The sequence below is a fragment of the Streptomyces sp. CA-181903 genome (assembly GCF_050937075.1).
Classification (GTDB): domain Bacteria; phylum Actinomycetota; class Actinomycetes; order Streptomycetales; family Streptomycetaceae; genus Streptomyces.
On record NZ_JBNJLY010000001.1, the window covers coordinates 1029009 to 1951754 of the forward strand.

General features: G+C 72.7%; 735 protein-coding genes, 11 tRNA genes, 6 rRNA genes, 67 pseudogenes and 2 riboswitches (2 of these 821 running past the window's edge). Of the genes and pseudogenes, 304 read left to right on the forward strand and 515 right to left on the reverse strand.

The genetic code is table 11. The annotated features are described in order from the left end of the window. The 5 genes from ACQEVS_RS04385 to ACQEVS_RS04405 form a co-directional block, all read right to left on the reverse strand. Positions 1-1369 carry the 5' portion of a sugar phosphate nucleotidyltransferase gene (locus ACQEVS_RS04385; protein ID WP_433015467.1) on the reverse strand. 1127 nt of this gene lie to the left of the window's left edge, so the window shows 1369 of its 2496 coding nt (coding positions 1-1369); its start codon is at positions 1367-1369; its stop codon lies beyond the left edge, outside the window. A 95-nt stretch (positions 1370-1464) separates the two neighbouring features. Continuing rightward, positions 1465-2073, reverse strand: a complete 609-nt coding sequence (locus ACQEVS_RS04390; protein ID WP_433015471.1) for a CDP-alcohol phosphatidyltransferase family protein — start codon at positions 2071-2073, stop codon at positions 1465-1467. A gap of 196 nt (positions 2074-2269) precedes the next feature. Then, positions 2270-2386 (reverse strand): 5S ribosomal RNA (rrf, locus tag ACQEVS_RS04395). Between the two features lie 75 nt (positions 2387-2461). Further along, positions 2462-5586 (reverse strand): 23S ribosomal RNA (locus ACQEVS_RS04400). Positions 5587-5862: 276 nt separating this feature from the next. Continuing rightward, positions 5863-7388, reverse strand: a 16S ribosomal RNA gene (locus tag ACQEVS_RS04405). The 16S, 23S and 5S rRNA genes sit together here, the layout of an rRNA operon. 596 nt (positions 7389-7984) lie before the next feature. Between ACQEVS_RS04405 and ACQEVS_RS04410 the strand changes: the two genes are divergently transcribed. Both ACQEVS_RS04410 and ptsP read left to right on the forward strand, forming a co-directional pair. Next, positions 7985-8434 (forward strand): PTS sugar transporter subunit IIA, encoded by a 450-nt coding sequence (locus tag ACQEVS_RS04410; RefSeq protein WP_433015474.1) that lies wholly within the window; start codon positions 7985-7987, stop codon positions 8432-8434. Between the two features lie 107 nt (positions 8435-8541). Beyond that, entirely contained in the window at positions 8542-10212 is a 1671-nt protein-coding gene (gene ptsP / locus ACQEVS_RS04415) for a phosphoenolpyruvate--protein phosphotransferase (RefSeq protein ID WP_433027260.1), read from the forward strand. A 72-nt stretch (positions 10213-10284) separates the two neighbouring features. Here the strand turns inward: ptsP and ACQEVS_RS04420 are convergent, their stop codons facing one another. Together ACQEVS_RS04420 and ACQEVS_RS04425 are read right to left on the reverse strand one after the other, a co-directional pair. Next, positions 10285-11208, reverse strand: a complete 924-nt coding sequence (locus ACQEVS_RS04420) for a hypothetical protein (RefSeq protein WP_433015477.1) — start codon at positions 11206-11208, stop codon at positions 10285-10287. 90 nt (positions 11209-11298) lie between these two features. Next, positions 11299-13307: pseudogene (locus ACQEVS_RS04425) on the reverse strand (acetoacetate--CoA ligase). 216 nt (positions 13308-13523) lie between these two features. On the opposite strand from ACQEVS_RS04425, the gene ACQEVS_RS04430 reads away from it, so the two are divergent. Beyond that, a complete protein-coding gene (locus tag ACQEVS_RS04430; protein ID WP_433015480.1) occupies positions 13524-16169 on the forward strand; it encodes a glycoside hydrolase family 31 protein in 2646 nt (881 codons plus the stop codon). On the opposite strand, the gene ACQEVS_RS04435 is transcribed toward ACQEVS_RS04430, so the two are convergent. From ACQEVS_RS04435 to ACQEVS_RS04445, 3 genes are all read right to left on the reverse strand, one after another. Continuing rightward, positions 16147-16566 carry a DUF742 domain-containing protein gene (locus ACQEVS_RS04435; protein ID WP_433015483.1) on the reverse strand — a complete coding sequence of 140 codons (420 nt, stop codon included), beginning with the start codon at positions 16564-16566 and terminating at the stop codon, positions 16147-16149. The genes ACQEVS_RS04430 and ACQEVS_RS04435 overlap by 23 nt on opposite strands. After that, complete coding sequence (locus tag ACQEVS_RS04440; RefSeq protein ID WP_185946027.1) at positions 16563-17012, reverse strand: roadblock/LC7 domain-containing protein; 450 nt, start codon at positions 17010-17012, stop codon at positions 16563-16565. Before ACQEVS_RS04440 ends, ACQEVS_RS04435 begins: the two co-directional genes overlap by 4 nt. 94 nt (positions 17013-17106) lie before the next feature. Next, the gene (locus tag ACQEVS_RS04445) at positions 17107-19710 is read right to left on the reverse strand and encodes a nitrate- and nitrite sensing domain-containing protein (RefSeq protein WP_433027263.1); all 2604 of its coding nucleotides are present in this window, start codon (positions 19708-19710) and stop codon (positions 17107-17109) included. 567 nt (positions 19711-20277) lie between these two features. On the opposite strand from ACQEVS_RS04445, the gene ACQEVS_RS04450 reads away from it, so the two are divergent. Beyond that, positions 20278-20553, forward strand: a complete 276-nt coding sequence (locus tag ACQEVS_RS04450) for a hypothetical protein (RefSeq protein WP_433015487.1) — start codon at positions 20278-20280, stop codon at positions 20551-20553. A gap of 167 nt (positions 20554-20720) precedes the next feature. Here ACQEVS_RS04450 and ACQEVS_RS04455 read toward each other — a convergent pair whose 3' ends face one another. The 5 genes and pseudogenes from ACQEVS_RS04455 to ACQEVS_RS04475 form a co-directional block, all read right to left on the reverse strand. Continuing rightward, complete coding sequence (locus ACQEVS_RS04455; RefSeq protein ID WP_433015490.1) at positions 20721-25364, reverse strand: hypothetical protein; 4644 nt, start codon at positions 25362-25364, stop codon at positions 20721-20723. A gap of 46 nt (positions 25365-25410) precedes the next feature. Beyond that, positions 25411-26301: a hypothetical protein gene (locus ACQEVS_RS04460; RefSeq protein WP_433015493.1), complete on the reverse strand. Its 891-nt coding sequence runs from the start codon at positions 26299-26301 to the stop codon at positions 25411-25413. 289 nt (positions 26302-26590) lie between these two features. Beyond that, complete coding sequence (locus tag ACQEVS_RS04465; protein WP_433015496.1) at positions 26591-28159, reverse strand: hypothetical protein; 1569 nt, start codon at positions 28157-28159, stop codon at positions 26591-26593. An 84-nt stretch (positions 28160-28243) separates the two neighbouring features. Next, a complete protein-coding gene (locus ACQEVS_RS04470) occupies positions 28244-29224 on the reverse strand; it encodes a DUF979 domain-containing protein (RefSeq protein ID WP_433015499.1) in 981 nt (326 codons plus the stop codon). A gap of 253 nt (positions 29225-29477) precedes the next feature. After that, positions 29478-30131: pseudogene (locus ACQEVS_RS04475) on the reverse strand (DUF969 domain-containing protein); the annotation flags it as partial. A 258-nt stretch (positions 30132-30389) separates the two neighbouring features. On the opposite strand from ACQEVS_RS04475, the gene ACQEVS_RS04480 reads away from it, so the two are divergent. From ACQEVS_RS04480 to ACQEVS_RS04495, 4 genes are read left to right on the forward strand one after another with little or no spacing between them, the layout of a single operon-like run. Further along, the gene (locus ACQEVS_RS04480; protein ID WP_433015502.1) at positions 30390-31034 is read left to right on the forward strand and encodes a GntR family transcriptional regulator; all 645 of its coding nucleotides are present in this window, start codon (positions 30390-30392) and stop codon (positions 31032-31034) included. Next, positions 31031-31801, forward strand: a complete 771-nt coding sequence (locus tag ACQEVS_RS04485) for a LamB/YcsF family protein (protein WP_433015505.1) — start codon at positions 31031-31033, stop codon at positions 31799-31801. The genes ACQEVS_RS04480 and ACQEVS_RS04485 overlap by 4 nt, the downstream gene beginning before the upstream one ends. Beyond that, positions 31798-32436 (forward strand): 5-oxoprolinase subunit B family protein, encoded by a 639-nt coding sequence (locus ACQEVS_RS04490; RefSeq protein WP_433015508.1) that lies wholly within the window; start codon positions 31798-31800, stop codon positions 32434-32436. The genes ACQEVS_RS04485 and ACQEVS_RS04490 overlap by 4 nt, the downstream gene beginning before the upstream one ends. After that, positions 32433-33296, forward strand: a complete 864-nt coding sequence (locus tag ACQEVS_RS04495) for a biotin-dependent carboxyltransferase family protein (protein WP_433015511.1) — start codon at positions 32433-32435, stop codon at positions 33294-33296. The genes ACQEVS_RS04490 and ACQEVS_RS04495 overlap by 4 nt, the downstream gene beginning before the upstream one ends. A 362-nt stretch (positions 33297-33658) precedes the next feature. Here the strand turns inward: ACQEVS_RS04495 and ACQEVS_RS04500 are convergent. Together ACQEVS_RS04500 and ACQEVS_RS04505 are read right to left on the reverse strand one after the other, a co-directional pair. Next, positions 33659-34806 (reverse strand): annotated as a pseudogene (locus ACQEVS_RS04500) (glycosyltransferase). Positions 34807-34988: 182 nt separating this feature from the next. After that, positions 34989-35165 (reverse strand): hypothetical protein, encoded by a 177-nt coding sequence (locus ACQEVS_RS04505; RefSeq protein ID WP_433015514.1) that lies wholly within the window; start codon positions 35163-35165, stop codon positions 34989-34991. A 226-nt stretch (positions 35166-35391) separates the two neighbouring features. On the opposite strand from ACQEVS_RS04505, the gene ACQEVS_RS04510 reads away from it, so the two are divergent. After that, positions 35392-35829, forward strand: coding sequence for an SPW repeat protein (locus ACQEVS_RS04510; protein WP_433015517.1), 438 nt, complete (start codon positions 35392-35394; stop codon positions 35827-35829). 283 nt (positions 35830-36112) lie between these two features. Here the strand turns inward: ACQEVS_RS04510 and ACQEVS_RS04515 are convergent, their stop codons facing one another. After that, positions 36113-36349, reverse strand: a complete 237-nt coding sequence (locus ACQEVS_RS04515) for a hypothetical protein (protein WP_433015520.1) — start codon at positions 36347-36349, stop codon at positions 36113-36115. Between the two features lie 100 nt (positions 36350-36449). Then, on the reverse strand, positions 36450-37010 hold the full coding sequence (locus tag ACQEVS_RS04520; RefSeq protein ID WP_433015522.1) for a hypothetical protein: 561 nt from the start codon (positions 37008-37010) through the stop codon (positions 36450-36452). Positions 37011-37350: 340 nt separating this feature from the next. Between ACQEVS_RS04520 and ACQEVS_RS04525 the strand changes: the two genes are divergently transcribed. Both ACQEVS_RS04525 and ACQEVS_RS04530 read left to right on the forward strand, forming a co-directional pair. Beyond that, positions 37351-38763 carry an FtsW/RodA/SpoVE family cell cycle protein gene (locus ACQEVS_RS04525; RefSeq protein WP_433015525.1) on the forward strand — a complete coding sequence of 471 codons (1413 nt, stop codon included), beginning with the start codon at positions 37351-37353 and terminating at the stop codon, positions 38761-38763. A 321-nt stretch (positions 38764-39084) separates the two neighbouring features. Beyond that, on the forward strand, positions 39085-40668 hold the full coding sequence (locus tag ACQEVS_RS04530) for an ATP-dependent DNA ligase (RefSeq protein WP_433015528.1): 1584 nt from the start codon (positions 39085-39087) through the stop codon (positions 40666-40668). Positions 40669-40836: 168 nt separating this feature from the next. Here ACQEVS_RS04530 and ACQEVS_RS04535 read toward each other — a convergent pair whose 3' ends face one another. After that, positions 40837-42846: a glycoside hydrolase gene (locus ACQEVS_RS04535; RefSeq protein ID WP_433015531.1), complete on the reverse strand. Its 2010-nt coding sequence runs from the start codon at positions 42844-42846 to the stop codon at positions 40837-40839. A gap of 144 nt (positions 42847-42990) precedes the next feature. On the opposite strand from ACQEVS_RS04535, the gene ACQEVS_RS04540 reads away from it, so the two are divergent. Further along, on the forward strand, positions 42991-44130 hold the full coding sequence (locus tag ACQEVS_RS04540) for an FUSC family protein (protein ID WP_433015534.1): 1140 nt from the start codon (positions 42991-42993) through the stop codon (positions 44128-44130). A 78-nt stretch (positions 44131-44208) separates the two neighbouring features. Here ACQEVS_RS04540 and proP read toward each other — a convergent pair whose 3' ends face one another. After that, positions 44209-45837, reverse strand: coding sequence for a glycine betaine/L-proline transporter ProP (proP, locus tag ACQEVS_RS04545; RefSeq protein WP_433027266.1), 1629 nt, complete (start codon positions 45835-45837; stop codon positions 44209-44211). Between the two features lie 219 nt (positions 45838-46056). Then, complete coding sequence (locus ACQEVS_RS04550) at positions 46057-46500, reverse strand: ankyrin repeat domain-containing protein (protein WP_433015537.1); 444 nt, start codon at positions 46498-46500, stop codon at positions 46057-46059. A 314-nt stretch (positions 46501-46814) separates the two neighbouring features. Here ACQEVS_RS04550 and ACQEVS_RS04555 point away from each other — a divergent pair, with 314 nt between their 5' ends. Further along, positions 46815-47009, forward strand: a complete 195-nt coding sequence (locus ACQEVS_RS04555; protein ID WP_004948848.1) for a hypothetical protein — start codon at positions 46815-46817, stop codon at positions 47007-47009. 91 nt (positions 47010-47100) lie between these two features. After that, positions 47101-48683, forward strand: a pseudogene (locus ACQEVS_RS04560) (hypothetical protein); the annotation flags it as partial. A gap of 1344 nt (positions 48684-50027) precedes the next feature. Here ACQEVS_RS04560 and ACQEVS_RS04565 read toward each other — a convergent pair. Further along, a pseudogene (locus ACQEVS_RS04565) lies at positions 50028-51544 on the reverse strand (PLP-dependent aminotransferase family protein). Between the two features lie 121 nt (positions 51545-51665). Here ACQEVS_RS04565 and ACQEVS_RS04570 point away from each other — a divergent pair. After that, positions 51666-52433 (forward strand): YczE/YyaS/YitT family protein, encoded by a 768-nt coding sequence (locus ACQEVS_RS04570; protein ID WP_433015540.1) that lies wholly within the window; start codon positions 51666-51668, stop codon positions 52431-52433. A 285-nt stretch (positions 52434-52718) separates the two neighbouring features. Further along, on the forward strand, positions 52719-53093 hold the full coding sequence (locus tag ACQEVS_RS04575; RefSeq protein ID WP_004948858.1) for an RNA polymerase-binding protein RbpA: 375 nt from the start codon (positions 52719-52721) through the stop codon (positions 53091-53093). A gap of 77 nt (positions 53094-53170) precedes the next feature. Here ACQEVS_RS04575 and fxsA read toward each other — a convergent pair. The 5 genes and pseudogenes from fxsA to ACQEVS_RS04600 form a co-directional block, all read right to left on the reverse strand. Then, positions 53171-53719: pseudogene (fxsA, locus tag ACQEVS_RS04580) on the reverse strand (FxsA family membrane protein); the annotation flags it as partial. 245 nt (positions 53720-53964) lie between these two features. Further along, the gene (locus tag ACQEVS_RS04585) at positions 53965-54723 is read right to left on the reverse strand and encodes a polyprenol monophosphomannose synthase (protein ID WP_433015544.1); all 759 of its coding nucleotides are present in this window, start codon (positions 54721-54723) and stop codon (positions 53965-53967) included. Further along, the gene (gene lnt / locus ACQEVS_RS04590; RefSeq protein ID WP_433015547.1) at positions 54720-56435 is read right to left on the reverse strand and encodes an apolipoprotein N-acyltransferase; all 1716 of its coding nucleotides are present in this window, start codon (positions 56433-56435) and stop codon (positions 54720-54722) included. Before lnt ends, ACQEVS_RS04585 begins: the two co-directional genes overlap by 4 nt. A gap of 553 nt (positions 56436-56988) precedes the next feature. Next, on the reverse strand, positions 56989-58602 hold the full coding sequence (locus tag ACQEVS_RS04595; RefSeq protein WP_433015550.1) for an amidohydrolase: 1614 nt from the start codon (positions 58600-58602) through the stop codon (positions 56989-56991). Between the two features lie 146 nt (positions 58603-58748). Next, the gene (locus ACQEVS_RS04600) at positions 58749-59192 is read right to left on the reverse strand and encodes an Lrp/AsnC family transcriptional regulator (RefSeq protein ID WP_004948875.1); all 444 of its coding nucleotides are present in this window, start codon (positions 59190-59192) and stop codon (positions 58749-58751) included. A 200-nt stretch (positions 59193-59392) separates the two neighbouring features. Between ACQEVS_RS04600 and ACQEVS_RS04605 the strand changes: the two genes are divergently transcribed. Further along, complete coding sequence (locus ACQEVS_RS04605) at positions 59393-59776, forward strand: hypothetical protein (RefSeq protein WP_433015554.1); 384 nt, start codon at positions 59393-59395, stop codon at positions 59774-59776. Between the two features lie 76 nt (positions 59777-59852). Here the strand turns inward: ACQEVS_RS04605 and ACQEVS_RS04610 are convergent, their stop codons facing one another. Then, a complete protein-coding gene (locus tag ACQEVS_RS04610) occupies positions 59853-61025 on the reverse strand; it encodes an acyl-CoA dehydrogenase family protein (RefSeq protein ID WP_433015557.1) in 1173 nt (390 codons plus the stop codon). Between the two features lie 327 nt (positions 61026-61352). Beyond that, positions 61353-61982, reverse strand: coding sequence for a TetR/AcrR family transcriptional regulator (locus ACQEVS_RS04615; RefSeq protein WP_433015560.1), 630 nt, complete (start codon positions 61980-61982; stop codon positions 61353-61355). Between the two features lie 89 nt (positions 61983-62071). Between ACQEVS_RS04615 and ACQEVS_RS04620 the strand changes: the two genes are divergently transcribed. The 6 genes and pseudogenes from ACQEVS_RS04620 to ACQEVS_RS04645 all read left to right on the forward strand — a co-directional run bounded on the left by ACQEVS_RS04620 (position 62072) and on the right by ACQEVS_RS04645 (position 66200). Further along, positions 62072-62686: a DUF6230 family protein gene (locus ACQEVS_RS04620; protein WP_433015563.1), complete on the forward strand. Its 615-nt coding sequence runs from the start codon at positions 62072-62074 to the stop codon at positions 62684-62686. Then, the gene (locus tag ACQEVS_RS04625; protein WP_433015566.1) at positions 62677-63597 is read left to right on the forward strand and encodes a DUF6114 domain-containing protein; all 921 of its coding nucleotides are present in this window, start codon (positions 62677-62679) and stop codon (positions 63595-63597) included. The genes ACQEVS_RS04620 and ACQEVS_RS04625 overlap by 10 nt, the downstream gene beginning before the upstream one ends. A 108-nt stretch (positions 63598-63705) precedes the next feature. Beyond that, entirely contained in the window at positions 63706-64305 is a 600-nt protein-coding gene (locus tag ACQEVS_RS04630; protein ID WP_433015569.1) for a DUF3995 domain-containing protein, read from the forward strand. Between the two features lie 136 nt (positions 64306-64441). After that, positions 64442-65014: a dihydrofolate reductase family protein gene (locus ACQEVS_RS04635; protein ID WP_433015572.1), complete on the forward strand. Its 573-nt coding sequence runs from the start codon at positions 64442-64444 to the stop codon at positions 65012-65014. Between the two features lie 64 nt (positions 65015-65078). Continuing rightward, positions 65079-65705 (forward strand): annotated as a pseudogene (gene dhaL / locus ACQEVS_RS04640) (dihydroxyacetone kinase subunit DhaL); the annotation flags it as partial. Positions 65706-65825: 120 nt separating this feature from the next. Continuing rightward, positions 65826-66200 carry a PTS-dependent dihydroxyacetone kinase phosphotransferase subunit DhaM gene (locus tag ACQEVS_RS04645; protein WP_433027269.1) on the forward strand — a complete coding sequence of 125 codons (375 nt, stop codon included), beginning with the start codon at positions 65826-65828 and terminating at the stop codon, positions 66198-66200. Between the two features lie 155 nt (positions 66201-66355). On the opposite strand, the gene ACQEVS_RS04650 is transcribed toward ACQEVS_RS04645, so the two are convergent. After that, on the reverse strand, positions 66356-67102 hold the full coding sequence (locus ACQEVS_RS04650) for a PIG-L deacetylase family protein (protein WP_433015575.1): 747 nt from the start codon (positions 67100-67102) through the stop codon (positions 66356-66358). Between the two features lie 145 nt (positions 67103-67247). Between ACQEVS_RS04650 and ACQEVS_RS04655 the strand changes: the two genes are divergently transcribed. From ACQEVS_RS04655 to ACQEVS_RS04665, 3 genes are read left to right on the forward strand one after another with little or no spacing between them, the layout of a single operon-like run. Continuing rightward, entirely contained in the window at positions 67248-68318 is a 1071-nt protein-coding gene (locus ACQEVS_RS04655; protein ID WP_433015578.1) for an ABC transporter substrate-binding protein, read from the forward strand. Then, entirely contained in the window at positions 68319-69389 is a 1071-nt protein-coding gene (locus ACQEVS_RS04660) for a FecCD family ABC transporter permease (RefSeq protein WP_433015581.1), read from the forward strand. Between the two features lie 5 nt (positions 69390-69394). Next, positions 69395-70216, forward strand: a complete 822-nt coding sequence (locus ACQEVS_RS04665) for an ABC transporter ATP-binding protein (protein WP_433015584.1) — start codon at positions 69395-69397, stop codon at positions 70214-70216. A gap of 127 nt (positions 70217-70343) precedes the next feature. On the opposite strand, the gene ACQEVS_RS04670 is transcribed toward ACQEVS_RS04665, so the two are convergent. Together ACQEVS_RS04670 and ACQEVS_RS04675 are read right to left on the reverse strand one after the other, a co-directional pair. Continuing rightward, complete coding sequence (locus ACQEVS_RS04670) at positions 70344-71267, reverse strand: L-tyrosine/L-tryptophan isonitrile synthase family protein (RefSeq protein ID WP_433015587.1); 924 nt, start codon at positions 71265-71267, stop codon at positions 70344-70346. Positions 71268-71272: 5 nt separating this feature from the next. Beyond that, a pseudogene (locus ACQEVS_RS04675) lies at positions 71273-72530 on the reverse strand (cytochrome P450 family protein). Positions 72531-72761: 231 nt separating this feature from the next. Here ACQEVS_RS04675 and ACQEVS_RS04680 point away from each other — a divergent pair. From ACQEVS_RS04680 to ACQEVS_RS04690, 3 genes and pseudogenes are all read left to right on the forward strand, one after another. Beyond that, positions 72762-72992 carry a hypothetical protein gene (locus ACQEVS_RS04680; protein WP_433015590.1) on the forward strand — a complete coding sequence of 77 codons (231 nt, stop codon included), beginning with the start codon at positions 72762-72764 and terminating at the stop codon, positions 72990-72992. Further along, positions 72992-75259 (forward strand): annotated as a pseudogene (locus ACQEVS_RS04685) (heavy metal translocating P-type ATPase); the annotation flags it as partial. The gene ACQEVS_RS04680 and the pseudogene ACQEVS_RS04685, both read left to right, overlap by 1 nt. Positions 75260-75287: 28 nt before the next feature. Next, on the forward strand, positions 75288-75782 hold the full coding sequence (locus ACQEVS_RS04690) for a copper chaperone PCu(A)C (RefSeq protein ID WP_433027272.1): 495 nt from the start codon (positions 75288-75290) through the stop codon (positions 75780-75782). An 86-nt stretch (positions 75783-75868) separates the two neighbouring features. Here ACQEVS_RS04690 and ACQEVS_RS04695 read toward each other — a convergent pair whose 3' ends face one another. After that, entirely contained in the window at positions 75869-76462 is a 594-nt protein-coding gene (locus ACQEVS_RS04695) for a sigma-70 family RNA polymerase sigma factor (RefSeq protein ID WP_004952195.1), read from the reverse strand. A 75-nt stretch (positions 76463-76537) separates the two neighbouring features. Here ACQEVS_RS04695 and ACQEVS_RS04700 point away from each other — a divergent pair, with 75 nt between their 5' ends. Beyond that, positions 76538-76714 (forward strand): zf-HC2 domain-containing protein, encoded by a 177-nt coding sequence (locus tag ACQEVS_RS04700; RefSeq protein WP_433015593.1) that lies wholly within the window; start codon positions 76538-76540, stop codon positions 76712-76714. A 235-nt stretch (positions 76715-76949) separates the two neighbouring features. Here ACQEVS_RS04700 and ACQEVS_RS04705 read toward each other — a convergent pair whose 3' ends face one another. Continuing rightward, positions 76950-77774, reverse strand: coding sequence for a hypothetical protein (locus ACQEVS_RS04705; protein WP_433015596.1), 825 nt, complete (start codon positions 77772-77774; stop codon positions 76950-76952). Between the two features lie 516 nt (positions 77775-78290). On the opposite strand from ACQEVS_RS04705, the gene aceE reads away from it, so the two are divergent. Beyond that, a complete protein-coding gene (aceE, locus tag ACQEVS_RS04710; RefSeq protein ID WP_433015599.1) occupies positions 78291-80945 on the forward strand; it encodes a pyruvate dehydrogenase (acetyl-transferring), homodimeric type in 2655 nt (884 codons plus the stop codon). Between the two features lie 31 nt (positions 80946-80976). Here aceE and ACQEVS_RS04715 read toward each other — a convergent pair whose 3' ends face one another. Beyond that, positions 80977-81348, reverse strand: coding sequence for a holin (locus tag ACQEVS_RS04715; RefSeq protein WP_433015602.1), 372 nt, complete (start codon positions 81346-81348; stop codon positions 80977-80979). Between the two features lie 149 nt (positions 81349-81497). Here ACQEVS_RS04715 and exaC point away from each other — a divergent pair, with 149 nt between their 5' ends. Further along, positions 81498-83021, forward strand: a complete 1524-nt coding sequence (gene exaC / locus ACQEVS_RS04720) for an acetaldehyde dehydrogenase ExaC (protein WP_433015605.1) — start codon at positions 81498-81500, stop codon at positions 83019-83021. 381 nt (positions 83022-83402) lie between these two features. On the opposite strand, the pseudogene ACQEVS_RS04725 reads toward exaC, so the two are convergent. The 5 genes and pseudogenes from ACQEVS_RS04725 to ACQEVS_RS04745 form a co-directional block, all read right to left on the reverse strand. Further along, positions 83403-84185, reverse strand: a pseudogene (locus tag ACQEVS_RS04725) (transposase family protein). Between the two features lie 62 nt (positions 84186-84247). Then, positions 84248-84379: a hypothetical protein gene (locus tag ACQEVS_RS04730; protein WP_433015608.1), complete on the reverse strand. Its 132-nt coding sequence runs from the start codon at positions 84377-84379 to the stop codon at positions 84248-84250. A gap of 475 nt (positions 84380-84854) precedes the next feature. Then, positions 84855-85256, reverse strand: a pseudogene (locus tag ACQEVS_RS04735) (LysR substrate-binding domain-containing protein); the annotation flags it as partial. A 44-nt stretch (positions 85257-85300) separates the two neighbouring features. Next, a pseudogene (locus ACQEVS_RS04740) lies at positions 85301-85523 on the reverse strand (IS5/IS1182 family transposase); the annotation flags it as partial. Positions 85524-86478: 955 nt separating this feature from the next. Beyond that, a complete protein-coding gene (locus tag ACQEVS_RS04745) occupies positions 86479-90417 on the reverse strand; it encodes a polymorphic toxin-type HINT domain-containing protein (RefSeq protein ID WP_433015611.1) in 3939 nt (1312 codons plus the stop codon). Positions 90418-90804: 387 nt separating this feature from the next. Between ACQEVS_RS04745 and ACQEVS_RS04750 the strand changes: the two genes are divergently transcribed. The 3 genes and pseudogenes from ACQEVS_RS04750 (at position 90805) to ACQEVS_RS04760 (ending at position 94399) form a co-directional block, all read left to right on the forward strand. Continuing rightward, the gene (locus tag ACQEVS_RS04750) at positions 90805-91320 is read left to right on the forward strand and encodes a hypothetical protein (protein ID WP_433015614.1); all 516 of its coding nucleotides are present in this window, start codon (positions 90805-90807) and stop codon (positions 91318-91320) included. A gap of 124 nt (positions 91321-91444) precedes the next feature. Then, complete coding sequence (locus ACQEVS_RS04755; RefSeq protein ID WP_433015617.1) at positions 91445-93022, forward strand: S1 family peptidase; 1578 nt, start codon at positions 91445-91447, stop codon at positions 93020-93022. A gap of 455 nt (positions 93023-93477) precedes the next feature. Next, positions 93478-94399: pseudogene (locus ACQEVS_RS04760) on the forward strand (IS5 family transposase). Positions 94400-94406: 7 nt separating this feature from the next. Here the strand turns inward: ACQEVS_RS04760 and ACQEVS_RS04765 are convergent. Then, entirely contained in the window at positions 94407-95831 is a 1425-nt protein-coding gene (locus ACQEVS_RS04765) for a DEAD/DEAH box helicase (RefSeq protein WP_433015620.1), read from the reverse strand. A 653-nt stretch (positions 95832-96484) separates the two neighbouring features. Here ACQEVS_RS04765 and ACQEVS_RS04770 point away from each other — a divergent pair. Together ACQEVS_RS04770 and ACQEVS_RS04775 are read left to right on the forward strand one after the other, a co-directional pair. Next, positions 96485-96868 carry an effector-associated constant component EACC1 gene (locus ACQEVS_RS04770; RefSeq protein WP_433015623.1) on the forward strand — a complete coding sequence of 128 codons (384 nt, stop codon included), beginning with the start codon at positions 96485-96487 and terminating at the stop codon, positions 96866-96868. 6 nt (positions 96869-96874) lie between these two features. After that, on the forward strand, positions 96875-100786 hold the full coding sequence (locus ACQEVS_RS04775) for a caspase, EACC1-associated type (protein ID WP_433015626.1): 3912 nt from the start codon (positions 96875-96877) through the stop codon (positions 100784-100786). Positions 100787-100868: 82 nt separating this feature from the next. On the opposite strand, the gene ACQEVS_RS04780 is transcribed toward ACQEVS_RS04775, so the two are convergent. The 15 genes and pseudogenes from ACQEVS_RS04780 to rph form a co-directional block, all read right to left on the reverse strand. Continuing rightward, a complete protein-coding gene (locus ACQEVS_RS04780) occupies positions 100869-101774 on the reverse strand; it encodes a short-chain dehydrogenase/reductase (protein WP_433015629.1) in 906 nt (301 codons plus the stop codon). Positions 101775-101899: 125 nt separating this feature from the next. After that, positions 101900-103432 (reverse strand): MMPL family transporter, encoded by a 1533-nt coding sequence (locus ACQEVS_RS04785; RefSeq protein ID WP_433015631.1) that lies wholly within the window; start codon positions 103430-103432, stop codon positions 101900-101902. Then, positions 103429-104262 carry an MMPL family transporter gene (locus tag ACQEVS_RS04790; protein WP_433015634.1) on the reverse strand — a complete coding sequence of 278 codons (834 nt, stop codon included), beginning with the start codon at positions 104260-104262 and terminating at the stop codon, positions 103429-103431. The genes ACQEVS_RS04785 and ACQEVS_RS04790 overlap by 4 nt, the downstream gene beginning before the upstream one ends. 108 nt (positions 104263-104370) lie before the next feature. Then, positions 104371-106290, reverse strand: coding sequence for an ABC transporter ATP-binding protein (locus ACQEVS_RS04795; RefSeq protein ID WP_433015637.1), 1920 nt, complete (start codon positions 106288-106290; stop codon positions 104371-104373). 190 nt (positions 106291-106480) lie between these two features. Further along, positions 106481-107854: a hypothetical protein gene (locus tag ACQEVS_RS04800; RefSeq protein ID WP_433015640.1), complete on the reverse strand. Its 1374-nt coding sequence runs from the start codon at positions 107852-107854 to the stop codon at positions 106481-106483. Then, positions 107851-108003 carry a phosphopantetheine-binding protein gene (locus tag ACQEVS_RS04805; protein ID WP_433015643.1) on the reverse strand — a complete coding sequence of 51 codons (153 nt, stop codon included), beginning with the start codon at positions 108001-108003 and terminating at the stop codon, positions 107851-107853. The genes ACQEVS_RS04800 and ACQEVS_RS04805 overlap by 4 nt, the downstream gene beginning before the upstream one ends. Next, complete coding sequence (locus tag ACQEVS_RS04810) at positions 107985-108890, reverse strand: ketoreductase domain-containing protein (protein ID WP_433027275.1); 906 nt, start codon at positions 108888-108890, stop codon at positions 107985-107987. The genes ACQEVS_RS04805 and ACQEVS_RS04810 overlap by 19 nt, the downstream gene beginning before the upstream one ends. Beyond that, positions 108887-109429 (reverse strand): annotated as a pseudogene (locus ACQEVS_RS04815) (zinc-binding dehydrogenase); the annotation flags it as partial. The gene ACQEVS_RS04810 and the pseudogene ACQEVS_RS04815, both read right to left, overlap by 4 nt. Then, entirely contained in the window at positions 109330-115443 is a 6114-nt protein-coding gene (locus tag ACQEVS_RS04820; RefSeq protein ID WP_433015645.1) for a beta-ketoacyl synthase N-terminal-like domain-containing protein, read from the reverse strand. The pseudogene ACQEVS_RS04815 and the gene ACQEVS_RS04820, both read right to left, overlap by 100 nt. A gap of 58 nt (positions 115444-115501) precedes the next feature. Continuing rightward, complete coding sequence (locus tag ACQEVS_RS04825; RefSeq protein WP_433015648.1) at positions 115502-116530, reverse strand: UDP-glucuronic acid decarboxylase family protein; 1029 nt, start codon at positions 116528-116530, stop codon at positions 115502-115504. A gap of 30 nt (positions 116531-116560) precedes the next feature. Continuing rightward, on the reverse strand, positions 116561-117379 hold the full coding sequence (locus ACQEVS_RS04830; RefSeq protein WP_433015651.1) for a glycosyltransferase: 819 nt from the start codon (positions 117377-117379) through the stop codon (positions 116561-116563). Between the two features lie 663 nt (positions 117380-118042). Next, complete coding sequence (locus tag ACQEVS_RS04835; RefSeq protein WP_433015654.1) at positions 118043-120223, reverse strand: hypothetical protein; 2181 nt, start codon at positions 120221-120223, stop codon at positions 118043-118045. A gap of 2 nt (positions 120224-120225) precedes the next feature. Beyond that, on the reverse strand, positions 120226-120996 hold the full coding sequence (locus ACQEVS_RS04840) for a hypothetical protein (RefSeq protein WP_433015657.1): 771 nt from the start codon (positions 120994-120996) through the stop codon (positions 120226-120228). An 86-nt stretch (positions 120997-121082) separates the two neighbouring features. Further along, a complete protein-coding gene (locus ACQEVS_RS04845; RefSeq protein ID WP_433015660.1) occupies positions 121083-121919 on the reverse strand; it encodes a vWA domain-containing protein in 837 nt (278 codons plus the stop codon). A gap of 211 nt (positions 121920-122130) precedes the next feature. Further along, complete coding sequence (rph, locus tag ACQEVS_RS04850) at positions 122131-124758, reverse strand: rifamycin-inactivating phosphotransferase (protein ID WP_433015663.1); 2628 nt, start codon at positions 124756-124758, stop codon at positions 122131-122133. A 699-nt stretch (positions 124759-125457) separates the two neighbouring features. Here rph and ACQEVS_RS04855 point away from each other — a divergent pair. From ACQEVS_RS04855 to ACQEVS_RS04880, 6 genes are all read left to right on the forward strand, one after another. Further along, positions 125458-126183, forward strand: coding sequence for a class I SAM-dependent methyltransferase (locus tag ACQEVS_RS04855; protein ID WP_433015666.1), 726 nt, complete (start codon positions 125458-125460; stop codon positions 126181-126183). A 5-nt stretch (positions 126184-126188) separates the two neighbouring features. Continuing rightward, positions 126189-126353, forward strand: a complete 165-nt coding sequence (locus tag ACQEVS_RS04860) for a hypothetical protein (RefSeq protein WP_433015669.1) — start codon at positions 126189-126191, stop codon at positions 126351-126353. 266 nt (positions 126354-126619) lie between these two features. Then, positions 126620-127021: a hypothetical protein gene (locus tag ACQEVS_RS04865; protein ID WP_185944471.1), complete on the forward strand. Its 402-nt coding sequence runs from the start codon at positions 126620-126622 to the stop codon at positions 127019-127021. Between the two features lie 190 nt (positions 127022-127211). Next, the gene (locus ACQEVS_RS04870; RefSeq protein ID WP_433015673.1) at positions 127212-128108 is read left to right on the forward strand and encodes an aminoglycoside phosphotransferase family protein; all 897 of its coding nucleotides are present in this window, start codon (positions 127212-127214) and stop codon (positions 128106-128108) included. A 237-nt stretch (positions 128109-128345) separates the two neighbouring features. Then, a complete protein-coding gene (locus ACQEVS_RS04875) occupies positions 128346-128978 on the forward strand; it encodes a hypothetical protein (RefSeq protein WP_433015676.1) in 633 nt (210 codons plus the stop codon). Positions 128979-128997: 19 nt separating this feature from the next. Next, positions 128998-129768 carry a class F sortase gene (locus tag ACQEVS_RS04880; protein WP_433015679.1) on the forward strand — a complete coding sequence of 257 codons (771 nt, stop codon included), beginning with the start codon at positions 128998-129000 and terminating at the stop codon, positions 129766-129768. A 24-nt stretch (positions 129769-129792) separates the two neighbouring features. On the opposite strand, the gene ACQEVS_RS04885 is transcribed toward ACQEVS_RS04880, so the two are convergent. The 3 genes from ACQEVS_RS04885 to ACQEVS_RS04895 are packed head-to-tail and all read right to left on the reverse strand — an operon-like array spanning position 129793 to position 132214. Beyond that, positions 129793-130680 (reverse strand): class I SAM-dependent methyltransferase, encoded by an 888-nt coding sequence (locus ACQEVS_RS04885; protein ID WP_433015682.1) that lies wholly within the window; start codon positions 130678-130680, stop codon positions 129793-129795. Between the two features lie 59 nt (positions 130681-130739). Then, entirely contained in the window at positions 130740-131588 is an 849-nt protein-coding gene (locus ACQEVS_RS04890; RefSeq protein ID WP_433015685.1) for a polyphosphate polymerase domain-containing protein, read from the reverse strand. Next, the gene (locus tag ACQEVS_RS04895) at positions 131585-132214 is read right to left on the reverse strand and encodes a DUF4956 domain-containing protein (protein ID WP_433015688.1); all 630 of its coding nucleotides are present in this window, start codon (positions 132212-132214) and stop codon (positions 131585-131587) included. Before ACQEVS_RS04895 ends, ACQEVS_RS04890 begins: the two co-directional genes overlap by 4 nt. Positions 132215-132530: 316 nt before the next feature. On the opposite strand from ACQEVS_RS04895, the gene ACQEVS_RS04900 reads away from it, so the two are divergent. Further along, positions 132531-132989, forward strand: a complete 459-nt coding sequence (locus tag ACQEVS_RS04900; protein ID WP_433015691.1) for a DUF779 domain-containing protein — start codon at positions 132531-132533, stop codon at positions 132987-132989. Positions 132990-132998: 9 nt separating this feature from the next. Here the strand turns inward: ACQEVS_RS04900 and ACQEVS_RS04905 are convergent, their stop codons facing one another. From ACQEVS_RS04905 to ACQEVS_RS04925, 5 genes and pseudogenes are all read right to left on the reverse strand, one after another. Beyond that, positions 132999-135221, reverse strand: a complete 2223-nt coding sequence (locus tag ACQEVS_RS04905; protein WP_433015694.1) for a putative bifunctional diguanylate cyclase/phosphodiesterase — start codon at positions 135219-135221, stop codon at positions 132999-133001. Between the two features lie 161 nt (positions 135222-135382). Next, positions 135383-136186 (reverse strand): annotated as a pseudogene (locus ACQEVS_RS04910) (SAM-dependent methyltransferase); the annotation flags it as partial. Between the two features lie 504 nt (positions 136187-136690). Then, on the reverse strand, positions 136691-138256 hold the full coding sequence (locus tag ACQEVS_RS04915) for an amino acid permease (RefSeq protein ID WP_433015697.1): 1566 nt from the start codon (positions 138254-138256) through the stop codon (positions 136691-136693). 89 nt (positions 138257-138345) lie between these two features. Further along, a complete protein-coding gene (locus tag ACQEVS_RS04920) occupies positions 138346-139341 on the reverse strand; it encodes a hypothetical protein (RefSeq protein ID WP_433015700.1) in 996 nt (331 codons plus the stop codon). Between the two features lie 321 nt (positions 139342-139662). Beyond that, positions 139663-141051 (reverse strand): C39 family peptidase, encoded by a 1389-nt coding sequence (locus ACQEVS_RS04925; RefSeq protein WP_433015703.1) that lies wholly within the window; start codon positions 141049-141051, stop codon positions 139663-139665. 197 nt (positions 141052-141248) lie between these two features. Between ACQEVS_RS04925 and ACQEVS_RS04930 the strand changes: the two genes are divergently transcribed. Both ACQEVS_RS04930 and ACQEVS_RS04935 read left to right on the forward strand, forming a co-directional pair. Beyond that, positions 141249-141848, forward strand: a complete 600-nt coding sequence (locus tag ACQEVS_RS04930; protein WP_433015706.1) for a uridine kinase family protein — start codon at positions 141249-141251, stop codon at positions 141846-141848. Positions 141849-142345: 497 nt separating this feature from the next. After that, a complete protein-coding gene (locus ACQEVS_RS04935; RefSeq protein ID WP_433015709.1) occupies positions 142346-144187 on the forward strand; it encodes an AAA family ATPase in 1842 nt (613 codons plus the stop codon). 200 nt (positions 144188-144387) lie between these two features. On the opposite strand, the gene ACQEVS_RS04940 is transcribed toward ACQEVS_RS04935, so the two are convergent. The 10 genes from ACQEVS_RS04940 to ribD form a co-directional block, all read right to left on the reverse strand. Beyond that, complete coding sequence (locus ACQEVS_RS04940) at positions 144388-145479, reverse strand: hemolysin family protein (RefSeq protein ID WP_433015712.1); 1092 nt, start codon at positions 145477-145479, stop codon at positions 144388-144390. After that, a complete protein-coding gene (locus ACQEVS_RS04945) occupies positions 145476-146828 on the reverse strand; it encodes a hemolysin family protein (RefSeq protein ID WP_433027278.1) in 1353 nt (450 codons plus the stop codon). Before ACQEVS_RS04945 ends, ACQEVS_RS04940 begins: the two co-directional genes overlap by 4 nt. A gap of 196 nt (positions 146829-147024) precedes the next feature. After that, positions 147025-147492 (reverse strand): PH domain-containing protein, encoded by a 468-nt coding sequence (locus ACQEVS_RS04950; protein WP_433015715.1) that lies wholly within the window; start codon positions 147490-147492, stop codon positions 147025-147027. A 79-nt stretch (positions 147493-147571) separates the two neighbouring features. Beyond that, positions 147572-148420, reverse strand: coding sequence for an ATP phosphoribosyltransferase (gene hisG / locus ACQEVS_RS04955; protein WP_223766755.1), 849 nt, complete (start codon positions 148418-148420; stop codon positions 147572-147574). 48 nt (positions 148421-148468) lie between these two features. Next, entirely contained in the window at positions 148469-148738 is a 270-nt protein-coding gene (locus ACQEVS_RS04960; RefSeq protein ID WP_433015719.1) for a phosphoribosyl-ATP diphosphatase, read from the reverse strand. Between the two features lie 34 nt (positions 148739-148772). Beyond that, positions 148773-149258, reverse strand: a complete 486-nt coding sequence (gene ribH / locus ACQEVS_RS04965; RefSeq protein WP_185944461.1) for a 6,7-dimethyl-8-ribityllumazine synthase — start codon at positions 149256-149258, stop codon at positions 148773-148775. 32 nt (positions 149259-149290) lie between these two features. Beyond that, complete coding sequence (locus tag ACQEVS_RS04970; protein WP_433015723.1) at positions 149291-150565, reverse strand: bifunctional 3,4-dihydroxy-2-butanone-4-phosphate synthase/GTP cyclohydrolase II; 1275 nt, start codon at positions 150563-150565, stop codon at positions 149291-149293. Positions 150566-150609: 44 nt separating this feature from the next. Next, positions 150610-151275 carry a nicotinamide mononucleotide transporter family protein gene (locus ACQEVS_RS04975; protein WP_433015726.1) on the reverse strand — a complete coding sequence of 222 codons (666 nt, stop codon included), beginning with the start codon at positions 151273-151275 and terminating at the stop codon, positions 150610-150612. After that, a complete protein-coding gene (locus tag ACQEVS_RS04980; RefSeq protein WP_433015729.1) occupies positions 151272-151871 on the reverse strand; it encodes a riboflavin synthase in 600 nt (199 codons plus the stop codon). Before ACQEVS_RS04980 ends, ACQEVS_RS04975 begins: the two co-directional genes overlap by 4 nt. 3 nt (positions 151872-151874) lie before the next feature. Next, positions 151875-152987 carry a bifunctional diaminohydroxyphosphoribosylaminopyrimidine deaminase/5-amino-6-(5-phosphoribosylamino)uracil reductase RibD gene (gene ribD, locus ACQEVS_RS04985; RefSeq protein ID WP_433015732.1) on the reverse strand — a complete coding sequence of 371 codons (1113 nt, stop codon included), beginning with the start codon at positions 152985-152987 and terminating at the stop codon, positions 151875-151877. Positions 152988-153143: 156 nt separating this feature from the next. Continuing rightward, positions 153144-153274: riboswitch (FMN riboswitch) on the reverse strand. 191 nt (positions 153275-153465) lie between these two features. On the opposite strand from ribD, the gene ACQEVS_RS04990 reads away from it, so the two are divergent. After that, complete coding sequence (locus ACQEVS_RS04990) at positions 153466-154722, forward strand: MFS transporter (protein WP_433027281.1); 1257 nt, start codon at positions 153466-153468, stop codon at positions 154720-154722. A gap of 216 nt (positions 154723-154938) precedes the next feature. Here the strand turns inward: ACQEVS_RS04990 and ACQEVS_RS04995 are convergent, their stop codons facing one another. Next, a complete protein-coding gene (locus tag ACQEVS_RS04995; RefSeq protein WP_433015735.1) occupies positions 154939-155667 on the reverse strand; it encodes a hypothetical protein in 729 nt (242 codons plus the stop codon). A 279-nt stretch (positions 155668-155946) separates the two neighbouring features. Between ACQEVS_RS04995 and ACQEVS_RS05000 the strand changes: the two genes are divergently transcribed. Together ACQEVS_RS05000 and ACQEVS_RS05005 are read left to right on the forward strand one after the other, a co-directional pair. After that, on the forward strand, positions 155947-157371 hold the full coding sequence (locus ACQEVS_RS05000; protein ID WP_433015738.1) for a uracil-xanthine permease family protein: 1425 nt from the start codon (positions 155947-155949) through the stop codon (positions 157369-157371). Positions 157372-157559: 188 nt separating this feature from the next. Next, on the forward strand, positions 157560-158366 hold the full coding sequence (locus ACQEVS_RS05005) for a DUF5995 family protein (protein WP_433015741.1): 807 nt from the start codon (positions 157560-157562) through the stop codon (positions 158364-158366). Positions 158367-158391: 25 nt separating this feature from the next. Here ACQEVS_RS05005 and ACQEVS_RS05010 read toward each other — a convergent pair whose 3' ends face one another. The 3 genes from ACQEVS_RS05010 to ACQEVS_RS05020 all read right to left on the reverse strand — a co-directional run bounded on the left by ACQEVS_RS05010 (position 158392) and on the right by ACQEVS_RS05020 (position 161932). Further along, entirely contained in the window at positions 158392-160101 is a 1710-nt protein-coding gene (locus tag ACQEVS_RS05010; protein ID WP_433015744.1) for a flavin monoamine oxidase family protein, read from the reverse strand. 114 nt (positions 160102-160215) lie between these two features. After that, complete coding sequence (locus tag ACQEVS_RS05015) at positions 160216-161016, reverse strand: carbon-nitrogen hydrolase family protein (RefSeq protein WP_433015746.1); 801 nt, start codon at positions 161014-161016, stop codon at positions 160216-160218. Between the two features lie 490 nt (positions 161017-161506). After that, positions 161507-161932 carry a MarR family winged helix-turn-helix transcriptional regulator gene (locus ACQEVS_RS05020; protein ID WP_433015749.1) on the reverse strand — a complete coding sequence of 142 codons (426 nt, stop codon included), beginning with the start codon at positions 161930-161932 and terminating at the stop codon, positions 161507-161509. A gap of 415 nt (positions 161933-162347) precedes the next feature. Here ACQEVS_RS05020 and ACQEVS_RS05025 point away from each other — a divergent pair, with 415 nt between their 5' ends. The 5 genes and pseudogenes from ACQEVS_RS05025 (at position 162348) to ACQEVS_RS05045 (ending at position 168097) form a co-directional block, all read left to right on the forward strand. Continuing rightward, positions 162348-162833 carry a DUF2269 family protein gene (locus tag ACQEVS_RS05025; RefSeq protein WP_185944451.1) on the forward strand — a complete coding sequence of 162 codons (486 nt, stop codon included), beginning with the start codon at positions 162348-162350 and terminating at the stop codon, positions 162831-162833. Positions 162834-162893: 60 nt separating this feature from the next. Continuing rightward, positions 162894-163733, forward strand: a complete 840-nt coding sequence (locus ACQEVS_RS05030; RefSeq protein ID WP_433027284.1) for an alpha/beta fold hydrolase — start codon at positions 162894-162896, stop codon at positions 163731-163733. A 548-nt stretch (positions 163734-164281) separates the two neighbouring features. Next, positions 164282-164470, forward strand: coding sequence for a mersacidin/lichenicidin family type 2 lantibiotic (locus tag ACQEVS_RS05035; protein ID WP_433015752.1), 189 nt, complete (start codon positions 164282-164284; stop codon positions 164468-164470). 265 nt (positions 164471-164735) lie between these two features. Next, positions 164736-166799, forward strand: a pseudogene (locus ACQEVS_RS05040) (type 2 lanthipeptide synthetase LanM family protein); the annotation flags it as partial. Between the two features lie 203 nt (positions 166800-167002). Further along, entirely contained in the window at positions 167003-168097 is a 1095-nt protein-coding gene (locus ACQEVS_RS05045; RefSeq protein WP_433015755.1) for a lanthionine synthetase LanC family protein, read from the forward strand. Positions 168098-168148: 51 nt separating this feature from the next. On the opposite strand, the gene ACQEVS_RS05050 is transcribed toward ACQEVS_RS05045, so the two are convergent. The 7 genes from ACQEVS_RS05050 to fmt form a co-directional block, all read right to left on the reverse strand. After that, positions 168149-168604: an Lrp/AsnC family transcriptional regulator gene (locus ACQEVS_RS05050; RefSeq protein ID WP_004948618.1), complete on the reverse strand. Its 456-nt coding sequence runs from the start codon at positions 168602-168604 to the stop codon at positions 168149-168151. A gap of 89 nt (positions 168605-168693) precedes the next feature. Continuing rightward, a complete protein-coding gene (locus tag ACQEVS_RS05055) occupies positions 168694-170268 on the reverse strand; it encodes an amino acid permease (RefSeq protein ID WP_433015759.1) in 1575 nt (524 codons plus the stop codon). 353 nt (positions 170269-170621) lie between these two features. Further along, positions 170622-172064 (reverse strand): GuaB1 family IMP dehydrogenase-related protein, encoded by a 1443-nt coding sequence (locus ACQEVS_RS05060; RefSeq protein WP_433015762.1) that lies wholly within the window; start codon positions 172062-172064, stop codon positions 170622-170624. Between the two features lie 556 nt (positions 172065-172620). Continuing rightward, positions 172621-173607, reverse strand: a complete 987-nt coding sequence (locus ACQEVS_RS05065) for a sugar-binding transcriptional regulator (protein WP_433015765.1) — start codon at positions 173605-173607, stop codon at positions 172621-172623. Positions 173608-173757: 150 nt separating this feature from the next. Then, positions 173758-174444: a ribulose-phosphate 3-epimerase gene (gene rpe / locus ACQEVS_RS05070; RefSeq protein WP_004948636.1), complete on the reverse strand. Its 687-nt coding sequence runs from the start codon at positions 174442-174444 to the stop codon at positions 173758-173760. A gap of 132 nt (positions 174445-174576) precedes the next feature. Then, positions 174577-176019, reverse strand: a complete 1443-nt coding sequence (locus tag ACQEVS_RS05075) for an RsmB/NOP family class I SAM-dependent RNA methyltransferase (RefSeq protein WP_433015770.1) — start codon at positions 176017-176019, stop codon at positions 174577-174579. A 40-nt stretch (positions 176020-176059) separates the two neighbouring features. Beyond that, positions 176060-177004, reverse strand: a complete 945-nt coding sequence (gene fmt, locus ACQEVS_RS05080; RefSeq protein WP_433015773.1) for a methionyl-tRNA formyltransferase — start codon at positions 177002-177004, stop codon at positions 176060-176062. Positions 177005-177287: 283 nt separating this feature from the next. On the opposite strand from fmt, the pseudogene ACQEVS_RS05085 reads away from it, so the two are divergent. Further along, a pseudogene (locus ACQEVS_RS05085) lies at positions 177288-177811 on the forward strand (hypothetical protein). 54 nt (positions 177812-177865) lie between these two features. On the opposite strand, the gene ACQEVS_RS05090 reads toward ACQEVS_RS05085, so the two are convergent. The 14 genes from ACQEVS_RS05090 to pyrR all read right to left on the reverse strand — a co-directional run bounded on the left by ACQEVS_RS05090 (position 177866) and on the right by pyrR (position 194620). After that, on the reverse strand, positions 177866-180010 hold the full coding sequence (locus ACQEVS_RS05090; RefSeq protein ID WP_433015776.1) for a primosomal protein N': 2145 nt from the start codon (positions 180008-180010) through the stop codon (positions 177866-177868). A gap of 266 nt (positions 180011-180276) precedes the next feature. Continuing rightward, positions 180277-181485 (reverse strand): methionine adenosyltransferase, encoded by a 1209-nt coding sequence (gene metK / locus ACQEVS_RS05095; protein WP_433015779.1) that lies wholly within the window; start codon positions 181483-181485, stop codon positions 180277-180279. Between the two features lie 185 nt (positions 181486-181670). Further along, positions 181671-182873 carry a bifunctional phosphopantothenoylcysteine decarboxylase/phosphopantothenate--cysteine ligase CoaBC gene (gene coaBC, locus ACQEVS_RS05100; protein WP_433015782.1) on the reverse strand — a complete coding sequence of 401 codons (1203 nt, stop codon included), beginning with the start codon at positions 182871-182873 and terminating at the stop codon, positions 181671-181673. A gap of 112 nt (positions 182874-182985) precedes the next feature. Next, the gene (gene rpoZ, locus ACQEVS_RS05105) at positions 182986-183258 is read right to left on the reverse strand and encodes a DNA-directed RNA polymerase subunit omega (protein ID WP_004948662.1); all 273 of its coding nucleotides are present in this window, start codon (positions 183256-183258) and stop codon (positions 182986-182988) included. An 87-nt stretch (positions 183259-183345) separates the two neighbouring features. After that, entirely contained in the window at positions 183346-183936 is a 591-nt protein-coding gene (gene gmk / locus ACQEVS_RS05110) for a guanylate kinase (RefSeq protein ID WP_433015784.1), read from the reverse strand. A 38-nt stretch (positions 183937-183974) separates the two neighbouring features. Continuing rightward, positions 183975-184298 carry an integration host factor, actinobacterial type gene (mihF, locus tag ACQEVS_RS05115; protein ID WP_004948667.1) on the reverse strand — a complete coding sequence of 108 codons (324 nt, stop codon included), beginning with the start codon at positions 184296-184298 and terminating at the stop codon, positions 183975-183977. Positions 184299-184545: 247 nt separating this feature from the next. Continuing rightward, a complete protein-coding gene (gene pyrF / locus ACQEVS_RS05120) occupies positions 184546-185403 on the reverse strand; it encodes an orotidine-5'-phosphate decarboxylase (protein ID WP_433015787.1) in 858 nt (285 codons plus the stop codon). After that, positions 185400-186515: a quinone-dependent dihydroorotate dehydrogenase gene (locus ACQEVS_RS05125; RefSeq protein WP_433015789.1), complete on the reverse strand. Its 1116-nt coding sequence runs from the start codon at positions 186513-186515 to the stop codon at positions 185400-185402. The genes pyrF and ACQEVS_RS05125 overlap by 4 nt, the downstream gene beginning before the upstream one ends. Before the next feature lie 79 nt (positions 186516-186594). Next, a complete protein-coding gene (carB, locus tag ACQEVS_RS05130; RefSeq protein ID WP_433015791.1) occupies positions 186595-189906 on the reverse strand; it encodes a carbamoyl-phosphate synthase large subunit in 3312 nt (1103 codons plus the stop codon). After that, positions 189899-191056: a glutamine-hydrolyzing carbamoyl-phosphate synthase small subunit gene (gene carA / locus ACQEVS_RS05135; RefSeq protein ID WP_433015793.1), complete on the reverse strand. Its 1158-nt coding sequence runs from the start codon at positions 191054-191056 to the stop codon at positions 189899-189901. The genes carB and carA overlap by 8 nt, the downstream gene beginning before the upstream one ends. Continuing rightward, complete coding sequence (locus ACQEVS_RS05140; RefSeq protein WP_433015796.1) at positions 191053-191640, reverse strand: hypothetical protein; 588 nt, start codon at positions 191638-191640, stop codon at positions 191053-191055. Before ACQEVS_RS05140 ends, carA begins: the two co-directional genes overlap by 4 nt. 1 nt (position 191641) lies before the next feature. Further along, positions 191642-192934, reverse strand: coding sequence for a dihydroorotase (locus ACQEVS_RS05145; RefSeq protein WP_004948682.1), 1293 nt, complete (start codon positions 192932-192934; stop codon positions 191642-191644). Next, positions 192934-193950: an aspartate carbamoyltransferase catalytic subunit gene (locus ACQEVS_RS05150; protein ID WP_433015798.1), complete on the reverse strand. Its 1017-nt coding sequence runs from the start codon at positions 193948-193950 to the stop codon at positions 192934-192936. The genes ACQEVS_RS05145 and ACQEVS_RS05150 overlap by 1 nt, the downstream gene beginning before the upstream one ends. 88 nt (positions 193951-194038) lie before the next feature. Beyond that, complete coding sequence (pyrR, locus tag ACQEVS_RS05155; RefSeq protein ID WP_433015800.1) at positions 194039-194620, reverse strand: bifunctional pyr operon transcriptional regulator/uracil phosphoribosyltransferase PyrR; 582 nt, start codon at positions 194618-194620, stop codon at positions 194039-194041. A 222-nt stretch (positions 194621-194842) separates the two neighbouring features. Here pyrR and bldD point away from each other — a divergent pair, with 222 nt between their 5' ends. After that, positions 194843-195343 (forward strand): transcriptional regulator BldD, encoded by a 501-nt coding sequence (gene bldD / locus ACQEVS_RS05160; protein WP_004948690.1) that lies wholly within the window; start codon positions 194843-194845, stop codon positions 195341-195343. 102 nt (positions 195344-195445) lie between these two features. Here the strand turns inward: bldD and nusB are convergent, their stop codons facing one another. The 16 genes and pseudogenes from nusB to rpsD form a co-directional block, all read right to left on the reverse strand. Beyond that, positions 195446-195874 (reverse strand): transcription antitermination factor NusB, encoded by a 429-nt coding sequence (nusB, locus tag ACQEVS_RS05165; RefSeq protein ID WP_433015802.1) that lies wholly within the window; start codon positions 195872-195874, stop codon positions 195446-195448. Positions 195875-195876: 2 nt separating this feature from the next. Then, the gene (gene efp, locus ACQEVS_RS05170) at positions 195877-196443 is read right to left on the reverse strand and encodes an elongation factor P (protein ID WP_433015804.1); all 567 of its coding nucleotides are present in this window, start codon (positions 196441-196443) and stop codon (positions 195877-195879) included. A gap of 48 nt (positions 196444-196491) precedes the next feature. Further along, positions 196492-197598 carry a M24 family metallopeptidase gene (locus ACQEVS_RS05175; protein ID WP_433015807.1) on the reverse strand — a complete coding sequence of 369 codons (1107 nt, stop codon included), beginning with the start codon at positions 197596-197598 and terminating at the stop codon, positions 196492-196494. Positions 197599-197711: 113 nt separating this feature from the next. Then, positions 197712-198572, reverse strand: a complete 861-nt coding sequence (locus ACQEVS_RS05180) for an AAA family ATPase (protein WP_433015810.1) — start codon at positions 198570-198572, stop codon at positions 197712-197714. A 27-nt stretch (positions 198573-198599) separates the two neighbouring features. Beyond that, on the reverse strand, positions 198600-199046 hold the full coding sequence (aroQ, locus tag ACQEVS_RS05185; protein ID WP_433015813.1) for a type II 3-dehydroquinate dehydratase: 447 nt from the start codon (positions 199044-199046) through the stop codon (positions 198600-198602). Then, positions 199043-200134, reverse strand: a complete 1092-nt coding sequence (gene aroB, locus ACQEVS_RS05190; protein ID WP_433015816.1) for a 3-dehydroquinate synthase — start codon at positions 200132-200134, stop codon at positions 199043-199045. The genes aroQ and aroB overlap by 4 nt, the downstream gene beginning before the upstream one ends. A 7-nt stretch (positions 200135-200141) precedes the next feature. Next, positions 200142-200678 (reverse strand): shikimate kinase, encoded by a 537-nt coding sequence (locus ACQEVS_RS05195; RefSeq protein WP_433015819.1) that lies wholly within the window; start codon positions 200676-200678, stop codon positions 200142-200144. Further along, positions 200675-201859 carry a chorismate synthase gene (gene aroC / locus ACQEVS_RS05200; RefSeq protein ID WP_433015822.1) on the reverse strand — a complete coding sequence of 395 codons (1185 nt, stop codon included), beginning with the start codon at positions 201857-201859 and terminating at the stop codon, positions 200675-200677. Before aroC ends, ACQEVS_RS05195 begins: the two co-directional genes overlap by 4 nt. A gap of 178 nt (positions 201860-202037) precedes the next feature. Then, positions 202038-202864 (reverse strand): annotated as a pseudogene (locus ACQEVS_RS05205) (shikimate dehydrogenase). Beyond that, complete coding sequence (mltG, locus tag ACQEVS_RS05210) at positions 202861-203895, reverse strand: endolytic transglycosylase MltG (protein WP_433015825.1); 1035 nt, start codon at positions 203893-203895, stop codon at positions 202861-202863. Before mltG ends, ACQEVS_RS05205 begins: the two are co-directional and overlap by 4 nt. A 146-nt stretch (positions 203896-204041) precedes the next feature. Continuing rightward, entirely contained in the window at positions 204042-204773 is a 732-nt protein-coding gene (locus ACQEVS_RS05215) for a hypothetical protein (protein WP_433015828.1), read from the reverse strand. A 123-nt stretch (positions 204774-204896) separates the two neighbouring features. Continuing rightward, positions 204897-205361: a Holliday junction resolvase RuvX gene (gene ruvX / locus ACQEVS_RS05220; protein WP_433015831.1), complete on the reverse strand. Its 465-nt coding sequence runs from the start codon at positions 205359-205361 to the stop codon at positions 204897-204899. 2 nt (positions 205362-205363) lie between these two features. After that, the gene (alaS, locus tag ACQEVS_RS05225) at positions 205364-208033 is read right to left on the reverse strand and encodes an alanine--tRNA ligase (RefSeq protein WP_433015834.1); all 2670 of its coding nucleotides are present in this window, start codon (positions 208031-208033) and stop codon (positions 205364-205366) included. Continuing rightward, positions 208033-208365, reverse strand: a complete 333-nt coding sequence (locus ACQEVS_RS05230) for a DUF6167 family protein (protein WP_040888971.1) — start codon at positions 208363-208365, stop codon at positions 208033-208035. The genes alaS and ACQEVS_RS05230 overlap by 1 nt, the downstream gene beginning before the upstream one ends. A gap of 7 nt (positions 208366-208372) precedes the next feature. Further along, positions 208373-208819, reverse strand: coding sequence for a DUF948 domain-containing protein (locus ACQEVS_RS05235; RefSeq protein ID WP_433015837.1), 447 nt, complete (start codon positions 208817-208819; stop codon positions 208373-208375). A gap of 193 nt (positions 208820-209012) precedes the next feature. Next, positions 209013-209627, reverse strand: a complete 615-nt coding sequence (gene rpsD / locus ACQEVS_RS05240; protein ID WP_433015840.1) for a 30S ribosomal protein S4 — start codon at positions 209625-209627, stop codon at positions 209013-209015. A 188-nt stretch (positions 209628-209815) separates the two neighbouring features. Between rpsD and ACQEVS_RS05245 the strand changes: the two genes are divergently transcribed. Then, positions 209816-210517: a DUF2470 domain-containing protein gene (locus tag ACQEVS_RS05245; protein WP_433015843.1), complete on the forward strand. Its 702-nt coding sequence runs from the start codon at positions 209816-209818 to the stop codon at positions 210515-210517. Between the two features lie 217 nt (positions 210518-210734). Here ACQEVS_RS05245 and ACQEVS_RS05250 read toward each other — a convergent pair whose 3' ends face one another. The 4 genes from ACQEVS_RS05250 to ACQEVS_RS05265 all read right to left on the reverse strand — a co-directional run bounded on the left by ACQEVS_RS05250 (position 210735) and on the right by ACQEVS_RS05265 (position 214878). After that, positions 210735-212084: a replication-associated recombination protein A gene (locus ACQEVS_RS05250; RefSeq protein WP_433015846.1), complete on the reverse strand. Its 1350-nt coding sequence runs from the start codon at positions 212082-212084 to the stop codon at positions 210735-210737. 83 nt (positions 212085-212167) lie between these two features. Then, positions 212168-212827 (reverse strand): vitamin K epoxide reductase family protein, encoded by a 660-nt coding sequence (locus ACQEVS_RS05255; RefSeq protein ID WP_433015849.1) that lies wholly within the window; start codon positions 212825-212827, stop codon positions 212168-212170. Positions 212828-212885: 58 nt separating this feature from the next. Then, positions 212886-214148 carry a histidine--tRNA ligase gene (hisS, locus tag ACQEVS_RS05260; RefSeq protein ID WP_433015852.1) on the reverse strand — a complete coding sequence of 421 codons (1263 nt, stop codon included), beginning with the start codon at positions 214146-214148 and terminating at the stop codon, positions 212886-212888. Between the two features lie 10 nt (positions 214149-214158). Next, entirely contained in the window at positions 214159-214878 is a 720-nt protein-coding gene (locus ACQEVS_RS05265; protein WP_433015855.1) for an MBL fold metallo-hydrolase, read from the reverse strand. A gap of 191 nt (positions 214879-215069) precedes the next feature. Here ACQEVS_RS05265 and ACQEVS_RS05270 point away from each other — a divergent pair, with 191 nt between their 5' ends. Then, positions 215070-215936 (forward strand): peptidylprolyl isomerase, encoded by an 867-nt coding sequence (locus tag ACQEVS_RS05270; RefSeq protein ID WP_433015858.1) that lies wholly within the window; start codon positions 215070-215072, stop codon positions 215934-215936. Positions 215937-216178: 242 nt separating this feature from the next. After that, on the forward strand, positions 216179-217408 hold the full coding sequence (locus ACQEVS_RS05275) for a DUF349 domain-containing protein (RefSeq protein WP_433015861.1): 1230 nt from the start codon (positions 216179-216181) through the stop codon (positions 217406-217408). Positions 217409-217469: 61 nt separating this feature from the next. On the opposite strand, the pseudogene ACQEVS_RS05280 reads toward ACQEVS_RS05275, so the two are convergent. The 12 genes and pseudogenes from ACQEVS_RS05280 to ACQEVS_RS05335 form a co-directional block, all read right to left on the reverse strand. After that, positions 217470-220002, reverse strand: a pseudogene (locus ACQEVS_RS05280) (RelA/SpoT family protein). Positions 220003-220157: 155 nt separating this feature from the next. Continuing rightward, positions 220158-220724, reverse strand: coding sequence for an adenine phosphoribosyltransferase (locus ACQEVS_RS05285; protein ID WP_433015864.1), 567 nt, complete (start codon positions 220722-220724; stop codon positions 220158-220160). Continuing rightward, positions 220721-221842: a protein translocase subunit SecF gene (gene secF, locus ACQEVS_RS05290; RefSeq protein ID WP_433015867.1), complete on the reverse strand. Its 1122-nt coding sequence runs from the start codon at positions 221840-221842 to the stop codon at positions 220721-220723. Before secF ends, ACQEVS_RS05285 begins: the two co-directional genes overlap by 4 nt. 1 nt (position 221843) lies before the next feature. Next, positions 221844-223622 carry a protein translocase subunit SecD gene (gene secD, locus ACQEVS_RS05295; RefSeq protein WP_433015870.1) on the reverse strand — a complete coding sequence of 593 codons (1779 nt, stop codon included), beginning with the start codon at positions 223620-223622 and terminating at the stop codon, positions 221844-221846. A gap of 147 nt (positions 223623-223769) precedes the next feature. Next, complete coding sequence (gene yajC, locus ACQEVS_RS05300; RefSeq protein WP_433015873.1) at positions 223770-224324, reverse strand: preprotein translocase subunit YajC; 555 nt, start codon at positions 224322-224324, stop codon at positions 223770-223772. 164 nt (positions 224325-224488) lie between these two features. Next, positions 224489-225568 (reverse strand): Holliday junction branch migration DNA helicase RuvB, encoded by a 1080-nt coding sequence (gene ruvB / locus ACQEVS_RS05305; protein ID WP_433015876.1) that lies wholly within the window; start codon positions 225566-225568, stop codon positions 224489-224491. A gap of 136 nt (positions 225569-225704) precedes the next feature. Continuing rightward, entirely contained in the window at positions 225705-226316 is a 612-nt protein-coding gene (ruvA, locus tag ACQEVS_RS05310) for a Holliday junction branch migration protein RuvA (protein WP_433015879.1), read from the reverse strand. Continuing rightward, positions 226313-226863: pseudogene (ruvC, locus tag ACQEVS_RS05315) on the reverse strand (crossover junction endodeoxyribonuclease RuvC). The gene ruvA and the pseudogene ruvC overlap by 4 nt, the downstream one beginning before the upstream one ends. Before the next feature lie 251 nt (positions 226864-227114). After that, entirely contained in the window at positions 227115-227867 is a 753-nt protein-coding gene (locus ACQEVS_RS05320; protein WP_433015882.1) for a YebC/PmpR family DNA-binding transcriptional regulator, read from the reverse strand. A 58-nt stretch (positions 227868-227925) separates the two neighbouring features. Continuing rightward, a complete protein-coding gene (gene pdxT / locus ACQEVS_RS05325) occupies positions 227926-228504 on the reverse strand; it encodes a pyridoxal 5'-phosphate synthase glutaminase subunit PdxT (protein ID WP_433015885.1) in 579 nt (192 codons plus the stop codon). A 112-nt stretch (positions 228505-228616) separates the two neighbouring features. Next, a complete protein-coding gene (pdxS, locus tag ACQEVS_RS05330; protein WP_004942331.1) occupies positions 228617-229525 on the reverse strand; it encodes a pyridoxal 5'-phosphate synthase lyase subunit PdxS in 909 nt (302 codons plus the stop codon). Between the two features lie 164 nt (positions 229526-229689). Further along, positions 229690-230244, reverse strand: a complete 555-nt coding sequence (locus tag ACQEVS_RS05335) for a hypothetical protein (protein WP_433015888.1) — start codon at positions 230242-230244, stop codon at positions 229690-229692. Positions 230245-230478: 234 nt separating this feature from the next. Here ACQEVS_RS05335 and ACQEVS_RS05340 point away from each other — a divergent pair, with 234 nt between their 5' ends. After that, on the forward strand, positions 230479-231174 hold the full coding sequence (locus ACQEVS_RS05340) for a VC0807 family protein (RefSeq protein WP_433015891.1): 696 nt from the start codon (positions 230479-230481) through the stop codon (positions 231172-231174). A gap of 462 nt (positions 231175-231636) precedes the next feature. Here the strand turns inward: ACQEVS_RS05340 and ACQEVS_RS05345 are convergent, their stop codons facing one another. The 3 genes from ACQEVS_RS05345 to pgsA are packed head-to-tail and all read right to left on the reverse strand — an operon-like array spanning position 231637 to position 234742. Beyond that, complete coding sequence (locus ACQEVS_RS05345; RefSeq protein ID WP_433015894.1) at positions 231637-233073, reverse strand: glycosyltransferase family 4 protein; 1437 nt, start codon at positions 233071-233073, stop codon at positions 231637-231639. After that, positions 233070-234023 (reverse strand): phosphatidylinositol mannoside acyltransferase, encoded by a 954-nt coding sequence (locus tag ACQEVS_RS05350; protein WP_433015897.1) that lies wholly within the window; start codon positions 234021-234023, stop codon positions 233070-233072. The genes ACQEVS_RS05345 and ACQEVS_RS05350 overlap by 4 nt, the downstream gene beginning before the upstream one ends. Beyond that, complete coding sequence (pgsA, locus tag ACQEVS_RS05355; RefSeq protein ID WP_433027287.1) at positions 234020-234742, reverse strand: phosphatidylinositol phosphate synthase; 723 nt, start codon at positions 234740-234742, stop codon at positions 234020-234022. The genes ACQEVS_RS05350 and pgsA overlap by 4 nt, the downstream gene beginning before the upstream one ends. A 311-nt stretch (positions 234743-235053) precedes the next feature. On the opposite strand from pgsA, the pseudogene ACQEVS_RS05360 reads away from it, so the two are divergent. Both ACQEVS_RS05360 and ACQEVS_RS05365 read left to right on the forward strand, forming a co-directional pair. Further along, a pseudogene (locus ACQEVS_RS05360) lies at positions 235054-237266 on the forward strand (elongation factor G-like protein EF-G2). Positions 237267-237449: 183 nt separating this feature from the next. After that, positions 237450-239099 carry a hypothetical protein gene (locus ACQEVS_RS05365; protein ID WP_433015900.1) on the forward strand — a complete coding sequence of 550 codons (1650 nt, stop codon included), beginning with the start codon at positions 237450-237452 and terminating at the stop codon, positions 239097-239099. A 16-nt stretch (positions 239100-239115) separates the two neighbouring features. Here the strand turns inward: ACQEVS_RS05365 and ACQEVS_RS05370 are convergent, their stop codons facing one another. The 6 genes and pseudogenes from ACQEVS_RS05370 to ACQEVS_RS05395 all read right to left on the reverse strand — a co-directional run bounded on the left by ACQEVS_RS05370 (position 239116) and on the right by ACQEVS_RS05395 (position 245696). Then, positions 239116-240357: a beta-propeller fold lactonase family protein gene (locus ACQEVS_RS05370; RefSeq protein ID WP_433015903.1), complete on the reverse strand. Its 1242-nt coding sequence runs from the start codon at positions 240355-240357 to the stop codon at positions 239116-239118. Beyond that, entirely contained in the window at positions 240357-241145 is a 789-nt protein-coding gene (locus ACQEVS_RS05375; RefSeq protein WP_433015906.1) for a polysaccharide deacetylase family protein, read from the reverse strand. Before ACQEVS_RS05375 ends, ACQEVS_RS05370 begins: the two co-directional genes overlap by 1 nt. A 97-nt stretch (positions 241146-241242) precedes the next feature. After that, a complete protein-coding gene (locus ACQEVS_RS05380) occupies positions 241243-241803 on the reverse strand; it encodes an HIT family protein (protein ID WP_433015909.1) in 561 nt (186 codons plus the stop codon). Between the two features lie 67 nt (positions 241804-241870). After that, positions 241871-243847 (reverse strand): threonine--tRNA ligase, encoded by a 1977-nt coding sequence (thrS, locus tag ACQEVS_RS05385; protein WP_433015913.1) that lies wholly within the window; start codon positions 243845-243847, stop codon positions 241871-241873. An 81-nt stretch (positions 243848-243928) separates the two neighbouring features. Then, a pseudogene (locus tag ACQEVS_RS05390) lies at positions 243929-245094 on the reverse strand (hypothetical protein). Continuing rightward, entirely contained in the window at positions 245094-245696 is a 603-nt protein-coding gene (locus tag ACQEVS_RS05395) for a DUF4365 domain-containing protein (protein WP_433015916.1), read from the reverse strand. Before ACQEVS_RS05395 ends, ACQEVS_RS05390 begins: the two are co-directional and overlap by 1 nt. Positions 245697-245862: 166 nt before the next feature. On the opposite strand from ACQEVS_RS05395, the gene ACQEVS_RS05400 reads away from it, so the two are divergent. Beyond that, positions 245863-246588, forward strand: a complete 726-nt coding sequence (locus ACQEVS_RS05400) for an exonuclease domain-containing protein (protein ID WP_433015919.1) — start codon at positions 245863-245865, stop codon at positions 246586-246588. 41 nt (positions 246589-246629) lie between these two features. Here the strand turns inward: ACQEVS_RS05400 and ACQEVS_RS05405 are convergent. Then, a tRNA-Val gene (locus tag ACQEVS_RS05405) sits at positions 246630-246701 on the reverse strand. Positions 246702-246958: 257 nt separating this feature from the next. Beyond that, positions 246959-247030 (reverse strand) — tRNA-Val (locus ACQEVS_RS05410). Between the two features lie 288 nt (positions 247031-247318). Between ACQEVS_RS05410 and ACQEVS_RS05415 the strand changes: the two genes are divergently transcribed. After that, positions 247319-247732, forward strand: a complete 414-nt coding sequence (locus tag ACQEVS_RS05415) for an SsgA family sporulation/cell division regulator (protein ID WP_004942301.1) — start codon at positions 247319-247321, stop codon at positions 247730-247732. Between the two features lie 234 nt (positions 247733-247966). Continuing rightward, positions 247967-248536, forward strand: coding sequence for a CGNR zinc finger domain-containing protein (locus ACQEVS_RS05420; protein ID WP_433015923.1), 570 nt, complete (start codon positions 247967-247969; stop codon positions 248534-248536). A gap of 16 nt (positions 248537-248552) precedes the next feature. On the opposite strand, the gene ACQEVS_RS05425 is transcribed toward ACQEVS_RS05420, so the two are convergent. Further along, on the reverse strand, positions 248553-248750 hold the full coding sequence (locus ACQEVS_RS05425) for a hypothetical protein (protein WP_433015926.1): 198 nt from the start codon (positions 248748-248750) through the stop codon (positions 248553-248555). 59 nt (positions 248751-248809) lie between these two features. Beyond that, on the reverse strand, positions 248810-249235 hold the full coding sequence (locus tag ACQEVS_RS05430) for a hypothetical protein (protein WP_433015929.1): 426 nt from the start codon (positions 249233-249235) through the stop codon (positions 248810-248812). A gap of 291 nt (positions 249236-249526) precedes the next feature. Between ACQEVS_RS05430 and ACQEVS_RS05435 the strand changes: the two genes are divergently transcribed. Next, positions 249527-250063, forward strand: coding sequence for a DsbA family protein (locus ACQEVS_RS05435; RefSeq protein WP_433015932.1), 537 nt, complete (start codon positions 249527-249529; stop codon positions 250061-250063). Positions 250064-250093: 30 nt separating this feature from the next. Here the strand turns inward: ACQEVS_RS05435 and ACQEVS_RS05440 are convergent, their stop codons facing one another. The 3 genes from ACQEVS_RS05440 to ACQEVS_RS05450 form a co-directional block, all read right to left on the reverse strand. Then, positions 250094-250912: a GNAT family N-acetyltransferase gene (locus ACQEVS_RS05440; RefSeq protein WP_433015935.1), complete on the reverse strand. Its 819-nt coding sequence runs from the start codon at positions 250910-250912 to the stop codon at positions 250094-250096. 62 nt (positions 250913-250974) lie between these two features. Then, positions 250975-251796: an aminotransferase class IV gene (locus tag ACQEVS_RS05445; RefSeq protein ID WP_433015938.1), complete on the reverse strand. Its 822-nt coding sequence runs from the start codon at positions 251794-251796 to the stop codon at positions 250975-250977. Then, complete coding sequence (locus ACQEVS_RS05450; RefSeq protein WP_433015941.1) at positions 251793-252875, reverse strand: chorismate-binding protein; 1083 nt, start codon at positions 252873-252875, stop codon at positions 251793-251795. Before ACQEVS_RS05450 ends, ACQEVS_RS05445 begins: the two co-directional genes overlap by 4 nt. Positions 252876-253047: 172 nt before the next feature. Here ACQEVS_RS05450 and ACQEVS_RS05455 point away from each other — a divergent pair. The 6 genes from ACQEVS_RS05455 (at position 253048) to ACQEVS_RS05480 (ending at position 253581) form a co-directional block, all read left to right on the forward strand. After that, positions 253048-253120: transfer RNA gene (locus ACQEVS_RS05455), tRNA-Gly, on the forward strand. A gap of 33 nt (positions 253121-253153) precedes the next feature. After that, positions 253154-253227 (forward strand) — tRNA-Cys (locus tag ACQEVS_RS05460). Position 253228: 1 nt separating this feature from the next. Beyond that, a tRNA-Val gene (locus ACQEVS_RS05465) sits at positions 253229-253303 on the forward strand. 20 nt (positions 253304-253323) lie between these two features. Then, positions 253324-253395 (forward strand) — tRNA-Val (locus tag ACQEVS_RS05470). Positions 253396-253411: 16 nt separating this feature from the next. Continuing rightward, positions 253412-253486: transfer RNA gene (locus ACQEVS_RS05475), tRNA-Val, on the forward strand. Between the two features lie 20 nt (positions 253487-253506). Further along, positions 253507-253581: transfer RNA gene (locus tag ACQEVS_RS05480), tRNA-Val, on the forward strand. Positions 253582-253791: 210 nt separating this feature from the next. Here the strand turns inward: ACQEVS_RS05480 and ACQEVS_RS05485 are convergent. Then, on the reverse strand, positions 253792-254010 hold the full coding sequence (locus ACQEVS_RS05485) for a hypothetical protein (protein WP_433015944.1): 219 nt from the start codon (positions 254008-254010) through the stop codon (positions 253792-253794). A gap of 626 nt (positions 254011-254636) precedes the next feature. Between ACQEVS_RS05485 and ACQEVS_RS05490 the strand changes: the two genes are divergently transcribed. Then, a complete protein-coding gene (locus ACQEVS_RS05490; protein WP_433015947.1) occupies positions 254637-255962 on the forward strand; it encodes a protein kinase domain-containing protein in 1326 nt (441 codons plus the stop codon). Between the two features lie 473 nt (positions 255963-256435). On the opposite strand, the gene ACQEVS_RS05495 is transcribed toward ACQEVS_RS05490, so the two are convergent. The 9 genes and pseudogenes from ACQEVS_RS05495 to ACQEVS_RS05535 all read right to left on the reverse strand — a co-directional run bounded on the left by ACQEVS_RS05495 (position 256436) and on the right by ACQEVS_RS05535 (position 269942). Next, positions 256436-257269, reverse strand: a complete 834-nt coding sequence (locus ACQEVS_RS05495; RefSeq protein WP_433015950.1) for a TrmH family RNA methyltransferase — start codon at positions 257267-257269, stop codon at positions 256436-256438. A gap of 76 nt (positions 257270-257345) precedes the next feature. Further along, positions 257346-258605: a uroporphyrinogen-III C-methyltransferase gene (cobA, locus tag ACQEVS_RS05500; RefSeq protein ID WP_433015953.1), complete on the reverse strand. Its 1260-nt coding sequence runs from the start codon at positions 258603-258605 to the stop codon at positions 257346-257348. Between the two features lie 229 nt (positions 258606-258834). Beyond that, positions 258835-261061 (reverse strand): annotated as a pseudogene (cobT, locus tag ACQEVS_RS05505) (nicotinate-nucleotide--dimethylbenzimidazole phosphoribosyltransferase). 2964 nt (positions 261062-264025) lie between these two features. After that, entirely contained in the window at positions 264026-264565 is a 540-nt protein-coding gene (locus ACQEVS_RS05510; RefSeq protein WP_433015956.1) for a hypothetical protein, read from the reverse strand. Between the two features lie 274 nt (positions 264566-264839). Beyond that, positions 264840-266078 carry a precorrin-6y C5,15-methyltransferase (decarboxylating) subunit CbiE gene (gene cbiE / locus ACQEVS_RS05515; RefSeq protein WP_433015959.1) on the reverse strand — a complete coding sequence of 413 codons (1239 nt, stop codon included), beginning with the start codon at positions 266076-266078 and terminating at the stop codon, positions 264840-264842. Between the two features lie 142 nt (positions 266079-266220). Then, a complete protein-coding gene (locus ACQEVS_RS05520) occupies positions 266221-266874 on the reverse strand; it encodes a GNAT family N-acetyltransferase (RefSeq protein WP_433015962.1) in 654 nt (217 codons plus the stop codon). A gap of 269 nt (positions 266875-267143) precedes the next feature. Beyond that, positions 267144-268013 (reverse strand): MetQ/NlpA family ABC transporter substrate-binding protein, encoded by an 870-nt coding sequence (locus ACQEVS_RS05525; RefSeq protein WP_433015965.1) that lies wholly within the window; start codon positions 268011-268013, stop codon positions 267144-267146. Positions 268014-268110: 97 nt separating this feature from the next. After that, positions 268111-268890, reverse strand: coding sequence for a methionine ABC transporter permease (locus ACQEVS_RS05530; protein WP_433015968.1), 780 nt, complete (start codon positions 268888-268890; stop codon positions 268111-268113). Beyond that, the gene (locus tag ACQEVS_RS05535; RefSeq protein ID WP_433015971.1) at positions 268887-269942 is read right to left on the reverse strand and encodes a methionine ABC transporter ATP-binding protein; all 1056 of its coding nucleotides are present in this window, start codon (positions 269940-269942) and stop codon (positions 268887-268889) included. The genes ACQEVS_RS05530 and ACQEVS_RS05535 overlap by 4 nt, the downstream gene beginning before the upstream one ends. Before the next feature lie 470 nt (positions 269943-270412). On the opposite strand from ACQEVS_RS05535, the gene ACQEVS_RS05540 reads away from it, so the two are divergent. Both ACQEVS_RS05540 and ACQEVS_RS05545 read left to right on the forward strand, forming a co-directional pair. Then, positions 270413-270772, forward strand: a complete 360-nt coding sequence (locus ACQEVS_RS05540) for a hypothetical protein (RefSeq protein WP_433015974.1) — start codon at positions 270413-270415, stop codon at positions 270770-270772. Positions 270773-270774: 2 nt separating this feature from the next. Next, entirely contained in the window at positions 270775-271203 is a 429-nt protein-coding gene (locus ACQEVS_RS05545; RefSeq protein ID WP_433015977.1) for a hypothetical protein, read from the forward strand. Between the two features lie 164 nt (positions 271204-271367). On the opposite strand, the pseudogene ACQEVS_RS05550 reads toward ACQEVS_RS05545, so the two are convergent. From ACQEVS_RS05550 to ACQEVS_RS05560, 3 genes and pseudogenes are all read right to left on the reverse strand, one after another. Further along, positions 271368-271873, reverse strand: a pseudogene (locus tag ACQEVS_RS05550) (GNAT family N-acetyltransferase). Positions 271874-271958: 85 nt separating this feature from the next. Next, positions 271959-272519: an RNA polymerase sigma factor gene (locus tag ACQEVS_RS05555; protein WP_433015980.1), complete on the reverse strand. Its 561-nt coding sequence runs from the start codon at positions 272517-272519 to the stop codon at positions 271959-271961. 99 nt (positions 272520-272618) lie between these two features. After that, a complete protein-coding gene (locus tag ACQEVS_RS05560) occupies positions 272619-273827 on the reverse strand; it encodes a glycerophosphodiester phosphodiesterase (RefSeq protein WP_433015983.1) in 1209 nt (402 codons plus the stop codon). A gap of 254 nt (positions 273828-274081) precedes the next feature. Here ACQEVS_RS05560 and ACQEVS_RS05565 point away from each other — a divergent pair, with 254 nt between their 5' ends. Further along, positions 274082-274759, forward strand: coding sequence for a lysophospholipid acyltransferase family protein (locus ACQEVS_RS05565; protein ID WP_433015986.1), 678 nt, complete (start codon positions 274082-274084; stop codon positions 274757-274759). Between the two features lie 30 nt (positions 274760-274789). On the opposite strand, the gene ACQEVS_RS05570 is transcribed toward ACQEVS_RS05565, so the two are convergent. The 5 genes from ACQEVS_RS05570 to ACQEVS_RS05590 form a co-directional block, all read right to left on the reverse strand. Beyond that, positions 274790-275626 (reverse strand): alpha/beta fold hydrolase, encoded by an 837-nt coding sequence (locus ACQEVS_RS05570; protein ID WP_433015989.1) that lies wholly within the window; start codon positions 275624-275626, stop codon positions 274790-274792. 204 nt (positions 275627-275830) lie between these two features. Next, complete coding sequence (locus tag ACQEVS_RS05575) at positions 275831-277417, reverse strand: MFS transporter (protein WP_433015992.1); 1587 nt, start codon at positions 277415-277417, stop codon at positions 275831-275833. Then, positions 277414-277962, reverse strand: a complete 549-nt coding sequence (locus ACQEVS_RS05580) for a TetR/AcrR family transcriptional regulator (RefSeq protein ID WP_004955752.1) — start codon at positions 277960-277962, stop codon at positions 277414-277416. Before ACQEVS_RS05580 ends, ACQEVS_RS05575 begins: the two co-directional genes overlap by 4 nt. Before the next feature lie 296 nt (positions 277963-278258). Beyond that, positions 278259-279692 (reverse strand): argininosuccinate lyase, encoded by a 1434-nt coding sequence (gene argH / locus ACQEVS_RS05585; protein ID WP_433015997.1) that lies wholly within the window; start codon positions 279690-279692, stop codon positions 278259-278261. A gap of 99 nt (positions 279693-279791) precedes the next feature. After that, the gene (locus ACQEVS_RS05590) at positions 279792-280985 is read right to left on the reverse strand and encodes an argininosuccinate synthase (RefSeq protein WP_433016000.1); all 1194 of its coding nucleotides are present in this window, start codon (positions 280983-280985) and stop codon (positions 279792-279794) included. A gap of 218 nt (positions 280986-281203) precedes the next feature. On the opposite strand from ACQEVS_RS05590, the gene ACQEVS_RS05595 reads away from it, so the two are divergent. Both ACQEVS_RS05595 and ACQEVS_RS05600 read left to right on the forward strand, forming a co-directional pair. Next, a complete protein-coding gene (locus ACQEVS_RS05595) occupies positions 281204-282610 on the forward strand; it encodes a hypothetical protein (RefSeq protein WP_433016003.1) in 1407 nt (468 codons plus the stop codon). A 127-nt stretch (positions 282611-282737) separates the two neighbouring features. Further along, positions 282738-282811 (forward strand) — tRNA-Pro (locus tag ACQEVS_RS05600). Between the two features lie 282 nt (positions 282812-283093). Here ACQEVS_RS05600 and ACQEVS_RS05605 read toward each other — a convergent pair. Beyond that, on the reverse strand, positions 283094-284083 hold the full coding sequence (locus ACQEVS_RS05605) for a glycerophosphodiester phosphodiesterase family protein (protein ID WP_433016006.1): 990 nt from the start codon (positions 284081-284083) through the stop codon (positions 283094-283096). A gap of 624 nt (positions 284084-284707) precedes the next feature. After that, the gene (locus tag ACQEVS_RS05610; protein ID WP_433016009.1) at positions 284708-285415 is read right to left on the reverse strand and encodes an SDR family NAD(P)-dependent oxidoreductase; all 708 of its coding nucleotides are present in this window, start codon (positions 285413-285415) and stop codon (positions 284708-284710) included. A 103-nt stretch (positions 285416-285518) separates the two neighbouring features. Here ACQEVS_RS05610 and ACQEVS_RS05615 point away from each other — a divergent pair. Beyond that, a pseudogene (locus tag ACQEVS_RS05615) lies at positions 285519-286366 on the forward strand (helix-turn-helix transcriptional regulator). 115 nt (positions 286367-286481) lie between these two features. On the opposite strand, the gene ACQEVS_RS05620 reads toward ACQEVS_RS05615, so the two are convergent. After that, positions 286482-286817, reverse strand: a complete 336-nt coding sequence (locus ACQEVS_RS05620) for a hypothetical protein (protein ID WP_433016012.1) — start codon at positions 286815-286817, stop codon at positions 286482-286484. A 137-nt stretch (positions 286818-286954) separates the two neighbouring features. Here ACQEVS_RS05620 and ACQEVS_RS05625 point away from each other — a divergent pair, with 137 nt between their 5' ends. The 4 genes from ACQEVS_RS05625 to ACQEVS_RS05640 all read left to right on the forward strand — a co-directional run bounded on the left by ACQEVS_RS05625 (position 286955) and on the right by ACQEVS_RS05640 (position 288822). Beyond that, entirely contained in the window at positions 286955-287776 is an 822-nt protein-coding gene (locus ACQEVS_RS05625; protein WP_433016015.1) for a helix-turn-helix domain-containing protein, read from the forward strand. After that, positions 287773-287961 carry a DUF397 domain-containing protein gene (locus ACQEVS_RS05630; RefSeq protein WP_433016018.1) on the forward strand — a complete coding sequence of 63 codons (189 nt, stop codon included), beginning with the start codon at positions 287773-287775 and terminating at the stop codon, positions 287959-287961. Before ACQEVS_RS05625 ends, ACQEVS_RS05630 begins: the two co-directional genes overlap by 4 nt. An 80-nt stretch (positions 287962-288041) precedes the next feature. Further along, entirely contained in the window at positions 288042-288374 is a 333-nt protein-coding gene (locus ACQEVS_RS05635) for a glyoxalase superfamily protein (protein WP_433016021.1), read from the forward strand. A gap of 64 nt (positions 288375-288438) precedes the next feature. Next, positions 288439-288822: a VOC family protein gene (locus ACQEVS_RS05640; protein WP_433016024.1), complete on the forward strand. Its 384-nt coding sequence runs from the start codon at positions 288439-288441 to the stop codon at positions 288820-288822. An 82-nt stretch (positions 288823-288904) separates the two neighbouring features. Here ACQEVS_RS05640 and ACQEVS_RS05645 read toward each other — a convergent pair whose 3' ends face one another. Together ACQEVS_RS05645 and ACQEVS_RS05650 are read right to left on the reverse strand one after the other, a co-directional pair. After that, the gene (locus ACQEVS_RS05645; protein ID WP_433016027.1) at positions 288905-289093 is read right to left on the reverse strand and encodes a hypothetical protein; all 189 of its coding nucleotides are present in this window, start codon (positions 289091-289093) and stop codon (positions 288905-288907) included. A gap of 193 nt (positions 289094-289286) precedes the next feature. Beyond that, complete coding sequence (locus ACQEVS_RS05650; protein ID WP_433016030.1) at positions 289287-290207, reverse strand: NADP-dependent oxidoreductase; 921 nt, start codon at positions 290205-290207, stop codon at positions 289287-289289. A gap of 83 nt (positions 290208-290290) precedes the next feature. On the opposite strand from ACQEVS_RS05650, the gene ACQEVS_RS05655 reads away from it, so the two are divergent. After that, a complete protein-coding gene (locus tag ACQEVS_RS05655; RefSeq protein ID WP_433016033.1) occupies positions 290291-290863 on the forward strand; it encodes a TetR family transcriptional regulator in 573 nt (190 codons plus the stop codon). Positions 290864-291178: 315 nt separating this feature from the next. Here the strand turns inward: ACQEVS_RS05655 and ACQEVS_RS05660 are convergent, their stop codons facing one another. Next, positions 291179-291901, reverse strand: a complete 723-nt coding sequence (locus ACQEVS_RS05660) for a GNAT family N-acetyltransferase (protein WP_433016036.1) — start codon at positions 291899-291901, stop codon at positions 291179-291181. 163 nt (positions 291902-292064) lie between these two features. Here ACQEVS_RS05660 and ACQEVS_RS05665 point away from each other — a divergent pair, with 163 nt between their 5' ends. Continuing rightward, positions 292065-293150 (forward strand): polyprenyl synthetase family protein, encoded by a 1086-nt coding sequence (locus tag ACQEVS_RS05665; RefSeq protein WP_433016039.1) that lies wholly within the window; start codon positions 292065-292067, stop codon positions 293148-293150. Between the two features lie 130 nt (positions 293151-293280). On the opposite strand, the gene ACQEVS_RS05670 is transcribed toward ACQEVS_RS05665, so the two are convergent. The 6 genes and pseudogenes from ACQEVS_RS05670 to ACQEVS_RS05695 all read right to left on the reverse strand — a co-directional run bounded on the left by ACQEVS_RS05670 (position 293281) and on the right by ACQEVS_RS05695 (position 299348). Beyond that, positions 293281-293823, reverse strand: a complete 543-nt coding sequence (locus ACQEVS_RS05670) for an arginine repressor (protein WP_433016042.1) — start codon at positions 293821-293823, stop codon at positions 293281-293283. Between the two features lie 7 nt (positions 293824-293830). Continuing rightward, entirely contained in the window at positions 293831-295090 is a 1260-nt protein-coding gene (locus ACQEVS_RS05675; protein WP_433016045.1) for an acetylornithine transaminase, read from the reverse strand. Then, entirely contained in the window at positions 295087-296139 is a 1053-nt protein-coding gene (gene argB / locus ACQEVS_RS05680; protein ID WP_433016048.1) for an acetylglutamate kinase, read from the reverse strand. Before argB ends, ACQEVS_RS05675 begins: the two co-directional genes overlap by 4 nt. Further along, a complete protein-coding gene (argJ, locus tag ACQEVS_RS05685) occupies positions 296136-297287 on the reverse strand; it encodes a bifunctional glutamate N-acetyltransferase/amino-acid acetyltransferase ArgJ (protein ID WP_433016051.1) in 1152 nt (383 codons plus the stop codon). The genes argB and argJ overlap by 4 nt, the downstream gene beginning before the upstream one ends. After that, a pseudogene (gene argC / locus ACQEVS_RS05690) lies at positions 297284-298311 on the reverse strand (N-acetyl-gamma-glutamyl-phosphate reductase). The gene argJ and the pseudogene argC overlap by 4 nt, the downstream one beginning before the upstream one ends. A gap of 146 nt (positions 298312-298457) precedes the next feature. Then, complete coding sequence (locus ACQEVS_RS05695) at positions 298458-299348, reverse strand: GNAT family N-acetyltransferase (RefSeq protein WP_433016054.1); 891 nt, start codon at positions 299346-299348, stop codon at positions 298458-298460. A 119-nt stretch (positions 299349-299467) separates the two neighbouring features. Here ACQEVS_RS05695 and ACQEVS_RS05700 point away from each other — a divergent pair, with 119 nt between their 5' ends. Further along, the gene (locus ACQEVS_RS05700) at positions 299468-299821 is read left to right on the forward strand and encodes a hypothetical protein (protein WP_433016057.1); all 354 of its coding nucleotides are present in this window, start codon (positions 299468-299470) and stop codon (positions 299819-299821) included. A 60-nt stretch (positions 299822-299881) separates the two neighbouring features. Further along, on the forward strand, positions 299882-300403 hold the full coding sequence (locus tag ACQEVS_RS05705) for a GNAT family N-acetyltransferase (RefSeq protein ID WP_433016060.1): 522 nt from the start codon (positions 299882-299884) through the stop codon (positions 300401-300403). Positions 300404-300455: 52 nt separating this feature from the next. Here ACQEVS_RS05705 and ACQEVS_RS05710 read toward each other — a convergent pair whose 3' ends face one another. Then, a complete protein-coding gene (locus ACQEVS_RS05710) occupies positions 300456-301376 on the reverse strand; it encodes a DUF2268 domain-containing protein (RefSeq protein WP_433016063.1) in 921 nt (306 codons plus the stop codon). 356 nt (positions 301377-301732) lie between these two features. Between ACQEVS_RS05710 and ACQEVS_RS05715 the strand changes: the two genes are divergently transcribed. Beyond that, positions 301733-302506 carry a S1 family peptidase gene (locus ACQEVS_RS05715; RefSeq protein WP_433016066.1) on the forward strand — a complete coding sequence of 258 codons (774 nt, stop codon included), beginning with the start codon at positions 301733-301735 and terminating at the stop codon, positions 302504-302506. 238 nt (positions 302507-302744) lie between these two features. Here ACQEVS_RS05715 and ACQEVS_RS05720 read toward each other — a convergent pair whose 3' ends face one another. Further along, the gene (locus tag ACQEVS_RS05720) at positions 302745-303305 is read right to left on the reverse strand and encodes a TetR/AcrR family transcriptional regulator (RefSeq protein ID WP_433016069.1); all 561 of its coding nucleotides are present in this window, start codon (positions 303303-303305) and stop codon (positions 302745-302747) included. Between the two features lie 99 nt (positions 303306-303404). Here ACQEVS_RS05720 and ACQEVS_RS05725 point away from each other — a divergent pair, with 99 nt between their 5' ends. The 3 genes from ACQEVS_RS05725 to ACQEVS_RS05735 all read left to right on the forward strand — a co-directional run bounded on the left by ACQEVS_RS05725 (position 303405) and on the right by ACQEVS_RS05735 (position 307396). Continuing rightward, complete coding sequence (locus tag ACQEVS_RS05725) at positions 303405-304010, forward strand: DUF2867 domain-containing protein (protein WP_433016072.1); 606 nt, start codon at positions 303405-303407, stop codon at positions 304008-304010. A 258-nt stretch (positions 304011-304268) separates the two neighbouring features. Continuing rightward, the gene (locus ACQEVS_RS05730) at positions 304269-305870 is read left to right on the forward strand and encodes a glycosyltransferase family 39 protein (RefSeq protein WP_433016075.1); all 1602 of its coding nucleotides are present in this window, start codon (positions 304269-304271) and stop codon (positions 305868-305870) included. Between the two features lie 299 nt (positions 305871-306169). Next, positions 306170-307396: a beta-ketoacyl-[acyl-carrier-protein] synthase family protein gene (locus tag ACQEVS_RS05735; protein WP_433016078.1), complete on the forward strand. Its 1227-nt coding sequence runs from the start codon at positions 306170-306172 to the stop codon at positions 307394-307396. Positions 307397-307638: 242 nt separating this feature from the next. Here ACQEVS_RS05735 and ACQEVS_RS05740 read toward each other — a convergent pair whose 3' ends face one another. The 4 genes and pseudogenes from ACQEVS_RS05740 to ACQEVS_RS05755 all read right to left on the reverse strand — a co-directional run bounded on the left by ACQEVS_RS05740 (position 307639) and on the right by ACQEVS_RS05755 (position 312660). Further along, the gene (locus ACQEVS_RS05740) at positions 307639-309306 is read right to left on the reverse strand and encodes an ABC-F family ATP-binding cassette domain-containing protein (RefSeq protein WP_433016081.1); all 1668 of its coding nucleotides are present in this window, start codon (positions 309304-309306) and stop codon (positions 307639-307641) included. Positions 309307-309830: 524 nt separating this feature from the next. Continuing rightward, positions 309831-310499, reverse strand: a pseudogene (locus ACQEVS_RS05745) (ATP-grasp domain-containing protein); the annotation flags it as partial. Position 310500: 1 nt separating this feature from the next. After that, complete coding sequence (locus ACQEVS_RS05750) at positions 310501-311244, reverse strand: response regulator transcription factor (protein ID WP_433016084.1); 744 nt, start codon at positions 311242-311244, stop codon at positions 310501-310503. Positions 311245-311340: 96 nt separating this feature from the next. Next, positions 311341-312660, reverse strand: a complete 1320-nt coding sequence (locus ACQEVS_RS05755) for a sensor histidine kinase (RefSeq protein ID WP_433016087.1) — start codon at positions 312658-312660, stop codon at positions 311341-311343. Positions 312661-312847: 187 nt separating this feature from the next. On the opposite strand from ACQEVS_RS05755, the gene ACQEVS_RS05760 reads away from it, so the two are divergent. Both ACQEVS_RS05760 and ACQEVS_RS05765 read left to right on the forward strand, forming a co-directional pair. After that, a complete protein-coding gene (locus tag ACQEVS_RS05760; protein ID WP_433016090.1) occupies positions 312848-313075 on the forward strand; it encodes a hypothetical protein in 228 nt (75 codons plus the stop codon). 96 nt (positions 313076-313171) lie between these two features. Continuing rightward, positions 313172-313660 carry an N-acetyltransferase family protein gene (locus ACQEVS_RS05765; RefSeq protein ID WP_433016093.1) on the forward strand — a complete coding sequence of 163 codons (489 nt, stop codon included), beginning with the start codon at positions 313172-313174 and terminating at the stop codon, positions 313658-313660. Between the two features lie 73 nt (positions 313661-313733). Here ACQEVS_RS05765 and ACQEVS_RS05770 read toward each other — a convergent pair whose 3' ends face one another. The 3 genes from ACQEVS_RS05770 to ACQEVS_RS05780 form a co-directional block, all read right to left on the reverse strand. Then, positions 313734-315014 (reverse strand): MFS transporter, encoded by a 1281-nt coding sequence (locus ACQEVS_RS05770; RefSeq protein ID WP_433016096.1) that lies wholly within the window; start codon positions 315012-315014, stop codon positions 313734-313736. Positions 315015-315105: 91 nt separating this feature from the next. Next, on the reverse strand, positions 315106-315687 hold the full coding sequence (locus ACQEVS_RS05775; protein ID WP_433016099.1) for a TetR/AcrR family transcriptional regulator: 582 nt from the start codon (positions 315685-315687) through the stop codon (positions 315106-315108). A gap of 32 nt (positions 315688-315719) precedes the next feature. Then, a complete protein-coding gene (locus ACQEVS_RS05780) occupies positions 315720-317330 on the reverse strand; it encodes an FAD-dependent oxidoreductase (protein WP_433016102.1) in 1611 nt (536 codons plus the stop codon). A 50-nt stretch (positions 317331-317380) separates the two neighbouring features. On the opposite strand from ACQEVS_RS05780, the gene ACQEVS_RS05785 reads away from it, so the two are divergent. Then, positions 317381-318016 (forward strand): TetR/AcrR family transcriptional regulator, encoded by a 636-nt coding sequence (locus ACQEVS_RS05785; RefSeq protein ID WP_433016105.1) that lies wholly within the window; start codon positions 317381-317383, stop codon positions 318014-318016. A 253-nt stretch (positions 318017-318269) separates the two neighbouring features. Here the strand turns inward: ACQEVS_RS05785 and ACQEVS_RS05790 are convergent, their stop codons facing one another. Then, positions 318270-319712: a PLP-dependent aminotransferase family protein gene (locus tag ACQEVS_RS05790; protein ID WP_433016108.1), complete on the reverse strand. Its 1443-nt coding sequence runs from the start codon at positions 319710-319712 to the stop codon at positions 318270-318272. Between ACQEVS_RS05790 and ACQEVS_RS05795 the strand changes: the two genes are divergently transcribed. Together ACQEVS_RS05795 and ACQEVS_RS05800 are read left to right on the forward strand one after the other, a co-directional pair. After that, entirely contained in the window at positions 319711-320613 is a 903-nt protein-coding gene (locus ACQEVS_RS05795; protein WP_433016111.1) for a DMT family transporter, read from the forward strand. The two genes, ACQEVS_RS05790 and ACQEVS_RS05795, sit on opposite strands and share 2 nt — an antisense overlap. A 351-nt stretch (positions 320614-320964) precedes the next feature. Next, positions 320965-321165, forward strand: coding sequence for a DUF1918 domain-containing protein (locus tag ACQEVS_RS05800; RefSeq protein ID WP_433016114.1), 201 nt, complete (start codon positions 320965-320967; stop codon positions 321163-321165). 9 nt (positions 321166-321174) lie between these two features. Here the strand turns inward: ACQEVS_RS05800 and ACQEVS_RS05805 are convergent, their stop codons facing one another. Further along, on the reverse strand, positions 321175-322395 hold the full coding sequence (locus tag ACQEVS_RS05805; protein WP_433027290.1) for a glycoside hydrolase family 10 protein: 1221 nt from the start codon (positions 322393-322395) through the stop codon (positions 321175-321177). A 163-nt stretch (positions 322396-322558) separates the two neighbouring features. Here ACQEVS_RS05805 and ACQEVS_RS05810 point away from each other — a divergent pair, with 163 nt between their 5' ends. Then, positions 322559-323416 carry a 3-hydroxybutyryl-CoA dehydrogenase gene (locus ACQEVS_RS05810; protein WP_433016117.1) on the forward strand — a complete coding sequence of 286 codons (858 nt, stop codon included), beginning with the start codon at positions 322559-322561 and terminating at the stop codon, positions 323414-323416. Positions 323417-323511: 95 nt separating this feature from the next. Beyond that, positions 323512-324327: a GNAT family N-acetyltransferase gene (locus tag ACQEVS_RS05815; protein WP_433016120.1), complete on the forward strand. Its 816-nt coding sequence runs from the start codon at positions 323512-323514 to the stop codon at positions 324325-324327. 140 nt (positions 324328-324467) lie between these two features. Here ACQEVS_RS05815 and ACQEVS_RS05820 read toward each other — a convergent pair whose 3' ends face one another. Next, entirely contained in the window at positions 324468-325445 is a 978-nt protein-coding gene (locus tag ACQEVS_RS05820) for a hypothetical protein (protein WP_433016123.1), read from the reverse strand. 408 nt (positions 325446-325853) lie between these two features. On the opposite strand from ACQEVS_RS05820, the gene ACQEVS_RS05825 reads away from it, so the two are divergent. Next, positions 325854-326111, forward strand: a complete 258-nt coding sequence (locus ACQEVS_RS05825; RefSeq protein ID WP_433016126.1) for a hypothetical protein — start codon at positions 325854-325856, stop codon at positions 326109-326111. 61 nt (positions 326112-326172) lie between these two features. Here ACQEVS_RS05825 and ACQEVS_RS05830 read toward each other — a convergent pair whose 3' ends face one another. The 10 genes and pseudogenes from ACQEVS_RS05830 to infC form a co-directional block, all read right to left on the reverse strand. Beyond that, entirely contained in the window at positions 326173-326703 is a 531-nt protein-coding gene (locus tag ACQEVS_RS05830) for an NUDIX hydrolase (protein WP_433016129.1), read from the reverse strand. A 58-nt stretch (positions 326704-326761) separates the two neighbouring features. Then, a pseudogene (locus tag ACQEVS_RS05835) lies at positions 326762-328098 on the reverse strand (tetratricopeptide repeat protein). Between the two features lie 86 nt (positions 328099-328184). Further along, complete coding sequence (locus ACQEVS_RS05840; protein ID WP_433016132.1) at positions 328185-329384, reverse strand: PP2C family protein-serine/threonine phosphatase; 1200 nt, start codon at positions 329382-329384, stop codon at positions 328185-328187. A gap of 183 nt (positions 329385-329567) precedes the next feature. Then, complete coding sequence (pheT, locus tag ACQEVS_RS05845; RefSeq protein ID WP_433016135.1) at positions 329568-332075, reverse strand: phenylalanine--tRNA ligase subunit beta; 2508 nt, start codon at positions 332073-332075, stop codon at positions 329568-329570. Further along, entirely contained in the window at positions 332075-333193 is a 1119-nt protein-coding gene (gene pheS / locus ACQEVS_RS05850) for a phenylalanine--tRNA ligase subunit alpha (RefSeq protein WP_433016138.1), read from the reverse strand. The genes pheT and pheS overlap by 1 nt, the downstream gene beginning before the upstream one ends. A 162-nt stretch (positions 333194-333355) precedes the next feature. Further along, positions 333356-334468, reverse strand: a complete 1113-nt coding sequence (locus ACQEVS_RS05855; RefSeq protein ID WP_433016141.1) for an ATP-binding protein — start codon at positions 334466-334468, stop codon at positions 333356-333358. A 57-nt stretch (positions 334469-334525) separates the two neighbouring features. Next, positions 334526-335359 (reverse strand): TrmH family RNA methyltransferase, encoded by an 834-nt coding sequence (locus ACQEVS_RS05860; protein ID WP_433016144.1) that lies wholly within the window; start codon positions 335357-335359, stop codon positions 334526-334528. Positions 335360-335477: 118 nt separating this feature from the next. Further along, positions 335478-335864 (reverse strand): 50S ribosomal protein L20, encoded by a 387-nt coding sequence (gene rplT, locus ACQEVS_RS05865; protein ID WP_004944290.1) that lies wholly within the window; start codon positions 335862-335864, stop codon positions 335478-335480. 106 nt (positions 335865-335970) lie between these two features. Next, positions 335971-336165, reverse strand: coding sequence for a 50S ribosomal protein L35 (rpmI, locus tag ACQEVS_RS05870; protein WP_004944288.1), 195 nt, complete (start codon positions 336163-336165; stop codon positions 335971-335973). Between the two features lie 136 nt (positions 336166-336301). Further along, positions 336302-336940, reverse strand: coding sequence for a translation initiation factor IF-3 (infC, locus tag ACQEVS_RS05875; RefSeq protein ID WP_185945699.1), 639 nt, complete (start codon positions 336938-336940; stop codon positions 336302-336304). A 356-nt stretch (positions 336941-337296) separates the two neighbouring features. Between infC and ACQEVS_RS05880 the strand changes: the two genes are divergently transcribed. Then, a complete protein-coding gene (locus ACQEVS_RS05880; protein ID WP_433016149.1) occupies positions 337297-337680 on the forward strand; it encodes a DUF1844 domain-containing protein in 384 nt (127 codons plus the stop codon). Between the two features lie 231 nt (positions 337681-337911). Here ACQEVS_RS05880 and ACQEVS_RS05885 read toward each other — a convergent pair. The 4 genes and pseudogenes from ACQEVS_RS05885 to ACQEVS_RS05900 all read right to left on the reverse strand — a co-directional run. Beyond that, positions 337912-338598, reverse strand: a pseudogene (locus ACQEVS_RS05885) (MIP family channel protein); the annotation flags it as partial. A 117-nt stretch (positions 338599-338715) separates the two neighbouring features. Then, positions 338716-339450, reverse strand: coding sequence for an SseB family protein (locus tag ACQEVS_RS05890; RefSeq protein WP_433016152.1), 735 nt, complete (start codon positions 339448-339450; stop codon positions 338716-338718). Between the two features lie 267 nt (positions 339451-339717). Further along, positions 339718-341091 (reverse strand): type VII secretion-associated serine protease mycosin, encoded by a 1374-nt coding sequence (gene mycP / locus ACQEVS_RS05895; protein WP_433016155.1) that lies wholly within the window; start codon positions 341089-341091, stop codon positions 339718-339720. A gap of 166 nt (positions 341092-341257) precedes the next feature. Next, positions 341258-342136, reverse strand: a complete 879-nt coding sequence (locus ACQEVS_RS05900) for a hypothetical protein (RefSeq protein WP_433016158.1) — start codon at positions 342134-342136, stop codon at positions 341258-341260. Between the two features lie 221 nt (positions 342137-342357). Here ACQEVS_RS05900 and ACQEVS_RS05905 point away from each other — a divergent pair, with 221 nt between their 5' ends. Then, on the forward strand, positions 342358-343575 hold the full coding sequence (locus ACQEVS_RS05905) for an amino acid deaminase/aldolase (RefSeq protein WP_433016161.1): 1218 nt from the start codon (positions 342358-342360) through the stop codon (positions 343573-343575). A gap of 22 nt (positions 343576-343597) precedes the next feature. Here ACQEVS_RS05905 and ACQEVS_RS05910 read toward each other — a convergent pair whose 3' ends face one another. From ACQEVS_RS05910 to ACQEVS_RS05925, 4 genes are all read right to left on the reverse strand, one after another. Further along, complete coding sequence (locus tag ACQEVS_RS05910; protein WP_433016164.1) at positions 343598-344878, reverse strand: haloacid dehalogenase-like hydrolase; 1281 nt, start codon at positions 344876-344878, stop codon at positions 343598-343600. Positions 344879-345007: 129 nt separating this feature from the next. Continuing rightward, complete coding sequence (locus ACQEVS_RS05915; protein WP_433016167.1) at positions 345008-345790, reverse strand: 3-oxoacyl-ACP reductase; 783 nt, start codon at positions 345788-345790, stop codon at positions 345008-345010. 265 nt (positions 345791-346055) lie between these two features. After that, the gene (locus ACQEVS_RS05920; protein ID WP_433016170.1) at positions 346056-347411 is read right to left on the reverse strand and encodes an aldehyde dehydrogenase family protein; all 1356 of its coding nucleotides are present in this window, start codon (positions 347409-347411) and stop codon (positions 346056-346058) included. A gap of 11 nt (positions 347412-347422) precedes the next feature. Continuing rightward, a complete protein-coding gene (locus ACQEVS_RS05925) occupies positions 347423-348790 on the reverse strand; it encodes a glutamine synthetase family protein (protein WP_433016173.1) in 1368 nt (455 codons plus the stop codon). 87 nt (positions 348791-348877) lie between these two features. Here ACQEVS_RS05925 and ACQEVS_RS05930 point away from each other — a divergent pair. Both ACQEVS_RS05930 and ACQEVS_RS05935 read left to right on the forward strand, forming a co-directional pair. Then, a pseudogene (locus ACQEVS_RS05930) lies at positions 348878-349608 on the forward strand (FadR/GntR family transcriptional regulator). 323 nt (positions 349609-349931) lie between these two features. Next, complete coding sequence (locus ACQEVS_RS05935; protein ID WP_433027293.1) at positions 349932-350672, forward strand: gamma-glutamyl-gamma-aminobutyrate hydrolase family protein; 741 nt, start codon at positions 349932-349934, stop codon at positions 350670-350672. A 311-nt stretch (positions 350673-350983) separates the two neighbouring features. Here ACQEVS_RS05935 and ACQEVS_RS05940 read toward each other — a convergent pair whose 3' ends face one another. Next, positions 350984-351916 (reverse strand): LysR family transcriptional regulator, encoded by a 933-nt coding sequence (locus tag ACQEVS_RS05940; protein ID WP_433016176.1) that lies wholly within the window; start codon positions 351914-351916, stop codon positions 350984-350986. Positions 351917-351986: 70 nt separating this feature from the next. On the opposite strand from ACQEVS_RS05940, the gene ACQEVS_RS05945 reads away from it, so the two are divergent. Next, positions 351987-353162: a TDT family transporter gene (locus tag ACQEVS_RS05945; protein ID WP_433016179.1), complete on the forward strand. Its 1176-nt coding sequence runs from the start codon at positions 351987-351989 to the stop codon at positions 353160-353162. On the opposite strand, the gene ACQEVS_RS05950 is transcribed toward ACQEVS_RS05945, so the two are convergent. The 3 genes from ACQEVS_RS05950 to ACQEVS_RS05960 form a co-directional block, all read right to left on the reverse strand. After that, positions 353089-353838 carry a helical backbone metal receptor gene (locus ACQEVS_RS05950; protein WP_433016182.1) on the reverse strand — a complete coding sequence of 250 codons (750 nt, stop codon included), beginning with the start codon at positions 353836-353838 and terminating at the stop codon, positions 353089-353091. The two genes, ACQEVS_RS05945 and ACQEVS_RS05950, sit on opposite strands and share 74 nt — an antisense overlap. Positions 353839-354043: 205 nt before the next feature. Continuing rightward, entirely contained in the window at positions 354044-355846 is a 1803-nt protein-coding gene (locus tag ACQEVS_RS05955; protein WP_433016185.1) for an ABC transporter permease/substrate binding protein, read from the reverse strand. Beyond that, on the reverse strand, positions 355839-356873 hold the full coding sequence (locus tag ACQEVS_RS05960) for a quaternary amine ABC transporter ATP-binding protein (protein WP_433016188.1): 1035 nt from the start codon (positions 356871-356873) through the stop codon (positions 355839-355841). Before ACQEVS_RS05960 ends, ACQEVS_RS05955 begins: the two co-directional genes overlap by 8 nt. Positions 356874-357127: 254 nt before the next feature. On the opposite strand from ACQEVS_RS05960, the pseudogene ACQEVS_RS05965 reads away from it, so the two are divergent. The 3 genes and pseudogenes from ACQEVS_RS05965 (at position 357128) to ACQEVS_RS05975 (ending at position 360115) form a co-directional block, all read left to right on the forward strand. Beyond that, positions 357128-358032 (forward strand): annotated as a pseudogene (locus ACQEVS_RS05965) (5'-3' exonuclease). A 67-nt stretch (positions 358033-358099) separates the two neighbouring features. Next, positions 358100-358966: a siderophore-interacting protein gene (locus ACQEVS_RS05970; protein WP_433016191.1), complete on the forward strand. Its 867-nt coding sequence runs from the start codon at positions 358100-358102 to the stop codon at positions 358964-358966. Between the two features lie 117 nt (positions 358967-359083). After that, positions 359084-360115, forward strand: a complete 1032-nt coding sequence (locus ACQEVS_RS05975) for a hypothetical protein (protein ID WP_433016194.1) — start codon at positions 359084-359086, stop codon at positions 360113-360115. 133 nt (positions 360116-360248) lie between these two features. Here the strand turns inward: ACQEVS_RS05975 and ACQEVS_RS05980 are convergent, their stop codons facing one another. The 15 genes and pseudogenes from ACQEVS_RS05980 to ACQEVS_RS06050 form a co-directional block, all read right to left on the reverse strand. Continuing rightward, entirely contained in the window at positions 360249-361022 is a 774-nt protein-coding gene (locus tag ACQEVS_RS05980; protein WP_433016197.1) for an ABC transporter permease, read from the reverse strand. Further along, positions 361019-362044, reverse strand: a complete 1026-nt coding sequence (locus ACQEVS_RS05985) for an ATP-binding cassette domain-containing protein (protein WP_433016200.1) — start codon at positions 362042-362044, stop codon at positions 361019-361021. Before ACQEVS_RS05985 ends, ACQEVS_RS05980 begins: the two co-directional genes overlap by 4 nt. A gap of 242 nt (positions 362045-362286) precedes the next feature. After that, positions 362287-362892: a PadR family transcriptional regulator gene (locus tag ACQEVS_RS05990; protein ID WP_433027296.1), complete on the reverse strand. Its 606-nt coding sequence runs from the start codon at positions 362890-362892 to the stop codon at positions 362287-362289. Positions 362893-363135: 243 nt separating this feature from the next. After that, positions 363136-365949: a DEAD/DEAH box helicase gene (locus ACQEVS_RS05995; protein WP_433016203.1), complete on the reverse strand. Its 2814-nt coding sequence runs from the start codon at positions 365947-365949 to the stop codon at positions 363136-363138. A 474-nt stretch (positions 365950-366423) separates the two neighbouring features. Beyond that, on the reverse strand, positions 366424-367389 hold the full coding sequence (tatC, locus tag ACQEVS_RS06000; protein ID WP_433016206.1) for a twin-arginine translocase subunit TatC: 966 nt from the start codon (positions 367387-367389) through the stop codon (positions 366424-366426). A 63-nt stretch (positions 367390-367452) separates the two neighbouring features. Further along, complete coding sequence (gene tatA / locus ACQEVS_RS06005; RefSeq protein ID WP_433027299.1) at positions 367453-367734, reverse strand: Sec-independent protein translocase subunit TatA; 282 nt, start codon at positions 367732-367734, stop codon at positions 367453-367455. 281 nt (positions 367735-368015) lie between these two features. Further along, positions 368016-368231, reverse strand: coding sequence for a hypothetical protein (locus ACQEVS_RS06010; protein WP_433016209.1), 216 nt, complete (start codon positions 368229-368231; stop codon positions 368016-368018). Positions 368232-368321: 90 nt separating this feature from the next. Beyond that, positions 368322-368567, reverse strand: coding sequence for a hypothetical protein (locus ACQEVS_RS06015; protein ID WP_185944692.1), 246 nt, complete (start codon positions 368565-368567; stop codon positions 368322-368324). Positions 368568-368577: 10 nt separating this feature from the next. Then, positions 368578-369540 (reverse strand): helix-turn-helix transcriptional regulator, encoded by a 963-nt coding sequence (locus ACQEVS_RS06020; RefSeq protein ID WP_433016213.1) that lies wholly within the window; start codon positions 369538-369540, stop codon positions 368578-368580. Between the two features lie 126 nt (positions 369541-369666). After that, positions 369667-370503: pseudogene (locus ACQEVS_RS06025) on the reverse strand (helix-turn-helix transcriptional regulator); the annotation flags it as partial. A 114-nt stretch (positions 370504-370617) separates the two neighbouring features. Further along, positions 370618-370731: pseudogene (locus tag ACQEVS_RS06030) on the reverse strand (WYL domain-containing protein); the annotation flags it as partial. Positions 370732-370857: 126 nt separating this feature from the next. Beyond that, a complete protein-coding gene (locus tag ACQEVS_RS06035; RefSeq protein WP_433016216.1) occupies positions 370858-371232 on the reverse strand; it encodes an FKBP-type peptidyl-prolyl cis-trans isomerase in 375 nt (124 codons plus the stop codon). An 81-nt stretch (positions 371233-371313) separates the two neighbouring features. Next, a complete protein-coding gene (locus ACQEVS_RS06040; RefSeq protein WP_433016219.1) occupies positions 371314-372405 on the reverse strand; it encodes an FKBP-type peptidyl-prolyl cis-trans isomerase in 1092 nt (363 codons plus the stop codon). Between the two features lie 183 nt (positions 372406-372588). Then, positions 372589-373950: a Pup--protein ligase gene (gene pafA / locus ACQEVS_RS06045; RefSeq protein ID WP_433016222.1), complete on the reverse strand. Its 1362-nt coding sequence runs from the start codon at positions 373948-373950 to the stop codon at positions 372589-372591. Between the two features lie 9 nt (positions 373951-373959). After that, complete coding sequence (locus tag ACQEVS_RS06050; RefSeq protein ID WP_433027302.1) at positions 373960-375219, reverse strand: MFS transporter; 1260 nt, start codon at positions 375217-375219, stop codon at positions 373960-373962. 228 nt (positions 375220-375447) lie between these two features. On the opposite strand from ACQEVS_RS06050, the pseudogene ACQEVS_RS06055 reads away from it, so the two are divergent. Then, positions 375448-376433 (forward strand): annotated as a pseudogene (locus ACQEVS_RS06055) (LacI family DNA-binding transcriptional regulator). A gap of 208 nt (positions 376434-376641) precedes the next feature. Here the strand turns inward: ACQEVS_RS06055 and prcA are convergent. From prcA to arc, 6 genes and pseudogenes are all read right to left on the reverse strand, one after another. Beyond that, entirely contained in the window at positions 376642-377394 is a 753-nt protein-coding gene (gene prcA, locus ACQEVS_RS06060; RefSeq protein WP_433016225.1) for a proteasome subunit alpha, read from the reverse strand. Between the two features lie 80 nt (positions 377395-377474). Next, positions 377475-378302 (reverse strand): annotated as a pseudogene (gene prcB / locus ACQEVS_RS06065) (proteasome subunit beta); the annotation flags it as partial. After that, positions 378254-378451, reverse strand: a pseudogene (locus tag ACQEVS_RS06070) (endonuclease domain-containing protein); the annotation flags it as partial. The pseudogenes ACQEVS_RS06070 and prcB, both read right to left, overlap by 49 nt. A 154-nt stretch (positions 378452-378605) precedes the next feature. After that, positions 378606-378824, reverse strand: a complete 219-nt coding sequence (locus ACQEVS_RS06075; RefSeq protein WP_185944684.1) for a ubiquitin-like protein Pup — start codon at positions 378822-378824, stop codon at positions 378606-378608. A gap of 149 nt (positions 378825-378973) precedes the next feature. Beyond that, positions 378974-380485 (reverse strand): depupylase/deamidase Dop, encoded by a 1512-nt coding sequence (gene dop / locus ACQEVS_RS06080; RefSeq protein ID WP_433016229.1) that lies wholly within the window; start codon positions 380483-380485, stop codon positions 378974-378976. Between the two features lie 383 nt (positions 380486-380868). After that, positions 380869-382635, reverse strand: coding sequence for a proteasome ATPase (gene arc / locus ACQEVS_RS06085; RefSeq protein ID WP_433016232.1), 1767 nt, complete (start codon positions 382633-382635; stop codon positions 380869-380871). Between the two features lie 322 nt (positions 382636-382957). On the opposite strand from arc, the gene ACQEVS_RS06090 reads away from it, so the two are divergent. Further along, positions 382958-383212, forward strand: a complete 255-nt coding sequence (locus ACQEVS_RS06090; RefSeq protein ID WP_433027305.1) for a ferredoxin — start codon at positions 382958-382960, stop codon at positions 383210-383212. Positions 383213-383216: 4 nt separating this feature from the next. On the opposite strand, the gene ACQEVS_RS06095 is transcribed toward ACQEVS_RS06090, so the two are convergent. From ACQEVS_RS06095 to ACQEVS_RS06105, 3 genes are all read right to left on the reverse strand, one after another. Beyond that, positions 383217-383774 (reverse strand): hypothetical protein, encoded by a 558-nt coding sequence (locus ACQEVS_RS06095; RefSeq protein ID WP_433016235.1) that lies wholly within the window; start codon positions 383772-383774, stop codon positions 383217-383219. Between the two features lie 152 nt (positions 383775-383926). Further along, positions 383927-384826 (reverse strand): tRNA (adenine-N1)-methyltransferase, encoded by a 900-nt coding sequence (locus tag ACQEVS_RS06100; protein ID WP_185944680.1) that lies wholly within the window; start codon positions 384824-384826, stop codon positions 383927-383929. A 68-nt stretch (positions 384827-384894) separates the two neighbouring features. Next, positions 384895-386145: a site-2 protease family protein gene (locus ACQEVS_RS06105; RefSeq protein WP_433016238.1), complete on the reverse strand. Its 1251-nt coding sequence runs from the start codon at positions 386143-386145 to the stop codon at positions 384895-384897. Positions 386146-386275: 130 nt separating this feature from the next. On the opposite strand from ACQEVS_RS06105, the gene ACQEVS_RS06110 reads away from it, so the two are divergent. Together ACQEVS_RS06110 and ACQEVS_RS06115 are read left to right on the forward strand one after the other, a co-directional pair. Next, complete coding sequence (locus ACQEVS_RS06110; RefSeq protein WP_433016241.1) at positions 386276-387262, forward strand: RecB family exonuclease; 987 nt, start codon at positions 386276-386278, stop codon at positions 387260-387262. A gap of 48 nt (positions 387263-387310) precedes the next feature. Continuing rightward, positions 387311-387982 carry a response regulator gene (locus ACQEVS_RS06115; RefSeq protein WP_185944677.1) on the forward strand — a complete coding sequence of 224 codons (672 nt, stop codon included), beginning with the start codon at positions 387311-387313 and terminating at the stop codon, positions 387980-387982. 81 nt (positions 387983-388063) lie between these two features. On the opposite strand, the gene ACQEVS_RS06120 is transcribed toward ACQEVS_RS06115, so the two are convergent. The 4 genes from ACQEVS_RS06120 to ACQEVS_RS06135 all read right to left on the reverse strand — a co-directional run bounded on the left by ACQEVS_RS06120 (position 388064) and on the right by ACQEVS_RS06135 (position 393205). Continuing rightward, on the reverse strand, positions 388064-389659 hold the full coding sequence (locus ACQEVS_RS06120) for an ABC transporter substrate-binding protein (RefSeq protein ID WP_433016245.1): 1596 nt from the start codon (positions 389657-389659) through the stop codon (positions 388064-388066). A gap of 152 nt (positions 389660-389811) precedes the next feature. Further along, positions 389812-391356: an ABC transporter substrate-binding protein gene (locus tag ACQEVS_RS06125; RefSeq protein ID WP_433016248.1), complete on the reverse strand. Its 1545-nt coding sequence runs from the start codon at positions 391354-391356 to the stop codon at positions 389812-389814. Between the two features lie 504 nt (positions 391357-391860). Further along, positions 391861-392448, reverse strand: coding sequence for an HAD family hydrolase (locus tag ACQEVS_RS06130; protein ID WP_433016251.1), 588 nt, complete (start codon positions 392446-392448; stop codon positions 391861-391863). A 322-nt stretch (positions 392449-392770) separates the two neighbouring features. Then, a complete protein-coding gene (locus ACQEVS_RS06135) occupies positions 392771-393205 on the reverse strand; it encodes a winged helix-turn-helix transcriptional regulator (protein ID WP_433016254.1) in 435 nt (144 codons plus the stop codon). A 58-nt stretch (positions 393206-393263) separates the two neighbouring features. Here ACQEVS_RS06135 and ACQEVS_RS06140 point away from each other — a divergent pair, with 58 nt between their 5' ends. Then, positions 393264-394118, forward strand: coding sequence for an MBL fold metallo-hydrolase (locus tag ACQEVS_RS06140; RefSeq protein WP_433016257.1), 855 nt, complete (start codon positions 393264-393266; stop codon positions 394116-394118). Between the two features lie 166 nt (positions 394119-394284). Here the strand turns inward: ACQEVS_RS06140 and metH are convergent, their stop codons facing one another. Beyond that, positions 394285-397785 carry a methionine synthase gene (gene metH, locus ACQEVS_RS06145; protein ID WP_433016260.1) on the reverse strand — a complete coding sequence of 1167 codons (3501 nt, stop codon included), beginning with the start codon at positions 397783-397785 and terminating at the stop codon, positions 394285-394287. A gap of 273 nt (positions 397786-398058) precedes the next feature. Here metH and ACQEVS_RS06150 point away from each other — a divergent pair, with 273 nt between their 5' ends. The 7 genes and pseudogenes from ACQEVS_RS06150 to ACQEVS_RS06180 all read left to right on the forward strand — a co-directional run bounded on the left by ACQEVS_RS06150 (position 398059) and on the right by ACQEVS_RS06180 (position 406944). Next, positions 398059-398823 carry an IclR family transcriptional regulator gene (locus tag ACQEVS_RS06150; protein WP_398268943.1) on the forward strand — a complete coding sequence of 255 codons (765 nt, stop codon included), beginning with the start codon at positions 398059-398061 and terminating at the stop codon, positions 398821-398823. A 384-nt stretch (positions 398824-399207) separates the two neighbouring features. After that, the gene (locus ACQEVS_RS06155) at positions 399208-399990 is read left to right on the forward strand and encodes an MIP/aquaporin family protein (protein WP_433016268.1); all 783 of its coding nucleotides are present in this window, start codon (positions 399208-399210) and stop codon (positions 399988-399990) included. A gap of 44 nt (positions 399991-400034) precedes the next feature. Next, complete coding sequence (glpK, locus tag ACQEVS_RS06160) at positions 400035-401570, forward strand: glycerol kinase GlpK (RefSeq protein ID WP_433016271.1); 1536 nt, start codon at positions 400035-400037, stop codon at positions 401568-401570. 14 nt (positions 401571-401584) lie between these two features. Continuing rightward, a complete protein-coding gene (locus ACQEVS_RS06165) occupies positions 401585-403192 on the forward strand; it encodes an FAD-dependent oxidoreductase (protein WP_433016274.1) in 1608 nt (535 codons plus the stop codon). 159 nt (positions 403193-403351) lie between these two features. Beyond that, a complete protein-coding gene (locus ACQEVS_RS06170; protein WP_433016277.1) occupies positions 403352-404407 on the forward strand; it encodes a hypothetical protein in 1056 nt (351 codons plus the stop codon). 193 nt (positions 404408-404600) lie between these two features. After that, a pseudogene (locus ACQEVS_RS06175) lies at positions 404601-405630 on the forward strand (PAC2 family protein); the annotation flags it as partial. Positions 405631-406101: 471 nt separating this feature from the next. Then, entirely contained in the window at positions 406102-406944 is an 843-nt protein-coding gene (locus tag ACQEVS_RS06180; RefSeq protein WP_433016280.1) for a hypothetical protein, read from the forward strand. Positions 406945-407079: 135 nt separating this feature from the next. On the opposite strand, the gene ACQEVS_RS06185 is transcribed toward ACQEVS_RS06180, so the two are convergent. Further along, positions 407080-407775 (reverse strand): aminotransferase class IV, encoded by a 696-nt coding sequence (locus ACQEVS_RS06185; protein WP_433016283.1) that lies wholly within the window; start codon positions 407773-407775, stop codon positions 407080-407082. A 453-nt stretch (positions 407776-408228) separates the two neighbouring features. Between ACQEVS_RS06185 and ACQEVS_RS06190 the strand changes: the two genes are divergently transcribed. Then, complete coding sequence (locus ACQEVS_RS06190; RefSeq protein ID WP_433016286.1) at positions 408229-408960, forward strand: GntR family transcriptional regulator; 732 nt, start codon at positions 408229-408231, stop codon at positions 408958-408960. A 170-nt stretch (positions 408961-409130) separates the two neighbouring features. After that, a complete protein-coding gene (locus ACQEVS_RS06195) occupies positions 409131-409613 on the forward strand; it encodes a hypothetical protein (RefSeq protein ID WP_433016289.1) in 483 nt (160 codons plus the stop codon). A gap of 297 nt (positions 409614-409910) precedes the next feature. On the opposite strand, the gene ACQEVS_RS06200 is transcribed toward ACQEVS_RS06195, so the two are convergent. The 9 genes and pseudogenes from ACQEVS_RS06200 to ACQEVS_RS06240 form a co-directional block, all read right to left on the reverse strand. Continuing rightward, the gene (locus ACQEVS_RS06200; RefSeq protein WP_433016291.1) at positions 409911-410342 is read right to left on the reverse strand and encodes an ASCH domain-containing protein; all 432 of its coding nucleotides are present in this window, start codon (positions 410340-410342) and stop codon (positions 409911-409913) included. A gap of 9 nt (positions 410343-410351) precedes the next feature. Beyond that, positions 410352-410654 carry a DUF6191 domain-containing protein gene (locus ACQEVS_RS06205; protein ID WP_433016294.1) on the reverse strand — a complete coding sequence of 101 codons (303 nt, stop codon included), beginning with the start codon at positions 410652-410654 and terminating at the stop codon, positions 410352-410354. Between the two features lie 46 nt (positions 410655-410700). Further along, a pseudogene (locus ACQEVS_RS06210) lies at positions 410701-413019 on the reverse strand (TIM-barrel domain-containing protein); the annotation flags it as partial. Between the two features lie 32 nt (positions 413020-413051). Next, positions 413052-413315 (reverse strand): limonene-1,2-epoxide hydrolase family protein, encoded by a 264-nt coding sequence (locus tag ACQEVS_RS06215; protein ID WP_433027307.1) that lies wholly within the window; start codon positions 413313-413315, stop codon positions 413052-413054. Continuing rightward, positions 413315-413602 (reverse strand): nuclear transport factor 2 family protein, encoded by a 288-nt coding sequence (locus ACQEVS_RS06220; protein WP_433016297.1) that lies wholly within the window; start codon positions 413600-413602, stop codon positions 413315-413317. Before ACQEVS_RS06220 ends, ACQEVS_RS06215 begins: the two co-directional genes overlap by 1 nt. A gap of 138 nt (positions 413603-413740) precedes the next feature. After that, on the reverse strand, positions 413741-414970 hold the full coding sequence (gene mshC, locus ACQEVS_RS06225; protein WP_433016300.1) for a cysteine--1-D-myo-inosityl 2-amino-2-deoxy-alpha-D-glucopyranoside ligase: 1230 nt from the start codon (positions 414968-414970) through the stop codon (positions 413741-413743). 295 nt (positions 414971-415265) lie between these two features. Next, entirely contained in the window at positions 415266-416072 is an 807-nt protein-coding gene (locus tag ACQEVS_RS06230) for an SCO1664 family protein (protein ID WP_433016303.1), read from the reverse strand. A 236-nt stretch (positions 416073-416308) separates the two neighbouring features. Further along, on the reverse strand, positions 416309-416899 hold the full coding sequence (locus tag ACQEVS_RS06235) for a DUF3090 domain-containing protein (RefSeq protein WP_433016306.1): 591 nt from the start codon (positions 416897-416899) through the stop codon (positions 416309-416311). A 134-nt stretch (positions 416900-417033) separates the two neighbouring features. Continuing rightward, positions 417034-417738 (reverse strand): histidine phosphatase family protein, encoded by a 705-nt coding sequence (locus tag ACQEVS_RS06240; RefSeq protein WP_433016309.1) that lies wholly within the window; start codon positions 417736-417738, stop codon positions 417034-417036. A 283-nt stretch (positions 417739-418021) separates the two neighbouring features. Here ACQEVS_RS06240 and ACQEVS_RS06245 point away from each other — a divergent pair, with 283 nt between their 5' ends. Then, positions 418022-419005, forward strand: coding sequence for a magnesium and cobalt transport protein CorA (locus ACQEVS_RS06245; RefSeq protein WP_433016312.1), 984 nt, complete (start codon positions 418022-418024; stop codon positions 419003-419005). 355 nt (positions 419006-419360) lie between these two features. Here ACQEVS_RS06245 and ACQEVS_RS06250 read toward each other — a convergent pair whose 3' ends face one another. The 3 genes from ACQEVS_RS06250 to ACQEVS_RS06260 form a co-directional block, all read right to left on the reverse strand. Continuing rightward, on the reverse strand, positions 419361-420152 hold the full coding sequence (locus tag ACQEVS_RS06250; RefSeq protein WP_433016315.1) for a ferritin-like domain-containing protein: 792 nt from the start codon (positions 420150-420152) through the stop codon (positions 419361-419363). A gap of 213 nt (positions 420153-420365) precedes the next feature. After that, a complete protein-coding gene (locus ACQEVS_RS06255; RefSeq protein WP_433016318.1) occupies positions 420366-421415 on the reverse strand; it encodes an LLM class F420-dependent oxidoreductase in 1050 nt (349 codons plus the stop codon). Between the two features lie 230 nt (positions 421416-421645). Next, on the reverse strand, positions 421646-422239 hold the full coding sequence (locus tag ACQEVS_RS06260; protein WP_433016321.1) for a dihydrofolate reductase family protein: 594 nt from the start codon (positions 422237-422239) through the stop codon (positions 421646-421648). 69 nt (positions 422240-422308) lie between these two features. Between ACQEVS_RS06260 and ACQEVS_RS06265 the strand changes: the two genes are divergently transcribed. The 3 genes from ACQEVS_RS06265 to ACQEVS_RS06275 all read left to right on the forward strand — a co-directional run bounded on the left by ACQEVS_RS06265 (position 422309) and on the right by ACQEVS_RS06275 (position 426765). Beyond that, positions 422309-422887 (forward strand): TetR/AcrR family transcriptional regulator, encoded by a 579-nt coding sequence (locus ACQEVS_RS06265; protein WP_433016324.1) that lies wholly within the window; start codon positions 422309-422311, stop codon positions 422885-422887. A gap of 250 nt (positions 422888-423137) precedes the next feature. Further along, positions 423138-424124, forward strand: a complete 987-nt coding sequence (locus tag ACQEVS_RS06270) for an aldo/keto reductase (protein WP_433016327.1) — start codon at positions 423138-423140, stop codon at positions 424122-424124. Between the two features lie 271 nt (positions 424125-424395). Continuing rightward, complete coding sequence (locus tag ACQEVS_RS06275; RefSeq protein WP_433016330.1) at positions 424396-426765, forward strand: helix-hairpin-helix domain-containing protein; 2370 nt, start codon at positions 424396-424398, stop codon at positions 426763-426765. 499 nt (positions 426766-427264) lie between these two features. Here the strand turns inward: ACQEVS_RS06275 and ACQEVS_RS06280 are convergent, their stop codons facing one another. Then, the gene (locus tag ACQEVS_RS06280; RefSeq protein ID WP_433016333.1) at positions 427265-428122 is read right to left on the reverse strand and encodes a hypothetical protein; all 858 of its coding nucleotides are present in this window, start codon (positions 428120-428122) and stop codon (positions 427265-427267) included. A gap of 47 nt (positions 428123-428169) precedes the next feature. On the opposite strand from ACQEVS_RS06280, the gene ACQEVS_RS06285 reads away from it, so the two are divergent. Continuing rightward, entirely contained in the window at positions 428170-428358 is a 189-nt protein-coding gene (locus ACQEVS_RS06285) for a DUF5703 family protein (protein ID WP_078588254.1), read from the forward strand. 402 nt (positions 428359-428760) lie between these two features. Here the strand turns inward: ACQEVS_RS06285 and ACQEVS_RS06290 are convergent, their stop codons facing one another. The 4 genes from ACQEVS_RS06290 to ACQEVS_RS06305 all read right to left on the reverse strand — a co-directional run bounded on the left by ACQEVS_RS06290 (position 428761) and on the right by ACQEVS_RS06305 (position 431542). Next, positions 428761-428943: a hypothetical protein gene (locus ACQEVS_RS06290; protein ID WP_433016336.1), complete on the reverse strand. Its 183-nt coding sequence runs from the start codon at positions 428941-428943 to the stop codon at positions 428761-428763. Beyond that, positions 428931-429680: a chaplin gene (locus ACQEVS_RS06295; RefSeq protein ID WP_433016339.1), complete on the reverse strand. Its 750-nt coding sequence runs from the start codon at positions 429678-429680 to the stop codon at positions 428931-428933. The genes ACQEVS_RS06290 and ACQEVS_RS06295 overlap by 13 nt, the downstream gene beginning before the upstream one ends. A 158-nt stretch (positions 429681-429838) precedes the next feature. Continuing rightward, positions 429839-430072: a chaplin gene (locus tag ACQEVS_RS06300; RefSeq protein ID WP_433016341.1), complete on the reverse strand. Its 234-nt coding sequence runs from the start codon at positions 430070-430072 to the stop codon at positions 429839-429841. A gap of 153 nt (positions 430073-430225) precedes the next feature. After that, positions 430226-431542, reverse strand: a complete 1317-nt coding sequence (locus tag ACQEVS_RS06305; RefSeq protein ID WP_433016344.1) for a M20/M25/M40 family metallo-hydrolase — start codon at positions 431540-431542, stop codon at positions 430226-430228. A gap of 238 nt (positions 431543-431780) precedes the next feature. Here ACQEVS_RS06305 and ACQEVS_RS06310 point away from each other — a divergent pair. Then, positions 431781-431867 (forward strand) — tRNA-Leu (locus tag ACQEVS_RS06310). A gap of 161 nt (positions 431868-432028) precedes the next feature. Here ACQEVS_RS06310 and ACQEVS_RS06315 read toward each other — a convergent pair. The 14 genes and pseudogenes from ACQEVS_RS06315 to ACQEVS_RS06380 all read right to left on the reverse strand — a co-directional run bounded on the left by ACQEVS_RS06315 (position 432029) and on the right by ACQEVS_RS06380 (position 452528). Next, positions 432029-432883, reverse strand: a complete 855-nt coding sequence (locus ACQEVS_RS06315) for a phosphotransferase (RefSeq protein ID WP_433016347.1) — start codon at positions 432881-432883, stop codon at positions 432029-432031. After that, complete coding sequence (locus tag ACQEVS_RS06320) at positions 432864-433769, reverse strand: aldo/keto reductase (RefSeq protein ID WP_433016350.1); 906 nt, start codon at positions 433767-433769, stop codon at positions 432864-432866. Before ACQEVS_RS06320 ends, ACQEVS_RS06315 begins: the two co-directional genes overlap by 20 nt. Then, positions 433766-434953 (reverse strand): cupin domain-containing protein, encoded by a 1188-nt coding sequence (locus tag ACQEVS_RS06325; RefSeq protein ID WP_433016352.1) that lies wholly within the window; start codon positions 434951-434953, stop codon positions 433766-433768. The genes ACQEVS_RS06320 and ACQEVS_RS06325 overlap by 4 nt, the downstream gene beginning before the upstream one ends. A 14-nt stretch (positions 434954-434967) precedes the next feature. Beyond that, positions 434968-435105 carry a hypothetical protein gene (locus ACQEVS_RS06330; RefSeq protein ID WP_433016355.1) on the reverse strand — a complete coding sequence of 46 codons (138 nt, stop codon included), beginning with the start codon at positions 435103-435105 and terminating at the stop codon, positions 434968-434970. A gap of 412 nt (positions 435106-435517) precedes the next feature. After that, positions 435518-436351, reverse strand: a complete 834-nt coding sequence (locus ACQEVS_RS06335) for a helix-turn-helix domain-containing protein (RefSeq protein ID WP_433016358.1) — start codon at positions 436349-436351, stop codon at positions 435518-435520. Beyond that, a complete protein-coding gene (locus ACQEVS_RS06340; RefSeq protein WP_433016361.1) occupies positions 436348-436860 on the reverse strand; it encodes a DUF6879 family protein in 513 nt (170 codons plus the stop codon). The genes ACQEVS_RS06335 and ACQEVS_RS06340 overlap by 4 nt, the downstream gene beginning before the upstream one ends. After that, positions 436844-437053, reverse strand: a complete 210-nt coding sequence (locus ACQEVS_RS06345; RefSeq protein ID WP_433016364.1) for a hypothetical protein — start codon at positions 437051-437053, stop codon at positions 436844-436846. The genes ACQEVS_RS06340 and ACQEVS_RS06345 overlap by 17 nt, the downstream gene beginning before the upstream one ends. 314 nt (positions 437054-437367) lie before the next feature. Further along, a complete protein-coding gene (locus ACQEVS_RS06350) occupies positions 437368-438543 on the reverse strand; it encodes an AMP-binding protein (RefSeq protein ID WP_433027310.1) in 1176 nt (391 codons plus the stop codon). Then, entirely contained in the window at positions 438471-439001 is a 531-nt protein-coding gene (locus ACQEVS_RS06355) for an AMP-binding protein (RefSeq protein ID WP_433016367.1), read from the reverse strand. Before ACQEVS_RS06355 ends, ACQEVS_RS06350 begins: the two co-directional genes overlap by 73 nt. 254 nt (positions 439002-439255) lie before the next feature. Next, positions 439256-440275, reverse strand: a complete 1020-nt coding sequence (locus ACQEVS_RS06360) for an acyl-CoA desaturase (protein ID WP_398268856.1) — start codon at positions 440273-440275, stop codon at positions 439256-439258. Positions 440276-440336: 61 nt separating this feature from the next. Beyond that, positions 440337-441638 (reverse strand): isocitrate lyase, encoded by a 1302-nt coding sequence (gene aceA / locus ACQEVS_RS06365; RefSeq protein WP_433016371.1) that lies wholly within the window; start codon positions 441636-441638, stop codon positions 440337-440339. Between the two features lie 86 nt (positions 441639-441724). After that, positions 441725-445063 (reverse strand): annotated as a pseudogene (locus ACQEVS_RS06370) (type I polyketide synthase); the annotation flags it as partial. An 89-nt stretch (positions 445064-445152) separates the two neighbouring features. Beyond that, positions 445153-451362, reverse strand: coding sequence for a type I polyketide synthase (locus ACQEVS_RS06375; RefSeq protein ID WP_433016374.1), 6210 nt, complete (start codon positions 451360-451362; stop codon positions 445153-445155). 191 nt (positions 451363-451553) lie between these two features. Beyond that, a complete protein-coding gene (locus ACQEVS_RS06380; protein ID WP_433016377.1) occupies positions 451554-452528 on the reverse strand; it encodes a beta-ketoacyl-ACP synthase III in 975 nt (324 codons plus the stop codon). 798 nt (positions 452529-453326) lie between these two features. Here ACQEVS_RS06380 and ACQEVS_RS06385 point away from each other — a divergent pair. Then, positions 453327-453734 carry a helix-turn-helix domain-containing protein gene (locus ACQEVS_RS06385; protein WP_433016382.1) on the forward strand — a complete coding sequence of 136 codons (408 nt, stop codon included), beginning with the start codon at positions 453327-453329 and terminating at the stop codon, positions 453732-453734. Between the two features lie 181 nt (positions 453735-453915). On the opposite strand, the gene ACQEVS_RS06390 is transcribed toward ACQEVS_RS06385, so the two are convergent. The 6 genes from ACQEVS_RS06390 to ACQEVS_RS06415 are packed head-to-tail and all read right to left on the reverse strand — an operon-like array spanning position 453916 to position 458434. Then, positions 453916-454857: an SDR family NAD(P)-dependent oxidoreductase gene (locus ACQEVS_RS06390; protein WP_433016385.1), complete on the reverse strand. Its 942-nt coding sequence runs from the start codon at positions 454855-454857 to the stop codon at positions 453916-453918. A gap of 56 nt (positions 454858-454913) precedes the next feature. After that, entirely contained in the window at positions 454914-455087 is a 174-nt protein-coding gene (locus ACQEVS_RS06395; RefSeq protein ID WP_433016388.1) for a hypothetical protein, read from the reverse strand. Next, positions 455084-455917, reverse strand: coding sequence for an SDR family oxidoreductase (locus ACQEVS_RS06400; RefSeq protein ID WP_433016391.1), 834 nt, complete (start codon positions 455915-455917; stop codon positions 455084-455086). Before ACQEVS_RS06400 ends, ACQEVS_RS06395 begins: the two co-directional genes overlap by 4 nt. Next, the gene (locus tag ACQEVS_RS06405; protein ID WP_433016394.1) at positions 455914-457239 is read right to left on the reverse strand and encodes an NAD(P)/FAD-dependent oxidoreductase; all 1326 of its coding nucleotides are present in this window, start codon (positions 457237-457239) and stop codon (positions 455914-455916) included. Before ACQEVS_RS06405 ends, ACQEVS_RS06400 begins: the two co-directional genes overlap by 4 nt. A 59-nt stretch (positions 457240-457298) precedes the next feature. Then, complete coding sequence (locus tag ACQEVS_RS06410) at positions 457299-458189, reverse strand: class I SAM-dependent methyltransferase (protein ID WP_433016397.1); 891 nt, start codon at positions 458187-458189, stop codon at positions 457299-457301. Then, positions 458186-458434: an acyl carrier protein gene (locus ACQEVS_RS06415; RefSeq protein ID WP_004946046.1), complete on the reverse strand. Its 249-nt coding sequence runs from the start codon at positions 458432-458434 to the stop codon at positions 458186-458188. The genes ACQEVS_RS06410 and ACQEVS_RS06415 overlap by 4 nt, the downstream gene beginning before the upstream one ends. A 577-nt stretch (positions 458435-459011) precedes the next feature. On the opposite strand from ACQEVS_RS06415, the gene ACQEVS_RS06420 reads away from it, so the two are divergent. The 6 genes from ACQEVS_RS06420 (at position 459012) to ACQEVS_RS06445 (ending at position 464786) form a co-directional block, all read left to right on the forward strand. After that, a complete protein-coding gene (locus ACQEVS_RS06420) occupies positions 459012-460088 on the forward strand; it encodes a 3-oxoacyl-ACP synthase III family protein (RefSeq protein ID WP_433016401.1) in 1077 nt (358 codons plus the stop codon). Positions 460089-460193: 105 nt separating this feature from the next. Further along, the gene (locus ACQEVS_RS06425; RefSeq protein ID WP_433016404.1) at positions 460194-460415 is read left to right on the forward strand and encodes a hypothetical protein; all 222 of its coding nucleotides are present in this window, start codon (positions 460194-460196) and stop codon (positions 460413-460415) included. Positions 460416-460561: 146 nt separating this feature from the next. Next, positions 460562-460768: a hypothetical protein gene (locus ACQEVS_RS06430; RefSeq protein WP_433016407.1), complete on the forward strand. Its 207-nt coding sequence runs from the start codon at positions 460562-460564 to the stop codon at positions 460766-460768. A 197-nt stretch (positions 460769-460965) separates the two neighbouring features. Further along, entirely contained in the window at positions 460966-461874 is a 909-nt protein-coding gene (locus ACQEVS_RS06435) for a class I SAM-dependent methyltransferase (protein ID WP_433016410.1), read from the forward strand. 160 nt (positions 461875-462034) lie between these two features. Next, positions 462035-464464: a hypothetical protein gene (locus ACQEVS_RS06440; protein ID WP_433016413.1), complete on the forward strand. Its 2430-nt coding sequence runs from the start codon at positions 462035-462037 to the stop codon at positions 464462-464464. Between the two features lie 28 nt (positions 464465-464492). Further along, a complete protein-coding gene (locus ACQEVS_RS06445) occupies positions 464493-464786 on the forward strand; it encodes an acyl carrier protein (protein ID WP_433016416.1) in 294 nt (97 codons plus the stop codon). Between the two features lie 147 nt (positions 464787-464933). Here the strand turns inward: ACQEVS_RS06445 and ACQEVS_RS06450 are convergent, their stop codons facing one another. Further along, positions 464934-466502: an APC family permease gene (locus ACQEVS_RS06450; RefSeq protein WP_433016419.1), complete on the reverse strand. Its 1569-nt coding sequence runs from the start codon at positions 466500-466502 to the stop codon at positions 464934-464936. A gap of 128 nt (positions 466503-466630) precedes the next feature. After that, positions 466631-467647, reverse strand: a complete 1017-nt coding sequence (locus tag ACQEVS_RS06455; RefSeq protein ID WP_433016422.1) for a hypothetical protein — start codon at positions 467645-467647, stop codon at positions 466631-466633. 247 nt (positions 467648-467894) lie between these two features. Between ACQEVS_RS06455 and ACQEVS_RS06460 the strand changes: the two genes are divergently transcribed. Both ACQEVS_RS06460 and ACQEVS_RS06465 read left to right on the forward strand, forming a co-directional pair. Next, positions 467895-468776 carry a DMT family transporter gene (locus ACQEVS_RS06460; RefSeq protein WP_433016425.1) on the forward strand — a complete coding sequence of 294 codons (882 nt, stop codon included), beginning with the start codon at positions 467895-467897 and terminating at the stop codon, positions 468774-468776. 18 nt (positions 468777-468794) lie between these two features. After that, positions 468795-469333, forward strand: a pseudogene (locus ACQEVS_RS06465) (NUDIX hydrolase). 31 nt (positions 469334-469364) lie between these two features. Here ACQEVS_RS06465 and ACQEVS_RS06470 read toward each other — a convergent pair. After that, the gene (locus tag ACQEVS_RS06470; RefSeq protein ID WP_433016428.1) at positions 469365-470387 is read right to left on the reverse strand and encodes a hypothetical protein; all 1023 of its coding nucleotides are present in this window, start codon (positions 470385-470387) and stop codon (positions 469365-469367) included. A 267-nt stretch (positions 470388-470654) separates the two neighbouring features. On the opposite strand from ACQEVS_RS06470, the gene ACQEVS_RS06475 reads away from it, so the two are divergent. The 3 genes from ACQEVS_RS06475 to ACQEVS_RS06485 all read left to right on the forward strand — a co-directional run bounded on the left by ACQEVS_RS06475 (position 470655) and on the right by ACQEVS_RS06485 (position 473074). Next, positions 470655-471827: a hypothetical protein gene (locus ACQEVS_RS06475; RefSeq protein ID WP_433016431.1), complete on the forward strand. Its 1173-nt coding sequence runs from the start codon at positions 470655-470657 to the stop codon at positions 471825-471827. Between the two features lie 204 nt (positions 471828-472031). Continuing rightward, positions 472032-472883 carry a helix-turn-helix domain-containing protein gene (locus tag ACQEVS_RS06480; protein ID WP_433016434.1) on the forward strand — a complete coding sequence of 284 codons (852 nt, stop codon included), beginning with the start codon at positions 472032-472034 and terminating at the stop codon, positions 472881-472883. After that, on the forward strand, positions 472853-473074 hold the full coding sequence (locus ACQEVS_RS06485; RefSeq protein ID WP_433016437.1) for a DUF397 domain-containing protein: 222 nt from the start codon (positions 472853-472855) through the stop codon (positions 473072-473074). The genes ACQEVS_RS06480 and ACQEVS_RS06485 overlap by 31 nt, the downstream gene beginning before the upstream one ends. A 53-nt stretch (positions 473075-473127) precedes the next feature. On the opposite strand, the gene ACQEVS_RS06490 is transcribed toward ACQEVS_RS06485, so the two are convergent. Both ACQEVS_RS06490 and ACQEVS_RS06495 read right to left on the reverse strand, forming a co-directional pair. Beyond that, positions 473128-473334 (reverse strand): tautomerase family protein, encoded by a 207-nt coding sequence (locus tag ACQEVS_RS06490; protein ID WP_433016440.1) that lies wholly within the window; start codon positions 473332-473334, stop codon positions 473128-473130. 50 nt (positions 473335-473384) lie between these two features. Beyond that, entirely contained in the window at positions 473385-474167 is a 783-nt protein-coding gene (locus tag ACQEVS_RS06495) for an SDR family oxidoreductase (RefSeq protein ID WP_433016443.1), read from the reverse strand. Positions 474168-474273: 106 nt separating this feature from the next. Between ACQEVS_RS06495 and ACQEVS_RS06500 the strand changes: the two are divergent. Then, positions 474274-474665 (forward strand): annotated as a pseudogene (locus ACQEVS_RS06500) (helix-turn-helix domain-containing protein); the annotation flags it as partial. Between the two features lie 252 nt (positions 474666-474917). Here the strand turns inward: ACQEVS_RS06500 and ACQEVS_RS06505 are convergent. Both ACQEVS_RS06505 and ACQEVS_RS06510 read right to left on the reverse strand, forming a co-directional pair. Beyond that, positions 474918-475838 (reverse strand): NADP-dependent oxidoreductase, encoded by a 921-nt coding sequence (locus ACQEVS_RS06505; protein ID WP_433016446.1) that lies wholly within the window; start codon positions 475836-475838, stop codon positions 474918-474920. A gap of 41 nt (positions 475839-475879) precedes the next feature. Next, positions 475880-477406 carry an MFS transporter gene (locus ACQEVS_RS06510; protein WP_433016449.1) on the reverse strand — a complete coding sequence of 509 codons (1527 nt, stop codon included), beginning with the start codon at positions 477404-477406 and terminating at the stop codon, positions 475880-475882. Positions 477407-477604: 198 nt separating this feature from the next. Between ACQEVS_RS06510 and ACQEVS_RS06515 the strand changes: the two genes are divergently transcribed. Both ACQEVS_RS06515 and ACQEVS_RS06520 read left to right on the forward strand, forming a co-directional pair. Next, positions 477605-478039 (forward strand): MarR family winged helix-turn-helix transcriptional regulator, encoded by a 435-nt coding sequence (locus ACQEVS_RS06515; protein WP_433016452.1) that lies wholly within the window; start codon positions 477605-477607, stop codon positions 478037-478039. Positions 478040-478169: 130 nt separating this feature from the next. Next, positions 478170-479192 (forward strand): MBL fold metallo-hydrolase, encoded by a 1023-nt coding sequence (locus tag ACQEVS_RS06520; protein WP_433016455.1) that lies wholly within the window; start codon positions 478170-478172, stop codon positions 479190-479192. A 28-nt stretch (positions 479193-479220) separates the two neighbouring features. On the opposite strand, the gene ACQEVS_RS06525 is transcribed toward ACQEVS_RS06520, so the two are convergent. After that, positions 479221-479856, reverse strand: a complete 636-nt coding sequence (locus ACQEVS_RS06525) for a TetR/AcrR family transcriptional regulator (RefSeq protein ID WP_433016458.1) — start codon at positions 479854-479856, stop codon at positions 479221-479223. 796 nt (positions 479857-480652) lie between these two features. Here ACQEVS_RS06525 and ACQEVS_RS06530 point away from each other — a divergent pair. Together ACQEVS_RS06530 and ACQEVS_RS06535 are read left to right on the forward strand one after the other, a co-directional pair. Beyond that, entirely contained in the window at positions 480653-481405 is a 753-nt protein-coding gene (locus ACQEVS_RS06530; protein WP_433016461.1) for a hypothetical protein, read from the forward strand. A 131-nt stretch (positions 481406-481536) separates the two neighbouring features. After that, positions 481537-482154: a hypothetical protein gene (locus tag ACQEVS_RS06535; RefSeq protein ID WP_433016464.1), complete on the forward strand. Its 618-nt coding sequence runs from the start codon at positions 481537-481539 to the stop codon at positions 482152-482154. 188 nt (positions 482155-482342) lie between these two features. On the opposite strand, the gene soxR is transcribed toward ACQEVS_RS06535, so the two are convergent. Both soxR and ACQEVS_RS06545 read right to left on the reverse strand, forming a co-directional pair. Beyond that, entirely contained in the window at positions 482343-482789 is a 447-nt protein-coding gene (gene soxR / locus ACQEVS_RS06540; RefSeq protein ID WP_433016467.1) for a redox-sensitive transcriptional activator SoxR, read from the reverse strand. 11 nt (positions 482790-482800) lie between these two features. Continuing rightward, the gene (locus tag ACQEVS_RS06545; RefSeq protein ID WP_433016470.1) at positions 482801-483448 is read right to left on the reverse strand and encodes a TetR/AcrR family transcriptional regulator; all 648 of its coding nucleotides are present in this window, start codon (positions 483446-483448) and stop codon (positions 482801-482803) included. Positions 483449-483646: 198 nt separating this feature from the next. Between ACQEVS_RS06545 and ACQEVS_RS06550 the strand changes: the two genes are divergently transcribed. Continuing rightward, a complete protein-coding gene (locus tag ACQEVS_RS06550) occupies positions 483647-484204 on the forward strand; it encodes a DUF2165 domain-containing protein (RefSeq protein ID WP_433016473.1) in 558 nt (185 codons plus the stop codon). A 135-nt stretch (positions 484205-484339) separates the two neighbouring features. Here the strand turns inward: ACQEVS_RS06550 and ACQEVS_RS06555 are convergent. Beyond that, positions 484340-485418: pseudogene (locus tag ACQEVS_RS06555) on the reverse strand (Zn-dependent alcohol dehydrogenase). Positions 485419-486066: 648 nt separating this feature from the next. Here ACQEVS_RS06555 and ACQEVS_RS06560 point away from each other — a divergent pair. Both ACQEVS_RS06560 and ACQEVS_RS06565 read left to right on the forward strand, forming a co-directional pair. Beyond that, on the forward strand, positions 486067-486726 hold the full coding sequence (locus tag ACQEVS_RS06560) for a hypothetical protein (protein WP_433016476.1): 660 nt from the start codon (positions 486067-486069) through the stop codon (positions 486724-486726). Continuing rightward, on the forward strand, positions 486723-487427 hold the full coding sequence (locus ACQEVS_RS06565; RefSeq protein WP_433016479.1) for a YqjF family protein: 705 nt from the start codon (positions 486723-486725) through the stop codon (positions 487425-487427). Before ACQEVS_RS06560 ends, ACQEVS_RS06565 begins: the two co-directional genes overlap by 4 nt. 39 nt (positions 487428-487466) lie before the next feature. Here ACQEVS_RS06565 and ctaD (ACQEVS_RS06570) read toward each other — a convergent pair. Beyond that, positions 487467-489163: pseudogene (ctaD, locus tag ACQEVS_RS06570) on the reverse strand (aa3-type cytochrome oxidase subunit I). Between the two features lie 203 nt (positions 489164-489366). Continuing rightward, the gene (locus ACQEVS_RS06575) at positions 489367-490785 is read right to left on the reverse strand and encodes an aldehyde dehydrogenase family protein (protein WP_433016482.1); all 1419 of its coding nucleotides are present in this window, start codon (positions 490783-490785) and stop codon (positions 489367-489369) included. Positions 490786-491003: 218 nt separating this feature from the next. Between ACQEVS_RS06575 and hmgA the strand changes: the two genes are divergently transcribed. Together hmgA and ACQEVS_RS06585 are read left to right on the forward strand one after the other, a co-directional pair. Further along, complete coding sequence (gene hmgA, locus ACQEVS_RS06580; RefSeq protein ID WP_433016485.1) at positions 491004-492338, forward strand: homogentisate 1,2-dioxygenase; 1335 nt, start codon at positions 491004-491006, stop codon at positions 492336-492338. A 44-nt stretch (positions 492339-492382) separates the two neighbouring features. Beyond that, positions 492383-493132 (forward strand): GntR family transcriptional regulator, encoded by a 750-nt coding sequence (locus tag ACQEVS_RS06585; protein ID WP_433016488.1) that lies wholly within the window; start codon positions 492383-492385, stop codon positions 493130-493132. A 201-nt stretch (positions 493133-493333) separates the two neighbouring features. Here ACQEVS_RS06585 and ACQEVS_RS06590 read toward each other — a convergent pair whose 3' ends face one another. Continuing rightward, positions 493334-493600 carry a hypothetical protein gene (locus ACQEVS_RS06590; RefSeq protein WP_433016491.1) on the reverse strand — a complete coding sequence of 89 codons (267 nt, stop codon included), beginning with the start codon at positions 493598-493600 and terminating at the stop codon, positions 493334-493336. Between the two features lie 318 nt (positions 493601-493918). Next, positions 493919-494884 (reverse strand): SGNH/GDSL hydrolase family protein, encoded by a 966-nt coding sequence (locus ACQEVS_RS06595; RefSeq protein ID WP_433016494.1) that lies wholly within the window; start codon positions 494882-494884, stop codon positions 493919-493921. A 226-nt stretch (positions 494885-495110) separates the two neighbouring features. Between ACQEVS_RS06595 and ACQEVS_RS06600 the strand changes: the two genes are divergently transcribed. The 9 genes and pseudogenes from ACQEVS_RS06600 to ACQEVS_RS06640 all read left to right on the forward strand — a co-directional run bounded on the left by ACQEVS_RS06600 (position 495111) and on the right by ACQEVS_RS06640 (position 512518). Continuing rightward, the gene (locus ACQEVS_RS06600) at positions 495111-495665 is read left to right on the forward strand and encodes a hypothetical protein (protein WP_433016497.1); all 555 of its coding nucleotides are present in this window, start codon (positions 495111-495113) and stop codon (positions 495663-495665) included. A 1-nt stretch (position 495666) separates the two neighbouring features. Further along, on the forward strand, positions 495667-496761 hold the full coding sequence (locus ACQEVS_RS06605; protein WP_433016500.1) for a GNAT family N-acetyltransferase: 1095 nt from the start codon (positions 495667-495669) through the stop codon (positions 496759-496761). A gap of 416 nt (positions 496762-497177) precedes the next feature. Then, positions 497178-498047, forward strand: coding sequence for a glycosyltransferase family 2 protein (locus ACQEVS_RS06610; RefSeq protein WP_433016503.1), 870 nt, complete (start codon positions 497178-497180; stop codon positions 498045-498047). Then, the gene (locus tag ACQEVS_RS06615) at positions 498044-499135 is read left to right on the forward strand and encodes a glycosyltransferase (protein WP_433016506.1); all 1092 of its coding nucleotides are present in this window, start codon (positions 498044-498046) and stop codon (positions 499133-499135) included. The genes ACQEVS_RS06610 and ACQEVS_RS06615 overlap by 4 nt, the downstream gene beginning before the upstream one ends. Before the next feature lie 26 nt (positions 499136-499161). Then, positions 499162-499935 carry a polysaccharide deacetylase family protein gene (locus ACQEVS_RS06620; RefSeq protein WP_433027313.1) on the forward strand — a complete coding sequence of 258 codons (774 nt, stop codon included), beginning with the start codon at positions 499162-499164 and terminating at the stop codon, positions 499933-499935. Between the two features lie 211 nt (positions 499936-500146). Beyond that, positions 500147-501673 (forward strand): annotated as a pseudogene (locus ACQEVS_RS06625) (lipopolysaccharide biosynthesis protein); the annotation flags it as partial. 779 nt (positions 501674-502452) lie between these two features. Then, positions 502453-504783: a hypothetical protein gene (locus ACQEVS_RS06630; RefSeq protein WP_433016509.1), complete on the forward strand. Its 2331-nt coding sequence runs from the start codon at positions 502453-502455 to the stop codon at positions 504781-504783. Positions 504784-504863: 80 nt separating this feature from the next. Next, positions 504864-505910 (forward strand): annotated as a pseudogene (locus tag ACQEVS_RS06635) (polyketide synthase); the annotation flags it as partial. Beyond that, positions 505802-512518 (forward strand): SDR family NAD(P)-dependent oxidoreductase, encoded by a 6717-nt coding sequence (locus tag ACQEVS_RS06640; RefSeq protein ID WP_433016512.1) that lies wholly within the window; start codon positions 505802-505804, stop codon positions 512516-512518. The pseudogene ACQEVS_RS06635 and the gene ACQEVS_RS06640, both read left to right, overlap by 109 nt. Here the strand turns inward: ACQEVS_RS06640 and ACQEVS_RS06645 are convergent. Beyond that, complete coding sequence (locus tag ACQEVS_RS06645; protein WP_433016515.1) at positions 512504-513376, reverse strand: class I SAM-dependent methyltransferase; 873 nt, start codon at positions 513374-513376, stop codon at positions 512504-512506. The two genes, ACQEVS_RS06640 and ACQEVS_RS06645, sit on opposite strands and share 15 nt — an antisense overlap. An 82-nt stretch (positions 513377-513458) precedes the next feature. Further along, positions 513459-514825, reverse strand: a pseudogene (locus ACQEVS_RS06650) (xylan 1,4-beta-xylosidase). A gap of 210 nt (positions 514826-515035) precedes the next feature. Here ACQEVS_RS06650 and ACQEVS_RS06655 point away from each other — a divergent pair. Further along, positions 515036-516094: a hypothetical protein gene (locus tag ACQEVS_RS06655; RefSeq protein WP_433016518.1), complete on the forward strand. Its 1059-nt coding sequence runs from the start codon at positions 515036-515038 to the stop codon at positions 516092-516094. 172 nt (positions 516095-516266) lie between these two features. Here ACQEVS_RS06655 and ACQEVS_RS06660 read toward each other — a convergent pair whose 3' ends face one another. The 4 genes from ACQEVS_RS06660 to ACQEVS_RS06675 form a co-directional block, all read right to left on the reverse strand. Further along, positions 516267-516923: a 4'-phosphopantetheinyl transferase family protein gene (locus tag ACQEVS_RS06660; protein WP_433016521.1), complete on the reverse strand. Its 657-nt coding sequence runs from the start codon at positions 516921-516923 to the stop codon at positions 516267-516269. A 62-nt stretch (positions 516924-516985) separates the two neighbouring features. Beyond that, positions 516986-517732 (reverse strand): 3-oxoacyl-[acyl-carrier-protein] reductase, encoded by a 747-nt coding sequence (gene fabG / locus ACQEVS_RS06665; protein WP_433016524.1) that lies wholly within the window; start codon positions 517730-517732, stop codon positions 516986-516988. Between the two features lie 55 nt (positions 517733-517787). Next, positions 517788-518243: an ester cyclase gene (locus tag ACQEVS_RS06670; protein WP_433016527.1), complete on the reverse strand. Its 456-nt coding sequence runs from the start codon at positions 518241-518243 to the stop codon at positions 517788-517790. A 128-nt stretch (positions 518244-518371) separates the two neighbouring features. Next, positions 518372-519919: a DHA2 family efflux MFS transporter permease subunit gene (locus ACQEVS_RS06675; protein WP_433016530.1), complete on the reverse strand. Its 1548-nt coding sequence runs from the start codon at positions 519917-519919 to the stop codon at positions 518372-518374. Between the two features lie 137 nt (positions 519920-520056). Here ACQEVS_RS06675 and ACQEVS_RS06680 point away from each other — a divergent pair, with 137 nt between their 5' ends. Next, complete coding sequence (locus tag ACQEVS_RS06680; RefSeq protein ID WP_433016533.1) at positions 520057-520614, forward strand: TetR/AcrR family transcriptional regulator; 558 nt, start codon at positions 520057-520059, stop codon at positions 520612-520614. Positions 520615-521221: 607 nt separating this feature from the next. Here ACQEVS_RS06680 and ACQEVS_RS06685 read toward each other — a convergent pair. Both ACQEVS_RS06685 and ACQEVS_RS06690 read right to left on the reverse strand, forming a co-directional pair. Next, positions 521222-522043: a 3-oxoacyl-ACP synthase gene (locus ACQEVS_RS06685; protein ID WP_433016536.1), complete on the reverse strand. Its 822-nt coding sequence runs from the start codon at positions 522041-522043 to the stop codon at positions 521222-521224. Positions 522044-522414: 371 nt separating this feature from the next. Continuing rightward, on the reverse strand, positions 522415-523149 hold the full coding sequence (locus tag ACQEVS_RS06690) for an AfsR/SARP family transcriptional regulator (protein ID WP_433016539.1): 735 nt from the start codon (positions 523147-523149) through the stop codon (positions 522415-522417). 427 nt (positions 523150-523576) lie between these two features. On the opposite strand from ACQEVS_RS06690, the gene ACQEVS_RS06695 reads away from it, so the two are divergent. The 7 genes and pseudogenes from ACQEVS_RS06695 to ACQEVS_RS06725 all read left to right on the forward strand — a co-directional run bounded on the left by ACQEVS_RS06695 (position 523577) and on the right by ACQEVS_RS06725 (position 529159). After that, positions 523577-524452: an alpha/beta fold hydrolase gene (locus ACQEVS_RS06695; protein WP_433016542.1), complete on the forward strand. Its 876-nt coding sequence runs from the start codon at positions 523577-523579 to the stop codon at positions 524450-524452. After that, positions 524449-525717: an NAD(P)/FAD-dependent oxidoreductase gene (locus ACQEVS_RS06700; protein ID WP_433016545.1), complete on the forward strand. Its 1269-nt coding sequence runs from the start codon at positions 524449-524451 to the stop codon at positions 525715-525717. Before ACQEVS_RS06695 ends, ACQEVS_RS06700 begins: the two co-directional genes overlap by 4 nt. Before the next feature lie 74 nt (positions 525718-525791). Continuing rightward, complete coding sequence (locus tag ACQEVS_RS06705) at positions 525792-526067, forward strand: acyl carrier protein (RefSeq protein ID WP_433016548.1); 276 nt, start codon at positions 525792-525794, stop codon at positions 526065-526067. 7 nt (positions 526068-526074) lie between these two features. Continuing rightward, positions 526075-526695: pseudogene (locus tag ACQEVS_RS06710) on the forward strand (beta-ketoacyl synthase N-terminal-like domain-containing protein); the annotation flags it as partial. Between the two features lie 8 nt (positions 526696-526703). Further along, positions 526704-527282 (forward strand): hypothetical protein, encoded by a 579-nt coding sequence (locus ACQEVS_RS06715; protein WP_433016551.1) that lies wholly within the window; start codon positions 526704-526706, stop codon positions 527280-527282. Beyond that, positions 527279-528406, forward strand: a complete 1128-nt coding sequence (locus ACQEVS_RS06720) for a beta-ketoacyl synthase N-terminal-like domain-containing protein (RefSeq protein WP_433016554.1) — start codon at positions 527279-527281, stop codon at positions 528404-528406. The genes ACQEVS_RS06715 and ACQEVS_RS06720 overlap by 4 nt, the downstream gene beginning before the upstream one ends. A gap of 201 nt (positions 528407-528607) precedes the next feature. Further along, positions 528608-529159 (forward strand): RNA polymerase sigma factor, encoded by a 552-nt coding sequence (locus ACQEVS_RS06725; protein ID WP_433016557.1) that lies wholly within the window; start codon positions 528608-528610, stop codon positions 529157-529159. Between the two features lie 43 nt (positions 529160-529202). Here the strand turns inward: ACQEVS_RS06725 and ACQEVS_RS06730 are convergent, their stop codons facing one another. Together ACQEVS_RS06730 and asnB are read right to left on the reverse strand one after the other, a co-directional pair. Beyond that, positions 529203-529616 carry a GntR family transcriptional regulator gene (locus tag ACQEVS_RS06730; RefSeq protein WP_433016560.1) on the reverse strand — a complete coding sequence of 138 codons (414 nt, stop codon included), beginning with the start codon at positions 529614-529616 and terminating at the stop codon, positions 529203-529205. A gap of 77 nt (positions 529617-529693) precedes the next feature. Further along, a complete protein-coding gene (gene asnB / locus ACQEVS_RS06735) occupies positions 529694-531562 on the reverse strand; it encodes an asparagine synthase (glutamine-hydrolyzing) (RefSeq protein ID WP_433016563.1) in 1869 nt (622 codons plus the stop codon). 208 nt (positions 531563-531770) lie between these two features. Between asnB and ACQEVS_RS06740 the strand changes: the two genes are divergently transcribed. Beyond that, a complete protein-coding gene (locus tag ACQEVS_RS06740) occupies positions 531771-532706 on the forward strand; it encodes a GNAT family N-acetyltransferase (RefSeq protein ID WP_433016566.1) in 936 nt (311 codons plus the stop codon). Between the two features lie 355 nt (positions 532707-533061). Here the strand turns inward: ACQEVS_RS06740 and ACQEVS_RS06745 are convergent, their stop codons facing one another. Together ACQEVS_RS06745 and ACQEVS_RS06750 are read right to left on the reverse strand one after the other, a co-directional pair. Next, on the reverse strand, positions 533062-533580 hold the full coding sequence (locus tag ACQEVS_RS06745; protein ID WP_433027316.1) for an IucA/IucC family C-terminal-domain containing protein: 519 nt from the start codon (positions 533578-533580) through the stop codon (positions 533062-533064). Further along, a complete protein-coding gene (locus ACQEVS_RS06750; RefSeq protein WP_433016569.1) occupies positions 533577-534734 on the reverse strand; it encodes a hypothetical protein in 1158 nt (385 codons plus the stop codon). Before ACQEVS_RS06750 ends, ACQEVS_RS06745 begins: the two co-directional genes overlap by 4 nt. Before the next feature lie 469 nt (positions 534735-535203). On the opposite strand from ACQEVS_RS06750, the gene ACQEVS_RS06755 reads away from it, so the two are divergent. After that, complete coding sequence (locus ACQEVS_RS06755; protein WP_433016572.1) at positions 535204-535812, forward strand: N-acetyltransferase family protein; 609 nt, start codon at positions 535204-535206, stop codon at positions 535810-535812. On the opposite strand, the gene ACQEVS_RS06760 is transcribed toward ACQEVS_RS06755, so the two are convergent. The 3 genes and pseudogenes from ACQEVS_RS06760 to ACQEVS_RS06770 form a co-directional block, all read right to left on the reverse strand. Then, the gene (locus ACQEVS_RS06760) at positions 535713-536231 is read right to left on the reverse strand and encodes a hypothetical protein (RefSeq protein ID WP_433016575.1); all 519 of its coding nucleotides are present in this window, start codon (positions 536229-536231) and stop codon (positions 535713-535715) included. The two genes, ACQEVS_RS06755 and ACQEVS_RS06760, sit on opposite strands and share 100 nt — an antisense overlap. A gap of 62 nt (positions 536232-536293) precedes the next feature. Continuing rightward, entirely contained in the window at positions 536294-536944 is a 651-nt protein-coding gene (locus tag ACQEVS_RS06765) for a GNAT family N-acetyltransferase (RefSeq protein WP_433016578.1), read from the reverse strand. Between the two features lie 115 nt (positions 536945-537059). Further along, positions 537060-537179 (reverse strand): annotated as a pseudogene (locus tag ACQEVS_RS06770) (XRE family transcriptional regulator); the annotation flags it as partial. Positions 537180-537306: 127 nt separating this feature from the next. Here ACQEVS_RS06770 and ACQEVS_RS06775 point away from each other — a divergent pair. Further along, positions 537307-537474 carry a hypothetical protein gene (locus tag ACQEVS_RS06775; RefSeq protein ID WP_433016581.1) on the forward strand — a complete coding sequence of 56 codons (168 nt, stop codon included), beginning with the start codon at positions 537307-537309 and terminating at the stop codon, positions 537472-537474. Positions 537475-537571: 97 nt separating this feature from the next. On the opposite strand, the gene ACQEVS_RS06780 is transcribed toward ACQEVS_RS06775, so the two are convergent. From ACQEVS_RS06780 to dnaE (ACQEVS_RS06790), 3 genes are all read right to left on the reverse strand, one after another. Next, complete coding sequence (locus ACQEVS_RS06780) at positions 537572-538477, reverse strand: esterase/lipase family protein (protein WP_433016584.1); 906 nt, start codon at positions 538475-538477, stop codon at positions 537572-537574. A gap of 208 nt (positions 538478-538685) precedes the next feature. Beyond that, positions 538686-539672 carry a DNA polymerase Y family protein gene (locus tag ACQEVS_RS06785; RefSeq protein WP_433027319.1) on the reverse strand — a complete coding sequence of 329 codons (987 nt, stop codon included), beginning with the start codon at positions 539670-539672 and terminating at the stop codon, positions 538686-538688. A 461-nt stretch (positions 539673-540133) separates the two neighbouring features. After that, the gene (gene dnaE, locus ACQEVS_RS06790) at positions 540134-543931 is read right to left on the reverse strand and encodes a DNA polymerase III subunit alpha (protein WP_433016587.1); all 3798 of its coding nucleotides are present in this window, start codon (positions 543929-543931) and stop codon (positions 540134-540136) included. A 177-nt stretch (positions 543932-544108) separates the two neighbouring features. Here dnaE (ACQEVS_RS06790) and ACQEVS_RS06795 point away from each other — a divergent pair, with 177 nt between their 5' ends. Together ACQEVS_RS06795 and ACQEVS_RS06800 are read left to right on the forward strand one after the other, a co-directional pair. Beyond that, positions 544109-545161: a DUF3533 domain-containing protein gene (locus ACQEVS_RS06795; RefSeq protein ID WP_433016590.1), complete on the forward strand. Its 1053-nt coding sequence runs from the start codon at positions 544109-544111 to the stop codon at positions 545159-545161. A gap of 459 nt (positions 545162-545620) precedes the next feature. After that, complete coding sequence (locus ACQEVS_RS06800; RefSeq protein ID WP_433016593.1) at positions 545621-546067, forward strand: subtilase-type protease inhibitor; 447 nt, start codon at positions 545621-545623, stop codon at positions 546065-546067. A 430-nt stretch (positions 546068-546497) separates the two neighbouring features. Here ACQEVS_RS06800 and ACQEVS_RS06805 read toward each other — a convergent pair whose 3' ends face one another. The 3 genes from ACQEVS_RS06805 to ACQEVS_RS06815 form a co-directional block, all read right to left on the reverse strand. Next, the gene (locus ACQEVS_RS06805) at positions 546498-547721 is read right to left on the reverse strand and encodes a slipin family protein (protein WP_433016596.1); all 1224 of its coding nucleotides are present in this window, start codon (positions 547719-547721) and stop codon (positions 546498-546500) included. A gap of 104 nt (positions 547722-547825) precedes the next feature. Beyond that, positions 547826-548761: a S1 family peptidase gene (locus tag ACQEVS_RS06810; RefSeq protein WP_433016599.1), complete on the reverse strand. Its 936-nt coding sequence runs from the start codon at positions 548759-548761 to the stop codon at positions 547826-547828. Positions 548762-549279: 518 nt separating this feature from the next. After that, positions 549280-550554 (reverse strand): DUF5685 family protein, encoded by a 1275-nt coding sequence (locus ACQEVS_RS06815; protein ID WP_433027322.1) that lies wholly within the window; start codon positions 550552-550554, stop codon positions 549280-549282. 242 nt (positions 550555-550796) lie between these two features. Between ACQEVS_RS06815 and ACQEVS_RS06820 the strand changes: the two genes are divergently transcribed. Continuing rightward, positions 550797-551234, forward strand: a complete 438-nt coding sequence (locus tag ACQEVS_RS06820) for a cell division protein SepF (RefSeq protein WP_004949241.1) — start codon at positions 550797-550799, stop codon at positions 551232-551234. Between the two features lie 135 nt (positions 551235-551369). Here ACQEVS_RS06820 and ACQEVS_RS06825 read toward each other — a convergent pair whose 3' ends face one another. Then, positions 551370-552647, reverse strand: a complete 1278-nt coding sequence (locus ACQEVS_RS06825; protein ID WP_433016603.1) for an acyl-CoA dehydrogenase family protein — start codon at positions 552645-552647, stop codon at positions 551370-551372. A 173-nt stretch (positions 552648-552820) separates the two neighbouring features. Continuing rightward, a complete protein-coding gene (locus ACQEVS_RS06830; RefSeq protein ID WP_433016606.1) occupies positions 552821-554407 on the reverse strand; it encodes an MFS transporter in 1587 nt (528 codons plus the stop codon). 158 nt (positions 554408-554565) lie between these two features. Between ACQEVS_RS06830 and ACQEVS_RS06835 the strand changes: the two genes are divergently transcribed. Together ACQEVS_RS06835 and ACQEVS_RS06840 are read left to right on the forward strand one after the other, a co-directional pair. After that, entirely contained in the window at positions 554566-555774 is a 1209-nt protein-coding gene (locus ACQEVS_RS06835; protein WP_433016609.1) for a hypothetical protein, read from the forward strand. Between the two features lie 324 nt (positions 555775-556098). After that, complete coding sequence (locus ACQEVS_RS06840; protein WP_433016612.1) at positions 556099-557100, forward strand: phosphatase PAP2 family protein; 1002 nt, start codon at positions 556099-556101, stop codon at positions 557098-557100. 74 nt (positions 557101-557174) lie between these two features. Here the strand turns inward: ACQEVS_RS06840 and ACQEVS_RS06845 are convergent, their stop codons facing one another. Then, positions 557175-557390 carry an I78 family peptidase inhibitor gene (locus ACQEVS_RS06845; RefSeq protein ID WP_433016615.1) on the reverse strand — a complete coding sequence of 72 codons (216 nt, stop codon included), beginning with the start codon at positions 557388-557390 and terminating at the stop codon, positions 557175-557177. Positions 557391-557948: 558 nt separating this feature from the next. Here ACQEVS_RS06845 and ctaD (ACQEVS_RS06850) point away from each other — a divergent pair. After that, on the forward strand, positions 557949-559625 hold the full coding sequence (gene ctaD / locus ACQEVS_RS06850; RefSeq protein WP_433016618.1) for an aa3-type cytochrome oxidase subunit I: 1677 nt from the start codon (positions 557949-557951) through the stop codon (positions 559623-559625). Between the two features lie 23 nt (positions 559626-559648). Here the strand turns inward: ctaD (ACQEVS_RS06850) and ACQEVS_RS06855 are convergent, their stop codons facing one another. Beyond that, complete coding sequence (locus ACQEVS_RS06855; RefSeq protein WP_433016621.1) at positions 559649-560569, reverse strand: hypothetical protein; 921 nt, start codon at positions 560567-560569, stop codon at positions 559649-559651. Then, entirely contained in the window at positions 560566-561816 is a 1251-nt protein-coding gene (locus ACQEVS_RS06860; protein WP_433016624.1) for a glycosyltransferase family 4 protein, read from the reverse strand. The genes ACQEVS_RS06855 and ACQEVS_RS06860 overlap by 4 nt, the downstream gene beginning before the upstream one ends. A gap of 270 nt (positions 561817-562086) precedes the next feature. Here ACQEVS_RS06860 and ACQEVS_RS06865 point away from each other — a divergent pair, with 270 nt between their 5' ends. Beyond that, positions 562087-562890, forward strand: coding sequence for a hypothetical protein (locus ACQEVS_RS06865; protein WP_433016627.1), 804 nt, complete (start codon positions 562087-562089; stop codon positions 562888-562890). Positions 562891-563177: 287 nt separating this feature from the next. Next, entirely contained in the window at positions 563178-563516 is a 339-nt protein-coding gene (locus ACQEVS_RS06870) for a hypothetical protein (RefSeq protein WP_433016630.1), read from the forward strand. A gap of 300 nt (positions 563517-563816) precedes the next feature. Here ACQEVS_RS06870 and der read toward each other — a convergent pair whose 3' ends face one another. The 4 genes from der to ACQEVS_RS06890 form a co-directional block, all read right to left on the reverse strand. Next, on the reverse strand, positions 563817-565277 hold the full coding sequence (gene der / locus ACQEVS_RS06875; protein ID WP_433016633.1) for a ribosome biogenesis GTPase Der: 1461 nt from the start codon (positions 565275-565277) through the stop codon (positions 563817-563819). Positions 565278-565341: 64 nt separating this feature from the next. Next, positions 565342-565929, reverse strand: coding sequence for a lysophospholipid acyltransferase family protein (locus ACQEVS_RS06880; protein WP_433027325.1), 588 nt, complete (start codon positions 565927-565929; stop codon positions 565342-565344). A 50-nt stretch (positions 565930-565979) separates the two neighbouring features. Further along, complete coding sequence (cmk, locus tag ACQEVS_RS06885; RefSeq protein ID WP_433016636.1) at positions 565980-566708, reverse strand: (d)CMP kinase; 729 nt, start codon at positions 566706-566708, stop codon at positions 565980-565982. Between the two features lie 155 nt (positions 566709-566863). Then, positions 566864-567949: a prephenate dehydrogenase gene (locus ACQEVS_RS06890; protein WP_433016639.1), complete on the reverse strand. Its 1086-nt coding sequence runs from the start codon at positions 567947-567949 to the stop codon at positions 566864-566866. A 256-nt stretch (positions 567950-568205) separates the two neighbouring features. Between ACQEVS_RS06890 and ACQEVS_RS06895 the strand changes: the two genes are divergently transcribed. Then, the gene (locus ACQEVS_RS06895; protein ID WP_433016642.1) at positions 568206-568568 is read left to right on the forward strand and encodes a DUF952 domain-containing protein; all 363 of its coding nucleotides are present in this window, start codon (positions 568206-568208) and stop codon (positions 568566-568568) included. 315 nt (positions 568569-568883) lie between these two features. Then, complete coding sequence (locus ACQEVS_RS06900; protein ID WP_433016645.1) at positions 568884-569582, forward strand: nucleotidyltransferase domain-containing protein; 699 nt, start codon at positions 568884-568886, stop codon at positions 569580-569582. A gap of 63 nt (positions 569583-569645) precedes the next feature. Here the strand turns inward: ACQEVS_RS06900 and ACQEVS_RS06905 are convergent. The 9 genes and pseudogenes from ACQEVS_RS06905 to ACQEVS_RS06945 all read right to left on the reverse strand — a co-directional run bounded on the left by ACQEVS_RS06905 (position 569646) and on the right by ACQEVS_RS06945 (position 580895). Beyond that, positions 569646-570871: pseudogene (locus ACQEVS_RS06905) on the reverse strand (pseudouridine synthase). Next, complete coding sequence (gene scpB / locus ACQEVS_RS06910) at positions 570871-571437, reverse strand: SMC-Scp complex subunit ScpB (protein WP_433027328.1); 567 nt, start codon at positions 571435-571437, stop codon at positions 570871-570873. The pseudogene ACQEVS_RS06905 and the gene scpB overlap by 1 nt, the downstream one beginning before the upstream one ends. Positions 571438-571517: 80 nt before the next feature. Next, positions 571518-572405, reverse strand: coding sequence for a segregation and condensation protein A (locus tag ACQEVS_RS06915; RefSeq protein WP_433016648.1), 888 nt, complete (start codon positions 572403-572405; stop codon positions 571518-571520). A gap of 461 nt (positions 572406-572866) precedes the next feature. Continuing rightward, positions 572867-573415, reverse strand: coding sequence for a hypothetical protein (locus tag ACQEVS_RS06920; RefSeq protein ID WP_433016651.1), 549 nt, complete (start codon positions 573413-573415; stop codon positions 572867-572869). Further along, on the reverse strand, positions 573400-574524 hold the full coding sequence (locus tag ACQEVS_RS06925) for a ParA family protein (RefSeq protein ID WP_078588259.1): 1125 nt from the start codon (positions 574522-574524) through the stop codon (positions 573400-573402). The genes ACQEVS_RS06920 and ACQEVS_RS06925 overlap by 16 nt, the downstream gene beginning before the upstream one ends. 342 nt (positions 574525-574866) lie before the next feature. After that, on the reverse strand, positions 574867-575982 hold the full coding sequence (ald, locus tag ACQEVS_RS06930) for an alanine dehydrogenase (RefSeq protein WP_004954062.1): 1116 nt from the start codon (positions 575980-575982) through the stop codon (positions 574867-574869). A gap of 184 nt (positions 575983-576166) precedes the next feature. Continuing rightward, positions 576167-578277: pseudogene (locus ACQEVS_RS06935) on the reverse strand (tetratricopeptide repeat protein). Positions 578278-578531: 254 nt separating this feature from the next. Beyond that, positions 578532-579160: pseudogene (locus ACQEVS_RS06940) on the reverse strand (NUDIX domain-containing protein). Between the two features lie 82 nt (positions 579161-579242). Then, positions 579243-580895, reverse strand: coding sequence for a CTP synthase (locus ACQEVS_RS06945; protein ID WP_433016654.1), 1653 nt, complete (start codon positions 580893-580895; stop codon positions 579243-579245). Between the two features lie 431 nt (positions 580896-581326). Between ACQEVS_RS06945 and ACQEVS_RS06950 the strand changes: the two genes are divergently transcribed. Continuing rightward, a complete protein-coding gene (locus tag ACQEVS_RS06950; protein ID WP_433016657.1) occupies positions 581327-583129 on the forward strand; it encodes a glycoside hydrolase family 15 protein in 1803 nt (600 codons plus the stop codon). A 54-nt stretch (positions 583130-583183) separates the two neighbouring features. Here ACQEVS_RS06950 and ACQEVS_RS06955 read toward each other — a convergent pair whose 3' ends face one another. Next, entirely contained in the window at positions 583184-584752 is a 1569-nt protein-coding gene (locus ACQEVS_RS06955) for a hypothetical protein (protein WP_433016660.1), read from the reverse strand. A 294-nt stretch (positions 584753-585046) separates the two neighbouring features. On the opposite strand from ACQEVS_RS06955, the gene ACQEVS_RS06960 reads away from it, so the two are divergent. Next, positions 585047-586663: a PucR family transcriptional regulator gene (locus ACQEVS_RS06960; protein WP_433016663.1), complete on the forward strand. Its 1617-nt coding sequence runs from the start codon at positions 585047-585049 to the stop codon at positions 586661-586663. 203 nt (positions 586664-586866) lie between these two features. Here ACQEVS_RS06960 and ACQEVS_RS06965 read toward each other — a convergent pair whose 3' ends face one another. Together ACQEVS_RS06965 and recN are read right to left on the reverse strand one after the other, a co-directional pair. After that, positions 586867-588003: a glycosyltransferase family 4 protein gene (locus ACQEVS_RS06965; protein ID WP_433016666.1), complete on the reverse strand. Its 1137-nt coding sequence runs from the start codon at positions 588001-588003 to the stop codon at positions 586867-586869. 293 nt (positions 588004-588296) lie between these two features. After that, positions 588297-590048 carry a DNA repair protein RecN gene (gene recN / locus ACQEVS_RS06970; protein WP_433016669.1) on the reverse strand — a complete coding sequence of 584 codons (1752 nt, stop codon included), beginning with the start codon at positions 590046-590048 and terminating at the stop codon, positions 588297-588299. A 265-nt stretch (positions 590049-590313) separates the two neighbouring features. Between recN and ACQEVS_RS06975 the strand changes: the two genes are divergently transcribed. Further along, positions 590314-591747 (forward strand): S41 family peptidase, encoded by a 1434-nt coding sequence (locus tag ACQEVS_RS06975; RefSeq protein WP_433016672.1) that lies wholly within the window; start codon positions 590314-590316, stop codon positions 591745-591747. A gap of 79 nt (positions 591748-591826) precedes the next feature. Here the strand turns inward: ACQEVS_RS06975 and ACQEVS_RS06980 are convergent, their stop codons facing one another. Genes ACQEVS_RS06980 through ACQEVS_RS06990 form a run of 3 tightly spaced genes read right to left on the reverse strand, consistent with a single transcriptional unit; the run spans position 591827 to position 593953 of the window. Then, on the reverse strand, positions 591827-592765 hold the full coding sequence (locus ACQEVS_RS06980; protein ID WP_433016675.1) for an NAD kinase: 939 nt from the start codon (positions 592763-592765) through the stop codon (positions 591827-591829). Continuing rightward, entirely contained in the window at positions 592762-593568 is an 807-nt protein-coding gene (locus ACQEVS_RS06985; RefSeq protein ID WP_433027333.1) for a TlyA family RNA methyltransferase, read from the reverse strand. The genes ACQEVS_RS06980 and ACQEVS_RS06985 overlap by 4 nt, the downstream gene beginning before the upstream one ends. A gap of 13 nt (positions 593569-593581) precedes the next feature. Beyond that, positions 593582-593953, reverse strand: coding sequence for a hypothetical protein (locus ACQEVS_RS06990; RefSeq protein WP_433016678.1), 372 nt, complete (start codon positions 593951-593953; stop codon positions 593582-593584). A 68-nt stretch (positions 593954-594021) separates the two neighbouring features. Between ACQEVS_RS06990 and ACQEVS_RS06995 the strand changes: the two genes are divergently transcribed. Next, a complete protein-coding gene (locus tag ACQEVS_RS06995; protein WP_433016681.1) occupies positions 594022-594369 on the forward strand; it encodes a sterol-binding protein in 348 nt (115 codons plus the stop codon). Here the strand turns inward: ACQEVS_RS06995 and ACQEVS_RS07000 are convergent. The 3 genes and pseudogenes from ACQEVS_RS07000 to ACQEVS_RS07010 form a co-directional block, all read right to left on the reverse strand. Beyond that, positions 594347-595216 (reverse strand): ABC transporter ATP-binding protein, encoded by an 870-nt coding sequence (locus ACQEVS_RS07000; RefSeq protein ID WP_433016684.1) that lies wholly within the window; start codon positions 595214-595216, stop codon positions 594347-594349. The two genes, ACQEVS_RS06995 and ACQEVS_RS07000, sit on opposite strands and share 23 nt — an antisense overlap. A 92-nt stretch (positions 595217-595308) precedes the next feature. Further along, entirely contained in the window at positions 595309-596337 is a 1029-nt protein-coding gene (locus ACQEVS_RS07005) for a FecCD family ABC transporter permease (RefSeq protein WP_433016687.1), read from the reverse strand. A gap of 41 nt (positions 596338-596378) precedes the next feature. Continuing rightward, positions 596379-597424, reverse strand: a pseudogene (locus tag ACQEVS_RS07010) (FecCD family ABC transporter permease). 59 nt (positions 597425-597483) lie between these two features. Here ACQEVS_RS07010 and ACQEVS_RS07015 point away from each other — a divergent pair. Together ACQEVS_RS07015 and ACQEVS_RS07020 are read left to right on the forward strand one after the other, a co-directional pair. Further along, entirely contained in the window at positions 597484-598509 is a 1026-nt protein-coding gene (locus ACQEVS_RS07015; protein ID WP_433016690.1) for an ABC transporter substrate-binding protein, read from the forward strand. After that, positions 598506-599342: a siderophore-interacting protein gene (locus tag ACQEVS_RS07020; RefSeq protein ID WP_433016693.1), complete on the forward strand. Its 837-nt coding sequence runs from the start codon at positions 598506-598508 to the stop codon at positions 599340-599342. The genes ACQEVS_RS07015 and ACQEVS_RS07020 overlap by 4 nt, the downstream gene beginning before the upstream one ends. 112 nt (positions 599343-599454) lie before the next feature. Here the strand turns inward: ACQEVS_RS07020 and ACQEVS_RS07025 are convergent, their stop codons facing one another. After that, positions 599455-600483, reverse strand: a complete 1029-nt coding sequence (locus ACQEVS_RS07025) for an HAD-IIA family hydrolase (RefSeq protein ID WP_433016696.1) — start codon at positions 600481-600483, stop codon at positions 599455-599457. Positions 600484-600558: 75 nt separating this feature from the next. On the opposite strand from ACQEVS_RS07025, the gene ACQEVS_RS07030 reads away from it, so the two are divergent. Next, complete coding sequence (locus ACQEVS_RS07030) at positions 600559-601845, forward strand: DUF1015 family protein (protein WP_433016699.1); 1287 nt, start codon at positions 600559-600561, stop codon at positions 601843-601845. Between the two features lie 77 nt (positions 601846-601922). Here the strand turns inward: ACQEVS_RS07030 and ACQEVS_RS07035 are convergent, their stop codons facing one another. From ACQEVS_RS07035 to ACQEVS_RS07070, 8 genes are all read right to left on the reverse strand, one after another. Continuing rightward, complete coding sequence (locus tag ACQEVS_RS07035; RefSeq protein ID WP_433027335.1) at positions 601923-602798, reverse strand: hypothetical protein; 876 nt, start codon at positions 602796-602798, stop codon at positions 601923-601925. 50 nt (positions 602799-602848) lie between these two features. Further along, a complete protein-coding gene (locus tag ACQEVS_RS07040; RefSeq protein ID WP_433016702.1) occupies positions 602849-604048 on the reverse strand; it encodes a hypothetical protein in 1200 nt (399 codons plus the stop codon). A gap of 217 nt (positions 604049-604265) precedes the next feature. Further along, positions 604266-604382, reverse strand: a 5S ribosomal RNA gene (gene rrf, locus ACQEVS_RS07045). Positions 604383-604487: 105 nt separating this feature from the next. Then, positions 604488-607611: ribosomal RNA gene (locus ACQEVS_RS07050) — 23S ribosomal RNA — on the reverse strand. A 277-nt stretch (positions 607612-607888) separates the two neighbouring features. Further along, positions 607889-609414 (reverse strand): 16S ribosomal RNA (locus ACQEVS_RS07055). 550 nt (positions 609415-609964) lie between these two features. Further along, positions 609965-610627: a DNA-3-methyladenine glycosylase gene (locus ACQEVS_RS07060; RefSeq protein WP_433016705.1), complete on the reverse strand. Its 663-nt coding sequence runs from the start codon at positions 610625-610627 to the stop codon at positions 609965-609967. Between the two features lie 118 nt (positions 610628-610745). Next, a complete protein-coding gene (locus ACQEVS_RS07065; protein WP_433016708.1) occupies positions 610746-611189 on the reverse strand; it encodes a barstar family protein in 444 nt (147 codons plus the stop codon). Continuing rightward, a complete protein-coding gene (locus ACQEVS_RS07070; RefSeq protein ID WP_433016711.1) occupies positions 611186-611653 on the reverse strand; it encodes a ribonuclease domain-containing protein in 468 nt (155 codons plus the stop codon). Before ACQEVS_RS07070 ends, ACQEVS_RS07065 begins: the two co-directional genes overlap by 4 nt. A gap of 130 nt (positions 611654-611783) precedes the next feature. Here ACQEVS_RS07070 and ACQEVS_RS07075 point away from each other — a divergent pair, with 130 nt between their 5' ends. Together ACQEVS_RS07075 and ACQEVS_RS07080 are read left to right on the forward strand one after the other, a co-directional pair. Further along, positions 611784-612344 (forward strand): YbhB/YbcL family Raf kinase inhibitor-like protein, encoded by a 561-nt coding sequence (locus tag ACQEVS_RS07075; RefSeq protein WP_433016714.1) that lies wholly within the window; start codon positions 611784-611786, stop codon positions 612342-612344. Between the two features lie 401 nt (positions 612345-612745). Continuing rightward, the gene (locus tag ACQEVS_RS07080) at positions 612746-613252 is read left to right on the forward strand and encodes an HNH endonuclease (protein ID WP_433016717.1); all 507 of its coding nucleotides are present in this window, start codon (positions 612746-612748) and stop codon (positions 613250-613252) included. A 51-nt stretch (positions 613253-613303) separates the two neighbouring features. On the opposite strand, the gene ACQEVS_RS07085 is transcribed toward ACQEVS_RS07080, so the two are convergent. From ACQEVS_RS07085 to ACQEVS_RS07100, 4 genes are all read right to left on the reverse strand, one after another. Continuing rightward, positions 613304-614080, reverse strand: a complete 777-nt coding sequence (locus ACQEVS_RS07085; RefSeq protein WP_433016720.1) for a sulfite exporter TauE/SafE family protein — start codon at positions 614078-614080, stop codon at positions 613304-613306. Between the two features lie 138 nt (positions 614081-614218). Then, positions 614219-615163: an SPFH domain-containing protein gene (locus ACQEVS_RS07090; RefSeq protein WP_004955485.1), complete on the reverse strand. Its 945-nt coding sequence runs from the start codon at positions 615161-615163 to the stop codon at positions 614219-614221. Positions 615164-615389: 226 nt separating this feature from the next. Further along, positions 615390-615812, reverse strand: a complete 423-nt coding sequence (locus tag ACQEVS_RS07095) for an NfeD family protein (protein ID WP_433016725.1) — start codon at positions 615810-615812, stop codon at positions 615390-615392. Positions 615813-615894: 82 nt separating this feature from the next. Then, positions 615895-616704 (reverse strand): ABC transporter ATP-binding protein, encoded by an 810-nt coding sequence (locus ACQEVS_RS07100; protein WP_433016728.1) that lies wholly within the window; start codon positions 616702-616704, stop codon positions 615895-615897. A gap of 90 nt (positions 616705-616794) precedes the next feature. Here ACQEVS_RS07100 and ACQEVS_RS07105 point away from each other — a divergent pair, with 90 nt between their 5' ends. Beyond that, the gene (locus ACQEVS_RS07105) at positions 616795-617610 is read left to right on the forward strand and encodes a hypothetical protein (protein WP_433016731.1); all 816 of its coding nucleotides are present in this window, start codon (positions 616795-616797) and stop codon (positions 617608-617610) included. An 84-nt stretch (positions 617611-617694) separates the two neighbouring features. Here ACQEVS_RS07105 and ACQEVS_RS07110 read toward each other — a convergent pair whose 3' ends face one another. The 4 genes and pseudogenes from ACQEVS_RS07110 to ACQEVS_RS07125 all read right to left on the reverse strand — a co-directional run bounded on the left by ACQEVS_RS07110 (position 617695) and on the right by ACQEVS_RS07125 (position 620398). Beyond that, positions 617695-617949, reverse strand: a complete 255-nt coding sequence (locus ACQEVS_RS07110) for a chaplin (RefSeq protein ID WP_185945792.1) — start codon at positions 617947-617949, stop codon at positions 617695-617697. Positions 617950-618147: 198 nt separating this feature from the next. Next, the gene (locus ACQEVS_RS07115; RefSeq protein WP_433016735.1) at positions 618148-618396 is read right to left on the reverse strand and encodes a chaplin family protein; all 249 of its coding nucleotides are present in this window, start codon (positions 618394-618396) and stop codon (positions 618148-618150) included. 169 nt (positions 618397-618565) lie between these two features. Next, positions 618566-619246 (reverse strand): response regulator, encoded by a 681-nt coding sequence (locus tag ACQEVS_RS07120; protein WP_433016738.1) that lies wholly within the window; start codon positions 619244-619246, stop codon positions 618566-618568. Beyond that, a pseudogene (locus tag ACQEVS_RS07125) lies at positions 619239-620398 on the reverse strand (GAF domain-containing sensor histidine kinase). The gene ACQEVS_RS07120 and the pseudogene ACQEVS_RS07125 overlap by 8 nt, the downstream one beginning before the upstream one ends. Positions 620399-620506: 108 nt before the next feature. Between ACQEVS_RS07125 and ACQEVS_RS07130 the strand changes: the two are divergent. Further along, positions 620507-621205 (forward strand): nitroreductase family protein, encoded by a 699-nt coding sequence (locus ACQEVS_RS07130; protein ID WP_433016741.1) that lies wholly within the window; start codon positions 620507-620509, stop codon positions 621203-621205. Between the two features lie 373 nt (positions 621206-621578). Beyond that, positions 621579-622295 (forward strand): transglycosylase SLT domain-containing protein, encoded by a 717-nt coding sequence (locus ACQEVS_RS07135; RefSeq protein WP_433016744.1) that lies wholly within the window; start codon positions 621579-621581, stop codon positions 622293-622295. Positions 622296-622517: 222 nt separating this feature from the next. On the opposite strand, the gene ACQEVS_RS07140 is transcribed toward ACQEVS_RS07135, so the two are convergent. Beyond that, positions 622518-625166 (reverse strand): FHA domain-containing protein, encoded by a 2649-nt coding sequence (locus ACQEVS_RS07140; RefSeq protein WP_433016747.1) that lies wholly within the window; start codon positions 625164-625166, stop codon positions 622518-622520. Positions 625167-625410: 244 nt separating this feature from the next. On the opposite strand from ACQEVS_RS07140, the gene ACQEVS_RS07145 reads away from it, so the two are divergent. Together ACQEVS_RS07145 and serB are read left to right on the forward strand one after the other, a co-directional pair. After that, entirely contained in the window at positions 625411-627387 is a 1977-nt protein-coding gene (locus ACQEVS_RS07145) for a streptophobe family protein (protein ID WP_433016750.1), read from the forward strand. Between the two features lie 77 nt (positions 627388-627464). Beyond that, positions 627465-628696 (forward strand): annotated as a pseudogene (serB, locus tag ACQEVS_RS07150) (phosphoserine phosphatase SerB). 139 nt (positions 628697-628835) lie between these two features. Here serB and ACQEVS_RS07155 read toward each other — a convergent pair. The 4 genes from ACQEVS_RS07155 to ACQEVS_RS07170 all read right to left on the reverse strand — a co-directional run bounded on the left by ACQEVS_RS07155 (position 628836) and on the right by ACQEVS_RS07170 (position 631775). After that, positions 628836-629354, reverse strand: coding sequence for a SixA phosphatase family protein (locus ACQEVS_RS07155; RefSeq protein WP_185945801.1), 519 nt, complete (start codon positions 629352-629354; stop codon positions 628836-628838). A 73-nt stretch (positions 629355-629427) separates the two neighbouring features. Continuing rightward, on the reverse strand, positions 629428-629658 hold the full coding sequence (locus ACQEVS_RS07160) for a hypothetical protein (RefSeq protein WP_433016753.1): 231 nt from the start codon (positions 629656-629658) through the stop codon (positions 629428-629430). Positions 629659-629920: 262 nt separating this feature from the next. Beyond that, complete coding sequence (locus ACQEVS_RS07165; RefSeq protein ID WP_398273580.1) at positions 629921-630037, reverse strand: SGM_5486 family transporter-associated protein; 117 nt, start codon at positions 630035-630037, stop codon at positions 629921-629923. 250 nt (positions 630038-630287) lie between these two features. Continuing rightward, positions 630288-631775, reverse strand: coding sequence for a CynX/NimT family MFS transporter (locus tag ACQEVS_RS07170; protein WP_433016756.1), 1488 nt, complete (start codon positions 631773-631775; stop codon positions 630288-630290). 37 nt (positions 631776-631812) lie between these two features. Here ACQEVS_RS07170 and ACQEVS_RS07175 point away from each other — a divergent pair, with 37 nt between their 5' ends. Continuing rightward, a complete protein-coding gene (locus tag ACQEVS_RS07175; protein WP_433016759.1) occupies positions 631813-632502 on the forward strand; it encodes a FadR/GntR family transcriptional regulator in 690 nt (229 codons plus the stop codon). Here the strand turns inward: ACQEVS_RS07175 and ACQEVS_RS07180 are convergent. The 3 genes from ACQEVS_RS07180 to fabG (ACQEVS_RS07190) all read right to left on the reverse strand — a co-directional run bounded on the left by ACQEVS_RS07180 (position 632487) and on the right by fabG (ACQEVS_RS07190) (position 634576). Then, positions 632487-632819, reverse strand: a complete 333-nt coding sequence (locus ACQEVS_RS07180) for a hypothetical protein (protein WP_433016762.1) — start codon at positions 632817-632819, stop codon at positions 632487-632489. The two genes, ACQEVS_RS07175 and ACQEVS_RS07180, sit on opposite strands and share 16 nt — an antisense overlap. A gap of 276 nt (positions 632820-633095) precedes the next feature. Next, a complete protein-coding gene (fabI, locus tag ACQEVS_RS07185; RefSeq protein WP_433016765.1) occupies positions 633096-633866 on the reverse strand; it encodes an enoyl-ACP reductase FabI in 771 nt (256 codons plus the stop codon). A 5-nt stretch (positions 633867-633871) separates the two neighbouring features. After that, complete coding sequence (gene fabG, locus ACQEVS_RS07190) at positions 633872-634576, reverse strand: 3-oxoacyl-[acyl-carrier-protein] reductase (protein ID WP_433016768.1); 705 nt, start codon at positions 634574-634576, stop codon at positions 633872-633874. 193 nt (positions 634577-634769) lie between these two features. Here fabG (ACQEVS_RS07190) and ACQEVS_RS07195 point away from each other — a divergent pair, with 193 nt between their 5' ends. Next, a complete protein-coding gene (locus ACQEVS_RS07195; RefSeq protein ID WP_433016771.1) occupies positions 634770-636293 on the forward strand; it encodes a TldD/PmbA family protein in 1524 nt (507 codons plus the stop codon). Positions 636294-636375: 82 nt separating this feature from the next. Here ACQEVS_RS07195 and ACQEVS_RS07200 read toward each other — a convergent pair whose 3' ends face one another. Next, positions 636376-637344 carry an NADP-dependent oxidoreductase gene (locus ACQEVS_RS07200; RefSeq protein WP_433016774.1) on the reverse strand — a complete coding sequence of 323 codons (969 nt, stop codon included), beginning with the start codon at positions 637342-637344 and terminating at the stop codon, positions 636376-636378. 129 nt (positions 637345-637473) lie between these two features. Between ACQEVS_RS07200 and ACQEVS_RS07205 the strand changes: the two are divergent. The 3 genes and pseudogenes from ACQEVS_RS07205 to tyrS form a co-directional block, all read left to right on the forward strand. Continuing rightward, a pseudogene (locus ACQEVS_RS07205) lies at positions 637474-638427 on the forward strand (GlxA family transcriptional regulator); the annotation flags it as partial. 576 nt (positions 638428-639003) lie between these two features. Continuing rightward, positions 639004-640479 carry a metallopeptidase TldD-related protein gene (locus tag ACQEVS_RS07210; RefSeq protein ID WP_433016777.1) on the forward strand — a complete coding sequence of 492 codons (1476 nt, stop codon included), beginning with the start codon at positions 639004-639006 and terminating at the stop codon, positions 640477-640479. 141 nt (positions 640480-640620) lie between these two features. After that, complete coding sequence (gene tyrS / locus ACQEVS_RS07215) at positions 640621-642036, forward strand: tyrosine--tRNA ligase (RefSeq protein ID WP_433016780.1); 1416 nt, start codon at positions 640621-640623, stop codon at positions 642034-642036. A 70-nt stretch (positions 642037-642106) separates the two neighbouring features. Here tyrS and ACQEVS_RS07220 read toward each other — a convergent pair whose 3' ends face one another. Further along, positions 642107-642385 (reverse strand): GlsB/YeaQ/YmgE family stress response membrane protein, encoded by a 279-nt coding sequence (locus ACQEVS_RS07220; RefSeq protein ID WP_433016783.1) that lies wholly within the window; start codon positions 642383-642385, stop codon positions 642107-642109. A 237-nt stretch (positions 642386-642622) separates the two neighbouring features. Between ACQEVS_RS07220 and ACQEVS_RS07225 the strand changes: the two genes are divergently transcribed. After that, on the forward strand, positions 642623-642985 hold the full coding sequence (locus ACQEVS_RS07225) for a DUF3099 domain-containing protein (protein WP_433016786.1): 363 nt from the start codon (positions 642623-642625) through the stop codon (positions 642983-642985). Positions 642986-643222: 237 nt separating this feature from the next. Continuing rightward, the gene (locus ACQEVS_RS07230; protein ID WP_433016789.1) at positions 643223-643465 is read left to right on the forward strand and encodes a hypothetical protein; all 243 of its coding nucleotides are present in this window, start codon (positions 643223-643225) and stop codon (positions 643463-643465) included. Between the two features lie 18 nt (positions 643466-643483). Here the strand turns inward: ACQEVS_RS07230 and moaA are convergent. From moaA to ACQEVS_RS07245, 3 genes and pseudogenes are all read right to left on the reverse strand, one after another. Beyond that, positions 643484-644481: pseudogene (gene moaA / locus ACQEVS_RS07235) on the reverse strand (GTP 3',8-cyclase MoaA). 109 nt (positions 644482-644590) lie between these two features. Further along, complete coding sequence (locus tag ACQEVS_RS07240) at positions 644591-646228, reverse strand: solute symporter family protein (RefSeq protein WP_433016792.1); 1638 nt, start codon at positions 646226-646228, stop codon at positions 644591-644593. After that, positions 646225-646614, reverse strand: coding sequence for a DUF485 domain-containing protein (locus ACQEVS_RS07245; protein ID WP_398857954.1), 390 nt, complete (start codon positions 646612-646614; stop codon positions 646225-646227). Before ACQEVS_RS07245 ends, ACQEVS_RS07240 begins: the two co-directional genes overlap by 4 nt. A 238-nt stretch (positions 646615-646852) precedes the next feature. Here ACQEVS_RS07245 and ACQEVS_RS07250 point away from each other — a divergent pair, with 238 nt between their 5' ends. Continuing rightward, positions 646853-646981 carry a hypothetical protein gene (locus tag ACQEVS_RS07250; protein WP_433016796.1) on the forward strand — a complete coding sequence of 43 codons (129 nt, stop codon included), beginning with the start codon at positions 646853-646855 and terminating at the stop codon, positions 646979-646981. 285 nt (positions 646982-647266) lie between these two features. Then, positions 647267-648793, forward strand: coding sequence for a S8 family peptidase (locus ACQEVS_RS07255; protein WP_433016799.1), 1527 nt, complete (start codon positions 647267-647269; stop codon positions 648791-648793). Here ACQEVS_RS07255 and ACQEVS_RS07260 read toward each other — a convergent pair. After that, positions 648754-649551 carry a lysoplasmalogenase gene (locus tag ACQEVS_RS07260; RefSeq protein WP_433016802.1) on the reverse strand — a complete coding sequence of 266 codons (798 nt, stop codon included), beginning with the start codon at positions 649549-649551 and terminating at the stop codon, positions 648754-648756. The genes ACQEVS_RS07255 and ACQEVS_RS07260 overlap by 40 nt on opposite strands. Next, a complete protein-coding gene (locus tag ACQEVS_RS07265) occupies positions 649548-650438 on the reverse strand; it encodes a sterol desaturase family protein (protein WP_433016805.1) in 891 nt (296 codons plus the stop codon). Before ACQEVS_RS07265 ends, ACQEVS_RS07260 begins: the two co-directional genes overlap by 4 nt. Positions 650439-650624: 186 nt before the next feature. Between ACQEVS_RS07265 and ACQEVS_RS07270 the strand changes: the two genes are divergently transcribed. The 3 genes from ACQEVS_RS07270 to ACQEVS_RS07280 all read left to right on the forward strand — a co-directional run bounded on the left by ACQEVS_RS07270 (position 650625) and on the right by ACQEVS_RS07280 (position 653610). Beyond that, entirely contained in the window at positions 650625-651626 is a 1002-nt protein-coding gene (locus ACQEVS_RS07270) for a DEDDh family exonuclease (protein WP_433016808.1), read from the forward strand. A 254-nt stretch (positions 651627-651880) separates the two neighbouring features. Continuing rightward, positions 651881-652798, forward strand: coding sequence for an SURF1 family cytochrome oxidase biogenesis protein (locus tag ACQEVS_RS07275; protein WP_433016811.1), 918 nt, complete (start codon positions 651881-651883; stop codon positions 652796-652798). A 56-nt stretch (positions 652799-652854) separates the two neighbouring features. Then, positions 652855-653610: an SDR family oxidoreductase gene (locus tag ACQEVS_RS07280; RefSeq protein ID WP_433016814.1), complete on the forward strand. Its 756-nt coding sequence runs from the start codon at positions 652855-652857 to the stop codon at positions 653608-653610. A 560-nt stretch (positions 653611-654170) separates the two neighbouring features. Here the strand turns inward: ACQEVS_RS07280 and amaP are convergent. The 5 genes from amaP to ACQEVS_RS07305 are packed head-to-tail and all read right to left on the reverse strand — an operon-like array spanning position 654171 to position 656547. After that, positions 654171-654767: an alkaline shock response membrane anchor protein AmaP gene (amaP, locus tag ACQEVS_RS07285; protein WP_433016817.1), complete on the reverse strand. Its 597-nt coding sequence runs from the start codon at positions 654765-654767 to the stop codon at positions 654171-654173. Between the two features lie 7 nt (positions 654768-654774). Beyond that, entirely contained in the window at positions 654775-655452 is a 678-nt protein-coding gene (locus ACQEVS_RS07290; RefSeq protein WP_433016820.1) for a DUF6286 domain-containing protein, read from the reverse strand. Beyond that, entirely contained in the window at positions 655449-655823 is a 375-nt protein-coding gene (locus ACQEVS_RS07295) for an Asp23/Gls24 family envelope stress response protein (protein ID WP_433016823.1), read from the reverse strand. The genes ACQEVS_RS07290 and ACQEVS_RS07295 overlap by 4 nt, the downstream gene beginning before the upstream one ends. A gap of 21 nt (positions 655824-655844) precedes the next feature. After that, on the reverse strand, positions 655845-656048 hold the full coding sequence (locus ACQEVS_RS07300) for a hypothetical protein (protein ID WP_171171412.1): 204 nt from the start codon (positions 656046-656048) through the stop codon (positions 655845-655847). Positions 656049-656106: 58 nt separating this feature from the next. Further along, positions 656107-656547: an Asp23/Gls24 family envelope stress response protein gene (locus tag ACQEVS_RS07305; protein ID WP_433016827.1), complete on the reverse strand. Its 441-nt coding sequence runs from the start codon at positions 656545-656547 to the stop codon at positions 656107-656109. Between the two features lie 255 nt (positions 656548-656802). Between ACQEVS_RS07305 and ACQEVS_RS07310 the strand changes: the two genes are divergently transcribed. Then, entirely contained in the window at positions 656803-657675 is an 873-nt protein-coding gene (locus ACQEVS_RS07310) for a nucleopolyhedrovirus P10 family protein (protein WP_433016830.1), read from the forward strand. A gap of 113 nt (positions 657676-657788) precedes the next feature. Here the strand turns inward: ACQEVS_RS07310 and ACQEVS_RS07315 are convergent, their stop codons facing one another. The 3 genes from ACQEVS_RS07315 to ACQEVS_RS07325 form a co-directional block, all read right to left on the reverse strand. Continuing rightward, the gene (locus ACQEVS_RS07315; RefSeq protein WP_433016833.1) at positions 657789-658580 is read right to left on the reverse strand and encodes an enoyl-CoA hydratase/isomerase family protein; all 792 of its coding nucleotides are present in this window, start codon (positions 658578-658580) and stop codon (positions 657789-657791) included. A gap of 120 nt (positions 658581-658700) precedes the next feature. Next, positions 658701-658922 (reverse strand): helix-turn-helix domain-containing protein, encoded by a 222-nt coding sequence (locus ACQEVS_RS07320; protein WP_004955677.1) that lies wholly within the window; start codon positions 658920-658922, stop codon positions 658701-658703. Between the two features lie 465 nt (positions 658923-659387). Next, entirely contained in the window at positions 659388-660986 is a 1599-nt protein-coding gene (locus tag ACQEVS_RS07325; RefSeq protein ID WP_433016837.1) for an ABC-F family ATP-binding cassette domain-containing protein, read from the reverse strand. 448 nt (positions 660987-661434) lie between these two features. Between ACQEVS_RS07325 and ypfJ the strand changes: the two genes are divergently transcribed. Both ypfJ and ACQEVS_RS07335 read left to right on the forward strand, forming a co-directional pair. Beyond that, complete coding sequence (ypfJ, locus tag ACQEVS_RS07330) at positions 661435-662325, forward strand: KPN_02809 family neutral zinc metallopeptidase (RefSeq protein WP_433016840.1); 891 nt, start codon at positions 661435-661437, stop codon at positions 662323-662325. A gap of 32 nt (positions 662326-662357) precedes the next feature. Then, positions 662358-662783, forward strand: a complete 426-nt coding sequence (locus tag ACQEVS_RS07335) for a VOC family protein (RefSeq protein ID WP_433016843.1) — start codon at positions 662358-662360, stop codon at positions 662781-662783. Positions 662784-663027: 244 nt separating this feature from the next. Here the strand turns inward: ACQEVS_RS07335 and ACQEVS_RS07340 are convergent, their stop codons facing one another. From ACQEVS_RS07340 to ACQEVS_RS07350, 3 genes are all read right to left on the reverse strand, one after another. Next, a complete protein-coding gene (locus ACQEVS_RS07340) occupies positions 663028-664491 on the reverse strand; it encodes a hypothetical protein (RefSeq protein ID WP_433016846.1) in 1464 nt (487 codons plus the stop codon). A gap of 88 nt (positions 664492-664579) precedes the next feature. Beyond that, a complete protein-coding gene (locus ACQEVS_RS07345) occupies positions 664580-665734 on the reverse strand; it encodes an alpha/beta hydrolase (RefSeq protein WP_433016849.1) in 1155 nt (384 codons plus the stop codon). Positions 665735-665804: 70 nt separating this feature from the next. Next, positions 665805-666485: a class II aldolase/adducin family protein gene (locus ACQEVS_RS07350; protein WP_433016852.1), complete on the reverse strand. Its 681-nt coding sequence runs from the start codon at positions 666483-666485 to the stop codon at positions 665805-665807. A 112-nt stretch (positions 666486-666597) separates the two neighbouring features. On the opposite strand from ACQEVS_RS07350, the gene ACQEVS_RS07355 reads away from it, so the two are divergent. The 8 genes from ACQEVS_RS07355 to ACQEVS_RS07390 all read left to right on the forward strand — a co-directional run bounded on the left by ACQEVS_RS07355 (position 666598) and on the right by ACQEVS_RS07390 (position 675894). Next, positions 666598-667839 (forward strand): anion permease, encoded by a 1242-nt coding sequence (locus ACQEVS_RS07355; protein ID WP_433016855.1) that lies wholly within the window; start codon positions 666598-666600, stop codon positions 667837-667839. Positions 667840-667849: 10 nt separating this feature from the next. Further along, positions 667850-668062, forward strand: coding sequence for a hypothetical protein (locus tag ACQEVS_RS07360; RefSeq protein WP_433016858.1), 213 nt, complete (start codon positions 667850-667852; stop codon positions 668060-668062). Between the two features lie 238 nt (positions 668063-668300). After that, positions 668301-668393, forward strand: a riboswitch (cobalamin riboswitch). Positions 668394-668523: 130 nt separating this feature from the next. Then, positions 668524-669531 (forward strand): cobalamin biosynthesis protein, encoded by a 1008-nt coding sequence (locus ACQEVS_RS07365; RefSeq protein ID WP_433016861.1) that lies wholly within the window; start codon positions 668524-668526, stop codon positions 669529-669531. Next, positions 669524-671359 carry a cobyric acid synthase gene (locus ACQEVS_RS07370; protein WP_433016864.1) on the forward strand — a complete coding sequence of 612 codons (1836 nt, stop codon included), beginning with the start codon at positions 669524-669526 and terminating at the stop codon, positions 671357-671359. Before ACQEVS_RS07365 ends, ACQEVS_RS07370 begins: the two co-directional genes overlap by 8 nt. 87 nt (positions 671360-671446) lie before the next feature. Next, positions 671447-673573 carry a putative cobaltochelatase gene (locus tag ACQEVS_RS07375; RefSeq protein ID WP_433016867.1) on the forward strand — a complete coding sequence of 709 codons (2127 nt, stop codon included), beginning with the start codon at positions 671447-671449 and terminating at the stop codon, positions 673571-673573. After that, entirely contained in the window at positions 673573-674181 is a 609-nt protein-coding gene (gene cobO / locus ACQEVS_RS07380; RefSeq protein ID WP_433016870.1) for a cob(I)yrinic acid a,c-diamide adenosyltransferase, read from the forward strand. The genes ACQEVS_RS07375 and cobO overlap by 1 nt, the downstream gene beginning before the upstream one ends. Beyond that, positions 674175-675539 carry a cobyrinate a,c-diamide synthase gene (locus ACQEVS_RS07385; protein ID WP_433016873.1) on the forward strand — a complete coding sequence of 455 codons (1365 nt, stop codon included), beginning with the start codon at positions 674175-674177 and terminating at the stop codon, positions 675537-675539. Before cobO ends, ACQEVS_RS07385 begins: the two co-directional genes overlap by 7 nt. A gap of 4 nt (positions 675540-675543) precedes the next feature. Then, on the forward strand, positions 675544-675894 hold the full coding sequence (locus tag ACQEVS_RS07390) for a cobalamin biosynthesis protein (protein WP_433016876.1): 351 nt from the start codon (positions 675544-675546) through the stop codon (positions 675892-675894). Positions 675895-676136: 242 nt separating this feature from the next. Here the strand turns inward: ACQEVS_RS07390 and ACQEVS_RS07395 are convergent, their stop codons facing one another. From ACQEVS_RS07395 to ACQEVS_RS07410, 4 genes and pseudogenes are all read right to left on the reverse strand, one after another. Continuing rightward, positions 676137-677234: a xanthine dehydrogenase family protein molybdopterin-binding subunit gene (locus tag ACQEVS_RS07395; protein ID WP_433027338.1), complete on the reverse strand. Its 1098-nt coding sequence runs from the start codon at positions 677232-677234 to the stop codon at positions 676137-676139. Positions 677235-677264: 30 nt separating this feature from the next. After that, positions 677265-678331: pseudogene (locus ACQEVS_RS07400) on the reverse strand (xanthine dehydrogenase family protein molybdopterin-binding subunit); the annotation flags it as partial. A gap of 101 nt (positions 678332-678432) precedes the next feature. Beyond that, entirely contained in the window at positions 678433-679425 is a 993-nt protein-coding gene (locus tag ACQEVS_RS07405) for an FAD binding domain-containing protein (RefSeq protein ID WP_433016879.1), read from the reverse strand. After that, a complete protein-coding gene (locus ACQEVS_RS07410) occupies positions 679418-679942 on the reverse strand; it encodes a (2Fe-2S)-binding protein (protein ID WP_433016882.1) in 525 nt (174 codons plus the stop codon). Before ACQEVS_RS07410 ends, ACQEVS_RS07405 begins: the two co-directional genes overlap by 8 nt. Before the next feature lie 239 nt (positions 679943-680181). Here ACQEVS_RS07410 and cobC point away from each other — a divergent pair, with 239 nt between their 5' ends. After that, entirely contained in the window at positions 680182-681234 is a 1053-nt protein-coding gene (cobC, locus tag ACQEVS_RS07415) for an Rv2231c family pyridoxal phosphate-dependent protein CobC (RefSeq protein ID WP_433016885.1), read from the forward strand. Positions 681235-681290: 56 nt separating this feature from the next. Beyond that, positions 681291-681725, forward strand: a complete 435-nt coding sequence (locus tag ACQEVS_RS07420; protein WP_433027341.1) for a VOC family protein — start codon at positions 681291-681293, stop codon at positions 681723-681725. Positions 681726-681836: 111 nt separating this feature from the next. Here the strand turns inward: ACQEVS_RS07420 and ACQEVS_RS07425 are convergent. The 6 genes and pseudogenes from ACQEVS_RS07425 to ACQEVS_RS07450 all read right to left on the reverse strand — a co-directional run. Further along, positions 681837-682757, reverse strand: a pseudogene (locus tag ACQEVS_RS07425) (SCO1860 family LAETG-anchored protein); the annotation flags it as partial. A 290-nt stretch (positions 682758-683047) separates the two neighbouring features. After that, positions 683048-683686 carry a beta-ketoacyl reductase gene (locus ACQEVS_RS07430; RefSeq protein WP_433027344.1) on the reverse strand — a complete coding sequence of 213 codons (639 nt, stop codon included), beginning with the start codon at positions 683684-683686 and terminating at the stop codon, positions 683048-683050. Next, positions 683678-685506 (reverse strand): annotated as a pseudogene (locus ACQEVS_RS07435) (SDR family NAD(P)-dependent oxidoreductase); the annotation flags it as partial. The gene ACQEVS_RS07430 and the pseudogene ACQEVS_RS07435, both read right to left, overlap by 9 nt. A gap of 260 nt (positions 685507-685766) precedes the next feature. Further along, positions 685767-690512 (reverse strand): beta-ketoacyl synthase N-terminal-like domain-containing protein, encoded by a 4746-nt coding sequence (locus ACQEVS_RS07440; RefSeq protein WP_433016888.1) that lies wholly within the window; start codon positions 690510-690512, stop codon positions 685767-685769. A 485-nt stretch (positions 690513-690997) separates the two neighbouring features. Further along, a complete protein-coding gene (locus ACQEVS_RS07445) occupies positions 690998-692101 on the reverse strand; it encodes an amidohydrolase family protein (RefSeq protein ID WP_433016891.1) in 1104 nt (367 codons plus the stop codon). A gap of 375 nt (positions 692102-692476) precedes the next feature. Next, on the reverse strand, positions 692477-693520 hold the full coding sequence (locus ACQEVS_RS07450; RefSeq protein WP_433016894.1) for a methyltransferase: 1044 nt from the start codon (positions 693518-693520) through the stop codon (positions 692477-692479). Positions 693521-693790: 270 nt separating this feature from the next. Between ACQEVS_RS07450 and ACQEVS_RS07455 the strand changes: the two genes are divergently transcribed. Together ACQEVS_RS07455 and ACQEVS_RS07460 are read left to right on the forward strand one after the other, a co-directional pair. Next, positions 693791-695233, forward strand: a complete 1443-nt coding sequence (locus ACQEVS_RS07455; protein ID WP_433016897.1) for a sensor histidine kinase — start codon at positions 693791-693793, stop codon at positions 695231-695233. Continuing rightward, positions 695230-695913 (forward strand): response regulator, encoded by a 684-nt coding sequence (locus ACQEVS_RS07460; RefSeq protein ID WP_433016900.1) that lies wholly within the window; start codon positions 695230-695232, stop codon positions 695911-695913. The genes ACQEVS_RS07455 and ACQEVS_RS07460 overlap by 4 nt, the downstream gene beginning before the upstream one ends. Before the next feature lie 148 nt (positions 695914-696061). Here the strand turns inward: ACQEVS_RS07460 and ACQEVS_RS07465 are convergent, their stop codons facing one another. After that, positions 696062-697213, reverse strand: a complete 1152-nt coding sequence (locus tag ACQEVS_RS07465; RefSeq protein WP_433016903.1) for a serine hydrolase domain-containing protein — start codon at positions 697211-697213, stop codon at positions 696062-696064. Positions 697214-697420: 207 nt separating this feature from the next. On the opposite strand from ACQEVS_RS07465, the pseudogene ACQEVS_RS07470 reads away from it, so the two are divergent. Further along, positions 697421-698645, forward strand: a pseudogene (locus tag ACQEVS_RS07470) (TerD family protein). A 251-nt stretch (positions 698646-698896) separates the two neighbouring features. On the opposite strand, the gene ACQEVS_RS07475 reads toward ACQEVS_RS07470, so the two are convergent. The 3 genes from ACQEVS_RS07475 to ACQEVS_RS07485 form a co-directional block, all read right to left on the reverse strand. Beyond that, positions 698897-699895, reverse strand: coding sequence for an LLM class flavin-dependent oxidoreductase (locus ACQEVS_RS07475; protein ID WP_433016906.1), 999 nt, complete (start codon positions 699893-699895; stop codon positions 698897-698899). A 14-nt stretch (positions 699896-699909) separates the two neighbouring features. Then, entirely contained in the window at positions 699910-700563 is a 654-nt protein-coding gene (locus ACQEVS_RS07480; protein WP_433027347.1) for a restriction endonuclease, read from the reverse strand. Positions 700564-700691: 128 nt separating this feature from the next. After that, positions 700692-700901, reverse strand: a complete 210-nt coding sequence (locus ACQEVS_RS07485) for a hypothetical protein (protein WP_433016909.1) — start codon at positions 700899-700901, stop codon at positions 700692-700694. Positions 700902-701870: 969 nt separating this feature from the next. Here ACQEVS_RS07485 and ACQEVS_RS07490 point away from each other — a divergent pair. From ACQEVS_RS07490 to ACQEVS_RS07500, 3 genes are all read left to right on the forward strand, one after another. After that, on the forward strand, positions 701871-702884 hold the full coding sequence (locus ACQEVS_RS07490) for a hypothetical protein (RefSeq protein ID WP_433016912.1): 1014 nt from the start codon (positions 701871-701873) through the stop codon (positions 702882-702884). Between the two features lie 161 nt (positions 702885-703045). Beyond that, positions 703046-704098 carry a glycosyltransferase family 4 protein gene (locus tag ACQEVS_RS07495; protein WP_433027350.1) on the forward strand — a complete coding sequence of 351 codons (1053 nt, stop codon included), beginning with the start codon at positions 703046-703048 and terminating at the stop codon, positions 704096-704098. A 52-nt stretch (positions 704099-704150) separates the two neighbouring features. After that, on the forward strand, positions 704151-705623 hold the full coding sequence (locus tag ACQEVS_RS07500) for a hypothetical protein (protein WP_433016914.1): 1473 nt from the start codon (positions 704151-704153) through the stop codon (positions 705621-705623). Here ACQEVS_RS07500 and ACQEVS_RS07505 read toward each other — a convergent pair. Together ACQEVS_RS07505 and ACQEVS_RS07510 are read right to left on the reverse strand one after the other, a co-directional pair. Further along, a complete protein-coding gene (locus ACQEVS_RS07505; RefSeq protein ID WP_433016917.1) occupies positions 705604-705840 on the reverse strand; it encodes a DUF397 domain-containing protein in 237 nt (78 codons plus the stop codon). The genes ACQEVS_RS07500 and ACQEVS_RS07505 overlap by 20 nt on opposite strands. Next, entirely contained in the window at positions 705828-706664 is an 837-nt protein-coding gene (locus ACQEVS_RS07510; protein ID WP_433016920.1) for a helix-turn-helix domain-containing protein, read from the reverse strand. Before ACQEVS_RS07510 ends, ACQEVS_RS07505 begins: the two co-directional genes overlap by 13 nt. A gap of 116 nt (positions 706665-706780) precedes the next feature. Between ACQEVS_RS07510 and ACQEVS_RS07515 the strand changes: the two genes are divergently transcribed. The 7 genes from ACQEVS_RS07515 to ACQEVS_RS07545 all read left to right on the forward strand — a co-directional run bounded on the left by ACQEVS_RS07515 (position 706781) and on the right by ACQEVS_RS07545 (position 710501). After that, on the forward strand, positions 706781-707083 hold the full coding sequence (locus ACQEVS_RS07515; RefSeq protein ID WP_433016923.1) for a hypothetical protein: 303 nt from the start codon (positions 706781-706783) through the stop codon (positions 707081-707083). Beyond that, the gene (locus tag ACQEVS_RS07520) at positions 707080-707235 is read left to right on the forward strand and encodes a hypothetical protein (protein WP_433016926.1); all 156 of its coding nucleotides are present in this window, start codon (positions 707080-707082) and stop codon (positions 707233-707235) included. Before ACQEVS_RS07515 ends, ACQEVS_RS07520 begins: the two co-directional genes overlap by 4 nt. A 288-nt stretch (positions 707236-707523) precedes the next feature. Continuing rightward, entirely contained in the window at positions 707524-707724 is a 201-nt protein-coding gene (locus ACQEVS_RS07525; protein WP_433016929.1) for a hypothetical protein, read from the forward strand. 75 nt (positions 707725-707799) lie between these two features. Continuing rightward, positions 707800-708291 carry an FAD-dependent monooxygenase gene (locus ACQEVS_RS07530; RefSeq protein ID WP_433016932.1) on the forward strand — a complete coding sequence of 164 codons (492 nt, stop codon included), beginning with the start codon at positions 707800-707802 and terminating at the stop codon, positions 708289-708291. Beyond that, complete coding sequence (locus ACQEVS_RS07535; protein ID WP_433016935.1) at positions 708288-708761, forward strand: hypothetical protein; 474 nt, start codon at positions 708288-708290, stop codon at positions 708759-708761. Before ACQEVS_RS07530 ends, ACQEVS_RS07535 begins: the two co-directional genes overlap by 4 nt. 96 nt (positions 708762-708857) lie before the next feature. Further along, entirely contained in the window at positions 708858-709436 is a 579-nt protein-coding gene (locus tag ACQEVS_RS07540) for a TetR/AcrR family transcriptional regulator (RefSeq protein ID WP_433016938.1), read from the forward strand. 183 nt (positions 709437-709619) lie between these two features. Then, positions 709620-710501: an alpha/beta fold hydrolase gene (locus ACQEVS_RS07545; protein WP_433016941.1), complete on the forward strand. Its 882-nt coding sequence runs from the start codon at positions 709620-709622 to the stop codon at positions 710499-710501. 53 nt (positions 710502-710554) lie between these two features. On the opposite strand, the gene ACQEVS_RS07550 is transcribed toward ACQEVS_RS07545, so the two are convergent. Further along, complete coding sequence (locus ACQEVS_RS07550) at positions 710555-711280, reverse strand: ABC transporter permease (protein ID WP_433016944.1); 726 nt, start codon at positions 711278-711280, stop codon at positions 710555-710557. Continuing rightward, on the reverse strand, positions 711280-712272 hold the full coding sequence (locus ACQEVS_RS07555; protein WP_433016947.1) for an ABC transporter ATP-binding protein: 993 nt from the start codon (positions 712270-712272) through the stop codon (positions 711280-711282). Before ACQEVS_RS07555 ends, ACQEVS_RS07550 begins: the two co-directional genes overlap by 1 nt. Positions 712273-712618: 346 nt before the next feature. Between ACQEVS_RS07555 and ACQEVS_RS07560 the strand changes: the two genes are divergently transcribed. Both ACQEVS_RS07560 and ACQEVS_RS07565 read left to right on the forward strand, forming a co-directional pair. Continuing rightward, positions 712619-713044, forward strand: coding sequence for a pyridoxamine 5'-phosphate oxidase family protein (locus tag ACQEVS_RS07560; RefSeq protein ID WP_433016950.1), 426 nt, complete (start codon positions 712619-712621; stop codon positions 713042-713044). A gap of 824 nt (positions 713045-713868) precedes the next feature. Next, positions 713869-714966, forward strand: a complete 1098-nt coding sequence (locus ACQEVS_RS07565; protein ID WP_433016953.1) for a hypothetical protein — start codon at positions 713869-713871, stop codon at positions 714964-714966. Between the two features lie 132 nt (positions 714967-715098). On the opposite strand, the gene ACQEVS_RS07570 is transcribed toward ACQEVS_RS07565, so the two are convergent. The 3 genes from ACQEVS_RS07570 to ACQEVS_RS07580 all read right to left on the reverse strand — a co-directional run bounded on the left by ACQEVS_RS07570 (position 715099) and on the right by ACQEVS_RS07580 (position 717958). After that, a complete protein-coding gene (locus tag ACQEVS_RS07570) occupies positions 715099-715800 on the reverse strand; it encodes a DUF4097 family beta strand repeat-containing protein (protein WP_433016956.1) in 702 nt (233 codons plus the stop codon). A 180-nt stretch (positions 715801-715980) separates the two neighbouring features. After that, positions 715981-716385, reverse strand: coding sequence for a hypothetical protein (locus ACQEVS_RS07575; RefSeq protein ID WP_433016963.1), 405 nt, complete (start codon positions 716383-716385; stop codon positions 715981-715983). A gap of 4 nt (positions 716386-716389) precedes the next feature. Then, positions 716390-717958, reverse strand: a complete 1569-nt coding sequence (locus tag ACQEVS_RS07580) for a cell wall-binding repeat-containing protein (RefSeq protein ID WP_433016966.1) — start codon at positions 717956-717958, stop codon at positions 716390-716392. Positions 717959-718296: 338 nt separating this feature from the next. On the opposite strand from ACQEVS_RS07580, the gene ACQEVS_RS07585 reads away from it, so the two are divergent. Together ACQEVS_RS07585 and ACQEVS_RS07590 are read left to right on the forward strand one after the other, a co-directional pair. Beyond that, positions 718297-718680, forward strand: coding sequence for a VOC family protein (locus tag ACQEVS_RS07585; protein ID WP_433016969.1), 384 nt, complete (start codon positions 718297-718299; stop codon positions 718678-718680). A gap of 30 nt (positions 718681-718710) precedes the next feature. Continuing rightward, on the forward strand, positions 718711-719235 hold the full coding sequence (locus tag ACQEVS_RS07590) for a GNAT family N-acetyltransferase (RefSeq protein ID WP_433016972.1): 525 nt from the start codon (positions 718711-718713) through the stop codon (positions 719233-719235). A gap of 193 nt (positions 719236-719428) precedes the next feature. On the opposite strand, the gene ACQEVS_RS07595 is transcribed toward ACQEVS_RS07590, so the two are convergent. Then, entirely contained in the window at positions 719429-720952 is a 1524-nt protein-coding gene (locus ACQEVS_RS07595; RefSeq protein WP_433016975.1) for a hypothetical protein, read from the reverse strand. A 364-nt stretch (positions 720953-721316) separates the two neighbouring features. Here ACQEVS_RS07595 and ACQEVS_RS07600 point away from each other — a divergent pair, with 364 nt between their 5' ends. Together ACQEVS_RS07600 and dapA are read left to right on the forward strand one after the other, a co-directional pair. Beyond that, positions 721317-723293 (forward strand): endonuclease/exonuclease/phosphatase family protein, encoded by a 1977-nt coding sequence (locus tag ACQEVS_RS07600; RefSeq protein WP_433016978.1) that lies wholly within the window; start codon positions 721317-721319, stop codon positions 723291-723293. 114 nt (positions 723294-723407) lie between these two features. Beyond that, the gene (dapA, locus tag ACQEVS_RS07605) at positions 723408-724334 is read left to right on the forward strand and encodes a 4-hydroxy-tetrahydrodipicolinate synthase (protein WP_433016981.1); all 927 of its coding nucleotides are present in this window, start codon (positions 723408-723410) and stop codon (positions 724332-724334) included. Positions 724335-724428: 94 nt separating this feature from the next. Here dapA and dapD read toward each other — a convergent pair whose 3' ends face one another. The 3 genes from dapD to ACQEVS_RS07620 form a co-directional block, all read right to left on the reverse strand. Continuing rightward, on the reverse strand, positions 724429-725418 hold the full coding sequence (gene dapD, locus ACQEVS_RS07610; protein WP_433016984.1) for a 2,3,4,5-tetrahydropyridine-2,6-dicarboxylate N-succinyltransferase: 990 nt from the start codon (positions 725416-725418) through the stop codon (positions 724429-724431). A gap of 71 nt (positions 725419-725489) precedes the next feature. Further along, entirely contained in the window at positions 725490-726029 is a 540-nt protein-coding gene (locus ACQEVS_RS07615; protein ID WP_433016987.1) for a TetR/AcrR family transcriptional regulator, read from the reverse strand. After that, positions 726029-726352, reverse strand: a complete 324-nt coding sequence (locus tag ACQEVS_RS07620) for a DMT family transporter (RefSeq protein WP_433016990.1) — start codon at positions 726350-726352, stop codon at positions 726029-726031. Before ACQEVS_RS07620 ends, ACQEVS_RS07615 begins: the two co-directional genes overlap by 1 nt. A 323-nt stretch (positions 726353-726675) precedes the next feature. On the opposite strand from ACQEVS_RS07620, the gene ACQEVS_RS07625 reads away from it, so the two are divergent. The 4 genes from ACQEVS_RS07625 (at position 726676) to ACQEVS_RS07640 (ending at position 730045) form a co-directional block, all read left to right on the forward strand. Next, on the forward strand, positions 726676-727872 hold the full coding sequence (locus ACQEVS_RS07625) for a S8 family peptidase (RefSeq protein ID WP_433016993.1): 1197 nt from the start codon (positions 726676-726678) through the stop codon (positions 727870-727872). Between the two features lie 76 nt (positions 727873-727948). Beyond that, positions 727949-728596 carry a TetR/AcrR family transcriptional regulator gene (locus ACQEVS_RS07630; protein ID WP_433016996.1) on the forward strand — a complete coding sequence of 216 codons (648 nt, stop codon included), beginning with the start codon at positions 727949-727951 and terminating at the stop codon, positions 728594-728596. After that, positions 728593-729267 carry a VC0807 family protein gene (locus ACQEVS_RS07635; protein WP_433016999.1) on the forward strand — a complete coding sequence of 225 codons (675 nt, stop codon included), beginning with the start codon at positions 728593-728595 and terminating at the stop codon, positions 729265-729267. Before ACQEVS_RS07630 ends, ACQEVS_RS07635 begins: the two co-directional genes overlap by 4 nt. Before the next feature lie 16 nt (positions 729268-729283). After that, positions 729284-730045 carry an FAD-dependent monooxygenase gene (locus ACQEVS_RS07640; protein WP_433017002.1) on the forward strand — a complete coding sequence of 254 codons (762 nt, stop codon included), beginning with the start codon at positions 729284-729286 and terminating at the stop codon, positions 730043-730045. Positions 730046-730579: 534 nt separating this feature from the next. On the opposite strand, the gene ACQEVS_RS07645 is transcribed toward ACQEVS_RS07640, so the two are convergent. Genes ACQEVS_RS07645 through ACQEVS_RS07680 form a run of 8 tightly spaced genes read right to left on the reverse strand, consistent with a single transcriptional unit; the run spans position 730580 to position 737272 of the window. Further along, entirely contained in the window at positions 730580-730912 is a 333-nt protein-coding gene (locus ACQEVS_RS07645) for a metal-sulfur cluster assembly factor (RefSeq protein WP_004951661.1), read from the reverse strand. Next, positions 730909-731418, reverse strand: coding sequence for a Fe-S cluster assembly sulfur transfer protein SufU (sufU, locus tag ACQEVS_RS07650; RefSeq protein WP_433017007.1), 510 nt, complete (start codon positions 731416-731418; stop codon positions 730909-730911). Before sufU ends, ACQEVS_RS07645 begins: the two co-directional genes overlap by 4 nt. Before the next feature lie 13 nt (positions 731419-731431). After that, on the reverse strand, positions 731432-732688 hold the full coding sequence (locus ACQEVS_RS07655; RefSeq protein ID WP_433017010.1) for a cysteine desulfurase: 1257 nt from the start codon (positions 732686-732688) through the stop codon (positions 731432-731434). Beyond that, positions 732685-733449: a Fe-S cluster assembly ATPase SufC gene (gene sufC, locus ACQEVS_RS07660; RefSeq protein ID WP_433017013.1), complete on the reverse strand. Its 765-nt coding sequence runs from the start codon at positions 733447-733449 to the stop codon at positions 732685-732687. The genes ACQEVS_RS07655 and sufC overlap by 4 nt, the downstream gene beginning before the upstream one ends. Positions 733450-733456: 7 nt before the next feature. Further along, positions 733457-733786, reverse strand: a complete 330-nt coding sequence (locus ACQEVS_RS07665) for a non-heme iron oxygenase ferredoxin subunit (RefSeq protein WP_004951646.1) — start codon at positions 733784-733786, stop codon at positions 733457-733459. After that, a complete protein-coding gene (gene sufD, locus ACQEVS_RS07670) occupies positions 733783-734964 on the reverse strand; it encodes a Fe-S cluster assembly protein SufD (protein ID WP_433017017.1) in 1182 nt (393 codons plus the stop codon). The genes ACQEVS_RS07665 and sufD overlap by 4 nt, the downstream gene beginning before the upstream one ends. Before the next feature lie 59 nt (positions 734965-735023). Next, positions 735024-736445: a Fe-S cluster assembly protein SufB gene (gene sufB / locus ACQEVS_RS07675; protein ID WP_223767754.1), complete on the reverse strand. Its 1422-nt coding sequence runs from the start codon at positions 736443-736445 to the stop codon at positions 735024-735026. Further along, on the reverse strand, positions 736442-737272 hold the full coding sequence (locus ACQEVS_RS07680; RefSeq protein WP_433017021.1) for a helix-turn-helix transcriptional regulator: 831 nt from the start codon (positions 737270-737272) through the stop codon (positions 736442-736444). The genes sufB and ACQEVS_RS07680 overlap by 4 nt, the downstream gene beginning before the upstream one ends. Before the next feature lie 149 nt (positions 737273-737421). Here ACQEVS_RS07680 and ACQEVS_RS07685 point away from each other — a divergent pair, with 149 nt between their 5' ends. The 3 genes from ACQEVS_RS07685 (at position 737422) to ACQEVS_RS07695 (ending at position 740241) form a co-directional block, all read left to right on the forward strand. After that, entirely contained in the window at positions 737422-738381 is a 960-nt protein-coding gene (locus ACQEVS_RS07685) for an ABC transporter ATP-binding protein (protein WP_433017024.1), read from the forward strand. A gap of 49 nt (positions 738382-738430) precedes the next feature. Further along, positions 738431-739147, forward strand: a complete 717-nt coding sequence (locus tag ACQEVS_RS07690; protein WP_433017027.1) for an ABC transporter permease — start codon at positions 738431-738433, stop codon at positions 739145-739147. Between the two features lie 107 nt (positions 739148-739254). After that, entirely contained in the window at positions 739255-740241 is a 987-nt protein-coding gene (locus tag ACQEVS_RS07695) for a COX15/CtaA family protein (protein WP_433017030.1), read from the forward strand. Between the two features lie 74 nt (positions 740242-740315). Here ACQEVS_RS07695 and ACQEVS_RS07700 read toward each other — a convergent pair whose 3' ends face one another. Together ACQEVS_RS07700 and ACQEVS_RS07705 are read right to left on the reverse strand one after the other, a co-directional pair. After that, positions 740316-740681: a hypothetical protein gene (locus tag ACQEVS_RS07700; RefSeq protein WP_433017033.1), complete on the reverse strand. Its 366-nt coding sequence runs from the start codon at positions 740679-740681 to the stop codon at positions 740316-740318. A gap of 110 nt (positions 740682-740791) precedes the next feature. After that, positions 740792-741736 (reverse strand): heme o synthase, encoded by a 945-nt coding sequence (locus tag ACQEVS_RS07705; RefSeq protein ID WP_433017036.1) that lies wholly within the window; start codon positions 741734-741736, stop codon positions 740792-740794. Positions 741737-742186: 450 nt separating this feature from the next. On the opposite strand from ACQEVS_RS07705, the gene tkt reads away from it, so the two are divergent. The 5 genes from tkt to pgl are packed head-to-tail and all read left to right on the forward strand — an operon-like array spanning position 742187 to position 748798. Continuing rightward, a complete protein-coding gene (gene tkt / locus ACQEVS_RS07710; RefSeq protein WP_433017039.1) occupies positions 742187-744268 on the forward strand; it encodes a transketolase in 2082 nt (693 codons plus the stop codon). Between the two features lie 37 nt (positions 744269-744305). After that, complete coding sequence (gene tal, locus ACQEVS_RS07715; protein WP_433017042.1) at positions 744306-745421, forward strand: transaldolase; 1116 nt, start codon at positions 744306-744308, stop codon at positions 745419-745421. Between the two features lies 1 nt (position 745422). Continuing rightward, positions 745423-746946 carry a glucose-6-phosphate dehydrogenase gene (gene zwf / locus ACQEVS_RS07720; RefSeq protein WP_433017045.1) on the forward strand — a complete coding sequence of 508 codons (1524 nt, stop codon included), beginning with the start codon at positions 745423-745425 and terminating at the stop codon, positions 746944-746946. Next, positions 746943-748019: a glucose-6-phosphate dehydrogenase assembly protein OpcA gene (gene opcA / locus ACQEVS_RS07725; protein ID WP_433017048.1), complete on the forward strand. Its 1077-nt coding sequence runs from the start codon at positions 746943-746945 to the stop codon at positions 748017-748019. The genes zwf and opcA overlap by 4 nt, the downstream gene beginning before the upstream one ends. Next, a complete protein-coding gene (gene pgl / locus ACQEVS_RS07730) occupies positions 748016-748798 on the forward strand; it encodes a 6-phosphogluconolactonase (RefSeq protein ID WP_398273914.1) in 783 nt (260 codons plus the stop codon). The genes opcA and pgl overlap by 4 nt, the downstream gene beginning before the upstream one ends. Before the next feature lie 173 nt (positions 748799-748971). On the opposite strand, the gene pgi is transcribed toward pgl, so the two are convergent. From pgi to ACQEVS_RS07795, 13 genes and pseudogenes are all read right to left on the reverse strand, one after another. After that, the gene (pgi, locus tag ACQEVS_RS07735) at positions 748972-750624 is read right to left on the reverse strand and encodes a glucose-6-phosphate isomerase (RefSeq protein WP_433017053.1); all 1653 of its coding nucleotides are present in this window, start codon (positions 750622-750624) and stop codon (positions 748972-748974) included. A gap of 205 nt (positions 750625-750829) precedes the next feature. Further along, positions 750830-751165: an RNA polymerase-binding protein RbpA gene (locus tag ACQEVS_RS07740; RefSeq protein ID WP_003957010.1), complete on the reverse strand. Its 336-nt coding sequence runs from the start codon at positions 751163-751165 to the stop codon at positions 750830-750832. A 158-nt stretch (positions 751166-751323) separates the two neighbouring features. Continuing rightward, a complete protein-coding gene (gene secG, locus ACQEVS_RS07745; protein WP_185943722.1) occupies positions 751324-751554 on the reverse strand; it encodes a preprotein translocase subunit SecG in 231 nt (76 codons plus the stop codon). Positions 751555-751686: 132 nt separating this feature from the next. After that, entirely contained in the window at positions 751687-752463 is a 777-nt protein-coding gene (gene tpiA / locus ACQEVS_RS07750) for a triose-phosphate isomerase (protein ID WP_433017057.1), read from the reverse strand. A gap of 6 nt (positions 752464-752469) precedes the next feature. Beyond that, positions 752470-753681, reverse strand: coding sequence for a phosphoglycerate kinase (locus ACQEVS_RS07755; protein WP_433017060.1), 1212 nt, complete (start codon positions 753679-753681; stop codon positions 752470-752472). Positions 753682-753801: 120 nt separating this feature from the next. Beyond that, positions 753802-754806, reverse strand: a complete 1005-nt coding sequence (gap, locus tag ACQEVS_RS07760; RefSeq protein WP_185943719.1) for a type I glyceraldehyde-3-phosphate dehydrogenase — start codon at positions 754804-754806, stop codon at positions 753802-753804. A gap of 194 nt (positions 754807-755000) precedes the next feature. After that, positions 755001-757964 (reverse strand): M14 family zinc carboxypeptidase, encoded by a 2964-nt coding sequence (locus ACQEVS_RS07765; protein ID WP_433017064.1) that lies wholly within the window; start codon positions 757962-757964, stop codon positions 755001-755003. Between the two features lie 345 nt (positions 757965-758309). Further along, positions 758310-759328 (reverse strand): annotated as a pseudogene (gene whiA, locus ACQEVS_RS07770) (DNA-binding protein WhiA). Continuing rightward, on the reverse strand, positions 759319-760368 hold the full coding sequence (locus tag ACQEVS_RS07775; RefSeq protein WP_433017067.1) for a gluconeogenesis factor YvcK family protein: 1050 nt from the start codon (positions 760366-760368) through the stop codon (positions 759319-759321). Before ACQEVS_RS07775 ends, whiA begins: the two are co-directional and overlap by 10 nt. Next, entirely contained in the window at positions 760365-761297 is a 933-nt protein-coding gene (rapZ, locus tag ACQEVS_RS07780) for an RNase adapter RapZ (protein ID WP_398273935.1), read from the reverse strand. Before rapZ ends, ACQEVS_RS07775 begins: the two co-directional genes overlap by 4 nt. Before the next feature lie 163 nt (positions 761298-761460). Beyond that, positions 761461-763449 carry an excinuclease ABC subunit UvrC gene (gene uvrC / locus ACQEVS_RS07785; RefSeq protein ID WP_433017070.1) on the reverse strand — a complete coding sequence of 663 codons (1989 nt, stop codon included), beginning with the start codon at positions 763447-763449 and terminating at the stop codon, positions 761461-761463. A gap of 132 nt (positions 763450-763581) precedes the next feature. Then, the gene (locus tag ACQEVS_RS07790) at positions 763582-764448 is read right to left on the reverse strand and encodes a hypothetical protein (protein ID WP_433017073.1); all 867 of its coding nucleotides are present in this window, start codon (positions 764446-764448) and stop codon (positions 763582-763584) included. 4 nt (positions 764449-764452) lie between these two features. Continuing rightward, complete coding sequence (locus ACQEVS_RS07795; protein WP_433017076.1) at positions 764453-765019, reverse strand: papain-like cysteine protease family protein; 567 nt, start codon at positions 765017-765019, stop codon at positions 764453-764455. A gap of 314 nt (positions 765020-765333) precedes the next feature. Between ACQEVS_RS07795 and ACQEVS_RS07800 the strand changes: the two genes are divergently transcribed. Then, a complete protein-coding gene (locus tag ACQEVS_RS07800; protein WP_433017079.1) occupies positions 765334-766257 on the forward strand; it encodes a hypothetical protein in 924 nt (307 codons plus the stop codon). A gap of 134 nt (positions 766258-766391) precedes the next feature. Here ACQEVS_RS07800 and ACQEVS_RS07805 read toward each other — a convergent pair whose 3' ends face one another. Together ACQEVS_RS07805 and uvrA are read right to left on the reverse strand one after the other, a co-directional pair. Next, positions 766392-766829 (reverse strand): Rieske (2Fe-2S) protein, encoded by a 438-nt coding sequence (locus tag ACQEVS_RS07805; protein ID WP_433017082.1) that lies wholly within the window; start codon positions 766827-766829, stop codon positions 766392-766394. Between the two features lie 263 nt (positions 766830-767092). Next, positions 767093-770122: an excinuclease ABC subunit UvrA gene (uvrA, locus tag ACQEVS_RS07810; protein ID WP_433017085.1), complete on the reverse strand. Its 3030-nt coding sequence runs from the start codon at positions 770120-770122 to the stop codon at positions 767093-767095. Between the two features lie 251 nt (positions 770123-770373). On the opposite strand from uvrA, the gene ACQEVS_RS07815 reads away from it, so the two are divergent. From ACQEVS_RS07815 to ACQEVS_RS07825, 3 genes and pseudogenes are all read left to right on the forward strand, one after another. After that, positions 770374-771060 (forward strand): maleylpyruvate isomerase family mycothiol-dependent enzyme, encoded by a 687-nt coding sequence (locus tag ACQEVS_RS07815; RefSeq protein ID WP_433017088.1) that lies wholly within the window; start codon positions 770374-770376, stop codon positions 771058-771060. Positions 771061-771126: 66 nt separating this feature from the next. Continuing rightward, positions 771127-771783 (forward strand): MBL fold metallo-hydrolase, encoded by a 657-nt coding sequence (locus ACQEVS_RS07820; protein WP_433017091.1) that lies wholly within the window; start codon positions 771127-771129, stop codon positions 771781-771783. Positions 771784-772031: 248 nt separating this feature from the next. Further along, positions 772032-773288 (forward strand): annotated as a pseudogene (locus tag ACQEVS_RS07825) (MFS transporter); the annotation flags it as partial. 87 nt (positions 773289-773375) lie between these two features. On the opposite strand, the gene ACQEVS_RS07830 reads toward ACQEVS_RS07825, so the two are convergent. The 4 genes from ACQEVS_RS07830 to uvrB all read right to left on the reverse strand — a co-directional run bounded on the left by ACQEVS_RS07830 (position 773376) and on the right by uvrB (position 779596). Next, positions 773376-774374 carry a TerC family protein gene (locus ACQEVS_RS07830; RefSeq protein ID WP_433017094.1) on the reverse strand — a complete coding sequence of 333 codons (999 nt, stop codon included), beginning with the start codon at positions 774372-774374 and terminating at the stop codon, positions 773376-773378. Positions 774375-774559: 185 nt separating this feature from the next. Then, complete coding sequence (locus tag ACQEVS_RS07835) at positions 774560-776491, reverse strand: TerD family protein (protein ID WP_433017097.1); 1932 nt, start codon at positions 776489-776491, stop codon at positions 774560-774562. A gap of 123 nt (positions 776492-776614) precedes the next feature. After that, positions 776615-777193 (reverse strand): TerD family protein, encoded by a 579-nt coding sequence (locus tag ACQEVS_RS07840; protein WP_185943706.1) that lies wholly within the window; start codon positions 777191-777193, stop codon positions 776615-776617. A 267-nt stretch (positions 777194-777460) separates the two neighbouring features. Further along, on the reverse strand, positions 777461-779596 hold the full coding sequence (gene uvrB / locus ACQEVS_RS07845) for an excinuclease ABC subunit UvrB (RefSeq protein ID WP_433017101.1): 2136 nt from the start codon (positions 779594-779596) through the stop codon (positions 777461-777463). Between the two features lie 214 nt (positions 779597-779810). Between uvrB and ACQEVS_RS07850 the strand changes: the two genes are divergently transcribed. The 3 genes from ACQEVS_RS07850 (at position 779811) to ACQEVS_RS07860 (ending at position 782741) form a co-directional block, all read left to right on the forward strand. Then, on the forward strand, positions 779811-780791 hold the full coding sequence (locus ACQEVS_RS07850; protein ID WP_433017104.1) for a glycerophosphodiester phosphodiesterase: 981 nt from the start codon (positions 779811-779813) through the stop codon (positions 780789-780791). Between the two features lie 115 nt (positions 780792-780906). Continuing rightward, positions 780907-782352 (forward strand): WGR domain-containing protein, encoded by a 1446-nt coding sequence (locus ACQEVS_RS07855; RefSeq protein ID WP_433017107.1) that lies wholly within the window; start codon positions 780907-780909, stop codon positions 782350-782352. A gap of 80 nt (positions 782353-782432) precedes the next feature. Further along, a complete protein-coding gene (locus ACQEVS_RS07860) occupies positions 782433-782741 on the forward strand; it encodes a DUF6343 family protein (protein WP_433017110.1) in 309 nt (102 codons plus the stop codon). A 32-nt stretch (positions 782742-782773) separates the two neighbouring features. On the opposite strand, the gene ACQEVS_RS07865 is transcribed toward ACQEVS_RS07860, so the two are convergent. The 4 genes from ACQEVS_RS07865 to rpsA form a co-directional block, all read right to left on the reverse strand. Then, positions 782774-783142: a tetratricopeptide repeat protein gene (locus ACQEVS_RS07865; RefSeq protein WP_433017113.1), complete on the reverse strand. Its 369-nt coding sequence runs from the start codon at positions 783140-783142 to the stop codon at positions 782774-782776. 122 nt (positions 783143-783264) lie between these two features. Then, complete coding sequence (gene coaE / locus ACQEVS_RS07870) at positions 783265-783879, reverse strand: dephospho-CoA kinase (RefSeq protein WP_433017116.1); 615 nt, start codon at positions 783877-783879, stop codon at positions 783265-783267. Positions 783880-783904: 25 nt separating this feature from the next. Continuing rightward, positions 783905-784849, reverse strand: coding sequence for a proteasome assembly chaperone family protein (locus ACQEVS_RS07875; protein WP_433017119.1), 945 nt, complete (start codon positions 784847-784849; stop codon positions 783905-783907). Between the two features lie 160 nt (positions 784850-785009). Further along, positions 785010-786515, reverse strand: a complete 1506-nt coding sequence (gene rpsA, locus ACQEVS_RS07880; RefSeq protein ID WP_185943698.1) for a 30S ribosomal protein S1 — start codon at positions 786513-786515, stop codon at positions 785010-785012. Between the two features lie 371 nt (positions 786516-786886). Here rpsA and ACQEVS_RS07885 point away from each other — a divergent pair, with 371 nt between their 5' ends. Both ACQEVS_RS07885 and hrpB read left to right on the forward strand, forming a co-directional pair. Then, the gene (locus tag ACQEVS_RS07885; RefSeq protein ID WP_433017122.1) at positions 786887-787738 is read left to right on the forward strand and encodes a class I SAM-dependent methyltransferase; all 852 of its coding nucleotides are present in this window, start codon (positions 786887-786889) and stop codon (positions 787736-787738) included. A gap of 93 nt (positions 787739-787831) precedes the next feature. Then, entirely contained in the window at positions 787832-790360 is a 2529-nt protein-coding gene (gene hrpB, locus ACQEVS_RS07890; protein WP_433017125.1) for an ATP-dependent helicase HrpB, read from the forward strand. Positions 790361-790379: 19 nt separating this feature from the next. Here hrpB and ACQEVS_RS07895 read toward each other — a convergent pair whose 3' ends face one another. Both ACQEVS_RS07895 and polA read right to left on the reverse strand, forming a co-directional pair. Continuing rightward, positions 790380-790571: a hypothetical protein gene (locus ACQEVS_RS07895; RefSeq protein WP_433017128.1), complete on the reverse strand. Its 192-nt coding sequence runs from the start codon at positions 790569-790571 to the stop codon at positions 790380-790382. Between the two features lie 242 nt (positions 790572-790813). Then, positions 790814-793567 (reverse strand): DNA polymerase I, encoded by a 2754-nt coding sequence (polA, locus tag ACQEVS_RS07900; RefSeq protein WP_433017131.1) that lies wholly within the window; start codon positions 793565-793567, stop codon positions 790814-790816. Positions 793568-793791: 224 nt separating this feature from the next. Between polA and ACQEVS_RS07905 the strand changes: the two genes are divergently transcribed. The 7 genes from ACQEVS_RS07905 (at position 793792) to ACQEVS_RS07935 (ending at position 802993) form a co-directional block, all read left to right on the forward strand. Further along, positions 793792-796086, forward strand: coding sequence for an FdhF/YdeP family oxidoreductase (locus ACQEVS_RS07905; protein ID WP_433017134.1), 2295 nt, complete (start codon positions 793792-793794; stop codon positions 796084-796086). Positions 796087-796197: 111 nt separating this feature from the next. Beyond that, a complete protein-coding gene (locus ACQEVS_RS07910) occupies positions 796198-796665 on the forward strand; it encodes a PaaI family thioesterase (protein ID WP_433017137.1) in 468 nt (155 codons plus the stop codon). 296 nt (positions 796666-796961) lie between these two features. After that, positions 796962-798185 (forward strand): branched-chain amino acid ABC transporter substrate-binding protein, encoded by a 1224-nt coding sequence (locus tag ACQEVS_RS07915; RefSeq protein WP_433027353.1) that lies wholly within the window; start codon positions 796962-796964, stop codon positions 798183-798185. Between the two features lie 200 nt (positions 798186-798385). Continuing rightward, positions 798386-799315 (forward strand): branched-chain amino acid ABC transporter permease, encoded by a 930-nt coding sequence (locus ACQEVS_RS07920; protein WP_433017140.1) that lies wholly within the window; start codon positions 798386-798388, stop codon positions 799313-799315. Between the two features lie 5 nt (positions 799316-799320). Beyond that, the gene (locus tag ACQEVS_RS07925) at positions 799321-801279 is read left to right on the forward strand and encodes a branched-chain amino acid ABC transporter permease (protein WP_433027356.1); all 1959 of its coding nucleotides are present in this window, start codon (positions 799321-799323) and stop codon (positions 801277-801279) included. Positions 801280-801284: 5 nt separating this feature from the next. After that, on the forward strand, positions 801285-802280 hold the full coding sequence (locus tag ACQEVS_RS07930; RefSeq protein ID WP_433027359.1) for an ABC transporter ATP-binding protein: 996 nt from the start codon (positions 801285-801287) through the stop codon (positions 802278-802280). Then, positions 802277-802993, forward strand: coding sequence for an ABC transporter ATP-binding protein (locus ACQEVS_RS07935; RefSeq protein WP_433017143.1), 717 nt, complete (start codon positions 802277-802279; stop codon positions 802991-802993). The genes ACQEVS_RS07930 and ACQEVS_RS07935 overlap by 4 nt, the downstream gene beginning before the upstream one ends. Positions 802994-803071: 78 nt before the next feature. On the opposite strand, the gene ACQEVS_RS07940 is transcribed toward ACQEVS_RS07935, so the two are convergent. Next, positions 803072-803731: an ANTAR domain-containing response regulator gene (locus tag ACQEVS_RS07940; RefSeq protein ID WP_185943688.1), complete on the reverse strand. Its 660-nt coding sequence runs from the start codon at positions 803729-803731 to the stop codon at positions 803072-803074. 89 nt (positions 803732-803820) lie between these two features. On the opposite strand from ACQEVS_RS07940, the gene ACQEVS_RS07945 reads away from it, so the two are divergent. Continuing rightward, positions 803821-803904: transfer RNA gene (locus ACQEVS_RS07945), tRNA-Leu, on the forward strand. Positions 803905-803990: 86 nt separating this feature from the next. Next, positions 803991-804779: a helix-turn-helix domain-containing protein gene (locus ACQEVS_RS07950; protein WP_433017147.1), complete on the forward strand. Its 789-nt coding sequence runs from the start codon at positions 803991-803993 to the stop codon at positions 804777-804779. Between the two features lie 15 nt (positions 804780-804794). Here ACQEVS_RS07950 and pyk read toward each other — a convergent pair. Next, positions 804795-806230 (reverse strand): annotated as a pseudogene (gene pyk, locus ACQEVS_RS07955) (pyruvate kinase). 155 nt (positions 806231-806385) lie between these two features. Next, the gene (locus ACQEVS_RS07960) at positions 806386-807078 is read right to left on the reverse strand and encodes an SIMPL domain-containing protein (RefSeq protein ID WP_433017150.1); all 693 of its coding nucleotides are present in this window, start codon (positions 807076-807078) and stop codon (positions 806386-806388) included. 222 nt (positions 807079-807300) lie between these two features. On the opposite strand from ACQEVS_RS07960, the gene ACQEVS_RS07965 reads away from it, so the two are divergent. Continuing rightward, on the forward strand, positions 807301-809133 hold the full coding sequence (locus ACQEVS_RS07965) for a bifunctional metallophosphatase/5'-nucleotidase (protein WP_433027362.1): 1833 nt from the start codon (positions 807301-807303) through the stop codon (positions 809131-809133). On the opposite strand, the gene ACQEVS_RS07970 is transcribed toward ACQEVS_RS07965, so the two are convergent. Further along, the gene (locus ACQEVS_RS07970; protein ID WP_433017153.1) at positions 809089-810519 is read right to left on the reverse strand and encodes a lysine N(6)-hydroxylase/L-ornithine N(5)-oxygenase family protein; all 1431 of its coding nucleotides are present in this window, start codon (positions 810517-810519) and stop codon (positions 809089-809091) included. The genes ACQEVS_RS07965 and ACQEVS_RS07970 overlap by 45 nt on opposite strands. A 251-nt stretch (positions 810520-810770) precedes the next feature. On the opposite strand from ACQEVS_RS07970, the gene ACQEVS_RS07975 reads away from it, so the two are divergent. Next, positions 810771-811325: a F0F1 ATP synthase subunit B gene (locus tag ACQEVS_RS07975; protein ID WP_433017156.1), complete on the forward strand. Its 555-nt coding sequence runs from the start codon at positions 810771-810773 to the stop codon at positions 811323-811325. Positions 811326-811432: 107 nt separating this feature from the next. On the opposite strand, the gene pepN is transcribed toward ACQEVS_RS07975, so the two are convergent. Both pepN and ACQEVS_RS07985 read right to left on the reverse strand, forming a co-directional pair. Beyond that, positions 811433-813949, reverse strand: coding sequence for an aminopeptidase N (gene pepN / locus ACQEVS_RS07980; RefSeq protein ID WP_433017159.1), 2517 nt, complete (start codon positions 813947-813949; stop codon positions 811433-811435). A 219-nt stretch (positions 813950-814168) separates the two neighbouring features. After that, positions 814169-814555, reverse strand: coding sequence for a chorismate mutase (locus ACQEVS_RS07985; RefSeq protein ID WP_433017162.1), 387 nt, complete (start codon positions 814553-814555; stop codon positions 814169-814171). A gap of 371 nt (positions 814556-814926) precedes the next feature. Between ACQEVS_RS07985 and ACQEVS_RS07990 the strand changes: the two genes are divergently transcribed. Together ACQEVS_RS07990 and ACQEVS_RS07995 are read left to right on the forward strand one after the other, a co-directional pair. Then, on the forward strand, positions 814927-816681 hold the full coding sequence (locus tag ACQEVS_RS07990; protein ID WP_433017165.1) for a glycoside hydrolase family 35 protein: 1755 nt from the start codon (positions 814927-814929) through the stop codon (positions 816679-816681). A 551-nt stretch (positions 816682-817232) separates the two neighbouring features. Then, positions 817233-817607 (forward strand): VOC family protein, encoded by a 375-nt coding sequence (locus ACQEVS_RS07995; protein ID WP_433017168.1) that lies wholly within the window; start codon positions 817233-817235, stop codon positions 817605-817607. 25 nt (positions 817608-817632) lie between these two features. Here ACQEVS_RS07995 and ACQEVS_RS08000 read toward each other — a convergent pair whose 3' ends face one another. Further along, on the reverse strand, positions 817633-818718 hold the full coding sequence (locus ACQEVS_RS08000) for a LysR family transcriptional regulator (protein ID WP_433017171.1): 1086 nt from the start codon (positions 818716-818718) through the stop codon (positions 817633-817635). Positions 818719-818807: 89 nt separating this feature from the next. Here ACQEVS_RS08000 and ACQEVS_RS08005 point away from each other — a divergent pair, with 89 nt between their 5' ends. Next, the gene (locus ACQEVS_RS08005; RefSeq protein ID WP_433017174.1) at positions 818808-819506 is read left to right on the forward strand and encodes a ClpP family protease; all 699 of its coding nucleotides are present in this window, start codon (positions 818808-818810) and stop codon (positions 819504-819506) included. Positions 819507-819591: 85 nt separating this feature from the next. Here ACQEVS_RS08005 and ACQEVS_RS08010 read toward each other — a convergent pair whose 3' ends face one another. From ACQEVS_RS08010 to ACQEVS_RS08025, 4 genes are all read right to left on the reverse strand, one after another. Further along, positions 819592-820746: a sensor histidine kinase gene (locus ACQEVS_RS08010; protein WP_433017177.1), complete on the reverse strand. Its 1155-nt coding sequence runs from the start codon at positions 820744-820746 to the stop codon at positions 819592-819594. Then, entirely contained in the window at positions 820743-821429 is a 687-nt protein-coding gene (locus ACQEVS_RS08015; protein WP_433017180.1) for a response regulator, read from the reverse strand. The genes ACQEVS_RS08010 and ACQEVS_RS08015 overlap by 4 nt, the downstream gene beginning before the upstream one ends. A 160-nt stretch (positions 821430-821589) precedes the next feature. Beyond that, the gene (locus ACQEVS_RS08020) at positions 821590-822231 is read right to left on the reverse strand and encodes a hypothetical protein (RefSeq protein WP_433017183.1); all 642 of its coding nucleotides are present in this window, start codon (positions 822229-822231) and stop codon (positions 821590-821592) included. A gap of 300 nt (positions 822232-822531) precedes the next feature. After that, positions 822532-823308 carry a serine protease gene (locus ACQEVS_RS08025; RefSeq protein WP_433027365.1) on the reverse strand — a complete coding sequence of 259 codons (777 nt, stop codon included), beginning with the start codon at positions 823306-823308 and terminating at the stop codon, positions 822532-822534. Positions 823309-823681: 373 nt separating this feature from the next. On the opposite strand from ACQEVS_RS08025, the gene ACQEVS_RS08030 reads away from it, so the two are divergent. Further along, a complete protein-coding gene (locus tag ACQEVS_RS08030) occupies positions 823682-824578 on the forward strand; it encodes a hypothetical protein (RefSeq protein ID WP_433017186.1) in 897 nt (298 codons plus the stop codon). A gap of 47 nt (positions 824579-824625) precedes the next feature. On the opposite strand, the gene ACQEVS_RS08035 is transcribed toward ACQEVS_RS08030, so the two are convergent. Next, positions 824626-825720 (reverse strand): glycoside hydrolase family 113, encoded by a 1095-nt coding sequence (locus ACQEVS_RS08035; protein ID WP_433017189.1) that lies wholly within the window; start codon positions 825718-825720, stop codon positions 824626-824628. Continuing rightward, positions 825717-826703, reverse strand: a complete 987-nt coding sequence (locus ACQEVS_RS08040; RefSeq protein ID WP_433027368.1) for a DUF2334 domain-containing protein — start codon at positions 826701-826703, stop codon at positions 825717-825719. The genes ACQEVS_RS08035 and ACQEVS_RS08040 overlap by 4 nt, the downstream gene beginning before the upstream one ends. Before the next feature lie 1400 nt (positions 826704-828103). Here ACQEVS_RS08040 and ACQEVS_RS08045 point away from each other — a divergent pair. The 4 genes from ACQEVS_RS08045 (at position 828104) to ACQEVS_RS08060 (ending at position 831820) form a co-directional block, all read left to right on the forward strand. Continuing rightward, positions 828104-828268 carry a hypothetical protein gene (locus ACQEVS_RS08045; RefSeq protein WP_433017193.1) on the forward strand — a complete coding sequence of 55 codons (165 nt, stop codon included), beginning with the start codon at positions 828104-828106 and terminating at the stop codon, positions 828266-828268. Between the two features lie 295 nt (positions 828269-828563). Continuing rightward, entirely contained in the window at positions 828564-829661 is a 1098-nt protein-coding gene (locus tag ACQEVS_RS08050; protein WP_433017196.1) for a glycosyltransferase, read from the forward strand. Positions 829662-829916: 255 nt separating this feature from the next. Further along, positions 829917-831155 carry a non-hydrolyzing UDP-N-acetylglucosamine 2-epimerase gene (gene wecB / locus ACQEVS_RS08055; protein ID WP_433017199.1) on the forward strand — a complete coding sequence of 413 codons (1239 nt, stop codon included), beginning with the start codon at positions 829917-829919 and terminating at the stop codon, positions 831153-831155. Then, complete coding sequence (locus ACQEVS_RS08060) at positions 831152-831820, forward strand: calcium-binding protein (protein ID WP_433017202.1); 669 nt, start codon at positions 831152-831154, stop codon at positions 831818-831820. The genes wecB and ACQEVS_RS08060 overlap by 4 nt, the downstream gene beginning before the upstream one ends. 24 nt (positions 831821-831844) lie before the next feature. Here ACQEVS_RS08060 and ACQEVS_RS08065 read toward each other — a convergent pair whose 3' ends face one another. Continuing rightward, positions 831845-832384, reverse strand: coding sequence for a hypothetical protein (locus ACQEVS_RS08065; RefSeq protein WP_433017205.1), 540 nt, complete (start codon positions 832382-832384; stop codon positions 831845-831847). Between the two features lie 383 nt (positions 832385-832767). Between ACQEVS_RS08065 and ACQEVS_RS08070 the strand changes: the two genes are divergently transcribed. Beyond that, positions 832768-833346 (forward strand): GNAT family N-acetyltransferase, encoded by a 579-nt coding sequence (locus ACQEVS_RS08070; RefSeq protein ID WP_433017208.1) that lies wholly within the window; start codon positions 832768-832770, stop codon positions 833344-833346. A 318-nt stretch (positions 833347-833664) separates the two neighbouring features. On the opposite strand, the gene ACQEVS_RS08075 is transcribed toward ACQEVS_RS08070, so the two are convergent. Together ACQEVS_RS08075 and ACQEVS_RS08080 are read right to left on the reverse strand one after the other, a co-directional pair. After that, complete coding sequence (locus ACQEVS_RS08075) at positions 833665-835653, reverse strand: flavin monoamine oxidase family protein (protein WP_433017211.1); 1989 nt, start codon at positions 835651-835653, stop codon at positions 833665-833667. A gap of 147 nt (positions 835654-835800) precedes the next feature. After that, positions 835801-836115 (reverse strand): hypothetical protein, encoded by a 315-nt coding sequence (locus tag ACQEVS_RS08080; RefSeq protein WP_433017214.1) that lies wholly within the window; start codon positions 836113-836115, stop codon positions 835801-835803. 59 nt (positions 836116-836174) lie between these two features. Here ACQEVS_RS08080 and ACQEVS_RS08085 point away from each other — a divergent pair. Continuing rightward, a pseudogene (locus ACQEVS_RS08085) lies at positions 836175-836279 on the forward strand (DUF397 domain-containing protein); the annotation flags it as partial. Positions 836280-836405: 126 nt separating this feature from the next. Here ACQEVS_RS08085 and ACQEVS_RS08090 read toward each other — a convergent pair. Continuing rightward, positions 836406-837173 (reverse strand): GntR family transcriptional regulator, encoded by a 768-nt coding sequence (locus ACQEVS_RS08090; protein WP_433017217.1) that lies wholly within the window; start codon positions 837171-837173, stop codon positions 836406-836408. A 242-nt stretch (positions 837174-837415) separates the two neighbouring features. On the opposite strand from ACQEVS_RS08090, the gene ACQEVS_RS08095 reads away from it, so the two are divergent. Genes ACQEVS_RS08095 through ACQEVS_RS08115 form a run of 5 tightly spaced genes read left to right on the forward strand, consistent with a single transcriptional unit; the run spans position 837416 to position 840848 of the window. Then, on the forward strand, positions 837416-838450 hold the full coding sequence (locus ACQEVS_RS08095) for a radical SAM protein (protein ID WP_433017220.1): 1035 nt from the start codon (positions 837416-837418) through the stop codon (positions 838448-838450). Then, entirely contained in the window at positions 838447-839091 is a 645-nt protein-coding gene (locus ACQEVS_RS08100) for a dTMP kinase (RefSeq protein ID WP_433017223.1), read from the forward strand. The genes ACQEVS_RS08095 and ACQEVS_RS08100 overlap by 4 nt, the downstream gene beginning before the upstream one ends. Then, entirely contained in the window at positions 839084-839584 is a 501-nt protein-coding gene (locus ACQEVS_RS08105) for a hypothetical protein (RefSeq protein WP_433017226.1), read from the forward strand. Before ACQEVS_RS08100 ends, ACQEVS_RS08105 begins: the two co-directional genes overlap by 8 nt. Beyond that, positions 839581-840372: an STM4013/SEN3800 family hydrolase gene (locus tag ACQEVS_RS08110; RefSeq protein ID WP_433017229.1), complete on the forward strand. Its 792-nt coding sequence runs from the start codon at positions 839581-839583 to the stop codon at positions 840370-840372. Before ACQEVS_RS08105 ends, ACQEVS_RS08110 begins: the two co-directional genes overlap by 4 nt. Positions 840373-840395: 23 nt before the next feature. Then, entirely contained in the window at positions 840396-840848 is a 453-nt protein-coding gene (locus ACQEVS_RS08115) for an NUDIX hydrolase (RefSeq protein ID WP_433017232.1), read from the forward strand. Positions 840849-841090: 242 nt separating this feature from the next. On the opposite strand, the gene ACQEVS_RS08120 is transcribed toward ACQEVS_RS08115, so the two are convergent. The 15 genes from ACQEVS_RS08120 to hisI form a co-directional block, all read right to left on the reverse strand. Then, positions 841091-841651: an AMIN-like domain-containing (lipo)protein gene (locus ACQEVS_RS08120; RefSeq protein ID WP_433027371.1), complete on the reverse strand. Its 561-nt coding sequence runs from the start codon at positions 841649-841651 to the stop codon at positions 841091-841093. 191 nt (positions 841652-841842) lie between these two features. Then, positions 841843-843303: a glutamate synthase subunit beta gene (locus ACQEVS_RS08125; RefSeq protein ID WP_433017235.1), complete on the reverse strand. Its 1461-nt coding sequence runs from the start codon at positions 843301-843303 to the stop codon at positions 841843-841845. Beyond that, the gene (gene gltB, locus ACQEVS_RS08130; RefSeq protein ID WP_433017238.1) at positions 843296-847852 is read right to left on the reverse strand and encodes a glutamate synthase large subunit; all 4557 of its coding nucleotides are present in this window, start codon (positions 847850-847852) and stop codon (positions 843296-843298) included. Before gltB ends, ACQEVS_RS08125 begins: the two co-directional genes overlap by 8 nt. A 316-nt stretch (positions 847853-848168) precedes the next feature. Further along, positions 848169-848900 (reverse strand): VIT1/CCC1 transporter family protein, encoded by a 732-nt coding sequence (locus ACQEVS_RS08135; RefSeq protein WP_351510991.1) that lies wholly within the window; start codon positions 848898-848900, stop codon positions 848169-848171. Between the two features lie 377 nt (positions 848901-849277). Then, a complete protein-coding gene (gene lgt / locus ACQEVS_RS08140; protein ID WP_433017242.1) occupies positions 849278-850210 on the reverse strand; it encodes a prolipoprotein diacylglyceryl transferase in 933 nt (310 codons plus the stop codon). A gap of 111 nt (positions 850211-850321) precedes the next feature. Further along, positions 850322-851110 carry a thioredoxin domain-containing protein gene (locus ACQEVS_RS08145; RefSeq protein WP_433017245.1) on the reverse strand — a complete coding sequence of 263 codons (789 nt, stop codon included), beginning with the start codon at positions 851108-851110 and terminating at the stop codon, positions 850322-850324. Between the two features lie 129 nt (positions 851111-851239). Continuing rightward, positions 851240-852058 (reverse strand): tryptophan synthase subunit alpha, encoded by an 819-nt coding sequence (gene trpA, locus ACQEVS_RS08150; protein ID WP_433017248.1) that lies wholly within the window; start codon positions 852056-852058, stop codon positions 851240-851242. After that, entirely contained in the window at positions 852055-853338 is a 1284-nt protein-coding gene (gene trpB, locus ACQEVS_RS08155; protein ID WP_433017251.1) for a tryptophan synthase subunit beta, read from the reverse strand. Before trpB ends, trpA begins: the two co-directional genes overlap by 4 nt. Positions 853339-853408: 70 nt before the next feature. Further along, entirely contained in the window at positions 853409-853561 is a 153-nt protein-coding gene (gene trpM / locus ACQEVS_RS08160) for a tryptophan biosynthesis modulator TrpM (RefSeq protein WP_398274117.1), read from the reverse strand. Between the two features lie 7 nt (positions 853562-853568). After that, entirely contained in the window at positions 853569-854378 is an 810-nt protein-coding gene (gene trpC / locus ACQEVS_RS08165; protein WP_433017254.1) for an indole-3-glycerol phosphate synthase TrpC, read from the reverse strand. A 180-nt stretch (positions 854379-854558) separates the two neighbouring features. Continuing rightward, positions 854559-855041: a DUF2752 domain-containing protein gene (locus ACQEVS_RS08170; RefSeq protein WP_433017257.1), complete on the reverse strand. Its 483-nt coding sequence runs from the start codon at positions 855039-855041 to the stop codon at positions 854559-854561. A 129-nt stretch (positions 855042-855170) separates the two neighbouring features. Next, on the reverse strand, positions 855171-855413 hold the full coding sequence (locus tag ACQEVS_RS08175) for an HGxxPAAW family protein (RefSeq protein ID WP_351510979.1): 243 nt from the start codon (positions 855411-855413) through the stop codon (positions 855171-855173). A 137-nt stretch (positions 855414-855550) separates the two neighbouring features. Next, positions 855551-856201 carry a TIGR02234 family membrane protein gene (locus ACQEVS_RS08180; RefSeq protein ID WP_433017260.1) on the reverse strand — a complete coding sequence of 217 codons (651 nt, stop codon included), beginning with the start codon at positions 856199-856201 and terminating at the stop codon, positions 855551-855553. Positions 856202-856244: 43 nt separating this feature from the next. Beyond that, complete coding sequence (locus ACQEVS_RS08185) at positions 856245-857795, reverse strand: anthranilate synthase component I (protein ID WP_433017263.1); 1551 nt, start codon at positions 857793-857795, stop codon at positions 856245-856247. A gap of 11 nt (positions 857796-857806) precedes the next feature. Further along, a complete protein-coding gene (gene hisI / locus ACQEVS_RS08190) occupies positions 857807-858232 on the reverse strand; it encodes a phosphoribosyl-AMP cyclohydrolase (protein WP_433017266.1) in 426 nt (141 codons plus the stop codon). Positions 858233-858296: 64 nt separating this feature from the next. On the opposite strand from hisI, the gene ACQEVS_RS08195 reads away from it, so the two are divergent. Both ACQEVS_RS08195 and ACQEVS_RS08200 read left to right on the forward strand, forming a co-directional pair. Beyond that, complete coding sequence (locus ACQEVS_RS08195; protein ID WP_433017269.1) at positions 858297-859190, forward strand: hypothetical protein; 894 nt, start codon at positions 858297-858299, stop codon at positions 859188-859190. Between the two features lie 71 nt (positions 859191-859261). Further along, positions 859262-859894 carry a TIGR03085 family metal-binding protein gene (locus ACQEVS_RS08200; RefSeq protein ID WP_433017272.1) on the forward strand — a complete coding sequence of 211 codons (633 nt, stop codon included), beginning with the start codon at positions 859262-859264 and terminating at the stop codon, positions 859892-859894. Between the two features lie 143 nt (positions 859895-860037). On the opposite strand, the gene hisF is transcribed toward ACQEVS_RS08200, so the two are convergent. From hisF to hisD, 8 genes are read right to left on the reverse strand one after another with little or no spacing between them, the layout of a single operon-like run. Beyond that, on the reverse strand, positions 860038-860793 hold the full coding sequence (hisF, locus tag ACQEVS_RS08205; RefSeq protein WP_433017275.1) for an imidazole glycerol phosphate synthase subunit HisF: 756 nt from the start codon (positions 860791-860793) through the stop codon (positions 860038-860040). Next, a complete protein-coding gene (locus ACQEVS_RS08210; protein WP_433017278.1) occupies positions 860790-861194 on the reverse strand; it encodes a RidA family protein in 405 nt (134 codons plus the stop codon). The genes hisF and ACQEVS_RS08210 overlap by 4 nt, the downstream gene beginning before the upstream one ends. Next, on the reverse strand, positions 861191-861916 hold the full coding sequence (gene priA / locus ACQEVS_RS08215) for a bifunctional 1-(5-phosphoribosyl)-5-((5-phosphoribosylamino)methylideneamino)imidazole-4-carboxamide isomerase/phosphoribosylanthranilate isomerase PriA (RefSeq protein ID WP_433017281.1): 726 nt from the start codon (positions 861914-861916) through the stop codon (positions 861191-861193). Before priA ends, ACQEVS_RS08210 begins: the two co-directional genes overlap by 4 nt. After that, positions 861916-862551 carry an imidazole glycerol phosphate synthase subunit HisH gene (gene hisH / locus ACQEVS_RS08220; RefSeq protein WP_433017284.1) on the reverse strand — a complete coding sequence of 212 codons (636 nt, stop codon included), beginning with the start codon at positions 862549-862551 and terminating at the stop codon, positions 861916-861918. The genes priA and hisH overlap by 1 nt, the downstream gene beginning before the upstream one ends. Next, positions 862548-862715, reverse strand: coding sequence for a hypothetical protein (locus ACQEVS_RS08225; protein ID WP_433017287.1), 168 nt, complete (start codon positions 862713-862715; stop codon positions 862548-862550). Before ACQEVS_RS08225 ends, hisH begins: the two co-directional genes overlap by 4 nt. Then, on the reverse strand, positions 862712-863308 hold the full coding sequence (gene hisB / locus ACQEVS_RS08230; RefSeq protein WP_004955323.1) for an imidazoleglycerol-phosphate dehydratase HisB: 597 nt from the start codon (positions 863306-863308) through the stop codon (positions 862712-862714). Before hisB ends, ACQEVS_RS08225 begins: the two co-directional genes overlap by 4 nt. Then, positions 863305-864408 carry a histidinol-phosphate transaminase gene (locus ACQEVS_RS08235; RefSeq protein WP_433017290.1) on the reverse strand — a complete coding sequence of 368 codons (1104 nt, stop codon included), beginning with the start codon at positions 864406-864408 and terminating at the stop codon, positions 863305-863307. The genes hisB and ACQEVS_RS08235 overlap by 4 nt, the downstream gene beginning before the upstream one ends. Continuing rightward, entirely contained in the window at positions 864405-865727 is a 1323-nt protein-coding gene (gene hisD / locus ACQEVS_RS08240) for a histidinol dehydrogenase (RefSeq protein WP_433017293.1), read from the reverse strand. The genes ACQEVS_RS08235 and hisD overlap by 4 nt, the downstream gene beginning before the upstream one ends. Before the next feature lie 245 nt (positions 865728-865972). On the opposite strand from hisD, the pseudogene ACQEVS_RS08245 reads away from it, so the two are divergent. From ACQEVS_RS08245 to ybaK, 3 genes and pseudogenes are all read left to right on the forward strand, one after another. Next, a pseudogene (locus tag ACQEVS_RS08245) lies at positions 865973-867573 on the forward strand (oxidoreductase). 61 nt (positions 867574-867634) lie between these two features. Then, on the forward strand, positions 867635-868372 hold the full coding sequence (locus ACQEVS_RS08250; protein ID WP_433017296.1) for an LON peptidase substrate-binding domain-containing protein: 738 nt from the start codon (positions 867635-867637) through the stop codon (positions 868370-868372). Between the two features lie 17 nt (positions 868373-868389). Then, entirely contained in the window at positions 868390-868887 is a 498-nt protein-coding gene (gene ybaK, locus ACQEVS_RS08255) for a Cys-tRNA(Pro) deacylase (RefSeq protein WP_433017299.1), read from the forward strand. 322 nt (positions 868888-869209) lie between these two features. Here the strand turns inward: ybaK and ACQEVS_RS08260 are convergent, their stop codons facing one another. The 4 genes from ACQEVS_RS08260 to ACQEVS_RS08275 form a co-directional block, all read right to left on the reverse strand. Then, a complete protein-coding gene (locus ACQEVS_RS08260; RefSeq protein ID WP_433017302.1) occupies positions 869210-869833 on the reverse strand; it encodes an ABC transporter permease in 624 nt (207 codons plus the stop codon). 59 nt (positions 869834-869892) lie between these two features. Continuing rightward, entirely contained in the window at positions 869893-870729 is an 837-nt protein-coding gene (locus ACQEVS_RS08265; protein ID WP_433017305.1) for an ABC transporter permease, read from the reverse strand. An 85-nt stretch (positions 870730-870814) separates the two neighbouring features. Further along, positions 870815-871786: an ABC transporter ATP-binding protein gene (locus tag ACQEVS_RS08270; RefSeq protein ID WP_433027374.1), complete on the reverse strand. Its 972-nt coding sequence runs from the start codon at positions 871784-871786 to the stop codon at positions 870815-870817. Between the two features lie 230 nt (positions 871787-872016). Further along, positions 872017-873294 carry an NYN domain-containing protein gene (locus ACQEVS_RS08275; protein ID WP_433017308.1) on the reverse strand — a complete coding sequence of 426 codons (1278 nt, stop codon included), beginning with the start codon at positions 873292-873294 and terminating at the stop codon, positions 872017-872019. 283 nt (positions 873295-873577) lie between these two features. Here ACQEVS_RS08275 and ACQEVS_RS08280 point away from each other — a divergent pair, with 283 nt between their 5' ends. Beyond that, positions 873578-873739, forward strand: a complete 162-nt coding sequence (locus ACQEVS_RS08280) for a hypothetical protein (RefSeq protein WP_433017311.1) — start codon at positions 873578-873580, stop codon at positions 873737-873739. Positions 873740-873817: 78 nt separating this feature from the next. Here ACQEVS_RS08280 and dnaE (ACQEVS_RS08285) read toward each other — a convergent pair whose 3' ends face one another. Then, positions 873818-877357, reverse strand: coding sequence for a DNA polymerase III subunit alpha (gene dnaE, locus ACQEVS_RS08285; protein WP_433017314.1), 3540 nt, complete (start codon positions 877355-877357; stop codon positions 873818-873820). 205 nt (positions 877358-877562) lie between these two features. Here dnaE (ACQEVS_RS08285) and ACQEVS_RS08290 point away from each other — a divergent pair, with 205 nt between their 5' ends. The 5 genes from ACQEVS_RS08290 (at position 877563) to ACQEVS_RS08310 (ending at position 882566) form a co-directional block, all read left to right on the forward strand. Then, positions 877563-878195: a hypothetical protein gene (locus tag ACQEVS_RS08290; RefSeq protein ID WP_433017317.1), complete on the forward strand. Its 633-nt coding sequence runs from the start codon at positions 877563-877565 to the stop codon at positions 878193-878195. Positions 878196-878235: 40 nt separating this feature from the next. Beyond that, positions 878236-879063: a thioredoxin domain-containing protein gene (locus tag ACQEVS_RS08295; RefSeq protein WP_433017320.1), complete on the forward strand. Its 828-nt coding sequence runs from the start codon at positions 878236-878238 to the stop codon at positions 879061-879063. 67 nt (positions 879064-879130) lie between these two features. Then, positions 879131-879820 (forward strand): hypothetical protein, encoded by a 690-nt coding sequence (locus tag ACQEVS_RS08300; protein ID WP_433017323.1) that lies wholly within the window; start codon positions 879131-879133, stop codon positions 879818-879820. Positions 879821-879861: 41 nt separating this feature from the next. Further along, complete coding sequence (locus ACQEVS_RS08305; protein ID WP_433017326.1) at positions 879862-880695, forward strand: thioredoxin domain-containing protein; 834 nt, start codon at positions 879862-879864, stop codon at positions 880693-880695. A 173-nt stretch (positions 880696-880868) separates the two neighbouring features. After that, entirely contained in the window at positions 880869-882566 is a 1698-nt protein-coding gene (locus ACQEVS_RS08310; protein ID WP_433017329.1) for an alkaline phosphatase D family protein, read from the forward strand. A 211-nt stretch (positions 882567-882777) separates the two neighbouring features. Here the strand turns inward: ACQEVS_RS08310 and ACQEVS_RS08315 are convergent, their stop codons facing one another. Then, positions 882778-883359, reverse strand: coding sequence for a dienelactone hydrolase family protein (locus tag ACQEVS_RS08315; protein ID WP_433017332.1), 582 nt, complete (start codon positions 883357-883359; stop codon positions 882778-882780). A 106-nt stretch (positions 883360-883465) separates the two neighbouring features. On the opposite strand from ACQEVS_RS08315, the gene ACQEVS_RS08320 reads away from it, so the two are divergent. Then, a complete protein-coding gene (locus tag ACQEVS_RS08320) occupies positions 883466-884569 on the forward strand; it encodes a mechanosensitive ion channel family protein (RefSeq protein ID WP_433017335.1) in 1104 nt (367 codons plus the stop codon). A gap of 203 nt (positions 884570-884772) precedes the next feature. On the opposite strand, the gene ACQEVS_RS08325 is transcribed toward ACQEVS_RS08320, so the two are convergent. The 5 genes from ACQEVS_RS08325 to ACQEVS_RS08345 form a co-directional block, all read right to left on the reverse strand. Beyond that, positions 884773-886365 (reverse strand): Na+/H+ antiporter, encoded by a 1593-nt coding sequence (locus ACQEVS_RS08325; RefSeq protein WP_433017338.1) that lies wholly within the window; start codon positions 886363-886365, stop codon positions 884773-884775. A gap of 204 nt (positions 886366-886569) precedes the next feature. Continuing rightward, positions 886570-887064 carry a GNAT family N-acetyltransferase gene (locus ACQEVS_RS08330; protein WP_433017341.1) on the reverse strand — a complete coding sequence of 165 codons (495 nt, stop codon included), beginning with the start codon at positions 887062-887064 and terminating at the stop codon, positions 886570-886572. Further along, positions 887061-888002, reverse strand: coding sequence for an RluA family pseudouridine synthase (locus tag ACQEVS_RS08335; RefSeq protein ID WP_433017344.1), 942 nt, complete (start codon positions 888000-888002; stop codon positions 887061-887063). The genes ACQEVS_RS08330 and ACQEVS_RS08335 overlap by 4 nt, the downstream gene beginning before the upstream one ends. A 69-nt stretch (positions 888003-888071) precedes the next feature. Continuing rightward, the gene (lspA, locus tag ACQEVS_RS08340; RefSeq protein WP_433017347.1) at positions 888072-888650 is read right to left on the reverse strand and encodes a signal peptidase II; all 579 of its coding nucleotides are present in this window, start codon (positions 888648-888650) and stop codon (positions 888072-888074) included. Between the two features lie 126 nt (positions 888651-888776). Beyond that, positions 888777-890315, reverse strand: coding sequence for a TraR/DksA C4-type zinc finger protein (locus ACQEVS_RS08345; RefSeq protein ID WP_433027377.1), 1539 nt, complete (start codon positions 890313-890315; stop codon positions 888777-888779). Positions 890316-890934: 619 nt separating this feature from the next. Here ACQEVS_RS08345 and ileS point away from each other — a divergent pair. Further along, positions 890935-894099, forward strand: coding sequence for an isoleucine--tRNA ligase (gene ileS / locus ACQEVS_RS08350; RefSeq protein WP_433017350.1), 3165 nt, complete (start codon positions 890935-890937; stop codon positions 894097-894099). Positions 894100-894553: 454 nt separating this feature from the next. Here the strand turns inward: ileS and ACQEVS_RS08355 are convergent, their stop codons facing one another. The 16 genes and pseudogenes from ACQEVS_RS08355 to rsmH form a co-directional block, all read right to left on the reverse strand. After that, a complete protein-coding gene (locus tag ACQEVS_RS08355) occupies positions 894554-895750 on the reverse strand; it encodes a DivIVA domain-containing protein (protein ID WP_433017353.1) in 1197 nt (398 codons plus the stop codon). Between the two features lie 61 nt (positions 895751-895811). Continuing rightward, entirely contained in the window at positions 895812-896096 is a 285-nt protein-coding gene (locus tag ACQEVS_RS08360) for a YggT family protein (protein ID WP_004955828.1), read from the reverse strand. Between the two features lie 72 nt (positions 896097-896168). Continuing rightward, on the reverse strand, positions 896169-896780 hold the full coding sequence (locus tag ACQEVS_RS08365; RefSeq protein ID WP_433017357.1) for a cell division protein SepF: 612 nt from the start codon (positions 896778-896780) through the stop codon (positions 896169-896171). A gap of 118 nt (positions 896781-896898) precedes the next feature. Beyond that, positions 896899-897633: a YggS family pyridoxal phosphate-dependent enzyme gene (locus ACQEVS_RS08370; RefSeq protein ID WP_433017360.1), complete on the reverse strand. Its 735-nt coding sequence runs from the start codon at positions 897631-897633 to the stop codon at positions 896899-896901. Beyond that, positions 897630-898382 (reverse strand): peptidoglycan editing factor PgeF, encoded by a 753-nt coding sequence (gene pgeF, locus ACQEVS_RS08375; RefSeq protein WP_433017362.1) that lies wholly within the window; start codon positions 898380-898382, stop codon positions 897630-897632. The genes ACQEVS_RS08370 and pgeF overlap by 4 nt, the downstream gene beginning before the upstream one ends. A 62-nt stretch (positions 898383-898444) precedes the next feature. Further along, complete coding sequence (gene ftsZ, locus ACQEVS_RS08380) at positions 898445-899683, reverse strand: cell division protein FtsZ (RefSeq protein ID WP_433017365.1); 1239 nt, start codon at positions 899681-899683, stop codon at positions 898445-898447. Positions 899684-899923: 240 nt separating this feature from the next. Next, the gene (locus tag ACQEVS_RS08385) at positions 899924-900808 is read right to left on the reverse strand and encodes a cell division protein FtsQ/DivIB (protein ID WP_433017368.1); all 885 of its coding nucleotides are present in this window, start codon (positions 900806-900808) and stop codon (positions 899924-899926) included. Between the two features lie 24 nt (positions 900809-900832). Then, entirely contained in the window at positions 900833-901924 is a 1092-nt protein-coding gene (gene murG / locus ACQEVS_RS08390) for an undecaprenyldiphospho-muramoylpentapeptide beta-N-acetylglucosaminyltransferase (RefSeq protein ID WP_004952663.1), read from the reverse strand. A 6-nt stretch (positions 901925-901930) separates the two neighbouring features. Then, complete coding sequence (ftsW, locus tag ACQEVS_RS08395) at positions 901931-903352, reverse strand: putative lipid II flippase FtsW (RefSeq protein WP_433017371.1); 1422 nt, start codon at positions 903350-903352, stop codon at positions 901931-901933. Positions 903353-903410: 58 nt separating this feature from the next. Then, a complete protein-coding gene (gene murD, locus ACQEVS_RS08400; protein WP_433017374.1) occupies positions 903411-904877 on the reverse strand; it encodes a UDP-N-acetylmuramoyl-L-alanine--D-glutamate ligase in 1467 nt (488 codons plus the stop codon). Next, the gene (gene mraY, locus ACQEVS_RS08405; RefSeq protein WP_433017377.1) at positions 904859-905923 is read right to left on the reverse strand and encodes a phospho-N-acetylmuramoyl-pentapeptide-transferase; all 1065 of its coding nucleotides are present in this window, start codon (positions 905921-905923) and stop codon (positions 904859-904861) included. Before mraY ends, murD begins: the two co-directional genes overlap by 19 nt. After that, a pseudogene (locus tag ACQEVS_RS08410) lies at positions 905920-907343 on the reverse strand (UDP-N-acetylmuramoyl-tripeptide--D-alanyl-D-alanine ligase). Before ACQEVS_RS08410 ends, mraY begins: the two are co-directional and overlap by 4 nt. Before the next feature lie 64 nt (positions 907344-907407). Continuing rightward, on the reverse strand, positions 907408-909132 hold the full coding sequence (locus ACQEVS_RS08415; RefSeq protein WP_433027380.1) for a UDP-N-acetylmuramoyl-L-alanyl-D-glutamate--2,6-diaminopimelate ligase: 1725 nt from the start codon (positions 909130-909132) through the stop codon (positions 907408-907410). Positions 909133-909169: 37 nt separating this feature from the next. Beyond that, positions 909170-911074, reverse strand: coding sequence for a peptidoglycan D,D-transpeptidase FtsI family protein (locus ACQEVS_RS08420; protein WP_433027383.1), 1905 nt, complete (start codon positions 911072-911074; stop codon positions 909170-909172). Between the two features lie 345 nt (positions 911075-911419). Further along, positions 911420-911668 (reverse strand): annotated as a pseudogene (locus tag ACQEVS_RS08425) (cell division protein FtsL); the annotation flags it as partial. After that, the gene (gene rsmH, locus ACQEVS_RS08430) at positions 911665-912633 is read right to left on the reverse strand and encodes a 16S rRNA (cytosine(1402)-N(4))-methyltransferase RsmH (protein ID WP_433017380.1); all 969 of its coding nucleotides are present in this window, start codon (positions 912631-912633) and stop codon (positions 911665-911667) included. The pseudogene ACQEVS_RS08425 and the gene rsmH, both read right to left, overlap by 4 nt. A 426-nt stretch (positions 912634-913059) precedes the next feature. Here rsmH and ACQEVS_RS08435 point away from each other — a divergent pair, with 426 nt between their 5' ends. From ACQEVS_RS08435 to ACQEVS_RS08450, 4 genes are all read left to right on the forward strand, one after another. Then, positions 913060-913608: a beta-class carbonic anhydrase gene (locus ACQEVS_RS08435; RefSeq protein ID WP_433017383.1), complete on the forward strand. Its 549-nt coding sequence runs from the start codon at positions 913060-913062 to the stop codon at positions 913606-913608. 176 nt (positions 913609-913784) lie between these two features. Further along, a complete protein-coding gene (locus ACQEVS_RS08440; protein ID WP_433017386.1) occupies positions 913785-914789 on the forward strand; it encodes an AAA family ATPase in 1005 nt (334 codons plus the stop codon). A 49-nt stretch (positions 914790-914838) separates the two neighbouring features. Then, positions 914839-916179 carry a DUF58 domain-containing protein gene (locus tag ACQEVS_RS08445; RefSeq protein WP_433027386.1) on the forward strand — a complete coding sequence of 447 codons (1341 nt, stop codon included), beginning with the start codon at positions 914839-914841 and terminating at the stop codon, positions 916177-916179. Positions 916180-916285: 106 nt separating this feature from the next. Further along, the gene (locus tag ACQEVS_RS08450) at positions 916286-918736 is read left to right on the forward strand and encodes a transglutaminaseTgpA domain-containing protein (RefSeq protein WP_433017389.1); all 2451 of its coding nucleotides are present in this window, start codon (positions 916286-916288) and stop codon (positions 918734-918736) included. Positions 918737-918817: 81 nt separating this feature from the next. Here ACQEVS_RS08450 and ACQEVS_RS08455 read toward each other — a convergent pair whose 3' ends face one another. From ACQEVS_RS08455 to ACQEVS_RS08465, 3 genes are all read right to left on the reverse strand, one after another. Next, a complete protein-coding gene (locus ACQEVS_RS08455) occupies positions 918818-919225 on the reverse strand; it encodes a DUF3040 domain-containing protein (protein WP_433017392.1) in 408 nt (135 codons plus the stop codon). Between the two features lie 245 nt (positions 919226-919470). Then, positions 919471-920253 (reverse strand): methyltransferase domain-containing protein, encoded by a 783-nt coding sequence (locus tag ACQEVS_RS08460; protein ID WP_433017395.1) that lies wholly within the window; start codon positions 920251-920253, stop codon positions 919471-919473. Between the two features lie 148 nt (positions 920254-920401). Then, entirely contained in the window at positions 920402-920914 is a 513-nt protein-coding gene (locus ACQEVS_RS08465; protein WP_433017398.1) for an SAV_6107 family HEPN domain-containing protein, read from the reverse strand. A gap of 229 nt (positions 920915-921143) precedes the next feature. On the opposite strand from ACQEVS_RS08465, the gene ACQEVS_RS08470 reads away from it, so the two are divergent. Together ACQEVS_RS08470 and ACQEVS_RS08475 are read left to right on the forward strand one after the other, a co-directional pair. Next, positions 921144-921881: an ATP-binding cassette domain-containing protein gene (locus ACQEVS_RS08470; protein WP_433017400.1), complete on the forward strand. Its 738-nt coding sequence runs from the start codon at positions 921144-921146 to the stop codon at positions 921879-921881. Then, on the forward strand, positions 921853-922746 hold the 5' end (the start) of the coding sequence (locus ACQEVS_RS08475) for a YhgE/Pip family protein (protein WP_433017403.1). It continues 1242 nt past the right edge of the window; the window shows 894 of its 2136 coding nt (coding positions 1-894); the start codon lies at positions 921853-921855; the stop codon falls past the right edge of the window. Before ACQEVS_RS08470 ends, ACQEVS_RS08475 begins: the two co-directional genes overlap by 29 nt.

Genomic DNA, 922746 nt, shown 5'->3' on the forward strand with positions numbered 1-922746 from the left:
GCAGCGGGACGTTCTCCAGGTCCCGCACCTCGATGGCGCTGGCCTGGAGGGCCGAGATGACGGCCCGTTTGAGGGCGCGGGCGCCTCGGGAGTGGTCACGGGCCGTGGTGACCGTGGCGCCCTTCTTGAGTGTCGTGGCGTACGCGCCGGCCAGCCGGACCGCCAGCTCAGGGGTGATCTCGACGTTGAGGATGCCGGACACCCCGCGCGCGCCGAACAGGTGCGCCTGTCCCCGGGACTCCCAGATGACCGAGGTGTTGACGAACGCGCCCGCCTCGATCGTCTTGAAGGGGTAGACGCGGACGTTCCCCTGGATGATCGATTCCTCGCCGACGAGGCATTCGTCGCCGATGACGGCGCCGTCCTCGATCCGGGAGGCGCGCATGATGTCGGTGTTCTTGCCGACGACGCAGCCGCGCAGGTTGCTCTGCTGGCCGATGTAGACGTTGTCGTGGACGACGGCCTTGTGCAGGAACGCGCCGCTCTTGACGACGACGTTGGAGCCGACGACGGTGTGCTCGCGGATCTCGGCGCCGGCCTCGACCTTGGCGTAGTCGCCGATGTAGAGGGGGCCGCGGAGTTCGGCGTCGGGGTGGACCTCGGCGCCCTCGGCGACCCAGACGCCGGGCGAGATCTCGAAGCCGTCTATGTCGACGTCCACCTTGCGCTCGAGGACGTCGGCCTGGGCCTTGACGTAGCTCTCGTGGGTGCCGACGTCCTCCCAGTAGCCCTCGGCGACGTAGCCGTAGATGGGCTTGCCTTCCTTCATCAGCTGGGGGAACACGTCACCCGACCAGTCGACGGGGACGTCGGGCGCCACGTAGTCGAAGACCTCGGGCTCCATGACGTAGATGCCCGTGTTCACGGTGTCGGAGAAGACCTGGCCCCAGGTCGGCTTCTCCAGGAAGCGCTCGACCTTTCCGGCGTCGTCCACGATGGTGATGCCGAATTCGAGCGGGTTGGGCACCCGGGTGAGGCAGACGGTGACGAGAGCGCCCTTTTCCTTGTGGAACCGGATCAGATCCGTCAGGTCGAAATCGGTGAGGGCGTCGCCCGAGATGACGAGGAAGGTGTCGTCCTTGAGGGCCTCTTCCGCATTCTTGACGCTGCCCGCCGTGCCGAGTGGCTTTTCCTCGTTGGCGTAGGTGAGCTCCATGCCGAGCTCCTCGCCGTCACCGAAGTAGTTCTTCACCAGTGAGGCGAGGAACTGGACGGTGACCACCGTCTCCGTGAGCCCGTGCCGCTTCAGGAGCCGGAGTACGTGCTCCATGATCGGGCGGTTGGCCACCGGCAGAAGCGGCTTGGGCATGCTTGAGGTCATGGGGCGAAGACGAGTGCCTTCGCCACCGGCCATCACGACGGCCTTCATGTCGGAAGCGTCCTCCTTGAGAGATGACGGACACCGACCAATTCCCCTCGATCGCCTCCGTTGTACGTACGCGTGAACGTACGGCTACGACGGGATCAGTCGGCTGTGGTATCCGCCTTGACCAGTCGGCGGACTTGAACCACATAGAGGATTCCTGCCCACCAATAGAGGGTTGTACCCCATCCGGCGAACGCCCATCCGAAAATAGTGGCGGGCAGCTGGATCCAACTGTGATTGTCACTGAGAAGCAGCAGCGGGAACGCGTACATCAAGTTGAAGGTCGCGGCCTTGCCCAGGAAGTTCACCTGGGGCGGCGGGTATCCGTGCCGTCGCAGGATCCCCACCATGACCAACAGCATCGCCTCGCGGGCCAGGAGGGCCGCGGTGAGCCAGAGCGGAAGGATCTCCCGCCAGGTCAGTCCGACCAGGGTGGAGAGGATGTACAGCCGGTCGGCGGCGGGGTCGAGCAGCCGGCCGAGGCTGCTGATCTGGTTCCAGCGCCGTGCGAGTTTCCCGTCGAGGTAGTCGCTGACGCCGCTCAGCGCCAGCACCAGCAGCGCCCATCCGTCGCACTTCGGCCCGTCGAAGACGGGCTGGAGGATCAGCCACAGGAAGAGGGGGACGCCGACGAGGCGTGCCATGCTGAGGATGTTGGGGATGGTGAGGACGCGGTCGGTCTGTACGCGCGTCTCCTGGACCTCCACCCGGGGGCCTCCTGTGGGACGGTTCCTGTTGTTTTCTTCTTGACCTTACCGGTAGCCGGTGAGCTCACCGGTAACCGGGGGCCGGGGGCCAGGGCCGGGGCCGCCGATATCGGCGCGAGCGTGATACGGCAGCCGTAAACGCAAGTAAGCCCTGGCAGGGAGCGATGCTCCCCACCAGGGCTTGCTTGTAATTCAAGTTCGGCGGCGTCCTACTCTCCCACACGGTCCCCCATGCAGTACCATCGGCGCTGAAAGGCTTAGCTTCCGGGTTCGGAATGTAACCGGGCGTTTCCCTAACGCTATGACCACCGAAACACTATGAAACAATCAACAACCGGCACTTTGGTTGTTCGTGGTTTCAGAACCAACACAGTGGACGCGAGCAACTGAGGACAAGCCCTCGGCCTATTAGTACCAGTCAGCTCCAACCGTTACCGGTCTTCCACACCTGGCCTATCAACCCAGTCGTCTACTGGGAGCCTTACCCCATCAAGTGGGTGGGAGTCCTCATCTCGAAGCAGGCTTCCCGCTTAGATGCTTTCAGCGGTTATCCCTCCCGAACGTAGCCAACCAGCCATGCCCTTGGCAGAACAACTGGCACACCAGAGGTTCGTCCGTCCCGGTCCTCTCGTACTAGGGACAGCCCTTCTCAAGACTCCTACGCGCACAGCGGATAGGGACCGAACTGTCTCACGACGTTCTAAACCCAGCTCGCGTACCGCTTTAATGGGCGAACAGCCCAACCCTTGGGACCGACTCCAGCCCCAGGATGCGACGAGCCGACATCGAGGTGCCAAACCATCCCGTCGATATGGACTCTTGGGGAAGATCAGCCTGTTATCCCCGGGGTACCTTTTATCCGTTGAGCGACGGCGCTTCCACAAGCCACCGCCGGATCACTAGTCCCGACTTTCGTCCCTGCTCGACCCGTCGGTCTCACAGTCAAGCTCCCTTGTGCACTTACACTCAACACCTGATTGCCAACCAGGCTGAGGGAACCTTTGGGCGCCTCCGTTACCCTTTAGGAGGCAACCGCCCCAGTTAAACTACCCACCAGACACTGTCCCTGATCCGGATCACGGACCCAGGTTAGACATCCAGCACGACCAGAGTGGTATTTCAACGACGACTCCACACACACTGGCGTGCATGCTTCACAGTCTCCCACCTATCCTACACAAGCCGAACCGAACACCAATATCAAGCTATAGTAAAGGTCCCGGGGTCTTTCCGTCCTGCTGCGCGAAACGAGCATCTTTACTCGTAGTGCAATTTCACCGGGCCTATGGTTGAGACAGTCGAGAAGTCGTTACGCCATTCGTGCAGGTCGGAACTTACCCGACAAGGAATTTCGCTACCTTAGGATGGTTATAGTTACCACCGCCGTTTACTGGCGCTTAAGTTCTCAGCTTCGCCCCACCGAAATGGAGCTAACCGGTCCCCTTAACGTTCCAGCACCGGGCAGGCGTCAGTCCGTATACATCGCCTTACGGCTTCGCACGGACCTGTGTTTTTAGTAAACAGTCGCTTCTCGCTGGTCTCTGCGGCCACACCCAGCTCAAGGAGTAAATCCCATCACCGGACATGGCCCCCCTTCTCCCGAAGTTACGGGGGCATTTTGCCGAGTTCCTTAACCATAGTTCACCCGAACGCCTCGGTATTCTCTACCTGACCACCTGAGTCGGTTTAGGGTACGGGCCGCCATGAAACTCGCTAGAGGCTTTTCTCGACAGCATAGGATCATCCACTTCACCACAATCGGCTCGGCATCAGGTCTCAGCCTTAACGTGTGACGGATTTGCCTACCACACGGCCTACACCCTTACCCCGGGACAACCACCGCCCGGGCTGGACTACCTTCCTGCGTCACCCCATCGCTTACCTACTACAAGTCTGGGTCGTCGGCTCCACCACTTTCCATCACCCGAAGGATCCGGAACGGCTTCACGGACTTAGCATCGCCTGATTCGATATTGGGCGTTTCAAAGCGGGTACCGGAATATCAACCGGTTGTCCATCGACTACGCCTGTCGGCCTCGCCTTAGGTCCCGACTTACCCTGGGCAGATCAGCTTGACCCAGGAACCCTTAGTCAATCGGCGCACACGTTTCCCACGTGTGTATCGCTACTCATGCCTGCATTCTCACTCGTGAACCGTCCACAACTCGCTTCCGCGGCTGCTTCACCCGGCACACGACGCTCCCCTACCCATCACAGTCCCCGTTGGGGGCATGTACTGCAATGACACGACTTCGGCGGTACGCTTGAGCCCCGCTACATTGTCGGCGCGGAATCACTTGACCAGTGAGCTATTACGCACTCTTTCAAGGGTGGCTGCTTCTAAGCCAACCTCCTGGTTGTCTCTGCGACTCCACATCCTTTCCCACTTAGCGTACGCTTAGGGGCCTTAGTCGATGCTCTGGGCTGTTTCCCTCTCGACCATGGAGCTTATCCCCCACAGTCTCACTGCCGCGCTCTCACTTACCGGCATTCGGAGTTTGGCTAAGGTCAGTAACCCGGTAGGGCCCATCGCCTATCCAGTGCTCTACCTCCGGCAAGAAACACACGACGCTGCACCTAAATGCATTTCGGGGAGAACCAGCTATCACGGAGTTTGATTGGCCTTTCACCCCTAACCACAGGTCATCCCCCAGGTTTTCAACCCTGGTGGGTTCGGTCCTCCACGAAGTCTTACCTCCGCTTCAACCTGCCCATGGCTAGATCACTCCGCTTCGGGTCTTGGGCGCGCTACTCTGGTCGCCCTATTCGGACTCGCTTTCGCTACGGCTTCCCCACACGGGTTAACCTCGCAACACACCGCAAACTCGCAGGCTCATTCTTCAAAAGGCACGCAGTCACGACACAAGAAGCAAGCTCCTTGTGCGACGCTCCCACGGCTTGTAGGCACACGGTTTCAGGTACTATTTCACTCCGCTCCCGCGGTACTTTTCACCATTCCCTCACGGTACTATCCGCTATCGGTCACCAGGGAATATTTAGGCTTAGCGGGTGGTCCCGCCAGATTCACACGGGATTTCTCGGGCCCCGTGCTACTTGGGTGTCTCTCAAACGAGCCGCAATGATTTCAGCTACGGGGGTCTTACCCTCTACGCCGGACCTTTCGCATGTCCTTCGCCTATCACTACGGTTTCTGACTCGTCTCACAGCCGGCAGACTATGAAAGAGAGATCCCACAACCCCGCCTGCGCAACCCCTGCCGGGTATCACACACAAACGGTTTGGCCTCATCCGGTTTCGCTCGCCACTACTCCCGGAATCACGGTTGTTTTCTCTTCCTGCGGGTACTGAGATGTTTCACTTCCCCGCGTTCCCTCCACACTGCCTATGTGTTCAGCAGCGGGTGACAGCCCATGACGACTGCCGGGTTTCCCCATTCGGACACCCCCGGATCACAGCTCGGTTGACAGCTCCCCGGGGCCTATCGCGGCCTCCCACGTCCTTCATCGGTTCCTGGTGCCAAGGCATCCACCGTGCGCCCTTAAAAACTTGGCCACAGATGCTCGCGTCCACTGTGCAGTTCTCAAACAACGACCAGCCACCCACCACCCCGACACACAAAGCATCGAGTTCACTGGGGCCGGACCGAAGATACAGACCATAGTCCGTACCCTCAGACACCCAACAGCGTGCCCGACCCGACCAGCTCGATTTCACGTTCCACGCCGAAGCAGTACTAGTGACCTCTCACCGATCGTGCCGAATAGTCAACGTTCCACCCATGAGCAACCGTACGAGTCATTCGCTCGTAGTCGGCTATGTGCTCCTTAGAAAGGAGGTGATCCAGCCGCACCTTCCGGTACGGCTACCTTGTTACGACTTCGTCCCAATCGCCAGTCCCACCTTCGACGGCTCCCTCCACAAGGGTTGGGCCACCGGCTTCGGGTGTTACCGACTTTCGTGACGTGACGGGCGGTGTGTACAAGGCCCGGGAACGTATTCACCGCAGCAATGCTGATCTGCGATTACTAGCAACTCCAACTTCATGGGGTCGAGTTGCAGACCCCAATCCGAACTGAGACCGGCTTTTTGAGATTCGCTCCACCTCACGGTATCGCAGCTCATTGTACCGGCCATTGTAGCACGTGTGCAGCCCAAGACATAAGGGGCATGATGACTTGACGTCGTCCCCACCTTCCTCCGAGTTGACCCCGGCAGTCTCCTGTGAGTCCCCATCACCCCGAAAGGCATGCTGGCAACACAGAACAAGGGTTGCGCTCGTTGCGGGACTTAACCCAACATCTCACGACACGAGCTGACGACAGCCATGCACCACCTGTACACCGACCACAAGGGGGGCACTATCTCTAGCGCTTTCCGGTGTATGTCAAGCCTTGGTAAGGTTCTTCGCGTTGCGTCGAATTAAGCCACATGCTCCGCTGCTTGTGCGGGCCCCCGTCAATTCCTTTGAGTTTTAGCCTTGCGGCCGTACTCCCCAGGCGGGGAACTTAATGCGTTAGCTGCGGCACGGACGACGTGGAATGTCGCCCACACCTAGTTCCCAACGTTTACGGCGTGGACTACCAGGGTATCTAATCCTGTTCGCTCCCCACGCTTTCGCTCCTCAGCGTCAGTATCGGCCCAGAGATCCGCCTTCGCCACCGGTGTTCCTCCTGATATCTGCGCATTTCACCGCTACACCAGGAATTCCGATCTCCCCTACCGAACTCTAGCCTGCCCGTATCGAATGCAGACCCGGGGTTAAGCCCCGGGCTTTCACATCCGACGCGACAAGCCGCCTACGAGCTCTTTACGCCCAATAATTCCGGACAACGCTTGCGCCCTACGTATTACCGCGGCTGCTGGCACGTAGTTAGCCGGCGCTTCTTCTGCAGGTACCGTCACTTTCGCTTCTTCCCTGCTGAAAGAGGTTTACAACCCGAAGGCCGTCATCCCTCACGCGGCGTCGCTGCATCAGGCTTTCGCCCATTGTGCAATATTCCCCACTGCTGCCTCCCGTAGGAGTCTGGGCCGTGTCTCAGTCCCAGTGTGGCCGGTCGCCCTCTCAGGCCGGCTACCCGTCGTCGCCTTGGTAGGCCATCACCCCACCAACAAGCTGATAGGCCGCGGGCTCATCCTGCACCGCCGGAGCTTTCCACCACCGAGCATGCGCTCAGTAGTCGTATCCGGTATTAGACCCCGTTTCCAGGGCTTGTCCCAGAGTGCAGGGCAGATTGCCCACGTGTTACTCACCCGTTCGCCACTAATCCCCTCCCGAAGGAGGTTCATCGTTCGACTTGCATGTGTTAAGCACGCCGCCAGCGTTCGTCCTGAGCCAGGATCAAACTCTCCGTGAATGTTTACCCGTAATCGGGTGCACACACACGAGAGCGGAACGTCCGGGCGGAATAGGCCCGGTCGTTCACAGCGTCCTCGCTGTGTTTTTCAAAGGAACCTCATCCAGGACCACAAGGATCCGTGGACGGGGTTGTTTTGTAGTCTGGCGTTGACTTTTGGCACGCTGTTGAGTTCTCAAGGAACGGACGCTTCCTTTGTACTCACCCGAGAGACTCTCTCAGGCTTTCCTCCGGGCGCTTCCCTTCGGTGTTCCACCACTCTATCAGGCGTTTTCCGTCTCTCTCGCCACCCGCCTTTCCGTATGCACTGACGCACACGGGCAGACAAAAGCGGTCCCGAGAAAGGATCACATCTGAATGGAGTGCCGCCCTCGTTACCGTGCTCGTCGGCTTTCGCCGCGGGCTCCGGTCGTGGGCAGGGATCCGACAGTACAGGCCCCCGGGCGACGGAGGCAAATCGGTTACGGAGCGCACTGGCCGGACGGGGGCGCGCTCGTGCGGAACCGTCAGTTCCTATGACTTAGGCTCTGATCAGTGCACCGTCCCGGACAGGTAGTGACGGTGCGTGATGAATCTCCACCCCTGGGAGGCTTCCCATGACCACCGTGTCGTCCCCGATCGCCGGACGCGCCATCGGACTCGCGGCAGTGCCCGACCCGGTCTTCTCCGGCGCGATGGTGGGACCCGGTACCGCCGTCGATCCCGTGCGTGAGCCCTCCGAGGCCGTCGCCCCCGTCGACGGTGTCGTCGTCTCGCTCCACCCCCACGCGTTCGTCGTCGTCGACTCCGAGGGGCACGGCATCCTGACGCACCTCGGCATCGACACCGTCCAGCTCAACGGCGAGGGCTTCGAGCTGCTCGTCAACAAGGGTGACACCGTCCAGCGCGGCCAGGCCGTCATCCGCTGGAACCCGGCCGCCGTCGAGGCCGCGGGCAAGTCCCCGATCTCTCCGGTGATCGCGCTGGAGGCCACCGCCGACGTGCTCGCCGACGTGCGCGAGGACGGCGACGTCAAGGCCGGCGACCAGCTGTTCGCCTGGCACTGACAGACCGCGGCAAGGCCGCCGGGACACCGGCGGAAACGGTTCAGCTGAACGCGACAGGAACGCGTTCCCCACCGGCCGAGGCCGGTGGTCCCCTTCGAGAGGACATGATGGAAGCAACGCTGCGAGGCGTCGGCGTCAGCCACGGTGTGGCGATCGGCGAGGTCCGGCACATGGGCACGGCGGTGCTGGAGCCGCCGGCCAAGCAGATCCCGACGGACGAGGCACCGCGCGAACAGGGGCGCGCGCGCCAGGCCGTCGAGGCTGTGGCCGCCGATCTGATCGCCCGGGGCAACCTCGCCGGCGGCGAGGCCCAGCACGTGCTCGAGGCCCAGGCCATGATGGCGCAGGACCCCGAGCTGATGGCGGACGTCGAGCGGCGCATCGCCGTCGGCAGCACCGCCGAGCGTGCGGTCTACGACGCCTTCGCCGCCTACCGGGCGCTGCTGGCCGGGGCCGGCGAGTACCTGGCCGGCCGGGTCGCGGACCTGGACGACGTGCGCAACCGCATCGTCGCCCGCCTGCTGGGCGTGCCGATGCCGGGCGTGCCCGACAGCGACAAGCCGTACGTGCTGATCGCCCGGGACCTGGCGCCCGCCGACACCGCGCTGCTCGACCCGGCGCTGGTGCTCGGTTTCGTGACCGAGGAGGGCGGGCCGACCAGTCACAGCGCCATCCTCGCCCGCGCGCTGGGCGTGCCGGCGGTCGTGGCGCTGCCGGGCGCCGGTGAGTTGGCCGAGGGCACGGTCGTGGCCGTGGACGGCAGCACCGGCGAGATCTTCGTCGACCCGAGCGAGGAGAAGCGCGCGGAGCTGACGAAGGCGGCCGAGGAGCGCAAGGCGGCGCTGGCCGCCTCCTCCGGTCCGGGTGCGACCTCCGACGGGCACAAGGTGCCGCTGCTCGCGAACGTCGGCGGTCCGGCGGACGTGCCGGCGGCGGTCGAGGCGGGTGCCGAGGGCGTCGGCCTGTTCCGTACCGAGTTCCTGTTCCTTGACGACAGTGCCAAGGCGCCGTCCGAGGAGAAGCAGGTCGAGGCGTACCGCAAGGTGCTGGAGGCGTTCCCGGAGGGCCGGGTCGTCGTGCGCGTGCTGGACGCGGGCGCGGACAAGCCGCTGGACTTCCTCACCCCGGCGGACGAGCCCAACCCGGCGCTCGGCGTGCGCGGTCTGCGGACGCTGCTGGACCACCCCGAGGTGCTGCGCACCCAGCTGACCGCGCTGGCCAAGGCCGCCGAGGGGCTGCCGGTCTACCTTGAGGTCATGGCCCCGATGGTGGCGGACCGCACGGACGCCAAGGCGTTCGCGGACGCGTGCCGCGAGGCCGGGCTGCGGGCGAAGTTCGGCGCGATGGTGGAGATCCCGTCCGCCGCGCTGCGGGCGCGCTCCATCTTGCAGGAGGTCGAGTTCCTGTCGCTGGGGACCAACGACCTCGCGCAGTACACCTTCGCCGCGGACCGTCAGGTCGGTGCCGTCTCCCGGCTCCAGGACCCGTGGCAGCCCGCGCTGCTCGACCTCATCGCCCTGTCCGCCGAGGCGGCCAAGGCCGAGGGCAAGAGCTGCGGCGTCTGCGGTGAGGCCGCGTCGGACCCGCTGCTCGCGTGCGTGCTGACCGGTCTCGGGGTGACGAGCCTGTCCATGGGCGCCGCCTCGATCCCGTACGTCCGCGCCACGCTGGCCAAGCACACCCTCGCCCAGTGCGAGCGTGCCGCCGCCGCGGCGCGTGCGACGGACACGGCCGAGGAGGCCCGGCTCGCGGCGCAGGCGGTGCTGTCCGGCGAGTGAGCGGCGCCCGCGGTCGCGGGTGACGGTGGAGTGGTGAGGGGTGCCTGCCGGGCGGCAGGCACCCCTCTCTTGTCACTCCTCTTCCCCTCCGTCGTGTTCCGGCAGTTCGATGCCCGCCTCGTACGCCACGCCGTGCTCCGGTGGGATGGGTTCGCCGGTGGCGGGGTCGGTGCAGTAGGCGGAGAAGACCTCGGCCTCGTCGAGCGGCCGGGGCCAGCCGGCGCGGAGGGTCCAGCCGCGGACGGTGGGCGGCCGGCCGAGTGCGGTGGTGCGGGCGACGATGCCGCCGGGGCAGTCGGTGGCGATGCCCGCGGCCAGGACGGTGCAGAAGACCAGGGCCGAGGGTTCGTCGAGCCGGAGCCGTCCGTCGGTGCCGCAGTCGGCCTGGAGGAGGGCGACGAGCGGGGCGTCCCCGTCGGCGGGGACGCTGCAGACGAGGTGGTGGCCGCCCGGGCCGAGGGCCTCGACGATGCGGCGCAGGACGAGGGAGGCGCGGGCGAAGGCCGTCCGGCCGGTGTCGTCGCCGCAGCGTTCGCAGCCGTCCCGGGTGAGCAGTTCGGTGGCGTACTCCCAGGTGGCCTGCCGTTCGGCCGCGCCGATGAGGGCGGGGAGCAACCGGGTGACGGGGCGTCCGTCGTAGGCGAGCGTGGTGCCGGCCGCGGCGACCTCGGCCGTGTAGCGGGTGCGGCTGGCGGCGCTGTCCGGGTCGAGGCGGAGGTCCGCGCAGTAGGCGGCGTAGTCGGCCGGGTCGAACAGGGCGACGCTGGTGTGGGTGCCCTGGGCGGCCAGGGTGCGCAGCAGGCCGTCCACGTGCCGTAGGTAGCCGGGGTGGTCGTCGAAGCCGAAGCTGGTGTAGCGCCGCATGGCGGCGAAGTCGTGTTCGTCCGCCAGGACGGCGATGGTGCCGGGTACTTCTCTGCGCAGTCGTCGGCGTGCGCTCCGCCGGGTGCGGACGTCGTCGGTGTGTGCCGCGTCGTGCCGTGTCTTGTGCGCCATGTTTCCCACTCCCCTCAGCGCGGTTACCAATGCTCACTCAGAGTAGTCGAGGGCACTGACAACGCACCGAGGGTGGGGTGGAAGGGCTGGTCAGGTGCGGCGGCGCCGGCCGAGGTCCGCGTAGAAGGAGAGCAGCGCGGGGTTGTCGACGGATCCGGGGTTGACAGCCCGTTCGAGGGGGGTGCCCTGGAGGAGGCGCTTGACCGGGACCTCGATGCGCTTGCCGGTGAGCGTGTGGGGGACGGCCTCGACGGTTATGACCTCGTCGGGGACGTGCCGCGGGGAGAGTTGCTCGCGGATGGTGCGCTTGATGCGGTCGAGGAGCGCGTCGTCCAGGGTGGCGCCGGGGGCGAGGTGGACGAAGAGGGGCATCCAGTAGCCGCCGTCGGGTTCCTCGACGCCGATGACGAGGGACTCCCGGATCTCGGGGAGCCGTTCGACGGCCTCGTAGATGTCGGCGGAGCCCATGCGGACGCCCTGCCGGTTGAGGGTGGAGTCGGAGCGGCCGTGGACGACGACGGTGCCGCGGGAGGTGAGGGTGATCCAGTCGCCGTGCCGCCAGGCGCCGGGGAAGGTCTCGAAGTAGCTCTCGCGGTAGCGCCGGCCGTCGGGGTCGTTCCAGAAGTGGAGGGGCATGGACGGCAGGGGCGCGGCGACGACGAGTTCACCGACCTCGTCGACGACGGGTTTGCCCTGTTCATCCCATGCCTGGAGGTCGGTGCCGAGGCAGGGGGCCTGGAGTTCGCCGACGTACACCGGGAGGGTGGGGACCGCGCCGGCGAAGCAGCTGCAGACGTCCGTGCCGCCGCTGACGGAGGCGATCCACATGTCCTCCGCGACCTCGTCGTGGATCCAGCGGAAGCCGTCCGGCGGCAGCGGCGAACCCGTGGTGGCGACGCAGCGGACCCGGGAGAGGTCCAGGTCGCGGCCGGGGTGGAGGCCGGCCTTGCGGCAGGCCATCACGTACGCGGCGGAGGTGCCGAACAGGGTGGCGCCCGTGCGTTCGGCGACCCGCCACTGGGCGGCGGTGTCGGGGTGGCCGGGGCTGCCGTCGTAGAGGACGACGGTGGCGCCGACGAGGAGGCCGGAGACGAGGAAGTTCCACATCATCCAGCCGGTGGAGGTGTACCAGAAGAAGCGGTCGCCGGGGCCGAGGTCGCAGTGCAGGGAGAGCTGTTTGAGGTGTTCGAGGAGGATGCCGCCCTGGGACTGGACGATGGCCTTGGGCAGGCCGGTGGTGCCGGAGGAGTAGAGGACCCACAGCGGGTGGTCGAAGGGCACCTGTTCGAAGACCGGCTCCACGTCGCCCGAGGTCAGCTCGTCCCACTCCAGAGCGCCTTCGGGGCGGCGGTGCCGAGCAGCGGGATGTGGACGACGGCGCGCAGGGTGGGCAGGCCGGCGCGGAGTTCGGCGACGGTGTCGGCGCGCTCGTGGCGCTTGCCGCCGTAGTGGTAGCCGTCGACGGTGAACAGGACGACCGGTTCGACCTGCTGGAAGCGGTCGAGGACGCTGCGGGCGCCGAAGTCGGGCGCGCAGGACGTCCAGACGGCGCCGACGGCCGCGGTGGCGAGGAAGGCGGTGACGGCCTCGGGGATGTTGGGCAGGTAGCCGCTGATCCGGTCGCCGGGGCGGACGCCGAGGCGGCGGAGCTCGGCGGCCAGCGAGCCCACGCGCGCCCGGAGTTCCGCCCAGGTGACGGGGCGCGGGTCGAGGGTCTCGTCGGTGTGCAGGAGGGCCGGTTCGCCGGCGCGGGCGGGGTCCTCGGCGGTGCGCAGGGCGTGTTCGGCGTAGTTGAGGGTGGCGCCGGGGAACCAGACGGCACCGGGCATGGCCGCGTCGGCGAGCACCCGCTCGTAAGGGTGGGTGAACCGGACGTCGCACCACTCGGCGACGGCCTGCCAGAAGGGCTCGGGGGCGGCGACGGACCAGCGGTGGAGGGCGGCGTAGCTCGCCTCGGGGTCGCCGGGGACGGGCGCGGGGGCGCCGTGCCGTTCGGCGGCGCGCGCGTGGAAGCGGGTGACCTGGGCACGGGCGACGCGGTCGGCGTCCGGCCGCCAGAGGGGCGTCGGCTGGTCGGCGTGGTGCGGTGCGGTGGTCATCGTCGCTGCTCCCGGCTGTACGCGTCGTGGGCGTGGCCGCCGTGCGGCGGGTTCCCCGGGTGTGGGCCGGCGCGCGCGGCTGACGAGGACGATGCCATGTGATCGTCTTCCGCACCAGGGTGTCGGGCCGGGCCGCCGGGAGGCGTGGGTCACCGCCGGGTGAACGGGCGGCGAACCCGCTCCGTCCGGTGGGGTGCCGGTGGCAGGGTGAACGCCATGGATGCGCATGACCTGGGACGGTCGGTCAAATGGGTGACGTCGTTCAGGACGGTGGGGGCGGCGCGGGTGCTGCGGTCGGTGCGGGCCGCGTGGTGGCGGCGGCGGGTGGACGCCGCGGAGGCGCGGGGGCCGGTGGCCGAGCGGGCGCGGGTGCCGGGTTCGGCGCTCGGGGCGGAGCCGGAGCCGGGCGGCGGGGTGGTGCGGTTCGCCCGGTCGTCGCTGCGGGTGCGGGTGGCGGCCGGGGGCGCGGTGTTCTGCGGGTGGGACGGCGCGGAGCCCGGGCCGTCGTACGCCCTGGCGGGCCCGGTGCCGGAGGCGGACGAGCGGGCGGTGCTGGAGCCGGACACGGACGGCGGCTGGCGGGTGGTGTCGGAGCGGCTGCTGGTGGTGGTGTCGCGGCACGGGGCGGTGGAGGTGCGGACGCCCGGCGGGGTGATGCTGCGGCGTGACCAGCCGCCGCGCTGGTGGGACCCGGTGAATCCGGCGGGTGCCGGGGGGAGCCCGCGGTGGACGCAGCGGTCGGAGGTCCCGGCGGACGCCCGGTTCTTCGGGCTGGGCGGCCGGTCGGCGGGGCCGCGGCTGCGCGAGGGCGCGTACCGGCTGTGGAACACCGATCCCGGGGGTTCGTTCGAGCCGGGGGACGATCCGCTGTACGTCACCATGCCGGTGCAGCTGGTGGTGGCGGACGCGGGCACGCACCTGGTGTTCCACGACAACTCCTGGGACGGGCGGGTGCTGTTGTGGGAAGGCGAGGAGGGGGCCGGTTCGGGGCACGACCGGCCGGGCCGCTGCGAGACGCGGATGTCCGGCGGGCCGCTGCGGTACTGGGTGATCGCGGGCACGCCGCCGCGGGTGCTGCGCGGCTGGGCGGGGCTGACCGGGGGCGCCGCGGTGCCGCCCGCCTGGGCGCTGGGGTACCACCACGCGCGGTGGGGATTCGGCAGCGAGGCGGAAGTGCGGCGGGTGGTGACCGGGTACCGGGAGCGCGGGCTGCCGCTGTCCGCCGTGCACCTGGACATCGACCACTACCGGGGCCACCGGGTGTTCACGGTGGACCGGGAGCGGTTCCCGGACCTGCCCGGACTCTCCGCCGAACTCCGGAAGGAGGGCGTCCGGCTGGTGTCCATCGTGGACCCGGGGGTGAAGGCCGAGCCCGGCTGGGAGGTGTACGAGGCGGGCGCGGCGGCCGGCGCGTTCGTCCGGGACGGGCGGGGGCGGCCGGTGCGCGGCGAGGTGTGGGCGGGCACGTCGGTCTTCCCCGACTTCACCGACCCGCAGGTGCGCCGCTGGTGGGGCGGGCTGTACGCGGAACGCCTGGCGGAGGGGTTCTCCGGGTTCTGGCACGACATGAACGAGCCGGCGGCGTTCGCGGCGTTCGGCGAGCACACCCTGCCCCGGTCGGCGCGGCACGCGCTGGAGGGGCGGGGCGGCGACCACCGGGAGGCGCACAACGTCTACGCGCTGGGCATGGCCCGGGCCGGCTACGAGGCGCTGCGCGAACTGCGGCCGGACGAGCGGCCGTTCCTGTTCTCGCGGTCGGGCTGGGCGGGGATGCAGCGGTACGGGGGGACGTGGTCGGGCGATGTGACGACGGGGTGGCCGGGGCTGCGGGCGTCGTTGTCGCTGGTGCTGGGGCTGGGGTTGTGCGGGGTGCCGTTCTCGGGCCCCGACGTGGGCGGGTTCACGGGTTCGCCGTCGCCGGAGCTGTACCTGCGGTGGTTCCAACTGGGCGCGTACCTGCCGCTGTTCCGCACCCACGCGGCGATCTCGGCGGGGCGCCGGGAGCCGTGGGAGTTCGGCCCGGAGGTCCTGGAGCACGCGGGGGCCGCGCTGCGGGAGCGGGTGCGGCTGCTGCCGTACTTCGTGACGCTGGCCCATCTGGCAAGGCTGGCGGGCGCGCCGTACGTCCGTCCGGTGTGGTGGCGCTCGCCGGAGGACCGGGCGCTGCGGGACTGCGAGGACGCGTTCCTGCTCGGGAACGCGCTGCTGGTGGCGCCGGTGCTGGAGCCGGGCGCCGACCGGCGGGCGGTACGGCTGCCGCGCGGCCGGTGGTACGACACGGCGACGGGCCGCGCGCACGAGGGTCCGGGCCAGGTGCTCCTCGACGCGCCCCTGGCCCGGATCCCGGTCCTCGCCCGGGCGGGGGCGGTGCTTCCGGTGGCGGGGGCGGACGGCGGGGTGGAACTGGAGGTGTGGGCTCCGGCGCCGGGAGGGACGGGCGGCGGGGTGCTGGTCGTCGAGGACGGCGAGGACGGTGAAGGGGGTGAAGAGGGGATCGAGGTGGTGCGGTTCACGACCGGGTGGCGGGACGGTGTGGTGACGGTGGAACGGGAGGGAGCGGCGGAGGTGGGGTTTCCGGTGCGGGTGCGGGGGTTTAGGCGGGGCGGGCCGCCGGCGGGAGGCGCCGGCGGCCGGGCACCGCCACGCGGTGGCCGCCCGCGTGACGCCCGCCGGCAGGTGCCCGGGGTCCCGCGCGGTACCGGAGTCAGCCGTGGGCGGGTGCGCGGTCGGAGCCGGCCGTCGTTCCGGCTCGTCCGGGGGGCTCGGCCGCTCCTGGCCGTCCCCCGGCCGGAGCGCGGCACCAGGCCGCCCCGTCGTGCCCCGCGCGTGCGCGCCCGCGTCACAGCGTGCGCAAGCCGTTGATCACCAGGCGGAGGACGCTCTCGTCGGGTGGTTCCGCCGGGGGGATCGGGCGGTCGACGCGGACGATGCCCGCTTCGAAGAGGTCGCCGACGAGGACGCGGACGACGCCGGAGGGGAGCCCGAGGCGGTCGGTGAGTTCGGCGACGGAGCGGGGGTCCTCGGCCGCGAGTTCCGCGATGCGGAGGTGTTCGGGTCCGAGCCGGTCGTCGGTGCCGTCGGGGGGCCGCACGGCGATGACGAACGCCGTGCGGTCGAGCCGGTGCTGCCCGGCGCCCCGGGTGCGTCCACGGGTCATGGTGTACGGGCGGACCACCGGGCCCGCCGCGTCGTCGTACCAGTGCTGTGGCTCGCCGGTCCTGTCAGGGGTCCCGCCGTCTCCGGCCCTCCGTCCGGTCATCCGCCGGCGGCCTCGCCGGTGCGCGGGGAGCTGGCCAGGTGGGCGCCGACGCGCTTGACGAGCAGCGTCATCTCGTAGGCGATCAGCCCGATGTCGGAGTCCGCGTCGGCGAGGACGGCGAGGGCGCTGCCCTGCCCGGCCGCGGTGACGAAGAGGAACGCGTCGTCCAGTTCGACGACGGTCTGGCGCACCTGTCCGGCGTCGAAGCGGCGGCCCACGCCCTTGGCGAGGCTGTGGAAGCCGGAGGCGACGGCGGCGAGGTGTTCGCCGTCCTCGCGGGTGAGGTCGGCGGAGGAGCCGACGGCCAGGCCGTCACCGGAGAGGACGAGGGCCTTGCGGATGGTGCCGACGCGCTCGACGAGGTCGTCGAGGAGCCAGTTGAGCTTGCCGTTTCCCGCGGGCTGTGCCGTGGCGGTGTCTGCCGACGCGTTGCGTATGGCGGTCATCGACCGTCCCTTTCGTTGGTGGTTCGTGTGCTGTCGTGCTCGGTGGGGTGCGGGGCGTCCGCCCGGCCGCGCTGCCATCCCCGTTGCAGGGAGGTCATCCGGGCGCGGACCTCCTCGGGGTCGCGCGCGGTCTCGTGGCCGGCCGGCTCGGCGTCGGCCGGGCGGGGCTCCCTGGCGAGGCTCTCCCTGACCAGAGGGGCGAGACCGGCCTGACGGACGCGGCGGGGCAGCCCGGTGGGCGGGGTGGGTTCGTCCAGGAGGTCCGGCAGGTCCCGGAGGCCCGGGAGGTCCGGGAGGTCCGGGAGATCCGCCTGTTGCGGATGGTCCGGTTGGTCCGGGCGGTCCGGATGGTCCGGGCGGTCGGCCGGGTCGCGGCGGCCCGGCGGGTCGGCGACCGGGCGGCCGTGGTCCGAGACCAGCACCGGGGCCGGGGGCGGCGGGGCAGGCCGCCGGGCGTCCCCTGGCCCGCCGCGCCACGGCCGTCCGGGGTGCCGTGGGTGCCGGAGCCGGGGCGCCCGTCGGGGCCGCGGGAGCCGAACGCCGGGGCGGGGGCCGTGGGGCGGCGGGCGGGGGGCTGGTCGGCGGGCCGGTCGTGGACCGGTGCGTCGAGCGGGACCCGCGGGCTCCAGGGCTCCCGCGGGGCGGGCGTGTCGAGGGGACGGCGTGTGTCCCGCGGGCCGCGTGGTGCGAGCGGAGTGCCCGCCTCCAGCGGGTCCGCGTCCCGTACGCCGGGCTTTTCGAGGGGCGACAGCGGCGGCTCCAGCTCCACCGGCCCTTCCTTGCGGGCCGCCTTCCGGACCCGCGCCCCCGGAACGGCGTCCTTCGGCGGCGCCTCGTCGATGAGCGCGGCGGGGATCAGGACGACCGCGGTGGTGCCGCCGTACGGCGAGGGCTGGAGCGAGACCCGGACGCCCTGGCGGCGGGCGAGCCGGCTGACGACGAAGAGGCCGAGCCGGTCGGTGTCGGAGAGGTCGAACTCGGGCGCCTCCGCGAGGCCGAGGTTGGCCTCCAGCAGGGCGTCCGGGCTCATCCCGAGGCCGCGGTCGTGGATTTCGAGGGTGAAGCCGTTGGGCACCCGCTCGCCGACGACCTGGACGGCGGTGTGCGGCGGGGAGAACACGGTGGCGTTCTCCAGGAGTTCGGCCAGCAGGTGCGTCAGGTCGGCGACGGCCGGGCCCTGGACGGCCAGCGGCGGCAGCCGGCGCAGCTCGATCCGCTCGTACGCCTCGACCTCGGAGACGGCGGCGCGGACGACGTCCATCAGCTGGACGGGCTTGCGCCACTGGCGGGAGGGGGTGGCGCCGGAGAGGATCACCAGGCCCTCGGCGTGCCGGCGCATGCGCGTGGTGAGGTGGTCGAGGCGGAAGAGGTCGGCGAGTTCGTCGTCGTCCTCGGTGCGGCGCTCCATGGTGTCGAGGAGGGCGAGCTGGCGGTGCAGCAGCACCTGGGAGCGGCGGGCGATGTTGACGAAGACGTCGGACACGCCCCGGCGCATTTCGGCCTGTTTCACGGCGGCCTCGACGGCGGCCCGCTGGAGGGAGTTGAGGGCCCGCCCGACCTGGCCGAGTTCGTCGGTCGGGTACTCCAGGCGCGGCGCCTCGGTCTCGACGTCGACCTGTTCGCCGGCGGCGAGGCGGCGCAGGACGGCCGGCAGGCGGACGCCGGAGACCTCGTGGGCCTCGCGGCGCAGCTGCCGGAGGTCCCTGATGAGGCCGCGGCCGACGCGCCAGGAGACGACGACCGAGCAGACGAGGGCGGCGAGGCCGAGCACACCGGCGACGGCGGCCTTGGTGAGCACCCAGTCGGCGACGGGTTCCAGCCGGTCCTCGTGGCGTTCTTGCGCGTCGTGGTCGAGGCGGGCGAGGTCGTCGAGGACGGTGCCGGCGATGGCCTGCCAGCGTTCGGTGTCGACGGCGCGGAGGGCCTTGGCGGGTCCGGCGGAGACGACCGCCTCCTCGGTGCTCTTCAGGGTCCGGGGGCTGGTGCCGCCCCGCCAGTAGTCGTCGAAGGTCTTCTGGTCCCGGACGGGCAGGACGGGGAGGTTGGTCGCGTAGAGGATCCTGCGTTCGGCCATGTGGTCGGCGAGCAGGCGCAGTTCACGGGCGGTGACGGTGCGGGCGGTGAGCGCCGCGGCGAGGAGGGCGTCCTCGCGGGACAGGGACTCGCGGGCGTAGGTGAGGCCCACCAGGGCGCGGCGCTGCTGTTCGAGGCCGGCGTCCTGGACGGAGCCGAGGAGGCTGAGGAAGTCGAGGTGGGGGTCGATGACCTCGTTGTACGCGAGGAAGGCGGCGTCGCGGGTGACGGTGTCGCCCGCGACCCTGGCACGCAGGGCGCCGAGGCCGGCGAGGCGGCGTTCCATGGTGCGGAACCAGTCGGCCGCGGTGGAGCTCATGTCCTCGCGCACGTCGCCGGAGGCGCCGGAGCGGAGGGCGGCGGCGGCCTTGTCGGTGGCGCGTTGGCGGGCGCGGAGTTCGGTGAGGGCGGCGGTACGGGCGCGGGCGGCGCCGGCGTTCCGGGAGCGGGGGCCGGCGAGGACGACGAGGGCCTGGCGGCGCTCCTTCTGGAGGGCGTCGACCACGGCCTCCGTCGGGTGGCCGATTCCGCGGGTGACCTCGGCGGCGGAGAGCAGGCGGTCCGCCTCCATACCGGTGATCACCGTGGCGAACACCCACAGGACGGTCAGGGACACCAATGGCACCAGCAACAGTGCCACGATCTTCCGGCGGATCGATTTCCCGCGAAAGCGCATGGACTCCCCCACTGCACCCCGCGGCGCGACGGGGGTGGTGCTCCGACAGTGATGCGGCGTGAGCCTACTACTGCGGGGATTACGCCTCGAAGGGTTGTACGGCCGCCCGGGCGTGGGGGGTTGGCCGTGTCGTCCCGAGTTCTCCCGTGATCAGGGGACTTCTTCCGGGGCCGGGCGGCTCGGAACACCGCCGGTGGCGGGGCGGGGCCCGCTGTGTGATCAAGCCGGATGGCCTGAACTCGTCCCTTTCCGGGGCGATCTCCGGCCATGGGTCGCGTGGTGCGCGGGCAGACGACAGGGCACTGAGGAGGACGTTCGCGCGCTCCGGCGCCCGCGCCCCGGCACGCGTTCTCCGATACGGGTTACTTTTGACATTCCTACGGGAAAGGCCCCGAGCGGGGGCAGCCATTGGGGAGGTGAGCCGCCGTGGACAGGGTTCGCGACGGACGACGGCCGGACGGACGCCCACGGGCGCGCGCGCCGTTGTGGACCGAGGAGCCGGTCCACCGGCCGCGGATGCCCGATCCGGTGCGGGCGGCGGCGGTACGCGCCGTGCTCCTCGTCGCGCTGACGACGACGGTCGCCATGGCGGCGGTGCTGCTGACCCTCGCCGGGTCGTGGCTGGCCTTCCCGGTGCTGGTCGCCACGGTGGCCGGCACGGTGGCGACGACGTGGGGCGTCCTCGACGTGTGGGTGACGCGTCAGGTGTGGCGCCAGAGGCACGGGGTGGTGTCCGTGCCGAGCAGTACGGCGCGGGAAATGCGGCGGGTGCGGCGGCCTAGGTATCCGTGACGGGCTGGATGGCCAGCCCTTTTGGGGTACCCCCTCCGGGGGAGCTTGAGGACAACCGCGCGGAGCGCGGTTTCGGGGGGTCCGGGGGCTTGCCCCGGGAATCGGCGAAGGTGGGGGTACCCCCTCTGGGGGAGGGACCGGGGCACAGCCCGCCGCAGGCGCCCCCCTCAGCGCCCAGCCGCCACCGGCACCGCCTCCTCCTCCGGCCGCCGGAACATCCGCGTAGCCGTGATCTCCCCGTGCACCGGCTCCGACTCCGGGTCGGCCTGCGGCAGCCCGGGCCGCAGATGCTCCTCGACGCTGATGTACTTCAGCCCCGCCCGCAGGTCCGCGTCGTTGCGCAGCCGGATGACCAGCGGGAACTCGGCGAGCGCCGTGGTGTCGAACAGGCCGGTGGTGTACAGCAGCTGGACGCCGAGGGCGTCCGCGACGGCCCGCTGCAGCTCCAGCAGGTAGGTGGCGTTGGCGCGCCCGATCGGGTTGTCGAGGAACAGCGTGCCCGCGTGCTTCTGCCGGTCCCGGCCGCGGTCGTTGCTGCGCAGCGCGGCCATCGTGCAGTACAGGGCGATGGCGGCGGTCAGCAGCTGGCCGCCGGAGAACACGTCGCCCATCTGCCCGACGGGCACCCGCTCGGCGCGCAGCACCGCGTCCGGCTTGAGGATCTCGACGGCGACGCCGCGCGGCATCAGGGCCGCCCGGACGCCGCGCAGCAGCAGCGACATGCCGTCGCGGCGCAGGTCGGAGTTCTTCTTGACGGCGGACCGGGTGGCCTCGTCGATGACCTCGCCCAGGCGTTCGGTGAGGGTGCTCTGGTCGGGGTCCTCGAAGCGGATGCGCAGGAACTCCTGGCCCGACCACTCCCCCAGCCCCTCGGGCAGCCGGGAGAGCCGCTGGGCGGCGCGGAGTGTGGTGAGCGAGGACTCGACCAGGCCGCGCAGCCGGTCGACGATGCCGTCGCGGTTGCGCTCCAGCTGGTCCAGCTCGTCGGTGAGGACGCGGAGCCGGGGCGCGAAGGCGTCGGCCCAGGCGGCGGCGTGCTCGGGCAGCGCGGCGGCGGGGAGTTCGCGGATCTGCTGGCGGGCGGGGGTGCGGACCTGCTCGTAGCGGGTGGAGTTGGCGTGCCGGACGAGGATGTCGCTGGCCTCGCGGACGGCCGACTCGGCCGCCGAGAGGTCGCCGGCGCAGCCGCGCAGCGAGCGCCGGGCCTCGGCGGCGGCCTGCCGGGCCTCCTCCAGGGTGCCGGTGTACGGCTCGGGGGCGGTCTCCTCGTCGTCGGGGGCGTTGTCGCGGAGCAGGTCGCGCAGGAGGGCGGCGGTGTCGTCGAAGCCGCCGGCGGCGTCCTCGGCGGCGCGGTGCGAGCGGAGCAGGCCGGCGTGCGCGGTCCTGGCCTCCTCCAACGCGTCGGTGTGCGCGGCGAGTTCGGCGGTGGCGGTGCGCAGCAGCTCCTTGGCCTGGTCGGCGTCGGCGGGCACCCGCTCGTCGGGGAGCTCGGTGTGGGACTCGCCGTCGGCGGGGGCGAGGCGTTCGGCCTCGCCGCGGAGCCGGCCGAGCTGCTCGCTGGCGGCGGAGGCGCGGCCTTCCAGCAGTTGGACGAGGGCCTCGGCGCGGGCGACGGCGGCCTGGCGGGACGGGCCGTCGGCGCCGTCGGTGCCCTCCAGCAGCTGGGCGGCGCGGGTGCGGACCTTGTTGGTGAGGCGGTCGAGTTCGGCGCGGGCGGCGCTCTCGTCGCTCTCGGCGCGGGCCTGTTCGGCGCGCAGGTCGGCGCCGACGCCGACCTTCTCGTACACCTGGGAGGCGGCGCGGTACGCCTCGCGCAGGGCGGGCAGCGAGTCGGTGGACGCCTCGGCGTCGTCGGTGACGTCGTCCGGGGCGCCGGCGATCTCGGCGCGCTCGGCGCGGAGGGCGCGGGCGGTGCGGTGGGCGTCGTCGGCGGCGCGCTGGGCGGTGCGGCGGTCCTCGTCGGCGGCGCGGGCGCGGTCGACGCAGGCGGCGGCGCGCTCCTCGTACTCGGCGGCCTCTTCGGCGAGTTCGCGGAGCCGGGTCTGCCAGTGGGAGCGTTCGCGGAGGCGGTGGGCGAGGCCGGCGAGGGCGTCGGCGACCCGGCGGGCCCGCTGGGCGGCCTCCTGGCGCTCGTCGCGGACCCGGGCGGTCTCGGCGGCGGTCTCGTCGGCCTCGGCGCGGGCGGTCCGGGCGGCGGTCAGCTCCTCCTGGGCCGCCTCGGCGGCGACGCGGCAGCGCTCGGCCTCGGCGGCGAGCTCGGCGAGCCGGCCCTCGGGGCAGCCGGACCGCCAGGAGGCGAGCCGGGCGGCGAGGGCGCGGTCGCCGGCGAGCCGGGCGGCGACGGTACGGATCTCCTCGTCGCGGGCGGCGGCGCGCTCGCGGAGGGCGTGCCGCTCCTCGTCGGCGGCCCGCTCGTCGTGCATGGCCGGGTTCGGCGGGACGAGAAAGACGCCACTGTCCGCTTCGGTCTCGGGCACGGGGGCGAGGAGGGCGGCGGCGGTGCCGACGGCGACGGCGGAGCGCGGCAGCAGCGAGGCGTCGGCGAGCGCCTCGCGGGCGCGGCCGTGGGCGTCGGGGTCGGTGATGACGACGCCGTCGACGAGCTCGGGGCGGGCGGCCAGGACCCGGGCGTGGTCGGCGGGGTCGACGGCCTGGGCGAGGTAGCGCCAGCCGGGGAGGGCGGGGATGCCGTGCTCGCCGAGGTACTCGACGGTGGCGAGGACGTCGGGGCCGGCCGGCAGCAGGCCGCCGTCGCCGAGGGCGCCGAGGATGCGGGAGTCGTCGGCGGCGGCGGTGCGCAGGTCGAACAGCTGCCGCTCGGCGGTGGCGACGGTGTCGTCCAGGAGTTCGCGGAGGGCGTCCGCGTTGCGGTCCAGCTCCTCGGCGGTGAGCGGGCCCGCGGCCTCCCGGCCGGCGCCTTCTTGCCCGGCGGCGCCGCGCTGGGCCGGGACCTGGCCGGCGGCGGGCTGCGGCAGGCCGAGGAGTTCGGCGAGCCTCGGCTCGGCGCCGAGCGACTCGGCGAGGCGGCGCTCGGCGTCGTACGCGCCCGCGGCGGCGGTGGCCGCGTCGGCGGAGCGGGCGGCGGCCAGTTCGGCGCGGGACTCGGCGGCGGCGGTCTCCTTCGCCCGGTCGGCGGCGGTCCTGGCGGTCTCCTTGGCGGCCTCGTAAGCGGCGGTGGCCGTCCGCTCCGCGTCGCTGGCGGCGAGGGCGGCGCGGGCCGGGTCGGCGTCGGGGGCGCTGTCGTCGAGCCAGCCGGCGCGGACGGCGTCGGCGGTCTCCTGCTCGACCTCGGCCAGCCGCTGCCGCAGGTGGCCGGCCTCGCTGCGGGCGCGCTGGGCCTCGGTGGCGGCGGCGGTGGCGTCGCGGTGGGCGGCCTCGCCGGTCTCCTGGAGGACGGCGGAGCGCTCCTCCTGCTCGTCGGCGAGGCGTTCGCCCTGCTCGGCCGCCGCGTTGAGGGCGCGGACGAGGGCGGCGGCGGCCCGGGTGCGGGCGGCGAGGGCGGGCGCGGCGTCGCGTTCGGCCTCCTGGATGGCGGCGGCGACGCGCGCGGAGCGGTCGGCGGCGGCCCGGTGCCGCAGCACGGTCTCGGCGGCCTGCCAGGCGGAGTGCAGGGTACGGGCGTCGTTGAGCTCGCGGCGCTGGGCGGCGGCGGACTTCTCGGCGGCGGCGAGCGCCAGCGAGGCGTGCCGGTAGGCGAGTTCGGCGGCGATCCGGGAGCCGTGCTCGCGGGCGGTCTCGGCGTCGGTGACGCGGTGCGCGGCGGCGGCCACCTGCTCGGCGAGCTCGCCGGCGCGGCCGCGTTCCTCGGCGGCGCGCGCGGAGAGCCGGCGGGCGAGGACGCGGGTGCGGCGCTCGGCACCGGCGTGCACGCCGCGCGCCTGGTCGCGGCGGGCGCCGGACTCGACGATGCGGGAGAGCAGGTCGAGGGAGCCGGCGGTGAAGTCGCGCTCGGCGGTGAGTTCGGCGCGGCGGCCGAGCTTGTGGGCGAAGCCGTGGACGAGGTCGGCGAGGCCGTCGGTGTCGCGGGTGTCGGTGACGGCGCGCAGCAGCAGGTCGGTGAAGTCGGAGTCGTTCTTGACCGCGAACAGGCCGGCGGCCTCGCCCTCGTCGGCGTTCATCTCCCGCTGGTAGCGGAAGAGTTCGGGGTCGAGGCCGAGCTCGCCGAGGTGCTCGTTCCAGCGCTCGTGGATCTCCTCCCAGACCACGTCCAGGTTGGGGTACGCCTTGCCGGCCTCGGTGAGGGCGTCGCGGAACCCCTTCATCGTGCGGCGGCGGCCCCGGGCGGTGGAGGCGCCCTCGGCGCGCGGCCGCATGGCGGACGACTCCGCGACCGGCAGCGCGTCCAGGCTCATCCCCGGGCCGGGGCGGAACGAGTACCACGCCTCGGCGAACTTCCGCGGGTCGTTGGAGACCTGCCGGCCGCGCCACTCACTGACCTTGCCGACGACGACCGTCTCACCGGTGAGGACGTGCTGCCACTCCAGGGCGACGTGGCCGCAGTCGTCGGCGAGCAGGAACTTGCGGAGCACACCGGAGCTGGCGCCGCCGAGGGTGTTGCGGTGGCCCGGCAGCATCACCGAGAAGATCAGCTTGAGCAAGACGGACTTGCCGCCGCCGTTCTCCAGGAACAGCACGCCCGCGGGCGCGGGACGGCGCGGCGGGCCGACGGGCTCCTCCTCGAAGAAATCCGCCTGCGCGGGCGCGGGCGACGGCACGGGCGCGCCCACCCCCCGCAGGTCCAGCACGGTGTCGGCGTAGCGCGCACCGGCGGGCCCGATGGAGTAGAGGCGGACCCGGGACAGCTCGTACATGGCGGACTCTCGTTTGTCTTCGTCGCAGATCGGTGGGCGGGAACGGTCAGGAGTGGAACGGCAGGCCGGCGTCGGCGACCAGCTCCAGGTCCTCGGCGTCGTCCGGCGGCAGCAGCGTGGCGCTGCCGTCGCCGACCGGCACGACGCCCAGCTCCAGCAGCTCGGCCATGGCGGCGCTGCCGGCCATGTCGCGGACCTGGAGCTGGTAGCGCGGCGTGGTGCGGAAGGCGCCGCCGGCGTCGTCACCGGTGCGCTGGAGGAAACCGGAGTCGACGAGGAAGGCGACGGCCTTCGCGATGATGCCCGTGGTGGAACCGGCCAGCCGGCGGGCGTCCTTGGTGGCGCCGGTGGCGCTGCGCCGCGCGTAGACCCGCCAGGCGGCCTCCAGGCCGGGGGCCTCGGTGACCGGGTCGGTGTTCTCCCCCGTCTCCGCCGCCCGCTCCTCCAGCCGGCGGCACGCCTGCCGGACGAACGCGTCCACGCCGTTGACGGTGATCCGGCCGATGTACCCGTCGTCGGCCAGGTCCTCGGGCCGGGGGAACGCCATCGCGGCGACGGCGAGATGGGCGAGGCCGTGCAGGAAGCGGTCGCTGGAGTCGGCGGTGGCCCGGCGGGCGTAGTCGCTTATCCGGACGGCGAAGACGGAGTCCTCGGCGGCGGTCACGGCCATGCCGGCCCGCGTCGACACCTCCAGCACGACCAGCCCCAGCCCGGCGGCGACGGCGTCGGCGAGGCGGGCGAAGGCGGGGTCGTCGCGGTGGCGGCGCAGGAGTTCGGCGTAGTCGGCGTCGCGGGCGGGCTGGAGCTTGGGCTGGAGCCCGAAGGCGACGAGCCGGGCCGCGTCCGCGGCGTCGGCGGGGGTCAGGGGGGCGTTGGCGCTCGGGGCCGGGGCGCCGGCGTCCGGGTGAGCCGGCTCGTCGACGTCGTGGTCGTCCATCACGGTTGGTACTCCTGTGCGTTGTCGCTGGTCTTTGGGGTGGGGTGCCCCGGTCCCGCCCCTTCGCCACTTCCTGGGGCTGCGCCCCAGACCCCGCTGATCGCGGCTTCGCCGCTCGTCCTCAAACGCCGGACGGGCTGAAGTGCGGGCTCAGGCCGTATCCAGCCCGTCCGGCGTTTGAGGACAGCGCCCGCAGGGCGCTTAGGGGGTGCGGGGGCGCAGCCCCTGCAAGAAACTGGGGGCACCTCCCAGCGGTAGCTGGGGGAGAAAGGGCGGGGCCGGGGCACACTCACGACGCCTCCGACCGATCCGCCGCCATGCCGGCCGCGTCGAGCAACGCCGTCCCCACGACGAGGTCGGCCCCACCGAACTCCGGATCGTCAAGCACCGTCCCGTCGTCCACGGCAAAAAGCAACGACCGCTCCCCCTGCCGATAAGCGGTACCGACGGCCGGACTCGCCGCGTGCACGGCCAGCAAGGCCACCAGGTACGGCAGTTCCGGATCCCGTCGCCGCGCCTCGGCGAGCAACCCGGACAGCCGCCGCGGCGCATCCGGCGGCAGAGTCAGCAACTCCATCGCATGAGCCAACTGCTCCTCACTGAAGCGGCTGTCGTCAGGCGTCGCGATCAGATCCGGCTCCGGCATCTCCGCCCCGAGATGCTCCCGCTCCGCGGGCGGCGTCAGCAGGAGGTCGACGAGGTCGCCGACACGGACGGACGCCGGGGTGCGCAGGCCCGTGCCGCGGGTGAAGAAGGCGTCGGTGACGCGCCCCGCCTGTTCGAGCGGGAGCGGCAGGAGGGGGGCGAGGAGCTGCCCGTAGAGGTCGAGGCCGGCGCCGGAGGACGGGGTGGCGAACGCCTGCCGGTCCTGCTCGGCGCGGAACAGCGGGCCGGCTTCCAGCAGTCGCGACTGGAGCTGGGTGTGGCGGCGGATGCAGTCCTTGACGATGTCGACGAGCTCGGCGGCACGGCGCTTGTGCTCGGGGTCCACACCGGTGGACGCCTCGTCGCGGACCTTGCGGATGTTGGTGAGGATCGCGTTCTCGTGCCGGTAGCGCTCGGCGACGTGTTGCAGCGCCTCGTCGATCATGTCGGGGACGGTGCGCAGCCAGTCCACCGCGCGGACGTTGCGCCGGGTGGCGTCGAGGGTCTTGCGGAGCGTCTCGGCGTACTGGACGGTGCGGTAGCGGGCCTGTTCGGCGGCGAGCTGGGCGTCGGCGAGGCGGCCCCGGCTGACGAGGACCTCCAGCTTGACCTCGGCGGCGATCTGGGCGCTGGTGACGTCCGTGTCGAGGGCGCCGACGAGCACGTTGACGGCCTCGTCGGTGGTGCGCAGGAAGACCGTGCCGCCGGGGCCGGGGACCTCCTCGATCAGCTTGAAGTCGTAGTCGCGGCGCACGTAGGCGCCGTCCGTGCCGAACGTGCCGTAGACGGCCCGGAAGCCGCGGTCGACGCTGCCGACGTTGACGAGGTTCTCCAGGACCCACCGGGCGACGCGCTCGTGCTCGGCCGCCGGGCGCTCGGGCGCCTGGGCGGCGACGCGCGGCAGCAGCCGGGCCACTATCTGCTCGTGGTCGGCGCCGGTGTCGAAGTCCATGGTGAGGGTGACGAGGTCGATGGCGGCCAGGGCCACCTCGGCCATCGCGTAGACGCCGTACTCGCCCGCGAGGTTGGCCTTGCGGACGTCGAGGTCGTGCAGCGGCGCCGTGCAGGCGAGCGCGCGCAGGCGGCGGGCCAGCCCCTCGTCGGCGGCCGGGCCCGGGGCGACGGGGCCCCCGGCTCGGGCATGGCCGGGAGCTCGGGTGGGCGCGGGCCCGTTGAGCTGGGGCGGAACGGCCGCCGGGGCTGGAGAAGTCACGTCGCACAGCGTAGGCGGTAGGTCTGACATCGGGCGAAACGGCACGGTGGAAGGGGCCCGTGGGCCGGACGGGCCCCCGTTCCCTCACACCGCGAATAGGTACATGATGGTCATATTGCACCCGAGTAGGATGAATGCCGTGGGCAGTTGGGCCTTGATGGGACCGTACTGGTCCGTGAGTTCGAGCAGGGCCGCCGGCACCAAGTTGTAGTTGGCCGCCATCGGCGTCACGAGCGTGCCGCAGAAGCCGGCGAGCATCCCGACGGCGAGCACGGCCGGGGCGTTCCCGTGCGCCTGCTCGACGAGGACCGGCCAGCCGACGGCGGCGGTCATCACCGGGAACGCGGCGAAGCCGTTGCCCATGACGACGGTGAACAGGAACATCCCCGCGCAGTAGACGACGACCGCGAGCAGCACGGACCCCTCGGGGAGCACCGCCGTGGTGATCCGCCGGACCTGTTCGCCGACCCCGGAGACCGCGAAGATCGCGCCGAGGGTGGCGAGCAACTGCGGCAGCAGCAACGCCGAGCCCATCGATTCGAGCATCGAACGCCCGGCGGCCACCGGCTCGGCGGGCCGCCGCTCGCGGACCAGGACCATGCCGACGACGAGCGCGACGACGGCGCCGATGCCGAGGCCGAGGATGGTCTCGCTGCCCTTCTGAAGCAGCGGCTGCCCGTTCCAGTGCGCCTCCTTGAGGCCGACGGCGCAGACCAGCGCGACGGCGGGGATGGTCAGGGCGGGGAGGAACAGCCATCCGCCGAAGCGGTCGGCGCTCTTCCGGCGCCGCGCGGCCTCCTTCTCGGCCTCGTCGGCGGGCCGGACACCCCGGCCCGTCCGGCCGAAGGCCGCCAGGCAGATCATGACGAGGACGGCGGCGCCGAGCGGTTCGGGGGGCGCGCTGCCGTTCGCCACCCAGCTGCTGTAGACGAACCCGAGGCCGAGCAGGCCCCAGAAGGCGGCGGTGCCGCGGCGCTTGGGGTTGGTGGGGTCGGTGAGCATCTGGGCGGCCATCAGCAGGAAGAGGCCGCCGACGAGCCAGAAGAACCATTCCGCCTTGATCATCGGCCGGCCTCCCGGGCGGAGCCAGTGCCGGAGCCGGAGTCAGTGCCGGAGCCGGAGCCGGAGCCAGTGCCGGAGCCGGAGCCGCGAGCGTTCGGCGGCGGCGGCGCGGCGGTGGGTGGCGCGGCAGCGGGCGGCGCGGTGGCGGACGGCACAGCGGCGTGCGGCGCCCTCTTGACGGCCGCCTCCTCGACGGCGCGAACGACGGCCCCTCCCGCCCCCTTCCCCCTGGCACCCCCGACGCCCCCGCGTCGGCCAGCGTCCGGTCCAGCCGCAGCAGCCGCCAGCCGTGTACGGCCAGGGCGCAGACGGCCGTCGGGATCGCCCAGAGCGCGAGGTCCAGCGGCTCCAGCCGGGTGTGGTACGTGGTGTTGACGAAGCCGGTGATGAGCAGGATCGAGCCGACGGCCAGGAAGACGTCCTCGCCGAAGAAGAAGCCGACGTTGTCGGCGCTCGCGGCGAAGGAACGTATCCGCTCCCGGACTTTCGCGGGCAGCGGCCCGCCGTGCCGGCGCTCGGCGGCCCCCTCGGCCATCGGCGCGGCCAGCGGGAGCACGGTCTGCGCGTGCCCGAAGGCGCCGGCCAGGCCGATCGCGGCGGTGAGCTGGCGGAGCAGCAGATAGAGCGCGAGGAAGCGGCCGGTGGTGAGCCCGGCGAAGCGGGCGATCAGCCGACGGGCCTGGATCTGCAGGCCGTGGCGTTCCAGGAGGCCGATGACCGGCAGGGTGACCGCGAAGATCGTCACGCCTCGGCTGGAGGCGAAGCCGGTGCCGAAGGCCGCCAGCACCTCGCGCGGTGAGAGGCCGCCGAGCAGGCCGGTGGCGATGCCGGCGACGCCGACCACCAGCAGGGGGTTGCGCCGGGTGGCGAACCCGGCCACGACCACGAGGACGCCCAGGAGTACGAGCATGGGCCCCGCCTTCCGTCCGTTTGCTTCGCGGATGTCTTTCGCAGGGGTCGAGCCCCGCCCGTTCCCCACTCGACGGGAGCCCGGCGGGAGCCCAACGGGAGAAAGCGTGAACCGACTTGCCGAGGAGGCTAAGATGTTGTTCAACAATCCTCAAGGGTTCACGCGCGGCCTTCGCCACGGAACGGCTGATCCACCAGGTCCGCCGCGCCGCTCCCCGCCCACGAGCACACACCGGTCACCCTCTCCCCGGGAGAAGTCATGGCCCGTTCCACCGCGCAGCGCGTCTCCACGGTGCTCCGCGACCGCATCGAGGGCGGCGTCCTGCCACCCGGCACCCAGCTCTCGGAAGAGGCTCTCGGCCAGGACCTGGGCGTCTCGCGCAACACCTTGCGCGAGGCGTTCCGCCTCCTCGTCCACGACAACCTCGTCGAACACCAGCTGAACCGGGGCGTGTTCGTCCGCTCCCCAGGCCCGGCGGACGTCGCCGACATCTACCGGCTGCGGGCCGCCCTTGAGCTCGCCGGGGTGCGCGCCGCCGGCCAGGCCCCCCGCGCGCTGCGCGAGGCCGTCACGGCCGCCGTGGCGGAGGCCGAGTGGGCGGCCGACGACGGCGACTGGCCCACGGTCGCCTCCGCCGACCTGCGCTTCCACCGCGCCCTGGCCGGGCTCAGCGGCAGTCCGCGGATCGACGCCACGATGGACCGGCTGCTCGCCGAACTCCGGCTCGCCTTCCACGCGATGCCGTCGCCGCGCGGCTTCCACCAGCCGTTCCTGATCCGCAACCGCACCATCGAGCGCTTCCTCGCCGAAGGCCGGACGGACCGCGCCGAAGCCGAACTGACCGCCTATCTGGACGACGCCCGGCAGCTTATCGTCGACACGATGCTGGAGGACCGCCCGTGACGCACCCCGCTCCCGCCCTCGACCTCAACGCCGACCTCGGGGAGGGCTTCGGCCGTTGGCGGCTGACCGACGACGAGGCCCTGCTGTCCGTCGTCACCAGCGCCAACGTCGCCTGCGGCTTCCACGCCGGTGACCCCTCCACCATGCGGCGCGTCTGCGAACAGGCCGTCGCCCGCGGCGTCCGCGTCGGCGCCCAGGTCTCGTACCGGGACCTGGCCGGCTTCGGCCGCCGCGCCATGGACGTACCGCCGGACGAACTCGCCGACGAGATCACCTATCAGATCGGCGCGCTGCGGGTGTTCGCCCGCGCGGCCGGCGGTGACGTCGCCTATGTGAAACCCCACGGCGCCCTTTACAACCGCGCGGTCACCGACGCGGACCAGGCGCACGCGGTGGTGGCGGGCGTGCTGCGGGCGGGGGGTGGGCTGCCCGTCCTGGGCCTGCCCGGGTCCAGGCTGCTCGCGGCGGCCGCGGAGGCCGGACTCCCCACCGCCGCCGAGGCGTTCGCCGACCGCGCGTACACCGCCGCCGGCACGCTCGTCCCGCGCCGTCAGGAGGGCGCGGTCGTCACCGACGAGGAGGCCGTCGTGGCCCGGTCGGTCCGGCTGGCCCGGGAGGCCGCCGTCACCGCCCTCACGGGCGAGGAGGTCGCCGTACGGGCCCGCTCGCTCTGCCTGCACGGCGACACGCCCGGCGCGGCGGCGCTGGCCCGGCGGGTGCGGGCGGCGCTGGAGGCGGCGGGCGTCCGGCTGGAGGCGTTCGCGTGAACACCCTCCGGGACGGGACGACGCGCCCGCTGCGCGTGGGGCGGCACGCGCTGCTCGTCGAGGTCGCCGACACCGCCGCCGCCCAGGCCCTGCACGCCGAACTCCTGCGCCGCCGCGCGGCCGGGACGCTGCCGCCGGTCACCGAGGTCGTCCCCGCCGCGCGCACGGTCCTGCTCGACGGCCTGGACGACCCGGACGCCCTCGCGGCCGACCTCGCCGGCTGGACGGTGCCCCCGCTGCCGCCCGCCGAGGGCGAACCCGTCGTGATCCCGGTGCGGTACGACGGCGAGGACCTCGCCGAGGTGGCCGCCCTCTGGGGCGTCGGCGAGGCGGACGTGGCGGGCGTCCACTCCGCACTCGACTTCCGGGTCGCCTTCTGCGGCTTCGCCCCCGGCTTCGGCTATCTGACCGGCCTGCCACCGGAGTTGCACGTGCCGCGCCGGGCCACCCCGCGCACCGCCGTCCCCGCCGGCTCGGTCGCGCTGGCCGGCCCGTACACCGGCGTCTACCCGCGCTCCTCCCCCGGCGGCTGGCTGCTCGTCGGCCGGACGGACGCGGTGATGTGGGACCCGGGCCGCGAACCCGCCGCGCTGCTCGCCCCCGGCACCCGGGTCCGCTTCGAGGCCGTCCGATGACCGCCCTCACGGTCGTCCGCCCCGGAGCGCTGACGACCGTCCAGGACCTCGGCCGGCCGGGCCACGCCCACCTCGGCGTCCCCCGCTCCGGCGCCCTCGACGCCGCCGCCCACCGGCTCGCCGACCGGCTCGTCGGCAACCCGGAGACGTACGCGACCCTGGAGACGACGGTCGACGGCTGCGCCGTGCGCGTCGACGCGGCCGTGACGTTCGCGGTCACCGGAGCGCCCTGCGCGGTGCGGGCGGACGGCCGGCCGGTCGCCTGGGGCGCCCCCGTGCGCGTGCCGGCGGGCACGGTCGTCGACGTGGGCCGGGCCCACGCTGGTCTGCGCTCCTACGTGGCCTTCGCCGGCGGCGTGGACGTCCCCCCGGTCCTCGGCAGCCGCTCCCGCGACCTCCTCTCCGGCCTCGGCCCGGAGCCGCCGGCCGCCGGCGCGGTCCTCCCGCTGGGCACCCCCTGCGGCCCGCCCGCCGCCGTGGACGCGGCCCCCTGCCCGGCGCCCCCCGCCGACGCGCTGGTGCTGCCCCTCGTCCCCGGTCCGCGCGCCGACTGGTTCGCCCCGACGGCCCTGGACACCCTGGCCCGCGGCACCTACCGCGTCTCCCCCGCGAGCAACCGCATCGGCCTGCGCACCGAAGGCCCCGCCCTGGAACGCTCGCTCCCCGGCGAACTCCCTTCCGAGGGCATGGTCCTGGGCGCCGTCCAGGTCCCCCCGGACGGCCGCCCGGTCGTCTTCCTCGCCGACCATCCGACGACGGGCGGTTACCCGGTCATCGGCGTGGTCCCCGAACCCGCCCTGTCGGCGGCGGCCCAGGCGGTACCGGGCACGCGGATCCGCTTCGTGGTGACGCGAGCGTGATCCGGCCGCGATGCGGTCGATTCGGCCCGCCCGGAGCTTGAGGACAACCGCGCGGAGCGCGGTCGCGGGGTCCGGGGAAGGCGGTACGGACCCCGCCCGTCCGGCGTCCGAGGACCTCGCGGCGCAGCCGCGACGCGGGGGTCCGAGGCGCGGGGGTCCGAGGCGCGGCCCCGGAAGAAACGGTGAAGGGGCGGGGGCGGGGCACGACACCCCCCACCCGCCCCGCATGCCCCCGTGCCCCCTGCCCCGCGTGATCGGGGAAGCCGACGCGGCCAGGAAGCGGCTCCCCGCCGCTCCCGGACGGACCAAAGCGCCGGGCGCGGCCGGCCGCCCGTCGAACCGGAGCGGCGACGGCAGCCGCCTCACCCACCCGCCCGCACCCGCGGCCCCCGCACCGCCACCTCCCCGTAGTGCCCGAGCAGTTCGCCGACGGCGACCGGCCAGGTGCGGGTGAGGGCGGAGGCGCGGGCGGCGAGCCCGTAGTCGGCGCGCTGGCGGCGCCGGGTCTGCAGCGTGAGGACCGCCTCGACCAGAGCACGGGCGTCGTCGGGACGGACGAGGAGGCCGGTGCGGGCGTGCCGGACGAGGTCCAGGGGGCCGCCGGCGGCGGGGGCGACGACGGGCACGCCACTGGCCAGCGCCTCGTGCACCGAGTGGCAGAAGACCTCCCCGCGGCCGGGGTGCACGAAGACGTCCAGGGAGGCGAGGATCCGGGCCAGGTCGCCACCCCGCCGGCAGCCGAGGAAGCGGGCGCCGGGCAGGGCCGTCCGCAGGGCGGCGGCGGACGGCCCGTCACCGGCCAGCACCAGCCGTACTCCGGGCAGCGCGCAGACCGGAGCCAGCAGGTCCAGCCGCTTGGCGGGCACCAGCCGGCCGGCGTAGCCGACGAGCAACTCCCCGCCGGGCGCCAGTGCGTGGCGCAGTTCCAGGTCGCGGCGGTCGGGGTGGAAACGCTCGGTGTCGACGCCGGGCGGCCAGAGGAGGGCGCCGGGCACCCCGTGGTCGGCCAGGGCGCGGACGGCGTCCGTCGACGGCGCGAGGGTGCGGTCGGCGGCGCGGTGCAGGGCGCGGGCGCGCCGCCAGTCGGCGGCTTCGGCGGCGCCCGTCCGGAGCACGCTCCGATCGGGCGCGCCGGCCAGGTGGACGGCGACCGCCGGGACGCCGAGCCGGACGGCGGCGGCCAGCCCGCGCGCACCGAGCCGGCCCGATGCGGCCAGGTGGACGACGTGCGGCCGGTGGGCGGCGAGCGCCCGGGCCAGCCGTCCGCCGGGCAGCGGCGGGCGCCGGGCGGGGCGTCCCGGCAGCGGCAGCGTGGGAAGGCGGATGACGGGCGCGCGGCCTCCGTCGAAGGGCGCGGGAGTCTCGCCCGCGCACCGGGCGGGCGGCCGGGCGGGGGTGACGACCAGCGGCTCGTGGCCGCTGAGCGCCAGCTGCCGGGCGGTCTCCCAGGTCTGGTGGGCGATGCCGTTGACGTCCGGGGGAACGACGCGGTGACGATGGCGACGCGCATACCGCTGTTGTCCGTGGCCGGGGCGTGCCGCGGGTCACGTGGATCTTTCCTGCCGGGGAACGTCCCGTGAGCGTTGTCCTCGCGCGGCGGCGGGGCGCGGCCCGGGTGTGGGCGGGACGCGGTCCGCGTGTGGGCGGGGGCCGCCCGCGCCGGCGGGCCCGTGGCCGGGTCCGCCGGTGGTGTCAGTCCGTGCCGCGGACGATGTGCGGCTCGGGATCGTCCTCGTCGCCCGCCGCGTCGTACTCGCCGCGCGGTGCGGCGCGCCGGGCGGGCGGGCCGGTGGGCGTGGGGCCCGTCGGCGGGTCGAGGACCGGTATGCGCGGTTGGACCCGCTCTTCCTGCCCTGTGGGGTTGTCCATGGGTGGTACCTCCCCCTGAAGGTGCCGTGCGATGGGCCGGGGGCACCGGCCCCGGAAGGCAATGCCTTCCCCGCACATCCGTCCGGTACGCGCCGACGGGTTCCCGTCACCGGAACGGACCATTAACCACTTTTCCGACGAACAATCTCTTTCAGGTGAAGTTGCGCACAATCCGGTTAAACTACTAGAAGGTCCGAATCCTCGTTTGGGAAGGAAGGTGGCTGACGTGACCGCCCATACGTCACCCCGGATCGACCAGCACCCGGACATCATGGCGCTCCGCGCCCACTCCGAGGAGACGACGGCGATGCCCGCCGCCCAGGCCGTGGAGGCCCTCGCCCTGCTGTGCGGCGTCTACCTGGCCGCCTCACCCTGGATCGTCGGCTTCAACGGCTTCTCCACCCTGACCGCCAACAACCTGATCACTGGTGTCGCCTTCGCCCTCCTGGTCGGCGGCTTCGGATCCGCCTACGAGCGCACCCACGGCATGAGTTGGGCCGCCCTCGCCATCGGCGTCTGGACGATCGTCTCGCCCTGGGTGGTGTCCGGGCACGCGTTCACCACCGGAGCGAACGTCAGCAACGTCATCGTGGGCGCCGTCTGCTGCGTGGCCGCCCTCGCCCTGGCGGGCATGGGCGTCAGCAAGGCCCGCGCCCGGCGCTGACCGGCCGGCGGGCGACCGCGCCGCACCGAATCCATGGCGCCCGCCCGGCATTGACAGCCCGACACCCGCCCGCGGCGGCGCGGGCGGGACGACCGGGCCCGCGTGACCGTCCCACCGGACGGCCGCGCGGGCCCGTACGACGTCGTCCCGACGAGCGCCCGTACGGCGTCTGCCCCGACGAGCACCCGTTCGACGTCGGTCCCCGACGGGCGCCGGTACGGGCTCCCGCCGCCGACGCTCCCTCCGCCGACGGGCGCCGACGCGCCGCCCGTGAGGTCGGAGGTCAGCGGGTCAGCACCTCCGCGGGCCCCGCGCCTTCCCCCGCGACCCGTCCCCGGGCGCCCGCTTCCGTAGCGCCGCCGGCCGCCGGGGGCGCGGCCACGCCCGGCGGGGGCGGGCCGGCCTCCGCGGACCAGCCGGCCCGGTCCGACCCCTCGCCGAGCGCCCGCCGCGCGCGCTTGCGCAGCTGTGTGTCCATGTCACGGCGGATCCGTCCGATGATCTCATCCATGTCGGGCATGCGGGCGACAGTAGATCATCAGACCTCGGCACCGCATGGGTTCACGGGCATTCACCCGGGCGGATGAACGAATCCCCGGCGGGCGACCCCGGCGGCCGGTTCAGCCGCCCTGCGCACCGGCCAGGGCGCCCTCGCCCGTCCGCGCGTACCAGCGGTCGCCGCGCTGCTCCGCCAGGCCGTGGCCGGCCAGTCCGGCCACGTGTTTGAGGATGGTGCGCGGCTGGTAGCCGACGGCCGCGCAGAGGTCGTCGACGGACGCGCCGTCCGCGCCACGCGAGCGCAGTCCGTCCCAGGTCCGCGCCTCGTGCCGCCCCAGCCCGGGGGCGGCCGCCGGGCGGGCCGGCGGCGGGACGTCCGCCCCGGTCGCGGCGCGAGCGCCGCCGGGGGCACCGATACGAGCGCCCGCCGGAACCCCGGCGGGAACCCGCGCCCCGGCCTCCGCCCGGGGCTCCACCGGAGCTTCCCTCCGGGCCTCCACCCGGACCTCGGCCCGACCCTCCGTCCGACCCTCCGTCCGGCCCTCCTGCCGAGCCCCCCAGCGGCCCTCCGGACGACCCTCCAAGCGGGCCTCCAAGCGGGCCTCCGGGCGGGACGAGCCGCCGACCGGTCGCGGGGTCCGGTTGACCCGGCGGTGCCTGCGGCCCTTCTGGCGCTTGCTCATGAACCACTCTCCGTCCTGTCACGAGGGACCCGCCGCGCGGGCCCGTGGGTGGGGCGGCGGCGCGCGGTCCCGCGCGCTGCCGAGGGGTCAACCAGCGCCGCACCGGGCCGGTTACGCCACCGGAGCGAAAGCCCGCCCGGGGCGGACCCCGGGCCGGGGCCACCCTGGGCGACCCGATCATGACGCAGGGCTACCACGGAGCGCCGGAGAGCAGTCCTCCTTGTCGGATATGTGACGCTGGTGGCGTGCACATAACGAATGTCGAGGATGGGACGGGAGTCACCGGATTGCGAAGGAATCGTGAGCGCTCCCGCGTTTCCCGCGACCGGGGCCGATCATCATGACGGGTGTGAGCGTGGAACCGGTACGCGTGGCGGACGGCGGCGACGAGGTTCCCGCCACGGCGGCGGCCGTGCGCGGACGGCGGCGCCGGCACGAGGCGGCGCTGCTCTGCCTCGCCGTCGCCATCAGCGTCCTCGGCTACCTCTACGCGGGGCTGGCCACCACCGGAAGCGTTCCGGACGGCCTGCCGGGCTTCGCGGGCGCGATGGCGTGCCTGGCCCTGGTGCCGCACCTGGTGCTCCGCCGCTGGGCCCGGCACGCGGACCCGTTGATCCTGCCGCTCGCCACCCTGCTGTCCGGCCTCGGCCTGGTGCTGCTGTTCCGGCTCGACCACGCCTACGCGGCCCGCTACCACTCCCCCGGCACCGCCCCCGGCCAGCTGCTCTGGACGGTCATCGGCGTCGCCGTCTGCGTCGGCGTCCTCGTGGTGCTGCGGGACCACCGGTGGCTCCAGCGGTACATCTACCTGACCATGGTCGTGGCGCTGGTGCTGCTGATGGCGCCGGCCGCGTTCCCCGGCGACACCTACGGCGCCAAGCGGTGGATCTTCCTGGGGCCGCTGTCGTTCCAGCCCGGCGAGTTCGTGAAGACCATGATCGCGATCTTCTTCGCGGGCTATCTGGTCGCCCACCGCGACGCCCTCGCGCTGACCGGCCGCAAGGTCCTCGGCTTCCGCCTGCCGCCCGGCCGGCAGCTCGCGCCCATCCTCGCCGTGTGGGTGCTGAGCCTGCTGGTCCTGGTGCTCGAACGGGACCTCGGCACCTCCCTGATCTTCTTCGGGCTGTTCGTGGTCATGCTCTACGCGGCCACCGAGCGCACCAGCTGGGTGCTGTGCGGGCTGCTGATGGCCGTGGTCGGGGCCGCCGCCGTCGGCTCCACCGAGCAGCACGTCAAGGGCCGCATCGTCGCCTGGCTGCACCCGTTCGACATCTACCTGCCCAAGGCGCAGCGGCCCCCGGGGCTGATCTCCGACCAGGCCGCGCAGGCCCTCTTCTCGTTCGGCAGCGGCGGCCTCTCCGGGACGGGGCTGGGCCGGGGCCACCCGGAGCTCATCGGCTTCGCGGGCCGCAGCGACTTCATCCTCACCACGGTCGGCGAGGAACTGGGCCTGGCCGGGCTGATGGCCGTGCTGCTCGTGTACGCGCTGCTGGTGCAGCGCGGGCTGAGCACGGCGCTGCGCTCCCGCGACCCGTTCGGCAAGTTGCTGGCCGTGGGGCTGGCGGCGGCGCTGGCGCTCCAGGTGTTCGTGGTGGCCGGCGGCGTCATGGGGCTGATCCCGCTGACCGGCAAGGCCCTGCCGTTCCTGGCCAAGGGCGGGTCCTCGCTGGTCGCCAACTGGCTGATGATCGCGCTGCTGCTGCGGATCAGCGACGCGGCCGGACGGGAGTGGGAGGCGGCGCGGCCGGGGTAGCGGGCTCGGCCGTGCGCGCCGCCCCCGAGGTCCCGTCCGGGGCGGCCCACGGCTCCGGGCTGTCATGCCTGTCCGACGGCCGGGTGCCGTTCACAGCGGGCCCTGTCGGCGCGGATGACGGGTGCGTGGACGGCGGGTGCGTGGACGGCGTTCGCCCGGACGTCCGTCCCGGGCCCGGCGCCCCGGGTGCTGTCGCCGGCCCCCGGCGCGGGCGGCATCCGGCCGGCGGACGCGACGGCCGTCCGCCACCGCGCGTCCCGGGAGCGGCGGGGCGCCCGGCCCCGGCCTGCGGCCCGGCCGGTCCCGGTGCACGATGGGGGCATGCTGCTGGCCGAGCTCGCCCGGGTGTCCGCCGAGGTGGCGGCGGTCCGCGCGCGGTCCGCGAAGGTCGCGCTGCTGGCCGGGCTGTTCCGGGACGCGGAACCGGACGAGGGCCCGCTCGTCGTCCCGTACCTGGCGGGCCGGCTGCCGCAGCGCAGGACCGGCATCGGCTGGAGCACCCTGCGGAACCCGCCCGCCCCGGCCGGTACGCCCTCCCTGACCGTCGCCGAGGTGGACGCCGCGCTCACCGCCATCGCGGCGGTGGCCGGCAAGGGGGCGCAGGCCGAACGGAAGCGGCGGGTGGACGGGCTGCTGGCGCGTGCCACCGAGGAGGAACAGCGCTTCCTGCTCCGGCTGATCGGCGGTGAGCTGCGGCAGGGCGCCCTGGACGCGCTGGCCGCCGAGGGCCTGGCGGCGGCGACGGGCGCGACGCCGGACGCGGTGCGGCGGGCGGTGATGCTCGGCGGCTCGCTGGGCGTCGTGGCCCGCGCCCTGCTGGCGGACGGCCCGGCGGCGCTGGAGGCGTTCCGGCTCCGGGTGGGGCGCCCGGTGCAGCCGATGCTCGCGCAGACGGCCAAGGACGTCGATGACGGGCTGGACCGGCTCGGTCCGTGCGCGGTGGAGGAGAAGCTGGACGGCATCCGCGTCCAGGTGCACCGGGACGGCGCCGAGGTCCGCGTCTGGACCCGCACCCTGGACGACATCACCGGCCGGCTGCCCGAACTCACGGCCGTGGTCCGGGAGTTGCCGGTGACGTCGGCGGTCCTGGACGGCGAGGTGATCGCCCTGGACGCGGCCGGCCGGCCGCACCCCTTCCAGGACGTCGCCGGCCGGGTCGGCACCCGGTCCGCCGCGCCGGGCGGCCTGCCCCTGTCACCGGTCTTCTTCGACGCGCTCGCCGTGGACGGCCGCGACCTGCTGGGGCTGTCCACGGCGGACCGGCACGCCGAGCTGGCCCGGGTGGTGCCCGAGCCGCTGCGGGTCCGCCGGCTGGTGGCCGCCGACCCGTCCGACGCCGGAACCCGCGCGGCGGCCCGGGAGTTCGCGGCGGAGGTGCTGCGGCGCGGCCACGAGGGCGTCGTCCTCAAGGCGCTGGACGCGCCGTACACGGCGGGCCGCCGGGGCGCCTCCTGGCTGAAGGTGAAACCCGTGCACACCCTGGACCTGGTGGTGCTCGCCGCCGAGCGCGGCAGCGGCCGGCGCACCGGAAAGCTCTCCAACCTGCACCTGGGCGCGCGGCGGCCGGACGGCTCGTTCGCCATGCTGGGCAAGACGTTCAAGGGCCTGACGGACGCGATGCTGGAGTGGCAGACGCGGCGCCTGGGAGAGCTGGCGGTGCACGACGACGGGTGGGTGGTGACGGTCCGCCCCGAACTGGTCGTCGAGATCGCCTACGACGGGCTCCAGCGCTCCACCCGCTACCCGGCGGGCGTGACGCTCCGCTTCGCCCGCGTCGTCCGCTACCGCGAGGACAAGCGGGCGGAGGACGCGGACACGGTGGAGACGGTCCTGACGTCGGCGGCGGCCGCCGGCATCCGCCCCGCCGGGGAAAGTTCGGCGGCGGACGCGGAGCCGCCGGCCTGAGCACCCCCTCGCGTACCCGCCCCGGCCGCCGTGTGCATGATGTGGATCGTGACGACCTCGGTGACGCCCCCGGCCCGGACGGGGGAAGAACGACTGTCCGACGGCAGGGCGCCCGGCTGACGGGTGGGGGTGCCGGGCGCCCGGCACCCCCACCCGCACCCGCACCCGCTACCGGTTGACGTCCGCCGGGCAGAGCCGCCGCGGCTTCGCGTCGCCCTTCAGCCTGGCGTCCACGCAGCCGCCCGGCAGCCCCTGGTACGCCGTCGTGCCGAAGTTGGCCGTCACGGTGAGGACGCCGTCGCCGAAGACCGTCCGCTGGACCGTACGGTCGCCGGTGAGCGTGCGGAAGTCGGTCATCGCCTCCGTGCCCGCCGCCTTGTGCAGCGGCGAGAAGTACCGCTGGAGGGCGGCGAGTTCGGTGCCCCGCTCCTTGATGGACGGGCCGTCGAGGACGAAGTTGAGCGGGGTGTTGTAGAGCATGGCGAGCAGGGCCCGTGTCGTCTTCTGCTTCGGGAGCTTGTCGTAGGGCAGCTCCCAGCGCTCGGTGTTGACGAGCGAGTCGTGCAGGGCGGTCTCGTACAGGGGGACGCGGTACGCGGGGTCGTACATCGCCTTGGCGACGTCGGCGGGGAGTTCGGCGGGCTTGAAGAACATCCCGGGGGCCTTGGCCGGGGTGTAGCCGCCCCACTTCTCCTTGTCGCGCTCGGCCTTCCACAGGCCGTCGGCCACCGGGGTGCCGGAGCCGTGGTCGAAGGCGAGGACGCCGTTGGCCCAGGCGCCGGCGGACTCGGAGCCGAGGACGAGGCGGTCGCGGCCGGCCAGCCGTCCCATCCGGGCCAGCCGGTTGGCGCGGTCGCGGGCCTTCGTCATCGGGTGGGCCGGGCTGTGGTCGCGGAACAGCTCGCCGGCCGCGTCCACGTCGAGGAAGTAGCTGTCGGCGCCGTTCTTGGTCATGGCGCGGGCGCGGTCGGCGAGGTAGTGCTTGCCGGGCTCGGCCTTCTCGAACGCCTCGGAGCTGAGGTAGCAGCCGCGGTCGTGGAAGCCGGGCTCCGGCTTGCCGTCGGCGCCCCGGACGCAGAAGTCGGGGTGGACGGTGCCGGGCCAGACGGAGGTGGGGGCGTCGGAGGTCTTCGGGTCCTGGCCGTTGGCGAACGAGTCGTAGGGGCCGACGAGGTAGCCCGCCTGCTTCGCCGCGGCGACCGCCTTGGCGTCCATCGGCGTGTCGTCAGCGTCGTAGCCGAGCCACATCCGGTCCACGCCGAGGGCGCGCAGCGCGCGGACGCCGTCGGCGGTGCGGGCCTGCCCCCAGGTGTAGGCGTGGAAGGCGCCCAGCAGCTTCCTGGTGGCGGGCAGGGCCTCGGCCTTGCGGCGGAGGCTGCCGAGCTGCCCGTGTTCGGCGAGCCAGGCGCGGTACTCGCGGGCGGGGGCGACCGGGGAGCCGTCGGTGAGGGCGAAGGCGACGGTGTACTCGGTGGTGCCCTCGCCGCGCGAGAAGCGGTGGGCGGCGGCGGCCCGCAGCCGGCCGCCCTCGGAGGTGACGCGCAGGGTGGTGCCGATGTCGGTGGGCACCAGGTAGCCGACGCCGCGGCCCGGCCCGAGTCCGTACCCCCACAGGGGCAGCGAGAGGCCGGAGTCCACGGCCGTCTCGCCGTTTACGAGGCCGGCGCGCGGGGAGTTCCAGAAGGGGTCGGCGACGGGCAGCGACAGCCCCTCGCCGCGGGCGAGCTGGAGGCTGGACGCGGCCCGGTCGGCTCCGGTGACCGGCCAGTTCAGGGTGGTGTCGGCGGTGCCGCCGGCCTGGAACGAGACGAGCAGCCGGCCGTGGTCGGCGCGGGCCGTGACGGCGAGTCCGGCGCGCGGGTAGTCCCAGCGCGCCCCGTCGGCGCCGGCGGTGACGCGGCCGGGGGCGCCGAGCGCGCCAGCGGCGGGGGCGGAGAGTTCGGCGGTGCCGCCGCCCGCGGTGCGGGCGGTCACCCGCAGGGTGGCGGTGTCGACGGTCGCGGTGCCGCCGCGTACGGGGATGTCGACGAGGCCGCCGTGGATCCGGGGGCCGGCCGTCGCGGCCCGGGAGGGCGCGGGGGCCGCGTCGGCGGCGGAGGCGAGGGAGACGCACGGGAGGGTCACCGCGAGGGCGACCGCCACGGCGCGGGCGACGTGACGTGAGGTCGAGATGCGCATGGGGAGTTGATAGTGAACGGACGTAAGAAAGCGTTCTCACAAATCGGCGTCCCGGCCCCGGCCCGCCGGCCGGTCGGACATGGATCCGCCCGGACGTGGCACACACAAGAGGTGTGGCGAGAGAGAACGATGTGGCGCAGAGCGGTGGAAGAGGTCTCAGCGGCGGGACGGGCGCTGCGGCGGGCCTGGCAGGGGCCCGGCCGGGAACGGGAACTGGTGATCCTGGCCTTCAAGGCGACCCTGGCGGCGGTGGCCGCCTGGGCCCTCGCCGCCTGGCTGCTGAAGAACACGCTGGCGCTGATGGCCCCCTGGGTGGCGCTGCTGCTCGTCCGGACGACGGTCTACCGGTCGCTCGCGCAGGCGGCCCAGCAGACGGCCGCCATCGCCCTCGGGACGGTCATGGCGACCGCCGGCGGCATGCTGCTGGGCGGGACCATGACGGCGATGGCCGTGGTGCTGCCGGTGGCCCTGCTGGTCGGCAACTGGCAGCACTTCGGCGACCAGGGGCTGGCGGGCGCCACGTCGGCGCTGTTCACCCTGGCCGGGGGCGAGTGGTCGGTGGACATCGCCGTCGACCGGGTGCTGGCCGCGCTGCTCGGGGCGGTGGTGGGGGTGGCGGTCAACGCGTTCGTCCTGCCGCCGGTCTCGCTGCGCAGCGCCCGGGACGCCATCGGCCAGGTGGTCACCGAGTGCCGGGCGATCCTCGACGCGATGGCCGAGGGGGTGGCCGAGGGCTGTGACCACGGCCGGGCGGTGGGCTGGCAGGAGCGCGTCCGGCGGCTGCCCCGGCTGCTGGCCGGGGTGCGGTCCGCGATCGGCTGGGCGGAGGAGAGCGCGCGGTTCAACCCGCACCGGCGCCGGAGCGAGCTCCTGTGGCGGGCGAAGCCGTCGTACGAGGAGACGGCGCACACCCTGGAGCACGTCGTCGACCATCTGGAGGGGCTGTCCCGCACCCTGGTCGAGGCCACGGACGCCCACCACCCGCGCCGGCTGCCCGGCCCGGACGCCACCCGCCCGTACGGCGACTTCCTGCGCCGGGTGGCCCGGGCCCTGTGCGCGTACGGCCGTACGGTCACCGGCGACGACCCGGCCGCCGCCCGGGAGGAGCTGCTGCGGGAGCTGCGCGGGGTGGAGGAGGCGCACGGGACGCTGCGCGCCCGGCTGGCCGGGCAGGCGTCGACCGACCCCGAGGCCATCGAGCTGATCGGCTCCCTGCTGGCGGAGGCCCGCCGGCTCACCCAGCGGCTGCGGGTGCCGGACGGCTCGGGCGAGAAGACCGCCTGAGCCGCACGACACGGCCGCGCCGCCCGTCCCCGGTTCCCCGGGAGGGCGGCGCGGCCGTGTGGTGCGGTGCCGGGTGGTTTACGAGCGGTCGTCCCCCGGGCCGTCGGGCGGCCCGGACTCCTCGTGCGCCCGTCCCGGATGGCGCAGGTGGAGCCAGACGTCCCTGGCCCGGCGGCCGGCCTCGGTGCGGCTGCGGGCGACCAGGCGGCGGGCCTGTTCCGGGGACTCCACCATCGGGCCGGAGCCGCGCAGCGGCTTGCCCGCCGTCTCGTGCAGGAAGAAGGCGGAGACGAAGCCGACGGCGCCCGCGCCCATCAGGTAGTAGGCGGGGATCATCCGGTCCCCCGTCTGCTCCAGCAGCGCGGAGACCACCAGCGGGGTGGTGCCGCCGAAGAGGGAGACGGAGATGTTGAAGGAGACCGAGAGCGCGCCGTAGCGCATCCGGGTGGGGAAGAGGGCGGGAAGCGTGGAGGCGGCGGTGCCGGCGAAGACGACGAGCAGCAGCCCGAGCATCAGGCAGCCGAGCGCCGGCAGCAGCGTGCCCCCGGCCCGGATCAGGAGGATCGCCGGGATCGCCAGGGCGATCATCGCGGCGCTGCCGACCATGAACATCGGCCGGCGCCCCCACTGGTCGGAGGAGCGGCCCACGGTGGTGATGGTGAGCGCCACCACGATCATGGTGCCGAGGATCAGCAGCTGGGCCGTGGTGGGATCCTTGCCGAGCGTCTCGGTCATGTAGGTGGGCAGGTAGGAGGTCACCAGGTAGTTGGTGACGTTGTAGACGATCACCAGGCCCATGCAGATCAGCACAGCGTGCCAGTGCTTGGTGAAGATCTCGCGCAGCCGGCCGTGGCCGGACTGGCGGGCCTCCTCGGTGCCCTCGGCCACCGCCTCCGCGTCCGGGGCGGCGGGGGCGACGCCGGCCTCGGCCGCCGCGCGGAAGGCGGGGGTCTCCTCCAGCTTCATCCGCATGTACAGGCCGATCAGCCCGAGCGGGCCGGCGAGCAGGAAGGGCAGCCGCCAGCCCCAGTCCGTCATCCCGTCGTCGCCGAGGACGGCGGTGAGCACGGTGACCAGGCCCGAGCCGAGCGCGTAGCCGACGAAGGTGCCGAAGTCGAGCCAGCTGCCCAGGAAGCCGCGGCGCTTGTCGGGGGCGTACTCGGCGATGTAGGTGGTGGCTCCGGCGTACTCGCCGCCGGTCGAGAAGCCCTGCACCAGGCGGCAGAGCAGCAGCAGGACGGGCGCGGCGACGCCGATCGTCCCGTAGGTGGGGAGCAGGCCGACGGCGAAGGTGCTGACCGCCATCATGATCATCGTGGCGGCGAGGACGCGCTGCCGTCCGACGCGGTCGCCGAGCGGCCCGAACACCAGCCCGCCCAGCGGGCGAACGAGGAAGGCGGCGGCGAAGGTGGCGAAGGCCGAGATGACCTGGGCGCCCGGGGAGCTGGAGGGGAAGAAGACCTTGCCGAGGGTGGCCGCCACATAGGCGTACACGCCGAAGTCGAACCACTCCATCATGTTGCCGAGCGCCGCGGCGGACACGGCACGGCGGACCTCCGGGCGGTCCGCGACCGTGACCTCCTCGATGCTCAGGGACGACTTGTTCCGCCGCAGCAGCGTGCGGAGCAGGCGGTCCGTGGACGAGGTGCCACCCCGTGCGGGGGCACCCCGCACGGTGTTCGGGGTTCGTCTGCGCTCGGCGCCCATGATCACCTGTCGGAGAGTCTGGCGGGACACGTGGTCCCGTTGGTCCCTTCCGGTATGGGTACGCACTTTGGCGCTGTTTATTCGCTTATGGCTCACGCGGATGCGTCTTGCCCGGTCGTCACACGTAAAACCTGCTGCTCCGCGGGCCCGCGCGCGTTGTGTGCCTCTTACACGCTCTCCGCCGCACGGCCCGCGCTCCCCCGCGCGATCCGCGCACCGCTACGCGCCCCGGAACAGCTCCAGCAGGTCCTGCCGGCCGAACATGCCAGCCGTCTCGACCGCCGACGGCACCCCGGCGGCCGGGTCGGCGCCGTGCGCGACGAGCAGCCGGACCACCTCGTCCTCGGACTTGAAGACGGCACCGGCCAGCGGGGTCTGCCCGCGGTCGTTGGCCCGGTTCGGGTCGGCGCCCCGGTCCAGCAGGGCGGCGACGGTCCGGGGGTGCCCGTGGTAGGCGGCGAGCATCACGAGGGTGTCGCCCCGGTCGTTGGTCAGGTTCGGCGGCACCCCGGCGTCCACGTAGGCGGCGAGGGTGTCGGTGTCCCCGTGCCGGGCCAGGTCGAAGACCTTGGCCGCGAGCTGGAGCACCTCGGGGTCGTGCGCGGGTTCCGCGGGGCCGGGGGAAGGCGGGGTGGGCTCGGCGCCGGGCGTCGGCTCGGGCATGGTCGGCGGTCCTCGGGGTCGGGGCCCCACGGCGGGGCCGGTCGGTCCGGGCCGCTCACGGGCCCGGCGCGGGTCGGGTCCGCGGTGCGCGGCCCGGTTCCCGATCTTTCCCAGGTCCCACCCTACGTACGCCCCGCCCGGCCCGAACGCCGGACGGCACGGTCGCGGCCGAGCGGGTGAACCGGCCGCGCGTCACTCGTGCGCCTCTCCCCGGATGCGTCACTCGTGTGCCTCTTCCCGGATGTCCGGATCCCTGCTTGCTGTGACGCTGGGAGGACTCATGGTGACCGCCCCACACCAACAGGAGACCACCCATGATCCTCTCCATCTCCGGCGTCGTGCTGCTGGGCATCGTCGTGTTCCTGTTCTTCCGCAAGGACGGCCTCAAGGCCAGCCACGCCCTCGTCTGCGCCCTGTTCGGCTTCTACCTCGCCGGCACCGCCATCGCCCCCAGCATCAAGGCGGGCGGCGCCAGCCTCGCCGGGCTGCTGGGCGGACTGCGGTTCTGACCGCCCGCCGCGCGCGGTACCGGTCCGTCCCGCCGCGCGCGGCGCCCGTCCACCCCGAAGTCCCACCCCGCCCCGACGTCAGGAGGCCGCCATGGGCCGGCGCGGAGTCCCCCGCACCCTGACCGACCGAGCCCCGCTCACCCCCGGCCGGGAGCTCGCCCACAGCGTCACCGACAGCGCCCGCGACGTGCTGCACCCGGTCATCACCATCGGCCGCGGCCTGCGCTCGCTGGCGGCGGCCGGGCGGCGCGGCTGGGCCCGCACCCCCGGGACCGGCGCGGCGCCGCGCTGCTGCTGGCCGCCTCCTGCATGCTCATCGTCGCCCTCATCCCCTACGGGCCCCCGCTGGCCGCCGCCGCGCTGCTGGCCGCCGGCGCGTGGCGCGGCCGGGACCGCGCCGCCGCCCCGACGGGCCGCCAGGACCCGGTGGAGGGCCGCCTCCAGGCCCTGTACGAGGCCCTCGTCCCGTACTTCTCCTCGCCCCTGGACCCGACGCCGCTCTACTCCCACGGCGGCGCCTGGCGGCAGGCGTTCGACGACCCCGCCTTCGACGACGAGGGCCGGCTGGTCGCCCTGCGGCTGCGCTACCCGGCGTACTTCACCGACGGGGAGAGCGAGGCCCGCGCCCGGATCGAGCACCTGCTGCAGACCAAGGCGGGCCGGGGCCGGGAGTACCGCTTCGTCTGGGACGAGGAGGAGGGCGCCCTCGACCTGTCCGTGCTGCCCGCCCTCCCGGCCGGCATCCGGGCCCAGCGCTTCGTGACCGCCCCCGGCGAGGTCCTGCTGGGCTTCACCGACCCGGAGGCCGTCCAGCGGACGCTGCCGGTGACCGACGGTGGCCGGACGTGCGACGTCCCGCCGGTCATCTGGCGCACCGGCCAGCGGTCCTCCGAACCCCACCTGCTGGCCCTCGGCCGGCCCGCGAGCGGCGTCACCACGCTGCTCCGCTCGGTGCTGCTGCAGGCCCTGCACCACGGGGACGTGGTGATCGTGGACGGCGGCGGGGCGGGCGAGTACGCGTGCCTGGCCGGCCGGGAAGGCGTCCTGGCCGTCGAGTCCGCGCCGCCCGGCGCGACGGCCGCCCTGGAGTGGGCCGCGCAGGAGACCCAGCGGCGGCTGGTGGCCACCAACACGGCGCGACAGCAAGGGCGTCCGGCGCCGGAGGACGTCCGCCGCCCGCTGTGGATCGTCGTCGACCGCCCCGTCGCGCTGAGCGCCCTCGCCGCCGGCGAGGGCCGCCCCGACCCACAGGAACTGCTCCAGGTGCCGCTGCGGCACGGCCGGGCCGCGAACGTGACCGTCGCGCTCGGCGAGCAGCTGGAGAGCGAACGGCTGCTCACCGAGGCGGTGCTCGCCCACACCCGGGCCCGGGTGGTCCTGGGCCCGGTCCCCGCCGGCCAGGTGCGCGGCACGCTCGGCGAACTGCCGCAGACCACGCCCGTCAACGAGGTGCCCCCCGGCCGGGGTTACGCCCGCCTGGGCACCGGCCCGGTCCACCGCCTCCAGGTCCCGGCCACCCCCGACCCGTACGACGAGGGCGCCCCCGAACCGCACCGCCGCGCCGTCGCGGACCTCCTCCCGCCCTGGCCCCCGACCGAACAGCTCACCGCCCCGGCGGCCCACCTGTCCCCCCGGCCGCCGGAGCCCTGCGCCGACGGTGCCGGAGGCGCCTCGGCCGCCGCAGCCCCGGCCGTCGGCGCGGGCGGGTTGCCGGGCCATCCGCCGGCGGACGGCGGCGGGGCGCGCCCGGGCGCCTGGGATCAGGCCCCCGCGCACGACACCGCACCCGCGCCCTCGGACGCGTCGGGACGTCACCCGGCGAACGGCCCGGATCCGGAAGGCCCACGGTTCGCGGGCAGCCCCGGCGGGGAAGCACCCCCGCAGACCTCGGCCTACCCGCCGGCGGACGGCACGGCGGCCCGCCCGCACGGCCGGGGCCAGGTATTCACCTCCGTCGCGGCCTCCGCGCCGGGCGCGCGGTTCACCGACGACCCGGCGCCCGGCCCGGGAGCGCCCTCGCGGAGCGGGTTCCACCCGCCGCCGGACGGCCGGGACCGCGCCCCCGCGACCGGCGGCGTGCCACCGGAGGCGGCGGGGTACCACCCGGTGGGCGGCCAGGGCCCCGAAGACCCACGCTTCACCGGCGACCCGACGCCCGGCCCGGCAGCGCCCCCGCACAGCGGGGCCTATCCGTCGGCGGACGGTACGGCAGCCGGCCCGGACGGCTGGGGCCGTGCGCCCGCGAACGGTGCCCGCCACGCGCCGCCGGACGCGTCCGGACGCTACCCGGCCGCCGACTCGGGCCACTACGCGATGGACCCCTCGCTACCAGAGGGCGCCCAGCACGCCGGCCATCCGCCGGCGTACGCCTCGGACGCGCTGCCGGCGGACGGCTCCGGCCACTACGTCGCGAACTCCACGGGCCGCCACGGCGCCCGGCGCGCCGACGGCCACGCGGGCCCCACCGGTCACCGCCCGGCGGACGGCATCGGCCACGCGCCGACGCATGCCTCCGGGCGCCACCCGGCGGACGTTCCTGGCGGTTTTCCGGCGGCCGGTCCAGGCGGCTTTCCGGCGGCCGGTTCGGGCGGTTTCCCGGCGGACGATCCAAACGGCTTCCCGACGGACGTTCCAGGCGGTTTCCCGGCGGACGCCTCCGCCGGCTTCCCGCCGGCCGGTGCGGGGCACGACGGCGGGTGGGACACCGGCCACCGGCAGGACGTCCCTGGCCGGCCGCAGGCGGACCGCTCGGGCCACTTCCCCGTGGACCCCTCGCTCCACGGAGGCTCCCGGCGGGCCGGTCACCGGCAGGAGGCCGCGGGCCCGGTCGGCGGCACCGCCCACCACGCCGCAAGCCCCTCGGCCCGCGCGAGCACCGGCCGTCACGCGAGCCCCGCCGACTACGCGCCGGCGCACGTCTATCCGGTCAGCGGTCCCGACCCTTACCGGGCAGGCGCCCAGGGCCACTTCCCCATGAACCCCGCCGTCCCTGCCGACCCCGCCGGCCCCACCGACCTCTCAGGCCACGAACGTGCGCGGCGCGTCGGCCGCCACGAGGGCGCCGCTGGCCACCAGGCGGGCGGCCTCGGCGAGCCGGGTCACCGCCTCGTCGGCGACCGGCCCGGTGACGGTGAACGGCAGCCGTACGTACCCTTCGAAGGCGCCGTCCACGCCGAACCGCGGACCGGACGGCACGCGTACCCCCAGCCGTTCGCCGACCTGGGCGATCCGCGAGCCGGACAGTCCGCCGGTGCGTACCCAGAGGGTGAGGCCGCCCTTCGGGACGGTGAACTCCCAGTCGGGCAGCCGCGCTTCGAGGGCCGCGACGACCGCGTCCCGGCTGTCGAGCACTTCGGCGCGGCGTACGGCGACGGCCTCCTCCCAACCGCCGGTCTCCAGCAGCCGGGTGACGGCGAGCTGTTCCAGCACGGGCGTCCCCAGGTCGGCATAGGCGCGGGCGGCGACCAGGCTGCGGATCACCTCGGGGGCGGCGCGTACCCAGCCGATCCGCAGCCCGGCCCAGAACGACTTGCTGGCGGAGCCCACGGTGACCACCGTGCTGCCGGCCGGGTCGAAGGCGCAGACGGGGCGGGGCATGGCCAGCCCGGGTTCCAGGGCGAGGTCGGTCATGGTCTCGTCGGCGACCAGTACGGTGCCGGCGGACCGCGCCGCCTCGACGAGTTCGCGCCGCTGGGCCTCGGGGGCGAGGGCGCCGGTGGGGTTGTGGAAGTCGGCGATCACGTAGGCCAGCCGGGGGCGGCGTCCCGCAGGACCTGGCGCCAGGCGGGCAGGTCCCAGCCGCCGAGCCGGTCGGCCATGCCGACGGGTACGAGCCGGGCACCGGCCTCACGCAGCAGCTGAAGGACATTGGCGTACGACGGTGACTCGACGGCCACCCGCTCGCCGCGCCCGGCCAGCAGCCGGCCGATGGCGGCGACGGCGCCCATGGCCCCGGTGGTCACCATGATCTGCTCGGGCATGGTGGGTATGCCGCGCGCGGTGTAGCGGTCGGCGAGGGCCTGCCGCAGGGCGGGGAGCCCGGCCGGGTAGTCGCCGTGGGTGTGCGCGTAGGGCGGCAGTTCCTCCAGCGCTCCCTGGAACGCCCGGGTCAGCCAGGGTTCGGGCGCGGTCAGCGCGGCGCAGCCGAGGTCGATCATCGAGCCGGCGGTCTCGGGCGGCAGCGGGTCCAGCGCCCGGGTGGGCAGCGGGCTGCCGGCGGGCACGGCGGTCCAGCTGCCGGCCCCGCGCCGGGATTCGAGGAACCCCTCGCCGCGCAGCGCCTCGTAGGCCGCGGCGACGGTGGTCCGGCTGACGGAGAGGGCCGTGGCGAGCTCGCGCTCGGCGGGCAGCCGGGCGGCCACCGGGACGCGGCCCTCCAGGACGAGCAGCCGGACGCGGTCGGCGAGCGAGCGGTAGGCGGGCGTGCGGCGGCCGTTGAGGGGCGTCACGCCGCCGCGGGCCTCCGCGCCGCCGCCCTGGGCGTCCAGGAGACGCGCGAGCTGCTGCGCCCCCACCGAGGCGGTCCACTGACTCACGTTTGCGGTCCACCTTTCAGGAATTGGCCATGGATCTTCATCGCTTACAGTCCACAGACTGCCATGCGACAGGCCAACCGCACCACCACCGGGGCACGGCCACGACTTTTGGGGAGGGGCTGTGCCCACACCGACACCGGCCACACCGACACCGGCCACACCAGCACCGGACACGACGACACCGGCCACACCGACAGCGGTCACGGCGACACGGACCAGGGCGACGGCCGTCGCCGGGCGCCTCGTCCGGCTCTACGCGGGCCTGGCGCTGTACGGGGCGAGCGCGGGCCTGCAACTGCGGGCCGGATTCGGCCTGCCACCCTGGGACGTGCTCAACCAGGGCGTCGCCCGGCACGCCGGCATCTCGATCGGCACGGCGTCGATCCTCATCGGCGCGCTGGTGTTGCTGCTGTGGATCCCGCTGCGGCAGCGCCCGGGGCTGGGCACGGTGTCCAACGTGCTGACGATCGGCCTGGCACTGGACGCGACGCTGGGACTGGTCCCCGCGCAGCACTCGTACTGGACGCGGATCCCGCTGCTGGTCTTCGCCGTGGTGCTGTGCGGTGCGGCCACCGGGCTGTACATATCGGCCCGCTTCGGCGCGGGACCGCGCGACGGGCTGATGACCGGCCTGCACCGCAGGACGGGCCGCTCGGTGCGGCTGGTGCGCACCTGCATCGAGGTGGCGGTACTGGCGACGGGCTTCGCGCTCGGCGGTTCGGTAGGCGCCGGGACGGTACTGTTCGCGGTGACGATCGGCCCGCTCGCCCAGTTCTTCCTGCGCCTCTTCGAGCCGACCCGCAGCGCGCCGGCGGAACGTCCGGTGGCGGGCGGGGAGGCCGCTCCGGCGGTCGTCGGGACGGCCGGGGCCCGACCTTCCGGAAGGTGACCGTCCGGCCCGCGCCGGGCCCGGTGCGCCACGGAAAGCCGCGAGCCGGTAGTGTACGCCTTTGACCCACCGGATGAACCGTTACTGCGCGCTCAAGTGTCGGGAACACTGAGTGACATCTGTTGTCAGATGTGACAAACCGGGCGCTGGTGGGTACAACAAGGGGCGGCACGACGGGCGACGCATGTCCCTCAACGGGAATCTTCACCGCCGACCGGACGTTGACCGGATGACGACGACAGCGACACCTGTCCTGTGGGCGACAAGCCCGGGAGGCACGAATTCATGAGTGAGCGAGCTCTTCGCGGCACGCGACTTGTGGTGACCAGCTACGAGACCGACCGCGGCATCGATCTGGCCCCGCGCCAGGCGGTGGAGTACGCATGCCCGAACGGCCATCGATTCGAGATGCCGTTCTCAGTAGAGGCGGAGATTCCGCCGGAGTGGGAGTGTAAGGCCTGCGGCGCCGTGGCACTCCTGGTGGACGGCGACGGACCCGAGGAGAAGAAGGGCAAGCCCGCACGCACGCACTGGGACATGCTCATGGAGCGACGCACCCGTGAGGAGCTGGAGGAGGTGCTGGCCGAGAGGCTGGCGGTCCTGCGCTCCGGCGCCATGAACATCGCCGTGCATCCGCGGGACACCCGCAAGTCGGCCTGACCGGCCGCACCGCGCACCACAAGGGCCCGGCCACCGCTTCCTCGCGGTGGCCGGGCCCTTGTGCGCCCGCGCTCCGTTCAGCGCGGCAGCTGCGGGTCGTCCGCGCGATGAGCCGACGGCTGGTCCTCCCGTATGACCTCGCCCTGGACGACCTTGCCGTCGGGCTGGTGCATCCGCGCCTGCCGCATGGCGTCGCCCAGCGGGCTCGCCGCGCCCGCGGCGCGCTCGATCCGGCGGGCGGCCGTCTTCCGGATCAGCGCCCGGGTGGGCGGGAACAGGCACAGCAGCCCGGCCGCGTCCGAGAGCAGACCCGGCACCATCAGCAGCAGGCCCCCGAGCATGGTGAGGCCGTTGCCCCCGCCTTCCGCCTCCGGCGCGGCCCCCTGCGCGCCCGCGGCCTGCATCGACCGCGTCAGCCGCTGCCAGGCGCGGCGGCCGGCCCGTTTGATGACGTACGAGCCGAGGACGACTCCTCCGGCGAGCAGCGCGAAGACGGCGAGGCCGCCGGCGGCGTCCGCGACCAGGATCAGGAGCCAGATCTCCAGGACGGCCCAGGCGGCGATGGCGAGGGGGAGGAGTTTGCGCGTCATGCATCCAGTGTGCCTGGGTGGTGGGGGTGCCCCGGTCCCGCCCCCAGAGGGGGGACCCCCACTTCACCGTTTCTCGCAGGGGCTGCGCCCCCGCAGCCCTGAAACCGCGCTCCGCGCGGTTGTCCTCAAACGCCGGACGGGCTGAAGATCGCGCCCGGGCGCACTATCCAGCCCGTCCGGCGTTTGAGGACGAGCGGCGAAGCCGCGAAAAGCGGGGTCTGGGGCGCCGGCCCCAGGAATCGGCGAAGGGGCGGGACCGGGGCACAGCCCGCCGCAGGCGGCTACCGCCCGAGCGCCTTGCCCACCCGCGACCCGACGCCCCACGACGTCACCCGCCACAACGCCTCGGCCACGATGTCGCGACTCATCTTGGAGTCGCCCCGCTCCCGCTCCACGAACGTGATGGGCACCTCCACCACGTGGAAGCCCGCCTTCACCGCCCGCCACGCCAGGTCGACCTGGAAGCAGTAGCCCTGGGAGGCCACCTCTTCCATCCCCAGCCCCTCCAGCGTCTCGCGCCGGAAGGCGCGGTAGCCGCCGGTGATGTCGCGCAGGCGGACGTCGAGCATCAGCCGGGAGTAGGTGGAGCCGCCGCGGGAGAGGAACTCGCGGGACTTGGGCCAGTTCACGACGCGGCCGCCGGGGACCCAGCGGGAGCCGAGGGCCAGGTCGGCGTTCTTGAGGGCGGTGAGCAGCCGGGGCAGCTCCTCGGGCTGGTGGGAGCCGTCCGCGTCCATCTCCACCAGGACGCCGTAGCCCTGGTCCAGGCCCCAGCGGAAGCCCGCGAGGTAGGCGGCGCCCAGCCCCTCCTTGCCCTCGCGGTGCAGGACGTGGACGTGGTCGTCGTCCTCGGCCAGCTCGTCCGCGAGCTTGCCGGTGCCGTCCGGGCTGTTGTCGTCGGCGACGAGCACGTGCGCCTCCGGGACGGCGGCCCGCACCCGGCCGACGATGGGCTTGATGTTCTCCGCCTCGTTGAAGGTCGGGATGATCACCAAGGTCGTGCCGAGCGGACCGTATCTCCGCTGACCGCCGTCGTTCACTGCTGGCCCTTCTTGTCCGACTTGTCCGGGGACTCCACCACTCGTCCCCGACGACCGATCAGCAACGCGGCCGCCCAGGAGAGAAGCCCCACCATAGCGAGCGTCCATTCGGGCGCCGCACCCGCACGGTCCGCGAGCGTTTCGCCGTCCCGGAGCGGGATCGACGTGGTGATGACCTCGCGGGTGAACTCGGGCGCGCGGCGCAGCACCGAGCCGTCCGGGCCGACGACCGCGCTGATGCCGCTGGTGGCCGCGGTCACCACGGCCCGGCCGTGCTCGACGGCGCGCAGCCGGCTCATGGCGAGCTGCTGCTCGGGCTGGTCGGAGTGGCCGAAGGTGGCGTTGTTGGTCTGCACCACCAGTGCGCGGGCCCCGGCGTTCACGGTCTTCCGGACGATCTCGTCGTAGGCGATCTCGAAGCAGATGACGTCGCCGAGCCGGGCCGGGCCGACCTCCATCACCCCGGTGTGGTCGCCCGGATAGAAGTCACGGGGCACCCGCTGCAGCCGCGTGATGACCTTGCTGAGCTGCTCGCGGAACGGCACGTACTCGCCGAACGGCACCGGGTGCTGCTTGGTGTACGAGGCGCCGGGACCGGTCTTCGGGTCCCAGACGATGCCCTCGTTGAAGACGTAGCCCGGCTTGGTGGGGTGGTCGACCAGCGCGCCGACGAGCACCGGCACCCCGATGGCCTTGACCGCCTGGTCGATGCGGTCGTACGCCTCCTTGACCTGGAACGGGTCGAGGTCGGACGAGTTCTCCGGCCAGATGACGAGGTCGGGCTTCTTCGCCCGCCCCTCCTTCACGTCCTTCGCCAGCTGCAGGGTGGCGTTGACGTGGTTGTTGAGGATCAGCATCGGGCGGCCGAGGAAGTCCATGCCGGGCTTCTGCACGTCGCCCTGGACGACGGCGATGTCCACCGTGTCGTCGGCCTTGGTCGGGACCGGCACCGCGTACCCGGCCAGGATCACGGCGACCGCCAGCGCCGCCGCCTCCACCGCCGGCAGCAGCGCCTTCACCGCGAGCGGGCCGCCGACGCCGCGCCGCCGCCACACGGTGAGCCCGGCGAACGCGAGCAGGCCGCCGGCGAGGGCCACCGCGAAGCCCACCAGCGGCGCGCCGCCCAGCGCGGCGAGCGGGGTGAACGGCGAGTGGGTGTTGGCGAAGGCCAGCCGGCCCCAGGGGAAGCCGCCGAACGGCACCCGGTCGCGCGCCCATTCCTCGGCCACCCACAGGCAGGCCCCCCACACCGGCCACCCGCGCAGCCGGGAGGTCCGGGCGAGCCCCGCGCCGAGCGCGGCGACGAACAGCGCCTCCGCCACGGACAGGCCGACGACGGCGTCGTACCCGACGACGTCCAGCCAGCGCAGCAGCAGGACGAAGAACGGCAGGGCGAGGACGAAGCCCGTCCACGCGCCCTGGCGGCCGGTCCTGCCGTGGGTCATCAGGGCGAGCGCGGCGACCCCGAGGACGGACAGCGGCCACACGTCGTACGGCGGGAAGGCGAAGGCCAGCGCCACGCCGGTCGCGGCGGCCAGGCCGGTGCGGGCGGCCTCGCGGCGGGCCAGCGCGGCCAGCCGGACGCGCCGGCCGGGGCGGGGCGCGGCGGGCGCCGGACCGGCGTCCGGCCGGCTCTCGGCCGGGTCGCCGGCGGTCTCGGCGGTGGTGTCGGAACCCGAGGGCACGGTCGCGCCTTCCTGCAGCTCGTTCAAGGGTCACGTGACCGTACCTCGCTGTGGGCAGGGTCCGTGTCCAGGGTGCGGGAAAGCGGCGCGGAGGCCGAGAGGCGAAAGGCCCGGCCAACGATACGGCGGGCGGGCGGGGACGGCGGGTGGGGCTCGGTGTCCTTCGGGCCGGCCGGGGAACCGCTGGCTGCGGGTCGCCCTGGAACCGTTGTCTACTGAACGTCCGGGCCCCACCCGGGTCACACCTGCCGACCCGGCGGAACGTCCCCCGCCCCCGTGCGCTGGACCTGGCTCCCAGTGGCGGCGCGCCCGTGCGGCGCGCCACCCCATGGCCCAGCGGCGTTCGACGACTGCGTGGAGTTCTCCGGTCGGGCGTCCTGTGGTGGACCCGGCCGAACCTACCCGCCCCGGACCGCACCCTGTCAACAGCCGCTTGACCTGCGTCGTTGTGCCAAATCAGCAGGTCAGTGCGGAGGGCGTGACACAGCGCGACAGGCCGACCGCACGTCGTTCGGCGGTACGCGCCGGGCGGACGTCACCCGTTCGGCCGCGTTCGGGCGGCGTACCCGGCCCGTCCCGCTCAGCCGGCGTACACGGTCCGTCCGGCGACCACCGTGCGGACGCAGCGGGGCAGTTGACCGCCGGGGACCAGCTCCGGCAGGCCCGGGGTGCCCGAGCGGGGATCGGTGGACCAGTTGGCGACCCGGGCGTCCGGCACCTGCACCACCAGGTCGCCGGCCTCCCACACCGCGTAGTCGGCGGGCGCGCCCGGGACCAGCACGCCCGCGTCGTCCCGGCCGATGGCCCGCCAGCCGCCGCGGGTGTGCGCGGTGAAGGCCGCGCGCACCGAGATCCGGTGCTCGGGGGTGTGGTGGAAGGCGGCGGCCCGGATCGTCCCCCAGGGGTCGAGCGGGGTGACGGGGCTGTCCGAACCGAGCGCCAGCGGGACGCCGGCGCGCAGCATCGCCGCGTACGGGTTGAGGGTGCGGGCGCGCTCCCGGCCGAGCCGCGCGGCGTACATGCCCTCGTCGCCGCCCCAGGCGGCGTCGAAGGCGGGCTGGACGGAGGCCGTGAGCGCGAACTCCGCGAAGGCGGCGATGTGCTCGGGGGTGAGCATCTCGGCGTGCTCGACCCGGTGCCGGGCGGCGCGGACGCGGTCCAGGCCGACCTTCTCGGCCGCCGCCCGGACGCCGGTGACGACGGCGGTGAGCGCGGCGTCGCCGATGGCGTGGAAACCGGCCTGGACGCCGGCCTCGGTGCAGGCGGCGACGTGCGCGGCGACGGTGTCGGCGTCGAGGTGCGCGGTGCCGGTGCCTCGGCCGTCCGCGTACGGCTCGTGCAGGCAGGCCGTGTGGGAGCCGAGCGACCCGTCCACGAAGAGGTCGCCGGCCGCTCCGTGCGCGCCCAGCTCCCTGACCTTCGCCAACTGGTTCGCGGAAGTGAACGCCTCGGCCCAGTAGCCGACGACGCGGGGGCCCGGCTCCTCGGCGGCCAGCCGCAGCAGCCCGGTCAGGTCGTCCTCGCCGGAGATCATCGGCCCGGCGCACTCGTGCACCGAGCCGATGCCCAGCGAGACCGCGCGGGCCAGCGCGGCGCGCTGCGCCTCGGTGCGCTGGGCCGGGGTGACGGCGGCGTGCGCGGTGGCGCGGACGGCGTGGTGGGCGTCGTCGGTCAGGGGCCCGTCCGGGGTGAAGCCGGGCAGGTCGCGGGCGTTGGGGACCAGGTCGAGGAGGGCGGTGGTGACCACCGCGGAGTGCACGTCGACCCGGGTGAGGTAGAGCGGCCGGCCGTCGGCGGCGGCGTCGAGCTCGGCCCGGGACGGGGGCCGCCCCTCGGGCCAGCGGGAGGCGTCCCAGCCGTGCCCGAGCAGGATCCGGTCGCCGGGCCGGGCGGCGGCGTACGCCCGCACCCGGTCCAGCGCCTCGCCGAGCGTGGCCGCGCCGGAGAGGTCGAGACCGGTCAGCGCGAGGCCGGTGGCGGTGGTGTGCACATGTGCGTCTGTGAACGCGGGGGTGACGAGGGAGCCCTGGAGGTCGATCACCTCGTCGACGCCGTCGGCGAAGGAGTCGGCGGCCCCTTCCGAGCCGACCCAGGCGATGTGGCCGCCTTCGACGACCATCGCGGTCGCGAAGGGGTCGGCGGGGCTGTGCACGTCGCCGTTGCGGAGGAGGGTGGTTCGGGGGCGCTCGCTCATGGGAACAGTGTGGCGTGGGCGGGGGTGGGGCGGGTGCGCGGGGGTGGCGACTCAGCCCGTCCGGCGTTTGAGGACGAGCGGCGGAGCCGCGATCAGCGGGGCCCGGGGCGCAGCCCCAGGAATCGGCGAAGGGGAGGGCCCGGGGCTCACCCCACCCGCGGCGGCCGCGCCTCGTACGGCGTCGACAGGACGATCGTCGTCCGCGTCGACACCCCCGCCAACGACCGGATCCGCGCGAGCAGATGCTCCAGCTCCAGCGGCGTGGCGACCCGCACCTTCAGGATGTAGTTCTCGTCCCCCGCGACACTGTGGCACGCCTCGATCTCGGGGATCTCCGCCAGCCGGTCCGCGATGTCGTCCGGGGCGCTCGGGTCGAACGGCTTCACCGAGATGAAGGCGGTCAGCGGCAGCCCCACCGCCTCCGGGTCGACCACCGCGGCGTATCCGCGGATGACCCCGCGCTGTTCGAGCCGGCGCACGCGCTGGTGCACCGCCGAGGTGGACAGGCCGGTGGCCTTGCCCAGGTCGGTGTAGCTCATCCGCCCGTCCTTGACGAGCAGTTCCACGATCTCTTTGTCGAGCTCCTCCACACCGGCCAACCTACTGCGTCGCACGGCGCCCGGCACAGTCGGCGCCCCCCACGGGCGCGCGGGACGCGTGACGAACGCCACAGGCCCGCGCCCGTGTCCCCCCGGCCGGGGTGATTACCCCGGACCGCCGACGGGAAGTGCTTGCTGTGGCCGGGGCCGAGACGCCCCTGCCAGGCCCAGCCGAGGGGGAAACGAAGATCATGCCGAGCCTGGAACGCCTGGAGAACGACGGCGACAGCAGCCCGTACGGCCCCGACGAGCCGGCGGACTTCACCACGATGTTCCGGGTGACCTGCCCGGACTGCGCCCGCCCGATCGCCCTGCTCGCGGACGAGGACGAGCTCCCGGAGCACGCCCTCTGCCCGTCCCCGTGGAACCCGTTCGGCCTGACGGTCTGCCCGGGCTCCGGGCGCGCCGTGGAGGACGCCGAGCCGGCCGGGGAGGACGAGGGCGCCCTGGAACTGGACACGGCCCTGCTGCTCACCCTGCCGGAGAGCCTGGACTGGCGGACGCAGCCGTTCTCGCACCTCGGCGGGCCGGGCTCGCGCCCGGTGCGGGTGCCGGAGACGCGCCACAGGTCCTGACGCGCACACGGGCCGGCCGCCGTCGTCCGCCCCGGCGGCGGCCGGTCCGCCGCGGCGACTCGTCACCGCCGGCCGGTCACCGTGACTCGGGCCCGGCCAGATGACGGGCGATCACCATCCGCTGGATCTGGTTGGTGCCCTCCACGATCTGGAGGACCTTGGCCTCGCGCATGTACCGCTCGGCGGGGAAGTCCGCCGTGTAGCCGTACCCGCCCATGAGCTGGACGGCGTCGGTGGTGACCCGCATCGCCGCGTCGGTGCAGAAGAGCTTGGCCATGGCCGCCTGCCGGGAGAACGGCAGCTTCCGGTCGCGCAGCCGGGCGGCGGCGAGGTACAGGGCCCGGCCGGCCTCGATCTGCGTGGCCATGTCGGCCAGCAGGAAGCGCAGCCCCTGGAAGTCCGCGAGGGGGCGGCCGAACTGCCGCCGCTCGACGACGAAGGCCAGCGCCTCGTCCAGGGCGGCCTGGGCGAGACCGACGGCGCAGGCGGCGATGCCGAGCCGGCCGGAGTCGAGGGCCGACAGGGCGATGGTGAAGCCCTGGCCCTCCTCGCCGATGCGACGCGCGTCGGGGACGCGTACGCCGTCGAAGTGCAGCTGCGCGGTCGGCGACCCCTTCATGCCCATCTTGCGCTCGGGCGCGGCGGGCGTCAGCCCCGGGGCGTCGCCGGGCACCAGGAACGCGGTGACGCCGTGCGCGCCCTCGCCGCCCGACCGGGCCAGGACGGTGTAGAAGTCGGCGATCCCGCCGTGCGTGATCCACGCCTTGGTGCCGGTGAGGACCCAGTCGTCGCCGTCGCGGACGGCACGGGTGCGCAGGGACGCTGCGTCGGAGCCGGACTGCGGCTCGGAGAGGCAGTACGCGCCGAGGAGCCCGCCGCCGAGCATCGCGGGCAGGTGCTCCGCCTGCTGCTCCTTTGCACCGTAACCGGCGAGGGCGTGGCAGGCGAGGGAGTGGACGCTGACCCCGAGGCCCACCGTCAGCCGCGCGGCGGCCAGTTCCTCCAGGACCTGGAGGTAGACCTCATACGGCTGGCCGCCGCCCCCGAACTCCTCCGCGTAGGCCAGGCCGAGCAGCCCGGACGAGGACAGCAGCCGGAAGAGGTCCCGGGGGAAGTGCCCCGCCTCCTCCTCGGCCGCCGCCCGCGGGGCGATCTCCCGCTGCACCAGGTCGCGCACCAGCGCGAGCAGGTCCTTGGCTTCCTCAGTGGGCAGCTGGCGCTCCACCGGCTGCGGGCCGTGGTCGGTCATGCGACGGCTCTCCTCCCTGTCGGGCGATGAACGGCGGGGGCCTGGGTGTCGGCCGGACCACCGGTGATGCCCAGTCGACAGTCCCGTGCCGGGTCGCGGAATGGGGATGACCTGCGGCTGTGGCGCTTGGAGTATGCCTGATCGCGGGGTCCTCGTCACGGCTTGACAGATCATGGCCGGGCTGCAACTGGAGGGTGCGGCCGCGGCTTTCAGGATGTTGTCCCGCATATACCCCGGTCTGCCGGAAACTTCACCGGCGGCGCTCCGAATGGGGGTGCCTGGGGGCACAGCCCCCGGACGCGACGGGAAGGGCGGGGCCGGGGCGCCTCACCACCGCGTACGCTCCGGCGCCGGGCACGTCGGCTCATACTCCTCGACCATCCGCAGCGCGTCCCCCAACGCCCGCACCAGCACCCCGCACACCACCTCCCGGGGCAGCTCGCGGCGGACGAGCCAGTCCAGCGTCACCCCTTCCACCGCCGACAGCCAGCCGACCAGGGCCGTACGCGCGACGGGCGGAAGGTCGGCGCGCCCCCAGGCGGCGCGGGCCATCGCGGTGAGCAGCTGCTCGCGGACCCGGTCGCGGATCGCGAGGACGTCGGCGTCGAAGCCGACGCCGCCGGTGGCGATGGCGCGGTACGCGGCCTGGTGGTGCTGGGCGTAGCGGAGGTAGCCGTCGACGGTGTGGTGGACGCGCTCGACGGGCGGCAGGTCGTGGGTGGAACCGGCGCGCTGGACGAGTTCGGCGACGGCGTCCTCGATGATGGCGAGGTAGTAGCCGCGCTTGCTGCCGAAGTAGTAGTAGATCAGCCCCTTGGCGACGCGCGCGTGCCGGGCTATGTCGTCCATGGACAGGGCGTCGTAGGAGGTGTCGGCGAACAGCTTCCGTCCGACGGCGATGAGTTCGGCCCGGCGCGCCCGCGCCCGCTCGCTTCCGCGCTGTTGACTATCGTTCAAAATCGGCCCTAGTCTCCAACTCCACGGGAACATCGGCAGTATGGCACCACCTGCACACCACGCACTTCCCTGAGTCGCGGGAGGAAGCAGTGAGCGGATCAGACCGAAGCCTGCCGGAGGGCCGTACCGCCTGGAGGCGGACCGCCCTGATCGCCCTGCCGGCGGTGCTCGCGGTGGGCGTGATGGCCACGGGGATGGCGCAGGGCGTGCTCGCGGCCTCGTTCGCCGTCTCCGGCACGCACTTCCAGGTGTCGTCGGGCAGGCTGACCAGCGACGGCCTGGCCTCGTACGTGCAGACCGACAGGTCCGTCGACGGCAAGGGGCATCCGGTGGCCCTGCTGGGCATCGGGAACGCCAGGCTGAGCGACATCTGCCAGGCCGCGTCCGTGCCCACGCCGCTGGGCAAGGTCACGTTCAAGCTGACGGCCGGCGGACGGGCCGGCGAGGTGACGGCGAGCGACCTGGTCATCGACGGCGAAGACCTGGTCGGGGACGCGGAGTTCGGGACGGCGCAGATCGGCCGGGACGCGTCGACGCTCGACCGGGTGCCGGGGGTGAAGGGTGACGCCGGGGCGTTCGGGCTCCAGGCGGGGAAGGTCACGGTGGCGGGCGTGCGGTCGCACGCCTGGTCGGCCACGGGCGGGAACTTCCGGCTGAAGGGCCTGAAACTCCAGGTGAACCTGGATGGCGACCAGTGCTTCTGAGGCGTCCGCGGGCGTTATCGGGGCTGCCGGACGGGCCGGCCCGGCGCCGCTTCCGCTCCTGGCGGCGGACCCGGCCCTTCTGGGCCGGCACCCTCCTCGTCCTCGGCGGGACCGAGCTGCTGGTGGTACCGCTGTCGCCGGTGACGGTGCTGGTGAGCCTGGGACTGGGCGGGCTGGCCGCGCTGGGCATCGGACTGGCGCTGATCGCGGCGGGGCTGTTCCTGTGGTTCCTGCCGTCGGCACGGCACTACGTCAGCGTCAACGCCCTGATCCTGTCGGTGCTGTCGTTCGCGGCCACCAATCTGGGCGGGTTCCTGGTGGGCATGGCCCTCGGCATCGCGGGCAGCGCGATGGGCTTCGGCTGGACGCCGAGGGGCGACCGTACGCTCGCCGTCGCACTGCCGGCCGTCCTGCTGACGGTCCTGGCCGGGCCGACGGCGGACCGGGCGGAGGCGGCGGAGGCGCTCCCGGGATCGCCGGGGCAGCCGGTCACCGCGGCCGCCGCTCCCCCGTCCGTCACCGCCTCCCGCTTCTCACCGCACGGCTTCACCCTGGCCGGGGTGGACCACCTCGTCACGGCCAAGGGCCGGTTGAAGGTGATCGTCCTCAAAATGCGGGCCGCGTCGCTGAGCGACTACCGACTGCGGACGCGCGACGCACCGGCGGCAGGTCAACTCGCCTTGCAAGCAAGCTCCTTGGAGTTGCGCGGCGAGGTGACGCTCCACCTCACCCGGTTCCACGGCTGCCTGGAGGGCCTCGTCTGCCTCACCTTCTCCCCCGACACCCTCCCCGCACCACCGGTGATCCCGCCTTTCGTCTTCATGACGGACGTCACGGCCGAACAGGCCCTCGTCACGGCGGACACCATCACGGCGGACGGGCTGGGGCTGCGCGCCCTGCCGGGGGCGTGAACGGCGTACACCCCGGCGCCCGGACGCTCCGGCGGTTCACTCTCGCGGCGGAGGCCGCTCGTCCGGTCGGATGACGCCTCGCCGTCGCCGTTGCGCCACGGTGGAGCCGTGATCGAGCGATACGTGCACGCTGTCCCCCGCCGGCCGTCCGGTCCGGGGCCCGGCGCCGGGCCCGGGATCGCCGCCGCGGTGTGGGGGATCCTCTTCGCGGTGCCGAGTTTCGTCTGGGCGACGGGCTGTACCTTCGGCGCCCGGACGACGGTGTCGCCGTCCCTGGTGGAACTCGCCCGCGACCGGGTGACCTGGTTCGTGGCCGTCCTGTGGGTGACCGGGTTCCTGAAGCTCTTCGGGGCGCTGCTGGGCATCGGCCTGACGCGGCGGCGCGGCCCGGGAACCAGCCGTCTCATGGTGTTCTGCGGCGGCGGCGCGGCGGTCCTGCTCGTCTGGCACGGCGGCCTCTTCGTCCTGGACGGGGTGCTGGTGGAGACCGGGGCGCTGTCGGCCGCGCCCGGGCTCGCGGACCTGACGCTCTGGTACCTCTGCCTGTGGGGGCCGTGGTTCGTCGCCGGCGGCCTGACCTTCGGCGCGGCCACCGCTCGGTACGTCCGCCACCGGGACACCCCGCGCGAGGTGCGCCTGTCGGGCGCCGCGGGGGCGCTGGGCGCGCTGCTCCTGTCGCTGGCGTCGACGGTCACCGGGATCGGCTGATCCGGGACGGCAGCCTGAACGGGGCCGGTCCGACTTGCCGGGAGCCGCCGGCCCTTCCGTCAGTGATCACGCTTGGTGCACACTGCGGGCGCGGCCCCTGCCGCGACTCCCTCCCCGCGACTTTCGAGGAACCCCCATGCGCACTCTGATCAGCTCCGCCTTCGTCTCGCTCGACGGCGTCGTGGAAGCCCCGGGCGGCGAGCCCGGTTACCGGAATTCCGGGTGGACCTTCAAGGACGTGGAGTTCCTCCCCGAGGCGTTCGAGATCAAGGGACGCGAGCAGGAGGAGGTCACCGCGATGCTGCTGGGGCGGACGAGTTACGAAGCGTTCAGCGCGGTGTGGCCGGACATGGCGGACTTCGCCGGCTACAAGTCGATGCCGAAATACGTCGTCTCCACGACGCTCGCCGAGAGCGACCTGGTGACGAACTGGGGCGAGACCACGATCCTGCGCTCCCTCGACGAGGTCGCCGCACTGAAGGAGACCGAGGGCGGCCCGATCATCGTCCACGGCAGTGCCGCCCTGAACCGGAGCCTGTCGGACGCCGGGCTGATCGACCGCTATCACCTGCTCGTCTTCCCGCTGCTGCTGGGCGCGGGCAAGCGCCTGTTCAGCACCACGGACAAGGACACCCAGAAGCTGAGGCTGGTGGAGCACGAGGCGTACGCCAACGGCCTGCAGAAGAACGTGTTCGACGTCATCCGCTGACCCGCTCCCGCCCGCGCCTACCCTGGCCGTCACACAGCCGTTCGTGAGGGCAAGGAGCCGCGCCATGACCACCGTTCCGCTTGATCTCGCCTTCTTCCGCCGTTTCCTCGACCGTGCCGTCGAGGTGGTCCTCGCCTCCGCCGACCGCCTGACCGAGCTGGACGCCGCCATCGGGGACGCGGACCACGGCGCCAACCTCAAGCGGGGCTTCACCTCCGCCGCCGAGGCGGAGGCGGTGGCGGAGGCGGGGACTCCGGGGGCGCTGCTGACCGCCGTGGGCGCGCATCTGACGAACACGGTGGGCGGGGCGTCGGGCCCGCTGTTCGGCACGGTCTTCCGGCGGATGGGGAAGGTGCTGGGCGACGATGCGGACGTGACCCCCGAGGCGCTGGGGCAGGGGCTGGCCGCCGCCGTACGCAGCGTGCGCCGGCTGGGCGACTCGGCGCCCGGGGACGCGACGATGGTCGACGCCCTCCAGCCCGCCTCCGACGCCCTCGCCGCCTCCCTCGCGGGCGGCGACGACGTGACGGCCGCGCTGCGGGCCGCGGCGCGCGCCGCCGTCGAGGGCGCGGAGGCGACCGTACCGCTCAGGGCCCGCCGGGGGCGGGCCAGTTACCTGGGCGAGCGGAGCGTCGGCCACCAGGATCCGGGCGCGACCTCCGCCGCGCTGCTGGTCACGGCGCTGTACGAGGCCACGGACCCAGAGCTCCCCTCGCGGCGGCAAGAGGAGCCGGACCGGCCGGCGGAGCCGGAGGCTGCCGAGGTGGCCCCGGACGCCTCCCCCGCCCCCGGCCGCGTCGGCGTCGTCCTCGTGTCGCACAGCCGCGAGTTGGCCGCCGCGACGGCCGGGCTGGCCACGGCGCTGGTCGGCACCGGCGATCCGGCGGCCGTCGCGCTCGCCGGCGGACTGCCCGACGGAGGGATCGGGACGAGCGCCGAGCTGGTCAGGGCGGCCGTCGAGGAGGCCGACGAGGGGGCCGGCGTGGTCGTCCTGTGCGACATGGGGAGCGCGGTGCTCACCGTGAAGTCCCTGCTCGGCGAGGGTCGACTGCCGGACGGCACCCGGCTGGTGGACGCCCCGTTCGTCGAGGGCGCCGTCGCCACCGTGGTGACGGCCTCGGCGGGCGGCGACCTGGCCGCCGTCCTGGCGGCGGCCGAGGACGCCCGCACCTACCGCAAGCTCTAGGGACGCCGTACCACCGCCGGTTCCGGCGACCGCCGGCCCTCGCCTGCCGAAGGGGCTCACCTGCTATGGGGCTCATCTGCCGATGGGTCCCGTCTGCCATGGGGCTCACCTGCCGAAGGAACCCACCGGCCGAAGGGGTCACCTGCCGAAGGGTCTCACCTGCCGAAGAGTTCGAACGCGACCGCCGGCCGCCCTCCGAAGCGCTCCCCCACCGCCGCCATGTTGCTCTCCAGGAAGGTCCGGCAGTAGCGCTCCGGCTCCTCGTCCGTGAGCGCCTCGATGTAGGTGCGGTGGCAGAGCAGCGACGCCACCGCGCGGTCGAGGCCGGCGCTCGCGTCCACCGCGTGGGTGGGCCGCGGCGAGCCGGCGACGGCCACGTAGCGCACGCCGTTCCACGGGGTCAGGCCGTCGTCGACGAGTTCGGGGAAGATCCAGCGGTTCCCGGCGTCGGCGACGGCGTCCAGGGTGGCCCGGCCGACGGCCCGGTGGTCGGGGGTGTTCCAGGCGACCCCGCCCCAGGTGTCGTGGTGGTTGAGGGTGAGGACGAGTTCGGGGCGGTGGCGGCGGACGGCCGCGGCGATGTCGCGGCGCAGCGCGGTGCCGTACTCGATGACGCCGTCCGCGTGGTCGAGGAACTCGACGGTGTCCACGCCCACGGCGGCGGCGCTCTCCCGCTGTTCGCGTTCGCGCAGCGGCCCGGCCTCGGCGGGGCTCAGGGTGTCGATGCCCGCCTCGCCGCGCGTCGCCAGGACGTAGGCGCAGGTGCGCCCCTCGTCGAGCCAGGCGGCGATGGCGGCGGACGCCCCGTACTCGAGGTCGTCGGAGTGGGCGACGACGGCGAGGGCGCGCCGCCAGTCGGTGGGCATGGGCTGGAGCTGCTGGGGGGTGGTGCGGTCCGGCATCGGTGGTCCTCCGCGGTAGTCGATCTTCCGCAGCCTATGCCGCACATCTCGCCGCCCGCCGGGAACCCGACCGGCGCGCGGTCCGACTACTGGTCAGGGCCCGCACCAGCGGTCCCCGATCGAACGACCTGCTGGAGTGTTTCTCATGCGCCCTCGTGCGTGGTGCGGTGTGCTGGCCGCGGTGGCCCTGACGGCGACGGCTTGTGGCGGTGGCGGCGGTAACGACGGGGAGGCCGGGAAGGAGGGCGCTCCGGGGGGCTCCGGCGGCAAGGGCTTCCCGGTGAGCGTCAAGGACTGCGCGGGTGCGAAGACGACGTTCGACGGGCCGCCGAAGAAGATCGTGACGAGCAACGCCGCGGCCCTGGAGCTGCTGCTGTGGCTGGGCGCGGGCGACCGGGTCGCCGGTACGGGCTTCCCGCCCGGGAAGGGCGCGGTGCCGGGGCAGTTCGCGGACCAGGCGGCGAAGGTGCCGGTGCTCGGCAAGACGGTGATCCCGAAGGAGAAGCTGCTGGGCTCGGGCGCGGACGTCTACATCGACTCGTTCTCGTCCATGAAGAACATGCGCGGCGCGGGGGACGCGCCGACGCCGGAGGAGTTCAAGGCCGCCGGCATCAAGCACCTCTACCTCAAGTCGACGGCGTGCGCCTCCATGAACAAGTCGCCGCGCACCGATCTGTCGGGCATCGAGGCGGACATCGAGGAGCTGGGCCGCGTCACCGGCACCTCGGCGCGGGCCGCCGAGCTGGTGGCGGACATGAAGAAGAAGACGGACGGTGTCCGGGACGCGCTCAAGGACGTGCCGGAGGACAAGCGGCCGTCGTACTTCCTCTTCGACTTCGACGCCGGTACGAAGCAGCCGATGGCCGTGTGCAACCGGCAGGTCGCCAACGCCGTCATCACCCAGGGCGGGGGCCGCAACGTCTTCGCCGACTGCGACGGCGACTTCAAGCCCGTCGGCTGGGAGGACGTGGTGGCGAAGAATCCGGACTTCATCCAGCTCGCCGTGCGCAACCGGGGCGGCGACGAGGCGAACCGGAAGGCGTTCGACGAGGCGGAGGACTTCCTCAGGTCCTTCCCCGCGACGAAGGACCTGAAGGCCGTCAAGGAGGGCCGTTTCCTGCGCATCGGCTCCGAGCGGACGACGATCGCCGGTGTGCGCAGCGCGGACACCGTGCGGGAGATCGCGCACGTCCTGCACCCGGACCGGGTCAAGTAAATGGCGACGCTCGCGGTGGCCGCGGAGAAAGAGGAACGGGAGGGCGGGCGCGAGCCGCGCACGTTCCTGGTGGCCGGTGTCCTGCTCGTCGCGCTGGTCGTGGCGCTGGTCGCCTCGGTGTGCCTGGGGTCGACCCGGGTGCCGGTGGGTGACGTGTGGTCGGCGGTGGTCCGGGGGGTGACGGGCGACGGCCTGGCGCCCGGCACCCACGACCTGATCGTGTGGCGGCTGCGGGTGCCGCGGGCGTTGCTGGCGGCGCTGGTCGGGGCGGGGCTGGGGCTGGTCGGCACGGCCACCCAGGCGCTGGTCCGCAATCCGCTCGCCGACCCGTACCTGCTGGGCATCTCCAGCGGCGCGTCCCTGGGGGCGGTCGCCGCGATCGTCCTCGGGGTCGGCGCCGGCGGGGCGTTCGGCATGGGCCTGTCGGCCGCCGCGTTCGCCGGGGCGCTGGCCTCGTTCGCCCTGGTGTGGGCGATGGCCCGGCGCGGCGGTGGCTTCTCCCCGCTGCGGCTGGTGCTGGCGGGCGTGGGCATCGGGCAGTTCCTGTCCGGGTTCACCCACTACCTGGTGCTCCAGGCGGGCGACGACCAGCAGACGCACGGGGTGCTGTTCTGGCTGATGGGGTCGCTGGGCGGGGCCCAGTGGTCCACGCTGACGGCGCCCCTGGTGGCCGTCGGCCTGGGACTGGCCGCGCTGCTGGCCCGGGCGCGGGCGCTGGACGCGCTGCTGATGGGCGACGAGACGGCGGCCGGCCTGGGCGTCGATGTGGGCCGCCTGCGCCGCGAGTTGTTCGTGGTGACGAGTGTGCTGACGGGTGTGCTGGTGTCGGTGTCGGGGGCGATCGGCTTCGTGGGGCTGATGGTTCCGCACGTGTGCCGGATGGTCGTCGGCGGCGCCCACCGCCGACTGCTCCCGATCGCCGCCCTGTTCGGGGCCGTACTGCTGGTGGTGGTCGATCTGGTGGCCCGGACGGCCCTGCCGGACCAGGAGCTTCCGGTGGGCGTCGTCACCGCCCTGATCGGCGCCCCGACCCTGCTCTACCTGCTCGACCGCCGCCTGGAGAGGGGATAGCCGGCATGCGCATCGCCATCGAGGAGCTGGAGGTCGTCCTCTCCGGGCGGACGATCGTCTCCGGCGTCCACCTGCTGGCCGAGGACGGCGAGATCGCGGGCCTCGTCGGTCCGAACGGCAGCGGCAAGTCCACCGTCCTGCGCACGGTCTACCGCTACCTCAAGCCGCACGCGGGACGGGTGTTGGTGGGGGGTACGGACATCCGCTCGCTGTCCGCCCCCGAGGCCGCGCGCCGGGTCGCGGCGCTCCCCCAGGAACGCGGCAGCGACTTCGAACTGACCGTCCGCGCGGTCGTGGCCATGGGCCGCACGCCCTACAAGCGGGCCTTCGCCGGCGAGGACCGGACGGACGCGGAGGCGGTCGCCGACGCTCTGCGGCGGGTCGGACTGGCCGGCGCCGGGGGCCGTTCCTTCTCCGCCCTCTCGGGCGGCGAGCGGCAGCGGGTGCTTCTGGCGCGGGCGCTCGCCCAGGACCCCAAGGTGCTTGTGCTGGACGAGCCGACGAACCATCTGGACGTCCGTCACCAGGTCGAACTCCTCGCTCTGCTGCGGGCGCAGCGGCGGACGACGTTGCTGTCCCTGCATGATCTGAACGCGGCGGCATCGTTGTGCGACCGGTTGCATGTGCTGCATGAGGGGGCCGTGGTGGCTTCGGGAGCGCCGAGGGACGTGCTGACGCCGGAGCTTCTGGCGGAGGTGTTCGGGGTGCGGGCGGTGGTGGTGGAGCATCCGCTGACCGGGGATCCGTTGATCGCCTTCGATCACCGGGAGGTGGCGGATGCCGTCGGGGGCGGCGATGTGGCGGTGGTGGCCGCTTCGGCGGGGTGAGGTGCCCCGGTCCCTCCCTCAGAGGGGGCACCCCCTCTGGGGAGTTTGAGGACAACCGCGCGGAGCGCGGTTTCAGGGGTGTGGGGGCGCAGCCCCCGCAGAAACGGTGAAAGGGAGGGACCGGGGCTCACCCCACGAAGTGGCTCGGCCTGCCGTCCCGCACCACCAGCCGCCCGACCCGCTCGGCCTCCTCCCGCCGCACCAACCGCGCGGCACCCCCTTGAAGCAGAAGCACCGTATGCCACGGCGTGGCCCACGCGTCCCCCGTCTCCAGCAGCCGGATCCCGAACTTCTCCGCCCCCGCCGGCTGCGGATGAATGGACAGCCGCACCTGCCGCGGGAAGTGCTCCGCGATGAGCTCACCCCAGGCCCGGCTCCGGGCGATTACTTCGTACGCCCGGGCGCGGCAGTCCCGTTGCAGAGCCGACCGGCTGCCGTCGAAGTCCGCCGTGTCCTCGAAGAGGAAGCGGGTGATGCCCCGGTAGAGCCGGGCGGTCTCCTCGTCGGTGCGGACCAGGGCGCGCAGGTCGTCCACGGACGGCGCGTACGCCTCGGTCACCAGGCGCCGCTTGGTGTCGTGGTCGGCGTCCCCGTGCACCGCCCGCAGGTCGAAGGTGTCGAGGTGCCGCAGCCCCTCGGCGTCGATCATGGCGCGCAGGGCGTCGCCGTACGCGTCGATGTGCTCGTCGGGTACGCGGATGACGTCGCCGAAGATGTGCCCGTCCGAGCAGATGACGATCCGGGCGCCGGGCTCGTACACCTCGCCGACGCGTGCGCAGAGCCGGTCGAGAAAGGTCAGGGAGAGCCGTTCCCCTTCGTCGGGGAGGTGCCCCAGCACCTTGGCGGGGTTGGGCGACTTGCAGGGGAAGCCGGGGAGGGTGAGGACGACGGGGTCGCCGGCGTCCGTGAACCGGCGGATCTGCCGGAGCGTCTCGGGGTGGTCGGCGGGGTCCCGTGACACCGGTCCGGTCGTCCGGTGGTACGGGAGGAGGAGGCGCAGCACCTCGGTGGCGGTGTCCGTCGCCAGGAGAGCGGTGCTGGTCGTCGTCATGACCGTCACCCCCGCCCGTACGGGCAGCGCGGCGCGTCGTACGCCACCGGAAGCGCGGCCGTGCCGCGGCCGAGGACCGCCGGGATCCAGCGCAGTTCCCCGTCGGGGACGGCCAGGCGCAGGCCGGGCAGACGGGTGAGCAACGTACCCAGGGCGACCTGGAGTTCGATCCGGGCGAGGGCGGCGCCGGGGCAGAAGTGGATGCCGTGTCCGAAGGCGAGGTGGGAGCCCTGGGCGCGGTCGAGGTCGAGGGTGTCCGGGTCGGGGAAGCGCTCGGGGTCGCGGTTGGCGGCGCAGAGGGAGACGATCACGGAGTCGCCGGCCGGGACGCGGGTGCCGTGCAATTCGGCGTCCTCGGCGAGGAAGCGCCAGGTGGTGAGCTCGAACGCGCCGTCCAGGCGCAGCAGTTCCTCGACCGCGGCGGGCAGCAGGGACGGTTGCGCGCGCAGCCGTTCCAGCGCCTCGGGGTGGCGGAAGAGGGCGACGAGGGCGGTGGTGATCTGGTTGGTGACCGGCTCCTGGCCGGCCACCAGGAGCTGGAAGATCATGGAGTCCAGCTCCTCGGGCGTGAGTTCGCCGGCGTCGCGGGCGGCGACCAGCCGGCTGAGCAGCCCGTCGTCGGGGGTGGCGCGCCGGTCGGCGACCACCTCGGCGATGTAGTCCTCCAGGCCGCGCAGCAGCGCCTCGTAGGCGGGGCGGCCGGGGTCGGTGGGGCCCACGGGGGCCACGACGCCGCCCCACTCGCGCCGGAAGCGGGTGGCGAGGCGCGGGGCAGGCCGATGACCTCGGCGAGGACCTGGAAGGGGAAGCGGGCGGCGAACGTCCCGACCAGGTCGACCGCGTCGTCGTGCGGGCCGGCGGTCGTCGGGAGCGCGTCCACGAGCGCGTCCGCCAGCTCCTGGAAGCGGGGGCGCAGCGCCTCGACGCGGCGCGGGGCGAAGGTGTCGGTGATCAGGCGGCGCATGCCCGTGTGCTTCGGGGGTCCTGGTGGAGGAGGTGCACTTGGAGGCGGGAGTGCTGGGGTTCCGGCATGATCGAGGCGCGAGCGCGCCAGTGGTCGTTGCCCAGGGCGTGGTTCTTGCCCAGCCGGGGGTCGGCGAGGGTGCGTTGGGCGGCGGCGTATCCGGTGACCAGCCAGGCGGTGACGCCGCTGGGGAAGACGACGCGGTGGATCGGGCCGGCTTCGCGCATGCGCGCGTAGAGGGGGTAGGGGTCGCGCTTGTAGGCGGGGCCGGAGAGGGGTATGGGGTCGGGGGTCGGCACGTGCGGGCTCCTCGCTGAATCTTGATCGCAGAGGAAGTCGGGTGCGAGGAGTGGTGAGTTCCCGTACGTTCGTGCGGGTTTCCGCCCACGGGTGAAGGCCGGACGGGCTCTATCTCCAGGTAGTCGGCCGACCGGCCGGGGGAGTTCCCCGAAGCGGAAGGGACAATCCTCACGTGCCGTCCCGGCGCCTTCCGCTGCGGCGAGCGGCCTCCGGCATGTCACGATGCGGCGATGACCGCACGTCATTCCCTCAGTCCGTACAGTCTCCTGTCCGGCTTCGTCCTGCTGCTCGCGGCCCTGTTCGGGGTCGCCTACGCCGTCGGCTCGGCGGCCGGTCCCGTCTCCCCCGGCATGCACCGCACCGGCGGCGGGGGCGCGTCCGATCCGGGGTCCGGCCAGAACGGCGAGGGCGGCGGGGGCAGCGGCGGCGGCATGGACGGCATGCCCGGGATGGGGCACTGATGAGCACGACGACCGCCACCGCGTCCACCGCGTCCCCCGCCGAGACCGAGATCATCGTCGGCGGCATGACCTGCGCCGCGTGCGTCAACCGCGTCGAGAAGAAGCTCGGCCGGCTGGACGGCGTGACCGCCAGCGTCAACCTGGCCACCGGCCGGGCCCGGGTCAGCCACCCGGAGGCCGTGACCGCCGAGGAGCTCATGGCGGTCGTGGAGGGCCTCGGCTTCACCGCCGCGCTGCCCCGGCCGAAGACGGAGGAGGCCCCGGAGGAGGAGGCCGGCGCCGGGTCGTCGCCACTCGTCCGGCTGCTGATCACCGCCGTGCTGTCGGTGCCCGTGCTGGTGCTGTCGATGGCCCCGGGCTTGCAGTTCCGCAACTGGCAGTGGCTGTGCTTCGCGCTCGCCACGCCCGTCGCCGCGTGGGGCGCCTGGCCGTTCCACTCCAAGGCGCTGCGCGGCCTGCGGGGCGCGGCGGCGACGATGGACACCCTGGTCTCCCTCGGCGTCCTCGCCTCCTACGCCTGGTCCGTCTACGCGCTGTTCTTCGGCGGCGCCGGGGATCCGGACATGCGGATGCCGTTCACGCTGTGGCCCGACGCCATGCCGGGCACGGCGGACGTCTACCTCGAAGCGGTCGTCGCCGTCCCGCTGTTCGTGCTGACCGGGCGGCTGCTGGAGTCCCGGGCCCGGGCCGGCACCGGTTCGGCGCTGCGGGCGCTCGCCTCCCTCGCCGCCAAGGACGTCGCCGTGCGGACGGCGGACGGCGAGGAGCGCCGGATCCCCGTCGCCGAACTGCGGGTCGGCGACCGCTTCCTCGTCCGGCCGGGTGAGCGCGTCGCCACCGACGGGACGGTGGTGGCGGGCGCTTCGGCCCTGGACCTGTCGCTGGTGACGGGCGAGAGCGCGCCCGTCGACGTCACGCCGGGCACGGCCGTGATCGGCGGCGCCGTCAACTCCGGCGGTCTGCTGGAGGTACGGGCCGAGGCCGTCGGCGCGGACACCCAACTGGCGCGGATCACCCGGCTGGTGGAGGACGCGCAGGCGGGCAAGGCCCGCGTGCAGCGCCTCGCCGACGCCATCGCCGGGGTCTTCGTCCCGGCCGTGCTGGCGGTCGCCGTCACGGTCCTCGGGTTCTGGCTGGGCGCCGGCGCGTCCCCGCAGGCGGCGATCACCGCGGCCGTCGCCGTGCTCGTCGTCGCCTGTCCGTGCGCCCTGGGCCTGGCCACCCCGACCGCCCTGCTGGCCGCGACCGGCCGGGGTGCCGGGCTCGGCATCCTGGTCAGCGGGCCGCAGGCGCTGGAGGGGCTGCGCCGGGTGGACACGGTCGTCCTCGACAAGACCGGCACCCTGACCACCGGTTCGATGGCGGTGACCGAGGTGGCAACCCGCGAGGGCGGCTGCGGGCCGGAGGCCGCGCTGCGGTACGCGGCGGCGGCCGAGGCGGGTTCGGAGCACCCGGTGGGCCGGGCCGTGCACGCCCACGGACTGGCGGAGGCGGACGGTCCGCTGCCCGCCGCCGAGGAGTTCACCGCCACGGCAGGCGTGGGCGTCCGGGCCGTGGTGGACGGCAAGCGCGTCGAGGTCGTACGGGCGGAGGCGGACGGGCTCCCCGACGCGCTCGCCGAGGCCGTACGGCGCGCCGGGCGCGACGGCCGGACGGTCGTGGCCGTCCGGGTCGAGGGCACCGCCGAGGCCGTGATCGCCCTGGGCGACACGGTCCGCGCCGGCAGCTACCGGGCCGTCGACCACCTCAAGCGGCTCGGCCTGCGGCCGGTGCTGGCCACCGGCGACGGCGAGGCCGCCGCCCGGTCCGTCGCCGCCGAACTGGGCATCGCCGAGGTGCACTTCGAGGTCACGCCGGAGGGCAAGGCGGACCTCGTCCGCGAGCTGCGCGAGAAGGGCCACCGGGTCGCCGTCATCGGCGACGGCGTCAACGACACCGCCGCCCTGGCCGGCGCCGACCTCGGCATCGCCATGGGCAGCGGGACCGACGCGGCCATCGGCGCGGCCGACGTGACGCTGGTCCGCGAGGACATGGGCGCCCTGGCCGACGCCGTGCGGCTGGCCCGCCGCACCTCCCTGACCGTGCGCGCCAACCTCGCCTGGGCCTTCGGCTACAACCTGGTGACCGTGCCGCTCGCCGCCGTGGGGCTGCTCAGCCCGATGGTCGCGGCGGCGGCGATGTCGGTCAGTTCCCTCCTCGTCGTCGGCAACAGCCTGCGGCTGCGCGGCTGGCAGCCGGCGTCCGCCCGTACGACCGCCGCCCGCAAGGGCGCCCCCGTCCCCGGAAGGCCGTCGCATGAACAACCCCGTGGCCCAGGCCGCCAAGGCCGCGCTCGTTCCCGTCGCCGCCTGTGTGGTGACCCTCGGCGGCCTCGGCGCCTGGACGGCGTCCGGCGCGGCCGGCCGGCCCGCCGAGGTCGTCGCGGAGGACGCCCGGGTGCTGCTGCCCTTCGACCGCGACGACACGGCCGCGTTCGTGCGGCTCACCAACAAGGGCGACGTGGACGACGAACTCCTGTCCGTCTCCGCGCCGTCGGCGGGTGGCGCGATGTTCGCGCAGACCGTCGTCAAGGACGGGGCGGGGAGCATGCGGATGCTCCGCTCGGTGACCGTGCCCGCCCGGGACGTCGTCGCGATGTCCCCGCACGGCACCGACATCATGGTCAGCCGCCCGCCGCGGCTCGCCGTCGGCGACCGGCTGCCGCTGGTGCTGCGGTTCCGCGAGAGCGGGACGGTCCGGGTGGAGGCGGAAGTGGTGCGGGCGGGGAGCGGGGCGCTGCCGCGCGGCTGACGCGCGCTTTCTCCGTCTCCTGCGGGCCCGCGGGCCCCAAGCGCCGGACGGGCTGAGTGATCAGCCCGTCCGGCGCTCGCGTCATGTCAGGCGGCCCCCGCCCCCGCCAGCACCGGCATCCTCGCCGTGCTCTCCCGTTCCGCCGTCTCCAGCTGGTCGATCAGCGCCTCCCGCGCCCGTGCCACCCGTGAGCGGACGGTGCCGATCGGGCAGCCCGCGACCAGTGCCGCCTCCGCGTACGGCAGGCCGAGGAGCTGGGTGAGGACGAACGCCTCGCGACGCTCGTAGGGCAGCCGGTCCAGCAGTTGCGACAGGGCGACGCCCTCGTCGAAGCCGGGCAGGACGGCGGACTGGGTGCGTTCCGCCGCCGACTGCCAGTCGTCGGTGTCCGACAGCCGCGGCCGGGCCGCGAGGAAGCGGAGCCGGTCCACGACCGTGCGCCGGGCGATGGACAGCAGCCAGGTGCGGGCGGAGGACCGCCCCTCGAAGCGCGGCAGCGAGCGCAGGGCCCGCAGGTACGTCTCCTGCACCAGGTCGTCCGCGCCCTGCGGGTCGTTGCTCAGCCGGGCCACGTACCGGCGGACGTCGGTCTGCGTGGCGCGGATGAACCGTTCCACCGCGTCCGCGTCGCCGCCCCGGGCGGCCAGCGCCCAGGCCGTCACGGTCTCGTCGTCACGCACGGGGGCCTCCCGTGCGGTGGCCTCCCACGCGGGGGCGGTGGAACGGCGCGGCCGGGTGCCGGGGACGATGGCCGGGTGCACTGCAGCGACGTACGTACCGCCCTGTCCGCCCGCGTCGACGGCGAGGCACTTCCGCCGGGCGTCACCGATGTGGCGCTGGAGACGCATGTGCGGGGTTGCGCGGACTGCCACCGGTGGGGCGAACGGGCCCGCCGGCTGAAGGTGGTGGCCGCGCTGCTCGGCGTCGGCTGAGGGGTTCCCGTCCGGCGCGGTGGCCGAGGGAGGGACGTGCCGGCGCGGCGCGTCCTGGTTGCGGGCAGGGGTCATTGCCCGGGGTCCTTCCTGGAGTCCGGGCGTCCGGCCGCGGGCGCGGCGGACGGCCCGGGAACGTGTCACGGCCTGTCCGGCGGCCGTCGGCGGAAGCACCCCGGGAAGCACTCCGAAGGGCCCGCGCGGGGCTACCGGGCGGACACGGGTGGCCGGGGGTTCAGCGGCCGACGGCGAGGGCGGCGGGTGGACCCCTGGTGATCAGGGCGTACGCGTAGAGCAGGCGGCGCAGCCGCTGCGCGGCGCGGCCCAGGCCGGCGCGGACGCGCGGGGGCCGCGGGCCGGGGGCCGCGTCGCGGAAGAGGAGGAGCAGCGGCGCGAAGAGGCGGGCGCCGACGGCCCGTCCGAGCCGGAAGGCGGCCTGTTCGCCGCCGGACAGCCAGAGGCCGCAGATCAGGGCGACGAGCACGTGCGCGGACCACATGCCGACGGGGCCGTGGAGGCCGTGGATGCCCAGCATGTCCATGTGCATGCCGTGCATGCCGCTCATGCCCTGCGTCCCGCTTGCGCCGTGCGTCCCGCCCATGCCTGACGACGACATGCCGCCCATGGACATGCCGGTCAGGCCGCCCATCCCCATGCCGTCCGCCGCCCCGGTGCCCTCGTCGAGGGCTGTCGTGGGCATGGGCCCGCAGGTCAGCCGGGAGAAGAAGCTCAAGGACGGCGGTGCGCCGGAGCCGTGGCCCGCGCCGCCTCCCGCGCGGCCCGCCGCCTCGGAGACGTGCTGGGCCAGCGTGAAAAAGAAGTGCAGGGCCGTCTGCGCGCCGACGGTGGCGAAGGTGATCAGCAGCGGTCCGCGTTCGCGTCCGGCGAGGAACCAGGCGCAGCCGCCCGTGCCGGACAGCGCGGCGGCGATCGCCCACCACGGGACGTCGGTGCCGGACATGAGCGCGTGGCCGAGCGCGGCGAGCAGCACGCAGACCGCCGCGAACATCGCGGCCCGCAGTGCGCGCGGTGCCTGCCCCGCCTGCTGTGCTGCACTCATGACGTGCACATCGTTGCACCCGCGCCGCGCGGCGCGACGGCGGGGTGCGCATGTCCGCGCGTCCGGCCACTCCTGCCGCCGCCCCTGCCGTACTCCCGTCGCTCCCCCGTCGCGCCCGTCCCCCTGCCCTCGCCCGGGCGCGGCTCCGCCCCGTACCGTCCGCCCGGCGGTACGGGGCGGCGGGCCGCCGGCTCGGGGGAAGACCGGCAGTCCTGTCCCGTCGCGCCAGTGGGACTCGCACGCACAGTGTCGCCCGGCGGACGCGGGGCGGGGAACGTGTGCGGGCTCCGGGTTCGGGTGCGCGGATCACACCCCGTGTGGAGGGAGGCAATCCGGTTGCCGTCCCGGCAAGACCGACCCCCCAAAATGATCGATCATCGATCATTACCCACCAGTAACCATTGACCGGCCATCTACCGCCCACCTAGCGTCAACAGATGGCGGAACGAACATTCCGCAGTTCGGAATATGCCCTCCCGGCCGCAGCGCACGGGAAACGCGAAGGGGGGATCACCCATGTCCCAGCTCGACCAGCTGCCCGACCACGACCCTGACGAGGTCGCCGAGTGGCTGGAGTCCCTGGACTCCGCCACCCGGACCGGCGGGCCGCACCGGGCCGCGTACCTGCTGCGGCGGATGACCGAGCACGCCGCGCGCACCGGCGTGGACCTCCCTCCGCTCACACAGACCCCGTACGTCAACACCGTCCCGACCGCCGAGGAGCCGGAGTACCCCGGCGACCAGGACCTGGAACGCCGCATCACCGCCTGGAACCGGTGGAACGCCGCCGCCATGGTGAGCCGCGGCAACCACCGCGCCGGGCTCGGCGGGCACATCGCGACCTACGCCTCGGCCGCCTGGCTCTACGAGACGGGCTTCCAGCACTTCTTCCGCGGCAAGGAGGCCGACGGCAGCGGGGACCAGCTCTTCCTCCAGGGCCACGCCTCCCCCGGCGTCTACGCCCGCGCCTTCCTGGAGGGCCGGATCGGCGCGGACCGGCTCGACCGGTTCCGCCAGGAGGCGGGCGGCGACGGCCTGCCGTCGTACCCGCATCCGCGCCGGCTGCCCTGGTTCTGGGAGTTCCCCACGGTGTCCATGGGCCTCGGCCCGCTCTCCGCGGTCTACCAGGCACGCTTCAACCGCTATCTGGAGCACCGGGGCATCAAGGACACCTCGCGGTCCCGGGTGTGGGCGTTCCTCGGCGACGGCGAGATGGACGAACCCGAGTCGACCGCCGCCCTCGCCCTCGCCGCGCGCGAACGCCTGGACAACCTCACCTTCGTCGTCAACTGCAACCTCCAGCGCCTCGACGGTCCCGTCCGCCCCAACTTCAAGATCGTGCAGGAGCTGGAGGCACAGTTCCGGGCGGCGGGCTGGAACGTCGTCAAGTCCCTGTGGGGCTCCGCGTGGGACGGCGTCCTCGCCCGCGACACCACCGGCGCACTCGTCCGCAGGCTGGGCGAGGTCCCGGACGCCCAGTTCCAGACCTACGCCACCCGGGACGCCGGCTACGTCCGCGACCACTTCTTCGGCACCGACCCGGCGCTGCGCGCGCTCGGCGCCGGGCTGGCCGACGCGGAGCTGCTGGAGCTGTTCGGCGCGTCCCGCGCGGGCCACGAGCCGCGCAAGGTGTACGCCGCCTACCGGGCCGCGGTCGACCACCGGGGCGCGCCGAGCGTCGTCCTCATCCAGACGGTCAAGGGGCACACGCTCGGCCCCGGCTTCGCGTCCCGGAACGCCAACCACCAGATGAAGAAGCTGACGGGCAAGGAGTTCCGCGCCCTGCGGGACCTGCTCGACCTGCCCATCCCCGACCGCGAGCTGGACGGCGACGTGCCGCCGTACGGCCACCCGGGCGAGGACTCCCCCGAGGTCCGCTACCTGCGCGAGCGCCGCGCGGCGCTCGGCGGCCCGGCCCCGGCGCGCAGGGTGGCCGCCGTGGCGCTGCCGGAGCCCCCGGCCAAGCCCTTCGAGGCCCTGGCCAAGGGCTCCGGGACCCAGGAGATCGCCACCACCATGGCGTTCGTCCGGCTGGTCAAGGACCTGATGCGGGACGAGGAGACCGGGCGGCGCTGGGTCCCGGTGGTCCCGGACGAGGCCCGCACCTTCGGCATGGAGTCCCTGTTCCCGTCGGCGGGCCTCTACTCGCCGTCCGGGCAGACCTACGACCCCGTCGACCGCGACCAGCTCCTGTACTACCGGGAGGCGCGGGACGGGCAGATCCTCAACGAGGGGATCACGGAGGCGGGTTCGCTGGCCTCCTTCACGGCCGCCGCCACCTCGTACGCGACGCACGGCGAGCCGATGATCCCGTTCTACATCTTCTACTCGATGTTCGGATGGCAGCGGACCGCCGACCAGTTCTGGTCGCTGGCCGATCAGTTGGGCCGCGGTTTCGTCATCGGAGCGACCGCCGGACGCACCACCATGACCGGCGAGGGCCTCCAGCACGCCGACGGGCACTCGCACCTGATCGCCTCCACCAACCCGGCGGCCGTCGCCTACGACCCGGCGTTCGCGTACGAGGTGGCGGTGATCGTACGCGACGGCCTGCGGCGGATGTTCGGACCGGAACCGGAAGACGTCTTCTACTACCTGACGGTCTACAACGAGCCGAAGGCCCAGCCGCCGATGCCGCCCGGGGTGGAGGAGGGCGTCCTCAAGGGCCTCTACCGCTACCGGGAGGCGGCCGGGGTGCCCGCCGAGGCACCCAGGCTGCAGTTGCTGTCCTCCGGCACGGCCGTCCACTGGGCCCTGGACGCCCAGCGGCTGCTCGCCGACGACTGGGGCGTGGCCGCCGACGTCTGGTCCGCGCCCTCCTGGACGGAGCTGCGCCGCGACGCCCTGGCCTGCGACGCGGCCCGTTTGCGGGGCGAGGAGCGGATCCCGTACGTCACACGGGCACTACGGGGCACCCCGGGACCGGTGTTGGCGGTCAGCGACTGGATGCGGGCGGTTCCCGACCAGATCGCGCCGTGGGTCGAGCAGGACTGGACGTCCCTCGGCACGGACGGGTTCGGCCTCTCCGACACCCGGGAGGCGGCCCGCCGGCACTTCGGCGTCGACCCCGGATCGATCGCGGTGGCGGCGCTGGACGCGCTGGCGCGCCGGGGCGAGGTGAAGCCGGAGACGGTACGGGAGGCGGCGGCACGGTACGGGGCGGCCGGCTGAGGCGCGGGGGTCAACCACCGCCGATGCGGCCCTACTTGCCGGGCCGACCGGCCTGGCTCCCCGCCGAGCCTTCCTTCCCTGACTCCCCTGACTTCCCTGACTTCCCCGCTTGCCCCGTCTTCCCGGCCTTCCCCGTTTCTCCCGCCCTTCTTGCCGTCCCGGCGGCGGAGCGCTTGCTCCGCCGCCGGCTCGGCAGCCAGGCCACGCTGTCGTCGTCCCCGACGTACCGCCCGATCGCTCCCTTGATCACCGAGAGGGCGGCAGGCAGGGCCGCGATGGCGGCGGCCTTGAGCGCGGAAACGTCGGTCAGGTCGAACCCGTCGGCGATGAGCAGGCCGAGAAAGGTGGTCAGGTAGGCGGCGATGGTGCGCTCGGCTATGTCGGCGAGCACCTTCTTGTTCATGGGTCCGTCCGTCTCTTTCGGTCGCTCTCGGTGAGGTCTGATGATGTGTACACCACACCGGCGGGGCCTACCGCAAGCCGTGGGTGGGTAGCGATCCGGCGTCGCCGCCCGTGACGGCACGGGCGGCCGTGCCCGAGGAGGTGGGCCGCATGGCCCGTTACGCGTCCCCCGGCTCCCCCGACGCCGTGGTCTCGTACCGCCCGCGTTACGACCACTGGATCGGCGGCGAGTACCGTACGCCCGCCCGGGGCGGCTACTTCGAGAACCCGACGCCGGTGAACGGCGAGCCCTTCACCGAGGTCGCGCGGGGCACCGCCGAGGACGTCGAACGCGCCCTGGACGCCGCCCACGCCGCGGCCCCCGCCTGGGGCCGCACGGCGCCGGCCGAGCGCGCGGCGGTCCTGCTCCGCATCGCGGACCGCATGGAGGAGCACCTGGAGGCGCTCGCCGTCGCGGAGTCGTGGGAGAACGGCAAGCCCGTCCGCGAGACGCTGGCCGCGGACATACCGCTGGCCGTCGACCACTTCCGCTACTTCGCGGGCGCCCTGCGCGCCCAGGAGGGCGGCCTGTCCGAGCTGGACGAGGACACCGTCGCGTACCACTTCCACGAACCGCTCGGCGTGGTCGCCCAGATCATCCCGTGGAACTTCCCGCTCCTGATGGCCGCGTGGAAACTCGCCCCGGCCCTCGCCGCCGGCAACGCGGTCGTCCTGAAACCGGCCGAGCAGACACCGGCGTCGATCCACGTCTGGCTGGACCTCGTCGCCGACCTCCTGCCGCCGGGCGTGCTGAACGTCGTGAACGGCTTCGGGGTCGAGGCCGGCAAACCGCTGGCGTCCAGCCCGCGCGTAGCCAAGATCGCCTTCACGGGCGAGACCACGACCGGCCGCCTGATCATGCAGTACGCCTCGGAGAACCTGCGCCCGGTCACCCTCGAACTGGGCGGCAAGAGCCCCAACATCTTCTTCGACGACGTCTCCGCCGCCGACGACGACTTCCGCGACAAGGCCCTCGAAGGCTTCACGATGTTCGCCCTCAACCAGGGCGAGGTCTGCACCTGCCCGTCCCGCGCCCTGATCCAGCGCGGCCACTACGCGGACTTCCTCGCGGCCGGCATCGCCCGCACCGAGGCGATCGTCCCCGGCCACCCGCTGGACACGGACACGATGATCGGCGCCCAGGCGTCCAACGACCAACTGGAGAAGATCCTCTCCTACTTCGACATCGGCAGACAGGAGGGCGCCCGCGTCCTCACCGGCGGCCACCGCCTCGACCCGGGCGGCGACCTCAAGGGCGGCTACTACGTCGAACCCACCATCTTCGAGGGCACCAACCGCATGCGCGTCTTCCAGGAGGAGATCTTCGGCCCCGTCGTCGCCGTCACCCCCTTCACCGACTTCGACGACGCCATGGCCCTGGCCAACGACACCCTCTACGGCCTCGGCGCCGGCGTCTGGACCCGCGACGGCACCACCGCCTACCGCGCCGGCCGCACCCTCCAGGCGGGCCGCGTCTGGACCAACTGCTACCACCAGTACCCGGCGCACGCCGCCTTCGGCGGCTACAAACAGTCGGGCATCGGCCGGGAGGGGCACCGGATGATGCTGGACCACTACCAGCAGACGAAGAATCTCCTCGTCTCCTACTCCCCGAAGAAGCTGGGCTTCTTCTAGGGGCACAAGAAAAGGCGCCTGACCTTGGCTTTTGCCCGTCAGACGCCTTCCCCTCGCCCCGCTCGAAGCCAGGACCGGTTTGCGCTGTAACTCCCAGTTCCTCCCACCGCTATCCCGCTCCTGACCAGCCCTTCCGGGACCAGTCGCGGACCAAAACCCCGTTCACCTCGCAGGCGACGAGCCCTGACTGACGCGGTCCCACTCCTCCAGGGACTGCTCAATGAGCGGTGTGCATCGTGAAGTAGCAGGTCACGAGCCTCGTGTGCGTCGCCCTCGGGGTGCTCACGCTGGTTGTGGGCGGGTGACTTGGGTGAAGATCGTCGGTCGGCGCGCGACTTCTCGGTTCGTCAGGACCAGCAGGGCCCGCACCAGTGCGGTCGCCTACCTCGGGTCGGTGCGGACCTTGGCCGGGCACGCGCCAGTTCTTCAGGTGCGCGAAGCCGTGCTCGGCTGGCGCCCGGACCGCGGCCGGCGCCTTGTTGGACAGCTTCTGCCCCCTGCTCAGGGGCCGGTTGCGGGCCGCCTTGTAGCCGGTGATCACCGCCGGGTCCGCGTCCGGACCACTGTCATCGAGGCCGACGAAGCCCAGGTCGGCGATCGCGCCGAGGCCGGCCGCGCGCAGATGGGCGGTCAGTTTGTCGTGGCGGCACGCGGTGATCTCCAAGGTGCGTCCCGGCCGGACCGCGCTCACCCAGACCAGGCGGCCCTTGTCGTCGGTGAGCGCGATCACGAGCAGGCCGTGGACTTGTGCTTGCCGGAGTAGTTTTTCCGGTCCTCGGTCCCGGTGCGGCGGCGGGTGCGGATCAGGGAGCCGTCCAGCAGGACCACCCCGCCACCCGATCGGGCGATCTTCCTCAGCGCGCGGTCCAGGCGCGGGGCGCGGGCGGCCAGCAGCCCGACGACTTCCCGCACCCACCGGGACACCGTGGTGCGGTGGACCCCGTTCCCGCCAGCCAGGTCGCCGGGCCGCTGGTCACAGCGCAGTACCGCCAGCACGATCCCGGCGATCTTCCCCGCGGACAGGGCCCGCGACCGCGATCCGATCTTCTTGCAGTGGCCGCGTATCAGGTCGGCGAGCCAGTTCAAGGTGGCGCTCGACAGCGGCAGCCGGGCGGCGCAGACAAGACCGTCGGGGCCCTCGGCGAGGCTGCTGTCTTTCTTCACACCAAACTCAACTGCCGCCGGAGGACTCCAGTTATGCCCGGTCGGCGTGCCCGCCGGACCGGCTACAGGCGCGCGGTGAACTTCCCGTCGGCGCGCTTGTGCAGCCAGCCGCGGTCTGCAAGCTTGACCAGCTTCGCCCGCGACGGCTCCAACTTCCCGCGTACCTCCATCTGAAGGCCCAGCTCCTCACCCACAGCCCGCACCTGTACCGGACCGCCGGCGGCCCGCACGACCGCCAGGATCCGGGAAGCGCGCCCTCGTCGGGGTTCTCGCACCGCTGCGGGACCAGCAGCACCGCACGCCCCGCCACTTGTGCCGACACCGGTGCGGCAGCAGCCCGCTCCCCAGCGATCTGCTCACCCATCCGCGCCAGGACCCGCTCGGCGACCGCGAGTTCGTCCCGCTCTGCCCTCACCTCGTCCAGCTGCTTGACCAGTTGTTCTTCCAGCCCGTCCAGTTCCGCGCGGCGCGCGGTGATCCGTTCCAGTACCGCGGGGTCCACCATGCCCGGGAGCGTAGGAGCATCGCGGGCCGGAACGGGCCAGAACCCGCGAAGACCTCCCTGCCCGATGATCTACACGGCAGGCTGCCGCGCGCGACCAGCACGAGCACCGGAGTACAGAATCACACCAGGCCCGTGACCTGCTACTTCACGATGCACACCACTCAGTAGGCGCCGATATGGCTTCGGGTGACGAAGTCGGCGCTCAGGAGCGTCAGTTGCTGCCGGCCGAGATCCTGTGCCGGCGTGGGCTGGCGGCCGGTGGCGGGGGCGTGCTGTGCTCTGGTTACGAGGCTGCGGGTCTCGGTGGACAGCGGCGTGGCGCTGATGCCGGGCGGGTGGGGCCCGGTAAAGGCGATGCCGAGGTCGATCTCGTCGTCGGCCAGGCCGGCCCCGATGCGGTCTTGGGTCGCTTCGGTGACGGTCAGGGTGATGCCGGGGTGGCGGGCGTGGAGCTCGGCGACGACCGAGCCGACGAGGTAGGCGGTGAACGTCGGGGTGACCGCGAGGCGGAGGTGGCCGCGCGAGAGGTCCTGCACGTCGTGGACGGCTCGTTCGGCAGCGGCGAGGTGAGGTTGTGATCAGTCGGGTGTCTTGAGGAGGTCGTTGATCCACCTGCTGCCGCCTGCGCGAACGTCTCGTTCTTCCGCAGATGCGCCAGCACCAGCAGGGCCTGATTGAAGCAGCCCAGCCTCCGACCTCTCGAGTTGAGCTCGAGCCGGCGGGCGTGGATCAGCCACGAGACATGCTCGACAAGCTCGTGCGGGACATCGAGCGTGGAAGAATACGGAACCAACAGGGCCCCTTGGACGCTGCGTGATGAGTGGAATCACCACGACAACGACAAGGGGCCCTGCCACGTCACCCCACCTGACCTCCCGTTTCACCCCTCAAGAGCCAAGATGAAAAAGGCTCAGTGACTGTGCGGCTCGTGATCCGGATCGACCCGGCAGACCACTTTGTGATCGGCGCGGCCGACTGCATCTTCTGGTCCTCTGGCACGTCCTCACGATCGCAGTACAGCCGAGGGGACGCGAACCCTATTCCGCAGGTCTCATGGCGCAGGTGGAGGCCACCATAGCCGACATCACGAGTTGAGGTTCAGTGCCATAGCACTGATACCCCCGTGACCCATCAACACCAGGCAGGAAAGGGTCGGCGACGCTCCTGATGGCCCGTACGTCACAGCAGCCGCTGCTGACCCAGCCGCCAAAGCCTCGAGGAGCCCTTGCCGGAGTGACTCTGGCAAGGGCTCCAAGTATCACCCTGCACTCATTCAGATAAAGGCCCTATTCCGGCAAGATCTGCTGAATCACCGGATTCGCAGCCAATCCAGGGACCTCTGATGTCAGACACGAATGCGCCTGACGACGGAAACTGGAGAAAACACTCGCGAGCTCTCCACGCTCGACGGTAACCCGCCAGGGACGGCACGACGATGTTACGACAACGTGGCTCCCGTCGCAATGCAGGCGGACAACCTCTTCGCTCTCTGTGAAGCCGAACTCTGCGTCTTCTCCTGCTGAAATACGCCTCTCCGCCCAAGAGAGCGAAAGAGCTAGATCCACGAGCGTCACAAATCTTCTCCCGGAGATGACTTCCACACCGTCTATGGTCATATTGACATTGACGCCGAAGCACTTGTATCGGAGGTCGATTTCCGCGAGACTCGCAGGCTCCCACCCGCGCTTCGCAATCTCCCAGGTCCTGCGCCATGGAGAATTCCGCTCCGGGATAGAGAAGGAAAGGTGAACCATGATTTTTTTTCCTCACTCGCAGGCGCTCTGTCGTCTAGAACGGGAAAGCGGTGACAACTTTCCCATCCTTCACGACTACACGGATTCTAGTCAAGTCCCCGCCCCCATTTGCCGGACCAGCCTTACCCACGACACTACCGAAGTCCCATTCGTAAATATGCCCCGGGCGCCCTTGAGTGTTTGACTTTGGGGTGCCGCGATTTATGGTCTCAATTATTCTCCGGCGCACCTTCTTATCCTTTCCTATAAGGATGCCCGCCTCGTCGTCGATCAGCGCACCACCGGGTCGATGGCGGTCCACAATGTGCTGCCAGTCCCCGTTCTCGAGAGCTGCGGTTCCGCAAAGAACATTCGAGTTGTGAACGAGGACCGGCGTGGCGCCCGCTAGCACATAGTACGTATGGAGGTCGTCGACGGTGAGGTTGTATGTGCGGGCATGGTGGTAGTAGGCGTGGTTGGCCTTGACTTGGGCGATGGCTCCGCCACTGGTGCGGAGGATGGTTCCGGGGGTAAGCGCGCGAGCGGGGAGCCAGCGGTGTCTGTCGGGTACCCAGACGGGGTGCTCGTGAGTGGCGGTCAGCTTTGCCAGGCCGTTGGGGGTTGTGATCGTCAGTTCGTTGAAGTGTTTGTCGCTGTCGGTGACGATCGTGCGGGTGACCCGGCGGGGGGCGGTTTGGCTGGTGAGTGGGTCGGTTGCAAGGACCTGGTCACCTATCTTGATGTTCTCGATGTTGCGGGTGGAGCGGTCGCCCATGAGGACTTTGGTGCCGGCCAGGAAGCACTTGCAGCCAGACAGACGACGTCCCCTACCTGCTGTCTTTCCAACCTCCTTTTCGACCTCCTTTTTGCCCCACTTGCCGAAGACCCACTTTCCGCCCTTGGCGGCCCACTTGGCGCCCTTCCCGCCCGGGCCCGGGATGAGTTCAGCGCAGTCGAGGTTTATTCCAGGGTCATGGAAGCACCCAGATATGCCACTCAGTGGTGTGATCTTGGCGATGACGCCGGCAACCCCCGTCCAGCATCCGGGGTCCCACTTGGGGCACTTCTTCTCCTCCTGGCCGCCGGCCTGTTCCTCGACGCTTTTGTACTGAAGAAGTTTGTTGGCCAGCTCTGACGAGGCGCCGGCGATCTTGTCCTGGGCCTCTCTCATGGCCTTTTCCGCGGCCTTCAGGTCACGGACACGAATCTTGATCTTGGTGATGGCGTCCTTCGCCGCGGCGGCGTCCTGGCCCGCCTGTGCGGCGGACTGGCGGGCGTCCGCGGCGGCGGCGTAGGCCGTATCAGCCGAGTCATGGGCCCAGCGAGCCGATTCAGTGGCCCTTGCGGCGTAGACTTCTGCGGCTTCTGCGTCAGCCGCCGCTGCTTGTGCCGCTTGACCAGCGGCTCGTGCGGATTTCGCGGCTTCGGCGGCCGAGGCTTCGGCCGCCTTGGCGTACTGGCGTGCCTGGCCGGCGAAGCTGTTGGCCTGGCCGGCGTATTCCTTGGCCTGTTTGGCAGCGGCGTCCGCTTCCGTGCTGGCCCTCGCGGCCTGAGCCGCGACGACCGCGGCGTGGGCTGCGTTCTCCTGGGCGAGAGCCGCCGTCTGGGCGGCGCCCGCGATCAGTTGCTGCACGGTGGCGACGTGGGTGGCCGTAAGGTTGTCCAGACGCGCGGCGGCGTACTGGCCGGTCTCGATGAACTGGTGCAACAGTTCCGGCGGGCTTTCGAGCGCGACCTTGGCGGCTGCCTTGACCTCGGGCCCACCAGTGTTGATGAGCTGGGCGGCACTGGTGCGTTCGTCGGCTTCGCGGGCGATGTGCTGCGTGCGGTTGAGGAATTCGCGGAGTTTGTCGGCGGAGCTGTCCAGCAGCGCGTCCTGGCCGGCCTTCTTCAGCTCCGGGCCCGCGGTGTGTACGATCTGCGCTACGCGCAGGCGGTAGTCGCCCAGAGCGGCCTCGTGCTGACCGGTGCGCAGGAACTCGGATACCTGCTTCGCGTCGCCCTTGAGTGCTTCCTTGGCCGCTTTGCGGACCGATTCCAGTCCGCTGTCCTCGGCGAGGTGCTGGACATCGGCGCGCTCGTCCTCCTGCCGGGCCTCCTGCCGCCCGGTCCGCAGGTACTCGACCACATCGTCGTCAGAACCCGCGAGGGCGAGCTTGGCGGCGGCCTGGCTCCAAGGGCCCGCGGTCTTCAGCGAACGCAAGGCGACCTTGCGGCCCTTGGCTGCGGCCTCCTTGACCTCGACGCCGGGCTTGGCCGCTTCGACGGCGAGGCGGTCGGCCTCCTCGTCAAGCTCCCTGCGCTCCTTGTCGGCGCGCTCCACCTCGGCTTGACGCCGCTCTCCCTCGATCCGAAGGACCCGGGCCTGATCGACCCTGGCAGCGGTGCGGGCCCTGAGTTCCTCAGCCTCGACCTTGCGGGCGACACCCTCCACCTTGCGCGCGGTCTTCACCGCGTCAAGCGCGGCGTTAGCCGCCTTCTTGGCCTCCGCGGCATGGGCGGCCGACTGCTTGGCAGCGGTCGACGACTCCCCGGCGTGCTTGGCAGCCTCCTCTGCCGCCTTGCCGGCATTACGGGCGTGCGTGGCCGCCGAGTCCGCGGCCTTCGCCGCCTCGTCCGCCGCGGCCGCCGACTCACGGGCCAGCGCCTGCGACTGCTGGGCCGCACGAGCCGATTCAGCCGCACGGCTACGAGCGGTCGCCGCCCACTGCCGAGCCTGGGCCGCCTCCGCGTCGGCCACTCCGGCAAGGCCACCGGCCCGGTCCGCCTCGCCTGCCGCCACCTGCGCGTTGGCGCTGGCACTCGCGGCCGCACCCGCAGCCTTCTCGGCAGCCTTCGACGCGACACCCACCTGCTTCGCGGCATCCCTGGCCAGGTCGGCTGCCTTCGCGGCCGCGTAGGCGTTCTCGGCAGCCTTGCGCGCGTCGCCCGCCCGACCCGCATCCTTCGCCGCGTTGGCGGCGGCATTGCGCGCCCGTGCCGCGGCCTCGGCGGCACCAGCAGCGGCAGCCGCAGCGTTCGCCGCGGCGGTGGAGGCCATCCGCGCCGCGTAATTGGCCGCCTGTGCCGCGCCGATGGCCTCTTGAGCGGCGTTGGCGGCGCCCTGCGCCGCGGTCGCGGCCTGACGAGCCGAGCGTGCCGCGCGGGCTGTGTCCTTGCCCGCCGCCTGGGTTTCCTCGGCGGCCTTCTTCGCTTGCTGCTTAGCGAGATCAGAGGCCTTCATGGCCCGTTCGGAAGCCCGTTCCGCCGCCTCTGTCTGGCGCTTGGCCACCTGACCGGCTTCCTTCGCCCGCTGCGCGAGCTGGGCAACACTGGCCCGTTCCTGATCGCGCATGCCGGCGATGTGCTGGCCCACGGCAAGGAACTCACGGACGTCCTCGGGCGATCCCTTCAACGCGACCTGAGCAGCCTCCTTCGTGGCAGGGCCACCGGTTCCCAGGATCTGGACCAGACGGAGCCGCTCATCGGCCTCGCGCGCGATGAACTGCTTGTCTTCCAAGAACGCGGCCATGTCGTCGGCCGTCCCCAGAAGCGCCTTCTGGCCAGCTTCTTTGAGGGTAGGGCCGCCCTCGTTGATCGCCTGCGTGACCAGGATGCGCTGGTCGGCCTCGAAGGGAGTCTGCCACCCCTCCGTGAGGAACTTCGTTATCTCCTCGTCCGACCCTTCGACCAGAACCTTCTGAGCAGCCTCACGCAACGTCGGCCCGCCCATGTTATAAATCTGGGCCGTCGCAACACGCTCATCCCCGAGCTGGGCCAGCTTCTCCTCGCGGTCGAGGAAGCGACGCACGTCCTCATCGGAGCCGAGGAGCGCTGCCTCAGCTGCCGCCTTAACGCCCGGCCCGCCGGTCAACCACCGTTCGACCACAATGCCGCGGTCGGTGTTCCAGAGCTCATCAGAGATGTCGAAATCATCTGGGTCCCACTCATCCGCCCCTCTGGCCGGAGTAGTACCAAGCAGTCCGGCGAGAAGCGCCAAGGGCAACAAGGTCATGCACAGCAGACGTATGACGAACGCAGGCGCGCTCCTCATCCTCTTCAAGCAAGGTCTATATCTCACGAGCTACCTTCATGAATTAGCCAAAGCGAACTGACGCGCAGTCAGGGTCACTGGAGATAGTAGTCGGAGGATGGTTGGTCACCACATGGAGCGTCTGGAACAGGCCAACCCCCACGGAGGCAAAGTGGGCAGCGTTAAGCAGTGGAGTGTCGTCGCGTCAAGTCGGATGACCCCAAACTGTAGGGAGTCGAGACTGATGCCACATCAGAAACATGCAACTAGCACCTTACCTAGATGATAGATTCGATCAGCACCGCTCTCACCCCGTGCGTGATGCGGCTTCCCTTGCCCCTGATCCTCTCCGCCGAAAGGAAGACCCCCGTGAGATCCCTCCTGCGCGGAACACGTGTTGCCGTTTCTACCGGAGTTGCGTCTGTCGCGCTGGTCGTAGGCGCTACCACCAGCACGGCAGCTCCCTCGACAGTTCCCGCTGGCAATCCAGCCCTGTCCTATGCAGTTGAGGGCTTCGAGTACCCCAACGCGGCGAACATCCTCAAAGAGCGCGGAATCGCGCTCCGCAAGGGTGACGGCCACATTCTGCTGTCCGACTGCGCTGTGACGCAGGACATCGTGGTCAACACCAACAACCTGGACAACGTTGACCGCGGAAAATACTGCTTCAAGGTCACGGGGACCGGAAAGACCGGTCAACTCACGCTGGAGGTACCGAAGGTCATCTCCATCACCGCCGGGAATTACCTCGTCCAGGCCAGTCTCACCAGCGAGGGCCAGACTACCGAGGTCGGAGTGCCGAAGTATGACACCACCGTGGTCGGCCAGGGCGCCAACCCGACGGGAAATCCCGCCGTCCTGGTCAAGCTGCGCGTCAAGGGCTGACACAGCCTTCAACCTCACGCGGCCCGGCTCACGAACCACTCAATCCGGCCATCGCGTGACTTCCCGCACCACTACTTCGCTGAGGAATAACAGAATGCCTGGCATACGTCCGCGCGCTGCGTGGATGACCGGACTTGCCGTATCCGCTGTAACGGCGGCCCTGCTGTCAGCCGCCCCCGCGCACGCGGTGGTCGGCGAGCCGGCCAAGGACGACACGTTCACGTTCACGGCCAAGCTCGACATCGGAGGCGAGCGCAGCTGCTCGGCCGCGCTGGTGGGGGAGCAGTGGCTGGTCACCGCCGCCAGCTGCTTCGCCGACGACCCCGCAAAGAGTCTGGCAGTGCAGGCGGGCACTCCGAAGATGCGTACGATCGCCACCATCGGCCGCACCGACCTCACCCGTGGCGGCGGCAGCGTAGCGGAGGTCGTCGAACTCGTCCCCCGTACCGACCGCGACGTGGTCATGGCACGACTGGCCACGCCGGTCGACGGCATCGCCCCCGTCGGCCTCAGTGCCAACGCCGTACTGCCGGGTGAGGGCCTCTGGGTCGCGGGCTATGGACGGACCCATGACGAGTGGGTCCCCGACCGGCTGCACCACGCACGATTCACCGTGGACACGGTGAAGAGCACCTCGATCGACCTGTCCGGCAAGACCCCCAACGCCGCCGTCTGCCAGGGGGACACCGGCGGGCCGGCCTTCCGAGAGATCGGCGGCCGCTACGAACTGGCAGGCATCAACAGCATGTCAGGTCAAGGCGGCTGCTTCGGCACTGACGAAACCGTCACCAGCAGGACCGCTGCGAACACCCGGGTCGATGACATCACCGGATGGATCCGCTCCGTCGCCTACCGGGATGTTCTCAAGCAGGCCGACTGGAAGAACGTCGCCCACCTGGCCTCCGGCCGTTTCACCAACGCCTCCGGCGCGGCGGCCAAGCGCCGCATGGACCTGTTCGTCATCTGGAAGGACGGCTCGGCCAGCATTTTTCCCGGAACGGACAGCACCGACCCCAAGACACCGTTCTCGGGCGAACACAAAGTGGCCAAGGCCGGCAGCGACTGGAAGTACGCCCGCGCCATCGCCGCGGGCAACTTCGCCGGCAGCGGCACCGACGGACTCTTCGTACGGTGGGTGGACGCCGAGGTGACCGAGTACGGACACCTCGACCTGAAGGGCGCCCACGACGAGAGGACCCTGAAGAAGAAGCTGAAACTGGACCCCAAGAACTTCTGGAACAACGCCCGGCTGATCACCATCGGCAACTACAGCGGCAACGGCCTACGCGACGACGTCCTGGTCCTGTGGGAAAACGGCTCCACCTCGCTGTACACCGACATCCACAGCAAGGAACTGAACGGCTACAGCCAACTTTCCCCGGCGGCCGACTCCTGGAAGAACGCCATCCAGATCAGCGCGGGCGAGTTCAACGGCAAGCCGACCTCCGACCTGCTCATCCAGTGGAAGGACGGCGAGACCAGCGTCTTCCCGGGCGTCGACGCCAAGGGCTACCACGGCCGCACCAAAATCCGCGACGCAGGCACCGCTTGGAAGAACGCCCACATCCTGACCACCGGCGCCTTCACCCACAACGACGACCGCGTCAACGACATCCTGATCAGCTGGAACAACGGAAACCTCGGCCTCTACCCCGACGTCGACGCAAACGGCGACCACGGCGGCATCGAACTCCTCAAGTGACCTTGCCTAACTGACTGCCTGAGCATAGAGACGACAACCACTATCCCGGTGCAAGTCAGGAAGGTGAGAAGGGTTCGGGCGCGCGCTGCTGCTACGAGCGGTGCGCGCCCGAACCCGTTGCAGAGCGGCAGTAGCTCACGGGCCGGAATGGGCGCCGTTGCTCGAACCGACGAAGCTCATCCGGATGCGCGGCGACGACCACACGTTGCGTCGACCGCTTGGGGTGCACAAAGGGGTACACAGTCCCCGAAGACGAAGACCTCCATCGGCGCACCCTCGAAGGAACCGCTGCGATCAAGAGCAGCAGGACGAATGGACGAAGGTGCGGACCAGTTCCAGTCCACCGATGAGCAGCCCCGCCGAACCTGCGCAGAAAGCGGTGGCGTCCGCTAGGCAGTGTCTGATGGCTCTTGCCTGGATGGTGGATCTGCCGCCGTTGCGGGCAGGAGCCTGGCATGGTGCGGCGGCATGAACTGACCAACGCTCAATGGGAACGCATCGCTGCGCTGCTGCCCGAAGGGGGCGGGCCTGGCGGGCGGTGGGCCGATCACCGCACGGTGGTCAACGGTGTGCTGTACCGCACGCGGACCGGGATTCCCTGGCGTGACCTGCCCGAACGCTACGGTCCCTGGCAGACGGTCTACGAGCGCCACCGGCGCTGGTCGGCCGACGGCACCTGGGTGAAGATCCTGCGCGCGCTGCAAGCAGGCTCTGACACCAGTGCCCGGGACGCGGACGGTTCCTGGGCGGTCAACGCCGACTCCACCACCTGCCGGGCCCACCAGCATGCGGCCGGAGCCCGGCGGCGTCCCCCTGCCGACTATCCGCAAAAGGGGGCGGCGCCCGTGAGGAGGCGGGGGGACGTGAGGCGCTGGGACGATCCCGGGGCGGACTGACCTGCAAGATCCACCTGCTGGCGGACGACCGGTGCCGGCCCCTGGTCTGGCTGACCTCACCCGGCCAGCGCGGGGACAGCCCGATGTTCATCCCGCTCATACGGGCTTTGAAAGTGACCCGGACCGGGAAGGGCCGGCCCCGCACCCGCCCTGACCGGGCCCGTGGCGACAAGGCGTACTCCAGCCGCGCCAACCGTGCCTACCTGCGGCAACGCGGTATCAAGGCCACGATCGCGCAACCGGATGACCAGCGTGCCAACCGCCGCCGGCGAGGCCGGGCCGGAGGACGTCCCCCGGCCTTCGACCGCGAGCAGTACCGCCGACGCAACACCGTTGAACGCTGCATCGGCAAACTCAAGCAACACCGGGCCGTGGCGACCAGGTACGACAAACGTGACTCATCTTCCGCGGCACCCTGGCCACCGCCGCCATCGTCATCTGGCTCCGCGACCTCATCAAAGAGCCATCAGACACTGCCTAGCCGGGGCTCAGCCGCCGCGCCGCACGCGGGCCGCCTTGCGGGCCTCTGCGAGTTTGCGGGCCTCGGTGGTCTTGCGGGACGGCTTGCCGCCGGAGGCGTTCTTGGTGTCCTTGGTGCTGCCCAGGCCGCGGAACGGGGTGTTGTGGTTCTTGGGGCGTGACACGGCCGGCCCGCCGTCGAGAGGCTCGCCGGAGGGGGCCCTGGCGCCGGTGATGCGGCTCAGCTCCGCCTCGCCGGAGCGCACCTTGGTGACCTTGGAAGCGACGTCGGCGTCCGCCATGACCTGGCTCGCTTCGCGGCGCTGCCCGGGCAGGACGAGCGTCACGACGGTGCCGGAGCGGCCGGCGCGAGCCGTGCGGCCCGCGCGGTGCAGGTAGTCCTTGGGGTCGGTGGCCGGGTCGACGTTGACCACGAGGTCGAGGTCGTCGACGTGGAGGCCGCGTGCGGCGACGTTCGTCGCGACCAGCGCGGTGATCTGTCCGTTCCTGAACTGGGTCAGGGTGCGGGTGCGCTGCGGCTGGGACTTCCCGCTGTGCAGGGCGGCGGCGGCCACGCCGGCGGCCCGCAGGTGCCGCGTGAGCTGGTCGACGCCGTGCTTGGAGTCCAGGAAGAGCAGGACGCGGCCGTCCCGGGCGGCGATCTCCGTGGTCACCGCGTACCGGTCGGGGCCGTGCACGACGAAGACGTGGTGCTCGATCGCGGACACCGCGCCGGACGAGGGGTCCACGGAGTGGACGGCGGGGTCGCGCAGGTAGCCCCGCACCAGTTCGTCGACGTCGCCATCGAGAGTGGCGGAGAACAGCATCCGCTGCCCGTCGGAACGCACCTGGTCCAGGATCTCGCTGACCTGCGGCAGGAATCCCATGTCACACATCTGGTCCGCCTCGTCCAGGACCGTGATGCGCACCCGTCCCAGCCGGCAGTCCTTGCGCTCGATGAGGTCGTGCAGCCGGCCTGGGGTGGCGACGACGATCTCGGCGCCGTCCCGCAGCGCGGCGGCCTGCCGTCCGATGGACACTCCGCCCACCACGGTCGCGAGCCGCAGCCGCAGCGCCTCGGCGTACGGGGTGAGCGCCTCTCCGACCTGCTGCGCCAGCTCCCGGGTGGGCACCAGCACGAGCGCCAGCGGCTCTTTGGCCTGCGCGCGCCGCCCGGCCGTCCGGGCGAGCATCCCCAGGCCGAAGGCGAGGGTCTTGCCGGATCCCGTGCGGCCCCGGCCCAGGACGTCCCGTCCCGCGAGAGCGTTCGGCAGCGCCGCCGCCTGGATGGGGAAGGGCGTGGTCACACCCCGCTCGTCGAGTACCCGCAGAACCTCGGCCGGCAGCCCCAGCTCCGCGAAGGAGCCCGCCGTGGGCCGCGCCGGAGCGGCGCCCGACGCCTCGGGCGCACGGTCCTGTCGTCGGGCGTCGGCACGTGCTGATCCGCTGCTCACAGAAAGCCTTCCTTCGAAGAGACCGTACCGAGGAAGGCGCGGCCGGGTCGCGGCCACCAGCCTGGGACACCGCAGGGAGCACCGACACGGCGACGATGCAAACGGGTAAGGCTAGCACGGGGGTGTGCCGGCCAGGATTTCCACGGCACCGGGGAACGGCAGGCGGCCGCCGACACCACAGGACACGGAGCGCCACCGGACGGAACCTCTCCGTCCGGCTCACCCGCGGCTCCGACCCTCCGGCGCTCCGGCGCTCCGACCCTCCGCGCGTCGCGGTCACCGGCACCCGGGCCGGACGCTTCCCCACGGCCCCTCGGCACGGGACCGCCCGATGACGCGGAACGACCTGGGTCTGCTCAACGGGTCTGCTCAACGGGCCTGATCAATGGGCCTGATCAACGGGTCTGATCACTTCCACGGCCGAGACACCCCGCCGGCCGGTCATCCCGTGGCCGTGCGAAGGCGCGCCGGTCACGACCGCCCGGGCAGAACCACCCCGACCCGAGGCGGTCAGGCCCGGCCATCGGCAGGCGCTTTCACGCCAACGGCCTGGAGGGCGACGCCGAACGGGGGACTCCGATGTCAGTGCCGGGCGCTAGTGTCGTTCACCCGGCAAGGAGCCGGTGAACCCAGGGGGGGGACACGACACCGCCATGCACGACGACCACACCGGATACCGCATCTCCGTCGTCGACGAGGACCCGCTGCGCGCCCGCAAGGAAGCACGCGAGCTGCTCGCCGCGCTCGCCTCCGCGGACTCCACGGCCCGGCTGGACCTTCCCGGACCCGGCGGGCCGGCAGGGGCCGGCGACAAGGGCGGCCCGTCCGCCGAGACCGTGGGACTGCTGCTGAGCGCCGGCTCGTTCGCCGCCGCCCTGGTGCAGACGTGGCTGGCGCGGGTCCCCCAGCGCACCATCATCGTCAAACGGCCCGACGGAGCGACGCTGCACATCACCGGCAAGGAAGCCCGCGAGGACGACACGCTGATCGAGCGGTTCCTCACGGACGGCGACGGCGACGGCACGACGGCGGGCTGAGCGGCGATGTCCGACAACGACCGCCATGCCCTGCTCGTCGGCGTCTCCACGTACGACAGTGAGACGTACGCCGACCTCCCCGCCGTGCGGGCCGACCTCCACTACATGCGGGCGGTCCTGGAGAACACCGAGATCGGCATGTACAACGAGTGCGCCCTGGCCGCCGAGCCGACGCGCGCGGAGATGCTGCACGCCGTCGAGACGTTCCTGGAGGCCCGGCAGCCCAGCGAGACCGCGCTGCTCTACTTCAGCGGGCACGGCGAGTACTGCGAGCAGGACGGCCAGCTGTACTTCCTGACCCGGGACACCGACCCCACCGACCTGCCGGGCACGGCCGTACCGGCGGAGTTCCTGGAAAGGACGCTCCAGTCCTGCCGGGCCGCCTCCAAAGTGGTTCTGCTCGACTGCTGTTCCAGCGGTTCGGTCGTCCAGGGCTGGACCGCCAAGGGCCCTTCTGGGGAGCCGGACCGGCCCGCGCCGAGCACTCTGCTGCGGCCCACCGGCGTGTACTTCATCACCGCGTCCGACGCTCTCCAGGCGGCCTCCGCGATGGCGCCGCCCGGGTCCGGCCTCGGCACCTCGCGGTTCACCGGTGAGATCGTCGAGGGGTTGCGCAACGGCCGGATCAAGGACGGCGGGTGGATCACTCCGGACGATCTCTTCGACTACCTGACCGCGCAGATGACCCGCGCCGGCGTGCCCGAGGAGCAGCGGCCCACCAAGTCCACGTTCAGGGCCACCCGAAGCCTTCCCTTCGCCCGGTCGGTGGCACGGCCGGTGCGGCTTCCCGCGCTCCCCCACGACGCCACCGACGCCACCGGAGCCGCCCGGCGCTCGCCCGCGTTGATGAAGGCGCGGGAGCTGGCCGAGGCGGACGAACGGGACGGAGTCGACCGGCAGCGGCTGCTGAGGTACTACGTGGACTGCCTCACGGCACAGGCGGCGGCCGGCATGCGGCCCGACCGGGACGGCGGCCGGAACGAGAAGTACTTCCTGCTGGCCCAGGGACAGGAGACCATCCAGTCGGGCCGTGGGCCTCACGTCGTCGCCCCGGGATCGCTGCCCCGCCCGCAGGAGGGGCGGACCGGTTCGGCCACCGAGACGGGGACGCGGCAGGAGTACTGGTACGGGTATCCGGCGATCACGCTGCCCGCGCGGGACGGAGGCCGGGGGCGGCGCGCGACGGTGGAACTGGCTCCGCTGCTCATCCAGCAGATGGAGCTGGCGCCGGACGAGGACGGCCGGGACGTGCTCCGGCCCAGCGGCGTGCCCTCCCTGCACACCGGTGTCGTCTCGGAACTCCTGGACGCGGGCGACGCCGTCGACCTGGTCGCCCGCTGGCAACCGACCTGGCAGGAGGGCAACGACGCGCAGATGCTGCGCGCCATAAGGGAGTTGCTGGAGGAACTGGGGCTGCCGGAACTCGAACCGCTGGATCCGTCCGCGCTCAGCGAGCGTACGGTCATGCAGGCCCTCCGGCCCGGTGCGCACAACGCGGCCGTGCTGCTGGTCCCCTCGGGCGCGGAGGCCATGGCCACCCAGGCGCTGGTGGACAACCTGCTCCAGATCTCCACGCGAACCGAGCAGATCGCGGGCACCGCCCTGGACGCGCTGCTGAACGGCGGGGCCGGGCAGCCGTCGACCACGACCGCCGCCGCGGCGGATCCGGTGACCCTCATCGCTCCGGGGCCGTGCAACGAGAGCCAGGAACAGGTGATCTCGTCGGCGATGACACGGCCGCTGACGGTGGCGACCGGGCCGCCCGGCACGGGCAAGAGCGAGGTCGTCACGGCGGTCGTCACCACCTGCGTCGCGGCGGGGCAGTCGGTGCTGGTCGCCTCCACGAACAACGAGGCCGTGGACGTCGTCGCCCAGCGCTGCGACGCCATCGCGCCCGGTCTGCTGATGCGGACGGGCAACGCGGAGGCGCTGGAGCGGGAGGCGGCCAAACTGGAGCGGCTGCTCGCCGAACCGGTCGAGGCACCGCGCCGTGGCTCCGCCACTGTGGGCGGCGAGCTCCGCAACGCGCGGAGGACGGCCGACCGGCTGCGGGCGGAGGCGGCACACCGCGTCGGCGAGGAAGCACGGCTGCTGGAACTGCTCCGTGACCGTGAGGAGCGGGCCGCGGCCCTGGAACTTCCCCTGTCCCTGCTCGAAGGGGCCTGGGCCGCTGACGCGGACGGCGTGGCAGCGCTGGGCCGGTGGGCGGAGCGGGCGCGGAAGACGGCCGTGGCCCGCTGGTGGCAGCTGGGGGCATGGCGGCGTGGCCGCGCGCTCACGGCCCTGGCCGGGGCGGGGGCGGAACACCTTGAGGATGCCGGACCGGCTTGGCCGGAGTGGGTGACGGGACGGCCGGTGCCGCCCGAACTGCTGGAGTCCCTGGCCGAGATCGTGTCCGTGGAGCGGGCGGTGCGGGAGCTCGTCCGCCGACACGGGGAATGGGACGAGAGAGGGCTCGGAGAGGCCCGGCTGGCAGCGGCGGAAGCACTGTCGGGCCTGTCGGCGGAACTGTCCCGAGCGCAGTCTGCGGAGGCCCTCGGCCGGGCCGGCGGGCTCATGAACCAGCGGCTCCAGGCGCTCCGCCGCCGGTCCGGCCACCAGCGCAGCCAGAAGAACCTGATGTCGCGCATCAAGGGGTGGGCCGTCAGCACCCACTCGGTGCGGCAGCTGGAGCTCACCCCGAAGCTGTTCGATCTCGTGGTCATCGACGAGGCGAGCCAGTGCTCCATTCCGTCGGTGCTGCCACTGCTGTTCCGGGCCCGTCGGGCGCTGATCATCGGTGACCCCATGCAGCTCGGGCACATCCCCGGTGTGTCACCGCAGCAGGAGCGGCAGGCACGGTTGCGGGCCGGGCTGAGCGCCGCGCAACTGGAACACCACCGCCTCACCTACCACGTGCACTCCTCGTATCACGCGGCCGAACAGCAGGGTGACAGCGCGCTGCTCCTCGACGAGCACTACCGCTGCCATCCGCGGATCGCGGACGTCGTCAACCGCCACTGCTACGGCGGCCGGTTGCGGGTGCTGACGGACGTGCGGCGCCAGGCGCCGGCGCACGACCCGGTGGGGGCGGCCGACCCGGCACCGGTGCTCGGCTGGGCCGACGTTCCGTCGGGGGAATCGGCGCGCGGCGGCGACGGACGGTCCTGGCGGAACGCGGTGGAGGCGGAGGCCGTACGGCGTGTGGTCGAGGGACTGCTGACAGGGCTTCCGCCGGACGCGACGGTGGGGGTGGTCACGCCGTTCCGGGCGCAGAAGGAGATGTTGGCACGGATGTGGCGGGACGACGACCGGGTCCGGGTCGGCACCGTCCATGCCTTCCAGGGCGGACAGCGCGACGTGATGGTGCTCAGCCCGGTGGCGGCGCCCAACACACCGCCCCGGACCACGCACTGGGTCGCGAGCCAGGTCAACCTGTGGAACGTGGCGGTCACCCGGGCCAGGTCGCAGCTGATCACCGTGGGCGACCGCGCCTTCTGGCAGGACCAGAGCGGCATGCCGGCTCTCCTCGCCGCGCGCTCGGCCCTGCTGGGAGCGGGCGAGGACGGTACGACGGCCGAGGCAGAAACACCCGTCCCGGTCAGCGCGGCCCGCGAAGCGCTCGCCGACCGCCTGCAGCGGTATCTGACCGGACGCGGCATCACCGATCTGGAGCGGACGGTCCTGGTGGGCGGACACCCGGTGGACCTGCTGTTCACCGACGCCGGCGAGAACACGGCGGTGCTGATCGACACCGGCCCGGCGACCGGTGAGGACCCGGCGCGGCACCTCCGGCTCAGCCACGCGCGAGGCGATCTGCTCATCGGGCTGCCCTCCGGAGGGCATGGGGCCAAGCCCGTCCCGGTGAGCTGGACCGTGCGGGTGCCCGCCTGGCGGATCCTGGCGGGCGACACCGCGCTGGCACGGCTGTTCGACTGAGTCCGACAGCGCCGTCGGGCCCGGCGGCCCGCTCAGCCGCCGGGCAGGCTCCGTACGACGTCGACGGGCGATTCGGGCGCTCTTACCTGCCGTCGACGCCGGCTCCGGCTCCGGTTGCCGGGGCCGGCTGCCGGGTCGGGCGCTCCCCTTCGTCCTCCAACGACCACAGCAGGGCCTGAAGTCGCGCATGACGGATCAGGGCGCGGTCGACGAGGGGGTTGGCGATGCCGCGCAGGGCGCCGAGCGCTTGCCAGCGGCGGGGGACGGTGAGGGCGGCGGCGCGGTGTTCGATGCCCTTGACGACGCGGGCCGCCACCAGGTCGGGCGTGATCGCCCGGGCGAACGGGCGGGGGAACGCGGCTTCGCGCATCCTGGTCGCCAGCGGGTCCCCGCCGAAGGCCACCCGGGTCATCCCGGTCTTCACCCAGCCCGCGTAGAGCACTCCGGCCGTGGCCCCGCACGCTCCCAGCTCCACCCGCAGCGCGCGGACGAGTTGCTCGACCGCGGCCTTCGACGCCGCGTACGGGGCGTTGGCGGCGCCGTTGACGTAGGCGTAGACGGACGCGTTGACGAGGATGTGGCCGCGGCGGGCGATGACATGCGGCAGGGCCGACCGCAGTGTGCGCCATGTGCCCAGCACGTTCACCTCGACGATGCGCTCGAACACCTCCGCGTCGATCGTCGCCAGAGTGGCCGGGCGGGTGGGCGCGGTGCCCGCGTTGGCGAAGACGACGTCGAGTCCTCCGAAGCGGTGCACGGCGCGTTCCACCGCCTCGTCGAGGGCCGCCTGGTCGGTCACGTCCGCTCGCAGCGGCAGCGCTCGTTCCGCTCCGAGCTCCCGCGCCAGGGCCGCCAGGGCGGAGGCGTCGCGGCCCAGCAGGACGACGTTCGCTCCGCGGGCGTGCAGCGCGCGGGCGCCGGCCGTTCCAATGCCGCCGGTCGCGCCGGTGATGAGGACCGTTCTGTCGGTGAGGCGGTACCGTGCCATGTCCTGCGTTCCTGTAGTGGCGTGGGGCCCTCGGGGTCTCGCCGGCGGTTTCCTGGACGTGGGGACCTTGGGACCTCGCCCGCGGTTCCCAGACGTGGGGACCTCGGGACCTCGCCTGCGGTTTCCTATTCGCGCGCCGGCAATCCTTGGGCCCGGGCGGCCTCCCCGCCCCTTCGCCCGCGCCACGTCGGCGTCCACCAGTTCGCCCGGCCCGCCAGCCGCATCACCGCCGGGACGAGCAGACCCCGCACGATGGTCGCGTCCAGGAGCACGATCGCGGCGATCGTCGCCCCCAGGACGACCAGCAGACTGATCCGGGCCGCCATCAGTGCCCCCATGCTCACGGCGACGACCAGGGCGGCGGCGGTGAACAGGCGGCCGGTGTGCTCGATGCCGAAGACGATGGAGGCGGTGTTCCGCCGGGTACGTCGCCACTCCTCCGCCATGCGCGCGACGAGGAAGACCTCGTAGTCCACGCAGAGGCCGAACGCCAGGGCGGCCGCCAGCAGCGGCATGGTGATCTCCAGCGTGCTCTCGCCTCCGCCGGCCGGGGGCCCGAGGACGTGCGTCCGCTGGAAGAGCAGCACCATCAGTCCGATCGCCGCCCCGATGCTGAGGCCGCCCAGCACCGCGGCCTTCACCGCGACCAGCACGCTGCGGGTGAGGAGCAGGAGCATGACGAACACCCCGCTGAGCATCAGCGCCGACCACCAGCCCAGGGCGCCCGTCACGGCCTGTCTGGTGTCGGCGAGGTGCGCGGCGGCGCCGGCGACCTCGGCCGGACCCGGTGCGGCGGTGGCGCGTACCGCCTTGAGCAGGGCGGCGGTACGCGGTGACTGGGGGGCGTCCGCGGCGAACACGACGACCAGCGTTCCGTGCCGCCCGCCCGCGTCGATGTGCCGTGGCGCGGTGAGCCGACCGCCGGCGTAGTCCCCGGCCTCGGTGCTCACCCGGGCGGCGCCGGGCAGCGCCGCCAACCGCCTTGCGTAGGCGTCCAGTTGGGGAGCGGCGGCCGCCGGGTCGGTCCGCGGCAGCACCACCGTCAGCTGCCGGTCGGGAGCGTGTGCGAAGTCCGTCCGGACGGCTTCCGCGGTGGACCGGGCCTCGGCGTGGCGCGGCAGGATGGTCTCGTCCATCAGCGCGGGCCGCAGCCCGGCGACGGGCGCCGCCAGTCCCAGCAGCACGGCGGAACCGGCCAGCGCCCACGGCAGGGGCCGCCTGGTCACCGCGACCGCGACCCGGCGCCAGAAGGGGCTGCCCGACGGGTCGGCGGCGCGGGGACGCCCCGGCCGCCGGAGGGACAGTCTCGCGTCGTCCAGCCGGCCTCCCAGGGCGGCCACCAGGGCGGGGATCAGGAACAGGGTGCCCATCGCGCAGAACCCCACGACGACGAGGGAGGCGATGGCCAGCGAACGGATCAGCCCCAGGGGGAAGACGAGGAGCGACGCCATGCACCAGGCCATCGTCAGGGCGCAGAAGGCCACGGCGCGGCCGGTGGTGGACATCGACCGGCCGATGGCCGCCTCCGGCTCCAGCCCCCGGGCGCGCTCCTCCCGGTACCGGGAGAGGGTGAACAGCGCGTAGTCGACGGCCAGTCCGAAGCCGAGGGCGCAGCTGAGGTTGACGGCGAAGACCGAGACCGGCGTCAGCCGGGTCACCGCCGCCAGCAGGGCCAGGCCCCCGATGCCGCGATCAGGCCGATGCCCAGGGGTACGAGCGTCGCGCTCAGCGAGCCGAAGGCGAGTGCCAGGACGACGAACGCCGCCGGCAGGGCGAAGAGTTCCGAACGCAGCAGATCCCGTTCCGCCTGGTCGGTGGCCGACACGTTGACCCAGGCGGGGCCGCTCACCGACAGGTCGAGGTCGGAGGCGGCGGCCCGCAGGGCCGGTACCAGGGTCCGCGCGGTACGGGCGGTCTCGGACTCGCCCCCCTTGAGGTCGATGCGCAGCAGCGCGCCCCTGCCGTCGGTGGAACGGAGCGGGTCCAGCCCCGTGTTCCAGTACGACAGCGCGGACGCGACCCCCGGCGACCGTGCGGCCAGTTCGGTGAGCCGCCGGCCCCGCTCCGCCACCTCGGGCGCGTCGACCGGGCGGCGGGAGCGGGCGTACAGGACCAGGTCCGGTGTGCCCGCCCCGAGCCGCTGGGCGGCCTGTTCGGCCCGTTGCGCGGCCGTGCCGCCGGCGATGACGCCGCCGTTGGACCACCGGTCGCCCGCGTTCAGCCCCACGACGGCGCAGAGCAGGAACAGGCAGGCCGCCGAGCCCAGGACCAGCCGGCAGTGCCGGTACGCCCACCGTGCCACCGCGCCCAGGACGTCCGTTCGCTCCCTGGCCCCGCCGCCCGCGGCCGCCACCCGGCGGTGGCGGCCCCAGGGCACGGCGGGGCCGAGGAGGTCGCGTCGGCGCAGTGCGAGGCGTGCGGTGAGGCGGCGCGCCGCGGGGGTCTCGTCCGCCGTGAGCGTGGCGCTGTCGGTTTTCTTGTCGGCCATTGACTGAACCATTCCTTTTGCAGGCCGGGGCTTTCGGTTTTCCGAAGTGGTGGACAAGTGGTGGGCAGATGGTGGGCAAGTGATGGACAGGTGGCGGGGGCCGGTCGTTCACGGTCGTGAAGTGACCGGCTCGCCAGGCCGCGCGGAGCGGGAGCGGCTCACCCGCGCGGGCGGCGGAGGGGCGATCGTGATGACGTGGGCCACTCCCGGCAGCGAGTGGGGTCGGTGGGTGGCCATGAGCACCGGCCGCGTGGCGGCCAGGCGGCTCAGGGTGCCGAAGACGTGCTGTTCGCCGGCGGTGTCCACCTGCGAGGTCGGCTCGTCCAGGACGAGGAGGTCGGCGCCGGTGAGCAACGCGCGGGCCAGCGACAGCCGTTGGCACTGTCCGCCGGACAGCGCACGGCTACCGCCCAGCACCGTGCCGAGGCCGTCCGGGAGACCCTCGACGGTCTCGGTCAGCCCGACCGCGTCCAGCGCGTCCCACAGCACGTCGTCGCCCGCCTGCGGACCGCACCCCATCCGGAGGTTCTCCCTGACGGTGCCTTCCCACACGGTGGCGTGCTGCTCGGCGTAGGCGACGCGGCGGCGCAGCCGCGAGAGCCGCCATGAGCCGATCTCCCGCCCCAGGACGTGGATCCGTCCGTGCTCGGTGCGCAACAGGCCGGTGATCAGCGCGAGCGCCGTGGACTTGCCCGCGCCCGACGGGCCGACGAGGAGCGTGAGGCCGGTGGCGGGGACGGTGAAGGAGAGGTTCCTCAGCACCGGTGGGGAGTCGGGGTGGGCGAAGGTGACACCGTCGAAGATCACGGCCGCACCGGTAAGGGCGGCCCCACCGACAGGGACGGCCCCACCAGCCCCAACGGCTCCACCAGTCCCACCAGCTCCACCAACTCCACCAGCCGGAACAGCCTCACCGACCGGAACGGTCTCACCGACCAGAGCAACCTCACCAGTCGCAGCCGCCCCACCACCCAAAGCTCCCCCACCGCCCGTGCCGGAAGAGCGATGGGCGGGCCGGGGCGGCGGCGCCGCCTCCTCCTCGCCCGGGGAGGCGAGCAGTGCCGTGAGCCGGGCGCGGGCGGCCTGCCCGGTGCGCAACTGCCCCGCGCCCAAGGCGAGAACGGTCACCGGGGAGCCGAGGCAGAGCAGCAGGAAGAAGAACGTGCCGGACGTCTCCAGGGACAGGGACCCGGCGCCGACGCGGTGCGCGGCGGTCAACGTCACGGCCGTCACGGCCAGTTGCTGGGCCAGTCCGACGAGCGGGCCCACGACCGCCTGCGACCGGGTGGCCGCGGCCGAGGCGGCGCCGTAGTCCGCGGCGGCCTGCCGCAGGGCGGCCGCGGCCGCCGCCTCGTAGCGGCAGGTCTTGATGACCGCCAGCGTCTGCAGACAGTTGAGGAGGCGCTGGTTCAAGCGGCCGAGCGCCTGGAGCTGGGCGGCGACCACGCGCCGGGTGCGGGCCAGCACACCGGCCAGCGGCCCGCCGACGAGCACGAACGAGCCGACGGCCACGAGGGTGAGCCGCGGGTCGAGGCGCGTCATGGCCGTGAGGACGGCGAGCACCCCGAACAGCGCCGCCGGAAGGTGGACCAGGCCGGACTCCAGCGCCACCCGCACCTGGGCGGTGTCGAAGATGATCTGAGCGCTGAGGTCGCCGGTTCCCCGCGCGCGGACGTCGGGCAGCGGCAGGCGCAGCACATGGTGGGCGAGCCGCTCGCGCAGGCCGAGGACGACGCGTTCCCCGGCGCGGGCCAGCAGCCGTCCGCAGCCGGCCTGGCAGGCGTACGCGGCCAGGGTCAGGGCGGTCAGCGCGGCGACGGGACCGATCACCGGTTCGCCGCGGACGAGCGCGGCGCCCATGCCGCTCAGCGCCCGGGGCAGGGCCAGGAAGATCCCGGTCGAGCACCAGGCGAGCGCGGCGGCGAGGGCCAGCGGGGTGCGGCTGCCCCGCACGAGAGCGGCGGGGCTCAGGACGGCCGCGGGTCCGCCGGGGACCCGGCGGCCGCCGGGCGCGCTGCGCGGACTCATCGACGGGACCGGCCGGCGCTCCCCCGCCCCGGCCGGCCGCCCCGGGGACGTCCCCGCGCGGGCGACACCGCCGGCCGGGCGGCCCGGACGCCGTACGCCCGGGGGCGGCCGCTCAGCACGAGCGGGTGACGGCCGCTGTCAACCGGACGGACCGACGGGGAACCGTCACGGGCTACACCCCCGACCCCTCCTACAGGGGCTGGTCGACGTGGTCCGGGGTGTACCCGACGGACCGGGCGTAGGCGTCCAGCAGCCCCTGGAGCGGTTCTCGGGGAAGGCCGGGTTTCCATAGTTCGACCGCCATTTCACCGTGGTAGAGCATCGGCCAGCGGACGTACCGCCGGGGGTCCTCGGGGTCGTTGAGCGCGCGCGACCGGGCGACGGTGTCGGCGGCCACATCGGCCATCAGGTCCGTACCGCAGCCGAAGCCGTAGGGGTACAGGTCCCGGTTGGGGGGCACCGACTCGATCACCGTGGCGTCGGCCCGGCCGACTCCCACATGGGCGTGCACGCCGCCGCGGATGAGCGGGGCGGTGCGTTCCCCGCGCGGGTCGGGCACCCAGTGCCCGTCCGCCGTCCGGCCCAGCCGGACGGTCGGGGCGGCCGCGAGGAGGGCGCACACCTCCCACGCCTCCACCGACGGCCCCTTCGGGTCGACGCCCTCGGGAGCGAGGACGCGCAGCCGGTCGCCGTGCGGACGCGGGTGGAGGACGGTGACCTCGTCCGCCCGCAGCGCCCGCTTGTCGACGTCCCAGCTGCCGGAGGCGGTGACGACGACGGCGTCGAGGCCGGGGTCGTAGAGGAACAGCATGCCTTCGCTGAGGCGTTTCCAGCCCAGGTACTCGCGGTACAGCGCGGCGAGGCCGTCGGAGACGTAGCGGTCGATCCGGACGGGTTCCGGCAGCAGCCCGAGTTCGCCCATCCGCCGCCCGGCGGCGGCCAGTTCGCCCGGTGCCGGGGAGTCCGCCCAGGCGGTGGCGGACAGGGCGTCGGGAACCACGTCGTAGCGGTCGCCGACGTCCCGCGCGCAGGCGGCGGTGACCAGCCGGTCGCGGATCCGGTCGGGCAACTCCTCGGTTTCCGTGGGATGGCCGCCTTCCAGGGTGAACAGGGCGGCCTCCCGTCCGTCGTCGCCGAGCAGGACCACCCGCGGGGCGGCGGTGCGTCCCATGACCGTCCGCCCGATCTCGACCGCGTCGCTGTGCCGCAGTCCGGTCAGCCGCTCGGGGACCTGGGCGAGCACGACGGTCCGGCGCGAGCCGACGTGCAGGCCCAGTTCGCCGCGGGTCCTGGCGCTCAGCGGCGGGATCTCCTCGGGAACCCGGTCGCACAGCGGCTCGGGGCCGGCGGGGATGTGGGTGACGATCAGCAGCAGGTCGACGTCGCCGTGCGAGGACTCCACGACGGTGTGCCCCTGTTCCTCGAACGCCGCCATGAGGTGCCGGACGAAGACGCCCAGGGCCCTGTCGTCCGGGTGCGGCCGCCCGGCGAGCTGCACCACCAGCGGCCGCCACCAGGGGAGTTCGTCGAGCTTGACGGCCGGGCGGGCGGGAACGCCGTTCACCGGGTGCCTCCGTTCACCAGCGGCAGGATGCGGCGCGCGAGGTCGTCGAGGCAGTTCGCCGCGACGAGTTCCAGGACGGGCACGGTGCACCCGAGCATGCGGTCCACGGCGACGGACAGTTCGACGACCATCAGCGAGTCGAGGCCCAACCGGTCCAGCTTGCAGGTGCGGTCGACGCGTTCGGGGTGGTCTGGAGGACCTCGGCCACCAGGGACGCCAGCTCGGCGCAGACGATGTCCGCCGCCTCGTCGTCGGGGAGTCCCGCGATCCTGGACCGCAGCGCCTCGGCGCGGCTCACGCCCGTGCGGCTCGTGTCCCGCAGGTAGGCGGCGAAGGCGGGCCGGTTGAGGCCGGCGAACAGCTGCCCCACCCGTTCCCAGTCCATCCGGCCGAAGACCCCGACGTCCGGTCCGTGCGCGAGCTGCCGCTCGAACGCCCACCAGATCCGCGCCGGCGCCACCGAGCCCAGGCCCATGCGGTGCAGCGTCGGCGCCAGACCGCTGCGGACGACGAAGCCGGTCTCCGCGACGGCTCCCAGGACCTGGGCGGTTCCGGGCCGGCCTTCCGCGCGCCGCCGGCGGACCAGGGCTTCGAGGTAGGCGTTGGCGGCGACGTAGGCCCCCTGGAGCTTGTTGCCGCCCAGGGTGGTCACGGAGGAACAGACCTGGAAGAAGTCCAGGTCCCGGTCGGTGGTCAGCTCGGACAGCACGGCGGCTCCCCGCACCTTCGGGTGCAGGACGGCGTCGAAGCGTTCGGCCGTCAGCTCCGCGAGCGGGGCGTCGTCGAGGACCATGGCGGCGTGCAGGACGCCCCGCACCGGCCGCCCGGCGCCGTCCGCGTCGGCGAACACCTCGCGCATCGCCTCGCGGTCGCCCACGTCCGCGGCGACCGCGGTCACCCGCGCCCCGGCCTCCGCGAGGCGCGTCAGCAGCGCCGGCGCCTCGGGCGAGTCCGCGCCGCGCCGGCCGACGAGGACGAGGTGCCGGGCCCCGCGCCGCGCCAGGTGTTCCGCCAGGGCCGCGCCGAGCCCGCTCAGCCCCCGGTGACCAGGTAGCTTCCGGCGGGATCCGGTTCCACGGGCGGTACCGGCTGGGCTACGGGCACCGGCTCGCCCAGTTCGACGATGACCTTGCCCAGGTGCTTGGAGTGCCGCAGCGAGCGGAACGCCTCGGTGACCGCTTCGGCGGCGTACGCCTGGTGGGGCAGCGGCCGGTAGCGGCCGTCGGTGACGCGGCGGCACAGCTCGGTGAACTCCTCGGCCGCGACCTCGGGGAGCTGCTCCGGCAGGGTCGCCACATCGACCCCGAAGTAGGCGATGTTGCGCCGGAACGGGCCGAGCAGCAGCGGCGTGTTGGCGTACAGGTCGCGCTTGCCGAGCTCGACGAACCGGCCGCCCGGGCGCAGGCACTCCAGCCCGCGGGCGATGGCCTCGCCGGCCAGCGAGTTCAGCACCACGTCCACGCCCGGACCGCCGGTCAGCTCGCGGACGTCCTCGGCGAAGCGGAGGTCCCGCGAGTCGAGGACGTGCCGGACGCCGAGCATCCGCAGCAGGTCCCGTTTGCCCGGGGTGCCCGCGGTGGCGACGACCTCGGCGTCGACGGACCACGCGTACTGCAGGGCCGCCAGGCCCACGCCGCCGGCCGCTCCGTGGACCAGGACCCGTTCGCCCTCGCGCAGGCGGGCCAGGCGCTCCAGCCCGTACTGGACGGTGAGGAAGACGGCGGGCAGGGTGGCCGCTTCGGTGAAGGACATCCGTTCCGGGACGCGGCCCAGCTGTTCCGGCCGGAGGACGACGTGGGAGGCGAACCAGCCGACGCCGGTGCCGAAGACCCGGTCCCCGGGGCGAGGCCGGTCACGCCCGGTCCGACGGCGACCACCTCGCCGGCGCCCTCCAGGCCCAGGGAGGGCCCCTGGTGGCCGGGCATCGGCCGGTCGTCCGGGATGAGTCCGGTGGCCAGCATCACGTCGCGGTAGTTCAGGGCGGCGGCGCGCACGGCGACCAGCACCTCGCCGGCCGCGGGCGCCGGAACGTCCTGCGGTTCCCAGACGAGGCGGTGGGACATGCCGGGGTCGCGCAGGCTCAGCCGGTACCCGTCGGCCTGCCGGCGGAGCGGCGGGGCGACCGTGGTGAACCGGGGGACGAACCGGCCGCCGCCGGTCAGCACGATCTCGTGTTCGGGCCCCGGATCGCGCAGTTCGGCGAGCAGCCGTGCCGCGTCGCGGCCGGCGTCCCCGGAACGCTCCAGCGAGATCATCCGCACCGTGACCGCGGGGTACTCGCCGGCGACGGTACGGCCGAGCGCCCACACGGCGGCCGCCTCGGGCGTCCCCGGTCGCTCGGGGGCCGGGAAGATGCCGGTCGGCGGCAGCACCAGCCAGACCGCCACGTCCTTGTGGACGCTCAGGGCGGTCATGGCGTCGCGGATGCGGCAGGCCGCGGTGGTGATGGCATGGGCGGGGTCGGTCCCCTCGCCGGCCAGATCGGCTTCTTCGAGGAGCAGGACCAGACGGACGGCGGAGTCCGGCTCGGAGGGGCTGGAGGGGTCGGAGGGGCTGGAGGGCTCGGAGGGGCTGGACGGTTCTGAGGAGGGACCGGAGGACACGGCCGCCGCCCAGTCCGTGGCCCACGGCAGCGGCCGGGTGCCGAGACCGTGGGCGAGGCGGTCGGACAGCTCCCCTGGTGCCGCCGCTGCCACCAGCCACCGTCCGTCAGGGGCCGGTGCGGCGGCGGGCGGCTCGCAGGAGGGGGTGGTGGAGGCGGTGCGGGCGGCGGGCACGTCGGATGCAGTGGACACGCCGGACGCAGTGGACACGCCGGATGCAGTGGACACGCCGGATGCAGTGAGCACATCGGTCGCAGTGGACGCAGAAGTCCCATCCACCACAGCCGACTCGTCCGGCACAACAGACCCGGTGCGCCGGGCCAGGATCACCGAGTCGCTTGCCCGGGGGACGTCCGGTGCCTCGCCGGTGCAGGCCACCGCGTCGAATCCGCGCGCGGACAGCAGGCACTTCCACTGGTCGCGCCGGAGAAGTGGGGAGTCCTCGCGGAGGTCGGTGTCCGTGTAGTCCCAGTAGTCGTCCAGCACGCCGAAGAACGTGGACACCCAGTCGCTGTCGTGGCTCTCCAGCGCGAGCAGCATGCCCCCGTCGGCGAGCAGCGTCCCGAGCCGCTCCGCCGCCGCGCCCACGTCCTTGGCGGTGTGCAGGGCGTTGGCGGCGACGACGAGGTCGAAGTGGCCCGGTGCGTGGCCCTGTTCACGGGGGTCCGCGTCGAGGTCGAAGGTGCCGTACTCGACGAAGTCGTACGCGGCGAACCGGGCCTTCGCCTTCGCCAGGAAGCCGGCCGAGCGGTCCGTGAACAGGTACCGGGTGCGTTCGGGAGGCAGCACGGGCAGCAGCGCGGCCGTCATGCCACCGGTTCCGGCGCCCACTTCCAGGACGCGCAGCGGCCGGTCGCCGGGCCAGTGGTCGGCCATCGCGCCGACCAGCCGCGCGGCGTAGGCGTTGTGCAGGCGGAGGTTGGACGCGTTGGTGTAGAGCCGGGTGAGGAAGTGCTGGTCGGCCTCGCCGAAGAAGACCTCGCGCGGGTCCTCCTCCCCCCGCAGCAGCCGGGGCAGCCGCAACCCGCAGCGCAGGCCCGGCAGCGTCATGGTCAGCGCCTCGGGCAGGTCCGCGATCAGGGCGCGGACCCCTTGCCGGGTGTCCTCGACGGCGGACGTCCCGGTGAGGCGCCACCGGCCCTCGCCGACGCGGTCGGCCACGCCGAAGTCGCACATGAAGCGGGCCAGCCGCCGCAGGTAGGGGCGGAACTTCGGGAGCGCGCCGGCGGCGCACAGGTCGTCGACGGTGAACTCGGCGCGTCCCGGCAGCAGTTCCTCCACCGCCTGCTTGGCGAAGACCGCGGCGATCTCCGCGGCGCGGGCGGCCACCTGCTCGTAGCGGTCCTCGGTACGGTCGCGCAGGCGCGCCCGTGCGGAGGCGGTCCGGGCCAGCAGTTCGGCCGGGGCGGGGAGGGACACGGGCCCGGCGGCGTCCCGTGGCGCCGCCCGGAGCACCAGTTCCTGCAGGGCCGTCGGATCCTCGGTGTGCTGGTCGAAGCGGCGCAGCCGGCAGCCTTCCAGTTCCACGCGGACCCGGCCGTCGGGGTCGGTCAGCGTCACGTCCCAGACGGCCTCCCGGTCCGTCGCCGTGACGAGCCGTAGGTGCAGGTGGCCCTCGGGGGCCGGCCGGTGCCACAGGCGTACGGCCGTCAGCTGTGCGGGCAGGAACAGCGCGGCGCCGGTGAGTTCGGCCAGGAGCGGCGCCCCGGCCTGCAGGGCGCCGTCGGTCACCACCGGGTGGGCGAGGTAGCCGCCCGTGTCCTGGTCGGTGCGGTAGGAGGCGAGGAGTTCCCCGTCGCCGACGCGGAACTCGGTGAGGACCTGGAAGGCGGGGCCGTGTGTGATGCCGCTGCCGGCCAGTCCTTCGTAGAGCGTGGCGGCCGGCAGCGGTTCGGGGTGGAGCCGGTCGCGCAAGGCGGGCAGGTCGAGCGGCGCGGGCTCCGGGCGCAGCAGACGTCGCACCCGCCCCTGCGCGTGGTGCTGCCAGGGGCCGTCCTCCCTGGTGCGGCCGGCGATGGTCACGGTGCCGGTCCGCGGTTCGACGCCGGTCTGGAGCAGCAGGTCGTCGGTGCTGCCCTGGCCGGGCAGGACGCAGGCGCTGGTGACCAAGAGGTCGGTGACCTCCAACCGGTCCGTGTCCAGGAGCCGGTGACCGGCCGCGAGCGCCGTTTCGAGGTAGCCGGTGGCCGGCAGCACGGTGGTCGGGCCGATCCGGTGCTCGGACAGCCAGGGGGTCCGTACCGTGCTCAGTACGCCGTGCCAGGCGGGTTCGGCCGTGACGGCGCGCTGGCCGAGGAGCGGGTGCAGGGTGACGCCGTCGCTGCTGATGCCGGACCACCAGCTGGGGTCCGCGTTCCAGTGCCGTTCGCGCTGCCAGGGGTAGGCGGGCAGACCCACCGGTTCGACGGGCTCGGGGAAGTGCCCGCTCACGTCGACGGGGGCGCCGGCGGCCAGCAGGTGGGCGACGGTGCCCCGGAGGGCGGCGGGGCCGTCGGCGCGCCGGGAGCCCGTCTTCACGACCTCGCGGTGCGCGGAACCGCCTTGGGTCAGTCGGCGCAGGTAGGGGCCGAGCACCGCGTGGGGACCGATCTCGACGAAGACGTCGAAGTCGTCGGCCGCCAGCGCTTCGACGGCCGGTGCGAAGCGCACGGGCTCGCGGACGTTCCGCCACCAGTACTCGGCGTCCAGGGGCCGGGAGCCGTCCAGGATGCCGCCGGTCACCGTGGAGGCGAAGGGCATCGACGGCTTCGCGGGCGACAGGCCGGCCAGCGCGCCGAGCAGCGGTTCCCTGATGGGGTCCATGGCGGCGCTGTGGAAGGCGTAGTCCAGGTCGAGCTCGCGCGCGAACACGCCCCGCTCGTGCAGGCGCCGCCCGAGCAGTTTTACCTCGGCGGCCCGCCCGGCGACCGTGGTGTCGGTACGGCTGTTGACCCCGGCCAGTTCCACATGGCCCTCGTACGCCGGGAGTTCGGCGTGCAGTTCCTGCTCGGACAGTCCGACGGCCGCCATGCGTCCCGTGCCGGCCGTGGCCTCCTGCGCGCGGCTCCGCTCGGCGACCACGCGGGCGGCGGCCGCCAGGTCGAGCGCGCCGGCCACGTGGGCGGCGGCGATCTCCCCGACGCTGTGGCCGACGACCCCCTCCGGCCGTACGCCGTGGGCGCGCAGCACCGCCACGACGCCGAGTTGGTGGGCGAACAGCAGCGGCTGCGCGACGTACGTCGACGCCAGCCGTTCCGCGTCGCCCGCCGCCATCGCGTCGATCACCGACCAGCCCAGCAGCGGGTCCAGGACGTCCGCGACGTCCTGGACGGCCCGCCGGAACACGGGGTCGGTGCGGAGCAGTTCCGCGCCCATGCCGGGCCACTGCGACCCGTTGCCGGAGAAGGCGAACGCCACACGGCCGTGCCGTACGGCCTTCGCCGTGGCCGAACCCGCCGCGGGACGCTCGCCTTGGGCGGCTCCGAGCAGGGCCGACGCCGCTTCCCGGCCGGTCTCGGCGAGGACCACGGTGCGGTGGTCGTGCCGGGCCCGGCGGTGGAGCGTGGTGTGGGCGAGCCGGTAGAAGGTGCTCGGATCGGCCTCCGTCAGCTTCTCGGCCAGTCGGTCGCACGCCTCGGCGAGCGCCTTCTCGCCGCGGGCGGTGACCATCACGGGGAGCGGGCCCCCAGCCGCCGGCCGCGGGCGGGAGCCGGCGGGCGCCGGCCCGAGGAGCACGTGCGCGTTGGCGCCGCCGAAGCCGAAGGAGTTGACCCCGACGACGGCCGTGGGAGTCACCTCGACGGGCCTTGGACGGACGGTGGGGCTGAGGCCGAGTCCCTGGAAGTCGATGTGCGGGTTGAGTGGTTCGGCGTGCAGTGTGGGCGGCACCTTGCCGTGCCGGAGCACGAGGATCGCCTTCAGCAGCCCCGGGACCCCGGAAGCCGCCTCCAGGTGGCCGAGGTTGGTCTTCACCGATCCGACGGGCAGCGGCCCGACCGTACGGGACGCTCCCAGCGCACGTCCGATGGCCTCGCACTCGATCGGGTCGCCGATCGCGGTTCCCGTCCCGTGCGCCTCCATGTACACGAGGCGGTCCGGGTGTACGGCCGCCTTCGCGTATGTGGACGTCAGCAGCCGCTGCTGCGCCTGCCCGTTCGGGAGGGCGATGCCGGAGGTGCGGCCGTCGTTGTTGGCTCCGCTGCCGAGGATGACCGCGTGCACGCGGTCGCCGTCGGCCAGGGCGTCGGACAGCCGCTTCAGGAGCAGCAGGCCACCGCCCTCGGAGCGGACGTACCCGTCGGCGTCGGCCGAGAAGGCCCGGCACCGGCCGGTCGGCGACAGCATCGACGCGCCGGAGAAACCGGTGAACACCCAGGGGACGAGGAGGACGTTGATGCCGCCGGCCAGCGCCAGCCGGGTCCGGCCGGAGGCCAGGTGCTCGCAGGCCCGGTGGATCGCGGTGAGCGCCGACGAGCAGGCGGTGTCGAGCGCGAAGCTCTCCCCGTGCCAGTCCAGCAGGTGGGAGATGCGGTTGGCCGTGTTGGCGACGGCGACGCCCGACATCGAGTAGACGTCGCCGATGGCCGGTCTGAGCTGCCCGAGGCTGCCGAAGTCGTGGCTGGAGCAGCCGACGAAGACGGAGCCGTCGGATCCGGCGCAGTCCGCCGGGTCGACGCCCGCGTCGTCGAGCGCCTCGATCGCCATCTCCAGCAGCAGCCTCTGCTGCGGATCCATGTGCACGGCTTCCCGCGGGGAGATACCGCGGAAGAACTCGCAGTCGAATCCCTGGACGTCCGGCAGAAAACCGCCGGCCAGGGTGTAGGAGCGACTGGGCCGGCGCCGGCCTCCGTCCAGGAAGTCCGCCCTGTCGAAACGGTCCGGAGGAACCTCGCCGACCAGGTCCTCTCCCTTGGCCAGGGCGCTCCACAAGCCGTCCAGGTCGCTGATGCCGCCCGGCAGCCGGCAGGCGGTTCCGATGATGGCGACGGATTCGGCCGGCTCAACCATGAATCTCCTCACAGGGAAATGTGTCCGAAGGCGGAAAGGGCAAGATCACCGGAAGTGTTCAGCAGCCGGCCGGTGCGTTCGGACACCGTTCACTCGGACGGATCCCGTCGCCACCTGTTCGTGTGAACGCCGAACCGTCATGCGGGTGCTTTGTGCCGAGCAGGTGGCCGGCGGTGACGCGCAGGCCGAGCTCCAAAGACACGGATGGTTGCCAGCCGAGCGTTTCGGCGGCGAGGCTGATGTCGGGACACCGGATTTCCGGGTCGTCGACCATCCTGGGCAGCGACGCGATCGGGGAACGGGAGCCCGTCACCTCCCGGACCATTTCGGCGACGCGCCGCACGCTCAGTTCCCGCGGGTTTCCGATGTTCACCGGACCGTGGTGGGAAGAGCGGAGCAGACGGACCAGACCTTCCACCGTGTCATCGACGTAACACAGGGAACGGGTCTGGCTGCCGTCCCCATGGACGGTGATCGGTTCGCCTGCCACGGCCTGCCGGATGAAGGTGGGGACGATCCTGCCGTCGTCGGCCCGCATACCCGGACCATAGGTGTTGAAGATGCGGGCGATGGCGGTGTCCACGCCGTGGGTCTTGCGGTAGGCGGTCGTGAGGGCTTCCGCGAAACGCTTGGCCTCGTCGTACACGCTGCGCGGCCCGATCGGATTGACATGGCCCCAATAGCATTCGGGCTGCGGATGAATCCGCGGATCGCCGTAGACCTCGCTCGTCGAGGCCAGGAGATAACGCGCCTGTTTCTCACGGGCGAGTTCCAGCGTGTGCCGCGTTCCGGCCGATCCGGCGAGAAGCGTTTCCACGGGACGCGCCAGATAGGCGCGGGGAGAGGCGGGCGACGCCAGATGGCAGACCGCCGCGACATCGCCCTGGACGGCGAGGGGTTCGACCACATCCGCGCGAACGAACCGGAAATCACTGCACGCCGCCAGGTCGTCGATGTTGTCCAGGCTGCCGGTGCTCAGGTTGTCCACACACACGACACCGTGGCCGTCGGCGAGCAGCCGGCGGCACAGATGGGAGCCGAGGAAACCCGCTCCGCCGGCCACGACGACCGTCTTGAAAGCGCTCACTGGTACGCCCCTCGTCAGCTGGCCGACTCGTCAACTGGTCAACGCGACCCGGCTCCGCGTCGGGTCGAGGGACCGCTCCACGATGTCGCAGGCCGTCTCGATACCGGACTCCGCTCGCAGCCGCTGACCGAGCCGCTCGGCCCTGCCGCGCATGTCCTGGTCGTTCACCGCCCGCACGATGGCTCCCGCCAGATTGCGGGCGGTCAGCTCGGGAGCCGGAATCGGACGCGGCCCCACCCCCAGCCCGTGCACGAGGGACCCCCAGAACGGCTGGTCGAGGAAATGGGGGCAGACGACCGTGGGAACTCCCGCCGTCAGACCGGCGCCCACGGTGCTGGCTCCCCCGTGATGGACGACCGCGGCCATCCGGGGAAAGAGCCAGGAATGCGGAACGCCAGGGACGACGTGAACGAGCTCGTCCGAAGGCGTCACTCCGGGATCCCCGAGCAGCACGCCCCGTACACCCGCTTTGCTCAAGGCGTCACGAACCAGCTCGTACCGGCGCGCCGGATCATCGGTGAGCATGCTCCCGAAGCCGACGTAGACGACCGGCGGGCCCTGGACTGCCAGGAATTCCGCCAGCTCGTGGGGCGGTTCCCAGCCGGGCGGAGTGTCGAACAGCCAATACCCCGTGACGTGTTCACTCGAAGGCCAGTCGGGAGGGGCCGGCAGCACGGACGGGCTGTAGCAGTACAAGGTGGGTCGCGATTGACGACGCCACTGACCGAACGGCCCCCCGAAAGGCCATGGAGGAAGGCCCAGCGTGCCCGTCCGCCACGCGTTGACGCGCCGGCGGAACATCTGCCAGATCACCTGCTCGGCGAGCAGGAGACTCCACACGTTGCCCACGGCCCCCAGGGAACGCCCCAGTCCGCTCGGCGAGAAATGACGGGTGGGACGGAGCGGAACGAACGACGCCGCGAACGACGCGGCCCCCAGCACTCCGCGAGGCTCTGCGCCGGAACCGCGAACGGCGAGTGAATGACACAGTCACTCGGCTCCGCGACCGAGGAAATCTCCTCGAACAACCGATCCGCGGCGGGCCCGCCCACCCGCCGCATCCACCGCGCGAAAGCCACGGGATCGTCCCCGCACCCCAGCAACCGCTGCCCGCCGGAGGACATGAGAAGCGCATCGGGGTCCGGTTCCACAGCGGAGTACACCACTCCGGTGCCGCGCACGGTATCCGCGTAACGGCCGGCCCCGATCAATTGCACATCGAAACCCCTCCCCTTCAGGGCTACGCCCAGCGCGGCGAGCGGCTGAATGTCCCCGCGAAGCCCCACGGAAACGATGGTAATTTTTTTCGACATCGATCTCCCTGCGCACGCGGATTACCCTGCCGAGGAAACAGGTTGCCTGATTCAGGCTAGAGCCTGACTCGAGGTTTTCGCGACAGGGCGTCACGCGTATTTCCCGGAGGAACCGCCACCCCTTCATGCCGGAGCAGGAGACGGGTGCTCGGTAGGCGGTCCAGGGCGACCGTGCTTTGTTATATGCACTTCGCAGATTTCAGCGACCCGTATAGAGGAACCGCAGATAGCAGGCGACCGACAGACCGCGGTGGTGGAGCTCGGCGGCCTGCAAGGAGGCACTCAGCGTGGCGTGCAGCGCGCTGTCCTGTTGAAGCTCGACCGTACGCCGGCCGAACTCCCGCCGCTGCCGCCGAGCCCGATCTCCCGCCAGCGCGTTCTCATGGGCGAGTCGTTCCTGACCGGCATCCAAATGCCTCCGCGCCTCTTTACGCGAGTCCTCGGCCTCAGCCTCCACCGCCTTTCGCCGGTCGGCGAGTCGGGCTCGGCGGAGGGCAATGCTTTGCTCGGTCTGCTGTCGTTCCGCCGCACTGAGAGCACTCGGCTGCCGGGCGACGGCGGCCGCCAACAGGTTTTGCCGCCAGATGTCGAGAGCGATGGCCTTGGCCTCGCCGATTCCCTGTACGTTGACTGCGCGGCCGTTGCTCAGAACAAGTACAGCACCGGTGGTGTTGTAAGAGGTGTTGTGCACGGGACGGTAACCCTTGAAGTCGGCTGCCGTCCGGATACCCGCTGCCGCAAGACGAGCGGCGAGTTTCGGCCCGATACCGTGCGGCGGAGACTGCGCGATCGTCCGACGACCAAGTTGGTCCCGGACGTAAGCGGACTGCTTGTCGGCGAGCGCTTTACCCAGGGCTTTGCGCAGTTCCTCCGAGAGCCCGTCGATCGCCTTGTCAACCTCCCTCTGCCGACGGACCTTACGCTTCTCGGCCTCCTTGAGCGCGGCGTGGTACTGGGCTGTGAGCCTGTCCTGCGCCTGCGAGTGCGCGGCGGTCCGCTTCGTCTCCGCCGCGTCGAACGTCGCCTTGTCCTTGCGCAGTTTTTCCGCTGCCTTGACAGAGTCGTCAAGCCTGGCCAATTCCGTCTGCAGTCCGATCAGGACGGCTCGTGACCGAACCCGCTCCGCGCGGCGGCTCCACGCGAAGGCGGTGAACAGGGCCGCGGCGATGACGGCACCTGCGGCTCCGATCAAAGGGGACGGAAATCCTGTGAGTGTCACCAGGACCGCCACGACCAAGGACAACGGCCAGAGCACGGCCGCGACGACGTCCGACGCCGTCCGGATTCGGAAGCCATCCGGTGAACTGGTGGAAGGCGCCGCCGATGCGGGCGCGGCTTGCGAAGGTACGTGCCCGGACATCCAGTCGGGCAGTCTCCCCTCAGCCGGAGACGCGGTTTTCGGGGGACCGGATGCCGAAGTAGTCGTCGCCGCGGCACCCCGCTGCCTGGGGATCGCATCGGCGAGCGGGGGTAGCAGTTCCAATGGCTGGAACGCCAAGGACCGCACCCGGTCGGCAAGTCCACTCACCGTCGAGTCCGGATGGGCGAGCAGCGTTCGCAGTCCTGTGGAGCCGCCCGGATTTTTGAAGTCCTCCTCAGTGAGCAGCAGGAATTCGCCGCTGGGCTGGTGCAGCCGACGCCATAGAGGCGGGTCGACGGCGATCGCCTTCAGCGACATGAAGATGACCCAGGCGGAGAACCGGTCCATTGCCGCCCCGAAGTCATCGTTTCCACGCATGGGCGACTGGTAGTTGCGGTGACCGCGTTCGGTGCCGCCGAAGCCCGCCAGCGCCGGCACATACATGCCGTCGTAGTCGACCAACCGGAAGGTGTCATCGCTTGCGACGAGCAGATTGCCATGCTGAAGGTCACCATGGGCGATCTCGTGTTCAGCCAGGTCGCGGACCACAGCCTCGAATCGGTCGGCAAGACGGTCGACCGCGAACCGGTCGGAGTGATGGTCGTCGAGCCAGGAGGACAGGGTGACGGCATCGGTCCACTCCATCTTCAGGACCGGGTAGCGCTGCGAGCCGACGCCGATCGCGTCGGGAAGGTATTCGAAGCCGAGATTCCACGGCTGGGAGAGCTCGGCCGGCTCAAGCCGCGCGAGCCTGTCACTGATGGCCTGATAACGCGATTCCTGGTCGGGGACATGCCGGGTGAAGCATTTGACCGCGTACCGTCGACCCGACGCGGCCGAGGTCAACGAGAATACGCTCGCGAAAGCACCGGAGATGGCGCGGGGCAAGCCGAGCTTGGTCAATTCCGGCTTCGCGCCCCTGAGCTCAGGGTGTTCGAAACACAAGTCCGTGTGCTGCAGGGCCTCCGCGTAGGCGGCGCCACTGGGGAACTGCCTCTGCCGGCCGGTGGGCGAGCCCACGTTCACCGTCCTTCGAAATCGATCCGTACGACGGCCACATCGTCGTTGCGCAGCTCCTGACGATCCCTGAGACCGTCCAGCCAGTCGATGAAACCGCTCAGGTCCTCGGGCCCGGAAAACTCCAGCAACTGGCTTACGGCGACATCCCGGTCAGGGGACGACAGGAACCATGCCGCCAATGCGTCCGTCATCAGGAGCAGCCGGTCGCCGGGCTGGCATCGGCCTTCGGTGAACCGAGTACGGCAGGCCAGCAGTGCCGCGTCATGGTTTCGACTGCCGAAGAGATCCGGCGCGGTGCCGAATTCTTCGGCCGTTTCCACCGGAAACGCTTGTACCAGCCGGTCGTCGCGCAGGTGAAACAGGCAACTGTCGCCCAGTGCGGCCGCTCGCCAGCGCCACGCGGGCCCGGACTCCTCGGAGCCCGCGTTCGATCCCCGACCGGGTTCCGGATCGACGCGCACGGCGAGTAGGGTCGCGTAGGCGCCTTCGGCGAGCTTGTTGTGCTCGTACCACTTCAGTGGGCGCCCTTCCGCCACGCGCGCCTGTGTGTACTGCACGAGCCAGGGATCCCACTGAGCCACCGTCGACGACGCGAACTCCTCGAAGGCCGGGCCCCCGGCCAGCAGGTCCGGATGCTCCATGGCGTGTTCGGCCGCCGCGCGGGACAGCAGCCGGGCCCAGTCCCTGGCCAGAACGCTCTCTGTCGCGCCGTCACAGATGCCTGCGGTCAGCGGTTGCCGCAGCATCTGGTCGTGTGGGTGGTCGGGAAGCACGACGACGGAATCCTCGCATTCCTCGTCCGTGCTCCCGCACTTGGGTGCTACGAGGTGCGTGACGAACACGCAGGGAGGCGGTGCCGTCACCGCAGTTCGGTGGCGCGCGTACCGATGTCGAGGAACTGCACGACCGTGGTGATGTCCGCGTTGTAGACAAAACCTCGGGTGGTCTCGCTGACGCGCATGCCCTGGGATGCGGCGTAGGAACGCATATGAGTGGGCAAAGGGCTCGACATGGAGAACAGTGTGCGGGCGTAGCTGTCGGGAAGGCCGTCCGCGCTGTCGGGGAAGGCGGTGGGTGTTCCCCCCGCCGCGGAGACGTGCAAGTTGAACAGCAACGCCGCACCGTCGGCCGTGGCGTGCGAGGTGATGGCCTCGGCTGCCGCAGTCGGGTCTCCATCCGTCGACTCCCCGTCCGTCAAGTTGATGACGATGGGCGGGAAGCCGGCGGGGTAGCGTTCGGTCCAGTCGGCGACGAGGTTCTCCGCGTACTGGAGAGCCCGGTTCATCGGGGTTCCACCGTGGGCAACCGGGTCCATCCAGAGCGGAAAGTTGACCACGGTCTCCACCAGACCACCCGCGCCGTCGGGCACCTTCTTGCTGCGCTCGTCGACACGGGCAGGGTTGTCCGCCACCTCACTGAGGGGAACGATGTCCCGTCCGGCGAGTGCGCCGGCGAAAGCCGAACCGACGGTGGCGCCGTAACCGATGACTGCGACGTGGAAGTAGTCGCGAACGCCTTCCTCCTTCGCGCACTTGACTGAAAGCTCGGTGAGGAGCCGGTTGATGGCATCAGCCACGACATCGGCCTTCTGCTGCGGTACCTCACCGCCGATGGGGTCGCTCATGGAGGTCGACTGATCGACGAGGAAAACGATGCTCGCCGGGTTGTTGCGGCTGATCTCTGCCGTATAGGGCATGTCGGGCTCCTGCCGGACTGCGAGAATTTCGGTCGTGGGAGGAGCCAGTACGGCATGCGGATGCGTCGGTGACTCCGCGCGCACGCCGAGTCACCGTAGGTCCCCCGATCGCATGGTAGTACGAGATGTTGATGCAGGGGTGGATGCGCTCAAACGCTCTCGCCGAGATCCTGCCCCCGAGATCCACTTCGGTTCTTCCCGGTCCGGTCGGTCACGGCAGAATTTCGACGTACCCATCGGTTCCGTGCACACGGATGCGCTGCCCGTCCCGGATCAGCCGGGTGGCCCGTTCCACGCCCACGACGGCCGGCAGGCCGTACTCCCGGGCGACCACCGCGCCGTGGGTCATCAGGCCGCCCACCTCCGTCACCAGGCCCGCGATTCCGACGAACAGCGGTGACCAGCTGGGGTCGGTGAAGGCGGTGACCAGGATGTCGCCCGCTTCGAGGTCGGCGTCCGCCATGTCGAGGATGACGCGGGCCCTGCCCTCGACGGTCCCGGCGGAGACCGGCAGGCCGATCAGGGCGCCGGGCGGCGCGTCGTCGCGCCGGTACGCGCCGGTGACGGCCTCGCCGTCCGACGTGAGAACTCGGGGAGGGGTGAGCGCGTGGTACGAGCGGAACGCGTCCTTGCGCCGCCGGACGAGCCGGCCGTCCAGCCGGTGCGTGCGCACGACGTCGTGGAGTTCCCGGAAGGTGAGGTAGAAGATGTCCTCCTTCTCGGCGAGCACGCCGGCCCGCACGAGACGGCCCGCCTCCTCCAACAGGGCCTGTTTGTAGGCGAAGTAGCGGCTGACGATGTCGTACTTCGGGTACTCCCGGTATCCGATGAAGGTCCTGACGCGGTCGATCATCCGCTTGGTCTCGTCGGCCTTCCGGTCCCCGTCCGGCAGGGCCCGCAAGCGCGACAGTACGTCCCGTTCCTTCTCCTCCGCCTTCCGCCGCCCCTGTTCGAAGCGCCGCCCGGCGGCGCCCGGTTCGAAGTTCCTGACGCTGTCGAGGATGACGGGCACGAGCGTGGTGGGACGTTCGCGCCAACGCGGCCTCGTGATGTCGATCTCGCCGACGCAGCGCATGCCGTACCGGTCGAGATAGGCCGCGATGGCGTCGCGCGCTTCGGTCCCGCCCGGCAGCTTCGGCAACTCGTCGAGGAAATCGTCGTCCTCCACGCCCTTCAGGAACGCCACCACCTCCGGCCACGGGCGGATCACGTCCGCGACGTCGAGCAGCGCCAGCCCCATCTCCGACGTGACGTTGCCGGGGGCGGACAGGGTGAGCGTGTCGGCCGCGCTCTTCTCCCCCAGCCACTCCTCCAGCTTGTCGTTGAGCCACCACGTGGCTTCCATCCCCGCCGTGATCACCCGCATGCTCAGCGGATCGCCGAGGACCCGCTTGTGCTCCTCGAACGCCTCCGGCAGGTAGTCGAACAACGCCGGTCCGGTCTTCGTCCGGATGTCGCGCTCCAGGGTGGCGAGGGACGCCCGGCTGCGCCGGATCAGCTCGGTGACGATGGCCGGATCGTTCTCGAGCGGGGCGGGCGCGCCACCGGCCGACGCGCCGACGGCCGACGCACCGCCGGCCGGTGGCCTGCCGGGAGCCGCGTCCGGGAGCGACGCGACGAAGTCGTCGCGGTCGAGGACGGTCTCCAGCGCGTCCCTGACCAGCGGATCGCCCCTGCCCATGACGTCCAGGAGGGCGGCGCGGCTCGCGGGCGAGGCCAGGCGCCGGGTGACGTCGACGAACAGCCTCCCCCCGGCCTCGTGCATGGGCACCATGGCCGTCAGCCGCCACATGGAGAGGCCCAGGGGCCTCATGGGGTCCGTCATCATCTGCCCGTGCCCGACGGAGACGTAGACGTGGTTCTCCTGGTCACCGGTCTCGGGGACGGGGAACAGCGTGGTGATCGGCCGGCTCTGGACGATGTGGAAGCCGTCGTCGGCCAGGCACCACTCGATGTCCTGCGGACGGCCGAAGTGCGCTTCGATCCGCCGTCCGAGCCGCACGAGCCGCACGGCCTCCGCGTCCGTCAGCGCCGGCTGCTCCCGCTGCCGGGCGTCGACCGCCGCCTCCCGCGTACCACCACCGGGCAGGGCGTGAACGGCGCGCCGTTTCGCGGCGATCGTCCTGGCGACGACCTCGTCGTCCCGCACCTTGAGGACGTCCGGGTTCACCAGGCCGGAGACCAGGGCCTCACCGAGGCCGAAGCCGGCGTCCACGGTGGCGACCTTCCGGTTTCCCGTGACGGGGTCGGCCGTGAACAGGATGCCGGCCGAGCGCGGGAAGACCATCCGCTGGACGACCACGGCCATGCGGACCGTACGGTGGTCGATGCCGTTCCGCCGGCGGTAGGTCACGGCCCGCTCGGTGAACAGCGAGGCCCAGCACCGGCTGACGTGCCGGAGGACCGCCGCCGGTCCCACGACGTTCAGGTACGTGTCCTGCTGGCCGGCGAAGGAGGCCGTCGGCAGGTCCTCCGCCGTGGCGCTGGACCGGACGGCGCAGGCGGCCTGCTCGCCGAGCCGGGCGAGCGCCCGGGTGATCGCCGCCGCGACATCGTCCGGGACGGCGATCCCTTCGATGGTGCGGCGGATCTCCGCGCTGAGCGTGCGGACCGCCTCCCGGTCGTCCGGGTCCACGCGCGCCAGCCGATCGAGCGGACCGTCGATCGACGGCGCTTCCGCGATGATTCGCCGGAAGGCGTCCGTCGTCACACAGAACCCGTCCGGCACGCGGATGCCGTCGATCCGCGACAGCGCGCCCAGGTGGGCGCCTTTGCCGCCGACGACAGCGGTCAGCGTCTCGTCGGCCTCCCGGAGGTCCAGCACGTACCGCTCGCTCATCGCGCCACCTCCGGGGCGGCCGTGCTCCGTCGTACCGCGGCGGCCGGTCGCTTCACCGGCGTCTCCCGCGCTGTCCCGGCCTTCTGCGTCGACAACAGCACATCCATGTCTTGCGCCCCATTTCCGCGGCTTGTGGCATCGGCCGACGATTCTGCGCCACCACCGGGGCCTTGCCGCAAGCCCCCCGGTGCGCTATATGTTGAGAGTGGCGAGGAGAGGCTTCTCCTCGCTTTTTCACTGCCCGGCGTCTTTTCACTGCCCGGCGCCGCCGAAGCCCTTGGCATCGAACGCCGTGCCTCCCGGAACTCGCCCTCGCCCGCGCGTCGTTGTCCCGGCGTACGGAGGCGAACGCCGGCAAACGATTCGCGCGCGCCCCCTCCGCCCCTTGATTCCCGAATTCACCGGCTTCGAAATGGTGCTCGCTCCGCCCGGCGACGGAGCGGCGGAACGTGACGTCGGAGGCCCGCCCGCCGGCCGACCGGGCCCGGTTCCACGCGGGGTTTTTCCGGTGTATGAGTGAAGACCTCGGCGCCGTACGCCACATCCCCCCGGCTGCCCGGTCACCGCTCGACCGGCAGCCGGATGGCGGACGCGCACGTCCGCCCTGGGCCCGGGGCCGCCCCGGGCCGAGCACGGTGCGTCGAGTTCGCCGGCACCGCGAGGAACCAACCGGCACCGCGAGGACCCAAGGGGAAGACGATGGACCACGACCGGCTGGCCGCTTCCTACAGCGACTCCAATCCCTTCTTCCGCCTGCTCCGGCACATGGGGTGGGGCGCGCTGGTCAACCTCGGCTACTACACCCTCCCCACGCTGCCGGCGCTCGTCAGCGGTGTGGCGTTCTTCCAGCGTCAACTGGAGACACGGAGCCTGACGCTGCTCCAGGCGCGCGCCGGCCACCGGGTGCTGGACGCCTGCTGCGGGCGCGGTCACACCACGGCCCGCCTGGGGGCGGCGGGCTGCGCCGCCCTCGGGGTGGACATCAGCGCCCAGCAGATCGCGCAGGCCCGCCGCCGGTACGGCGGGGCGCCGAATACCGACTTCGCCGTAGCCGACGTCACGTCCCGCCCCTGGTGGGCGCCGGGCTTCACCGTGCCGGAGGCGTCGTTCGACCGGGTGCACTGCCTCGAAGCGGCCTTCCACTTCACCCCGGCCGGCCGCCGGACGTTCCTGACCGAGTCGTTCAGGGCACTGTGTCCGGGGGCCGCATGGTCCTGGTCGACTTCACCTGGCTCACCGCGGACCCGGACACGATCCGACAACTCGATCCGCGGGGCCTGGTACGGGCCGCCTGGCAGATCGAGGGCATCGAGCCGCTGGCACGCTACCGGGCACACGCGGAGCGGGCCGGGTTCGCGGTCCGGCGCACGCTCGACTGGACCCGTCCGGTCGTCGGGCACTCCATGCGCCTGGGCACGTTGCTGACGCGCATGGCGGCGACCCAGGGTGGCCGCGGCATGCTGTGCCTGCGCTGGCCCGGGCTGCGGGAGTTCGGCGAAGCCGACTGGCGGGCCGTCATCGCCACCATCGACGCGCACCAGTCGGTGGCGCGCGGTGTGCGCTATTCGGCTTTCGTGCTCGAAAAGCCGGGCTGAGGGCGCTCGGCCCTCCCGGTGGGCGGCCGGCCGGGAGACCGCTCGCACGGCGGCATGGGGGCCGAACGGGTGGAGCGACCGGCGCGGCCGCGGAGCGACAGGGCGTCCCGGTTCCCGGCGATTCGGGCCCTCCCGTACGAAAACGGCCCCCGTACGGAATCGCCCCGCCCGCCACGAACGATGGAGCGCCCTTATCTGAATTGGCGTCAACTGCCCCGGCTCCACTAGAATTTGAGCGCATACCGGCAAAAGGAAAGGCGCCGTCCATGGGCACCAAATTCATCGAGGTAGACGAAACCCACAAGGGTCAGCCCAACGTGGAGGAGGGGGTGAAGACGATCGAGGTCGGTGGTCAGACGATCACGACGCCGATTTACGTGCAGCGCATCGATTTCGACGACCTCGCCCCCGAGGTCACCGACAACCTGACCACGGTCAAGTTCGCGGTGACGGTTCCCGAGGAAATGGAGGACCTTACCGGGGAGGTGGACGAGGACGGTTCGCCGGTGACGGAAATCAAGGAAATCCAGGTGCCCAAGTGGCTCGAAGTCGACCTGGGTCCCGAATCCCTGAAGCAGTACGAAGAAGCGATGGCCCCCTTCTTCGCCGCGGCCCGCGAGACCGAGGCCCCGCTCATCCCCGCGCCCCGCAAGCGCCGGAAGAAGTGACCTCACGCCCCTCTCCCCGCCACCGGGAGAGGGGCTTCGTCGCCCCCGAGGGGACCCGCCGGCCCGAGGGGTCCCGTCGCTCCCGAAACCCCCTCCACCCCTGAGGGTTTCGCCGATCGGTCCGCCCCCGCGCGCCGCGCCGGGAAAAGCGGTTGACCTCCTCCCGCACCCACCGGTCGGATGACCCCCCATGAGCATCGACGACGACCTCGTCCGCCGGCTGGTCGCCGGGCGGTTTCCGCGCTGGGCGGGCCTGCCGGTGGAGCGGCTGCCGTCCGGGGGCACGGTCAACGCCGTGTACCGGCTGGGCGACGAGCTGCTGGTCCGGTTGCCGTTGGCCGAGGGCGGCGTCGCGGACCTCCTGCGGGAGCGCGAGTGGCTGCCGCTCCTGGCGCCCCGGCTGCCCGTCGCCGTGCCCGAGGTGGTCGGGGCCGGGGAGCCCGCCGAGGGGTATCCGTGGCCGTGGTCGGTGTACCGGTGGCTGCCGGGGCGGGTCCCCGAGGAGGGGTCACTCGACGATCCGATGGGGCTCGCCGCGGACCTGGCCGGGTTCGTGGCGGCGATGCGGGGCCTCGGCCTGCCCGGGACGCCGCCGCGGGCACACCGCGGCGGACCGCTCGACGCGCTCGACGCGGCGACCCGGGCCGCGGTGGACGCGCTGCGCCGGACCCCCGAGGAGGACGTCGACGGCGACGCCGCGCTCGCCGTCTGGGAGGACGCGCTGGGCGCCCCCGGCGAGGCCGGGCCGCCGGTGTGGCTGCACGCCGACCTGATGCCGGGCAACCTCCTGGTGGCCGGGGGCCGGCTGGCGGCCGTCATCGACTTCGGGTGCGCGGGGACGGGCGACCCGGCCTGCGACCTGTTCCCCGCGTGGAACCTGCTCCCGTCCGCCGCCCGCGAGGTCTTCCGCGACGCGCTCGGCGTGGACGACGCCGCCTGGCGCCGCGGCCGCGGCCGGGCCCTCTCCCAGGCCCTGATCGCCCTCCCCCACTACCGGACGTCCAACCCGGCGATGACGCGGAACGCCCGGCACGTCCTCCGGGCGGTCCTGACGGAGGACCGGGCCGGCAGTCCTCAAACCGCCTGAGATGCAAGGGCGTTGGGGCAGCGGCTCCCGCGCTGTCCCCCCGCCCCGCCGACACGCCCGACACGCCCGGTCCTCCGCCGGGGCCCCGAGAACCCCCGAAGCCCCTATGTTCAGCCCCTTTCCGGCGTGTCCTTCCCCCGCTCGGACCAGCCGCGTCACCGAATGGAGCAATACGGCTACCCTCCGGATGCCGCCGGGAGGGTGCCGGGTGAACCTCGGATCAAGGAGGTACACCCAATGAAGTCAATTCGTACCGCTCTCTGCGGCACTCTGACGGCGGTCGCCGTCTGTGCGGCACCCGCCGCCGCCTACGCCCTCGAAGCCCCCTCGGTCCCCTCGGCCGGCCAGGTCGTCAAGCACGGCGACCACGACCGCGACCACGGTGACCGTGACCACGGCCGGGACGACGACCACGGCCGCGACCACGACGGCCGGGACGACGACCACGACCGGAACAAGGGGCGTGACCACGACGACGGCTGGAACGAGGACCGCGGTCGTGACGGACACGACGACCACGGCAAGGAAGACGACCACGGCCGCAGCCACGAAGGCCGGGACGACGACCACGGCCGTGACCGCGACCACGGGCGGGACGACGACCACGGTCGCGACCACGGCCGTGACCACGAGGGCCGGGGTCACCACGAGGACCACGGCCGGCACCACGGCGACCACGACCACGGCCGCGACCACCACGGTCGTCCGCACGGTCCGTCGCACGCGGGTGGCGGTGCCACCGCACCGGTGGCCGCCGCGGAGTCGTCGTCCGTCGACACCCCCGTGCTCATCCTCGCGGGTGCCACGGCCGGTATCGCGGGTGGTCTGATCTGGTCCCGTCGCCGGGCCTCCCGCACGGTCAAGCAGTAACAGGGAGCGGACCGGAGACATGTCAGAAAAGCGCACAGGTGGTTTCGGCCGCCTGCTGACAGGGGCGGCCTGGGTGGCACTTCTGCTGGCCCTCTGGCTATGGGGCCATGACATCGCCGAGGAGCCGATATCCACGGCTCCGGTCACCGGTGACGTCAAGCCCTCGGGCCGCCCTCCCGCGCATGGCCTGCTCCCGGCGCACTCACCGCTGCCGGTAGCGGCCCCGCAGACCCTGGCCATCAGGGCCATGGGTCTGCGGGCCCCCATCGAAGGGCACGGCCTCGACCCCCAGGGCGGGGTCGAGGCCCCCTCGTACGACCGGCCCAACACCGTCGCCTGGTACAAGGACGGGCCGGCGCCCGGTGCCGTCGGGGCCGCCGTGCTCGTCGGGCACGTCGACACCAAGACCTCGCGGGGCGTCTTCTTCGAACTGAGCACCGCGAAGCCGGGTCTGAAGGTGAACGTCGTCCGGAAGGACGGCAGCACCGCCGAGTTCACCGTCGAGGACGTCACCGTCGTCCCCCGGGACCACTTCGACGCCGACAAGGCGTACGGTCCCAAGGACCCCAAGCGCGCCGAGCTGCGCCTCGTCACCTGCGGCGGCGAGTACGACCGCGGGCGGCACGAGTACACGGCCAACGTGGTGGTGTCCGCCTACCTCACCGGGACGACCGGCGCCCCCGCCGCCCCGTCACCGGCCGGCAAGCCCGCCGGGAAACCGGCCCGGCCGGCCGAGCCGGCGCAACCCCCGGAGCAGGCCGACGAGGGCGACGACCCCGACGCGTCCTGACGTCCGGCAGGCGAACCCTCGGCATCAGCCCGCCCGCCGCCGCGCCCGCAGCGCGAACAGGTGCGGCACCCGGGGCTCCGCGTCCGGCAGCCGCCACCAGCCGCCCGGGTCCCGGACCATGCCGGGCAGCCGGGGCCAGGGCAACAGCTCGGTCTCGCGCAGCACTTCGAGCTTCAGCCCGGCCCCGAGGACGGCCCCGACCGTCTCCCCGAGCCCGTGCCGCCACTCGTAGCTGGTCACGGCCTCCCGGAGCGGGGGGCCGTCGGTGTACGTGCGGGGGTTGTCACCGCGGATCGGCCCCCGGCCCTCCAGGTAGTCGTGGCGCAGCAGCAGCCCCTCCTCGCCGGGCGCCGGGACCGGCCCCAGGGCGTTGAGCAGCGGGTGGAACTCGACCAGGTACAGGACGCCGCCGGGCCGGAGCAGCCGGGCGACCACGTCCGCCCAGGCCGGCAGGTCGGGGAGGTAGCAGAGCGCGCCCTTGCCGGTGTAGACGACGTCGAACCGGCGTCCACCGAGCGCTTCGACGGCCCGGTGGACGTCGGCCCGGACGTACTCGACGTCCCGGCCGCGCTCGGCGGCGAGCCGGCGGGCCTCCTCCACGGCGGCCGCCGAGAAGTCGAGGCCGACGGTGCGGGCGCCCCGGTCGGCGAAGGCGTGGGTCTCGGTGCCGAGGTGGCACTGGAGGTGGAGGACGTCGCGGCCGGCCAGGTCGCCGAGGTCGGTCCACTCGAAGGGGGCGAACCAGTCGTCGGCGGTCCGGGAGCCGTCCAGTCCGTAGAAGTCGCTGGCGACGTGGACGGGGGTGCGGGCGTCCCAGTTGCGCTCGTTGGCGCGCAGCATCTCCTCGGTGCCGGGCGGAAGTTCACCGAGCGGCCGTTCGCCGGACGCGGTCGTGCGGTCGTCTGCCGTCATGGGACCCTCCTGCCGCCGGATGCCGTCATGGGCCTTCCTACCACCGCCGGGCACCCCGATCACCCCGCCGGCCGGCGAGGAGAAGCCGGCGGGGAGAAGGCGAGGGCGGCGGCGCGGCGCCAGCGGTTGCCGGGGAGGGCGGGGCGGAGCGCGGCGAGGGCGCCGCAGTACTTGGTGAAGACGGCGGGCCGGACGCCGTGGGCGTGCAGCAGCCGGTCGGCGTCGGTCAGCCGGCCGGTGCCCTTGGTCTCGACGAGCACGAGGCCGGGGGCGCAGCGCACGGCGGCGCCGGTCCGGCGGTCGGTGCAGACGAGGCCGGCGTCGCAGGTGACGCGTTCGCCGTCGGCGACCAGGGTGGCGCGCAGGTAGTCGGTGGTGACCGAGGGGGTGAGGTCCGGCGGGGCGGTGATGCCGTAGGCGGTGCGCAGGGTGGTGTCCAGCCAGGCGCGGTACGCCGGGTCGAGCGGGCCGGCGTCGCCGGTGAGCGGGAGCCGGTGTTTGACGGTGTCGCCCCGGCCGCCCTTGAGCTTGAGCTCGAACTGCCGCTCCCCGCTGTCCCGGTAGACCCGTTCGCGGATCTTGAAGCGCTGCCGGCGGCCCTGCCGGTGCTCGTGGAAGGAGCGCAGGCCGGGGGTGTCGTAGTAGACGGAGTGGTAGTGGAAGGCCCGTCTGCCGTCGATGGCGAGGACGCGGTAGGCGCCGCCGGGCCGGTGCGGGGCGGTGAGGAGGGCGACCAGGTCGGTGAGCAGCCGGGCGGGCACCAGGTAGCCGCGGTCGAAGCGGGTGAGCAGGCCGGAGCGCGCGTTGACCTCGGCGAGGGAGATCGGCCGGGCGGCACCGACGACCCGCTCCAGGGGGTGCGGTGTGCGCGGGCCCGGGACGGCGGGGGCCGGGGCGGCGGTGCTCACGCGGCCTCCCAGGCGTGCGCGTCGCGCACCGACGGGCGGGTGGCGGGGGCCTGTTGGGCGGTGCCGGGCCGGAACTCGCGGTAGCGGACGTCGACGACCATGAGGTCGCGGACGTAGTCGATCTCGGTGACGGTCCAGTGCAGCGGTTCGCCGAGGCGGCGGCCGAGTTCGGCGCGGAGGGCGGCGGGGTCGGTGAGCACGACGTCGAGGGTGACGACGCTGCGGCGGGCGCGGGTGAGCAGCCGCGGGTGGTCGGCGACGTACACGACGAGCAGCAGGACGGCGCTCAGCATGGCCGCGTAGCCCAGGCCGAGGTGCGGCAGGCCGCAGAGCAGGCCGAGGACGAGGGTGCTGAAGTAGTAGGCGACCTCCTCGTGCTGCACGGCGTCGGAGCGCAGCCGGATGATGGACAGGACGCCGAAAAGGCCGAAGCCGAGCGCGGTGCCGCCCTTGGCGCCCACCTCGGCGAGCGCCGCCACGACGGAGAACAGGGCGACGTTCAGGGCGAGATAGGCGGGGACGAGGTCCCGCCGCCGGTGTCGCGGATGGTAGATCGCGAATGTCAGCAGGCATACCGCGAGCAGGTCGAGACCCAGGTGGGCGGCGAGATCACGCACGGATTCCACGGCTTCTTCCTCCCTGTGCTGCTGCGCCGGTCGGCGCGACTCCAGGGAAACGATGGGTGAACGGAAGGACTCCTCCGGGTCCATTCGAGCGAACCGTGCGGGTCCTTGACGGCGGAGCGGCGGAGCTGGCCGGATCCGGTGGGTTCCCGTCGTGATCGGCGCCCTTGCGGCGGGGGGAGCGGCTGTGCCGGATGGGTCGCGGGGCCCGTCCCGGTGCGGCCGGCGGGCCTCTGGCGATCAGCGGCGGGGCCGGGGCAGGCTGAGGCCCGCGGAACGGATATGCGACCCGCATAAACGAACGTTCGAGGAGGGACCCGTGACCCCGACCCGACCGCACCCGGACGCCCCCGGGCGCGTCGCCCTCGCCCCGGCGGCGGCCCGGCTGCTCCGGCGGCTGCGCCGCAAGCACGGGCCGCTGATGTTCCACCAGTCCGGCGGCTGCTGCGACGGCAGTTCGCCCATGTGCTACCCGCGCGGCGAGTTCCGCACCGGCGGCAGCGACGTGCTCCTCGCCGAGCTGGCCGTCGAGGGGGTGGCCGAGCCGATCGGCTTCTGGATGGCGGCGGACCAGTTCGAGCGCTGGCGGCACACCCACCTCACCGTGGACGTGGTGCCGGGACGCGGCAGCGGCTTCTCGCTGGAGGCCTCGGAGGGCGTCCGCTTCCTGATCCGCTCGCGGCTGCTGACGGACGCGGAGGCGCGACTGCTCGGCCCGGCCGCCGACGGCGGGCCGGGCACCGGCGGCTCCCGGGACGGAGGCCCGGGGACGGGCTGAACGGCCGGGTCAGGACGCGGCGTCCGCCAGCGACAGCGTGTGCAGCCGCTCCGGCGGGCCGGGCCGGGCGTAGTACCAGCCCTGGGCCGTCTCGCAGCCCAGTATCCGCAGGTGGTCCGCCTGGGTGCCGGTCTCCACGCCCTCCACCGTCACCGACAGGTCCAGGGTGTGGGCGAGCGAGACGATCCCCTCGACGATCTTCACATCGACGGGATCGGCGGGCGCGCGCTGCATGCCGCGGGTGAAGGAACGGTCGAGCTTGAGCGTGCTGACCGGCAGCCGGCGCAGGTAGGACAGGTTGGAGTAGCCGGTGCCGAAGTCGTCGAGGGCGATGTCCACGCCCAGGTCGGCGAGTTGCCGCAGCGGGCGGAGCTGCTCCTCGTCGGCGCCGATGAGGGCGTTCTCGGTGACCTCCAGGCAGAGCGCCGACGGGTCGAGGCCGGCGTTGTCGAGGACGGCGATGGTCTCGGCGACGAGCGAGGGGTAACGCAGCTGCGAGGGTGAGAGGTTGACGTTGACGCGCAGCGGCACCCGGCAGCGGCCGTCGCTGCGCCAGGCGCGGGCCTGCCGGGCCGCCTCCTCCAGGACCCAGCGACCGAGCGGGACGATCAGCCCGGTGCTCTCGGCGAGCGGGATGAACTGGTCCGGGCCGAGCACCCCGTGCACCGGGTGCAGCCAGCGGACGAGCGCCTCGGCGCCGCGCACGGTGCCGTCGGAGAGCCGGACCAGCGGCTGGTACTCGATGAAGAACTCGCCGTTCTCCAGGGCGCCGGGCAGGCAGTTGGTGAGGTCGTGCCGGGCGATGGCCCGGGCGTCGGAGTCGGCGTCGGCGAGCTCGTAGCGGTTGCCGCCGGCGGCCTTGGCCCGGTACATGGTGATGTCGGCGCTGCGCAGCACCTCGGCGGCGTCCGCCTCGCCGGGGCGGCCGTCGACGATGCCGATGCTGGCGCGGACGGACAGGTGGCGGCCGTCGAGGTGGACGGGGTCGGCGAGGGCGGCGAGCATCCGGCGGGCGAGGGCGGTGACGTCGCGCTGGGCGCTGGGGCCGGTGGTGAGGGCCACGAACTCGTCGCCGCCCAGCCGGGCCACCAGTTCGTCGGGCCCGGTGGTGCAGGCGCGCAGCCGCTCGGCGACGGCGACGAGGAGCTGGTCGCCGACGGCGTGGCCGAGGCTGTCGTTGACGGCCTTGAAGCCGTCGATATCGAGGTAGCAGAGGCCGAAGTGGCTGTCGGGGCCCAGGGGGCCGCCGGGGTCCAGGGTGCGGTCGAGGCGCTCGAAGAAGAGGGTGCGGTTGGGCAGGCCGGTGAGGTCGTCGTGGGTGGCCTGGTGGCGGAGGCGCTCGTGCAGTTCGCGGCGCTCGGTGATGTCCTCCATCAGCGCCAGCTGGTACTGGGGGCGGCCGGTGGCGTCGCGCAGCAGGGAGACCGTCAGGTCGGTCCACAGGACGGTGCCGTCGCCGCGGTAGTAGGGCTTCTCCACGCGGTAGTGGTCGCGGTCGCCGCGGACCAGCTCGGCGTAGAGGCCCCAGACCTCGGGCGAGTCGTCGGGGTGGACGAGCTCGCCGACGTTGCGGCCGGCCACGGGGCGGTCGATGCTGCCGAACATCCGGCAGAGCGCCTCGTTGACGTCGGTGATGTGCCCGTCGACGTCGGCGATGCCGACCCCGATGGCCGCGCCCTCGAAGACCGCGCGGAACCGCTCCTCGCTGGTGTGCAGGGCCTGTTCGGTCTCGGCCCGGGCGGCGAGGGCGGCGCGGGAGATGGCCTCCTGCTCGGCGAGGGCGCGTTCGCGGAGCTCGGCGGCGAAGCCGGCGGCGAGGGCGTGCTGGAGGCGGGTGCAGCGGGCGCGGCACTCGTCGGCGGGGACCGCGTCGTCCGGCGGGCAGTAGAGCAGCAGGTAGGCGTCGACGGCGCCGAGGACCAGCGGGAGGGTGGCGGGGTCGGTGCAGTGCCCGCGGACCAGGGCGGCGCCGACCTCGGTACCGGGGGCGGGGTCGAACGTCCGGGCGTGCAGCGCGTCGCGGAGCCGGGCGGCCAGCGGGACCAGGAAGCGCTCGAACTCCGGGCGGGTCAGCGGGGTGGACGCGGCCGGGTGGACGGCCCGGCTCCACAGCGCGGCGAACCGCCGCAGCCGCTCGTCCTGCGCCGCGCTGTCACCGGTGGAGTACGGGGCGGGGTACGGGAGCGGCTCGGCGGTGCCGTGCAGGGTGCGGCCGTTCGAGGTGCCGGTCACGGCTTGCGCCCCACACCGGCCACTCCGGCGAACCCCGCGGTGAAGACGGGGTCGGCGTCGTGGTCCGGGTCCGCGGCGTCCCCGGTTTTCCCGGCGCCGCGCGCCTCCGCCTCACCATGCGCACCACGCGCGCCCGCCGCACCGTGGACACCGCGCGCCTCCGCCTCACCATGGGCAGCGTGCGGCGCCTCCGGCTCGCCCTCCGGGTCCTCCCGGGGCTCCGGACGCCAGGTGGGCATCGGCACCAGCCCGGGCTCGACCAGGGAGAAGCCCTCGAAGAACCGGGCCACGTCCCGGCGCGAACGGCTGCACAGCGGTGAGCCGATGGTGCGGTAGACGCTCTCCACCTTCTCGCCCTCCTCGGGTTTCATCGGCCCGCCCTCCGTCGCGGCGTGGGTCAGGATCAGCAGGCTGCCCGGCGGGAGCGCGTCGCGCAGCCGGGCCACCGCCGCCCAGGGGTCGTCCTCGTCCGGTACGAAGTGCAGCACGGCGACGAGGAGCAGTGCGACGGGCAGTCCCGGGGCGAGCAGCCGGGTGACCTCCGGGCTGCGCAGGATGGCCTCGGGCGAGCGCAGGTCGGCGGCGACGACCCCGGCCCGGTCGTTCCCCTCCAGCACCGTGCGGCTGTGCGCGACGGCGACGGGGTCGTGGTCCACGTAGACCACGCGGGCCTCGGGGTCGGCGGCCTGGGCGATCTCATGGACGCTGCCGAAGGTGGGGATGCCGGAGCCGACGTCCAGGAACCGGGTGACGCCGCGCTCGACCGCGTGGCGCACGGCGCGCCGCATGAACGCGCGGTTGGCCTGCATGATCTTCGGCATGTCCGGGAACGCCTCGATGGCGCGCCGCCCGGCCTCCCGGTCGACCTCGAAGTTGTGCGAGCCGCCCAGGTAGTAGTCGTAGATGCGGGACACGCTCGGCACGGACAGGTCGATGCCCGAAGGGGCCCGGCAAGGACGCTCCATCACTCTGTCTCTCCAGCTCATCGCAGGGGTGTTGAGGGGTCTGAGCAGAGGCTACTGATCGTTCGTTCGAATGGTAGAAGCAAGCGGAAAAGCGCGGTCCGCATGCACTCGCCGCTCCCCCTTCGACTCCAGCAGGTCTGCGGTTCATCGCGGTTCAAAACCACTCGTTCGCGTGAGATGCGTCTCTGTGTGCCGTCATGGGTGCCCTCGCGTCCACGGCGGCCCGTGCCGCCGGTCGGCGCCTACCCTCTCCGTCCCCCGGTCCCGCACGGATCGGGACCAGCTCTCGCATTATTGATCACATCATTGCCGACTACAGCAAATGATCATGGACCGCCGCTCCCCGCGCAAGGGGCGCGTCCCGGTTCGCGAGGGCGCGCGGACGTGCGACAGGGACCGCCCCGGGCGTCGGCCGCCGGGGGTGCGGCCCCTGTCGTACGTCTGGTGCCAACGGGAGGTTTGCCCGGCCGGAAGCCGGTGCGCGGGCCCCCCGCACGGCGTGCGCTACGGACGCAGCGCGCCGGGCTCCGCCAGCGGCGCCGCGTGCGCCACGGCGTTCTTCGGGTGGTGCGGGTCCAGGAACCACCGGCGGGCCGAGACCAGCCACCACACCCCGGCGAAGCCGAGCACCGCGACCACCGCCACGGGCGCGTAGTTGAAGGTCTCCAGGGTCACCGGGTGCACCTGCGGCAGCATGAACAGCACGGTGATCAGCGCCACCCAGCCGACGGCCACCACGCCAACCGGCCGCGACCAGCGGCCCAGGTGCCAGGGGCCGCGCTCGAAGCGGTCGCCGAGGCGCAGCCGCAGGAAGGTGGGGATGACGTAGGCGATGTACAGCCCGATGGTGGCGATGCTGGTCACGGCCGCGTAGGCGGTCTCGTTGATCAGGTACGGCAGACCGAGGACGAGCGCTCCCCCGGCCGCGAGCCACACGGCGTTGGTGGGTGTGCGGGTCGACGGGTTGATCCGGTGCCAGACGCGGGAGAAGGGCAGCGCCCCGTCGCGCGAGAAGGCGTAGATCATCCGGGAGTTGGCGGTGACGGAGGCCATCCCGCAGAACAGCTGGGCGGCGATGATGACCAGCAGCAGCGCCTTGCCGCCGCTCGCGCCGAGCGCGTCCATCAGGATCTGGGCCGGCGGCACCCCGGTCGTCGACTCCAGCGAGCCGTCGTAACTCTGGATGGCGAACGTCATGCCGACCAGCAGCACGAACCCGGCGATCCAGGACAGCCAGATGGAACGGACGATGCCGCGCGGACCGGCCGTCGACGCGTCGTTGGTCTCCTCGGTCATGTGGGCGGACGCGTCATAGCCGGTGAAGGTGTACTGCGCCATCAGCAGCGACAGCAGCCCCACGTAGAAGCCCGAGTCCCAGCCGGTGCGGTTGACGAACTCGCCGAAGACGACGGAGGACGACTGGTGGTGGTCCGGGACGAACGCCAGGGCGCCGACGATGACGAGCACGCCGACGACGTGCCACCAGACGCTGACGCTGTTGAGCACGGCGACGATGCGGACGCCGAAGGTGTTCAGGACGGCGTGCAGCAGCAGGATGACCCCGAAGAGGGCGATGGTGTGGCCCGGCGTCGCCGCGAAGTCGAACTGGAGGTCGAGGTAGGCGTTGAGGAAGGAGGCCGCGCCGAAGTCGACGCCCGCGGTCACCGCGATCTGGCCGAGGACGTTGAACCAGCCGGTGAACCAGGCCCACGCCGCCCGGCTGCGTTCCGGGGCCATCCGGTGGGCCCAGAAGTACAGCCCGGCGCTGGTCGGGTACGAGGAGCACACCTCGGCCATGGCCAGCCCCACGATCAGGGTCATCAGGCCGACCCCGACCCAGCCCCAGGTGATCATGGCGGGCCCGCCGGTCGTCATCCCGTAGCCGTACATGGTCATGCAGCCGGACAGCACCGAGATGATGGTGAACGAGACGGCGAAGTTGGCGAACCCGCTCATGCTGCGGGCGAGGGTCTGGCGGTAGCCGAGCTGGGCGAGGCGCTCTTCGTCGGAAACACCGGTAGCGCCGGAGGCGCCGGGGACGCCTGAGACGCCGGGGACTTCGAGTGGCACGGAAACCTCTTCCTCGGTTCGTTGGGCCGGGGGGCGGTGGGGGAAACCGTGGTGCGGTCGTGCGGTGGCGCTTCCGCGGACCTGGGGACTCAGCCCGGCCGCGGCGGCCGGGGCGGCCGGCCGGCGGCGGCGCGGGCCGCCCAGCCGCGGTACCGCAGGAACAGCTCACGCGGTTCGCCGCAGTACGACCAGGGCGCGTCGCAGGCGTACGGGCCGATCGCGGTGAACACCTCGTGCGCCTCGGCGTGCCGGCCGGCGAAGCCGAGGGCGTGCGCGAGGTAGTTGGCGTCGTCCGCGAAGTTGGCGTGCGGCCGGGGCGACCGGTGCCGCCACCAGCCGTCGAGCACCCGGTCGATGTGCGGGCAGTCGTTCCAGGGGTGCACGGTCAGCCCGTACGCGCCGCCGCTCTCCGCCCTGCGCTGCCGGTAGGACTCGGCGAGGGCGAACAGCGGGAGGACGGCCAGCGGGTGCCCCGCGGGCGCGGTCTGGGCCCGTTCGAGCGCCCAGTGGAACATCTCGCCGCCGGAGCCGTGGTTCCGGTCGAACAGGAAGGTGAGCACCTCGTGGTGCGCCTCCCGGTTGTACGGGTCCCGGGCGGTCGCCTCGTTCCAGATCCGCCCCAGCAGCTCGCGGTCCGGGGCGTGGACGCGCACCAGGGCCAGCAGGACCACCCAGGGCGAGGGGTCCGCCGGGGCCGCCTCGGCGGTGGCCAGGCAGGTCTCCCACGCCTGTTCCATCAGCTCCCGGCCCGCGTCCCGGCCGGCGACCAGCGACCGCAGGGCCTGGACGTGGGCCAGCACGGCCAGCGCGTCCGGGGAGCCCGGTTCGGCCCGGCTCCAGGTCTCGGCGAAGCGGAGGTTCACCCCGGCCCGGGCGAGGACCTGGAGCCGGAAGATGCGCCGGTCCCAGTCGTGGCCGGTGGCCGCGAGCAGGTCGCGGGGGCCTTCCCAGCGGCCCATGGCGGCGTCGTCCACGGCGGCGCGCAGCGGGCGGTCGTCGCGCGCGGGATGGGCGTCGAGCTCCGCCTCCACGGGGTCGGCCGGCCCCGCCCGCCGCGCGGACCGGCCGAATCGTCGGCGCTGCATCGGGTGCGCCCCTCCCTGCCTCGCGGTCGTCTGCCGAACGGTTCACGTGCGGTGTCGCAGCGCCCGCGGAGGAACATTGGCATTGTCATGACAAATCGCACGACGGGCCACGCGAGCGGGAAAGGCGCACACCGGAACCGGATCGACGGCCGCCGGGCGGCGGGACGGGCGGAGACCCGCCCCGGCCACACCGGTGGGCGCACGCCCGACGGAACCACCGCGACCGGAGACGATCGATCCCGGGCCTCGGTGCGGCCTCAGCTTATACACACAACCGTGCGAACGGGCCGTGCTCCCGGATATTCACTGGGTGAACTTCCCTCACTCCACTCCCACTTGCCGCAGAGCGCGCCGCTGAGCGGCCGACAGCTCCAGCGGGAAGTAGAGGTAACACACCCCTCCCGAACCGCCCTTGACCCGACCCTGCGCGTCGTGCCGCTTGGTCCGCAACCAGATGTTCTCGAACTGACGCCTCTTGTACACCCGTTGGACGGCGGCGTCCGAGGGGGCCGCCGGATCGTGGACGACCACGTCCCCGCCCTTGGTGAAGCCGGTGACGCACATCAGGTGCCCCGCCGTGCCGTACCCGGCCCCGTCCAGCTCGGCGGCGAGGAAGGACTGCGAGGTGATGACGGGCACGCCGGCCCGGACCAGCCGCTCGGCGTCGGTCAGCGACCGCAGCCGGGTGACGGTGCTCTGCAGGTCCCGGTAGGTCGCCGCGTAGGCCGCGTTGAACGGCCAGTTGCCGCACCCCTTGTACTGGTGGTCGTAGGTGAACCGGGCGGCGTGGCAGACCTGCGGGTCGGCATAGGACGGATCCACCCAGGCCAGGTCGGCGGCGGACGGCCGGCGCCCCCAGTACTCCACCGCCATCTGCGAGGAGGTCGGACTGCACCACGCCTCGCCGCCGTTGTCGTACTCCGGGTACTGCCCCTTGTGGATCTCCTGCGAGTAGCGCGGGACGGACAGCCGGTGCCCGGCCCCCTCCCCCGGCTTCGAGGCGGGCACGGTGAACCGGTCGGGGATCTCGGACCCCATCACCCCCGCCCGCCACACCGTGGGGGTGCGCCCGCTGCCCGGCCGCCGGAAGAGGGTCAGCCGCAGGGCGTACGAGACGAACCGCGCGCCGCTCGACGGTACGACGGCGAGGGTGTCGGTGGAGACGGCGCTGCGGGCGTCCTTCTGCCCGTCGACGGAGGTGCGCCGGATGTCGCCGGCCGCGTCCCCTGACGTCCAGCGGCCCATCACGTACCAGGGCGTGTGCGTGCGGTCCGCGTAGGCGGCGCGCACCTCGGCCTGGATCCAGGTGCCGGGCGGGGTGTGGGCGTTCCAGGAAGCGATGATCTCGGTCGCCGGGGCGGACAGGGTGTGCGCCGGGGAGGTCCAGGTGGCGTACTCCCAGCGGGCGGTGGCCCCGGTGTGCGGGTCGGTGTACTCCAGGGTGCCCGCCGGGCGGTCGAGGACCACGCCCGGCCGGCGGCCGTCGCGGACCGCCGTGCCCGCGCGGGTGCCGGCGCGCCAGTCGGCGAGGGTGGCCCAGGCGTGGTGATCGACCGTCCCGGACGAGCGCCGGGCCCCGCCCTCGGGGACGGCGGCCAGGGCGGTGCCCGCCCGGGAGAGCGACGCGGCCGCCGTGACGGCGAGGGCGGCGGTCAGGAGGGAACGGCGGGGCGGACGGGGCGAGGGGGAGGGAGTCGGTCTGCTGGACATGGCGTGGTCTCCCGCTTCGACTGTCGGTTCCGGCTGTCAGTGACCGTGTAGGGGACGCCCACGCGGTCCGGTCGGGCCGCGCGGTCCGGACGGCCCACTATCCCGGGCGGGACCGCCGGGAGCCAGTGACGCGACGCACGGCGCGTCAGGCGCACCGCCCGTGAGGCGCGTACGGGCCCGCCGCCTAAGGTGACCCCGTGCACGACCCCACCACCTCCCTCACCGTTCTCGCCCGCCGGATCCGCGCCCTCCCCCCGTCCCTCGGCCCGGTCCGGCTGGTCGCCGTCGACGGGCACGCGGGCTCGGGGAAGACGACGTTCACGGCCCGGCTCGCCGAGGCGCTGGGCGGCGGCACGCCGGTGCTGCACCTGGACGACCTGGCGACACACGACGAGCTGTTCGAGTGGACGGACCGGTTCCGCACCGGGATCCTCGCGCCGCTCGCCCGGGGCGCGACCGCCCGCTACCGGGCCTACGACTGGACGGCGCGCCGCTTCGCCGGTCCCGAACGCGCCCTGCCCGCCGCGCCGGTGGTCCTGCTGGAGGGAGTGGGCGCGGGGCGTAGCGCCCTGCGCCCCCACCTCGCCTGCCTGCTGTGGATGGACCTGGACCGCAGTGACTCCTGGGACAGGGGTCAACTCCGCGACGGGGCGGGGCAAGCGGAGTTCTGGACCGGATGGATGCGGGCGGAGCGCGCGCATTTCGCGGCGGACCCTACGCGCCCCTATGCAGAACTCCTGGTGCGGCAGAGCCCCTTGGGGTACGAGGTACTGCCGGGACCTCACGGGACCGACTGAACCCCGCCTTTTCCTACGCTGAGTAGCCGACCCACCCCGGGACCCGGCGCCCCCGCGCGATCCGCACTCACGGAACGCCTCAACTCGGCTTGACCCCGGGCCCTTACAGGACTTACGTTCAGAAGGAGCGGCCCGAAGCGGCCGCCCGAGAACGCGAAGCCCCCGGTTGTTCCCCCGTGACCGGGGGCTTCGTACTACCCGCGAGACACCCTTACACCCCTTTTGTCCAGCCGCCCGGACAAGAGGGCGTCACCCACGGTGACGGGCCGCCGCGGCACCTCCCGGACGCTCCGCACACCACCCCCGGCGGCCACGAAGGAAGCCCCCGCACCCTACGGGCCACACCGATCGCGCAGGTACGATGCCAAGCGGCGCACCCGTCGTCGGCGGGCGCCGGCAACACTGGTCAACTCCCGCCCACAGAACAATGGTTCGAACGACGCGGCCTGGCACCCGCCCGGCGGCGCGGCACGGGGGCAGGGTTTGTGGGGGATGCGATGGACTTCGGCACACAGGGCCCGCCCGCCCCGGCAGATCTCGCCTGGCTGCGCGGTGTGGACGCCTGCACGATGGGCGCCTACGCCCAGGCGGAGGAGGAGTTCCGGACGGCGGTGCGCGTCGATCCCGGGATGGCGGACGCCTGGCTGGGCCTGCACGCCCTGCGGGCCGAGACCTCCACGGCGCTGCTGCGCATGTACCGCCACCGCGACCGGTTCGGCCAGCAGCGCGCCCGCCACCGGCGCCCGCTCAACTCCTGGTACTGGCTGGGCTGGTGGGTTCAGCCGGTCCTGGAGACCGGCCGCGACCTGCTGCTCGCCCACGCCTCCCACTGGCTGGACGGCCGGCACGTCCCCGAGCTGGACCGGGCGCTCGCCGAGTGTCCACCCGTCGACACCGACGCGCAGGTCCGCTTCCTGCACGCCTGCCGCGCCTACCTGGTCAAGGACTGGGAACAGCTCGTCCGCCACACCGAACCCTTACTCGACGACGCGCTGCTGGGCATCGAGGCCGGGCTGTTCGGCGGCATGGCCCGGGTCCGCCTGGAGATGTACGGCCAGGCGGAGCCGCTGCTCTCCACTGCCTTGATGCGCTGCCGCAGCGAACAGCCGCAGCGCAAGGAACTCCGCTACTGGCTGGCCCGCGCCCACGAGGGCACCGGGCGCAGCGCGGCGGCGCTCCCCCTCTACCGTGCCGTACACCGGGTGGACCCCTCCTTCATGGACACCTCGGCCCGGCTGACCGCCATCTCGGCCGGCGACGGGCTCGACGAGCACACGGACCTCTCCCCGCCGTTCCCCTTCGGCGGTCCCGGCCAGGACCCGCCGGACGCCGCGGACACCGCCGGGGACCCGGAGGCGCGGGCCGGCGACGTCCTCACCGGCACGGTCCCGGCGCCCGCCCCCACCGGCGGGGTACGGGAGATGGCCCGGGTCCCCTCACAGCCGTCCGCCCCGCCCGTACCCGGCCCCTCCGACCCCGTCCTGCTCGCCAAGGCGCTCGCGGAACTGGAGCGCATGGTGGGCCTGGAGCCGGTGAAGCGGCAGGTCAGAGCATTGTCCGCACAGTTGCACATGGCGCGCCTGCGAGCCGGCCAGGGCCTGCCCGTCCAGCCTCCCAAGCGCCACTTCGTCTTCTCCGGCCCCTCCGGCACCGGCAAGACCACGGTGGCCCGGATCCTCGGCCGGGTCTTCTACGCCCTCGGGCTGCTCGGCGGCGACCACCTGGTCGAGGCCCAGCGGGCCGACCTCGTCGGCGAGTTCCTGGGCCAGACGGCGGTCAAGGCCAACGAGCTGATCGACTCCGCGCTCGGCGGCGTCCTCTTCGTCGACGAGGCGTACAGCCTCTCCAACTCCGGCTACAGCAAGGGCGACGCCTACGGCGACGAGGCCCTCCAGGTCCTCCTGAAACGCGCCGAGGACAACCGCGACCGCCTCGTCGTCATCCTGGCCGGCTACCCCGAGGGCATGGACCGCCTCCTCGCCACCAACCCGGGCCTGAGCTCCCGCTTCACCACCCGCGTCGACTTCCCCAGCTACCGCCCAGGCGAACTCACCTCCATCGGTGAGGTCCTCGCCGGTGAGAACGGTGACGCGTGGGACGAGGAGGCACTGGAGGAACTGCGGTCCATCAGCACCCACGTCGTCGCCCAGGGCTGGATCGACGAACTGGGGAACGGACGTTTCCTGCGCACCCTGTACGAGAAGAGCTGCGCGTACCGGGATCTGCGGCTGTCGGGTTACGCGGGCGCGCTGTCGCGCGATGATCTGGCGACGCTGCGGTTGCCGGACCTGATGCAGGCGTACGGCGAGGTCCTGTCCGGGCGGGGCCCGGAGAGGTAGGCCCCGGTCCCGCCCTTTCGCCGATTCCCGGGGCTGCGCCCCGGGCCCCCTTTTCGCGGCTTCGCCGCTCGTCCTCAAACGCCGGACAGGCTGAACAGTCAGCCTGTCCGGCGTTTGAGGACAACCGCGCGCAGCGCGGTTTCGGGGGTGCGGGGGCTTGCCCCCGCAGGAAACGGCGAAAGGGCGGGACCGGGGCACCCCTACCCCGAGACGGCCTCCCGCTCCAGAGGCACCCGCGCCGCGGCCACCGTCACCGGCCCCCGCACCCGGTGCGAAGGATCCCGCACCTCCCCCACCAGCATCTCCAGCACATCCTCCAACGCCACCAACCCGAGCACCTTCCCGGAAGCATCGGCGACCGCGGCCAGATGAGCGGCAGCCCGTCGCATCACGGTCAGCGCGTCGTCGAGCGGCAGCTCGGCCCGCAGCGTCTCGACCCGCCGCCACACGTGCTGCGGCACGGGCCGGTCCCGTTCCTCCAGGTCGAGGACGTCCTTCACATGGACGTACCCCATGAAGGCACCACCGGAGGCGCGCACCGGAAAGCGGGAGTAACCCGTCCGGACGGTCAGCTCCTCGATCTCCCGGGGAGTGACCGACGGCGTGACGGTGACGAGAGCACCCGGATCCAGCAGCACGTCCGTCACCGGCCGAGTGCCCAGCTCCAGCGCGTCCTCCAGCCGCTCCTGCTCGACGGAATCGAGCAATCCGGCCTGCCGGGAGTCCTCCACCAGATGAGTCAGCTGCTCACTGGTGAAGACCGCCTCGACCTCGTCCTTCGGCTCGACCCGGAACAGTCGCAGCACCCCGTGCGCGCACGCGCCGAGCAGTCGGGTGACCGGCCGGCAGAGCCGGGCGAAGGCGACCAGGCCGGGGCCCAGCCAGAGGGCCGCCCGGTCGGGGGCGGACATGGCGAGGTTCTTCGGCACCATCTCGCCGATGACCAGGTGCAGGAAGACCACCAGGGCCAGCGCGATGACGTACCCGAGCGGGTGGATCAGTCCGCCGGCCAGCCCCACCGCGTGGAAGACCGGTTCCAGCAGCTGGGCCACGGTCGGCTCGGCGACCGCGCCGAGCGTCAGGGAGCAGACGGTGATGCCGAACTGCGCCGCCGCCATCATCTGCGGCAGGTTCTCCAGCCCGGTCAGGACGGTCCTGGCCTGCTTGGACCCTTCCGCGGCCCGCGGCTCGATCTGGCTGCGGCGGACCGAGACGAGGGCGAACTCGGCGCCCACGAAGAACCCGTTGGTCAGCACCAGCACCAGGGCGAAGAGGAGTTGCAGCACGCTCATCGCGTCTCCTCCTTCCCCGACATGCCCGTCTTCACCAGCACGGCGCGGACGAAGCGCACCCGCTCCGCCCGGTGGTGCCCGACCCGCCGCACCGACAGCCGCCAGCCGCCGGGGAGTTCGGCGGTGTCCCCGGGGACGGGGATCCGGCCGAGCAGGTCGGCGACGAGACCGGCGACGGTCTCGTACGGCCCCTCCGGCGCGTCGAGCCCGATCCGGAGGAGGGCGTCGAGGCGGCAGCTGCCCTCGGCGTCCCATGCCTGGCGCCCGTCCTCGCAGGGGACGGGGGCCAGGTCGGGGCGGGCGGCGTCGGCGTGGTCGTGCTCGTCGCGGACCTCGCCGACGAGCTCCTCGACGATGTCCTCCAGGGTGACCACCCCGGCCGTGCCGCCGTACTCGTCGACGACGACGGCCATGGGCTGCTCGCTGCGCAGCCGTTCCAGCAGCGGCTGCACCGGCAGGCTCTGCGGGACGAGCAGCGGGGCGACGGCGATCCGGGTGAGCGGCGTACGCAGCCGCTCCTCGGCGGGGACGGCCAGGGCGTCCTTGAGGTGGACCACCCCGACGACCTCGTCCAGCCGCTCCCGGTAGACGGGGAAGCGGGACAGGCCGGTGGCCCGCGTCAGGTTGAGGACGTCCTCGGCGGTGGCGCCCGCCTGGAGGGCGCTGACCTTGACCCGGGGCGTCATCACGTGCTGGGCGGTCAGCTCGCCCAGGGAGAGGGTCCGCACGAACAGGTCGGCGGTGTCCTGCTCCAGGGCGCCGGCGAGGGCCGAGTGCCGGGCGAGCGAGACGAGCTCGCCGGGGGTACGGGCGGAGGCCAGCTCGTCGGCGGGCTCCACGCCCAGCGCCCGCACCATCCGGTTGGCGACCGTGTTCAGCAACGTGATCACGGGCCGGAAGAAGTGCGAGAACGCGCTCTGCGGACGGGCGACGAAGCGGGCGACCTGGAGCGGCCGGGAGACCGCCCAGTTCTTGGGCACCAGCTCGCCGAGGACCATCTGCACGGCGGCGGCCACCAGCATGCCGGTGACGACCGCCACGCCGGGGGCCGCGCCGGAGGGCAGCCCGGCCGCGTCGAAGACCCCGGTGAGCAGCCGCCCGAGGGCGGGCTCGGCGAGCATGCCGACCACCAAGGAGGTGATGGTGATGCCCAGTTGCGTGCCGGAGAGCTGGAAGGAGAGTTCGCGCAGGGCCTCGACGACGGTGCGGGCCCGCTGGTCGCCGTCCGCCGCGGCCCGCTCGGCCTCCGGCTTCTCGACGGTCACGAGGCCGAACTCGGCGGCGACGAAGAAGCCGTTCGCGAGGATCAGGAGCAGGGCCGCCGCCAGGAGCAGCAGCGAGACGGTGATACTCATGGCGCCGCCTCACGATGGGGGGCGGCGCAGGTACTACAGGACGGTCCGTCCATCCCGGAGGGGATCACTCCTCGGTTCGCAGGTGTCCCGCGGGCCGCCGGGAGGCGGCCGGGAGTGCGGGACGGGGCAGGTGGGTGCCCGTGCACACCAGAGTAATCAAGGAACCGGCCACGGGGGCGGCCGGCCGGGCTCAGGTCGTGGAGCTGCCGGTGCCGAACTCGGCGACGAGCGCGCTCAGGGTACGGGCCTGGGTGATGGCCTGCTCCCTGGCCATGCCGGGCTGAATGCCCATGGCGGGCAGCGTCGTTCCGTCGGCGAGGTCGAGGTGGACCCAGGAGTCGCCGGGCCGCAGGTTGACGCGGACGATCTCGGCCCAGGCCAGCCGCCGGACGGTCGTGAGGTTCACCACGATGACGCCCTCGGGCGTGGCGACGACCTTGGGGCGGGCGAGCACGGCGAGCACGCCCAGGCCCAGCAGCCCGGTGCCGATGAAGGTGGCCCGGTCCCCCGCGGTGAACGACTCCAGCATGAACGACATCACCGCCATGACGACGACGAGGGCGCCGCCGATGCCCAGCAGCACCACTCGGGTGAGGGTCGGGCGGAAGACGGCCGGGAGGGTGGTCTTGGCGCTTCCGGGCGCTGCTGGGCTGGTCACGTCGGTGCGTTCCTTCGTCGGGCGGTGCGCGGCGTCGCGGGGGCCGGGGCCGGCGGGCCTGAGTCGGCGGAGGCCGGGGTCAAAGGCGGCAGGCGTGGATGCCGGTGGTGAGGATGGCGCGCGCGCCCAGGTCGTACAGCTCGTCCATGACGCGCTGCGCGTCCTTGGCCGGGACCATCGAGCGGACGGCGACCCAGCCCTCGTGGTGCAGCGGTGAGACGGTCGGCGACTCCAGGCCGGGGGTGAGCGCGACGGCGCGCTCGACGTGCTCGACGCGGATGTCGTAGTCCATCATCACGTAGCGCCGGGCGACGAGGACGCCCTGCATCCGGCGGAGGAACTGCTGGACCTTGGGGTCGTCGGCGGGGGCGCCGGCGCGGCGGATGACGACGGCCTCGGACTCCAGGATCGGCTCGCCGATGATCTCCAGCCCGGCGTTGCGCAGGGTGGTGCCGGTCTCGACGACGTCGGCGATGACCTGGGCGACGCCCAGCTGGATGGCGGTCTCGACGGCGCCGTCCAGGTGGACGACGTCGGCGTCGACGCCGTGGTCGGCGAGGTGCTTGGTGACCAGGCCCGCGAAGGAGGTGGCGATGGTCATGCCGCCGAACTCGGAGACGTCCTTGGCCGTGCCCGGGCGGGTGGCGTAGCGGAACGTCGATCCGGCGAAGCCGAGCTGCATGATCTCCTCGGCCCGGGAGCCGGAGTCCAGCAGCAGGTCGCGGCCGGTGATGCCGATGTCGAGCTTGCCGGAGCCCACGTAGACGGCGATGTCGCGGGGGCGGAGGAAGAAGAACTCGACCTCGTTGGCGGCGTCGACGAGGACGAGTTCCCTGCGGTCCTTGCGCTGCCGGTAACCGGCCTCATGGAGCATCTCCGACGCAGGCTCGGAGAGAGAACCCTTGTTGGGGACGGCGATGCGCAGCATGAGGGCGGTTCCTTAGTGCAGGGGGATGGGGGAAAGCGAGGGTACGGATCAGAGGTGGGCGTACACGTCGTCGAGCGAGATGCCGCAGGCGACCATCATCACCTGGAGGTGGTAGAGGAGCTGGGAGATCTCCTCGGCGGTCGCCTCGGCGCCCTCGTACTCGGCGGCCATCCACACCTCGGCCGCCTCTTCGACGACCTTCTTGCCGATGGCATGGACGCCCTTGCCCACCAGTTCCGCGGTGCGGGAGGTGGCGGGGTCGCCGGCGGCCTTCTGCTGGAGCTCGGCGAAGAGCTCCTCGAACGTCTTCCTGTCCATGGTGGTCCCTACCCTACGGGGTCCGTCCCGGCCGTCAGTGCCAGGGCTCCGACACCGAGCGGAGGGTGACCGCCGTGGCGACGGCCGCGGTGACCGCCTCGTGGCCCTTGTCCTCGGTCGAGCCCTCCAGCCCGGCGCGGTCCAGGGCCTGTTCGTCGGTGTCACAGGTGAGGACGCCGAAGCCGACCGGGACGCCGGTGTCGGTGGAGACCTGGGTGAGACCCTGGGTGACGCCCTGGCACACGTAGTCGAAGTGGGGCGTACCGCCCCGGATGACGACGCCGAGGGCGACGATCGCGTCGTAGCCGCGGCCGGCGAGCGCCTTGGCGGCGACGGGCAGCTCCCAGCTGCCGGGGACGCGCAGCAGCGTCGGCTCGTCGATGCCGAGGTCGTGCAGGGCGCGCAGGGCGCCGTCGACCAGGCCGTCCATGACCTTCTCGTGCCACTGGGCGGCGATCACGGCCACCCGCAGGTCACGACAGTTCTTCACACTCAGCTGGGGGGCGCCCTTGCCGCTCACGTCACTCCTCGGTAGTTCGTCGTCGGGTGGTGCTACTGGTTGTCGCAGGGGGAGACCTGGTGGTCGTCCAGCCAGGGCAGGTCGTGCCCCATCCGGTCCCGCTTGGTGCGCAGGTACCGGAGATTGTGCTCGCCCGCCGCCACGGGCATCGGCTCCCGGCCGGAGATCTTGATGCCGTGTTGTTCCAGGGCGATGGTCTTGTCGGGGTTGTTGGTCATCAGCCGGATGGAGCGGACGCCCAGGTCGCTGAGCATCTGGGCACCGGCCGCGTAGTCCCGGGCGTCGGCGGGGAGGCCGAGTTCGAGGTTGGCGTCCAGCGTGTCGTGGCCGGCCTCCTGGAGCTCGTAGGCCCGCAGCTTGGACAGCAGCCCGATGCCGCGCCCCTCGTGGCCGCGCAGGTAGACGACGACGCCGCGGCCCTCGGTGGCCACCCGTTCGAGGGACGCCTCCAGCTGGGGGCCGCAGTCGCAGCGCAGGGAGCCGAAGACGTCGCCGGTGAGGCATTCGGAGTGGACCCGGACCAGGACGTCCTCGCCGTCGCCGAGGTCGCCGGCGACCAGGGCGATGTGCTCGACGCCGTCGCGGACCGAGCGGTAGCCGTACGCCCGGAACTCGCCGAAGGCGGTGGGCAGCCGGGTGCTGGCCTCCCGCTTGACGGTGGGTTCGGCGGACTTCAGGTAGGCGATCAGGTCCTCGATGGAGATGATCGCCAGGCCGTGCTTCCGCGCGAACGGGATCAGCTGGGGCAGCCGGAGCATCCGGCCGTCCTCGCCGGCGATCTCCACGATGGCGGCGGCGGGCCGCAGTCCGGCCAGCCGGGCCAGGTCGCAGCCGGCCTCGGTGTGGCCGGGGCGGGCGAGGACGCCGCCGGGCCGGGCGCGCAGCGGGAAGACGTGGCCGGGCCGGACGAAGTCCTCTGAGCGGCTGTCGGGAGAGGCCAGCAGCCGGATGGTGGTGGCCCGGTCGGCGGCCGAGATGCCGGTCCCGACGCCGTGCGCGGCGCTCGCGTCGACGCTGACGGTGAAGGCGGTGCGCATGGTCTCGGTGTTCTTCTCGACCATCTGCGGGAGGTCGAGCCGGTCGACGTCCTCCGCCTCCATCGGCACGCAGATCAGGCCGCGGCACTCGCTCATCATGAAGGCGAGGGTGTCGGCGGTGGCGAGCTCGGCGGCGACGACGAGGTCTCCCTCGTTCTCCCGGCTCTCGTCGTCCACCACCACGACGGGCCGGCCGGCCGCGATGTCGGCGATGGCGCGCTCGACCGGGTCGAGTGCTGGGGCCGCGAGGGTTTCGTGCGGGGCGGTCATGGTCACTCCGTGGGGGTCGTGGGCGGGCTGTGCGGGACGGCCGGTCAGGCGGCCCGGGTGAGGGCCGGCTCGGCGGCCGGGACGCGGCGGACGGCGACGCGGGAGCGCAGCCACCAGTCGCGCATGCCCCACAGGACGAGGCCGAGGTAGACGACGTAGACGACACCGGCGAAGGCCAGTCCGCTGGAGAAGGCGAGGGGGACGCCGACGAAGTCGACCAGCAGCCAGGCGAACCAGAACTCGACGAGCCCGCGGGCCTGGGCGACCATCGCCGCGAGCGTGCCGACGAAGATGTACGCGTCCGGCCAGGGGTTCCAGGACAGCTCGGGCACGGCGGTGAACAGGCCGCCGACGGCGAGCGTACCCGCGGCCGTCCCGGCGAGCAGCACGGCCCGCTCACGCCAGGTCGCGAACCGCACGGCGAGGCCGTCCTGCGTGTCGCGCCGCCCGAGGTGCCACTGCCGCCAGCCCCACACCGAGACGCCGATGACGAGGAGTTGCTTGCCGACTCCGCCGCCGAGGTGGGCGGTGGCGTAGGCGGTGACGAGGATCAGGCCGGCGAGGAACTGGACGGGCCAGGTCCATATGGACCGCTTCCAGCCGAGGGCGAGGGCGATCAGCCCGGCCGTGTTGCCGATGAGGTCGGACCAGATGACGTGCTGGCCGAAGACGGCGAACGCCTCGTCGCCGAGCCACGAGACCGCGCTCATGCCCGTCCCCCCGCACTCAGCAGCCGCTCGGTGTACTTCGCGAGCACGTCGACCTCCAGGTTGACCGGATCGCCGGTCTTCTTGATGCCGAGGGTGGTCATCTCCAGCGTGGTGGGGATGAGACTGACGGTGAACCAGTCGTCCCCGGCCTCGACCACGGTCAGGCTGACGCCGTCCACGGTGATCGACCCCTTGTCCACGACGTACCGGGCGAGCCGCGCGGGGAGCGAGATCCGTACGGTCTCCCAGTGCTCGCCGGGCGTCCGCCCGGTGATGGTGCCGGTGCCGTCCACATGCCCCTGGACCAGGTGGCCGCCGAGCCGTCCGCCGAGCTTCATCGGGCGTTCGAGGTTGACGCGCGCGCCGGCGTCGAGAGCGCCCAGGCTGGAGCGGTCGAGGGTCTCGGCCATGACGTCGGCGGTGAACTCGCCGTCCGCGGTGGTGACGACCGTCAGGCAGACGCCGTTGACCGCGATCGAGTCGCCGTGCCCGGCGTCCTCGGTGACGAGCGGGCCGCGCAGCCGGAACCGGGCCGAGTCGCCCTGGCGTTCCACGGCGACGACCTCGCCCAGTTCTTCGACGATTCCGGTGAACACTTCTCAGTTCTCCTCTGGGGCGGTGGCGAGGGGTGCGGCGGTGACCCGCAGGTCGGGGCCGATGCGGACGACGTCGGTCACGTCCAGGCGCAGGGCCCGGTCGACGGTGCCGATGCCGGCGTCCCCGAGGGCGGCGGGCCCGGCGCCGAGGAGGGCCGGGGCGAGGTAGGCGACGACGCGGTCGACGGCGCCGGCGGCCAGGAAGGCGCCGGCGAGCCGGGGGCCGCCCTCCAGCAGGACGGAGCGCACGCCGCGGCCGTACAACTCGGCGAGCAGGGCGGGGATGTCGATCCCGGTGCCGTCGGCGGGCAGCCGGGCGACGTCCACCCCGGGCAGGTGCCCGGTGTCGGCGTCCTTGCCGACGGCGATCAGGGTGGGCGCCGCGTCGTCCAGGACCCGGGCGCCGGGGCGGATCGTGGCGTGGGTGTCGACGACGACGCGCAGCGGCTGGGTGACGGCCCGGTCGTCCGGGAGGCCCCGGACGGCGAGGTGCGGGTCGTCGGCGCGCAGGGTGCCGGAGCCGACGACGACGGCGTCGGCCTCGGCGCGCAGCCGGTGGACGTCGGCGCGGGAGCCGGCCGAGGTGATCCAGCGGCTGGTGCCGTCGGCGGCGGCGCTGCGGCCGTCCAGGGTGGCGGCGTACTTCCAGAGCACGAAGGGCCGGCCGCGCAGCACGGCGGTGAGCCAGGCGGTGTTGCCGGCCGCGGCCTCGTCGGCGAGCAGGCCGCCCTCGGTGTCCACGCCGGCCGCCGCGAGGGTGGCCGCGCCGCCGGTGGCCGCCGGTGTGGGGTCGGCGACGGCGTAGACGACCCGGGCGACGCCGGCGGCGATCAGCGCCTGGGCGCAGGGGCCGGTGCGTCCGGTGTGGTTGCAGGGTTCGAGGGTGACGACGGCGGTGCCGCCCCGGACGTCGTGTCCGGCCGCGGCGGCGGCGCGCAGCGCCTCCACCTCGGCGTGCGGGGCTCCGGCGCGGCGGTGCCAGCCCTCGCCGGCGACCCGCCCGGCGGCGTCGAGGACGACGCAGCCGACGACGGGGTTGGGGCTCGTGGAACCGAGGGCGCGCGCGGCGAGCGCGATGGCGCGTCGCATCGCGTCTGCTTCGGTCGCGGTGGCCACCGGGGTCCTCCTGCCTCTTCGGGCATGGACTCCGGGGCTGTCGTGAGAACGACGGAAAAGCGGGGACGACGGCGCCGGAAACGCCGCGTGCCCCGTGCGGGACGTGCCTGAGAAGGACGGCCGCACGGCCACGGCTCTGCTGCCGGTGCCTGCCCGCCGCGCACTGCCTCCCATCCGGACTTTAACCGTCGGTCCAGGAATTTCACCTGGTCAACCGGCCGCTGGCTGCGGCCGGGTCGCGGACTGTAACCGCCGGTTCGGAATTTCACCGACCCCGGAGTGCGCTGCGTGATGATCTGTTCTGGTACATGGTGCCCGAGCCGTTGTCCAGGGGACTTCCGGCTCCGACGCTCCGAGCGTACGCCGAGCCGCCGCGCGGTGTCCACGGGACTTGACAGAGCGTGTGGCAGGTCACGCGCGGGCCCGCGTACCGTGCCCGAGGGGGCCGGTGGCAGCGACGGGACTGGGGGTCCGCGGCATGGAGGTCCAGGGCGGCATAGAGGGCACCGACGGCTTGGAGGGCGCCGGTGGCCGGAAGGCCGCCCTCCGGGGGAGGGCCGCGGAGCCGGGCCTGCGCCGTGCCCGGCTGGCCGTCGCGGCCGTGTTCGCCGTGCACGGCGCGGTCACCGGGAACTTCGCCACCCGCGTCCCGTGGATCAGGGACCACCTGCGGCTGGACGCGGGCGAGTTGGGCCTGGCGCTGGCCTTCCCGGCGATCGGGGCGGCGCTGGCGATGCCGCTCGCGGGACGGGTCGCCCACCGCTTCGGGACCCGCGCCGCGCTGCGCGGACTGCTCGCCCTGTGGTGCGCGTCCCTCGCCCTGCCCGCCCTCTCCCCCGGCCTGCCGGTGCTCTGCGCGGCGCTCGCGGTGTACGGCGCGGCGTCCGGGACCGCGGACGTCGCCATGAACGCGCTGGGGGTGGAGACGGAGGAGCGGCTGGGCCGCTCGATCATGTCCGGGCTGCACGGGATGTGGAGCGCGGGGGCGCTGGCCGGCTCGGCGGCGGGCACGGTGGCGGCGCACGCGGGCACGGACGCACGGTGGCACCTCGGCACGGCGGCCGTCGTCCTGACGCTGCTGGGCGCGGTGGTGTGCGGTCCGGTGCTGGACGTCCGGCCCCGGGCGGAGGAGCACGCGCCGCCGAGGTTCGCGCTGCCGCCGAGATCGGCGCTGGTCATCGGGGCGGTCGGGTTCTGCGCGGTGTTCGCCGAGGGGGCGAGCCTGGAGTGGTCGGCGGTCTACCTGCGGGATGTCGTCGGTTCCGGTGCGGGACTGGCGGCCGCCTGCACCACGGCCTTCTCCTGTGCGATGGCGGCGGCCCGGTTCGCCGGGGACGCGGCGGTCCGCCGGTTCGGGCCGGTGCGCACGGTCCGGGCGGGCGGGGTGCTGGCGGGGTGCGGCGGGGCGCTGGTGGTCGGCGCGCCCGCGGCGGCGCCGGCGATCGCCGGGTTCGCGCTGGTGGGGCTGGGCATCGCGGTGGTCGTGCCGCTCGCCTTCGCGGCGGCGGCACGCAGCGGGCCGCGGCCGAGCCAGGCCATCGCGGGGGTGGCGACGATCACGTACACGTCGAGCCTGGTCGCCCCGTCGGCCATCGGGCAGCTCGCGGACGCCACTTCGCTGACGGTCTCGTTCGGACTGGTGACGGTGCTGGCGGCACTGCTGACGGTGACGGCGGGGGCGCTGCGGCCGGGAGCCGGCGGCGCCGCGCGGGCCGCGGTGACGGAGGGCGGCTGATCGTCACTTCTCCACGCTCGGCGCCACTTCTCCGGACCTCTCCGTTCGAGCGCTTCACTCCTTCCGGAGGGCGTCGCTCCCTGCCCCCTAGGGCGTCACCCCATCGAGGGGAGACATCACCCGATCGAGGGATGGAACGCCTCCGCGGGCCGCACGACCGGGGTTTCCGGTCGCACGGCCCGCGGTGGAAGGGGACCTCAGAGGGTGAACATGGGATCAGAGGCTGATGCCCAGGATGTTGACGGTGTTGCGGACGTACTTGCCGCCGTGACCGCCCTTGTGGCCCCAGCCGTCGTTCCCGTCGCAGTCGCGGTCGCGGTCGCGGTGCTTCCAGCCGTTGTCGCAGTCGTCACCGCGGCCCCAGCCTTCGTGGCCCCAGCCACTGTGGCGACCCCAGCCACCCTCGTGGCCCCAGCCGCCCTCGTGACCCCAGCCACCACCGTGACCCCAGCCACCGCGGTCGCAGTCGCGGTCCCAGCCGCCCCCGCCCTTGTGGTGACCGTGGCCCCAACTGCCCCAGCCACCCCAGATGTTGATGTTGCCCCAGCCGTTGCCCCAACCGCCGTGGCGAACACCGCGGTCGCAGTCGTCGTCGTGGTGACGGCCCCAGCGGCCGTGGTCGCAGTCGCGGTCCCGGTCACGGTCCCGGCCCCAGCGGCCGTGGTCGCAGTCGCGGTCCCGGTCACGGTGGTGACGGCCCCGGTCGCAGTCGCGGTCACGGTCCCGGTCGCGGTCACGGCGGTCACGGTCGCGGTGCCTGTCGCGGCCCTTGTCGCGGTCGCGGTCCCGGTCCCGGCCGTGGTCCCGGCCGTGGTCGTCGTCCCAGCTCGCCACCTTGGGCGTGGACGACGACTGCGGCGCGGCGACGGCCACCCCGGCGGCCGGCACGATGACGCCCGCGGCGAGGACCGCGGCGGCCGCTGAGCGGCCGACGAGCTTACGCATGTATGTCTCCTGGTTTGGCAGGAAATCGGACAACCCACGCATACCTCGTCCAGAGCGGGGACCTGCCGAGCGTCCCGGGCATACAGCCTTACGAGGTGTTAATTGCGCCGATCGCAGCAGCGTTCCGGCCGTCCCGCCGACCGCCCCACCGGCCACCGCGCCAAGGCCCCCACCGGCCGTCAGCGACCGGCCCGCCGCCCGCCCTTCTCCGCGCGGACCACTCCTGACCCGCGCTTAACATGGTGCGGATCACCTCGAACAACCACAGTGGGAGCATTCATGGGCCTCGGCGTGCGCTGGACCCTGCACGGTGACGGGCGCACCCCCGCCCCCGGAGCCGTGGTCGCGCCGGACGAACGGCTCTCCTGGCCGCGCACCGCGGGGCTTGGCGCCCAGCATGTCGTGGCGATGTTCGGGGCGTCGTTCGTCAGCCCCGTCCTGATGGGCCTGGACCCCAACCTGGCGATCATGATGTCGGGCGTCGCCACCATCCTCTTCCTGCTCGCGACGCGCGGCCGGATCCCCAGCTACCTGGGGTGCAGTCTCTCGTTCGTCGGCGTGGCGGCCGTCATCCGCGCCCAGGGCGGCGACAGCGCGGCCGTCACCGGCGCGATCTTCGTGGTCGGCGCGGCGCTGTTCCTCAGCGGTCTGGCGGTACGCCGGTTCGGCGCCCGGATCATCCACGCGGCGATGCCGCCGGTGGTGACGGGCGCGGTGGTGATGCTGATCGGCTTCAACCTGGCCCCGGTGACCGCGAGCACCTACTGGCCGCAGGACCAGTGGACGGCCCTGCTCACCATGCTCTTCACCGGGCTGGCCGTGGTCTGCCTGCGCGGCTTCTGGTCGCGGGTGGCGATCTTCCTGGGCCTGCTCTTCGGCTACGCCCTCTCCTGGGCCCTCGACCGGATCTTCGGGAAGATCCACTCCGTCAACGGCGGCCCCCAGGCCGTCGACCACTGGCGGCTCGACCTGTCGGGCGTCGGCAAGGCGGACTGGATCGGCCTGCCCTCCCTGCACGGCCCGTCGTTCGGCTGGTCGGCGGCGCTGGTGGCGCTGCCGGTGGTCATCGCCCTCATCGCGGAGAACGCGGGGCATGTCAAGGCCGTGGGCGAGATGACCGGCGACCCGCTGGACGACCAGCTCGGCACCGCGATCTCGGCCGACGGCGCGGCGACGATGCTGTCCACGGCGGTCGGCGGACCCGCGAACACCACCTACTCCGAGAACATCGGCGTCATGGCGGCCACCCGCGTCTACTCGACCGCCGCGTACTGGGCCGCGGCCTGCTTCGCCCTCCTCTTCGGCATCTGCCCGAAGTTCGGCGCGGTCGTCGCGGCCGTCCCCGGGGGTGTGCTGGGCGGGATCACCGTCATCCTCTACGGCATGATCGGCCTGCTCGGCGCGCAGATCTGGGTGCACAACAAGGTGGACCTGCGCAACCCCCTGAACCTGGTGCCGATCGCGGCGGGCGTGATCATCGGCGTCGGCGGCGTCAGCCTCAAGATCAGCAAGAACTTCGAGCTCAACGGCATCGCCTTGGGCACGATCGTGGTCCTCACCGGCTACCACGCGCTGCGTTTCCTGGCGCCGCCGCACCTCAAGCGGCAGGAGCCGCTGCTGGACGAGGGGACGAGCGGGTACGACGGACTGGCGGCCGAGGGCGAAGGGACGGCGCCCGGGGCACCCGGACGCCCCGGGGCCTGACGGGCCGGAGCGGCGCGACGGGGGGCGGCGCGACGGGGGCGAGCGCGACGGGCCGACGTGACGAGGCGGCGTGAGGAAGACGGCGCGACGGGCCGCCCACCAGCGACATCATCACGCAGCGTCACCCAATCCGGTTAACTTGAAGGCCAGAGCACCTACTCTCCGTATCCATCTGTCACTCTGTGTGCATGGAGATGACGCGAGCACGGACCACGACGCCCATGACCGGCATCGAGCGGGTCGTCGCCCGAATGCGGGCGCTGGCCGCCGAGTTGCCGCCGGAGGACGGGGTGGCGGTCTTCAACGGGGTGTATCTGACGGTCACCGAGGAGGTGGCGCGGCGGGTTCCGGACGGCGGGTTCCGGGACCGCCTGGCCACCACGACGCTGGACGTGCTGTTCGCGAGCCGCTATCTGGATGCGGTCGACGAGGCGGCGGCGGGCCGAAGACCTCCGGCCTGCTGGCGTCCGCTGTTCCAGTTCCGCGGCCACCCCGCCGTCCGGCCGGTGCAGTTCGCGCTGGCGGGCGTCAACGCCCACATCGGCCACGATCTGCCGCTCGCCCTCGCCGACACCTGCCGCGGGCTGGGCGCCGAACCGCGGGACCTGGAGGGGGATTTCCACCGGGTGGGCGAGTTGCTGGTCTCCGTGGAGGAGCGGATCCGCGAGGCCCTGATGCCGGGCCCCGACCTGCTGGACGTCGCCGATCCGCTCACCCACCTGCTCGGATCCTGGACCCTGGAGGCCGCGCGCGGCGCCGCGTGGGCGGCGTTCCGGGCGCTGTGGGCACTGCGCGAACGGCCGGAAGTGGCGGCGGAGTTCGCCGAGCGCGTCGACGCGAGCGTGGGGCTGGTGGGGCGCTGCCTGCTGACGCCGCTGGGGTGCGGGGACCGCCGGGACGACGGGAAACGCCCCGCGCGCCGGGCGGGCGGCGGGGCACTTCCCGAGAGCCGGCCCTCGGGACGGCTCTCGGTGCAGCTTTCGGGGCACCCTTGAGGCCGGTCCTGAGCCGGCCTCCGGGTCAGTCCTCCGGCAGCTCGACGGGCGCGATCTCGTCGTAGACGTCGCCGGGGCCGGGGTTGGTCGGGTCGGTGGCGCCGCCGAACTGGTGCATCACGCCCCAGACGGCGTTCAGCGCGGTCTGCACCGCACCCTCGGCCCAGCCGGCCGTCCAGGAGATGTCGTCGCCCGCCAGGAAGATGCCGCGCTTGTCCTCGGGAAGGCGGTCCTGCATGAAGTGGGTGAACAGCCGCCGCTGGTAACGGTAGTGGCCGGGGAGGTTGGCCTTGAACGCGCCCATGAAGTAGGGCTCGTTCTCCCAGGAGATCGTCACCGGGTTGCCGATGATGTGCTTGCGGATGTCGACGCCGGGATAGATCTCGCCGAGCGACTTGAGCATGACCTCCAGGCGCTCGTTGGCGGAGAGCGGCAGCCACTTGAGGCTGTCGTCGCACCAGGTGTAGGAGAGACAGATCACGGCGGGCTTGTCCGGCCCGTTGTCCAGGAGGTAGGTGCCGCGCGTCATGCGGTCGGTGAGCGTCATCGACATGACGTCCCGGCCCGACGCGTCCTTGTCCAGCCAGAACGGCCGGTCCACCGGCACGAACAGCTTGGAGGACTCCATGTAGTGGGTACGCTCGACCGCCGTCCAGTGGTCGATCGGGAGGAGCGCGTCGTCGCACTCGATCTTGGACAGCAGCATCCAGGACTGGGCCGTGAAGATGGCCGCCCGGTAGGTGCGGATGTCCCCGGCGGCGTCGGTGACCGTGATCCGGTTGCCGGCCGTGCGGTGCAGCCGGGTCACGGCCGGGCGGGGCGCGCCGTCGTGCAGCGAGGACAGCGAGGTGTCCTGCGGCCAGTGGATGATCTTCTCCGGCTGCCGCTCCCAGAGCCGGAGGGGGAGCTGCTGGCTGCCGCCGACGATGCCGCGGTGGTGGTCGTCCGCCTCGGTGTAGACGACGCGCAGGATCTCCAGGATGGAGTTGGGGAAGTCGGTGTCCCAGCCGCCGGTGCCGAAGCCGACCTGGCCGAAGATCTCCCGGTGGCGGAAGGACTTGAACGCCTCCGACTCGCAGAGGAAGCCGTAGAAGGTCTGGTTGTCGAGCTTCTCGACGAGCTTGGCCCAGATCTCGCGGATGCGGGGCACGTCGCGCTCGCGCATGGCGCGGTTCATGTCGGAGAAGTCCGCGCCCTCCTCCAGGCAGGCGGCCCAGGCGGCGGCGACGTCGCGGTAGACCTGCGGCAGATCGTCGACGGTCTCCGCGTAGTGGCTCTCACCCTTGAGGTCCACGACGGTGGAGGGGGTGCAGGGGGCCAGCGGGTTGGGGAACGGCTTGGTCTCCAGACCCACCAGGTCGATGTAGTGCTGGAAGGCGGTGGAGGACGGGGGGAAGCGCATGGCGCCCATCTCGGCGGTCAGGCCGGCGTCCTGGCCCTCGGCGCAACCGTCGAAGCCGACCGTGCGCAGCCGGCCGCCAATCTGGTCCGCCTCGTAGACGACGGGCTTGAGGCCCATCTTCATCAGCTCGTACGCGGCCACGATGCCCGAGAGCCCGCCGCCGATGACCGCGACCTCGGCGCCGTGCTCGGTGGCCGGTATCTGGCCCAGCCCGGCCGGGTGGGTCAGGTAGTCGTCGTAGGCGAAGGGAAAGTCCGGGCCGAACATGGTGATCGGCGGCTCGTTCTGCTGGACCTGCTCGTCGTGGACGGCGGTGGGCACCGTGGACGTCATCGGCTGAACTCTCCTGCGTGCAAGGGGGTGTGGGGTGGAGCGAGGGAGTACGAGGTGGAGCGAGGGAGTACGAGGTGGAGCGAGGGAGTACGGGGTGGAGCGAAGGGGGTGGACTCAGACGAGCCGCGTGTAGAGCTCCGGCCTGCGGTCGGCCAGGTAGGTGTTCTCGGCCCGCGACCGGTGGAGGAGGGCGGGATCGGCCTCGGCGACGAGCAGGTCCTCGTCGGCGCCGGCCCGGGCGCGTACGGTCCCGTCCGGGGCGGCGAGGCAGGACAGCCCGGCGAAGGCGAACTCGCCTTCGTTGCCGCACCGGTTGACGTAGGCGATGTAGAGCTGGCTCTCCCAGGCGCGGGCCGGGACGATCGTCTGCGGCACGATCTCGTAGGGCCGCATCAGCGCGGTCGGCGCGAGCAGCAGCTCCGTGCCGGCGAGGGCGTGCGCCCGCACGGGCTCCGGGAACTCGACGTCGTAGCAGATCAGCAGCCCCAACCGGACGCCGTCGAGCTCGGCCTGCACCACGGCCTCGGCGCCGGGGGTGAAGTACGTGGTCTCGTACGCGCCGAAGAGGTGGGTCTTGCGGTAGTGCGCGAGCGGGGTGCCCTGCGGGCCCATGAGCTGGAGCGCGTTGTACACGGCGGCGCCGTCCCGCTCCGGGTAGCCGTACCCGATGGCGAGCCCGTGCCGGGCGGCGATGGCGGCCACGGCCTCGGCGCCGGGGCCGTCGGCGGGTTCGGCACGGTCGGGGACCAGGTCGCCGAGCGCGTAGCCGGTCAGGTAGAGCTCGTTGGTGAGCAGCAGCCGGGCGCCGGACTCCGCCGCGCGGCGAGCCGCGTCGTCCAGCGCGCCGAGGGCGGCGGCCGTCGAGGACGGAACGCCGCAGGGCCCTTGGAACAGCGCGATACGCAGCGGCTTCATGTGTCCTCTTCGGGGTGGGCGGCGTGCAGGCGTTTCGATGAACTTTCGGGGGATTCCGGTCAGGATTCCGTTAAACGCCTTGACGGTACGGCTCGGGCTCTTGTGGCGACAAGCTACGGATGTTGCGTGCAGCCGAGCGATTCGTTGCGCCTTTTCCGGCATGGGCGGCGATTCGTTGCGCGCCCTGCGGCGACCCGGCGCTGCACGGCCCCGTCCGACCCACGGCCACGTCTTCGGAACCGGCCCGGGCGGGGGGCGGTCGGTACGGCCGGGGGTGGGCGGGGGGGCGGTCGGTACGGCCGGGGGTGGGAGCGTCCTACAGCCCTACGGTCAGGCGGGCCGACGGACGGATAGGCGGAGGGGGGCGGACGGATAGGCGGAGGGGGCGGACGGATAGGCGAGGGGACGGACGGATAGGCGAGGGGACGGGCGGGAGGGCGGGCGCCCGCCCTTCCGCCGTCCGGCCGATCCGACCGGCCGCCGGTGATCGTCAGCGGCCCGACGCCGCCGCCGCGTTGCCCATCATCCGTCCCAGCACCCGCGCCAGCACGGACCGTTCTTCGGTGGACAGGCCCGCCGTCAGCGGGTCCTCCAGTCCGGCGAGGACCTGCCGCATGTCGTCGAGCATCCGCCGGCCCCGCTCGGTGACCTGGAGTTCCGCCTTCCGCCCCCGCCCGGCGGGCGTCGTGCGCGCGACGGCACCGGCCTCCTCCAGCCGGAGGACCGTGGCCTGCATGCTCTGCGCGGTGACCCCGGCGCGGCGCGCCAGTTCGCTGTAGGAGAGGCCGGGCTCGCGGGCGAGATGGCCGAGGGCGCCCATCATCCGCAGCGAGTACCCGTCCCGGGCGGACAGCACGTGGTGGGCCGCGTCCTGGACGAACCGGCCGAGCCCGATCAGCATCAACGGCAGCGGCATGCCCGGCGGCCCTCCGCCAGGTGGTCCACCCGCAGATGGTCCTCCGACAGGCGGTCCACCCGCAGGCGCTTCTCCGGCAGGCGGCCCTCCGGCAGGCGGTACGTCCGCGGGCCCGGGTGATCGGCCCTCCGGCGGGCGGCCCGCGGGCCGGCTTCCGCCGGGCCGGCACCCCTCAGCCGCGGACGGTACGTCCGCGGCGGCTCCGGGTCCCGCGCGGAACGCTTCCGTCCGCTCGTCCCCGGCCATCACCATCACCCCTCGCCCGCATTACGTCCGCATGACCGCCGGCCATCACACCCGGGGCCACTTCCGGCCACGCCGCCCAGGGATGCTAGCGTCTCACGATGTTTAAGCCAGACTGAAACCCTCGGCCGGCCCGGCTCTGCCCGCCCGACCGCGATGGGAGCGGAAAGCCATGACGAAACTCCTGCTCAGCCTGCATGTGCTGGCAGCGATCCTGCTCATAGGTCCGGCGACCGTGGCCGCCAGCCTCTTCCCCCGCTTCGCGCGGCAGGCCCTGGCCCCGGACGGCGACCGCACCAAGAAGGGCACCGCGGCCCTGCGGATCCTCCACCGCATCACCCGCGTCTACTCGGCGATCTCGGTGACCGTTCCCGCCTTCGGCATGGCGACGGCGCAGCGGATGGGCGTCCTGGGCGACACCTGGCTGGTCGTCTCGATGGCGCTGACCGCCGTGGCGGCGGTGCTGCTGGCGATCGCGGTGTTCAGCCAGGACGCGATCATCGACGCGCTCGACCTCCAGGACACCGAGCCGGAGGCGGCCCCCAAGCTCGCCGCGGGCCTGCCCCGACTGTCGATGATCACCGGCCTCTTCGCCCTGACCTGGGCGATCGTCACCGTTCTGATGATCGTCCGCCCCGGCTCGACGACCGGGGCCTGAACCGGGCACGATCGGTTCCTCGCGTTCGCACCCCGACCGAGAGGAATCCTCGTGCGTGACATCACGGCATGGCAGTTGACGCGGACCTTCGCCGGGCCCACCGGCGAGGTCCGCTGGGACCGTCTCGGCGAGCCGGGCCGGCCACCGGTCGTCCTGCTGCACGGCACCCCGTTCTCGTCCTTCGTCTGGCGCGCGGTGGCCCAGTCGCTCGCCCGTGACCACCAGGTGTACGTCTGGGACATGCCCGGCTACGGGCAGTCGGAGAAGACCGCGGGACAGGACGTCTCCCTGGCCGCCCAGGGCCGTGTCTTCGGCGAACTCCTGGCCCACTGGGAACTGGCCGAACCCCTGGTCGTGGCCCACGACTTCGGCGGCACCGTCGCCCTGCGCGCCCACCTGCTGCACGGCGCCCGCTACCGCGCGCTCGCCCTCGTCGACCCGGTGGCGCTGACCCCGTCGGGCTCGCCGTTCTTCCGCCTCGCCGGTGAACACTCCGCCGTCTTCGAGCAGTTGCCGCCCGCGCTGCACGCCGCCCTCGTCCGCGAGTACATCGGCACGACCGGCGGGCCCGGCCTGCACCCCGCCGTGCTGGAGCGGCTCGCCGAGCCCTGGCTCGGCGCGGTGGGCCAGCCGGCGTTCTACCGGCAGATCGCCCAGGCCGACCAGCGTCACATCGGTGAGATCCAGGACCGCTACGGCGAGATCAGCCTCCCGGTCACGGTGTGCTGGGGCACGGACGACGCGTGGATCCCGGTGGAGAAGGGCCGTGAGCTGGCCGCCGCGATCCCCGGCGCCACCTTCGAGCCGATCCCCGACGCGGGCCACCTGGTCCAGGAGGACGCCCCCGCCCAACTCGTCACCGTGCTGCACGAGTTCCTCCGCTCGGTGACGGTTTCCTGACCCTTGAAACAGCGGCGTGCAATGGCCGAAAAGCGCCCATGCGCCCGCAACACGTGGTGCTAGCGTTCCGAACGAGCACTACTGGGACGGCGCCTCGGCCACGCCGTCCCTCACACGGGGGAATAATCGGGGGACAAGGGGGACGACAAGAGGGGCCACGTTCACCTGCGACAAGACCTTCCGGACGCACGGCCGGCCATCGTGAGCGCACCGGATTCCGCCGTGTGACCGGTGGCCTGATCCCAAGTACCATGCGGCACGGTCGACTTCGGCGCGGCCCACCCGACGGCGCCGCGCCGGATCCCGCACGCCGCCCCGCCGACGCACCGCGAACACACCGCCGCCGCGTCCGGGACCCTCGCCGTCCGCGCCTCCGCGAAGCACCCGTGCCGCGGTCCCTTCCCGCGCGCCCGCCGCCGGATGGCCCCGAGGGGCACATCACGTCCCGAGCCGCCCCCGCGCTCCCACCGTTTTCCTCCGCCCGCCGGGCGGAGGACGCACCGGCAAGGGAGCCCACCCGGGCTCCGTCCACGACGAGGAGGATTCACATGAACACCGTGCAGGCGTGGAAAGACTGTGCCTACCGCGAGACCCTGGCGGCCGCGGCTCCCGCGCACCCCGCAGGATCCATCGACCTGACCGAGGAGCTGCCGGGCGAGCGCGGCGGCGTCCAGGCCATGTCGGGCACCATCGCCATCAAGACCATGTCCGCGCCGTTCTGGACCTGTTGCAAGTAACCGTTACCTGGCGAGTGACCGTTACCGGTCGCAAGTGACCGTTCAGCCCCGCCGTCGGCAGCCCCTCCGGGCCTGCTGACGCGACCGGGCTCCGGACCCGGCGCGGGCAGCCGTCTCCCGGCTCTCCGCGAGCCACCGTCCGGACCGCCGCGACTCGTCACCCCCGACGGGTGACGACCGCACGACGGGCCGCCGCCGCACGACGGCGGCCCGTCCGCGTGCCGAGCGAAGGACCGACACCACCAGCCGCACCGGAAGGAAAGCCATGCCCCAGAGCACCCAAGCGCCCCACAGCGCCGGGCCCGGCCGCCCCTCCCCCGACGGCGGAGCCCCGGCCTGGGCCCGGGCGCTGCGTCTCGGCGAGCGGCTGGCGGACGGCGGCCCGCAGTCCGGGGAACCGTCCGGGCGCGGCCGCGAACGCCTCGCGGCCTGGCGCCGGCTCGCCGCCTTCCGGGACGACGACCGCTTCGCGGAGAACGTCCGCACGCTGGGGACCGACCCCGGCACACTGCTCCGCCTGCTGGACGAGACCCCGGAAGCGCTGACGGCCCGCGTCCCTCGCCCCTCCTGGGTCACAGACGCCACCGACGCCCCGGCAGAGCCGCCATCCGGACCCGTCTTCCTCCCCCTGGTCGCCCCCGCGATCCGGCGCGCGGAGGCCGCACTCGCCGCGCTCCTCGGCAGTCTCGGCACCGGCGCCCCGGCGGGCCTGTCCGACGCCCTCCTCGCCACGCTGCCCCTGGACCGGCTCGACATGGTGCTGGGGCCGACCCTCGTCCTGGAGGTGAACGTCGCCCGCGTCGAGGGCCGGCTGCGCGGTGACACCCCGGAGGAGCGGTTCGCCTCCTTCGCCGCGCTACTGGCCGACCCGGAGTACCAGGCCCGCTTCCGGGCCGAGTACCCGGTCCTCGTCCGGCAGGCGGCGGAGGTCCTGGACCGCTGGTCCGCCGCCTGCGCGCGGCTGGCCCGCCACCTCCGGGACGACCTGCCCGACCTCCGCCGCGACCTGCTGGCCGGCCGTCCCGCCGACACCGTCAAGTCCGTCGCGCTGGGCGAGGGCGACCTCCACCACGGCGGGCAGAGCGTGGCCCGCGTGGAGTTCGCCTGCGGCGGCGTCGTCATGTACAAACCGCGCTCCCTCGCGGTGGACGCCGCCTTCGGCGCCCTCGCCGGACGCTTCTCCCACGACACCGGCCTCATCCTCCGCACCGCCCGCGTCCTGGACCGCGAGGACCACGGCTGGGCCGAGTACATCCGCCCCGCGCCATGCTCCTCCGCCGACGGCCCGGCCCTCTTCTACCGGCGGACGGGCGCGCTGCTCGCCCTGGTGCACGCCCTGCGCGGCAGCGACCTGTACTACGAGAACGTCATCGCCGCGGGCGACCACCCGGTCCTTATCGACCTGGAGGCCCTGTTCCACCCGGGCGACGGCGGCGCCCCTGTCTGGTCCGCGTCCGCGCCGCCGGGCGCCGACCCGGCCGCCGAACTGCTGCACCGGTCCGTGCTGGCCACCGGCCTGCTGCCGGGCAGACGGCTGGTCGGCCCGACGGACGGCCGGTCCCGGGCACACGACCCACAAGCAGGAAACCCGCGGCCCACCCCGGAGGCGGCCGCTCACCCCCGCACCACCGACCTCAGCGGCATCGGCGGCTCCGCCGGCCAGCCCTGGCTGACGCCCGTGCCCGTCCCGGTGGGCGCCGGCACCGACGAGGTGCGCCTGCTCCCCCGCGAGGTGGAGGTGCCCGGTGCGGACAACCGCCCGTCCCTCCCCGACGGTTCGCCCGTCGACCCGGGCCGCCACCTACCCGACCTGCTGGCCGGTTTCCGCACCGGCTACAACTGGCTGTACGAGCACCGCGCCGCCCTCCTCGCCCCCGCCGGCCCGATCGACGCGTTCGCCGACGCGCCCGTCCGCTACCTGCACCGCGACACCTACGTCTACGACAAGCTGCTGCGCGAGAGCTTCCACCCCGACTTCGCGCGGGACGCGCTGGACCGGGAGCGCAGCCTGGCGCGGCTCTGCTCGGGCTGGGCGGGCGCCCCCGCCCGGGAGCGGATCGTCCGGGACGAACTGGACGCGCTCCTCGCCGGCGACATCCCGCTGTTCCGCATCGTCCCCGGCCGCCGCGACCTCCTCCTCTCCACCGGCGGCACCGTGCCCGGCTTCCTCGCGCGCGACGGCCTCTCGGCCGTCCGCGAGGGCCTGACCGCCCTCGGCCCGGCGGACCGGGACCGCCAGGAGTGGATCATCACCACGTCGTTCGCGAACACGGCGGACACGACGCACTTGGCGGGCACGGCAGACTCAGCGAACTCGGCGGACTCGACAGACGCGGCGGACTCGACAGACGCAGCAGACTCAGCGAACTCGACGGACACAGCGGACACGCCACCCCCACCCGCCGCCCAACGCCCGTCCGGCACCCCCACCTCCCGTCCGCCGCCGCCCCGGTGGACACCCGGGGCCTGGTCCGCGCGGCGGAGGAGATCGGCGACCGGCTGCTCCGGCTCGCCGTCACCGAGGGGGACGCGGTGGGCTGGCTCGGCACCCGCTCCCCCGCCCCCGGCGTCACCGAGATCGTCCCGCTGGGCACGGACCTCTACGAGGGACTGTCCGGGATCGGCCTCTTCCTCCTCCGGCTCGCCCGGATCACCGGCGCCCGCCGCTTCCGCGACCAGGCGGACCGCGTCGCGGACGAGGTGGCCCGCCGCGTCACCGACGGCGGGACCCACGACGCCGGGGCCCTCTACCTGATGAGCCACGACCTGAAGGCCGGCGGCCCCGCCGACCGCTTCCGGGCGGTCCGCGACGCGGTCCTCCCCACGCTGCGGACGGCCGTCGCCGGGGACACGGCGTACGACGTGATCGACGGCGCGGCGGGGTACGTCCTGGTGTGCCTCGCGGCGTACGCGGCCGACGGCGGCCCGGAGGCGCTGGAGGCGGCCCGGCTCGCCGCCGACCACCTGGCCGCCCGCGCCGAGCCGGCGGGCGCCGGGCTCGGCTGGCGGCACGCGGGCATCCCCGCTTCGGGACCACTCGTCGGCCTGGCCCACGGCACGTCGGGGGCGGTCGTCGCCCTGTCCCGGATCGACGCGCTGCGCCCCCGCGGGCGGTACGGCACGGTGATCGACGGAGCGCTGGCCTACGAGGCCGGCGTGTTCGAGCCCGCCGCGGGGAACTGGCCCGACCTGCGGCGGAACGCGCCCGTACGATACTGGTCCGCCTGGTGCCACGGCGCGGCGGGCGTCGGCCTGGCCCGCGCGGAGCTGCTGACGTCGACGGCCGGGCCGGTGTCCCGCGAGGGCCGGACGGCCGCCGAACTGCGGACCGCGCTCGGGCCGACGCTCGCCGGCCGGGACGACCACAGCCTGTGCCACGGCAGTCTCGGCAACCTCGAACTGCTCCTCTACGCCGAGCGGCTGTGCCTCGCCCGCCCGGGCGGACTCGCGGACCGCCTCTCCGCCGCCCTGGAGCGGGCACGGCGGACGGGCTGGCGGTCGGGTGCCCCGGCGGGCGAGGAGGTGCCCGGTCTGTTCACGGGCCTGGCCGGGATCGGCCACAATCTGCTGCGTTTCGCGGCACCGGAGGAGGTGCCGTCGGTCCTGCTGCTCGAACCGCCCGCCTGAAAAACGGCTTTACCAGCCCGAAAAACGGCACCACCCGCCTGAAAGCGGATATCAGGAAGGCGCCCCGGAGCTGAACCGCCGCAGCAGCGGCGACAGCACCAGCACCGACTTGGTCCGCTCGACGAACGGCTCGCCGGCGATGCGCTCCAGGACGCGTTCGAAGTGCCGCATGTCGGAGGCGAAGATCTGGACGATGGCGTCGGCCTCACCAGTGACGGTGGAGGCGGACGCCACCTCCGGGTAGCGGGAGAGGCCGCGGTGGATCGCCTCGGGCGAGGTGTTGCGGCGGCAGTAGAGCTCGATAAAGCCCTCGGTCTCCCAGCCGAGGGCCCCCGGGTCCACCCGGACGGTGAACCCGGTGATGGCCCCTTCGGCACGCAGCCTGTCCACGCGCCGCTTCACCGCGGGCGCGGACAGGCCGACCTCGGCACCGATGTCGGCGTAGGAGCGCCGGGCGTCCTCGGCCAGGGCGTGCACGATACGTTCGTCGAGCTCGTTGAGTCGCACTGCGGGTGAATCACTTTTCTACGGGATCCTGCTCTTCCTCCAGCAGTAGATCACGTATCCGGCGTCCACCCCGACTCGCGGCGGCCGGGCTAGCCCTTGGCGGGGGCCTCGACGACGTCCGGACCTGCCGAACCGTCCGAGCCTTCGTCCGACCCGCCGTTCAGCCGCGAGTTCCGCATGCCGTAGGCGAAGTAGATGACGAGGCCGACGACCAGCCAGGCCCCGAAGACCTCCCAGGTGATCGTGGAGAGCCGGTACATCATGAAGAGGCAGAGCCCGAAGCCGATCACCGGGAAGATCATGCCGAGCCGCAGCCGCACTCCGCGGCCGATCGGAACGCGGACCCCGGACAGCGGGACGGTGAAGGAGCGCTTCATGTCCGGCCGCTTCACGGCGAGGACGATGACGGCCACGTTGACCAGGGCGAAGGCGAAGAGGGTGCCGATGCTGGTGGCGTCGGCGAGCTCGGCCAGCGGGACGGCGGCGGCGAGGATGCCGCAGAAGGCGCAGGTGATGACCGTGTTGGCGACCGGGACGCCCTTGCGCGGGCTGACCTTGGCGAAGGTCTTGGGGATCAGGCCGTCGCGGGCCATCGCGAAGAGGATGCGGGTCTGGCCGTAGAGGACGGTCAGCACCACGCTGGCGATGGCGATGACGGCACCGGCCGCCAGCAGCACGGCCCAGAAGCTCTGGCCGGTGACGTCCTTCATGATCCCGGCGAGCGCGGCCTCGGAGCCCTCGAACTGCTTCCACGGCAGGGCGCCGACGGCGATCGCAGCGACCAGGACGTAGAGCGCGGTGACGATCAGCAGCGACAGCATGATCGCCTTGGGCAGGTCCTTCTTCGGGTTCTTGGCCTCCTCACCGGCGGTGGAGGCGGCGTCGAAGCCGATGTAGGAGAAGAACAGGCTGGCACCGGCGTTGCTGACACCGGCCAGGCCCAGCGGCATGAACGGCGAGTAGTTGCCGGCCTTGATGCCGGTGAAGGCCACGGCGCAGAACAGCAGCAGGGCGGCGATCTTCACCCCGACCATGATGGTGTTGGCGCGGGCGCTCTCCTTGGCGCCGCCGAGCAGGAACGCCATGCAGAGGAGCACGACGAGCAGGGCGGGGACGTTGAAGATGCCGCCGTCACCGGGCGGGTTGGCCAGCGACGCCGGGATGGTCACGCCGATGGTGCCGTCCAGCAGCTCGTTGAGGTACTGGCCCCAGCCGACGGCCACGGCCGCGACCGAGACGCCGTACTCCAGGATCAGGCACCAGCCGCAGATCCAGGCGACGATCTCGCCGAGCGTGGCGTAGGAGTACGAGTACGACGAGCCGGAGACCGGGATGGTGCCGGCCAGTTCCGCGTAGGAGAGCGCGGAGAAGAGCGCGGTGAGGCCCGCGAGGACGAACGAGATCACGACGGCGGGGCCGGCGTTCGGCACGGCGGTGCCGAGCACCACGAAGATGCCGGTGCCCAGGGTGGCACCGATGCTGATCATGGTCAGCTGCCACATGCCGAGCGAGCGGCGCAGCGTGCCGCCCTCGCCCTGGCCGCCCTCGGCGACCAGGCGCTCGACCGGCTTGCGCCGCATCAGACGGGAACCGGTCCCGGCGGGCGGCTGCGGGGGGCGCTTGCCGTTGCCGGCGGCGGGGGGCGCTGTGTCTTGGTCCAGCACGGGGGTCGCTCCGTTCATCGCGGCCAGTGGAGCCACCGGTACCGCAAGCGGCCACCCGTCGGTTGCGTCGGCAGGGGGACGACCGAGGAAGGAGGGGGACCGCGAGCCAGCGGTACCCGCCACTCCACGTACTGCGCGGAACCCTACGAGGTAGGGACCCGCGCTCGTAATGCACCATTCTTGCGCATGCCCGTACGATCGTTGCGTCTGCATGCCAAGAATGGACGTTCGTTGCATGTCACCTTACGAATCGGTACATGTAGGCGTCAACCACAGCGGGCGGCGGGCGGGCGGAAAACGACGAAAAGGGGCGCGGCCGGATCGGCCGCGCCCCTTTTCGGGCTGGTGACGGACTACTGCCAGCTGGCGTGCAGCGGCTTGCCCTCCGCGTAGCCGGCGGCGCTCTGGACGCCGACGACGGCCCGCTCGTGGAACTCCGCGAGGTTGCTCGCGCCCGCGTAGGTGCAGGACGAGCGGACGCCCGCGATGATCGAGTCGATCAGGTCCTCGACGCCCGGGCGGGTCGGGTCGAGGAACATGCGGGAGGTGGAGATGCCCTCCTCGAACAGGCCCTTGCGGGCGCGGTCGTAGGCGGACTCCTCCGAGGTGCGGTTCCGCACGGCGCGGGCCGAGGCCATGCCGAAGCTCTCCTTGTACAGCCGGCCGTCGGCGGACTGCTGGAGGTCGCCCGGGGACTCGTACGTCCCGGCGAACCAGGAGCCGATCATGACGTTGGAGGCGCCGGCGGCCAGCGCCATCGCCACGTCACGCGGGTGGCGGACGCCACCGTCGGCCCAGACGTGCTTCCCGTACTTCTTCGCCTCGGCGGCGCACTCCAGCACGGCGGAGAACTGCGGCCGGCCCACGCCGGTCATCATGCGGGTGGTGCACATGGCGCCGGGGCCCACACCGACCTTGATGATGTCCGCGCCGGCCTCGATGAGGTCGCGCACGCCCTCGGCGGCGACGATGTTGCCCGCGACGATCGGGACCCGCGGGTCCAGCGCCCGGACGGCCTTGATCGCGGCGATCATCGACTCCTGGTGGCCGTGCGCGGTGTCCACCACGATGGTGTCCGCGCCGGCGTCCAGCAGCGCCTTCGCCTTGCCGGCCACGTCGCCGTTGATGCCCACGGCGGCGGCGATGCGCAGCTTGCCGTCGGCGTCGGTGGCCGGGGTGTACAGGGTGGCGCGCAGGGCGCCCTTGCGGGTGAGGATGCCCGCCAGCCTTCCGTCCTTGTCGACGGCGGGCGCCAGCTTGCGGTGGGCCGCGTCCAGCTGGTTGAACGCCTCGCGCGGGTCGATGTCGGCGTCCAGGAGCAGCAGCTCCTTGGACATGACCTCGGACAGCTGGGTGAAGCGGTCGACGCCGGTCAGGTCGTGCTCGGTGACGACACCGACGGGCCGGTGGTCCGCGTCCACGACGACGCCGGCGCCGTGCGCCCGCTTGGGCAGCAGGGACAGCGCGTCGGCGACGGTCTGGGTGGGGGCGAGGACGATGGGGGTGTCCAGCACGTGGTGCCGGCTCTTGACCCAGGTGATGACGTCGGTGACGACCTCGATCGGGATGTCCTGGGGGATGACCACGAGGCCACCGCGGCGGGCGACGGTCTCCGCCATGCGGCGGCCCGCGATGGCGGTCATGTTGGCGACCACGAGCGGGATGGTGGTGCCCGTGCCGTCGGGGGCGGAGAGGTCCACACCCTGACGGGAACCGACCGCGGACCGGCTCGGCACCATGAAGACGTCGTCGTACGTCAGGTCGTACGGCGGCTTCTGATCGTTGAGGAAACGCATACTGGCTCTCTCACCTGCAGGAATAGAACTACGAAGCGGGTGGGGAGTCAGCTCGAACCAGCGCCGGATCGGGCTGAGGTTCCTGGACCCATCATCCACGATGACTCGGGCTGTTGGCCAATGAGTGTGAGATTTCGCGGCATTCCTGTGGATTCGGCCAGCCGGCCTCGGCGGGCCCTTGTGGCATCGGCCAAGCAGGGCCCGAGCCCGCCCCGCGGCCCCGCCCGCAGCCCGCGGCGGGGCCGCCGGCCCGGGCTCCGTACGGTGGCGCCATGACGCACCAGGAGATCACCGGCCGCCTCTCGGCCGCCGTCGTCCTGGTGAAGGTGATCGCCTCCGCCGGCGACCACCTGGTGTCCCGGCTGGAGGCCCGCGCGCCCGGCGTCACCGTCCGCTTCCCCGCCCAACCGGCGGGCGAGGACTCACGGTTGCGCGAGGGCGCCACCGGCCTGGAGACAGGGGTGTTCCGTGCCGCCGCGCCGGAGACACGCACCGAGCACCTCGGCCGCGACCGCGTCCGCGAGGCGGTCGGGAGGGTCCTCGGTCCGCGGGACGCTCAGACGTCCGGGTCGGCGCGCTCCAGCGCCGGGCGGGGGCCGGGCGCGGACTCGGTCAGCAGGTGGTCCGCCGCGGCCGTGTCCGTCACCAGGCTGGTGACCAGGCCCGACCGCAGCACCGCGCCGATCGCCGCCGCCTTGCGGGCGCCGCCCGCGATGGCCACGACCTCGGGGATGCGCCGGAGCCGGTCGGCCTCCACGGTGATACAGCGCTCGCCCAGGTCCCGCCCGATCCGGCGGCCCTCGGCGTCGAAGAGGTGCGCCGACATCTCGGCGGCGGCGCCCAGCGACGCGTAGTGGGTGCGCTCCTCGTCCGACAGCATGTCGTAGACCGTGGAGATGCCCGGCTCCCAGGAGCCGATGGAGACGGCGGCGACGGTCACCTTGTCGAAGTAGTCGAAGGCCCGCGCGATGCCCGTCTGACCGCGCAGCGCGGCGGCGGTGGCCGGGTCGGGGAGCAGCATCGGGGCGTAGATCGGGTGCGCCTCGCCGCCGGAGACCTGGGCCGCCCGGCGCACGGCCTCGACGGAGCCGCGCTCGGCGGTGCCCGCGTCGTAGACGCCGGTGAGCTGGACGACGGTGCAGGGCGGCAGCCGGTGCAGGGCCGCTGCCATGTGGATGGTGGAGCGGCCCCAGGCCAGTCCGAGGACGTCGCCCTCGTTGACCAGCTCGCCGAGCAGCCCGGCGGCGACCTCGCCCAGGTTCTCCGGGTCGGGCGCGTCCTCGGCGGCGTCGGCCGGGGACTCGACGACGACGGCGTGCCGCAGGCCGTAGCGGGCGCGCAGCGCGTCGGAGCGCTCCGCGTCCAGCTCGGCGGGCACCCGGATCTCGATGCGCACCAGATCGCGTTCGAGCGCCGTCTCCAGCACCCGGGCCACCTTGAAGCGGCTCACGCCGAACTCCTCGGCGATCTGGATCTTGGACTTGCCCTCCAGATAGAAGCGGCGGGCCATGGCCGCCGCCTGCACGAGTTCGGCGGGCCCCATCGGCGTCACTGAACGGCCCGTCGACACCGCGTTCTCCTCACTGCTGCGTTCACCTTGTGGACTCGACCGTCACATCCTGTCAGAAAACGGCGGTCCCGATCTTCGTCCGGGCCCCGGCCGCAGCCCCGGGCGGCCTCCGGACCCGGTGGTTCAGTGCCCGCAGGCCCAGGGCGCGGCCGAGGTGGCCGTCTCCGCGAGCTCTCGCAGTGAGCGTACGGCGGCCGCCGGGTCATCGGTACCGTAAACGGCCGAACCTGCGACGAACACATCGGCGCCTGCCTCGGCGCACCGCTCGATGGTCTCCGCCGAGACCCCACCGTCCACCTGGAGCCAGAGCTCCAGACCGTGCCGGGAGATCAGCTCCCGGGTGCGGCGGATCTTCGGCAGCATGATGTCCAGGAACTTCTGCCCGCCGAAGCCCGGCTCCACGGTCATGATCAGGAGCATGTCCAGCTCGGGGAGCAGGTCCTCGTACGGCTCGATCGGCGTCGCGGGCTTGAGCGCCATCGACGCCCGCGCCCCCTTGGCCCGGATCTCCCGCGCCAGCCGGACGGGGGCGGCGGCGGCCTCCACGTGGAAGGTGACCGACCCGGCGCCCGCCTCCACGTACTGCGGGGCCCAGCGGTCCGGGTCCTCGATCATCAGGTGGCAGTCCAGCGGCGTGGACGTGGCCCTGCTCAGCGACTCGACGACCGGCACCCCGAGCGTGAGGTTGGGGACGAAATGGTTGTCCATCACGTCGACGTGGAGCCAGTCGGCGCCCTTCACGGCCTGCGCCTCGTCGGCCAGGCGGGCGAAGTCCGCGCTGAGGATGCTGGGGTTGATCTGGACGGTCATGCCCCAAGCCTGCCATGCGGAGGCGGGCGTCCGGACAGCGAGGGTCGTCCTCGCGGACCGGCGGCGGCCGGTTCCCCGGCGACGGCGCCAAGGCCGGCCCGCGGCCGCGCGGGATCCCGGGGCCGGCCGCGGTCAGCCCGTGCGCCGCAGCAGCGCCAGGTACATCGCGTCCGTGCCGTGCAGGTGCGGCCAGAGCTGGACGTCCGGTCCGTCACCGAGCGCCGGGACGCCGGGGATCAGCGGGCGGGCGTCGATCCACTCGGCCTCGACGCCGTCGCGCTTCAGGACGTCCTGGACCACGGCCCGGGTCTCCGCCGGGTGCGGGGAGCAGGTGGCGTAGCCGACGACGCCGCCGGTCCGCACGGAGCGCAGGGCCTCGTGCAGCAGGTCGCGCTGGAGCGGCCCGAAGCCGGCCACGTCCTCCGGGCGCCGGCGCCAGCGGGCCTCGGGCCGGCGGCGCAGGGCGCCCAGGCCGGTGCAGGGGACGTCGACGAGGACGCGGTCGAAGGTGCCCTCGCGCCACGGCGGGCGGGTGCCGTCGGCGGTGACGACCTGGTACGGGCCGGGGTTGCCGGCCAGGGCGCGGCCGACCAGCCGGGCGCGGTGCGGCTGGCGTTCGGCGGCCAGCAGGGCGGCGCCGCGCTCCGCCGCGAGGGCGGCGAGCAGCGCGGCCTTGCCGCCGGGGCCCGCGCAGCCGTCCAGCCAGCGCCGGTCGGTCCCGTCCAGCGGGGCGGCGGCGAGGGCGAGGGCGACGAGCTGGCTGCCCTCGTCCTGGACGCCGGCCCGGCCCTCGCGCACGGCGTCGATCGCGCCGGGCTCGCCGCCCTCGACGAGCCGGACGGCGTGCGGCGACCAGCGCCCGGGCAGGGCGCGGTCCTCGCCGAGCGCCGTCAGCAGCTCGGCGGCGGAGGACCGGCCGGGCCGGGCGACGAGGGTGACGTCGGGCCGCTCGTTGTCGGCGTCGAGCAGGTCCTCGATGCCGGCGCGGCTGCCGCCGAGCGCGTCCCACAGCGCGGAGACGATCCAGCGCGGGTGCGCGTGGACGACGGCGAGGTGCTCCTCGGGGTCGTCCTCGTAGGGCGGGGCGACCCGCTCCAGCCAGCCGTCCAGGTCGTGCGCGGTGACCTTGCGCAGCACGGCGTTGACGAACTTCGCCCGGCCGTCGCCGCAGACCACGCGGGCCAGTTCGACGGTGGCCGACACGGCCGCGTGCGGCGGGATGCGGGTGCCCAGCAGCTGGTGGACACCGAGGCTGAGCACGTCCAGCACCGGCGGGTCCACCTCGCGCAGCGGCCGGTCGACGCAGGCGGCGATGACCGCGTCGTACGTCCCCTGCCGGCGCAGCGTGCCGTAGACCAGCTCGGTGGCGAGGGCGGCGTCGCGGGCGTCGAAGTCCTCGTGCTTCTCCCGGGCCTTGCGCAGCAGCGGCGGGAGCACCAGGTTCGCGTACGCGTCGCGCTCGTCGACGGCCCGCAGCGCCTCGAAGGCGAGGATCCGGACCGGGTCCTTCTTGGGCCGGCGGTGCGGCTTCGCGGGGCGGCCGTTCTTCCGGCGAGGCGGCTGCTGATCGTTCACGAAAGGTGCTCCGGAGCTGGGGGTGACGAAGGGGTCCAGCCTACGCCGCCGGTCCGTCCCCGAGCTTCTCGCCTGCGGCGATGCGGACGCCACGGGCCCAGTCGGCGGCTTGCATGGGCTTCTTGCCCTGCGGCCGCACCCACTGGAGCTCGACGGCGTGCGAGCCGGTGCCGACGTGGACGCTCTTCTTCCCGGCGGCGATCTCCCCGGGCGCGAGGTCCGTGCGCTCCGGCGCGAGCGCCAGGGACATCACCTTCAGCCGCTCGCCGCGGAACACCGTCCACGCGCCGGGGGCCGGCGCGCAGCCGCGGACGACGCGGTCGCAGCGCAGGGCGGGGGCGGCCCAGTCGATCCGGGCGTCCTCGACGCTGATCTTGGGGGCCAGGGAGATCCCCTCGGCGGGCTGCGGGACGGCCTCCAGGGTGCCGTCCTCGATCCCGTCCATCGTCGCGGCGAGCAGCCCGCCGCCGGCGAGCGCGAGCCTGGTCAGCAGGTCACCGCTGGTGTCGGTGGGACGGATCTGCTCGGTGAGGACGCCATAGACCGGACCCGAGTCGAGCCCCTCCTCGATGAGGAAGGTGGACGCGCCCGTGACCTCGTCGCCGGCCATCACCGCGTGCTGCACGGGGGCGGCGCCGCGCCAGGCGGGGAGCAGCGAGAAGTGCAGGTTCACCCAGCCGTGGCGGGGGATCTCCAGGGCGGGCTTGGGCAGCAGCGCGCCGTAGGCGACGACCGGGCAGCAGTCCGGCGCGATCTCGCGGAGCCGGGCGAGGAAGTCCTCGTCGCGCGGCCGGTTCGGCTTGAGGACCTCGATGCCGGCCTCCTCGGCGCGCTCGGCGACCGGGCTGGCGACCATCCGCCGGCCGCGCCCGGCCGGGGCGTCCGGGCGGGTGACCACGGCGACGACCTCGTGGCGGTCCGAGGCGAGCAGGGCGTCGAGGGCGGGAACCGCGACCTCGGGAGTACCGGCGAAGACGAGCCTCATGGGTGGCGAACTACCTCTCACGCGCCGAGCGGAACGGCGCACAGTCTAGGCCGTGCGCGGCCCGGCCGCCCCGTCGGCCTCACGGCTCGGGCAAGGGGCGTGCGGCCGACCGCACGCCCCATTCCGGCGGATGTGCGCCCCCATAGCGTGACCCGTCCGGCCTTGGCGCGTTGGGTCAAGAGAGATTGACCGACCCACCGGGCCGCCACCGCGGCCCGCTTCGGCTGTCCGTCAACTCTCGCCCGTAACCACCCCGTTCACCGCCGGTCCGAGAGGCTTGTTGATGCCCGACCACGCAACTCATGACGCCCAGGCACGAGCCAGCCTGCATCTCCTGGTCCGGGACATCGAGCGGGTCCGCCGACAGGTGGATGCGCTGCGTACCCTGACCGCTCAGCTGGGCAATGTCTACCGTCCACGCCGCACGGGCCCCTCGGCGGGCTTCGTCGTCTACGGCCGGGCCCCCGCCCCGACCGTCCGGCTGGCGCAGGAACTGCGCGACAGCGTCGAGACGCTGGTGACGGCGGCGGTGGACTTCGACCGCTCGCTCGGCTTCTCGTGGGACGCGGTGGGCTCGGCGCTGGGCGTCACCAAGCAGGCGGTCCACCGCCGCTACGGCGCCCGCCGCGCCAACGGCCAGACCGCGACGGAGACGGCCCCGGCCCCCGAGCAGGCCGCGACGGTCGGTGCCCCCCGGTCCCGGTCGTCCCGGTGGTCCCGGCGGCCCGTTCGGTCCCCGGCCAGCCGGCGAGCTCCCACCGCGAGGAACCGCGCCCGCCGGCGTTCCCGGGGCCGCGGAACGGATGAGGGACTGCTGCGGCGGCGCGCGGCGCGGGCGGGCGCCCGGGGTCCCCGGCCCGCTCAGCCGATGTCCGGCGGATCCATCCGCAGCCGCACCGGCTCGCCGTCGCGGCGGGCGAGCCGGACCGCCTGGGCGGTCCGCAGGGCGGCGGCCAGGGCGGCGCCCCGGCCGGGGCGGACGCGGACCAGGGCCCGTTCCCAGTGCTCTCCCGGCGGCGGGTCGCCGGGGCGGCGCGGGCGGCCGGCGGCCGGCGGCGGCACCGGGACGGGCCCGAGGACGTCGGCCCCCTCCGGCAGCTCCGCCGCCTCGAGGAACTCCGCGACGGCCTCCGGCGGCCCGCTGACCGCGGCCATCCGGGAGACCGGCGGGAAGCCCAGCTCCGCCCGCTCGGAGAGCTCGCGCACCGCGTGGCCCGCCGGGTCCCAGCGGACCAGCGCCTGCACCGGACGCAGCGTCGGCTCGGCCACGACGACGACCGTGCCGCCCGCCTCCTGCCCCCGCACCAGCGCGGACGCCGCCAGCCAGCGGCGCAGGGCCTCCTCCCCCGCCCGCAGGTCGGGCAGGCCGAGCAGCGCCCAGCCGTCGAGCAGCAGCGCCGCGGCATAGCCTCCCTCCGCCACCGGCTCGGCGCCGGGCGTGGCGACGACCAGGGCGGGCGTGCCGGGAACGGTGTCCAGTACGTGGTCGCGGCCCGAAGTGCGGACCGGGACGGCAGGGAACGCCCGGCCGAGCTCCTCGGCGGTCCGCCGCGCCCCCACCACCTGGGCGCGCAGCCGGGATCCGGCGCACTCGGGACAGTGCCAGTTCACCGCCTCCACACCGCACCAGCCGCAGTGCAGCGCGCCGTCCGCGCCGCGCGCCTCCAGCGGGCCGGCGCACCGGCCGCACCGCGCGGGCTCGCGGCAGCGCTCGCAGGCGAGCCGGGGCACGTACCCCCGGCGGGGCACCTGGACCAGCACCGGCCCGTGCCGCAGCCCCTCCCGGGCCACCTGCCAGGCCAGCGAGGGCAGCCGGGCGGCGCGCGCCGCCTCGTCCCGGGCGAGATCGCCGTCGCCGACCGTGCGGACCAGCGGCGCGGCCGCCCGCACGCGCGCCCGGTCGGCGGCCAGCGGCAGCGCCCACCCCGTGCGGACCAGCTGCGCCGCCTCGACGCTGCACCCGAAGGCGCCGAGCAGGAACGCGGCCTTCTCCTGGGCCGCGCGCAGCACCAGCACCTCGCGGGCGTGCGGCTGCGGGGCGTGCTGCTCGGCATGGCTGGAGTCGGCGTCGTCCCAGATCGCGACGAAACCCAGGTCGTGGACGGGTGCGAACATGGCGGCGCGGGTGCCGACGACGGCCCGTACCGCGCCGCGGTTGACCGCGAGCCAGCGCCGGTAGCGCTCCTCGGGACCGGTGTCGGCGGTCAGCAGGACGTGCCGGCCGGGTCCCAGGAGCTCGGTGAGCGCGGAGTCGACGCGGGCCGCGGCCCGCCCGTCGGGGACGACGACCAGCGCGCCGCGCCGCGAGGCGAGCGCGGCCGCGGCGGCCCGCGCGAGCTCGTCCGCCCAGTGCGGCCCGGGGAGCGCCGTCCACACCGCGCGCGGGCTCTCGCCCCGGGCCACGGCCTCCAGGTAACCGGGACCGGTCGGGTAACGGGCCCAGCCGCCGGGGTCCGGCGCGGCCGGCGGGGGCAGCAGCGGCCCGGACGGCTCCCCCTCGATCCGGGCGTGCCGGGGCGGCACGGCCAGCTGGAGGACGTCGGCGAGCGAGCCCGCGTAGCGGTCGGCGACGGCCCGGCAGAGCGCGAACAGCCGCGGGCCGAGGACGGGTTCGGGCGAGAGCACCTGGGCGATGGCGGCGAGCGGCCCCCGGTAGTCGGACTCCGGCACCCGCTCCACGATGAAGCCGTCCAGCAGGCCGCCGCCCTCGCGGCGCCCGTCCCGCACGTTGCGCGTGCCCGCGCCGAAGCGCACCCGCACCCGGGCGCCCGGGCGGGCGTCCGCGTCCAGCTCGGCGGGCACGGCGTAGTCCCACAACTTGTCCAGATGCACCGGCCCCTTGTCGACCAGCACCTTCGCGACCGGCAACTCCTTCGCCAGCGCGGCGCCCCGCCAGGTGCGCGGCTTGGCCCGCGGCTTCTTCGCCTTGCGCACGGTTTCGCGGATCAGCGCGAGCTGCTCCCCCTGCGGGGGGTCTGTCTCGGGGTGCCCGTTCTCGCTGCTCACGCTTCAGTCTTAGCAGAGGGGTCGGACAGTGGGGGTGGGGGTGCCCCGGGCCCGCCCTTTCACCGTTTCTTGCGGGGGCCGGCCCCCGCACCCCCGAAACCGCGCTCCGCGCGGACGAGCGGCGAAGCCGCGAAAGGGGGTCTGGGGCGCAGCCCCAGGAATCGGCGAAGGTGGGGGTGCCCCCTCTGGGGGAGGGACCGGGGCACACCCCCCAAAGGGGGACGGCCCCGGAGCGATTTTCCGCTCCGGGGCCGTCCATCGAAACGTCAGAGACCCGCAGCCTTGCGCAGAGCGTCGACGCGATCCGTCCGCTCCCACGTGAAGTCCTCGTGCTCACGGCCGAAGTGACCGTACGCAGCCGTCTGCGCGTAGATCGGCCGCAGCAGGTCCAGGTCGCGGATGATCGCGGCCGGCCGCAGGTCGAAGACCTCGGAGATGGCGTGCTCGATCTTCTCGGTGTCGACCGTGGCCGTCCCGAACGTCTCCACGAACAGACCGACCGGCTCCGCCTTGCCGATCGCGTAAGCGACCTGCACCTCGCAGCGGGCGGCCAACCCGGCGGCGACCACGTTCTTCGCGACCCAGCGCATCGCGTACGCGGCCGAGCGGTCGACCTTGGACGGGTCCTTGCCGGAGAAGGCGCCGCCACCGTGGCGGGACATGCCGCCGTAGGTGTCGATGATGATCTTGCGGCCGGTGAGGCCGGCGTCGCCCATGGGGCCGCCGATCTCGAAGCGGCCGGTGGGGTTCACCAGCAGGCGGTAGCCCTCGGTCTCCAGCTTGATGCCGTCCTCGACGAGCTCCTTGAGGACGTGCTCCACGACGTACTCGCGGATGTCGGGGGCGAGCAGCGAGTCCAGGTCGATGTCGGACGCGTGCTGCGAGGAGACGACGACGGTGTCCAGGCGGACCGCCTTGTTGCCGTCGTACTCGATGGTGACCTGGGTCTTGCCGTCGGGGCGCAGGTACGGGATGGTCCCGTTCTTGCGGACCTCCGTCAGGCGGCGCGACAGGCGGTGCGCCAGGTTGATCGGGAGGGGCATCAGCTCGGGCGTCTCGTCGCAGGCGTAGCCGAACATCAGGCCCTGGTCGCCCGCGCCCTGCTTGTCGAGCTCGTCCTCATCGCCCTCGACCCGTGCCTCGTAGGCCGCGTCGACACCCTGCGCGATGTCCGGGGACTGCGATCCGATCGAGACCGAGACGCCACAGGAAGCGCCGTCGAAGCCCTTCTTGGACGAGTCGTAGCCGATCTCGAGGATCTTGTTGCGGACCAGCGTGGCGATCGGCGCGTACGCCTTCGTGGTCACCTCGCCGGCGACGTGCACCAGGCCGGTGGTGATCAGGGTCTCGACGGCGACCCGGGAGGTCGGGTCCTCCTTGAGGAGGGCGTCGAGAATGGTGTCGCTGATCTGGTCAGCGATCTTGTCGGGGTGACCCTCGGTCACGGATTCCGAGGTGAACAGGCGGCGGGACACATCGCTCCCTGGGGTTGCAGCGGCTGCTGGCTGATCATTGGCGGTTCCGGACGAGAGCTGCGCTCGTGCACGGACCGGTGTCAGTTTATCCGGCCTTTGCTCCCTGCGGACCTCCTGTCCAGCATCACTAAGGGCCCGCCTAGTGACACTCGTCACTCTGTTCGCCGCTGGCGCGTGCGAGCGGGTTATGCCAGGCGGCCGGCGACGAGGTCCCAGACGACGTCCGCCAGATCCTCCTTGGGGCCGTGCGGGACCGGGGTCTCGCCGCCGTCGGCGGCCAGGACGACGGCCTCGTTCTCCGTCGAGCCGAAGGTCCGGCCCTCCCCCACCTCGTTGACCACGAGGAGGTCGCAGCCCTTGCGGGCGAGCTTGGCGCGGCCGTTGGCCAGTACGTCGTCCGTCTCGGCCGCGAAGCCCACGACGACCTGCCCGGGGCGGGGCCGGTCCGCGGACAGCTCGGCGAGGACGTCCGGGTTGCGGACGAGCGCGACGGGCGCCGGCTCCTCGCCGTCCCGCTTCTTGATCTTGCCGGGGGCGTACCGGGCGGGCCGGAAGTCGGCGACCGCGGCGGCCATCACCACGGCGTCCGCGTCGGCCGCGGCCTTGAGTACCGCCTCCCGCAGCTGCACCGCCGTGCCCACCCGCACCACGTCCGCGCCGGCCGGGTCCGGCAGTTCGCTGTTGGCCGCCACCAGCGTGACCCGGGCGCCGCGCGCCACGGCGGTCCTGGCCAGGGCGTAGCCCTGCCGGCCGGAGGAGCGGTTGCCGAGGTAGCGCACCGGGTCCAGGGGCTCCCGGGTGCCGCCGGCGCTGATCACCACGTGCCGTCCGGCCAGGTCCCGTCCGCCGGTGCCGCGGGCCAGCACCCGGCGGCAGACCTCGAAGATCTCGGCCGGTTCGGGGAAGCGGCCCTTGCCGGTGTCCACGCCGGTCAGCCGGCCGACGGCGGGTTCGACGACGACGGCACCCCGGCGGCGGAGGGTGGCCACGTTCTCCTGGGTGGCCTGGTTCTCCCACATCTCGGTGTGCATGGCGGGCACGAAGACCACCGGGCAGCGGGCGGTGAGGAGGGTGTTGGTCAGCAGGTCGTCGGCGAGCCCGTGGGCGGCCTTGGCCAGCATGTCGGCGGTGCACGGGGCGACCACGACGAGGTCGGCCTCCTGCCCGATCCGCACGTGCGGCACCTCGTGGACGCTCTCCCACACCTCGGTGCCGGCCGGGTGCCCGGACAACGCGGACCAGGTGGCCTCGCCGACGAAGTGCAGCGCCGAGGCCGTCGGGACGACGCGGACGTCATGCCCCGACTCGGTGAGCCGGCGCAGCAGCTCACACGCCTTGTAGGCGGCGATCCCGCCGCTGACCCCCAGCACGACCTTGGGCTTGTCCATCGCTCGCCTCTCCCCGGCTCTCGTTGCAGGCTTCCATGACACACCAAGGGCCCGGCAGGAGTGCTGCCGGGCCCTCGGTGAACGTATCCCGTCGCTTGTCGCGCGGGGTCGCTTACTGCGCCGGGGCCTCGATGGCCTCGGAGGTGAGCAGACCCGCGTTGATCTCGCGGAGCGCGATGGAGAGCGGCTTCTCGTGGACGTGGGTGTCCACCAGCGGACCGACGTACTCCAGCAGGCCCTCGCCGAGCTGCGAGTAGTACGCGTTGATCTGACGCGCGCGCTTGGCGGCGTAGATCACCAGGCTGTACTTCGAGTCGGTCGCTTCGAGCAGCTCATCAATCGGCGGGTTGATGATGCCCTCGGGCGCGGTGATGGAAGAGGACACTCTCTGCCTTCCGAAGGGGGGTGAAGAAAGTCGTGATGCGCGAATGGGGCGTACCGGGTGCACGGGACGTACGGGGTGTACCCCTGCTCATCGGAGCAAGGCTAGCAGCTCCCGCGCGACGTCCTCGACGGAGGTGTTGACCAGGGTGGTGTCGAACTCCGACTCCGCCGCCAGCTCGGTACGGGCCGCGGCCAGCCGCCGCTCGATGACCTCGGGCGACTCGGTGCCCCGGCCGGTGAGCCGGCGGACCAGCTCGTCCCAGCTCGGCGGAGCGAGGAAGACCAGCTGGGCGTCCTCCATGGACGCGCGGACCTGCCGGGCGCCCTGCAGGTCGATCTCCAGCAGCACCGGCTCGCCGGCCTCCAGGCGGTCCAGGACCGCCTGGCGCGGCGTGCCGTACCGGTTGCCGGCGAACTCGGCCCACTCCAGCAGCTCTCCGTTGGCGACGAGCTTGTCGAACTCCGTGTCGTCGACGAAGAAGTACTGGACACCCTCCTGCTCGCCGGGGCGCGGCTTGCGGGTGGTGCAGGACACCGAGAGCCACACCTCGGGGTGGGCCTTGCGCATGTGGGCGACGACCGTGCTCTTGCCGACCCCGGAGGGGCCGGAGAGCACGGTCAGCCGCGGACGTCTGGCCGGGGAAGCGGGGGTCGTCCCCCGGGAGACTGCAGTACTCATGCAGCGATTATCCCGGTTCCCGGGAGTGCCCGGTAACGTCAGGCCGCGGTGCTGCCGAACTCCCGCTCAAGAGCCGCGATCTGGTTCGTCCCGAGCCCGCGGACACGGCGGCTCTCGGAGATCCCGAGCCGCTCCATGATCTGCTTGGCGCGGACCTTGCCCACGCCCGGCAGGCTCTCCAGGAGGGCGCTGACCTTCATCTTGCCGATGACGTCATCCTCCTGACCCTGCTTGATCACGTCGTGCAGCGAGGCGCCGGAGTGCTTGAGCCGATTCTTGACCTCGGCGCGGGCCCGGCGAGCCGCGGCGGCCTTTTCGAGCGCGGCTGCGCGCTGTTCAGGGGTAAGGGGCGGAAGAGCCACGCCTACGTCACCTCGGATGTCGAACTGTCGGATAAGGACCGGTGAGAACCTAGTCGGCCCACACCTGGGGAGCAACGAGCAACGCGCTTGCACGTTCGCTCTTGTCGGAGACTAGCGGCCGATCCCGCTCCAGTCAGCGAGAACAGCGGAAAAGTCCTGGTCAGCCTTGCTCGACCAGGACTTTTTCGGACATAGCGGCCGGGGAAATCGCGACGGGACGCCGAGGACCGGCCCGCCCGGGCCGCGATCAGCCCGCGCCGACGGCCGTCCGCACCTCGTCCGCGAACCGCTCCGCGCTCTCCCGCAGGGCCGCGACGTCGGGTCCGTGCCGGAGCACGCCCCGGCTCACGTTGGGGACGACGTCCCGGACCGCCGCGCCGAAGACCTTCGGCAGGTCCGCCGCGGTGGCGCCCTGGGCGCCGATGCCGGGGGCGAGCAGCGGGCCGCCGATGGCCGGATCGACACCGGCCGCGCCGAGCCCGCCGGCGAGCGTGGCCCCGACGACGGCGCCGAAGGAGCCCATCGGGGCGGCGCCGGCGTTCTCCGCGCGCAGGTGGTCCAGCATCGTCGCGGCGACGCTCCGCCCGTCCGCGCGGACCGCGTGCTGCACCTCGGCGCCCTCCGGGTTGGAGGTGAGGGCGAGGACGAAGACGCCGGTGCCGGTCGCGCGGGCCAGGTCCAGGGCGGGACGCAGCGCGCCGTAGCCGAGGTACGGGCTGACGGTGACCGCGTCGGAGAACAGCGGCGCGGCCGGGTCGAGGTAGGTCTCGGCGTAGGCGGCCATGGTGGAGCCGATGTCGCCGCGCTTGGCGTCCATCAGCACCAGGGCGCCGGCCGCGCGGGCGTCGGCGACGGTCCGCTCCAGGACGGCGATGCCGCGCGAGCCGAAGCGCTCGAAGAAGGCGGACTGGGGCTTGAGGACGGCCACCCGGTCGGCGAGCGCCTCCACGGTGGTGCGGGCGAACCGCTCCAGGCCCGCGATGTCGTCGCCGAGTCCCCAGGCGGAGAGCAGGGCGGCGTGCGGGTCGATGCCGACGCAGAGCGGGCCGCGCTCGTCCATGGCGCGGCGCAGGCGGGCGCCGAAGGGTTCCAGGGAGGTCGTCACGCGGTCACCTTCCGGTGCTCGGCGCCGACCGCGTCGGCGAGGGTGGCGTACGGGCTGGCGGCCAGCTTCTCGGCGAGGCCGCGGTGGAGGGCGCGGCACCAGAAGGGGCCCTCGTAGATGAAGGCGCTGTAGCCCTGGACCAGGGTGGCGCCGGCGAGGATGCGCTCCCAGACGTCGTCGGCGGTCTCGACGCCGCCCACGCCGACGAGGGTGATCCGGTCGCCGACGCGGGCGTACAGCCGGCGCAGGACCTCCAGCGAGCGCTCCTTGAGGGGGGCGCCCGAGAGGCCGCCCGCGCCGATGGCCTCGACCGTGCGCTGCGGGGTGCGCAGTCCGAGGCCCTCGCGGGCGATGGTGGTGTTGGTGGCGATGATGCCGTCGAGGCCGAGTTCGACGGCGAGGTCGGCGACGGCATCGACGTCCTCGTCGGCGAGGTCGGGGGCGATCTTCACCAGCAGCGGGACGCGCCGGTCGGTGACGGTGCGGTCGGCGGCCTCGCGGACGGCGGTGAGCAGGGGCCGCAGCGCCTCGGTGGCCTGAAGGTCGCGCAGCCCGGGGGTGTTGGGCGAGGAGACGTTGACGACCAGGTAGTCGGCGTGGGCGGCCAGCCGCTCGGTGGAGGTGACGTAGTCGGCGACGGCCTCCGCCTCGGGGACGATCTTCGTCTTGCCGATGTTGACGCCGACGGTGGTACGGAAGACCGGGTTCCGCTCGGCCAGTCGGCGGGCGACGGTGGCCGAGCCGTCATTGTTGAAGCCCATGCGGTTGATCAGCGCGCGGTCGGCGACCAGGCGGAACAGCCGCTTCTTGGGGTTGCCGGGCTGTGGCTGGGCGGTGACGGTGCCGATCTCGACGTGGTCGAAGCCGAGCATGGCCATGCCGTCGATGGCGGCGGCGTTCTTGTCGAAGCCGGCGGCGAGGCCGAAGGGGCCGTGCATCCGCAGCCCCAGGGCCTCGGTGCGCAGCTCCTTGTGGCGGGGGGCGAGGACGGCGGCGACGAGCGTGCGCAGGACGGGGATCCGGGCGACCGCACGGATCCAGGCGAAGGCCAGGTGGTGGGCCTGCTCGGGGTCCATGCGGCGGAAGACGAGCCGGAAGAAGAATCGGTACATTTCGGGCCTTCTGGGCAGCGGAGAAGGGGACGGAGGGCTCATGAAGAGGGGGACACCTCCCGGTGTCCCCCTCCGCGTCCTACGCCTCGCGGGCGGCGGTCAGCCGGCGCGCGTGCTCCTGGAGCGAGCGCACGCCCACCTCGCCGCGGGACAGCGCCTCGATGCCCTGGACGGCCGCGGCCAGCGCCTGGACCGTGGTCAGGCAGGGCACCGCGCGGGAGACGGCGGCGGTACGGATCTCGTAGCCGTCGAGGCGCCCGCCGGTGCCGTACGGGGTGTTGACGATCAGGTCGACCTTGCCGTCGTGGATCAGCTGGACGATCGTCTTCTCGCCGTTCGGGCCCTCGCCCTCGCTCAGCTTGCGGACGACGGTCGCCTTGATGCCGTTGCGCCGCAGCACCTCGGCGGTGCCGGAGGTGGCCAGCAGCTCGAAGCCGTGGGCGACCAGCTCCCGGGCCGGGAAGATCATCGAGCGCTTGTCCCGGTTGGCGACCGACACGAACGCCCGGCCCCCGGTGGGCAGCGCGCCGTAGGCCCCCGCCTGCGACTTGGCGTACGCCGTGCCGAAGACGTCGTCGATGCCCATGACCTCGCCCGTGGACCGCATCTCCGGGCCCAGGACGGTGTCCACGCCGCGGCCGGAGGTGTCGCGGAACCGCGTCCACGGCATCACGGCCTCCTTGACCGAGATCGGCGCGTCCAGCGGCAGCGTGCCGCCGTCGCCCTGCGCCGGGAGCATCCCCTCGGCGCGCAGCTCGGCGACGGTGGCGCCCAGCGAGATCCGCGCGGCGGCCTTGGCCAGCGGCACCGCGGTCGCCTTCGAGGTGAAGGGGACGGTGCGCGAGGCGCGCGGGTTGGCCTCCAGGACGTAGAGGATGTCCCCGGCCATCGCGAACTGGATGTTGATCAGACCGCGGACGCCCACGCCCTTGGCGATCGCCTCCGTGGAGGTGCGCAGCCGCTTGATGTCGTGGCCGCCCAGGGTGATCGGGGGCAGCGCGCAGGCCGAGTCGCCGGAGTGGATGCCGGCCTCCTCGATGTGCTCCATGACGCCGCCGAGGTAGAGCTCGTGGCCGTCGTAGAGCGCGTCCACGTCGATCTCTATGGCGTCGTCCAGGAAGCGGTCGATCAACACCGGGTGCTCGGAGATCAGGCCCGCGTGCCGCTCCAGGTAGCCGGCCAGCGAGGGCTCGTCGTAGACGATCTCCATGCCGCGCCCGCCGAGCACGTAGGACGGCCGGACCATCACCGGGTAGCCGATCTCGGCGGCGATGGCCTTCGCCTCCTCGAAGGAGAAGGCCGTGCCGTACTTGGGCGCCGGCAGCCCGGCCTCGGTGAGGACGCGGCCGAAGGCGCCGCGCTCCTCGGCCAGGTCGATGGCCTCGGGCGAGGTGCCGACGATCGGCACGCCGTTGTCCTTGAGCGCCTGCGCCAGGCCCAGCGGCGTCTGCCCGCCGAGCTGCACGATCACGCCCGCGACCGGGCCCGCCTGCTGCTCGGCGTGCACGATCTCCAGCACGTCCTCCAGGGTGAGCGGCTCGAAGTAGAGCCGGTCGGAGGTGTCGTAGTCGGTGGAGACCGTCTCCGGGTTGCAGTTGACCATCACGGTCTCGTAGCCCGCGTCGCTGAGCGCGAACGAGGCGTGGACGCAGGAGTAGTCGAACTCGATGCCCTGGCCGATGCGGTTCGGGCCGGAGCCCAGGATGATCACCGCGGGCTTCTCGCGCGGCGCGACCTCGCTCTCCTCGTCGTACGAGGAGTAGAAGTACGGGGTCCGGGCGGCGAACTCGGCGGCGCAGGTGTCCACCGTCTTGTACACCGGGCGGACGCCCAGCGAGTGCCGGACCTCGCGGACGACCTTCTCGTCGGTCCCGCGGATCGCCGCGATCTGCACGTCGGAGAAGCCGTGCCGCTTGGCCTCGAAGAGCAGCTCCGGCTCCAGCGTCTCGGCCTCGGCCAGCTCCTGGGCGACCTCGTGGAGCAGGAACATCTGGTCCACGAACCAGGGGTCGATCCGGGTGGCCGCGAAGACCTCGGCCGGGGTGGCGCCGGCCCGGATGGCGGCCATGACGGTGTTGATCCGCCCGTCCGTCGGGACGGCCGCCTTCGCCAGCAGCTCGGTCTTGTCGCCGGGCTCCGAGACGAAGTCGAACTGCGAGCCCTTCTTCTCCAGCGAGCGCAGCGCCTTCTGCAGCGCCTCGGTGAAGTTCCGGCCGATGGCCATGGCCTCGCCCACCGACTTCATGGTGGTGGTGAGGGTGGCGTCGGCGGCCGGGAACTTCTCGAAGGCGAAGCGCGGGGCCTTGACCACGACGTAGTCGAGCGTCGGCTCGAAGGAGGCCGGGGTCTGCTCGGTGATGTCGTTGGGGATCTCGTCCAGCGTGTAGCCGACGGCGAGCCGGGCCGCGATCTTCGCGATCGGGAAGCCGGTGGCCTTGGAGGCGAGCGCGGAGGAGCGGGAGACGCGCGGGTTCATCTCGATGACGATGACCCGGCCGTCCTCGGGGTTGACCGCGAACTGGATGTTGCAGCCGCCGGTGTCCACGCCGACCTCGCGGATGACCTCGATGCCGATGTCGCGCAGCACCTGGTACTCGCGGTCGGTGAGGGTCATCGCCGGGGCGACGGTGATCGAGTCGCCGGTGTGCACGCCCATCGGGTCGAAGTTCTCGATGGAGCAGACGACCACGACGTTGTCGTTCCGGTCGCGCATCAGCTCCAGCTCGTACTCCTTCCAGCCGAGGATGGACTCCTCCAGGAGCACCTCGGTGGTCGGGGAGAGCGTGAGGCCCTGGCCGGCGATGCGGCGCAGCTCCTCCTCGTCGTGGGCGAAGCCGGAGCCGGCGCCGCCCATGGTGAAGGAGGGGCGGACGACGACCGGGTAGCCGCCGAGCGTCCCGACGCCGGCGAGCACCTCGTCCATCGTGTGGCAGATGACCGAGCGGGCGGACTCGCCGTGCCCGATCCGGGCACGCACGGCCTCGACGACGGCCTTGAACTGCTCGCGGTCCTCGCCCTTGTGGATCGCCTCCACGTTGGCGCCGATCAGCTCGACGTCGTACTTCTCCAGCGTGCCCGCCTCGTGCAGCGAGATCGCGGTGTTGAGCGCGGTCTGACCGCCCAGGGTGGGGAGCAGGGCGTCGGGGCGCTCCTTGGCGATGATCCGCTCGACGAACTCGGGGGTGATCGGCTCGACGTACGTGGCGTCGGCGATCTCCGGGTCGGTCATGATCGTGGCCGGGTTGGAGTTGACCAGGATGACCCGCAGGCCCTCGGCCTTGAGGACCCGGCACGCCTGGGTGCCGGAGTAGTCGAACTCGGCCGCCTGACCGATGACGATCGGGCCGGAGCCGATGACCAGAACGGACTGGATGTCGGTGCGCTTAGGCACGCTGGCCCTCCATCAGAGAGACGAAGCGGTCGAACAGGTAGGCCGCGTCGTGCGGGCCCGCTGCGGCTTCGGGGTGGTACTGGACGCTGAAGGCCGGCCGGTCGAGCAGCCGGAGCCCCTCGACCACGTCGTCGTTGAGGCAGACGTGGGAGACCTCGACGCGGCCGTAGGGGGTGTCGGCGGGCCCGTCGAGCGGGGCGTCGACGGCGAAGCCGTGGTTGTGCGCGGTGACCTCGACCTTGCCGGTCGTCCGGTCCTGCACGGGCTGGTTGATGCCGCGGTGGCCGTACTTCAGCTTGTAGGTGCCGAAGCCCAGCGCGCGGCCGAGGATCTGGTTGCCGAAGCAGATGCCGAAGAGCGGGGTCTTGCGCTCCAGCACCGCCCGCATCACCGCGACCGGGTGGTCGGCGGTGGACGGGTCGCCCGGGCCGTTGGAGAAGAACACGCCGTCCGGGTTCACCGCGTAGACGTCCTCGACGGTCGCGGTGGCGGGCAGGACGTGGACCTCTATGCCGCGCTCGGCCATCCGGTGCGGGGTCATGCCCTTGATGCCCAGGTCGATCGCGGCGACGGTGTACTTCCGCTCGCCGACGGCCGGGACGACGTAGGTCTCCTTGGTGGCGACCTCGGCGGAGAGGTCCGCGCCCGCCATCTCGGGGGCCTGCCGCACCTGCTCCAGCATCGCGGCCTCGCCCGGCAGGGTCGCGCCGGAGAAGATCCCGACCCGCATGGCACCGCGCTCGCGCAGGTGGCGGGTGAGGGCGCGGGTGTCGATGCCGCTGATCCCGACGACGCCCTGGCGCTCCAGCTCCTCGTCGAGGGAGCGGCGCGAGCGCCAGTTCGACGGGGTGCGGGCGGGGTCGCGGACCACGTAGCCGGCCACCCAGATGCGGGAGGACTCGGGGTCCTCGTCGTTGACGCCGGTGTTGCCGACGTGCGGGGCGGTCATGACGACCACCTGGCGGTGGTACGAGGGGTCGGTGAGGGTCTCCTGGTAGCCGGTCATGCCGGTGGAGAACACGGCCTCGCCGAAGGTGGTGCCCACGGCGCCGTAGGCCCGGCCGCGGAAGACGCGGCCGTCCTCCAGGACGAGTACGGCGGGAAGCGCCCCCTTCCGCTGCGAGGGGTTCCCCGGGTGCGAGGTCGTCATCGTGCGCCTTCCGTCGTGCTGTTCAGGTTCTGCGGGGTGGCGAGCTCCTCGACCCAGGCCGGGTGCTCCGCCACGCGGTCGGCCCGGAAGCCGGAGTCGATCAGCCGGTCGCCGTGCTGCCAGGTGATCACCAGCAGGCCGCCCTCGGTGAGGACCTTGCCGGCGATGCCCTTGTCGAGGCGGGCGCCGCGTACGGCGTCGGCGGGGATCAGGAAGTCGGTGGCGCCGGGGCGCAGCACGCTCACGCCCTCCTCGGTGAGGGTGAGCTCGGCGCGGCTGCGGGTGCCGAGGCCCCCGGCGACGATGCGGTCCAGCCACTGTCCGGCGGTGGTGGAGCCGTGGTAGCGGCCGGTGAGGGTGAGCCGGGCCGGGCCCGGCTCCTCCGGGACGGCGGGCAGCGGGGGCAGGTCGCCCTGGAGCGTGCCGCGCCACTTCCAGCCCTCGCGCATCAGCCAGTAGAGGAGCGCGATGAAGAGCAGCAGACCCACGACCCAGCCGGCGCGCGCCGCCCAGTCGGTGACGGCCTGCGACTTCTTCTCGTCCGCGAGGTTGGAGATCGCGAGGTTGGTGATCAAAGGTGTCACGTCAGATTCCCGTCAGCTTCCCGTCGGCGACCGTCGCCCGGCCCCGCAGGAAGGTGTGGGTGACGCGCCCCGGCAGCTCGCGGCCCTCGTAGGGGGTGTTGCGGCTGCGGGAGGCGAAGCCCGCGGGGTCCACGACACCACGGTAAGCGGAATCGACCAGGGTGAGGTTGGCGGGCTCACCGGCGGCCACCGGGCGGCCGTGTCCGGCCAGGCGGCCGATGCGGGCCGGGGTGAAGGACATCCGGTCGGCGACGCCCGCCCAGTCCAGCAGGCCGGTCTCGACCATGGTGTGCTGGACGACCGAGAGGGCGGTCTCCAGGCCCACCATGCCCATGGCCGCGGCGCCCCACTCGCAGTCCTTGTCTTCGTGCGGGTGCGGGGCGTGGTCGGTGGCCACGCAGTCGATCGTCCCGTCGGCGAGCGCCTCGCGCAGGGCCATGACGTCGGCCTCGGTGCGCAGCGGCGGGTTCACCTTGTAGACCGGGTTGTACGAGCGGACGAGCTCGTCGGTGAGGAGCAGGTGGTGCGGGGTGACCTCGGCGGTGACGTTCCAGCCCTTGGACTTGGCCCAGCGGACGATCTCCACCGAGCCGGCCGTCGAGAGGTGGCAGACGTGCAGCCGGGAGCCGACGTGCGCGGCGAGCAGCACGTCGCGGGCGATGATCGACTCCTCGGCGACGGCCGGCCAGCCGCCCAGGCCCAGTTCGGCGGAGACGACGCCCTCGTTCATCTGGGCGCCCTCGGTGAGCCGCGGCTCCTGGGCGTGCTGGGCGACGACGCCGTCGAACGCCTTCACGTACTCCAGGGCGCGCCGCATGATCACCGCGTCGTCCACGCACTTGCCGTCGTCGGAGAAGACCCGGACGCCGGCCGCGGAGTCGTGCATCGCGCCGAGCTCGGCGAGCTTCTTGCCCTCCAGGCCGACGGTGACGGCGCCGACGGGCTGCACGTCGCAGTAGCCGGACTCCTTGCCGAGCCGCCAGACCTGCTCGACGACGCCGGCGGTGTCGGCGACCGGGAAGGTGTTGGCCATGGCGTGCACGGCGGTGTAGCCGCCGACGGCGGCGGCGCGGGTGCCGGTGAGGACGGTCTCGGAGTCCTCGCGGCCGGGCTCGCGCAGGTGGGTGTGGAGGTCGACCAGGCCGGGCAGCAGGACCTTGCCGTCCGCCTCGATCACGGTCGCGCCGTCGGCCTCGATGCCGTTGCCGACCCGGGCGATCGTCTCGCCGTCGATCAGGACGTCCTGGGCGGGGCCGCCGAGCACCTTGGCACCGCGGATAAGGATCTGGGGCATTACTTGTTCTCCTCGGTGCGGGTGTTCGTGTTCGTGACGGCGGACTCCGAGCCGCCGAGCAGCAGGTAGAGGACGGCCATCCGGATGGACACGCCGTTGGTGACCTGCTCCACGGCCGTGCAGCGGCGGGAGTCGGCGACCTCGGCGGTGATCTCCATGCCACGGTTCATCGGCCCGGGGTGCATGACGATCGCGTCCTCGGGCATCCTCGCCATCCGCTGGCCGTCGAGGCCGTAGCGGCGCGCGTACTCGCGCTCGGTGGGGAAGAACGCGGCGTTCATCCGCTCGCGCTGGACGCGCAGCATCATCACGGCGTCGGACTTGGGGAGCACCGCGTCCAGGTCGTAGGAGACCTCGCAGGGCCAGCGCTCGACGCCGATGGGCACCAGGGTGGGCGGTGCGACGAGAGTGACCTCCGCCCCCAGCGTGGTGAGCAGGTGGACGTTGGACCGGGCGACGCGGCTGTGCAGGATGTCGCCGACGATCGTGATCCGGCGGCCGTCCAGGTCCTTGCCGATCCCGGCGTCGGGGCCGACCAGGCGGCGGCGCAGGGTGAAGGCGTCCAGCAGGGCCTGGGTGGGGTGCTCGTGGGTGCCGTCGCCGGCGTTGACGACCGAGCCGTTGATCCAGCCGGAGGTGGCCAGCCGGTGCGGGGCGCCGGAGTCGTGGTGGCGGATGACGACGGCGTCGGCGCCCATCGCCTCCAGGGTGAGCGCGGTGTCCTTCAGCGACTCGCCCTTGGAGACCGAGGAGCCCTTGGCGGAGAAGTTGATGACGTCGGCGGAGAGCCGCTTGGCGGCGGCCTCGAAGGAGATGCGGGTCCGCGTCGAGTCCTCGAAGAAGAGGTTGACGACGGTCCGGCCGCGCAGGGTCGGCAGCTTCTTGATCGGCCGGTCCGCGACGCGGGCCATCTCCTCGGCGGTGTCGAGGATGAGGACGGCGTCGTCGCGGCTGAGGTCGGCGGCCGAGACGAGGTGGCCGCGGGTACGGGGGCTCCCCCCGGAGAGGTGCAGCATCCGGATGCTCCGTGGTTGAGGGTGTGCGTGAGGACGGCCGGGCGTGCGGCGTCGCGGGTCCGGGGTACGGACCCGTGCGGGGAGGCTGCTAGCGGCCGTCGGCCGGAGCGGTGGCGCCCATGCCGAGGAGCACGCTGTCGCGCCCGTCCTCCTCGGTGAGCTGGACCTTGACCGTCTCCCGCAGCGACGTGGGGAGGTTCTTGCCGACGTAGTCGGCGCGGATCGGCAGCTCGCGGTGGCCGCGGTCGACCAGGACGGCGAGCTGGACCGCGCGGGGGCGCCCGATGTCGTTCAGGGCGTCGAGCGCGGCGCGGATGGTGCGGCCGGAGAAGAGCACGTCGTCGACGAGGACCACGAGACGGCCGTCGATGCCGTCACCGGGGATCTCCGTGCGGGCCAGCGCACGGGCCGGGCGGAGCCGCAGGTCGTCGCGGTACATGGTGATGTCGAGGGAGCCCACGGGCATGGTGGCGCCGGTGATCTCGGCCAGCTTCGCGGCCAGGCGGTGGGCGAGGTAGACCCCTCGGGTGGGGATGCCGAGCAGGACGACATCGTCGGCGCCCTTGGCGCGTTCGACGATCTCGTGGGCGATGCGCGTGAGGACCCGGGCGATGTCCGGTGCTTCGAGCACGGGACGCGCGGGACCGGCCGCGGACGCGGTGGTGTCCATGAGAAACGGACCTCCTTCTCCGCCTCACAGGACGGACGTTAAAGGACGTCGGAATTGCTTGGTCCACAGTAGCAGCCGTCCGGGGGTGCTCCGGACGTGGCCCCCGACGGCGGAAGCGGTGGACCATTCGGCTTGACGAAGCCAGATTACGCTGCGTAACCTCACAGTGAGTTACCAGCCACGCGGCAGAGCCGCACATTGATACCGCGTCCGGGGAGCTTTATGTCCAGCGAATACGCCAAACAGCTCGGGGCCAAGCTCCGCGCCATCCGCACCCAGCAGGGCCTCTCACTCCATGGTGTCGAGGAGAAGTCCCAGGGCCGCTGGAAGGCCGTGGTGGTGGGCTCGTACGAGCGCGGCGACCGTGCCGTGACCGTGCAGCGCCTTGCCGAGCTGGCCGACTTCTACGGGGTGCCCGTCCAGGAGCTGCTGCCCGGCACCACGCCGGGGGGCGCTGCCGAGCCCCCGCCGAAGCTGGTCCTGGACCTGGAGCGCCTCGCCCACGTCCCGGCCGAGAAGGCGGGCCCCCTCCAGCGTTACGCGGCGACCATCCAGAGCCAGCGCGGCGACTACAACGGCAAGGTGCTGTCGATCCGCCAGGACGACCTGCGCACCCTCGCCGTGATCTACGACCAGTCGCCCTCGGTGCTCACCGAGCAGCTGATCAGCTGGGGCGTGCTCGACGCGGACGCGCGCCGCGCGGTGCAGCACGAGGACGCGTAGCCCTTCGGCCTGAATTCGGGTCCGTACGCACCACCGCCAGGGGGCGGGGAACCTTCCGGTTCCCCGCCCCCTGGCGGTTGTTGGTGTGTCGGTCGTGGCGCGTCAGGCCCGGCGGAGGCCCGGCTTGAGCTCCTTGAACCGGCCGAGCAGACCGTTGATGAAGGCCGGCGACTCGTCGGTGGAGAACTCCTTGGCGAGCTGCACCGCCTCGTCGATCGCCACCGCGTCCGGGGTGCCGTCCTCCCAGATCAGCTCGTAGGCCCCGAGCCGGACGATGTTCCGGTCGGCGGCCGGCATCCGGTCCAGGTCCCAGTCGACCGCGTAGGTCTCGATCAGCTCGTCGATCCGGGCGACGTGCTCGGCGTAGCCCTCGACCAGCTGCATCGTGTACTCGTTGACCGGCGGCTGCCGGTCGTCCGAGCGCGAGTGCCGGATCCAGTCGGCGAGGACGTCCAGCACGGACGCCTCTCGCTGGTCGGCCTCGAAGAGGATCTGGAAGGCGCGCTTCCGGGAGTTGCTGCGGGCGGCCACGGTTAGCTGTTCACCCGGCCGAGGTAATCGCCGGTACGCGTGTCGACCTTGATCTTCTCGCCCGTGCTGATGAACAGCGGGACCTGGATCTCGTAGCCGGTCTCCAGCTCGGCGGGCTTGGTGCCACCGGTGGAGCGGTCGCCCTGCACACCCGGGTCGGTGTGCTTGATGGTGAGCTCGACGGCGGCCGGCAGCTCGACGTAGAGGACCGAGCCCTCGTTCTGCGCGACGACGGCCTCGAAGCCCTCGATCAGGAAGTTGGCGGCGTCACCGACGGTCTTGCGGTCGATGTGCAGCTGGTCGTACGTGTCCATGTCCATGAAGACGAAGTACTCGCCGTCCATGTACGAGAACTGCATACCGCGCTTGTCGACGTTGGCCGTCTCGACCTTCACACCGGCGTTGAAGGTCTTGTCCACCACCTTGCCGGAGAGCACGTTCTTGAGCTTCGTGCGGACGAAGGCGGGGCCCTTGCCGGGCTTGACGTGCTGGAACTCGACGACGGACCAGAGCTGGCCGCCTTCGAGCTTGAGCACCATGCCGTTCTTGAGGTCGTTCGTGGAAGCCACGGTTGCGGAATCTCCTGGACTGAAGCTGCGACCCCGAAGAGGCACGCGCTACAGCGCGAGCAGCTCCTTGGTCGTGATGGTGAGTAGCTCGGGACCGCCGTCCGCCTCGGGGCGGACGACGAGCGTGTCATCGATCCGGACGCCGCCCCGCCCCGGGAGGTGAACCCCCGGATCTACGGTGACCGGCACGCAAGCGTCCAGTTTACCCATGGCCGCGGGCGCGAGCCGAGGGTCCTCGCCGTTTTCGAGTCCGACCCCGTGGCCGATGCGCGGACCGAGCCGGTCGCCGTGGCCCGCGGCCTCCAGGACCCGCCGTGCCGCGCGGTCCACGTCCCGGTACGGCGTCCCGGGCAGCAGCGCCTCCCGCCCGGCCCGCTGCGCCGCGAACACCTGCTCGTACAGCTCGATCTGCCAGTCGGCGGGAGAGGTGCCGATGACGAAGGTACGGGCGATCTCGCTGTGGTAGCCGCGGTAGTCGGCACCCAGGCAGACGGAGAGGAAGTCGCCCTCCTCCACCCGCCGGTCCGAGGGTACGTGCCCGGCCAGCCCGGAGTCCGGCCCGGTCCCCACCGACGTGGGGAACGCCGTCCCGGACGCGCCGTGGTCCACCAGACGGCGCTCCAGCTCCAGGGCGAGGTGCCGCTCGGTGCGGCCGACGAGGATCGACTCCAACAGCTCCCCCAGCGCCTGGTCGGCGATCTCGGCGGCGATCCGCAGACAGGAGATCTCCTCCTCGTCCTTCACCAACCGCTGCTGCTCCACCGCCGGCCCCAGGTCGTCCAGCCGCAGCCCCGGCGCGACGGCCCCCAGCGCGCGGTGGCGCCGTACGGTCAGGTGGTGCTCCTCCACCGCCAGCGAGCCGGCCCCGGCCGCGGCGGCCCGCTCCGCGCCCGCGACGGCCGGGTCGCCCTCCGTGCCGGGCAGGACGAAGACCCGCAGATCACCGGCGGGCCGGGCGGCCGACGCGGCGTCGAACGGATCGGAGGCGCAGAGCAGCACGTCGTGGACGGGCCCGACCAGCAGGGCGGCGTCGGCCGGGGCGTGACCGGCGAGGTAGCGGACGTTGGCCGCGCCGGTCACCAGCGCGGCCTCGCTCCCGTTCCCCAGGCACCGCTCCAGCAGCCGTGAACGGCGTGCCGCGTACACGTCGGACATGCCCCGAGCGTACGTTCGGCGGCCGGAACCGGCCGCTCCGGCGCGTCCGACCGGGGTGCCGCGCTCGGTGCGCCCACCAGGCCGGCGGTGCGCCCACCAGGCCGGCGGTGCGCCTACCAGGCGGGCGGGGTGGCGAAGGAGCGGGCCACGGCCTCGTCGATGAGCCGGGCGGTGGTGGCCACGTCGTGCTGCGAGTTGTCGATGATCGGCAGCCCGGAGCCGTACCAGCCGGCCATCCGCCCGTGGATGCGCGCCACCTCCTCGTCGCCCAGCCGCCGGTTGCCGCGCCGCTCGGCGTTGCGCTCCAGCACCACGTCGAGCCCCGGCAGCAGGACGACGGGCAGCAGGCCGGGGCCGATGTGCCGCTTCCAGCCGCCCAGGCCGACGGCGGGCCGGTCCGGGAAGACCGCGTCGTCGAGGATGCAGGAGATGCCGTTGGCCAGGAAGTTCCGGGCGGCGAAGCCGCAGGTGCGGCGGGCCAGCCGGTACTGCGCCTCGGACCGCTCGTCCCACCCGGCCCGCGGGTCGGCGAAACCGGCCCGCACCCACTCCCGGACGTCGTCCAGGCTGATGTGCGCCGTGGGCACCCGGCGGGTGTCGGCCCAGTACCGGGCCGCGGTCGTCTTCCCGGCACCGGCCGGGCCGATCAACAGCACCGCGACCGGCGCGGTGGCCGGGTCGAGGGGCATCGGCCGATGGGCGGGGGGTAGCGGCTGTCCCACTGGGTGCTGCATCCGGTGGCACTCCGTCTCGTGCGGTGGGTCGTTGTGGTGGGGGGTGCCCCGGTCCCGCCCTTTCACCGTTTCCTGGGGCTGCGCCCCAGACCCCTCTGTCCTCAATCGCCGGACGGGCTGAATCAGCCCGTCCGGCGATTGAGGACTGGGGGCACCCCCTCTGGGGGAGCCCGCAGGGCGCTTCGGGGGGTGCGGGGGCTTGCCCCCGCAGGAAACGGTGAAAGGGCGGGACCGGGGCACCCTACCCCCTCAACCCAGACGCTCCACTCAGCCGCGGAGTTCCTCCGCGAGCGCCCGCAACGCGAGCCGGTACGACCCGACTCCGAACCCGGCGATCGTCCCGGACGCGACAGCCGAGATGACGGACGTGTGCCGGAACGCCTCCCGCGCATGCGGATTGGAGATGTGCACCTCGATCAGCGGAGCGGTCCGCTGCGCCGCCGCGTCCCGCATCGCGTACGAGTAATGCGTGAACGCACCGGGGTTGATGACGACGGGCAGCCGCCCGTCGGCCGCCTCGTGCAGCCAACGGACCAGCTCCCCCTCGTCGTTGGTCTCGCGGACGTCGACGTCGAAGCCGAGCTCCGCGCCGAGCCGGGCGCACACCTCGACGAGCCCGGCGTACGAGGTGGACCCATAGACGTCGGGCTCACGGGAGCCGAGCCGCCCGAGGTTCGGCCCGTTGAGCACGAGAACCCGCCGAGCGCCGCTCACGCCGCGATCTCCGCGTGCGCGGCCAGCAGCATCGCCGGATCCGGAGCCTCCAGCACCACCGGCTTCGCCAGCCCGTCGAGCACGATGAAGCGCAGCCGGTCGCCGCGCGTCTTCTTGTCGACCTTCATGGTCTCCAGCAGCTTGGGCCACTGGTCGCCCCGGTAGGTCACCGGAAGCCCCACGGACTCCAGCACCGCGCGGTGCCGGTCGGCCGTCGCGTCGTCCAGCCGGCCGGCGATCCGGCCGAGTTCGGCGGCGAAGACCATGCCGACGGCGACGGCCGCGCCGTGCCGCCAGTTGTACCGCTCGTTCTTCTCGATGGCGTGGGCGAGGGTGTGCCCGTAGTTGAGGATCTCGCGGAGGCCGGACTCCTTGAGGTCCTGGGAGACGACGTCGGCCTTGACGCGGATGGCGCGCTCGATGAGCTCGGCGGTGTGCGGGCCGGACGGGGTGCGGGCGGCCTCGGGGTCGCTCTCGATCAGGTCGAGGATGGCCGGGTCGGCGATGAAGCCGGCCTTGATGACCTCGGCGAGCCCGCTGACGTAGTCGTTGACCGGCAGCGACTCCAGCGCGGACAGGTCGCAGAGCACCCCGGCCGGCGGGTGGAAGGCGCCGACGAGGTTCTTGCCCTCGGCGGTGTTGATGCCGGTCTTGCCGCCGACCGCCGCGTCGACCATCGCCAGCACGGTGGTGGGCACCGCGATCCAGCGCACACCGCGCAGCCAGGTGGCGGCGACGAAGCCGGCCAGGTCGGTGGTGGCGCCGCCGCCGACGCCGACGATGACGTCGGTGCGGGTGAAGCCGGACTGCCCGAGCGCCTTCCAGCAGTAGGCGGCGACCTCGGCGGTCTTGGCCTCCTCGGCGTTCGGCACCTGGATGGCGATGGCCTCGTAACCCTGGTCGGCCAGGTCGGCGCGGAGGACCTCGCCGGTCTCGGCCAGCGCCTCCGGGTGCAGGACGGCCACGCGCCGGGCGCCGGTCCCGATGAGCGCGGGCAGTTCGCCCAGCAGCCGGTGCCCGATCAGGACCTCGTACGGCGCGGTGCCGGCGGTGCCGGCGACCTGGATACGGGTGGGTGCGTCGGTCATGCGTTCCTCACTGCGAGGTGTCGTGGGTACGGGCGCCGGGCGGGCACAGGCCGTCGAGTACCGCGTCGGTGACCTCGGCCGGGCTCCGGCCTCCGGTGGCGACGACGACCCGGGCGACCTCGGCGTAGAGCGGGCGGCGGGCCTCCATCAGCTCCCGCCATCGCTTGCGCGGGTTGACGGCCAGCAGCGGGCGCGGGGCATCCAGCCCCACCCGCCGTACGGCGTCGGCCAGGTCGACGTCGAGGAAGACGACGGGCAGCCCCTTGAGCAGCGCCCGGGTGTCCGGGTCCATGACGGCGCCGCCGCCGAGCGAGAGCACCCCGGGGTGCTCCGCCACGGCGGCGCGCACGGCCTGCCGTTCCAGCTCGCGGAAGTGCGGCTCGCCCTCGTCCAGGAAGATCTCCGGGATGGGCTTGCCCGCGGTGCGCTCGATGTCGGCGTCCGTGTCCCGGTAGCCGGTGCCGAGCCGCTCGGCGAGCAGTGCTCCGACGGTCGACTTCCCGGCTCCGGGCGGGCCGACCAGTACAGCGACCGGCCCGGTCACTTGATGGCCAGGTGGTCGAGGTAGCCCCGGACGTTGCGGCGGGTCTCGGTGACGCTGTCGCCGCCGAACTTCTCCACCACGGCGTCCGCCAGGACGAGCGCCACCATCGCCTCGGCGACGATGCCGGCCGCGGGGACGGCGCACACGTCGGAGCGCTGGTGGTGGGCCTTGGCGGCCTCGCCGGTGGTGACGTCGATGGTGGCGAGCGCCTTCGGCACGGTGGCGATGGGCTTCATCGCGGCGCGGACGCGCAGCAGTTCGCCGGTGGTCAGGCCGCCCTCGGTGCCGCCGGAGCGGCCGGACGCGCGGCGCACGCCCTCCTCGGTGGCGACGATCTCGTCGTGCGCCTTCGAGCCGGGCACCCGGGCCAGGTCGAAGCCGTCGCCGAGCTCGACGCCCTTGATCGCCTGGATGCCCATCAGGGCGGCGGCGAGCCGGGCGTCCAGCCGCCGGTCCCAGTGCACGTGCGAGCCGAGGCCGACGGGCACGCCGTAGGCGAGGACCTCGACGACGCCGCCGAGGGTGTCGCCGTCCTTGTGCGCCTGGTCGATCTCGGCGACCATCGCCTCGCTCGCGGCGGCGTCGAGGCAGCGCACCGGGTCGGCGTCCAGCCGCTCGACGTCCGACGGCTTGGGGTACACGCCGTACGGCGCCTTGGCGGCGGCCAGTTCGACGACGTGCGAGACGATCTCGATGCCGGCCGCTTCCTTCAGGAAGGAGCGGGCGACGGCGCCGAGCGCGACGCGGGCCGCGGTCTCCCGCGCGGAGGCCCGCTCCAGGACCGGACGGGCCTCGTCGAAGCCGTACTTCTGCATGCCCGCGAGGTCCGCGTGGCCGGGGCGCGGCCGGGTCAGCGGGGCGTTGCGGGCGAGGTCGGCGAGCTCGGCGGGGTCGACCGGGTCGGCCGCCATGACCTTCTCCCACTTGGGCCACTCGGTGTTGCCCACCATGACCGCGACCGGGGAGCCCATGGACAGCCCGTGCCGCACGCCGCCGAGGAAGGTCACCTCGTCCCGCTCGAACTTCATCCGGGCGCCGCGCCCATAGCCGAGGCGCCGCCGGGCCAGGTGGTCCGCCACCATCTCCGTGGTGACCGGGACGCCCGCGGGCAGCCCCTCCAGCGTCGCCACCAGGGCCGGACCGTGCGACTCCCCGGCCGTCAGCCAGCGCAACCTGCTCAACGGAACTCCTCTTGCTCGCGCCTCGGATCGTGGGACGGCGCGACCGACCCGTGGTACGGTCCGCCGTCCCCGATCCTCCCATGGCCGGGGCGGTATCCCGGCGCCGGTCCGCTTTCCGGACGTTTTCCGCCCGTTCCGGAAGCGATCCGGGCAAGTCCCCGGGGTGGTCCGGACGCCCTCAGCGCGCGGCGAGGGCCGCTTCCCCGGCGGCGCGCATGGCCGCGAGCGGCGCCGGCGAGACGCCCGTCATCCGCTCGACCTGGAGCACGGCCTGGTGGACGAGCAGGTCGAGGCCGCCCAGGACCGTGCCGCCGCGCCCGGCCCAGGCCGCCGCCAGCGGGGTCGGCCAGGGCTCGTAGAGGACGTCGAAGAGGGTTCCGGGACGGGACGGGACGGCGGCCGCGAGCGCGTCCGCGGCCCCGGCCGGGGTGGTGGCGACGACCAGCGGGGCCTCGAACGCCTCGGCGGCGCGGGACCAGTCGGCGGTGCGGACGGTCACCCCGAGCCGTTCGCCCCACTGCCGCATCTCCGCGGCGCGCCCGGCGCTGCGGACGTAGGCCGTGACCTCGCCGGCGCAGATCCCGGCGAGCGCGGCGAGCGCCGAGGACGCGGTGGCGCCGGCGCCCAGCACGGCCGCCGATTCGACTTTGTCGACCCCGCGCTCGCGCAGGGCGGCGACCAGGCCCGGGATGTCCGTGTTGTCGCCCGTCAGCCGGCCGTCCGTGCCGACGAGGACGGTGTTGACGGCCTCGACGGACCGCGCGGTTTCACTGATGCCGTCCAGCATCGGAATGATCGCCCGCTTGAGCGGCATGGTCAGCGAGAGCCCGGCCCAGCTGTCGTCCAGCCCCGCGACGAAGGCCGGGAGCGCGGCCTCGTCGATCTCGTACCGGTCGTACGTCCACTCCCCAGGCCGAGCGCGGCGTACGCGGCCCGGTGCAGGACCGGGGAGAGCGAGTGCGCGATGGGCGACCCGAGGACGGCGGCCCGGCGGCGCCCGGTCACTGTCCGGCCGCCTTCCGGTGCTCCTGCTCGTACTGCTGGCGGTTCCTGTTGTGCTCCGCGTTGGTCACCGCGAACAGCGTCTTGTCCTCGTTGATCGAGACGAAGTAGTACCAGGGCCCGGAGGCGGGTTCGAGCGCCGACTTCAGGGCGTCCATGCCGGGGTTGCTGATCGGCCCGGGCGGCAGGCCCTTGGCGTAGTAGGTGTTGTACGGGTCCTTGAACTTGCGCAGGTCGTTGACGGAGCCGGTGTCCAGGGTGGACTGGCTCTTGGCGTAGTTGACCGTGGAGTCGAAGTCCAGGAGGCCGTACGTCTCCTTGTTGTCCGGCTTGAGCCGGTTGTAGACGACCCGGGCGATCTTGTCGAAGTCGTGCTTGTACTTGCCCTCGACCTGGACCAGGCTGGCGACGGTGACCACCTGGAGCGGGGACTTCAGGCCCAGCTCCTTGGCCTTGCCCTCCAGGTCCTGCTGCTCGTAGTTGGCCTTCGCCCGCTTGACCATCTGCCGGAGGATCTCCTCCGGCTTGGTGCCCTTGCCCGCGTTGTACTGCGACGGGAAGAGGAAGCCCTCCAGGGGGTCCTTGACGTTCGGGTCGGCGGTCGCCCAGTCGGGCAGGCCCAGGTTCCTCGCCTGCGCCTTGGCGACGTCCTTGGTGGTGCCCGGCTTGAGCTCCAGCTTCTTGTCGATGGAGCTGTAGACCTCGGCGGCCCGGATGCCCTCGCGGATGGTCAGCAGGTTCTTGGTGTCCGTCATCATCGTGACGGCGGACTCGGCCGACATCTCCTTGTGCAGGGTGTACGTGCCCGGCTGGATGAGCTTGGTGCCCGCCGCCTCGGTGAACGCCCGGGCGCTCTTGACCACGCCGTTCTTCTGGAGAAGGTCACCCATCTGGGTGAGGCCGGTGCCCTTGGGGATCTCCACCTGGACGGAACCGGTGCCCTCGCCGTCGTAGTCGGGCGCGGGGCCGTAGTTCGTCTCCCAGTAGTCGTAGCCGAGGTAGCCGAGGCCGCCCACGGCGCCGACCAGCACCACCGCGACGACCAGGCAGGCCGTGCCGCTGCGGCGCTTGGGCTGCTTCTTGCCCTTGCCGCCGGACCCGCCGCCGCGCCGGCCGCGCCGGGGCTCGTCGCCGGTCCCGTCCTCGTCGGCTTCGTCGGTGACGCCGCCCGGGAGGAGGTCTATGGCCGGGGACGACCGGGGGGCGAAGCCGACTCGGAGAGCACGGAGTGCTCGCCGGAGGACTCCTCCGGCCGCTCCTCGTGCTGCTCCTCCGCGGGCGCCTGCCGCGGCACCCGACGCTCGTCCGGCCGCGGGTGCTGCCCGGTGTCGTACGCCTGCTGGGGATGCTGCCCGGTGTCGTACGACGGATGCGGGTGCTGACCCATGTCGTAGGACTGCTGCCGGTGCTGACCCGTGTCGTACCCCTGCTGCGGATGCTGCCCGGTGTCATACGACGGATGCGGGTGCTGACCCGTGTCATAGGACTGCTGCGGATGCTGTCCCGTGTCGTACGTCTGCTGACCGCCCGGCTGCGGGTGCTGCCCGGTGTCGTACGTCTGCTGCTGTACGTGCGGATGCTGACCCGTGTCGTAGGACTGTCCGTCCTGCCCCGGGTGGTACCCGCCGCCCGACCCGTAGTAGCCACCCGACGGGCCGGCCTGCTGCTGCCCGTACCCGGAATGGCCCTGGGACTGGGTGTGGGGGTCACCGTAGTGGCCCCCACCGCCCTGCGACGACTGCTCCCAGCCGTACTGCTGCTGTTCGGGAAACCCCTGGTCGGGATACTGCTGCTGACCGTAGTACGGCTGCTGCTGCGGAGGATGCTGCTGACCCTCGTACCCCGGGTCCCCGTGGTGGGGGTCGCCGGGATTCCACGGTTGGGAGCCGGAACCCCGGCCGTACTCAGTCATCTATCCCCTAGAGCCGCACAGCGGCAGCCGGGCGCCCCGGAGGGCGCGGGTCCGATCGTCTGGTCCTGTAGGGATGGCGTTCGAACTAGCTGCCATGTCGCGCGGAAGGTTACCGTATCGCGATCAGATGACCACTTCGACGGGTTCGCCCGGAGGGCGCCCCGACGTCCTTTCGGTCTCCAGGGCGTTCTGCAGGATGACCACGGCCGCCGCCTGGTCGACGACGGACCGGCCCTTCTTGGTGTTGACGCCGGACGCGCGCAGCCCCTGGGCCGCGGTGACCGTGGTCATCCGCTCGTCCACCAGCCGGACGGGCACCGGCGCGACGCGCCGGGCCATCTCCTTGGCGAACGTGCGCACCTTGGCCGCGGCCGGCCCCTCTCCCCCCTTGAGGGAGCGGGGCAGCCCGACGACGATCTCGATGGGCTCGTACTCCGCGACGATCGCCGCGAGCCGCTTGTGTGCCTGCGGGATGTCCCGTCCGGGCACGGTCTCGACCGGTGTGGCGAGGATCCCGTCGGGGTCGCACGAGGCGACCCCGATCCGGGCGTCCCCGACGTCGACGGCGATGCGTCTGCCACGTCGCACGGTCAGGCCGCCTCCGCCACGAGGCGCTCCACGGCGGCGATGGCGTCGGCCACGGCCTCCGGGTTCTGGCCACCGCCCTGGGCGACGTCCGGCTTGCCGCCACCGCCGCCGCCGAGCGTCTTGGCGGCCGTACGGACCAGGTCACCGGCCTTGAGGCCGCGCTCGCGGGCGGCCTCGTTGGTGGCGATGACGGTCAGCGGGCGGCCGTTGGCCACGGTGAACAGGGCGACGACGGCCGGGCGGCCGCCGGTGATCCGGCCGCGGACGTCGAGGACCAGCTTGCGCAGGTCGTCGGCGCCGGTGCCGTCCGGGACGGTGCCAGTGACCAGGGCGGTGCCGTGGACGTCCTTGGCCCCCTGGGCCAGCCCGGCGGCGGCCTGGAGCACCTTCTCGGCGCGGTAGCGCTCGATCTCCTTCTCGGCGTCCCGCAGCTTGGCGAGCATGCCCGAGATCTTCTCCGGCAGCTCCTCCGGGCGGCCCTTGACCAGCTCGGTGAGCTGGGCGACGACCGTGTGCTCCTTGGCCAGGAAGTCGTACGCGTCGGCGCCGACCAGGGCCTCGACGCGGCGCACGCCGGAGCCGATCGAGGACTCGCCGAGCAGCTTCACCAGGCCCAGCTGCGCGGTGTTGGCGACGTGCGTACCGCCGCACAGCTCCTTGGAGAAGTCGCCGATGGTCACGACGCGTACCCGCTCGCCGTACTTCTCGCCGAACTCGGCGATCGCGCCGGACTTCTTGGCCTCGTCCAAGCTCATGACCTCGGCGTGGACGTCGAGTTCATGGGAGAGGACCTCGTTGATCCGCTGCTCGACGTCGGTGAGGACGGTGCCGGGGACGGCGGTCGGGGAGCCGAAGTCGAAGCGGAAGCGGCCCGGCGAGTTCTCCGAACCGGCCTGGGCGGCCGTCGGGCCGAGCGCGTCGCGCAGCGCCTGGTGGGTCAGGTGGGTGGCGCTGTGGGCGCGGGCGATGGCCCGGCGGCGCTTGACGTCGATGACCGCGTACGCCGAGGCGCCGACCGTCACCTCGCCGACCTGGACGACGCCCTTGTGGACGTTGACCCCCGGCACGGGCTTCTGCACGTCGCGGATCTCGACCACGGCGCCGTTGTGAAGCTTGATACGCCCCTGGTCGGCCAGCTGGCCACCACCCTCGGCGTAGAACGGCGTACGGTCGAGGACGATCTCGACCTCGTCGCCCTCGGAGGCGGCCGGCGACGGCACACCGTCGACGAGCAGGCCGACGACGGTGGCCTCGTTCTCGGTCAGGGTGTAGCCGGTGAAGTCGGTGGCGCCGGCGGTGTCCGCGACCTCGCGGTAGGCCGACAGGTCGGCGTGGCCGGTCTTCTTGGCCTTGGCGTCGGCCTTGGCGCGGTCCCGCTGCTCCTTCATCAGGCGGCGGAAGCCGTCCTCGTCCACGGAGAGGCCCTGCTCGGCGGCCATCTCCAGGGTGAGGTCGATCGGGAAGCCCCAGGTGTCGTGGAGCAGGAACGCCTTGTCGCCGGAGAGGACCGTGCCGCCGGCGGCCTTGGTCTCGGTGACGGCGGTGTCGAGGATGTTCGTGCCGCCCTTGAGGGCCTTGAGGAAGGCGGCCTCCTCGGCGAGCGCGACGGTCTCGATGCGCTTGCGGTCCTCGATGAGCTCCGGGTACTGCTGCCCCATCGTGTTGATGATCACGTCGAGCAGGTCGGCGACGACCGGGCCGGTGGCGCCCAGCATCCGCATGTTGCGGATGGCGCGGCGCATGATGCGGCGCAGGACGTAACCGCGGCCCTCGTTGCCGGGGGTGACGCCGTCGCCGATGAGCATCACGGAGGTCCGCATGTGGTCGGCGACCACGCGCAGCGAGACGTCGGAGGCGTCGGCCTTGCCGTAGGCGACGCCGGTGAGCTCGGTGGCCTTGTCGATGACGACGCGCAGGGTGTCGGTCTCGTACATGTTCCGGACGCCCTGGAGGATCATCGCGAGGCGTTCGAGGCCGAGGCCGGTGTCGATGTTCTTGGCGGGGAGGTCGCCGAGGATCGGGAAGTCCTCCTTGCCGTCGCCGGCACCCCGCTCGTACTGCATGAAGACCAGGTTCCAGATCTCCACGTACCGCTCGTCGTTGACGGCCGGGCCGCCCTCGGGGCCGAACTCGGGCCCGCGGTCGTAGTTGATCTCGGAGCAGGGGCCGCAGGGGCCGGGGACGCCCATGGACCAGAAGTTGTCCTTCTTGCCCAGGCGCTGGATGCGCTCGGCGGGAACGCCGACGGTGTCCCGCCAGATCCGCTCGGCCTCGTCGTCGTCCTGGTAGACGGTGATCCAGAGCTTCTCGGGGTCGAGGCCGTAGCCGCCGTCGGCGACGGACGAGGTCAGCAGCTCCCAGGAGAGCTTGATCGCGCCCTCCTTGAAGTAGTCGCCGAACGAGAAGTTGCCGCACATCTGGAAGAACGTGCCGTGCCGGGTGGTCTTGCCGACCTCCTCGATGTCCGGCGTGCGGACGCACTTCTGCACGCTGGTGGCGCGGGAGAACGGCGGCTTGACCTCACCGAGGAAGTAGGGCTTGAAGGGCACCATGCCCGCGGGCACGAGGAGCAGCGTCGGGTCGTCCGCGATGAGCGACGCCGACGGCACGACGGTGTGCCCACGCTCTTCGAAGAAGCGCAGCCAGCGGCGGCGGATTTCAGCGGACTCCATCAGTGGTCCTCTTTCCGGGTGAGCGAGTGGTGGGGATGGGTGGGTTCGACGACGACGAGGTGCGGGCGTCCGGCGGGCAGCGCCCGCGCCTCCTCCGGCTCCGGTGCGGCGGTGAGGCCGAGCGCGTCCTTGAGCGCCGCCTCGCGGTGCGCCATGCCGTCGCGGACGTCGAGGGCGAAGTGCTTGACGCGGCGGCCGGCGAGCACGGCCCGGTCGGCCGCCTGGAGCGCGAGGCTCTCGGGGGTGAGCTTGTCCAGGGTGCGGTTCACCTTGGTGGTGGCCCACACTCCGGCGGCCACCCCGGTGGTGAACCAAAAAGCACGGCGGAACATTTCCGGATCAGCCCTTCCCACGGGTACGACGGCCGCCGCGCCGGGCGGACGGCAGCTTCTTGCCGACGCTCCGGCCGGTGATCACGGTGCGCTCGTCTTCGGCGGGGGCGCCCTTGCGCCCGATCGCCCGCCGCACCCCGTAACCGAAGGCGGCGACCTTCACCAGCGGCCCGCCGAAGGCGGAGGAGACGGTGGAGGACAGCGCCGAGGCGTTGGCCGTGACCTCCTGGACGTCCGCGGCGATCGAGTCGACGCGGGCGAGCTGGGTGTGGGCGGACCGGACGGTCGCCGAGGCGTCGGCCAGCAGCGGCACGGCCTGCTCGGTGACGTCGGCGACCAGCTTGGTGGCCGCCTTCAGGGTCTGCGCGAGCCGAACCAGGACGAGGGCGATGAAGGACACCAGGATCGCCCAGAAGACGGCCACGAGGATCCCGGCCACCTCTCCACCGGACACTGCATCGCTCCCTGCTGTCGTCGCTGGTCACACGTTGGAAACGTCGGGTACCGACCTTATCGCGCCGTGGCTGGCGGCCCGTACTCCGTTTCGACGCCCGGAGCGCCCCCCGAAACACGGCGGCCCGCCGCCCCGCCGCCACAGGGGCGGGGGGACGGCGGGCCGGGCGTGAAGGAGGGTCCTACGGCCGGATTTATCGGGCGTAGTACTCGACGACGAGCTGCTCGTCGCAGATGACCGGGATCTCCTTGCGGTTCGGGTCGCGGTCCAGGCGGAAGGCCAGGGCCTGCAGGTTGACCTGCAGGTAGCGCGGGGTCTCACCCTCACCCGCGTAGCCACCCTCGCGGGCGACCTGGAAGGGGTGCTTGGCGCGGCTGCGCTCGCGGACCATCACGACGTCGTCGGGACGGACGCGGAAGGACGGCTTGTCGACCTTCTTGCCGTTGACCTCGATGTGGCCGTGGACGACCATCTGACGGGCCTGGTAGATGGTGCGGGCGATGCCGGACCGCAGGACCAGGGCGTCCAGACGACGCTCGAGCTCGATGACCAGCGCCTCGCCGGTCTTGCCCTCGGCCTTCTTGGCGCGGTCGTAGGCGCGCGCCATCTGGCGCTCGCTGATGTCGTACTGCGCGCGCAGACGCTGCTTCTCGAGCAGACGGACCTTGTAGTCCGAGTTCTGCTTGCGGCCGCGGCCGTGCTCGCCCGGCGGGTAGGGACGGGCCTCGAAGTACTTGACGGCCTTCGGCGTCAGGGCGATGCCGAGCGCACGAGACTTCTTGACCTTGGGACGCGACTGGTTAGGCACGTTCTCCAGACCTCCGAAATAGGTTAGGTTAGGCTCACCTTACTCAAGGAGATCGCATGTCTCGCCCGGGGAACACCAGTCACGTCACGGACAGCACGAAGAAGGCCGGCGCAACTGATGGCGCCGGTACGACGGAGGTCCGATCAGATCGTGGTCAGCCGCGTCCCAGCGGACTTGAAACCGCCCGGATGCCGTCAGCAGCCGAGCGCACACGAACTCTCGTACAGAGTACATGCTCCGCGGTGCTGCTCGTCGCCGGCCTGGACGCCGCCCACCCCGAACCCCTCACCCCGGAGGTACGGACCGTCGGCCCCGACGGCGACGTGTACCTCGTCCACCCCGCCGACTCCCCCGTCGTCCGAGCGGCCACCCACGCCGAGGCCGACGACCTCCCCGCCGTCCTGGAACTCACCGACGTCGCCCCCGTCTCCGTCCCCAACCGCATCCGCGGCCGCGCCTGGCTCTCCGGCTGGCTCACCTGCGTCCCCGGCGTCGCGGAGCCGGGCCGCATGATGGTGCGGCTGGAACTCGGGGACATTTCCGTGGACGACCTCTGGGGCATCGAGACCGTCTCGCCCGACGACTTCGCGGGCGCCGCGCCCGATCCGCTCGTGGAGTACGAGACGGAGTTGCTGCAGCATCTGCATGCGGGGCACGGGGATCAGGTGCGTTCCCTGTGGGCGCTGCTGGACGAGCGGCGGGCGGGCGCGGGTGCCGCGGTGCCGCTGGCGCTGGACCGGTTCGGGTTCCGGGTCCGCTTCACGCGGCACGGCGCCGGCAGCCCGGCCGATCGCTCCTTCGACGCGCGGTTCGAGTTCCCGGAGCCGGTGCGGGATGTGGCGGGGCTGCGGCGGGAGATGCATCGGCTGTTCGACGCGGCGGAGGAGTGAGGGGTTGGGGGTGCCCCTGTCCCGCCCGTTCACCGTTTCTTGCGGGGGAGGTCCCCCGCACCCCCGAAGCGCCCTGCGGGCGCTGTCCTCAAACGCCGGACGGGCTGGAGTGGGTGCCCTATTCAGCCCGTCCGGCGTTTGAGGACGAGCGGCGAAGCCGCGAACAAGGGGGTCTGGGGCGCAGCCCCAGGAAACGGTGAAAGGGCGGGCCCGGGGCTCACTCCCCCCGCAAACGCCCCCGCACCCGCTCCATCACATCCGCGTACCGCGACTCCGCCCCATGCCGAGTAGGCGAGTAATACCGCCGCCCATGCACCGCATCAGGCGCATACTGCTGAGCCGCGATCCCGCCCGGCAGATCGTGGGGGTACTGATACCCCTCCCCATGCCCCAGCTTCTCGGCCCCCTTGTAGTGCCCGTCCCGCAGATGCGCGGGCACAGGCCCGGCCTTCCCAGCCCGTACATCGGCCAGCGCCGCATCGATGGCGAGATAAGCCGCGTTCGACTTGGGCGCCAAGGCCAACGCGATGGCCACCTGCGACAGAGTGATCCGCGCCTCGGGAAACCCGATCATGGCGACAGCCTGCGCCCCGGCGACGGCGGTCTGCAGAGCCGTGGGATCAGCGAGCCCGATGTCCTCACTGGCGGAGATCATCAGCCGCCGGGCGATGAACCGCGGGTCCTCCCCCGCCTCGATCATCCGGGCCAGGTAGTGCAGGGTCGCGTCCACATCCGACCCCCGGATGGACTTGATCAGCGCGCTCGCGACGTCGTAATGCTGATCGCCGTCGCGGTCGTACTTCACCGCGGCCCGGTCGACCGTCTCCTCCAGCGTCTCCAGGCTGATCTCGCTCTCGCCCTTGTCGAGGGCGGCCCCCGCCGCCGCCTCCAGGGCGGTGAGCGCCCGCCGTGCGTCGCCGCCGGCGATTCGCAGCAGGTGCGCCTCCGCGTCCTCGGGGAGCGTGACCGCGCCGCCGAGCCCGCGCTCGTCGGCGACGGCGCGGTGCAGCAGTCCGCGCAGGTCGTCGTCGGTGAGCGCCTGGAGGGTGAGCAGCAGGGAGCGGGAGAGGAGCGGGGAGATGATCGAGAAGTAGGGGTTCTCGGTGGTGGCGGCGATGAGGGTGACCCAGCGGTTCTCCACGGCGGGCAGCAGGGAGTCCTGCTGGGCCTTGCTGAAGCGGTGGATCTCGTCGAGGAAGAGGACGGTCTCCTTGCCGTAGCCGCCGGATGCCCGGCGGGCGCCGTCGATGACGGCCCGGACCTCCTTGACGCCGGCGGTGATCGCGGACAGCTCGACGAAGCGCTTGTTGGTGGCCTGGCTGACGACGTATGCGAGGGTCGTCTTGCCGATGCCGGGCGGCCCCCAGAGGATCACCGACGAGGGCCCGGCCGGCCCGCCGCTCGCCTCGCCGACCAGCCGGCGCAGCGGCGATCCCGGCTTCAGCAGATGGCCCTGCCCGACGACCTCGTCGAGGGTGCGGGGGCGCATGCGGACGGCCAGGGGACTGCTCGACGGGTCTTTCTCCCGGCGGTCCTCTTCTGCGGCGGTGAACAGGTCGGGTTCCACGCTCGAAACCCTATGCCACCCCACTGACAACGCCGCCGGACGGTCGTCGTCCGGCGGCGTTGTCGCTGTTCAGAGAAGCGCGCTCAGGACTGGCCCGTCCAGAACGACCACCAGTTGGTCAGGATCGCCAGCCCGATGAGGCCGATCCACAGCACCGGCACCACCCAGTGGAACTCCAGCACCACGTTCCGCACCGCGTTCGGGAGCGGGATGAAGCGGTGCCGGATGTTCTGCACGGTGACGTAGCAGAACATCACGATGGTGGCGACCCAGGCGAGGCAGCACCACAGGCAGAGCGAGCCGATGACGTACAGCGACTGGTACTGCAGCCAGGTGCAGAATCCGACGCCGAAGAGGGTGCCGGCCTCCATGCCGAGCCAGTACCAGCGCGGGAACCGGGCGCCGGAGAGCACCGCCAGGCCGATCGCGATGATCGCGCCGTAGCAGACCAGGCCGAGCATCGGGTTGGGGAACCCGAAGGCGTGGGCCTGCTCGCTCTCCATGATGTTGCCGCAGGCGACGACCGGGTTGAGGCTGCACCCGGGGGTGAAGGTCTTCCCATGCGCCTTGGCCTCGAGGATCTTGTTCTTGTCGATCGTGATGACCCAGGCGGCCAGCAGCCCCATGGCGCCGGTGATGACGAGCAGCAGCCCGAAGGCACGGCTGCCGCCCACCGCACCGGCGGCGGGCCCGTCCCGCTCCACGTCGTCGGTGTCGGAGCGGTCAAGAGCCGAGGTCGTCATAGCGCCATAGATCCCATCAGTCGTCCGATGCGCCCATTCTGCACCAGGAGAGGGCCGATCAGCCCTGCCTGGCCCGGAGTTCACCCACGACGGCATCGACCGCGACGGCGGTCTGCTCGCCGCTGCCCAGGTCCTTGAGCTGGACGACGCCCTCGGCCAGATCGCGTTCGCCCGCCACCAAGGCGTAGCGGGCGCCGGAGCGGTCCGCCGATTTCATGGCGTTCTTGAGCCCCTTCCCGCCGAACGCGAAGTCGGCGGCGACGCCGGCCCGGCGCAGTTCGGTGACGACGCCGAAGAGGACCCGGCGGGCCTCGTCGCCGAGCGGGACCGCGTACACCTCGGTGGCGGCGGGGAGTTCGAGTTCGATGCCCTCGGCCTCCAGCGCCAGCACCGTGCGGTCGACGCCCAGCGCCCAGCCGACGGACGGCAGGGCCGGGCCGCCGATCATCTCGGACAGGCCGTCGTAGCGGCCGCCGCCGCCGACGGCGGACTGCGCGCCGAGGCCGTCGTGGACGAACTCGAAGGTGGTGCGCGTGTAGTAGTCCAGGCCGCGCACCAGCTTCTCGTCGTCCTCGAACTCGACGCCCGCCGCCGTCAGCAGCGCGCGCACCTGCTCGTGGTACTCCTTGCACGCCTCGCAGAGGTGGTCGCGGAGCATGGGGGCGCCGACGAGCTGCTTCTGGACGGCCTCGCGCTTGTCGTCGAGGACCCGCAGCGGGTTGATCTCGATGCGGCGGCGGGTGTCGTCGTCCAGGTCGAGACCGCGCAGGAAGTCCTGGAGGGCGGCCCGGTAGGCGGGGCGGCACTCCTTGTCGCCGAGCGAGTTGAGCAGCAGGCGGAAGTCCTTCAGGCCGAGCGACTTGTACGCGTCGACGGCCAGGATGATCAGTTCGGCGTCGAGCGCCGGGTCCTCGGCTCCGATGGCCTCGGCGCCGACCTGCGAGAAGTGGCGGTAACGGCCCTTCTGCGGGCGCTCGTAGCGGTAGTACGAGCCGGAGTACCAAAGCTTGACCGGGAGGTTGCCGCCCTTGTGCAGGTTGCCCTCCAGCGCGGCGCGGAGCACGGAGGCGGTGCCCTCGGGGCGCAGCGCGAGCTGGTCGCCGCCGCGCGTGGTGAGGGTGTACATCTCCTTGGTCACGATGTCGGTGGACTCGCCGACGCCGCGCGCGAACAGCTCGACGTTCTCGAAACCGGGCGTCTCCACATAGCCGTAACCGGCCCGCCGCACCGGCGCGGCGATGGCCTCGCGCACGGCGAGGTAGACCGCCGAGTCCGGCGGGGTCAGGTCGTAGGTGCCCTTGGGGGCCTTGAAAGTGCTCACGAAAGCTTCGTCACATTCCTCGTCGCGGAGCCGGGGTGCCGGTTCCGGGGCCGTACCGCGCCTGGGCCACTTCCCGCAGGTACGGGTTGGCGGCGCGCTCGCGGCCGATGCTGGTCTGGGGGCCGTGGCCGGAGAGGACCACGGTCGAGTCGTCGAGGGGCAGGCACACGCGGGCCAGGGACTCGAGTATCTCGGCGTGGTCACCGCCGGGCATGTCGGTGCGTCCGATGGAGCCGGCGAACAGCAGGTCGCCCGAGAAGAAGACCGACGGGATGTCGTTGGTCTCGGGCAGCCGGAAGGTCACCGACCCCTTGGTATGGCCGGGCGCGTGCGCGACGGTGAACTCCAGACCGGCGAGGTCCAGGGTGCTGCCGTCGGCGAGCTCCTTGACGTCGTCCGGTTCGCCCACGGTCAGCTCGCCGAGGAGCTGCGCGCCGATGGAGCGGCCGAGGGCCTTCTCCGGGTCGCTCATCATGTAGCGGTCGGCGGGGTGGATCCAGGCGGGGACGTCATGGGCGCCGCACACCGGGACGACCGAGGCGACGTGGTCGATGTGGCCGTGGGTGAGGACGACCGCGACGGGCTTGAGCCGATGCTTCCTGAGTGCTTCCTCGACTCCCTGGGCGGCCTGGTGGCCCGGGTCGATGATCACGCACTCCTCACCGGCGGCGGGGGCGACCAGATAACAATTGGTCCCCCAGGCCCCGGCGGGGAACCCGGCAATCAGCACATTCGTCCTTAAATGTCGGCCTGCGTTGGCGTGGCAGGGATCCGGCAGGCGTGCCCGGCCGGTGCGCCGGTCACGTTTATGCCGGTTCAGAGCCTACCGGCGGCACCTCCGCCGCCGCGAACCCGTATACGGTACGGGCACGCTCGCAACAGGCGTTCCGACGGATCGATACGGCACGAGGAGACGACCCGGTGGTCACTAACGAGCAGCGGCGGCGGCAGCTCGCACGGGAGAAGTTCGAGCGGCAGCAGCAGCGCCGCGAGGCGCAGCGGCGCAAGGCCCGCAACCGGAACGCGTTGATCGCGGCCGGTCTCGCCGTGCTGATCGCCGCGGGCGGCACGGCGGTGGCCGCCGGCGCGCTGGGCGGCGACGACAAGAAGGACGACAAGACGGCGTCCGACGCGACCCCGAGCGAGCTCCCCACCCCCGCCAAGGGCCCGGACCCGTGCGCCAAGCCCGCCGCCGGCAGCCCGGCGAAGAAGACGTGGAAGTCGGAGCCGTCGATGACGGTCGACACCTCCGCCTCATACACCATGGCGCTCAAGACCACCTGCGGGGACATCGACCTGAAGCTGGACGCGGCCAAGGCCCCCCACACCGTCAACTCGCTGAACTTCCTGGCGGGCCAGGGGTACTTCGACCACACCAAGTGCCACCGCCTCACCGGTGAGGCCGCGGGCATCTACGTCCTCCAGTGCGGCGACCCGGAGGGCACCGGCGGGGGCGGCCCCGGCTACACGCTCGCCGAGGAGAACCTCAAGAGCGACCTGCTCCAGGAGCCGAAGGACGATCAGCTCAAGCAGGCGAAGATGAAGATCTATCCGGCCGGGACGATCGCCATGGCCAAGACGCAGCAGCCGCATTCGACGGGCAGCCAGTTCTTCCTCGTCTACAAGGACAGCCCGCTGCAGCCGGACTACACCCCGGTCGGCACGATCGGCGCCGAGGGCCGCAAGACCCTCGACAAGATCGCCAAGGCCGGGATCCAGGGCGGGGCCCCGGACGGACCCCCCAACGCCACCGTCGTGGTGGACAAGGCGACGGTGACGAAGAGCTGATTCCGCACCCGTGGCCGAGCGGCGAAATTCCGGTCGCGGGATACGGACAGCCGGGCCACCGGTCGCCTATGTTGGCGTTGTGTAGGGTGCCTGCTCCGGCGGCTGCGAGGCACCCGAAACAGCACCGAACGGCAGTGAAATGATCAAGCCGCCGGACCGGGCGGGGCGCGGCTCCACCGGGGACAACTGTGGACGATGCGCGCGGGCCGCGAACGGCCCCCGCATCATGTGGAGGAGGCGCTGTGAGCAGCGACCCGTGGGGCCGCGTCGACGAGACGGGGACGGTGTACGTGCGTACCGCCGACGGCGAGAAGGTCGTCGGCTCGTGGCAGGCGGGGAGTCCGGAGGAGGCTCTCGCTTACTTCGAGCGCAAGTACGAGGGCCTGGTCGTCGAGATCGGCCTCCTCGAACGCCGGGTCAACACCACCGACCTGTCGACCAAGGACGCGATGGCCGCGATCGACCACCTGCGTTCGCAGGTCGACGAGCACCACGCGGTCGGCGATCTGGACGCGCTGCGCGGGCGGTTGGACAAGCTCGTCGCGACGGTCGACAAGCGCCGTGAGGAGCGCAAGGCGGCCAAGGCCAAGCAGACGGACGAGGCCAGGACGGCCAAGGAGGCGCTGGTCGCCGAGGCCGAGGAGCTGGCCGCGAGCGAGCAGTGGCGCTCGGCCGGTGAGCGGCTGCGGGCCCTGGTGGACACCTGGAAGGGCCTGCCGCGGCTGGATCGCAAGACCGACGACGAGCTGTGGCACCGCTTCTCGCACGCCCGCTCGGCGTTCTCCAAGCGCCGCAAGGCCCACTTCGCGTCGCTGGACGCCCAGCGCGAAGAGGCCCGCAAGGTCAAGGAGAAGCTGGTCGCCGAGGCCGAGGCGCTGTCCGGTTCGACGGACTGGGGCGCCACCGCCGCCCGTTACCGCGAGCTGATGGCCGACTGGAAGGCCGCCGGCCGCGCCCAGCGCGAGGCCGAGGACGAGCTGTGGGCCCGGTTCCGGGGCGCGCAGGACGTCTTCTTCCAGGCGCGCGGCGAGGTGTTCGCGGAGCGCGACGCCGAGCAGCAGGCCAACCTGGGGCTGAAGGAGGACCTGGTCGTCGAGGCGGAGAAGCTGCTGCCGGTGACCGACCTCAAGGCGGCCCGGGCGGCGTTCCGTTCGATCAACGAGCGCTGGGAGGCCATCGGTCACGTGCCGCGGGACGCCCGGCCGAAGATCGAGGGCCGGATGCACGCGGTGGAGCGCGCCATCCAGGAGGCCGAGGAGGCCGAGTGGCGGCGGACCAACCCGGAGGCGCGGGCGCGCGCGGCCGGGCTGACCGGGCAGCTCCAGGACGCGGTCGACAAGCTCCAGGCGCAGATCGACAAGGCGCGTGCGGCGGGCAACGAGGCGAAGGCCGAGAAGCTCGGCAGGGAGCTGGAGGGCCGCAAGGCGCTGCTGGACCAGGCGTTGAAGGGTCTGCAGGAGTTCGGCGGCTGAAACAAGCCCCATAGAGGAAAGGCCCCGGTGCTTGAGAGCACCGGGGCCTTTCCCGTGTCCGCTACGGCCTCCGCGCCGACGTCACGCGGTACACGTCGTAGACGCCCTCCACTCCGCGCACCGCCTTCAGGACGTGCCCCAGGTGCTTGGGGTCGCCCATCTCGAAGGTGAACCGCGAGGTGGCCACCCGGTCGCGGGAGGTCTGCACGGCCGCCGAGAGGATGTTGACGTGCTGGTCCGACAGGACCCGGGTGACGTCCGACAGCAGCCGGGACCGGTCCAGCGCCTCCACCTGGATGGCGACGAGGAAGACGGACGACTGGGTGGGCGCCCACTCGACGTCGATGATCCGCTCGGGCTGCTGCGAGAGCGAGTCGACGTTGACGCAGTCCGCGCGGTGGACGGAGATGCCGTTGCCGCGGGTGACGAAGCCGATGATCGGGTCGCCGGGGACGGGCGTGCAGCAGCGGGCGAGTTTGACCCACACGTCGTCGACGCCCTTGACGACCACGCCCGGGTCCGCGGAGGAACGCCGATTGGAGCGGCCGCGGATGGGCGCCGACTCCTCGATGTCCTCCGTCGCCGCGTCCTCGCCGCCGAGCGCCTGGACGAGCTTCTGCACCACGCCCTGCGCGGCGACGTGGCCCTCGCCGATGGCGGCGTAGAGCGAGGAGATGTCCGGGTAGCGCATCTCGTGCGCGAGGGTGACGAGCGAATCGCCGGTCAGGATGCGCTGGATGGGCAGGTTCTGCTTGCGCATCGCGCGGGCGATGGCGTCCTTGCCCTGCTCGATGGCCTCGTCCCGGCGCTCCTTGGAGAACCAGGCGCGGATCTTGTTGCGCGCGCGGGGCGACTTGACGAAGCCCAGCCAGTCGCGGGAGGGGCCGGCGCCGGGTGCCTTGGAGGTGAAGACCTCGACCAGGTCGCCGTTGTCGAGGGTCGATTCGAGCGGCACCAGCCGCCCGTTGACCCGGGCCCCTATGGTGCGGTGGCCGACCTCGGTGTGCACGGCGTAGGCGAAGTCGACCGGCGTGGCCCCGGCGGGCAGCGCTATGACGTCGCCCTTGGGCGTGAAGACGAAGACCTCGTTGCGCGACAGGTCGAAGCGCAGCGACTCCAGGAACTCGCCCGGGTCCTCCGTCTCCTTCTGCCAGTCCAGCAACTGCCGGAGCCAGGCCATGTCGTTGACGGTGTCCTGGTTCTTGCCGGCGTTCTTCGGCACGTCCGTACGGATCTTGGAGGCGCCGGCGACGGCCTCCTGCTTGTACTTCCAGTGCGCGGCGATGCCGTACTCGGCGCGGCGGTGCATGTCGAACGTCCGGATCTGGAGCTCGACCGGCTTGCCGCTGGGCCCTATGACCGTCGTGTGCAGCGACTGGTACATGTTGAACTTGGGCATCGCGATGTAGTCCTTGAACCGCCCCGGCACCGGGTTCCACCGGGCGTGGACGGTGCCGAGCGCCGCGTAGCAGTCGCGGACGGTGTCGACGAGGACGCGGATGCCCACCAGGTCGTAGATCTCGGCGAAGTCCCGGCCCCGCACGATCATCTTCTGGTAGACGCTGTAGTAGTGCTTCGGGCGGCCGGTGACCGTGGCCTTGATGCGGGCCGCGCGGAGGTCGGCCTGGACCTCGTCGGTGACGATCGCCAGGTACTCGTCCCGCTTGGGGGCGCGCTCGGCGACGAGCCGGACGATCTCGTCGTACATCTTGGGGTAGAGGATCGCGAACGCGAGGTCCTCCAGCTCCCACTTGATGGTGTTCATGCCCAGCCGGTGCGCCAGCGGGGCATAGATCTCCAGCGTCTCGCGGGCCTTCTTCTCCTGCTTCTCCCGCTTGAGGTAGCGCATGGTGCGCATGTTGTGCAGCCGGTCGGCCAGCTTGATCACCAGGACCCGGGGTCCTTGGCCATGGCCACGACCATCTTGCGGACGGTCTCGGCCTGGGCGGCCTCGCCGAACTGCACCCGGTCCAGCTTGGTGACGCCGTCGACGAGCAGGGCGACCTGGTCGCCGAAGTCGCGGCGGAGGTCGTCGAGGCCGTACTCGGTGTCCTCGACGGTGTCGTGCAGCAGCCCGGCCATCAGCGTCGCCGGGTCCATGCCCAGCTCGGCCAGGATGGTGGTCACGGCGAGCGGGTGGGTGATGTACGGATCGCCGCTCTTGCGCTTCTGCCCGCGGTGCCAGCGCTCGGCGACCTGGTAGGCGCGCTCGATCTGGCGCAGCGTGGAGGCGTCCGCCTTGGGGTCGTTCCCCCGGACGATCCGGAGCAGCGGCTCCAGCACCGGGTTGTACGGGCTCTGCCGCTGTACGCCCAGCCGGGCGAGGCGGGCGCGGACCCGGCTGGAGGATGCCGAACGGGCGCTCGGCGGCGGCGTGGGGCGCGGGCCGGCGCTCTCCTTGACCAGGTCGCCCCCGGGGCGGCCTGCGGCCGGCCCCGCTTTCCGGGCTCGGGCGCGGCCGCGCCCTGCGGGCGGCCCGTGGGCTCGGGCGTACCCGCGGCAGCCGCGGCGTCCGGCGCGGGCTGGTCGGGCTGTGCCGCTGGGGATGCCCCCGGACGGAGTCTGGGGGAGAGCGGCTGGGCCTTGTCTGGCAAGAGCACTCCTCATGCGGGGTCCGGCCCCCGAACAGGTCCGGACTGCCATGGTATCGATCCGGGCCGTGGAGCCGCCTCCCGCCCGGCGGGGGCGAGGACGCACGGAACGGGCCCCGGGGTTCTCCCCGGGGCCCGTTCCCTTCCGTTCCTGCCGGTCAGACGCGGATCAGCGCGTCCACCGGCGCCTCGCCGAGCACCTTCTCCAGCCGCTCGCGGCCGGGGAGGAAGCCCAGCTCCATCAGGACGGCGACGCCCACGGGCTCGGCGCCGGCCCGGCGGATCAGCTGGAGCGACGCCTCGGCGGTGCCGCCCGTGGCCAGCACGTCGTCGATGACCAGGACGCGGTCGCCGGGGGCGAACGCCTCGGCGTGTATCTCGATCTCCGCCGTGCCGTACTCCAGCTCGTACGCCTGCGACAGGGTCGCGCCGGGCAGCTTGCCGGCCTTGCGGACGGGCACGAAGCCGACGCCGGCCCGGACGGCCACGGGGGCCGCCAGGATGAAGCCGCGGGCCTCCAGGCCGACGACCTTGTCGGCCCGGTAGCGGGCGCACAGCTCGGCGAACGCCTCGGTGAGGGCGGTGAACGCCTCCGGGTCGGCGAGCAGCGGGGTGATGTCCTTGAACACCACGCCCGGCTTCGGGTAGTCCGGCACGTCGTGGATGCGGGCGAGCAGCAGCTCGCGCAGGCCCTCCTCGGCGCCTTCGGCGCTCCAGGCGGTCATCGGCGCTTCCCCCCGCGTCCGCCGCGGTTGCGGCTCGCCGGCTGCCGGCGCTGGCCGACCACACCGGCCGGGGAGGCGTCCTGCGGCTCGTCCTCGGCCTCGTCGGCGTCCTGCGGCTGCTCGTCCTGGGCCGAGTCCGCCTTGGCGGCCTGCGCGGCACGCTTGGCGTGCACGCGCCGGGTGAGGGCCTTCATCTGCGGGTCGCGTTCCTTGAGGTCGGCGACCAGCGGGGTTGCGATGAAGATCGACGAGTAGGCGCCGGCCGCGAGGCCGACGAACAGGGCGAGCGAGATGTCGTTCAGCATGCCCGCGCCCAGGAAGCCGCCGCCGATGAACAGCAGACCGGCGACCGGCAGCAGGGCGACGACCGTGGTGTTGATGGAGCGCACCAGGGTGCCGTTGAGGCTGCGGTTGGCGATCTCGCTGTACGTCCAGCGGGTCTGCTTGGTGATGTCCTTCGCGCTCTCCTTCAGGCCGTCGAAGACGACGACGGTGTCGTAGAGCGAGTAACCGAGGATGGTGAGCAGACCGATCACCGTACCCGGGGTGACCTCGAAGCCCACGAGGGCGTAGATGCCCACGGTGATGGTGAGGTCGTGGATGAGGGCGACGAGGGCGGCCAGCGCCATGCGCCACTCGAAGGCGATGGCGAGGTAGATCACCACCAGGACCATGAAGACCGCCAGGCCCGTCCAGGCCTTGTTGGCGATCTCCTCACCCCAGCTGGGGCCGACGATGTCGGTGTTGATCTTGTCGGTGGGGACGCCGAGCTTCTTGGCCAAGGCCTCCTGGGTCGTCCGCGACTTCTCCGCGGTCAGCTCGCTGACCTGGACGCGCAGCTTCCCCTCACCGGTCTTCTGGACGATCGCGGTGTGGCCGGAGGCGGTCTCCACCGTCTCCTTGACGGTCTGCACCGACACCGATGTCTTGTCGGTGGTGTTGAAGATCGCGCCGCCGGAGAACTCGATGCCCATGTTCAGGCCGCGCACCGCCAGGCCGACGATGGCCGTGATGGTGATGAGGATCGAGATGCCGTACCAGATCTTCCGCTTGGCGACGAAGTCGTAACCGACCTCGCCTCGGTAGAGCCGGGCGCCAAGGCTGCCGAGTCGTGACATCTCACGCCTCCTTCGGGTCGACAGGGGCGGAGGGACGACGGCGGGAGGCCCGCAGCGGCGGCTTGGCGCCGAGCCGCTTGGGGTCGAGACCGGACCAGGGGTGGCCGCTCGCGAAGAACTTGCGGCGGGCGAGGAGCGTCATCAGCGGCTTGGTGAACAGGAAGACCACGACGACGTCCAGCAGCGTGGTCAGGCCGAGGGTGAACGCGAAGCCCTGGACCTTGCCGACGGTGACGATGAAGAGCACCGCAGCGGCGAGGAAGGACACGAAGTCGGAGACCAGGATCGTCCGGCGGGCGCGCGGCCAGCCGCGCTCCACGGCGGGGCGCAGGCTGCGGCCGTCGCGGATCTCGTCCCTGACCCGTTCGAAGTAGACGATGAACGAGTCGGCGGTGATGCCGATGGCCACGATGGCACCGCAGACGGCGGGGAGATTCAGGGCGAACCCGATGGCCTTGCCGAGCAACACCATGATCGTGTACGTCAGGACCGCCGAGGCCGCGAGGCTGGCGAGCGCGACGAGCGCGAGGCCGCGGTAGTAGACCACCAGGTAGATGACCACGAGCGCGAGGCCGATGGCGCCGGCGATCAGGCCGGCGCGCAGCTGCTCGCCGCCGAGCGCGGCGGAGACGGTGGTCTCCGTGACGATGTCGAACGACAGCGGCAGGGCACCGTAGGACAGGATGTTGGCGAGGTCGTCCGCGCTGGACTGGGTGAAGTTGCCGCTGATCTCGGCGCTGCCACCCGGAATCGCTGCACGCACCGAGGGGGCGGAAACCGACTGTCCGTCAAGGACGATCGCGAACCGGTTCTGCGGCTCGGGCTTGGCGGCGAGCTGGCCGGTGACGTCGGCGAACTTCTTGGACCCGCTGCCGTTGAACTTCAGCTGGACCTGCCAGCCGGAGGCCCGCTGGGTGTCGAGGGCGGCCTTGGCGTCGGTGACGTCCACGCCCTTGACCGCGACCGGACCGAGAAGCAGCTTCTCCTGGCCGTCCTTGTCACAGACGACGATGTCGTCCTCGGGCTTGGCGAGGCCGGCCTTCTTCGCCGCCTGGGAGCGTGCTTCCTTGGTGGAGCAGTCCAGGGCGGCGAACTGCTTCTGCAGATCGTTGGAGGGGCCGCCCGAGGGCTTGGGGGACGGCGTGGGCGGCTTGGGCGCCTGCGGGGCCTTCAGGGCCTCCGTGACGGCGCGGCCCTGGCTGTGGGACCCGGACGGGGTGGCCGAGGAGCCGGGGGCGGACGCGGTGGGCGTGCCGGAGGGCTTGCCCTTCTTGTCCTTCTCGGCGTCCTTCGCCTTGTCCTTGCTCTTGTCGCCCTTGTCCTTGCCGGTCCCGGAGGACGCGCTCGGCGTGGGCTCGGGCAGCTTGCCGGCGGGCGCGGCGACCAGCACCGGGCGGAAGGCGAGCTGGGCGGTGGTGCCGACCTGCTCACGGGCCTGCTTCGCGTTCGTCCCCTTGGGGATGTTCACGATGATGTGCTTCTTGCCCTGCGTCTGGACCTCGGACTCGGTCACGCCGAGACCGTTGACACGCCGCTCGATGATGCCCGCGGCCGTGTTCATGTTGGTCGTGGTGATCGCGTTGGGCTGGCCCGGCTGGTTCTTCGCCTCGAGCGTGAAGCTCGTGCCCCCCGCCAGGTCGATGCCCAGGCGGGGGGTGGTCTGCCCGGAGGCGAACATTCCCCCGACGAGCGCCACCATGGCGATCAGGATGAAGGCCAGGACTCTGCCCGGCCTGCCCTGGCCGCCCGGGGACCTGCGGCCCTTCTTCGGTGCTGCCACCTTGTCGTTTCTCCCTGTCCAACCGCCCGGCGTCGGGTGTTCGCCGGGCGGCCACGAAGTTTGTGGGGACCTGCCCCCCGCCGGAGCCTAGACCGTCAGCGAACCGCGACGCACCGAGCGGTGGGCACGTCGCGGTTCGGGGTGGGGCTACTTCGCGTCGGAGCCGCCGTCCCGCTTGCCGTCCTTCGGCTCGGCCTTGGGCTCCGCCTTGGCGGCGTCCGCGGGCTTCTCCGCCGTCACGGCCTCGTCCTCGGCGACGGCGTCGGCCTTCGCGGGAGCATCGGCCTTCGCGGAGGCGTCACCGGCGGTGTCCTTGCCGAGGTCGATCTTCTTCTCGCCGGCCTTCTCGGCGGCGTCGTCACCCTCGGTGAGGGACGAGAGGTCGTCCGGGACGACCGGGGCGTCGTCGTCGGACCCCTCGATGCCGTGGATGATGCGGTTGTACTCGTCGTCCGGCAGGACGGCACCGATGGCGTTCTTCGCGTAGATCGCGTGAACGCCCGGGGCGACCTCCAGGAGGACCGAGTCCTCGCTGACCTCCTTGACGGTGGCGTACATGCCGCCGATCGTCCGCACACCGGTGCCCGGCTGCATGTGGTCGCGCATCTGCGCAGCCTGGCGCTGCTTGTTCTTGGCCGACCGGGTCATCAGGAACATGGCCCCGATGAGCACGATGAACGGCAGGAGAGTCACGATATTCACGGGACGGGAATTCCTTCACACGACCGCTTGGGGATGCGGCCTGGTCTACGGGGGTGGTATGCCGCGCCATACGGACGGCATCGGCGGAGTCTAAGCGAGTCCGCACCAATGGAACAACGCCCAGCATGGCACCCCGGTTCCTGGCCGGACCAGCCCCCGCGCCGTCACTCCGTGAACAGGGAACGCTGTCCGGGCCCGCCCTCGCCGACCCCGCCCGCACCCCCGGCGACCTGCGGCGGCACCATTCCCAGGTGCTCCCAGGCGGCGGGCGTCGCGATCCGGCCCCTGGGGGTGCGGGCCAGCAGCCCCTCCCGGACGAGGAAGGGCTCGGCGACCTCCTCGACGGTCTCCCGCTCCTCTCCGACGGCCACGGCCAGCGTGGACAGGCCGACCGGGCCGCCGCCGAACAGCTTGAGGAGCGCGGTGAGCACGGCCCGGTCCAGCCGGTCCAGGCCGCGGGCGTCCACCTCGTACACCTCCAGGGCCTGCGCCGCGATCTCCCGGGTGATCAGGCCGTCGGCCTTCACCTGCGCGTAGTCGCGGACCCGGCGCAGCAGCCGGTTGGCGATCCGGGGCGTGCCGCGCGAACGCCCGGCGATCTCGGCCGCCCCGCCGTCCTCCACGGTCACGTCGAGCAGCCCGGCGGACCGCCGGACGACGCGCTCCAGCTCGGCGGCCGCGTAGAACTCCATGTGCCCGGTGAAACCGAAGCGGTCGCGCAGCGGGGGCGGCAGCAGGCCGGCGCGGGTGGTGGCGCCGACCAGGGTGAAAGGCGGCAGCTCCAGAGGGATGGCGGTGGCGCCGGGGCCCTTGCCGACGATGACGTCGACGCGGAAGTCCTCCATCGCCATGTACAGCATCTCCTCGGCGGGCCGGGACATCCGGTGGATCTCATCGAGGAAGAGGACCTCGCCCTCGGTGAGCGAGGAGAGGATCGCCGCGAGGTCGCCCGCGTGCTGGATCGCGGGGCCGGAGGTGATGCGGATGGGGGCGCCCATCTCGGCGGCGATGATCATCGAGAGGGTGGTCTTGCCGAGTCCGGGGGCGCCGGAGAGCAGGATGTGGTCGGCGGTGGCGCCGCGCTGCCGGGCCGCCTTCAGCACCAGGTCGAGCTGTTCGCGCACCCGCTCCTGGCCGACGAACTCGTCCAGGTCCTTGGGCCGCAGGGCGGCTTCGACGGCCTGGTCGTCATGGTCGGCGACGGCCCCGACGAGCCGATCGCCGGCGGGGGGTTCGAAGTCCACGGTGGCACCTAGCGATTGGGGGCGTTTTCAGCCCGTCCGGCGTTTGAGGACACCGCGCGGAGCGCGGTACGGGGGGCCCGGGGGCGAAGCCCCTCGGGAAACGGTGAAAGGGCGGGGCCGGGGCACAACCCACCGCTCACCGAGCCCGGTTCAGCGTCTGCAAGGCGGCCCGCAACAGCTGCCCGACCTGCGGCGAACCCCCCGCGGCCGCCGCCTGCGGCGCCACGGCCTCAACGGCCTCCTCCGCATCGCGCGGCGCGTACCCGAGCCCGACGAGCGCGGCGTGCAGCTGCTCCTGCCAGCCGGCGGGGGCCGAGGGAGCGGCGGCGGCCGGCGCGGACCCGACCGGCGCCCCCAGCCGGTCCTTGAGCTCCAGCAGCAGCTTCTGCGCCCCCTTCTTGCCGATGCCCGGCACGGCGGTGAGCGCCTTCTCGTCACCCGCGGCGAACGCGCGCCGCAGCGCGTCCGGGGAGTGCACGGCCAGCATGGCCTGGGCGAGCCGCGGGCCGACGCCGCTGGCGGTCTGCAGCAGCTCGAAGGTCTGGCGCTCGTCGTCGTCGGCGAAGCCGTAGAGGGTCAGGGAGTCCTCGCGGACGACGAGGGAGGTGGCCAGCCGGGCCGGCTCCCCCACGCGCAGCGTGGAGAGCGTGGTGGGCGTGCACTGGACGGCCATGCCGACGCCGCCGACCTCGACTACGGCGGTGTCCGGGGCGAGGGCGGCGACGGGGCCGGAGACGAAGGCGATCATCGGGTGCCCTTCGGGAGGCGTACGGGAGCGGTGGTGCGGCGGTGGGCGGCGACCGCCTGCTGGAGGCGGCCCGTGGCCGGGGCCCGCCAGATGTGGCAGATGGCGAGGGCGAGCGCGTCGGCGGCGTCGGCCGGCTTGGGGGCGCGTCGAGCCGGAGCAGCCGGGTGACCATGGAGCCGACCTGCGCCTTGTCGGCCCGTCCCGAGCCGGTGACGGCCGCCTTGACCTCGCTGGGGGTGTGCAGGGCGACGGGCAGCCCGCGGCGGGCGGCGCACAGCATGGCGACGGCGCTGGCCTGGGCCGTGCCCATGACCGTGCGCACATTGTGCTGGCTGAACACCCGCTCGACGGCGACGTACTCGGGCCGGTGCTCGTCCAGCCACTCCTCTATGCCGCGCTCCACGAGCACCAGCCGCTCGGCGGTGTCCGCCTCGGCGGGCGTCCGGACGACGCCGACGCCCAGCATGCGCAGCGGGCGTCCCGCCGTGCCCTCGACGACGCCGACACCGCACCGTGTCAGCCCCGGGTCCACCCCCAGCACGCGCACCGCGCCCCTCCTTCGGTCAACTGTTCCGGCAGGCTACCGGGCGGCACTGACAACGCCCCGGACCGACAGCGCGACGGGCCGACGGGAGGTGTCCCGTCGGCCCGTCGACGGCCGCTCGACTGCCGTGCGCCAAGCGCCCGTTGAAGATCACGCGCCTGCCGGAAGCCAGGCGTCCGCCAAGGATCAGGCGCCGCCGGGGGGCAGACGCCCGCCAGGATCTGGCGTCCGCCGGAATCAGGCGTCCGCCGGAATCAGGCGTCGACCTTCGCCATGACGTCGTCGGAGACGTCGAAGTTGGCGAAGACGTTCTGCACGTCGTCGCTGTCCTCCAGGGCGTCGATCAGCTTGAAGATCTTGCGCGCGCCCTCCTCGTCCAGCTGCACCTGCATGGTGGGGACGAAGTTGGCCTCGGCGGAGTCGTAGTCGATGCCCGCCTCCTGGAGCGCGGTGCGGACCGCGACCAGGTCGGTGGCCTCGCTGAGGACCTCGAAGTTCTCGCCGAGGTCGTTGACCTCCTCGGCACCCGCGTCCAGGACCGCGCCGAGGACGTCGTCCTCGGTCAGCTCGCCCTTGGGGACGATCACGACGCCCTTGCGGTTGAAGAGGTAGGAGACCGAGCCCGGGTCGGCCATCGAGCCGCCGTTGCGGGTCATGGCGACGCGGACGTCACCGGCGGCGCGGTTGCGGTTGTCGGTGAGGCACTCGATGAGGACGGCCACGCCGTTGGGGCCGTAGCCCTCGTACATGATCGTCTCGTAGTCGGCGCCACCGGCCTCCAGGCCGGCACCGCGCTTGACCGCGGAGTCGATGTTCTTGTTCGGAACCGACTGCTTCTTCGCCTTCTGGATGGCGTCGAAGAGCGTCGGGTTGCCATCGATGTCGGCGCCGCCCATCCGGGCCGCGACCTCGATGTTCTTGATCAGCTTCGCGAAGAGCTTGCCGCGCTTGGCATCGATCACGGCCTTCTTGTGCTTCGTCGTAGCCCATTTAGAGTGGCCGGACATCCGCCTGTCTCCTTCGCGTAACCCATACTGAACGAACGACAGAGATCCTACCGGGATCTCAGTGCCGCGCGGCGCGGACCATGTCCACGAAAAGGGCGTGCACCCGGTGGTCTCCGGTCAGCTCCGGGTGGAAGGACGTGGCGAGCACGTTCCCCTGGCGCACGGCCACCGTGTGGCCGTCGTGCACGGCCAGGACGTCGACGTGCGCCCCGGTGGACTCGACCCAGGGCGCCCGGATGAAGACGCCTTCGACCGGGCCGCCCGGCACACCGGTCATCCCGACCGACGCCTCGAACGACTCGTTCTGGCGGCCGAAGGCGTTGCGGCGCACGATCATGTCGATGCCGCCGAGGGTCTCCTGGTCCTCACGGCCGTCCAGGATCTTGTCGGCGAGCATGATCATGCCGGCGCAGGTGCCGTAGACCGGCATCCCGGACCGCACCCGCTCGCGGAGCGGCTCCAGCATGCCGAAGGCCACGGCCAGTTTGGACATGGTGGTGGACTCGCCGCCGGGTATCACCAGGCCGTCGACCTCGGCGAGCTCCTCGGGACGGCGGACCGGACGGGCCGTCGCGTCGGCGGCCGCCAGGGCCACGAGGTGCTCGCGGACGTCGCCCTGGAGGGCGAGGACACCCACAAGGGGGTGGAACCGGTGGTGGGAGTGGACACGGTCGTCCTGCCTCTCGGTCGTACGGGCCGGTGGGCGGCCCGCGCCTGTGCCGCGGGCCGCCCACCGGGGACTGCGGGGACTACCAGCCGCGGTTGGCGTACCGCTCGGCCTCGGGGAGGGTGTCGCAGTTGATGCCGACCATGGCCTCGCCCAGATTGCGGGAGGCGTCCGCGATGACCTTCGGGTCGTCGTAGAAGGTGGTGGCCTTCACGATGGCCGCGGCGCGCTTGGCCGGGTCGCCGGACTTGAAGATGCCGGAGCCGACGAAGACGCCCTCGGCACCGAGCTGGCGCATCAGCGCGGCGTCGGCCGGGGTGGCGACGCCACCGGCGGAGAACAGCACGACCGGCAGCTTGCCCAGCTCGGCGACCTCCTTGACCAGCTCGTAGGGGGCGCGCAGCTCCTTGGCGGCGGCGAAGAGCTCGTTGTTGTCGAGGGCGCGCAGCTTGCCGATCTCGTTCTTGATCTGGCGCAGGTGGCGGACGGCCTCGACGACGTTGCCGGTGCCGGCCTCGCCCTTGGAACGGATCATGGCCGCGCCCTCGGCGATGCGGCGCAGGGCCTCGCCCAGGTTGGTGGCACCGCAGACGAACGGGGTGGTGAAGGCCCACTTGTCGCTGTGGTTGACCTCGTCGGCCGGGGTCAGGACCTCGGACTCGTCGATGTAGTCGACACCGAGCGACTGGAGGACCTGGGCCTCGACGAAGTGGCCGATGCGCGACTTGGCCATCACGGGGATGGAGACGGCGCCGATGATCTCTTCGATCATGTTCGGGTCGGACATCCGGGCCACGCCGCCGTCCTTGCGGATGTCGGCCGGGACCCGCTCCAGGGCCATCACCGCGACCGCGCCCGCGTCCTCGGCGATCTTCGCCTGCTCGGCGTTGACGACGTCCATGATCACGCCGCCCTTGAGCTGCTCGGCCATGCCGCGCTTGACGCGCGCGGTGCCGGTCTCGGGGTTGGGGGACGTGCTGGTGGTGGACACGATGCGACCTCACTATCCGGGGCGTTGATACTGCAGCGTCATCAAAGCCGTCCGGGCGGTGGGGTGAAAGAGCCAATTTCGGGTGGGTGGCTTGTGCCGGGTGGAGGGTGGCCCGTTCGGCGGCGCCGGTACGGGGTCCGGGCCGGCGCCGTCCCGCCCGGCCGTCAGCCGCCCGGCCGGTCCACGAGGGCCGCGGGCGGCTCGTCGTCCATCTCGAAGGCCAGCGGGAAGGGGGCGTGGCCGGCCAGCCGGAACCAGCGCACCACCCGGTGCCGGCGCACGGCCCGGGCGGCGCGGACCGCGTCGTTGTGGAAGCGGCGGGCCATCGGCACCCGGCGGACCGCCTGGTCGAGCTCCACCAGGGACTCCTCCCCGCCCGGCGCCTCGCGGACGGCCGTCGTCTGCGCGGTCTCGGCGAAGACCGCGCGCAGTGCCTGGCTCAGCTCGCTCTCGGCGACCTCCCGCTGCTCCTCCTCCGCCTGCCGGGCCGCGTGCGCGGCCTGGTAGAGGACGATCGACGCGGCCGGGTCGAGGACCCCGGCGGTGGCGAGCTCCTGGGCGACCGAGGCGCGGCGCAGCAGTTGGGCGTCCAGGGCCGCGCGCGCCGCGTCGATGCGGCTGTGCAGCCGGTCCAGGCGGCCGGCGGTCCAGCTGAGGTGGATGCCGACGAGGACCAGGGCGGCCACCGTCCACACGAAGATCCAGAGAGAATCCGTCACGCCGGGTCACAGTACCCGCCCGGGCGGCGGTCGACGGCCACCCTCCCCCGGCTCCCCGGGCGGCCTCTCCACCCGTGGGTGGACGAGGGGTGGAGACGGGTTTCGGAGGAATCGACCCGTGCTCCGATCCGTCTCCACCCGGCCCGCGCCTAGCGTCGTGAGTGGCAGAACTCCGGCCCGCGGGGCGGGGTTCCACCACTCCCGGGGAAACCGTCGAGGCTAGGGGGTCGTCCCATGCGACCGCACGTTCCGCGCGCCAGGCGCGCCCTGCTCACCACACCGCTCGTCGTCATCGTCCTCCCGCTGGTGCTGTATTACGTGCTCCGCGCCCAAGGAGCGCCCGTGTGGCAGGCGTTGCTGCTCAGCAGCCTTCCGCCGGTCGCGCACTCCGTGCGGGCGGCTCTCAGGGACCACCGGGTCGGATACCTCGACCTGCTGGTGATCGGCCTGCTGGTGATATCCGCGGCGACCTCGCTGGTCAGCGGGGATCCGCGGGTGCTGCTGCTGAAGGACGCGGCACTCCCGGCGGCCCTCGGGCTGGGCATGGGAGCGACGCTGTGGGCCGCCCGGCCGTTCGCCTTCCAGTTCGGCACCCAGTTCCGCTCGGGCGCGGCGGCCGAGCGGGCGGAGCGGTACTGGCGGGAGTCCCCCGCCTTCCGGCAGGCACTGCGGTCACTCACTCTGCTGTGGGCCGCCGCGGAACTGCTCGACGCGCTGCTGAGCACGACGGAGGCGCTGGTCCTGCCCGTCGACGCGGTACCGCTGCTGGGCCGCGTCCAGTCACTGGCCGTCGTGGGCGCGGTGGCGGTCCTCAGCATCCGCCGCAGCCGACGGTTCCGCGACCGGCACGGAATACCGCTGTTCGGCTTCCGGGAGCCGGCGGGGGCGGAGGAGGCGGAGATACGGGATCGGGCCCCGGACCCGGTGTGAACCGAGGGCCAACGGGCGCTCAGGCACGCTGAGCCGGGAAGTCCGGGGAGCTCGCCGTTCGGTTCCGCGTCCGCCGGGCCGGCGGACGCGGAACCGAACGGTGGCGAAGCCGCCGAGGCCGACGGCCGGGTGTTCAGGACCGGGACGGAAGGCCGGAGCCTCGCCGGGCTGTGGAGCTCGGCGGCGGCCCCGAGTCCCGGAGCCGGTACGGGGGTTCGGCTCCGAGACCGGGTGCCGGCCGGCGCGGGAGTGTGTTCCAGCCCTCGGCGCCGTCGGGAGAGGGCACGTCGGCGCCCGGCCGGTGGCGAAGAGCGGGCCCGGGGCCCGAGAACCGGACAGGGGATCGGAGTGCGGGAAGTGAGGAGAGGCGAGATCGGGCCCCGCTCCGGGCCCTGAAGCCTGGAGCGGACGGGACCTGGGCCCGGGGGCGCCGGATACCGGGCCGCACGGCCCGGCCCGGTGTCAGTCCCGGGCGAGGCCCAGCCGGGCTCGCAGGCCGGTCCGTTCGTCCGTGGCCACGGAGGCCGCTCCGGTGGTGACCGTTTCGTAGACGGCGAGGATGTCGGCGCCGACGGTCGACCAGTCGAAGCGCCGGACGTGCCGGCTGCCCCGCTCGCTCAGCTCCGCCCGGCGGGCGGGGTCGGCGAGGAGACGGACGGCCGCGGCGGCCAGCGCGTCCGCGTCCTCGTTGGCGAACAACTCGCCCGCGGCGCCCCGGTCGAGGACCTGGGCGAAGGCGTCCAGGTCGCTGGCGAGCACGGGAGCACCGGCGGACATGGCCTCGACGAGGATGATGCCGAAGGACTCGCCCCCGGTGTTGGGGGCCACGTAGAGGTCGACACTGCGGAGCAGCCGGGCCTTGTCCTCGTCGCTGATCATGCCGAGGAACTCGACGGCGTCCCGCGCCTCGGAGGGCAGGGCGGCGACGGCCTCCTCCTCGTCCCCGCGGCCGGCCACCAGCAGCCGGGTGCCGGGGCGTTCGGCGAGGATCTTCGGCAGGGCACGCATCAGGACGGGCAGGCCCTTGCGGGGCTCGTCGATCCGGCCGATGAAGCCGATCGTCGCCGGGCGGCCGGGATCGGGGGACGGAGCGTCGGGGAGGGGGCGCGGACCCGGTCCGCCGGTCCCTCGGGCACCGGAATCCGGTTCGCCGGACAGGACCGCGGCCGACAGCGGCGCCCCCGGCTCCGGGATGGAAGGCCCGGCGTCATCGCCAGGCGCCGCCGCACCGGGAATCGGGGGCGCGACGGAAGCCGGAGGAGTGCCGGGAGCCGGGAGCACGCCCGTACGCCCGTCCTCGCCGGTGCTGCCGTGGGCACCGGTGCCCGCACCCGTGCCCACGCCGGTCCACTCCGGGCGCGGCTCGGCGCGGGCGAAGAAGTCGACGTCGACGCCGTTGGGGATGACGACCGCGTCCCCGCCCAGGTGCTCGACCAGGGTCCTGCGGGCGTACTCGCTCACGGCGATGCGCGCGCTGATCTTCTCCAGGGCGGGCTGGAGGATCGGATAGGCGGCGATCATCGCCCGGGAGCGGGGGTTGGAGGTGTGGAAGGTGGCGACGATGGGCCCCTGGGCGGCCCAGCAGGCCAGCAGTCCCAGCGAGGGAGAGGTGGGTTCGTGGATGTGGATGACGTCGAAGTCGCCGTCGTGGAGCCAGCGGCGCACCCGGGCGGCGGAGAGGAAACCGAAGTTGAGCCGGGCCACCGAGCCGTTGTAGGGGACGGGAACGGCCCGGCCGGCGGAGACCACGAACGGCGGCAGCGGCGTCCCGTCGTCCGCCGGGGCCAGGACGGAGACCTCGTGCCCGCACCGGATGAGGTGCTCGGCGAGGTCGCGGATGTGGAACTGCACGCCGCCGGGCACGTCCCACGAGTAGGGGCAGACGATCCCGATCCTCACGACGCCTCCGTCCCGGGGCCGGCGTCCGCACCCGACCCGCCGCCGACGCGCGCGCCGCCGCCCGCCGGGGCCAGGTCGGCGAGCCAGAGGCGCTGGAGCATGTGCCAGTCCTGTGGGTGCTCGGCGATGCCGGAGGCGAACGCGTCGGCCAGGGCCTGGGTCATGACGGCGGCCTTCTCCGGGCGGGTGCCGGTCTCCGGGACCTCGACGGGCGGGTGCACCCGCCCCTGGAGCACCGGGGAGCGGTCGTACCAGAGGGTGACCGGCAGCAGGACGGCGCCGGTCTGGACGGCCAGCCGGGCCGGGCCGCCGGGCATCTTGGCGGCCTCGCCGAAGAAGGAGACCTCTATGCCGTGGGCGGACAGGTCGCGGTCGGCGACCAGGCAGACCAGCCCGCCGGCCCGCAGCCGGCGGGAGAGGACGCCGAAGGCGGTGCCCCCGGCGTGCGGGAGGACCTCCATGCCCAGGCCCTCGCGGTAGGCCACGAACCGGTCGTAGAGCGACTCCGGCTTCAGCCGTTCGGCGACGGTGGTGAAGGGGACGCCCAGCCGGGTGGTGACCCAGGCGCCCGCCAGGTCGTAGTTGCCCATGTGGGGCAGGGCCAGGACCACGCCGCGCCCGGCGGCCAGTGCCTTCTCCAGGTGCTCCAGGCCCTCGGGCGCGAAGCCGGCGCGGACCCGCTCGCGGCTCCAGGCCGGCAGCCGGAAGGACTCCATCCAGTAGCGCATGTAGGAGCGCATGCCCTCCCGGGAGAGCCGGGCGAGGCGGGCGGGCGAGGCGTCGGGGACGACCCGGGCGAGGTTGGCCTCCAGCCGCAGCACCCCCTTGCCCCGGCGCCGCCAGGCGACGTCGGCGATCTCACGGCCCAGCCGCGCCGCCACCGGTTCCGGGAGCCGCTTGACGGCACCCCACCCCAGCCCGTACAGGGCGTCCGTCAGCTGGTCCTTCACCCGGCCTCTCCCCCTCCCACCGGCAGCGCGGCGTCCGCTTCGGCCGCCTCGCGGCGGACGGTCACCACGCGCTGGATCAGTGTCACGAGGCTGCCCGCGGCCACGATCCACAACGCGATCGGCAGCAGTACCTGGATGCCGGGGACGCCGAACTTGTGCAGCCCGGAGAGCCCGCACGCCACCAGCGAGATGACCAGCCGCTCCGCACGCTCGACCAGGCCGTTGACCTTCACCGGGAGGCCGATGCTCTCCCCGCGCGCCTTGGTGTACGACACCACCTGGCCGCTGGCGAGGCAGAAGATCGACACCGCGCACAGCAGGATGCTGTGCCCCTCATAGGTCGCGTACCACAGGGCGAGGCCGCCGAAAATGGCCGCGTCGGCCACCCGGTCCAGCGTGGAGTCGAGGAACGCCCCCCACCGGCTGGAGCGGCCGAGCTGCCGCGCCATGTTCCCGTCGACCAGGTCGGAGAAGACGAAGAGGGTGATGGTGACCGTGCCCCAGAAGAACTCGCCCTGGGGGTAGAAGACCAGCGCTCCCGCCACCACACCACCGGTACCGATGAGGGTCACCGCGTCGGGACTGACGCCGAGGCGGATGAGCAGGGCGGCGAACGGCGTGAGAACACGCGTGAAGAACGCACGCGCGTACTTGTTCAGCATGGCCTTCCCGGAGGGTCGTGTGCGGGCCGGTGGCCGAAGGGCCACCGGCTGGCCCATCGTAGCCAGGCCGCGCGCGCCCGCCGCGCCCGCGTCGGGCACCTCGGCCATGGCACGGATCACTCCGCCGGCGCCCGGCCCCCGCCCCGGCCGCTCCCCCCGCCCCGGCGCGCGCCCCCGCCACCCCCGCCGCCCGACGCCGCCCGCCGCGACCGGGGCGCGCCACCCGAATGGGCGCGCTCCCCCGGGGAGCGCCGACGGCGGCGCGCGCCGGGGCGGGCGGTCGCGCCACCGTGTGCGACGTATGGACGCAGCGTGACCACGGTGGAAAGCTCGAAGGATCGCAAGGTGTCAACCGGAAGGCGAGGCACATGGGCGAGAAGACGAACCACACCGGTCACCCCGGGGCCGCCGGCAGAGCAGCGGCGGCCGACCGGCCCGGCGACCTACGCAACGTGGTGCTGGTCGGCCACAGCGGTTCCGGCAAGACGACCCTCGTGGAGGCACTGGCCCTGGCCACCGGCGCGGTCACCCGCGCGGGCCGGGTCGAGGACGGCGCCGCCCTCTCCGACTACGACGAGATAGAGCACCGCCAGCAGCGCTCGGTGCAGTTGTCGGTGGTCCCGGTGGAGTGGTCGGGCATCAGGATCAACCTGTTGGACACCCCGGGCTACGCCGACTTCGTCGGGGAGCTGCGGGCCGGGCTGCGGGCGGCCGACGCCGCGCTGTTCGTCGTGTCGGCGGCGGAGGGCGGCGAGGGCGTCTCCGGCGCCACCCGTGCCCTGTGGGAGGAGTGCGCGGCCGTGGGCATGCCGCGCGCGATCGTGGTGACGCACCTGGAGGCGGCGCGGGCGGACTTCGGCGCCATGACGGAGACCTGCCGCGCCGTCTTCGGCGGCGACTCCCCCGAGAGCGTGCTGCCGCTCTACCTCCCGGTGCACGGCCCCGAGGGCCCCGACGGGCACCGGCCCGTCACCGGCCTGACCGGCCTGCTGTCCCGCCGCGTCTTCGACTACGCGGCCGGCGAGCGCGCCGAGACGGAACCCGGCCCGGACCTGCTGCCGGTGCTGGAGGAGGCCCGCAACCGGCTCATCGAGGGGATCATCGCCGAGAGCGAGGACGAGACCCTCATGGACCGCTACCTCGGCGGCGAGGACATCGACGTCAAGACCCTGATCGAGGACCTGGAACGGGCGGTGGCGCGCGGCTCGTTCCACCCCGTGCTGCCCGCCGCCCGGCCGTGGACGGCGCCCGTCAGGGGCTGGGCACGGTGGAGCTGCTGGAGCTGGTCACCGGCGGCTTCCCCACTCCGGCCGAGCGCGAGATCCCGGCGGTCACCGGGCTCGACGGCGCCCCGCTGCCCGCGCTGACCTGTGACCCGGCCGGTCCGCTCGCGGCCGAGGTGATCAGGACGGCCTCCGACCCCTATGTCGGCCGGATCTCGCTCGTCCGCGTCTTCTCGGGCACCCTGCGCCCCGACGAGACCGTGCACGTCTCCGGCCACGGCCTCGCGGACCGGGGGCACGAGGACCACGAGGCGGACGAGCGGGTCGGCGCCCTCTCGTCCCCGTTCGGCAAGCAGCAGCGCCCGCTCCCCCAGGCCGTCGCCGGCGACATCGCCTGCGTCGCCAAGCTGGCCCGGGCCGAGACCGGCGACACCCTCTCCTCCCCCGCCCGGCCGCTGCGCATGGAGCCCTGGCTCATGCCCGACCCGCTGCTGCCGGTGGCCATCCAGGCGCACAGCAAGGCGGACGAGGACAAGCTGTCGCAGGGCCTGTCCCGGCTGGTCGCCGAGGACCCCACGATGCGGCTGGAGCACAACCGCCACACCCACCAGGTCGTCCTCTGGTGCCTCGGCGAGGCCCACCGGGACGTGGCGCTGGAGCGGCTGCGCTCCCGCTACGGCGTCCGGGTCGACGTGGTGCCGCACCGGGTGGAGCTGCGGGAGACGTTCGGCGGGAAGGCGGCCGGGCGCGGCCGGCACGTCAAGCAGTCGGGCGGCCACGGCCAGTTCGCGATCTGCGAGATCGAGGTGGAGCCGCTGCCGGGCGGTTCGGGCATCGAGTTCGTGGACAAGGTGGTCGGCGGCGCGGTGCCGCGGCAGTTCATCCCCTCCGTGGAGAAGGGGGTGCGGACGCAGGCGGCGAAGGGGGTCGTCGCCGGCTGCCCGCTGGTGGACGTCCGGGTCACCCTCCTCGACGGCAAGGCGCACTCGGTGGACTCGTCCGACGCGGCGTTCCAGACGGCCGGCGCCCTCGCCCTCCGCGAGGCCGCCGCCGCGGCCCGGGTGCACCTGCTGGAACCGGTGGCGGAGGTACGGGTGCTGGTCGCGGACGAGTTCGTGGGCCCGGTCATGAGCGACCTGTCCGGGCGGCGCGGCCGGGTGGTGGGCACCGAGCAGTCGCCGGGCGGCCGGACACGGATCCGCGCGGAGGTGCCCGAGCTGGAGATCGGCCGGTACGCGGTGGACCTGCGCTCGCTGTCGCACGGCACGGGCCGGTTCAGCCGCTCGTACGCCCGGCACGAGCCGATGCCCCCGCAGCTCGCCGACCGCGTACGCGAACAGCAGCAGAACGGCGCATAGTTCACAAGCCGCCCACTCCAACTCGTTCCGGAGCGGGCGGCTTTCCCATCTGCTGCGACAGGCGACGGTCCGCACCGTTACGCTGGGCACGCGGCCCTCCGGCGTCCACCGCACCGGCAACGAGCGCGGAAGGACAGCCGGTCCGGGCCGTCGCAGCAGCGGCGTGCGCCTTGGGGGGCATCAGTGACAGACGGGTTCGACTTCAGCCCGGGCGCCCAGATCCCCATCTCGGGCGGGGCGGGGCAGACCGCGGCGACGCAGGCGCTCGCCTCCGCCGCCTACCGCGACGGGCCGATGGAGGAGCTCCTCAAGGCCAACTCCGACTGGGCCAACTCCTCCGTCAAACCGCCCCGCATCTCCCTCTTCGAGCCCAACCTCGGCGAGGCGTTCGCCCGCGCCGTGCAGCAGCGCATGCTCGGCGGCGGCCGGAAGCCCCTCATCCAGTCCTTCGGCACCGAACCGCAGGTCATCGTCGAGCACTGCCTCGCCGCCAGCCGCATCCGCAGACAGCGCGACGCCCGGCTGACCGTCCTCATGCTGGTCTTCGGCGTGCTCTTCCTGCCCGGCGTCCTCATCTGGCTCGGCGTCTTCCAGCTCCGCCGCACCCTCGCCGGCGCACAGGACAAGCGCATCGGCGCCCTCGGCACCGCCCTCCTGCTGGTCCTCGCCGTCCTCGGCGCCGTCCTCATGGTCAAGATGCCCTTCCACGGCTTCCTCGGCCTCTACCTCCGCGCCATGATGGTCGCCCCCATCATCGGCTGGGCCTGGGCCAAGACCATCTGCGAACGCACCGCCAGGGACCTCCGCGGCCGCTGGACCGGCCTGCTGGACGGCGGCGGCATCGGCGCCAAGATCCCCGAGGCCGTTCCCAAGAACCCCGGCGAGAGCGCCGCCGAACAGCTCCGGCAGAACCTGGAGCGCCTCTCCGCCGAGCAGAAGAGCAACATCGTCTTCTACGCCGGCCCCAAGGGCATACTCGGCATGGGCACCCGCTGGGGAAGCTGGCAGCTCGCCGAGGAACTGGCCCCCGCCGACCCCGAGAAGGAGATCCACCCCTTCCGCAGCTGGGACATCATGCGCGCCGTCCACGACCAGCTGCGCCTGCTCGAACGCACCCCCATCAACACCGGCGGCCTGACCCCGCCCTTCGTCGAGCACTGGGTGGTCTGCCCGATCGGCGAGGGCGCCGGCGCCGTCTCCCGGCCCGCCGACGCGGACGCCTCCTTCCAGATAAGGGGCGCCGCGCTCCAGAAGATCTGCAACGAGCAGCACTTCGGCAGCGGTGACCGCCACTACCTCGGCGTCCAGTTCGTCCTGTGGGACGGCCAGTTGGTCATCACCCTGCTCATCAACGTGACCGTCCTGCACAAGACGCTGCGCATCGAGGTCACCGGCCACGCCCTCGGCCCGATCCACCCCGTCTTCAACGGAAAGCCGAAGACCCGCACCAAGACCTTCCGCAAGGGCATCAAGTTCTGGGAGACCTGGGAGCGCCAGCTTCCCGTCGTCGAGGCCCGCGAGGTCGTCCGGCTGGCCGCCCGCGCCCCCCTCACCTATTACCCGCCGCTGCTGGAGCACTGGGGCGGCAAGCTCGTCCTCCCCGAGCCCTTCGGCCTGCGGCACGCCTGGGCCGACAAGCCCTGGCGCCACCGCTTCATGGCCGACGACGCCCTGCGGGCCGCCACCCCCGTCCTCCGCGTGGTGCACGAGACCGCCGTGCGCTTCCTCGCCGAACACGGGGTGAACACCGAGCGCTTCAGCAGCCGCGCCGGCAACCTCAGCGGCGCCGTCCAGGACCTGTCACCCCGTCAGGCCGACGTCTACAACGCGTAGCAGGACGAGGCGGGGCTCACCGGAAGATGCCGGTGTGCCCCAGCGAGTACCGCCCGGGCTGCGGGTAGACGGCGAGCCCGTGCGGCCCCGCGCCCACCGGGATCCGGGCGATCTGATGCCCGTCCGTGGTGTCGATCGCGTACACCTCGCCGTTGTAGCGCCCGGACAGCCAGAGCACCTTGCCGTCCGCCGACACCCCGCCCATGTCCGGGCTGCCGCCGTCCGGCAGCTCCCACTTGTGCACCAGCTTGCGGCTCTTCAGATCGAGCACCGAGATCGACCCCTCGCCCCGGTTGGAGATGTACATCGACTTGGAGTCCCGGCTCACATACAGGCCGTGCGCCCCCTTGCCGGTGGGCATCAGCCACGGCTCGGTGAACTTGTCCCCGTCCAGCACCCACAGCCCGTCGGCCATCATGTCGGCGATGTACCAGGTCCGCCCGTCCGAGGCGATCTTCACGTCCTGCGGCATCGCCCCGTCGAACGGCAGCTTCTGCTGGCCGATGACCTTCATCTTCTCCGTGTCGACCTTCAGCAGCTCGCCCGAGAACTCACAGGAGACGATGAAGTACCGCCCGTCCGGCGAGAAGTCCGCGTGGTTGACGCCCAGACAGCTCACCGGAACCGTCTTCTTCCGCTTCATGGTGTGCGCGTCCCGGAACACCAGCTCCCGGTCCATCGACGCCATCACCACCGCGTATTTGCCGTCCGGCGTGAAGTAGAGGTTGTACGGGTCGTGTACCGCCACCGTCTTCCCCGCCCGGCCCGTCGCCGGGTCGATCGGCGTCAGCGTGTGCCCCCGGTCGTTGTTGACCCACAGCGTCTTCAGGTCCCACGACGGCACCACGTGCTGCGGCTGCGACCCCACCGGGATCGTCTCGATCACCTTGTACGTCTTGGGATCGATGACGCTGACCGTGTCCGACTCCGTGTTCGGCACGTACACTCGGGACGGGAAGTCCTTCACCACCGGGGACAGCGCGTTCGGCCGGTCCGCCGCGTACACGTCGTTCGGATCCAGCAGCGGCGGCATCCCCGGGAGCCCCTGCGGCACCCCTCGCGCCGCGCCCTGCCGCTGCTCTTGGTGCGGACGGCGGCCGGCGGCCTCGTCGCTGCTGCCGCCACCGCAGCCGGCCGCGGCCAGCAGCACCCCGCCGACGGCGAGCACCGCGATCCGGCGGAGCCCGCGCGGCAGCCTGCGCGGGCGGGAACACGGAAGGGAACGGGGACGGGGACGGACGTGCGAGAACTGGATCATCAGGTCAGCAGCTCCGATGTCGTCACCGCGCGCAGACCGCGGCGGTGCAGGCCGTCGAGGATCGCGGGCAGCGCGGCCACCGTGCCGGCGTGCCCGAAGTGCAGACTCACCACCGACCCCGGACGCACCTCGTCCAGCACGGCGCGCCCGACGGCCGCCGCGCCCGGATCGGTGAAGTCGAGGGAGTCGACGTCGTACGACAGGACGTGCGGATACCCCGCCCTGCGCGCCAGCGCCACCACCTGCTCCGTGGCGAGCCGCGTCTTCGAGGGCCGGAACCAGCGACCGATCCCGCCGGTCAGCCGGCGCAGCCGCTCCGCACACTCGGTGATCTCGGCGTACGCGGCCTCGGCGCTCATCGAGCAGATGTCCAGGTGGCGCATGGTGTGGTTGCCGAGTTCATGTCCGCCGTCCAGCACCCGGCGGGCCAGCTGCGGCTGGGCGTCCAGCCAGTCCCCCACCGCGAGCACGGTCACCCGCGCCCCCGCCCGTTCGGCCTCGGCCAGGCAGCCGGTCGCGGTGCCGGCGTCGCCCCGGCCGTGGAAGGTGAGGGCGACGGCTTGCCGGTCGCGCGGCCCGTTCTCGATCTGCGCGGGCAGCCCGGCCGGCAGCGGGGGCAGGGCGGGCGGACGGACGCCGGGGCCCGGCGGCGCCGCTCGTTCGGAGGCCCGTGCCCCGGCGGCGGGCCTCCGCTCCTCGTCACAGCCGACGAGCGGTGCCCCCGCCAGTCCGGCGAGGACACCGCTCGCGGCTGCGCGCAGCAGGGTACGGCGATGCGGGAAGGTCACCGCACCATTAGAGCTTTTTTGTCTGGATTCGGGGTGATTTTCGGCTCATGCGGTCGGCGCGTGTCCCCGCCTCACCCCCGGCCGGCACCCCGCAGGACTATGCCTCCGGCCAGACGTCGGCCAGCATCTTCCGCGTGTCGGCGAGGAGTTGGGGCAGCACCTTGGTGTGGCCGATGACCGGCAGGAAATTGGTGTCCCCGCCCCAACGGGGGACGACGTGCTGGTGCAGGTGCGCGGCGATCCCCGCCCCCGCGACGCCCCCCTGGTTCATCCCGATGTTGAACCCGTGCGCCCCGGACGCCTCACGCAGCGCCCGCATCGCCCGCTTGGTGAAGTCGGCCACCTCGACCGTCTCCGCCGCGTCGAGCTCCGTGTAGTCGGCGACGTGCCGGAACGGGACGACCATCAAGTGTCCGCCGTTGTAGGGATACAGGTTGAGCACCGCGTAGACGCGCTCGCCCCGGGCGATGATCAGCCCGTCCTCGTCCGACTTCTCCGGAATGGAGCAGAACGGGCAGCCGTCGCCGGCACCGGGCCCGCTGGGCTTGTTCTCCCCCTGGATGTAGGCCATCCGGTGGGGCGTCCACAGGCGCTGGAAGGCGTCCGGGGACCCGACTCCGATCTGCTGCTCCGGCTCACTCGTCATGGTGAGCAGCATATTCCTTGGCGGAGACGCGGCGAGGGGCGGCCCTGTGGGACCGCCCCTCGTCACACACCGGAGCGCGTCACACCTGGACGCGGCGCTCCACGACATCGAGGAGCTCGGCCAGGGCCTCGTCCTTCGGGATGCCGTTCTTCTGCGAACCGTCGCGGTAGCGGAAGGAGACGGCGCCGTTGGCCACGTCCTCGTCACCGGCGATGATCATGAACGGGACCTTGGATTTCTGCGCGTTGCGGATCTTCTTCTGCATCCGGTCCGAGGAGGCGTCCACCTCCACCCGCAGGCCCTTCTTCTTCGCCTCGGCGGCGAACTCCTGGAGGTACGGGACGTGGGCGTCACCGATCGGGATGCCGGTCGCCTGCACCGGGGCCAGCCACGCGGGGAAGGCTCCCGCGTAGTGCTCCAGCAGCACCGCGAAGAAGCGCTCGATCGAACCGAACAGCGCACGGTGGATCATGACCGGACGCTGCTTGGTGCCGTCGGCCGAGGTGTACTCCAGCTCGAACCGCTCCGGCAGGTTGAAGTCGAGCTGGATCGTCGACATCTGCCAGGTACGCCCGATCGCGTCCTTCGCCTGGACGGAGATCTTCGGGCCGTAGAAGGCCGCGCCGCCCGGGTCGGCGACGAGTTCCAGGCCCTGCTTCTCGGCGACCTTGCGGAGGGTCTCCGTGGCCTCTTCCCACGCCTCGTCCGACCCGACGAACTTCTCCGGGTCCTTGGTGGAGAGCTCCAGGTAGAAGTCCTTCAGGCCGTAGTCGCGCAGCAGGTCCAGGACGAAGGTGAGCGTCCGGTCCAGCTCGTCCGCCATCTGCTCGCGGGTGCAGTAGATGTGCGCGTCGTCCTGGGTGAAGCCCCGGGCGCGGGTCAGGCCGTGCACGACGCCCGACTTCTCGTACCGGTACACGGTCCCGAACTCGAAGAAGCGGAGCGGCAGCTCACGGTACGAGCGGCCCCGCGCATCGAAGATCAGGTTGTGCATGGGGCAGTTCATGGGCTTGAGGTAGTAGTCCACGCCCTCGTCGAGCTGCATGGGCGGGTACATGCCGTCGGCGTACCAGTCCAGGTGGCCCGAGGTCTCGAAGAGCTTCGACTTGGTGGCGTGGGGGGTGTAGACGAACTCGTACCCCTCCTCCTCGTGCCGGCGGCGGGAGTAGTCCTCCATGACCCGCCGGATGATGCCGCCCTTGGGGTGGAAGACCGCCAGACCCGAGCCGATCTGCTCCGGGATGGAGAAGAGGTCCAGTTCGGAGCCCAGCCGGCGGTGGTCGCGCTTCTCGGCCTCGGCCAGGAACTCCAGGTGCGCCTTCAGCTCGTCCTTGGTCGGCCAGGCGGTGCCGTAGATGCGCTGGAGCATGGGGTTCTTCTCGCTGCCGCGCCAGTACGCGGCGGCGTTGCGCATCAGCTTGAACGCCGGGATGACGCGGGTGGTCGGCAGGTGCGGACCGCGGCAGAGGTCCTTCCAGCACAGCTCGCCGGTCTTCGCGTCCAGGTTGTCGTAGATGGTGAGCTCGCCGGCGCCCACCTCGACGTTGGCGCCGTCCTCCTGGGAGGCGGAGCCCTTGAGGCCGATCAGCTCCAGCTTGTACGGCTCGCCGGCGAGCTCCTCGCGGGCGGCCTCGTCGGTGACGACGCGGCGGGAGAAGCGCTGGCCCCGCTTCTGGATCTCCTGCATCTTCTTCTCGATGAGCTTGAGATCGTCGGGGGTGAAGGGCTTCTCGACGTCGAAGTCGTAGTAGAAGCCGTCCTTGACCGGCGGACCGATGCCCAGCTTGGCCTCGGGGAAGAGCTCCTGCACGGCCTGGGCCATGACGTGCGCGGTCGAGTGGCGGAGGATGTCGAGGCCGTCCGGGGACGAGATCTCGACCGGCTCCACCTCGTCGCCGTCCGCGACCTCGTAGGCCAGGTCCTTCAGCTGACCCGCCACCCGCGCCGCGACGATGGTGCGCTCGCCGGCGAAGAGGTCGGCCGCGGTGGTGCCCGTCGTCACCACGCGCTCTTCCCGCTCGGAATCGCGTTGGATGATCACACGGACGTCTGACACCGGACTCTCCTGACTCTGGGCACGGCAGCGGACGCTGCGCGTCTGAATCGTACCGAGCCCGGCGGCCGGGCCGCTAAACGGTCAGACGCCGTCGCCGTCCCGGCCCCCGAAGCCGTCCTGGTCCGTGTGGAGGGCCTTCAACAGCCGGTCCCGTTCGGCGTCGTCCACGGGCAGGGGCAGCACTCCCCCGGCGCCGGCGAGCCGGCGGAAGCCGCCGTCGCTCTCCAGGTGTCCGTCGAGCCGCACGGGCCGGCCCGCCAGGTGGGCGTGGCCGGCGGCGCGGTAGTCCGTCTCGCCGAGTTCGGCGCGGACTTCCGTGACGTCCGCCCCGGAGAGCACCCGGAGTCGCACGGTGCCGCCCCCGCCCGGGGTCTCGCGCCACAGGTGGGCCACGGTGCCGGTGAGGCGGACGGGGACGGCGGGTTCGTCGTGCAGATAGCGGGCGCTCGCGGCGCGCAGGGCGGGCAGGTCCCGGGGGAGAACTCCACCGGCTCGGGGTCGGCCGGGTGCCCGGGCGGGGGCCCGGCGGCCGGGGCCCAGTGGATCCGGACGCGGATCCCCTCGGTCCCGGTGACCAGCGCGACGAGGGCTTCGGTCAGTTCCCGGCAGACTCCGGCCCCGACGGCGGCGGTGAACGCGTCGGTGCGGCCGGTGGCGCGCTGGTAGTCGGTGGCGTCGCGCGCGGCGTACAGCGCGGTGAGGAGGGCGGTCACGGCCGGGCGGCCGTAGGCGGGGCCGGGGTCGAGCGGGGCGAGGACGGACAGCTCGCGGGCGGAGCCGCCGGGGACGAGCAGCAGTCCGCCGAGGGCGGCCTCGGCCGTACGGCGGTGGCGGGCGCCGTGGTGGCCGGCGGCCGCGCGGGCGGCGAGGGCGCCGGCGGTCAGCAGGGCGCGGACGCCGGCGCGCAGCCGGTCCTGGGCGGCCCAGTCGGCGTCGGGCGCGGGGGTCCGGCGGGCGCAGTGGATCTCGTCGCCGGGTGTGCTGAGGGCGAGGAGGATATGCCGGGCGGTGGGATCGGTGCTGTGTTCGAGGGCGGTGCGGGCTTCGGCGAGGAGTTCGGCGCTGTCGGGGAGGGCGGGGTCCTCGGGGACGAGGAGGCTGGGGCCGCCGGCGCCGTTCGGCGGGGCCGGGGTCCAGCGGCCGTAGCGTCCGGCGGCGCCTCCGCGGCGGCGCCAGCCGTGGCGGGCCAGCAGGGCGGCGAGGACGTCGGGCTCGGCGGGGCGGTGTGGGTCGGCCGGCGGTCGCATCAGGGTCTCCCTCCCGCCCCGACGCGCGTCATGATCTCGCAGAGGGCGTGGTCGTCGAAGACGTGCGCGGTGGGGATCCGCACGGTGGTTCTGTGCCGGCCGGTGACCGGGTGGCCGGCGAGGTTGGTCCAGTAACAGCAGTGCCGGACGGCGAGCCGGTCCGGGCCGGCGTGCACCCAGTCGTCCCTGGCGCGGGGGACGAGCATGACGACGAGGATGCGGTGGACGGCCACGGGGGTGCGGGCGAGTTTGACGAGGTGCTCGTTGTCGAGCGTGAAGGGGAAGCTGGCGCCGGGCGGCCGGGGCGGCACCTGGTAGGTGGCCTTGAGCTGCACCTTGATGGTGACCTCGTCGTCGGTGGTGTGCCCGGGGGCGGTGTGGCTGACGTGCCAGTCGATGCCGTGGTCGGGAAAGGGCTGGGCGAGGGTACAGCCGGCCGCCGCCGCCACGGCGTGCAGATGGCCGATCTGGAGCGTCTCCATGCAGGCGGTGGTGGCGAGGGTGCCGCGGCGGGCCGGGGCCGGGCCGTGCGGGGGGCGCCGCCCGTCGGCGCGCGGTGGCCCGCCGGCCGGGACAGCCGGTTCGGGCCGGGTGAGGGCCATGTCCGAAACACCTTCCGGGAGCACGTCCGCCGGTGTCTACACCGCTGTTGTCTCCACCCGAACTCCTTCGCAAACAAGGGCGGTTCGGGCCGTACGGAGACCGGGTATCACTCGACGGAGGGAGGGGATTCACGCCAAGTTCCGGTCAAGCACGAGGAGTTGTGACATGCCGAGCTGGTTCGAGGGGCCGCTCGCCGCCTTCGACACGGAGACCACCGGGGTGGACGTCGAGCACGACCGCATCGTGTCCGCGGCCCTGGTGGTGCAGTCACGGGCGGGGGCCTCGCCGGCGGTCACCCGTTGGCTGGTCAATCCGGGCGTCCCGGTGCCGGAGGGCGCCACGGCGATACACGGACTGACGGACGTGCACCTCCAGCGGTTCGGGCGGTGGCCCGCGCCGGTGATGGAGGAGGTGGCACGGGCGCTGGCCGAGCAGGCGGCGGCGGGGACCCCCCTGGTGGTGATGAACGCGCCGTTCGATCTGACGCTGCTGGACCGGGAGTTGCGGCGGCACCGCGCCGCGTCGCTCGCGGCGTACCTGGGGGCCACGCCGCTCTGCGTCCTCGACCCCTGGGTGCTGGACAAACACCTGGACCGCTACCGCAAGGGCCGCCGGACGCTGTCCGATCTGTGCGCGGAGTACGCGGTCGAGCTGACGGGCGCTCACGACGCGGCGGCGGACGCGACCGCCGCGATGGCGGTGGCCCGGGCGATAGGGCAGCGGTTCGCGGTACGGCTGGAGCGGCTGAGCGTGGCGGAGCTGCACGCGCGGCAGGCGGTGTGGCACGCGGCGCAGGCGCGCGGACTCCAGGCGTGGTTCGCGAGGAACGGCTCGGACGAGCAGTGCGATCCGGCTTGGCCGGTGCGGGCGGGGCTGCCGTCCGCAGCATGACGAGGCCGGTCCTTCTGGTGAAGGACCGGCCTCGTGGTGTGTGGGCGATACTGGGATCGAACCAGTGACCTCTTCGGTGTGAACGAAGCGCTCTCCCGCTGAGCTAATCGCCCGGGAGTTTCTCGGGGTTGCCCCCGGGAACGCACTGAACAATACAGGTCGCGGAGGCCCCGCATCAAATTCCGCCTGCGGCAGGCTGGTGCCCCGGACCCGCCCCTTCACCGATTCCTGGGGGCAAGCCCCAGCCCCCCCTTTTCGCGGCTTCGCCGCTCGTCCTCAAACGCCGGACGGGCTGATCCTTCAGCCCGCACAGTCACGACAAAACACCCGTGGTCCGCAAGGGCTTGCCTCGCGGACCACGGGTGGGATGTGGGCGATACTGGGATCGAACCAGTGACCTCTTCGGTGTGAACGAAGCGCTCTCCCGCTGAGCTAATCGCCCGGGCGCACCGCAAACATTACCGCATGTCAGGCGGTGCCCAGAACCGCCGCCGGGACGTCCGGCCGGAGCCGGTCACGAGTCGTCACCCTAGGTGATGATAGGGGCCGGGCGCGCCCTTGACGGAACTCACCGGAACGGCCGCACACGGAGCGCGACGGGTCGGCCGTACGAGGTATCCGAAGAGCCCCAAAACGGTCAGAGGGGTTTACAACGGCACCGTAGGTGGCATGTCGATTTCGCCGACGTGCGAATCCCCGAGCGCACACTGAGCGAAAGGCCCTGGCGCTTATGAACACCACGGTCAGCTGTGAGCTGCACCTGCGCCTCGTTGTGTCGAGCGAATCGTCACTGCCTGTACCCGCAGGTCTGCGGTACGACACTTCCGATCCGTATGCCGTACACGCCACCTTCCACACCGGAGCCGAGGAAACGGTCGAGTGGGTCTTCGCCCGGGACCTGCTCGCCGAGGGGCTGCACCGGCCCACCGGCACCGGCGACGTCCGCGTCTGGCCGTCCCGCAGCCATGGTCAGGGCGTCGTGTGCATCGCGCTCAGCTCTCCGGAGGGCGAGGCCCTGCTGGAGGCGCCCGCGCGAGCCCTGGAGTCGTTCCTGAAGCGGACCGACGCCGCCGTCCCGCCCGGTACCGAGCACCGGCACTTCGACCTGGACACCGAGCTCTCCCACATCCTGGCGGAGAGCTGAGGAGGTCCACCCCACGAGGTCCGGTCCCTGCGCGCCGCCCACTCGGGGAGGCGGCGCGCGTCCCGTCCCGCTGACACGTCCCTCGCGCAGCCGGCCACACGGCCGCGCCGGCGCCACGGAAACCACCGTGGCCGACGGCGCGGCCGTGTGGCGTTTCCCCCGGAGCCAGTAAGGTCGGTGCCCACCGTCGAACAAGTTGCCGCCCCACCGGCCGGGCCAGGGAGCGAACCAACCGTGCTGATCAATCACGACACCGGGTGCGCGCTCGACGCCGTCGTCGACCTGCTCAACAGCTCCCCCGCCGGGGCGCCGTCCGACGTCAGGGAGGACGGGCTGCCGGACGTGGCCGCGCTGCGGGCCTTCGTGGAGCGGCACGACATCAGCGGAGTGGGGCGGCTGGACGAGGACGATCTGCGGGCCGTGCGGGAGCTCAGGGGGCGTTTCGCGCGGGTCTTCGACACCGAGGGCACGGCGGAGGCCGCCGAGCTGCTCAACGCCCTGGTCGCCGAGGCGGGCACGACGCCCCGGCTCACCGATCACGACGGCTACGACTGGCATGTGCACTACTTCGCGCCGGGGGCCTCGCTCGCCGAGCACCTGGCGGCCGACGGCGGGATGGCGCTGGCGTTCCTGCTGGTGGCGGGCGAGCGCGAGCGGCTGCGGCGCTGTGGGGCGCCGGGCTGCGGGCGGGCCTTCGTGGATCTGTCGCGGAACCGGTCCCGCCGCTACTGCGACGGCCGGACCTGCGGGAATCGGCTGCATGTGGCCGCGTACCGGGCCCGGCGGCGCGGCGCGGCCGACTGATCGGGCTGTCCACCGCTCACCACCGGTAGAGGTCGTGGACCGCGGTCGCCAGGATCAGCGTCGCCACGAAGGCGAGGAACAGCATCAGGGGCGGCTGGGAGAGGGCGAAGAGGCAGCCTCGCGGTTCCTTGGCGAGGTCGCTCAGGTCGAGGTCGTTCAGGTCGGACAGGTCTGCGGTCAGTTCCGCGGTCGTCTCGGCCGGTTCGTCGTTCATCTCCGGCAGATGATGGCGCAGGCCGTTCCGTCAACGGGCCGATCGTGTGGAGGTGTTCGTCAGATCCCGTGCTTTTTGAGGATTGCCTCGATGTCGTCGAACTCCCCTCCGGTACCCTTCCGCCCCTTCGCCTTGGAGCGGCCCTTCGGGCGGTCCGCCGAGGGGGCGGTGGGGGCGCCGGGCGTCAGGGCGTCGCGGCGGCCGGCCGGGGGCAGGTCGCGGCTTCCGGAGCCGCGCCGCTCGGCCGCCCGGCCGACCAGGAAGAGGAGGGCGGAGAGGGCGAGGACGCCGAAGCCGGCCCAGACGGTCGGTTTGAAGACCAGGTCGGTGACCCAGTCGATGATCCCGGTCAGGACGAGGCCGATGGGGATCAGGGCGAAGGCCGCGATGCGGGTCGCGGCGAGGAAACGCTTGCGGTACGCCGTCAGCAGGGCGATGCCCAGGCCGCCCGCGGACACCGCGGCGCAAACGGTCGAGGTCAGCATCCGGTCCTCCTGCCGATGGTGGGCTCCTGTGTCCATCCTGCACCGGGCGGCGGTCCGGGGGCCACGACGGGGGCCGGGGATCAGGGAGATCTCCGGGTCGCCCCCTGGGGGCTCTCCTCCTCAGGGGCGACTCAGGGGCGACTCAGGGGCGGCTCGGGACAGGCTCGGGGCCGCCTGGCCGACCGGCCGGCTCGGGGCCGGGCCGCCCGCCGTCGAGGTTCCCGCCATTGAGGTTCCCGCCGTCGGGTCTCCCGCGGTCGGTCCCCTGTCCGGGGCTGGAAGACTGGGGGCATGAGCGAGACCAACAGCCCTTCCGCCCCCTCGTCCGCCGGCCCCGCCGTTCCCGTCGTCCTCGACGTCTGGTGCGACCTCCAGTGCACCGACTGCCACGCCGCCCTGGGGGACCTGCGGGCGCTGCGGGCCCGCTACGGCGACCGGCTGGACATCCGGTTGCGGCACTTCCCGCTGGAGAAGCACCGGCATTCCTACGCCGCCGCGCAGGCCGCCGAGGAGGCGGCCGAGCAGGGCCGGGGCTGGGAGTTCGCGGAGGCCGTGCTGGCGCGTGCCGGGGAGCTGGGCGAGCGTGGCGAGGCCGTGCTCGTCGAGGCGGCGGCCGGGCTGGGGGTGGACGCCGAGGAGGTGGACACCGCGCTGATCGACGGCCGGCACCTGCTGATCGTCGACGCCGACCAGGCCGAGGGCAAGGCGATCGGGGTGACGGGCACCCCGACGTACGTCATCGGCGGTGAGCGGCTGGACGGCGGGAAGAGCCAGGAAGGGCTGCGGGAGCGGATCGAGGAGATCGCGGACCGCTTGTTGGCCGGCTAGCCGACGCCGGCCGGAGGCGCGCCCTCCGCTTCACAGCGTCTTGTGGAAGTACAGGTTCGTGGTCGCGTAGCCCAGGGACTCGTAGAGCCGCCGGGCCGGGGTGTTGCCGGCGAAGACGTTGAGGCCGATGCGGTCGTGCCCCATGGCGAGGGCCTCGCGTTCGGCGACGAGCATCAGGGTGCGCCCGTGCCCCCGGCCGCGGTGTTCCGGCGCCACCTTGACGTCGAAGACGTAGCCGATGCCGTCCCGTGTGCTCAGCCAGAGGGTTCCGACGTCGACGCCCTCGTGGGCGAGGACGCGGAGGGCGACACCCGGGGTAGCGCTGCCGCGCGGCAGCAGGGCCGCGTGGTCGGCGTCGCACTTGGCCGCGGCCTCGGCCCGGGGGACGCCGCGTTCGGTCAGCGACTCGACGTAGCCCTCCTTCTCCTCGGCGAGCCATGCCGGGAACCGGTCGTCGTCCATGGGGCGGGCCACGCTCCCGGCGGGCAGGGCGGGCGGGCCGGTGAGCGGTTTGGCCATGTTCCGGTTGCGCTCGGTGTAGCCGAGGGCGGTCACCAGGCCGAGCGCGGCCGCGTCCCCGGCGGGGACTCCGACGCCCACCCAATGGCAGCCCCAGCCGCGCAGCACCTCCTCCGCCGCGAGGGCGGCGACCGTGCCGCGGCCGCGGCGGCGTTCGTTCTCCCGGACGAAGAGCCGCTCTATGGAGCCGGCCCGGGGGCCGAAGTGCGGGTGGGTGGCCAGCTCGGCGTCGCCGACGGGCCTGCCGTTGACGCAGATCTCGTAGCCGCGGCGCCGGTGGCCGCCGTCGGTGCGCTGTTCGGGTGCCGTGGGGCGCAGGGTGGTGGTCATGCCGCTGTTCTACCCACGCGCCGGGGCGGATGTCGCCGGCTTTTCCCTCGGCCGTCCCCGGGTCAGGGATCCGTGTCCGCGGCCGACCGCTCGGCGAAGATCCGCATGGCCTCGGCGGTCACCGGGCCCGGGGCGCCCGGGAGTTGGCGGTCGTCCAGGGTGTGGAGGGCCTGGACGTCGCGCAGGCTGGAGGTCAGGAAGATCTCGTCGGCGCGGTCGAGGGCGTCCATGGGCAGGTCGGTCTCGCGGGCGCCGGTCCACTCGACGACGAGGGCGCGGGTGATGCCGGGGAGGCAGCCGGAGGCGAGGGACGGGGTGTGGAGCTCGCCGTCGACGACGACGAAGACGTTGGATGCGGTGCCCTCGCAGAGCGCGCCGGTGGTGTTGGCGAGGAGGGCCTCGGTGGCGCCCTGTTCCTTGGCGCGGGCGAGGGCGACGACGTTCTCGGCGTACGAGGTGGACTTGAGGCCGGTGAGCGCGCCGCGTTCGTTGCGGGTCCAGGGGACGGTGACGGCCGCGGTGGCCGGGGGGCGGGGCTCGATGGGCGCGGCGGCGACGAGGAGGGTGGTGTCGGCGGCGCCGCGGTCGGAGCCGAGCGGGGAGAGGCCGCCGGTCAGGGTGATGCGGAGGCGGCCGAGGGCGAGGGGGTGGGCGTCGAGGACGGCCGCGCAGGCGCGGCGGGCCTCGTCGGTGTCGGGGGCGGGGAGGCCCAGGCCGCGGGCCGAGGCGGTGAGCCGGGCCAGGTGCCGGGTGAGGGCGAAGGGACGGCCGTCGACGACCTTGAGGGTCTCGAAGACGCCGTCGCCGACCGTGAGTCCGTGGTCGAACACCGAGACGCGGGCGGCGTCCTCTTCGACGAGCTTCCCGTTGAGCCAGACGGTCACCGTTGCCTCCCGGAGGCTGGACTGTGGGCGGTCGGGTGGTGCGCGGTCGGGCTGTGGGTGCCCGACGCTATCGCGAGCAGCCGGGCCGCCTTGAGTTCGGTCTCGGCCCATTCGCCCTCGGGGTCGGAGCCCCAGGTGATGCCCGCCCCGGTGCCGAAGCGGAGAGCGGGGCCGCCGGGCGCGGTGCGGTCGATCCAGAAGGTGCGGATGCCGACGGCGAGCTCGCCGGTGCCCCGGTCGGCGTCGACCCAGCCGATGCCGCCGCAGTAGGGGCCGCGCGGGCCCCGTTCCAGGCGTTCGATGATCTCCAGGGCGCTGGCCTTGGGCGCGCCGGTGACGGAGCCGGGCGGGAAGGTGGCGGCGAGCAGGTCCGTCCAGCCGGCGTCGTCGGCGAGCTCGCCGCGGACGGTGGAGACGAGGTGGACGAGGCCGGGGTGCTGTTCGACGGCGCAGAGTGCGGGGACGGTCACGGATCCGGTGGCGCAGACGCGGCCCAGGTCGTTGCGGACCAGGTCGACGATCATCACGTTCTCGGCGTGGTCCTTGTCGAGCAGGTCGGCGGCGGTGCGGCCGGTGCCCTTGATCGGTCCGGACTCCAGGACGCGGCCGGTGCGGCGCAGGTAGAGCTCGGGCGAGGCGGTGACCACCTCGGTGCCGTGGGCGGGGAGGCGGACGGTGCCGGCGTAGGGGGCCGGGTTGCCGGCCGCGAGGTGGGCGGCGAGGGCGTCGACGTCGGCGTGGTCCGGGTCGGGCAGCGGCGCGCCGAGGACGCGGCAGAGGTTGGCCTGGTAGACCTCGCCGGCGGCTATGTGCTCGCGGATCCGCCGGACGCCCGCGATGTAGGCGTCGCGGTCCAGGGAGCTGGTCCACGCCTCGGGAGCTGGTCCGCGCCAGCGCCCGGGGGCGGGGAGGGGCGCGGGGCGTACGTCGCCGAAGCGGGCACACCGCAGGTCTCCCTCGAAACCGGCGACCACGGCCCACCAGCCCCGGGAGTCGAGGGCCTCGGGGTCGCTGGTGACGTCGCGCAGATCGGTGGCGAGGAGGCCGCCGAAGCGGGCCATCGGAGGGAGGTCATGCACGTCATCGAGTCTATGGGCCGGTCCCCGGCGCTGAGCCGGGTGAAGGAAGAGGGCAGCACGCTGCGGAAACGGAATTTGAGCTGGCGCGGGAATCCGCTAGAGTTCAACACGTCGCCGGGACGCGGAAGCGAAACGGCGGGGCAGCTTCCGGATCTTGGTCCGGGGGATGCGTGCGGACATAGCTCAGTTGGTAGAGCACCACCTTGCCAAGGTGGATGTCGCGAGTTCGAGTCTCGTTGTCCGCTCGAGTGGGGGATCTTCCCGACCCCCGCACTCCTGGTGGAGTGGCCGAGAGGCGAGGCAACGGCCTGCAAAGCCGTCTACACGGGTTCAAATCCCGTCTCCACCTCCAAGGACGATTAGCTCAGCGGGAGAGCGCTTCCCTGACACGGAAGAGGTCACTGGTTCAATCCCAGTATCGTCCACCAAGGTCCTCACGGACCTTCCCGCGCGATTAGCTCAGCGGGAGAGCGCTTCCCTGACACGGAAGAGGTCACTGGTTCAATCCCAGTATCGCGCACTCGGCACACCCTCCCGGACGATTAGCTCAGCGGGAGAGCGCTTCCCTGACACGGAAGAGGTCACTGGTTCAATCCCAGTATCGTCCACCAAGGTCCTCACGGGCCTTCCCGCGCGATTAGCTCAGCGGGAGAGCGCTTCCCTGACACGGAAGAGGTCACTGGTTCAATCCCAGTATCGCGCACCATGATCGGCCAGAGGCCGGGGCTTCGAGCTCCGGCCTCCGGCCGTTTTCGCATGTCGTAGCGGTGTCGCACGTCGTAGCGGTATGGAACAAAGGACGGGCCGGGCACCTCCCCAGGTGCCCGGCCCGTCGTGCCGTCCGCCGCACCCCCGTCCCCACGGGGTTATGGCCGGCCCGTCCCCGACCCGGACCGCTCTTCCGGGAGCGGAGCGCTCAGCGCCCCAGCATGCCGGCCACGGACGACGCTTGGGTGACGACGGCATCCCAGCCGCCGAAGGCGACGGCGAGGACCGCCGCGCAGGGCAGCACCATGGCCAGCGCGACCAGAGGGTGCCGGTTGTCGGCGGGGCGGCCGCCGGGGAGGTCGGGGAGGCTCCGGTGGACGTCCGACCGCCCTGGCGCGCGGGCCGCGCGTCGTACCGCCTGGGCCATGGCGCCCCTCCCTCCCGGTCCGTCGGACCCGCCCCGCCCCGGCCCGGCTCCGCTGCGCGCGGGCCACCGGGCGTGCTGCCTGATGCTGACGGCGGCGGGCGTCCGACCTCGGGGGACGAGTGTTGCGCCCGCCGCTCGGGTTCCACACTAGGCGGCCGGGAGGGGGCCGGACGTCATGCCCTCGTACCCCTTGCACCGCCTTCGGGAGGAGGAGGGAGGGGGCGGGCCGGTACTCCCCTGGGTGGAGAACAGAGGAGCGGTTCGCCGGGGTTGTCCCGGGGCGGCGTCCGGGTCCTCCCCCAGGGGACCACGGTGGAGTGATCTGCCTCACGTCCGGTTCCCCGCGGTCGTACCGCCCGGACCGACGAGGTGTCAGGTGTTCGAGCGGCGGGCGGCCCGGGGGTGTCCGCCGGCGGGGTGCGGGCCGTCGGCCCGTCAAACCCCGGGCCGTTTGGGGAGCTTGGCCCTCGACGGCCGACGGACGGGCGCCGGGCGGGTGGCGGGGAGCGGGCGGGCGCGGACGCGCGGCGGAAGCGGTCATCCGATGGCCGACGCATGCGCGGCCTCTCAGCACGGCCGCCCGTCAATCCGTAAGCTGTGGCTCGTCAGACGGACCGGCAGCGGGGATGAAGATGACGATGATGCGGCTCCGGCGCGAGGACCCGCGTGTCGTCGGCTCGTTCCGGCTTCACCGCCGGCTGGGCGCGGGCGGCATGGGCGTGGTGTACCTCGGCTCGGACAAGCGCGGCCAGCGGGTGGCACTGAAGGTGATCCGGCCGGATCTCGCCGAGGACCAGGAGTTCCGCTCGCGTTTCGCGCGCGAGGTGTCCGCCGCGCGGCGCATCCGCGGCGGCTGTACGGCACGGCTGGTGGCCGCCGATCTGGACGCGGAGCGGCCGTGGTTCGCGACGCAGTACGTGCCCGGGCCCTCGCTGCACGACAAGGTGACCGAGGAAGGGCCTCTGTCGGCGGCTCAGACAGCGTCCATCGGGGCGGCGTTGGCCGAGGGGCTGCTCGCGGTGCACGACGCCGGGGTGGTCCACCGCGACCTCAAGCCGTCGAACATCCTGCTCTCCCCCAAGGGCCCGCGCATCATCGACTTCGGCATCGCCTGGGCGACGGGGGCCAGCACCCTGACGCACGTCGGCACGGCGGTCGGCTCGCCGGGCTTCCTGGCGCCGGAGCAGGTGCGGGGCGCGACGGTGACGCCGGCGACGGACGTCTTCGCGCTGGGCGCCACCCTGGCGTACGCCTCGACCGCGGACTCCCCCTTCGGGCAGGGCAGTTCGGAGGTCATGCTGTACCGGGTGGTGCATGAGGAGCCGCAGCTCATGGGGGTGCCGGACGCGCTGGCGCCGCTGATCCTCGCCTGCCTGGCGAAGGACCCGGAGGAGCGGCCGAGCACGCTCCAGCTGTCGTTGCGGCTGAAGGAGATCGCCGCGCGCGAGGCGCACGGGCTGCCGGACGGCCGCCGGGTGCCGCCGCGGCGCGAGCCCGAGCGGCCCTCGGACCGGCGGGTCGCGGACCACGCGCACCAGTCCACGGAGCCGCGCCCGGCAGCCGCCGCGCAGGGGGGCTCCTCCCCCGCCCGGCCGCCCGCGACCCGACCGCTGCGGCAGCCCCGCCCGGACCGGCCGGGCGCACGGCCCGCGGGCCGGCCGCGCAACGGCTCCCGCCCGGCTGCCCGTGCCGGGGCACCGGGCCGCCGGTCCGGCGGCGACCCCCGGCTGTTGCGGCAGCGGCTGATCGTCTTCGTGGTGGTGACGCTGCTGGTGGCGCTGGGCATCGCGGCGGCGCAGGGGTGCGACGGGCCGAAGAAGTCGTCGGGCCTGGGGCGGGACCTGGGACGGAAGCAGTCGTGCGCGGTCGCGGTGACGGCGGATGCGTGCGGCGCGTCCGGCGAGCGGAGCGAGCCGGAGGCCGCGCCGTCGGTCCGGGGCCTTCGGAGCTGACGGCCGCGGGGTGAGCGGGCGCCTTCGCGGGCGGGCTCCAAAGGATCGTCGCAGGGCGCGGCGCGGTGGACGGACGGGTCCTCGGGTCGGCCGGTAAAGCACGGACGGCCGCGCGAACCCGTTACGGCGGCGGGGCCGCTTCCGCGTGGGCGCCGGGGGCCGGACCGGCCGGAACCCGGCTGCTGTGCGGTGCGGGACGCGCCGGTGCGGTGGTACCAGCCGGTGCGGTGCAGTACGAGCCGGGCGTGTGCGAGCGCTTCGGCGGCCGCGTCTCGGGTGGTGAGGGCGGCGGTTTCCGCCGCGCCGTGCTTGGTCCGGCTCGGCCGGCGTCCGGCGGTGGAAGGCGTCGCTCCGGGAGCGCGGCCGAGGGCCGAGGTGCCGGGAAGGCGGTGCCGGGAAGGCGGTGCCGGGGAGGCCGGCTGCCGGCGAGGCGGCGAAACGGCTCGCCGCGCCGGCCCGGAGGCGTCCGCGCCCTACGCCCGCTCCTCCGGCGTCCCCGCCGTCACGGCGTAGAAGGCGACCGCCGCCGCCGCGCCGACGTTGAGGGAGTCGACGCCGTGCGCCATCGGGATGCGCACCCACTCGTCGGCCGCCCGCAGGGCCTTGGCGGACAGGCCGCTGCCCTCGGCGCCGAGCATGAGGGCGACCCGTTCGAGGCGGTGCGGGGCGGCGGCGTCCATCGCGGTGGCCTGCGCGTCCGGAGTGAGGGCCAGGACCCGGAAGCCCGCCGCCCGGACCGTCTCCAGGTCGCGCGGCCAGTTCTCCAGCCGGGCCCAGGGGACGGAGAACACCGCGCCCATGGACACCTTGACGGACCGCCGGTAGAGCGGGTCCGCGCAGTCCGGGGAGAGGAGGACGGCGTCCATGCCCAGGGCGGCCGCGCTTCGAAAAATGGCACCAATATTCGTATGGTCGTTGACCGCCTCCATGACGGCGACCCGGCGGGCCGTGGCCAGCAGCCCGGCGGCGTCGGGCAGCGGCTTGCGCCGCATGGAGGCGAGGGCGCCGCGGTGCACGTGGTACCCCGTCACCCGCTCGGCGAGCTCCGGCTCCACGACGTAGACGGGTGCGGAGACGTCTTCCATGACGTCGCGCATCGCGTCGACCCACTTGGCGGAGAGCAGCATGGAGCGCATGCCGTAACCCGCGTCCACCGCCCGGCGGATGACCTTCTCCCCCTCCGCGATGAACAGGCCCTCGGCGGGCTCGCGCCGGCGGCGCAGCTCGACGTCGGTCAGGCCGGTGTAGTCGTGGAGCCGGGGGTCGTCGGGGTCGTCGATGGTGATGACCTGGGGGGACTGCGTCATGGGGCTCACGTGTCTCGTGGTGCGTACGGGGGGTCCGGGAGACCCGGAGGCTCCGGGGGGCTCCGGGGGCTCGTTCTCAGCCGGCGGTCGCGCCGCCAGGGGTGGCGTCCGTCTCCCGGCCGATCGCCACGACCTCGCCGATGACGATCACGGCCGGCGGACGTATGCCCTCGGCCCGCACCCGCTCCCCCACCGTGCCGAGGACGGCGTCGACGCGGCGCTGGGCGGCGGTCGTGCCCTCCTGGATCACCGCGACCGGGGTGTCGGCGGACCGGCCGTGCCGGATGAGCGTCTCGGCGATGGCACCGCACTGTTCGACGCCCATGAGCACCACGAGGGTGCCGCCGAGGCGGGCGAGCGACGGCCAGTCGACGAGGGACCGCGGGTCGTCGGGGGCGACGTGCCCGCTGATGACGGTGAACTCGTGGGCGACGCCGCGGTGGGTGACGGGGATGCCGACCGTGCCGGGGACGCTGATCGAGCTGGAGATGCCGGGAACGACGGTGCAAGGGATGCCGTGTTCGGCGAGCGCCTGCACCTCCTCCTTGCCGCGGCCGAAGACGAACGGGTCGCCGCCCTTGAGGCGGACGACGGTCTTCCCGGCCTTCGCGTGCTCGATCAGGGCGTCGTTGATGGCCTCCTGGGCCATCGAGCGGCCGTACGGGATCTTCGCGGCGTCGATCACCTCGACGTGCGGCGGGAGTTCGTCGAGGAGGTCGCGCGGGCCGAGCCGGTCGGCGACGACGACGTCGGCCTCGGCGAGGAGGCGCCGGCCGCGCACGGTGATCAGGTCGGGGTCGCCGGGGCCGCCGCCGACGAGGGCCACCCGTCCGCCGCCCGGGCGGGTGCGGCGGTGCGGCGCGGCGATGGAACCGTCGCGCAGCCCCTCGACGATGGCGTCCCGCAGGGCCGCCGTGCGGCGCGGGTCCTGGCCGGTGAGCACGGCCACGGTGACGCCCGCGCTGCGGCCGGTGGCCGGCGTCCAGGCGGTGGCCGCCTCCGCGTCGTCGCTGCGGACGGCCCAGACGCGGCGGGCCTCCGCCTCGGCGGACGCGGCCCGGTTGGCCTCGGGGTCGTCGGTGGTGATCAGCGCGTACCAGGCGCCGTCCAGGTCGCCCTCGCGGTAGCGGCGGCGCTCCCAGCGCAGTTCGCCGGCCTCCGCCATGGCCTCCACGGACGCGGTCGCGGACGGCGACACGAGCAGGACGTCGGCGCCGGCCGCGATGAGGGCGGGCAGCCGGCGCTGCGCGACCTGGCCGCCGCCGAGGACGACGACGCGGCGGCCGCGCAGGCGGAGTCCGACGGGGTAGGCGGCGGGTTCTGGGTGCTCGGCCATGGGGGCTGCGGGTCTCCTCGCTGGTCAGGGGCGCTGGGCATACCCTACGTGGGCTTTGTTAGCGGGGGGTTTCGCCCCGGGGCGGCGCACCACACAGCCCGTCCGGCGTTTGAGGACAACCGCGCGGAGCGCGGTTTCGGGGGTGCGGGGGCGCCAGCCCCCGCAGGAAACGGCGAATGGGGGTGCCCCCTCTGGGGGAGGGACCGGGGCACCAGCCGCCCGCAGGGCCTTACCCCTTCTCCGCGACCCCCGCGCTGTCGAACGTCGCCACCTCGTGCATCGCCCGCGCAGCACTCTGCACGACCGGCAGCGCCAGCAGCGCACCCGTCCCCTCGCCGAGGCGGAGGTCGAGGTCGACCAGCGGCCGCAGCCCCAGCTTCGTCAGAGCGGCGACGTGCCCGGGCTCCGCGCTGCGGTGCCCCGCGATGCACGCGGCCAGCGCCTCGGGCGCGATGGCCCGCGCCACCAGGGCGGCGGCACCGGCGCTCACCCCGTCCAGGATCACCGGCGTGCGCAGGGACGCGGCGCCGAGGATCAGGCCGACGAGCGCGGCGTGTTCGAGCCCGCCGACGGCGGCGAGGACGCCGATCGGGTCGGCCGGGTCCGGGCGGTGCAGCTCCAGCGCCCGCCGGACGACATCGATCTTGCGGGCGTGCATCTCGTCGTTGATGCCGGTGCCGCGGCCGGTGACCTCGCCCGGGTCGGAGCCGGTGAAGACGGAGATCAGGGCGGCCGACACGGTGGTGTTGGCGATGCCCATCTCGCCGGTGAGGAGCGCCTTGTTGCCCGCGGTGACGAGGTCGCGGGCGGTCTCGATGCCCACCTCGACGGCGCGCAGCGCCTCCTCGCGGGTCATCGCCGGGCCGGCGGTGAAGTCGTCCGTACCGGGCCGGATCTTGCGCGGCAGCAGGCCGGGGCGGGCCGGCAGGTCGCCGGCGACGCCGACGTCCACGACGCAGACCTCCGCGCCGACCTGGTTGGCGAACGCGTTGCACACGGCCCCGCCGCCCAGGAAGTTGGTCACCATCTGCATGGTGACCTCCTGGGGCCAGGCGGTGACGCCCTGGGCGTGCACGCCGTGGTCGCCGGCGAAGACCGCGACGGCGGCGGGCTCCGGGATCGGCGGCGGGCACTTGCGCGACAGGCCGCACAGCTGCGCCGAGATGATCTCCAGCATGCCGAGCGCGCCCGACGGCTTGGTCATCCGCTTCTGCCGCTCCCACGCCTCGCCGAGCGCCTTGGCGTCCAGCGGGCGGATGCCGCGCAGGGTCTCGGCGAGCAGGTCGTGCGGGTCCTCGCCGGGCAGCGCGCGGCGGCCGTACGTCTCCTCGTGGACCACCCAGGACAGCGGGCGCCGCTTGGACCAGCCGGCCTGCATCAGCTCGGGCTCGCCCGGGAACTCGTCGACGTACCCGACGCACAGGTACGCGACGACCTCCAGGTGCTCGGGGAGGCCGAGTTCGCGGACCATCTCCCGCTCGTCGAAGAAGCTGACCCAGCCGACGCCGAGCCCTTCCGCGCGGGCCGCGAGCCACAGGTTCTCGACGGCGAGGGCCGACGAGTAGGGGGCCATCTGCGGCTGCGTGTGCCGGCCGAGGGTGTGCCGGCCGCCCCGGGTGGGGTCGGCGGTCACCACGATGTTGACCGGGGTGTCGAGGATCGCCTCGATTTTCATTTCCTTGAACTGCTTGGCCCGGCCCTTGGGCAGCGAGGCGGCGTACGCGTCGCGCTGGCGGGTGGCCAGGTCGTGCATGGTCCGGCGGGTCTCGGCGGACCGGATGACGACGAAGTCCCAGGGCTGGGAGTGCCCGACGCTCGGCGCCGTGTGCGCGGCCTCCAGGACGCGCAGCAGGACGTCGTGCGGGATGGGGTCGGGGCGGAAGCCGTTGCGGATGTCGCGGCGTTCGCGCATCACGCGGTGGACGGCCTCCCGCTCGGCGGCCGCGAAACCGTCGGCCGGGGGCCGAGGGGATGCGGGGCTCTTCGACGGGGTCCGCGCCGTCGGCGTGTTCGGCGCCGGGCTCGGCGGCGCGGGGCTGCCCGTCCTGCGGCTCGTCGTCGCGGACGAGGGCGAGGTGCACGGGGGCGGGCGCCTCCTCCGCGACGGGGACGGCCGCCTGCGCCGCGACGGGCTCGGCGGGCTGTCCGGCCGGCTGCGCGGGTACGGGGGCGGGCTCACCGTCCGGGGCCGCGGCGGGTACGGGCGCCTCGTCGGCGGACTCGGCGAGGGCGGAGGTCTCGGCGGACGCCTCGGCCTGCGCCTCGGCGGGTGCTGCCGGAGTGGAAGGGGTCACGGCCGTGTCGGAGGCGACGGGCGCCCCTTCGGTCACGGTGGGAACGGCCGTCGCGGGGACCTCGGTCTGTGCGGGGGTCTCGGCGGGCACGGAAGTCTGAGCAGGCACAGCGGTCTCGGCAGCCACGGGGTTCTGGAGGGGCGTAATGCCCTGGGCGGACATGGCGTTCTCGGCGGGCGCGGTCGTCCCGGCGGTGGCGGAAGCCTCCGCGGGGGGACGGCCTCCGCAGCGGCGGCTGCCTCTGCGGGGACGGCCGCCTCTGCGGCGCTCCCGGTTTCTGCGGGGTCAACAGCCCCTGCGGGGGCGGAAGTCTCCGCCTGGGCGGGAGCGTCGGCCTGGGCGGGTGCGTCGGCTGGAGCGCCGGGCGGGGTGGAGGCGTCGGCGGGGACGGAGGCGTCGACCGGCGCGGAGGCGTCGGCGGAGGCGGGTGCGCCGGCGGAGGCGGACGCGTCAGCGGAGGCGGACGCGTCAGCCGGGACGGAAGCATCGGCGGAGGCGGGTGCATCGGCCGATGCAGAGGCATCCACGGGGGCGGAGGCATTCGTCTGAGAAGACGAACCCGCCGGGGCAGAGGCGCCGGCCGGGACCGGAGCACCGGCCGCGGCAGAAGCGTCGGCCGGGACGGAAGCGTCCGCCGGAGAAGGCGAACCGGCCTGCGCGGATGCGTCTGCCGGGACCGGTGCGCCGGTCGAGGCGGAAGCGTCAGCCGATACGGCGGCATCCGCCGGGGCAGGGGCTTCGGCCTGAGAGGGCGGACCGGCCTGCGCGGGTGCGCCCGCCGGGACGGAAGCGCCCGCCGGAGAGGTCGGATCGGCCGGTACGGACGCGTTCTCCGGGCCAGGTGCGCCGACCGCGGCAGAGGCATCCGCCGGGACGGAAGCGTCCCCAGTTAGAGACGCGCCGGCCGAGGCGGGAGCGTCGGTCGACGCGGTGGCAACGGCCGGAACGGAGGCGCCCGTCTGAGCCGAACCGGCCTGGGCGGAAGCGACCTCCGGAACAGATCCATCGGCCGGGGCAGAAACATCGACCGACGCGGCGGCATCCGCCGCAACAGAGGCATCGGCCTGAAGGGACGACCCGGCCGGAGCGGAAACGCCCCCCGAGACAGACCCGTCAGCCGCGGCAGGAGCGTCGACCGGCGCGGCGGCATCCGCCGGAACAGAGGCATCGGTCTGAGGGGACGACCCGGCCGGAACGGAAGCACCCTCGGGAACGGAGTCGCCTTCCGGGACGGATGCGTCAGCCGGGGCAGGAACACCGGTCGACGCAGCGGCATCCACCGGTACGGAGACGTCCGCCGGTACCGAGACGTCCGTCTGCGGGGACGAACCCTCCGGGACGGAAGCGGCCCCCGGAACAGATGCGCCGGCCGAGGCAGGAGCGTCAGCGGACGCGGAAGCGTCCGCCGGAACGATGACGTCCGCCGGAGAGGACGAACCGGCCGGGGCGGAAACGTCCCCCGAGACGGACCCGTCAGCCGCGGCAGGAGCGTCGGCCGACGCAGAGGCGTCCGCCGGAACGGACGTGTCCGCCTGGGCGGATGTGCCCGCCGGGGCCGACGTATCAGCCGGGGCGGAGGCGTCCGTCGGGACGGAGGCGCCGGCCGGGGAGGACGGACCGGCCTGGGGGGAAGCGTCTCCCCCGGCCGGTGCGCCGGCCGAGGTCGCCGTGTCTGCCGGGGCCGAGGAGTCCGCCGGGGATGAGGGGCCGGCCGGGGCGGCTGCGTCGGCGGAGGCAGCGGCGTCGGCAGAAGCCGAGACGTCCGGCTGAGCGGACGTGGCTACCTGGGCGGGTGCGTCAGCCGGGACGGATACGGCCTGCGATGCGGACGCGTCCGCCGGGGCCGACGCGTCGGCCGAAGCGGAGTCGCCGGCCTCGACAGGAGCGCCCGACACAGCGGAAACGCCGTCGCCAACCGGCGCGTCAGCCGGCCCGGCCGCGTCCGCCTGGCCCGGCACATCGGCCGCCACCGGCGCCCCGGACTGGACGGGTGCACCGGCCTCCGAGGGGGAACATCGGCCTGAACAGGTGCGTCAGCCGGTGTGGCTGCGCCCGCCGGCACGGAGCCGTCGGCAGCGGCAGGAGCGTCGGCCAGACCGTCGGCCGGAGCAGAAGCATCGGGTTGAACCGATGCGCCGGCCGGGGCGGGCGCGCCCGCCGGCATGGAGGCGTCAGCTTGTGCCGGCGTGTCAGCCGAGGCGGAGACACCCGGCTGGGCAGGCGCGTCAGCCGGTGCGGGGGTGCCCGCCGGCGAGGAGGTGTCGGCCTGAGTCGACGCGTCAGTCGTCACGGAGGCGTCGGCCGGCGCGGGTTCGGCCCCCGGCACGGGCGCGTCAGTCTGCGTCGAAGCGTCAGCCTGCGTCGAAGCGTCGGTCTGAACAGGCGCGCCGGACACGGCGGAAGCGTCGCCCCGAACGAGCACGTCGGCCAGGACCGGCCCGCCCTCCGGCGCGGAGGCGTCCGCCTGGGCTGACGCGTCGAAGTGAACGGGGGCCTCCGCCGGGACGCCGGACGGCGCCGGCGCGGATACGGGCGCCGGCGCGGAATCGGGCGCGGCGGTCCCCGTCGCAGTGGCCTGCGGTGCCTCGGCGCCCAGCGTGACGCCTGCCGTGTCGGACGGAGCGTGCGTTTCGCCGGCCACCGCTGCCTCGACCGGCGCGGGCGTCCCGGCGTCGGCGGCGGGTTCCGCCGCGGGCGTCCCGGCGGCCGCCACCGCGTCCGGTGCGGACGTGCCGGCGCCGGCCTGCTGTGCGGCGTCCACCGGATCCACCGAGTCCACCGGAGCCGCGGCCGCCGGAACGGTCGCATCCGCGACCGGAGCCGTCTCCTCCGGCCCCGGGGTGCGGGCCGGCGGGACGGTCTCCTGCGGGAGGGCCACGGCCTCGGCGGGCTCCACCGGCGCGCCCTGGGCGGGCACCGTCGGCACGTGCACGGCCTCACCTGACGGACCGTCAGAAAACGTCGCGTCGGCGGAAGGACCGGGCGCGCCCTGCGGCGCTACGGTCCCGCCCGTGTTCTGCGGCGGGACGAAGGCGACGGCCGGCTCGGCCACCGCGTCCGCCGCGTGTTCCTGCCGCTGCTCCTGGCCGTGATGCTGCGGCTGGGCGTCCCATATGCCCGGCTGGGTCACCGGTTCCGCGTCGGCCTGCGAAGCGTCGAGGTATTCGGGGCCCGGGCCCTGGCCCGCGGCCGGGGAGCCCGGGGGTGCGGGACCGGGGAGCCGACCGGCTGCTGCGGGGCGGCCGGACCGCGGTCCGCGAGGGAGCGTACGACGCCGCTGGACGACGGGTCGGGCGGGCCCATGTGGAGCGGGCGACGGGGTGCGGCGGGGGTGGCCGGGGGCGTGCGGACCTCTTCGAAGACGGCGGCGCCGGTGTCCCGGCCGCCCGTCTCGTGGGTGCCGCCCTGGGCCGGCTGCTCGCTCCAGGCGCCCTGGGCGCCCGGCATCAGGAGCAGGTCGTCCTCGTCGGCGGCGTCCGGGTCGGCGAGGAACGCGTACGTGGAGGGTCCCGTGGTGGGACGCCCGCGAGGCGCCTGCGGGACGGCGGGATGTGCCGGGATTCCGGTGTCGGCAGGAGCCGCGGCGTCCGCGGTGAGCGGGTGCCCGGGCGTCGCGCCTGCGTTCTCCGGCTGTCCCTCATCCGGGAACCGGCCGGTGTCGGTCATGCGTACCCCTCGCCCATCGGTAGTGCTCCTTCCAACCGCTCACGCCCATAGCTAAGAACGAGCGTCCAACTCTCGCGGCACGTTGCGTACCGCCCCGGTGCCACCCTGCCCTGCGCACCGCCAAAAAGGAGGGGCGTTCCGGACATTGGTGACTGTGGTCTTTGACACCGAGCCGCCGCACAACGATCCGCCAGCCTACCTTCCGTTCGGCGTGTCGGGATCACGGGTGGCGGACCGCTCGGGGTCACGGGTGGCGGGCGCGGACCGCTCGGGGTCACGGGTGCGGACGGCGGCCGCTCAGCAGGAAGGTGACGGACCGCTCGGCTTCGGTCCAGTCGGCGGTGTCCAGGCGCACGGCCTGGAGCAGGGTGCATTCGACGGCGTACCCGCCCTCGGCGAGCGCCCGTCCGATGGCCTCGGCCTCGTCACGGGTGACGGCGTGCGCCACGATGGCCTCGGGCCGGCGGTCGGCGCAGGCGGCGACGACGGGCGCCCCGCCGCCGCCGACGCGGACGACGTCGGGTTCGGGCAGGTCCTCCAGAACGTGCGGCGCGATGCCGTGCACGGTCTGGAGCTGGACGCCGTAGTGGCGGGCGGCGGCGAGGGTGCGGGCGCAGGCGTCGGCGTCGCGGTCGACGGCGATGACGGCCGCGCCGAACCGGGCGGCCTCGACGGCGGCGGCGCCGCTGCCGGAGCCGATGTCCCAGACGAGGTCGCCGACGCGGGGGGCGAGCCGGGCGAGTTGGGCGGCGCGCAGCTCGGTGCCCTCGCCCTCGCCGGGGGTGGTGCCGTAGGCGTCGGCGGGCAGGGCCCAGCCACGCGGGCCGGGGAGCCGGCCGGGGTCGCGGCCGGCGATCCAGCCGCCGGCGCGCTGGCCGGGGACGGCGGGGGCGTCGTCGGGGCCCGCCCCGGTCCCGCCGATGACGATGACGACGTTGGGGTCGCGCCAGGCGTGGTCGGCGACCTTGTCGGAGGTCAGGACGGTGACGCGCTCGCGGGCGGTGCCCAGTTGCTCGCAGATGACGAAGGTGCGGTGGACCGGGCCGAGCAGCAGGGCCAGTTCGGCGGGTCCGGCGCCGGGTGAGGTGAGGACGGCGACCTTGGGGTGGGCGCGGCAGACGTTGACGGCCCGTCGCAGGTCGCGGCTGTGGGCGACGACGATCTGGGCGTCGTCCCACGGCATGCCGGCCCGGGCGAAGGCGGCGGCGACGGAGGAGACGGCGGGCACCACCTCCACCTCCAGGCCGTGCTCGGGGGCGCGCAGGGCGCGGACGACGCCGAAGAAGCCGGGGTCGCCGTCGGCGAGGACGACGGCGGTGCCGCGGTGCCGGGCGATGCGGCGGGCGGCGAGGTCGACGCTGCCGAGCCGGACGCGTTCGGCGGTGGGCGGGACCTCGGGCAGCGCGAGGTGGTGCGCGGCTCCGGCGACGAGGGTGGCGGCGCCCACGGCGGAGCGGGCCGCCTCCGTCAACGGTGAGCCGTCCCATCCGATCACCGTGACCCGGTCGGCCATCGTCGTCTGTCTCCTGGGGGTGTCTCTGGAGGGGGAAGTGCACAGCGGGGTGCCCGCTCTGCGCGGCGGGCATGGTGAGAGTACCCCGGCAGGTCCGGACCACCGTCCGGAGCGCGGGGCGGATGGTTGCGCGCGGGGGGCGTCAGCGCCAGCCGGGCGACCAGCCGGGGAACGCGGCGGCGTAACCGGTGTTGTCCCCGGTGTGTTCGCGCACCTCGTCGAGGTCCTCGGGGAGCAGGCTCCAGACGATGAGGTCGGTGCGGATGTCGGTCCAGCCGCCGTCCTCGGTGCGGCTGCGCGCTATCCAGGCGTTGCGGAGAACCCCTTCGCTGATGCAGCCGATCTTCTGGGCGACCTGCTGGGAGGCGGTGTTGTCGGCGGCGGTGCGGAGTTCGAGGCGTTCGAACTTCTGGTCCCGGAAGAGCCACTGGGCGACGGCGAGGACGGATTCGCAGGCGTAGCCCTCGCCGCGGGCCCAGGGGGCGGTGACGTAGGCGATCTCGCTGGAGAGGGTGTGCCAGTCGGTGTGGTGGAGGCGCACGGTGCCGACCAGGCGGTGGGTGAGGAACTCGGTCACCGCAAAGACGATTCCGCGTCCCGAGGAGCGTTCGGCGGGAGCGGTCCGGAGGACCCATTCGCGGGCGTCGGCGGTGGTGTACGGGTGCGGGGCGGACGTCCACGCGGTGATGAGCTCGTCGTTCATCATCTCGGTGAGCGCGGGGACGTCCGTCGCGTCGAACGGGCGCAGCACCAGCCGGTCCGTACTGATGGAGATGTCCGGAAAGGTGGAAGTCATGCGCTGCTCCAACGCCGGAGGGGGTTCCCCGCGCCGTGCGGACGCGGGGAGGGTGGCCGGGTTCCGTCCCGGCGGTCGCGCCGGTCTCGGATGCACCAGCATGCAGTATGGCCACAGTGGTGCGCCAAGCGCGGCGGCCCCGCGCACGCGTGGCGTGTGCGGGGCCTGCGTCCGCCGAGACGGCTGAGAGTACCGGCGGTTTCTGCGCGGCGCAGGGCGGGCGACGCGATCCGGCGTCCGTTTCGGCCGTGAGCCGCCCGTTCGGACCGTCAGCCCTTGGCGGGGCCGAAGGCCGGGATGACGGCCCCGTTGCTGAACTTATCCTCGATGAACTTCTTGACCTCGTCGGAGTTGAGCAGCTTGGCGAGCTTGACGATGCGCGGGTCCTGCTCGTTGCCCTTCTTCACGGCGAGGAAGTTGGCGTAGGGGTTGCCCTCGGCCTTCTCCAGGGCCAGGGAGTCCTTGGCCGGGTTGAGCTTGGCGCCGATGGCGAAGTTGCCGTTGATGACGGCGGCGTCCACGTCGGCGAGGCGGGCCGGGATCTGGGCGGCCTCGATCTCGGTGAACTTGATGCCCTTGTCGTCCTTGATGTCCTTGAGGGTGGCACCGGCGCCCACGCCGTCCTTCAGCTCGATGACCTTGTTGTCGGCGAGCAGCTTGAGGGCGCGGCCCTCGTTGGTGACGTCGTTGGGGACGGCGATGGTGGCGCCCTCGCCCAGCTCGGAGACCTTCTTGACCTTCTTGGAGTAGAGGCCCAGCGGCTCGATCTCGACGTTGACGACGGGGACGATGTCCGTCTTGTTCTTCTTGTTGAACTCGTCGAGGTACGGCTTGTGCTGGAAGAAGTTGCCGTCGACCTCGCCGCTCTGGGTGGCCGTGTTCGGCACGTTGTAGTCGTTGTACTGCTTCACCTCCAGCTTCAGGCCGGCGTCCTTCGCGAGGTGGTCGCGGACGTACTCGAGGATGACGCTGTGCGGCGTGGGGCTGGCCGCGATGAGGAGCTTGGCCGCCGGGTCCGCGTCCTTGCCCTTCTTGGTCGAGGACGCGGAGGTGTCGGAGGGGGCGCTGCAGGCGCTCAGGCCGAGGGTCAGCGCGGCGGCTGCGGCGACGGCGGCGGTGAGCTTGAGGGTGGTACGCACGAAGAGTGCCTCTTTCTTGTTCTCACGAGGTGTTGCCGCCCGGCAAAGGGTCCGGGCTCGTGGTGTCCCCGGGGCCGTCGACGGACCCCGCGGAGGTTCAGGGGGCGTCGACGGCCGCCTTGGGCTCGTCGGCGGTGCGCTGGGCGGGGATGTCCGCCGTCGCCTTGGGGGCCTTGGCGGTCCGCAGGCGCCACAGGCCGCCGGGCGCGGCCTGCCGGCCGGTGCGGCGGGCGAGGCGGCGGACGGCGAGGTCGCCGGCCAGCTGGACGATGGTGACCAGGACGATCAGCAGCACGATGGTGATGTTCATCAGCCCGTGCTCCTGCCGCTGGTAGCCGTAGTTGATGGCGACCTGGCCGAGCCCGCCGCCGCCGACGGCGCCGGCCATGGCGGAGTAGCCGATGAGGGCGATCACGGTGGTGGTCAGGCCGGCCACGAGCGAGGCGAGGGCCTGCGGGAGCAGCACCTTGAAGATGATCGTCCAGGTGCCGCCGCCCATCGCCTGGACGGCCTCGATCAGTCCGCCGTCGACCTCGCGGAGGGCGGTCTCGACCAGCCGGGCGAAGAACGGGATGGCGCCGATGGCCAGGGCGACGACCGCGGCGCTCGGCCCGATCGACGTGCCGATGACCATGCGGCTGAAGGGGATCAGCCAGACGATCAGGATGATGAACGGCACGGACCGGGCGATGTTCACCACCGCGCCGACGACCTTGTTGACGACCAGGTTGCGGAGCAGGCCGCCGCGGTCGGTGAGGTAGAGCAGGATGCCCAGCGGCAGTCCGCCGACGACGGTCCAGACGGCGGACCACCACACCATGAAGAGGGTGTCGAGACAGGCGTCGCGCAGCAGCGGCTGCATCTCGTTCCAGGTCACTTGGCACCTTCCTTGAGGAGGGCGTCGGCCGTGGCCTCCGCACCGGCGGTCACGGGCGCCACCTCGACCTGGAGGCCCTGCTCGCGCAGGAAGCCGATGGGGACCACGTTTTCCTCGAAGCGGCCGGGCAGCTCGATGCGCATCCGGCCGACCTGGCGGCCGGCGATGGTGTCCATCGCCGCGCCGAGGATCGAGATGTCGATGTTGTACGTGCGCGAGAGCTGCGAGATGACCGGCTGGGTGGCCGCGTCGCCGTGGAAGGTGACGTCCACGACGGTCCGGTCGGGGCCGGAGGGCTCGCCGCCCACGGGGAACAGCTCGGCGGCCAGCTCGGAGCCGGGCGTGGCCAGCAGCTCGGCGACGGTGCCGGATTCCAGGACCCGGCCCCCCTTCATCAGGGCCGCGGAGTCGCAGATGGACTTGACGACGTCCATCTCGTGGGTGATCAGCAGCACGGTCAGGCCGAGCTGCCGGTTGAGGTCGCGCAGCAGCTGGAGGATCGAGCGGGTGGTCTCCGGGTCGAGCGCGGACGTCGACTCGTCGGAGAGCAGCACCTTGGGGTCGCCGGCCAGGGCGCGGGCGATGCCGACGCGCTGCTTCTGGCCGCCGGAGAGCTGGCCCGGGTACGCCTTGGCCTTCTCGGCGAGGCCGACCAGGTCCAGCAGTTCCAGGGCCTTGCGGGAGCGCTCCTTGCCGGACAGGCCGAGGATCTCCAGCGGGAGCTCGACGTTGGCCTGGACGGTCCGCGAGGACAGCAGGTTGAAGTGCTGGAAGACCATGCCGATGCGGCTGCGTGCCTGCCGGAGGGCGGCGCCGGCGCGCGGGCCGCGGCCGGCGAGCGCCGTGAGGTCCTGGCCGGCGACGGTGACCGTGCCGGACGTGGGCCGCTCCAGGAGGTTGACGCAGCGGATGAGCGTGGACTTGCCGGCGCCGCTCTGGCCGATGACGCCGTACACCTCGCCCTCCCGCACGTGCAGGTCGACGCCGTCGAGGGCGGTGACCTCGCGGCCGCGTGAGCGGTAGACCTTTGTCAGGCCCGTAGTGGTGATCACAGGGGTTTCCGTCACTGTCGAGTGCGCGGCTTGTGGGGCGCCGGCGCACGGGAATTCATTGCGGAACGCGGCGTGGGACCCCGTCGGCGGCCGTCTTCGGCGGCGGTGGGGATCCGGTGTCGCGGAGGGTGGAGAGCGGGCGGTCCGTCGTCGGACGCGGGCTCTACGGGTCTCGCTTCGGGGCGCGAGGCTCGAACGGGGGCCCTCAGCGGTCACACATTCGACACATGCGACGAGCAGCACCGGGCGTCGTCATCGCCTCGGTCGCAGAGATGCGGGTGCTCGTCGTGGTCATGCGGGCAAGTAAAACAGACGTACGCGCGAACAGGCCAAGGTTGTCCGAATGGCGGACACCTCCGGTCACCCCGTGGACAGTGCGGGCCGGGCGCGGCGGGCGCGCGGGGGCCGTCTAAAGTCGTCCCCATGCCTGTCACGCCCCATCCGCACGCCGGTGCCGCCCGGGGGTCACGGTGATCGACGCGCTGACGCTCGCGGTCGGCGTGACCGCCCTCGCGCTCGCCGTCTGGTGCGGCCACGCCGCGTACCGTGACCAGCCGACCAAGGACTGGCACTTCATCGGCATGGCCGTCGTCTCCGTCCTCGCCCTGGCCCAGCTGGTCGTCGGCGTGGTGCAGCTCGCCCGGGGCGAGCGGCCCGTGAAGGGCACCGCCCTCTTCGTGGCGTACCTCCTGGGCGCCGCCGCGTGCGTACCGGGCGCCGGATTCATGTCGATCGCCGAACGCACCCGCTGGGGGTCCGCCACCGTGGCCGCCGGCGCCGTCATCCTCGCCGTGCTCCAGGTACGGCTCTACGACATCTGGGGAGGCTGACCGTGACCGAACCCGCCACCACCGCCGAGGGCGGCGCGGGCCTGGGCAAGGGCCCGGGCCGACTGCTGGTCTGGCTGTACGGGGTGTTCACCGTGGCGGCGGCGTCGCGGTCCATCGTGCAGATGGCTCTGCACTTCGGGGACGCGCCGCTGGCGTACGTGCTCTCGGCCGTCGCGGCCGTGGTGTACGCGTTCATCACGTACTCGCTGGTGCGGGGTGGGGAGGGGGCTCGGCGGGTGGCGTTGGTGTGCTGCGCGCTGGAGCTTCTCGGGGTGCTCACCGTGGGGACGTGGACCCTCGCGGATCCCGGGGCGTTCCCTGACGCGACCGTGTGGTCGGACTACGGGATGGGGTACCTGTTCATTCCGGTGATCCTGCCGGTGACGGCGATGGTGTGGTTGCGGCGGGCGCCGGTTTCCGCTGCGCGGTGAGGGTCCCCGGCCCCGCCCTTTCGCCGTTTCCCGGGAAGCACCCCGGACCCCCGGCATCGCGGCTTCGCCGCGAGGTCCTCAAACGCCGGACGGGCTGAAGTGCGCGCCCTGGGCGCGACAACCAGCCCGTCCGGCGTTTGAGGACAACCGCGCGGAGCGCGGTTTCACCCGGCAGCGGCCAGCTCTCCCACCGCGGCGGACTTCTCCAGCGTCACCACCGTCAGCGCCTTGCTGACCACTTCCGTCCCCACCGCCTCATACCCCCGCTTCCGGCACAGCCGAAGCGTCAGTTCGCTCCGCCGGCCAACGGCCAGCCGGAACCGCCGCGCACCCCCGTCCGCGGCGAGACGCTCCTCCAGAGCGCCCAGCAGCCGGCCGCCCAGGCCGTGGCGCCGCAGCCGCGGGTGGACGATGAGGCCGGTGATGGACGCCGTGCCGGACGCGGCGTCGAGCGTGCCGCGCACCGACCCGACGACCTCCTCGCCGAGCCGGGCCACCAGCACGCACCCCGCGGCCAGTTCGGCCCGCAGTTCGTCGAGAGTCTGGGTCAGCGGGTCGAGGGAGTAGTCCCCGTACAGCTCGGCCTCCCCTGGTAGCAGAGGTACTGGAGCTTCAGGATCCGTTCGGCGTCGTCCTCGGTCGCCGCCGCGATGGTCACGCTCATACCCATGTGCGCATGCCTCCCCTGGTCAGTCCCGTACGTTCCGTCTGACAGGAGCCGCCGCGGTACACGTCGCCTCCGTGGCGCCTGTTGTCTACCGCTCCTTTCCCCAAGGTCCAGGAGCCGCAATCGCCGCCGTCAGCATTCTGCGCAGGCATCCCAGGCAACGGGAACGGATCGGCCCCAAAGATCCTTGTGAGATACCCAACTCTCCTGCGATTTCTCGGTACGTCGGGTCTCCTGAGGAGAGGAGGGCGCGCATCAGGCCGGGGCAGCGGCCGGGGAGGCGGTGGACGGCGGCGCGGAGTTCGCGGCGGGATTCGGCGGCCAGGACCGCCCGTTCGACGCCGGAGCCGAGCGCGTCGGCGTGGTCGGCCGGTTCGGCGGCGGTGGGGTCGTACGGCACCTCGCGGCGGGCGAGGCGGCTCGCGGCGCGGGCCTCGGCGCGGACGGCGGCGCGTAACCGGAGGGCGGGCGGCTCGGCGCGACGGCGTCCCCGTCGGCCGGCGGGGACGCCGTCGTTCCGGTCGCTCAGCAGTCGGACCCAGACGGCCTGTTCGAGGTCGGCCGCGTCGATGCCGGCCGCCGGCGCCTCGGCGGCGCATTCGGCGGCCAGCAGCGGCCGGAGCGAGGTGACGAGGTCGTTCGGTGTCATGCCCGGCGGGACGTGGGGGCGTGAGCCACCGGTTGCCGAGCCCGACGGGCGTCACTCGTCCGTGTGGAATCCGTCAGGATTCCCGGGGCGGCGGAGGCTTCAGCCCTTGCGCCCCTTCAGGAACTCCTCCCGCGCGAGCACCGCCGTGTCGCAGTTGTCCGAGAAGATGCCGTCGATCCCCGTCGCGTAGTACGTCTTGAAGGCGCCGATGGCGTCGCCGTACGCGTTCGGGTCGGTGCCGCGCCGGAAGTCGGCGGGCAGGAAGCTGTTCTCGTTGCGCATGGTGTACGGGTGCAGGACGAGATGGGCGGCGTGCGCGTCACGGACGAGCGTGGTGGGCTTGGTGAGCCGGTCGTTCTTGTCCCGGGGGATGATCAGGTTGAGCCACGGGCCTATGCCCTGCGCGAAGCCGGACACCCACTTGAGGCCCTTGGGGGTGATGAGGTCCGCGACCGTGCGCGGGTCCTTGGCCTCGACGAAGTCCCAGGGGCGGGTGGGCAGATCGTCCAGGAGCAGGATCTTCGGGCAGTCGAGGCCGAGCCGGCCCAGCCGCTGGAGGCTGCTCGGCTCGAAGGACTGAAGGAACGTATACGACGAGTTCCGGCCCGCGCGGCCGTACCGGCGCAGCAGCTTCGCGAGCCGCTCCTCCAGGCCCAGGCCCAGCTTGCGGAAGTAGGTGGGGTGCTTGGTCTCGACGTGCAGCCATATGCGCCGGCCGCGCTTGCGCCCCTCCTCGTCCGCCCACTTGAGGACCTCTTCGAAGGTGGGCACGGTCCAGTGGCCGTCGTAAAGGGTGTTGTGCTGCCGGACCTGGGGCAGGCGTTCCTTCGCACGCAGGGTCTTCAGCTCGGCGAGGGTGAAGTCCTCGGTGAACCAGCCGGTGTGGGACTCGCCGTCGACGGTCTTGGTGGTCTTGCGGGAGGCGAACTCCGGACGGGAGGAGACGTCGGTGGTGCCCGTGATGTCGTTCTCGTGGCGACAGACCAGATGGCCGTCCTTGGTGGGGACGACGTCCTGCTCGATGACGTCCGCGCCGTTCTCCAGGGCGAACCGGTAGGAGCCGAGGGTGTGCTCGGGCCGGTATCCACTGCCGCCGCGGTGTCCGACGACCGTGGGCACCGGCAGGTCCCGCAGGCCACCGCCGCCGCCGTGGCCGTGGCCCGGCCGCCGGTCACCCGCCGTCGCCGAGGCCGCCGAGGGGGCCGCCGCCGCCATGCCCGCGCCGCCGCCGAGGGTGACCGCTCCCGCGCCGAGGACCGCCGCGGCCCCCAGCACCGAGCGCCGGCCCGGCCGCTGCTCCTGCTGCATGTACATTCGCTCCTTCGTTCCGGAGCCGGTGGTTCCGACTCCCTTTCGGACGCGCAGATCGTAGGTGCGTCCGTCTTGCGTACAGAAGGCCGTGGTCGAAACGGAGTGAAAACTCACGTCAACACTGCGTATCGGGTCGGTTAACCCGGTGTGCGGAACGGCCGTACCCGCGAGTATCGTCCTCACCTGCCACCAGGCCCGGCCGCCGACCGACCGACCAAACCGAACAAGACCAAGACAAGACCGGAGGATCCGTGTCCCGCATCCTGCTCAAGGCGTTCCTCGGACTTCTCATGCGCGTCCTGTACCGCCCCAAGGTGGAGGGCATGGAGCGCATCCCCGCTTCCGGGCCGGTCATTCTGGCGGGGAACCACGTCACGTTCATCGACTCGCTGTTCCTGGCGCTGGTGGTCAAGCGGCAGGTGTTCTTCATCGGCAAGGACGAGTACGTGACGGGCAAGGGGCTCAAGGGCCGGCTGATGGCCTGGTTCTTCGGCGCCTCCGGCATGATCCCGGTGGACCGCGACGGCGGTCACGGCGGGGTCGCCGCGCTGATGACGGGCCGTCGCATCCTGGAGGAGGGCAAGATCTTCGCGATCTACCCCGAGGGCACCCGCTCCCCCGACGGCCGCCTGTACCGCGGCCGGACCGGCATCGCCCGCCTCGCGCTGATGACCGGCGCGCCCGTGGTGCCGTTCGCGATGATCGGCACCGACAAGGTGCAGCCGAGCGGCAAGGGCCGCCCGCACATCAGCCCGGTGACCGTCCGCTTCGGTGAGCCGCTGGACTTCGAGCGCTACGAGGGCATGGACCGCGACCGCTACGTCCTGCGGGCCGTCACCGACGAGGTGATGAGCCACGTCATGCGGCTCTCCGGCCAGGAGTACGTGGACATCTACGCCACCAAGGCGCGGGCGGCGAAGGCCGCCTGAGCCGGGCCCCTTCCCGACGACCGGTGGCCGTCAGGCCCCGCCGAGGCACCGCGGCCGGAAGCCCGGGTCGGCGGGGCCCTTCCGTGCCAGGGCGTTGAGCACCCACTGGTGGACGACCGGGTCCTTGGTCGCCTGGTCGTGCATGAACGGGTCGAACGGGCACGCGTCCTGGAGGACGACGTTGGTCAGCCGCTCGGCGGGGCCGGTCAGCAGGGCGCTGGTGTAGGGGACGACGACCTCGTCGTGCCGGGTGGTGACGACGGTGTAGTCGGGCCCGGCGGGCGTCTCCTCGCCCGCGTTGAGCTTCTTCAGCAGGTCGGATCCGGTGCGCTGGTCCAGGCAGGACGGGCAGACGGTGTACCCGGCGGGGATGGCCAGCGGGTTGTCGGTGCCGTGGTTGGAGGGGACGATGGCGACGAGGTCGTCCACCTTGTCGGCGCCGCCGAGGAACTTCACGTAGTAGCGCGGCATCATGCCGCCCTGACTGTGGCCGACGATGTCGACCTTGGCCGCGCCGGTCGCCCCGCGGACGGCCTCGACGAAGTCGCGGAGTTCGGCCGCCGCCTGCGGGATGGGGTCGGTCTCCATGTGCCCGTAGTTGAAGGCGAAGACGCAGTAGCCGTTCTCCTTCAGCTTCGGGGAGAGCTTGGCCCAGTTCTCCGCCATGAGCTTGAACGTGCCGTTGACGAGGACGACGGGCTCCGGGTGGGCCGAATCCGGCTTGCAGGACCAGTCGTTGGCGCCCTTGGGCGGGATGTCGAGCACCGACGCGGAGGCGGGGGCCGCCGTGGCGGACATTCCGGTGAGGGTGAGGGTCGCGGTGGCCGCCGCGGCGAGCAGGGCTCTCACTTTGGTGCGCAGACGCATGGGGGGTTCCTTCCGCACAAGGGCTTTGCTTCAACCTCGCCGAACTGCGTTCGGCAATACCGACCGGTAGTCGCAGATCGTTCCCGCGCGTAAGGACCCCGTCAAGGGACGGAACCCTCGGAAAAAGTCACACGGGCCGGGGCTTGCCGCCCCGGCCCGTGTGCGCTTGGCTCATCCGAGCCCTGTCCCGCTCACCGGCGGCACTCAGTGCTCGTGCTCGGCGTGCTTGAGGTGCTCGGCCTCCGCGCTGTCCTCCAGCCGCTGCCCGCGCAGCAGGAACCACGCCGCCACCGCCGTCCCCAGCAGCACCACCGCACCGACCGCGGACGCCAGCCGCAGCCCGTCGACGAACGCATGCTGCGCGGAACTCAGCAGGGCGGACCCGGCGTCGGCGGGCAGCGTCGTCGCCGCCTTGACCGCCCCGCCCAGCGACTCGTGCGCGTCCGCCGCGGCACCGGACGGCACCCCGGCCGGGACGGCGAAGTCCCGGTAGACGCCGGTGACGATCGAGCCCAGCAGCGCGATGCCCAGCGCGGCGCCGAGTTCGTACGCCGTCTCGGAGACGGCCGAGGCGGCGCCGGCCTGCTCCTTGGGGACGCTGGAGAGGATGACGTCGGCGGTGACGGTGAACGAGAAGCCCGCACCGACGCCGACGACCAGCAGGACCGCCCCGAGCAGCGGGTAGGAGGTGTCGGTTCGCAGGGTGGCGATGACGGCGAGGGCGACGCCGATGGCCGCCAGGCCGCCGCCCACCACCGACCGTACCGACCAGCGGCGGGCCGCCTGCCCGGCCAGCAGGCCGGCCGTCACCGCGCCGACGGCGGCCGGGAGTTCGGCCAGTCCGGCCTCCAGCGGGTCGCGGTCCTGCACGAGCTGGAGGAACTGGGACAGGAAGAAGACCATGCCGGACAGGCCCAATACCGTCAGCAGGTCCGCCAGGACGGCGGCGGAGAAGCCCCGGTTGCGGAAGAGGCGCATGTCCAGCAGGGGCGCGGGCAGCCGCAGCTGCCGGCGGACGAACCAGGCCAGGGCGGCCAGTCCGACGACCGCCGCGACGGCGACCTCCGCGCTGATCCCGTGCGTCGCCCCCTCCTTGACCGCGTAGACGACGCCGATGATGCCGGCCATCGACAGGACGACGCTCAGCAGGTCCCAGGGGCCGGGCGACGGATCACGCGACTCGGGCAGCAACTTGATGCCCACGAGCACCAGCACCGCCATGACCGGCAGGTTGATCAGGAAGACCGAGCCCCACCAGTAGTTCTCCAGCAGGAACCCGCCGACCACCGGCCCCACGGCCGCGCCGGCCGAGGCCATCGCGCCCCAGATGCCGATGGCGAGGCTGCGCTCGCGCGGGTCGTGGAAGAGGTTGCGGATCAGCGCCAGGGTGGACGGCATCAGGGTCGCGCCGGCGACGCCCAGCAGGGCGCGGGCGGCGATCATCATCTCCGGGCTGGCGGCGTACGCGTTGAGGACCGACACCGCGCCGAACGCGACGGCACCGCTGAGCAGCAGCTTCTTGCGCCCGATGCGGTCGCCCAGGCTGCCCATGGAGACGAGCAGACCAGCGATGACGAAGGAGTAGACGTCGCCGATCCACAGCAGCTGCGTGCCCGAGGGCTTCAGGTCCTCGCTGAGGAACGGCGTCGCCAGGCCGAGGACGGTGGCGTCGACGGCGACCAGCAGCACAGCGAGGACGAGGACCGCGAGGGCCAGCCAGCGGCCCCGGTAGGGGGTCTCCCCGGCTTTGGGGGCGTTCGGGGGCTGGGTGATCGTTCGCTGGCCGTTCATCGTTCCATCCTCCGTCGCGCGCCGCCGAGCAGCAGCTCGGAGACCATCCGGGTGCGGTCCTTGGCCGCCACCCGGCCGTCCTGGACCGCCCAGGCGCCGATGCCGATCAGCCCGTAGAGCGCCTCGGTCAGCCAGGCGGCCGACAGGTCCAGGCGGAAGGCGCCCTCCTCCTGGCCGCGGGTGAACAGCCGCTGGACGCGGGTGTCGAGCCGCTTCCAGCCCTCGTTGCCGCCGTTCTCGTAGAGCTGGTTCTCGGTGAAGAGGAACGCGAGGATGCCGGAGACCGGCTCGGACAGGGCGATCAGCCGGGCGACCGCCTCGGCCGCGTCCCCCTCCTCCGGCCTCGCCTCGTCGAGCGCCCGCTCGAACTGCTCGATCCCCAGGTCTTCCAGCGCCCGGACGAGCGCGTCACGCCCGGCGAAGTGCCGGTGCAACGTGGCCCGGCTGATCCCCGCCGCTCTCGCGATCTCGTCCATGGAGGCCGTCGCCTTGCGGGTGAGCAGGGACGCGGCCGCGTTCAGTACGTGCTGTCGGTCGAGCCTCATGAGACGAGAGTAACCCGAATGAGACGTTCATGTCTCATTCGGGTCGATGGTGTCTCGCGCTGCGCGTGGGGAGGGTGCCCCGGTCCCGCCCTTTCACCGTTTCTTGCGGGGGCTGCGCCCCCGCACCCCCAAACCGCGCTCCGCGCGGTTGTCCTCAATCGCCGGACGGGCTGAAATCAGCCCGTCCGGCGATTGAGGACCCGGGGTCCGGGGCGGAGCCCCGGAAGAAACTGGGGGCACCTCCCAGCGGTAGCTGGGGGAGAAAGGGCGGGTCCGGGGCAACACCCCCCGGAGGGTCACCCCCGCTCCGCGCCCGCCCACTCCCGCTGCACCACCAGCTCCGCCTTCACCTCGGCAAGCTGCACGGCGACCGCCGACGGCGCGGTCCCGCCCCGCCCGCTCCGGGAAGCGAGCGACCCCGGAACGTCCAGAACGGTCCGCACCTCCGGCGTCAGATGCACCGAGATCGCCGCGAACTCCTCATCCGAGAGCGCGTCCAGCTCAACCCCCCGCCGCTCACACACCTTCACGCACTCCCCCGCCACCTCATGCGCCACCCGGAACGGCACCCCCTCCCGCACCAGCCACTCCGCGATGTCCGTGGCCAGCGAGAACCCGGCCGGAGCCAGCTCCTCCATCCGCTCCCGGTGGACGGTGAGCGTCGCCATCATCCCGGTGAAGGCGGGCAGCAGGACCTCCAGCTGGTCGCAGGAGTCGAAGACCGGCTCCTTGTCCTCCTGGAGGTCGCGGTTGTAGGCGAGCGGCAGCGCCTTGAGTGTGGCGAGCAGCCCGGTCAGATTGCCGATCAGCCGTCCGGACTTGCCGCGCGCCAGCTCGGCGATGTCCGGGTTCTTCTTCTGCGGCATGATCGACGAGCCGGTCGAGAACGCGTCGTGGAGGGTGACGAAGGAGAACTCCTTCGTGTTCCAGATGATGATCTCCTCGGCGATCCGCGAGAGATCGATCCCGATCATCGCCGTGATGAACGCGAACTCGGCGACGAAGTCCCGGGAGGCCGTGCCGTCGATGGAGTTGCCGACCGAGCCGCGCTCGAAGCCGAGGTCGGCGGCGACCGCCTCCGGGTCGAGGCCGAGCGAGGACCCGGCGAGCGCGCCGGAGCCGTACGGGGAGACGGCCGTCCGCTCGTCCCACTGCCGCAGCCGTTCCGCGTCCCGGCCGAGGGCCTGGACGTGGGCGAGGACGTGGTGGGCGAAGAGGACGGGCTGGGCGTGCTGGAGGTGCGTCCGGCCGGGCATCGCCACGTCCTGGTGCGCCTCGGCGAGGCCGACGAGCGCTTCCTGGAGCTCGGCGAGCAGTCCGCCGATGATCCGCGCGTGATCGCGCAGGTACATCCGGAAGAGGGTGGCGACCTGGTCGTTGCGGGAGCGGCCGGCGCGCAGCTTGCCGCCGAGGTCGGGGCCGAGCCGTTCGAGGAGGCCGCGCTCCAGGGCGGTGTGGACGTCCTCGTCGGCGACGGTGCCGGTGAAGGCGCCGGTGGCCACGTCGGCCTCCAGCCGGTCGAGGCCGTCCAGCATCGCGGCGAGCTCGTCGGCGGTCAGCAGTCCGGCCTTGTGCAGCACGCGGGCGTGGGCGCGGGAACCGGCGATGTCGTAGGGGGCCAGGCGCCAGTCGAAGTGGACGGAGGCGGACAGCTTGGCCAGGGCCTCGGCGGGGCCGTCGGCGAAGCGGCCGCCCCAGAGCCGGACGTCGTCGGTGGTGCCGTTGCTCACGTGCGTGCTCCTCGTGGGTGGTGGGGGGCGGCCGGCCGCCGTGGGGTGTCAGGCGGAGGGACACGGCGGCCGGCCGGTCGGTCGGACCGGTCCCGTCGGTCAGACCAGGTCCCGCTTGGCGGCGATCTTCGACGAGAGGCCGAAGATCTCGATGAAGCCCTTGGAGAGCGACTGGTCGAAGGTGTCACCCGTGTCGTAGGTGGCGAGGTTGAAGTCGTAGAGCGACTTGGCCGACTTCCGGCCGGTGACGACGGCCCGGCCGCCGTGCAGGGTCATCCGGATGTCGCCGCTGACGTGCTCGTTGGCCTCGGCGATGAAGCCGTCCAGCGCCCGCTTGAGCGGCGAGAACCACATGCCGTCGTAGACCAGTTCGCTCCACCGCTGCTCGACCTGCCGCTTGTAGCGGGCGAGTTCGCGCTCGACGGTGACGTTCTCCAGCTCCTGGTGGGCGGTGATCAGCGCGATGGCGCCGGGCGCCTCGTAGATCTCCCGGGACTTGATGCCCACGAGCCGGTCCTCGACCATGTCGATCCGGCCGATGCCGTGGGCTCCTGCCCGCTCGTTGAGCTGCTGGATCGCCTGGAGGACGCTGACGGGCTTGCCGTCGATCGCGACCGGGACGCCGGCGTCGAAGGTGATGACGACCTCGTCGGCGTCGCGCGGGGTGGCCGGGTTGGCCGTGTAGTCGTAGACGTCCTCGATGGGCGCGTTCCAGATGTCCTCCAGGAAACCGGTCTCGACGGCCCGGCCGAAGACGTTCTGGTCGATCGAGTACGGCGACTTCTTGCTGGTGGCGATCGGCAGGCCCTTGGCCTCGCAGAAGGCAATGGCCTTGTCCCGGGTCATGGCGTAGTCCCGGACGGGCGCGATGCACTTCAGGTCCGGCGCGAGCGAGGAGATCCCGGCCTCGAACCGCACCTGGTCGTTGCCCTTGCCGGTGCAGCCGTGGGCGACCGTGGTGGCGCCGTGCTTCCGCGCGGCGGCGACGAGGTGCTTGACGATCGTCGGCCGGGAGAGGGCGGAGACCAGCGGGTACCGGTCCATGTAGAGGGCGTTGGCCTTGATCGCCGGGAGGCAGTACTCCTCGGCGAACTCGTCCTTGGCATCGGCGACCTCCGCCTCCACCGCACCGCAGGCGAGCGCGCGCTTGCGGATGACGTCCAGGTCCTCGCCGCCCTGGCCGACGTCCACGGCGACGGCGATGACCTCGGCGCCCGTCTCCTCGGCGATCCAGCCGATGGCGACGGAGGTGTCCAGGCCGCCCGAGTAGGCGAGTACGACGCGCTCGGTCACGGGATTCTCCTTATCTTGCATGCGGTGATGGGTATAACTATGCAGTGCTCCGTATGTTTCGTCAACGCCTCGGAAGAGTGAACCGGGCCGGAGTGCGGGGCCCACCGCGTCCTCCGAGCCGGGGGTTGAGCCCGAACCCGACCGCTCCCCCCTTTCGCGCCGGCCCTACGATCATCACTTCCGAACGATCGAACCGACCGAAACAGGGACACACCCCCATGAGCCGCGAGTACGGACTGGCCCACGCGACCCTACGGGCCGCCCGATCCGGGGACGGCGTCCCGTTCGACGCCGCCGATCCGACGGCGTGGATCGACTTCGACTACGGGGTGCGCGAGCACCTGCTCTGGGAGAACCTGTCCGTCGACTGGCTGCGCACCGGGGAGCCGGCGCCCGGCGACGCGGCGGTGGCGGTCGCGCTGTGCCACCCCGACGGGCGGATGCGCGAGGCGGCGCTGCGGCGGCCGGAGGCGGCCGGATTCCCGGCGCTGGTGGTGTTGCGGTGCGCGGACTGGGCGGGCCCGGTGCGGGAGGAGGCGCGGAGGTCGCTGGCGGGGCTGCTGCCCGGTGTCCCGCCGAGTGCCGTTGCTCCGGTCGTGGCGGTCGCCCTGCGCGCGGCCGTGCGGCGGCGGGGTGACTACGCCCGCGACCTGGTCATGTCGTTCGTCCGGAGCCCCGAGCGGATCGACGCGCTGCTGGCGTGCCCGGACCGGGCGGCCCGCCGGCTGGGCCACCGGGTGGCGATCGACGAGGAGCACCTTTCCGCCGCCGAGCTGGCGCGCGCCGCGGCCGCGGACCCGGACGTCGTCGTGCAGGACCTGTGCGCGGACGCCGCGCTCGCCCGCACCCGGGACGGGGACCCCGACGGCGTCCTGCGTCCGCTGCTCGCCTCCCGGCAGCCGCGCGTCCGCGCCGCCGGGGTGACCGCGCTCGGACGCACCGGGGAGACCGGGGAGGCGGCCCGCTTCCTCACCGACCGCTCCGGGCTGGTCCGCGCCTGCGCCCGCTGGGTGCTGCGGCGGCACGGCGTCGAACCCCTGCCGCTGTACCGGGCCGCCTGCGCCGGCCCCGACGTCCTCCCCGGCGCGCCCGCCGGGCTGGGCGAGACGGGGACCCGCGCGGACGCGGCGCCCCTGTGGCCGCTGCTCGGCCACCCGCGTCCGGCCGTACGGGCGAAGGCCGTCGCCGCCCTGCGGATGCTGGACGCGGGCGGGCCCGAGCGGCTGGAACCGCTGCTGGACGACCCGTCGGTCTCCGTCGTCCGCGAGGCGACGACGACGCTCCTGCCGGTCGCCGCCCGGCTCCCCGAGGACTGGCTGTACGACCGGCTGGCGGACGACCGTCCCCGGTACGTCCGCGTCTCCGCCTTCCGGCTGCTGTCCGCCCACCGTCCGACGGCCCAGCTCCGCTGCTTCCTGCGACTGGCCGGCGACCCGGATCCCGCGCTGCGCGAGCGGGCCCTGACGGCCCTCGCCGGCTGGGGTCCCGCCGGCGCCGCGGCGGCGTACCGGACGCTCCCCGACGCCCGGCGCGCCGAGCTGGACGCCCTGCTGGAGCGGGCCGCGGCCGCGGCGGGCAAGGAGCGGATCAGCCGGGTCCGCTGGTTCCTGTCGGCCTCCCGCTGACCTCGGAGAGCCTCCCCCTCCGCCCTGCCGGGGAGCCCGCCCACCCCCGGATTTGGATCACGGCGCGGAACAGGATATTTTCTTCCTGCACGCCCCACCGGGACGAAAACCGGAGGGAACGGGCGAACGGGACGTGGCGCAGCTTGGTAGCGCACTTGACTGGGGGTCAAGGGGTCGTGGGTTCAAATCCCGCCGTCCCGACACGGGAAACGCCCTCCGAATCGCGGAAATCCGCGGGTCGGAGGGCGTTTTGCGTTTTTCCGGCCCTGTTTCGCCTTCCCTAGGCCCGGCCGAACCCGGCCACACCCGGACGAATGCCGGAAGCCCCGCGTGCACGACCCGCCCTGAACTCGGGTCCTGCACGCGGGGCGGTACGGGTCCGCGACCGCTACCGTCCGCTCCGAGTGTCGGCTGTGCGCGTCCGTTGCGTGCGTCCGTCGGGCGCGTCCGCTCCGTGCGACGGGCGGCTACCCGCTCAAGCGGTCACCGGAACAGGCGGTCGGCGCCGGTGGCCATGCGATGGGTCCCGCCGTGGCTGTTCACCCAGTCGCGGATGAGCTTGATGGCGTTGGCGCACTGCCAGCCGTTGTCGTACTCGTGCTCACCGGTGAAGGTGCCGTAGCCCGCGATGATGCCGTCCACCCGCGCGTCGCCCAGCAGCTTGTCGACGTACCACGGGTCGTTGTACGTGGTCGTCCAGGACAGCGTGGCCGCGAGGCGGCCGGCGGAGCGGTCCGCGGCGCCCTTCTTCAGCTCGGCACAGGTGTTGTAGGAGGGTTCCGTGCAGTTGCCGAAACCATTGGGGATGTTGGTGTCGCCGTAGTCCATCACCCGGCGGCCGTTCGGGAACCCGGCGCCGAACTGGTTGAAGGCATTGATCACCTTGTCGCGGGACCCGGTCGTCGTAATGCCCTCCAGCTTGCCGAGCTTTCCCTCGAGGCTCTTCCAACCCCGGCCGCCGACGTCCGGGGTGTTGCCGCCGTGGTACTCGTAGAAGCCGTAGAGCACCTGGATCCCGGCGGCCGTCAGCCGCTGCGCCTTGTCGCGCAGACCGGCGACGCTGCACGTGCGGTTCGGCTGTTCGCCGCAGTAGTTGGGGTCCTTGATGTCCAGCCAGACCAGCGCCAGTCGGCGTCCCGCCTTGGCGTTGGACAGGATCCGGTCGATCATGCTGTCGAAGCTGGGGCCTCTCCGGTTCTCACCGGCCGAGGAACAGTCGTGGTAGGCGCGCCATTCGTTGGGGTTCCACCAGGCGCAGACGTCGATCTCGATCCCGTTGGCGCCGTGGTTGAGCGCGGCGTCCACGCCCTCCACGGTGTCGACGCGGTGCGCGATGGCGTAGATGGCGTGCCGCTGGTCGGCCGCCGCGGCCGGGGTCGGGCCGAGCGCGGTGGCACCGATGATCCCGCACAGCGCCGCCAGCAGCGCGAGCACCGCCCGCGGGCCGGTGGCGCGTCGAAGGTGTGTGGTCAAGGAAGGCGCTCCTTCACGTGTCACGTGGTTCCTGGGTCCTGTCCCGAACGTGTGATCACCCGAGCTTGCGGGACAACACCGCCCGGCCGCCATGCGGACCGGCTACTTCGGGACACGGAGACGCGAACTTGGCCTCCGGTCAGGGGATATGCGCGCCCCTTGGAACGCGGGGGTGGAACGCGCTCGGGTGGAACGCGATGGGGGGATGGTGAGGAGGGTGGTACGCGTTCGGGTGGGACGTCCGGGCCGCGTGCCGAGGTGGGCAGGTTGGGGGGACGCGCGAGGGGGCCAGTATTACAGGGCTGGATCCGCACCGTCCGGAGTCGCATATGGCGGCGGAAGTCGTGGTGCCGGGCCTCGACTTGGTGTCGGCGGCGGCACGTCGACCAGTGCGGGGGCGGTGCGGATCTCGTGGACGGGGCGGCCGGTGAGGTTGTACAGGCGGCGGGTCTCCGCGCGACTTCAGCAGTCGCAGACGGCGGCGATAGACCTCATCGTCGCCCTGACCCCGCGGACTCACGGGCCACCATCCTGCCGCAAGGTGACTGAGCGCTCTGTCGTGGCGGCGGCATGCGCGACGTGAAGCGCTCGGTCACCCTCCCGTGACGGCCAGGGCTCGGAGGCTCACCAGGGCAGGGGCCCGTGTGCGTCGAAGTAGCCTCCAGTGGGGCCGTCAGGGCCCAGTTGCGCCATGCGGACGATGATCTCGGCGCCCTGTTCGACGGTCTGGGTGCCGGTGTTCCCGTTGAGGTCCGTCTTGGTGTAACCGGGCTCCACCGCGTTGATCCGCATGTTCGGGAAGGCCTTCGCGTACTGCACGGTGATCATGTTGAGTGCCGTCTTCGAGGCCGGATACGCGACGCCCGGGTAGGCGTGGGCCGGGGTGCCGGCGGTGGTGACCCGGGTGAGGGAGGCCAGGCCGCTGCTGAGGTTGACCACGACCGGGGAAGCGGACCGCCGCAGCAGCGGCAGAAACGCGTGGGTGACCCTCACCGCGCCGAAGACGTTGGTCTCGAACACCTGCCGCATCATGTCCGCGGTGACGTCCGCGGCACCGATCACCCCGTTGTCCTCGCTTCTTCCTTCGATTCCGGCGTTGTTGACCAGCACGTCCAGTCCGCCGTCCGCCCCGATGGTCTCGGCCGCGGCCGCGACGGAGGCGTCGTCGGTGACATCGAGCCGTACGGTCCTCGCGCCCAGCGACTCGGCGGCCCGGCGGCCGCGCTCGGGGTCCCGGCTGCCGATGTAGACGGTATGGCCTGCGGCGATGAGGCGGCGGGCCGTCTCGAAGCCGAGCCCCTTGTTCGCCCCGGTGATCAGTGTTCTCGTCATGTCCCTACCGTGCCTCCGGACCATTCGCCCGGCCAGGCGTCCCTCCTTCCTGGGACTGGCAGTACCAGGCGGCCCAGGCGACGAACGGTGCACACTGGCAGGCATGGCGACGACGGAATTCGGGCAGGCGGTGCGTCGCTGGCGCGACCGGATGCCACCGGAGACGGCCGGACTGCCCGTCGGCGCGCCGCGGCGCACCACCGGGCTGCGCCGCGAGGAGTTGGCCATGCTCGCCGGGATTTCCGTCGACTACGTCACCCGGCTCGAACAGGGCCGCGCCACCCATCCCTCGCCCCAGATCGTCGAGGCACTGGCCAGGGCACTGCGACTGTCGGGGACGAGCGCGCCCACCTCTTCCGGCTGGCCGGGCTCGCACCGCCGGGCCCGCGGACAGTGCCGGCGTACATCACCCCGAGCGTCCAGCGGCTGCTCGACAGACTGACGGGGACGCCCGTGGCGGTCTATGACGCGTCCTGGACCCTTCTCATGGCCAACGCGCCGTACACGGCCCTGATGGGGGATCCGTCCGGTTGGCGTGACGACGAGCGCAACGCTGTGTGGCGCCACTTCCTCGGCCCGGGCACCCGGGCCCGCCACACGCCTCAATCCCTGCGCGACTTCGAGGCGGCGCTGGTCGCCGACCTGCGCACTGCGGCCGGCCGATACCCGGCCGACCGACGGCTGCGGCGACTGATCGCGGAACTGCGCACGACCAGCGACCGATTCGCCGCACTGTGGGATGCCGGCACCGTCGGCCACCACGAGGCCGCACGCAAGACCATCGACCACCCACAGGCAGGACCTTTGACGCTCGACTGCGACGTACTCACCGTGGCGGGCAGCGACCTCCGGATCATGATCTACACGGCCGAACCCGGCACCGAGGACGCTGAACGCCTCGCCCTGCTGACCGTGCTCGGCACCCAGACGCTCGCCGCTCCCGCCAACTGACACGCTCGCAACCCGGAAATCAAGGTCTGTCTCTGTGGCACCAGGGGCGGTTCGGGGGCGCGTGAGGGGACGTCGGCGCGCTGAAGCGTGCACCCGGGGCCTGCTGGGTCGCGTGTTAAGCGTGTACCAAGCGGAGGTGCACCCCCATGGCCTCGGTCAGCTCCACCGCCGCCTTCAGGTCACTCGCCGCCAACGCGAGGCTGCGCCTCCGCTTGATGTCCCGGCACTCCGCACACCGCGACGGCCGGTACACCCGCCACGCGTCCTGGTCCGTCGCCGGCCGCACATCGCACGGCAGCGCGTCCCACGGGTCCCCACCCGTCGGCGGCCGCAGCCGCACCCTCCCCTCACCGGTTCCGGTGACCTCCCCGACGCGCTCACGCCGCGCGTCGACCACCAACTCGCCCACGGCGGGCGTCCGCTGGCGCTGTGGGCCTGTTGGCTCTTCCATGCTGGTGTTCCTCTCGGGGGATCTTGCGATTCGATTCCCAGCATCTCCGCGCAGCGGTACCGTGACCAGGCGTAACGACTGTAGGAAGGCCGGTCCCGTTGCAGGGATACCCGGCTTCAACGGAGGGGCGAACAACTGTGCCCGCACCAAAGCGGATCGAACCCACCAATCTGAATGAGTGGTTCGGCGACAAGATCCGCACACTGCGCAGGGCGCGCGGCTGGTCACAGGTTCAGCTGGGCGAGGAGGTACGGCTCTCGGGGAGCCGCATCGCACAGTTCGAACGGGCTGAGGATGTCCCGCCACCGGACATCACGGAGTTGCTGGACCGGGAGCTGGGAGCGGGGGGACAGCTGGTCGAGATGCGGCCGTTCCTGGCGCGCAGCTGGGACAAGAAATGGCCCGAGGAAATCGAGGACATCGAGGTTCAGGCCACTCGCATCCAGCTCTACACCCACGTGATTCCTGGGTTTTTCCAGACGAAGGAGTACGCGACGGCTCTACTGGGGGCCGGCATCCCCTTCTTCGGTGGAGACCTGGACGAGAAGGTCGGTCTTCGTATGGCCCGGCGCAGCGTCGTCGACGGGCCACAATACCCGTGGGTCCGATGTGTTCTGGACGAGTCCGCGCTCTACCGGGCCGTCTGCTCCCCGCACGTCATGCGTGAACAGCTCCTGCACCTGCTGGAGGAATGCGAACAACCGCACGTGGTGGTCCAGGTGTTGCCCTTCGCAGCCAATCGGGCCGTCGTACCAGGGCTGGCTTGGGCCACCATCTGGACACTCGCGGACGGGCGCACGGTCGTGTACCAGGAAACAATGAACAACGGATACTTCGTGACGAAGCCCCGTGAGATCGGTGTCTACGTCAACCTTTACGATCAGTTGCACGCGGATTCCCTGTCCGCCGAAGCGTCCAAGGCCCTCATCCGCCAAACGCTTGAGGACAGATACCCATGATCTGGCGCAAGAGTAGGCACAGCGCGACTTCCAATGACTGTCTGGAAATCTCCGGTTCCGCCGACGACCTCATACACATACGCGACAGCAAGCGGACCGCCGACCCCACCCTGATCCTCACCACGCACCCCTCCACCTGGACGGCGTTCCTCGCCGCCCTCAGGACAGGCTCCCTCCTCGGCTGACCCGACGCCGCGGCCATGCAACCTGCGGCTCGGGCACGAGCCTCGGGCGGAAGACCTGAACCGTCTGCGACGATGACGCCATGGACGAGGAAGCCATCCCCATTCTCCGCGTCGTTGACGCCGCGGCAGCGGTCACCTGGTACGAGCGACTCGGCTTCGCCAAGCAGTGGGAGCACCGCTTCGGACCGGGATTTCCCGCGTTCGTCGAGGTCGCCCGGAACGGGATGCGGTTGTTCCTGTCGGAGCATGAGGGTGATGCTCGCCCTGACACGCTGATCTACCTCCGCGTTCGCGATGTCGAGGCCATGGCCTTCGAGTTCGGCGTGCCAGTGCGGGAAGCTCCATGGGCGCGCGAGATCGAGCTGCGCGACCCTGACGGCAACCGGCTCCGGATCGGCACCCCGACGGAGTGAGAGGCGCCGGAAAGCGTCCGGATATGGGGAGTTGAGTGACGACGCCCCTTGCTAGGGTGACCGAATGGCATCGGTCAAGCAGTTCCAAGTCACTTTCGACTGCGCGGAACCCGTGTGCGTCGCTCGTTTCTGGTCCGAGGTGCTGGGTTACGTCGTCACGCTGCCGACGGAGGGCGAGGGCGCGTGGGCCGTGTGTGCCGATCCCACGGGCGCGGGCCCGCGTATGTACTTCCAGCGCGTCCCCGAAGGGAAGGTCGCCAAGAACCGGGTGCACCTCGACGTCCGGGTCGGCACCGGACTCGTGGGTGAAGAACGCCTCGCCGCACTTGAGGCCGAATGCGCACGGCTGGTCCTGCTTGGCGCAGTACACGTGCAAACGCTGTACGACGGCAATGATTCGTGCATCCCGATGCTGGACATCGAGGGCAACGAATTCTGCCTCGACTGAGCGGATTCGCCGGCGGGCCACGGAGAGTCCTGACTCTGCGGCAGTTATTGCCGTGACGGCATTCAGCGCTTGGGTTGTTGCCTCATCTTCTTCTGGCCCGGCGGGACCAGTGCAGGACGTGATCAATACTGCGGCACAGCCGCGGGGCACCGGCCGGCCGCACGTCCACGTCCTCCTTCGGGAACCCGGCGCCGTCCGCGATCACCGCACAGCCCGGTTCGGCCGAGTCCTCGACCACGTATGCCCGCACGTCGTCGAGGCCCCTCGTCACCGTCCCGGTCGACGTGGTTCGACAGCCGCTGCGATCCGGTCCGGGCCGCCGTGGCCGGTTCCCCGGCCACCGTCCGGCCCGTCGCATCACCCGCTTGTGCTTGATCCCGGCGCCCCCAACGCCCCCGGCGCCCACCGCCCCGCGGCGATGACCTGCGACGATCGCCGCCCGGTGGAGTCCGCCCGGTACCGGCTCACAGCGTGATCACGATTTTCCCGTGAACGTGCCTCTCGGCCTGCGTCGTCACGGCTTCGCGAATCCGCTCGGCCGGGAAGGTCGCCGCGATCGACACCGTGATCTCGCCGGCATGGATCGCGTCGGCGATCCGTTCCAGGGCGCCCGGAGCCGCGTCGAGGGCGCCCGCCTTGTGCACACCGGGCGGCGGGGCGGGGCCGTCGGCCACGACAGTGATCCGCTCGGGTGCCACGCCGAGCTTGAGCGCGGTCTCGGCCGTCTCCCTCCCGAACAGGTCGGCTGCGGCGGTGATCCCCTCGGGCGCCAGGGCCCGCACCCGGTCCGCCAGGCCGGGGCCGTACGCCACAGGCTCGGCGCCGAGCCCGCGCAGGAATCCGAACGTGCCCTCGGAGGCGGTGCCGAGCACCCGGGCACCCGCGAGCCTCGCCAGTTGCACGGCGAAGATGCCCACGCCGCCCGCCGCCCCACCGATCAGGACGGTGTCCCCCGCGTGGAGCCCGATCACGGCGAGCGCGGCGGCGGCCGTCAGGCCGGACACCGGAAGCGTGGCCGCCACCTCGTCGCCCACGCCCTCCGGGGTGCGCCACAGCGTCTCCGCGGGTGTCCTGACCAGCACGAAATCGGCGACGGACCGGCCGATCGCGGCCCCGTACACCCGGTCCCCGGCCGCGAACCCCGTGGCTTCGGCGCCCACTTCGTCCACCACTCCGGCGAAATCGCTGCCGAAGCCGGCCGGCAAGGTGATGCCGAACCGCGCCGCCATGTCGGGCTGTGTGGTGATCTGCCAGTCGATCGGATTGAGTCCGGCGGCCGTGACCCGGACGCGTACCTCGTCCGGTGCGGCGTGCGGCTCGGGTATCTCCTGCAGTTCGAGCACTTCGGGACCGCCGAATTGCCGGTAACGGACAGCTTTGCTCATCAGTGACCTCTCCTGGACAGTGATGGGACTTGGTCTCATCGACCGTACACCAGTGATGGGACGAAGTCCCGTACACTGCTTCCATGGCTCGCTGGCAACCCGACGCACCAGGACGACTCGCCGCCGCCGCCCTCGACCTCTTCGAGGAGCACGGCTACGAGAACACGACCGTGATCGAGATCGCGGAGCGCGCGGGGCTCACCAAGAGCACGTTCTTCCGGTACTTCCCGGACAAGCGCGAAGTGCTCTTCGGCGGGGGCACGGTGACCGGTCTGCTCGCCGAAGGGATCGCCTCGGCGCCGCCGGAGGCCGGGCCGCTCGACGCGGTGGCGGACGCCCTCGACGCGCTCGGCCGGACGTTCTTCGCCGCCGACCGCCGCGAGTTCAGCCGCCGGCGCCAGGCCGTGCTGAACGCCAATACGGAACTGCTCGAACGCGAGGCCCTGAAGAGGATCGACCTCGCCGCCTCGATGATCGAGGCCCTCGACCGTCGCGGAGTCCCCGGCCTGACCGCGCGCGTGGCCGCGAAACTGGGCATGCTCGTCTGGGAGATCGCCTACGACCGGTGGATCGACACCGACAACCGCGACGACTTCGGCACGCTGGCACGCCAGGCGCTCGCCGAGGTACGCGCGGCCGGAGCCGTGCGCTGGTGACGCGACGGCGCTTGCGGTGACGGTCGTCGGGAGCGGCGTGCGCGCACACGCGGTCGAGGACGCGGCCGGTCCGGGCGCGGTGCGCTGATCACGACGACGCCGGGTCCCCGAGGAAGGACGTGCGGTGCCGGCCGGTCGCCGACGGCAGTGCTCCGGCGGGTGTCGTCCTCCCCTGCGTGCGCGAGCGCGCAGGGGAGGACGCCGATCTCCGGGGTACCGTCACGGCAAGTATCGTGACGAGACCGGTGGTTCGACGAGACGAGGATGCCGGTCGCAGCCGAGTTCCAGGACGGCACCCGGCCGCGAACGGCGTCCTCACCGGCCTAGCCGAACGCTGAGTTGGGTACCCAGCTCGCGGAAGCCCAGGGCGAGTGCCACGCGCTTCGACGGGTGCGACCGTGCCCACCACTGCGGCAGGTATCCGGCGCCCAGCGCACGGGCCACCGCCTCGGACGCCACGGTGCGCGCCAGCCCCCGGCCACGGCGGCCGGGTGCGACCAGGACGCCGAGGTGGGCCACGGACCCCGGCCAGGCGCGGAAGCCGGCCGCGGCCACCACGTCGTCGCCGTCCCGCAGGACACACGCGGAGGACGTGATGTCCTCCAAGCCGCTCTCCCCTGCGTCCTGCTCGCCGGCGCGGGCCGCCAGCGCGGCCAGTCGGTCGTCGTCGCGCGGTATCTCCTCGACGGCGGCCGGACGCGCGGGCCGGAAGCCGGCGCGGTCGAGGTAGAAGAGGGACGCGGGCCCGAGGACGTCGCGTACGGGCAGGACACCGCGCAGGCGGTCCGCGTCGACGAGCGCCTGGCGGGGGAGCTTTCCGGCGACCCCGGTCATCAGCTCGGCGGTCCGGCCGCTGGGCGCGGTGACGAGCGCGGCGTCGCCGAGGACCACGATCCCCGTCCACGACGCCGGACACAGCCGTGATCGCGGGGAGACCACCACGTTCACCCCGCCCTCGGGCGGGAACCGCCCGGGGGCGCCCGCCAGTTCGGCCCACGACTCCCGGACGCGCTCCGGCAAGGGCTCCGTGGCCGTCATGGCCGCATCATGCCAGCCCTCGCGGGAACGCTCCCCGACCGGTCCCCGCCACGCCCGGCCACTCGGCGGCCACGCCCCGGCCACTCGGCGACCCGTCCACGGCCGCTCCCCGGCCGCTCGCGACCAGTCCGCGACCACTCCCCCGACCAGGGAAAATAGCCGCATGAACGATACGTCCCCCGCCGCGGCCCTCGCCCGCCTCGCAGCGCATCAGCAGCAGTTCGACGACCGCTTCGCGGCGTACTTCGACTCGCTGGCGGCGGGCGGCGGTGTGCCGTCGGGGAGCCGGTTCGCCCCGCGCGCTCTCGAACTGCTCCGTGACCTCTCCCTGCGGGGCGGGAAGCGGCTGAGGGTGGCGCTGCTGCGTGAAGGGGCTCGGCTGGTGACGGCGGAGGAGGATGTTCCGGGGCTTGCGGAGGCGGCGTTGAGCATCGAGCTGCTGCAGACGCACGGCCTCGTCCACGACGACATCATCGACGACTCTCCGGTCCGCCGGGGCGGGCCCTCGACCTACTACGCGTACCGCCGCGAGTTCCCGGAGCACGAACGGACGGCGCTGGGGCTGGCGTTGCTCGCGGGGGACCTCGCCGCCTTCCTGTCCGTGCGGGTGCTGTTGGACGCGCCCGTTCCGGCCGAGCTGCGGCAGGCGCTGACCGACGTGCAGACGCGCGCGGCGGCGGACACGGTCGTCGGCCAGGTGATGGACCTGGAACGGGACTTCCTCCCGCTGCCCGACGCCGGCCTGCTGGACACCGTCACCGACTACAAGAGCACGCGCTACTCGGTCCTCGCGCCCCTGCGGATGGGCCTGCTCGTCGCGGGCGGGGACCTGGCGGCGCACGACGAGCGGCTGCGCCGGTACGCGGCGCCGGTGGGCGTCCTCGGGCAGTTGCGGGACGACTACCTGGACCTCTTCGGGGACGAGGACGTCGTCGGCAAGCCCGTCGGCTCCGATCTCCGCGCGGGGCGCCGCGGTTACGTGCTGAGCGCGGCCCTGGCGGCGGCCACCGGCCCGGAGCGGGAGACGATCGAACGTGCCCTCGGCGACCCGGACTGCCCGGCCGCGTCCGTCGACCGTGTCCGGGACATCGCCCGGCGCCACGGCGTCGACGACCGCGTCCGCGCCGATCTGCGCCGACTCGCCGAGACGGCGTCCGCCGAGGCCGCGGGCTGGCGGTCGCTGTGGCGCGCCGAGGCGGTGGACTTCTTCGAGCGCCTGCCCCTCTGGGCGGCGGAACGGGCGCTCTGAACCCGCCGGGCGGCCGGGCCGGGCCTGGCCTGGCCGATGGGCCCCACCGGCCGGCCCTCTGAACTCCCCCGGTCCTCAGCCCCCCGCCGGCCCTTTGAGTCCCGCCCGCCGGCCGGGCCCCTTACCGCTCTTACCGCTCCTTCTGCGCCAGCCGCAGCAGGTGGTCGGCCAGCGCCTGGCCGCCCGTCGGGTCGCGGCTGATCAGGAGGACCGTGTCGTCGCCCGCGATGGTGCCGATGATCTCGTGGACGCCCGCCTGGTCGATGGCGGAGGCGAAGAACTGGGCGGCGCCCGGCGGGGTGCGGAGGACGACGAGGTTGGCGGACGCCTCGGCCGAGATGAGGAGCTCGGCGGCGAGGCGGCCCATCCGGGCCTCGGTGGCGGACTCGCCGAGGGGCGCGCGGGGGGTGCGGTCGCCGCCCTCGCCCGGGACGGCGTAGATGAGCTCGCCGCCCGTGTTGCGGATCTTGACGGCGCCCAGTTCGTCGAGGTCGCGGGAGAGCGTGGCCTGGGTGACGGAGAGGCCGTCGTCGGCGAGCAGCCGGGCGAGCTGGCTCTGGGAGCGGACGGCCTGCCGGCCGAGGATGTCCACGATCCGGCGGTGGCGTGCGGTGCGGGTCTGCGGCACGGCCTGCCCGCCGTGGACCGGCTCGGTCTCCTGCGCCTCGGTCATCGTCTCGTCAGTCTCCGGATCGTGGTTCTCCTGAGCCCCCCGTCAGGGCTGCGGCGGCCGCCCCTCCCTCGGCGGCGACAGCGGCGGTGGCGGCGACGGCGTCGAGGACCCCGGGGAGCACCCGGAGGAACGTCTCCACCTCATCTTCCGTGATGATCAGCGGAGGAGCCAGCCGCACCACGTCGGGCGCGACCGCGTTCACCAGGAGACCGGCTTCCTGAGCCGCCCGCTGCACGTCCGGTGCGAGGGGCTTGGAAAGGACAATACCCAGCAGCAGGCCCGCGCCACGGACGTGGTCGACGAGAGGGTGGCCGAGCGCAGCGATCCCGTCACGGAGCAGAGTCCCCGTGCGGCCGGCGCGCGCGGGGATGTCCTCGGCGGCGAGGGTGTCGAGGACGGCGAGGGCGGCGGCGCAGGCGACGGGGTTGCCGCCGAACGTCGAGCCGTGCTGACCGGGGGTCAGCAGGCGTGCCGCGTCGCCGAAGGCGAGCGTGGCACCGATCGGGAGGCCGCCGCCGAGGCCCTTGGCGAGGGTGACGACGTCGGGTTCGACGCCTTGGGCGAGGTGCTCGAACCAGTGGCCGGTGCGGCCGATACCTGTCTGGATCTCGTCCAGGACGAGCAGGGTGCCGGTGGCCCGGGTGATCTCGCGGGCCGCCGCGAGGTAGCCGGGCGGCGGCACGACGACGCCGTTCTCGCCCTGGACGGGTTCGAGGACGACGAGGGCGGTGTCGGTGGTGACCGCGGCGCGGAGGGCGTCGGTGTCGCCGTACGGGACGTGGGTGACGTCGCCGGGGAGCGGGAGGAACGGTTCCTGCTTGGCCGGCTGGCCGGTGAGCGCGAGGGCGCCCATCGTGCGGCCATGGAATCCGCCCCGGGCGGCGACCATGTGCGGCCGGCCCGTCCGCCGTCCGATCTTGAAGGCCGCCTCGACGGCCTCGGCACCGGAGTTGCAGAAGTAGACGCGGCCTTCGCGGCCGGCCAGCTCCAGCAGCCGCTCCGCCAGTGCGACGGGGGGCTCGGCCACATAGAGGTTGGAGACGTGGCCCAGGGTGGCGATCTGGTCGGAGACCGCGCGGACGACGGCCGGATGGGCGTGGCCGAGGGCGTTGACGGCGATGCCGCCGACGAGGTCGAGGTACGCCTTGCCGTCGGCGTCCCAGACCGTGCTGCCCTCGCCGCGCACGAGCGGGATGCGCGGGGTGCCGTAGTTGTCCATCAGGGCGTTCTGCCAGCGCCGGGTCAGGGCGGCGTTGGTCGCGGTCATGATGCGGTACCCCCGGGTTGTGTGGGCTGATCGGCGTGTTCCGGAATGCCTGGGGCGTCTGGGATGCAGGCGGCGCCGGGGATGCCGGAGATGCCGAGGGCGTCTGGAACACCCGGATCATCCGAACCGCCCGGACCAGCCGAACCATCCGGGACGACCATCGTGCCGATCCCCTCGTCCGTGAAGATCTCCAGCAGGATCGAGTGCTGCACCCGGCCGTCGATGACGCGGGCGTTGGCGACCCCGTTGCGCACCGCGTACAAGCACCCCTCCATCTTGGGCACCATGCCGCTCGATAGTTCCGGGAGCAGCGCTTCCAGTTCGCTCGCGGTGAGGCGGCTGATGACGTCGTCGCTGTGCGGCCAGTCCGCGTAGAGCCCTTCGACGTCGGTGAGGACCATCAGCGTCTCGGCGCCGAGGGCGGCGGCGAGCGCGGCGGCGGCGGTGTCCGCGTTGACGTTGTAGACGTGCTCGTCCTCGGCACTGCGGGCGATCGAGGAGACGACGGGGATGCGGCCGTTGTCGAGCAGGGCCTGGACGGCGCCGGTGTCGATGGCGGTGATCTCGCCGACGCGGCCGAGGTCGACGCGTTCGCCGTCGATGCGGGCGTAGTGCCGGGCGGCGGTCATGGTGTGGGCGTCCTCGCCGGTCAAGCCGACGGCGAGGGGGCCGTGCCGGTTGAGCAGGCCGACGAGTTCACGCTGCACCTGCCCGGCGAGGACCATCCGGACGACGTCCATCGCCTCCGGCGTGGTCACTCGCAGGCCCGCCTTGAACTCGGACGCGATCCCGAACCGGTCGAGCTGCGCGCTGATCTGCGGCCCACCACCGTGCACGACGACCGGGCGGAGCCCGGCGTGCCGGAGGAAGACGACGTCCTGGGCGAAGGCGGCCTTCAACTCGTCGTCCACCATGGCGTTTCCGCCGAACTTGATGACGACCGTCTTGCCGTGGTGCCGCGTCAGCCAGGGCAGCGCCTCGACGAGGGTGCGGGCCTTGGGGAGGGCGGTGTGTTTGCGGGTGGAGCCGCTGGTGGTCGTGGTGCTCATGAGGAGTACGCGCTGTTCTCGTGGACGTAGTCGGCGGTGAGGTCGTTGGCCCAGATGACGGCGGACTCGGCGCCCTCGGCCAGATCGGCGGTGATGCGCACTTCGCGGTAGCGCATGTCGACGAGGTCACGGTCGTCACCGACCGAGCCGTTGCGGCACACCCACACGTCGTTGATCGCGACGTTGAGCTTGTCGGGGTCGAAGGCGGCGGAGGTGGTGCCGATCGCGGAGAGCACCCGCCCCCAGTTCGGATCCTCACCGTGCAGCGCGCACTTGAGGAGGTTGTTACGGGCGATGGACCGCCCGACCTCCACCGCGTCCTCCTCGCTGGCGGCGTTGATCACCTCGATGCGGATGTCCTTGCTCGCCCCCTCCGCGTCCCCGATGAGCTGCCGCGCCAGGTCGTCGCAGACCTCGCGCACGGCATCGGCGAACGCGGCCGCGTCGGGGCTGATCCCGGAGGCGGCGGAGGACAGCAGCAGGACCGTGTCGTTGGTGGACATACAGCCGTCGGAGTCGACCCGGTCGAAGGTCGTGCGCACCGCGGCACGCAGGGCGTCGTCCAGGCCGGGAGCGTCGACGTCGGCGTCGGTGGTCAGGACGACGAGCATCGTGGCCAGCCCCGGGGCGAGCATCCCCGCGCCCTTGGCCATGCCCCCGACCACCCAGCCGTCCCGCTCCACCACAGCCGTCTTGTGCACGGTATCCGTCGTCTTGATCGCGATGGCGGCCTTCTCGCCGCCGTGTGCCGACAAGCTCGCCGCGGCCTTCTCGACGCCCGGCAGCAGCTTGTCCATGGGCAGCCGGACGCCGATCAGGCCGGTGGAGGCCACCGCGACCTCGCCGGCGCCGCAGCCGAGCACCTCCGCCGCCTTCTCCGCCGTCGCGTGGGTGTCCTGGAAACCGGCCGGGCCGGTGCAGGCGTTGGCGCCACCGGAGTTGAGGACGACCACCGCCACCTCCCCCGACTTCAGCACCTGCTGCGACCACAGCACCGGAGCCGCCTTGACCCGGTTGGAGGTGAACACCCCCGCCGCCGACCGCGCCGGCCCCCGATTCACCACCAACGCCACATCCGGCGCACCACTGTCCTTCAGCCCGGCCGCCACACCCGCCGCCGCGAAGCCCTTCGCCGCCGTCACACTCACGGAGCCACCCCTGTCGTGGAAAGTCCCAGCTCCTCGGCCAGCCCGAGGGCGATATTCATGCTCTGCACCGCACCACCGGCCGTGCCCTTGGTCAGGTTGTCGATCGCACTCACCGCGATCACACGCCCCGCCGCCTCGTCCACACTCACCTGCACCTGCACGGCGTTGGACCCGACCACGGCTCCCGTGGACGGCCAGCGTCCCTCGGGCAGGAGGCGGACGAACGGCTCGTCGCCGTACGCCTTGTCGTAAGCGGCGCGGACGGCCTGGGCGGAGGTGCCGGGGAGCGCCTTGGCGCTGCAGGTGGCGAGGATGCCGCGGGGCATGGGCGCGAGCATCGGCGTGAAGGACACCGACACCGGCCCCCGGCCACAGCGGCGAGGTTCTGCGCGATCTCCGGCGTGTGCCGGTGCCCGCCCCCCACCCCGTACGGGCTCATCGAGCCCATCACCTCACTGCCCAGCAGATGCGCCCTGGCGGCCTTCCCCGCACCCGACGTCCCCGACGCCGCCACGACCACCGCCTCCGCCTCCACCAGCCCCGCCGCGAAAGCCGGCCACAACGCCAACGACACCGCTGTCGGATAACACCCCGGCACCGCCACCCGCCTCACCCCACGCAACGCCTCCCGCCCACCCGGCAACTCCGGCAACCCGTACGGCCACACCCCCGCATGCGGCGACCCGTAGAACCGCACCCACTCCCCCGCATCCCGCAACCGGAAATCCGCACCACAGTCGACCACGAGGACATCGGGGCCGAGCTGCTCGGCGATCGCGGCCGACTGCCCGTGCGGCAGCGCGAGAAAGACGACGTCATGTCCGGCGAGCGCGTCGGCGGAGGTCTCCTGGAGGATCCGCTCGGCCAGCGCCGGCAAGTGCGGCTGCACCTCGCCGAGCGTCCGTCCGGCACTGCTGTTGCCGGTCAGCGCCCCGATCTCGACACGGGGGTGCCCGAGCAGCAGGCGCAGCACTTCGCCGCCCGCGTATCCGCTCGCTCCGGCCACTGCCGCTCGTATTGCCATCGGGGTGCCTCCTTGTCGATGGCATGACTATACGAAGGAGAGAAGATTTATTCAATGGGCGCGGTCGTGTGCGGCCTCCCACGTGAGACCGTGCGTCCCAGTGGGCGGTTTCGGGGCCCAGCAGCTCAGTTTCGGGGCCCAGCAGCTCAGAGGAAATGCCCGCTTGCGAGGTAGGGCGCCGGGACCGGCATGCCGCGGACCGCGATGTAGCCCTCCTGGCCGATGTCGAGACGGGCGGCCAGACCGACGTCGACGGCCCACTCGTTGGGGGTGGTGATGCAGTTGACCAGGGTCCTTCCCTGGGCCGAGGCCAGGGCCTCCCACAACAGTCCCCGCGCGGTTTCCGGGTGCGCGGCAGCGAGCAGCAACGCCTGCCCTCGGTCGTCGATGTAGACGTATCCCGGCCTGGCCCGGTCCGCGGACACGACCAGCCGAAGGGTGTCCAGCATGCAGCCGTGGTCGGGGCCGTGGCCCGCGCCGCGCAGATCCCGGTCCAGCCGATCCATCCACTCGAAGTCGTCGGGCCGCCCCTCCCGCAGGCCGTCGACTGCGGGGAGGGCGGACCGGTCGACGGTACCGACCATCCTCATCTGCGGGTGGAGCGAGAATCCCGCCAGCCGGTATCGGCGGGTGGCGCCGGGGTGGACGCTGGAGGAGAAGATGCCCGGGCGCCCGTCGGCGTGGGCGAGCACGGCGTCCAACAGGCGCTTGCCGATGCCCCGGCCCTGGTGGCCGGGCAGCACGCCGTAGGTGGCGAGGAACCAAAGGCGGTCACGGTTCTGCGAGATGGCGAACCCGACTGTGCTTTCGGTGCCTGTACCCGCCTCCACCGCGACCTGGCATCCTCCTGGATCGGCGTTCAGGAAGAAGCGCATCCGGTCGATCCACTGCTTCGAGGCGACCGCCGAACGTCGCCGGACTTCCGGATCGCCGACCCGCCTGGTGGCCCGCTCCGCCTCGAAGAACGTCACCGCCGAAGCCCGTTCGGCCGACGTGAGATCGCTCTCTCGCATCGGCCTGACCCGCACGGCGTCCATCACCTCAGCGTAAAGAAGCGTCACACCGTGGCGCACCCGATTTCCGGGCTGCCCGCCGGTCATCGCGCACAGCCCGCCGGCTCAAGCGCGACGTCTACGTCTCGCCTACGCTGCCTGTCATGCACAGCACGCTGACCGAGCACGCCCGCTGCCTCTACGGGGACGAGTACCGGCCCACGCCGGAGTGCGCCGCGCGGCACGCGGAGCACCACTTCGTCGAGGAGCTGACCTTCGCCGGCGCGGACGAGATCGTCGCCATGCTGCGCGCGCTGAGCCCGCACCTGGTCGACGGCCATCTGCCGGTGTGGATAAGGAACTTGGCGTACCGGCTGGTACTGCTGCAACGACCGGACGATCCGGTGCTGCTGCGGGAGGCTGCGGAGAGCCTGTGGCTGCACGGGCCGGACTGGGACGGCATCGCCACGGAGCTGAAGGAGCGGGCCGCCGCCCTGGAAGAGGCGGGCGGAGCCTGAGCGGGCCACCCCGAGGCACGGCCCGGGGGCCGGTCAGCGTGGCATGCGAAGATCACCGCCGTGAACGAGACGCGCTTCCGACGGGCCACCGACAGCGACACCGATCTCGCGGCCCTGGTCCGCCTGCGGGACGAGGCCGCCCGCTGGATGCTCGCCCGGGGCATCACCGGGCAGTGGCGGCCGGGTGAGCTGGGCACGGACCACTTCCGGCGGGCCGTCGAGTGCGGGGAAGCCTGGTTCGCCGAGGCCGGCGGGCGGGTGGTCGGCGCCTGGGAGCTGTGGTGGGAGGACGAGGACGCGTGGGGGCCGCAGGCGCCCGTGGCCGGGTACGTGCACCGGCTGATGGTGGACCGGGAGGCCGCCGCCCCCGGGACGGGCCGGCTGCTGCTGCAGGCGGCCGAGCGGCGCGTGACCGCGGCCGGCCGGAGCCACGTCCGGCTGGACTGCCTGGCCGGCAACGCGCGCCTCACCGCGTACTACCTGGACGCCGGTTACCGCGTCGTCGGGCGGAAGGCCGGCAAGCCGCAACCGGGCGGCGCGCCCAAGTCGTTCACGCTGCTGGAGAAGGAGCTGCGGGACTGAGCCCCGGCCGCCGCCGTCGCCGCCGGCAGGTCCGGGCGGACGGCCGCGGGGATCACGCCTCCGTCGCCACCCCCGCGTTGCGCAGGATCTCGCGGACCGGCAGCGCCACGCTCTCGGCGGCGGTCAGGCCGGTGGCCGCCGTGTGCGCCTCGACGATGCGCAGGCCGACGCCGTAACCCGCGAAGTCCGGGAGGCCGACGGGCTCCTGTCCCATCAGGCGGGCGGTGGCGTCGCCGAGGACGTACGCGAACGCGTTCCCCATGCCGGCCACGTCGATGTCGGCGGTGATCCGCTCGTAGGCGCGGTCCAGGCGGTCGCCGGTCAGCGCCCGCGTCCAGGGGCACAGCCCCTGCTCGCCGGCCAGTTCCCGGGCGAACGCCTCGGCCAGCCCTTCCGCGACGACATGTTCGCCGACCGTCACGGCCGCCGGGTCCCAGGTCACGTTGGCGTAGCGCACGTTGTGGTGCAGCTCGTGGGCGGCGGCGTGGCCGATGTTCCGCAGGCTGGTCTCCGTGGGCCACATGACGAGCTGGATGGCGCCCGGGAAGCCGCCGAGGCCGAAGTAGCCGGAGCTGCGGACGGTGAGGTGCTCGTCGTCGGGGTTGCCGAGGACGATGACGACGTGGACGGTCTCGGCGTGCTTGACGCCGGGCGCGGCGGCGTCGATGCGCTGCCACGCGGCGGCGAGCGAGTCCGCGACCCGGTCCCACACACCCGCCTCGCGCATCCGGTGCAGGGCGGCGGGGAGCCGGGGGTCGTCGCCGTCACCGTCGCGCGCGCCGTCACCGTCGCCGTCGCCGAGCGGGAAGCCGCTGCCCATGCGGTGGGCCCGTACGGGGTCGAAGGGTCCCATGACGGACATCGGACCTTCGAGGGGCGCGTAGATCTCCCGCAGGGCGTCGGGGCGCTCAGCCGGCGGGCGGCGGAGGAGGTCGAGGGTGGCGGAGGCGGTGTCGTGCACGATGATCTGCATGGGACGGGACGGTAGAAGTTGACGTTGCGTAAAGGTCAAGCGCAGCGCGGGGGAGTCGGCCTGTGGGGGCGGCCGGGGGTTCATGGCCCCGGGGCCCCCGTTCCCGTACAGCGTTCCCGGGGCGGACGTTCGCGCAGGTCAGGGCAGGCGTGGGCGTTCCCGCATCCCGCATCGGGCGGTGGGTCTGGCGGGCCGGTGGGGCGTGCGGGCAGGGTGGTCGCCAACGCCACCGCACGGCCACACACACCACGGGGGACCCCATGCCCATCAGCACGCCCAAGCCCGCGCACGCACCGGCACACACGCCCGAGCGCACATCCGCGCACACGCCCGCCCACACGTCTGAGCGCACTTCCATGTCCACCCGTCGCCGGCTCGCCTCCGCCCTCCTGGCCGGTGCCGCCCTCGTCGCCGCCGCCGGCGTCGCGGCACCGCCTGCCGCCGCCGTGCGCGGCGGGTCGTCGGCCACTACCGGCGACGCGCCGTTCGCCGTGCTGATCAAGAACCCGGACGCCGCCGAGGGGCCGGACAGCACCTGGTGCGGCGGCACGCTCGTCGCGCCGGACAAGGTGCTGACGGCCGCCCACTGCGTGTCCAACGCCCCGCGCCCCACCGCGCTGACCGTCGTCGGCGGCCGTACCGACCGGCTCTCGACGGCCGGGCAGGAACGGCGCGTCACCCGCGCCACACTGGACCCGAAGTACACCCCCGACCTCGTCCACGACGCGGCCGTGCTCACCCTGGACCGCCCGCTCCCCTACAAGCCCCTGCGCGTCGCGAAGGACAAGGACGCCGCGCTGTACGCGAACGGGCGCACCACCACCGTCTACGGCTGGGGGCACACCAGCGGGGACACCCAGGGCCGGAAGCTGCGGAAGGCCACGCTGACCCTCTCCCCGCTCGCCGCCTGCGAGCCGTTCTCGAACACCACGGACACCACCCTGAAGGTCTGCGGCACGCCGGCGAAGGGCCGGTCGGACAGCATCTGTTCGGGCGACTCGGGCGGGCCGCTGGTGGCGGACGGCGTGCTCATCGGCATCGTCTCGACGGGCAACAAGTACTGCGACGCCACGTACCCGGTGTCCGTCTTCACCAAAGTGAGCACGGTCGCTCCGGCACTGGGGCTGTGACCGGAGCCGCCCCCGGCGCCCGGCCCGGAGCCCTGCCGGCGTGCCCGTGGGGGCGTGTGCGGGGGCACGCCGGGGCACGCGCCCTCCACCACGACGGCCACGCGCCCGGCGCCCCCGCACCCCCGAGCCCCCACGCCATCTCGCCCCGAGCCACCTCGACTGCGCGCCACGCGGGCCGTACGCCACGCCTGCCGTTCGCCAAGTCGGCCGCCCACCCCAACCACCGCCGCCGCGCCCGTCAGCGCAGCAGCAGTCTGCGGGCGATGTCCATGACCTCCGCCCGGTCGTACCCGTCCCCCTCGTCCGCGACGATCAGGTGGCCGCCGATGCGCAGGGCGAAGACGAGCATGCTGCGGGCCTCGACCTCGCCGGGGTCGGAGCAGAAGGAACCGAAGAGCGCGCGCAGGTAGTCCATGCGCCGGTTGTCCACCCGGCGCAGCCGGCGGGCGACGGTCTCGTCCCGGCGGGCCCAGTCGCGGACCGCGAGGTCGAGGGCGACGCCCCGCGACGGCTCCCGGCCGGCCGAGGCGATGGCGAACAGCCGCTCCAGGCGGGCCCGGGCGTCACCGCCGCCGTCCTCGACGCGCTCGATCACTTCTTCGGTGGTGTCACGCTCCCAGGTGTCGAGCATCTCGGTGAGCAGCGCGTCCCGGTTGCCGAAGTAGCCGTAGAAGCCGCCCTTGCTGACGCCGAGCGCCTGGGCGAGGACCTCGACGCGGACGGCGTCCGGTCCCCCGGCGGCGAGCGCGCGCAGCCCCTCCTCGACCCACTTCTCGCGAGGCGTGCGCGTCGCACCCATCCTGTGTCTCCCCTCACTCCGCCCGCACCTATACGGCGCCGTATAGTCCGGGCTAATCTGCCGCCTATACGGCATCGTATAGACCCAGGGGGGTCACCCATGCGTCTTCCGAACAGCGCCCACACCACACGCCCATGGCGGATCCACGAAATCGCCGGCGACTTCCGGCTCGACGACGTCTGGGACCTGCCGACGCCGGGCGGGCCCGACGATCTCGACCGCCTGGTCCGCCAACTCACCGCGCCGGAGCTGCCGTACCGCGACTCGCCCGTCGCCCGGGCGCTGTTCGCGATCCGCTGGAAGCTCGGGGCACTGCTGGACCTGGACCGCCCCGAGGGCGTCGCCGGCGCCCGGGTGCCGACGCTCCTCGACCGGCTGCCCGCCGACCTCCGCGAGGGCCCGAGGGGGCCCGAACCGGCCAACGGACGGTTCCGCTCCCTCTATCAGACCCGGGACGAGTGGGCCTCCGAGATCTCCAACCGGACCGTGCACGCGGTGCGGCACATCGGCTGGGTGCCGGACGGCAACGGGGGCTACCGCGGCCGGATGGCCGTCCTCGTGAAGCCGAACGGCCTGTTCGGCAGGGCCTACATGGCGGCGATCAAGCCGTTCCGGTACTTCGCCGTCTACCCGGCGATGCTCCGGGGCATCGGCCGCGCGTGGCAGGCGGAGGCGGCCCGCGCCGAGCACGCCCACACCGGCTGACGGGGGCGTCGATCAGGACGGGGGACGAGCGCGGTGGGCCGGTACGGGGGTACGGCCGACCGCGCTCGCCGCCCCTCACTCCGCGGCAGGCGATCCGACGCCCACCGTCCCGCCCCGCCACCTTTTGGCCACTAGGTCCGCATTGCGGATAATAGGCCGAACGTGGGGGGCGCATTCCGTTCGGTGTCGCGCGCGACACCGCGCGCCGCCCGGCCCGGCACCACCCGGTGCGGGGGTGCCGGCGACGAAAGCAGCACCGTGACGACGACCACGCCCGAATCCGTCCTGCCCCGCCGTCCCGCCCCGTCCGGTGCGCCCGCCGGCCGTGCCCGCCGGACGCGCGTGGCCGGGTGGGCGGCGCCCGTCGTCGCGTTCGTCCTCGGCGTGTGGGGGAACACGCGGCCCTCCGCCTGGACCGACGAGATCGTCACCATCGACGTGGCACGGCGCTCCTGGCCCGAACTGATCGACCTGCTGGGGCGGGTGGACGCCGTGCACGGCCTGCACTACGTCCTGCTGCACCTGTTCGCGCGGGCGAACGGCGGGCTCGACGAGTCGACGGCGCGGATGCCCTCCGCGCTGGCGGTGGCCGTGGCGGTGGCCGGTCTCGTATGGCTGGGGCGGCTGTTGGGCGGTCCGCGGCTCGGGCTGTGCGCGGGGCTGCTGCTCGCCGTCCTGCCGACCGCGTCGCGGTACGCGCAGGAGGCCCGGTCGTTCGCCTTCGTCATGGCGGTGGCGGTCCTGGCCACGGGCGCTTTGGTGAAGGCACTGGCCGGGCACGCGGACCGACCCCCGAAGCGGTGGCTCGCCGGTTACGCGCTGCTGGTCGCCCTGCTGGGCTGGTTCAACGTGATGGGGCTGCTGCTGGTGGCCGCCCACGCGGTCACCGTGGTTCTCCGGCGCCCCGGCCGCCGCGTCGCCGTACGCCTGTTCGCGGCGCAGGCCGCGGGCGTCGCCGCCGTCGTCCCGCTGCTGGTCCTCGGCTCCGCGCAGAGCTCCGCCGTGGGGGAGGCCGCGCCGGTCACGGCGGGGACCCCGTTCAACTACTTCACCTGGCTCCTCACCCCCGGCCAGGACACCCTGCCCACCGCGCTGCGGCTGCCGCTCACGCTCACCGCCCTCGCCGCGCCGGCCTTCCTCGTGGCCCGGCGGCGTACGGTCCCGTCGTCCGCCCTCGCCGTCGGCGTGCCCTGGCTGGCCGTCCCCCCGCTGCTCCTGATGGCCGTCTCCCTCGGCCACCCGCTCTTCGCCTACCGGTATCTGCTGTTCTGCCTGCCGGCCCTGGCGCTGCTGCTCGCGGCGGCCGCCACCGCCGTCCCCCCGCGGTGGCGGCTGGTGCTGCCGCTCCTGGCGGCCGTGCCCCTCACCGCGTCCCACGTCGCCATCCGCCAGGAGGACAGCCGCCAGTGGGACACCCACGCCGTCATCTGGGCCCTGAGCGTCCGCGACCGGCCGGGTGACGCCGTCCTCTTCAGCGGCGCCCGGTGCGGCCTGATCGGCACCGCCTTCAAAGAGGCGTTCGCCAACCGCCCCGACCTGAGCCGGGCCCGGACCGCCGCCGGCCTCGGCACCCTGGACAACCTGCCCGCCGACCCGGCCCTGCTGGAACAGCGCCTGAGCCGCGCGAACCGCGTCTGGCGCTTCACCTGCACCCACCTCTCCCCCGGCGCCCGCGAGGCCGCCGCCCGCACCGCCGCCGTCCAGGAACGGATCCTCGACCGCGCGGGCTTCTCCCCCATCTACCACTACAGCGCCCGAGGGGTGGACATCACCCTCGAACAGCGGGACGGCGTACGGCGGACCACCGAGGCCGCCGGGGTGCGGCCGCCGGATCGGGTGCCGGTGCGGGGCGACGGCTGAGACGCGCCCGGGCCGGATGCCGACGCGGGCCGACGGGGGCGGGGACGGGCGGGCGAGACCCTCATGGAAGCCTCGTGAGGCCCATGCGAAGATCCCGGCCCTTCTCATGCGGAGATCCCGGCCCTTGTAGAGATCCCACAGGGGAACGCCAACGGAATGCATTGATCACGGCATCCACGGCTCCCCACTTCCCTTGACAGGGTGGGCTCATGAGCCGGATCCCGCGCCGCTTCCGCGATGCGGGATCTCGTCTGTCTGTTCACACACCACAAAGCTTGCACTACAGAGGGGGTCAGCCAGTGAGCGCTGGGAACACCGACGCCGTACTGGTCACGGGACTGGGAGCCACGACGCCGCTGGGCGGGGACGCCGCGTCCACCTGGGCGGCGATGCTGGCCGGCGAGTCGGGGATCGGACCCATCGAGGAGGAGTGGGCGGCACGGTTGCCGGCCCGGCTGGCAGGCCGGCTGAAGGTGGAGCCGACCGAGGTGCTGGACCGGGTGAAGGCCCGCCGGATGGACCGCTGCGAGCAGATCGCCCTGATCGCCGCCCGTGAGGCGTGGGCCGACGCGGGCCGGCCCGAGGTCGACCCCGAGCGGCTGGCCGTCGTCATCGGTACGGGCACGGGCGGCGCCCTGACCCTGCTCGGCCAGGACGACGTCCTGGAGACGTCCGGCGTCCGGCGGGTCTCCCCGCACACCGTGCCCATGCTGATGGCCAACGGTCCCGCCGCCTGGGTCAGCATCGAACTGGGCGCCCGGGGCGGCGCCCACACCCCCGTCAGCGCCTGCGCCTCGGGAGCCGAGGCCATCGCCCAGGGCCTGGACCTGATCCGGCTGGGCCGCGCCGACGTGGTCGTGGCGGGCGGCACCGAGGCGTGCGTCTGCGCCCTGCCGATGGCCGGGTTCGCCCAGGCCAAGGCCCACTCGACGCGCAACGACGAGCCCGCGCGGGCGTCCCGGCCGTTCGACGTCGACCGCGACGGCTTCGTCATCGGGGAAGGCGCCGCCGTGATCGTCCTGGAACGCGCCGAGTTCGCAGCGGCCCGGGCGGCCCGCGCCCACGCGGCGCTCGCCGGGGCCGGCGTCACCTCCGACGCGCACCACATCACCGCCGCCCACCAGGAGGGGCAGGTACGGGCCATGCGCCGGGCGCTCGCCGACGCCGGGCTGTCCCCGCGCGACATCGCGCTCGTACACGCCCACGCGACGTCCACCCAGCTGGGCGACCTCACCGAGGCCCGCTCGCTCACCGAGGCGGTCGGCACCCACCCGGCCGTGACGGCCACCAAGTCGATGACCGGCCACCTCTTCGGCGCGGCGGGCGCGCTCGGCGCGATCGCCACGATCCTGGCCCTCCGCGACGGGATCGTCCCGCCCACCCGCAACCTCGACAGGCAGGACCCGGACATCCCCCTCGACGTCGTCGCCGGCAAGCCGCGCCACGGCGCTCTGACGGCGGGCCTGGCGAACGCGTTCGGCTTCGGCGGGCACAACGCGTCGCTGGTGTTCACGCCGGCGCCGTGAGGCGCGCGGCCCGGCTTCGAGGGTCCGACTCCCGCCTCGGGCGCGGACGTTCGGCTTCCGGGCCGCACCGGAGACCGCACCGGACCGCACGCGCGAAGACCACGACGAGCGCGAAGAGCATGACAAGCACGACCCGTTGCCGTGGCCTGCGAGCGCGCCCCGTCGCCGTGGCGTGAGCGTCCGGCCTGCGCCCCCAGGCGCCGGCCGGACGTTGGGCACCGCCGGAGCGCCGGCGCCCCCGTTCAGGCGTCGGTCGTTCCCGCCCGCACCTCCTCCCCCGTCGTGTCCCGCAGCCCGCCGTCGAGCCGGAGCCAGCGGGTGACGCCGATGGACTCCAGGAAGCGGAGGTCGTGGGAGGCCACGATCAGTGCGCCCTCGTACGACTCCAGGGCGGTCGTGAGCTGCCGGACGCTCGCCATGTCCAGGTTGTTCGTCGGTTCGTCGAGCAGGAGGAGCTGGGGGGCCGGCTCCGCGAGCATGAGGGCCGCCAGGGTGGCGCGGAAGCGTTCGCCGCCGGAGAGGGTGGCGGTCCGCTGTGTGGCCCGGGCGCCCCGGAACAGGAAGCGGGCCAGGCGGGCCCGGATCTCGTTGGGGGTCGCCTCGGGGGCGAACCGCGCCACGTTCTCGACGACGGTCAGCCCGTCGTCGAGAACGTCGAGCCGCTGTGGCAGGAACCGCAGCGGGACATGGGCGGTCACCGTGCCGGAGACGGCGTCGAGCTCGCCGGCGATCGTCCGCAGGAGCGTCGTCTTGCCGGAGCCGTTGCGGCCGACGAGCGCGACGCGCTCGGGCCCTCGCAGCTCCGACTCGCCCTCCACCCGCGCCCCGTGGGGCAGCACGAGTTCGCGCAACGTCAGCACCGAGCGGCCCGGCGGTACGGCCGTGTGCGGGAGGTCGACGCGGATCTCGTCGTCGTCGCGCACGGACTCCACCGCCTTGTCGAGCTTTTCCCGCGCCTCGGCGACCCGCTCCTCGTGCAGGATGCGGTGCTTGCCGGCGGAGACCTCGGCCTGGCGCTTGCGCGCCCCCATGACGATCTTCGGTTCGCGTTTGCTGTCCCACATCTTATGGCCGTACCGCTTGCGGCGCGCCAGGACGACGTGGGCGTCGGCCAGTTCGCGCCGCTGTTTGCGCAGGTCGGACTCGGCCGCCCGGACCATGCGCTCGGCGGCCTCCTGTTCGGCGGCCACCGCCTCCTCGTACGCGGAGTAGCCGCCGCCGTACCAGGCGACCCCGCCCGCGCGCAGGTCGGCGATCCGATCGACGCGTTCGAGGAGTTCGCGGTCGTGGCTGACGACGATCAGGACACCGGACCACGCCTCGACGGCCGCGTACAGCCGACGGCGCGCGTACAGGTCGAGGTTGTTGGTGGGTTCGTCGAGGAGGAGGACGTCCGGCCGGCGCAGCAGCAGCGCGGCCAGGCGCAGCAGCACCGATTCGCCGCCCGACAGCTCGCCGGTGGTGCGGTCGAGGCCGATGTGGCCCAGCCCGAGGCCGGCGAGCGTCGCCGTGGCGCGCTCCTCGACGTCCCAGTCGTCGCCGACCGCGGCGAAGTGCTCCTCGCGCGCGTCGCCCGCCTCGATGGCGTGCAGGGCGGCACGGGTGCCGGCGATGCCGAGGACGTCCTCGACGCGGAGCGCGGTGTCGAGCGTGGCGTCCTGCGGGAGGTAGCCGACCTCGCCGGCCACCCGGACGCTGCCGCCGGACGGCCGGATCTCCCCGGCGATCACCTTCAACAGGGTGGACTTTCCCGATCCGTTGACACCGATGAGACCGGTCCGGCCGGGCCCGAAGGAGACGTCGAGCCCGTCGAAGACGGTGGTGCCGTCCCGCCACTCGTGGGTGAGGGCCGAGCAGGCGACGGAGACGGGCGGACAAGAGGAGGAAGAGGAAGCGGAGGGATGTGACATACGGGCCTCGCAAGGTCGTGTGAGGTGGACACGTGGGCGGCAGCGCACGAGAACACCGCGGGGCGACCTTGCGGAGCGGGGGAAACCACGGAAGTACGGCGGAGTTCCCCGCACCGGCGGGAGGACGGCTGAAGCGTCGAGGTCGCACACGGAACGCGGGCAGCGGACGCGGAAACGGCGTGGCTGCGCGGCGCGCGGTGTCTCAGGACCTCAGACGAGCAACGTCCTTCTCCGATCGACGGCAACAGGGGCGGGATACACGGTAGGAAGTGCGGCGGAGGCGCGTCAACGCGTTTTTCCGCTGCGGCGAACCGCCGGGCGCGCGCACACCGGTCACCGCGCGTACACCGACTCCTACGACTGCTGCGCCCTGCCCGCGCGATCGGCTCCCCCGGTGCCGTCCCGGCAGAACCGGCGGTCCCGCTCGGACAGGCGGTCGCGGGGCCCGCCGCGCGGAGGACGACGTCCAGGGCCCGGTCCGGGTCGGCCGCGTAACAGTTGCTGAACCAGGCCATGTTGGCCTCCACCACCGCCCACTCCGCGTCCGGCGCCCGCGCGGTGCGCAGCAGCCCGACGTCCACGACGGCCGCGCTGGGCAGCGTGTCGCCGCAGTCGCCGAGGAGGCGGCGGGCGAAGGAGAGGACGGCGGCGCGGTGCCGGTGCCCGTCGAGCGGGGCGGCTTCCGGGCGGCCGTGGACGGCGTACTGGCTGCCGGTGCGCACCTCGCCGTCCAGGACGAACAGCCGGAACTCGGCGGCCCACTCGACCACTTCGGCGACCTGCACCGGCGTCCCGTCCGGCAGGTCCGCCGCGGCCGGCAGCCCGCCGCCGTCGGCGTGCACGGCGGCCCGGAAGCTCTTGTCGGACGGCGGCTTCACGAAGGCGGGTCGGTCCAGGCGGCGGGCCGCGCCCAGGGTGGTCAGGACCGTGCTCCGGCGGCGGAAGGCGAACGGCAGCCGGGGCAGCCAGTCGTCGGCCGGTTCCAGGAGGGCCACCCCGAGGCCGGCGCCGAACCGGGCGGCGTAGTGCGGGCCGCCGTAGTAGTGGCCGCCGGGGCCCGTGCCGTCGCCCGTCGGCCGGGCGGGCAGCGTCACCACGTCCATCCCGCGGCGCCGGGCCGCGCCTGCCAGCAGCTCGCGGGTCGACGTGTACTGCGGGGCGAGGCAGAGGGGTCCGTCGGCGCCTGCCGCCATGTCAGAGCTCCCCGGCGTCGTTCACCAGGAGCGCGATCTGGACCCGGTTGTTCAGGTCGAGCTTGGTGAGGATGCGGGAGACGTGCGTCTTGACCGTGGGGACGCTCAGGTAGAGGTGCGCGGCGATCTCCGCGTTGGACTGCCCGCGGCCGACGGCGACGGCCACCTCCCGTTCGCGCTCGCCGAGCAGCGCGAGCCGCCGCCGGGCGAGCGCCGCCCGGTCGCCGGGCCCGGTGCCGTCCGCCACCTGCGCGATGAGCTGCCGGACGACGGCCGGGGAGAGCACCGGCTCCCCGGCTGCCACCTTCCGCACGGCCTCCACGATCTGCTGCGGCGGGGTGTGCTTGAGGACGAAACCGGCGGCACCGGCCCGCAGGGCGCGCAGGACGTGGTCGTCGGTGTTGAACGTGGTCAATATGACGACCTCGGGCGGGCGCGGACGGCGGCGCAGCGCCTCGGTGGCCGCGAGCCCGTCGACCGTCGGCATGCGGATGTCCATCAGGACGACGTCCGGGGCGTGCGCGTCGACCAGCGGCTCCACCTCGGCGCCGTCCGCCGCCTCCGCGACGATCTCCAGGCCGGAGTCGCCGCCCAGCATCAGCCGCAGCCCCGAACGGACCAGCGGGTCGTCGTCGACCAGGAGGACGCGGACGGTCGCGGGCTCGGTCACCGGGGTTCCTCGGGCTTCTCGGGCTCCCTCGGGGCGGGAGGGCGGCTGCGGGCGGGCGGGTGTCGGCTCGCTCACTTTATCGGCAGGCCGGGGGCGGCGCCGGGGGGAGAACCGGGCGGCGGAGGACGGCGGCGGACGGCAGAGGACGGCGGCACCCGTACGTCAGCGCCCTCACCGGCCCCCGGCCGCCTCGCGCGACGCGGACGACGACGTGCGCCGCCCGTCCCAGGGCAGCCACGCGCGCAGCCGGAACTCCCCGTCGGAGCAGCCGTGTTCCAGCCGGCCGTCCGCCAGCCGGGCCCGTTCGGCGAGTCCGGTGAGGCCCTGCCCGGCGCCCGGGAGGCCGGCGCCCGGGGCGCCCGCGCGCGGGAGTCCGGCACCGGGGGCGCCGCCGGCCGGCGGAACGCCGCCCGCGAGCACACCGCCAGTGAGCCCACCGCCAGTCAGGACACCGCCCGCCAGGACGCCGCCCGTCAGCACACCGGCTGGGGCCGGCACGGGCACCGCGTTGCGCACCTCCACCACCAGACCGGTGTCCGGACCGCCCTCGACCGTCACGGTGACATCCGCGCCGGGCGCGTGCTTACGGGCGTTGGTGAGCCCTTCCTGCACGATCCGGTACGCGGTGCGCCCGGTGACGGCGGCCGGCGGCCCGCCGGCGGACGTATCGGCGGCGGCACGCACCTCGGCCTCGACGCGCATCCCCGCCTCCCGTGACTCCTCCACGAGCCGCGGGATGTCGTCGAGCGTCGGCTGCGGCCGGTCCGGGGCGTCCCCGGCGGGCAGCCGCAGGACGCCGATGATCTCGCGCAGGTCCTCCAGGGCCTGGTACGCGGCGTCCCGGATGATCCCGGACGCCCGTCGGACGTCCTCGGCGGGCGCGTCCGGCCGGAACTCCAGCGCACCCGCGTGCACGCTGAGCAGCGAGAGGCGGTGCGCGAGCACGTCGTGCATCTCGCGCGCGATCTCCTCGCGCACCTGGCGGCGCGCCTCCTCCGCCGCCCGGTCGGCGCGCTCCCGCAGCCCGGCGACGAGCCGGCCCCGGGAACGGACGTAGAGGCCCCAGCCGAAGGCGCCCGCGACCAGGGCGAAGTAGGTGAACGCGGAGGCGGTGCCGGGCTCGTCGAGCGCCGGCCGGCCGAGCAGGAAGAAGGGCAGCGGCAGGGCCGTGAACGCGGCCACCCACCCGGTGACGCGCGGCGGCCGGTGGGCCGCGACGGTGAACAGGGCGACCATGATCGGCCCGGCGGCGAAGTGCGAGAAGGCACCGGTCACCACGAGCGCCACCGCGACCTGGACGGGCCACCGCCGCCGCAGGAACAGCGCCGCGCACGCGAGCCCACCCGCCAACTGGTCGGCGAGCAGGGCCGCTTCGGACAGCCGGCGGCCGTCCAGCGCGTCCTCGGCGGTGGCCACCGAGAAGGCGGCGGCGAGCAGGAAGCACCCGAGGTCGGCGAGCCGGTCGCGGGTGGTGGGGCGAAGGCGGGTCATGCCCGGAAGGTACGTGTTCCGGGGCGCCGGGCCGAGGCCCGGGCGGCGGATCCGGCGCCTTCGGATACTTTCGGACGCGGCCCGATACCTTCGGACGACAGCGGACCCGCCGGTCCCCTCCTTCGGCCGGCGCACCACCTCCCGAAGGCCGACGCCGCGCCCGCCCGGCGCCTCCTACCTTCGCCGTATGAAGAGTGTGCTGGGTTTTGCGAGTTTCGTCCTGACGGCCGGCGGGATCAGCGGTCTGCTGCACGAATGGCTGGGCTGGTTCCGGCTCTTCGGGTTCCTGCGGTACCTCACCCCCGACGGCTACGCGGTCTACGCGAACGCGGTCTTCGTGGTGCTGGGCATCGCCCTCGGCCTCCTCGGCGGCTCCCTGGACCGGCGCGGCGCCTCCTCCCGAACGGGCGACTGACCGGCGGACGCACACCCGCTGACCGGCGGGACGCACACCCGGCCACTGCCGAAAAAACCTGGCGCCCGGCACCCTCCCCCGTGGAGGATCACGGCCATGCAGATCCGAGAGGCCACCGGCCACGACTGGCCCGCCATCTGGCCGTTCCTCCGCGAGATCACCGCCGCCGGCGAGACGTTCGTCTACCCGCTCGACCTCGACGAGGAGGCGGCCCGCGCCCTGTGGCTACTCCCGGCCCCGAACCGCACGGTCGTCGCCGTCGACGGCGCCGGTACGGTCCTGGGCACCGCCAACATGACGGTCAACCGGCCGGGCAACGGCGACCACATCGCCAGTGCCAGTTACATGGTGGACCCGGCGCACGCCGGCCGGGGCGTGGGCCGGGCCCTGTGCGAACACACCCTGGAGTGGGCGCGGGCGGCGGGCTTCCGGGGGATGCAGTTCAACGCGGTCGTGGAGTGCAACGAGCCGGCCGTGCGGCTGTACCGGTCGCTGGGCTTCGAGGTGGTGGGCACCGTGCCGGGCGCGTTCCGGCATCCGCGGGAGGGCTACGTGGGACTGCATGTGATGTACCGGGAGCTGTGAGCGGGACGGACCCGATGACGGCCGCCCTCGCCCGTCCCCACCCCGGCTTCCGCTTACGCCGCCCCCGCGCCCGTCATCCGCGGGCCGCGCACAGCTCCTTCTCCGACTTCTCCGGCTTCTCCGACTCCTCAGCCGTCTCCACCGTCTCCGCCTCCCTCGTCTCCCCCGTCTCCTTCGTCACCGTGGCCGCCCCGCTCCCGTTCCTCCGGCGGCGCAGGTCGGGGACGAGGGTGAGGAGGCCCAGGACGGCCAGGCCGGCGCCGAGCCACACCGGCCCGCGCAGGCCGAAGCCGGAGACGGTCAGTCCGCCGACCGAGGACCCGATGATGATGCCGAGGGTGATGAAGGAGGAGTGGATGGTGTTGACCAGGGGCCGGGCGTTGGCGGTGCGGTGGACGCGGGTGATCATCGCCGGGTTCATGGTCACGCCGGCCAGCCCGATGCCCATCATGCAGATCACCGCGGGTACGGCGAGGTGGGCGAGCAGGGCGAGGCCGGCGAGGAACACGGTGTTGAGGGTGAGGCCGGTGAGCAGCACCGGGAGGGTGTGGCGGTCGGCGAGCCGGGCGACGACGGCGTTGCCGAGCACGGTGGCGGCGCCGTAGGCGATGAGCAGCAGCGGCACGGTGCCGCTGCCGAAGCCGGTGACCTCGGTGAGCAGCGGGTTGAAGTAGCTGAAGGCGGCGAAGGTGGCCCCGATGATCAGGGTGCTGGTGGACAGGACCAGCCACAGCCGGGGGTTGCGGAAGGTCTCCAGCTCCTGCCGGAAGCTCTCGCCGCCCTCGGGCCGGCCCGGGCGGGGGACGCCGACGGCGGTGCACAGCGCGGCGATGGCGGTGAGCAGGCTGATCGCCCAGAACGCGGCCCGCCAGCCGAGGTGTTCACCGACGATGGTGGCCAGCGGCAGGCCCAGCAGCGTCCCGAGCATCAGCCCGTTCATGGCCGTGCCGAGCGCCCGGCCGCGCGCCTCGGGGCTCGCGAGCCGGGCCGCGAGGGAGAGGCCGATGCCGAAGAACGCCTGGGAGGCGACGCCGGTGACGACGCGGGCGATCAGCATCACCGGGTAGTCGGTGGCGGTGGCGGCCAGCACGTTCCCGGCCAGGAAGACGCCGAACAGTACGAACAGCGCGCTCTTCTGGCACATCCTCATCAGCGCGACGGTGAGGAAGGGGCCGCCGAGGGCCATGGCGGCCGCGTAGGCCGTGATCAGATACCCGACCTCGGGCACGGTGGCGTCCAGCCCCTCCGCGAGCTGCGGCATCAGCCCGGCGACCACGAACTCGCTGGTGACCATCGCGAAGATGCCCAGCGCGAGCACGTAGACGGGCCGGGGGACGGCGGTGGCTCGGGTCATACGGCAACACCTTTCCTAACCGATCGTTCCAATAAAACGGCGAACGAAAACCCCCTGAAGCACAGGGGGTTCCCGGAGGCCGGGGGCAGGGTCAGCGGAGGACGCTCAAGGCCCCGTCGACCGCGTCCTCCAGCCGCCGGCGCCCGCCGGCGGTCTTGCCGACGACGCGCAGGCCCTGGAGGAAGGTGACGAAGAACCGGGCGAGGGCGCGCGGATCGGCGCCCTCCCCCAGCTCGCCCTGGTGCCGCGCCCGGACGAGGGCGCCGGCGACGGCCGTCTCCAGCTCGTCCAGGGCCGAGGCGACCCGCCGCTCGGCCTGCTCGTCGCCGGGCAGCACCTCGACGGCCGCGTTGGTGACCAGACAGCCCTTGCGGTCCGGGTCGTCCAGGCTCTCGGCGGCGTAGCGCAGCAGCAGTTCGCGGACGGCGGGCAGGGCGGGACCCGGCCGGCCGAGCAGTTCCAGGGTGGCCTCGCCCTTGACTTCGCAGTACCGGTCGAGGGCGCGCAGGTAGAGGGCGTGCTTGCTGCCGAAGGTCGCGTAGAGGCTCCCCCGGTTGACGCCGAGGTGGTCCACCAGATCCTGCATCGAGGTGGCCTCGTACCCCTTGCGCCAGAACAGGTCCAGCGCGGACCGCAGTGCGGCGTCGGGGTCGAACTCCTTGTTCCTGCCCATGGACAGGACGCTATACGAACCGGACCGAACGTTCAAGAATGAAGCGGTGTGGGCCGCGGCTCCCCGAACCACCGTCGGAGTGCGAGGTCCAGCTCCTTCCGGTCGTCCCCCGCGTCCCCCGCACCCTCCGTGCTCTCCACGCCCGCCGCGTCCGCCGCCCAGGCGACGACACCGTCCGGCCGGACGAGCAGGCCGGCGAGCCCCGCCCGGTCCGGGCACGAGGCGGTGCTCACCTCGACCCGGCCCTCGTACCCGTCGGCGGACGCGCGGAGCTCCGGGTCGTCGCGGAGGTCGACGAGCAGCGCGCGCCCGTGGTGGAGGCGGTCCCCCAGCCTGCCGCCGTCCGTGAAGGCCAGGTCGGGGGCGCTGCGGCCGGTCAGCGGGTGGCTGCCCGGGAGGTCGTACCGCTGCCACACGCCGGAGATCTTCTTGACGAGGTGGGTGGTGCCGTCGACGGTCCCGGTCAGGTCGCGGACCACCGCCCGCAGGGCGCGGGCGTGCGGATCGGGCCGCATCATGGCCACTTGGGCCCGCGTCCAGTCCAGCACCCAGGCGCCGATCGGGTGCCGTTCGGCGGTGTAGGTGTCGAGCAGGCCGTCGGGCGCCCACCCCCGGACGGTGGCGGCGAGCTTCCAGCCGAGGTTCATCGCGTCGCCGATGCCGAGGTTGAGACCCTGGCCGCCGAACGGCGAGTGGACGTGGGCGGCGTCGCCCGCGAGCAGGACGCGGCCCTTGCGGTAGGTGGACGCCTGGCGGGTGTTGTCGGTGAACCGGGTGGCGGTGTGCACGGCGGTGACGGTCACGTCGGCGCCGGTGACCCGGCGCAGGCTGTCCTCGATCTCCCGGGCGGTGACCGGGGATTCGCGGTCGGCGGGCGGCCCGTCGAACTCCACCGTGAGGACGCGACCGGGCATCGGGCCGTGGACGTAGTGCCCGGTGGCGGTGGTCTGCCAGCCGGAGCCGAGCGCTTCCGCGCCGGTCATCTCGACGAGGGCCTGCCGGCCGGTGATCTCGGGGTCGGTGCCGGGGAAGGCGAAGCCGGCGAGCTTGCGGACGGTGCTCCGGCCGCCGTCGCAGCCGACGAGCCAGCCGGTACGGACCGGGCCCGCGTCCGTGTGGACGGTCACGCCGGCGTCGTCGGCGTCGAAGCCGGTGAGGGTCACGCCGCGGCGGAACACCACGCCGAGTCCGGCCGCCCGCTCGGCGAGCAGCCGTTCCAGGGGCTCCTGGGGGACGAGGCCGACGTCCGCCGCCGGTCCGGCGTTCCCGAAGTCGGGGTCGGACGCGTCGAAGAGGTCGGCCCGGAGCGGTATCGCCGCGAAGTGCCCGGCGAACCGGGGAGGCGGCGCGGGGGCGGACGCCCCGGCGGCCCGCATGCCGGCGACGAAGGAGCTGAAACGGCCCATCGCCTCCCGCTGGATCTCGGCGAGGGCCGGCAGCATGCCCCGGCGGTAGAACGCCTCCGCGCTGGGAGTGTTGATGGCACCGGCCTTGACGGTCCGGTCCACCTCGGTGCGGCGTTCGAGGACGAGGACGCGGGTGCCGGCCAGGGCGAGTTCGCAGGCAAGGGTGAGGCCGACGGGACCGCCGCCCGCCACGACGACGTCGCGTTCCGTGGACTCCACAGGCTTCATGGGTTTCATGGCGCTCACTGTAGTCACTAAAACTTTGGATTCGATATAGCCTTTTCCCCATGAGTGGACGGAAGGCACCGGATCCGGCGGCGCTGCCGCTCCGGGAGCGCAAGAAACTGCGGACGCGGCAGCGGATCTCGGACGTGGCCACGCGGCTGTTCTTCGAGCGCGGCTTCGAGGAGGTGACGGTGGCGGAGGTGGCCGAGGCGGCCGAGGTCTCCGCCATGACCGTCTTCAACCACTTCCCGCGCAAGGAGGACCTGTTCCTCGACCGGATCCCCCAGGGCATCGAACTCGCCGTCGCGGCCGTCCGGGACCGCGCCCCCGGGGAGACCCCGGTCGCCGCGCTCCGCGGGCTCGCGCTGCGGCTCGTCGACGAGGGCCATCCCCTCTCGGCCGTCGGGCACCCGCCGTTCTGGCGGATCGTGTACGGGTCGCCCGCGCTGCGGGCTCGCTTGCGCGAGGGGTACGACGAGCTGGAGGCGGCTCTGACGGCGACGATCGCGGCCTCGGGCACCGATCCGCAGCCCCGGGTGACCGCAGCTCTCGCCGTCGCCGCTTATCGGGGGGCGTGTGCGACATCGGTGCGGCGGATGTTCACCGGGGAGGCGGTGGAGGTCGTACTGACCGATCACCGGGCGCTGCTTGAGCGGGTGTTCCGGGAGTTGGAGCGGGTGTTGCCGCTCGGGGGGTGAGGTGCCCCGGGCCCGCCCCTTCGCCGCTTCCTGGGGCTGCGCCCCAGACCCCCCCTTTTCGCGGCTTCGCCGCTCGTCCTCAAACGCCGGACGGGCTGGAAGCGCGCCCGGGCGCACCACTCAGCCCGTCCGGCGCTTGAGGACAACCGCGCGAAGCGCGGTTTCGGGGGCGCGGGGACCTCCCCCGCAAGAAACGGTGAATGGGGGTGCCCCCTCTGGGGGAGGGACCGGGGCACACCCCACCGGGCTGACCTCAGCCCGCCAACCCCACCCCCAACCGCCGCACCCCTTCCGCCAACTCCGCCTCCCCCGCCACAGCCGCCACGCACACCCGCACATGAGCCGCCGGCGGCTCCGCCGCGTAATACAACCGCCCGGGCGCGACGGCGACACCGGCCCGCAGAGCCGCCGAGACGAAGGCCGCCTCCTCCGTCCCGTCGGGCAGGCGGAGCCACAGATGGAAGCCGCCCGGCGGCACATGGGCGACCACCACGGAAGGCAGGTCCCGCCGCGCCGCGGCGAGGAACGCCTGCCGCCGAGCGTGGAGTTCGGACGCGACCGTCCGCGCGTGCCGCGCCCAAGCGGGCGAACCCACCAGTTCAAGCGCCGCCTCCTGAAGAGGCCGCGGCACGAAGAAGCTGTCGATCAACTGGACCGCGCGCAGCCGCTCCACCACCGGTCCCCGGGCCGCTAGCGCGCCGACTCGCAGGCTGGGCGAGACGAACTTCGTCAGGGACGTCACGTGCACCACGACACCGTCCGGGTCCTCGGACGCCAGGGTGGGCGGCTGCGGGGGCGCGTCCGCGTGGGCGAGGCCGCGGGCGAAGTCGTCCTCGACGACGAACGCCCCGGCGGCCCGGGCGATGCGCAGGACCTCACGGCGGCGCTCGGCGGAGAGGACGGCGCCGGTCGGGTTCTGGTAGAGGGGCTGGCAGAAGAAGGCCCGGGCGCCGGTGGCCCGGAACGCGTCCGCCAGCAGGTCGGTGCGGACCCCGTCGGCGTCCACCGGGACGGGCACGGGGCGCAGCCCTGAGGCGTACGCGGCGGCGAGTACGCCGGGGTACGTGGGCGATTCGACGAGCACGGGAGCGCCCGGGGGCGCCAGGGCGCGCAGCGCGGTGGTGAGCGCGCTCTGGCCGCCGGCGGTGATGAGGACGTCGGAGGCGGCGACCGTGCCGTCCGGACCGCCGATGGCCCGCGCGAACCAGTCGCGGAGCGCGTCGACGCCCTCGACCGGGGGCCGCCCCCAGGCGCCGGGCCGGCGGCCCGCGCGGCCGAGGGCCGCGGCGAGGGCGCGTTCGGGCTGCAGCGAGGCGTGCAGGTAGCCCCCGGCGAGGTCGATGGTCCCGGACGGCGTGGGGGTGAACGTCACACAGATCCGGGCCGCCTCGACGGAGCGCGGCACCGTGCGGTCGCCCGGCTCGGCGCTGAGCGCCACCTGCTGCCAGGAGGTGTCCCCCAGCGGCACGCGGTCGGCGGCCGCCCGCGCCTCGGCGCGGAACGCGCCCGCCCCCGGCCGGGTGACCACCAGCCCTTCCGCCGCCAGGACGGCGAGGGCCCGGGAGACGGTGACGGGGCTGACCCGGAAGCGGTCGATCAGGGTCCGGCTGGACGGCAGCTTCTCACCCGGCGAGTAGCGGTCGACCTCCTGTCTCAGGAGTCCGGCCAGTTCGGAGACGCTGCTACGCTCGTGCATGACAGCACAAGATAGCGCTACTCGCCCGATGTCGATAGCGGTCAACAGCGGCGCGGCGAACGGCGGCACGCTCCTCGCCCTGCTCGCCGTGGGCATGTTCTCGCTGACCTTCCCGGCGACCGTCTGGGCCCTGGACGGGCTCGGCCCCTGGTCAGTGGTCACCTGCCGCGCCGTCCTCGCCGCGCTGCTCGCGGGCGGTTTCCTGCTGGCCGGCCGGGTGCCTCCACCGGAGCGCCGGCACTGGGGCGGGCTGTTCGCGGTGGCGGCCGGCTGCGTCGTCGGTTTCCCCCTGCTGACCACACTGGCCCTGGAGTCGTCGACGACCTCGCACGCGGCGGTGGTCGTGGGCCTGCTGCCGGTGACCACCGCCGTCTACGCCACACTGCGCACCGGCGCCCGGCACTCCCGTGCCTTCTGGATCGCGGCCGTGGCCGGGGCGGTGGTCGTCATCGCGTTCGCCCTCTACCAGAGCGGCGGCCGGCCCGGCACTGGCGACCTGTACCTGTTCGCCGCGCTGCTGGTGTGCGCCGCCGGCTACGCCGAGGGCGGCCGGCTGGCCCGGGAACTGCCCGGCTGGCAGGTCATCGCCTGGGCCCTCGTCCTCTGCCTGCCGGCGAGCGCCGCCGGGGCGGCGGCCGCGCTGGCCCTGGAACCCGTCCACCTCACGGCCAAGGCGACCGCCGGTCTCGGCTGGCTGGCGTTCTCCCAGTTCGTGAGCATGTGGCTCTGGTATCGCGCGATGGCGGTGACGGGTGTGGCTCGTGCGGGCCAGCTTCAGCTTTTGCAGCCGCTGCTCACTTTGGTGTGGTCGGTGGCGCTTCTTGGCGAGCGCCTTGCGCCTGCGGCGCCGCTTGCCGCTGTCGCGGTACTTGTGTGTATCGCGGTGACGCAGCGGACTTGACGGGGTCCTTGGGGATGCCCCGGCCCCGCCCCTTCACCGATTCCTGGGGGCGAGCCCCCGAGACCCCCGGAACCGCGCTCCGCGCGGTTGTCCTCAATCGCCGGACGGGCTGAATAGTCAGCCCGTCCGGCGATTGAGGACGAGCGGCGAAGCCGCGATAGGGGTCTGGGGCGCAGCCCCAGGAATCGGCGAAGGTGGGGGTGCCCCCTCTGGGGGAGGGCCCGGGGCACCCCCCAATCGGGCCGCACCCCGGGCCGAACCGCCCCCGCGCCCCTAGACTCGAAAGGGACTGCGCGCGTCAGCGCGCACGCGCACAAGCCACGACCGACCCCGATGGAAGGAGCCGCGTCGATGCATGCGAGCAAGGGCGACCGTCTGGTCGTGCACGGCAGGGTCGTCGGACAGCAGGACCACGTCGTGGAGATCGTCGAGGTCCTGGGGCCCAAGGGCACACCCCCGTACCGCGTCCGTTCCGAGAACGGCCACGAGACCATCATGTCGCCGGGTCCGGACTCGGTGGTGGACCACCGCAAGGCCACGGGCGAGCGGTAGCGGCCGCGGTCAGCGCGGCGGGCGCGCGCGGCGAGGGTAGTGGTCCCGGACCACGCGCGCCATCGCGCCGATCGGATCGTCCCGCACCTGCCGGGCGGAGAAGTAGACGTTCCCGCCCACCTCGCGGTGGCGCCGGCAGAGCGCGAGGTGGCGGGAGAGTTCGGCCGGGTCCTGCCAGGGCGCCGGCTGTGAGGGGTCGCCCTGCCGGTAGAGCGCCTCGCCGATGTACAGGCCGACGTGGGTGCCGTGCACGGTCCGGGCCCACCACGGCACGAGGGTCGCGTAGTCGGCGGCGGTGTTGCCGATGTGCCAGTACACCTGGGGGACGATGTAGTCGATCCACCCTTCGCGCACCCACTTGCGGGTGTCCGCGTACAGGTCGTCGTACGTCTGCACCCCGGCCCGGGTGTCCGAACCCCGGGGATCCGTCGTCTTGTTGCGCCACACGGCGAACGGGCTCACCCCGAACCGCACATGTTTCTTGCGCCGCTTGATGCGCTCGCCCGTCTCGCGCACCAGCCGGTCGATGTTGTCGCGCCGCCAGGCGGCCCGGTCCGGGAACTTGCCGCCGTGGCGCCGGTAGGCGGCCGCGTCGTCGAACTGCTGCCCCGCCACCGGGTACGGGTAGAAGTAGTCGTCGAAGTGCACCCCGTCGAGGTCGTAGCGGAACACCGCGTCGAGCATGGCGTCCTGGACGAACCGGCGGACGTCCGGCAGGCCGGGGTTGTAGTAGAGCTTCCCGCCGTAGGGCACCGCCCATCCCGGGTGCTTTCGCGCCGGATGGGACGGGACGAGCCGCCCGGGGTCGGTGTGGTTGGCGATGCGGTACGGGTTGAACCAGCCGTGCAGTTGCAGGCTCCGCCGGTGCGCCTCGCGGACGGCGAAGGCCAGGGGGTCCCAGCCGGGGTCCTTCCCCTGAGTGCCGGTCAGGAACTCGGACCAGGGTTCGTACCGTGACGGCCAGAACGCGTCGGCGGTCGGGCGGATCTGGAGGAGGACGACGTTCAGCCGCCGGGTCACGGCGGAGTCGAGGAGGGCGAGGAGTTCCTCGCGCTGCCGGTCCGGGGTGAGCCCCGGGCGGGACGGCCAGTCGATGTTGGCGACGGTGGCGGCCCATACGCCCCGGAACTCCGTGGGAGTCTCCCCGGCGTCCGCCCACCCGGCGTCCGGGAACAGGCCCAGAGCCGTCACCGCCCCCGCCCCGACCGCCGTGAACCGTCTTCGCGTCATACGCACCATATGTTGCTCACTCCTTGTCGGATGTGTCACACCATGCGCGCTGAGCATGCCCTCCCCGGGCCCCCCGCTACCGGACCGCGCGGAGTAACGTCTGACCGAGGCGGGAGCGACCCCGGCACCCGCCGGTCGACGAAGAGCACCGAAAGGCAACGTCTTGAGCGACATCGAACGCGTGGGAGTGGTCGGCTGCGGCCAGATGGGCGCGGGCATCGCGGAGGTGTGTGCCCGGGCGGGCCTGGACGTCATGGTCGCCGAGACCACGGGCGAGGCCCTGGAGATCGGCCGCACCCGGCTGACCAACTCGCTCGGCAAGGCCGCCGAACGCGGCAAGATCACCGAGGAGGAGCGGGACGCGGCCCTGGGCCGGCTGAGCTTCACCACCGACCTCGGCGAGTTCGCCGACCGCGACCTGGTCATCGAGGCCGTCGTGGAGAACGAGCAGGTCAAGACCGAGATCTTCCAGGTGCTCGACCAGGTCGTCACCCGCCCGGACGCCATCCTCGCCTCCAACACCTCGTCGATCCCGCTGGTCAAGCTCGCGGTCGCCACCTCGCGCCCCGACCACGTCATCGGCATCCACTTCTTCAACCCGGCGCCGGTGCAGAAGCTGGTCGAGATCATCCCGGCGCTCACCACCTCCGACGAGACGATCAAGCGGGCCGAGGCCCTGGTGGCCGGCGTCCTGGACAAGCACCCGATCCGCGCCCAGGACCGCTCCGGCTTCATCGTCAACGCCCTGCTGATCCCGTACCTGCTCTCGGCCATCCGGATGTTCGAGTCCGGCATCGCCAGCCGCGAGGACATCGACAACGGCATGGAAATGGGTTGCGCCCATCCGATGGGCCCGCTCAAACTGTCGGATCTGATCGGTCTCGACACCGTCGCGTCGGTGGCCGACAGCATGTACGCCGAGTACAAGGAGCCGTTGTACGCGGCGCCTCCGCTGCTCCAGCGGATGGTGGACGCGGGGCGGCTCGGGCGGAAGTCGGGGGCCGGGTTCTACACCTACTGAGCGGCGGCCACCGCTCCTGTCACGCCTCGGACGGGCCGGGTCACCGGCCCGTCCGGCATGTTCCGGTCCGGTCACCCCCTCACAGGAGTACGAGCTTGCCGCTGAACCGTCTGGAGACGTACTACGACGCCGTGCCGCGCGCCGGCGCCCGCGCCGAGGACTTCGGTCCGCTGACCCTGTTCGTACGGGAGGGTTCCGGCGGTTGGCCGTACTACGCCCGCCCGGCCCTCGCCGGTCCCACCGCCGTGACCGCCGCCGACGTGGACCGCGTCCGGGCCCGCCAACGCGCGCTCGGCGTGCCCGAGTCCTTCGAGTGGGTCGCGGAGACCACCCCCGCGCTGCGGGCGGCCGTCGAGCAGTCGGGGCTCGTGGTGCACGAGCACCCCCTGATGGTCCTCGACGCCGCCGCCGTCCCGGCCGTGGTCCCGCCGTCCGGCGGCGTCACCGTCCGTACGCTGGACGCCGACGACCCGGCGCTGCCGAGCGCGGTGGCCGTCCCCTTCCTCGCCTTCGCCGAGCCCGGCACCCGCACCGGCGTCGCCGGACGCACCGAACTCGCGGCACACGCCGAGGAGTTGATTGCCGACGGGACCGTCGCACGGCTCGCCGGCCGGATGCGGGCCGGACTGACGTCCGTCGCCGCCGCGCTGGAGGACGGCACGGTGCTGAGCGCGGGGCAGCACCAGCCGGTCGGGGTGGTCAGCGAGATCGTGGGCGTCGGTACCCTGCCCGCGGCCCGCCGCCGGGGCCTCGGCCTCGCCGTCACCGCCGAGTTGATCGCCGACGCCCGGGCGCGAGGCGTGGAGACGGTCTTCCTCTCCGCCGGTGACGAGGACGTGGCCCGGCTGTACGGCCGGCTCGGCTTCCGCCGCGTCGGCACCGCGCTGATCGCCGAACCGCCCGCTGTGTAAGGCGCGTTCCTCCATGACCGCCCGCCCGGCGGTGGTGCGTCCCACCGCCTTCGGGGTCACGGTCCCGACGCTCGCCGAGTGCGTACGCGGTCGTCGCCGGGCCGGCGACAGGGGCGTCGGTCGTCGGCCCCGCGGTCGCGTCAGCCGGGCTCGCCGGTCCGGCGTCGCCGTACCGAGCGGACGGCGGCCGCCGCCAGGACGAGCGCGCCCGCTCCGAAGACGGCGTTGCCGGTCAGGGCGACGGCGGCCGGGGCGCCCGAGTCCGTCGCCTGGACGAAGCCCGCCCAGACGTAGGTCAGCAGGGCGCCGACGGCGACCGCGACGCGGTGGCCGGCACCCCAGCCGCGGCCTCGGGACCAGCGCAGGCCCAGGACCGAGGCCACCGCGGCGAGCAGCAGCCAGACGAAGGCCGTGATCCAGTCCGGTACGTGGTCCCGCAGCAGCGTCTGACCGGCCCAGTAGGCGCTGGTGAGGGCGAACGCGGCGCACCCGGCGCGCCATGGGGCGGGTGCGGCGGCCGGGCTCCGCGGGCCCGGGCTCCGGCCGACGAGGAAGGCCGCCGCGATCAGCCCGACGATCAGGACGGCGCCGACGGTCCACTGCCCCGCCGAGGCCATGAACTCGTCGTTGTAGGCGTACTGCAGGGCCGCCAGCCCCAGCGAGCCCGCCGCGAACACCAGGCCGGTGACGCCCAGACCGAGCCGTCCCAGCCACGGCCGCCGCGGTTCTCGGCCGAACGCCTCGACCAGCGCGATGGGTACGCAGATGCTCCAGATCATGTGCATCGAGACGACGTCCTGCAGCAGCGCCACGCTGGTGCCGAGCAGCGGCACATGGGTCCCCGCGTAGACGAGGCCGAAGGGGACGCCGCCGTAGTGGGGGTTCCAGAGCATCTGGTCGACCGGGCCCTCCTCGAACAGCCCGTAGGCCGCCCCGAGCAGCAGCATCGTCGGCCAGCCCCGCCCGGCGCGCCGCGCGGCCTCCCGGACGAGCAGGGCCCCGCACCCGTACAGGGGGATGAAGAGGAACAGGGACCCCAGGTCGCTGATGGGGGTGTTGCCCAGCAGGAACTCGCCCACCAGGGGGCCAGCAGGATCAGGCCGAAGACCGACCGCCATCGGTGGGGAGTTCCGCGGACATCGTTCATTCATCTGAGCCTACTGCCACATTGGTGGGCGTTTGCCCGCTCTCATCGCGAATCTCATAAACCATGGCTTTCATGGCGTATCGAGTGGCCTCGCGGACCCGGGCGACGCCGGACGGGCCCCGGCGGCCCGACGACGAACCCCCGCCGCGCCGCCCGGCGCGCTGCGGCCGGATTCCGCCCCGGCCGTGAAACGCGTGGTCGGGGAACACCTGCTCCCCGAACGGCAGGACACCGCAAAGAGGTTCACACGGGGTGTGCGGCGCTGACCCGTACTCACCCTCCGCACACGCTCCCGCCCCGCCTCGCCCCGCGCTTTCCTTGTCGTACAGCGCGTTCACCACGGAAACAGCCGTGGGACCTTCCGGAAGGAGTACGGACCGTGACCTTGCATCCCGAGCACGCCGCGAAGACGGCAGAGCTCGCGGAGCTCCGGCGCAGACTCGACGTGGGCGCCGTCCGCATCGACGGGCGCCTCGCCCTGCTCACCCAGCGCAGCGACCAGGCGCAACGCGAGATCACCGAAGTGGAGGAGCGCGTCAAGGCGCTGGAGAGCGGCCGGTGGCCGGTCTCCTCCCTTGCCGCGCTCACCGGCCTGGCAGGGCTGGGCCTCGCCGTCTGGCAGGTGGTCGGCCGGTGAGCACGGGGGTCCCCCGCCGCCCGAAGGTGATCAGGTGATCACGTGATCGGTGATCGGGCGATCAGCCGAGGCGCGTGTGGTGCAACAGGAGCAGGGCGGCGGCCATGTTGGCGGCCGGCACCTCACCCCGGGCGATCATGTCCGGCACCAGCTTGAGCGGGACCCACTCGCGGCGGTCCGACTCGAAGCCGTCCTCCGGTTCACCGATGTACTCGGCCTCGTCCGTCCAGTAGACGTGATGCCGGGCGTCGGTGAGGCCGTTGGACGGCTCGACGGTCATCAGGTGCCGCAGCGGGCCGGGCCGCCAGCCCGTCTCCTCCTCCATCTCCCGGGCCGCGGCCCGGGCGGTGTCCTCGCCGTCCTCGACGACCCCGGCGGCCAGCTCCCAGCCCCAGGTGTCGGTGATGAACCGGTGCCGCCAGAGCAGCAGGACCTCGTTGGCCCGGTTGACCGCCGTGGCGACGGCCACGGGCCGCATCCGGATGAGGAAGTGGTCGAGGTGTCGGCCGTCGGGGAGTTCGACGTCCGCGAGATTGACCCGGAACCAGCGGTTCTCATAGACGTTCCGCTCCGCGAGATTCTTCCAACGCACGTGTTGCCACCTTCCGCCGAGGTGGCCACCTACCCGGGCGTCGCCCGCACAAGGGTCGTCACAAGGGCACGCGCAGCGCCCCTTCGATCATTTCGGCGGCCTCGGCGGTGGCCGCGCACCCGCTTTCGACCAGGTGCTCGCGCACCGCCCGGAGCCGGTCCCGTAAGCGCTGCGATTCCATGCCCCTCGCCTGCTCGGTCATCTCCTGAGCGGTGGCCACCGCCTTGTCCGCGTCTCCCTGACGCAGCTCGATGTGCGTGAGCATGGCGAGCCGGTGGACACGGCCCCGGTCGTGGGCGGGGGTGTCGACGGCCCGGTCGGCGTGCTCACGGGCGGGACGGAGATCACCGAGGCTGAGCAGGGCCTCGGCCACCTGGACGTTGACCAGTCCCGGCTGGACGTAGCCGGTCTCGGCGGGTTCCTGGCCCCGGTGGATGCGCTCGGCGGCCGACTCGGCGCGGCGGATGCAGCCCAGCGCCCCGGCGCCGTCGCCGAGCCGGGCGTACGCCTTGGCCTGCATGGCGTAGAGGTCGGCGGCGAGCGCGGGCGTCAGGTGCGGGCCGCCGGAGCGCAGCGCGGACTCGGCGAAGGCGACGGCCTGCCGGTACTCCCCCAGGAACAGCGACTGGTTGACGAGCAGGGCGATGACGTAGGCGCCCAGCCCCCGGTCCCCGCTGGCCTTCGCCAGCCGCAGCGCCTGGTGGAAGTAGCGCTGGGCGAGGCCGTGCGCGTCGGAGTCGTAGGCGCAGATGCCGGCGACGGCGACCAGGCCGCCGGTGGCGCGGTGGAGGTGACGGCCGGTGGCGTCGGAGTAACTGCCGCGCAGCAGCGGGGCGGTCTCGGCGTTGAGGAAACCGACGATCCGGGCGCGGGTCGCGACCCCGCCGGCCTTGCGGTACATCTGCTCGTAGTGCGTCCGGGCGGCGCGCAGCATGGCGATGTCGTCCATGGAGACGCGGGTGAGGCCGCGCCGGGAGACGTCGGCGTCGTCGGGCGGGTTCTCCCACTCCCAGACGGGCATGACGGCGTGGGTGCCGGTGACGGCGGGGGCGGTGACGACGTGCTCGCGCTGCTGCTCGTCGGAGCGCCACAGGGCGGTGGCCCGCTCGACGAAGCCGGACAGCGGGGTGCCGGGGACCCGGGGGCGCCGGGGGTGCCCAGGCCGATGTCGTCGAGGGTCAGCGGCCGGTGCAGCCGCTCCCCCAGCACCTCGCAGATGAGGTCGGGCACCTGTCCGCGCGGCCGCTGGCCCTTCAACCAGCGGGCCACCGCGGTGTGTTCGTAACGCAACGCCAGACCCCTGGCCCGGCCCGCCGTGTTGACGTGGGCAGCCAGGCCGGCGTGGGACATCCCCGCCTCGTCGAGTATGGCGTCGAGCAGAGTGTTGGGCTCCATGCCGCCCCTCCGTGAGCGCTCGGTCGACCCAGCGTAACGGAAACGGATTCGCACGGGGTGTGAACGGCCGTGCCGGGCAAGGGAGTTCAGCCGTGCGGGCAGCTGCCGGCCAGCGGCCCGTGCGGGGTGCGGTCCGGGACGCGCCGGCGGTCGTTGCGCAGGGCGAGCAGGGCGAAGTCGTCGGTGAGGACGCCGCCGGTGTGCCGCAGGACGGCGGCGCGGACGCGGTCGACGACGGCGGCCGGGACGACGGGCGCGCGGGCGGCGGCCTCGGTGAGGGCGCGGGTGAGCGGGAAGAAGCGGCCGGCCGCGTCCCGGGCGTCCTCGACGCCGTCGGTGTGCAGCACCAGGGCCTCACCGGGCAGCAGCCGGGTGAGCCGGCGGACGGGCGGCTCGGCGGGGAGCGGGAACATGCCCAGCGGGGGCAGCGGTTCGCCGGAGGAGAGCACCTCGGCCCGGACGCCGTGGGGCGGGCCGGCGTCGCCGCCGGTCAGCCGGTGCGGCCAGGGGTGGCCGCAGTTGAGGGCCGTCACCTCGCCCTCCGCGCCGATCTCCAGCATCAGGACGGTCGCGAAGTCTTCACCGGAAGGCAGCGACTCGCCGGAGGGCGGCGACTGGCCGGACGCCCGGTCGCCGAGGTGGCGGTGGAAGGCGCGCTCCATGCGGCGCAGTACGCCCGCGAGGCCGTCCTCGTCGTGGGCGGCCTCCCGGAAGCTGCCGAGCAGGGCGGCGACGGTGCCGAGGGCGGGCAGGCCGTGGCCCCGGACGTCCCCGATGACCAGCCGGACGCCGTGCCGGGTGGCCAGCGCCTCGTAGAGGTCACCGCCGAGCAGGGCGCCCTCGCTGGCGGAGCGGTGGCCGCCGGCCAGGGTGAGCCCGTCGAGGCGGGGCGGCAGCGGGCGCAGGACGGCGTGCTGGGCGGTGGCGGCGATCTCCCGGAGCCGTTCGAGCTCGCGGGTCAGCCTCAGGCGGCGGTGGCTGGTGAGCCAGGCCGCGGCGACGACGGCGAGGACGGCGCAGCAGGTGCCCAGCCGCATGGCCGGATCGGCGCGGCCCGCCGACCCCAGCGGGACGAGGGCGAACAGCGCGCAGGCGCCGCCGAGCAGGACGCACTGGCGGCGGCCGCTGCCGGCGCAGGCGATGGCGGGGGCGGCGGCGAGCAGTTGGACGAAGTGGACGCCGAGCGGGCTGAGCAGCTCCCAGATCACCACTCCGGCGACCCAGAGGCCGGGCAGCGCGAGCACCGCACCCCGTCGGCAGCGCGCCGCCGCCCTGGTACGGATCATGCCGTCGGCCCCCCTTGCGCAATGACGCGCTCGATTCTCGCGAGCGCGGGCGCGGAAGTAACGACCTGAACCCCGTTTTCCACCCCATCGGGTGAAGCCCGGTGGGTGCGAGGCTGACGGTGCGCGAGGTGTGCAAGGGGCGCCCCGGCAAACCGGAGCGCCCCTTGCGTCACGACATCGCGGTTACGCGCCGCGCAGCACCGCGCCGGTGCGCTCGACGGCGGTCCGGACGGCGGCGTCACGGGCCGCGGACGCCTCGTCGGCGGTCAGCGTGCGGTCGGAGGCGCGGAACCGCAGCGCGTACGCCAGCGACTTCCGGCCCTCGCCCAGCTGCTCGCCGGTGTAGACGTCGAACAGCCGCAGCGACTCCAGCAGTTCACCGGCGCCGGACCGCAGCGCGGCCTCGACCTCGCCGGCCGGCACGCCCGCGTCCACCACCAGGGCGACGTCCTGCGTGGCCACCGGGAACGAGGAGACGCGCGGCGCCTCCAGCGCACCCGCGCCGGCCTGCTCCAGGCGGTCCAGCTCGATCTCCATCGCGCAGGTGCGCTCCGGCAGGCCGAACGCCTTGATGACGCGCGGGTGGAGCTCACCGGCGTTGCCGACCAGCACCTCCTGCCCGTCCACCACGGCCAGCAGCGCCGCGCAGCGGCCCGGGTGGAACGGCGCCACCTGGTCCTGCCGGACGATCAGCTCGACGCCGGCCTCGCGGGCCACCGTGCGACCCGCCTCGACGGCGTCCGCCCAGGTCGACGGACGGGCCTGGCCCCACCAGCCGGCACGCTCGCGGGCGCCCGCGAGGACCACGGCCGCCCGGCGCGGCTGCCGGGGCAGCGCGGCGTCCAGGGTGGCGATCTCCTCGTCGGTGGGACGGCGGTCCACCGGCAGCCGGCCGGCCGGGAGCTCCTCGCCGGTGGGACGGAAGACCAGGCCGGTCTCGAAGAGGGCCAGGTCGTGCTCACCCCGGCTGTCGTTGCGCCGCAGCGTGGCGAACAGCCCCGGCAGCAGCGTGGTGCGCAGCGCGGGCTCCGCCTCGGAGAGCGGGTTGACCAGGCGCACGGTCAGCCGCCGGGCGTCGTCCGCCTCCAGGCCGAGGTGGTCCAGGGCCCAGTCGCCGACGAACGGGTAGCTGGGCGCCTCGACGTACCCGGCACCGGCGAGGGCGCGGCCGACGCGGCGGTGCAGGCGCTGCCGCGCGGTCAGCCCACGGCCGGCGGGCGGCTTGGGCAGCGTGGAGGGCAGGTTCTCGTAGCCCTCCAGGCGGATGACCTCCTCGGCAAGGTCGTTGGGGTCGGTGAGGTCGGGCCGCCAGCTCGGGACGGTGACGATCAGCTCGTCCTGCCCGTAGACGTCGCAGCCGACCTCCTGGAGGCGGCGGACGACGGTCTCCCGGCCGTACTCCACGCCCGCCACCCGGTCCGGGTGGTTCGCGTGCAGCGCGATGGTGCGCGGGGCGCTGGGGGTGATGAACTCGGTGACCCCGGCCTCCGGGGTGCCGCCCGCGAGCAGCACCAGCAGGTCGACGGTCCGCTGCGCGGCGGCTGAGGCCGCCTGCGGGTCGACGCCGCGCTCGAAGCGCTTGGCCGCCTCGGAGGACAGCTTGTGCCGGCGCGCGGTGCGGGCGATGGCGACGGCGTCGAAGTGCGCGGCCTCGATGACGACCTCGGTGGAGCCGCCCTCGGCGGCCTCCGCGATCTCGGTGCCGGCGCCGCCCATGACGCCGGCCAGCCCGATGGGGCCGTTGTCGTCGGTGATGACCAGGTCCTCGGCGTCCAGGACGCGCTTGGTGCCGTCGAGGGTGGTCAGCTTCTCGCCCGGCTCGGCGCGGCGGACGCCGATCGTCCCGGCGATCCGGGAGCGGTCGTAGGCGTGCAGCGGCTGGCCGAGCTCCAGCATCACGTAGTTGGTGATGTCGACGGTCAGCGAGACCGGGCGCATGCCGGCCTTCTGCAGCCGGCGCTGGAGCCAGATCGGCGACCGGGCCTCGGGGTCGAGGCCGGTGACCGTACGGGCGGTGAAGCGGTCGCAGCCGGCCGGGTCGGCGACGCGCACCGGGTGGCCGTACGAGTTGGGCGCGGGCACGTCCAGCAGCGCCGGGTCGCGCAGCGGCAGGCCGTACGCGGTGGCGGTCTCGCGGGCGATGCCGCGCAGGGACAGGCAGTAGCCGCGGTCCGGAGTGACGGCGATGTCCAGGACGTCGTCGCGCAGCTCCAGCAGCTCGATCGCGTCGGTGCCGACCTCATGCTCCGGCGGCAGCACGATGATGCCGTGCGTGCCGTCGTCGCCCATGCCCAGCTCGTCGCCGGAGCAGATCATGCCGCGCGAGACCTTGCCGTACGTCTTGCGCTCGGCGATGGCGAAGTCGCCGGGCAGGACGGCGCCGGGGAGCGCCACGACGACCTTGTCGCCCACGGTGAAGTTGCGGGCGCCGCAGACGATCTCCTGCGGCTCGCCGGTGCCGTTGGCCATGCCGACGTCGACGGTGCAGAAGCGGATCGGCTTGCGGAAGCCCTCCAGCTCCTCGATGGTCGCGACCTTGCCGACGACCAGCGGACCGGTGAGGTCGGAGCCGAGGTGCTCGACCCGCTCGACCTCCAGGCCGGCGGCGATGAGCTTGGCCTGCACGTCGCGGCCGGTGGTGCCGGCCGGCAGGTCGACGTATTCCCGCAGCCAGGAAAGCGGGGCGCGCATCAGATCTCCATCCCGAACGGCCGGGTGAAGCGCACGTCACCCTCGACCATGTCTCGCATGTCCTCGACGTTGTGGCGGAACATCAGCATCCGCTCGATGCCGAACCCGAAGGCGAATCCGCTGTACTTCTCCGGGTCGATGCCCGCGGCGACGAGCACCCGGGGGTTGACCATGCCGCAGCCGCCCAGCTCGATCCAGCCCTCGCTGGAGCAGGTGCGGCAGGGACGCTCGGGGTTGCCCACCGACGTGCCGCGGCAGACGTAGCACTGCATGTCCAGCTCGGCGGACGGCTCGGTGAACGGGAAGTACGCCGGGCGCAGCCGCGTTTCGAGACCCTCGCCGAACAGCGCCTGGGCCATGTGCTCGATGGTGCCCTTCAGGTCCGTCATGGTGAGGCCCTCGTCGATGGCGAGGAGCTCGATCTGGTGGAACACCGGGGTGTGCGTGGCGTCCAGCTCGTCGGTGCGGTAGACGCGCCCCGGGCAGACGACGTACAGCGGCGGCTCGCGGTCGAGCATCGAGCGGACCTGCACCGGGGAGGTGTGGGTGCGCAGCACGACGCCGGTCTCGGCGTTCTTGGGGCCGGCCACGAAGAAGGTGTCCTGCATGGCGCGGGCCGGGTGGTCGGGCGTGAAGTTGAGCGCGTCGAAGTTGAACCACTCCGCCTCGACCTCGGGGCCCTCGGCGACCTCGTAGCCCATGGCCACGAAGACGTCCTCGACCCGCTCCATGAACGTGGTCAGCGGGTGGCGGGCACCGGCCGGCACGCGGTCGTACGGCAGCGTGACGTCCACCGCCTCCTCGACCAGCACCCGGGCGTCGCGCTCCGCCTCCAGCTCGGCCTGGCGCGCGGCCAGGGCCTTGTTCACGGCACCGCGGGCCATGCCGACGCGCTTGCCCGCCTCGGCCTTGGCCTGCGGCGGGAGGGCGCCGATCTCGCGGTTGGCGAGGGCGAGCGGGGAGCGGTCGCCCATGTGGGCGGTCTTCGCCTCCCGCAGGGCGTCCAGGTCGGCGGCGGCGGCGAAGGCGGCGAGCGCCTCGTCCCGCATGCGCTCGATCTCTTCCGGTTTCAGTGCCTCGACCTCGACAGGGTCGTACGACTTATTGGGTGCCGACATCTCTTCCCGTACTTCCGAAGTGGCTGGCTCCGCTGGCTGCGCGGCTTCGCCCGACTGTATTGGCCAAAGTGGCCCCAGAAACGTGCCAAAGGTCGAGTCTAAGGGGCGCGGGGGTCCGGAAAGCCCGCGGGCCCGCCGCCCCGGCCCCGGGGAACGTGAAGCTCAGCCCTGGGACAGGAACGCCGGCGCGCCCACGGGCAGGGTAAATCGGAACCGGGCGCCGCCGTGGGCCGAGCGCCCCACGGTGATCGTCCCGCCGTGCGCCTCGACGATGCCCTTGACGATGTACAGGCCCAGGCCCGTGCCGCCGCGCTTGCTGCCCCGCCAGAAGCGGGTGAAGACGCGGGTCATGGCGTCCTCGGGGATGCCGGGGCCCTCATCGCTCACGGTGACCGCCGTTCCCTCCGTACGCGCGTTCGTCAAGGCGGGTGCCACCTCTATGGTGACCGTTCCGCCGCCGTGGCGCACCGCGTTTTCCAGGAGGTTGCCGAGCACCTGGTCGATCTTGTCGGGGTCGGCCCAGAGCTGCGGCAGCGGCTCGACGACCCGGACCACGAAGCGGTCGGCGTGCTGGCCGCGGGCGGTGTGCGCGGCGACGTGCCGGCGGACGGCGGCGGCCATGTCGACGGGCTGGCGGCGCACCTCCAGCCGGCCGGAGTCGATCCGGGAGATGTCCAGCAGCTCGGCGATCAGCCGGGTGACGCGGTCGGCGTCCGCGTCCACGGTCTCCAGCATCAGCCGCTTCTGGTCGTCGGTGAACCGCTCCCACTTGGCGAGCAGCGTCGCCGTGAAGCCCTTGACGGAGGTCAGCGGGGAGCGCAGCTCGTGGGCGACGGTGGCGATCAGCTCGGCGTGGCTGCGCTCGGTGCGCCGCCGGGCCTCGGTGCCGCGCAGCTGGACGACGAGCCGCACCAGCGGGCCGAGCGGCCGCTCGCGCACGTAGCGGGCGGAGACCAGCACCTCGCGGCCGCCGGGCAGCAGCAGGTTGCGCTCCGGCTGGCCGGTGCGGGTGGCGAGGCCGCCGTACGGGTCGGACAGCGGCCACCAGCGGCGGCCGTCCAGGTCCTCCAGCGGCAGGGCGCGGTCCAGCGGCCGGCCGAGCGCGTCGGCCGGGCGCAGCGCGGTGACCCGGGCCGCCGCGGCGTTGAAGGCGACGACGCGGCCCGCGGCGTCGGCGACGACCAGGCCGTCCGGCAGGTCGTCCGGGTGCAGCACGCATCCGGCCCCGACAACGCCGTCGTCGATGACGGCGGTCCCGCCCGCGGCACCGCCCACGGCAGCTTCCCCACTCACACCCGACGCCCCCTCCCGAGCCCCAGGTGCGTCACCCTACTAGCTGGAGGTAACAGAGCGGCACCCTCCGGACGCGCGCTGCGCACGGGCGGAGGCGTAGAGGCACACGGCGGCGGCCGTGGCGAGGTTGAGGCTCTCGGCCTTGCCGTGGATCGGGACCCGCACCACGGAGTCGGCCAGCGCGCGGGTCTCCTCCGGCAGGCCCCACGCCTCGTTGCCGAAGACCCAGGCGGTGGGGGTGCCCATGGTGCCGCCGTCCAGCTCGGCGTCGAGGTCGCGGTCGCCCGCGCCGTCGGCGGCCAGGATCCGCACGCCCGCGCCCCGCAGGCCGCGCACGGCGTCCTCGACGGGGACGCCCACGGCAACCGGCAGGTGGAAGATGCTGCCCACGGAGGCCCGGACGGACTTGGGGTTGTACAGGTCGACGGAGGCGTCGGTGAGCACCACGGCGTCGGCGCCGGCGGCGTCCGCGCAGCGCAGGACCGTACCGGCGTTGCCGGGGTCGCGGACGTGGGCGAGGACGGCGACCAGCCGCGGCCGGGCGGCGAGGATCTCCTCGAACGGCGTGTCCAGGAAGCGGCACAGGCCGACGAGGCCCTGCGGGGTGACCGTCTCGGACATCTCCGCGATCACTTCGTCGGTCGCGGTGAGGACGGGCACTCCCGCGGCGCGCACGGCGGCGACGATGTCGGCGTGCCGCTCGGCGGCGTCCGGGGTCACGTACAGCTCGACGAGGTGGTCGACGGCCTCGCGGACGGACTGCGGGCCCTCGGCCAGGAAGCGGCGCTCCTTGCCGCGGAAGCTGCGCTTGGCGAGGCGGCGGGCCGCGACGACGCGGGGCGATCGCAGGGAGGTCAGCTCGGGGGCCGCCATGGGCTCACTTTCGTCGCTTCGGTTACTTCGGTATGCGGGGGCCGGAACGCGACCGGACCCGCAGGCCGGGGAGGGCCTGCGGGTCCGGACCGTGCCAGAGGATGCCTTACGGCACCGGTCAGGCGGCAGCCTTCGGCGCGTTGACGTCGGCCGGCAGCGCCTTCTGGGCGACCTCGACGAGCGCGGCGAACGCGTTCATGTCGTTGACCGCGAGCTCGGCCAGGATCTTGCGGTCCACCTCGATGTTGGCGGCCTTCAGGCCCTGGATGAGGCGGTTGTACGTCATGCCGTTCTGGCGGGCGGCGGCGTTGATGCGCTGGATCCACAGCTGACGGAAGTCGCCCTTGCGCTTCTTCCGGTCGTTGTAGTTGTAGACCAGGGAGTGGGTGACCTGCTCCTTGGCCTTGCGGTACAGGCGCGAGCGCTGACCGCGGTAGCCGCTGGCCTGCTCCAGGATCGCCCGGCGCTTCTTGTGCGCGTTGACTGCGCGCTTGACGCGTGCCACTTGTTAACTCCTTGTAGCGGGGCCGCGGTCGACTCTCACGCGGCCCGGAAACGATTGGGTCCCGGTCTTCGACGCGCGCCCTGCCGCGGGGGCGGGGCGCAGGGCGTCACTTGCCGAGAAGCTTCTTGATCTTCTTGGCGTCGCCCGGGGCCATCTCGGCGTTGCCGGTGAGGCGACGCGTCAGACGGGACGACTTGTGCTCGAGCAGGTGGCGCTTGCCGGCACGCTCGCGCAGGACCTTGCCGGAGCCAGTGACCTTGAAGCGCTTGCTGGCACCGCTGTGCGTCTTGTTCTTCGGCATCGCGCCGTATCTCCTCGTCGGTGGCGCTCCCCGCCCGTGGTGCGGGCGTATGGGAGCGTCAGCTCTGTTCGTTTGCTGTCCGGGGCCTGGCGGCACCGGCGGTGAACCGGGGCTGACGGGCATCAGCCCCCGGTGTTCACGCCTCTGCGGGCTCCTCGGCGGCGTCCGCACCCGAACCGCCCTGGCGCTCGGCCTTGCGGGCGGCCTGGGCCTCGCGGGCTTCGGCCATCGCCTCGGTCTTCTTCTTGTGCGGACCGAGAACCATGATCATGTTCCGGCCGTCCTGCTTGGGGTTCGACTCGACGAAGCCCAGGTCCTGGACGTCCTCCGCGAGCCGCTGCAGCAGTCGGAAGCCCAGCTCGGGCCGGGACTGCTCGCGACCACGGAACATGATCGTGATCTTGACCTTGTCGCCCTGCTTGAGGAACCGTACGACGTGACCCTTTTTGGTGTCGTAGTCGTGCGGGTCGATCTTCGGCCGGAGCTTCATCTCCTTGATGACCGTGTGCGCCTGGTTCTTGCGCGCCTCACGGGCCTTCATGGCCGACTCGTACTTGAACTTCCCGTAGTCCATGAGCTTGCAGACCGGCGGGCGGGCGTTGGCCGCCACCTCGACCAGGTCGAGGTCGTACTCCTGCGCAAGCTCCAGGGCCTTGGCAAGCGGCACGATGCCGACCTGCTCGCCGCTGGGACCGACAAGTCGCACCTCGGGAACGCGAATCCGGTCGTTGATGCGGGGCTCGGCGCTGATGGATCCTCCTCGGTAGCACCACACGGCCGCCTGGCGGGCTGCCGCGTAACGTCTTTTCCTAAGACCAACCGCGCCGATGCATCAAAAAATGCCCCGGACGGGACACAGGCGGGGCTCCATTGCAACCGGAACACCGCCACGGAATACCCGTGGGGCTATCGGACGGTTCCATCGTCCGTACGGAACGATGGGGACCGTCTGACCGGAGACCTGCCGACCGTGAGCCGGCGAGGTGGGAGTGCGGAGCCTCCACTTGTGGGTCGGGCACGCAGATGTCCGACCGGTCGATCCCCCACTCTACCAGCAGGGGTGCGGGCGTGCTAACCCAGGAGAAAACCCGGCGGCGAACCCGTGTTCCCCCGGGACGTATCGTGTCCGCCATGAGCGACGCAACCCCCGCCCCCTCCTCCTCCGGCTCCCCCGAGGCGGGCCCGGACTTCGACAGCATGACCCGCGACATCGCCGACGTCCCGGCGGTCGAGGTGATCACCACCGTGGCGGTGCACCTGATGAGCTCGGCGGCCGTCAACCTCGGCCTGGCCGAGGAGGGCGACCGGCACAAAGACCTGGACGAGGCCCGGAAGCTGATCACCGCCCTGGCCGGCCTGATCACGGCGAGCGCCACCGAGATCAGCAACTTCCACGCGGGGCCGCTGCGCGACGGCCTGAAGTCGCTCCAGCTCGCCTTCCGCGAGGCGTCCGTGGTGCCGGACGAGCCGGGGCAGGGGCCGGGCGAGAAGTACACGGGCCCGGTCTTCGGCTGAGCTGTCGCCTGTCGCCTAAAGCCCGACCGGCGGGGTGGGCCCGTCCGTGGATCCGCCCTTGGGACCGCTCCCGAGGCCGTCGGCCCCCGGGCCCGCCGGAGACTCGGGCGGCCGGGGCCGCGCGGCCCCCTCCTCCCGCTCCGCCTCGACCTCGGCGGTGTCGGGCGGCAGCTCGTAGGCCCGGTGGCCGCCGATGGCCCGCTCGTCCGCGATCAGCACGGGCGCTCCGCGTGGCTGGACGACCTGGTGGACGAAGGCGGCCAGCGCGGCGCCGATCAGCGGCGCGATGAGGAACAGCCACAGGTTGGAGAGCGCGTCACCGCCCGCGAAGAGGGCCGGGCCGAGGCTGCGCGCCGGGTTCACGGAGGCGCCGGTCAGCGGGACGCCGATCAGGTGGACGAGCCCCAGGGTGAAGCCCAGGGCCAGCGGCCCGAAGCCGACCACCGCCACCTTGTGGGTCACGGCGAGCCAGACGAAGACCAGCAGGAAGGTCAGCACGACCTCGGCGAGGAACGCGCCGCCGGTGTCGATGTGGACCGCCGACCGGTCGCCGTACCCGTTGCTGCCGAACGTCCCGTCGGTGCTGAGCCCGGGGACCTGCTTGGCCAGCAGGAGCAGCAGCGCGGCGCCGACGATGGCCCCGACGATCTGCGCGATCCAGTACTCGATGGCGGTGCGCGCCGAGATCCGCCCCTGCAGCAGCATGGCGAGGGTGACCGCGGGGTTGAGGTGGGAGCCGGAGACGGGCCCCAGCGCGTAGGCCAGGGCCATCAGGGTGAACCCGAACGCCAGCGCGATGCCGAGGGCGCCGATGTAGTCCGCCGCGAGGACGGCGGACCCCACGGCGAAGAAGACCAGCAGCAGGGTGCCGATGAACTCGGCCGCGACCGTCCGTGTCTCCACGGGGTCCAGCTTCATGGGGTCCAGCTTCGCGTCCATGGCGTCCTCCCGGGGATCTCGTGGACTGTCCTCGCATTGTCGGACGGTCCACTCCGGGGCGCCTGTCGAAAGATCGCCGCTCGGCGGCGTCACCGCTCAGCGGCTGAACAGCGGCTCCCCGGGCACCTCGGCGCCCACCGGCAGCAGCGCCAGATCGAGGCCGCGGACCAGCCGGGCGCGCAGCACCTCGTCGCCGGCCAGGGCCCCGGCGATCCGCCGGGCCACGTCGGCGGGCGCGGCCCCGTCGGCCAGCGCCAGCGCGAGCGTCCCGTCCGCGTCACCGGCGGGGACGAGGTGCGCCGTGAGGACGCCGTCCTCGGCGGCCAGCAGCGTGCGCAGGGCCTCGGCGACGGCGGGATCGGTGATCGGGTCAGTGCTGGTCCGCCCCTCGGCGAGGGCGAGCAGGGCCCGGCCGGTCAGGGGGTAGGTGACGGGCCCCGCCATGTCGACGACGATCGTGTCGGCCTTCTCGTGCGCGGCCGCCTGGAGCGCCTGGTGCAGCGGGACGGCGACGGGCCGCGCGTCGGCGCGCCAGCGGTGGAGCGTCTCCATCGACGTGAACGCGGGCAGCGCCCGCCGCCCGTCCGGCGCCTGGAGGGTGGGGACGGCCATGTCGCTGGTCTTCTCCCGCTTCAGCCCGTCCGGCCCGGTCTCCACCTCCCCGAGCACGGCCACCACCGGCACCAGCAGCCGCGCGTCCTTGAGCGCGGCCAGCACCCGCCCCTCCGCCGCCCGGTCGGCGGCCCAGGCGGCGAGCGCCTCGGCGAGTACGGGGTCGGCGGAGCCGTCGTCGTCGGAGAAACCGGGGTCCGGGATGTTCTTGAGGGCCACGGGTCGAGGGTATCGGGAGGGGGGCGGCGCTCACGGTGGGGGTTGGGGTGGTGCCCCGGTCCCGCCCTTTCGCCGTTTCTTGCGGGGGCTGCGCTCCCGCACCCCCGAAACCGCGCTCCGCGCGGTTGTCCTCAAACTCCCCCAGAGGGGGGACCCCCACCGGGCTGAGTGGGCGCCCTATTCAGCCTGTCCGGCGTTTGAGGACGAGCGGCGAAGCCGCGAAAAGGGGGGCTGGGGCGCAGCCCCAGGAAACGGTGAAAGGGAGGGTCAGGGGCACCCCACCCGCCCCCGGCGCCACCACAGCACCCCCGCGACCGCCAGCAACACAAGACCGGCCGCCCCGGCACCGACCACGGAACCACCCGACCCGGAAGCCGACGGCTCGGCCCGCCGGGCCCCCGGCCCCGCACCGAAGTACCGAGGCGCCACCCCACCCGCCCCCGGCGGATCCGGCAGGGGCCGAGCCGCGAGGGCAAGCGCCGCCGCCGGATCCACCACACCGGCGCCGAGTTCGTCGCTGCGCCCGCCCGGCGGCGCCTCGCGCGCGGACGAAACGAGCAGCCGCCGCACCTCGGCCGGAGCCAGCCCGGGATGCGCGGAGCGGACGAGCGCCGCCGCCCCCGACACGAACGCCGCGGCCGCACTCGTCCCCCACCCCTCGTAGTACCGCCGGTCGGGATCGGCGATGACGACCCCGACACCGGGCGCACTGAGAGTCGCGTACCACCGTCGAGTGGAGAAGGCGGCCCGGCCGCCGTTCCGGTCGACGGCGGTCACGGCGATGACGCCCGGGTACGCGGCCGGGTAGGAGGCGTGGTCGCCGTCCCGGCCGCCGTTCCCGGCGGAGGCGACGACGACGGCGCCCTTGGCGAGGGCGTAGCGGACGGCGGCGTCCTCGCCGGCGTCGGGGTGGGCGGTGGCGCTGTCGTCGCCGAGGGAGAGGTTGATGACGTCGGCGCCGTGGTCGGCGGCCCAGCGGATGCCGTCGGCGAGTGCGCCGCCGCGCGCGCCGCGCGCCCGGGCGCGGGCGGGGTCGCCTTCCTCCAGGATCACGCGGACGGGCAGGACGCGGGCCTCGGGGGCGACGCCCAGCACCCCGTCCCCGTCGCCGTCCCCGTGCCCGCGGCCCGCGATGATCCCGGCCATGGCGGTGCCGTGCCGCGCCCAGGTCCGGTCCCCGCGCCCGGCGCCGAAGCCGACGAGGTCCTTGCCGGGCAGCACCCGGCCGCGCAGATCGGGGTGGCCGGCGTCGACGCCGGTGTCGAGGACGGCGACGGTCACGCCGGCCCCGCGCGTGGTCCGCCACGCCTCCTGGAGGCGCAGCGCGTCGAGTGCCCACTCCTGCACCCGGATCGCGTCGGCGTGCGCGGGGGCGGCGCCGCCGAGTACGGCCGAGAGGACGGCGGCCAGGACGGCCGCGAGGGCGGCCGCCGCGCGACGGGTACCGTCCCGCGCGACGCCCCGAGGGCCGGGGCCCGTGCCCGTCCGGGAGGACGGCGCGGCGCGCCCCGCCGCCCCGGTGGGAGCCCCCCGTTCGCCGTTCGTGGTCCTCGTGGCCGGCCGGAGGGTCGTCGCGGCGGGTACCGGCCCCGGCCGCGCGGCCGTGCGGCGGAGCTCCCGGCCCGCCCGCGCCCCGCTCATCGCGCGCCTCCCGCAGGCCGTGTCGTGGGCACCGCGCCCTTCCCGGGCACGGTTTCCGGCGGTCGCCGCCTCCGCGCGCCCGGATCCATCGCCGTCGCCTTCGTGTGCGTGCGTCCGCCGGGCCTCGCACCGGAGGCCGCCCGGCCCCGCCCCACCCCCACCGCGCTCACCGCGCACCCCCCGCCGCCGGCCCTCCGCGCGCCGCCGCCCGATAGGCCCGCTCGACGTGCGCGGCCAGCGCCGTCGCGTCATGGCCGAGGCCCGCCTCGGCGGGGGCCGTGGTGGACGTGGGGGCGACGGCGCGGGCGGCCGGTTCGGGGTGGGCCACCGGGCGGCCGTCGGCGAAGGCGGTGACCGACCAGACGACGACCGGCAGGTCGGTGAGCGTGCGGACGTGCCAGCTGGCGCGCTGCGCGTCGCCGAACCGCTCGGCGGGGGTGCCGGGCGGGGCGTACGGGCGGGGCAGCATGTCCGGCCGCTCGTCGAGCCGTTCGGCGGTGAACCGGTCGTGGAGCGAGCGCATCCCGTCCGCGTCCTCCCCGGTGACGAGCAGCCCGACGGTGGTGACGCTCGACGACGTGGCGTCGGCGTACGTCGCGCGCAGCAGCCGCTTGCAGCCGGCCGGGCGCAGGGCGAGCGCGAGGGCGGGATCGAAGGCGTCGGCGCAGCCGGTGTCGGGGGCGACGCCGAGCCGGGTCCAGTCGCGGGAGGCGCCGCCGGGGCCGGCGGTCGCGTCGTGCACGGCGGGCGGGAAGAGGCGGTCGACCGGCGCGGTCTCCCAGACCGTTCCGGCGCGGGCGTACACGGCCTCGGCGGCCGTTCGTTCCGGCGGCCGGGCCGTGAGCCAGCCGCCCGCCGCCGCGCCGCCGACGAGCCCCGCGCCGAGGATCGCGCAGACGGCCGCGGCGGCCCCGCGCCCGGCACGCCCGGCACGCTTGGTACGCCCGGTACGGGGCACGGCGGGCGACGGCGGGTGCGTGGGACGCGGCGGCAGGACCACGGGGGCGGGCGCGGGCGTCCGGAGGCGTTCCGCTTCGGTGCCCACCCTGCGCTCCCCCGCCCGGGCGACCGCCGCCCGCCTCTCGACTGCCGTGCGGGGCGGGCCGGTTGCCTCCGGGCCCGGCCTCCCCGCGCTGTACGCGGCCGTGGTGATCCACGGCGCGCGTCACTCTACGGGCACGTCGCACCGGAGGCCATCCACCGGCGGCCCCGCTCCGCCATGCACACCCCTACCCAGCGGTAATCCGCTCTGGCAAGCTGCCCGCCATGACGCCCGCCTTCGCCCACGCCACCGGCGCCTTCGCCGACCGGGCCCGCTACGACCGGGCCACCGCGCACCTCGACGCCCCGCTGGCCGTCGTCGACCTGCGGGCGTTCGACGCCAACGCGGCGGACCTGGTGCGCCGGGCGCGGGGCAAACCGATCCGGGTGGCCACCAAGTCGGTACGCTGCCGCGCCCTGTTGGCGCGGGTGCTGGAACGCGACGGCTTCGCCGGGGTGATGAGCCACACGCTCGCCGAGTCGCTGTGGCTGGCCCGTTCGGGCGTGGACGACGTGCTGCTCGCCTACCCGTCCGCGGACCGGGCCGGGTTCGCGGAGCTGACGTCCGACGCCCGCCTCGCCCGCGCGGTCACAGTGACGGTGGACGACCCGGCGCAGCTCGCGCTGATCGACGCGGCCCGGACGGGACGCGAGGAAATACGGGTGTGTCTCGAACTGGACACCTCACTGCGGCTGTTGGCGGGTCGCGTCCGGGTGGGCGCCCTGCGCTCGCCGCTGCGCGACCCGGCCCGGCTGGCCGCGCTGGCCCATGCGGTCGTCCGCCGCCCCGGCTTCCGGCTGGTGGGCCTGATGGCGTACGAGGCGCAGGTGGCGGGGGTGGCGGACGCGGTGGCGGGCCGGCCGCTGCGCTCCCGGGCGGTCCGGCTGCTCCAGTCGGTCTCCCGGCGGGAGCTGGCGGTACGCCGGGCGGAGGCGGTCCGGGCGGTCCGGGCGGTCGCGGACCTGGAGTTCGTCAACGGCGGCGGGACGGGCAGCGTCCACCTCACGGCGGCCGAGGCGGCGGTGACGGAGGTGGCGGCGGGCTCGGGCCTGTACCAGCCCCACCTCTTCGACCACTACACCGGTTTCACGGGCCGTCCGGCCGCCCTGTTCGCGCTGCCGGTGGTCCGCCGGCCGGGCCCCGGCGCCGTCACCGTCCTGGGCGGCGGCCTCCCGGCCTCCGGCCCGCCGGGCCGCGACCGCCTGCCCGTCCCCCACCTCCCCGCGGGCCTGCGCCTGACCCGCCAGGAGGGCGCCGGCGAGGTGCAGACCCCGCTGCTCGGCGCCCCGGCGGACGACCTGTCCGTCGGCGGCAAGGTCTGGTTCCGCCACGCCAAGGCCGGCGAACTCTGCGAGCGCTTCGCCGGCCTGCACCTGATCGACGGGGACCGGGTGGCGGAGACCGTGCCCACGTACCGGGGCGAGGGCAAGACGTTCCTCTGAGGCCGGTGCGCCCGCAGTGGTTTTACAGGGCCGCGGTGTCCGTCTGGTCCGGGATCACCGAGCCGTCCGTGCGGCGGACGGGGGCCAGGGTGCCGTCGGGGCGGGTGTAGCCCGCGGTGGCGCAGGGGTAGGTGCCGGTCTTGCGCGGCATCGGGTCGATGAACATCGGGTTGGCGACCCAGCGGCCGTCCTCGTTGTCGTACGCCCGGCACATCAGCTCGGCCTTGTTGCGGTTGACGGCCAGGTGGGCGCCGGTGGCGTCGCCGACGAAGGTGACGTCCGTGTCGGCGTCGCCGGCGCCGAGGGCGATGCGGTGCCGGAAGTCCTGCTGCTTCCAGGCGTGGGCGCCCTTGATGCCGAAGATGTGCTCGTTGATCATGCAGCGCTTGCCGTCCATGTACGGCAGGGCCTCGCCCATGCCGTCCTTGACGTCGCCGCAGCCCTTGATGCCCGCGGTGAGGCGGCCGTTCTTGACGATGCTGCGGATGCCGATGGTGTGGGCGCGGTCCAGGCCGACGCCGCCGGACCATGCCTCGGCGATGGGCTCGGAGGAGGCGGAGACGATGTAGACGTCGAAACCGGCCGCCTTGAGCGTGCGGATCAGGTCCTTCTGCTGGTCGTAGTAGCGGACGTAGCCGGCGATGGTGTGGGTGCCGACCGTCTGCTTGCTGCCCACGGGCGCGGCGAGCTGCTCGGCGCGGGCCTTGCGGGCGAAAGAGGCGAGCTCGGCCGGGGTGTGGCCGGAGAACAGCTGCGGGATCCACGCGTACGCGGGGACGGTACGGCGGTGGTTCCAGTCGCCCGCGAAGGCCGCCTTGCCGTCCATCGTCCTGGACTTCTCGCGGATCTCGAATATCTCGTCCGCGCAACGGACGTTCTTCGAGGTGGACAGCGGCTTGCCGGCCGGCACGGAGGTGCCGCAGGCGGCGGTGAGGGCCCGGTCGGCGGCCGGGGTCAGCCACTTGCTGGTGTCCTTCCAGCTCTTCGGCCGGAGGATCTTGTCGTGCTTGAGCGACCAGGCGAGGGTGGCGTCGGTGATGTCGTTCTTGACGACGGTGTTGTCCCAGTCGAACGCGGCGACGGGACGGGCGCCGGTCCGGCCCGAGCAGGTGCCGCGCTCGTCGATCATCCGCTGGAGCTTGGCGCGGTTGGTGCCGAACCAGGCGATGTTCTTGTCCAGCTGGGGACAGTGGGCCGCGGTCCGGGCGCCGTGCGCCGCCGGGGCCGCACCAGCGGTCGGCGCCGAGGTGGCGAGGGTTGCGGTGACCAGGAAGCCGGCGGCGATGGCGTACTTCGTGCGCATGCGTTCTCTTCGGTGCTCGGTGCTGAAAGGGCAGTGACACACGCCCGAGCCGAACGGGAACGTCCGGCTCCGGCGTCTGATCATGGACCTTACAGGCGGAGCGCCCGGCACCACAGGGGGGTCGCATCGCTACAGGGGGGTCACATACGCCCCGGAAATACCGCCGTCCACCAGGAATTCGGCCGCGTTCACGAACGACGCGTCGTCGCTCGCCAGGAACGCCACGGCCGCCGCGATCTCCTCCGCCTCCGCGAACCGGCCCACCGGCACATGCACCAGGCGCCGCGCCGCCCGCTCCGGGTCCTTGGCGAACAGCTCCTTGAGGAGCGGGGTGTTGACGGGCCCCGGGCACAGCGCGTTCACCCGGATCCCGTCCCGCGCGAACTGCACGCCCAGCTCCCGGGACATCGCCAGCACCCCGCCCTTCGACGCGGTGTAGCTGATCTGCGACGTCGCCGAGCCGAGCACCGCGACGAACGACGCGGTGTTGATGATCGACCCCTTGCCCTGGGCGCGCATGTACGGCAGCGCCGCCTTGCAGCAGAGGTAGACGGAGGTGAGGTTCACCTCCTGGACGCGCTTCCAGGCGTCGAGGCCGGTGGTGAGGATGGAGTCGTCGTCGGGCGGGGAGATACCGGCGTTGTTGAACGCGATGTCGACCGAGCCGTAGGTGTCGTTCGCGGCCCTGAAGAGGGCTTCCACCTGGTCGGCGTCGGTGACGTCGGTGCGGACGAAGAGGCCGCCGACCTCGTTCGCTGCCGCTTGGCCTGCTTTTTCGTCGATGTCGGCGCAGACGACTCGCGCGCCTTCCGACGCGAGACGGCGGGCGGTGGCCAGGCCGATGCCGCCGGCTGCTCCGGTGATTACGGCCGTTCGGCCGGGGAGGCGGTGGCAAGTGGGGGTTTCGGTCACGGGGGTTCCCTTTCTGTGGGTGGGTGGGTGGTGCGCCTGCGGCGGGCTGTGCCCCGGTCCCGCCCTTTCACCGTTTCTGCGGGAGGGCCCGCGCCCCGGCATCGCGGCTTCGCCGCGAGGTCCTCAAACGCCGGACGGGCTGGTGGTTCGCGCCCGGGCGCACTCTTCAGCCCGTCCGGCGTTTGAGGACGAGCGGCGAAGCCGCGAAAAGCGGGGTCTGGGGCGCAGCCCCAGGAAACGACGAAGGGGAGGGCCCGGGGCACCCTCAATCCACCGCAACAAACACGTTCTTCACCTCCGCGAACGCGGCAACCGCCTCCGGCCCCAACTCCCGCCCCAGCCCCGACTGCTTGAACCCCCCGAAAGGCGTCCAATACCGCACGGAACTGTGCGAGTTCACGGACAGATTCCCCGCCGCGACGGCCCGCGACACCCGCAGCGCCCGCGAGACGTCCCGCGTCCAGAGCGACCCGGCCAGCCCGTAGTCCGTCGCGTTCGCGATCCGCACCGCCTCCGCCTCGTCCTCGAAGGGGATGACGACGGCGACGGGCCCGAACACCTCCTCGCGGGCGACCCGGTCGTCGGGGGAGCCCTCCAGCACGGTGGCCGGGTACCAGAATCCCTTTCCCGCCGGGGCCTCGCCCCGGATCGCCGCGGGTGCCGACTCCGGAACGTAGGAGCGGACCCGCTCCCGGTGCGCCGCCGAGATCAGCGGGCCCATCTCCGTGGCCGGGTCGGCGGGGTCGCCGACGACGACGGCCCGGACGGCGGGTTCGAGCAGTTCCATGAAGCGGTCGTAAACGTCACGCTGGACGAGGATGCGGCTGCGCGCGCAGCAGTCCTGGCCGGTGTTGTCGAGGAACGAGCCGGGGGCGGCCGCGGCGGCGCGTTCGACGTCCGCGTCGGCGAAGACGATGTTGGCGGACTTGCCGCCGAGTTCGAGGGTCACCCGCTTCACGTGCTCGGCGCACTTCGCCATGATCCGCTTGCCGACGCCCGTCGACCCGGTGAAGACGATCTTGGCGACGCCGGGGTGCTCGACGAGCGCGTTCCCGGCGACCGGGCCGGTCCCGGGCAGTGCCTGGAGCAGTCCTTCCGGAAGCCCGGCCTCCAGGGCCAGTTCCGCCAGCCGCAGGGCGGTGAGCGGCGTGGTCTCGGCCGGTTTGAGGAGGACGGCGTTGCCGGCGGCGAGCGCGGGGGCGAAGCCCCAGGCGGCTACGGGCATGGGGAAGTTCCACGGCACGATGACGCCGACGACGCCGAGCGGTTCGTGGAAGGTGACGTCCAGGCCGCCGGCCACCGGGATCTGCCGGCCGGTGAGCCGTTCGACGCCGCCGGCCGCGTAGTCGAGGAGGTCGCGGACGTTGCCCGCCTCCCAGCGGGCGCCGCCCACCGGGTGCCCGGCCTCGCGGACCTCCAGCAGGGCCAGTTCCTCCAGGTGCGCGTCGACGACGCCGGCGAAGCGGCGGAGCAGCCGGGCGCGGTCGCCGGGGGCGAGGGCGGCCCAGCCGCGCTGGGCGCCGGCGGCCCGCCGGACGGCGGCGTCCACGTCCTCGGCCGTGGCGGCGGGGACGGTGGCGACGACCTCCTCGGTCGCGGGGTTGAGAACTTCCAGAAGCACGGGCCCATCCCTCACATGCGCTCGAAGGAGCGGTAGCGCTCCCAGTCCGTCACGGCGGTGTCGTACGCCTCCTGCTCGACCCGGGCCATGGTCAGGTAGTGCTCGACCACCTCGTCCCCGAACGCGGCCCGGGCCAGGGCGCTGCCCTCCCACAGCTCCGCCGCCTCGCGGAGTGTCGCGGGAACGTGCCGGGCGTCACCGGCGTATGCGTTGCCGGTGCACACCTCGGGGAGTTCCAGCTCGTTCTCCACCCCGTGCAGTCCGGCCGCGACCATGCCGGCGACGGCGAGGTAGGGGTTGACGTCGCCGCCGGGGAGGCGGTTCTCGAAGCGGTGGGAGCGGCCGTGGCCGACGACGCGGAGGGCGCAGGTGCGGTTGTCCGGTCCCCAGGCGACGGCGGTCGGTGCGAAGGAGCCGGGGCGGAACCGCTTGTACGAGTTGATGTTGGGCGCGTAGAGGAGGGTGAACTCCCGCAGCGCGGCGAGCTGTCCGGCGAGGAAATGCCGCATCGTGCGCGACATGCCGTAGGGACCGTCGTCGTCGGCGAGCACCGGCTGCCCGGACGCGTCGCGCAACGAGAGGTGGATGTGGCAGGAGTTGCCCTCGCGCTCGTCGTACTTGGCCATGAAGGTGAGCGCCATGCCCTCCTGGGCGGCTATCTCCTTCGCACCGGTCTTGTAGACGGAGTGCTGGTCGCAGGTGACGAGGGCCTCGTCGTAGCGGAACGCGATCTCGTGCTGGCCGAGGTTGCACTCGCCCTTGGCGGACTCGACGGTGAGCCCGGCGGCGCCCATCTCGTTGCGGATGCGACGCAGCAGGGGCTCGACGCGTCCGGTGCCGAGGACGGAGTAGTCGACGTTGTACTGGTTCACCGGGGTGAGCCCCCGGTAGCCGCCGTTCCACGCCTCCTCGTAGGAGTCCTTGAAGACCATGAACTCCAGCTCCGTGCCCACCTGGGCGGTCCAGCCGCGCTCGGCGAGCCGGTCGAGCTGGCGGCGGAGTATCTGCCGGGGCGAGGCGAGCACCGGGGAGCCGTCGTGCCAGGTGAGGTCGGCCGTGACCAGGGCGGTGCCCGGGTTCCAGGGGGTGCGGCGCAGGGTGGACAGGTCCGGGCGCATCGCGAAGTCGCCGTAGCCGCGCTCCCAGGAGGCCATGGCGTAGCCGTCGACGGTGTTCATGTCCGCGTCCACGGCCAGCAGGTAGTTGCACCCCTCGGTGCCGTTCTCCAGCACGTCGTCGAGGAAGAAGCGGGCGGCGAACCGTTTCCCCTGCAACCGCCCCTGCATGTCGGTGAAGGCGAGGACGACGGTGTCGATCTCTCCGCCGCCGACGAGCCGGCGGAGCTCAGCGACGCTGAGCGGGGGCGTGCGGTCTGCCACGGGTGAGCCTCCCCATCGGTGCGGTCCGTGCGGTGCGACCGGAAGTCTTAAGGTATGCCGGTAGACCATTGGTTGGGAAGGGGTCCGATGAACGGGAGCGCGGCCGACCGGCTGTCGTCGGTGCTGCGGCCGGTCCACGCGGGCAACGGCTTCGAGGAGGCCCTGGAGCGGATACTGCGGATCATACGTCTGGGCCTGGTGGCCGACGGCGAACGACTGCCGTCGGAGCGGGAGTTGGCCGAGCGGCTGCGGATCAGCAGGGTGACGCTCCGCGAGGTGCTGCGGGTGTTGCACGAGCAGGGGCTGGTGGAGAGCCGGCGCGGCCGGTACGGCGGTACGTTCGTCCACGCGCTCCCGGCGCCGGCCCCGACGGCGGACGCGGCCGAACTGCGGCGCCGGGTGGCGGACGTGGACGTCGAGGACACCCTGCGGTTCCGCGAGGTGCTGGAGCTGGGCGCGGCCGAACTGTGCGCCGCCCGACCGCTCCCGCCGGAGGCGGCGGACCGGCTGCGCGCGGCCCTGACCGCCACCCGCGACGCCGCCCCGGACGACTACCGCCGTCACGACACCCTCTTCCACCTCACCCTGGCCGAGCTGTCCGGCTCGCCGTCGCTGGCCGCGCACTACTCGGCGGTGCGGGCGACCGTCAACCAACTCCTGGACTGCATCCCGCTGCTGGTCCGGAACCTGGAGCACTCGCAGCGGCAGCACGCGGCCCTCGCCGAGGCCGTGCTCCGGGGCGACCGGGACGCGGCGCGCGCGGCCATGCGCGAGCACTGCGCGGGACGGCGGCGCTGCTGCGGGGCTTCCTCGCCTGACGCGGTCGCTTGAGGCCCGGCTTGGGTGGGGTGGCGGACGGCGCGTTCAAGGGGCGCGTGGCGCGCGGGGGTTGCGCGACACCCCGTCAGCGGGCAAAGGTACCGGGGGCGACCTTTACCGGGCCCCACCGACGGACCCCACCGACGGACCCCACCGACGGACCCCACCGACGGGTCCCCACCGACGGGCAACACCCGGCGGGACGACGCCCGTACGGATCCCCGGCCGGTCTCCCCCACCGGAAAGGACGCGAGGACAACGTGACAATCCAGCAGAGCCCGCCCGGCCCCGCTCCTCGGGCCCCCGGGCCCACCGGCCGCTGATCGGGGTCACCACCTACTCCACCCGCGCCCGCTGGGGCGTCGCCTGGGACCAGCACGCGGCGCTGCTGCCGAGCACGTACCCGGAGTACGTCCGGCGGGCGGGCGGCCTGGCCGTCATGCTGCCGCCCGACGCCCCGGACGCCGCCCCCGAGCTCGTCGCACGCCTCGACGGCCTGGTCCTCGCGGGCGGCGAGGACGTGGACCCGGCCCTCTACGGCGAGAAGCCGCACCCCCGCACCGGCCGCCCGGTCCCGGAGCGCGACCTGTGGGAACTGGCCCTGCTGGACGCGGCATTGCGGTGCGGCACCCCGGTGCTGGGCATCTGCCGGGGCATGCAGCTGATGAACGTCCACGCCGGCGGCACCCTCAACCAGCACCTCCCGGAAACCGTGGGCCACAAGGGCCACAACCCTCGCGTCGGCACCTTCGCCGACCACCTCGTGGAGACGGTCCCGGGCACCCTGACGGCCCGTCTGATGCCCATCCCGGTGGACGTCGCCACCCACCACCACCAGGGCGTCGCCCGCCTGGGCCGCGGCCTCGTCGCCTCGGCCCACGCGGAGGACGGCACCATCGAGGCCCTCGAACTCCCGTCTCCGGAGGGCGGCTTCGCCGTCGGCGTCCAGTGGCACCCGGAGGTACGTGACGACCTGCGCCTGATCCGCGGGCTGGTCGCGGCGGCGGCGCAGCCGTCAGCCGGCGCCGCCGGGCGCGCGGCCGGCCGCCACCGGGCCCCGTAGCACCTGGGCCCGGAGACGGAAGGGACGGCCTCACCAGGCTTCGGAACACCCGGCCCCGGACGGGGACGAGCCGCCTCACCTGGGCCCGTGGCACCCGCCCCCGGACGGGACCGGACGGCCTCACCCGGCCCCCGCAGCACACCCACCCCCGGACGGGAACGGCCGGCCCCACCAGGCCGCTCAGCACCCACCCCCGCACAGGCACGGGTCGCTACACCCGACCCCGTAGCACCCGCCCCGGGGACGCGGACGGCACCCGCCGCGCCGAGCGCGGCGTTCCGTGGCAGAGGCCCCTTCCGGAAGCGCCGCGCCTACCCCCGCGTCAGCCCCAGCAGTTCCCACGCCGGTCCCACCGGCCGCTGCCCCAGTGGCCAGACCGCGCGCAGGGCCCGTCGCAGGCCGAGGCCGGCGACGGGGACCTCGACGAGGCGGCGACTGGCCAGCTCGTCCACGACGGCCAGTTCACTGAGGACGGACGGGCCGGCGCCGCTCACGACCGCCGCCTTGACGGCCGTGGTCGAGGCCAGTTCCAGCAGCGGCGGGGCCGGGCCGTCCTCGGCGGCGAGGGCCGCGTCGAGGACCTGGCGGGTGCCGGAGCCGCTCTCGCGGAGGATCAGGGGGGTGGCGGCGAGCTCCGCGCGGGTCAGGGGCGTCCGGCGGCGGGCCCAGGGGTGGGTGGGCGCGGTGACCAGGACGAGCCGGTCGTGGCCGATGACGGCGCCGTCGAGGCCGGGTGGCAGCTCCAGCCCCTCGACGAACCCGAGGTCCGCCCGGCCCTCGAGGAGGCGGGCCGCCACGGCCGCCGAGTTGCCCGCGAACAGGGAGACGGCCGTCCCCGGCCGCTCCGTGCGCAGCGTGATCAGCCAGCCGGGCAGCAGGTACTCGGCGATGGTCATGCTCGCCGCGACCCGCAGCCGCGAGTCGCGGCGGGTGCGCAGCGCCTGGGCCCCGGCGTCGAGGGCCTCGGCCGCCTCGACGATCCGGCGCGCCCAGTCCGTCACCAGGACGCCCGCCGGGGTGAGCCGGGAGCCGCGCGGCGAGCGTTCCACCAGGGCGACGCCCAGCAGCCGTTCCATGCTCCGGAGGCGGCCGCTCGCGGCGGGCTGGGTGATGCCCAGTTCGCGGGCCGCGCGGCCGAGGCTGCCCAGCCGGGCCACGGCGAGCAGCAGTTCCAGGGCGGCCAGGTCGGGGACGCGTTCCGCGACGGGCCGGGGCGGGCCGGACGAGTCCGACGGGTAAGTCATAAGTCAAGGTTATGTCCTCATAGGACAGGGGCCCCTGGTGAGGGTGGGCCGGAGGGACGACCGTGGAGGCATGAGCACGGTCCGTTCCTTCATCCCAGCCCCCGCCCCGGCGCCCCCTGATGTCGCCGCCCCCTCCCCCGCCGTCAGGCGGCTGCGTCACCTCGGCCCGAACTGGTACGCCGCGGTCATGGGCACCGCCATCGTGGCAAGCGCCGGCGCGGCGCTTCCCGGGCGGGCCCTGCCGCGTCCGGCCCTGGGGGCCGTCTGGCTCCTGGCGGCCGCCGCCCTCGTGGCGCTCCTCGCCGCCCGGGCCGCGCACTGGGCGCGCCACCGGGACCAGGCGGTCCGGCATCTGGCGGACCCCGCGGTGGCGCCCTTCTACGGCTGTCTGGCGATGGCCCTGCTGGCGGTCGGGAGCGCGACGCTCTCGGTAGGGGCGGGCGTGACCGGCGAACCGGCGGCGGTGGCGGCGGACGCGGTGCTGTGGACGGCGGGCACGGTCACCGGCCTGGCGGCGGCGGCCGGCATCCCGTTCCTGATGGTGACCCGGCACCGCGTCGAGCCCGGCACGGCCTCGCCCGTGTGGCTGCTGCCGGTCGTGGCGCCCATGGTGTCGGCCGCGCTCGGGCCGGCCCTCGTCGCCCACCTGCCGGCCGGGCAGCCGCGGGAGGCCATGCTGCTCGGCTGTTACGCGCTGTTCGGGCTGAGCCTGCTGATGACGCTGATGATCCTGCCGGTGCTGTTCTCCCGGCTGGTCCACCACGGCCCGCTGCCGCCGGCCCTGACCCCGACGCTGTTCCTCGTCCTCGGCCCGCTGGGGCAGTCCACCACGGCGGTGAACAACCTCGCCGACGCGGCCCCCGGCGCGGTCGGCGGCCCGTACCCGGCGGCGATGACGGCCTTCGCGGTGCTGTACGGCGTGCCGGTCATGGGCTTCGCCCTGCTGTGGCTGGCCTTCGCCACGGCCATGGTGGTCCGGGCGGCCCGCTCCGGCATGGGCTTCGCGATGGCCTGGTGGGCCTTCACCTTCCCGGTCGGCACCTGCGTCACGGGCGCCGCGGGACTGGCGCGCCACACCGGGCTGCACGCCCTCACCTGGCTGGCGGCCGGCCTGTACGCGGTGCTGGTGGCGGCCTGGGCGGTCGCGGCCGTACGGACCGCGGGCGGGCTGGTCAGCGGACGGCTGTTCGCAGCGCCCGTCCCAGCACCTCGGGCGCGTGTGTCAACGACGGCCCGTACCAGGTGAGATGCCGGCCGCTGACCAGCGCGGCGGGGAGCCCGGGGAACGCCTCGGGCCCGTCGTCGCGCGTGAAGCGGTACGGCTCGTCGGGCAGCACGACCAGATCCGCGCCGGTCGCGCGCAGCTCCTCCGGCGGGACGCGCGGGTAGCGCTCGGCGTGGCCGGCGTACACGTGGTGGACGCCGAGCCGGGCGAGGACGTCCCCGGCGAAAGTGTCGCGCCCGAGCACCATCCACGGCCTGCGCCACACCGGAACCACCGCTCGCAGCAAGGGCGTTGCCGGCCGAACGTCCCGCCAGGCGTCCCGCGCGTCCGCCAGCCAGCCGGGCGAGGACAGCCCGCAGCCGGCCACGAGAAGCCGTTCCAGCTCGGCGAATGCCTGGTCGAGCGTGCGGACTTCGGTCACCAGCACCTCAAGACCGGCCGCACGCAGGGCCACGAGGTCGGGGGCCCGGTTCTCCTCCTCGTTGGCGACGACGAGGTCCGGCGCGAGCGCGGCGATCCGCGCGACGTCGGGGTTCTTGGTGCCGCCGACGCGGACGACGTCGAGCCCGGCCGGATGCTCGCACCAGTCCGTGGCGCCGACGAGCAGTTCCGGCGCGGTGGCGGCGACGGCCTCGGTGAGGGATGGGACGAGCGAGACGACGCGGCGTACGGTACGGCGCTTGGTCGGCGGGGTCATCGCCCCACCGTACGCCGGGGGGAGGGGTGCCCCGGTCCCGCCGTTTCACCGTTTCTTGCGGGGGCGGGCCCCCGGACGGGCTGGAATCAGCCCGTCCGGCGTTTGAGGACGAGCGGCGAAGCCGCGACAAGCGGGGTCTGGGGCGCAGCCCCAGGAAGCGGCGAAGGGGAGGGCCCGGGGCACAGCCCGCCGCAGGCGCCCCGCCTCAACCCGTCTGCACCGGCGCCAGCTTGTCCAGCAACCCCGGATGAGCATCCAGCCAGCGCCCGGCAGACGCCTTCTCCTTCCCCTTGCCACCCTTCTGGATCTCCGCCTCCAAGGAAGCGAGATCCTTCTCGGACATCGTGAACCCCTTCACCCACTCCGCGATCCGCGGAAAGTCCGCGGCGAAGTCCTTCTTGCCCACGACGTGCAGCTTCTCGCCCTTGCCCCAGGCCCCCTTGGGGTCCTTGAGCTTCTTGAGGTCGTAGGTGCCGTACGCCCAGTGCGGCGACCACAGGGTGGTGACGACGGGCTCCTTGTTCTTGATGGCCCGGTCGAGCTCGGCGAGCATCGTGGAGGTGGAGGACGAGACGACCTTGTACTCGCCGTCCAGGCCGTAGTCCTTGAGGACGTTGCCGTTGAGCTTGCCCATCATGCCGGCGCTGGCCTCGATGCCGACGATCTTCCCGCCGAACTTGCCGGCCTTGCCCTTGAGGTCCTCCAGCGAGTTCACATCCTTGACGTAGGACGGGACGGTCAGCTCCAGGGAGGTGGGGCCGTACCAGGTGCCGAGGTCGCTGAGCTTGTCGCCGTACCGGTCCATGTACTGCTGGTGCGTTGTGGGCAGCCAGGAGTCGAACTGGACGTCCATCTGCCCCTGGGCCAGCGCGGTGTACAGCGGGCCGGGATCGAGCTGCTTGACCTCGGGCCGGTAGCCGCGGGCCTCCAGGACGTTCTGCCAGAGGTAGGTGGTGGCGACGGCCTCGTCCCACGGGAAGTAGCCGATCTTCACCTTCTGCCCGCGGCCCACGTCGGACCCGGCGGCCACGCTCTCCCGCTCGCCGCCGACCAGGTGCATACCGCCCGCCACGAGGGCGAGGACGACGACGCCGACGGTGGCGACGGCGGTGCCGGGACGGTAGTTCAGGACGGCCGAGGGGCGCGCGCCCGCCTGGGACTTGGCGGCGGCCCGGCGGCCGAGCGGGGAGACCCGCTTGCCGAGCGCGCCGGTCATCCGGTCCAGGTACATGGCGAGGACGACGACCGCGAGGCCGCTCTCCACGCCGCCGCCGATGTCGACCTGGGTGACGGCCGCGTAGACGGTCTCGCCGAGGCCGCCCGCGCCGGCCATGCCCGCGATGACGACCATGGACAGCGCCAGCATGATGACCTGGTTGACGCCCGCCATGATGGTGGGCAGCGCCAGCGGCAGCTGGACGCGGGTGAGGGTGTGGCGCGGGGTGGTGCCGAACGCCCGCGCGGCCTCGACGAGTTCGCCGTCCACCTGGCGGATGCCCAGCTCGGTCATCCGGACGCCGGGCGGCATCGAGAAGATGATCGTCGCGAACAGGCCCGGGATCGGGCCGATCGAGAAGAACATCACGCCGGGGATCAGGTAGACGAACGCCGGCATCGTCTGCATCAGGTCGAGCACCGGCCGCAGCGCCCGGCTGACGCGCTGGTCGCGGGCGGCCCAGATGCCCAGCGGCACGGCGAGCAGCAGGGTGATGAAGCTGGCGACGAGGACGAGCGACAGCGTCGCGGTGGCCTCGTCCCACAGCTCGAAGGAGTCGATCAGGGCGAGGCCCGCGAAGGCGAACACCCCGGCGAGCAGCCCGCGCAGCCACCAGGCGACGACGGCCAGGATGCCCGCCATCAGCAGCGCGTCGGGCGCGTCGAGCACCGCGTGCACACCGTCGTAGAGGCCGGTCAGGACGGTGCTGATGGCGTCGAAGAGCCAGGAGAGGTGGGTCTGGAGCCAGTCCACGGCGGACTGCGCCCAGGAGCCGAGCTTGATCCTAGGCACCGGCGGTCACCCCCGCCGGCTGCTCGCCGAGCACGGCCAGCAGCCGGTCCCGGGTGACCACTCCCGCCGGGGCGCCGTCGGCGCCGGTCACGGCGACCGGTCCGGTGCCGAGGGCGAGCGGGGCGAACAGGTCGGCCAGCGGCGTGCCCGAGGCCACGGTGGCGACGGCGTCCGCGCCGGCACCGTCCTTCTCCGCGATCGAGCCGGCGGTCAGGACCCGCGAGCGGTCGACGTCCTGGATGAAGGAGGCGACGTAGTCGTTGGCGGGCCGGACGAGGATGTCCTCGGCGGTGCCGTTCTGGACGATGCGGCCGTCGCGCATGACGGCGACGCGGTCGCCGAGGCGCATGGCCTCGTTGAGGTCGTGGGTGATGAACACGATGGTCTTCTTCAGCCGCTTCTGGAGGTCCAGCAGCTGGTCCTGCATGTCGCGGCGGATCAGGGGGTCGAGGGCGCTGAAGGACTCGTCCATCAGCAGCAGGTCGGCGTCGGTGGCGAGGGCGCGGGCGAGGCCCACGCGCTGCTGCATGCCGCCGGAGAGCTCGTCGGGCCAGGAGCGCTCCCAGCCGGCCAGGCCGGCGAGCTCCAGGGCCTCGGCGGCCCGCCGCTCGCGCTCGGCGCGCGGGACGCCGCGCACCTCCAGGCCGTAGCCCGCGTTCTCCAGCACGCTGCGGTGCGGGAAGAGGGCAAAGTGCTGGAAGACCATGCTGATGTTGCGCGAACGGACCTCGCGCAGCTCGGCGGGGGTCAGGGCGGTCAGGTCGCGCCCGTCGTAGGAGACCCGGCCGGAGGTGGGGTCCAGGAGGCCGTTGAGCATCCGGAGCAGGGTGGACTTTCCGGAGCCCGAGAGACCCATCACGACGAAGATCTCGCCGGCCTCGACCTCGAACGAGGCGTCGATCACGGCTGCCGTGGTGCCGTCCGCACGCAGCTCGTCGCGGCTCGCGCCGCCTTCGAGCCGCTTGACGGCGGCTTCGGGTCGTTTGCCGAACACCTTGTACAAGTGCTCGGCCTTCAGCCTGGACACATACACCTCACGGGTCGAACCTGGTGACGCCCGCCTCCCCCCGGCGGGCGGCCGTGGAGCGGGACGGGCATCGGGCCCGCGTCCCGCCCGCGCCGTTCCGGCACAGACGGGTCCGCTCCGCGGCCGCGCCTGCCCGCGTTTTCCGGGAGCAAACGGAAGAGTGATCCACTTCACATCCGCCTGACATCCGCTTCGCTTGAGGCCGGGGGTGTGTCAGTGGCGTACGGCATGATCGGGGTGTGACGCGACGCCTGATGCTCCTCGACACCGCCTCGCTCTACTTCCGCGCGTACTTCGGCGTGCCGGAGTCGGTGCGGGCCCCCGACGGCACGCCCGTGAACGCGGTGCGCGGCCTGCTGGACTTCATCGCCCGCCTCGTCCAGGACCACCACCCGGACGACCTCGTGGCCTGCATGGACGAGGACTGGCGCCCGCAGTGGCGAGTGGACCTCATCCCCTCCTACAAGGCCCACCGGGTGGCCGAGGAGGTGCCCGAGGGCACGGACGAGGAGGAGGTGCCGGACACCCTCTCCCCCAGGTGCCGGTGATCGAGCAGGTGCTGGACGCGGTGGGCATCGCCCGCGTCGGCGCGCCGGGGTACGAGGCCGACGACGTGATCGGCACCCTCACCGCGCGGGCCACCGGCCCGGTGGACGTGGTCACCGGCGACCGGGACCTCTACCAGCTGGTCGACGACGCCCGCGGGGTGCGCGTGCTGTACCCGGTGAAGGGCGTCGGCACGCTCCAGCCGGTGGACGAGGCGGCTCTGCGGGAGAAGTACGGGGTGGACGGCCCCGGCTACGCCGACCTGGCGCTGCTGCGCGGCGACCCGAGCGACGGGCTGCCCGGCGTGCCGGGGGTCGGCGAGAAGACGGCGGCGAAGCTGCTGGCCACGTACGGCGACCTGGCGGGCATCCTGGCGGCCGTGGCCGACCCGGCGTCCAGGCTGACCCCGGCGCAGCGCCGGCGGCTGGACGAGGCGCGGCCCTACCTGGCGGTGGCGCCGAAGGTGGTGCGGGTGGCGTCCGATGTGGCGCTGCCGCCCTTCGACGCGGCCCTGCCGGCCGGCCCGCGCGACGCGCGCGCCCTGGAGGTACTGGCCGAACGGTGGGGGCTGGGCGGATCCTTGCAGCGGCTGCTGTCCGCCCTTCCCGGGTAGGGGTAGTGTTAGGTTAGGCAGGCCTAACTAATACTTCATACCCGCGCGTGCTCAGGGAGACCGATCCATGGCAGACCGCCCCGCCCCCAGGAAACGTCCGGTCCACCGGGCACACGTGCTGCGCACCGAGCACCTGACGCCCCACATGACGCGGGTCGTCCTGGGCGGCGAGGCCCTGGACGCGTTCCCGGCCGGGGAGTTCACGGACCACTACATCAAGCTCCTCCTCCCCTACGAGGGCGTCGCCTACCCGGAGCCCTTCGACATGGAGGTCATCCGCCGGGACCTGCCCCGCGACCAGTGGCCGCGCACCCGGACGTACACCGTCCGCTCCTTCGACCGCCTCGCCCGCGAGCTGGTCGTCGACTTCGTGGTCCACGGCGACGAGGGCCTGGCCGGCCCCTGGGCCGCCCACGTCGAGCCGGGCACCGAGGTGCTGTTCATGGGCCCGGGCGGCGCCTACGCGCCCGACCCGGACGCCGACTGGCACCTCCTCGCGGGCGACGAGAGCGCCCTCCCCGCCATCGCCGCCGCCCTGGAACGGCTGTCGGCGACCCGTCCCGACGCCACCGTCCGGGCGTTCGTCGAGATCGCCCACGAGGACGAGGAGCAGAAGCTCGACCTCGCCCCCGGCATCGAGGTGACCTGGCTGCACCGTGGCGCCGCCCCCGTCGGCGAGGCCCTGGTGGCGGCCGTCCGCTCCCTCGACTTCCCGCCCGGTGACGTGCACGCCTTCGTCCACGGCGAGGCCGGCTTCGTCAAGGAACTCCGCCGCCACCTGCGCCTGGAGCGGGAGATCCCCCGCGAACGCCTCTCGATCTCCGGCTACTGGCGCCGGGGCCACGACGAGGACGGCTGGCAGGCGTCCAAGCGGGAGTGGAACCAGCAGGTGGAGGCGGAACAGGAGAGGGCGACCAGCCCGTCCGGCGTCTGAGCACAGCGGGGGGTGCCCCCTGGGGAGGGTCCGGGGCACACCCACACATCCCGCACCGCAGGCTCGCCCCGCGGCCGCCCACCGCCCCCGCTCGCCCCCGGGGATAAGCTCAGCGCCATGCGCCCCGCACGGATATCCCTCGCGAGCACGGCCGCCGCCGCCCTCGCCCTGGCGGCGGCCGGCCCGGCCCTCGCCGCGCCGGCACCGGCCACGCCGCACACGGAGATCACCCGCGCGGACCCGGCCCCGCGCGGGGGCGACGCCGAGTTCGTCGTGACCGTCGAGGGCCCGGCCCCCGAGGGAGTCGACTCCGTCGTGGTGGAGTCACCCGTCTTCGACACGAAGATCACCGTCCCCAAGAAGGACTTCGACCGCAACAAGGCCGACGACACCACCATGCCGGTCCGCGGCCACGTCCGCTGCGACGCCCGGCCCGGCGAGCACCCGGTACAGGTGCTGCTGAACGGCACGGGAAAGCCCGCCGCCACCACGCGGCTGACGGTGACCGGCGGGCGCACCGGCGCCTGCGCCGCCGGCTCGCCCGGCCCCACCGCGTCCACCGGCCCGGCCGGCGCGTCCGCGCTGCGCCTCCGCCCCGGCGGCCGCGAGCCGCAGCGCGGCGGCGAGGCCGTGTTCACCATCACCACCGACCGGGCCACCCTCGACGCGCACGACGCCCTCGCCCTCCGCTCCCCCGCCTTCGTCGCCCCCGTCAAGCGCCTGTCCAAGAACTTCAAGGAGGGCAAGGCCGACGGCTGGTGGACCGACCTCGCCGGCATGGTGCGCTGCGACATCCAGCCCGGCACCTACGCCGTGGACCTCGTGGCCGGCGGCGGTGACGAGGAGGAGGACTCCCCCCTGGAGTCGGTGAGGTTCACCGTGCCGAAGGCCATGGACCCGGCCAACCGCGACTTCTGCGCCGGCCCCCACGCGTACAAGGAGGTCGTCGACCGGACCAGCGAGACCGCCCCCGACGAGGACGGTTCCGAGGGCGGCGGCCACGCGGCCCGGGCCGGCGACGGCGGCCCGGGCACCGGGGCGATCGTCGGCATCGCGTCCGCCGCGGCCCTGGTGGCGGCCTCGGTCACGTACTTCCTCGTCGGCCGCCGCCGCAGGCGGGCCCGGAAGCGGCCCGACGAGTCCTGGTAGCCCGGGCACCACACAGTCCGTCGGGGGTGCCCCCTCTGGAGGAAGGGCCGGGGCATGACCAACCCCGGCACCCGCCCGCCCCCACGGACCTACCCGGACTCGTGAACCACACGGACTACACGGACTACACGGACTACACGGACCGCTGATAAGCCCGGAACGTCCGCCCCGAAACCCACACCGCGACCAGCCCGGCCACCAGCAGCAGCCCGCACCGCCCGAGCACCAGGCCCCAGTCCGGGTCACCGGCCAGGGCGGACCGGCTCATGGTCAGCGCCCAGTCGACGGGGTTGTAGTCGACGGCGTGCCGCATCCACCCCGGCATCAGCTCCGGCTTCATGAAGGCGGACGAGACGAACGTCAGCGGCAGCAGCAGGAACGTGTTCAGCGCGATGATCGACTCACGCTGCCGGGCCAGCACGCCGATCGTGTTGGACACGGCACCGGTCACCACGGCCAGCAGCACGGAGGCGAGCACCAGCAGAGCCAGCCCACCGGCCCCACCCGGGTACTCCGCCCCACCGGCCAGCCCGAGCAGCACGATGACGACGGACTGGACCGCCGTACTCACGGCCTGCTGCACGACGTTGGCGTTGAGCAGCGCGCCCCGACTCACCGGCGTGGTGAGGAACCGGTTGAGCGTGCCGCGCTCTATCTCGTCCAGCGTGCTCATCCCCGCCCACATGGCGCTGGAGAGGGCGCTCATCACGACGACCCCCGGCACCAGGTAGTCGAGGTAGCTGCCGCCGAAGCCGGGCAGCTCGACGACCCGGCGGAACAGGGCGCCGAAGAGGAACAGCCAGATCACCGGCTGGATCAGGGTGATCACCAAGAAGGCGGGCTGCCGTACCACAGCGGTGAGTTGACGCTGCGTCATGTACCACGTGTGACGGAGGACGGCACTCATCGGGCACCCCCCGCCGGAACGGCGTCCGCACCCGCGTCCGCGTCCGCGAAGCGCCGCCCCGCGTGCCGCAGGTAGACGTCGTCGAGGGAGGGCCGGGCGACGGTGACGGACGCGACCGGGACGCCGGCCCCGGCGAGCACGGCCAGGACGGCGGGGACGGCCGCGGCGCCGTCGTCCGCCCGGGCGCTCAGCCGGTGTCCGTCGAGGGCGGCCTCCCGGACGCCGGCGGACGCGCCGAGCGTCGCCGCCAGCGCCGGCCCGGCCGCGGGGTCCACCGGTTCGCGCAGTTCCACGTGCACGGCGTCGCCGCGCAGTTCGCCCTTGAGCCCGTCGGGTGTGCCGGTGGTGACGACGCGCCCGCGGTCGACGATGGCGATCCGCTCGGCGAGCCGGTCGGCCTCGTCCAGGTAGTGGGTGGTGAGGAGGATGCTCAGCCCCTCCTCACCGGCCAGCCGGCCGATCTCCTCCCACATGGCCGTCCGCGCCTCGGGGTCGAGCCCGGTCGTCGGCTCGTCGAGGAACAGCACCTCGGGCCGGTGGACCAGGCCGATCGCGACGTCGAGCCGGCGCAGCATGCCGCCGGAGTACGTCCGGGCGGGCCGGCCGGCCGCGTGGGTGAGGGCGAAGCGGGCCAGCAGTTCGTCGGCGCGGGCGGCGAGGGCGGCCCCTCGGAGCCCGTAGAGCCGGCCCTGGAGCAGCAGGTTCTCGCGCCCGGTGGCCGTGGGGTCGGCTCCGGAGCGCTGGGCGACGACGCCGATGGCGCGCCGTACGCGCTCGGGCCGGCGGAGGACGTCGTGGCCGGCGACGGACGCGGTGCCGGCGTCGGGCCGGGCCAGGGTGGTGAGGATCTTGACGGTGGTGGACTTGCCGGCACCGTTGGGGCCGAGGAGCCCGAAGACGGTGCCGGGCCGGACGGTCAGGTCGAGCCCGTCCAGGGCGGTCACCCCGCCGGGGTAGGTCTTGGTCAGCCCGCGCGCCTCGATGGCGGGCGCGGCGGTGCCGACGGGCATGGCTGTGCTCATGGCTGAGCGGCCTCCGTGTGTCGGTGGGTTCGGTGCACGCCGAATCCGGTGCCGCCGGATTCGGGTGTATGACGAACCGGTCCACGGGGGTGCCGGGCTATCCTGGGTGTGCCGCACCTCGACAGCCGGCCTGCCCCGCAGGCCCGTTCGGGGTTCCGGGGTCCCGGCGGGGGCTGTTGCAGCAGCACCCGCCGGGACTTCGTTTTTCGATGTCTTCTCGGACGGTCCCGGACGACCGTCCCTCACTCCGCGTTCTCGCCCACGGCCTCCTCCAGTTTCCGCAGGGTCTCCGGCAGCCGGCCGGTCTCGCTCAGCTCGCGCCATTCGGCGGTGCCGCCGACCGTGCCCCGGTCGAGGTCGGCGCGGAAGCCATGGAGGAAGTCCAGTTCGGCCTCCAGCATGTGCAGCCGGAACTCCGTCTCGACGAGCAGCAGCCGGGGCAGCGTCCCGTCGAGGCCCCGGAGCGACTCCCGGTGCCCGGCGGCCTCGCCCTCGCGGGCGGCGATCCGCTCGTCGAACAGGGTGCGGGCCTCGTCGTACGGCAGCGCCATGAGCAGCGACAGGGCCGTCTCGAACAGCGGGTACTCCCGCGCCGGGACGGCCACCAAGTCGGCGAGCCAGTCGCGCGCCTCCCGCCGACCGGCGGTGGTGAGCCCGTAGAGGGTGCGCTCCGGGCGGTTGCCCCTGCGGTCGGTGCCGGCCTCCTCGACGAAGCCGTGCTTCTCCAGGTTGCGCACCACGGTGTAGAGCGAACCGTAGTTGATCTTGATGCTCTGGTCCTTGCCGCGCAGCCGCAGCACCCTGGCGATCTCGTACGGGTGCATCGGCCGCTCGAACAGCGTGACCATGACGGCCAGCGCCAAGGGGTTGCTCAGTTTCCGCCGGGCTGCCTTCGACACGTCGACTCCTCGTCGTCGTATATCCGTCGACAAGCATATCGCGTTACCCGGAAAGAGCAACCCCGCGATGTATCGCGTTTGGGCGGGGCCGGGAGAACGCGAAAGAGCCCGCCCCGGAGGCTTCCGGGAACGCGAAAGAGCCCGTCCCCGGAGACTTCCGGGAACGGGCTCTCGATCGGGAACCGGCGCGGCTCACCCCACCGAGGAGTACGCCACCACCCCGCGCAGCAGGCCGTCGACCGCCTTGCGGGCGTTGCGCGCGACCGGGCTGCCGTGCGGCGCGGCGGCCGCGATCTGGCCGAGGACGTCGATCAGCTGCTTGCACCAGCGGACGAAGTCACCGGCCGGCATCTCGATCTCGCGCAGCACCTCGTCCAGCCCGTGCCCGGAGGCCCAGCGATAAGCGGCCCAGGCGAACCCGAGGTCGGGCTCGCGCTGGCCCACACCCTCCGCCTGGTTGATCCGGTGCGCCTCCTCCAGGGCGTCCAGCCGACCCCAGATGCGGACCATCTCGCCCAGCGCCGCCTTGGCCGCGCCGGAGGGCAGCTTGGGCGCCACCGCGTCGTCGCTCATCCGCGCCTCGTAGACCAGCGCGGACGCGCAGGCCGCCAGCTCGGCCGGGGCCAGCCCGTCCCAGACGCCCTCCCGCAGGCACTCGGAGGCGAGCAGGTCCAGCTCGCCGTAGAGCCGGGCGAGCCGCCGGCCGTGCTCGGTCACCTCGCCGTTCCGCAGATAGTCGAGGTCGGTCAGGAGCGCGCAGATCCGGTCGAAGGTACGGGCGATGGTGTTCGTCCGGCCCTCGATCCGCCGCTCCAACTGCCGGGTGTCCCGCTGCAGCCGGTGGTAGCGCTCGGCCCAGCGGGCGTGGTCCTCGCGCTCGTCGCAGCCGTGGCAGGGATGCGCCCGGATCGCCGTCCGCAGCCGGGAGATCTCGGCGTCGTCGACGGCCGCGGACCGGCCCTTGCGGTGCCGATCGGGCACGATGTGCCCGGCCTTGGTGCGCAGCGCCGACGCGAGGTCGCGGCGGGACTGTGGGCTGCGCGGGTTGAACGTGCGCGGGATGCGCATCCGCTCCAGCGGCTCCACGGGCACCGGGAAGTCGAGCGCCGCGAGCCGCTTGACCTGCCGTTCCGCGGTGAGGACGAGCGGACGCGGCCCCTCGTAGTCGTAGCCGCGGGAGCGGTCGGCGCGGCCGGGCAGCCCCGGGTCCAGCACCAGCGCGAGCCCGGCGAACTTGCCGGTCGGCACGTGGATCACATCGCCCGGCTTGAGCTTCTCCAGGGCGGCGGCCGCGGCGGCCCGGCGCTGGGCGGCGCCCTGCTTGGCCAGCTCGGTCTCCCGCTCCTTCAGCTCCCTGCGCAGCCGCGCGTACTCGTCGAAGTCGCCGAGGTGGCAGGTGATCGCCTCGCGGTAGCCCGCCAGGCCCTCCTCGTTCTTCTGCACCTGCCGCGAGATGCCGACGACCGAACGGTCCGCCTGGAACTGGGCGAACGAGGTCTCCAGCAGCTCCCGCGACCGGTGCCGGCCGAACTGGGAGACGAGGTTGACCGCCATGTTGTACGACGGCTTGAAGCTCGACCGGAGCGGATACGTCCGGGTGCCGGCCAGACCCGCGAGGGCACCCGGGTCCATCCCCCGCTGCCAGAGCACGACCGCGTGCCCCTCGACGTCGATGCCCCGCCGGCCGGCCCGGCCGGTCAGCTGCGTGTACTCGCCGGGGGTGATGTCCGCGTGCTGCTCGCCGTTCCACTTGACGAGCTTCTCCAACACCACGGACCGCGCGGGCATGTTGATGCCCAGGGCCAGCGTCTCGGTGGCGAAGACCGCCTTCACCAGGCCCCTGACGAACAGCTCCTCGACGACCTCCTTGAAGGTCGGCAGCATTCCGGCGTGGTGCGCGGCGATGCCCCGCTCCAGCCCCTCCAGCCACTCGAAGTAGCCCAGGACGTGCAGGTCCTCGTCAGGGATCGACGCCGTCCGCTCCTCGACGATCTCCCGCACCCGGCGCCGGGCCTCGTCGTCGTTCAGCCGCAGCCCCGCGTACAGACACTGCTGGACGGCGGACTCGCAGCCCGCCCGGCTGAAGATGAAGGTGATGGCGGGCAACAGGCCCTCGGCGTCGAGCCGTTCGATGACCTCGACCCGGCTGGGGGTCCAGATCCGGCTGCGCTGCCGCCGCTCCCGCTCGCGGTCGGCCTCCCGGCCCCGGCGGCGGTCCCGGCCGCCCATCGGCCGGCTGTTCTCCATCCGGGCCAGCCGCACCAGGTCCGGGTTGACCTCCCGGCGGCCGGTGACGGGCGTGCCGTCCGGCCCCGTCTTCTCCTCGAACAGGTCGTACATGCGCCGCCCGGCCAGCACGTGCTGCCACAGCGGCACGGGCCGGTGCTCCGAGACGATCACCTCGGTGTCGCCGCGCACGGTGTCCAGCCAGTCGCCGAACTCCTCGGCGTTGGAGACCGTCGCCGACAGGGACACCAGGGTCACCGACTCGGGCAGGTGGATGATCACCTCTTCCCAGACGGCGCCGCGGAAGCGGTCGGAGAGGTAGTGCACCTCGTCCATGACCACGTGGCCCAGCCCGTTCAGGGCCTGGGACCCGGCGTACAGCATGTTCCGCAGCACCTCGGTGGTCATCACGAGCACCGGGGCGTCGGGGTTGACGCTGTTGTCACCGGTCAGCAGTCCGACCTTGGCGGCGCCGTAGCGCTTCACCAGGTCGTTGTACTTCTGGTTGGACAGCGCCTTGATGGGGGTGGTGTAGAAGCACTTGCGGCCCTCACGGAGGGCCAGGTGGACGGCGAACTCGCCCACGATCGTCTTGCCGGAGCCGGTCGGCGCCGCGACCAGCACCCCCTTTCCGGCCTCCAGGGCCTCGCAGGCGTCGATCTGGAACGGATCCAGCTCGAAGTCGTACATCTCACGGAAGGAGGCCAGCGCGGTGGCCTGCTCCGCGGCGCGTCGCTTCGCCAGGGCATAGCGCTCAGCAGGGGACATGTCGTCGGTCATCTTGTCTACGAGCCTACCGGGCGGGTCGGACAGGTACCCGATCTTTAACTGTGCCCCGGCTCCTCCCCCAGAGGGGGGCATCCCCATTTACCGTTTCTTGCGGGAGCCTGCACCGCGCCCCCGGGCGGGCTGATCTCAGCCCGTCCGGCGTTTGAGGACGAGCGGCGAAGCCGCGACAGCGGGGTCTGGGGCGCAGCCCCAGAAAGTGGCGAAGGGGAGGGACCGGGGCTCACTCCCCCGAACCCCCAGCACCCGCACCGCACCCGGCACCGCCTCCACGACCACCGGCAGAGCCCCCACCCGCGCCCCGGCCGCGCGCAGCACCCGGGCGGCCGGGGCCGCGCGGCACGGGCCCTGCGGCCCCGGCCGGCCGCGGGATTGGCGGAGAGGGTGACGTCGCTGGTCACGCGCGGACCTTACGGGAAGGGGCGGCAGCCGTATACCGGCTGCCGCCCCGAAGAACGCGAATCAGGATCAGGTGAAGTCGTCGAACCCGTTCCGCCGCACCGGCTGCCCGTTGTGCCCCTCACGCCCCGACCGGTCCAGAGCGGGCAACGGCTCCACATCGCCGACCGACTCCGGCGTCAGGTCCAGGGGCGCCGCCTCGTCGTCGTCGAGGAGACGGTCCGGGTTGGCCCTGCCCCTGCGCTTGTCGTTGAGCAGGGCGATGCCGACGGCGATGAAGTACAGCGCGACGATCGGGCCGGCCAGCATGAACATCGAGTACGGGTCGACGGTCGGCGTCGCCACGGCCGCGAAGATCGTGACGCCCATGATCATGCCGCGCCACCAGCCCAGCATCCGGCGACCGGTGAGAATCCCGCCGAAGTTGAGCAGCATGAGCAGCAGCGGCAATTCGAAGGAGAGACCGAAGACGATGATCAGCCGCATGATCAGGTCGAGGAGGTCGTCCAGCGGTACGAGGTTGGTGACCCCGTCCGGTGTGAACTCGATCAGCACCTCGGCGGCCGTGGGCATGATCGTGTACGCGAACCAGGCGCCCGCGGCGAAGAGCGGCACACCCGCCGCGACGAAGCTGAGCGCGTACTTCTTCTCGTGCCGGTGCAGCCCCGGGGCCAGGAAAGCCCAGAGCTGGTAGAGCCACACCGGGCTGGACAGGACCAGACCGGAGACCATGGCCACCTTCATCGACAGGGCGAAGGGCCCGGTCAGCCCCGACATCGTGAGGGTGCCGCACTTGGTCTTGGTGCCGGACTTGGTCTCCAGGAGCTCCTTGACGGAGACGTGGCAGCCGATGGACTGCTGAATCGGGTGCTGGAACACCTCGATGATCTCGCGGTAGTAAATGAACGAGACGATCGAGATGATCACGATCGCGATGACCGACTTCGCCAACCGGTTGCGCAGCTCACGAAGGTGCTCCGCGAGCGGCATCCGCCCCTCGGGGTCCTTCTCCTTCTTGCGGGCAGACTTGGGCAACCCACGTCCCTATCTCGTGCGGCAGGCGGTCGCCCGAGCGACCGCCCCAGTCGTCCTCGGTCGTCAGCGCTGCGTCGTGCGGTCGGCCGGCTCCTGGACCGGGCGCGAGGTCACGTCACCGGGGGCCGCCTTGATCGTACGCGGGGCCGCCGTCTGCTGGTCCGCGGGCTCGGCGGGCGCCGCGGCGTCCTTGCCCTCGGACTTCATCGCCTTGGCCTCGCTCTTGAGGATGCGGGCGGACTTGCCGAGGGCACGCGCCATGTCGGGGAGCTTCTTGGCGCCGAACAGGAGCACGACAACGACGAGAATAAGGATGATCTCGGGGGCCCCGATCCGTCCGAACAACATAAGCGTTTACCTTCTCACCGAAGCGGTTTAGGGGTGTGGAGCTGTGGACCGACGAGTCATCGACAAGTCGTTTTGTCCAGCAGTCGTACGGCAGCGATCGTAACGCGCAAGGATGAACGCCGGGCAATCCCCGCGCGTACTTCCCCGCCGTTCCCCCGCTGTTCCCGCGGGCGACCCTCCGCTTCGTCGGCTGGGTCACCCGCACCAGCGTACCGCCAGCGGTTCCGGCGTAGGAGACGGCCGTCGGCCGCTTCCGGGACGTTCGTGTGCGCCGGGTGTCACTCCGGGCGTGCGCCGTGCGCCATCCGCGCGGCCTCGGCGGCGAGCGGCGCGGCGGCCCGCTCCAGGTCCTCGGTCGCCCGGGTGATCCGCCGGGAGCTCTCCTCCACCTGCCGGGCCAGCCGGCGCACCTGCGCCAGGACGAGCGCGGCGAGCACGCCGAGCACGGCGATGCCGCAGAAGGAGAGGGCGACGGCGAGCATGGGGAAGAGCATGGGGACGAACCTACCGAAGGCGGAACGGCGGACGGGCACAGGGCCGCCCTCCGGCGGACACCGCCCGCCCCGTCACACCCAGCGCACCCGTCAGACCCGCGAGTGCAGCCGCAGCGTCCGCACGCCCCCGCCGGTCAGCAGCTGCACGATCCGCTCCCCCGCCGGTTTGCGTACCGAGGCGCCGCAGTCGGGGCAGGTGAAGGAGTAGAAGGTGGTGCGCCGGCTGCCGCCGATCGCCAGCCGGAAGGCGCCGGCCGCCAGCTCGAAGCTCCCCCGGCAGTCGGGGCAGGCGGCCTTGAAGACCGCGTCCGACAGCTCCCGCGCGTACCCGTTCACCGTTCCCACCTCACCCGCCGTACGCCGCGAGGGCTTCGCGCGCCGCGTCCCGGGCGCTCGCCGCCAGCTCCGGGGGCGAGACGATCCGGCCGTCCCGGCCCAGCCGCAGCGCCAGCCGGCGCAGCGAGGCGGGGTCGGGGGTGCGCAGGGTGATCCGCAGGCCGCCGCCGGGCAGTTCGTCGGCGCTGTCGTGCGGGTAGTACTCGGCCACCCAGCGCCCGCCGGGGCCCACCTCGACGACGACCTCGGGGTCCTCGGCCGCGGGCTGCACCAGCCCGGCCGACAGGTCGCGGGGCTCGACGGGCGGCGGGTCGGAGACCTCGTCCAGCAGCCGGATCTCGGCCACCCGGTCCAGCCGGAAGGTGCGCCGGGCCTCCGAGAGCCGGCACCACGCCTCCATATAGGTGTGGCCGACGGCGAACAGCCGGATCGGATCGACCTCGCGCTCGGTCAGCTCGTCGCGGGCCGGCGAGTAGTAGCGGACCCAGAGCCGGCGGCGCTCGGCGATGGCCCGGTCGACGTCGGCGAAGACGCCGCCCTCGGACTCGAAGGTGACCGAGAGCCGCGAGCTGGCGCCCGCCGTCTCCCCGGCCGCCGCCTCGATCTTGGCGGTGGCGCGGACCAGCGCCTGCCGGTCGCTCTCCCGCAGCCCGGGGAGGGTGGCGACGGCGCGGGCGGCCACCAGCAGGGCGGTGGCCTCGTCGGCGGCGAGCCGCAGCGGCTCGCCCGTGCTGGTGCCGGACGCGTCCGGGTTGTGCCACCAGATGCGGTCGCCGTCGGTGTCGATGTCCAGCAGGTCGCCGCCGCGGAAGCTGGTACCGCACATCGGCAGCACGTCGAGGTCGCCGATCAGCTCGTCCTCGGTGATGCCGAAGGCCCGGGCGACGTCGGCGACGCGGGCGCCGGGGCGCTCGCGCAGGTAGGTGACCAGCGACAGCATCCGCCGGGTCTGGTCGATGGCGTTTCCGGCCATGAGGGGTCGGTCCGTACCTTTCCGTTCACAGTCCGCTTGAACCTGCTCGAAGGTCCGCTCGGACCTGCTCGAAGTCCGCTGGTGTCCGAAGGGGTCCGCTCGCCGGGGCGCGCCGGCGGGCGCCCGTCAGCCCTCGGCCACGGCCCGCAGCCGGTCGAGGACGTCGGCCCGCAGGTCGCCCGGTTCCAGCACCACCACGTCCGGGCCGAACTCGACGAGCCAGGCGTCCAGCCCGTGCCCGTACGGGATCTCCAGTTCGTCCCAGCCGTCGCCCAGGTCGCGGCGGGACAGGGCCTTGGCGCGCAGCGGGTAGCCGTGCCCCGCCCGTACCTTGATCAGCGCGGTGCCGGTGGCCGTCTCGCCCGCCCAGCTCTCCACCGTCTCGCGGACGGTGACGTGGTCCGGGACCGGCGCCGTGAAGGGCAGCGCGCGCGACCGGACGCGGCCGGTGATGCGGGAGAGGCGGAAGACACGCTCCGCCTCGCGTTCGCGGTCCCAGCCCGCCAGGTACCAGTGGCCGCGCCAGCACTCCAGCGTCCACGGCTCGACGTGCCGCTGCTCGGGGCGGGCCGCGTTGGCCTTGCGGTAGTCGAAGACGACGGTCCTGCGGTCGCGCGCCGCCAGCATCAGCGGCTCGAACGCCGCCTCGTGCACGGGGATCCGTGTCTCCAGGGCGCCGCCCTCGTACGCGTCCTCGGCCAGCGGCATGCCGGCCGCGCGCAGCTTCTGCAGCGCACCGCTGGCGGCCGACGCCAGCCGCGCCTGCTGCCAGACCTTGGCGGCGAGGCCCAGCGCCGCGGACTCCTCGACGTCGAGGGTGATCGGGGGGAGGCGGTTGCTGTCCCGGCGGGCGAGGTAGCCGGTCTCGCCGTCGACGCCCTCGACCGTCTCGATGATCAGGCCCAGCTCGCGGAGGTCCTCCTTGTCCCGCTCGAACATGCGGTTGAAGGCGTCGTCGCTGCCGGTGCCGGCGGTACGGGAGGACGGGGAGGCGGTCGTCTCACCGTCGGGCGCGACGTCCGCACCGGAGGCCACCTCGCTCCCCGGCCCGAAAGCCATCGCGTTCCCCGGCCCGAAGGCCTCGATGTAAGCCTCGATCGACCCCCGCAGCTCCCGCTTGCTGAGCGGACGCCGCGTCCCCAGCAGGCACAGCGCCAGATTCATCAGCCGCTCGGCCTTGGCAATCGCCATCGACGCCCTCTCGCCCTCTTCTCATGTTCTTTCAACCGATGACCGTACCGCTCACGGGTCACCCGGCAAAAGCCGAGGGCCCGCGCAGTTCGCGCGGGCCCTCGGTCACGACCGGTCGGCGTCCGGTCAGACGGCGATCAGGTCGCAGACGAAGATCAGCGTCTCGCCCGGGGCGATCCGGCCGCCGCCCGCGCCGCGGTCGCCGTAGGCGAGGTGGGCGGGGATGGTCAGCCGGCGGCGGCCACCGACCTTCATGCCCTGGATGCCCTTGTCCCAGCCCTGGATGACCTGGCCGGCGCCGAGCTGGAACTCCAGGGGGTTGCCCCGGTTCCAGCTCGCGTCGAACTCCTCACCGGTGGAGTAGGCGACGCCCACGTAGTGGACCTTGACGAAGTCGCCGGCCTTGGCCACCGCGCCGTCGCCCTCCCAGAGCTCGACGATCTCCAGGTCGGACGGGGCCGGGCCCTCGGGGAAGTCGATCTCCGGCTTCTCGATGTTCACGTAAGTGCTCCTACGAACGGAATCTTCGGACAACCGTGCAAGTTTCGCAGATGAGCGGTCCGAACTCGTCCCGATGGCCGGTCAGACCTTGCCCACGATGTCCACGACGAAGACCAGCGGCGCATCGGCGGGGATGCCGCTGCCCGGCGGCGGGCTGCTGCCGTACGCCTGCTCGGCCGGGAGCACCAGCAGCACCCTGTCCCCCACGTGCTTGCCGACCAGGCCCTTGTCCCAGCCGGAGACGACCGACCCGGTGCCGATCTGGAAGGCGGTGGCGCCACCGTGGTCCCAGGACGAGTCGAACTTCTTCCCGCCGTCCCACAGCACGCCGGTGTACTGGGCGACCAGGCCGTCACCGGCCTTGACCTCCGGACCGTCGCCCTTGATCAGCACCTGCTCCTTGAGCTCCTTGGGCGCCTTCTCCCCCTTGGGCATGGTGATCTCGGCCGCCTTCCCGGACTCGGCCTTGACCTCCGGCATCCCCGAATCGGGCTTCGCCTGCTCGCCCTTGGCCTCCGCCTTGGCGTCGACCTTGCCGGTGCCCACGACGTCGAGGACCCAGACGAGCGTCTGGTCGGCGTTCTGCTGGACCTTGTCGCCGTACATCGACTTCAGCGTGCCCTCGGCCCACACCCGGGTGCCGACCTTGCGTCCCACCAGGGCGTCGGCGACCGCGTCCGGCACCTGGCCGCCGCCCTCGCCGCCGCCCACCCGCTGCACCAGCTCGCGGCGCGGCCCCTTGGTGTCCTGGCCCGGCTCGGGGTTCCAGGTGCCCTTGGCGGTGGTGCCCTCCTGGGTCGACTGCACCGCGAAGGCGAGCCGGGCGAACGCGCCCTTCTCCACCGTGGCGCCCTTGCCCTCGGTGATCGTGGTGATCCGCACCTTGTCCGGGCCCTTGGCGTCCTTCGGGGCGGTGATTTTCGGCTGCTCGCCGAAGGCGCCCGTCACCGTGATCTTCGAGCCGCCCTGCGCGGAGCCGGAGCTCGCCGACGCCTTGGAACTGCTCTCGGAGGACTTCTTGGAGCCGTCGTCGTCCGAGCCGCAGCCGGCGGCGGTCAGCAGCAGGACGGGCACGGCCAGGGCGGCGGCCAGACGGCGGGACGGGCGGGTGCCGCTCGCGGTCCTCGCGAGGCGACGGGATTGCGGGGTTCGTCCCGCGGTGAATCGCAGCATCGGTCCAACTCGGGCTAGGGGGCGGTGGCTCAACAGTGCCCGCCACTCTACGGCCTGAGTCCCGCCCGGCACCCCCGTCCGACACGGCGGTGCGCCGGACCGAGGGGCCCGGCGCACCGATGTCGCATGCGTTTCCCCGAATTCACGCTTTCCGGCCGTGTACTCGGCGGACAGCGCGTCCGCTCACATTCCGGCAATCAGCTTTTCCACCCGGTCGTCCACCGACCGGAAAGGGTCCTTGCACAACACCGTGCGCTGTGCCTGGTCGTTGAGCTTGAGATGGACCCAGTCGACGGTGAAGTCCCGCCGCTGTTCCTGCGCCCGGCGGATGAAATCGCCGCGCAGCCGCGCCCGGGTGGTCTGCGGCGGCACCGACTTGCCCTCGAAGATCTTGAGGTCGTTGCACACCCGCGCGGCCTGGCCGCGCCGCTCCAGCAGGTAGTACAGGCCCCGGCGGCGGTGGATGTCGTGGTAGGCCAGGTCTATCTGAGCGACCCTCGGATGGGACATGCTGATGTTGTTCTTCGCCCGGTAGCGCTCGATGAGCTGGTACTTCATCACCCAGTCGATCTCGGTGGAGATGCGGTCCAGGTCCTCGTCCCGGATCGCCTCCAGGGAGCGGCCCCACAGCTCCAGCACCCGTTCGACGATGCCCGTGCGGATGCCGCGCCGCTCGCAGAAGTCGACGGCCTTCTCGTAGTACTCCTGCTGGATCTCCAGGGCGGACGCCTCGCGCCCGCTGGCCAGGCGCACCTTGCGGCGGCCGGTGATGTCGTGGCTGACCTCGCGGATGGCCCGGATGGGGTTCTCCAGGGTGAGGTCGCGCATCACCGTGCCCGCCTCGATCATGCGGAGCACCAGGTCGGTGGCGCCGACCTTGAGCAGCATCGTGGTCTCCGACATGTTGGAGTCGCCCACGATGACGTGCAGCCTGCGGTACCGCTCGGCGTCGGCGTGCGGCTCGTCCCGGGTGTTGATGATCGGGCGCGAGCGGGTGGTGGCGGAGCTGACGCCCTCCCAGATGTGCTCCGCGCGCTGGCTGACGCAGTAGACCGCGCCGCGCGGCGTCTGCAGGACCTTTCCGGCCCCGCAGATCAGCTGACGGGTCACCAGGAAGGGGATGAGGATGTCCGCGAGACGGGAGAACTCCCCGTGTCTGGCCACGAGGTAGTTCTCGTGGCAGCCGTAGGAGTTCCCCGCGGAGTCGGTGTTGTTCTTGAAGAGGTAGACGTCGCCCGCGATCCCCTCCTCGTGCAGGCGGCGTTCGGCGTCGACGAGCAGTCCTTCGAGAATGCGCTCGCCCGCCTTGTCGTGGGTGACCAGTTCGATCACGTTGTCGCACTCTGGTGTCGCGTATTCCGGGTGCGAGCCCACATCGAGGTAGAGACGGGCGCCGTTGCGCAGGAAGACATTGCTGCTGCGGCCCCAGGAAACGACACGGCGGAAGAGGTACCGCGCCACTTCGTCAGGCGACAGTCGGCGCTGTCCCCTGAACGTGCACGTGACGCCGTACTCGTTCTCCAGCCCGAAAATGCGGCGGTCCATGCCTGAACACTACGCCTGATGCCCTGCGCTGAAACCGGGTTCGACGGCACCGTTCCGATCAGTTTCCGAACGCGCGACGACCGCCGACGCCTTCTCGGGCGCGGTCAGCGCCTTGCGCGCCGCCAGCAGGACGAGCGCCGCGGCGACCCCGCCGCCCGCCGCGACCGCGAACCCGGCCCGGGCACCGCCCGACTGCACCGCCGGGCCGACGATCGCCGTGCCGATGGACGCGCCGACACCGAACGAGGTGACCAGCCAGGAGAACGCCTCCGTGGCCGTGCCCGCCGGCGCGTGCCGGTCGACGACGACGAAGGCGCAGGCCAGCGCGGGCGCCAGGAAGACACCGGCGATCCCCGCCAGGACGGTCATCGGGACGACACCGGGGACCAGCAGCAGCGGCAGGTAGCAGACGGCCAGCGCGGCAATGATCACCCGCAGCCGCCCCTCCGGCGCACCGGCCCACTGCCGGCCGCCGTACACCACACCGCCGACCAGGGCGCCGGCGCTGAGCGCGGACAGCAGGTAGCTGGAGATCATCTGGTTGTCGTGCGCGTCGGCGTAGGCCACGGAGGCCACGGCTATGGAACCCAGCGCCGAGCCGACGAAGAAGAACGTGCCCAGGACGACCAGCAGTCCCCGGGAGCGCAGCGCGCCCAGCCAGTGCGCCTCGCGCGGCTCGCTGCGCCACTTCCGCGAGGGCGGGGAGCTGACCACGGCGAGCGCGCCGAGCACGCCCAGGGCGTTGATGACCAACAGCGCGGCGGCCTCGGACCACTCGCGGACGAACAGCATCACGATCAGCGGGCCGACCGCGTACATGACCTCCTGGGCCACGGCGTCCAGGGCGTAGGCCGCGTGGATGCGGTCCTCGCGCTTCAGGACGGACGGCCACAGCGCCCGCAGGCCGCCCTCCAGCGGCGGGGTGAAGAAGCCGGCGACGACCATGGCCGCGTAGGCGACGGGAAGCGGCTCCAGGCCGACGACCGCGAAGAGGACCATGCCCAGCGCGGACAGCACGGCCGAGGGCAGCATCACGCGCGGCTGGCCGTACAGGTCGACGGCCCGGCCGAGCAGCGGCTGGCCGAACGCGTTGGCCACGCCGTACGCGGCGGAGAGGGCTCCGGCGAGGGTGTAGCTGCCGCCCTCGGCGCGGGCGAAGAGGACGACCGCCAGCGCGGCGGTCGCGGTCGGCAGCCGGCCCACCAGGGTGCCGACCAACAACCGCGCGGCGTACCGCGTCCTGAGCATCTCGCCGTAGCCCGCCGCCATCATCTGCCTCTCTCGACCGACCGTGGGTCGGTTTTACGTATAACGTTGACGCGTTATACGTACCATGTCGGCAGCTCACGGGTCCAGCCGTGGGCGGGGCGGCGGAGAGGGGCGTCACCGATGGTGACGGACGGCGGCGAACAGACCACAGGCGGGGCACGCGGCGGGGGCCGCTGGCCGACGGTCCGCGGGACGCACGCGGCGCCCGCCCGGGCGACCAGCCGGGACGTGGCCCGCGCGGCCGGCGTCTCCCAGGCGACCGTCTCCCTCGTCATGGGCGACAAATGGCGCGGCCGGGTCTCCGAGGCCCGCGCCGAAGCGGTCCGCTCGGCCGCCCGCGAACTCGGCTACCGCCGCAACCTCGCCGCCCGCGACCTGCGCCTCGGCCGGACCAGGACCGTCCTGCTCGTCGTCCCCGCCCTCACCAACGAGTTCTTCGCCCGCGTCTACGCCGGGGCCGCCCGCGTCGCCGGCGAACAGGGCGTCGGCGTCCTCCTCTACCCCTCCCCGAGGGCATCGGCCCCGCCCGCGACCCCTTCGCCTCCGCCCGCGCGACCCTCGACGGCGTGATCGCCTCCTCGATGGCGGTCGACTCCCTGGCCGCCCTGCGGGCCGGCGGGCTGCCGGTGGTGATGCTGGACAGCGACCCGCGCAGCGCGGAGGCTGCCGCCACCGTCAACCCGGACATCGCCGACGGCATGCGGCAGGTCGCCGCGCACCTGTTGGCCCTCGGCCATCGGCGCTTCGCGCATCTGTCCGCCGACGTCGATTCCTGGACGTTTCGGGTTCGGGCCCGCGCGCTGGCCGAAGCGCTGCGGGACGTCCCCGACGCGCGCGTGGTCCGGACAGAGCCCGCCGCGCTCAATGTCGACGCGGGGCGGGCTGCGGCGGAGCGGGTCCTCTCCGGGCCGGGCCCTCGCCCGACCGCCCTCGTCTGCGACGACGACATGCTGGCCGCGGGCGCGTGCAAGGCCGCTCGGCGGCTGGGGTTGCGCGTTCCCGACGACGTCTCGGTCACCGGGTTCGCCGACCTGTCCCTGGCGACGGCCGTCGACCCGGAGCTGACGACGGTCCGGCTGCCTGCGGAGGCGGTGGGGGAAGCGGGGATGCGGGCGCTTGCCGCTGTCCTTGACGGGCGGCCCGACGGGGTGGCGCGGCTGCCGGTGTCCCTGGTCGCCCGCGACTCCAGCGGGCCGGCCGCGCGGGGCGCCTGACGGCGGGGGGTGCCCCGGTCCCTCCCTTTCACCGTTTCTTGCGGGGGCGAGCCCCCGCATCCCCGAGCGCGCCTGCGGCGCGCGTCCTCAAACGCCGGACGGGCTGGAAATCCAGCCCGTCCGGCGTTTGAGGACAAAGGGGGTCTGGGGGCTTGCCCCCAGGAATCGGCGAAGGGGAGGGACCGGGGCACAGCCCGCCGCAGGCGCCTCAGGAGCCGGCGTCCCCGCCGTCCTCGCTCTCCTCGGCGCCCCCGGCGCCCTCCGCGCCTTCGAGCAACCGCGTCAGCTGACTGCCAAGCAACCGCTTGAACTTCCGCTGCTGCGGCCGCGTCCGATCAAGCACCGCCACCTCAAGCTGCTCCGCGGTCAGCGTCCGCTCCCCCCCGTTCGTGTCCCGGGTGAGCGACTCCACAGCGAGCTTGAGCGCCTCGGCGAGGCTCATCCCATCCCGGTGCCGCTGCCCGAGGTAGCTGCTGATCTGGTCCGCGTTGCCGCCGACCGCGACCGAGCCGTGCTCGTCGACGATCGAACCGTCGTGCGGCAGCCGGTAGATCTGGTCGTCCTCGGGCCCGGCCCCGACCTCGGCGACGATCAGTTCGACCTCGTACGGCTTCTCGCCCGCGCTGGAGAAGATGGTGCCGAGGGTCTGGGCATAGACGTTGGCGAGGCCCCGGGCGGTGACGTCCTCGCGGTCGTAGGTGTAGCCGCGCAGGTCGGCGTAGCGGACGCCGCCGATGCGCAGGGTCTCGAACTCGTTGTACTTTCCGACGGCCGCGAACGCGATGCGGTCGTAGATCTCGCTGACCTTGTGCAGCGCGCGGGACGGGTTCTCGGCAACGAAGATCACGCCATCGTTGTACTGGAGGACCACGACGCTGCGGCCGCGCGCGATGCCCTTGCGGGCGTACTCGGCGCGGTCGGCCATGGCCTGCTGGGGAGAGACGTAGAACGGCGTCGACACCGGTTATCCGTCCCTTTCTGGTCTGTGGGGAGTGCGTACGGAGGACTCGGGACCGGGCGGCCCTCAGAGCAGCGGGGCCCGGGGCCGTCGGGCTCCTGGAGCCGCCGCTCGTGGATGGCCCGGACGGTCTCGGCCAGGTCGGCGTCGCCGAGCCTCCGGTACCCCTCGTCGGAGATGACGGTGACGATCGGGTAGATGCGGCGGGCGAGGTCGGGGCCGCCGGTCGCCGAGTCGTCGTCGGCCGCGTCGTACAGGGCCTGTACCACCAGTGTGGCGGCCTGCTCGGCGGAGAGGTCGTCCCGGTACAGCTTCTTCATCGCGCCCCGGGCGAAGAGCGAGCCGGAGCCGGTGGCCGCGTAGCCGTACTCCTCGGAGCGCCCGCCGGTCACGTCGTAGGAGAAGATCCGGCCCTTGCCGCGGTCCACGTCCCAGCCGGCGAACAGCGGCACCACGGCGAGGCCCTGCATGGCCATGCCGAGGTTGCTGCGGATCATGGTGGAGAGGCGGTTGGCCTTGCCCTCCAGGGAGAGCCGGGCGCCCTCGACCTTCTCGAAGTGCTCGAGCTCCAGCTGGAAGAGCTTGACCATCTCCACGGCGAGGCCGGCGGTGCCCGCGATGCCGACGGCCGAGTACTCGTCCGCCGGGAAGACCTTCTCAATGTCGCGCTGCGCGATGACGTTGCCCATGGTGGCCCGGCGGTCACCGGCCAGCACCACCCCGCCGGGGAAGGTCGCCGCGACGATGGTCGTGCCGTGCGGTGCCTCGACGGCGCCCATCACGGGCGGCAGCTGCCGGTTGCCGGGCAGCAGCTCGGGGGCGTGGTTCCCGAGGAAGTCCACGAACGAGGACGAGCCGGGAGTCAGGAAGGCAGCTGGTAGACGCCCAGTGCTACGAGGGTTGGCTTCCACACGTTTCCTTCCACGTATTCGGCGGCACGCCTCATGACGTCCGGCCGATCCTTGAACTGTCCTGGGGCGGCGCGACGGCCGGAGCACAGCACTCCCCGCACGGCGCCCATTTTGTGATCATGATCCACGTGCTCCGCCGGAGCGGCAAGGCCGCTCGAACGGACAACCCGCCGGCCCCCGGCGATCCGATGCCCACGGCGGCCGCTCGCGGTCCGTTTTCCTCGCACCGCGAGCAGCACTTCGTTACAGGCTCTGCGAACATCCGGCCCCCCGTGGGATTCGGCCTACGATCCGTAAGCCAAATCACTCCCCGCCCTTCTGAACGAAGCTTCGAACGAAATCCTCTGCGTTCTCCTCCAGGACGTCGTCAATCTCGTCCAGGACGGAGTCCACGTCGTCCGACAGCTTCTCGTGCCGCTCCTTGAGGTCCTCGGACGCCTGCGCCTCCTGCGCCTGCTCCTCGGTCTCCTCGGTGGAGCGCGTCGCCTTCTGCTGTCCGCCGCCGGTGTCCTTGGTCGCCATACCCCTCACCCCGCTCGGTTTCGACGTACACGTACTCAAGTCCTACAGATCAGACCCTACAAGCACGGTCCGACATCGGCCCCGTACTCCTGGGAACGTCCGGGGACCACCGTGATGATTCCCGTTCCTCCTCCTCCCCAGACCCCCGCTCAGCCCCCCGACAGCACCCGTACCAGCTCCTCCGCCGTGCGGCAGCGGTCCAGCAGCTCCTTGACGTGGTTGCGGGTGCCACGCAGGGGTTCCAGGGTGGGGACCCGCTGGAGCGAGTCCCGGCCGGGGAGGTCGAAGATCACCGAGTCCCAGGAGGCGGCCGCCACGTCGTCCGCGTACTGGTCGAGGCAGCGGCCCCGGAAGTACGCCCGGGTGTCCTCGGGCGGTGCCGTGCGGGCCCGCTCGACCTCCGTCTCGTCCAGCAGCCGCTTGATCCTGCCGCGCGCCGCCAGCCGGTTGTAGAGGCCCTTGTCGGGGCGGACGTCCGCGTACTGGAGGTCCACCAGGTGCAGCCGGGCCGCGTCCCAGTCCAGGCCGTCCCGGCGGCGGTAGCCCTCCAGGAGCTCCCGCTTGGCCACCCAGTCCAGCTCGCCGGCCAGGCTCATGGGGTCGCTCTCCAGCCGGCCCAGCACGTCCTCCCAGCGGGCCAGGACGTCCTTGGTCTGCTCGTCCGCGTCCGACCCGTACCGGTCCTCGACGTGTTTCCTGGCCAGCTCGCAGTACTCCATCTGGAGCTGGACGGCGGTGAGCGTCCGGCCGCTGCGCAGGGTGATCAGGCGGCGCAGCGAGGGGTCGTGGCTGACCCGGTGGAGGGTGCGGACGGGCTGGTCGACGGCGAAGTCCCCGGAGATGAAGCCGTCCTCGATCATGGACAGCACCAGGGAGGTGGTGCCCAGTTTGAGGTAGGTGGAGATCTCCGAGAGGTTGGCGTCGCCGATGATCACATGCAGCCGGCGGTACTTCTCGGCGTCGGCGTGGGGTTCGTCGCGGGTGTTGATGATGGGCCGTTTGAGGGTGGTCTCCAGTCCGACCTCGACCTCGAAGTAGTCGGCGCGCTGGCTGATCTGGAAGCCGTGTTCGCGGCCGTCCTGGCCGATGCCGACGCGTCCCGCGCCGGTGACGACCTGGCGGGAGACGAAGAAGGGGGTCAGGTGGCGCACGATGTCCGAGAAGGGGGTCTCCCGCTTCATCAGGTAGTTCTCGTGGGTGCCGTAGGACGCGCCCTTGTTGTCGGTGTTGTTCTTGTAGAGGTGGATGGGCTGCGCCCCCGGCAGCAGGCCCGCCCGCTCGGCGGCCTCCGCCATGATCCGTTCGCCGGCCTTGTCCCAGAGGACGGCGTCCCGCGGGTTGGTGATCTCCGGGGAGCTGTACTCGGGGTGGGCGTGGTCGACGTACAGCCGGGCGCCGTTGGTGAGGATCACGTTGGCCAGGCCGATGTCCTCGTCGGTGAGCTGGCTGGCGTCGGCGGCCTCCCGGGCGAGGTCGAAGCCCCGGGCGTCCCGCAGCGGATTCTCCTCCTCGAAGTCCCAGCGGGCACGGCGTGCCCGGTGCATCGCCGCCGCGTACGCGTTGACGACCTGGGACGAGGTGAGCATGGCATTGGCGTTCGGGTGACCGGGGACGGAGATCCCGTACTCCGTCTCGATGCCCATTACTCGCCGTACGGTCATGCGGCCCTCCTTGCCCGGCGGCGCCCCCTGGTGGGGTCGCCGCTCAAGTACCGCTGCGCATCCGGTCCGTGTGCGTCCCCCACGCGCGTCGCGGTGGTACCGCAGAGCCTAGAACGGCTTTGCGGCCCTGGGGAGATCATTCCAGTCATTGCCCGGGTTCGTGCCGTACCGGACCCGTCGCTCGTGCCGTACCGGACCCGTCGCTCGTGCCGTACCGGGCCCGTCGCTCGTGCCGTACGGGCCCGCCGCGCCCGCTGCCGGCCGCGTCCCCCGGGGTCCGTGAACGCGTCCGGCCGCGGACGGACCGTTCCGGCCCGGTCCCGCGCCGTGGGGGCGGGAGCCGGGGGATCCGGGGGACGGCCGGCCGCGGCCGGACGGCGGTGTTACAGGTACTGACCGGTGTTGGCCACCGTGTCGATGGAGCGGCCGGTGTCCGCGCCCTGCTTGCCGGTGACGAGGGTGCGGATGAAGACGATCCGCTCGCCCTTCTTGCCGGAGATGCGGGCCCAGTCGTCCGGGTTGGTGGTGTTGGGCAGGTCCTCGTTCTCCTTGAACTCGTCGACGCAGGCGGCGAGCAGGTGGGAGACGCGCAGGCCCTTCTGGTTGTGGTCGAGGAACGCCTTGATCGCCATCTTCTTGGCGCGGTCCACGATGTTCTGGATCATCGCTCCGGAGTTGAAGTCCTTGAAGTAGAGGACCTCCTTGTCACCGTTGGCGTAGGTGACCTCCAGGAAGCGGTTCTCCTCGGACTCGGCGTACATCTGCTCCACGACCGACTGGATCATGCCGTCGACCGTCGCCCCGGCGTCCCCGCCGTGCTCGGCGAGGTCGTCCGCGTGCAGCGGCAGCGTGCGGGTCAGGTACTTGGAGAAGATGTCCTTGGCCGCCTCGGCGTCCGGCCGCTCGATCTTGATCTTCACGTCGAGCCGGCCGGGGCGGAGGATCGCCGGGTCGATCATGTCCTCGCGGTTGGAGGCGCCGATGACGATGACGTTCTCCAGGCCCTCCACGCCGTCGATCTCGGAGAGCAGCTGCGGGACGATGGTGTTCTCCACGTCCGAGCTGACGCCGGAGCCGCGGGTGCGGAACAGCGAGTCCATCTCGTCGAAGAAGACGATCACCGGCGTGCCCTCGCTGGCCTTCTCGCGGGCGCGCTGGAAGATCAGGCGGATGTGCCGCTCGGTCTCGCCGACGTACTTGTTGAGCAGCTCGGGGCCCTTGATGTTGAGGAAGAAGCTCTTCCCCGCGGGCTTCCCGGTGACCTCCGCGACCTTCTTGGCAAGGGAGTTGGCCACCGCCTTGGCGATGAGCGTCTTGCCGCAGCCGGGCGGGCCGTACAGCAGGACGCCCTTGGGGGGCCGGAGTTCGTGCTCCTTGAAGAGGTCGGGGTAGAGATAGGGGAGCTCGACCGCGTCGCGGATGAGCTCGATCTGGTTCCCCAGGCCGCCGATCTTCGTGTAGTCGATGTCGGGGACCTCTTCGAGGACGAGCTCCTCGACCTCGCTCTTGGGGATGACCTCGTAGACGTAGCCGGAGCGGGATTCGAGCAACAGGGCGTCGCCGGGGCGGATGGTGACGTCCAGCAGCGGCTCGGCGAGCCTCACCACCCGCTCCTCGTCGGTGTGCCCGATGACCAGGGCCCGTTCGCCGTCCTCCAGGATCTCCTTGAGGGTGACGATGTCCCCGGCCCGCTCGAACGCCATGGCCTCGACCACGTTGAGCGCCTCGTTGAGCATGACCTCCTGGCCGGGCCGGAGCTCGTCGGGGTCGATGCCCGGGCTGACGTTGACCCGGAGCTTGCGGCCACCGGTGAAGATGTCCACCGTGCCGTCGTCGTTGGCCTGCAGGAAGACGCCGAAGCCGGCCGGCGGCTGCGCGAGCCGGTCGACCTCCTCCTTGAGGGCCACGATCTGGTCGCGGGCCTCGCGGAGGGTGTTGGCGAGCCGCTCGTTCTGGGCGGACACCCCGGCCAGGTTGGTCTGGAGCTCGACGATCCGCTCTTCGAGAATCCTCGTGTGCCGCGGAGAGTCGGCGAGCTTGCGGCGCAGGACGGCGATCTCCTGCTCAAGGTAGGCAACCTGGCCGGCGGGGTCGTCTGAGCCCCGTCCCGGCCGGATGCCGCGGTTCATGTCGTCGTCGTGGGCTGCCACGGTCCTCACCTCCTCCAAGGGGAGCTGGACGCTTCCAGACCCTACCTGGGCCGGTGCAGGTTGAAACCCCTAGATCACAAACCCGGCTGGAGTGTGTCCGATCTTCACCCTTGCGCACGTCCTCACGACTGGGGAATACCCACCCATCAACATCGGAAAGCGAGCGGTTGTATCGTCGAGTCGGTCAACACCCGTCAGTGCTGGCTCCAATTGATTCACGTAAGCAGGAAACGGCAGGCGAGATGACCGTCCGGAACGAAGACCGCGCGACCGTCACCGAGGACCCGGCGGCCGGGGCCCCGAGGACGCCCTCGAGGTCTGGATCGACCAGGAGCTGTGTACGGGGGACGGCATCTGCGTGCAGTACGCCCCCGAGGTCTTCGAGCTCGACATCGACGGTCTGGCGTATGTGAAGAGCGCCGACGACGAGCTGCTGCAGGAGCCGGGCGCCACCACGCCCGTTCCGCTGCCGCTGCTCACCGACGTCCGGGACTCGGCCAAGGAGTGCCCGGGCGACTGCATCCATGTGCGACGCGTCTCGGACAAGGTCGAGGTCTACGGGCCGGACGCCGGGTGACGGGTCAGGCGCGGGCCGTGACGGACCGTGCCGTCGGCGCGAACTGGCCGTCGCGCCACCGCCATTCGACCGGCCTGCGCAGGTCCGGGCAGCAGCGCGGCACGTTCCGCGCGGAGTAGCCGAGCAGAGTGGCCGAAATCGTGTCCCCCGTCACCCTGAACCGGTCGACGTTCATCCGCCGGGCGGGGTCGACGAGGGTGGCGGCCACGCGCGGCGGCGCGCCCGTGCCCTTGCCGGCCGTCAGGACGTAGACGCCGTCGGGCGGAGTGCCCGCGCCCGCCCGGCAGCGGACCACGGCCACCGTCTCGGGCCGCCCGTCCCCGTCCGGGTCGGCGACGGCCTTCTCCCGCACCTCGACGCCCACCGGGCCGCAGTCGAGCGGGTAGCGGGCGGCGGCCGGGTCGGGTGCGGCGGCGGCCGGCGCGGAGGGCGCGTCCCCCGCCGTGGCGTCGGCCGGGCCGAGGAGCACGGCGCCGGTCAGCACGGCGGCCAGCGCCAGGGCGGTCAGCAGCCAGTGGACGGGCCTCGGGTGGGTGTGCGGAAGTCCGGCCGGGGGCTGCACGCGCGCCGCTCCTTCGAAGAGACTGCGAAGAGACTGTGACGAGAGCCGCATCGTCGCACACCGGCCCGGCGGGCGGAACGGCGCCCCGCCCCCAACGCGCGGAAGCCGCCCCCGAGTTCGTCGGGGGCGGCTTCCGTGCCGGTGAGAAAGGCTCAGGCTTCGGCGGTCTGGCCGCCGGGCCCGGTGTAATCCTCGCCGTAGGCGCCCTTCGCCGGACGGCGGCGGCGCATCGGCGGCTCCACGCCGTCCGCGAGGCGGCGGGCCGTGAGGAGGAAGCCGGTGTGCCCGATCATGCGGTGGTCGGGGCGGACGGCCAGGCCCTCGACGTGCCAGGTGCGGACCATGGTCTCCCAGGCCGACGGCTCGGCGAAGCAGCCGATCTCGCGGATGGACTCGACGGTCCGCGCGAGCTGGGTGGTGGTCGCCACGTAGCAGCAGAGGATGCCGCCGGGGACGAGCGCCTTGCGCACGGCCTCCAGGCACTCCCAGGGGGCGAGCATGTCCAGGATGACGCGGTCGACGTCGGTGTCGGACAGGTTGTCCTGGAGGTCGCCGACGGTGAGCTGCCAGGCCGGGTGCGGTCCGCCGAAGTAGCGCTCCACGTTCTTCGTGGCGATCTCGGCGAAGTCGGCGCGGCGCTCGTAGGAGTGCAGCATGCCCTGGTCGCCGATGGCGCGCAGCAGGAAGCTGCTCAGCGAGCCGGAGCCGACGCCGGCCTCCACGACGCGGGCGCCGGGGAAGATGTCGGCCATCGCCAGGATCTGCCCCGCGTCCTTGGGGTAGACCACGGCGGCTCCGCGCGGCATGGACAGGACGTAGTCGGGGAGCAGGGGGCGCAGCGCGAGGTAGGCGACGTTTCCCGTGGTACGGACAACACTGCCCTCGGGAGCACCGATCAGCTCGTCGTGCGGGAAGGCACCCTTGTGGGTGTGGAACTGCTTCCCGGCTTCGAGCGTGAAGGTGTAGTGGCGTCCCTTGGGGTCGGTGAGCTGGACCTGGTCCCCGACCTGGAAGGGCCCGCGACGGCGGGCGGCACCGGTCGGTTCGGACATGTGACCAGCCTACCGGGCGCCGGACGGGACCGGGACCACGGGCCCTGGGCCCCGCCCCGGGCCGGGGCTCAGGAGGCCGGCGTGCGGGCCATGGCGGCGACGAAGGCCCGTTCGACGTCGGCGGTGGAGAGGACGCCGTAGACCTCGCCGGTCTCCTCGACGACCAGGTACTCGGTGGCGGGGGTCTGCCGGAGGGCCTCCAGGAGCTCCTCGCCGGAGAGCTCGGCGGAGACGCGCATGCCGTCGTGGATGTCCTGGGCGAGGCTGTCCACGGTGACCCAGGGCCGGCGGTGGACGGGGATGCCGACGATGGCGGACTCGCGGACCAGGGCGGTGGGGGCGCCGGACGCGTCGACGACGACCAGGGCGCGGGCGCCTTCCTCGTTGGCCCTCCGCAGCGCCTCGGAGAGCGGGGTGGTGGGAGCGACGGGGACGGCGCGCCGGGTGAGGGTGCGGGCGCGGAGGCCCGGGAGCCGCTCGCGGAGGCGGGCCATGCGGAGGCTGTTCCCGGCGCCCGTCCAGATGATCGCGGCGAGGATGGCGGCGAGCAGGGCGTCGGTGAGGGAGTCGACGCTGCCGAAGCTGTCGGCGCGGTACGCCTGGGTGAGCAGCGGGAGCCCGACGAGGACGCTGACGGCGAGCGCGCGGCCGACCCAGGCGGCGGCGACGGTGCCGGCCATGGGCCGGCCGGTGATCTTCCAGACGACCGCGCGGAGCATCCGCCCGCCGTCCAGCGGGAGGCCGGGCAGCAGGTTGAAGACGGCCACCAGGAGGTTGGAGACCATGAGCCCGGCGAGGAGGACGCCGGGGACGGTGTCGGGTTCGACGGCCTGCATGCCGACCCAGAAGACGCCGGCCAGGACCAGGGAGAGCAGGGGGCCGACGAAGGCGAGGACGAACTCCCGGCCGGGGGTCTCGCTCTCCTTCTCGATCTCGGAGACGCCGCCGAAGAACTGGAGCTGGATGCGCCGGACCGGGAGGCGGAAGCGGAGGGCGGCGACCGTGTGGGCCAGTTCGTGGACCAGGACGGAGGCGTAGAAGGCGACGGCGAAGAAGAGGGACACCAGGTAGCGGGCCCGGCCGAGTTCGGGCAGGACGCGGTCGAGCTGGCCGCCGAAGACCCAGGTGATCAGGGCGGCGACCAGGAACCAGCTGGGGGCGACGTAGACGGGGACGCCGAACGGACGGCCCATGAGGATCCCGCCGCCGCTCTCGCGCGGGCGCCGTGGCCCGCGGTGGTGGTCCCCGGGCTCCCCGGGCTGCCCGGCCTGGTGGTCGGCGCCCCCGCTGCCGGACCCGCCCTGCCCGCTGTTCTCCACGGTTTCCCCTCGTCGGTGCTGCTGCCGCACCCGCCCGGTGCGCGCGCCCTGCCACGATCATGCACGTGCGGGAGCTCTGCCGTCGATGGTATGCCGCGGAATGTCCGTGGGGGGCCGTAGGGTCTCTGCCATGGACACCGCTCTCGACGACACCGCCCGGGGCCCGGCCGGAGGGGCCGCCTCCCCGGCGGCCCCGCTCCCCGAGCCCGTACGGCAGGCGCCGGAGGCCCCCGGGACGGCCTCCGGCCTGGGGGCCGCCGCCCGGCCGGCCTCGCTGTCGCCCTCGCGTGCGGCCGATTTCATGCGGTGCCCGCTGCTCTACCGGTTCCGGGTGATCGACCGGCTGCCGGAGAAGCCCAGCCCGGCGGCCACCCGCGGCACGGTGGTGCACGCCGTGCTGGAGCGCCTCTTCGACGCCCCGGCGGCGGACCGCACCCCGGACCGGGCGCGGGCGCTGCTGCCCGGCGAGTGGGACAAGCTGCTGGCGGCGCGGCCGGAGCTGGCGGAGCTGTTCACGGGCGAGGACGGGACGCACGAGCCGGAGCGGCTGGCCCGCTGGCTGGCGGAGGCGGAGGCGCTGGTCGAGCGGTGGTTCTCGCTGGAGGATCCGACGCGGCTGGAGCCGGCCGAGCGCGAGCTGTTCGTGGAGACGACGCTGGACTCGGGGCTGGTGCTGCGCGGCATCGTCGACCGGGTGGACGTGGCGCCGACGGGCGAGGTGCGGATCGTCGACTACAAGACCGGCAAGGCGCCGGCCCCGCGGTACCGGGGGGACGCGCTGTTCCAGATGACGTTCTACGCGCTGGTGATCCGGCGGCTGCGCGGGGTGGTGCCGCGCCGCCTCCAGCTCGTCTACCTGGGCAGCGGGGACGTGCTGACGTACGACCCGACGGAGGAGGAGCTGCTGGCCGTCGAGCGGAAGCTGCGCGCACTGTGGGAGGCCATCGCGCTGGCCACCGAGACGGGCGACTGGCGGCCCCGGCCGACGAAGCTCTGCGGCTGGTGCGACCACCAGGCGCTGTGCCCGGAGTTCGGGGGCACTCCCCCGCCGTATCCGCTGCCGGTACTGCCCGTGCCGCGCGTCCCGGAGGCGGGGGCCGGGCCTGCCGGGGTCTGACGCGTCCGCTCAGGGCAGAATGGACCCGGTCTAACAAAGGAGTTCCCTGTGGCGATCCGTGTCCTGCTCGTCGACGACCAGCCCCTGCTGCGCACGGGCTTCCGCATGATCCTCGAGGCCGAGCAGGACATCGCGGTGGTCGGGGAGGCCGGTGACGGCCTGCAGGCGCTGGACCAGGTCCGGGCGCTCCAGCCGGACGTGGTGCTGATGGACATCCGGATGCCCCGGATGGACGGCGTCGAGGCGACGCGGCAGATCACCGGCCCGGACCGGAAGGGCCCGGCGAAGGTGCTGGTGCTCACCACGTTCGACCTGGACGAGTACGTGGTGGAGGCGCTGCGGGCGGGCGCGAGCGGGTTCCTGCTGAAGGACGCCCCGGCCCATGAGCTGGTGCAGGCGATCCGGGTGGTGGCGGGCGGCGAGGCGATGCTGGCGCCGAGCATCACGCGGCGGCTGCTGGACAAGTACGCCGGGCACCTGCCGTCGGGCGAGGAGCCGCTGCCGGACACGCTGAGCACGCTGACCGACCGTGAGGTGGAGGTGCTCAAGCTGGTGGCCCGCGGGCTGTCGAACGCGGAGATCGCGGCGGATCTGTTCGTCAGCGAGACGACGGTCAAGACGCATGTCGGCCATGTGCTCACCAAGCTGGGGCTGCGCGACCGGGTGCAGGCGGCGGTCTACGCGTACGAGAGCGGGCTGGTGCGGCCGGGCGCGCAGTAGTCGCGACGGGCGGGCGCCTACGAGCAGACGACGAAGGGCCCGCCGGAACGATCCGGCGGGCCCTCGGTGTCTCACCCGGCGTCAGCCCTTGTCGGCCTTGGCGATCTCCCAGAAGCGGAAGACGGTGGAGGCGTCCAGGGTCCACTGGAGGCCGGTGATCCGGTCATTGGCGACGGCGTACTGCTTGCCCTGCCAGAGCGGCAGCACCGGGACGTCCTGGGCGACGGTCGACTGGAGCTTGGCGAAGTCGCCGACGGTCGCGGTACGGCTGCCCTGGGCTGCGGTCGCCGGGAGGATCCGGTCGGCTATCTCCTTGGACTCGTAGTGGTTGGCGAGTTCGTTGTCCTCGCCGAAGAAGGGCGCGGTGAAGTTGTCCGGGTCCGGGTAGTCGGGGACCCAGCCCTTCACGTAGACAGCGTACTTGCCGGCCTCGATGCCCTTCTCGTACTCGGGGAAGGGGGCGGTGCGCACGTCCGCGTCGAACAGGCCGCTGGCGTTGAGCTGTTTGGCGATGGCGTTGAGCTCCGGGACGGTGCCGGGGCCGTAGCGGATCGGCGTGCCCCAGAGGGTCAGCTTGACCTTGCCCTTGATGCCGGCGGAGGTCAGCGCCTCCTTGGCCTTCTCGGGCTGCGGGTGCTCGCCGTAGAGGTCGAAGAACGGCGTCCGGTGGCCGGTGATGCCGCTCGGGACGACGGAGTACAGCGGCTCGGCGGTGCGCTTGTAGACGTCGCGGACGAGCGCAGTGCGGTCGACGAGGTAGGCGACGGCACGGCGGACGGCGAGCTTGCCGGCCATCGTGTCCTTGGTGTTGAACACCAGGTGCTGGACCTCGGCGCTGGTGCCCTGGACGACCTTGAGGCCCTTGCCCGCGGTGCCGGCGGCCTCCAGGGAGGAGATGTCCTCGGTGGCCAGGCCACGGTAGGCGAGGTCGACGTCGCCCTTCTGCAGCGCGGTCTTCAGGGCGTCCTGCTCGCCGTGGAAGAACTTGAGGGTCATGCCCTTGTTCTGGACGGTCGCGGGGCCCTTGTAGCCGCCGTTGACCTTGAAGACGGCCTTGTCCTTGCCGTAGGAGTCCAGCGTGTAGACGCCCGAGCCGACGGCCTTGCCGTCGGTCCGGAGCTTGTCCGTCGCGTACTCCCGGTGGTCCACGATGGAGCCGGCGCCGGAGGCGATCTTCAGCGGGAAGGTGGCGTCGGGGCGCTTGAGGCGGAAGACCACGGTCTTCTTGTCCGGCGTCCTGATGTCCTTGATCGTGGACAGCATGGCCGACGCGGGACCGGACTTGTCGTTGATCTTCAGGGTGCGCCGGAAGGAGAAGGCGACGTCCTCGGAGGTGAGGTCGTGCCCGTTGCTGAACTTCAGGCCGCTGTTGAGCGTGCACTCGTAGACGGTGCTCGCCTGGTCCTTGAAGCCGCACTTCCGGGCGGCGTCGGGCTGCGGCACGTTGCTGCCCTTGGGGAAGCTCAGCAGCGACTGGAAGACGTTGTTGAACAGGATCCAGGAACCGGGGTCGTAACCCGCGGCCGGGTCCACGGCGACGACCTCGTCGGACATCCCCATGACCACCGACTCACCGGTGCCCGCCGCCTTGCCGTCCTCCGAACCGCACCCGCTCAGCAGGGCGGCGGCGAGCCCCGCGCCGAGCGGGGCGGCAAGCCACTGGTCACGTTTCCTCACGTGCACATTCCTCACAGTTCCAAGTGGAGGGGGCGGGTCCGGACAGGGGCCCGCCCCTCGAGGTCGTTCTGTGGAGCTTGTTGTACAGGTGGAGCGTTGTGCTGCAAAAGGGGTGTTCTCATCACGGCCGGGTGTCGTCGCCGTGTTGTGCGTCACTTGCCGCGGACGAGCTCCCAGGGCTGCAGCTCGGAGGCGGCGTTGAGCGCCCACTCGGCGCCGGTGAGGCCCTCGCGGACCGCCACGAACTGCTTGCCCTGCCACAGCGGCAGCACCGGCACCTCGTCCGCGACGATGTCCTGGGCCTGCTGGAAGAGCTTGGCCGCCGAGTCGCGCTGCGCGGTCTGCCGGGTCCGCGGGATCAGGTCGTTGATCTTGGAGTTCTGGTAGCGGGACCGGAGGAAGTTGTCCTTGCCGAAGAACGGGGCGATGAAGTTGTCCGGGTCCGGGAAGTCGGGGAACCAGCCCATGCCGTAGACCGCGTACTCGCCCTTGGCCGCGTTGGGCCGGAACTCCGACCACTTCACGTCCTGGAGCTTGACGTCGAACAGGCCGCTGCCGTTGAGCTGCTTCTGGAACGTCTTGAACGCCCGCGCGGTGGCCTCGCCGTAGTGGTCGGAGGAGTACGCGAGGGTGAACCGCACCGGAGTGCTGATGCCGGCGTTCTTCAGCAGGGCGCGGGCCTTGTCGGCGCTGGGGTTGCCGTACTGGTTGGAGAACGAGTTCTGGTGGCCCGGGATGCCGCTGGGCACCAGCGAGTACAGGGCGTCGCTGGTCCGGTCGTAGCCCTCGCGGGCCAGCGCCTGACGGTCCACCAGCTGCGCCATGGCCTGCCGGACGGCCTTGGGCTTCACGGCCGGGTCGTCGGTGTTGAAGGCCAGGTAGCCGATCTCCGAGCCGGCCGACTCCAGCAGCCGGACCTGCTGGCCGGTGGCGTTGCGCAGCCGGTCGATCTGCTCGGGCGACAGGGTGCGGTTCGCCATGTCGATGTCGCCGCCCTTGAGGGCGTTCTCCATCGTCTTGGCGTCGTCGTAGAAGCGCATCTCGACCTTGTCGTTCTGCACCTTGACCGAACCCTGGTAGTCCGGGTTCTTGGTGAGCACGACCTTGACCGCGCGGCCGTCCTTCTCCTCGGTGTCCATGGTGTACGGACCCGAGCCGACGACCTTGAAGCCGTCGCCCGCCAGCTTGTTCTTGGGGTACGTCTGGCTGTCGACGATGGCCGCGGCCGGGGTGGCGAGCTTCTGCGGGAACGTCGCGTCGGGCGTCTTCAGCTGGAAGACGATCTCGCGGTCGTTCGGCGTCTCGACCCGGTCGATGTTGCTCAGCAGCGAGACCGGACCGTTCTCGAAGTTGATCGCGCGGACGCGGTCGATAGAGAACTTGACGTCCTTGACGGTCATCTCGTGACCGTTGCTGAACTTGAGCCCGCTGCGCAGGGTGCAGCGGTACTGCTCGTTGCGGCGGTCGCTGAACGCGCACTTGGAGGCGGCGTCCGGCACCGGGTCCGAGCCGGAGCGGGGCAGCCGCAGCAGCGTCTGGAAGGCGCTGTGCAGCACGTTCCACGCACTGATGTCGTACGCGGCGGCGGGGTCGAAGGGGGCCGGGGCGTCCGTCGTCTGCTCGAACCGGTCGGTGGTCCCGACGACGATGGCCTTGCCCTTGCCCGCTCCATCGCCCCCGCCACAGGCGACGAGCACGGGGCCAACAGGCCCACCACGGTGGGCAGCACCAACGTCTTGCGGTTCATTGTCCGGTGTTCTCCCTGTGGTGCGAACGGCGCCCGGGACTCCGTACGGATGCGTTGCTGCACGGGCCCCACGGGGTGCCGTGAAGTACTCGCCAAGAGATTAGTGGCGGCGCCGGAGGGACCGGAACGCGGTCTCCCTGATGCGATATCACGCCGCGATAACGAGGCCGGATCGGCCGATATCCGGGCCGGGGAACGATTCGCGCACCAGTGAACCAATCGGGACACAAGGGTGCGTCCATCCCGTCGACAAAGCGTCAGAACGGCGCGGAGCCGACGCCGCGATAGCCCCGGACCGGTGACGAAGCTCACTCCGGAAATGACCTTGCGGGTCTTGGCTTTTACCGTCGCTTTGATCACGGAAATGGACGGGACCGGCGCTCAGAGTTTCTTGAGCATTCCACCGTCAACGCTCGGTGTACGCGCCAAACACTTTTGGTGACCGGCCGTTCCCTCAGGATGCGACCAGGCTCCGCAGAAAACGGAGATCGACTTCTTCGAGGGAACGGACGACCGTCCGGCCGGGCGCGGGCGGGATCGCCCCCACGGACGGCACCGCCACCACCCGGCAGCCCGCCGCCTCGGCCGCCGTCACGCCCGTCATGGTGTCCTCGACCACCGCACAGCGCTCCGGGGCGGCCCCGAGTCTCGCGGCGGCCAGCAGGTACGGGTCGGGGTGCGGCTTGGTGCGCTCCATCTCGTCGCCCGCGACCGTCAGCGTGAAGTGCTCCGGGCCCAGCGTGCGCAGCACCCGGTCGATGATGCGCCGGTGCGACGCGGAGACCAGCGCGGTCGGCACGTCGTGCGCCGCCAGCTCGGTGAGCAGGCGCTTCGCGCCGGGCATGAGGGGACGCCGGAGCCGATCATCTCCGCGAAGCGGGAGTTGAGGAGACCGGTCAGCTCGGCGAGGGCGATCCTGGCGCCCGTGGCCTTGATCAGGAACGCCGCGCTGCGGGTCATGGGGCCGCCCACGACGATCTCGCGGTACTCCTCCAGGAGCTGGTGGCCCAGTTCGGCGAAGACCGCGACCTCCACCTCCCACCAGAAGTCCTCGGTGTCGACCAGGGTGCCGTCCATGTCGAGGAGGACGGCTTCCAGGGCGCCGCCGCCTCGGGCGGGCCTGGTCGCGACCGTGGGAATGCCGCTGGTCATTCGCGCACCTCCTGGAGGGACGAGAAGGCCGGTCCGCCGTGCCCTCGCGGGCGGCGGACCGGCCTTCTGCTACCGGACGAACAGTTTACGGCGGGGGGCGCGGGAACGCTCCTTCGTTTTCCGCCGCCCCAGGCCCTCCCCCGGAGGGAGCGCCCCCATTCCCCCGATTCCCGCGGACCCCGGCCTTTTCTCCGTGATTCCGCCGCTGGTCCTCAAACGCCGGACGGGCCGGAATCGGCCGCTGCGAGCGGACTCTCCTGTCGCGCCGAGCCCCACTCCCACATGCTGTGCACCACCGGCTCCAGCGCCCGGCCCTGGCCGGTCAGGACGTAGCGCACGCGGGGCGGCCAGCCGGGGGTGCGGTGCCGCTCGATGACGCCCGCGCCGGTCAACTGGGCCAGCCGGTCCGAGAGGACCTTGTCCGAGAGGGCGGGCAGGGCGGCGGACAACTCGGAGTACGTGGCCTGCCCGCGGCGCAGGAACTCGCGGAGCACCAGCGGCGTCCACCGGCCGCCCAGCGTGGCGAGGGTGATGTCGACGGGGCACCGCGGTTCGGGGCCGGGCGGGACGACGGCGCCGTCCGGACAGTCCGCCAGCGGACCGTCCTGATCGTCCGCCGGCGCGTGTCCAACCGTTTGGTGAGTCACGAAGGCCCCTCCTAACGTCCGTCGTGAACAGCCCGCCGACTCGCCTCCAGGGGGCCTTGTGCGTATCCATCACCTCAACTGCGCTTCCTTCCGGAAGATTCCACCGCTCCGGGAGGAACCCGCGGCAGCCGCCGCGACCCGCGAACGGGCCGCTGTCTGCCACTGCCTGCTCATCGAGACGGACTCGGACGGGCTGGTCCTGGTCGACACCGGCCTCGGCACCGCCGACCTGCGGCACCCCGACAGGTCGCTGGGCGCGGACTGGGTGGCCTACGCCCAGCCCGCGCTGGACCCGGGGGAGAGCGCGCTGCGCCAGGTCGTCCGCCTCGGGTACGCGCCCCAGGACGTGCGGCACATCGTGCTCACCCACCTGCACCGCGACCACACCGGAGGGCTGCCCGACTTCCCCGGCGCACGGGTGCATGTGCACCCGGACGAGTACCGGGCCGTCACCGACCCCTCGGCGGCCCACCACCGGCACAGCCTCGACCGCTTCATGCCGGCCCACCGGACCCACCGGCCGCTGCTCACCCCCGCGTCCGTGGACGAGCGCACGGAGTGGTTCGGCTTTCCGGGCGTGGCACGGCCGCGGGGGCTGGGGTGCGAACTGCTGCTGGTGCCGCTGCCCGGCCACTCGGCGGGACACGCGGGCGTCGCCGTGCGCGACGGCGACGGGCGGTGGCTGCTGCACGCGGGCGACGCGTACATGTACCACGGCGAGCTGGAGTCCACCCCGCCCCTTTCCCATCCCGTCCTCGAACCGGTCCAGCAGGGAGCGCAGACCGACGCCGCGGCTCGCGCCGGGACACTCGACCGGCTGCGCGCCCTCCGCCGGGACTGCGCGGACGAGGTCACGGTCTTCAGCGCCCACGACCCCTGGGAGTTCGCCCGCCTCGCCGCCCTCCCCGCCTAGGACCTCCTACGGTCCTCACCGGAGCCACGGCCGGATCGCGGCGGGGAGGGCGCGGTGCAGTGGAGGACGTACGCTCTCCCGCCGTACCCGGTCACCACGGCCCGCGGCTCCCCGCGGCGTTCACGTCGGTCCGGTCGCGTTCCCGCGCCGGTGAAGCGCGGGCGGGTCACCGCGCGTTGAAGTACTTCGCCTCCGGGTGGTGGATTACGATCGCGTCCGTCGACTGCTCGGGGTGCAACTGGAACTCCTCCGACAGCCGCACCCCGATCCGCTCCGGCTCCAGCAACTCCGCGATCTTCGCCCGGTCCTCCAGGTCGGGGCAGGCCCCGTACCCGAGCGAGAACCGCGCGCCGCGGTACTTCAACGCGAACATGTCCTCCACGTCGGACGGGTCCTCCCCGCCGAAGCCCAGCTCCGACCGCACGCGCGCGTGCCAGTACTCGGCGAGCGCCTCCGCCAGTTGCACGGAGAGCCCGTGCAGCTCCAGGTAGTCGCGGTACGCGTCGGAGGCGAAGAGCTCCGCCGTGGCCTCGCCGATCCGGGAGCCGACGGTCACGACCTGGAGGCCCACCACGTCCCGCTCCCCCGACTCCTCCGGGCGGAAGAAGTCGGCCAGGCACAGCCGGCGGCCGCGGCGTTGGCGGGGGAAGGTGAAGCGGGTGCGTTCCGTGCCGTCCTCGTGGAGGAGGATGAGGTCGTCCCCCTTGGAGTGGCAGGGGAAGTAGCCGTAGACGACGGCCGCTTCCAGCAGGTTCTCGGTGTGGAGCTTGTCGAGCCAGCCGCGCAGCCGCGGCCGGCCCTCGGTCTCGACGAGTTCCTCGTAGCTGGGGCCGCCGGCACGGGCCTGCTTCAGGCCCCACTGGCCCTTGAAGAGGGCGCCCTCGTCCAGCCACGACGCGTAGTCCTTCAAGGGGATGCCCTTGACGACCCGGGTTCCCCAGAAGGGCGGCGTCGGCACGGGGTTGTCGGTGGCGACGTCCGAGCGGACCGCGCCCTTGGGCTCCTCCTCCACGACCACCGGGGTGTCCCGCTTGGGCACCCGCCGCTGCTTGAGTTCGGGGAGGGTGGCGCCGGGGACGCCGCGCTTGACGGCGATCAGGGCGTCCATCAGGCGGAGTCCCTCGAAGGCGTCGCGGGCGTAGCGGACCTCGCCCTCGTAGATCTCGTGCAGGTCCTGTTCGACGTAGGCGCGGGTGAGGGCGGCGCCGCCGAGGATCACCGGGTAGGTGGCGGCCAGCTTGCGCTGGTTCAGCTCCTCCAGGTTCTCCTTCATGATCACGGTGGATTTCACCAGCAGCCCCGACATGCCGATGACGTCCGCGCGGTGTTCCTCCGCGGCTTCCAGGATCGCCGAGACCGGCTGCTTGATGCCGAGGTTGACGACGTTGTAGCCGTTGTTGGAGAGGATGATGTCGACGAGGTTCTTGCCGATGTCGTGGACGTCGCCGCGGACGGTGGCCAGCACGATCGTGCCCTTGCCCTCGGCGTCGCTCTTCTCCATGTGCGGTTCGAGGTGGGCGACGGCGGTCTTCATGACCTCGGCGGACTGGAGGACGAACGGCAGCTGCATCTGGCCGGAGCCGAACAGCTCGCCGACGACCTTCATGCCCTCCAGCAGGGTGTCGTTGACGATGTCGAGGGCCGGGCGCTCGGTCAGCGCCTCGTCGAGGTCGGCCTCCAGGCCGTTCTTCTCGCCGTCGATGATGCGGCGCCGCAGCCGCTCCTCCAGCGGCAGGGCGAGCAGTTCCTCGGCCTTGCCCGCCTTCAACGACTTCGCCGTCGCGCCCTCGAAGAGCTGCATGAGCTTCTGCAGCGGGTCGTAGCCCTCGGCGCGGCGGTCGTAGATGAGGTCGAGGGCGGTGGTGACCTCCTCCTCGTCGAAGCGCGCGATGGGCAGGATCTTGGAGGCGTGCACGATGGCCGAGTCGAGGCCCGCCTTGACGCACTCGTCGAGGAAGACGGAGTTGAGCAGGATCCGCGCGGCCGGGTTGAGGCCGAAGGAGATGTTGGACAGGCCCAGCGTGGTCTGGACGTCCGGGTGGCGGCGCTTGAGCTCCCGGATGGCCTCGATGGTGGCGATGCCGTCCTTGCGCGACTCCTCCTGGCCCGTGCAGATGGTGAAGGTCAGGGTGTCGACGAGGATGTCCTCCTCGCGGATGCCCCAGTTGCCGGTCAGGTCGGCGATCAGCCGCTCGGCGATCTCCACCTTCTTCTCCGGCGTGCGGGCCTGGCCCTCCTCGTCGATGGTCAGCGCGATCAGCGCCGCGCCGTGCTCCCGCGCGAGGCGGGTGACCTGGGCGAACCGCGACTCGGGCCCGTCGCCGTCCTCGTAGTTGACGGAGTTGATGACGGCCCGGCCGCCGAGCTTCTCCAGGCCGGCCCGGATGACGTCCACCTCGGTGGAGTCCAGCACGATCGGCAGCGTGGAGGCGGTGGCGAAGCGGCCGGCCAGCTCCTCCATGTCCGCGACGCCGTCCCGGCCGACGTAGTCGACACACAGGTCGAGCATGTGGGCGCCCTCGCGGATCTGCTCGCGGGCCATCTCCACGCAGTCGTCCCAGCGGCCGTCCAGCATGGCCGTGCGGAACTTCTTCGAGCCGTTGGCGTTCGTCCGCTCGCCGATGGCCAGGTACGAGGTGTCCTGGCGGAAGGGGACGGTCTGGTAGAGGGAGGCGGCGCCCGGCTCGGGGCGCGGCGTGCGCTCGGTGGGGGTCAGGCCGCGGACGCGCTCCACGACCTGCCGCAGGTGCTCGGGGGTGGTGCCGCAGCAGCCGCCGACCAGCGACAGGCCGTACTCGCGGACGAACGTCTCCTGCGCGTCGGCCAGTTCGGCCGGGGACAGCGGGTAGTGGGCGCCGTCCTTGCCGAGCACCGGGAGGCCGGCGTTGGGCATGCAGGAGAGGGCGACGCGGGAGTGCCGGGCGAGGTAGCGGAGGTGCTCGCTCATCTCGGCGGGGCCGGTGGCGCAGTTGAGGCCGATCATGTCGATGCCGAGCGGCTCCAGCGCGGTGAGGGCGGCGCCGATCTCCGAGCCGAGGAGCATGGTGCCGGTGGTCTCCACGGTCACCGAGACGATCACCGGCAGGTCGGCGCCGGTGGCCTCCAGGGCGCGGCGGGCGCCGAGGACGGACGCCTTCGTCTGGAGGAGGTCCTGGGTGGTCTCGACGAGCAGCGCGTCGGCGCCGCCGGAGATGAGCCCCTCGGCGTTGGCCTGGTAGGCGTCGCGGAGCACGGTGTAGGGGGCGTGGCCCAGGGTGGGGAGCTTGGTGCCGGGGCCGATGGAGCCCAGGACCCAGCGGGGGCGGCCGTCGGCGGCGAAGGCGTCGGCCGTCTGGCGGGCGACGCGGGCGCCGGCCTCGGAGAGTTCGAAGACTCGGTCGGGGATGTCGTACTCGCCGAGGGCGGCGTGGTTGGCGCCGAAGGTGTTGGTCTCGACGCAGTCGACGCCGGCGGCGAAGTACGCCTCGTGGACGGAGCGGACGATGTCGGGCCGGGTGACGTTGAGGATCTCGTTGCAGCCTTCGAGCTGCTGGAAGTCCTCCATGCTGGGGTCCTGTGCCTGGAGCATGGTTCCCATGGCCCCGTCGGCGACCACCACCCGGGTGGCGAGCGCCTCCCGGAGCAGGTCGGATCGGGATGAACGGACGGTCGATGGCTGCAGGGCCATGGAGGTGCTCCCGTGGTTGCGACGGCTGTCGGCTTTACGCCCTCCCCGAGAGGGCGCACGCCGCAAGCGTAGCCGCAGCGCCCGCGGAAAGCAGGGGGTGTCCCCTGGCGCGGACATCCGGTATCGGGCCGGGTACGGCGTCGAGGGGACCGTGCGGTACGCGCCCGGGCGGAGCTCCAGCGATCATGATCACGCCAGCGTCGGCTATCCCGTGGTCGGCATCGGCCGATAGTGTTCAGCAATGCCGAACGGCATTTTGGAGGAGGTTGCTCGATGGCACGGACCATCCAGTCGCTCGAACGGGCGGCGGCGATGCTGCGGCTGCTCGCGGGCGGCGAGCGGAGGCTGGGACTGTCCGACGTCGCCTCCGCGCTGGGGCTCGCCAAGGGCACCGCGCACGGCATCCTGCGCACCCTCCAGCAGGAGGGCTTCGTGGAGCAGGACCCGGCCTCGGGGCGCTACCAACTGGGCGCCGAGCTCCTCCGGCTGGGCAACAGCTACCTGGACGTGCACGAGCTGCGCGCCCGCGCCCTCGTCTGGGCGGACGACCTGGCCCGCGCCAGCGGCGAGAGCGTCTACCTCGGCGTCCTCCACCAGCAGGGCGTCCTGATCATCCACCACGTCTTCCGGCCGGACGACAGCCGCCAGGTGCTGGAGGTCGGCGCGATGCACCCGCTGCACAGCACCGCGCTCGGCAAGGTGCTGTGCGCCTACGACCCGGTGGCCCACAGCCAGCTGACCGAGACCGGCCCCGAGGCGTTCACCGACCGCACCGTGACCGACCTTGACGGCCTGGAGGGGATGCTGGACCTCACCCGCGCCCGGGGCTGGGCCGCGGACGTCGAGGAGACCTGGGCGGGCGTCGCGTCCGTCGCCGCCCCCATCCACGACCGCCGCCGGATGCCGGTCGGCGCGGTGGGGGTCACGGGCGCCGTCGAGCGCGTCTGCGAGGGCGGCGAGCTGCGCCCGCAGCTGATCGCGGCGGTGCGGGACTGCGCCCGCGCGGTCTCCCGCGACCTCGGCGCCGGCCGGTTCTGACCGCTTCCGGCGCCGGCCGGTTCCGACCGCTTCCGCGGCCGCGCGGCCCACCCTCCCACGGGCCCGAAGATCCACTTCTCCGCCCTTTCCGGGCTCCGCGAGACCCCTTCGTTACCGACCGGTATCCAAACGTACATTTCAGGCCAGTTGGCCTGGAGTTTCCGGTCACAGAACCCTTGACGGGCCCCTTACGGTGCAGAAAACTGCCGTGCATCGGTCGGCATTGTCGAACACCTGACGACAATATTCGCTATGGTGTGCAGTGCGTGCAGTGCTGCAGAGGCTGCAATGCCACGGGGCCGATCACCGCCCTCACGGAGGGCGCGGACCTCCGGAGGTACCCGGGGTTCGCCTTCCCCTGGACGAAGGACAAAGGAGTCGCGGGTGTCCAGCTCCGACATCTTCATCGGCGAGACCATCGGTACCGCCGTCTTGATTCTGCTCGGCGGTGGCGTCTGCGCCGCCGTCACCCTGAAGCGCTCGAAGGCGCTGAACGCGGGCTGGCTCGCCATCACCTTCGGGTGGGGCTTCGCCGTGCTGACGGGCGCGTACATCGCGAAGCCCTCCGGTGCCCACCTCAACCCGGCCGTCACCATCGGCCTGGCGATAGACGGCGCCACCAAGTGGAGTGACGTTCCCCTCTACATCGGCTCCCAGATGCTCGGCGCGATGATCGGCGCCACGCTGGTCTGGATCACCTACTACGGGCAGTTCCAGGCGCACCTGACCGACCCCGAACTGGTGGCCACGCTGAACCCCAAGGAGGGGATGGTCGACCAGACCGCCACTCCGCAGGCCGGTCCGGTGCTCGGCATCTTCTCCACCGGTCCGGAGATCCGGAACGTCGTGCAGAACCTCGCGACGGAGATCATCGGCACCGCCGTGCTCGTCCTCGCCATCCTCACCCAGGGCCTGACGGAGGGTCTGGCCGTCAGCGGCACCGGCGTCCTGATGACCGCGTTCGTGGTCGTCGGCATCGGCCTCTCGCTGGGCGGCCCGACCGGTTACGCGATCAACCCGGCGCGTGACCTCGGCCCGCGTATCGTGCATGCGCTGCTTCCGCTGCCCAACAAGGGCGGCTCCGACTGGTCCTACGCCTGGATCCCGGTGGTCGGCCCGCTGGCCGGCGCCGCCCTGGCGGCAGGCATCCACAAGCTCGCGTTCTGACGCACGACAGCCGAGACCCTCAGACTTCAGGAGCAAGAGACCACATGACCAGCACCCACGGCACCCACGGTCACGGACCGTTCATCGCGGCCATCGACCAGGGCACGACGTCCTCCCGCTGCATCGTCTTCGACCGCGACGGCCGCATCGTCTCCGTCGACCAGAAGGAGCACGAGCAGATCTTCCCCAAGCCGGGCTGGGTCGAGCACGACGCCAAGGAGATCTGGGAGAACGTCCGGCAGGTCGTCGCCGGTGCCGTCGAGAAGGCCGGCATCACGGCCGCCGACGTCAAGGCGATCGGCATCACCAACCAGCGTGAGACCACGCTGATGTGGGACAAGAACACCGGTGAGCCCGTCCACAACGCCATCGTCTGGCAGGACACCCGCACCGACGGCCTCTGCCGCGAGCTCGGCCGCAACGTGGGCCAGGACCGCTTCCGCCGCGAGACCGGCCTCCCGCTGGCCTCGTACTTCTCCGGCCCGAAGGTCCGCTGGCTGCTGGACAACGTCGAGGGCCTGCGCGAGCGCGCCGAGCGCGGCGACATCCTCTTCGGCACCATGGACTCCTGGGTCATCTGGAACCTCACCGGTGGCGTGGACGGCGGTGTGCACGTCACGGACGTCACCAACGCCTCCCGCACCATGCTGATGAACCTCCGCAAGCTGGAGTGGGAGGAGCGCATCCTCTCCTCCATGGGCATCCCGGCCGCCGTGCTGCCGGAGATCCGCTCCTCCGCCGAGGTCTACGGCAACGCCAAGGGCGGCGCCCTGGACGGCGTCCCCGTCGCCTCCGCGCTCGGCGACCAGCAGGCCGCCCTCTTCGGCCAGACCTGCTACGACAAGGGCGAGGCCAAGTCCACCTACGGCACCGGAACGTTCATGCTGATGAACACCGGCGACGAGCCCGTCCAGTCGTACAACGGCCTGCTGACCACCGTCGGTTACCGCATCGGCGACCAGAAGCCCGTCTACGCCCTCGAAGGCTCCATCGCCGTCACCGGTTCGCTGGTGCAGTGGATGCGCGACCAGATGGGCCTCATCAAGTCCGCCGCCGAGATCGAGACCCTCGCCTCCAGCGTCGAGGACAACGGCGGCGCCTACTTCGTCCCGGCCTTCTCCGGCCTGTTCGCCCCCTACTGGCGCTCCGACGCGCGCGGTGTCATCGCGGGCCTGACCCGCTACGTCACCAAGGCGCACATCGCCCGCGCCGTCCTCGAGGCGACCGCCTGGCAGACCCGCGAGATCACCGACGCCATGACCAAGGACTCCGGCGTCGAGCTGGCCGCGCTCAAGGTCGACGGCGGCATGACCTCCAACAACTTGCTGATGCAGACCCTCTCGGACTTCCTGGACGCGCCCGTGGTGCGCCCGATGGTCGCCGAGACGACCTGCCTCGGCGCCGCCTACGCCGCCGGCCTGGCCGTCGGCTTCTGGCCCGACACCGACGCCCTCCGCGCCAACTGGCGCCGGGCCGCCGAGTGGACCCCCCGCATGGACGCTGACAAGCGTGACAGCGAGTACAAGAACTGGCTCAAGGCCGTCGAGCGGACCATGGGCTGGATCGACGACGAGAGCTGACTGAGGAGCAACTCATGACTACCCCGCAGAGCGTGCCCACCCTGGGAACGCACCCGGCCGCCGGTGCCAACCCGGGCCGCGCCGAGACCCGGGAGCGGCTGTCCAACGCGACGTACGACCTCCTGGTCATCGGCGGCGGCATCCTGGGCACCTCGGTCGCCTGGCACGCAGCGCAGTCGGGACTGCGGGTCGCGATGGTGGACGCCGGCGACTTCGCCGGCGCCACCTCCTCCGCGTCCTCCAAGCTCGTCCACGGCGGTCTGCGCTACCTGCAGACCGGCGCGGTCAAGCTGGTCGCGGAGAACCACCACGAGCGCCGGGTGCTGGCCAAGGACGTGGCCCCGCACCTGGTCAACCCGCTCACCTTCTACCTGCCCGTCTACAAGGGCGGGCCGGTCGGCGCCGCCAAGCTCGGCGCCGGTGTCTTCGCCTACTCGGCGCTGTCCGCCTTCGGCGACGGCGTCGGCAAGGTGATCTCCCCGTCCCGCGCCAAGGCCGACAACCCCGGCCTGCGCACGGACAACCTCAAGGCCGTCGCGGTCTACTACGACCACCAGATGAACGACTCGCGCGTGGCGGTCATGACCGTCCGCGCGGCCGTCGAGTCCGGCGCGGTCGTCCTCAACCACGCCGAGGTCACCGGGCTGCGCTTCACGCACGGCAAGGTCTCCGGCGCGGAGCTCAAGGACCGCGTCGACGGCACCGAGTTCGGCATCGACGCCCGCGTGGTGCTCAACGCCACCGGCCCGTGGGTCGACCACCTGCGCAAGATGGAGGACAAGGGCGCGGCCCCCTCCATCCGCCTCTCCAAGGGCGCGCACATCGTGATGAAGCGCAAGTCGCCGTGGAAGGCCGCCATGGCCACCCCGATCGACAAGTACCGCATCACCTTCGCCCTCCCGTGGGAGGACCAGCTCCTCCTGGGCACCACCGACACCCAGTACGAGGGCGACCCGGCCGACGTGCGCGCCACGGAGGAGGACATCCAGCAGATCCTGGACGAGGCCGCCTTCTCCATCGTCGACGCGGACCTCGACCGCTCGCTGATGACCTACGCGTTCGCCGGTCTCCGGGTGCTGCCCGGCGGCCCCGGCGACGTGTCCCAGGCCAAGCGCGAGACCGTGGTCACCGAGGGCAAGGGCGGCATGCTGTCCGTCGCCGGCGGCAAGTGGACCACGTACCGCCACATCGGCCGTACGGTCATGACGAAGCTGGCCAAGGTGCCCGGCAGCCCGCTGACCGAGGAGATGGAGCCCGTCTCCAGCCTGGTCCGCCGCACCCCGCTGCCCGGTGTCGCCAACCCCAACGCCGTCGCCCACCGCCTGCTGGTGGACCGCGAGCCCGGCACCCGGATGGACCCGCTGACGGCCCGTCACCTGGCCACGCACTACGGCTCGCTGTCCTTCGACATCGCGCGCATGGTCAACGAGAACCCGGAGCTCGGCGAGCGCATCCACCCCGACGGCCCGGAGATCTGGGCCCAGGTCGCCTACGCCCGCGACCACGAGTGGGCGGAGACCGTGGACGACGTGCTGCGCCGCCGCACCACGCTGACCATCCGCGGCCTGGACGACGAGAACGTCCGCACCCGGGTCAAGGACATGCTGGAGCAGAAGGGCTGATCCCTGCCGCACCCTGGTGGTGAAGGGGCTTCCGAAGGGACTCTGAAGGGGCTCTGAAGGGGAGGGACGTATGACGTCCCTCCCCTTTCCCGTCTTCCCGTTGTAGGAGGCAACCGATGGCGCCCCTCCCCCGTCCCTGGAGGAGGAAGGGGGGCCATCATGACCTGGTCGCGGATCCGGGCCCGGCTGGGCCGGCTCCGGCGCCTGCCGCGCCGGCGGACCGTCAAGCGCGTCGCACTCGCCCTGTTGCTCGTCGTCGCGGTGCCGGTGGTGGCCGCCGCCGGGGCGCTGCGCGCCTCGTACGCGGGCGCGCCCGCGGAGGACGCCGTCACCCGTGGGCGGGACGCCGTCTGGCTGGGGCACGCCTGGGTCGACGGCCGCCGCACGGACAAGGACCTGGCCGCGCTCAAGGGGCGCATCGGCGGCACCGGCGTCCGGGACCTGTACGTCCACGCGGGCCCGCTGGAGCACGACGGCACCCTGCCCGCCTCCGCCCACCGCGGCGCGCGCCGGCTGATCGACGCCGTCCACCGGGAGCTGCCCGGGGTCCGGGTGCAGGCGTGGCTCGGCGACGTGGTCGCGCACGGCGGGACGGGCGGGCTGCGGCTCGGGTCCGCCGCGACCCGGGACGCGGTGGTCGCGAGCGCCCGGCAGGTGCTGGCGGCCGGCTTCGAGGGCGTCCACCTCGACGTCGAGCCGGTACCCGACGGCGACGGTGGCTTCCTGACGCTGCTGGACTCCCTGCGCCCGGCGGTCCGTTCGGGCGGCGGGGTGCTGTCGGTGGCCGCGCAGCAGATCGACCCGCTGCCGTCGATGCACGCGGCGTCGCGCGCCTTCGGCGGGAGGAAGTGGTGGTCGCAGGGGTACTTCGCGAAGGTGGCCCGGCGCACCGACCAGATCGCCGTCATGTCGTACGACACGGCGCTGCCCTGGGAGAGCCTGTACGGCGGCTACGTCGCCCAGCAGACCCGGCTGGCGCTGGAGGTCACCCCGACCGGCACCGACCTGCTGATGGGCCTGCCGTTCTTCCACACCGACGACATGGGCCACCACGGTTCGGCGGAGACCGCCGCCGCGGCGCTGCGCGGCACCCGGCTCGGACTGACACGCGAGGACCGGCACCGCGAGCGGTTCGGCGTCGCCCTGTACGTGGATTTCGCCGCGACGGAGGGCGACTGGCGTGCGTACCGCGAGGCATGGGGTAGGCGGGGGTGACGACGGCTCCCGGTGAGGCGAGGGTGATGAGCATCCCTTGCGCGGACTGCGGACAGCGGTCCCGGAAGTCGTAGGCTTGGGGGCGCACGCACGAGACCTGCGGACGACCGCACTCACAACTGCACTGACAACTGCACTGAACGGCAACCGGCGAGGAAGGGACCCCTCCGCGCCGGTCGGAAGGAGGCGCTGGGTGATCGAGCTTGAGGGAGTTCCCGAGCTGATCGACCCGGTCATGATCTGTGCCTTCGAGGGCTGGAACGACGCCGGGGACGCGGCCTCCAGTGCGGTCGCGCACCTGGACCGGGAGTGGAAGGGCGAGGTCTTCGCCGCGCTGGACGCGGAGGACTACTACGACTTCCAGGTCAACCGGCCCACCGTCTGGCTGGACGGCGGGGTCCGCAAGATCACCTGGCCGACGACCCGGCTGTCCGTGGTGCGCACCGGCGGCGGTGCGGGCGCTCCGGGGGGCACGGGGGAGGCCGGGGACACCGGGGGTACGGCGGGCATCGGGAGCTCGGCGGGCATCGGAGGCCCGGGCGGCACCGGGGGCCCGAAGGGGCCGCGTGACCTGGTGCTCGTCCGGGGCATCGAGCCGAGCATGCGCTGGCGTTCGTTCTGCAACGAGATCCTGGGCTTCGCCCACGAGCTGGGCGTGGAGATGGTGGTGATCCTGGGCTCGCTGCTCGGCGACACCCCGCACACCCGGCCGGTGCCGGTCAGCGGGGTCACCTCCGACCCTGACCTGGCACGCACCATGGACCTCGAGGAGTCCCGCTACGAGGGCCCGACCGGCATCGTCGGCATCCTCCAGGAGGCGTGCACGCACGCGGGCGTGCCCACCGTGAGCCTGTGGGCGGCGGTGCCGCACTACGTGTCGCAGCCGCCGAACCCCAAGGCCACGCTGGCCCTCCTCAACCGCCTCGAGGACCTGATCGACCTGCGCATCCCGCAGGGCGACCTGCCCGAGGACGCGCGCGCCTGGCAGCTGGGCGTGGACCAGCTGGCGGCGGAGGACAGCGAGGTGGCCGAGTACGTCCAGTCGCTGGAGCAGGCGCGGGACACGGCGGACCTGCCGGAGGCGTCGGGCGAGGCCATCGCCCGCGAGTTCGAGCGCTATCTGCGGCGGCGGGACGGGCAGTCGGGACCGCAGGCCGGGCCGGGCCCGGTCGGCGGTCCGGGCGGGGCCGGCGGACCCGGTGGCCCGGGTGCTCCCGGCGCGGTCTCGGGGCCGGGGCAGCCGGGCGGCCTGGCGGCCGAGCCGGGCTTCGGCGAGCCGGGCGGCCGGGACGCCTCGTACCTGCGCGACACGACGAGCGGACGGACGCGTCCGCCGCGGCGGACGGCGAAGGAGCAGGCGGAGGGGCCGAGGGCGGCGAAGGCGGCTCGGGGTCGGGGGCCGGTTCGGGCTCGGGGTCAGGGTCGGGTGCGGCTTCCGGTTCGGGTTCGGCTGCCGGTCCGGGCCCGGGCGAGGAGGGCCGGACCGGCGGTGAGCGCGGCGGCGGTGAGGACGAGAACGGTCCGTCGCCGCAGGGCGAGTAGTTCAAGGGTCCAGGCCGAAGGGGCGCCCATCATCATGGGCGCCCCTTCGGCTGTCCACGGGGACCCGGTCGCCGCCGGGACGCAAGCAGTGCGTAAGCTCCCTTATCAGCCCTAAACATCACATCATCAGTCGACAAAAGGACAGCACGGCCGTGAAGGCGACCAGGAAATACGTCATGGCGGCCACCGGAACCGCCCTCGCGCTCTCGCTCACCGCGTGCGGCGGCGGGGACGAGGACGACCGCGACCCGCAGGCCGTCCTGAAGGCCGCGGCGGAGAAGACCGCGGGGACCAACTCCTACCGCACGAAGCGGCAGGTCACCGAGCTCGACGGCACGGAGCGCGGCGAGTACACGTTCTCGCGCAAGCCCGACCTGGCCGAGCGCAAGACGTGGCGGACCGCCGTCAAGGACGGCAAGAAGGGCCCGGAGCGCTTCGACCACACGATGAGCGAGGGCGAGATGCTCTACACCCGCGACCCCAAGATCGCCGGTGGCCGCTGGGTGAGCGACAGCCTCCTGGAAGAGGGCGAGGAGCCGCCGAAGCCCGAGGACGTCCAGAAGACCGCCGAGGGCTCGCTGCCCAAACTGCTGAGCGTCCTGCGCACGTCGAAGGACGTGCGGAAGGTGGGCAGCGAGAAGGTGAACGGCCACAAGGCCACGCACTTCGCCGCCACCGTCGTCCTGAGCGACCTGGCCGCGTACAAGGGCGACGTGATGCGGGACTGGCTGCGCGAGCTCTACGTCAAGAACCACCGGAAGGACGGCCTGGAGAAGGTCGACATCGACCTGTGGATCGGCAAGGACGACATCCCGGTCAAGGGCGCGGAGCACGGCAAGGGCTCCAAGGGCAGCACGGCCGTGACCGAGGAGTACACGGACTTCGGCGCCGACCCCGGCATCCGCATTCCGAAGGGCAAGGACGTCATCACCCAGGACGCCTGGCTCCGCGAGATCCGCGACAAGGCGTACCGGGGCCTCGACCCGGTGAGCTGAGCCCTCACCCTCCGGTCGCGCCAGGCCGCCGCGGACCGGACCCGTTCCGCGGCGGCGAGTACGGCCGCGACTTTGAAGACCGGCCTGAAGACCGGCCTGAAGGCAGGACGACCCGACCGGCCGGACCGGAACGGATCAGATCACATCCCACTCCGCGTTCGCGTACAGCGACCGCAGCCGCCCCACCACGGGTACGTCCACGGGGACGCTCAGTTCGTCGATCCGGCCGACGGGCGCGACGCCGAGGGAGTTGCTGACGAAGGCGCCGTCGAAGGAGGGGATGTCGGCGAGGCAGACGGGACGGCGGACCCAGGGGAGGCCGAGCCGGTCGAGTTCGCGGCGGAGCAGGAGCATGGTGATGCCGTCGAGGGCGGGGGCGTCCGGCCAGACGACGGTGTCGCCCTCGACGAAGCCCACGTTGGTGATGGCCCCCTCGGCCACGATGCCGTCCGGGCCGGTCAGCAGGGCCTCGTCGAACCCGGCGGCCTGGGCCCGGCGCAGGTGGTACGACTGCCCGAAGACGCCGGTGTGCTTGAGGTGCGCGGCGGGCCGCTGGTACGTCACGGCGGTGAGGCGCTGCGGCGCCTCCGGTTCGGGCGTCGGCGGCCGGGCGATCACCGTGGTGACCGGGCGGACCGTCCCGTCGCCGGGCGGCAGGTGGACGTAGACGCGGACGCCGGCGTCCGTCACCCCGGCCGTCCGCAGGGCGCCGCGGACGCGTTCGCAGACGAGGCCGCCGTCCAGGCCCTCGCCGAACAGTTCGCGGGTGGCGGCGTCGAGCCGTGCGAGGTGCAGGTCCAGCCCTCGGACCCGGCCATTCCGGATCTCCATCGCGGTCATGTGACCGTAACCGCCGAGGAAGGCGGGGAACAGGGGTCGGGGGCGACGGGGCGGCCGTCGACTTCGATGTGAGGGGTGGAGAGAGCGTTCATCTCCCCACCCTACGGCGCGGGTTGCCGCTCGGAGTTCGCCGTGGTTCCGGTCGCCGCCGGCCACACTGGAGCCGCCCGGGGCCGGGCAGGGGTAGTGCCGCGCCTGGTCGAGGCCATTCACCGAGCCGGTCGACGGAAGGCAGGGGACCCTGGCGTTCCGCCCCGCCGAGACGCGGTGGTAACGGCCGGAGAGGGCGTCCCAGGAGTTCGTAACACGCGCCCACCACGGCCCCTTGGCCACCGCATCGGACCGCAGATCGAGCACGTTCCCGGATCCGACCTCCCTTGACCGAGCCACCTGGCGTCACCACCATGACTACTGGACTGGTCCACCAGATGAGTTGAGGTATTCATGGCGCTACCGAAGTACGACCAGATCGCAGGCGACCTGCGGGGGCGCATCGTCCGCGGCGAGCTGAAGGCCGGCGACCCCCTGCCCTCCGAACGCGAGTTGACGGAGCGCTGGTCGGTGGCGCGGGCCACCGTGGTCCGCGCACTCGACGTGCTGCGCCAGGAGGGGCTGATCGAGACCCGCCAGGGAACGGGTTCGACCGTTCGGGCCCGGGCGCCGCTGGCGAGGACGGCCGGGGAGCGCTACCGCACGGCGGTGCGCACCGGGCAGATCTACACCGCCGGGGAGTACGCCGAGATCGTCGGGGCGGAAACGCTTCCGGCGCCGGAGGACGTGGCCACCGCGCTGGCGATCGAGCCCGGCGACCCGGTGGTGCGGCGGCACCGCATCACCTTCGAGGGTGAGGTTCCCACCGCGACCTCGTGGTCCTGGTTCACGGCGGAGGTCGCGGCCCTGGCCCCACGCCTCCTTCATCGGGAGCGGGTGCGGGAGGGCACCACGCGCTACGTGGAGATGCAGACCGGACGACGGCCGCACACCGGCCGTGACTGGTGGACGGCGCGTCTCGCCACCGCGGAGGAGTTGGAGTTGCTCCGGCTCGAAGGCCCGGCGGCCGTCGCGGAGGCACGTCATGTCGCCTACGACGCGGACGGCCGGGCGATCACCTACGAGGTCGGGGTGAGTCCGGGCGGGCGGTGGACGCGTACGGACGAGTACCCGATGAACGACTAGGAGTTCGTCAACTCGGCTCGGTGCCCCCACACTTGGTGGGGGCATTTTTCATCCCGGACACTTGACCTGACTAGTCCACCGGTGGACTATCCCAGTGCAGGGCGTCTCATCGAGGTGTCTCTCCGTGACCGCAGGAGCCCGAGCCCTGCTCACAACCCCGGGAGTCAATCATGTCCCCCACTTCAGGTCGTCCGGTGAACAACATGGCGCGCTGGCTCTGCCAGGCAGCCCCCTCGGCGCGGAAAGCGCTGGCCCAATGGGAAGCGGGCCGGACCACGCCGTTGACCGTCGGCCGACAATGGGACCTCGTCGAGGTCGACTTCACCCTCGCGACCGCCGCCATCACCCGGCTGAGGGACGCCGACCGCCACATCGGCCTCTACCTGATGGGAGGCATGGAACACGCGATGTGGTGGCTGCTGCCCCTCGGCACCGCGCCGCACCTCACCGGAGTGCCCGGGATCATGCCCCGGCCCAAGGGCTCGGAGCTGTTCGCCCCGCCGCCGGGAAAATACCGTGGAGACCGCGTCTGGGTGATCCCCGGCCAAGGCGGCGAGGAGTGGCGCACCCTCACGGCCGCCGATGACCTCCGTATCGCCGCCCGGACCGGCATGCGTCTGCTCGGCCGGAAGGCCGTCACGCCATGCCCCTGACCGGCCGGATCACACCGCACGTCGCTCCGCAGTGCGCCCTCGGCCACCACGCCGACTGCGAGGGTGCCATCGTCGTCCGCGTCATCGGCGCGCCACCGAGGGCGGACACCACCGAACGACTTCGCTGCACCTGTGCATGCGGCCACCCGGCCCGCGCCGATCTACAAGAAGACGAAGCCGACGCCCGACAGGGCCCGCCGGCGCCAACGGATTGATCACATCCTCAGAGCGGCCCCTACCGAACAGCGGCTAACGTCGTCGTGACGGGCCGGACACCGGCCGGTACGCCCATCTCCCCTACCCCTCCCGCAGATCCGCCACCAGGCGGAACCGCTGCAGGACCGCGAGCGTGGAGTCGTCCACCGTGAACTCCGGGTCGTCCATCGCCTCCCGCATCTCGGGGCCGTGCCAGAACGACTCGTGGTTCGCCCGCCATTCGGCGACGGAGGCGTCCCCCTCCCCCTCGTCGACGACGTGCGCGAAGTCCACGTCGGACAGCGGCACGACGCGGACGTCCGTCACCTCGATGACCGCCACCGGCCGGTCGCCGGAATCGACGACGACGCTTCGCTCCCCGACCCGGGGCAGCGCTTCGCCTTCGTGTTCGTAGTCGGCGACCAGGCCGGTGGTGGAGGTCTTGGAGCCGTCGAGGACGGCGGTGACGAGGCGGTCGCGGAGGGGGCCGGGGAAGGCGAACTCGGCGCGGGGGAGGCCGGTGGTGGGTTCCATGGTCGCAATCTAGTGCGGGTGATCACGTGGTGACAGGTGCGCCGTCCCCGCGTCGAGGTCGATGCCCGTCCGGCGTGGGGCGCCGTCCTGTTCGTCGTCGCGCAGGACCAGTTCGACGCGTCGCTGCTCCAACTGCGCGCGCTTGCCCGGGTACATGAGGCCGTGCAGCTCCTCCGGGGCGGTCGCGCCCACGCCGCGCGGGGCGCCGGCGCCACCGCCCCGGAGAAGGTGAACGCCCTTGCGGGCGGCGGCCAGCAGGAAGAGCGGGACGACGATCAGGAGGGCCAGACCCGGACCCGTCAGGAGGCTCATCACACCGAGGAAACGTGACGGGCCCGGGGGTGGTTCCATCCCGTCAGCCGACCGCGCTCGCGCCGCGCAGTTTCAGGGTGAACGGGTGGTCCGTGGAGCGGCTGGGGGAGGTGAGGTGGATGGTGCCCCCGCGGTCGGTGGGGGCGTACCACCAGCCGGGGGTGGAGGAGTCGGGGGTGGTGCGGGGGAGCGGGCGGCCGTCCAGCCAGACCGCTCGCGGGGCCGTGCGCGAGTGGGCGGTGAAGGTGTACGGGCGGGAGGACTGCTTGCCCTGGAAGGTGCCCTTGGACGCGCCGACGTGGACGGTGATGTCGCCCCGGCCGGTGTGCGGCGCGTGGACGGTCACCGTCTGGCGGGCCGAGGCGCCGGTGCGGTGGGCGCGGGTGGTGCCGTCGTCCTCGTAGAGGGTGAAGGAGGAAGTGCCCTTGGGGTAGAGGTCCCAGGCGAGCGGGGAGCCGGGGGTGCGGTCGCGGTGGGAGCGGATGCCGGGCCACATCGGGATGGCGGCTCCCGCCTTCACGAAGAGGGGGAGGGTGTCCAGCGGGGCGCGGTAGCCGTCGATCGTGGTCGGGCCCTGGTACGTGCGGCCCGTCCAGTAGTCGGTCCAGGTGCCGCGCGGCAGGTAGATGCCGTCGCGCGTCTCTCTGTCCTCGTACACCGGGGCGACGAGGAAGTGCTCACCGCTCAGGAACTCGTACTTCGCCGCGTCCGTCGCCGCCTTGGGGTCGTCCGGGTACTCCAGGGCCAGCGGGCGGACCGGGCCGACGCCCGTGCGGGCCGCCTCCGCCGCGTACGTGTACATGTACGGGAGGAGCGATTCCTTGAGCTTGAGGTACTTGCGGTTGATCGAGGTGAACGGCTCGCCGTACCGCCAGGGCTGCTTGTCGCTGGGCGCCCAGCCGTCCATCGTCATCACGGTCGGCAGGAACGCCTTCCACTGGAGGTCGCGGACGTACGTCTTCGCGCTGCCGCCGAAGATGCCGTCGATGTCACCGGTGGTGTAGGCGAGGCCGGACATCGTCGCGCCGGCGTAGGTGGGGATCTGCCAGCGGATGTAGTCCCAGGAGCCCTTCTGGTCGCCGGACCACTGCACGCCGCAGCGCTGGGCGCCGGACCAGCTCTCGGGGGCCCAGGTGAAGCCGCGGGCGTCGCTGTTGTCCTCGATGCCCTTGTACGCGTCCTTGCAGCCGTCGAGGGCGAACTTGTAGCCGTCGCCGACCCAGGCGACGTCCAGTTTGGCGACGCGCTGTCCGGCCTTCACCTGGTCGGCGAGTTTCGTGAGACCGTTCTCGGTCCACAGGCCCATGGTCATCTTGCGGTCGGCGAGGCCCTTGTTCACCTCGGACAGGTTCTCGTAGCCGCAGCCGTAGCCGTCGTTGACGAGCATCCAGCCGAGGGGGAGGTCGTGTTCGACGTAGCCGTCCGCGACCTTGAGCGCGTCGAGGGTACGGCGCTCGCCGCGGTTCTTGTTGTGCAGGTAGCAGTCGGAGTCGCCGACCTCCAGGCCGTACAGCGGCGGCAGGAAGGGGCGGCCGGTCAGCCGGGTGTAGCCGCCGATGATGTTCTTGGGCGTCCGGCCCGCGAAGTAGTACGCGTCGAAGCGCTGTTCCCGGGCGGTGGCCGTCACCGGGTCGGCGAAGTCGTAGGTGTTGGGGGCGTACGTGTTGCGGTACACGCCGTAGCCGGCCGAGGAGAGGTAGAACGGGACGGAGTTGGGGTGGCCGCCGTCGTTCCAGTCGTAGTCGGCGCCGACTTCGACCTTCTTGCCGCGGTGCGAGGTGTTGCCGCGGCCGTTCTGCATGCCGGCGCCGTAGAACCGCTCGTCGGCGCCGCGCGCGAGGGACTGCGTCGTGCCGTTCTCGTCCCAGGTCAGCCCCTTGGTCTCGGACCAGAGGCGGGTGCCGTCGGCGCGGTGGAGCGCGAAGCGGAGCGGTGCCTTGTAGGCGCGCAGGGTGAGGGCCGAGGTGCTCAGCTCGTAGCGGTCGCCGCGGTCGCGCCAGCGGGTGGGCGGCGGCGCGCCCTGCGGCAGGACGATGTCCTTGCCCGTGGGGTCGGTGAACTCGCCGTCGGGGGCCAGTCGGAGGCGGAGGGTGTCGGGGGTGACGAAGCGGATGCGGGCCTCGGACCGGCCCGCCTTTAAGAGGTAGTCGGGGCCTTGGCGGGTGAAGGAGGTGACGTCGCCGACGGTGTGCGGTTCGGTGCCGGGCTCGTCGGCGGCCCTGGCCCCCGCTTGGGGACCGGCGAGGGCCGCGAGGAGGCCGAGTACGGCGAGGAGGACGGTGGTCGCGGGGGTTCTGTGGCGGGTGCGAGCGTGGGTACGGGCGCGGGCGTGGGTACGGACGCGGGTACGGGTGCGAGCGGTCATGCGGCATGCTTAGCGCACTGTCGTGCGCATGACTACGGGGCGTTTCCCCGGCCCGCCCCCGGAGCGGGCACCCCCGCCCTCGCCGATTCCCGGAACCGCGCCCCGCACCCCCTGATCGCGGCTCGCCGCTCGTCCTCCGACGGCCCCGGAGGGGGCACCCTCGACGGGCCGGAATCAGTCCTCCCCCGCACCGCCCCCAGGTCGAAGTAGTCACGCCACGCCGCGATCAGCCCGTCCCGGATCTCGAAGACTCCGGCGACCCGCACCCGCACCTCCGCCCCCGAGCGGAGCCGCATCACGTCCGTCCGCTCGTTGAACACCACTCCCCGCCCCCGGTTTCGGACGATGCCTGGTGGTGGACGGTGAAGTCGGCGGCGGTGAAGCGGGCGAGGAAGTCGGTGAAGTAGGCGTGGATGCGGTCCCGTCCGACCACGGGCGGCAGGGGCATGCTGTGGTAGGTCCCGTCCTCCGCGAAGAAGGACGCGAGCCGGGCGGCGTCCAGCCCGTCCCACGCCGCGAAGAAGCGTGCGACGACGTCCTCCGGCCCGGTCCCCGTTCCCGTCCTCGTCCCCGCCCCCGTCATGGAAGGTCACCTCTTCCGGTCTCGAACCGACGTGTCCGAAGAGCCTACGAGAGCCCCGCGCGGAGGAACGGACGAGGGTGCCCGCCCGCCTCCCCGGCGGTGGGCACCCTCGTCGTACTCCTGATCCCGTAGCGCCGCCTAGAGGGCGACGCCCAGCAGTGCGTCCACCGTGCGCGACACCAGGCCGGGCGCGCCCTCGTCCGTACCGCCGTCGGCGGCCTGCGCGGCGGCCCAGCGGTCGACGGCGGCCAGGGCGGCCGGGGCGTCGAGGTCGTCGGCGAGGGCCTCGCGGACCTCGTCGAGCAGGGCGTCGGCGGACGGGCCGTCGGGGCGGGAGACGGCGGCGCGCCAGCGGGCGAGGCGCTCGACGGCCTCGGCGAGGACGTCGTCGGTCCACTCCCAGTCGGCCCGGTAGTGGTGGGACAGCAGCGCGAGGCGGATCGCGGCCGGGTCCACGCCCTCGCGGCGCAGGGCGGAGACGAAGACCAGGTTGCCCTTGGACTTGGACATCTTCTCGCCGTGCAGGGCGACCATACCCGCGTGCACGTACGACTTGGCGAACGGGTGCTCGCCGGTCAGGGCCTGCGCGTGCGAGGCGCCCATCTCGTGGTGCGGGAAGATCAGGTCGGAGCCGCCGCCCTGGACGTCGAAGCCCATGCCGAAGTGTTCCAGGGCGATGGCGACGCACTCGATGTGCCAGCCGGGGCGCCCGGGGCCGAGGGAGGCGCCGTCCCAGCTGGGCTCGCCCGGGCGGGCGGCCATCCAGAGCATCGGGTCGACGGGGTTCTTCTTGCCGGGCCGGTCCGGGTCGCCGCCGCGCTCGGCGGACAGCAGCCGCATGGCCTCCGCGTCCAGGCCGGAGACCTCGCCGAAGTGGGCGTCGGAGGCGACGGAGAAGTAGACGTCGCCGTCGAGCTCGTAGGCGGCGCCCGCGTCGCGCAGGCGCTCCACCAGCGGGACGATCTTCGGTATCGACTCGACGGCGCCCACGTAGTGGCGCGGCGGCAGCAGCCGCAGGGCGGTCATGTCCTCGCGGAACAGGGCGGTCTCGCGCTCCGCGAGGGCCTCCCAGTCGTCGCCGTTGGCGGCGGCCCGCTCCAGCAGCGGGTCGTCGATGTCCGTGACGTTCTGGACGTAGTGGACCTGCCGCTTGGTGTCGAGCCACACGCGCTGCACGAGGTCGAACGCGTTGTAGGTCGCCGCGTGCCCCATGTGGGTGGCGTCGTAGGGCGTGATGCCGCAGACGTAGAGGCGGGCGACGGGGCCGGGGACGAGGGTCACCCGTCCACCGGTCGCGGTGTCGTGGATCCGGAGGTCGCGGCCCTTGCCGGGCAGGGCGGGAACCTCAGAAGCGGGCCAGGCATGCATGTCCTGAGCGTAACCGGACGCGGGTTCCGGATACGAACCGGAGGGGGCGGTTGGCCGAGAAGAGGGTCTTGCGCGGGGGTGGGGGTGTGCCCCGGGCCCGCCCTTTCTCCCCCAGCTACCGCTGGGAGGTGCCCCCGGTTTCTTGCGGGGGCAGGCCCCCGCACCCCCGGGGCGGGCTGATCCCAGCCCGTCCGGCGATTGAGGACGAGCGGCGAAGCCGCGAAAGGGGGGTCTGGGGGCTTGCCCCCAGGAATCGGCGAAGGGGAGGGTCCGGGGCACAGCCCGCCGCAGGCGCCTACACCGGCGGCCACGGAATCGCGGGCCACTGCCCGCTCGGCTCCCGGTGCCGCCCGGTACGCAACAACTCGGCCACCCGCCCCCGCAAAGCGTCGATCTCCGCCGGAGTGATCAACTCCGCCAGCCGCCCCGCCAAAGGGCGCCCCTCGGCCAGATCGGCCGAAAGTCGCCGCAACGCCTCCACCGCCTCCTCCGTCAACGGCTCCCCCGCCCACCCCCACAGCAACGTGCGCAGCTTGTCCTCGGCGTTGAAGGTGACACCGTGGTCGATGCCGTAGAGCCGGCCGTCGGCGGCGGGCAGCAGGTGACCGCCCTTGCGGTCACCGTTGTTGATCACCGCGTCGAGGACGGCCAGCCGGCGCAGCCGCTCGTCGTCGGCGTGGACGAGCAGGGCCGGGCGGCCCTCCCCCACCTCCGCGTAGCCGACGGCCTTCCAGCCGGGCCCGGGCTCGTCGCCCTCGACCAGGGCGAGGAGGCGCCGCGTCTCCTCGGCGGCGCCGTCGTCGGCCGGGCCGTCGATCCAGAGCTGGCACATGCCCGGCCCGTAGGGGCCGTCCCGGAGGACGGTCGGGGGGACCAGGCCCCAGCCCATCGCCTCGGAGAGCTCGTAGGCGGCCACCTCGCGCTGGGCGAGGGTGCCGTCCGGGAAGTCCCAGAGCGGGCGCTCCCCGGCGACCGGCTTGTAGACGCAGGCCGCGGTCACGCCCTCGTACGCGACCGTGCAGTACAGGACGGCGTTGGACGCCTCACGGATCTGTCCCCGGACCGTGAGCTCACCGCGGGCCAGCAGCTCCCGCGCGGTCACGCCGGGCCCGGCGGACTCCGGGACGGCGGCCCCGCCGGACCCCGGCGATCCCCCGTACGTCTCGGCCGGCGAACCGCCGCCCGACTCCGAAGGCAACCCACTGCCCGGCGCAGACGGCGACCCACCGCCCGTCTCGGACGGCGATCCGCCACCGAGCTCCGACGGTGACCCGCCATCCCTCTCCGCCGGCGATCCCCCGCCCGACTCCGGCGACGGCCCGCCGCGCTCCCGCGGGCTCACGCTCCGCGGCGGTATCCGTTCTGGCGCGGACATACGTGTCCCTCCGGGTCGAGCGGCAGGCTGCACAGCGGGCAGGGCGGCCGGCCGGCGTTGACGATGTCCAGGGCGCGCTTGGCGAAGGCGCGGGCCATGGTGCCGGTGATGCGCACGCGCAGCATGGGCGGCCCGTTGGTCTCGTCCTGGAGGAGTCGCTCCTCGGCGGCGGCCAGGTCCTCGTCGGTGTCGGCCTCCAGCTCGACGAGGGCCTGCGCCTCGACGACCATCCGCTCCCCCTCGGCGTCCCAGGCCAGGGCCATGGTGCCGACGCGGAACTCCTCCTCGACGGGGGTGTCCAGCGGAGCGGTGTCGGCGTGCTCGACGGGTGCCACGGCCGGGACCGGGGCGCTGCCGCCGGTGCGCCGGACGACCTCGTCCAGCAGTTCGTCGATGCGCTCGGCGAGCGCTTCCACCTGCGCCTTCTCCAGGGCGACGCTGGTGGTCCGGCCGGCCGCGCTGGCCTGGAGGAAGAAAGTGCGGCGGCCCGGCAGCCCGACCGTGCCGGCGACGAAGCGGTCCGGCGGGTCATAGAGGAACACCTGACGGGACAACGTCCTGCTCCATTGTGTCGGTGGTCGGAGGGGGAATCTGCGGAACGGAGGGGGAAGCTGGGAACCACGGGATGCTCGGCGGGCTCAGGCGCCGCGACGGCGTCCCCGCGCCCCCACCCTACTGCTCATGTGGATCACGGTGCTCCCGCACCGCCTCCCACCACGGCCTCCCCGGGGTCACCCGCCGCCCCGGCCGGCGGCGCCGCGCGCGGGGCGAGCGACGCGGTCTCGCCGGTGTCCCCCAGCCGCAGCAGGTACGGCCGCAGGGGGGTGTAGCGGATCACCGTGAGCGAGCAGGGGTCGACGGCGATCCGCTGGAACTGGTCGAGGTGCAGCCCGAGCGCGTCGGCGACGACCGCCTTGATCGGGTCGCCGTGCGAGCACATGGCGTAGACGGCGTCGGGGCCGTGCTCGCGCTCGATCCGCCCGTTCCAGTCGCGGACCGCGTCCACGGCGCGGGACTGCATCGCGCGTAGGGACTCGCCGCCGGGGAAGGAGGCGGCGGAGGGGTGCCGCTGCACGACGGTCATCAGCGGCTCGTCGTGGAGTTCGGCGAGCTTGCGGCCGGACCAGTCGCCGTAGTGGCACTCGCCGATCCGCTCGTCCGTGTGCGAAGGCAGCTCCGGGCGGGCGGCGAGCAAGGGGGCCACGGTCTCCTGACAGCGTTGGAGGGGACTGGTGACGAGAGCGGCGAGCGGGATCTCCCGCAGGCGGTCCGGGAGGGCCGCGGCCTGGGCGGCGCCCCGCTCGTCCAGGGCGACACCGGGGGTCCATCCCGCGAGCACGCCGCCGGTGTTGGCGGTGGACCGGCCGTGCCGGACCAGGATCAGGGTGGGCATGCACGCCAGCCTACGACGGCCCCCGGACGGACACCGACGGCGGTGTGACGGGGACGGGCGTGGGGCGGGCGGTGCGCGATGTCCGGTCTGCGCCTGCGGTCTGCAATCTGCGTCCGCGGTCCGCGACGGGACACCGACCGCTGTGCCCGACGGACACCCGGCGTCGATGTGCGTCGGACACCGGCAGTGATGCGGCCGACGTCTCCGGCACCGCGGCGGACGTCTCCGGCACCGCGAACGACGAACGGCCCCGGGAGAGGAGCCGGAAAGGGAGAATGCCCGCGTGATCGTGGACTTCGCCATCTATCGGAACGGACACCGCACGGACGGGCCGGCCGACTTCTCCGACGCGCTCGACCAGGCGCGCGCCGACGGGGACGCCTTCCTCTGGGTCGGCCTGCACGAGCCGACGGAAAGCGAGTTCGACCTGGTCACCAGCGAGTTCGGGCTGCACCCGCTGGCCGTCGAGGACGCCCTCAAGGCACACCAGCGGCCCAAGCTGGAGGTGTACGCCGACTCGCTGTTCGCCGTGCTCAAGCCCGTCGTCTACGACGACCACGCGGACACCGTGAGCACCGGTGAGCTGATGCTGTTCCTCGGCGACTCCTTCGTGGTGACGGTCCGGCACGGCGTCGGCAACCCGCTGACCGAGCTGCGGGCCCGCCTCGAGGACCAGCCCGACCTGCTGCGCTGCGGGCCGACGGCCGTGCTGTACGCGGTGAGCGACGCGGTGGTGGACCACTACACGGAGGTGTCCGGGCTCCTCCAGGCCGACCTGGACGAGCTGGAGTCCGAGGTGTTCGCCCCGCCGGGCAACGACAACAAGAACATCGCGTCCCGGATCTACGCGTTCAAACGGCAGGTGGTGGAGTTCCGGCGGGCCACCGTGCCGCTCGCCGAACCGGTGGCCCGGCTGGCGGGCGCCGGGCTGCCGTTCGTCAACGAGGAGGCACGGCCGTTCTTCCGCGACGTGGGCGACCACCTGGCGCGGGCGAACGAGGCGGTGGAGCAGCTGGACCGGCTGCTTTCGGACATCCTCTCCGCCCACCTGGCGCAGATGGGTGTGCAGCAGAACGACGACATGCGGAAGATCTCCGCCTGGGCGGCGATGGCGGCGGCCCCGACGATGATCGCCGGGGTGTTCGGGATGAACTTCGTCCATATGCCGGAGCTGCGGCAGGTGTGGGGGTATCCGGCGGCGCTGTTGCTGATGGTGGGCGTGGTGGCGCTGCTCTACCGGCTGTTCAAGCGGCGGGGGTGGCTGTAGGGAGGGCCGGGGACCACGGAGGCCCGGGGCCTCGTTCTCGCCTGCGGACTCGTTTTGGGGGCGGGGTCTCGTTTTCGGGGCGGGGTCTGGTTCTCGGGCCGGGTCTCGGTCTCGGGTGGGGTCTCGTTCGCGGCCGCGATCTCGTTCCCGGGCAGGGACTCGTTCGCAGCCGAGATCCCGTTCCCGGGCCGGATCTCATTCCCGGGCCGGATCTCATTCCCGGGCCGGATCTCATTCCCGGGCCGGATCTCATTCCCGGGCCGGATCTCATTCGCGGCCGAGATCCCGTTCCCGGGCGGATCTCATTCCCGGCTCGTTCCCAGGCGGAATCTCGATCTCGGGCCGGGTCTCGTGCTCAGGCGAACTCCGGCACCACCGCCACCGCGCCACCGCCCAGCGCGTCCCGCCGCTCCGGCATCCGCAGGGAGACCATCCGCCGCAGGCCGCCGAGCCGTTCGGCCGCGTACAGGGCGTGGATGCCCGCGGTGAGCGCGGCCGACTTGGCGCGGGGCCAGTTCAGCAGGCGTCCCATGCGTCCCATGGCGGCGAGGCTGACGTCCCGGTGGACGCCGGTCTCGGCGAGGGCACAGTCGCGCAGCAGCGTGTGGATCGTCCGGCCGTGCCCGGCGGCGGCGAGCCGCAGCAGTTCCTCGTGGCAGTACGCGAGGTGGTTGGCCTCGTCGTGGCAGATCATCCGGATGGCGCGGCCGACTTCGGGGTGGTCGCCGAAGTGGTGGGTGAGCATCCGCATCCGGTCGGCGGCCCGCTGCTCGGTGATCCGGCTGTGCACCAGGTAGGCGATGACGTCCCGGACGGTCAGCGGCTCGTCCGCCCGCAGTCTGGCGTGCGGCAGGCCGATGCCGCGGCGTTCGAGGAGCATCGTGTAGTCGGTCTCCGGCGGCACCTCGGCCGGTTCCAGGCCGCGTCGGCGCAGCAGGGCCAGGAAGATCCGGCCGTGTTTGTCCTCGTCGGCGCCATGCCGGGCGATCCTGGGGGCGAGGGCGCGGAGGCTCTCGGGCACCAGGGTGGAGATCCGGCCGTTCTCCCAGCCGCCCTGTGCCTCGCCGCTCGCGGCGATGGAGCAGAACAGGCGGAACGCCTCGTCGTCGTCGAGGATCTCCTGGAACAGACTTCTGGCCGTGAGCATGGCCCTCACCTCCGTGGGGACCAGTCAAGGTCCCCACGGAGGGGGGCGCCAGCCAGGAGGCGGCGGGCGCTCGGCCGAACGGACGACGACGGACGCGCGCCCCGGGCGCCCCCCGCCGCGTAACCCGGCGGGTGTAAGGGCGTTGAGCCCGGTGCCGGCCGTGGCGGGGAAGACCCCCGAGCCCCCACCACGGCCGCGGGGCCTCTCGGAGCGTCAGGCGAGCCCGGCCCGCTCCAGCGCCTCGACGCCGGCACGCAGCCCGGCGATCCGCTCCTCCAGCGTGAAGCCCGCGGGGGTGAGGGACAGCGTGGTGACGCCGGCGTCGGCGTAGGCGCGCATCCGGTCGGAGATCCGCTCCACGGAACCGAGCAGCGACGTCGAGTCGATGAGCTGCTGCGGGACGGCCGCGGCCGCGCCCTTCTTGTCGCCGGAGAGGTACTTCTCCTGGATCTCGGCGGCTTCCTTCTCGTAGCCCATGCGCACCGCGAGCCGGTTGTAGAAGTTCTGCTTGGCGCTGCCCATGCCGCCGACGTAGAGCGCGGTGTAGGGGCGGAAGGTGTCGGCGAGGGCGGCGACGTCGTCGCCGAGGGCGAGCGGGACGGTCGGGACGAGGTCGAAGCCGTCCATGTCCTTGCCGGCCTTGGCGCGGCCGGCGCGGATCGAGCCGAGGGTGGTCTCCTCGGCGAGCTCGGGGGCGAAGAAGAGGACGAGGGCGCCGTCGGCGATCTCGCCGGTCTGCTCCAGGTTCTTGGGGCCGATGGCCGCGATGTACAGCGGGATGTGCTCGCGCACCGGGTGCACGGTCAGCTTGATCGGCTTGCCGGGGCCGCCGGGCAGCGGCAGGGTCCAGTGCTCGCCCTCGTGCGTCAGGCGCTCGCGGGCCATGGCCTTGCGGACGATCTCGACGTACTCGCGGGTGCGGGCGAGGGGCTTGTCGAACTTCACGCCGTACCAGCCCTCGGAGACCTGCGGGCCGGAGACGCCGAGGCCGAGCCGGAACCGGCCGCCGGAGAGGGAGTCGAGGGTGGCGGCGGTCATGGCCGTCATGGCGGGGGTGCGGGCGGGGATCTGGAAGATGGCCGAGCCGACGTCGATGCGCTCGGTCTGCGCGGCGACCCAGGAGAGGACGGTGGGCGCGTCGGACCCGTACGCCTCGGCGGCCCAGCAGACCGCGTAGCCGAGCCGGTCGGCCTCCTTGGCGACCGCGAGATTGTCCGCGTCCATCCCGGCGCCCCAGTAGCCGAGGTTGATTCCGAGCCGCATCCCGCTCTCCCTACCCATCAGTAACGTCGTCGTTCCGGGGACTGTAGCGCGCGGACCGGTGGTACGTCACCGGGTGCCGCGGCGCCGGGGGCGGAGGGGTGGGGGTGGGACGTCGGGGGCCGGGGCGTTGGGGCGCGACTGCGGGCCTACTCCTCACGCGCGATCCGCGAACACCCGCGCAAGCGCGGGATCCGCGCGGTGCTCTGGTCCGCCCGCTGAACCGGAACCGTCTAGCGGCGGGTGAGGCGTGTGAGAGTGACCCCGTGGGGGAAGGCGGTGCGCTCGGCGACGTCGAAGACGGTGGGGTCGAAGACACCGTCGACCAGCGGGACCCCGGCACCGGCCACGACCGGGTAGGTCTTGATCAGCAGTTCGTCGATCTCGGGCAGCAGCGCGCCCGCGAGCCGGCCGCCCCCGCAGAGCCAGACGTCCAGGCCGGTGCCCACCTCGCCCTTGAGCTCGCGGACGAGGGCCGACGGGTCGTCCGGCACGACGGTGACGGCCGGGTCGATGTCCGGGGCGAGGGTGCTGGACACCACGTACTGGCGCAGGTGCGCGTACGGGCTGGTGATCCCGCTGTCCAGGGCGGGTCGGTAGGTACCGAGGCCCATGACGACGGTGTCGAAGCGCCGGTTGGGCGTGCCGGCGACCCCAAAGGCAGCGCGGTAGGCGGTCGGAACGGTCTCCGGGTACAGCGCGTTCAGCCACGTCGAGTAGGTGGCGGCCTGCCGCTCGTCGCCCTGCGGGAAGAAGTCGAACTCGCCGCCGGAGCCGGCGATGCGGCCGTCGAGCGAGACGCCGACGTAATAGACGAGCTTTCGCACAGTGGACCCCCACACGTAGTACTCTGACTGAAGTGGTTTGAACGTAGTACTACACCTGGAGTGATGTCAATGGCGAGACGAAACGACCAGCGGCGCGCGGCCCTCGTCGACGCGGCGATCGAGGTGCTGGCCCGGGAAGGCGCCCGCGGCCTGACCTTCCGGGCCGTGGACGCCGAGGCCGCCGTTCCCGTGGGCACGGCGTCCAACTACTTCACCAACCGGGACGACCTGTTCACCCAGGCGGGCGCCCGGGTGTACGAGCGGCTTCGGCCCGACGAGGCCACGATCGCCCGCCAGCGGGCGGCCGGCCGCGATCGGGAGACCTATGCCGAGCTGATGCGCGAACTCGTCGGCCGCGTCGCCTCCTTCCGCACCGGTTACCTCGCCCTGCTGGAACTCCGCCTGGAGGCCACCCGCCGCCCCGGTCTGCGCGAGGTGCTCACCGAGCGGGTCCGGGCCGACGTCGACGCCAACGTCGTCTACCACGAGGCGTCCGGCCTCCCCGGCGACGCCACGGCCGTCAAGCTGCTCATGCTGACGCTGAACTGGCTGATCGTCGAGCAGCTCACCCTGCCGGACGTCTTCACCGAGGAAGAGCGTGAACAACTGGTGACGGCCGCGGTGGAGCGCATCGTGGCGGCGGAGTAGAGGGCTTGACCCCACACATGACGCCGCCCGGTGCAGCGGAAGCAGATCGAACCGGCCTCAGCATGTGCCCGCCCTTGCTTCCCTACGCTGATCCGAAAGAATCCGAAAGAAACGGCCCAGCCGGGCCCAAGCCCGAGCCCGCGCCGGACACCCGGCACCCACCACCCGGCACCGCACACCGCACACCGCACACCCGTGATCGTCCGGCGTCGGCCGGTCCGCCCCCACCCTGCCGATACGCTCACCCGTCATGGAGCAAAGGCATGTCGGCCGCACGGGCCTGCGCGTCTCCCGGATCGGACTCGGCACGCTCACCTGGGGACGGGACACCGACGAGCAGGAGGCCGGCGAGCAGCTCAGGGTCTTCCACGAGGCGGGCGGAACGCTCGTGGACACGGCGGACGTGTACGCGGGCGGGGCCGCCGAGTACCTCCTCGGCCGGCTCCTGGACACGGTCGTCCCGCGCCGCGACCTCGTCCTGGCGACGAAGGCGGGCAGCGTCCTGGACCCCGGCCACCGCGCCGACGCCTCGCGCGGCCACCTGCTGGCCGCCCTCGACGCCTCCCTGGCCCGACTCGGCACGGACCACGTCGACTTGTGGCAACTGCACGCCTACGACCCCGGTACACCGCTGGAGGAGACCCTCCAGGCCGTCGACACCGCCGTCGCCAGCGGCCGCGTCCGGTACGCCGGCGTCTCGAACTTCTGCGGCTGGCAGCTCGCCAAGGCCGCGACCTGGCAACTGGCCGCGCCGGGTACGCGCACCCGGCTGGCGAGTACGCAGATGGAGTACTCCCTCCTCCAGCGCGGCATCGAGCGGGAGGTGCTGCCCGCCGCCCTGGACCTGGGCGTCGGCGTCCTGCCCTCGTCCCCGCTGGGCCGGGGCGTGCTCACCGGCAAGTACCGCCGCGGCGCGACGCCCGCCGACTCCCGGGGCGCCTCCGCGCACCTCGCGCCCTTCGTCGCCCCCTACCTGACGGAGCCCGCGCGCCGCGTCGTGGACGCCGTCGCCACGGCCGCCGACGGCCTCGCCACCACGCCCCTCCAGATCGCCCTCGCCTGGGTCCGCGACCGCCCCGGGGTCACCGCCCCGATCGTCGGCGCGCGCACGGCGCGGCAGCTCAGGGCGGCGTTGTCAGTGGAAGCCCTTACGCTTCCGGACGAGATCTGCCAAGCGCTCGACGATGTGTCGGCGCCGGTGCACCGCTACCCCGATCAGGACTGGAGCGAGCTGTGAACACGGACCGCCTCGACGGCGAGGCCGCCCCCGCGGCCACGAACGGGACGACGTCCGCGACACCGGACCCGACCCGGGACCGGGCCGACGGGCCCGATGCCCCGGGGACCGTAAACGGGGGAACGGGCGCGGACGCGCCGGGGCCCGCGGGGGCGCCGCGCCGACGGCCGGGAGCACGGAGCCCGGAACGAGCGCGCCGGAGGCCCTGGAGGACGGCTCTCCGACAGGCGCGGACACACCGCAGGCCCCGCAAGACGACGCTCCGACGGGCGTGGACACACCGGAGCACGGAGACGGTACCGGCGCGTCCACGGCCCTGAGCACTGAGCCGGCCTCAAGCACCGCCACGCCCCCGGGCGGAGCGGACGCCCACGCCGAGAGCACCCCGGCGCACGAGCCGGCCGCGACCGAGGGCACGGAAAGGCCCGGCACGCCGCCGGGCCACGGATCCGGTGCACCGGACGCCGTACCGACCGGTCGGGACGCGAACGACACGGCGGCGGACGGCGAGCCAACCGGGGGCCCGGAGGCGCCGGGCGCCCGTCCAAGCGCCGACACGGCCCCGGGAGGCGCGGCGAGCGGCCCGGCCGCGCACGAGGCGGCTCCGGCGGCCACGGCAGGCGAGCGCGGCAGCGCCGGCACCGCCGCTTCCGACGATCAGCGGGGCCGCGTCCCCGCCGAGGACACGGGTTCGGCCACCGACCCCGGGCCCGCCGCACCCGCCGCACCCGAAGGCGGCGGCACGCCGCCCAAGCGCTCCGCCGTCGCCGAGGCGCTGGCCGCGGCCGTGCGGGCCGTGGAGAGCGGGGAGCGGCCCGCCGCGTCGTTCTTCACGGAGCCGGCCCGGCCGGGGGCGCGGGCGCCGCGGCGGGTGAGCCGGGCCGCCGCGCCCGCCGTGGAAGGACCGCTCGCGGAGGCGCCGTTGGACGAGGAGGCGCTCGCGGAGGTACGGCGGGTGCTGACGGCGGGCGGGGCGCCCGAGAGCCTGGCCGGGGCGGTCGTGACCGCGCTCGGCGAGCAGGCCGCCGAGGCGCTGCGCGAGGACCCGTGGCTGCTGCTGGGCGTCGTGGGCGTACGCCCCGAGCAGGCGGACGGCTTCGCCCGCGCGCTGCTCGGCGACGAGTGCGGGCCGGGCGACGCACGGCGGGCCCGGGCCCTCACCGCCTGGTTGCTGGAGCGGGCCGCGCTCGCCGGGCACACCGTGCTGGAGGAGCCCGCCCTGCGCGAGGAGCTCACCCGGCGGGCCGTCCCGGATCCCGACGAGGCGCTGCGCGAGGTGATCGCGGACGGCTCGGTGCTGGTCTTCCAGGAGCCGCTGCGGGCCCCGGAGACGCCCGAGGAGGAGGCCGGCGAGGCCGAGGTGCCGGTCCGGACCCTGTTCGGCCCGGACCGGTACGCCATGGCCGAGGAGACCCTGGCCGACGGGCTCGCCCGGCTGCTCGGCACGCTCGCCGCCGCCCCGGACCTGGACTGGGAGGGCGCCGCCGCCGCGGCCCCCTCGCCGTCGGCCGCCGAGCTGATCCGCGCCGTCGCCGCCTCCGGCCTGGTGGCGCACAGCGGCGGCGAGGCGGCCCGCGCCGAGCCCGCGGCGGTCGTGGCGGCGGCCCGCGCGCTCGGACTCCGCGCGGTGACCGCCGCGTTCACCGAGGACGGCAGGCGGCGCCTGGCCGCCGCCGGGGACGCGGAGGCGGTCACGGTCGCCAGCCTGCTCGCCGGCCGGGAGGGGCCGGAACGGGACGCCGAGGGGGCGCTCGCCGTCGACCTGCTCGCGGTGCTCGACGCGCCGCGGCTGGACGTCGAGACGGCCGCCGCCCTGGTGGAGTCACTGCCGGACGGCGCCCGGCTGGTCCTCTCCGGCGATCCCGCCGAGCTGTGGTCGGCCGGCCCCGGGCGGGTGTTCGGCGACGTCCTGGCGGCCCGCGCCTGCCCGGTCGTCGTCTCCCGCACCCCCGACCCCGGCCCCCTCGGCGAGCTGCTCTCCGGCATCGGGGCGGGCGAGCTGCTGCGGGTGGAGGCGCCCGGCAAGGAGGTCGTCATCGTCCCGGTGCGGGACGCGGGCGAGGCCGTGCACCGCACCGTGCAGCTCGTCGCCGACTCCGTTCCCCGCGCGATCGGCGTCCCGCCCGAGGCCACGCAGGTCGTCACCGTCGGCCACGGCGGCGCCGTCGGCACGCGCGCGCTCAACGCCGCCCTGAAGGAGCGGCTCAACCCGGGGCCGGGCCGCTTCGGCGGCTTCGACCCGGGCGACCGGATCGCGTACGTCCCCGCGCCCGGCCGGATGGTCCCGGGGACCGTGGTCTCCGGCGACGCGCAGGGGCTGCGGCTCGACTGCTCGGGCACCCAGGTCGTCGTCCCGCCCGGCCGGGTGGCCGACGCGGTACGACACGGCTGGGCCGTCACCGCCCACCAGGCGGCCGGCACCCGCTGGCCGGCCGCGGTGGTCGTCCTGCCCGGAGACGCGGGCGCCGGCCTGACCCGGTCCTGGGTCTACACGGCGTTCGGCCGCGGCGAGCGCCACCTGTCCGTCGTCCACGGCGCGGGCCAGGACCTGCCGCGGGCCGTGGCGGAGGTCCCGCAGAAGGAACGGAGCACGCGCCTGCGGACGCTCCTGAAGCCGCAGGCTGCGCCGCAGGCCGGGTGACCCGGCCGGGCGGCCGCCCGCTTCGCCGGGGCCGCCTGGCCGGGGCGGGGGCCGGGGCCGGGGGGCCGGGACGCCCGGGTTCCGGTGTTGGGCCCGGGCCCCGAGCCACCGGCACGGGCCAGGGCCCGGGCGGCCGGTCCGCGGTCAGGGACCCGAGACCCGCCCGGGCCCCGAGGGCTGCCAGGAATCCGAAACCACCTGGGAACGCGAGCCCGAGGCACCGGCCCGGGCCCGGTTCCGGCCCTGCACGGGGCGCGCCGGGCCGGAACCGGTCGGGGCGAGCGTGCCTCGCTCCCCAAGGGATCCCATCCCCGCGGGAGTTACGGTCCCGATCGACCTGCTGCACGAGGGCGGCATCCCCCGATCCCGTTCCCGCGGAGTTACGGTCCCTGCGCGGCCCCGGGCGGGCCGCCGCACGACTCCGGGGGCTTCGCGGGGTCGGACCCGCCGGTCCGGCCCCGAAGCCTCCCGACCGGCCCAAGCCTGGCGCCGCTACCGGTCAGCGGGGAGCGCCCGGCCTCCCCCGGCCGCCCGGCGCGCCCGCGCCACCGCCTCCTCCCGCCGTCCCCGCGCCGCCCGTGCCGTCGGCGTCACCGACCTCGTCGTCGAGGTCCTCGACCACTTCGATGTCGTCGTCATCGGACACGACACCGAGCATCCCGTCGTCCTCCGCGACCCCCAGCACCGCGTCGTCCAGCCCGTCGTCGTCGAGATCGTCGAGCTCCTCGTCGAACACGGCGCTGACGTCGAACCGGCAGACCACCCGCTGGGGATCGGCCTGGTCGAAGGGGGCCGACAGCCACTCCCCCGGTTCGGACAGGTCGTCGAGCGCGGCCACCCAGAGCGTGGAGTCGCCCTCCTCCAGGCCGAACTCCTTGTGCCGGGAGGCGATTTCATCCGGTTCGTACTCACCGAAGAGCACGCCGAGGGCCGCGTGCACGCTGCCGCCCACGATCCCCGCGCCGCCCCCGGGCCGGTGTGAGCCGGGTGCCAGGTCGGGGACGTCGGGGTCCAGGTCCGCGACCCGCTGGGCCTGGGCGAGCAGCCGTTGCGGCTCGGCCACCGCGTAGTCCCGGCGGATCAGCACGCTCAGCGCGCTGGGCTCGTCGGGGCCTGCGTAGGCGGGCAGCGAGTCGTCGCCCGGGATCTCGAAGGGGGTGACCTCGTCGTAGGCGTCGTACAGCAGCTCGTCGTACGCCTCGGCTGCCGCGGCCAGCTCGTTGAACGCGGCGTAGACGGCCGGGTCATCCTCCCCCGACCGGCGTTCGACGGCGTCGAGGTGGCGGTCCAGAGCGGCTTTGACCGCCTCGGCGGCGGCCCGTACCTCGGCAGCGGTTGGCTGCGCAGCATCAGACATAGTGCAGACGCTATCCGTACCGGGGCTGTTCCCGCACAATAGATGCGATGCCGGAATACGAATTCTGTGATGTGTATGTGCCGCGAGGGGTCTCCCGAGGTGCTGCCACACGACTGCTGACCGACCACGCCGAGTACGGACACTGGGAGTTGGACCGACTGCGCCTCTTCCCCGACGGCAGCCGAAGAGTGCGGCTGCGCCGCAGGATCATCCGCCAGCTGCGCGCCACCTGGTGAGGCCGCGCCCGGGCCGCGGAGCGGGCGCCGGGGGCGTCGTACGGAGCCGGTGACCGGCGCCTCCCCAGCCGGGCGGCGACGGCAGCGGCGGCCCGGGGCCGCGAGCGGCGGACCGCCGCACCGGCCGGACGGGGACGGGGCTGAACGGGGACCGGCCGGACGACCGTGAGCCCGCTGAGCCCGCCAAGCCCGCCAAGCCCGCCAAGCCCGCCAAGCCCGCCGGAAACGACGGAAGCGGGCCCCGGTTTCCGGAACCCGCTCCCGCGCTTCGATGCGCCCGCCCGGCGGGAAACCGACCGGCTCCGCCGGATCAGCTCCGCCGCCGAGCCGGCCTCACCGACTCAGCCCACCATGCCCACGGACCCACGCGCCCACGGGCCCGGAGACCCACAGCCGACCGTTTCAGCCCTGCTGACCGGCGCGCGACCGGCGGTAGAGGACGGCGCCGCCGAGCAGCAGGGCCGCGCTCGCGGCACCGGCCATGCCCAGCTCACCCGCGCCGGTGTGCGCGAGCTGGTCGTCCTTCTCCTCGACCGCCGCGGCGGCCGGCCGGGCCGGACCGTGCGCGTCCTTCACCACGGCCACCGGGACGATCGGGCCCGAGGTGACCGGCCCGGGGTGACGTGGCCGGGCTTGTGCACCGAGTGCTCGGCGGGCGGGTTGTGGTGCCCGGCCGGCTGGTGCTCGTCGCACGGCTTGTCCTTGTCCCCGTGGGTCCCGTGGTCCTCGTGGTTCCCGTGGGGCTTGTCCCCGTGCGGCTTGTCGGCCGGCGGGTTGTGGTGCGAGGGCTCGCCCGGGTGGTGCGGCCGGGTGTGGTCCGGGCCCCTCCCGTGGTCGTGGCCCCCGTTGATGCAGGCGTTGCCGAAGGTGGGGTTGGCGACACCGACCACGTCCACGGAGTTGCCGCAGGCGTTGACCGGCACGTCCACCGGCGCCTGGACGACGTTCCCGGAGGCGACGCCGGGCGAGCCGACGGCCGCACCCTCCGCCCCGGAGCCGCCGCCGTGGTGCCCGCCGTCGTGCCCGTGGCCCTGACCGTGACCGCCGCCGTGGCCGTGGCCCTGACCGTGGCCCCCGTGGCCACCGTTGACACAGGTGTTGCCGGAGGCGGGGTTGAGCGCCCCGACGACGTTCACGGTGTTGCCGCAGACGTTGACCGGCACGTGGACCGGCACCTGGACGGTGTTCCCGGACGCGACGCCCGGGGAGTGCGCGGCGGCGCCCTGAGCACCCGAGTCCGCGTACGCGTAGCCACCGGTCACGGCCAGCACGCTGCCCGCTGCCGCGACGGTGAGCAGGCCCTTTTTGGCGACCTGTCGCATTGCTTTGCCCCTCTGCTACTACTGCTTGCCATGCGGAACGCGCGCGGACGAGGTGCCCGCGCACGGTGTCCGGGTCGAAAGCCCGGCGGCCCCGGGGCGCATGGCGCGCGCTCCGGAGCCGCCCGGTTCTCCAATCCCTCACCCGGTGAGGGGCAACGTCACTTGTTGACGCAGATGTTGCCGTGCGTGGGGTTGAGCACCCCGACGACGTTGACCGTGTTGCCGCACAGGTTGACCGGCACCGAGACCGGGATCTGCACGACGTTGCCCGAGGCCACGCCGGGGCTGTTCACCGCGGCGCCCTGCGCCCCGCCCGCCGCCGCTGCCAGACCCGCGCCCGTGAGCACGAGACCACCGGTGGCAGCCGCGGTGGCGACGACCTTCTTGAGCATGGATTCCTCCTTGTTGGAATGCGATCCCAGCCGCGGACCGCACTCCCTGTAACGACACGGGGGGAACCGAGCTACGTAACCTTGAGCCTGTTCACTCTTTCCGGTTAAAAAAGCGCCAACTCCGCACAACCTGACGCTCTTTCAGAAAGCGTGTCAGCACTCATCCAGGAACCGGTCGAGCACGCGCGCACCGAATGTCAGACCATCGACGGGGACGCGCTCGTCCACTCCGTGGAACATCCCGGCGAAGTCGAGCTCGGGGGGCAGCTTCAGGGGGGCGAACCCGAAGCCGCGGATCCCGAGGTCGTCGAAGGACTTGGCGTCGGTGCCGCCGGAGAGCATGTACGGCACGGCGCGGGCGATCGGGTCCTCGGCCCGCAGCGCCGTCTGCATCGCCGCCACGAGGTCCCCGTCGAACCCGGTCTCCAGCGCCTTGTCCGCGTGCACGTCCTCGCGCTTGACCCGCGGCCCGAGGATCCGGTCGAGGTCGGCGAGGAACTCCTCCTCGTATCCGGGCAGGAACCGGCCGTCGACGTGCGCCGTGGCCTGACCGGGGATGACGTTCACCTTGTAGCCGGCGCCCAGCATCGTCGGCGCGGCCGTGTTCCGCAGCGTCGCCCCGATGATCTTGGCGATGCCGCCCAGCTTGGCGAGGGTGGCCTCCATGTCCTCGGGGTCGAGCGGGGTGCCCAGCGCGTCCGACAGCTCGTCGAGGAACGACCGCACGGTCTTGGTCACCCGCACCGGGAACTGGTGCCGCCCCAGCCGCCCGACCGCCTCACAGAGCTCGGTGATCGCGTTGTCGGTGTTGGTCATGGAACCGTGGCCGGCGGTGCCCTCCACGGTCAGCCGCATCCAGTGCATGCCCTTCTGGGCCGTCTCGACCAGATACAGCCGCAGGTTTTCGTTCACGGTGAACGAGAAGCCGCCGACCTCGCTGATCGCCTCCGTGACACCCTCGAAGAGGCCGGGATGCTTGTCCACCAGGTAGCGGGCGCCATACGTGCCGCCCGCCTCCTCGTCCGCGAGGAAGGCGAGCACCACGTCACGCGGGGGCTTGCGCCCGGTCCGCATCCGGTCGCGGACGACCGCGAGGGTCATCGCGTCCATGTCCTTCATGTCCACCGCGCCGCGCCCCCACAGGCACCCGTCGGCGATCTCGCCCGCGAACGGGTGGTGCGTCCAGTCCGCGGCGTCGGCCGGGACGACGTCCGTGTGCCCGTGGATCAGCAGCGCCGGCCGCGACGGGTCCTCACCCTCGATCCGCGCCACGGTCGAGGCCCGCCCGGGGTGCGACTCGAAGATCTGCGGCTCCAGCCCCACCTCGGCCAGCTTCTCCGCCACGTACTCGGCGGCGGCGCGCTCCCCGGGCCCGGAGTGGTCGCCGTAGTTGCTCGTGTCGATCCGGATCAGGTCGCGACAGATGTCCACGACCTCGTTCTCGGCGCCCGTTGTCTGTTCCGCGCTCACACTGCCTCCTCGTGGTTCGCCCCCGGGAGCCCTCTCGCGCGGACCCCCGGCGTGGGCCCACCGCCATCCTCCACCCGCCGCCGCCCGAGCCCAAGGCCGCAATCCTGCCGACACACTCCCGCAAGAACCCGCTGGTCGCAGCCCCGCAACGGCCCCCCGCCCGAGTGATCGAGCACCCCTCGAAACCTGGTATTGTTTTCCATGTCGCCGCGGGGAACACCCCGAGGAAACGACACCTGGTCCGGGTGGCGGAATGGCAGACGCGCTAGCTTGAGGTGCTAGTGCCCTTTATCGGGCGTGGGGGTTCAAGTCCCCCTCGGACACAACGAAGAACCCCAGCGGAGCTGGGGTTCTTCTGTTTATCCGGCTGTGGCGTTACCAATCGCGTGACCAACAGCCGAGCGGACTTCCCGGTCAGGCATCTTGCCTAGCCCGGCCAGGCGCGCCAAGAGTGAGAGCACCTGAGACAGGCGCACAGGGGTGCGGTCAGGCGCTCACCTCGGAGTGGACCGGTACGGGCGGGCGCACTCCGGTGAGCACTTCTGCACGGGCCACGAGGTGGGGTGCGAGGTCGGGGTACCAGCCACGGGCTACGGCTTGCAGCATCTCGGCCAGGGCCGCCAGTTCCCCGATTCGGCCGGCGGGGGTGTCGAGGATCGGCGCGAACTCCTTGCGGATGCTGGCGCCTACGTCGGGCACAAGCAGGCTGTTGGCGTGGAGGAGTCCCGCGTCATAGCCGAAGGGCACCAAGCCCCACCGCTCCCAGTCCAGCAGGCACAGGGGCGCGGCGGTGAGGTTGCCCCAGTGCAGGTCACCGTGACCGGTCACCCGCTCCACCTTGGCGGGGGCGGGGATGCCGAGGAACTGGGGGAAGGCTCGTTCGATCCACCCGTCCCGCACGGTCGTCTTCACTCCCTCCGCTTCAGCGAGGATGGCAAGGGCTTGGCGAAGGTCCGCCCACCACTCCTCGGGCAGCCCCGGGTCGTGGTCGATGTCGGGCCGGCCCGGGGACACGATGGGTTGCGTGAGGCAGTCCAGGACTTCCGACTCGAAGGCCCACTCGCCGTCAGTCCAGTCATGCACCGCGTACAGGTGGGGGCGGGGCACGCCGTCAGGCACCAGCTCCGAGGCGCCAACGATGCCCTCCCCCGCCTTCCTGCCCGCGTTCCTCTTCGCCGTCCGGCTCACCCGTAGCCACCGGTCCCCCGCTCGGCGTCCGAGAGTGACACCGAGGAAACCCCACGCCGGCGGCCCCGTGCAGGTGAGGCCCAGTGCCTTGGCCGCCCGGTCGTGGGCGGCCTCCATCAGGTCCTGTACCTCCTCATTCACCGGCGAGTTCATCCGTCACCCTCCTGAGTTCCCGGGCCGTCAGAGGCGCAGCCAGAGCCTTGGCCGCATCGTCCCAGTGCTCGCGGGTGCTCGCGGAGGTGAGGACGACATCGAGGCCGGGGCACGAGCCGACGGCCAGCAGGGCAGCGGCTGCGGCCGACAGGCCGGGACGGATGAGGTTCACGAGTTCGGGTGTCATGGCGTCGAGGAGTGCGCCCCCGTGCAGGGGAGCGGAGCCGAAGGTGATCAGCCCCGCGTCCGTCGCCCGCACCAGTGGTCCGCCGCCGTTCAGGGCCCATGTGATCGGGGCATCCATGATCATGCTGACGGGCATCTGCAAGCCCGTGAAGTGATGCTCGGCGGAACCGGCCGCCTGCCGGGCGAGCGCGAGCAACCCGGGCACGCTGAACGCTCCGGAGGTCAGGCCCGACCAGGTGGCGACGCCGTAACCGCCGATCCTGCCCGCATGGGCGAACTCTTCCAGCGCCGTGAAGACATCCCGTACACGCCCGTGCAGAGCGGCGCGGTCAAGGCCGTGCCCGTGGTGCTCGGGGTTATGCACGAACACCAGGTCCACGCGCCCGAGCGCGGCCAAGGATCGCTCCGTCTGCCAGCGGACGAAGCCCCGTTCAAGGCTGTGCCTACCGGCCGCCTCTTCCCGGGTGAGGACGCCCTCAGCCAGGGCGGTACGGCCCTGCTCCGCCGTGAAGAACCCCGTCTTCGTGGCTACCCGCACGGTCGGGTACTCCCCGAGAACAGGGCCCAGTTCCTCATGCGCCCGACCGTGGGCGTAGTTGGGTGCCGTGTCCACCCAGGGGCTACCGGCCGCCAGGGCGGTGCGTGCCGCCCGACTGACGGCACGCACGCGGTATGTCCCCAGGCAGAGCACGGCGGTCACGGCGCAGTCCCCACGACTGCGACGGTGTGGCCGTCGATGAGGATGGAGACCAGTTCGGCCACCTCCTTGACTTCCAGTCCAGCGGAGTCGGCGAGTACGCCGAGCGTGGTCGGCCGGTTGGTCAGCAGCGTGCCCAGCGCGGGCGCGGCGGACTCGGCGAAGTCCCACGCGGTACCGGCCGCCGAGAAGGTGACCGTGCCCTGTTCGCGGTTCGCCGTCAGGCGGCCCCCCGGAGCGGTGAGCTTGACCGTGATCTCCCTCCGTGCGGGGAGTCCGTCCACGTAGGGCAGGGACGGAATCGCGTGGCCCGGGTCCGTCGTGTCGATCGACTCCACCCACCGCTCCACGAGGCGGGGGTCCGCCATCATGTCGGCCACTTCACCGCGTACGGCGTCGGTGAAGTCCGACTGTTCCGCCAGCGAGCCGAAGCGCGGGATGTCCCTGCGGAGCGCGAGGGACGCCCGGAGCTGGTCGACGACCCAGAGCATCAGGTCAGCGCCCGTGTGCGGGACCATCCCGAACGTGAGGTGAAGGGATTCTGTCCCCTGGCCAGCGGTGACCGAGTGCCACCAGCCGCGCGGCAGGTAGAGCACGTCACCCGGGGACAGAACGAGGTCCGCCACCGGGTCGCCCTCCGGCTCCTCCGGCGACTCCACGTCCCGGAAGGTGGGCGCTTCACGGGTCATCCCCCACAGGCGCCACCGCTTCGAACCGCGCAGTTGGACCACCACCACATCGTGGTCGTCCCAGTGCCGGCCGAAGCCCTCCCGCTCGGTCCACGAGGCGTACACGTTGGCCTGCACGGAAGTTCCGAGGAAGCGTTCCAGCCCCTCAGCAGCCGCCCCCACGGCGGGGTGGATCTTCTCCACCGCATCGAGCACCAGCGACGCCCCGTCTCTGAGCTGGGCGTGGAAGTCGGACGGCTGGATGCGGGACCAGGTGACCGCTCGGCGGTTCGTGGTCGGGATCACGTAGCGGTGGAGCGGGACCATCTCGCCGTCGACCGACAGGCGCAGCCGGGGCGGCTCCAGCCGCTGAGTGGCAATGATCCGGTTCAGGTCGTCCCAGGAGAACAGGCCCGCCGTGTCGGCGGCTCCGGGGAGGTGCGCGTAAGAGCGGTGGTACGTCTGGGCGAGGAACCTGTCCCCGCCCAGACGCCCCGCCCACGTGGCTGCATCAAGCAACGTGGGCGCTCCCGTCAGTCGTTGCCGTCGGAACGGCCACTGCTGACGTCCGACTCCTGCTCGGCGCGGGTGCGCGCGGCCACGATCTTCCGCTTCGCGACGAGCAGGCCACCCCCCTCGGGGGCGGCCGACGTGGTGTTCTGCTTCAGCATCGGACTTACCTCTCTCTTCTCGGGGACTCCCACCGGGATTCCGGCAGGAAGCAAAGGGACAGCGACGAGCGCGGCGGACGCCGTCCTCGGTGGCGACGGGCGACCCGTGCACCGAGGGCACCCGCACGGCGGGTACTTGGTCGGCGAACCCAAGATCACCGCGTTGCGCGGGTTCACCTGCACCGTGCGCACCGGGCCGTACGTCCGGCCCCCGTCGTATGACACCCGGAGAGTCATGCGCCCGGTCGTCATGAGCACACACCAGCGTCAGGGCCGAACCTCCGCCGGTACGCCGGCCGCCACCCCACGCCGTAGCGGACCCGCTTTTCGTTTCGCTCGGTCGCTGCCATGGAGGAAATCATTGGCCTGGAAAGCGACGACTGTGTAGTTCTTTCCCGTCATGGACTAAAGATCATGAACGGCAGGTGGCAGACCACTCCACCAACAAGGCTCGCGCTTCGCCCCCGAAAAGCGCATAACCCTCCAGCGTGGAGAACAGTTCCACATGCATTTCGATGTCACGCGGATCTCTGAGGATCATGACACCGGTGGTGTTCTCCACAGTGGCCAGGGTGTTGTCGTAGACAGTGAAGGTGTCCATCGGAGCAATAGGCTTGTACCCCGCGATTGGGATGACACCGAGCTTCACATTCGTTAGATGGGTCAGTGAAGCCAGCCGATCAATCTGCATCGCCATCGCAGCCGGGGGCAGGAGTGGCCACCTCACAGCCTGCTCGGTAAGGATGAAGGTAAACCGCTTCTTCGTGTCGTAAAGAACCTCCTGCCGCTCCAGCTTCCTCGCGATCGTCTTGGTGACATCGGCCGGAGAATGGGCAAGGCTGGCTCGGATGTACTCAGAGGTGGACAGCAGTCCTGTAATCATCGAGAGCAGGAAGAAGCGGAACTCCGTGGACGAGGATTCAAGGGCAGCAAGTTCAGTCTGCTTCTTCTCCAGGCCCCTACGTCGCAGCGAGCGCAGGTCTTGCCATTCGGTGTTGGCCAGCCTCGCAAGGGCGATGACCTCCTCGATGATCTCGGGCGGAGCCACGACGGCCCGGAGGATTCTTTCCAGATCCAGCAGACTCGGTTGGGCTTTCCCATTCTCGATCCGGCTGATCTTCGATTGGGACATGTTGCAACGCCGAGCGAGCCGGTCCCCAGTGAGGCCGGCTCGCTTGCGTAGTTCTTTCAGCAGGGCGGCCAGTTCTTGCTTCGGCTGCCCCAACTGTTCAGGGTCGAACGTCACCCGCTCACGTACTCCAGGAATGGAACCGACTCGGCAACCGCAATCCGCTTCCACTGCCGGTACGGCTCGGGATCACCTTCGTACAGTTCTCGGTTTATCTGCGTCCCGTCCGCCCGGTAGTTCATCAGGACCACCTTGGACTCATCGAACATCCAGAAATCCTGATCCGGAAGCCCCGGGTTCTTCCGCTCGGTGAGGTCGAGGATGCGGATATCCTCGCCCGCCTTCACGTGGTGCCGGTAGTAATACTCGAACTCGAACCGAAGGTAGTCCGAGAGCGGGCGGGTCACGACGTGCACCCTGCCGACACTCTTCCCTTCCGAGGCCCATTGCCGAACCTCGTCCATCCAGGCCGACGTGTAATCGTCCGGAGATTTCTCCCCGGCGAGGAAGCGCTTCAGCTTCTCCGCTTCCTGGGGCATGGTGTAGACGGGCAGCGTTTCCAGCCGCCACGCCTCACGCTCCATGGAATCGAAGCAGTCATTCCACGTGTCACCATCCAAGTGCACGGAATGCCTCCCTGAGAACCGCCTCCGGGATTTCCACGAGCCCTTCCCCGGAGGGCGGGGTGAAGGCGTTGGACACGTCGTCCTGCACGACGAACGATCCCGTGGCCGTGCGGTACACGTTCGGGCAGTCCTTCTCTCCGCACTCGCCGTTGCCGTTGCCCGTAAGCCGGGTGAGCGCCGAACGTTCGAACACGCCAAACCCCCTTGCTGTCGACCCATTTGGGCCGCCTGCCCACCGACAGTAGAAGGGGTGGCGCTACGCGTCTATCCGTGAACGCGACTATGCGTGTCCTCGCATAAACAGGTCCCCGGCCGCCCCAGCCACACCCCCCAGACGTGGTCGCGTACGCGCCCGTGTGGACGTAGCCCCGTGGCGCGGTCCGGGAATCCTGACCGCAACGAAGAACCCCAGCTGAGCATGGGGTTCTTCTGTTTGTCCGGCTGACAAGCCGACATCCCGCGCGCCCCTTGGCCGCCCTTCGGGGCCGGCCGAGCGCGCGGCCGTGCTCAGGCCAAGGACACCCGCGCCACCGGGGTGAAGGTGATGTCGGTGAGGAGGGCTCGGCAGCGGAAGCGTTGGATTTTGCCGCTGGGGGTTTTGGGGAGGACGCCTCGGGGGAGGAAGAGGCATTCGTCCAGGGCCACGCCGGCCTTTTCCAGGGCCAGGGTGGCGGCCTCTTCGGCGATGGGGCGGAAGTCCTTGGGGTTTCCCTGGGGTTCGACCATGAGGACGAGGCGGGTGGCGCCCGTGTCGCCGGCGTCCACCACCGCCGCGCAGCCCTTGCGGATGTTGCGCATCGAGTCGACGGCCGACTCGATCTCCGTGGCGTAGACCTTGCGGCCGCCGACCGAGAGCATGTCGTCGGCCCGGCCGAGGACGTAGAGTTCGCCGTCGCGGAGGAAGCCCAGGTCGCCGGTACGCAGCCGGCCGTCGTGGAAGCGTTCCGCCGTGCGGGCCGGGTCGGCGTAGTAGCCCTGGGCGAGGCTGGGGGAAGCCACCTCGATCTCGGCCACGCCGCCGGACGCTCCGGCCCGTATCTCCACGCCCGGGAGGGGGACGCCGTTGGAGACGATGCGGGTGGCGTGGGGCTCGTCCGGGGCCACCTCAATCGCCTTGCCCTCGACCAGCGACGGGCCGTGGAAGGTCAGGGCGCGGGGCGCCTCCGCCCACGGTTTGCCCGAGACGGCGAGAGTGGCCTCCGCCATGCCGTAGGCGGGCTGGAACGCGATGTCCGTGAGGCCGAAGGGGCGGAACGCGGCCGTGGCGGTGGTCAGGGTGTCCCAGTCGACGCGTTCCGCGCCGATCACCGCCGCTCGTAGGCGCAGTTCCTTCGGGAGGGTGCCCCGGCCCTGTGCTCGGGCCGCCAGATAGACGGCGGTGCTGGTGCCCGCCGTCATGGTGGCCTCGTACTCCGACATGTCGCGGAACCAGGACCGGGGCGCGAGACCGAACCGGTCCGGCGTGGACAGGACGAAGTGGAAGTCGTACGCCCAGGAGTAGAGCAGGCAGCCGAACATGCCCATGTCGTGGGACAAGGGGAGCCACGAGGCAACCGTATCCGCGCCCGGGCGGCCGCCCGTCAGGTGCAGGATGATCTCCAACTGGCGTTCTATGGCGCGGGTGGTGAGGGCGCAGCCCTTGGGGGTGCTGGTGCTGCCCGAGGAGTACTGGATGAAGGCCAGGTCGTCCCGGCCGGGGGACTCGGGGTGAAGGAGGCGGACGCGCCGGCGGCGCGGAGGGCCGTCCAGCCCGCGACCGGGAGGGACGCTGTCAGTTCGGCGGGGAGCGTCGCCGCTATCCAGTCGTCGGCCAGCAGGAGGACCGGGTCGAGGCGGGCGGTGAGGGCGACCAGCTGGTCGCCGTACGCCTCCTGGCTCTGGCCGCGGGTGGGCAGCGGGAGGGACGCGACCACGCCGCCCGCCAGCCAGGTCGCGAGCAGGCCGCGGACGGTGTCGGGGGTGTTGGTGAGGATGCAGGCGACGCGGGTTCCGGGGCGTACGCCGAGGGCGCGCAGCCGGGCGGCCATGCCGTGGGCGTCCCGGACGACGTCGCGCCAGGGGGTGTGGTCGAAGGCGTCGCCCGACCAGGCGTGCAGGACGCCGCGCGAGGACCCGTTCGTCAAGGCGGAGAAGAAATCCATGGTGTGGCCGTACTCCCCGTGGGTGGTGGTTCCGATGCGCCTGTGATGCCGATGCGCCTGTGGTAACGAGGGGACCGTGGTGCCGATGGGACCGTGGTGCCGACGGGACCGTGCGGCGGCGGGACCGTCGTGCCGGCGGGACCGTCGTGCCGGTCCCGACAGGCCCGTCCCGATGCCCCCGTCCCGACGAGCCCGTCCCGATAAGTCGGCGCCTCCGGGCCGGTGCGGTGTGCGCGCACCGGCGCCGGACGGTGTCATTCGACGTCGACGAGGGTGGGGTCGGTGGGCTGGTCGCTCTTCTTGCGCTCCGCGAGGGGCGCCAGGTGCTGCTGGGACTTGAGGAGTTGGGCCTGGTCGGCGGTGGAGCCGCCGCTCACCCGGCTGATGCCGGCCTCGCGCATCTCCATCCGCTCCGGGTCGATCCGGATGACCTTCCAGGCCAGGCCGGTCTTCTCCAGGCTCCATATGAGGATGGCGGAGAGGTCGACCTCGTACCACTTCATGCCGTGCCGCGCGGACCGCGGGAAGGCGTGGTGGTTGTTGTGCCATGCCTCGCCGAAGGACGGCAGGCTCAGCCAGGCGACGTTGCGGGACTCGTCGGTGGTGTCGAAGCGGCGCCGGCCGAAGTAGTGGCCGACGGAGTTCACCGCGTACGTCATGTGGTTGATGAGGAAGATGCGGACGAGGCCGCCCCAGAGCATGCCGGTCAGGCCCGCGGTGACGCTGCCGCCGGTGATCGCGAACGCGAGCAGGCCGGGCAGCACGCATCCCGCGGCGGTGACCAGCACCAGGTGCTCGCTCAGCCAGCGCATCGGCTTCTCGCGCACCAGGTCGGGGCAGTAGCGCATCGGGTCGGACGTGAGTTTCTCGTCGAACAGCCAGCCGAGGTGGGCGTGCCACAGACCGGTCATGGTTCCCTTGAAGCCGGGCGGGAAGTCCAGGTGTGGCGAGTGGGGGTCGCCCTCCTTGTCGGCGACGCGGTGGTGCTTGCGGTGGTGGGCGGCCCAGATCAGTGGGGGCCCCTGGCCGGCCATGACGCCGGCGGTGGCCAGGGCGACCCGGATCGGCTTGTAGGTCTCGAACGAGCGGTGCGTGAGCATGCGGTGGTAGCCGGTGGAGATCCCGAACCCGGAGATCGCGTACATGATCACGAGGACCACGGCGTCGGACCAGGAGAAGATCTTGTTCCACAGCAGTGCCATGGAGGCCAGGACCCCCAGCAGCGGGATGACGGACGCGCCGAGGATGAACCAGCGGTGCTCCCTGCCGTCCATTTCCTCAACCCCTTCCAGCGGGAACGAACGAACACACGGACAGGACAGAAGGACAAGGCGCTCAGAGCGCCGGGTGGAACTGCTCCTCCTCGGTGGAGCCGGTCAGGGCGGTGGTGGACGAGTCCGGGTTGAGCGCGGTGGTGACGAGGTCGAAGTAGCCGGTGCCGACCTCGCGCTGGTGGCGGACGGCGGTGAAGCCGTCGGCCTGCGCGGCGAACTCCCGCTCCTGCAGATCGACATAGGCGGTCATGCCGTGCGCGGCGTAGCCGCGGGCGAGGTCGAACATCGCGTGGTTGAGGGAGTGGAACCCCGCCAGGGTGATGAACTGGAACCGGTAGCCCATCGCCCCCAGTTCCCGCTGGAACTTGGCGATCCGGTCGTCGTCCAGGGCCGCCTTCCAGTTGAAGGACGGCGAGCAGTTGTAGGCCAGCATCGTGTCCGGGTACTCGGCGTGGATCGCCTCGGCGAAGGCGCGCGCCTCGTCGAGGTCCGGAGTGCCGGTCTCCATCCACAGCAGGTCGGCGTAGGGGGCGTAGGCGAGGCCGCGGGCGATGACGGGGGCCATGCCCGCCTCGACGCGGTAGAAGCCCTCGGCGGTGCGCTCGCCGGTGCAGAAGCGGGCGTCGCGCTCATCGACGTCGCTGGTCAGCAGATTCGCGGCGAGGGCGTCGGTGCGCGCGACGATCAGGGTGGGCACATCGGCGATGTCGGCCGCCAGACGGGCGGCGTTGAGGGTACGCACGTGCTGCGCGGTGGGGACGAGGACCTTGCCGCCCAGGTGACCGCACTTCTTCTCCGACGCCAACTGGTCCTCGTAATGGATGCCCGCCGCGCCGGCCGCGATCATCGCCTTGGTCAGCTCGAACGCGTTCAGCGGACCACCGAAACCGGCCTCCGCGTCCGCCACGATCGGCGCCAACCAGTCCACCGAGGAATCCCCCTCGGCCGTAGCGATCTGATCGGCCCGCAGCAGCGCGTTGTTGATCCGCCGCACCACCCGCGGCACCGAGTTCGCCGGGTACAGACTCTGGTCCGGATACGTCTGCCCCGCCACATTCGCGTCCGCCGCCACCTGCCAGCCCGACAGGTAGATCGCCCGCAACCCCGCCCGCACCTGCTGCACCGCCTGACCACCGGTCAACGCACCCAACGCGTGCACGTAGTCGCGCTCGTGCAACTCCCGCCACAACCGCTCCGCCCCACGACGGGCGAGAGTGTGCTCCTCACGCACACTGCCCGACAGCCGCACGACGTCCTCCGCCGAGTACGTCCGCTCCACCCCCTTCCACCGGGGGTCGGTCGTCCAGCGGCGGGTGAGCTCCGCGGCGGTGGTGGGGGCCGTCGGCGGGGGGTTGTGGGACATCGGGGACTCCTCGTCGCATCGGTGGTGGGGGGCCGTCAGGCACGTCGTGGCGGGTCGGTGCGGACCCGGTCGAACCAGGCTCCGAGGACGCGGGCGGTCGTGGGGGCCCGGTCCTCCAGGATCGAGAAGTGGTCGGCCGGGACGGGTTCGGTCGCGTCGGCGGCCTTCCAGGTGGGGTCGACGGGGGCGCCGTGGGACGCCTCGGGGGCCACGGCCCGTACGGCGAGCGTCGGGACGTCGGCCTCCACCGGCTCCCACTCGGCGTAGAGGCGCACATAGGCGCCCATGGCCATGAGGTTCTCGTCGTTGACCACCACGCCCGTGGGATCCCGGTCGAGGATCTCGCTCATCGCCCAGACGAACAGGGCCTCCCGCTCCCCCGCGTCGTCGATGTCGTACGTGTCGATCATCGCGACGCCCTGCACCCGGGTGCCGGACCGCAGCAGGCGTTCGGCGACCGCGCGGGCCATCAGCCCGCCCACGGAGTGGCCGACGAGGAAGAACGGCGCGCCCGCGGCGGCCTCGGCGGTGGCCTCGGCCATGGCGTCGACGGCGGCCGACCACGACTTCGGGAGCGGCGCGGACCTGCCGAAGCCCGGCAGGACGAGGGCGGACGTCCGCAGCCGGGGCCGCAGTTCGGCGGCCAAGCGGGCGAACTGGTGGGGTCCCGAGCCCGCGAGGAACGACGGGACGCAGACCACCACCGGGTCCGGGGTGCCGTCCGCGACCAGGACCGAGCGCGCGCCGCCGGTCAGTTCCGCGGTCGAGGCGAAGGACGGCTGGAAGCGGGACGCCGCCGCCAGCAGCGGTACGGCCTCGGCGATGGCGTGTTCGACGTGGGCGCGGCGCAGCAGCTGGGTGTACGTACCGCCGCGGCGGATCTCCCCCTCGGCGGGGGCGGCGGGGGCGGCGGGCCGCTCCGGGGCACGCTCGGGCGCGCGCTCGGTCAGCCAGTAGCGCTGCCGCTGGAACGGGTAGGTGGGCAGCGGGACGGCGCGTGCGCCGCGGCCGTCGAACAGCGGCGTCCAGTCGACGCGTACGCCGCCGACGTGGGCCTGGGCGAGGGAGCGGAGGAACGCGGTGCGCCCGGGGGCCGCGCCCCTGCCCGTCGAAGCGCCCCCACCCGTCGGCCGGGTGATCAGGAAGTCGTCCGGGTCGCCGCCCACGGCGGAGACGGCCGCGGTGAGCGCGTCGGTGAGCGTCGGCCGGAGGCCGATGTCCAGGAACGCCTGGAAGCCCTCGGCCAGCCTCGCGCGCACGCTCTCGACGAGCGGCTCCGCGGAAGCGGGCGCGTCCGCCACGGCCCGCGCCGCCTCGGTCAGCGTGCGCCGTCCGGCGATCACCTCGGCCGCGACCTCCCCGCCCGGCGCGGCCAGGACGGCGTCGGGCTCGACGCCGTACGCGCGCCAGAGCGCCGCCAGCGACACCGACACGGCGAAGGAGACGGCCCGTTCCAGGGCGGGGGTGCGGACGGCGCCGGGCGCGCCTTCGAGGGCGTCGAGCACGTTCCCGTCGGTGTACGGGGCGAGCGCCGCCGCGCACTCCTCCATGCGGCGGGCGAACGCCGGTTCCGTGGAGACGAGTTCGCGTATCCCTTCCGTGCGCCGCCCGTCGGGGCCCTGTACGACGAAGGCGACGCTTCCGGGGCGGGCCCGGGTGGGCAGCAGTACCTCGGGGGCCGCCTGGCCGGCGGCGACGCGGTCGAGGCCGGCGAGCAGGTCGTCGCGCGTACGGCCGACGACCGCCGCGCGGTGGGAGAGCGTCGCGCGCGTGGTCGCCAGCGAGAACGCCAGGTCCAGCGGGTCTGCGTCCGGGTGCTCGCGCACCCACTCCGCCAACCGCCGCGCCTGCGCGGCCAGTCCGGACGGCATCCGGCCGGACACCGTCCAGACGAGCGGCGCGTCACCGGACCGCTCGGACCGTTCCGATACCGTCCGTACCAGCGGCGCGTCACCCGACCGCTCGGACCGTTCCGATACCGTCCGTACCAGCGGCGCTTCACCCGACCGCTCGGACCGTTCGGACACCGTCCGTACCAGCGGCGCTTCACCCGACCGTCCAGCCCGTTCGGACACCGTCCCTACCAGCGGCGCGTCATCGGACCGTTCGGAAGCCGGTTCCTCGGCGGCCGCCGGCGGCTCCTCGACGATCACGTGGGCGTTCGTCCCGGACGCGCCGAAGCTCGACACCCCGGCGCGGCGCGGCCGTTCGGACGAGCGCGGCCACGCCTGCTCCTCCGTGAGGAGCCGCACCCGGCCCCGCGACCAGTCCACCTTCCCCGTCGGACGATCGACGTGCAGCGTCGCCGGCAACCGCTCCGCCCGCAGCGCGCCGATCATCTTGATGATGCCGCCCACACCCGCCGCCGCCTGCGTGTGCCCGATGTTGGACTTCAACGATCCCAGCCACAAAGGGCGTTGCTCCGGGTCCCCGTACGCGGCCTGGAGCGCCTGGACCTCGATCGGATCCCCGAGCGTCGTCGCCGTCCCGTGGCCCTCCACCGCGTCCACGTCCCCCGCCGACAGCCCGGCGTCCGCCAGCGCCGCGCGGATCACTCGCTCCTGGGCCGGGCCGTTGGGGGCCGTCATGCCGTTGCTGGCGCCGTCCTGGTTGATCGCCGAGCCGCGCAGCACCGCGTGCACCCGGTGCCCGTTCCGCCGCGCGTCCGACAGCCGTTCCAGGATCAGGACGCCCATGCCCTCGGCCCAGCCCGTGCCGTCGGCCGCGTCGGCGAAGGCGCGGCAGCGGCCGTCCGGGGACAGCGCGCGCTGCCGGGAGAACTCCACGAACACGCTGGGCGTGGCGAGGACCGTGACGCCGCCCACGACGGCCAGCGAGGACTCGCCGCGGCGCAGCGACTGCATCGCGAGATGGGTGGCCACGAGCGACGACGAGCAGGCCGTGTCGACGGTCAGCGCAGGGCCCTCGAACCCGAACGTGTAGGCCACCCGGCCGGAGACGAAGCTGCCGAGCGTGCCGGTGCCCCAGCGGCCGGCGACCTGGTCGGCGCGGGAGCGCGCCACCCAGGCGTAGTCCTGGAACATCGCGCCGGCGAACACGCCGGTGGCGCTGCCGCGCAGGCTCTCCGGGTCGATCCCGGCCTCCTCCAGGGCCTCCCAGGTGCCTTCGAGGAGCAGCCGCTGCTGCGGGTCCATCGCCAGCGCGTCGCGGCGGCCGACGTTGAAGAAGCGGGGGTCGAACTCGGTGGCCGTGGACAGGAATCCGCCGGTGCGGACGTAGCTCGTCCCGGGGTGGGCGGGGTCCGGGTGGTAGACGGCGTCCATGTCCCAGCCGCGGTCCTCGGGGAAGCCGGTGATCGCGTCGCGGCCCTCGGCGACCAGCCGCCACAGCGCCGCGGGCGAGTCGGCGTCGCCCGGGTAGCGGCAGGCCATGCCGACGACGGCGACGGGGTCGGCGGCGGTCGCGTTCCGCCGCTTCAGCCGGGCGTTCTCCTTCATGGCCGCCCGGAGGGCCGCCACAAGGTCGTGGTTGTCGACGGTCATCTCTCGTTCCCTCATTCGTCGCCGCCGCGCAGTGCCAGGCGGACCAGGGTCTCGGTGTCCATGGCGTCGAGCGCCGCTTCCTCGTCGTCCGCGCTCTCTGGGGCGGGCTCCTCCGCGTCCGGGAACAGCCCCGCCTGGAGGAGCGCGGCGACGGCCCGCGGGGTGGGGTGGTCGAACACCGCGGTCACGGGCAGCCGCAGGCCGGTGACGACGCCGAGGCGGTTGCGGAGCTGGACGGCGCCCAGGGAGTCGAAGCCGAGCTCGCCGAACGGCCGGTCGGGGCCCACGGCGTCCGGTCCCGGGTACCGCAGCACGGTCGCGATCTCGCTCCGGACGAGGCGCAGGAGCGCCCGTGCGCGCTCCTTGCCCGTGCGGGCGGTGAGGTCGGCGAGGAGCGCGGCGGGTCCTCCGGAGGTCCCGCCGGGCCGGGCCGCGGCCGGGGCCAGGGAGCGCAGCACGGCCGGCAGCGTCCCCGCCTCCGCCTGGGCGCGCAGGGCGGCCGTGTCCAGCCGGGCGGCCAGCGGGGCGGGGTCGGCGGAGCCGAGGGTGGCGTCGAAGAGGGCCAGGCCCTCGTCGGCGGAGAGGGCGCGTACGCCGTCCCGGGCGAGCCGTGCGGTGTCCGCGCCGCTGAGGTGGCCGGTCATGTCGCTGCGTTCCGCCCACAGGCCCCAGGCGACGGAGACCGCCGGCAGTCCCTGGGCGCGGCGCAGCCGGGCGAGGGTGTCCAGGAAGGTGTTGGCGGCGGCGTAGTTGGCCTGGCCCGGGCCGCCGAGGGCGCCGGCGAGGGAGGAGAAGAGGACGAACGCCGTCAGGTCGAGGCCGAGGTCGCGCGTCAGCTCGTGCAGGTGCCAGGCGGAGTCCGCCTTGGCGCGCAGCACGCGCTCCAGCTGCCCGTCGGTCAGGGAGGTGACCAGCGCGTCGTCCAGGACGCCGGCGGCGTGCAGGACGGCGCGTACCGGGCGGTCGGCGGGTACGGAGGCGAGGAGCCGGGCCAGGGCGTCGCGGTCGGACACGTCACAGGCGGCGATCCTGATGTCGGCGCCCTGGGCGGTGAGTTCGGCCGCGAGGTCGCGGGCGCCCGGGGCGTCGGGGCCCCGGCGGCCGGCGAGCAGCAGGTGCCGGACGCCGTGCCGGGCGACGAGGTGCCGGGCCACCAGGGCGCCCAGGCCGCCGGTGCCGCCGGTGATCAGGACGGTCGCCTCCGGGTCGAAGGGCGTGCCGGCCGCGCCCCGGCCCCGGGCGGCCCGGGGGACGAGCAGCGCCCCTTCGCGGACGGCGAGTTGGGGCTCGCCCAGGCCCAGGGTGCGGGCGAGCTCAGCGGGGCCGGCGGTCGAGTCGAGGTCGACGAGGGCGAACCGGTCCGGGTGTTCGGCCTGGGCGCTGCGCACCAGGCCCCACACGGCGGCGGCCTCCGGGGCGAGGCGGGCGTCGTCGCCGGGGCGGGCGGCCACGGCCGTGCGGGTGACGAACGCCAGGCGCGGCCCGTCGCCGCCGGGACGGGTGCCGCCGGTGACCGCCGGCCGCTCGTCCGCCTGCCACTCCCGCAGCAGGGCCAGGACGCGGCCGGTCAGCGCGCAGGCGGCGGCGGGCGGCGCGACGCCCTCGGGCGGGCTGACGGGGACGACGACCCAGCGGACGCCCGGATCCGGGGTGTCCGGGTCGTACGCGGGGAACGGCCAGGGCTCCTCGGTGCTCTTGAGGACCGCCACACTCCCGGGCGGCGGCGGTACGGGCGTCCCGGCGGCGGGCGTCCACGCGACGGTGAACAGGCAGTCGGCGGCCACCGGGCGGGCCGCGGCGAGCCGGTCGGCCGTGACCGGCCGGGCGAGGACCGACTCCACGGACGCGACGAGGCGTCCCTCCGCGTCGTGCGCGGTCATCCGCACGGCGTCCCCGCCGGCGGGCGCGAGCCGCACCCGGAGTTCCCGGGGCGCGCTCCCGCCGTCCGGCAGCCGGACCCCCGACCAGGCGAACGGCAGCAGCGCCGCGCCGGGCGGCGCGCCTTCCGTACGGTCGGCGAGGGCGGCGTGGAAGGCGGCGTCGAGGAGCGCTGGGTGCAACAGGTGGCGGGCGTCGGGGGCTTCGCCGCCCGCGTCGAGGACGACGTCAGCGGCGATCCCGTCCGCGTACCGCCAGGCGGAGCGGACGCCCCGGAACCAGGGGCCGTACTCGACGCCGCACTCGGCGAGGCGGGCGTAGAGGCCGTCGAGGGCGAGGGGGTGGCGCCTTCGGGGGCCAGACGGCGGGGCGCGGTGTGGCGGCCGAAGGGTGCGCGAGCGGCGCGGAGCCGCCCGCCTCGGGCTCGGACCCGGCGGCCGCGGACCCGCCGGAACGGGGTGCCGGACTCCCGGCCTCCTGCGCGGAGACCGGGGTCGCTCCGGCCCGCGCGGCACCGCCCTCCGACACATCGTCCGCGGACCCGCCGGAACGGGGTGCCGGACTCCCGGTCTCCTGCGCGGAGACCGGGGTCGCTCCGGCCCGCGCGGCACCGCCCTCCGACACATCGTCCGCAGACCCGCCGGAACGGGACACGGCGTCCGCCCCTCCGGCCCGGAACGCGCCGCCCGCGGGCGTCGGCACGCGATGGCCGATCTCCCCCGTACGAGACACGACAGCAGCCGACTCCCGTACGGCGGCCGTGGCTTCCCCGGTCCGCGCGGCATCCGCCGCTGTCCCGGCCGGCGGGCTCGGCCGGACCGCGGCCCCGCCGGCTCCCGGCGTGCCGGGCACCGGCTCGGCGGGCCGGAGCGCGGGGTTCCCCGGTGCCGGCGGGAAGTCCGCGGATTCCGTTGCCCCCACCGGCGTCCCCGCCGCGAGCACCCCCGAAGCCGTCCGTGTCCAGCCGTCCGCGCCGTCCTCCGCGTGCAGGGTGAACGCGGCACGCCCGGCGGCGTCCGGTTCCGCGACGTGCAGTTGCAGGGCGCAGCCGCCGTCGCGGACCAGGAGGGGGATTCCAGGGTCAGTTCCTCGACGACGGGTGTGCCCAGCCGGGTGCCCGCGGTCGCGGCGAGTTCCAGCAGGGCCGTCCCGGGGACGACGATTTCGCCGTGGACGGTGTGGTCGGCGAGCCAGGGGTGGCGTTCCGGGGAGACGTGGCCGGTGAACAGGTGGCCGCCGCCCGCTGCCAGGGGGACGCGGCCCGCGAGGAGCGGGTGGCGGGCCGGGGTCAGGCCGGTCGCGCGGAGGTCGCCCGCCTCGGCCCTGGCGCCGGTGGCGGGCCAGAAGCGCCGGCGCGTGAAGGCGTAACCGGGGAGGTCGACGCGGCGCGGGGCGGCGTGCGCGTACGTCGGGGACCAGTCCACGTCGACGCCGCCCGCGTACGCCTCGGCGAGGGAGCGCAGGAAGTCGTCCGGTTCGCCGTGGCCTCGCTGGAGGGTGCCGACGACGAGGCCGGAACCGGCCGGGCCGGTGTCGTCGAGGATCTGGCCGACCGGCGCGGTGAGCACCGGGTGCGGGCTGATCTCGACGAAGACCCGGTAGCCGGTGCCGGCCATGTGCCGCAGGGTCTCCTCGAAGAGGACCGGCCGGCGCAGGTTGGTGTACCAGTAGTCCGCGTCGAGCCCGGCCGTGTCGGCGGGCCGCGCGGTGACGGTGGAGTGGAAGGGGACGCCGGCCGTCCGGGGACGTACCGGGGCGAGAGCGGCGGCCAGTTCCTCACGGACGCCCTCGACCTGCGGTGAGTGGGAGGCGTAGTCGACGGGGATCCGCCGCACCCACACCCCGTCGGCGGAGCACTCCTCGTACAGCTCGTCCAGCGCCTCCGCCGGGCCCGAGACGAGCACCGAGGAGCGGCTGTTGACCGCGGCGACGGAGAGTCCGCCGTCGAGCGCGGCGAGCCGGGCCCGGACGTCCTCCACCGGTTCCGCGACGGACAGCATGCCGCCGCCGGTGCCGAGGCCGCGGATCGCCTTGCTGCGCAGGGCGACGATCCGGGCCGCGTCGTCGAGGGTCAGCGCCCCCGCGACGTACGCGGCGGCGATCTCGCCCTGCGAGTGCCCGACGACCCCGTCGGGTTCGACGCCGTGGGCGCGCCAGAGGGCGGCGAGCGACACCATGACGGCGAACAGCACGGGCTGGACGACGTCCACGCGGTCGAGCGGGGGCGTGCCGGGGACGCCCTTGACGACGTCGAGCAGGTTCCAGTCGGTGTACGGGGCGAGCGCCGCCGCGCAGCGCTCCATCTCCGCCGCGAACTCCGGTGCGGAGGCGAGCAGTCCGGTGGCCATGCCCTCCCATTGGGAGCCCTGGCCGGGGAAGACGAACGCGATCCGGCCGGCGGGCCCGCCCTCGTGAACGGCCGGGCCGCCGGTCGCGACGCGGTCGAGGGCGGCCAGCAGGTCTGCGCGGGTACGGCCGACCACCGCCGCGCGGTGCGGCAGCTTCGCGCGCGTCGTCGCCAGCGAGAACGCCACGTCCAGCGGCTCGGCGTCCGGGTGCTCGCGCACCCACTCGCCCAACTTCCGTGCCTGCGCGGCCAGTCCGGTGGGGGTGCGGCCCGAGACCGGCCACACCAGCGGAGCATCGGCGGACCGGGCGGAAGCCGGTTCCTCGGCGACCGCCGGCGGCTCCTCGACGATCACGTGGGCGTTCGTCCCGGACGCGCCGAAGCTCGACACCCCCGCACGGCGCACCCGTCCGTCCGTACGCGGCCACGGCCGTTCCTCGGTGAGGAGCCGCACCCGGCCCCGCGACCAGTCCACCTTCCCCGTCGGACGATCGACGTGCAGCGTCGCCGGCAGCCGCTCCGCCCGCAGCGCGCCGATCATCTTGATGATGCCGCCCACACCAGCCGCCGCCTGCGTATGCCCGATGTTGGACTTCAACGAGCCCAGCCACAACGGGCGTTGACCGGTGGCACCGTACGCGGCCTGGAGCGCCTGGATCTCGATCGGGTCCCCGAGCGTCGTCGCCGTGCCGTGGCCCTCGACCGCGTCCACGTCCGCCGCCGTCAGTCCGGCGTCGGCCAGGGCCGCGCGGATCACCCGTTCCTGGGCCGGGCCGTTGGGCGCGGTCAGGCCGTTGCTGGCGCCGTCCTGGTTGATCGCCGAGCCGCGCAGCACCGCGTGCACCCGGTGCCCGTTCCGCCGCGCGTCCGACAGCCGTTCCAGGACCAGGACCCCGAGGCCGTCGGAGAAGCCGGTGCCGTCGGCCGCGTCGGCGAAGGCGCGGCAGCGGCCGTCCGGGGAGACGGCCCGCTGGCGGGAGAACTCCCGGTAGACGGTGGGGGTGGCGGCGATGGTGACGCCGGCGACGACGGCCAGCGTGGACTCGCCGCGGCGCAGCGACCGCATCGCCAGGTGGGCGGCGACCAGGGACGACGAGCAGGCCGTGTCGACGGTCAGCGCCGGGCCCTCGAAGCCGAACGTGTAGGCCACCCGGCCGGAGGCGACGGCCGGGAGGGTGCCGATGCCCCAGTAGCCCTGGAGGTTCCGGCCGTCGGCGTGGGCGATGTAGCTGTAGTCGACGCCGGAGACGCCGGCGAACACCCCGGTGCGGGAGCCGCGCAGGCCGGCGGGGTCGAGGCCGGCGTCCTCGAACGCCTCCCAGGTGCCTTCGAGGAGCAGCCGCTGCTGCGGGTCCATGGCGAGGGCCTCGCGCGGGCTGATGCCGAAGAACTCGGCGTCGAAGTCGGCGGCGCCGCGGACGAAGCCGCCGTGCCGGGTGGTGGTGGTGCCGGGGTGGTCGGGGTCGGGGTGGTGCAGCTCGTCGAGGGGCCAGCCGCGGTCCTCGGGGAAGCCGGTGATCGCGTCGCGGCCCTCGGCGACCAGCCGCCACAGCGCGGCGGGCGAGTCGGCGTCGCCCGGGTAGCGGCAGGCCATGCCGACGACGGCGACGGGGTCGGTGTCCGTTTCCGGCGCGGGGTCCTCGGCGGGGGCGTCCTCTGCGGGGGCGTCCTCGGCGGCGTCGAAGCCGAGCCTGCCGAGCAGTTCGCCCGCCACGGCCCGCGGGTTGGGGTGGTCGAACAGCAGGGTCAGCGGCAGGTCGAGGCCGAAGGCGCGGCTCAGCCGGCCGGTGAGTTCCAGCGCGGCGAGCGAGTTGTAGCCGTAGTCGAGGTAGGCGCGGTGCGGATCGATGGTGTCGGGCGTCCGGCCGAGGAGGTCCGCCGTCTCGGCGAGCACGGCGTCCAGGACCCTGCGCAGGCGGTCGCCGGGCGCGGCCTCGGCCATCTGCCCGGCGAGGGTGCCGGCGGCGCGGCCGCCGTCGGATTCCGCAGTACTCACGTGCATCCCCTCGCTGACGTGCTCTCGGGTTCGAACTTTGCGGTCGTTCTGTCGGGTCGTTCTCTCGGGTCGGGCTATCGGGGTCGTTCTCTCGGCCGGGCTATCGGACGTTCAAGTCGGTCTCCGGTCGTCGCGTCGCGCCCGGCCCTCCTCCCCCGGCCCTCCTCCCCCGGCCGGCCGTCGCGCCCGGCTCAGGGGCAGCGGACGACCTGTGCGGCGTAACTGAGGCCCGCCCCGAAGCCCATGAGCAGCACGGGGTCACCGGACCTGATCTCACCGAGGTCGATGAGGCGGGACAGGGCCAGCGGGACGGACGCGGCGGAGGTGTTGCCGGTGTGGACGATGTCGCGGCCGACGGCGGCCCGGTCGGCGCCCAGGCGTTCGGCCAGCCGCTCGATCATGCGCAGGTTGGCCTGGTGGGTGACGAAGCCGCGCAGCTCGGCGGGGGCCAGGCCGGCCCGGGCGCAGGCTTCCTCGGCGACGGCCACGAGTTCGGTGGTCACCCAGCGGTAGACGGCCTGGCCGCGCATCGTCACGCTGCCGTGCCGGTCGGGGATGGCGACCAGGCCGGCCTGGTCGCCGTCGCCGCCCCAGACGACCGGGTGGATGCCGGGGCGTTCGTCGGCGACGACGACCGCGGCGCCGGCGCCGTCGGCGAAGACGGTGGCGGTGTCGACGTCGGTGGGGTCCACCCAGTCGGTCATCCGCTCGGCGCCGATGACGAGGGCCCGCCGGCTGGTGCCGGAGCGCACCAGTCCGTCGGCGACGCCGAGCGCGTAACAGAAGCCCGCGCAGGCGGCGTTGACGTCGAAGGCGGCGATGCGGGGGACGCCGAGGAGGGCGGCCACCGAGGCGGCTCCGTTGGGCATGGGCGAGGGCAGCGAGCAGGTGGCGAGGACCAGCAGGTCGACGTCGGCGGGGGTGAGGCCGGCGGCGGAGAGGGCCTTACCGGCCGCGGTGGCGGCCATGGACTGCACCGAGTCGCCGGCGCCCGCGAAGCGGCGTTCGCGGATGCCGACGCGGCGTTCGATCCACTCGGCGGAGACGCCGAGGGGCGCGCCGAGCGTCTCGTTGTCGACGATCCGCTGGGGGCGGACGCCGGCGACGGCCGCGATGCGGGAGCCGGGGGAACCGGGAAAGGGCGACTGTGGGGGCGGCGTGATCACGGTGGGCTCACCTCGTCGGGTCGGCGGCGGGGGACGGCGGGACGGGCGGGTGGCCCGGGACCTCCGTGCCGGCTGGTGGGTGCGGTCGCGCCCGCCGGTGGGCGGGGTGCCGCCGCGTCGTGTCGGGCCCGGAGCGGCCGAGGTGTCCGAAGCGCCGGAAGCCCGCGAAGCGCCCGCCGGGCCCGGCCGCGGTACGGCCGGGGCGGCGGAAACGGCCGGGTGGCCGCGGCCGGCGTACGCCCCCGGCTTCCGGTGGCGCGGTCCGCCGCGGCGCGCCGCCCGCCGGGGCGCCCGACCGGCCGGGGGCGGTGGGCGCCGCCCGTCGGGCCCCGGGCGCCCCAACGGGTTACCGCTGGGCACACGCCGTACCGGACGACCCCGCCCGGCGTCCCGCCGCGGCCCGGCCGGCGGGGTCTTCGGGCATGATCCGAAAGCTTGTATCGGGCCCCTCCTCGTCCTAGGCTTCGCGAGCGGGGCGAATCGCCCGTAGCCACCGCGAGGTTCCGACCGATCACATTTCAATCTTGAACCGCCGTCCGGGAGTTGTCCGAAGCTCCCGGCCCCTCCGGTGGCCGCGGGGAACGGTTGACGAGGGGGTGGGCCACCACTGGCAGGAGCGGCCGTCGAGGCCGCGTCGAACGACATCAGGCCGAAGGGGGAATGGCCGATCGTGTCCGTGTTTCCGCGACTCCGCAGAACGACGCCGGCACATCCGTGCGCCGCGAGGCTCGACCGCCTCTTACAGACCTCCTGCCTTCTCTCCTTCGGCGGACATTCCCTCGAGGAGTTGGGAAGCACATGAACGGGGAACACGGGGTGAATCCTTCGCCGAAACGTCTCGTCGAGACGACCGCCGAAAACGCCGCCGCAGGACCGTCGACGGTCCCGGCCCCAGGACCCTCGACGGTCCAGGCCCCGGGACGGGGAGCCTCCCCGCTGCCGGGCGGCGGCCTGGACAAGGGCGTACCGCGATCGGCCCTGCGGGCGCTCACCCCGCGGGAACGCGAGGTGCTGAGCGTGCTGCCGAGCGGCGAGGGCAACGTTGCCATCGCCCGCCGCCTGGGCATCGCCGAGCGGACTGTCAAGGCCCATCTCACCAGCATCACCAGGAAGTTGGGGCTGCGCTCCCGGGTGGAGGCGGCGCTGCTGTCGGCCGAGTGGGCCGACGAGCTGCGGGCCGACCGGGCGGACGCGGACCGGACGTAGCGGAGCGGGCGGGGGAACGGGGGCGGCGGGCACGGGCGGCACCTCCTCCATGTGGACTGTCCTTTCCCGGACGGCGGATGGTTGACGGGGGCGGACCGGGCCTCGCGACACGGATCCCGTACGGCGCGGGCGGCCCCGCGGGTCACCGGCGCCGGCTCGCGCCGGTGACCCGTCCGGCCCGCTACCCGCGGGCCGCGCCGTCGACCGCCTTGGTCAGCCGGTGCATGCGCGTGGCCAAGCTCATCCGGCCCTCCAGGCGGAACGCCGGCGGGCGCCGCCCGTCCACGTCCGCGAAGCCGTACTCGACCGCCAGGTCGCCGGTGCTGAGCACCTGCCCCGACTTCTCGCCGACGTCCGGGTCGGCGAGCAGCGCGGCGACGGCCCGGCCCACGTACTCCGGGGAGTGCACCACCGCCGCCGGGCCGCTGCCCATCAGCTCCCAGGCGGCGGCCACCCGTTCGGTGCGGACGAAGCCGGGGTGCAGCGACAGCGCGGCGACGCCGCGCTTGCGCAGGTCGGCGGCCATGCCGCGGCACATCCGGTCGGCGGCGGACTTGAACACGTCGTAGCCGACCTGGCCGAGGTAGATGTCGCCGTCGGTGAAGCTGATGCCCACCACGAGGCCGCGGTCCTGCTCGAACATCAGCGGGACGAGGCGGCGGGTGACGTCGTACTGCCCGCGCAGCGACGCCTCGAACAGCTCGTAGCGCCACATCGGCTGGTCCCAGAAGGGGGCGTCGAAGCGGACGTCGGCGGAGCGTTCGTAGCCGCCCCAGGCGTTGTTGACGAGCAGGTCGAGCCGGCCGTGGTCGGCGCGGATCCGGTCGGCGAGCGCCTCGTTGTCGGCGGCGGTGCCGTGGTCGCAGCGGAGGGCCACGCCCTTGCCGCCGCGCGCGGTGACCTCGTCGGCGGTGTCGTCGACGGTGCCGGGCAGGTCCTCGGTGCGCGCGCCGCCCCGGGTGCTGCGGCCCGTCACGTAGACGGTGGCGCCGGCGGCGCCCAGCGCGAGGGCGATGCCGCGGCCCACGCCCCGGCTGGCGCCCGTCACCACGGCCACCTTCCCCGACAGGTCCGGCGGGGTCCAGTCGTCGGTCGCCGTGGACTCGCCGGTCGCTTCGGTCATCGCTCTGTCCTCCGTGGGGGGTTGGTGATCCGGGCTGGTGTCCCGCACGCGGCCGGCTAGGCGAGGTGCCGGGCCGCGTAGGCGAGGGTGGTGGCGTACGCGGCGGTGTCGTCGACCGGCGGCAGGCCGTAGCGGTCCCGGAGTTCGGGCATCGAGGTGGGCAGGACGCCGCCGCTGCACCGGGTGACCTCGCTGACGTCGCGCAGCACGGACAGGTACGAGCGGGTCATCGGCGGCTGGTCGGCGATGGCCCGGGGGCGAGGCCGTCGGCGTCCAGCAGCGGCGGGACGGTGAGGTGGCGGCCGCGTTCGGCCGCCTGCTTCACGACGATCCCGACGCAGGTCTCGACGTCCATGGCCGCAGAGCCCAGGGTGACCCACCACTCACCCTCGTCGTCGCCGTGCTCGATCGCCCGCAGCACCGCCTTGGACAGCAGGTCCTGGGGGACGAAGTCCATTCGGATGCCCGGGTGGATGGGCAGGAAGGGGGCGCGGCCGCGACCCAGCCAGTCCGACATCTGCTGGACGATCTGCGGGTGGGAGGTCCAGCCGGTGACCGAGTCGCCGATGAGGTTGGTGGGGCGGTAGATGGCGTGCGGGATGCCGGAGGAGCGCAGGAGTTCCTCGGCGGCCCGCTTGGAGGTGATGTAGTTCCGGCACACGTTCTCCGCGCGCAGCGGCACGGGAGCGGTGTCCGCGAGCGCCGCCACGAACGCCGTGCTCATGAAGTGCACGGGCGCGCCCGCCTCCCGGGCGAACTCGATCACCCGGCGGGTGCCCTCGACGTTGACGGGCGCGTAGCGCTCGGCGGGCAGTCCCCACTCCGTGAGGCCGGCGGAGTGGATCACGACGTCGACGCGGGCGGCGAGTTCGGCGTAGGCGTCGGCGTCGAGGCCCAGCCGGTCCTTGGTGACGTCGCAGCGCACCACGGGCTCGGTGGCGTCGGGCACGGTGGCCGCGCGGGCGGCCGGCAGCAGGCGGACGTCGGCGGACTCGCGGAGCAGGGAGCGGCCGACGACGCCGGTGGCGCCGGTGAGGAGGACGGTGCGGCGGGCGCTCACGGCCGCGACTCCTTCCAGTTCATGAGCCGCGTCGCGGCGCGCGCCCCGATGTAGAGGGCGGGTTCGGGCGGGAACGAGGCGGGCGGGCGGCGCCGTCCGTCGTCCACGAAGAGGAGCCGCGAGTGCGGGGTGTCCTTGCCGAGCGTCAGGTCGCGGAGGACCTTTCCGCCGGTGTGGGTGGCGGCGATACCGTTGCCGCAGTAGCCGTACCCGTAGAGGACCCGGCCGCCGGCGAGCGTGCCGAAGTGCGGCGCGTAGTCGCGGACGACGTCGGCCGTCCCGCCATAGGCGTAGCTGAACTCCACGTCCGCCCACATCGGGAAGAACCGCAGGAACTCGCGGTGGATGGCGCGGTAGACCTCGGGCCGGTTCATGTTCCGCTGCCGCTTGTCCCGGCCCCAGTAGTACGGGGCGGGCCCGCCGGCGAACATGATCCGGTTGTCGTGGGTGAACCGGGCGCAGGTGAGCAGGGACTTGGCCTCCACCAGGCCCTCGCGGCCCGCCCACGGGACACGGGCGAGCTGGGCGTCGGTGAGCGGCTCGCTCACCATGGCGTACGTCCAGATCGGCACGACCTTGCGGCGGAACGGCGGGAAGGCGTCCATGTGCACATTGGTGGCGAGGACCACCTTGTCGGCCTTCACCCGGCCGCCGGCGGTGACGACGACGGGCCGGACGCCCGGCTCGACGCGCAGGCACGGGGTCCGGTCGTAGAGCGTGACGCCCTTCTCGCGGACCACCCGGGCCAGCCCGCGGGCCAGTTTGAACGGGTTGACCAGCGCGCCGCCGGTGCGCATGCCGGCCGCGACGGCGGGCGAGCCGACGACGGACATCGCCTCGTCGCGGGACATGATCTCGGGGGGCGCGGCGCCCATCCGGACGGCGAGGTCGCGGTCCTCCTCCAGCCGCCGGAGCTGGGCGGCGTCGGTGGCCACCATCAGGTAGTCGGTGGCCTCGTACTCGGCGTCGACCTTGTTCTTCCGCGTGAAGCGGCCGATCTCCAGGATCGACCGGCCGACCGCCTGGGACGCCTCCAGGGCGCGCTGCTCGCCGAATTCCCTGACCAGCGCCTGGATGTCCTTGCCGATGGTGGGCGTGACGAATCCGTCGGCGCGGCCCGAGGCGCCGTAGCCGGAATGGTGGGCCTCGACGATGCGGATGTCGAGGGCCGGCTCGGCCTCTTTCAGGAAATAGGCCGTCCACAGTCCGGTGAATCCGCCGCCCACGATGCAGACGTCGCATTCGACGGATTCCCGCAACGGGGGGCCGGGGGTGACCGGTTCGGTGTCGTGCCAGTACACGACATGCTTGTACGCGTTCAATGAGTGCTCCTCAACGGCCCGCCGGACCGCTTTCGCGATGGCCCTTTCCTGGCGGCTGCTCAGACGGCTTCGAAGACGATGCGCGAGAGACCCAGGTGGCGGTTGGTGAAATGGCCGACCGTCGCGCCCAGATACCGCTCGTAGTCGGCGACGTTCTTCTCACCGGCGAGGGCGACCGCCTCCTCCCGCCGCGCCCGCAGCCGGTCGAGCCATTCCCCGCAGGTCCGGGCGTAGTGGTCCGGGTCGTTGCGCAGCCGGACCACGTCGAACCGTTTTTCCGCGGCCTCCAGCACCTCGGCGAGTGCCGGGATCTCGGATTCCGGGAAGATGTGGTCGATGATGAACATCAGATCGCGGACGGTCCGTTTGTCCATCCGCACGTTGTTGCCCTTGACGTTGGTCTGGAGGGCGATCCGGCCGCCGGCGGGCAGCCAGGAGCGGCAGCGCTCGAAGAACTCCCGGTAGGCGGCGACGCGCTCGGCGCGGCTCAGCCCGGTGCGGGCGAAGTGCTCGAACGCGCCGATGGAGACGATCGCGTCGTAGGGCTCCGCCGGCTCGTGGTCGAGCCAGTTCTCCACCCGCACCTCGGTGCGCGGCAGGGCGCGCCCGCGCAGCAGCTCCGCCTGGCTTTCGCTGAGCGTGAGGCCCACCGCGTGCCCCACGCCGTGCACGGTCACCAGGCGCTCCAGCAGGCTGCCCCAGCCGCAGCCGACGTCGAGCACCCGCCCGGCGCCGGCCGCCCGCGCGCCCTCGACCAGGTGGTCCAGCTTGCGCCGCTGGGCCGCCTCCAGGGTGTCGGACGCCGCGTCGGGGCCGTCGTCCCAGAGAGCGCAGGTGTAGGTCATGGACGCGTCGAGCCACAGCGCGAAGAAGTCGTTCGACAGGTCGTAGTGGTGGCGGATGGCCTCCGCGGTGGCGCCCGAATACCCCGGTTGGGCGGTTGCGGTCACGCCGCGCTGCCCGACTTGGTCTCCTCGGCGAGCCGCACCAGGTCGCCCACGGTCTTCACGCTCGCGGCCTTGGACGGGTCGAACTCGATGTCCAGGTCGTCCTCGATCGAGTAGACGATGTCGGCGATCTGCAGGCTGGACAGTCCGACCGAGTCGAAGGCGGTGTCGGCGTTCAGCACATGCGCGTCCGCCTTGCCGCCGAGCTTCTTGGCGATACGGGCGCAGACCTCTTCAGCAGTGATCACGAGACAGCCTTTCCGATCATTTCCGATGATTCCGGTGCGCGGTGACCGAATGCCCGGGATGAGTGCGTGTGGTGGGGGGTGTTCCGGCGGTCGCGAGACGGACGCCGCGTGGAACGGTGGTGCGGATGCTCGGGAATTGTCCGCGAGGTTCACACCCGGAAGGAATTCCAGCGGTTTTCCGGACGCCGCTGTACGCGATTCCGAACCTTTCCGTGCGCGTTTTCGCGCACGGTCCCGTGCACACTCGGCCCGCCCCGCCGCGGAACGCCGCCGGCCCTTCCGGCCGTTCGCGTCCCGGCCGGGAGCGGTAACCGCCACGGTCCTCGCGACCAGTGGCTCCGGCATGGGTGTCACCGACCTTACCCAGCCATCCGACGGCCCTCCATTGCCCTTTAGGGCAATGATCAACAGCCGCGGCGGATTGCTGGCGAAAAAGGACCCGAGGTGTTTTCCTTGCTCGGTACGAGCGGCCCGGACCGAGCCCGTGACCGTCCTGGACCCGGCATGCCCGCCACCGCGCCGGCCGGCCACGGACGGGCGGCGCACCGGCCGTGAGCAGGCGTCGAAAGGACCCGCCATGCAGCCCGACGGCACCGTCGGCATCGTCGGTATTGTTGATTTCGGCAGCTACCTCCCCGGGAACGTCGTCGGCCCCGAGTTCTTCCGGGACCCGGACGCGCCCGTCGACCCCCTCGCCGAGATACCGCTGTTCAAGGTGCCGGCGACCCGTCACCACGTGACGCGGGACGAGCGGGCGGCCGACATGATCGCCAAGGCGGCCCGGCCGGTCTTCGAGCGCCTCGGCGTGGACCCGGCCGGCCGGGTGGACGTCCTGCTCACCAACGTCCTCTTACCGGACGAGGCGTTCATGGGCGTCGGGGCGCAGGCCGCGCACCGGCTCGGCATCAGCCCCGAGTGGATCGTGGACCTGCACAACACGGGCTGCGGCTCGTTCATGTACATGATGGCGCTGGCGCAGAAGATCATGGCCGGCGGCGGGGCGCGCACCGCGCTCATCGCCAATGTGCAGAACACCGCCGGGCAGGTCTTCGCCCAGTCCGAGGTGCGCCGGAAGCCGCACGCGGCCGTGGCCGGGGACGGGTGCGGCGTCGCCTATCTGGAGGCGGGCGGCGGTTCGCCGATCCTGGGGGTACGGACCCTGAACGTCCCCGAGCACTCCTTCGACCTGGGGCTGCGGACGCCCGACGGGCGCAAGTACTGGGAACCGGGCGGCGGTCAGATGGACATCGCCTTCGACCCGACGCGGCAGACCGAGATCCTGGAGCGGGGCAACCGGCTGGTGCCCGAGCTGGTCGGGAAGCTGTGCGCGGACCTCGGGGTGGCGACCGACGCCGTGGACGTGCTGGTCACCAACCAGCCCAACCGGATCTTCCTGAAGAACTGGCGCGGCGCCCTGGGCATACCGGAGGAGCGCCACCTCGACACCTTCGACCGGTACGGCAACCTGTACGGCGCGGCCGTGCCCGTCACGCTCGATCGGGCGGTCCGGGAGGGCCGGTTGCGCGACGGCGACCTGGTGGTGATGTCCGGCTTCGCGCACGCGGGCGACTTCGCGTCGGCGGCGGCGGTGCGCTGGCACGGCGGCGCCGCGCCCTCCGGCCCGTCCCCTGACGCGTCCCCCGGCACCGCATGAGCCGGCGGATCCGGCGGTGCTCCCGCCGCGCGCCCGCCGCGTACGGGCCGCCGGCCAGGAACGGCGGCGCCACGCACGGCAGTTCCCGGGACGGCGGTGCCCGGAATGGCAGTTCCCGGAACGACGGTGCCCCGGCTGGGCTTCGGCCGGGGCACCACGGGACGGGACGCGACCACGGGACGGGACCCGACCGCGAGGCGGGACGCCACCACGATGCGGGGCACGGCCGCGGGCCGGCACGCGCGGAACGGCTCCCGGCGGCGTTACGCCGCCGCCGGCCCGGCGGCCGCGCGCTGCCGCGCCTTGCAGGAGCGCCGCAGCAGGTAGGGCACGGCGAGCTGGTGCACCGGCCGGGCCAGCCCCAGAGCAGGCCGGCGCCGCGCCCCTTGAAGTGCTGGGCGGTGGCCCACACCAGCGTCGAGTCCTCGGTGAGCACCACGTTGTAGGCGGAGAACAGACCCGAATGCCCGTCCATGGTCAGCGCGTTCGAGGACGAGTCCGTGATGCGCCATCCGAGGACGTGTTCGGCGGAGCCGGACTTCGGCCCCATGCGCAGCCCCAGCACCTTGGTCCACCCGAAGCGCAGGAAGAACCGCAGCGCGGCCGGGGCCTCCTCGATCGCGGCCCGCGCCCACTGCTCCGGCGTCCGGGACCTGGCGTCGTCGACCGCTATGGCGTAGGCCGAGGCGTAGTGGGGGTCGGTGAATTCCTGCGTTTTCCGGAGGGATTGCGGAACGTCGACGCGACGCGCACGGGGGACGGTCATGACGCGAACTCCTTCGGCTGACGGGCGCGGACGGCACAGCAGCGTATCGGACGGCACAGCAGAGCGAACAGAGTAACGGATCGCCCACAAACTCCCCAGGAGGAAAGGCAGTTGAAACCTCTCGGTTCCCCTGAAAGGGTCCGCTCGGGTGAGCGGAAACCGGTTATCGACAATGTCTCGGATACGGCGCGCTGGGTCGCCGAGTACCGGGCCAGGGAATCCGCCCGCCGGGACCGGCTGTTCAGCGATCCGTACGCGGCCGCGCTGGCCGGGGAGCGCGGCCGGGTGATCGCCGAGGAGGCCCGGCGGGGTTTCGGCAACGGCTGGTTCTTCATCGCCCGGACCAAGCTCATCGACCTGCTGGTCGAGGAGTGCGTGGCCGAGGGCTGCACCCGGGTGATCAACCTGGCGGCGGGCTTCGACACCCGGCCGTACCGCCTCGACCTGCCCTCTTCCCTGGAGTGGCACGAGGCCGACCTGCCGGTGATCATCGAGGAGAAGGAGCGGGCGCTGGCCGCCGAGAAGCCGCGCTGTGCCCTCTCGCGCACCGCCGTGGACCTCACCGACGCCGCCGCGCGCCGCGCCTTCCTGGCCTCGGCGACGGCCGGCGGCGGCCGGACACTCGTCATCACGGAAGGGCTTCTGCTATATCTGGATGCGTCCGAGGTCCACGCCCTCTCGGCGGATCTGAAATCCTGCGGGGTGACGTGGTGGACGGCCGACGTCATCGGCCCGCTCATCCGCAGGCTTTCGGCCCGGGCGAGCCGTGAGAACAACGCGCCCGTCGTATTCGCACCGCACGACGGAGTCGCTTTCTTCGAACGCGCCGGCTGGACTGTGGAACGCGTCGGCACCCAGTTGTCCGCGGCGGCGAAATGGCGCCGGCTTTCCCCGCTGATGCGGCTCGTCTCCCGGCTCCCCCAGGCCGATCCGCGGCATCCGGGGAACGCCCTCTGGTCCGCCGTCGTCCGGCTGCGCGACCCGGATTCCGCGGCGCCTTCCGACCGGCGTCCGGCCTGACGCCCGGACCGGCGTCCCACCCGAGGTTCCAGCCGGCGTCCCGCCCGAGGTTCCGACCGGTGTCCCACCCGTGGTCCCGACCGGCGTCCCGCCCGATGGGCCGTTCGCCGTCCCGCCCCCGGCAATCCGTTGAACCACAACTACCGTTGGGATGTGCCCGATGCCCGAAAACCCCCACTCCGGCGGCCTCCGGCGGCTGGTGGCCGTCGTCTCCGACCGTGACGTCGCAGGCGCCGCGGCCGCCCGCGCGCTGCGGGACCTGGCCGGCGCGCGCGACGTCGTCACCCCGGTGGAACCGGCCGGCCACGACGGCACCGACGCCTACCGGGAAGTCGTCGAACGCGGCCTGCGCTTCCTCGACCTGGTCGGCCCCGAGGACCGGTTCACCCTGGTCACGGCCGACTCCCTGGCGGGCGTCGAGAGCGCCGTCGCCGAGGCGGCCGACGGCGGGAAGGCCGTGCTCAGCCTGCTGGTCGTCGATCACCGGGAGCTCCGCTACCGGATGACCTCCCCCGACGACCTCAACACCCGGCTGGCCAAGCTGTCCGCGGCCCTGGGCGACGCCGTCGAGTTCGAGCCGAGCCCGTACACCGTGCACGTCTACACGGACCCGGACGTCGAGAGCTTCTACTCGGTCGAGCTGTTCACCCCGCGCTGGGCGCCCGACGAGGAGTGGGTGGTGACCGCCGACCTCGCCTGCGCGTTCGTCGACTCCGTGCAGCTGCACTCCAACCGGCGGCTGCGGCCGGCCCTGAAGACCAGCACCATGGCCGACGCCCTCGCCGACTTCCTCACCGCCGAGGCCGGAACGTCCTGGGGCCTGCACTACTACACCGGCTCCGGCGTCGCCACGTTCATCGACGACATCGAGCGGCGGGCCGTCGGCAACGGCAACCCGATCGTGCGCGGTCCCAGCGAGCACAGCCTGGCCTGTTCGGCGCTGGCCCGCTGGACGCTGGACGGCGCGCCGTTCGCGATCGTGGCGACGAGCGGCATGCACGAGGAGTTCCGCGGCACGCTCGCCAACCACATCTCCGTCGGCACCCGCGGCTTCATCGTCTGCTGCGACTCCAAGCTGGACGCCTGGCACCCCTTCCAGGGCACCATGCACCTCACCGAGGACAGCCGCCCCTCGCTGCTCGCCCGCGGCTTCCCGGTGGTGCACATCCCGCGCTCCGCGGACATCGCCCGCGGCCTCGCCGAGGCGTTCGAGGCGTACTCGGCCGGCAAGGGCCCGGTCATGATCATCGCGCCGCGCGACGTCCTCCAGACCACGCTCCCCGACGACCGGCGCCCCGAGATCCCCCGGGTCGCGCCGCGCCCGGCCGTCGAGGCGGTCCGCTCCCCCGAGGTCGACCGGCTGGTCACCCTGCTCAACACCGAGCGCCGCCGACTGCTGTGCCAGGTCGGCCCGTTGAGCGGCCCGGCCCTGGAGCTGATGTACGAACTGGCGCGGGAGGCGGGCATCGGCCTCGCCGACTCGGTGGCCCAGCCCGGCACCGTCAGCCGCTACCGGGACGGCCGGACCGTCGACGAGTACATCGGCACGCTGAGCATGTACGGCTACTCGCCGCGCGTCTTCGAGTACCTGTACAAGGAGGGTGCGCTGCGGCCCGCCGACGAGCAGGCCGTGATGTTCGTCGGCACCCCCATACCGCAGATCGACACCCCCTTCTCGGACATCTCCCTGCGGCAGCTCGCCCCCGTCCAGATCGTCGAACGGGAGGTCGACCGGGCGCCGTTCACCGGCCTGGGCGTGGTCGCCGACATCGAGGGCGTGCTGCGCGCCCTGCGCGAGCGGCTGGACGTCGACCCGGAGGTGCTGGCGTACCGCCGCGCGGCCATCGCCTCGTCCCGGGACTCCGACGGCGACGTCATCGGTCTGCTGCCGGTGCTGCCCATGACCACCAACCACTTCTTCCGGCGGCTGCGCGGCGTCCTCGACGGGCTGATCCGCGAGCAGGACTACCGCTACGTCGGCGTCTACGACATCGGCCGGGCCGGCCTGTCGGCGGTCAACAGCCTCCCGCGCACCGGCAAGTCGTTCTCCGGCTGGTACGGGCGCGGGCTGATGGGTGACGGGCTGATGGCGCTGCCGGGCATCGCGACCCGCCGGGACGAGAACGTCATCTCGTTCACCGGCGACGGCACGGCCGCGATGGTGCCGGACATCGTGCCGACGCTCGTCCAGCAGATCGCCGTGGACCACTCGGCGTTCCGCCGCAACCTGACCATCTTCCGGTTCGTCAACGGCAGTCACTCCGTGATCCGCACCTACCGGGAGAGCGTCGACCCGGGCGCGGTCGACGGCCAGTGCGGCGTGCTGACGTTCACGCCGGAGGACTACGACCGCCGGTACGGCTCGCTGCTGGTGCGGCACCGCCGGGTGACCCGGTTCGAGGACGTGCCGTTCGCGGAGCAGCTCCAGGAGCCGGAGACGGTGAACCTGTACTCCGTGCTGCTGGGCCACAACAACGAGGGCGACGGCCTGAGCCGGTTCTCGTCCCTCGGCTGGCAGCGCGACGAACTGTCGCCGAAGGCCCTGGCGGTGGCCGGCGTGCCGCTGCCCGAGCGGCCGGCGAAGCCGTGACCCCTACCGGAGAGATGAGGAGGCGGCCATGAACCGGGCCGAGATCGAGGAGCGGGTGATCAACCTGCTCGCGGAAGCCGTGGTGGTGCCGAGGGAGGACGTCGAGGACCTCCGCACCGATCTGCGGGAGGACCTAGGGGTCGACTCGATGGACTACGTCGAGCTGATCACCGTGCTGGAGCGGGACCTCGGGCAGCAGGTGGAGCGCGAGGAGCTGGCGTACGTCCGCACGGTGGGCGACGTGGTGGACCTGGTGCAGCGGCTGGTCTCCCGGCGGGACGCGGCGGCGGGCGCGAACGCCCCGACCACGGCGGCGGGGTGACCGGTCGGGCGGCGCGGGCGTGGGGCCCGCGCCGCCCGGGTCCGGGCCCGCCCGGCGCCCGGGTGTCGGACCGCCGCCCGCCGCCCGGGGTCCAGGCCCGCCCGGCCCCCGCCCCCGGTTTCGGACCGCCGCCCGCCGTCCGGCGGCTCAGGCCCGCCCGGCCGCCTCGCTCGCCGCCGCCTTCTCCAGCTGGAACGCCTCGTTCCCGAGCCCGATGCGCGCGTGCACCTCGGGCCGTACGGACTTCAGCACGGCCCCCAGCACCAGCCCGGCGACCAGCGCGATCAGCACGATGCCGGGAAGCAGCCAGCGCAGCGGCGAGTCGGGCCCGGAGCCCACCAGCGCGTCGAAGTCCCGGACGGTGATCACGGCGATCACGGTCAGGGCCACGCCGGCGACGCCCGAGGCGAGGAGCCGCCACGCCTGGGCGCGGGCGGCGCCGCGCCGTACGAAGAAGACGATCACACCGGCGGACGCGGCGATCATCAGCACGGTGACGCCGAGCGCGCAGACGTTGCCCAGCCAGTTGGACAGCCGCAGGACGGGCGCGGTCGGATCGCCGGTCGGCTTGTCGTCGGTGACGGCGAAGACGATGACGACGAGCAGCGCCACGGTGCTCTGCAGCAGCGAGCCGTGGGCGGGCGCGCCGCTGGTGCGGGAGGTGCGGCCGACGGCGGCGGGCAGCAGCCCCTCGCGGCCCATGGCGAACGCGTACCGCGCGACGACGTTGTGGAAGCTGAGCATCGCGGCGAACATGCCGGTGACGTAGAAGAGGTGCATCACGTCGGTGAACCCGGAGCCGAGCCGGTCCTCGGTGAGCCCGAAGAGGAGGTTGGGGCCCTCGGTGAGGGAGAGTTCGTGGATCTTCGAGGGGCCTGCGGCGACGGTCAGCGCCCAGGCGCTGATCGCGAAGAAGACGGCGATGAACCCGACGGCGAGGTAGGTGACCCGGGCGACGACGACCTGGGGGCGGCTGGTCTCCTCGGAGTAGACGGCGGCCTGTTCGAAGCCGACGAAGGAGGCGATGGTGCCGCAGAAGGCGGTGCCGAGCCCGGCGCCGGAGAGGGTGTCGGGGTGGAAGGCGCGCAGCGAGACGCCCTCGGGCCCGGGCGAGCCGAGGCCGGCGACGTCGAAGACGAGGACCATGACGACCTCGATCAGCAGCAGGACGCCGAGCACCTTCACGTTCAGGTCGATCTTCAGCCAGCCGAGGACGCCGACCACCACGACGGCGATCAGGGCGGGTATCCACCAGGCGACGGTAAGGTCCAGGTGCCGCTGGAGCAGGTTGGACAGCTCGAAGCCGAAGAGGCCGTAGATGCAGCACTGCATGGCGCTGTACGAGACCAGGGCCACGATGGACGACCCGGCGCCGGCCGTGCCGCCGAGGCCGCGGGCGATGTACGCGGTGAAGGCGCCCGCGTTGTGCACATGGCGGCTCATCTCGGCGTAGCCGAAGCTGAAGAGGAGCAGGATCAGCCCGAGGATGACGTACAGCAGGGGCGCGCCGACGACGCCCAGCACGCCGAAGGTGACGGGCATGCCGCCGGTGGTCACCATCAGCGGCGCGCTGGCGGCGACGACGGACATCAGGAGGCCGGCCAGGCCGATGCGGTCGGCGCGGAGGCTCCTCTCCTGTCCCTTGAAGGTGCTGATCTCGCCTGGGGTCGCCTTGCCTGGGGTCGTCCTGCCTGGGGTCGTCCTGCCGGTTGGCATGCGGGGGCCGTCCTCACTGGGGTGGTGTGCGGGGGGATGGAGAGGTTCTGCGTTCACCGGCTCTGCGTTCACCGGCTCTGCGTTCACCGGGTCTGCGCTCACCGAGTCTTCGTTCACCGGCTCTGCGCTCACCGGGAGCCGAGGGCGGCGCGCCGGGCGGCGCGGTAGGCGGCCTTGGGGTCCCGGTCGGGGTAGGCCCAGGGCTCCCGGGTGACGTGCGGGCCGATCCGGATGAGCAGCGCCGCGGCCTCGGCCAGCCGGCCCTCGTGGAGCTTGGCGTGGGCGAGGAAGTTGAGATCGACCTTGTGCCGGGGGTGCGGCGGCGCGGCGGGCCGCTGGGCGATGCGCTGAGCCCCTGTCGCCCCACCCGCCTCGGGCGCGTCATCGGTGTCATTGACGTCCCACTCCAGCCACCAGTCGAAGGCGGTCTTGAGCACCTGCCGGGCCCGGCGTCCGGCCCAGTGCCCGGAGGCGCCCGGGTCGCGCGGCAGGGTGCCGGCGCGGGCCAGGGCGCGGAAGCGTTCGGCATGGGCGACGACGGGGAGCAGGGCCAGCGGGGAGTCGGCGGGGGCCTGCTCGGCGGCCCAGGCGGCGAAGTCGTAGACCTCGTGCAGCGGGTCGTCGTGGTCGGCCTTGTGCCCGGCCAGGCAGGCGGCCATCAGGTGATGGGCGTGGTGGTGCTCGGGGTGGCGGGCGCGCACCTGGCCGAAGCAGCGGGCGGGCTCGTCGTCGGTGACGCCGGCGTGCGCGAGGAGGAGCAGGCCCAGCCAGGGGGTGGGGTCGTGGGGTGCCATCCGGGCGGCGGCCCGGCACAGGCCGCGGGCGCTCTCGGCGTCGCCCTTACGGCGTACGGCGCGGTGGACGGACGCGCAGGCGAGCAGGGCGGCGGCGTCGGCGCTGTCGGGCTCGGCGAGCAGCCACTCGCGTCCCCAGGCGGTGCTGGTGGACACGGCGGCGAGGGTGGTGAGGCGGTGTCCGCGCAGGTCCCAGTCGTCGCCGGTGTCCGCGAGCAGCCGGCGGGCCTCGGCCCACCGCCCCCGGGCCAGCTCGTCACGGACCGTGACCAGCTCGGTGTCGTCGAGTGCGGAGTCGAAAGTCGGCCCGCCCCCCAGCCGAGAGCGGCCCAAGGGGGGTGGAGGGGTCATCGTCGGGCGTCCTCCGCGGCGTGCGTCCCTGCGGGGGCCCGGACCCGGGTGCCCGCTGACCGGCATTCTTGATCACGCACAGCAAAGCGTTAGTCACAGCTTCCCGTCAAGGGCGATACGGTCCCGTCCGCTCCGGTCTGGATGAACGTCCGAAAGCGGGGTACTCGGACGGCGTACCGTCCGTGCGGCGACTATCGTCTACCTGGTCAATTCGCTGATGACCGGCAGGTCTTGAGGTGCGCGACGTATGGTCTTCGCCTTCGCCCTGAGCGCGGCTTTCTGCCTCGGTGTCGGGTTCGTCCTCCAGCAGAACGCGGCACAGCGGGCTCCCATGAGCGATTTCCTCTCCTTCCGGCTGCTGCTGGACCTGGTCCGGATGCCGCGCTGGCTGGCGGGGATCGGCCTGATGGTGTGCGGCATGGCGCTCGGCGCGGTGGCCCTGGGCGGCGGCGAGGTGTCGCTGGTCGAACCGCTGCTCGCGACGAACCTGCTGTTCGCCATGGCCCTCTCCCGCTGGCAGACCAAACAGCCGCTCGGCTGGACGGGCTGGGGCGGCCTGTGGCTGCTGGCCGGCGGCGTGACCGCCTTCATCGTCGCCGGCCGCCCGCACGGCGGCGAGTCCGTGTCCGACCCACTGCGGCACTGGCTGATCGTCGGCCTGGTGGTGGGCGGCGCACTGGTCCTGGCGGCCGTCTCCAAACGGCTGAGGATGAGCGCGGAGGCCGCGACCCTCGCCGTCGCCGCCGGCCTGCTGTACGGCCTCCAGGACGCCCTCACCCGGGTCAGCGGCCAACGCTTCCGCGACGGCGGCTGGGCGTCCCTGGTGATCAGCTGGCAGCCGTACGTGGTGCTGGCCCTGGGCGTGACCGGCCTGGTCCTGGTCCAGAGCGCCTTCGAGACGGCCCCGCTCCGGATGTCCCTGCCCGCCCTGACTGCGGCCCAGCCCCTGGCGGGCATCGCCTGCGGCGTGGGTTTTCTGGGCGACCAGCTGCGCACCTCGCCGGCGGCACTCGCCTGGCAGGCGGCCGGTATGGCCGCGATCGTCGTCGGCATCATCCTGATCGGCCGCCACCCGGCGATGCCTCCGGGAACGACGGCACCGGAGCTCCGGGACCTCCAGCCGCACTGAGCCCGCTTGAATGTCTCCATGACCGACCGAACCGATCGCCCTCAGCCCCTGTCGGCGGACGAGATCCTGGACGTGGTGGACGAACAGGACCACGTCGTGGGCCAGGCCCCCGAGCCGAGATCTACGCCCGCCGCCTCCTCCACCGCTGCACCTTCATCCAGGTACGCGACGCGCAGGGCCGCCTCTTCGTCCACCGCCGCACCGCCCAGAAGCTGATCTTCCCCTCGCACTACGACCTGTTCGTCGGCGGCGTCGTGGGCACCGGCGAGACGTACGACGCGGCGGCCCTCCGGGAGGCGGAGGAGGAACTCGGCGTCACGGGCCTCCCCACCCCGACGCCGCTGTTCCGCTTCCTGTACCGCTCGGAGGAGCACGGCGGCTGGTGGTCGGCGGTGTACGAGGTCCGGTGCGACCTGCCGGTCCGGCCCCAGGTGGAAGAGGTGGCCTGGCACGACTTCCTCCCGGAGGAGGAGGTGGAACGACGGCTGCCGGAATGGCAGTGGGTGCCGGACGGCCTGGAGGCGTGGCGAAGGCTGCGGGAGTGGCGGGGCCGGTGAGGTCGCAGGATGCCTGTGATGGCTGCTGCTCCTACTGGAAATCGATCCGAGGCGGATGACCGGGATCTGCGGTGCACGCGAAGATGCGCATGAGGCCACGGCCGACGTACACACCGGTCGGGGTGTTCGCGTCCATCACGCGCATCACCTGCCGGTCCTCCAGCGGTACCCAGCTCAGCGATCCGCTGTCCCACTCCCGGTCGTGAACGGTCAGCAGAGGGCTCATTTCCGCCCCGCACGAGCAGTCGATCCGGGCGGGCCCGGTGAGATGCCAGGACGCGAAGCCGCCGACCTTCCACCCCGGGGGAATGGAGAGGTCGCCCTGATAGTCGATCTCATACGGGTCCGCGTCCTGCCGGTCGTCCTCCGCCTCGTCCAGGATCTCCTCTTCCCAGGCCCGAATCCGTTCCTGGAGGTCTTCGCCGAGCAACTCCATGTACTCGTGCTCGACGACCTGTTCCGGATGCAGCACGCAGGAATTCGGAACACATTCGGCGCGCCCCACGACGACCGGCTCCGGATTCTCCGCGACGACCTCCGTGATGCCCTGCGACCGCCTCCACTTCACGAGCACATCCATACGCCGGTCAGGGCCGTGTGCCTCGAACGGGCACCACAGGACCTGGAGCAGGTCACAGCCCTCGGGCCCGACGAGGCCCGGCACCTCATGCGCGAACAGCTGAGCCCCGGCCAGCAGCGGAATCGGGTCCGCGTCACGCAATTCCGGAGCATGCAATCCCGGCTGGAGACCTGCCAGAACCTCGCGTTCCGCTTCTGAGGGGCCGGCGTGCGGGTCACGCTGCCATGCTTCCCTCAAAATCCGACGACGCAGCCGCACATCGGCCAACCGGTGACCACGCCCCTTCACATGCACGGCGGTGCACACCGGCCAAGGCTCCTCGGCAGGCCACAGAAACGGCCCCGCCACCGAGCTCTCGCGGCACTGGGGATCCCCCTGGCGCGGATGCAGCCGAGTGCTCGCACGACGATGCTCGGTCAGTTCCGGAAAAATCGCCTCGACGTCAACAGGACGCTCCGGCGTGGCGCGCGTCACCGTACCCCCAAATCCGCTCTCCGGGATGGACCGTACCGGGGCCGAATCGGTTCGTCCCCTCATCCCTCGGGGGTCTGCCGAAGGGAGCCAGTCATCGGGTTCCCTGTCTCACCGGCCAAGCCTCCGGTGGACCACTGCGTGAGCATGTCCATCATGACAGCTCAGAGGCGTATTTCGTAGGACGGAACGCACAGTTCGCGTACCTTGTCCGGTCCGCTCCCCCGCTCCCACAATCTCCCTCGTGAACCACCCGGAGACAGGGGGAACATGGAGAAGATCGATCACGACGCTGTGATGCGCGCCCGCGTGCTGTTGTTGCGTTCCGGCCGGCCGAGTCTGCTCGAAGAGGTGGGTGCGTACCGGGTCTTGGCGGAGGTGAGCCCCAAGGCTTACCTCCCGAAGCTGGTGGGCGCGCTCCTCTTGATGAGTTATAGGCACCGGGACCCGCAGGTGATCCTGGCGCTGGCCGCCGAGGCGGTCGAGGCGGGCCGGAGGATGGAGGCCGGGGCGCCGAACCGGGCCGAACGGCTGTGCAGGGCGCTGGACGCCCACCAGTCGGCCCTCTGTGCCCTCGGACGCCGGGCGGAGAAGCGTGCGGCCTGCGAGGAGATGGCCGGAACCGGAAACACCGGGCCGTTGGCGATCGTTCTGGCCGAGGAAGGCCGCTTCCTGGAGGCGGCGGAACTCAACGAGCAGGCAGCCCGTAACGGCATACCGGAACACAACTTCTGGAACATGGTCGAGTGGGCGGCGAACCTGGAAGGCGCCGGCCTGCACGACGCGGCATCGGCCGTCTTCCGCGAGCTGCTTGACGAGACCCGGCGCGAGGCCGCCGACCAACGCACGGCACTGGCCATCCTCACCTGGGAGCTCGTGCACTTCTCCCGGATGCGCGAGGCCACCGGGCACGAGGCGGACGCCGCGGCCGCCCGGCGGGAGGCCCTGTCCGTCCTGGAGGAGCTGGCGACGACAGGCGACCCGCAGGGCTGGAGCTGCATCCTCGCGTGGTGGATCACCCTGTTCGCCCTGTCGGGGCGGGCCGACGAACCGGCCGCGAGCGCCGAATCCCCGATGCCGCCGTTCGGCACCAGCCTTCATAGGTCGCGTCACGCGTGGGTCGCCTTTCTCGGCACTCTGCCGGAGCTCGAAGCCGAGGCGGCGGACCTCCGCAGGGCCGGCCGGCTGCCCGAACTGATCTACATCCAGCGCAGGATCAGCATCCGTGCGGTCCTCCGTGACAACGGCAACAGCTACCGTTTCGAGGAGCGCTTCACCCCCTGCTTCGACGAGGGCGTGGCGCTCGCCCGCCGCCTCCCCGACGACCCCGCACGCCTCGCCCGGGCCCTGACGGACCGCTCGATGTTCCTCGTCGCCGCGCGGGTCTTCGAGCGCGCGCACGCCGACTTCGCCGAGGCCGTCGCCCTCCTCGACGTCCAGTAGTCTCGCTCCGGGCACCGAGAGACTCCGCTGAGCGATGTGTGCGGCGCCGGCGAGCGGGCATCACGACGACGGCGACAATCGAACACAGCGTCAACCGTTACGGTGCCATGCGTCCGGTTCCACTGACCGATACCTGCTCCCGCCCCTATGCTCTGGCCCGCCCAGGCCCTGGGGAACCGGCTCTTTCACGTAGGGGACGCAACCATGCCCGAGAACAGGCCGTTTGACTCGTTCCAGAGGCGCGCCAATGAGCTCGGCGAGGCCATCAGGGCTCACCGGCTTGCCAAGGGCTGGTTGCAGAAGCAGCTCGGCAAGGCCGTAGCGCTGGACAACACGGCCATCTCGCACTTCGAGAGGGGCACTCACGTCCCCCGCCGCGACGTCACCCTCCGCATCGACAAGGCGCTGGGCGCGGGCGGGGACATTTTCAAGCTTCGCGACGAGATGGACGACAACCCCGACTCGCCCCGTTGGCAGAAGTTCCTGCGCTCGCAGTCGAGCGCGCGCACGATCTACCACGTCACCAACATCATGCCGGCGGTCCTCGAGACCCCGGATCACGCCCGGGCGGCCCTTGAACGCGGCCTGGAGTTCTACGGCGGTTCGCTGGAAGACAAGCTCGCCTACCGAGCCGAGCTGCGCCGTACCCTTGTGTCGCCCCACCCGCCACGCTTCGGGTGCGTTCTCTGGGAGTCCGCCCTCCACATCGTCACCGGCGGCTCCCAGGTGATGCGTGCGCAACTCTTGCACTTGATCGAGCGTTCCCACGAGGCGCACATCGATTTGCGGATCCTGCGCTTCGCGGACAGCGCCGGGCTACCGGACACAGGAACGGCAGTGGTCTGGACACGGCCGAACGGTTCCATGCGTGCGTGGCGCGACGAATCCGGCAGCCCCGGAGTATTCATCAGCGACAAGAAGCGAGTCTCGAACCTTGCCCTCTTCTATGATCAACTGCGTTCCCGCGCTCTTGGCCAGGAAGAGTCAAGGGCCCTTATCCGCAAGACTGTTGAGGACTTGTACCCGTGTCGACCACAAACTCTTTCTCGTCCATAGCCTCCTGGCGGTCCAGCACTCACAGCGGCAATGGCGGCCAATGCCTCCAGGTCCCCACCGACAAGACCCCCGGCCTCATGCCCGTCCGCGACTCAAAGCGGCCGGACCGGGCCACCTTGACGTTCCCCGACGCGGCCTGGCTCCACTTCGTGACCGCCGTGGCCGAGCCGAACGGCCCTCTGTCCCCCTGACCACATCCACCGCCGCCACCACCGCCGGCCGAGCCGGGCTCCCCGCGTCTCGTTCACACCCGGCCGAGGACTTCGGCGTCGAGGACGGTGCCGCCCAGGCTCCAGCCGCCGTCGGCGATCTCTTCGAGGATCACGAGGGTCGTGGCGCGGGCGCGTTCCCCGTACACGTCGGCGAACGCGTCGGTGACGGCGTCCCGCAGCTTCTTCTTGGACTCGTCCGTGAGCGTGCCGGCGGGCACCTTGAGGTTGGCGAAGGGCATGTCGAGGTGTTCCTTTCGGGTGGTGAAACGAGCTTGGGCGGACGGCGATTTCAGGCCAGACCGCCGTTCGCCCGCAGGATCTGGCCATTGACCCAGTGCCCCTCGGGGCTGGTGAGGAAGGCGACCACGTGGGCGATGTCGTCCGGCGTCCCCAGACGCTCCAGCGGCGGGGCCTTCGTCAGCGTCTCGACCTGCTCCTCCGTCTTGCCGTCCAGGAACATGTCGGTCGCCGTGGCACCGGGGGCGACGGTGTTGACGGTGACGTCCCGGCCGCGTAGTTCGCGCGCGAGGATCAGGGTCATCGCCTCGACGGTGCCCTTGCTCGCGGCGTAGGCGCCGTAGGCGGGGAACTGCGCGGCGACCACGGAGGTCGAGAAGGCGACGAAGGAACCGCCCGCGCGCAGCCGGCGGGCGGCCTGCCGCGCGACGACGAACGTGCCGCGGATGTTGGTGCGGTGCATGGCGTCGAGCACGCTCAGGTCGAGGTCGGCGATCGGGGACAGGGCCAGCCGCCCGGCGCAGTGCACGACGACGTCCACGCCGCCGAACTCGTCCCGTACCCGGTCGAAGACGGCGGTGACGGCGTGTTCGTCGGCGACGTCGGCCCGGAGCGCGATCGCCCGGCCGCCGGCCTCGGTGATCGCCCGCACCGTTTCCCGTGCGGAGGCGGAATCGCTCGCATAGTTGACGGCCACGGTCAGGCCCTCGCGGGCCAGGCGCTCGGCGACGGCGCGCCCGATGCCGCGCGAGCCGCCGGTGACGACGGCGACCCGGCGGGACGCGTCGGGGGCGGATGCGGTGGCGGATTCGGTGGCAGTCTCGGTGGGGTTCATGCCGTCCACCCTGCGGTGCGCGCCGCGGGCGTGCCAGGGGATGTCATCCCCTGCCTCGGCGGCCCGCCGGCCGGCCGTCCTCGCGCAGACTGGGCGGGTGGTCTCCGTGAAGTACACCGAACTCGGCACGTTCCTCCGCTCGCGGCGCGAGCGCATCCGCCCCGAGGACGTCGGTCTCGTCGCCGGCCCGCGCCGCCGCGTACCGGGGCTGCGCCGCGACGAGGTCGCACAGCTCGCGGGTGCCTCCGTCGACTACTACAACGAGATCGAACGAGGCGCGGGTTCACAGCCCTCGGAGCAGATGCTCGCCGCTCTCGCCCGGGCGCTGCGGCTGACGTCGGACGAGCGCGACTACCTGTACCGCCTCGCCGGCCGTCCCCTGCCGCCGCGGGGCGGGCCGGGGTCGCATGTGCACCCGGGATGACGGATCTGCTCACTCGGCTGGCCTCGACCCCGGCGCAGGTCATCACCGATCTGCACGTCACGCTTGTGCAGAACCGCGCTCGGGGTGGTAGGGGCCCCGGTCCCTCCCTTTCACCGTTTCCTGGGGCTGCGCCCCAGACCCCCTGATCGCGGCTTCGCCGCTCGTCCTCAGACGCCGGACGGGCTGGAATATGCGCCCGGGAGCGCTATCCAGCCCGTCCGGCGTTTGAGGACAACCGCGCGAAGCGCGGTTCCAGGGGGTCTGGGGGCTCGCCCCCAGGAATCGGCGAAGGGGAGGGACCGGGGCACAGCCCGCCGCAGGCGCCCCTACGGCACGATCACCAGCTTCCCCCGCGTATGCCCCTCCGCACTCCGCCGCTGCGCCTCGGCGGCCCGCTCCAGCGGGAACACCTCCGCCACCTCCACGCACAGCCGTCCCCGCTCCGCCAGGTGTCCCAGGGCCGCCAGGTCCGCCGCGTCGGGGCGGACCCACAGCAGCCGGCCGCCCATCTCCGTCACGGCGGGGTCGGCGATCGAGACCAAGCGGGCGCCGGGGACGGTGATGCGGGAGGACGTCTTGATCACTCCGCCGCCGACGAAGTCGAGGACGACGGAGGCGCCCTCCGGTGCGAGCGCCCGGAAGCGGTCGACGAGGCCGTCCCCGTAGGTGACGGGCTCGGCGCCGAGGGAGCTCAGGTACGCGTGATTGCGCTCGCTCGCCGTGCCGATCACGCGGGCGCCGGTGTTCCGGGCGAGCTGGACGGCGAGGGAGCCGACGCCGCCCGCCGCCGCGTGGATGAGGACGGTGTCCCCGGGGCCGACGCGGGCGGCGCGCAGTGCCTGGTAGGCGGTGAGGCCGGCCAGGGGCAGGCCCGCGGCCTGCTCGAACGAGATGCCGGCCGGTTTACGGGCCAGGGTGCGCACCGGCGCGGCGACGAACTCGGCGTAGGTGCCGCGGGAGAGGAAGTCCTCCCGGACGTACCCCATGACCTCGTCGCCGACCTTGAACTCGGGGGTGTCGGCGCCGAGCCGGACGACGATCCCGGACACGTCCCAGCCGGGGACGACCGGGAAGACCGCGTCGAGCTGCCCGTCGAGGTAGCCGGCCTGGGCCTTCCAGTCGACCGGGTTGACGGCCGCCGCCCTGACCCCGATGAGCACGGAGTCCGGGCCGACCTTGGGTTCGGGGACCTCGCCGTACTCCAGGACCTCGGGTCCGCCGTAGGCGCGGTAGCTGACAGCCTTCATGGTGATGCTCCTCGGGTCCTGACGTCCTGGGGTCCTCGTGTTCAGCGCGTGGCGCCTGCCGTTCCAGCGTCTGCCGTTCCGGCGCCTGCCGTTTCAGCGTCCGCCGCCGGGACGGAGCCCGCCACCGCAGTGGACCGCAGGGTGTGAATCGTCCGCAGTCCGAGCGCGGCGACCAGCGAGACCAGCACGAACGCGACGGCCGCGATCACGAAGGTCAGGGTGAACTGACTCTCGGCGGGCAGCTTGGGCAGGCCGGGCGGCAGGTGCTCGACGCTCTTGGAGGCGAGCACGGTCGTGACCATGGCGCTGCCGATGGCACTGCCGGTGGAGCGGGAGATGGAGTTGATGCCGTTGGCGATGCCGGTCTGGTGCGGCGGCACGCTGCCGACGATCACCGCGGGCATGGCCGCGTAGCCGAAGCTGATGCCGGCGCCGACCAGCATCCCGCCGGCGATCACCGAGAACGCGTGGTCGTGGTCGACGGTGAGCCAGGCGAAGCCCAGGGCGCCGGCGAGCGAGGCCAGGTAGAGCACCGGCCGGGGGCCGTGCTGCCGGACCAGCTTGCCGCCGATGGGGGCGGCGAGCAGCGAGACGAGGGTGCCGGGGAGCAGGAACTCGACGGAGGCCCGCAGGATGCTGGCGTCGAAGCCGTAGCCGGTGAGCTTGGACGGCATCTGGACGAGGTACGAGACGCCGATGAACAGGGCGAACGAACCGAAGCCGACGAGCAGCCCGGCGAGGTTGGCGAAGAGGACCGGCCGGTGGGCGAACATCCGCATGTCGACCAGCGGCTCCTTGACCTTCCGCTCGACGAGCGTCCACACGGCGGCCATGATCACCGCGCCGGCGAAGCAGCCGAGGGTGCGGGCCGAGGACCAGCCCCACTCGTGACCCTGCGAGACGGGCAGCAGGAGCAGGACGAGGGTGGCGGCCAGGGTGAGGGCGCCGAGGACGTCCGTCCGGCCGCCGGTGGTCTCGCGGGTGGCGGGGACGAGGACGGCGACGGCGATCAGGGCCAGCGCGGCGAGACCGGTGGCCAGCCAGAAGGCGCTGCGGTAGTCGGGGTGGTCACCGGAGGTGAGCAGGCCGACGGCGACCAGGGCGAGGCCGCTGCCGAACGCCAGGGTGCCGCTGACCAGGGCCATCGCGCCGGGCAGCCGGGCCGGGCGGATCTCCTCGCGGAGCACGGACAGGGCCAGCGGGAAGATCGCGGTGGCGGCGCCCTGGAGCACCCGGCCGACGATCAGCCAGAGCAGCGAGTGGGTGGTGGCGGCCAGCACGGACCCGGCCACCATGACGACGAGGACGCCGATGAGCGTCTGCTTCTTGCCGTGCTGGTCGCCGAAGCGGCCGAGCAGCGGGGTGAAGACGGCGGCGGAGAGCAGGGTCGCGGTGGTGACCCAGCTGACGTTGGCCGGGGTCGTCTCCAGGTCGCTCTGGATCAGGCCGAGGATCGGCACCACCAGGGTCTGCATCATCGAGACCACCATGGCGGCCAGGCTCAGGGCGAAGACGACGACGGTCTCGCTCCGCTGCCGGGCCGGGGTGGCGGGCGCTGGTGTGGTCATGGCCGGTTCGTTCCTCCGCTTGCTCCACGAAGCTGATGCTTCATGCCATTGGTGCTTCATGCCATTGGTGCTTCACGACGTTGATGCTTCATGACATTGATGCTTGAGGTCGTCAAGCAACTGGGCAACGGTAGGCCCAATGCTTGAGGTCGTCAAGTTAATGGTTTAAGACATCAAGCTCTTCAGTAGACTGCCGTCATGACCGCCCCGACCTCCCCCAGCAAGTCCGAGCTCCTGGAACTCGTGGCGGCACTCGGCACCGCCCAATGGCAGGACTTCTCCGCCTCCGCCGCCCGGCACGGCCTCACCGGCGTCCAGGCCAAGCTGCTCGCCCAGCTCAAGGGCCCGGTCCCGATGCGCGGCCTGGCCGCCCTGCTGGTCTGCGACGCGTCCAACGTCACCGGCATCGTCGACCGGCTGGAGGCCCGCGGCCTCGTCCGCCGCGAGCCCGACCCCTCCGACCGTCGGGTGAAGAACGTCGTGGCCACCGACGAGGGCCGGCAGACCATCCGCCGGGTCAGGGAGGAGATGCGGGCCACCCACGACGCCCTCGACTCCCTCGACGACGAGGAGCGGGCCGTCCTGCACGGGCTGCTGGAGCGGCTGCGCACCGGCCTGGAGCGCCGGGGCTGAGCGGGCACCGGCTCCCGCCCCGGCTCCGGACCGCCCTACCCATATCGCCGCCGCCGTCCGTATTCTGACGGCCGGTCCGGTTCCGCGCACCCGGCGCGGGCCGGGCGCACCCCGAGGAGAGGCGCGCACGATGTCGAGCACCAGCAACCCCCTGTCCGGCTCCCAGGGGGCCGCCGAACCGCCCGCGGGACCGGAAGACGCCGTCCCCGCGACCCCGGAGGAGACCGCCCCCACCGGCCCGGACGCCGTCCCCGCCCCCTACACCGTGCCGCTGGCGCCCGGGGTGAGCGCCTACGTCCAGCCCGACGGCGGCTGGTGCCTGAACAACGCGGGCTTCGTCACCGACGGCGGCCGCACCCTGCTGATCGACACCGCCCCGACCGTCCGCCGCGCGGAGCTGCTGCGCGACGCCGTCGCGGCGAGCGGCGCCCCCGCGCCCTCCCTGGTCGTCAACACCCACCACCACGGCGACCACACCTACGGCAACTGCGTGTTCGCCCCCGAGGCGACGATCATCGGGCACGCCGGCTGCCGCGAGCAGACCCTGGCCGTCGGCCCGCAGTTGCACGCCATCTGGCCCTGGGTCGAGTACGGCGACGTCCGGATCACCCCGGCCACCCTCACGTACACCGACGAACTCACCGTGCACATCGGCGACACCGAGGTCCGGCTGATCCACCCCGGCCCGGCGCACACGGTGGGCGACACCGTCGTCTGGCTGCCGGAGCGGCGGATCGTGTTCACCGGCGACCTGGTGTTCAACGGCGGTACGCCGTTCATCCCGTTCGGCTCGCTCAGTGGCTCGCTGGCCGCGCTGGACGTGCTGCGCGGCCTGGACGCCGAGACCGTCGTCCCCGGGCACGGGCCGGTGACCGACCCCGGCGTGTACGACACCGTGGAGCGCTACTTCCGGTACGTCGGGGAGCTGGCGCGCGCCGGGCACGCGGCCGGGCACACCCCGCTGGAGGTGGCGCGCGAGGCCGACCTCGGCGAGTTCGCGGCGCTCCAGGAGAGCGAGCGGCTGGTGGGCAACCTGCACCGGGCGTACGCGGAGCTCGACGGGCTGCCGCTGGGCGTGCCGCTCGATCTGCCCCTGGTGCTGCGGGACATGGCCGAGATGAACGGCGGCCGGCCGCTGGCCTGCCACGCGTGACACCCCGGCCGCGTCCCGGTCACCGGGGCTAGGGCCGGAGCGCCCGCAGCAGGAGGTCGGCCAGGTGGTCGCCGACCTCCCGGGGCGTCATCGGCCCGTCCGGGCGGTACCAGCTGCCGAGGTGGTGCAGCGAGCCGAAGTGGTAGTCCACCACCAGGTCGGCGGGGGTCGCCCGGCTGAAGACGCCCGTGCGCTGCCCCTCCTCGATGAGCGCCCGGAACCGCTCGTGGTAGCGCCGGCGTTCGGCCCGGACCCGCCGGTACTGCTCGGGGCCGAGCTGGTGCATGGACCGGAAGAAGATCTTCGTGTCGTCCATGTTCTCGATGGTGGTCACCGCCACGTCCGCCGCCGCGTCGCGCAGCCGCTGCTCGACCGGCGCGTCCCGGCCCGCCACGGCGTCGAGCCGTTCCTGCTGCTGGCGCAGGACCCGGGCGTAGATCTCATGCAGCAGGTCGTCCTTGGACCCGAAGTAGTGGTACAGCGCGCCCTTGGTGACCCCGGCCGCCTCGACGATCTCCTGGACGGAGGTCCGGTCGTAGCCCTGGTCCGCGAACAGCCGGGTGGCGGCGGCCAGCAGCCGCTGCGGTACCGGCCTCCCGGCGCACACCGACGTCCCGTACGGTCCCGATCTCCCGTTCCGCTCCGCTCTCTCCGGCCTCTTCATCGTTCCCACCCCTTTGTCGCCTGGTGACGCTGATGTGCCGCGCCGGGCGGCGCGGCTCCCCCGGGGGATCTTGCCACTCACGCGTTCGAACGTCCCGGGCAGGACCCCGCCGGGCCGGGGGCCGGCGGCGACAAACCGTCCGACGAACACGGGAACGGGCGCAAGAAGGCTGGACAGCCCCTCTTGACAGCAGGACCATGCGCGCACACCGGACCGGCACAGGGGGCTCCATGGCGGACATGAGTGCGCAGCCGTACTGGGAACTGACCTTCGGCAAGGACGGAAGCGTCGACACCGGCGAACGGGAGACCCTCCTCCAAGGCGTCACCGATCACCACCTCACCGATGTGGTCGTCTTCGCGCACGGCTGGAACAACACCCGGGCCACGGCCACCGCCCTCTACACCCGCTTCTTCGCCCCCTTCCCCACCCTCCTCGCGGGTGCCACCGCCCTGCCAGGCCCGCCTCGCGTCGGCTACGTCGGCGTCATCTGGCCCTCGCTCCGCTTCGCCGACGAGGCACCGCCCTTCCTGGCGGGCCTCTTCACCGCGGCCGACGGGCCCGGCCTGCCGCCCGGCACCCAGGAGGCGCTGGCCATGGCCTTCCCCGGCCGGGACGCGGTGATCGGCAGGCTGGCGGAACTGGCCGAGCGGCAGCCCGAGGACCGGGCCCGGCTGGAGGAGTTCACCGGCCTCGTCCGCTCCCTGGTCAGCCCCCGCCCCGGGAGGGCGGGCGCGACGGCGGCGCCGACGACGCGTGGACGCGGGACACCGCGTCCGAACCGACGGTCCCGGCCATGTTCACCGACAGCGCGGTGGAGGTCTGCGGCCGGTTCGCCGACGCGCTGGACGCCACCGGCGCCACCCCGGCCCCCGGCCTCTTCGGCGGCGCCCTCGGCCGGGTCTGGCGCGGCGCGCTCGAACTGCTGCGGCAGGGCACCTACTGGGAGATGAAGCGGCGGGCCGGCGTCGTCGGACGGCAGGGGCTCGGCCCGGCGGCGGGCGAACTCGCCGGGCGCGGGCCGCGCGTGCACCTGGTCGGGCACAGTTTCGGCGCCCGGCTGGTCTCGTTCGCGCTCGGCGGCCTGCCCGACGGCGTCCGCGTCCGCTCCCTGACCCTGCTCCAGGGCGCGTTCTCGCACTACACCTTCTCGCCCCGGCTGCCGTTCGCGCCCCGCCGGGGCGGTGTCCTGGAGGGGACGGCCGACCGCGTCGACGGCCCGCTCGTCTGCTGTCACTCCTCGCACGACACTGCCCTCGGGACCCTCTACCCCCTCGCGTCCCGGCTCGCCGGCGACGCCGACTCGCTGCTGGGCATCGACCTGAGCCGCTGGGGCGCCCTCGGCTACGACGGCATACGGGACATGCCGGGCTGCCCGGACACCACCCTGGCCGAGGCGCTGGGGGACGGGATGCCCGCGGACGGCTGTGTGAACGTCGACGCCTCGGAGGTCGTCCGGGACGGCGGTCCGCCCGCCGGCGCCCACAGCGACATCTGCCACGAAGAGCTCGCACGTGTCGTCCTTCGCGCCGGACTGGGCATGCGCTAGCGGACGGGACCGACCCGCGCCGCACCGGAGGGATCCGAATCGCGCCGCGATACGTCCCTACCGTGTCGGCCCTCAGCGGCCGGCGGCGCCATCAGAGGACGTCCGAGTCCGCTCGCCGGAGGTGGGAAGAAGTGGCAGGTTTCAGAGCTCTCGCACGAGAGGTGCGCAACCCGGGGAACACCATCGCTCTGCGACGGACGTCGCTCCGCAAGTGCCTCGAACGCTTCGCCCCGTACGGGCACCGGGCCACCTGGCACCACCTGTGCGCCCGGGCCGGCCTGGCCCCTGACGACCGCGCGCCCGACCCCGTGCGGCTGATCCGGGCCCTGGAGGAACTGGAGGAGGCGCGGGAGGTGTGGCTGGCCTACGAGGTGGAGTTCGCCGGCCGCCGCCGGCGCGAGAAGCACGACGGCATCCGCCAGCCCTCCGCCCTCGACGACTGGCACCGCAACACGTGGGGCGGGTGTGACATCGTCCCCTGCGCCTCCCCCGACCTCCAGCCGCACGCCCGGCTGGCGGACGTGCTGCGGCGGGTGATCGACGCCATGGAGTCGACGCCCGGGGACTCCTGCCCGGTCTGCGCACAGGAGCGCATCGAGTGGCGGACGGGGCTGGAGCGGCATCCATGGGAGGGGCCGGTGTGCACGGACTGCGGGATCGTGGTGCCGGTCGCCGTCCTCACCCCGTCGGCGCTGGCCGCGGCGCGGCGGTACGCGTTCGCCCCCCGGTACGCGGAGGCGGTGGCGTGAGGGCGTGAGGAGGAGACGGCGGGTGCGCGGGCGTCCCCGGTGGGCGACGCCCGCGCGGCACCCCTTGCCATGTCGTCCGGGTGTTCGTGGGGCATGCCGTTCGGGTGGAGGGGCATGCCGTCCGGGTGTTCGTGGGGCATGCCGTTCGGGTGGCGGAGCGTGTCGTCCGGGTGTTCGCGGGACGCCGGTCAGCTCAGCAGCGAACCGCAGCCGCGTCCGCCGAACCGGTCGTCCGGATTGGACAGCGCGCACTTGTCCAGCGAGAGGCACCCGCAGCCGATGCACCCGTCGAGCCGGTCCCGCAGCCGCTCCAACCGCTTGATCCGCTCGTCGAGCTCGCCGCGCCACGCCTCGGACAGCTCCGCCCAGTCCTCGGCCGTGGGCGTGCGCTCCTCCGGCAGCCGGGCCAGCGCCTCGCGGATCGTCGCCAGCGGAATGCCCACCCGCTGCGCGGCCCGGATGAACGCCACCCGGCGCAGCATGTCGCGGTCGAACCGGCGTTGGTTGCCGGCCGTGCGACGGCTCCTGATGAGCCCCTTGGACTCGTAGAAGTGCAAGGCCGAGACGGCGGCACCGCTGCGGGCCGCGAGTTGGCCGACGGTCAGTTCGTGCAGGGTGGTGGGTATCTGTGGCACGATCCCCGACCCTATGTCAGAGGGGCCGGCCGACCGGCCTCCGGCGTGGGCCGCTGCCCGACCATGCGCAGGGCCAGGCCCGCGTAGAGCTCGCCGACCTCCTCCGGCGTGCGCTCGCCGTCGTCGCGGAACCAGCGGGCGACGTCGACGCAGAGGGAGAGCAGCGCCAGGCTGGTCCCGCGCACGTCGGGGACGTCGAACTCCCCGGCCCGGACGCCGTCCTCGACGATGGAGCGGAGTACGGCGCCGGTCTCCCGGCGCAGCGCGGTGATCTCGGCCCGGTGGTCCCCGGCGAGCGCCCCCAGTTCGTACTGGACCACCCGGGCGGTGGTGTGGTGCTCGGCGTGCCAGCGCGCGAACGTCCGTACCGCGTCGGCCAGTCGCTCCGCCGCGCCGCCGGACCCGTCGCGGGCGCGGGTGAGGAGGGAGAGCGCGAGCCGGTGGCCCACTCCGCTGATGCGGTGGAGGAGGTCCTCCTTGGTGCGGAAGTGGATGTAGAGCGCGGCGGGGCTCATGCCGGCCCGGCCGGCGATGTCCCGGGTGGTGGTGGCGTGGTAGCCGCGCTCGGCGAACGCCTGGACGGCCGCGGTGAGCAGCCGCCGGGCGGCGTCGGGTGTCACGTCGGCCCACTCGTCGGCCCGTCCGCCCCCGGCGTCCATACGGCCCCCCTCTGCTCGGCTCTCCCCGGCCCCTCCCCCTCCGGAGGGCCTCCGGAGGGAACGACACCTTATCCCGCCCCTGAGCAGCCGCTCGGCCCGCGTACGCGCCTTCGGACGCGGGCATGCTGCCCTCAAGGCGGCGGACGGCTCCGGGCACGCCCGGGACGGTCCCGGTGGTCGTGGCACGAGGGGGTCGGCATGGCAGGGGGACGGTTCGGGGCGGCGGTACGGGGCCGGGCGGCCGGGGCGCGACGGGACGGGCTGCCCCTGGCGGCGGCCGTGCTGACGGGCACGGTGGCGCTCCTCATGCTGCTCGTGGTCTTCGGCAACGTCACGGACTTCGACACCAACCGGCAGTTCGTCCGGCACGTCCTGGCGATGGACACGACATCCGGCGACGACCACCTCACCTGGCGGGCCATCACCTCCCACCCCCTCCAGGACACCGCCTACCTGCTGATCATCGCCTGGGAGGCGCTGACGGCGGCGGTCCTGACGGTCGCGACGGCACGGTGGCTGCGCGCCGTGCGACACGGCGCCCTCGCCCCGGCCCGGCGCGCCACGACGCTGGGGCTGGTGCTGTACCTGCTGCTGTTCGGGGTGGGCTTCCTGGCGATCGGCGGCGAGTGGTTCGCGATGTGGCAGTCGTCGCGATGGAACGGGGTGCCGGCGGCGGAGCGCCATGTGGTGCTGGGCGGGCTGGTGTTGCTGGTCGTGCATCTGCCGGGGCTGCGGGACGACGGGGTCGTGGGCTGACGGGGTCGTGGGCCGACGGGGTCGTGGGCTGACGCGCGACACAGGCGCTACCGCGCCGGCCGGGGCTCCCGTGTCCGTCCGGGTTCCGGCTCCCGCGCCGGCTCCCTCCACCGGCCCGCGCCCCCGGCCCAGGTCTCAGAACACGACCAGGGAGCGCCCACCCCGCCCGGCGAGCATCGACGCGAACGCGTCGGGGATGTCCTCCAGCCCGATCCGCCGCGTGATCAGCGCGGACAGGTCGAACCGCCCCTCGCGGACGTGCTCCGCGAGGAGGGGCAGGTCGCGGGCGGGGTCGGTGTTGCCGTAGACACAGCCGGCCAGGGTGCGGCCGGAGTGGAAGAGTTCCAGGGCGGAGAAGGCGACCTGCTGGTCCCGGCCGCCGACGCCGACGACGGTGGTGCGCCCGCCGCGCCGGGTGGCCGTCCACGCCGCCCGGATGCTCTCCGGCCGGCCCACGCACTCGATCGCCACGTCCGCGCCGTGCCCGCCGGTGAGTTCGCGGACGCGCCGGACCGCGTCGTCGCCGGCGGGTACGAAGTCGGTGGCGCCGCAGGCGCGGGCCAGCTCCTCCTTCTCCGGGGAGACGTCCACGGCGATCACCTGCCCGGCCCCCGCGAGGCGCGCGGAGCGCACGGTGGCGAGCCCGACCCCGCCGACGCCGACGACCACCACGGACTCCCCCGCCCGCACCCGGGCGCTGTGGTGCACCGCGCCGTACCCGGTGAGCACGGCGCAGCCCAGCAGCGCCGCGTCGGTGAGCGGTACGCCCGCGGGCAACGGCAGCACGGCCGCGGCCCGGACGACGGTCTCCTCGGCGAACACGGCGGTGCCCAGGGCCGGGTGGAGCGGCGTGCCGTCGCCGCCGAGCGTGGCGTAGGGCCCGGCGGGGGCGAGGGACTCGGCGCACAGCCACGGCTCGTCGATCCCGCAGAAGTGGCAACCCCGGCAGGCGGGCGCCCAGTTGAGCACCACCTCGCCCCCGGCGCCACATGCGTCACGCCGTCGCCGACGGCGGTCACCGTCCCCGACCCCTCGTGCCCGAGCACGGCCGGAACGGGCTGCCGCAGCGTCCCGTCGGCGAGGGAGAGGTCCGAGTGGCACACGCCCGCCGCGGCGATCCGCACCCTCACCTGCCCCGGTCCCGGGTCCGGCAGCTCAATCTCGGTCACGCGGAGCGGGGCACCTATGGCGGTCAGGACGGCGGCGCGGGTCACGGGCGGTCACCTCTCGGTCGGCGGCCCGGCCGGCGCGACGGGCGCACCGGGGACGGACCGGCGGGACGTACGCGGGCGGGGCGTGCCCGGACCGTGCTCACGTACCCACCGGCCTCGGGCCACCCCCTGGAACCGCGCCTCAGCCTAGGCCCCGCGCCCCCGCCGTCACGACCGCCCGTCAGGACGACCCCGTCACCACCGCCCGTCACGACCGCCGGGCGGAGCCGCGAGGCCCGCCGGCGGGCCCGGCCCGCGGAGGCGTACCAGGAGGCGGCCAGGGCGGCGGCGAGGCAGAGCTCGACGAGGTCGCCGCCGCAGTGCATCAGCAGGGCGCCGGTGTGCCGGTCCGCCGCCGTGCACGAGGTGCCGGGCGGCGGGCCCGGGGCGCGGTCGGTGGAACGGCGTGCCGGTTCCGGTGCGTCATGATCGTGCCGGCCTCCTTCGGACGGGTGCGCCGCTCCGCCCGGGTAGCCCGGGAGGGACGGGATGTGCCCGTGAAGGACGGGTTCCGGCAGGGGATGTCCGGGAGCCGACCGGGTACCCATGGGGCATGAGGTCACGCGTGGTGTGGGAGGGCCTGCCCGCCGGGGCCGCCGCACCGGCGTCGGTCCGCCGCCGCGGAAGGCGTGAGTACGGCGTGAGGACGACGTGACGGGCCCCGTCGCGGACGTGACGGGCCCCGCCGCGGCGGGAGCGCGGCTGCGCTTCGACGGCTGGATCGCGGGAGCCGGCACGGCGTCCGGGACCCGTCTGGTGCTGGGGCACTGGCCGCGCTCCCCTTTCGGCTCCTTCAGCGACGTCATGGTCGAACACGCCGACGGGACGCGACGGTTGCTGGCCCCCAGCGGGCGGGTGGCGGACTTCGTGGCCGCGACCTACGCCTTCGACCGCGTGGACGTCCGGCCCGTGACGGTCGAACGGGCCGGTGCCTGCTGGACGGTGACCGCCGGCCCGCTGAGCTGGCGCTTCACCGTCGGCCCGCGCAGCGCCCTGGGCCGGCTCCTGCACGCCGTCCCCACCGCCGCCGCCACCCACCCGCTGTGGATCCGCTCGGCCGGCCTGCCCGCCCGGCTGCTGGGCCTGCGCACGGTCGGCCGGTCCCGGTCGGGCCGCCGGTCGTTCTACGGCGCCCGCGACCTGCGACCGGTCACCGACGGGGAGGCCGTGTGGGACGGCACCGCTCTGGGCCCCCTCGCCCGCGTGGAGCCCGCCGTGCGCTTCGGGCCCGTCTCCGTCCCCCGCCGGCCCGCGCTCGTCCGCGTCACCACGCTGGTGGAACTGCCGGGAGACCGGGTGTTCGGCCGATGACCGGCGGGCCGTCGCCCCTGCCCGGGGAACGGGTCACCCGTCCGTGCCTGACGGCCGGCTGGTTGTGCCAGACGTTCCTGCACTGGCGCTACGAGCCGCACGTGGTGCAGGCCCTGCTGCCGCCGGGCGTCGTCGTCGACACCTTCGACGGGGCCGCCTGGGTGGGGCTGACGCCGTTCGTCATGGCGTCGGTACGGCCGCTCGGCCTGCCGTACCCCCGGTGGACGTTCCCGGAGACCAACCTGCGCACGTACGTCCGCCTCGGGGACGGCAGGCCCGGCCTGTGGTTCCTCTCCCTGGAGGTGACGGCCTTCCCCCTGCCGGCCGCCCGGGCGCTCGGGATCCCGTACCACCTGGGGCGGCTGCGGTGCTGGAGGGACGGGCCGGCCGTCCGGTACGCCGGGGAGCGGCGGGGTGGGGGCCCCGCGTACCGGCTGGCCGTACGGCCGGGGGAGCGGCTCGACCCCGGCGCCTTGGACGTGTGGCTGACGGCCCGCTGGCGGGCGTACAGCCGCGGGGCCGGTCTGCTGTGGGAGACGCCTGTCGAGCACGAGCCGTGGCGGTTGAGCGCCGCTCGGGTGGAGGACGTCCGGCAGGCGCTGACGGCGGCCGCGGGCCTGCCGGATCCGGCGGGGCCGCCGCTGGTTCACTTCTCCCCCGGCGTGCGGGGGGTGCGGCTCGGCTTTCCGCGTCCGGCGTGAGGGCGCCCCGGTCCCGCCCCCGAAGGGGGCCCGCCCACCTCAAGCCCCGGGCTCCACCACATCCCGCTCCCCCACGTTCTCCACCTGATCCCGCCGGGCGATGTCCGGGTGGTGCAGGTCGAACGCGGGAGACTCCGACCGCACCCGGGGCAACGTACAGAAATTGTGCCGCGGCGGCGGGCAGGCCGTCGCCCATTCCAGCGACCGCCCGTACCCCCACGGATCGTCCACGTCGACCCGCTTCCCGTACCGCCCGGTCTTCCAGACGTTGTACAGGAACGGCAGGGTGGACAGCCCGAGCAGGAACGACCCGATCGACGAGACCGTGTTCAGCGCGGTGAAGCCGTCCGCGTCGAGGTAGTCCGCGTACCGGCGCGGCATGCCGGAGGCTCCCAGCCAGTGCTGCACGAGGAACGTCATGTGGAACCCGGCGAACAACGTCCAGAAGTGCATCTTGCCCAACCGCTCGTCGAGCATTTTCCCGGTGAACTTCGGCCACCAGAAATGGAATCCGGCGAACATCGCGAACACCACGGTCCCGAACACCACGTAATGGAAGTGCGCCACCACGAAGTACGAGTCGGTCACATGGAAGTCCATGGGCGGCGAGGCGAGGATGACACCGGTCAGCCCGCCGAAGAGGAAGGTCACCAGAAAGCCGGTCACCCAGAGCATCGGCGTCTCGAAGGACAGCGAGCCCTTCCACATGGTGCCGATCCAGTTGAAGAACTTCACCCCGGTGGGGACGGCGATCAGGAAGGACATGAACGAGAAGAAGGGCAGCAGGATCCCCCGGTGGGGAACATGTGGTGCGCCCAGACGGTGACGGAGAGCCCGGTGATCGAGATCGTCGCGGCGACCAGCCCGGCGTAGCCGAAGATCGGTTTGCGCGCGAAGACCGGGATGATCTCGCTGACGATGCCGAAGAACGGCAGCGCGATGATGTAGACCTCGGGGTGCCCGAAGAACCAGAAGAGGTGCTGCCAGAGCAGCGCCCCGCCGTTGGCCGGGTTGTAGATCTGCGCGCCGAATTTCCGGTCGGCCTCCAGGGCCAGCAGGGCCGCGGCCAGGACCGGGAAGGCGAGGAGCACCAGGACGCCGGTGAGCAGCACGTTCCAGGTGAAGATCGGCAGGCGGAACATGGTCATGCCCGGTGCGCGCATGCAGATGATGGTGGTGATGAAGTTGACCGAGCCGAGGATCGTGCCGAAGCCGGAGAAGACCAGGCCCATGATCCACAGGTCGGCGCCGACGTTCGGCGTGTGTGCCGCGTCCGACAGCGGCGTGTAGGCGAACCACCCGAAGTCGGGCGCGCCGTTCGGGGTGAGGAACGAGGCGACGGCGATCAGCGACCCCAGCAGGTACAGCCAGTAGGCGAACATGTTCAGGCGGGGGAACGCCACGTCGGGGGCGCCGATCTGCAACGGCATGATCCAGTTCGCGAACCCGGCGAACAGCGGCGTCGCGAACATCAGCAGCATGATGGCGCCGTGCATCGTGAACGCCTGGTTGAACTGCTCGGTGGAGACGATCTGCAGGCCGGGGCGGGCCAGTTCGGCGCGCATCACCAGGGCGAGGATCCCGCCGATGCCGAAGAAGGCGAACGACGTCACCAGGTAGAGGGTGCCGATCTTCTTGTGGTCCGTCGTGCCGAGCCAGTCGACCGCCGCCGCGCCCACCCCCCGCGCGGGGTCGCGCTCGGCGGGTGCCTCGTGCCGCGTCGTCGTGGTCGTCATGCCCGTCCTTCCGCCTGCCTCCGAAGGCGGAAGGGCACGCCGCCCCCACCACCCGCCGGGCCGTCCGCGTCGGCGGGGCCCGTCACCGTGATAGGGCACGGCCGCGCCCACCGACGCCTATTGCGCCGGCCGTGGGCGCGGCCGTGCGGGCGGCACCCGCCGGACGCCGCCCGCACCCCGGCTCAGGACGCCCGCACCGCGGCTCAGAGCTGGAGCGACTTCGTCTTCAGGTACTCCAGGAGCCCGTGGACGCCGAGCTCGCGGCCCACGCCCGACTGCTTCCAGCCGCCGAAGGGCGCCAGGATGTTGAAGTCGCCGCCGTTGACGTCGACCCGGCCGCACTCCATCCGGCGGGCGAAGGCCACGGCCTCGTCGCGGTCGGCCGCCCAGACGGCGCCGGAGAGGCCGTACTCGCTGTCGTTGGCGAGGCGCAGCGCCTCCTCCGTGTCGCGGTAGCGCAGGAAGGACAGGACCGGGCCGAAGATCTCCTCGCGGGCGACGGTCATGTCGGGGGTGACGTCGGCGAGGACGGTGGGGCGTACGTAGTAGCCCTTGTCCAGGCCCTCGGGCGGCTCGGCGCCGCCGGCGGCGATCCGGGCGCCCTCCTCGGCGCCCTTGCGGAGCAGCTCCCGCACCCGGTCGCGCTGCCGGGCGCTGACGACCGGGCCCAGGCGGACGTCGGGGTGGGTGGGGTCGCCGGGCACGTACGCGGCGACGGCCTCGACGGCGAGGGCGACGGCCTCGTCGTAGTGGTCGGTGTGCACCAGGGTGCGGGTGAGGGCGTTGCAGGACTGGCCGGCGTTGCGGACGACGTCGGCGACGTTGGCGCGGACGGCCGTGGCGAGGTCGGCGCCGGGGAGGATGACGTTGGCCGATTTCCCGCCGAGTTCGAGGGCGACGCGCTTGACGGCGCCGCCGGCGAGGGCGCCGATCCGGCGGCCGACGGCGGTGGAGCCGGTGAAGGAGACGAGGTCGACGTCCGGGTGCTCGGCCAGCGGCTGCCCGGCCTCCGGGCCGTACCCGGTGACCAGGTTGAACACCCCGGCGGGCAGGCCCGCGTCGGCCACGCACCCGGCGAACAGGCGGGCGGTCAGCGGGGTGTACTCGGCGGGCTTGAGGACGACCGTGCAGCCGGCGGCGAGGGCCGGCGCGACCTTGGCGACGATCTGGTGGAGCGGGTAGTTCCAGGGGGTGATCGCGCCGACGACGCCGGCCGGCTCGTGGAGGACGGTCGAGGTGCCGATCCGCTCCTCGAAGGCGAAGCCCGCGGCGAGCCCGGCGTAGGAGCGGGCGACGGCGACCGGGAGTCCGGCGTGGACGCGGCGGGCGAAGCCGATGGGCGAGCCGAGCTCGGTGGTGACGGTGGCGGCGACCTCCTCCTGCCGGGCGGCGAGCGCGTCGGCCAGGGCGGTGAGGTACGCGCCGCGCCGGGCGGGCGCGGTGGCGGCCCAGCCGGGCAGGGCGGCGCGGGCGGCCCGGACGGCGTCGTCGACGTCCTCGGCCGTACCGGCCGGGACGCTCGCGACGACCTCCTCGGTCGCCGGGTTCTCCACCTCGATCCGGCCGGTCCCCCGGGCGGGCCGCCAGGCTCCGTCGACGAACATCCCGTCATACGCGGTCACAGGGCGTCTCCTCGCGTTCGCGGTGGGCGTGGGCCCGGGGGCGGGGACTGCCGGGCCCACGGCAGGAACTGTCAACCTAACCGGCCCTCCGGTCCGCACCAAGAGGCGGTCCCGATCCACCGCCCCGCCCCGGAACACGGCGCTCAAGGTCCATTGACGCACCGGGCCCCGCAATCCTACGGTCATGCAGAGGATTCCTCCGGCAGTGGGAGCACACGATGACCGGCACGGACAGAGAGCGGGCGCGCAAGACGGCCGAAGGGCTCGTCTACGCCTCGGGGTTCGGCAACGAGCACAGCAGTGAGGCCGTCCCCGGCGCGCTGCCGCACGGGCGCAACTCGCCCCAGCGGGCGCCCCTCGGGCTCTACGCGGAGCAGCTCAGCGGCTCCGCCTTCACCGAGCCGCGCCGGCACAACCGCCGGTCCTGGCTCTACCGGATCCGCCCGTCGGCCGCCCACCCCCCGTTCACCCGCGTCGACAACGGCGGGCTGCGCGGCGCCCCCTTCACCGAGACCGTCCCCGACCCCAACCGGCTGCGCTGGAACCCGCTGCCGGAGCCCGCCGGGGGCACCGACTTCCTCGCCGGGCTGTGGACGCTGGGCGGCAACGGCGACGCCGCGCAGCGCGCCGGCATGGCCATCCACCTCTACGCGGCCGACGCCTCGATGACGGACCGCGTCTTCAGCGACGCGGACGGCGAGCTGCTGATCGTCCCCGAGCGCGGCGGGCTGCTGCTGCGCACCGAGTTCGGGCTGCTGCGCGCCGAGCCGGGTCATGTGGCGCTGATCCCGCGCGGGGTGCGCTTCCGGGTGGAGCTGCTGGACGAGACGGCGCGCGGCTACGTCTGCGAGAACTACGGGCAGCCGTTCACCCTGCCCGACCTGGGCCCGATCGGCGCCAACGGCCTCGCGAACGCACGGGACTTCCTCGCCCCGGTGGCCGCCTACGAGGACACCGACGGGCCGGTCCGGGTGGTGAACAAGTACTGCGGCAACCTCTGGGAGGCGGTGTACGACCACTCGCCGCTCGACGTCGTCGCCTGGCACGGCAACCTCGTCCCGTACGTCTACGACCTCCGCCGGTTCAACGTCATCGGGACGGTCAGCTACGACCACCCCGACCCGTCGATCTTCACCGTGCTCACCTCGCCGTCGGACACCCCGGGCCTGGCGGGCGTGGACTTCGTGGTGTTCGCGCCGCGCTGGCTGGTGGGCGAGGACACGTTCCGGCCGCCGTACTTCCACCGCAATGTGATGAGCGAGTACATGGGTCTGATCGAGGGCGCCTACGACGCGAAGACGGCCGGAAAGGGGGGTTTCGTGCCGGGCGGCGGCTCGCTGCACAACATGATGTCGGCGCACGGGCCGGACCGGGAGACCTTCGACAAGGCCAGCGCCGCCGAGCTCAAGCCGCACAAGGTAGACGACGGGCTGGCCTTCATGTTCGAGACCCGGTGGCCGGTCACGCTCACCGCCCAGGCGGCGGAGGCCGGACACCTCCAGTCGGGGTACGACGACGTGTGGCAGGGTCTGGAGCGGAACTTCCGCCCCTGAGGCGCCCCTGAGCCTCCCTGGATCACCGCAGAGCCGGAGCCCCTGTGACCACCTTCGCCCCCGACTCCCTGGCACTCAACCGCAAACTGCCGCTCTGGTACCAGGTGTCGCAGTCGTTGCGCGCGTCCATACTCGGGCGCCGCCCGGACGACCCGTTGCGCCTGCCCACCGAGGACGCGCTCGCCGCGCACTACGGCGTGAGCGTGCTGACCATGCGGCAGGCGCTGAAGGAGCTGGAGGAGGAGGGGCTGATCAGCCGGCACCGGCGGCGCGGCACCTTCATCGAGCCGAGCGCCCGCCGGGGCTCCCCGGTGCGGCTGCTCGGCTCGGTGGACACGATCGTGGCCCAGCAGTCGGGCGAGCGGACCACCGTGCTCGGCCACGGCCCGGCGCCGGTCCCCGGCGAGCTGGCCGAGCACTTCCCGGGGCTGGCGGAGGCGACGGCGTTCCGGCGGCTGCGCCGGGACGGCGACACGGGCGAGCCGGTCAACTGGGCGGAGAACTGGGTGCACCCCGACCTGGCCGGCCGCATCGACCTGGAGGACCTGGCCCGCTGGCCCATGACGAAGGTGCTGCGCGACGCCCTCGGGGTGCGCATCAGCCGGATCACGGACACCGTGGAGGCGCGGCTGGCCGACCCGGAGACCGCACGGCTGCTCGACGTGCCGCTGCTCAGCCCGATCCTGCACTACACGGGGATCACGTACGACGGGAACGGCCGGGTGGTGGACGTGGCCCTGATCCACTACCGCGGCGACCGCTTCTCGTTCACGGTGACGGTCGAGGCGCACTGACGCCCCTGCGCGGGTACGGCGGGCGCGCGGCGCGGCCACGACGGGCGCGCGAGTCTGCGCGCACGGGTGCGAGCGCAGGTGCGTGCGAGCACAGATGCCTGCGAGCACGGAGAACGCCGGGGAGCGTAGGGGAACGCCTGGACCGCTGGGACCGATGGGACCGCTGAGAACGTGACGAACGCCGAGCGCCGGGTGGGACGGTCAGGGGCGGCTGCCGAACAGCGACCGGCGGAGCCGGCGCAGGGGCGCGAAGAGGGAAACCCGCGCCGTGCGACCGGAGGCGTCCGCCCGCGCGTGGTCGCGCGAGGTCAGCTCGCGCATCAGCAGGGTCGCGCCCTCGGTCTCGCGCTGCGGCACGGCCGGGCCGGCCAGCACCGCGAGATGGCGTTCGAGACGGGCGCCGGAGGCGCCGCTCCCGCACTCGATGGCAGGCACACGCGGCCTGCTGCGCATTGTTATCTGGTCCATGAGACTCCCCACCCGTACGAGGCACCCGGCCAAGGCAGGGTAACCCTATCGCCCCATCGCGTCACCCGCGCATCCGCGAACGGATTCACCACCCCGTCAAGGGGGTTGACGACACTGGCCTGAACCTGTCGGACCGCGGCGGCCTGACGGCTCGTCGATAACGGGGCACAGCGGACGGAAGTCACCCTCCGTCGCGGCGCGTTCACGCGGGCCGGAAGGGGGCGGTCTCCCCGGCCCCGCCCTGACCCCCGCGACGGCGGTCGCGGGGGCCGGGACGGCCGGAGCGGGACTCAGGCCGCGGGACTCAGGCCGCGGGACTCAGGCCGCGGACGAGAACACCGGCAGGTAGCCACCGGACTGTCCGGCGGCCGTCGGGTGGTAGGACTCGTCGACCGGCAGGGCCACACTGTGCAGCCACGAGCTGCCCGAGCACAGCTCGTGGCCGGCGAAGGTGGTGTTGACGTCACCGAAGGCGAAGCCGTGGTCGGCCGCCCGCTTCGCGGTGACGGAGTCGAGCAGGTCGGCGGCGTTGTTGATGGCCCTCCGCTTGGCTTCGCTCAGGCCGACGCAGACCGCGTCGAGCTTGTAGAAGCGGGGGTAACCGAGGACGACGACGCGGGCCTTGGGCGAGCGGGCGCTGATGGCGGAGTAGACGGCGTCGAGTTTGGCGGGCAGTTCGTTCCGGATGAAGGCGCTCGCGGTGGCGATGCGGTCGAGGCAGACGCTGTCGCTGTTGAGGACGCAGGTGCTCATGGCGTCCGCGAAGCCGGCGTCGTTGCCGCCGATGGTGATGCTGACGAGGCCCGTCGTGGGGGTGAGGGGGCCAGCTGCTCGGCGAGGACGTCCCCGGTGCGGGCGCCCGAACAGGCGGTGAAGGCGAACGAGGCGGGTCTGTGCGCCGCCGACCACAGCGCCGGGTACGCCTTGTCGCTGCGTTTGCAGTCGCCGCTGGACGACTGGTAGGAGCCGGCGCCGACGCCGGACGAGTAGGAGTCGCCCAGGGCGACATAAGAGGGGGCCGCGTCGGCGGCCTCCGGTGCGGCCTGGGCGGCGCCGGTGCCGCCGAGGGCGAGGGTCAGGGCGAGGGCCACGGCCGATGCGGCACCCGTGATGCGGTGCGATTTCATGGATCCTCCCTAGCAGGGGTCTCTGCCACCCCTGTGGTAGCAGCGACACGGAGCTGTCGGAAGTGTCCATGACAAAACTTGCGGCACACCCCCACTCCGGTGGCCGTTCGGTGAAGGAAGAAGGACGTGGCAGCCGCCCCGGACCGCGCGCGACCATCCGTCGGACGTCAATGAACGAACCGTGCGATCACTCGAACAGCGGTCGCTCGGAAGTGAGTTGACAAAGGCGCGGACGCGCCGGACGTTCACCGGGACGCAAGGCTCCGTTTGTGGCCGGGACCCGAGCCCAGAAGCCTGTTCGCCCGTCCTTCACGTCTTGACGGCCTTCGCCCGTTGCGCGACATTGAAGCCCGGCATCCGGCGCTTCGGGGGCTAAGTCGCCAATGCAGAGCTTCAGCGATCCCATCGGTCTCGATGACAGCGATCTCCGTACCGCGGGCCAGGAAACGCCCGGCGGACCGTCCGGCGGACCACCCGACGGGCCGTCCGGCGCGAAACCGCCCGACGGCCCGCCCGGTTCAGGACCGCCCGGGCGCCCGGGAGCGGGAAGAGGCGGCGGCCCCCTCTCCCGCCCGGCCGCGGACTCCCTGCCCGTCGTCGCCGGGGCCGCCGCCGCGATGGCCGGGGCCGGCGCGGCGCTGGCGCTGCTGGACATCGGCTCGCCGCTGCGGGCGCCCTTCACCCTCTTCTTCCTGATCGTGGCGCCCGCCTGCGGCGTGGCCGCCGCGCTGCGCGGGCTCGACCCGCTCAGCCGCGCCGTGGTGGCCGCCGGCGGGGCCGTCGCGGTCGACCTGCTGACCGCCCAGACCATGCTGGCGCTGCACAGCTGGACGGTGCGCGGCGGGGTGGCCGCGGTCGCGGCGGTCAGCCTGCTCCTCTTCCTGCTGGCGCACGCCTGGCGCCACCGGGGGCGCGGCCCGAGCGACCGGACGACCTGAGGTGGAGGTCAGCGTCCACCGCCCGGGTGAACTCAGCGCGGCCGACCGGGCGGCGTGGTCGGCCATGCAGGCGCGGGCGGTGGAGGACGGTGTGCCGCAGCTCGGCAACCCTTTTCTGGCACCGGAGTTCGCGCTGGCGGTGGGCCGCTGCCGGCGCGGCGTTCGGATCGCGGTCGTCCGGGAGGAGGGTGCTCCGGCCGCCTTCTTCCCTTTTCAGCGTTCGGCGTTCGGGATCGGGCGGGCGATCGGGCTCGGCGTCTCGGACGCCCAGGGGCTGGTGCACCGGCCCGGGTTCCAGTGGGACGCGAAGGAGCTGCTGGCGGCCTGCGGGCTGTCGCTGTGGGAGTTCGACCACCTGGTGGAGGGGCAGAAGCCCTTCGAGGAGGGGGCGGTCGGCGCCTTCCCCTCCCCCGTCATCGACGTCGAGCAGGGCTTCGACTCCTACCTGGCGGCGCTGCGCAAGCAGTCGCCCAAGTTCACCCGCACCACGCTGGCGAAGGAGCGCCGGCTCGGCCGGGACGCGGGCGGGGTGCGGTACGTGCACGACGAGCGGGACCCGGCGGTGCTGCGCACGCTGATCGGCTGGAAGTCGGCGCAGTACCGAAGAACGGGGCGCAGCGACCGCTTCGCGCGCCCCTGGATCTCCCGGCTGGTCGAGCAGCTCTTCCACACCCGCGCGGAGGCGTGCGGCGGCCTGCTGTCGGTGCTCTACGCGGGTGGCCGGCCGGTCGCGGCGCACTTCGGGCTGCGGTCGCGGACGGTGCTGGCGTGCTGGTTCCCGGCGTACGACCCGGGGTTCGCGAAGTACTCGCCCGGCCTGGTGCTGCATGTGCGGATGGCGGAGGGGGCCGCCGCCGCGGGGCTGGCCTACCTGGATCTCGGGCGGGGCGGCAAGGCGTACAAGGACTCCCTGAAGACGCGCGAACTCGCCGTGTCCGAAGGGTGGGTGATGCGGCGTCACCCGGTCGCGCTGGGGCACAAGGCCCGGCGTGCGCCGGTGCGCGCGCTGCGCAACACCGTCGTCGCACGCCCCCAACTCTTCGAACCCGCCGACCGGCTGCTCAAGCAGGTGGGACGGTTGCGGCGGAGCGTCTGAGCCGCGGCGGACGTCATGCGCCGGTGCGCTCCGGGTGTGCGTTCGCACACCGGACGGTGCGTCAGGAACAAAGGACACCAAAGGAGGAGGCTCCGACTCACCTCTTGCCATACAGTCTCAAGCTTCAATACCGTCGTACATCTACCCGCATCGGTCCATCAGTTCTTGCGGCTCCGGGGAGGGGCTCCAGTCGCCGCGATGGATCCGGGGCGGGGCGCGGCAGGGGGTGCCGCGCTCGGCCGGGGAGATCCGTGTCGAGTCGCGTGCCGCGCGGCCTGTGCTATTCGCCAACTCACCCTGTGCACGCGGCGGTTGCCCGTCGCAACGGACAGGGCGAGACCCCCTTTTCGAACCGGACACACCATGGGACCGCTCGGGGGCGGGCGGTCCTCCGGACGAGAGGGAAACAGAGACTCATGAGTTCGTTCCTGCGCCCGGCGGCCGGTCAGGACCACGACCGGACCCCCGGGACCGACGCCGGCGGCGAGACCGCCCGGCCCCTCGAACCACCCGCCCAGTACCGCCCGGTGTCGCCGCAGTTCGCGATAGCACCGCCGGTCAGCGTGGTGATCCCCGCGATGAACGAGGCGGAGAACCTGCCGTACGTCTTCAAGACCCTGCCGTCCTGGATCCACGAGGTGGTCCTCGTCGACGGCAACTCCACCGACGACACCGTCAAGGTGGCCCGGGAGCTCTGGCCGGGCGTCAAGGTCGTCGAGCAGCAGGGCAAGGGCAAGGGCGACGCCCTGATCACCGGGTTCGCCGCCTGCTCGGGCGAGATCATCGTGATGGTGGACGCGGACGGCTCCGCCGACGGCAACGAGATCGTCAGCTACGTCTCGGCCCTGGTGGGCGGCGCGGACTTCGCCAAGGGGTCCCGGTTCGCCAACGGGGGCGGCACGGACGACATGACGCCCATCCGCAAGCTGGGCAACCGCGTCCTGTGCTCGATCGTCAACCACAAGTTCGGCGCCCGCTACACGGACCTGTGCTACGGGTACAACGCCTTCTGGAAGCGCGTCCTGGACGACATCGCCCTGGACTGCGCCGGCTTCGAGGTGGAGACGCTGATGAACATCAGAGTCGTCAAGGCCGGCCTGCGCGTCCAGGAGATCCCCAGCCACGAGTTCGTCCGCATCCACGGCGCCAGCAACCTGCGGGCCGTGCGCGACGGGCTGCGGGTCCTCAAGGTCATCCTGCACGAGCGCGGCTCCCGGCGGCGCCGGCATCCGGCCCGCCGGCCGCTGGCCATCGCGCCGGCCGCGAGCCGCGGGGAGGTGTCTTGAGCACAGCGCCGGCGGAGCGGACCACGGCGCCGGACGTCTCGGTGGTCGTCTGCGTCTACACCGAGGACCGCTGGGGCGACATCCTCGCCGCGGTGGCCTCGGTGGCCGCGCAGTCCTACCCGGCGCACGAGACCCTGCTCGTCGTGGACCACAACCCGGCGCTGCTGCGCCGGCTGGCCAAGGTGTACGGCGACGACGGGCTCGGCGCGCCGGACGGCACCGCGGGCCGCGTCCGGGTGCTGGCCAACGCCGGCCCGCGCGGCCTGTCCGCCGGGCGCAACACCGGCGTCGCGGCCTCGTCCGGGGAGGTGGTCGCCTTCCTGGACGACGACGCGGTGGCCGAGCGCGACTGGCTGCTGCACTTCGTCCGCGCGTACGCCGATCCGCGCGTGATGGCGGTCGGCGGGCACACCCGGCCGGTGTGGGCCTCGCGGGCCCGGCCCGCGTGGTTCCCCGAGGAGATGGACTGGGCGGTGGGCTGCACGTACCGCGGCCTGCCGCCCGGCCGGGTGCGGGTGCGCAACGTCCTCGGCGGCAACGCCTCGTTCCGCAGGTCGGCGCTGACGGCCGTCGGCGGGTTCGCCTCCGGCATCGGCCGGGACGGCCACCGGCTGCCGCTGGGCTGCGAGGAGACGGAGCTGTGCATCCGGCTGGCCCGGGCGCTGCCGGGGGCGGTGTTGCTGATCGACGACCGGGCGGTGATCCACCACCGGGTCCCGCCCGAACGGGAACGGTTCGGCTATCTGCGCACCCGGGCGTACGCCGAGGGCCTGTCCAAGGCGCTGGTGGCGCACAGCGTCGGCGCGCGCGACGGGCTCGCGTCCGAGCGCCGCTACACGACCCGGGTGCTCCCGGCGGGCGTGGCGCGCGGGCTGCGCGACGCCCTGTTCGGCCGGCCCGGCGGCGCGGGGCGCGCCGCGGCCATCATCACCGGGGTGGCCGCGGCGACGGCCGGTTACGCGGTCGGCAGCGTCCGGGCGCGCCGGGGCGGCGGACGGTTCGCGGTGGCGGGGGTCGCGGTGTCGGGGGCCGCGGTGCCGGGGGTCGCGGTGGGCGAGCCGCCCGACGGCGGGAAGGGGGACGCGTGACGACACCCGCCGAGGTGCCGGTCCTCATGTACCACTCGGTGGCGCACTCCCCCTCCCGGGCGGCGCACGCGCTGTCCGTCGCGCCGGAGGCGTTCACCGAGCAGATGCGGCTGCTGGACGCGGCCGGCTTCGTCCCGCTGACGACCCGGGAACTGGCCGGGGCCTGGCGGGACGGCCGTCCGCTGCCGCCGAAACCGGTGCTGATCACGTTCGACGACGGTTACGAGGGCGTGCACCGGCACGCCCTCCCCGTCCTCGCCGAACACGGTTTCGCCTCAACGGTGTTCGTCTCCACGGGCTGGCTGCGCGGGCCGTACGACACCGGGGGCGCGCTCGACCTCATGCTCACCTGGGACCAGGTGCGCGAGCTGGCCGAGGCCGGCGCCGAGATCGGCGGGCACAGCCACACCCACCCGCAGCTCGATCAACTGCCCGACGCGGGGCTGGCGTTCGAGCTCGGCCGGTGCCGGGAGATCCTCACCGGCGAACTGGGCCGGCCGCCGGTTTCGTTCGCCTATCCCTACGGGTATTCCAGCCGCCGGGTGCGGCAGGCGGTGCGCTCGGCCGGCTTCGGGATCTCCCTGGCGGTGGGCAACGGCCTGGCCGCCCGCCGGCAGGGGCCGTACGCGGTGCGCCGGGTGACCGTGCGCCGGACGACGGGGATCTCCGACTTCGAACGCATGGTGCACGGCCGGGCGCTCGGCCGGCTGTTCGCCGCCGACCGGGCCCTGACCAAGGGGTACGCCGTCGTCCGCAGGGGCCGGCAGGCGATGAGAAAGGCAAGAGGGGCGCGTGGCTGACACGTCCACCCAGGACCCGTCCGCCCGGGACGTGTCCGCACGGACCGAGGAGCGGGCCGTGGCACCCGCGGGCCGCGGATTCCGGCTGCCGGGACGGGGCGGAGGCGGCGGACGGGGCGGAGGGGGCCCCGGCGGCGACGGACAGGGCGGGCACGGCGGGAACGGCAGAAGGGGCAGGAGAGGCAGGGGCGGCGGGAGCGGCGGGAACCCGCTGTTCCGCAACGCGTTCGCCCTGATGCTCAACACCGGCATCAGCGCCGTCCTCGGCGTCGGCTTCTGGCTGGTCGCCGCCCGCTACTACAGCGAGGACGCGGTCGGCCGCGGCTCGGCCGCCATCGCCGCCATGAAGCTGCTCGCCGGCCTCACCGCGGTCACCCTGACCGGCGCGCTGGCCCGCTTCATACCGGTCGCGGGCCGGACGACCGGCCGGCTGGTGATCCGTACGTACGCGGCCAGTTCCCTGGTCGTCGCCGTCGCCGCGGGCGTCTTCCTGCTCACCCTCGGCCTCTGGGGCCCGTCCTACGACGCGCTGCGCGGGCCGACGCACGGCCTGGTGTTCGTCGCCGCCGTGGTCGCCTGGTCGCTGCTGACCCTCCAGGACGGGGTGCTGACCGGGCTGCGCCAGGCGGTGTGGGTGCCGGTGGGCAACACCGTGTTCTCCGCGGCCAAGCTCGCCCTGCTGATCGCCCTCGCGACGGCGCTGCCGGGGACCGGGGTGTTCGCCTCCTGGGTGGTGTCGATCTCCGTCTCGGTGCTGCCGCTGGGCTGGCTGGTGTTCCGCCGGCTGGTCCCCGAGCACGTCCGGGCGACGGAGGCGTCCGCGCGTCCGGCGTCCGCCCGCGAGATCGGCCGGTTCCTGGCCGGCGACTACACCGGGTCGCTGTTCTCGCTGGCCGTCGTCTACCTGGTGCCGGTGCTCGTCGCCTCGCAGATCAGCTCGTCCGAGAACGCGTACTTCTACATCGCGTCCACCATAGGCGGGACGGTCAACCTGCTCGCCATCAACATGGGCGCCTCGCTGACCGTCGAGGGCTCGCACGACCCGGAGCGGCTGGCGGAGAACTGCCGGGCCGCCCTGCGCCGGATGGCCAAGATCATGCTGCCGGTGTGCGGGCTGCTGTTCCTCCTGGCGCCCTGGATCCTGGGCGTCTTCGGGCCCGCCTACACGGAGGCGACGCCGCTGCTGCGCTGGTTCGCGGTGGGCGCGGTGCTGCGGGTGGTCATGGAGACCTACTTCGCCGTGCTCCGGGCCCAGAGCCGGACGGCGGGACTGGCGTGGCTCCAGGGGCTGTTGTGTGTCCTGGTACTGGGCCTGACGCTCCTGCTCCTCCCCCGCATGGGCCTGACGGGGGCCGGGGTGGCGGAGATCTCCAGCCTGACGGTGATCGCCTCGGTGGCGGCGGTGAAGCTGTGGGGCGTGCTCCGGGCGGCCTCCCGGCCCCGGACGGCCGCGCCGGAGCGCGCCGCCGAGGCCGCCCCCGACGGCGACCTCGCCGACCTCGCGTCCCGCCGGCACCGCGCCCGGGCGGCGGAGACCGGCTACGGCACCCGCTGGGCCCTGCGCGCCGCCCTGGACGCGGACACCCTCCCCCTCGGCGTCCGCCTGGACTTCGACCACCTCGAACGCCGCCCGGACGTCCGCCTCTCCTCCGAGCCGCTCGCCCTCCGCGCGGAGGGCACGGGCCGGGGGACGCCGCCGTTCCGGGGGATGCCCCCGGCCCGGGGCACGCCGCCGCCCCCGGATGACGGCACGCCGCGCACGCCAGCGGGCACCGCGCCCCGGACCGGCGGCGAACACCCGGCGAACGCGCACGACCGGACGGCGGATCACGGGCAGGGGCACAGGCACGGGCACAGGCACGGGGGCCAGGAAAGCATGAACACAACGGACGACACCGACGACCACCACCGGAAAGCCGCACCCGCGCGCGGCGGCGTACGCCTCCGCAAGGAGCGGACGAGCACGGCGGAGAGCGGGGACCCGGCGGCCGGGGGCGCGTAGGCGTCCGGGAGGACGGGGGTGGGAGCGGGGGGTTCGGCGGGGGCACGGGGCCCGGTGGGGGTGTGGGCACGGGACGCGGCGGAGGCGTGGGCACGAGTCCTGACGTAGGCGTAGGCACGAGTCCCGGCAAGGACGTGGGCACGGGACGCGGCGGCCGTCCCTCGGGAGCTGCCGACCTGCCGGGACCGGCGGCCTCCGAGCCCGACGCCGGGCGACGCACGAAGGCCGACGGCACCGGCAGAGCGGCCGGGCCCCCGAGCCCGCGACCGGACGGCGGCGCGGCCGGAGATGGCGCGGCGGCCGCGGGCCGGGCGGCACAGGACGCGGGCGCCCGCCCCGTCGAGGGCCCCGCCGATGCCCCCGCCGAGGCCGCCGCCCAGACAACCCCCCAGGCAACCGCGCCCGCGACGCGCGGCACGTCGAGGCCGGACGCACCCGAGGTCACCATGCCGCTCTCTGGCGCGCCGGGGCGTGCCGCGCAGACAGCATCCGCGCAGACAGGGTCCGCGCAGGAGGTGGCCGCGCAGCCGGCCGAAGCGGCGGAAGGGCGGACGGCGCCCACCGGCCGGGTCGCTCGATGGGCGGATCGGTGGACGGGCCGGCGGACGGGCCGATGGACGAGTCGGTGGACCGACCGGCGAGCAGGCCGGCGAACCGGCCGGTGGCGGCGGCCCGAAGCCGGGATCTGGCTCCTGCTGACGCTGGCGCTCACCCTCTACTGGCTCCCCCTGCGGGCCCTCGGCGAGGTCAACCTCGAAGGGATGGGCGGCCTCGGGCTGGTGTCGGTGCTGCCGGTGACGACGCTGGTGGGGGCAGCGCTGCTGGTGGTGTCGTTCGCGGCCGCGCTGCTGCCCGTCCGGCCCCGCACCTGGCTTCTGGCCGCCGTCCTGCTGGCGACGGTGGTGTCCCTGCACGCCGTACCGGCGGTCCTGGAGGACCGCCCCCGCTTCGCGACGGCCTGGCAGCACCTGGGCTTCCTCGACTACATCGACAGAACGGGCACGGCCGCGCCCGACCTGGACGCGCGCTGGAGCTGGCCGGGCTTCTTCGCGCTCGCCGCGTTCGCCGCGCGGGCGTGCGGCGTGGACGACCTCACCGAGGTGCTGCGCTGGTGGCCGCTCGCCGTCCAGCTCGTCTCCCTCGCCCCCCTGGCACTGCTCCTGCGGGCCGTGCGGGCGCACTGGCGGGCCAAGTGGACGGCGCTGTGGCTGTTCGCGCTCTGCGGCTGGGTCGGCCAGGACTACTTCTCGCCGCAGTCCCTCAGCTACGTCTTCTACCTGCTCTTCGTGGCCGTGCTGCTCGTCTGGTTCCGCTGGCCGGGCGAACTCCCGGGCAGGCGGCTGCCCGGCGAGCGCCGGGTGGAGGAGACGGACCGCCGGACGCGGACCGTCCTGCTGACCGTGCTGATCGCCCTGTTCGCGGCGGCGGTGGCCGGCCACCAGCTCACGCCGTTCGTCATGCTGGGGGTGCTGACGGCGCTGGTGCTGGTGCGCCGCTGCACCCTGCGCGGCCTGCCGCTGCTCTGCGGGGTGATGCTGGCGGTGTGGGTGGGGTTCCTGGCGGAGCCGTACTGGTCGGGGCACTTCGACGAACTCTTCGGCGGCCTGGGCTCCTTGGGCGGCAACGTCTCGTCGTCCGTCTCGGGCCGCATCGAGGGCGGCAACCCGGTGCACAAGCTGGTGCTGTACACCCGGGTGGCGCTCGCCGGCGGGGTCTTCGCGCTCGCCGCCCTCGGCTGGTGGCGCCGGCGCCGGTCGGGCGTGGCCGACACGGCCCTGGCCGTCCTGACGTGCGTGCCGTTCCTGGCGTTCGGCATGCAGTCGTACGGCGGTGAAGTGGCCCTGCGCGTCTTCCTGTTCGCGGTACCGGGCGCCTGCGTCCTGGGCGCCCTGGCCCTCTTCCCGACGGCCGGGCGGACCCCCCGCCCTCTGGCCGCACCCTTGTGCGCCCTGACGGCCGGCCTGGTCCTGATGTTCGGCTTCCTGGTGGCCCGCTGGGGGAACGAGGACTTCGAACGCGTCCGCCCGGGCGAGGTGGCGGCCATGGACTACGTCTACGCCCACGACAGCCCGACGGTACGGCTCCTGTGGATGAGCAGCGACACGGTCAACAACGTGACGCCCGCGATGCCTTGGGGCACGCGTGACATGGAACGCGTCCTGTACGAGCCGACGCTCGCGCCCCGCGACCCGTCCGGCGGCGCACCGGACCTGGTCAAGGCCCTCCGGGCGGCGGGCCCGAACTCCTACCTCGTCCTCAACCACGGCCAGTCCACCTACCTGGAGCTCAGCGCCGGCTACACCGCGGACTGGGACCACCGCATGCGCCGGGCCCTGGACCGCAGCCCGGAACTCCGCCGCGTCCTGACCAACACCGACGCGGCCCTCTACGAACTCCGCGACCGCCCCCGGGGCCCCCACCCCACCCCACCCCGGCCCCACCGGCCCCCACATCACCTGGACCCCCGTCTCCCTCATCGGCGGCTTCATGGCCGTCGCCCTGCTGCTCCTGCTGACGGCCCGGGAACTGACCCGGGTGGGGATGCGACCGGGAGTACGCCAAGTTCGGTGGATGCAGGGCTCGTTCTGGTTCGCGATGCCACTGCTGACGGTCCTGCTGGCGGTACTGGTACAACGCCTGGCGACGATGTCGTGAGGCCACCCCGGCCGCGCCTCTCCCTGCGTGCGGGGAAATTCGGAGAGAGCCCCGGGCAGCAAGCAAGGCCGCATTCACACGTACTTGTGGATAGGTCACCCCATGGGGGCAGTGCCGGTTTATTGGTGTTATGGGAGGCTCATTCACTTCTCAGGAGCGAAGGCGCGCCCGGCCGGCCCGGGTTCACCTGACGCGAACCTGAGGGGAAGGACTGAGCATCGTGGATGCCCGTGCGTTCGGCGCTGTCCCGGCGGAGCGGCTCGTCGCCGTGGTGGGGGCCGCGTGCCGGCTCCCCGGGAGGATCGACGGTCTCGGTGCGCTGTGGCAGGCGCTCGTCGAGGGTCGTGATCTCATCACCGAGGTGCCTCCGGACCGCTTCGACCGCGCTCGTTTCGTCGACGCGTCGATGCCACGCCCGGGCAAGAGCTATACCGCCGCCGGCGGGTTCCTCGACGACATCGCCGGCTTCGACGCCGCGTACTTCGGCATCTCACCCAGGGAAGCGGCGCAGACGGATCCGCAGCAGCGCCTGCTACTGGAGTTGGCCGTCGAGGCCTGCGACGACGCCGCGATCGCGCCCGAGACGCTCGCGGGCACGGACACGGCCGTCTTCGTGGGCATCTCCGACCACTCGTACGGTGCGATGCAAATGCTCACGCCGGAGAAGGTCAACGCCTACACCATGTCGGGCGGGGCGTCCTCGATCGCCGCCAACCGCCTGTCGCACGTCTTCGACCTGCGCGGACCGAGCATGAGCGTCGACACCGCGTGTTCGTCCTCGTTGATCGCCCTGGTCCAGGCATGCCAGGCACTCGGGGCCGGTGTCAGCCGGACCGTCCTGGCCGGTGGAGTCAACCTTCTCCTCAGCCCGTACCACTTCGTCGGCTTCTCCCAGGCGTCGATGCTTTCCCCGACCGGGCGGTGCCGGTCCTTCTCGGCCGACGCCGACGGTTACGTCCGTGCCGAGGGCGCGGGCATGGTGCTCCTCAAGCGGCTGACGGACGCGCTGGCGGACGGCGACCGCGTCCACGCGGTGATCGTGAATGCCGTGGCGGGAAGCGACGGCCGGACGATGGGCCTGTCCCTGCCCCGGGTCGACACACAGGAACAACTGCTGCGGCAGGCTTACGAACAGGCGGGCATCGGCGCCGACGAGGTGGCGTACGTGGAGGCCCACGGCACCGGCACGATGGCGGGCGACCCCGTGGAGTGCGAAGCCATCGGCCGGGCCCTGGGCATGCAGCGCGAGCGGGGGACATTGCCGATCGGATCGGTGAAGTCCAACATGGGCCATCTCGAGCCGGCATCGGGCATGGCCGGGCTGTTCAAGGCCCTGCTCGTCCTGCGCCACCGTCTGATCCCACCCACCCTGCACGCGACCCCCCTCACCCCCACGTCGACTTCCCCGCCCTGGGCCTGGAGCCCGCCGTCACGCCCCTGCCGGTCGAGGTGTCGGCCAGGACCGTGGTGGGGGTCAACTCCTTCGGCTTCGGCGGGGCGAACGCGCATGTCATCCTCGCGCCCCCACCCGAACCCGCCGCCCTGTCGGAGCGCCCGAGCGGCCCGTGTCCGGTCGTGATCGGTGGACGCTCGCCGGAAGCGCTGGCCGAGGCGGCGCGCCGCACGGCCCGGCACCTGGCTGTGACCGCGCCGGCGGACTTCTACGACCTGGCGCGCACCGCCTCCGTCCGGCGTGGGCGCCACCCGCACCAGGCCGTCGTGATCGCCTCCACCCCGCAGGAGGCCGCACAGGCCCTGCTCCGCCTGGTGGAGACCGGGCCGCCACCTCCTGAGACGGACGAAGCGGCCGCGGCCGACAGTGACGTACCACCAGAGGCCGGGCGAAGCGGCACGGACGCGCCCCGCGAAAGCACCGGCCGGCCGGGGCCGGCCGGCCTCGCGTCGGCCACGACCGGACCGGTGGGCGCCCTGGGCCGGGCGACGCCGCACGGTCGCGTCGTCTTCGCGTTCTCCGGCAACGGGGCGCAGTGGCGCGGCATGGGAGCCGACCTCCTCGCCTACGACGCCCACTTCCGCGGCGGCGTGCGGACGGCGGACGAGGCGCTGGCCCCCTTGCTGGGCTGGTCGGTCGAGGCGGCCATGGAGAACCCCGCCCTCACCGCGGACCTGTCGGCCACCGAGGTCGCCCAGCCGCTGTTCTTCGCCCTCCAGGCCGGATTGGTGGAGGCCCTGCGCGCACAGGGCATCGTGCCCGCCGCGGTGGTCGGCCACAGCGCGGGGGAGATCACCGCCGCGTACGTCGCCGGGGCCATCACCGTCGAGGACGCGGCCCGGGTCGTGGTCTCCCGCGGCCGCGCCCAGGCCGGTACGGCCGGCGCCGGCCGCATGGCCGCGCTGACCATGTCCCTCTCCCGGGCGGAGGAGCTGCTGGCCCCCTACCCCGGTCTGGAGATCGGCTGCGTCAACTCCGACCGCGACGTCACCGTCACCGGAGACGACTCCCAGCTCAAGGCTCTGACCGAGGACTTGACACGACTCCGGCAGCCGTGTGTGGACCTCGGCCTGGACTACGCCTTCCACAGCCGCGCCATGACGCCCCTCGAAGCACCCCTCAAAGCCGCCTTACGGGAACTGAGCAGGCCGAGTGAAGTGCAGATCCCGATGGTCTCCGCCGTCACCGGCGATCCGGTCGGCGGGCCGGAACTGGACGCGGAGTACTGGTGGCGCAACATGCGCAGCACCGTGCGGTTCGGTCCGGCCGTGACCCGCCTGCTGGACGACGACTACGACGTTTTCGTCGACGTCGGCCCCCACCCCGTCCTGCGCCCCTATATGCGCCGCACGGCCGCCCGGCGCGGCACCACCGCCATCGCCGTCATCCCCACCCTGTCGAAGGACGCCGACGGCCCGACGGCACTGCGTGTGGCGACCGCGAAAATCATGGCGGCGGGAGCCCGGCTCGACTGGCGGGCCCCGTTCCCCCACCCCGGCCGCGTCGTGGACCTCCCCGCCTACCCCTGGCAGCGGCAACGGCATTGGAGCGGCACCCCGGGCATCTGGACGGGCAGCGTGGGCGACGGCCGTTACGACCACCCCTTGCTGGGCGAGCGGCAGTCTCATCCGCACCCGACCTGGCAGGGGGCCTTGGAGCCCGTACTGGCCCCCTGGCTCTACGACCACCGGCTGGGGGGAACCGTACTGCTTTCCGCGACCGTCTACGCGGAAGTGGCCCTCGCCGCCGGCCGCCGGGTTCTGGACGCTCGCTGCGAGGTCAAGGACCTCACGATTTATCGAGGCATCAGCGTTCCCCACACCGACCCGTCCGAAGTCCACCTTCGTACCACCCTGACCTCGGCCGACGGGACCGTCGTCATCGGCAGCGGCCTGGGCCGCCACGGCGAGGCGCAGATCAACGCCCGCGCGCAGGTCCGCGCCCTGCTGCGCCGGCCGCCCGGTCGAATCGACATCGAAGCGGTACGCGAGCGGTGCCCGACCCGGCTGGAGGCGGAAGAGCACTACAGCGCCATGACGGCCGCCGGACTCGACTGCGGACCGGCCTTCCGCGGCGCCCGGACGGTGTGGGTGGGGGACAAGGAGGTCCTCACCGCCTACCGGTGGAGCGAACCCTCGGACGGCTACGAAATCCATCCCGCGCTGCTGGACATTCCGGTCCAGTCCGGCTTCCCCTTGCTCCACGATCTCCTGGCCGACGGGCGGTACGGCTACCTTCCCGCCGCGATGGAGGCGGTACGGGTGTGGCACACACCACCGGCAGAGGGGTTCGCGTACACGCGCGAACGGTCCCGTTCGCACAACGAGGTCTGCTGGGATGTCGTCACCACCGGCCTCGACGGAAAGGTGGCAGTGCAGATCGAGGGCTGCCGCCTCCGCAGGTTCGCCACAGGAACGAGCACACCGGCCACCCGGCACTCGCTGACCATGCGCGCGGCCCCCCACCCGGACTTGCCGCCGGGAGCGTCTCCCCTGCCCGCGCCCTCGGCCATCCTGGAGTCCGCGCGTGACCGGCTGGAGGCTCTGATCAGCGACTGGGGCCGGTCGCGATGGGGAAGGAAACGCCAGATCACCATCGACGCGGTCGCGCACGCCTTCGCGGCCGCCGTGGAGACGATCCTGGGGGCGCGGGCGTCCGACTTCTCGCCGGGTGATCTCGAGGCATCCGGCGTCCTGCCCCGGTACCACCGAGCGGTCGGTTGCTACCTCCGCACAGCACAACGGCAGGGCGCGGTGCGAGCCATCGGAGCGGACAGGTGGACAACGGCTGGTGGACACCAGCAGAGGCTGACGGAGATCTACCGGCACATGTCGCGCTACCACGCCGACTTGGGGGGCGCGCCCAGCATGTACGGCCGTTGGGCCCGCAACCTGGCGTCCCTGCTGCTCGGAGAGGCGGACCCCCTGGAGACGCTTTTCGGGGAGGGCTCGACCGAACGCTTCGAACAGTACTTCGACGTCAACCCCCACATGCGCCACTGCAACCGCATGGTACGGACCGTGATGGCCGAGGTGGCCGGCCGGTGGCCGGAGGACCGGCCGCTGAGCGTCCTGGAAGTCGGCGCCGGGACCGGCGGCACCACCGCCGCTCTCCTGCCCGTCCTGCCCGCGGAACGGACGTATTACCGGTTCACCGACAGCTCTCCGCTTTTCCTCTCCCAGGCCGAGAAGCGCTTCGCCGCTTACGACTTCCTCGAATACCGCACGTTCGACCTCGACCGGGACCCGCGGGAGCAAGGGCTGGAGGAGGAGAGCTTCGACGTCGTGGTGGCGTCCGACATCCATCGCACGGCCCGGCACCTCACCGCGACACTGCACCGGATGAGGCGCCTGCTGACGCCCGGCGGTCTGTTCTTGGGCCTGGAGATGCACGATACGGAGCTTTTGGCTCCGCTGTTCGGTCTGCTCGACGGCTTCTGGAACGTCTCCGATCACGAACTTCGCCCCGACTGCGCGTTGCTGCCGGCAGGCCGGTGGCCCGCCCTGCTGGCCGACTGCGGGTTCGAGGACGCCCGGCAGGTGGACGACAAACGGCTGCGGGAACACTCGGCCAGGGCATCCGTTCTGATGGCGGCCGCTCCGCGCGCCGTGCCGCTGTCCCTCCCTCCTCCCCGGAATGCCGCCATGGACGGTGCGACATGGATCCTGACCGGTGAGAAGGACGGTGCCGGCGCTTGGCCGCGTGCCGTCGCCGAAGCCCTTCCCTCCACACCGGACCACATCACCGTCCTGCCACGGGCGAACGCCGACCCGGACGGCTGGGCAGAGTTGTTCTCCCAGGGAGACGGAGCGGTACGGGTCGTGTTCCTGCTGGAGGAGGACCCGCCGCCCGGACCGGCCGGGGCCGGGGCGGCCGTGACGATGACCACCCGGCGCGCGGCCGTCCTGGGGGCCGTGGCCGTCGCCGCCGAGGACCTGCCGCCGTCCCGCCAAGTCGAGTTGTGGCTGGTGACGCGGCCCAGCGGCGCCCTCCCCGCTCCCGAGAAACCCCTCACCCCGGTGGACGCCGCGGCTTGGGGCACGACCCGGACCCTGGCCAACGAACATCAACGGCTCACCGTGCGCCGCGTGTCCCTGGAACGCACCGCCGACACGGCGGCCGACGCCCACCGCCTCGGCCGGGAGTTCCGCAAGCCGGGTGAGGAGGATGAGGTCGCACTCACCGCCGCAGGCCGTTTCGTACCCCGGCTCACCGATACGACGTCCGAACCACGAGGCGCCCGGGACAGCGCCGGGGCTGCCTCCTACGCGCTGGAGATCCGTGACCCCGGGCTGTCCTACCGACTGGCCTGGGCCGAGCGCCCACTCCCCGTACCGGAGGCCGGGAAGGTCGTCGTGCGGGTGCGCGCCGCCGCTTTGAACTACCGCGACATCATGCAGGCCACCGGCTTCCTTCCCGGAGAGCAGCGCCCGGGCGCCACCCGGTATCCCGTCGGCTGCGAGGTCGCCGGCGTCGTCACCGCCGTCGCCGACGATGTGACCGCCTTCCGTCCCGGCGACCGGGTCTTCGGTTTCGCCGAGGGGGCCTTCGCCTCCCACGTCCTCACGGAGGAGAGCGGCCTGGGGCTCCTGCCGAAATCCATGACCTTCGCCGAAGGCGCCACGCTTCCCACCGCCTTCACCACAGTCCACTACGGGCTGGGCCACCTCGCCCGACTGGCACCGGGCGAGACGGTCCTCGTGCATGGCGCCGCCGGCGGCGTCGGGCTGGCGGCCCTGCAATTCGCCCGGCATCGAGGTGCCGATGTCATCGCCACCGCCGGCACCCCCTTCAAGCGGGATCTGCTCCGCATGCTGGATGTCGCCCATGTCCTGGACTCGCGCGATCACTCCTTCGCCGAGGAGATCCTCGCGCTGACCGGCGGCCGCGGCGTCGACGTCGTGCTCAACTCCCTTGCCGGAGAAGCCATTCCCCGCGGCATGGAGGCACTCACCTTCTGCGGACGCTTCGTCGAGCTCGGCAAACGGGACATGTTCGAAAACAATCCGCTGCTCCTTGGGGCGTTCCGGAAAAACGTCAGCTTTTTCGGCCTCGACCTCACCGGTCTCATCGTCGAACGTCACGTCGGGGTGGCCCAGTTCAAAGAGGTTTGCGCCAAAGTGCGCAATGGGCGCTACCGTCCCCTTTTCTTTTCGTCCTATCCTGCCGCACGCGTGCGCGAGGCGTTCCGGCTGATGCAGCACTCCCGCCACATCGGCAAAGTGATCATCACCTTCGATCCCGACGACGACCCGGTGCGCATCGAACGCCACCAGGTGATCCCGACCCTCAACCCTGACGCCACTTACCTGGTCACCGGCGGACTCGGCGGACTCGGTGCCGCCACCGCCGTCTGGCTCGCCGACCACGGTGCCCGGCACCTCGCCCTCGTCGGCCGCCGCGGCCACGCTTCCCCGGAGGCCGGGGAACTCCTGACGAAGCTGTCCCGGCGCGGCGCCCAAGGGCACGTCCACGCGGCGGACGTCACCGACGCCGACGCCATGCGCCGGATCATCGAGGAGGCCGTTTCAGCCGGGCGCCCGCTGCGCGGCGTCGTCCACGCCGCCATGCAACTCGACGACCACCCCCTGGCCGACCGCGATCCCGACCGCTTCCGCACGGCCCTCGCCCCCAAACTGGCCGGTGCGGCCGTACTCGACGACGTCACCCGCGACCAGCGGCTTGACTTCTTCCTCCTCTACTCCTCAGTCTCCGCGACCATGGGCGGCCCCCTCCAGGCCAACTACGTCGCGGGGAACCTCTACCAAGAAGCCCTGGTGCGCCACCGTCGCGGCAAACGACTTCCCGGCGCCGCGATCGCGTGGGGCGCGATCGGCGAAACGGGCTACGTCACACGCAATGACCTTGCGAAAGCACTCGAACAGGCAGGCATCCTGCCGGTTACGCCGACACAGGCCCTGGCGGTGGCAGGCGACATCCTCGTCTCCCAGGACGTGTTCACGGTGTTCGGACGCTTCGACTGGCAGGCGCTGCACGGCGTCATGCCCACACTCGACTGCCCGCGCATGCGCAAGCTGATGCCCGAACTGGCGGAATCCACCCGGGGGCAGACCAAAGAAATGATCCTGGCCGCCTTGGCGGCCATGGACAGCGAAGACCGCCTCGCCTTCATCGCCTCCTCCCTCGCCGCGCTGCTCGCCGACACCCTCCACATGCCCGTCGAACAGCTAGAGCACCACCGCCGGCTCGACGAATACGGCGTGGACTCCCTCATGGGCACCGAACTCCTGGTCAATCTGCGTCAGCAGTACGGCGTCGACATCCCGCCCATGGAAATGCTGCGCAGCACCGGCACCATCGCCGACCTCGCCCGCATCGTCCACCAACGCCTGGGCCTGCGCCAGGAGCGGCCGGACGCGCTACCTACGCCTCACACTCCGTCTCCGGTACCGAGGGCGGCCGACCGCTTGGGGGAGCGCGCCTTCGGCCGGGAGAGGTCAGCCGACGGCTGAAAAGGTGATGCGCAGCAGGTCCAGCCACCGCGCGGCGAAGAGCCGGGAGGCCACCGACAGGTACCGCTCGTACCGGGTCACGACCGCCTCGCCCACGAAGAACCGTGCCTCCTCACGGCGGGCTCGCAGCCGCTCCTCCCACACCTGACAGGTGCGCCGGTAGTGGTCACCGTCCTGCCGCAGCGCCACGATCTCGAACAAACCCTCGACGGCCCGCTCGATCTCCCCGCGAACGGGGAGATCGCTCTCCGGGAAGACCACCATGTCTCTCAGTCCGGAGTTCGCCCCGGCCACCGCGGTGAACACGGTCCGCCCCGAACCCGATGCCCGATCCGCCCAGACGATGGTCTGCAGACCCAGCCGGCCTCCCGGCGGCAGCCACCGGTGGCAGCGTGTGAAGAACGCCCGGTAGGCCGCGATCCTCTCCTCGCCGCTCATGCCCGGCCGCGCGAAGTGCTCGAACGCGCCGATGGACAGGATGGCTCCGTAACCCGTCTCCGGCTCGTGGTCCTCCCATCGTTCCGCCAGCACCACGGCACGGCTTCCCAGCCGCTTCCCGGCCCACGCCGCCTGTCCACGACTCGGGTTCAGCCCGGTCGCGTGCCGTACGCCGCGGTCGGCGAGGCGCAACAGTGCGCTGCCCCAGCCGCAGCCGATGTCGAGTACCCGGCCGGCGCCGTCGGCGCCCACCTGCTCGATCAGGTAGTCCAGTTTCTTCTGCTGGGCGGCGGCCAGGTCGTCCGTTCCCTGCCACAGGGCGCAGCTGTAGGTGAGGGAGGGGTCCAGCCACTGCCGGAAGAACGCGGCGGGCAGGTCGTAGTGCTCTTCGAGAGCATCCGAGGAAGCACCTGTGTACATGGGCCGTCCGTCTCCTTCCCTCCGCGGCGGCCCACGGCTGCGTCCGCGCCGCCGTCTCGCCGGTGGCCGTCGGAACGAGACCTCACCCCAGCCACCGCACCTCGTACCCCTTCAACTCCACCGCCCGCCCGTCCACCCGTACCCGGACGTCCGCGTCCCGCGTGTTGACGACCACCGTCGCGTCCCGCGACGCGAGCGCCTGCACGCCGTCGCCCTGCACGTCCGGCCGGTGGACCTCCTTCCCCGGGGGAACTCCCGGGCGAAGCGGGAGAGGAGGTCCATCATGGGGAGGCGGGTGCCGCCACCGGTGAGGGCGGTGCTGCTCCAGAGGCAGCCGGGGCAGCTGCCGGTGTCGGTTTCGGGGTTCCAGTAGAAGGCGGCGGAGACGCCGGATTCGGCCATGTTCATCATGGCGGTCGCCTGGACGGCGACGCGGTGGTCCTCGGCCCAGCCGGCCCGGTTGTCCTGGGCGTCGGGGGGCTCGACGTACCACTCGGCCCACCAGACGGGCAGACCGGTGGTCTTCCGCAGCCAGGCGGTGACGTCGGCGAACTTGCGGGTGGCGCCGAACTCGTCGGGGAGGAGCCGGTTGCCGTCCCGGGTGTAGCTGGAGCCGTCGACGACGACGAAGTCGGCGCCCGCCTTGTGGCGGTTCCAGTACTCCAGGGCGTCTACGGCGCGCTGGTCGACGATGCCCCACGGCCCTTGCAGGGAGGAGATGTTGGAGGCCGTGTCGGGCGGGTTGCTGTCCATGACGACGTACGGCCCGCCGATGAGGACGTCGTCCCGCTGTTTTCTGATCTCCTCGTAGACGAGGTTGTAGAGCTCGGTGTACCCCTCGTAGTTCCAGCGCTTACGGGATTCGTCGTAGAAACCCTTGAGTTCGTTCCAGACGATGAAGTGGTGGACGTCCGGGTAGCGCTTGGCGATCACTCCGGCCAGCTTGGCGAAGTCGCGGTAGTGGTCCGGGTCGGGGGCCTTCTCCAGGGACTTCTGGGACCAGTCGGTCTGCGCGCCCCCGCCCTTCATCCAGTCGGGGGCACAGCAGAGGGTGAGGACGGGCGTTCCGCCCGAGCGGCGCATCAGGGCGACGCGGCGGTCGAGGTCGGCGAAGTTGTAACGGCCGGGCCGGGGCTCGGGGTTGTCGGCACCCCAGCCCATGACGTGCTGGTTCTGCGGCAGGGACTCGGCCGCGAGCAGCTTGTCGGCGGTCCGCCGGGCGGTGTCCTCGCCGCGGTCGGCGCTGTACTGGGTGTGGGTGAAGCCCCACCCGACCTCGGCCCGCTCGTCGGACGGCGTGCCGTCCCGGGAGTGCCAGCCGGCGAGGATCGCGGCGAGCAGCAGGGCCAGGGCGCAGGCCACGACCGCGAGCAGGGCGGTCAGCCGCCACCGCCCCCGTTTCGGCAACGCCGGTCCCCCGGCAGCCGGTCTCCCGGCATGACGTCCCATCACGGCCAGGATATCGGCCGGAGGGGCCGGTCCGGGGGGTTCCGGCCGATCGGTGGTGGTGAACGGTCGGGGCGGTGAACGCTCCGCTTCCCTGGGTACGCGTACTCAGTTCCGGACTCAGTTCCAGCTCAGTTCCGGCTGAGTTCCGGTGGAGTGAGCTGAGTAAGTCGTCGCTGTCGGCGAGCGGGGTCCGTGGCGTGTGATCGTCCCATGGAGAAACACCCGCCCCAGGAGCCGGCCGTCGCCACCGTGGACACCCCGACCGCAGGAGTGAGTCGTAAGACAGTGGTCCGGCGGTGGCTCATCCTCGCGGCCGCGTTCGCGCTGCTCTTCTGGGCGTGCGGCGCGGTGCACGACTTCTTCGAAAAACTCGACGGAGGTCCCGTACGGTCCGCGGCCGACTACCGTACGCAGGAGATCAGGACCCGTGAGGCCGGGAGAACGGCCGTCGCCGGCCTCCGCCCGGGCGTGGGGAGACCCGGCTGGACGCAGGAGGAGCGCAGCACCTCGTGCGTCGACGACCTGGGGGCCGACGACAACGGCGTGACCAGGGGCCGGCCCAAGTACGAGAAGTCCCTGGAATACGCCCGCAAGGCGGACTACCTGGCCGACCTCAGCAGGCTCCGCGCGTCATGGCAGCAGCACGGCTGGAAGGTCCGGAATACGCCGGACCCCGCGTCCTCCCAGGACACCGACGACCGCTCCGAGCCGCGATGGCCGGGCATCCGCACCGTCGCCGACCACGGCATCGCCCTCTTCATGGGTACCGACTCGTACACGAAGAGGCCCATCCTGTCGGCCGACGGCGGCTGTATCCGCTACCGGACCGAGCAGGGAGTCGCCGCCCGTGAGAAGTCGGGCGCCGCCGCCAGCCGGTCCCCCGCCCGGGAGGGCACCGTCACCTACGACGACAACGTCCGCGTCTCCATCGGTCCCGTCCGGCCCGTCACCCTCCCCGCCGGCACGACCGGCGACGGAGCACCGGCGACGCGCGCGTACCAGGTGCCGGTCATCGTGACGAACGCCAGTGGCGCCCCGGTGGAACTGCGCGACGGCATGGGGAGTTACCTGCACGCGAACCCCGGCGTCAACTGGCTCCCCGACTTCCCCGCGGAACTCCGCTCGGGGCGACCGGCGGTGGTCGGGGAGGGCGGGTCGACGCGCCTGGAGTTCGCGTTCACGGCGGAGAAGAAGCCCTCGCGCCTGGACATCAAGTACAGCCCCGGCGAGTTTCACCGGTCCTACCCGTGGAGCCTGTCCGTCCCCTAGTGCCCGGACCGGAATGTTCACCGTGGTGGGGTTGTGGTGGATAGTGTCGCGGGCCTTTGGCGCCGGCCATGCACTGACCTCCCGCACCAGTTCGGTTGGCGGACGGCCCACCACGGCGCGTACTCTTGCGAGCACAGTGATCTCTGCCATCGCGTCCGCCATCTCCTGACTCTCAGGCATCCTGCTCCTCCTTGTGGTGGGAGCCGAGTATCCGGCTCGGCGGCATCCGCCCGTTGTGGACGGGTGGTGTGTCACCGTGCCAAGCGACGCTTGCCACATAGCCTTCGGGGACGTCGATGTCCAGATGACGCCACCCGTCGGGCAAGGCCCAAGGGGCAGGCCCGAGGCCGTGGGCCAGCCCCGTGCCCACTGCTTTCACGTACGCCTCTCTGCGCACCCAGTAACGCAGGAAGAGCGCACTGTGGTCCGCCGGAGCGGCGGCGGCGATGTCCTGCCGTTCCTCGGCGGAGAGCCATCGTGAGACGGCATCCAGCGTATGGTTCGCAACCGTGGTGGCTTCCACGTCCGCCCCCAGCGCCGCCCTGGCGGAAACGGCGTACAAGACCCCGTCTCCCGAGTGCGACATCGAGAACCCCAAGTCGGACGCGCCGACGAGGTAGGGACGGCCGTGCGGCCCTCCGCAACTGGGGCAGGGCGCCCGCCTGAACGTCAGCTCCTCCGGTGCGGCATCAAGGTAGTCGGCGAGGAGGGTGCGCAGACCCGCGTGGGCGAAGATCCGGCGATGGCGTTGCCGGGGCTTGAGCCGGGCTGCCCGCCGCCGCTGCTCGTCATCGAGCAGGCGGGCCGCACCTTCGGCGGCCTCGCTCAAGGGCGGCACGGTCAACCACCAGGTGTGCAACGTGCCGGCGTCCGCCCGCGGCTGCGGATCTGTCACAGTGCCACGCCACCGTCGACTTGCAGCACCTGGCCGGTGACATAGGACGCCTTGTCCGACAGCAGGAACGCTGTGAGATTCGCGACCTCCTGAGCGGTGCCGAAGCGCCGGAGCGGCACGGAGGCGATGGCCTCCTTGTGCGCCTTCGCGCTGAGCTGGTCTGTCATGTCCGTCTCGATGAAGCCAGGGGCGACCACGTTGACGCGGATACCATGGCGAGCCAGTTCCTTGGCGAGCGTCCGGCTCAGACTGTTCACACCGCCCTTCGACGCGGCGTAATTGGCCTGCGTCGCGTGTCCGTAGACACCTGCGACCGAGGAGATGTTGACGATCGCTCCGGTACGCCGTTTGAGCATGCGGAAGCCAACGGCACGGCAGAAGTTGAAGGTCCCTGTGAGATTGGTGTCGATCACCGAGTGCCAGTCCTCGACCGGCATCATCACCAGGTGGTTGTCCTTGACGATGCCTGCGGAGTTCACCAGTCCGGATGCTGGTCCCAACGCCTCTTCGGCGTGCTTCACAAAGGTGTCGACGGCCCTGAAGTCAGTGACGTCGCAGGGCTTGTGGAAACAGCTCGCGCCCTGCGCGCGAATCAGTTCGGCGGTCTCCTCCGCCGCCGCCGACGGGCTGCGTCCGCAGAACGCAATGTTGTAGCCCTCGCTGGCCAACTGGACGGCGGTGGCTCGGCCGATGCCGCGTGTTCCGCCGGTGACGATGACGAGGGAGCGCTGCTCTTCCTGCATAAGTGTTCCTTCACGGTCGAGATGAGCAGAGAGGGTTGCCGACATGGAGCTCAGCTCACGGGGTGGGCAGTGGGGCGCCAAGGTCGACGTAGACGTCCATCAGATCGTCGGAGAGCCAGTACTCCGCGATCCGTCCGGAGTCGTCCAGGCGAAGAATGTCGGCACCGCGCAGCGTGACGGGGGTTCCCGGTGCGGCAGTGGCCCCCGGCGGCCTCCCGGGCTGCCAGTTGCCGCGGAACACCCAACGGCCGATCACATGGGCGGCGTCCGCGAAGGGGCCGAGCGCCGTTTGGATATGAGCGTTCGCGTACGAGGAGCGGAAGGCTTCGATCCATGCCACGAACCGCTCGGGGGTGCTGATGGCGTCCGGTGCAGGCATCCCGTACCGCGGCAGGTGCACGACCAGGTCCCTGGCGAGGATCTCATCGGCCCGCTCCCACTGGCCGTTCCAAAGGTCCATCCACTTGCCCCACAGCACCGTGTGCGAAGGCGCGTTCAGGGTGTCAGTCATCAAGGGCTCCCTACGAAAACGGGATGACGCGTCCGGTACAGAGCGCATCGGGAGGGTTTGGATACAGCGGTCTCGAAAACGCGAGGGCGGGGCGGAACGCCGGGCGTTCCGCCCCGCCCTCGGCTGGTCTAAGCGTTCTTCTTGGGCCGGTCGATCCGCAGAGCGAGGATGGTCAGGCTTGCCGCCAGCGACGCCGCCGCGGTGAACCACCAGCCGGCGCGGTAGGCGGTGAGCGCGGCCTCAGAGTCGCTCGGATTGCCGATGATCACGATGAGAAGGGAAACGCCGAGGACGAAGCCGACCTGGCGGAACATATTGTTCAGACCCGAGCCCGTGGCCACGGCGGTGGCCGGGAGCTCCCGGGTGCTGGCGCCCATCAACGGTGCGAGCGACAGTCCCATGCCGATGCGGGTCAGGAGGACGCCGGGCAGCATGCCCCACACATAGTTGGGCTCGACCGTGACGGCGACAGCCCACCAGGCCGATCCGATGGCGAGGACAGTCGAGCCGAACACCACGCTCAGCACCTGGCCCAACTTGGCGACCAACTTGGCGGACAGGATCGACAAGAAGGGCAGCATCAGGTTGCCGGGTGCCATCGCCATGCCGGTCGCGAGTGCTGACCAGCCCCAGACGTTCTGGCACCACAGCGACACGGAGAGCACACCTGCGGCGAAGGCCACGTAGTAGAAGGCGGACGCGACGTTGGCCATGGAGAAGTCGCGGATCCGCAGCAAAGAGAGGTCGATGACCGGACTGGTGTGACGGGAGGAGCGGAAGAGCAGAACAGCGATGAGAATCATGCTGCCGACGAGGGCGCCGAGTACCTTGCCCGTCCCCCAGCCCCAGTCGGGCGCCTTCACGATGCCGAGGGCGAGCAGCCCGATGGCGACGGCGAGCAGGGCGGAGCCGAACAGGTCGGGCATCGGTTGGCGTTCCTTGGAAGGGTGCCTTCCCGGGGCGATGACGCGAGCGCCGACGATGACGGCGAGGACGCCGATCGGCAGGTTGACCAGGAAGATCCACGGCCAGTCGACGTTGACCAGAACGCCGCCGACCAGGGGCCCTGAAGCCGCTGCGACCCCTGAGGCCGTGGCCCAGACTCGCATGGCCTTGGCGCGCTGTTCGGCCCCGTACGTCACCATGAGCAGCCCCATCGAGGTGGGCCCGAGCGCGGCGGCGCCAACGGCTTGCAGCAACCGGGCGGCGTTCAGCGCATCCACGGAGCCGGCCACCGCGCACAGGCCGGAGGCAACGGTGAACAGGCCCAAGCCGGTCATGAAAACGTTCTTCATGCCGAACCTGTCGGCGAACCGCCCGGCCGGTATCAGCAGAGCAGCGAAGACGATCGCGTAGCCATTGAGGATCCACGACAGGTCAGCGACGGACGCATCGGTGAAGTCGGCGCCGATCGCAGGAAAGGCGACGTTGACGATGGTGAGGTCGAGGGTGGAGATGAGGATGCCGGCGCAGATGGTGGCGGCGGCGAGCGTACGACGCCGGTCGCGGCGCTGGTGCGTCGGCGCGCCGGCCGGCTGCTCGGTTATGGATGAAGTGGCCATGGCAACTTTCACAGAAGAGTGGGCGGTGAGCCGGAAGTAGCGAGGACTGAGCGGCGAAGCGATTGCGGAGCCGCCGACGGTCAGCCGGCTGCCGGACGCGCGGCTCAGGCGCACGGTGGAGGGATGGCGGCTGCAAGGGTCCGGGTTGCAAAGACCAGCCGCAGCAACGAAGATAGTACTGAGTCACTACTCAGTCAACGCCAGCGAGCCACCCCCGAGGGGTGAGGCGAGAGTCAGGTGCGTGGTTATATATGAAGATGCAACGAATGACGGCGGCGGACCGGCGTAAGCAGATCCTTGGGATTGCGTCTGAGGAATTCGCGCGGACCGGTTTCTATGGGACGTCAGTGGAAGCAATCGCACGGAAGGCAGATATCAGCAACCCTTACGTGTTCCGCCTCTTCGGCACCAAACTAGGACTCTTCATTGCGGTCGTCGACGCCTCGTTCGACGACATTGTGGACAACTTCGACCGCGTGAGTGCCGGCCTGAGCGGCAGGGAAGCCCTCGTGGCCATGGGGCAGGCATACGGGGCCCTAGTCCGCGAGAACCAAACTTTCCTGCTGGTACAGATGCATGCTTTCGCCGCCTGTAACGACATGGAAATCAGGACAGCCGTCCAAACTGGATTCGGCCGGATGTGGCACACTGTGAAGAATAATTCCGGCGCGGACGACGTAACAGTGAAGCAATTCCTTTCCCTTGGCATGATGCTCAACAACATGGCCGCCATGGACCTGTGGAGCCTGGACGAGACATGGGCGAAGGCATGCGTGGCCGTCCTGCCCGTGGAGCACTGGACCCCCTGACGCACCCCGCCCAGCGGCGCGCTCTCAAGCGCTTCGGCCCGTCTCCCGTACCGCGGGCCACCCTCGGCACACCGGACCAGGAGCGTCTCGTCGGCGGGACCGAGAAGCGGGAAAGAACCGGCAATATCTCTTGCGACCCGGCCTGCCATGACTTCCCGGTCCACACCCGCCAAGCCGGGATCGGGCGCACCACCGTGCCCGACCCGACCGCGTACGGCCCAAATGAAGCGTCAACTGCTGCGCAATGAAGTGGAGTTCGATGCGCACGGCCCATCCACGCGTCCGAGGCCGCTTCCTTGACTGACTCACTTGGCGTCCTTCTCGGCGACCACTGGCCGTTCACCGCGCGCGAGGGCCATCGTGTGCGGGAACACTTCCGTAGGCCGTCTCCGGCGCCCGCGCCAAGACCTCACCGCCTGCTACGGCCCCGGCCTTGAGGACCACGAAGTCCTCGTCCAGGCTCGGCGGCTCCACGAGCGGCGACAACTCGTGGAGGAGCGCCGTGATCCGCTCGCCCGTCGTGCGGTAGAGCGCAAGGCGCGGCACCAGCTGTGGGCGCGTGCCGCCGCGCCTGCCCTGTCGCGTGGGCGGCGCGCGGAGGGAGATGTCAGACCTCAGCGCGCTGGACTATCAGGCAGGACCAGGTGAAGCCGCCACCTCCGCTGAAGCTGATGGCGTACTCTCCCGGAGCCAGCAGGTCTTGGTCCCATATGTCGGCGAGGTTGGCAAGGCTGTCACCGCCGCCGAGGTGGCCGGTGTGTGCGCCGAGTTGGAGGATGTCCACCTTGAGTACATCTTTCATGATCGGCAAATAGAGCAGCTCGATGGTCTTCGGCCCGAGCCTGGAGAGCGCGGCGCATCGGATCCGTGGGTCGTCCGGCTCCAGGCCGGCTTCGCGGAGGGCCGTCAGCAGGGTCTGGCGTACCTTGACTGGGCCGATCTCGGCGAATCTGGCCATGCCGCCGGCCGCCAGGAACGCCTTCTTGGTGCGCCGGGCGTCGATGGGTGCGGAGTGTGAAAGAGGTGCCGTACTGAAAGCGTCGTTGCCCCGGTACATGGTCTCCAGCTCGGGGGCCGCCGACGTGGCGTAAGAAGCGATGCGCAGGCCGGGGCCGGAGCGGGCCAGGACGGCCGCTGTGCCGCCATCCCCGAAGGCCGCGTCGTAGTCGCTGCGCCACCGGTCGAAGCCGGGAGCCGTGAAGCGGTCGCCTGTGGTGACGAGGGCGGTGCGTACCGAGGGATCGGCCTGGAGCCGGACCGCGGCGGTGTGCAGGCCCATCGCTCCGACATGGCACATCTGCTGCAGGCCCATCGGGACGGCGTTTACGGCGCCGAGTTGGTGGGCGACGTAGTGAGCCGGGGACCAGAAGTCCTGACCCTGGTGGTAGACCCAACCGTGGAGGACCAGGTCGATGTCGGTTCCGTTCATGCCCGCGCGGGTCAGGGATCTGCGGCCGGCGTGTACCGCCATCTCGGGGCCGGATGCGTTCGTGGAGACGGGGACTTCGCGCGCTCCCGTTGCTGCGGCCTGTTCCGCGGTGACGAGTCCGGCACGTACCGCTGCCTCGGCTGTCTGGCGGGTTTCCGGCAGCCATGTGCTGACGGAACGGATGACGAGTGGGCTTTCGAAGCGCATACGGATCCCTGATGGCCGGCTCTGTCCCCGGAGGTCGGGATAGGTACAGAGCCGCCGACTCGGCTCCCAGGACACTGTCTATGAAGTGATCTGTGCCATGCGGGCAAGGCTGTCTGCGCAATGGGGGGTGTGGGACGGATCATGAGAGCAGAACCGCTCGGTGGCTACGCCACCATCGGCTCGCGTTCCCTGGTCGGCTCGGACTGCAGGCTGCGGTCCGCTGACAGGATGGCGCGGTACAGATCGCGGATATGAGGTGCCGGTTCGATGCCGAGTCGGCTGGTGAGCTCCCGGCGCAGGTCTCGGTAGACCTGGAGGGCCTCGACGCGGCGCCCGGCGCGGTGGAGCGCCAGCATGAGCTGTGCATGCAGGCGCTCATGTGTGGGGTCGGCTGTCGCGTACGCGACCAGCTCCCCGAGGAGTTCATAGTGGCGTCCGAGCCTGAGTTCCGCGCTGATGCATCGGTCCAGGGCGGTCCGGCGCCGTTCTTCGAGTTCCTTGGCGTGAATGGTCAGGAGCGGTCCGCGCGGCAGGTCACTGAGGGCGGGGCCGCGCCACAGCGCCAGTGCTTGGCGGAAGCGGGCAGCGGCGACGGCGTCATCACCGCCGGCCATAGCGCGGTGCCCGCGCTCGGCCAGGCGCTCGAAGGCCTCGGCGTCGATCTGGACGGAGAGCGGGTTGAGTGTGTATCCGCCTGGGCGGGTGACGATCACTGTTTTGGGGTCTATGTCAGGTATCCCCGCGGCGACCAGTTCCCGCAGTTTGCGAATGTACGTGTGGAGTGCCGCCCCGGCGCTGCGGGGCGCTTGGTCCGCCCAGAGTTCCTGTGCGCACTCTGCCGGCGACACGGTCTGCCCGCGGCGCAGCGCGAGCAAAGCGAGAAGCTTGGCCTGCTTCACCGCGGTGGGTGCGGTGCCGCCCCCGGCAAGTCCACCGCGAACGCGCCGAGCACCGATACGTCCATCAATCCCCCTTGTTACCTGTTAGTAACTGATAACCGTGACCTTATGAATCCAGCCACTGGGCTGTCAACATCGATACAGCCCCGCAAGGCGCTCCGAAGTCACATATTTGCAGCTCAGCGCGTTGTTCAGGGCATAGGTCAAGCAATGACAAAGCGCCGACCGCTCTCGTCCGGCCAGGCCGCCCGCCACCTGGCGTCGACCTGAAGCCCGCCTGAAGCCACACTGCCTGCGAGCTCCACCCCGGCTGGGCTACGCCTCCGCCCGCCCTCCACTTCCGCTCCATCGAACTCCCCTTGGCCGGAATCGGCCCACTACCGTCTGCGCCGTCCCGGTCACTGAGCGACGGCGAGGAGTGAGACGAGTGTCGACGAACCGAGCGAACCGAGGAACACCGGACGGCGCCGGCTGGCATCAGGTCGTCGACCAGTCGATCGATGGCGAGGAGATTCGTGTCTGGGAACGTCCCTCGTACACTCCGGGGACGCCTTGCGTCGCGCTGGTGCACGGTTTCGAGGAGAGCTGGCAGAGCTGGCGCGCGCTGGCCGACTTCCTGCCACGGGAACTTCATCTGTTCTCCCTGGATCTGCCCTGGCGCAACGGTTCGCGTCACCGGTGGGCGGACGGCGGCGCATCCCCCACATGGCTGCGCCGCTCCCTGGAACTGTTGCCGCGGCCTGCGAACGCCGTCGTGGCGCATTCCTTCGGCGCAACCACCCTGCTGGACCTTCTGGCGCGTCGCACGGCCGTGGCAGCGGTGCCCGCCGTCCTGGTAGCGCCCGTCTACCGGCCGCACGATACCCCCGTCGACCCAAGGTTCTTCGACGAGGCGATCCACCGGTTCCGCGACGTTCTCGCTGAGGGACTGCGAGCGCAGTTGGGGTCACGTGCCGCGCGCATCCCCAAGGACATTCTCGCCACAATGACGGACAAGGTCCGTGAGCGGGTGGAGCCGCACGGCTTCCTGCAGTTCTACACGATGCTCGCCCGCACCCCGAAGCTCGCTCTGCGGGACATCGCCGTACCGGTCCTCATGGTCAGCGGAAGCGGCGATCCGTCCGCACCGCCGGCCGCTGTCAGCGAACTCAGCGCCCGGGTTGCCCACTTCAGTCTCGTTCAGGATCCCGGGCTGAGCCACTTCTGCCAGCAGCAGCAGCCGCTCCAGGTCGCCGCCGCCATCACAGATCATTTCGTCCGCCTCGGCCTCTGCCGATCCGACAAGGAAGTCATCTGCGCATGACCACACCGGAAGACCGCACTTACGACGTCGTCATCAGCGGAGCGAGCGTCGCGGGTTGTACTGCGGCGGTTCTGCTCGCCCGCCGCGGCGTCCGGGTGGCGCTGCTTGAGCGTCGCTCGGACCCGGCCGCGTACAAAGTGCTCTGCACGCATTACCTCCAGCCGTGCGCCTACCCCGTTCTCGATGAGCTGGGTGTGATCCCGGCCCTGGAGAGGGCGGGTGCCATCCGCAACGAGGCCCGCTGGTATACGCGGTGGGGGTGGATCGAGCCGAAGCCCGCACCGGGCAAGGGGGAGCTGCCCTACGCGTACAACGTGCGGCGCAGCACCCTTGACCCGCTGCTTCGCGACCACGCGGCCCGAACGCCCGGAGTCGACCTGCTTCTCGGGCACACCGTCACCGGACTGGTCCGGCGCGGCGGCCGGGTGGCCGGTGTCCGGGTCAAGACCTTGGAGGGGGAACGCGAGATGTCCGCCCGCCTGGTGGTCGGGGCGGACGGCAGAGACTCCGCCGTCGGCAAGCACGCGGAGCTGCCCACGCGCACCTTCGAGAATGGGCGGTTCAGCTACTTCGCCCACTTCCGTGGCCTGGAGCTCCGGGACGGCATCACCCATTCCTGGTTCCTCGAACCGGACATGGCGTACGCGATGCCGAACGACGATGGTGTGACGATCGTCGCCGTCATCCCCGACAAAAAGCGCCTGCCGGCCTTCCGTGAGGACCTGGAAGGCGCCTTCATGCAGTTCGTACGCGACCTGCCCGAGGCGCCTGGCATAGACGCCGCAGAACGCATCACCAAGATCACAGGTACCGTCAACTACCCGCTCCACAGTCGCAAGCCGATCGGTCAGGGTGTCGCGCTGGTCGGTGACGCAGCTGTCACCGGTGACCCGCTGTGGGGCGTCGGCTGCGGTTGGGCCCTCGAATCGGCCCAGTGGCTGACCGAGGCTGTGGCTCCAGCCGTCCTTGGACGCACCGATCCGGACCAGGCTCTCGCCGCGTATGAGAAGCGGCACCGCCGCAAGCTCGGCGGCCACCAGCACCTGGCCGCCGACTATGCCAAGTCCCGCCCCTTCAACCCCTTCGAGCGATTGATGTTCTCGGCAGCGGCTCGCGATGACGCCATGGCTCGGCACATGCACATGTTCGCCTCCCGGCTCATCGGGCCCATGCGGTTCCTGAACCCGGTCGCACTGGCCAAGGCGTCCGCGGTCAACCTCCGGCACCGCGAAAGTCCCGAGCGCATACCCGTCAACACCCGCTGACCCCACCACCCCGAACAAACGATCCCCGCGGCCCACGTACCGCCGCGCCTCTGGAACTGAGAAAGGTACACACCATGAGCGCCAAGACCGTCATCACCCTGTCCGAAGAGCAGGACGCGCAGCTGCGCGAGATCATCATCGACGTGCTGGAGCTGGAAGAGAGTGAACTCACCGACACCAGCCGATTCATCGAGGACCACGACGCGGACTCACTGCTCGCCATAGAGATCCTGGCCCGCCTGGAAAAGGAGCTGGGCATCACCATCCCGCAGGACGACCTCGCCGAAATGGGCGATCTCAACGGCGTCCGTACGGTCGTTACCCGCAGCCTGCGTGGCGCCGATGTCTGAGCTGGACATGCGCCGCGTAGTCGTCACCGGCCTCGGCGCCGTGAGCAGCGCGGGCATCGGCGCCGCGGAGTTCACCGCGGCCATCCGGGCAGGCCGGCCGACCACGTCGGAGATCTGCAGCTTCGATACGACCGGCTTTCCTCATGTGTACGCCGGTGAGGTGCATGACTTCGACCCGCGCGCGTGGCTGCACCACCTAGACCCCGAACTATGGGGGCGAAGCGCCCAGTTCGCCGCAGCAGCCGCACGGCTCGCCGTCGCTGACTCGGGGCTTGAGGACACCCAACTCGCCGCATCCCGATCCGGATCGGCCATGGGAACCACCAGTGGCGAATCGGCCGTGATCGAGGAACTGGTCGGCGAGTGGGCGAACGACGGACTCAAGGCACTCAGCCCCGAACGCATCGCCGCTGCCCCCGCCGGGCGGATCGCCGCCGCGGTGAACACTGAGCTCGGTCTCACGGGCGAGGCGCTGACCCTGGCCACCGCATGCTCGGCCAGCAACTACGCGCTCGGCTACGCCTACGACATGGTCGCGAGCGGCGAAGCCGACTACATGCTGGCCGGCGGCGCGGACTCCCTGAACCGATGGGCGCATGCCGGGTTCTTCCGCCTCGGCGCCCTGGCCGAAGAGGTGTGCCGCCCCTTCGACACCGACCGGAGCGGGATCCTGACGGCCGAGGGGGCGTCGCCCTGCTTCTGGAGCCGTACGACCGGGCTGTCAGCCGCGGCGCCCGGATCTACGCCGAGGTCCTCGGGTACAGCGTCAACTGCGACGCCGAACACATGGTGCACCCCGATCCAACCAGCATCGCAGCGTGCATCAGGGACGCCCACCGTAACGCCGGCGTGCTCCCCGAGCAGATCGACTACATCTGTGCGCACGGCACGGGGACGCGCACCAACGACGCCACCGAGGTGGCCGCTGCCCGCGAGGTGTTCGGCAATCGCATACCCCCGATCAGCTCCATCAAGTCGATCATCGGCCACACGATGGGGGCGGCCAGCGGCTTCGGTGCCCTGATCTGCTGCATGGCCCTGTACGAGGGCTTCCTGCCGCCCACCGCCAATGTCGAGCAGGTCGATCCGGCGCTGGGTGAAGGCGTCGACCCCGTCCCCGGCACGGCCCGCATCGCACAGCCGCAGGTCGTGGAGAACCACGGGTTCGCCTTTGGCGGCAACAATGCCATCACCATCCTCGGGAAGGTCGCATGAGTACGGTTCCCGCCGAAGCAGCCGCCGTCACTCCGCTCTCCGTCACGGCGGTGGGCGCGGTCACCCCGGCCGGGCTCGGTCTTGGCGCGTTCTCTCGTGCCCTCATCGCCCACGAACAAGGCCACGCGGATCCGACGGAGATCGGCGAGGAGACCCTGCCTCCGCGCCCCGCTCAGATCGTGCCCGGGCTTGCCGACGCCGTTCACACTCATATCGGCCGCAAGGGCAACCGTCACCTGGATCGCACGACACGACTCGGGCTACTCGCCTGCCATCTGGCCCTGAAGGGGCTCCCCGGACCGGTGACCCCGCGCACCGGTGTGGTTCTCGGCACCAGCACCGGCTCCATCCGCAGCTCCAGCGAGTACTCGATGGAGACGCTGCGTCTGGAGCGTCCCTACCTGGTCAACCCGAGCCTCTTCCCCAACACGGTCATGAACTGTGCTGCGGGACAGATCGCTATTCGGCATGGCTTCAAGGGCGTGAACGCCACCCTCGCCGGTGGTCATCTCGCCGGCGTCCAGACCCTCCGCTACGCCCGCAACGCACTTCGCCAAGGACACGCCGATCGCCTGTTGGCCGGTGGTGTCGAGGAGTTCTGTTCACAGAGCGCCTGGGGCTGGCACAGGTCGGGCGCTCTTGAGATCGATGCCGCCGTGGGCGAGGGGTCGGCTGTCCTGATGGTCGAGCCGGAGACGACCGTTCGTGCGTCGGGACGCCATGGGCTGGCCCGCATTCTGGCCTGCGAGACGGCGTTCGCCGGTCGCCGGGGTCTGGCCGACGCGCTGACCGTGGTGATCGCCACGGCGCTGGAGCGCAGCGGCAAGCGAGCGGACGAGGTGCACGCCGTGTCGCTGGGCGCCACGGGGCAGACCGGTCTGGAACGCATCGAACAGCGCGCGGTAACCGCTGCCCTCGGCGGTCGTGTGCCCCAGCGCGTCATCCGTGTCAAGGACACCGTCGGGGAGTGCTTCAGCGCAGGCGGACCGCTCCAAATGGCGGGGCTGCTCGGGGTGTGGCAGGAGCAGGGCGCCGCCCCGCACGAGACCGCCATCGTCACCGCGGTGTCCCGGGAGGGGCAGCTCGGCTGCGTCGTCGTCGAAGCGGACAGCCTCGGCGGCTGAGGTAGGTCCCACGCAGGTGAGTGGGCGGGCGGGCAGTCAGTCCGCCCACCCGCCCGCCGACGTGCCCTCGAAGACGACTCGATGCCCGATGTTCGAAGACGGGAAAAACCCATGACCTTGGCGCAACCGCGTCCGGCGGACGCCTGCGGTGGCGGCCGCTCCTTGGCACCCCTTGAAGGAGGCGCAGCGGACCCCAGCCGCTTGATCGCGCTCTGCCTGGCAGGTTCTCAGGAGGCATGGACAGCACTCGTGGAGCGCTACTCGGCACTAGTCTGGACAATCCCCCGCTCGCATCGGCTGGACAAGGACGACTGCGAGGAGGTCTTCCAGCAGACGTGGCTCAAGGTGCACCAGAGCCTGCACCGGTTGCATACCCCGGAGCGGTTTTCCGCGTGGCTGACCACTTGCGCGCGGCGCGAGAGTCTTCGCCAGTACGAACGTGCTCGCCGGTACATCCCTGTGGAGGACGCGGCCGCCTTGGAGCACAGCACCGCGGTGCCATGCCACCCCGGCCCGGAAGAAGCGCTGCTGGCCGAGGAAGACAGGGTACGCGTGCGGACCGCGCTGGCCCGCCTGTCTCCCCGGGACAAGGCCCTGCTCACGCTGCTCAGCGCTGACCAGGCACCCGGTTATGACGAGATCAGCCGGCTCCTGAACATTGCCCGCGGCTCGGTGGGACCTCTACGCTCCCGTGCCCTGCACCGACTCGCCAATCACCTGCATGCCCTCGACCGACCGCGGCCCGCGGCATAGGTCTGCGACAAGCCAAGTCTGCCCGTCGGAACGCCCCCGCCCGTCAGTCCCCGTACACCGCCCGCAGCGCCTCCTCCGCCGCCGCCAGCGCCGCCTCCCGGCCCAGGCCGAGCCGGTGGGCCCGTTCGGCGTAGGCGCGGGCGGCGGTCGCGGCCTCGCGGTCGGCGGTGTCGCCGGGGGCGGCGACGAAGGTGCCGTTGCGGCCGTGGGTCTCGATCACGCCGTCCGCCTCCAGGGCCCGGTAGGCCTTGGCGACGGTGTTGACGGCGAGGCCCAGTTCCTCGGCGAGGCCGCGGACCGTCGGCAGCCGGTGGCCGACGGGCAGCGCGCCGGAGCGGGCCCGGTCGGCGATGTGGGCGCGGATCTGCTCGTAGGGCGGCTGGGGCGCTTCCGGATCGACGGTCAGGTGCAAGGCCACGTGGGTCTCCTGGCTGGCTGGGCGGTGTGCGTCATCCATTGTGCGCCGTCCGCGCCCTGCCGCCCGGCGCCCGTTCAAACCCGCCCCCTCACCCCCGCTCCCTCACACCCGCCATCTCACACTCGCAGGTCGATCCCGCCCGTCCGCAGCCACGCGTCCAGTCCGAGGACGAGTTCGACGGCCCCCCGGTACTGGTCGCCGGAGTCCTCCGAGAGGGCGTCCCGGAGCGCGTCCTCGCGGAGCAGCGGCCGGACGGGGGCGTCCCGGTCGGCGGCCAGTTCGCGGAGTTCGGCGCGGAGGGCGGTGCCGTAGCGCGGGTCCTGGGTGGCGGGGTACGGGCTCTTGACGCGGTCGGCGACGACGTCGGGCAGGACGTCGCGGACGGCGGCGCGCAGCAGGGACTTCTCTCGCCCGTCGAACGTCTTCATCGACCAGGGGGTGTTGAACACGTACTCGACGAGCCGGTGGTCGCAGAACGGCACCCGCACTTCCAGCCCGGTGGCCATGCTGGCCCGGTCCTTGCGGTCGAGGAGGATCTGGACGAACCGGGTGAGGTGGAGGTAGCAGACTTCGCGCATGCGCCGTTCGAGACCGGTCTCGCCGGGCAGCCGGGGCACCTCGTCGAGGGCCTCGCGGTAGCGGGCCTCGGTGTACCCGGGCAGGTCGACGGCGTCGAGGACGTCCTTGGCGAGGAGCGCGCCGAGGGCGCTGTCGCCGCCGGCGAAGGTGTGGGCGACGCCGGCCGCGACCCAGGGGAAGGTGTCCGCGTGCACGGCCGCCGGGTCGTGGAACCACTTGTAGCCGCCGAACACCTCGTCGGCGGACTCCCCCGAGAGGGCGACCGTGGACTGTTCGCGTATCGCCTTGAACAGCAGGTAGAGCGAGGTGTCGCCGTCGCCGAAGCCGGTGGGCAGGTCGCGGGCGGTGAGCACGGCCCGCCGGTGGCCGCGGTCCATAAGGGCGGCGGTGTCGAGGACGATGTCCCGGTGGTCGGAGTGGACGTGCGCGGCGAGGGCGTGCGCGTACGGGCCGTCGGGGGTGCCGCGCAGGTCGTCGGGGACGAAGTTGTCGGTCTGGCCGGCGAAGTCGACGGAGAAGGAGCGGACGGGTCCGCGGCCCGCCTCCGCGAGCCCCTTGGCGGCGAGCGCGGTGACGGCGGAGGAGTCGAGTCCGCCGGAGAGCAGGGTGCACAGCGGGACGTCGGCGATGAGCTGGCGGGCGACGATGTCGTCGAGGAGTTCACGGACGCGCGCGACGGTGGTGGGGATGTCGTCGGGGTGCTCGCGCGCCTCCAGCGCCCAGTAGCGGCGGACGGTGGTCCGCGCGGTGGTCCCGTCCCGGCGGATGCGGACGGTGTGGCCGGGCCGCACCTCGTGCAGCCCGTCGTAGACGCCGTGGCCCGGCGTCTTGACGAAGGCCAGCACCTCCGCCAGCCCTTCGGCGCCGACGGTCGCGCGGACGGCGGGGTGGGCGAGGACGGCCTTCTGCTCGGAGCCGAAGAGGACGCCGCCGGGCGTGGGGTGGTAGTAGAGCGGCTTGATGCCCATCCGGTCGCGGACAAGCAGGAGTTCCTCGGTCCGCGGGTCCCAGAGGGCGAACGCGAACATGCCGTTGAGGCGCTCGGTGAACGCCTCGCCCCACTCGAGGTAGGCGTGCAGGACGACCTCGGTGTCACTGCTGGTACGGAACGTGTGGCCGCGGCCGGCGAGTTCGCCGCGCAGCTCGCGGTAGTTGTAGACCTCGCCGCTGTAGGTGAGGGCGAGCCGGGTGCGGCCGTCGTGCTCGACGAGCATCGGCTGCCGCCCGCCCTCGATATCGATGACGGCCAGCCTGCGGTGGCCGAACGCGGCGTGGGTGTCCTGCCAGATCCCCGAGGCGTCCGGTCCCCGGCACTCCATCGTCCGCGTCATCGCCTCCAGGGCGGCGCGCGCCCCGGCGGTGGTGAGGTCCTGGTCGTAGGCGATCCATCCGGCGATTCCGCACATGGTCGCGGTGTCCCCTTTCGGCAGTCGCCCGGGCGCCACGCGGGCGCTCCGGGGCATGGCTCGACCCCCGTCCGACGCGGACCGCCGCCGTCCGCAGGGGTCCGCGGCGGTTCGCGGGGGCGACGCTACGCCTCATAGATGCATGTACCAACCATGCGTACGGAAAACCTTTCGCAAACCGATCCTTCTCCGCCATACGGTTCGCCGCATGCCCATCACCCTCCGGGAGTTCACCCCGGCCGACGCCGAAGCCGTCGCCCAAGCCCGCCGCGCGGCGGTCCCGTTCATGGTCGTCACCGCCGGAACGCTGCTCTGGGAGCTGCGCACCGCGCCACCGGAGCAGCGCTACCGGCTGCTCGTCGCCGAGACGACGGACGGCCGGATCGCCGGCAGCGTCCGCATGGGCCTGTACACGGACGACGAATCCCGCCCGGACGGACGGGCGTTCGCCTCCCCCTACGCCGACCCCGGCCTGGACGGACCGACCGCCGAGGCCACCGCGTCGGCGCTCCTCCGCGCGGCCGAGGATTACCTGGCGGCGGCCGGCGCCCGGTCCGTCTACATCTGGGCGAACGACGACGGCCACTCCCCCGCTCACGCCGAGTCCCACGGCTACCGCCGGCTGCGCCGCGCCGGCTTCCTCCGCCTCGACCTCGCGGCCACCCCGCTGCCGCCGGCGCCGGAACGGCCCCGGGACGTGGAACTGCGCCCTCTGGCCGACTTCGCCGACGACCCGCGCCCGATCCACGCCCTGGACACCGAGTGCGCGGCGGACGAACCGGCGGACGTGTCCGCCGTCGTCCCACCGTACGAGGAGTGGCTCGACCGCGACTGGCGGCGGCCCGGCCTCGACCTCGACCTCTCGACGGTCGCCGTCGTGGACGGCGCCCCCGCCGCGTTCACCCTCGTCCAGAGCGACGGCCACGGCCGCGTGATGTCCGCCATGACGGGCACGGCACGGGCCCACCGCGGCCGCGGCCTGGCCAAACTCGTCAAGAGCCACGCCCTGCGGCGGGCGAAGGCGGCGGGCTGCACGGAGGCGTTCACGGGCAACGACTCGGGGAACGGGCCGATGCTGGCGGTCAACGGGTGGCTCGGGTACGTGTGGTCGGCGGCGGAGTGGCGGTACGTGCGGGAGCTTTGAGCGGCGGTTTTGGGGGGGGTGGGGGTTGGGGGCCGGTGGAAGTGGTCGGGTGGGGGCGGTGGTTGGGCGGGGTGGGCCGACGGAGGTGGCTGGGCGAGAGCGGTCGGGCGGGGGTGTTCCGGCGGGCGCGCGTCAGCGGGGGCGGTTCGGCGCAGACGGGTCGGCGGGGGCGGTTCGGTGGGGGCGATCGGGCGGGGCGTTTCGGAGGCGCGGGTCAGCGGGGGCCATTCGGCGCAGGCGGCTCAGCGGACGCGGTTCGGCCGACGCGGTTCAGCCGACGCGGTCCGGCCAACGCGGTCCAGCCGAGACGGTACGGCCGACGCGGTCCAGCGAAGGCGATCCGACCAGGCTGGCGTCAACGCATCGGCGCCGTCAGGTAGTTCCGCACATTCACATACGGTGGCGCGCCCGGCCGCAGGAGCGGGGTGACGACGGCGCGGACCGGCAGCCGGCCGGCGTCCAGCAGGCGGGTGCGGAGGACGGCCGCGGCGCCGCGCGGGAGCCGGTGCAGGGCGTCGTCGAGGCGGTCGCGGAGCAGGCGGAGGCCGTCGGCGCGGCCCGTTCCGGCGAGCGCGGCCAGGGGCTCCACCGCGCACCGCCGCAGGGCGCCGGCGGCGAGGAGGTCGGCGACGGGGCCGTCGTGCCCGGCGAGGATCCCACGGTCGGCGAATCCGAGGAGGTCCGCGGCCTCGCCGCCGAGGCGGGAGGCGAGCCGCACCCCGTTCACGCGGGGGCCGGCGTGGTCCCGGTAGAGCAGCCGCAGGCGGGTGCGGCCGCGGTGTTCGTCCAGCACCAGCGCCAGGTCCCGGGGGTGGGTCTCCAGCGCGACGCCGTAGGAGAAGAGGGTGGTGCACCAGTCCAGGAGCAGCGTCAGGAAGGCGTCGGCGAAGGCCCGCGCCGACCCCCGTAGTAGCGCCGGGCGAGTACGCCGGCGACCGGTTCGCCGTCCGGTGCCCGGGCGGCCAGTGCGGCGACGGGCACGACGTGGGCGTCGCCGGCCGGTTCGTACGGTTCGTGGCGCACGCGGGCGGTGAGCAGCGGGTGTCCGGCGTGCAGGTAGGTGTCCGCGGCGGCGGGGAGGACGGATCCGGCGAAGTCCGGCTCGCACAGCAGGACTTCCTCCAGGAGCCGTTGTGTCACCACCCCGTCGGAGAGCGTCGCGGGCCCGGCCGAGTCGCTTGAGGGTAGCGGGAGTTCGATCCTGAACTCCGGCGCGTCGACGAGGGCGAGCACGCCCGTCGACCGCGTCGGCACCGCGTCCGCCCAGGGCTTCTCGGCGAGCCGCGCCACGCCGTCCAGGCCGGTGGCGCGCAGCGCCCGGTCGAGCGACGGTCCGGCGGTCAGCGGGTGGACAGGCAGCATGGTGTGGGTGGCGGCGAGTTCGGGCAGGCCGAGGACGTCGGGGCGGGCCACCACCCCGGCGGCCCCACCGGGCCCCGGTGGACGGCCGCGCTGGGGAGGGCGACCCAACGGAGACCAAGGCAGGGGTGGAACTCCGGTGTGCGTCGCGGGAGTTCGACGGATCCCGGTCGGCTCGTCGGGGGTCGGGTCGGGCAGGCGGGCGGCGAGGACGTCGTACGCGAGGGCGCCGCGCGGTCCGGTCCACGCGGCGGCGCTGCGCCCGTACGCGTCGGCCAGCCGTTCGGTGACGTCTTCGCGGGTCCGCTCGCGGAGCAGCAGGGCGGCGAGTTCGGCCGCGCACGCGGCGGCGAGGGCGTCGAAACCGGCACGTTCCCGGGGGTCCGTCGCGGGGCGCAGCCGTGCCAGCACCGCGCCCAGGCCGGTGACCGGGCCGTGCGCGGTCTCCAGCAGGGGCGCGCGGACCCGCGCCGCGCCTCCCGGACCGTCGTACGCGACGGGCAGCAGGACCGTTTCCCCGGCGACGGTGAGCGCCAGCCGCTCCCCGTCCGGCCGGCTCACGGCCCGCGCCGTGCCACGCAGCCGGCAGACGTCTTCACGGAGCAGGGCGTCGAGGACCCGGACGACGATCCCGTCCTCCAGGCCGCGGCCCGGGTCCTGCGGGCTCATACGACCCCCTCCCGGGCAGGGCACGGCGGAACGCGGGTCGGCGGGGCGGGAGCAAGGAAGGGGAAGCGGTCGGTCAGCCGCACGGGAACGCCTTTCGGGCCGGGGCGCGAGGCCAGGTGCCACGGGGGCGCCGCGGAGGTGCCGCGGGTACGCCGAGGGGACGCGCGGCGGGCCGGGGCCGGTCGGGAGATCTGCGGGGATGCAGAGATGGAGGGATCCGGGGGTGGCGTAAGAGCGCCGGGTGCCGCTAGACAAAGATCGCGACACCAACGGCGATCGCGTACAGCGACGCAAGGCGCGTGCGGGTGCGGGGGTGGTTGCCACTCACAGACCCAACCCTAGGTTAGGCAACCCTAACTTTGTCAACGACGCTGGGGATACACCCCCTTACGCCCCATAAATCCCAAGCATTCCGACGAAGTGAAAAGTCGCTTGCCCCCCACCATCCCACCCTGCGACGGTCGTCCCCATGCCACAGACCACCATCCGCCCCCTGCGTCCCGACGATTGGCGCCTCTACCGCTCCGTCCGTCTGGCGGCCCTCGCCGACGCGCCCGAGGCGTTCGGCTCAACCTGGGCAAGGGAACAAGCCTTCCCGGAGGAGACGTGGCGCGAGCGCCTCTCCCGCCGGAACACCTTCCTCGCGGAACGCGACGGCGCCCCCTGCGGCCTGGCGAGCGTGCTTCTCACCGACCCCCGGTCGGCCGAACTGGTCTCCTTCTGGGTCACCCCCGCCGCCCGCGGTTCGGGCACCGCCGACCTGCTCCTCGACACGGCCCTCACCTACGCCGCCGCCCACGCCCGCACCGAACTCCGCCTCTGGGTCGCCGCCGGCAACGACCGCGCCGAACGGTTCTACCGGCGAAGGGGCTTCACCCGCACGGGAGAATCCCAGCCCGTCCGCCCGGACGAACCCGGCCTGGAGTACGCGATGACCCGCCCCACTCCCCACACGAGGACTGACGCACACCACAGGGCTCAGCCGAGAGTGCGACAGAGATCCTCGTACCGGCCACCGAGCGCCAGCAGACGCCTGACGTTCCGCCCGCCCTCGTCGTTGAAAGACACGCTCATGTGATCCCGCGCGGCGATCCACCGGTGCGCGGGACGGTCCCCTCCGTGGAAGCCCGCGGCCCAGTCGTACCCCGACATGACGAACGTCCCGGGACGCCCCGGCGCGTAGCGCATCAGCGCCGTACCGGAGACGTCCCGGTCCACGGACTTGCCCGTCCGGAGATTGGTGGCCCGAAGCACCAGGGCACCGGACTCGACCGCGTAACGCGGGTTGCCCTCGGCGTCGTTCCACGTCTTCAGGGTCAGGTCACTGACCGGGAACTCGGTGCGGGCCGGAAAGGAACAGACGTCCCCGGCCGCGTACTCGACCGGCACCGACCCCGGATGCGTCACCACGGGCCCGCGCTCCCCACCGGCCACGGCCTGCCCCACACCCCCGAAGCCCGCCAACACCCCCAGCACGACGCCTCCGACCACCGTCACGCGCCCGCCTTTTCGTCTCGCTCCTCGCACGGTCCCCTCCCCGAAACGGCGACACCGGCAGACTAAGACCGATCCCCGGTTCCGGACCACAGCTCCGGGGTATCGAGGACGAGGCCGACCCCGGTGGGTCCGGTGCTCGTGTCGCGTGCCGCTCGGACTGTGAACGAGTGCAGGTTGGCCACGGCGAGGGCTTGTTCCGCGCCGTGCGCCTCGAAGGTGCTCATACGCTGGAAGCCGAGCCGGGCGGCGAGCTTGAGCGAGCGCTCGTTGGCTGTCTGGGTCACCACCAGGACCGGTTGGTCGGGCAGTTCACCGGCAGCGGCACGCAACGCGGCCGCGGCGGCCTCGAACGCCAGCCCGGCGCCCCAAGCGTCGCGCCGCAAAAGGTAGGTCAGTTCCAGTTCTCCGCCCTCCTCGGTGACGTGCCCGGGGAGGTCGGCCGAGCGTCGGTCCAGCACGAGCGTCCCGAGGAACCGGTCCGTCGTCTTGTCCGCGATGACAAACGTGCCGGGATTGCGGGTGACGCTCGTGATACCGATCGCGTCGAGATACTGCTCGACAGCAGCTCGGGGCCTTGGACCACCGAGGTACAGCCGGACCTGCGGATCGGTCTGGAGCCCGACGAGTCCGTCACGGTCGCTGTCGCGCGCTGTGCGCAGCCGGAGTCGATCGGTGGTGATCTCCGTGGCAGACAGCGTGGGAGGTGAGTTCATGGGGCCCATCCTGGCCGAGAGCCCTTCCGTTCGGCCGAGGTGCTCCCGGTTTCCCGTCGGTTGCGGCCGGCTCGGGGCACAGCCGCGGACAGGATGCGCGAGTAAACGGTCGCGCTCACTCCCGCGCGGGAACACTCCGCCCCCACAGTTCCTCGGCGTGCTCCGCGAACCGGTCGAACAGCCCGCCGTCCCCCTGCCTTCGCAGGTGCAGCATGGGTGAGTCGTGCCCGACGAGAACGTAGCGCGGAGTTCAAGATGCCTCCTGGGGACGTTTGGGCCTTTCCTGGACCGTACCGGCCCAGCCGCCCGACAGTCCGCCGTATGGCGGCGATACGTCCCGGAGGGGGCTGCACGATGCGGTCATGACGGAACGACAGCCCCTTCCCGCCGCGGCAGAACCACCCCGGCGCTGCGCCGAGTGCTCAAGGATCAAGGAGGAGTACGCGGAGGCGACGAGGGCCGGCGACCTGAGCCGGGCCACGGACCTGACGGTCCTCATGGGCCGCCACCTGCGGCGGGCCCACCCCTGAGCCGCGTACGACAGGGGCGTCCGTGCCGGCCGTCGGCCGGCACGGACGCCCTCACGTTCAAGCGAAACGTTCCTTCAACCGCCCGGCGCCCAGCGCCTCAGCTCACCATGTCCGCGCACGTCGCCGGGGTCGCGTGGGCCGGGTCGAGGGCGTTGGCGACCTCCTTGAAGGCGACGCGGTCGATCATGCCGGTCGCGACGTGTTCGGAGAGGTCAAGGGAGCAGCGCTCCTGGAGGAGGATGTTGCGGACGTTCGGGCCGGAGAGGTACGAGGTCTGGTACGGGGTGACGACCTCGTCGTACTTGGTGGCGACGACCGTGTAGCGGACGCCGGGGACCGTGTCCGGGCGGGAGGCGAGCCGCTTGAGGAACTCGGAGCCGATGGCCTGGTCGGTGAGGCCGGGGGTGGCGCCGTGGATCGCCTGGCGGGCGCCCGGGACCTTGTCCATGAGCTTGGTGAGGCCCGAGAGGGTCGTGCCGTGGTTGGACGGGGCGAGCCCGGTCAGGGAGTTCACCTTGCCCGCGCCGTCAAGGAAGTTGAGGTAGTAGCGCGGCATCACGCCGCCGCCCTGGGAGTGGCCCACGAGGTCCACCTTCGCGGTGCCGGTGGCCGTACGGACCTTGTCCACGTAGGCGGAGAGCTGGGCCGAAGACTTCTCGACCGGGCCGAGGCCGTTGAACAGCGGGACGCCGGGGAGCTGGCCGTAGTCCAGCGAGAAGACGCAGTAGCCCCGGTTCACCAGGTAGGGCGCGAGGAGGAGCCAGTTGTCCACCGAGTTGCCGAGGGTGCCGTGGATCAGGACGACGGGCCGGGGGTGGGCAGCCGACGGTTTGCAGGAGAAGTCGTTCCAGCCACGGCTGACCGACCGGTCGGCGCCCGCGGTGGCGGCCGGTGCCGCCGCGCCGGCCGCCAGGACCAGAGCCAGGGCGGGCAGCAGGGTGGCGAGGACCTGAAGGAGACGGCGGAGACGGCGGCCGCGGGGAAGTCTTCGGATTCCGGTCATGGGGCAACCTCGCAGGTGGGAGAGGGCGCACGGGGGCGGCGCGACGGCCAGGGGGGAACCTCGCGCTGAAAGGGCATCAACTTACGTGCGAGTAGGTTGCGGGAAGGTCATGACTTCGTCAATAAGTTCGTCATCGCTTCGTTCGCATGAATTCGGCCAGTTACGCGGCGGTAACCGTGGGCGGCAGCCCCCACCGACCGCCCCGCCCTCAGGCGACGTGCAGCGCCGCCGCCGGACCCACCGCCGCCGGGCCGAAGCGGGCCCGCGCCCGGTCCACGGCCGCCTCCACCCGGCGCGCCTTGTCGTCTGCCGCGTCGAACGTCAGCTGCAGCGGCGCCCCTTCGGCCTCGGCGAGCCCCTCGACGCGCAGCGCCACCGCCCGGACCCGGGCCCGCTGCAGGCCGAGCGCGGCGTGCAGCTCGTACGCCACGGCGGTCAACGCCGGTGTGTGCGCGGTCGGTTCGGCGAAGGTACGGGTACGGGTGGTGGCGGAACCGTCGGCGTACCGGACGGTGAGGGTGAGGCCGCGGGCCACCTGGCCGTCGCCGCGCAGCCGGGCCCCGAGCCCGTCGGCCAGCGCGAGCAGGGCGCGGCGGCGCCGCTCCGGGTCCAGTTCGTCGGCGCCGAACCGGTGTTCCGCGCCCATCGAGCGGGCCCGCGCCTCCGGCGTCACCGGCGTGGGGTCGATGCCGTGCGCCCGCTCGTACAGCGTCCGCCCGGCCGCGGCGCCCAGGATGCGCTGGAGCGCGGGCAGCGGCGCGGCGGCGATCCGGCCGACGCTGTCGAGTCCGTACGCGCAGAGGGTACGGGCGGTGGCGGGGCCGACGCCGTGCAGCGCCACGGCCGGCCTGCGGGCCAGGAAGGCGGCCACCTCGGCGTCGTCCGCCGGCAGCACGCGGACCGCGCCGGGCGGCGCGTCCTGCGCCGCCATCCGCGCCAGCATCGGGTTCGCCGCGACGCCGACCGCGCAGTCGACGCCGTACCGGGCGAGGCTCCGGACCCGCAACAGGGCGGCGAGCCCGGCGGGGTCGCGGCCGAAGTACCGGGTCGCGCCCCGCACATCCGCGAGCGCGGCGGCGGGCGGCAGCGCCTGTACGACGGGGGTCACCTCCGCGAGCAGGGCGAGGAGGCCGTCGTAGACCTCCTCGCCGAGGGGGGTGTCGACGGCCGCCGACTGGAAGCGGACGTACAGCACGGGGGTGGCGGGGACGGCGGAGGCAGCAGAGGCGGCAGAGGTGGCAGGGGCGGCGGGGGTGGCAGGTGCGGCGGGGGCGTCCTCGCCCGGCGCGGCTCCGCGCGCGCCCGTGCCCTCGGCGGCCCGCAGCCGCCGGACCGGCCGCGCCACGGACGGGCCGGGGGCCGGAACCGGGTCCCGAACCGGCTCCGGGCCCCGAACCAGCGCCGCCACCGGGCCCCGAGCCGGCTCCTGATCCTCAGCCGGCTTCGACTCCGGGTCCGGCTCCGGGCCCCGAACCACCTCCTGACCCTCAACCGGCTTCGGATCCGGCTTCGGATCCGGCTTCGGATCCGGCTTCGGATCCGGCTTCGGATCCGGCTTCGGATCCGGCTTCGGATCCGGAACCGCCGTCAGCCTCCGCCCAACCCCAACCCCAACCACAGCCCCGATCACACCCCCGACCCCCGCCTCAACCCCGCTCATCGCCCCGCACTCCCCTGACTCGCATGCCACAACTTCCGCCCCGTGGCCGCCCCTTCGCCCGCCGGTCGGAGGTCGGCCCACGGGTGCATCGCGTAGCCGGTGGGCATCTCGACGCGCCGCCGGGATACCTCATCAGGCGCCTCCTCCACCGGCCGGGCCAGCACTTCCGCCACCGCCTCCAAGCCGCCCTCCGCCCGGAGCGCGGCGAGTTCCGCCAGGTTCCAGGCCCGGACGCCGACCACGCTGAAGCTGCGCGGCCCGCGCCGCTGGACCGTGCCGCGGACCAGCAGCAGCCAGGAGTGGAAGACCGTGTGGGCGCAGGCCGCGTGGGAGTCGTCGAAGAAGGCGCAGTCGATCAGGCCGGTGCCGTCGTCCAGGGTCGCGAAGACCACCCGTCGGCCGGACCGGATCGGCGGGGTCTGGGTGGCCGCCTTGGCGCCCGCGACCAGGACGGTCTCGCCGTGCCGCGCGTCGCGCAGCCGGCTCGCCGGGAGTGCGCCCAACTCCCGCAGAAAAGCGCGGTGATCGGTCATCAGATGGCGCGAGGTGTCCATCCCGAGCACGTTCAGCTCGGCGCCCAGCCGTTCCTTCTCGTCGAGGTCGGGCAGGCCGATCGGCTCGGTCCGCGCGTCGTCGACCAGGGTCGGCTGGGCGGCGGCGGGCCCCCGCCGCCGGGACCCTCCGGCTCCCCGCTGGTGGCGGTGGAGCTCGGCGAGGTGCAGGAGCAGGTCGCGCCGGTTGGTACCGAACGCGTCCAACGCGCCGACGCGCGCCAGCCGTTCGGCGACGGGCAGGCCGGGCCGGGCCCGTCGCCACAGGTCCGGGAGGGAGGTGTACGGGCGGCCGGCGACGATCCGTTCGGTCTCGGCGTCGCTGATGCCGTGCACCTCGGAGAGGGCGAGCCGGATCCCGAACCGTCTTTCAGACACCAGTTCGATCCGATAGGCGGCGTCCGAACGGTTCACGTCCAGCGGCAGCACCGGCACCCCGTGCCGCCGCGCGTCCGCCAGCAGCAGCCGCTTGGGGTACATCCCCGGGTCGTGGGTGAGCAGGCCGGCGTAGAAGGCGGCCGGGTGGTGCGCCTTCAGCCACGCCGACTGGTACGTGGGCACGGCGAAGGCGACCGCGTGCGCCTTGCAGAAGCCGTACGAGCCGAACGCCTCGACGATCTCCCAGGTGCGGCGGACGACGTCGGCGGCGTATCCGCGCTCCGCCGCCCGGGCGGCGAACCAGGCGCGCACCCGGCCGAGCAGCTCGGGCTTGGAGAGCGCGCGCCGGGTCTCGTCCGCGTAACCCCGGTCGCAACCGGTCATGATCCGAAGGATCTCGATCACCTGCTCATGGAAGACGACCACCCCATGGGTCTCGCGCAGCACCTCCGCCAGGTCCGGATGCGGGTATCGGGCGGGCGCGCGGCCGTGCCGGGCCTCGATGAAGGGGCGCACCATGTCGGCGGCGACCGGCCCCGGCCGGAACAGCGAGATGTCGACGACGAGGTCGTGGAAGGTCTCCGGCTGGAGCCGGCCGATCAGATCGCGCTGGCCGGGCGACTCGATCTGGAAGCAGCCGAGCGTCTCGGCGGAGCGGATCAGCGCGTACGTGCGCGGGTCCCCGGGCCGTACCTGCGCCGGGTCGTCGAGGTCGACGCGGCGGCCGGTGGCCCGTTCGACCTCGTCCACCGCGTGCGCCATCGCGGACTGCATCCGCACGCCCAGCACGTCGAGCTTGAGCAGGCCCAGCTCCTCCACGTCGTCCTTGTCGAACTGGGACATCGGGAAGCCCTCGCCGCTCGTCGGCACGACGGGGGTGCGGGCGCGCAGGGTCGCGTCCGAGAGCAGGACGCCGCACGGGTGCATGGCGACGCCGCGCGGCAGCGCGTCCAGCGCCTCGGTCAGCTCCCACAGCCGCCCGTACCGCTCCGGCCGGATGCCGCGCAGCTCGGGCAGCTCGGCGAGGGCGGCCCGCGCGTCGCGCGCCCGGACGTGCGGGAACGCCTTGGCGAGCCGGTCCACCTCGGCGGGGTCCATCCCGAGCGCCGCGCCCACGTCGCGGAGGGCGTGCCGGACCCGGTAGGTCTCGGGCATGGCGACGGTCGCGACCCGCTCCGGGCCGAACCGGTCGAAGATCGCGCGGTAGACGTCCAGCCGGCGCGCGGACTCGACGTCGATGTCGATGTCGGGCAGCGCGGCCCGCCGGGTGGACAGGAACCGCTCCATCAGCAGGCCGTGTTCGACCGGGTCGGCGCCGGCGATGCCCAGCAGGTGGTTGACCAGCGAACCGGCGCCGGAGCCGCGGGCGGCGACGCGGACGCCGAGCTCACGGGCGTCGTCCACGACCCGGGCGACGGTGAGGAAGTACGAGGCGAAGCCGCGCTGCCCGATGACGTCCAGCTCGTCGTCCAGCCGGTCCTGGTAGACGCGGCCGCGGGGGCCCCGGTCGTAGCCGCGCAGCACCAGCCCGGCCGTGCAGCGGGAGCGCAGCACCCGGTCGGCGGTGCGCCGGTCCGCGCCGACCAGGCGCGGCTCGGGGAAGTGGACGGAGCCCAGGCCGATGTCGTCCTCGGGGTCGACGCGGCAGGCGGCGGCGGTCTCGGCGGTGACGGCGAGCAGCCGGTGGGCGGCGTCGCGCCGCAGCCCGGCGGCCTCCGCGATCCGTTCGGCGGCGGCGGCCATGGCGCCGGGGTCCTTGAGCCAGCGCTCGCCGCCGTCCAGCGCCTCGGGCCGGCGGAAGTCGACGGGCACCAGCCGGCGGGCCGCGTCGAGGACGTCGGCGATGGGCCCCTGGCCGGGGTCGGCGTAGCGCGCGGCGTTGGTGAGGACGGCCGGGACGCCCTGTTCGACGGCGAGGCCGAGGGTACGGGCGGCGAGCCGCAGGGAGCCGGGTCCGGTGCCGGTGCGGCCGTGCCAGACGACCTCCAGGCGGAGCGCGGCACCGAACGTTTCACGCCACGGCGCGAGCAGCCGGGCGGCCCGGTCGGGACGGCCGGCGGCGAGCGCGCGGCCGGCCTCGGAGTCCGGGCCGAGCAGCACGAACACCGGCGGGCGCGGCCCGGCCGCGGCGGCCGCGGCCTCCGTCCAAGGCAGTTCGGGCAGCTCGGCGGGGCCGGTGCGCCCGGCGTGGGCGGCGGTGACCAGGCCGCACAGCGCGGCCCAGCCGAGCGCGCCGTCGCGGGCGAGGAAGACGGCGCGGGGCGCGGACTCGTCGACGAACGCCCCGCCGCGTACGGGGGTACGGCGGCGGACGGTCTCGCCGGGCGCGGGCTCCGGTCCGCGAACGGCCAGGTCCACGCCGAACAGCGGGCGCACCCCGGCCTCGGCGGTGGCCCGGGCGAACCGGACGGCACCGGCGAGGGTGTCGCGGTCGGTGAGCGCGAGCGCGTCCATGCCCCGCTCGGCCGCCCGCTCGGCCAGCCGCTCGGGGTGCGAGGCGCCGTACCGCGCCGAGAAGCCGGAGGCGGCGTGCAGGTGGGTGAACGAGGAGGCTGTCCGGGCACGCGGGGCTCCGCCCCGGGCGGACGGATGACGGGTCGGGGTGGACGGACGGTGGGTCGGGGTGTACGGGGGCGCGGGACGTACCTGCGTGGGGGCCTGCGCCAGCCCCGGACCGCCGGCCGGAGACGCCGAGAACACCAGTGACACCCGCGCCTCCGGGGACGCGTCGTCCGGGGAGGAAGCAGAAGCCGTCAAGGGCCCGGAAGGCGCAGCCGAAGGTCCCGGCGGCACCGGGAACACCGGGAACACCTGCGACGACCCCGGACGCGTCGGTTCCGACGGGAACGCCGAACGAGCACCCATCGCACCTCCCGCCGTTCAAAGCCCGTCATGACCCCCTGGCCGATTTCCGCCCCTCTCCCTCCACCATAAACCACGTCACCGAACATCCGTGCGAACGCGCGAACGAGCGGTACGCACCCCTCCCCCGATCGGCCCACCCCGCCTGCGCCGCCCACCCGTCCCCCGCAGGCTCGGGGCATGAGCTCTTTCGTCCGGGAGGTGCGCGACGCGGTCACCGGCCGGGCCGCCCTTCTGGTGACCGGCGTCCTCGTCCTCCAGCTCGCGTTCATCGCCTCTTATGTGGGGGCCTTCCACCATCCGCAGCCGCGGGACATCCGGCTGGGCGTGGTGGCGCCCCGGCAGGTGGCCGGTTCGCTGGCCGACCGGCTGGGGCGGCTTCCCGGCGATCCGCTGGAACCGGAGGTCAAGACCGACCGGACGGCGGCCGAACGGGGGCTGCGGGAACGCGACTTGGACGCGGCCCTGGTGGTCGACCCGCGCGGCACCAAGGACACCCTGCTCGTGGCGAGCGGTGCGGGCGCCTCGCTGGCGCAGGCCGCCGAGGCGGTCACCACCCGGGCGGAGGCGGCCGAGCACCGGACGGTGAAGGTCGTCGACGTCGCCCCCGCCGCGGCCGGCGACTCCCGCGGGCTGACCTCGTTCTACCTGGTGGTGGGCTGGTGCGTGGGCGGCTACCTGTGTGCCGCGATCCTCGCGATCAGCGCGGGCGCCCGTCCCGCCAACCGCCACCGCGCCGTCATCCGGCTGGCCGCGCTCGCGGCCTACGCCGCCGTCTCCGGACTGCTCGGCGCGGTCGTCACCGGGCCGGTCCTGGACGCGCTGCCGGCCGGCGTCGCCCCGCTGTGGGGGCTGGGGGCGCTGGTGGTGTTCGCCGTGGGCGCCCTCACCCTGGCACTCCAGAGCCTGGCGGGCGTCGTCGGCATCGGGCTGGCGATCGCGATCGTCGTCGTCCTCGGCAACCCGAGCGCGGGCGGCGCCTACCCCTATCCCCTGCTGCCGCCCTTCTGGCGGGTGATCGGTCCGGCGCTCCCGCCGGGCGCCGGCACCTGGTCGGCCCGTTCCCTCGCCTACTTCGACGGCAACGCCCTGACCTGCCCCCTTCTGGTGCTGTCCGGCTGGGCGGTGGCCGGGGCCGCGGTCACCTGGGTGGGCGCGATCATCCGTGAACGGAAGAAGGCCACCGTCGAACGGAACGACGGCTTCGGCGAACAGAAATCGACCGCCAGGTGACCTGAACAGCCATACCAGGCGGTCGGGATGGCACCTCTTCGGTCATTACCGAGCCATCCGCAAGGCGTCCGGAATCCCTCCCCCGCCCCGGCCGGCCCTCTTTTCGGCCGGGCCCCTCCCGGAGCCGGACCCTCCGCCCTGAACTCTGGAATCATCGAACCGACCCCCTGTCAATCCTTGTTTTCCAAGGGGGAGTTAAAGTCCGATCAGCGATGGCAAGGGATTACCGCAGGTCAATACTCCTGAAACACTAAATCCCCTCATTCCCAGCAGACCGGACACCCCGCACTACCCCGATCGTATGCGGCGCCCCTCCCACCCCTCGGGGAACAGCGGAAACGCGCCACTACTCAACGCTTTCAACCAGCGACTGAAAGCGATCGATCCATGTGCGTTCACTCTGCGCTTGGGCCAAACTTCCGAGCGTTATCGGAACCCACGAACAAGGGAGTGTTCGGAATGCGGTACATCACTGGGGGGATCGCCCTGGGGTCAGCGTTGATCCTGGGCAGCCTGGTGGGGGCCGGGGCCACCGCTAGCGCGACGCCCGCGCCCGCACCCGCCGCCCAGCAGAGCCTGTACGCACCCTCGGCACTGGTGCTCACCGTCGGCCAGGGCGACAAGGCGGCCTCCGCCGGCGTCCAGCGCGCGGTGACGCTCAACTGCATGCCCAAGCCGAGCGGTTCCCACCCGGACGCCCGTGGGGCCTGCGACCAACTGCGCACCGCGAACGGCAACTTCGAGGAGATCACCAAGATCAAGTCCGGCACGGCCTGCACCAAGGAGTGGAACCCGTTCGTCGTGACCGCGGAGGGTGTCTGGGAGGGGCAGCGCGTCAAGTACGAGCACACCTTCGCCAACCCGTGCGAGATGAAGGCGGGCAAGGGCCTCGTCTTCGAGTTCTGACGCCGGCCGGACTCCGAGCCGGGCGGGTCGTGAGCCCGCAGGCACCGTGAGCCCATAGGCGCCGTGAGCCCGTAGGCCCCGCGCGCGCGTAAGGCGGCCCCCGGACACCGTGGAGGTGTGTCCGGGGGCCGCCGCCCATGGCCGGGCAGGGTGGGGCCGACAACGCCCCTTCCTTGTCCGGGAGTTCGGCTGGTGCGTCTGCCCTGCGCCCGCGACATCGGGGGCTCCGGGGGCACCGGCCGGTAGTAGGTCCTCCCGCCCGAAGAGGCGGGGGTCGCGTCCATGCCAAGTCGTGCGTCCGAGTGTCCCCACCCGGGGTGGGGGTGCACAAGGGCGACTTCCGGTCGCCTGCATGCCCATGCGAACGGCCCCGGACCGCCGGACCGGCGACCAAGGGGAGCGGCCCGGGCGGCCCGGGGAGCCCGGGACCTCACTCCTCACCGGATCCGCCGGTCTCCCGCCGCGTCACAGGCCCGCCGTCGCCCAACTCCCGCTCTCCCACGTCCGGTTCACCGGTGGCCGATTCCCCGGTGTTCCCCGGGCGCCGTTCCCGGCCGACCCGCTCCCCGGCCGGCCGGCCCTTCGCGTCCCAGCCCTCGACCGTCCACCTCTCCGACGTCCGCCCCTCGACGGCCCGCTCTCCGGGGCTCCGCTCGGGGACCGGCTCTCCGAGGCTCTGCTCCCCGAGGGCCCGCTCCCCGGGAGCCTGCTCTCCAAAGACCCGCTCGCCGAGGGCCCGCTCCACGGCGGCCCGTTCCTCCGCCGCCCGCTCTTCCACCCCGCGCCCCTCCGCGGCCCGTTCCCCCGCCACCCGCTCCGCGCCCGACGTGTCCGTCCGCCGTCCCTCGTACGTCCCCCGCGCCCCAACCGCCCGTTCCTCAGCGCCTGGCACCCCCGCCCCCGCCCGCTCCAGGAACCGCAGCAGCTCCACGGGAAACGGCAGGACCAGCGTCGAGTTCTTCTCCGCCGCCACCGCCACGATGGTCTGGAGCAGGCGGAGCTGCAGGGCCGACGGCTGCTCGGACATCGTCGCGGCCGCCTCCGCCAGCTTCTTCGACGCCAGCAGCTCCGCGTCCGCGTTGATCACCCGCGCCCGGCGCTCCCGTTCCGCCTCCGCCTGCCGCGACATCGACCGCTTCATCGTCTCGGGCAGCGAGACGTCCTTGATCTCCACCCGGTCGATCTGCACGCCCCAGCCGATGGCCGGGCTGTCCAGCATCAGCTCCAGGCCCTGGTTGAGCTTCTCCCGGTTGGACAGCAGATCGTCCAGATCGCTCTTGCCGATGATCGAACGCAGCGAGGTCTGGGCCATCTGCGAGACCGCGAAGCGGTAGTCCTCGACCTGAATGACGGCCTCGGCCGCGTTGACGACCTTGAAGTAGACGACCGCGTCGACCCGGACGGTGACATTGTCGCGGGTGATGCCCTCCTGGGCGGGCACGGGCATGGTCACGATCTGCATGTTCACTTTGCGGAGCCGGTCCACGCCCGGGATGATCAGGGTGAAGCCCGGCGGCCGGACCTCACTGCGCAGTCGGCCCAGGCGCAGCACCACACCGCGTTCGTACTGCTTGACCACCCGGGCCGCCGCCATCAGGTACACCGCTCCGGCGGACGCCGCGGCCACGACCGCCACCACGAGGTCTTCGACCATCACGGCCCCCTGTGTCCCACGACAGGTGATATGCCCACGGTATGCCCCGCAGGACCCGGGGTCGAGCCCTGGGAGGGCGTTCGTACGGGAGCGGGCGCCCGGGCTCAGAAGAGGCGGACGCCGTAGGCGTCGAGCGCCGCGACGACGGGCTGGTAGAAGGTCGTCCCGCCCTTGCGGCAGTCGCCGCTGCCGCCGGAGGCCAGGCCCAGCGCGGTGGACCCGGAGAAGAGGGCGCCCCCGCTGTCGCCGGGCTCCGCGCAGACGTCCGTCTTGATCAGACCCCGGACGACCTGCCCGTTGCCGTAGTTGACCGTGGCGTCGAGCCCGGTGACCCGGCCGTCGCGCACGCCGGTGGTGGAGCCGCTGCGGCGGACGTTCTGCCCGACGCGGGGCGTGGCGGCGGAGGTGATCCGCTGGGAGTGGCCGTCGTAGAGGTCGACGGCGGACGGGTGGGGCAGCGAGCCGTTGGCGTAGCGCACGAGCCCGTAATCGGCCCCGGGGAAGGTGCCGGCGGCGGTGGGGCCGACGGCCATGCGGTGCCCGGGGTCCGCGTAGTAGGCGGGTTTGCCCTGGGTGCAGTGGCCGGCGGTGAGGAAGTAGTACGTGGTGCCCTTGCGGACGTTGAACCCCGCCGAGCAGCGCCAGTCGCCGGCGTGCACCGCGTCGCCGCCGGCGATCAGCGGCCGGAAGGACCCGGGGGCGCGTTCGACGCGTATCGCGTCGGTGTCGGCCCCGGCCGCCCGTCTGATCCGGGCGACGCCCTCGGGCGGGACGGTCGCGTCGGCGGTGACGACGACCTCGTGGGTCCGCTCGTCGACCGCCCAGGCGGTGCCCGGGACATCGGCCTCCCCGACCGCGGTGCTCAGCGCGGCGAGCCGGGCGGCGGAGGGCACCTCCGGGACGCCGGGGACCGCCCCGGCGGGAGGGCCGGCGAAGGCGGAGACGGCGAGCAGCGCGGCGGCGAGGGCGGCGGCTCTTCTGGCGGACGGGATGACGAGGGCGGCGGGGACGGTGGTGCGGGCGGTGCGCTTGTTCCTCACGCTGCTGTCCTCACGCTGGTGACTGCGCGCTGGTGAATACACGCTGCTGTCTGCAGACTTACGTCTTCACGCTTATGTCTTCACGAGGATCACGTCTTCACGCTTACGTCTTTACGCCCGTGCCTTCACACCGACGCCTTCACGCTTACGTCTCCACGCCCGTGCCTTCACACTGACGCCTTCACGCTCGCGCCTTCGCGCCGGTCTCTTCACGCTGATGTCCTGACACCGGCGCCTCCCTGAGAAGCGGGGCCACGCACGACACGGCACGGCGCGTTCCGTTGCCGCGCCGCGCCCCTGACAAGCACTGTTGAAGCACTGATGAGGGAGTATTCGACCGGGCGGCCCCGGGCGCAAGGGTCGAACCGGTCGTTCCGGGCACTTCCCCGCCGGGCGAACGCCCCGTCCGTCCCCCTTGCCCCGTACGCCCCTCGCCGAACAGACGAAGCCCGTCACGACCGAAGGCGCAACGCCCCGGGCAGAGCCCGGCACGTCACAGAGGCGGCGCCGTCACACTCTCAGCAGTCGCACCCGCAGCCGTCACACCCACAACCATCCCCACAGGAACAACAGTTGCCGCAGCAGTCGCAGCAATCACCGCAATTGCTACAGTCATCGCAGTCGCACTTGTGGCACCACCCCTCGCGTGGTTCCCCGTTCCACGGATCGTGGTACGGATCCCGGCAGCACACCTGGCAGGTGCAGAAGAGCCCGGCCCACACCGCGCATCCGGCCAGCAGCCCGCGCCGCCGATCACGTCGCGGAGGCTCCGGCGGCGCGGGCGGCGGCATGACGGGCGGCGGCCCGAACGCGGCCCGGGCGCCCGCCCCTTCGTCCACCCCGGCGTCACCCGACGCCCACCCCTCCCCACGCCCCTGCCCCTGCTCGTGCCCGTGATGCCCATGGTGCCCACACCCCTCCGTGGCGAACGCCCGGTCGACGGCGCGCGGGAGTTCATGGACGAGCAGCAGGTGCGCGAGCCGCCCCTGGGCCTTGCTCGCGAACGTGACGTCGGCGAGCGCGAGCCGCACCCCGTGCACCGCGTCGTCGCACAGCCGCCGGACGTCCGCGAGGTCGGCGCCGGTCGCGGCGATCGGGTTCCAGGCGCCCGACTCCGCGTCGGCCTCCAGGTCCTCGACCGCGTCCAGCAGGTGCGCGAGCCGGCCGAAGAGGCGGCCCGCCTCCTCCAGCGGCTCCCGGTTCTCCGGCCGTCCGGCCAGGACGGCGGTGTGCCCGAAGGCGGCGGCGGTGGCGGTCTCGGTCGGTTCGGTGAGCGAGACCAGCGGGGTGCCGGGGCCGGCCAGGGTCTCCAGGCCGGTCTGCCGCTCGACCGCGTCGACCAGCAGCGCGGTGTCGAAACCCAGGTCGGAGCCGGTGCGTGCGCCCGCGCGGTCCCAGGAGGCGGCGACCCGGCGGGCCGCCGCGGCCACCGGCCGGCGGGCCATCGCCCCGTCCCCGTCGGCGGCGTGGTCGCGCAGCTTCGCGGAGGCGAGGACGAGGGAGACGGAGGCGGCCAGCCGCGCGCCCTCCCCGGTGGCGACCGACGCGGTGCGCATCCCGCGCAGCGGGCAGGGCCCCGCCTTCCGCCGCCATCCCGCCGTCTCCCCGGCCCGGCGCGGGGATTGCGCCTCGACCAGGACGGATATCACCAATCCGTCATAATTCGTAGCTATTCGGGCGAACTGCCCGTGATCTCCCCTCAAAGCCAGGCAGAGACCGCACAGATGAGCCATCCACTCCGTCCGCATGGCCTCCGAGAGCCGATGCCGACACGGTCTGATGATTCCGAACAATGACGCCCCCGTGTTGGTGCCGAGCAACTGGCGCATCCTAGCCATAGGCTCGGTACAGGCCGGTCACGGCCGAGCGGGGGGCTCGCTTCGGGGGCTTCGGGGTTTCTGACGCACCGCCACCTGCTTTGCACCAGATGCGTCACGAAATCCTCGCTTGGCCCCTATCCACTTGGCACACCATCCGCATCATGGACGACCATAGAGGGGCGGGCGGAACACACCGCGTGTGAGAGGAGGCGTCCATGGGTTCGGTGCGTAAGGCGAGTGCCTGGCTTGGCCTCGTCGACGACAGCGATGACGAGCGCTACTACGACGACGAGTACGCCGAGGGGCCCGAGCCCGGTGACTCCTGGGTGACCAGCCCGAGAGTCCGCGTCGCCGACGAGGCGGCCCAGGAACAGGGCACCCGGATCGCCACGGTGACCCCCGACGGCTTCCGCGACGCCCGCGGCATCGGGGAGCTGTTCCGCGAGGGCGTCCCGGTGATCGTCAACCTCACCGCGATGGAACCGAGCGACGCCAAGCGGGTCGTGGACTTCGCGGCCGGCCTGACCTTCGGTCTCCGCGGCTCCATCGAGCGGGTCGCCAACCGGGTCTTCCTGCTCACCCCGGCCGACTACAAGGTGGTCAACGGGGAGCCGGTGGGCCGGGTGAACGGGGGCTTCTTCAACCAGAGCTGACCCCTCCGGCCGGCCCGCGCACAGCGACAGGCCCGGCCGGCGCGGCGCACAGGCCGCGTGTCCTCACGCGTCGGACGAGCACCCCTCCGGCGCCTGAGGACGAGCCCGGGGCTCCTCCGAGAGGCCCCACGCCCCTCAGCGGAACGCGTCGATCCCCGTCAACGCCTTCCCCAGCACCAGCTGGTGCATCTCCACCGTCCCCTCGTAGGTGAGCACCGACTCCAGGTTCGTCGCGTGCCGCATCACCGGGTACTCCAGCGAGATCCCGTTGGCCCCGAGGATCGTCCGGGCGGTACGGCAGATCTCGATCGCCTCCCGCACGTTGTTCAGCTTCCCGAAGCTCACCTGCTCCGGCCGCAGCCGTCCCGCATCCATCCGCAGCCCCAGATGGTGGGCGAGCAGGATCCCCTTGTGCAGCTCCACCGCCATGTCGGCCAGCTTGGCCTGGGTGAGCTGGAAACCGCCGATCGGCCGGCCGAACTGCTCCCGGGTCCGCGCGTAGTCCAGCGCCGCCTCGAAACTCGCCCGGGCCGCGCCCATCGCGCCCCAGACGATGCCGTACCGGGCGTGGCTCAGACAGCTCAGCGGCCCGCGCAGGCCGACGGCCTCCGGGAGGACGGCGTCGGCGGGCAGCCGCACCCCGTCCAGGACGAGTTCGCTGGTGACCGAGGCGCGCAGCGACCACTTGTGCTTGATCTCGGGGGCCGAGAAGCCGGGGCGGTCGGTGGGGACGACGAAGCCGCGGACGCCCTCGTCGGTCCGCGCCCAGACGACCGCGACGCCGGCCACCGACCCGTTGGTGATCCACATCTTGCGGCCGGTGAGCACCCAGTCGCCGCCGGCCTCGCGCTTGGCGTACGTGCGCATGCCGGCGGGGTCGGAGCCGTGGTCGGGCTCGGTGAGCGCGAAGCAGCCGATCGTCTCGCCCGCGGCCATCGGCGGCAGCCAGCGCCGCTTCTGCTCCTCGGAGCCGAAGCGGTGGATGGCGTACATCGCCAGCGAGCCCTGCACGGAGACCAGGGAGCGCACGCCGGAGTCGGCCGCCTCCAGTTCCAGGCAGGCCAGCCCGTACTGCACGGCGCTCGCGCCGGCGCAGCCGTACCCGGTGAGCGACATCCCGAGCGCGCCGAGGGAGCCCAGCTCACGGGCCAGCTCACGGATCCCGGGCAGCTCGCCGCGCTCGTACCACTCGGCGATGTGCGGCAGGACGCGGTCGGCCGCCCACTGCCGCATGGTGGCGCGGACGGCGCGGTCCTCGTCGGTCAGCAGGTCGTCGATGCCGAGCGGGTCGTACGGGTCGAACGCGGCGGGCTTCGCCGGCTTGACGGGCTCGACGGGCCTGGCGGGCGTGACGGGCCTGGCGGGTGTCGTGGACTGATCGGCCTCGACGGGCTGGTCGGGCATGGCGGGCATGGCCCCCTCCACCTGGGTGCGGTCCTGCGGCTCGCTCAGACGCTACGGGCCGGTAACCGCCCCGTCCAGAGCGAGCCGCTGTGACCTCGGCGGACGACCGGCCGGGCGCGCCACCGGCGTCCGGGGCCCACCCCCCGACCTCCGGGCAACCGCCGTCGTCCACCCGGCGTCCCCTACTCCCCGCCCTGCTCCCCCTCCGCGGACCGCGGCAGCCCCAGCGCCGCCACCGCCCCCGCCAGCAGGATCACCGCGCTGACCCCCAGCGTCATGTGCAGCCCGTGCACGAACGCGTCCCGCGCCGCCGTCCGCAGCGCGGTGCCCGGCGGGCCGCCGAGCCGGTCGGCCACCCGGTACGCCTCGCCGAGCGAGTGGCCCGCCGCCGCGCCCGCCGCGCTGGGCACGCCGGGGACGCCGGTCACTCCGGGCGCGTAGAACGCGTTCATCACGCTGCCGAGCAGGGCGATGCCCATGCCCGCGCCGAGCTGGTACGAAGTCTCGCCGATCGCCGCGGCGCCGCCCGCCGCGCCGGCCGGGGCCTCGCCGAGCATCGACTCGTACGCCCCGAACAGCGTGGTCTCCAGGCCCAGGCCGAGGAAGACGAAGCAGCAGACGAGGAAGAGGGGCCGGTCCTCGCGGCCCATCGCGGTGAGGGCGAGGACCGCGGCCGCCGTGAGCACGAAGCCGCCGGCGACCATGGCGCGCGGCCCGAAGCGGTGCAGCACGCGGGAGCCGGCCAGGCCGGCCGCCATCGCGGCGAGGGTCAGCGGCAGCAGCCGCAGCCCGGTCCGCAATGGCGTGAGGCCGAGGACGAGCTGGAGGTACTGGGCGGCGACCAGTTCCAGGCCGACCAGCGCCAGCATGGCCAGCACGATGCAGCCCACGGACATCCCGAAGGCGGGCCGGGCGAACAGGTCCAGGTCCACCAGGGGGTGTTCGCGCCGCCGCTGCCGGCGGACGAAGAGGATCAGCAGCGCCGCGCCGAGGGCGGCGGGCACCAGGGTGAGCAGGGACAGCGGCTCGGCGCCGCCGATCCGCTTCACCCCGAGGACCACGCCGAACAGCCCGAACGCGGCCATCAGCGCGCCGAGCACGTCCCACGGCCCGTCCCCGTCGCCCGTCGACTCGGGCAGCAGCCGGCGGCCGACCGGGAGGCTGACGGCCATCAGCGGCAGGTTGATGAGGAAGACCGAGCCCCACCAGAAGTGTTCGAGCAGGAACCCGCCCAGCAGCGGCCCGGCGGCCGCGCCGACGGCGGCCACCCCGGTCCACACGCCGATGGCCAGCGCCCGTTCCCGCCGGTCGGGGAAGACCTGCCGCAGGATGGAGAGCGTCGCCGGCATGATCATCGCTCCGCCGGCGCCGAGCAGCGCCCGGGCGGCGATCAGCACCTCCGGCCGGCCGGCGAACGCGGCCAGCAGCGAGGCGCAGCCGAACAGTCCGTAGCCGAGCAGCAGCACCCGCCGCCGGCCGACCCGGTCGCCGAGCGTGCCGAAGAGGATCAGCAGCGAGGCGCAGACGAGCGGATAGACGTCGACGATCCAGAGCAGCTGGATCGGGCCGGGGCGCAGGTCCTCCGAGACGGCCGGGACGGCGACGTGCAGCACGGTGGCGTCCACGGCGACCAGGAGCAGGCTGGCGCAGAGGACGACGAGCACGGCCCAGCGGTTGGCGCCGGCCGCGGGGCCGGGCCCGCCGGTGCGCTGCCGCTGCCGGGGAACGCCAGCGGTCCACCGGGGGCGGGCCGTCGCCGTTCCGGACATTCACCCACCTCCGTATCGGGCCCCGGCGGTCGTGCGCGGACCCGATGGGGGACGGTGGGCCGCGGTGCCGGGGGACGAGTGAGACGACAGCGTACGCGAGTCCCGGCAGGTCACCGGCGGCAGCACCGGCCTCGCGACGCGGACGGTCACCGTCCCGAATGCTGGACAATTGGCCGGTGACCGAACCCGCTCCCCCTTCCGCTCCCTCCGGCATACGCCACGAACCGGCGGCCGACTCCGGCCCGGCCGTCTCCGGCGCGCTCCGGCGTGCCGCACCGGCCCTGCTGGCGTACGCGGCGGTCCGGGCACTGGGGGTGGCGGTCCTCGCGCTGTGGGGGACGGTGACGGGCAAGGACGCGCACCATCTGCTCTCGGGGCGCTGGGACGCGGTCTGGTACTCGCGGATCGCGGAGGACGGCTACGGCTACACGCTGGTCCTGGCCGGTGGGAAGGTCCACTCCGACCTGGCGTTCTTTCCGCTGCTGCCGTGGCTGGAGCGGGCGCTGTCGGCGGTGCTGCCGCTGTCGGCGGCGGACGCCGGGCTGGTGGTGAGCGCGGTCGCCTCGCTGGCCGCCGCCGCGGGGATCTTCGCGGTCGGCGAGCGGCTGTACGGCCGCCGGGCCGGGGTCGCGCTGGTGGTGCTGTGGGCGGCGCTGCCGGTGGGGGTGGTGCAGTCGATGGCGTACTCCGAGTCCCTGTTCACGGCGCTGGCCGCCTGGAGCCTGTACGCGGTGCTGACCGGCCGCTGGCCGGCGGCCGGGCTGTGCGCGGCGCTGGCCGGGCTGACCCGGCCGGTGGGAGCGGCGGTGGTCGCGGCCGTGTGGGTGGCGGCGGCGGTCGCCCTGCGGCGGGACCGGCGGCCGGAGCCTTCCGGGCTTCGGCGGATGCTGCTCGGGGTGGCGCTCGCCCCGCTGGGCTGGCTCGCGTACGTCGCCTGGGTCGGCGTCCGGACGGGTGACCCGGCCGGTTACCTGGACGTCCAGGGCGGCTGGGGCAACGGCTTCGACGGCGGGGTGGCGTTCGGCTCCTTCGTCGCCGGCCGGTTCACCGGCGCGGCCTGGCCGGCCGGGGTGGGTCTGCTGGTGGGTGTGGTGCTGGTGGTGTGGCTGTATGTGACCGGGGCGCGGCGGGGGCAGCCGCTGCCGCTGCTGGTCTACTCCGGGACGGTGCTGTTGCTGGCCCTGACCGCGAAGGGTTACTTCGGCTCCAAGCCCCGGCTGATGCTGCCGGCCTTCCCGCTGCTGCTGCCGCTCGCGACGGCGCTGGCGCGGCTGCGGACGGCGCGGGCGGCGGCGACGGCGGGAGCGCTGACGCTGGCGGCGGCCTGTTACGGAGCGTTCTGGCTGAACGGCTCGGGACCGCCCTGATCGTTTTCATGATCGTTCCCTGGTCCGGCCGCTCCCGCGCCCCGATCACCGGGCCGCGGGGGCGGACCCTCCCGAAAAGCCCGCGGGGAACTCCCGCCGTCCGCCGATAAACATCCGCACACACTTAATTAAAGGATGTCCCATCTTCCCGGCGGCCTCTCGGCGGACCTTCTTTAAGTGTTTCTTATTTCCCGGTACGCGGTTCCGGATCCGCCGTATCAAACGTGCCGAAAGTCGTGTTTGAGACGCATTCCACATCACATCGTCATCACAAAGCGGCGGGATCGGCCGGACCCTCCCATCACGCAATGTAACGTCGATTGAGTGCGTACCAACGACGAGCTCGTCCCCGCGGAGGAGCGCCCGACCGAGCCCCCGCGCCCGCGGATGACCAGAACCCGCCTGGGCATCTTCGCGGCGACCTCCGTGGTCTACGCGGCGATCGTGGTCGGTGTGCTCACCACGTCCTGGCCGGTGCGTTTCGACTGGCAGGTCATGCTCTTCCGGCCGTACAAGCAGTGGCCCGAGATCCACACCTTCCTCGACTACTTCGTGGTCCTGGGCCAGCGCGGCCCGACCGCCGTCGCCGTGGCCGCCTGGCTGGGCTGGTGCTGCCACCGCCGCGGGACGCTGCGCCCGCTGCTGGTGCTGGGCACGTCGCTGCTGCTGCTCAACGCGACCGTCGGTGCCGCGAAGATAGGGATGGGGCGGCTCGGGCCGCACTACGCCACCGCCATCGGCTCGAACGAGATGTTCGCCGGCGGCGACATATTCCCCTCGGGCCACACCGCCAACGCGGTGGTCACCTGGGGCGTCCTCGCCTACCTGGCCACCACGCCCCGGGCCCGCAGGATCGCCTCCGTCTCCGCCGCCCTGCTGGCGCTCGGCGTCGGCATGACCACGGTCTACCTCGGTACGCACTGGATGAGCGACGTGACCCTCGGCTGGACCGCCGGACTGCTGGTGCTGCTGGCCCTGCCCTGGTTCGAGCCGCTGATGGAGCGCGCCGAGACCTGGCTGCTGGCCGCCTGGGCGCGGCTGCGCGAGCACGGCGCGGCCCTCGCCCCGGCCGCCGCGGCGACGCCGATCGGCCTCTGGGCGCCGCGCACACCCGTCGACGACACCCTCCCCGTCCGCGAACTGGCGGGCGCCGGGCGGGCCGGACGTTCGGCGGAGGCCCGCCCGCGTGCCGCGGCCCGGACGCACACCGCCCGCTCGGAACGCACGCCGGTCACCCCGGCGGGCAGCCGCCGTCCCCCGCACGCCGACCGGACGCCGCGCACCCCGCCGCTGCCGGCCACCGGCCGCGGCCGGACCGTCGGCTGAGCGGAACGGACGTACGCACACACGAAGGGCCGCCCCGGGAACTCCGGGGCGGCCCTTCGCGCGTACGAGTCCGCTCAGCCCTTCCAGCAGCGCAGCACGGTCCCGTCCGCCACTTCGAGGTTCAGCCGGCCCACCACGTACTCCAGCGTGATCACCGCGCCGGGCGGCAGGGTGCGGACGGTCGTCCAGCCCCGCTCCCGCGCCCGGGCCGCGGCCCGTTCGGCGCCGAGGCCGGCGTAGGCGTCGAGGTCGTCGTCGGGGTCCTGGGGAAGGTTCGGCAGCGGCACCATGCGGCCACCGTAGCCCGCCCGCGGCCCGCGGTGGACCGGCCCGCCCGCCCCCGCCGAGGCCGGCCGGGCCGGTACCGGCCGTCGCCCGGACCCCATGGGTCACACTTCTGTCACAGAAATCCGGGACCGTGTTTGACGCGACCCACATCACCCCCGCGGGTTCTTTCCCCGCTCCCCGCGACACCGCCGGAGGACGCCCGCGGGAAACGCCCGCGGAATTCACCGCTCCCGCCCCGCGACTTCCGCATTCCCCGGGAAACCCTCACCCCTACCGCCGGTAAGGGAATTCCCGCCGCCTTGCGGACGCAACGCCACCGGCACCGCCGCGTTTCGCCGAATTCTGCGGAATATTAAATTCCGGTCAGCTTCGCCACGGCCGTCCCCGGCCGCCCGCGCCCCCGCCCCGGCCGAGGAGGCACCCTCGCGCGCGCCCGCCCCCGCGAGCATCATGGCGGGTGCCCCGGGGCAGGGGGACGGGGGACGAGCCGTACGAGCCGGAGCGGACGAGCGCGCGAGCGGGTGGGCAGACGAGCGCGCGCCGAGAGCGAGGGGGCACGGATGGAGAGCGACACCGCGGAGGAAACCGCCGTCCCGGATCGGGACCGGCGGCCCGGAGCGTCCGTGATCGACTGGCTGACCACCACCGATCACAAGAAAATCGGCAGTCTCTACCTCATCACCTCGTTCGGCTTCTTCCTCGCCGCCGGCCTGCTGGCCCTGCTGATGCGCGCCGAACTGGCCCGCCCCGGCCTGCAGATCCTCAGCAACGAGCAGTACAACGAGGCGTTCACCGCACACGGCACCATCATGCTGCTGCTGTTCGCCACCCCGGCCTTCGCCGGCTTCGCCAACGCGATCATGCCGCTCCAGATCGGCTCGCCGGACGTGGCCTTCCCGCGGCTCAACATGCTCGCCTACTGGCTCTACCTCTTCGGCGGCCTGATCGTGGTGAGCAGCCTGCTGACGCCGGAGGGCGGCGCCTCCTTCGGCTGGACCGCCTACGCGCCGCTGAGCGGCGGCGAGCACTCCCCCGGCGTCGGCGCCGACCTCTGGATCATGGGACTCGCGCTCTCCGGCTTCGGCACCATCCTCGGCGCGGTGAACTTCCTGACGACGATCATCTGCATGCGCGCCCCCGGGATGACCATGTTCCGGATGCCGGTCTTCACCTGGAACGTGCTGTTCACCTCGATCCTGATCCTGCTGGCCTTCCCGGTGCTGGCCGCCGCGCTGCTCTGCCTGGAGGCCGACCGGCGGTTCGGCGCGGTGGTCTTCGACGCGGCCAACGGGGGCTCGCTGCTCTGGCAGCACCTCTTCTGGTTCTTCGGCCACCCCGAGGTCTACATCATCGCCCTGCCGTTCTTCGGCATCATCACCGAGATCATCCCGGTCTTCTCCCGGAAGCCGATCTTCGGCTACACCATGCTGATCGGCGCCACCATGGCGATCACGGCCCTGTCGGTGGTGGTCTGGGCGCACCACATGTTCGCCACCGGCGGGGTGCTGCTGCCCTTCTTCTCCCTGCTGTCGTTCCTGATCGCGGTGCCGACGGGGGTGAAGTTCTTCAACTGGATCGGCACGATGTGGCAGGGCTCGCTGTCCTTCGAGTCACCGATGCTGTGGTCGGTCGGCTTCCTGGTCAGCTTCCTCTTCGGCGGCCTCACCGGCGTCATCCTGGCCTCGCCGCCGCTGGACTTCCACGTGACCGACACCTACTTCGTGGTCGCGCACTTCCACTACGTGGTGTTCGGCACGGTGGTGTTCGCGATGTTCGCCGGCTTCTACTTCTGGTGGCCGAAGTTCACCGGCAAGATGCTCGACGAGCGGCTGGCGAAGGTCCACTTCTGGACCCTCTTCACCGGCTTCCACGGCACCTTCCTCGTCCAGCACTGGCTGGGCGCCGAGGGCATGCCCCGCCGCTACTCCGACTACCTGGCGGCGGACGGCTGGACCGTGCTCAACACCGTCTCCACCATCGGCTCGTTCCTGCTCGGCCTCTCGACGCTGCCGTTCCTCTACAACCTCTGGAAGACGGCACGGTACGGCCGGCGGGTCGAGGCGGAGGACCCCTGGGGCTACGGCCGCTCGCTGGAGTGGGCGACCTCCTGCCCGCCGCCCCGCCACAACTTCGTCACGCTGCCCCGGATCCGCTCCGAGTCGCCCGCCTTCGACCTCCACCACCCGGAGACCGCCGCCCGGCGGCAGCCGCAGGTGGCGAGGGACCCGGCCGGCTGACGGAACCCGGCCGGGGCGCGGGTTCAGGAGACCGGCGGCCGCTCGTCGACGCGGATCGCGAGGTCGTTGTCGGCCGTGTAGTACGGACCGGCCTGGGCGGGCGCGTAGGGGGCGTCGACCGGCTGCGCCGGGTAGACGAAGATCTGCTTCTTGTCCGCGACGTCGTCCAGCAGCCGCGCGATCCGGGCCTCCCCGGTCCCGTCCGCGCGCCGCAGCCACAGGTCCCAGGCGTCCGGCCCGCCCTCCCAGCGCTCGCACAGCTCCTGGTGGGCGATGGTGAACGAGAAGCCGTGACCCGCTGTCTCCAGCGGCACGGCGCACACCAGCTCCGGATCACGGCGGCAGCGGGCCTCGGCCACCGCGCCGGCCAGCCACTCCGCGGGGTCCTCGACGCGGTGCAGGGTGCCGTGGACCGTGACGCCCTTGGCGTCCAGCCCGAGGTCGCCCGCCTCCGCGTGCGGGGCGCGCTGCCAGCTGCGCAGCGAAAGATTGCCGTGCTTCGTGGCGTAGGGGATGCGCACGGTCAGCGGCGAGGTGCTCGGGCCGGGCCGGCGGTCGACCAGCGAGCGCAGGTCGGCGAGGCCGGGCAGCAGCCGCACCGGGTCCGCCTCGCCGGCGTCCACGTACACGTCCCAGCGGCCCTCGGGCAGCGGCACGGTGCTCGGCAGCACGGCCCGCAGCCGGCCGTCGCCGTTGGGGGTGAGCGGCAGGCGGACCTCATCGTCGGCGTTCTCGACGGCGTCGCCGCCCCGGCGGAGCAGCACCAGCGCCGCCGACCAGTGGCCGGAGGCGTCGGCCCCCTCGGGGGCGTCGAGGTCGAAGGTGAGTCCGCCCGCGGAATCCGCGATGCAGTCGGCGCGCGGCGCGGCAGACACGATGGTGAACTCCTCTGGGACGGGCGAGCCCGCGTTCGCGGGTCCGGCGGGGGTCGGGACGGGTGTCATGCGGCACGCACCCGGCGCAGCGCGGGGCGGACGGCGTCCTTGGTCCGCAGGGCGCCGCTCAGCAGGACGCCGCGGGTGCGGTGCAGGGAGCCGCGCAGCGCGCCGCGGCCGGTGAGCTCGGCGAAGAGCCGCTCGTAGCGGCCGGCGATCTCGGCGGGGTCGAAGCGGGCCGAGTTCTCCAGGGCGGCCCGGCCCATCCGGCGGCGCAGCTCGTCGTCGTTGATGAGCCTCAGCAGCCCGGCGGCGATGGCGTCCGTCTTGCCGACCGGCACCAGCAGGCCGTCGACACCGTTGTCGATGATCTCGCCGGGGCCGTGCGGGCAGTCCGTGGAGACCACGGGCAGGCCGCAGCGCATCGCCTCGACGATGGTCATCCCGAAGGACTCCAGGCTGGAGGTGACGGCGCCGATGGAGCCCTTGACCCACTCCGGGTCCAGGGGGTTCGCGGGGCCCATGAGGAAGACGTGGTTGTAGAGGCCGAGCTTGTCGATGAGGGCGCGCAGCTTGGCCTTCTCCGCGCCGCCGCCGTAGATCCGCAGCCGCCAGTCCGGGCGCTCGGCGACGACCTTGCCGAACGCCTTGATCAGCACGTCGTACCGCTTGGCGGGGGCCAGCCGGCCGGCCGCGACGACCCACTTGCCGGTGGAGTCGGCGGGGGTGACGACCGGGGCGGGGATGCTGTTGGGCACGGCCTCGACCCGTACCCCGGGGAGCCGCATCAGCTTGCGGTAGGTGGCCGCGTCCGCCTCGGTGACCGTGGTGACCGCGTCCAGCCGCGGGTAGTGGGTGCGCAGCGTCAGCTTCAGCGGCGCCGAGTGGGTGCTCAGCGTCAGGTGCTCCTGGCCGACCCGGGCGATGCCGCGCCGGGCCTGCTGGGCGATGTGCACGTTCAGGCCCGGGCGGGTGCCCACCACCACGTCGCAGTCCAGGGAGCGCAGGTGGTCGGCGATGCGCCGGTCGGTGAGGGCGCTGTACTGCTTGTAGCGGCCCTCGGTGGACGGGAAGACGGTCGCCGGACGCTCGTACTCCGGGTCGTTCCCCTCGTACCCCGGGCTGTCCTTCCGCAGATCCACGAGGTGGCGCAGCCGCACGCTGCCGGACGGCGCGAAGACGGGCTCGTCGCGGTGGCGGAACACCGAGACGATCTCCACGTCGTGGTGCTCGGCGAGCGTCCCCGCCAGGTTGAACGTGGTGCGGATGGTGCCGCCGATGCCGTAGGCATTGTGAATCAGGAATGAGATGTGCATTCGTCCCCGCAGCCGGTGTGCGTGCCTGATGGCCCGCCTCCTGAAGATTAGACCGTACTGACGATCAGGAGGTTGGCCCCGATCATCAACTCGATCTCGGAACGATGAGCATTCCATGACGGGGCCGGGTGTTTTCGGCCACCGTCCCCGATGCCGTGAAGCGCCCCGGCACAGGGCGTGACCCCGGCCGCGCGTCGTCCGTTGTCTTCGTGACGCGCCGGGAACCGCCCGGTGCGCGCGCAACCGCACCGGAAGTCCGAGGAGCCCCCCGTGCCTCGCATGCTCGACGTCAGCGACGAAGTACGCGCCGAGATCGGCGACGAAGAAGCGGACCGACTGCTCGGGGGCGACAACGCCCCGGGCACGTACGACTGCACCTCCTGCCGCACGCCCGGCGACAGCGAGCGGGAGCGCACCAGCACGGTGCTCTTCGTCGGGGAGGAGACGGCCGTCCTGGCCTTCGCACACGCCTCCTGCATCCCCTCGCAGGTGGTGCCGGTCTCCGAGGAGCAGCTCCAGGGCGCCGTCCGCTCCATCACCGGCGGCGACGCCGGGCAGCAGGGCGGGCAGGCCGGCGGGCAGCCCCCGGGCGACCTGCCGCTCCAGGCCGAACTGGGCGTCACCAGCGGCCTGCTGCTGATCAACGGGGAGGTGCAGCCGGCGCTCGTCGTCGAGCCGCTGGTCCCCATCGCCCGGCCGGGCACCACCGGCCCGGTCGACGTCTTCCTGGAGCTCCTCAACGAGCAGGGCTTCGCCCCCGTCACCGCCATCGACCAGCTGCCCGACCTCACCCCCGGCTGGTCGGTGCTGCTGGTGACGGGCCGGCTGCACGCCGTCCTCCAGCCGAACGTCAACGGGGGCCAGCCGGTGGCCTGGTGGCAGGCGCACCAGCCGATGCAGGTGGCCGAGGAGTGGCGGTCGGCGGTCAACAAGACCGGCCGGGTCCTGGTGTACGCGGCGCCCGTCGGCACGATCGGCCAGCAGCCGCGCGAGGACCTGCTCCGCGAGGCGCTGGACCGCGCGGCGGCTTCGGGGCGGCTGGTCGGCGCGGCGATGCCGCTCGCGGGCACCTGACCGGCAGACGCCCGGCCGCCGGTCGTACCGGTGGCGGTCGTACCAGTAGCGGTCGTACCGGTGGCCGGCGCACTGGCGGAAGCCGCACGGGCGGCGGCCGCACGAACGGCGGGCACGTGATCGACGGCGTGCGCCCCGCCGTGCACCCGGCGCACCCCCGTTTCCCCCGGTTCCCGCGTAACCCGGCGCGCTCCGCCCCGCATCCGAAGCGGCCCGGGGTCGTTGGCAGGGATGTGTACCCTTACGAACCCGCTTCCCGGACCTCGTACCAGAACTACATCCCCGGCATGCGCCCACCCCGCGAAGCCGATCGCGGCCGTACGGAGTCGGTGACCCCGATCTACGACGCCCTCTGCTCCGAGTACCGCCGGGCCTTCCGGACGCTCCCCGGCGACCGGGCGGGCGAGGAGGAGCTGGCGTTCAAGGGCTTCGGGCCCCAGCCGCAGCCCTACGGCGGCGGCACCGGCCAAGGCGGCTACTACGGCCGGCTCACCGGCCACTCCCCCTACCCCGGCCAGTCCGGCTGGACGGACGGCTGGGACGGCTACCCCGCCCAGGGCCGGGGCCGCACCGGCCTCCAGGCCCTCCCACCGGGCAATCCGGACGGGCGCCGGCGAGGCTACTGAACGCCCTGCCGGGCAGCGGGTCCCCGTCCTCATTCAGGAGCCGGGCGGGGCGACGGCCCTTCCGGCTCCTGCCACGACCTCCCGGGGGCGACCCCGGAACCGCGGCCGACCGACCGCACTCTCCGGGGCAGCCCCGGACCCGTGGGCCGGAACCTTTTCGCCCGACCGCCGCCTACTTCTTACGGCCGCGCTTCTCCCGCACCCGCACCGAGATGTGGATCGGCGTCCCCTCGAAGCCGGCTGCCTTCTCCCGGGGGCAACCCCCGAACCCCCGGCCACACACCCCCGCCCGACCGCCGCCTACTTCTTGCGACCGCGCTTCTCCCGCACCCGCACCGAAATGTGAATCGGCGTCCCCTCGAAGCCGAATTCCTCCCGCAGGCGCCGCTCGACGAAGCGCCGGTAGCCCGCCTCCAGGAAGCCGGAGGCGAAGAGGACGAACCGCGGCGGGCGGGTGCCCGCCTGGGTGCCGAAGAGGATGCGGGGCTGCTTGCCGCCGCGGATCGGGTGCGGGTGGCCCGCGACGAGCTCGCCGAGGAAGGCGTTGAGGCGCCCGGTGGGCACCCGGGTCTCCCAACCGGCGAGGGCGGTCTCCATGGCCGGGACGAGCTTCTCCATGTGCCGGCCGGTCTTCGCGGAGACGTTCACCCGCGGCGCCCAGGCGATCTGGCCGAGCTCGGTCTCGATCTCCCGCTCCAGGTAGAAGCGGCGCTCCTCGTCGAGGGTGTCCCACTTGTTGATCGCGAGCACCAGCGCACGCCCGGCCTCGACCGCCATGGTGACGATCCGCTGGTCCTGGACGCTGATGGACTCGCTCGCGTCGATGAGGACGACGGCCAGCTCGGCCTTCTCCACGGCGGCGGCGGTGCGCAGCGAGGCGTAGTAGTCGGCGCCCTCCTGGAGGTGGACGCGGCGCCGGATGCCGGCGGTGTCCACGAACTTCCAGGTCTTGCCGCCGAGCTCGATCAGCTCGTCGACCGGGTCACGGGTGGTGCCGGCCAGCTCGTTGACGACGACGCGCTCCTCGCCCGCCACCTTGTTCAGCATCGAGGACTTGCCGACGTTCGGGCGGCCGATCAGCGCGATCCGGCGGGGGCCGCCGACGGCGGCGCCGAAGGTCTGCGCCGGGGCCTCGGGCAGCGCCTCCAGGACGGCGTCCAGCATGTCGCCGGTGCCGCGGCCGTGCAGGGCGGAGACGGGGTGCGGCTCGCCGAGGCCCAGCGACCACAGGGCGGTGGCGTCGGCCTCGGCGGACGGGCCGTCGACCTTGTTGGCGCAGAGCACGACGGGCTTGCCGGCCCGGCGGAGCAGCTTGACGACGGCCTCGTCGGTGTCGGTGGCGCCGACCGCGGAGTCGACGACGAAGACGACCGCGTCGGCGGCCTCGATGGCGAACTCGGCCTGGGCGGCGACGGACGCGTCGATGCCGAGGACGTCCTGCTCCCAGCCGCCGGTGTCGACGACCTTGAAGCGGCGGCCCGCCCACTCGGCCTCGTAGGTGACGCGGTCGCGGGTGACGCCCGGGCGGTCCTCGACGACGGCCTCGCGGCGGCCGATGATGCGGTTCACCAGGGTCGACTTGCCGACGTTGGGACGGCCGACGACGGCGAGGACGGGCAGCGGGCCGTGACCGGCGGCGGCGAGCTCACTCTCGATCTCGTCGGCCCCGAAGCCCTCCAGAGCGGCGAGCTCCATGAACTCCGCGTACTCGGCGTCGCCAAGCTCACCGTGCTCGTCGCCGGTGTGGATCTGGTCGTTCATGGAGTCCGTTCCTCGTTCTTCTTCGTCGTCGGCGGCCCTGACGGGTCCGCTACTCAAGTTTCGTTCAGCGGCCGGTGAAGCGCTTGGCGTCCGCCAGGTGCGCGCTCAGCCGCCGCTGGATGCGTACGGTCGCCTCGTCCAGCGCCGTGCGCGTGCGCCGCCCGCTGCCGTCGCCGGCCTCGAAGGCGTCACCGAAGACGACGTCGACGCGGGTGCGCAGCGGCGGCAGGCCCCGGACCAGGCGGCCCTCGCGCTCGGCGCTGCCGAGGACGGCGACCGGGACGACGGGCGCCCCGGAGCGGACCGCGAAGTACGCCAGCCCGGCCCGCAGCGAGGCGAAGTCGCCCTCGCCCCGGGTGCCCTCGGGGAAGATCCCGAGGACTCCGCCGGCCGCGAGGACGTCCAGCGCGCCGGTGATCGCGGTCCGGTCGGCGCCGGAGCGGTCGACCTTCAGCTGGCCGATGCCGCGCAGGAAGGGGTCCAGCGGGCCGACGAACGCTTCCTTCTTGATCAGGAAGTGCACCGGCCGGGGCGCGGTCCCCATCAGCATCGGGCCGTCGAGGTTGTGGGAGTGGTTGACGGCCATGATGACCGGCCCCGCCGCGGGCACCCGCCAGGCGCCCAGCACGCGGGGCTTCCACAGCCCGTTCATCAGGCCGATGCCGATCCGTCTCCCGACGGCCGCACCGGCGGCGGAGGCGGTCACGCGGGCAGCGCCCCCGTGGACCGCTTCTCCTCCACCAGGGTGACCACGCACTCGATCACCTGGTCGAGCGTGAGCTCGGTGGTGTCGACCTCGACCGCGTCCCCGGCCTTGGCGAGCGGGGAGGTCTTGCGGCCGGAGTCGGCGGCGTCCCGCTTGATCAGGGCGGCCTGGGTGCCGGCCAGGTCGGCGGCTTCCTTGCCCTTGAGCTCACCGGCGCGGCGGGCGGCGCGGGCCTCCGGCGAGGCGGTGAGGAAGATCTTCAGGTCGGCGGCGGGGAGGACGGTGGTGCCGATGTCCCGGCCCTCGACGACGATGCCGTGCGGCGCCTCGGCGGCCATCGACCGCTGGAGCTCGGTGAGCCGGGTCCGCACCTCGGGCACCGCGCTGACGGCGCTGACCGCCGCGGTGACCTCCTGGGTACGGATCGGCTGGGCGGCGTCCAGGCCATCGACCGTGATGGTGGGCGCGGACGGGTCGGTGCCGGAGACGAGGTCGGGCTTGCCCGCGGCGGCGGCCACGGCCGCGGCGTCGTTCACGTCGACGCCGTTGCTCAGCATCCACCAGGTGATCGCCCGGTACTGGGCGCCGGTGTCCAGGTAGCGGAGGCCGAGCTTGGCGGCGACGGCCTTCGAGGTGCTGGACTTGCCCGTGCCGGAGGGGCCGTCGATGGCGACGATGACTGCTGCCGGTGCGGTCCGGGCGGCGGTTTCCACGGTGTCTGACACCTTCCTCGTGCACGGCGGCGGGTCGTCGCTGCCTGGCTGGGCCCGTTGGGGGCTCACCCAAGGTTACTGGCTCGCCGGAGCGGCCCGTACAGCCGCGCTCCCCGGCCCCCGCCCGCAGGCTGTCCGGCCGCCGGCTACTGGCTACTGGCTACTGGCTACTGGCGCAGCGACCAGCCGCGCTCCCGGAGGGTGTCCGCGAGGCCGTCGGCGGCCTTCGGCTCGACCATCAGCTGGATCAGGCCGCTCTGCCGGCCGGTGGCGTGCTCGATGCGCACGTCCTCGATGTTGACGCCGGCCCGGCCCGCGTCGGCGAAGATCCGGGCCAGCTCGCCCGGCTGGTCGCCGATGAGGACGGTCACCGTCTCGTACGCGGCCGGGGCCGAGCCGTGCTTGCCGGGAACACGGGCCCGGCCGGTGTTGCCGCGGCGCAGCACGTCCTCCAGGCCCGCCGCCGCCTCCTCGTCGGCGGAGTCGCCCGCGCTGTCGAGGGCGCGCAGGGCCCGTACCGTCCCTTCCAGGTCGGTGGCGACGGCGGCGAGGACGTCCGCGACCGGGCCCGGGTTGGCGGCGAGGATCTCCAGCCACATGCGGGGGTCGGAGGCGGCGATCCGGGTCACGTCCCGGATGCCCTGGCCGCACAGCCGGACGGCCGTCTCGTCGGCCTCCGCCAGCCGGGCGGCGACCATGCTGGAGACGAGCTGCGGGGTGTGCGAGACGAGCGCGACGGCCCGGTCGTGGGCGTCGGCGTCCATGACGACGGGGACGGCCCGGCAGTGGGAGACCAGTTCGAGGGCGATGTTGAGGACCTCGGTGTCGGTCTCCCGGGTCGGGGTCAGCACCCAGGGACGGCCCTCGAACAGGTCGGCGGAGGCGGCCATCGGGCCCGAGCGCTCCCGGCCCGCCATGGGGTGGGTGCCCAGGTAGCCGGAGAGGTCGCAGCCCAGCGCCTCCAGCTCCCGGCGCGGGCCGCCCTTGACGCTGGCGACGTCGAGGTAGGCGCGGCCCCGGCCGGCCCCGATCGCTTCCGCGAGGGTGGCGGCGATGTGCGCGGGGGGCACGGCGACGACGACGAGGTCGCAGCGGCCCTCCGGCTCCGCCTCGGTGCCGGCGCCCCGGGCGGCGGCCATCCTGGCCCGGTCGGGGTCGTGGTCGCTGAGGTGGACCCGGACCCCCCGGCCCGCCAGGGCGAGCGCGGCGGAGGTGCCGATCAGTCCGGTGCCGATGACGAGGGCGGTTCTCACGGGCGGGTCCTTGCGCAGGGCCGCGGCGGAGCCCGGTGCACTCGGGCGGCTCCGGTCGCGGGACGGGCGGTCACGACGGGCGCGGGGAGCCCGGCCCGGCCCGGTGAACTCCGGGGCGCGCCCCGGCGGCGTCCGGACGGCCCCCGCGGGCCCAGCCTAGGGCGTCCCCGGCCGGGCCGGGCGCGGGGCCGCCGGACGTACCCCGCGCGGAGCGGGCCGCCGGGACTGCGGCGGCCCCTTCGGGTAGAAGGGGGGCATGATCTTTCACGTGGTTCCCCTGGACGACTGGCTCGCCGTCCCCGACCGCCCCTTCGCCCCCGCCTCCCTCGACGAGGAGGGCTTCGTGCACTGCTCCCCCGACGAGGAGACGACGCTCGCCGTGGCCTCCGCGTTCTACCGGGACGTCAAGGGGCCGCTGATGGCGCTGCTGATCGACGAGCACAAGCTGGGCGTCCTGGTCCGCTGGGAGGCCGCCGACCCGGCCCCACCGCCCGGCACCGCGCCGGGCACGCTGTTCCCGCACGTCTACGGGCGGATCAACCGGGACGCGGTCGAGGGGATGATGGAGATCGAGCGGGACGAGGACGGGCGGGCGGTGGGCCTGGCGGTGTGGTCGTAGGCGGCCGGGGGACGGTCGCGGTCCGCGCGGCGGCCGGGGTGGCCGGGTGATCGGGTGGCTGGGTGACCGGGTGGCCGGGTGACTTCCGGAGCGGCGGGAACGGCCGGGGTGGCCGGGGCGGCGGGAACGGCCGGCGCGGCCGGGGCGGCGGGTCCTCGTGGCCGGCTGACCGGAGTGACGGGAACGGGCCGGGATGACGGGACGGCGAGTCCGGACAACGGCTCCGGACGGCGAGTCCCCCCGGCGCGGCCCGGCGGCGCGGCCCGGCGGAAATCCCGGTGACACCACCCGGCAACCCGGGGCAGGATCGCGGCCATGCACCCGGACCCGGCCGCGGAGGCCCACCGGCTCGTCGCCCGGCACACGGTCTACTCCTGTGTGATGGGCTCCCGCGCCTTCGGGCTGGCGACGGAGGCGAGCGACACCGACCGGCGTGGCGTATACGCCGCGCCGGCCGCCCTGTTCTGGCGGTTCGAGAAGCCGCCGGCGCACGTCGAGGGGCCGGCCGAGGAGCAGTTCTCGTGGGAGCTGGAGCGGTTCTGCGAGCTGGCGCTGCGCGGCAACCCGAACATCCTGGAGTGCCTCCACTCGCCGCTCGTGGAGCACGCCGACGCCACCGGCCGGGAGCTGCTGTCGCTGCGCGCGGCCTTCCTCTCCCGGCTGGTCCACCGCTCGTTCACGGGATACGCGGACTCGCAGCGGGCGAAGCTCGACGCGAGCGCGCGGAAGCACGGCGCCCCGCGCTGGAAGCACGCGATGCACCTGCTGCGGCTGCTGGCGAGCGCCCGCGACCTGCTGCGCGACGGCGCCCTCGTCCTGGACGTGGGCGCCGAACGGGAGCGGCTGCTGGCCGTGCGGCGGGGCGAGGTGCCGTGGCCGGAGGTGGGGCGGCGGATCGCCCGGCTGCGCGACGAGGCGGACGCGGCGGCGGCGCGGACGCCGCTGCCCGCGGAGCCGGACCGGGCACGGGTGGAGGACTTCCTGATCCGCGTCCGGCGCGCCTCGGTGGGCTGAGGCGCCCGCCGAGGAGGGGAGGAGGGGACCCGGAAGACCCGGACGCCCCTCCCCGTCCGCGGTCTAGAGCTCGACCTCGCGCATCAGCATGCCCACCTCGGTGTTGGTGAGCCGCCGCAGCCAGCCGGACTTCTGGTCGCCCAGGGCGATCGGCCCGAACGAGGTGCGGACGAGCTTCTCGACCGGGAAGCCCGCCTCGGCCAGCATCCGGCGCACGATGTGCTTGCGGCCCTCGTGCAGGGTGACCTCGACCAGGTAGTTCTTGCCGGTCTGCTGGATGACCCGGAAGTCGTCGGCGCGCGCGTAGCCGTCCTCCAGCTCGATGCCGCTCTTCAGCCGCTTGCCGATGTCGCGCGGCAGCGGCCCGGTGATGGCGGCCAGGTAGGTCTTCTGGACGCCGTAGCGGGGGTGCGTGAGGCGGTGGGCCAGCTCACCGTGGTTGGTGAGCAGGATGATGCCCTCGGTCTCCGTGTCGAGGCGGCCGACGTGGAACAGCCGGGTCTCGCGGTTGGTGACGTAGTCGCCGAGGCACTGGCGGCCGTCCGGGTCCTCCATGGTGGAGACGACGCCGGCCGGCTTGTTGAGCGCGAAGAACAGGTACGACTGGGTGGCGACGGTCAGGCCGTCCACCTTGATCTCGTCCTTCTCGGGGTCGACGCGCAGCCCCTGCTCGGTGACGATCTGCCCGTTGACCTCGACGCGGGCCTGCTCGATCAGCTCCTCGCAGGCGCGGCGGGAGCCCATGCCGGCCCGGGCCAGCACCTTCTGCAGGCGCTCGCCCTCCTGCTCGCCGAACGTCTTCGGCAGCTTGACCTGGGGCTTGTTGTGCCGCTCCCGGTTGCGCTCCTCGATCTTGGCGTCGAGCTCGCGCGGGCGCGCCGGGGCCGTCCGCCGGCCGTCGCCGGCCGCCGGGCTGCGGCGCGGGCCGCCCTTGGCGCCGCCGCGGGCCGAGGCGCCCCGGCCGGAGGACGGGCCGCTCCCGCGCCCGGCGTCGGGGCCGACGTCGTAACGGCGCTCCTCCGGGCGCGGACGGCGCGGGCGCTGCTCCGGCCGCCGCTCGTCGCGCCGGCCGTCCTGCCGGTCGTCGCGACGCTCGTAGCGTCCACCCTCGGAGCGCCCGCCCTCGGAGCGGCCGGCGTCGTAGCGCCCGCCGCCGGAGCGGCCGCCGCCCGCACGCCCGCCGCCGGAGGACGGGCGGGGGACCCGCCGCTCCGGCCGCCGCCGCTTCGGCCGCCGCCGCCCCGGTTGTCCCGGTTGCCGCTTCCGCTGTTCCTGCCGCTGCTTCGCATCAAAGTTCCGTCTTGTCGTCCGCTTCGGTGTCCGGGGCGTCCGGATCGAACGACGGGACCCCCTCCTGGGAGTCGCCCTCGACCGCGTCCGCCTCCGGGAGGAACGGTGCGAGCTCGGGAAGCTCGTCCAGACCGCGCAGGCCCATCCGCTCCAGGAAATAGTTCGTCGTCCTGTACAGGATCGCACCTGTTTCGGGTTCCGTCCCCGTCTCCTCCACGAGGCCCCGCTGGAGGAGGGTGCGCATGACGCCGTCGCAGTTCACCCCGCGAACCGCGGAGACCCGCGAACGGCTGACCGGCTGACGGTACGCGACGACGGCCAGGGTCTCCAACGCGGCCTGCGTCAGCCGGGCCTGCTGCCCGTCGAGGACGAACGCCTCGACCGCGTCCGCGTAGGCGGCCCGGCTGAAGAACCGCCACCCGCCGCCGACCTCCCGCAGCTCGAAACCACGGCCCTGCGCGGTGTACTCGTCGGCCAGCGCGCGCAGGCTGGCGGCGATGTCGCGGCGCGGGCGTTCGAGGATCCGGGCGAGGTGCTCCTCGGTGACGGGCTCGTCGACGACCATGAGGACGGCCTCGAGGGCGGGCCCGAGGGGCAGCGCGCCCACGACGCCGGTCGTACCGCTGTCCGTACTGCTGCCGGTGCTCACTCCGCCGCCTCCTCTTCTTCGGGTTCCCGGTCGAACTCATCGGTGACCACAGGTGTGCCGCCGTCCGTCCCCGTCCAGCGGACGGTCAGTGTCCCCAGTGCCTCTTCCTGGTCGAGGGCGACGGCCCGCTCCCGGTAAAGCTCCAGGAGCGCGAGGAAGCGGGCGACGACGGTGAGGTCGTCCGCAGCGTCGGCGGTCAGGTCCGCGAAGGTGGCCTCGCCCGCCTCCCGCAGCCTGGCGACCACCACCTCGGCCTGCTCCCGGACGCTCACCAGCGGCGCGTGGATGTGGTCCACGTACACCTGCGGCGCGGGCTTCGGCTGCATCGCCTTCACCGCGAGCGCGGCGAACCGTTCCGGCCCGATCCCGAGCACGACCTCAGGCAGCAGCTCCGCGAACCGCGCCTCCAGACCGACGGTACGCGGGTGACGGCGGCCCTCGGTGGCCATCCGCTCCTCGAGGATCGCCGCGATCCGCTTGTACGCGCGGTACTGCAGCAGCCGGGCGAAGAGCAGGTCCCGCGCTTCGAGCAGGGCGAGGTCGCCCTCGTCCTCCACCTCGGCGGCGGGCAGCAGCCGGGCGGCCTTGAGGTCCAGCAGCGTGGACGCGACGACGAGGAACTCGGTCGTCTGATCGAGGTCGAAGTCGGGGCCCATGGCGCGGAGGTGCGCCATGAACTCGTCGGTGACCTGGGAGAGGGCCACTTCGGTGACGTCGAGCTTGTGCTTGGCGATGAGCTGGAGGAGGAGGTCGAAGGGGCCTTCGAAGTTGTCGAGGTGCAGCGTGAAGCGGCTGCTGTCGGGGTGGGTTCTTCCCCGGCCCCGCCCCTTCCCGAAACCGTGGGCTCCGCCCCCGGCCCCCGACGCGACGGCCGCCGTCACCATCGCCGCCCGACACCGGTACGGCCGGGGCAGCGCCCGACACCGGTACGGCCGGGGCAGCGCCCGACACCGGTACGGCCGGGGCAGCGCCCCCCTCGCGGCGGAGCCGCTCGGGGGGTCGGGGGGCTTGCCCCCGGAAATGGGAAGGGGCGGGGTTGGGGAACGCTCCGCCTCGGGCGCCGTAGGCGCTCCGAGGGGCGTGGGGGCGGCCGGGCCGTCCGCCCCGGCCCCGGCCCTGACGCCGGTTGCGTCCACGGCCCCCGCCGCGGCGAAACCTTCCGCCTCCGGCGGGCCGGGCCGCGCGCCCGGCCCCCGGCCCAGCGGGCGGCGGGAAGGAGGCGGCGGCGAGGAGGCGGCGGTGGGCATGCGGGAGTGGTCCAGGGGAGCGAGATGATCCGGCGGCCCGTCGGGGCCGGTGCGGCGCGGGCGGGGGCCCGCCCGTGGCAGGTTAGCGGCGAAGTCGCTCAGCGACCGCGCAGGCGCCGCACGAGGATGCTCGCGTCGCCGCGCGCCTCGAGGTCGGCGAGGACGACGGCGACCGCCTCCCGCACGATTCGGCCGCGGTCCACCGCGAGCCCGTGCTCGCCGCGCAGCACCAGGCGGGCGTGCTCGAGGTCCATGAGCTCCTCGGCGGAGACGTAGACCGTGATCTTCTCGTCGTGGCGTTCCCGCCCGCTGGGCCGGCGGTTGGCGGCCCGCCCGCGGCGCCGGGGCGCGGCCGGCTCGGCGGCCCGGGAGGCGGCGGCGACACTTCGCGGCGCCGGGCGCTCGCGCCCGTCCGCGGCCAGCCGGCGCTCGGCGGCGTCCTGGTCGGCGGCCCCTTCGGGGGCGGGCGCGGCGGGCGCCGTGTCGGGCTCCGCGGCCGCCGGCCCGGGCACCCGCGCGGCGGCGGGGGCGGGAGCGCCGTCGGCGGGCGTCTTGGCCTGTCTGCGGGGGGCCGAGGACTGGAGCCCCACCCCTCCGGTGGTGCGGAACAGCTCGTCGGCGCCGGGCAGACTCACTCGGCGTGACACCGGGCGAGCACCTCCCTGGCGAGCTGGCGGTAGGCGGCGGCGCCCACGGAGTTGGAGGCGTACGTGGTGATGGGCTCGCCGGCGACGGTGGTCTCCGGGAAGCGGACGGTCCGGCCGATGACCGTGTGGTAGACGTGGTCGTCGAACGCCTCGACCACCCGTGCGAGCACCTCGCGGCTGTGCACGGTCCGCGAGTCGTACATCGTCGCGAGGATGCCGTCGAGCTCCAGCTCGGGGTTGAGCCGCTCCTGGACCTTCTCGATGGTCTCGGTGAGCAGGGCGACGCCGCGCAGGGCGAAGAACTCGCACTCCAGCGGGACGATGACCTTGTGAGCGGCCGTCAGGGCGTTCACCGTCAGCAGGCCCAGCGAAGGCTGGCAGTCGATCACGATGTAGTCGTAGTCGGCCATCAGCGGCTTGAGCGCGCGCTGGAGCGTGGACTCCCGGGCGACCTCGCTGACGAGCTGGACCTCGGCGGCGGACAGGTCGATGTTGCTGGGGAGCAGGTCCATGTTGGGCACCGCGGTCTTCAGCAGCACCTCGTCGGCCGACATCCCGCGCTCCATGAGCAGGTTGTAGACCGTCAGATCGAGCTCCATCGGGTTGACGCCCAGTCCGACGGAGAGCGCGCCCTGCGGGTCGAAGTCGACGAGCAGCACCCGGCGGCCGTACTCGGCCAGCGCGGCGCCCAGGTTGATGGTCGAGGTGGTCTTGCCGACCCCGCCCTTCTGGTTGCACATCGCGATGATCTTCGCCGGGCCGTGGTCGGTCAGCGGGCCCGGGATGGGGAAGTACGGCAGCGGGCGGCCGGTGGGACCGATGCGCTCGCGGCGCTGGCGGGCGGCGTCGGGGGCCAGGGTGGCCGCGTACTCCGGGTCGGGCTCGTACTCCGCGTCGGGGTCGTAGAAGTGCCCGTCGGGCACTTCCTCGTAGTCGGCGAGACGGGCGGGATCACCGCCGCGGTCGCCGGCCATGGCGTTCACGTGTAGACCGTCCATGCTCGGGTGGGCTGTCGTCATGCTCTGGATGTCCTGCTGTGCTGCGAAGGTCTGGACAGCGACGGAGCCGACAGCGTGGAGCCCCACGGGGCTCCGGCCCTGCGCAGGAATTCCTGGGTGACCACCCCCGGGAGCAAATGTCGACTCATTCACAAGTCGTCCTACCTCCTTGGTGACCAGGAAACATCTAGATAGGTCAGCGTGGCACCATGCCGACGGTCTGCGACTCTATGGCGTGTCGGCGGTCCGCAGCAACACAATCCGCCGGAGACGGCACGATGTGTCGGCAATCGAACACCCTTCTGTCAAGGGTGTTCGGGGTATCACCCGCAAGTTTTCCGAACGGTGGACGCCACGGGAAAACCGACCCGAATCCGGCACCAAACACGGCCGGCAGGGCCTTGCGGACAAGGCCCTGCCGGTGGTGATTCCCCTCAGGGGCGGTTTGACGCCTCAGCCGAGCAGCGCGCTCAGTTCGACGTGCGCAAGGCCGTGCGCCTCGGCGACGGGGCCGTAAACGACCTGTCCCTCATGGACGTTGAGGCCCTTGGCGAGCGCGGCGTCCCGGCTCAGCGCCTCCTGCCAGCCGCGGTTGGCCAGCTCCACGATGTAGGGCAGCGTGGCGTTGGTCAGCGCGTAGGTGGAGGTGTTCGGCACCGCGCCCGGCATGTTGGCGACGCAGTAGAACACGGAGTCGTGGACGGTGAAGGTCGGCTCCGCGTGGGTGGTCGGCTTCGAGTCCTCGAAGCAGCCGCCCTGGTCGATCGCAATGTCGACAAGTACACTTCCGGGCTTCATCTTGGCGACGAGCTCGTTGGTGACCAGCTTGGGGGCCTTGGCGCCCGGGATCAGGACGGCGCCGATGACGAGGTCGGCCTCGACGACGGCCTTCTCCAGCTCGTAGGCGTTGGAGACGATCGTCTGCACCTTGGTGCCGAAGACCTTGTCCGCCTCGCGCAGCTTGTTGATGTCCTTGTCGAGCAGGGTCACGTGGAAGCCCATGCCGACCGCGATCTGCGCCGCGTTCCAGCCGGAGACGCCGCCGCCGATGACGACGGCCTTGCCGGCCGCCGTGCCCGGGACGCCGCCCGGCAGCACGCCGCGGCCGCCGGCCGAGCGCATCAGGTGGTAGGCGCCGACCTGCGGGGCCAGCCGGCCCGCGACCTCGGACATCGGGGCGAGCAGCGGCAGCGCGCGGTTGGCGAGCTCGACGGTCTCGTAGGCGATGGCCGTGGTGCCCGACTCCAGCAGCGCGTCCGTGCACTCACGGGAGGCGGCCAGGTGCAGGTAGGTGAAGAGGGTCTGGCCCTTGCGGAGGCGGTGGTACTCCTCGGCGATCGGCTCCTTGACCTTCAGGAGCAGGTCGGCGGTGGCCCAGACCTCGTCGGCCGAGTCCAGGATGGCCGCGCCGGCGCCGGTGTACTCGGCGTCGGTGATGGAGGAGCCCAGACCGGCCCCCTTCTCCACGAAGACCTGGTGGCCGTTGCGCACCAGCTCGTGCACACCGGCGGGGGTGATGGCCACGCGGAACTCGTTGTTCTTGACCTCGCGGGGGATGCCGACCTTCACGTCGATCACGGTCCTTGAATCAGGGGTTTTCAGGCTAATCCGGAAATGCCACGGCATACCAGAGCAGACCGCGTCGACCGCGGCGCAACCAGTCTAATGAAGGATGTCGAGCTGTCTAGCCTTGCAAAGCAACAAACTTTTCTGGAACTGCCATCGGTTTCGCAGGTTACCCGGCGTGTACCCATCAGGCGTTCGGCTCAAGCCCTCCCGAGGGCCCGCCCGGGCCGGAACCGCTCCCCCCGGCCTCCTCCGCTTCGGCCTCCGCCGGCTCCCGGAGCAGCCCCTCCGCCGTCCGCCGCTGTGCCTCGGCGCCGGCCTGGTCGGCCAGCCGCTCCAGGGTGTCCGCCAGCCGCAGCCGGACGGCGGCCTCCAGCCGCCCGTCGCCGGCCCGCCGGGCGCCCTCCGCCGCCTCCAGACCGGTGCGCACCGCGTCCTGCGGCCGGCCGAGGTGCTCCAGCGCCACGGCGGCCTCGCTCAGCGCCCGCGCGTGCCCGGGCCGGTCGCGCAGCCGGCGGCAGGCGGCGGACGCGGCCCGCCAGGTGCGCAGCGCCTCGCCCCACTCCCCCGCCAGGGCGTGCACCGCGCCGAGCCGCCCGTACAGCCGTGCCTCGTCGGCGAGTTCACCGCGGGTGAGCCGCAGTTCCAGCGCCCGCCGGTACCAGTCGGTGGCCCGGGCCCAGTCCTCCAGCTCCTGGTAGGAGGCGGCGATCGACTCCATGGAACGGCTCGTCGCGTACGGGTCGCCGCACGCGCGCGCGGCGGCCAGCGCCTCCCGGTAGCGGTCGAGCGCCATCCGGACGCGTCCGGCTCCCGTGTCCAGGTCGCCCAGGTTGAGCAGGGCGGCGGACTTCTCCAGGGCCATCTCGCGGCGGTCGGCCACGTCCAGGACGAGCCGGTGCAGCCCGTACTGCTCGGGCCCGGCCTCCTCGGGGGCAGGTGGGCGGAGAGCGCCCGGGTCAGCGCGGAGACCAGGCGGCGGGCGAGGGTGTCCAGGCCGCCGTCCTCGACGGCCAGCCGGGCGGCGGCCAGCAGGGCGGGCAGCCGTGAGCGCAGCCACTCCTCGGCGACCCGCGCCGACGGGAAGCGCAGCGGCCGGGGCAGCTCGGCCACCCGGCGGCGGACGGAGGGGTCGGTCAGCTCGGCGGCGGCGCGGCAGGAGTGCAGCTGGCGGACGACCCGTTCGAGCATCCGGGCCCGGGCCAGCTCCACCTCGGCGGGCCGGTCCTGGGTCTCCAGCAGCGCCCTCAGCAGCGGGGCCAGGCAGCCGGGCACCTGGTACTGCGGGGGCAGCGCGGCGGGCTCCCCCGGCACGCCGTCGACGGGCACCGGCCGCAGCAGGCCGCGGGCGACGAAGTCGTCCAGCGCGGCCTGGGCGGCGGAGACCGAGCAGCCGGCCAGCGCGGAGGCGGTGTGCGCGTCGGCGGGACCGGCGGGGGCCAGCGCGAGCAGCCGCAGTATGCGGGCGTTCAGCGCGGGCAGCGCCTCGTAGGCGAGCCAGAGGGCGCGGGCCAGCGGGCGGCCCGTGGTGCCGTCGTGCCCCTCGGGGACGGGGAGTTCGCGCAGCCGCCGGGCCGCGTCGGCGACGGACATCTTGGGGTGGGCGGCCAGCCAGCCGCCGACCAGGACCAGCGCGGCGGGCTGCCCGGCGCACTCCTCGACGACGGCGCTGGCGGCCATCGGGTCACAGGTGATGCGGGTGGGACCGGCGAACCGCTCCAGGAGGTCGACGGCCGCGGTGGTCTCCAGGCCGCCGAGGGTGCACGGCCGGACGTCGGTGACGCCGGTCAGCGGCCCCCGGGCGACGGCGACGACCAGGCAGCCCGGTTCGTCGGGCAGCAGCGGCTCCACGGAGGCGGCGCCCGAGGCGTCGTCCAGGAGCAGCAGCACCCGGCGGCCGGCCAGGGCGGCCCGGAGGGCGGCGGTGAGCTCGTCCTCCTCGGCCCCGGCGGGCGCGGTGCCGGTGGCGCCGAGGTCGGCGAGGAGGGCGCGGGCGGTGCGGTCGGTGGGGACGGGGGTGCCGTCGGCGTCGGTGAGGCGCGCGCGGAGTACTCCGTCCGGGTAGTCCCGCTCCAGCCGCCGGGCCAGCTCCTCGGCGAGCGCGGTGCGCCCGGAACCGGGGCGTCCGGCGACGAGCAGGACCCGGCTGCGGGGCGGTTTGCGGCCGGAGAGGGTGTCCAGGCCGGTACGGGCGATGTCCGCCCGAAGCTCTTTCAGTTCCCGGTCGCGGCCGGTGAACAGGCCCGCGCCGGCGAGCGCGACGCCCGTCACGGGCGCGTCCGGCCGGCGCGGGCGCACGCCGGGGCCCACCCGCTCCGGGTGGACAGCCGTGAGGTTGTCGGTCTCCACGGGCCGAGCGTAGTTGAAACGCCCGCGCCCCCGCGGACGCCGGGCCCCGACTCGTACGACGATCGCCTTTTCGGCCCGGCATCCAGCCCGTTGGGGGTGCCCCCCTCTGGGGGAGTTCAAGGACAACCGCGCGGAGCGCGGTTTCGGGGTCCGGGGCATCAGCCCCAGGAATCGGCGAAGGGGCGGGACCGGGGCAAACCCCCCTACGCCTCGAACGGCCGCGCAGGCCAAGGAGCGTCGGCCGCCCGCAGCGCCTCGATCCCGTCCCCGGCCCGAGCGGCGGAAAGCGCCAGCACGCCCACGGCGAGACACGTGTTGTGCAGCTCACCGGAGAGCACCCCGCGCACCAGGTCCGCGAGCGGCACCCGCGCCACCTCCATGTCCGCCTCCTCCTCGGACACCTCGAACCGCTCCCCTCCACGTCGGACAGGTCCCGGGCGAGGTAGATCCGCAGGGCCTCGTCGCAGCCGCCGGGCGAGGTGAAGACGTCGGTGAGCACCCGCCAGTCCTCGGCCTTGACGTGCGCCTCCTCGTAGAGCTCCCGGTGGGCGGCGGTCAGCGGGTTCTCACCGGGGACGTCCAGCAGCCCGGCCGGGAGCTCCCAGAGCCGGTGCCGCACCGGGTGCCGGTACTGGTTGATCACCAGTACGCGGTCCTGCTCGTCGAGGGCGAGGATGGCGACGGATCCCGGGTGCACCTGGTAGTCGCGGCTGACGCTGGTGCCGTCCGGCATCACGACGACGTCCGTGCGTGCGCTGGTCTTGGCGCCGACGAACGGCGTCTCCGTGGCGGTGATCCGCCATTCCTCGGCAGTGTCCTTGATGCGCGGCATCCGCGTCCTCCAGTTCCGACGACAAAAAAACCGGGGCGAGACCCTCCGGAAAGGAGGGGCTCACCCCGGTCAACCGTACAGATCAGCCCTGCTGACGCCGAACGGCGGCCTTCACCAGACCGGCGAACAGCGGGTGCGGCCGGGTCGGCCGGGAGCGCAGCTCGGGGTGGGCCTGGGTGGCGACGAGGTACGGGTGCGTCTCGCGCGGGTACTCGACGTACTCGACCAGCTTGTTGTCCGGGGAGGTGCCGGAGAAGACGATGCCCGCCTTCTTCTCCAGCTCGCCGCGGTACGCGTTGTTGACCTCGTACCGGTGGCGGTGGCGCTCCTCGACGTACGGCTGGTCGTCGTAGACCTCGCGGACGATGGAGCCCTCGGCCAGCTTGGCCGGGTACATGCCCAGGCGCATCGTTCCGCCCAGGTCGCCCTCGCCGGCGACGATGTCCATCTGCTCGGCCATGGTGGAGATCACCGGGTGGGCGGTGGCCGGCTCGAACTCGGTCGAGTTGGCGTCCGTGATGCCGGCCAGGTTGCGCGCGGCCTCGATGACCACGCACTGCAGACCGAGGCAGAGGCCCAGCAGCGGGACCTTGTTCTCACGGGCGTAGGTGATGGCGCCGACCTTGCCGTTGACGCCGCGCTCGCCGAAACCGCCCGGGATGCAGATCGCGTCCACGTCGGAGAGCTGCTTCTTGGCACCCGCGGGGGTGACGCAGTCGTCCGACGTCACCCATTTGATCTTCACCCGCGCACGGTTGGCGAAGCCACCCGCTCGGATGGCTTCCGTGACCGAGAGGTAGGCGTCCGGCAGGTCGATGTACTTGCCGACGAGCGCGACGGTGACCTCGTGGTCCGGCTGGTGGACGCGGTCCAGCAGGTCGTCCCACTGCGCCCAGTCCACGTCGCGGAACGGCAGGTCGAGCTTGCGGACGACGTAGGCGTCCAGGCCCTCGGCGTGCAGCACCTTCGGGATGTCGTAGATCGACTTGGCGTCGATGGCGGCGACCACCGCGTCCTCGTCGACGTCGCACATCAGCGAGATCTTGCGCTTGATGGCGGTCGGCACCTCGCGGTCGGCGCGCAGCACGATCGCGTCGGGCTGGATGCCGATGTTGCGCAGCGCGGCCACCGAGTGCTGGGTGGGCTTGGTCTTCAGCTCGCCGGAGGGGCCGATGTAGGGCAGCAGCGAGATGTGCACGACGAAGACGTTGTCGCGGCCGACCTCGTGGCGGACCTGGCGGACGGTCTCCAGGAACGGCAGCGACTCGATGTCGCCGACCGTGCCGCCGACCTCGGTGATGACGACGTCGACGTCCTCGGTCGCCATCCGCCGGATGCGGTGCTTGATCTCGTTGGTGATGTGCGGGATGACCTGCACGGTGTCGCCCAGGTACTCGCCGCGCCGCTCCTTGGCGATCACGGAGGAGTACACCTGGCCGGTGGTGACGTTGGCCGAGCCGTCGAGGTCGACGTCGAGGAAGCGCTCGTAGTGGCCGATGTCCAGGTCGGTCTCGGCACCGTCGTTGGTGACGAACACCTCGCCGTGCTGGAACGGGTTCATCGTGCCCGGGTCGACGTTCAGGTACGGGTCGAGCTTCTGCATCGTCACGCGCAGACCCCGGGCCTTGAGCAGCGCACCCAGGCTGGAGGCGGTCAGCCCCTTGCCGAGCGAGGAGGCGACACCCCCGGTGACGAAGAGGTGCTTGGTCGTCGTGGGCTTAGCGGCAATGGCCAAAGGGGGTCTCCCGTGGTCGCGAGGTGGAGGTGCGTACCGGCGCTCACCCGGCGTCTTTGCGGGGGTGCCGTCGCTGCGGTCGAGGGGTCTTGCGCCCACCGGTCCACGGGGTACCAGGGTATCAGCGCCCCGGGGCGGGCGCCGCCGGTGACGCGGCGCGACGGGCTCGCGGACCGTGCGTCACGGCCTCGCGGCCCGTGTGTCCCGGGCCACCCATTCGGCACAGATTCCCCGGCCAACCGTCGCGCGTCGCCCAACTCGGCGTCGTATCCTGCACGGACACACGGAGCGAGCCGGCCGGCACGGCACCCCTGAGCCCCAGCCACCGCTGGGAGGTGTGCACCCACCCCTTCCGGAACATGAGCTCGTCGAAGATCGCTTGACCGCCAGAGGCCCCCTTGGGGTCACGATGCCGTTCGACTGGAGATGACGTGGCCGGGCGTATCGAGGATTACGCACTCATCGGCGACATGCAGACCGCCGCCCTGGTCTGCAGGGACGGCACGGCCGACTGGCTGTGCCTCCCACGGTTCGATTCCCACGCGGCGTTCGCCGGGCTGCTGGGAACAGAGGAGCACGGCTACTGGCGGATCGGCCCGGCGCACCCCTCGGGGGCCGCGCCACCGCGGGCCGACCGCCGCCGCTACCGGGGCGACTCACTGGTCCTGGAATCCGAGTGGGACACCGCCCGCGGGACCGTCCGGATCATCGACTTCATGCCCCCGCGCGACGGGGCACCGCAGTTGATCAGGATCGTCGAGGGCGTCAGCGGCCGGGTGCCGATGCGCTCCGCCCTGCGGATGCGGTTCTCCTACGGGCGGGTGGTGCCCTGGGTCCACAAGGTCGGCGACCGCACGGTGGCCGTCGCCGGGCCCGACTCCGTCTGGCTGGACACCACCGCCGACACCTTCGGCAAGGACCTCACCACCTACTCCGACTTCACCGTCTCCCCCGGTGAGCGGGTGGCGTTCACCATCAGCTGGCAGCCCTCGCACAGCGGCCCGCCGGCGCTGCCCGACCCGGACGGCTCGCTGGAGGCCACCGAGGAGTTCTGGCGGGAGTGGGTCGAGCACTGTACGTACCACGGCCCTTACCGGGACGCCGTCGTCCGCTCGCTGATCACGCTCAAGGCGCTGACCTACGCGCCCACCGGCGGCATCGTCGCCGCCCCCACCACGTCCCTGCCGGAGGAGATCGGCGGCGTCCGCAACTGGGACTACCGCTTCACCTGGCTGCGGGACGCCGCGATCACCCTGTCGTCGCTGCTGCGCACTGGTTACCGCGAAGAAGCCCGCGCCTGGCGCGAGTGGCTGCTGCGTGCCGTCGCCGGCGACCCCGAGAACCTCCAGATCATGTACGGCATCGCGGGCGAGCGGGAGCTGAGCGAGGCGGAGCTGACCTGGCTGCCGGGGTACGAGAACTCGCGGCCGGTCCGGGTGGGCAACGGCGCGGCCGGCCAGCTCCAGCTGGACGTCTACGGCGAGGTCACCGAGGCGCTGCACCTGGCGCACATGACGGGCCTGGCCCGCAACGACTACGCCTCCCTCCTCCAGTTGCGGCTGATCGGCTACCTGGAGGACCACTGGAACGAGCCCGACGAGGGCATCTGGGAGGTCCGCGGCCCGCGCCGGCACTTCGTCCACTCCAAGGTGATGGCCTGGGTGGCGGTGGACCGCACCATCAAGCTCATCGAGTCCGGTGACGTGGACGGCCCGCTGGAGCGCTGGCGCGAGCTGCGCGACGACATCCACCGGGACGTGTGCGAGAAGGGCTACGACAAGGAACGGAACACGTTCACGCAGTCCTACGGCTCCAAGGAGCTGGACGCCTCGCTGCTGCTCATCCCGCAGATGGGCTTCCTGCCGCCGGACGACAAGCGCGTCATCGGCACCATCGAGGCGATCCAGCGCGAGCTGTCCACCTCCGACGGCTTCGTGCTGCGCTACCCGACGGCCGGCGAGGACGCGGGCGTGGACGGCCTGGAGGGCGACGAAGGGGCCTTCCTGGCCTGCTCGTTCTGGCTCGCCGACGACCTCGCGATGATCGGCCGGGTGGACGAGGCCCGGCAGCTCTTCGAGAAGCTGCTGGCCCTCCGCAACGACCTGGGCCTGCTCGCGGAGGAGTGGGACCCGCACCTGAAGCGGCAGGTCGGCAACTTCCCGCAGGCGTTCAGCCACGTCCCGCTGATCGACACCGCGCTGCGGCTGACGGCGTCGAGCGCCTTCGGCGGCTGACGCCGGACGGACGGGCGGGCCGGACGGCCCGCCCGCGCCCCCCGGGCCCGGGGCTCAGTACTTCTTCACTCCCACGTGGTCCACGATCAGCCGCCGCTTGTCGTGGTCGAACGCGAAGTGGATCCGACCGACCTCGTTGTGTGACGTGGCGTCGCGCACCTTCACGTGCGGCAGGCCGTCGCGCCGGTCGTCGCCGTCGAAGGAGAAGTAGCGCAGCTTCCGGTCCTTCTTGATGGTGAGGTCGCTCGTCGCCACCGTCAGCCCGTGCTGCTCCTTGAACCACTGCGTGATGCGCGGCTTCTTGTCGCTCGGCTGGTCGTAGAGGTCCACCGCGGCCTTGGCGAGGGTGACCAACTGCGCGGTCATCTCGTCCGGATGCGGATAGCCGGACGCCCGCCAGGACCGTTCCGCCCCGGCCGTGAACACGATCCGGTGGTCCGCCGCCTCCTCCAGGGCCCGGTAGGTGGCCCCGGGTTCGGCGGGGTCCAGCTCGGGCACCTCCTCCCAGGGGTCCGCGGGCTCCCCGGCCTTGGGGTCGTCGCGTTTCACCTCCCGCACGTAGAGGTCCCTCCAGTACTCGGCCTCCCGGCGGGCGGCGTCGGCGTCCCCGGCGGCCTCCAGCCGGGTGGTGAGCGTCTGCGCCTCGCCCTCCCAGAAGGCGACGTCCGCTTCCAGGCGGGCCACCCGCTCCTCGTAGACGTCCAGTTGACGGGCGACGTCGCCCGTCGCCCGGGCCGCCGCGAGGCGTTCGGCGGCCCGCCGGGCGGCGCTTCCCCGGGCGGCCCGGCGCGCGGCCTCCCAGCCGCGGTCCGATCCCCGGGCGACGACGGCGAGTTCGTCGAGGGTGCGCATCCAGCGGAAGCGGGTGGCGGGGTCGGCGACCTCGGCGCGCGCGTACGCGGGGTGGGTCAGCGCCGGCAGCGGCCAGACCAGCCGGGCGCCGCCGTCCGGGACGGCGGCCTCCGGCAGCAGCCGGCGCAGCTCCCGGGCCGTGCCGTAGTTGAGGGTGACGACCTGGGCGAGACCGATCAGCTCCCCGGCCGCCTGCCGGGCAGCCGTCCAGGCGGCGTCCTCCCGGGGGTGCACCAGCAGGATGGGCAGCCGGTTGCCGCCGGCCAGCGACTCGGTGAGCACGGCGGTCTGCGCCGTCTCCCGGATCCGCTCGTACCGCCCGGTCACCCGCTGCCCGAGGACGTGCAGCCGGAGCCCCTCGTCGGCGGCGACCGTCCGCAGCAGCCCGGGCCGGCGCAGCAGCGGGTCCTGCACCGGCGCGATCCACCCTCCGTCGACCTCCCGGCCCATCACCACCCGCAGTCCCACCCGTCCCGCGACGGACGACACGGTGATCCGCGTGACGAACCGGCCGACGTCCCCGTCGAGCGGCTGCGTGACGGTGACCCGCACGGCCGTCACGTCCGGTGGCCCCTCGACGGCCCACTCGACCGTCCGCCCGCCGTGCAACGGCCGCGGCCCGCCGGTGGCCACCAACTCGCCCGCCCCCGGCCCGTCCCCCGCGGGCCCGCACAGCCAGGCACCCACGTGCTCGCGCACCAGCGGGAAGGGGTCCGCGCCGGGCAGGGCACTGACTTCGGCGTCGAAAACGTAGAGCGGCTGCATCGTCATCCCCCGAGGTCCAGAATCGACCGGCCGTCGCCGGATCCGGGTCACACTGCCTATCACGCCCCCGACGGGATCGCGCCGACTATGCGGCAACTCCCGCGGGGGTGGGGCCTCTTCTGGTACAGGGGGTGACCGCGCGGCCTGATGTGCCGGCTGTCCGGGGCTGTGCCTGCCGCGCCCTGCGGCGCGCACGGACGGAAACCGGCCGCCGCCCTCCCGCCGGAGCGACGCGGCGTGCCGTCCCGCCGGCCCCTCGCCACCTCCCGGTCACCGGCCCCCGTCCCGTAGGTTCACGTCATGCACGACCAGCCGCCGATACGCGGGGGAATCCCCCGGAGCACCGTGACCGTCGCCCGCGCCCTGGAGTTGCCGGCCCTGCGCCGGGGGCTGCCCGAGGTGCTGGCCGGCGCCGACCGCCTCGATCGTCCGGTGCGCTGGGTGCACGCCGGCGAGGCGCCGCACATCGCGGCGCTCCTCAAGGGCGGCGAGCTGCTGCTGACCACCGGCCTGGGCCTGGGCGCCCGCCCGGCCGAGCAGCGCGCCTTCGTCCGCACCCTGGTGGAACGGGACATCGCCGCCCTGGTGGTGGAGCTCGGCGCGCGCCTGCCCGCGCTGCCCGCCGCCGTCGTGGACGCGGCCCGCGCGGCCGGGCTCCCGCTCGTCCAGCTGCACCGGGAGGTCCCGTTCGTCGCGGTCACCGAGGAACTCCACACCGAGCTGGTCAACGCGCACTACGCGCTGCTCCGGCGCGCGGACGGCGTCCACCGGCGGTGCACGGAGGCGCTGCTGGACGGCGGCGGGGCGCCCGAAGTGCTGCGGCTGCTGGCCGAGTTCACCGCCAACCCGGTCTTCCTGGAGGCGGCCGACGGGCGGCTCCTCTACGCGGCCGGCCCCGACCCCGCGCCGCCGGGCGCCGCCGACCCGCTCCAGGTGTGGGACGGGCTCCGCCGCACCGGCCTGGCCGGACGGGTCGCCGTGGACGTGCCCGGGCAGGCCCCGGGCGGCCCGCGGGCCCGGCTGACCGTCCTGCCCGTACACGCCCCGCTGGCGCCGGTGCACCACGTCGCCGCCGACCGGACGGCGGGCCTGCTGGCCGTCGTCCTCCTCCAGGCCCGCCAGGAGGAGGAACTGGCGGCCCGGGGACGCGGCGACTTCCTCACCGACCTCGCCGAGGGCCGGCTCGACCCGGCCGACGCCCCCGCCCTGGCCCGCGTCCTCGGCTTCCGCCTCGGCCCGGGCCCGCTGCTGCCGGTCGTCCTCGACGCCCCGGCGGGACCCGGCCGGGACGCCGGCCCGGCGGCGCTGACCTGCGCGGTACAGGAGGAACTGGCCGCGGTGGGAGTGCCGGTGCTGCTGGGCGTCCGGCTGCCCGAGGGCCGCATCCCGCTGCTCGCCGGCCTCCGGGACGCGGCCGACCGCCCGGCGGTCGCCGACCGGCTCGCCACCGCCCTGCGCGCCGGGGCGCGGCGGGTCCGCTCCCGGCCGCCGGTGGTCGTGGTGGGCGCGCCGGCCGACTGGACCACCGCGGGCGCCGCCCTCCGGCACGCCGCCGAGGCGGCGACGGCCGCGGCCGGCCTGCCCGACCGCCCCTGGCACGACGCCCGCGCCCTCGACGTCGACCTGCTGCTGTCCCGCCTGCGCGGCCACGACGACCTGGCGGCCTTCGTCGGCCGCGTCCTCGGCCCCCTCCTCACCCACGACGCCACCGCCCGCACCCCGCTGCTCCCCACCCTGGAGACCTACCTCCGCCACGCGGGCCGCAAGGCGGAGACGGCGCGGGAGCTGCATGTCAACCGGCAGACGTTGTACGACCGGCTGGCGCGGATCGGATCGTTGCTCGGGACGGACCCGGACGATCCGGACAGCCGGCTGGCGCTGGGGGTGGCGCTGCGGGGGCGGCGGCTGGTGGGGTGAGGTGTGCCCCGGTCCCGCCCTTTCACCGTTTCTCGCAGAGGCTGCGCCCCCGCACCCCCGAAGCGCCCTTCGGGCGCTGTCCTCAAACGCCGGACGGGCTGACTTTCAGCCCGTCCGGCGTTTGAGGACAACCGCGCGGAGCGCGGTTTCGGGGTCTGGGGCGGAGCCCCAGGAAACGGTGAAAGGGCGGGACTGGGGCACCCTCACCCCCACAACTCGTCGTACACGCTCAGCACATGAGCGACCGCATCATCCTCCGAAGGCCACCCCGCCCCCAACCGCCGCCCCGCGGCGACAAGCTCAGCCCGCCGCCGCGAATCGCCAAGCACCCGCGAAACGGCAAGCGCCAACGCCTCCCCGTCCCCATAAGGCACAAGCTCCGCCGCGTCCCCGACAAGATCGGGCACCCCACCCACCGCCGTGGCCACCAACGGCACCCCCGCCCGGAAAGCCTCCTGCGCCAGCAGCGCCCGCCCCTCCCACCGGCTCGGCAGGATCGCCAGGTCCGCCGCCGCCACCAGCTGCGGCACATCGTCCCGCCGCCCGACGAGCCGCACGGGCAGCCCCTCGTCCTCGATCCGCCGCTGGAGCGACGGCCGCTCGGGCCCCTCGCCGGCGACGACGAGCAGGGGCTCGGGGTCGAGCCGCCGCCAGGAGCGGGCGGCGTCGAGCAGCGGGCCGTACCCCTGGTCGGGTTCGAGCCGGCCGACGGCGAGGAGCAACGGCTGCCCGAGGACGCCGAGTTCGGCGAGGACCTTGTCCCGGGGAACGTCACCCTCCGACGACTCCGCGACAGCGACAGTGGCGGCGGGAGCCCCCGGCCCGGGGAACCCCACGGGCGTCAGCCGCGCGTCCCGCGCCCCGCGCGCCCGCGCCTGGTCCACGAGATCCGGCGTGGCGCCGAGCACGACCGCGGCGGCCCGTACGGCCCGCCGTTCCATGAGCCGTACGACGTGGGCCCGGGCGCCCGCCGCGCGGACGCGCCGGTGCCAGGTGACCACCAGCGGTGTCGGGCGCCCGTGCAGGGCGAGCGCGGCGAGCACGCCCCAGCGCAGGCCGTGCGCGTGGACGACGTCCGCGTCGGCGGCCGCCGCCCGGATCCCGGCGACGAGGAGCGCGTCGGTCCCGGCCGGCAGCGGCGCGAACGAGGCGCCGGCCCCGGTGAATCCGTACTGTTCCTCCGCTCCTCCGGCCGCGCACACCGTCACCCGCAGTCCCCGCGCGACGAGGCCGGCGGCCAGCGACCGCACGTGGGCGCCGCTGCCCGCGCTGCCGCCGCCCAGCACCTGGACGGCGTGCAGGGGCGGCCGGCCGTGGGACGTGCCGGATGAACTGCTCACGCGGGAATGACTCCTGGATCGGCGGGACCGGCGGATCGGCGGATCGGCGACGGGCGGAAGGAGACGGAGAGGAGGCGGCGGGAGTGGCGACGGCGCGCCGACGGGGCGGTGCCGCTGCCCAGGATGCCAGCCGGCACCGCCGTCCGGGCACCACCGCTCCGCGCCCGGCCCGCCCTGTCTCGCCCGGGCGACTCCGGATTCACCCGGTTTGGGGATTAGGAGCCGTTGGCCCGAAGGTCGCCCGACACCACCGAAAGCACCGGCCTGTTACGCGGTGCCCGTTTTCATCCCCCTCACCGCCCGGCCCGCGCCGCCTCCAGCAACTCCTCGGCGTGCGCGCGGGCGAGCCGCGAGTCCTCCTGTCCGGCGAGCATCCGGGAGAGTTCGCGGATCCGGTCCTCGCCCTCCATGGCCTGCACGCCGCTGCGGGTCACCGACCCGTCGTGGGTCTTCTCGACCACCAGGTGCCGGTCGGCGAACGCGGCCACCTGCGGGAGGTGGGTGACGACGACGACCTGCGCGGTCCGCGCGAGCCGGGCCAGGCGGCGGCCGACCTCGACGGCGGCCCGGCCGCCGATGCCCGCGTCGACCTCGTCGAAGAGGTAGGTGGGCACCGGGTCGGAGCCCGCGAACACGACCTCCACCGCGAGCATGACGCGGGACAGCTCACCGCCCGACGCGCCCTTGGCGATGGGCCGCGGATGGGCGCCGGGGTGCGGGGCGAGCAGCAGCTCGACGTCGTCGGCGCCGTGCGGCCCGTAGGCGACGGCCCGCCCGCCGACCTCGATGCCGGACGCCGCGTCGGCGACCTCGTTCTGCCGGACGGCGAACGAGACGCGCGCGTGCGGCATCGCGAGCTGCGCCAGCTCCTCCGTCACGGCCTCCGCGAATCGTTCCGCCGCCTCGGTGCGCGCGTCGGTCAGCTGCCGGGCGAGGGCGCCCAGTTCGTCCCGCAGGGCGTCGTGTTCGGCGGCGAGTTCCGCGATGCGGTCGTCGTCGCCCTCCAGCTCGCCCAGGCGCGCGGCGCTCCGCTCGGCCCAGGCGAGGACGGCGGCGGCATCCTCCCCGTACTTGCGCGTCAGGTGCCCGAGGGCGGCCCGCCGTTCCTCGACGGCGGCCAGCCGCCGCGGGTCGGCGTCGAGGTCGGAGGCGTATCCGGCGAGCTCGCCGGCCACGTCGCGGAGCAGGATGCCGAGCTCGCCCGCCCGGTCGGCGAGGGCCGCGAGCGCCGGGTCGTGGGCGCGGACGGCCTCCAGGGCCCGGTGGGCGCCGGCGACGAGCGAGGCGGCGTCCACGCCCTCCGGGTCCTCGGGGTCCCCGGCCAGGGCGGCGTGCGCGGCGGTGGCGGCGGAGGCGAGGGACTCGGCGTGGCCCAGCCGCTCGGCCTCGGCGGCGAGTTCGGCGTCCTCGCCGGCCACCGGCGCGACGGCGGCGATCTCGTCGAGGCCGAAGCGCAGCAGGTCCGCCTCCTGGGCGCGCTCGCGGGCCCGGGTGGTCAGCTCGTCGAGTTCGGCGGCGACGGCGCGCAGCCGCCGGTAGGCGTCGGTGTACTTGGCGAGCGGCGCGGCCACCGCGTCCCCCGCGTACCGGTCGAGCGCGGCGCGCTGCCGGGCCGGGCGGAGCAGCCCCTGCTGGTCGGTCTGGCCGTGCACGGCGACGAGGTCGTCGGCGAGCTCGCCGAGCAGCCCGACGGGCACGCCGCGCCCGCCGACGTGGGCCCGGGAGCGCCCCTCGGCGGACAGCGTCCGGCTGACGAGCAGCGCCCCGTCGTCGAGCTCGGCCCCCGCCTCCTCGGCCCGCAGGGCGGCGGGCGACGCCCGGTCGACGGCGATCCGCCCCTCGACCACCGCCGCCTTCGCCCCGACGCGCACCAGCGCCGGGTCGGCCCGGCCGCCGAGCAGCAGCCCGAGGCTGGTCACGACCATGGTCTTGCCGGCACCGGTCTCACCGGTCACCGCCGTGAAACCTGGTGACAGCTCGACCACCGCGTCGTCAATGACGCCCAAGGACCGGATCCGCATCTCCTCCAACACGGATACGACCATACGAGGTTCCGGGGCCCCCTCGCGACGGCCGCCCCCGCGGGCCGTGTCGGGAAGGGCCGGGGGACGGGCCGGGGGCGGGCCCGAGGAGGGGAGTCAGCGGCCGGGGGGCGCCCCGGAGACGGCCGGAGGCCCCCGACGAGGACGTCCGGGAGGCCGCCCCGGGAACAACCCGGGAGCACCCCGAGCCCGGCCTGGGGACAGCCCCACCACCGCTCCGGGTGACCGCCGTATGGTCCGCCCCGCCCCGCCCCGACAGGCTGGAGGCATGAGCGAACGCCCGCGCCCCCGCGCCCGTACCCGCCGCACCGCCGCCGTCCTCCTCACGGCGGCCGTCGCCCTGACCACCGCCGCGGCCGGGATCGCGCCGGCTTCGGGCCGGGCCGCCGCCACCACCCGGCCGGACGGCGTGTGGCGCACGGACGGCTACGGCACCCTGGTCTCCGTCGAGGACGGCGGCCGCCGCCTCCGGACGTACGACACCACGGCGGTGAGCTGCCTGCCCGGCCTGACGGAGGCGACGGGCAAGGGCGACGGCTCCGGCCGGTTCACGGACCCGGACGGCGCGATCCTGACGATCACCCCCGACGGCCCCGGCCGCGCCCGGATGACCAACGCCGAGGACGTCGGCCACCGCACCCTGCGCCGCGTCGGCGCACTGCCCGCCGGCTGCACGGCGCGGCCGAAGCCGGGCGAGCGCCCGGACCCGCGCCGGGTCTTCGACGTCTTCTGGCACACGTACGCCGAGAACTACCCCTTCTTCGAGGCCCACGGCATCGACTGGAAGGCGGTACGCGACCGCTTCCGCCCCCGGATCACGTCCGACACCTCCGACGACGAGCTGTTCGCCGTCCTCCGGCGGATGATCGAGCCGCTGTACGACGGCCACACGTTCATCAAGGCGTCCCAGGACCGGCGCTTCGCCGGCCACCGGGCGGATACCGTGACGCCGACGAAGGAGTCGATCGCCCGGACGGACCGGGCCGTCGCGGAGGCCGTCGGCGTCCCGCTGCGCACCTGGGCGCAGGGCGCGATCTCGTACGCCGGCCTCCCCGACGGCACGGGCTACCTGCGGATCACCCGCTTCAACCGGTACGCCGCGAAGGGCGGCCCGGAGGCGGACGTCGCCGAGCTGGACCGGGCCCTGGACGACGTCCTCGCCCGCACCCCGCGCGGCCTGATCATTGACCTCCGCTTCAACGGCGGCGGTTCGGACCGGCTCGGCATCCACATCGCCGAACGCCTCACCGACCGCCCTTACACGGCCTACCTGAAGCACGCCCGCAACGACCCGGAGGATCCCCGGAAGTTCACCCCGCCCGTCCCCGTAAGGGTCACTCCTTCCGCGTCCCCCCGCTACACCGGCCCCCTGGCCGTTCTCACCGGCCGCCTCACCATCAGCGCGGGCGAGACCTTCACCCAGGCCCTGATGGGCCGCTCCCCCGCCCCCGTCCGCATCGGCGAGAACACCCAGGGCCTGTTCTCCGACGTCCTGGAACGCAGCCTCCCGAACGGCTGGACGTTCGGGCTCCCCAACGAGGAGTTCATGCGTCCGGGTGACGGGCGGACGTACGACGTGACGGGCATCCCGCCGGCGATCCGCACGCCGGTCTTCACGGAGGAGGAGTTCGCGGCACACCGCGACTCGGCGCTGACGAGGGCGCGACGGCTGCTGGCGCCTTCCAGCCCGTCCGGCGTCTGAGGACAAGGGGGCGTGGGGGCGCAGCCCCCGGGAAACGGAGAAGGGGCGGGCCTGGGGAACAGCCCGCCACAGGCGCCCCCTAGTGCGGCGCCCCCCGCCACCCGGCCACCGGCAGAGCGAACTTGGCGACCAACCGGTCGGTGAACGAAGCGTGATGCAACCGCGCCAAGCGGACAGGCACCGCCCCCCGCCGCACCTCCACCCGGGCCCCCGCGGGCAGCTCCACACTCCGCCGCCCGTCACACCACAGCACCCCGTTGGGCGTCTGCGGCTGCACCTCGACGGCCAGCACCGAGTCCGGCGCGGTCACCAGCGGCTTGGCGAACAGCGCGTGAGCGCTGATCGGCACCATGAGCAGCGCCTCGACCTCGGGCCACACCACAGGCCCTCCAGCGGAAAAGGCATAAGCGGTGGACCCGGTAGGCGTGGCGCACACCACCCCGTCCCCGCCGAACCGCGAAACCGGCCGCCCGTCGACCTCCGTGACGACCTCCAGCAGCCGTTCCCGCGCCGCCTTCTCCACGGACGCCTCGTTGAGCGCCCAGTCGGTGTGCACGACGTGCCCGTCGGTCCGGACGAGCACGTCGAGGGTCATCCGCTCCTCGACCTCGTACTCGCGCGTCACGACCCGGTCCACGACCTTGTCGAGGTCGTCCCGCTCGGCCTCGGCGAGGAAGCCGACCCGGCCGAGGTTGACGCCCAGCATGGGCACTCCGGAGCTGCGCGCGAACTCGGCGCCGCGCAGCAGCGTGCCGTCCCCGCCGAGGACCACGATCAGTTCGCAGCCGTCCAGCACGTCCGGCCGCTCGGGCCCGGTCTCGACGCGTTCGACGGACGGGGGCAGCGGCAGGTCCGCGGCCTCCTCGGCCAGCACCCGCACCCCGATGCCGCACCGCAGCAGCCCCTGGACGACGAGCTCGGCGCTGCGGACGGCCGCCGGCCGCCCGGTGTGAGCGAGCAGGAAGACCGTCCGACCGCCGCTCCGCGATGTCTCCGATGTCGTTTCTGTACTGGTCACCGAGGCCCCTCCGCCACCGCACGGTCAACGTCCGCCGGGTCCAGTTCGGGCGCACCGGCGCGCAGCCACAGAAAGTACTCGACGTTACCGGACGGCCCGGGCAGCGGGCTGGCGGTGACGCCGAGGACGCCGAGCCCCAGTCCGGCGGCGCGGCGGGCGACTTCGCGCACCGCCTCGGCGCGCAGCTCGGGGCTGCGCACGACGCCGCCGCTGCCGAGCCGCTCCTTGCCGACCTCGAACTGCGGCTTGACCATCATCACCAGGTCCGCCCCGGGCGCGGTGCACCCCACCAGGGCGGGCAGCACCAGGCCGAGCGGGATGAACGACAGGTCGCCGACGACGAGGTCGACGGGCTCCCCGTCGATGTGCTCCAGCGTCAGCTCCCGCACATTGGTCCGGTCCTTGACGGTGACCCGTTCGTCGCTCTGCAGCGACCAGGCGAGCTGCCCGTACCCGACGTCGACGGCGACGACGTGCGCGGCGCCCGCGCGCAGCAGGACGTCGGTGAAGCCGCCGGTCGAGGCCCCGGCGTCGAGCGCGCGCCGCCCCTCGACCTTCAGGCCGAGCGGGACGAACGCGGCGAGCGCGCCGGCGAGCTTGTGCCCGCCACGCGAGACGTAGTCGGGGTCGCTGTCGTCCTGGGTGACGACGATCGCGGCGGCGGTCTCCACCTGGGTGGCGGGTTTGGTCGCCGTCGCGCCGCCGACGGTCACCCGGCCCGCGGCGATCAGCTGGCTCGCGTGCTCGCGGGAACGGGCCAGCTTGCGGCGCACCAGCTCGGCGTCGAGGCGGCGGCGGGTCACTCCCACGGGCGGTTCAGCTCCTGTTGTCGTACGGACGCGTGGGGACCGGCGGTCGGTCGGGGCGCTCGTCGAGGGCGGCGAGCGCGGACCGCAGGCCCTGGTGTACATCCTCGTACACGGCCAGGTGACCGTCGGCGGCGAGGTGGTCGGCGTCCGCGAGCCGGGCCAGGTGGGTGTCCACGCCGGGGTGCCCGGTGGGGGTCCGGTCGACGCCGAGGGGCCGCGGCCCGGCGGGCTCGCCGGTCTCTGCCGCCCCCGTGACCTCACCGGAACCCTGCGTCTCCCCGGCTTCCGCGCCCTCGCCGACGCCCTCGCCGACACCTCCGGCCACGTCGGCCGGAGACACCCCGTCCCCCGCCTCCCCGCTCACGACCTCTTCGCTCATGCCCCGACGCTACCCCGGACCGCCCGCTTCTCCGGTGTCCGCCTCCGCGCGGTGTACCGTCCAGGGCAATGGCGACCACCGAGGAGTGCCGCAGCGCGCTCGACAGACTGGCCCGGAACCTCGCGGGCGCGGACGACAGGCTCCGCGGCGCCGCGATGCTCGACCGCTCCCTGAGCTGCCATGTGACCGACCTGGACATCACCTTCGTGGGGCACCTGCGCGAGGGCCGGCTCATGGAGGTACGGGCGGTGCCGGGCGTCCCCGAACGGCGGGCCGAGATCGGCCTGGAGATGACCGGCGACGACCTCGTCGCCCTGGTCGACGGCCGGCTGCACTTCGCGCGGGCCTGGGCGAGCGGCCGGGTGAAGGTCAGGGCCGGCCTGGTGGACGTGCTCAGGCTGCGCTCGATCCTGTAGCGGCCGCCACGACCGCCCCCTCGGGAGCCCCGGAGGCCCCGTCCGTCGCCTTCCGCCCCCGACGCGCCTGCCGCGCGGCCGGTACCACGAGCGGCGTCCCGGTCTGCGGATCGTCGATGATCTGGCAGCTCAGCCCGAACACCTCCGCCACCAGCTCGGACGTGACGATGTCGTTCGGCGCGCCCTCCGCGACGACCTTCCCGCCCCGCATGGCGATCAGGTGGGTCGCGTAGCGGGCGGCGTGGTTGAGGTCGTGCAGGACGGCGACGAGCGTCCGGCCCTGCTCCTCGTGCAGCTCGGCGCAGAGGTCGAGGACCTCGATCTGGTGCTGGATGTCGAGGTAGGTGGTGGGCTCGTCGAGGAGGAGCAGCGGGGTCCGCTGGGCGAGGGCCATGGCGATCCACACGCGCTGCCGCTGCCCGCCGGAGAGCTCGTCGACGTGCCGGTCGGCGAGCTCGGCGACCCGGGTGGCCTCCATCGACTCCTGGACGATCCGCTCGTCCTCGGGCGACCACTGCCGCAGCAGCCCCTGGTGCGGGTACCGGCCGCGGGCGACGAGGTCGGCGACGGTGATGCCGTCCGGCGCCACGGACGACTGCGGCAGCAGGCCGAGCGTCCGGGCCACCTTCTTGGCCGGGTACGAGCCGATGGCCTGGCCGTCCAGGAGGACGGAGCCGGTCGTCGGCTTGAGCATCCGGGAGAGGGCGCGCAGCAGGGTGGACTTGCCGCAGGCGTTGGGGCCGACGATGACGGTGAAGGAGTTGTCGGGTATCGCGACGGAGAGGTCTTCCGCGATGACCCGCCGGTCGTAGGCGAGGGTGACGGATTCGGCCTGCAGTCGGCTCATTGGTGTGGACTCCTTGTCCGTACGTGATCGTGTGCGCCGTTTCGCGGGTCCGGGCGGCGTACTGCCCCCGCCGCCGCGCGGGTCGACCGCCGTCATCCCCGCCCGGCCCGGCGTTCCGTGTGGAGCAGCCACAGCAAATAGCAGCCGCCGAGCATGCCGGTGAGCACGCCGACGGGCAGCCGGTCGGCGCCGAACAGGTGCTGGGACGCCCAGTCGGCGGTGACGAGCAGGGCCGCGCCGGTGCAGGCGGCGGCGGTGAGGCAGGGACCCGGGGAGCCGGTGAGGCGGCGGGCGATCTGCGGCGCGGAGAGGGCGACGAAGGCGATGGGCCCGGCGGCGGCCGTGGCCGCGGCGGTCAGCAGCACGGCCGCGGTCAGCGCCACCAGCCGTGTCCGCTCGACCCGCACCCCGAGCGCGTACGCCGTGTCGTCGCCCATCTCCAGCATGCGCAGGTCGCGCCCCTGGCTCAGGACGACGGGGACCAGCACGGCGCAGACGGCGAGCAGCGGCCACACCTGGTCCCAGTCGCGCCCGTTGAGGGAGCCGACCATCCAGGTGGTGGCCCGCGTCGCGTCGTTGAGGTCCGCCTGCGTCAGCAGATAGCCGACGACGGACGTGAGGATGGCGGTCATGCCGATGCCGACGAGGACGAACCGCTGCCCGTGCACGCCCTTCTGCCACGCGAGCAGGTAGATGGCCGCGCCGGCCAGCAGCCCGCCGGCCAGCGCGCCACCGGAGACGGCGGTGGGGCTGCCCTGGACGAGGACGATGACCGACAGCGCCCCGACGGTCGACCCCTGCGCGATGCCGAGCACGTCCGGGCTGCCCAGCGGGTTGCGGGAGACGGACTGGAAGACCGCGCCGGCCAGCGCCAGCGCCGCGCCGACGAGCAGGGCGACGAGGACGCGGGGCAGCCGCAGGTCGTCGACGACGAACTCCTGCGCGGGCGTGCCGCCGCCGGTCAGCGTGCGGACGACCTCCCCCGGGGTCAGCGGGTAGTCGCCGGTGCCGATGAGGGCGACGGACGCGGCCAGCGCGGCGGCGGCCAGGAGCAGCACGGCGAGCACCGCGCGGGGCGCGACCCGTACGGACAGCCCGCCGGGGGTACGGACGACGTGCACGGTCTTTCCTGGGTTCCCGGGCACGACCCGGCGCCGGACGCTCACAGCCCCGCCGTCCGTCGGCGCCGGATGAGGCGGATGAACAGCGGCCCGCCGACGAGCGCGGTGACGATGCCGACCTGGAGCTCGGAGGGGCGGGCGACGACCCGGCCCAGGATGTCCGTGCCGAGCAGCAGGACGGGCGCGAGGAGCGCCGCGTACGGCAGCACCCAGCGCAGGTCTGGCCCGGTGAAGGAGCGGACCATATGGGGCACCATCAGCCCGACGAAGACGATGGGCCCGCAGGCGGCCGTCGCGGCACCGCACAGCAGGGTGACGGCGGCGAGGCCGAGCACCCGGGTGACGGCCGGCCGGGTGCCGAGCGCCCGCGCCTGGTCGTCGCCGAGGGACATGGCGTTGAGCGGCCGGGTCAGCGCGAAGGCGAGCACGACGCCGGCGGCGATGAACGGCGCGACCTGCCCGACCAGCGTCGCGTTGGCGGACGCCAGCGAGCCGACCGTCCAGAACCGCATCCGGTCGAGCGCGGCCGAGTCGGTCAGTTCCACCGCGTACACATAGCCGTTGAGGACGGCGGTGACGGCGGTGCCCGCGAGGGCCAGCCGGACCGGCGTGGCGCTCCGGCTGCCGCCGAGCACATGCACGACGACGGAGACGACGGCCGCGCCGAGGAACGCGAACCACACATAGCCGGTGAGCGAGGTGACGCCGAAGAAGCCGATGCCGGACACGACGGCCGCGGCGGCCCCCGAGCTGATGCCGAACAGCCCGGGATCGGCGAGGGGGTTGCGGGTCAGCGCCTGCATGACGGCCCCGCCAGGCCCAGCGCGGCCCCGGCGAGGATGCCGAGAAGAGTGCGCGGAACCCGCAGGTCCCGTACGACGACGTCCGTCTCGCTCCCGCTGTAGTGGAACAGCCCGTGCCAGACCTGGTCCAGGGGAACCTGCTTGGCGCCGACGGCGACCGACGCCATCGCGACGGCGAGCAGGAGGACCGCGGCGACCGGCAGCCCGAGGGCGCGCACGGCGTTGCGGCGGGGCACGGCCTCGGGGGAGGTGCCCGGTGGTACATGGGGTGAGACGACGGCCAACACGTGGTTAGGTTAGCCTACCCTCAACATCGCCCCTCACCGAGAGAAGCACCGCCCCCATGAGCACCACCCGCACCACCGTACTGTCCCGACGTGGCCTTCTCACGGCCGGTGGCGCCCTCGGCCTGGGCGCCCTGCTCACGGCGTGCGGCAGCGGCGGTTCCTCCGGCTCCCCCTCGGACAACGGCTCGGGCAAGAGCGGCCCCTGGACCTTCAAGGACGACCGCGGCACCACGGTGAAGGCGGGCAGCACCCCGAAGCGCATCGTCGCCTTCACCGGAACCGCCGCCGCCCTCCACGACTTCGGCGTCGAGTGCGTCGGCGTCTTCGGCCCGACCACCCTCAAGAACGGCAAGCCCGACCCGCAGGCCGGCGACCTCGACGTCACCAAGGTGAAGGTCCTCGGCAACACCTGGGGCGAGTTCAGCGTGGAGAAATACGCGAGCCTCAACCCGGATCTCCTGGTCACCAACATGTTCGAGCCCGGCGCCCTCTGGTACGTGCCCGACGACAGCAAGGACAAGATCCTCGGCCTGGCCCCCAGCGTCGGCCTCACCTCCGCCCGCGTCTCCATGCTCAAGCCCATCGAGCGCTACGCCGAACTCGCCGCCTCCCTCGGCGCCGACCTCAAGGCGAAGAAGGTCACCGACGCCAAGGCCCGCTTCGAGAAGGTCGCCGAGACCCTGCGCCGGACCGCCAAGTCCCACCGGATCAAGGTCATGGCCGCCTCCGGCAGCGCCGACCTCTTCTACGTCTCCAACCCGGCCGTCAACGCCGACCTGATGTACTTCCGCGAGCTCGGCGTGGACTTCGTCGTCCCCCAAAAGCTCGACAAGGGCGGCTACTTCGAGAGCCTCAGCTGGGAGAACGCCAACAAGTACCAGGCCGACCTGATCCTGCTGGACAGCCGCACCTCGGCCCTCCAGCCCAAGGACCTGTCCGCCAAGCCCACTTGGGCCAAACTCCCCGCCGTCGAGGCCGGCCAGGTCAGCCCCTGGCTCAGCGAACCGCGCTTCTCCTACGCGGGCTGCGCACCGCTCCTGGAGAACCTCGCCGCCGCCATCGAGAAGGCGAAGAAGCTGTGACCGCCCCCGCCGTCCTCCCCTACCGCTTCTTCGACGTCCACGTAGTACGCACCGAGCGGATCGGCACCGCCCTCATCCGCGTGACACTCGGCGGCGCCGGCCTCGGCGACCTGGTCACCGACGGCCGTGACCAGCGCTTCAAGCTCTTCCTCCCCCGCCCGGGCCAGGAAGCACCGCTGCTCCCGTACCCCCTGGACGAGGGCTGGTACGGACGCTGGCGAGCCCAGGACCCGGACACCCGACCGGTCATGCGCACCTACACCATCCGCGCCCTCCACCACCTCCCGGACGGCACGACGGAACTGGACGTCGACTTCGTCCAGCACGGCGACGCGGCCCACAGCGGCCCCGCCTCCCTCTGGTCCCGCACGGCCCGCCCGGGCGACCGCGCGGCGATCCTGGCCCCGGTCGTGAACGACAACGGCGGCGCCGACTACCGCCCGCCGCCCGGCACGGACTGGACCCTGATCACCGCCGACGAATCCGCCCTCCCGGCGGTGGCGGGCATCCTCGCCTGGCTGCCTCCCGGCATGCCCGCCCACGTCTGGATCGAAGTCCCCCACCAGGACGACATCCAGCCCCTCCCGACGGCCGCGAACGCCCACATCATCTGGCTGATCCGCAACCAGGACCCCAGGATCACCGACGCCGTCCGGACGGCCGCCTTCCCCGAGGGCACCCCCTACGCCTGGCTGGCCGGCGAAGCGGGCACCATCCGCACCCTCCGCCGCCACCTGGTCAACGACCGGCAAATCGACCGCAAGCGGATCACCTTCACGGGCTACTGGCGCAGGGGAGCGACGGAGGAACAACTCCTGGACGAACTGGCCTGAGCCACCCCTGTCAGCCCGTCCGGCGTTTGAGGACAGCGCGCGCAGCGTGCTGCGGGGGTGCGGGGGCGGAGCCCCCGCAGGAAACGGTGAAAGGGCGGGGTTGGGGCACCCCCTACCAGCCCAAGCGGCCCAGCGCCTCCCCCGCATCCGCACCACACACACCATCGCCGGCAGCACTCCACGCCGCCCCACACAACGCCCGCAACCCATCAATCCGCTCCCCGTCCCCATCAAGGACGAGAAGCCCATCGCGCAGGGAAGCAGCCCACCCCCCACACAGAAACCCACCGTCCCCCTCGGAAACGACAGGCTGCGCCTCCAACAGCCCCCGAAGATCCTCCGCCACGTAAGTGGCGCGATGCTCCGGCCGAGCAGCCAGAACCTCAGCAGCCGTAGTCACCCCGGTAAGCACCAGCAACGAGTCGACACCCCCCGCGTGCGCCCCCTCGATGTCCGTATCGAGCCGGTCCCCGACCACAAGCGGCCGCTCGGCCCCCGTCCGCAACACGGTCTCCCGATGCATGGGAGGCAGCGGCTTCCCCGCAACCTGCGGCACCCGCCCCGTAGCGATCTTCACGACCTCCACGGCCGCACCATTCCCCGGCGCGATCCCCCGCCCGCTCGGAATCGTCAGGTCCGTGTTGGACGCGAACCACGGCAGCCCACGCGCCACCGCGTACGAAGCCTCCATCAACCGCGACCACGGCATGTCAGGCCCGCCATATCCCTGAGCGACAGCGGCCGGATCATCGTCCACGGACTCCACAGGCACCAGCCCCCGCTCCCGCAGCGCGACCCGCAACCCCTCCGCCCCGACCACCAGCACCCGGGACCCGGCGGGCAGCTGCTCCGCTATCAGCCGGGACACCGCCTGCGCGGAGTTGATGACGTCTCCCGGCTCGGCCGGGATCCCCAGCTCGGTCAGGTGCGCCGCCACCACATCGGGCGTCCGCGCCGCGTTGTTCGTCACGTACGCCAGATGCATCCCTTCCTTCCGCGCCGTCTCCAGCGACGCGACGGCGTGCGGGATGGCTTCGCCCCCGGCGTACACCACGCCGTCGAGATCCAGCAGGGCGGTGTCGTAGGTCTCGCTCAGCCGGCGCTCGCTGCCGCCGGGCCGGGTCCGGACGCTCTCGTTCATACGGAGTTCGCTCCTTGTGCTGTTCGTCTCTGTCTCGATCATTGCTCATCCGGCCAGGGGACATAACATTTACTGATGAGCAATCCGGATCCTGCCGGGCACGGCCTCCGACTCGCCCCCTTCCGAGGTCTGCGCTATGTCCCGGAACGGGTGGGCAGCCTCGCGGCCGTGACCTCGCCACCGTACGACGTCGTCGTCCGGCCCGACGGCCTGCGCCACTTGGAGACCGCCGATCCGCACAACATCGTCCGGTTGATCCTCCCGCAGGCCGCCACCGCCGCCGACCGGCACCGCCGGGCCGCCGACACCCTGCGCCGCTGGCAGGAGGAACGCATCCTGGCCCCGGACCCGGAACCCGCGCTCTACGTGTACGAACAGCGGGGCGACGGCATACTCCAGCGCGGCCTCATCGGCGCCCTGCGCCTCACGCCCCGCGAGGAGAAGGTCGTCCTCCCCCACGAGGACGTGATGCCGCACATCGTGGAGGACCGCGCCGCCCTGATGCGGGACACGGGCGCCAACCTGGAGCCGCTCCTCTTCGCCTACCGCGGCGACGGCTCCGCGACCGGCGCCGCGGCCGTCATCGAACGCGTCACGGGCACCACGCCCCTCCTCTCCACCACCACGGACGACGGCTTCGCCCACCGCCTCTGGTCGGTGACGGAGCCCGACGAGCTGACCCTGATCGGCGACGACCTCTCCCGCCGCCAGGCCCTCATCGCCGACGGCCACCACCGCTGGGCCACCTACCAGCGCCTCCGCGCCGAACAGCCGGCGCCAGGCCCCTGGGACTTCGGCCTCGTCCTCTTGGTGGACACCGCCCGCTACCCCCTGCGGGTAAGGGCCATCCACCGCCTCCTGCACCGCCTGCCCCTCACGGACGCGCTGTCCGCCGCGGCCGGCGTGTTCCGCGTCCGCACCCTGGACACCCCCCTGCCGTCGGCCCTGGACGCTCTCGCGGAGGCATCGGCGGCCGACGAGCACGGCAACGCCTTCCTCCTGGCCGGCGACGGCCGCTTCCACCTCCTCGACCGCCCGGACCCGGACCTGCTGACCCGTACGGTCCCGTCCGGCCGCCCACGGGCCTGGCGGGAGCTCGACGCCACGGTCCTGCACTCGGTGCTGCTGGAACACGTGTGGCGGGTGAGCGACGACCCGGAGCACATCGGCTACATCCACGACACGGCCGCGGCCGTCGCCCAGGCCGAGCGGCACGGCGGTACGGCCGTGCTGATGCACCCCGTCCGCGAGGAGGTGGTCCACGAGCTCGCCGCCCAGGGTGTGACGATGCCGCGCAAGTCGACCTCCTTCGGCCCCAAACCGGCCACGGGCCTGGTCCTGCGCAGCCTCAGCCTGGACTGACGGCAAGAAGAAACGGTGGTGGGGTGGAACCCGTACGGGTTCCACCCCACCACCGTTCACACGAGGAACTCAGCGCCTCAGCGCGCGTCGCCGCCCTCGACGTCCTTCTCGGCCGACTCGGCCTTCTCGACCGGCTCGGCCTTCTCGGTCTGCCCCTCGGCCTCGGCAGCGGCAGCCTTCTCCACCGGCGCCTCCGCCTCGGCCTCGGAACCGGCGGCGTCACCGCCACCGGCCGTCTCGTCCGCCTCTTCCTTCTCCTCGTCCGCGGCCTCGATCACCGCGTCCTCGGCGTCCTTGACGTCCTCCGCCTCCTCGACGTCCGCCAGGACGTCGGTGAACTCGACACCGTCGAGCTCGGCGAGCCGGTCGGAGGCGTTGGTGGTACCGCCCTGGTCGGCCTCGAGGGCCTTGGCGAACCACTCGCGGGCCTCGGCCTCACGCCCGACGTCGAGCAGCGCGTCGGCGTAGGCGTACCGCAGCCGCGCCGTCCAGGGCTGGACGGAGTTCGACGCCAGCTCGGGGCTCTGCAGCGTGACGACGGCGGCCTCGGCCTGCCCCATGTCCTTACGGGCACCGGCGGCCACCAGGCGCATCTCCACCTGGCCGGCCTTGTCGAGCTTCTGCACCTCGGGCTCGCCGGCCATGGCCAGCGCCCGCTCCGGACGGCCCATGCCGCGCTCGCAGTCCGCCATGACGGGCCACAGCTCGACGGAACCGGTCATCCGGCGCGCCGCACGGAACTCGGCCAGCGCCTCGGAGTACCGGGCGGTCGCGTACGACGCGAACCCGGCGGCCTCACGGACGGCGGCGACACGCGAGGCCAGCCGCAGGGCGACCCGCGAGTAGCCGTACGCCCCCTCGGCGTCCTCGTCGAGCAGCTTGGCCACCATGACGAGGTTGCGGGCGACGTCCTCGGCGAGCGTCTTCGGCAGACTCATGAGCTCCTGCCGCACGTCCGCGTCGATCTCCTCGCCGGTCACGTCGTCCGGGATGGGCAGCCGCTTCACCGGCTCCCGCTCGCCGCGGTCACGGTCCCGGTCGTCCCGACGGCCGTAGCCACCACCGCGCGAGCGGTCGTCCCGCCCACGGTAGCCCCCGCCCTGCCGGTCCCGGTCACGGTCGTCACGCCGCCCGTAACCACCACCGGCCGGCCGGCCACCGCGGTCGTCACGACGGAACCCACCGCGGTCGCGGTCGTCGTCGCGGCGGGGACCGCGGTCGTCGTCGCGACGCGGGCCACGGTCGTCACGGCGGTCGTCACGGCGGAAGCCCGGACGGTCGTCGCGACGGAACCCACCGCGGTCGTCATCCCGACGCGGCCCACGGTCATCACGACGGTCATCACGCCGGAAACCCGGACGCTCATCGCGACGGAAGCCGCCACGGTCGTCATCCCGACGCGGCCCACGGTCATCACGACGCTCGTCACGCCGGAACGCCGGCCGCTCGTCGCGGCGGGGGCCGCGGTCGTCACGGCGGTCATCGCGCCGGAAGCCCGGACGGTCGTCGCGACGGAACCCACCGCGCTCGTCGTCGCGACGCGGCCCGCGCTGCTCGTCACGGCGGTCATCACGACGGTACGAGGGCCGATCGGCGTCACGACGCTCGTCACGTCGGAAGCCGCCACGGTCGTCATCACGACGGGGGCCGCGGTCGTCACGCCGGTCGTCACGGCGGAAGCCCGGACGGTCGTCACGACGGAACCCACCGCGCTCGTCGTCGCGACGCGGCCCGCGCTGCTCGTCACGGCGGTCATCACGACGGTACGAGGGCCGGTCAGCGTCACGACGCTCATCGCGTCGGAAGCCGCCACGGTCGTCATCACGACGCCCGTAACCGCCGCCACCGCCGAAGGAGGGACGACCGCCACGGTCGTCACGGCGGAAGCCGCCGCGGTCGTCGTCGCGACGGGGACCGCGGTCGTCATCACGACGCGGACCACGGTCGTCGCGCCGGTCGTCACGGCGGAAGCCCGGACGGTCGTCACGACGGAACCCACCGCGGTCGTCATCGCGACGCGGCCCACGCTGCTCATCGCGGCGGTCGTCACGCCGGAAACCGCCGCGGTCGTCGTCGCGACGGCCGTAGCCGCCGCCACCAGAGGGGCGGCCGCCGCGGTCGTCACGGCCACCGCGGTAACCACCGCGGTCGTCGTCACGTCGGCCGTAGCCGCCGCCGGAAGGACGACCGCCACGGTCGTCACGGCGGAAGCCGCCCCGCGGCCCGCCGTGGCGGTCGCCGCCCGAACGGTCGTCGGGAGAGTTGGTGGACATCGACGTGACTCCTGTCTTGAGGTACCGCAGTCATTCTCGCGCAGCCGGCGCGCGGATGCGCTTCGACAAAAACGCTGCACTTCTATGAAAAACAAAAGGACCCTTGGTCCCAGCGTGAACGCTGGGACCAAGGGTCCTTGAAATATTGTTCGGCGGCGTCCTACTCTCCCACACGGTCCCCCATGCAGTACCATCGGCGCTGAAAGGCTTAGCTTCCGGGTTCGGAATGTAACCGGGCGTTTCCCTAACGCTATGACCACCGAAACCCTATCGGTTTCGAGCGAACAAGCACACTTTTCAATTAAGTGGTTCTGCTCTTACCGGCAACTGTTCGTTGCCTCAGAACTTACACAGTGGACGCGAGCAACTGAGGACAAGCCCTCGGCCTATTAGTACCAGTCAGCTCCAACCGTTACCGGTCTTCCACACCTGGCCTATCAACCCAGTCGTCTACTGGGAGCCTTACCCCATCAAGTGGGTGGGAGTCCTCATCTCGAAGCAGGCTTCCCGCTTAGATGCTTTCAGCGGTTATCCCTCCCGAACGTAGCCAACCAGCCATGCCCTTGGCAGAACAACTGGCACACCAGAGGTTCGTCCGTCCCGGTCCTCTCGTACTAGGGACAGCCCTTCTCAAGACTCCTACGCGCACAGCGGATAGGGACCGAACTGTCTCACGACGTTCTAAACCCAGCTCGCGTACCGCTTTAATGGGCGAACAGCCCAACCCTTGGGACCGACTCCAGCCCCAGGATGCGACGAGCCGACATCGAGGTGCCAAACCATCCCGTCGATATGGACTCTTGGGGAAGATCAGCCTGTTATCCCCGGGGTACCTTTTATCCGTTGAGCGACGGCGCTTCCACAAGCCACCGCCGGATCACTAGTCCCGACTTTCGTCCCTGCTCGACCCGTCGGTCTCACAGTCAAGCTCCCTTGTGCACTTACACTCAACACCTGATTGCCAACCAGGCTGAGGGAACCTTTGGGCGCCTCCGTTACCCTTTAGGAGGCAACCGCCCCAGTTAAACTACCCACCAGACACTGTCCCTGATCCGGATCACGGACCCAGGTTAGACATCCAGCACGACCAGAGTGGTATTTCAACGACGACTCCACACACACTGGCGTGCATGCTTCACAGTCTCCCACCTATCCTACACAAGCCGAACCGAACACCAATATCAAGCTATAGTAAAGGTCCCGGGGTCTTTCCGTCCTGCTGCGCGAAACGAGCATCTTTACTCGTAGTGCAATTTCACCGGGCCTATGGTTGAGACAGTCGAGAAGTCGTTACGCCATTCGTGCAGGTCGGAACTTACCCGACAAGGAATTTCGCTACCTTAGGATGGTTATAGTTACCACCGCCGTTTACTGGCGCTTAAGTTCTCAGCTTCGCCCCACCGAAATGGAGCTAACCGGTCCCCTTAACGTTCCAGCACCGGGCAGGCGTCAGTCCGTATACATCGCCTTACGGCTTCGCACGGACCTGTGTTTTTAGTAAACAGTCGCTTCTCGCTGGTCTCTGCGGCCACACCCAGCTCAAGGAGTAAATCCCATCACCGGACATGGCCCCCCTTCTCCCGAAGTTACGGGGGCATTTTGCCGAGTTCCTTAACCATAGTTCACCCGAACGCCTCGGTATTCTCTACCTGACCACCTGAGTCGGTTTAGGGTACGGGCCGCCATGAAACTCGCTAGAGGCTTTTCTCGACAGCATAGGATCATCCACTTCACCACAATCGGCTCGGCATCAGGTCTCAGGCTTCATGCTGTCCGGATTTGCCTAGACAGCGCCCTACACCCTTACCCCGGGACAACCACCGCCCGGGCTGGACTACCTTCCTGCGTCACCTCATCGCTTACCTACTACAAGTCTGGGTCGTCGGCTCCACCACTTTCCATCACCCGAAGGATCCGGAACGGCTTCACGGACTTAGCATCGCCTGATTCGATATTGGGCGTTTCAAAGCGGGTACCGGAATATCAACCGGTTGTCCATCGACTACGCCTGTCGGCCTCGCCTTAGGTCCCGACTTACCCTGGGCAGATCAGCTTGACCCAGGAACCCTTAGTCAATCGGCGCACACGTTTCCCACGTGTGTATCGCTACTCATGCCTGCATTCTCACTCGTGAACCGTCCACAACTCGCTTCCGCGGCTGCTTCACCCGGCACACGACGCTCCCCTACCCATCACAGTCCCCGTTGGGGGTATGTACTGCAATGACACGACTTCGGCGGTACGCTTGAGCCCCGCTACATTGTCGGCGCGGAATCACTTGACCAGTGAGCTATTACGCACTCTTTCAAGGGTGGCTGCTTCTAAGCCAACCTCCTGGTTGTCTCTGCGACTCCACATCCTTTCCCACTTAGCGTACGCTTAGGGGCCTTAGTCGATGCTCTGGGCTGTTTCCCTCTCGACCATGGAGCTTATCCCCCACAGTCTCACTGCCGCGCTCTCACTTACCGGCATTCGGAGTTTGGCTAAGGTCAGTAACCCGGTAGGGCCCATCGCCTATCCAGTGCTCTACCTCCGGCAAGAAACACACGACGCTGCACCTAAATGCATTTCGGGGAGAACCAGCTATCACGGAGTTTGATTGGCCTTTCACCCCTAACCACAGGTCATCCCCCAGGTTTTCAACCCTGGTGGGTTCGGTCCTCCACGAAGTCTTACCTCCGCTTCAACCTGCCCATGGCTAGATCACTCCGCTTCGGGTCTTGGGCGCGCTACTCATTCGCCCTATTCGGACTCGCTTTCGCTACGGCTTCCCCACACGGGTTAACCTCGCAACACACCGCAAACTCGCAGGCTCATTCTTCAAAAGGCACGCAGTCACGACACAAGAAGCAAGCTCCTTGTGCGACGCTCCCACGGCTTGTAGGCACACGGTTTCAGGTACTATTTCACTCCGCTCCCGCGGTACTTTTCACCATTCCCTCACGGTACTATCCGCTATCGGTCACCAGGGAATATTTAGGCTTAGCGGGTGGTCCCGCCAGATTCACACGGGATTTCTCGGGCCCCGTGCTACTTGGGTGTCTCTCAAACGAGCCGCAATGATTTCAGCTACGGGGGTCTTACCCTCTACGCCGGACCTTTCGCATGTCCTTCGCCTATCACTACGGTTTCTGACTCGTCTCACAGCCGGCAGACTATGAAAGAGAGATCCCACAACCCCGCCTGCGCAACCCCTGCCGGGTATTACACACAAACGGTTTGGCCTCATCCGGTTTCGCTCGCCACTACTCCCGGAATCACGGTTGTTTTCTCTTCCTGCGGGTACTGAGATGTTTCACTTCCCCGCGTTCCCTCCACACTGCCTATGTGTTCAGCAGCGGGTGACAGCCCATGACGACTGCCGGGTTTCCCCATTCGGACACCCCCGGATCACAGCTCGGTTGACAGCTCCCCGGGGCCTATCGCGGCCTCCCACGTCCTTCATCGGTTCCTGGTGCCAAGGCATCCACCGTGCGCCCTTAAAAACTTGGCCACAGATGCTCGCGTCCACTGTGCAGTTCTCAAACAACGACCAGCCACCCACCACCCCGACACACAAAGCATCGAGTTCACTGGGGCCGGACCGAAGGCAACAAGCTCACGCTCGTACCCTCAGACACCCAACAGCGTGCCCGACCCGACCAGCTCGATTTCACGTTCCACGCCGAAGCAGTACTAGTGACCTCTCACCGATCGTGCCGAATAGTCAACGTTCCACCCATGAGCAACCGTACGAGTCATTCGCTCGTAGTCGGCTATGTGCTCCTTAGAAAGGAGGTGATCCAGCCGCACCTTCCGGTACGGCTACCTTGTTACGACTTCGTCCCAATCGCCAGTCCCACCTTCGACGGCTCCCTCCACAAGGGTTGGGCCACCGGCTTCGGGTGTTACCGACTTTCGTGACGTGACGGGCGGTGTGTACAAGGCCCGGGAACGTATTCACCGCAGCAATGCTGATCTGCGATTACTAGCAACTCCAACTTCATGGGGTCGAGTTGCAGACCCCAATCCGAACTGAGACCGGCTTTTTGAGATTCGCTCCACCTCACGGTATCGCAGCTCATTGTACCGGCCATTGTAGCACGTGTGCAGCCCAAGACATAAGGGGCATGATGACTTGACGTCGTCCCCACCTTCCTCCGAGTTGACCCCGGCAGTCTCCTGTGAGTCCCCATCACCCCGAAAGGCATGCTGGCAACACAGAACAAGGGTTGCGCTCGTTGCGGGACTTAACCCAACATCTCACGACACGAGCTGACGACAGCCATGCACCACCTGTACACCGACCACAAGGGGGGCACTATCTCTAGCGCTTTCCGGTGTATGTCAAGCCTTGGTAAGGTTCTTCGCGTTGCGTCGAATTAAGCCACATGCTCCGCTGCTTGTGCGGGCCCCCGTCAATTCCTTTGAGTTTTAGCCTTGCGGCCGTACTCCCCAGGCGGGGAACTTAATGCGTTAGCTGCGGCACGGACGACGTGGAATGTCGCCCACACCTAGTTCCCAACGTTTACGGCGTGGACTACCAGGGTATCTAATCCTGTTCGCTCCCCACGCTTTCGCTCCTCAGCGTCAGTATCGGCCCAGAGATCCGCCTTCGCCACCGGTGTTCCTCCTGATATCTGCGCATTTCACCGCTACACCAGGAATTCCGATCTCCCCTACCGAACTCTAGCCTGCCCGTATCGAATGCAGACCCGGGGTTAAGCCCCGGGCTTTCACATCCGACGCGACAAGCCGCCTACGAGCTCTTTACGCCCAATAATTCCGGACAACGCTTGCGCCCTACGTATTACCGCGGCTGCTGGCACGTAGTTAGCCGGCGCTTCTTCTGCAGGTACCGTCACTTTCGCTTCTTCCCTGCTGAAAGAGGTTTACAACCCGAAGGCCGTCATCCCTCACGCGGCGTCGCTGCATCAGGCTTTCGCCCATTGTGCAATATTCCCCACTGCTGCCTCCCGTAGGAGTCTGGGCCGTGTCTCAGTCCCAGTGTGGCCGGTCGCCCTCTCAGGCCGGCTACCCGTCGTCGCCTTGGTAGGCCATCACCCCACCAACAAGCTGATAGGCCGCGGGCTCATCCTGCACCGCCGGAGCTTTCCACCACCGAGCATGCGCTCAGTAGTCGTATCCGGTATTAGACCCCGTTTCCAGGGCTTGTCCCAGAGTGCAGGGCAGATTGCCCACGTGTTACTCACCCGTTCGCCACTAATCCCCTCCCGAAGGAGGTTCATCGTTCGACTTGCATGTGTTAAGCACGCCGCCAGCGTTCGTCCTGAGCCAGGATCAAACTCTCCGTGAATGTGTACCCGTAATCGGGTTCAACACTCGCGTTGAGCGGAACGACCAGGCGGAATAGGCCCGGTCGTTCACAGCGTCCTCGCTGTGTTTTTCAAAGGAACCTCATCCAGGACCACAAGGATCCATGGACGGGGTTGTTTTATAGTCTGGCGTTGACTTTTGGCACGCTGTTGAGTTCTCAAGGAACGGACGCTTCCTTTGTACTCACCCGAGAGACTCTCTCAGGCTTTCCTCCGGGCGCTTCCCTTCGGTGTTTCCAACCTTACCAGATCCTTTTCCGTTCCGTTTCCGGCCCGGATTCGAAATCCGATCCCCTGTTGGCGGGGTGTCCACCACTTTAGCGGAATTTCCCGCCGGCTCTCAAATCGAGCCGTGAAGTCCGAATCCGGCACGCAAAAGCGCAACAGAAACAAGACCCCTTCGGGGATCCCTCGTCAGTAGTGGTTGTGCCGCTCACCGGTGCAGACGCCCATGGCGCTGCCCCCGTCTCCAGCGGCTCGGGCTACGTTAGGCGCTCGGTCGGCCGGAGTCAAGCACCGGCTCCCGGTTCGTCAGACGTCGCTGGTCGCGCGGTTCTTGCCGCGGTTGCGGGGGACGTGGGCCCGGTAGGGGCTCACGGTCGGGTCGCCGTCGATCCAGAAGCGCCAGGGGTGGACGGCGCCCTCGCCGCCGACGCCCGTCCGGGGGCCGTTGCTGATGTGGTCGGTGAGGGCCGGGGTGCCCTGGAGGACGGAGAGGGGGGCCTCGGGGCCGGCGCAGATGTCGGTGCCGTTCAGGGTGCGGTCGACGTCCAGGGCGGTCGCGAGGCGGGCCGGGCCCTGGGCGAGGTCGCGGTCGTTGCGCGACTTCGGGCGGCGGGCGCGGGCCAGCTCCTGGCCGGTGAGGATCTCGCCGGCGCGAAGCAGGACACCGCTGGCCGTGCCCTCGGGGCCGCAGACCAGGTTGAGGCTGAACCACATGCCGTAGATGAAGTACACGTACGCGTGGCCCGGCGGGCCGAACATGGACGCGTTGCGCTCCGTCCGGCCCCGGTAGGCGTGCGAGCCGGGGTCCACCTCCCCCGCGTACGCCTCCACCTCGGTGATGCGGAGCTCGATCGGCCCGTCGGGGCTCGTACGGACGAGGGTGCGCCCGAGCAGATCGGGTGCGACCTCCAGTACGGGGCGGTCGAAGAAGGTGCGGGCGAGCGGGGTGCGGTGGTCGGAGGAGGACATGCGGGCCGAGGGTACTGGACCGGACGGGTAAGTGCCGGTCGGAGCGGTGCCGTCCGGCCGGGTCGGGGCGGCGGGCCGGACGCGCCCCTCCCCTCGCGGCCTCCCCCGGCCCCGGCCGTCACGTCAACAGGACCGCCATCGGAGTCTCCCGGCCGCGCCAGAACGCGACCGCGTCGTCGAGGATCGTCGATGCCGTCGCCGCCGAGTCCGGGGCTGCCTTCCGGAAGGCGTCCCAGTCCTCCGCCAGGAGCAGGAAGCCGCGGGGGTCGCCGTCCTTGCGCCACCAGGAGAGGTCCGTGAGGCAGTCGGCCAGGGCGTCCCAGTTGTGGCCGAACCAGCCGGGGAAGCCCAGGTCGGCGGCGCAGCGGTCGAGGAAGGCCGCCTTGCCGTCGACGTCCCGGAGGCCGAGGCGCGCGGCGTGCCAGCCGGCCTCGGCGGCGAGTTTCACCGCGTGGGAGGGGGACTCGGTGTCGGGCAGCCGGTACAGGGCCGGCGGGACGGTGCCGTCGAGGAGGCCGGGAATCCCCGGGGCGGGGAGTGCGCCGGCCGTGCCGGTCGTCATGGTTGCACCACCGCTTCGAATGACTTGTAGTGATCGCCGGTGTAGTAGCGCTCGGAGTGGCCGCCGGTGACGATGCGGCGGGCGCCGCGGTTGCGCGCGTCCGGGGTCGGGACGGTGTACTCGTGGTAGTACCCGCGCTGCTGCTTGGGCAGCCGGTTCTCGTAGTTGCCGAAGACGGTGCCGTCCTTGGGGTACGGGAAGGGGCCTCCCTTCGCGATGAGTTCCAGGGTGCGCCGGGCCTCGGGGGAAGTCTGTCCGGGGTGACGGTCTTCATGCCCTTGGCCCAGGCGGGCGTCGGGCCGGCGCCCCGGGTGCCGTCGCCGGCGGAGCCTTGGGGCGATGTCGTCGCTTTTCCGGTTTTGCCGTGGCTGCCGGACGAGCAGGCGGGGAGGAGGAACAGGGGCAGGGCGGCAAGGAGGGCCGTCAGGGTGCGCAGGGCACGGCCGGACGGTCGTCGTCCGCATCGTCGTGACAGGTGGCGGGCCACCTGTCGGAACACACGTCGAAGCACGCGCCTTATGGTCTCAGCCCGGACCGCCCGCGCCTCGTTAGGCTGGCGATTTCACGTATCCGCGCGTTTCCGGAGGTGTCACCGTGTCAGACGTGTCGTCCGCGTCCCCTGAGCAGGGCCGCCCGCCGCTCCCCCACGATTTCCTGCCGCCCGTGCCCTCGTTCACCGTGGTGAGCGACGACGTCCGGCCGGGGGCCCGGCTCGCCGAGGCGCAGACCTTCAGCGGCGCCAACCGCTCGCCGCACCTGCGGTGGGAGGGGTTCCCGGAGGGGACCAAGAGCTTCGCCGTCACGTGCTTCGACCCGGACGCGCCGACGGGCAGCGGCTTCTGGCACTGGGTGCTGTTCGACATCCCGGCGGACGTCACCGAGCTGCCGGCCGGTGCGGGCGGCGGTGACATGAAGGGGCTGCCCGCGGGTGCCGTGCACGTCCGGAACGACTACGGGACGCGTGACTTCGGCGGTGCGGCGCCGCCGCCCGGGGACGGTCCGCACCGTTACGTCTTCACCGTGTACGCCGTGGACCAGGAGAAGCTGGGGCCCGACGCGGACGCCTCCCCCGCCGTCGTCGGCTTCAACCTGCGCTTCCACACGCTGGCCCGGGCGCAGCTGATCGGTGAGCACGAGACGCCGGCGAACGGCTGATCGCGCGCCGCCGTCCCGATGGCGGCCGTCCTGCCCGGGCGGCCGGAAAATCCGTTGCGCGGTGGCCGGCGCGGCCCCCACAGTGGTGGGGGCCGACGGCTTCGCATGCGGCCGTCGGGCAGTGGGCACCGCAGTGGCGGGGAGGGCTCGAGCGCGTTCCGCGCCGGCCGTCTGCCGGAGTTCCGGGCGTGGGCCCGGAGCGGCCGCGTCCGCTGCCGTACGCTCCGGGCCCGGTTTCGACACGGGGGAAGGGCCCGGAGCGTCCCCGTCCGCCTCCCTTGCCCGTGCTGTGACAACTCCCTTTTCACCGGCGGAAATTGCGTTGTCGCGTTCCGGTCCTCCCGGCACAGTTGGGTCATCTCCGCCACCGGGGCGGGGTGACGGCCGGGAGGTGGAACGGAATGCGGGAGACGCTGGTCCTGAACGCGAGCTTCGAGCCGCTGGCGACGGTGTCGCTGCGGCGTGCGGTGGTGCTCGTCCTGCAGGACAAGGCCGTTGTGGAACTGGCCCGCCCCGGTCTGCGTCTCCATTCGTCCGCGATGGAGCTGCCGGCGCCCCAAGTGATCAGGTTGCGCCGGTACGTACGGGTGCCGTTCCGAAGACGTGCGCCGTGGTCCCGTCGGGGGGTGCTGGTGCGTGACCGGCACCGGTGCGCGTACTGCGGGCGGCGGGCCACGACCGTGGACCATGTGGTGCCGCGGTCCCGGGGCGGCGGGGACACCTGGCTGAACACCGTCGCCGCCTGTGCCGAGGACAACCACCGCAAGGCGGACCGGACGCCGGAGCAGGCGGGGATGCGGCTGCTGCGGCGCCCCTTCGAACCGACGCCGTCCGACGCGCTGTTGCTGTCGGTGGGGGCGTACGACGGGGAGCGGCTGCCGGACTGGCCGGCGGTCCCCGCCGCCTAGGCGCGCGAGGCCGAGGGGGGCCGTCTCGCGGGGTGCCCCTCGGCGTCGCCGCTACTTCCGCAGCAGCAGTTGCGTGATGGCGACGACGCCCACCACCACAATGACGCCGCGCAGCACCTGCGGCCGCAGGCGGCGGGCGACGCGGGCGCCCAGCTGGCCGCCCAGGGTGGAGCCGACGGCGATCAGCACGACGGCCGTCCAGTCGATGTGGGCGACGAAGAGGAAGAAGAGGGCGGCGACGCCGTTGACGACGACGCCGAGGACGTTCTTCAGCGCGTTGACGCGCTGGAGGTCGTCGTCGAGGAGCAGGCCCATCAGGGAGAGGTACAGGACGCCCTGGGCCGCGCCGAAGTAGCCGCCGTAGGCGCTGGCGAGGAGCAGGCCGAGGAGGAGGGCCGCGCCGCCGTCGGCGTGCGGGCGGGTGCCGGTGCGGTTGCGGCGCCGGGCGAGGGCGCGGGCGAGGCGGGGCTGGAGGACGACGAGGACCAGCGCCAGGGCGATGAGGGCGGGGACGATCGCGTCGAACGCCTTCGACGGCAGGGTGAGCAGCAGGGCCGCTCCGGTGAGGCCGCCGGCGAGGGCGACGAGGCCGAAGCGGACGATCCGGCCGCGCTGGTCCCGGAGTTCGCGGCGGTAGCCGACGGCGCCGCTGATGTTGCCGGTGACGAGGCCCAGGGTGTTGGAGACGTTGGCGGTGACCGGCGGCAGCCCGGTGGCGAGGAGCACCGGGAAGGTGAACAGGGTTCCGGAGCCGACGATGGCGTTGATGGTGCCGGCTCCTATGCCGGCCGCGAAGACCGCGAGTGCTTCCCAGATGGACAAGGCCATCTCCTTAGGATCGGTAAGTCGCCTCCCCGCCGTCAGAGGTCGGGGGGCCGCACCGATCATGCACGAGAACGGCCGCTGAGGCGATGATCGCGGGGGCCGTTCCGTGCGGGAGGCAGTACGTGCGCGGGGCGCGTGGCGTCAGTCGATCGGGGGCTGTTCGCGGCGCGGGCTCTCCTTGGCACCGGCGGACTTTCCGCCCCCGCCGCCGCCCATGGGGCCGAAGTTGCCGACGGCACCGCTGAGGCCCTTGAGGGCGTCGCCGATCTCGCTGGGCACGATCCAGAGCTTGTTGGCGTCGCCCTCGGCGATCTTCGGGAGCATCTGGAGGTACTGGTAGGAGAGCAGCTTCTCGTCGGGGTCGCCGGCGTGGATGGACTCGAAGACCGTGCGGATGGCCTGGGCCTCGCCCTCGGCGCGGAGCGCGGCGGCCTTGGCCTCGCCCTCGGCGCGGAGGATCGCGGACTGCTTCTCGCCCTCGGCGGTGAGGATCTGGGACTGGCGGATGCCCTCGGCGGTGAGGATGGCGGCGCGCTTGTCCCGGTCGGCGCGCATCTGCTTCTCCATCGAGTCCTGGATGGAGGTGGGCGGTTCGATCGCCTTGAGCTCGACGCGGTTGACGCGGATGCCCCACTTGCCGGTCGCCTCGTCGAGGACGCCGCGCAGCGCCGCGTTGATCTCCTCACGGGAGGTGAGGGTCCGCTCCAGGTCCATGCCGCCGATGATGTTGCGCAGGGTGGTGACGGTGAGCTGCTCGATGGCCTGGATGAAGCTGGACACCTCGTAGGTCGCGGCGCGCGCGTCGGTCACCTGGTAGTAGATGACGGTGTCGATGTTGACGACGAGGTTGTCCTGGGTGATGACCGGCTGCGGGGGGAACGGGACGACCTGTTCGCGGAGGTCGATGCGGTTGCGGATCGAGTCGATGAACGGGACGACGATGTTGAGGCCGGCGTTGAGCGTGCGGGTGTAGCGGCCGAAGCGCTCGACGATGGCGGCGCTGGCCTGTGGGATCACCTGCACCGTCTTCATGAGGGCGATGAAGACGAGCACCACCAGGATGATCAGGACGATGATGATCGCCATGTCGTGGCTCCTCGTGCCTTTCTCGTGGGTCGGCCGGCCGTCGCTCGGACGGGATCCGCGTGTTGAGGGAGTCTGTCAGAACCGGCGGTGCGGCGCAGGCGCCGGACCGGGATCGATCACATCGCCGCTCCCCCTCCACCGCGGACGGCCGCCGGCCGCCGTACGGCCACTGCCCGTACGGCCATTGCCTGCGCGGCGCCTTCACCGGGCCCACCGGGCGGCCGTCTCACATGACCACCGCCGTCGCGCCGTCGATGTCGACGACGTCCACCTGCTCGCCCGCCTCGAAGGTCCGCTCGCCGTCGAGGGAGCGGGCCGACCAGATCTCGCCCGCCAGCTTGATGCGTCCGCCCCGGCCGTCCACCCGTTCCAGGACGATCGCCTGGCGCCCCTTCAGGGCTTCCACGCCGGAAGCGTGGGCGGGGCGGCCGGTGCGCTGCCGGTTGGCGATCGGCCGGACCACGGCGATCAGGGCGACGGAGACGACGGCGAAGACGATGAACTGCAGCACCGTGCCGCCACCGAGGGCGTCGGTGACGGAGGCGGCGACGGCCCCGATCGCCAGCATGCCGAACTCCGGCATCGCGGTGACGACCAGGGGGATACCCAGACCGACGGCGGCCACGAGCCACCACGCCCATGTGTTCACATGGTCATGGTAGGCGCGTGGACGGGGTCACCGACAGGGCTCCTCGGTCCCCCGGACGGGAGGACCGGCACTTCCGGCCGGGTCAGGACAGCGGCAGGCCGTGGGCGGTCCAGCGGTCGCCGCGGCTCTCGACGACCAGCGGGAGGCCGAAGCACTTCGACAGGTTGCGCGAGGTGAGTTCGAGCTCGATGGGGCCGGCGGCGAGCACCTTGCCCTGACGGATCATCAGGACGTGAGTGAAGCCCGGGGCGATCTCCTCGACGTGGTGGGTGACCATGATCATGGAGGGCGCGAGCGGGTCGCGGGCGAGCCGGCCGAGGCGGCGCACCAGGTCCTCGCGGCCGCCGAGGTCGAGGCCCGCGGCGGGCTCGTCCAGCATCAGCAGCTCGGGGTCGATCATCATCGCGCGGGCGATGAGGGTGCGCTTGCGCTCGCCCTCGGAGAGGGTGCCGAACTTGCGGTCCAGGTACTCGGTCATGCCGAGGACGTCGAGGAAGGCGCGGGCGCGCTGCTCGTCGACGGACTCGTAGTCCTCGTGCCAGGTGGCCGTCATGCCGTAGGCGGCGGTGAGCACCGTCTGCAGGACGGTCTGGCTGCGCGGCAGCTTGTCGGCCAGGCCGATGCCGGCGATGCCGATGCGCGGGCGCAGTTCGAAGACGTCCACGGCGCCGAGCTTCTCGCCGAGGATGCGGGCGGTGCCCTTGGTCGGGAACAGGTAGCTGGAGGCGACATTCAGGAGGGTGGTCTTGCCCGCGCCGTTGGGGCCGAGGATGACCCAGCGCTCCCCCTCCTTGACCGACCAGGAGACCTGGTCCACCAGAGCCCGGCCCTCGCGGACCACGGATACGTCCACCAGTTCCAGCACATCGCTCATGAGCGCGTTGTCTCCCATTGCAGTTCGTCGTCGCTGGCGCCTGTCGGCGCAGCCCCCAGGGAAAACCTACGCCACCGGCCGTCATCGCCGATCCCTAGGCTGGGGCCCATGCTCGACGAACATCGATCGGGGCGGTTCACCGCCTGGGGAAACGCCCTTCTTGCCGGTTATGTCTCACCTGATGACGCTGCGCACCACATCACGGGGAGTGACGCGATCCACCGGGTGACCGGCCTGCCGGGCGAGTCCGGCCCGGTGGGGCTGACGCTGGCGCTGGGCCGGCTGCGTGCGCTGGGGGCCACCGGGCTGCGGCTGGCGCTGCCGGTGCCGGGGCATCCGCTGGGGCTGAGCGGGCCGCCGGAGTTCAACGCGCTCGCCCTGGAGGCGGAGGAGGCCGTCCTGGCCCCGGAGGCGGGGGTGGGGCTGGTGCCCGCGGTACGGGCGGCGGGGTCCGGGCCGGACGCCGCCGACCTGCACGTGGAGGTCGTCTGGCGCTGCTCGCCGGTGCGGGACGCGCCGCCCGCCGACGTGCCGTCGCTCGGCGAGGCGGAACGGGAGCTGGCCGAGGCGCTGCGCGAGGCGACCGAGGTGCTGACACGGCTCGACGTGGCGGGATCGGGCCCGGTGGCCCGGGCCGCGCTGGAGGCCTACCGGGCGCGGGCCGAACGGGACCGCGCGATCCTGGCCCCCGGATATCCGCAGCGCGCGGCGCGGGTGCTGGAGCTCGCGCAGCGGGTGGCCGCGCTGGTCGGCCTGGCGTACGGGACGGGGGACGCCGGGAGTCATGAGCACGGCGGGGCGATGAGCGCGTCGGGTATCGCGGCCCGGGCGGCGGCGCTGCGGCCGGTGGAACGGACGGCCCGCCGGGCCCTGGTGGCGGCGTACAACGCGCCCGTGGAGCGGCGGGAGCGCGACCGGCCGTAGCCGGGGCGGGACGGGCCTGACCGGCCGTGGCCGGGACAGGGGGAGGCCCCGCGAACCGTGCGGTTCGCGGGGCCTTCCGGAGCGTCACTTGACGACGCAGACGTTCCCGAACGTCGGGTTCAGGATCCCGAGCAGGATGTCGACCGTGTTGCCGCAGGCGTTGATCGGGACGTCCAGGGGGATCTGGATGACGTTGCCCGAGATGACGCCGGGCGAGCCCTTGGCGATGCCGTGGGCGGTGGCGCCGTCGCTGTCGTGCGCGACTGCGGTGCCGACAGAAGCGCCGACGGATACGCCGGCCGCGGCCAGAACGAGGGCGGCCTTTTTGGCACTGTTCATGGGTGGCTTCCTTTGCTGGTGACCTCGCGGCCCCGGTGACGGAGTCGCGCCCTGATGAACGTCACCACTCCGCCGACGGCACGCCGATCGTGGAGTTTGCCCTCATTCGGACGATTGATCACCCTTCAGAGCCGGTCCCACCGCGGCGGGACCGGCCGTCCGGAAGCGCCGGGAACGGCGCCGTCCGTCACCCGTCGGTTACTCGTTGACGCAGAGGTTGCCGTGGGTGGGGTTCATCGAACCGATCACGCTGACCGTGTTGCTGCAGAGGTTCACCGGGACGCTGACCGGCACCTGGACGACGTTGCCGGAGACGACGCCGGGGCTGTTCTTCGCGATGCCGGCGGCGGCCGGGGCTCCCCCGTGGGCCGACGCGATGCCGGCACCGGCGAGGGCGAGACCGCCGGCCGCGATCGTGACGGCAGCGGCCTTCTTCATGTTCTTCACTCTTGGTCTGACCTTCCTGGAACGCTGCCACGGCCATCCGCCGTGGCTACGTCATGACAACGGGCCGCCGCCCAACGGGTTTCTGCGGTCTCCCGACAATCACACGACCGCATGAATCGACGGTCGGAATGCGACGTTCCGGTGGACGCGCCGCTCCCGGACGGCGCGGTCAGTCGCCGATGCCGTGCCGGACCGCCCAGAGGGCCGCCTGAGTGCGGTCGGCGAGGTCGAGCTTCATCAGGATGTTGGAGACGTGCGTCTTGACCGTCTTCTCGGACAGCACCAGCGCCCGCGCGATCTCCCGGTTGGACCGGCCGTCGGCGATCAGGGCGAGGACCTCCCGCTCCCGCTCGGTCAGCGCGTTGCCCCGGCCCTGGGACCCGCCCGTGTCCTCCTGCGCCAGCAGCGCCCCCGCCACCTCCGACTGGAGGAGGACGTGCCCGGCGTGCACGGACCGGATGGCACCGGCGAGCGCGTCGGGATCCACGTCCTTGTACACATAGCCCGCGGCTCCGGCCTTCAGCGCCGGGATCACCGTGCGCTGCTCGGTGAAGCTGGTGACGACCAGCACCCGGGCCGGGCTGTCCAGGGCACGCAGCCTGCGCAGCGCCTCGATGCCGTCCGTGCCGGGCATCTTCACGTCCATGAGGATCACGTCGGGGCTCAGCTCCTCGGCGCGTGCCACGCCCTCGGCGCCGTCGCCCGCCTCCCCGACGACCTCGATGTCGTCCTGGATCTCCAGGAAGGTGCGCAGCCCCTTGCGGACCACCTGGTGGTCGTCGACCAGCAGCACCCGGATCGTCCGGCCGCTCGCGGTCCCCTGTTTCCCCTGCCGGGCCTCTTCAGCCACCGGGCACCTCCATCTCGATCGCGGTGCCCTCGCCGGGCTCCGAGTCCACGTTCAGCCTGCCGCCGACCCCGTTGGCCCGGTCGCGCATGGAGACCAGGCCGAGATGCCGGCCGGCCCGCCGGACCGCGGAGGGGTCGAATCCGCTTCCGTCGTCGGCCACCCGCAGCACGGCGCCCTGGCCCCGGCGGGCGAGGGTGACGTCGACCTGCGCGGCCCCGGAGTGGCGCAGCGCGTTGTGCAGGGCCTCCTGGGCGACCCGCAGCAGCGCCTCCTCCTGGGCGGCCGGCAGGGCCCGCATCCCGTGGGAGGTGAAGGAGACGTGTGCGGCGTGCGCCCGGTCGAGCACCTTGACCTGGGTGCGCAGGGTGGCGACGAGCCCGTCCTCGTCCAGCCCGGCCGGGCGCAGCTCGACGACGGCGGCGCGCAGCTCGTCGGTGGCCTCGGCGGCGAGCCGGGCGACCTGCTGGAGCTCGTCCTTGGCGCGGGCCGGGTCACGGTCCACCAGTGCGGTGGCGGCCTGGGCGGTGAGGCGCAGCGAGAACAGCTTCTGCGCCACGGCGTCGTGCAGCTCGTGGGCGAGGCGTGCACGCTCCCCGGCGATGGTCAGCTCGCGGCTGCGCTCGTAGAGCCGGGCGTTGGTCAGGGCGATGGCGGCGTGCTGGGCGAGGACGGAGAGGAGCTCCTCGTCCTCGTCGGTGAAGGCGCAGCCGCCCGGGGGCAGTTCCGCGTCCCTTCCTTGTCGACCTTGTTGGCGAGGAAGAGGACGCCGAGGTTCTCGTCGCCGTCGGCGATCGGCATGCCGATGAAGTCGGACATGTCGGGGTGGGCGTCGGGCCAGCCGCCGAAGCGCGGGTCCCGGCGGACGTCGGGCAGCCGCTGCGGGGTCTTCTCCTGGAGCATCGCGGCGAGGATGCCGTGCTGGCGGGGCAGCGGGCCGATGGCCTTCCACTCCTCCTCGCTGACGCCGTCGACGACGAACTGGGCGAAGCCGCCGTGGTCGTCCGGCACCCCGAGGGCGGCGTACCGGGCACCGAGCAGCTCGCGGGCGGAGACGACGATGGTCTTGAGGACGTCGCGGACTTCCAGGTGTCTGCTCATCGCGAGGATCGCGGTGCTCACGGCGGGCAGGCCGGAGCGGGGGCCTTGACTCATGCGGCCACCGTAACCGGCGGTGATCCGGCGGCGGATCGGTCCGCCGGTGGCCGGTACGTGGGCCCCGGGGCCTAGGCCGGAAGGCCCTGTCCCCGCCAGACTCGGTCCATGTCGACCTCTGTGCAGTGGACACCCACCCATGGCGAGCCCTACCGGCCGGTCCCGTACCGGCCCGCGCGGATGCCCGCCGAGGAGTCGCTCGCCCGCGCCGCGGAGCTGCGGGAGCGGATGGCGGACCGCAGGACCGTGCGCCGGTTCTCGGCCGACCCGGTGCCGGAGCGCGTGGTGCGGGACGCCATCGCGTGCGCGGCCACGGCGCCGTCCGGGGCGCACCAGCAGCCGTGGACGTTCGTCCTGGTCAAGGATCCCGAGATACGGGCGCGGATCCGGGCGGCGGCCGAGGAGGAGGAGCGCGTCTCCTACGCCGGGCGGCTCGGCGAGGAGTGGCTGGCGGCGCTGCGGCCGCTGGGCACGGACGAGGTGAAGCCGCATCTGACGGACGCGCCGGCGCTGATCGTCGTTTTCCAGCAGCGGTACTGGCTGGGGGCGGACGGGGAACGGCGCAAGCACTACTACGTGGACGAGTCGGTGGGCATCGCGGTCGGGATGCTGCTGTCGGCGCTGCACCTGTCGGGGCTGGCGGCGCTGGTGCACACGCCGAGTCCGATGCGGTTCCTGGGGGAGGTGCTCGGGCGGCCGGTGAACGAGAAGGCGTTCGCGGTGATCCCGGTGGGGTATCCGGCGGACGACTGCCAGGTTCCGGACCTGGTGCGGAAGAGTCTGGACCAGGTCTTGATTGAGTTCTGATCCACCGGGCAGGAGCGGTCCCGGGAGGGCGCGCGAAAACCCGGTACACACCGTACGGACGTGATCACACGGAGTGTGAGCGGGCGCTGCGCGGTGTGACGCCGCGCATAGGACGCACATCACCTACGACATCCGGTAGTGGAGACGTAAAACCGCCGTAAGAGGGGTGCTGAGCGGGCGCGGGACGCTTTCGGGCGGCCCGCGCCGGAAGTGCCGACAACGAAGTCGGATAGTACGTCACACCTTTGCCAGCGCATTTTGCAGCCGCTAACAATTGCCCCGTCGCAGGGCGCCGTAGATCGAGAAACGGCGCTTCATCCGCGCCGATCCGGGCCACTGCGACTCACGCGATTGGAAGAGGTTCAGCACAGTCATGCGCTCCACCATCTCCGGCTATAGCCGTCTCACCAAGGTCCACAAGTTCTCCGCCGCGGGCATCGCCGCGGCCGGCGTGGCGGCAGTGGCGCTCGCCGTCGTCCCGGGCGGCTCCACCCAGGGTGAGCAGCAGGCCGCGGTCGGCGTGAAGCCCGTCGCGTGGAACGCCAAGGCGTTCGGCACCGAGACCCAGCGCGACGAGCTGGTGAAGCAGTCCGACACCGCCGCCGGCCAGGCCCGCGCGGAGGCGGAGGCCCAGCAGAAGGCCGCCGCGGAGGCGAAGGCCAAGGCGGAGAAGGAGCGCGCCGAGAAGGCGGCCGCGAGCCGGTCCGCCGCGCGCCAGCCGGTCAAGGCCGCGCCGGCCGCGCCCGCCGCCCCGGCCCCGAAGGCGTACGCCAACAACCTCGACGGCTGGATCCGCGAGGCCCTGGACATCATGAAGGCCAAGGGCATCCCGGGCAGCTACGACGGCATCTACCGCAACATCATGCGGGAGTCGACGGGCAACCCGCAGGCCATCAACAACTGGGACTCGAACGCCGCGGCGGGCATCCCCTCCAAGGGCCTGCTCCAGGTGATCGACCCGACCTTCAAGGCGTACCACGTCGACGGCACCTCCTGGGACATCTACGACCCGGTCGCCAACATCACCGCCGCCTGCAACTACGCGGCCAAGGTCTACGGCTCCATGGACAACGTCAACTCGGCCTACTGAGCCGGGGGCTGACGTCCCGAAGAGCCACGCGAAAGGGCGGTGGCATCCGGTTTCCCGGGTGCCACCGCCCTTTTTGCCGCCGCAATTCGCGGCGGGCTTTTCTGGTTTACGGCCGTTTTCCTTCCGGCCGCTTCTCCTCCGGACGTTTTCTCCGGGCTGTTTCCTCCGGGCTGTTTCCCCGGGGTGTTTCCTCCGAGGCGTTTCCCCTGACGCGTTTCCGCGCTACTTGCGCATGACCTCGGGTTCGTGCCGGCGCAGCAGCCGGGCGACCGCGAAGCCGCAGGCGACGCCGAGCGCGAGAAGGACGAACAGGTCGATGCCCCACTGGGAGACGGTGTGCGCCCAGAGCGGGTCGAGGTTGTTCGGGTCGTTCTTGTCGAAGGGGGCCATGAGGTGGGAGAGGTCCAGGGTGGCGCCTGCGGCGCCGATGGCCCAGCGGGAGGGCATCAGCCAGGCGACCTGCTCGACGCCCGGGGCGTCGTAGACCTTGAACATGATGCCGGTGAAGACGACCTGGACGATCGCGAACATCACCAGCAGCGGCATGGTCTTCTCCGCGGTCTTCACCAGGGAGGAGATCACCAGGCCGATCATCATGGACGTGAAGCCCAGCGCGATGATGACCAGGCAGAGCTCGGCGGCCGGGAGCGCCTTGAGGATGAGGCCCTCGGTGGGCAGCTTCCGGACGGAGAAGCCGATGGCGCAGATGATCACGCCCTGCAGCGCGGTGATCGCGCCCAGCACGATGACCTTGGACATCAGGTAGGCGGACCGGGAGAGGCCGACCGCCCGTTCCCGTTCGTAGATCACCCGTTCCTTGATGAGCTCACGGACGGAGTTGGCGGCTCCGGAGAAGCACATGCCGACCGCGAGGATCAGCATGATCGTGCCGGCGTCCTGATTGTGGCCCTTGGGGGGCGCCGAGAGCCCGAAGTCGGACGGGATCACACAGCTCACCCCGCCGAGGACCGCGGGCAGGATCAGCATCAGGCCCATGAAGCCGCGGTCGGAGGCGATGACCGAGACGTAGCGGCGCATCAGCGTCCACAGCTGGGAGCCCCAGCTCTGGGCCTTGTGCGGACGGACCATCTGCGGCTGGACGTGCACCGACTGCGGGGCGACGGCGTCGATGTCCGCGGCGTACATCTGGTAGTGCTGCGAGCCCTTCCAGCGGCCCGCCCAGTCGTAGTCGCGGTAGTTCTCGAAGGCGGAGAAGACGTCCGCCCAGGTGTCGTAGCCGAAGAAGTTGAGCGCCTCCTCCGGCGGGCCGAAGTAGGCGACGGAACCGCCGGGCGCCATGACCAGCAGCTTGTCGCAGAGGGCCAGCTCGGCGACGGAGTGGGTGACGACCAGGACCGTACGGCCGTCGTCCGCGAGGCCGCGCAGCAGCTGCATCACATCGCGGTCCATGCCCGGGTCGAGGCCCGAGGTGGGCTCGTCCAGGAAGATCAGCGAGGGCTTGGTCAGCAGCTCCAGGGCGACGGAGACGCGCTTGCGCTGGCCGCCGGAGAGGGAGGTGACCTTCTTGTCCTTGTGGATGTCGAGCTTGAGCTCGCGGAGCACCTCGTCGATGCGGGCCTCGCGCTCGGCGGGCGCGGTGTCGCCGGGGAAGCGGAGCTTCGCGGCGTAGCGGAGCGCCTTCCGGACGGTGAGCTCCTTGTGCAGGATGTCGTCCTGCGGGACCAGACCGATGCGCTGCCGCAGCTCGGCGAACTGCTTGTACAGGTTCCGGTTGTCGTAGAGGACGTCGCCCTGGTTGGCGGGCCGGTAGCCGGTCAGCGCCTTGAGCAGGGTGGACTTGCCGGAGCCCGACGGGCCGATGACGGCGATCAGCGACTTCTCGGGGACGCCGAAGGAGACGTCCTTGAGGATCTGCTTGCCGCCGTCCACGGTGACGGTCAGGTGGCGGGCCGAGAAGGAGACGTCGCCGGTGTCGACGAACTCCTCCAGCCGGTCGCCGACGAGCCGGAACGTGGAGTGACCGACGCCGACGATGTCCTGCGGGCCGATGACCTGCTGGCGGACCGGCTGGCCGTTGACGTAGGTGCCGTTGTGGCTGCCCAGGTCGACGATCTCGAAGCGGCCGTCGGGGGTGGCCCGGAACTCGGCGTGGTAGCGGGAGACCTGGAGGTCGGCGACGACCAGCTCGTTCTCCAGGGCACGGCCGATGCGCATCACGCGGCCCTGGGCGAGCTGGTGGAAGGTGGTCGGGCTGCGGTCGCCGTGGACGGGCGGGGCGCCGGCCCCCGCGCCCTGGGGCGGCCGGCCCTGCTCCGGCGAGGACGCCTGGTGCGGGATGTGCGGCTGGGCCTGCTGCGGCTGCGGGGCTTGTTGCGCCTGCTGAGCCTGCTGCCAGGGCGCCTGGGCGGCGGCCTGCGGCTGCTGCCAGCCGCCGTGGGGCTGCTGGTATTGCTGCGGGTGCTGCTGATACTGCTGGGGTCCGCCGTGCGGGGGCTGCTGCCACATGCCGGGGGCCTGCTGCTGCGGCGCCGGCGCCGCGTGACCGGGCTGGGCCGCGTGACCGGGCTGGGCCGCCAGCGCGGTCTGCGCGCTGTAGAGATCGCCGGCGGGCGGCGCGGCGGCACCGGCGGCGCTCAGCCGCGGGCCGTCGGTCGCGTTGCCCAGGTGGACGACCGAGCCGGGGCCGATCTCCACCTGGTGGACCCGCTGCCCCTGCGCATAGGTGCCGTTGGTGCTGCCCTGGTCCTCGAGCACCCAACTGCGGCCGTTCCAACGGACGATGGCGTGGCGCCACGAGACCCTGGCGTCCTCCAGCACCATGTCGCCCTGCGGATCGCGTCCGAGGGTGTACGACCGGGACGGATCGAGCGTCCAGGTCTGTCCATTCAATTCCAGTACGAGTTCAGGCACTCCATGCCCCACTACTTGTCCCCCGATGTACCCCCTGCACAGGGAGTCTAGGGATGGCGAACATCGGGAGGAACTATTTCAGGCACAGTCCCCCGATCGAAAGTCGGGGATTGGCGCCCCCCGCTTTCCGAGCGCCGTTGACGGGCCGGAAACACCACCGGAGAGTGGTAATCACCCACGGCCGCCCGGGAGTCGCTCGTCCCCGGGGCCGGGGGCCGGGGCGGCGACGGACCGGGGGGCCGTGATGACCATCACCAGCGGACGGCGCCCGGCGCGGGGCGTCCACATGATCGTTTTCGCTGTGGCGGGGGTCGGGTGGGCCTTCCTCGCCATGGCGGGGGTGGCGGCGCTGGGACTGCACCTCCTGGGCGCGGACGCGGCCGGGGAGCTGGGGCCGATGACGGCCGCGGTGACCGTTCTCGCGGTCGGCGGGTCCGTCGCGCCGTCGGGGGCGCTGGAGGCGTTCGGGGTCAAGGGCGCCGACGCGCACACCGCCATCGAGCTCACGCCGCTGGGTGTGAGCCTGGTGGGGGCGCTGGTGCTCGGCTGGTCGTTCGCCCGGTCGCTGCGAGCGGCGGGACCGGTGGTCGGCGGCCGTGAACTCGCCCTCCGCGCCGGGGCGGTGGCCTCGGTGTTCCTGCTGCTGCTCGGCGGGCTGGCCTGGGCCGGCTCGTCCACCCTCACCTTCCAGGGGGAAGGACTCGGCCTCGGCGACTCGGCGGGCGGCCCGAAACTCCCGAAGCTGGATATCCCCGGTGTCGGCGACATCGGGGACATCGGCGGGGGGCTCGCCCAAGGGCTGGCCGACCTCGCCAAGGCCAAGGCGGACGTCGGCTTCTCGGTACGGACCGGGCCCTCCCTGCTGGGCGGCGCGCTCTGGGTGGCGGCCGTGCTGCTGATCGCCGTACTCGCCGCGCGCCGGTCCCCGCTGCCGCGCGGCGCCGGCGCCCTCCACCGGACGGTACGGCCGGCGGCCTCGGCGCTGTGCGGCGTCCTCGTCCTGACCGTCGCCGCCGGGTGGGCGGCGGCGCTGGTCGCGGTGGCCGGCGACGACCATCCCCGGCGGGTGGCCGGCGGCGCGCTGCTCGGCGCGCCGAACGGGGTGTGGCTCGGGGTTCCGCTGGGCCTCTTCGTCCCCTGGCACGGCCGGGCCTCGGGAACCCTGACGCAGGTCCTCCCCTCCCCGCTCGACGACCTGCTGGCCGGCGGCACCGACCGGCCGGTCACGGTGGGCCGGCTGGCGGAGTACGACGGGCGGGTGTGGCTGCTGTCGGTCGCCTGCGCGGTCGCCCTGCTCCTGGCCGGGGTGCTCACGGCGGTCCGGACGCCCCGGGGAGCGCGGAGCGCGGTCGCGTACGCCGGCCGGTGCGGCCTCGCGCTGGGCGCGGTGACGGCCGCGGCGCTGCCGCTGCTCGTCCTGGCGACGCGGGTGAAGGCCGACGCCGGGCTGACGGTGCTGGGCGTCGACGCGGTGGGCGCCGGGCTCGACCTGCGGGGGAACGGACTCCTCGCGGCGGTCCTCGGGGCGGCGTGGGGCCTGGCGGCCGGGACGGTGGGCGGGTTGCTCGCGTGTGCCACGGGGGCGGCGGGGCGGGGGGCCGTGGCGTTCGCGCGGGAAGGACGAGAAGGACGCGAGGGGCAGGGAGGGCGAGGGGGAGGAGACGGGTGGGGACAGGGAGGAAGGGGAGGCAGGGGACGGGCAGGCGCGGGGTACGACGGGTCCGGGTACGACGGGTCCGGGTACGACGGGTCCGGGTACGACGGGTCCGGGTACGACGGGTCCGGGTACGGGCATCCGTCCGGCGGGGCGCCGGGGAGCCCTGGCGGCGGGGAACGCGGGAACGCGGCCGGCGGGGCGGCGGGCAGTCCGGCCGGCGGGGCGGCCGGGGACGTGCCCGGGCCGCACCGGCCGTCGCCCGGTTACCGTCCGGCGCGGGACGAGACCAATCCCTATCTGCGCCCGCGGCCCGAACCCCGGCCGGGCACTCCGCCGGGCTCCGGGCCGGGCCCGCGGGTCGACCCCTCGGCCACCACCTCGACCGGGCCTGCGGCGCCCGGCCCCGATTCCGGTTCCTCTCCCGGCGCGCGGCGCGGCCCTCGGCCGGGGCCGCCGCAGGAGCGTCCCCGCCGCCCGTACGGGAGCCCGCCCCCGCCACCGCCGCCTCCGCCGCCCGCACCCCGGGGGTGGCCGGGACCGGACGGACGGCCACCGCGGCGGTAGCCACGCGGTGAATAGTCATCCCGCCGGCCGCCTCCCCCTGCGACCACCTCACGGGCACCGGATACGGTAGAAGGACCATGAGCGCACCGTTGCCCCCGCCCGTCACCCCCGCCGCCGGTGACGACGTGCCCACTCTCCTCGTCAAGATCTTCGGGAAGGACCGGCCGGGCATCACCGCCGGCCTCTTCGACACCCTCGCCGCCTACGCGGTCGACGTCGTGGACATCGAACAGGTCGTCACCCGGGGCCGGATCACCCTGTGCGCGCTGGTCACCGCGCCCGCCGGAGGCGCCTCGGCCGAGGGCGGCCTGCGGTCGACGGTGCACAGCTGGGCCGAGGCCATGCACCTCCAGACGGAGATCATCTCGGGCCGGGGCGACAACAGGCCGCGCGGCACGGGCCGTTCCCATGTCACGGTGCTCGGGCACCCGCTCACCGCGGAGTCCACGGCCGCCATCGCGGCCCGTATCACCGGCACCGGCGGCAACATCGACCGTATCTTCCGCCTCGCCAAGTACCCCGTGACGGCAGTGGAGTTCGCGGTCTCCGGCGCCGGGACGGAGACGCTGCGCACCGCGCTGGCGATAGAGGCGGCGAAGCTCGGGGTGGACGTCGCCGTCGTGGCCGCCGGGTTGCAGCGGCGGGCGCAGCGCCTGGTGGTGATGGACGTCGACTCGACGCTGATCCAGGACGAGGTCATCGAGCTGTTCGCGGCCCACGCGGGCTGTGAGGCCGAGGTGGCCGAGGTGACCGCCCGCGCGATGCGGGGCGAGCTCGACTTCGAACAGTCGCTGCACGCGCGGGTCGCGCTCCTGGAGGGCCTGCCCGAGTCGGTGGTGGACAAGGTACGCGCGGAGGTGCGGCTGACGCCCGGCGCCCGTACCCTCATCCGCACCCTGAAGCGGCTGGGCTTCCAGGTGGGCGTGGTGTCCGGGGGTTCACCCAGGTCACCGACGACCTGCGGGAGCGGCTGGGGCTGGACTTCGCCTCGGCCAACACCCTGGAGATAGTGGACGGCAGGCTGACCGGCCGGGTCACCGGCGAGATCGTGGACCGGGCGGGCAAGGCGCGGCTGCTGCGCCGGTTCGCCGCCGAGGCCGGGGTGCCGCTCTCCCAGACGGTGGCGATCGGTGACGGCGCCAACGACCTCGACATGCTCAACGCGGCCGGCCTGGGGGTCGCGTTCAATGCCAAGCCGGTGGTCCGGGAGGCTGCGCACACGGCGGTGAACGTGCCGTTCCTGGACACGGTGCTGTATCTGCTGGGCGTCACCCGGGAAGAGGTCGAGGCGGCGAACACGCACGAGTGACGTCGGCGCGGGGACCAGTGATGGCGGGGGACGAGTGATGGGTGACGGGTGACGCGTCGGCGTCACCCGTCCGTCCGTTCCCCCACCTGTCCGCTCCCCCGCCCGTCCACTCGCCCGTCCGGGACCTCTTCCGGCCTCGTCAGGCGTGCGGCGCCCAGAAGGCGACCAGTCGACCGACCCCGTGTTCGACGCTCTTCCACGAACCGGTGAAGCTGATCACCGCGATGGCCGAGGTGGGGTACCCCGAGCGGTTCAACCGGGCCAGCAGGTCTCCGTCGGCCTCGCCCGACAGGGCGTCCGCCAGGGCGTGCATGCCCGGGTTGTGCCCCACGACGACGAGGTCGCCCACCTCGTCCGACACCTCGTTGAGCAGCGCGATCAGCTCGCCGAGCGATGCCTCGTAGAGCCGCTCCTCGTACACCGTCCGGGGGCGCTGGGGCAGCTCGGAGACGGCGAGCTTCCAGGTCTCGCGGGTGCGGGCCGCTGTCGAGCACAGGGTCAGGTCGGGGACGACACCCGAGCCGGCGAGCCAGCGGCCCGCGACGGGAGCGTCCTTGCGCCCGCGGTCGGCGAGCGGTCGCTCGTGGTCGTCGACGTCGGACCATTCGGCCTTGGCGTGGCGGAAGAGGACGATCCTGCGGGTCATGTCGGCGCTCATGCCGTCCAGCTTCGCACGAAACCAGCCGTGAGGCGCGGGGTGTTGGGAGGCTTGCCCTCCTCGGGGTAACGCTTCACGATATCCAGCCGTCCAGGGTGTGCCGGACGACGCGGACGACCTGCGCGACGGGGCTCTGCGACGCCGTCCCGTCGGCTGCCGCCGCCGGGGCAGCGGACGCCTCCGGGACGGGGAGGGCCAGCAGGGCGAAGAGCGCGGCGAAGGCCAGGGCGGGCAGGACCGCGGCCCACCACGGCAGGCGGGTCTGCGCGGTGCCTCGGGTGCGGGTGTGCCTGCCGGCGGGCATGTTCTCCTCCGTGGATGCCTCGGTGCACCGCCGCGTCGCGGTGCCCTACGAATCTACGGAGCGGGACCCCTGGGATCCCATCCGGGAAGCCACCCACTCTTCCCGGAGGTGGACCCCCTAGGGGACGGGGGTTAACCCCACCCCGGCGGGGTGGGTGGAGGAAGAAAACGAGTCGGCCGGCCTGTGCCGGCCGACGGTCGGGCTTGATCGCCGTCTGATCGGGCTTGGACCAGACGGCGATCAGACGGCGACCAGGCGATGGTCAGCCGGCGGCGATCGTCGCGATGATGCCGATGACGACGGTGATGCCGAGCATCGCGCCGAGGATGACCAGAAGCGTCTTCTGGCCGTTCTGGGGGTTGGGTTCGAGGACGGGCATGGCACCAGTGTCGCAGCCGCCGCCTCCGGCCGGGCACCGGGGTCGGGGCGTGGCGCGCCACCGCCGGGCGGGGGCGCGGGCGTCCGCGTCGGGCCGGGCCGTGAGCTCCACCGCCGGGCGGGCGGGCAAACGTCGGTGCCGGGGGCGGGCGTCGGTGTCGGGCAGGAGCGCGAGCACCACCCCCGGGCGGGCAGGCGAGTGTCGGTGCCGGGGAGCGGCGTCGGGCGTCGGCACTGGACTCCGCGCCGGGTCAGCGGAGCCGGAACTCGTCCTCGACGCTCCGGTTGCGGCCGGCCAGCACCCCGGCGACGGCCTGCGGGACCATCAGCGCGGCCAGCAGGGCGATCGGGAGCCCCCAGCCGCCGGTCTGCTGGTAGAGCCGGCCCACCAGCAGCGGCCCGGGAATGGAGATCAGGTATCCGACGCTCTGGGCGAAGGCGGACAGCCGGACGACGCCGGCGCCGGTCCGCGCGCGCATCCCGATCATCGTCAGGGCCAGCGGGAAGGAGCTGTTGGCGATGCCGAGCAGCACCGCCCAGGCCCAGGAGCCGCCCACCGGGGCGAGCCACAGCCCGGCGTACCCCGCCAGACCGCAGGCGACCAGCGCCACGACCAGGGGGCCCTGGTTCCGCATCCGGGCCGCGAGGCGCGGCAGCAGGAAGGAGAACGGGACGCCCATCAGCATCGTCACCGCCGCCAGCAGTCCGGCGGTCGAGGCCGAGATGCCCGCGTCGCGGTAGATCTGGGGCATCCAGCCCATGGTGATGTAGGCGCCGGTGGCCTGGAGGCCGAAGAAGACCGCCAGGGCCCAGGCGGTGGGACTGCTGGTGATGCGCGGGGTGCGCGCTTCGGTGCTGTCGGCGCTCAGGGGGGCGTGCGCGCCGTGCGGGGCGGCGCTCGGGGCGGACGTTTCGGCGAGGACCGCGCCGTCCCCCTCCGGCACGGCTCCGGTGGCCTGCTTCCCCGATGCGACTTCGGTGGCCTGCTTCTCCGATGCGGCCCCGGTGGCCTCCTTCTCCGATGCGGCCCCGGTGGTCTCCTTGACGGCACGTTCCGGCCGTTCGCCCGGCCGGCGGGTGATGACCGCCCAGGGCAGCGCGGCGGCGAGGGCGAGCAGCGCCCACACGGCGAGGCCCGGCCGCCAGCCGCCGCCCATCGCGTCCGCCAGCGGCACCGTGCTGGCCACGGTGACGGCCGCGCCGCCGGTGAGGGCCATGGAGTACAGGCCCGTCATCGGGCCGACGCGGTCCGGGAACCAGCGTTTGACCACGACCGGCATCAGCACGTTGCCCACCGCGATACCGGCCAGCGCCAGCGCGCTGAGCAGCAGGAATCCCACGACACCGCCCGCGAACGGGCGGAGCGCCAGTCCGGTGGCGATGGCCGCGAGGCCGGCGCAGACGACGGCCGCCGGGCCCCAGCGACGGGCCAGCCGGGGGGCGGCGGGGCCGAGGACGGCGAAGCAGAGGGAGGGGATGGAGGTGAGCAGCCCGGCGACGGTGCCGTTCATGCCGAGCCCGTCCCGCACCTCCTCCATGAGGGAACCGAGGCTGGTGACGGCCGGGCGGAGGTTGAAGGCCGCCAGCACCAGGCCGAGGGCGAGGAACCGCCGCGGCCAGGGCGAGGCGGCCGCCCGCGCGAGCCCTGTCACGATGTGGTGGGAGGCCCTGTCGGAGTGGGGCGTCCCGTCGGAGGCCGTGGCCGTCGTGGGCTCCTTGCCTGCTGCTGCACCTGTCATACAGCCAATCATAGAATCATGGGATGAATGGAATGCCATGCCGCTGACTTCGCCCCACAAGGCCCCCTTGGTCGATCAGGTGATCACACAACTGCGGACGCAGATCACTTCCGGTGAGTGGCCGGTCGGTTCCCGCATCCCCACCGAGCCGGAGCTCGTCGAACGGCTCGGCGTCGCCCGCAACACCGTCCGGGAGGCCGTGCGAGCCCTCGCGCACAACGGGCTCCTCACCATCCGGCAGGGCTCCGGCACATACGTCGTCGCCACCAGCGAACTCGCCGGGGTGATGGGCCGGCGCTTCGCCCGCGCCGATCCGCGGCACGTCGCCGAGTTGCGCAGTGCCCTGGAGACCAAGGCCGCCGCGCTGGCCGCGGAGCGGCGGACCGACGCCGACCTGGACCAGCTGGAGCTTCTGCTGGAGCGGCGGGCGGAGGCGTGGCGGTCGGGGGACCTGGACGAGTTCGTCGAGGCCGACGCCACGTTCCACACCGCCGTCGTCGCCGCCGCGCACAACGAGGTGCTGGCCGCGCTCTACGCCGATCTCGGCTTCGTCGTACGGAAGTTCCTGCGCGCGGACGTCGGTGCCGAGCCGCGGCCTCGGGCGCTGACCGATCACGGGAGGCTGGTCGAGGCGATCCGGGCCGGCGACGCGGTCGCCGCGGCGGCGGAGGCGAGTGAGCACCCGTACGTGTCGCGGGACGATCATGGCGGTCAGCCCGGGGAGTGACTCACCCATGCCTCGCGTATGCGCAGCCAGCAGCGCTGCGAGAGGGTGACGTGACGGGTGGGGTCGACGGTCGCGGGGGCCGTGTCCATGGCCGGGTCCCACCAGTGGGCGCAGCGGAGGTGGAGCTGCACGTGGTCGGGGGTGGCGTTGCCGTTGTAGCAGTCCGCTGTGGCGTGGGAGTTGCGGATGCGGGTGTGGCACTCGGCTTGCTGGTGGGGGGCGGGGGCGGCGACCGCCGGCTTGGGGCCGGCCAGGGTCGTCGCCATCAGGAGCAGGGCTGCGGCTCTCGCCGCGGTGCGTATCGCGGTGCGTATCACTGCCGTACCTCCTCCCACGCGGTGGTGCGGTTCTCCCAGTGTGGGGGTGGACGGCCTGGTTCTCGACTCGGGGGCGTGGCGGCCCTGGGTCGTGCCCCGGCCCCGCCCCTTCCCGTTTCTTGCGGGGCTGCGCCCCCGCACCCCCGCAACCGCGCTCCGCGCGGTTGTCCTCAACCGCCGGACGGGCTGGAGGGGGTACGCGTGAGGGCCGCAGGTCCGGTCCCTGGGGGATCCCCCAAAGCACCGGGCCTACGGCCCTCACACTCGTCCGGCTCGTCAGGCACCCATCATGTGCACGCCGCCGTCGACGTGCACGATCTCGCCCGTCGTGCGCGGGAAGAAGTCCGACAGCATGCCGACGACGCCGCGGCCGGCCGGCTCCGGGTCGGCCAGGTCCCAGCCGATGGGGGCGCGGTGGTTCCAGACGTCCGCGAGCTCCTCGAAGCCCGGGATGGACTTGGCAGCCATCGACTTGATCGGGCCGGCCGAGACCAGGTTGCAGCGGATGCCCTTGGGGCCCAGGTCGCGGGCGAGGTAGCGGTTGGTGCTCTCCAGGGCGGCCTTGGCCACGCCCATCCAGTCGTACTTCGGCCACGCGATCTGCGCGTCGAAGGTGAGGCCGACGATGGAGGCGCCCTCGCGCATCAGCGGCAGCAGGGCCATCGCCAGCGACTTGTAGGAGTACGCCGAGACCTGGACGGCCGTGGAGACGTCCTCCCAGGTGGCGTCGAGGAAGTTGAACGCGCCCTGGGGGCCGAAGGCGATGGAGTGCACGATGCCGTCGAGGGGCACGTCGTCGCCGATGTGCTCGCGCACCTTGGCGGCGAGGCCGTCGAGGTGCTCCTGGTTGGTGACGTCCATCTCGATCACCGGCGCGGGCTTCGGGAGCCGCTTGGCGATGCGCTCGACCAGGGAGAGCCGGCCGAAACCGGTCAGAATGACCTCGGCGCCCTCGTTCTGGGCCACCTTGGCGGCCTGGAAGGCGATCGACTGCTCGGTGAGGACACCCGTGACCAGGATGCGCTTGCCTGCGAGGATTCCACTCATGGCGATCAGTGACCCATGCCCAATCCGCCGTCGACAGGAATGACGGCTCCGGTGATGTATGCGGCCTCTTCGGAGGCGAGGAAGCGGACCGAGGCGGCGATCTCGTCGGGCTGCGCGTAGCGGCCCAGCGGAACGTTGGCCACGATCCCCGCGCGCTGCTCGTCGCTGAGCACGCGCGTCATGTCGGTGTCCACGAAACCGGGGGCGACGACGTTGACGGTGATGTTCCGGGAACCCAGCTCACGGGCGACGGAGCGGGCGAAGCCGATGAGGCCGGCCTTGGAGGCCGCGTAGTTCGCCTGTCCGGCCGAGCCCAGCAGGCCCACCACGGAGGAGATCAGCACCACGCGGCCCTTGCGGGCGCGGAGCATGGGCCGGGAGGCGCGCTTGACGACGCGGAACGTCCCGGTGAGGTTGGTCTCCACGACCGAGGAGAAGTCCTCCTCGGACATGCGGAGCAGCAGCTGGTCGCGGGTGACGCCGGCGTTGGCCACCAGCACCTCGACCGCGCCCTGCTTTTCCTCGATCTCCTTGAACGCCTGCTCGACCTGCTCCGGGTCCGTGATGTCGCACTTCACCGCCAGGAAGTCGGCGGGGGGCTCGCCCGAGCGGTAGGTGACGGCGACCTTGTCGCCCGCGTCGGCGAACGCGCGCGCGATGGCGAGGCCGATGCCCCGGTTTCCTCCGGTGACGAGAACCGAGCGGCTCAAAGGATCACCCTTCCGTTGACGAATCCGTACAGGGACGGAGCTGGACTACACGAACGTATCGGTAGAGGTCGCCGGGGCGACAATCGGGCACTGACAGGCGGCGTGGCCGGTCCCTGTTGGATCTCTACAGAATCTCCCGCGGAAGACGGCCCGGGGATGGGCATGATGCACGGCGACGACCCCGGGAGGTTCCGTGCCGCACGCCATCGACGCGTCATTCCTCGCACTGCCCCTGCGCCCGCTCGCCGACGCCGCCCTCGCCCGCGCCCGCGCGCTGGGCGCCGACCACGCCGACTTCCGCCTGGAACGGGTGCGCAACGCCTCCTGGCGGCTGCGCGACGCCCGGCTCGCGGGGTCCGCGGACACCACGGACCTGGGGTACGCGGTGCGCGTGGTGCACGGCGGCGCCTGGGGTTTCGCCGCCGGGACGGAGCTGACGATGGACGCCGCCGCCCGGGTGGCCGGCCAGGCCGTGGCCATGGCCCGGCTGGCGGGGAAGGTGACGGCCGCGGCCGGCTCGGGCGACCGCGTGGAGCTCGCCGACGAGCCGGTGCACGCGGAACGGACCTGGGTGTCGCCGTACGCACAGGACCCCTTCGGCGTACCGGCCGCCGAGCGGACCGCCCTGCTGGCCGACTACAGCGCGCGGCTGCTGGCCGCCGACGGGGTGGCGCACGCCGACGCGTCGCTGGTGGCCATCCACGAGAACAAGTTCTACGCGGACACGGCGGGCACGGTCACCACCCAGCAGCGCGTCCGGGTGCACCCGCAGCTGACGGCGGTGGCCGTGGACCCGGCGGGCGGCGTGGAGTCCATGCGCACCCTGGCCCCGCCGACGGCCCGCGGCTGGGAATACCTGACGGGCACCGGCTGGGACTGGGACGCGGAGCTGGCCGAGCTGCCGGAGCTGCTGGCGGCGAAGGTGCGCGCGCCGAGCGTGCGGCCGGGCGCGTACGACCTGGTCATCGACCCGTCGAACCTGTGGCTGACCATCCACGAGTCCATCGGCCACGCCACCGAGCTGGACCGCGCGCTCGGCTACGAGGCGGCGTACGCGGGTACCTCCTTCGCCACCCCGGACCGGCTCGGGAAGCTGGTCTACGGCTCGCCGCTGATGAACGTCACCGGCGACCGGACGGCCGAGCACGGGCTGGCGACCGTCGGCTACGACGACGAGGGGGTGGCCGCGCAGGAGTGGGACATCGTCAGGGACGGGATCCTGGTCGGCTGGCAGCTCGACCGCCGGATCGCCCGGCTGCACGGCCTCGGCCGGTCCAACGGCTGCGCGTACGCGGACTCGCCGTCGCACATCCCGGTGCAGCGGATGGCCAACGTCTCGCTGCGGCCCGCGCCGGACGGGCCGTCGACCGAGGAGCTGATCGCGGGCGTGGACCGCGGGATCTACGTCGTCGGCAACCGGTCGTGGTCGATCGACCAGCAGCGGTACAACTTCCAGTTCACACAGCAGAGGGCGTACGCGATCCGGAACGGCCGCCTTCGCGAGCAGCTTCGGGATGTCGCCTATCAGGGGACGACCACTGACTTCTGGGGCTCCATGGAGGGGGTCGGCGGGCCCCAGACCTACGTTCTGGGAGGGGCTTTCAACTGCGGAAAAGCGCAACCTGGGCAGGTGGCCTCCGTGTCTCATGGGTGCCCCTCCGCGCTGTTTCGGAGCGTGAACGTCCTCAACACTTCGACCGAGCTGACCCGATCCTGACGAAGCGCCCGCGCGAGGCCGAGGTCCGCACCGGGTCGACACGTCTTCACAACGCTGGCGCGGCAGCAGCAACCGCGGTGGGTCAGGGGGCGACGGAGAGGACGATCTTGCCGGTGGTGCGGCCGGTCTCGCCCAGCGTGTGGGCCCGGGCGGCTTCTTCGAGGGGGAAGACCTCGTCGACGATCACATGCAGGCGGCCGTCCTCGACGAGGGAGGTGATCTCGCGCAACCCCGCGTGGTCGGGCTCTACGAGCATGAACACCGCCCGTACTCCGGCTGCTTCCGCCTCCTTGACGGGAAAGGTGCCGTTTGGCGGCAGGATCGAGATCAGCATGCCGCCCGGCCGCAGCGTTCGGAGGGACCGGGCCCAGTTGGGGCCGCCGAGGGTATCCAGGACGACATCAACGCCCCGGAGGGCCTCGGTGAAGTCCTGGGTGCGGTAGTCGATCAGCTCGTCGGCACCCAGCGAGCGGAGCAGCTCGTGCTTGGCGGCGCTGGCCGTGCCGATGACGTACGCGCCACGGGCCTTCGCGATCTGCACGGCCAGGTGGCCGACTCCTCCGGCAGCCGCGTGGATCAGGACACGTCGGCCGGGCTGAACGTTCGCGGTGTCCACGAGGGCCTGCCAGGCGGTCAGCGAGGCCAGCGGCAGGGCGCCGGCCTGGATGTGGGTGAGTCCGTGGGGACGCGGGGCGAAGTGCCGGGCCGGAGCGGTGACGTACTCGGCGTAGGCGCCCGCCGGGTGCGGGAAGCGCGGCATCCCGAATACCTCGTCGCCCGCCTGGAAGAGTGTCACTCCCTCGCCGACCGCTTCGACCACCCCGGCGACGTCGTAGCCGAGTGTGAACGGCGGCCGGACCCCGGTGGCGAACTCGCCCCGCGCGCGGGTCTTCCAATCCGTCGGGTTCACGCCTGCCGCGTGCACCCGGACCAGGATCTCGCCCCGGGCCGGCGTGGGGCGCTCCACCTCGACGACTTTGAGGACGTCCGGGGCTCCGGCGGTGTCCTGGGAAACGGCGCGCATGGTCGTGGGGGTGCTGGTCTGGTCCATGACGAAGTGCTCATTTCAGCAGTGCGTTCGTTGTCGTTTGTGCCGGTTGTCTTGGGCACGTCCTCAGACTGTCCGGGCGGACCGGCCCCCAGGAGTAGCCCGATGGCCATGGACTGAAAGGATCGGGCCATGCACGACATTGGCGTTCTGGCCCTGGACGGCGTCGTCCCCTTTGAACTGGGCATCCCCGCACGGATCTTCGGCGCCGCCCGCGACAGCATGGGCAATCGGCTCTACTCCGTGACCACGTGCAGCCTGGACGGCGGCCCTGTCCGCGCCGAAGCCGACTACCAGCTCACGGTTTCCCACGACGCCTCCCTGCTGGCCACCGTCGACACCGTCGTCATCCCGCCCTCCCACGCGCTGGGCCCCATCCGCGAGGAGGGTCGCCTGCCCGACACGCTGCGCAAAGCGTTGGGCGCCATCCGCCCCGGAACCAGGATGGTGGCGATCTGTACCGGCACCTATGTGCTGGCCGCCGCAGGACTGCTCGACGGTCGCCCCGCCACCACACACTGGCGCGAAGGCGATCGTCTGCAGCGCATGTTCACCACCGCGCGCATCGACCCCGACGTCCTCTTTGTCGACGACGGCGACGTCCTGACCTCCGCCGGGGCCGCCGCCGGCATCGACCTGTGCCTGCACATCGTGCGCCGCGACCACGGCAGCGACATCGCCAACGACGTCGCCCGCTCCTGCGTCGTGCCACCCTGGAGGGACGGCGGACAGGCCCAGTACATCCAGCGCCCCGTCCCTGATCCCGGCGCCTCCGGCACCGCCCCCACCCAGGCGTGGGTCATGGAACGCCTCGCCGAACCCATCGCCCTGGCCGACATGGCCTCCCACGCAGGCGTCAGCGTGCGTACCTTCACCCGTCGCTTCCGCGACGAGGTCGGCGCCAGCCCCGGCCAGTGGCTCATCCGCCAGCGCGTCGACCTTGCCAGGCACCTGCTGGAATCCACCGACTGGCCCGTCGAGTCGGTCGCCCATCGCGCCGGATTCGGCACCGGCGTCTCCCTGCGCCAGCACCTTCATGCCGCCATCGGCGTCACACCCCAGGCATACCGCCGCACCTTCCGTGCGGTGCGCCCGGACACCTCGACGAAGTCCGGGAGTACGTGGCCGAGCGTCTCGGAGACCCGTCGGCAGCGCTGATCGTGGACCACACGGGCTTCCTGAAGAATCGGGAACCCGGAGATCACTCCCTCCCCCGCGAAGGGGGCGCCCAGGCATTGCGCGTCCACGCCGGCTCACGCTCCGAATGGGTGGGTATACACCCAAGGGCTCAGCGCACCAGGTGGTCCGCAGGCTGCGCCTCCGGGTCGTCATGAGGTCGTCATCAGACCCCGTACGGTCCGGTTTCAGCCGGTATGAACAGGGAGCGAGGGCAGACCGTGAAAAACCGCCTGATTTGCATGGGTGCTTCTTGGAGCGGTACGCCCCCTGCTCCCCCGGTGAATTTCCGGTTCACCGGCCGGCGCTTCTTCCGGACCGGGCGCGGGCGGCTCGCGGGACTCGCGGGGTTCGCGACGGGTTCGCTCGACTGTCCGTCGGCGCTGTTCCACAGAGCGGACGTGCTCAACACGGCGCGGGCGGACGGCAATTGAGGCGCGGCGGGGAATCGTACGGGACCGGGACGGCGACGAGGGGAGCCCACACGTGACAGCACGTCGGAACAGGCCGCAGGAGATCGTGGAGCGGGCCCTCGCGCTGTCCCGTGCGGACGGTTGCGCGGTGGTCGTCGCGGAGCGCTCGTCGGCCGATCTGCGCTGGGCGCGCAACGCGCTGACCACCAATGGGACCGCGCGCGGGCGCGCGGTGACCGTGATCGCGACCGTGGGCGGCGGGCAGGGGGCGGCGGCCGGGGTGGTGTCGGGCTCGGCGGTCACGGCCGACGACGTGGAGCCGCTGGTACGGGCCGCCGAGGAGGCCGCGCGCGGGGCGGGGCCCGCCGACGACGCACAACCGCTGGTGGCGGACGTCCCGCACTCCCCCGCGTTCGAGGAGCCACCGGCCGGGACGTCCGCCGCCGTGTTCGACGCGTTCGCCCCGGCGCTCGGCGAGTCCTTCGCCCGGGCCCGGGCCGAGGGCCGCGAGCTGTACGGCTACGCCCGGCACCAGACGGTCACCTCCTACCTGGGCACCTCGACCGGGCTGCGGCTGCGGCACGACCAGCCCATGGGCCGGGTGGAGCTGAACGCGAAGGACGTGCGCGGGCCCGGTTCGGCGTGGCTGTCGCGGGCCACGGACGGTTTCGCCAACGTCGATCCGCGGGCGCTGGACGCCGAGCTGGCGCGGCGGCTGGCCTGGGCGGCCCGGGGCCGCACCGAGTTGCCCGCCGGCCGTTATCCGACGCTGCTGCCGCCGACGGCCGTGGCGGACCTGGTCTGCTACCAGCAGTTGCGGGCGGACGCGCGGGACGCGGCGGAGGGCCGGACGGCGTTCGCGCGGCCGGGCGGTGGTGACGGGCCGAGCGGTGGTGACGGGCCGAGCGGTGGTGACGGGCCGGGCGGTGACGGGCCGGGCGGCCGGACGCGGGTGGGCGAGAAGCTGTCCGGACTGCCGCTGACCCTGCGCAGCGACCCGTACGCCCCCGGTCTGGAGTGCGCGCCGTTCGTGCTGACGGACGGGTCGGACACCCGGTTGTCGGTCTTCGACAGCGGGCTGCCGCTGGCCGCGACGGACTGGATCCGCGATGGGGTGCTGGAGCGGCTGACCGCCGGCCGGCACACCGCCGCGCTGACGGGCCTGCCCGTCGCCCCGTACACGGACAACCTGATCCTGGAGGCGGGCGGCACCCGGTCGCTGGACGAGATGGTCGCCGCGAGCGGGCACGACGGCCCCGAGCTGCTGCTCACCTCGCTCTGGTACATCCGCGAGGTGGACCCGGCGACGCTGCTCGTCACCGGGCTGACCCGGGACGGCGTTCTGCTGGTGCGGAACGGCGAGGTCGTCGGCGAGGTGAACAACTTCCGGTTCAACGAGTCGCCGGTGGACCTGCTGTCCCGGGCGGTGGAGGCGGGCCGCACCGAGCGCACGGTGCCGCGCGACCTGGCGAAGGTCTGCCCGCGCGCGGCGATGCCGGCGCTGCGGGTGCCCGACTTCCACATGAGCTCCGTGAGCAAGGGGGTGTGAGAGCGGGCGCGGTGACGGGGGCGGTACGGGCGGGGGCGTCGCGCGCACGGCCGAATAGACTGGCGCACGACCGACCCGTTCCGCCCCCTGTGCCCCCTGGGGCGCCGGGGACCACCGTCCGCTACAGATCTCAGGAACGCCATGACACGCCTCGGCGAATCCGTCGCCCGCGCCAGTGAGCTCCTCGCACAGGACCTCTCCCTCGACTCGACCGTGGAGCAGTTGCTCACCGAGACCAAGGCGCGGCGTTATCTGGACCTGTCGGACCTCTCGGCGCGGGAGCAGGCGGAGCTGATCGCCGGCCGCGCGGTGGAGGTGCTGCCCGGGACGGACAAGCTGGCCGAGCGGATCGACGAGCGCCGGGCGGCCGGGAAGAACCTGCACATCAAGCTGGGTATCGACCCGACGGCGGCCGACGTGCACCTCGGCCACACCGTGCCGATGATCGTCCTCAACCGCTTCCAGCGGATGGGCCACGAGGTCACGCTGCTGATCGGCGACTTCACCGCCAAGATCGGCGACCCGACGGGCCGCACGGCCGAGCGCCCGCCGCTCACCGACGAGGACATCGAGAAGAACCTCGCGGGCTACCGCGAGCAGGTGCGGCCCTTCTTCGACTTCGAGAAGGTCCGCTTCCGGCAGAACAGCGAGTGGCTGGCGCCGTTCACCTTCCCCGAGCTGCTGGGCCTGCTCAACCAGGTGCCGGTCTCGCAGCTGCTCCAGCGCGAGGACTTCCGCAACCGCCTCGCCGCGGGCTCGGGCCTGACCATGTCGGAGCTGATGTACCCGATCGCGCAGGGCCTGGACTCGGTGGCGCTGGACTGTGACGTCGAGCTCGGCGGCGCCGACCAGCTGCTCAACCTGCAGATGGGCCGCAAGCTGATGGAGCTGCGCGGGCAGCGTCCGCAGCTGGTGGTGACCATGCCGCTGATCGAGGGCACCGACGGCACCGGCGCGAAGATGTCCAAGTCCAAGGGCAACTACGTGGGCCTGACCGCCCCCGCCGACGACGTCTTCGGCAAGATCATGTCGGTCCCGGACCGGCTGATGGAGCCGTACCTGAAGGCGTGGACCGAGTGGACGGACGCGGAGATCGCGCTCGCGCTCGGCCGCGTCGGGGAGCGTTCGCTGCACCCGATGGACCTGAAGAAGGTCCTCGCGGGTGAGGTCGTGGCCGCGCTCTACGGGGTCGAGGCCGCGATGGCCGCCCGGGCCGGCTTCGTCGCCCAGTTCTCGAAGAAGAGCTTCACCGACGTCGGCGACCTGCCGGTGGTCGAGGTGGCCGAGCACGGCGCCGAGCCGGTCACGGTCGTCCTCAGCAAGGTGCTGGGCTTCCAGCCGAGCGCCTCGGCCGCGCGCCGGGTCGCCAAGCAGAACGGCCTGCGGCTGGTGGTGGAGACCGACGGCGGGCAGCAGGCGATCGTGCTGGCCGAGGCGGACGCGATCCGTCCGCTGGCCGAGGTGGTGCCCGAGCTGCTGTCGGGCGCCGGGCTTTCCGCGGCGGGCGCCGTCTACCTCAAGACGGGCCGGCGGATCGCGGAGCTCCGCGGGCTGTAGCCGGTCTCTTGCTCCCGCGGACGGGCGGGCCGGGTTTCCGGTCCGCCCTTCCGCGCTCCCGGGGGCGGCGCTAGACCCGTGCTCCCCTCCTGCCTCGCGTCCCGGCCCAGAGCCGGTCTCCGATGGCGACGATGACGACGGCGCCGATCAGCTGGAGCAGGTGCCGGATCCAGTCGATGCCGTGGGTGTGGCGGACTCCCAGCGCGCTGGCGGCCCAGTTGCCGAGCACGGCGCCGACCATGCCGCAGATGATCGTCAGCCAGATGGGGATCGCTTGCTTGCCCGGCAGGATCGCCTTGGCGATCAGGCCGAGGACGAGACCGACGATGATGGCCCACAACCAGTTCATGCCGCCTCCTCGTGCGACGCTGCGGAGCGTGCTCACGCCAGTGTCGGCCCGCCACCCGTCCGGCGCACGTCGAACCCTTCCGCACGCCGTCCCGTGCACGTCGAGCGCCGTCCCGGCGGCGAAAACGGAGGTGCCCCGGCCTCGTCGGGGCGGGGACCGCGGCGTAACGTTGAGTACACGCCGGTGCGAGGAACGGACCGAACCGGAGGCAGTGGAGCGAATCGGGTGGTGGATGTGATGCGGAAGCGCGAACGGACGGAGACCTTCCGGATCACCGGGGCCCGCCAGGGACTGGCCGAGGACGTACGCGGCCGGCAGCGCCGCTACGTGATCTCGATGGGGATCCGCACGATTTCCGTGATCCTGACCGTGGTGCTCTGGAACGTGGAGCGTTACGTGGCGATCGGCACGCTGGTGCTGGGCGCGCTGCTGCCGTACGTCGCGGTCGTGATCGCCAACGCGGGCCGGGAGAACGCCCCTTCGCTCCCCGGGACGTTCATACCCGCGCCCACGCGGCCGGCCCTGCCGCACGGGTCCGACGGAGCCGGAGAGTCCGCTGATGAGAGCGGCCGTGTGGGTCAACAGGGCGGCCAGGGCTGAGGCTTGGCGTTCGTGCCCGATAAGGGCAAGCTCAGGAAAAGCTCAAATCAATCATGTCTTTCGGTGCCCTTCAGGGGGCTCTCCGTGACATACTTCGTAGGCGCTCCGCATCCCCCGTCGGAGCGAATGATCGACGCCGGGCGGCTTCCCCCGTGGCTGCCCGGCGTCGTCGTGTCCGCATGCCGGCGGGATGAGGTGCCGAGGCACCCGGGTGACGCGGTTACGTAGAGTTGACGTGTGAACTTCCCCGAGACCGCCCCGAACTCCCCCGAGGCCGCCCCGATCTGCTCCGCCAAGGGCTGCCGCGCCCCCGCGGTGTGGGTGCTGGCGTGGAACAACCCCAAGCTGCACACCCCCGAGCGCCGCAAGACCTGGCTGGCCTGCGACGAGCACCGCGAGCACCTGTCGATCTTCCTGGGCCTGCGGGGCTTCCTCAAGGACGTGGTGCGGTTCGAGGAGTGGGAGGCACGGGAGGGCTGACCCCCGGCCCGGAGGGTCTCAGCCGCCGATCGCGGACATCGGGCGGCGCGGCTGGAGGAACGCCGGGTCGTCGAGGCCCGAGCCCGCCTTCTTGCCGCGCATGGCTTTCCGCCACAGCCCGGCGATCTCCTCGTCGCCGGCCCCCGCGCGCAGGGCGTCCCGCAGGTCCGTCTCCTCGGTGGCGAACAGGCAGGTGCGCACCTGCCCGTCCGCGGTGAGCCGGGTGCGGTCGCAGGCCGCGCAGAACGGGCGGGTGACGGAGCCGATGACGCCGACCCGGGCCGGGCCGCCGTCGACCAGCCAGCGCTCGGCGGGCGCGGAGCCGCGCTCGGGGCCGGGCTCGGGGGTGAGGGTGAAGCGGGAGCGCAGGCTCGTCAGGATGTCCCCGCGGTGATCATCCGCTCGCGGCGCCAGCCGTGCTGGGCGTCCAGCGGCATCTGCTCGATGAAGCGCAGTTCGTAGCCGTTCTCGACGGCCCAGGCGAGCAGGTCGGGAGCCTCGTCCTCGTTGAGTCCGGGCATCAGGACGGTGTTGACCTTGACGGGTTCGAGGCCGGCGGCGCGGGCCGCGGCGAGGCCGTCGAGGACGTCCTGGTGGCGCCGGCGCCGGGTGAGGGCGGCGAAGACGTCGGGGCGCAGGGTGTCGAGGGAGACGTTCACCCGGTCCAGGCCGGCCGCCTTGAGGGCGTCGGCGGTGCGGGCGAGGCCGATGCCGTTGGTGGTGAGCGACAGCCGGGGGCGGGCCCCGTCGGCGCGGAGGGCGGCGCACCGCCCGACGATGTCCACCAGGCCGGGCCGGAGCAGCGGTTCGCCGCCGGTGAAGCGGACCTCGGTGACGCCGAGCAGGGTGACGGCGATCCGCACCAGGCGGACGGTCTCGTCGTCGGTGAGCAGCTCGGGCTTGGCGAGCCAGCTCAGGCCCTCCTCGGGCATGCAGTACGTGCAGCGCAGGTTGCACCGGTCGGTCAGGGAGACCCGCAGGTCGGTGGCGACGCGGCCGTAGGTGTCGATGAGCACGGCGCTGCCCCTCCCGCTGATGGCCGATGACTCCCGCTGATCGCAGCGTACGCGATGCCCCCTGAGCACCGACAGTTCATGGGACCGCCGATGCTCAGGGGGCGTACGGTCAGTGCGCGCCGTAGCCGGTGAGCGAGCGGACCTCCAGTTCGGCGTACTTCCTGGGGTCGGCGGCCTCGCGGGAGAGCAGCGAGCCCAGCCAGCCGAGCAGGAAGCCGAGCGGGATGGAGACCAGACCGGGGTTGCCGAGCGGGAACCAGTCGAAGCTCATGCCGGGGAAGAGTGCCTTCTCGTTGCCGGAGACGACCGGCGAGAAGATCACCAGGGTGACGGAGCTGACGAGCCCGCCGTAGATCGACCACAGGGCGCCCTGGGTGGTGAAGCGCTTCCAGAACAGGCTGTAGAGGACCGTCGGCAGGTTGGCCGAGGCGGCGACGGCGAAGGCGAGGGCCACCAGGGCGGCGGCGTTGAGCCGGTGGGCGAAGATGCCCAGCGCGATGGAGATCCCGCCGATCACCACGGCCGCGACCTTGGCGGTGAGCAGCTCCTCCTTCTCGTCGGTGCGGCCCTTGCGGATCACATTGGCCCACAGGTCGTGGGCGAACGAGGCGGAGGAGGCGAGGGTGAGCCCCGCGACCACCGCGAGGATGGTGGCGAAGGCGACGGCCGAGATGACCGCGAGCAGGATGGCACCGCCGGTGGAGCCGGCGCCTCCGCCGACCTCCTCGGCGAGCAGCGGCGCGGCGGTGTTGCCGGACTCGTTCGAGGCGACGATCGCCTTGGAGCCGACCAGGGCGGCGGCGCCGAAGCCCAGCGCGATGGTCATCAGGTAGAACGCGCCGATGATGCCGATGGCCCAGTTCACCGACTTCCGGGCCGCCTTGGCGGTGGGCACGGTGTAGAAGCGGATCAGGATGTGCGGCAGGCCGGCCGTGCCCAGGACGAGCGCGATGCCCAGCGAGACGAAGTTGAGCTTGGACGTGCCGTCCTTGCCGTACTGGAGTCCGGGCTCCAGGAACGCCTTGCCCTTGCCGCTCTTGTCGGCCGCGGCGCCGAGCAGCTCGGAGAGGTTCCAGTGGAACTTGTTGAGCACGAGGATGGTGATCAGCAGGGTGCCCGCGATGAGCAGGACCGCCTTGACGATCTGCACCCAGGTGGTGCCCTTCATCCCGCCGATCGTCACGTACAGCACCATCACCAGCCCGACCAGGGCGATGATCCAGCGCCGCGACCCCTCGCCGCTCGCGCCCAGCAGCAGGGCCACGAGGGCGCCCGCGCCGACCATCTGGGCCAGCAGGTAGAAGATCGAGACGACGATGGTGGAGGTGCCCGCGGCGGTGCGCACGGGCCGCTGGTTCAGCCGGTGGGCCAGGACGTCGGCCATGGTGAAACGGCCGGAGTTGCGCAGCGGCTCGGCGACGAGCAGCAGGGCGACCAGCCAGGCCACGAGGAATCCGATGGAGTACAGGAACCCGTCGTAGCCGAAGAGGGCGATGGCGCCGGCGATGCCCAGGAACGAGGCGGCGGACATGTAGTCGCCGGAGATGGCGAGGCCGTTCTGGAAGCCGGTGAAGGAGCGGCCGCCGGCGTAGAAGTCGTCGGTGCCCTTGGTCTGCCGGCCGGCCCAGACGGTGATGCCCAGGGTGATGGCGACGAAGACCGAGAACAGGGTGATGATCAGAGTGCGGTGTTCCCCGGCTCCGCCGCCGGCGGCGAGCAGGTGGACGGCGGTCGGTGCGCCGGTCATTCGGCGGCCTCCATACGGGCCTTGAGGGCTTCCGCCTTGGGGTCGATACGGGCCGCGGCGTGCCGCGCGTACCACCAGGCGATGAGGAAGGTGGTGAGGAACTGGGCGAGCCCGAGGACGAGGGCGACGTTGACGTGCCCGGCCACGGTGGTGCCCATGAAGTCGCCGGCGTAGTTGGACAGCAGGACGTAGAGCAGGTACCAGCCGATGAAGGCGACGGTCAGCGGGAAGGCGAAGGACCGGTGCGCACGGCGCAGTTCGCCGAACTCAGCGCTGCCCTGGACGGCGGTGAAGCGGTCGGGCTGACCGGGGATCCCGGGGCGGGCGGGTGTGCCCTCCGGGTGTGCTGTGGTGGGTGGGGTCTCCGCGACCTCTTCTGAGTCCACGGCCTCTCCTGACGGTGGGGTTGGGGGGTGCGAGTGGTGTCCGATGCACGAGGGACTGTGATTCGGATCACGCATCGTAGAGGGACACCGCAGTATGCGACAGGGGGAGGACGGTGCATGGCGCAGCGCGGCCGATCGGCGCAATACCCGCCGCGCGCCGCCTCGTTGACCTGGCGTGAGCACCGAGTCGCCGCCTCAGCCGCAGTCCCCCGGTCGACGACCGTTCGGAGTCATCAGGTTGACGTCCCCCATAGCGGCCGTCCCCTCCCCCCGGCCCGCCGCCCTCCCCAGGGCGGGCCGCTGGTACGGGCCGCGGGTGCCGCTGCCGCTGCTGAGCATCGACGCGCTGCGCGGGGGCGGCGGCTGAGCGGCTGCCGGGCGTGCGCGGACCGGGCGGATGCCGGGCGTACGCCCCTCCGGCGGACGCCGGGCCGCTCCCGCCCGTACCCCCTCCGGCGGGCGGCCGGCGAAGTGTCCCCGCCCGGCGCGGACCGGGCGGACTGTCCCATTCCGCTGGCTTGTGGCGGGCATGCGCCGGTTTTTTCTTGGGGAATTCATTGCTCATCGCCCATGATCGGCGCTAGCTTCACTCGTCATGTACCCGTCCGGCACGCCTGGTGCCCGACGGCTCCCCGGATGATGTGGAGTTCCCATGGCTCATCTGCGCCCCAGACGCCGGCACGCCGCCCTCGCGTTCCCCGTCGGCCTGGCCCTGACCGCCTCGATCGGCTTCCTGCCGGGCACCGCCTCGGCCGTCGCGCCGGCCGCGAAGGCTCCGCAGGCCAAGGTGCGGACGGACGGGCCGCTGCTGTCGTACGTGGTCAACACGGGGACCGCGCGGGCCACGCTCGACCAGGTGAAGAAGGCCGTCGGCCGCAACGGCGGCAGCATCGTGGAGTCGTACGACAAGATCGGCGTCATCGTCGCGCACTCCCAGAACCCCGACTTCGCCAAGGCGCTGCGTGCGGTGCCCGGCGTCGAGTCGGCCGGAGCCACCCGGACCGCCCCCATCACCCCGGCGGCCACCACGGACGTCGGCAAGCCCGAGAAGCTGAAGCTGTCGAAGGCCAACGCGCTGGCCGCCGCGAAGACCGCCAAGCCGGGCAAGGAGCCGCTGGAGAGCCTCCAGTGGGACATGGCCGCCATCAAGGCGGACAAGGCCGCGAAGATCAACCCGGGCAGCCGCAAGGTCACCGTCGGCGTCATCGACACGGGCGTCGACGACACCCACCCCGACCTCGCCCCGAACTTCTCCCGCGCCCAGTCGGCCAGCTGCGTCACCGGCAAGGCCGACACCAGCGCGGGCGCCTGGCGTCCGTACGACCCCAAGACGGACTACCACGGCACGCACGTCGCCGGCACCATAGCCGCGGCCCGCAACGGGATAGGCGTCACGGGCGTCGCCCCGAACACCAAAGTCGCCGCCATCAAGGTGAGCACCAAGGGCGGCAGCTTCTTCTACGCGGAGAGCGTGGTCTGCGCCTTCGTCTTCGCCGCCGACCACGGCATAGCGGTGACGAACAACAGCTACTACGTCGACCCGTGGATGTTCAACTGCGCGAACGACGCGGACCAGAAGGCGATAGCCGACGCGGTCGGCCGCGCCACGGCCTACGCCGACCGCAAGGGCGTCGTCAACGTGGCCTCCGCGGGCAACTCCAACTTCGACCTGGCCTCGAAGAAGATCACGGACAAGTCGAGCCCCAACGACACCAAGCCCGGTTCGCGTGACATCGACCCGTCCACCTGCCTGGACGTCCCGGCCCAGCTGCCCGGTGTCATCACCGTCTCCGCGACCGGCGTCAACTCGCTGAAGTCGTACTACTCCAACTACGGCCAGGGCGTCATCGACGTCGCGGCCCCCGGCGGCGACGTCCGCCAGGTGCCGGACGCCCCCGCCAAGGACGGCCGCATCCTGTCCACCATGCCGGGCGGCGACTACGCCTACCTGCAGGGCACCTCGATGGCCGGTCCGCACGTGGCCGGTGTGGCGGCGCTGCTGAAGGCGACGCACCCCAAGTCCAACGCGGCCGAGATCCAGTGGATCCTCAAGGCGCAGGCGAAGAACCCGGGCTGCCCGGTCAACGCCCCCGCGGACGCTCCCTGCGTCGGCACCAAGAACATCAACAGCCACTACGGCTACGGCATCGTCGACGCCCTGGCGGCCGTGAAGAACTGACGCACGACATCTGACGCGCGGAGGGGGTCCGGCCGGTGCCGGGCCCCCTCGGTGTTGTCGGCGGCGGCTTGCAGCACGCCCTCCGCCAGCAGGTACTGCGCGGCCAGATAGGTCAGCATGATCCAGAACTGGGGTGCGGGCGGCTGCGGGCGGCCGGCGAGGCCACCCGCGATGAGGCCGTCCGAGAGCAGGAAGAGCGCGCCGCCCGCCGCCGCGCACCGCCCGGTCCGGGCGGCGCCGAACGCCGTCGCCGTCAGCAGGAGGCCGTAGAGCGCGACGGGCGGCCGGAGTCCGGCCGGCAGGCCCGGCCACAGCAGGGCGGTCGTGCCGGCCCAGGCAGCGGCGTAGCCGGCCACGAGCCGGCGGCCCGCATCGTTCCCAGCTCCGTTCCGGTCTCCGTTCCCGACTCCGTTCCCGACTCCGTTCCGGGCTCCGTGTCGGGCTCCGTGCCGGGCGAACAGGGCGAGGTAGCAGGCATGGCCGGCGGCGAAGGCGCCCATGCCCAGCAGGAACGGGAGTTCGCCGGCGACTTGGAGCAGGGTGTCGCCGGCGCAGCCGAAGAGCAGGGCGAGGGCGAGCGTTCGGGGGCCGCCGCGGCGGAGCACGTACTCGGCGAGCAGCGGCATCAGGACCGGTTTGGTGGCGCGGGCGACGGGCTCGGCGCCACCGGCGAGCGCGCCCAGGTGGACGCCCGCGGCGGCGGCGAAGGCGAGCGGCAGGCCGCGCGAAGACCGGGAACTCCGGCGAAAGGCCCTCATCCGACGCCCTCCGGCGCCGCGGCCTTCTCGGCCGGGGTACGGAGCGCCGGCGCCGTCGGGCGCGGCTGCCAGCCCGGGCCGCGGAAGATCCGCCCGGCCCGTTCCCGCCAGCCGCGGGCCGCGCGGAGGTCGCGGGCGATGGCGGCGTACTCGTGGGTGGCGACCCGGAGCGGGTTGTAGGTGCTGATGTTCTTCGTGAGCCCGTAGACCGGTCGTTCGGCCTCGGCGACGAAGGAGCCGAATAGGCGGTCCCAGACGATCAGGATCCCGCCGAAGTTGCGGTCCAGGTAGCCTCCTTGCGAGGCGTGGTGGACGCGGTGGTGGGACGGGGTGTTGAGGACGTACTCGAACGGCCGGGGCAGCTTGCCGATCCGCTCGGTGTGCACCCAGAACTGGTAGACGAGGTTGGCCCCGGAGCAGAACGCGACCGCCGCCGGGTGCACGCCGGTGGCGACCATCGGGACGTAGAACGGCCAGACCGTCCAGGTCGTCCACGGCTGGCGGAGCGCGGTGGTGAGGTTGAACTTGCGGCTGGAGTGGTGCACCACGTGGCACGCCCAGAGGATCCTGACGACGTGGTGCCCGCGGTGCGACCAGTAGTAGAAGAAGTCCTGGGCGAGCAGCATCAGCGGCAGCGTCCACCACAGGATGGGGACGCGCAGGGGCGTGAGCGCGTAGACGGCGCTGTAGACCGCCACGATCGGGATCTTCCAGAGCGCGTCGAAGACGACGCTGCCCACGCCCATGCCGATGCTGGTCGCCGCGTCCTTGGCCTCGTACCCCTCGGCCTCCTCGTCCGGATGGATCCGGTAGCTCACCACTTCGATCGCGGTGAGCACGGCGAAGGCGGGGACCGACCACAACACGACATCCGGAAGGTGCGGCATGACGGCACCATAAGCACCCCTACGGGCTTGCCGCTAGGGGTTGTTACCGTCGGGTACCGATCGTGCGTTACCCGGGGTTCGGAGAGGCGGGGGCGGGTGCGCGGCCCGGAGGGGCGCACGGCCGCCGGGGTGGCCGGGCCGGGGGCCGGGGCCCGTTGTCAGTGGGGGCCCGTAAGCTCTGGGACCATGCTCGAAGACCGCACCGCAGCCGCATCGCCCGCCTCGTGGCCGGCCGCGTATCCCGACGGATACGCGGTCGTCGACGTCGAGACCACCGGTCTCGCCCGGGACGACCGCATAGTGTCGGCCGCCGTGTACCAACTGGACGCCAGAGGCCGGGTGGAGGACACCTGGTACACGCTGGTGAACCCGCGGCGCGATCCCGGTCCCGTCTGGATCCACGGGCTCACCTCCGAAGTCCTCGCGGACGCGCCGCTGTTCGAGGACGTCGCGGAGGAGTTCGCGCGGCGGCTCGACGGACGGGTGCTGGTCGCGCACAACGCGGCCTTCGACTGGTCCATGATCGCCCGGGAGTACGCCCGGGCCCGGGCCGAGGCGCCGGTGCGCCAACGGCTGTGCACGATCGCGCTCTCGAAGGAGCTGCGGCTGCCGCTGCCCAACCACAAGCTGGAGTCGCTGGCCGCGCACTACGGGGTGGTCCAGCGGCAGGCGCACCACGCGCTCGACGACGCGCGGGTGCTGGCCGAGGCGTTCCGGCCGAGTCTGCACCTGGCGGCCGAGGCGGGGCTGCGGCTGCCGCTGCTGGCCTGCCAGCCGCTGACGGAGTGGTCGGACGGGCCGGCGGCCGTCCGCTCGGCGACGGTCGGCTACCAGCCGGACCGGCGGCACGGCGGGCCGGCGAGCTGGCGCCCCAGCCGGCGGCGGCCCGCCTGCCCGTACCCCAACCCCGGTCGGTACGAACCGGGCAAACAGCTCATCCAGGGCATGCGGGTGGCGTTCTCCGGCGACACCTCCATCGACCGCGAGCTGTTGGAGGACCGCGCGACGGAGGCCGGGCTGCACGTGGCGACGAGCCTGTCCCGGCTCACCAGCCTGCTGGTCACCAACGATCCGGACGCCTACACCTCCAAGACGGTCAAGGCCCGCCAGTTCGGCACGCCGGTGGTGGACGAGGCCGCCTTCGTCCAACTGCTGTCGCACGTCGTCCCGGCGGACGCGAGGGGCTGAGACGGGCCCGAGGGGCTGAGACGGAGGCGAGGGCTGAGACGGGCGCGGCAGGCCGAGGCGGGTGCGACGGGCCGGGCGGGCGCTGCGGGCCGAGGCGGCGAGCGCTGCGGGCCGAGGCCGGCATGTCGGCGGGCTGAGACGGGCGCGACGCACGAGACGGGTGTGGTGACGGGCGCCACGGGCACGCCCTCCGGCGCGCGGCGGCCCGACACCCCGTGACCGGACGGGCGGAGCCACCAGGTACCGTCACTCGGGTGTACCGCTTCCTGCTGACCCGGCAGTGGGTGATCCTCACGCTCGTGGGGCTCGTCCTCATCCCGGTGATGATCGAATTGGGCTTCTGGCAGCTCCATCGCCATGAGCAACGGGTGGCGCGCAACAACCGCATCGAACGCAGCCTCACCCGCCCGCCCGTGCCCGTCACGGAGCTGACCGCACCCGGGCGCGAGGTCCCCGGCGACAACGTCTGGCGCCGGGGCACCGCCCGGGGGCGGTACGACGTCAAGGGCGAGGTGGTGGCGCGACTCCGCACCGACAACTCCGGCAAGTCCGGATATATGGTCATCACGCCCTTCGTACTGGAGGACGGCAAGGCGATCCTGGTCAACCGCGGCTGGGTGCCGGCCGACGCCGGCCAGCGCGAGTTCCCCCAGGTGCCCGCGCCGCCGTCCGGCACGATCGATCTGGTCGGACGCCTGCGGGCGGACGAGGACCCGGGCAGCGGCATCCGCGACACCAAGGGGCTGCCGCCCCGGATGATCATGATCATCAACAGTCGGCGGCAGGGCGAGCAGTTGCACCGCCCGATGCTGGGCGGTTACCTGGAGCTCATCTCCCCCGCGCCGGACGGCCAGCCGCAGACGATCGACGACCCCGATCACAGCAGCATCGGCAACCACATGGCGTACACCGTGCAGTGGTGGCTGTTCTCGGCGTTCGTGCCGGTCGGCTGGGTGATCCTGGTCCGGCGGGAGCGCCGCGACCAGGCGGCGGCAGCCGCTGCCGCGGCGAAGGGCGCGGCCGGCTCGGGTGACCCGGTGAAGCCAGAGCCCACGAAGCCGGACCCCGCGAACCCGGAGCCCGCGAAACCCGAACCCCGGACCGAGCCCCAGCCCGATTCCCAGCCCAAGGCCGGCGCCGGCGCCTCCTCGTCCCCTCCCGCCTCGGACTGACCCCCGCACCGCCCTCACCCCCTGACAAGCCGCGCCCCGCCCGGCACACTGGCCGCATGGATCTTGGACTCAGGGACCGGGTGTACGTACTCACCGGCGCGACCCGCGGGCTCGGCCTCGCCACCGCCCGCCGGCTGGTGGCCGACGGAGCCCGCGTGGTGCTGTCCGGCCGGGACGCGGCGACGGCGGAGGCCGTCGCCGCGGAACTCGGCCCCGGCGCGGCCGGCGTGGCCGCCGACAACGCGGACCCGGCCGCGGCCGAGCGGCTGATCGGCACCGCGCACGAGCGCTTCGGCCGCTTCGACGGCGTCCTCGTCAGCGTCGGCGGCCCGCCTGCGGGCCGGTTCGCCGACAACGACGACGACCAGTGGCGGGCCGCCTTCGAGTCCGTCTTCCTCGGTGCCGTACGACTCGCCCGGACCGCCGCCGGCGAGCTGTCCGAGGGCGGGGTGATCGGCTTCGTCCTCTCCTCCTCGGTCCACGAGCCCATCACCGGCCTCACCGTCTCCAACGGCCTCCGCCCGGGCCTGGCCGGCTTCGCCAAGTCCCTCGCGACGGAACTCGGCCCGCGCGGCATCCGCGTCGTCGGCCTGCTGCCCGGCCGCATCGACACCGACCGGGTGCGCGAACTCGACGGCCTCACCGAGGACCCCGAGGCGACCAGGGCCGCCCGCGCGGAGGCGATCCCGCTCCGCCGCTACGGCACCCCGGAGGAGTTCGGCACGGTCGCGGCCTTCGCCCTGTCCCCCGCCGCCTCCTACCTCACGGGCGTCATGATCCCCGTCGACGGCGGGGCACGGCACGGCTTCTGACCCTCCGGCACGACTCCTGCCCCGGCGGCGGGGCGCGCATCCGGCCGGCGAGCCGCGCGCGACGCCGCCCGGACGGCAAGCCCACCGCGACGCCGCCCAGCTGGGGCGACGCGAGAATGCCACCCGGCCTTCCACGACAGGCCCGGCGGGACAGCTCGCCCTGCCCCGCCGGGCTCCACGGCCGCCTCCGCACACCCCGAGGGACACTCGCACCGCCGAGACGCCCCCTGCCGCGGGCTCACCCTCCCGGCACGGGAGCCCGATCGTCCCCCGCCCGGACACGAGCGGCTGCGCCCCGCCCGGCCGCGCGACGCGGCGCCCACCGCCGAGAACAGCCCGGCGGGACGTCCGTCACCCGCGCCTGGGGCCGTCCTCCCGCTGCCGAACCCGCCTTCCCAACAGGCACGGCCGACCCCCGGCCCCGCCCTCCGGCCGGGTCGGCGGCGCTCACCGGACGGCCCGTTCACCGACCGCGGGACCCCCGCGCCCCGAACGGGGGCCGGGCAGGCTCCCGGCCGTGAGGAGCGTGCCCGGGTGGGGCGGCCCTCCGGGCGCGGGCGTCAGCCCACCCGCTCCGCTCGGTGCCGTACCGCGCGCAGGCGGACCTTCGCCCGGAGGCGGGGCAGGCCCGTCGAGGCGCGGGCGTGGTGCAGGGCCTCCGTGTCCAGGCGGCGCAGGGCCGTCGCCGGGGCCGCGTGGGGGGCCAGGGTGAGGGTGATCCGGGCCTCCGGACTGCCGTGGCGGCGGGTGAGGACGACGCGGGCGTGGTCGACGCCGTCGAGCGCGCCCGCCTCCGCCGTCAGCGCCTCCTCCAACGCCCGGCCGCGCAGCCGGGCCACCTCGCCGTCGCCGCAGTCGACGACGATCTCGCGCAGCCGACGCCGGCGCAGCTGGGCGAGCAACCACCACAGGGCCAGCAGCACCAGGGCGGCGAGCGCGCCGAGCACCACGGCCCACCACCAGTCACGCCCGCGCCAGCGGCGCCGGTCGGCGTCGGTGAGCAGCACGTCGTCCGGGCCGGTGAACGGCCAGGCGGACGGCAGGGAGAAGTCCCAGTGCACGGGCAGGTCCAGGGCGCCGACGAGCACGGCGGCGCCGAGGGCCACGAGCAGGATCCCGGTCAGGCCCAGCAGCACCCGGTTGACGGTTCTCAGCACCGTACGCTCACCGCCTCGCCGGACGCCGTACCCGGACCGAGAGGACGGGACGCCGGGCGAGGCCCAGTTCCCGCAGCCCCTCGGCCAGGGCGCCGTCCACGTCGGTACGGACCTCGTCCAGGTCCCTGAAGTGCGCCTGGGCGCGGGCGCGGACGGCGATCCGGCCGACCTCGACGCGTACGGACTGCACGCCCGGCACCTCCATCACCCGGTCCCTGAGCACCAGCGCCGCCGCCCTGCGGTCGAGCCCGGCGCGGAGGTCGGGGGTCTCGCGGCGCATCGGCAGCACCGCCCGCCGGCCGGGTGTGACCGCCAGGACGAGCAGCCAGATCCCGGCCAGCACGGCGAGCACGGCGCCGGTCACGATCCAGCCGTCGTCGAGGGGCCGGTGGGCGAGTTCGTGGGCGAGCCGGCGGCGCCAGCCCATCGCCGGGTGGCCCGCGCGGACGGCGCCCACGTCGTAGAGGAAGAACCCCGCCAGGGCCAGGACCGCGAGGGCGACCAGGGCGGCGGGCAGCCGGCGGGCCGACCAGAAGCGTCCGGCGCGCCCGACGTCCAGCCGCTCCGTCCCCTCGGGAGGCTCAGGAGACTCGGAAGGTCCATGGGGCTCAGGAGGTCCATGGGGCTCGGGAGGTTCCGCCGGATCCGGTCCGTCCGGTACGGAAGGCGGCGTGGGGACGCTCATCGGACCCGCTCCACCGCGCCGCGCTCCAGGTGCGGCGAGTGCAGCCGCTCCACCGTGACCACGACCTCCGGCACCTCCATGCCCGCCAGCGTCCGTACCCGCTCGACGATCCGCCGCCGCACCGCGCGGCAGTGCGCCCCGATGTCCGCCGGGTACCCGAGCTCGACCGAGACGCGGACCCGTGCCGTGTCCTCGTGGACGGTCACGGACGCGAACGGGGGCGTGCGCCGGGCGTCCGCGCCTCCGTCCGCTCCCATGCCCCCGCCGGGCCCGCCCGGCTCCGCGTCGAGCGCCTCCCGCGCGGCCTGTGACGCGATCTTCGCGACGACGCGGTCGGCGATCCGGGTCGCTCCGCGTGCGGCCGGTTCCACGGCCCGCCCTCCCGGCACCGCCTACCTCCGCCGGCCGTCGTGTTCACGGTCGCGGTCGCGCGGCCGGAAGAAGTCGCCGGGCTCCAGGTCTCCCTCCAGGAACCGGCCCACGACGAACCCGACGGCGCCCAGCGCCGCCACCAGCAGGAAGGCCCCGAATCCGCCGAAGTACCCGGCGAATCCCAGCGCCATGCCGACGATCAAGCCGACCACGGCCATGCTCATCGTGCGCTCCTCAACGAGTCGGACGGGCGGGCCGGCCACGGGGGCCGGCCGGTGTGCCTCACTGAATCCTTGGCGCCGCCGGCTCCTCCTCTTCCTCGTCCGGCAGCTTCACATCGCTCACGGCGATGTTCACCTCGACGACCTCCAGGCCGGTCATGCGCTCCACCGCGGAGATCACGTTCTCCCGCACGGCGCGGGCGACGTCGGCGATGGCGACGCCGTAGTCGACGACGATCTCCAGGTCGAGCGCGGTCTGCACCTCGCCGACCTCGGCCTTCACGCCGCGTGTGACGGACTTGCCGCCGCCGGGGACGCGGTCGCGGACCGCGCCGAACGTCCTGGCCAGCCCGCCGCCCATCGCGTGCACGCCGAGCACGTCACGCGCGGCCATTCCGGCGATCTTCTCGACGACCCCGTCGGCGATGGTGGTACGGCCCCGGTCGGCGGGGGCCACGAACTCCTTGGCGCCGCCCTCGCGGCCTTCCGCGGTGTCGGTCATGGTCGTTCGCCTCGCTTCCGAAGGAGTGTTCCCAGGGACGGGAAAGGAGAGGAAAGCGTCACCGATCCTGTTGCCACCATAGGCCCTGCTGGGGGGAGATTCGCGGCGTGTGCGGCATCCCGGGTGCCCTTCCCGCCACCATCCGGCGTCCCGCGCCGTCCGGCGCGCCGGGCGGCGCGGAATACGGCAGTCTGGTGCCCTCCGGGGACGGACGACGGCGGTGGGACGGAAGCGGTGGGACGACAGGGGATGACCGTGGACACGCAGACCGGGCCGGACCGGCCGGACGACCTCGACGGCGCCGGCCGCTCCGACGGCGGGCCGGACGCGCTCGCCCGCGCCGTCCGCCGTCAGCTCGGACTCGGCGCGCTCCTCCCTTTGGGGGACCCGGCCGACGGCGCCTGGATCACCGAGGAGTCGGTGGCCGCGGTGCTGCGCCGGGCGGCGCGCGGGGTGGCGGGCGTCCGGCTCGGCACCCTCCGCGTCACGGCGGCCGGCGGCCCGCCCGGCGCCGTACCGCCGTCCGGGTGCCCCGCGCCGCCCGGCGCCCTCCCGCCGGGCCCGCTGCGCTGCGCCGCGGACCTGACGACGGCGCTCGTCCCCGGCGCCGTCCCCCACGAGTTCGCGCACGGCGTCCCCCACGAGCCGCTGTACGAGACGGCCGACCGGCTGCGCGCCGCGCTGTGGGCGGTGTCCGAGGAACGGCTGGGGCTGGAGTGGGCGGCGATCGACCTGAGAGTGACGGACGTGCTTTCCGACCTGCCGCCGGAAGGAGACGGGACACCCGGGCCGGAGGGCGACACCCCGCCCTCCGGTCCCGGGCCCGCGGGCCCCGTACGGGCCGCCGCACTCGCCGTCCCGGGCGTGGCCCGCGAGCACCCGGTGCTCGCCGGGGGCCGCGACCCCGCCGCCCGGGTGCAGATCGCGGTCGCCGGCGGGCACCGCGCGGCCGACGTGGCGCGGGCGGTGCGCGGCGCGCTGGGGCCGGCGCCGGTCGCCGTGGTCGTCACGGCCGTCGACCCGACGGAGGCGGGCGCCGAGGGCCACCGGGCGCACCGCCGGAAGGTGGACCCGGAGGCCGTCCGGCCGAGGTCACCGGGCGGCCCGGGGCACGGGGGTGCCCCCTAGAACCCCGTCGCACGTCGGTTGGAACCCCGTCGCACGTCGGCTTCGAAAAGGGGACGCAGCACGTCACCGGTCCGCAATCGGACCCGGCTGCTTCCGGGTGTCTCCGGCGGCCCCTACTCCCCCAGCCCCGCCAGGTCCCGCAGCCGCCGCCCCTGGGCGGCGCGTTCGGCGGTGCGCTGGTCGTCGTAGGTGCGGCCGGCCGCGTCGCGGAGCAGGGCCTTGGTCTCGACGACCGCGTCGCGGGGGGCCGCCAGCAGGGCCGCCGTGAGGTCGGCCACCGCCGCGTCGAGTTCCGCGGCCGGGACGACGAGGTTGGCCAGGCCGGTGCGCTCGGCCTCCTCGGCGTGGACGAAGCGGCCCGTCGCGCAGATCTCCAGCGCGCGGGCGTAGCCGACCAGCGCGACGAGCGGCCGGGTGCCGGCCAGGTCGGGCACCAGGCCGAGGCTGGTCTCGCGCATGGCGAACTGGGCGTCCTCCGCGCAGACGCGCAGGTCGCAGGCGAGGGCGAGCTGGAAGCCCGCGCCGATGGCGTGGCCCTGGACGGCGGCTATGGAGACGATGTCGTTCCGGCGCCACCAGGTGAACGCCTCCTGGTAGCGGGAGATCTCCGCGTCCAGGTCGGCGTCGGTGCCGCGGGCCAGATCGAGGAACGACGGCTCGCCGTCGAAGCCCTCGGGGGTGAACGCCTGCCGGTCGAGGCCCGCGGAGAAGGACTTGCCCTCGCCCCGGAGCACCACGACCCGCACACTGCCCGGCAGCAGCCGCCCGGCCTCGGTGAGGGCCCGCCACAGGGCGGGCGACTGGGCGTTGCGCTTGGCGGGATTGGTCAGGGTGACGGTGGCCACCGCGTCGTCCACGGTGAGCCGGACGCCATCCTGGTCGAGCAGGGCCTGCGGGGCGGTCATGGGAGCCTCCGGTATCGGCATGCAGTCGGCAGTAAGTGACTGCACAGTAACCACCCGGCCGGTCGAACGGCCGACCGGGTGGTACCGCCCATGCTTTCGGTGCCCGACAGGTGCGCGGTGTCAGACCGAGGCGGCCTTCTTGCCGCGCGTCGCACCGCCGCGACCCCGCAGGATCACGCCGGATTCGCTGAGCATCCGGTGGACAAAGCCGTAGGAGCGGCCGGTCTCTTCGGCCAGCGCCCTGATGCTCGCACCGGAGTCGTACTTCTTCTTCAGGTCTGCCGCGAGCTTTTCGCGCGCGGCGCCGGTCACCCGGCTGCCCTTCTTCAGAGTCTCGGCCACCCGTGCCTCCTCATGGGAGATGCGCCTCTTGTCTCTCATGATCACCCCTTGCCGGGATCCTGGCCACCCATTCGGCAAGGTCGATGACAGAAGGTTTCCGCGATTCGGGCCGCCGAAGCCGGGCGGAACAGGAGATTCCGGCTTCTCAAGACCGTACACCCGTCCGGGTGGCGGGAGAAAGCGGCAGGTCAGGGCGGGGCCGGGGAGCACGGGGGCGAAAGGCACCGGGTGCCGCTTCCGGTGCGTGCGCCGGAGCGTTCCACCACACCGGGGGATGAGCCGTCCTCACTCAGATGAAGGATCACGCATCGGCCGAATGATCGGGACGGCACCGATCGCCGATGATCGTCGCAGGCGATCGGCCGCCGGCCGGGGCGGCTCCGCGCGGCCGCCCGGGCGAGCGGGCCGCGCGGACGGGCCGTGTCGCGGACCGGGATCAGGGGGTGACCTGATCCGCGCACCGGATCAGGCGAGGGCCACCAGATCCGCGTAGTCCGGGCCCCACAGGTCCTCGACGCCGTCCGGCAGCAGGATGATGCGCTCCGGTTCGAGCGCCTCGACGGCGCCCTCGTCGTGCGTCACCAGGACCACCGCGCCCTTGTAGGTGCGCAGCGCGCCCAGGATCTCCTCGCGGCTGGCGGGGTCGAGGTTGTTGGTGGGCTCGTCCAGGAGGAGGACGTTGGCGGAGGAGACGACGAGGGTGGCCAGGGCCAGCCGGGTCTTCTCGCCGCCGGAGAGGACGCCGGCGGGCTTGTCGACGTCGTCGCCGGAGAACAGGAAGGAGCCGAGCACCTTGCGGACCTCGACCAGGTCGAGGTCGGGCGCCGAGGAGCGCATGTTCTCCAGGACCGTGCGGTCCGGGTCCAGCGTCTCGTGCTCCTGGGCGTAGTAGCCGAGCTTGAGGCCGTGGCCCGGGGTGACCTGGCCGGTGTCGGGCTTCTCGGTGCCCGCCAGCAGGCGCAGCAGCGTGGTCTTGCCGGCGCCGTTGAGGCCGAGGATGACGACGCGGGAGCCGCGGTCGATGGCCAGGTCGACGTCGGTGAAGATCTCCAGCGAGCCGTACGACTTGGACAGGCCCTCCGCCATCAGCGGGGTCTTGCCGCACGGCGACGGGTCGGGGAAGCGCAGCTTGGCGACCTTGTCGGAGACGCGCTCGGCCTCCAGGCCGGCGAGCAGCTTCTCGGCACGGCGGGCCATGTTCTGCGCGGCGACGGTCTTGGTGGCCTTGGCGCGCATCTTGTCGGCCTGGGAGTTGAGGGCCGCGGCCTTCTTCTCGGCGTTCTGCCGCTCCCGCTTGCGGCGCTTCTCGTCGGCCTCGCGCTGCTGCTGGTAGAGCTTCCAGCCCATGTTGTAGACGTCGATCTGGGAGCGGTTGGCGTCCAGGTAGAAGACCTTGTTGACGACCGTCTCGACGAGGTCGACGTCGTGGGAGATCACCACGAAGCCGCCGCGGTAGGTCTTGAGGTAGTCGCGCAGCCAGGCGATGGAGTCGGCGTCGAGGTGGTTGGTCGGCTCGTCGAGGAGCAGGGTGTCGGCGTCCGAGAAGAGGATACGGGCGAGCTCGACGCGGCGGCGCTGACCGCCGGAGAGGGTGTGCAGCTGCTGGCCGAGGATGCGGTCCGGCAGGCCGAGGCTGGCGGCGATGGTCGCGGCCTCGGCCTCGGCGGCGTACCCGCCCTTGGTCAGGAACTCCGTCTCCAGCCGCTCGTACTTCTTCATGGCCTTCTCGCGGGTCGCGCCCTTGCCGTTGGCCATGCGGTCCTCGTTCTCGCGCATCTTGCGGAGGACCGAGTCCAGGCCGCGGGCGGAGAGGATGCGGTCGCGCGCCAGGTCGTCGAGGTCGCCGGTGCGCGGGTCCTGCGGGAGGTAGCCGACCTCGCCGGAGCGGCTGATGGTGCCGGCGGCGGGGATGCCCTCGCCGGCCAGGCACTTGGTGAGGGTGGTCTTGCCCGCGCCGTTGCGGCCCACCAGACCGATGCGGTCGCCCTTGGCGATGCGGAAGCTGGCGGACTCGATGAGGACGCGTGCGCCGGCGCGCAGCTCGATGCCGGAGGCGGTGATCACGGGACTACTCCTGGGCGGGTGGGACGGCGGTCGAGGGGGACACCTCCCGGTGCCGCGGGGGCCGGGGAGGGGGCGAACACTGCCGCGCGGGCGGCTGCGCCGTCTAATGCACGAGGAGAGAAGCCATGGGGAAGATTCTAACGGGGGCGGGCAAGCGGGTTTCCCGGGCGGGCGGTGCGCGGCGGGGGCGGGACGGGAGCGGCCGGGGCCGGAAGCGGGTGGTCCGGGGCGCGTGGAGCACCGGACCGCGCCGGTGGTGCGGTGTGCGCGCCGGTAGCGGGCGCCTGCCCGTTTCCGCGGCGCCGCGCTCGTTCCCCGCCGTTTCGTCCGTCACACTCCGGGCAGCCCCTCCTGCGGGGACGGCGGGCCCCACGGGCCCCAGAAGGGCGCATAGCGGGTGATTAACGGATACTCGGGGTGATGTCCCCGGGTGGAGAGGCGGTCGTGCATGCAGTTCGACGACGACGCGGATCTCGACACCTCGCAGGTGCAGGACGAGCGGGGCAGCCGGATCCCCGGCGGCGGGCTGACCGTCGGCGGCGGGGTGGTGGGGCTGCTCGCCCTGCTCGCCGGCCTGTTCTTCGGCATCGGCCCGCAGGAGCTGGGCCTGTCCTCCGGCGAGCCGGGCACCACACCGTCCGCGAGCACGGACGCGCAGGTGACGCGGGACTGCCACAAGGGCCGGGACGCCAACACCCGCGAGGACTGCCGGATCGTCGGCGTCGTCAACAGCGCCCAGTCGTTCTGGAGCCAGGAGTTCACCCGCCGCTCCACCGCCTACAGCCAGGCGCAGACCAAACTGTTCACCGGCCGGACGAACACCGCCTGCGGCGCCGCGACCTCGGCCGTCGGCCCGTTCTACTGCCCCGGCGACCACATGGTCTACCTGGACCTGGACTTCTTCAAGGAGCTCACGAGCAAGTTCGGGGCCCGCGGCGGGCCGTTCGCCGAGGCGTACGTCGTCGCCCACGAGTACGGGCACCACATCCAGAACCTCACCGGCACGCTCGCCCGCTCCCAGGACCGCCGGACCGGCGCCGGCAGCAACGCGGTCAAGGTCGAGCTCCAGGCCGACTGCTACGCCGGCGTCTGGGCCCACCACGCGGCGACCACACCCGAGCGGTCGACCGGGAAGCCGCTGCTCAAGCAGCTGACCCAGAAGGACATCGAGGACGGGCTGTCGGCCGCGGCGGCGGTCGGCGACGACCGCATCCAGGAGAAGTTCCAGGGCCGGGTCACCCCGGAGAGCTGGACGCACGGCTCGGCGGAGCAGCGGCAGCAGTGGTTCACCACCGGGTACCGGACGGGGAACGTGGCCGCCTGCGACACGTTCCGGTGACCGGTGATCCGCGAGAGCGAGGAGTCAGCGCCATGTCCGACCTCAGCCACACCATCCGTCCCACCGTCACCCCCGCCCTCCTCTACCGCGACGCCAAGGCGGCCATCGCGCAACTGACCACCGCCTTCGGCTTCGTCCGGTCCGCGCTCTACGAGAGCGAGGACGGGACCGTGCTGCACGCGGAACTCGTCCACGGCAACGGCATGGTGATGATCGGCTCCGCCGGGCGGGGCGGGCCCTTCGCCGAGGCGATGGCCGGCGCGGGGCCGGCCGGGATCTATGTCGTCGTGGATGACGTGGATGTTCATTGCGAGCGGGCTCGGCGGCAGGGGGCCGAGGTTTTGGTGCCGCCGGCGGATCAGGCGTATGGCTCGCGCGAGTATCTGGCGCGGGATTTGGAAGGCAACCTCTGGACGTTCGGGACGTATGCGCCGTCGGGCCCGGAGGTCGCCGGCTGAGGCCGGTGGGGGTGCCCCAGTCCCTCCCCCAGAGGGGGCACCCCCATTCACCGTTTCTTGCGGGGGCAGGCCCCCGCACCCCCTGTCCTCAAACGCCGGACAGGCTGATTTCAGCCCGTTGGGGGTGCCCCCTCTGGGGGAGTTTGAGGACGAGCGGCGAAGCCGCGAAAAGCGGGGTCTGGGGCGCAGCCCCAGGAATCGGCGAAGGGGAGGGACCGGGGCACCAGCCCGCCGCAGGCGCCGCTCACCCCCCGCGGTGCACCTGGAACGCCGCCCGGCGAACCGCCTTCGCCAGCGCCGGATCCGGGTGCGCGGCGGCCAGAGCCACCAGCACCTGGACGGTGCGCGGATGCCCCACCGCCCGTACCTCCGCCAACAACGCCGGCACAGTCCCCTGCACCGCGGACTCCAGGTGCCGCACCAGCAGCCGGCTCTCGCCGTGGTCGGCGACGGCCGCCGCCGTGTCCACCCACAGCCAGGTGGCCTCCTCGCGGGTGAGGACCTCGGCGGCCTCCTCGGGGTCGTGTCCCTCCTGCTCGGCGAGCCACAGCAGGGCGTAGGGGCGCAGCATGGTCTCGTCGACGACGGCCCGGACGGCGGGCTCCGCGGGGGCGCCGACGGCCCGTAGCGCCTCGAAGGCGAGGCCGCGGACCAGGGCGTCGTCGCCCCGGGCCGCCTCCAGGAGTTCGGCGACGGCGCTGCGCACCGGCCGGGCGGCGAGCCAGGCGCGGTACTCGGCGCGGGCCGGGCCGGGGCTGAGGTCGGCGCAGCCGCGGAGCATGGCCTCGGCGGACAGTTCGATGTTGCCGGCGGGGCTCTGCGCGGCGACGCAGATCTGTTCGAGCTTGACCCACACCGCCCAGTTGCCGAGCGGGGTGAGCACGGCCTCGGCCTCCGGTCCCGTGCCGCCGCGCACCACGAGCGCGCCGACCGAGGCCAGCCCGTCGAGGGCCCAGGCGAGCAGGTCGGGCAGCGGTCCGGTGTCCTCGCAACCCCCGGCGCGGGGGGCGGGGACGGATGCCCGGGCCGGGACGGGTTCGGGGCCGTCGTAGGGGATCTCGCAGCGCTCGGCGCGGATCTCGGCGACGCGCTGCCGGAGCAGGTCCAGCAGCATGGCGACGGACACGGGCCCGGCCGACAGGTGCATGACGGACAGCAGTTGCGGGGCCGCCTCGACGACCTCGGCGGCCACGGTCGGGTCGGTGCCGGCCGGTTCGGGGTGGGCGAGCGACCAGGCGTCGAACAGGGCGACCCAGCCGCGCAGCACGGCGCTGTCGTCGCGGTCCCAGGCGGTCAGCCGCCAGCCGGCGCGGGCGCTGCCGCCGTGCAGTTCGAGCAGTCCGGCGAGCCGGGCCCGGTCCCAGTCGGCCTGCACCTGGCGGGGTGTCAGGTCCAGGTCGGCGGCGGCCCGCTCGGCGGCGGCCGCCCCCAGCGCGCCGGCCTCCGCGGTCGCGTCGGCGCCCGTGGCGCTCTCGTCGGGGCCGGGTCCGGCCCCACGGGCGTACTCGGCCGCCGCCCAGCGGGCCAGGCGGACGGCGCCGGTCAGTCCGGCTCTCGCCTGCCGGGCGAGTTCCGGACGGCCCGGGATGCCGGCGGGCGGCCGGGGTGCCGGACGGGAGCCTCGGTCGGCCACCGCCTTGCGGGCGGCGGCGATCGGCTGCCGGGGTACGAGTCTGAGCCGGGAGTCGCGCGGAGTACGGGACGTCACAGGTGCAGTCTTGCCGTTCACGCTCCGAAAACCCAATCGGAATCAACCATGCAGTCACCAATGCCCCCTGGTGGCGACCGGTGACCGCCTACACAAGGGGCGTCAGGAACCGCCTCAGGGACTCCTCGTAGCCCTTCCGGTCCGCGTTCCACAGGGCCGCGTGGCCCGCGTCGCGGACGGTGCGCAAAGTGACCAGATCCGGACGGTGCCCGGCCAGGTCCCGGGAGCGGGTCCAGGGCGCGAAGGCGTCGTCCGGACTGTGCTGGATCAGGACGGGCACGGTCAGCCGGGCGGGGTCGGCGGCGGCCCGGAGCCTGCCCTGGTCGAGTCCGGCCCGCACGCGGGCGGCGTGCACCGCGAGCGGGCGCAGGGCGGCGGGGAGCCGGCGCGCGGCGAGGGCGTGCAGCGCGGCGTCCCAGTCGAGCACCGGCGAGTCCAGGACGAGCCCGCCGATGTGCGGCCGGACCTTCGGGTCGGCGGCGGCCAGGAGGGCCGCGGTGGCGCCGGTGGACCAGCCGTGCAGCACCACGTGCCGGGCCCCGCGCCGGACGGCCTCCTCGACGGCGGTGACGACGTCGCGCCACTCGGCCGCGCCGAGCCGGTCGAGTCCGTCGGCGGGCCGGGGGGCGCCGGGGTCGCCGCGGTGGGCGGGGACGAGCGCGGGGATCCGCGACCTGCGCCAGAACGGCAGCAGGGCCGCGGGGTGTTCGCGGGTGGCGCCGAGTCCGTGCGCGGTGACGACGTGGGTGTCGCGGGCGCCGGGCAGGAACCAGGCGGGCAGCGGGCCGGTCTCGCCGGCGAGCTCCACGTCTTCGAGGTCCTCGAAGTCCTCGAAGTCCTCGTGTTCCTCGGGGACGGGTGCCTCGCGCGGGTCGCCGTGGTGGATCTGCGGGGTGAGCCGGACCCCGAGGCCGGGCCGGAGGTCCCCTTGGGTGATCCGTTCGAGCCGGCGGACGACGCGGTCGTGGGGGTGCGAGACGTCGGCGACGGGCGGCCCGACGACGGCGCGCACGCCCCGGCCGGTGAGCCCGTAGGTGCCGGGGCGGCAGGAGGCGGGGGTGCGGTCCAGGGTGACGGTGGTGTCGTCGGCGTCCCGCACGGTGAGCCGGGGCTCGCCCGGCAGGGGCCGGTCCGGGCCGCCTCTCAGCAGGCCGTCACCCGCGTACCGCCCCGCGACCAGGGCCGCCGCCCCGGCACCGATCATGGTCGCCGCTGTCATCGCCGTCGTCCGGACCAGATGCATCCCTCCAGTGTCCGCACGGGGGTGCGACGAGGCCAGTCGGCGTGGACGGGCGGGCGGGTGAACGCACCCGTCACTCCCGTCCCTGCTCCCTCCCCTGCCCGTACCCGCGCAGCTTCTCCTCCGCCTCGGCGAGCTGCCCGGCGTCGAGGAGCGACGGGGTCCGCCCCGGCACCCCCGAGGCCGTCAGCCAGACGCGGCACATCCACTCCAGCTGGGCGGTGCGGTCGTACGCCTGGTCCAGGGTCGTCCCGTAGGTGAGGGTGCCGTGGTTGCGCAGCAGGCAGCCGGTGCGGCCGTTCAGGGCGGTGAGGGTGTGGCGGGCGAGCTCGTCGCTGCCGTAGAGGGCGTAAGGGGCGACCCGTACGGGTCCGCCGAGGGCCGCGGTCATGTAGTGGACCGGCGGCAGCTCCGTCACCAGGGTGGAGACGGCGGTGGCGTGGACGGCGTGCGTGTGGACGATGGCCGTCGCGTCGGTGGCCCGGTAGACGGCGAGGTGGAGGGGGAGTTCGCTGGTGGGCGCGAGGCCGCCGGGCGCGGGAAGGCGGCCGTCGAGGCCGACGGCGACGACGTCCTCCGGCCGGAGCCGGTCGTACGGCACCCCGCTGGGCGTGACGAGGACCACGTCGCCGACCCGGGCGGACACGTTCCCCGAGGTGCCCACCACCAGGCCGTCCGCGACCGTCCTCCGGGCCGTGGCCAGCACTTCCGCCCTGATCCGGGAGATCGTCCCGTCATCCGTCCGGTCCCTCATCGATGACCCCCTCCGGTTCGCGTCACCATGGATCCCGCCCCAGTTCACCTTCCGTTCACCCACAGTCCCTACGGTCGCGGCGTACTGACCACCGGACTGATTGCCTGGGTGAATGGAACACATCACGCTTCTCATCGGGATCGTGATCGTCACGGCCTTGGTGTTCGACTTTACGAACGGCTTCCACGACACGGCCAACGCGATGGCCACCACCATTTCCACCGGGGCACTCAAGCCCAAGGCAGCGGTGGCGATGTCGGCGGTGCTCAACCTCGTCGGCGCGTTCCTCTCCGTGGAGGTCGCCAAGACGATCTCCGGGGGCATCATCGACGAGACCGCCGGAATCCGGCCAGAGGTGATCTTCGCCGGTCTGGTCGGCGCCATCGTCTGGAACCTGCTGACCTGGCTGGCCGGTCTGCCCTCCAGCTCCTCGCACGCCCTCTTCGGCGGCCTGATCGGCGCGACCGTCGCCTCCGTCGGCTTCGACGCGGTCAACGGCGACAAGGTCGTCATGAAGGTCCTCATCCCGGCGGTGGCCGCCCCGATCGTGGCCGGCGTCTCCGCCTGGGCCGCGACCAAGCTCACCTACCGCCTGGCGCGCGACCGCGACGAGGCCGACACCGCCAAGGGCTACCGCGCCGGCCAGATCGCCTCCGCCGCCCTCGTCTCGCTGGCGCACGGCACCAACGACGCGCAGAAGACCATGGGCGTGATCACGCTCGCGCTGGTCACCGGCGGCGTCGTCGCCCCGCACTCCGACCCGCCGCTGTGGGTCGTCGTCTCCGCGGGCCTGGCCATCGCGCTCGGCACCTACCTCGGCGGCTGGCGCATCATCCAGACGCTCGGCAAGGGCCTCACCGACATCCGCCCGGCGCAGGGCTTCGCCGCCCAGACCGGTGCCGCGACCGTCATCCTCGCCTCCTCGCACATCGGCTTCGCGCTCTCCACCACGCAGGTCTGCTCCGGCTCGATCATGGGCGCGGGCCTCGGCCGCAAGGGCGGCGTCGTCCGCTGGTCGACCGCCGGCCGCATGGTCGTCGCCTGGTGCCTCACGCTGCCGGCGGCCGGTCTGGTCGCGGCGGGTGCGGCGCTCCTCGCCGACCAGGGGAACTGGGGCGTGGCCGCGGTGGCCGTGCTCGGCCTGGCGGTCAGCGGGGCGATCTGGGTGGTGTCGCGGCGCAAGCCCGTGACGCCGGACGACGCGGCCACCTCGCCTTCTCCGGCCGTCGAGCCGGTCGGCGTCGTCACCGCCGCCCTCCAGGCCGTCGCCCCGCCGCCGGCGAGTCCGGTGGCCGCCGTCCCGATCGTCACCCCCGAGCCCGCCCCGGCGCCCGCCGTGGCCGCGACCAGCTGAGGAATCCGCCATGCACATCGACTGGGCAGCTCTGGGCCAGGTCTTCGGCGTCAGTCTCGTGATGACCGTGGGGCTGGTGGGAGCCTTCACCCTCGGGATCATGGGGACGTCGCCGTCGCGGGGCGGCGGGTCCGCTTCCGCGGGGGCGCGGACGGGCGCTTACGCGGCGTTCGCGCTGTGTGCGGCGGCTGTCGGGTACGGGATCTATCTGATCGTCGCGTGAGGGTGCCCCAGACCCCCTTGTCCTCAAACGCCGGACGGGCTGACTTGTCAGCCCGTCCGGCGTTTGAGGACAGCGCCCGCAGGGCGCTTCGGGGGCGCGGGGGCGCAGCCCCCGCAAGAAACTGGGGGCACCTCCCAGCGGTAGCTGGGGGAGAAAGGGCGGGTCAGGGGCCACCCACCGCGAGTTGACGCCCGCTCGCGGGCCGTGGTGGACTGCCGAGGCCAAACGGCGACACACAGAGGAAGCCGGTGAGAATCCGGCGCGGTCCCGCCACTGTCACCGAACGACGCCCGCGCAGCGGAAAAGCGTCCGTCCGGAAGCCAGGAGACTCTGGGTCGCCGGTCACGTCGAACCAGGGCGCGGACCCTGAGTGAGGACACCCGAAGACATGCGCGGCCGCCGCCGAACACCCGACGCCCTCCCGATCCGGCCCTCCCGAGGCGCGACGGCGGTCTGAGCCGATGCGTACGGGTACGTCACGTCCCGTCGGTTTCGCGTACGGCGCCGCGCTCGGCTTCCTCGCCGACCTCGTGTTCGCCGACCCCCGCCGGGGCCACCCCGTGGCCGCCTTCGGCCGGGCCGCGCACGCCGTCGAACGCCGTCTGTGGGCCGATCACCGCGGCCGCGGCGCCCTGCACACCGCCGTCTGCGCGGGCGGCGCCGTCACCGCCGCCGCCCTGCTGACCCGCGCCGCGCGCCGCTCCGGCAAGGCGGGCACGGCAGACGTCATGCTGACCGCCGCCGCCACCTGGGCCGTCCTCGGCGGCACTTCGCTCGGCCGCGAGGCGCGGGCCATCGGCGGCGCGCTGGCCGCCGGCGACCTGGAGGTGGCCCGGGAGCGCCTGCCGCACCTGTGCGGGCGCGATCCGCAGGCCCTCGACGCGCAGCAGATCGCCCGCGCCGTCGTCGAGTCCGTCGCCGAGAACACCTCGGACGCGGTCGTCGGCGCCCTCGTCTGGGGCGCGTTCGCCGGGGTGCCGGGCCTGGTCGGCTTCCGGGCCGTCAACACGCTGGACGCCATGGTGGGCCACAAGTCGCCGCGCCACCGCCGCTTCGGCTGGGCCTCCGCGCGGCTGGACGACGTCGTCGGCTGGCCCGGCGCCCGGCTCACCGCCGCCCTGGCGATCGTCGCCGGCCCGGACCCGCGGCGCGCCCTGCGCGTGGCCCGCCGGGACGCCGCCCGGCATCCGAGCCCCAACGCCGGCCCGGTGGAGGCCGCGTTCGCCGGCGCCCTCGGCGTCCGCCTCGGCGGCACCCTCGCCTACGCGGGCCGCGTCGAGCACCGTCCCGTCCTGGGCGCGGAGCTCCGCCCGGTGGCGGCGGCCGACATCGAACGGGCCGTGCGGCTGTCGCGACGGGTGTCGCTGCTGGCGCTCGGCGTCGCGGTCGCCGGCCGCTGGGCGGTCTCCCGGGCGCGCCGCGTGGGCAGATTCGGAGCGGGATCCATGACGAGGAGGAAGAGTGGCTGAGTCGGGCGGGGGCCTGCTGGTCGCGGGGACGACCTCCGACGCGGGCAAGAGCGTGGTCACGGCGGGCATCTGCCGCTGGCTGGTCCGCAAGGGCGTCAAGGTGGCGCCCTTCAAGGCGCAGAACATGTCGCTGAACTCGTTCGTCACCCGCGAGGGCGCCGAGATCGGCCGCGCCCAGGCGATGCAGGCCGCGGCGGCCCGCGTCGAGCCGACCGCGCTGATGAACCCGGTGCTCCTCAAGCCCGGCGGCGACCGCAGCAGCCAGGTCGTGCTGATGGGCAGGCCGGTCGGCGAACTGAGCGCCCGCGGCTACCACTCGGGCCGCCAGGAGCAGTTGTTCGGCACGGTCACCGACTGCCTGGCCGAGCTGCGCCGCACCCACGACGCGGTGATCTGCGAGGGCGCCGGCAGCCCCGCCGAGATCAACCTGCGCCGCACGGACATCGTCAACATGGGCATCGCCCGGGCCGCCCGGCTGCCGGTCGTCGTGGTCGGCGACATCGACCGCGGCGGCGTCTTCGCGTCGTTCTTCGGCACGACCGCGCTCCTCTCCCCCGAGGACCAGGAGCTGATCGCCGGCTACGTCGTCAACAAGTTCCGCGGCGACGTCTCGCTCCTGGAGCCGGGCCTGGAGATGCTGCGCGGCCTCACCGGCCGCCGGACGTTCGGCGTGCTGCCGTTCGCGCACGGCCTCGGCATCGACGAGGAGGACGGCCTGCGGGTGTCGCTGCGCGGCGCGGTCCGCGAGTCGGTCGTCGCGCCGCCGTACGGCGAGGACGTCCTGCGGGTCGCCGTCTGCGCGATCCCGCTGATGTCCAACTTCACGGACGTGGACGCGCTGGCCGCCGAACCGGGCGTCGTCGTCCGGTTCGTGGACCGCCCGGAGGAACTCGCCGACGCGGACCTCGTCGTCGTCCCCGGCACCCGCGGCACCGTCCGCGCACTCGCCTGGCTCCGCGAACGCGGCCTCGCCGACGCGCTCGCCCGGCGCGCCGCCGAGGGCCGCCCGGTGCTCGGCGTCTGCGGCGGCTTCCAGCTGCTCGGGGAGCGGATCGAGGACGACGTCGAATCCCGCGCCGGCGTCGTCACCGGGCTGGGTCTGCTCCCGGTCCGCGTCCGCTTCGCGGCGGAGAAGACGCTGGCCCGCCCGGTGGGCAAGGCGCTCGGCGAGCACGTCGAGGGGTACGAGATCCACCACGGCGTCGCCGAAGTGACCGGCGGCGACGAGGAGTTCCTCGACGGCTGCCGCGTAGGCGCGGTCTGGGGCACCCACTGGCACGGCTCCCTGGAGAGCGACGGCTTCCGCCGCGCGTTCCTCCGCCTGGTGGCCGGGCAGGCGGGCCGCCGCTTCGTCCCCGCGCCCGACACGTCGTTCGCCGCCCTCCGCGAGGAACAACTCGACCGCCTGGGCGACCTCATCGAGGAACACGCCGACACGGAGGCGCTGCTGCGCCTGATCGAGGACGGGGTCCCGGCGGGACTGCCGTTCATCCCTCCGGGGGCGCCGGGGGCGGAACCCACCCGCGCGGTGTGGGCGGAGGGCTCCGCCCGCGAGCCCGGGGCGGAGGCCGGGGGCTCCGGCCGTAACTCCGACGCGGGGACCGAGGACTCCGCCCGTAACGCCGACGCGGGGGCCAAGGACTCCGCCCGTACCCCCGACGCAGGGGCCGGGATCGCGCCCCGCCACCCCGGCGCGGAGGCGAAGGGCACCGCCCGCCACCCGGACACGGAAGCCGGAGGCCCCATCCGTCCCTCCGACGCGGAAGCCGGGAGCGCAGCCCGGCTCCCCGCCCCGGGGCCCGGGGGCGCAGCCCCGAAGAAACGGTGAAATGGGGGTCCCCCCTCTGGGGGAGGGGCCGGGGCAACCCCTCCCCCCGCCCCGTCCAGCGACACCCTCCGAAGGAGCGATCACCGCATGAGCACTCCGTACCCCTTCGCCGCCATCGTCGGCATGGACAGCCTGCGGCTGGCGCTGCTCCTCAACGCGGTGAGTCCCGCGGTGGGCGGTGTGCTGGTACGCGGCGAGAAGGGGACCGCCAAGACCACGACCGTCCGCGCCCTCGCCACCCTCCTCCCCGAGGTCGAGACCCACACCGACTGCCGTTTCGGCTGCGACCCGGCCGCCCCGGACGCCTCCTGCCCGGACGCCCCGCACGAGGACGGCACCCGTTTCGTCCGCCCCGCCCGCATGGTCGAACTGCCCGTGGGCGCCTCGGAGGACCGCCTCGTCGGCTCGCTCGACATCGAGCGCGCCCTCTCCGACGGCGTGAAGGCGTTCGAGCCCGGCCTGCTGGCCGCCGCGCACCGGGGTGTGCTGTACGTCGACGAGGTCAACCTCCTCGGTGACCACCTCGTCGACTCGCTGCTCGACGCGGCGGCGACGGGCGCCGCCCACATCGAGCGAGAAGGCGTCTCCGTCCGCCACGCCAGCCGCTTCCTCCTCGTCGGCACCATGAACCCCGAGGAGGGCGAGCTCCGCCCCCAGCTCCTCGACCGCTTCGGCCTGACCGTCGAGGTCGCCGCCTCCCGGGAGACCGACGAGCGCGTCGAGGTCGTCCGGCGGCGGCTCGCGTTCGACGAGGACCCGGCCGCGTTCGCCGCCAAGTGGGCGGCGGAGGAGGACGCGTTGCGGGAGCGCATCGCCGCCGCGCGCGCCCTGCTGCCGAGCGTACGGCTCGGGGACGGCGCCCTGCGCCGGATCGCCGCCGTGTGCGCCGGCTTCGAGGTGGACGGCATGCGCGCCGACATCGTGACGGCCCGCACCGCGTCCGCGCTCGCCGCCTGGGCCGGCCGTACGGACGTCGTCACCGAGGACGTCCGGCAGGCCGCCCTGCTCGCGCTCCCCCACCGCCGGCGCCGCAACCCCTTCGACGCGCCCGGCCTCGACGAGGATAAACTCGACGAGATCCTCCGCCAGTTCGAGGAAGAGGACGAAGACGACGAGCCCGAGGACGACGGCCCGCAGGGCCCGGACGACGACGGCCCCGGCGGCGACGGCGGACCGGAGGACGACGCTCCCGGCGACGGTGTGCCGCCGCAGGAGTCGGCCGACCCCACGACCGACTCCGGATCCGACCCCGCCGCCGACCTGCCGCCCCAGCGCGAGCAGCCTGCCGCAGACTCCCCCTCCCCGCAGGAGAGTTCGGCACCCCAGAGCGGCGACGACGGCCGGGAGGCCGCCCCCGTCACCGCCTCCGAACCCTTCCGCACCCGCAAGTTCGACGTGCCCGGCCTCGGCGAGGGCGCGGCCGGCCGCCGCTCCCGGGCGCGTACCGCGCACGGCCGGACGACCGGCGCCCGCCGTCCGCGCGGGACGCTGACCCGGCTGCATCTGGCCGCGACGCTCCAGGCCGCCGCCCCGCACCAGCGAGCGCGCGGCCGGGCGGGGCGCGGCCTCGTCGTCCGCCGGGACGACCTGCGCGAGGCGGTGCGCGAGGGGCGCGAGGGCAACCTCGTCCTCTTCGTCGTGGACGCCTCGGGCTCGATGGCGGCCCGCAAGCGCATGAGCGCGGTCAAAGGCGCCGTCCTCTCCCTCCTCCTGGACGCCTACCAGCGCCGCGACAAGATCGGGATGATCACCTTCCGGGGTGCCGGCGCGGACGTGGCGCTGCCGCCCACCTCATCGGTGGACGCGGGCGCGGCCCGGCTGGAGAAGCTGCCGACGGGTGGCCGGACGCCGCTGGCCGAGGGGCTGCTGCGGGCGCGCGAGGTGCTGCGGGTGGAGCGGCTGCGCGATCCGTCGCGGCGTCCGCTGCTGGTCGTGGTGACCGACGGCCGGGCGACGGGCGGCGCCGAGCCGCTGGCCCGGGCGGCGCGCGCGGCGGGCCTGCTGGCGGCCGAGGGCACGGCGTCCGTGGTCGTCGACTGCGAGGCCGGGCCGGTCCGGCTGGGCCTGGCGGCCGAGTTGGGGCAGTCTTTGCAGGCACCGGTCGTCACGCTCGACGAGCTTCGCGCGGACACCGTCACCGCTCTCGTCCGTACCGTCCGCACCACCAGTGCCACCAGTGCCATCGCCACCGCCTCGACCAGGGGAGCCGCGTAATGCCCAAGGGACAGCCGACCGTCGTTCCGGACGACGGTCTCACCACACGCCAGCGCCGCAACCGGCCGCTCGTCTTCGTCCACACCGGCATCGGCAAGGGCAAGTCGACGGCCGCCTTCGGGCTCGCGCTGCGGGCCTGGAACCAGGGCTGGCCGATCGGGGTGTTCCAGTTCGTGAAGTCGGCGAAGTGGAAGGTCGGTGAGGAGAACGCGCTGCGTGTGCTGGGCGCGTCCGGCGAGGGCGGGTCCGTCGACTGGCACAAGATGGGCGAGGGGTGGAGCTGGATCCAGCGCGACCCCAAGGACGGGGAGCTCAGCAACGAGGAGAAGGCGCGCGAGGGCTGGGAGCAGGTCAAGCGCGACCTGGCGGACGAGCGCTACAAGCTGTACGTGCTGGACGAGTTCGCGTACCCGCTGCACTGGGGCTGGATCGACACGGCCGAGGTGATCTCGGTCCTGAAGGACCGCCCCGGGACGCAGCACGTGGTGATCACCGGCCGCAACGCGCCGCAGGAGCTGATGGACTTCGCGGACCTGGTCACCGACATGTCGAAGGTCAAGCACCCCATGGACACCGGCCAGAAGGGCCAGCGGGGCATCGAGTGGTGACCTCCGCACACTCCGTTCCACGCCTGGTCATCGCGGCCCCCGCGTCCGGCAGCGGCAAGACGACCGTCGCCACCGGCCTGATGCGGGCGTTCGCCGACGCGGGGCTGGCCGTGTCGCCGCACAAGGTCGGCCCGGACTACATCGACCCGGGCTACCACGCGCTGGCGACCGGCCGCCCGGGCCGCAACCTCGACGCGTTCCTGTGCGGTCCGGAGCGGATCGCCCCGCTGTTCCTGCACGGCGCGGCGGGGGCCCAACTCGCCGTCATCGAAGGCGTGATGGGCCTGTTCGACGGCGCGAGCGGCCGGGGTGAACTGGCGTCGACGGCGCACGTGGCGAAGCTGCTGCGGGCGCCGGTGGTGCTGGTCGTGGACGCGTCGTCGCAGTCGCGCTCGGTGGCCGCGCTGGTCCACGGCTTCGCCTCCTGGGACCCGGAGGTACGGGTCGCGGGCGTCATCCTCAACAAGGTCGGCTCCGACCGCCACGAGGCGCTGCTCCGCGAGGCGTTGGGCGGCGCCGGCGTCCCCGTCCTGGGCGCGCTGCGCCGGGCCGCCGACGTCGACACACCCAGCCGGCACCTGGGCCTCGTCCCGGTGGCCGAGCGGCGCGCGGAGGCGCTGGATGCGGTGGCCGCGCAGGCGGCGCGGGTACGGGAAGGGTGCGACCTGGACGCGCTGCTGGCACTGGCGCGGAGCGCGCCGCCGGTACCGGGGCCGGCGTGGTCGCCGGCGGTCGAACCGGTTCCGGGCCCCCGCCCGGTGATCGCGGTGGCCGGTGGCCCGGCGTTCACCTTCTCGTACGCGGAGCACACGGAACTGCTGACGGCGGCCGGCGCGGACGTCGTCCCGTTCGACCCGCTGCGCGACGAGAAGCTCCCGGCGGGCACGGCCGGCCTGGTGATCGGCGGCGGCTTCCCCGAGATGTACGCGCCCGAGCTGTCCGCCAACGAGCCGCTGCGCGCGGCGGTTTCGGCCCTCGCGGCGACGGGCGCGCCGGTGGCGGCGGAGTGCGCGGGCCTGCTGTACCTGTCCCGTTCCCTGGACGGCCGGCCCATGTGCGGGGTCCTGCCCGCCGAGGCCCGGATGTCGCCCCGGCTCACCCTGGGCTACCGCGAGGCCGTCGCCCTCACGGACAACCCCCTGGCGGCGGCGGGGACCCGGGTGCGCGGCCACGAGTTCCACCGCACGGCCGTCGAACCGGGCGCGGGCCCGGCGCCCGCCTGGGGCTTCACGGCCCCCGAGCGGCGTGTCGAGGGGTACGCGGCGGGCGGCGTCCACGCGTCGTACCTGCACGTGCACTGGGCGGGGGCGCCCGGGGTCGCGGAGCGGTTGGTTGCGGCGGCGCGTGCGGATGCCTGAACGGGTGTACGTGGGATTGGGCGCCCGCCCGGGGGCGTCGGCCGACGAGGTGCTGGCCCTCGTCGCCCGCTGCCTGCCGGCCGGCGTCCGTCCCGTCGCCCTGGCGACACTCGCCGCTCGGGCGGCGGAACCGGGGATCGCGGAGGCGGCCGCCGCCCTCGGCGTACCTCTGCGGCCGTACTCCGCCGCCGAGCTTGCGGGGGTTGCCGTTCCGCATCCGTCCGCGGTCGCCGGCGCGGCGGTGGGTACGCCGTCCGTGGCCGAGGCGGCTGCCTTGCTGGCGGCGGGTGATGGGGCTGTTCTGCTCGTGCCGAAGGTCGCGTCGGGCCGGGTGACGTGTGCGGTGGCGGGGTGAGGATGCCCCGGTCCCGCCCCCAGAGGGGGCACCCCCATTTCACCGTTTCCTGCGGGGGCTCCGCCCCCGCGCCCCCGAAGCGCGCTGCGCGCGCTGTCCTCAAGCGCCGGACGGGCTGATCATTCAGCCCGTCCGGCGTTTGAGGACGAGCGGCGAAGCCGCGAAAGCGGGGGCTGGGGCGCAGCCCCAGGAAACGGCGAAGGGGCGGGGCCGGGGCACCCTCCCGCCGCAGGCGCCCCACCTCACAGCACATCCTCGATCCTGATCGGCAACCGCCGAACCCGCACCCCCGTAGCATGAAACACCGCATTCGCGATAGCCGCAGCCGTCCCCGGAATGCCGAGTTCCCCACACCCCTTCGTGCCATTGGGATTCGTGGGGTCGGGACGCCCGACGAACCGAACGTCAAGACGCGGAATATCGGCGTTCACGGCGACGAGGTAATCGCCGAGGGTCGGATTGGCGATGCGCCCGGTGTGCGGTTCGGTGACGGTCTCCTCCAGCAGCGCCATGCCGATGCCGCCGACCGTGCCGCCGACGAGCTGGCTGCGGGCGGTCTTCTCGTTGAGGACGCGCCCGCAGTGCGCGGCGGTCACCAGCCGGGCGACCCGGATGACGCCGAGGTCCTGATCGACGTGGACCTCCGCGAACTTGGCGGCGTACGGGCCCGTGGGGACCACCGCGCCGTCCTGGCCCGGTGATTCGGCCGAGCCCTCGGCGGACAGCGCGTCGCGCCCGTGCCGGGCGAGGATCGCCGTGTACGCCTCGCCCCGCCCGTCGTCGGTGCGCACGATGCGCCCGTCCTCGGCGTGGACGTCGTCCGGTGCGGCACCCCGCAGGGGCGAGTCGGCGTCGTCGCGGACGAGGTCGAGGAAGGACTGGAACAGGTGCCGGGAGGCGGTGTGGATGGCGGTGCCCATGGCGCCGGTGAGGCCGGAGCCGCCGGCGGAGGGCGCCGCGGGGAGGGAGCTGTCGCCCATCACCATGCGCACCCGCTCCACCGGCAGCCCCAGTAGCTCAGCCCCCAGTTGGGTCATCACGGTGTACGTACCCGTGCCGAGGTCCATGCCCGAGCTCTCCACCACCGCCGCGCCGTCCGCCCTGACGGTGACGCGGGCGGCGCAGTCGGCCTGGTAGAAGAAGAACGACGTACCGGCCATGCCGTAGCCGATCAGCGTCCGGCTCCGGCGCGTCGAGCGCGGCTCGGGGTCGCGGCGCGCCCAGCCGAACATCTCGGCGCCGGTCTCGTAGCAGGCGCGCAGGTCGTTGCGGGACCATTGCTGCCCGGTGACGGGGTGCTCGTCGGCGTGGTTGCGCAGCCGGAGTTCGAGCGGGTCCATGCCCAGTTCGTGGGCGAGTTCGTCCAGTGCGCACTCCAGCGCGTAGTTGCCCTGGGCGTCGCCGGGCGCGCGCATGGAGCCGGGCGCGGGGACGTTGAGGCGGACCTGGACGTCACGGGTGGTGATGTTGGGGCTGGCGTAGGAGGACTGGGAGGTGTGGGAGACGGGCTCGTAGTTGACGTCCGTCATCGAGAGGGACTGCCACGCGCGGTGGTCGAGGGCGGTGATCCGGCCGTCCCGGGTGGCGCCGATCCGCACGGTCTGCTTGGTGTCGGGCCGGTGCCCCACGGAGGTGAACATCTGCTTGCGCGTCAGCACCAGCTTCACCGGCCGTCCCACCTGCCGCGCCGCGACGGCGGCGAGCACGGTGTGCCCCCAGGTCCGCAGCCCCGCGCCGAAGCCGCCGCCGAGGTAGGGGGCGAGGACGCGGACGGCCTCCGGGGCACGCCGAGCGTCGCCGCGAGGTCGGCGCGGGTGCGGGAGGGGCCCTGGGTGCAGTCGTGAACGGTGAGGTGGTCACCCTCCCAGCGCGCGACCGTCGCGAACGGGCCCATGGGATTGTTGGTGTTCGCCGCCGTGCGGTACGTGCGCTCGACGCGGACGGGCGCGGCCTCCAGGGCCTTGTCGACGTCACCGGTCCCGCCGTCGGTCCCGAACGGGTCGTGGTCGTGCTCGGCGTCGGGGTGGTCGAGGTCGGCGACGGGCTCCTCCGCCGCGTACGCGACCCGGACCAGCCGCGCCGCCTCGGTCGCCTGCTCGAAGGTGTCGGCCACCACGACCGCGACGGTCTGGCCGTGGTACCGGACCCGGTCGTCCCGCAGCGGGGGCGGCGGCAGCGACGAGGACCGGTCGGGCGCCTCGTGCAGGACGGGCGCGTTCCGGTGGCTGATCACCGCGAGCACCCCGGGCGCGGCCTCGGCCGCCGCGGTGTCGAGGGCGGTGATCCGGCCGGCGGCGATCTTGCTCTGTACCAGGACGGCGTGGACGAGGCCGGGGTACGCGGCGTCGGTGGCGTACTCGGCCCGGCCCGCGGTCTTCACGCGGGCGTCGACGCGGTCGATGCCCTCGCCGAGCCGGGTCGGTGTCGTCGCGGTCATGGCCGTTCCTCCCACACCGGTGCCGTCGTGATCATGGCCGTTCCTCCCGCGCCGATGCCGTCGTGGTCATGGCTGCCCCTCCCGCGCCTGCGCCGTCGTGGTCATGGCCGTCCCTCCCGCGCCAGAGCGCCCAGCATCCGGACGACGGCCCGCCGCCCCAACTCGACCTTGAAACCGTTGCCCGGCCGCCCCTCCGCGCCCTCCAGCGCGGCCTCCGCCGCCGCGCGCAGCACGTCGTCGTCCGGCCGGACGCCGCTCAGCAGTTCCTCCGCCCGGGGCGCGCGCCAAGGGACCGTGCCGACGCCGCCGAGGGCGAGCCGGGCGGAGCGGATCCGTCCGCCGTCGAGGACCAGGGCGGCGGCGACGGAGGCGAGCGCGAACTCGTAGCTGGCCCGGTCGCGGACCTTCAGGTAGCCCGAGCGGGCCCCCGGCGGCAGCAGGGGGATCTCCAGCCGGGTGATCAGCTCCCCGTGCGCGAGGACGTTCTCGATGTGCGGGGTGCTGCCGGGGACCCGGTAGAACTCGGCCAGCCGCACCGCGCGTTCGCCGTCCGGCCCGTGGACGTGCACCGAGGCGTCCAGCGCGAGCAGGGCGACGGCCAGGTCGGAGGGGTGGGTGGCGATGCAGTGCGGGCTGGTGCCGAGGACCGCGTGCATGCGGTGGTGGCCGTCGAGCGCGGCGCAGCCGGTGCCCGGCTCGCGCTTGTTGCAGGCCGTGCTCGGGTCGCGGTAGTAGCGGCAGCGGGTGCGCTGGAGGAGGTTGCCGCCGAGGGTGGCCATGTGCCGGAGCTGCGGCGAGGCGCCGCGCAGCAGCGCTTCGCGTACCAGCGGCAGCCGGGCGGCGACGTCCTCGTGGGCGGCGAGCTCCTCCATGGTGGTCAGCGCGCCGGCGACGAGGGCCCGGTCGCCGTCGCGCCGGACGCCCCGGAGCGGCAGCCGGGTGATGTCGACCAGCCGGGCGGGCCGGAACACCTCGTCCCGCATCAGGTCCACCTGGGTCGTTCCGCCGGCGAGGAAGGCGGCCTCGGGGTCGGCGGCGACCTCGGCGACCGCCTCCTCGACGGTCCCGGCGCGGACGTACGCGAAGCTACGCACGCCGGCCTCCGGTGGCCACGTCGCGGATCGCGGCGACGATGTGCGGGTAGGCGCCGCAGCGGCAGAGGTTGCCGCTCATGAACTCGCGGACCTCGTCGTCCGAGCCGGCCCGGCCCTCCTCGATCAGGGCGACGGCCGACATGATCTGGCCGGGGGTGCAGTAGCCGCACTGGAGGGCGTCGTGGCGGGCGAACGCCTCCTGCATCGGGTGCGGTACGCCGTCCCGCTCCAGCCCTTCGACCGTCCGGACCTCACGCCCGTCGGCGCTCGCGGCGAGGGTGAGGCAGGAGAGCACCCGTTTGCCGTCGAGGTGCACCGTGCAGGCGCCGCACTGGCCCTGGTCGCAGCCCTTCTTCGTGCCGGTCAGGGCCAGGGCGTCGCGGAGGGCGTCCAGCAGCGAGGTGCGGGTGTCCACCTCGATCCGCCGTTCGGTGCCGTTGACCCGGAGGCTCACCGGGACCCGGACGACGGGCCCGGCCGCCCCGTCGGCCGCCGCGGCGGAACCGTTCACGACCATCACCCTCCTCGCTGGACAGACCTTCACATAATCCGACATCCATGCCGAAACAGGGCGATCCTACGGTCCGAGGCGGCGCGGAGGGGCCGCGACACGAGCGCCGGACCGCACACGGCCGAGGAGGGCCCACCAGGAATCGGCACCCCCGGAACCCGGTAACGTCTCCCCCACCGGAACAGCACCGGACCATGCGCCGGAGCGCCGCCGGAACACCGCACAGCGAGAAGGTATCCCCGCCCATGCACATATCCCCCGAGCCCGACCTGCGCCATCACGGGGACGCCGAAGTGCGCGGCATGGGCGACGAGTTGACGGACCTGGCGGTCAACGTCCGGGCCGGCACGCCGCCGCACTGGCTGCGCGAGCGCATCGCCGCCTCCGTCGACACCCTCGCCGCCTACCCGGACGGCCGGGCGGCCCGCCGGGCGGTCGCGGCCCGGCACGGGCTGCCGGAGGAGCGGGTGCTGCTGACGGCGGGCGCGGCGGAGGCGTTCGTGCTGATCGCCCGGGCGCTGCCGGCGCGCCGCCCGGTGGTGGTGCACCCGCAGTTCACCGAGCCGGAGGCGGCCCTGCGGGACGCGGGGCACAGCGTGGAACGGGTGGTGCTGGACGCGGCGGACGGCTTCCGCCTGGACCCGCGCGCGGTCCCGTCCGACGCGGACCTGGTCGTCGTCGGCAACCCGACCAACCCCACCTCCGTCCTGCACCCGGCGACGGCCCTGGCCCGGCTCGCCCGCCCGGGGCGGACGCTGGTGGTGGACGAGGCGTTCATGGACGCGGTGCCGGGCGAGGGCGAGTCCCTGGCGTCCCGTACGGACCTGCCGGGCCTGGTCGTCCTCCGCAGCCTCACCAAGACGTGGGGCCTGGCCGGCCTGCGGGTCGGCTACGTCCTCGCGTCGCCGGGCACGATCGCCCGCCTCGAACGGGCCCAGCCGCTCTGGCCGGTGTCCTCCCCGGCGCTGGCGGCGGCCGAGGCGTGCAGCGCGCCCCCGGCCCTCGCGGAGGCCGCGCACGCGGCCCACCGCATTGCCTCGGACCGGGCGCACCTGGAGTACCGCCTCTCCATGTTCCCTTCGGTGACGGTGTGTTCCCCCGCGGCCGGCCCGTTCGTCCTCATCCGCCTCCCCAACGCCACCGCCATCCGCAGCCGCCTCCGCGGCCTGGGCTTCGCCGTCCGCCGCGGCGACACGTTCCCCGGCCTGGGCCCCGACTACCTCCGCCTCGCGGTCCGCGACCGCACCACGACGGACCGCTTCGCGGAGGCACTGGAGAAGGCGCTGGCGGAGGGCTGAGGGCCGCCGGCGCCGCGGCGCGGCCGATTGTCAGTGGTGGGCCGTACGGTTCTGTCATGGCAGCCCGAATCGATCTGACCCTCGACTGCGCGGACGCACAACTCCTCGCCGCCTTCTGGAAGTCGGCGCTGGGGTACGTGGACGAGCCGCCGCCCGCCCCCTTCCGTACCCGCGAGGAGTGGCTCGCGCGGTTCGACCTGTCCGAGGACGAATCGGCGGACGACGGCGCGTGGCTCCACGACCCCGACGGTGTCGGCCCCCGGCTCTGCATACTCAAGGTCCCCGAGCCGAAGACCGCGAAGAACCGGCTGCACATCGACATCCGGGTGCCGGGGCGCGGCGGCCCCGGCGAGCGGTGGGCGCGGGTCAAGGCGGAGTGCGAGCGGCTGGTGAGGGCGGGCGGGGTCGTCCTGGCGGAGGTGGCGGAGCACCATGTGGTGATGGCCGACCCGGAAGGCAACGAGTTCTGCGTCGCCGCGGCCCCGGCTTGAGACGGCCGGGCGCCGGTCACCCCGCCCGCGTTCTCCCGCTCTAGCCCCGCCCCGGGCCGCCGCCCGGCGGCGGGCGGTGAGCAGGGCGGCGCCGCCTCCGGCGACGAGCAGGCCGGCCGCTCCGGCGACCCACGGGGTGGCGGAGGAGCCGCCGGTCTCGGCGAGGTCGCGTTTGTCGGCGACGGTCTGCGGCTTGACGTCGGTGCCGGGGGTGCGGGTGGGCTCCTTGCCGGGCGTCTGTCGCGCGGGGGCCGGGGGGTTCTTGGCCGGCTTTCCGGCGTCGGCCGGGGTCTCGCAGCCGGCCCGGACGAGGGTGACGCGGCCGTGCACCTCGGCGACGCCGAGCTTCAACGGGTTGACGTCCACGACGAGTTCGAGCGCGGTCGCGGCCCCGGTGCGCGAGGTGGTGGTGGTCTTGGACAGGTCGAGGCGGACTCGGCCGACACCCGGCACGTCGACGTCGGTCGTGCCGCCGGTGCTCACGGTGATCTTCTTCCCGAGCACGGTCACCGGGCCCAGCAGGTTCGACGTGGCCGTGGGCCGCTGCCCGGCCCGGCAGACCGCCTCCGACGTGACCTGCCGCACCTCGACGAGGGAGAGCAGCGGCAGGCCGGGCACGTGCACCTTGGCGTGGACGAGCTCGGCGCGGCCCGTGGCCGTACGGGCGTCGGCCGTGGCGCGGGCGGTGGCCGCGTCGGCACGCAGCAGTTCGACGGGCCGGCCCCGCTCGGCGCCGCCCGCCTGCACGGAGAGGGCGGTCCGTGCCGCGTTCCCGGGGGCGTGGACGTCGTTGAGGGACGCGTTGACGGGCACCCGGACGGTCTTGTCGAGCAGTGAGACGTCGAGTCCGGCCCGGAGGATCACGGCGTCCGCCGTGCCCGTGCGATGGCCGCCGGTGGCGGGGGCCGCGGGAGCGGCAGGGGCGGCGGGAGCGGCCTGGGCGGATGCGGCACCGGCCGCGACCGCTGAGAACGCGGCCAGGAGGGCCGCGGACCGCACGTACGCCCGCCGGGAGGACCGGGAAACGGGCATGCCGAAGGAAGATCTGGTGGTGCTGGACACGGGTGTGGAACTCCCCACGAGAGAAAGGAGCCGACGGCGCGCCAATGGGGGACATCGCGCGCCGTCGGCATCGACCCCGTCATGGTCGTTCCCGGACGGGTGAACGGTGAGTGTTCTTGAGGGGGTTCACTCCAACGGGTGGCTTCCGTCTGCCAATTCGAAGCACGCGCAACAGGAGGGTTCTCCAGTGGCCTCGTTACCTCAATCACCGCGTGCCTGAGCCACCCCGCTGCCGCCTTGCCCCGGTCCGCTCCCCCGGCTTATGGGTTTTCCCGACCGGGCGGTGCCCCGGCACTTGCCCGCCGCAGCAGATGAGGCAGCACGGCTTCGGCGACTCCGCTAACGGAGCCGTCCGAGTGGAGGAGTTCCATGACGGGCACCTCCTGGTCGAGACGCCTGCGGAGTGCGGTGACGAGTTCCATGCCCATCAGGGAGTCCATGCCGTACTGCTGGAGGGGCCGGTGCCGGTCGATGTCCTCGGCGGGCATGCGCAGGACGCCGGCGATCATGGTGGCCATGAGGTCCTCGACGAGGCGCGCGGCCTGCTCGGGGTCCTCCGCGGTGGTGAGCCGGTGCAGGAAGCCGGACAGCGGCTGGCGACCGGTGGGATCCGTCGGGGGCCGGACGGGGGCGAAACGCGGAGCGACCATGGTGGGAGCGAGGGTTCGAAGACGGTTCCAGTCGAATCGGCCGTGGACGCCGTGTTCCCGGTTCTCGCCGATGAACACGGCGAGGGTGGCGAGTGCGTGCTCGGGAGCGACGGGCGCCACACCCATCGCGAAGAGGGTGTCGGTGAGGTTGTTGCGCGCCACGTAACCGGTCCGGCCGATGGATCCCCAAGCCATGGCGAGGTCGTTGGTGGACGAGACGCGGCGGCGGTGGCGTACGAGGGCTTCCATGGCGAGGTTGGCGGCGGCGTAGGCGGCCTGTCGGGGGGTGCCGACGAGTGTGGCGGCCGAGGAGTGGACGACGAGGTCGGCGTCGGGGCAGTGGGTGTGCAGAAGGAGGGCGCCGGTCCACTTGGGGGCGAGGACGTCGCGGAAGCGGTCGTCCGTGAGGTCGGTGAGGGGCGCGTCGTCGAGGTGCATGGCGGCGTGGACCACGCCCCGGACGGGCCGCCCCTCCGCTTTCACGGCCGTCATCAGGGCCTGTACGGCTCGGGGGTCGGAGATGTCGGCCGCGTGGGCGTGGGCGTTCGCGCCCTCGGCCCGGAGTTCGCGCAGCAGCCGGGACGCCCCGGGGTGGCGGGGCCACGGCGGCCGACGAGGTGGAGGTGGCGGGCCCCGTGCCGGAGGAGGTGGCGCGCGGTCTCGGCGCCCAGACCGCTCAGGCCACCGGTGACGAGGTAGGCCCCGTCGGGATCCATCCGGAGCGGGCGGGGCGCGCTGTGGACGGGGAGGGGGTCGTCGAAGGTGATGACGATCTTGCCGATGTGCTGGGAATGCCGCATCAGGGCGAAAGCCTCGGCGATGCGGTGAGCCGGGTAGCGCACGTGGGGCAGAGGGGTGTAGTGGCCCGCGTGTACCCGGGCGAGGAGTTCCTTCCACACGGTGTCGGCCTGCCGGGGGTTCTGCCACAGGAGGTTGGCCGCGTCCACGGTGAAGAACCCGGCGTTCTCGGCCAGGGGTTTGAGCAGCATCCGCTGGTTTTCGTAGATGTCGCGCTTGCCGAGCTCGACGAAGCGGCCGCCGGGTGCGAGAAGAGCGCGGGTCCGGGCCGCGGCGGTACCGCTGAGGGAGTTGAGAACGACGTCGACGCCTCGCCCGCCGGTGTGGGTGCGGATGGCGTCGGCGAAGCCGTGAGTGCGGGAGTCGAGGACGAGGTCGGCGCCGAATGCGGCGACCACATCGCGTTTGGCGGGAGTGCCCGCGGTGGCGATGACGCGAGCCCCGATGAGGCGGGCGTACTGGAGAGCGGCCAGTCCCACACCACCCGCGGCGCCGTGGACCAGCAGGGTCTCACCGGGCCGCAGGCGGGCGAGGTGGTGCAGGCCGTGGTGGACGGTGAAGAAGGCGGCCGGCAGCGTGACCGAGTCGGCGAACTCCATCTCGCGGGGAAGGGGGTGGACCGCGGCGGCGGGGGTGCGCACGTGGGAGGCGAAGGCACCTGGGAACAAGCCCATCACCCTGTCGCCCACCACGACGCCGGTGACCGATGTGCCCACGGCGGTGACGACGCCGGCTCCTTCCAGCCCGAGGTGCGCGTGGGTGAGGAGTCCCTTCTCGGCCACCGGTGGCAGCAGGCCGGTGGCGACCATGATGTCGCGGTAGTTCAGAGCGGCCGCCCGCACCTCGATCACCACGTCGTGCGGTCCGGGAGCGGGCACGGGCACGTGCTTCCAGCGCAGCCCGAATCCCAGCCCCGGGTCCCGCAGTTCCAGCCGGCATCCCGTACCGCTGCCCGGCCGGACGGTCTCGGTGCGAGGAGCGGCCGGCCGCACCCGCGGGACGAAGCGTCCACCGCGGGTCAGGGCCACCTCGTCCTCGTCACCCGCCGGAGGGGGCGCGAGGAGTTCGGCGGCCAGCCGGGAGGCGTTCTCGTCGGCGTCCGGCCCGCGGTCGAGGGAGATACGGCGTACGGCGACGGACGGCATCTCGTTGGCCAGGACGCGGGCGGCACCCCAGAGTGCCGCGTGGCCGGGGTGAACGGGGCGTTCGGGGGACGGGAGCGCCCCGCTGGGGTGGGTGACCAGCACCAGGCGGTCCGGCGGGGTGCCCATGGTCTGGACGGCCCGGGCCAGGGAGCGCAGCGTCGCCGCTCGACGGACGGCGAGCTCGGTGTGGGCCTTCGCGTCGTCGGCCGCTTCTTCGTCAGCGGTGGTGCCGAGGATCAGGACGACGGACCGGTGGCCGTCCCGCCGGAGGAGGTCCGCCCACTGTTCCGGGCCGTCGGGGCAGCGTGCCGTGGCAGTGACGCATCCCCAGGTGTCCAGGGTGTCGGCGGTGTGCCTGCTCAGGTCCTCCTGCGAGCTGTCCTCGGTCACCAGCAGCCACGCATCGTCGTCCGGGGGACTGGCGCGGGGCCCGGTGGCGCGGGGGCGGTGAGCGGAGCCCTGGCCAGCAGCAGCGAGAAGTGATCCCGAAGCGGCGCGGTGGCCGCGCCCAGCTGTACGGTGTCCTCGAACCCGCTGTCGGCCAGGACGCCGGGCCAGCGGTCGCGCGCCAGGAGGAGGCTGTCCGGGCGCAGTTCGTGGTCGTCGGGGTTCCAGAATCGCTCCAGCGTGCCGAACGGCAGGGCCAGCAGGTACGGTTCGTGGACCTCGAGGGCGATGAGGTGGCCACCCGGTGTGAGCAGTCGGCGCAGGTGCCGGAGCGTGACGCGCAGATCCGAGGCGGCGTGCAGGGCGTACCCGGCGACGACGAGGTCGAAGGACGCCTCCCGCAGGTCCTGCGGAACCGGGTCGGCGTCGATGTCGAGGACGCGGTAGTCGATGAGGTGGTCGTAGTCGGCGTACCGGGTGCGGGCGGCGGTGAAGTAGGCGTTGGATACGTCGGTGAAGACGTAGCGGGCCCGGTCGTCGAGGAGGGGCAGGAGGTGGGCGGCCAGTCCACCGGTGCCCGCGCCGACGTCCAGGATGCGCAGGGGACGGTCATCGGGCCATGCGCGGATCAGCTCTGCCACGAGCGCGGCGGCCATGCGGTTGTGGTAGTCGCAGACCGGGCCGATGTCGTAGTGCTGGGCGAGCGGCTCCGGCCCGCTGTCCCGGAACATCAGCCGCAGCGGATCGATCCGGCCGCGCAGCAGGTCCGGCAGGTGCCGGGTGCATCGCAGGGCGAGCAGGTAGGAGGGCATGAAGCCGACGTTGTCGACCACGTCGTCCGCGTTCGGCAGCCGGCCGGGGGCCGTATGCCGCCACGTCCCGTTCCCGGCCACGACCAGCCCCTGCCGTTCGGCGGTGGCCAGCAGCAGCCCCACCAGCTTCTCGTACCGGGGCAACACCCCCGCGGCGCGCAGGTCGTCCCATGTGAACGTGGCCTGCCCGGGCAGCAGTGTGGTGACCGCGACCGCGCTGCTGTGTGCCAGCATCCCTTGGCACAGGGTGTCCAGCCACGCGTAGTGCTTTTCCGCCGAGGTCTGCCGCAGCGCCTGGACCGGGCCGCGCGCCGCGGCGGCCAGTTCGCCGGGGGACGGTGGAAGCCACGGGGGAACCGCCTGCCCGGGCAGCGGCGCCGCCCGCAGTACCGGGACGTACGCCTGTCCGCGTTCCTCGTCCGGCAGTGCCAGCCGCCGCAGGCGGCAGCCGGTCAGTTCGGCGGATACCGCGCCGTCGGCGTCGGCGACGGTGACGTCCCACACCACCTCGCGCGCCGAGCGCGACCGCTCGCGCACGTGGAACCAGCCGGAGGACGACGGGCGGGTCCAGTGCCGGAAGTGGTCCACGCCGGACGGCAGATGGCCGCCTCCGGTGCCGCGGTAGAGGAACGGCGCGCCGGCCTGGAGAGCCCCGTCGAGGAGGGTGGGGTGGATGACGTAGCCGCCGTAACCGTCGTCCGGCGGGTCGCAGTGGTAGGCGGCCAGCACTTCGCCGTCGCCCACGTGGAGCCGGCGCAGGACGCGGAAGGCCGGGCCGAAGTCCAGACCGAGGGCGGCCACGGCGGCGTAGTGCTCGTCGGCCTCCACCGTGTGCGGGGTGCGCTCGCGGATCGCCGCCACGTCGAGGGGGGCCGGCCGCGCGGAGGCCATCCGGCGGACACAGCCGCGCGCGTGCAGCCGCCAGCCGCCCGTCCGCCCGGCACGGCTGGCGATGCGGACGACGCCGTCCTCGTCGGACAGCGACGTCTGCAGCCACACGTCCATGGCCGCGTCCCACCGCAGGGCCAGGCCGAACGGGATGTCCAGGTCGACGATCTCGGCGGGGCCGCCGAGCGCCTCCCGCCCCGCGGCCAGGGCGAGTTCGACGTACCCGGCGGCGGGCAGCATCGCGTCCCCCAGGACCCGGTGGTCGGCGATCCAGGGGGTGCGGGTGCGTTCCACCGCGGCGTACCAGGCCGGTTCGAGGACGGGTGCGCGCTCGCCGAGCAGGGGATGCACCAGGATGCCGTCACCGCGGGGGCGCACATGGTCCTCGGGCGCGCCGAAGCGGTACGGTTCGCGCTGCCACGGGTAGTGCGGCAGGTCGGCCACCCTGCCGGGGCCGGTGAACCACCGTTCGGCGTCCCGGCGTTCGCCGCAGGCCGTCACCCGCGCGGCGGCCTTGACGACGGAGTCCGCCGTGCACGCGGTCCTCGTGACCGGAGTGACCACGGGGATGTCCGCGGCGCCCGTCGCCTCCGCCAGGGCCCTGCCCAGGACGCCCGCCAGGGCGCGCCGCGGAGCGATCTCCACCACCGACGAGGGGCGCTCCCGCGCCGCCCGCGCGACGGCGTCCGCGAAGCGCACCGGCCGGCGCACGTTGCCCCACCAGTACGCCGGCCCCAGCTCACCGGCCCCGACGCGGGCGCCCGTCACCGTGGAGTACATTGGCAGCCGCGGCGCGTGTGCGACGAGCCCGGCGAGCCCGGACCGCAGCGGCTCCTCGACCACGTCCATCGCCGCGCTGTGGAAGGCGTGGTCCACCTCCAGCTCCCGGAAGGCGACGCCCCGGGCCCCCAGCTCCGCACCGAGCGCCCGCAGCGCCTCGGCGGGCCCGGAGACGGTGACGTCCCGGGCGCCGTTGACCGCCGCCACCTCCAACTCAGGGCGGGTGCGCAGGACTTCCCGGGCCCGGCCCTCGCTCAGGCCGACCGCCGCCATCCGCCCCTTGCCGGCCGTCGTGGCCTGGGCGCGGCTGCGCACGGCCACCACCCGCGCCGCGCCCGCCAGGTCGAGCGCGCCGCAGGCGTACGCCGCCGCGATCTCCCCGAAACTGTGTCCGAGCACGGCGGCGGGCCGCACCCCGTACCGCGCGAGCAGCGCCACCAGGCCCACCTGGAAGGCGAAGAGCGCGGGCTGCGCCACGCCGATGTCCGTCATCGTCCCCGGCTCCGGCGTGTCCCGGTCGGGGGCCGTGACCAGCAGTTCGGCCACCGACCAGCCCAGCAGGGGGCGAAGGTGGTCGTCGGTTTCCTCGACGGCCGCGCGGAAGGCGGGCGCCCCGGCCATGAGCGCCGTGCCCATGCCGGCCCACTGGGTGCCGTTGCCGCAGAAGACGAACAGCGCGCCGCGCCCCGGCGTCCCGCTTCCGGCCCGGACGGAGGCGGCCGCGAGCATGCCGTCGCCCTCGGCCAGGGCCTCCAGCTTCTCGGCGGCGTCCCGCGGGCCGTGGGCCAGGACCGCCACCCGGTGCGGGTGCCGGCCCCGGCGGCACGACGCCGTCCAGCACGCGTCGGCGAAGTCCTCCCCGGCCACTCCCCGTACGTGCGCGGCCGCCGCACGAACCGCGGCGGCCAGGGCCCGTCCCGTCCGCGCCGACACCACGAGCGGCAGCGGTCCAGGCCCGGCGGGGCGCGTGCGGGGCCGGCGCGGAGGAGGCGGAGCCAGGACGACGTGCGCGTTGGCGCCGCCGAACCCGAAGCTGTTCACCCCCACCACGCCGCCGTCGCGGACCGGCACGTCGAGCATCCCGCCGACCGGGGTGAGGTTGAGCCCGTCGAAGTCGATGGCCGGGTTGGGAGGATCGCCGTGCAAGGACGCCGGCACCCGCCCGTGGCGGAGCACCAGCAGGGCCTTGAACAGCCCGGCCATTCCCGAAGCGGGCTCCATGTGCCCGAGGTTGGTCTTCACCGAGCCGATGGGCAGCGGACCGTTCGCGCGCCGCGTCGCCAGCGCCCGGCCGATGGCCCGGCACTCCACCGGGTCGCCCACCGGCGTTCCCGTCCCGTGCGCCTCGAAGTACAGCAGCTCGTCCGGGCCCACGCCGGCCCGTTCGTACACCTCCCGCAGCAACCGCTCCTGCATCGCCGAGCTCGGCACGGTCATGGCCGAGGTGCCGCCGTCGCAGTTGGTGCCGCTGCCGAGGATCACCGCGTGCACCCGGTCCCCGTCGGCCACGGCGTCGGCGAGGCGCTTGAGGACCACCATGCCGCCGCCCTCGGCCCGCACATAGCCGTCGGCCGCGGCGGAGAAGGCCGCGCAACGCCCGCTCGGCGAGAGCATCATCGCCCGTGAGAATCCCACGAATTGGTACGGGCTCATCAGCAGATGCGCCCCGGCCGCCAGCGCCACCCGGCTGCCGCCGTGGCGCAGCGCCTCGCACGCCTGGTGCACCGCGACCAGGGAGGACGAGCAGGCGGTGTCCACCGCCATGCTCGGGCCTCGCAGGTCGAAGACGTACGACAGCCGGTTGGCCGCGATCGACAGCGCCGAACCGCTCATCGAGTACGCCGACAGCTCCTCCGGCCGCGCCGCGACCAGACCCAGATGGGAGTTGTCGCTGATGCCCACGAACACCGCGGTGTCCGAACCCGCCAGGTCGGCCGGGTCGATCGCCGCGTCGTCCCACGCCTCGGCCGCCGTCTCCAGCAGCAGCCGGTGCTGCGGGTCCATGTGCACGGCCTCGCGCGGGGAGATCCCGAAGTACTCGGCGTCGAAGCCCGAGACGTCGCCCAGGTAGCCGCCCGCCAGCGTGTAGGCCCGCCCCGGCCGCTCCGGATCCGGGTCCAGGAAACGGGCGGCGTCGAACCGGTCCGCCGGCGGAGCGGAACCGATCAGGTCGCGCTCCTCGGCCAGCGCCTCCCACAGGGCGGGGAGTCCGGTGATTCCGGAGGGAAGACGGCACCCCACGCCCACGATCGCGACGGGAGTCACGGAACGGCGCGGTGCACCGGTTGGGGACGGGCCGGCCTCCATCAGCGGCTCCCAGCGGAGAAGGCCCCGGCGGGGCGGGTCGTGGTCCGACCTCTGAGACATGTCCGGATGAGCGGCCGATAACACGCCAAGAGGCGTTATCAGTCGATGGATACCAGCCCCGAACGGCTGTCGGCCGACGGCTCGGTGAGCGTCCCGGTGGGGGACGGCGAGCCGGCCGCGGGGCCCCGGCGCCCGACGGCCGGGCCCCCGCGCTTGAGGCGGCCACCCACGCGGGCGGCCGCTCGCGAGGGCGCGAGGGCGCGAGGGCGCGAGGGCGCGAGGGCGCGAGGGCGCGAGGGCGCGAGGGCGCGAGGGCGCGAGGGGACATGGAGGGCGTGAGGACACGGGGGGCGTGGGGACGCGACGATGTGAAGACGCGAGGGCCATCCGGCCGGGGCCGTACGAGGACGTCCGGCCACCCGGCGGCGGTGCCACCCGGCCCGTCAGCTCACCACTCGTCCCCGCAGGATCACCCGACGCGGAGCCGCCAACACCCGTACGTCCTCCCGGGGGTCCGCCCCGTACACCACCACGTCCGCCGGTGCGCCTTCCTCCAGTCCCGGGCGTCCCAGCCACGTACGCGCGCCCCAGGTCGCCGCGGTGAGCGCGGCGGATGCCGGGAGGCCGGCCTTGACCAGTTCGCCGACCTCCTGGGCCACCAGGCCGTGGGCGAGCGAACCGCCCGCGTCCGTCCCGACGTAGACGGGGATGCCGGCGTCGTACGCGGCCCCGACGGTGCGGTAGCGCCGCTCGTGCAGCCGCCGCATGTGGTCCGCCCAGCGCGGGAACTTCTTCTCCCCGCCGTCCGCGAGCCGCGGGAACGTGGCGATGTTGACGAGCGTCGGGACGATCGCGACACCACGCTCGGCGAACAGCGGGATCGTCTCCTCGGTCAGCCCGGTCGCGTGCTCGATACAGTCGATCCCGGCCTCCACCAGCGGCGCCAGCGACTCCTCGGCGAAGCAGTGTGCCGTCACCCGGGCGCCCAGCCGGTGCGCCTCGGCGATGGCCGCCTCGACCTCGCCGCGCGGCCAGCAGGCGGCCAGGTCGCCGGTCTCCCGGTCGATCCAGTCGCCCACCAGCTTGACCCACCCGTCGCCGCGCCGCGCCTCCCGCGCCACGTACGCCACCAGGTCCTCGGGTTCGATCTCGTGGGCGTAGTTGCGGATGTAGCGGCGGGTACGGGCGATGTGGCGGCCGGCGCGGATGATGCGCGGGAGGTCGTCCCGGTCGTCGACCCAGCGGGTGTCGGAGGGCGAGCCGGCGTCGCGCAACAGCAGTGCCCCGGCCTCCCGTTCGGTCAGCGCCTGCTTCTCGGCGGTCGCGGCGTCGACCGCGCCGTGCGCGTCCAGGCCGACGTGGCAGTGGGCGTCCACCAGACCCGGCAGCGCCCAGCCCTCGACGGTCGTGACGTCCCGGGCGCCCACCGGGCGCTCGAAGGTGATCCGGCCGCCGGTCACCCACATCTCGTCGCGCACCCCGCCGTCGGGGTCCGGGCCGGTGAGCACCCTTCCCTTGATGTGCAGCACCGTGCTGTCGTGCGTCATGTCCTCTCCCGTCCGGCAGGCGTCACCGCGCCACCGGCGGAACGGAGGCGTCCGGTCCGCGGGCGGCGATCGATCCTCGCCAGTCTCCCGCCCGGATCCGCCACCGCAAGTGTCACCCTTGTCACCCTTGTCGCCACCGGCGTGGCCATGACGTCCCCCGGTCGGGGTGGTCCTGGTCGCGACGGTCCCAGTCACGACGGTCCCGATTACACCGGTCCCGGTCACGCCGGTCCCCATCATCGCGGGCGCAGCCGCCACAGTCCCCCTCGCCACAGTCCCCGTCGCCACGGTCCCCGTCACCACGTGCACGGTCACAACGCCCCCGTCACCGCGAGCACGGTCGCTTCGCCACAGCCCCCGTCACCACGGGCCCGGTCACTTGCGGCCGGCGACCATCGTCTCCGCGCCCGCCAGATGCCGCGACCAGGTCTCCCGGAAGCCGGCCTCCGCGAGCCAGCCCCGGCAGTCGGCGGCGGTGCAGTCGAAGCCGCCCGGGGTCTCGATGAGCATGTTGAGGCTGCCGAGCAGCCCGACGAGGTTCTCCCGCCGGTCGTCGTCGATGAAGCTCTCGTGGATGACGACGAGGCCGCCCTCCGGCAGCGCCTCGTACGCCTTGCGCAGCAGGGTCCGCTTCCCGGCCAGGTCCCAGTCGTGCAGGATGTGGCCGAAGAGGAGGACGTCGGCGCGGGGCAGCGGGTCCGCGAAGAAGTCCCCGGCCGTGAAGGAGAGCCGGTCGGCCGGACCGCAACGCTCGCGGTGCCGCTCGAAGTTGCCGCGGACGGCCTCCAGGTCGAGTCCGGTGCCGCGCAGGTGCGGGTGGCGGTGGAGGATGTGGCTGAGCATGGCGCCCTCGGCGCACCCGATGTCGGCGACGGTGCGGTGGGCGGACCAGTCCACGGCCTCGGCGAGGGCGTCCGCGGAGCGCGCGGTGAGCCCGGTCATCGCGTGCTGGAAACCGGCCAGCCGCTCGGGGTCCTTGTAGAGGGTGCCGAACAGCTCGCCGCCGTCCTTGATCTCGTTCTGCGGCTCGCCGGTGCGCAGCCCGTCGGCGAGGCTGCCCCAGAAGCCGTAGAGCCGGTTGTCGTACATCTCCAGGGCGCAGCCCACGTAGGCGGGGCTGCCGCGGTCCAGGTAGCGGGCCGTGACGGGGGTGTTGCAGTACCGTCCGTCGGGGCCGGGGCCCCGGTCGAGCAGGCCGAGGGCCACCAGCGCGTCGAAGAAGTCGCGGGCGGCGCGCGGGTGGAGGCCGAGCCGGGCGCGCAGTTCCCCGGCGGTGAGCGGCGCTTCGGCCAGTTCGGTGAAGACGCCGAAGCGGACGGCGGTGAACAGCACCTTCGACGCCTGGAAGCCGAAGGCGATGCGCAATATCGAGTCCAGTGCGCCGGAGCCGCCCCGCGGGGCGGATTCGAGATCGTTCACATGCACTCCTCGGGTGTTCGGACGGTCGCGTGTGGTGTCGAAAGTGGACCATGCCGTACCGCTCCGTCCAGTCCCTGCTTCTCATCGGGGCGGTGCTGTAGCCGTTCTGACACCGAGTGGGGGGCGGGCAGCGGCGGAGCGTGAACCCGCCCCCCGCCGCCTACCCCCTGTGAGGCGTATGCCCGTCGCCTACGCTGTGCCCGTGATCGACAGACCGCCGACCGGCGCACGGCCGCCCGCGCACGCGCGCTCGTACGCCCGCACCGCGCCGTGACGCCCGGCTCGCGCCCGGAACCGCGCGCCCCCGAGCCAAGCACTCCCCTAACGAGCACGCCCGAGCCAAGCGCTCCCCTAGCGAGCACGCCCGAGCCGAACGCCCTCCTCACCGAGGGCATACCCGGCCCGGGCGCCCCCACCGGCGGCCCGCGCACCCCCACCGACGGCCCGCGCACCCCCAGCCTCCCGATCCGCGACCTGGTGGGCCGGCGCGCGCGCCTGCGCTGGGTGCACCTGCTGATGGGCGGCGCCCTGGTGATGCCGTACTTCCTGCTGGCGAACGTGCTGCTGTCGCTCGTCCGAGGGGGCAAGGGCACCGACGCGTTCTTCTCCCCCTTCGTCCAGTTCACGACCTTCGCCGCCGCGCTGCCGCTCGCCACCCTCTCGGCGCTCCTCTTCCCGTTGGTCCGCCCGCTGGAGAGCGCCATCGCCCGCGCCCTGTGCGGCGTCGACGAGGCCGACCTCGCCACCGGCCCGGCCCGCACCTGGGCCGAACGCGCCCGCCCCGCCGCCTACTTCACCCTGCACCTCACGCTGGGCGGCATCGTCAGCGGCATGTCCCTGGCCGCGCCGCCGGCGGCCGTCGCCCTGTGCGTGATGCCGGGGCTGGACCCGGACGCCCCCGGTCGCCTGCCCTGGTTCCGCCTCTTCGGGGGCCCGCTGCTGCCCCTGCTGGCGCCGCTCTCCGGGCTGGGGCTGATGGTGCTGCTCGCGATCACGTCCCGGGCGGCGGGCGCCGTGCTGGCGCGCTGCGCGCCCGTCCTCCTCGGCCCGACGGCGGCGGACCGGCTGGCGGCGGCCGAGCGGCGGGCCCATGAACTCGCCCTCCGCAACCGGCTCGCCCGCGAGCTGCACGACTCCGTCGGGCACGCGTTGAGCGCGGTCCTCCTCCAGGCCAGTGCCGCCCGCCGGGTCCTCGACCGCGACCCCGACTTCGCGCGCCGGGCGCTCGCCTCGATCGAGGAGACCACGCGCGAGGCGGTCGGCGAACTCGACACCGTCCTCGGCCTGCTGCGCGAGGACGGCCCGTCCGCCACCGCGCCCGCCCCCACCCTGGCCGACCTGGACGCGCTCGTGGAACGCACCCGCGCGGCCGGCGGCGAGATCGCCCTGACCGCGCCGGAGGGGCTCGGCGCGCTGCCGCCCGTCGTCTCCCGTGAGGCGTACCGGATCGTCCAGGAGGGCCTCACCAACGCCCTGCGCCACGCGGGCCCGGTGCCCGTGCGGCTGAGCGTCACCACCGACACCGAGACCCTGGAGGTCACCGTGGAGAACCCCGTCGGACGCACCCCCGCCCGTACCCGCGGCGGCGGCGGCCGCGGGCTGACCGGCATCGCCGAACGCGCCCGGCTGCTGCGCGGCACCAGCACCGCGGGCGCGCGGGACGGCGTATGGCGCCTGTCCGTCCGCCTGCCGCTGAACGGCGCGCCACGATGACCGCGGCCGCCGCGGACACCGGCACCCTGCGCATCGTCGTGGCCGACGACGAACGCATGGTCCGCACCGCCCTGTGCGCCATCCTGAACGCCGAACCCGGCATGGAGGTCGTCGGCGAGGCCATGACGGGCGTCGAGGCCCTGTCCGTCACCCGCGCCGTGCGGCCGGACATCGTGCTGATGGACGTCCGCATGCCCGAGGCGGACGGCATCCGGGCCACCGAACGCATCCTGGCGACCATGGACGCCCCGCCGCGCGTCATCGTCGTCACGACCTTCGAGAACGACAGCTACGTGTACGACGCCCTGCGCGCCGGCGCGTCCGGCTTCCTCCTCAAGCGGGCCGGCGCCGACGAACTCGTCGACGCGGTACGCCTGGTGGCCCGCAGCGACTCCCTCCTCTTCCCGGCCGCGGTCCGCGCCCTGGCCGCCGCCCACGCCACCGAACGCACCACCCGCGCCGAAGCCGACCGCCTCCGCGCCCGCCTCTCCGACCGCGAGGCGGAGGTGCTGCGCCTGATGGCCGAGGGCCTCTCCAACGCGGAGATCGCGGAACGGCTGTTCCTGGGCGCGGCGACGGTGAAGACGTACGTGGCCGGGGTCCTCGCGAAACTGGGCGTCCGGGACCGGACGCAGGCGGTGGTGAGGGCGTACGAGACGGGCTTCGTGTCACCGCGGTGAGAACCGCGCGGGGCGCGGGTCCGGGGTTCGGGGTGCGGTTCCGGGACGCGGTCCCGGCATCCGGGGCACAGCCCCGGGGGTCCGGGGCACAGCCCCGGGAAATGGTGAAAGGGCGGGTCCGGGGCCCCTCCCCCACCCCACCCCGCACTCACCCCACCGCGCACTCCCGGACCGCCTTCGCGAGAGCGGCCGTCTCCGGCGCCGCCCCACCGGGGAACGCGAACCGCCGCCGGTTGTAACCGAAGGCCAGCCCGGCTCCGGGGTCGGCGAACGCCAACGACCCGGCCGCCCCGCTGTGCCCGAAGGACCGCGCCCCCAGGAAGGGGTAGCGCTCGGACACCACCACGAACCCCAGCCCGTACGCCTTGTATTCGCAGTCGACCAGATCGCGCCCGGCAGCCTGGATCTCGGCGGCCCGCTCCGCCGTGTCGGGCGTGAGCAGCGCCTCCCGCCCCTCCACCCCGCTCACGGCGGCGGCGTACAGCCGGGCCAGCCCCCGCGCCGACGCGACCCCGCCGATCGACGCCGTCCCGGCGGCCCGGAACTCCCGCGTATTGGGCAGTTCCTCCAAAACCGTGGGCGCCTTCGCATAGTTCCGGTTGAAGGCGATGCCCGGCAGACTGTCCGGCCCGTGCCCCGCCGCCGCCTGCTGCCGCTTCTGATCGGGCGTCGGGTCCATCGGCTGGGTGCAGAGCCACCGGCCCTCGTGCTCCTCGGGCAGCCCCATGAAGAAGTCGATGCCGTACGGGGCCCGGATCCGCGTCTCGTAGACCTCCCGCAGGGTGAGGCCGGTGACGCGGCGGACGACCTCGCCGGTCAGCGCGCCGACGACGAACGCGTGGTAGCCGAAGGCGGCGCCCGGCCGCCAGTACGGGCGCTGGGCGGCCAGCCGCTCGGCTATCGCGCGGTCGTCGCGCAGTTCCTCGGGCGTGAATCCGCCGTCCGCGCCGACCAGGCCCGCCTGGTGGGAGACGAGCTGCCGCAGGGTGACGTGTTCCTTGCCGGCCGCCGCGAACTCCGGCCAGTAGTGCCGCACTTCGCGGTCCAGGTCCAGCGTTCCGTCCTGGACGAGCAGCGTGACGACGAGGTGGGCGGCGCCCTTGGTGCACGAGAAGACGCCGGTGAGCGAGTCGCCGTCGATCTCCGGGCCGCCCCACAGGTCGACCACGCGCCGCCCGTGCACGTACGCGGCGAGCTGGGCCGCGTGCCCGGCCCGCTCCTCGGCGAGCGTCGCCGCGAACACCTCGCGCACCGGCTCGTACCCCTCGGCTACCGTCCCGTGGACGATGGCGTCGGACATCGCGTCCCCCGTTCCCGTCGCGTTCCCGCGTCGTGTACCAACGTGATCGACGTGATCAACGTGATCAACGTGATCGATCGAATCGATCAAAAAGAAAGGCACACCGTACAGCCGTCAAGATCACCGCGGTATTCCACCCGGACACGATGTTCCGCCGGGTCATGGAACCGCAAAGCCCGATCACGCGTTGAACGGATCATGACCGCTATGACCCCCGGCTCGAACATTCCGCTCTCCGTCACCCGTGTGACGGTGGACGTCGCCGCGCCCGTGCGGCTCGACGTCTCGGGCCTGCTGCTCACCGCCGACGGCAAGGTGCGCTCCGACGACGACTTCGTCTTCTACAACCAGCCCACGGGCCCCGGCGTGACCCACCGCGCCGGAGCGGCCGGCGCGCCCGACTCGATCACCGTCGACACGGCCGCCGTGCCCGCGGGCATCGAGAAGATCGTCGTCACCGCGAGCCTCGACGCCCCCGGAACCACCTTCGCCGGCACCGAACCGACCGCGACCGTCCGGGACGCCGCCTCCGGCGCCCCGCTGGCCACGTTCACCCCGCCGAGGCTCGGCACCGAGACGGCGCTGGTCGTCGTCGAGGTGTACCGGCGCAACGACGCCTGGAAGGTACGGGCGGTGGGCCAGGGGTACGCCGACGGACTGGCGGGCATCGCCACGGACTTCGGCGTGAGCGTGGAGGAGCCGCCACAGACCCCCGCGGCCCCGCCGGCCCCGCCCGTCGCCCCGCCGGCCCCGCCCGTACCCCCCGCCCCGCAGCCCCCGGCAGGCGCGTTCGGCGCCCCGGTGCCGCCCGCTCCCCCGGCCCCGCCGGTGCCCCCGGCCCCCGCCCGGGCACGGGCAAGGTCAACCTGGACAAGGGCCGGGTCAGCCTCCGGAAGAACCAGACGGTCTCCCTCGTCAAGGGCGGCCGCCCGCTGACGCAGTCGGTCCGGATGGGCCTCGGCTGGGAGCCCGCGTACGGCGGCCGGGCCATCGACCTCGACGCCTCCGTCATCGCGTACGGCCCCCAGCGGAACATGATCGACGCCTGCTACTTCGGCAAGCTGATGATCCTGGGCGGCGCGATCCAGCACTCCGGCGACAACCTGACGGGCGACGGCTCGGGCGACGACGAGAGCATCACCGTCCACCTGGGCGGCCTGCCCCCGAGGTCACCGGCCTGGTCTTCACCGTCAGCTCCTACAGCGGCCAGAAGTTCACCAACGTCGCCAAGGCGTACTGCCGCCTGCTCGACGGCCAGACCGGCGAGGAACTCGTCCGCTTCGACCTCACCGGTTCGGAGCCCAAGACGGGCGTCCTGATGTGCAAGTTCATCCGCCAGTACTCGGGCGAGTGGGAGATGACGGCCATCGGCGAGTACGTGAAGTCGAAGACGGTCCGCGACCTGGTCACCCCGGCGGCACAGGCGCTCTGACGGACGCCCCGGGCGCGCCGGCCCCGGCGAGCGCGCCCGGGGCGTCCGCCCCAGCCCCCACCAGCCCGCCCGGCGCTTGAGGACAGCACGCGGGACGGGCCCCACCGGCCCGTCCGGCGTTTGAGGACTGGGGGCACCCCCTCTGGGGGAGCGCGCAGCGCGCTTCGGGGGTGCGGGAGCCGGCCCCCGCAAGAAACTGGGGGCACCTCCCCGCGGTAGCTGGGGGAGAAAGGGTGGGGCCGGGGCACCCCTCACCCCGCAGCGACCCGCGCCAGCCGCCGATACGACTCCAGCAGCGCCTCACGATCGAACCCACTCGTGGTGACGAGCACCTCGTCCGCCCCCGTCCGCTCCACCAATCCGGACAGCCGCCGGGCGACCTGCTCCTCCGTCCCGTACACCGGACCGCGCAACGCCCGCTCGAAATGCCCGCGTTCGCGGTCGGTCATCACCCGGCCCTCGATCTCCTCGGCCGGCTCCAGGGGCGGGAAGACGCCGTGCGTGCGGGAGTACGCGAGGGCCCAGGCCTCCGGGACGAGCAGCCGGCGGGCGTCTTCCTCCGTCGCGGCGACGGCGATGTCACCGGCGAGCACGACGTACGGTTCGGCGCGCCCGGCCGACGGCCGGAACGCCTTGCGATAGCGGGAGACGGCCTCGACGAGCCGGTCCTCCCCGCGCAGCCCGCCGATCACCAGCGCGGCCCCCGCACGAGCGGCGATGTCCGCCCCCGCGTCGTTGGCGAGAACGAACAGCGGCACCCGCAGCCCCTCGGCGGGCCGAGCGTGCACCTGCGGATACGCGGCGGCCCCACCGTCGAACCAGGCGGCCAACTCCGCGAGCCGCTCCTCGAATTCCTCCACCGCCTCCTTGCCGACCCCGAGCGCCCGCCGGATGCCGTCCGTGAAGCCCACGGACCGCCCGACCCCGAGATCGATCCGTCCGGGAAAGAGCGACTCCAGCACCCCGAACTGCTCGGCGACGATCATCGGCCGGTGATTGGGCAGCATCACGCCACCGGTGCCCACCCGGATCCGGGACGTGGCGGCGGCGACGGCGCCCGCGAGCACGGTGGGGGCGGATCCTGCCACCCCGGGCACGCTGTGGTGCTCGGACACCCAGAACCGCAGGTACCCGAGCGCCTCCGCCTCCCGCGCGAACCGGACGGTGTCCCGCAGCGCCTCCCCGGGCGGCCGCCCCCGCCGGGTACGGGAGCGGTCGAGGACGGAGAGAGGGATACGTGTGCGGGCCACGTTCCCTTGCAACGTCAGGGACGGGAACCGGGATTCCCCGGGCTCCACCGGGGCGGTGGGCTCAGCGGGGGCGGCGGGCTCAGCCGAGGCGGCGGGCTCAGCAGCTCCCAGAGGGGGCGCGACCCGGCCGCCCACGCCCCGAGCGTACGGCGATCGACCACGTGCAGCCGCTGCTGCCGCGCGAAGGCCACGGCCGGCCCGGTGACCCGCCCGTTCGTCACGATCACCGCGACGTCGGCGCCGTGCACCGGACGGGCGGTGCCGTTGAGAACCTGGAGGTCGGGCGTGCCCACCGCGGAACCGGCCGGACCGCTCCGCCGGTGCTTGCACTGCACCACCCACCGCCGCCCGTAAGGGTCGGTGCCCTTCACGTCGGCGCCGAGATCGCCCCCGCCCCCGACCCGCACCGCGTCCCGGTACCCGTCCCGGAGCATCAGGTCCCGGACGGCCTCCTCGAACCGGGAATGGTGCAGGGCGTCCAACTGGGTCAGCGCGTAGCGCAGGCCCCGCGCGCGGACCGCCTCCCACCGGGCCCTCTGCTGCCTGCGGTGGAGTCCGGCACCGCCCGTCACCAGCGCCAGGAGCCCGATGGCGGCCATCACCCACCAGTGGTCCAGCAGCCAGTCGACGACGGCCGCCGCCAGCGCGACAAGCAAGCCCGCGGCCAGGAGAAGGCCGACCGCCCGGTCGCCAGTCCACCGCTGCCGCCGCCTGCCCGGCCTGCGACGGCGCCGCGCCGACGGCCGCCCCGGCGGTCGCCCACGCGTCCCCGCCCGCCTCCCGCGCGCCCGGGGGCTCACCGGCCGGCCTGCGTAATGCTGTTCGCGAGCCGGCCGAGGATGTCATGGATGCCCCGGCCCACCGAAGTGGGCGCGATCAGTACACCCAGCGCCAGCACGATGACGACGGTCAGCTTCTCGTCGTTGCGGCTGCGGGACTGCGTACGCCGTCCCAACCGCAGCACGACGATGACGGCGAGCAGCACCGCCACATCGATCGTCACCAACCGCCTCGACCTCCCCCGGCCACCGGCCGTCACCACCACGGGCGGCGGCACGCGCCGCCCCGCCTTCCTGTGTAGCCGCGTCCGCATGGAGCCGTTGCCGGATTCCCTGTAGATGGCACAAAGCAATCGGACCCCTGTCCGGATAACGCGCGGCCGGAGGTCGGCGTGGCGCGGGGTGATGCGGTGCGGTGCGCTGCGACACGACGAGATGCGACCCGACGAGCTGCGGTGCGGCACGGTGCGCAGTGGCGCGGTGCGACGCACCGCGCTCGGCGCGACACGACCGCCCGCCGGCCGTTCGCCGACCGCCCGCCGATCACCACCGACCAACCAACCGCCGCCCACCAACCAACCGCCAGCCACCGGCCACCGCACCGGCCACCACCAGCGGAACCAACCATCCCGCATGGCCTGTTCCGCCCCCATAGGTCCCGGCCATCCTCTGGCACCCCGCGCCGTGATGCCCTGGTCAACGGTGGAGCGCGGGTGCTCGTTGAGGCTCGTGTGGGGAAGCCGGTGGGAGCCGGCGGGCGGGTAGGGCGGATGAGACCGGTGGGATCAGGAGCGGGGGTGGGCAATTGTGGCAGGGACGCATTTTTGTACGGTCTCCACCCCTTTCGCCAACGTCCGGCCCGCGTCAGCCTGGTTCGACACGGCGAAGGCCCGTCACCCCCTGTCCCGCATCCGGCTCCGCTCCGTTTCACTCCACCTCGCGAGCGGCAAAGTGGGGCACTTCGCCCTGTGCGCGGGGGCGGAACCGGGACATCGAAGGCGGCGGACCGGCCTTGGGGAGGGCGGCATCGCTCTGCGTGCCGGCGTGCACGGCGCGTTCCCCCCAAGGCTCCGCGCGGCACCGGAACCGGAATCCTCCGGGCGAACTCCCCGCCGTCCGAGCGGAATTCCGGGACCGGCCGCCCGGCCCGCGCCGTCCACGGAAACCCGAAAGGAAGAACAGAGGAGGGAAACGTCATGCCCGAAAACGCCTCCCCGCCCCCCGCCGAAGCACCGACCCCCGCCCAAACACCGATTTCCGCCGAGGCGCCGACCTCCACCGAGGCGCCGGCATCCATCGAGACACCGCCCCCCACCGAAGTGCCGACTCCCACCGCGCCCTTCACCGTGACCCCGGGCGGGCCCCCCGACGTCGTCCTGGCGGTCGGCGGCGAGACCGGATATCCGGGCATACGCATGGAGTCCACCGGCGACGAGCCGGTCCCGCCGCTCGACGTCTACGTCGCCCTCCCCCGTGGCATGGGTCTGGATTTCCACGCGGAAGGCGGCACCAACTGTCTTCTGACGGTTCTGAACACCCATGGAAAGGCGACCACTTACCCCGGGACTCCGTCACCGGACGGCCATTCCCTCACCTTCCAGGGCGTCGACCCGGGCCTGCCCGCGAAAGGAGCGAAATCGACGGCCTGGGTCGCGGTGACCGCGACCGACAGCGCCCGTCCCGCGAGCACCGGTCTCACCTTCTGCCTGGGTGAGGTGGCCGCCTCCTCCACTCCCGTCAGGATCGTCGACGAAATCCCCTTCTCCGTATTCCCCGGCGGCCCGCCCGACGTGACGCTCGACCACGACCACCCGGTCGGTTACCCGGGTGTACGGGTCCGGGCGGACGACGACGGGACGGTCTCCCCGCAGGACGTCTACGTCGCCCTGCCCCGGGAAAAGGGGCTGCGCTTCTTCGCCGAGGGCGGCCCGAATTACGGACTCACCGTGCAGGACCGGCAGGGCACGCAACATGTGTTCCCCGGCCACGCGTCGACGGACGGACAGGCGCTCCTCTTCCCCGGCGTCAACCTGTTCCTCTCCGGGACGGATACGGAATCGACGGTCTGGGTCGCCGTGAAAGCCGAGTCGGCCGACGCCCCGCAACCGGATCTCTCCGCCCCGCCCAAAGAGCCGACCGCCCTCACCTTCTGCGTCGGCGTCCGCACCGCCCGCTCCACACCCGTCATCGTGGACGCGCGGCCCTGGTGAGTGTGAGCCCGAGCCCAAGCGCGAGTCCGAGCCTGGGACCGAGCACAAGTCAGAGCCCGAGCCCGAGCCCGAGCGTGTACGCACGGAAGGAGCACCAGCCCGTGGACCCGGTGACGGCCACCCGCCCGCCCAGGCCCGTCCTCCCCAAGAAACCGGGCAGCATGACCGTCATGGCCCGGGTGTACGGATATCCCCCGGCCCACAACGCGGGATCCGAATGGATGCTGCACTCGATGCTCAGGCCCCTGGCGGAACGCGGTCACCGCGTGACGGTCTGGCTCTCGCACCCCGGAACCATCGAGGAGAGCTACGAGATCGACGGAGTACGGGTCGTCCCTTTCCAGGAGGGCTCCGACTTCGCCACCGAGGCGCAGAGCGCGGACGTGCTCCTCTCCCATTTCGAGAACGTCCCGCTCGTCTCCGGTCTCGCCCGCGCCCGGCAGATACCCGTGGTCGTGATCTGCCACGACAATTTCGCCACGAGCTACCACAACGCGGCCGGCGCCGATCTCGTCGTCTACAACAGCGAGTGGATCCGACGGGACGGCGAGATCCACTACGCCCGCTATCCCGCCGAATTCCTGCCCGGCCGCACGATCGTCGTCCGCCCTCCGGTCATCGCGGAGGACTACCGCACCGAACCCGGCGACCACGCCACCCTCGTCAACCTCAACCCGGACAAAGGCGGCGACCTCTTCTGGCAGATCGCCGCCTGGACACCCGAATGGCGCTTCCTCGGCGTCAAGGGCTCCTACGGAACGCAGGTGCTGCCGCCGACCCGCCTCCCCAACTGCGAGGTCGCCGACGGCGTCCCCGGAAACGACATGCGCGAACACGTCTACAGCCGCTCCCGCGTCATGCTGATGCCGAGCCTCTACGAATCCTGGGGACGCGTCGCCGTCGAGGCGATGGCCTCCGGCATTCCGGTGATCGCCCATCCGACGCCCGGCCTCGTCGAATCCCTCGGCGACGCGGGAATCTTCGCCTACCGCGACGACCTCAACGCATGGCTGCACGCGCTGGGTTCACTCAAAGACCCGGTGAAATGGGAACGCGCCTCCCATCGCGCGAAAGCCCGTTCCGACGAACTGAGCGCCACCCCCGACCTCGACCTCTGGTGCGAGGCGGTCGAGTCGCTGTACGACGCCCGGCGCCGGCGCTCCTTCCACGTCGCGGGCGCGCCGCCGGCGCCCGTTCCCCTCTCCGCGAGATAGCCGGAAGCGACGCGTCACAACCGTTCACACGCTCCAGCGAAGGAGGACCTCCATGCCGTCGAACGCCCCTGCCCCGAACGACGACTCCGCCGCCCCGCCCGTCGCACCCGTCGAAGGACGGAACCCCAACCTGGTCAAGGACGGCGGCTTCCAGGCCGGCCCCCGCTTCAACGCCACCGAGTGCGGCTTCAGCCAGGCCGTGGCCGTCGGCGGCGACAACGTCCGCCTCATCTACTGGGACTACGGCGCCAGCGGCAACAGCAACGGCCAGCCCGGCGCCAACCCCGGCGACTACATCGACGTCGACAATCACGAGTACTCCTTCGCCCAGAGCGACGCCGCGGGCGAGGTCGACGGCAGCAACTCCGTCGACCTGGTCGGCCGCGGTAACGCCCGCCACGGCTTCGTCGGCCAGCACCTCACCGGCCTGATCCCCGGCGCCCAGTACGACGTCACCTTCTGGGCCAGCTCCCCCTGGTACAACGAGCCGCCGCACTACACCTCGATGCACTACAGCGTCACCGACGGCAGGCTCCGCGAGGGCGGCAAGTCGCTCGACAGCGACTACATCGCCGTCCCCCAGGCGCGCAACGACCCCATCCCCGGCGGCAGCTGGCGCCGACAGTGGAAGAAGTACCAGAGGTCCTTCGTCGCCCAGTCCCCCGACGCGTACCTCGCCTTCACCGACGAGACCGCCGACGGCTACTGGACGGGCACCATGCTCGCCTGCGTCGCCGTACGGCTCTCGGCCCCCGGCCACGACTACCGCATCGCCGGCACCGATCCGGAAAGCTCCGCCGCCAACCCCCTCACCGCCCCGAAGGACACCCCCTTCAGCGCCTTCCGCCTCCGCTTCCTCGACGAGACCAACCAGCCCCTCTCGGGCCAGGACGTCGTCCTCCGCCTGGAACCCCACTCCACCGGCTCCCACTTCTCCTACGGCGGCCAGGCCCCGCTGACGTACCCCGGCAAGACGGACGCGGGCGGCTGGCTCACCGTCCCCGCCGGCACACTTCAGGCCGGCCCCCAGGACGGTCCCATGCAGATCACCGCGCAACTGCGCGGTACGGATCTCAGCGGCCAGGTCGACCTGCGGGTCGGACCCGCCGCCTCCCGCTTCACCCTCTCCCCCGGCGGCTCACCCATCACGGCGACCCGCGCCGGCGAGACCCGCTACCCGGGCATCCAACTGCTTGCCGACTCCGACGGCGCCATTCCGTCGCAGAAGGTACGGGTGACCCTCCCCTCCTGCCGGGGCCTCGCCTTCGTCCCCGAAGGCGGCTACCAACTCACCGTCATGGACGCCCGCCTCTCCACCACGACCTACACCGGCACCCTCCAGGACGGCGGGCAGGCCCTCACCTTCGAGGGCGTCTACCTCGCCCTCCACGGCAAGGGCGCGACGTCCGCCGCCTGGGTCGCGATCAAGGCCCTCCCGGACGCACCGGTTCCGCAGGACCTGGCCCTCACCTTCCAGGTGGGCGACCAGACGTCTCCGTCGACGCTCATCCACGTACGGGCGTGAGTGACGCCTCCGCTCCGGGGCGCGTCAGCGCTCCGGAGCGGAGGGCGTGGGTGAAGGCGCGCCAGGTAGGGGTGGGGAAGTGCATCCGGGAGGAGTACGGGTACTTGCTATCTCTTATCGAGACGAGGCCAGGTATGTCGTTCGACGCTTCGATGCAATCACCCTCACCGTCGCTGTAACTGCTTTTGCACCACTCCGCATGGATCAGCTCGTGCATGCGTCGTACTCCTCCACAATTCGCTCGATCATGGCGATCGACGGGCCGATGGGCAACGCCGCGGCGCGGACCAGGTCGTAGCGGTGGGAGTGCCGCGCCACCGTCATCCCATCTCTCACGAGCTGGCCTTGCAAGCCGCCTTCGAGGTAAGCCATGCGGGGAGCGTTCCTGAAAGACAGCAAGGTCAACGATCCGCCCATGGCCGAGTGGCAGCCCGCCGAGAAGGGCAGAACCTGCACTTCGACACTGGGCGCCTTCGCCGCGTCCAGGACATGGAGTAGTTGGTCACGCATGACGGCGGGGCCGCCAACCGGACGCCGAACGACCGCCTCGTCCAACACCACCCACAGCAGAGGCGGGTCCGCCCGGCGAAGGATTTTCTGGCGGCCCAGCCGCGCCGCGACCTTTGCGTCGAGCTCGCCCTTGGACAGCCAGGGCTGGCCTCGTCCCATCAACTCCCTGGCGTATGCCTCGGTCTGCAAGAGTCCGGGGATGCTGTGCGCCAGGTACTTGTGCATGGCGATGGCCTTCGCCTCGTACTCCAGATACTTCCGGAACCAGTCGGGGATGGGCGCTCTCTCGATGTACTCCCTGAGCTCGATCAGGTCCCCGTCGGCCCCCAGCAGCTCATCCAGTCGGTCCGAGACCTTCTTGCTGGGGACCTCCTTGCCGAGTTCGAACTGGGCAATCCGGCTATGGGCGATGGGGACTTTGCCCCCCAGCTGCCTTTGGGTCCACCCGGCTCTCCGGCGAAGTCTTCTCAACTTCGAGCCGTACAGGGCGGGCAGGGACCTGAAGGGGTCGAGCTGCTTCGGTGGGGGCACGGCTGCCGTCCGTTTACGCGTAGCGATGCTGAAAACGTTACCGCTGGTGAGCGTAGCGCCACTGCGCGAAGCTGAGAACGGAATCACGGCAACCCCACCCCAGGGAGTACCTCCACATGCCCAGAGACCACCGCTGCCCCGACGCCACCTCCGACCTCCCCGCCCTCAGGGAGGCCGCCGCCCGCGTGGCGGCCGAGCTGCGCGACGTGCTCGCGTCGTACGGACTGGACGTGCGCGTGACACCGGAACCGCCGCTGCACGGCCGGGTGTTCGTGTCGATCCTGGACCCGCTGGGCGGGGAGGAGGCGCGGACGCTGGCCGCCGCGCTGCGCGCGTACAAGGCGACGCGGCCGGAGACCCTGAGTCCGCGCGTCGCGGCGGCGAACGCGCGCAGCCGCCGCCGGGACGGCCTGCGGTGAGCGACCGGGCGGCAGGCTACAGGCCGGGGGGCGGCTGCGCGGAGTGCAGGCGGATCAAGGAGCTGTACTACCGCGCCTGGCGGGCAGGTGACCGGGAGGCGGCGGTGGAGCTGACGGCGGAGATGGGCCGCCACCTCCGCCGGTCCCACTGAAGGGGCGAGCGGGCCCTGTGCGCAAGGTGATGCTCCCCGGAGCCGCTCCGGGCCACCGGCGCCCAGCGGACTCCGGCCCGCCCCGGCACCCGGCACCCGGCACCCGGCACGCACCACGCCGCATACCCGCGCCGGGGCGGCCCGCGGCCACCCGATCGAGCGAATGCGGTCACTCACACGAGGGCTGCCCGTCAACAGCCGTGGACCGGAAGTCGTCAGAGTGGGACAACGAGTTCACGAGCCTGGGGGAGCCGAGTTCACCGCGCTCCCCGGCTGGAAGGAGTCGACATGCGCCGTATCGTCGCCGCCGTTTTCGCGGCACTCATCACCGTCTCCCTGGCAGGAATCACGGGATCGGCCACGGCCGCCGCGCCCACGACCGTCACGGCCAACCAGTGCATGCTCGGCGGCGGGGACGTCCGCGCGATCTCGCCCACCGTGAGGGTCTGTGTCGGCGGCATCTACGACGGCCAGCGGGTCGTCGGCTGACCGTCCCCCGGGCCCGCGATCGACGTCTTCGTCGGCGACGGCGGAGACCTCCGCTTCGGCGCCGCCGACGTCTCGTTGGAGAACATCGCCGACGGGCCGTCCGCCCTCGTCCGCTACCGGGACGGCACCGGTTCGACGAAGGTCATCCGCTGTGAGTTCGTCGCCGGATGCGACGGAGACCACGGTGTGAGCAGGACGGCCGTCCCCGAGGAGAGCCTGACCCGGTACTCGCACGCGTACGGGTACTCGTGGCTGACCGTCCTCGCGGAGGTTCCCGCCCGTCACCAGACCCTGATGGCGCTGCACCCGCACGGGTACGCCGGACAGTTCGGCCGCGGCCCGCACGCGAGCCGGTTCTACCTCCAGTGCCCGCCCACCAGCACACTCGCGGAGTGGACCGAGGAAAGAATCTGGGACGAGCTCGAAACCCGCTTCGGGGAACCCACGGCCTCCCGGGGCCCGATCAGCAGCGCACAACTGGTGCCGCTGCGCGCCGTGGTGCACAGCCCGATGAGCCACGGCCGACTGTACCTGCTCGGGGACGCCGCCCACATCGTCCCCCGATGAGCGCGAAGGGCATGAACCTGGCCCTGCACGACGCCGAGGTCTTCGCGAACGCCGTCGTCCACCGCCAGGCCCACGACCGCGACACGTCCCTGCTCGACGCCTACTCCCCGACGTGCCTGCGCCATGTGTGGAACTACCAGGCGTTCGCGGCGTGGTGGACCGGTCTGATCCACAACGCCGGCGACGCGTCCTACCGAGGTGAGTTCCGCCACCGGATCGCCCGCGCGGAGCTCGCCCGCCTCTTCGAACCGGGTACGGCGAACCGCCTGCTGAGCGAGTTCCTCGCCGGGCTGAACCAGCCACCGGGCGGCGTGCGCCGCGCCCGTGCCCGGCCGTTCTCCCGGTTTCCGGGGGCCTTCCCGTCCGGCGCCGGGCGGACGGCCGACGTCATTCCGTCACCACGCGGCCCGGCAAGGCGACGCGGAAGCGCGCGGAGGAGATCGCGGAGAGAGCGCCCCGCCCGGTCGTAGTCCGTACGGCCGTACGGACTACGGCCGGCGTCTGCCGTGATTCCAGACCCCCAACCCATTCTTGATCGCTCGATCCAGAAAGGCTACGGTGGGCGCATGGCGAGGACCCGGGAGTTCGACACCGAGGCGGTGGTGAGCCGCGCGATGGAGCTGTTCTGGACGCGCGGGTACGAGGCGACCTCGGTGCGCGATCTCACCCGGCACCTCGGGATCGGACAGGGGTCCCTGTACGCGGCGTTCGGCGACAAGGACGGCCTGTACCGGGCCGCACTGGAGCACTACCGCACCACCTTCGCGGCGGAGGCCCTGAGCGGGCTCGAAGAGGGCGAGGACGCCCGCTCGGCGATCCGCGCCCTGCTGGTCGAGCGGATCCGGATCGCCGTCGGACACGGCGGGCGGGGCTGCCTGCTGGTCAACGCCGCCACCGAGCGCCTGCCGGAGGACCGGCCGACCCGGCGCGTCGTACGGGATGTGCTCGGCGCCAATCAGGACGCGCTCACCGACCTGCTGCGCGAGGCCGCGGAACGCGGCGAGATCTCGCCGCGGCACGACGCGCACACCCTGGCCGCCTTCCTCGTCACGTTCCTCAACGGGCTTCTCGTCTCCGCGAAGATCACGCCGGACGCCCGCGCCCTGGAACCTCTCGTGGAGGTCGCCCTGACCACGCTCGACTGACTGCCGACCACGCCCGACTGAATTTTTCACGCCCGGCTTTTTCACGCCCGGATTCTGTATCGCACGATCCAGTTAGAGCGGCGGGCGGTCCGGACGGGCCGCCGGAACGGGCCGCGGGCGCGACCGGAACGACGCCGGGCACCCAAGAGACGCCGGGGCACCCAAGACAGGAAAGGCGGAAGAATGATCCTCGACCACCGCAAGGCTCCCGTCCGCACGGGCCGTGCCGCCGTCAACGGGACGAGCCTGCACTACCGGACGGCCGGATCCGGCCCGGCGGTCGTGCTGCTGCACGGCATACCGAAGACCGGCTACCACTGGCGTCACCTCGTCCCCAAGCTGACGCCGCACCACACCGTCGTCGTGCCCGACCTCCGCGGCCTCGGCGACTCCGCCCGTCCCGCGGACGGCTACGACTCCGCGACGATGAGCGACGACATCGCCGCGCTGATGGCCCGCCTCGGGCACGACACCTACAGCGTGATCGGAGAGGACTGGGGCGCCGTGATCGGCTACCAGCTGGCCGCCCGGCACCGCGCCCACGCGCGCGCCCTGGTCTTCGCCGAAGCGCTGTTCCCCGGGTTCGGCTTCGAGGACCACACCGCGCTCACGCGCGAGAACGTCTCGTCCGGCATGCACCTTTGGCACCTGGGCTTCTACTTCCAGCCGGACGTGCCCGAGATGCTCATCGCCGGACACGAACGCGAGCTGATCACTTACATGATCAAGAACGAGCGCAGCCACCCGGACACCGCCACCCCCGACGCGATCGAGGAGTACGTGCGCTGCTACTCCATGCCCGGCGGCATCCGCGCGATGCTGGCCGTCTACCGGGCGATGCTCGTCGACGCCGAACAGAACCGGCAGGCGGCCCGGCACAAGCTGGACATCCCGGTGCTGGCCCTCGGCGGCTCGGCCTTCATCGGCGACCGCAACGAGTCCCAGATGCGGCTGTTCGCCCACGACGTCACCGGCCACGTCTTCGACGCCGGGCACGACCTCGCCGAGGAGGTACCCGACGAGATGGCCGACGTCGTACTGCCCTTCCTGGCCGCGCACGCGTAGCCGGGCGACGGGAGCGCCCCGGGCCGCCGGCGCGGGCGGCACGGGGCCCCGTCTCAGGCCGTCGCGCCGCCCCTGCGGTAGCCGAGGACGGCGAAGGCGGTGAGACCCGCGCTCCACACGAGCAGGACGGCCAGGGCGGTCATGGTCGGGGTGTGGCCGAGGGCGAGGTCGGAGGCGATCTCCTTGTAGCGGTTGACGGGCGTCGCGCCCGAGATCCGGGACAGCCAGTGCGGCAGGTCCGCGGTGTCGATCAAGAGGCCGCCGGCCATGGCGAGCAGCAGGTAGGAGGCCAGTCCCACGGAGTGCGCCTTGGCGCCCTCGACCAGGTAGCCGCAGCCTAGGGCCAGCATGGCGATGGGCACGATGCCCAGCCACAGCACTCCCAGCAGCCCCGCCCACTCGGCGGCGCTCAGGGAGACGCCGTTGACGACGGCGGCCAGCAGCCCGACCGCGAGCACCGGGGGCAGCGCCAGGAACATCGCGCTCACCCCGCGCCCGACCACCACCGTCGCGGCGGGCAGCGGCGTCAGCCGCAACTGCCGCAGCCAGCCGGCCTTCTTGTCCTCCGCGATGCCGCCGGTCGCGGTCATCACCGCGCCGAGGGCACCGAAACCCGCCATCCCGGCCAGGGTCCGCACCTGCTCCGCGTGCGTGGGATGACCGCTGCCCATGTGGCTGAAGAGCAGATACATCACCACCGGGGCGGCAAGGGACATGATCAGGAAACCGCCGTCGCGGACGGTACGGCGCAGTTCCAGACGCAGATAACCGAGCAGCATTACAGAACACTCCCTGCGTGGGTGCCGCCGGTCCCGGAACGGACGCCGCCCGCCCCGGAACGGACGTCACCGGTCTCCGAACGGGTGAGGGCGACGAACGCCTCGTCGAGGCCGCCGCCGGTGACCTCGACGTGGCGCAGCGCGCCGCCCTGGGCCAGGGCCGTGACCGTCAGGTCGGCGTCGTCGGTGGTGAGGTGGACGCGCGCGCCGCGCACCTCCACGCCGGTGACGCCGGGCACCCGCCTGAAGGCGCCCGGCTCCCGGCCGTCGAGGTCGACACTGACCCGCCGGCCGCCGGCCCGCTTCTTCAGCTCGGCGCCGCTGCCGTCGGCCACGACCGTGCCCCGGGAGATGACGACGATCCGCCGGGCGTACTCGTCGGCCTCCTCCAGGTAGTGGGTGGAGAAGAGGAGGGTGTTGCCGCGGGCGGCGTAGGCGGCCATGGCCTGCCAGAGTTCGCGGCGCGCGGTGACGTCCAGGGCGGCGGTCGGCTCGTCGAGCACGATCAGCTCGGGGTCACCGCACAACGCCAGCGCGAAGCGCACCCGTTGGGCCTGCCCGCCGGACAGCTTGTCGACGCGGCGGTCGGCCAGCGCGGTGAGCCGGGCGACGTCCAGGACCTCGCCGAGCGGCATCGGAGCCGGGTAGGTGCCGCGGACGAACGACAGGAGCTCCCGGACGGTGACGCGCGGGATCAGCCCGCCTTCCTGCGGCATCGCGCCCACCAGCCCGGCGCGCACCGCCTCTTCCGGCGCGCGGCCCAGCAGGCTGACGTCCCCGCCGTCCTGGGCCAGCAGCCCGAGCATGAGGGCGATGGTGGTGGACTTCCCGGCGCCGTTGGGGCCGAGCAGGGCGACCGTCTCACCGCGGTCGACGGCCAGGTCGAGGCCCCGGACGGCGTGGACGTCGCCGTAACTCTTGCGCACGGCCGCCAAGTCGACGGCGGTCCCGGCCTGCCTCGGGGCCCGGGGAGGGAGAACTGATGGCGTCATGCCGACGACCCTAGGGATCGCGCCCCCGGCCGCGGCAGATTCGAACCGCCTCTCCCTGACGGGACATTCGTCATCGTGGAGGGGTGATTTCCGTCGGTGCGCGGGGTGCGGTGCCGTGCGGTGCGGTGCGGTAGGTCGATGGTGGTGGGCGACAGTGGCCGTGGGGAAACCCCTGCCGGTGCGTCCTCGTTTCCCCCGTGCTCCTGCTCATGCCCCATGCGCGTGCTCGTGCTCCTGCTCATGCGCGTGCTTGTGCTCATGCGCTGCGTCGGAGGGGCCGGCGCGCCGCGATGACGGTTCCGCTCACGGAGGGCCGAAACCGTCGGCCGTCGTTAGGGTCGTAGGTATGACACTGACGATGCGGGAACGTGAACTGTTTCTGGCCGAGCCTCACATCGGCGCGCTGTCGGTGGCCGAACGCCCGGACCGCGCGCCGCTGACCGTCCCCATCTGGTACCAGTACACGCCGGGTGGCGAACTGTGGATCCGTACCGGGCCCGACTCCCGGAAGGCGAAGGCGATCCGGGCGGCGGGCCGGTTCAGCCTGATGGCGCAACGGACGGATCCGACGGTCCGCTACGTGTCCGTCGAGGGACCGGTGACCAGGATCGAGGAGGACGCCCCCGAGCGCTCCCGGGAGATGGCCGCGCGCTACCTCCCGGCCGACAAGGTCGACGGCTTCGTCGAGTACGACCGGACGCGCCTCGGCGCGCACGTCCTCGTCTTCATGCGCCCCGAACACTGGATCTCCGCCGACCTGGGCGGCTTCTGAGCGACGGCAGCGGCGGCGGCCCGACCTCCCGGCGGTGCGGGCACCGAGCACCATCGCCCCGCACCGCTGTGAGCGAGAGGCCGGCACCCGGCGGTACCCCTCGACACCCGGCCCACCGCCCGCCGTCCGGCCGCCTCGGGTGACCGGCGCACAGGGCCCCGGACGCATCACCCCACCCGCCCGGCAAGAACGCGACACCGGTGGCAACGATGGGGTGGCCGGGCGGTGGCAGGTGGACAGGGGTCACCCGCCGGAACCGATCCCTGCGCCCCACTGGAGGGGACCGGACGGCGGCGCGGCAGGGTGAAAACCCCTGCGACCTGCGGGGATGTGCAGCAAGTCCCCACCGGGCGACCGGCTTTGCGGTCCGCATTACGGTCGATCACGGAGCTTCGGCCACGCTGAGAAGCCTTGACGAAGGACGATCGGGGCCCGTTCCGAACAGGCGGCGGAATCGGACGACGCACGAGTATCACCCAAGGGTTCCAGCACCGCGCGACATTTCGATTCCCGCCGCGTTCCGACCATCGGACCATTTGACCGGTCCGCCGGGTCACCGGTACGACAGCGGTCAGGAGAGACGCTGTCCGGCACCCGGCCGGGCCTCGCCGTCATGGCCGACGGCCGTCATGTGCCGACGGCTGTCATGGCCGACGGCCGTCCCCCGCCCGCCAGGCCGACGGTCGGCTGCCCGCGCCGAGCGGTGCGACGGGCTGCTGTCCCCGCCGCGACGGTTCGCGGTGGGCTGCGGTCCGACGCGTCGGCGCCTCCTGACCGACACGGCCCTTTCCCGTTCCGTCCGCTCAAGTGGAGGTATGTCGTCAATGGCGTTGCGCACAAGGGAGTTGCTGGGAGCGTTGGTGGTGGCCGCGGCGAGCCTCGCGGCACTTCCCGAGGCCGCGGGCGCGGACGCCGCGCTCCCTCCGCCCGTAGTGATCACCACTCCGGTGGAACTGGAGAAAGTGCACATTCCCATGGAAGCGAAGCACGCGATGGTGACCGTCTGGGGTGCGGGCGGGGGCGGGGGCGGCGGAGCCGGCGGCCAAGGTGGAGGCGGCGGGGGCGGAGGCGGTAACGGCTCCATCGCCGCCGGAGCTCTCGCCGGCGGCGGGGGAGGCGCCGGTGGAAACGGGGCCAGCGGCGGGGGAGGCAGCGGAGGAGCCAGTGGTGGCATGGTCAGCTGCCGGATCCCCGTACCCCCGGGTGACTACTTCACCGTCCAGGTCGGACGAGGGGGCGCGGGCGGCGGGGGTGGCAGCGGCCATGGCGAAGGCGGCCTTGCGGGAGGTCCCCATTCCGACGGCGGAGCCGGGCACGGCAACGCCGCGGGCTCCGACGGCAAGCCCGGAGGGGCCACCTCGGTCGGCATCCTGGCGCCTTGGCTCCTGGCGTACGGCGGCAGGGGCGGGGAGAAGGCCACGGCGAACGACGGGGTCGCGGGCGGAGGCCGGGGCGCCTACCGCGGAACCTTCGGCGGTTACGGAGGCGCCGGCGGGACGGGCGGTCCCGAGCACAGCCACGGCGGCCACGCCACCGCCGTCCGCGAGCCGAGCTCCTGCGCGGGGGCCGCTTCCGGCTCGGGCGGAAACGGCGGCGGAGCGGGCGGCGACGGGCACGAGGGCAGGGAGGGGCACGGCGGTGCCCCCGGATCCCTCTCGTCCGGTGGCCACGGCGGCCTGGAGCGCCAGTCCAACAGGATCGTCGGCAAGGGAGGTACGGGCGGGGAAGCGGTCGCACGCGCCCAACGCCGCTTCGGCGCGGGCGGTGACGGAGGCCACGGAGGCGAGGGAGGCGCCGGGGGCCGCGGAGGCGACGGCTCGGTCCTCTACGGCAGCGCCGGAATGCTCGGTCTGCACGGGGGCCCCGGGCAGCGTGGCTCGGACGGTCAGGACGGGGCCGTCGTGATCGTGTGGCAGAAGTGACCCCGCGAGGCCGCTGACCCCTGCCGCGCGGCCCGACGGGGGGGTGGGGGCTGGACGGTCGGCGCGCCACGGGCGGCCGCCGGGCGACGGCAGCGCGGTCCCCCGGCCCGCCAACACCGCGCTCGGGAACCGCTATTGGGTGACGGAGACGTTCCCACCCTGCGTGGCCACCTTGATCCGGTGCGGGGCACCGGCGGTCGAGGGGACGGTGACCTTCCGGTTGCCGCCCGCCGTGGTCGCGTCCACCGCGTAACTCCCCTTGGGCACCCGCACGGTGACGTTGCCGCCCTGCGTCCGGCCTTCGACCGCGTCGGGCACGGCCGTGAAGGAGGCCGTCACATCCCCGCCCCGGGTGAACGCGCGGACCGAACGGGACGCGGAGTCCTCGACGTGGATGTCCCCACCACTGGTATCGGCATCGATGCCGCCGGACGTCCCGTCGACGGTGATGTCGCCGCCGGCGGTCTTGAGCTCGACGGCGACGGTGGGCGGCGCGAGTACGGTGAGGTGCACCGTACACCGGTGCGAGGAGCCGCAGTCCGCCTTCTTCACCACGAACCGCCCGTCCGTCAGGCTGTGTTCGGGGTTCGGCTTCGGCCCGCTGTACTCGTACCGCTCGGTCACCTGCACCTTGTCCGCCCCCTCGGCGAGCGGACGCACCTTGATGTCCCCGCCGAGCGTCTGGGCGTCGATCACCGTGACCTTCCCCCGCACGGTATACGTACGCTCCGCCTTCTTCGTCGGACCATCGGTCAGCGAACACCCCGTCACCAACAGGGCGGCACTCAGGGCGCCCCCGGAAAGGGCGAGAACGGAGAGGCGGTTGCGGAACATGGGGTACGGGCTCCAGGTACGGGCGGGTGAGGCCGGAGAGGCACGACGGCGGACGGCACACCCGGCGGGAAAGGTCCCCCTCCCAACGCCCGGCGCGCCCCACCACTCTCCCCCGCCACACGTCGCCGAGTCGTCGGCACAGGGGATGATCCCTGCCGCCCGATTCCCTAGGGGACCGGGTCATCCGCCCGCCCGGGCGTCCCTCCGGTCGAGGGCCACAAGGGCGACCAGGAGGACCAGCAACACCACCGCGCACCCGACAACCGCAGGCCACCGGGCGAACGCCGCACAGACCACCACGACCAGCACCTGCATGACCAGCGCGGCCCGCACGGCTCGCGGGGCCCGCGCACCGCGCAGAAGACCGCGCACCATGAACGCCCCGCACCACAGCGACACCACCGTGAGCAAGGCACCGAAACACACCGGCCCCCACACCGTGCCCGTACCGGGCCTGTCGTCCACGGGACCGAAGCCGTCCGAGAAGAACGGGAAGAAGAAAAAGCAGTAGAAGCCCCCTGCCAGCAACTGCCCGGCCAACAGGGGCGCCGCCACGTGCAGCAGAATGCGGTATACGCGGCCCATCGCCTCAGTACCGCAGGTAGTGCAGAGTGCCCTCGTTCACCGCGAGCAGACACCATCCGACGGCATGCGAGGAAGCCTCCTTGTAACTCATCCCGGCATCCCGCGCATACTGCCCGAAGTAACGGCCCCAGGAGTTGTTGAAGTAGTCCATCCTGTGGTGCCTCTCGGCTTCCTCGTTGCTCATGTTGGACGGTTTCGGCCCCTTCTCGTGCCGGTCGCCGAAGCCCTTCGCCGTCCTGGATCCCATCTCGTACGCCATGAGGACGTTCCAGGAGCAATGGCGATAGGCGTCGACCTTGCCGCCGTTCCCATGACTACCGGGCCACATCCCGCCCGACTGCTTCTCGGCATTCGCCTTTGATTCCGCAGTTTTGGAGGCCAAGTACGCCTTGGAACAAATGGCATTGCGGCTGGGCCACTTGCAGAAGTCGAACTCTGCGTCGTTCATTCCGCCGCTGTATCCGCCGTAGGCCTTCGTGTCGATGGCCCAGTCGGGGGTGACGGCCATACCAGCCACTTCATCGGCCGTGCGCGGCTGTTCCCCGCTCTGCACCACTTCCCCGGGGATGAACTTCTCAGTGGCCGCGTTTTTGGCTGCTGTGCCCACCTCGTCGGAAAGCGCGCTCGTCCCCCCGAACAAGGTGATGCCGCGCGCAGTGGCGCTGTGATCGGTCGCAAACCACCCCGATCCTCGCTCAAGCCTGTCCGGCGGATTGAGCAGAGTCGGCATCCCCACGGTGGCCGCGTAGGCGCCACCGGCCAGACCGTCACGGAAACCCGCAGTCGAGGCCAAGGAAACCCGAGCGGGGTCGGGCATGAACTTGTCGGCGATGAAGGCACTCGTCTCGACGGCGTTCTTGCCCACTACCGCACCTGCTGTACTGGGGTAGGACTTGCTCGCCGGTCCGCCCACGGCCGTCTTGGTGACGTTCTCCGGCAAGGTGTCCAGCCACTGCTTGACCGAGTCGTCCAGGCGATCGTCATCGCTGAGAACCAGGGCACCATCGACCGCGGCCACCGCGCCGGCCGCGCTCAGCGGGTCTTTCCAGTCGTTCGCCGAAGCGATGACGACGTGCCGAGGAGTCCGCACTCCGTCCCGCGCGACGGCAAGCGATGTCGCCACCGCATTGCTGCCGGCGTACCTCTTCGTGGCATATCCGGCCGTACGGAGGGACTGCTCGATCTCCGCGCCGATGACGGACGTGCCGCCCGTCAGGTAAACCGTCTTCCCCTGTGGAAGAATGCGCTTGATCTCTTCGGACACCTGCGGATCCAGGGACGCCCCCCGGGTGATCAGCAGAGGGCCTTTCTTCGCCTTGGCCAGGGGAATGGCCGAGACACCGTCCTTGTAACCGTCGAACTGAGTCAACACAACGGATTCCGCTGCGTTTCCGCCGTTTTCCGAAACTCCCTTCCAGTGCTCCCGGGAAATCTTGACAGCAGTGTCTATCGAGTTGCTTCCGGCGATTCTCGTCAACGCAACAGACGCACCCGTCCCGGTGGCATTGGCAGGGCCCCCATCACCCACCGCCATGGCCGGACTCAAGGAAGCCAGCAGAAGAGAGACCGGCATCGCCAGGACCACAGGGAGTCTGGCAGACCTCATACACACACCCCGAAAAGATTGACAGCTCGAAACGAAGAGAGCAAAGAAAAGTTAAAGCAAGCGCATGCTTCAGGCAATGCCTCTTCCGCCGCCATCAACAACCCCCAATGGACAAAAGCCCATCAAAGACGACAAGACGTTCCGTGATCTTCGGCACACGTCAAGTGAGATCGGGCCGGTTCATGTCGTCACCCACACCGACCGCCGTGGAACCCGGCCACGCGCGTATCGCGCGCGGGGCGGGAACCGCAGGGCCCGGACCTCATGCGGAACGCGCCGCGAAGCGGCTCCCTACACTGGCGGGCATGGCATCCCGCATCAGTGAGCTGGTCATCGACGCCGCCGACGCCGAGCGGCTCGCCGCGTTCTGGAGCGAGGTTCTCGGCTACGTGGAGGTCGAGCGGGAGGACGACGGAAGCATCGCGATCGGGCCGGCCGGTGTCGGGTTCGGTGGTCCGCAGCCGATTCTCGTGATCAGCCCCAGCGCGGACCCGCGACCCGGGAAACTCAGGCTGCACATCGACGTCAGCCCCACCGACCGCGACCACGACGCCGAGTTGGAGCGGCTGCTCGCCCTCGGGGCCAGGCCCGTCGACGTCGGGCAGACCGGCGGCGAGAGCTGGCACGTCCTCGCCGACCCGGAAGGGAACGAGTTCTGCCTCCTGCGCAGCCGGATCCAGCCCCTCTGACCGCATCCCAAGGAAAGACCAACGCTGACGATGACCCCGCCCGTCACCCCCGCCCCCTGGACCACCCGCCCCGAGACCGCCGCCGACATCCCCGCCGTCCGCGCCGTCGAACTCGCCGCGTTCCCCACCCCGTCGGAGGCGGACCTGGTCGACGCGCTGCGTGCCGACCCCGCCTGGATCCCCGGGCTGTCCCTGGTGGCCGAGGACCCGGACGGCACGCTCGTCGCGCACGCGCTGCTGACGCGGTGTCACATCGGCGAGGAGCCGGCGCTCTGCCTCGCCCCCGTCGCCGTTCTGCCCGCCCGCCAGCGGACGGGTGCCGGTTCGGCGGTCGTCCGGGCGGCCCTCGACGCGGCGCGGGCGCGCGGCGAGCACGCCGTCACGGTGCTCGGGCACCCGGACTACTACCCGCGCTTCGGCTTCGGCCGGGCGTCCGCGCACGGCGTCCTGCCCGCCTTCGAAGTGCCGGACGAGGCGATAATGGTGCTGGCCCTCGACGCGGACCGGCCGCTGCCGGCGGGCCGGATCCGTTACGCGGCCCCTTTCGGCACCTGACCGGGCCCGGGCCGGTGTCCGGCACGACCGCCGCCGCGCGCCGTCCCGCCCTTTCACCGTTTCTCGCGGGGGCTACGTCCCCGCGCCTCCCCGGGGACGGGCCGTTCAGCCCGTCCGGCGTTTGAGGACAAGGGGGTCTGGGGGCTCGCCCCCAGGAAGCAGCGAAGGGGTGGGACCGGGGCACAACCAGCCGCTAGCCCCGCGACCGCGCCTTGAACGCCGCCTTCCGCGCCGCCTTGGCGACCCGCTTCTCCGGGTGCAGCCGCCCCATCGCCTCCAGCACATCCGCCGTGGCGGGGTGCTCGACCCGCCAAGCGGAGTCGAAGAACCCGCTGTGCTGCCCCACCAGCCCGATCACCAGCTCCCGCAGCTCCTCGGAGTCCCCCTCCGAGGCGAGCTGCGCGGCGATCGTGTCGATGGTGAGCCAGAAGACCATCGTCTCGCCGGGCTCGGGAATGTCCGTCGCGCCGCGTTCGGCGAGCCAGACGCGGGCGAGGCCGCCGAGCCGCGGATCGTCGAGGACCTCGCGGAACGCGGGCTCGGCGTCGAGGGGGACCAGGGTCAGGGCCTGCTGGCAGGCGAGCCGGCGCAGCGGGGCGTCCTCGTCGTCGCCGCGGGCGGCGGCGAGCAGTTCGCGGGCGGCGGTCAGGGCGTCGCGGCGGGCGAGCCAGAGTTCGGTCTCGGCGCGGGCGGCGGGCCGGGGGTGGTGCGGGAGGGCGGCGAGGAGCGCGGCGGCGTCCTTCTCGGCGAGGTCGCCGACGGCCGGGGCGTCGACGCCCGCCTCCAGCATCCGGGTGCGGACGGCGAAGACGCCGAGCGGGGTGAGGGAGACCATGCCGTACCGGGTGACGTCCTCCTCCTCGGGCGCGTCGGAGGTGACGCCGTCGACGGACTCGCGGATGTGGCCCTCGCCGTCGACCTCCTCGATCAGGGCCTCGTCGACGGGCTGGTACGCGATGAGGCCGGTCGGGGCGAGCATCCGGAACTGGTCGTCCAGGCGCATCATCGCGTCGGAGACCTCTTCGAGGACGGCGTCGGTGGGCTCGTCCATGTCGTCCGGGACGATCAGGGAGGCGGCGAGCGCCGGGAGCGGGACGGGCCGCCGGGCGACGGCGTCGTCGTCGGAGTCGAGCGCCGTCAGCAGGTAGAGGTTGCCGAGGACGCCGTCGAGGAAGTCGGCCTCCTCCTCGGGGTTCCAGTCGATGGCGTCGAGGTCCAGGTCGCCGCCGTCGGCGAGCTGGTCGACGATGTCGCCGAGGTCCGGGGCCGCCGCGTCGGCGAGGACGGTCTCCAGGCCGCCGAGCCACAGGTCGAGGACGTCCTGCGGGCTGCCGGAGGTGAGCGTGGCCAGTTCCTCGCCGGCGACGGCGATGCCGCTGGGTTCGTCCGAGGACGGCTCGGCAGCCGCTCCGCCCTCCTCCGCGTGCTCACTCTCCGCGTGCTCGCTGAACTCGACCAGCCCCGTGTCCAGCGCGAGCTGCCACGCCTCGGCCGTGTACGCCGGGCCGTCCTCGTCGCCGTCGAGCCCGAGCAGCCCGGTGGCGGTGCGCAGCTGGTCCGCGAGCAGTTCGCCGCCCGCGCCGACCGGGGTGCCCTCGCCGGCCCAGCGGGCCAGTCGGGCGGCGCGGGCGAACAGCGGCGCGGAGAGCGCGTCGCGCGCGAGCTCCGCGTCGGGGAGGAGCCGCACCGGCGGCATGGTCGGGCGGTCTGCGGGCATCAGGGGGGTCATCTCCTCGGGGTGACGGCACGGGACGTGCCGGAGTGCGGGCGTGACGGAGGTCATGACCGGAGGCCATGGCCGGGAACGGCGTGGCCTCGGCCACCCGCCCGCGGCGGCGAGCGCGCGGGGATCACCGACGGCGCACGTACCGCCCCAGCGTAGACGGCTTTCCGGGCGCGCCGCCCGGTTCACCTGCCCTTAAGGGGCCGGACACCGACAGAACCTTGACAACTGACGTGTTCACGACCGAAATTGACGCGCGTAGAAGTCGGTGCGGCGGGGGAACGGGCGGAATACCCGCTTCCGTCCGCGGTCGCCGACTCCTCCTCCCACCCCTCACACAAGCCTCCGGAGGCTTCTCGTGCCCAGCAGTCGGCACCGCACCAGCCACACCCGGCGTACCGGCCGTACCGGTAGCACCGGCCAGACCGGCCGCACCGCCCTCACCCGCCGCCTCGGCCGCGCGTACGTCACCACCGGCACCCTCGTCACCGCCGCCCTCGCGGCCGGCCTGCTCACCGCGCCCACCGCGGGCGCCACGGGCTCAGCAGGCACGGCGGGCGCCACCGGAGGGACCCGGATCCACGACATCCAGGGCACCACACGCGTCTCCCCGCTGGCCGGGAAGCGGGTGTCCGAGGTGCCGGGCGTGGTCACGGCGGTCCGCGCCTTCGGCTCCGCCCGCGGCTTCTGGTTCCAGGACCCGCACCCGGACCGGGACCCGGCCACCAGCGAAGGCGTTTTCGTCTTCACGGGTGCGACGACTCCGTCGGTCGCGGTCGGCGACGCGGTGCTCGTCTCGGCCACGGTCGGCGAGTACTACCCGGGCGGCGAGGCGGCCGGGCTGCAGTCGGTCACCCAGCTCACCAAGGCGACCTGGACCGTCGCCTCCTCGGGCAACCCCCTGCCCGCCGCCGTCGAGCTCAACGCCCGTACGCTGCCGACCCGTTACGCGCCGACGCCCCGCGACGGCAGCGGCGGCTCGATCGAGAAGCTCCGGCTGGACCCGGGCCGCTACGCGCTCGACCGCTTCGAGTCGCTGGAGGGCATGCGCGTCGCGGTCAGGAACGCGCCGGTCACCGGTGCCACCAGCAGCCACAAGGACCTCTGGGTCACCGCCGACCCCAGCCACCACCGCACCGCGCGCGGCGGCGTCCTCTACAGCTCGTACGCCGACCCCAACGCGGCCCGGGTGAAGATCTCCTCGCTGATCCCGTTCGCACAGCACCCGTTCCCGGTCGCGAACGTGGGCGACGAACTGACCGGCACCACCGCCGGCCCGCTGGACTACGACAACTACGGCGGCTACACCCTTCAGGCCACCGAACTCGGCACGCTCGCCGACCGGGGGCTGAAGCGCGAGACCACGCGCCGGCAGCGGGACGGCGAACTCGCCGTCGCCACGTACAACGTCGAGAACCTCTCCCCCAAGAACCCGCGGGAGAAGTTCGACCGGCTCGCCTCCGCCCTGGTGACCAACCTCGCCGCGCCCGACATCGTCGCCCTGGAGGAGGTCCAGGACGACAACGGCACCACCGACGACGGGACCGTCGACGCGAGCGCGACGCTGAAGAAGCTGACCGACGCCGTCGCGAAGGCGGGCGGGCCGCGGTACGAGTGGCGGCAGATCGACCCCGTGGACGGCAAGGACGGCGGCCAGCCCGGCGGCAACATACGCACCGCCTTCCTCTTCAACCCCGCCCGGGTGAGCTTCACGGACATCGCGGGCGGCGGCTCCACGACCCCGGTCGGCGTCGTCCGCGACCACGGCAAGGCCGCCCTGACCGCCTCCCCCGGCCGCGTCGACCCGGCCAACGCCGCGTGGGAGAACAGCCGCAAGCCGCTGGCCGGCCAGTTCACCTTCCGCGGCGAGCGGGTCTTCGTGATCGCCAACCACTTCAACTCCAAGGGCGGCGACCAGGGCGTCGACAGCCGCTTCCAGCCGCCCGCCCGCACCTCCGAGGTGCAACGCGGCAAGCAGGCCGCGGTCGTCAACGCCTTCGTCAAGCGGATCCTCGCCGCGGACCGCAAGGCCAACGTGATCGTCGCGGGCGACCTCAACGACTACCAGTTCTCCCCCGCGCTCCGCACCCTCACCTCCGGCAAGGTGCTGACGGACCAGGTGGGCCTGCTGCCCGCGAAGGAACGGTACGGCTACGTCTACCAGGGCAACTCCCAGGTGCTGGACCACATCCTGACCAGCCCGGCCATGAGCGGGAAGGCGGGCGGGAAGGCTTGGCGGACCGGCCGGACGGACTACGACATCGTCCACATCAACGCCGAGTTCGCCGACCAGGCGAGCGACCACGACCCGCAGGTACTGCGCTGGACGCCGTGAGGCCAACCCCTTCTTTAAGGGGTGCTGAAACGTAGCGATAGCAACTGTCCATGGACCGTACGGTCGAAGAGGCCCAGAATCGGGGCGAGTTCCCCGATTCCGGAGTGTGACGCGATGCCGCCCACCAGCCCCTTCGGCCGTACGGTCTGTGCGATGGTGACCCCCTTCACCCCCGACGGCCGGCTCGACCTCGACGGCGCCCAGCGCCTGGCCGACCACCTCGTCGGCGCGGGCCGCTGCGACGGGCTGGTCCTCAGCGGCACCACCGGCGAATCGCCGACCACCACCGACGAGGAGAAGTCCGCCCTCATCAGGGCCGTCACGGAGGCGGTCGCCGGCCGCGCCCGGATCACGGCGGGCGTCGGCACCAACGACACCCGCCACACCGCCACCCTCGCCCGCGCGGCGGAGGCGGCCGGCGCCGACGCCGTGCTCGTCGTCACCCCGTACTACAGCCGGCCCCCGCAGGACGCCGTCGAGGAACACTTCCGGACGGTGGCCGACGCGGTCGGCATCCCCGTCATGCTCTACGACATCCCCGGCCGCACCGGCACCCGCATCGAGGTGGACACGATGCTGCGACTGGCCGAACACCCACGCGTCGAGGGCGTCAAGGACTGCGCCTACGACCTCCTCGGCAGCGCCAAGGTCATCGCCGCCACGGGGCTGGCGTACTACTCGGGCAGCGAGGAACTCAACCTTCCGCTGCGCTCGGTGGGGGCGGTCGGCTACGTCAGCACGGTGGCGAACGTCGCCGGGCCGTTGCTGGCGGCTTCCCTGGACGCGTTCGATTCCGGTTCCGTGGAGGAGGCAAGGCGACTGCACGCGGCCGCTCTGCCGCTGATCGAGGCGATGATGGCGGGCGGACTGCCGGGCACCGTGACGGCGAAGGCCCTGCTCGGTGCACTGGCGCTGCCGGGCGGGCCGGTCCGGGCGCCGCTGCGGGCCGCTTCGGAGGAGTGGGTGGAGCGGTTGCTGAAGGTGCACGGGGAGGCGGTCTCGAACGCCGGACGGGCTGGAATCAGCCCGTCCGGCGTTTGAGGACGAGCGGCGAAGCCGCGAAAAAGGGGGTCTGGGGCGCAGCCCCAGGAATCGGCGAAGGGGCGGGACCGGGGCACCAGCCCGCCGCAGGCGCCTAGTTGTGGCTGTGCAGCGCCTCGTTCAGCCCACCCCAGGTGCTCTTGTAAGGCCGCGCCTCAACCGCACCCGTCGTGGAGTTCCGCCGGAACAGGATGTTGCTCGCACCCGAAAGCTCCAGCGCCTTCACGATCTCCCCGTCCGGCAGGGTGACCCGAGTACCGGCGGTCACGTACAGCCCGGCCTCGACGACGCACTCGTCGCCCAGCGCGATCCCGATACCGGACTCCGCGCCGAGGAGACAGTTCGCCCCCACGGAAATGATCTGCTTGCCGCCACCGGAGAGCGTCCCCATGGTGGACGCGCCACCCCCGATGTCGCTGCCGTCGCCGACCACGACACCCGCGCTGATCCGCCCCTCCACCATGGAGGTACCGAGCGTGCCGGCGTTGAAGTTGACGAAGCCCTCGTGCATGACGGTGGTGCCCTTGCCCAGGTGGGCGCCGAGGCGGACGCGGTCGGCGTCGCCGATGCGGACGCCGGACGGGACGACGTAGTCGGTCATGCGCGGGAACTTGTCGATGCTGGTGACCTGGAGGTGCAGGCCCTCGGCGCGGGCGTTCAGGCGCACCGTCTCGATCCGGTCCACGGCCACCGGGCCGAGCGAGGTCCAGGCGACGTTGGCCAGCAGGCCGAACATGCCGTCCAGGTTCGCGCCGTGCGGCCGGATCAGCCGGGACGACAGCAGGTGCAGTCGCAGGTAGACGTCGTGCGCGTCGAGCGGCTTGTCGTCGAGCGAGGCGATGACCGTGCGGACCGCGACGACGGTGACGCCGCGGCGGGGGTCCGGGCCGACGGCCTTCAGGGCGGCCTCGCCCAGCAGCTCGGCGGCGCGCTCGGCGGTCAGCTCCTCGGTGCCGGCCGGGCCGGGCGCGTCGGCCAGCGCGGGGGCGGGGAACCAGGTGTCGAGGACGGTGCCGTCGGCGGCGATCGTGGCGAGGCCGGCGGCGGCGGCACCGGTGGTGAGGGGGACAGCAGCATCGGTCATGTCCGAAAACCTAACCGGAGGGGCCCGCTCAAGGCGAACCGGACTCCCGCACCCCGGTGGACGCGGAAGCCTCACCCCACCAGCCGCGCCACCGCCTCCCGTACCTCCGCCCGCGCGAAGGGCCGCCCGCTCACCAGGTACTGGAGCAGCAGCCCGTCGAGCAGCGCGCAGAGGGCGCGGGCCGCGGCGGCGTCGGGCGTCCGGCGGCCGAGGACGGCGGTCATCTCCTCGACGCATGCGGCGGCGACCGGACGGACGGCCGGACGGCGCAGGGCGGCGGCGTAGAGCTCGTACTCCAGTTCCAGGCGCGAGCGGTCCCCCGCCAGGGCCTCCGCGACGAGGTCGACGACGGCGTCCGCCAAGGGCGCGCCGGCGGGCAGCCCGCGCTCCCAGGCGGCGAGGCCGTCCAGCCACTCCCGGGCGGTCCGGCGCACCGCTTCGACGAGCAGGTCGTCGAGGGTGGCGAAATGGTACGTCGTCGAGCCCAGGGGGACGTCCGCCTCGGCGGCGACCGCCCGGTGGCTGAGCGCGCCGAGGCCGCGGGCGCCGACGACGCGGACGGCGGCCTCGACGATGCGGTCGCGGCGGTCGGGGTCGTAGCGGCGGGGCATCAGTGGGAGGCCCCGCCGAGGTTGAGGACGACGACGCCCAGGATCACCAGCAGGATCCCGCCGATCCGCGCCGCGTTGACCGCCTCACCCAGGAAGAGCATGCCGATCGCGGCGACGACCGCCGTGCCCGCACCGGACCAGATGGCGTAGGCCGTGCCGACGTCCATGGCCTTGAGGGTGCGTGCGAGGAGGAGGAAGGCGAGGAGGTAGCCGACCGCCGTCCCGAGTGAGGGCCAGAGCCTGCCGAAGCCGTCGCTGAACTTCATGCAGGTGGTGGCGGCGATCTCGGATGCGATCGCGCCCGCGAGGGTGAGGTACACCATGTGTACGAGGGTACACAACGGTGTGTACGGGCGTACGCAACGGCCCTGCGGGGCGCTGGGGTGGGGTGCCCCGGTCCCTCCCCCAGAGGGGCACCCCCATTCCCCGTTTCCTGGGGCTGCGCCCCAGACCCCGAAACCGCGCTCCGCACGGTTGTCCTCAAGCGCCGGACGGGCTGATTCAGCCCGTCCGGCGCTTGAGGACAAGGGGGTCTGGGGGCTTGCCCTCAGGAAGCGGCGAAGGGGCGGGACCGGGGCACCCCACCCCAGGCCAAATGGCCCACCCCCGATCGCCTCCCTCCCACCCCTCCCCCTATCCAGGGGACATGAGACCCCCACACCACCTCCGCCTCCTCACCCTCACCCTCACCCTCCTGGCGCCCCTCACCCTGGCCTTGGCCCCGGCCGACCCCACCCCCACCCCCGCGCCCGCCGGCCGCGCGGCGACCGGTCACTACATCGTCACCCTCCGCCAGGGCGCCAGCCCCCGCGCGCTGACCGCCCGGCTGGGCGTCACGCCGGACACCGTCTACCAGCACGCCCTGCTCGGCTTCGCCGCCCCGCTCACCCCCGCGCAGCTGGACGCCGTCCGCCGCTCCCCGGACGTGCGGTCCGTCGAGGAGGACGCGGTGCTCCGCCAGTCCTCGGTCCCCCTGCACGACCCCACCGCCCCGGCCGCCGCCTCCTGGGGCCTGGACCGGGTGGACCAGCGGCGGCTCCCCCTGGACGGCCGGTTCACGGTCGCCGGCACCGGCGCCGGCGTGACCGCGTACGTCGTCGACACGGGCATCGACTACACGCACCCCGAGTTCGGCGGGCGCGCCCGCAAGGGCGTCGACCTGGTCGACCCGAACGGCGACGGCTCCGACTGCCTGACCGGCTCCGGGCACGGCACGCACGTGGCGGGGATCATCGGCGGCGGGGAGCACGGCATCGCCCGGAAGGTGGCGCTGGTCAGCGTGCGGGTGCTGGACTGCGACGGGACGACGTCGGCCTCCCGTTTCGTGGCGGGCCTGGACTGGGTGGCCCAGCACGCCGGGCCGGCGTCCGTGCTGAACGCCTCGCTCAACGGCCCGTACTCGGCGGCGACGAACGCGTCGGTGGCCGCGGTCGCCGACCGCGGGGTGCCGCCCGTCGTCTCGGCGGGCAACGCGCAGCCCGCGACCGCGGCCACCGACGCCTGCGCCAACTCGCCGGGCAGCGCGCCGGGGGCGGTGGTCGTCGGGGCGACGGACCGCGACGACCGGATGACGTCGTTCAGCAACTGGGGTGCCTGCCTGCGGCTCCTCGCCCCGGGCCTGGACATCGTCTCGGCCCGCGCCGGCGGCGGCGCCGCGACGAAGAGCGGCACCTCGCAGGCGGCACCGCACGTCACCGGGGTGGCCGCGCTCTACAAGGCGGCGCACCCGGACGCGTCGGTGCAGGCGGTGACCGAGTGGCTGGAGAAACAGGCCACGCAGGGGGTGTTGAGCGGACTGCGCGACCGGACGCCGAACCGCCTGCTGAACACGGGCGGCCTCTGACTCTCCCGCCCCCTCGCCGGCTGCTTGACCAAACCAATACTTGCTCACCCGAGCAAACCGCGCTTACCTTTTGCTCATGCGAGCAAAGAACAGCGGCTCCAAGCAAGGAGCGGTGACCCCGACCGCCGGCCGGACGTTCACGGAGGCCGCCAGGAGAGCGCAGATCGTCGGCGCCGCGATCGAGGTCATCGCCGAAGTCGGCCACGCCAAGGCGTCGTTCAACCGGATCGCCCGGCAGGCCGGGCTGAGCAGCACGGGGATGATCTCGTACCACTTCGCCGGCAAGGACGACCTGATGCGCGAGGTCGTGGCGGAGGTGATGCGGGTCGCGGACGCGTACATGCGGCCCAGGATCGAGGCGCACCAGACCGCCCGCGAGCGGCTCCGCGCGCACATCGAGTCCAACCTCGCGTTGCTGGACGTCTACCCGAAGCACCTGCACGCCATGGTGGAGGTGCTCACCGGCGTCCGGGACGAAAGCCCCTCGGCGCGGGAGTTCACCGCCGTCACGGACGCGATGCTGGACACCCTGATCAACGCCGTACGCAGGGCCCAGGAGTCCGGGGAGTTCGGCGACTTCGACCCCGTGACCCTGGTGTACGCGCTCCGCGGCTCCATCGACGCGCTCGTGATGCGCGCCGCCCGCGACCCGGACTTCGACGCCGCCGCCCACGGCCGCCGGCTCGCCGACCTCTTCGACCGCGCGACCAGGAGCACCCCGTGACCACAGAGCCCGTGACCGCCCCCGTCCCGCCGCAGCCCACCGAGCGGCAGAAGACCGCCGCCCTGCGCAGGCTCGTCATCCTCCAGCTCCTCTTCGAACTCGCCCTCCCCCTCGGCGCGTTCTACGGTCTCCAGGCGGCCGGCGCGAGCCAGTGGGCCGCGCTGGCGGTGGGCAGCCTGATCGCTCTGCCCTGGGTCGTCCACGGGATGATCCGGCGCCGGCGGGTGGACCCCATGGGGCTGTTCACCCTCTGCCTGATGCTGCTCGGCGCCCTGATGTCCCTGGTGACCGGCGACCCGCGCGTCCTGCTGGTGCGCGACAGCTGGCTCTTCGGCCTCATCGGCCTCTGGATCCTGGGCACTCTGCCGACCCGCCGCCCGTTCATCATGTACCTGGGCCAGACGGTCGTCACCGCCAAGCTGGGCGAGGCGGGCTGGCGCGCCTGGGCTTCCCGCTGGGACACCGAGCCGGTGTTCCGCCGCGACGTGCGGGTGCTCACCGCCGTCTGGGGCGGGGTGTTCACGCTGGACGCCGCGGTGCGGGTGGTCCTGGCCCTGACGCTGCCGGTGGGTTCCGTGCCCCTGGTGAGCACGGTGCAGTGGCTGGTCGTCCTCGCCGGCCTGATCCTCTTCCACAACGTCTACGTCACCCGGCGCGGCCTGAAGGCGTGAGACCGGAGGTACGGGCATGAACCCCGATGTGATCGTCGTCGGAGCCGGCCCCACCGGCCTGACGCTCGCCAACGAACTCGGCCTCGCGGGCGTCCGCACCGTCGTCCTGGAACGGACCCTCGAACGCGGCGGCCAGTCCCGCGCGCTCAACCTCCAGCCCCGCACCGCCGAAGTCCTGGGTCTGCGCGGCTGGTTGGAGCCCATCGCCGAACAGGCCCTCACCACCCTGCCGCGCGGCCACTTCGCGGGCATCCCCCTGGACTACTCGGTCTTCGACACCCGCTTCCCCTACCAGATCGGCATCCCGCAGGCCCGCGTCGAACGGTTCCTGGAGGAGCACCTCGCCTCGTACGGCATCCCCGCCCTGCGCGGCCGCGAACTCACCGGCCTCGCCCAGGACGCGGACGGCGTGACCGCCACCGTCGCCGGCCCGGACGGCACCACCACCCTGCGCGCCGCCTACCTGGCGGGGGCGGACGGCGGACGCGGCAGGAAACGGCCTCCGCCCGGCCCTACGCCACTGGTTCGGCGCCCCCTCCTGACCAGGCCCCGGCCTCAGCCCGCGGCGCGCCGCAGCACCGTGGACGGACAGGCGTCCGGGTCCGCCTCCTTGAACAGCACCCGCTCGTCCCCGTCCCGGCCGACGACGAGCGTCTCCAGTGGCCGAGGGTGCGACGGTTCGTCGTCGAAGGACAGCCGCACCCGCGTCTCCGCGGCGCCGGAGGCGTGGGACAGACTCCACGTCCCCGCCGCGTCGAACGCCTTCTCCTTCCGGTAGGCCGGGGACCACTCGTACGGCCAGTGCGCCACGGAGAACGTCCCCCGCCCCGTCCCCGGGTCGTACCGAAGACGCACGCTCATCCCGTCCGGCCCCTCATACTCCCCCGCCACTTCCGCCCCGGAAGCCCGGGCAACCGCTTCCGGACACCCCCGCCCGTCCCCGCTCAGCCACGCGAACCCGAGAAGCCCACCGAACACCAGCACGGCCGACGCCGCCCCGGTGACCAGGAACCGCGGCACGGAACCGAACAGGAAGCGGACCAGACGCCGCCCCGCATCGCCCCGGCCCGTCATCGTTCCCCCTTACGGCGACCCCGTCGGCCGCCCCATCCGCCCCGTCAATTGATCACCGAGGCTATCCGTGACCGAAACGCGCTGATGAAACCGGGGAGGGCACCCGGCCCCAGCCCCGACCACGCCCCGCCCATCCGCCCGCGCCCTATCCGTCCGCCCGCCAACCACGGCATACAGCAGCAGCCCGCCACCCGGTGGTACGGATGGCGGGCTGCGGAAACGCTCGGAGGGGGAACGCTCAGACGTTGAACCCGAGGGCGCGAAGCTGCTCGCGGCCCTCGTCGGTGATCTTGTCCGGGCCCCACGGCGGCATCCAGACCCAGTTGATCCGGAGCTCGTTGACGATGCCCTCGGTCGCGGACTTCGCCTGGTCCTCGATGACGTCGGTCAGCGGGCAGGCCGCGGACGTCAGTGTCATGTCGAGGGTGGCGATGTTGGCGTCGTCGATGTGGATGCCGTAGATCAGGCCGAGGTTGACGACATCGATGCCCAGCTCGGGGTCGACCACGTCGTACAGGGCCTCGCGGACCTCTTCCTCGGTGGCCGGCTTGGTGGTCACTTCGTCGCTCATGCGGTCTTCCTCGCAGTGCTCTTGGTGCTCTCGGTGCTTGCCGCGTTCTCGGCGTGCTCGGCGGTCTCGCCCAGCGCCTGGGCGGTCGCGTCCTTCCACGCCATCCAGCTCAGGAGAGCGCATTTCACCCGCGCGGGGTACTTGGAGACGCCGGCGAACGCCACCGCGTCCTCCAGCACCTCCTCCATCGCGTCGTCCGGCTCGATCCGGCCCTTGGACTGCATCAGCTCCAGGAAGGTCTCCTGGATCCGCCGGGCGTCGTCGAGCTCCTTGCCGACCAGCAGCTCGTTGAGGACCGAGGCGCTGGCCTGGCTGATCGAGCAGCCCTGGCCCTCGTACGAGACGTCTTCGATCGTCTCACCGGAGAGCCGGACGCGCAGGGTGATCTCGTCGCCGCACGTCGGGTTGACGTGGTGCACCTCGGCGTCGCCGTCCCGCAAGCCCCTGCCGTGCGGGTGCTTGTAGTGGTCCAGGATGACGTCCTGGTACATCGAATCAAGCTTCACAGTCCGCTGCCCATCAGCCGAAGAAGTTCCGGACGTGCTCCAGCCCCTCGACCAGCGCGTCGACCTCGCCGGGGGTGGAGTACAGGTAGAACGACGCCCGCGTGGTCGCCGGAATTCCGTACCGCAGGCAGACGGGCCGTGCGCAGTGGTGGCCGACCCGGACGGCGATGCCCTGCTCGTCGAGGACCTGGCCCACGTCGTGCGGGTGGATGTCCCCGAGCGTGAAGGAGATCGCGGCGCCGCGGTCCTCGGCCGTGGTGGGGCCGATCAGCCGGAGGTCGGGGACCTCCTGGAGCCGCCGGATCGCGTACTCGGTGATCGCGTGCTCATGCCGCGCGATCTTGTCCATGCCGATCGCCGACAGGTAGTCCACGGCCGCGCCGAGGCCGATGGCCTGGGCGATCGGGGGCGTACCGGCCTCGAACTTGTGCGGCGCCGGGGCGTAGGTGGACGAGTGCATCGAGACGGTCTCGATCATCTCGCCGCCGCCGAGGAACGGCGGCAGGTCCTCCAGCAGCTCCTGGCGTCCCCACAGCACGCCGATGCCGTCCGGGCCGCACATCTTGTGGCCGGTGAAGGCCACGAAGTCGGCCTGGAGCGCCTGGACGTCCAGCGGCATGTGCGGCGCGGCCTGCGAGGCGTCGACGACGACCAGCGCGCCGACCTCCTGGGCGCGCCGGACGATCGCCTCGACCGGGTTGACCGTGCCCAGGATGTTGGAGACCAGCACGAACGAGACGACCTTGGTCTTCTCGGTGATGACCTGCTCGATGTTGGACAGGTCGAGCCGGCCGTCGTCGGTCAGGCCGAACCACTTCAGCTTCGCGCCGGTGCGCTGCGCGAGCAGCTGCCACGGGACGATGTTGGAGTGGTGCTCCATCTCCGTGATGACGATCTCGGTGTCGTGGTCCACCCGGTAGGGCTCGTCGGCCCAACCGAGCATGTTCGCCACCAGGTTGAGCGACTCCGAGGCGTTCTTGGTGAATATGACCTCGTCGCGGCTGGGCGCGTTGACGAACGCGGCGATCTTGTCGCGCGCGCCCTCGTACAGCGCGGTGGCCTCCTCGGCGAGGACGTGGACGCCGCGGTGCACATTGGCGTTGTGCTGCTCGTAGTACTCGTTGATGGCGTCGAGTACCTGGCGCGGCTTCTGGGACGTCGCCGCGTTGTCCAGGTAGACGAGCTTCTTGCCGTCGTGCAGGACGCGGTCGAGGATGGGGAAGTCCTTGCGGATCGCCTCGGTGTCGAGGAGCCCCGGAATCTGTGTCACGCGGTGACGCCTCCCGTCGTGTACGCCTCGTAGCCCTCTTCCTCCAGCTTGTCCGCGAGCTCGGCGCCGCCGGACTCGGCGACGCGGCCGTTCGCGAACACGTGCACGAAGTCGGGCTTGATGTAGCGCAGGATGCGGGTGTAGTGCGTGATCAGCAGGGTGCCCACCTCACCGGTCTCTCGGACCCGGTTGACGCCCTCGGAGACGATGCGCAGGGCGTCGACGTCCAGGCCCGAGTCGGTCTCGTCCAGAATCGCGATCTTCGGCTTGAGGAGCTCCAGCTGGAGGATCTCGTGCCGCTTCTTCTCACCGCCGGAGAAGCCCTCGTTGACGTTGCGCTCGGCGAAGGCGGGGTCCATGTGCAGGCGCGCCATGGACTCCTTGACCTCCTTGACCCAGGTGCGCAGCTTGGGGGCCTCGCCGCGGATCGCGGTGGCGGAGGTGCGGAGGAAGTTGGACACCGAGACGCCGGGCACCTCGACCGGGTACTGCATGGCGAGGAAGACGCCGGCGCGGGCGCGCTCGTCGACGGACATCTCCAGGACGTTCTCGCCGTCGAGGGTGACGGTGCCGCCGGTGATCGTGTACTTGGGGTGGCCGGCCAGCGAGTAGGCCAGGGTGGACTTGCCGGAGCCGTTCGGGCCCATGATGGCGTGGGTCTCGCCCTGCTTCACGGTCAGGTCGACGCCACGCAGGATCTCCCGGGGGCCGCCTTCGGCGTCGACGGAGACGTGCAGGTCGTGGATCTCAAGCGTTGCCATGGGGAACTCAGGACTCCTGGGTGATGGAAACGAGCACAGACGCGTCTGGGCCGTCTCCTTCGATCTTGACGGGGTAAACGGGGACCGGTCGGGTGGCCGGGAGACCCGAGGGCTTTCCGGTGCGCAGGTCGAAGGTGGAGCCGTGCAGCCAGCATTCGATGGCGCAGTCCTCCACCTCGCCCTCGGAGAGCGAGACGTTGGCGTGCGAGCAGATGTCGTGGATGGCGAAGACCTCGCCCTCGGTGCGGACGATCGACACGGGGGTGCCGTCGACCTCCACCCGCTTGGGCGTGTCCTCCTCCAGCTCACCGAGCGCGGCCACGCGTACGTAGGTCATGCGACGGACGCCTCCAGCTCGGCCTCGATCTTGGCGATGAGGCGCTCCTCCAGCTCGGGGACGCCGATCTGCTGGACGAGCTCGGCGAAGAAGCCGCGGACGACCAGCCGGCGGGCCTCGTCGGCGGGGATACCGCGGGCCATCAGGTAGAACAGCTGCTCGTCGTCGAAGCGGCCGGTCGCCGAGGCGTGGCCGGCGCCGACGATCTCACCGGTCTCGATCTCCAGGTTGGGGACCGAGTCGACGCGGGCGCCGTCGGTGAGGACGAGGTTGCGGTTGAGCTCGTAGGTGTCGGTGCCCTCGGCCTCGGCGCGGATGAGGACGTCGCCGATCCAGACGGCGTGCGCGTCCTTGCCCTGGAGGGCGCCCTTGAAGACCACGTTGCTGCGGCAGTGCGGCGTGTCGTGGTCGACGAAGAGGCGGTGCTCCTGGTGCTGGCCGTTGTCGGTGAAGTACAGGCCGTAGAGCTCGGCCTCGCCGCCGGGGGCGCCGTAGACGACGCGCGGGTGCAGCCGGACCAGGTCGCCGCCGAAGGTGACGATCACGGACTTGAAGCGGGCGTCGCGGCCGACGAGCGCGGTGTGCTGCGCGGCGTGGACGGCCGAGTCGTCCCAGTCCTGGACGGAGACGACGGTGAGCTTGGCGCCGTCGCCGAGCAGGTACTCGACGTTGGCGGCCAGGGTGGCGTCACCGGTGTGGTCGATGATGACGACGGCCTCGGAGAAGGCGCCGATCTCGACGACCTGGTGGCCGAAGGCCACCCCGCCCTCGCCGTGCACGGCGATCCGGACGGGCTCGGTGAGCACGGTGTTCTTGGGGATCGAGACGACGGACGCCTTCTCGAAGGAGCTGTACGCCTGGGCGGCCACCCGGTCGACGGGCTTGCCGGCCTTGCCGAGCCGGGCGTCGTCCCGGCCGACGGTCTCCACGGTGACGCCCTCGGGGGCCGTCACCTCGACCTTGACGCCGGCGCCGTCCGCCACCGCCGTGCCGTCGTGCAGACCGCGGAGGCGCTCCAGCGGGGTGAACCGCCATTCCTCCTCGCGGCCGTGCGGCACGGGGAAGTCGGCGACGTCGTACGAGGCGGGGGCGCTGACCCGCGCGTCGATGGGCTGCTTGGCCCCGCCCACCTGGATGGCGCCGTCGGTGGTGCTGCCGGCGGGAGTGTTGTCAGCCATGGCTGTCGTGGTGCTCTCTTCCTGTCAAAAAGGGTCGCTGCGGTCGAAGGCGGCGGGCGTCAGCCGACCGAGCCTTCCATCTGCAGCTCGATCAGCCGGTTGAGCTCCAGCGCGTACTCCATCGGCAGCTCGCGGGCGATCGGCTCGACGAAGCCGCGCACGATCATCGCCATGGCCTCGTCCTCCGACAGACCGCGGCTCATCAGGTAGAAGAGCTGGTCGTCGCTGACCTTGGAGACGGTCGCCTCGTGGCCCATGGACACGTCGTCCTCGCGGACGTCCACGTAGGGGTACGTGTCCGAACGGGAGATGGTGTCCACCAGCAGCGCGTCGCACAGCACGTTGGACTTGGAGCCGTGGGCGCCCTCGCCGATCTCGATCAGACCGCGGTACGAGGTGCGGCCGCCGCCCCGCGCCACCGACTTGGAGACGATGTTGGAGGAGGTGTTGGGCGCCATGTGGACCATCTTGGCGCCGGCGTCCTGGTGCTGGCCCTCGCCGGAGAAGGCGATGGACAGCGTCTCGCCCTTGGCGTGCTCGCCCATCAGGTAGACGGCGGGGTACTTCATCGTCACCTTGGAGCCGATGTTGCCGTCGACCCACTCCATGGTCGCGCCCTCGTACGCCACGGCGCGCTTGGTGACCAGGTTGTAGACGTTGTTCGACCAGTTCTGGATGGTCGTGTAGCGGCAGCGGCCGCCCTTCTTGACGATGATCTCCACGACGGCGCTGTGCAGCGAGTCGGAGGAGTAGATCGGGGCGGTGCAGCCCTCGACGTAGTGCACGTAGGCGTTCTCGTCGACGATGATCAGCGTCCGCTCGAACTGGCCCATGTTCTCCGTGTTGATACGGAAGTAGGCCTGGAGCGGGATGTCGACGTGGACGCCCGGCGGGACGTAGATGAAGGAGCCGCCGGACCACACGGCGGAGTTCAGCGAGGCGAACTTGTTGTCGCCGACCGGGATGACCGTGCCGAAGTACTCCTGGAAGAGCTCGGGGTGCTCCTTCAGGGCGGTGTCGGTGTCCAGGAAGATGACGCCCTGCTCCTCCAGGTCCTCGCGGATCTGGTGGTAGACGACCTCGGACTCGTACTGGGCGGCGACACCGGCGACGAGGCGCTGCTTCTCGGCCTCGGGGATGCCCAGCTTGTCGTAGGTGTTCTTGATGTCCTCGGGCAGGTCCTCCCAGGAGGCGGCCTGCTTCTCCGTGGAGCGGACGAAGTACTTGATGTTGTCGAAGTCGATGCCCGTGAGGTCGGAGCCCCAGGTCGGCATGGGCTTCTTGTCGAAGAGCCGCAGGCCCTTCAGACGCAGCTTGAGCATCCACTCCGGCTCGGACTTCTTGGCCGAGATGTCGCGGACGACCTCCTCGGAGAGGCCGCGCTTGGCCGCGGCGCCGGCCGCGTCGGAGTCGGCCCAGCCGTATTCGTACGTGCCCAGGCCCTCGAGCTCAGGGTGGGCAGTCTCCGTGGGGAGAGTCATGCGGGGTTCCTCCCGGCCGTGCTGGTGGATGCGGTGGTCGTCTTGGTGGACGCTGTCTTGGGGATGAACGTCGTGCACACCCCGTCGCCGTGGGCGATGGTGGCAAGACGTTGCACATGCGTCCCGAGCAGGCGGGAGAAGACCTCGGTCTCCGCCTCGCACAGCTGCGGGAACTGCTCGGCGACATGGGCGACCGGGCAGTGGTGCTGGCAGAGCTGTTCGCCGACCGGCGCTGTGCGCGCCGTAGCAGCGTACCCGTCCTCGGTCAATGCCCTGGCCAGCACGCGGGCCCGCTCCTCGGGGGGCACGGCCTCCAGGGCGGCCCGGTAGCCCTCGGCCTGGGCGGCCATCCGGGCCCGGGCGAACGCGGCGACGGCGGCCTCGCCCATCTCGCCGCCGCCCGCGGCCTGGGCGATCCAGCGCAGGGCGTCGGTGGCGAGCTTGTCGTACGCCTGGTCGAAGGCGTCACGGCCGCAGTCGGTCAGGGCGAAGACCTTGGCGGGCCGGCCGCGGGTGCGGGTGCCGTAGACCCGCTTCTCGCGGGGCTCGACCATGCCCTCGGCGGCCAGCACGTCCAGATGGCGGCGGACCGCCGCCTGGGTGAGCTCCAGGCGCAGGGCCAGCTCGGCGGCGGTGGACGGGCCGTGGTCGAGGATGGAGCGGGCCACGCGCGCGCGGGTGCCGCGCTGCTCGTCGTGGACGCGCTGCTCCTCGCGGGCCGCGGGGACCGGGGACGCCGGGCCCATGCCGGAAGCGGGTACGCGGGGGCCCGACCCGGCGGCCGTCCCGGCCGCGGGACCTTCCGGTGCCTCGCCCGCGTATTTCACAACACCATTGTTGCGTAATTACCTGAGCCGGGACAAGCCTCGGCGGGCCGCCCGCCGGTGGTCTCGATCACTAAGGGTCACCTAACCGGCACGGCGATCAGGCCCCCGGCGGGATCCGGAGGGCCGCGGGGTTCGTAGACTTCCTTGCCATGCGCAGCGCCACCCCGGGCGACCCCCGGACCCCCGGCCGCGTGCCGGCCGTCGAGGTCCACGGCCTCGTCAAGCGGTACGGGCGGAAGACCGCGGTGGACGGTCTCGACCTGTCCGTCGCGGCCGGCACCCTCACCGCCGTCCTCGGCCCCAACGGGGCCGGCAAGACCACCACCATCGAAACCTGCGAGGGCTACCGCCGCCCCGACGCCGGCACCGTCCGCGTGCTCGGCCTCGACCCGGTGGCCGACGCCGCCGCCCTGCGCCCGCGCGTCGGCGTGATGCTGCAGAGCGGCGGGATCTACTCCGGCGCCCGCGCCGACGAGATGCTGCGGCACATGGCCGCGCTGTACGCCCACCCGCTGGACGTCGGCATGCTGATCGAACGCCTCGGCCTGGACACCTGCGGACGCACCACCTACCGCCGGCTCTCCGGCGGCCAGCAGCAGCGCCTCTCCCTGGCCATGGCCGTCGTCGGCCGCCCCGAGCTGGTCTTCCTGGACGAGCCGACGGCGGGCCTCGACCCCCAGGCGCGCCGCGCGACCTGGGACCTGGTCCGGGAGCTGCGCGAGGACGGCGTCAGCGTCGTGCTCACCACCCACCACATGGAGGAGGCGGAGGAGCTGGCCGACGACGTCGCGATCATCGACGCCGGCCGGGTCATCGCCCAGGGCAGCCCCGAGGAGCTCTGCAAGGGCGGCGCGGAGAACACCCTCCGCTTCACCGGCCGGGCCGGCCTGGACGTCGCCTCCCTCCTCAAGGCCCTCCCCGCCGACTGCGCGGCCATGGAGCTGACCCCCGGCTCGTACCGGGTCACCGGCTCCGTCGACCCGCAGCTGCTCGCCACGGTCACCACCTGGTGCGCGCAGCACGGCGTGATGCCGGACCGGATAGCGGTCGAGCGGCACACGCTGGAGGACGTCTTCCTGGAACTCACCGGTAAGGAACTGCGCGCATGACCACACCGGGCACCTTCACCCCCGCCCCGGCGCCGCCCCCCTTTCCCGGATGATCCGGGCGCAGGCCGCGCTGGAGACCCGGATGCTGCTGCGCAACGGCGAACAGCTGCTGCTGACGGTCGTCATCCCGACGCTGCTGCTGGCCCTCTTCAGCACCGTCGACATCATCGACACCGGCGACGGCAAGGCCGTCGACTTCCTCACCCCCGGCATCCTCGCGCTGGCCGTGATGTCCACGGCCTTCACCGGGCAGGCCATCGCCACCGGCTTCGACCGACGCTACGGCGTGCTCAAGCGGCTCGGCGCGTCCCCCCTGCCGCGCTGGGCGCTGATGGCCGCGAAGACGGCGTCGGTGCTGGTCACCGAGGTGCTCCAGGTCGTCCTGCTGACGGTGATCGCGTTCGCGCTCGGCTGGTCGCCGCACGGCAACCCGTTCGCCGTGCTCCTGCTGCTCGTCCTGGGCACGGCCGCGTTCTCGGGCCTGGGCCTGCTGATGGCGGGCACGCTGAAGGCGGAGGCGACGCTGGCGGCGGCGAACCTGGTGTTCCTGCTGCTGCTGGTCGGCGGCGGCGTGATCGTGCCGCTGGACCGGTTCCCGGACGCCGCGCGGGCGACGCTGGAGCTGCTGCCGATCTCGGCCCTCTCCGACAGCCTCCGGGACGTGCTGCGGGACGGCGCCGGAATGCCCTGGCGGGACCTCGGCATCCTCGCCGTGTGGGCGGTGCTGGGCCTGGGCGCGGCGGGCCGCTTCTTCCGCTGGGAGTAACCCGTGCGCCGGGCGTGAGCGCCCGCCGGCACGGCGCTCACCTCGGCTTTCACGCCCCGCCCCACCCCTCGTGAATCCATGCACAAGCGGGCCCTTACGATGAGGCCGTGCCGAATTCGCTGAATCCCCTGCAGGCCATCGCCGACCGCTGGCAGCCGTCCGCGCGCTTCGTCCGGCGGGCCTCGTTCGCCTGCGTCGTCATGGCCGTGATCATCGTGGTGACGGGTGGCGCGGTCCGGCTCACACAGTCCGGTCTGGGCTGCCCGACGTGGCCGACCTGCACCGAGGACAGCCTGACGCCGACCCCCGCGATGGGCATCAACGGCGTCATCGAGTTCACCAACCGCATGCTGACCTACGTGCTCTGCGTGGTCGTCGGCATCGCGATCATCGCGGCCCGCGCCCGGGCCCCGCGCCGCCGGGACCTGACGCGGCTCGGCTGGGCCCAGTTCTGGATCGTCGCGAGCAACGGCATCATCGGCGGCATCACGGTCCTCACCGGCCTCAACCCGTATATCGTCGCCGCCCACTTCCTCGCCGCGACGGCCCTGCTCACCGTGGCCGTGATCATGTGGCAGCGGTCCGGTGAGGGCGACGACGCGCCGCGCGACCTGGTGGCCCGGCCGGTCCGCCAGCTGAGCTGGGTGCTGGTCGTCTCGACCGTCCTGCTGATCATGGCGGGCACCGTGGTCACCGGCTCCGGGCAGCACGCGGGCGACGCCTCCAAGGACGTCCACCGCATCCCGCTGAACTTCCGCGAGATCACCCAGCTCCACGTGGACCTGGTGTTCATCGTGCTCGGCCTGACCGTGGCGCTGTGGTTCGCGCTGCGGGCCGTGAAGGCGCCGGGCGGGCCGCGCCGCCGGGTGGTGGAGCTGTTCGCCGTCCTGCTGCTCCAGGGCGTCGTCGGCTACGTGCAGTACTTCAACGACTCGCCCGAGATCATCGTCGGGGCGCACATGTTCGGGTCCTGCCTGGTCTGGATCGCCACCCTGCGGGCCTTCCTCTCGCTGCGCGACCGCGGCGAGCTGGTGACGCTCCCCTCCCCCGCCGCGGAGCCCGAGCCCGCGGCCCTGGCCGGCGCGGAGCGCTGACGGACCGCACGACGACGCCGGAGGGGCGGACACGATCCCGTGTCCGCCCCTCCGGCGTTTCCCCTGCTGTGGCCTCAGCCGTTGGACGGCCCGCCCACCTGCATCCCGGCCATCCGCGACCACTCGTACGGACCCGTCCGCACCTTCGCGGCCATCTCGCCGTCGAAGTCCTCGTGGACGGTCAGCCCGGCCAGCTCGACCGCTTTCTCGGCCATCGCGTAGGAAGGGGCCACCAGGTTCCCCCACTCCCCGTTCGCGCCCACCAGGGCGATCCGGGTCCTGCCCCGTCCTATGTGGGCGAGCTGCCCCTCCGCGCCGCCGCCGTGGGTCCGTGCGAAGTCGCCGATCTCCTTGGCCAGCCGGGCCGCCCGCCGCTGTGCCCTGGCGTCCAGCGGGGCGTTCCCGGCCTCCGTGTCGCCGGCCTGCTTGGTGTCTGCCATGACCAGGATGCTACCGACGGGTAGCCGGAATGGCGACGGGCGGCGCGGGTGGCTTTGACCACCCGCGCCGCCCGTGCGGAGCACACCCTTTTTTCCGAACGACTGCCGGACTACCGCAGGAACGGGTCGATCGCGACCGCGGTGAAGAGGAGCGAGACGTAGGTGATGGACCAGTGGAAGAGGCGCATCTCCTTCAGCTTCGCCCCGGTGACCCCGGCCTTGGCGCGGGCCTGGAGGGCGTGCGCCTCCTTGAGCCAGAAACCGCCGCAGGCCACGGCCACGACCGTGTAGAACCAGCCGGTGTACCCGAGCGGCGTCAGCAGCAGCGAGACGCCGACCATCACCCAGCTGTAGAGGACGATCTGCCGCGCGACGGCCTTGTTGCCCGCGACGACCGGCAGCATGGGGACGCCGGCGCGCTCGTAGTCGTCCTTCACCTTCATCGACAGCGGCCAGTAGTGCGGCGGCGTCCAGAAGAAGATGACGAGGAAGAGGATCAGGGAGGCCCAGGAGACCTCGTTCTTCACCGCGGACCAGCCGATGATGACCGGCAGGCAGCCCGCGATGCCGCCCCACACGATGTTCTGCGCGGTACGGCGCTTGAGGATCATCGTGTAGACGACGGTGTAGAAGAGGGAGGCGCCGAGCGAGAGCATCGCCGACAGGGGGTTGACCAGGAACCAGAACCAGACGGTCGAGCCGACGGTGAGCGCCGCGGCGAAGACCAGGCACTCGCGCGGCGAGACCATGCCGGTGACCAGCGGGCGCTGGGACGTCCGGTCCATCATGGCGTCGATGTCGCGGTCGTAGTACATGTTGAACGCGCCCGCGCCGCCGGCGGAGAGGTAGCCGCCGAGGCAGGTGGCCAGCACCAGCCACATGTCCGGGACGCCCTTGGCGGCGAGGAACATCACCGGGACCGTCGTCATCAGCAGCAGCTCGATGACGCGCGGCTTCGTCAGCGCCACGAAAGCCTTGACACGGGCCCCGAACGGCCGGTGATGACCGGGGCTCTCGACGAGTACCCCCGCAGGACGGGATTCGACGGCCGTCACGCACACCCCTGACAGAGATAAGGCCAGCAAGCACATCCGGCCCGTTCTGCCGGGTAAGGCTTGCGCGTACCAAGCCACTCTAGACGCAGGGCATGGCACGGCCTCCGCCGGGGTGGGTCGTGTTGGTCCCCGGGGAATCCGGGCGAAAGCGGGTTCCGGCGGCCCCCGGCGCACTCCGGACGGACGCCCCGTGAGCGCGCTCCGAGAGGCGCGCTCCGGCGCCGCACCGCACGCTGGACACATGACGGACACCCGCCGGACGGGAATCTTTACCAGCCCGGTCCGGTTGCCCGAGGCGTGTGGCGGGCAGCCGGAGAGCTGCCGACCGTCCGCCGGGAGCACGCGGAAAGGACGCCGGTCCCCACGGGGGTAGGCTCGGGAACGCCGCGTCGTGGCGGAACATACCGCCCCCGGCAAGTGAAACCATGTGGAGAGGAGCCCTGACCTAGGGTGAGCACCAAGCCGACCACCACAGACCTCGAGTGGACCGAACTGGACCGGCGGGCCGTCGACACAGCCCGTGTCCTGGCCATGGATTCCGTGCAGAAGGTCGGCAACGGCCATCCCGGTACGGCCATGAGCCTGGCCCCCGCCGCGTACCTGCTCTTCCAGAAGCTGATGCGGCACGACCCCAGCGACGCCGACTGGACGGGCCGCGACCGTTTCGTCCTCTCGCCCGGTCACACCAGCCTGACCCTCTACGTCCAGCTCTTCATGGCCGGCTACGGCCTGGAGCTGTCGGACCTCAAGGCCTTCCGCACCTGGGGCAGCAAGACCCCGGGCCACCCGGAGCACGGCCACACCCGCGGCGTGGAGACCACCACCGGCCCGCTGGGCCAGGGCATCGCCAACGCGGTGGGCATGGCCATGGCCGCCCGCTACGAGCGCGGCCTGTTCGACCCCGAGGCCCCGAAGGGCGAGTCGCCCTTCGACCACACCATCTGGGCGATCGTCTCCGACGGCGACCTGGAGGAGGGCATCTCCGCGGAGGCGTCCTCGCTGGCCGGCCACCAGAAGCTCGGCAACATCGTCGCCCTTTACGACGACAACCACATCTCGATCGAGGGTGACACCGCGACGGCCCTCTCCGAGGACGTCCTCAAGCGGTACGAGGCGTACGGCTGGCACGTCCAGCGCATCGAGCAGGCGCCCAACGGCGACTTCGACGTCCAGGCGCTGTACGCGGCGCTGAAGGCGGCGCAGGAGGAGACCGAGCGTCCCTCGCTGATCGCGGCCCGCACGATCATCGCCTGGCCGGCCCCGAACGCGCAGAACACCGAGGCCGCCCACGGCTCGGCGCTCGGCGACGCCGAGGTGGCCGCCACCAAGGAGGTCCTCGGCTTCGACCCGAAGCAGACCTTCCAGGTCGACGAGGACGTGTTCGCGCACGTCCGCAAGGTCGTCGACCGCGGCCGTGAGGCCCACGCCACCTGGGAGAAGAAGCTCGCCAAGTGGCGCGAGGCCAACCCGGAGCGGGCGGCCGACTTCGACCGGATCAACGCGGGCGAGCTGCCCGACGGCTGGGAGAAGGTCCTCCCGGTCTTCCCGGCCGGCAAGTCCGTCGCGACCCGCAAGGCGTCCGGCGAGGTCCTCAAGGCCCTCGGCGGCGTCATCCCCGAGCTGTGGGGCGGCTCCGCCGACCTCGCCGGCTCGAACAACACCACGATCGACGCGTCGTCGTCGTTCCTCCCGGAGGGCAACCCGCTCCCCGAGGCGAACCCGTACGGCCGCACGATCCACTTCGGCATCCGCGAGCACGCCATGGGTTCGACCATGAACGGCATCGCGCTGCACGGCAACACCCGCGTCTACGGCGGCACCTTCCTGGTGTTCTCCGACTACATGCGCCCCGCCGTCCGGCTCGCCGCGCTGATGAAGCTGCCGGTCACCTACGTGTGGACGCACGACTCCATCGGCCTCGGCGAGGACGGCCCGACGCACCAGCCGGTCGAGCACATGTCCGCGCTGCGCGCCATCCCGGGCCTGAACATGGTCCGCCCGGCCGACGCCAACGAGACGGCCATCGCCTGGCGCGAGATCATGAAGCGCCACGCCACCAACCCCGCGCCGCACGGTCTGGCCCTCACCCGCCAGAACGTCCCGACCTACGAGGCCAACGAGGGCGCGGCCAAGGGCGGCTACGTGCTGTTCGAGGCCGAGGGCGGCCGGCCGCAGGTGATCCTGATCGCCACCGGCTCCGAGGTCCAGATGGCCGTCGAGGCCCGCGACACCCTGCAGGCCGAGGGGGTCCCGACCCGCGTGGTCTCGATGCCTTCGGTGGAGTGGTTCGAGGAGCAGGACCAGGCGTACCGCGACGGCGTGCTGCTGCCGGACGTCAAGGCCCGCGTGGCCGTCGAGGCGGGCATCGGCCTGACCTGGCACCGCTACGTCGGCGAGGCCGGCCGGATCGTCTCGCTGGAGCACTTCGGCGCGTCCGCCGACTACCAGGTGCTGTTCCAGGAGTTCGGCCTGACCTCGGAAGCCGTCGTCGAGGCCGCCCGCGAGTCGCTGGCCGACGCCGGCCGCCGCTGACGCGCAAGCACACGATCCAGTAGGAGATGTAGAACCCATGACAGACGCACTCAAGCGCCTCTCCGAGGAGGGCGTCGCGATCTGGCTGGACGACCTGTCCCGCAAGCGCATCACGTCCGGCAATCTGCGCGAGCTGATCGACGACAGTCACGTGGTCGGTGTCACCACCAACCCGTCGATCTTCCAGAAGGCGATCTCCAGCGGCGACGGCTACGAGCAGCAGCTGTCCGACCTCGCGGTCCGCAAGGTCACCGTCGAGGAGGCCATCCGCATGATCACGACGGCGGACGTGCGTGACGCCGCCGACATCCTGCGGCCGGTCTTCGACGCCACGGACGGCCAGGACGGCCGGGTGTCCATCGAGGTGGACCCGCGGCTGGCGCACGACACCCACGCCACCGTGGCCGAGGCCAAGCAGCTCGCGTGGCTGGTCGACCGCCCCAACACCCTGATCAAGATCCCGGCCACCATGGCGGGCCTGCCGGCCATCTCCGAGACCCTCGGCCTGGGCATCAGCGTCAACGTCACGCTGATCTTCTCGCTGGAGCGCTACCGCGCGGTCATGGACGCCTACCTGACCGGTCTGGAGAAGGCCAAGGCGGCCGGCCTGGACCTGTCGCTGATCCACTCGGTGGCGTCCTTCTTCGTGTCCCGTGTGGACACCGAGATCGACAAGCGCCTGGACGCGCTGGGCACCGAGGAGGCCAAGGCGCTCCGCGGCAAGGCCGCGCTGGCCAACGCCCGCCTCGCCTACCAGGCGTACGAGGAGGTCTTCTCCTCGGACCGCTGGCTGGCCCTGGAGAAGGCCGGCGCCAACAAGCAGCGTCCGCTGTGGGCGTCGACCGGCGTCAAGGACCCGGCGTACAAGGACACCCTGTACGTGGACGACCTGGTCGCCCCGAACACGGTGAACACCATGCCGGAGGGCACCCTGGAGGCCGCCGCCGACCACGGCGACGTCAAGGGCGACACGGTCCGCGGCACGTACGAGCAGGCCAAGGCCGAGCTCGACGCGCTGGCGAAGCTGGGGATCTCGTACGACGAGGTCGTCCAGCTGCTGGAGGAGGAAGGCGTCGAGAAGTTCGAGGCGTCCTGGAACGACCTGCTGAAGTCCACGGAGGCGGAGCTCAAGCGCCTCGCACCGGAGGCGTGAATTGACCCGCAGCAACCCGCTGCGTGACGCACAGGACCGGCGGCTCCCGCGTATCGCGGGGCCGTCCGGCCTGGTCATCTTTGGCGTCACGGGCGATTTGTCCCGTAAAAAGCTGATGCCGGCCGTCTACGACCTCGCCAACCGCGGCCTGCTGCCGCCGGGCTTCTCCCTCATCGGCTTCGCCCGCCGCGACTGGGAGAACGAGGACTTCGCGCAGATCGTGCACGACGCCGTCAAGGAGCACGCGCGCACGCCGTTCCGCGAGGAGGTGTGGCAGCAGCTGGTGCAGGGCTGCCGCTTCGTCCAGGGCGACTTCGACGACGACAACGCCTTCGAGACCCTCAAGTCGACCATCGAGGAGCTCGACAAGGCGCAGGGCACGGGCGGCAACTTCGCCTTCTACCTGTCCGTCCCGCCGAAGTTCTTCCCCACCGTCGTCCAGCAGCTCAAGAAGCACGGCCTGGCCGAGCAGACGGAGAAGTCCTGGCGGCGCGCGGTCATCGAGAAGCCGTTCGGCCACGACCTGAAGAGCGCGCAGGAGCTCAACAGCATCGTCCACGACGTCTTCCCGCCCAACGAGGTCTTCCGGATCGACCACTACCTGGGCAAGGAGACCGTCCAGAACATCCTGGCGCTCCGCTTCGCCAACACCCTCTTCGAGCCGATCTGGAACCGGTCCTACGTGGACCACGTGCAGATCACCATGGCCGAGGACATCGGCATCGGCGGCCGGGCCGGCTACTACGACGGCATCGGCGCCGCGCGCGACGTCATCCAGAACCACCTGCTCCAGCTGCTGGCGCTGACCGCCATGGAGGAGCCCGCCTCCTTCGACGCGGACGCCCTGGTCGCCGAGAAGACCAAGGTGCTGGGCGCCGTCCGACTGCCGAAGGACCTGGGCAAGGAGACCGTCCGCGGCCAGTACGCGGCCGGCTGGCAGGGCGGCCAGAAGGTCGTCGGGTACTGCGAGGAAGAGGGCATCGACCCGCACTCGAAGACCGACACCTACGCCGCGATCAAGCTGGAGATCGACAACCGCCGCTGGGCGGGCGTCCCCTTCTACCTGCGCACCGGCAAGCGGCTCGGCCGCCGCGTCACCGAGATCGCGGTCGTCTTCCAGCGCGCCCCGCACTCCCCCTTCGACGACACCGCCACCGAGGAGCTGGGGCAGAACGCCCTGGTCATCCGGGTGCAGCCGGACGAGGGCGTCACCCTGCGGTTCGGCTCGAAGGTGCCGGGCACCTCGATGGAGGTCCGGGACGTCTCGATGGACTTCGCCTACGGCGAGTCGTTCACCGAGTCCAGCCCGGAGGCGTACGAGCGGCTCATCCTCGACGTGCTGCTCGGCGACGCCAACCTGTTCCCGCGCCTGCGGGAGGTCGAGCTCTCCTGGCAGATCCTCGACCCGATCGAGGAGTACTGGGACAAGCACGGCACGCCCGCGCGGTACCCGGCCGGCACCTGGGGGCCGGTCGAGGCGGACGAGATGCTCGCACGAGACGGACGGAGCTGGCGTCGGCCATGAAGATCGATCTCACGGACACCACGGCCAGCAAGATCAACAATGCTCTGGTCCAGGGGCGCCGCGCCATCGGCACCCCCGCCATCGGCATGGTCCTCACGCTGGTCATCGTCACCGACGAGGAGCACGCCTACGACGCGCTCAAGGCCGCCAACGAGGCGTCCCGCGAGCACCCGTCGCGCAAGCTCGTCGTCATCAAGCGCGTCAGCCGCTCCCCGCGCGACCGCGCGCAGGCCCGGCTGGACGCCGAGGTCCGCGTCGGCACCAGCGCCGGCACCGGCGAGACGGTCGTCCTCCGCCTCTACGGCGAGGTCATAGACCACGCCCAGTCGGTGGTCCTGCCGCTGCTGCTGCCGGACGCGCCCGTCGTCGTCTGGTGGCCGGTCAACTCGCCGCTGCACCCGGCCAAGGACCCGCTGGGCGTCCTCGCCCAGCGCCGGGTCACCGACACCTACGCGGCCGAGGACCCGGTCTCGGAGCTCGCGGCCCGCGCCGCGAACTACGCGCCCGGCGACACCGACCTGGCCTGGAGCCGGATCACCCCCTGGCGCTCGATGATCGCGGCGGCCCTGGACCAGCAGGCCGTCGAGGTCACCGGCGCCGAGGTCGAGGGCGAGGGCTACAACCCCAGCGGCGAGCTGCTGGCCATGTGGCTCGCGGACCGCCTCGGCGTCCCGGCCCGCCGCACCGTCTCCGACGGCCCCGGTCTCACCGCCGTCCGTCTGGAGACCAAGGACGGCACCATCACCCTGGACCGTCCCGACGGCTCGCTGGCCAAGCTCAGCATGAAGGGCCAGCCGGACCGCGCCGTGGCGCTCAAGCGGCGGGAGACCGCCGAACTGCTCGCCGAGGAGCTGCGCCGGCTCGACCCGGACACCATCTACGAGTCCGCGCTGAAGTACGGCGTGGAGCGGCTGGCGGAGGCGGGCGGCCCGGCGGTGGCACCGGCGGCGGGCGCGCCGCCGAGGTCCCCGGAGGCGGCGAAGACCTCGGAATCCGCTTCCGAGCGCTCGGAGCCTTCGGAGAGCAAGCCCGCCCCGAAGAAGGCCGCGTCCAAGAAGGCGGCGGACAAGTGAGCACCGCGCCGCAGATCGTCGTCCACCGGGACAAGGAGCTGATGGCGCGGGCCGCCGCGGCCCGGCTGATCACGAAGATCGTGGACGCCCAGGCCGCGCGCGGCACGGCCTCCGTCGTCCTCACGGGCGGGCGCAACGGCAACGGGCTGCTCGCGGCCCTCGCCGCCTCGCCCGCCCGGGACGCGGTCGACTGGTCGCGCCTCGACCTGTGGTGGGGCGACGAACGCTACCTGCCCGACGGCGACGCCGAGCGCAACGTCACCCAGGCCCGCGACGCCCTGCTGGACGCCGTGGACCTGGATCCGGCCCGGGTGCACGCCATGCCCGCGGCCGACGGGCGGTACGACGACGCCGACGCGGCGGCCGAGGCGTACGCGGCCGAACTGGCCGCCGCCGCCCGCCCGGAGGACCACGGACCCGTGCCCTCCTTCGACGTCCTCCTGCTGGGCGTCGGCCCGGACACCCACATCGCGTCGCTCTTCCCCGAGCTGCCGGGCGTCCGGGAGACCGACCGCACGGTCATCGGCGTCCACGGCGCCCCCAAGCCCCCGCCGACCCGCATCTCCCTGACGCTGCCGGCGATCCGCGCGGCGCGGGAGGTGTGGCTGCTGGCGGCGGGCGAGGACAAGGCCAACGCGGTGGCGCTGGCGCTGAGCGGGGCGGGTGAGGTCCAGGCTCCGGCCGCCGGGGCGTACGGCCGCAGCCGCACGCTGTGGCTGCTCGATCAGCCGGCGGCTTCGCAGCTGCCGAGGGATCTGTATCCGCCGTCTTCGCCCTGACGGGCGGGAATCGCGGCTCCGCCGCGAGGTCCTCAAACGCCGGACGGGCTGACTTGTCAGCCCGTCCGGCGTTTGAGGACAACCGCGCGGAGCGCGGTTTCGGGGTCTGGGGCAGCGCCCCAGGAACCGGCGAAGGGGCGGGACCGGGGCACCCCCAGCGCGTCAGCGCACCCTCAGCGCCCCCGAACCGCCCGGTACCGGGCGACGAGCGCGGCGGTGGACGCGTCCAGCCCCTCCACCTCGGCCCCCTCACTCAGAGCGGGCTCAACCCGCTTCGCCAGCACCTTCCCAAGCTCGACTCCCCACTGATCAAAGGAGTCGATGTTCCACACAGCCCCCTGCACGAACACCTTGTGCTCGTACAAGGCGATCAACTGCCCCAGCACGGACGGCGTCAACGCGTCAGCGAGAATCGTCGTCGTAGGACGGTTCCCCCGAAACGTCTTGTGCGGCACGAGCTCCGCCGGAACCCCCTCCGCCGCCACCTCCTCCGCCGTCTTGCCGAAGGCGAGCGCCTGCCCCTGGGCGAACAGGTTGGCCATCAGCAGGTCGTGCTGCGCCGCGAGCGAAGGCGACAGCTCGTCCACGGGACGGGCGAAGCCGATCAGGTCGGCGGGAATGAGCTTGGTCCCCTGGTGGATCAACTGGTAGTAGGCATGCTGCCCGTTGGTGCCGGGAGTCCCCCACACCACCGGCCCGGTCTGCCACTCGACACGCCGCCCCTCCCGGTCCACCGACTTGCCGTTGGACTCCATGTCCAACTGCTGGAGGTAGGCGGTGAACTTCGACAGGTAGTGGCTGTAGGGCAGCACCGCGTGCGACTGCGCGTCGTGGAAGTTCCCGTACCAGATCCCCAGCAGCCCCAGCAGCAGCGGCACGTTCTCCTCGGGCGCCGCGGTGCGGAAGTGCTCGTCGACGAGGTGGAAGCCGTCCAGCATCTCCTGGAAGCGGTCCGGGCCGATGGCGATCATCAGGGAGAGCCCGATGGCCGAGTCGTAGGAGTACCGGCCGCCGACCCAGTCCCAGAACTCGAACATGTTGGCGGTGTCGATGCCGAAGTCGGCGACCTTCTCGGCGTTGGTGGACAGCGCCACGAAGTGCTTGGCCACGGCGTCCTCGCCCGCCCCGAGACCCGTCAGCAGCCACTTCCGCGCGGAGGTGGCGTTGGTGACGGTCTCGATGGTGGTGAAGGTCTTCGACGCGACGATGAACAGCGTCTCGGCCGGGTCCAGGTCGCGCACGGCCTCGTGCAGGTCCGCGCCGTCCACGTTGGAGACGAAGCGGAGCGTCAGGTCGCGGTCGGCGTAGGGGCGCAGCACCTCGTAGGCCATCGCCGGTCCGAGGTCCGACCCGCCGATACCGATGTTGACGACGTTGCGGATGCGCTTGCCTGTGTGGCCCTTCCACTCCCCCGAGCGGATCCGGCCGGCGAAGTCCCGCATCTTGCGCAGCACCGCGTGCACGGCGGGGACGACGTTCTCCCCGTCCACCTCGACGACGGCCGACTCCGGTGCCCGCAGGGCGGTGTGCAGCACCGCGCGGCCCTCGGTCGTGTTGATCTTCTCGCCCCGGAACATCGCGTCCCGCAGCTCCGCCACGCCCGTCGCCTTCGCGAGCTCGCGCAGCAGCCGCAGGGTGTCGTCGGTGACCAGGTGCTTCGAGTAGTCGACGTAGAGGTCGCCGACGGTCAGCGCGTACCTCTCGGCCCGCCGCGGGTCGTCCGCGAACAGCTCGCGCAGGTGCACCTCCCCGAGCTCTTCCCGGTGCTTGGCCAGCGCGTTCCACTCGGGCGTGCGGTCGAGCCTGTGACGGGCTTCAGCGTTCATTCCGGACATCAGTCCTTCGTTCTTCTCGTAGCTCTCTCGCCTCCCACCAACCTAGTTGATGGAACATCCATTCCGGCGCGCGGCATCACCCGCAAGGGGGACGAAACGGTTCGCCCGGAGAACGCGACCGGCCCGGCCGGAAGGCGGATGCCTCCCGGCCGGGCCGGTCGTCCTCTTCATACGGCTCATGCGCCGCGGGCGGTGCTCAGATCTCCCCGCGCAGCTTCGCCAGTGCCTCGGCGAGGATGGCCTCGCCGTCCGCGTCGCTGCGCCGCTCCCGGACGTACGCGAGGTGCGTCTTGTAGGGCTCGGTGCGCGGCGGGTCCGGGGGGTTGTCCCGGTCCTGGCCGGCCGGGAAGCCGCAGCGCGGGCAGTCCCAGGTGTCCGGCACCTGCGCGTCGCTGGCGAAGCTGGGCTGCGTTTCGTGCCCGTTGGAGCACCAGAAGGAGATGCGCAGCCGCGGTGCCGATTCGCCGCGCTCCGCCTCCCCCATCGGCCCCGCCCCGACCCGGCTTCCTCGGATCGCGTTGCCACTTGCCACGGTCGTAACTCCCTGCGTGATGGTGCCGCGGAGCGTGACAGTCCGCTCCGCCGCGGGCGCCCCAGTCTACGTAAGGCCCAACGCGCGTCCAGCGGCAGGAGTTACCGACCGGCCGTGAAGACGCGGTCACCATCATAGGCCGAGGGTGCGACGGAGCGTCAGCTCTTGAACTTCATCAGCAGCCCGAGCACCACGATGCAGGCGAACCACAGCAGGCCCACGACGATGGTGATGCGGTCGAGGTTGCGCTCGGCGACCGAGGAACCGCCGACCGAGGACTGCATGCCGCCGCCGAACATGTCGGACAGGCCGCCGCCCTTCCCCTTGTGCATGAGCACCAGCATCATCATCAGCAGGCTGAAGACGATGAGGGCGATCGAGAACCCCATGACCACGGCTGGACCAACTCTCTCGGACTGTCACGGACGGACACTGGACGATGACGCTGCGGGGCCGGGCGGCGCGTTTGCGCCGGTCCCGGCCCCGACAGGGTACGACGGGCGGGGCCCGTCGGGATACCGCTACTGGTCGCGGAAGCGGACGATCTTGACGAACTCGTCGGCGTCCAGCGCGGCGCCGCCGACCAGGGCGCCGTCCACGTCGGGCTGCGCCATGATCGCGGCGACGTTGCCGGACTTCACCGAGCCGCCGTACTGGATCCGGACCTTGTCCGCCAGCTCCTGGGAGTAGAGCTCCGCGAGGCGCCCGCGGATCGCACCGCAGACCTCCTGCGCGTCCTCGGGCGTGGCGACCTCGCCGGTGCCGATGGCCCAGACGGGCTCGTAGGCGATGACGATGTTCTCCGCCTGCTCGGCCGGGACGTCCTTCAGGCCGCCGTCGAGCTGCGCGAGGGTGTACGCGACCTGATTGCCGGCCTTGCGGACGTCCAGGCCCTCGCCGACGCAGAGGATCGGGCTCACGCCGTTCTTGAGGGCGGCCTTGACCTTGGCGTTGCAGAGCTCGTCCGTCTCGCCGTGGTACTGGCGGCGCTCGGAGTGGCCCACGGCCACGTAGGAGCAGCGGAACTTGGCGAGCATCGCGCCGGAGATCTCCCCGGTGTACGCGCCGGAGTCGTGCGCCGAGATGTCCTGGGCACCGAACTTGATCTTCAGTTTGTCGCCGTCGACCAGCGTCTGCACCGAACGCAGGTCGGTGAACGGCGGCAGCACGACGATCTCGACCGACTCGAAGTCCTTCTCCGCGAGAGAGAAGGCCAGCTTCTGGACGTGGCTGATGGCCTCAAGGTGGTTGAGGTTCATCTTCCAGTTGCCCGCCATCAGCGGGGTACGTGCACTCACGATCTGTCAGTCCTCCAGTGCGGCGAGGCCGGGGAGCGTCTTGCCCTCGAGGTATTCGAGGCTGGCGCCGCCGCCGGTCGAGATGTGGCCGAAAGCGTTCTCGTCGAAGCCCAGGATGCGCACGGCCGCGGCCGAGTCGCCCCCGCCGACGACGGTGAAGCCCGGCGAGTCCAGCAGGCCCTGCGCGACGGCCTTGGTGCCGTTCGCGTAGTCGGGGTGCTCGAAGACGCCCATCGGGCCGTTCCAGAAGACGGTGCCGGCGTCGGCGAGCTTCGAGGCGTACAGCTCCCGGGTCTTCGGGCCGATGTCCAGGCCCTCCTTGTCCGCCGGGATGGCGTCCGAGGCGACGAGGTCCGGGTTGGCCGGGGTCTTGCCCTTGAGGTCCGGGAAGTCCGCGGAGACCAGGACGTCCACCGGGAGGACGAACTCGACGCCGCGCTTCTCGGCCCGGGCCAGGTACTCCAGGCAGGCCGGGATCTGGTCCTCCTGGAGCAGCGAGATGCCGACCTCGTGGCCCTTGGCCTTGAGGAAGGTGTACGCCATGCCGCCGCCCACGAGGATGCGGTCGGCCTTCTCCAGCAGGTGGTCGATGACCCCGAGCTTGTCGGAGACCTTGGCGCCGCCGAGGATCACGACGTACGGCCGCTTGACGTCCTCGGTCAGCTTCTTCAGGACGCCGACCTCGGTGGCGATCAGGTCGCCCGCGGCGTGCGGCAGGCGCGCCGGGAGGTCGAAGACCGAGGCGTGCTTGCGGTGCACGGCGCCGAAGCCGTCGCCGACGTAGAGGTCGGCGAGCGACGCGAGGGCGTCGGCGAACGCGCCGCGCTCGGCGTCGTCCTTGCTGGTCTCGCCCGCGTTGAAACGGAGGTTCTCCAGCAGCGTGACCTCGCCGTCGCCGAGAGCGGCGACGGTGGCCTTCGCGCTGTCCCCGACCGTGTCGGTGGCGAACGAGACGTCCTTGCCCAGGATCTCACCGAGCCGCACGGCGACGGGGGCCAGCGAGAACGCGGGGTCCGGGGCGCCCTTCGGACGTCCCAGGTGGGAGGCGACGATCACCTTGGCGCCCGCCTCGGCGAGCTTGGCGATCGTCGGTGCGACGGCGCGGATGCGGCCGTCGTCCGTGATGGTGGTGCCCTCCAAGGGCACGTTGAGGTCGGCGCGGACGAAGATCCGCTTGCCCTCGACGCCGCTCTCGATGAGTTCGTCGATCGTCTTCATGCCGTGACTCCGGTGACGTCCGTAAGGGTCATGGGACGGGGCCCGGACGGCGCGCCGTCGCGCCGTTCGAGCCCCGTCCGCTGCATCGCTGTGCCGGTGGGCGTAGCCGTCAGGCCGGGATCAGAGCTGACCGCCGACGAAGACGGTGAGGTCCACCAGACGGTTGGAGTAGCCCCACTCGTTGTCGTACCAGCCGACGACCTTGACCTGCTTGCCCTGGACCATGGTCAGCAGGGAGTCGAAGGTGCAGGAGGCCGGCCAGTTGACGATGTCCGAGGAGACGATCGGGTCCTCGGTGTACTCGAGGATGCCCTTCAGCTGGCCCTCGGCGGCCTTCTGGAAGGCGGCGTTGATCTCTTCCTTGGTGGTCTCGCGCTCGAGCTCAAGGACGAGGTCGGTGACCGAGCCGGTCGGGACCGGGACGCGCATGGCGATGCCGTCCAGCTTGCCCTTCAGCTGCGGGAGGACCAGGGCGGTGGCCTTGGCGGCACCCGTCGAGGTCGGGATGATGTTCTCCGCGGCGGCGCGGGCGCGGCGCAGGTCGGAGTGCGGGAAGTCCAGGATGCGCTGGTCGTTGGTGTACGCGTGGACCGTCGTCATCATGCCCTTGACGATGCCGAAGCTCTCGTCGAGGACCTTCGCCATCGGCGCCACGCAGTTGGTGGTGCAGGAGGCGTTGGAGATGACGTGGTGGTTGGCCGCGTCGTACTTGTCCTGGTTGACGCCCATCACGATGGTGATGTCCTCGTTCTTGGCCGGAGCCGAGATGAGGACCTTCTTCGCACCGGCGGCGAGGTGCTTGGCGGCGTCCTCGCGCTTGGTGAAGATGCCGGTGGACTCGATGACGATGTCGGCGCCCAGCTCGCCCCAGGGCAGGTTGGCGGGGTCGCGCTCGGCCATCGTCTTGAAGGTCTGGTTACCGACGGTGATGGAGTCGTCGGTGTGGCTGACCTCGGCGTCCAGACGGCCCAGGATCGAGTCGTACTTCAGCAGGTGGACGAGAGTGGCATTGTCGGTCAGGTCGTTGACACCGACAATCTCGATGTCCGCACCCTGCTCCAGGAGCGCACGGAAGTAGTTTCGACCGATACGGCCAAAGCCGTTGATGCCTACGCGGATCGTCACGAACCGATCTCCTCGTTGGTGTGCCGGTCTGTCCCGGCGACTGTATGGGATGTCCCCGACCACCACCGACCCTACCCCCAACACGGGACGTACGTGACATTGGCGGGCCTGGTGGGACAGGGGTCCGCGCCCCCTCGGAGAAGGGGCGCGGACCGCTACCACAAGGGGCCGCCTCCCGTGGGGGCGCCCCCCGGTCAGCCGTGCACGGCGCGTAGTGCGGCGCGCAGCAGGGTCACGCGCTGTTTACCGTCCCGCACGTGCTCCAAGCCGAAGCCCAGCAGCGCGGTGTCGGGGGTGACGACGGCGGCGGCGGAGTGGGCCAGCGCTCGGGAGGCCGCCCAGTCGCCGGTGTTCCGGGCGCTCCCGGCCGGTGCCCCGGGAGTCTTCCAGGTGCCCAGGGATCCGCTCTCGAAACCCTCGGCCGCCCGGTCGACGCCGGTGACGACGGCCTCGTCGAGGAGCGCGCCCCGGCCGCCGGTCCCGGAGTCGGTGACGTAGGAGACGGCCAGTTCGACCTTCCCGCCCGCGTAGCCGCTCAGGTCGAAGGAGGCGGCGTGCCAGCCCTGGGTGGAGCCGGTGAAGCGGTGCCAGACGCCGCTGGTGCCGCGGGCGGCGCAGTCGTCGCCGGCGACGGTGAGGTAGTGCTTGAGAAAGGGGTGGAGCGCGACCAGCGAGGGGCAGCCCTGCGGAACCTCGTCCGTCGTACCGCCGTTCGTGTCGCGCAGGGTGGTCCAGTCGTCCCGGCCGACGGTGTGCGCCTCGACGATGACCTGGTCGTACCCGGGCTCGGTGTCGACGCTGAGGCGGAGGCCGAGCGCCGGTTTGGCGCCGGCCCGGACGCCGGTCAGGTCTACGGTGCGGGCGAGCCGCATCCAGGCGCGGTCCTTGTGCGCGGCGTTGGCCATCCAGTCGCCGGCCCAGGGTTCGTACGCGCCCCGGACGCCGGGGTAGTCGCCGGCCGGCGCGCTGCGGAACTGCGGGAAGGCGCGGGGGCGCAGCGCGTCGGAGGTGACGACGTAGGTGCCTGCGGCGTCGAGCGGGTTGCCGGGCGCGTCGGCGAGGTCGGCGCGGACGCCGGCCAGGGGTCCGGTGCCGGCGAAGCGCTTGGGGTGCTGTGCCGGGGTGCGGGCGTAGGCGCCCAGGTAGTACTGGGAGAAGTCGTCCGTGTCGGCCCGGCCGACGCGGGACTCGCCGCCGGCCCGCTCACCCATCGTGATGAGTTTGCCGCCTTCGTTGATGAAGTCCCGGACGGCGAGGAGAGTGCCGCCGCTCGGCTTGTTGCCGCCCGTGTACCAGAGGACTGTCCTGAAGTGGGAGAGGACGCCGAGCGGGTCGGGGGTGCCGTCCCGGGCGACGTCCCAGATCAGGCCCTTGCGGCCGGCGGCGGACAGGGCCTCGGTGTACGTCACGGCGTGCCGGGCCGGGGCGGTGCCGCCCTCGTCGGCGATGACCAGGGTGTCGGCCTGCGGGCGGTGCCAGACGGTGTAGGTGAAGGGCTTGCCGCGGGTGGCCTTGCCTTCGGCCGTGCGCCCGGTGAACCAGACCTCCACCCGGGCTCCCTCGCGGGCGCTCGGGACCGTGCCCCGGTACTCGTCGAAGCGGATGTTGTCGTGCCCGCCGTAGCGTTTGCCGCCCTTCCAGGGCCTGACGTCCGCGGTGTGCGTCCTCCCGCCGTCCACGCGGTAGTTGAGCTTCTTGTCGCGCACGCTCTTGCGGGCGGTGACGGCGACGGTCTGGCCGGTGCCGCGCGCGAAGGAGGCGCCGAACGCGTGCGGGGTGAAGTCCGGGGCGCTCAGACCGGTGACGGAGACCGGGCGGTCGCCGCGGGCGGCGGTTTCGGCGACGGAGAGGGCGAAGGGGAGGTTCTTGTCGAACTCCGCCTGGATCAGCTTCTTGTCGTCGGGGAACGCGAATTCGGACGGGCAGTCGGCCGGGTTCCAGCGGCCGGAGGTGTCCGCGCGCGAGGCGGTGCGGCACGTCGACATCTCCGGGGTGAACATCAGCGTCCCGTTGACGTTGGCCGCGTGGCCGTCCGCCTCGCCGTTGGTGGTGTACAGCTCCGAGGAGAGCTGCGGCCGGTAGCCGGGGATCGCGGACTTTTCCGGCGTCCCGGCCAGGGACTTGAGGAGGACGTCGTCGGGCGTGGGCGTGGCGACCTGCCAGCCGACGCCGTAGAGCAGCATCTCCCCGGCCGAGTGGTAGTTGACGGCGTAGGAGAAGCGGACGCGCTTCTCGAACGCGTCCAGCGCCCTGGTCTCCGGTTCGGAGGCGGGGGCGGGGCCGCGGTAGGTCTCGGAGTCGGGGTCGGGGGACGAGCCCTCGTTGTCGTAGCCCCATTTGTAGGGGAAGTTGCGGTTGAGGTCGACGCCGTCGCCCGCGGTGATCTTTCCGTCGCCGTTGTTGTCGCGGAGGTTCTTCCGCCAGAAACGGGTCTCGGGGCTCTTGAAGGTGTGGTCGTAGCCGTCCGGGTTGGCGGAGAGCACGAACCACAGTTCGGTGCGGTCCACGAGCCGGGTGATCCGCGGGTCCTTGCCGTAGCGGTCGATGTAGTGATGCATCAGCCGCCGGGTGGTCTCCGGGGTGATCCACTCCCGGGCGTGCTGGTTGGACATGTAGAGCACGGCGGGCTTGGAGCCGTCCTTGCTCCCGGCCGCGTCCTTGCTGACCTTGAGGGCGAGGATGTCCTGGCCGCGGACGGTCCTGCCGATGCTCACGACCTTGGTCAGCCCGGGGTGGGCCCGGCCGGTGTCGATCACCTCGCGCTGGAGGCCCTTGGGGCCGCTGTACGGGCGGAAGACGCCGTCGCCCCCGGGCTTGAGGCGCTCGCGGGCGAGGGGCGACAGCCGTTTCTCGGTGAGCTTCACGCCCCGTCCGCGCAGTCCGTCGGCCTGCGCGCGGGTGAGGTAGAGCTCGACCGGGACGGCCCGGTCCCCGGCGGGCCGGCCCAGCTCGTGCCCGTCCACGCCTGCCTTGAGCAGCAGTGGCACCTGGGCCTGGGTGACCTCGCCGGTCCATACGGTCGGTGCCTCGGCGGTGTCGGCGGCGCCGGCGTCCGGTCGTGCGGGTGCGAAGGGTGAGGCGTGTGCGAAGGGTGCCGCGGTGACTCCACCGAGGAGCAGCGATGCCGCCACGAGGGTCGCTCGTGTCCTGCGTCTCATGAACCCCCCTTGCCGTTGTCTGTCCCGTGCATGCCGGACGACAGGCTTCCGACGGCCCATGGGCATGTCAATAGGGCCTGGGAGGGGGCGGGGGTGTCCAGCCCGGCGGAGCGGCCGGCCCGCCGGGGTGCCCGCGGCGAAGTCGGCCGGAACCGACCGGAGCGGCCGGATCGGGGAGTCCGGCGGGACCGGTGGGACCGGCCGGATCGGGGCGGCACGTCGGACCGGCAGCACGGACCGGAGCGGCAGGGCAGGACGCATCGGCAGGGCCCGCGGGACCGGCCCGGCCGACGGGGTGGCCCGCCGTCGGCCCGCGGCGGCCGGAAGAGTGCCGACACGGCGGTGTCAGCCGACCATGCCCTTGACCATGCCGTCCACCAGATCCTCGGGGAGATCGGCCAGTTCGGTGAGGTTGGACTCGGTGCCGGGGATGCCGAGGTCCTGGGCGCGCTTGTCGGCCATCGCGAGCAGCCGGCGGATCCGGCCGGCCACGGCGTCCTTGGTGAGCGGCGGGTCGGCGAGGGCGCCCAGCTCCTCCAGGGACGCCTGCTTGTGCTCCATGCGCAGCCGGCCGGCGGCGGCGAGGTGCTCCGGGACCTCCTCGCCGAGGATCTCCAGGGCCCGCTGGACCCGGGCCCCGGCGGCGACGGCGGCCCGGGCGGAGCGGCGCAGGTTGGCGTCGTCGAAGTTGGCCAGCCGGTTGGCGGTGGCCCGCACCTCGCGGCGCATCCGCCGCTCCTCCCAGGCGAGCACCGACTCGTGGGCGCCGAGCCGGGTGAGCAGCGCGCCGATGGCGTCGCCGTCGCGGACGACCACCCGGTCCACGTTGCGCACCTCGCGGGCCTTGGCCGCGATCTGGAGCCGGCGGGCGGCGCCGACCAGGGCGAGCGCCGCCTCGGGGCCGGGGCAGGTGACCTCCAGGGAGGAGGAGCGGCCGGGCTCGGTCAGCGAGCCGTGGGCCAGGAAGGCGCCGCGCCAGGCGGCCTCCGCGTCGCAGGTGGCGCCGGAGACGACCTGCGGGGGCAGGCCGCGGATCGGCCGGCCGCGGCCGTCGACCAGGCCGGTCTGGCGGGCCAGCTGGTCACCGCCCGCCACCACCCGCACCACGTACCTGCTGCCGCGGCGCAGTCCGCCGGGGCCATGACGACCAGGTCGGAGGCGTGGCCGAAGATCTCCAGGATGTCCTTGCGCAGCCGCCGGGCCGCGATGCCCGTGTCCAGCTCCGCCTCGATCACGATGCGCCCGCTGACCAGGTGCAGGCCGCCGGCGAAGCGGAGGATCGCCGAGACCTCCGCCTTCCGGCAGCAGGTCCGGGTGACGGGGAGCCGGGAGATCTCGTCCTTCACCGCTGCCGTCATCGCCATGGGCCGATCCTTCCATGCATCCGAAAAATACGGTCGTACGCGGCGGCCAGCAGTTCCGGATCGTGCGTAGCGGAACTCCCCTGGGCGGCGACCGGCGCCAGCTCGACCGTGCCGCCGAGCCGCTTGGCGGCGTCCCGGAGGCTGTCCCGGTCGGGCACGGCGGCCTCGTCGGCCAGCACCACGTCCAGGGCGAGTTTAGGGGCGTGTCGGGCCAAAACCTCCAAATGACGCTGCGGGGAGAAGCCCTCGGTTTCGCCGGGCTGGGGGGCGAGGTTCAGCGAGAGCACCCGGCGGGCCTTGGTCTCCTGCAGGGCGGTCAGCAGTTCGGGGACCAGCAGGTGCGGGATCACCGACGAGAACCAGGAGCCCGGGCCGAGCACCACCCAGTCGGCGTCCAGGACCGCCTCGACGGCCTCGGGCACGGCCGGCGGGTCCTCCGGGACCACGTGCACCGAGTGCACCTCGCCCGGGGTGAGGGCGACGGTGGCCTGGCCGCGGACGGTGGTGACGGCGTCCGGCTTGCGGGGGTCGTGGCCGCGGACCAGCGCCTGGAGCTCCAGCGGGACGGCGGACATGGGCAGCACCCGGCCGTGCGCGCCGAGCAGCTTGCCGACCAGGTCCAGGGCCTGGACGTGGTCGCCGAGCTGCTCCCAGAGGGCGACGATCAGCAGGTTGCCGACGGCGTGGCCGTGCAGGTCGCCCTCGCTGGCGAAGCGGTGCTGGACGACGCGCGACCAGGTGCGTCCCCAGTCGTCGTCCCCGCACAGCGCGGCGAGGGCCTTGCGCAGGTCGCCCGGGGGCAGCACGCCGAGCTCGTCGCGCAGCCGGCCGCTGGAGCCGCCGTCGTCGGCGACGGTGACCACGGCCGTCAGGTCGCCGGTGATCCGGCGCAGCGCGGCGAGCGAGGCGGACAGCCCGCGGCCGCCGCCTAGGGCGACGACCTTGGGCTGGGTGCGGCGCTGGAGGCGCCGCTCGGCGCCGCGCGGACCGCCGGGGACGACCCGGCGGGCGCGGCGCATCCGGAAACCGCGGCCGGTCACTCGCGCCCCATGTCCCGGTGGACGACGACGGTCTCGACACCCTCCGAGACGAGGCGGTGGGCGAGCTTCTCGGACATGGCCACCGAGCGGTGCTTGCCGCCCGTGCAGCCCACGGCGATCGTCACGTAGCGCTTGCCCTCGCGGCGGTAGCCGGCCGCGATGAGCTGGAGCAGCTCGGTGTAGCGGTCGAGGAACTCCTTGGCGCCGGGCTGGTTGAAGACGTAGCCCGAGACCTCCTCGTTGAGGCCGGTGAAGGGGCGCAGCTCGGGGACCCAGTGCGGGTTGGGCAGGAAGCGGCAGTCCACCACCAGGTCGGCGTCGACGGGCAGGCCGTACTTGTAGCCGAAGGACATGACGGTGGCGCGGAGCTCCGGCTCCTCCTCGCCGGCGAACTGGGCGTCCATCTTGGCGCGCAGCTCGTGGACGTTGAGGCTGGAGGTGTCGATGACCAAGTCGGCGTCGCCGCGCAGCTCGCGGAGCAGGTCGCGCTCGGCGGCGATGCCGTCGACGATGCGGCCGGAGCCCTGGAGGGGGTGCGGGCGGCGGACCGACTCGAAGCGGCGGACGAGGGCGTCGTCGGACGCCTCCAGGAAGATCACCCGGCGCTTGACCTTCTTGGCGGCGAGGTCCGCGAGGGACTCGCGGAGGTTGTCGAAGAACCGCCGGCCGCGGACGTCGACGACCACGGCGATCCGGGCCACGTTGCCCTGGGAACGGGCGCCGAGGTCGACCATGGTGGGGATGAGGGCGGGCGGCAGGTTGTCGACGACGAACCAGCCGAGGTCCTCCAGGCACTTGGCGGCGGTGCTGCGGCCCGCCCCCGACATGCCCGAGATGATGACCAGCTCGGGGATGCCCGCCGCCTCGCCGGTCGTGTCCGCCGTCGTGCCCGTACTCACCTTTGCTCCGTCCCGATCGTGTTCGTTCATGCCGTGCTGCATGTGGTGTCCCCCGTTCTGCCGGCGGGACCGTGGTCGCGGCCCCGTCCGTCCGGCTCTCCCTGTGCTCTTTCCCTGATCCTCGCGGGGTGCGGCGGCCGGACCGGGGCCACGCGCCCGCCGGCCGCTCCCGCGCTCCTCGCCGTCGTCTCCATCATCCCTCGGACCCGTCCAGGATCTCGCCCGTCGCCATGTTGACGGCCGGGGCGGGCGGGGCGCTTTCGGCCAGGGCGGCGGCGACGGCCAGGGCGGTCTTCCGGCCGACGCCGGGCACCTCGCAGATCTGCTCGACGGTGGCCGCGCGCAGCTTCTTCACCGAGCCGAAGTGCTTGAGCAGCGCCTGCTTGCGGCTGTCGCCCAGGCCGGCGACGGCGTCCAGCGGGGACGCCTTCATCGTCTTGGCGCGTTTGCCGCGCTGATAGGCGATGGCGAAGCGGTGTGCCTCGTCGCGGACGCGCTGGAGCAGGTAGAGGCCCTCGCTGGTGCGCGGCAGGACGACCGGATCCTCCTCGTCCGGCAGCCAGACCTCCTCCAGGCGCTTGGCGAGGCCGCAGACGGCGACGTCGGCGATGCCCAGCTCGTCCAGGGCCCGGCGGGCGGCCTGCACCTGCGGCCGGCCGCCGTCGACCACGACGAGCTGCGGCGGGTAGGCGAAGCGCTTGGGGCGGCCGTTGTCGTCGCGGGGGCCGGCGGTGTCCTCCTCGGGACCGTCGGCCTCCTCCACGGTCCACTCCCCCGTCTTCTGGCTCTCCCGCAGATAGCGGCGGAAACGGCGGGAGACGACCTCGTGCATGGACCGGACGTCGTCCTGGCCTTCGAAGCTCTTGATCTGGAAGCGGCGGTACTCGCTCTTCCGCGCGAGCCCGTCCTCGAAGACGACCATGGACGCCACCACGTCCTGCCCCTGGAGGTGGGAGATGTCGAAGCACTCGACGCGCAGCGGGGCCGAGTCCAGGCCCAGGGCCTCGGCGATCTCCTCCAGGGCGCGGGAGCGGGTGGTCAGGTCGGAGGCGCGCTTGGTCTTGTGCAGGGCCAGCGCCTGCTGGGCGTTCCGCTGGACCGTCGCCATCAGGTCCTTCTTGTCGCCGCGCTGCGGGATGCGCAGGTCGACGCGGGAGCCGCGGCGGGCGGTCAGCCACTCGGCGACCGGCTCGACGGGGTCCGGCAGGGCGGGGACGAGGACCTCCTTGGGCACCGCGTCGCCCTGCTCCTCGCCGTACAGCTGCTGGAGCGCGTGCTCGACCAGGCCCGCGGTGTCCACCGCCTCGACCTTGTCGGTCACCCAGCCGCGCTGGCCGCGCACCCGGCCACCGCGCACGTGGAAGATCTGGACGGCCGCCTCCAGCTCGTCCTCGGCCACGGCGATCAGATCGGCGTCGGTGGCGTCGGCGAGGACGACGGCGTTCTTCTCCATGGCGCGGCGGAGCGCCCCTATGTCGTCGCGGAGCCGGGCGGCCTTCTCGTACTCCATCTCCTCGGCCGCCTCCTGCATGTGCCGCTCCAGCCGGCGGAGGTAGGCGCCGGTACGGCCGGCCATGAAGTCACAGAACTCCTCGGCCAGTTCGCGGTGCTCCTCGGGGCTGACGCGGCCGACGCAGGGGGCGGAGCACTTGCCGATGTAGCCGAGCAGGCAGGGACGGCCGATCTGGGCGGAGCGCTTGAACACCCCGGCGGAGCAGGTGCGGACGGGGAAGACGCGGAGCATCAGATCGACGGTCTCGCGGATCGCCCAGGCGTGCGCGTAGGGCCCGAAGTAGCGGACGCCCTTCTTCTTGGCGCCACGCATGACCTGGACGCGCGGGAACTCCTCGTTCAGCGTGACGGCCAGGTACGGGTAGCTCTTGTCGTCCCGGTACTTCACGTTGAAGCGCGGGTCGTACTCCTTGATCCAGGAGTATTCGAGCTGCAGCGCCTCGACCTCGGTGGCGACGACGGTCCACTCGACGGAGGCGGCGGTGGTGACCATCGTGCGGGTGCGCGGGTGCAGACCGGCGAGGTCCTGGAAGTACGAGGAGAGCCGCTGGCGCAGGCTCTTCGCCTTCCCGACGTAGATCACCCGGCCGTGCTCGTCACGGAACCGGTACACCCCGGGCGAGTCGGGGATCTGTCCCGGCTTGGGTCGGTAGCTGCTGGGGTCGGCCATGTCTCACACCCTACTTGCGGGCACTGACAAGACCGGTGTCGCGGCGGCGCTCCGGCCGCACGGGCACGTGCCGCGGCCCCGGCGCGTGGAGGGCGCCGGGGCCGCAGCGTGTGGGGGGTTCCCGGCGTCGCGTCAGCGGCGCCGGAGCCTGCGGACGGCGACGGTGCCGAGGCCGAGGGCCAGAGCGGCGCCGCCGGCCGAGGCGGCCAGGGTGGTGGTGTCGGAGGAGTCCGACGCCGAGCCGGCGGGCTCGGCGGCGAGCGGCGCCGGGGCGTCGGCCGCCGGGGCCGCCTGGGCCTCGGCCTCGGCCCCGCCTCCGTAGCCGCCCGCCAGGCCCTTCTTCGCGTAGGCCGAACCGGGCAGCTTGTCGCCGTACGCCTTGTGGACGCGGTCCCGGTAGGCGTCCACGGTGGTGCCGCGGGCGCCGACGGCCCGGACGGCCTCGGTGTTCAGGGGCAGGATCCGGTCGGCGCGCTGCACGTACCAGGCGTTGACCTGGGGCTCGCGGAAGACCGTGCCGCCGCTGAGCTTCTTGGCCCCCTCGGCCGCGTAGCGCGTCTCGTCGTCGCCGGTGGCGATGTTGACGACCTTCCAGTCGGTGCCGCCGCCGGCCGTCCACACGGACGCCTTCTGCCCGTCGGCCGAGACGGCCTTGCTGGCGAGGAAGTCCAGTGTGGCGACAGGTGCGTTCCGCTTCCCGGCGACGAAGTCGGGCGAGAGCGCGTAGACGGGCACGGCCGCGCCCTCGATCCGCGGTTTGGCGTCCGCCTTGGCGAGGGCGCCGTCGCGGGCGAAGAACCGGGACAGGGTGTCCAGCGTCGTGGACGACGCCGCCGCGTCGTGGGCCGCCGCCAGCCCGGCGGCGGGCGGGGCGGGGGCCGCGGGCGGCGGAGCGGCGTGGGCGAGCGGGGCGAGGGCGAGCACGCCGGCGGTCAGGGCGCCGGCGGCCGCGGCACGGGCGTACGTCCGCCCGGAGCGGTGGATTCCATGCACGGTCATGACCTCACCCGCCGATCCGGTAGAGCGAATGCGTCCAGGCGAACTGGTTGTTGTTCACGTACCAGCTGTGCGCCGCCCAGTTGTAGCGGTTGCTGCTCGGCCACGGGTCGCCCCAGTAGACCATGCTGTTGGAGTCGTCGTAGCCGTAGACGACGTGCATGTGGCCGCCGCCGGACTTCCAGCCGATGCGCGTCTCGATGGGCCGCTTGGCGTTGATCTCGCTCTGCACGGTCGGGTAGCGCAGCCAGCCGTCCACGTACGAGCCGCTCTTGATGCCGGCCCAGCGCAGGGCGTTCTGGACGTTGCCCAGGTTGGCCTGGTTGTTGGGGCAGTCGGTGCCCTGCTGCCGGTTGAAGGCGGCGTTGCAGAACTGGTTCTGGCTGTACTTGCGGCCGAACCAGGTGGCGATGGTGTTGCCGGAGGCGGCCCAGCACCAGTTGTTCTTCTCCTGGGCCTGCATGGAGATGTTGAGCCGGTTGGCGCCGCGCAGCTCATGGCCGGTGGGGGCGGCCGTGGCGGTGGCGGCGGGCAGCGCGATCAGCGCGGCGGCGGTGAGGGCGGTGACGGACAACCGCCTGCCGCGCGGGCGGGGGTGGGGGATATGCGGGGTCTTTCGAGCTGTGCCGAGGCACGGGGCATGGACGTTCCTCCCGTGGTGGGGTGGTTCGTTGGAGGAGCGCGTCCGGACGCTGGTGAGGAGCATCGGATGTTGTCGGGTGTCGGTCAACCGGCTTGAATGCGGTAAGGAACACCCAAGTGAACGGATCACGACGGATGTGAACGCCCTGTGCCCGTCAGGAGGAAGGCTGTCCTCCACGCGGCCGTGACCCCGGTCACCCCGGGTGAATATTCACAGGAGGCAGCGAGCACATGGTACGGACCAGCATGCGAGACGCCGAGGCCGAGCTGGCCCAGGCGCTGCGCACCGGCCCCTTCCACCTGGCACTGCGCACCGCGCTGACGGCACGCGGGCTGGCCCTGCACCGGGTGCAGCGCCGGCTCGCCCAACGCGGCGTCACCGTCGGTGTCACCAGCCTCAGTTACTGGCAACAGGGGGCCCGAAGACCGCGGCGCCCCGAGTCGCTGCGCGCCGTGCGGCTGCTGGAGGAGATCCTGGAGCTGCCCGCGCAGGCCCTGACCCGGTTACTGGAACCGGTGGCCCGGCCGGTGCCGGAGCGCCCCGCCGCCCGCTCGCTGCGCGCCCTCATGGACGAGGCCCGCGCGGTGGAACGGCTCCTCGCCGAGCTGGAGGCCCCCGCCGACGGCGGGCTGCACACGGTCTGCCACCTGGAGCACGTCCGCATCGGGGCGCGGCGCGAGCTCCGCGGCCGCGAGTCCCACCACGTCGTCCGGGCGCACCGGGACGGCGTGGACCGCTACGTCGCCATCCACTACGGGGATCCCGGCTGCGACCCGGCCCGGATCGGCGTACGCGCCACCGAGAACTGCCGCGTGGGGCGCGTCCGGTGGCACGCGGGGGCCGGCGTCCTGGTCGCGGAGCTGCTGTTCGACACCCGGCTGCGATGCGGCGAAACGCATCTGCTGGGCTACGCGTTCGACGACGGGACCGGCGGCCAGAGCAGCGAGTACGTACGCGGCTTCAGCTTCGCCGGCGGCCAGTACGTCCTCCAGGTCCGCTTCGACGCCACCGCGCTGCCGGTCCGCTGCCGCCGCTTCAGCCAGGCCACGGCGAGCGCGCCGCGCGGCGGCCAGGAGGAACTGACGCTGGCGGGACGGCACCCGGGCGTGCACATGGTGGAACAGGCGGTACGGCCGGGGATCGTGGGGATCGGGTGGGACTGGTCGTGAACACGGGCCGACGGCCTGGGGGCGGCTCGTGAGACCGTCGTGGGAGCGGACGGGTCCCGACGCGCGCTGTGAGCGGCCGGGGGCCGTCGTACGGCGTGGGCCGGTCGTGGATCCGGCCGCAGGGCCGGCCCCGGTCAGCTCTTCGGGCCCGCCACCAGCCGGTCGCCGGCCACCCGTACCGGCACCTCGGGCAGCGGGACGGAGGCCGGGCCCTGCAGCACCTTGCCGGTGTTCGCGTCGAACTCGCTGCCGTGGCAGCCGCAGAGCACCTTCCCGTCCTCGATCTTCGAGACGACGCAGCCCGCGTGGGTGCAGACGGCGCTGAACGCCCGGTACTCGTCCTTCTTCGGCCGGGTGACCAGCACCCGCTCCTCCCGGTACAGACGCGCCCCGCCGACCGGGACGTCGCCCGCCGCGCCCAGCTCCACGGGGGCGGTGGGCGTCGGCGAGGGCCTGCCGCCCTCCGTGCCACCGCAGGCGGTGACGCCCAGCCCGGCCGCGCCCGCGAGCGCGGCGCCGCGCAGGACGGTACGGCGGGAGGCGCAGCAGGGCGTCGGCTGCGGGCTGGTCATGGAGGCTCCCACGGGGGTACGCCGACGGGCGGTGCCGCCGGGGCTGCTGTGACGATCGGTCCCGACGATACCGGCAGCGTCCGGCGCCCCCGCGCGGTGCCCGGACGCGGGCGGCGCGGCCGTGCCCGTACCCGACCGCACCGTCCCGCCCCGCCCGCACCGCCCGTGCGGCAGTGGACGGCCCCGGAGCCTCCGCAAGGCCCCGGGTATGCGTCCGGTCCCGTCCCCCCGAAGGGGTCCGGGACCGGACGCCGGCTCCGCGCTCAGGCCCGGCGCGCCGCCGCCTTCTTCGCCGCCGTCTTGGCCGGCGCCTTCTTGGCAGCGGTCTTCTTCGCCGTCGTCTTCGCCGCCGCCGACTTTCCGGCCGCCGCCTTGGCGGCGGTCTTCTTCGCGGGCGCCCGCCGGCTCCCGGCGCCCCGCTTCGGGGCGTCCTCCGGGTCCGGGTCGGCGGCCCGCTCGCCGAGCATCTCCCGCAGGAAGCGGCCGGTGTGGCTGTCCTCGACGGCCGCGACCTCCTCCGGCGTGCCCTCGGCGATGACCAGGCCGCCGTTCTTGCCGCCCTCCGGGCCCATGTCGACGATCCAGTCGGCCGTCTTGATCACATCGAGGTTGTGCTCGATGACGATCACACTGTTGCCCTTGTCGACCAGACCCGACAGCACCGAGATCAGCTTGTTGATGTCCTCGAAGTGCAGACCGGTCGTCGGCTCGTCGAGGACATAGACCGTGCGGCCCGTCGAGCGCTTCTGCAGCTCGCTCGCGAGCTTGACGCGCTGCGCCTCGCCGCCGGACAGCGTCGGGGCCGGCTGCCCGAGCCGCACGTACCCGAGGCCCACCTCGTGGAGGGTCCGCAGGTGGCGCGCGATCGTCGGGACGGCCTCGAAGAAGCCGAGCGCCTCCTCGATCGGCATGTCCAGCACCTCGGCGATGGACTTGCCCTTGTAGTGCACCTCCAGGGTCTCGCGGTTGTACCGCGCCCCGTGGCAGACCTCGCACGGCACGTAGACGTCCGGCAGGAAGTTCATCTCGATCTTGATGGTGCCGTCGCCGGAGCAGTTCTCACAGCGGCCGCCCTTGACGTTGAAGGAGAAGCGGCCGGGCAGGTAGCCGCGGACCTTCGCCTCCATCGTCTCCGCGAAGAGCTTGCGGATGTTGTCGAACACCCCGGTGTACGTGGCCGGGTTGGAGCGCGGCGTCCGGCCGATCGGCGACTGGTCGACGTGGACGACCTTGTCGACCAGGTCGTCGCCGTCCACCCGGGTGTGCCGGCCGGGGACCGTGCGGGCACCGTGCAGCTCACGGGCCAGGTGCGTGTACAGGATGTCGTTGACCAGCGTCGACTTGCCGGACCCCGAGACACCGGTGACGGCCGTGAGCACCCCCAGGGGGAACGACACGTCGATGTCGCGCAGGTTGTTCTCCCGGGCGCCGCGCACGGTCAGCGCGCGCTTCCTGTCGATCGGGCGCCGCCCCTCCGGGGTGGCGATGGCCCGCCGGCCGGAGAGGTACTGCCCGGTCATCGACGCCTCGTTGGCCAGCAGCTCGGCCAGCGGGCCGCTGTGCACGACCTTGCCGCCGTGCTCGCCGGCGCCCGGGCCGATGTCCACGACCCAGTCGGCGACCTTGATGGTGTCCTCGTCGTGCTCGACGACGATCAGGGTGTTGCCCATGTCCCGCAGGCGCACCAGCGTCTCGATGAGCCGGTGGTTGTCGCGCTGGTGCAGGCCGATGGACGGCTCGTCCAGCACGTACAGCACGCCGACCAGGCCGGAGCCGATCTGCGTGGCGAGCCGGATGCGCTGCGCCTCGCCGCCGGAGAGGGTGCCCGCCGCGCGGTTGAGCGAGAGGTAGTCCAGGCCGACGTCGACGAGGAAGCGGAGCCGCTCGTTGACCTCCTTGAGGACGCGCTCGGCGATCTTCTTCTCGCGGCCGGTGAGCGTCATGTCCCGCAGGAAGTCGGCGCACTCGCTGATGGACATCGCGGAGACCTCCGCGATGGACCGGTCCTGGATGGTGACCGCCAGCACGACCGGCTTGAGGCGGGTGCCCTCACAGGTGGGGCACGGCACCTCGCGCATGTAGCCCTCGAAGCGCTCGCGGCTGGAGTCGCTCTCCGCCTCGGAGTGGCGCCGCTTGACGAACGGGATGACGCCCTCGAACGAGGTGGTGTACGCGCGCTCGCGGCCGTACCGGTTGCGGTAGCGCACCTCGACCTGCGTGCGGTGGCCGTTCAGCAGGGCCTTCTTGGCGCGCTGCGGCAACCCCGCCCAGGGGATGTCCGTGCGGAAGCCCAGCTCGTCGGCGAGGGCGGAGACCAGGCGGTGGAAGTAGTCCTTGCTCTGGCCGTGCGCCCAGGGGCTGATCGCGCCCTCGTCGAGGCTCTTGTCCTCGTCCGGGACGATCAGCTCCGGGTCGACCTCCATGCGGGTGCCGATGCCGGTGCAGTCCGGGCAGGCGCCGAAGGGCGAGTTGAAGGAGAAGGAGCGCGGCTCCATCTCCTCGAAGGAGAGGTCGTCGTACGGGCAGTAGAGGTGCTCGGAGTACATCCGCTCACGCTCGGGGTCGTCCTCGGGGAGGTCGACGAAGTCCAGGATGACCATGCCGCCGGACAGGCCCAGCGCGGTCTCGACCGAGTCGGTCAGCCGGCGCTTGGCGCTGCCCTTGACGGTGAGGCGGTCGACGACCACCTCGATGGTGTGCTTCTCCTGCTTCTTCAGCTTGGGCGGCTCGGAGAGCTGGATCGTCTGCCCGTCCACCCGGGCCCGGCTGTAGCCCTTGGTCTGGAGGTCGGAGAAGAGGTCGACGTACTCGCCCTTGCGCTCGCGCACCAGCGGCGACAGCACCTGGAAGCGGCTGCCCTCGGGCAGCTCCAGCACCCGGTCGACGATCGCCTGCGGCGACTGCCGGGAGATCGGCCGCCGGCACTCGGGGCAGTGCGGCTTGCCGATCCGGGCGAACAGCAGGCGGAGGTAGTCGTAGACCTCGGTGATCGTGCCGACCGTGGAGCGCGGGTTGCGCGAGGTCGACTTCTGGTCGATGGACACGGCCGGGGACAGGCCCTCGATGAAGTCCACGTCGGGCTTGTCCATCTGGCCCAGGAACTGCCGTGCGTACGAGGAGAGCGACTCGACGTAGCGGCGCTGCCCCTCGGCGAAGATCGTGTCGAAGGCGAGGGACGACTTGCCCGACCCGGAAAGACCCGTGAAGACGATGAGGGAGTCACGGGGGAGGTCGAGCGAGACGTTCTTGAGGTTGTGCTCGCGCGCGCCACGGACGATGAGACGGTCTGCCACGCCGGTCGGCACCTTTCTTGAGAAGACGAGGGGGTGCGCCGGCCCCGCCGCCACGCGACGCCGGCCCGTGATGCGGGCCCGTCGCGGCGGCAGGGGTCAGTGCGGAGCGATGCTCCCGACCCAGCCAGGGTACGAGAGCGCTGCGGCCATCTCTCCAGGATGCCGCACATCGAGCGTATAGCACGCACATTCGATTTACGGCCGGAGTCCATCTCCTTCACCCGAACGAGTGGCGGCGCTATGGTCGGGCCATGGCTGATCACGAGCACGACCTCGCCCTGGTCGGCGAGGCCACCGACCGGCTGCTGACCGCCGTGGCCAAGCTCCCGGAGTCCGCCCTCGCCGAAGCCTCCCGGCTCCCCGGCTGGACCCGCGGCCACGTCCTGGCCCACCTCGCACGCAACGCCGACGCCCTGGTCAACGTGCTCGGCGGACGGCCCATGTACGCCGACGCCGCGGTCCGGGACGCCGACATCGAACGGGACGCCCCGCGCCCTCTCGCCGTCCACCTCGCCGACCTGCGCGACAGCTCCCGGCGCTTCCTGGAGGCGGCCGCCGCCCCCGGCGACCTCTCCCGTACGGTCACCCTGCGCAACGGCATCACGGACCGCGCCTCCCGGGTCCCCTTCCGGCGGCTGATCGAGGTCGAGCTGCACCATGTGGACCTCGCGATCGGCTACGGGCTCGCGGACCTGCCCGCCGAGTTCACCGACCGGGAGATCGGCTTCCTGGCCCGGCGGTTCTCCGGCCACCCCGGGGTGCCGGCCCTGCTGCTCGCCACGGAGGACGGGCGGGAGTGGCGGACGGGCGGTACGGACGGCCCCCGGCTCCGCGTCTCCGGGCCCGCGCCCGCGCTGCTGGGCTGGCTCGCCGGCCGGAACGACGCCGCCGCCCTGGACACCGGCGGGAGCCCGGTCCCGGCCCTGCCGCCGCTGTGACGCCGGGCACGGCCGCGGGACCGCCGCCCACGGCCCGTGGTCATACCGAGGAACTAGGCTGATCCCATGGCATACACGGGAGCGGTGAAGGTCGGCGGCCCCGCCGACGTACACGAGCTGACCGATCTGATGATCTCCAAGGTCGCGGTCGGTCCCATGCACAACAACGCCTATCTGCTGCGCTGCCGTGCGACGGACGAGCAGCTGCTGATCGACGCCGCCGCCGAGCCGCACACGCTGCTCGGCCTGATCGGCGACGGCGGGATCGCCTCCGTCGTCACCACCCACCGGCACGGGGACCACTGGGGCGCGCTGCGCGAGGTGGTCGACGCCACCGGCGCCCGCACCTACGCCGGGCGGTACGACGCGGAGGGCATCCCGGTGCCCACGGACGTGCCCGTCGAGGACGGCGACACGCTCCGGGTGGGCCGGGTGCCCCTCACCGCCGTCCACCTGGTCGGGCACACGCCGGGCAGCATCGCGCTGGTCTACGACGACCCGCACGGCCACCCGCACGTGTTCACCGGCGACTGCCTCTTCCCGGGCGGCGTCGGCAACACGCACGACGACCCCACGGCGTTCGCCAGTCTGCTCGGTGATGTGGAGACGAAGCTCTTCGGGCGGCTCCCGGACGAGACCTGGGTCTACCCCGGGCACGGCGCGGACACCACCCTGGGCGCCGAGCGGCCCCACCTCGCGGAGTGGCGCGAGCGCGGCTGGTGAGACGGGTGTGACGGCGGCGCCGGGCTCTCCGGCGGCCGGTGCGGGGGGCGCGTAGCCGCCGCAAGGCGCCGGGGGCGCGCGTTGGCCGCAGGGCAACCGGAAGCGGAGGTTCCTTCGCGCCCCCGGAAACGCGCCCGCACGCCCCGTGTCCCGCACCGGCGCGGGAAGTTGGGCGGTACATGCACCGTGACGGCTCCCCCACCGGCCCCGCCGGTCCCACGCCTGCCGGTCCCACCGGTCTCCCCGCCATGCTCCGCCTGGCGACCGCCTCCCTCGTCGGGACGGCCATCGAGTACTACGACTTCTTCGCCTACGGCACCGCGGCCGCGCTGGTGCTGGGGCCGCTCTTCTTCCCCACCGCCTCGCCCCTGATGGGCACACTGGCGGCGTTCGGCACCTTCGGGGTGGGCTTCATCGCCCGCCCGCTGGGCTCCGTCCTCTTCGGACACGTGGGCGACCGGTACGGCCGGCGGCCCGTCCTCGTCGTCTCCCTGCTGCTGACCGGCATCGCCACCGTCGCCGTCGGACTGGTGCCCCCGTACTCCGCGATCGGCGCCGCCGCCCCGCTGCTCCTCCTCGTCCTGCGCTTCCTCCAGGGGCTGGGCCTCGGCGGCGAGTGGGGCGGCGCCGTGCTGCTCACCACCGAGCACGCCCCCGCGCACCGCCGGGCGCTGTGGTCGTGCTTCCCCCAACTCGGCCCGCCACTGGGCTTCCTGCTCGCCAACGGCATCACCCTCGGCCTCTCCGTCGGCCTCACCGACGCGCAGTTCCGCTCCTGGGGCTGGCGGGTGCCCTTCTGGGTGGCGGGCGTGCTGGCGGCCGGCGGCATGCTGCTCCGCAGCCGGATCAGCGAGTCCCCCGAGTTCCACGAACTCCCGCCCGGGCAGCGGGCCCCGCTGCCCATCGCCGAGGTGGTCCGCGACCACTGGCGGCTCGTCCTGCTCTCCGCCGGCGGGCTGACCATGGGCTACGCGGTCTACTACACGGTCACCACCTGGGCCCTGGCCTACGGCACCGAACGGCTCGGCATCGACCGCACCGTGATGCTGGTCTGCGTCATGGTCGCGGTCGTCGCCTCGGGCGCCGCCACCCCGCCGCTCGCCCTCCTCGGCGACCGCGTCGGACGGCGCCCGCTGTGCCTGGCCGGGTGTGTGGCCGTCGTCCTGTGGATGTTTCCGATGATCGCCCTGCTGCACACCGGGAACCCCGTGCTGATGACGGTGGGCTTCGTCGTGGCGATGCTGGCCTTCATGATCACATTCGCCGTGGTCGGCGCATACCTGCCGGAGCTCTATGCGCCCCGGGTGCGCTGCACGGGCGCCACCGTCGGCTACAACCTCGCGGGCATCCTGGGCGGCGCGGTCACACCGCTGGTCGCCACCGCGCTCACCCGGGGGGACCGGCCGCCGTGGGGCGTGGCCGTCTTCCTCATCGCCGTCGCGCTGCTCAGCCTGGCCTGCTTCGCCCTGCTGCCCGAGACCCGGCCTGCGTCCCCGGAGGCGACGGAGGCCGCGCCGCGGGTCACACCGGACGCCACCCCGGGGGCCGGGCTCCCCGGCCCCCGGACCGCGACCACCTGGGAGCGCGTCGGCTCAGACATCCGCGTGGACGTCCGTGTGCTCCCGGCTCCCTTCGGCGCCGGCCCGCTCGGCCTTGGCGGAGGCGCGCAGGCTGGTGACCGTGGTGACGGCGAGCACCGCGCAGATGACGCCCAGCGAGACCGGAATGCCGATCTCCGGCACCGGCACCCCGCTCTCGTGGAGGGCGTGCAGCACCAGCTTGACGCCGATGAAGCCGAGGATCACCGACAGCCCGTACGAAAGGTGGACCAGCTTCCGCAGCAGGCCGCCTATCAGGAAGTACAGCTGGCGCAGGCCCATGAGGGCGAAGGCGTTGGCAGTGAAGACGATGTACGCGTCCTGGGTCAGGCCGAAGATCGCCGGGATTGAGTCCAGGGCGAAGAGGACGTCGGTCGTGCCGATCGCCAGCATGACGATCAGCATCGGCGTCATCAGGCGCCGTCCCCCCTCCACGACGAAGAGCTTGGTGCCGTGGTACCGGTCCGTGGAGGGGAAGCGGCGTTCGACCGCCTTCAGGAAGCGGTTCTCCTCGAACTCCTCTTCCTCCTCGTCCGCGCGCGCCTCCTGGATGAGCTTCCAGGCGGTCCAGACGAGGAACGCCCCGAAGAGGTAGAAGACCCAGGAGAAGTTGGCGATGATCGCCGCGCCCGCGCCGATGAACACGGCCCGCAGGACGAGGGCTATGAGGACGCCCACCATCAGCACCCGCTGCTGATAGGCGGCGGGTACCGCGAACTTGCCCATGATCAGGACGAAGACGAAGAGGTTGTCGACGCTCAGCGACTTCTCCGTGATGTAGCCGGCGAAGAACTCGCCCGCCGGCTGCCCGCCGCCCAGGAACAGCAGGCCCAGGCCGAACAGGCCGGCGAGGACGACCCAGACGACCGTCCAGGTGCCGGCCTCCTTGAGGGAGACCTCGTGCGGCTTCCGGCCGCCGATGAAGAAGTCGGCGGCGATCAGGGCGCACAGACCGGCGACGGTCAGCAGCCACAGCGTCAGGGAGACGTCCACGGGACCTCCGGCATCTCGTACGGCAACTTCCAGCGTCGTCGCTGCCGGAGGCTCCTTCCACTCGCCCGTTCACCCGGCACACCGGGTGCCGGCCGGCGCCGGGGTCGCCTCCGCATCACCAACGGTACAGGAAGCACCAAGAAAGAGTAAAGAGAATCCCAAGTGACCGCCAAGGGCGGGTCCGGTCAGAGTCCGTAGGCCCGCCTCGCCTGCCCCACCTGCCACAGCACTTGCCGCACCACATCGCTGCCGGCCGGGGCGAGCGACGGCTCGTACGTCCAGGCGTGCCGCACCCACGGATCCGCGAGGTGGTCGTCCGGCACCGGTGTGATCCGCAGGAGCGAGCGCCACAGCGGGTCGAGGACGGGGCCGAATCCCCGCGAGTCCTCCCGGTCGGCCACCATCATCAGGTGCACGCCCACGGCCGGGCCCTCGTCCGCGAGGTAGCGGAGCTGGGTGACCGCGCGGTCGTCGAAGCCGTGCGGGAAGTCGTTGACGATCAGCAGCTGCTCGGCGGTGTCCAGGTCGGGCGGCAGCGCGTCGGTGGCTCCGCTGCGGACCGCCATCTGCACCAGGTCGACGCGCCGGGTCAGCTCGGTCAGGACGGCGGCGACCCCCTGGGCCCCGGCCACCGGGGGCCGCGCCAGCACCCCGTGTTCGACGAGCGGCGCCAGGGCGGCCGAAGCCGAACCGGCCGGGTCCAGGACGTGCACACCGAACTCGCCGACGGGGTGCACCGCCAGCAGCCGCGCGGCGTGCGCCACCGCGCAGTCCATGGCCAGCCGGCGCAGCTCGGCGGGGTCGGCCATGTCCGTGCCCGAGCCGGTCGCGCGGCCGCAGTCGACCCACAGGCCGCGCTGGAGCGGCAGCCGGACCAGCATGGGGATGCGCAGCCCCCGCCGCTCCGGCAGGTGCAGGTCGCCCAGCCGCAGCGCCATCGGCGTCTCCAGCGGCGCCTGGTAGGCGTGCCAGACGGGGCTGTCCCAGCGGGCCAGGGCGGGCGGCAGCGCGTGCTCGACGACCTCGGCCTCGGCGGTGAGCTGGGCGAGGTCGCGGTCGAGCACGGCACGGGCCCGCTCCACCAGGCCGCCGTGCTTGGCACGCGCCTCCTCGCGGGCCGCGTCGGCGGCCGGACCGACCCGGGTGGCGGGGTCGGAGAGCACCCGGTCGAGCTCCTTCTCCAGCCGCGACTCGGCGAAACCGACCGCGCTGCGGTAGGCGGCGGTGCTCCGGGCCAGGTCCTCGAACATGCCCCACACCTGGTTGTACAGGCGCTCCTCCATCGTCCAGCCGGCGGCGTCCCCGGCCACGGGCTCCGGCGGCGTCCCCGGCCGGGCGGCCGGGGCGGCGGGGGCGGGCTGCGGGGGCTCGTCGGCCCGGCGGCGCGGATGCCGGTAGTCGACGGGACCGGCCGGGGACGGCGTCTCGGGCGCGGGAACGGCCTGCGGGACGGCGGGCGACGCTGCCTGGGCGGTGGGGTCGGCGGACCAGTCCACCGCCGTCCCGGCGTGCCGGCAGCCGCTCCCGGCGTGCCGCGCCGAAGGCTGCGACGCGGAGAGCACGGGCGCGCTCCCGGCCGCCTCCGCCTCGACGCCCGCGGCGAGCTCGGCGGCGCGGTCCACCCCGAGGTCGCGGAAGAGCTCGGCGAGGCCGCCCGCGTAGCCCTGGCCGACGGCCCGGACCCGCCAGGCGCCCTGGCGGCGGTAGAGCTCCACGGCCACCAGCGCGGTCTCGGCGTCCAGTTCGGTGACGGTGAAGCTGGCGATGTCGTCACCGCCGGCCCCGGACAGGGCGACAAAGGGCGCGGCCGTCGCCCCGAACCGCGCCGGGCCCCGGCCGCCGGGCGGCAGGGCGAGCAGCACGTGCACGCGGTGCACGGAGTCGGGCAGGGCGTCCAGTTCGACGGAGAGCCGCTGCGCCGCGGCGACGCCGGCCGGCACCTCCACGCCGGGCAGCCGCGGGGAGCCGGGACGGGCGACCCGCCCGGCGTCCGGAACCCTGCCGTCCGCGCCGCCGAGCGCGGCTCCCACCACCACCGGGTCCCCCGCCGAGACCCGGATCTCCAACCGGCTCTCGGTCAGCGGGTGGTTTTGCCCCCGTACCAGCTCGGCCGTCATCGCCCTGCTCCCCCTCCTCTGTGTCCTGTGCGCCGCAGAAGCCCGGTGGCGCCGCGCCACCGGGCCGTTCCGTACTGTCCGTGCTCCCGAGTCCGCCCCGTCGGACCCGCCCCCGGCGGGGGGCTACAGGATCGTCGCGATCACCGGGTAGAGGTCGTGGATCGTGCGGCCGTTGGACGGGGTGCCGATGGCCGTCATCTGCCAGCCGCCGCCCACCCGGTGGACCTTCGCCATGATCTGCGCGGTGTACGGGCCGCCGCCGTCGAGCGTGTAGCGGGCCAGCTCCTGGCCGGTGTTGTCGTCGACCAGCCGGCAGTGGGCGCTGGTGATCTCGGAGAAGGTCTGCCCGCTGAAGGAGTTCACCGCGAAGACGATCTGGTCGACGTGGACGGGCACCCGGTCGAGGTCGACCAGGATCGTCTCGTCGTCGCCGCCGGTGCCGGCGCCGCCCACAAGGTTGTCCCCGGTGTGCCGCACCGAACCGTCGTGGCTCACCAGGTGGTTGAACCAGACGTCGTCGATGTGCTGGCCGTCCGCGAACATGCTCGCGGAGGCGTCGAGGTCGATCTCCGTGGTGCGCGACCTGAACAGTCCCCGGCGCGGGGCCGACTTCCAGCCCAGCCCCATCCGCACCGCGGTCAGGCTTCCCCCGCCGGCCTTCTGCAGGCTGATGCCCTGACCCTTGGACAAGTTGACTGTCACGCGCGGTCCCTTCTCATTCGTCGTTCGGTCACCGTCGTACGACGCCGTACGGTGCTTCCCCCGGAACGCCGCGCGCGTGCGCGGCGCATGGAACGACCCTATGCACTCCCGCTCCCGCCTGCTCCACCCAGGGCGGTTTGTGGCGGTCTTGCGACATCTCCACCGGGCCTTTCCGGACAAAGGAACCGGGCGAGGGAGCCGGACAAGGGAACTGCGGCTTCCACCCCGACGGCCCCGCCGCGAGGGGCCGTCGGGGTGGAGACGCCGTCAGGCGACCCCCGCCTCCTTCATCTGCCGCAGCTCCTTCTTCAGCTCGCCCACCTCGTCGCGCAGCCGCGCGGCGACCTCGAACTGGAGCTCCGCCGCGGCGGCCCGCATGCGGTCCGTCATGTCCTCGATGAGCCGGGCCAGTTCCGCCGCCGGGCGGTCGGTCGCGACGGCCGCCTTGGCCTTGCCCTTCTTGCCGCCGCCCGCGGCCGTCGGAACGGGAGCCCTCCCCTTCTTCTCGCCGCCCTTGCCCTTGTCCGCCGGCTGCCGGTAGCCCGAGCCCAGCAGCTCCTGGGTGTCGATCTCCTCACGGACGATGGTGGCGACGATGTCACCGATCTTCTTCCGCAGCGGCTGCGGGTCGATGCCCCGCTCCTTGTTGTACGCGATCTGCTTGGCGCGGCGCCGGTTGGTCTCGTCGATGGCCTTCTCCATCGCCGGCGTGATCTTGTCGGCGTACATGTGGACCTGGCCCGAGACGTTGCGCGCCGCGCGGCCGATGGTCTGGATCAGCGAGGTGCCGGAGCGCAGGAAACCCTCCTTGTCGGCGTCGAGGATCGCCACCAGCGACACCTCGGGCAGGTCGAGACCCTCGCGCAGCAGGTTGATGCCCACCAGGACGTCGTACTCGCCGGCCCGCAGCTCGCGCAGCAGCTCGACGCGGCGCAGGGTGTCGACGTCGCTGTGCAGGTAGCGCACCTGGATGCCGAGCTCCAGGAAGTAGTCCGTCAGGTCCTCGGCCATCTTCTTGGTGAGCGTCGTGACCAGGACCCGCTCGTCCTTCTCGGTGCGCTTGCGGATCTCGTGCACCAGGTCGTCGATCTGGCCCTCGGTCGGCTTGACGACGACCTCCGGGTCGACCAGCCCGGTGGGCCGGATGATCTGCTCGACGTAGCCGTCGGACTTCGCCAGCTCGTACTTGCCGGGCGTCGCGGACAGGTAGACGGTCTGCCCGATGCGCTCGGTGAACTCCTCCCACTTCAGCGGGCGGTTGTCCATGGCGGACGGCAGCCGGAAGCCGTGCTCGACCAGGGTGCGCTTGCGGGAGGCGTCGCCCTCGTACATGGCGCCGATCTGCGGCACGGTGACGTGCGACTCGTCGATGACGAGGAGGAAGTCGTCCGGGAAGAAGTCCAGCAGGGTGTTGGGCGGGGAGCCCGGCTCTCGGTCGTCCATGTGCAGCGAGTAGTTCTCGATGCCGGAGCAGGAGCCGATCTGCCGCATCATCTCGATGTCGTACGTGGTGCGCATGCGCAGCCGCTGGGCCTCCAGCAGCTTGCCCTGCTTCTCCATGCGCGCCAGCGTCTCCTCCAGCTCCGCCTCGATCCCGGCGATGGCCTTCTCCATCCGCTCGGGGCCGGCGACGTAGTGGCTGGCGGGGAAGACGTACAGCTCCCGATCGTCCGAGATGACCTCGCCGGTCAGCGGGTGCAGCGTGGACAACGCCTCGATCTCGTCGCCGAACATCTCGATGCGGACGGCCAGTTCCTCGTAGACCGGGAAGATCTCGATGGTGTCCCCGCGCACCCGGAAGGTGCCCCGGGTGAAGGCCAGGTCGTTGCGCGTGTACTGGATCTCCACGAAGCGGCGGAGCAGGTCGTCCCGGTCGATCTCCTCGCCCACCTTGAGCGGAACCATGCGGTCCACGTACTCCTGGGGCGTGCCCAGGCCGTAGATGCAGGACACGGAGGCCACCACGACCACGTCCCGCCGGGTGAGCAGCGAGTTGGTCGCGGAGTGCCGCAGCCGCTCCACCTCCTCGTTGATCGAGGAGTCCTTCTCGATGTACGTGTCCGACTGCGGGACGTACGCCTCGGGCTGGTAGTAGTCGTAGTACGAGACGAAGTACTCGACCGCGTTGTTGGGCAGGAGCTCGCGGAACTCGTTGGCGAGCTGGGCCGCGAGCGTCTTGTTGGGCGCCATGACGAGCGTCGGCCGCTGGAGCTTCTCGATCATCCACGCCGTGGTCGCCGACTTGCCGGTACCGGTCGCGCCGAGCAGGACGACGTCCTTCTCACCCGCGCGGATGCGCTTCTCCAGCTCGGCGATGGCAGCCGGCTGGTCACCGCTGGGCTGGTAGGGACTGACGACCTCGAAAGGCGCCACTTTGCGTTCGATCTGGGAAACGGGCCGCATGTGACCACCGTACGACCTGCCACTGACAACGGCCGGTGCGACGGCCTTCACCTGCGGTTTTCCCAGATGGACCGGAGGTGAGGATGCGGCGGACGATCCGCCGCCCGGCCGTCCTTCCTGCTGCGCGGGGCGGGGGTTTCCGGTACGACTGTCTCCGTACGCCATGGACCGGTCGCCACCGCGCCCGGCACCCCGGACGCCGCGAGGAGCCCCGATGCGCATCCGCCCCGCCTCCCCCGTGACCCGCACCCTCCTGGCCCTGGCCGTGACCGTCCCGGTCGCGCTGGGCCTCGTCACACCGGCCGCCGAGGCCGTCCCGGACACCGGCGCCGCGCCGGACTCCGCTGCCACGGAACGCGCCCGGGTGCCGCTCACGATCGGGCACCGCGGGGTGCCGGTCCAGGCCCCCGAGAACACCCTCGCCTCCATCGACAGAGCCGCCCGGCTGGGCATCGGCTGGGTCGAGAACGACGTCCAGCGCACCAAGGACGGCAAGCTGGTCGTCATCCACGACACCACCCTCACCCGGACCACCGACGTCAGGAAGCGCTTCCCGGACCGGGCGCCCTGGAAGGTCGGCGACTTCACCCTGGCCGAGATCCGCAAGCTGGACGCGGGCAGCTGGTTCGACCGCCGCTTCGCCGGCGAGCGCGTCCCCACCCTCGACGGCTACCTCCGGCGGGTCGACCACAACCACCAGAAGCTGCTCCTGGAGGTCAAGGCGCCCGAGCTGTACCCCGGCGTCGAGCGCCAACTGGTGGCGGAGCTCCGCCGGGCCGGCTGGCTCGACCGGCGGCACGTCGGCGGCCGGCTGGTCGTCCAGAGCTTCAACGCCGCCTCGCTCCGCACCTTCCACGGCCTGCGCCCCGAGGTGAAGACCGGCTTCCTCGGCGCGCCGAAGCCCGCCGAACTCCGCGACTACGCCAGGTTCGCCGACCAGATCAACCCTGACCACACCAAGGTCGACGCGGCCTGGGTGCGGTCGGTGCACGGCGTCAAGGGCCCGCACGGCCGGCGGCTGGAGATTTCCGCCTGGACCGTGGACGACCCCCGGCGCGCGGTCGCCCTGGCCCGTCTCGGCGTGGACGCGGTCATCACCAACACCCCGCACGTGATCGCGAAGGCGCTGGAGGAGGCCGCCCAGGGCACGGCCGGCCGCCCGCTCACCCCGGCGAACGTCCCCGACGCGGCCTGACCGTCCGCTCCACACCCCCGCCGGCCTGCGGAAACGGCCCGTTGTCAGTGGCACCCCCTAACGTTCCGGGCAGTGAAGGGCGGCCGTCCGGGGCCGCCGGGGAGGGGGGCCTGTCATGTCCGTCACACCGTCCGCGTCCGAGCGCACCTACCTGGAGCTCTCGCAGGAGGGCGCCGGCGCGCACAAGTTCTACGAGGTGACGGTGGACGGCACGACCGTCACCGTCCGCTACGGCCGGATCGGCGCGGCGGGCCAGGTGCAGACCTCGTCCTTCGCCACCGAGGACAAGGCGCGGGCCGCCGCCGCGAAGAAGGTCGGGGAGAAGGTCCGCAAGGGATACGCGCCGGCCGTGCCGGGCGGCCGGGCCGCCCGCCCGGTGACGCGCCGCCAGGTGTCCTCGGCGCCCTCGACCGCCCGCGCGGTCGCCCCGGTGCTGTGGCGCTTCCGCACGGGCGCCGCGGCCTTCGGCATCCACGTCGACGAGGAGCGCTGCTGGGTCGGCAACCAGGCCGGCGACGTCTTCACGCTCGGCCACGGCGGCGAGGTCCTCGCCCGCTACAAGCTGCCGGACGGCGTCAAATGCCTGGTGGCGGACGACTTCTGGATCTACGCCGGGTGCGACGACGGCACGGTCTACGACCTGTCGTCCAAGCTGCCCTTCGCGGCCTACGAGGTCACGCCCTCCGTCGACATCTTCTGGCTGGACATCCACGAGGGCGTGCTCAACGTGGCCGACCGGGACGGCGGTCTGACCGTCATCGACCACGAGGACGAGCACCAGTGGTCACGCCGGAGCGACGGCGGCTACGCGTGGATGGTCCGCCGGGACGCGCACGCCGTCTACCACGGCCACTCCGCGGGCGTGACCGCTTACGCCCCCGACGGCGGCGCCCGGCTCTGGCACAGCCCCACCGACGGCCCGGTCCTCTTCGGCTGGCAGGAGGACCGCTCCGTCTACGCGGGCACCGCCCGGCGCAGCGTGCAGCGGCTGTCGAAGGCGACGGGCCGTATCGAGGCGACCTACCGGTGCGACGCGGTCGTCTACTCCTGCGCCACCGCCCCCGGCGGCCGCTACGTCTTCGCGGGCGACAACTCCTCGTCCGTCTACTGCTTCGACGCTGACGGCACCCGGCTGTGGAAGCTCGGCACCGGCAGCGGCTCGGCGCTGTCCATGCAGTACCTGGACGAACGGCTGTACATGGTCACCACCGACGGCTCCCTGGTGTGCGTGGACGCCTCGGACGCGGCGGTCACCGCCGCCCGTTCCGGCACCGTCCCGGTGCCGCGCGACATCAAGTCGGCCGCCGCTCTGCCCGCGTACACCCCGGCGACCACGGTGGCCACCGTCGACGCCGTCCCGGCCTCGGGCGTCGTGGTCGAGTGCGTCCAGGAGGGCGGACGGCTCCGCGTGCACGTGGTGTCCGAGGGCTACGAGCCCGCCTGGAACGTCCAGTTCCCCCGCCACATCCGCCGGGCCGGCGCCCGCTACGTCGTCGACGCCCTGGCACCGGCCTCCGGAGGCTTCTACCGCGTCCGGGGCGAGATACGGCGGCTGGTCTGACCCGGGCGCCTTCAACGGCGGGCGGTCCGGGTTCCGCGCGGACGGCGGCGGGTGGATCCTGGGAGGGGGAGATGGTGCCCATGCGTACGGGAAACGAGCCCCTCACGGCCCGCAGCCCGCTGCGGCTGCGCTGCGGGCTGGCCGTCCTCGGCCTGGTGTTCTCCGGCGCGGGAGCCGCGCTGTTCGCGCTCACCGGCCATCCCGGCTGGGCGGCGGCCTTCGCGGCCCTGGCCCTGGTGACCGTCGCCGACCTGTCGGTGGTGATCCACCACATCCACCAGGGCGCGCACTACCAGCCGGGCCGCGACGTGCCGCCTTACGAGCCGCTCGGCGACGACCGGCCGCCGGGCCCACGGCCCGGCCCCGACCGCCCGGGCCCACGGCCTTGACCCTGCTGCCGGCCCGGCCGCGCCGGGCGCCCTCAGCCCTTGTCCTCGAAGCGGGCCGCCGCCACGAAGTCCGGCCGGGGGTCGAGTGCCGCGGCGAGCCGGAAGTGCCGCACGGCCTCCTCGGGCCGGCCCGAGCGCACGAGCGTCCGCCCGAGCGCGAAGTGGGCGAACGCGTTGTCCGGTTCGCGCTCCAGCACGTGCTGGAACTCGCGCTCGGCCGGGCGGAGCCGGGCGGCGGCGAAGTAGGCGCGTGCCCGCAGCAGGCGGGCCGCGGTGTTCTCCGGATGGGAGGCGATGACCGAGTCCAGCAGCTTGACCGCGCCGCGCGGGTCGCGGGCGTCCAGCAGTCGCTCGGCGGAGCGGAAGTCGATGACGTGGGTCTCGGGTGTCGGCTCGGCCACGGGCACGGTCCCTTCCCTGTCGATAACCCCGAAGGATGCGGCACCCCCGAAGGGTGCGGCCCGCACAACGCCGGGACGTCAAGCCCTATTCCCGGCCGTGCCCCGGGAAGCGCCCGCGGCTCCTAGGACGCTCCCCGCCGCTCCGCCGCCCGCGCGCACAACCCGGCCCACACCTCGTCCACCCGGGCCTCCAGCTCGGCCACCGGGCCGTCGTTGGCGATCACGATGTCGGCCGCCGTAAGCCGCTGTTCCCGCGTCGCCTGGGCGGCCATCCGGGCGCGGGCCTCCTCGGGCGCCATGCCCCGGAGCCGCACCAGCCGGTCCAGCCGTGTGTCCTCCCGGGCGTCGACCACGACGACCAGGTCGTACAGCGGGGCGAGGCCGTTCTCGACCAGGAGCGGCACGTCGTGCACGACGACCGCGTCCGGCGCGGCCGCGGCCTCCAGCTCGGCCGACCGGGCCCGCACCAGCGGATGGACGATCGCGTTCAGCGCGGCCAGCCGCCCGGCGTCGGCGAAGACGACGGAGCCGAGGCGCGGGCGGTCCAGCGAGCCGTCCGGGGCCAGCACCTCCGGCCCGAACTCGGCCACGACCGCGGCGAGTCCCGCCGTCCCCGGCTCCACCACCTCCCGCGCGATCCGGTCCGAGTCGACGATCACCGCTCCGTGCGCGGCCAGCCGGCGCGACACCTCGCTCTTGCCCGCGCCGATACCGCCCGTGAGACCCACCTTCAGCATGGGCCCCACGCTATCGGCCGCCGGTTCACCGGCCGCCCTCGCCCTCCCGGTCGGCGAGGAACCGCTCGAACTCCGCGCCGAGTTCGTCCGCGGAGGGCAGTTCCAGCGGCTCGGCGACGAGGTTCCCACGCGTCTCCGCGCCGGCCATCGCGTCGTACTGGTGCTCAAGCCCACGGACGAGCGCCACCAGTTCCTCGTCCCCCTCGGCGACCTGCCGCTCGATCTCCTCCTGGGTGCGCAGCGCCTGACTGCGCAGCGCGTGCGCGGCGTTGGGCAGCACCAGGCCGGTGGCCGAGGTGATCGCTTCCAGGGCGACCAGCGCGGCGTCCGGGTAGGGCGAGCGGGCGACGTAGTGCGGGACGTGGGCGGCGATGCCCAGGACGTCGTGGCCCGCCTCCGTCAGCCGGTACTCGATCAGCGCCTCGGCGCTGCCGGGCACCTGCGCCTCGTCGAAGTGGCCGCGGTGGCCCGGGACCAGCTCCGCCCGGTTGCCGTGCGGGGTGATGCCGACGGGACGGGTGTGCGGCACGCCCATCGGGATGCCGTGGAAGTTGACCGAAAGGCGTACGTTCAGCCGCTCCACCAACTCCCGTACGGCGGCGGCGAACCGCTCCCACTCGACGTCCGGCTCCGGTCCGGACAGCAGGAGGAACGGCGCGCCGGTGGCGTCCTGGACGATCCGCAGCTCGATCTTCGGCGTCTCGTAGGCGCTCCAGCGGTCCCGCTGGAAGGTCAGCAGCGGGCGGCGCGCCCGGTAGTCGACGAGCCGGTCGTGGTCGAAGCGGGCCACGACCTGGTTCGGCAGCTGGTCGAGCAGCCGCTCGACGATCTGCTCACCGGTCGCTCCGGCGTCGATGTAGCCCTCGAAGTGGTAGAGCATGACCAGGCCGGCGGTTTCCTGAGCCAGGGCCAGGTCGGCCACGGCGAGCCCCTTGGGCTCCCATTCGTACAAACCCTGCGGATCCAACACGGTGACCGTTCCTCCTCATGTTCCTTGGGAGGGAACGTCCTTGACCGCCGCCGCCATTCCCGGGAGCGGCCCGCACGCCCCGGAACGCGCGTGAGGCCCGCTCCCCCGAAGGGGAACGGGCCTCACGTCAGCCTGCGGTCAACCGCGGCCGGTCAGAGCCTCAGCTCTGGCCGCCGGCGAGCTTCTCGCGGAGGGCGGCCAGCGCCTCGTCCGACGCCAGGGCGCCGGAGGTGTCGGCCGACTCCGAGGAGTACGAACCGCCGGAGACGTTGCCGGCACCGGAGGCGGCGGCCGGAGCGGCAGCACCCTCGGCAGCGGCCTGCTCGTCGGCCTCGCGGGACTTGATGACCTGCGCCTGGTGCTGCTCGAAGCGCTGCTGCGCCTCGGCGTACTGGCGCTCCCACTCCTCGCGCTGCTTCTCGTAACCCGGCAGCCAGTCGTTGGCCTCGGGGTCGAAGCCCTCGGGGTAGATGTAGTTGCCCTGGTCGTCGTAGGACGCGGCCATGCCGTACAGGGTCGGGTCGAACTCGACCACGGACGGGTCGGCACCGAAGGACTCGTTGGCCTGCTTCAGCGAGAGGCTGATGCGGCGGCGCTCGAGGTCGATGTCGATGACCTTGACGAAGATCTCGTCGTTGACCTGGACGACCTGCTCCGGGATCTCCACGTGGCGCTCGGCCAGCTCGGAGATGTGGACCAGACCCTCGATGCCCTCGTCGACGCGGACGAACGCGCCGAACGGAACGAGCTTGGTGACCTTACCCGGGACGACCTGACCGATCTGGTGGGTCCGGGCGAACTGCTGCCACGGGTCTTCCTGGGTGGCCTTGAGCGACAGGGAGACGCGCTCGCGGTCCATGTCGACGTCCAGGACCTCGACCGTGACCTCCTGGCCGACCTCGACGACCTCGGAGGGGTGGTCGATGTGCTTCCAGGACAGCTCGGAGACGTGGACGAGACCGTCGACGCCGCCCAGGTCCACGAAGGCACCGAAGTTGACGATGGAGGAGACGACGCCGGAGCGCACCTGACCCTTCTGGAGGGTGGTGAGGAAGGTCTGACGGACCTCGCTCTGGGTCTGCTCCAGCCAGGCGCGGCGGGACAGGACCACGTTGTTGCGGTTCTTGTCCAGCTCGATGATCTTCGCCTCGAGCTCCTTGCCCACGTAGGGCTGGAGGTCGCGGACGCGACGCATCTCGACCAGGGAGGCCGGGAGGAAGCCGCGGAGGCCGATGTCGAGGATGAGACCACCCTTGACGACCTCGATGACGGTACCGGTGACGATCCCGTCCTCTTCCTTGATCTTCTCGATGGTGCCCCAGGCACGCTCGTACTGGGCGCGCTTCTTCGAGAGGATCAGGCGGCCTTCCTTGTCCTCCTTCTGGAGAACGAGGGCCTCGACCTGGTCACCGACGCTGACGACCTCATTGGGGTCGACGTCGTGCTTGATCGAGAGCTCGCGGGAAGGGATGACGCCTTCGGTCTTGTAACCGATGTCGAGCAGGACCTCGTCCCGGTCGACCTTCACGATGACGCCGTCGACGATGTCGCCGTCGTTGAAGTACTTGATCGTCTCGTCGATCGCGGCGAGGAAGGCTTCCTCGTTACCGATGTCGTTGACCGCAACCTGCGGGGTGGTGGCGGTGGTCTCGGTGCTGCTCGTCATGTGGGAAAGGGCTCCGGTACGGACATTGAGTCGTAGGTACTGCTACGCCATGAGCCCGTGTATCGCACCGCCGAAGCCGGACAGCTTAGAAGCGCACTATCCGGATGACTCCGGAAGCGCCTCGACAACCGAGGGGACATACAACAAGTACGAAAGCGGCCTGCTCGGTCCGAGGCGCGCAGGCTCGCAGCGCAACTTGTAGCATACGGGGGCAGCCGGACACGGTCAATGCGCGAAGGCGCACACCAGGGACAAAATGCCCCGAATCCGGCACAACTCACCTTGTGGGAGCCGTTCGAGACCCTCCGGCGGCCGAATACTTTACCCGCAAGCCCCCCTCACCCCATCACCCCGGGATCGCGACCACCCAGATGACGCCAGACACGTACGAGCCGCGGCAGGACCTCCGGGACCCTCAGGGTCACGAGGAAGGCGAACCGGAGGCGACCAGGCGAAACGCCGGCGAGACCGAGAGCAGCCGGGCCAGCCGGGTCTGGTGGGACGGCAACGCCGACGAGTACCAGCGGGAACACGGGGCGTTCCTCGGCGACGACCGTTTCGTCTGGGGCCCGGAGGGGCTCGACGAGGCGGACGCCGGACTGCTCGGCCCGGCCACCGGCCTGGCCGGACGGGACGTCCTGGAGATCGGCGCCGGGGCCGCCCAGTGTTCGCGCTGGCTCGCCGCCCAGGGGGCCCGGCCGGTGGCGCTGGACCTCTCGCACCGCCAGCTCCAGCACGCGCTGCGGATCGGCGGGGGCGTCCCCCTGGTGGAGGCGGACGCCCGCGCGCTGCCCTTCGCGGACGGCTCCTTCGACCTGGCGTGCTCGGCCTACGGCGCGGTGCCGTTCGTGGCCGACCCGGTGCGGGTGATGCGCGAGGTGCGGCGGGTGCTGCGGCCCGGCGGCCGGTGGGTCTTCTCCGTCACCCACCCCATCCGCTGGGCCTTCCCGGACGAGCCGGGCCCCGAGGGCCTGTCCGTCGCGGCCTCCTACTTCGACCGCACCCCTTATGTGGAGCAGGACGAGACGGGGCGCGCCGTCTACGTGGAGCACCACCGGACGCTCGGCGACCGGGTGCGGGACGTGGTGACGGCCGGGTTCCGGCTCGTCGACCTCGTCGAGCCGGAATGGCCGGATTGGAACCACCAGGAGTGGGGCGGCTGGTCCCCGCTGCGCGGGCACCTGATCCCGGGCACGGCGATCTTCGTCTGCGAACGGGACTGAGTCCGCGGCACGGAAGGAGGCCGCACCCCGACCACAAGTGTGGCCGGGGTGCGGCCTCCTTCCGTTTCCGGCGGGTCGGCGACACTGGTGCGCGTGATCCGTACCGACGTCCTCGACCGGCTTCCCGTCCGCGGCGCACTGCCCGCGCTCGTCTCCGCCCTGGACGGGCACGGCACCGCCGTGCTCTGCGCGCCGCCCGGCACGGGCAAGACGACGCTGGTGCCGCTGGTGCTGGCCGGTCTGGTGGGGGCGCCGGGTCCGGTGCGGCGGGTCCTGGTGGCCGAGCCGCGGCGGATCGCCGCCCGCGCGGCGGCGCGGCGCATGGCGTGGCTGCTGGGCGAGGAGGCCGGGGGCCGGGTGGGGTTCACGGTGCGCGGCGAGCGCAGGGTGGGGCCCGGGACCGTCGTGGAGGTGGTCACGACCGGCGTGCTGCTGCAGCGGCTCCAGCGCGATCAGGAACTCTCCGGGGTCGACGTGGTGGTGCTCGACGAGTGCCACGAGCGGCACCTGGACGCCGACACGGCGGCGGCGTTCCTGCTGGACGTGCGGGCCGCGCTGCGGCCGGAGCTGCGCCTGGTCGCCGCGTCCGCGACGACCGACGCCGAGGGCTGGGCGCGGCTGCTCGGCGACGCGCCGGTGGTGGCCGCCGAGGGCGTGTCGCACCCGGTGGAGACGGTGTGGGCGCCGCCGGAGCGGGCGGTGCGGCCCCCGCACGGGACGCGCGTGGACCCGGTGCTGCTGGAGCATGTGGCCGGGGTGGTGCGGCAGGCACTGCGGGAGCGGGCGGGCGACGTGCTCTGCTTCCTGCCCGGGGTCGGCGAGATCGCCCGGGTCGCGGGGCTGCTGGGCGGCCCGGCGGAGCTCGGGGCGGAGGTCCTCCAGGTGCACGGACGGGCTCCGGCGGCCGTACAGGAGGCTGTTCTGGCGGGCGGGTCGGGGGCGCGGCGGGTGGTGCTGGCGACGTCGGTGGCCGAGTCGAGCCTGACCGTGCCCGGCGTCCGCGTGGTGGTGGACTCCGGGCTGGCCCGGGAACCGCGTACGGACCACGCGCGCGGGCTGAGCGCGCTGACCACCGTCCGCGCGTCGCGGGCCGCCGGCCGGCAGCGGGCCGGGCGGGCGGGGCGTGAGGCGCCGGGGACCGTCTACCGCTGCTGGGCGGAGGCCGACGAGACGCGGCTGACCGCCTTCCCGGCGCCGGAGATCCTGGTCGCCGACCTGACGGCGTTCGCGCTGCAGGCGGCCTGCTGGGGTGATCCGGACGCGAGCGGCCTGGCGCTGCTGGACCCGCCGCCGCCCGGCGCGCTGGCCGCCGCGCGCGCCGTGCTGACGGCCACGGGCGCCGTCGACGCGGACGGGCGCCCCACCGCGCGCGGGCACCGCATGGCCCGGCTGGGTGTGCACCCGCGGCTGGCCCGGGCCCTGCTGGACGGCGCGGCGGAGGTGGGGGCGCGGCGCACGGCCGAGATCGTCGCGCTGCTGAGCGAGGAGCCGCCGCGCGAGTACGGCGACGACCTGGCGGCCGCCTGGCGGGCCGCGCGCCGGGGCGGTGACGCGTACTCCGCCCGCTGGCGGGCGGAGGCCCGGCGGCTGGAGTCGGCCCTGCGCGGGGTCGCCGAAGGGAGGTCCGGGGACGCGCTCACCGACGACGCCGCGGCGGGCCTGGTCGCCGCGCTGGCGTTCCCCGAGCGGGTGGCGCGGGCGCGCGGCGAGGGCGCGTTCCTGATGGCGTCGGGGACCGGCGCCGCCCTCGGCGACGGCTCGCGGCTGCGCTGCGCGCCGTGGCTGGCGGTGGCCGTGGCCGACCGGCCGGTCGCCTCGGCGTCGGCGCGGGTGCGGCTGGGTGCGGTGATCGACGAGGACACGGCACGCACGACCGCCGGGGCGCTGTTCGCCGAGGCGGAGGAGGTGTGCTGGTCGGTGGAGCGCGGTGACGTGGTGGCCCGGCGCGTGGCCCGGCTGGGCGCGGTCGAACTGTCCTCCCGGCCGCTCTCCTCCCCCGACCGCGGCCTCCTCCGCGCGGCCCTGGTGGAGGGGCTGCGGGCCGAGGGGCCGGGGCTGCTGCGCTGGGGGCCGGAGGCGACCGGGCTGCGGGAGCGGCTCGCGTTCCTCCACCGCGAGCTGGGCGCGCCCTGGCCGGACGTCTCCGACGAAGCGCTGCTGGCGGCCCCCGAGGCGTGGCTGGGCCCGGAGCTGGACGCGGCGCGGCGCCGTGCCGACCTGGAGCGGGTGGACGCCCGGGCCGCACTGGAACGGCTGCTTCCGTGGGCGGGCGGGGAGGCGGCCCGGCTGGCGGAGCTGGCCCCGGAGCGGATCGAGGTGCCCAGCGGGTCGCGGATCCGGGTGGACTACGGGAGCGGGCGGCCGGTACTGGCCGTCAAGCTGCAGGAGTTGTTCGGCTGGCAGCGGACACCGACGGTCGCCGGCGGGCGGGTGCCCGTCCTCGTCCACCTGCTGTCACCGGCCGGGCGCCCGGCGGCGGTCACGGCGGACCTGGCCTCGTTCTGGCGCGACGGCTACCGGGCGGTCCGGGCCGAGCTGCGGGGCCGCTATCCGCGGCATCCCTGGCCGGAGGACCCGTCGACGGCGGAGCCCACGCGGCGGGCGAACGCCCGGCGCCGGTGAGGGCGCCGGGCGGGGCCGGTCAGGGCAGATAGCGTTCCAGCGCCGCCGCGCCCTTCTCCTCGATGTGCCGCCGGGCGGCCTCCACCCGTTTCGGAGTGACGTCGTGCCCCGAGGCCATGACCAGGTCCTCGGGGTCGAAGGGTCGCTCACTCCCAGTGTAGAGCCGCTGCGGCGCTGATGCCGTGGACGCGTCCTCGGGACTCTCCTTCACGGCGAGCCTCCTCTGCTCCGCGGTTCCCTTCCCAGGGAACCGGCCGTTCGGGTTTCCCTCCATCGTGTGACACGGATCGGGCGTTCGCACACCGATCTCCCGGGAAAAACTTCGGTCTCCCCGGAAACACCGGCCCGGCGCGTCTCCGGAAACCGGAAACACCGGCCCCGCGCCTTCGGAAACACGCGCACCCGCCGACGGCCTGCGCGGTCGGCGGGTGCGCGGCGGCTCTCGCCGGTGGCTCAGTGGGCGGCGGACTCCCAGTCGCCGCCGACGCCCACCGACACGTCGAGCGGGGCCCGCAGGCTCACGGCCCCGGCCATCTCCCGGCGCATCAGTTCCTCGACCCTCTCCCGCTCGCCCGGGGCCACCTCCAGCACGATTTCGTCGTGCACCTGGAGCAGCATCCGGGTGGCCAGCTTCTCCTTCTCCAGCGCCTCGGCCACCCGCAGCATGGCGACCTTGACGATGTCGGCGGCGGTGCCCTGGATGGGCGCGTTGAGCGCCATCCGTTCCGCCATCTCCCGCCGCTGGCGGTTGTCGCTGTTGAGGTCGGGCAGGTAGCGGCGGCGGCCGAGCATCGTCTCGGTGTAGCCGGTGGCGCGGGCCTCCTCGACGACCCGGCGCAGATAGTCGCGCACCCCGCCGAACCGCTCGAAGTAGGTGTCCATCAGGCCGCCCGCCTCGCCCGGGGAGATCCCGAGCTGCTGCGAGAGGCCGAACGCGGACAGGCCGTAGGCAAGCCCGTACGACATGGCCTTGATCTTCCGGCGCATCTCCGGGTCGACGTCGGCCTTGGCCACGCCGAAGACCTGGGAGGCGACCGTGGTGTGCAGGTCCTCACCGGAGGTGAACGCCTCGATGAGGCCCTCGTCCTCCGACAGGTGGGCCATGACGCGCAGTTCGATCTGGCTGTAGTCGGCCGTCATCAGCGACTCGAAGCCCTCGCCGACCACGAAGCAGCGGCGGATGCGGCTGCCGTCGCCGGTGCGCACCGGGATGTTCTGCAGGTTGGGGTCGGTGGAGGACAGCCGTCCGGTGGCGGCCACCATCTGGTTGAAGGTGGTGTGGATCCGGCCGTCCGCCGCCAGGTTGTTGATCAGGCCGTCGACGGTGGTCTTGAGCTTGGCGCGGTCGCGGTGGCGCAGCAGGACGACCGGCAGCTCGTTCTCCGTCTGCGCGGCCAGCCAGGCCAGCGCGTCGGCGTCGGTGGTGTAACCGGTCTTGATCTTCTTGGTCTTGGGCAGGCCGAGTTCCTCGAAGAGGATCTCCTGGAGCTGCTTGGGCGAGGAGAGGTTGAACTCGCGGCCGGCGGCGCGGTGCGCCTCGGCGACCGCCTGCTCGATCTCGCCCAGGTACTCCTCGGACAGTCGCTCCAGGCGGGCCCGGTCGACGGCGATGCCCTCGCGCTCCATGGCGACGAGCAGGTCGCCGACCGGGAGCTCCAGGTCGCGCATGAGCTCCAGCGCGCCCGTCCCGGCGAGCTTCCGCTCGTAGAAGACGCCCAGGTCGAGGACCGCGCGGCCTTCGACCATCAGCTTCTCGGCCGCTTCCTTGTCGGCCGTGCCGTCGAAGTCGAACGCCTGCTGGCCGGCTTCGGCCTTGTCGGGATCGACGCGCGGGAGGGTGCGGCCGAGCTTGTCCTCGACCAGCACCTCCAGCTCGGTGAGCTGGCGCTTGCCCTTGTTGAAGCGGACCTTGCCGGCCCGCTTCTGCCGGTGGCGGTTGAGCGGGTCCGTCTCGAAGGGCCGGGAGCCCGGCTCGTCCAGGTAGGCGGCGACGGCGGTGTCCATGGTGACGCCCTCGACCCGCCAGCCGCGCTCGGCGAACACGCGGACGACGCGCTTGCCCATGTGCAGCACCTTGGGGCGGTCCGCGTCGGCCAGCCAGGCGGCGAACGCCCGGTCGTCGTCCTCGGACAGCTCCTGCGGGACGAACCAGCAGGCGCGGTCGTCCGGCAGGGCCAGCGCCACCTCGTGGACATCGCCCGTGCCGAGCTTCCAGTCGTAGCCGGCCACCACGGCGGCCGGCACGTCCGCCGGGATGTCGGCCAGCCAGCCGGCCAGCTCGCCCTGGCCCAGCATCCGGCCGTCCAGCTCGATCTCCAGCTCCTCGGCCGCCTCCTCCACGACCGCGGCCGGGTCCGTGCCCCACAGCCGGTCGCGCAGGCTCCGGTTGCGGATCTCCAGCCGGTCCAGCAGCTCGCCGAGCGCGCTGAGGTCGTACGCCTCCCGGACCAGGCCCTCCGGGCCCGTCGACAGCTCGACGTCGCGCACCATCTCGGTGAGGCGGCGGTTGAGCTTGACCGCCTCCAGGTGCTCCCGCAGGTTCTGCCCGGCCTTGCCCTTGACCTCGTCGGCCCGCTCCACCAGCTCCGCGAACGAACCGAACTGGTTGATCCACTTCGCGGCGGTCTTCTCACCGACGCCCGGGATACCGGGCAGGTTGTCCGACGGGTCACCGCGGAGCGCCGCGAAATCCGGGTACTGGGCGGGCGAGAGACCGTACTTCTCCTGGACCTTCTCCGGCGTGAAGCGGGTCAGCTCGGAAACGCCCTTGGTCGGGTACAGCACCGTGACGGCGTCGCTGACCAGCTGGAACGAATCCCGGTCGCCGGTGACGATCGACACCTCGAAGCCCTGCGCCTCGGCCTGGACCGCCAGGGTGGCGATGACGTCGTCGGCCTCGTACCCGTCGACGGCGAAGCGCGGCACCCGCATGTGGTCCAGCAACTCGCCGATCAGCTCCACCTGCCCCTTGAACTCGTCCGGGGTCTTGGAACGGGTCGCCTTGTACTCCGCGTACTCCTCGGAGCGCCACGTCTTGCGCGACACGTCGAACGCCACCGCGAAGTGCGTGGGGCTCTCGTCACGCAGGGTGTTCGCGAGCATCGACGCGAAGCCGTACACCGCGTTCGTCGGCTGACCGCCGGTGGTCGTGAAGTTCTCCGCGGGCAGCGCGAAGAACGCCCGGTAGGCCATGGAGTGCCCGTCCATCAGGAGCAGGCGGGGACGGCCTCCCGTACCTCCCCCACGGCCTCGGGGCCGGTCTGCTCGGTCGCGTCGGACGGTGATTTCGATGCCTTTGCTGCCACGCCCCCGATCCTGCCACGACCCACTGACAATCCCCGCCACACCGCCGCCCCGACTGTCCGACCCCCGTGACAGGATCGTCACCGGCAGCACTCCACGCGACCGCCTCACCGCCCAGGGGGAACGACATGGCAGGCAAACCACCGGCAGGCGACCCCGTCCAGGACGCCCCCGAGGTCACCGAGCCGCAGCACGCCGCGGCGGGTCTCACCGCCATCGGGCACTCGCTGCGCGCCGCCCAGCGGCAGATGGGCGTCCGGCGCACCGCGCTCACCCTGCTCAGGGTCAACCAGAAGGACGGCTTCGACTGCCCGGGCTGCGCCTGGCCGGAGCCGGACAAGCGGCACACCGCGGAGTTCTGCGAGAACGGCGCCAAGGCCGTCGCCGAGGAGGCCACGCTCCGGCGGATCACCCCCGCCTTCTTCGCCGCCCACTCGGTCGCGGACCTCGCCGGCCGGAGCGGTTACTGGCTCGGCCAGCAGGGCCGCCTCACCCGTCCCATGTACCTCGCGGAGGGCGCGGACCACTACGAGCCGGTGAGCTGGGAGCGGGCCTTCGGCATCATCGCCGACGAGCTGCGGGCCCTGGAGTCGCCCGACGAGGCCGTCTTCTACACCTCCGGGCGCACCAGCAACGAGGCCGCGTTCCTCTACCAGTTGTTCGCCCGCGAGTTCGGCACCAACAACCTGCCCGACTGCTCGAACATGTGCCACGAGTCGTCCGGCTCGGCCCTCACCGACACCCTCGGTGTCGGCAAGGGCAGCGTCCTGCTGGAGGACCTCTACAAGGCCGACCTGATCATCGTCGCCGGGCAGAACCCGGGCACCAACCACCCCCGGATGCTCTCCGCCCTGGAGAAGGCCAAGCGTGGCGGCACGAAGATCATGACCGTCAACCCGCTGCCCGAGGCGGGCCTCGAACGGTTCAAGAACCCGCAGAACGCGCGCGGCCTCGCCGGCTCCGGCACCCCCCTCACCGACCTCTTCCTCAAGATCCGGCTCGGCGGCGACCAGGCCCTCTTCCGCCTCCTCAACCGGCTGGTCCTGGAGACCGAGGGCGCCGTCGACGAGGGCTTCGTCCGCGAGCACACCCACGGCTACGAGGAGTTCGCCGCCCTCGCCCGCACCGCCGACTGGGACGAGACCCTCCGCGCCACCGGGCTGGCCCGGGAGGAGATCCTGACGGCCCTGCGCATGATCCTCGCCTCCGAACGCACCGTCGTCTGCTGGGCCATGGGCCTCACCCAGCACAAGCACGCGGTCGTCACCATCAAGGAGGTCGTCAACCTCCTGCTGCTGCGCGGCGCGATCGGCCGTCCCGGCGCCGGCGTCTGCCCCGTCCGCGGCCACAGCAACGTCCAGGGCGACCGCACCATGGGCATCTTCGAACGCCCCGCCCCCGCCTTCCTCGACGCCTTGGAGAAGGAGTTCGGCTTCGCCCCACCGCGCGAGCACGGCCTCGACGTGGTCCGCGCGATCCGGGCGCTCCGCGACGGCCGGGCCAAGGTCTTCCTCGCCATGGGCGGCAACTTCGTCTCCGCCACCCCCGACACCGACGTCACCGAAACGGCCGTCCGCCGCGCCCGCCTCACGGTCCACGTCTCCACCAAGCTCAACCGCTCGCATGTGATCACCGGGGCGCGAGCCCTCATCCTGCCCACCCTCGGCCGCACCGAACGCGACCGGCAGCGCGGCGGCGACCAGTTCGTCACCGTCGAGGACTCCATGGGCATGGTCCACGCCTCCCGCGGCCGGCTCGACCCCGCGAGCCCCCACCTGCTCTCCGAGCCCGCCATCGTCTGCCGCCTGGCCCGCGCCGTCCTCGGCACCGCCTCCACCACGCCCTGGGAGCGCTTCGAGGAGGACTACGGCGCCATCCGCGACCGCATCGCCCGCGTGATCCCCGGCTTCGAGGACTTCAACGCCCGCGTCGCCCGCCCCGGCGGCTTCACCCTCCCCCACGCGCCCCGCGACTCCCGCACCTTCCCCACCACCACCGGGAAGGCCAACTTCACCGCGGCGCCCGTCGAGTTCCCGCACGTCCCGGAAGGTCGCCTGCTCCTCCAGACCATCCGCTCCCACGACCAGTACAACACCACCATCTACGGCCTCGACGACCGCTACCGCGGCATCAAGAACGGCCGCCGCGTCGTCCTCCTCCACCCCGACGACGCCCGCGACCACGGGCTCGCCGACGGCGCGTACACCGACCTCGTCGGCGAGTGGACGGACGGCACCGAACGGCGCGCCCCCGGCTTCCGCGTCGTCCACTACCCGACGGCACGGGGCTGCGCCGCCGCCTACTACCCCGAGACCAACGTCCTGGTGCCGCTGGACCACACCGCGGACCAGAGCAACACCCCCGCGAGCAAGTCCGTCATCATCCGACTCGAACCCACCGAGCGCCCCGAGAGCACCACCTGATAACAAACGTCTGCGCATGACTTCAGGCACCACGAGTACCTGAAGCCACCTGAAGTACCTGAAGTCACGCGCACCTCACGTACGCCACGAGCACCAGGGGAGCCGAGAAGCATGGGCGAACAGAGCCGGACCGTCTTTCCGCAGGAGATCCTCGACGCCTGGGCCGGCAGCGGCCTGGACCTGCCCGCCCTCTTCTCGGCGGGCCACCTCGGCGAGCGCATGGGCGTCCGCGTCGTCGAGGCGTCCCCCGACCGCGTCGTCGGCACCATGCCGGTCGAGGGCAATACCCAGCCGTACGGGCTGCTCCACGGCGGCGCCTCCGCCGTGCTCGCCGAGACGCTCGGCTCCGTCGGCGCCATGCTGCACGGCGGCCCCACACGGATCGCCGTCGGCGTCGACCTCAACTGCACCCACCACCGCGGCGTCCGCTCCGGCCTCGTCACCGGCGTCGCCACCCCGGTGCACCGCGGACGCACCAGCGCCACGTACGAGATCGCCGTCAGCGACGAGCAGGGCAAGCGCGTCTGCTCCGCCCGCCTCACCTGCGTCATCCGAGACAACCCGCAGGCATCGGCCTGACAACTCCCGGGCCGTGGCGGGCAGTTGCCGCCTCCAAGGCCACCGGGTGAACCTCCCGGCGGCGGGGCGGGATCCGTCGATGCGGAATGTGATCTGCGTCATAACAAGACAGTCACATCCTGGACGGCACCTCTGCCCCGCCCGGTCGCCCTGCCCTTACAGTCACGGCCATCCACCACCCCGCCGGGCGGTTACGCGCACGTTCCCTCCTCCGTCCTTGCCCGGCGAGCGACACGGCACCGCACCACAGCCAAGCCGCCGCGCCAGGGAAAGGACTCACCGTGCGACACCGTCCCGTGCTCCTGCTCACCACCGCACTCACCGCCGGGGCCCTGGCCCTGAGCGCCTGCGGCTCCCGAGACGACGACAAAGGGGGCGACAACGGCAACAAGGGAGGCAGGAAGACCACCGTGGTGATCGGCCTCGACGCCCCCCTGACCGGCGACCTCTCCGCCCTGGGCCAGGGCATCAAGAACTCCGCCCACCTCGCTGTCACCAACGCCAACAAAAGCAACGACGTACCCGGTGTCACCTTCGAATTGTCCGCGCTGGACGACCAGGCCCAGCCCACCTCCGGACAGCAGAACGCCACCAAACTCGCCGGGGACAAGAAGGTCGTCGGCATCGTCGGTCCGCTGAACTCCAGCGTCGCCCAGTCCATGCAGCAGGTGGCCCAGTCCAACACCGTGGCCCTCATATCCCCGGCCAACACCACGCCCGACCTCACCCAGGGCAAGGACTGGAAACAGGACCGGAGAAAGCGGCAGTTCAGCACCTACTTCCGCACCGCCACCACCGACGAGATCCAAGGCGCCTTCGGCGGGAAATACGCCCACGACCAGATCAAGGCCAAGACCGCCTACGTCATCGACGACCAGAAGACCTACGGCGTCGGTCTCGCGGCCGCCTTCTCCACCCAGTTCACCGCACTCGGCGGAAAGATCGCCGGCACCGAGCACGTCAATCCCGAGGACCGCGACTTCAAGGCCATCGTCTCCAAGGCCAAGAGCTCCGGAGCCGACCTCGTCTTCTACGGCGGCGAGTACCCCGCCGCCGCACCCCTGAGCCAGCAGCTCAAGGAGAGCGGCGTCAACGCCCCCCTCATGGGCGGCGACGGCATGTACAGCGCCGACTACATCAAACTCAACAAGAAATCCGCCGGCGACTACGCCACCTCAGTCGGCAAACCCGTCGAAGAACTCGACTCCGCCAAGAAGTTCATCGCCGACTACAAAGCCGCGGGCTACAAGGACCGCTACGAGGCATACGGCGGCTCCACCTACGACGCCACCTGGGCCATCATCCAGGCCGTCAAGGCCGTCGTCGCCGACAACGGCGGCAAACTCCCCGACGGCGCCCGCGCCAAGGTCGTCGAGGCCCTCGACAAGGTCAAGTTCGACGGCGTCACCGGAACCGTCTCCTTCGACAAGTACGGCGACACCACCAACACCATGATCACCGCCTACCAGGTCGAGGGGAACACCTGGAAGGCGCGCCACAGCGCCGAGTTCAAGCGCTGACCGGCCCGTACCAGCCGGCCGGACCGCTTCCGCCGAAACGATTCCCCCGGCCCTCCCCGCCCTCGCCGTGCGGACCCACTACCCCGGCGCGGACCCACCGGCCCGTGCGGACCCACCGGCCCGCGCCGGCCGCCCGCGGCCCCTTGCCCCGCACGTCCCCGCACATCCCCCGCACGTTCTCATCCCACGGAGGCCCGGCGGTGCACGAACTGCCGCAACAGCTGGCCAACGGACTCATCCTCGGCGCGATGTACGGCCTCATCGCGATCGGCTACACGATGGTCTACGGCATCGTCCAGCTCATCAACTTCGCCCACGGCGAGATCTTCATGGTCGGCGGCTTCGGCGCCCTCACCGTCCACCTCGCCCTCCCCGACGGCACCGCGCTCCTCCTGGCCCTCCCCCTCATGATCCTCGGCGGCATCGCCGCCGCCGTCGCCATCGCCGTGGCCGCCGAACGCTTCGCCTACCGGCCCCTGCGCAACGCCCCGCGCCTCGCCCCGCTCATCACCGCCATCGGCCTCTCCATCGCCCTCCAGCAGGCCGTCTGGAAGTGGTACCCCGACGCCAAGAAGGCCAGGGTGTTCCCCCAGTTCAAGGGCGAGTCCTTCAAGATCCTCGGCGCCACGGTGCAGCGCGGCGAGGTCTTCCTGCTGATCGCCGCCCCGCTGTGCATGCTCGCCCTGGGCCTCTTCGTCGCCAGGACCCGCACCGGCCGCGGCATGCAGGCCACCGCCCAGGACCCCGACACCGCCAAGCTCATGGGCATCAACACCGACCGCATCATCGTCATCGCCTTCGCCATCGGCGCCACCTTCGCCGCCGTCGCCGCCGTCGCCCACGGCCTCAAATACGGACAGGTGGACTTCCGCATGGGCTTCATCACCGGCCTCAAGGCCTTCACCGCGGCCGTCCTCGGCGGCATCGGCAACATCTACGGCGCCATGCTGGGCGGCGTCGTCCTCGGCGTCGCGGAAGCCCTCGCCACCGGCTACATCGAGGAGATCCCCGGCATGTCCCAGTTCGGCGGCGGCTCCTGGAAGGACGTCTGGGCCTTCGTCCTCCTCATCCTCGTCCTGCTGCTCAGGCCCCAGGGCCTGCTCGGCGAACGCGTCGCGGATCGGGCGTGACGGCCATGCCCCTCGACCGCCACCCCGCCGGAGGACGACCGTCCGCCACGGCCCCGGGCGCCACGACGCCGACACCCGCCACGATCCCGCTGCCCCCGGCGGCCGCCCGCCTGCTCACGGGCGCGGGAGCAGCCCTCGCGCTCGTCTCCACCTTCCTCGCCTGGACGTGGACCACCTCGTTCCCCGGCAACCTCACCGTCACCGGCTATCCCGGCGGTCTCCAGAACATCACCCTGGCCGGTGCCGCCCTCACCCTGCTGTACGTCCTGGCCGGCTACGGCATCCGCGGACTCCGCTGGCTCGCTCCCTCGGGCACCACTGCCCCCACTCTGCTCCTGGCCCTCGGCACCTTCGCCGCCACCTGGTACACGCTCGGCGCCATCACCACCGACCTCGGCGGCCTCGTCAACCTCGAACCCGGCGGCTTCCTCGCCGGCGGCGCGACCCTCGCCGCCGTCCTCGGCGCCCTCGCCCTGCCCCCGGCGCGGCCCTACCCGGCCGACGTGGAGGGCATGGAGGGGGCCGAAAGCGCCGACGGCGCAGACGGCGGGGATGGCGGCGACGGCGGCGACGGCGGGGGCGGCAGGGGCGGCAGGGGCGGCAGGGGCGACAGGGGCGGCAGGGATCACGGAACCGACACCGACCGCCCGGAGAACACCACCCCCACCAACCCCTGGCACCGCTTCCGCCACACCCTCACCCCCGGCCGTACCCCCGCCCCCACCCCGCTCCCCACCTGGGCCGAACTCCTCCTCATCGCCGCCGCGTTCGCCCTCGGCCTCGGCCTCTTCACCTACGGCATCGAAGCCGAGTACGGCGAACTCTTCGTCGGCTACCTCCTGCTCGCCGGCTCCGGACTCGCCGCCCTCGGCCGCTCCGGTCTCACCGCCCGCCTCAGCACCCTCACGGCCCGGCACCGCACCATCACCCTCACCGCCGCCTTCATCGCCGCCGCGGTCTTCCCCCTCACCCTCACCAGCGACACCTACACCAACCTGGCCACCAGCATCCTCATCTTCGCCACCGTCGCCCTCGGCCTCAACGTCGTCGTCGGCCTCGCCGGCCTCCTCGACCTCGGCTACGTCGCGTTCCTCGGCGTCGGCGCCTACACCGCGGCCCTCGTCTCCGGCTCCCCCGAATCCGCCGCCGGCGTCCACTTCCCGTTCTGGGCGGCCGTCCTCACCGGCATCGGCACCTCCCTCGTCTTCGGCGTCCTCATCGGTGCCCCCACCCTCCGCCTCCGCGGCGACTACCTCGCCATCGTCACCCTCGGCTTCGGCGAGATCTTCCGCATCACCATGCTCAACCTCAACGGGAAGACCGGCCCCGACATCACCAACGGCGCCATGGGCATCCCCAACATCCCCGATCTCGCCGTCGGCGGCTTCGACTTCGGCGACACCCATGACCTCTTCGGCACCCCCATCGGCCGCTTCGGCAACTACTACCTCCTCATGCTCCTCGCCACCATCGCCGTCGTCCTCGTCTTCCGCCGCGCCGCCGCCTCCCGCATCGGCCGCGCCTGGATCGCCATCCGCGAGGACGAGACCGCCGCCACCGCCATGGGGATCAACGCCTTCCGCCTCAAACTCCTCGCCTTCGCCCTCGGCGCCGCGCTCGCCGGCCTCGCCGGCACCGTCCAGGCCCACGTCATCACCACCGCCACCCCGGACCAGTACCAGTTCGCGGGGACCGTCCCGCCCAACTCCGCCTTCCTCCTCGCCGCCGTCATCCTCGGCGGCATGGGCACCATCACCGGCCCCCTCGTCGGCGCCGCCCTCCTCTACCTCATCCCGAACAAAATGGACTTCATGCAGGACTACCAACTCCTGCTCTTCGGAGTCGCCCTCGTCCTCCTGATGCGCTTCCGCCCCGAGGGCCTCGTCGCCGACCGCCGGAAACAGCTCGAATTCCACGACGACGCCGCCCCCGACACCGCGACCCTCACCCGAGCGGAGGCGTGACCACCATGCCGCCCACGGCCCACGACACCACCGCTGCCACCAGCGCCGCCCCCGTCCTCACCGCCACCGGCGTCACCATGCGCTTCGGCGGCCTCACCGCCGTACGTTCCGTTGACCTCACCGTGCACGACCGGCAGATCGTCGGGCTCATCGGCCCCAACGGCGCCGGAAAAACCACCTTCTTCAACTGCCTCACGGGCCTCTACGTCCCCACCCAAGGCACCGTCGTCTACCGCGACACCGTCCTCCCCGCCAAACCCCACCTCGTCACCCAGGCGGGCATCGCCCGCACCTTCCAGAACATCCGCCTCTTCCCCAGCATGACCGTCCTGGAGAACGTCCTCGTCGGCCGCCACACCCGCACCCAAGAGGGCCTCATTTCCGCCCTCCTCCGCAGCCCCCGCTTCCACCGCGCGGAACGCGCCTCCCACCAACGCGCCCGCGAACTCCTGGAATTCACCGGCCTCGCCGACAAGGCCGACCACCTCGCCCGCAACCTCCCCTACGGGGAACAACGCAGGCTCGAGATCGCCCGCGCCCTCGCCAGCGACCCCGGCCTGCTCCTTCTCGACGAACCCACCGCCGGCATGAACCCCCAGGAGACCCGCGCCGCCGAACGCCTCGTCCTCGCCATCCGCGACCAGGGCATCGCCGTCCTCGTCATCGAGCACGACATGCGCTTCATCTTCAGCCTCTGCGACCACGTCGCTGTCCTCGTCCAGGGCCGGAAGCTCGTCGAGGGCACCCCGCGCACCGTCCAGAGCGACGACCGCGTCATCGCCGCCTACCTCGGCACCCCCTTCGAGGGCGCCCCGGGACAGGACGAGGCCGCCGAGGTCGAGGCGGCGGAAGCGGCCCGAGCGGCGGAAGCGGCGGCCACCGCGGCGGCCCTGGCGGCAAGCGCTCAGGCGGAGGCGGCGGCCCGGACGAAAGCAGCCCCACCGGCGCCCCCGGACGACACCACACCCCGCACCCACCCCGAGGAGAACGACCCCCGATGACGGCCCTCCTCGAAGTCCGCGGCCTCCGCGTCGCCTACGGCAAGATCGAAGCCGTCAAGGGCATCTCCTTCACCGTCCGCGCCGGAGAGATCGTCACCCTCATCGGCACCAACGGCGCCGGAAAAACCACCACGCTCCGCACCCTCTCCGGCCTCCTCCACCCCACGGCCGGCAGCATCCGCTTCGACGGGAAACCCCTCACCCGAGTCCCCGCCCACCGCATCGTCGCCCTCGGCCTCGCCCACTCCCCCGAAGGCCGCCACATCTTCCCCCGCCTCACCATCGCCGAGAACCTCCAGCTCGGCGCCTTCCTCCGCAAGGACACCACCGCCATCGCCCACGACATCGAGCGTGCCTACAGCCTCTTCCCCATCCTCGGCGAACGCGCCCGCCAGCCCGCCGGCACCCTCTCCGGCGGCGAACAGCAGATGCTCGCCATGGCCCGCGCCCTGATGTCCCGCCCCAAACTCCTCATGCTCGACGAACCCTCCATGGGCCTCTCCCCGATCATGATGCAGAAGATCATGACCACCATCGCCGAACTCAAGGCCGACGGCACGACGATCCTGCTCGTCGAACAGAACGCCCAAGCGGCCCTCACCCTCGCCGACCACGGCCACGTCATGGAAACCGGCCGCATCGTCCTCTCCGGCACCGGCACGGAACTCCTCGGCGACACGTCCGTACGCAAGGCGTACCTCGGCGAGGACTGACCGGAACCCAAGCCCCGAGCAGCACGAAGGGCCCGCGTCCAAACCCGGACACGGACCCCACGCCCAACTCACCAGCCGCTACTGCGACTGCTGCTCCTTAGCCGCCTTCTTCTCCCGGGCGTCCTCGATGACGGCCTCCGCCACCTGCTGCATCGACATCCGGCGGTCCATCGACGTCTTCTGGATCCACCGGAACGCCGCCGGCTCCGTCAGCCCGTACTGCGTCTGCAGAACACTCTTCGCGCGGTCCACCAGCTTGCGCGTCTCCAGCCGCTGGGAGAGGTCCGCGACCTCCTTCTCCAACGCCTTCAGCTCCGTGAACCGCGACACGGCCATCTCGATCGCCGGCACCACGTCGCTCTTGCTGAACGGCTTCACCAGGTACGCCATGGCCCCGGCGTCCCGCGCCCGCTCCACGAGCTCGCGCTGCGAGAACGCGGTGAGCATCAGCACGGGCGCGATCGACTCGGCCGCGATCCGCTCGGCCGCGGAGATCCCGTCGAGCACGGGCATCTTCACGTCCAGGATCACCAGATCCGGCCGGTGCTCCCGCGCCAGCGCGACCGCCGTCTCCCCGTCGCCCGCCTCGCCCACGACGGAATAGCCCTCTTCCTCGAGCATCTCCTTGAGATCGAGGCGGATCAGGGCCTCGTCCTCGGCGATCACGACACGGGTGGTGTGCGGAGGGGTGTGCTGCGGCTCGTCGTCGACGGGCGGCTGGGGCTCGGCGGCGCTCACGGGTCTCCTCGGTCAAGCAGGTGATGTGTATGAGCCTACCTAGTAGGGACCCTCGATGCTCACACGGTATGCTGCTCACAGCCTGTCCGGCCGGGTTGGCGCAACTGGTTGACGCGGAGGTCTCAAACACCTCTGTCCGCGAGGACATGTGGGTTCGAATCCCATACCCGGCACTTAACGGTAAAAGCGGATGTTCACCTTCTCGTGAACTTCACCCGCCTCCACCCCATGCTCACATTTCGTAACGCACTGTAATGGCATGGAGTTTCATGGCAGCGCAGTGCGACAGAAGGCTCTCGATCTTCTCCGCTCCGGAGTGTCCAACGCCGACGTAGCACGAAGACTCGGCGTTCCCATCGGCACGGTCAGCTACTGGCTGCACGTCGACCGCTCAAGACGCGGGGAGTGCCCGGGCCGCCCCGACCCCGAGTGCCCTCGATGCCACGGTCGTGCGCTGGACGAGGCGGCGTATTCCTACCTGCTTGGCCTCTACCTGGGCGACGGACACATCATCCAGTACTCCCAGCACCGAGTGCCGAGCTTGATGATCACCTGCGCCGAGGACTGGCCCGGTCTCATGAACGCGTGCGAAGCGGCCATGCAAGCCGTGCTGCCCGACAACAAGGTCTGCCGCGTCAGGCGGACCGGCTGCCGCAAGGTGAAGATCTACTCGAAGCACCTGTGGTGCCTGTTCCCCCAGCACGGGGCGGGGAAGAAACACGAGCGCCGAATCGCACTCGAACCTTGGCAGCAACGGATCGTCGATGACCACCCTTGGGAGTTCGTACGCGGGCTCATCCACTCCGACGGCTGCCGCATCACGAACTGGACCACCAGAGTCGTCCAGGGAGTGAGTAAACGTTACGAGTATCCCCGCTACTTCTTCGCCAACAAGTCCGACGACATCCGGCAGCTCTTCTGCGACACCCTCGACAAGGTCGGTGTCGCATGGAAGGTCGTCCGGCGCGGCCCCGACCCGTTCAACATCTCGGTCGCCCGCCGCGACTCCGTCGCCCTCATGGACGCCCACATCGGCCCGAAACACTGATCTCGCAGGCCCCGCCTACCCCTTCGGCCCGTCGTCCTCCCCGATGTGGTGCACCCGTACGAGGTTGGTCGTGCCGGGAGTGCCGGGCGGGGAGCCGGCCGTGATGATGACCATGTCGCCCTTGCGGCAGCGGCCGATGCGGAGCAGGTATTCGTCGACCTGGCTGACCATCTCGTCGGTGGTCTGCACCATGGGCCCGAGGAAGGTCTCGACGCCCCAGGTGAGGTTGAGTTGGGAGCGGGTGGCGGGTTCGGGGGTGAAGGCGAGGAGGGGGATGGGTGAGCGGTAGCGGGAGAGGCGGCGGACGGTGTCGCCGGACTGGGTGAAGGCGACGAGGAACTTGGCGCCGAGGAAGTCGCCCATCTCGGCGGCGGCGCGGGCGACGGCGCCGCCCTGGGTGCGGGGCTTGCTGCGCTCGGTGAGCGGGGGAGTCCCTGGGCGAGGATGTCCTCTTCGGCCGCCTGGAGGATGCGGCTCATGGTGCGGACGGTCTCGACGGGGTATTTGCCGACGCTGGTCTCACCGGAGAGCATCACGGCGTCGGTGCCGTCGATGACGGCGTTGGCGACGTCGGACGCCTCGGCGCGGGTGGGGCGGGATGCGTCGATCATGGAGTCGAGCATCTGGGTGGCGACGATGACGGGTTTGGCATTGCGCTTGGCCAGTTTGATGGCGCGCTTCTGCACGATCGGGACCGTTTCGAGCGGCATCTCGACGCCGAGGTCGCCGCGCGCGACCATGATGCCGTCGAAGGCGGCGACGATGCCGTCGAGGTTCTCGACCGCCTGCGGCTTCTCGATCTTCGCGAGGACGGGGAGGCGCCGTCCTTCCTCGTCCATGACGCGGTGGACGTCGTCGATGTCCCGTGCGCTGCGGACGAAGGAGAGGGCGACGATGTCGGCGCCGGTGGTGATGGCCCAGCGGAGGTCTTCGATGTCCTTCGCGGAGAGGGCGGGGACGGAGACGGCGACACCGGGAAGGTTGAGGCCCTTGTGGTCGGAGACCATGCCGCCCTCAAGGACGACGGTGTGGACGCGCGGTCCGTTGACTTCGGTGACCTCGAGGGTGACGCGGCCGTCGTCGACGAGGATGCGTTCGCCGCGGGTGACGTCGGCGGCGAGGCCGTCGTAGGTGGTGCCGCAGCGGTGGCGGTCGCCGAGGACGTCCTCGACGGTGATGGTGAAGGTGTCGCCGCGTTCAAGGAGTACGGGGCCTTCGAGGAAGCGGCCGAGGCGGATCTTCGGGCCTTGAAGGTCGGCGAGGACGCCGACGTTGCGGCCGGTCTCCTCGGCGGCCTTCCGCACCCGTTCGTACCGCGCCTCGTGGTCGGCGTGGGTGCCATGGCTCAGGTTGAAGCGGGCGACGTCCATGCCGGCTTCGACGAGGGCCTTGATCTGCTCGTACGAGTCGGTGGCAGGCCCCAGGGTGCAGACGATTTTCGCTCGGCGCATGGCACGACCTTATGACCTACCGGCGGGTAGAGAATCTGCCGGACACGGCCGCCCAAAGGCCGTTGGGTAAAGGTCTGTTGACAACTAGTGAAACGTGCGCGGGGGCGCTCCGATGAGCGGCGGGAGGTCCCCTCGGCACCCCCGCGCGCACCGGTTCACAGGATCGGCGGGGTCATGGTCAACCGTGCGTTGACATGGGCGTAGACGCTCTGGCGCTGGGGTTCGAGGTCGAGGGCGGGTGGGGCGGAGCCGGCGTAGCCGGCGCTGCGGAGTATGGCGGGGCGGGCGGGCGGTGCGGCGGGGGCGGGGTGTTCGGCGCCGGTGTCGGCGAGTTCGACGAGGGCGATGAGGCGGGAGCCGAGTGCCTCGGCGTATTCGCGGGCGCGTTGGACGGCGTCGTGGACGGCTTGGCGGCGGGCTTCGCGGTGGGCGGGTGAGTTGGCGCGGAGGGCCCACCAGGGTCCGTCGATGCGGGTGAGTTCGAGGTCGGAGAGGCGGGTGGTGAGTTCGCCGAGGATGGTGAAGTCGCTGAGGGTGGCGGTGATGTGGACGTGGCCGCGGTAGGCGCGGATGCGTTCGTGGCGGCCTTTGTCGTTGAGTTGGGGGGTGATGGTGATGGCGCCGGTCTCGATTTTCTCGACTGCGTCGCCGTGGGTTTTGAGGAGTTCGATGATGTGGTTGTTGCGGCGGGTGAGGTCGTCCAGGGCTTTGTGGCGGTCGGTGCCGCGGGCGCTGATGGTGATTCCGAGGCGGGCGATTTCGGGGTCGACTTCGAGGTGGGCTTCGCCGCGGACGGCGACGCGTGGGGTGTCGGGGGTTCCGTAGGGCAACGGCTCGGTTGCGGTCATGGGGCTAGCGTCCCAGTCCGTGTTCGTCGGCGGGACTGTCCGGAGTCATCGGATCGCAACCTTGCAAGGGTGTTGCCATGGTGCCTGTGGGGGCCAGAATCTACGCGCGTTGTACCGGGGGTTCGTGGTGTTGCGGCCGTCCGGTGCCGTTGCAGGACGCGGCCGGCTCTCGGCCGGCCGCGGTGAGATCGTCAGGTGACAGGTAAAGGGATGGGGAATTCGATGCCGCTCAACCGCAGGCGCTTCCTGGGGCGTACGGCCGCTACGGGGGCGGGGGTGGCCCTGACCGGGGCGGTGGGCGCCGCGTCGGCGGCGGCCGACGGGCAGCCGCTCATGGGGCAGGGGGCGCACGGGGGCCGCGGGCACGGCAGGACGAAGCGGTACGCGTTCACCGTCATGGGCACCACGGATCTGCACGGGAACGTCTTCAACTGGGACTACTTCACCGATGCGGAGTTCGACGACAAGGCGCACAACGATGTGGGCCTGGCGAAGATCTCGACGCTGGTGAAGCAGGTCCGCAAGGAGAAGGGGCGGCGGAACACGCTGCTCATCGACGCGGGCGACACGATCCAGGGGACGCAGCTGGCGTACTACTACGCGCGGGTGGAGCCGATCACCAAGGCGCACGGCCCGGTGCATCCGATGGCGCTGGCGATGAACTCCATGGGGTACGACGCGGCGGCCCTGGGGAATCACGAGTTCAATTACGGCATTCCGGTGCTGCGGAAGTTCGAGCAGCAGTGCCACTTCCCGTTGCTGGGGGCGAACGCGCTGGACGCGAAGACGATGCGGCCGGCGTTCCGGCCGTATGTCATCAAGCGGATGCGGACGCCGCACGGGCGTGATGTGCGAGTGGCGGTGCTGGGTCTGACGAATCCGGGGATCGCGATCTGGGACAAGGCGAATGTGCAGGGGAAGATGGTTTTCCCCGGCCTGGAGGAGCAGGCGGCGAAGTGGGTGCCGCGGCTGCGGTCGATGGGTGCGGACGTCGTGATCGTGGCGGCGCATTCGGGGACGAGCGGTACGTCGTCCTACGGTGACGCGCTGCCTTATGTGGAGAACGCGGCGGCGTTGGTGGCGGAGCGGGTGCCGGGGATCGACGCGATTCTGGTGGGGCACGCGCATGTGGAGGTGCCGGAGTACCGGGTGGTGAACAAGGAAACGGGTCGGCCGGTGGTGCTGTCCGAGCCGTTGAAGTGGGGGCAGCGGCTGACGCTGTTCGACTTCGATCTGGTGTGGGAGCGGGGCCGCTGGCAGGTCACGTCGGTGTCGCCGAAGGTGCTGAACTCGAACACGGCCGAGGAGGACGCGACGGTCACCGCTCTGGTACGGGGGCAGCACCGGAAGGTGGTGGCCTATGTGAACCAGCGGATCGGGACGTCGACGGCGGCGATGGACGCGGCGGAGGCGCCGTACCGGGACACGCCGATCATCGATTTCATCAACCATGTGCAGGCGGAGACGGTGCGTGCGGCGTTGAAGGGTACGGCGTACGCGTCGCTGCCGGTGCTGTCGCAGGCGTCGTGTTTCTCGCGGACGGCGGCGGTTCCGGCGGGCCCGGTGTCGGTCCGCCAGGTGGCGGGGCTGTATCCGTTCGAGAACACGCTGGAGGCGCGGGTGCTGACCGGCGCGCAGCTGCGGGAGTATCTGGAGTTCTCGGCGCGGTATTACGTGCGGACGCCGGCGGGGGCGCCGGTGGATCCGGCGAAGCTCACGAACGCGGAGAGCATTCCGGATTACAACTACGACGTGGTGAGTGGTCTCTCCTACGAGATCGACATCGCGAAGGCGCCGGGTGCGCGGATCGGGAAGCTGCTGTTCGACGGGAAGCCGCTGGACGATTCCGCGCAGTTCGTGCTGGCGGTGAACAACTACCGGGCGAGCGGTGGCGGTAATTTCCCGCATGTGGCGCGGGCTAAGCAGGTGTGGGCGAATTCGGAGGAGATCCGTAACACGATCATCGGCTGGGTGAAGGCCCAGAAGGTGATCGATGTGGCGAAGTTCGCGTCAGTGGACTGGAAGTTGACGCGGGATGGTGTGCCGCTTTTCTGAGGCGGACGCGGTGTGGGGCCGTGGTGTGGGCCGCGGCTCCAGGCCGAAGGTGGTGAAGGCGGTGCGGTGCGGCAGGGCGTAGTGGGTGGTGCCGGTGATGGCGTTGAGGATGGTGGCGCTGCGCCAGGCGGCGAGGCCGAGGTCCGAGCTGCCGATGCCGTGGGTGTGGGTTTCGGCGTTCTGGACGTGGACGGCGCCCTTGACCAGGGGGTCGAGGACGAGGCGGTGCTGTGCGTCGATGCGGGGCCGGCCGCCGGAGTCGCGGCGGATGTAGGGGTCGAGGGCGGCGAGGAGGCGGTCGACGCGGCGTTCGCGGTAGCCGGTGGCGAGGATGACGGCGTCGGTGGTGAGGCGTGAGCGGGTGCCTTGCTGGTGGTGTTCGAGGTGGAGCTCGACGCGGGTGGTGCCGACGCGTCCGGCGGTGCGGACGAAGACGCCCGGGGTGAGGGTGGTGTCGGGCCAGCCGCCGTGGAGGCTGCGGCGGTAGAGCTCGTCGTGGATGGCGGTGATGGTGGCGGGGTCGATGCCCTGCTGGAGTTGCCACTGCTGGGGCAGGGCCTGGTCGCGGACGGGTTCGGGGAGGGCGTGGAAGTACTGGCCGTAGTCGGGGGTGAAGTGTTCGCGGCCGAGCCGGCTGGTCTCGGTGGGGGCGAAGGCGGGGGTGCGGGCGAGCCAGTGGAGCTTCTCGCGGCCGACGGGGCGGTGGCGGAGCAGGTCGAGGAAGATCTCGGCGCCCGACTGTCCGGAGCCGATGACGGTGACGTGGTCGGCGGCGAGGAGGTCGGCGCGGTGGTCAAGGTAGTCGGCGGAGTGGTGGACGGGGACGCCGTGGGCCTCGACGAGGGGGCGGAGGGGTTCGGGGATGTCGGGGGTGGTGCCGATGCCGAGGACGACGTTGCGGGCGTAGGTGCGGCCCAGGGCTTCGGCTTCGCCGTCGCGGTCGAGTTGGGTGTAGTCGATCTCGAAGAGGACGCGTTCGGGGTTCCAGCGGACGGCGTCGATGTGGTGGCCGAAGTGGAGGCCGGTGAGGTTCTCGCTGACCCAGCGGCAGTAGGCGTCGTATTCGGCGCGTGTGATGTGGAAGCGCTCGGCGAAGTAGAAGGGGTAGAGGCGTTCGCGGGTCTTGAGGTAGTTGAGGAAGGTCCAGGGGCTGGTGGGGTCGGCGAGGGTCACGAGGTCGGCGAGGAAGGGGACCTGGATGCGGCTGCCGTCGATGAGCAGTCCGGGGTGCCAGCGGAACGTGTGATTCTCGTCATAGAAGGCCGCGTGGAGGCCGGACAGCGGGTGGGCGAGGGCGGCCAGGGAGAGGTTGAAGGGGCCGATGCCGATGCCCGCGAAGTCGAGGGGCGCGTCGGGGGTGTGGTCGGAGCTCGGGGAGTTGCTCATGCGGGGGTGCGGCCTTCCCGTGGGCGGCGGCGAACACAGCCGGACAAGTCGTTTATGCCCTTTTTGTTCGATGCTTCAGGACCGCTTCAAGCTACCGGCTGCACCTGCGGCGTGACGCCTTGTGGGGGATGTTTCCCCCGATGGTGGTACCGTCCGCGCGCGGGCGGGGAGTTGGGGGTCGCGCACGGCAAAGGGGCGCGGGACGGGGTGCGGGGCGCGCCCCGGGGGCGGCTTCGACTACCCTGCACCTCATGGCCATGATGAACCTCGCTCTCGACATCGGACCGCTGAAGCCGGACGTTGCTCCGCTCGTCCTCGGTCTGGTGCTGTTTTTCCTCGTCTTCGCGGTGATCGCGAAGGGGATCCTGCCCCGGATCAACAAGGTCCTCACCGAGCGTGAGCAGGCCACGGAGGGCCGCTTCGGCGAGGCGGAGGAGACGCGCGCCGAGGCGGAGCGGGTCCACGCCGAGTACCAGGCGCTGCTGGCCGAGGCCCGGCACGAGGCCGCGCGGCTGCGCCAGGAGTCGGTCGAGCAGGGCAACGCGATCATCGCCGAGCTGCGGGCCGAGGGCCAGCGCCAGCGCGACGAGATCATCTCCGCCGGTCACGCGATGATCGACGCCGAGCGCACGATGGCCGAGGCGCAGCTGCGCGAGCAGGTCGGCGCGCTGGCCACCGAGCTGGCGGGTCGCATCGTCGGCGAGTCGGTCGAGACGTACGCGCGGGAGAGCGGCATCGTGGACCGCTTCCTGGAGGAGCTCCGCACGGCCGAGCCGGCGGACGCGATCGAGGACAAGCGCGGCTGACGTAGGCAGCGTTTTTCGGGCCTGGCGCCCGCACCCCCGACCGGGGTGCGGGCGCCTTTGTCATGCGGTGGCGGGTTCGGCGGGGGCCGTTGTCAGTGGTGTGGTGTTCACTGTGTGTAGCGAACGGTGAGGGCTCGGCGGAGGTCGTCGAGCCGGTCGCGGAGCTGCCGCCTGAGCGCGGGGGTCGGTTCCGTGCCGCTCAGGCATTCCTCGCCGAGACGCAGGGTGTCGTGGTCGATGTGGGGACGGGGGAATCCATGGTTGCCGGCGGCTTTGGCGAGGGCGGTGCCGCGGCGGGCGGCGAGTGCCGTCGCGTCGGGGTGGTAGCGGTCGCGGTAGGGGCGGGTGAGGTCGAGCTGTTCGGCCTGCCAGAAGCCCTGGGCGGTGGCGGTCCAGAGGTGGGCGGAGAGGCTGTCGTCCTCGTAGAGGGCGTGCCAGGCCGCTTGTTTGGCGGCGGGGTCGGGGAGGGCGGCGCGGCAGCGGGCGGCGCCTTCCCGGCCGGTGGCGCTGGGGTCGGCGGCGAGTTCTGCGTCGATGGTGTCGGGGGTGACGGCGCCGAGGACGGCGAGGCGGGTGAGGACGCGCCAGCGGAGTTCGGGGTCGAGGGCGGGTCCGCCGGGGACGGTGCCGGTGCGGAGCCAGTCGTGGAGGGCGGTGTCCGCGGTGGCGCTGTCGACGAGGGTGCGGACGGCGGCGAGGCGGGGGCCGGGGTCGGTGCTCTGCTCGGTGCGGCGCAGGAGGTCCTGGCAGGTGTCGCGGAGGGTGGCGAGGGCGTCGTCGCGGTGGCCGGCGGGGAGGTAGACGTCGGCGATCTGGTCGCGGGCGAAGGTGAGGACGCCTTCGACGACGGCGTTGTCGGTCTCGTGCGGCAGGTGGTCGCGGGTGGCCCGCAGGTAGGCGGCGGGGGCCAGCAGGCCGTCGCGGACCTGGTCGCGGAGGGAGTTCCAGAGGACCGCGCGGCTGAGGGGGTCGGGCAGGCCGGAGAGGGCGCCGAGGGCGGTGTCGTGGGAGGCGGGGTCGAGGCGGATCTTGGCGTAGCCGAGGTCGCCGTCGTTGAGGAGGACGAGGGCGGGCCGGGGGCCGGTGCCGGTGAGGGCGGGGCCGGGGGTACCGGGGAGGTCGATCTCCGTGCGGGCGCGGGCGGTGAGGCGCCGGGGGTCGTCGGGGTCGGGGTCGTAGAGGCCGACGGCGATGCGGTGGGGGCGGGTGCCCTCGTGGTCGACGGTGAGCTCCCAGCCGCCGTCGGTGGTGGCGATCCGGGGGGTGAGGTTGTCGACGCCGGTGGTGCGGAGCCAGCGGGCGGCCCAGGTGTGGACGTCGCGTTCGGTGGCGCCGGCGAGGGAGTCGAGGAAGTCGGCGAGGGTGGCGTTGCCGAAGCGGTGCCGGGTGAAGTGGGCGTTGATGCCGGCGAGGAAGTCCTTCTCACCGAGCCAGGCGACGAGTTGGCGCAGGGCGGAGGCGCCCTTGGCGTAGGAGATGCCGTCGAAGTTGAGGAGGGCGGCGGCGGTGTCGTGGACGGCGCCGGGCTCGGGGGCGACGGGGTGGGTGGTCTCGCGCTGGTCGGCGGCGTAGCCCCACGCCTTGCGGCTGATGCCGAACTCGGTCCAGGTGCCCGTGAGATGGGTGGCGTCGGCGAGGACCTGGTAGCCCATGTACTCGGCGAAGGACTCGTTGAGCCAGATGTCGTCCCACCAGCGCAGGGTCACGAGGTCGCCGAACCACATGTGGGCCATCTCGTGGGCGATGGTGACGGCGCGGGTCTGCCGCTCGGTGTCGGTGGCGGCGGAGCGGAAGACGTATTCGTCGCGGAGGACGACGAGTCCGGGGTTCTCCATGGCGCCGAAGTTGTATTCGGGGACGAATGCCTGGTCGTAGGAGTCGAAGGGGTAGGGCTCGTCGAAGATCTGGTGGAAGCGGTCGAAGCAGCGGCGGGTGAGGTCGAGGAGTTCCTCGGCGTCGGCGTCCAGGTGCGGGCCGAGGGACCGGCGGCAGTGCAGGGCGAAGGGCAGCCCGGCGTGTTCGGTGCGGACGGTGTGCCAGGGGCCGGCGGCGAAGGCGACGAAATACGTGCTGAGAGGCCGGCCGGCAGGCAGTTTCCAACGGCCTTCGGCGGGCGGTCCGACGCGGGTGGCGACGGTGTTGCCGAGAACCGTCCAGTCGGGTGGCGCGGTGACGGTGGCGGAGAAGACGGCCTTCAGGTCGGGCTGGTCGAAGGCGGCGAAGACGCGCTGGACGTCGTCGAGGAACAGCTGGGTGTAGAGGTAGGTCTCGCCGTCGACGGGGTCGGTGAAGCGGTGCATGCCCTCGCCGGTGCGGGAGTAGCGCATGTCCGCCTCGACGCGGAGTTCGTGGTCGCCGGGGGTGAGCGCGGCGAGGGGAAGCCGATTGTCGTCGAGGGTGGCGGTGTCGAGGGGGCGGCCGTCGAGGGTGGCGCTCAGGAGGGCGGCGGGGCGGACTTCGACGAAGGTGTCACCTGTGGTGCGGGCGTGGAAGCGGATGACCGTGGTGGAGCGGAAGTGCTCTTCGCCGCGGGTGAGATCGAGGTCGATGTCATAGCTGTGGACGTCCAGGAGCCGGGCCCTGGCCTGTGCTTCGTCGCGCGTCAGTACGGTCATGAGGGCCATGCTGCCGCAGCGCCCTGGCGGGGGACGAGGCGTTTCGGGGGCGGACCGGCCCATCGCGGGGGCGGGGTCCGGGCCCGTGGGCGGCCCGGCGGAGGCGCGGGCCGGGGGAGGCGGCGCGGGGGACGGCGGCCACGGCGAAAGCCTCCGGCCCGCCGGTCCCGGCCGGCTGCCGGAGCGCCCCCGGCGCGGACGCCGGGGCTCTCCGGGGGCGGGCGGATGTCAGGCGCGGGCGATGGTCTCGTGGTGCCGGATGACCTCGGCGACGATGAAGTTGAGGAACTTCTCGGCGAACGCCGGATCGAGCTTCGCGTTCTCGGCGAGGAGGCGGAGCCGGGCGATCTGGCGGGCCTCGCGGGCCGGGTCGGCGGGCGGCATCTTGTGCGCGGCCTTGAGGTGGCCGACCTGCTGGGTGCACTTGAAGCGCTCGGCGAGCATATGGATCACCGCCGCGTCGATGTTGTCGATGCTGTCTCGCAGCCGGGAGAGCTCGGCCCGCACGGCGTCGTCGGGCGCGCCCGCTCCGGCCGCGGCGGCGGCCTGGCCCGCATCGCCGGACGGGACGGGACGGTCGGCGCCGGGGCGGTCGGAATTGGTGCTGTCGTTCATATCGACCGACCTTATGCGCAACGGGCGGCCCGTGCCGACTCGATGATCCGGCCGGTGCCGGTGCGGTGGGCCAGGACAAGGCGGGGACAGCGCCTGACGGAAGGGACGGACGGGGCCGGCGACTCGGACGAGGCGGGTGGGATGACCAGGACCGGTGGGACGGGAGGCGGAGCAGGCCGGGCGCCGGGTGCCGGACGGCGGACGGCAGACGGCAGACGGCAGACGGTGCCGCGGCCCGTGCTCCGGCGGTCCGGTGCCCCGGCGGTACGCCCCCGTCGCGCCCCTCGCACCGGTGACGGCGGCCCCCGGTCTGGGTCAGGATGGGCGCGGCCCGGGCCGTTCGGGCGGGCCGTCGGGGCTGGGGGGCTGCTGTGCCGGACTTCACCGTGGCGGAGGACGGGTTCCGGATCGACGGGCGCGAGGTGCGGCTGCTGTCGGGGGCGCTGCACTACTTCCGGGTGCACGAGGGGCACTGGCCGCACCGGCTGGCGATGCTGCGGGCGATGGGCCTCAACTGCGTGGAGACCTACGTCCCGTGGAACCGGCACGAGCCCGTCGAAGGGCGGCTCCACGACGTGGGCGAGCTGGGCCGGTTCCTGGACGCGGCCGAAGCGGCGGGCCTGTACACGATCGTCCGCCCCGGGCCGTACATCTGTGCGGAATGGGAGAACGGGGGGCTGCCGCACTGGCTCACGGGACGGCTGGGGCGCCGGGTGCGGACGAGCGATCCCGGGTTCCTGCGCGCGGTGGACGGCTGGCTGGAAGCGGTGGGCGCCGAGCTCGCCGGGCGGCAGTTCGGCCGGGGCGGCCCGGTCGTGCTGGTGCAGGTGGAGAACGAGTACGGCTCGTACGGCAGCGATCAGCCCTACCTCGAACACCTCGTGGGCAGGCTGCGGGCCTCGGGGGTGGTGGTGCCGCTGGTGACGTCAGACGGCCCGGAGGACCACATGCTCACCGGCGGAACGGTCCCCGGCGCCACGGCGACGGTGAACTTCGGCTCGGGGGCGCGGCAGGCGTTCCTGGTGCTGCGCCGGCACCGGCCGGCCGGGCCGTTGATGTGCATGGAGTTCTGGTGCGGATGGTTCGCCCACTGGGGTGGCGCGCCGGCCGCGCGGGACGCCGGGGAGGCGGCGGAGGCCCTGCGGGAGGTCCTGGAGTGCGGGGCGTCCGTGAACGTCTACATGGCGCACGGCGGGACGAACTTCGGTGGCTGGGCGGGGGCGAACCGGGCCGGCGCGGAGCACCGGGGCGCGCTCCGCCCGACGACGACGTCGTACGACTACGACGCGCCCGTCGACGAGTACGGCCGGCCGACGGCCAAGTTCCACGCCTTCCGCGAGGTGCTGGCCGCCTACGGGGACGGCCCGCCGCCGGAACCGCCGCCCGCTCCCCCGGCGTTGCGGGAGCCGGTGCGCGCGGAGCTCACGCGGTGGGCTCCGCCGGCCGAGGTGGTGGACGCGCTCGGCGGGGCCGCGCGGGAGGCCGTGCTGCCGCCGTCGTTCGAGGAGCTGGGGGTGGACCGGGGGATCGTCCGCTACCGGTTCACGGTCCCGGGGCCGCGCCAGGCGCTGCCCCTGCGGGTGGCCGGGCTGCGGGACCTGGCGGTCGTTTCCGTGGACGGTGTGCGGACGGCCGTGGTCCGCGACGAGGACGGGCTGATCGGGGACGTACCGGGGCCGGCGTCGGTCGAGTTGTGGGTGGAGTCGCTGGGGAGGGTCAACTACGGTCCGCGGCTGGGCGAGCGGAAGGGGCTGACGGGTGGGCTGCTGCACGGGGGGCAGTACGTCCACGGGGTACGGGCGCGGGGGCTGCGGCTCGCGGCGCTCGAGGAGGAGGGCGCGCTCGCGGTGGTGCGGTGGCGGCCGGCCGCCGGAGCCGAGCCGGGCCTCTACCGAGGGGACTTCCGGGTGCCGGGGGCAGGTGACGCGGTGCTCCGACTGCCGGGCTGGGAAAGGGGGTTCGTCTGGGTGAACGGTTTCTGCCTGGGCCGATACTGGTCCGCCGGACCGCAGCACGCTCTCTCGGTGCCGGGGCCGGTGCTGCGGGCGGGGCGAAACGAACTGCTGGTGCTGGAGATGGAACGGGCGGGGACGATGCGGCCGTTGCTGGGGCCGGTTCCGGGGTAGGCGGGACGGCATGACACATCGAGGGAGGACGAACAGGCGAGGGCGGATGGCCCGGCGAGGGCTGATCCATACGGATCCATGCGAGACGCCCTCCGCCGCCGGCGAGCCGGGCCCGCGACGGCCGACGGCCGACGGGTGACCGGCGGTCCGCCCGACGCTTGCCCCACCGGCCTGCCGGCCCATCAGCCGGTCGACCAGCTGACCGGCCAACCGACTGACCGGCAGACCGGCTGATGGGCAGGCAGCCGGAGCGGAAGGCAAACGGAACGGCGGACAGCCGGATCGGAGCCGTACAGCCGTACACACCCCCGTACGCGCCCCCGTGCAAACCTCCGTCCCGCTGATCACCGGCCGATGACGGTGACCAGCGGGACGGGCCCTGTGGAGGTGTTGTTCCCAGATGGTGCGGCGTGAAGCCGTCCGGACCGAACCAACTGGTCGGATGTTCGCCTCAGTACTTCCCTCAAGTCACAGAGGTCACGCCCACCCCAGGACGCACGGTCTGTTCTTGCCCGGTGGACAACCCACCGGAGGTGAAGGAGCATCGCAGCATGATCGCCAAATTGGACTGCACCGTCATCGACTGTCCGGACCCCTCGGCTCTCGCGGCCTTCTACGGGGCGATCCTGGGCTGGAAGGTCGACGCGAGCGACCCCGCCTGGGTGTGGCTGAACGACCCCGAGAGCAGCACCCGCATCGCCTTCCAGAAGGCGGAGGACCACCGTCCGCCGCGCTGGCCGGACCCGGAGCACCCGCAGCAGTTCCACCTGGACTTCTCCGTCGGCACCCGGGACGATCTGGAGCGCGCCCAGCAGGAGGTGACCGGCCTCGGCGCCCGGTTCCTGCACGACAGCGGCGGGACGACGTCGGGCTTCCGAGTCTTCGCCGACCCCGCGGGACACCCGTTCTGCCTCTGCTACGGATAGCCCGCCTGTTACGGCTGGCCCGCCGTCACGGTCGGCTGTCCCCCGGCCCCCCGTCCCTGCGGAAGACCGCCAGCGCCGCCCGGTCGGGCTCCGGCAGCCAGACGTCATCCGGCCACCCCTCGTCCCCGACCGCGACCGGCCAACCCCCCTCGTTCCCGACCGCGACCGGCCACCCCTCGCCCCCGTCTGCGACCGTCGGACCGGACCGCATCCCTCCGGGCACAGGTACCTCCGGGTGCGGCAAAGCGCGCAACAGGGCGGCCAGTTGGGGGTCGCGGTTGGAGCGGTGCCAGGTGACGGACCACAGGTGCAGGGGCACCGGGTCGACGATCGGGAGGCGGCGCAGGCGCCGGTCGTGCGGCAGGTCCATCCCGGCCTCCCCCACCGTCACCGCGCGCCCCTCGCGCAGCATGTGCTCGCCGTAGTCGCGGGCGCCCACCGCCGGTGCGGTGAAGCGCAGCGGGATGCCGAACTCCGTGCAGAACCGCGTCAGGTAGCCCCGCCACTCCTCCGCGCCGCCGGGGTCGGGCATGGCGATCCCGCCGTCCCGCAGGTCGGCCGGGCGGACGGCCGCCCGCCCGGCGAGAGGGTGCCCGGCGAACACATAGGCGTGCAGCGGTTCGAGGTGGACGGGCCGGTGGCGGAGGCCGGCGGGCCAGGGCCGGCCGAGGTCGTGGACGCGGCCGAACGCGGCGTCGAGCTCCCGGCCCAGCACGGCCGGGAGGGCGAGCGCCAGCCCCTGCCGCATGCTGGGGTCGACCCGGACCCCGGGCGTCCGGGCGACCGTGTCGCGCAGCACCCGCATGGGCGTGAACCGCTCGGCGAACACTTCGACGCGCAGGGCCCGCACCGTGCCCCGGGCGGCGTGGACGGCCGCGTCGAACGCGGTGATGGCGTCGACGGCGAGCGGCAGCAACCGCCGCCCGGCGGCGGTGAGTTCGACACTTCGGGTGGTGCGTTCGAGGAGCGGTGTGCCGAGGGCGTCCTCCAGGCGGCGGACGCGCTTGGACAGCGCCTGCTGGGTGAGGAAGAGGCGGGCGGCGGCCCGGCCGAAGTGCAGTTCCTCGGCGACGGCGACGAAGGCGCGCATGCCCGGGAGATCGGGTTCCATGGCGCCAGCCTCAACTGACAACCCACAGTTGTCAAAGCGCCCGCAGAAGTTGTTGGACACCACCCCTGAGCTGCGGTTTTCCTGACGTCATGAGCGCATATCCACCGTCGGCCGTCCCGTCCGCCCTCACCGCCCCATCCACCCTCACCGTCCCATCCGCCCTTACCGTCCCGTCTTTCCCCGCCCCGACTGCCGCCACCCCCACCAGCCCCACCGCCCCCGCCGCGGAGCCCGTCTTCCAGCGCCTGCTGCGGAACCGGATCATCGTCCTCGGTCAGCAGGTCGACGACGAGATAGCCAACCGGATCTGCGCCGAGATGCTGCTCCTCTCCGCCGAGGACCGGCACCGCGACATCCACCTCTACATCAACTCCCCAGGCGGCTCGATCACGGCCGGGCTGGCCATCTACGACGTCATGCAGTTCATCCCGAACGACGTCGCCACGCTCTCCCTGGGCTTCACGGCGTCCATGGGGCAGTTCCTGCTCTGCGCGGGGGCGCCCGGGAAGCGGTACGCGCTGCCGCACACGAGCATCCTCATGCACCAGCCGTCGGCGGGACTCGCGGGCTCCGCGTCGGACATCAGGATTCAGATCGACCAGATGCGGGCGGTCAAGCGGCTGGTGCAGGAGCGGATCGCGCACCACACGGGTCGCCCGGTGGAACAGATCGAGGCGGATTCCGACCGGGACCGTTATTTCACGGCCCGGGAGGCACTGGAGTACGGCTTCGTCGACCGCGTCATCGCCTCGGCGGACGAACTCTCCGGTTTCCGCGCCGTCGCCTAGACGCCACCACCTGACGGCCTGGTGCCCAGCCGCCGCCCAACCACCCAACCGTCCAACCGCCCACCCCCGCCCCCAGCAGCCCCGTTCACCGCCGCCGCTCCACCGGGAACACCGCGGTGATCAGCCACCCGCCCTCCGGCGCCGGCCCGGCGGTGAGCCGTCCGCCCATGGCCTTGGCGCGTTCCGCCAGCCCGACCAGGCCGAAGCCGCCCCCGCGCGCGGCGTCGGTGAGCTGGGCGGGGCGGCGGCCGTCGTCCGCGATGCGGAGTTCGACGCCCTCCGGGACGCCGCGGACGCCGATGCGGACGGCCGTGGCGTCGGCGGCGTGTTTGCGGACGTTGGTGAGGGCTTCGCGGACGACGCGGTGGACGGCGGCGGCGACGTCGCCCGGGAGCCAGTTCTCCAGGCCCTGTTCGATGTGGAGGGCGACGGGCGGGCCGGTGCGGGTGAACTCTTCCGTGAGCGTCCGCACCTCGGGAAGGCCCGCGACGGGCTCGGTCTCGGCCTCGATGCCCTCGCGCAGGATGCCGACGAGACGCCGCATGGCACCGAGCGCCTCCCCGGCCGAGCCCTCGATGCGCTCGAACGCGCGGGCGGCGGCGTCCCCCTCGACGGAGGTGAAACGGGCGGCCTGGGCCTGGACGGCGATGCCGGTGACGTGGTGGGCGACGAGGTCGTGGAGTTCCCGGGCGAGTTCCAGGCGTTCGGCGGTCCGGACCGCAGCCATGTCGCGGACGCGCTGGGCCGACTGGGCGCGCAGCATCAGCGAGTACGCGCCGACGACCACCGTCAGCAGGGTGAACACGGCCGTGAACCGGCCCGGGTCGAGGTCGCGCACCGGCGCGGCGAGCGCCGCCAGGGCGAGCGCCGGGCCGAGGACGGCCGCGCGCCGGGCCGGGGAGCGCTGGACGACGTTGGTGAGCAGCACCAGCAGGGCCACGTCCTCCCCCATCCCCCAGACCGCGCCGGGGTGCGGCCCGGACATCAGCACGGCCGACGTCGTCCAGGACACGCCGACGGCGATGCCCGCGCGCAGGTCGAGGGGGATCCAGGCGTACGGCACGGCGCACAGGCAGACGGCGACGCCCGAGGCGAGGACCACGGCGTGCGGCGGGCTGGGCTGCCGGGCGAGGACGAGTCCCTCGAAGCCGACCAGGCCGAGCAGGAAGAGGGCGAGCACGGCCTTGGCGACGGCAGCCCGGCGCGGGTGCCGGGCGGCGAACCCGGCGCGCCCGTTCACGTACCGCCCGTGGCCAGCCCGCTCTCCCAGGCCCAGGCGGCGATCTCGACGCGGTTCCGGGCGTCGAGTTTCAGCTGCACGTTGGCCAGGTGGGTCTTGACCGTGGACAGGGAGATGAACAGCTCGGCGGCGATCTCGGCGTTGGTGGCGCCGCGCGCGAGGCAGCGGACGACGTCCTCCTCGCGCTCGGTCAGCGGCTCGGAGGGAGTCCTCGTGGGGCGTTCCGTACCACCGGTCCCGGCCGGGGCGAGGTCGCGGAGCAGCCGGACGGTGATCGCGGGCGAGATGAGGGAGTCGCCGACGGCGGCGGCGTGCACCGCCTCGACGAGCATGGCCGGGCTGGCGTCCTTCAGCAGGAACCCCGACGCGCCGTCGCGGAGCGCCGAGTGGACGTACTCGTCGAGGTCGAAGGTGGTGACGATGACGACGCGGGGGCGCCCGCCGCGCTCCGGCTCGGCGGCGGTGAGCGCGGAGAGCCTGCGGGTGACCTCCAGGCCGTCCAGCTTGGGCATGCGGATGTCGAGGAGCAGCACGTCGGGCCGGTGCTCCTCGACGGCGGCCAGCGCCGCCTCACCGTCCACGACGTCGGCGACGACGTCGATGTCGGGCTGGCTCTCCAGGATCATCCGGAAGCCGGTGCGGACCATCTCCTGGTCGTCCGCGATGACGACGGTGATCGCCATGTCGTCCCCTGGTTCCCCTAGGTGCTCGTCCCGCCCGGCCGGTCGCCGGGTCGTCCTCGGGCCGTTCCTGGCCGGTTCCGGCCGCCCGCCGCGCGTCCCTCCATGTCACCGGGGGCGGCGTGGGGCCGCAACAGCAGGCGTCGGCGGGGGCGCGTGCGGTCTACGCGTCGGCGCGCGCCGCGCGGCGGCGGCTCGCGAGGCGCAGCCCGTACGCTCCCCCGCCGACGGCCACCAGCGCCGCGCCGCCCAGGGCGAGCGGCTTGCCGACGGCGCGCCGGTCCCCGACCGTCTGGCCGGCCTGCACCATGCGGCGGACGGGGTTGCTGGCGGCTTCATGGCGCTTCACCGGCTTCACCGGCTTCACGAACTTGGCGGGCTTGGCAGGTTTGGCGGGTTTGGCAGGCTTGATCCTCGTCGCCTGTCCGGCCTGCCCAGCCTGTCCGGCCTCTCCAACCTGTCCGGCCTGTCCGGCCTCTCCAGCCTGTTCGGCCCCTTCGGCCCGCTTGGCCTCCTCGGCCCGCCGCACCCCGTGGAGCCGTCCGGCCGGCCGGAGCGGCGCCGCGGGACGCGACACGCCGGGGTGCTCCCGGTGGGTGACGCGGGGGTCGCGCCGGGAGGAGTCCACCGCGGGCCCGTCCGTTCCCTCCGCCGGGTGAACGGCGATCCCCTCCCGGGCCGGCGCGGGGACGGCCGACGGCTCGCGGTGTCCGGCGCTCGCCGCCTGCGCGCCGGTCACCGGAAGGAGCACCGCGCTCGCGGCGGCGAGGAGGGCGACGGCGGCGATACGGGTCCTGGCGGGCACGGAGGTGCTCTTTCTGTCGTGGTCCTGCGGGTGCGGCGTGGGGCCGCGGATCCACGTTACGGGCCTTCGTGCTCTGTACACCTCGACCGGCGGGCCATCTTGGGGGTGTTCCGGCTCGGCCGAAAGGATGACGGTGTGCGGGCGCGCGTCATACCGGGGTCGGGCTGTGGGGGTGCCCCGGTCCCGCCCTGTCGCCGTTTCCGACGGGAGGGCCCGCACCCCGGCCTCACGGCTTCGCCGCCGGCCCCTCGGACGCCGGACGGCCTGGAAAACCGGCCCGCCCGGCGTCCGTCCCCCCGCTCAGCCGCCCAGTCCCGCCGCCCCCTCCGCGATGTCCCCGGCGAACGTGCTCACCTGCGTGTACACCCCGGGATACCCCGGCCGCGCACAGCCCGTCCCCCAGCTCACGATCCCGACCTGCACCCAGGCCCCCGCGTCGTCCTTACGGAACATGGGCCCTCCGGAGTCCCCCTGGCAGGTGTCCACCCCGCCCTGCTCCACATTGCCCGCGCAGATCTCCTCGCCCGGTATCAGGCTGCTTCCGTACGCCTTGGCGCAGGTGGCGTCGTCGACGTATGGCACCTGCGCCTTGCGCAGTTTCGTCTGCTGGCCGCCGCCCTCGCGGGTGGCGCCCCAGCCGGCGACGGTGAAGGTGCCGGAGTCGTAGGCCGTGGTGCCGGCGGTCTTCAGGGTGGGGAGGTCGAGGGGGCGGGCGAGTTTGATCAGGGCCCAGTCCTTGCCGCTGCCGTTGTAGCCGGGTGCCTGGAGGACCTGGGTGGACTTGACCTTGATCGCCTGCGCGGAGTTGAGGTCGACGGCGCCCGCGGTGACGGTGATGGACGTGTCGGCGCCGCTGCCGTCGACGCAGTGCGCGGCGGTGAGGACGATCTGCCGGGTGTAGAGGGCGCCGCCGCAGCCCATGGAGAGGCGGACCATCCAGGGGAACTCGCCCTGCTGCGCGAGGACGCCGCCGACGACGGGCCGGGGCGCGGGGTCGTCCGCCTGTGCCCAGCCGGCCTGGAGGCCGAGCGCGGCGATCGCCGCCGCGCCGATGGCGACGGTTCTCTTGAGGGCCATGAGGTGAGTGCTCAAGGGAGGTCCTTTCGTGGGGGGTTGAGGCGTCCGCCAAGACCGGTCACGGACGCCGAGTCGGTCACGGACACCAAGGCCGGTCATGGCGTCCGTGACCGGTCTTGGATGCCAAGGCCAGCCACGGACGCCAAGGCCGGTCATGGACCACAAGACCGGCCACGGACAATCAGGTTCATGACAAGCGCCGATACTCGTCGTGCCGAAGCGGAACCTGGTGGACGCGGTGTGCCGAGTATCGGAGCGTGCACGAGCGGCGGCAAGGACGCTTCAGGCCAGTCGGAACCGGTGCGGGCCGACGCCGACCGACGGAGCCGGCGCGAGCGTAAAGTGGGAGGACAGGGCCGGCGGAACCACGGGGGTGGTGCGGGTGGGCACGGACGTCGAGATCCTCCACGGATTCCCGCACCTGGACACGGTGCACTCCGCGATCACCGCCCTCTACCGGCGGCTCTCGACCGACACCCTCGGCACCTTCGCGCTCAGCGTCCCCCCGTTCGACGTCGCGTTCTCCGACGACGAGGACCCCTACCTCGGCGTCCAGCGGATCGCCGGCGTCATGGTGCGCCACCTGCGGCTCCCGGACGCCCGGATGATCGTCTCCTTCCGCGACATGCGGCACGCCGGGAACGTCGAACTCGCGGCCGGGCCCGAGTACTTCATCGAGCTCAACTCCCGCTTCAAGAAGCACCGCAAGGACATCGGCGCCGCCCTCGCCCACGAGGTGACGCACGTCTACCTGCACCGGCTCGGCCTCGCCTTCCCCGGCACCCGGGACAACGAGATCCTCACCGACACCGTCGCCGCCTACCTCGGCGCCGGCTGGCTGCTGCTCGACGCGTACCGCGAGGACGCCGTCAGCACGCAGAAGCTCGGCTACCTCACCCCGGAGGAGTTCGGCTACGTCCTGGCCCAGCGCGCCGAGGTCTTCGCCGAGGACCCCCGGACCTGGTTCACCAGCCCGCGCGCCCACGACGCCTACGTCCGGGGTGCGGCGCGGGCCCGCCAGGAGGCGCGGCGTCCGCCGCTGGCGGCGGCGGGCCGGCTCGGGCGGCACCGCTACGCGCGCGACCGCCGTGCGGCCGGGCGCGGCACGGGCCAGGCGCCGCCCGGCGCCGGTTACGCGTTCGAGGGTCGCGACCCACAGCGCGTCAGCTTCCCGTGCCCCACCTGCCACCAGCGAATCCGCGTCCCGGTCCAGGGGCGGCTACGGGCCCGGTGCGGGCTGTGCGGGAGCGTGCACGACTGCGAGACGTGAGGCACCGGCTGCGAGACATGAGGCGCCTCCCCGGAGAGGGGCCGGACTCACCCGTTCCCCCACCACTTCCGCAGCACCTTCTCCGCCGGCTTGCCGTGCGGCGTGTACGCGAGCTTCTTCGGCGTCTCCCCCGTGTCCGGCCAGTCGTCCCACATCCACCAGCACACCCCGGCCCACCACTTCTGTCCCTCGAAGGCGGCCAGCAACGCCTCGTACCCCGCGGCCTGTTCGGCGTCGCCCGCGGACTTGCTGACGGTCCAGGAGTACGGGGCGGTGGTGCTGCCCTTCTGGCTGACGTAGCCGGCCTCGGTGAAGAGGATCCTGCGCCCCTGGGCGGCGGAGAACGCGGCCAGTTCCCTCACCACCGGCTGCCACGCCTCGCGCAGCCGCGCCACGTCGGCGGTGGGCTTGTCGCCGAGCGGCCAGTAGGCGTCGATGCCGATGAGGTCGAGGCTCTTCCAGAACGCGACGTCGCGGTACTCGTCGTAGTTGGCCGCGTAGGTGAGCGGACCCTTGTAGCGGGCGCGGACGGCGGCGACGGTCTTCTTCCAGTGGTCGCCGTCCCGCGAGACGCCGGTGAGCTCGGTGCCGACGGAGAACTGCTCCGCGCCCGTCTCGGCGGCGAGGCCCGCGTAGTGGGTGATGAAGCGGCCGTACGCCGCGAACCAGGCGTCCGGGTCGGCGGGCCGGATGCCGGAGCGGTCCTCGTCGTCCGTCAGGTCCACATGCGGCTTGATCATGGTCTTGAGGCCGGCGTCGTGGGCGAGGCGGACGATGTGGCGCAGGCTGTCGTCGTCGGCGGTCTCGTCGGTGGGGCGCATGCCGGAGTCGGTGAGCTTGTCCTGGTACCAGGTGGGAGTGAAGGTCACCCAGCGGGCGCCGGTGGCGGCGATCTGCCGCAGATACGTTTTGGCCTCGGGATTCTCGTAGTCCTTGCGGTTCCAGGCGGGGAGCGTGATCCCTTTCATCGGGACCTCCTTCCGTCCGTCGGGGCGCTTGCTCGCCCCGCCGCTCGCACCGCCGCCCGCGGTGCCGGCGGGCGGGCTCGCGGGCGCGTCCGAGGAGTCGTCGGCGGAGCAGCCCGCGAGGAAGAGGGCGGCCGCGGCCGCCAGCGCGGCGACCGCCCTCTTCTTCGCGCTCACTGGTTCAGGTCCGTGGGGCCGACGAAGGTGTAGCCGAGGGCGCGGATGCCGTCCACCGTCTGCTGGAGCGGGGCCGTCCCGTAGTACGGGTGGTAGAAGAAGCTGGCCACGCCGTCGCGGACGGCCAGGTTGGCCTTGGCGGAGGCGATCAGGTCGGCGGGGAGCCGGGCCGGGTGGTTGTTGTACGGCTGGGGCTCGTAGTTGCCGAGGTCCTCCGGCAGGACGGTGGTGCCGTAGACGTCCTTCACGGCGTACGGGAAGAACTGACCGATGTACTGTCCGGCGTTCGCGGTGGTGCCGGGCAGGGTGCCTGCGAAGTACAAGCTTCGCTCCAGACGCGCGGAGAAGTTCTGACCGAGGACACGGTAGTCGGTCGCGGACGCCGCGTAGTGCGGTGTGGTCCACAGCGTCGGTTTCGGCAGCCCGGCCGCCAGGAAGGCCGCCAGCGCGGACGTAACGCGCGTCTGTGCCCAGGCGGTTGAGTCCTCGGCGGGCGGACCGTCGTAGACGACGTTGTCGGACGCGTCGACGTGTGCGCGGAAGAACTCGAAGTCGTCGCCGGTGACCCCGCTGTACGGGTTGTTCACGTTGCTGTACTGGTGGGTGTAGCCGTGGTCCATCAGCACCGCGCCGTGCGCCAGCATGTACTTGAGGGCCGAGACGACCTGGGGGCTCTGGGCGAGCGTGACCGTCTCGGGCTTCCCGCCGTTGTAGACGCCCTTGGGGTCCGTGTAGACGGGGATGACGTTGATCCCGTAGGGGATCTTCTGGCCGTAGAGGTAATCGGCCGCCTGGCGCAGCTCGGTGGGGTCGGACTTGGGGCTGATGTCCTCCAGCCGGACGAACGCGCGGTGCCGTTCGGTGGTGGCGGGGCCAGGCCGTCGAAGAGCAGGTCCTCGAAGACGATCACCCGGTCGCTCTCGGAGACGTAGGTGAACGGGATCTCGCCGACGTACGTGAGGTTGGCCGAACGGATCGCCCAGGGGCTGGTGTCACCGGAGTTGGCGTCGGTGGCCTGGGCCAGCTGGGTGACCTGGGGGTAGCCCGGCCCGGTCAGCAGCGCCGGGTGCAGCACACCGCCGTCGTATCCGGCGGGGATCTTCCGGGTGAGCTGCTGGCCCTTGTAGGTGACCTGGGTGATGTTCCCGACCGTGCCGCCGCTCTCGAAGAACGAGTTGGTGGGGTCCCAGCCGTAGTGCTGCTTGAAGGCGTCGACGCCGACGGCGTTCGCCATGCCCCAGATGTTGTCCCCGACCCAGGTGACCGGGTGGGTGGTGGCCAGCGCGTCCTGGTAGAACGCGGCCGGGACGGCGTCCGGGACGGTACCGCCGTAGTACGTCGAGCCGAGGTAGACCGTGGCCGTGTACTGGTCGACCATGCCCGCGGTGTACGCCGAGACGGGCTTGGCAGTCACGGTGCCGAAGTGGCCGGCGAGGTTGGCGGTGGCCATGGCGTAGAGCTCGCCCAAGTACCCGTAGGGGCCGGTGTTGTCGTAGAGGACCAGCGCCGAGGTCCCGGCCGCGGCGGCCGGACGGACGGCGGTGGGGCCCTGGGTCCCGGCGGCGGCCGGGGCGACGGCGGGGACGGCCGTCGTGGGCGTGGTGGACGCGGCGGCGCTTCGGGGGGCGACGGCCGGACGGGCGCTCGTCACGCCCGTACCGCTGGTCGCGCCCGTCGCTTTTCCGGACGCCGCCTTCCCGGGTGCCGCCGCTCGCCGGACGACGAGCTTGCCCGACCGGCGCAGCCGGTCGTTGGCGAGGCGGGCGGCCTGCCAGGACTTGAGGTCCTTGACGCCGACCCCGGAGAGCGCGGCGGGCCCCGTGCCCTGCAGGGCGTGGGACGCGCGGGCGTGGGGATCCGCCGGAGCACCGGCGGCTCCGGCGCCTTCCGATATCGCGAATCCGCCCACCAGGGCCGCGACCATCGAAAGCGTTAGCGAAATTCTGGTCTTTCCCGGACTCCTGCGGGAAATTCCCATTCTCATTCCCCCTGACTGCCGTCGAGGCATGGCCGGCATCGCGCCGACAGTTGGCAGATTCTGGTGGGGCATCCGATGGAGCGTCAATGCGCTCCCGGATATCAGTGACACCCTCGTTACACTCCCGGAAACACGGACTGATCCCTTCCGAGCCGCCCCGGCCCCCTCGGAACCTTTCCTGCCGGATAGATAGTCCAGACCGCAGGTCACACCAGCACCACCCCCGGCGTGAACTGCCAGAACTACCGATCAGTCACAAGAATTTACGCCCTTGAATTCCATGACTTCCCTGATGTAGGACCGGTCCGACCGATGGTCTGGTACGTTCCCAGCGCACGCCTCGCAGGAGGCGAAAATGGGGGGGAACCCATGTACGGAAAACCTGCACTGGGCACCGTTGTGCCCTTGGCGGGCCTGACGGCGGCGCCGAAAGTGCTGCCGGGCCTGCCCTACGCGAAAGGGCTCCAGGAGGCGGCGGGGGCCGGCTTCCTGCTCTACTGTTCGATAGCCGCCGTCCTGCTTTCGCTGAAATTCTGGTACGCGGTACGGAATTTGGGTGGCCGCCCATGACCGGCGCACTCACCACCGGCGCACTCACCACCGGCGCACTCACCACCGACGCCCTCGCGACCGGCGCGTTCACCGCCGGCGCGCTTGCGGGCGACGCGCTCACGCCCGACGGCACCCTGATCGGCGGCCTCCCGCTCGACGAGCTCCTGCTCTGGTCGAGCATCGCCATCATCGTGATGGCCGGCGTCTACAACACGTCGCTGTTCCTCATCTCCCGGCGCCGCTTCCGCCGTTCGCGCGGCCCCGGGAACAGCGCTGCTACGTCTTCCTCCTCGCCTGCCTCAACGAGGAGAAGGTGCTGGCCGAGAGCCTGGCACGGATCACCGCGCTGCCGGCCCGCAACACCCTGGCCCTGGTCATCGACGACGCCTCCGACGACCGCACGGCCGACATCGCCCGCGCGGCCTGCGCCGCCCACCCGGGCACCGTGCACCTGCTGCAAAGACACCTGCCGAACGCCCGCAAGGGCAAGGGCGCGGCTCTCAACGCCGGTATCGCACACCTGCGTTCGTCCGGTCTCCTGGACGGCCGCGACCCCCGCGACGTCATCGTCTGCGTCGTGGACGCCGACGGCCGGCTCGACCAGCATGTGATCCAGGCCGTCGACCCGTACTTCGACAACCCACGCACCGGCGGCACCCAGATCGGTGTGCGGATGTACAACCGGCACAAGGGCCTGCTCGCCCGGCTCCAGGACATGGAGTTCGTCATCTACGGCGACATCTTCCAGAGCGCCCGCCGGTACATCGGCAGCGTCGGGATGGGCGGGAACGGGCAGTTCATGCGGCTGGCCGCGCTGGACACCCTGCTGGGCCCGGACGGTTCCGGCCCGTGGAGCGACTCCCTGACCGAGGACCTCGACCTCGGCGTCCGGCTGATCGCCCGCGGCTGGACCAACCAGCACTGCACCTCCGCCGCCGTCTCCCAGCAGGCCGTCCTCGACGTCCGGCGTTTGGTGCGGCAGCGGTCGCGCTGGTTCCAGGGCCACCTCCAGTCGGCCGGGCTCGTCCCGCTGATCGTCAAGGAGGTGCCCACCCGGGCCGCCGTGGACCTTCTCTACCACCTCTCCAGCCCGGTGCTGATCCTGCTGACCTCGCTGCTGCCGGTGTCCTTCCTGGTCGCCGTCGCCGGCACGGTCGTCGGCTCGGTCGAGGCCGGCCGGCCGCTGATCTCCCCGATGTGGGTGCTCGGCCCGTACGTGCTCTCGTTCACCGCGGCGTACGTGTACGGCTGGGTCTACTCGCGGCGGGAACAGGGCCTCGGCTTCGTCCGGGCGGTCCTGCTCTCCCACGTCTTCATCTTCTACGGCTACATCTGGTTCGCCGCCGGGTGGTGGGGCCTGTGGCGCATGGTCACGGGCAAACGCACCTGGCTCAAGACGGCGCGTACCTGAAGGCGGCGCGCACCCGAAGAGGCCCGCGCGGGGCGTGCGCACCCGCCGCACCCGCTGCGCCTGCCACACCGGCCCGGCGCGTACGCCCGGCGCACACGCCCGCCACCAACGCCGCCCCCGCTCGTGCACCCTCACCGCAGCACAGCACAGCGCGCAACACGGTGCAGCACGGCACGACTCGGCGAGACCCAGCACCGGCACGGCGGACGGCACCGCACTCCCCACCCACCGGCACCACCACACCCAGGGAGACCCATGTCCCCGAACATGATCAGCGCCCCGGTGCGCGCCATGCTCGTCCTCGGCACCCGCCCGGAAGCCATCAAACTCGCCCCCGTGGCCCGCGCCATGGCGGCCTCCCCGCTGTTCGAACCGCTCGTCGTGACCACCGGGCAGCACCGCGAGATGCTCCACCAGATGCTGGACCTGCTCCAGGTCCCCGGCCGCACCGAACTCGACGTCATGCGGGACCGGCAGGAGCTGTCCACTCTCACCGCCCGCCTGGTGGACGGCCTCGGCGAGGTGGTCCGCGACCTGCGGCCGGACGTCGTCCTCGTCCAGGGCGACACCACCACCGCCCTCACCGGCGCGCTCGCCGCCTTCTACGAGCACGTGCCGGTCGCCCACGTCGAGGCGGGGCTGCGCACCGGCGTCCTCGACAACCCGTTCCCCGAGGAGCTCAACCGGCGGCTCATCGGCCGCGTGGCACGCTGGCACTTCGCCCCGACGCCGCGCGCCGCCGGCCACCTCAAGGCGGAAGGAGTGCCCGCCTCGGAGGTCTTCACCACCGGCAACACGGTCATCGACAACCTCCTCTGGGTCCTCGAAAAGGGCACCGGCCAGAGCCAGTTCGCGCACACCGGCACCACCAGCGGCCTGCGCCGCGTCCTCCTCACCCTGCACCGCCGCGAGAACCAGGGCGACACCATGCGCGGCATGGGCCGGGCGATACGCCGTCTCGCCACCCGCGGCGACGTCGAGATCCTGCTCCCGCTGCACAAGAGCCCGGCCGTGCGCGACGCGCTGCTGCCCGAGCTGTCCGGCCACCCGCGCGTCCGCGTCGTCGAGCCCCTGGGCTACCTCGACTTCTCGGCCACCCTGGCCGCCTGCGACCTCGTCCTCACCGACTCCGGCGGCGTCCAGGAGGAAGCCCCCTCCCTCGGCAAGCCGGCGCTCGTCCTGCGCACCACCACCGAACGCCCGGAGGCCGTCGAGGCGGGCGCGGCCCGGCTCGTCGGCACCGTGCCCGACGCGATCCTGGCGGCGACCGAACGGCTCCTGGACGACCCCGCCGAATACGCCCGCATGGCGGAGGCCGGAAATCCGTTCGGCGACGGCCACGCGACCGAACGCATCATCGCCCAGCTCGCGGAGGACTTCGGCGCGGACGCGGACGTTCCGTCCACGGGCGCGGGCGTCCCGTCCACCGATCAGTCCACCGATCAGGTGATCGCCCGCCTTCCCGAGGGCCCGGGGTCATACTCGACGGCATGAGCAGAGTTCACCGGCAGCTCGCCCTCGCCGCCCTCGCCGTCGCCGTGCTCGTCGGCCTCGGTTTCGCGGCGGACGCCCTGTGGGGCGGCGGGGGCGCGCCGGAACGGCCGTGGGCCGAGGGCACGGTCCACGGCCCGTGGCGTGCGGTCTTCGACGGTCACGGCACCACCGTCGGCCGCCACGACGGCCTGGCCCTCTCCCCCAAGCCGGCCCGGCGCGCCGACGAGACCCACGCCGGCCTCGTCGTCTCCACGGCGACGTACGAGAACGTGGACTACGAGGCCCGCATGCGCACCGTCGCCCAGCTCCGCACCCCCAAGCCGAACCCGTGGGAGGTGCCCTGGCTTGTCTGGGCCTACACCGACCCCGAGCACTTCTACTACGTCACCCTCAAGCCCAACGGCTGGGAACTCGGCAAACGCGACCCCGCCTACCCCGGCGGCCAGCGCTTCCTCGCCACCGGCGGCGAGTCCTTCCCCGTCGGCCGCACCTCCGACGTCCGCATCGCCCAGCGCGGCGCCCGCATGGAGATCAGCGTCGACGGCCGCGGCCTCGTCGCGTACGAGGACCACGAACGCCCCTATCTGAAGGGGAGCGTGGGGGTGTACACGGAGGACGCGCGGGTGGTGTTCAGCGAGGTGGTGGTCCGGTCGGCGGGGGCGTGAGGCCGTGGCCGCCGGGGAGGCGGCTCACTCCGCGGGCCCGCCGAGGTCGCGGACGACCTCCGCCACCGCCGCCCGCGCCACGGACAGCTTGCGCACCCGCAGCGGCGCCAGCCGTCCGACCGCCTCCGCCATCCACCGCGGGTCACCGAGCCGCCGGGCCGGCCCCGCCTTGAAGGCCAGCGAGACGAGGAACTGCGCGAGGAGGAGTTCGCTGGTGCCGTAGCGCCGCGCGTGGTGCCCGTAACAGGCGGTCCACGGCTCGTAAGGGTGCCGCAGCGTCCCTTGCAGGGAGCACCTGCGCCGGCCCAGGAACGCTCCACCGGACAGTACGGCCAGCGTCGTCGAGGACTCCAGCCTGGTGTGTGTGGCCGCCAGGTGCAGGCTCATGAACCTGCCCCACGGAACCGGCGGAACCGACGGAACCGGCTCGGGCCCGCCCTTCCCCGGCTCGTGCCACAGGACGCCCTCGGCCCCGAACTCCAGGTGGGGCCGCTTCCCCCACTCCGTGTCCCCGACGATCCACCGGCCGCCGACCCGCTCGATCGGCCCCAGGCGCTCGCTCATGTGCCCTCCCCCGTTCAGGTTGCGAGAACGATGATCACACGGCCCCCGGGCCGGGCTTCGGGGCCCCGGGCCGCGCTTCCGACCCTCGGATTCCGCCCCTAGGCTCCCCCTCGTGATCCTTTCGAACGATCCTCGTGACTCCCGGATCCGGGCACGGAACCTCGGCGGACCGCTCGCCGGAACCGCCTCCGCCCCCGGTGCCGTCCCGGACACCCGGGAGTGGGATCCGGCCGGTACCGGCGGCCGGGCGCGCACCCGTGCACCCCCAGAGGCTGAGCGCGGTGGGCCGTGAACTCCCGGACGGGCCACGGCTCCCCGTCACGCCCGGCGGCGACCGACGCGGCCCACGCCGCGCAAGGGCCCGTCCCGAACGGCCCGAGGCCATGACCGACCCGGCTCCCCGACCGGAGCATGCCGAGCACATACGCACCGCGAGCCTGGAGTTGTCACCGCTCGCCGTCGAGCACGCCGAGGAGATGGCCGGCGTGCTGGCCGACCCGGCCTTGTACCGGTTCACCGGCGGCGAACCGAGCACGCCCGAGGAGCTGCGGGCCCGCTACCGCCGTCTGGTGGCGGGCTCCCCCGATCCCGCCGTCGTCTGGCACAACCGGGTGCTGCGGCTACGTGACGGCGGACGGCTGGTGGGCACGGTCCAGGCCACGGTGACCGGTTCGAGGACGGTTGCCGAGGTGGCGTGGGTGGTGGGAACGCCCTGGCAGGGGCGGGGCCTGGCCACCGAGGCGGCCCGGGAGTGGATCGCCTGGCTGACGGGCCGGGGCGGCGTACGGACCGTCATCGCCCACATCCATCCTGACCACCGCGCCTCCGCCGCCGTGGCCGCCGCCTGCGGCCTGGCACCCACCGGGGAGCTTCAGGACGGCGAGGTCCGGTGGCGGCTGACACTCCCGGCGGGCCAGGGATCCACGACGTACCACTGCCGGACCGACTTCCCGCGCACGTAGAGCCGCTGCCCGCGTCCGACGACGTCGGTGTACCGGGTGAGGGGCGTGCCGTCGGGGAGGGTGATCCGGGTTTCTTCGAGCAGGCCGAGGGCGCCGGCGGCCGCCCGGCAGCGGTACAGCCGGTCGTCGGCGAGAAGGGCGACCTCCGCGCCGTGGGCCGCGAGGCGGGCGGAGGACGGTGCTCCTCAAGAACGCACTTCAAGCGGGTTGCGGACGGCAGAGGCCCGCCATGACCCCAGCCGCCGCCCGGCCGCCCGCGGCCCGCCTCAAGCGGGGTGCCCGTCTCAAGCGGGGTGCCCTCTCAGGCGGGGTGCCCTCTCAGGCGAGATGCGCCTCCAGCGCCGCCCGGACGCCGGATTCGACGGCGCCCTCGATCCAGGACGGTTTGACGGACGTGTGGTCGCCCGCGAAGTGCAGCGGACCCTCGGGTTCCCGGATGGCGCCGAGGAGTTCGGTGTGCTGGCCGGGCAGGAGGACGGACGCCTCGCCGTACGCGTAGGGGTCGCGCAGCCAGCTCTGGGTGCGGCCGGCGCCGGTGTAGAAGACCTCGACGCGCTGCCCGTAGACCTGTTGCAGCCCGCAGAGGGCGTGCGGGTAGCGGGCCTCGTCGTCGAGGGAGTCCCAGCGCGAGGCGTCGTCGGCCCAGCAGTAGACGGCGAGGACGACGCCGCCCTCGCTGCCGGGTACGGGGTGGGAGGGGTTGATCATGAATCGGTTGGGGTTGTCGGAGATCGAGCCCCCGCCGACGATGTGCGCCGCTTCCGGCTGGTCGCGCCCTTCCCAGTAGTTGGCGGCGTAGTGGGCGCGCTGTGCCTGGCTGATGTGGCCGTGCGGGACCGAGGGGTGGGTGCCGAGGAGACTGCCGTCGGCGGGCGCCTTGCCGTCCCGGTACTTGGCGTACAGCCCCGGCTGGACGGCCTCCAGCTCCCGCTTCCAGTCCTCCTCGGTGAACTCCCACCACCGGCGGCTGAATTCGAGCAGCACCTTGGTGGCGCTGTCGTAGTGCAGTTCGGTCACCGCACGCCGCTTGCCGTACGACATCAGCGGGCTGACCTGCACGTGCCGCAGCCCGGTGAACGGCACGGTGACGATCGCGAGGTCGCCGGTGAACTGCTCGCGGACGACCTTGCCGTCCCGGCCCTCGGACACGGTGTCGATCCACACGTGCGGCCCGCCTTCGCGGACGTGCGTCGCCCGGTCGGCGCCCGCCCGATCCGGCGACCAGTACTCGACGCGCGTCGCCCGCCGGTCGAACCGCAGCACGTCGTCCACCTTCTTCAGCAGCGCGTCCGGCAGCGACGCCGTCCCGCCGACCAGCTCCCAGAACGCGGTGTCCGGGCTGATCAGCGACTGGCTGATGAAGCTGTGCACGAACGACAGCGGCAGCCGGGACGTGAGGTTCTCCAGCGTCCCGACGAGATCGAGCGTCCGCTCGTCGAAACCGGCTTCCTCCGTGAGGAAGCGGTACATCGACCAGTCGCCGTACTTCTGGACGACCCGGGCCCACCCCTTCACCCGCTCGGGCATCGGCTTGTCGACGCGCTTGCCGTCGGCGCCGGCCGTGCTGAACTCGTCGCGCACGGGATCGAGGACGCGTCGCAGGATCGTGGACGACGGCGTATCCCACAACTCCTGCGGAACGCCGAACGACCGGTTGACCTTCCGAGGATCCTTGACGTAGTCGGCGCGCCGCACCCGCACCCCGTTGACGTGCAACCAAGCATGATTGACGGGCTTGCCCTGCCCGTCCACGTCCACGAGGTAGAACGGCCGCCGCTTCACCCCGAGCCCGTCGATCAGGCTCATCACCAGCGGATGACTGCCGGGAATCCGCATGGCCCCGGCCTCCGCGTACTGCCGGGGATCCGCGAACGGCTGCACCGCGTGCTCGTGCCCACCCTTCCGGAACGTCTTGATCCGCCCGCCGACCCGGTTCCCGTTGGCCTCCAGCAACGTCACCCGATGCCCGGCCCGCTTCAACAGCCAGGCCGCCACGAGCCCGGCCGGCCCGGCGCCCACGACGAGCACCTTCCGACCCGCCTTCTTGCCGGTGCGCGGCAGCCCGTCGTCGAGGATCTTCTTGTACTCGGGCACCAGCGGCCGATCGTGCTCGTCGACCACGAGCAGGGCTCTCGCCACTTCCACGCAGGTTTCCCAGTCGGCGGTGGACTTGGCGGGCGCGGCTTCCGCCGGAGCGGCGGCGGGCACGCCGAGCGCGGCGACGGCGGCGGTGGTCGCGCCGGCGGCGACGGCGAACTGTCGGCGGGTGACGGCCGGTCGGCCGTCGGGTGTGGGGAGTTCATCCATGCGTCCTGCATAGGGTGCGGCGCAAGGGATATGACCGTCTGATCAATGCCCGTCACCTGAACGTGCGAGCGCTCGGGCGCCCGCCGGCCTCCCGCGCGCCGCATGAGTACACCGCACTTCGGCACAGCTGCGGTTTACGCGCCTGGATTACGTTCCCCGCGACGGCAGGTGCGGCCGCGCTTCCACTCCGGCGTGCCGATGCTCGGCGTCTTCGTCGGCAAGGGCGAGCCCGAGCAGCTGGTCGGCGGTTCGGGCGGATTCCTCGCCCCACTGCCGGGCGCATTGCGGGTACCGGTACGCGTCCGGCGGCTCGTATTCCAGCCGGCGCCCGACCGAGGCGACCAGCTCGGGGTGCGCCCCGGCGACGATCGGCATCAGCAGCCCGAGGTGGCCCTTCAGGTCGTCGTTGACCGCGCTCCGCTCGTCCGCCGAAAGCGGCGAACCGAGGGACTTCCTGATCATCGCCCTGATCGTTTTCACGTCCAACGAGGCGAGAGCGGCGCCGCGCCTGTCATCATCGCGGCGTCGCCGTCCGCGACTCCAAGAACCCCCACCGCCCGGACCTGCGGTACGACGCCGAAGAATGGTCCGTATACCGCTCGGGGATGCTCAACGACATCACGTAGGGGTGCGCCCCGCCCCGCCAGTCCACCTGGATTGTCGAAGCCCCGGGACCACCTCACGTATGCGGGGACATGATTGCACGATGGTTACCCCAGCCATAGCTACGGGCCCCACTCGCGCGGGACCACTCAGGCGCCTTCCGGGGCGGCGTCGAACCGGTATTCGTAGCCGATTACATGCCGGTACGGCAGGCACCATTCCCCGTACTCGATGATCCCCTCCGCGTCCCAGAGCCGGTGGGCTCCGGCGAGGATCGGAGTGCCGGTCTTGAGGCCGAGGAAGTCGGCTTCACGTGCGTCGGCGTCCCGGGCATGCATGTCGTCCCGCCCTTCGACGGGGCGGCGGCCGGTGGCTTCGATGATGCGGGGAAGTAGCCCGGGGGCCTTGCTGGGGGCGGTGGAGAGCAGCTCGGGAACAGCGGCGGCGAATTCGGCCGGGTACCAGGTCACCGCGAGCATGAGCCGCTGGTGGCCTCGACCGGTGTGCCACTGACGGCGTACGACCTGGTCGCCTTCGTCGAGGTCGAAGAGGTCGGCGACGTACAGGGGTGGGACGGTGAGGGTGGCGTCGGTGACGATGACGCTCTCGCCTTCGCCGAGGACGCTGCCGGTTCGCAGGACGCGGGTGATGCGGTCGTAGCCGGAGGAGCCGGCCCGCGGCGCGTTGGCGATGAAGGTGCCGCGCTGGCTGGTGCGGATGTAGCCCTCGACTTGGAGCTGACCGAGGGCCTTTTGCAAGGTGGCGACGGCGACGCCGTGCTCGGTGGCGAGGACGCGGTGGTTGGGGAGTTTGCTGCCTTCGGGCAGGTCGCCATCGAGGATGCGGCGGCGAAGGTCGGCGGCGAGGCGCATGTAGGGGTGGCGGGGGTCGGCTGGTTCGTGCGAGGTGGTCGTCATGGCGGCCTCCGAACGAAGGTATGACCTAGGCCAGTTGAGCGTACTAGGCCACTCCTCAATCTTGCCTGTATCGACCTAGGCCACGCTATGCTGTGGCATAGGTCACTCGGTTGCCGGTGTGACCTACCAGCCTTGCCCCGCCGACCGAGCAGGCCGACCGCATTTCGCACTCCACATCAGGCGCCACGCACCTACCGCACCACCCGCACAGGTGACCACACATCACCCACCCGGAGGTTGCCATGGAAGTGCCGCTCACCCTCGCCCCACCAGCTCCCTCTCCCATCACCGACTGGACCGCCCTGCGCAGCTTCGCCGCCCTGCGGGGCCAACTGCGCGTCTCCTTCGGCCCCGCCTGCAACATCGCCTGCTGGTTCTGCCATGACGAAGGTGACATCCCGCCCGGGGTGGCCCGGAACAGCCCCACCAAGAAGCAGCGCCCCCGCTCCCTGTGCGCGGAGCACTACGTCACCACCATCACCACGCTGATGGAAGCGGGCCTGAAGCGGGTGTACTTCACCGGCGGTGAGCCACTCACCTCCCCCCTGGCACGGCCCGTGCTCCAACAACTCCCCGCCCCAAACCCGGAGACGTCCTACACCCTCATCACCAACGGCACCCGCGTCCGCGCCAGCCAGGCGTGGCTCGCCGACACGCCCTTGGACAAGGTGAAGGTCTCCCTGCACTACTTCTCCGACGAGTCCTTCCGGGCCATCGCCGCGACCCGCCTCGGCATCGCCGCCGTCCTCGACGGCATCGAGGCGGCAAGCGAGACCTTCGACCGTGTCGAGCTGAACTGCCTACTGCTCAAGGACAACGCCCACGAGGTCCGCCCGAACCTCGACTTCGCCCTTGCCCGGCGCATGCCGGTGCAGTTCATCGAGTTGGTCGGCACCGACTTCAACGCCGAGCGTGCCGACTCCGCCGTGCCGGCGGACGACATCATCGCCTACCTGCGGACCCTGACCGCCGAGGAGCACACCGAGATCGCCGGAGTGGGTCAAGGCCGGCGCGTCTTCCGCGTCGACGGCATCGAAGTCGACGTCATCCACCGCAACCTCGGCCGCTACCACGTCGGTCAGTGCGGCACCTGCCCGCTGCGCTCCCAGTGCGTCGAGGGCTTCTGGGCCTTGCGCCTGGACCACGACGGCGGACTTCAGCCCTGCCTCCTACGCGGCGACCTCCGCAAGGACATCAAGGATCTGCTGAACGATCCCGCTCGGCTCGCCGCAGCGGTCGCCCGCCACATCGCCGCCTTCACCGAGGGGACCCTATGACCCCGCCACCCGCCTACGCCCCCACCTCTCACGACCGCAACCACGGGCCCTTCATCGTCCTGGAGGGCGTCTCCGGCATCGGCAAGTCCACGATCACCGCCCTGGTCGCCGAACGCATCGCAGCCAGCACCCTCCACACCCTGCCCCGCCCCCACGGCGACTGGTCCCCGACCATCAACGCGCGACTGCGCCCGCTCCCGCAGCTCGCCTTCTACCTCTCCGGTCTCCTGCACGCCTCCGACGCCATCCGCGCCTACCGTCGGCACGGCCCGGTCGTCGCCGACCGCTACGCCTCCTCCGTGACCGCCTGCCACGCCGCCGTCCACTCCATCCCCCTGGACGACGTGCGGCGAATGCTGGAGCCCTTCCGCGCCTACCTCGAAACCCCCGACCACACGTTCTACCTGCGCTGCTCCGAGGCCGCTTTACGGGAACGCCTCACCACCAAGAGCAAGGACGGGGCGCCGACGCCGGACGACACCGAGCTTCTCTCAGTGCCCGGCCGGCTGGAGACCCTCATGAAGAACTTCGCCGCAGTCGCCGCAGCGGACCCCACAGCCGTCCTCGTGGACACCGACGGCAAGACCCCGGCCGAACTGGCCGAGCGGATCACCGCCCACCTGGAGGCCGACCGTGCTTAACCCGATCGACCCCGAGACGGTGATCCGCGACGGTGGTGCGGCCGGCCGCTACCCGGACGAGATCCACGAAGGCGTCGCCTGGTGGGTCGGCGCCTGCCTCGTCGTCGCCACGCGTGCCGCCCGCATCGCCGTCGCCCACGACGGCAACCCCACCAGCCTCCTCTTCCACCGCCGCCTGTGCCGCGGGGTGATGAACGCCCAGCACTTCGCCTGCACCATCCACGACCTGCACCACGCGGACCGTGTTGGCCTGCTGGCCGCCATGAAAGAACTCGGCGGCGCACCGGGGGCGATGGTCACCACCACGTCGGCGGGCGGAGTCGAAACCGTCGCCATCATGCTCTTCGACCGGCACGGTGAGCCCTTGGCGGAGGAAGCCGGCCTGGCCCGGATCCGGCAGATGATCGCCGACGATCAGGTCCCCCGGCCGGTCAACGACCAGGCGCGCGGATGCCTCAAGCCGTACTCCGGCCAGGAAGGAGCCGGGCAGTGATCAACGCCGCCCAGGTCATCGACACCGGCACGAACATCCTGTTCGTCACCCTGGACTCCCTGCGCTACGACGTCGCGCGCACAGCCCACGAGATGGGCCAGACCCCGCACCTGACCGCGCTCCTCCCCACCTCCGGCTGGGAACGCCGCCACACGCCCGGCTCGTTCACCCTGCCCGCCCACATGGCCTTCTTCTCCGGCTTCCTGCCCAAGCTGCCGCAGCCCAAGCAGCCGCCCCGCTTGTGGGAGTGCCGGCCTCCCGCGTTCAAGACCATCGATCCGGGCACGTTCGTCTTCGACGCGCCCAACCTCCTCGCCGGGGTCGCCCAGCACGGCTACAGCACGGTGTGCATCGGCGGAGTGACCTACTTCTCGCGGGAAACCCCACTCGGCAGCGTCCTGCCCGCGATGTTCGACGAGGACCACTGGCGCCCGGAGTTCTGCTCCCCGGAGCCAGACTCCACACGCCACCAAGTCGACCACGCTCTCGCCGTCGCCAGCAAGCACGCCAGCCGCCCGCTGTTCCTGTTCCTCAACGTCTCCGCCACGCACGTCCCGCACGGGCACTACCTCGACCGTAGCGACGACGACATGCGGTCCCAGCGCGCCGCGCTGGCCTACGCCGACGCACACCTCGGCCGGCTGATCACCGAGCTCACTGAGAAGCAGCGGTGGCTGATCATCCTGTGCTCCGACCACGGGGACGCCTACGGCGACGACGGATACCACGGCCGCGGCATCGCCCACCCCGTAGTGATGAATGTCCCCTACACGGCCGTGGTGAGGTAGACGCCCCCACTAAGCTCCGCGCCATGAGCGACGACGAGCACCGACGAGGCCCGGCCCGCGACGCCGCCGTAGTGGTGGCCCGCGACGATCAGGGCCTCGTCGCCATCCTCAGCGCCGACTTCCCCCACCACGGCGGCGAGCACCTCTTCCTGCCCGGCGGACGACGCGAAGACGGCGAGAGCCCCGAGGAGTGCGCGCGCCGCGAACTCCAAGAGGAAGCCGGCATCACCGCCCGGCGATGGCACTCGCTCGGCGCGTACGCCATCACCCTGGAGTCCACCGCCCGCGTCCATCTCTTCGAAGCCCGCGGCCTGACCCTCGGGCCGCAACAGCTCACTCCCACCGAGCAAGACTTCAAACTGTCCTGGTGGCCCATGGCCGAGGCCGTCGCCGCCGCCCAGGAAGGCCGATTCCTCCTCCCCGCCGGGCCCCTCGCCCTGCTCCTGTCCGATCGCCGCCAGGAAGACGGAAGTTGACGAACTGAGCTGGGCGGGCTTGGGATCACTGGCTAACCCCGAGCCCCGCGACCGCAGGTGAGCACGCGGGGACCACCTTGAGCACATGGCCATGGTCGTCATGGCCAAGGGACCACCCCCGCACGCGCGGGGACCATACTTCGCCACCTGCGGTTTTATCCGCGCCGACCCGGGTTTTCCTTCACTTCCCGAGAGTCCGACGAAGCCGACATACCACCCATCACGCCGCGCCCCACCCCACCTCACCAGCTATGCGCCACATCCACCACCAACTTGTCCCCCACCTGCTCCGCCCGGAACGGCAGTCGAGCCCGTACCCCCACAGCCACCTGAGTCTGCCCCTCAAAACTCGCGCCGAACTTCGTGTCCTGGAAGGTGCGGTAGCCAGTGAGGTCCACACCCGGCAGGGGCTGGCGGCCGCGGCCAGGGTAGGTGCGCTGGCCCGTGTTCGGGTCGTAGCTCGGGGCGTTGATGAAAACCTGCAGGATGGCGCCGCCCTTGACCGGTATCAGGTCGCCCGAGCCGTCTTGGTGGAACTCGTCCACGTACCCGACCCGGTACCCCAGCCCGGGCGCCGCGCTGCCCAGGTCGAAGACGATGCGGTCGTAACACGCGTGGCTGCCGGTACGGATGTTCTTCAGCGCGCGGTACTCGTGTCCCTCCGACGACTTGTCCGTGCTGCCCCAGCCCGTCGGGCACTCCGCGCCGGCGGAGACCGGCGCCGCGTCCGCCACCCCCGCCGTGCCCGTCAGGCCGATCGCCGCCAGGACGAAGACCGTGGCCGCTGTCGTCAGCCGTCGCATGTCGTGCCTCCCATGAGAGCCGTTGATCGGTTGCATGTGCATGCGATACGACCATCGCGCCCTCACCGGCGCCAAGCGCCGGCACCCCTTTCGGCCACGCCCCGCCGTCAACTCGACGTGAACGCGACGTCCGTGCCCCCGGCCGACATCGGGAGCACGGACGTCACGAGAACCAACCGACAACCAGCGCCTCAGACCGCCAGCGCCCGGTCCGTAGGCCGGATCGGTGCCGGCAGGGTGCTCGCCCCCGTCAGGTAGCGGTCGACGGCACGTGCCGCCGAGCGGCCCTCCGCGATCGCCCAGACGATCAGCGACTGGCCGCGCCCCGCGTCACCCGCCACGAAAACACCCGGCACGTTCGTCGCGTACGACTCGTCCCGCGCCACGTTCCCGCGCGCGTCCAGCTCCAGCCCCAACTGCTCCACGAGACCGTTGGCACGGTCCGTGCCGGTGAAGCCCATCGCCAGCGTCACCAACTGCGCCGGAATCCGCCGCTCCGTCCCCGGCTTCTGCTCCGGCTTGCCGTCCCGGAACTCCACCTCCACCAGGTGCAGCCACTGCACACGCCCCTCCTCGTCGCCCTCGAAGTGGGTCGTGGAGACGGAGTACACCCGCTCGCCGCCCTCCTCGTGCGCCGAGGTGACCTTGTACAGCATCGGGAACGTCGGCCACGGCTGGCCAACCGACCGCTCCTCCCCCGGCCGCGGCATGATCTCCAGCTGAGTGACCGACGCAGCGCCCTGCCGGTGGGCCGTCCCGACACAGTCCGCACCCGTGTCACCGCCACCGATCACCACCACGTGCTTGCCCTCAGCCGAGATGGTGGGCGCCACGTAGTCGCCCTCCTGCACCTTGTTGGCGACCGGCAGGTACTCCATCGCGAAGTGGATCCCGCGCAACTCCCGTCCCGGCACCGGAAGATCGCGCGACGTCGTCGCACCCGCCGCCACGACCACCGCGTCGTACCGCCCCCGCAGCTTCGCGGCATCGACGTCACGGCCGATCTCGACCTCAGTGCGGAACTTCGTCCCTTCCGCCCGCATCTGCTCGATGCGCCGGTTGATGTGCCGCTTCTCCATCTTGAACTCGGGGATGCCGTACCGCAGCAGCCCCCCGATCCGGTCCGCGCGCTCGTACACCGCCACCGTATGACCCGCCCGGGTCAACTGCTGCGCCGCCGCGAGGCCGGCCGGGCCCGAGCCGATGACGGCGACCGTCTTGCCCGACAACCGCTCCGGCGGCTGCGGGGTGACGTCACCGGCCTCCCACGCCTTGTCGACGATCGTCACCTCGACGTTCTTGATGGTGACGGGATCCTGGTTGATGCCCAGCACGCACGCCGACTCGCACGGCGCCGGGCACAGACGACCCGTGAACTCGGGGAAGTTATTAGTAGCGTGCAGGCGCTCGCTCGCCGCCCGCCAGTCGCCCCGCCACGCGTAGTCGTTCCACTCGGGGATGAGGTTCCCCAGCGGACAGCCGTTGTGGCAGAACGGGATGCCGCAGTCCATGCAGCGGCCGGCCTGCTTCGAAATGACCGGCAGCAACGCCCCCGGAACGTACACCTCGTTCCAGTCGCGGACGCGCTCCTCGACGGGACGGGTGCGGGCGACCTCGCGCCCGGTGGTCAGGAAGCCCTTCGGGTCAGCCATGGGTCGCCGCCTCCATCATCTTCTCGTGGGTCTCGGTCTCGGAGAGACCGGCTCGCTCGGCGGCGTCCTTGGCGGCGAGCACTGCCTGGTACGTGGGCGGGACGACCTTGCGGAAGCGCGCCACCGCCGCGTCCCAGTCGGCGAGGAGGCCGGCCGCCACGGTGGACCCCGTCTCCTCCTGGTGGCGGCGCACCACACCGTGCAGCCACCGCGCGTCGGCGTCGTCAAGAAGCCCGACGGCGCCCGTCAGCTCCTTGTTGACGTTGTGCGGGTCCAGGTCAACGACGTAGGCGACGCCACCGGACATACCGGCCGCGAAGTTCCGTCCCGTCGGTCCGAGGACGACGGCCCGGCCGCCGGTCATGTACTCGCAGCCGTGGTCGCCGACGCCCTCCGACACGACCACCGCGCCCGAGTTGCGGACGCAGAACCGCTCGCCGACCGCGCCCCGCAGGAACATCTCGCCACCCGTGGCGCCGTAGGCGAGCGTGTTGCCGGCGATGGTGGAGAACTCGGCGAGGTGGTCGGCGGCCCGGTCCGGCCGGACGACGATGCGGCCGCCCGACAGGCCCTTGCCGACGTAGTCGTTGGCGTCACCCTCCAGCCGCAGGGTGATGCCGCGCGGCAGGAAGGCGCCGAACGACTGCCCGGCCGAGCCGGTGAACGTGATGTCGATGGTGTCGTCGGGCAGCCCGGCGCCGCCGTACCGCTTGGTGACCTCGTGGCCGAGCATGGTGCCGACGGTCCGGTTGATGTTGCGGACGGGCACCTGGGCACGCACCGGCTGCGCCTCCTCCGCGCCCACCGTGTCGAGCGCGTCGGCGGCCAGCTTGATCAGCTGGTTGTCGAGCGCCTTGGCCAGCCCGTGGTCCTGGGCGACGGCGTGGTGCCGGACGGCGCCGGCGGGCAGCTCGGGGACGTGGAACAGCGGGGCCAGGTCCAGCCCCTGCGCCTTCCAGTGGTCCACGGCCCGCCCGGTGTCGAGGAGTTCGGCGTGCCCGACGGCCTCCTCAAGGCTGCGGAAGCCCAGCTCCGCCAGCAGCTCCCGCACCTCCTCCGCGATGAACTCGAAGAAGTTGACGACGAACTCGGCCTTGCCGGCGAACCGTTCGCGCAGCACCGGGTTCTGCGTGGCGATGCCGACCGGGCAGGTGTCCAGGTGGCAGACGCGCATCATCACGCACCCGGAGACGACGAGCGGCGCGGTCGCGAAGCCGAACTCCTCCGCCCCGAGCAGCGCGGCGATCACCACGTCCCGGCCGGTCTTGAGCTGCCCGTCTGCCTGGACGACGATGCGGTCCCGCAACCCGTTGAGCAGCAGCGTCTGCTGGGCTTCCGCGAGGCCGAGCTCCCAGGGGCCGCCCGCGTGCTTCAGCGAGGTCAGCGGCGAGGCGCCCGTACCCCCGTCGTGCCCGGAGATCAGGACGACATCGGCATGCGCCTTGGACACACCCGCCGCGACCGTCCCGACCCCCACCTCCGACACCAGCTTCACATGGATGCGGGCGGCCGGGTTGGCGTTCTTCAGGTCGTGGATGAGCTGGGCGAGGTCCTCGATGGAGTAGATGTCGTGGTGCGGCGGCGGGGAGATGAGCCCGACGCCCGGCGTGGAGTGCCGCGTCTTGGCGACCCACGGGTAGACCTTGTGGCCGGGCAGCTGGCCGCCCTCGCCGGGCTTGGCGCCCTGCGCCATCTTGATCTGGATGTCGTCGGCGTTGACCAGGTATTCGCTGGTCACCCCGAAACGCCCGGACGCGACCTGCTTGATGGCGCTGCGCCGCGCCGGGTCGTACAGCCGCTCCGGGTCCTCGCCGCCCTCACCGGTGTTGGACTTGCCGCCCAGCCGGTTCATGGCGATGGCGAGCGTCTCGTGCGCCTCCTGCGAGATGGACCCGTACGACATCGCGCCGGTCGAGAACCGCTTGACGATCTCGCTCACCGGCTCGACCTCGTCCAGCGGGACGGGCTTCCGGTCGCTCGCGAACGCGAACAGCCCGCGGAGCGTCATCAGCCGCTCCGACTGCTCGTTCACACGCCCGGTGTACTGCTTGAAGATGTCGTAGCGCCGGGTGCGGGTGGCGTGCTGGAGCCGGAAGACGGTGTCGGGGTCGAACAGGTGCGGCTCGCCCTCCCGCCGCCACTGGTACTCGCCGCCGATCTCCAGCCGCCGGTGGGTGGCGGCGATGCCGGTGGCGGGGTACGCCTTGGCGTGCCGGGCGGCGACCTCGCGGGCGACGACGTCCAGGCCCACGCCGCCGATCTTGGTGGGCGTGCCGTGGAAGTACGTGTCGACGAACGCCTCGTCGAGCCCGACGGCCTCGAAGACCTGGGCGCCGCGGTAGGAGGCGACGGTGGAGATGCCCATCTTGGACATCACCTTCAGCACGCCCTTCCCCAGCGCCTTGATGAGGTTGCGGATGGCGTCCTCGGGCGCGATGCCGCTGAGGAACGTCCCGGCCCTGACCAGGTCCTCGACGGACTCCATGGCGAGGTAGGGGTTGACGGCCGCCGCGCCGTAACCGATGAGCAGCGCGACGTGGTGCACCTCGCGGACGTCCCCGGCCTCGACCAGCAGGCCCACCTGGGTGCGCTGCTTGGTGCGGATGAGGTGGTGGTGGATGGTCGAGGTGAGCAGCAGCGACGGGATGGGGGCGTGTTCGGCGTCGGAGTGCCGGTCGGAGAGGACGATCAGCCGGGCGCCGCCCGCGATGGCCGCGTCGGCCTCCGCGCACATCGCCTCCAGCCGCGCGGCCAGCGCCTCGCCGCCGCCGGAGACCCGGTACAGGCCGGAGAGGGTGGCGGCCTTGAGTCCGGGCAGGTCGCCGTCGGCGTTGATGTGGATGAGCTTGGCGAGCTCGTCGTTGTCGATGACCGGGAACGGCAGGGTGACGCTGCGGCAGGACGCGGCCGTCGGCTCCAGCAGGTTGCCCTGCGGGCCGAGGGAGGAGACCAGCGACGTGACCAGTTCTTCCCGGATGGCGTCCAGCGGCGGGTTGGTGACCTGCGCGAACAGCTGGGTGAAGTAGTCGAACAGCAGCCTCGGCCGCTCGGAGAGCGCGGCGATCGGCGAGTCCGTGCCCATCGAACCGATCGGCTCCGCACCGGCGTTGGCCATCGGCGCGAGGATGACGCGCAGTTCCTCCTCGGTGTAGCCGAAGGTCTGCTGGCGGCGGGTGACGGAGGCGTGGGTGTGCACGATGTGCTCGCGCTCGGGGAGGTCCTTGAGCTCGATGAGCCCGGCCTCCAGCCACTCCTTGTACGGCTGCTCGGCGGCGAGGCCGGCCTTGATCTCGTCGTCCTCGATGATGCGGTGCCCGGCCGTGTCGACCAGGAACATCTTCCCCGGCTGGAGCCGGCCCTTGCGGACGACCCGGGCGGGGTCGATGTCGAGGACGCCGACCTCGGAGGAGAGGACGACCAGCCCGTCGTCGGTGACCCAGTACCGGCCGGGACGCAGCCCGTTGCGGTCGAGAACAGCGCCGACGAGGGTGCCGTCGGTGAAGGTGACACAGGCCGGGCCGTCCCACGGCTCCATCAGCGTGGAGTGGTACTGGTAGAAGGCGCGCCGGGCCGGGTCCATGGAAGCGTGGTGCTCCCATGCCTCGGGGATCATCATCAGCACGCTGTGCGGCAGCGAACGCCCGCCCAGGTGCAGGAGCTCCAGCACCTCGTCGAAGGAGGCGGAGTCGGACGCGTCGGGGGTGCAGACGGGGAACGTCCGCTCCAGGCTCTCCGTCGACCCGAACAGCCCGGACGCGAGCTGCGATTCGCGGGCGCGCATCCAGTTGCGGTTGCCGTTGACGGTGTTGATCTCACCGTTGTGGGCGACGAACCGGTACGGGTGGGCGAGCGGCCAGCTGGGGAAGGTGTTGGTGGAGAAGCGGGAGTGGACCAGCGCGATGGCCGTGGCGAACCGGCGGTCGGACAGGTCCGGGAAGAAGGGCTCCAACTGGCCGGTGGTCAGCATGCCCTTGTAGACGATCGTGCGGGCGGAGAGCGACGGGAAGTAGACGCCGGCCTCGCGCTCGGCGCGCTTGCGCAGCACGAACGCCTTGCGGTCCAGGGCGATTCCGGCGCTCTCCCCGTCCGCGTCCGCGACGAACAGCTGCCGGAACTCCGGCATGGTGGCGCGAGCGGTGCTGCCCAGCAGCTCGGGGGCGACGGGGACGGTGCGCCAGCCGAGGACGGTCAGCCCTTCCTCGGCGGCGATGGCGGCGATCGTCTCGACGCGCGAGACGGCACCCTCCCCGTCGGCGGGCAGGAACGCGATCCCGACGGCGTACGCGCCCTGCTCCGGGAGGGCGAAGTCCACTGCCTCGCGGAGAAAGGCGTCCGGGACCTGGAGGAGGATGCCGGCGCCGTCACCCGAGTCCGGCTCGGAGCCGGTGGCGCCGCGGTGCTCCAGGTTGCGCAGGACGGTGAGCGCCTGTTCCACCAGGGCGTGGCTCGCCTCGCCGGTCAGTGTCGCGACAAAGCCGACGCCACAGGCGTCGTGCTCATGGCGGGGGTCGTACATCCCCTGCTGAGCGGGGTGGGATGCAGAACGCATCGGCGCTCCCGTCGTCTTGGCATTCATGGCGGTGCATGTGCCGAGGGACGACGCTGGCCCTCCGCGAAATTTGGTGCAGGTTACATGATGACCCGCTTCTCGCACAGTGGAAGGTGGATTCCACTATGTGGACAACAAGCACGAGATTCACGGAGATCTACGGGGACCCGGAAGGATCCACGAGGGTGGGGCGCACTCGACGCGGGCCGCACTGCCCACGGGCGCTTGTGAAGATGTGCCCTGTTGTCGAAGGGTTGAAACCGCGCGGAAACCAGCTCGTGACGCTCGTTCGTTATGCGGTGACCCGCATAGAGCATCACCCGACAGCGGTCCCGAAGGCAATACCCAGGAGATACGTCACACCGGCCGCCGCCCCGCCCAGCAGCAGCTGCCGCAGCCCGCTGAACCACCAGCTGCGCGCCGTCACCCGCGCGACGACCGCACCGCACGCGAACAGCCCCAGCAGCGCCAGCAGCACCGCGGGCCACAGCTGCGTGGCGCCCAGCAGGTACGGGAGGACGGGCAGCAGCGCGCCCAGCGCGAACGAACCGAACGAGGCGAGCGCCGCCGTCATCGGCGAGGGCAGGTCGGACGGGTCGATGCCCAGCTCCTCGCGGGCGTGGATCTCCAGCGCCTGCTCCGGGTCCTTCGACAGCTGCCGCGCCACCTCCCGCGCCAGCGCCGGCTCCACACCGCGCGACTCGTAGAGCGCGGCCAGCTCCTCCAGCTCGTCGGTCGGGTGCTTCCGCAGCTCACGCCGCTCGATATCCAGCTCCGCGAGGACCAGCTCGCGCTGCGACGCGACGGAGGTGTACTCCCCCACCGCCATCGAGAACGCGCCCGCCGCGAGACCGGCGAGCCCCGTGATCACCAGCGTCTTCGACGAGGCCGCCCCGCCCGCGACACCCGTCAGCAGCGCGAGGTTCGACACGAGACCGTCCATCGCCCCGAACACGGCCGGGCGCAGCCAGCCGCCGTTCACATCGCGGTGCGTGTGGTTGTCGCGGTGGGCTATGTGCGTGGCGGCGGCGGTGTCGAGGACGGCCATGGTGAGTTGCTCCTTCGCCGGGGGGGGCGGGCCTTGCGCCCTGATCCCTACGGATTCGAAGGTACGCGCGGATGGCATGTCCGCGCTAGCAAGGAAGGCCGAACTTACCTCGCTGACCTGGGGGTTTGTTGCCTAGCCCCTGTCCCGCCCTTTCACCGTTTCTTGCGGGGGCCGGCCCCCGCACCCCCGAAACCGCGCTCCGCGCGGTTGTCCTCAAACGCCGGACGGGCTGAAATGTGCGCCCGGGCGCGAAATCAAGCCCGTCCGGCGTTTGAGGACGAGCGGCGAAGCCGCGAACAAGGGGGTCTGGGGCGCAGCCCCAGGAAACGGCGAAAGGGCGGGACAGGGGCAACCCCCCATCCCGCCCCAGCGCAGCGCTAGAGCTTCTTGGCCGGCTTCGGCCCGTCCGCCGGCTTCGGCTCATCCACAGGCTTCGGCGCATCCACCGGCTCCGCCGGAGAAACGTCCTCCGTCTCCTGAGCGGACTCGACCGCCCCCGGCTCTACCACGGCCTCCCGCCCAGGGACCTTCTTCGAGGACACGACGATGTACACCACCGCCGCCAGGAACACCACGATCGACGTCCACCCATTGAGCCGCAGCCCCAGCACATGATGCGCGTCGTCCACCCGCAGGTACTCCGTCCAGAAGCGCCCCACCGTGTAAGCGGCGACATACAGGGCGAACGCCCGCCCATGCCCCAGCTTGAACCGCCGGTCGGCCCAGATCACCAGGGCGGCGACCCCGAGGCACCACAGCGACTCGTACAGGAACGTCGGATGGTACGTACCGGCGACCCGTCCGATCGCCGGATCCGCGTCGATCTTCAGCGCCCACGGCAGATCGGTCGGCTTCCCGTAGAGCTCCTGGTTGAACCAGTTGCCCCACCGGCCGATCGCCTGGGCCACAGCGATGCCGGGGGCGACGGCGTCGGCCCAGGCGGGCAGCGGGATGCCGCGTCGGCGGCAGCCGATCCAGGCGCCGACCGCGCCCAGCGCCACCGCGCCCCAGATGCCGAGGCCGCCCTCCCAGATCTTGAAGGAGTCGACCCAGTCCCGGCCCTCGCCGAAGTACAGCTCGTAGTCGGTGATCACGTGGTAGAGCCGGCCGCCGACGAGGCCGAAGGGCACGGCCCAGACGGCGATGTCGGCGACGGTCCCGACCCGGCCGCCGCGCGCGACCCAGCGTCGGTTGCCGAGCCAGACGGCGGCGAAGACGCCGATGATGATGCAGAAGGCATAGCCGCGCAGCGGGACCGGCCCCAGGTGGAGGACGCCGGTCGACGGGCTGGGAATGTATGCGAGATTCATGGCACCACCGACGCTACCCTGCCGGGGCGCGCGACCGGCAACCCACCCGGGACAACAGCTGCGTAACGGGCCCCGTGCCCCGCACGCGGCACAGGCCCCCGGCCCGTCGCCTCAGTGCTTCTTCTTGGCGGCCGCCACCGTCATCTCCCGCAGCTTCGCCGGAGTCAGCGGATGCGCGGGGTCCCCGTAGACGCTCTTCCCGTTGAGCAGCACGGTCGGCGTCGCCTTGTAGGCGCCCTTGCGGAACGCCTCGTGCGCCTGCTTCACCCAGCTGTCGTGCATGCCGTCGTCCACGCACTTCTGGAAGCCGGGGGTGTTCAGCCCCGGGACCTGCCCGGCGAGCTCGTACAGCCGGGAGGTCTCGGCGAAGGCGTCCTTCGTCTCGGGCGGCTGGTTCTTGTAGAGGACGTCGTGGAACGCCGCGAACTTGCCGACGTCCTGCGCGCACGCCGCCGCGTTGGCGGCCCGGAGCGAGCCCGTACCGCCCAGGTTCCGGTCGATGAGGGTGACGATGTGGTACTCGGTCTTGAGCTTGCCCTCCTGCTCCAGGTCGCGCACGGTGTCCCGGTACGCGTTCTCGAACAGGCCGCAGGCGGGGCAGCGGAAGTCCTCGTAGACGGTGAGGGTGGCCTTGGCGGCCTTCTTGCCGACCGGGATGGTGGAGCCGTCCTTGCCGAGCGCCCCCTGCGGCGGCAGCGGCGGGCCCGCCGCCTCGTCCTTCTTCCCCCCGCCCGTGTTCGCGATCACCGCCGCGACCCCGGCGCCGGTCCCCAGCACCCCCACCACCGCCAGCCCCGCGATCATCGCCCGTTTCCGCTTGGCGCGGGCGGCGTCCTTCTGGCGCTGTTCCTGCAGCCGCTCACGGGCGCTGCGCTTTCCCTCACTGTGCTTCTCGTTCACGTCCCCGTACAACGAACCGGGGGTGCGCCCCAGCGCACCCCCGGTCCCAGGTTCCTTCGAACGGATTACCCGGCCTCGCCCGCCCCGAGGTCACGCCCCGGGATCACCTCCCGAGGCCGACGCCCGGGATCAGCCCCGCTTGCGTACGCCGTCCGCCAGCTCCCCGGCCAGCTCCCGCACCGCCGCGAGCCCGGCCGCCTCGTCCGGGGCGTCCAGCATCCGCTTGACGAATGCCGAGCCGACGATCACCCCGTCCGCGAACCCGGCGACCTCGGCGGCCTGGGCCGCGTCGGAGACGCCGAGACCGACGCAGACGGGCAGCGCGGTGCCGGTGGCCCGGGTGCGCTCGACGAGCTCCTTCGCCTGCGCGCCGACGGACGCGCGGGTTCCGGTGACGCCCATCAGGGAGGCCGCGTAGACGAAGCCGCTGCCCGCCGCGGTGATGGTGGCGAGCCGCTCGTCCTTGCTGCTCGGCGCGACGACGAAGACCGTCGCCAGGCCGTGCCGGCCGGCGTGCTCGCGCCACAGGTCCGACTCCTGGACGGGCAGGTCGGGCAGGATGCAGCCGGCGCCGCCCGCCTCGGCCAGTTCGGCGGTGAACCGCTCGACGCCGTAACGGTCGATGGGGTTCCAGTACGTCATGACGAGCACGGGCTTGCCGGTGGCCGCGTGGGCCTCGCGGACCGTCCGCATGACGTCCGCGATCCGGACGCCGCCCTTCAGGGCGATGTCGTCGGCGGTCTGGATGACGGGACCGTCGAGGACGGGGTCGCTGTGCGGCAGCCCCACCTCCACCACGTCCGCCCCGCCGTCGAAGACGGCCTTGATCGCCGCGATGCCGCCGTCCACGGTCGGGAAGCCGGCCGGGAGGTAGGCGATGAGCGCGGCGCGGTCCTCGGCCTTCGCGGCGGCGAGGGTGTCGGCCAACAGTCGTACGTTCCCGCTCACTTGACGTCCCCCTCGATCTCCGCGGTGGCGGTGCGGTCGGCGGCCACCTCGGCGTCGGCGTCGTAGAGGCCGAAGTAGCGGGCGGCGGTGTCCATGTCCTTGTCGCCGCGGCCGGACAGGTTGACGACGATCAGGCCGTCCTCGCCCAGCTCCCGGCCGACCTCCAGGGCGCCGGCGAGCGCGTGGGCGCTCTCGATGGCCGGGATGATGCCCTCGGTGCGGGACAGCAGCCGCAGCGCCCGCATGGCGGCGTCGTCGGTGACCGCCCGGTACTCGCCCCGGCCGGAGTCCTTGAGGTAGGCGTGCTCGGGTCCGACGCCGGGGTAGTCCAGGCCGGCCGAGATGGAGTACGGCTCGGTGATCTGCCCCTCGTCGTCCTGGAGGACGTAGGACCGGGAGCCGTGCAGGATGCCCGGCTCGCCCGCGGTCAGGGTGGCCGCGTGCTCGCCGGTCTCGACGCCGTGCCCGGCGGGCTCGCAGCCGATGAGCCGGACGCCCGCGTCGGGGATGAAGGCGTGGAACAGGCCGATGGCGTTGGAGCCGCCGCCGACGCAGGCGACGGCCGCGTCGGGCAGCCGCCCGGCGCGCTCCAGGATCTGCCGGCGGGCCTCGACGCCGATGACCCGGTGGAAGTCGCGGACCATGGCGGGGAAGGGGTGCGGCCCGGCGACCGTGCCGAAGAGGTAGTGGGTGCGGTCGACGTTGGCGACCCAGTCGCGGAACGCCTCGTTGATGGCGTCCTTCAGGGTGCGGCTGCCGGACTTCACGGCGATGACCTCGGCGCCGAGCATCCGCATCCGGGCGACGTTGAGGGCCTGCCGCTCGGTGTCGACCTCGCCCATGTAGATGGTGCAGTCGAGGCCGAAGAGGGCGCAGGCGGTGGCGGTGGCGACGCCGTGCTGGCCGGCGCCGGTCTCGGCGATGACGCGCGTCTTGCCCATGCGCTTGGTGAGCAGGGCCTGGCCCAGCACGTTGTTGATCTTGTGCGAGCCGGTGTGGTTGAGGTCCTCGCGCTTGAGGAACACCCGGGCGCCGCCCGCGTGTTCGGCGAACCGCGGCACCTCGGTGAGGGAGCTGGGACGCCCGGTGTAGTGGACCATCAGGTCGTCGAGCTCGGCGGCGAACGACGGGTCGGACTTGGCCTTCTCGTAGGCGACGGCGACCTCGTCCACGGCGGCGACCAGCGCCTCGGGGATGAAGGTGCCGCCGAAGGCGCCGAAGTAGCCCGCCGCGCTGGGCACCTGGCCCGCGGGGTCGGGAACGAAGAACTCAGAGGACACGGAGGTACTCCTGTGACAGAAAAGGGCGGCGGGCGTGGAGAAGGCACCCCGCGCTCGCCGAAGGGACCGGCTACGGCTGAGCGGTCCCGCGCCATCGGCGCCCGTTGATCTGCCCGGGCTCGCACCCGATGTGGTAGCGCACCCTGCGGCCGCGCACCCGCCGCGCCGGCGCGCGGCAGCCCCGGGGGCGGCACCCCCGGGCCAGGCGCGCGTACGCGGTCATGCCGTCCTCAGCTCCTGCCGTGCCGCAGGGCCGGGTGGGCGCCGGCGGCGACCAGGTCGGCGACGGCCCCCTTGGGGTCGCGCCCGGTGACCAGGGACTCGCCGACGAGCACCGCGTCGGCGCCGTCGTTGGCGTAGGCGATGAGGTCGTGCGGGCCGCGCACACCGGACTCGGCGATCTTGACGATGCCGTCCGGGATCTCGGGGGCGACCCGGGCGAAGGTGCCGCGGTCCACTTCCAGCGTCCGGAGGTCGCGCGCGTTGACGCCGATGACGCGGGCGCCGGCGGCCACCGCCCGCTCGACCTCGTCCTCGTCGTGCACCTCGACCAGCGGGGTGAGCCCGATGGACTCGGCCCGCTCGATCAGGGAGACCAGGGCCTCCTGCTCCAGGGCCGCGACGATCAGCAGGGCGAGGTCGGCGCCGTAGGCGCGGGCCTCCCACAGCTGGTAGGCGGTGACGATGAAGTCCTTGCGCAGGACCGGGATGTCGACCTTGGCGCGGACGGCCTCCAGGTCGGCGAGCGAGCCGCCGAAGCGGCGCTGCTCGGTCAGCACGCTGATGACGGAGGCGCCGCCCGCCTCGTAGTCCGCGGCGAGCGCGGCGGGGTCGGCGATGGCGGCCAGCGCGCCCTTGGACGGGCTGGAGCGCTTGACCTCGCAGATCACCGAGACGTTCTCGCCGCGGAGGGCGGCGGCGCCGTCCCTGACCTGCGGGGCCTTGGCGGCCCGCTCCTTGAGCTCGTCGAGGCCGACGCGCGCCTGCCGTTCCGCGAGGTCGGCACGGACTCCGTCGATGATCTCGTCGAGCACACTCACGCGAGCGGCCCCCTTCCGGGCTCGGATGATCTGGGCTGATGCGGTTCGTACTCGTCCCACCAGCACACTGTGATGGTACTTGCCGCCGGGCGCGGGTCGCGCATCCGGTTGACGGCGGCGTCGCGGGCCGGCCGCCCACCGCCGGTGCCGGAGGCCCTCAAGGTACGAGCCCGGAGGCCCTCACGGAACGAGCATCGCCCCGCAGGGCAGGTTCCGCACCACGGTGAAGGCCAGCACCAGCAGCCCGATCCCCCACCAGTGCGCCGGCCGCAGGGCCAGCGGCATCCCGCCGTCGCGGCGCACCGCGCGGACGCACCAGGCCGCCCAGAGGACGGCGAAGACGGCGTAGCCCGGGACGGCGAGGGCGTTGGCGCGCAGGGCGGCGGGGAGGTCGCCGTGCAGCAGGGCGTGCAGCCCGCGCAGGCCGCCGCAGGCGGGGCAGAGCAGGCCGGTGAAGTGGAGCAGCGGGCAGACGGGGTAGTGGCCGGGCTCGTTCGGGTCCACCGTCCCGACCAGGGCCGCCGCCGCGCCGAGCCCCGCGGCGACGCCGAGCGGCGCGCCCAGCCTGCGGAGGGACGGACGGCGGGGGGACGGACGGCGGGAGGACGGGCGGCGGACGGGCGATGCGACGGCCCGGCCCGGGCCGGAAGCGGGCTCCCTCACGCCGCCAGTGTCCGCCGGAACGCGCGAAGGCGCGGCCCGGGACGCCCGTACGGCTGATCAGGGTGGTGGTCGGTACGGGTTCCGGGCCGCGCCTTCGCGCGAGGGCGGTGCGGGTACGGCGACCGCCGGTCAGCCGTTCTGCGGCTGCGCCTCGGCCTTGGGACGCGAGCCCATCTTGGGGGCCTGGCCGAGGCCCATGAGGCGCATGATGCCGCCGACGATCGCGCCGAGGAAGATGACGCCGACACCGGCCCAGAAACCGACCGGCTTGGCCATCACGATGAACGCGCTGGCGACGCAGAAGCCGATGAAGGAAATGATGACACCGGTCCAGGCGGCCGGGGTCTGTCCGTGGTGTACCTGACCCGACATGACTTGACTCCTCGTTGCTGGGGGTCGCCGAATCGCGCCTGCGGGCGGCGCATGACCCTCGCGGTCATTGTCCCTGACGGCCCGTGACCGTCTCGACGTGGGGTGGGCGTCGCGGATGGCCGGCGCCCGGGCGGCGGTTACCGCGGCGCGGCGTCGCCGGTGGGGTCCTCCCCCCGGTCGAGGGCCTTCCAGATCTCCTCGGGCCGCTCGGGGTCCGGCGCGCGGCGCGGCCGGCGGGGCCGCGGGGTGCCGTCGCGCTCGTACCGGCCGCCCATGGCGGGCCAGTGCCGGCCGTAGCGCAGCGCGAGCAGCCCGGCGAGCAGCAGCAGGACGCCGCCGGCCAGGGCCACCCAGGGCCAGGGGGTGTGGCTGACGTGCTCGACGGCGGCGTGGGACAGGCCGGTGGTCCTGGCCGCCTTCTCCTCCAGGGCCCCGGTGTCGGAGGCGCCGGTGACGCAGCCCACGACGACGCCCGCGCCGCACAGCGCCAGCAGGGCGGCGACCAGCGTGCGGCCGGCCCGGCGCACGGCGAAGACGGCGACGAGCGCGGCCAGGCCGACGATGGCGAGGGCGCCGGGCAGGCCGGTGACGTCCTGGCCGGTGGCCTGCTCGCGGGCCGCGTCGCGGACGCCCGCCGCCGTGCCCTCGACCCACGTCCGGCCGCCGGCGAGCAGCACGAGCGCGGCGCCGGCGGCCGTGAGGAACAGGGCGGCGCCGACGCTGCGCCGGGCGCTCCGGCCGGGTGCGGGCTCGGTGCGGGTGCGGGGGTGGGGTACGGCTGCGCTCACCCTTCCACTATCCCCTGCGCCCGCGCGCGCCGCGCAGCCGGGGTCACGCCGGTGCCCCCGGGCGGGTGAGCCGGGCGGCGCCGTGCACGGCCCGCAGCACGGCGGCGGCCTTGTTGCGGCACTCGGTGTCCTCGGCCACCGGGTCGGAGTCGGCGACGACGCCCGCGCCCGCCTGGACGTAGGCGGTGCCGTCGCGCAGCACGGCGGTGCGGATGGCGATGGCGGTGTCGGAGTCCCCGGCGAAGTCGAGGTAGCCGACGCAGCCGCCGTACAGGCCGCGGCGGGACGGTTCGAGCTCCTCGATGATCTGCATGGCCCGGGGCTTGGGCGCGCCGGAGAGGGTGCCGGCCGGGAAGCAGGCGGTGAGCACGTCGAACGCCGTCCGGCCGGGCGCGAGGCGGCCGGTGACCGTGGAGACGATGTGCATGACGTGGCTGTAGCGCTCGATGGACATGAAGTCGACGACCTCGACGCTGCCGGGTTCGCAGACCCGGCCCAGGTCGTTGCGGCCGAGGTCGACGAGCATCAGGTGCTCGGCGCGCTCCTTGGGGTCGGCGAGGAGTTCCTCGGCGAGGGCGGCGTCGGCCTGCGGGGTGGCGCCGCGCGGGCGGGTGCCGGCGATGGGGTGGACCATGGCCCGCCCGTCCTCGACCTTCACCAGCGCCTCGGGGCTGGAGCCGACGACCTGGAAGCCGTCGAACTGGAAGAGGTACATGTACGGGCTGGGGTTGGTGGCCCGCAGCACCCGGTAGACGTCCAGCGCGGAGGCCGCGCACGGCGTCTCGAACCGCTGCGAGGGCACGACCTGGAACGCCTCGCCGGCCCGGATGCGCTCCTTGATGTCCTCGACGGCCGCCTGGTAGTCGGCGCCGCCCCAGCGGGCGGTGAACTCCGGCAGCTCGGCGGGCGGCAGCACGGTCGGGTGGGTGGGGACGGGCCGGTGCAGGTCGGCGGTCATCGCGTCGAGGCGGGCCACGGCGTCCGCGTACGCCTCGTCGACGCCCGTCTCCAGGTCGTTGTGGTTGATCGCGTTGGCGATCAGCAGGACCGTGCCGTTCCAGTGGTCGAGGACGGCGAGGTCCGAGGTGAGCAGCATGGTGAGTTCGGGCAGCCCGAGCCCGTCGCCCTCCGAGTGCCGGTCGCCGATCCGCTCCAGGCGGCGGACGACGTCGTAGCCCAGGTAGCCGACCATGCCGCCGGTGAAGGGCGGCAGCCCGGCGCCCTCGATCAGGTCGCGCGGGGTGTGCAGCGCCTCGACGGTCGCCCGCAGGGTGCGCAGCGGGTCGCCGTCGGTGGGGACGCCGACGGGCGGGGTGCCCAGCCAGTGCGTCTCCCCGTCCCGCGCCGTGAGGGTGGCGGCGCTGCGGACGCCGATGAACGAGTAGCGCGACCAGCTCCGGCCCTGTTCCGCGGACTCCAGCAGGAACGTGCCCGGCCGTTCGGCGGCGAGCTTGCGGTAGAGGGCGACGGGGGTGTCGCCGTCGGCCAGGAAGCGCCGGGTGACCGGGATGACCCGGCGGTCCTTGGCCAGCGCGCGGAAGGTGTCGGCGTCGGGGAGCTGAGCGGGCCCCGGAGCGGTGGAGGTGGCAGCCATGCCAGCGGAGCCTACTGGCCCAACGGCAGCTCCCCGGCGTCGAAACAGGTGCGCGTCCCGGTGTGGCACGCCGGACCGGTCTGGTCGACCTTGACGAGGAGGGTGTCGCCGTCGCAGTCCAGGGCCACGGACTTGACGTGCTGGACGTGGCCGGAGGTGTCGCCCTTGACCCAGTACTCGTTGCGGCTGCGGCTCCAGTAGGTGCAGCGGCCGGTGGTGAGGGTGCGGTGCAGCGCCTCGTCGTCCATCCAGCCGAGCATCAGCACCTCGCCGGTGTCGTACTGCTGGGCGACGGCCGGCACCAGGCCCTCGGCGGTGCGCTTGAGGCGCGCGGCGACCGCGGGGTCGAGTGCGGTGCTGCCGGGGACGGCGGGACGGGAGGAGCGAGGGGAGCCGGTGGGGCCGGTCTCGGAACTGGAAAGGGGCTTGCCGGTCATGGAGCCATTGTGCCGCTCCCGGACCGGTCGCATGGATGTCCGAGGGATACGGCATGCTTCCGTCATGACCTCACCGCCTCCTCCCCCTCCCTCCAATCCGCCGCAGCCGCCCGGGGGCGGCGGCGGTTTCGGACCGCCGTCGGGCTTCGGGCCGCCGCCCGAGCAGCCCCCGCCCTACGGCGACGGACAGCCGGGCCCCGGCGGGCAGCCCCCGTACGGCGGGCAGCCGCCCTACGGCGGACAGCCCCCGTACGGGCAGGGCCCGCAGCCGTACGGCCAGAACCAGCCGCCGGGGTACGGCCCTTACGGGTCGCAGCCCGGGATGGCGCCGCCGCCCTCGGGGGGCGGCGGGGCCAAGGTGGCCGCCATCGTGGTGGGCGCGGTACTGGTGGTCGGCCTGATCGTGGGCGGCGTCATCTTCGCCACCAAGGACTCCGGGGGCGACGACAAGCCGTCCGCCAAGGGCTCGTCCTCCCCGAGCACCTCGTCGAGCGAGGCCCCGTCGTACAGACCGTCACCGCTGCCGACGCTCCCGCACATACCCCTGCCGCCGACGGGCTCCGCCGAGCCGTCGCCCTCCGGTTCGTCGTCGATCGTGGTGCCCATGGTCGTCATCAAGCCCGGCGAGTGCTTCGACCACCCGGCGATGACCCCGTCCGTCACCCGCGTCGAGAAGAAGTCCTGCGATGGCAGCCACGACGGCGAGGCGATCACCAACCGGACGCTGAGCAACGGCCTGCTGACCGAGTCGGACATCCAGGAGAAGGCCCGCGGCCTGTGCAAGCCGGACGCCGAGCGACGGCTGCGCGCCGTGAACGACGGCCGCCTGTACTACTACTTCGCGCTCTACCCCAACGAACGGACGTACCTGCTGACCGGCGAGCGCCGGGTCACCTGCTGGATCGCCCGCAGCGACAAGCCGGGCGGCGCCAAGCTGACGGCCCCCCTGCCCGAATAGCCGGCCCCGCCCGAGCGGCCGGCGGGCGCGGCGCCGTGGCACGACGGCGGCGCCGACCGTAGGCTGCCGTCATGTCGACCCACGCACAGCGCGAACGCCTGCTTCTCGCGGATCTGTTGGAGACCGCGGGCCCGAACGCCCCGACGCTCTGCCAGGGGTGGAGCGCCCGCGATCTCGCGGCCCACGTCGTGGTGCGCGAACGCCGCTCGGACGCCGCGGCGGGCGTCCTGTTCAAACCCCTGGCCGCCCGCCTGGAACGGGTCCAGGCCGAGTTCGCCGCCAAGCCGTACGAGGAACTGGTCCAGCTCATCCGCACCGGGCCGCCGCGCACCTCGCCGTTCGCCCTCAAGCAGCTCGACGAGGCCGCCAACACCGTCGAGTTCTACGTCCACACCGAGGACGTCCGGCGCGCCCAGCCCGACTGGACGCCTCGGGAGCCCGACCCCGTCTTCGCCGACGCTCTCTGGACCCGCCTGGAGAAGATGGCTCGCGTCCTCGGCCGCAAGGCGCCGGTCGGCGTCGTCCTCCGCCGACCGGACGGCCGCACGGCGGTCGGCAACCGGGGCGTCCCCGTCGTCACCGTCACCGGTGAACCGGGTGAGCTGACGCTGTTCGCCTTCGGGCGGCAGTCCGCCGCGCGGGTGGAGCTGGAGGGTGACGAGGTCGCGAAGGCGAAGTTGCTGGCGGCGCGGCTGGGGTTGTGAGGGTCCCCGGTCCCGCCCAGTCCACGCCGGACGGGCTGAATTCAGCCCGTCCGGCGTTTGAGGACAACCGCGCGGAGCGCGGTTTCGGGGGTGCGGGGGCTTGCCCCCGCAAGAAACGGCGAAAGGGCGGGACCGGGGCAACCTCACCGCACGGGATGCCCCGCATCCCGCAACGCCCCCTTGACCTCCCCGATCCGCAGATCACCGAAGTGGAACACGGACGCGGCCAACACCGCGTCAGCACCGGCCGCGACCGCCGGCGCGAAATCGCCAAGCTTCCCCGCGCCGCCACTCGCGATCACCGGCACGGAGACATGCCGCCGCACCGCGGCGATCATCTCCGTGTCGTACCCGTCCTTCGTCCCGTCCGCGTCCATCGAGTTAAGCAGGATCTCCCCGGCGCCCAGCTCCGCCGCCCGATGCGCCCACTCAACGGCGTCAAGCCCGGTCCCCCGCCGCCCGCCATGCGTGGTGACCTCAAACGACCCCGAGGCAGTCCGCCGCGCGTCGACCGACAGCACCAGCACCTGCCGCCCGAACCGCTCGGCGATCTCCCGCACCAGATCGGGCCGCTCGATCGCCGCCGTATTGACCCCGACCTTGTCGGCCCCGGCCCGCAGCAGCTTGTCGACGTCGTCGGCGGTCCGAACCCCACCACCCACGGTCAGCGGGATGAAAACCTGCTCGGCGGTCCGCCGCACCACGTCATAAGTCGTCTCGCGATTGCCGGAGGAAGCCGTGATGTCGAGGAAGGTGAGCTCGTCGGCGCCCTCCCGCCCGTAGACGCGGGCCATCTCGACGGGGTCGCCCGCGTCGCGCAGGTTCTGGAAGTTGACCCCCTTGACGACGCGGCCGTTGTCCACGTCCAGGCAGGGGATGACTCGGACCGCGAGGGTCACGCCGATGCTCCTCTGAATGCTTCTACTTCTACTTCGACCAGGACGCGCGAGTCGACGAAGCCGGACACGACGACCATGGTCGCGGCGGGCCGGATCCCGTCGAAGAGTTCCTTGTGGGCGCGGCCGACCGCGTCCACGTCCCGCGCATGGGTCAGGTACATCCGGGTGCGGACGACGGACTCGGGGCCGAGGCCGAACTCCTCCAGTGCGGCGAGCGCGTTGGAGAAGGCGGCGCGGGCCTGCTCGTAGGGGTCGCCCTCGCCGACGAGGACGCCGTCGACGAGCGGCATGGTGCCGGCGACGTGCACCCGGTCCCCGGCCGCCACGGCACGCGCGAAGCCGATCGTCGCTTCCCAGGGACTGTCTGTCTGCACGCGCTGCGGGGCCGGGGTCTCACTCATACGGACACTGCCTCCAGGGCCTCTTCCAGGGTGAACGCCTTCGCGTAGAGGGCCTTGCCCACGATCGCGCCTTCGACACCTTCCGGCACCAGACCGGCGATCGCCCGGAGGTCGTCGAGGGAGGAGACTCCGCCGGAGGCGACGACCGGCTTGTCGGTGGCCGCGCAGACGTTCTTCAGCAGCTCCAGGTTGGGGCCCTGGAGGGTGCCGTCCTTGGCGATGTCGGTGACGACGTAGCGGGCGCAGCCCTCGGAGTCGAGGCGGGCGAGCGTCTCGTAGAGGTCGCCGCCGTCGCGGGTCCAGCCGCGCCCGCGCAGCGTGGTGCCGCGCACGTCGAGGCCGACGGCGATCTTGTCGCCGTGCTCGGCGATGACCCTGGCGACCCACTCGGGGGTCTCCAGGGCGGCCGTGCCCAGGTTGACGCGGGTGCAGCCGGTGGCGAGGGCGGCGGCCAGCGAGGCGTCGTCGCGGATGCCGCCGGACAGCTCGACCTTGATGTCCATGGCCCGGACGACCTCGGCGATCCGCTCCCGGTTGTCGCCGGTGCCGAACGCGGCGTCCAGGTCGACGAGGTGCAGCCACTCGGCGCCGGCCTGCTGCCAGGCGCGGGCGGCGGCCAGCGGGTCGCCGTACGAGGTCTCGGAGCCCGACTCGCCATGGACGAGGCGTACGGCCTGGCCGTCGCGGACGTCGACGGCGGGGAGGAGTTCGAGCTTGGGCATCAGAGGGTCTCGATCCAGTTGGTCAGCAGCTGGGATCCGGCGTCGCCGGACTTCTCGGGGTGGAACTGGGTGGCCCACAGGGGCCCGTTCTCGACGGCCGCCACGAACGGTTCGCCGTGCTCGGCCCAGGTCACCAGGGGCGGCTTGATGGCCTCGTTGGTGACTTCGAGGCTCCAGTCGCGGACGGCGTAGGAGTGCACGAAGTAGTAGCGGGTGTCCGCGTCGAGGCCGGCGAAGAGGGCGGAGCCCTCGGCGGGGGTGACGGTGTTCCACCCCATGTGCGGGACGACCGGGGCCTTGAGCGGCTCGACGGTGCCGGGCCACTCGTCCAGGCCGTCGGTCTCGACGCCGTGCTCGACGCCCCGGGCGAAGAGGACCTGCATGCCGACGCAGATGCCCATCACGGGCCGGCCGCCGGACAGCCGCCGGTCGACGATCCAGTCGCCGCGGGCCGCGCGCAGCCCGCTCATGCAGGCGGCGAACGCGCCGACGCCGGGGACGAGGAGGCCGTCGGCGTTCATGGCCCGGTCGAAGTCGCGGGTGATCTCCACGTCGGCGCCGACGTGGGCGAGGGCCCGCTCGGCCGACCGGACGTTGCCGAACCCGTAGTCGAAGACGACAACCTTCTTGCTCATGACCACAGGCTTTCGATCCGCATCACACCGGCGGCCAGCGCCATCGCGGCGCCGATGCCGAGCAGCACGATGACGCCCTTCGGCATCCCCTGCTTGGCGAAGGAGATGATCCCGCCGACGAGGAAGAGCCCGACCAGGATCAGGGCGGTGGAGAGGCCGTTCACAGCGCACCCTTCGTGGACGGGAGGATTCCGGCGGCCCGCGGGTCGCGCTCGCACGCGTACCGCAGCGCCCGCGCCAGCGCCTTGAACTGGCACTCCACGATGTGGTGCGCGTTGCGCCCGTACGGCACGTGGACGTGCAGCGCGATCTGCGCCTGGGCGACGAAGGACTCCAGTATGTGCCGGGTCATCGTCGTGTCGTAGGTGCCGATCATCGGCGCGATGTTCTCGGGCTCGGTGTGCACCAGGTACGGCCGGCCGGAGAGGTCGACGGTCACCTGGGCCAGCGACTCGTCCAGCGGGACCGTGCAGTTGCCGAAGCGGTAGATGCCCACCTTGTCGCCGAGCGCCTGCCGGAAGGCGGCGCCCAGCGCGAGGGCGGTGTCCTCGATGGTGTGGTGGGTGTCGATGTGCAGGTCGCCGTCGGTCTTGACGGTGAGGTCGAACAGCCCGTGCCGGCCGAGCTGGTCGAGCATGTGGTCGTAGAAGCCGACGCCCGTCGACACGTCGACCTGCCCGGTCCCGTCGAGGTCTATCTCGACCAGGACGGACGTCTCCTTGGTGGTCCGCTCGACGCGACCCACGCGGTGGTTCATCGGTTCTCCTTCATGACGGCGCGCACCGCGTCCAGGAACGCGTCGTTCTCCTCGGGGGTGCCCGCGGTGACCCGCAGCCGGCCGGGCACGCCGTTGTCCCGGACCAGGACGCCCCGGTCGAGAATGGCCTGCCAGGCGGCGTGGGCGTCCTCGAACACCCCGAACTGGACGAAGTTCGCGTCGGACGCGGTGACCTCGCAGCCCATCGCCCGCAGCTCGGCGACCAGGCGGTCCCGCTCGGACTTGAGCCGCTCGACGTAGCCGAGCAGCGTGTCGGTGTGCTCCAGCGCCGCGAGGGCGGTCGCCTGGGTGACGGACGAGAGGTGGTACGGCAGCCGGACGAGCTGCACGGCGTCCACCACCGCCGGGCCGGCGGCGAGGTAGCCCAGTCGCAGCCCGGCCGCGCCGAACGCCTTGGACATCGTCCGCGAGACGACGAGGTGCGGCCGGCCCTCGATCAGGGGCAGCAGCGACGGGTGGTGGCTGAACTCGCCGTACGCCTCGTCCACGACGACGATCGACGGCTTGGCCGCCTGCGCCGCGTCGTACAGCCGCAGCACGGTCTCCGCGTCGACGGCGGTGCCGGTGGGGTTGTTGGGCGAGCAGACGAAGACGACGTCGGGGCGGTGCTCGGCGATGGCGTCGACCGCCGCGTCCACGTCGATGGTGAAGTCGTCCCGGCGCGGCCCGGCGAGCCAGCCGGTGCCGGTGCCGCGGGAGATCAGCGCGTGCATCGAGTACGAGGGCTCGAAGCCCATCGCCGTACGGCCGGGCCCGCCGAAGGTCTGCAGCAGCTGCTGGAGGACCTCGTTGGAGCCGTTGGCCGCCCACACGTTCGCGCACGCGACCTCGTGCCCGCCGGTGCGGGTGAGGTACTCGGCGAGCCGGGTGCGCAGCTCGACCGCGTCCCGGTCCGGGTAGCGGTTGAGGTCCCGGGCGGCCTCGGCGACGCGCTCGGCGATCCGCGCGACCAGGGCCTCGGGCAGCGGGTAGGGGTTCTCGTTGGTGTTCAGCCGGACGGGGACGTCGAGCTGCGGCGCGCCGTACGGGGTCTTGCCGCGCAGTTCGTCCCGGATGGGGAGTTCGTCGATTCTCGTCACTTGCCCTGTGGCACCTTCCACCCGAACCGCGCCTTGAGCGCCGCGCCGTGCGCCGGCAGGTCCTCCGCCTCCGCCAGCGTCACCACGTGGTGGGTGACGTCGGCGAGCGCGTCGCGGCTGTAGTCCACGACGTGGATGCCGCGCAGGAAGGACTGCACGGACAGGCCGGAGGAGTGGCAGGCGCAGCCGCCGGTGGGCAGGACGTGGTTGGAGCCGGCGCAGTAGTCGCCGAGGGAGACGGGCGCGTACGGGCCGACGAACACCGCGCCGGCGTTGCGGACCCGGGCGGCGACGGCGGAGGCGTCGGCGGTCTGGATCTCCAGGTGCTCGGCGGCGTAGGCGTCGACGACGGCGAGGCCCTGGTCGAGGTCGTCGACGAGGACGATCCCGGACTGCCGGCCGGCCAGCGCCTCGGTGATCCGCTCCACGTGCCTCGTCGCGGCGACCTGGGTCTTCAGCTCGGCCTCGACGGCCTCGGCGAGCGCCTCGGAGGGCGTGACGAGGACGGCGGCGGCCAGCGTGTCGTGCTCGGCCTGGCTGATCAGGTCGGCGGCGACGTGCGCGGCGTCGGCGGTGTCGTCGGCGAGGATCGCGATCTCGGTCGGGCCGGCCTCGGCGTCGATGCCGATACGGCCCTTGAGCAGCCGCTTGGCGGCGGCGACCCAGATGTTGCCGGGGCCGGTGACGAGCTGGGCGGGCCGGCACTCGTCGGTGCCGTAGGCGAACATGGCGATGGCCTGGGCGCCGCCGGCCGCGTACACCTCGTCCACGCCGAGGAGGGCGCAGGCGGCGAGGATGGTGGGGTGCGGCAGCCCGCCGAAGTCCTTCTGCGGCGGGGACGACACGGCCAGCGAGGCGACGCCGGCCTCCTGCGCGGGCACCACGTTCATCACGACGGACGACGGGTAGACGGCGTTGCCACCCGGCACGTACAGGCCGACGCGCTCGACGGGCACCCAGCGCTCGGTGACCGTGCCGCCGGGGACGACGGTGACGGTCTTGTCGGTGCGGCGCTGCTCGCGGTGGACGAGGCGGGCGCGGCGGATGGACTCCTCCAGGGCGGCGCGGACCGCCGGGTCCAGCTCCGCCAGGGCGCGCTCGATCGCCTCGGGCGCGACGCGTACCCGGTCGATGGTGACGCCGTCGAACTTCTCCGCGTAGTCGATCAGTGCCGCCGTCCCGCGATGATGCACGTCCTCGCAGATGGGCCGCACCTTCTCCAGGGCGGCCTCGACGTCGAGTTCGGCTCGGGGCAGCAGGTCGCGGTCGATGACGCCGTCGGTGACGGCTCCGCCGCGCAGATCGATTCGGGAGATCACATGGCCAATTGTCTCAGACCCGTCCCGGCACACCGCTCTCCGTACCACCCAGTGATACGCCGGCCGGGAATGGATCTTCACTCCGTCGCACCCGCCGGCCGAGGTGCTTGACGGGCGCCCGTCAAAGTCGTCGCACGCTGCGTGTTCAAGGGGTCACCCACCGGGAATCGAGCCAGTACGCGTGGCCGGCGCCACGGGGGTGACAGGCGTCCGGCGCCGCCCGAGCGTGCGAGAGGGAGGGAACCGTGACCGCGTCGCCCGACGGAGATCCGCCCCCCGGCCTGGAGCTCACCCCCGCCGAACGGGGCATGTGGCGGGCGTTCCGCTCCGGCACCACCCACGACCTGCGCACCCCGCACCCGGAGCGGAACGACCCCGACGGCCCGTACACCTGGGGCCCCGAGCGCAGCGTGCGGGCCCGGGTGATCGCGCTGCTGCTGCTCGACGGGCCGCCCGCGTTACCCGGCCGGGTGCCGGCGCTCAAGCTCAACGGGGTGCAGATCACCGGGCTGCTGGACCTTTCCGGCGGCACGGTCGTCCCCTACGTGGAGCTGCAGAACTGCCGTTTCGAGCAGCAGGTGCTGCTGCCCGAGTGCCGGTTCACCACCCTGCGGCTGGTCGGCTGCACCCTGCCCCGGCTGGAGGCCGCCCGGCTGCACACCGAGGGCGACCTGCACCTGCCGCGCTGCGTCGTCCGGCGCGGGATCCGGCTCAGCGACGCCCGGGTCGGCACCGACCTGCTGCTCAACCAGGCCGTGGTCCGCCGCGACCGGCGCGGGGTGTGCATCGCCGCCGACGGCCTCACCGTCGGCCAGGACCTTCAGGCGGAGCTGGCCCGCGCGTACGGGGAGCTGAGCCTGCGCGGCGCCAAGATAGGCGCCTCGCTCAGCCTGCGCGGCACCACCCTCAGCAACCCCTTCGGGCGGCGGGCGCTCAACGCCCCGCAGCTCACCGTCGAGCGGACCGTCTACTTCACCCCCGCCGCCGAGGAAGGCCCGGTGATCTCCGGCGCCACTCCCCCGTACGGGATCTCGCCGACCGGCCCGGTGTACGGGACGCGGCTGCGGAACTTCAGCTGCGAGGGCGGGATGCGGCTGGACGACGGGCGGTTCGGCGACGCCCTCGACTTCAGCGGCGCCCGGCTGGCGCTCTCCGACGGGCAGGAGGTGTCGCTGCGCCGCATCCAGACGCCGGAGCTGCGCTTCCTCGGGCAGCGGCCGGAGCACGGGCGGGTGGTGCTGTCCGGCGCCCGGGTGGTCAACCTCGTCGACCGGTGGGAGAGCTGGCCCGGCCCCGGCGGGCTGGTGATGGCCGGGTTCTCGTACGAGACGCTGATACCGCACGGCCCGTTCCCGCTGCCCCGGCGGCTGGAGTGGGTGGCCGCCGCGACCCCGGAGTACGCCCCCGAGCCGTACGAGTGCCTGGCCGCCTCGCTGCGGGACAGCGGCGAGGACACCGACGCCCGGGCGGTGCTGCTCGCCAAGCAGCGGCGGCGCCGCGAGACGCTGCCGCTCGCCGGGAAGGCGTGGGGCTACCTCCAGGACTGGACGGTGGCCTACGGCTACCGCCCCGGGCGGGCCGCGCTCTGGATGGCGGTGCTGTGGGCGCTGGGCACCCTGTGGTTCGCCCGCCACCCGCTGCCGCCGGTCAAGCCCGAGGAGTCGCCCACCTGGAACGCGGCGCTCTACACCCTCGACCTGCTGCTGCCCGTGGTCGACCTCGGGCAGGGCCAGGCGTGGAAGACCGAGGGGCGGGGCAGTGGCTGGCCTCGGCGCTGGTGCTGATCGGCTGGGTGCTGGCGACGACGGTCGCGGCGGGCGCGTCGCGACTCCTGCGCCGGCAGTGACGGGGGCGGTGGTCGGCGGGAGGGAGCGCTCCCGCCCCCGCAGGGCCTAGGCTTACCGGCTGTGACCACCGCGCGCCTCCCGATCTTCCCCCTCAACTCGGTGCTGTTCCCGGGCCTCGTCCTGCCTCTGAACGTCTTCGAGCAGCGGTACCGCGCGATGATGCGCCACCTCGCGGACCTGCCCGACGACGCCCCGCGCCGGTTCGGCGTCGTGGCCATCCGCGACGGCTTCGAGGTCGCGCACAGCGCCCCCGGCCTGCCGGCCGAGACCCGCCCGGAACCGGGCCCGGCGACGGGCTTCGGCCCGGACCCGCTGGCCGCGTTCCACGCCGTCGGCTGCGTGGCCGAGGCCGCGACGCTGCGGGAGCGCCCGGACGGCACGTACGAGGTCCTGGCCACCGGGACGACCCGGTTCCGGCTGCTGTCGGTCGACGCCTCCGGCCCGTTCCTCACCGGCGAGACGGAGGAGCTGGAGGAACGTCCCGGCGAGGGGGCCGGCGCGCTGGCCTCCGGGGTGCTGCGGGCGTTCCGCGCCTACCAGAAGCGACTGGCCGGGGCCAGCGAACGGACCCTGGCCGGCCGGCAGGACATCCCCGAGGAGCCGTCCGTGCTCTCGTACCTCGTCGCCTCGGCCGCCATGCTCGACGTCCCGGCCAAGCAGCGGCTCCTCCAGGCCCCCGACACCGCGTCCCGCCTGGCGGACGAACTGAGGCTGCTGCGCACCGAGACCGCCTTGATCGGTAAGCTCCCCTCGCTGCCCGCGGTGGACTTCACCCGGCGGCCGACCAGCCCCAACTGAGCGGAGGCGAAGGAGAGTTGGCGAAGAAAGCCGCAGGGACGTCGGGCGGCACCCCCGCCGTGGTCGCCCTGGAGAAGGCGGGCGTCCCGTTCACCCTGCACGCCTACACCCACGACCCGGCGTCCGCGTCCTACGGCGAGGAGGCCGCCGACGCCCTGGGCGTGGAGCCCGGCCGCGTCTTCAAGACCCTGGTGGCGGAGGTGGACGGCACCCTGACGGTGGCCGTCGTCCCCGTCAGCGGCTCCCTGGATCTGAAAGCCCTGGCGGCGGCGGTGGGCGGCAAGCGGGCCGCGATGGCGGATCCGGCGGCGGCGGAGCGGACCACCGGGTACGTGCGGGGCGGCATCTCGCCGCTCGGGCAGCGCAAGCGGTTGCGTACGGCGGTCGACGCATCTGCTTTGGCGCACGCGACGATCCACGTGTCGGCGGGGCGCCGGGGGCTGGAAGTGGAGCTGGAGCCGCAGGTTCTGGTGGGGCTGACGGGGGCGAAGGTCGCGGAGATCGCGCGGGTGTGAGGGTGGGTGGGGTGCCCCGGTCCCTCCCTTTCACCGTTTCTTGCGGGGCAAAGCCCCCGCACCCCCGCAGCGCCCTGCGGGCGCTGTCCTCAAACGCCGGACGGGCTGATCAGCCCGTTGGGGTGCCCCCTCTGGGGGAGGGACCGGGGCAACACCCCCTGGACGCCGACGCCACACCGCGCTACGACAGAAGCGCGACGCGTCAGCGACCCGCCCACGAAAGGGCCCGCATGTCCAAGCGCACCCGCAAGCGCAAGTGGCGTCTCAAGAAGAACCGAGCGAACCACGGCCGTCGTCCGGCCTGAGCAAGGCTCAGCGAGACTCAGCGAGAGGACACCCCGGGCCCGGCGCCCGCCTCCCACGGCGGGCCCGGCTCCGGATCCCGCGGCCCGAACGCCGCGGTGAGCAGCAGATGCACGGCCATCGCCGCGATCGGGAAGGCCAGCAGCATCCCCTTCGCGCCAAGCCGCAACGGCGCGTCGAAGACGACCCCCTTGCCGACCGACCGCGCATGAGCCACCACGTCCGAGGCCGGTCCCATGTAGACGCCCAGCCGCCAGGCGAGGACCGAGGCCAGCAGGGCGCCGGCCGCCAGCGCGGCGACGATTGCGATGCCGCCGGCCCGCCGGAAGAGGAAGACCAGGGCCGCGGCCACCGCACCGAAGCCGAGGCCGAGCAGGGCGAACGTGCCGTCGGCGCCGATCGCCTGCTCGCCCTCCGAGTTCTTGAGGAACACGGCCCGGCCGTCGGAGATCAGCGGCACGTGCGGCGCCAGCCACACCCACAGCAGCCCGAACAGCGCCCCGGAGAGCGTCACGGCCGCGGCCACGACGCCCGCGGCGGGCAGTTCGGCGCGCACCGCGTCGAGGAGGGCGGCCCGGCCGTCGCGGCTCTCGTAGGAGGGGCGGTGCGAGGGCCGGTCGTTGGGGGTCAGTGGTGCGGTCACCCCGCCATCGTGCCAGGTCGAGGACGCGCCGTCGGCGGCAGGACGGGCATCGCGGCGCGTCACCGCACGGCCGCCCGGCGGTACGCCCAGGTGGCGACGGCCAGCGAGACCACGCCGACGGCCGCGCAGACGCCGAGGTCCCCGGCGACCCGCAGCCAGTCGGGGTGCGCGTCGAAGCTGCGGGCGAACGCCTCCACGCCGTAGGTGGACGGCAGCAGGTCGCGGGCGAGGGCGATCGGCGCGGGCATGTGGGAGACGGGCAGCACGCCGAGCAGCAGCGCCGCCGACATCCCGAGCTGTCCGAGGAGCGTCGCCAGTTCCTGCCGGGGCGCGAGCAGCCCGAGGGCGGCGCCGAGCCCGGCCAGGGCGGCCCCGGCCAGCGGGATGACGCCGGCCAGCACCCACAGGTGGGTCAGCGGCAGCTTGAACAGCACGCTCCCGATGACGGCGGTGACGGCCGTCCCGGGCACAGTGAACGAGGCGTACGCGCCGGCCGCGCCGAGCACGACCGCGGCGGGCGGCACGGGCAGCGTCGCATAGTGGTCGAGTCCGCCGCTCGCGCGCAGCTGCCCGAAGTACTGGGCCAGCAGGTTGAGCGCGACGAACGCGACCACCAGCACGCTGGAGCCGGCCACGACGGCCCGCGCCTCGTCCCCGCCGTCGACGACGCCGCGCATCAGGATCATGATGCCGACGGACTGGAAGGTCGCCACGAACAGCAGCGGGATCCGCGCCACCCGGGCGCGGGAGAGCTGCGCCCGGTAGACGGCCGACAGCGCGGGCAGCAGCCGGGCGCGCGGCGCCAGCGGCGCGGGCTCCCCGCCCACGGGCCGGGACCGGACCGCACCCCGCTCCCGTGCCTTCCCGGACACCGCTTCTGCGGACACAGCACTCACGCGGAACGACTCCTGTTCGGTACGGGCGGTACAGGCCGTACGGGCGTCACGGGCAGCACGGCGGCGGACGTTCCTCGGGCCCTCGTCACCCCTTCACCAGACCCTCCGCACGGCCGCCCAGCGCGAGGTACACATCCTCCAGGCTGGGCGTGGCGAGCGTGAAATCGTCGAGCGCGGCGAAGGCGGGGCCGCCGGTGACGGCGGCGACGGCCGCCCGCGCCTCGGCGTGGCCGAGCCGCAGCGACCAGCGGCGGCCGGTCTCGGTGGCGATGCCGCGGAGCGCCGCGACCTCGGGGACGTCGAGCGGCGGCGCGTCGCGCCAGACGAGGTCGAGCCGCACCTCGTCCGCGACGAGCTCCTTGAGCCCGGCCGGGGTGTCGCAGGCGATGATCCGCCCGCGCTCCAGCACGGCGACCCGGTCGAGGACGGTCTCGGCCTCGATGACGTTGTGGGTGACGAGCAGGACGGTCGCCCCGCGCTCGGCGCGCCGCCGGTCCACGGCGGCCCAGACCGCGCGCCGGGCGACCGGGTCCATGCCCGTGGTCGGCTCGTCGAGGACCAGCAGCGGGCGGTCGCCGACCAGGGTGGCGGCGAAGCAGGCGAGGCGGCGCTGGCCGCCGGAGAGCTTCTTCAACGGCCGGCCCGCGAGCGGCCCCAGCCCCAGTTCGTCCAGCACCGCGTCCCGCTCGGCCCGCGCCGCCCGCAGCCCCAGGCCGCGCAGCCGTCCGGTCGTCTCGGCGGCCAGCGCCACCGTCAGCTCGTCGAGCGCGCTCGACTGCTGCCCGAGGTAGCCGACGAGCCGCGCCGCGCGGTCCGGGTACCGGACGAGGTCGTGCCCCAGCATCTCGACGCTGCCCCGGTCGGGACGGAGGAGGCCGGTGAGCTGGCGGACGAGGGTGGTCTTGCCGGCGCCGTTCGGGCCGAGCAGTCCGAAGATCTCGCCTCGGTGGACGTCGAGGTCGATGCGGTCGCTGGCGCGGATCTCCTCGTGCCCCTGCGCGCCGCGCCGCCCGCGGGCGGCGGGATACGTCTTGACGAGCCCGCGCACGCTGCACACGGCGTCCACCGGCTCCCCGGCGTGCCCTGCCGCCTGCTTCACGCCCATCCTCACGAGCTATGAGGGTACGCGTAGGGCGGGGGGCGGCTGCGGTTGGGGTAGGGGGGTGTTGCTCGCGGGGCAAGCCCCATCCAGCCCGTCCGGCGTTTGAGGACGAGCGGCGAAGCCGCGACAAGCGGGGTCTGGGGCGCAGCCCCAGGAAGCGGCGAAGGGGAGGGACCGGGGCACCCTCAATCGCCGGCAGGCGCGTGCTCCGCCGCCGTCCGCGCGTCGATCTCGCGCCAGAACCCGGCGCGAATCGCGTACCGGTCCCGCTCGTCGATCTGGTCGTCCTTGTGCGCCAGCAGCCCGAACCGCGCCGCGTACCGCAGCAGCTCCCCGTCGATCCGATGCGGGATCCGCGGATACTCCGTCGACAAGTGCTGGAGGTGCACGGAATCGGTGATCCGCTCGGTCCACCGCCGGGCGAACACCTGTCCGACCTCGAAGGGGTCACCTCCCACGGTGGTGATGTCCTCCTCCCGGTCGGCCCACCGCTGCTCCGCGCTGGTGAGCTGGGCGAGCGTCGGGAGGGCGGCGATCTCGGGAGGTTCCCCGGAGCCGTTGCCCGGCCCCCGGTCGACCAGCCCCCGGTCGGAGGACCAGCGCAACGTGGCGTTCGGATGGCCGAGAGCGGGCGGCGCCGTCACGGCCGGACCGGCGGCGGGCCCCTTGCCGAGGACGGCGAGGTCCTTGGGCGTGGGCACGGTCCGGGTGCCCGACGCGTCCCCCCGCTCGGCGGCAGCGGCGGCGGGCACCGGCGCGGGGCGCACCCCGTTCCGTACGGGCTCCCGCCGCTCGGCGGGCGAGGCCGGCGCCCCCACCCGCTCGCCCGCCCCGCCGCTCTCGGGCAGCGGCGCGGAGAGGATCGCCGCGATCTCCGGTTCGGCGGTGGGGGCGGGCGCACAGGGCCCGGTGAGCTCCCGGGCGCGGACGGCGCGGGTGATCCAGGTGCGGTCGAGGACGCGGCGTTCGTCGGCCTCGGCGACGAGGTCCTCGGACTGGTTGTAGTCGCCGTCGGCGGCCTGGACGGCCCAGAGGTGGACGGCGACGCCGTGTTCCTTGGCGGACATCAGGCCGGGCAGCAGGTCGCCGTCGCCGGTGACCAGGACGATGTCGGAGCAGGCCCGGTTGCGGGCGAGTTCGGTGAGTTCGGCGTGCATGGCCGCGTCGACGCCCTTCTGGGCCCAGCGGCCGTCGGTGCGGGTGAGGGCGCCGAGCCGGACGGTGACCCTGGGCATCACGCGCAGCCGGCGGTGCTCGGGCTGGGGCACCCGGTCAGGGGCGCCGTCGAACCAGTAGATGCGCAGCAGGGGGCGTTGGGTGTCGTCCTCGGCGCGTTCGCGCAGACCCTGGATGAGGGTGGTGTGGTCGACGGTGATGCGGGACCGGGCGGGCTCCCCGGCCAGCAGGCTGGCGGCGGCGCCCAGCAGGTACCCGGCGTCCACCAGGACGACGCAGCGGTCCACGGTGCACCTTCTCTCCGTATGTCCAGCATGTCCGGCATGTCGAGTGATGCGGTCGCCCCCGGCACGGCAGTGCCCCGGTTGTCACATGGCTTTCCCAGGAGTCTGCCCGACCGCACGGGGGTTATCAGTCCGAACTGGATCATCGGCGTGGCGGATACGGGGTGCGGCCGAGAAGTATCCCTGTCACACATGGTTATGGACCGAAATGCGGGTTTCGTCCACGCGTGCCAGGGTGTTGTGCGGAGACACCGGGGGGCATCCGGAGTGGAGGCGAACAACGGCCATGGCCAAGAACAAGAAGCAGGACCGGAGTCAGCAGAAGACGACGCAGGCCGAGCGCGGCCAGCAGCAGGCGCAGAAGTCGTCCATGGAGGCCCAGTCGACGCGGGTGACGCCGGCGGACATCGCCCACAAGAGCCGGCAGAAGCGCTTCGGCCACAACTGACCGGCGCACGACCGGCGCCTCGACGCACGTGAGGGCGCGCCCGCGGCAAGCGGGCGCGCCCTCCGTCGTATAAGACCCTCAGCCCGCCAGGCAGGACGGCCCGAGGAGCTGCTTCAGGTCGCCGAACAGGGCGGGGTCGGGGTTGACCCGGTGCCGGTCCAGCCGCAGCACGGTCGTCTTGCGCGCGCCCTGGAGCTTGATGCGCACCTCGGTGGAGCCCCGGTGGTGGGTGAGCACCTGGCCGAGCCGCTCGACCAGCGGCGGGGTGACCTTCACCGTCGGGATGGAGATGATCACGGGGGCGTTCGTCCCCGCGTTGGACAGGTCGGGGACCATCAGCTCCATGGCGACCAGCCGCGGAATGTCCTCCCGCTTGTCCAGCCGGCCCTTGACGAAGACGACGGCGTCCTCGACGAGCTGGGTGGAGACCAGCTGGTAGGTGGCGGGGAAGAACATGCAGTCGATGGAGCCGGCCAGGTCCTCGACGGTGGCGATGGCCCAGGCGTTGCCCTGCTTGGTCATCTTCCGCTGGAGGCCGGAGATGATGCCGCCGATGGTGACGATCGCGCCGTCGGAGTAGTCGCCGCCGGTGAGCTGGCTGATCCCGGCGTCGGCCTTGTCGTTGAGGACGTGCTCGATGCCGAAGAGCGGGTGGTCGGAGACGTAGAGGCCGAGCATCTCGCGCTCCTGCGCGAGGAGGTACGACTTCTCCCACTCGACGTCGGAGAACTCCACGTCCAGCCCGAACCCGGGCTCGCTGCTGTCCTCCTCGCCCATGCCGCCGAAGAGGTCGAACTGCCCCTCGGCCTCCTTGCGCTTGACCTGCACCACGTTGTCGATCATCGGCTCGTAGTGCGCGGTGAGGCCCTTGCGGGTGTGCCCCATCTCGTCGAACGCACCGGCCTTGATCAGCGATTCGACGGTGCGCTTGTTGCAGACGACCGCCTCGACCTTGTCCAGGAAGTCGGGGAACGAGGTGTACTTCCCCTTGGACTTGCGGCAGCGGATGATCGAGTCGACGACGTTGGCGCCGACGTTGCGGACGGCGGTGAGGCCGAAGAGGATCACGTCGTCACCCTGGGCGGCGAAGTTGGCCTCGGACTCGTTGACGTTCGGCGGGAGCACCTTGATGCCCATGCGGCGGCACTCGTTGAGGTACGTCGCGGACTTGTCCTTGTCGTCCTTGACGGAGGTGAGCAGCGCCGCCATGTACTCGGCCGGGTGGTTGGCCTTGAGGTAGGCGGTCCAGTAGGACACCAGGCCGTACGCGGCGGAGTGCGCCTTGTTGAACGCGTAGCCGGCGAACGGGACCAGCACGTCCCAGAGCGCCTGGATGGCCTCGTCGGAGTAGCCCTTCTCCCGCGCGCCCTTCTGGAAGAGGACGAAGTTCTTCGCCAGCTCCTCGGGCTTCTTCTTGCCCATGACGCGTCGGAGGATGTCGGCCTCGCCGAGCGAGTACCCGGCGATGATCTGGGCGGCCTTCTGGACCTGCTCCTGGTAGACGATCAGGCCGTGGGTGACCGCCAGGACCTCCTGGAGCGGCTCCTCCAGCTCCGGGTGGATCGGGGTGATCTCCTGCTGGCCGTTCTTCCGCAGCGCGTAGTTGGTGTGCGAGTTCATGCCCATCGGGCCCGGCCGGTACAGGGCGGACACGGCGGAGATGTCTTCGAAGTTGTCGGGCTTCATCAGCCGCAGCAGGGACCGCATGGGCCCGCCGTCGAACTGGAAGACGCCGAGGGTGTCACCGCGCTGGAGCAGTTCGAAGGTCGTGGGGTCGTCGAGCGGCAGGCTCAGGAGATCGATGTCGATCCCCTTGTTGGCCTTCACCATCTTGACGGCGTCGTCCATGATCGTGAGGTTGCGCAGGCCGAGGAAGTCCATCTTCAGCAGGCCGAGCGACTCACAGCTCGGGTAGTCCCACTGGGTGATGGTGACGCCGTCGGAGTGCCTCACCCAGACCGGGACGTGGTCGGTGATCGTCTCGCTGGACATGATCACGCCGGCCGCGTGCACACCCATCTGGCGGACCAGGCCCTCGACGCCCATCGCGGTGTCGATGACCTTCTTGACGTCCGGCTCGTTCTCGTACATCGCCCGGACCTCGCCCGCCTCGCTGTAGCGGGGGTGGTTGGGGTCGGTGATGCCGGAGAGCGGGATGCCCTTGCCGAGGACGTCGGCGGGCATGGCCTTGGTGATGCGGTCGCCCATGGCGTACGGGTAGCCGAGGACGCGGGCCGAGTCCTTGATCGCGTTCTTGGCCTTGATGGTGCCGTAGGTGCCGATCATGGCGACCTTGTCGGCGCCGTACTTCTCGGTGACGTACCGGATCACCTCGGAGCGCCGGCGCTCGTCGAAGTCGATGTCGACATCGGGCATCGAGATGCGCTCGGGGTTGAGGAACCGCTCGAAGATCAGGCCGTGCGGGATGGGGTCGAGGTCGGTGATGCCCAGCGCGTACGCGACGATCGAGCCGGCCGCGGAGCCTCGGCCGGGGCCGACGGCGATGCCCTGCTTCTTGGCCCACATGATGAAGTCGGCGACCACGAGGAAGTAGCCCGGGAAGCCCATCGAGATGATCGTGTCCATCTCGTACTCGACCTGCTTCATGCGGTCCTCGGGGATGCCGCCGGGGAAGCGGCGGTGCATGCCCCGCATGGTCTCCTCGCGGAACCAGGTGACCTCGGTGTAGCCCTCGGGGATGTCGAACTTGGGCATGAGGTTCTTGGCCGTGAACATGCCCTCGACGTTGATCTGCTCCGCGACCAGGCGGGTGTTGGCGCAGCCCTCCTGCCAGGCGTCCGAGGAGTCGATGGCGTACATCTCCTCCGTGGACTTCAGGTAGTAGCCCGAGCCGTCGAACCGGAAGCGGTCCGGGTCGGAGAGGTTCTTGCCGGTCTGGATGCAGAGCAGGGCGTCGTGGGCCGCGGCCTCGTGCGCGTACGTGTAGTGGGAGTCGTTGGTGACCAGCGGCGGGATGCCCAGCTTCTTGCCGATCTCCAGCAGGCCGTCGCGGACCCGGCGCTCGATCTCGATGCCGTGGTCCATCAGCTCCAGGAAGTACCGGCCCTCGCCGAAGATGTCCTTGTAGTCCGAGGCCGCCTTGATCGCCTCGTCGAACTGGCCGAGGCGGAGCCGGGTCTGCACCTCGCCCGACGGGCAGCCGGTGGAGGCGATCAGGCCCTCCGACCACTGGGCGATGGTCTCCTTGTCCATCCGGGGCCACTTGGTCAGCCAGCCCTCGGCGTAGGCGTCGGAGGACAGCCGGAAGAGGTTGTGCAGGCCGGTGACGTCCGCCGCCCAGATCGTCTTGTGCGTGTAACCACCCGAACCGGACACGTCGTCCCGCTTCTGGTGCGGCTGGCCCCACTGGATGCGCCGCTTGTTCCGCCGGGACTCGGGCGCGACGTACGCCTCGATGCCGATGATCGGGGTGATCTCGGCCTTCTTCGCCTGGTGGAAGAAGTCGTAGGCGCCGTGCAGGTTGCCGTGGTCGGACATGGCGATGTGCGTCATGCCCATGTCCTTGCAGGCGGCGAACATGTCCTTCAGCCGCGCGGCGCCGTCCAGCAGCGAGTACTGGGTGTGGACGTGCAGGTGCGTGAAGGGCGGCTTGCTCACGGTGGAGGACCTCCGGCGGGACGGATGGGGGCGGGTGAGGAAAAGGGGAACTCGGCAGTCTTGAAGGTTACCGGGCCGCCTCGGACGCCACGGCGCGCCCGGGAAGCCACCCGCACCCCGGACGGCTCCTCAAACACTCATTCGATAATTGCCACATAATCACCCTTTAGGCAGCGCTTACCGCAGAACGTGCCAGACTCGTCATATGGACATATCGGCAGCACCGCCGCGGGCCCTGCGGGCGGCCCTGTTCACGGCGCTGTGCGTGCTGCTGTCCACCTCCTCCCACGTCCTGCTGTCCGGCCGGCAGCTCCCGGCGGCCGTCGTGGCCGCGGTGGCGGCGGGCGTCTACGCCGCGGCCTGGGCGCTGTACGGACGCGAGCGGGGGTACGGGCGCACCGCCGCCCTCCTGGTCCCCCTGGAACTGGCCGCCTCCACCGTCTTCACCACCGGCCAGCACGCCTGCTACGACCCCGCCGACCGACCCCTGCCCGGCGCCCTCACCCTGATCTGCGGCGGAGGCGGGGTGGGCGGCCCGCTGGCCCGGTTCGCCGGCCCCGGCACCGTCCCCTGGCTGGTGCTCGCCGGACACCTGGCGGCCGGCCTGCTGGCCGCCGCCTGGCTCGCCCGCGGCGAGGCGGCGCTCGGCCGGCTGGTACGCGCCGCCGGCGCCGCCGCCTTCCGTCCGCTGCGCCTGGCCACGGCCCGCACCACCCCGGCCGCTCCGGGACCCGCCCCCACGCGCCCCGCGCCCTACCTCCACCGCCCCGGCGCACGCCCCCTGCTCCTCCACTCCGTCATCCGCCGCGGCCCCCCGGCCCGGGCCGCCACCGCCTGACCGGAAACCCCCCGCAGCCACACCACGGAGAAGCAGCACCATGAGCAAGCGCAACAACTGGGAGAACAAGCAGTCCGCCCGCGAGCGGCTGCGCGCCGAGCGCGAGCAGCAGGCGAAGAAGGAGCGGACCCGCCGCCAGCTCCTCGTCGGCGGCGCGGTCGTCGGCGTCCTCGCCCTCGCGGCCGGCATCGGCGTGGCCGTGTCACAGCTCGGCGGCGACGGCAAGGACTCCGCGTGGGAGGCCGCCGCCAAGAAGACCCTCGTCAAGCCGGCCAACACCGCGGGCGACAAGGGCACCGAGATCGTCATCGGCGACAAGAACGCCAAGCACACCCTGGAGATCTACCAGGACATGCGCTGCCCGGTCTGCTCGGTCTTCGAGCAGAACGTCGGCGACACCATCGACAAGGACGTCAAGGCCGGCACGTTCAAGGTCAGGTACCACATCGGCGCCTTCCTCGACCGCGGCATGGGCGGCACCGGCGCCAAGAACGCGCTCAGCGCCGTCGGCGCGGCCCTCGACGTCAGCCCCGAGGCGTTCTCCGCCTACAACAAGGCCCTCTACTCCAAGGCCAACCACCCCGAGGAGACCAAGGACGCCTTCGCGAACGACGACACCCTGCTGAAGATCGCCCAGCAGGTCCCCGCCCTGAAGGGCAACGCCAAGTTCGAGAAGAACGTCAAGGACGGCACCTTCGACAAGTGGGCGCTGGAGATGTCCGACGAGTTCGACAGCCACAAGGACGTGACCGGAACGCCGACGATCAAGCTGGACGGTGAGAAGCTCACGGTGGACACCCCCCAGGGCAAGGGCGCTCCGATGACCGCCGAGCAGTTCCGCCAGGCGGTCGACGCGCGCCTGAAGTAGCCCGCGCGGCGCGGCTCCCGTCCCCGCCGGAAGATGCCGAATCTTGACACGACAATTACGGCGTGTCATGGCACACTTCCCGGTTATGGAGGGGACGGGAGTTCGGTTGCGGGCGCTGCGCGCCGCGCTGTTCACCGCGGTGTGCGTCACCCTGTCGTCCGCCTCCCACGTCCTCCTCTCCCGGATGCCGCTCCCGGTGTCCACGGTCGCCGCCCTGTCGGCCGCCTTCTTCGCCCTCGCCTACGCCCTGGCCGGCCGCGAGCGCGGCTACGGGCACATAGCCGCCCTCCTCGTCCCGCTGGAACTGGCCGCCGACACGGTCTTCACCACCGGCCAGCACGCCTGCTACGGCGCGGCGGGCGGCCCGGTCGCGGGCCCGCTGCGCTCGATGGGCATCGACCTGGTCTGCCGCGGCGGCGACGTCGGCACCCCCCTGGCCCACCTCACGACGGGCCAGACCCCGCCGGCGGACGCGCTGAACTCGGCGGTGCCGTGGCTGTTGTTGGCCCTGCACATCGCTGTCGGCATGCTGGCCGCCGCCTGGCTCCACCGCGGCGAAGTGGCCCTCGCCCGACTGCTCCGCGCGGTGGCCGCCTTCGCCTTCCGCCCGCTGCTGCTGGCCATCGCGACGGGCACGGCACCCGACCCGTCGGCCGTGACGGCACGCCCGTCCCGCGACACCCTGCGCCCTCGCGCGCTTCCCCTGCTCGTCCACTCCGTCGTACGTCGTGGACCGCCCCGGGCACTCACCGCCTGAGCGAACCGTCCCGACCTTCGTACGTCCCGTGAGAGGACATCATGAGCAACCGCAACAACGCCCAGAACAAGCAGGCCGCGCGCGAACGGCTGCGCGCCGAGCGCGAGCGCCAGGCCAAGAAGGACAAGACCAAGCGCCAACTCATCGTCGGCGCGGCCGTGGTGGGAGTCCTGGCGATCACGGCCGGTGTGGTCGTCGCGGTCACCAAGATGAACGACGGCACCAGCGACCACTGGAAGGCCGCCTCCGAGAAGACGCTCGTCAAGCCCGCCAACACCACCGGCGAGAACGGCAACGAGATCGTCATCGGCCAGAAGAGTGCCAAGGAAACCCTGACCATCTACGAGGACCCGCGCTGCCCCATGTGCTCGGACTTCGAGCAGGCCGTCGGCTCGACCGTCCGTCAGGACATGAAGGACGGGCGGTTCAAGGTCCGCTACGTCATGGTCAACTTCCTCGACCGCCAGCTCATGGGCGACGGCTCCAAGAACGCCGTCAGCGCCCTGGGCGCCGCCCTGAACGTCAGCCCGGACGCCTTCCTCGACTTCAAGGAAGCCCTCTACTCCAAGAAGAACCACCCGGACGAGCGGGACGACGCCTTCGCCGACGACCAGCACCTCATCGACATAGCCCAGCAGGTCCCGGCCCTGAAGGGCAACACGAAGTTCGAGAAGAGCGTCAAGGACCACGTCTACGACCGCTGGGCCCTGGAGATGGGCAAGCTCTTCGGCAAGAACGGCGTGAACGGCACCCCGAGCCTCCTGCACGGTGACAAGCCCCTCACCGTGGAGGGACCCAACGGCCCGGTCCCGCCCGCGGCCAAGGAGCTGTACGACGGGGTCATGGACAAGGAATTCGGCCCGCGCAAGAAGTAGCGGCCGGCCCCGCGTCGAGGGAGGCGGACGGCCAAGCGGCCGTCCGCCTCCCCGGCGGCCCCCGACGGCGCGCGGAATCCGGCGTGAATTCGAGGCAACCGCGCGGGGTTAAGCGGGCGAACTCCTGACGAGACGTCCGCCCATATGTGCGAACGGCGTTAAAGTAAGCGCCCGTGAACCCACGTCCCCCGATATCCCGCCGCGCAGCCGTCACCGGCGCGGCGGCCACCGCCGCGCTGCTGCCCCTCGCCGTCGCCCCGGCCGCTCGTGCGGCCGGTGCCGCCCCCGCCGCGGGCCGTGCCGAGAAGACGGCGTCGGCCCCCGCCTTCCTGCACGGTGTCGCCTCCGGCGACCCGCTGCCCGACGGCATCCTGCTGTGGACCCGGGTGACCCCGGTCCCGGAGGCCGTGCCCGGGTCCGGGCTCGGCCCGGCCGTCCAGGTGAGCTGGCAGGTCGCCGAGGACGCCGGGTTCGGCCGGGTCGTCGCCTCCGGCACGGTCACCGCGTCCGCCGCCGGCGACCACACGGTCAAGGCCGACGTGCGCGGACTGCGGCCCGGCACCGACTACTTCTACCGGTTCACGGTCACCGGCGGCCCCGACGCCGGAAGTTCGGGCGAGGTCCACTCCCCCACCGGCCGGACGCGCACCGCACCCGCCCCCGACGTCCAGGCGGACGGCCTCCGCTTCGGCGTGGTCTCCTGCGCCAACTGGGAGTCGGGCCACTTCTCCGCCTACCGCCACCTCGCCGCCCGCCGCGACCTGGACGCGGTGCTGCACCTCGGCGACTACCTCTACGAGTACAAGTCGGGCGAGTACCCGGCCGCCAAGTACGTCGTCCGCCCGCACGAGCCCAGACACGAGATCATCACGCTCGCCGACTACCGCACCCGGCACGGCTGTCACAAGACGGACCCCGACCTCCAGGCCCTGCACGCGGCGCTGCCGTTCGTCGCCATCTGGGACGACCACGAGTTCGCCGACAACGCCTGGTCCGGCGGAGCCGTCAACCACACGCCTGGCGCCGAGGGCGAATGGAAGGACCGCGTCGCGGCGGCGAAGAAGGCGTACTTCGAGTGGATGCCCGTGCGCCCCTCCATCGAGGGCACCACCTACCGCCGGCTCCGCTTCGGCCGCCTCGCCGACCTGCACCTGCTGGACCTGCGCTCGTTCCGCTCGGAGCAGGTCAAGGCGGGCAGCGGCGCGGTGGACGACCCGTCCCGGACCCTCACCGGCCGCGCCCAGCTCGACTGGCTCAAGGACGGCCTGGCCGCCTCCGACACCACCTGGCGGCTCGTCGGCAACCCGGTGATGATGTCCCCGCTGGCCTTCGGCGCCATGCCCGCCCACCTCCTCAAGCCGCTCGCCAAGCTGCTGGGCCTGCCCGAGGAGGGCATCGCCGCCAACACCGACCAGTGGGACGGCTACACCCACGACCGCCGCGAACTCCTCGGCCACCTCACCGGCCACGGCATCGGCAACACCGTCTTCCTCACCGGCGACATCCACATGGCGTGGGCCAACGACGTGCCGGAGACGGCCGCGACGTACCCGGTCTCCCGCTCGGTCGCCACCGAGTTCGTCGTCACCTCGGTCACCGCCGACAACCTCGACGACACCCTCCACGTCCTCCCGCACACGGTCTCGCTCCCGGCCGTCGCCGCCATCAAGGCCGCCAACCGGCACGTGAAGTGGGTCGACATGGACTCGCACGGCTACGGCGTCCTCGACGTCACCGCCGAGCGCGCGCAGATGGACTACTACGTCCTCTCCGACAAGCGCGACCCGAAGGCGACGTCGTCGTGGGAGCGGTCGTACCGCACGCTGTCCGGGAGCCAGCGGGTGGAGCGGGTGAACGCGCCGGTGCGCTGAGCGCTGACGCGGCGGGGCGCCCCGGTCCGACCCCTTCGCCGTTTCTCGCGGGGGCTGCGCCCCCACGCCCCCGAAGCACGCTTCGCCGGACGGGCTGATTCAGCCCGTTGGGGGTACCCCCTCTGGGGGAGTTTGAGGACGAGCGGCGAAGCCGCGAAAAGGGGGTCTGGGGCGCAGCCCAGGAAACGGCGAAGGGGCGGGACAGGGACTCCTACAGCTCCGCGACAAACGCGAGCGCCGCCCGCCAAGCCCGCTCCGACGCCTCCGCGTCGAAATCGTCCAGGTCCGGGTCCGTGAACAAGTGCCCGGCCCCCTGATACCGGTGCACCTCCACCTCCGCCCCCGCCCGCCCCATCCGCAGGTACCAGGCGTTCAGCCAGTCATGCGGCTCAAACGGGTCGGGATCCGCCACATGCAGCTGCACGGGCAGCTCGTCCACCGCCGCGTCCTCCGCCAGATCCGACGTCCCGTGGAAGAGCAGCAGCCCGCGGGCCTTCTCGTCCCCCAGGGCCAGGTTCTGCGCGATCGACCCGCCCAGTGAGAACCCGGCGTAGACGAGCCCCCGCTCGGACAGCGGCGCCGCCGCCGTGATCGCCCGCCGCAGCAGTTCCTCCCGCCCGATCTCGTCCTTGAGGACCATGCCGTCCTCGACGGTGTCCGCCGTCCGCCCCTCGTAGAGGTCGGGTACGTGCACCTCGTACCCCGCGCCGCGCAGCCGCTCGGCGGCCGCGTGTACGGCCGGTCGCAGACCGTAGGCCGAATGGAACAGGATGATCGTGGTAGGAGACGGCACCGGAGTCACTTCCTTGCAGGGCTGGATCGCGTGGCCTCCATCGTGCCAGCTACGGTCGAAAGGAGGAGCGCGCGCCCGGCAAGGACGCCGGAAGGAGCTGGTGCTCATGGAGGACGTGCTGCGGCCTCTCGCGGTTCTCGGCGCTGCCCTGGTCATCACGGTCGTGGTGGGCTGGGCCGCCGACAAAACGGTTCGCCGGATCGCCGAACGGCATTCGGAAGCCCCCTTGTGGCGCCTGCTGCGCCGCTGCCGGATGCCCCTGCGGCTGGTGCTGTGCACGGCCCTGCTGCGCGGCGGCTACGAGTCGGCCGAGCTGTCCGACAAGCACGAGGCCCTGCTGACCAGGCTGCTCACCCTGGTGCTCATCGGGGCCTGTGCCTGGCTCGCGACGCGGCTGGCCACGGCCGTCGTGGAGTCGGCGTACGCGCGCTACGCGGCCGGCAGCCGCGACCCGGCCCGGATGCGCCGGGTCCGCACCCAGGTGACGCTGATCCGCCGCATCGTCACGGCGGCCGTCTGTGTCGTCGCGGTGGCGGCGATGCTGCTGACCTTCCCGGGCATGCGGACGGTCGGCACGTCCGTCCTGGCCTCCGCCGGTCTGATCGGCATCGTGGCCGGTGTGGCCGCCCAGTCCACGCTCGGCAACCTCTTCGCGGGCCTGCAGATAGCGTTCGGCGACATGGTGCGCATCGGCGACACCGTGGTGGTGAACGGCGAGTGGGGCACGGTCGAGGAGATAACGCTCACCTACCTGGTGGTCACCACCTGGGACGAGCGCCGCATCACCATGCCGGTCTCGTACTTCACCAGCCGCCCCTTCGAGAACTGGTCGCGCGGCAACCCCCGGATGACCGGCACGGTCTTCTTCCACCTGGACCACTCCGCCCCCATCGACCTCATGCGGGAGCGGCTGCACGAGGTGGTCAAGGGCAGCCGGCAGTGGGACGGCCGGGCCTGGAGCCTCGTCGTCACGGACACCACCCCCACCACCATCCAGGTGCGGGCCCTGGTGACCGCCAAGGACGCCGACGACATCTGGACGCTGCGCTGCCTGGTCCGCGAGCAGCTGGTCGAATGGCTGCGCCGGAAGCACCCGTACGCGCTGCCGCGCCTCAGCACCGCGCCCGCGCCGGGCCCGGCCGAGACGCCGGACCGCCGGCAGACGCCGCCCACGTCGGGTGACATCGGCCCGGGCCCGGGCCCGGTCTGAGCCGACCGCCGTCACGGCCGGACGGGCGCGCAGGCCGACCCGACCACCCGGCCCGCCCCGGCCGCACCGCAGCCCCGCCCGACCGCCTGACCGCCCAACCGCCCGCCCGACCGCCCGACCGCCCGACCGCCCGACCGCCCGACCGTCCGACCGTCCGACCGTCCGACCGTCCGACCGTCCGACCGTCCGACCGCCGAAGCGGCTCACATCCCCCGCAACGACCGCATGTCCAGCTGCCGCAGCACCCGGTCCACCACCTCCGGGTCCATCCACGGCTCGCTCCGCGCGTCGAGGACCGCGTGCCGCGCCGCCGAGAGCAGCTCGGACTGGATGCGCTGGATGGTGTGCATCCGCTGGACGCGCTGGGAGTGCGCCTCGCGCCGTTCGTCGTCGACCATTTCGGGGCTGATGCGGGCGCCCACGTCGTAGGCGCGCCGGTGGAGCATCTCCCGCAGGTCCTCGGAGAGCTCCTCCTGCTGCTCGATCTCCAGCAGCCGGTGCCGGGCCGCCTTGGCGGCGCGGATGGCGAGCTGCCGCTCCAGCTCGCGGGTCCAGTCGGTGTCGGCGCGCACCCCGAGCAGGTCGACGAGCCAGGGCAGCGTCAGCCCTTGGACGACGAGGGTGCCGATGATGACGGCGAAGGCGATGAAGAGGATCTCGTCCCGGGCCGGAAAGGCCGATTTGTCGTCGGTGGTCAGCGGAATGGCCAGGGCGAGCGCCGCGGAGGCCACGCCGCGCATCCCGGACCACCACATCACGAGGGTCTCCCGCCAGCTGGTCAGGATCTCCTCGTCGACGTCGCGGCCCTTGTGCAGCCGCTTGGCCAGCCACGCGGCGGGCAGCAGCCACGCCAGCCGTACGACGACCACGACGGCGAGGACGATGCCCCCGATGCCGAGCATCTCGCCCCAGCGGCCCGAGGCGGTTTCAACGGCGTTGTGCAGTTCGAGGCCGACGAGGCCGAAGGCCACGCCGGTGACGAGGGTGTCGACGACCTCCCAGAAGGTGTGCCCGGCCAGCCGCCCCAGGACGTCGTCCGCGTCGCTCGCGAACTCGGCGAGGAAGAGCGCGGTGGTCAGCACCGCGAGCACCCCGGAGCCCTTGAACTCCTCCGCGAGGACGTAGGAGACGAACGGCACCAGCAGCGTGAGCCCGATCTGGAGCGTCGCGTCGCCGAGGACGTCCATCAGCCGCTTGGCCCCCCAGCCGAGCAGCAGGCCGACGCCGAGCGCCACCACGGCGGAGAACACCAGCTCGCCGATGGCCCTCGGCACCGAGAAGCTGCCGCTGACGGCCGCGGCGACGGCCACGTGGTAGAGCACGATGGCGGTCACGTCGTTGAAGAGCCCCTCGCCCTCCAGGATCGACACCAGGCGGCGCGGCAGCCCTATGGAGCCGGCGACGGCCGTGGCGGCGACGGGGTCGGGCGGGGCGACGAGCGCGCCCAGGGCCACGGCCGCGGCGAGCGAGATCCCCGGCACGATCGCGTGGGCCACGGCGGCGACCGCCGAGGTGGTGACGAAGACCAGCGCGACGGCCAGCAGGAAGATCGGCCGCTTGTTGGCCGCGAACTGCCGCCAGGAGGTGCGCTGCGCGGACGCGTAGAGCAGGGGCGGCAGGACCAGCGGGAGGATGAACTCCGGCGGGACGTCGACGTTCGGTACGAACGGCAGCAGGGCGAGGACGATGCCGCCCAGCGTCATCAGCACCGGGGAGGGCAGGCCGAGCCGGTCGCCCAGCGGCACCGTGACGAGCGCCCCGAGCAGCAGCACGAACAGCAGGGCCAGCTGGTCCACGAGTGCCCTCCGGGGCGCATGGGGGAACAGTCGTTCACCCCAGCGTGCCATGAAGCGGCTCGTCAGGCGGCCCCGGGGTGCCGACGACGGTCCACGCGGAAAGCGACGCGGAGACCCCGAAGGCCCAGAAGGTCCCAGAGAACGCGGAGAAGGCGACGGCCCCAAACACTGCGGACATCGCGGACGTCCCAGAGCCCCCGAAGGTCAGAGCATCTTGCTCATCGCCCGATGCGGTATCCCGCTCCCCTCGTCGAACTCCGGCCCGTATGCCGCGTAGCCCAGCCGCTCGTAGAAGCCCAGCGCGTGCGTCTGAGCCTCCAGGTAGACGCGGGCGAGGCCCAGCCGCCGCGCCTCTTCCTCGACGGCCCGGACCAGGGCGGCGCCCAGCCCGGTGCCGCGCGCGGCCCGGCCCACGGCCAGCCGGCCGAGCACGGCCGTCAGGTCGTCCGCCACGCCCGCGTGGGCGTACTTGCGGCGGGCGGGCGCACCGTGCAGGAAGCGGACGGTGCCGACCGGCCCGGACGGGCCGGTGGCCAGCAGGTGGACGGCGTGGACGTCATAGGCGTCCAGCTCCTCCGCCTCGGGGATGTTCTGCTCCCCCACGAACACCTCGCGGCGCACCGCGAAGCAGTCCTCCAGCTCCCCCGGCCCGGCGACGACCCGCACCTGGGCGGGGACCCGGGCGGGGATTCCGCTCACGCGCTCTCGGCGCGCACGGTCTCGAGGGCGCGCCGCAGGTCCTCGGGGTACTCGCTGGCGAACTCCACCCAGCGCCCGTCCGACGGGTGCTCGAAGCCCAGCCGGACGGCGTGCAGCCACTGGCGGGTGAGCCGCAGCCGCTTGGCGAGCGTCGGGTCGGCGCCGTACGTCAGGTCGCCGACGCAGGGGTGCCGGTGGGCGGCCATGTGCACCCGGATCTGGTGGGTGCGGCCGGTCTCCAGCTTCACGTCGAGGAGGCTGGCGGCGCGGAACGCCTCGATGAGGTCGTAGTGGGTCACCGAGGGCTTGCCCTCGGCGGTCACGGCCCACTTGTAGTCGTGGTTCGGGTGCCGGCCGATGGGCGCGTCGATGGTGCCGCTCATCGGGTCCGGGTGGCCCTGGACGAGCGTGTGGTAGCGCTTGTCGACGGTGCGCTCGCGGAACTGCTGCTTGAGCAGGGTGTAGGCGCGCTCGGATTTGGCGACGACCATCAGGCCGGACGTGCCGACGTCCAGCCGGTGCACGATGCCCTGGCGCTCGGCCGCGCCCGAGGTGGAGATCCGGTAGCCGGCGGCGGCCAGGCCGCCGATGACGGTGGGGCCGGTCCAGCCGGGGCTGGGATGCGCGGCTACGCCGACCGGCTTGACGATGACGACGATGTCCTCGTCGTCGTGGACGATCTCCATGCCCTCGACGGGCTCCGCGACGATCTGCACCGGCGCGGGCGGCGCCGGCATCTCGACCTCCAGCCAGGCGCCGCCGCTGACGCGGTCGGACTTCCCGGCCTCGGCCCCGTCCACCTGGACCTTGCCCGCGGCGGCGAGCTCGGCCGCCTTGGTACGAGAGAACCCGAACATGCGTGCGATGGCGGCGTCGACGCGCTCGCCCTCCAGGCCGTCGGGTACGGGCAGGGCGCGGATCTCGGGAATCGTGCTCACCCGTCGAGTATGCCGGACGGGTGACCCACCGCCGTACGACAGCCCGGGCCGAGGCCGCCGGATCCGGGGTCAGTCCTGGTGGACGGTCCCGTCCGGATCCAGCCCCCGGAAGGACAGGATCACGATCAGGAAACCGCCGCAGACGATCGCCGAGTCGGCGAGGTTGAAGACGGCGAAGTGGGCCGGGGCGATGAAGTCCACCACCCCGCCCTCGAACCCGCCGGGCGAACGGAACAGCCGGTCGGTGAGGTTGCCCAGCGCGCCGCCCAGCAGCAGGCCCAGCGCGATGGCCCAGGGCAGGCTGTACAGCTTCCGGGCGATCCGGGCGATCACCAGGATGACCGCCGAGGCGATGATCGTGAAGACGATGGTCATCGTCTCCCCGAGGCTGAACGCGGCCCCGCGGTTGCGGATCACGTCCAGCTGCAGCCAGGTGCCGAACACCTCGATCGGGTCGTGGTGCTCCAGCTTCGCCACCACGAGCATCTTGCTGGACAGGTCGAGGAGGTAGGCGAAGGCGGCGACCGAGAACAGCGCCACGAGCCGGCGCCCGCCCCGTGCCGCGCCGTCGCCGCCCGTCGTCCCCCCGGTCACGTCGGTGCCCTCCGGCGTACCGGTGGGCCGTCCGGCCTGCTCCGCCTCTGTCACGTGAGTCCTTCGCTTCCGCGCGTCACCCACCACCGGTCATGACAGTGCCGTGCACTGCTGTGTCTGATGGGCTCCGGGTGCACTGCCCGGATGAGGACGAGGGTACGGCACACCACCCGCGCCGGGTCAGCGACGTTCCTGGCGCTGCTTGCACTCGACACACAGCGTGGCCCGGGGAAACGCCTGCATCCTGGCCTTGCCGATCGGCCTCCCGCAGCTCTCGCAGAGGCCGTACGTACCGGCGTCCAGCCGGACGAGCGCCCGCTCGGTCTGGTCGAGCATCTCGCGGGCGTTGGCGGCGAGGGCGAGCTCGTGCTCGCGGGCGATGTTCTTGGTGCCCGTGTCCGCCTGGTCGTCGCCGGCCCCGTCCCCGGAGTCCCGCATCAGTCCGCTGACCGCCTCCTCGGCGGACCGGATCTCCCCCCGCAGCCGCGCCACCTCGCCCTCCAGCACGGTCCGTGCCTCGTCCACCTCCCCCTGCGACCAGGGCTCCTCCCCCGGCCGCACGGCCAGCTCACCGGGCGCGACGGCCCCGTCAGCCCGCGCTCCCGGCACCTTCGCCGCACTTGGCACCTCGCCCACGGTCTTCTTCGCAGCCACGGTTCCGACTCCCGTCTCCTCGCTGGTACCCGCCGGCGCGTCCCCCGCGACGACGATCCCCTCTCCCACGGCCCCCGTCTTCACCGGGGGCGCCTTTCGCGCCACGGCCGGAGCGGGCCGCCCCGACAACCGCGTCCGGTGCGGCGACGCGACGCTCTTCGCGGGCACGGCCTTGCCGGCGGCAGCACCGCCCGCGGCTTTCCCGGCGACCGCCGCGGCGGACGCGGCCTTCTCCGCCACCGCTTCCTTCGCCGTCGGTTTGCCCGCGGCCTTCTTCGACGCGGCCTTCTTGGCCGAAGCCGCCTTCTTCACCGACGCCGCCTTCTTGGCCGACGCCGCCTTGGGCTCGGCCTTCTCCGGCACGGCCTTCTTCGCCGCGGTCTCCCTCGCCGGCGCAGTCTCCTTCGCCGGCGCCGCCTTGGATTCGGCCCTCTTCGCCGCGGCCTTCCCTACGGAGGCATCCGCGCCGGCCCGGGCCTTCGCCGTTTTCCCAGCGGCGGACTCGGCAGCGGGCGCCTTCACGGCGCCCTTCTCCGCAGCCGACTTCGTTGCCCTCTTCGCAGCCGTCTTCACTGCTGCCGTCTTCGCTGCCGTCTTCGCTGCCGGCGACTTCCCGGCGGCCGTCTTGTCAGCCGAGGTTCCACTCGCGGATGCCTTCCCGGCCGCCCCTTGGCGGGCGCCTTCTTCACCGCCGCCTTCCCAACCGTCTCCCCGCCCGCCTTCCCGGCCGTCTTCTTCGCAGGAGAAGCCGCCGCCCTCCCCGCCGCGCCGCGAACCGCCGCCTGCTCGGGCCCCGACGCGCCCTTGGCCACGTCCTTCGCAACGGTCTTCGTCGCCGTCTTCTTGGCGGGTACCTTCCCGGCCGAGGCCGTCTTCACGGAAGCCTTGGCCGAAGCCTTCCCAGCCGAAGCACTCTTCGCCGCAGCACTCTTCGCCGGAGCCTTCTTCCCCGCTTTCACCGGCTTCGCCGACGTCGCCGACGTCGCCGACGTCGTAGTCTTCCCCGCCTTCGCCGACTTCCCCGTCTTCGTACCGGCCGCTCCCGCCATCACAGCACCCCGCCACGCCGGACAAGGCGCACCCGGCGGACCCCACCACCCCGACGGTCCCGTCCCACCCGTCCCACCCATCCCGCCCGTCCCACCCGGCCGGCAGGCCCCCGCGCCGCGGTCCCTGTCGAGGACTTCTCCGCCATGACCGCGACCCCTTCACATTTTATGATCTTGCGCGCGAATCGTGCGGGAACGATAAATCGGCTCGGAGCACGCGGCAACGGGGCACGCCGGTGCCGACCCGTGTGCCCCGCGCCCGGCCCTGTAACCCGCGGGCGCGCCCGCCCGGCGCCGGACGGAATATCCGGTCGGCCCGGCCCGCCCGCGCCCCGTACACTGGGCGCAGCGAAAGGCGTGGATGGGACGAGTAGCGCCGCACGCAGCCATCAGCGATCCGGGGACGGTGCGAGCCCGGAGGCGTGCGCGGTGTGAAGATCACCCCGGAGCCGCCGGAGGAAAGCCAGGGGCAGGGCAGCACACGCCCCGGGCGAGTAGAACCGGCATCGCGACCCCAATGAGGGGGCCGGAGGCACGCGCCTGCGGCCAAGGAGGGTGGTACCGCGGGAGTACGGACAACGGCTCTCGTCCCTCCGACGGACAGCGCACAACCGTCCAGCCGGAGGTAGCCACCGATGAGTTCCGCGAGCCCCAAGAGCCCCGCGCCCCAGTACCGTTCCGTACCCGCCCAGGTCGACCTGCCCGCGCTCGAACGCGCCGTGCTCGACTTCTGGCAGGAGCGGAAGGTCTTCGCCCGCACCCTGGCCCAGTCCGAGGGCCGCCCCGAGTGGGTCTTCTACGAGGGCCCGCCGACCGCCAACGGCATGCCGGGCGCGCACCACATCGAGGCCCGCGTCTTCAAGGACGTCTTCCCCCGCTTCCGCACCATGCAGGGCTACCACGTGGGCCGCAAGGCGGGCTGGGACTGCCACGGCCTGCCCGTCGAGCTGGCCGTCGAGAAGGAGCTGGGCTTCTCCGGCAAGCAGGACATCGAGGCGTACGGCATCGCCGAGTTCAACGCCAAGTGCCGCGAGTCCGTCACCCGGCACACCGACGCGTTCACCGAGCTCACCACCCGCATGGGCTACTGGGTGGACCTGGACGACGCCTACCGCACCATGGACCCGGACTACGTGCAGTCCGTCTGGTGGTCGCTGAAGGAGATCTTCAACAAGGGCCTGCTGGTCCAGGACCACCGCGTGGCCCCCTGGTGCCCCCGCTGCGGCACCGGCCTGTCCGACCACGAGCTGGCGCAGGGCTACGAGACGGTCGTCGACCCGTCCGTCTTCGTCCGCTTCCCGCTCACCTCCGGCCCGCTCGCCGGCAAGGCCGCCCTGCTCGTCTGGACGACGACGCCGTGGACGCTGGTCTCCAACACGGCCGCCGCCGCCCACCCGGACGTCACCTACGTCGTGGCGACCGACGGCAACGAGAAGCTCGTCGTCGCCGAACCGCTCCTCGAGAAGGCCCTCGGCGAGGGCTGGACGGCCACGGACCAGCGCTTCACCGGCCGCGAGATGGAGCGCTGGACGTACCGCCGCCCCTTCGACCTGGTCGAGTTCCCGGACGCCGCCCACTACGTCGTCAACGCCGAGTACGTGACGACGGAGGACGGCACCGGCATCGTCCACCAGGCCCCGGCCTTCGGTGAGGACGACCTCCGCACCTGCCGCGCCTACGGCCTGCCGGTGGTCAACCCGGTCCGCGCCGACGGCACGTTCGAGGAGGGACTGCCGCTCGTCGGCGGCCAGTTCTTCAAGAAGGCCGACGAGGCCCTCACCGCCGACCTCGGCGCGCGCGGCCTCCTCTTCAAGCACGTGGCGTACGAGCACAGCTACCCGCACTGCTGGCGCTGCCACACCGCGCTCCTCTACTACGCACAGCCGTCCTGGTACATCCGCACCACGGCCGTCAAGGACAAGCTGCTCGCGGAGAACGAGAAGACCAACTGGTTCCCGGACTCGGTCAAGCACGGCCGCTTCGGCGACTGGCTGAACAACAACATCGACTGGGCGCTCTCCCGCAACCGCTACTGGGGCACCCCGCTGCCCATCTGGCGCTGCGAGGACGACCACCTCACCTGCGTCGGCTCCCTCGCCGAGCTCACCGAGCTCACCGGCACCGACCAGAGCGGCCTCGACCCGCACCGCCCGTACATCGACGACGTCACCTTCCCGTGCACCGCCGAGGGCTGCGCGCACACCGCCGTCCGGGTGCCCGAGGTCATCGACGCCTGGTACGACTCGGGCTCCATGCCGTTCGCCCAGTGGGGCTACCCGTACAAGAACAAGGAGCTCTTCGAGAAGCGCTACCCGGCGCAGTTCATCTCGGAGGCCATCGACCAGACCCGCGGCTGGTTCTACACCCTGATGGCCGTCGGCACCCTCGTCTTCGACAAGTCGTCGTACGAGAACGTCGTCTGCCTGGGCCACATCCTCGCCGAGGACGGCCGGAAGATGTCCAAGCACCTCGGCAACATCCTCCAGCCGATCCCGCTGATGGACCAGCACGGCGCGGACGCGGTCCGCTGGTTCATGGCGGCCGGCGGCTCCCCGTGGGCGGCGCGCCGCGTAGGCCACGGCACGATCCAGGAGGTGGTGAGGAAGACCCTCCTGACCTACTGGAACACGGTCGCCTTCCAGGCCCTCTACGCCCGCACCGCCGGCTGGGCCCCCTCGGCCGCCGACCCGGCCCCGGCCGACCGCCCGCTGCTGGACCGCTGGCTGCTCGGCGAGCTCAACACGCTCACCGACCAGGTCACCCAGGCCCTGGAGGCGTACGACACCCAGCGCGCCGGCAAGCTGCTGTCCGCGTTCGTCGACGACCTGTCCAACTGGTACGTCCGCCGGTCCCGCCGCCGCTTCTGGCAGGGCGACGCGGCCGCGCTGCGCACCCTCCACGAGGTCGTCGAGACGGTCACCCGCCTGATGGCCCCTCTGGTCCCCTTCATCACCGAGCGCGTCTGGCAGGACCTGGTCGTCCCGGTCGACCCGGAGGCCCCGGAGTCGGTCCACCTGTCCACCTGGCCGACGGCCGACACGACGCTGATCGACCCGGAACTGTCGCGCCAGATGCTCCTGGTCCGCCGCCTGGTCGAGCTCGGCCGCGCCACCCGCGCCGAGTCCGGCGTCAAGACGCGCCAGCCGCTGTCCCGCGCGCTGGTCGCGGCGGCCGGCTTCGAGACGCTCGGCGAGGAGCTGCGCGCCCAGATCGCCGAGGAGCTCAACGTCTCCTCCCTCGCCTCCCTCTCCGAGGTCGGCGGCTCCCTCGTCGACACCACGGCGAAGGCCAACTTCCGCGCCCTCGGCAAGCGGTTCGGCAAGGGCGTCCAGGCGGTGGCCAAGGCCATCGCCGCGGCCGACGCGGCGGCACTGTCCCTGGCTCTGCGCGAGGGCAACGCGGCGGTGGAGGTCGACGGCGAGACCGTGACGCTGACCCCCGACGAGGTCATCATCACCGAGACGCCGCGCGAGGGCTGGTCCGTCGCCTCCGACTCCGGCGCCACGGTCGCCCTCGACCTGGAGATCACCCCGGACCTGCGCCGCGCGGGCCTGGCCCGCGACGCGATCCGCCTCATCCAGGAGGCCCGCAAGAACTCCGGCCTCGACGTGGCCGACCGGATCGCCCTGCGCTGGCAGTCGGCTGACGAGGAGGTACGGACGGCCCTGGCCGACCACTCCTCCCTCATCGCGGACGAGGTCCTCGCGACGGACTTCGCCTCCGGCGAGGCGGACGGCTCGTTCGGCGAGCCGTTCACGGACGAGCCTCTGTCCCTGACGTTCCGTCTGCGCAAGGCGTAGCCGCCCGAAAAGGGGCGGGGCCGGGGATTTTCCCCAGCCCCGCCCCTTCCCGTTTCTTGCAGGGGCGAGCCCCCACACCCCCAAAGCGCCCTGCGGGCGCTGTCCTCAAACGCCGGACGGGCTGATTCAGCCCGTTGGGGGTGCCCCCTCTGGGGGAGTTTGAGGACAACCGCGCGGAGCGCGATTTCGGGGTCTGGGGCGTCAGCCCCAGGAAACGGCGAAAGGGCAGGACCGGGGCCCCACCCTTCCACCAAAGCGAACGCGCCGGAGCGGGACGGAATCGAACCGCCGTCTTCCTAGATGCCATCGAGGCGTTCCACCTACTGAACTACACACCCCGGCGCTGCCGATCAGCATACAAGCACACGACAACGGGCCGGGCCCGGGGATATCCCCGGGGCCCGGCCCATAGTGATTGCGACGACCACCGCTCAGCGGCAGCGGCCCGCCGCCGTCAGTTGTCGTCCTCGTCGATGAGGAACCCACGCATCGGCGAAGGCGCCTGCATCGGCTGCGGTCCCTGCGGCCGGACCGGAGCCATCGGCTGCGTCATCGCGGGCGACATCTGCTGCTGCCCGCCGTACGACGGGTTGCCCGAGGACTGGCCGTGGCCGCCGCCCATGGACGAGTTGCCGCCCATGCTGTGACCGCCCATGCCCGCTCCGGCCGATGCCATGGACCCGCTCATCGAGGGGGCCGGCGGCAGCGACGGGGCGTTGGTGGCGCGCGGCGGGGCGAGGGAGTCGTCCGCCTGGTTCTCCAGCTGGCGCAGCTGGCTCTCCAGGTAGGACTTCAGCCGCGTGCGGTACTCGCGTTCGAAGCCGCGCAGGTCTTCGACCTTGCGCTCCAGCGTGGCGCGGGCGGACTCCAGGGAGCCCATGGCCACGCGGTGCTTCTCCTGCGCGTCCCGCTCCAGCGCGTCGGCCTTGGCGCGGGCGTCGCGCTCCAGGCCCTCGGCGCGGCTGCGGGCCTCGCCGACGATCTTGTTGGCCTCGGAGCGGGCCTCCGCGATCGCCTGATCGGCCGTCTGCTGCGCGAGCGAGAGCACACGGGCGGCGCTGTCGCCACCCGGGCCCTGGCCCTGCTGCTGCATCTGGGGACCGGGGCCGCCCATCGGACCGCCCTGACCCATCGGGCCGGGACCACCCTGGCCCATCGGACCGCCCTGGCCCATGGGGCCGGGACCGCCCTGACCCATGGGACCGCCCATGGGTCCACCCATCGGGCCGCCCTGGCCCATGGGGTTCTGTCCCATCGGACCCGCGCCGTGCGGGCCCTGGGGACCGTGGCCGTGTCCGCCCGGCCCGGCCGGCAGCTGCGGGGCTCCGCCCGGAAGCTGCGGCGGGCCGCCCATCTGCTGCTGGTTCGGCGGCACCGGCTGCGGGCCGGATATGGCGGCCGGCACCGGCGCCCCGGGACCTGGTCGTTGGTCCTGCGGCTCGGGCTTGCGCATGTTCTGCTGCTGGTTCTGCGCCGCGGCTCGGGTCGCTGCCGCCAGCTTGGCGCGCAGGTCCTCGTTCTCCCGGAGCAGGCGGGTCAGTTCTGCCTCGACCTCGTCGAGAAAGGCATCGACCTCGTCCTCGTCATAGCCTTCTCGGAGGCGGACGGTCGTGAACTGCTTGTTCCGCACGTCCTCGGGGCTCAGCGGCATCTCTTCTTCACCTCAACGTAGTCGTCGGCAATCGGCAAGACCGTATCGTTCACAGCCGCGTTCACAGCCGCTCCACGACGGTGATCAGGATGTAGACGATGATCATCAGTACGAAGAAGGACAGGTCGAGCGCCACGCCCCCGAGACGCAGCGGCGGGATGAACCGCCGCAGAAGCTTGAGTGGCGGATCGGTGACAGTGTAGGTGGCCTCAAGGACGACCACCATCGCCTTACCGGGTTGCCACGAGCGGGCGAACTGGAAGACGTAATCCATCACCAACCGGAAGATGAGCACGATGAGGAAGACGTACAGCGCGATGTAGACCACCTGCCGTGCGATGTCCATCCTCGCGCGTCCCTCTCCCCTTGTGCCCGGCCTATTGACCGTCTCTCACCGGCATTGCCTGATTGTGCGTCTCTAGCTCTGGTTGAAGAACCCGCCCTCTGCGATGCGGGCCTTGTCCTCCGCCGTGACATCGACGTTAGCAGGAGACAGCAGGAACACCTTCTGCGTCACCCGTTCGATGCTGCCGTGGAGGCCGAAGACCAGACCGGCGGCGAAGTCGACAAGTCGCTTCGCGTCGGTGTCGTCCATCTCGGTCAGATTCATGATCACCGGGGTGCCTTCACGGAAGTGTTCCCCGATGGTACGGGCCTCGTTGTAGGTCCGAGGGTGCAATGTCGTGATGCGGTAAGGCTCCCGCTCGGACACGACTTTGGGCATGATCACCGGTGCGTTCTTCTCCAGGGATTGGCGTTCGGGTGTGATGGACGACACGGGGGCGATTCGGGCGGGTCGTCCCGTTTCCGCTGTCAGCGGAGCCGGTTCGCGCTGTGCCGGAGGCTGGGCGACCCGTACCGGTTCGTCCGGTTGCGTCTGCTGAGCCTGGTGTTGCTGGTGCTGCTGCCGGCGCCGGTCGGGCTCCGGCTCGGGCTCGAACTCGTCATCGGGATCGAATCCCCGGCCGTCGTACCCATCGTCCTCCACGAGGCCGAGGTAGACCGCCATCTTGCGCATCGCGCCGGCCATTCTCTGCGTCCTCCGCTCTGTGGTGGATCGGCTCCTCAACGGCGCTGGATCCACTTGGTCCGCCCGCCTTTTGACGGGAATGACCATATTTTGTGCTGTGGTCCGACTCTTGGCGACGTTACCCGAGGCCGGGTCGGTCTCCGAGTACCGCTGTGCCGACGCGTACATGTGTCGCACCCGCCGCCACGGCGTCCTCCAGATCCGCGCTCATTCCCGCGGACACCATGTTCGCAGCCGAATGCGCCGCGCGCAGGTCCGTTGCGATTTCCCGCAGCCGCTCGAAGGCCGCCCGGGGCCGGCCCGCGTAGGGCCCGGCCAGCGGAGCGACCGTCATGAGGCCCGCCGGGCGCAGCCCCTCGGCCTCGGCCAGGGCGTCGGCGAGGGCCGCCACCCCGTCCGGCGCGACGCCGCCGCGGCCCGCGCCGTCGCCCGTCTCCGCGTCGAGGGCCACCTGGATCAGACAGCCGATTTCCCGTCCGGGACCCCGGCCTTTCCGTACCGCGGCGGCGGAAAGCGCGGTGACAAGTCTCAACCGGTCAATGGAGTGCACCACGTCGGCATAATTCACCACGCTTTTAACTTTGTTTGTCTGCAATTGACCGACGAAGTGCCAGGTGAGCGGCAGATCCGCGCATTCCGCGGCTTTCGGTGCCGCGTCCTGGTCGCGGTTCTCGGCGACGTGACGGACTCCCAGTTCCGAGAGCAGCCGGACGTCGCTCGCGGGATAGGTCTTGGTGACCACGATCAGGGTCACCTCGTCACGCTTTCGGCCCACCGCCGCACAGGCGTCGGCGATACGTTCCTCCACCCGGGCGAGGTTGTCGGCCAATTGCGTCCTGCGGTCGTCCGTCATCGACCCGATCCCCCTTCCCCGGCACGGTCGTCGCCGAGCCACACATAACTGGCGAGCCGTCCGGTCACGCGGTCGCGCCGGTAGGAGAAGTGGTCCGCCGATTCCATCGTGCAAATGTCCGACTGCCCCGCGAGGCTGACGCCCATTCGGGCGAGCTGCGCCCGGACCCCGGCGGCCACGTCCACGGCCGGGGTGCCCCACCGGGTGGTGGCCCACGCCTCGGGCACCGCCGCGGTGACGTCGGCCCGCATGGTCTCCGGCACCTCGTAGCAGCCGCCGCAGACCGACGGGCCGATCCACGCGAGCGTCCGGGCCGGGTCGGCGCCGAGTCCGGTCATCGCCTCGACCACCGCGGGAACGACCCCGGCGACCAGGCCGGGGCGGCCGGCGTGGGCCGCGCCCGCGATCCCGGCGACCGGGTCGGCCAGCAGGACGGGGGTGCAGTCGGCGGTCAGCACGGCGAGGGCGAGCCCCCGGCGGTCCGTCACCACCGCGTCCACCGCGGGGATCTCGTCACCCGGACGCCACGGTCCGTCGACCACGGCCACGTCCCGGCCGTGCACCTGGTGCATCCAGACGACCGCCGCCGGGTCGATGCCCAGCGACCGGGCCGCCCGCTCCCGGTTGGTCCGGACCGCGGCCGGGTCGTCGCCGACCGCGCCGCCGAGGTTGAGCTCCGCATACGGAGCGGCGCTCACCCCGCCCCACCGGTCGGTGAAGGCGAAGTGCGCGCCGCTCGCGTGTGCCACGTGTGGCCGTCCCCGGGTGCCCGGGGCCGGGTTTCCTATCACCGGGGTCACGTCCTGCCCGGTCACTTCAGGAAGTCGGGAACGTCCAGTTCCTCGGCGGTCGAGTCCTGGTACGGACGGGCCGGCGGCACCTGCGGGGAGGCGACCGGGGGCGGCGGGACCTCGGCGACCGGCACCGGGTCCGGGACCGGCTCCTCGGTCCGGGGGGTCACGTTGCCGAGCCCGCCGAACGAGGGACGGACCGGCTCGGCCGGCCGCTCGGTCCGGCTCACGGCCGGGGCCGGCGGGGCGGGGGTCTCCTCGCGGCCGTAGGAGGAGCCGAGCACCTTGTCGCGGCTGCCCTTGGCCGGCGGCTGGCCGCCGTCGAAGCCGGCGGCGATGACGGTGACGCGGACCTCGTCGCCGAGGGCGTCGTCGATGACGGCACCGAAGATGATGTTCGCCTCGGGGTGGGCCGCCTCACTGACCAGCTGGGCCGCCTCGTTGATCTCGAAGAGGCCGAGGTCGGAGCCGCCGGAGATGGAGAGCAGGACGCCGCGGGCGCCGTCGATGGACGCCTCCAGCAGCGGCGAGGAGATGGCCATCTCGGCCGCGGCCACCGCGCGGTCGTCGCCGCGCGCCGAGCCGATGCCCATCAGCGCGGAACCGGCCTCCGACATCACGGACTTGACGTCCGCGAAGTCCAGGTTGATGAGGCCGGGGGTGGTGATGAGGTCGGTGATGCCCTGGACGCCGGAGAGCAGCACCTGGTCCGCCGACTTGAACGCGTCGAGCACGCTCACCTGGCGGTCCGAGATGGACAGCAGCCGGTCGTTGGGGATGACGATGAGGGTGTCGACCTCGTCGCGGAGGCTGGCGATGCCGTCCTCGGCCTGGTTGGCCCTGCGGCGGCCCTCGAAGGTGAACGGGCGGGTGACCACACCGATCGTCAGGGCGCCCAGCGAGCGGGCGATGTTGGCGACGACGGGCGCACCGCCGGTGCCGGTGCCGCCGCCCTCGCCCGCGGTCACGAAGACCATGTCGGCCCCCTTGAGGACCTCCTCGATCTCCTCGCGGTGGTCTTCGGCGGCCTTGCGGCCGACGTCCGGGTTCGCGCCGGCGCCGAGACCCCGGGTGAGCTCCCGGCCGACGTCGAGCTTGACGTCGGCGTCGCTCATCAGCAGGGCCTGTGCATCGGTGTTGATCGCGATGAACTCGACGCCCTTGAGACCGACCTCGATCATCCGGTTGATGGCGTTGACGCCACCGCCGCCGATACCGACGACCTTGATGACTGCGAGGTAGTTCTGCGGTGCTGCCACGTCGAAGGCCTCTCGCCTCGAGTTACGTATGCCTGGGGGGCGGTTCGCAATGCCAACCCGAACCCTAACGTTGAAGTTTAGGGTTACCGGTGCCACTGTTCCCTGGGTTCTCGGAACAGGACACTAAGTCGACAAGCGGCGCGTGTTCAACGAACACGCCGAACCTCCCGTTTTTCTTTTCACCCTATGTGATCACCCATAGGCGTAGCCAACCAGGGTGCTGCCGACTCCCGGCCGCCGTCAACTCCCCGACGCGGCTGGGGCGCCCGGGGCGCTCACGTCGAAGTGGGCCGCCCCGTGCGCCGCCTTCATCAGGGCGGTGAGCGAACGGGCCTTCGCGTCACCCCGTTCACCGCTGCCCCAGACGACGGTCCGACCACCCGTCAGCTCCATGATGATCGAATCGTATGAGCGTACCCGGATCACGCGGGTGTCGCGGCGGACGTCGGACGGGAGCGCGGCGGCGGCGCGCACGCCCTCGCGTTCGAGGCGGGGGCGCCCGAAGCGGCGGGTGCCCGGGGCGTCCGCCGGGGCCTCCATCACCAGCCGCGGCACCTTGGCGGGCGGCCGGTCGACTGTGGCGAACCGCACTCCGGAGCCGTCGATCTCGACGAACTTCCCGTCCTTCTCGACGATCGCCCGCGGCTGGCGCTCCGTCACCTCGACGGCGACGCCGTGCGGCCAGTCCCGGGAGACGTCGACGGACTCGATCCGGGGCAGCCGTTCGCGCAGCCGGTCGGCGACGGCGTCGGTGTCGACGGAGATCAGCGGGTCGCCGAGCGGGACGGCCGCGGCCTCCCGCACCTCGGCGGCGGAGAGCACCTCGACGCCGGCCACGTCCACGCGGGTGGCGCGCAGCCAGCCGGAGCCGTAGAGGACCCAGCCGGCGCCGGCGCCGACGAGGGCCGCCGCGAGGGCCCAGAGGACCAGGCGGGGGCGGCGGGGCAGCAGGCGGCAGAGGCCCGTGCGGGCCCCCGCCGTTCCGGCGGACCCGGGTTTTCCGCCGCCCTTCTTCCCGCCTTTGCCGCCGCCCTTGGGGGCCGGGGAGGAGGCGCCGGCCGGCGACTTCCGCTTCGGCTTACGGTTCCGTTCGTCACCGCGCCGGGCGGTCGTCGGTCCGGCCACGCTTCCCAGCCTCCTGCCGCGACGTCAGCCCCTGCGGGCGGCGATCGCCTCGTAGACCATGCCGACGAGCAGCTCGTCGGCGTCCCGGCGGCCGAACTCGGCGGCGGCGCGGGACATGTCGTACAGCCGCTGCGGGTCGGCGAGGACCGGGAGCACGTTGTGGTGGATCCACTCCGGGCTCAGTTCGGCGTCGTCGACCAGCAGTCCGCCGCCCGCCTTGACCACCGGCTGGGCGTTGAGCCGCTGTTCGCCGTTGCCGATGGGCAGCGGGACGTAGGCGGCCGGGAGCCCGACGGCGGAGAGTTCAGCGACGGTCATCGCGCCCGCGCGGCAGAGCATCATGTCGGCCGCGGCGTACGCGAGGTCCATGCGGTCCACATACGATACCGGGATGTAAGGCGGCATTCCGGGCATGTTGTCCACGTGCGGCACGTCGTTCTTCGGGCCGACCGCATGCAGGATCTGGATGCCGGAGCGCTGCAGCGACGGAGCGACCGCCTGGACGACCTCGTTCAGCCGGCGGGCGCCCTGGGAGCCGCCCGACACCAGCAGGGTCGGCATGTTCGGCTCCAGGCCGAACGCGGCGCGGGCCTCCCAGCGCAGGGCCGCCCGGTCCAGGGTGGCGATCGTACGGCGCAGCGGGATGCCCACGTAACGGGCGTTGCGCAGCTTGCTGTCCGGGGTGGACACCGCGACACCGGCCGCGTAGCGCGAGCCGATCTTGTTGGCCAGGCCGGGGCGGGCGTTGGCCTCATGGACGATGATCGGCACACCGAGCCGCTTGGCGGCCAGGTAGCCGGGGAGCGCCACATAGCCGCCGAAGCCGACCACGCAGTCGGCCTTGGTGCGCTCCAGGATCTGCTCGGCGGCCTTGATGGTGCCGCGCAGCCGCCCGGGCACGGTGATCAGCTCGGGCGTGGGCTTGCGGGGCAGCGGCACCGCCGGGATCAGGCCCAGCTCATAGCCCCGCTCGGGCACGAGCCGGGTCTCCAGCCCGCGCTCCGTGCCGAGCGCCGTGATCCCCACGGTCGGGTCCTGCCTGCGCAGGGCGTCCGCGAGGGCGAGCGCGGGCTCGATGTGGCCGGCGGTCCCCCCGCCGGCGAGTACGACATGCACCGAAATTCACCGCTCTCCGGACGGCCGCTTCTTGACGCGCCGTCTCATCGTCTTCCATCTCACCCCAGGCTGCCGCATGGCCAGCGCCGCCCGCGCACCGGGTTCGTCGCGCGCGAAGGCGATCAGGAGCCCGATGGCGAACATGGTCGGCAGCAGGGCGGACCCTCCGTAGGAGAACAGCGGGAGCGGCACACCGGCGATCGGCAGCAGGCCGAGCACCGCACCGATGTTGACCACGGCCTGGGCCGTGATCCAGGTGGTCACCGCTCCCGCGGCGTACCTCACGAAGGGGTCCTCCGTGCGTCCGGCCACGCGGATACCCGCATAGCCTAGAGCCGCGAAGAGGGCGAGGACCGACAGCGTCCCCGCCAGGCCCAGCTCCTCGCCGGTGATCGCGAAGATGAAGTCGGTGTGGGGCTCGGGCAGTTCGCCCCATTTTTCGACGCTGGCACCCAGTCCGGCACCGAACCAGCCGCCGTTGGCCAGCGCGTAGATTCCGTGCACGGCCTGCCAGCACTGGTCGTTGGCGCCCGGGTCGGTGGCGCCGATGCAGTCCAGGCGGGACATCCGGTTGGCGCTGGTCTTGATGAACAGGACGGCGAGCGCGCCTGTGACACCGATCACTCCGGCGAACAGCCGGGTGGGGGCGCCGGCCACCCAGAGCAGGCCGAAGAGGACGAAGGTGAGCACCACGGTGGTGCCCATGTCGCCGCCGACCATGATCAGGCCGAGCAGCACGAAGGTGACGGGCACCAGCGGCACCAGCAGGTGCTTCCACTGGGTGAGCAGCTTCTTGTGCTGCTTGCGGGCCAGCAGGTCGGCGCCCCAGAGGACCAGGGCCAGCTTGGCGAACTCGCTGGGCTGGGCCTGGAAGGGGCCGCCGAGGGAGATCCAGTTGGTGTTGCCGTTGATGGTCTCGCCGATGCCGGGCACCTGGACCAGGACGAGCAGGAACGCCGAGACGGCGAGCAGCGGGTAGGCGAGCGCCCGCAGCACCTTCACCGGCAGCCGGGCGGCCACCAGCAACAGGACGGTGCCGATGGCGGCGGCGAGGAGCTGCTTGCGGAAGAAGTAGGTGGGGGCCAGCCCGTTCTGCAGGGCCTTGATCTGGGAGGCCGAGTAGACCATCACCAGGCCCAGCACGGTGATCAGCAGCGAGCCGCCGAGGATGAGGTAGTACGCCGTCAGGGGCCGGTCCCAGGCGCGGCGGGCGCGGGCGTGCAGCGTGCGCAGCCCGCCCGGGCCGCCGGGGAGCCGGCCGCGCGGCGGGCCGCCGCGCGGGGAGCCCGTTCCCGGGCCCCTGCCCGCCGCCCCGCGGGCCGGGGCGGTGCCGGACGGGCGGGCGGACCGGGGGCGCGCGGAGGGCCCGCGCAGGGCCGTCCAGGCGCCGGGCGGGCCCGCGGTGGCGTGGACGTGGTCGGCGTGCATCCGGGTCCCCTCCGCTGCTGTTCCGGGCCGCCCGGCCCGCGGCGCGGGGCCGTGGCGGCTAGTTCTCCGTGGCGCGGCCTTCGGCGGGCTCCCCGGGCCCGGCCTGCTCGGCCAGCTCCCGGACCGCCGCCGCGAACGCCTCGCCCCGCTCGCCGTAGTGGGTGAACATGTCCATCGACGCGCAAGCCGGGGCCAGCAGGACGGTGTCGCCGGGGGCGGCGAGCCGGGCCGCCTCCCGGACGGCCTCGGCCATCGCCCCAGTGTCGGTCCGGTCGAGGTCCACCACCGGGACATCCGGGGCGTGTCGTGCCAGCGCCTCCTTGATCAGGGCCCGGTCGGCCCCGAGGAGGACGGCGCCGCGCAGCCGCCCGGCGGCGCCGGTGACCAGGTCGTCGAAGGTCGCGCCCTTGGCGAGGCCGCCGGCGATCCAGACCACGGACCCGTAGGCGGCCAGGGACGCCTCGGCGGCGTGGGTGTTGGTGGCCTTGGAGTCGTCCACGTACGCCACCCCGGCCACGTCGGCGACGTGGGCGATGCGGTGGGCGTCCGGCCGGAAGGCGCGCAGGCCGTCGCGGACGGCCTTGGGCTCCACGCCGAAGGCGCGCGCCAGGGCGGCGGCGGCCAGGGCGTTGGCGATGTTGTGCGGCGCCGGCGGGTGGATGTCGGAGACCTCGGCGAGCTCCTGGGCGTTGCGCTGCCGGTCGGCGACGAACGCCCGGTCGACGAGGATGCCGTCGACCACGCCGAGTTCGGAGAGGCCGGGGGCGCCGAGGGTGAAGCCGATGGCGCGGCAGCCCTCCTCGACGTCGGCGTCGCGGACCAGCTGCTCGGTGCGCGGGTCGGCGGTGTTGTAGACGCAGGCGACCCGGTTGCCCTCGTAGACCCGGCCCTTGTCGGCGGCGTAGGCCCGCATCGAGCCGTGCCAGTCGAGGTGGTCGGGGGCCAGGTTGAGGACGGCCGCGGAGTGGGCGCGCAGCGAGGGCGCCCAGTGCAGCTGGTAGCTGGAGAGTTCGACGGCGAGGACGTCGTAGGGCTCCTGGGAGAGCACCACGTCGACGATGGGGGTGCCGATGTTGCCGACGGCGGCGGTGCGCAGGCCGGCGGCCTCCAGGATGGAGGCGAGCATCCGGACGGTCGTCGTCTTGCCGTTGGTGCCGGTGACGGCGAGCCACGGGGGCGCGCCCTCGCCGCGCAGCCGCCAGGCGATCTCGACGTCGCCGACGACGTCGACGCCGGCCTCGGCGGCGGCGGTGAACAGCGGGCTGTCCGGGCGCCAGCCGGGCGAGGTGACGACGAGGTCGGTGCCCTCGGGGAGGGTGTCGGCGTCGTTGAGCCGGACGGTGACCGCGTCGCCGAGGCCGGCCGCGCGCTCGCGCAGGGCCTCGCCGTCGCCGCCGTCGACGACGGTGACCCGGGCGCCGAGGCCGGCCAGCGCGCGGGCGGCGCTGACGCCGCTCACGCCGAGGCCGGCGACGGTGATGTGCTTGCCGTGGAATTCCGAGGTGGTCACTTGATGGCCAGCCATCCCGCGTAGAAGATTCCGAGGCCGACGGCCACGCACAGGCCCTGGATGATCCAGAAGCGGACCACCACGAGGACCTCGCTCCACCCCTTGAGTTCGAAGTGGTGCTGGAGCGGGGCCATCCGGAAGACGCGCTTCCCGGTCATGCGGAACGAGCCGACCTGGATCACCACGGACATGGTGATGAGGACGAACAGACCGCCGAGCACGGCGATGAGGAGTTCGGTGCGGGAGCAGATGGCCAGTCCCGCGAGCGCGCCGCCGAGGGCGAGCGAGCCGGTGTCGCCCATGAAGATCTTGGCGGGCGAGGTGTTCCACCAGAGGAAGCCGAAGCAGGAGCCCATCAGCGCGGAGGCCACGACGGCGAGGTCGAGTGGGTCTCTGACCTCGTAACAGGCGGCGCCCGCGGTCAGCGGGTTGCCGCAGGACTGGCCGTGCTGCCAGGTGCCGATGAACACGTACGCGCCGAAGACCATCACCGAGGCGCCGGTGGCGAGGCCGTCGAGGCCGTCGGTGAGGTTCACGCCGTTCGACATCGCGAGGATCATGAACAGCGCCCAGACCACGAAGATCACCGGGCCCAGCGCCCAGCCGAAGTCCTGGGTGAACGACAGCCGGGTGGAGGCCGGCGTCTGGCCGCGGGTGTCCGCGAACTGCAGGGCCAGCACCGCGAAGGCGATGCCGACGATCAGCTGTCCGGCCATCTTGGCCTTGGCCCGCAGGCCGAGGCTGCGCTGCTTGACGATCTTGATGTAGTCGTCGAGGAAGCCGACCAGGCCCATGCCCGCGGTCAGGAACAGCACCAGCAGACCGGACGTCGTCGGCTTGCTGCTGGTCGCCACCTTGGTGACGGCGTACGCGACCAGGGTGGCCAGGATGAAGGCGATGCCGCCCATGGTGGGCGTGCCCTTCTTCCCGGCGTGGCCGCGCGGGCCGTCGTCCCGGATGAACTGGCCGTAGCCCTTGCGGGCGAGGAACTTGATCAGCAGCGGAGTGCCGATCAGCGTCAGGAAGAGTCCGACGACTCCCGCGACAAGGATCTGGTTCATCGACCGGTGACCTCGCCCTCACCCGCGAGCAGCTGTTCCGCGACCCGTTCCAGCCCGACCGACCGGGACCCCTTCACCAGGACGACGTCCCCCGGACGCAGCTCGCTGCGCAGCAGGTCGACCGCCGCCCGCACGTCGGACACGTGCACCGACTCCTCACCCCACGAACCCTCGTTGTAGGCGCCCATGCACAGCCAGGCCGCTTCCCTGTCCCCGACTGCCACGAGCTTGCTGACGTTGAGCCGGACGGCCAGCCGTCCGACCGCGTCGTGCTCGGCGAGCGACTCCTCGCCGAGCTCCGCCATCCGGCCGAGCACCGCCCACGTGCGGCCCCCCGCGCCCTGGCGGTCTCGCCCATGGCGGCCAGCGCGCGGAGCGCGGCCTTCATGGACTCGGGGTTCGCGTTGTAGGCGTCGTTGACGATCGTCACGCCGTCCGCGCGCTCGGTGACCTCCATCCGCCAGCGGGAGAGCTGGCCCGCCTCGGAGAGCGCGGAGGCGATCTCCTGCACGGGCATGCCCAGCTCATGGGCGACGGCGGCGGCGGCGAGCGCGTTCGACACGTGGTGCTCACCGTACAGCCGCATGGTCACCTCGGCGCACCCGGTGGGGGTGCGCAGCGTGAAGGCGGGCCGGCCGTCCGGGGTGAGGCGGACGTCCTCCGCCCGTACGTCGGCGTCGGCGGCCTCGCCGAACAGCACCGTACGGGCCTTGGTGCGGGTCGTCATCGCGCGGACCAGCGGGTCGTCGGCGTTGAGCACGGCGACGCCGCCCTCGGCCGCCGCCGGCAGCGCCTCGACCAGCTCGCCCTTGGCCAGCGCGATCCGCTCCCGGCCGCCGAACTCGCCGATGTGCGCGGTGCCGACGTTGAGCACGAGGCCGATGCGCGGCGGGGTGAGCTCGGCGAGGTAGCGGATGTGGCCGACGCCGCGGGCGCCCATCTCCAGGACGAGGTGGCGGGTCTCCTCGGTGGCGCGCAGGGCGGTCACCGGGAGGCCGATCTCGTTGTTGAGGTTGCCGGCCGGGCACACCGTCGGTCCCAGGCGGCCCAGCAGCTGCCCGATGAGGTCCTTGGTGCTGGTCTTCCCGGCGGAGCCGGTGAGGCCGACGACGGTGGCGCCCAGGCGCTCCACGACGGCGCGGGCCAGGGCCCCGAGGGCTGCGACGACGTCCGGGACGACGATGGCGGGTACGCCGACGGGCCGGGTGGCCAGTACGGCGACCGCCCCGGCCTCGATGGCGCGTCCGGCGTAGTCGTGGCCGTCGACGTGCTCCCCGGCGAAGGCCGCGAACAGGCCGCCGGGGACGACCTCACGGGAGTCGTAGACGACCGGGCCGGTGGCCAGGGCGTCCGGGTCCGGTATGTCGTGCTGCCGCCCGCCGACGAGGGCGGTGATCTCGGCGAGGGACAGGGGGATCACCGGGGGTCACCTCCAGCCGTGGGGTCGGGCTTCCGGGGGAGGTTTGTGCGCGCATGGCGGTCTGTCATCCCTGGTCGTTCCGGTGCTTGGTGACCGCTTGGTTACCGGCGCCGCGCTCGATGGCCTCGCGCAGCACCCGGCGGTCGTCGAAGGGGCGTACCACTCCGGCGATGTCCTGGCCCTGCTCGTGGCCCTTGCCCAGGACGAGGACGGTGTCTCCGGGCTCGGCGCGGGCGACGGCGGCGGCGATGGCGGCGGCGCGGTCCTCCAGCAGCAGGACGGCGCCGCGCTCGGCGGCGGGCACCTCGGCGGCGCCCGCGAGCATGGTGGCGAGGATCGCGAGGGGATCCTCGGAGCGGGGGTTGTCGGAGGTCAGGACGGCGGTGTCGGCCAGCCGGGCCAGCGCGGCGCCCATCGGGGCGCGCTTGGTGGTGTCCCGGTCGCCGCCGCAGCCGAGGACGGCGTGGATGCGGCCGGGGGTGACCTTGCGCAGGGCGCGGAGAACCGATTCGACGGCGTCCGTCTTGTGGGCGTAGTCGACGACGGCGAGGTAGCCCTGCCCGGCGTCGACGCGCTCCAGCCGGCCGGGGACGCCGGCGACGGCGGCGACGCCGTCCGCGGCGGTCCGCGGGTCGGCGCCGGCGGTGACCAGCGCCACGACGGCGGCGAGCGCGTTGGCGACGTTGAACGGGCCGGCGAGCGGCGAACGGGCGGGCACGGACACGCCGTCGGGGCCCTCGATGGTGAACGTGGAGTCGAACAGGCCGCTCTCGACGTCCACCGCGCGCCAGTCGGCGTCCGGGCTGCCCGCGGCGGAGAAGGTGACGACGGGGACCTCGGACTCGCCCTCGGCGAGCCGGCGGCCATACGCGTCGTCGAGGTTGACCACGCCGATCCGGCTGCGCTCCTTGGTGAACAGCTCGGCCTTGGCCCGGAAGTAGTCCTCCATGTCGGAGTGGAACTCCATGTGCTCCGGGCTGAGGTTGTTGAAGACGGCGACGTCGAAGACGCAGCCGTCGACCCGGCCGAGCACCAGGGCGTGGCTGGAGACCTCCATGGCCACCGAGTGGACGCCCTTCTCGCGCATCACGGCGAACAGGGCCTGGAGGTCGGTGGCCTCGGGGGTGGTGCGCTCGGACTTGACGCGCTCGTCGCCGATCCGGGACTCGACGGTGCCGATCAGGCCGGTGAGGGCCGCCGGGCGGTCGCCGGTGGCGCGGGAGCGCTCCCAGGCGCGCAGGCCGCCCTCGATGAGGTAGGCGGTGGTGGTCTTGCCGGAGGTACCCGTGATGCCGATGCGCATCAGGTCCCGGCCGGGCTCGCCGTAGACGGCGGCCGCGAGGGCGCCCATCCGGCCGCGCGGGTCGTCGACGACCAGGACCGGCAGGCCGGTGGCGGCGGCGCGCTCGGCGCCCGCCGGGTCGGTCAGCACGGCCGCGGCGCCGAGCTTCGCCGCCTGCTCGCTGAAGGCGGCGCCGTGGAACCGGGCGCCGGGCAGGGCCGCGTAGAGGTCGCCGGGGCGGACGGCACGGGAGTCGTGCGTGATGCCGGTGACCTCGCCCGCCGCGCCCTCGGGGGCGCGGACGCCCAGCTGACCGGCGAGCTCCGTGAGCGGCACGGGCCGGACCCGGGTGGGGCGGGGCGCTCCCGGAGCGGTGGGTTCCGGGGTGGTGGCTGGGGACTGATCAGCGTGGGGCACGGCGGTGAGCGTACCGGGCGCACCCGGCCCGTCGCGAAGCGAGGGGCGCGCCGGGCCGCGGTTCCCGGGTTCGGACGTGCCGTGCGTCACAGTCGGCACGGCCCGGTGGCGCGGCGCGGCGGCACGGTCAGTACTCCACGGGCAGCCGGGGCGGCCCGCTGCCGGAGGGCGGCACCTGGAGCGTCTTCAGCGCGAAGGACATGACCTGCTGGAACACCGGTCCGCAGATCTGGCCGCCGAAGTAGCTGCCCCGGGTGGGGTTCTGGATGGCGCAGTAGACGGTGACGCGGGGCTGGTCGGCGGGGGCGAAGCCGGCGAAGGAGGCGGTGTAGCCGTGGTAGCGGCCGGTGCGCGGATCCACCCGGTTGGACGTGCCGGTCTTGCCTGCCACCCGGTAGCCGGGGATCTTCGCCTTGGTCCCGGTGCCGTCCCGGTCGTCGACGACCGACTCCAGCATCTCCGACAGCTGCTTGGCGGTCTTCTCGCTGACCACCCGGGTGCGGGGCGGGGCGGGCGCGGGGAGGTAGCGCCCGTCGGGGCCCTTGGTGCCGCGTACCAGCGTCGGCCGGACGCGTTCGCCGCCGCCGGCGATGGTCGAGTAGACGGAGGCGGCCTGGACGGCGTTGAGGGACAGGCCCTGGCCGAACGGGACGGTGTAGCGCTGGGAGGCGCTCCACTCCCGCGCCGGGGCCAGGATGCCCGGCGTCTCGCCCGGGAAGCCCAGCCCGGTGGGCTGCCCGAGGCCGAACTTGCGCAGGTACGAGTAGAGGACCGCGCCCGACTCCTCGGGGGTCTTGCCGAGCTGCTCGCTGGCCAGGATGGTGCCGATGTTGCTGGACTTGGCGAGCACCCCGTTGAGAGTGAGGTGCCAGGTGGCGTGGTCGATGTCGTCGGCGAACGCCCGGTCGGCGCGCGGCAGCCGGTTGGGGACCTCCACCCGGGTGTCGGGGGTGGCGACGCCCTCCTCCAGGACGGCGGCCATGGTCATCACCTTGTTGACGCTGCCCGGCTCGTAGGCGTCCTGGAGCGCGGCGTTGCCCAGCGCGGCGCGGTCGGCGTGGGCGAGGTCGTTGGGGTTGTAGCCGGGGGCGTTGGCCATGGCGAGGATCTCGCCGCTGCGGGCGTCCTGGACGACGACGTAGCCCCGGTCGGCGGCGGACGTGCGGACCTGGGCGGCGATGGCGCTCTGGGCGGCCCACTGGATGTCCCGGTCGATGGTCAGCTCGACGTCCGAGCCGGGGACGGCCGCCTGCTCCTTCAGGTCGCCGGTGGGCACCTGCCGGCCGCCCGACTGGGCGTAGACCCGCTTGCCGTCCTTGCCCGCGAGCGCGGTGTTGAGCTGGGCTTCCAGCCCGCCGCCGCCCTTGCCGTCGGCGGTGACGAAGCCCAGTATCCCGGCGGCAAGGTCGCCGTTGGGATACACGCGCTTGCTGTGCGCCTCGCGGTTGACGCCGGTGAGCAGGTTGAGGGTGCCGTGCTTGCCGCGGACGCGGGCGGCGGTCCCCTGCTTCAGCTCCCGGATGCGGTCCCAAACCTGCGGGGTCTGCTGGCGGGCCAGGACCACGTACTTGGACGCGGGGTTGGCGGTGAGTTTCTCCTCCACCTCGTCGGCGGGCGCGCCCAGGGCGGGGGCCAGCAGCTCGGCGGCCTTGCGGGCGGCGTTCCCGAGGCCGGTGTGCTCGCGGGTGAGCAGGTCGGGGGCGGCGGTGATGTCGTAGGCGTCGACGGTGGTGGCCAGGTCCACGCCGTTGCGGTCGGTGATGGCACCGCGCTCGGCGGCCAGGGTGACGGGGATGTAGCGGTTGACGTTGGCGCGGGCGGCGTAGGCGTCGGCGTCGACGGCCTGCACCTGGAGCAGCCGCACGGTGAACACCAGCAGCACCAGGGTGAGGCCGAGGCCGATCAGCCGGAGCCGGGGCCTGGGGTTGCCCAGGCGGAGCGGCCGGGTGCCGACGCGGGGGCGCGCCGGGCGGGCCGCGGGGCGGGCGGGCCCGGGAACCGGGCGGCGGGGCTGCTGCCTGGGCGCCGTCACGACGTCACCTGCCTGGGAGTCCGGGGAGGGAAGGTGCGGGGGGTACTGGGGACACGGCGGGTGCCGTGGGTGCGGCAGGTGCTGCGGATGCCGCGGGGGCCGGCGCGGGGGCCGGTTCGGCCGCCGGGGGTCCCGGGGCCGGCACGGGGGACGGTACGGGCGCGGGCGCCGGCGGCCGGTACGCGGCCGGGTCCGGCCCGTCGGCGCCGGGGCCGCGCCGGACTCGGGCGCGGGCGCGGGCACGCCGCTGACCGTCCCGTCGGGGTTGAGGAAGGCGGGGCTGCCGCCGGGGACCATGCCCAGCTCGCGGGCCCGGCGTTCCAGCGCGTCGGGCGCGGCGAGCTGGTCGACCTCCTGCTGGAGGGCCTGCTGCCGGTCGGTCAGTTCGGTGGTCTTCCGCTGCAGCCTGCTGAGCTCGAACGAGCCCTGGTTGAGCGCGGAGTTGAGCAGCAGCAGGCCGATCAGCCCGGAGCCGAGCAGCACCACGACCAGCAGGACGAAGGGGGTGCGCCGCGCGCCGCCGGTCCCGACCGGCAGCAGCCGGCCGAGCCGGCTCCCGCCGGCGGTGCCCCGGGTGCGCGCGGTCGCCGTCATGGCCTGTCCGTCACGTCCTCGCGGACGCGCTCGGCTCCGCGCAGCCGGGCGGGGGCGGCCCGCCGGTTCTCGGCGATCTCCTGCTCGGTGGGCAGTTCGGCGCCGCGGGTGAGCAGCTTCAGCCGCGGCTGGTAGCGCTCGGGGACGACCGGCAGGCCGGCGGGCGCGGTGGTGGCGGCACCGGCCGCGAAGACCTGCTTGACGATGCGGTCCTCCAGCGACTGGTAGGACAGCACCGCGATCCGGCCGCCCACCGCGAGCGCCTTGACGGCGGCCGGAATGGCCCGTTCGACGCTGGCCAGTTCGCCGTTGACCTCGATGCGCAGCGCCTGGAAGGTGCGCTTGGCCGGGTTGCCGCCGGTGCGCTTGGCGGCCTGCGGCAGCGCGTCGCGGATCAGCTCGACCAGCCGGGCGCTGCGGGTGAAGGGCTCCTTCGCGCGCTCCCGGACGACCGCCTCGACGATCCGCCGGGCCTGCTTCTCCTCGCCGTACGCCCGCAGGATGCGGACGAGTTCGCCGGGCGGGTAGGTGTTGAGGACCTCGGCGGCGCTGATGCCCTTCGTCTGGTCCATGCGCATGTCGAGCGGCGCGTCCTGCGCGTAGGCGAAGCCGCGGTCGGCCTCGTCGAGCTGCATGGACGAGACGCCGAGGTCGAACAGGACGCCCTGGACGCGCGGGACGCCCAGCCGCTCCAGCACCTCGGGGAGCTCGTGGTACACGGCCCGGACGAGGGTGGCGCGGTCGCCGAAGGGGGCCAGCCGCTCGCCGGCCAGGGCGAGGGCGGTGGGGTCGCGGTCGAGGGCGACGAGCCGGGCCTCCGGGAAGGCGGTGAGCAGCGCCTCGCTGTGCCCCCCGGCGCCCAGCGTGCAGTCGACGACGACGGCACCGGGCTCCGTGAGTGCGGGGGCGAGCATGTCCAGGCAGCGCTGGAGCATGACGGGGACGTGACGCGCGTTGCTGCTCATGCGCCCTTCTGGGAGTGCGGTACGGCGCGGGGCGCACGCACCGCCGGGTCCCCGCCCGCTCGAAGGGGATGCGCCGCCCGGCCCGGCGCCGGCGGGCGGCGCGGGACGGCCGGGGAGCGGGAGGAGGCCGAGGGGTACGGACACATCGCGCACGGGGCGGGTTTCCGGATTTCCTGATACGGCTGGGTCGCTGGGTTCCGGCGGTTCGAGGGGAGCGGCTCGCCTCCCACTTCGCGCCACTTTAGTCCACTCGTCCCCCCGGTCAATCAACCGGCCAGCGCGCCGGAGGACGGGCCGCGGCGGCGGGCTCACCCGGACGGCCGCACGCCCCCGCGAGCTGTGGCTTGCCTCACAGATGGCCGCGTTGACGGCGTTTGCCCGCCTCTTCGGGGGCCGAAGGGCCGGTGGCCGACTACCTTCGTGCACATGTCGATATCCGCGTCTCCGCCCCCCAGCACCTCCGGCGCCGACGGCGGCCCCACGGTCACGGACCGTCTCGTGGCGGCCAACGCGCGCTACGCAGCCGAGTTCGCCGATCCGGGCATGGACGCCCGGCCGGTCCGGAGGGTCGCGGTCGTCGCCTGCATGGACGCCCGCATCGACCTGCACGCCGCGCTCGGCCTGGAGCTCGGCGACTGCCACACCATCCGGAACGCCGGCGGTGTCGTCACCGACGACATCATCCGGTCCCTGACCATCAGCCAGCGCGCCCTGGGTACCCGTTCGGTGGTCCTCATCCACCACACGGGCTGCGGCCTGCTGGACCTGACGGAGGACTTCCGGCACGAGATCGAGGAGGAGGTCGGACAGCGCCCGCCGTGGGCGGTGGAGGCGTTCCGCGACCTGGACCAGGACGTCCGGCAGTCCATGCGGCGGGTGCGCACCTCCCCGTTCCTGCCGCACACCGACGACGTCCGCGGGTTCGTCTTCGACGTGACCACCGGGCTGCTGCGGGAGATCGACCCGCGGCCCTGAACCGCACCGGAGGACCCGCCCGCGCTGCCGTCGTGCCGCGCGGGCGGTGAGAATGCGTAAGGAACCGCCGTCCCGCCCGCCTCCCGCGGGCGGGGCGCCGGCGGGGTTGGGGAGGGGCCGTTCCCGGTGGGGGGACGGAATCCCGTGAACGTGTGGACGGGCCGAGGAGGGCCGGGGTGACGACCTTTGACGAACGAGCGGGCCTGAGCGATCTGACGAGTACGGCGGAGCGGGTGCGCGCCTCCGTCGAGGCCGTGATCGAGGGCAAGCCGGAGGTCGTCAGGACCGCGCTGACCGTGCTGCTGGCCGAGGGCCACCTGCTCATCGAGGACGTGCCGGGGGTGGGCAAGACCATGCTCGCCAAGGCGCTGGCCCGCTCGATCGACTGCTCGGTGCGGCGCATCCAGTTCACGCCGGACCTGCTGCCGTCCGACATCACCGGCGTCAGCGTCTTCGACCAGGAGCGGCGGGAGTTCGAGTTCAGACCCGGGGCGATCTTCGCGCAGATCGTCATCGGCGACGAGATCAACCGCGCCTCCCCGAAGACCCAGTCGGCGCTGCTGGAGTCGATGGAGGAGCGCCAGGTCACGGCCGACGGCGTGACCCACGAACTGCCCAGCCCCTTCATGGTGGTGGCCACCCAGAACCCGGTCGAGATGGAGGGCACCTACCCGCTGCCGGAGGCGCAGCGCGACCGGTTCATGGCCCGGGTCTCCATGGGCTACCCCAGCCCGGACGCCGAACTGCGGATGCTGGACCTGCACGGCGGCACCTCCCCGCTGGACGACCTCCAGCCGGCCGCGCACGCCCACGACATCGTCAAGCTGGTCGAGGCCGTCCGGGCCGTGCACGTCGCCGAGTCGGTGCGGCGGTACGCGGTGGACCTGGTCAACGGCACCCGGCACCACCCCGAGCTGCGGCTCGGCGCGTCCCCGCGCGGCACCCTGCACCTGCTGCGCGCCGCGAAGGCCACGGCGGCGCTGGCCGCCCGCGACTACACGCTGCCCGACGACGTCCGGGCGGTGGCCGTCGCGGTGCTGGCGCACCGGCTGCTGCCGACCGCGCAGGCGCAGCTGAGCCGGCGCACCCCGGAGCAGATCGTCCTGGACATCCTGCGGATCACCCCCGTCCCCGTCCCGGAGCAGGCCGCGCCGCGGCCCCCGGAGGCGCGACGGCCGTGACCGACCACCCGTACCCCCGGAGGGCCCGGCCGCCGACGGCGACGGCGGGCTGCGGGCGGCGTTCGGGGGGCTGACCACGCGCGGCCGGTCCTTCCTGGCCGCCGGGGCCGCCGCCGTCGTCTGCTCCTACGTCCTGGGCCAGGAGGGCCTGCTGCGGGTGGGGCTGCTGCTGGCCGTCCTGCCGGTGGTGTGCGTCCTGGTGCTGCACCGCACCCGGCACCGGATCACCGGCGACCGCGTGCTCTCCCCCGTCCGGGTGACCGCCGGGCAGGAGGCGCAGGTGCGGCTGCGCGTCGCCAACGTCTCCCGCGTCCCCACCGGCGTGCTGCTGGTCGAGGACCAGGTGCCCTGGGTGCTCGGCCCGCACCCGCGCTTCACCCTGGACCGGATGCGGCCCGGCGGGCACCGCGAGGTGGCCTACCGGGTCCGGGCCGACCTGCGCGGCCGCTACCCGCTGGGGCCGCTGCGGCTGCGGCTGACCGACCCGTTCGGCATGTGCGAGGTCAGCCGCGGCTTCGGCACCCACGCGATGCTCACGGCCGTCCCCTACTGCGAGCCGCTGCCGCCGCTGCGGATCTCCGGCGACGCGGCCGGGCGCGGCGACGGCAGCCTGCGCACGCTCGCCCTCGCGGGCGACGACGACATCATTCCGCGCGCCTACCGGCACGGCGACGACGTACGCCGGATCCACTGGCGGGCCACCGCCAGGACCGGCGAGCTGATGGTCCGCCGGGAGGAGCAGCAGCGGCGGGCCCAGGCCACCGTGCTGCTCGACACCCGGGGTGTCGCCTACGCCGGGGCGGGGCCGGGCGCGCCGTTCGAACGGGCGGTGGCGGCCGCCGCGTCCGTCGCCGTCCACCTGCTCCAACTGGGCTTCACCGTACGGCTGCTGACCGACACCGGCGCCTGGCTCTCCGGCCCCGACGGCGTCGGCGGACGGTCCGGCGGGGCGGGCCTCGACCCGGCGGACGCGGCCGGGACGCTGCTGGACGCGCTCGCGGTCGTCGACCACTCGGAGGCCGTCGGACTGTCCGCCGCCCACGAGGCGCTGCGCGGCGACACCGGGGGCCTGCTCGTGGCGTTCCTCGGCGGACTGAGCCCGCAGGAGGCCGCGCACGTCGCCGGCCTGCGGCGGCGCGGCACCACGGCGCTCGCGTTCCTCCTCGACCCGGTCGCCTGGCCGGGCGCCCCCATGGGCCACCCGACCGCCTCCCCCTCTTTTCACGCGCTCCACACCCTCCACGCCGCCGGCTGGACGGCCCTCGCCATGACCCCGCACCTCCCGTTCCCGGCCCTGTGGCAGCTCGCGGGGACACCGTCGGGGCGGGGACAGACCACGAGGGGCGCCATGGGCGCTCCCGGGTACGGCGGGCCGGGGGGATGGGCGTGAACGGGGCGTACGGGACGGAGCGGGGACGGGCGGGGACGGCCGGGGTCGGATGGCACGGGACGTACGGGACGTACGGGTCGTACGGGCGGGAACGGGGAGGACGGGTATGAGTGGCGGTATACGGGCCGCCCTGTGCGCCGTGGTGGCCACGGTCGGCGCCGCCTGCGCGATGGTGCCGCTCGTGGACGGCGCCGGCTGGCTCGTCCAGGCGGCGGCGCTGCTCGCGGTGCAGGCGGCGGCCGGGGTGGCGGTGCGGCGGTTCGTGGCGGCCCGGCCGCTCGCGACCGTCGCGGAGGCGCTCACCGGGTTGCTGCTGCTCACCCTGGTCTTCGCCCGCGGCCACGCCGTCGCCGGGCTGCTGCCGGGCCCGCAGGCGTTCGCGGAGTTCTCCCGGCTGCTGAACCAGGGCGCCGACGACATCGGGCGGTACGCGATACCGGCGCCCGCGTCGCCGGGCATCCGGCTGATGCTGGTCGGCGGCGTGCTGGTGATCGGCCTGGTCGTGGACCTGCTGGCGGTCACCTGCCGGAGCGCGGCGACCGCCGGGCTGCCGCTGCTGGCGCTGTACTCCGTCGGGGCCGGGCTGGCCCAGGGCGGCCGGGACTGGCTGTGGTTCCTGGCGGGCGCGGGCGGCTACCTGATGCTGCTCCTCGCGGAGAGCCGGGAGCGGCCGGCCCGCCGGGGGTTCGGCGACGTCACCGGGACCGCGGAGCCCGCGCCGGGCGGGCCGGTCGGCGGTGCGCTCGCGGGCGTGTTCGCGCCCGGCCGTACCGGGCGCCGGATCGGCGTGCTCGCGCTGGGGGTGGCCCTGGCCGTCCCGGCGGTGCTGCCCGCGATCGGCGGCGGCCTGCTGTCGCCGCGCGGCCGGGACTCGGGGCAGGAGCGCGAGGGCGGCACGATCTCCGCGGTCAACCCGCTGGTCTCGCTGCGGGACAGCCTCAACCAGCGGGAGAACCGCGAACTGCTGCGCTACCGCACCTCCTCCGAGGCGCCGCAGGACCTGTACCTGCGGATCGTCGCGCTCGACCGGTTCGACGGCGCCACCTGGCGCACCTCGGAACGGCGCGTCACCGACGTCCCCGACCGGCTTCCCGCGCCCCAGGGCCTCTCGCCCGACGTGCGCACGGTCCGGGTGAACACCTCGGTCGTGGCCGCCGACGGCTACGGGCAGGACTACCTGCCGCTGCCCTACCCGGCGGACTCGGTGCGCGTCGGCGGCCAGTGGCGGTACGAGCCGGAGGGCCGGACGCTGGTCGGCGACCACGGGCAGACCACCCGCGGGCTGCGCTACCAGGTGTCGACCCTGGCGCCCCAGCCGACGGCCGAGCAGCTCACCAACGCGCCCCGGCCGCCCGAGGCGCTGCACCGCGAGTACACCAAGGTGCCGTCGACGCTCCCGGCGGTGGTCGCGGAACGGGCCCGGCAGGTCACCGAGGGCGCGCACAGCGACTACGAGCGGGCGGTACGGCTCCAGGAGTGGTTCGCGGTCGGCGGCGGGTTCACCTACGACACCGACGTCCGGACGGGCGGTGACGACGAGGCCGTCGCGCGGTTCCTGGAGGAGAAGCGGGGCTTCTGCGTCCACTTCTCGTTCTCGATGGCGGCGATGGCGCGGACGCTGGGCATCCCGGCGCGGGTCGCGGTCGGCTTCACCGCGGGCGACCGGCAGGAGGACGGCTCCATGTCCGTGGGCTCCAAGGACGCCCACGCCTGGCCGGAGCTGTACTTCGAGGGCGCGGGCTGGACCCGCTTCGAGCCGACGCCCAGCCGCGGCAGCCGCCCGGTGTACACCGTCGAGCAGCCCGCCCCAGGGGCCTCGCCGGGCGCCCCCGTGCCCACCCCGGACCACTCCGCCGCGCCCCGGCCGGCACCGACGGCGGGCGCGGACTGCCGCACCGGGCGGGCGTCGCGCGGTGAGTGCCCCGACGCGTCACGGAAGGGCACCCCGGCACTCTCCGCCGACCCGCCGGACTCGGACTCCGGCATCCCGGTCGTCCCGCTGGCCGCCGCGGGCGCCCTGCTCGTGGCCCTCCTGCTGGCCGCTCCCCCGCTGCTGCGCACCCGCATCCGGGCCCGGCGGCTCGGCGGCCCGGAACCGCGGACCCCGGAGGAGGCGACGGGCCGCACGCTGGCGGCCTGGCGGGAGCTGCTGGACACGGCCTGGGACTACGGGATCCCGCCGGATGCGGCGCGGACGCCTCGGGGGCGGTGGAACGTCTCGTGCGGGAGGGCTCGCTGGAGGCCGATGCCGCTGCCGCGGCGGGGCGGGTGGCCGACGCGGTGGAGCTGGCGCTCTACGCTCCACGGCCTGCGCCGGCCGATGTGCCTTCGGGTGAGGTGGCCCTGGTACGGGCTGGGCTGCGCTCGGCGGCCGGGCGGGCCGCCCGGCTGCGGGCGTTCTTCGCGCCGGCGTCGCTGGGACGGTCCCTGCGGGGGCTTCGCCTGCGGCGGTAGGGGTGCCCCGGTCCCGCCCTTTCACCGTTTCCTGGGGCTGCGCCCCAGACCCCCTTTGTTCTCAACGCCGGACGGGCTGACTAGTCAGCCCGTCCGGCGTTGAGAACAACCGCGCGGAGCGTGGTTTCGGGGGTGCGGGGGCTTGCCCCCGCAGAAACGGTGAAAGGGCGGGACCGGGGCGACGTCAGCGCCCCTGCTCGTCGCGGCGCCGCTGCCACCGCTGCTCGATCCGGTCCATCATCGAGCGCCGCTGCCGCGCCTGGCGGCGTGCCGCCATACCGCCACCGCCGACGACGCCCATCGGCCCCGCGGCACCGGAGCGCGGCGCCTTGCGCCACCCCGTCACCACCAGCACCGCACACCCCAGCATGACGAGGAATCCCACCACGCTGATCCAGATCCACTGGGCGACCATTCCGGCCATGAGGAGCGCGATGCCCACCAGGAAGCCCGCGATCGCCTGGTAGACCCGTCGCCGGGTGTACGTGCGCAGGCCGCTGCCTTCGAGCGCTGTGGCGAACTTGGGATCTTCGGCGTACAGCGCTCGCTCCATCTGCTCGAGCATGCGCTGCTCGTGCTCCGAGAGCGGCACGGAGTCCTCCTACTCGTCGGTCGCGGGGGGCGACCGGGGTGCGACCCTTTCAGGATAGGCAGGGAATCGCCCCCGTGAAACCCGCCCCTCTGCGCCAATTCGCCCACCGGAGCCGGTGGGGCGGTCGGTGTTGTGGTGATGGCGTCGGGACGTTCATTCCCTGCCCGCCGACCCGTCATGCCGGACCGTGTCTACCGATCATACGGGGCGAACGGGCTGATCGGGCGGGCCCGTGCGGACCTGGTTCAGACCCGTTCGGCCAGGACGTGGAGCTGGGTGGCCACCGCGTGGAAGGCGGGGAGCGCCGCCGCCTCGGCCTCCAGCCGGGCCAGGGCGTCCCGGGCGCCGGGCTGGGCGTCCACGAGGACGCCGGGGACGAGGTCGGCGAAGACGCGGACGCCGTGCACGGCGGTGACGTCCAGGCCGGCGCCGGAGACCAGCTCCGAGAGCTGGTCGGCGGTGAAGCGGCGGGGGACGGGGTCGCCGGCGCCCCAGTGCCCGGCGGGGTCGGTGAGGGCCTGCCGGGCCTCGGTGAAGTGGCCGGCGAGGGCGCGGGCGAGGACCGCGCCGCCGAGGCCGGCGGCGAGCAGGCTGAGCACACCGGAGGGGCGCAGGGCGGCGGCGACGGCCCGCAGGCCCTCCGCGGGGTCGTCCACGTACTCCAGGACGCCGTGGCAGAGGACGGCGTCGTACTCGCCGCGGCCGACCACGTCGAACAGGCCCTGGGTGTCGCCCTGCACACCGCGCACCCGGTCGGCGACGCCGGCCTCGGCGGCCCGGCGCTCCAGCGCGAACAGCGCGTTGGGGCTGGGGTCGACGACGGTGACCCGGTGGCCGAGGCGGGCCACCTCGACGGCGAACTGGCCGCTGCCGCCGCCCGCGTCGAGGACCTCAAGGCCGGCACCGGCACCGCCGCCGGCCTCGGCCCGCCGGTCGAGGGCGTCCCGCAGGACCTCCCAGACCACGGCGGTGCGCAGGGACGCGCGGGGACGCGATGGGGTCTCCCCACCCAGGGAAGGCTCGGACACGGCGGGTGGCTCCTCGGCGCGGGTGGCGGCACCGCCGGTGCGGCGGTGGCGGATGACGGTCGTCGGCGCCCCCACCTTAATGGGCCGGGTCCCGGCCGCCCGCACTCCGCTCCCCCGCGGGCCGCGGCGGGCCCGGTCACCCCGCCGTTCACCCCACACCGCCGCGGCCGGGGGCGGATTGGGCGGGGAGCCGGGGCTGGAGGACCAGCCCCCGTTCGACGAGCCGCAGGAACATCGCCGCCGCGCGCAGCAGCTCGTCGGCCTCCCGCTCGTTCGCCGCCGACGCTATCCCGGCCTCGGCCCGCGCCCGGCGGGCGGCGCCGGCGGCGAACAGGGCGCTCCACTCGGCGAGTTCGGGCACGGCCTCGGGCAGGATCTCCCAGGCGCTGCGGATCCGGTGCCGCCGGCGGGCCGTAGTCTCGGGCCGGCCGCGCGCGGCGAGCACGGCGGCGGCGGTGCGGAGCGCGGCGAGGTGGGCGGTGGCGAACCGCTCGTGCGGGGCGTCGAGGGCGGCGGCGTCCACCAGGGCCTGCCGGGCCTGGGCGAGGTGTTCGGCGACGGCGGGCGGCGCGGTGGCACGGGCGGGCGGGGGCACGTCCCACACGTCCGCGCCCGGGGAAAGGCTCGGGGAAAGGCGGACGTCGCTCCTGCTGCGGGCCATGACGAACCTCCTTCGTCGGGGCGGTGCGGGCCGGTCGCCCGTACCACCGTCTGCCCTTATCGTCCTGTACCCCACTGACAATCGCCCTGACCTGCAAGGACTTTGGGCATGCGACCCCCGCGGCGGGGGCAGGGGAGGGGTGCGCCATACTTTTTGCACTGACTGGTCAGTGCAAGTGCAGGACGCTCACGGAAGCCGCACCACCGCCACGTCACCTGGAGGCCGTCGCATGGACCGCACCTCGCTCGGGGCCGCCGTCACGGCCCGCGGACTCGGCGTCGCCGGGCCCCGCGGCCGGACGTTCCACGACGTGGACGTCGCCGCCGCCCCCGGCGACCTCGTCGCCGTCCGGGGCCCGTCCGGCTCGGGCCGTACCTGTCTTCTGCTCACCCTCACCGGAAGAATGCGCCCCACCGCGGGAACGGCCGAGGTCGGCGGCCTGCCGCTGCCCCGCCGGATGGCCGCGGTCCGCCGGATCACGGCGCTCGCCCAGGTCGCCGGCGTCTGCGAGCCGGAGGGCGCGCTGAGCGTCGCGGAGCACATACGGGAACGGGTGCTGCTGTGCCGCCGGTTCACCGGCGGCCCCCGCGCGCTGTTCCGTCCACCGGCCGGGGCCGCCGAGCGCGCCGACGCCGCCCTGGCGGCCGTCGGCCTCGACCCGGACGCGCTGCCCGCGGGCCCCCGCACCCTCGCCCGCGACCTGGACCGGCCGGCGTCGCTGCGGCTGTCCCTCGCCCTGGCCCTGATCGGCGGCCCGCGCCTGATCGCCGTCGACGACGCCGACCTCAAGCTCGACCCCGCCGAACGCGCGGACGCCTGGGCGCTGCTGCGGTCCGTCGCGGCGTCCGGCCCCACCGTGCTCGCCGTCTGCGCCGAGGCACCGGAGGACGCCGACGCCGTCGTCACGACCGTCCCGGCTCACGGGAAGGAGACGGCCGATGCGTTCGCCGAGGCTGGCCGCGCTTGAGCTCAGGAAGTTCGGCAGGGGCGCCCTGCCGCGTGCCGCGCTCGTCGCGCTGCTGCTCCTGCCGCTGCTCTACGGTGCCCTGTACCTCTGGTCGTTCTGGGACCCCTACGGGCGGCTCGACAAGGTGCCCGTGGCGCTGGTGAACGCCGACCGGGGCGCCACCGTGGACGGCAAGCGGCTCACCGCGGGCGACTCCATCGTCGACGGCCTGCGCGGCAGCAAGTCGTTCCGGTGGCGGAAGACCGGCGCCGCCGAGGCCCGGAAGGGCCTGGAGGACGGCACGTACTACCTGTCGCTCACCATCCCCGCCGACTTCAGCCGGCGGGTCGCCTCCAGCGCGGGCGACTCCCCGGAGACCGGGGCGCTCCAGGTCCGGACGAACGACGCCAACAACTACATCGTCGGGTCCATCTCCCGCACGGTCTTCTCCGAGGTCCGGGCCGCCGCCTCGCGCAAGGCGTCCCGGACCTTCTACGACCGGATCTTCGTCTCGTTCTCCACCCTGCACGGGAAGACCGAGGAGGCCGCCGAGGGCGCGGACAAGCTGGGCGACGGCATCGGCACCGCCCGCAAGGGCGCCGGCGACCTCAAGGACGGCCTGGCCAAGGCCGCGGAGGGCAGCGGGCGGCTGCGGAAGGGCGCCGGCGAACTGTACGGCGGGGCCGGGAAACTGGACGACGCCTCGGGGCAACTCGCCGACGGCGCCAGCAAGGTGGCGGCCGGTACGCGCAAGCTCGCCGACCGGGTCAACGGCGCGGCCACGAGCCCCGACGCCCGCTATGTGAAGGAGCACGCCCGCGAGATCGGCGAGGACGCCCGCAAGGTGGCCGCCGAGGCGCGGACGCTCCGCCGGCACCTGGACGAC

Coding starts and splice junctions, on each gene's coding strand:
- ACQEVS_RS04410 (WP_433015474.1), top strand. CDS start 7,985: ATGACCACCGTGTCGTCCCCGATCGCCGGACGCGCCATCGGACTCGCG.
- ptsP (WP_433027260.1), top strand. CDS start 8,542: ATGGAAGCAACGCTGCGAGGCGTCGGCGTCAGCCACGGTGTGGCGATC.
- ACQEVS_RS04420 (WP_433015477.1), bottom strand. CDS start 11,208: ATGGCGCACAAGACACGGCACGACGCGGCACACACCGACGACGTCCGC.
- ACQEVS_RS04430 (WP_433015480.1), top strand. CDS start 13,524: ATGGATGCGCATGACCTGGGACGGTCGGTCAAATGGGTGACGTCGTTC.
- ACQEVS_RS04435 (WP_433015483.1), bottom strand. CDS start 16,566: ATGACCGGACGGAGGGCCGGAGACGGCGGGACCCCTGACAGGACCGGC.
- ACQEVS_RS04440 (WP_185946027.1), bottom strand. CDS start 17,012: ATGACCGCCATACGCAACGCGTCGGCAGACACCGCCACGGCACAGCCC.
- ACQEVS_RS04450 (WP_433015487.1), top strand. CDS start 20,278: ATGCCCGATCCGGTGCGGGCGGCGGCGGTACGCGCCGTGCTCCTCGTC.
- ACQEVS_RS04455 (WP_433015490.1), bottom strand. CDS start 25,364: ATGTACGAGCTGTCCCGGGTCCGCCTCTACTCCATCGGGCCCGCCGGT.
- ACQEVS_RS04460 (WP_433015493.1), bottom strand. CDS start 26,301: ATGGACGACCACGACGTCGACGAGCCGGCTCACCCGGACGCCGGCGCC.
- ACQEVS_RS04470 (WP_433015499.1), bottom strand. CDS start 29,224: ATGATCAAGGCGGAATGGTTCTTCTGGCTCGTCGGCGGCCTCTTCCTG.
- ACQEVS_RS04480 (WP_433015502.1), top strand. CDS start 30,390: ATGGCCCGTTCCACCGCGCAGCGCGTCTCCACGGTGCTCCGCGACCGC.
- ACQEVS_RS04495 (WP_433015511.1), top strand. CDS start 32,433: ATGACCGCCCTCACGGTCGTCCGCCCCGGAGCGCTGACGACCGTCCAG.
- ACQEVS_RS04505 (WP_433015514.1), bottom strand. CDS start 35,165: ATGGACAACCCCACAGGGCAGGAAGAGCGGGTCCAACCGCGCATACCG.
- ACQEVS_RS04515 (WP_433015520.1), bottom strand. CDS start 36,349: ATGCCCGACATGGATGAGATCATCGGACGGATCCGCCGTGACATGGAC.
- ACQEVS_RS04520 (WP_433015522.1), bottom strand. CDS start 37,010: ATGAGCAAGCGCCAGAAGGGCCGCAGGCACCGCCGGGTCAACCGGACC.
- ACQEVS_RS04525 (WP_433015525.1), top strand. CDS start 37,351: ATGACGGGTGTGAGCGTGGAACCGGTACGCGTGGCGGACGGCGGCGAC.
- ACQEVS_RS04530 (WP_433015528.1), top strand. CDS start 39,085: ATGCTGCTGGCCGAGCTCGCCCGGGTGTCCGCCGAGGTGGCGGCGGTC.
- ACQEVS_RS04535 (WP_433015531.1), bottom strand. CDS start 42,846: ATGCGCATCTCGACCTCACGTCACGTCGCCCGCGCCGTGGCGGTCGCC.
- proP (WP_433027266.1), bottom strand. CDS start 45,837: ATGGGCGCCGAGCGCAGACGAACCCCGAACACCGTGCGGGGTGCCCCC.
- ACQEVS_RS04550 (WP_433015537.1), bottom strand. CDS start 46,500: ATGCCCGAGCCGACGCCCGGCGCCGAGCCCACCCCGCCTTCCCCCGGC.
- ACQEVS_RS04555 (WP_004948848.1), top strand. CDS start 46,815: ATGATCCTCTCCATCTCCGGCGTCGTGCTGCTGGGCATCGTCGTGTTC.
- ACQEVS_RS04575 (WP_004948858.1), top strand. CDS start 52,719: ATGAGTGAGCGAGCTCTTCGCGGCACGCGACTTGTGGTGACCAGCTAC.
- ACQEVS_RS04595 (WP_433015550.1), bottom strand. CDS start 58,602: ATGAGCGAGCGCCCCCGAACCACCCTCCTCCGCAACGGCGACGTGCAC.
- ACQEVS_RS04605 (WP_433015554.1), top strand. CDS start 59,393: ATGCCGAGCCTGGAACGCCTGGAGAACGACGGCGACAGCAGCCCGTAC.
- ACQEVS_RS04610 (WP_433015557.1), bottom strand. CDS start 61,025: ATGACCGACCACGGCCCGCAGCCGGTGGAGCGCCAGCTGCCCACTGAG.
- ACQEVS_RS04635 (WP_433015572.1), top strand. CDS start 64,442: ATGCGCACTCTGATCAGCTCCGCCTTCGTCTCGCTCGACGGCGTCGTG.
- ACQEVS_RS04650 (WP_433015575.1), bottom strand. CDS start 67,102: ATGCCGGACCGCACCACCCCCCAGCAGCTCCAGCCCATGCCCACCGAC.
- ACQEVS_RS04655 (WP_433015578.1), top strand. CDS start 67,248: ATGCGCCCTCGTGCGTGGTGCGGTGTGCTGGCCGCGGTGGCCCTGACG.
- ACQEVS_RS04660 (WP_433015581.1), top strand. CDS start 68,319: ATGGCGACGCTCGCGGTGGCCGCGGAGAAAGAGGAACGGGAGGGCGGG.
- ACQEVS_RS04665 (WP_433015584.1), top strand. CDS start 69,395: ATGCGCATCGCCATCGAGGAGCTGGAGGTCGTCCTCTCCGGGCGGACG.
- ACQEVS_RS04670 (WP_433015587.1), bottom strand. CDS start 71,267: ATGACGACGACCAGCACCGCTCTCCTGGCGACGGACACCGCCACCGAG.
- ACQEVS_RS04680 (WP_433015590.1), top strand. CDS start 72,762: ATGACCGCACGTCATTCCCTCAGTCCGTACAGTCTCCTGTCCGGCTTC.
- ACQEVS_RS04690 (WP_433027272.1), top strand. CDS start 75,288: ATGAACAACCCCGTGGCCCAGGCCGCCAAGGCCGCGCTCGTTCCCGTC.
- ACQEVS_RS04705 (WP_433015596.1), bottom strand. CDS start 77,774: ATGAGTGCAGCACAGCAGGCGGGGCAGGCACCGCGCGCACTGCGGGCC.
- aceE (WP_433015599.1), top strand. CDS start 78,291: ATGTCCCAGCTCGACCAGCTGCCCGACCACGACCCTGACGAGGTCGCC.
- ACQEVS_RS04715 (WP_433015602.1), bottom strand. CDS start 81,348: ATGAACAAGAAGGTGCTCGCCGACATAGCCGAGCGCACCATCGCCGCC.
- exaC (WP_433015605.1), top strand. CDS start 81,498: ATGGCCCGTTACGCGTCCCCCGGCTCCCCCGACGCCGTGGTCTCGTAC.
- ACQEVS_RS04745 (WP_433015611.1), bottom strand. CDS start 90,417: ATGACCTTGTTGCCCTTGGCGCTTCTCGCCGGACTGCTTGGTACTACT.
- ACQEVS_RS04755 (WP_433015617.1), top strand. CDS start 91,445: ATGACCGGACTTGCCGTATCCGCTGTAACGGCGGCCCTGCTGTCAGCC.
- ACQEVS_RS04770 (WP_433015623.1), top strand. CDS start 96,485: ATGCACGACGACCACACCGGATACCGCATCTCCGTCGTCGACGAGGAC.
- ACQEVS_RS04775 (WP_433015626.1), top strand. CDS start 96,875: ATGTCCGACAACGACCGCCATGCCCTGCTCGTCGGCGTCTCCACGTAC.
- ACQEVS_RS04780 (WP_433015629.1), bottom strand. CDS start 101,774: ATGGCACGGTACCGCCTCACCGACAGAACGGTCCTCATCACCGGCGCG.
- ACQEVS_RS04790 (WP_433015634.1), bottom strand. CDS start 104,262: ATGGCCGACAAGAAAACCGACAGCGCCACGCTCACGGCGGACGAGACC.
- ACQEVS_RS04795 (WP_433015637.1), bottom strand. CDS start 106,290: ATGAGTCCGCGCAGCGCGCCCGGCGGCCGCCGGGTCCCCGGCGGACCC.
- ACQEVS_RS04820 (WP_433015645.1), bottom strand. CDS start 115,443: ATGGTTGAGCCGGCCGAATCCGTCGCCATCATCGGAACCGCCTGCCGG.
- ACQEVS_RS04845 (WP_433015660.1), bottom strand. CDS start 121,919: ATGCCCTATACGGCAGAGATCAGCCGCAACAACCCGGCGAGCATCGTT.
- rph (WP_433015663.1), bottom strand. CDS start 124,758: ATGAGCGAGCGGTACGTGCTGGACCTCCGGGAGGCCGACGAGACGCTG.
- ACQEVS_RS04855 (WP_433015666.1), top strand. CDS start 125,458: ATGGACCACGACCGGCTGGCCGCTTCCTACAGCGACTCCAATCCCTTC.
- ACQEVS_RS04860 (WP_433015669.1), top strand. CDS start 126,189: ATGGCGGCGACCCAGGGTGGCCGCGGCATGCTGTGCCTGCGCTGGCCC.
- ACQEVS_RS04865 (WP_185944471.1), top strand. CDS start 126,620: ATGGGCACCAAATTCATCGAGGTAGACGAAACCCACAAGGGTCAGCCC.
- ACQEVS_RS04870 (WP_433015673.1), top strand. CDS start 127,212: ATGAGCATCGACGACGACCTCGTCCGCCGGCTGGTCGCCGGGCGGTTT.
- ACQEVS_RS04875 (WP_433015676.1), top strand. CDS start 128,346: ATGAAGTCAATTCGTACCGCTCTCTGCGGCACTCTGACGGCGGTCGCC.
- ACQEVS_RS04880 (WP_433015679.1), top strand. CDS start 128,998: ATGTCAGAAAAGCGCACAGGTGGTTTCGGCCGCCTGCTGACAGGGGCG.
- ACQEVS_RS04885 (WP_433015682.1), bottom strand. CDS start 130,680: ATGACGGCAGACGACCGCACGACCGCGTCCGGCGAACGGCCGCTCGGT.
- ACQEVS_RS04920 (WP_433015700.1), bottom strand. CDS start 139,341: ATGCAGCGCCGACGATTCGGCCGGTCCGCGCGGCGGGCGGGGCCGGCC.
- ACQEVS_RS04925 (WP_433015703.1), bottom strand. CDS start 141,051: ATGTCCAGCAGACCGACTCCCTCCCCCTCGCCCCGTCCGCCCCGCCGT.
- ACQEVS_RS04935 (WP_433015709.1), top strand. CDS start 142,346: ATGGACTTCGGCACACAGGGCCCGCCCGCCCCGGCAGATCTCGCCTGG.
- ACQEVS_RS04940 (WP_433015712.1), bottom strand. CDS start 145,479: ATGAGCGTGCTGCAACTCCTCTTCGCCCTGGTGCTGGTGCTGACCAAC.
- hisG (WP_223766755.1), bottom strand. CDS start 148,420: ATGCTGCGCATCGCCGTCCCCAACAAGGGTTCTCTCTCCGAGCCTGCG.
- ACQEVS_RS04960 (WP_433015719.1), bottom strand. CDS start 148,738: ATGGACAGGAAGACGTTCGAGGAGCTCTTCGCCGAGCTCCAGCAGAAG.
- ACQEVS_RS04970 (WP_433015723.1), bottom strand. CDS start 150,565: ATGACCGCCCCGCACGAAACCCTCGCGGCCCCAGCACTCGACCCGGTC.
- ACQEVS_RS04975 (WP_433015726.1), bottom strand. CDS start 151,275: ATGAGCGCGGTCTCGTGGCTCGGCGACGAGGCGTTCGCCGTCTTCGGC.
- ACQEVS_RS04990 (WP_433027281.1), top strand. CDS start 153,466: ATGGAGGTCCAGGGCGGCATAGAGGGCACCGACGGCTTGGAGGGCGCC.
- ACQEVS_RS04995 (WP_433015735.1), bottom strand. CDS start 155,667: ATGCGTAAGCTCGTCGGCCGCTCAGCGGCCGCCGCGGTCCTCGCCGCG.
- ACQEVS_RS05000 (WP_433015738.1), top strand. CDS start 155,947: ATGGGCCTCGGCGTGCGCTGGACCCTGCACGGTGACGGGCGCACCCCC.
- ACQEVS_RS05005 (WP_433015741.1), top strand. CDS start 157,560: ATGGAGATGACGCGAGCACGGACCACGACGCCCATGACCGGCATCGAG.
- ACQEVS_RS05010 (WP_433015744.1), bottom strand. CDS start 160,101: ATGACGTCCACGGTGCCCACCGCCGTCCACGACGAGCAGGTCCAGCAG.
- ACQEVS_RS05015 (WP_433015746.1), bottom strand. CDS start 161,016: ATGAAGCCGCTGCGTATCGCGCTGTTCCAAGGGCCCTGCGGCGTTCCG.
- ACQEVS_RS05020 (WP_433015749.1), bottom strand. CDS start 161,932: ATGCCGCTGCCGTTGATGCTGATCGGGCTCGGCCGGTTCGTCCAGGAC.
- ACQEVS_RS05025 (WP_185944451.1), top strand. CDS start 162,348: ATGACGAAACTCCTGCTCAGCCTGCATGTGCTGGCAGCGATCCTGCTC.
- ACQEVS_RS05035 (WP_433015752.1), top strand. CDS start 164,282: ATGAACACCGTGCAGGCGTGGAAAGACTGTGCCTACCGCGAGACCCTG.
- ACQEVS_RS05060 (WP_433015762.1), bottom strand. CDS start 172,064: ATGCGTTTCCTCAACGATCAGAAGCCGCCGTACGACCTGACGTACGAC.
- ACQEVS_RS05065 (WP_433015765.1), bottom strand. CDS start 173,607: ATGGGGCCCGCCGAACTCGTGCAGGCGGCGGCCATGGCCCGCCGCTTC.
- rpe (WP_004948636.1), bottom strand. CDS start 174,444: ATGACCGTCCAGATCAACCCCAGCATCCTCAGCGCGGACTTCGCCCGC.
- fmt (WP_433015773.1), bottom strand. CDS start 177,004: ATGAGGCTCGTCTTCGCCGGTACTCCCGAGGTCGCGGTTCCCGCCCTC.
- coaBC (WP_433015782.1), bottom strand. CDS start 182,873: ATGGACAAGCCCAAGGTCGTGCTGGGGGTCAGCGGCGGGATCGCCGCC.
- gmk (WP_433015784.1), bottom strand. CDS start 183,936: ATGAGTACTGCAGTCTCCCGGGGGACGACCCCCGCTTCCCCGGCCAGA.
- ACQEVS_RS05125 (WP_433015789.1), bottom strand. CDS start 186,515: ATGTACCGATTCTTCTTCCGGCTCGTCTTCCGCCGCATGGACCCCGAG.
- carA (WP_433015793.1), bottom strand. CDS start 191,056: ATGACGACCTCGCACCCGGGGAACCCCTCGCAGCGGAAGGGGGCGCTT.
- ACQEVS_RS05145 (WP_004948682.1), bottom strand. CDS start 192,934: ATGCCCCAGATCCTTATCCGCGGTGCCAAGGTGCTCGGCGGCCCCGCC.
- ACQEVS_RS05150 (WP_433015798.1), bottom strand. CDS start 193,950: ATGCTGCACCTCTCCGGGGGGAGCCCCCGTACCCGCGGCCACCTCGTC.
- pyrR (WP_433015800.1), bottom strand. CDS start 194,620: ATGGACACCACCGCGTCCGCGGCCGGTCCCGCGCGTCCCGTGCTCGAA.
- bldD (WP_004948690.1), top strand. CDS start 194,843: ATGTCCAGCGAATACGCCAAACAGCTCGGGGCCAAGCTCCGCGCCATC.
- ACQEVS_RS05175 (WP_433015807.1), bottom strand. CDS start 197,598: ATGTCCGACGTGTACGCGGCACGCCGTTCACGGCTGCTGGAGCGGTGC.
- aroB (WP_433015816.1), bottom strand. CDS start 200,134: ATGACCGACGCACCCACCCGTATCCAGGTCGCCGGCACCGCCGGCACC.
- ACQEVS_RS05215 (WP_433015828.1), bottom strand. CDS start 204,773: ATGACTGAGTACGGCCGGGGTTCCGGCTCCCAACCGTGGAATCCCGGC.
- alaS (WP_433015834.1), bottom strand. CDS start 208,033: ATGGAGTCCGCTGAAATCCGCCGCCGCTGGCTGCGCTTCTTCGAAGAG.
- ACQEVS_RS05230 (WP_040888971.1), bottom strand. CDS start 208,365: ATGTTCCGCCGTGCTTTTTGGTTCACCACCGGGGTGGCCGCCGGAGTG.
- ACQEVS_RS05245 (WP_433015843.1), top strand. CDS start 209,816: ATGCCGTCAGCAGCCGAGCGCACACGAACTCTCGTACAGAGTACATGC.
- ACQEVS_RS05255 (WP_433015849.1), bottom strand. CDS start 212,827: ATGACGACCTCGGCTCTTGACCGCTCCGACACCGACGACGTGGAGCGG.
- ACQEVS_RS05285 (WP_433015864.1), bottom strand. CDS start 220,724: ATGACCGCCTGGAGCGCCGAAGGCGCCGAGGAGGGCCTGCGCGAGCTG.
- secF (WP_433015867.1), bottom strand. CDS start 221,842: ATGTCACGACTCGGCAGCCTTGGCGCCCGGCTCTACCGAGGCGAGGTC.
- ruvA (WP_433015879.1), bottom strand. CDS start 226,316: ATGATCGCCTTCGTCTCCGGCCCCGTCGCCGCCCTCGCCCCGGACACC.
- ACQEVS_RS05320 (WP_433015882.1), bottom strand. CDS start 227,867: ATGTCCGGCCACTCTAAATGGGCTACGACGAAGCACAAGAAGGCCGTG.
- ACQEVS_RS05340 (WP_433015891.1), top strand. CDS start 230,479: ATGCGACCGCACGTTCCGCGCGCCAGGCGCGCCCTGCTCACCACACCG.
- pgsA (WP_433027287.1), bottom strand. CDS start 234,742: ATGGGCCAGCCGGTGGCCCTTCGGCCACCGGCCCGCACACGACCCTCC.
- ACQEVS_RS05370 (WP_433015903.1), bottom strand. CDS start 240,357: ATGATCCAGTTCTCGCACGTCCGTCCCCGTCCCCGTTCCCTTCCGTGT.
- ACQEVS_RS05380 (WP_433015909.1), bottom strand. CDS start 241,803: ATGCTGCTCACCATGACGAGTGAGCCGGAGCAGCAGATCGGAGTCGGG.
- ACQEVS_RS05395 (WP_433015916.1), bottom strand. CDS start 245,696: ATGGCCCTCACCCGGCCCGAACCGGCTGTCCCGGCCGGCGGGCCACCG.
- ACQEVS_RS05400 (WP_433015919.1), top strand. CDS start 245,863: ATGCCGAGCTGGTTCGAGGGGCCGCTCGCCGCCTTCGACACGGAGACC.
- ACQEVS_RS05415 (WP_004942301.1), top strand. CDS start 247,319: ATGAACACCACGGTCAGCTGTGAGCTGCACCTGCGCCTCGTTGTGTCG.
- ACQEVS_RS05425 (WP_433015926.1), bottom strand. CDS start 248,750: ATGAACGACGAACCGGCCGAGACGACCGCGGAACTGACCGCAGACCTG.
- ACQEVS_RS05430 (WP_433015929.1), bottom strand. CDS start 249,235: ATGCTGACCTCGACCGTTTGCGCCGCGGTGTCCGCGGGCGGCCTGGGC.
- ACQEVS_RS05435 (WP_433015932.1), top strand. CDS start 249,527: ATGAGCGAGACCAACAGCCCTTCCGCCCCCTCGTCCGCCGGCCCCGCC.
- ACQEVS_RS05440 (WP_433015935.1), bottom strand. CDS start 250,912: ATGACCACCACCCTGCGCCCCACGGCACCCGAACAGCGCACCGACGGC.
- ACQEVS_RS05485 (WP_433015944.1), bottom strand. CDS start 254,010: ATGGCCCAGGCGGTACGACGCGCGGCCCGCGCGCCAGGGCGGTCGGAC.
- ACQEVS_RS05490 (WP_433015947.1), top strand. CDS start 254,637: ATGAAGATGACGATGATGCGGCTCCGGCGCGAGGACCCGCGTGTCGTC.
- ACQEVS_RS05495 (WP_433015950.1), bottom strand. CDS start 257,269: ATGACGCAGTCCCCCCAGGTCATCACCATCGACGACCCCGACGACCCC.
- cobA (WP_433015953.1), bottom strand. CDS start 258,605: ATGGCCGAGCACCCAGAACCCGCCGCCTACCCCGTCGGACTCCGCCTG.
- ACQEVS_RS05510 (WP_433015956.1), bottom strand. CDS start 264,565: ATGACCGACACCGGCCGGTTCCCGGATGAGGGACAGCCGGAGAACGCA.
- cbiE (WP_433015959.1), bottom strand. CDS start 266,078: ATGGCCGACCGGGTCACGGTGATCGGATGGGACGGCTCACCGTTGACG.
- ACQEVS_RS05520 (WP_433015962.1), bottom strand. CDS start 266,874: ATGACTTCCACCTTTCCGGACATCTCCATCAGTACGGACCGGCTGGTG.
- ACQEVS_RS05555 (WP_433015980.1), bottom strand. CDS start 272,519: ATGACACCGAACGACCTCGTCACCTCGCTCCGGCCGCTGCTGGCCGCC.
- ACQEVS_RS05560 (WP_433015983.1), bottom strand. CDS start 273,827: ATGCAGCAGGAGCAGCGGCCGGGCCGGCGCTCGGTGCTGGGGGCCGCG.
- ACQEVS_RS05570 (WP_433015989.1), bottom strand. CDS start 275,626: ATGCGTCTGCGCACCAAAGTGAGAGCCCTGCTCGCCGCGGCGGCCACC.
- ACQEVS_RS05575 (WP_433015992.1), bottom strand. CDS start 277,417: ATGAACGGCCAGCGAACGATCACCCAGCCCCCGAACGCCCCCAAAGCC.
- ACQEVS_RS05580 (WP_004955752.1), bottom strand. CDS start 277,962: ATGAGGCTCGACCGACAGCACGTACTGAACGCGGCCGCGTCCCTGCTC.
- ACQEVS_RS05595 (WP_433016003.1), top strand. CDS start 281,204: ATGAGCCGCGAGTACGGACTGGCCCACGCGACCCTACGGGCCGCCCGA.
- ACQEVS_RS05610 (WP_433016009.1), bottom strand. CDS start 285,415: ATGACGAGAACACTGATCACCGGGGCGAACAAGGGGCTCGGCTTCGAG.
- ACQEVS_RS05620 (WP_433016012.1), bottom strand. CDS start 286,817: ATGGAAGAGCCAACAGGCCCACAGCGCCAGCGGACGCCCGCCGTGGGC.
- ACQEVS_RS05630 (WP_433016018.1), top strand. CDS start 287,773: ATGATCTGGCGCAAGAGTAGGCACAGCGCGACTTCCAATGACTGTCTG.
- ACQEVS_RS05635 (WP_433016021.1), top strand. CDS start 288,042: ATGGACGAGGAAGCCATCCCCATTCTCCGCGTCGTTGACGCCGCGGCA.
- ACQEVS_RS05640 (WP_433016024.1), top strand. CDS start 288,439: ATGGCATCGGTCAAGCAGTTCCAAGTCACTTTCGACTGCGCGGAACCC.
- ACQEVS_RS05650 (WP_433016030.1), bottom strand. CDS start 290,207: ATGAGCAAAGCTGTCCGTTACCGGCAATTCGGCGGTCCCGAAGTGCTC.
- ACQEVS_RS05655 (WP_433016033.1), top strand. CDS start 290,291: ATGGCTCGCTGGCAACCCGACGCACCAGGACGACTCGCCGCCGCCGCC.
- ACQEVS_RS05660 (WP_433016036.1), bottom strand. CDS start 291,901: ATGACGGCCACGGAGCCCTTGCCGGAGCGCGTCCGGGAGTCGTGGGCC.
- ACQEVS_RS05665 (WP_433016039.1), top strand. CDS start 292,065: ATGAACGATACGTCCCCCGCCGCGGCCCTCGCCCGCCTCGCAGCGCAT.
- ACQEVS_RS05670 (WP_433016042.1), bottom strand. CDS start 293,823: ATGACCGAGGCGCAGGAGACCGAGCCGGTCCACGGCGGGCAGGCCGTG.
- ACQEVS_RS05675 (WP_433016045.1), bottom strand. CDS start 295,090: ATGACCGCGACCAACGCCGCCCTGACCCGGCGCTGGCAGAACGCCCTG.
- argB (WP_433016048.1), bottom strand. CDS start 296,139: ATGAGCACCACGACCACCAGCGGCTCCACCCGCAAACACACCGCCCTC.
- ACQEVS_RS05695 (WP_433016054.1), bottom strand. CDS start 299,348: ATGGACGCCGTGCGGGTCAGGCCGATGCGAGAGAGCGATCTCACGTCG.
- ACQEVS_RS05700 (WP_433016057.1), top strand. CDS start 299,468: ATGCACAGCACGCTGACCGAGCACGCCCGCTGCCTCTACGGGGACGAG.
- ACQEVS_RS05710 (WP_433016063.1), bottom strand. CDS start 301,376: ATGCAGATCATCGTGCACGACACCGCCTCCGCCACCCTCGACCTCCTC.
- ACQEVS_RS05715 (WP_433016066.1), top strand. CDS start 301,733: ATGTCCACCCGTCGCCGGCTCGCCTCCGCCCTCCTGGCCGGTGCCGCC.
- ACQEVS_RS05720 (WP_433016069.1), bottom strand. CDS start 303,305: ATGGGTGCGACGCGCACGCCTCGCGAGAAGTGGGTCGAGGAGGGGCTG.
- ACQEVS_RS05725 (WP_433016072.1), top strand. CDS start 303,405: ATGCGTCTTCCGAACAGCGCCCACACCACACGCCCATGGCGGATCCAC.
- ACQEVS_RS05740 (WP_433016081.1), bottom strand. CDS start 309,306: ATGTCACATCCCTCCGCTTCCTCTTCCTCCTCTTGTCCGCCCGTCTCC.
- ACQEVS_RS05755 (WP_433016087.1), bottom strand. CDS start 312,660: ATGACCCGCCTTCGCCCCACCACCCGCGACCGGCTCGCCGACCTCGGG.
- ACQEVS_RS05760 (WP_433016090.1), top strand. CDS start 312,848: ATGAAGAGTGTGCTGGGTTTTGCGAGTTTCGTCCTGACGGCCGGCGGG.
- ACQEVS_RS05765 (WP_433016093.1), top strand. CDS start 313,172: ATGCAGATCCGAGAGGCCACCGGCCACGACTGGCCCGCCATCTGGCCG.
- ACQEVS_RS05770 (WP_433016096.1), bottom strand. CDS start 315,014: ATGACCCGAGCCACCGCCGTCCCCCGGCCCGTCTACGTGCTCGCGCTG.
- ACQEVS_RS05775 (WP_433016099.1), bottom strand. CDS start 315,687: ATGGGCAGGAACAAGGAGTTCGACCCCGACGCCGCACTGCGGTCCGCG.
- ACQEVS_RS05780 (WP_433016102.1), bottom strand. CDS start 317,330: ATGAAACCCATGAAGCCTGTGGAGTCCACGGAACGCGACGTCGTCGTG.
- ACQEVS_RS05785 (WP_433016105.1), top strand. CDS start 317,381: ATGAGTGGACGGAAGGCACCGGATCCGGCGGCGCTGCCGCTCCGGGAG.
- ACQEVS_RS05795 (WP_433016111.1), top strand. CDS start 319,711: ATGACAGCACAAGATAGCGCTACTCGCCCGATGTCGATAGCGGTCAAC.
- ACQEVS_RS05790 (WP_433016108.1), bottom strand. CDS start 319,712: ATGCACGAGCGTAGCAGCGTCTCCGAACTGGCCGGACTCCTGAGACAG.
- ACQEVS_RS05800 (WP_433016114.1), top strand. CDS start 320,965: ATGCATGCGAGCAAGGGCGACCGTCTGGTCGTGCACGGCAGGGTCGTC.
- ACQEVS_RS05805 (WP_433027290.1), bottom strand. CDS start 322,395: ATGACGCGAAGACGGTTCACGGCGGTCGGGGCGGGGGCGGTGACGGCT.
- ACQEVS_RS05820 (WP_433016123.1), bottom strand. CDS start 325,445: ATGGCGGTCGGTCTTCGGCCTGATCCTGCTGGCCCCCTGGTGGGCGAG.
- ACQEVS_RS05840 (WP_433016132.1), bottom strand. CDS start 329,384: ATGATCCGTACCAGGGCGGCGGCGCGCTGCCGACGGGGTGCGGTGCTC.
- pheT (WP_433016135.1), bottom strand. CDS start 332,075: ATGCGCGCCCCGCTTTCCTGGCTGCGGGAATACGTCGACCTGCCGGCC.
- pheS (WP_433016138.1), bottom strand. CDS start 333,193: ATGTCGGCACCCAATAAGTCGTACGACCCTGTCGAGGTCGAGGCACTG.
- ACQEVS_RS05860 (WP_433016144.1), bottom strand. CDS start 335,359: ATGGCGGCCCCCGAGCTGACCTCCCTGCGATCGCCCCGCGTCGTCGCG.
- rpmI (WP_004944288.1), bottom strand. CDS start 336,165: ATGCCGAAGAACAAGACGCACAGCGGTGCCAGCAAGCGCTTCAAGGTC.
- ACQEVS_RS05880 (WP_433016149.1), top strand. CDS start 337,297: ATGAGCGACGCAACCCCCGCCCCCTCCTCCTCCGGCTCCCCCGAGGCG.
- mycP (WP_433016155.1), bottom strand. CDS start 341,091: ATGAGCGGGGCGCGGGCGGGCCGGGAGCTCCGCCGCACGGCCGCGCGG.
- ACQEVS_RS05905 (WP_433016161.1), top strand. CDS start 342,358: ATGACGCCCGCCTTCGCCCACGCCACCGGCGCCTTCGCCGACCGGGCC.
- ACQEVS_RS05910 (WP_433016164.1), bottom strand. CDS start 344,878: ATGCGCACGAAGTACGCCATCGCCGCCGGCTTCCTGGTCACCGCAACC.
- ACQEVS_RS05940 (WP_433016176.1), bottom strand. CDS start 351,916: ATGACTTACCCGTCGGACTCGTCCGGCCCGCCCCGGCCCGTCGCGGAA.
- ACQEVS_RS05945 (WP_433016179.1), top strand. CDS start 351,987: ATGAGCACGGTCCGTTCCTTCATCCCAGCCCCCGCCCCGGCGCCCCCT.
- ACQEVS_RS05950 (WP_433016182.1), bottom strand. CDS start 353,838: ATGACCCCGCCGACCAAGCGCCGTACCGTACGCCGCGTCGTCTCGCTC.
- ACQEVS_RS05970 (WP_433016191.1), top strand. CDS start 358,100: ATGGCAGACCGCCCCGCCCCCAGGAAACGTCCGGTCCACCGGGCACAC.
- ACQEVS_RS05975 (WP_433016194.1), top strand. CDS start 359,084: ATGCGCCCCGCACGGATATCCCTCGCGAGCACGGCCGCCGCCGCCCTC.
- ACQEVS_RS05980 (WP_433016197.1), bottom strand. CDS start 361,022: ATGAGTGCCGTCCTCCGTCACACGTGGTACATGACGCAGCGTCAACTC.
- ACQEVS_RS05985 (WP_433016200.1), bottom strand. CDS start 362,044: ATGAGCACAGCCATGCCCGTCGGCACCGCCGCGCCCGCCATCGAGGCG.
- ACQEVS_RS05990 (WP_433027296.1), bottom strand. CDS start 362,892: ATGGTCACGCTGTTCGAGCGGCCGATGCACCCGTACGAGATCGCCAGG.
- ACQEVS_RS05995 (WP_433016203.1), bottom strand. CDS start 365,949: ATGACCGACGACATGTCCCCTGCTGAGCGCTATGCCCTGGCGAAGCGA.
- ACQEVS_RS06010 (WP_433016209.1), bottom strand. CDS start 368,231: ATGCTCTTCCCCATGCTCGCCGTCGCCCTCTCCTTCTGCGGCATCGCC.
- ACQEVS_RS06020 (WP_433016213.1), bottom strand. CDS start 369,540: ATGGCCGGAAACGCCATCGACCAGACCCGGCGGATGCTGTCGCTGGTC.
- ACQEVS_RS06040 (WP_433016219.1), bottom strand. CDS start 372,405: ATGCTGCGATTCACCGCGGGACGAACCCCGCAATCCCGTCGCCTCGCG.
- pafA (WP_433016222.1), bottom strand. CDS start 373,950: ATGGACCGCCGCATTTTCGGGCTGGAGAACGAGTACGGCGTCACGTGC.
- ACQEVS_RS06050 (WP_433027302.1), bottom strand. CDS start 375,219: ATGGCGGCGGGCTACGGCGAGATGCTCAGGACGCGGTACGCCGCGCGG.
- ACQEVS_RS06075 (WP_185944684.1), bottom strand. CDS start 378,824: ATGGCGACCAAGGACACCGGCGGCGGACAGCAGAAGGCGACGCGCTCC.
- dop (WP_433016229.1), bottom strand. CDS start 380,485: ATGACCGTACGGCGAGTAATGGGCATCGAGACGGAGTACGGGATCTCC.
- ACQEVS_RS06100 (WP_185944680.1), bottom strand. CDS start 384,826: ATGTCCGAACCGACCGGTGCCGCCCGCCGTCGCGGGCCCTTCCAGGTC.
- ACQEVS_RS06110 (WP_433016241.1), top strand. CDS start 386,276: ATGGACACCGCTCTCGACGACACCGCCCGGGGCCCGGCCGGAGGGGCC.
- metH (WP_433016260.1), bottom strand. CDS start 397,785: ATGGCCCTGCAGCCATCGACCGTCCGTTCATCCCGATCCGACCTGCTC.
- ACQEVS_RS06150 (WP_398268943.1), top strand. CDS start 398,059: ATGGCACGGACCATCCAGTCGCTCGAACGGGCGGCGGCGATGCTGCGG.
- glpK (WP_433016271.1), top strand. CDS start 400,035: ATGACCAGCACCCACGGCACCCACGGTCACGGACCGTTCATCGCGGCC.
- ACQEVS_RS06165 (WP_433016274.1), top strand. CDS start 401,585: ATGACTACCCCGCAGAGCGTGCCCACCCTGGGAACGCACCCGGCCGCC.
- ACQEVS_RS06170 (WP_433016277.1), top strand. CDS start 403,352: ATGACCTGGTCGCGGATCCGGGCCCGGCTGGGCCGGCTCCGGCGCCTG.
- ACQEVS_RS06185 (WP_433016283.1), bottom strand. CDS start 407,775: ATGGAGATCCGGAATGGCCGGGTCCGAGGGCTGGACCTGCACCTCGCA.
- ACQEVS_RS06190 (WP_433016286.1), top strand. CDS start 408,229: ATGGCGCTACCGAAGTACGACCAGATCGCAGGCGACCTGCGGGGGCGC.
- ACQEVS_RS06195 (WP_433016289.1), top strand. CDS start 409,131: ATGTCCCCCACTTCAGGTCGTCCGGTGAACAACATGGCGCGCTGGCTC.
- ACQEVS_RS06200 (WP_433016291.1), bottom strand. CDS start 410,342: ATGGAACCCACCACCGGCCTCCCCCGCGCCGAGTTCGCCTTCCCCGGC.
- ACQEVS_RS06205 (WP_433016294.1), bottom strand. CDS start 410,654: ATGAGCCTCCTGACGGGTCCGGGTCTGGCCCTCCTGATCGTCGTCCCG.
- ACQEVS_RS06215 (WP_433027307.1), bottom strand. CDS start 413,315: ATGCGGCTCCGCTCGGGGGCGGAGGTGCGGGTGCGGGTCGCCGGAGTC.
- ACQEVS_RS06220 (WP_433016297.1), bottom strand. CDS start 413,602: ATGACGGGGGCGGGGACGAGGACGGGAACGGGGACCGGGCCGGAGGAC.
- mshC (WP_433016300.1), bottom strand. CDS start 414,970: ATGCATGCCTGGCCCGCTTCTGAGGTTCCCGCCCTGCCCGGCAAGGGC.
- ACQEVS_RS06240 (WP_433016309.1), bottom strand. CDS start 417,738: ATGCCCACCCTGATCCTGGTCCGGCACGGCCGGTCCACCGCCAACACC.
- ACQEVS_RS06250 (WP_433016315.1), bottom strand. CDS start 420,152: ATGCTCACGGCCAGAAGTCTGTTCCAGGAGATCCTCGACGACGACGAG.
- ACQEVS_RS06255 (WP_433016318.1), bottom strand. CDS start 421,415: ATGCGGCTCGGAATCAACCTCGGCTACTGGGGCGCCGGGATGGACGCG.
- ACQEVS_RS06265 (WP_433016324.1), top strand. CDS start 422,309: ATGGCGAGACGAAACGACCAGCGGCGCGCGGCCCTCGTCGACGCGGCG.
- ACQEVS_RS06270 (WP_433016327.1), top strand. CDS start 423,138: ATGGAGCAAAGGCATGTCGGCCGCACGGGCCTGCGCGTCTCCCGGATC.
- ACQEVS_RS06280 (WP_433016333.1), bottom strand. CDS start 428,122: ATGTCTGATGCTGCGCAGCCAACCGCTGCCGAGGTACGGGCCGCCGCC.
- ACQEVS_RS06285 (WP_078588254.1), top strand. CDS start 428,170: ATGCCGGAATACGAATTCTGTGATGTGTATGTGCCGCGAGGGGTCTCC.
- ACQEVS_RS06295 (WP_433016339.1), bottom strand. CDS start 429,680: ATGCGACAGGTCGCCAAAAAGGGCCTGCTCACCGTCGCGGCAGCGGGC.
- ACQEVS_RS06300 (WP_433016341.1), bottom strand. CDS start 430,072: ATGCTCAAGAAGGTCGTCGCCACCGCGGCTGCCACCGGTGGTCTCGTG.
- ACQEVS_RS06315 (WP_433016347.1), bottom strand. CDS start 432,883: ATGAACTCGCCGGTGAATGAGGAGGTACAGGACCTGATGGAGGCCGCC.
- ACQEVS_RS06330 (WP_433016355.1), bottom strand. CDS start 435,105: ATGCTGAAGCAGAACACCACGTCGGCCGCCCCCGAGGGGGGTGGCCTG.
- ACQEVS_RS06355 (WP_433016367.1), bottom strand. CDS start 439,001: ATGGATTTCTTCTCCGCCTTGACGAACGGGTCCTCGCGCGGCGTCCTG.
- ACQEVS_RS06360 (WP_398268856.1), bottom strand. CDS start 440,275: ATGGACGGCAGGGAGCACCGCTGGTTCATCCTCGGCGCGTCCGTCATC.
- aceA (WP_433016371.1), bottom strand. CDS start 441,638: ATGTCCCACAACCCCCCGCCGACGGCCCCCACCACCGCCGCGGAGCTC.
- ACQEVS_RS06385 (WP_433016382.1), top strand. CDS start 453,327: ATGAACGGGGAACACGGGGTGAATCCTTCGCCGAAACGTCTCGTCGAG.
- ACQEVS_RS06390 (WP_433016385.1), bottom strand. CDS start 454,857: ATGACCGAAGCGACCGGCGAGTCCACGGCGACCGACGACTGGACCCCG.
- ACQEVS_RS06395 (WP_433016388.1), bottom strand. CDS start 455,087: ATGACCCGCTCGTACCTGTCCGTGCTGCGCGACGTCAGCGAGGTCACC.
- ACQEVS_RS06420 (WP_433016401.1), top strand. CDS start 459,012: ATGCAGCCCGACGGCACCGTCGGCATCGTCGGTATTGTTGATTTCGGC.
- ACQEVS_RS06425 (WP_433016404.1), top strand. CDS start 460,194: ATGGCAGTTCCCGGAACGACGGTGCCCCGGCTGGGCTTCGGCCGGGGC.
- ACQEVS_RS06430 (WP_433016407.1), top strand. CDS start 460,562: ATGGTCAGCGCGTTCGAGGACGAGTCCGTGATGCGCCATCCGAGGACG.
- ACQEVS_RS06440 (WP_433016413.1), top strand. CDS start 462,035: ATGCCCGAAAACCCCCACTCCGGCGGCCTCCGGCGGCTGGTGGCCGTC.
- ACQEVS_RS06445 (WP_433016416.1), top strand. CDS start 464,493: ATGAACCGGGCCGAGATCGAGGAGCGGGTGATCAACCTGCTCGCGGAA.
- ACQEVS_RS06450 (WP_433016419.1), bottom strand. CDS start 466,502: ATGCCAACCGGCAGGACGACCCCAGGCAGGACGACCCCAGGCAAGGCG.
- ACQEVS_RS06455 (WP_433016422.1), bottom strand. CDS start 467,647: ATGACCCCTCCACCCCCCTTGGGCCGCTCTCGGCTGGGGGGCGGGCCG.
- ACQEVS_RS06460 (WP_433016425.1), top strand. CDS start 467,895: ATGGTCTTCGCCTTCGCCCTGAGCGCGGCTTTCTGCCTCGGTGTCGGG.
- ACQEVS_RS06475 (WP_433016431.1), top strand. CDS start 470,655: ATGGAGAAGATCGATCACGACGCTGTGATGCGCGCCCGCGTGCTGTTG.
- ACQEVS_RS06480 (WP_433016434.1), top strand. CDS start 472,032: ATGCCCGAGAACAGGCCGTTTGACTCGTTCCAGAGGCGCGCCAATGAG.
- ACQEVS_RS06490 (WP_433016440.1), bottom strand. CDS start 473,334: ATGCCCTTCGCCAACCTCAAGGTGCCCGCCGGCACGCTCACGGACGAG.
- ACQEVS_RS06495 (WP_433016443.1), bottom strand. CDS start 474,167: ATGAACCCCACCGAGACTGCCACCGAATCCGCCACCGCATCCGCCCCC.
- ACQEVS_RS06505 (WP_433016446.1), bottom strand. CDS start 475,838: ATGAAGGCTGTCAGCTACCGCGCCTACGGCGGACCCGAGGTCCTGGAG.
- ACQEVS_RS06510 (WP_433016449.1), bottom strand. CDS start 477,406: ATGACCACACCAGCGCCCGCCACCCCGGCCCGGCAGCGGAGCGAGACC.
- ACQEVS_RS06515 (WP_433016452.1), top strand. CDS start 477,605: ATGACCGCCCCGACCTCCCCCAGCAAGTCCGAGCTCCTGGAACTCGTG.
- ACQEVS_RS06520 (WP_433016455.1), top strand. CDS start 478,170: ATGTCGAGCACCAGCAACCCCCTGTCCGGCTCCCAGGGGGCCGCCGAA.
- ACQEVS_RS06525 (WP_433016458.1), bottom strand. CDS start 479,856: ATGAAGAGGCCGGAGAGAGCGGAGCGGAACGGGAGATCGGGACCGTAC.
- ACQEVS_RS06530 (WP_433016461.1), top strand. CDS start 480,653: ATGTTCACCGACAGCGCGGTGGAGGTCTGCGGCCGGTTCGCCGACGCG.
- ACQEVS_RS06545 (WP_433016470.1), bottom strand. CDS start 483,448: ATGGACGCCGGGGGCGGACGGGCCGACGAGTGGGCCGACGTGACACCC.
- ACQEVS_RS06550 (WP_433016473.1), top strand. CDS start 483,647: ATGGCAGGGGGACGGTTCGGGGCGGCGGTACGGGGCCGGGCGGCCGGG.
- ACQEVS_RS06565 (WP_433016479.1), top strand. CDS start 486,723: ATGACCGGCGGGCCGTCGCCCCTGCCCGGGGAACGGGTCACCCGTCCG.
- hmgA (WP_433016485.1), top strand. CDS start 491,004: ATGACCGGCACGGACAGAGAGCGGGCGCGCAAGACGGCCGAAGGGCTC.
- ACQEVS_RS06590 (WP_433016491.1), bottom strand. CDS start 493,600: ATGGACCAGATAACAATGCGCAGCAGGCCGCGTGTGCCTGCCATCGAG.
- ACQEVS_RS06595 (WP_433016494.1), bottom strand. CDS start 494,884: ATGGTCGCGCGCGGTCCGGGGCGGCTGCCACGTCCTTCTTCCTTCACC.
- ACQEVS_RS06600 (WP_433016497.1), top strand. CDS start 495,111: ATGCAGAGCTTCAGCGATCCCATCGGTCTCGATGACAGCGATCTCCGT.
- ACQEVS_RS06610 (WP_433016503.1), top strand. CDS start 497,178: ATGAGTTCGTTCCTGCGCCCGGCGGCCGGTCAGGACCACGACCGGACC.
- ACQEVS_RS06620 (WP_433027313.1), top strand. CDS start 499,162: ATGTACCACTCGGTGGCGCACTCCCCCTCCCGGGCGGCGCACGCGCTG.
- ACQEVS_RS06645 (WP_433016515.1), bottom strand. CDS start 513,376: ATGTACACAGGTGCTTCCTCGGATGCTCTCGAAGAGCACTACGACCTG.
- ACQEVS_RS06655 (WP_433016518.1), top strand. CDS start 515,036: ATGGAGAAACACCCGCCCCAGGAGCCGGCCGTCGCCACCGTGGACACC.
- fabG (WP_433016524.1), bottom strand. CDS start 517,732: ATGCAGGAAGAGCAGCGCTCCCTCGTCATCGTCACCGGCGGAACACGC.
- ACQEVS_RS06670 (WP_433016527.1), bottom strand. CDS start 518,243: ATGACTGACACCCTGAACGCGCCTTCGCACACGGTGCTGTGGGGCAAG.
- ACQEVS_RS06680 (WP_433016533.1), top strand. CDS start 520,057: ATGAAGATGCAACGAATGACGGCGGCGGACCGGCGTAAGCAGATCCTT.
- ACQEVS_RS06685 (WP_433016536.1), bottom strand. CDS start 522,043: ATGAACGGAACCGACATCGACCTGGTCCTCCACGGTTGGGTCTACCAC.
- ACQEVS_RS06700 (WP_433016545.1), top strand. CDS start 524,449: ATGACCACACCGGAAGACCGCACTTACGACGTCGTCATCAGCGGAGCG.
- ACQEVS_RS06705 (WP_433016548.1), top strand. CDS start 525,792: ATGAGCGCCAAGACCGTCATCACCCTGTCCGAAGAGCAGGACGCGCAG.
- ACQEVS_RS06720 (WP_433016554.1), top strand. CDS start 527,279: ATGAGTACGGTTCCCGCCGAAGCAGCCGCCGTCACTCCGCTCTCCGTC.
- ACQEVS_RS06730 (WP_433016560.1), bottom strand. CDS start 529,616: ATGGATGACGCACACCGCCCAGCCAGCCAGGAGACCCACGTGGCCTTG.
- asnB (WP_433016563.1), bottom strand. CDS start 531,562: ATGTGCGGAATCGCCGGATGGATCGCCTACGACCAGGACCTCACCACC.
- ACQEVS_RS06740 (WP_433016566.1), top strand. CDS start 531,771: ATGCCCATCACCCTCCGGGAGTTCACCCCGGCCGACGCCGAAGCCGTC.
- ACQEVS_RS06750 (WP_433016569.1), bottom strand. CDS start 534,734: ATGAGCCCGCAGGACCCGGGCCGCGGCCTGGAGGACGGGATCGTCGTC.
- ACQEVS_RS06755 (WP_433016572.1), top strand. CDS start 535,204: ATGCCACAGACCACCATCCGCCCCCTGCGTCCCGACGATTGGCGCCTC.
- ACQEVS_RS06765 (WP_433016578.1), bottom strand. CDS start 536,944: ATGAACTCACCTCCCACGCTGTCTGCCACGGAGATCACCACCGATCGA.
- ACQEVS_RS06775 (WP_433016581.1), top strand. CDS start 537,307: ATGACGGAACGACAGCCCCTTCCCGCCGCGGCAGAACCACCCCGGCGC.
- ACQEVS_RS06780 (WP_433016584.1), bottom strand. CDS start 538,477: ATGACCGGAATCCGAAGACTTCCCCGCGGCCGCCGTCTCCGCCGTCTC.
- dnaE (WP_433016587.1), bottom strand. CDS start 543,931: ATGGGTGCTCGTTCGGCGTTCCCGTCGGAACCGACGCGTCCGGGGTCG.
- ACQEVS_RS06795 (WP_433016590.1), top strand. CDS start 544,109: ATGAGCTCTTTCGTCCGGGAGGTGCGCGACGCGGTCACCGGCCGGGCC.
- ACQEVS_RS06800 (WP_433016593.1), top strand. CDS start 545,621: ATGCGGTACATCACTGGGGGGATCGCCCTGGGGTCAGCGTTGATCCTG.
- ACQEVS_RS06805 (WP_433016596.1), bottom strand. CDS start 547,721: ATGGTCGAAGACCTCGTGGTGGCGGTCGTGGCCGCGGCGTCCGCCGGA.
- ACQEVS_RS06820 (WP_004949241.1), top strand. CDS start 550,797: ATGGGTTCGGTGCGTAAGGCGAGTGCCTGGCTTGGCCTCGTCGACGAC.
- ACQEVS_RS06825 (WP_433016603.1), bottom strand. CDS start 552,647: ATGCCCGCCATGCCCGACCAGCCCGTCGAGGCCGATCAGTCCACGACA.
- ACQEVS_RS06830 (WP_433016606.1), bottom strand. CDS start 554,407: ATGTCCGGAACGGCGACGGCCCGCCCCCGGTGGACCGCTGGCGTTCCC.
- ACQEVS_RS06835 (WP_433016609.1), top strand. CDS start 554,566: ATGCTGGACAATTGGCCGGTGACCGAACCCGCTCCCCCTTCCGCTCCC.
- ACQEVS_RS06845 (WP_433016615.1), bottom strand. CDS start 557,390: ATGGTGCCGCTGCCGAACCTTCCCCAGGACCCCGACGACGACCTCGAC.
- ctaD (WP_433016618.1), top strand. CDS start 557,949: ATGGAGAGCGACACCGCGGAGGAAACCGCCGTCCCGGATCGGGACCGG.
- ACQEVS_RS06855 (WP_433016621.1), bottom strand. CDS start 560,569: ATGACACCCGTCCCGACCCCCGCCGGACCCGCGAACGCGGGCTCGCCC.
- ACQEVS_RS06860 (WP_433016624.1), bottom strand. CDS start 561,816: ATGCACATCTCATTCCTGATTCACAATGCCTACGGCATCGGCGGCACC.
- ACQEVS_RS06870 (WP_433016630.1), top strand. CDS start 563,178: ATGCGCCCACCCCGCGAAGCCGATCGCGGCCGTACGGAGTCGGTGACC.
- der (WP_433016633.1), bottom strand. CDS start 565,277: ATGAACGACCAGATCCACACCGGCGACGAGCACGGTGAGCTTGGCGAC.
- ACQEVS_RS06880 (WP_433027325.1), bottom strand. CDS start 565,929: ATGAACGGGCTGTGGAAGCCCCGCGTGCTGGGCGCCTGGCGGGTGCCC.
- ACQEVS_RS06895 (WP_433016642.1), top strand. CDS start 568,206: ATGATCTTTCACGTGGTTCCCCTGGACGACTGGCTCGCCGTCCCCGAC.
- ACQEVS_RS06900 (WP_433016645.1), top strand. CDS start 568,884: ATGCACCCGGACCCGGCCGCGGAGGCCCACCGGCTCGTCGCCCGGCAC.
- scpB (WP_433027328.1), bottom strand. CDS start 571,437: ATGGTCGTCGACGAGCCCGTCACCGAGGAGCACCTCGCCCGGATCCTC.
- ACQEVS_RS06915 (WP_433016648.1), bottom strand. CDS start 572,405: ATGGTGACGGCGGCCGTCGCGTCGGGGGCCGGGGGCGGAGCCCACGGT.
- ACQEVS_RS06955 (WP_433016660.1), bottom strand. CDS start 584,752: ATGACGATGCAGCCGCTCTACGTTTTCGACGCCGAAGTCAGTGCCCTG.
- ACQEVS_RS06960 (WP_433016663.1), top strand. CDS start 585,047: ATGCACGACCAGCCGCCGATACGCGGGGGAATCCCCCGGAGCACCGTG.
- recN (WP_433016669.1), bottom strand. CDS start 590,048: ATGGTCGTATCCGTGTTGGAGGAGATGCGGATCCGGTCCTTGGGCGTC.
- ACQEVS_RS06975 (WP_433016672.1), top strand. CDS start 590,314: ATGAGCGAACGCCCGCGCCCCCGCGCCCGTACCCGCCGCACCGCCGCC.
- ACQEVS_RS06990 (WP_433016678.1), bottom strand. CDS start 593,953: ATGAGCGAAGAGGTCGTGAGCGGGGAGGCGGGGGACGGGGTGTCTCCG.
- ACQEVS_RS06995 (WP_433016681.1), top strand. CDS start 594,022: ATGGCGACCACCGAGGAGTGCCGCAGCGCGCTCGACAGACTGGCCCGG.
- ACQEVS_RS07000 (WP_433016684.1), bottom strand. CDS start 595,216: ATGAGCCGACTGCAGGCCGAATCCGTCACCCTCGCCTACGACCGGCGG.
- ACQEVS_RS07015 (WP_433016690.1), top strand. CDS start 597,484: ATGAGCACCACCCGCACCACCGTACTGTCCCGACGTGGCCTTCTCACG.
- ACQEVS_RS07025 (WP_433016696.1), bottom strand. CDS start 600,483: ATGAACGAGAGCGTCCGGACCCGGCCCGGCGGCAGCGAGCGCCGGCTG.
- ACQEVS_RS07030 (WP_433016699.1), top strand. CDS start 600,559: ATGAGCAATCCGGATCCTGCCGGGCACGGCCTCCGACTCGCCCCCTTC.
- ACQEVS_RS07060 (WP_433016705.1), bottom strand. CDS start 610,627: ATGTCCTCCTCCGACCACCGCACCCCGCTCGCCCGCACCTTCTTCGAC.
- ACQEVS_RS07065 (WP_433016708.1), bottom strand. CDS start 611,189: ATGACGACCGGCACGGCCGGCGCACTCCCCGCCCCGGGGATTCCCGGC.
- ACQEVS_RS07070 (WP_433016711.1), bottom strand. CDS start 611,653: ATGCGGACGACGACCGTCCGGCCGTGCCCTGCGCACCCTGACGGCCCT.
- ACQEVS_RS07080 (WP_433016717.1), top strand. CDS start 612,746: ATGCGGGAGACGCTGGTCCTGAACGCGAGCTTCGAGCCGCTGGCGACG.
- ACQEVS_RS07085 (WP_433016720.1), bottom strand. CDS start 614,080: ATGGCCTTGTCCATCTGGGAAGCACTCGCGGTCTTCGCGGCCGGCATA.
- ACQEVS_RS07090 (WP_004955485.1), bottom strand. CDS start 615,163: ATGGCGATCATCATCGTCCTGATCATCCTGGTGGTGCTCGTCTTCATC.
- ACQEVS_RS07100 (WP_433016728.1), bottom strand. CDS start 616,704: ATGGGAGACAACGCGCTCATGAGCGATGTGCTGGAACTGGTGGACGTA.
- ACQEVS_RS07105 (WP_433016731.1), top strand. CDS start 616,795: ATGCTCGACGAACATCGATCGGGGCGGTTCACCGCCTGGGGAAACGCC.
- ACQEVS_RS07110 (WP_185945792.1), bottom strand. CDS start 617,949: ATGAACAGTGCCAAAAAGGCCGCCCTCGTTCTGGCCGCGGCCGGCGTA.
- ACQEVS_RS07130 (WP_433016741.1), top strand. CDS start 620,507: ATGTCGACCTCTGTGCAGTGGACACCCACCCATGGCGAGCCCTACCGG.
- ACQEVS_RS07135 (WP_433016744.1), top strand. CDS start 621,579: ATGCGCTCCACCATCTCCGGCTATAGCCGTCTCACCAAGGTCCACAAG.
- ACQEVS_RS07145 (WP_433016750.1), top strand. CDS start 625,411: ATGACCATCACCAGCGGACGGCGCCCGGCGCGGGGCGTCCACATGATC.
- ACQEVS_RS07155 (WP_185945801.1), bottom strand. CDS start 629,354: ATGAGCGCCGACATGACCCGCAGGATCGTCCTCTTCCGCCACGCCAAG.
- ACQEVS_RS07160 (WP_433016753.1), bottom strand. CDS start 629,658: ATGCCCGCCGGCAGGCACACCCGCACCCGAGGCACCGCGCAGACCCGC.
- ACQEVS_RS07165 (WP_398273580.1), bottom strand. CDS start 630,037: ATGCCCGTCCTCGAACCCAACCCCCAGAACGGCCAGAAGACGCTTCTG.
- ACQEVS_RS07170 (WP_433016756.1), bottom strand. CDS start 631,775: ATGACAGGTGCAGCAGCAGGCAAGGAGCCCACGACGGCCACGGCCTCC.
- ACQEVS_RS07175 (WP_433016759.1), top strand. CDS start 631,813: ATGCCGCTGACTTCGCCCCACAAGGCCCCCTTGGTCGATCAGGTGATC.
- fabI (WP_433016765.1), bottom strand. CDS start 633,866: ATGAGTGGAATCCTCGCAGGCAAGCGCATCCTGGTCACGGGTGTCCTC.
- ACQEVS_RS07200 (WP_433016774.1), bottom strand. CDS start 637,344: ATGGACCAGACCAGCACCCCCACGACCATGCGCGCCGTTTCCCAGGAC.
- tyrS (WP_433016780.1), top strand. CDS start 640,621: ATGACACGCCTCGGCGAATCCGTCGCCCGCGCCAGTGAGCTCCTCGCA.
- ACQEVS_RS07220 (WP_433016783.1), bottom strand. CDS start 642,385: ATGAACTGGTTGTGGGCCATCATCGTCGGTCTCGTCCTCGGCCTGATC.
- ACQEVS_RS07225 (WP_433016786.1), top strand. CDS start 642,623: ATGCGGAAGCGCGAACGGACGGAGACCTTCCGGATCACCGGGGCCCGC.
- ACQEVS_RS07240 (WP_433016792.1), bottom strand. CDS start 646,228: ATGACCGGCGCACCGACCGCCGTCCACCTGCTCGCCGCCGGCGGCGGA.
- ACQEVS_RS07255 (WP_433016799.1), top strand. CDS start 647,267: ATGGCTCATCTGCGCCCCAGACGCCGGCACGCCGCCCTCGCGTTCCCC.
- ACQEVS_RS07260 (WP_433016802.1), bottom strand. CDS start 649,551: ATGAGGGCCTTTCGCCGGAGTTCCCGGTCTTCGCGCGGCCTGCCGCTC.
- ACQEVS_RS07265 (WP_433016805.1), bottom strand. CDS start 650,438: ATGCCGCACCTTCCGGATGTCGTGTTGTGGTCGGTCCCCGCCTTCGCC.
- ACQEVS_RS07270 (WP_433016808.1), top strand. CDS start 650,625: ATGCTCGAAGACCGCACCGCAGCCGCATCGCCCGCCTCGTGGCCGGCC.
- ACQEVS_RS07280 (WP_433016814.1), top strand. CDS start 652,855: ATGGATCTTGGACTCAGGGACCGGGTGTACGTACTCACCGGCGCGACC.
- ACQEVS_RS07290 (WP_433016820.1), bottom strand. CDS start 655,452: ATGAGCGTCCCCACGCCGCCTTCCGTACCGGACGGACCGGATCCGGCG.
- ACQEVS_RS07300 (WP_171171412.1), bottom strand. CDS start 656,048: ATGAGCATGGCCGTGGTCGGCTTGATCGTCGGCATGGCGCTGGGATTC.
- ACQEVS_RS07305 (WP_433016827.1), bottom strand. CDS start 656,547: ATGACCGACACCGCGGAAGGCCGCGAGGGCGGCGCCAAGGAGTTCGTG.
- ACQEVS_RS07315 (WP_433016833.1), bottom strand. CDS start 658,580: ATGACCGCCCCGCAGGCCCTGCTCGACCAGGATGGCGTCCGGCTCACC.
- ypfJ (WP_433016840.1), top strand. CDS start 661,435: ATGCAGTTCGACGACGACGCGGATCTCGACACCTCGCAGGTGCAGGAC.
- ACQEVS_RS07335 (WP_433016843.1), top strand. CDS start 662,358: ATGTCCGACCTCAGCCACACCATCCGTCCCACCGTCACCCCCGCCCTC.
- ACQEVS_RS07345 (WP_433016849.1), bottom strand. CDS start 665,734: ATGCATCTGGTCCGGACGACGGCGATGACAGCGGCGACCATGATCGGT.
- ACQEVS_RS07350 (WP_433016852.1), bottom strand. CDS start 666,485: ATGAGGGACCGGACGGATGACGGGACGATCTCCCGGATCAGGGCGGAA.
- ACQEVS_RS07355 (WP_433016855.1), top strand. CDS start 666,598: ATGGAACACATCACGCTTCTCATCGGGATCGTGATCGTCACGGCCTTG.
- ACQEVS_RS07360 (WP_433016858.1), top strand. CDS start 667,850: ATGCACATCGACTGGGCAGCTCTGGGCCAGGTCTTCGGCGTCAGTCTC.
- ACQEVS_RS07365 (WP_433016861.1), top strand. CDS start 668,524: ATGCGTACGGGTACGTCACGTCCCGTCGGTTTCGCGTACGGCGCCGCG.
- ACQEVS_RS07375 (WP_433016867.1), top strand. CDS start 671,447: ATGAGCACTCCGTACCCCTTCGCCGCCATCGTCGGCATGGACAGCCTG.
- cobO (WP_433016870.1), top strand. CDS start 673,573: ATGCCCAAGGGACAGCCGACCGTCGTTCCGGACGACGGTCTCACCACA.
- ACQEVS_RS07395 (WP_433027338.1), bottom strand. CDS start 677,234: ATGGACCCGCTCGAACTCCGGCTGCGCAACCACGCCGACGAGCACCCC.
- ACQEVS_RS07410 (WP_433016882.1), bottom strand. CDS start 679,942: ATGGTCGTGAACGGTTCCGCCGCGGCGGCCGACGGGGCGGCCGGGCCC.
- cobC (WP_433016885.1), top strand. CDS start 680,182: ATGCACATATCCCCCGAGCCCGACCTGCGCCATCACGGGGACGCCGAA.
- ACQEVS_RS07420 (WP_433027341.1), top strand. CDS start 681,291: ATGGCAGCCCGAATCGATCTGACCCTCGACTGCGCGGACGCACAACTC.
- ACQEVS_RS07430 (WP_433027344.1), bottom strand. CDS start 683,686: ATGGAAGCCCTCGTACGCCACCGCCGCCGCGTCTCGTCCACCAACGAC.
- ACQEVS_RS07445 (WP_433016891.1), bottom strand. CDS start 692,101: ATGACGCACGACAGCACGGTGCTGCACATCAAGGGAAGGGTGCTCACC.
- ACQEVS_RS07460 (WP_433016900.1), top strand. CDS start 695,230: ATGACCGCGGCCGCCGCGGACACCGGCACCCTGCGCATCGTCGTGGCC.
- ACQEVS_RS07465 (WP_433016903.1), bottom strand. CDS start 697,213: ATGTCCGACGCCATCGTCCACGGGACGGTAGCCGAGGGGTACGAGCCG.
- ACQEVS_RS07490 (WP_433016912.1), top strand. CDS start 701,871: ATGCCCGAAAACGCCTCCCCGCCCCCCGCCGAAGCACCGACCCCCGCC.
- ACQEVS_RS07495 (WP_433027350.1), top strand. CDS start 703,046: ATGACCGTCATGGCCCGGGTGTACGGATATCCCCCGGCCCACAACGCG.
- ACQEVS_RS07500 (WP_433016914.1), top strand. CDS start 704,151: ATGCCGTCGAACGCCCCTGCCCCGAACGACGACTCCGCCGCCCCGCCC.
- ACQEVS_RS07505 (WP_433016917.1), bottom strand. CDS start 705,840: ATGCACGAGCTGATCCATGCGGAGTGGTGCAAAAGCAGTTACAGCGAC.
- ACQEVS_RS07515 (WP_433016923.1), top strand. CDS start 706,781: ATGCCCAGAGACCACCGCTGCCCCGACGCCACCTCCGACCTCCCCGCC.
- ACQEVS_RS07525 (WP_433016929.1), top strand. CDS start 707,524: ATGCGCCGTATCGTCGCCGCCGTTTTCGCGGCACTCATCACCGTCTCC.
- ACQEVS_RS07535 (WP_433016935.1), top strand. CDS start 708,288: ATGAGCGCGAAGGGCATGAACCTGGCCCTGCACGACGCCGAGGTCTTC.
- ACQEVS_RS07540 (WP_433016938.1), top strand. CDS start 708,858: ATGGCGAGGACCCGGGAGTTCGACACCGAGGCGGTGGTGAGCCGCGCG.
- ACQEVS_RS07545 (WP_433016941.1), top strand. CDS start 709,620: ATGATCCTCGACCACCGCAAGGCTCCCGTCCGCACGGGCCGTGCCGCC.
- ACQEVS_RS07550 (WP_433016944.1), bottom strand. CDS start 711,280: ATGCTGCTCGGTTATCTGCGTCTGGAACTGCGCCGTACCGTCCGCGAC.
- ACQEVS_RS07555 (WP_433016947.1), bottom strand. CDS start 712,272: ATGACGCCATCAGTTCTCCCTCCCCGGGCCCCGAGGCAGGCCGGGACC.
- ACQEVS_RS07560 (WP_433016950.1), top strand. CDS start 712,619: ATGACACTGACGATGCGGGAACGTGAACTGTTTCTGGCCGAGCCTCAC.
- ACQEVS_RS07565 (WP_433016953.1), top strand. CDS start 713,869: ATGGCGTTGCGCACAAGGGAGTTGCTGGGAGCGTTGGTGGTGGCCGCG.
- ACQEVS_RS07570 (WP_433016956.1), bottom strand. CDS start 715,800: ATGTTCCGCAACCGCCTCTCCGTTCTCGCCCTTTCCGGGGGCGCCCTG.
- ACQEVS_RS07575 (WP_433016963.1), bottom strand. CDS start 716,385: ATGGGCCGCGTATACCGCATTCTGCTGCACGTGGCGGCGCCCCTGTTG.
- ACQEVS_RS07580 (WP_433016966.1), bottom strand. CDS start 717,958: ATGCCGGTCTCTCTTCTGCTGGCTTCCTTGAGTCCGGCCATGGCGGTG.
- ACQEVS_RS07585 (WP_433016969.1), top strand. CDS start 718,297: ATGGCATCCCGCATCAGTGAGCTGGTCATCGACGCCGCCGACGCCGAG.
- ACQEVS_RS07590 (WP_433016972.1), top strand. CDS start 718,711: ATGACCCCGCCCGTCACCCCCGCCCCCTGGACCACCCGCCCCGAGACC.
- ACQEVS_RS07595 (WP_433016975.1), bottom strand. CDS start 720,952: ATGCCCGCAGACCGCCCGACCATGCCGCCGGTGCGGCTCCTCCCCGAC.
- dapA (WP_433016981.1), top strand. CDS start 723,408: ATGCCGCCCACCAGCCCCTTCGGCCGTACGGTCTGTGCGATGGTGACC.
- dapD (WP_433016984.1), bottom strand. CDS start 725,418: ATGACCGATGCTGCTGTCCCCCTCACCACCGGTGCCGCCGCCGCCGGC.
- ACQEVS_RS07615 (WP_433016987.1), bottom strand. CDS start 726,029: ATGCCCCGCCGCTACGACCCCGACCGCCGCGACCGCATCGTCGAGGCC.
- ACQEVS_RS07620 (WP_433016990.1), bottom strand. CDS start 726,352: ATGGTGTACCTCACCCTCGCGGGCGCGATCGCATCCGAGATCGCCGCC.
- ACQEVS_RS07625 (WP_433016993.1), top strand. CDS start 726,676: ATGAGACCCCCACACCACCTCCGCCTCCTCACCCTCACCCTCACCCTC.
- ACQEVS_RS07630 (WP_433016996.1), top strand. CDS start 727,949: ATGCGAGCAAAGAACAGCGGCTCCAAGCAAGGAGCGGTGACCCCGACC.
- ACQEVS_RS07640 (WP_433017002.1), top strand. CDS start 729,284: ATGAACCCCGATGTGATCGTCGTCGGAGCCGGCCCCACCGGCCTGACG.
- ACQEVS_RS07645 (WP_004951661.1), bottom strand. CDS start 730,912: ATGAGCGACGAAGTGACCACCAAGCCGGCCACCGAGGAAGAGGTCCGC.
- sufC (WP_433017013.1), bottom strand. CDS start 733,449: ATGGCAACGCTTGAGATCCACGACCTGCACGTCTCCGTCGACGCCGAA.
- ACQEVS_RS07665 (WP_004951646.1), bottom strand. CDS start 733,786: ATGACCTACGTACGCGTGGCCGCGCTCGGTGAGCTGGAGGAGGACACG.
- sufD (WP_433017017.1), bottom strand. CDS start 734,964: ATGGCTGACAACACTCCCGCCGGCAGCACCACCGACGGCGCCATCCAG.
- sufB (WP_223767754.1), bottom strand. CDS start 736,445: ATGACTCTCCCCACGGAGACTGCCCACCCTGAGCTCGAGGGCCTGGGC.
- ACQEVS_RS07685 (WP_433017024.1), top strand. CDS start 737,422: ATGCGCAGCGCCACCCCGGGCGACCCCCGGACCCCCGGCCGCGTGCCG.
- ACQEVS_RS07690 (WP_433017027.1), top strand. CDS start 738,431: ATGATCCGGGCGCAGGCCGCGCTGGAGACCCGGATGCTGCTGCGCAAC.
- ACQEVS_RS07700 (WP_433017033.1), bottom strand. CDS start 740,681: ATGGCAGACACCAAGCAGGCCGGCGACACGGAGGCCGGGAACGCCCCG.
- tal (WP_433017042.1), top strand. CDS start 744,306: ATGACAGACGCACTCAAGCGCCTCTCCGAGGAGGGCGTCGCGATCTGG.
- opcA (WP_433017048.1), top strand. CDS start 746,943: ATGAAGATCGATCTCACGGACACCACGGCCAGCAAGATCAACAATGCT.
- pgi (WP_433017053.1), bottom strand. CDS start 750,624: ATGAACGCTGAAGCCCGTCACAGGCTCGACCGCACGCCCGAGTGGAAC.
- secG (WP_185943722.1), bottom strand. CDS start 751,554: ATGGGGTTCTCGATCGCCCTCATCGTCTTCAGCCTGCTGATGATGATG.
- ACQEVS_RS07755 (WP_433017060.1), bottom strand. CDS start 753,681: ATGAAGACGATCGACGAACTCATCGAGAGCGGCGTCGAGGGCAAGCGG.
- ACQEVS_RS07765 (WP_433017064.1), bottom strand. CDS start 757,964: ATGAGACGCAGGACACGAGCGACCCTCGTGGCGGCATCGCTGCTCCTC.
- rapZ (WP_398273935.1), bottom strand. CDS start 761,297: ATGAACGAACACGATCGGGACGGAGCAAAGGTGAGTACGGGCACGACG.
- uvrC (WP_433017070.1), bottom strand. CDS start 763,449: ATGGCCGACCCCAGCAGCTACCGACCCAAGCCGGGACAGATCCCCGAC.
- ACQEVS_RS07790 (WP_433017073.1), bottom strand. CDS start 764,448: ATGACCGTGCATGGAATCCACCGCTCCGGGCGGACGTACGCCCGTGCC.
- ACQEVS_RS07800 (WP_433017079.1), top strand. CDS start 765,334: ATGCGAGACGCCGAGGCCGAGCTGGCCCAGGCGCTGCGCACCGGCCCC.
- ACQEVS_RS07805 (WP_433017082.1), bottom strand. CDS start 766,829: ATGACCAGCCCGCAGCCGACGCCCTGCTGCGCCTCCCGCCGTACCGTC.
- ACQEVS_RS07815 (WP_433017088.1), top strand. CDS start 770,374: ATGGCTGATCACGAGCACGACCTCGCCCTGGTCGGCGAGGCCACCGAC.
- ACQEVS_RS07820 (WP_433017091.1), top strand. CDS start 771,127: ATGGCATACACGGGAGCGGTGAAGGTCGGCGGCCCCGCCGACGTACAC.
- ACQEVS_RS07835 (WP_433017097.1), bottom strand. CDS start 776,491: ATGACGGCCGAGCTGGTACGGGGGCAAAACCACCCGCTGACCGAGAGC.
- uvrB (WP_433017101.1), bottom strand. CDS start 779,596: ATGCGGCCCGTTTCCCAGATCGAACGCAAAGTGGCGCCTTTCGAGGTC.
- ACQEVS_RS07850 (WP_433017104.1), top strand. CDS start 779,811: ATGCGCATCCGCCCCGCCTCCCCCGTGACCCGCACCCTCCTGGCCCTG.
- ACQEVS_RS07855 (WP_433017107.1), top strand. CDS start 780,907: ATGTCCGTCACACCGTCCGCGTCCGAGCGCACCTACCTGGAGCTCTCG.
- ACQEVS_RS07860 (WP_433017110.1), top strand. CDS start 782,433: ATGCGTACGGGAAACGAGCCCCTCACGGCCCGCAGCCCGCTGCGGCTG.
- coaE (WP_433017116.1), bottom strand. CDS start 783,879: ATGCTGAAGGTGGGTCTCACGGGCGGTATCGGCGCGGGCAAGAGCGAG.
- rpsA (WP_185943698.1), bottom strand. CDS start 786,515: ATGACGAGCAGCACCGAGACCACCGCCACCACCCCGCAGGTTGCGGTC.
- ACQEVS_RS07885 (WP_433017122.1), top strand. CDS start 786,887: ATGACGCCAGACACGTACGAGCCGCGGCAGGACCTCCGGGACCCTCAG.
- polA (WP_433017131.1), bottom strand. CDS start 793,567: ATGGACGGGCACTCCATGGCCTACCGGGCGTTCTTCGCGCTGCCCGCG.
- ACQEVS_RS07905 (WP_433017134.1), top strand. CDS start 793,792: ATGGCAGGCAAACCACCGGCAGGCGACCCCGTCCAGGACGCCCCCGAG.
- ACQEVS_RS07910 (WP_433017137.1), top strand. CDS start 796,198: ATGGGCGAACAGAGCCGGACCGTCTTTCCGCAGGAGATCCTCGACGCC.
- ACQEVS_RS07925 (WP_433027356.1), top strand. CDS start 799,321: ATGCCCCTCGACCGCCACCCCGCCGGAGGACGACCGTCCGCCACGGCC.
- ACQEVS_RS07930 (WP_433027359.1), top strand. CDS start 801,285: ATGCCGCCCACGGCCCACGACACCACCGCTGCCACCAGCGCCGCCCCC.
- ACQEVS_RS07935 (WP_433017143.1), top strand. CDS start 802,277: ATGACGGCCCTCCTCGAAGTCCGCGGCCTCCGCGTCGCCTACGGCAAG.
- ACQEVS_RS07950 (WP_433017147.1), top strand. CDS start 803,991: ATGGAGTTTCATGGCAGCGCAGTGCGACAGAAGGCTCTCGATCTTCTC.
- ACQEVS_RS07960 (WP_433017150.1), bottom strand. CDS start 807,078: ATGACCGCAACCGAGCCGTTGCCCTACGGAACCCCCGACACCCCACGC.
- ACQEVS_RS07965 (WP_433027362.1), top strand. CDS start 807,301: ATGCCGCTCAACCGCAGGCGCTTCCTGGGGCGTACGGCCGCTACGGGG.
- ACQEVS_RS07970 (WP_433017153.1), bottom strand. CDS start 810,519: ATGAGCAACTCCCCGAGCTCCGACCACACCCCCGACGCGCCCCTCGAC.
- ACQEVS_RS07975 (WP_433017156.1), top strand. CDS start 810,771: ATGGCCATGATGAACCTCGCTCTCGACATCGGACCGCTGAAGCCGGAC.
- pepN (WP_433017159.1), bottom strand. CDS start 813,949: ATGGCCCTCATGACCGTACTGACGCGCGACGAAGCACAGGCCAGGGCC.
- ACQEVS_RS07985 (WP_433017162.1), bottom strand. CDS start 814,555: ATGAACGACAGCACCAATTCCGACCGCCCCGGCGCCGACCGTCCCGTC.
- ACQEVS_RS07995 (WP_433017168.1), top strand. CDS start 817,233: ATGATCGCCAAATTGGACTGCACCGTCATCGACTGTCCGGACCCCTCG.
- ACQEVS_RS08000 (WP_433017171.1), bottom strand. CDS start 818,718: ATGGAACCCGATCTCCCGGGCATGCGCGCCTTCGTCGCCGTCGCCGAG.
- ACQEVS_RS08005 (WP_433017174.1), top strand. CDS start 818,808: ATGAGCGCATATCCACCGTCGGCCGTCCCGTCCGCCCTCACCGCCCCA.
- ACQEVS_RS08015 (WP_433017180.1), bottom strand. CDS start 821,429: ATGGCGATCACCGTCGTCATCGCGGACGACCAGGAGATGGTCCGCACC.
- ACQEVS_RS08025 (WP_433027365.1), bottom strand. CDS start 823,308: ATGGCCCTCAAGAGAACCGTCGCCATCGGCGCGGCGGCGATCGCCGCG.
- wecB (WP_433017199.1), top strand. CDS start 829,917: ATGTCCCCGAACATGATCAGCGCCCCGGTGCGCGCCATGCTCGTCCTC.
- ACQEVS_RS08060 (WP_433017202.1), top strand. CDS start 831,152: ATGAGCAGAGTTCACCGGCAGCTCGCCCTCGCCGCCCTCGCCGTCGCC.
- ACQEVS_RS08065 (WP_433017205.1), bottom strand. CDS start 832,384: ATGAGCGAGCGCCTGGGGCCGATCGAGCGGGTCGGCGGCCGGTGGATC.
- ACQEVS_RS08070 (WP_433017208.1), top strand. CDS start 832,768: ATGACCGACCCGGCTCCCCGACCGGAGCATGCCGAGCACATACGCACC.
- ACQEVS_RS08075 (WP_433017211.1), bottom strand. CDS start 835,653: ATGGATGAACTCCCCACACCCGACGGCCGACCGGCCGTCACCCGCCGA.
- ACQEVS_RS08080 (WP_433017214.1), bottom strand. CDS start 836,115: ATGATCAGGAAGTCCCTCGGTTCGCCGCTTTCGGCGGACGAGCGGAGC.
- ACQEVS_RS08090 (WP_433017217.1), bottom strand. CDS start 837,173: ATGACGACCACCTCGCACGAACCAGCCGACCCCCGCCACCCCTACATG.
- ACQEVS_RS08095 (WP_433017220.1), top strand. CDS start 837,416: ATGGAAGTGCCGCTCACCCTCGCCCCACCAGCTCCCTCTCCCATCACC.
- ACQEVS_RS08100 (WP_433017223.1), top strand. CDS start 838,447: ATGACCCCGCCACCCGCCTACGCCCCCACCTCTCACGACCGCAACCAC.
- ACQEVS_RS08115 (WP_433017232.1), top strand. CDS start 840,396: ATGAGCGACGACGAGCACCGACGAGGCCCGGCCCGCGACGCCGCCGTA.
- ACQEVS_RS08120 (WP_433027371.1), bottom strand. CDS start 841,651: ATGCGACGGCTGACGACAGCGGCCACGGTCTTCGTCCTGGCGGCGATC.
- ACQEVS_RS08125 (WP_433017235.1), bottom strand. CDS start 843,303: ATGGCTGACCCGAAGGGCTTCCTGACCACCGGGCGCGAGGTCGCCCGC.
- gltB (WP_433017238.1), bottom strand. CDS start 847,852: ATGCGTTCTGCATCCCACCCCGCTCAGCAGGGGATGTACGACCCCCGC.
- ACQEVS_RS08135 (WP_351510991.1), bottom strand. CDS start 848,900: ATGGCCGTCCTCGACACCGCCGCCGCCACGCACATAGCCCACCGCGAC.
- lgt (WP_433017242.1), bottom strand. CDS start 850,210: ATGAATCTCGCATACATTCCCAGCCCGTCGACCGGCGTCCTCCACCTG.
- trpM (WP_398274117.1), bottom strand. CDS start 853,561: ATGACCGCGTACGCGCGCCTGGCCCGGGGGTGCCGCCCCCGGGGCTGC.
- ACQEVS_RS08175 (WP_351510979.1), bottom strand. CDS start 855,413: ATGTCGGGTCAGGTACACCACGGACAGACCCCGGCCGCCTGGACCGGT.
- ACQEVS_RS08185 (WP_433017263.1), bottom strand. CDS start 857,795: ATGGCTGCCACCTCCACCGCTCCGGGGCCCGCTCAGCTCCCCGACGCC.
- hisI (WP_433017266.1), bottom strand. CDS start 858,232: ATGACCGGCAAGCCCCTTTCCAGTTCCGAGACCGGCCCCACCGGCTCC.
- ACQEVS_RS08195 (WP_433017269.1), top strand. CDS start 858,297: ATGACCTCACCGCCTCCTCCCCCTCCCTCCAATCCGCCGCAGCCGCCC.
- ACQEVS_RS08200 (WP_433017272.1), top strand. CDS start 859,262: ATGTCGACCCACGCACAGCGCGAACGCCTGCTTCTCGCGGATCTGTTG.
- ACQEVS_RS08210 (WP_433017278.1), bottom strand. CDS start 861,194: ATGAGTGAGACCCCGGCCCCGCAGCGCGTGCAGACAGACAGTCCCTGG.
- priA (WP_433017281.1), bottom strand. CDS start 861,916: ATGCCCAAGCTCGAACTCCTCCCCGCCGTCGACGTCCGCGACGGCCAG.
- hisH (WP_433017284.1), bottom strand. CDS start 862,551: ATGAGCAAGAAGGTTGTCGTCTTCGACTACGGGTTCGGCAACGTCCGG.
- hisB (WP_004955323.1), bottom strand. CDS start 863,308: ATGAACCACCGCGTGGGTCGCGTCGAGCGGACCACCAAGGAGACGTCC.
- ACQEVS_RS08280 (WP_433017311.1), top strand. CDS start 873,578: ATGGCCAAGAACAAGAAGCAGGACCGGAGTCAGCAGAAGACGACGCAG.
- ACQEVS_RS08290 (WP_433017317.1), top strand. CDS start 877,563: ATGGACATATCGGCAGCACCGCCGCGGGCCCTGCGGGCGGCCCTGTTC.
- ACQEVS_RS08295 (WP_433017320.1), top strand. CDS start 878,236: ATGAGCAAGCGCAACAACTGGGAGAACAAGCAGTCCGCCCGCGAGCGG.
- ACQEVS_RS08300 (WP_433017323.1), top strand. CDS start 879,131: ATGGCACACTTCCCGGTTATGGAGGGGACGGGAGTTCGGTTGCGGGCG.
- ACQEVS_RS08305 (WP_433017326.1), top strand. CDS start 879,862: ATGAGCAACCGCAACAACGCCCAGAACAAGCAGGCCGCGCGCGAACGG.
- ACQEVS_RS08320 (WP_433017335.1), top strand. CDS start 883,466: ATGGAGGACGTGCTGCGGCCTCTCGCGGTTCTCGGCGCTGCCCTGGTC.
- ileS (WP_433017350.1), top strand. CDS start 890,935: ATGAGTTCCGCGAGCCCCAAGAGCCCCGCGCCCCAGTACCGTTCCGTA.
- ACQEVS_RS08355 (WP_433017353.1), bottom strand. CDS start 895,750: ATGCCGCTGAGCCCCGAGGACGTGCGGAACAAGCAGTTCACGACCGTC.
- ACQEVS_RS08360 (WP_004955828.1), bottom strand. CDS start 896,096: ATGGACATCGCACGGCAGGTGGTCTACATCGCGCTGTACGTCTTCCTC.
- ACQEVS_RS08365 (WP_433017357.1), bottom strand. CDS start 896,780: ATGGCCGGCGCGATGCGCAAGATGGCGGTCTACCTCGGCCTCGTGGAG.
- ACQEVS_RS08370 (WP_433017360.1), bottom strand. CDS start 897,633: ATGACGGACGACCGCAGGACGCAATTGGCCGACAACCTCGCCCGGGTG.
- ftsW (WP_433017371.1), bottom strand. CDS start 903,352: ATGCACGCCGACCACGTCCACGCCACCGCGGGCCCGCCCGGCGCCTGG.
- murD (WP_433017374.1), bottom strand. CDS start 904,877: ATGGCTGGCCATCAAGTGACCACCTCGGAATTCCACGGCAAGCACATC.
- mraY (WP_433017377.1), bottom strand. CDS start 905,923: ATGAACCAGATCCTTGTCGCGGGAGTCGTCGGACTCTTCCTGACGCTG.
- rsmH (WP_433017380.1), bottom strand. CDS start 912,633: ATGAGCAGCAACGCGCGTCACGTCCCCGTCATGCTCCAGCGCTGCCTG.
- ACQEVS_RS08435 (WP_433017383.1), top strand. CDS start 913,060: ATGTCGATATCCGCGTCTCCGCCCCCCAGCACCTCCGGCGCCGACGGC.
- ACQEVS_RS08450 (WP_433017389.1), top strand. CDS start 916,286: ATGAGTGGCGGTATACGGGCCGCCCTGTGCGCCGTGGTGGCCACGGTC.
- ACQEVS_RS08465 (WP_433017398.1), bottom strand. CDS start 920,914: ATGGCCCGCAGCAGGAGCGACGTCCGCCTTTCCCCGAGCCTTTCCCCG.
- ACQEVS_RS08470 (WP_433017400.1), top strand. CDS start 921,144: ATGGACCGCACCTCGCTCGGGGCCGCCGTCACGGCCCGCGGACTCGGC.